This window comes from Stenotrophomonas maltophilia, from assembly GCF_006970445.1.
GTDB classification, from domain to species: domain Bacteria; phylum Pseudomonadota; class Gammaproteobacteria; order Xanthomonadales; family Xanthomonadaceae; genus Stenotrophomonas; species Stenotrophomonas maltophilia_AU.
On record NZ_CP033877.1, the window covers coordinates 2,176,172 to 3,085,991 of the forward strand.

The 909,820-nt window shown below is 66.7% G+C and carries 834 protein-coding genes, 14 tRNA genes and 2 pseudogenes (2 of these 850 cut by a window edge); 415 read left to right on the top strand and 435 right to left on the bottom strand.

Translation table 11 applies throughout. The features are described from left to right. Positions 1 to 4 carry the 3' end of an ATP-dependent Clp protease ATP-binding subunit ClpA gene (gene clpA / locus EGM71_RS10070; RefSeq protein WP_101765425.1) on the top strand. The gene continues 2,282 nt to the left of window position 1, outside the view, so 4 of the gene's 2,286 nt are visible here — the last part of the coding sequence; its start codon lies beyond the left edge, outside the window; the stop codon is at positions 2 to 4. A gap of 72 nt (positions 5 to 76) precedes the next feature. Here the strand turns inward: clpA and EGM71_RS10075 are convergent, their stop codons facing one another. The 3 genes from EGM71_RS10075 to aat all read right to left on the bottom strand — a co-directional run bounded on the left by EGM71_RS10075 (position 77) and on the right by aat (position 1,706). Continuing rightward, complete coding sequence (locus EGM71_RS10075) at positions 77 to 571, bottom strand: hypothetical protein (protein ID WP_223224564.1); 495 nt, start codon at positions 569 to 571, stop codon at positions 77 to 79. Positions 572 to 660: 89 nt separating this feature from the next. Further along, complete coding sequence (gene infA / locus EGM71_RS10080; RefSeq protein WP_005409596.1) at positions 661 to 879, bottom strand: translation initiation factor IF-1; 219 nt, start codon at positions 877 to 879, stop codon at positions 661 to 663. A gap of 86 nt (positions 880 to 965) precedes the next feature. Then, complete coding sequence (aat, locus tag EGM71_RS10085; protein ID WP_188489801.1) at positions 966 to 1,706, bottom strand: leucyl/phenylalanyl-tRNA--protein transferase; 741 nt, start codon at positions 1,704 to 1,706, stop codon at positions 966 to 968. Between the two features lie 74 nt (positions 1,707 to 1,780). Between aat and EGM71_RS10090 the strand changes: the two genes are divergently transcribed. Further along, positions 1,781 to 3,049 (top strand): hypothetical protein, encoded by a 1,269-nt coding sequence (locus tag EGM71_RS10090; RefSeq protein ID WP_188489577.1) that lies wholly within the window; start codon positions 1,781 to 1,783, stop codon positions 3,047 to 3,049. 115 nt (positions 3,050 to 3,164) lie between these two features. Here the strand turns inward: EGM71_RS10090 and EGM71_RS10095 are convergent, their stop codons facing one another. Beyond that, entirely contained in the window at positions 3,165 to 4,289 is a 1,125-nt protein-coding gene (locus EGM71_RS10095; RefSeq protein ID WP_188489579.1) for a GNAT family N-acetyltransferase, read from the bottom strand. A gap of 191 nt (positions 4,290 to 4,480) precedes the next feature. On the opposite strand from EGM71_RS10095, the gene EGM71_RS10100 reads away from it, so the two are divergent. Then, entirely contained in the window at positions 4,481 to 5,989 is a 1,509-nt protein-coding gene (locus EGM71_RS10100) for an N-acetylmuramoyl-L-alanine amidase family protein (RefSeq protein ID WP_188489581.1), read from the top strand. Between the two features lie 122 nt (positions 5,990 to 6,111). Here EGM71_RS10100 and trxB read toward each other — a convergent pair whose 3' ends face one another. Continuing rightward, positions 6,112 to 7,083, bottom strand: coding sequence for a thioredoxin-disulfide reductase (gene trxB / locus EGM71_RS10105; RefSeq protein ID WP_057501125.1), 972 nt, complete (start codon positions 7,081 to 7,083; stop codon positions 6,112 to 6,114). Positions 7,084 to 7,316: 233 nt separating this feature from the next. On the opposite strand from trxB, the gene EGM71_RS10110 reads away from it, so the two are divergent. From EGM71_RS10110 to EGM71_RS10130, 5 genes are all read left to right on the top strand, one after another. Beyond that, positions 7,317 to 9,677 (top strand): DNA translocase FtsK, encoded by a 2,361-nt coding sequence (locus EGM71_RS10110; RefSeq protein ID WP_032127351.1) that lies wholly within the window; start codon positions 7,317 to 7,319, stop codon positions 9,675 to 9,677. A gap of 39 nt (positions 9,678 to 9,716) precedes the next feature. Continuing rightward, complete coding sequence (locus EGM71_RS10115; protein ID WP_188489583.1) at positions 9,717 to 11,660, top strand: DUF3857 domain-containing protein; 1,944 nt, start codon at positions 9,717 to 9,719, stop codon at positions 11,658 to 11,660. 111 nt (positions 11,661 to 11,771) lie between these two features. Continuing rightward, on the top strand, positions 11,772 to 12,410 hold the full coding sequence (gene lolA / locus EGM71_RS10120) for an outer membrane lipoprotein chaperone LolA (protein WP_188489586.1): 639 nt from the start codon (positions 11,772 to 11,774) through the stop codon (positions 12,408 to 12,410). A 571-nt stretch (positions 12,411 to 12,981) separates the two neighbouring features. After that, positions 12,982 to 14,280 carry a replication-associated recombination protein A gene (locus tag EGM71_RS10125; protein ID WP_223224565.1) on the top strand — a complete coding sequence of 433 codons (1,299 nt, stop codon included), beginning with the start codon at positions 12,982 to 12,984 and terminating at the stop codon, positions 14,278 to 14,280. 153 nt (positions 14,281 to 14,433) lie between these two features. After that, complete coding sequence (locus EGM71_RS10130) at positions 14,434 to 14,805, top strand: DUF805 domain-containing protein (protein WP_188489590.1); 372 nt, start codon at positions 14,434 to 14,436, stop codon at positions 14,803 to 14,805. Between the two features lie 73 nt (positions 14,806 to 14,878). Here EGM71_RS10130 and EGM71_RS10135 read toward each other — a convergent pair whose 3' ends face one another. Next, positions 14,879 to 15,253 (bottom strand): hypothetical protein, encoded by a 375-nt coding sequence (locus EGM71_RS10135; RefSeq protein ID WP_188489592.1) that lies wholly within the window; start codon positions 15,251 to 15,253, stop codon positions 14,879 to 14,881. Positions 15,254 to 15,533: 280 nt separating this feature from the next. Here EGM71_RS10135 and EGM71_RS10140 point away from each other — a divergent pair, with 280 nt between their 5' ends. From EGM71_RS10140 to EGM71_RS10180, 9 genes are all read left to right on the top strand, one after another. Further along, positions 15,534 to 16,562, top strand: coding sequence for an alpha/beta hydrolase (locus EGM71_RS10140; protein WP_188489594.1), 1,029 nt, complete (start codon positions 15,534 to 15,536; stop codon positions 16,560 to 16,562). Between the two features lie 122 nt (positions 16,563 to 16,684). Next, positions 16,685 to 18,061, top strand: coding sequence for a YncE family protein (locus EGM71_RS10145; protein WP_188489596.1), 1,377 nt, complete (start codon positions 16,685 to 16,687; stop codon positions 18,059 to 18,061). A gap of 51 nt (positions 18,062 to 18,112) precedes the next feature. Continuing rightward, positions 18,113 to 19,159, top strand: coding sequence for a heme/hemin ABC transporter substrate-binding protein (locus tag EGM71_RS10150; RefSeq protein WP_188489599.1), 1,047 nt, complete (start codon positions 18,113 to 18,115; stop codon positions 19,157 to 19,159). Continuing rightward, a complete protein-coding gene (locus tag EGM71_RS10155; RefSeq protein ID WP_188489601.1) occupies positions 19,156 to 20,199 on the top strand; it encodes a FecCD family ABC transporter permease in 1,044 nt (347 codons plus the stop codon). Before EGM71_RS10150 ends, EGM71_RS10155 begins: the two co-directional genes overlap by 4 nt. Beyond that, complete coding sequence (locus tag EGM71_RS10160) at positions 20,196 to 20,957, top strand: heme ABC transporter ATP-binding protein (protein WP_049467698.1); 762 nt, start codon at positions 20,196 to 20,198, stop codon at positions 20,955 to 20,957. Before EGM71_RS10155 ends, EGM71_RS10160 begins: the two co-directional genes overlap by 4 nt. A 63-nt stretch (positions 20,958 to 21,020) precedes the next feature. Beyond that, positions 21,021 to 21,770, top strand: a complete 750-nt coding sequence (locus tag EGM71_RS10165) for a hypothetical protein (RefSeq protein WP_188489603.1) — start codon at positions 21,021 to 21,023, stop codon at positions 21,768 to 21,770. 414 nt (positions 21,771 to 22,184) lie between these two features. Continuing rightward, complete coding sequence (gene fusA / locus EGM71_RS10170; protein WP_188489605.1) at positions 22,185 to 24,221, top strand: elongation factor G; 2,037 nt, start codon at positions 22,185 to 22,187, stop codon at positions 24,219 to 24,221. A 299-nt stretch (positions 24,222 to 24,520) separates the two neighbouring features. After that, positions 24,521 to 24,793, top strand: coding sequence for a hypothetical protein (locus tag EGM71_RS10175; RefSeq protein WP_006366874.1), 273 nt, complete (start codon positions 24,521 to 24,523; stop codon positions 24,791 to 24,793). A 110-nt stretch (positions 24,794 to 24,903) separates the two neighbouring features. Then, a complete protein-coding gene (locus tag EGM71_RS10180) occupies positions 24,904 to 25,659 on the top strand; it encodes a SapC family protein (protein WP_188489607.1) in 756 nt (251 codons plus the stop codon). Here EGM71_RS10180 and EGM71_RS10185 read toward each other — a convergent pair. The 12 genes from EGM71_RS10185 to EGM71_RS10240 all read right to left on the bottom strand — a co-directional run bounded on the left by EGM71_RS10185 (position 25,616) and on the right by EGM71_RS10240 (position 40,710). Then, on the bottom strand, positions 25,616 to 27,988 hold the full coding sequence (locus tag EGM71_RS10185; protein WP_188489609.1) for an ATP-binding protein: 2,373 nt from the start codon (positions 27,986 to 27,988) through the stop codon (positions 25,616 to 25,618). The two genes, EGM71_RS10180 and EGM71_RS10185, sit on opposite strands and share 44 nt — an antisense overlap. Then, the gene (locus tag EGM71_RS10190; protein ID WP_188489611.1) at positions 27,985 to 28,611 is read right to left on the bottom strand and encodes a response regulator transcription factor; all 627 of its coding nucleotides are present in this window, start codon (positions 28,609 to 28,611) and stop codon (positions 27,985 to 27,987) included. The genes EGM71_RS10185 and EGM71_RS10190 overlap by 4 nt, the downstream gene beginning before the upstream one ends. A 283-nt stretch (positions 28,612 to 28,894) precedes the next feature. Beyond that, positions 28,895 to 32,374: a DEAD/DEAH box helicase gene (locus EGM71_RS10195; RefSeq protein WP_188489613.1), complete on the bottom strand. Its 3,480-nt coding sequence runs from the start codon at positions 32,372 to 32,374 to the stop codon at positions 28,895 to 28,897. A 296-nt stretch (positions 32,375 to 32,670) separates the two neighbouring features. Continuing rightward, positions 32,671 to 33,204, bottom strand: coding sequence for a lipocalin family protein (locus EGM71_RS10200; RefSeq protein ID WP_135967898.1), 534 nt, complete (start codon positions 33,202 to 33,204; stop codon positions 32,671 to 32,673). A gap of 8 nt (positions 33,205 to 33,212) precedes the next feature. After that, on the bottom strand, positions 33,213 to 34,286 hold the full coding sequence (locus EGM71_RS10205; RefSeq protein ID WP_188489615.1) for an SAM-dependent methyltransferase: 1,074 nt from the start codon (positions 34,284 to 34,286) through the stop codon (positions 33,213 to 33,215). Then, positions 34,283 to 35,068, bottom strand: coding sequence for a DUF1295 domain-containing protein (locus EGM71_RS10210; RefSeq protein WP_188489617.1), 786 nt, complete (start codon positions 35,066 to 35,068; stop codon positions 34,283 to 34,285). The genes EGM71_RS10205 and EGM71_RS10210 overlap by 4 nt, the downstream gene beginning before the upstream one ends. Continuing rightward, on the bottom strand, positions 35,065 to 35,610 hold the full coding sequence (locus tag EGM71_RS10215) for a DUF2878 domain-containing protein (RefSeq protein WP_188489619.1): 546 nt from the start codon (positions 35,608 to 35,610) through the stop codon (positions 35,065 to 35,067). The genes EGM71_RS10210 and EGM71_RS10215 overlap by 4 nt, the downstream gene beginning before the upstream one ends. Before the next feature lies 1 nt (position 35,611). Further along, a complete protein-coding gene (locus EGM71_RS10220) occupies positions 35,612 to 36,871 on the bottom strand; it encodes an SAM-dependent methyltransferase (RefSeq protein WP_188489621.1) in 1,260 nt (419 codons plus the stop codon). Continuing rightward, positions 36,868 to 37,635 (bottom strand): DUF1365 domain-containing protein, encoded by a 768-nt coding sequence (locus EGM71_RS10225; protein ID WP_188489623.1) that lies wholly within the window; start codon positions 37,633 to 37,635, stop codon positions 36,868 to 36,870. Before EGM71_RS10225 ends, EGM71_RS10220 begins: the two co-directional genes overlap by 4 nt. Continuing rightward, positions 37,632 to 38,909 carry an NAD(P)/FAD-dependent oxidoreductase gene (locus tag EGM71_RS10230; RefSeq protein ID WP_188489625.1) on the bottom strand — a complete coding sequence of 426 codons (1,278 nt, stop codon included), beginning with the start codon at positions 38,907 to 38,909 and terminating at the stop codon, positions 37,632 to 37,634. Before EGM71_RS10230 ends, EGM71_RS10225 begins: the two co-directional genes overlap by 4 nt. 1 nt (position 38,910) lies before the next feature. Next, positions 38,911 to 39,861 carry an acyl-CoA desaturase gene (locus EGM71_RS10235; RefSeq protein ID WP_188489627.1) on the bottom strand — a complete coding sequence of 317 codons (951 nt, stop codon included), beginning with the start codon at positions 39,859 to 39,861 and terminating at the stop codon, positions 38,911 to 38,913. A 111-nt stretch (positions 39,862 to 39,972) separates the two neighbouring features. Then, positions 39,973 to 40,710, bottom strand: coding sequence for a hypothetical protein (locus EGM71_RS10240; protein WP_188489629.1), 738 nt, complete (start codon positions 40,708 to 40,710; stop codon positions 39,973 to 39,975). Between the two features lie 133 nt (positions 40,711 to 40,843). Here EGM71_RS10240 and EGM71_RS10245 point away from each other — a divergent pair, with 133 nt between their 5' ends. The 3 genes from EGM71_RS10245 to EGM71_RS10255 are packed head-to-tail and all read left to right on the top strand — an operon-like array spanning position 40,844 to position 42,841. Beyond that, the gene (locus EGM71_RS10245; protein WP_188489630.1) at positions 40,844 to 41,467 is read left to right on the top strand and encodes a sigma-70 family RNA polymerase sigma factor; all 624 of its coding nucleotides are present in this window, start codon (positions 40,844 to 40,846) and stop codon (positions 41,465 to 41,467) included. After that, complete coding sequence (locus EGM71_RS10250) at positions 41,464 to 42,138, top strand: ChrR family anti-sigma-E factor (protein ID WP_188489632.1); 675 nt, start codon at positions 41,464 to 41,466, stop codon at positions 42,136 to 42,138. Before EGM71_RS10245 ends, EGM71_RS10250 begins: the two co-directional genes overlap by 4 nt. A gap of 1 nt (position 42,139) precedes the next feature. Beyond that, positions 42,140 to 42,841, top strand: coding sequence for an oxidoreductase (locus tag EGM71_RS10255; RefSeq protein ID WP_223224566.1), 702 nt, complete (start codon positions 42,140 to 42,142; stop codon positions 42,839 to 42,841). A 2-nt stretch (positions 42,842 to 42,843) separates the two neighbouring features. Here the strand turns inward: EGM71_RS10255 and EGM71_RS10260 are convergent, their stop codons facing one another. Genes EGM71_RS10260 through EGM71_RS10270 form a run of 3 tightly spaced genes read right to left on the bottom strand, consistent with a single transcriptional unit; the run spans position 42,844 to position 47,937 of the window. Next, a complete protein-coding gene (locus tag EGM71_RS10260; protein ID WP_188489634.1) occupies positions 42,844 to 45,243 on the bottom strand; it encodes a hybrid sensor histidine kinase/response regulator in 2,400 nt (799 codons plus the stop codon). Continuing rightward, positions 45,236 to 45,703, bottom strand: a complete 468-nt coding sequence (locus EGM71_RS10265; protein WP_014037185.1) for a response regulator — start codon at positions 45,701 to 45,703, stop codon at positions 45,236 to 45,238. Before EGM71_RS10265 ends, EGM71_RS10260 begins: the two co-directional genes overlap by 8 nt. Next, on the bottom strand, positions 45,700 to 47,937 hold the full coding sequence (locus tag EGM71_RS10270) for an ATP-binding protein (RefSeq protein ID WP_188489636.1): 2,238 nt from the start codon (positions 47,935 to 47,937) through the stop codon (positions 45,700 to 45,702). The genes EGM71_RS10265 and EGM71_RS10270 overlap by 4 nt, the downstream gene beginning before the upstream one ends. Positions 47,938 to 48,189: 252 nt before the next feature. On the opposite strand from EGM71_RS10270, the gene EGM71_RS10275 reads away from it, so the two are divergent. Then, positions 48,190 to 48,492, top strand: coding sequence for a hypothetical protein (locus tag EGM71_RS10275; RefSeq protein WP_188489638.1), 303 nt, complete (start codon positions 48,190 to 48,192; stop codon positions 48,490 to 48,492). Positions 48,493 to 48,499: 7 nt separating this feature from the next. Here EGM71_RS10275 and EGM71_RS10280 read toward each other — a convergent pair whose 3' ends face one another. Together EGM71_RS10280 and EGM71_RS10285 are read right to left on the bottom strand one after the other, a co-directional pair. Continuing rightward, positions 48,500 to 48,985 (bottom strand): TspO/MBR family protein, encoded by a 486-nt coding sequence (locus tag EGM71_RS10280; RefSeq protein WP_188489640.1) that lies wholly within the window; start codon positions 48,983 to 48,985, stop codon positions 48,500 to 48,502. 71 nt (positions 48,986 to 49,056) lie between these two features. Next, the gene (locus EGM71_RS10285; RefSeq protein WP_188489642.1) at positions 49,057 to 51,252 is read right to left on the bottom strand and encodes a hypothetical protein; all 2,196 of its coding nucleotides are present in this window, start codon (positions 51,250 to 51,252) and stop codon (positions 49,057 to 49,059) included. A 133-nt stretch (positions 51,253 to 51,385) separates the two neighbouring features. Between EGM71_RS10285 and EGM71_RS10290 the strand changes: the two genes are divergently transcribed. Together EGM71_RS10290 and EGM71_RS10295 are read left to right on the top strand one after the other, a co-directional pair. After that, entirely contained in the window at positions 51,386 to 51,865 is a 480-nt protein-coding gene (locus EGM71_RS10290; RefSeq protein WP_188489644.1) for a GNAT family N-acetyltransferase, read from the top strand. Positions 51,866 to 51,937: 72 nt separating this feature from the next. Next, the gene (locus EGM71_RS10295) at positions 51,938 to 53,254 is read left to right on the top strand and encodes a glycoside hydrolase family 2 (RefSeq protein ID WP_188489646.1); all 1,317 of its coding nucleotides are present in this window, start codon (positions 51,938 to 51,940) and stop codon (positions 53,252 to 53,254) included. Positions 53,255 to 54,204: 950 nt separating this feature from the next. On the opposite strand, the gene EGM71_RS10300 is transcribed toward EGM71_RS10295, so the two are convergent. Continuing rightward, positions 54,205 to 54,747, bottom strand: coding sequence for a hypothetical protein (locus EGM71_RS10300; RefSeq protein WP_188489648.1), 543 nt, complete (start codon positions 54,745 to 54,747; stop codon positions 54,205 to 54,207). Next, positions 54,734 to 59,104 (bottom strand): RHS repeat-associated core domain-containing protein, encoded by a 4,371-nt coding sequence (locus EGM71_RS10305; RefSeq protein WP_188489650.1) that lies wholly within the window; start codon positions 59,102 to 59,104, stop codon positions 54,734 to 54,736. Before EGM71_RS10305 ends, EGM71_RS10300 begins: the two co-directional genes overlap by 14 nt. Before the next feature lie 225 nt (positions 59,105 to 59,329). Here EGM71_RS10305 and EGM71_RS10310 point away from each other — a divergent pair, with 225 nt between their 5' ends. Continuing rightward, positions 59,330 to 60,085 carry a hypothetical protein gene (locus tag EGM71_RS10310; protein ID WP_188489652.1) on the top strand — a complete coding sequence of 252 codons (756 nt, stop codon included), beginning with the start codon at positions 59,330 to 59,332 and terminating at the stop codon, positions 60,083 to 60,085. A gap of 127 nt (positions 60,086 to 60,212) precedes the next feature. Here the strand turns inward: EGM71_RS10310 and EGM71_RS10315 are convergent, their stop codons facing one another. Continuing rightward, on the bottom strand, positions 60,213 to 61,013 hold the full coding sequence (locus EGM71_RS10315) for a hypothetical protein (RefSeq protein WP_188489654.1): 801 nt from the start codon (positions 61,011 to 61,013) through the stop codon (positions 60,213 to 60,215). Between the two features lie 246 nt (positions 61,014 to 61,259). Between EGM71_RS10315 and EGM71_RS10320 the strand changes: the two are divergent. The 3 genes and pseudogenes from EGM71_RS10320 to EGM71_RS10330 all read left to right on the top strand — a co-directional run. Next, positions 61,260 to 61,439 (top strand): annotated as a pseudogene (locus EGM71_RS10320) (hypothetical protein); the annotation flags it as partial. Positions 61,440 to 61,895: 456 nt separating this feature from the next. Further along, positions 61,896 to 62,252 (top strand): hypothetical protein, encoded by a 357-nt coding sequence (locus EGM71_RS10325; RefSeq protein WP_188489656.1) that lies wholly within the window; start codon positions 61,896 to 61,898, stop codon positions 62,250 to 62,252. An 18-nt stretch (positions 62,253 to 62,270) separates the two neighbouring features. After that, the gene (locus EGM71_RS10330) at positions 62,271 to 62,723 is read left to right on the top strand and encodes a hypothetical protein (protein ID WP_223224568.1); all 453 of its coding nucleotides are present in this window, start codon (positions 62,271 to 62,273) and stop codon (positions 62,721 to 62,723) included. Between the two features lie 28 nt (positions 62,724 to 62,751). Here EGM71_RS10330 and EGM71_RS10335 read toward each other — a convergent pair whose 3' ends face one another. Both EGM71_RS10335 and EGM71_RS10340 read right to left on the bottom strand, forming a co-directional pair. Then, positions 62,752 to 63,120, bottom strand: coding sequence for a hypothetical protein (locus EGM71_RS10335; RefSeq protein ID WP_188489660.1), 369 nt, complete (start codon positions 63,118 to 63,120; stop codon positions 62,752 to 62,754). A gap of 56 nt (positions 63,121 to 63,176) precedes the next feature. Then, positions 63,177 to 64,073 (bottom strand): LysR family transcriptional regulator, encoded by an 897-nt coding sequence (locus EGM71_RS10340; protein WP_188489663.1) that lies wholly within the window; start codon positions 64,071 to 64,073, stop codon positions 63,177 to 63,179. A gap of 166 nt (positions 64,074 to 64,239) precedes the next feature. On the opposite strand from EGM71_RS10340, the gene EGM71_RS10345 reads away from it, so the two are divergent. Beyond that, entirely contained in the window at positions 64,240 to 64,689 is a 450-nt protein-coding gene (locus tag EGM71_RS10345) for a multidrug/biocide efflux PACE transporter (RefSeq protein ID WP_164117654.1), read from the top strand. Positions 64,690 to 64,753: 64 nt separating this feature from the next. On the opposite strand, the gene EGM71_RS10350 is transcribed toward EGM71_RS10345, so the two are convergent. Further along, complete coding sequence (locus EGM71_RS10350) at positions 64,754 to 68,068, bottom strand: autotransporter outer membrane beta-barrel domain-containing protein (protein WP_223224569.1); 3,315 nt, start codon at positions 68,066 to 68,068, stop codon at positions 64,754 to 64,756. Positions 68,069 to 68,124: 56 nt separating this feature from the next. Here EGM71_RS10350 and EGM71_RS10355 point away from each other — a divergent pair, with 56 nt between their 5' ends. From EGM71_RS10355 to EGM71_RS10365, 3 genes are all read left to right on the top strand, one after another. Then, positions 68,125 to 68,271, top strand: a complete 147-nt coding sequence (locus EGM71_RS10355) for a hypothetical protein (RefSeq protein WP_188489933.1) — start codon at positions 68,125 to 68,127, stop codon at positions 68,269 to 68,271. Positions 68,272 to 68,334: 63 nt separating this feature from the next. Continuing rightward, a complete protein-coding gene (locus EGM71_RS10360) occupies positions 68,335 to 68,691 on the top strand; it encodes a hypothetical protein (protein ID WP_188489664.1) in 357 nt (118 codons plus the stop codon). Next, positions 68,692 to 69,126 carry a hypothetical protein gene (locus tag EGM71_RS10365; protein WP_188489666.1) on the top strand — a complete coding sequence of 145 codons (435 nt, stop codon included), beginning with the start codon at positions 68,692 to 68,694 and terminating at the stop codon, positions 69,124 to 69,126. It abuts the gene before it with no gap. 85 nt (positions 69,127 to 69,211) lie between these two features. Here the strand turns inward: EGM71_RS10365 and EGM71_RS10370 are convergent, their stop codons facing one another. The 4 genes from EGM71_RS10370 to EGM71_RS10390 all read right to left on the bottom strand — a co-directional run bounded on the left by EGM71_RS10370 (position 69,212) and on the right by EGM71_RS10390 (position 72,442). Further along, complete coding sequence (locus EGM71_RS10370; protein WP_188489668.1) at positions 69,212 to 69,544, bottom strand: hypothetical protein; 333 nt, start codon at positions 69,542 to 69,544, stop codon at positions 69,212 to 69,214. A 126-nt stretch (positions 69,545 to 69,670) separates the two neighbouring features. Then, on the bottom strand, positions 69,671 to 70,186 hold the full coding sequence (locus EGM71_RS10375; protein ID WP_188489670.1) for an Ohr family peroxiredoxin: 516 nt from the start codon (positions 70,184 to 70,186) through the stop codon (positions 69,671 to 69,673). A gap of 22 nt (positions 70,187 to 70,208) precedes the next feature. Beyond that, a complete protein-coding gene (locus EGM71_RS20825; protein WP_223224570.1) occupies positions 70,209 to 72,137 on the bottom strand; it encodes a LysR substrate-binding domain-containing protein in 1,929 nt (642 codons plus the stop codon). Continuing rightward, a complete protein-coding gene (locus tag EGM71_RS10390) occupies positions 72,134 to 72,442 on the bottom strand; it encodes a sigma factor-like helix-turn-helix DNA-binding protein (protein ID WP_110712368.1) in 309 nt (102 codons plus the stop codon). Before EGM71_RS10390 ends, EGM71_RS20825 begins: the two co-directional genes overlap by 4 nt. Before the next feature lie 89 nt (positions 72,443 to 72,531). Here EGM71_RS10390 and EGM71_RS10395 point away from each other — a divergent pair, with 89 nt between their 5' ends. The 3 genes from EGM71_RS10395 (at position 72,532) to EGM71_RS10405 (ending at position 74,428) form a co-directional block, all read left to right on the top strand. Further along, positions 72,532 to 73,011, top strand: a complete 480-nt coding sequence (locus EGM71_RS10395; protein ID WP_043033451.1) for a carboxymuconolactone decarboxylase family protein — start codon at positions 72,532 to 72,534, stop codon at positions 73,009 to 73,011. 55 nt (positions 73,012 to 73,066) lie between these two features. Next, on the top strand, positions 73,067 to 73,471 hold the full coding sequence (locus tag EGM71_RS10400; protein ID WP_032127296.1) for a cupin domain-containing protein: 405 nt from the start codon (positions 73,067 to 73,069) through the stop codon (positions 73,469 to 73,471). Positions 73,472 to 73,546: 75 nt separating this feature from the next. Continuing rightward, positions 73,547 to 74,428 (top strand): RNA polymerase sigma-70 factor, encoded by an 882-nt coding sequence (locus EGM71_RS10405; protein WP_188489675.1) that lies wholly within the window; start codon positions 73,547 to 73,549, stop codon positions 74,426 to 74,428. A 114-nt stretch (positions 74,429 to 74,542) separates the two neighbouring features. Here the strand turns inward: EGM71_RS10405 and EGM71_RS10410 are convergent, their stop codons facing one another. The 3 genes from EGM71_RS10410 to EGM71_RS10420 form a co-directional block, all read right to left on the bottom strand. After that, positions 74,543 to 75,463 carry an MBL fold metallo-hydrolase gene (locus EGM71_RS10410; RefSeq protein ID WP_049463386.1) on the bottom strand — a complete coding sequence of 307 codons (921 nt, stop codon included), beginning with the start codon at positions 75,461 to 75,463 and terminating at the stop codon, positions 74,543 to 74,545. Positions 75,464 to 75,735: 272 nt separating this feature from the next. Beyond that, positions 75,736 to 76,212: a DUF1348 family protein gene (locus EGM71_RS10415; protein WP_188489677.1), complete on the bottom strand. Its 477-nt coding sequence runs from the start codon at positions 76,210 to 76,212 to the stop codon at positions 75,736 to 75,738. Between the two features lie 61 nt (positions 76,213 to 76,273). Beyond that, positions 76,274 to 76,888, bottom strand: coding sequence for a TetR/AcrR family transcriptional regulator (locus tag EGM71_RS10420; protein ID WP_430544085.1), 615 nt, complete (start codon positions 76,886 to 76,888; stop codon positions 76,274 to 76,276). 124 nt (positions 76,889 to 77,012) lie between these two features. Here EGM71_RS10420 and EGM71_RS10425 point away from each other — a divergent pair, with 124 nt between their 5' ends. Continuing rightward, complete coding sequence (locus tag EGM71_RS10425) at positions 77,013 to 77,966, top strand: alpha/beta fold hydrolase (protein ID WP_188489679.1); 954 nt, start codon at positions 77,013 to 77,015, stop codon at positions 77,964 to 77,966. Between the two features lie 54 nt (positions 77,967 to 78,020). Here the strand turns inward: EGM71_RS10425 and EGM71_RS10430 are convergent, their stop codons facing one another. Continuing rightward, positions 78,021 to 80,672 (bottom strand): excinuclease ABC subunit UvrA, encoded by a 2,652-nt coding sequence (locus EGM71_RS10430; protein WP_188489681.1) that lies wholly within the window; start codon positions 80,670 to 80,672, stop codon positions 78,021 to 78,023. Positions 80,673 to 80,798: 126 nt separating this feature from the next. Beyond that, complete coding sequence (locus tag EGM71_RS10435; protein ID WP_188489683.1) at positions 80,799 to 82,013, bottom strand: FAD-dependent monooxygenase; 1,215 nt, start codon at positions 82,011 to 82,013, stop codon at positions 80,799 to 80,801. A gap of 136 nt (positions 82,014 to 82,149) precedes the next feature. Here EGM71_RS10435 and EGM71_RS10440 point away from each other — a divergent pair, with 136 nt between their 5' ends. After that, positions 82,150 to 83,067 (top strand): LysR family transcriptional regulator, encoded by a 918-nt coding sequence (locus EGM71_RS10440; protein WP_188489685.1) that lies wholly within the window; start codon positions 82,150 to 82,152, stop codon positions 83,065 to 83,067. Positions 83,068 to 83,155: 88 nt separating this feature from the next. On the opposite strand, the gene EGM71_RS10445 is transcribed toward EGM71_RS10440, so the two are convergent. Next, a complete protein-coding gene (locus EGM71_RS10445) occupies positions 83,156 to 84,043 on the bottom strand; it encodes a LysR family transcriptional regulator (RefSeq protein ID WP_188489687.1) in 888 nt (295 codons plus the stop codon). A 168-nt stretch (positions 84,044 to 84,211) separates the two neighbouring features. Here EGM71_RS10445 and EGM71_RS10450 point away from each other — a divergent pair, with 168 nt between their 5' ends. The 4 genes from EGM71_RS10450 to EGM71_RS10465 are packed head-to-tail and all read left to right on the top strand — an operon-like array spanning position 84,212 to position 87,975. Continuing rightward, positions 84,212 to 85,441, top strand: coding sequence for an MFS transporter (locus tag EGM71_RS10450; protein ID WP_188489689.1), 1,230 nt, complete (start codon positions 84,212 to 84,214; stop codon positions 85,439 to 85,441). Between the two features lie 11 nt (positions 85,442 to 85,452). Further along, complete coding sequence (locus EGM71_RS10455) at positions 85,453 to 86,439, top strand: aldo/keto reductase (RefSeq protein ID WP_188489691.1); 987 nt, start codon at positions 85,453 to 85,455, stop codon at positions 86,437 to 86,439. Between the two features lie 55 nt (positions 86,440 to 86,494). Beyond that, positions 86,495 to 86,941, top strand: coding sequence for a (R)-mandelonitrile lyase (locus tag EGM71_RS10460; RefSeq protein ID WP_188489693.1), 447 nt, complete (start codon positions 86,495 to 86,497; stop codon positions 86,939 to 86,941). Then, a complete protein-coding gene (locus EGM71_RS10465; protein ID WP_188489695.1) occupies positions 86,938 to 87,975 on the top strand; it encodes an alpha/beta hydrolase in 1,038 nt (345 codons plus the stop codon). The genes EGM71_RS10460 and EGM71_RS10465 overlap by 4 nt, the downstream gene beginning before the upstream one ends. 19 nt (positions 87,976 to 87,994) lie before the next feature. On the opposite strand, the gene EGM71_RS10470 is transcribed toward EGM71_RS10465, so the two are convergent. The 7 genes from EGM71_RS10470 to EGM71_RS10500 form a co-directional block, all read right to left on the bottom strand. Then, a complete protein-coding gene (locus EGM71_RS10470; RefSeq protein ID WP_188489696.1) occupies positions 87,995 to 89,878 on the bottom strand; it encodes a PepSY-associated TM helix domain-containing protein in 1,884 nt (627 codons plus the stop codon). A 46-nt stretch (positions 89,879 to 89,924) separates the two neighbouring features. Further along, on the bottom strand, positions 89,925 to 92,381 hold the full coding sequence (locus EGM71_RS10475) for a TonB-dependent siderophore receptor (RefSeq protein WP_223224571.1): 2,457 nt from the start codon (positions 92,379 to 92,381) through the stop codon (positions 89,925 to 89,927). A 108-nt stretch (positions 92,382 to 92,489) separates the two neighbouring features. Next, positions 92,490 to 93,527, bottom strand: coding sequence for a FecR family protein (locus EGM71_RS10480; protein ID WP_188489700.1), 1,038 nt, complete (start codon positions 93,525 to 93,527; stop codon positions 92,490 to 92,492). Further along, the gene (locus EGM71_RS10485; RefSeq protein ID WP_188489702.1) at positions 93,524 to 94,219 is read right to left on the bottom strand and encodes an RNA polymerase sigma factor; all 696 of its coding nucleotides are present in this window, start codon (positions 94,217 to 94,219) and stop codon (positions 93,524 to 93,526) included. Before EGM71_RS10485 ends, EGM71_RS10480 begins: the two co-directional genes overlap by 4 nt. A 507-nt stretch (positions 94,220 to 94,726) precedes the next feature. Continuing rightward, complete coding sequence (locus EGM71_RS10490) at positions 94,727 to 95,305, bottom strand: hypothetical protein (RefSeq protein ID WP_188489704.1); 579 nt, start codon at positions 95,303 to 95,305, stop codon at positions 94,727 to 94,729. Continuing rightward, positions 95,292 to 95,819, bottom strand: a complete 528-nt coding sequence (locus EGM71_RS10495) for a hypothetical protein (RefSeq protein ID WP_188489706.1) — start codon at positions 95,817 to 95,819, stop codon at positions 95,292 to 95,294. Before EGM71_RS10495 ends, EGM71_RS10490 begins: the two co-directional genes overlap by 14 nt. A gap of 130 nt (positions 95,820 to 95,949) precedes the next feature. Beyond that, on the bottom strand, positions 95,950 to 96,477 hold the full coding sequence (locus tag EGM71_RS10500; protein WP_188489708.1) for a DUF6622 family protein: 528 nt from the start codon (positions 96,475 to 96,477) through the stop codon (positions 95,950 to 95,952). Positions 96,478 to 96,692: 215 nt separating this feature from the next. Here EGM71_RS10500 and EGM71_RS10505 point away from each other — a divergent pair, with 215 nt between their 5' ends. Continuing rightward, positions 96,693 to 96,971, top strand: a complete 279-nt coding sequence (locus EGM71_RS10505; RefSeq protein WP_188489710.1) for a hypothetical protein — start codon at positions 96,693 to 96,695, stop codon at positions 96,969 to 96,971. A 30-nt stretch (positions 96,972 to 97,001) separates the two neighbouring features. On the opposite strand, the gene EGM71_RS10510 is transcribed toward EGM71_RS10505, so the two are convergent. After that, positions 97,002 to 97,871, bottom strand: coding sequence for a methylenetetrahydrofolate reductase (locus EGM71_RS10510; protein ID WP_188489712.1), 870 nt, complete (start codon positions 97,869 to 97,871; stop codon positions 97,002 to 97,004). After that, positions 97,871 to 98,785 (bottom strand): LysR family transcriptional regulator, encoded by a 915-nt coding sequence (locus tag EGM71_RS10515; RefSeq protein ID WP_188489811.1) that lies wholly within the window; start codon positions 98,783 to 98,785, stop codon positions 97,871 to 97,873. The genes EGM71_RS10510 and EGM71_RS10515 overlap by 1 nt, the downstream gene beginning before the upstream one ends. Before the next feature lie 176 nt (positions 98,786 to 98,961). Here EGM71_RS10515 and msuE point away from each other — a divergent pair, with 176 nt between their 5' ends. From msuE to EGM71_RS10530, 3 genes are read left to right on the top strand one after another with little or no spacing between them, the layout of a single operon-like run. Continuing rightward, the gene (gene msuE / locus EGM71_RS10520; RefSeq protein ID WP_188484868.1) at positions 98,962 to 99,543 is read left to right on the top strand and encodes an FMN reductase; all 582 of its coding nucleotides are present in this window, start codon (positions 98,962 to 98,964) and stop codon (positions 99,541 to 99,543) included. Between the two features lie 57 nt (positions 99,544 to 99,600). Continuing rightward, entirely contained in the window at positions 99,601 to 100,578 is a 978-nt protein-coding gene (locus EGM71_RS10525; RefSeq protein ID WP_188484869.1) for a DUF1852 domain-containing protein, read from the top strand. 39 nt (positions 100,579 to 100,617) lie between these two features. Further along, the gene (locus EGM71_RS10530; RefSeq protein ID WP_188484870.1) at positions 100,618 to 101,652 is read left to right on the top strand and encodes a methionine synthase; all 1,035 of its coding nucleotides are present in this window, start codon (positions 100,618 to 100,620) and stop codon (positions 101,650 to 101,652) included. Here EGM71_RS10530 and EGM71_RS10535 read toward each other — a convergent pair. From EGM71_RS10535 to EGM71_RS10550, 4 genes are all read right to left on the bottom strand, one after another. Further along, positions 101,609 to 102,178, bottom strand: coding sequence for a hypothetical protein (locus EGM71_RS10535; RefSeq protein WP_223224438.1), 570 nt, complete (start codon positions 102,176 to 102,178; stop codon positions 101,609 to 101,611). The two genes, EGM71_RS10530 and EGM71_RS10535, sit on opposite strands and share 44 nt — an antisense overlap. A gap of 132 nt (positions 102,179 to 102,310) precedes the next feature. Beyond that, entirely contained in the window at positions 102,311 to 103,126 is an 816-nt protein-coding gene (locus EGM71_RS10540; RefSeq protein WP_188484872.1) for a S1 family peptidase, read from the bottom strand. Between the two features lie 134 nt (positions 103,127 to 103,260). Next, positions 103,261 to 103,617 carry an excalibur calcium-binding domain-containing protein gene (locus tag EGM71_RS10545; protein ID WP_188484873.1) on the bottom strand — a complete coding sequence of 119 codons (357 nt, stop codon included), beginning with the start codon at positions 103,615 to 103,617 and terminating at the stop codon, positions 103,261 to 103,263. Positions 103,618 to 103,708: 91 nt separating this feature from the next. After that, on the bottom strand, positions 103,709 to 104,713 hold the full coding sequence (locus EGM71_RS10550; protein WP_188484874.1) for an extracellular catalytic domain type 1 short-chain-length polyhydroxyalkanoate depolymerase: 1,005 nt from the start codon (positions 104,711 to 104,713) through the stop codon (positions 103,709 to 103,711). 199 nt (positions 104,714 to 104,912) lie between these two features. Here EGM71_RS10550 and EGM71_RS10555 point away from each other — a divergent pair, with 199 nt between their 5' ends. From EGM71_RS10555 to EGM71_RS10570, 4 genes are read left to right on the top strand one after another with little or no spacing between them, the layout of a single operon-like run. After that, positions 104,913 to 107,099, top strand: coding sequence for a TonB-dependent receptor (locus EGM71_RS10555; RefSeq protein WP_223224439.1), 2,187 nt, complete (start codon positions 104,913 to 104,915; stop codon positions 107,097 to 107,099). Between the two features lie 32 nt (positions 107,100 to 107,131). After that, entirely contained in the window at positions 107,132 to 108,010 is an 879-nt protein-coding gene (locus EGM71_RS10560; protein ID WP_188484875.1) for an alpha/beta fold hydrolase, read from the top strand. Continuing rightward, on the top strand, positions 108,007 to 108,492 hold the full coding sequence (locus EGM71_RS10565) for a MaoC family dehydratase (RefSeq protein WP_188484876.1): 486 nt from the start codon (positions 108,007 to 108,009) through the stop codon (positions 108,490 to 108,492). The genes EGM71_RS10560 and EGM71_RS10565 overlap by 4 nt, the downstream gene beginning before the upstream one ends. A 35-nt stretch (positions 108,493 to 108,527) precedes the next feature. Next, on the top strand, positions 108,528 to 111,863 hold the full coding sequence (locus EGM71_RS10570; protein WP_188484877.1) for a hybrid sensor histidine kinase/response regulator: 3,336 nt from the start codon (positions 108,528 to 108,530) through the stop codon (positions 111,861 to 111,863). Positions 111,864 to 111,867: 4 nt separating this feature from the next. Here EGM71_RS10570 and EGM71_RS10575 read toward each other — a convergent pair whose 3' ends face one another. Then, positions 111,868 to 112,542: a response regulator transcription factor gene (locus EGM71_RS10575; RefSeq protein WP_188484878.1), complete on the bottom strand. Its 675-nt coding sequence runs from the start codon at positions 112,540 to 112,542 to the stop codon at positions 111,868 to 111,870. Between the two features lie 127 nt (positions 112,543 to 112,669). Between EGM71_RS10575 and EGM71_RS10580 the strand changes: the two genes are divergently transcribed. The 3 genes from EGM71_RS10580 to EGM71_RS10590 all read left to right on the top strand — a co-directional run bounded on the left by EGM71_RS10580 (position 112,670) and on the right by EGM71_RS10590 (position 117,334). Next, positions 112,670 to 114,310, top strand: a complete 1,641-nt coding sequence (locus EGM71_RS10580; RefSeq protein WP_188484879.1) for a fatty acid--CoA ligase — start codon at positions 112,670 to 112,672, stop codon at positions 114,308 to 114,310. 168 nt (positions 114,311 to 114,478) lie between these two features. After that, positions 114,479 to 115,435: an NUDIX hydrolase gene (locus EGM71_RS20830; protein WP_223224440.1), complete on the top strand. Its 957-nt coding sequence runs from the start codon at positions 114,479 to 114,481 to the stop codon at positions 115,433 to 115,435. Between the two features lie 51 nt (positions 115,436 to 115,486). Continuing rightward, positions 115,487 to 117,334 (top strand): hypothetical protein, encoded by a 1,848-nt coding sequence (locus EGM71_RS10590; RefSeq protein WP_188484880.1) that lies wholly within the window; start codon positions 115,487 to 115,489, stop codon positions 117,332 to 117,334. A 45-nt stretch (positions 117,335 to 117,379) separates the two neighbouring features. Here the strand turns inward: EGM71_RS10590 and EGM71_RS10595 are convergent, their stop codons facing one another. Both EGM71_RS10595 and EGM71_RS10600 read right to left on the bottom strand, forming a co-directional pair. Continuing rightward, entirely contained in the window at positions 117,380 to 118,837 is a 1,458-nt protein-coding gene (locus tag EGM71_RS10595; RefSeq protein WP_188484881.1) for a S41 family peptidase, read from the bottom strand. 86 nt (positions 118,838 to 118,923) lie between these two features. Further along, positions 118,924 to 120,498: a S15 peptidase family protein gene (locus EGM71_RS10600; RefSeq protein WP_188484882.1), complete on the bottom strand. Its 1,575-nt coding sequence runs from the start codon at positions 120,496 to 120,498 to the stop codon at positions 118,924 to 118,926. Positions 120,499 to 120,657: 159 nt separating this feature from the next. Between EGM71_RS10600 and EGM71_RS10605 the strand changes: the two genes are divergently transcribed. Next, on the top strand, positions 120,658 to 121,671 hold the full coding sequence (locus EGM71_RS10605) for a hypothetical protein (RefSeq protein WP_188484883.1): 1,014 nt from the start codon (positions 120,658 to 120,660) through the stop codon (positions 121,669 to 121,671). A 335-nt stretch (positions 121,672 to 122,006) separates the two neighbouring features. Beyond that, complete coding sequence (locus EGM71_RS10610; RefSeq protein ID WP_188484884.1) at positions 122,007 to 122,747, top strand: DNA/RNA non-specific endonuclease; 741 nt, start codon at positions 122,007 to 122,009, stop codon at positions 122,745 to 122,747. 18 nt (positions 122,748 to 122,765) lie between these two features. On the opposite strand, the gene EGM71_RS10615 is transcribed toward EGM71_RS10610, so the two are convergent. After that, positions 122,766 to 123,623, bottom strand: a complete 858-nt coding sequence (locus EGM71_RS10615) for a hypothetical protein (protein ID WP_223224441.1) — start codon at positions 123,621 to 123,623, stop codon at positions 122,766 to 122,768. 179 nt (positions 123,624 to 123,802) lie between these two features. Here EGM71_RS10615 and EGM71_RS10620 point away from each other — a divergent pair, with 179 nt between their 5' ends. After that, a complete protein-coding gene (locus tag EGM71_RS10620; protein ID WP_188484886.1) occupies positions 123,803 to 124,498 on the top strand; it encodes an HAD family hydrolase in 696 nt (231 codons plus the stop codon). A gap of 7 nt (positions 124,499 to 124,505) precedes the next feature. Here EGM71_RS10620 and EGM71_RS10625 read toward each other — a convergent pair whose 3' ends face one another. Genes EGM71_RS10625 through EGM71_RS10640 form a run of 4 tightly spaced genes read right to left on the bottom strand, consistent with a single transcriptional unit; the run spans position 124,506 to position 126,553 of the window. Next, complete coding sequence (locus EGM71_RS10625; RefSeq protein ID WP_188484887.1) at positions 124,506 to 124,736, bottom strand: hypothetical protein; 231 nt, start codon at positions 124,734 to 124,736, stop codon at positions 124,506 to 124,508. Next, a complete protein-coding gene (locus EGM71_RS10630) occupies positions 124,733 to 125,158 on the bottom strand; it encodes a VOC family protein (protein WP_188484888.1) in 426 nt (141 codons plus the stop codon). Before EGM71_RS10630 ends, EGM71_RS10625 begins: the two co-directional genes overlap by 4 nt. 10 nt (positions 125,159 to 125,168) lie before the next feature. Next, positions 125,169 to 125,630, bottom strand: a complete 462-nt coding sequence (locus EGM71_RS10635) for a helix-turn-helix domain-containing protein (protein ID WP_188484889.1) — start codon at positions 125,628 to 125,630, stop codon at positions 125,169 to 125,171. Further along, positions 125,627 to 126,553, bottom strand: coding sequence for a LysR substrate-binding domain-containing protein (locus tag EGM71_RS10640; protein ID WP_188484890.1), 927 nt, complete (start codon positions 126,551 to 126,553; stop codon positions 125,627 to 125,629). The genes EGM71_RS10635 and EGM71_RS10640 overlap by 4 nt, the downstream gene beginning before the upstream one ends. 91 nt (positions 126,554 to 126,644) lie before the next feature. Between EGM71_RS10640 and EGM71_RS10645 the strand changes: the two genes are divergently transcribed. From EGM71_RS10645 to EGM71_RS10660, 4 genes are all read left to right on the top strand, one after another. Beyond that, the gene (locus EGM71_RS10645; protein WP_188484891.1) at positions 126,645 to 127,685 is read left to right on the top strand and encodes a hypothetical protein; all 1,041 of its coding nucleotides are present in this window, start codon (positions 126,645 to 126,647) and stop codon (positions 127,683 to 127,685) included. Beyond that, positions 127,682 to 128,563 carry a TolB family protein gene (locus tag EGM71_RS10650; protein ID WP_188484892.1) on the top strand — a complete coding sequence of 294 codons (882 nt, stop codon included), beginning with the start codon at positions 127,682 to 127,684 and terminating at the stop codon, positions 128,561 to 128,563. Before EGM71_RS10645 ends, EGM71_RS10650 begins: the two co-directional genes overlap by 4 nt. Positions 128,564 to 128,625: 62 nt before the next feature. Beyond that, a complete protein-coding gene (locus EGM71_RS10655) occupies positions 128,626 to 129,168 on the top strand; it encodes a GFA family protein (protein WP_188484893.1) in 543 nt (180 codons plus the stop codon). Continuing rightward, positions 129,161 to 129,469: a DUF6958 family protein gene (locus EGM71_RS10660; RefSeq protein ID WP_188484894.1), complete on the top strand. Its 309-nt coding sequence runs from the start codon at positions 129,161 to 129,163 to the stop codon at positions 129,467 to 129,469. The genes EGM71_RS10655 and EGM71_RS10660 overlap by 8 nt, the downstream gene beginning before the upstream one ends. Here the strand turns inward: EGM71_RS10660 and EGM71_RS10665 are convergent, their stop codons facing one another. After that, on the bottom strand, positions 129,470 to 130,825 hold the full coding sequence (locus tag EGM71_RS10665) for a sigma-54 interaction domain-containing protein (protein WP_188484895.1): 1,356 nt from the start codon (positions 130,823 to 130,825) through the stop codon (positions 129,470 to 129,472). Between the two features lie 396 nt (positions 130,826 to 131,221). Here EGM71_RS10665 and EGM71_RS10670 point away from each other — a divergent pair, with 396 nt between their 5' ends. The 15 genes from EGM71_RS10670 (at position 131,222) to EGM71_RS10740 (ending at position 141,008) form a co-directional block, all read left to right on the top strand. Further along, positions 131,222 to 131,752 (top strand): hypothetical protein, encoded by a 531-nt coding sequence (locus EGM71_RS10670; RefSeq protein WP_188484896.1) that lies wholly within the window; start codon positions 131,222 to 131,224, stop codon positions 131,750 to 131,752. Then, on the top strand, positions 131,749 to 132,366 hold the full coding sequence (locus tag EGM71_RS10675; protein ID WP_188484897.1) for a hypothetical protein: 618 nt from the start codon (positions 131,749 to 131,751) through the stop codon (positions 132,364 to 132,366). Before EGM71_RS10670 ends, EGM71_RS10675 begins: the two co-directional genes overlap by 4 nt. A 42-nt stretch (positions 132,367 to 132,408) precedes the next feature. Then, positions 132,409 to 133,725 (top strand): adhesin, encoded by a 1,317-nt coding sequence (locus EGM71_RS10680; RefSeq protein WP_188484898.1) that lies wholly within the window; start codon positions 132,409 to 132,411, stop codon positions 133,723 to 133,725. 99 nt (positions 133,726 to 133,824) lie between these two features. After that, positions 133,825 to 134,529 carry a C39 family peptidase gene (locus EGM71_RS10685; protein WP_188484899.1) on the top strand — a complete coding sequence of 235 codons (705 nt, stop codon included), beginning with the start codon at positions 133,825 to 133,827 and terminating at the stop codon, positions 134,527 to 134,529. 13 nt (positions 134,530 to 134,542) lie between these two features. Continuing rightward, a complete protein-coding gene (locus tag EGM71_RS10690; RefSeq protein WP_188484900.1) occupies positions 134,543 to 135,292 on the top strand; it encodes a hypothetical protein in 750 nt (249 codons plus the stop codon). Between the two features lie 49 nt (positions 135,293 to 135,341). Beyond that, a complete protein-coding gene (locus EGM71_RS10695; protein ID WP_188484901.1) occupies positions 135,342 to 136,652 on the top strand; it encodes a transporter in 1,311 nt (436 codons plus the stop codon). A 300-nt stretch (positions 136,653 to 136,952) separates the two neighbouring features. After that, on the top strand, positions 136,953 to 137,243 hold the full coding sequence (locus EGM71_RS10700) for a RebB family R body protein (protein WP_049445059.1): 291 nt from the start codon (positions 136,953 to 136,955) through the stop codon (positions 137,241 to 137,243). Between the two features lie 43 nt (positions 137,244 to 137,286). Further along, complete coding sequence (locus EGM71_RS10705) at positions 137,287 to 137,556, top strand: RebB family R body protein (RefSeq protein ID WP_005416649.1); 270 nt, start codon at positions 137,287 to 137,289, stop codon at positions 137,554 to 137,556. Positions 137,557 to 137,582: 26 nt separating this feature from the next. Beyond that, positions 137,583 to 137,849, top strand: a complete 267-nt coding sequence (locus tag EGM71_RS10710) for a RebB family R body protein (RefSeq protein WP_006446865.1) — start codon at positions 137,583 to 137,585, stop codon at positions 137,847 to 137,849. 60 nt (positions 137,850 to 137,909) lie between these two features. Further along, complete coding sequence (locus tag EGM71_RS10715) at positions 137,910 to 138,182, top strand: RebB family R body protein (RefSeq protein ID WP_005416651.1); 273 nt, start codon at positions 137,910 to 137,912, stop codon at positions 138,180 to 138,182. Positions 138,183 to 138,252: 70 nt separating this feature from the next. Continuing rightward, positions 138,253 to 138,489, top strand: coding sequence for a RebB family R body protein (locus tag EGM71_RS10720; protein WP_188484902.1), 237 nt, complete (start codon positions 138,253 to 138,255; stop codon positions 138,487 to 138,489). After that, positions 138,486 to 139,070, top strand: a complete 585-nt coding sequence (locus tag EGM71_RS10725) for a RebB family R body protein (protein ID WP_188484903.1) — start codon at positions 138,486 to 138,488, stop codon at positions 139,068 to 139,070. The genes EGM71_RS10720 and EGM71_RS10725 overlap by 4 nt, the downstream gene beginning before the upstream one ends. 47 nt (positions 139,071 to 139,117) lie before the next feature. Beyond that, positions 139,118 to 139,465, top strand: coding sequence for a hypothetical protein (locus tag EGM71_RS10730; protein WP_101765528.1), 348 nt, complete (start codon positions 139,118 to 139,120; stop codon positions 139,463 to 139,465). Positions 139,466 to 139,485: 20 nt separating this feature from the next. Beyond that, positions 139,486 to 140,565: a hypothetical protein gene (locus EGM71_RS10735; protein WP_188484904.1), complete on the top strand. Its 1,080-nt coding sequence runs from the start codon at positions 139,486 to 139,488 to the stop codon at positions 140,563 to 140,565. 206 nt (positions 140,566 to 140,771) lie between these two features. Continuing rightward, positions 140,772 to 141,008: a hypothetical protein gene (locus EGM71_RS10740; RefSeq protein WP_046983341.1), complete on the top strand. Its 237-nt coding sequence runs from the start codon at positions 140,772 to 140,774 to the stop codon at positions 141,006 to 141,008. Positions 141,009 to 141,067: 59 nt separating this feature from the next. Here EGM71_RS10740 and EGM71_RS10745 read toward each other — a convergent pair whose 3' ends face one another. Then, a complete protein-coding gene (locus EGM71_RS10745) occupies positions 141,068 to 142,561 on the bottom strand; it encodes a helix-turn-helix domain-containing protein (protein WP_188484905.1) in 1,494 nt (497 codons plus the stop codon). 416 nt (positions 142,562 to 142,977) lie between these two features. Here EGM71_RS10745 and EGM71_RS10750 point away from each other — a divergent pair, with 416 nt between their 5' ends. From EGM71_RS10750 to EGM71_RS10770, 5 genes are all read left to right on the top strand, one after another. Next, positions 142,978 to 143,862 carry an NAD(P)-dependent oxidoreductase gene (locus EGM71_RS10750; RefSeq protein ID WP_188484906.1) on the top strand — a complete coding sequence of 295 codons (885 nt, stop codon included), beginning with the start codon at positions 142,978 to 142,980 and terminating at the stop codon, positions 143,860 to 143,862. 101 nt (positions 143,863 to 143,963) lie between these two features. After that, entirely contained in the window at positions 143,964 to 145,103 is a 1,140-nt protein-coding gene (locus EGM71_RS10755; RefSeq protein WP_188484907.1) for an SPFH domain-containing protein, read from the top strand. Between the two features lie 20 nt (positions 145,104 to 145,123). Continuing rightward, positions 145,124 to 146,476, top strand: coding sequence for a hypothetical protein (locus EGM71_RS10760; protein ID WP_075678254.1), 1,353 nt, complete (start codon positions 145,124 to 145,126; stop codon positions 146,474 to 146,476). Further along, positions 146,473 to 146,730 carry a hypothetical protein gene (locus EGM71_RS10765; RefSeq protein WP_188484908.1) on the top strand — a complete coding sequence of 86 codons (258 nt, stop codon included), beginning with the start codon at positions 146,473 to 146,475 and terminating at the stop codon, positions 146,728 to 146,730. Before EGM71_RS10760 ends, EGM71_RS10765 begins: the two co-directional genes overlap by 4 nt. 276 nt (positions 146,731 to 147,006) lie before the next feature. After that, positions 147,007 to 148,671, top strand: a complete 1,665-nt coding sequence (locus tag EGM71_RS10770; protein WP_188484909.1) for a tyrosinase family protein — start codon at positions 147,007 to 147,009, stop codon at positions 148,669 to 148,671. Positions 148,672 to 148,725: 54 nt separating this feature from the next. Here EGM71_RS10770 and EGM71_RS10775 read toward each other — a convergent pair whose 3' ends face one another. Together EGM71_RS10775 and EGM71_RS10780 are read right to left on the bottom strand one after the other, a co-directional pair. Next, positions 148,726 to 149,622 (bottom strand): tyrosine-protein phosphatase, encoded by an 897-nt coding sequence (locus EGM71_RS10775; protein ID WP_188484910.1) that lies wholly within the window; start codon positions 149,620 to 149,622, stop codon positions 148,726 to 148,728. 17 nt (positions 149,623 to 149,639) lie between these two features. Next, positions 149,640 to 151,928: a TonB-dependent receptor gene (locus tag EGM71_RS10780; RefSeq protein ID WP_188484911.1), complete on the bottom strand. Its 2,289-nt coding sequence runs from the start codon at positions 151,926 to 151,928 to the stop codon at positions 149,640 to 149,642. Between the two features lie 123 nt (positions 151,929 to 152,051). Here EGM71_RS10780 and EGM71_RS10785 point away from each other — a divergent pair, with 123 nt between their 5' ends. The 6 genes from EGM71_RS10785 to EGM71_RS10810 all read left to right on the top strand — a co-directional run bounded on the left by EGM71_RS10785 (position 152,052) and on the right by EGM71_RS10810 (position 158,141). Further along, complete coding sequence (locus EGM71_RS10785; RefSeq protein ID WP_188484912.1) at positions 152,052 to 152,696, top strand: TetR/AcrR family transcriptional regulator; 645 nt, start codon at positions 152,052 to 152,054, stop codon at positions 152,694 to 152,696. Between the two features lie 82 nt (positions 152,697 to 152,778). Then, positions 152,779 to 153,348 carry an AprI/Inh family metalloprotease inhibitor gene (locus tag EGM71_RS10790; protein WP_188484913.1) on the top strand — a complete coding sequence of 190 codons (570 nt, stop codon included), beginning with the start codon at positions 152,779 to 152,781 and terminating at the stop codon, positions 153,346 to 153,348. Positions 153,349 to 153,417: 69 nt separating this feature from the next. Then, positions 153,418 to 154,377 carry a cation diffusion facilitator family transporter gene (locus EGM71_RS10795; RefSeq protein ID WP_188484914.1) on the top strand — a complete coding sequence of 320 codons (960 nt, stop codon included), beginning with the start codon at positions 153,418 to 153,420 and terminating at the stop codon, positions 154,375 to 154,377. Between the two features lie 72 nt (positions 154,378 to 154,449). Continuing rightward, positions 154,450 to 155,076, top strand: a complete 627-nt coding sequence (locus tag EGM71_RS10800; RefSeq protein WP_188484915.1) for a DNA-3-methyladenine glycosylase — start codon at positions 154,450 to 154,452, stop codon at positions 155,074 to 155,076. Between the two features lie 115 nt (positions 155,077 to 155,191). Continuing rightward, the gene (locus EGM71_RS10805; protein ID WP_188484916.1) at positions 155,192 to 156,901 is read left to right on the top strand and encodes a sensor domain-containing diguanylate cyclase; all 1,710 of its coding nucleotides are present in this window, start codon (positions 155,192 to 155,194) and stop codon (positions 156,899 to 156,901) included. Between the two features lie 79 nt (positions 156,902 to 156,980). Next, positions 156,981 to 158,141, top strand: coding sequence for a M23 family metallopeptidase (locus EGM71_RS10810; RefSeq protein WP_188484917.1), 1,161 nt, complete (start codon positions 156,981 to 156,983; stop codon positions 158,139 to 158,141). 5 nt (positions 158,142 to 158,146) lie between these two features. Here EGM71_RS10810 and EGM71_RS10815 read toward each other — a convergent pair whose 3' ends face one another. Both EGM71_RS10815 and EGM71_RS10820 read right to left on the bottom strand, forming a co-directional pair. Then, on the bottom strand, positions 158,147 to 160,090 hold the full coding sequence (locus tag EGM71_RS10815) for a MacB family efflux pump subunit (RefSeq protein ID WP_188484918.1): 1,944 nt from the start codon (positions 160,088 to 160,090) through the stop codon (positions 158,147 to 158,149). 2 nt (positions 160,091 to 160,092) lie between these two features. After that, positions 160,093 to 161,274 (bottom strand): efflux RND transporter periplasmic adaptor subunit, encoded by a 1,182-nt coding sequence (locus EGM71_RS10820; protein WP_188484919.1) that lies wholly within the window; start codon positions 161,272 to 161,274, stop codon positions 160,093 to 160,095. Positions 161,275 to 161,511: 237 nt separating this feature from the next. Here EGM71_RS10820 and EGM71_RS10825 point away from each other — a divergent pair, with 237 nt between their 5' ends. The 4 genes from EGM71_RS10825 to EGM71_RS10840 all read left to right on the top strand — a co-directional run bounded on the left by EGM71_RS10825 (position 161,512) and on the right by EGM71_RS10840 (position 165,055). Beyond that, positions 161,512 to 162,078, top strand: coding sequence for a hypothetical protein (locus tag EGM71_RS10825; protein WP_188484920.1), 567 nt, complete (start codon positions 161,512 to 161,514; stop codon positions 162,076 to 162,078). Between the two features lie 53 nt (positions 162,079 to 162,131). Further along, positions 162,132 to 162,848, top strand: a complete 717-nt coding sequence (locus EGM71_RS10830; RefSeq protein ID WP_188484921.1) for a response regulator — start codon at positions 162,132 to 162,134, stop codon at positions 162,846 to 162,848. Positions 162,849 to 162,851: 3 nt separating this feature from the next. After that, on the top strand, positions 162,852 to 163,928 hold the full coding sequence (locus EGM71_RS10835; RefSeq protein WP_032970513.1) for an ATP-binding protein: 1,077 nt from the start codon (positions 162,852 to 162,854) through the stop codon (positions 163,926 to 163,928). 200 nt (positions 163,929 to 164,128) lie between these two features. Further along, complete coding sequence (locus tag EGM71_RS10840; RefSeq protein ID WP_188484922.1) at positions 164,129 to 165,055, top strand: ABC transporter six-transmembrane domain-containing protein; 927 nt, start codon at positions 164,129 to 164,131, stop codon at positions 165,053 to 165,055. Positions 165,056 to 165,148: 93 nt separating this feature from the next. Here EGM71_RS10840 and EGM71_RS10845 read toward each other — a convergent pair whose 3' ends face one another. Further along, on the bottom strand, positions 165,149 to 165,763 hold the full coding sequence (locus EGM71_RS10845) for a TetR/AcrR family transcriptional regulator (RefSeq protein ID WP_188484923.1): 615 nt from the start codon (positions 165,761 to 165,763) through the stop codon (positions 165,149 to 165,151). Positions 165,764 to 165,931: 168 nt separating this feature from the next. Here EGM71_RS10845 and EGM71_RS10850 point away from each other — a divergent pair, with 168 nt between their 5' ends. From EGM71_RS10850 to EGM71_RS10870, 5 genes are all read left to right on the top strand, one after another. Beyond that, entirely contained in the window at positions 165,932 to 166,768 is an 837-nt protein-coding gene (locus EGM71_RS10850; protein WP_188484924.1) for a siderophore-interacting protein, read from the top strand. Between the two features lie 195 nt (positions 166,769 to 166,963). Further along, positions 166,964 to 169,141, top strand: a complete 2,178-nt coding sequence (locus EGM71_RS10855) for a TonB-dependent receptor (protein ID WP_188484925.1) — start codon at positions 166,964 to 166,966, stop codon at positions 169,139 to 169,141. Positions 169,142 to 169,193: 52 nt separating this feature from the next. Then, the gene (locus EGM71_RS10860) at positions 169,194 to 169,493 is read left to right on the top strand and encodes a DUF3649 domain-containing protein (RefSeq protein WP_188484926.1); all 300 of its coding nucleotides are present in this window, start codon (positions 169,194 to 169,196) and stop codon (positions 169,491 to 169,493) included. After that, positions 169,490 to 171,100 (top strand): PepSY-associated TM helix domain-containing protein, encoded by a 1,611-nt coding sequence (locus tag EGM71_RS10865; protein WP_188484927.1) that lies wholly within the window; start codon positions 169,490 to 169,492, stop codon positions 171,098 to 171,100. The genes EGM71_RS10860 and EGM71_RS10865 overlap by 4 nt, the downstream gene beginning before the upstream one ends. Then, positions 171,097 to 171,375, top strand: coding sequence for a DUF3325 domain-containing protein (locus EGM71_RS10870; RefSeq protein ID WP_188484928.1), 279 nt, complete (start codon positions 171,097 to 171,099; stop codon positions 171,373 to 171,375). The genes EGM71_RS10865 and EGM71_RS10870 overlap by 4 nt, the downstream gene beginning before the upstream one ends. 88 nt (positions 171,376 to 171,463) lie before the next feature. Here EGM71_RS10870 and EGM71_RS10875 read toward each other — a convergent pair whose 3' ends face one another. Both EGM71_RS10875 and EGM71_RS10880 read right to left on the bottom strand, forming a co-directional pair. Next, entirely contained in the window at positions 171,464 to 172,552 is a 1,089-nt protein-coding gene (locus EGM71_RS10875) for a DNA glycosylase AlkZ-like family protein (protein ID WP_188484929.1), read from the bottom strand. Positions 172,553 to 172,629: 77 nt separating this feature from the next. Beyond that, on the bottom strand, positions 172,630 to 173,214 hold the full coding sequence (locus tag EGM71_RS10880; RefSeq protein ID WP_188484930.1) for a TetR/AcrR family transcriptional regulator: 585 nt from the start codon (positions 173,212 to 173,214) through the stop codon (positions 172,630 to 172,632). 239 nt (positions 173,215 to 173,453) lie between these two features. Between EGM71_RS10880 and EGM71_RS10885 the strand changes: the two genes are divergently transcribed. After that, on the top strand, positions 173,454 to 175,649 hold the full coding sequence (locus EGM71_RS10885; RefSeq protein ID WP_188484931.1) for a TonB-dependent receptor: 2,196 nt from the start codon (positions 173,454 to 173,456) through the stop codon (positions 175,647 to 175,649). Between the two features lie 31 nt (positions 175,650 to 175,680). On the opposite strand, the gene EGM71_RS10890 is transcribed toward EGM71_RS10885, so the two are convergent. Together EGM71_RS10890 and EGM71_RS10895 are read right to left on the bottom strand one after the other, a co-directional pair. Then, positions 175,681 to 176,037 carry a hypothetical protein gene (locus EGM71_RS10890; protein ID WP_188484932.1) on the bottom strand — a complete coding sequence of 119 codons (357 nt, stop codon included), beginning with the start codon at positions 176,035 to 176,037 and terminating at the stop codon, positions 175,681 to 175,683. A gap of 463 nt (positions 176,038 to 176,500) precedes the next feature. Next, positions 176,501 to 177,166, bottom strand: a complete 666-nt coding sequence (locus EGM71_RS10895; protein WP_188484933.1) for a TraX family protein — start codon at positions 177,164 to 177,166, stop codon at positions 176,501 to 176,503. Positions 177,167 to 177,280: 114 nt separating this feature from the next. Here EGM71_RS10895 and pip point away from each other — a divergent pair, with 114 nt between their 5' ends. Next, on the top strand, positions 177,281 to 178,240 hold the full coding sequence (gene pip, locus EGM71_RS10900) for a prolyl aminopeptidase (RefSeq protein ID WP_188484934.1): 960 nt from the start codon (positions 177,281 to 177,283) through the stop codon (positions 178,238 to 178,240). A gap of 9 nt (positions 178,241 to 178,249) precedes the next feature. Here the strand turns inward: pip and EGM71_RS10905 are convergent, their stop codons facing one another. Genes EGM71_RS10905 through EGM71_RS10920 form a run of 4 tightly spaced genes read right to left on the bottom strand, consistent with a single transcriptional unit; the run spans position 178,250 to position 184,573 of the window. Next, the gene (locus EGM71_RS10905; RefSeq protein WP_188484935.1) at positions 178,250 to 179,611 is read right to left on the bottom strand and encodes a heavy metal sensor histidine kinase; all 1,362 of its coding nucleotides are present in this window, start codon (positions 179,609 to 179,611) and stop codon (positions 178,250 to 178,252) included. Further along, positions 179,608 to 180,297 (bottom strand): heavy metal response regulator transcription factor, encoded by a 690-nt coding sequence (locus EGM71_RS10910; protein WP_014037326.1) that lies wholly within the window; start codon positions 180,295 to 180,297, stop codon positions 179,608 to 179,610. Before EGM71_RS10910 ends, EGM71_RS10905 begins: the two co-directional genes overlap by 4 nt. Then, entirely contained in the window at positions 180,294 to 183,407 is a 3,114-nt protein-coding gene (locus EGM71_RS10915) for a multidrug efflux RND transporter permease subunit (RefSeq protein WP_188484936.1), read from the bottom strand. Before EGM71_RS10915 ends, EGM71_RS10910 begins: the two co-directional genes overlap by 4 nt. Next, on the bottom strand, positions 183,404 to 184,573 hold the full coding sequence (locus tag EGM71_RS10920) for an efflux RND transporter periplasmic adaptor subunit (protein WP_188484937.1): 1,170 nt from the start codon (positions 184,571 to 184,573) through the stop codon (positions 183,404 to 183,406). Before EGM71_RS10920 ends, EGM71_RS10915 begins: the two co-directional genes overlap by 4 nt. 262 nt (positions 184,574 to 184,835) lie before the next feature. Here EGM71_RS10920 and EGM71_RS10925 point away from each other — a divergent pair, with 262 nt between their 5' ends. From EGM71_RS10925 to EGM71_RS10955, 7 genes are all read left to right on the top strand, one after another. Beyond that, positions 184,836 to 185,135, top strand: a complete 300-nt coding sequence (locus tag EGM71_RS10925) for a hypothetical protein (RefSeq protein ID WP_188484938.1) — start codon at positions 184,836 to 184,838, stop codon at positions 185,133 to 185,135. A gap of 293 nt (positions 185,136 to 185,428) precedes the next feature. Further along, entirely contained in the window at positions 185,429 to 185,728 is a 300-nt protein-coding gene (locus tag EGM71_RS10930; protein WP_099481573.1) for a hypothetical protein, read from the top strand. A gap of 63 nt (positions 185,729 to 185,791) precedes the next feature. Further along, on the top strand, positions 185,792 to 188,551 hold the full coding sequence (gene mgtA / locus EGM71_RS10935) for a magnesium-translocating P-type ATPase (protein WP_188484939.1): 2,760 nt from the start codon (positions 185,792 to 185,794) through the stop codon (positions 188,549 to 188,551). A 28-nt stretch (positions 188,552 to 188,579) separates the two neighbouring features. After that, the gene (locus tag EGM71_RS10940) at positions 188,580 to 189,317 is read left to right on the top strand and encodes an MgtC/SapB family protein (protein ID WP_188484940.1); all 738 of its coding nucleotides are present in this window, start codon (positions 188,580 to 188,582) and stop codon (positions 189,315 to 189,317) included. Positions 189,318 to 189,469: 152 nt separating this feature from the next. Continuing rightward, positions 189,470 to 190,525: a sensor histidine kinase gene (locus EGM71_RS10945; protein WP_188484941.1), complete on the top strand. Its 1,056-nt coding sequence runs from the start codon at positions 189,470 to 189,472 to the stop codon at positions 190,523 to 190,525. Next, the gene (locus tag EGM71_RS10950; RefSeq protein ID WP_188484942.1) at positions 190,518 to 191,159 is read left to right on the top strand and encodes a response regulator transcription factor; all 642 of its coding nucleotides are present in this window, start codon (positions 190,518 to 190,520) and stop codon (positions 191,157 to 191,159) included. Before EGM71_RS10945 ends, EGM71_RS10950 begins: the two co-directional genes overlap by 8 nt. After that, positions 191,156 to 191,671: a DUF1697 domain-containing protein gene (locus tag EGM71_RS10955; protein WP_188484943.1), complete on the top strand. Its 516-nt coding sequence runs from the start codon at positions 191,156 to 191,158 to the stop codon at positions 191,669 to 191,671. The genes EGM71_RS10950 and EGM71_RS10955 overlap by 4 nt, the downstream gene beginning before the upstream one ends. Here EGM71_RS10955 and EGM71_RS10960 read toward each other — a convergent pair. After that, positions 191,668 to 192,060: a DUF3224 domain-containing protein gene (locus EGM71_RS10960; protein ID WP_188484944.1), complete on the bottom strand. Its 393-nt coding sequence runs from the start codon at positions 192,058 to 192,060 to the stop codon at positions 191,668 to 191,670. The two genes, EGM71_RS10955 and EGM71_RS10960, sit on opposite strands and share 4 nt — an antisense overlap. Positions 192,061 to 192,091: 31 nt before the next feature. After that, on the bottom strand, positions 192,092 to 192,526 hold the full coding sequence (locus EGM71_RS10965) for an EamA family transporter (RefSeq protein ID WP_188484945.1): 435 nt from the start codon (positions 192,524 to 192,526) through the stop codon (positions 192,092 to 192,094). A gap of 302 nt (positions 192,527 to 192,828) precedes the next feature. Between EGM71_RS10965 and EGM71_RS10970 the strand changes: the two genes are divergently transcribed. The 3 genes from EGM71_RS10970 to EGM71_RS10980 are packed head-to-tail and all read left to right on the top strand — an operon-like array spanning position 192,829 to position 196,976. Further along, positions 192,829 to 194,025 (top strand): cell surface protein, encoded by a 1,197-nt coding sequence (locus tag EGM71_RS10970; RefSeq protein WP_188484946.1) that lies wholly within the window; start codon positions 192,829 to 192,831, stop codon positions 194,023 to 194,025. A gap of 13 nt (positions 194,026 to 194,038) precedes the next feature. Then, a complete protein-coding gene (locus EGM71_RS10975) occupies positions 194,039 to 195,526 on the top strand; it encodes a DUF6384 family protein (protein WP_188484947.1) in 1,488 nt (495 codons plus the stop codon). Between the two features lie 16 nt (positions 195,527 to 195,542). After that, on the top strand, positions 195,543 to 196,976 hold the full coding sequence (locus tag EGM71_RS10980; protein WP_188484948.1) for a hypothetical protein: 1,434 nt from the start codon (positions 195,543 to 195,545) through the stop codon (positions 196,974 to 196,976). Here EGM71_RS10980 and EGM71_RS10985 read toward each other — a convergent pair. Continuing rightward, the gene (locus EGM71_RS10985; protein WP_188484949.1) at positions 196,973 to 198,151 is read right to left on the bottom strand and encodes a low temperature requirement protein A; all 1,179 of its coding nucleotides are present in this window, start codon (positions 198,149 to 198,151) and stop codon (positions 196,973 to 196,975) included. The genes EGM71_RS10980 and EGM71_RS10985 overlap by 4 nt on opposite strands. A gap of 9 nt (positions 198,152 to 198,160) precedes the next feature. Further along, positions 198,161 to 198,427 (bottom strand): hypothetical protein, encoded by a 267-nt coding sequence (locus EGM71_RS10990; RefSeq protein ID WP_014037340.1) that lies wholly within the window; start codon positions 198,425 to 198,427, stop codon positions 198,161 to 198,163. A gap of 204 nt (positions 198,428 to 198,631) precedes the next feature. On the opposite strand from EGM71_RS10990, the gene EGM71_RS10995 reads away from it, so the two are divergent. The 3 genes from EGM71_RS10995 (at position 198,632) to EGM71_RS11005 (ending at position 202,496) form a co-directional block, all read left to right on the top strand. Continuing rightward, positions 198,632 to 199,156: an RNA polymerase sigma factor gene (locus EGM71_RS10995; RefSeq protein ID WP_188484950.1), complete on the top strand. Its 525-nt coding sequence runs from the start codon at positions 198,632 to 198,634 to the stop codon at positions 199,154 to 199,156. Further along, positions 199,153 to 199,998: a FecR family protein gene (locus EGM71_RS11000; RefSeq protein ID WP_188484951.1), complete on the top strand. Its 846-nt coding sequence runs from the start codon at positions 199,153 to 199,155 to the stop codon at positions 199,996 to 199,998. Before EGM71_RS10995 ends, EGM71_RS11000 begins: the two co-directional genes overlap by 4 nt. Positions 199,999 to 200,069: 71 nt before the next feature. Further along, positions 200,070 to 202,496 carry a TonB-dependent receptor domain-containing protein gene (locus EGM71_RS11005; protein ID WP_188484952.1) on the top strand — a complete coding sequence of 809 codons (2,427 nt, stop codon included), beginning with the start codon at positions 200,070 to 200,072 and terminating at the stop codon, positions 202,494 to 202,496. Positions 202,497 to 202,550: 54 nt separating this feature from the next. Here EGM71_RS11005 and EGM71_RS11010 read toward each other — a convergent pair whose 3' ends face one another. Continuing rightward, on the bottom strand, positions 202,551 to 204,290 hold the full coding sequence (locus tag EGM71_RS11010; protein ID WP_188484953.1) for an amidohydrolase: 1,740 nt from the start codon (positions 204,288 to 204,290) through the stop codon (positions 202,551 to 202,553). A gap of 202 nt (positions 204,291 to 204,492) precedes the next feature. Here EGM71_RS11010 and blaL1 point away from each other — a divergent pair, with 202 nt between their 5' ends. Beyond that, positions 204,493 to 205,365: a L1 family subclass B3 metallo-beta-lactamase gene (gene blaL1, locus EGM71_RS11015; protein WP_188484954.1), complete on the top strand. Its 873-nt coding sequence runs from the start codon at positions 204,493 to 204,495 to the stop codon at positions 205,363 to 205,365. Positions 205,366 to 205,449: 84 nt separating this feature from the next. Here the strand turns inward: blaL1 and EGM71_RS11020 are convergent, their stop codons facing one another. Beyond that, positions 205,450 to 205,989: a DUF411 domain-containing protein gene (locus tag EGM71_RS11020; RefSeq protein WP_188484955.1), complete on the bottom strand. Its 540-nt coding sequence runs from the start codon at positions 205,987 to 205,989 to the stop codon at positions 205,450 to 205,452. Between the two features lie 483 nt (positions 205,990 to 206,472). Then, entirely contained in the window at positions 206,473 to 208,758 is a 2,286-nt protein-coding gene (locus EGM71_RS11025) for an FdhF/YdeP family oxidoreductase (RefSeq protein WP_188484956.1), read from the bottom strand. Between the two features lie 244 nt (positions 208,759 to 209,002). On the opposite strand from EGM71_RS11025, the gene fdhD reads away from it, so the two are divergent. Then, positions 209,003 to 209,851 (top strand): formate dehydrogenase accessory sulfurtransferase FdhD, encoded by an 849-nt coding sequence (fdhD, locus tag EGM71_RS11030; RefSeq protein ID WP_188484957.1) that lies wholly within the window; start codon positions 209,003 to 209,005, stop codon positions 209,849 to 209,851. A 38-nt stretch (positions 209,852 to 209,889) separates the two neighbouring features. Here the strand turns inward: fdhD and EGM71_RS11035 are convergent, their stop codons facing one another. Further along, positions 209,890 to 210,426, bottom strand: a complete 537-nt coding sequence (locus tag EGM71_RS11035) for a carboxymuconolactone decarboxylase family protein (RefSeq protein WP_188484958.1) — start codon at positions 210,424 to 210,426, stop codon at positions 209,890 to 209,892. 106 nt (positions 210,427 to 210,532) lie between these two features. On the opposite strand from EGM71_RS11035, the gene EGM71_RS11040 reads away from it, so the two are divergent. Then, complete coding sequence (locus EGM71_RS11040) at positions 210,533 to 211,414, top strand: AraC family transcriptional regulator (protein ID WP_188484959.1); 882 nt, start codon at positions 210,533 to 210,535, stop codon at positions 211,412 to 211,414. 170 nt (positions 211,415 to 211,584) lie between these two features. Here the strand turns inward: EGM71_RS11040 and EGM71_RS11045 are convergent, their stop codons facing one another. The 8 genes from EGM71_RS11045 to EGM71_RS11080 form a co-directional block, all read right to left on the bottom strand. Next, the gene (locus tag EGM71_RS11045) at positions 211,585 to 212,142 is read right to left on the bottom strand and encodes a TetR/AcrR family transcriptional regulator (RefSeq protein WP_188484960.1); all 558 of its coding nucleotides are present in this window, start codon (positions 212,140 to 212,142) and stop codon (positions 211,585 to 211,587) included. A 4-nt stretch (positions 212,143 to 212,146) separates the two neighbouring features. Beyond that, positions 212,147 to 213,679: an MFS transporter gene (locus EGM71_RS11050; protein ID WP_188484961.1), complete on the bottom strand. Its 1,533-nt coding sequence runs from the start codon at positions 213,677 to 213,679 to the stop codon at positions 212,147 to 212,149. Positions 213,680 to 213,829: 150 nt separating this feature from the next. Beyond that, a complete protein-coding gene (locus EGM71_RS11055) occupies positions 213,830 to 214,576 on the bottom strand; it encodes a hypothetical protein (RefSeq protein WP_188484962.1) in 747 nt (248 codons plus the stop codon). Continuing rightward, positions 214,576 to 215,196, bottom strand: coding sequence for a DUF3299 domain-containing protein (locus tag EGM71_RS11060; protein WP_188484963.1), 621 nt, complete (start codon positions 215,194 to 215,196; stop codon positions 214,576 to 214,578). Before EGM71_RS11060 ends, EGM71_RS11055 begins: the two co-directional genes overlap by 1 nt. Beyond that, complete coding sequence (locus tag EGM71_RS11065) at positions 215,186 to 215,731, bottom strand: DUF3299 domain-containing protein (RefSeq protein ID WP_188484964.1); 546 nt, start codon at positions 215,729 to 215,731, stop codon at positions 215,186 to 215,188. The genes EGM71_RS11060 and EGM71_RS11065 overlap by 11 nt, the downstream gene beginning before the upstream one ends. Positions 215,732 to 215,733: 2 nt before the next feature. Beyond that, entirely contained in the window at positions 215,734 to 216,987 is a 1,254-nt protein-coding gene (locus EGM71_RS11070; protein WP_188484965.1) for an ABC transporter permease, read from the bottom strand. Beyond that, a complete protein-coding gene (locus EGM71_RS11075; protein ID WP_188484966.1) occupies positions 216,980 to 217,675 on the bottom strand; it encodes an ATP-binding cassette domain-containing protein in 696 nt (231 codons plus the stop codon). Before EGM71_RS11075 ends, EGM71_RS11070 begins: the two co-directional genes overlap by 8 nt. After that, positions 217,672 to 218,205, bottom strand: a complete 534-nt coding sequence (locus tag EGM71_RS11080) for a ZrgA family zinc uptake protein (RefSeq protein ID WP_188484967.1) — start codon at positions 218,203 to 218,205, stop codon at positions 217,672 to 217,674. Before EGM71_RS11080 ends, EGM71_RS11075 begins: the two co-directional genes overlap by 4 nt. 35 nt (positions 218,206 to 218,240) lie before the next feature. Between EGM71_RS11080 and EGM71_RS11085 the strand changes: the two genes are divergently transcribed. Continuing rightward, positions 218,241 to 218,717 (top strand): MerC domain-containing protein, encoded by a 477-nt coding sequence (locus tag EGM71_RS11085; protein WP_188484968.1) that lies wholly within the window; start codon positions 218,241 to 218,243, stop codon positions 218,715 to 218,717. A gap of 113 nt (positions 218,718 to 218,830) precedes the next feature. Here EGM71_RS11085 and EGM71_RS11090 read toward each other — a convergent pair whose 3' ends face one another. Further along, positions 218,831 to 220,963 (bottom strand): TonB-dependent receptor, encoded by a 2,133-nt coding sequence (locus tag EGM71_RS11090; RefSeq protein ID WP_188484969.1) that lies wholly within the window; start codon positions 220,961 to 220,963, stop codon positions 218,831 to 218,833. Between the two features lie 185 nt (positions 220,964 to 221,148). On the opposite strand from EGM71_RS11090, the gene EGM71_RS11095 reads away from it, so the two are divergent. Further along, on the top strand, positions 221,149 to 222,024 hold the full coding sequence (locus EGM71_RS11095; protein ID WP_223224444.1) for a helix-turn-helix domain-containing protein: 876 nt from the start codon (positions 221,149 to 221,151) through the stop codon (positions 222,022 to 222,024). 10 nt (positions 222,025 to 222,034) lie between these two features. Here EGM71_RS11095 and EGM71_RS11100 read toward each other — a convergent pair whose 3' ends face one another. After that, the gene (locus EGM71_RS11100; RefSeq protein ID WP_188484970.1) at positions 222,035 to 222,937 is read right to left on the bottom strand and encodes a LysR family transcriptional regulator; all 903 of its coding nucleotides are present in this window, start codon (positions 222,935 to 222,937) and stop codon (positions 222,035 to 222,037) included. A 118-nt stretch (positions 222,938 to 223,055) separates the two neighbouring features. On the opposite strand from EGM71_RS11100, the gene dkgB reads away from it, so the two are divergent. From dkgB to EGM71_RS11140, 8 genes are all read left to right on the top strand, one after another. Next, a complete protein-coding gene (dkgB, locus tag EGM71_RS11105; protein WP_188484971.1) occupies positions 223,056 to 223,859 on the top strand; it encodes a 2,5-didehydrogluconate reductase DkgB in 804 nt (267 codons plus the stop codon). Positions 223,860 to 223,870: 11 nt separating this feature from the next. After that, on the top strand, positions 223,871 to 224,845 hold the full coding sequence (locus EGM71_RS11110; protein WP_188484972.1) for a TIGR03571 family LLM class oxidoreductase: 975 nt from the start codon (positions 223,871 to 223,873) through the stop codon (positions 224,843 to 224,845). A 19-nt stretch (positions 224,846 to 224,864) separates the two neighbouring features. Next, positions 224,865 to 225,803 (top strand): cyclase family protein, encoded by a 939-nt coding sequence (locus tag EGM71_RS11115; RefSeq protein WP_223224445.1) that lies wholly within the window; start codon positions 224,865 to 224,867, stop codon positions 225,801 to 225,803. After that, on the top strand, positions 225,800 to 226,123 hold the full coding sequence (locus EGM71_RS11120; protein ID WP_188484973.1) for a MoaF-related domain-containing protein: 324 nt from the start codon (positions 225,800 to 225,802) through the stop codon (positions 226,121 to 226,123). The genes EGM71_RS11115 and EGM71_RS11120 overlap by 4 nt, the downstream gene beginning before the upstream one ends. 127 nt (positions 226,124 to 226,250) lie before the next feature. After that, positions 226,251 to 226,628, top strand: a complete 378-nt coding sequence (gene copC / locus EGM71_RS11125; RefSeq protein WP_188484974.1) for a copper homeostasis periplasmic binding protein CopC — start codon at positions 226,251 to 226,253, stop codon at positions 226,626 to 226,628. Between the two features lie 10 nt (positions 226,629 to 226,638). Beyond that, entirely contained in the window at positions 226,639 to 227,523 is an 885-nt protein-coding gene (copD, locus tag EGM71_RS11130) for a copper homeostasis membrane protein CopD (protein WP_188484975.1), read from the top strand. 45 nt (positions 227,524 to 227,568) lie between these two features. Next, the gene (locus tag EGM71_RS11135; RefSeq protein WP_188484976.1) at positions 227,569 to 228,267 is read left to right on the top strand and encodes a heavy metal response regulator transcription factor; all 699 of its coding nucleotides are present in this window, start codon (positions 227,569 to 227,571) and stop codon (positions 228,265 to 228,267) included. Then, complete coding sequence (locus tag EGM71_RS11140) at positions 228,264 to 229,631, top strand: heavy metal sensor histidine kinase (protein WP_188484977.1); 1,368 nt, start codon at positions 228,264 to 228,266, stop codon at positions 229,629 to 229,631. Before EGM71_RS11135 ends, EGM71_RS11140 begins: the two co-directional genes overlap by 4 nt. A gap of 169 nt (positions 229,632 to 229,800) precedes the next feature. Here the strand turns inward: EGM71_RS11140 and EGM71_RS11145 are convergent, their stop codons facing one another. Then, on the bottom strand, positions 229,801 to 230,733 hold the full coding sequence (locus EGM71_RS11145; protein ID WP_188484978.1) for a LysR family transcriptional regulator: 933 nt from the start codon (positions 230,731 to 230,733) through the stop codon (positions 229,801 to 229,803). Positions 230,734 to 230,839: 106 nt separating this feature from the next. Here EGM71_RS11145 and EGM71_RS11150 point away from each other — a divergent pair, with 106 nt between their 5' ends. Next, positions 230,840 to 231,583, top strand: coding sequence for an SDR family oxidoreductase (locus EGM71_RS11150; RefSeq protein ID WP_188484979.1), 744 nt, complete (start codon positions 230,840 to 230,842; stop codon positions 231,581 to 231,583). 100 nt (positions 231,584 to 231,683) lie between these two features. Here EGM71_RS11150 and EGM71_RS11155 read toward each other — a convergent pair whose 3' ends face one another. The 3 genes from EGM71_RS11155 to EGM71_RS11165 are packed head-to-tail and all read right to left on the bottom strand — an operon-like array spanning position 231,684 to position 237,174. Next, a complete protein-coding gene (locus tag EGM71_RS11155) occupies positions 231,684 to 234,761 on the bottom strand; it encodes an efflux RND transporter permease subunit (protein WP_188484980.1) in 3,078 nt (1,025 codons plus the stop codon). Continuing rightward, positions 234,758 to 235,930 carry an efflux RND transporter periplasmic adaptor subunit gene (locus EGM71_RS11160; RefSeq protein ID WP_188484981.1) on the bottom strand — a complete coding sequence of 391 codons (1,173 nt, stop codon included), beginning with the start codon at positions 235,928 to 235,930 and terminating at the stop codon, positions 234,758 to 234,760. The genes EGM71_RS11155 and EGM71_RS11160 overlap by 4 nt, the downstream gene beginning before the upstream one ends. Then, the gene (locus tag EGM71_RS11165) at positions 235,927 to 237,174 is read right to left on the bottom strand and encodes a TolC family protein (protein ID WP_188484982.1); all 1,248 of its coding nucleotides are present in this window, start codon (positions 237,172 to 237,174) and stop codon (positions 235,927 to 235,929) included. Before EGM71_RS11165 ends, EGM71_RS11160 begins: the two co-directional genes overlap by 4 nt. Positions 237,175 to 237,236: 62 nt before the next feature. Here EGM71_RS11165 and EGM71_RS11170 point away from each other — a divergent pair, with 62 nt between their 5' ends. Together EGM71_RS11170 and EGM71_RS11175 are read left to right on the top strand one after the other, a co-directional pair. Then, on the top strand, positions 237,237 to 237,911 hold the full coding sequence (locus EGM71_RS11170) for a response regulator (protein ID WP_014037371.1): 675 nt from the start codon (positions 237,237 to 237,239) through the stop codon (positions 237,909 to 237,911). Beyond that, on the top strand, positions 237,904 to 239,286 hold the full coding sequence (locus tag EGM71_RS11175) for a sensor histidine kinase (RefSeq protein ID WP_188484983.1): 1,383 nt from the start codon (positions 237,904 to 237,906) through the stop codon (positions 239,284 to 239,286). The genes EGM71_RS11170 and EGM71_RS11175 overlap by 8 nt, the downstream gene beginning before the upstream one ends. Before the next feature lie 419 nt (positions 239,287 to 239,705). Here EGM71_RS11175 and EGM71_RS11180 read toward each other — a convergent pair whose 3' ends face one another. Next, positions 239,706 to 242,057, bottom strand: coding sequence for a GH92 family glycosyl hydrolase (locus EGM71_RS11180; RefSeq protein WP_188484984.1), 2,352 nt, complete (start codon positions 242,055 to 242,057; stop codon positions 239,706 to 239,708). A gap of 557 nt (positions 242,058 to 242,614) precedes the next feature. On the opposite strand from EGM71_RS11180, the gene EGM71_RS11185 reads away from it, so the two are divergent. Together EGM71_RS11185 and EGM71_RS11190 are read left to right on the top strand one after the other, a co-directional pair. Next, on the top strand, positions 242,615 to 244,783 hold the full coding sequence (locus EGM71_RS11185) for an autotransporter outer membrane beta-barrel domain-containing protein (protein ID WP_223224446.1): 2,169 nt from the start codon (positions 242,615 to 242,617) through the stop codon (positions 244,781 to 244,783). 416 nt (positions 244,784 to 245,199) lie between these two features. Beyond that, positions 245,200 to 245,442, top strand: a complete 243-nt coding sequence (locus EGM71_RS11190; protein ID WP_049447317.1) for a hypothetical protein — start codon at positions 245,200 to 245,202, stop codon at positions 245,440 to 245,442. Here EGM71_RS11190 and EGM71_RS11195 read toward each other — a convergent pair. Then, a complete protein-coding gene (locus tag EGM71_RS11195) occupies positions 245,439 to 245,822 on the bottom strand; it encodes a thioredoxin family protein (RefSeq protein WP_223224447.1) in 384 nt (127 codons plus the stop codon). The genes EGM71_RS11190 and EGM71_RS11195 overlap by 4 nt on opposite strands. Before the next feature lie 5 nt (positions 245,823 to 245,827). After that, the gene (locus EGM71_RS11200) at positions 245,828 to 246,244 is read right to left on the bottom strand and encodes a host attachment family protein (protein ID WP_014037377.1); all 417 of its coding nucleotides are present in this window, start codon (positions 246,242 to 246,244) and stop codon (positions 245,828 to 245,830) included. 189 nt (positions 246,245 to 246,433) lie between these two features. Here EGM71_RS11200 and EGM71_RS20910 point away from each other — a divergent pair, with 189 nt between their 5' ends. Both EGM71_RS20910 and proP read left to right on the top strand, forming a co-directional pair. Further along, entirely contained in the window at positions 246,434 to 246,562 is a 129-nt protein-coding gene (locus EGM71_RS20910) for a hypothetical protein (RefSeq protein ID WP_262975112.1), read from the top strand. Positions 246,563 to 246,822: 260 nt separating this feature from the next. Continuing rightward, on the top strand, positions 246,823 to 248,310 hold the full coding sequence (proP, locus tag EGM71_RS11205; protein ID WP_188484987.1) for a glycine betaine/L-proline transporter ProP: 1,488 nt from the start codon (positions 246,823 to 246,825) through the stop codon (positions 248,308 to 248,310). Positions 248,311 to 248,394: 84 nt separating this feature from the next. Here proP and EGM71_RS11210 read toward each other — a convergent pair whose 3' ends face one another. The 10 genes from EGM71_RS11210 to EGM71_RS11255 all read right to left on the bottom strand — a co-directional run bounded on the left by EGM71_RS11210 (position 248,395) and on the right by EGM71_RS11255 (position 259,511). Then, positions 248,395 to 249,012 (bottom strand): hypothetical protein, encoded by a 618-nt coding sequence (locus EGM71_RS11210; RefSeq protein ID WP_188484988.1) that lies wholly within the window; start codon positions 249,010 to 249,012, stop codon positions 248,395 to 248,397. A gap of 109 nt (positions 249,013 to 249,121) precedes the next feature. Continuing rightward, positions 249,122 to 249,748 (bottom strand): AAA family ATPase, encoded by a 627-nt coding sequence (locus EGM71_RS11215; RefSeq protein ID WP_188484989.1) that lies wholly within the window; start codon positions 249,746 to 249,748, stop codon positions 249,122 to 249,124. Between the two features lie 3 nt (positions 249,749 to 249,751). Continuing rightward, complete coding sequence (locus EGM71_RS11220; RefSeq protein WP_014037381.1) at positions 249,752 to 250,093, bottom strand: type II toxin-antitoxin system prevent-host-death family antitoxin; 342 nt, start codon at positions 250,091 to 250,093, stop codon at positions 249,752 to 249,754. A gap of 70 nt (positions 250,094 to 250,163) precedes the next feature. Beyond that, a complete protein-coding gene (locus tag EGM71_RS11225) occupies positions 250,164 to 251,750 on the bottom strand; it encodes a sensor histidine kinase (RefSeq protein WP_188484990.1) in 1,587 nt (528 codons plus the stop codon). A gap of 9 nt (positions 251,751 to 251,759) precedes the next feature. Beyond that, a complete protein-coding gene (locus EGM71_RS11230; RefSeq protein ID WP_188489821.1) occupies positions 251,760 to 252,164 on the bottom strand; it encodes a response regulator in 405 nt (134 codons plus the stop codon). A gap of 135 nt (positions 252,165 to 252,299) precedes the next feature. After that, positions 252,300 to 253,754, bottom strand: a complete 1,455-nt coding sequence (locus tag EGM71_RS11235) for a porin family protein (protein WP_188484991.1) — start codon at positions 253,752 to 253,754, stop codon at positions 252,300 to 252,302. A gap of 90 nt (positions 253,755 to 253,844) precedes the next feature. Continuing rightward, a complete protein-coding gene (locus EGM71_RS11240; RefSeq protein ID WP_188484992.1) occupies positions 253,845 to 254,609 on the bottom strand; it encodes a Slam-dependent surface lipoprotein in 765 nt (254 codons plus the stop codon). A 54-nt stretch (positions 254,610 to 254,663) separates the two neighbouring features. Then, entirely contained in the window at positions 254,664 to 257,786 is a 3,123-nt protein-coding gene (locus tag EGM71_RS11245; protein WP_188484993.1) for a TonB-dependent receptor, read from the bottom strand. 182 nt (positions 257,787 to 257,968) lie between these two features. Further along, complete coding sequence (locus EGM71_RS11250; protein ID WP_188484994.1) at positions 257,969 to 258,925, bottom strand: FecR family protein; 957 nt, start codon at positions 258,923 to 258,925, stop codon at positions 257,969 to 257,971. Between the two features lie 82 nt (positions 258,926 to 259,007). Further along, positions 259,008 to 259,511: an RNA polymerase sigma factor gene (locus tag EGM71_RS11255; RefSeq protein ID WP_188484995.1), complete on the bottom strand. Its 504-nt coding sequence runs from the start codon at positions 259,509 to 259,511 to the stop codon at positions 259,008 to 259,010. Between the two features lie 185 nt (positions 259,512 to 259,696). On the opposite strand from EGM71_RS11255, the gene EGM71_RS11260 reads away from it, so the two are divergent. Genes EGM71_RS11260 through EGM71_RS11275 form a run of 4 tightly spaced genes read left to right on the top strand, consistent with a single transcriptional unit; the run spans position 259,697 to position 266,347 of the window. Further along, positions 259,697 to 261,640: a TonB-dependent receptor domain-containing protein gene (locus tag EGM71_RS11260; RefSeq protein ID WP_188484996.1), complete on the top strand. Its 1,944-nt coding sequence runs from the start codon at positions 259,697 to 259,699 to the stop codon at positions 261,638 to 261,640. Positions 261,641 to 261,642: 2 nt separating this feature from the next. Further along, on the top strand, positions 261,643 to 265,551 hold the full coding sequence (cobN, locus tag EGM71_RS11265) for a cobaltochelatase subunit CobN (protein ID WP_188484997.1): 3,909 nt from the start codon (positions 261,643 to 261,645) through the stop codon (positions 265,549 to 265,551). Further along, complete coding sequence (locus EGM71_RS11270; protein ID WP_188484998.1) at positions 265,548 to 266,024, top strand: MotA/TolQ/ExbB proton channel family protein; 477 nt, start codon at positions 265,548 to 265,550, stop codon at positions 266,022 to 266,024. The genes cobN and EGM71_RS11270 overlap by 4 nt, the downstream gene beginning before the upstream one ends. Further along, positions 266,024 to 266,347, top strand: coding sequence for a DUF2149 domain-containing protein (locus tag EGM71_RS11275; protein WP_188484999.1), 324 nt, complete (start codon positions 266,024 to 266,026; stop codon positions 266,345 to 266,347). Before EGM71_RS11270 ends, EGM71_RS11275 begins: the two co-directional genes overlap by 1 nt. 26 nt (positions 266,348 to 266,373) lie before the next feature. Here the strand turns inward: EGM71_RS11275 and EGM71_RS11280 are convergent, their stop codons facing one another. Further along, positions 266,374 to 267,300 (bottom strand): LysR family transcriptional regulator, encoded by a 927-nt coding sequence (locus tag EGM71_RS11280; RefSeq protein WP_188485000.1) that lies wholly within the window; start codon positions 267,298 to 267,300, stop codon positions 266,374 to 266,376. A gap of 150 nt (positions 267,301 to 267,450) precedes the next feature. On the opposite strand from EGM71_RS11280, the gene EGM71_RS11285 reads away from it, so the two are divergent. The 4 genes from EGM71_RS11285 to EGM71_RS11300 all read left to right on the top strand — a co-directional run bounded on the left by EGM71_RS11285 (position 267,451) and on the right by EGM71_RS11300 (position 270,249). After that, positions 267,451 to 268,317: a pirin family protein gene (locus tag EGM71_RS11285; RefSeq protein ID WP_188485001.1), complete on the top strand. Its 867-nt coding sequence runs from the start codon at positions 267,451 to 267,453 to the stop codon at positions 268,315 to 268,317. A 72-nt stretch (positions 268,318 to 268,389) separates the two neighbouring features. After that, a complete protein-coding gene (locus tag EGM71_RS11290; RefSeq protein ID WP_188485002.1) occupies positions 268,390 to 269,070 on the top strand; it encodes a hydrolase in 681 nt (226 codons plus the stop codon). A 53-nt stretch (positions 269,071 to 269,123) separates the two neighbouring features. After that, on the top strand, positions 269,124 to 269,765 hold the full coding sequence (locus EGM71_RS11295) for a hydrolase (protein ID WP_188485003.1): 642 nt from the start codon (positions 269,124 to 269,126) through the stop codon (positions 269,763 to 269,765). A gap of 85 nt (positions 269,766 to 269,850) precedes the next feature. Continuing rightward, positions 269,851 to 270,249 (top strand): OsmC family protein, encoded by a 399-nt coding sequence (locus EGM71_RS11300; protein WP_188485004.1) that lies wholly within the window; start codon positions 269,851 to 269,853, stop codon positions 270,247 to 270,249. A gap of 94 nt (positions 270,250 to 270,343) precedes the next feature. On the opposite strand, the gene EGM71_RS11305 is transcribed toward EGM71_RS11300, so the two are convergent. The 6 genes from EGM71_RS11305 to EGM71_RS11330 form a co-directional block, all read right to left on the bottom strand. Further along, on the bottom strand, positions 270,344 to 270,673 hold the full coding sequence (locus EGM71_RS11305) for a hypothetical protein (RefSeq protein ID WP_005409871.1): 330 nt from the start codon (positions 270,671 to 270,673) through the stop codon (positions 270,344 to 270,346). Between the two features lie 97 nt (positions 270,674 to 270,770). Beyond that, positions 270,771 to 272,516: a putative porin gene (locus tag EGM71_RS11310; RefSeq protein WP_188485005.1), complete on the bottom strand. Its 1,746-nt coding sequence runs from the start codon at positions 272,514 to 272,516 to the stop codon at positions 270,771 to 270,773. Positions 272,517 to 272,558: 42 nt separating this feature from the next. Next, positions 272,559 to 273,224: a cell envelope integrity protein TolA gene (locus EGM71_RS11315; protein WP_188485006.1), complete on the bottom strand. Its 666-nt coding sequence runs from the start codon at positions 273,222 to 273,224 to the stop codon at positions 272,559 to 272,561. A 39-nt stretch (positions 273,225 to 273,263) separates the two neighbouring features. Next, positions 273,264 to 273,677: an ExbD/TolR family protein gene (locus EGM71_RS11320; protein WP_005409874.1), complete on the bottom strand. Its 414-nt coding sequence runs from the start codon at positions 273,675 to 273,677 to the stop codon at positions 273,264 to 273,266. 10 nt (positions 273,678 to 273,687) lie between these two features. Next, positions 273,688 to 275,472, bottom strand: coding sequence for a DUF2341 domain-containing protein (locus tag EGM71_RS11325; protein WP_188485007.1), 1,785 nt, complete (start codon positions 275,470 to 275,472; stop codon positions 273,688 to 273,690). A gap of 38 nt (positions 275,473 to 275,510) precedes the next feature. Next, a complete protein-coding gene (locus EGM71_RS11330) occupies positions 275,511 to 277,127 on the bottom strand; it encodes a ShlB/FhaC/HecB family hemolysin secretion/activation protein (protein ID WP_188485008.1) in 1,617 nt (538 codons plus the stop codon). A 201-nt stretch (positions 277,128 to 277,328) separates the two neighbouring features. Here EGM71_RS11330 and EGM71_RS11335 point away from each other — a divergent pair, with 201 nt between their 5' ends. After that, positions 277,329 to 277,664 (top strand): hypothetical protein, encoded by a 336-nt coding sequence (locus EGM71_RS11335; protein ID WP_188485009.1) that lies wholly within the window; start codon positions 277,329 to 277,331, stop codon positions 277,662 to 277,664. A 93-nt stretch (positions 277,665 to 277,757) separates the two neighbouring features. Here EGM71_RS11335 and EGM71_RS11340 read toward each other — a convergent pair whose 3' ends face one another. After that, positions 277,758 to 278,234: a general secretion pathway protein gene (locus EGM71_RS11340; RefSeq protein ID WP_188485010.1), complete on the bottom strand. Its 477-nt coding sequence runs from the start codon at positions 278,232 to 278,234 to the stop codon at positions 277,758 to 277,760. A 103-nt stretch (positions 278,235 to 278,337) separates the two neighbouring features. On the opposite strand from EGM71_RS11340, the gene gspH reads away from it, so the two are divergent. The 3 genes from gspH to EGM71_RS11355 are packed head-to-tail and all read left to right on the top strand — an operon-like array spanning position 278,338 to position 279,754. Next, a complete protein-coding gene (gene gspH, locus EGM71_RS11345) occupies positions 278,338 to 278,784 on the top strand; it encodes a type II secretion system minor pseudopilin GspH (protein WP_188485011.1) in 447 nt (148 codons plus the stop codon). Between the two features lie 8 nt (positions 278,785 to 278,792). Then, positions 278,793 to 279,143, top strand: a complete 351-nt coding sequence (gspI, locus tag EGM71_RS11350; protein WP_223224448.1) for a type II secretion system minor pseudopilin GspI — start codon at positions 278,793 to 278,795, stop codon at positions 279,141 to 279,143. Then, positions 279,140 to 279,754, top strand: a complete 615-nt coding sequence (locus EGM71_RS11355; RefSeq protein ID WP_188485013.1) for a PulJ/GspJ family protein — start codon at positions 279,140 to 279,142, stop codon at positions 279,752 to 279,754. The genes gspI and EGM71_RS11355 overlap by 4 nt, the downstream gene beginning before the upstream one ends. Positions 279,755 to 280,082: 328 nt before the next feature. Here EGM71_RS11355 and EGM71_RS11360 read toward each other — a convergent pair whose 3' ends face one another. From EGM71_RS11360 to EGM71_RS11430, 15 genes are all read right to left on the bottom strand, one after another. Then, positions 280,083 to 292,478: a filamentous haemagglutinin family protein gene (locus EGM71_RS11360; protein ID WP_188485014.1), complete on the bottom strand. Its 12,396-nt coding sequence runs from the start codon at positions 292,476 to 292,478 to the stop codon at positions 280,083 to 280,085. Positions 292,479 to 292,682: 204 nt separating this feature from the next. Continuing rightward, complete coding sequence (locus EGM71_RS11365; protein ID WP_188485015.1) at positions 292,683 to 293,873, bottom strand: substrate-binding domain-containing protein; 1,191 nt, start codon at positions 293,871 to 293,873, stop codon at positions 292,683 to 292,685. Between the two features lie 271 nt (positions 293,874 to 294,144). Further along, on the bottom strand, positions 294,145 to 295,344 hold the full coding sequence (gene gspF, locus EGM71_RS11370; protein WP_188485016.1) for a type II secretion system inner membrane protein GspF: 1,200 nt from the start codon (positions 295,342 to 295,344) through the stop codon (positions 294,145 to 294,147). A 7-nt stretch (positions 295,345 to 295,351) separates the two neighbouring features. Then, positions 295,352 to 296,785 (bottom strand): type II secretion system ATPase GspE, encoded by a 1,434-nt coding sequence (gspE, locus tag EGM71_RS11375; protein ID WP_094000725.1) that lies wholly within the window; start codon positions 296,783 to 296,785, stop codon positions 295,352 to 295,354. Continuing rightward, the gene (gspD, locus tag EGM71_RS11380) at positions 296,782 to 299,163 is read right to left on the bottom strand and encodes a type II secretion system secretin GspD (RefSeq protein ID WP_188485017.1); all 2,382 of its coding nucleotides are present in this window, start codon (positions 299,161 to 299,163) and stop codon (positions 296,782 to 296,784) included. Before gspD ends, gspE begins: the two co-directional genes overlap by 4 nt. Then, the gene (gene gspM, locus EGM71_RS11385; RefSeq protein WP_188485018.1) at positions 299,160 to 299,687 is read right to left on the bottom strand and encodes a type II secretion system protein GspM; all 528 of its coding nucleotides are present in this window, start codon (positions 299,685 to 299,687) and stop codon (positions 299,160 to 299,162) included. Before gspM ends, gspD begins: the two co-directional genes overlap by 4 nt. Next, positions 299,684 to 300,847: a type II secretion system protein GspL gene (gspL, locus tag EGM71_RS11390; RefSeq protein WP_188485019.1), complete on the bottom strand. Its 1,164-nt coding sequence runs from the start codon at positions 300,845 to 300,847 to the stop codon at positions 299,684 to 299,686. The genes gspM and gspL overlap by 4 nt, the downstream gene beginning before the upstream one ends. Next, complete coding sequence (gspK, locus tag EGM71_RS11395; RefSeq protein ID WP_188485020.1) at positions 300,844 to 301,749, bottom strand: type II secretion system minor pseudopilin GspK; 906 nt, start codon at positions 301,747 to 301,749, stop codon at positions 300,844 to 300,846. The genes gspL and gspK overlap by 4 nt, the downstream gene beginning before the upstream one ends. A 9-nt stretch (positions 301,750 to 301,758) precedes the next feature. Next, positions 301,759 to 302,196 carry a type II secretion system major pseudopilin GspG gene (gene gspG, locus EGM71_RS11400; protein WP_121503446.1) on the bottom strand — a complete coding sequence of 146 codons (438 nt, stop codon included), beginning with the start codon at positions 302,194 to 302,196 and terminating at the stop codon, positions 301,759 to 301,761. Between the two features lie 57 nt (positions 302,197 to 302,253). After that, positions 302,254 to 302,811, bottom strand: coding sequence for a hypothetical protein (locus EGM71_RS11405; RefSeq protein ID WP_223224450.1), 558 nt, complete (start codon positions 302,809 to 302,811; stop codon positions 302,254 to 302,256). Positions 302,812 to 302,955: 144 nt separating this feature from the next. Further along, on the bottom strand, positions 302,956 to 303,507 hold the full coding sequence (locus EGM71_RS11410; RefSeq protein WP_188485022.1) for a hypothetical protein: 552 nt from the start codon (positions 303,505 to 303,507) through the stop codon (positions 302,956 to 302,958). Positions 303,508 to 303,565: 58 nt separating this feature from the next. After that, positions 303,566 to 304,546, bottom strand: coding sequence for a FecR family protein (locus EGM71_RS11415; protein WP_188485023.1), 981 nt, complete (start codon positions 304,544 to 304,546; stop codon positions 303,566 to 303,568). A gap of 69 nt (positions 304,547 to 304,615) precedes the next feature. After that, a complete protein-coding gene (locus EGM71_RS11420) occupies positions 304,616 to 305,146 on the bottom strand; it encodes an RNA polymerase sigma factor (protein WP_019337777.1) in 531 nt (176 codons plus the stop codon). A 16-nt stretch (positions 305,147 to 305,162) separates the two neighbouring features. Then, positions 305,163 to 305,843 carry an STN domain-containing protein gene (locus EGM71_RS11425; protein WP_188485024.1) on the bottom strand — a complete coding sequence of 227 codons (681 nt, stop codon included), beginning with the start codon at positions 305,841 to 305,843 and terminating at the stop codon, positions 305,163 to 305,165. Positions 305,844 to 306,433: 590 nt separating this feature from the next. After that, positions 306,434 to 306,898, bottom strand: coding sequence for an Lrp/AsnC family transcriptional regulator (locus EGM71_RS11430; protein ID WP_005413654.1), 465 nt, complete (start codon positions 306,896 to 306,898; stop codon positions 306,434 to 306,436). Between the two features lie 127 nt (positions 306,899 to 307,025). Here EGM71_RS11430 and EGM71_RS11435 point away from each other — a divergent pair, with 127 nt between their 5' ends. The 6 genes from EGM71_RS11435 to EGM71_RS11460 all read left to right on the top strand — a co-directional run bounded on the left by EGM71_RS11435 (position 307,026) and on the right by EGM71_RS11460 (position 311,815). Further along, positions 307,026 to 307,757 (top strand): AzlC family ABC transporter permease, encoded by a 732-nt coding sequence (locus tag EGM71_RS11435; RefSeq protein ID WP_065177662.1) that lies wholly within the window; start codon positions 307,026 to 307,028, stop codon positions 307,755 to 307,757. Next, complete coding sequence (locus tag EGM71_RS11440; RefSeq protein ID WP_005409898.1) at positions 307,754 to 308,068, top strand: AzlD family protein; 315 nt, start codon at positions 307,754 to 307,756, stop codon at positions 308,066 to 308,068. The genes EGM71_RS11435 and EGM71_RS11440 overlap by 4 nt, the downstream gene beginning before the upstream one ends. Positions 308,069 to 308,288: 220 nt before the next feature. Further along, positions 308,289 to 308,870 carry a hypothetical protein gene (locus EGM71_RS11445; protein ID WP_188485025.1) on the top strand — a complete coding sequence of 194 codons (582 nt, stop codon included), beginning with the start codon at positions 308,289 to 308,291 and terminating at the stop codon, positions 308,868 to 308,870. A gap of 380 nt (positions 308,871 to 309,250) precedes the next feature. Further along, entirely contained in the window at positions 309,251 to 309,724 is a 474-nt protein-coding gene (locus EGM71_RS11450) for a hypothetical protein (protein WP_188485026.1), read from the top strand. 136 nt (positions 309,725 to 309,860) lie between these two features. Then, the gene (locus tag EGM71_RS11455) at positions 309,861 to 310,289 is read left to right on the top strand and encodes a PAS domain-containing protein (protein ID WP_005409905.1); all 429 of its coding nucleotides are present in this window, start codon (positions 309,861 to 309,863) and stop codon (positions 310,287 to 310,289) included. Then, on the top strand, positions 310,286 to 311,815 hold the full coding sequence (locus EGM71_RS11460) for a diflavin oxidoreductase (protein ID WP_188485027.1): 1,530 nt from the start codon (positions 310,286 to 310,288) through the stop codon (positions 311,813 to 311,815). Before EGM71_RS11455 ends, EGM71_RS11460 begins: the two co-directional genes overlap by 4 nt. A 230-nt stretch (positions 311,816 to 312,045) precedes the next feature. Here EGM71_RS11460 and EGM71_RS11465 read toward each other — a convergent pair whose 3' ends face one another. After that, positions 312,046 to 312,852: a TOBE domain-containing protein gene (locus EGM71_RS11465; protein ID WP_188485028.1), complete on the bottom strand. Its 807-nt coding sequence runs from the start codon at positions 312,850 to 312,852 to the stop codon at positions 312,046 to 312,048. A 182-nt stretch (positions 312,853 to 313,034) separates the two neighbouring features. Between EGM71_RS11465 and EGM71_RS11470 the strand changes: the two genes are divergently transcribed. From EGM71_RS11470 to EGM71_RS11495, 6 genes are read left to right on the top strand one after another with little or no spacing between them, the layout of a single operon-like run. Then, a complete protein-coding gene (locus tag EGM71_RS11470) occupies positions 313,035 to 315,020 on the top strand; it encodes a TonB-dependent receptor plug domain-containing protein (protein ID WP_188485029.1) in 1,986 nt (661 codons plus the stop codon). Positions 315,021 to 315,022: 2 nt separating this feature from the next. Next, a complete protein-coding gene (locus EGM71_RS11475) occupies positions 315,023 to 315,565 on the top strand; it encodes a DUF2478 domain-containing protein (protein ID WP_188485030.1) in 543 nt (180 codons plus the stop codon). Continuing rightward, positions 315,562 to 316,599, top strand: a complete 1,038-nt coding sequence (locus EGM71_RS11480; RefSeq protein WP_188485031.1) for an ABC transporter substrate-binding protein — start codon at positions 315,562 to 315,564, stop codon at positions 316,597 to 316,599. Before EGM71_RS11475 ends, EGM71_RS11480 begins: the two co-directional genes overlap by 4 nt. Before the next feature lie 2 nt (positions 316,600 to 316,601). Then, positions 316,602 to 317,615 carry a FecCD family ABC transporter permease gene (locus EGM71_RS11485; protein ID WP_188485032.1) on the top strand — a complete coding sequence of 338 codons (1,014 nt, stop codon included), beginning with the start codon at positions 316,602 to 316,604 and terminating at the stop codon, positions 317,613 to 317,615. Continuing rightward, positions 317,612 to 318,388 (top strand): ABC transporter ATP-binding protein, encoded by a 777-nt coding sequence (locus EGM71_RS11490; RefSeq protein WP_188485033.1) that lies wholly within the window; start codon positions 317,612 to 317,614, stop codon positions 318,386 to 318,388. Before EGM71_RS11485 ends, EGM71_RS11490 begins: the two co-directional genes overlap by 4 nt. Next, entirely contained in the window at positions 318,385 to 319,185 is an 801-nt protein-coding gene (locus tag EGM71_RS11495) for a class I SAM-dependent methyltransferase (protein WP_188485034.1), read from the top strand. Before EGM71_RS11490 ends, EGM71_RS11495 begins: the two co-directional genes overlap by 4 nt. Before the next feature lie 108 nt (positions 319,186 to 319,293). Here EGM71_RS11495 and EGM71_RS11500 read toward each other — a convergent pair whose 3' ends face one another. The 19 genes from EGM71_RS11500 to moaA all read right to left on the bottom strand — a co-directional run bounded on the left by EGM71_RS11500 (position 319,294) and on the right by moaA (position 339,107). Beyond that, positions 319,294 to 319,962: a sulfate/molybdate ABC transporter ATP-binding protein gene (locus EGM71_RS11500; protein ID WP_188485035.1), complete on the bottom strand. Its 669-nt coding sequence runs from the start codon at positions 319,960 to 319,962 to the stop codon at positions 319,294 to 319,296. Next, complete coding sequence (gene modB, locus EGM71_RS11505; protein ID WP_005413347.1) at positions 319,952 to 320,635, bottom strand: molybdate ABC transporter permease subunit; 684 nt, start codon at positions 320,633 to 320,635, stop codon at positions 319,952 to 319,954. The genes EGM71_RS11500 and modB overlap by 11 nt, the downstream gene beginning before the upstream one ends. Before the next feature lie 3 nt (positions 320,636 to 320,638). Next, positions 320,639 to 321,382 (bottom strand): molybdate ABC transporter substrate-binding protein, encoded by a 744-nt coding sequence (gene modA / locus EGM71_RS11510; RefSeq protein WP_188485036.1) that lies wholly within the window; start codon positions 321,380 to 321,382, stop codon positions 320,639 to 320,641. Between the two features lie 19 nt (positions 321,383 to 321,401). After that, the gene (locus EGM71_RS11515; protein ID WP_005416832.1) at positions 321,402 to 322,178 is read right to left on the bottom strand and encodes a helix-turn-helix domain-containing protein; all 777 of its coding nucleotides are present in this window, start codon (positions 322,176 to 322,178) and stop codon (positions 321,402 to 321,404) included. A gap of 11 nt (positions 322,179 to 322,189) precedes the next feature. Next, positions 322,190 to 323,404 carry a coproporphyrinogen III oxidase gene (locus tag EGM71_RS11520; protein WP_188485037.1) on the bottom strand — a complete coding sequence of 405 codons (1,215 nt, stop codon included), beginning with the start codon at positions 323,402 to 323,404 and terminating at the stop codon, positions 322,190 to 322,192. Between the two features lie 194 nt (positions 323,405 to 323,598). Beyond that, positions 323,599 to 324,930, bottom strand: a complete 1,332-nt coding sequence (locus EGM71_RS11525; RefSeq protein ID WP_188485038.1) for an MFS transporter — start codon at positions 324,928 to 324,930, stop codon at positions 323,599 to 323,601. 23 nt (positions 324,931 to 324,953) lie between these two features. Then, positions 324,954 to 325,853: a peptidylprolyl isomerase gene (locus tag EGM71_RS11530; RefSeq protein ID WP_188485039.1), complete on the bottom strand. Its 900-nt coding sequence runs from the start codon at positions 325,851 to 325,853 to the stop codon at positions 324,954 to 324,956. 3 nt (positions 325,854 to 325,856) lie between these two features. Continuing rightward, complete coding sequence (gene narI / locus EGM71_RS11535) at positions 325,857 to 326,564, bottom strand: respiratory nitrate reductase subunit gamma (RefSeq protein WP_099553434.1); 708 nt, start codon at positions 326,562 to 326,564, stop codon at positions 325,857 to 325,859. Further along, positions 326,561 to 327,241 carry a nitrate reductase molybdenum cofactor assembly chaperone gene (gene narJ / locus EGM71_RS11540; protein ID WP_188485040.1) on the bottom strand — a complete coding sequence of 227 codons (681 nt, stop codon included), beginning with the start codon at positions 327,239 to 327,241 and terminating at the stop codon, positions 326,561 to 326,563. Before narJ ends, narI begins: the two co-directional genes overlap by 4 nt. Continuing rightward, entirely contained in the window at positions 327,241 to 328,785 is a 1,545-nt protein-coding gene (narH, locus tag EGM71_RS11545; protein ID WP_075678007.1) for a nitrate reductase subunit beta, read from the bottom strand. The genes narJ and narH overlap by 1 nt, the downstream gene beginning before the upstream one ends. Next, positions 328,785 to 332,528, bottom strand: a complete 3,744-nt coding sequence (locus EGM71_RS11550; RefSeq protein ID WP_188485041.1) for a nitrate reductase subunit alpha — start codon at positions 332,526 to 332,528, stop codon at positions 328,785 to 328,787. The genes narH and EGM71_RS11550 overlap by 1 nt, the downstream gene beginning before the upstream one ends. Before the next feature lie 72 nt (positions 332,529 to 332,600). Continuing rightward, a complete protein-coding gene (locus tag EGM71_RS11555; RefSeq protein WP_188485042.1) occupies positions 332,601 to 334,019 on the bottom strand; it encodes a NarK family nitrate/nitrite MFS transporter in 1,419 nt (472 codons plus the stop codon). Between the two features lie 145 nt (positions 334,020 to 334,164). After that, positions 334,165 to 334,530 carry a hypothetical protein gene (locus EGM71_RS11560; protein ID WP_188485043.1) on the bottom strand — a complete coding sequence of 122 codons (366 nt, stop codon included), beginning with the start codon at positions 334,528 to 334,530 and terminating at the stop codon, positions 334,165 to 334,167. Continuing rightward, complete coding sequence (gene mobA / locus EGM71_RS11565) at positions 334,527 to 335,069, bottom strand: molybdenum cofactor guanylyltransferase (RefSeq protein WP_188485044.1); 543 nt, start codon at positions 335,067 to 335,069, stop codon at positions 334,527 to 334,529. Before mobA ends, EGM71_RS11560 begins: the two co-directional genes overlap by 4 nt. A 36-nt stretch (positions 335,070 to 335,105) precedes the next feature. Then, positions 335,106 to 335,606 (bottom strand): molybdenum cofactor biosynthesis protein MoaE, encoded by a 501-nt coding sequence (locus tag EGM71_RS11570; RefSeq protein WP_188485045.1) that lies wholly within the window; start codon positions 335,604 to 335,606, stop codon positions 335,106 to 335,108. Positions 335,607 to 335,609: 3 nt separating this feature from the next. After that, positions 335,610 to 335,870 (bottom strand): MoaD/ThiS family protein, encoded by a 261-nt coding sequence (locus tag EGM71_RS11575; RefSeq protein ID WP_017354494.1) that lies wholly within the window; start codon positions 335,868 to 335,870, stop codon positions 335,610 to 335,612. Continuing rightward, positions 335,870 to 337,123: a molybdopterin molybdotransferase MoeA gene (locus EGM71_RS11580; protein WP_188485046.1), complete on the bottom strand. Its 1,254-nt coding sequence runs from the start codon at positions 337,121 to 337,123 to the stop codon at positions 335,870 to 335,872. Before EGM71_RS11580 ends, EGM71_RS11575 begins: the two co-directional genes overlap by 1 nt. Further along, a complete protein-coding gene (gene moaCB, locus EGM71_RS11585) occupies positions 337,123 to 338,118 on the bottom strand; it encodes a bifunctional molybdenum cofactor biosynthesis protein MoaC/MoaB (protein WP_188485047.1) in 996 nt (331 codons plus the stop codon). The genes EGM71_RS11580 and moaCB overlap by 1 nt, the downstream gene beginning before the upstream one ends. A gap of 8 nt (positions 338,119 to 338,126) precedes the next feature. Beyond that, positions 338,127 to 339,107 carry a GTP 3',8-cyclase MoaA gene (gene moaA, locus EGM71_RS11590; protein ID WP_188485048.1) on the bottom strand — a complete coding sequence of 327 codons (981 nt, stop codon included), beginning with the start codon at positions 339,105 to 339,107 and terminating at the stop codon, positions 338,127 to 338,129. Between the two features lie 194 nt (positions 339,108 to 339,301). Between moaA and EGM71_RS11595 the strand changes: the two genes are divergently transcribed. Then, positions 339,302 to 339,706: a ribonucleotide reductase subunit alpha gene (locus tag EGM71_RS11595; RefSeq protein WP_188485049.1), complete on the top strand. Its 405-nt coding sequence runs from the start codon at positions 339,302 to 339,304 to the stop codon at positions 339,704 to 339,706. Here the strand turns inward: EGM71_RS11595 and EGM71_RS11600 are convergent. Beyond that, entirely contained in the window at positions 339,700 to 340,029 is a 330-nt protein-coding gene (locus tag EGM71_RS11600; RefSeq protein WP_119006377.1) for a hypothetical protein, read from the bottom strand. The two genes, EGM71_RS11595 and EGM71_RS11600, sit on opposite strands and share 7 nt — an antisense overlap. A gap of 570 nt (positions 340,030 to 340,599) precedes the next feature. Between EGM71_RS11600 and EGM71_RS11605 the strand changes: the two genes are divergently transcribed. Then, positions 340,600 to 340,974, top strand: coding sequence for a hypothetical protein (locus EGM71_RS11605; RefSeq protein WP_049401285.1), 375 nt, complete (start codon positions 340,600 to 340,602; stop codon positions 340,972 to 340,974). Between the two features lie 49 nt (positions 340,975 to 341,023). On the opposite strand, the gene EGM71_RS11610 is transcribed toward EGM71_RS11605, so the two are convergent. Together EGM71_RS11610 and EGM71_RS11615 are read right to left on the bottom strand one after the other, a co-directional pair. Continuing rightward, positions 341,024 to 341,512: a hypothetical protein gene (locus tag EGM71_RS11610; protein WP_223224452.1), complete on the bottom strand. Its 489-nt coding sequence runs from the start codon at positions 341,510 to 341,512 to the stop codon at positions 341,024 to 341,026. Positions 341,513 to 342,261: 749 nt separating this feature from the next. Beyond that, positions 342,262 to 342,591 carry a hypothetical protein gene (locus EGM71_RS11615; protein ID WP_188485050.1) on the bottom strand — a complete coding sequence of 110 codons (330 nt, stop codon included), beginning with the start codon at positions 342,589 to 342,591 and terminating at the stop codon, positions 342,262 to 342,264. 1,108 nt (positions 342,592 to 343,699) lie between these two features. Between EGM71_RS11615 and EGM71_RS11620 the strand changes: the two genes are divergently transcribed. Next, the gene (locus EGM71_RS11620; protein ID WP_188485051.1) at positions 343,700 to 344,518 is read left to right on the top strand and encodes an alpha/beta fold hydrolase; all 819 of its coding nucleotides are present in this window, start codon (positions 343,700 to 343,702) and stop codon (positions 344,516 to 344,518) included. A gap of 19 nt (positions 344,519 to 344,537) precedes the next feature. Here EGM71_RS11620 and EGM71_RS11625 read toward each other — a convergent pair whose 3' ends face one another. After that, positions 344,538 to 344,855 carry a hypothetical protein gene (locus EGM71_RS11625; RefSeq protein ID WP_188485052.1) on the bottom strand — a complete coding sequence of 106 codons (318 nt, stop codon included), beginning with the start codon at positions 344,853 to 344,855 and terminating at the stop codon, positions 344,538 to 344,540. A 492-nt stretch (positions 344,856 to 345,347) separates the two neighbouring features. Between EGM71_RS11625 and EGM71_RS11630 the strand changes: the two genes are divergently transcribed. The 5 genes from EGM71_RS11630 to EGM71_RS11650 all read left to right on the top strand — a co-directional run bounded on the left by EGM71_RS11630 (position 345,348) and on the right by EGM71_RS11650 (position 348,159). Then, positions 345,348 to 345,956 carry a hypothetical protein gene (locus EGM71_RS11630; RefSeq protein ID WP_188485053.1) on the top strand — a complete coding sequence of 203 codons (609 nt, stop codon included), beginning with the start codon at positions 345,348 to 345,350 and terminating at the stop codon, positions 345,954 to 345,956. A gap of 59 nt (positions 345,957 to 346,015) precedes the next feature. Continuing rightward, complete coding sequence (locus EGM71_RS11635; protein WP_188485054.1) at positions 346,016 to 346,441, top strand: hypothetical protein; 426 nt, start codon at positions 346,016 to 346,018, stop codon at positions 346,439 to 346,441. A gap of 38 nt (positions 346,442 to 346,479) precedes the next feature. Beyond that, positions 346,480 to 347,007 carry a nuclear transport factor 2 family protein gene (locus EGM71_RS11640; RefSeq protein ID WP_188485055.1) on the top strand — a complete coding sequence of 176 codons (528 nt, stop codon included), beginning with the start codon at positions 346,480 to 346,482 and terminating at the stop codon, positions 347,005 to 347,007. Continuing rightward, on the top strand, positions 347,004 to 347,684 hold the full coding sequence (locus EGM71_RS11645) for a hypothetical protein (RefSeq protein WP_223224453.1): 681 nt from the start codon (positions 347,004 to 347,006) through the stop codon (positions 347,682 to 347,684). Before EGM71_RS11640 ends, EGM71_RS11645 begins: the two co-directional genes overlap by 4 nt. A gap of 82 nt (positions 347,685 to 347,766) precedes the next feature. After that, positions 347,767 to 348,159, top strand: coding sequence for a diacylglycerol kinase (locus tag EGM71_RS11650; RefSeq protein ID WP_171954415.1), 393 nt, complete (start codon positions 347,767 to 347,769; stop codon positions 348,157 to 348,159). A gap of 50 nt (positions 348,160 to 348,209) precedes the next feature. Here the strand turns inward: EGM71_RS11650 and EGM71_RS11655 are convergent, their stop codons facing one another. Then, a complete protein-coding gene (locus EGM71_RS11655) occupies positions 348,210 to 349,130 on the bottom strand; it encodes a M14 family metallopeptidase (RefSeq protein ID WP_188485056.1) in 921 nt (306 codons plus the stop codon). A 144-nt stretch (positions 349,131 to 349,274) separates the two neighbouring features. On the opposite strand from EGM71_RS11655, the gene EGM71_RS11660 reads away from it, so the two are divergent. The 6 genes from EGM71_RS11660 to EGM71_RS11685 all read left to right on the top strand — a co-directional run bounded on the left by EGM71_RS11660 (position 349,275) and on the right by EGM71_RS11685 (position 357,316). After that, positions 349,275 to 349,928 (top strand): DUF3348 family protein, encoded by a 654-nt coding sequence (locus tag EGM71_RS11660; RefSeq protein WP_188485057.1) that lies wholly within the window; start codon positions 349,275 to 349,277, stop codon positions 349,926 to 349,928. Positions 349,929 to 349,938: 10 nt separating this feature from the next. After that, entirely contained in the window at positions 349,939 to 352,203 is a 2,265-nt protein-coding gene (locus tag EGM71_RS11665) for a DUF802 domain-containing protein (RefSeq protein ID WP_188485058.1), read from the top strand. Continuing rightward, positions 352,200 to 352,838 carry an OmpA family protein gene (locus EGM71_RS11670; RefSeq protein WP_188485059.1) on the top strand — a complete coding sequence of 213 codons (639 nt, stop codon included), beginning with the start codon at positions 352,200 to 352,202 and terminating at the stop codon, positions 352,836 to 352,838. The genes EGM71_RS11665 and EGM71_RS11670 overlap by 4 nt, the downstream gene beginning before the upstream one ends. Beyond that, a complete protein-coding gene (locus tag EGM71_RS11675; RefSeq protein ID WP_188485060.1) occupies positions 352,828 to 353,205 on the top strand; it encodes a DUF2894 domain-containing protein in 378 nt (125 codons plus the stop codon). Before EGM71_RS11670 ends, EGM71_RS11675 begins: the two co-directional genes overlap by 11 nt. 313 nt (positions 353,206 to 353,518) lie before the next feature. Next, positions 353,519 to 355,837: a TonB-dependent receptor gene (locus EGM71_RS11680; RefSeq protein WP_188485061.1), complete on the top strand. Its 2,319-nt coding sequence runs from the start codon at positions 353,519 to 353,521 to the stop codon at positions 355,835 to 355,837. 21 nt (positions 355,838 to 355,858) lie between these two features. Then, the gene (locus EGM71_RS11685; RefSeq protein ID WP_188485062.1) at positions 355,859 to 357,316 is read left to right on the top strand and encodes an esterase-like activity of phytase family protein; all 1,458 of its coding nucleotides are present in this window, start codon (positions 355,859 to 355,861) and stop codon (positions 357,314 to 357,316) included. Between the two features lie 32 nt (positions 357,317 to 357,348). On the opposite strand, the pseudogene EGM71_RS20835 reads toward EGM71_RS11685, so the two are convergent. From EGM71_RS20835 to EGM71_RS11735, 11 genes and pseudogenes are all read right to left on the bottom strand, one after another. Next, a pseudogene (locus EGM71_RS20835) lies at positions 357,349 to 357,495 on the bottom strand (REP-associated tyrosine transposase); the annotation flags it as partial. A gap of 95 nt (positions 357,496 to 357,590) precedes the next feature. Beyond that, positions 357,591 to 358,037 (bottom strand): REP-associated tyrosine transposase, encoded by a 447-nt coding sequence (locus EGM71_RS11690; RefSeq protein ID WP_188485063.1) that lies wholly within the window; start codon positions 358,035 to 358,037, stop codon positions 357,591 to 357,593. A gap of 133 nt (positions 358,038 to 358,170) precedes the next feature. After that, a complete protein-coding gene (locus tag EGM71_RS11695; RefSeq protein ID WP_188485064.1) occupies positions 358,171 to 358,929 on the bottom strand; it encodes a 2,3-dihydro-2,3-dihydroxybenzoate dehydrogenase in 759 nt (252 codons plus the stop codon). Further along, the gene (locus EGM71_RS11700) at positions 358,920 to 362,810 is read right to left on the bottom strand and encodes an enterobactin synthase subunit F (RefSeq protein ID WP_188485065.1); all 3,891 of its coding nucleotides are present in this window, start codon (positions 362,808 to 362,810) and stop codon (positions 358,920 to 358,922) included. Before EGM71_RS11700 ends, EGM71_RS11695 begins: the two co-directional genes overlap by 10 nt. Beyond that, a complete protein-coding gene (locus EGM71_RS11705) occupies positions 362,807 to 363,064 on the bottom strand; it encodes a phosphopantetheine-binding protein (protein WP_119006391.1) in 258 nt (85 codons plus the stop codon). The genes EGM71_RS11700 and EGM71_RS11705 overlap by 4 nt, the downstream gene beginning before the upstream one ends. Further along, positions 363,064 to 363,696 carry an isochorismatase family protein gene (locus tag EGM71_RS11710; RefSeq protein WP_188485066.1) on the bottom strand — a complete coding sequence of 211 codons (633 nt, stop codon included), beginning with the start codon at positions 363,694 to 363,696 and terminating at the stop codon, positions 363,064 to 363,066. The genes EGM71_RS11705 and EGM71_RS11710 overlap by 1 nt, the downstream gene beginning before the upstream one ends. Further along, positions 363,696 to 365,348 carry a (2,3-dihydroxybenzoyl)adenylate synthase gene (locus tag EGM71_RS11715; RefSeq protein ID WP_188485067.1) on the bottom strand — a complete coding sequence of 551 codons (1,653 nt, stop codon included), beginning with the start codon at positions 365,346 to 365,348 and terminating at the stop codon, positions 363,696 to 363,698. The genes EGM71_RS11710 and EGM71_RS11715 overlap by 1 nt, the downstream gene beginning before the upstream one ends. Next, entirely contained in the window at positions 365,345 to 366,538 is a 1,194-nt protein-coding gene (locus tag EGM71_RS11720; RefSeq protein WP_188485068.1) for an isochorismate synthase, read from the bottom strand. Before EGM71_RS11720 ends, EGM71_RS11715 begins: the two co-directional genes overlap by 4 nt. Next, on the bottom strand, positions 366,535 to 367,731 hold the full coding sequence (locus EGM71_RS11725; RefSeq protein WP_188485069.1) for an MFS transporter: 1,197 nt from the start codon (positions 367,729 to 367,731) through the stop codon (positions 366,535 to 366,537). Before EGM71_RS11725 ends, EGM71_RS11720 begins: the two co-directional genes overlap by 4 nt. Positions 367,732 to 367,884: 153 nt before the next feature. Then, positions 367,885 to 368,196 (bottom strand): DUF3817 domain-containing protein, encoded by a 312-nt coding sequence (locus EGM71_RS11730; protein ID WP_049403974.1) that lies wholly within the window; start codon positions 368,194 to 368,196, stop codon positions 367,885 to 367,887. A gap of 154 nt (positions 368,197 to 368,350) precedes the next feature. Further along, the gene (locus tag EGM71_RS11735; protein ID WP_188485070.1) at positions 368,351 to 369,286 is read right to left on the bottom strand and encodes a TIGR03571 family LLM class oxidoreductase; all 936 of its coding nucleotides are present in this window, start codon (positions 369,284 to 369,286) and stop codon (positions 368,351 to 368,353) included. A gap of 66 nt (positions 369,287 to 369,352) precedes the next feature. On the opposite strand from EGM71_RS11735, the gene EGM71_RS11740 reads away from it, so the two are divergent. From EGM71_RS11740 to EGM71_RS11760, 5 genes are all read left to right on the top strand, one after another. After that, positions 369,353 to 369,802, top strand: a complete 450-nt coding sequence (locus tag EGM71_RS11740) for a GNAT family N-acetyltransferase (protein WP_188485071.1) — start codon at positions 369,353 to 369,355, stop codon at positions 369,800 to 369,802. A 119-nt stretch (positions 369,803 to 369,921) separates the two neighbouring features. Beyond that, positions 369,922 to 371,442, top strand: a complete 1,521-nt coding sequence (locus EGM71_RS11745) for a thioredoxin family protein (RefSeq protein ID WP_188485072.1) — start codon at positions 369,922 to 369,924, stop codon at positions 371,440 to 371,442. A 369-nt stretch (positions 371,443 to 371,811) separates the two neighbouring features. Then, positions 371,812 to 372,441 carry a superoxide dismutase gene (locus EGM71_RS11750; protein WP_188485073.1) on the top strand — a complete coding sequence of 210 codons (630 nt, stop codon included), beginning with the start codon at positions 371,812 to 371,814 and terminating at the stop codon, positions 372,439 to 372,441. After that, complete coding sequence (locus tag EGM71_RS11755) at positions 372,438 to 373,016, top strand: flavin reductase family protein (protein WP_188485074.1); 579 nt, start codon at positions 372,438 to 372,440, stop codon at positions 373,014 to 373,016. Before EGM71_RS11750 ends, EGM71_RS11755 begins: the two co-directional genes overlap by 4 nt. Beyond that, positions 373,013 to 373,348, top strand: coding sequence for a tetratricopeptide repeat protein (locus tag EGM71_RS11760; RefSeq protein WP_188485075.1), 336 nt, complete (start codon positions 373,013 to 373,015; stop codon positions 373,346 to 373,348). The genes EGM71_RS11755 and EGM71_RS11760 overlap by 4 nt, the downstream gene beginning before the upstream one ends. 5 nt (positions 373,349 to 373,353) lie before the next feature. Here the strand turns inward: EGM71_RS11760 and EGM71_RS11765 are convergent, their stop codons facing one another. Together EGM71_RS11765 and EGM71_RS11770 are read right to left on the bottom strand one after the other, a co-directional pair. After that, the gene (locus tag EGM71_RS11765) at positions 373,354 to 374,502 is read right to left on the bottom strand and encodes a fatty acid desaturase family protein (RefSeq protein ID WP_164117263.1); all 1,149 of its coding nucleotides are present in this window, start codon (positions 374,500 to 374,502) and stop codon (positions 373,354 to 373,356) included. A gap of 11 nt (positions 374,503 to 374,513) precedes the next feature. Then, positions 374,514 to 375,584 carry a ferredoxin reductase gene (locus tag EGM71_RS11770; protein WP_188485076.1) on the bottom strand — a complete coding sequence of 357 codons (1,071 nt, stop codon included), beginning with the start codon at positions 375,582 to 375,584 and terminating at the stop codon, positions 374,514 to 374,516. Positions 375,585 to 375,676: 92 nt separating this feature from the next. Between EGM71_RS11770 and fabR the strand changes: the two genes are divergently transcribed. The 3 genes from fabR to EGM71_RS11785 all read left to right on the top strand — a co-directional run bounded on the left by fabR (position 375,677) and on the right by EGM71_RS11785 (position 379,309). After that, positions 375,677 to 376,333 carry an HTH-type transcriptional repressor FabR gene (gene fabR, locus EGM71_RS11775; RefSeq protein WP_188485077.1) on the top strand — a complete coding sequence of 219 codons (657 nt, stop codon included), beginning with the start codon at positions 375,677 to 375,679 and terminating at the stop codon, positions 376,331 to 376,333. A gap of 278 nt (positions 376,334 to 376,611) precedes the next feature. Further along, on the top strand, positions 376,612 to 378,771 hold the full coding sequence (locus tag EGM71_RS11780; protein WP_188485078.1) for a TonB-dependent receptor plug domain-containing protein: 2,160 nt from the start codon (positions 376,612 to 376,614) through the stop codon (positions 378,769 to 378,771). After that, on the top strand, positions 378,761 to 379,309 hold the full coding sequence (locus tag EGM71_RS11785) for a thioredoxin-like domain-containing protein (RefSeq protein WP_188485079.1): 549 nt from the start codon (positions 378,761 to 378,763) through the stop codon (positions 379,307 to 379,309). The genes EGM71_RS11780 and EGM71_RS11785 overlap by 11 nt, the downstream gene beginning before the upstream one ends. 40 nt (positions 379,310 to 379,349) lie before the next feature. Here EGM71_RS11785 and mntR read toward each other — a convergent pair whose 3' ends face one another. Next, positions 379,350 to 379,820 (bottom strand): manganese-binding transcriptional regulator MntR, encoded by a 471-nt coding sequence (mntR, locus tag EGM71_RS11790; RefSeq protein WP_014037494.1) that lies wholly within the window; start codon positions 379,818 to 379,820, stop codon positions 379,350 to 379,352. A gap of 117 nt (positions 379,821 to 379,937) precedes the next feature. On the opposite strand from mntR, the gene EGM71_RS11795 reads away from it, so the two are divergent. Further along, positions 379,938 to 381,269 (top strand): Nramp family divalent metal transporter, encoded by a 1,332-nt coding sequence (locus tag EGM71_RS11795; protein ID WP_164117271.1) that lies wholly within the window; start codon positions 379,938 to 379,940, stop codon positions 381,267 to 381,269. Between the two features lie 119 nt (positions 381,270 to 381,388). On the opposite strand, the gene EGM71_RS11800 is transcribed toward EGM71_RS11795, so the two are convergent. From EGM71_RS11800 to EGM71_RS11815, 4 genes are all read right to left on the bottom strand, one after another. Then, positions 381,389 to 381,715 (bottom strand): thioredoxin family protein, encoded by a 327-nt coding sequence (locus EGM71_RS11800; RefSeq protein ID WP_005409967.1) that lies wholly within the window; start codon positions 381,713 to 381,715, stop codon positions 381,389 to 381,391. Next, a complete protein-coding gene (locus EGM71_RS11805; protein WP_188489826.1) occupies positions 381,687 to 382,166 on the bottom strand; it encodes a flavodoxin in 480 nt (159 codons plus the stop codon). The genes EGM71_RS11800 and EGM71_RS11805 overlap by 29 nt, the downstream gene beginning before the upstream one ends. A 13-nt stretch (positions 382,167 to 382,179) precedes the next feature. Beyond that, on the bottom strand, positions 382,180 to 383,220 hold the full coding sequence (locus tag EGM71_RS11810) for a ribonucleotide-diphosphate reductase subunit beta (RefSeq protein ID WP_005413719.1): 1,041 nt from the start codon (positions 383,218 to 383,220) through the stop codon (positions 382,180 to 382,182). 109 nt (positions 383,221 to 383,329) lie between these two features. Further along, complete coding sequence (locus EGM71_RS11815; RefSeq protein WP_188485080.1) at positions 383,330 to 385,693, bottom strand: ribonucleoside-diphosphate reductase subunit alpha; 2,364 nt, start codon at positions 385,691 to 385,693, stop codon at positions 383,330 to 383,332. Between the two features lie 431 nt (positions 385,694 to 386,124). Here EGM71_RS11815 and EGM71_RS11820 point away from each other — a divergent pair, with 431 nt between their 5' ends. Both EGM71_RS11820 and EGM71_RS11825 read left to right on the top strand, forming a co-directional pair. Further along, positions 386,125 to 387,102: a zinc-binding dehydrogenase gene (locus EGM71_RS11820; protein ID WP_188485081.1), complete on the top strand. Its 978-nt coding sequence runs from the start codon at positions 386,125 to 386,127 to the stop codon at positions 387,100 to 387,102. 248 nt (positions 387,103 to 387,350) lie between these two features. After that, positions 387,351 to 389,978 (top strand): TonB-dependent receptor, encoded by a 2,628-nt coding sequence (locus EGM71_RS11825; protein ID WP_188485082.1) that lies wholly within the window; start codon positions 387,351 to 387,353, stop codon positions 389,976 to 389,978. Between the two features lie 98 nt (positions 389,979 to 390,076). Here EGM71_RS11825 and betT read toward each other — a convergent pair whose 3' ends face one another. Further along, complete coding sequence (betT, locus tag EGM71_RS11830; RefSeq protein WP_188485083.1) at positions 390,077 to 392,056, bottom strand: choline BCCT transporter BetT; 1,980 nt, start codon at positions 392,054 to 392,056, stop codon at positions 390,077 to 390,079. A gap of 193 nt (positions 392,057 to 392,249) precedes the next feature. Continuing rightward, positions 392,250 to 392,630 carry a VOC family protein gene (locus tag EGM71_RS11835; protein WP_188485084.1) on the bottom strand — a complete coding sequence of 127 codons (381 nt, stop codon included), beginning with the start codon at positions 392,628 to 392,630 and terminating at the stop codon, positions 392,250 to 392,252. Between the two features lie 149 nt (positions 392,631 to 392,779). Between EGM71_RS11835 and EGM71_RS11840 the strand changes: the two genes are divergently transcribed. From EGM71_RS11840 to EGM71_RS11850, 3 genes are all read left to right on the top strand, one after another. Beyond that, complete coding sequence (locus EGM71_RS11840; protein WP_188485085.1) at positions 392,780 to 393,298, top strand: sigma-70 family RNA polymerase sigma factor; 519 nt, start codon at positions 392,780 to 392,782, stop codon at positions 393,296 to 393,298. After that, on the top strand, positions 393,295 to 394,239 hold the full coding sequence (locus EGM71_RS11845; protein ID WP_188485086.1) for a FecR family protein: 945 nt from the start codon (positions 393,295 to 393,297) through the stop codon (positions 394,237 to 394,239). Before EGM71_RS11840 ends, EGM71_RS11845 begins: the two co-directional genes overlap by 4 nt. A gap of 69 nt (positions 394,240 to 394,308) precedes the next feature. Further along, positions 394,309 to 397,257: a TonB-dependent receptor domain-containing protein gene (locus EGM71_RS11850; RefSeq protein ID WP_188485087.1), complete on the top strand. Its 2,949-nt coding sequence runs from the start codon at positions 394,309 to 394,311 to the stop codon at positions 397,255 to 397,257. A gap of 125 nt (positions 397,258 to 397,382) precedes the next feature. Here the strand turns inward: EGM71_RS11850 and EGM71_RS11855 are convergent, their stop codons facing one another. Both EGM71_RS11855 and EGM71_RS11860 read right to left on the bottom strand, forming a co-directional pair. After that, a complete protein-coding gene (locus tag EGM71_RS11855; RefSeq protein ID WP_188485088.1) occupies positions 397,383 to 397,706 on the bottom strand; it encodes a DMT family transporter in 324 nt (107 codons plus the stop codon). After that, a complete protein-coding gene (locus tag EGM71_RS11860) occupies positions 397,706 to 398,059 on the bottom strand; it encodes an SMR family transporter (RefSeq protein WP_188485089.1) in 354 nt (117 codons plus the stop codon). Before EGM71_RS11860 ends, EGM71_RS11855 begins: the two co-directional genes overlap by 1 nt. A gap of 162 nt (positions 398,060 to 398,221) precedes the next feature. On the opposite strand from EGM71_RS11860, the gene EGM71_RS11865 reads away from it, so the two are divergent. Then, positions 398,222 to 399,073, top strand: a complete 852-nt coding sequence (locus EGM71_RS11865; RefSeq protein ID WP_188485090.1) for a LysR family transcriptional regulator — start codon at positions 398,222 to 398,224, stop codon at positions 399,071 to 399,073. A gap of 76 nt (positions 399,074 to 399,149) precedes the next feature. Here EGM71_RS11865 and EGM71_RS11870 read toward each other — a convergent pair whose 3' ends face one another. Then, positions 399,150 to 400,070 carry a M14 family metallopeptidase gene (locus EGM71_RS11870; protein WP_188485091.1) on the bottom strand — a complete coding sequence of 307 codons (921 nt, stop codon included), beginning with the start codon at positions 400,068 to 400,070 and terminating at the stop codon, positions 399,150 to 399,152. Between the two features lie 131 nt (positions 400,071 to 400,201). Here EGM71_RS11870 and EGM71_RS11875 point away from each other — a divergent pair, with 131 nt between their 5' ends. From EGM71_RS11875 to EGM71_RS11885, 3 genes are all read left to right on the top strand, one after another. Beyond that, positions 400,202 to 402,283, top strand: coding sequence for a TonB-dependent receptor family protein (locus EGM71_RS11875; RefSeq protein ID WP_188485092.1), 2,082 nt, complete (start codon positions 400,202 to 400,204; stop codon positions 402,281 to 402,283). Positions 402,284 to 402,345: 62 nt separating this feature from the next. Then, positions 402,346 to 404,118 carry a chloride channel protein gene (locus EGM71_RS11880; RefSeq protein WP_223224454.1) on the top strand — a complete coding sequence of 591 codons (1,773 nt, stop codon included), beginning with the start codon at positions 402,346 to 402,348 and terminating at the stop codon, positions 404,116 to 404,118. Positions 404,119 to 404,220: 102 nt separating this feature from the next. Next, a complete protein-coding gene (locus EGM71_RS11885) occupies positions 404,221 to 404,937 on the top strand; it encodes an MgtC/SapB family protein (RefSeq protein WP_005409984.1) in 717 nt (238 codons plus the stop codon). 73 nt (positions 404,938 to 405,010) lie between these two features. On the opposite strand, the gene EGM71_RS11890 is transcribed toward EGM71_RS11885, so the two are convergent. Then, on the bottom strand, positions 405,011 to 405,418 hold the full coding sequence (locus tag EGM71_RS11890; protein WP_188485094.1) for a MerR family transcriptional regulator: 408 nt from the start codon (positions 405,416 to 405,418) through the stop codon (positions 405,011 to 405,013). Between the two features lie 63 nt (positions 405,419 to 405,481). Here EGM71_RS11890 and EGM71_RS11895 point away from each other — a divergent pair, with 63 nt between their 5' ends. Beyond that, positions 405,482 to 406,309 (top strand): class I SAM-dependent methyltransferase, encoded by an 828-nt coding sequence (locus EGM71_RS11895; RefSeq protein ID WP_188485095.1) that lies wholly within the window; start codon positions 405,482 to 405,484, stop codon positions 406,307 to 406,309. A gap of 82 nt (positions 406,310 to 406,391) precedes the next feature. Here the strand turns inward: EGM71_RS11895 and EGM71_RS11900 are convergent, their stop codons facing one another. From EGM71_RS11900 to EGM71_RS11915, 4 genes are all read right to left on the bottom strand, one after another. Then, on the bottom strand, positions 406,392 to 406,655 hold the full coding sequence (locus EGM71_RS11900) for a DUF6959 family protein (RefSeq protein WP_223224455.1): 264 nt from the start codon (positions 406,653 to 406,655) through the stop codon (positions 406,392 to 406,394). 148 nt (positions 406,656 to 406,803) lie between these two features. Then, positions 406,804 to 407,646: an OmpA family protein gene (locus EGM71_RS11905; RefSeq protein WP_188485096.1), complete on the bottom strand. Its 843-nt coding sequence runs from the start codon at positions 407,644 to 407,646 to the stop codon at positions 406,804 to 406,806. Positions 407,647 to 407,707: 61 nt separating this feature from the next. Further along, on the bottom strand, positions 407,708 to 413,401 hold the full coding sequence (locus tag EGM71_RS11910) for an ESPR-type extended signal peptide-containing protein (RefSeq protein ID WP_188485097.1): 5,694 nt from the start codon (positions 413,399 to 413,401) through the stop codon (positions 407,708 to 407,710). Between the two features lie 235 nt (positions 413,402 to 413,636). Then, the gene (locus EGM71_RS11915; protein ID WP_188485098.1) at positions 413,637 to 414,617 is read right to left on the bottom strand and encodes an AraC family transcriptional regulator; all 981 of its coding nucleotides are present in this window, start codon (positions 414,615 to 414,617) and stop codon (positions 413,637 to 413,639) included. 692 nt (positions 414,618 to 415,309) lie between these two features. Here EGM71_RS11915 and EGM71_RS11920 point away from each other — a divergent pair. The 13 genes from EGM71_RS11920 to EGM71_RS11980 all read left to right on the top strand — a co-directional run bounded on the left by EGM71_RS11920 (position 415,310) and on the right by EGM71_RS11980 (position 427,910). Beyond that, positions 415,310 to 415,498 (top strand): Flp family type IVb pilin, encoded by a 189-nt coding sequence (locus tag EGM71_RS11920; RefSeq protein ID WP_014037517.1) that lies wholly within the window; start codon positions 415,310 to 415,312, stop codon positions 415,496 to 415,498. A gap of 89 nt (positions 415,499 to 415,587) precedes the next feature. Then, entirely contained in the window at positions 415,588 to 416,133 is a 546-nt protein-coding gene (locus EGM71_RS11925) for an A24 family peptidase (RefSeq protein WP_188485099.1), read from the top strand. After that, positions 416,130 to 416,606: a TadE/TadG family type IV pilus assembly protein gene (locus tag EGM71_RS11930; RefSeq protein ID WP_188485100.1), complete on the top strand. Its 477-nt coding sequence runs from the start codon at positions 416,130 to 416,132 to the stop codon at positions 416,604 to 416,606. The genes EGM71_RS11925 and EGM71_RS11930 overlap by 4 nt, the downstream gene beginning before the upstream one ends. 25 nt (positions 416,607 to 416,631) lie before the next feature. Continuing rightward, entirely contained in the window at positions 416,632 to 417,666 is a 1,035-nt protein-coding gene (gene cpaB / locus EGM71_RS11935; RefSeq protein WP_188485101.1) for a Flp pilus assembly protein CpaB, read from the top strand. Between the two features lie 18 nt (positions 417,667 to 417,684). Then, positions 417,685 to 419,043 (top strand): type II and III secretion system protein family protein, encoded by a 1,359-nt coding sequence (locus EGM71_RS11940; protein WP_188485102.1) that lies wholly within the window; start codon positions 417,685 to 417,687, stop codon positions 419,041 to 419,043. 27 nt (positions 419,044 to 419,070) lie between these two features. Further along, entirely contained in the window at positions 419,071 to 420,327 is a 1,257-nt protein-coding gene (locus EGM71_RS11945) for an AAA family ATPase (protein ID WP_188485103.1), read from the top strand. Then, entirely contained in the window at positions 420,312 to 421,661 is a 1,350-nt protein-coding gene (locus tag EGM71_RS11950; protein ID WP_100440769.1) for a CpaF family protein, read from the top strand. The genes EGM71_RS11945 and EGM71_RS11950 overlap by 16 nt, the downstream gene beginning before the upstream one ends. A gap of 2 nt (positions 421,662 to 421,663) precedes the next feature. Continuing rightward, positions 421,664 to 422,620, top strand: coding sequence for a type II secretion system F family protein (locus EGM71_RS11955; RefSeq protein WP_188485104.1), 957 nt, complete (start codon positions 421,664 to 421,666; stop codon positions 422,618 to 422,620). Positions 422,621 to 422,648: 28 nt separating this feature from the next. Beyond that, positions 422,649 to 423,584 (top strand): type II secretion system F family protein, encoded by a 936-nt coding sequence (locus EGM71_RS11960; RefSeq protein WP_188485105.1) that lies wholly within the window; start codon positions 422,649 to 422,651, stop codon positions 423,582 to 423,584. Next, positions 423,584 to 424,480: a Flp pilus assembly protein TadD gene (locus EGM71_RS11965; RefSeq protein WP_188485106.1), complete on the top strand. Its 897-nt coding sequence runs from the start codon at positions 423,584 to 423,586 to the stop codon at positions 424,478 to 424,480. The genes EGM71_RS11960 and EGM71_RS11965 overlap by 1 nt, the downstream gene beginning before the upstream one ends. After that, positions 424,477 to 424,938 carry a DUF3613 domain-containing protein gene (locus EGM71_RS11970; protein ID WP_188485107.1) on the top strand — a complete coding sequence of 154 codons (462 nt, stop codon included), beginning with the start codon at positions 424,477 to 424,479 and terminating at the stop codon, positions 424,936 to 424,938. The genes EGM71_RS11965 and EGM71_RS11970 overlap by 4 nt, the downstream gene beginning before the upstream one ends. 8 nt (positions 424,939 to 424,946) lie before the next feature. Continuing rightward, on the top strand, positions 424,947 to 427,100 hold the full coding sequence (locus EGM71_RS11975; RefSeq protein WP_188485108.1) for a TadG family pilus assembly protein: 2,154 nt from the start codon (positions 424,947 to 424,949) through the stop codon (positions 427,098 to 427,100). Between the two features lie 105 nt (positions 427,101 to 427,205). Continuing rightward, complete coding sequence (locus EGM71_RS11980) at positions 427,206 to 427,910, top strand: DUF2968 domain-containing protein (RefSeq protein ID WP_188485109.1); 705 nt, start codon at positions 427,206 to 427,208, stop codon at positions 427,908 to 427,910. A gap of 75 nt (positions 427,911 to 427,985) precedes the next feature. On the opposite strand, the gene EGM71_RS11985 is transcribed toward EGM71_RS11980, so the two are convergent. Continuing rightward, complete coding sequence (locus EGM71_RS11985; protein WP_188485110.1) at positions 427,986 to 428,372, bottom strand: hypothetical protein; 387 nt, start codon at positions 428,370 to 428,372, stop codon at positions 427,986 to 427,988. A 186-nt stretch (positions 428,373 to 428,558) separates the two neighbouring features. On the opposite strand from EGM71_RS11985, the gene EGM71_RS11990 reads away from it, so the two are divergent. After that, positions 428,559 to 429,383, top strand: a complete 825-nt coding sequence (locus tag EGM71_RS11990; RefSeq protein ID WP_188485111.1) for an alpha/beta fold hydrolase — start codon at positions 428,559 to 428,561, stop codon at positions 429,381 to 429,383. Between the two features lie 103 nt (positions 429,384 to 429,486). Here the strand turns inward: EGM71_RS11990 and EGM71_RS11995 are convergent, their stop codons facing one another. From EGM71_RS11995 to EGM71_RS12025, 7 genes are all read right to left on the bottom strand, one after another. Beyond that, the gene (locus tag EGM71_RS11995; RefSeq protein WP_188485112.1) at positions 429,487 to 431,133 is read right to left on the bottom strand and encodes an MFS transporter; all 1,647 of its coding nucleotides are present in this window, start codon (positions 431,131 to 431,133) and stop codon (positions 429,487 to 429,489) included. Continuing rightward, the gene (locus tag EGM71_RS12000) at positions 431,127 to 432,410 is read right to left on the bottom strand and encodes an alginate export family protein (RefSeq protein WP_188485113.1); all 1,284 of its coding nucleotides are present in this window, start codon (positions 432,408 to 432,410) and stop codon (positions 431,127 to 431,129) included. Before EGM71_RS12000 ends, EGM71_RS11995 begins: the two co-directional genes overlap by 7 nt. Continuing rightward, entirely contained in the window at positions 432,389 to 434,236 is a 1,848-nt protein-coding gene (locus EGM71_RS12005) for an amidohydrolase (protein ID WP_188489828.1), read from the bottom strand. Before EGM71_RS12005 ends, EGM71_RS12000 begins: the two co-directional genes overlap by 22 nt. Before the next feature lie 119 nt (positions 434,237 to 434,355). Continuing rightward, positions 434,356 to 434,781 carry a DoxX family protein gene (locus EGM71_RS12010; RefSeq protein WP_188485114.1) on the bottom strand — a complete coding sequence of 142 codons (426 nt, stop codon included), beginning with the start codon at positions 434,779 to 434,781 and terminating at the stop codon, positions 434,356 to 434,358. A gap of 2 nt (positions 434,782 to 434,783) precedes the next feature. Then, positions 434,784 to 435,440: a hydrolase gene (locus tag EGM71_RS12015; RefSeq protein WP_188485115.1), complete on the bottom strand. Its 657-nt coding sequence runs from the start codon at positions 435,438 to 435,440 to the stop codon at positions 434,784 to 434,786. Next, the gene (locus tag EGM71_RS12020) at positions 435,437 to 435,880 is read right to left on the bottom strand and encodes a helix-turn-helix transcriptional regulator (RefSeq protein ID WP_188485116.1); all 444 of its coding nucleotides are present in this window, start codon (positions 435,878 to 435,880) and stop codon (positions 435,437 to 435,439) included. Before EGM71_RS12020 ends, EGM71_RS12015 begins: the two co-directional genes overlap by 4 nt. A 50-nt stretch (positions 435,881 to 435,930) precedes the next feature. Next, positions 435,931 to 436,263, bottom strand: a complete 333-nt coding sequence (locus EGM71_RS12025; protein WP_188485117.1) for a hypothetical protein — start codon at positions 436,261 to 436,263, stop codon at positions 435,931 to 435,933. A 96-nt stretch (positions 436,264 to 436,359) separates the two neighbouring features. On the opposite strand from EGM71_RS12025, the gene EGM71_RS12030 reads away from it, so the two are divergent. Together EGM71_RS12030 and EGM71_RS12035 are read left to right on the top strand one after the other, a co-directional pair. Further along, on the top strand, positions 436,360 to 439,389 hold the full coding sequence (locus tag EGM71_RS12030) for a sensor histidine kinase (RefSeq protein WP_188485118.1): 3,030 nt from the start codon (positions 436,360 to 436,362) through the stop codon (positions 439,387 to 439,389). After that, positions 439,382 to 440,035, top strand: a complete 654-nt coding sequence (locus EGM71_RS12035; protein ID WP_014037539.1) for a response regulator — start codon at positions 439,382 to 439,384, stop codon at positions 440,033 to 440,035. The genes EGM71_RS12030 and EGM71_RS12035 overlap by 8 nt, the downstream gene beginning before the upstream one ends. Positions 440,036 to 440,530: 495 nt before the next feature. Here EGM71_RS12035 and EGM71_RS12040 read toward each other — a convergent pair whose 3' ends face one another. Then, a complete protein-coding gene (locus tag EGM71_RS12040; protein WP_188485119.1) occupies positions 440,531 to 441,724 on the bottom strand; it encodes an MFS transporter in 1,194 nt (397 codons plus the stop codon). A gap of 93 nt (positions 441,725 to 441,817) precedes the next feature. Between EGM71_RS12040 and EGM71_RS12045 the strand changes: the two genes are divergently transcribed. Next, positions 441,818 to 442,747, top strand: coding sequence for a LysR family transcriptional regulator (locus tag EGM71_RS12045; RefSeq protein ID WP_188485120.1), 930 nt, complete (start codon positions 441,818 to 441,820; stop codon positions 442,745 to 442,747). Positions 442,748 to 442,836: 89 nt separating this feature from the next. Here the strand turns inward: EGM71_RS12045 and EGM71_RS12050 are convergent, their stop codons facing one another. Together EGM71_RS12050 and EGM71_RS12055 are read right to left on the bottom strand one after the other, a co-directional pair. Next, positions 442,837 to 444,294, bottom strand: coding sequence for an amidohydrolase family protein (locus tag EGM71_RS12050; protein WP_188485121.1), 1,458 nt, complete (start codon positions 444,292 to 444,294; stop codon positions 442,837 to 442,839). 51 nt (positions 444,295 to 444,345) lie between these two features. Beyond that, positions 444,346 to 445,047 carry an ankyrin repeat domain-containing protein gene (locus EGM71_RS12055; RefSeq protein WP_188485122.1) on the bottom strand — a complete coding sequence of 234 codons (702 nt, stop codon included), beginning with the start codon at positions 445,045 to 445,047 and terminating at the stop codon, positions 444,346 to 444,348. 122 nt (positions 445,048 to 445,169) lie between these two features. Here EGM71_RS12055 and EGM71_RS12060 point away from each other — a divergent pair, with 122 nt between their 5' ends. Beyond that, positions 445,170 to 446,051 (top strand): LysR substrate-binding domain-containing protein, encoded by an 882-nt coding sequence (locus EGM71_RS12060; protein ID WP_188485123.1) that lies wholly within the window; start codon positions 445,170 to 445,172, stop codon positions 446,049 to 446,051. A 132-nt stretch (positions 446,052 to 446,183) separates the two neighbouring features. Continuing rightward, complete coding sequence (locus EGM71_RS12065) at positions 446,184 to 446,621, top strand: DUF3806 domain-containing protein (protein ID WP_188485124.1); 438 nt, start codon at positions 446,184 to 446,186, stop codon at positions 446,619 to 446,621. A gap of 68 nt (positions 446,622 to 446,689) precedes the next feature. Here the strand turns inward: EGM71_RS12065 and EGM71_RS12070 are convergent, their stop codons facing one another. Further along, positions 446,690 to 447,850 carry an amidohydrolase family protein gene (locus EGM71_RS12070; protein ID WP_188485125.1) on the bottom strand — a complete coding sequence of 387 codons (1,161 nt, stop codon included), beginning with the start codon at positions 447,848 to 447,850 and terminating at the stop codon, positions 446,690 to 446,692. A gap of 184 nt (positions 447,851 to 448,034) precedes the next feature. Here EGM71_RS12070 and EGM71_RS12075 point away from each other — a divergent pair, with 184 nt between their 5' ends. Further along, entirely contained in the window at positions 448,035 to 448,676 is a 642-nt protein-coding gene (locus tag EGM71_RS12075) for a hypothetical protein (RefSeq protein WP_188485126.1), read from the top strand. 80 nt (positions 448,677 to 448,756) lie between these two features. Here the strand turns inward: EGM71_RS12075 and EGM71_RS12080 are convergent, their stop codons facing one another. After that, a complete protein-coding gene (locus tag EGM71_RS12080) occupies positions 448,757 to 451,483 on the bottom strand; it encodes a TonB-dependent receptor plug domain-containing protein (RefSeq protein ID WP_188485127.1) in 2,727 nt (908 codons plus the stop codon). 180 nt (positions 451,484 to 451,663) lie between these two features. Between EGM71_RS12080 and EGM71_RS12085 the strand changes: the two genes are divergently transcribed. Then, positions 451,664 to 452,299 carry a GNAT family N-acetyltransferase gene (locus tag EGM71_RS12085; protein WP_223224458.1) on the top strand — a complete coding sequence of 212 codons (636 nt, stop codon included), beginning with the start codon at positions 451,664 to 451,666 and terminating at the stop codon, positions 452,297 to 452,299. Here the strand turns inward: EGM71_RS12085 and EGM71_RS12090 are convergent. Together EGM71_RS12090 and EGM71_RS12095 are read right to left on the bottom strand one after the other, a co-directional pair. Continuing rightward, positions 452,296 to 453,075, bottom strand: a complete 780-nt coding sequence (locus EGM71_RS12090; protein WP_188485128.1) for a CDP-diacylglycerol diphosphatase — start codon at positions 453,073 to 453,075, stop codon at positions 452,296 to 452,298. The genes EGM71_RS12085 and EGM71_RS12090 overlap by 4 nt on opposite strands. 68 nt (positions 453,076 to 453,143) lie before the next feature. Continuing rightward, the gene (locus tag EGM71_RS12095; protein ID WP_188485129.1) at positions 453,144 to 453,803 is read right to left on the bottom strand and encodes a decarboxylase; all 660 of its coding nucleotides are present in this window, start codon (positions 453,801 to 453,803) and stop codon (positions 453,144 to 453,146) included. 171 nt (positions 453,804 to 453,974) lie between these two features. Here EGM71_RS12095 and EGM71_RS12100 point away from each other — a divergent pair, with 171 nt between their 5' ends. Beyond that, positions 453,975 to 454,271, top strand: coding sequence for a hypothetical protein (locus tag EGM71_RS12100; RefSeq protein ID WP_188485130.1), 297 nt, complete (start codon positions 453,975 to 453,977; stop codon positions 454,269 to 454,271). Between the two features lie 48 nt (positions 454,272 to 454,319). On the opposite strand, the gene EGM71_RS12105 is transcribed toward EGM71_RS12100, so the two are convergent. From EGM71_RS12105 to EGM71_RS12135, 7 genes are all read right to left on the bottom strand, one after another. After that, positions 454,320 to 455,204 (bottom strand): hypothetical protein, encoded by an 885-nt coding sequence (locus EGM71_RS12105; RefSeq protein ID WP_188485131.1) that lies wholly within the window; start codon positions 455,202 to 455,204, stop codon positions 454,320 to 454,322. Between the two features lie 98 nt (positions 455,205 to 455,302). Beyond that, positions 455,303 to 457,009, bottom strand: a complete 1,707-nt coding sequence (gene dld, locus EGM71_RS12110) for a D-lactate dehydrogenase (protein WP_188485132.1) — start codon at positions 457,007 to 457,009, stop codon at positions 455,303 to 455,305. After that, entirely contained in the window at positions 457,006 to 458,145 is a 1,140-nt protein-coding gene (lldD, locus tag EGM71_RS12115; protein WP_188485133.1) for an FMN-dependent L-lactate dehydrogenase LldD, read from the bottom strand. The genes dld and lldD overlap by 4 nt, the downstream gene beginning before the upstream one ends. A gap of 4 nt (positions 458,146 to 458,149) precedes the next feature. Further along, positions 458,150 to 458,914: a transcriptional regulator LldR gene (lldR, locus tag EGM71_RS12120; RefSeq protein ID WP_012511377.1), complete on the bottom strand. Its 765-nt coding sequence runs from the start codon at positions 458,912 to 458,914 to the stop codon at positions 458,150 to 458,152. 53 nt (positions 458,915 to 458,967) lie between these two features. Next, positions 458,968 to 460,626 carry an L-lactate permease gene (lldP, locus tag EGM71_RS12125; protein WP_188485134.1) on the bottom strand — a complete coding sequence of 553 codons (1,659 nt, stop codon included), beginning with the start codon at positions 460,624 to 460,626 and terminating at the stop codon, positions 458,968 to 458,970. Between the two features lie 225 nt (positions 460,627 to 460,851). Next, positions 460,852 to 461,304 (bottom strand): MgtC/SapB family protein, encoded by a 453-nt coding sequence (locus EGM71_RS12130; RefSeq protein ID WP_005410036.1) that lies wholly within the window; start codon positions 461,302 to 461,304, stop codon positions 460,852 to 460,854. A 129-nt stretch (positions 461,305 to 461,433) separates the two neighbouring features. Continuing rightward, positions 461,434 to 462,192: an SDR family NAD(P)-dependent oxidoreductase gene (locus EGM71_RS12135; protein WP_188489832.1), complete on the bottom strand. Its 759-nt coding sequence runs from the start codon at positions 462,190 to 462,192 to the stop codon at positions 461,434 to 461,436. A 395-nt stretch (positions 462,193 to 462,587) separates the two neighbouring features. On the opposite strand from EGM71_RS12135, the gene EGM71_RS12140 reads away from it, so the two are divergent. Continuing rightward, positions 462,588 to 463,541 carry a helix-turn-helix transcriptional regulator gene (locus tag EGM71_RS12140; RefSeq protein ID WP_188485135.1) on the top strand — a complete coding sequence of 318 codons (954 nt, stop codon included), beginning with the start codon at positions 462,588 to 462,590 and terminating at the stop codon, positions 463,539 to 463,541. Positions 463,542 to 463,584: 43 nt separating this feature from the next. Here EGM71_RS12140 and EGM71_RS12145 read toward each other — a convergent pair whose 3' ends face one another. The 4 genes from EGM71_RS12145 to EGM71_RS12160 all read right to left on the bottom strand — a co-directional run bounded on the left by EGM71_RS12145 (position 463,585) and on the right by EGM71_RS12160 (position 469,366). After that, positions 463,585 to 465,459: a hypothetical protein gene (locus EGM71_RS12145; protein WP_223224459.1), complete on the bottom strand. Its 1,875-nt coding sequence runs from the start codon at positions 465,457 to 465,459 to the stop codon at positions 463,585 to 463,587. Between the two features lie 99 nt (positions 465,460 to 465,558). Continuing rightward, positions 465,559 to 467,469 carry a CocE/NonD family hydrolase gene (locus tag EGM71_RS12150; protein ID WP_188485136.1) on the bottom strand — a complete coding sequence of 637 codons (1,911 nt, stop codon included), beginning with the start codon at positions 467,467 to 467,469 and terminating at the stop codon, positions 465,559 to 465,561. A gap of 152 nt (positions 467,470 to 467,621) precedes the next feature. Beyond that, positions 467,622 to 468,008, bottom strand: coding sequence for a DUF4440 domain-containing protein (locus tag EGM71_RS12155; RefSeq protein ID WP_188485137.1), 387 nt, complete (start codon positions 468,006 to 468,008; stop codon positions 467,622 to 467,624). Next, positions 468,008 to 469,366, bottom strand: coding sequence for an MFS transporter (locus tag EGM71_RS12160; RefSeq protein ID WP_188485138.1), 1,359 nt, complete (start codon positions 469,364 to 469,366; stop codon positions 468,008 to 468,010). The genes EGM71_RS12155 and EGM71_RS12160 overlap by 1 nt, the downstream gene beginning before the upstream one ends. Before the next feature lie 105 nt (positions 469,367 to 469,471). Between EGM71_RS12160 and EGM71_RS12165 the strand changes: the two genes are divergently transcribed. Continuing rightward, positions 469,472 to 470,368 carry a LysR family transcriptional regulator gene (locus tag EGM71_RS12165; protein ID WP_188485139.1) on the top strand — a complete coding sequence of 299 codons (897 nt, stop codon included), beginning with the start codon at positions 469,472 to 469,474 and terminating at the stop codon, positions 470,366 to 470,368. A 100-nt stretch (positions 470,369 to 470,468) separates the two neighbouring features. On the opposite strand, the gene EGM71_RS12170 is transcribed toward EGM71_RS12165, so the two are convergent. Then, positions 470,469 to 473,264, bottom strand: coding sequence for a beta-glucosidase family protein (locus EGM71_RS12170; protein ID WP_188485140.1), 2,796 nt, complete (start codon positions 473,262 to 473,264; stop codon positions 470,469 to 470,471). 337 nt (positions 473,265 to 473,601) lie between these two features. On the opposite strand from EGM71_RS12170, the gene EGM71_RS12175 reads away from it, so the two are divergent. Continuing rightward, entirely contained in the window at positions 473,602 to 474,036 is a 435-nt protein-coding gene (locus tag EGM71_RS12175) for a VOC family protein (protein ID WP_021204492.1), read from the top strand. A 293-nt stretch (positions 474,037 to 474,329) separates the two neighbouring features. Further along, complete coding sequence (locus EGM71_RS12180) at positions 474,330 to 475,034, top strand: AraC family transcriptional regulator (RefSeq protein WP_188485141.1); 705 nt, start codon at positions 474,330 to 474,332, stop codon at positions 475,032 to 475,034. 9 nt (positions 475,035 to 475,043) lie between these two features. On the opposite strand, the gene EGM71_RS12185 is transcribed toward EGM71_RS12180, so the two are convergent. Further along, positions 475,044 to 475,934, bottom strand: a complete 891-nt coding sequence (locus tag EGM71_RS12185; RefSeq protein WP_188485142.1) for a sterol desaturase family protein — start codon at positions 475,932 to 475,934, stop codon at positions 475,044 to 475,046. 137 nt (positions 475,935 to 476,071) lie between these two features. Here EGM71_RS12185 and EGM71_RS12190 point away from each other — a divergent pair, with 137 nt between their 5' ends. The 7 genes from EGM71_RS12190 (at position 476,072) to EGM71_RS12220 (ending at position 484,805) form a co-directional block, all read left to right on the top strand. Then, entirely contained in the window at positions 476,072 to 477,022 is a 951-nt protein-coding gene (locus tag EGM71_RS12190) for a LysR family transcriptional regulator (protein WP_223224461.1), read from the top strand. Positions 477,023 to 477,114: 92 nt separating this feature from the next. Then, positions 477,115 to 477,765 carry a DsbA family oxidoreductase gene (locus EGM71_RS12195; RefSeq protein WP_188485143.1) on the top strand — a complete coding sequence of 217 codons (651 nt, stop codon included), beginning with the start codon at positions 477,115 to 477,117 and terminating at the stop codon, positions 477,763 to 477,765. A gap of 35 nt (positions 477,766 to 477,800) precedes the next feature. Then, a complete protein-coding gene (locus EGM71_RS12200) occupies positions 477,801 to 478,808 on the top strand; it encodes a cyclase family protein (RefSeq protein WP_188485144.1) in 1,008 nt (335 codons plus the stop codon). Positions 478,809 to 479,066: 258 nt separating this feature from the next. After that, positions 479,067 to 479,681 (top strand): translesion DNA synthesis-associated protein ImuA, encoded by a 615-nt coding sequence (gene imuA / locus EGM71_RS12205; RefSeq protein ID WP_125430412.1) that lies wholly within the window; start codon positions 479,067 to 479,069, stop codon positions 479,679 to 479,681. Positions 479,682 to 479,690: 9 nt separating this feature from the next. Then, on the top strand, positions 479,691 to 481,100 hold the full coding sequence (locus tag EGM71_RS12210) for a Y-family DNA polymerase (protein ID WP_188485145.1): 1,410 nt from the start codon (positions 479,691 to 479,693) through the stop codon (positions 481,098 to 481,100). A 6-nt stretch (positions 481,101 to 481,106) separates the two neighbouring features. After that, the gene (locus EGM71_RS12215; protein ID WP_188485146.1) at positions 481,107 to 484,217 is read left to right on the top strand and encodes an error-prone DNA polymerase; all 3,111 of its coding nucleotides are present in this window, start codon (positions 481,107 to 481,109) and stop codon (positions 484,215 to 484,217) included. A gap of 81 nt (positions 484,218 to 484,298) precedes the next feature. Next, positions 484,299 to 484,805, top strand: coding sequence for a hypothetical protein (locus tag EGM71_RS12220; RefSeq protein WP_049443333.1), 507 nt, complete (start codon positions 484,299 to 484,301; stop codon positions 484,803 to 484,805). Between the two features lie 102 nt (positions 484,806 to 484,907). On the opposite strand, the gene ptsJ is transcribed toward EGM71_RS12220, so the two are convergent. Next, on the bottom strand, positions 484,908 to 486,194 hold the full coding sequence (gene ptsJ, locus EGM71_RS12225) for a transcriptional regulator PtsJ (RefSeq protein ID WP_188485147.1): 1,287 nt from the start codon (positions 486,192 to 486,194) through the stop codon (positions 484,908 to 484,910). Positions 486,195 to 486,270: 76 nt separating this feature from the next. Between ptsJ and EGM71_RS12230 the strand changes: the two genes are divergently transcribed. The 9 genes from EGM71_RS12230 (at position 486,271) to EGM71_RS12270 (ending at position 494,162) form a co-directional block, all read left to right on the top strand. Further along, entirely contained in the window at positions 486,271 to 487,044 is a 774-nt protein-coding gene (locus EGM71_RS12230) for a YggS family pyridoxal phosphate-dependent enzyme (protein ID WP_188485148.1), read from the top strand. Further along, positions 487,041 to 487,742, top strand: coding sequence for a glutamine amidotransferase (locus EGM71_RS12235; protein WP_188485149.1), 702 nt, complete (start codon positions 487,041 to 487,043; stop codon positions 487,740 to 487,742). Before EGM71_RS12230 ends, EGM71_RS12235 begins: the two co-directional genes overlap by 4 nt. After that, complete coding sequence (locus EGM71_RS12240) at positions 487,739 to 487,963, top strand: hypothetical protein (protein ID WP_188485150.1); 225 nt, start codon at positions 487,739 to 487,741, stop codon at positions 487,961 to 487,963. Before EGM71_RS12235 ends, EGM71_RS12240 begins: the two co-directional genes overlap by 4 nt. A 108-nt stretch (positions 487,964 to 488,071) precedes the next feature. After that, complete coding sequence (locus EGM71_RS12245; protein WP_188485151.1) at positions 488,072 to 488,578, top strand: hypothetical protein; 507 nt, start codon at positions 488,072 to 488,074, stop codon at positions 488,576 to 488,578. Positions 488,579 to 488,700: 122 nt separating this feature from the next. After that, entirely contained in the window at positions 488,701 to 489,210 is a 510-nt protein-coding gene (locus EGM71_RS12250) for an RNA polymerase sigma factor (protein ID WP_188485152.1), read from the top strand. Then, complete coding sequence (locus EGM71_RS12255) at positions 489,207 to 490,133, top strand: FecR family protein (RefSeq protein ID WP_188485153.1); 927 nt, start codon at positions 489,207 to 489,209, stop codon at positions 490,131 to 490,133. The genes EGM71_RS12250 and EGM71_RS12255 overlap by 4 nt, the downstream gene beginning before the upstream one ends. Positions 490,134 to 490,197: 64 nt before the next feature. After that, positions 490,198 to 492,669 carry a TonB-dependent receptor gene (locus tag EGM71_RS12260; RefSeq protein ID WP_188485154.1) on the top strand — a complete coding sequence of 824 codons (2,472 nt, stop codon included), beginning with the start codon at positions 490,198 to 490,200 and terminating at the stop codon, positions 492,667 to 492,669. Continuing rightward, entirely contained in the window at positions 492,656 to 493,456 is an 801-nt protein-coding gene (locus EGM71_RS12265; RefSeq protein ID WP_188485155.1) for a ChaN family lipoprotein, read from the top strand. The genes EGM71_RS12260 and EGM71_RS12265 overlap by 14 nt, the downstream gene beginning before the upstream one ends. Then, positions 493,449 to 494,162, top strand: a complete 714-nt coding sequence (locus EGM71_RS12270) for an energy transducer TonB family protein (protein WP_188485156.1) — start codon at positions 493,449 to 493,451, stop codon at positions 494,160 to 494,162. The genes EGM71_RS12265 and EGM71_RS12270 overlap by 8 nt, the downstream gene beginning before the upstream one ends. Here the strand turns inward: EGM71_RS12270 and EGM71_RS12275 are convergent. From EGM71_RS12275 to EGM71_RS12310, 8 genes are all read right to left on the bottom strand, one after another. Continuing rightward, on the bottom strand, positions 494,159 to 494,593 hold the full coding sequence (locus EGM71_RS12275) for a RidA family protein (RefSeq protein ID WP_188485157.1): 435 nt from the start codon (positions 494,591 to 494,593) through the stop codon (positions 494,159 to 494,161). The two genes, EGM71_RS12270 and EGM71_RS12275, sit on opposite strands and share 4 nt — an antisense overlap. 147 nt (positions 494,594 to 494,740) lie before the next feature. After that, the gene (locus tag EGM71_RS12280) at positions 494,741 to 495,643 is read right to left on the bottom strand and encodes a cation diffusion facilitator family transporter (protein ID WP_188485158.1); all 903 of its coding nucleotides are present in this window, start codon (positions 495,641 to 495,643) and stop codon (positions 494,741 to 494,743) included. Positions 495,644 to 495,671: 28 nt separating this feature from the next. After that, a complete protein-coding gene (locus EGM71_RS12285; protein ID WP_188485159.1) occupies positions 495,672 to 497,960 on the bottom strand; it encodes an Orn/Lys/Arg decarboxylase N-terminal domain-containing protein in 2,289 nt (762 codons plus the stop codon). Positions 497,961 to 497,980: 20 nt separating this feature from the next. Further along, positions 497,981 to 499,333 (bottom strand): arginine/agmatine antiporter, encoded by a 1,353-nt coding sequence (gene adiC, locus EGM71_RS12290; RefSeq protein ID WP_006461445.1) that lies wholly within the window; start codon positions 499,331 to 499,333, stop codon positions 497,981 to 497,983. Positions 499,334 to 499,410: 77 nt separating this feature from the next. Beyond that, entirely contained in the window at positions 499,411 to 500,841 is a 1,431-nt protein-coding gene (locus EGM71_RS12295; RefSeq protein ID WP_188485160.1) for a DcaP family trimeric outer membrane transporter, read from the bottom strand. Between the two features lie 514 nt (positions 500,842 to 501,355). Next, positions 501,356 to 502,198, bottom strand: a complete 843-nt coding sequence (gene dsbG / locus EGM71_RS12300) for a thiol:disulfide interchange protein DsbG (protein WP_188485161.1) — start codon at positions 502,196 to 502,198, stop codon at positions 501,356 to 501,358. Between the two features lie 30 nt (positions 502,199 to 502,228). After that, positions 502,229 to 503,032, bottom strand: coding sequence for a redoxin family protein (locus EGM71_RS12305; protein ID WP_188485162.1), 804 nt, complete (start codon positions 503,030 to 503,032; stop codon positions 502,229 to 502,231). A gap of 81 nt (positions 503,033 to 503,113) precedes the next feature. Further along, entirely contained in the window at positions 503,114 to 504,181 is a 1,068-nt protein-coding gene (locus tag EGM71_RS12310) for a GlxA family transcriptional regulator (protein WP_188485163.1), read from the bottom strand. A 186-nt stretch (positions 504,182 to 504,367) separates the two neighbouring features. On the opposite strand from EGM71_RS12310, the gene EGM71_RS12315 reads away from it, so the two are divergent. The 7 genes from EGM71_RS12315 (at position 504,368) to EGM71_RS12345 (ending at position 505,703) form a co-directional block, all read left to right on the top strand. Continuing rightward, positions 504,368 to 504,766, top strand: a complete 399-nt coding sequence (locus tag EGM71_RS12315; protein ID WP_032957298.1) for a heavy metal-responsive transcriptional regulator — start codon at positions 504,368 to 504,370, stop codon at positions 504,764 to 504,766. Between the two features lie 103 nt (positions 504,767 to 504,869). Continuing rightward, positions 504,870 to 504,945, top strand: a tRNA-Ala gene (locus EGM71_RS12320). A 54-nt stretch (positions 504,946 to 504,999) separates the two neighbouring features. Beyond that, positions 505,000 to 505,075: transfer RNA gene (locus EGM71_RS12325), tRNA-Glu, on the top strand. Positions 505,076 to 505,259: 184 nt separating this feature from the next. Further along, positions 505,260 to 505,335 (top strand) — tRNA-Ala (locus EGM71_RS12330). A gap of 49 nt (positions 505,336 to 505,384) precedes the next feature. Beyond that, a tRNA-Glu gene (locus EGM71_RS12335) sits at positions 505,385 to 505,460 on the top strand. A gap of 44 nt (positions 505,461 to 505,504) precedes the next feature. Continuing rightward, positions 505,505 to 505,580 (top strand) — tRNA-Ala (locus EGM71_RS12340). Between the two features lie 47 nt (positions 505,581 to 505,627). After that, a tRNA-Glu gene (locus tag EGM71_RS12345) sits at positions 505,628 to 505,703 on the top strand. 180 nt (positions 505,704 to 505,883) lie between these two features. On the opposite strand, the gene EGM71_RS12350 is transcribed toward EGM71_RS12345, so the two are convergent. Further along, positions 505,884 to 506,300, bottom strand: coding sequence for a GNAT family N-acetyltransferase (locus EGM71_RS12350; protein ID WP_188485164.1), 417 nt, complete (start codon positions 506,298 to 506,300; stop codon positions 505,884 to 505,886). A gap of 76 nt (positions 506,301 to 506,376) precedes the next feature. Between EGM71_RS12350 and EGM71_RS12355 the strand changes: the two genes are divergently transcribed. After that, positions 506,377 to 507,333: an SOS response-associated peptidase family protein gene (locus tag EGM71_RS12355; protein ID WP_188485165.1), complete on the top strand. Its 957-nt coding sequence runs from the start codon at positions 506,377 to 506,379 to the stop codon at positions 507,331 to 507,333. Between the two features lie 45 nt (positions 507,334 to 507,378). Here EGM71_RS12355 and EGM71_RS12360 read toward each other — a convergent pair whose 3' ends face one another. Together EGM71_RS12360 and EGM71_RS12365 are read right to left on the bottom strand one after the other, a co-directional pair. After that, complete coding sequence (locus EGM71_RS12360) at positions 507,379 to 507,576, bottom strand: hypothetical protein (protein WP_075677767.1); 198 nt, start codon at positions 507,574 to 507,576, stop codon at positions 507,379 to 507,381. A gap of 69 nt (positions 507,577 to 507,645) precedes the next feature. Further along, entirely contained in the window at positions 507,646 to 508,026 is a 381-nt protein-coding gene (locus EGM71_RS12365; RefSeq protein ID WP_188485166.1) for a response regulator, read from the bottom strand. A gap of 131 nt (positions 508,027 to 508,157) precedes the next feature. On the opposite strand from EGM71_RS12365, the gene EGM71_RS12370 reads away from it, so the two are divergent. From EGM71_RS12370 to EGM71_RS12380, 3 genes are all read left to right on the top strand, one after another. Then, positions 508,158 to 508,243: transfer RNA gene (locus EGM71_RS12370), tRNA-Leu, on the top strand. Positions 508,244 to 508,313: 70 nt separating this feature from the next. After that, entirely contained in the window at positions 508,314 to 508,856 is a 543-nt protein-coding gene (locus EGM71_RS12375; RefSeq protein WP_188485167.1) for a GNAT family N-acetyltransferase, read from the top strand. A 115-nt stretch (positions 508,857 to 508,971) separates the two neighbouring features. After that, a complete protein-coding gene (locus EGM71_RS12380) occupies positions 508,972 to 510,411 on the top strand; it encodes a GGDEF domain-containing protein (protein ID WP_188485168.1) in 1,440 nt (479 codons plus the stop codon). Here EGM71_RS12380 and EGM71_RS12385 read toward each other — a convergent pair. Together EGM71_RS12385 and EGM71_RS12390 are read right to left on the bottom strand one after the other, a co-directional pair. Continuing rightward, positions 510,408 to 512,234, bottom strand: coding sequence for a methyl-accepting chemotaxis protein (locus EGM71_RS12385; protein ID WP_188485169.1), 1,827 nt, complete (start codon positions 512,232 to 512,234; stop codon positions 510,408 to 510,410). The genes EGM71_RS12380 and EGM71_RS12385 overlap by 4 nt on opposite strands. A gap of 264 nt (positions 512,235 to 512,498) precedes the next feature. Beyond that, positions 512,499 to 513,035: a GNAT family N-acetyltransferase gene (locus tag EGM71_RS12390; RefSeq protein WP_188485170.1), complete on the bottom strand. Its 537-nt coding sequence runs from the start codon at positions 513,033 to 513,035 to the stop codon at positions 512,499 to 512,501. 155 nt (positions 513,036 to 513,190) lie between these two features. Between EGM71_RS12390 and EGM71_RS12395 the strand changes: the two genes are divergently transcribed. Together EGM71_RS12395 and EGM71_RS12400 are read left to right on the top strand one after the other, a co-directional pair. After that, the gene (locus EGM71_RS12395; RefSeq protein WP_188485171.1) at positions 513,191 to 514,279 is read left to right on the top strand and encodes a DUF5694 domain-containing protein; all 1,089 of its coding nucleotides are present in this window, start codon (positions 513,191 to 513,193) and stop codon (positions 514,277 to 514,279) included. A 62-nt stretch (positions 514,280 to 514,341) separates the two neighbouring features. Continuing rightward, positions 514,342 to 514,632: a putative quinol monooxygenase gene (locus tag EGM71_RS12400; protein WP_188485172.1), complete on the top strand. Its 291-nt coding sequence runs from the start codon at positions 514,342 to 514,344 to the stop codon at positions 514,630 to 514,632. A 323-nt stretch (positions 514,633 to 514,955) separates the two neighbouring features. Here EGM71_RS12400 and EGM71_RS12405 read toward each other — a convergent pair whose 3' ends face one another. The 14 genes from EGM71_RS12405 to EGM71_RS12470 form a co-directional block, all read right to left on the bottom strand. After that, positions 514,956 to 516,347: an efflux transporter outer membrane subunit gene (locus EGM71_RS12405; RefSeq protein WP_188485173.1), complete on the bottom strand. Its 1,392-nt coding sequence runs from the start codon at positions 516,345 to 516,347 to the stop codon at positions 514,956 to 514,958. Beyond that, complete coding sequence (locus EGM71_RS12410; RefSeq protein WP_188485174.1) at positions 516,334 to 517,497, bottom strand: efflux RND transporter periplasmic adaptor subunit; 1,164 nt, start codon at positions 517,495 to 517,497, stop codon at positions 516,334 to 516,336. The genes EGM71_RS12405 and EGM71_RS12410 overlap by 14 nt, the downstream gene beginning before the upstream one ends. Further along, the gene (locus tag EGM71_RS12415) at positions 517,490 to 520,708 is read right to left on the bottom strand and encodes an efflux RND transporter permease subunit (protein WP_188485175.1); all 3,219 of its coding nucleotides are present in this window, start codon (positions 520,706 to 520,708) and stop codon (positions 517,490 to 517,492) included. The genes EGM71_RS12410 and EGM71_RS12415 overlap by 8 nt, the downstream gene beginning before the upstream one ends. Positions 520,709 to 521,371: 663 nt before the next feature. Further along, entirely contained in the window at positions 521,372 to 522,751 is a 1,380-nt protein-coding gene (locus EGM71_RS12420; protein WP_188485176.1) for a sensor histidine kinase, read from the bottom strand. Beyond that, on the bottom strand, positions 522,729 to 523,412 hold the full coding sequence (locus EGM71_RS12425) for a response regulator transcription factor (RefSeq protein ID WP_188485177.1): 684 nt from the start codon (positions 523,410 to 523,412) through the stop codon (positions 522,729 to 522,731). Before EGM71_RS12425 ends, EGM71_RS12420 begins: the two co-directional genes overlap by 23 nt. A 95-nt stretch (positions 523,413 to 523,507) precedes the next feature. Continuing rightward, entirely contained in the window at positions 523,508 to 525,691 is a 2,184-nt protein-coding gene (locus tag EGM71_RS12430; RefSeq protein WP_188485178.1) for a PAS domain-containing protein, read from the bottom strand. Between the two features lie 207 nt (positions 525,692 to 525,898). Beyond that, positions 525,899 to 528,286, bottom strand: coding sequence for a Tex family protein (locus tag EGM71_RS12435; RefSeq protein WP_188485179.1), 2,388 nt, complete (start codon positions 528,284 to 528,286; stop codon positions 525,899 to 525,901). A gap of 207 nt (positions 528,287 to 528,493) precedes the next feature. After that, entirely contained in the window at positions 528,494 to 528,709 is a 216-nt protein-coding gene (locus tag EGM71_RS12440) for a hypothetical protein (RefSeq protein ID WP_005410085.1), read from the bottom strand. A gap of 748 nt (positions 528,710 to 529,457) precedes the next feature. Then, positions 529,458 to 529,910 (bottom strand): hypothetical protein, encoded by a 453-nt coding sequence (locus EGM71_RS12445; RefSeq protein WP_188485180.1) that lies wholly within the window; start codon positions 529,908 to 529,910, stop codon positions 529,458 to 529,460. Further along, a complete protein-coding gene (locus EGM71_RS12450) occupies positions 529,907 to 530,110 on the bottom strand; it encodes a PspC domain-containing protein (protein ID WP_188485181.1) in 204 nt (67 codons plus the stop codon). Before EGM71_RS12450 ends, EGM71_RS12445 begins: the two co-directional genes overlap by 4 nt. A gap of 64 nt (positions 530,111 to 530,174) precedes the next feature. After that, positions 530,175 to 530,546: a YfeK family protein gene (locus EGM71_RS12455; RefSeq protein WP_188485182.1), complete on the bottom strand. Its 372-nt coding sequence runs from the start codon at positions 530,544 to 530,546 to the stop codon at positions 530,175 to 530,177. Positions 530,547 to 530,601: 55 nt separating this feature from the next. After that, complete coding sequence (gene phaC, locus EGM71_RS12460) at positions 530,602 to 531,669, bottom strand: class III poly(R)-hydroxyalkanoic acid synthase subunit PhaC (RefSeq protein ID WP_057501864.1); 1,068 nt, start codon at positions 531,667 to 531,669, stop codon at positions 530,602 to 530,604. Further along, on the bottom strand, positions 531,666 to 532,730 hold the full coding sequence (gene phaE, locus EGM71_RS12465; protein ID WP_188485183.1) for a class III poly(R)-hydroxyalkanoic acid synthase subunit PhaE: 1,065 nt from the start codon (positions 532,728 to 532,730) through the stop codon (positions 531,666 to 531,668). The genes phaC and phaE overlap by 4 nt, the downstream gene beginning before the upstream one ends. Positions 532,731 to 532,752: 22 nt before the next feature. Continuing rightward, the gene (locus tag EGM71_RS12470; RefSeq protein ID WP_188485184.1) at positions 532,753 to 533,367 is read right to left on the bottom strand and encodes a CDP-alcohol phosphatidyltransferase family protein; all 615 of its coding nucleotides are present in this window, start codon (positions 533,365 to 533,367) and stop codon (positions 532,753 to 532,755) included. 347 nt (positions 533,368 to 533,714) lie between these two features. On the opposite strand from EGM71_RS12470, the gene EGM71_RS12475 reads away from it, so the two are divergent. After that, on the top strand, positions 533,715 to 534,365 hold the full coding sequence (locus tag EGM71_RS12475; RefSeq protein WP_188485185.1) for a class I SAM-dependent methyltransferase: 651 nt from the start codon (positions 533,715 to 533,717) through the stop codon (positions 534,363 to 534,365). A 549-nt stretch (positions 534,366 to 534,914) separates the two neighbouring features. On the opposite strand, the gene EGM71_RS12480 is transcribed toward EGM71_RS12475, so the two are convergent. The 5 genes from EGM71_RS12480 to ppsR form a co-directional block, all read right to left on the bottom strand. Next, on the bottom strand, positions 534,915 to 536,276 hold the full coding sequence (locus tag EGM71_RS12480; protein ID WP_188485186.1) for an MATE family efflux transporter: 1,362 nt from the start codon (positions 536,274 to 536,276) through the stop codon (positions 534,915 to 534,917). 117 nt (positions 536,277 to 536,393) lie between these two features. Further along, positions 536,394 to 537,011, bottom strand: a complete 618-nt coding sequence (locus tag EGM71_RS12485) for a DUF2239 family protein (protein ID WP_188485187.1) — start codon at positions 537,009 to 537,011, stop codon at positions 536,394 to 536,396. 124 nt (positions 537,012 to 537,135) lie between these two features. Next, a complete protein-coding gene (locus tag EGM71_RS12490) occupies positions 537,136 to 537,624 on the bottom strand; it encodes an NUDIX hydrolase (protein WP_188485188.1) in 489 nt (162 codons plus the stop codon). 42 nt (positions 537,625 to 537,666) lie between these two features. Continuing rightward, positions 537,667 to 538,176, bottom strand: coding sequence for a DUF1249 domain-containing protein (locus EGM71_RS12495; protein ID WP_032956108.1), 510 nt, complete (start codon positions 538,174 to 538,176; stop codon positions 537,667 to 537,669). 148 nt (positions 538,177 to 538,324) lie between these two features. Beyond that, positions 538,325 to 539,146, bottom strand: coding sequence for a posphoenolpyruvate synthetase regulatory kinase/phosphorylase PpsR (gene ppsR / locus EGM71_RS12500; protein ID WP_006452040.1), 822 nt, complete (start codon positions 539,144 to 539,146; stop codon positions 538,325 to 538,327). Positions 539,147 to 539,290: 144 nt separating this feature from the next. On the opposite strand from ppsR, the gene ppsA reads away from it, so the two are divergent. Further along, entirely contained in the window at positions 539,291 to 541,669 is a 2,379-nt protein-coding gene (gene ppsA / locus EGM71_RS12505; RefSeq protein ID WP_188485189.1) for a phosphoenolpyruvate synthase, read from the top strand. Positions 541,670 to 541,817: 148 nt separating this feature from the next. Further along, positions 541,818 to 542,711 carry a mechanosensitive ion channel family protein gene (locus tag EGM71_RS12510; RefSeq protein ID WP_188485190.1) on the top strand — a complete coding sequence of 298 codons (894 nt, stop codon included), beginning with the start codon at positions 541,818 to 541,820 and terminating at the stop codon, positions 542,709 to 542,711. A 132-nt stretch (positions 542,712 to 542,843) separates the two neighbouring features. Here the strand turns inward: EGM71_RS12510 and EGM71_RS12515 are convergent, their stop codons facing one another. The 5 genes from EGM71_RS12515 to EGM71_RS12535 form a co-directional block, all read right to left on the bottom strand. Beyond that, complete coding sequence (locus EGM71_RS12515) at positions 542,844 to 543,959, bottom strand: alkene reductase (protein ID WP_188485191.1); 1,116 nt, start codon at positions 543,957 to 543,959, stop codon at positions 542,844 to 542,846. A 158-nt stretch (positions 543,960 to 544,117) separates the two neighbouring features. After that, positions 544,118 to 544,990, bottom strand: coding sequence for an EcsC family protein (locus tag EGM71_RS12520; protein WP_188485192.1), 873 nt, complete (start codon positions 544,988 to 544,990; stop codon positions 544,118 to 544,120). A 103-nt stretch (positions 544,991 to 545,093) separates the two neighbouring features. Then, on the bottom strand, positions 545,094 to 545,666 hold the full coding sequence (gene orn, locus EGM71_RS12525; protein ID WP_019660274.1) for an oligoribonuclease: 573 nt from the start codon (positions 545,664 to 545,666) through the stop codon (positions 545,094 to 545,096). A gap of 74 nt (positions 545,667 to 545,740) precedes the next feature. Further along, positions 545,741 to 546,265, bottom strand: coding sequence for a tRNA adenosine(34) deaminase TadA (gene tadA / locus EGM71_RS12530; RefSeq protein WP_188485193.1), 525 nt, complete (start codon positions 546,263 to 546,265; stop codon positions 545,741 to 545,743). 75 nt (positions 546,266 to 546,340) lie between these two features. Further along, positions 546,341 to 546,700: a winged helix-turn-helix transcriptional regulator gene (locus tag EGM71_RS12535; RefSeq protein WP_188485194.1), complete on the bottom strand. Its 360-nt coding sequence runs from the start codon at positions 546,698 to 546,700 to the stop codon at positions 546,341 to 546,343. Positions 546,701 to 546,778: 78 nt separating this feature from the next. Between EGM71_RS12535 and EGM71_RS12540 the strand changes: the two genes are divergently transcribed. The 3 genes from EGM71_RS12540 (at position 546,779) to EGM71_RS12550 (ending at position 548,316) form a co-directional block, all read left to right on the top strand. Then, the gene (locus tag EGM71_RS12540; RefSeq protein ID WP_188485195.1) at positions 546,779 to 547,546 is read left to right on the top strand and encodes an NAD(P)H-dependent oxidoreductase; all 768 of its coding nucleotides are present in this window, start codon (positions 546,779 to 546,781) and stop codon (positions 547,544 to 547,546) included. Between the two features lie 68 nt (positions 547,547 to 547,614). Continuing rightward, on the top strand, positions 547,615 to 548,052 hold the full coding sequence (locus EGM71_RS12545; RefSeq protein WP_188485196.1) for an acetyltransferase: 438 nt from the start codon (positions 547,615 to 547,617) through the stop codon (positions 548,050 to 548,052). Positions 548,053 to 548,109: 57 nt separating this feature from the next. Beyond that, entirely contained in the window at positions 548,110 to 548,316 is a 207-nt protein-coding gene (locus EGM71_RS12550; RefSeq protein ID WP_164262744.1) for a hypothetical protein, read from the top strand. A 12-nt stretch (positions 548,317 to 548,328) separates the two neighbouring features. Here EGM71_RS12550 and EGM71_RS12555 read toward each other — a convergent pair whose 3' ends face one another. Beyond that, positions 548,329 to 548,835 (bottom strand): GNAT family N-acetyltransferase, encoded by a 507-nt coding sequence (locus EGM71_RS12555; RefSeq protein WP_188489838.1) that lies wholly within the window; start codon positions 548,833 to 548,835, stop codon positions 548,329 to 548,331. A 261-nt stretch (positions 548,836 to 549,096) separates the two neighbouring features. Here EGM71_RS12555 and EGM71_RS12560 point away from each other — a divergent pair, with 261 nt between their 5' ends. Genes EGM71_RS12560 through EGM71_RS12570 form a run of 3 tightly spaced genes read left to right on the top strand, consistent with a single transcriptional unit; the run spans position 549,097 to position 551,775 of the window. Beyond that, positions 549,097 to 549,753 (top strand): hypothetical protein, encoded by a 657-nt coding sequence (locus tag EGM71_RS12560; protein ID WP_223224462.1) that lies wholly within the window; start codon positions 549,097 to 549,099, stop codon positions 549,751 to 549,753. 43 nt (positions 549,754 to 549,796) lie between these two features. Continuing rightward, positions 549,797 to 550,450, top strand: coding sequence for a hypothetical protein (locus EGM71_RS12565; protein WP_188485198.1), 654 nt, complete (start codon positions 549,797 to 549,799; stop codon positions 550,448 to 550,450). After that, entirely contained in the window at positions 550,447 to 551,775 is a 1,329-nt protein-coding gene (locus tag EGM71_RS12570) for an XVIPCD domain-containing protein (RefSeq protein ID WP_188485199.1), read from the top strand. The genes EGM71_RS12565 and EGM71_RS12570 overlap by 4 nt, the downstream gene beginning before the upstream one ends. 53 nt (positions 551,776 to 551,828) lie before the next feature. Here EGM71_RS12570 and EGM71_RS12575 read toward each other — a convergent pair whose 3' ends face one another. The 21 genes from EGM71_RS12575 to EGM71_RS12675 all read right to left on the bottom strand — a co-directional run bounded on the left by EGM71_RS12575 (position 551,829) and on the right by EGM71_RS12675 (position 571,803). Further along, on the bottom strand, positions 551,829 to 553,097 hold the full coding sequence (locus EGM71_RS12575; protein ID WP_430544063.1) for a hypothetical protein: 1,269 nt from the start codon (positions 553,095 to 553,097) through the stop codon (positions 551,829 to 551,831). 98 nt (positions 553,098 to 553,195) lie between these two features. Continuing rightward, positions 553,196 to 554,203 carry an XVIPCD domain-containing protein gene (locus EGM71_RS12580; protein ID WP_188485201.1) on the bottom strand — a complete coding sequence of 336 codons (1,008 nt, stop codon included), beginning with the start codon at positions 554,201 to 554,203 and terminating at the stop codon, positions 553,196 to 553,198. Positions 554,204 to 554,260: 57 nt separating this feature from the next. Continuing rightward, a complete protein-coding gene (locus EGM71_RS12585; RefSeq protein ID WP_101765716.1) occupies positions 554,261 to 554,797 on the bottom strand; it encodes a hypothetical protein in 537 nt (178 codons plus the stop codon). A 360-nt stretch (positions 554,798 to 555,157) separates the two neighbouring features. Further along, on the bottom strand, positions 555,158 to 555,481 hold the full coding sequence (locus tag EGM71_RS12590; protein ID WP_188485202.1) for a DUF4189 domain-containing protein: 324 nt from the start codon (positions 555,479 to 555,481) through the stop codon (positions 555,158 to 555,160). 218 nt (positions 555,482 to 555,699) lie between these two features. Next, entirely contained in the window at positions 555,700 to 556,239 is a 540-nt protein-coding gene (locus EGM71_RS12595) for a DUF4189 domain-containing protein (RefSeq protein WP_188485203.1), read from the bottom strand. Positions 556,240 to 556,745: 506 nt separating this feature from the next. Continuing rightward, positions 556,746 to 557,165: a DUF4189 domain-containing protein gene (locus tag EGM71_RS12600; RefSeq protein ID WP_317608629.1), complete on the bottom strand. Its 420-nt coding sequence runs from the start codon at positions 557,163 to 557,165 to the stop codon at positions 556,746 to 556,748. Positions 557,166 to 557,602: 437 nt separating this feature from the next. Then, positions 557,603 to 557,761 (bottom strand): hypothetical protein, encoded by a 159-nt coding sequence (locus EGM71_RS20840; RefSeq protein WP_223224464.1) that lies wholly within the window; start codon positions 557,759 to 557,761, stop codon positions 557,603 to 557,605. Between the two features lie 42 nt (positions 557,762 to 557,803). Further along, complete coding sequence (locus EGM71_RS12610; RefSeq protein ID WP_223224465.1) at positions 557,804 to 558,352, bottom strand: DUF4189 domain-containing protein; 549 nt, start codon at positions 558,350 to 558,352, stop codon at positions 557,804 to 557,806. Positions 558,353 to 558,385: 33 nt separating this feature from the next. Further along, the gene (locus EGM71_RS12615) at positions 558,386 to 559,531 is read right to left on the bottom strand and encodes a type IV secretion system protein (protein ID WP_119006458.1); all 1,146 of its coding nucleotides are present in this window, start codon (positions 559,529 to 559,531) and stop codon (positions 558,386 to 558,388) included. 61 nt (positions 559,532 to 559,592) lie between these two features. Then, positions 559,593 to 560,441 carry a hypothetical protein gene (locus EGM71_RS12620; RefSeq protein ID WP_188485204.1) on the bottom strand — a complete coding sequence of 283 codons (849 nt, stop codon included), beginning with the start codon at positions 560,439 to 560,441 and terminating at the stop codon, positions 559,593 to 559,595. Continuing rightward, entirely contained in the window at positions 560,438 to 562,882 is a 2,445-nt protein-coding gene (locus EGM71_RS12625; RefSeq protein WP_188485205.1) for a VirB4 family type IV secretion/conjugal transfer ATPase, read from the bottom strand. Before EGM71_RS12625 ends, EGM71_RS12620 begins: the two co-directional genes overlap by 4 nt. Positions 562,883 to 562,963: 81 nt before the next feature. Beyond that, the gene (locus EGM71_RS12630) at positions 562,964 to 563,272 is read right to left on the bottom strand and encodes a type IV secretion system protein VirB3 (protein ID WP_080347493.1); all 309 of its coding nucleotides are present in this window, start codon (positions 563,270 to 563,272) and stop codon (positions 562,964 to 562,966) included. Further along, positions 563,265 to 563,672: a TrbC/VirB2 family protein gene (locus tag EGM71_RS12635; protein WP_049444299.1), complete on the bottom strand. Its 408-nt coding sequence runs from the start codon at positions 563,670 to 563,672 to the stop codon at positions 563,265 to 563,267. Before EGM71_RS12635 ends, EGM71_RS12630 begins: the two co-directional genes overlap by 8 nt. Positions 563,673 to 563,745: 73 nt before the next feature. Further along, positions 563,746 to 564,729, bottom strand: a complete 984-nt coding sequence (locus tag EGM71_RS20995) for a lytic transglycosylase domain-containing protein (protein WP_188485206.1) — start codon at positions 564,727 to 564,729, stop codon at positions 563,746 to 563,748. A gap of 3 nt (positions 564,730 to 564,732) precedes the next feature. After that, entirely contained in the window at positions 564,733 to 565,776 is a 1,044-nt protein-coding gene (gene virB11 / locus EGM71_RS12645; RefSeq protein ID WP_049444303.1) for a P-type DNA transfer ATPase VirB11, read from the bottom strand. Between the two features lie 14 nt (positions 565,777 to 565,790). Then, a complete protein-coding gene (locus EGM71_RS12650) occupies positions 565,791 to 567,044 on the bottom strand; it encodes a TrbI/VirB10 family protein (protein WP_135967034.1) in 1,254 nt (417 codons plus the stop codon). Beyond that, positions 567,041 to 567,820, bottom strand: a complete 780-nt coding sequence (locus EGM71_RS12655; protein WP_101765724.1) for a TrbG/VirB9 family P-type conjugative transfer protein — start codon at positions 567,818 to 567,820, stop codon at positions 567,041 to 567,043. Before EGM71_RS12655 ends, EGM71_RS12650 begins: the two co-directional genes overlap by 4 nt. After that, entirely contained in the window at positions 567,817 to 568,863 is a 1,047-nt protein-coding gene (locus EGM71_RS12660; RefSeq protein ID WP_135967033.1) for a virB8 family protein, read from the bottom strand. The genes EGM71_RS12655 and EGM71_RS12660 overlap by 4 nt, the downstream gene beginning before the upstream one ends. 89 nt (positions 568,864 to 568,952) lie before the next feature. Then, complete coding sequence (locus EGM71_RS12665) at positions 568,953 to 569,399, bottom strand: hypothetical protein (RefSeq protein WP_135967063.1); 447 nt, start codon at positions 569,397 to 569,399, stop codon at positions 568,953 to 568,955. 431 nt (positions 569,400 to 569,830) lie between these two features. Further along, positions 569,831 to 571,510: a type IV secretory system conjugative DNA transfer family protein gene (locus EGM71_RS12670; RefSeq protein WP_188485207.1), complete on the bottom strand. Its 1,680-nt coding sequence runs from the start codon at positions 571,508 to 571,510 to the stop codon at positions 569,831 to 569,833. 35 nt (positions 571,511 to 571,545) lie between these two features. Further along, on the bottom strand, positions 571,546 to 571,803 hold the full coding sequence (locus EGM71_RS12675; protein WP_188485208.1) for a hypothetical protein: 258 nt from the start codon (positions 571,801 to 571,803) through the stop codon (positions 571,546 to 571,548). A 243-nt stretch (positions 571,804 to 572,046) separates the two neighbouring features. On the opposite strand from EGM71_RS12675, the gene EGM71_RS12680 reads away from it, so the two are divergent. Next, positions 572,047 to 573,258, top strand: coding sequence for an MFS transporter (locus EGM71_RS12680; protein WP_188485209.1), 1,212 nt, complete (start codon positions 572,047 to 572,049; stop codon positions 573,256 to 573,258). An 18-nt stretch (positions 573,259 to 573,276) separates the two neighbouring features. On the opposite strand, the gene EGM71_RS12685 is transcribed toward EGM71_RS12680, so the two are convergent. After that, positions 573,277 to 573,756 (bottom strand): MerR family transcriptional regulator, encoded by a 480-nt coding sequence (locus tag EGM71_RS12685; RefSeq protein WP_188485210.1) that lies wholly within the window; start codon positions 573,754 to 573,756, stop codon positions 573,277 to 573,279. A gap of 89 nt (positions 573,757 to 573,845) precedes the next feature. Between EGM71_RS12685 and EGM71_RS12690 the strand changes: the two genes are divergently transcribed. The 4 genes from EGM71_RS12690 to EGM71_RS12705 all read left to right on the top strand — a co-directional run bounded on the left by EGM71_RS12690 (position 573,846) and on the right by EGM71_RS12705 (position 576,397). Further along, the gene (locus EGM71_RS12690; RefSeq protein WP_188485211.1) at positions 573,846 to 575,084 is read left to right on the top strand and encodes an NADH:flavin oxidoreductase/NADH oxidase family protein; all 1,239 of its coding nucleotides are present in this window, start codon (positions 573,846 to 573,848) and stop codon (positions 575,082 to 575,084) included. A gap of 93 nt (positions 575,085 to 575,177) precedes the next feature. Next, on the top strand, positions 575,178 to 575,654 hold the full coding sequence (locus EGM71_RS12695; RefSeq protein WP_188485212.1) for a hypothetical protein: 477 nt from the start codon (positions 575,178 to 575,180) through the stop codon (positions 575,652 to 575,654). Positions 575,655 to 575,757: 103 nt separating this feature from the next. After that, on the top strand, positions 575,758 to 576,027 hold the full coding sequence (locus EGM71_RS12700) for a hypothetical protein (protein WP_188485213.1): 270 nt from the start codon (positions 575,758 to 575,760) through the stop codon (positions 576,025 to 576,027). Between the two features lie 124 nt (positions 576,028 to 576,151). Continuing rightward, on the top strand, positions 576,152 to 576,397 hold the full coding sequence (locus EGM71_RS12705) for a hypothetical protein (protein WP_188485214.1): 246 nt from the start codon (positions 576,152 to 576,154) through the stop codon (positions 576,395 to 576,397). Positions 576,398 to 576,442: 45 nt separating this feature from the next. Here the strand turns inward: EGM71_RS12705 and EGM71_RS12710 are convergent, their stop codons facing one another. Continuing rightward, a complete protein-coding gene (locus EGM71_RS12710) occupies positions 576,443 to 577,972 on the bottom strand; it encodes an FAD-dependent monooxygenase (protein WP_188485215.1) in 1,530 nt (509 codons plus the stop codon). A gap of 82 nt (positions 577,973 to 578,054) precedes the next feature. Here EGM71_RS12710 and EGM71_RS12715 point away from each other — a divergent pair, with 82 nt between their 5' ends. From EGM71_RS12715 to EGM71_RS12730, 4 genes are all read left to right on the top strand, one after another. Next, entirely contained in the window at positions 578,055 to 578,699 is a 645-nt protein-coding gene (locus tag EGM71_RS12715; RefSeq protein WP_188485216.1) for a TetR/AcrR family transcriptional regulator, read from the top strand. Positions 578,700 to 578,771: 72 nt separating this feature from the next. Then, positions 578,772 to 580,913, top strand: coding sequence for a TonB-dependent siderophore receptor (locus EGM71_RS12720; protein ID WP_188485217.1), 2,142 nt, complete (start codon positions 578,772 to 578,774; stop codon positions 580,911 to 580,913). Positions 580,914 to 581,078: 165 nt separating this feature from the next. Further along, the gene (locus EGM71_RS12725) at positions 581,079 to 581,645 is read left to right on the top strand and encodes a UDP-N-acetylglucosamine acyltransferase (protein WP_032957416.1); all 567 of its coding nucleotides are present in this window, start codon (positions 581,079 to 581,081) and stop codon (positions 581,643 to 581,645) included. Beyond that, a complete protein-coding gene (locus EGM71_RS12730; protein ID WP_188485218.1) occupies positions 581,642 to 582,112 on the top strand; it encodes a hypothetical protein in 471 nt (156 codons plus the stop codon). The genes EGM71_RS12725 and EGM71_RS12730 overlap by 4 nt, the downstream gene beginning before the upstream one ends. A gap of 80 nt (positions 582,113 to 582,192) precedes the next feature. On the opposite strand, the gene EGM71_RS12735 is transcribed toward EGM71_RS12730, so the two are convergent. Then, positions 582,193 to 582,474 (bottom strand): hypothetical protein, encoded by a 282-nt coding sequence (locus tag EGM71_RS12735; protein ID WP_188485219.1) that lies wholly within the window; start codon positions 582,472 to 582,474, stop codon positions 582,193 to 582,195. 215 nt (positions 582,475 to 582,689) lie between these two features. On the opposite strand from EGM71_RS12735, the gene EGM71_RS12740 reads away from it, so the two are divergent. From EGM71_RS12740 to EGM71_RS12770, 7 genes are all read left to right on the top strand, one after another. Then, entirely contained in the window at positions 582,690 to 583,364 is a 675-nt protein-coding gene (locus tag EGM71_RS12740; RefSeq protein WP_188485220.1) for a response regulator transcription factor, read from the top strand. Beyond that, positions 583,364 to 584,713, top strand: coding sequence for a sensor histidine kinase (locus EGM71_RS12745; protein WP_188485221.1), 1,350 nt, complete (start codon positions 583,364 to 583,366; stop codon positions 584,711 to 584,713). The genes EGM71_RS12740 and EGM71_RS12745 overlap by 1 nt, the downstream gene beginning before the upstream one ends. A 303-nt stretch (positions 584,714 to 585,016) precedes the next feature. Continuing rightward, positions 585,017 to 585,466, top strand: coding sequence for a hypothetical protein (locus tag EGM71_RS12750; protein ID WP_188485222.1), 450 nt, complete (start codon positions 585,017 to 585,019; stop codon positions 585,464 to 585,466). Between the two features lie 135 nt (positions 585,467 to 585,601). Next, positions 585,602 to 586,792, top strand: coding sequence for an efflux RND transporter periplasmic adaptor subunit (locus EGM71_RS12755; protein WP_188485223.1), 1,191 nt, complete (start codon positions 585,602 to 585,604; stop codon positions 586,790 to 586,792). Further along, positions 586,789 to 588,753, top strand: coding sequence for a MacB family efflux pump subunit (locus EGM71_RS12760; protein WP_188485224.1), 1,965 nt, complete (start codon positions 586,789 to 586,791; stop codon positions 588,751 to 588,753). The genes EGM71_RS12755 and EGM71_RS12760 overlap by 4 nt, the downstream gene beginning before the upstream one ends. 90 nt (positions 588,754 to 588,843) lie before the next feature. Then, a complete protein-coding gene (locus EGM71_RS12765; protein WP_188485225.1) occupies positions 588,844 to 589,248 on the top strand; it encodes a hypothetical protein in 405 nt (134 codons plus the stop codon). Positions 589,249 to 589,275: 27 nt separating this feature from the next. Next, entirely contained in the window at positions 589,276 to 589,653 is a 378-nt protein-coding gene (locus EGM71_RS12770; RefSeq protein ID WP_188485226.1) for an EF-hand domain-containing protein, read from the top strand. A gap of 381 nt (positions 589,654 to 590,034) precedes the next feature. Here EGM71_RS12770 and EGM71_RS12775 read toward each other — a convergent pair whose 3' ends face one another. From EGM71_RS12775 to EGM71_RS12790, 4 genes are all read right to left on the bottom strand, one after another. Then, positions 590,035 to 591,357, bottom strand: coding sequence for a Smlt3024 family type IV secretion system effector (locus tag EGM71_RS12775; RefSeq protein WP_188485227.1), 1,323 nt, complete (start codon positions 591,355 to 591,357; stop codon positions 590,035 to 590,037). Between the two features lie 31 nt (positions 591,358 to 591,388). Next, positions 591,389 to 592,252, bottom strand: coding sequence for a Smlt3025 familytype IV secretion system inhibitor (locus tag EGM71_RS12780; protein WP_188485228.1), 864 nt, complete (start codon positions 592,250 to 592,252; stop codon positions 591,389 to 591,391). 76 nt (positions 592,253 to 592,328) lie between these two features. After that, positions 592,329 to 592,736 carry a hypothetical protein gene (locus EGM71_RS12785; protein ID WP_188485229.1) on the bottom strand — a complete coding sequence of 136 codons (408 nt, stop codon included), beginning with the start codon at positions 592,734 to 592,736 and terminating at the stop codon, positions 592,329 to 592,331. 488 nt (positions 592,737 to 593,224) lie between these two features. Continuing rightward, positions 593,225 to 593,572: a winged helix-turn-helix transcriptional regulator gene (locus EGM71_RS12790; RefSeq protein ID WP_188485230.1), complete on the bottom strand. Its 348-nt coding sequence runs from the start codon at positions 593,570 to 593,572 to the stop codon at positions 593,225 to 593,227. Positions 593,573 to 593,674: 102 nt separating this feature from the next. Between EGM71_RS12790 and EGM71_RS12795 the strand changes: the two genes are divergently transcribed. Next, positions 593,675 to 594,664, top strand: a complete 990-nt coding sequence (locus tag EGM71_RS12795) for an MDR family oxidoreductase (RefSeq protein ID WP_188485231.1) — start codon at positions 593,675 to 593,677, stop codon at positions 594,662 to 594,664. 168 nt (positions 594,665 to 594,832) lie between these two features. After that, entirely contained in the window at positions 594,833 to 595,153 is a 321-nt protein-coding gene (locus EGM71_RS12800) for a hypothetical protein (RefSeq protein ID WP_188485232.1), read from the top strand. Between the two features lie 38 nt (positions 595,154 to 595,191). Here EGM71_RS12800 and EGM71_RS12805 read toward each other — a convergent pair whose 3' ends face one another. Next, entirely contained in the window at positions 595,192 to 595,401 is a 210-nt protein-coding gene (locus EGM71_RS12805) for a hypothetical protein (protein WP_188485233.1), read from the bottom strand. 188 nt (positions 595,402 to 595,589) lie between these two features. On the opposite strand from EGM71_RS12805, the gene EGM71_RS12810 reads away from it, so the two are divergent. Further along, positions 595,590 to 598,343, top strand: a complete 2,754-nt coding sequence (locus EGM71_RS12810; protein WP_188485234.1) for a UvrD-helicase domain-containing protein — start codon at positions 595,590 to 595,592, stop codon at positions 598,341 to 598,343. Between the two features lie 585 nt (positions 598,344 to 598,928). Here the strand turns inward: EGM71_RS12810 and EGM71_RS12815 are convergent. After that, a tRNA-Ser gene (locus EGM71_RS12815) sits at positions 598,929 to 599,018 on the bottom strand. Between the two features lie 124 nt (positions 599,019 to 599,142). Here EGM71_RS12815 and EGM71_RS12820 point away from each other — a divergent pair. Then, on the top strand, positions 599,143 to 600,216 hold the full coding sequence (locus EGM71_RS12820; protein WP_188485235.1) for a DUF4241 domain-containing protein: 1,074 nt from the start codon (positions 599,143 to 599,145) through the stop codon (positions 600,214 to 600,216). Between the two features lie 55 nt (positions 600,217 to 600,271). Here the strand turns inward: EGM71_RS12820 and EGM71_RS12825 are convergent, their stop codons facing one another. Further along, a complete protein-coding gene (locus tag EGM71_RS12825; RefSeq protein WP_005410175.1) occupies positions 600,272 to 601,264 on the bottom strand; it encodes a LysR family transcriptional regulator in 993 nt (330 codons plus the stop codon). Positions 601,265 to 601,390: 126 nt separating this feature from the next. Between EGM71_RS12825 and EGM71_RS12830 the strand changes: the two genes are divergently transcribed. After that, positions 601,391 to 601,978: an FMN-dependent NADH-azoreductase gene (locus EGM71_RS12830; RefSeq protein WP_188485236.1), complete on the top strand. Its 588-nt coding sequence runs from the start codon at positions 601,391 to 601,393 to the stop codon at positions 601,976 to 601,978. 182 nt (positions 601,979 to 602,160) lie between these two features. Further along, entirely contained in the window at positions 602,161 to 602,511 is a 351-nt protein-coding gene (locus EGM71_RS12835) for a ligand-binding protein SH3 (protein WP_188485237.1), read from the top strand. Positions 602,512 to 602,689: 178 nt separating this feature from the next. On the opposite strand, the gene serS is transcribed toward EGM71_RS12835, so the two are convergent. Then, on the bottom strand, positions 602,690 to 603,970 hold the full coding sequence (gene serS, locus EGM71_RS12840; protein WP_188485238.1) for a serine--tRNA ligase: 1,281 nt from the start codon (positions 603,968 to 603,970) through the stop codon (positions 602,690 to 602,692). 113 nt (positions 603,971 to 604,083) lie between these two features. Here serS and EGM71_RS12845 point away from each other — a divergent pair, with 113 nt between their 5' ends. Beyond that, the gene (locus EGM71_RS12845) at positions 604,084 to 604,722 is read left to right on the top strand and encodes an energy transducer TonB (protein ID WP_188485239.1); all 639 of its coding nucleotides are present in this window, start codon (positions 604,084 to 604,086) and stop codon (positions 604,720 to 604,722) included. Between the two features lie 119 nt (positions 604,723 to 604,841). Further along, complete coding sequence (locus EGM71_RS12850; RefSeq protein WP_188485240.1) at positions 604,842 to 605,414, top strand: energy transducer TonB; 573 nt, start codon at positions 604,842 to 604,844, stop codon at positions 605,412 to 605,414. Between the two features lie 212 nt (positions 605,415 to 605,626). Here the strand turns inward: EGM71_RS12850 and aroA are convergent, their stop codons facing one another. From aroA to EGM71_RS12870, 4 genes are all read right to left on the bottom strand, one after another. Beyond that, positions 605,627 to 606,934 (bottom strand): 3-phosphoshikimate 1-carboxyvinyltransferase, encoded by a 1,308-nt coding sequence (aroA, locus tag EGM71_RS12855; protein WP_188485241.1) that lies wholly within the window; start codon positions 606,932 to 606,934, stop codon positions 605,627 to 605,629. Between the two features lie 76 nt (positions 606,935 to 607,010). Next, positions 607,011 to 608,210 (bottom strand): prephenate dehydratase, encoded by a 1,200-nt coding sequence (gene pheA / locus EGM71_RS12860; protein ID WP_014037689.1) that lies wholly within the window; start codon positions 608,208 to 608,210, stop codon positions 607,011 to 607,013. A gap of 51 nt (positions 608,211 to 608,261) precedes the next feature. Further along, positions 608,262 to 609,347, bottom strand: a complete 1,086-nt coding sequence (gene serC / locus EGM71_RS12865; RefSeq protein WP_188485242.1) for a 3-phosphoserine/phosphohydroxythreonine transaminase — start codon at positions 609,345 to 609,347, stop codon at positions 608,262 to 608,264. Positions 609,348 to 609,541: 194 nt separating this feature from the next. After that, a complete protein-coding gene (locus EGM71_RS12870; protein WP_188485243.1) occupies positions 609,542 to 610,348 on the bottom strand; it encodes an FHA domain-containing protein in 807 nt (268 codons plus the stop codon). 125 nt (positions 610,349 to 610,473) lie between these two features. On the opposite strand from EGM71_RS12870, the gene EGM71_RS12875 reads away from it, so the two are divergent. The 3 genes from EGM71_RS12875 (at position 610,474) to EGM71_RS12885 (ending at position 612,562) form a co-directional block, all read left to right on the top strand. Beyond that, the gene (locus EGM71_RS12875; RefSeq protein WP_005417302.1) at positions 610,474 to 610,749 is read left to right on the top strand and encodes a polyhydroxyalkanoic acid system family protein; all 276 of its coding nucleotides are present in this window, start codon (positions 610,474 to 610,476) and stop codon (positions 610,747 to 610,749) included. Between the two features lie 80 nt (positions 610,750 to 610,829). Then, positions 610,830 to 611,321 (top strand): phasin family protein, encoded by a 492-nt coding sequence (locus tag EGM71_RS12880; RefSeq protein WP_188485244.1) that lies wholly within the window; start codon positions 610,830 to 610,832, stop codon positions 611,319 to 611,321. A gap of 236 nt (positions 611,322 to 611,557) precedes the next feature. Continuing rightward, positions 611,558 to 612,562 (top strand): restriction endonuclease, encoded by a 1,005-nt coding sequence (locus EGM71_RS12885; protein WP_188485245.1) that lies wholly within the window; start codon positions 611,558 to 611,560, stop codon positions 612,560 to 612,562. A gap of 86 nt (positions 612,563 to 612,648) precedes the next feature. Here the strand turns inward: EGM71_RS12885 and hutC are convergent, their stop codons facing one another. Further along, complete coding sequence (hutC, locus tag EGM71_RS12890; RefSeq protein WP_188485246.1) at positions 612,649 to 613,377, bottom strand: histidine utilization repressor; 729 nt, start codon at positions 613,375 to 613,377, stop codon at positions 612,649 to 612,651. A 28-nt stretch (positions 613,378 to 613,405) separates the two neighbouring features. After that, a complete protein-coding gene (locus EGM71_RS12895; RefSeq protein WP_188485247.1) occupies positions 613,406 to 614,776 on the bottom strand; it encodes a formimidoylglutamate deiminase in 1,371 nt (456 codons plus the stop codon). Between the two features lie 67 nt (positions 614,777 to 614,843). On the opposite strand from EGM71_RS12895, the gene hutI reads away from it, so the two are divergent. From hutI to EGM71_RS12925, 6 genes are all read left to right on the top strand, one after another. After that, entirely contained in the window at positions 614,844 to 616,067 is a 1,224-nt protein-coding gene (gene hutI, locus EGM71_RS12900; protein WP_188485248.1) for an imidazolonepropionase, read from the top strand. Continuing rightward, complete coding sequence (gene hutH, locus EGM71_RS12905; protein ID WP_188485249.1) at positions 616,064 to 617,605, top strand: histidine ammonia-lyase; 1,542 nt, start codon at positions 616,064 to 616,066, stop codon at positions 617,603 to 617,605. The genes hutI and hutH overlap by 4 nt, the downstream gene beginning before the upstream one ends. Further along, positions 617,602 to 618,456: an N-formylglutamate deformylase gene (gene hutG / locus EGM71_RS12910; protein ID WP_188485250.1), complete on the top strand. Its 855-nt coding sequence runs from the start codon at positions 617,602 to 617,604 to the stop codon at positions 618,454 to 618,456. Before hutH ends, hutG begins: the two co-directional genes overlap by 4 nt. Further along, positions 618,453 to 620,120 carry a urocanate hydratase gene (hutU, locus tag EGM71_RS12915; RefSeq protein WP_188485251.1) on the top strand — a complete coding sequence of 556 codons (1,668 nt, stop codon included), beginning with the start codon at positions 618,453 to 618,455 and terminating at the stop codon, positions 620,118 to 620,120. Before hutG ends, hutU begins: the two co-directional genes overlap by 4 nt. Before the next feature lie 149 nt (positions 620,121 to 620,269). After that, positions 620,270 to 621,706 carry a serine hydrolase domain-containing protein gene (locus tag EGM71_RS12920; protein ID WP_188485252.1) on the top strand — a complete coding sequence of 479 codons (1,437 nt, stop codon included), beginning with the start codon at positions 620,270 to 620,272 and terminating at the stop codon, positions 621,704 to 621,706. A gap of 194 nt (positions 621,707 to 621,900) precedes the next feature. Then, positions 621,901 to 624,012, top strand: a complete 2,112-nt coding sequence (locus EGM71_RS12925; protein ID WP_188485253.1) for a TonB-dependent receptor family protein — start codon at positions 621,901 to 621,903, stop codon at positions 624,010 to 624,012. 46 nt (positions 624,013 to 624,058) lie between these two features. Here the strand turns inward: EGM71_RS12925 and EGM71_RS12930 are convergent, their stop codons facing one another. From EGM71_RS12930 to EGM71_RS12955, 6 genes are all read right to left on the bottom strand, one after another. Beyond that, a complete protein-coding gene (locus EGM71_RS12930; protein WP_188485254.1) occupies positions 624,059 to 624,577 on the bottom strand; it encodes a hypothetical protein in 519 nt (172 codons plus the stop codon). 13 nt (positions 624,578 to 624,590) lie between these two features. Further along, a complete protein-coding gene (locus tag EGM71_RS12935) occupies positions 624,591 to 625,463 on the bottom strand; it encodes a hypothetical protein (protein WP_188485255.1) in 873 nt (290 codons plus the stop codon). Beyond that, positions 625,463 to 626,308, bottom strand: a complete 846-nt coding sequence (locus tag EGM71_RS12940) for an energy transducer TonB (protein WP_188485256.1) — start codon at positions 626,306 to 626,308, stop codon at positions 625,463 to 625,465. The genes EGM71_RS12935 and EGM71_RS12940 overlap by 1 nt, the downstream gene beginning before the upstream one ends. 52 nt (positions 626,309 to 626,360) lie before the next feature. Next, positions 626,361 to 627,140, bottom strand: a complete 780-nt coding sequence (locus tag EGM71_RS12945) for a hypothetical protein (protein WP_188485257.1) — start codon at positions 627,138 to 627,140, stop codon at positions 626,361 to 626,363. A 153-nt stretch (positions 627,141 to 627,293) separates the two neighbouring features. After that, the gene (locus EGM71_RS12950) at positions 627,294 to 627,677 is read right to left on the bottom strand and encodes a nuclear transport factor 2 family protein (protein ID WP_188485258.1); all 384 of its coding nucleotides are present in this window, start codon (positions 627,675 to 627,677) and stop codon (positions 627,294 to 627,296) included. A 53-nt stretch (positions 627,678 to 627,730) separates the two neighbouring features. Further along, entirely contained in the window at positions 627,731 to 628,306 is a 576-nt protein-coding gene (locus EGM71_RS12955; RefSeq protein WP_188485259.1) for a TetR/AcrR family transcriptional regulator, read from the bottom strand. A gap of 69 nt (positions 628,307 to 628,375) precedes the next feature. On the opposite strand from EGM71_RS12955, the gene EGM71_RS12960 reads away from it, so the two are divergent. After that, the gene (locus tag EGM71_RS12960) at positions 628,376 to 628,921 is read left to right on the top strand and encodes a thioesterase family protein (protein WP_049458716.1); all 546 of its coding nucleotides are present in this window, start codon (positions 628,376 to 628,378) and stop codon (positions 628,919 to 628,921) included. A 3-nt stretch (positions 628,922 to 628,924) separates the two neighbouring features. Here the strand turns inward: EGM71_RS12960 and EGM71_RS12965 are convergent, their stop codons facing one another. Next, complete coding sequence (locus tag EGM71_RS12965; RefSeq protein ID WP_223224468.1) at positions 628,925 to 629,647, bottom strand: hypothetical protein; 723 nt, start codon at positions 629,645 to 629,647, stop codon at positions 628,925 to 628,927. Between the two features lie 67 nt (positions 629,648 to 629,714). Next, positions 629,715 to 630,845: an agmatine deiminase family protein gene (locus EGM71_RS12970; RefSeq protein WP_188485260.1), complete on the bottom strand. Its 1,131-nt coding sequence runs from the start codon at positions 630,843 to 630,845 to the stop codon at positions 629,715 to 629,717. A 105-nt stretch (positions 630,846 to 630,950) separates the two neighbouring features. Between EGM71_RS12970 and EGM71_RS12975 the strand changes: the two genes are divergently transcribed. Beyond that, on the top strand, positions 630,951 to 631,835 hold the full coding sequence (locus EGM71_RS12975; RefSeq protein WP_188485261.1) for a LysR family transcriptional regulator: 885 nt from the start codon (positions 630,951 to 630,953) through the stop codon (positions 631,833 to 631,835). Here the strand turns inward: EGM71_RS12975 and EGM71_RS12980 are convergent. Both EGM71_RS12980 and EGM71_RS12985 read right to left on the bottom strand, forming a co-directional pair. Next, positions 631,810 to 632,592, bottom strand: a complete 783-nt coding sequence (locus tag EGM71_RS12980; protein WP_188485262.1) for an SGNH/GDSL hydrolase family protein — start codon at positions 632,590 to 632,592, stop codon at positions 631,810 to 631,812. The two genes, EGM71_RS12975 and EGM71_RS12980, sit on opposite strands and share 26 nt — an antisense overlap. A gap of 49 nt (positions 632,593 to 632,641) precedes the next feature. Further along, entirely contained in the window at positions 632,642 to 633,607 is a 966-nt protein-coding gene (locus tag EGM71_RS12985) for a DUF2268 domain-containing putative Zn-dependent protease (RefSeq protein ID WP_188485263.1), read from the bottom strand. A 138-nt stretch (positions 633,608 to 633,745) separates the two neighbouring features. On the opposite strand from EGM71_RS12985, the gene EGM71_RS12990 reads away from it, so the two are divergent. Beyond that, positions 633,746 to 634,729, top strand: coding sequence for a hypothetical protein (locus tag EGM71_RS12990; RefSeq protein WP_188485264.1), 984 nt, complete (start codon positions 633,746 to 633,748; stop codon positions 634,727 to 634,729). 13 nt (positions 634,730 to 634,742) lie between these two features. Here the strand turns inward: EGM71_RS12990 and EGM71_RS12995 are convergent, their stop codons facing one another. From EGM71_RS12995 to EGM71_RS13055, 13 genes are all read right to left on the bottom strand, one after another. Beyond that, positions 634,743 to 635,063: a hypothetical protein gene (locus EGM71_RS12995; protein ID WP_188485265.1), complete on the bottom strand. Its 321-nt coding sequence runs from the start codon at positions 635,061 to 635,063 to the stop codon at positions 634,743 to 634,745. Positions 635,064 to 635,190: 127 nt separating this feature from the next. Further along, the gene (locus EGM71_RS13000) at positions 635,191 to 636,438 is read right to left on the bottom strand and encodes an ABC transporter permease (RefSeq protein WP_188485266.1); all 1,248 of its coding nucleotides are present in this window, start codon (positions 636,436 to 636,438) and stop codon (positions 635,191 to 635,193) included. Then, a complete protein-coding gene (locus tag EGM71_RS13005; RefSeq protein ID WP_223224469.1) occupies positions 636,435 to 637,751 on the bottom strand; it encodes an ABC transporter permease in 1,317 nt (438 codons plus the stop codon). Before EGM71_RS13005 ends, EGM71_RS13000 begins: the two co-directional genes overlap by 4 nt. A gap of 10 nt (positions 637,752 to 637,761) precedes the next feature. After that, positions 637,762 to 638,538, bottom strand: coding sequence for a class I SAM-dependent methyltransferase (locus EGM71_RS13010; protein ID WP_188485267.1), 777 nt, complete (start codon positions 638,536 to 638,538; stop codon positions 637,762 to 637,764). Continuing rightward, positions 638,522 to 639,394, bottom strand: a complete 873-nt coding sequence (locus tag EGM71_RS13015) for a hypothetical protein (RefSeq protein WP_188485268.1) — start codon at positions 639,392 to 639,394, stop codon at positions 638,522 to 638,524. The genes EGM71_RS13010 and EGM71_RS13015 overlap by 17 nt, the downstream gene beginning before the upstream one ends. Next, complete coding sequence (locus EGM71_RS13020; RefSeq protein ID WP_188485269.1) at positions 639,391 to 640,635, bottom strand: hypothetical protein; 1,245 nt, start codon at positions 640,633 to 640,635, stop codon at positions 639,391 to 639,393. Before EGM71_RS13020 ends, EGM71_RS13015 begins: the two co-directional genes overlap by 4 nt. Before the next feature lie 64 nt (positions 640,636 to 640,699). Next, positions 640,700 to 641,002, bottom strand: a complete 303-nt coding sequence (locus EGM71_RS13025; RefSeq protein ID WP_064238831.1) for a hypothetical protein — start codon at positions 641,000 to 641,002, stop codon at positions 640,700 to 640,702. Positions 641,003 to 641,024: 22 nt separating this feature from the next. Next, entirely contained in the window at positions 641,025 to 641,315 is a 291-nt protein-coding gene (locus tag EGM71_RS13030) for a hypothetical protein (RefSeq protein ID WP_061480052.1), read from the bottom strand. Positions 641,316 to 641,520: 205 nt separating this feature from the next. After that, the gene (locus tag EGM71_RS13035; RefSeq protein ID WP_188485270.1) at positions 641,521 to 641,865 is read right to left on the bottom strand and encodes a helix-turn-helix domain-containing protein; all 345 of its coding nucleotides are present in this window, start codon (positions 641,863 to 641,865) and stop codon (positions 641,521 to 641,523) included. Positions 641,866 to 641,997: 132 nt separating this feature from the next. Continuing rightward, positions 641,998 to 643,830, bottom strand: a complete 1,833-nt coding sequence (locus EGM71_RS13040; protein ID WP_188489844.1) for a M3 family metallopeptidase — start codon at positions 643,828 to 643,830, stop codon at positions 641,998 to 642,000. Between the two features lie 159 nt (positions 643,831 to 643,989). Then, complete coding sequence (locus EGM71_RS13045; RefSeq protein ID WP_223224470.1) at positions 643,990 to 644,781, bottom strand: hypothetical protein; 792 nt, start codon at positions 644,779 to 644,781, stop codon at positions 643,990 to 643,992. A gap of 165 nt (positions 644,782 to 644,946) precedes the next feature. After that, positions 644,947 to 647,409: a S9 family peptidase gene (locus tag EGM71_RS13050; protein WP_188485272.1), complete on the bottom strand. Its 2,463-nt coding sequence runs from the start codon at positions 647,407 to 647,409 to the stop codon at positions 644,947 to 644,949. Between the two features lie 165 nt (positions 647,410 to 647,574). Then, on the bottom strand, positions 647,575 to 647,904 hold the full coding sequence (locus EGM71_RS13055) for a hypothetical protein (RefSeq protein WP_138951927.1): 330 nt from the start codon (positions 647,902 to 647,904) through the stop codon (positions 647,575 to 647,577). A gap of 575 nt (positions 647,905 to 648,479) precedes the next feature. Here EGM71_RS13055 and EGM71_RS13060 point away from each other — a divergent pair. The 4 genes from EGM71_RS13060 (at position 648,480) to EGM71_RS13075 (ending at position 651,663) form a co-directional block, all read left to right on the top strand. Further along, entirely contained in the window at positions 648,480 to 648,986 is a 507-nt protein-coding gene (locus tag EGM71_RS13060; RefSeq protein ID WP_223224471.1) for a hypothetical protein, read from the top strand. 12 nt (positions 648,987 to 648,998) lie between these two features. Next, on the top strand, positions 648,999 to 650,444 hold the full coding sequence (locus EGM71_RS13065; protein WP_188485274.1) for an XVIPCD domain-containing protein: 1,446 nt from the start codon (positions 648,999 to 649,001) through the stop codon (positions 650,442 to 650,444). A 72-nt stretch (positions 650,445 to 650,516) separates the two neighbouring features. Next, positions 650,517 to 651,293 carry a HipA family kinase gene (locus tag EGM71_RS13070; RefSeq protein ID WP_032127695.1) on the top strand — a complete coding sequence of 259 codons (777 nt, stop codon included), beginning with the start codon at positions 650,517 to 650,519 and terminating at the stop codon, positions 651,291 to 651,293. Continuing rightward, positions 651,271 to 651,663 (top strand): DUF3037 domain-containing protein, encoded by a 393-nt coding sequence (locus EGM71_RS13075; RefSeq protein WP_005417377.1) that lies wholly within the window; start codon positions 651,271 to 651,273, stop codon positions 651,661 to 651,663. The genes EGM71_RS13070 and EGM71_RS13075 overlap by 23 nt, the downstream gene beginning before the upstream one ends. Positions 651,664 to 651,688: 25 nt before the next feature. Here EGM71_RS13075 and EGM71_RS13080 read toward each other — a convergent pair whose 3' ends face one another. Both EGM71_RS13080 and EGM71_RS13085 read right to left on the bottom strand, forming a co-directional pair. Next, positions 651,689 to 652,162, bottom strand: coding sequence for a DUF4952 domain-containing protein (locus tag EGM71_RS13080; protein WP_223224472.1), 474 nt, complete (start codon positions 652,160 to 652,162; stop codon positions 651,689 to 651,691). Between the two features lie 87 nt (positions 652,163 to 652,249). Beyond that, the gene (locus tag EGM71_RS13085) at positions 652,250 to 653,155 is read right to left on the bottom strand and encodes a LysR substrate-binding domain-containing protein (protein WP_188485276.1); all 906 of its coding nucleotides are present in this window, start codon (positions 653,153 to 653,155) and stop codon (positions 652,250 to 652,252) included. A 118-nt stretch (positions 653,156 to 653,273) separates the two neighbouring features. Between EGM71_RS13085 and EGM71_RS13090 the strand changes: the two genes are divergently transcribed. Then, positions 653,274 to 654,263 (top strand): zinc-dependent alcohol dehydrogenase family protein, encoded by a 990-nt coding sequence (locus EGM71_RS13090; protein ID WP_188485277.1) that lies wholly within the window; start codon positions 653,274 to 653,276, stop codon positions 654,261 to 654,263. 51 nt (positions 654,264 to 654,314) lie between these two features. Here the strand turns inward: EGM71_RS13090 and EGM71_RS13095 are convergent, their stop codons facing one another. From EGM71_RS13095 to ligA, 9 genes are all read right to left on the bottom strand, one after another. Continuing rightward, a complete protein-coding gene (locus tag EGM71_RS13095) occupies positions 654,315 to 655,946 on the bottom strand; it encodes a peptidoglycan-binding domain-containing protein (RefSeq protein ID WP_188485278.1) in 1,632 nt (543 codons plus the stop codon). Positions 655,947 to 655,993: 47 nt separating this feature from the next. Continuing rightward, a complete protein-coding gene (locus tag EGM71_RS13100) occupies positions 655,994 to 656,899 on the bottom strand; it encodes a lysozyme inhibitor LprI family protein (protein ID WP_262975114.1) in 906 nt (301 codons plus the stop codon). A 308-nt stretch (positions 656,900 to 657,207) separates the two neighbouring features. Continuing rightward, positions 657,208 to 659,736: a membrane-bound PQQ-dependent dehydrogenase, glucose/quinate/shikimate family gene (locus tag EGM71_RS13105; protein WP_188485280.1), complete on the bottom strand. Its 2,529-nt coding sequence runs from the start codon at positions 659,734 to 659,736 to the stop codon at positions 657,208 to 657,210. Between the two features lie 130 nt (positions 659,737 to 659,866). Continuing rightward, positions 659,867 to 662,587: a DNA gyrase subunit A gene (gene gyrA, locus EGM71_RS13110; RefSeq protein ID WP_188485281.1), complete on the bottom strand. Its 2,721-nt coding sequence runs from the start codon at positions 662,585 to 662,587 to the stop codon at positions 659,867 to 659,869. 294 nt (positions 662,588 to 662,881) lie between these two features. After that, complete coding sequence (gene mtnA, locus EGM71_RS13115; protein ID WP_188485282.1) at positions 662,882 to 663,946, bottom strand: S-methyl-5-thioribose-1-phosphate isomerase; 1,065 nt, start codon at positions 663,944 to 663,946, stop codon at positions 662,882 to 662,884. 47 nt (positions 663,947 to 663,993) lie between these two features. Further along, the gene (locus EGM71_RS13120; protein WP_188485283.1) at positions 663,994 to 664,725 is read right to left on the bottom strand and encodes a DUF3011 domain-containing protein; all 732 of its coding nucleotides are present in this window, start codon (positions 664,723 to 664,725) and stop codon (positions 663,994 to 663,996) included. Between the two features lie 138 nt (positions 664,726 to 664,863). Further along, positions 664,864 to 665,820: an EF-P lysine aminoacylase EpmA gene (gene epmA, locus EGM71_RS13125; RefSeq protein ID WP_188485284.1), complete on the bottom strand. Its 957-nt coding sequence runs from the start codon at positions 665,818 to 665,820 to the stop codon at positions 664,864 to 664,866. Continuing rightward, a complete protein-coding gene (locus EGM71_RS13130) occupies positions 665,817 to 666,302 on the bottom strand; it encodes a GNAT family N-acetyltransferase (protein ID WP_188485285.1) in 486 nt (161 codons plus the stop codon). The genes epmA and EGM71_RS13130 overlap by 4 nt, the downstream gene beginning before the upstream one ends. Before the next feature lie 50 nt (positions 666,303 to 666,352). After that, positions 666,353 to 668,824, bottom strand: a complete 2,472-nt coding sequence (ligA, locus tag EGM71_RS13135; RefSeq protein ID WP_188489846.1) for an NAD-dependent DNA ligase LigA — start codon at positions 668,822 to 668,824, stop codon at positions 666,353 to 666,355. Positions 668,825 to 669,080: 256 nt separating this feature from the next. Here ligA and EGM71_RS13140 point away from each other — a divergent pair, with 256 nt between their 5' ends. Next, a complete protein-coding gene (locus tag EGM71_RS13140) occupies positions 669,081 to 670,205 on the top strand; it encodes a pyridoxal phosphate-dependent aminotransferase (RefSeq protein ID WP_188485286.1) in 1,125 nt (374 codons plus the stop codon). Between the two features lie 100 nt (positions 670,206 to 670,305). On the opposite strand, the gene zipA is transcribed toward EGM71_RS13140, so the two are convergent. The 7 genes from zipA to EGM71_RS13175 form a co-directional block, all read right to left on the bottom strand. Next, positions 670,306 to 671,046 carry a cell division protein ZipA gene (gene zipA, locus EGM71_RS13145; protein ID WP_188485287.1) on the bottom strand — a complete coding sequence of 247 codons (741 nt, stop codon included), beginning with the start codon at positions 671,044 to 671,046 and terminating at the stop codon, positions 670,306 to 670,308. A 46-nt stretch (positions 671,047 to 671,092) separates the two neighbouring features. Next, entirely contained in the window at positions 671,093 to 674,596 is a 3,504-nt protein-coding gene (gene smc / locus EGM71_RS13150) for a chromosome segregation protein SMC (RefSeq protein WP_188485288.1), read from the bottom strand. Positions 674,597 to 674,855: 259 nt separating this feature from the next. Further along, complete coding sequence (gene rplI / locus EGM71_RS13155) at positions 674,856 to 675,308, bottom strand: 50S ribosomal protein L9 (protein ID WP_100442377.1); 453 nt, start codon at positions 675,306 to 675,308, stop codon at positions 674,856 to 674,858. 105 nt (positions 675,309 to 675,413) lie between these two features. Next, entirely contained in the window at positions 675,414 to 675,644 is a 231-nt protein-coding gene (gene rpsR, locus EGM71_RS13160; protein WP_002804494.1) for a 30S ribosomal protein S18, read from the bottom strand. An 11-nt stretch (positions 675,645 to 675,655) separates the two neighbouring features. Continuing rightward, the gene (rpsF, locus tag EGM71_RS13165; RefSeq protein ID WP_006452997.1) at positions 675,656 to 676,093 is read right to left on the bottom strand and encodes a 30S ribosomal protein S6; all 438 of its coding nucleotides are present in this window, start codon (positions 676,091 to 676,093) and stop codon (positions 675,656 to 675,658) included. A gap of 168 nt (positions 676,094 to 676,261) precedes the next feature. After that, the gene (locus EGM71_RS13170) at positions 676,262 to 676,804 is read right to left on the bottom strand and encodes a CbrC family protein (RefSeq protein WP_188489848.1); all 543 of its coding nucleotides are present in this window, start codon (positions 676,802 to 676,804) and stop codon (positions 676,262 to 676,264) included. Positions 676,805 to 676,894: 90 nt separating this feature from the next. Next, the gene (locus EGM71_RS13175) at positions 676,895 to 677,233 is read right to left on the bottom strand and encodes a HesB/IscA family protein (RefSeq protein ID WP_006376495.1); all 339 of its coding nucleotides are present in this window, start codon (positions 677,231 to 677,233) and stop codon (positions 676,895 to 676,897) included. Between the two features lie 128 nt (positions 677,234 to 677,361). On the opposite strand from EGM71_RS13175, the gene asnS reads away from it, so the two are divergent. The 12 genes from asnS (at position 677,362) to EGM71_RS13235 (ending at position 687,914) form a co-directional block, all read left to right on the top strand. Then, positions 677,362 to 678,756: an asparagine--tRNA ligase gene (asnS, locus tag EGM71_RS13180; RefSeq protein WP_057500623.1), complete on the top strand. Its 1,395-nt coding sequence runs from the start codon at positions 677,362 to 677,364 to the stop codon at positions 678,754 to 678,756. Between the two features lie 30 nt (positions 678,757 to 678,786). Then, on the top strand, positions 678,787 to 679,086 hold the full coding sequence (locus EGM71_RS13185; RefSeq protein ID WP_005417403.1) for a hypothetical protein: 300 nt from the start codon (positions 678,787 to 678,789) through the stop codon (positions 679,084 to 679,086). 5 nt (positions 679,087 to 679,091) lie between these two features. Continuing rightward, positions 679,092 to 679,406, top strand: a complete 315-nt coding sequence (locus EGM71_RS13190) for a hypothetical protein (RefSeq protein WP_094000972.1) — start codon at positions 679,092 to 679,094, stop codon at positions 679,404 to 679,406. 7 nt (positions 679,407 to 679,413) lie between these two features. Then, entirely contained in the window at positions 679,414 to 680,052 is a 639-nt protein-coding gene (locus EGM71_RS13195; RefSeq protein ID WP_188485289.1) for an FMN-binding negative transcriptional regulator, read from the top strand. Between the two features lie 72 nt (positions 680,053 to 680,124). Next, complete coding sequence (gene can / locus EGM71_RS13200) at positions 680,125 to 680,787, top strand: carbonate dehydratase (RefSeq protein ID WP_087923022.1); 663 nt, start codon at positions 680,125 to 680,127, stop codon at positions 680,785 to 680,787. Between the two features lie 19 nt (positions 680,788 to 680,806). Then, a complete protein-coding gene (locus tag EGM71_RS13205) occupies positions 680,807 to 681,328 on the top strand; it encodes a 3-hydroxyanthranilate 3,4-dioxygenase (protein ID WP_126411140.1) in 522 nt (173 codons plus the stop codon). 204 nt (positions 681,329 to 681,532) lie between these two features. Beyond that, a complete protein-coding gene (gene kynU, locus EGM71_RS13210; protein ID WP_188485290.1) occupies positions 681,533 to 682,807 on the top strand; it encodes a kynureninase in 1,275 nt (424 codons plus the stop codon). Between the two features lie 31 nt (positions 682,808 to 682,838). Further along, the gene (locus EGM71_RS13215; protein ID WP_188485291.1) at positions 682,839 to 684,206 is read left to right on the top strand and encodes an FAD-dependent oxidoreductase; all 1,368 of its coding nucleotides are present in this window, start codon (positions 682,839 to 682,841) and stop codon (positions 684,204 to 684,206) included. Beyond that, a complete protein-coding gene (gene sbcB / locus EGM71_RS13220) occupies positions 684,206 to 685,645 on the top strand; it encodes an exodeoxyribonuclease I (RefSeq protein WP_188485292.1) in 1,440 nt (479 codons plus the stop codon). Before EGM71_RS13215 ends, sbcB begins: the two co-directional genes overlap by 1 nt. After that, positions 685,642 to 686,328 (top strand): DUF2461 domain-containing protein, encoded by a 687-nt coding sequence (locus EGM71_RS13225; protein ID WP_032127674.1) that lies wholly within the window; start codon positions 685,642 to 685,644, stop codon positions 686,326 to 686,328. The genes sbcB and EGM71_RS13225 overlap by 4 nt, the downstream gene beginning before the upstream one ends. Then, positions 686,328 to 687,320, top strand: coding sequence for an aldo/keto reductase (locus EGM71_RS13230; protein WP_188485293.1), 993 nt, complete (start codon positions 686,328 to 686,330; stop codon positions 687,318 to 687,320). Before EGM71_RS13225 ends, EGM71_RS13230 begins: the two co-directional genes overlap by 1 nt. A gap of 42 nt (positions 687,321 to 687,362) precedes the next feature. Further along, complete coding sequence (locus tag EGM71_RS13235; RefSeq protein ID WP_188485294.1) at positions 687,363 to 687,914, top strand: DUF2939 domain-containing protein; 552 nt, start codon at positions 687,363 to 687,365, stop codon at positions 687,912 to 687,914. Positions 687,915 to 688,073: 159 nt separating this feature from the next. On the opposite strand, the gene EGM71_RS13240 is transcribed toward EGM71_RS13235, so the two are convergent. From EGM71_RS13240 to EGM71_RS13250, 3 genes are all read right to left on the bottom strand, one after another. Beyond that, positions 688,074 to 689,018, bottom strand: coding sequence for a 5'-nucleotidase (locus tag EGM71_RS13240; protein WP_005417414.1), 945 nt, complete (start codon positions 689,016 to 689,018; stop codon positions 688,074 to 688,076). Between the two features lie 47 nt (positions 689,019 to 689,065). Next, the gene (locus EGM71_RS13245; RefSeq protein WP_049445646.1) at positions 689,066 to 689,839 is read right to left on the bottom strand and encodes an NAD kinase; all 774 of its coding nucleotides are present in this window, start codon (positions 689,837 to 689,839) and stop codon (positions 689,066 to 689,068) included. 387 nt (positions 689,840 to 690,226) lie between these two features. Continuing rightward, positions 690,227 to 695,203: an NAD-glutamate dehydrogenase gene (locus EGM71_RS13250; protein ID WP_188485295.1), complete on the bottom strand. Its 4,977-nt coding sequence runs from the start codon at positions 695,201 to 695,203 to the stop codon at positions 690,227 to 690,229. A gap of 250 nt (positions 695,204 to 695,453) precedes the next feature. On the opposite strand from EGM71_RS13250, the gene EGM71_RS13255 reads away from it, so the two are divergent. Genes EGM71_RS13255 through EGM71_RS13265 form a run of 3 tightly spaced genes read left to right on the top strand, consistent with a single transcriptional unit; the run spans position 695,454 to position 700,567 of the window. Next, positions 695,454 to 696,110 carry a TetR/AcrR family transcriptional regulator gene (locus tag EGM71_RS13255; RefSeq protein ID WP_188485296.1) on the top strand — a complete coding sequence of 219 codons (657 nt, stop codon included), beginning with the start codon at positions 695,454 to 695,456 and terminating at the stop codon, positions 696,108 to 696,110. After that, positions 696,110 to 697,378: an efflux RND transporter periplasmic adaptor subunit gene (locus EGM71_RS13260; RefSeq protein ID WP_188485297.1), complete on the top strand. Its 1,269-nt coding sequence runs from the start codon at positions 696,110 to 696,112 to the stop codon at positions 697,376 to 697,378. The genes EGM71_RS13255 and EGM71_RS13260 overlap by 1 nt, the downstream gene beginning before the upstream one ends. A 15-nt stretch (positions 697,379 to 697,393) precedes the next feature. Next, positions 697,394 to 700,567: a multidrug efflux RND transporter permease subunit gene (locus tag EGM71_RS13265; protein ID WP_188485298.1), complete on the top strand. Its 3,174-nt coding sequence runs from the start codon at positions 697,394 to 697,396 to the stop codon at positions 700,565 to 700,567. 152 nt (positions 700,568 to 700,719) lie between these two features. Here the strand turns inward: EGM71_RS13265 and EGM71_RS13270 are convergent, their stop codons facing one another. Further along, a complete protein-coding gene (locus EGM71_RS13270) occupies positions 700,720 to 701,007 on the bottom strand; it encodes a hypothetical protein (RefSeq protein ID WP_188485299.1) in 288 nt (95 codons plus the stop codon). Positions 701,008 to 701,259: 252 nt separating this feature from the next. On the opposite strand from EGM71_RS13270, the gene EGM71_RS13275 reads away from it, so the two are divergent. Next, positions 701,260 to 702,171 (top strand): hypothetical protein, encoded by a 912-nt coding sequence (locus EGM71_RS13275; protein WP_188485300.1) that lies wholly within the window; start codon positions 701,260 to 701,262, stop codon positions 702,169 to 702,171. Between the two features lie 84 nt (positions 702,172 to 702,255). Here EGM71_RS13275 and EGM71_RS13280 read toward each other — a convergent pair whose 3' ends face one another. Beyond that, complete coding sequence (locus EGM71_RS13280) at positions 702,256 to 703,404, bottom strand: acyl-CoA dehydrogenase family protein (RefSeq protein ID WP_099552385.1); 1,149 nt, start codon at positions 703,402 to 703,404, stop codon at positions 702,256 to 702,258. Positions 703,405 to 703,557: 153 nt separating this feature from the next. Between EGM71_RS13280 and EGM71_RS13285 the strand changes: the two genes are divergently transcribed. The 4 genes from EGM71_RS13285 to EGM71_RS13300 all read left to right on the top strand — a co-directional run bounded on the left by EGM71_RS13285 (position 703,558) and on the right by EGM71_RS13300 (position 709,604). Then, positions 703,558 to 704,487, top strand: coding sequence for an ArsR/SmtB family transcription factor (locus EGM71_RS13285; protein ID WP_014037755.1), 930 nt, complete (start codon positions 703,558 to 703,560; stop codon positions 704,485 to 704,487). Positions 704,488 to 704,500: 13 nt separating this feature from the next. Further along, positions 704,501 to 705,592, top strand: a complete 1,092-nt coding sequence (locus EGM71_RS13290) for a homocysteine S-methyltransferase family protein (protein WP_188485301.1) — start codon at positions 704,501 to 704,503, stop codon at positions 705,590 to 705,592. A gap of 57 nt (positions 705,593 to 705,649) precedes the next feature. Further along, complete coding sequence (gene metH / locus EGM71_RS13295) at positions 705,650 to 708,334, top strand: methionine synthase (RefSeq protein ID WP_188485302.1); 2,685 nt, start codon at positions 705,650 to 705,652, stop codon at positions 708,332 to 708,334. An 85-nt stretch (positions 708,335 to 708,419) separates the two neighbouring features. Then, positions 708,420 to 709,604: an MFS transporter gene (locus EGM71_RS13300; protein WP_188485303.1), complete on the top strand. Its 1,185-nt coding sequence runs from the start codon at positions 708,420 to 708,422 to the stop codon at positions 709,602 to 709,604. Positions 709,605 to 709,652: 48 nt separating this feature from the next. On the opposite strand, the gene EGM71_RS13305 is transcribed toward EGM71_RS13300, so the two are convergent. From EGM71_RS13305 to EGM71_RS13325, 5 genes are all read right to left on the bottom strand, one after another. Further along, entirely contained in the window at positions 709,653 to 710,333 is a 681-nt protein-coding gene (locus EGM71_RS13305; RefSeq protein WP_188485304.1) for a DUF2058 domain-containing protein, read from the bottom strand. 10 nt (positions 710,334 to 710,343) lie between these two features. Continuing rightward, positions 710,344 to 710,586, bottom strand: coding sequence for a SlyX family protein (locus tag EGM71_RS13310; protein ID WP_005410256.1), 243 nt, complete (start codon positions 710,584 to 710,586; stop codon positions 710,344 to 710,346). After that, positions 710,579 to 711,928: a UDP-glucose dehydrogenase family protein gene (locus EGM71_RS13315; protein WP_049443188.1), complete on the bottom strand. Its 1,350-nt coding sequence runs from the start codon at positions 711,926 to 711,928 to the stop codon at positions 710,579 to 710,581. Before EGM71_RS13315 ends, EGM71_RS13310 begins: the two co-directional genes overlap by 8 nt. Before the next feature lie 23 nt (positions 711,929 to 711,951). Continuing rightward, positions 711,952 to 712,929 carry an FKBP-type peptidyl-prolyl cis-trans isomerase N-terminal domain-containing protein gene (locus tag EGM71_RS13320; RefSeq protein WP_188485305.1) on the bottom strand — a complete coding sequence of 326 codons (978 nt, stop codon included), beginning with the start codon at positions 712,927 to 712,929 and terminating at the stop codon, positions 711,952 to 711,954. 96 nt (positions 712,930 to 713,025) lie between these two features. After that, a complete protein-coding gene (locus tag EGM71_RS13325; protein WP_188485306.1) occupies positions 713,026 to 713,613 on the bottom strand; it encodes a glutathione peroxidase in 588 nt (195 codons plus the stop codon). A gap of 366 nt (positions 713,614 to 713,979) precedes the next feature. Here EGM71_RS13325 and EGM71_RS13330 point away from each other — a divergent pair, with 366 nt between their 5' ends. From EGM71_RS13330 to EGM71_RS13360, 7 genes are all read left to right on the top strand, one after another. Continuing rightward, entirely contained in the window at positions 713,980 to 714,216 is a 237-nt protein-coding gene (locus tag EGM71_RS13330; RefSeq protein WP_188485307.1) for a hypothetical protein, read from the top strand. A 2-nt stretch (positions 714,217 to 714,218) separates the two neighbouring features. Beyond that, positions 714,219 to 714,578, top strand: coding sequence for a GntR family transcriptional regulator (locus EGM71_RS13335; RefSeq protein ID WP_005410261.1), 360 nt, complete (start codon positions 714,219 to 714,221; stop codon positions 714,576 to 714,578). Beyond that, positions 714,578 to 715,453, top strand: a complete 876-nt coding sequence (locus EGM71_RS13340) for an ABC transporter ATP-binding protein (protein WP_188485308.1) — start codon at positions 714,578 to 714,580, stop codon at positions 715,451 to 715,453. Before EGM71_RS13335 ends, EGM71_RS13340 begins: the two co-directional genes overlap by 1 nt. Next, positions 715,450 to 716,478, top strand: a complete 1,029-nt coding sequence (locus EGM71_RS13345) for an ABC-2 transporter permease (protein WP_188485309.1) — start codon at positions 715,450 to 715,452, stop codon at positions 716,476 to 716,478. The genes EGM71_RS13340 and EGM71_RS13345 overlap by 4 nt, the downstream gene beginning before the upstream one ends. Before the next feature lie 25 nt (positions 716,479 to 716,503). Further along, positions 716,504 to 717,391 carry a DUF2807 domain-containing protein gene (locus EGM71_RS13350; protein ID WP_049443187.1) on the top strand — a complete coding sequence of 296 codons (888 nt, stop codon included), beginning with the start codon at positions 716,504 to 716,506 and terminating at the stop codon, positions 717,389 to 717,391. Between the two features lie 30 nt (positions 717,392 to 717,421). After that, on the top strand, positions 717,422 to 718,027 hold the full coding sequence (locus tag EGM71_RS13355) for a hypothetical protein (RefSeq protein ID WP_188485310.1): 606 nt from the start codon (positions 717,422 to 717,424) through the stop codon (positions 718,025 to 718,027). A gap of 106 nt (positions 718,028 to 718,133) precedes the next feature. Continuing rightward, a complete protein-coding gene (locus EGM71_RS13360; RefSeq protein ID WP_033833950.1) occupies positions 718,134 to 718,559 on the top strand; it encodes a hypothetical protein in 426 nt (141 codons plus the stop codon). A 70-nt stretch (positions 718,560 to 718,629) separates the two neighbouring features. Here EGM71_RS13360 and EGM71_RS13365 read toward each other — a convergent pair whose 3' ends face one another. Then, positions 718,630 to 720,069 carry a class II fumarate hydratase gene (locus tag EGM71_RS13365; RefSeq protein ID WP_188485311.1) on the bottom strand — a complete coding sequence of 480 codons (1,440 nt, stop codon included), beginning with the start codon at positions 720,067 to 720,069 and terminating at the stop codon, positions 718,630 to 718,632. A 294-nt stretch (positions 720,070 to 720,363) separates the two neighbouring features. Here EGM71_RS13365 and purB point away from each other — a divergent pair, with 294 nt between their 5' ends. From purB to EGM71_RS13400, 7 genes are all read left to right on the top strand, one after another. Next, positions 720,364 to 721,731 (top strand): adenylosuccinate lyase, encoded by a 1,368-nt coding sequence (purB, locus tag EGM71_RS13370; RefSeq protein WP_188485312.1) that lies wholly within the window; start codon positions 720,364 to 720,366, stop codon positions 721,729 to 721,731. Between the two features lie 678 nt (positions 721,732 to 722,409). Continuing rightward, positions 722,410 to 723,822 carry a cupin domain-containing protein gene (locus EGM71_RS13375; RefSeq protein WP_188485313.1) on the top strand — a complete coding sequence of 471 codons (1,413 nt, stop codon included), beginning with the start codon at positions 722,410 to 722,412 and terminating at the stop codon, positions 723,820 to 723,822. A gap of 9 nt (positions 723,823 to 723,831) precedes the next feature. Then, a complete protein-coding gene (locus tag EGM71_RS13380) occupies positions 723,832 to 724,728 on the top strand; it encodes a GNAT family N-acetyltransferase (RefSeq protein WP_188485314.1) in 897 nt (298 codons plus the stop codon). A 186-nt stretch (positions 724,729 to 724,914) separates the two neighbouring features. Further along, a complete protein-coding gene (locus EGM71_RS13385) occupies positions 724,915 to 727,746 on the top strand; it encodes a 2-oxoglutarate dehydrogenase E1 component (protein ID WP_188485315.1) in 2,832 nt (943 codons plus the stop codon). Between the two features lie 40 nt (positions 727,747 to 727,786). Continuing rightward, entirely contained in the window at positions 727,787 to 728,989 is a 1,203-nt protein-coding gene (gene sucB, locus EGM71_RS13390; protein ID WP_014037775.1) for a dihydrolipoyllysine-residue succinyltransferase, read from the top strand. 63 nt (positions 728,990 to 729,052) lie between these two features. Next, positions 729,053 to 730,489, top strand: coding sequence for a dihydrolipoyl dehydrogenase (gene lpdA, locus EGM71_RS13395; protein WP_126927574.1), 1,437 nt, complete (start codon positions 729,053 to 729,055; stop codon positions 730,487 to 730,489). A gap of 162 nt (positions 730,490 to 730,651) precedes the next feature. Further along, positions 730,652 to 731,080, top strand: a complete 429-nt coding sequence (locus tag EGM71_RS13400) for a hypothetical protein (RefSeq protein WP_188485316.1) — start codon at positions 730,652 to 730,654, stop codon at positions 731,078 to 731,080. Here the strand turns inward: EGM71_RS13400 and EGM71_RS13405 are convergent. Then, a complete protein-coding gene (locus tag EGM71_RS13405; RefSeq protein ID WP_223224474.1) occupies positions 731,072 to 731,968 on the bottom strand; it encodes a LysR family transcriptional regulator in 897 nt (298 codons plus the stop codon). The genes EGM71_RS13400 and EGM71_RS13405 overlap by 9 nt on opposite strands. A gap of 123 nt (positions 731,969 to 732,091) precedes the next feature. Between EGM71_RS13405 and gstA the strand changes: the two genes are divergently transcribed. Further along, positions 732,092 to 732,694: a glutathione transferase GstA gene (gstA, locus tag EGM71_RS13410; protein WP_188485318.1), complete on the top strand. Its 603-nt coding sequence runs from the start codon at positions 732,092 to 732,094 to the stop codon at positions 732,692 to 732,694. Between the two features lie 25 nt (positions 732,695 to 732,719). Here the strand turns inward: gstA and EGM71_RS13415 are convergent, their stop codons facing one another. From EGM71_RS13415 to EGM71_RS13465, 11 genes are all read right to left on the bottom strand, one after another. Next, positions 732,720 to 732,968, bottom strand: coding sequence for a hypothetical protein (locus EGM71_RS13415; RefSeq protein WP_188485319.1), 249 nt, complete (start codon positions 732,966 to 732,968; stop codon positions 732,720 to 732,722). Further along, positions 732,965 to 733,177, bottom strand: a complete 213-nt coding sequence (locus EGM71_RS13420; RefSeq protein WP_049438118.1) for a hypothetical protein — start codon at positions 733,175 to 733,177, stop codon at positions 732,965 to 732,967. Before EGM71_RS13420 ends, EGM71_RS13415 begins: the two co-directional genes overlap by 4 nt. A 168-nt stretch (positions 733,178 to 733,345) precedes the next feature. Then, a complete protein-coding gene (locus EGM71_RS13425) occupies positions 733,346 to 734,935 on the bottom strand; it encodes an alkaline phosphatase D family protein (RefSeq protein ID WP_188485320.1) in 1,590 nt (529 codons plus the stop codon). Next, a complete protein-coding gene (locus tag EGM71_RS13430) occupies positions 734,935 to 737,178 on the bottom strand; it encodes a TonB-dependent receptor family protein (RefSeq protein WP_188485321.1) in 2,244 nt (747 codons plus the stop codon). The genes EGM71_RS13425 and EGM71_RS13430 overlap by 1 nt, the downstream gene beginning before the upstream one ends. 173 nt (positions 737,179 to 737,351) lie before the next feature. Then, positions 737,352 to 738,782, bottom strand: a complete 1,431-nt coding sequence (locus tag EGM71_RS13435) for a replicative DNA helicase (RefSeq protein WP_075677331.1) — start codon at positions 738,780 to 738,782, stop codon at positions 737,352 to 737,354. Positions 738,783 to 739,079: 297 nt separating this feature from the next. Further along, positions 739,080 to 739,640: an NADPH-dependent FMN reductase gene (locus EGM71_RS13440; RefSeq protein ID WP_188485322.1), complete on the bottom strand. Its 561-nt coding sequence runs from the start codon at positions 739,638 to 739,640 to the stop codon at positions 739,080 to 739,082. Positions 739,641 to 739,706: 66 nt separating this feature from the next. After that, on the bottom strand, positions 739,707 to 741,650 hold the full coding sequence (asnB, locus tag EGM71_RS13445; protein ID WP_188485323.1) for an asparagine synthase (glutamine-hydrolyzing): 1,944 nt from the start codon (positions 741,648 to 741,650) through the stop codon (positions 739,707 to 739,709). 3 nt (positions 741,651 to 741,653) lie between these two features. Then, the gene (locus EGM71_RS13450) at positions 741,654 to 743,933 is read right to left on the bottom strand and encodes a transketolase C-terminal domain-containing protein (RefSeq protein WP_188485324.1); all 2,280 of its coding nucleotides are present in this window, start codon (positions 743,931 to 743,933) and stop codon (positions 741,654 to 741,656) included. A gap of 63 nt (positions 743,934 to 743,996) precedes the next feature. Beyond that, positions 743,997 to 744,653, bottom strand: coding sequence for a glutathione S-transferase family protein (locus tag EGM71_RS13455; protein ID WP_188485325.1), 657 nt, complete (start codon positions 744,651 to 744,653; stop codon positions 743,997 to 743,999). 176 nt (positions 744,654 to 744,829) lie between these two features. Beyond that, a complete protein-coding gene (locus tag EGM71_RS13460; protein WP_188485326.1) occupies positions 744,830 to 745,372 on the bottom strand; it encodes a GNAT family N-acetyltransferase in 543 nt (180 codons plus the stop codon). A 126-nt stretch (positions 745,373 to 745,498) separates the two neighbouring features. Beyond that, entirely contained in the window at positions 745,499 to 746,344 is an 846-nt protein-coding gene (locus tag EGM71_RS13465) for a glycine zipper 2TM domain-containing protein (RefSeq protein WP_188485327.1), read from the bottom strand. Between the two features lie 163 nt (positions 746,345 to 746,507). On the opposite strand from EGM71_RS13465, the gene EGM71_RS13470 reads away from it, so the two are divergent. Together EGM71_RS13470 and EGM71_RS13475 are read left to right on the top strand one after the other, a co-directional pair. Then, entirely contained in the window at positions 746,508 to 746,723 is a 216-nt protein-coding gene (locus EGM71_RS13470; RefSeq protein WP_188485328.1) for a DUF6116 family protein, read from the top strand. Next, the gene (locus EGM71_RS13475; RefSeq protein WP_188485329.1) at positions 746,720 to 747,493 is read left to right on the top strand and encodes a TatD family hydrolase; all 774 of its coding nucleotides are present in this window, start codon (positions 746,720 to 746,722) and stop codon (positions 747,491 to 747,493) included. The genes EGM71_RS13470 and EGM71_RS13475 overlap by 4 nt, the downstream gene beginning before the upstream one ends. Before the next feature lie 34 nt (positions 747,494 to 747,527). On the opposite strand, the gene EGM71_RS13480 is transcribed toward EGM71_RS13475, so the two are convergent. Further along, positions 747,528 to 748,352: a tRNA threonylcarbamoyladenosine dehydratase gene (locus tag EGM71_RS13480; RefSeq protein ID WP_188485330.1), complete on the bottom strand. Its 825-nt coding sequence runs from the start codon at positions 748,350 to 748,352 to the stop codon at positions 747,528 to 747,530. Between the two features lie 80 nt (positions 748,353 to 748,432). Between EGM71_RS13480 and EGM71_RS13485 the strand changes: the two genes are divergently transcribed. Both EGM71_RS13485 and EGM71_RS13490 read left to right on the top strand, forming a co-directional pair. Further along, positions 748,433 to 748,867 (top strand): cytochrome c, encoded by a 435-nt coding sequence (locus tag EGM71_RS13485; protein WP_188485331.1) that lies wholly within the window; start codon positions 748,433 to 748,435, stop codon positions 748,865 to 748,867. Between the two features lie 136 nt (positions 748,868 to 749,003). Next, complete coding sequence (locus tag EGM71_RS13490; RefSeq protein ID WP_005410289.1) at positions 749,004 to 749,498, top strand: glycine zipper 2TM domain-containing protein; 495 nt, start codon at positions 749,004 to 749,006, stop codon at positions 749,496 to 749,498. 72 nt (positions 749,499 to 749,570) lie between these two features. Here the strand turns inward: EGM71_RS13490 and EGM71_RS13495 are convergent, their stop codons facing one another. Next, a complete protein-coding gene (locus tag EGM71_RS13495) occupies positions 749,571 to 749,780 on the bottom strand; it encodes a cold-shock protein (protein WP_014647720.1) in 210 nt (69 codons plus the stop codon). A 235-nt stretch (positions 749,781 to 750,015) separates the two neighbouring features. On the opposite strand from EGM71_RS13495, the gene EGM71_RS13500 reads away from it, so the two are divergent. The 3 genes from EGM71_RS13500 (at position 750,016) to arsC (ending at position 752,116) form a co-directional block, all read left to right on the top strand. Then, complete coding sequence (locus EGM71_RS13500) at positions 750,016 to 750,501, top strand: DUF456 domain-containing protein (RefSeq protein ID WP_188485332.1); 486 nt, start codon at positions 750,016 to 750,018, stop codon at positions 750,499 to 750,501. 119 nt (positions 750,502 to 750,620) lie between these two features. Beyond that, complete coding sequence (locus EGM71_RS13505) at positions 750,621 to 751,775, top strand: phospholipase A (protein ID WP_188485333.1); 1,155 nt, start codon at positions 750,621 to 750,623, stop codon at positions 751,773 to 751,775. After that, positions 751,775 to 752,116, top strand: coding sequence for an arsenate reductase (glutaredoxin) (gene arsC, locus EGM71_RS13510; RefSeq protein WP_188485334.1), 342 nt, complete (start codon positions 751,775 to 751,777; stop codon positions 752,114 to 752,116). The genes EGM71_RS13505 and arsC overlap by 1 nt, the downstream gene beginning before the upstream one ends. Positions 752,117 to 752,190: 74 nt before the next feature. Here the strand turns inward: arsC and EGM71_RS13515 are convergent, their stop codons facing one another. The 3 genes from EGM71_RS13515 to EGM71_RS13525 form a co-directional block, all read right to left on the bottom strand. Next, a complete protein-coding gene (locus tag EGM71_RS13515; RefSeq protein ID WP_188485335.1) occupies positions 752,191 to 752,826 on the bottom strand; it encodes a glutathione S-transferase family protein in 636 nt (211 codons plus the stop codon). Between the two features lie 57 nt (positions 752,827 to 752,883). After that, positions 752,884 to 753,222, bottom strand: coding sequence for a hypothetical protein (locus EGM71_RS13520; protein ID WP_188485336.1), 339 nt, complete (start codon positions 753,220 to 753,222; stop codon positions 752,884 to 752,886). Positions 753,223 to 753,348: 126 nt separating this feature from the next. Further along, the gene (locus EGM71_RS13525) at positions 753,349 to 754,866 is read right to left on the bottom strand and encodes a fumarate hydratase (RefSeq protein WP_188485337.1); all 1,518 of its coding nucleotides are present in this window, start codon (positions 754,864 to 754,866) and stop codon (positions 753,349 to 753,351) included. Between the two features lie 155 nt (positions 754,867 to 755,021). Here EGM71_RS13525 and EGM71_RS13530 point away from each other — a divergent pair, with 155 nt between their 5' ends. The 4 genes from EGM71_RS13530 (at position 755,022) to EGM71_RS13545 (ending at position 759,373) form a co-directional block, all read left to right on the top strand. Beyond that, a complete protein-coding gene (locus EGM71_RS13530) occupies positions 755,022 to 755,918 on the top strand; it encodes an RNA polymerase sigma-70 factor (RefSeq protein WP_188485338.1) in 897 nt (298 codons plus the stop codon). 36 nt (positions 755,919 to 755,954) lie between these two features. Continuing rightward, entirely contained in the window at positions 755,955 to 756,404 is a 450-nt protein-coding gene (locus EGM71_RS13535; protein ID WP_107379880.1) for a carboxymuconolactone decarboxylase family protein, read from the top strand. Positions 756,405 to 756,641: 237 nt separating this feature from the next. After that, positions 756,642 to 758,513, top strand: coding sequence for an ABC transporter ATP-binding protein (locus EGM71_RS13540; protein WP_188485339.1), 1,872 nt, complete (start codon positions 756,642 to 756,644; stop codon positions 758,511 to 758,513). Positions 758,514 to 758,593: 80 nt separating this feature from the next. After that, positions 758,594 to 759,373 (top strand): ferredoxin--NADP reductase, encoded by a 780-nt coding sequence (locus EGM71_RS13545; RefSeq protein WP_049434844.1) that lies wholly within the window; start codon positions 758,594 to 758,596, stop codon positions 759,371 to 759,373. A 78-nt stretch (positions 759,374 to 759,451) separates the two neighbouring features. On the opposite strand, the gene EGM71_RS13550 is transcribed toward EGM71_RS13545, so the two are convergent. After that, the gene (locus tag EGM71_RS13550; RefSeq protein WP_188485340.1) at positions 759,452 to 759,931 is read right to left on the bottom strand and encodes a glutathione peroxidase; all 480 of its coding nucleotides are present in this window, start codon (positions 759,929 to 759,931) and stop codon (positions 759,452 to 759,454) included. Positions 759,932 to 760,061: 130 nt separating this feature from the next. Here EGM71_RS13550 and EGM71_RS13555 point away from each other — a divergent pair, with 130 nt between their 5' ends. Then, entirely contained in the window at positions 760,062 to 762,230 is a 2,169-nt protein-coding gene (locus EGM71_RS13555) for a M3 family metallopeptidase (protein WP_188485341.1), read from the top strand. Between the two features lie 91 nt (positions 762,231 to 762,321). Here EGM71_RS13555 and cfa read toward each other — a convergent pair whose 3' ends face one another. From cfa to EGM71_RS13570, 3 genes are read right to left on the bottom strand one after another with little or no spacing between them, the layout of a single operon-like run. Beyond that, complete coding sequence (gene cfa / locus EGM71_RS13560; protein WP_188485342.1) at positions 762,322 to 763,437, bottom strand: cyclopropane fatty acyl phospholipid synthase; 1,116 nt, start codon at positions 763,435 to 763,437, stop codon at positions 762,322 to 762,324. A 19-nt stretch (positions 763,438 to 763,456) separates the two neighbouring features. Continuing rightward, positions 763,457 to 764,338 (bottom strand): DUF3298 and DUF4163 domain-containing protein, encoded by an 882-nt coding sequence (locus EGM71_RS13565; protein WP_071229774.1) that lies wholly within the window; start codon positions 764,336 to 764,338, stop codon positions 763,457 to 763,459. Positions 764,339 to 764,375: 37 nt separating this feature from the next. After that, positions 764,376 to 764,678 carry a GNAT family N-acetyltransferase gene (locus tag EGM71_RS13570; protein ID WP_005417588.1) on the bottom strand — a complete coding sequence of 101 codons (303 nt, stop codon included), beginning with the start codon at positions 764,676 to 764,678 and terminating at the stop codon, positions 764,376 to 764,378. Between the two features lie 209 nt (positions 764,679 to 764,887). Here EGM71_RS13570 and EGM71_RS13575 point away from each other — a divergent pair, with 209 nt between their 5' ends. Next, positions 764,888 to 765,049, top strand: a complete 162-nt coding sequence (locus EGM71_RS13575; RefSeq protein WP_014037806.1) for a hypothetical protein — start codon at positions 764,888 to 764,890, stop codon at positions 765,047 to 765,049. Positions 765,050 to 765,097: 48 nt separating this feature from the next. Here EGM71_RS13575 and EGM71_RS13580 read toward each other — a convergent pair whose 3' ends face one another. Both EGM71_RS13580 and EGM71_RS13585 read right to left on the bottom strand, forming a co-directional pair. Further along, complete coding sequence (locus tag EGM71_RS13580; RefSeq protein ID WP_188485343.1) at positions 765,098 to 765,724, bottom strand: rhomboid family intramembrane serine protease; 627 nt, start codon at positions 765,722 to 765,724, stop codon at positions 765,098 to 765,100. Positions 765,725 to 765,731: 7 nt separating this feature from the next. Continuing rightward, positions 765,732 to 767,297 carry an oligopeptide:H+ symporter gene (locus tag EGM71_RS13585; protein ID WP_188485344.1) on the bottom strand — a complete coding sequence of 522 codons (1,566 nt, stop codon included), beginning with the start codon at positions 767,295 to 767,297 and terminating at the stop codon, positions 765,732 to 765,734. A gap of 162 nt (positions 767,298 to 767,459) precedes the next feature. On the opposite strand from EGM71_RS13585, the gene EGM71_RS13590 reads away from it, so the two are divergent. Next, positions 767,460 to 768,305 carry an endonuclease/exonuclease/phosphatase family protein gene (locus tag EGM71_RS13590; protein WP_188485345.1) on the top strand — a complete coding sequence of 282 codons (846 nt, stop codon included), beginning with the start codon at positions 767,460 to 767,462 and terminating at the stop codon, positions 768,303 to 768,305. Between the two features lie 131 nt (positions 768,306 to 768,436). Here EGM71_RS13590 and EGM71_RS13595 read toward each other — a convergent pair whose 3' ends face one another. Continuing rightward, positions 768,437 to 769,048, bottom strand: coding sequence for a superoxide dismutase (locus EGM71_RS13595; RefSeq protein WP_005410310.1), 612 nt, complete (start codon positions 769,046 to 769,048; stop codon positions 768,437 to 768,439). 219 nt (positions 769,049 to 769,267) lie between these two features. Here EGM71_RS13595 and EGM71_RS13600 point away from each other — a divergent pair, with 219 nt between their 5' ends. Both EGM71_RS13600 and EGM71_RS13605 read left to right on the top strand, forming a co-directional pair. After that, positions 769,268 to 769,720, top strand: a complete 453-nt coding sequence (locus tag EGM71_RS13600) for a ribonuclease domain-containing protein (protein WP_014037810.1) — start codon at positions 769,268 to 769,270, stop codon at positions 769,718 to 769,720. Next, on the top strand, positions 769,720 to 770,133 hold the full coding sequence (locus EGM71_RS13605) for a barstar family protein (protein WP_188485346.1): 414 nt from the start codon (positions 769,720 to 769,722) through the stop codon (positions 770,131 to 770,133). Before EGM71_RS13600 ends, EGM71_RS13605 begins: the two co-directional genes overlap by 1 nt. A gap of 132 nt (positions 770,134 to 770,265) precedes the next feature. On the opposite strand, the gene EGM71_RS13610 is transcribed toward EGM71_RS13605, so the two are convergent. Both EGM71_RS13610 and EGM71_RS13615 read right to left on the bottom strand, forming a co-directional pair. Beyond that, positions 770,266 to 772,026: a hypothetical protein gene (locus EGM71_RS13610; protein ID WP_188485347.1), complete on the bottom strand. Its 1,761-nt coding sequence runs from the start codon at positions 772,024 to 772,026 to the stop codon at positions 770,266 to 770,268. 10 nt (positions 772,027 to 772,036) lie between these two features. Further along, positions 772,037 to 772,636: an NfuA family Fe-S biogenesis protein gene (locus EGM71_RS13615; RefSeq protein ID WP_188485348.1), complete on the bottom strand. Its 600-nt coding sequence runs from the start codon at positions 772,634 to 772,636 to the stop codon at positions 772,037 to 772,039. Between the two features lie 90 nt (positions 772,637 to 772,726). On the opposite strand from EGM71_RS13615, the gene EGM71_RS13620 reads away from it, so the two are divergent. From EGM71_RS13620 to zupT, 3 genes are all read left to right on the top strand, one after another. After that, positions 772,727 to 773,077 carry a 4a-hydroxytetrahydrobiopterin dehydratase gene (locus tag EGM71_RS13620; RefSeq protein WP_100440645.1) on the top strand — a complete coding sequence of 117 codons (351 nt, stop codon included), beginning with the start codon at positions 772,727 to 772,729 and terminating at the stop codon, positions 773,075 to 773,077. Further along, positions 773,074 to 773,490: an energy transducer TonB gene (locus EGM71_RS13625; RefSeq protein WP_049429105.1), complete on the top strand. Its 417-nt coding sequence runs from the start codon at positions 773,074 to 773,076 to the stop codon at positions 773,488 to 773,490. The genes EGM71_RS13620 and EGM71_RS13625 overlap by 4 nt, the downstream gene beginning before the upstream one ends. A gap of 98 nt (positions 773,491 to 773,588) precedes the next feature. Next, on the top strand, positions 773,589 to 774,398 hold the full coding sequence (zupT, locus tag EGM71_RS13630; RefSeq protein ID WP_014037815.1) for a zinc transporter ZupT: 810 nt from the start codon (positions 773,589 to 773,591) through the stop codon (positions 774,396 to 774,398). A gap of 87 nt (positions 774,399 to 774,485) precedes the next feature. Here the strand turns inward: zupT and EGM71_RS13635 are convergent, their stop codons facing one another. Beyond that, entirely contained in the window at positions 774,486 to 775,460 is a 975-nt protein-coding gene (locus EGM71_RS13635) for an RluA family pseudouridine synthase (protein WP_188485349.1), read from the bottom strand. A gap of 407 nt (positions 775,461 to 775,867) precedes the next feature. Here EGM71_RS13635 and EGM71_RS13640 point away from each other — a divergent pair, with 407 nt between their 5' ends. Continuing rightward, positions 775,868 to 779,152 carry an Rne/Rng family ribonuclease gene (locus EGM71_RS13640; RefSeq protein ID WP_188485350.1) on the top strand — a complete coding sequence of 1,095 codons (3,285 nt, stop codon included), beginning with the start codon at positions 775,868 to 775,870 and terminating at the stop codon, positions 779,150 to 779,152. A gap of 231 nt (positions 779,153 to 779,383) precedes the next feature. Here the strand turns inward: EGM71_RS13640 and EGM71_RS13645 are convergent, their stop codons facing one another. The 10 genes from EGM71_RS13645 to EGM71_RS13690 form a co-directional block, all read right to left on the bottom strand. Further along, on the bottom strand, positions 779,384 to 780,268 hold the full coding sequence (locus tag EGM71_RS13645; protein WP_188485351.1) for an endonuclease/exonuclease/phosphatase family protein: 885 nt from the start codon (positions 780,266 to 780,268) through the stop codon (positions 779,384 to 779,386). Between the two features lie 2 nt (positions 780,269 to 780,270). Beyond that, positions 780,271 to 783,438: a discoidin domain-containing protein gene (locus EGM71_RS13650; RefSeq protein ID WP_188485352.1), complete on the bottom strand. Its 3,168-nt coding sequence runs from the start codon at positions 783,436 to 783,438 to the stop codon at positions 780,271 to 780,273. Further along, positions 783,435 to 784,271 (bottom strand): carbohydrate ABC transporter permease, encoded by an 837-nt coding sequence (locus tag EGM71_RS13655; RefSeq protein ID WP_188485353.1) that lies wholly within the window; start codon positions 784,269 to 784,271, stop codon positions 783,435 to 783,437. The genes EGM71_RS13650 and EGM71_RS13655 overlap by 4 nt, the downstream gene beginning before the upstream one ends. Continuing rightward, a complete protein-coding gene (locus tag EGM71_RS13660; protein ID WP_005410323.1) occupies positions 784,268 to 785,149 on the bottom strand; it encodes a carbohydrate ABC transporter permease in 882 nt (293 codons plus the stop codon). Before EGM71_RS13660 ends, EGM71_RS13655 begins: the two co-directional genes overlap by 4 nt. Next, on the bottom strand, positions 785,146 to 786,486 hold the full coding sequence (locus tag EGM71_RS13665) for a sugar ABC transporter substrate-binding protein (RefSeq protein ID WP_188485354.1): 1,341 nt from the start codon (positions 786,484 to 786,486) through the stop codon (positions 785,146 to 785,148). The genes EGM71_RS13660 and EGM71_RS13665 overlap by 4 nt, the downstream gene beginning before the upstream one ends. A 4-nt stretch (positions 786,487 to 786,490) precedes the next feature. Next, a complete protein-coding gene (locus EGM71_RS13670; protein WP_005417626.1) occupies positions 786,491 to 788,095 on the bottom strand; it encodes a glucoamylase family protein in 1,605 nt (534 codons plus the stop codon). Between the two features lie 248 nt (positions 788,096 to 788,343). Then, complete coding sequence (locus EGM71_RS13675) at positions 788,344 to 791,400, bottom strand: TonB-dependent receptor (RefSeq protein WP_188485355.1); 3,057 nt, start codon at positions 791,398 to 791,400, stop codon at positions 788,344 to 788,346. A gap of 76 nt (positions 791,401 to 791,476) precedes the next feature. Then, the gene (locus tag EGM71_RS13680; RefSeq protein WP_042358849.1) at positions 791,477 to 792,514 is read right to left on the bottom strand and encodes a LacI family DNA-binding transcriptional regulator; all 1,038 of its coding nucleotides are present in this window, start codon (positions 792,512 to 792,514) and stop codon (positions 791,477 to 791,479) included. A 148-nt stretch (positions 792,515 to 792,662) separates the two neighbouring features. Further along, complete coding sequence (locus tag EGM71_RS13685; protein ID WP_014647753.1) at positions 792,663 to 792,938, bottom strand: BolA family protein; 276 nt, start codon at positions 792,936 to 792,938, stop codon at positions 792,663 to 792,665. After that, positions 792,935 to 793,234 (bottom strand): YciI family protein, encoded by a 300-nt coding sequence (locus tag EGM71_RS13690; protein WP_014037825.1) that lies wholly within the window; start codon positions 793,232 to 793,234, stop codon positions 792,935 to 792,937. The genes EGM71_RS13685 and EGM71_RS13690 overlap by 4 nt, the downstream gene beginning before the upstream one ends. 375 nt (positions 793,235 to 793,609) lie before the next feature. On the opposite strand from EGM71_RS13690, the gene EGM71_RS13695 reads away from it, so the two are divergent. The 3 genes from EGM71_RS13695 to EGM71_RS13705 are packed head-to-tail and all read left to right on the top strand — an operon-like array spanning position 793,610 to position 797,037. Continuing rightward, positions 793,610 to 794,518: a segregation and condensation protein A gene (locus EGM71_RS13695; protein ID WP_188485356.1), complete on the top strand. Its 909-nt coding sequence runs from the start codon at positions 793,610 to 793,612 to the stop codon at positions 794,516 to 794,518. 13 nt (positions 794,519 to 794,531) lie between these two features. Further along, positions 794,532 to 795,407, top strand: a complete 876-nt coding sequence (gene scpB, locus EGM71_RS13700) for an SMC-Scp complex subunit ScpB (protein ID WP_188485357.1) — start codon at positions 794,532 to 794,534, stop codon at positions 795,405 to 795,407. Further along, positions 795,400 to 797,037: a pseudouridine synthase gene (locus EGM71_RS13705; RefSeq protein ID WP_188485358.1), complete on the top strand. Its 1,638-nt coding sequence runs from the start codon at positions 795,400 to 795,402 to the stop codon at positions 797,035 to 797,037. The genes scpB and EGM71_RS13705 overlap by 8 nt, the downstream gene beginning before the upstream one ends. A 107-nt stretch (positions 797,038 to 797,144) precedes the next feature. Here EGM71_RS13705 and EGM71_RS13710 read toward each other — a convergent pair whose 3' ends face one another. Continuing rightward, positions 797,145 to 797,933 (bottom strand): AraC family transcriptional regulator, encoded by a 789-nt coding sequence (locus EGM71_RS13710; RefSeq protein ID WP_188485359.1) that lies wholly within the window; start codon positions 797,931 to 797,933, stop codon positions 797,145 to 797,147. A gap of 90 nt (positions 797,934 to 798,023) precedes the next feature. Between EGM71_RS13710 and EGM71_RS13715 the strand changes: the two genes are divergently transcribed. Both EGM71_RS13715 and EGM71_RS13720 read left to right on the top strand, forming a co-directional pair. After that, positions 798,024 to 799,151: an MFS transporter gene (locus tag EGM71_RS13715; RefSeq protein WP_188485360.1), complete on the top strand. Its 1,128-nt coding sequence runs from the start codon at positions 798,024 to 798,026 to the stop codon at positions 799,149 to 799,151. Positions 799,152 to 799,246: 95 nt separating this feature from the next. Then, entirely contained in the window at positions 799,247 to 799,540 is a 294-nt protein-coding gene (locus EGM71_RS13720) for a hypothetical protein (protein ID WP_188485361.1), read from the top strand. Here EGM71_RS13720 and EGM71_RS13725 read toward each other — a convergent pair. The 3 genes from EGM71_RS13725 to EGM71_RS13735 all read right to left on the bottom strand — a co-directional run bounded on the left by EGM71_RS13725 (position 799,527) and on the right by EGM71_RS13735 (position 802,034). Continuing rightward, positions 799,527 to 799,961 (bottom strand): hypothetical protein, encoded by a 435-nt coding sequence (locus EGM71_RS13725; protein ID WP_188485362.1) that lies wholly within the window; start codon positions 799,959 to 799,961, stop codon positions 799,527 to 799,529. The two genes, EGM71_RS13720 and EGM71_RS13725, sit on opposite strands and share 14 nt — an antisense overlap. Before the next feature lie 103 nt (positions 799,962 to 800,064). Next, the gene (locus EGM71_RS13730) at positions 800,065 to 800,871 is read right to left on the bottom strand and encodes an amidohydrolase (RefSeq protein ID WP_188485363.1); all 807 of its coding nucleotides are present in this window, start codon (positions 800,869 to 800,871) and stop codon (positions 800,065 to 800,067) included. A gap of 14 nt (positions 800,872 to 800,885) precedes the next feature. Further along, the gene (locus EGM71_RS13735; RefSeq protein WP_188485364.1) at positions 800,886 to 802,034 is read right to left on the bottom strand and encodes a pyridoxal phosphate-dependent aminotransferase; all 1,149 of its coding nucleotides are present in this window, start codon (positions 802,032 to 802,034) and stop codon (positions 800,886 to 800,888) included. A gap of 247 nt (positions 802,035 to 802,281) precedes the next feature. On the opposite strand from EGM71_RS13735, the gene ccmA reads away from it, so the two are divergent. The 11 genes from ccmA (at position 802,282) to EGM71_RS13790 (ending at position 810,576) form a co-directional block, all read left to right on the top strand. Beyond that, entirely contained in the window at positions 802,282 to 802,851 is a 570-nt protein-coding gene (ccmA, locus tag EGM71_RS13740; protein ID WP_414616775.1) for a heme ABC exporter ATP-binding protein CcmA, read from the top strand. Further along, positions 802,848 to 803,543, top strand: coding sequence for a heme exporter protein CcmB (gene ccmB, locus EGM71_RS13745; protein ID WP_006456616.1), 696 nt, complete (start codon positions 802,848 to 802,850; stop codon positions 803,541 to 803,543). The genes ccmA and ccmB overlap by 4 nt, the downstream gene beginning before the upstream one ends. A 43-nt stretch (positions 803,544 to 803,586) precedes the next feature. After that, positions 803,587 to 804,357: a heme ABC transporter permease CcmC gene (gene ccmC / locus EGM71_RS13750; RefSeq protein ID WP_087923100.1), complete on the top strand. Its 771-nt coding sequence runs from the start codon at positions 803,587 to 803,589 to the stop codon at positions 804,355 to 804,357. Further along, a complete protein-coding gene (locus tag EGM71_RS13755) occupies positions 804,354 to 804,542 on the top strand; it encodes a heme exporter protein CcmD (RefSeq protein WP_188485365.1) in 189 nt (62 codons plus the stop codon). Before ccmC ends, EGM71_RS13755 begins: the two co-directional genes overlap by 4 nt. Further along, positions 804,539 to 805,000, top strand: a complete 462-nt coding sequence (gene ccmE / locus EGM71_RS13760) for a cytochrome c maturation protein CcmE (RefSeq protein WP_053450293.1) — start codon at positions 804,539 to 804,541, stop codon at positions 804,998 to 805,000. Before EGM71_RS13755 ends, ccmE begins: the two co-directional genes overlap by 4 nt. Then, complete coding sequence (locus EGM71_RS13765) at positions 805,001 to 806,920, top strand: heme lyase CcmF/NrfE family subunit (RefSeq protein ID WP_188485366.1); 1,920 nt, start codon at positions 805,001 to 805,003, stop codon at positions 806,918 to 806,920. Positions 806,921 to 806,928: 8 nt separating this feature from the next. Beyond that, positions 806,929 to 807,546 carry a DsbE family thiol:disulfide interchange protein gene (locus EGM71_RS13770; protein WP_188485367.1) on the top strand — a complete coding sequence of 206 codons (618 nt, stop codon included), beginning with the start codon at positions 806,929 to 806,931 and terminating at the stop codon, positions 807,544 to 807,546. A gap of 4 nt (positions 807,547 to 807,550) precedes the next feature. Further along, positions 807,551 to 808,000, top strand: a complete 450-nt coding sequence (locus EGM71_RS13775; RefSeq protein ID WP_188485368.1) for a cytochrome c-type biogenesis protein — start codon at positions 807,551 to 807,553, stop codon at positions 807,998 to 808,000. Continuing rightward, positions 807,994 to 808,983 carry a tetratricopeptide repeat protein gene (locus EGM71_RS13780; RefSeq protein ID WP_188485369.1) on the top strand — a complete coding sequence of 330 codons (990 nt, stop codon included), beginning with the start codon at positions 807,994 to 807,996 and terminating at the stop codon, positions 808,981 to 808,983. Before EGM71_RS13775 ends, EGM71_RS13780 begins: the two co-directional genes overlap by 7 nt. Positions 808,984 to 809,118: 135 nt before the next feature. Continuing rightward, positions 809,119 to 810,231, top strand: coding sequence for a homoserine O-acetyltransferase MetX (metX, locus tag EGM71_RS13785; RefSeq protein ID WP_188485370.1), 1,113 nt, complete (start codon positions 809,119 to 809,121; stop codon positions 810,229 to 810,231). Then, entirely contained in the window at positions 810,232 to 810,576 is a 345-nt protein-coding gene (locus EGM71_RS13790) for a DUF1294 domain-containing protein (protein WP_188485371.1), read from the top strand. It abuts the gene before it with no gap. A gap of 91 nt (positions 810,577 to 810,667) precedes the next feature. Here EGM71_RS13790 and cydC read toward each other — a convergent pair whose 3' ends face one another. Both cydC and cydD read right to left on the bottom strand, forming a co-directional pair. Next, positions 810,668 to 812,341, bottom strand: a complete 1,674-nt coding sequence (gene cydC, locus EGM71_RS13795) for a thiol reductant ABC exporter subunit CydC (protein WP_188485372.1) — start codon at positions 812,339 to 812,341, stop codon at positions 810,668 to 810,670. Continuing rightward, a complete protein-coding gene (cydD, locus tag EGM71_RS13800; RefSeq protein WP_188485373.1) occupies positions 812,338 to 814,083 on the bottom strand; it encodes a thiol reductant ABC exporter subunit CydD in 1,746 nt (581 codons plus the stop codon). The genes cydC and cydD overlap by 4 nt, the downstream gene beginning before the upstream one ends. A gap of 228 nt (positions 814,084 to 814,311) precedes the next feature. On the opposite strand from cydD, the gene EGM71_RS13805 reads away from it, so the two are divergent. The 10 genes from EGM71_RS13805 (at position 814,312) to pgaD (ending at position 824,992) form a co-directional block, all read left to right on the top strand. After that, positions 814,312 to 815,895, top strand: coding sequence for a cytochrome ubiquinol oxidase subunit I (locus tag EGM71_RS13805; protein WP_188485374.1), 1,584 nt, complete (start codon positions 814,312 to 814,314; stop codon positions 815,893 to 815,895). 15 nt (positions 815,896 to 815,910) lie between these two features. Then, positions 815,911 to 817,065 (top strand): cytochrome d ubiquinol oxidase subunit II, encoded by a 1,155-nt coding sequence (gene cydB, locus EGM71_RS13810; protein WP_188485375.1) that lies wholly within the window; start codon positions 815,911 to 815,913, stop codon positions 817,063 to 817,065. 54 nt (positions 817,066 to 817,119) lie between these two features. Next, positions 817,120 to 817,233, top strand: a complete 114-nt coding sequence (gene cydX, locus EGM71_RS13815) for a cytochrome bd-I oxidase subunit CydX (RefSeq protein ID WP_188485376.1) — start codon at positions 817,120 to 817,122, stop codon at positions 817,231 to 817,233. A gap of 56 nt (positions 817,234 to 817,289) precedes the next feature. Beyond that, a tRNA-Pro gene (locus EGM71_RS13820) sits at positions 817,290 to 817,366 on the top strand. A gap of 140 nt (positions 817,367 to 817,506) precedes the next feature. Further along, a tRNA-Pro gene (locus EGM71_RS13825) sits at positions 817,507 to 817,583 on the top strand. Between the two features lie 221 nt (positions 817,584 to 817,804). Then, a complete protein-coding gene (locus tag EGM71_RS13830) occupies positions 817,805 to 819,010 on the top strand; it encodes a CynX/NimT family MFS transporter (RefSeq protein WP_188485377.1) in 1,206 nt (401 codons plus the stop codon). Between the two features lie 341 nt (positions 819,011 to 819,351). Further along, entirely contained in the window at positions 819,352 to 821,379 is a 2,028-nt protein-coding gene (pgaA, locus tag EGM71_RS13835) for a poly-beta-1,6 N-acetyl-D-glucosamine export porin PgaA (RefSeq protein WP_188485378.1), read from the top strand. Between the two features lies 1 nt (position 821,380). Then, a complete protein-coding gene (pgaB, locus tag EGM71_RS13840) occupies positions 821,381 to 823,267 on the top strand; it encodes a poly-beta-1,6-N-acetyl-D-glucosamine N-deacetylase PgaB (protein ID WP_188485379.1) in 1,887 nt (628 codons plus the stop codon). A gap of 1 nt (position 823,268) precedes the next feature. Further along, complete coding sequence (pgaC, locus tag EGM71_RS13845) at positions 823,269 to 824,525, top strand: poly-beta-1,6-N-acetyl-D-glucosamine synthase (RefSeq protein ID WP_188485380.1); 1,257 nt, start codon at positions 823,269 to 823,271, stop codon at positions 824,523 to 824,525. Next, positions 824,522 to 824,992, top strand: a complete 471-nt coding sequence (gene pgaD / locus EGM71_RS13850; RefSeq protein ID WP_188485381.1) for a poly-beta-1,6-N-acetyl-D-glucosamine biosynthesis protein PgaD — start codon at positions 824,522 to 824,524, stop codon at positions 824,990 to 824,992. The genes pgaC and pgaD overlap by 4 nt, the downstream gene beginning before the upstream one ends. Before the next feature lie 144 nt (positions 824,993 to 825,136). On the opposite strand, the gene EGM71_RS13855 is transcribed toward pgaD, so the two are convergent. The 11 genes from EGM71_RS13855 to EGM71_RS13905 form a co-directional block, all read right to left on the bottom strand. Next, on the bottom strand, positions 825,137 to 826,408 hold the full coding sequence (locus EGM71_RS13855) for a glutamate-5-semialdehyde dehydrogenase (protein WP_188485382.1): 1,272 nt from the start codon (positions 826,406 to 826,408) through the stop codon (positions 825,137 to 825,139). Further along, positions 826,405 to 827,562: a glutamate 5-kinase gene (gene proB / locus EGM71_RS13860; protein ID WP_188485383.1), complete on the bottom strand. Its 1,158-nt coding sequence runs from the start codon at positions 827,560 to 827,562 to the stop codon at positions 826,405 to 826,407. Before proB ends, EGM71_RS13855 begins: the two co-directional genes overlap by 4 nt. Before the next feature lie 11 nt (positions 827,563 to 827,573). Next, the gene (locus EGM71_RS13865; protein WP_180866278.1) at positions 827,574 to 827,837 is read right to left on the bottom strand and encodes a YciI family protein; all 264 of its coding nucleotides are present in this window, start codon (positions 827,835 to 827,837) and stop codon (positions 827,574 to 827,576) included. Continuing rightward, positions 827,837 to 829,132, bottom strand: a complete 1,296-nt coding sequence (gene argH, locus EGM71_RS13870) for an argininosuccinate lyase (protein ID WP_188485384.1) — start codon at positions 829,130 to 829,132, stop codon at positions 827,837 to 827,839. The genes EGM71_RS13865 and argH overlap by 1 nt, the downstream gene beginning before the upstream one ends. 20 nt (positions 829,133 to 829,152) lie before the next feature. Further along, positions 829,153 to 830,106, bottom strand: coding sequence for an N-acetyl-gamma-glutamyl-phosphate reductase (gene argC, locus EGM71_RS13875; protein ID WP_032129402.1), 954 nt, complete (start codon positions 830,104 to 830,106; stop codon positions 829,153 to 829,155). Then, the gene (locus EGM71_RS13880) at positions 830,103 to 830,702 is read right to left on the bottom strand and encodes a GNAT family N-acetyltransferase (RefSeq protein WP_126927502.1); all 600 of its coding nucleotides are present in this window, start codon (positions 830,700 to 830,702) and stop codon (positions 830,103 to 830,105) included. The genes argC and EGM71_RS13880 overlap by 4 nt, the downstream gene beginning before the upstream one ends. Positions 830,703 to 830,707: 5 nt before the next feature. Next, positions 830,708 to 832,036, bottom strand: coding sequence for an acetylglutamate kinase (locus EGM71_RS13885; RefSeq protein WP_188485385.1), 1,329 nt, complete (start codon positions 832,034 to 832,036; stop codon positions 830,708 to 830,710). Between the two features lie 75 nt (positions 832,037 to 832,111). Beyond that, positions 832,112 to 833,200: an acetylornithine deacetylase gene (locus tag EGM71_RS13890; protein ID WP_188485386.1), complete on the bottom strand. Its 1,089-nt coding sequence runs from the start codon at positions 833,198 to 833,200 to the stop codon at positions 832,112 to 832,114. An 87-nt stretch (positions 833,201 to 833,287) separates the two neighbouring features. Then, positions 833,288 to 834,484, bottom strand: a complete 1,197-nt coding sequence (locus EGM71_RS13895) for an argininosuccinate synthase (protein WP_126927499.1) — start codon at positions 834,482 to 834,484, stop codon at positions 833,288 to 833,290. Between the two features lie 118 nt (positions 834,485 to 834,602). After that, positions 834,603 to 835,613, bottom strand: coding sequence for an N-acetylornithine carbamoyltransferase (locus EGM71_RS13900; RefSeq protein ID WP_014037861.1), 1,011 nt, complete (start codon positions 835,611 to 835,613; stop codon positions 834,603 to 834,605). 319 nt (positions 835,614 to 835,932) lie between these two features. Further along, positions 835,933 to 836,496, bottom strand: coding sequence for a hypothetical protein (locus EGM71_RS13905; protein WP_188489849.1), 564 nt, complete (start codon positions 836,494 to 836,496; stop codon positions 835,933 to 835,935). Positions 836,497 to 836,683: 187 nt separating this feature from the next. On the opposite strand from EGM71_RS13905, the gene cysS reads away from it, so the two are divergent. Genes cysS through EGM71_RS13920 form a run of 3 tightly spaced genes read left to right on the top strand, consistent with a single transcriptional unit; the run spans position 836,684 to position 839,811 of the window. Continuing rightward, on the top strand, positions 836,684 to 838,060 hold the full coding sequence (gene cysS, locus EGM71_RS13910) for a cysteine--tRNA ligase (protein ID WP_188485387.1): 1,377 nt from the start codon (positions 836,684 to 836,686) through the stop codon (positions 838,058 to 838,060). Positions 838,061 to 838,114: 54 nt separating this feature from the next. After that, positions 838,115 to 838,567 (top strand): SufE family protein, encoded by a 453-nt coding sequence (locus EGM71_RS13915; RefSeq protein ID WP_010486631.1) that lies wholly within the window; start codon positions 838,115 to 838,117, stop codon positions 838,565 to 838,567. Then, positions 838,564 to 839,811 carry an MFS transporter gene (locus EGM71_RS13920; protein WP_188485388.1) on the top strand — a complete coding sequence of 416 codons (1,248 nt, stop codon included), beginning with the start codon at positions 838,564 to 838,566 and terminating at the stop codon, positions 839,809 to 839,811. Before EGM71_RS13915 ends, EGM71_RS13920 begins: the two co-directional genes overlap by 4 nt. A 523-nt stretch (positions 839,812 to 840,334) precedes the next feature. Here the strand turns inward: EGM71_RS13920 and dksA are convergent. Continuing rightward, entirely contained in the window at positions 840,335 to 841,564 is a 1,230-nt protein-coding gene (dksA, locus tag EGM71_RS13925) for an RNA polymerase-binding protein DksA (RefSeq protein WP_188485389.1), read from the bottom strand. A 272-nt stretch (positions 841,565 to 841,836) separates the two neighbouring features. Here dksA and yidD point away from each other — a divergent pair, with 272 nt between their 5' ends. The 3 genes from yidD to EGM71_RS13940 are packed head-to-tail and all read left to right on the top strand — an operon-like array spanning position 841,837 to position 844,287. Next, complete coding sequence (yidD, locus tag EGM71_RS13930; RefSeq protein WP_005414016.1) at positions 841,837 to 842,091, top strand: membrane protein insertion efficiency factor YidD; 255 nt, start codon at positions 841,837 to 841,839, stop codon at positions 842,089 to 842,091. 1 nt (position 842,092) lies between these two features. Further along, positions 842,093 to 843,439 (top strand): dihydroorotase, encoded by a 1,347-nt coding sequence (locus tag EGM71_RS13935; protein ID WP_188485390.1) that lies wholly within the window; start codon positions 842,093 to 842,095, stop codon positions 843,437 to 843,439. Beyond that, the gene (locus tag EGM71_RS13940) at positions 843,439 to 844,287 is read left to right on the top strand and encodes a M23 family metallopeptidase (RefSeq protein ID WP_188485391.1); all 849 of its coding nucleotides are present in this window, start codon (positions 843,439 to 843,441) and stop codon (positions 844,285 to 844,287) included. The genes EGM71_RS13935 and EGM71_RS13940 overlap by 1 nt, the downstream gene beginning before the upstream one ends. An 89-nt stretch (positions 844,288 to 844,376) precedes the next feature. On the opposite strand, the gene EGM71_RS13945 is transcribed toward EGM71_RS13940, so the two are convergent. From EGM71_RS13945 to efp, 5 genes are all read right to left on the bottom strand, one after another. Beyond that, complete coding sequence (locus tag EGM71_RS13945) at positions 844,377 to 845,081, bottom strand: squalene/phytoene synthase family protein (RefSeq protein ID WP_188485392.1); 705 nt, start codon at positions 845,079 to 845,081, stop codon at positions 844,377 to 844,379. 11 nt (positions 845,082 to 845,092) lie between these two features. Continuing rightward, positions 845,093 to 845,788, bottom strand: a complete 696-nt coding sequence (locus EGM71_RS13950; protein ID WP_188485393.1) for a phosphoglycolate phosphatase — start codon at positions 845,786 to 845,788, stop codon at positions 845,093 to 845,095. Continuing rightward, positions 845,785 to 846,501, bottom strand: coding sequence for a bifunctional 2-polyprenyl-6-hydroxyphenol methylase/3-demethylubiquinol 3-O-methyltransferase UbiG (gene ubiG / locus EGM71_RS13955; RefSeq protein ID WP_188485394.1), 717 nt, complete (start codon positions 846,499 to 846,501; stop codon positions 845,785 to 845,787). Before ubiG ends, EGM71_RS13950 begins: the two co-directional genes overlap by 4 nt. Positions 846,502 to 846,526: 25 nt before the next feature. Further along, entirely contained in the window at positions 846,527 to 847,870 is a 1,344-nt protein-coding gene (locus tag EGM71_RS13960; protein ID WP_005410380.1) for a TRZ/ATZ family hydrolase, read from the bottom strand. A 204-nt stretch (positions 847,871 to 848,074) separates the two neighbouring features. Further along, positions 848,075 to 848,641, bottom strand: coding sequence for an elongation factor P (efp, locus tag EGM71_RS13965; RefSeq protein WP_014037874.1), 567 nt, complete (start codon positions 848,639 to 848,641; stop codon positions 848,075 to 848,077). A gap of 96 nt (positions 848,642 to 848,737) precedes the next feature. Here efp and epmB point away from each other — a divergent pair, with 96 nt between their 5' ends. Next, complete coding sequence (gene epmB, locus EGM71_RS13970; RefSeq protein WP_188485395.1) at positions 848,738 to 849,778, top strand: EF-P beta-lysylation protein EpmB; 1,041 nt, start codon at positions 848,738 to 848,740, stop codon at positions 849,776 to 849,778. A gap of 71 nt (positions 849,779 to 849,849) precedes the next feature. Here the strand turns inward: epmB and EGM71_RS13975 are convergent, their stop codons facing one another. From EGM71_RS13975 to EGM71_RS13985, 3 genes are read right to left on the bottom strand one after another with little or no spacing between them, the layout of a single operon-like run. Continuing rightward, positions 849,850 to 851,976 carry a putative bifunctional diguanylate cyclase/phosphodiesterase gene (locus EGM71_RS13975; RefSeq protein WP_188485396.1) on the bottom strand — a complete coding sequence of 709 codons (2,127 nt, stop codon included), beginning with the start codon at positions 851,974 to 851,976 and terminating at the stop codon, positions 849,850 to 849,852. Further along, positions 851,973 to 852,905 (bottom strand): phosphate/phosphite/phosphonate ABC transporter substrate-binding protein, encoded by a 933-nt coding sequence (locus EGM71_RS13980; RefSeq protein WP_188485397.1) that lies wholly within the window; start codon positions 852,903 to 852,905, stop codon positions 851,973 to 851,975. Before EGM71_RS13980 ends, EGM71_RS13975 begins: the two co-directional genes overlap by 4 nt. A 46-nt stretch (positions 852,906 to 852,951) precedes the next feature. Beyond that, positions 852,952 to 853,722, bottom strand: a complete 771-nt coding sequence (locus tag EGM71_RS13985; protein WP_188485398.1) for an RNA methyltransferase — start codon at positions 853,720 to 853,722, stop codon at positions 852,952 to 852,954. Between the two features lie 120 nt (positions 853,723 to 853,842). On the opposite strand from EGM71_RS13985, the gene EGM71_RS13990 reads away from it, so the two are divergent. Continuing rightward, a complete protein-coding gene (locus EGM71_RS13990; protein WP_188485399.1) occupies positions 853,843 to 854,670 on the top strand; it encodes an inositol monophosphatase family protein in 828 nt (275 codons plus the stop codon). 742 nt (positions 854,671 to 855,412) lie between these two features. On the opposite strand, the gene htpX is transcribed toward EGM71_RS13990, so the two are convergent. Further along, positions 855,413 to 856,279: a protease HtpX gene (gene htpX / locus EGM71_RS13995; RefSeq protein ID WP_188485400.1), complete on the bottom strand. Its 867-nt coding sequence runs from the start codon at positions 856,277 to 856,279 to the stop codon at positions 855,413 to 855,415. A 93-nt stretch (positions 856,280 to 856,372) separates the two neighbouring features. Here htpX and gluQRS point away from each other — a divergent pair, with 93 nt between their 5' ends. The 3 genes from gluQRS (at position 856,373) to phaR (ending at position 858,774) form a co-directional block, all read left to right on the top strand. Next, a complete protein-coding gene (gene gluQRS / locus EGM71_RS14000) occupies positions 856,373 to 857,293 on the top strand; it encodes a tRNA glutamyl-Q(34) synthetase GluQRS (protein WP_188485401.1) in 921 nt (306 codons plus the stop codon). 17 nt (positions 857,294 to 857,310) lie between these two features. Beyond that, on the top strand, positions 857,311 to 858,051 hold the full coding sequence (phbB, locus tag EGM71_RS14005) for an acetoacetyl-CoA reductase (protein WP_188485402.1): 741 nt from the start codon (positions 857,311 to 857,313) through the stop codon (positions 858,049 to 858,051). Positions 858,052 to 858,234: 183 nt separating this feature from the next. Continuing rightward, positions 858,235 to 858,774, top strand: a complete 540-nt coding sequence (gene phaR, locus EGM71_RS14010; RefSeq protein WP_188489852.1) for a polyhydroxyalkanoate synthesis repressor PhaR — start codon at positions 858,235 to 858,237, stop codon at positions 858,772 to 858,774. 75 nt (positions 858,775 to 858,849) lie between these two features. Here the strand turns inward: phaR and EGM71_RS14015 are convergent, their stop codons facing one another. The 6 genes from EGM71_RS14015 to EGM71_RS14040 all read right to left on the bottom strand — a co-directional run bounded on the left by EGM71_RS14015 (position 858,850) and on the right by EGM71_RS14040 (position 866,364). Next, positions 858,850 to 859,812: a TraB/GumN family protein gene (locus tag EGM71_RS14015; RefSeq protein ID WP_188485403.1), complete on the bottom strand. Its 963-nt coding sequence runs from the start codon at positions 859,810 to 859,812 to the stop codon at positions 858,850 to 858,852. Positions 859,813 to 859,814: 2 nt separating this feature from the next. Then, positions 859,815 to 860,744 carry a DUF1684 domain-containing protein gene (locus EGM71_RS14020; RefSeq protein ID WP_188485404.1) on the bottom strand — a complete coding sequence of 310 codons (930 nt, stop codon included), beginning with the start codon at positions 860,742 to 860,744 and terminating at the stop codon, positions 859,815 to 859,817. A gap of 11 nt (positions 860,745 to 860,755) precedes the next feature. Further along, positions 860,756 to 862,657, bottom strand: coding sequence for a DNA mismatch repair endonuclease MutL (mutL, locus tag EGM71_RS14025; protein ID WP_188485405.1), 1,902 nt, complete (start codon positions 862,655 to 862,657; stop codon positions 860,756 to 860,758). Between the two features lie 98 nt (positions 862,658 to 862,755). After that, the gene (locus EGM71_RS14030) at positions 862,756 to 864,318 is read right to left on the bottom strand and encodes an N-acetylmuramoyl-L-alanine amidase (protein WP_188485406.1); all 1,563 of its coding nucleotides are present in this window, start codon (positions 864,316 to 864,318) and stop codon (positions 862,756 to 862,758) included. A gap of 82 nt (positions 864,319 to 864,400) precedes the next feature. After that, on the bottom strand, positions 864,401 to 864,883 hold the full coding sequence (tsaE, locus tag EGM71_RS14035) for a tRNA (adenosine(37)-N6)-threonylcarbamoyltransferase complex ATPase subunit type 1 TsaE (RefSeq protein ID WP_188485407.1): 483 nt from the start codon (positions 864,881 to 864,883) through the stop codon (positions 864,401 to 864,403). Next, a complete protein-coding gene (locus EGM71_RS14040; protein ID WP_188485408.1) occupies positions 864,880 to 866,364 on the bottom strand; it encodes an NAD(P)H-hydrate dehydratase in 1,485 nt (494 codons plus the stop codon). The genes tsaE and EGM71_RS14040 overlap by 4 nt, the downstream gene beginning before the upstream one ends. Positions 866,365 to 866,387: 23 nt before the next feature. Between EGM71_RS14040 and queG the strand changes: the two genes are divergently transcribed. The 3 genes from queG to xseA all read left to right on the top strand — a co-directional run bounded on the left by queG (position 866,388) and on the right by xseA (position 869,410). Then, positions 866,388 to 867,455, top strand: a complete 1,068-nt coding sequence (gene queG / locus EGM71_RS14045; protein ID WP_188485409.1) for a tRNA epoxyqueuosine(34) reductase QueG — start codon at positions 866,388 to 866,390, stop codon at positions 867,453 to 867,455. 25 nt (positions 867,456 to 867,480) lie between these two features. Next, on the top strand, positions 867,481 to 867,966 hold the full coding sequence (locus EGM71_RS14050; RefSeq protein ID WP_223224475.1) for a CPCC family cysteine-rich protein: 486 nt from the start codon (positions 867,481 to 867,483) through the stop codon (positions 867,964 to 867,966). Between the two features lie 112 nt (positions 867,967 to 868,078). Next, a complete protein-coding gene (gene xseA, locus EGM71_RS14055) occupies positions 868,079 to 869,410 on the top strand; it encodes an exodeoxyribonuclease VII large subunit (protein ID WP_188485410.1) in 1,332 nt (443 codons plus the stop codon). Positions 869,411 to 869,989: 579 nt separating this feature from the next. Here xseA and EGM71_RS14060 read toward each other — a convergent pair. Then, positions 869,990 to 870,886 carry a M48 family metallopeptidase gene (locus tag EGM71_RS14060; RefSeq protein WP_188485411.1) on the bottom strand — a complete coding sequence of 299 codons (897 nt, stop codon included), beginning with the start codon at positions 870,884 to 870,886 and terminating at the stop codon, positions 869,990 to 869,992. An 88-nt stretch (positions 870,887 to 870,974) separates the two neighbouring features. Next, entirely contained in the window at positions 870,975 to 872,867 is a 1,893-nt protein-coding gene (locus tag EGM71_RS14065; protein WP_188485412.1) for a formylglycine-generating enzyme family protein, read from the bottom strand. Positions 872,868 to 872,951: 84 nt separating this feature from the next. Between EGM71_RS14065 and rnd the strand changes: the two genes are divergently transcribed. Together rnd and EGM71_RS14075 are read left to right on the top strand one after the other, a co-directional pair. Continuing rightward, complete coding sequence (rnd, locus tag EGM71_RS14070; protein ID WP_188485413.1) at positions 872,952 to 874,031, top strand: ribonuclease D; 1,080 nt, start codon at positions 872,952 to 872,954, stop codon at positions 874,029 to 874,031. Between the two features lie 121 nt (positions 874,032 to 874,152). Then, a complete protein-coding gene (locus tag EGM71_RS14075) occupies positions 874,153 to 876,225 on the top strand; it encodes a DUF4034 domain-containing protein (protein WP_188485414.1) in 2,073 nt (690 codons plus the stop codon). An 88-nt stretch (positions 876,226 to 876,313) separates the two neighbouring features. Here EGM71_RS14075 and EGM71_RS14080 read toward each other — a convergent pair whose 3' ends face one another. Together EGM71_RS14080 and EGM71_RS14085 are read right to left on the bottom strand one after the other, a co-directional pair. Beyond that, positions 876,314 to 878,644: a TonB-dependent receptor gene (locus tag EGM71_RS14080; RefSeq protein ID WP_188485415.1), complete on the bottom strand. Its 2,331-nt coding sequence runs from the start codon at positions 878,642 to 878,644 to the stop codon at positions 876,314 to 876,316. 219 nt (positions 878,645 to 878,863) lie between these two features. Next, a complete protein-coding gene (locus tag EGM71_RS14085) occupies positions 878,864 to 879,445 on the bottom strand; it encodes a TetR/AcrR family transcriptional regulator (protein WP_188485416.1) in 582 nt (193 codons plus the stop codon). Positions 879,446 to 879,546: 101 nt separating this feature from the next. On the opposite strand from EGM71_RS14085, the gene EGM71_RS14090 reads away from it, so the two are divergent. The 4 genes from EGM71_RS14090 to EGM71_RS14105 all read left to right on the top strand — a co-directional run bounded on the left by EGM71_RS14090 (position 879,547) and on the right by EGM71_RS14105 (position 882,602). Continuing rightward, a complete protein-coding gene (locus EGM71_RS14090) occupies positions 879,547 to 880,602 on the top strand; it encodes a sugar phosphate isomerase/epimerase family protein (RefSeq protein ID WP_188485417.1) in 1,056 nt (351 codons plus the stop codon). Positions 880,603 to 880,623: 21 nt separating this feature from the next. Further along, positions 880,624 to 881,517: an alpha/beta fold hydrolase gene (locus tag EGM71_RS14095; protein ID WP_188485418.1), complete on the top strand. Its 894-nt coding sequence runs from the start codon at positions 880,624 to 880,626 to the stop codon at positions 881,515 to 881,517. Beyond that, positions 881,507 to 882,433 carry an alpha/beta hydrolase gene (locus EGM71_RS14100; RefSeq protein WP_188485419.1) on the top strand — a complete coding sequence of 309 codons (927 nt, stop codon included), beginning with the start codon at positions 881,507 to 881,509 and terminating at the stop codon, positions 882,431 to 882,433. Before EGM71_RS14095 ends, EGM71_RS14100 begins: the two co-directional genes overlap by 11 nt. Positions 882,434 to 882,526: 93 nt before the next feature. Then, positions 882,527 to 882,602: transfer RNA gene (locus tag EGM71_RS14105), tRNA-Ala, on the top strand. 63 nt (positions 882,603 to 882,665) lie between these two features. Here the strand turns inward: EGM71_RS14105 and EGM71_RS14110 are convergent. Next, positions 882,666 to 882,836: a hypothetical protein gene (locus EGM71_RS14110; protein WP_188485420.1), complete on the bottom strand. Its 171-nt coding sequence runs from the start codon at positions 882,834 to 882,836 to the stop codon at positions 882,666 to 882,668. 163 nt (positions 882,837 to 882,999) lie between these two features. On the opposite strand from EGM71_RS14110, the gene EGM71_RS14115 reads away from it, so the two are divergent. Next, positions 883,000 to 883,485: a hypothetical protein gene (locus EGM71_RS14115; protein WP_188485421.1), complete on the top strand. Its 486-nt coding sequence runs from the start codon at positions 883,000 to 883,002 to the stop codon at positions 883,483 to 883,485. 6 nt (positions 883,486 to 883,491) lie between these two features. On the opposite strand, the gene EGM71_RS14120 is transcribed toward EGM71_RS14115, so the two are convergent. Continuing rightward, the gene (locus EGM71_RS14120) at positions 883,492 to 884,253 is read right to left on the bottom strand and encodes an SDR family oxidoreductase (RefSeq protein ID WP_188485422.1); all 762 of its coding nucleotides are present in this window, start codon (positions 884,251 to 884,253) and stop codon (positions 883,492 to 883,494) included. Positions 884,254 to 884,385: 132 nt separating this feature from the next. Between EGM71_RS14120 and EGM71_RS14125 the strand changes: the two genes are divergently transcribed. Next, the gene (locus EGM71_RS14125) at positions 884,386 to 885,228 is read left to right on the top strand and encodes a bifunctional transcriptional activator/DNA repair enzyme AdaA (RefSeq protein WP_188485423.1); all 843 of its coding nucleotides are present in this window, start codon (positions 884,386 to 884,388) and stop codon (positions 885,226 to 885,228) included. A 99-nt stretch (positions 885,229 to 885,327) separates the two neighbouring features. Here EGM71_RS14125 and EGM71_RS14130 read toward each other — a convergent pair whose 3' ends face one another. Continuing rightward, positions 885,328 to 886,353 (bottom strand): NADP-dependent oxidoreductase, encoded by a 1,026-nt coding sequence (locus tag EGM71_RS14130; protein WP_188485424.1) that lies wholly within the window; start codon positions 886,351 to 886,353, stop codon positions 885,328 to 885,330. Between the two features lie 335 nt (positions 886,354 to 886,688). On the opposite strand from EGM71_RS14130, the gene EGM71_RS14135 reads away from it, so the two are divergent. The 7 genes from EGM71_RS14135 (at position 886,689) to dxs (ending at position 893,301) form a co-directional block, all read left to right on the top strand. Continuing rightward, a tRNA-Phe gene (locus EGM71_RS14135) sits at positions 886,689 to 886,764 on the top strand. Between the two features lie 72 nt (positions 886,765 to 886,836). Further along, positions 886,837 to 886,912 (top strand) — tRNA-Phe (locus tag EGM71_RS14140). A gap of 204 nt (positions 886,913 to 887,116) precedes the next feature. After that, positions 887,117 to 887,668 carry a lipocalin family protein gene (locus EGM71_RS14145; RefSeq protein WP_188485425.1) on the top strand — a complete coding sequence of 184 codons (552 nt, stop codon included), beginning with the start codon at positions 887,117 to 887,119 and terminating at the stop codon, positions 887,666 to 887,668. Between the two features lie 164 nt (positions 887,669 to 887,832). After that, a complete protein-coding gene (locus EGM71_RS14150; protein WP_188485426.1) occupies positions 887,833 to 888,309 on the top strand; it encodes an LEA type 2 family protein in 477 nt (158 codons plus the stop codon). Between the two features lie 65 nt (positions 888,310 to 888,374). Then, a complete protein-coding gene (locus EGM71_RS14155) occupies positions 888,375 to 890,165 on the top strand; it encodes an acyl-CoA dehydrogenase C-terminal domain-containing protein (RefSeq protein ID WP_188485427.1) in 1,791 nt (596 codons plus the stop codon). A 457-nt stretch (positions 890,166 to 890,622) separates the two neighbouring features. Further along, a complete protein-coding gene (locus tag EGM71_RS14160; RefSeq protein WP_032956174.1) occupies positions 890,623 to 891,288 on the top strand; it encodes an HNH endonuclease in 666 nt (221 codons plus the stop codon). A gap of 105 nt (positions 891,289 to 891,393) precedes the next feature. After that, positions 891,394 to 893,301 (top strand): 1-deoxy-D-xylulose-5-phosphate synthase, encoded by a 1,908-nt coding sequence (dxs, locus tag EGM71_RS14165; protein WP_188489855.1) that lies wholly within the window; start codon positions 891,394 to 891,396, stop codon positions 893,299 to 893,301. 133 nt (positions 893,302 to 893,434) lie between these two features. On the opposite strand, the gene EGM71_RS14170 is transcribed toward dxs, so the two are convergent. The 3 genes from EGM71_RS14170 to EGM71_RS14180 all read right to left on the bottom strand — a co-directional run bounded on the left by EGM71_RS14170 (position 893,435) and on the right by EGM71_RS14180 (position 895,176). Next, positions 893,435 to 893,638 carry a hypothetical protein gene (locus EGM71_RS14170; protein ID WP_005417823.1) on the bottom strand — a complete coding sequence of 68 codons (204 nt, stop codon included), beginning with the start codon at positions 893,636 to 893,638 and terminating at the stop codon, positions 893,435 to 893,437. A gap of 174 nt (positions 893,639 to 893,812) precedes the next feature. After that, on the bottom strand, positions 893,813 to 894,376 hold the full coding sequence (locus tag EGM71_RS14175; protein WP_188485428.1) for a DUF3011 domain-containing protein: 564 nt from the start codon (positions 894,374 to 894,376) through the stop codon (positions 893,813 to 893,815). 98 nt (positions 894,377 to 894,474) lie between these two features. Beyond that, positions 894,475 to 895,176 (bottom strand): response regulator transcription factor, encoded by a 702-nt coding sequence (locus EGM71_RS14180; protein ID WP_188485429.1) that lies wholly within the window; start codon positions 895,174 to 895,176, stop codon positions 894,475 to 894,477. A gap of 469 nt (positions 895,177 to 895,645) precedes the next feature. Here EGM71_RS14180 and EGM71_RS14185 point away from each other — a divergent pair, with 469 nt between their 5' ends. The 7 genes from EGM71_RS14185 (at position 895,646) to EGM71_RS14215 (ending at position 899,219) form a co-directional block, all read left to right on the top strand. Next, entirely contained in the window at positions 895,646 to 896,134 is a 489-nt protein-coding gene (locus tag EGM71_RS14185; protein ID WP_223224476.1) for a hypothetical protein, read from the top strand. After that, a complete protein-coding gene (locus EGM71_RS14190) occupies positions 896,131 to 896,682 on the top strand; it encodes a GTP-binding protein (RefSeq protein WP_188485431.1) in 552 nt (183 codons plus the stop codon). Before EGM71_RS14185 ends, EGM71_RS14190 begins: the two co-directional genes overlap by 4 nt. Beyond that, a complete protein-coding gene (locus EGM71_RS14195) occupies positions 896,675 to 897,046 on the top strand; it encodes a roadblock/LC7 domain-containing protein (RefSeq protein WP_188485432.1) in 372 nt (123 codons plus the stop codon). The genes EGM71_RS14190 and EGM71_RS14195 overlap by 8 nt, the downstream gene beginning before the upstream one ends. A 63-nt stretch (positions 897,047 to 897,109) precedes the next feature. Next, the gene (locus EGM71_RS14200) at positions 897,110 to 897,472 is read left to right on the top strand and encodes a hypothetical protein (protein WP_188485433.1); all 363 of its coding nucleotides are present in this window, start codon (positions 897,110 to 897,112) and stop codon (positions 897,470 to 897,472) included. A gap of 227 nt (positions 897,473 to 897,699) precedes the next feature. Next, positions 897,700 to 898,017 carry a pilin gene (locus EGM71_RS14205; RefSeq protein ID WP_223224477.1) on the top strand — a complete coding sequence of 106 codons (318 nt, stop codon included), beginning with the start codon at positions 897,700 to 897,702 and terminating at the stop codon, positions 898,015 to 898,017. A 153-nt stretch (positions 898,018 to 898,170) separates the two neighbouring features. Continuing rightward, positions 898,171 to 898,626 carry a pilin gene (locus EGM71_RS14210; RefSeq protein ID WP_188485435.1) on the top strand — a complete coding sequence of 152 codons (456 nt, stop codon included), beginning with the start codon at positions 898,171 to 898,173 and terminating at the stop codon, positions 898,624 to 898,626. Positions 898,627 to 898,736: 110 nt separating this feature from the next. Further along, complete coding sequence (locus EGM71_RS14215; RefSeq protein ID WP_188485436.1) at positions 898,737 to 899,219, top strand: pilin; 483 nt, start codon at positions 898,737 to 898,739, stop codon at positions 899,217 to 899,219. A 71-nt stretch (positions 899,220 to 899,290) separates the two neighbouring features. On the opposite strand, the gene EGM71_RS14220 is transcribed toward EGM71_RS14215, so the two are convergent. Both EGM71_RS14220 and EGM71_RS14225 read right to left on the bottom strand, forming a co-directional pair. After that, positions 899,291 to 899,608 (bottom strand): hypothetical protein, encoded by a 318-nt coding sequence (locus EGM71_RS14220; RefSeq protein ID WP_188485437.1) that lies wholly within the window; start codon positions 899,606 to 899,608, stop codon positions 899,291 to 899,293. Between the two features lie 76 nt (positions 899,609 to 899,684). Beyond that, the gene (locus tag EGM71_RS14225; protein ID WP_188485438.1) at positions 899,685 to 899,942 is read right to left on the bottom strand and encodes a hypothetical protein; all 258 of its coding nucleotides are present in this window, start codon (positions 899,940 to 899,942) and stop codon (positions 899,685 to 899,687) included. 394 nt (positions 899,943 to 900,336) lie between these two features. On the opposite strand from EGM71_RS14225, the gene EGM71_RS14230 reads away from it, so the two are divergent. The 4 genes from EGM71_RS14230 to EGM71_RS14245 all read left to right on the top strand — a co-directional run bounded on the left by EGM71_RS14230 (position 900,337) and on the right by EGM71_RS14245 (position 901,877). Next, positions 900,337 to 900,624: a hypothetical protein gene (locus tag EGM71_RS14230; protein WP_188485439.1), complete on the top strand. Its 288-nt coding sequence runs from the start codon at positions 900,337 to 900,339 to the stop codon at positions 900,622 to 900,624. Positions 900,625 to 900,636: 12 nt separating this feature from the next. Continuing rightward, a complete protein-coding gene (locus tag EGM71_RS14235; protein ID WP_188485440.1) occupies positions 900,637 to 900,870 on the top strand; it encodes a DUF1653 domain-containing protein in 234 nt (77 codons plus the stop codon). A gap of 91 nt (positions 900,871 to 900,961) precedes the next feature. Continuing rightward, the gene (locus EGM71_RS14240) at positions 900,962 to 901,531 is read left to right on the top strand and encodes a TetR/AcrR family transcriptional regulator (protein WP_188485441.1); all 570 of its coding nucleotides are present in this window, start codon (positions 900,962 to 900,964) and stop codon (positions 901,529 to 901,531) included. 13 nt (positions 901,532 to 901,544) lie between these two features. Continuing rightward, positions 901,545 to 901,877 carry an SMR family transporter gene (locus tag EGM71_RS14245; RefSeq protein WP_075677169.1) on the top strand — a complete coding sequence of 111 codons (333 nt, stop codon included), beginning with the start codon at positions 901,545 to 901,547 and terminating at the stop codon, positions 901,875 to 901,877. A gap of 22 nt (positions 901,878 to 901,899) precedes the next feature. Here EGM71_RS14245 and EGM71_RS14250 read toward each other — a convergent pair whose 3' ends face one another. Then, positions 901,900 to 902,073 carry a DUF1328 domain-containing protein gene (locus EGM71_RS14250; protein WP_005417836.1) on the bottom strand — a complete coding sequence of 58 codons (174 nt, stop codon included), beginning with the start codon at positions 902,071 to 902,073 and terminating at the stop codon, positions 901,900 to 901,902. A gap of 94 nt (positions 902,074 to 902,167) precedes the next feature. Then, the gene (locus tag EGM71_RS14255) at positions 902,168 to 902,809 is read right to left on the bottom strand and encodes a LysE family translocator (protein WP_188485442.1); all 642 of its coding nucleotides are present in this window, start codon (positions 902,807 to 902,809) and stop codon (positions 902,168 to 902,170) included. Positions 902,810 to 902,970: 161 nt separating this feature from the next. Between EGM71_RS14255 and EGM71_RS14260 the strand changes: the two genes are divergently transcribed. Beyond that, the gene (locus EGM71_RS14260) at positions 902,971 to 903,663 is read left to right on the top strand and encodes an aspartate/glutamate racemase family protein (protein WP_188485443.1); all 693 of its coding nucleotides are present in this window, start codon (positions 902,971 to 902,973) and stop codon (positions 903,661 to 903,663) included. 12 nt (positions 903,664 to 903,675) lie between these two features. On the opposite strand, the gene EGM71_RS14265 is transcribed toward EGM71_RS14260, so the two are convergent. Then, positions 903,676 to 904,071 carry a hypothetical protein gene (locus tag EGM71_RS14265; protein ID WP_188485444.1) on the bottom strand — a complete coding sequence of 132 codons (396 nt, stop codon included), beginning with the start codon at positions 904,069 to 904,071 and terminating at the stop codon, positions 903,676 to 903,678. Between the two features lie 241 nt (positions 904,072 to 904,312). Between EGM71_RS14265 and EGM71_RS14270 the strand changes: the two genes are divergently transcribed. Together EGM71_RS14270 and EGM71_RS14275 are read left to right on the top strand one after the other, a co-directional pair. Next, positions 904,313 to 904,828: a DUF3011 domain-containing protein gene (locus EGM71_RS14270; RefSeq protein WP_188485445.1), complete on the top strand. Its 516-nt coding sequence runs from the start codon at positions 904,313 to 904,315 to the stop codon at positions 904,826 to 904,828. Positions 904,829 to 904,914: 86 nt separating this feature from the next. Next, positions 904,915 to 905,364, top strand: coding sequence for a GNAT family N-acetyltransferase (locus EGM71_RS14275; RefSeq protein WP_188485446.1), 450 nt, complete (start codon positions 904,915 to 904,917; stop codon positions 905,362 to 905,364). On the opposite strand, the gene EGM71_RS14280 is transcribed toward EGM71_RS14275, so the two are convergent. The 7 genes from EGM71_RS14280 to EGM71_RS14310 form a co-directional block, all read right to left on the bottom strand. After that, positions 905,343 to 905,684 carry a low molecular weight protein tyrosine phosphatase family protein gene (locus EGM71_RS14280; protein ID WP_188485447.1) on the bottom strand — a complete coding sequence of 114 codons (342 nt, stop codon included), beginning with the start codon at positions 905,682 to 905,684 and terminating at the stop codon, positions 905,343 to 905,345. The genes EGM71_RS14275 and EGM71_RS14280 overlap by 22 nt on opposite strands. After that, positions 905,681 to 905,881, bottom strand: a complete 201-nt coding sequence (locus tag EGM71_RS14285) for a hypothetical protein (RefSeq protein WP_093999848.1) — start codon at positions 905,879 to 905,881, stop codon at positions 905,681 to 905,683. Before EGM71_RS14285 ends, EGM71_RS14280 begins: the two co-directional genes overlap by 4 nt. 117 nt (positions 905,882 to 905,998) lie before the next feature. Further along, positions 905,999 to 906,075 (bottom strand) — tRNA-Pro (locus EGM71_RS14290). A 68-nt stretch (positions 906,076 to 906,143) separates the two neighbouring features. Next, positions 906,144 to 906,500 (bottom strand): MerR family transcriptional regulator, encoded by a 357-nt coding sequence (locus EGM71_RS14295; protein WP_005410431.1) that lies wholly within the window; start codon positions 906,498 to 906,500, stop codon positions 906,144 to 906,146. Next, a complete protein-coding gene (locus tag EGM71_RS14300; RefSeq protein WP_005410432.1) occupies positions 906,481 to 906,780 on the bottom strand; it encodes an integration host factor subunit alpha in 300 nt (99 codons plus the stop codon). The genes EGM71_RS14295 and EGM71_RS14300 overlap by 20 nt, the downstream gene beginning before the upstream one ends. Before the next feature lie 27 nt (positions 906,781 to 906,807). Then, a complete protein-coding gene (gene pheT / locus EGM71_RS14305; RefSeq protein ID WP_188485448.1) occupies positions 906,808 to 909,189 on the bottom strand; it encodes a phenylalanine--tRNA ligase subunit beta in 2,382 nt (793 codons plus the stop codon). Between the two features lie 85 nt (positions 909,190 to 909,274). Continuing rightward, positions 909,275 to 909,820 carry the 3' portion of a phenylalanine--tRNA ligase subunit alpha gene (locus EGM71_RS14310; protein WP_005417865.1) on the bottom strand. 450 nt of this gene lie beyond the right edge of the window, so the window shows 546 of its 996 coding nt (coding positions 451-996); the start codon falls outside the window, past its right edge — the gene reads right to left on this strand; its stop codon occupies positions 909,275 to 909,277.

Sequence of the window (909,820 nt, forward strand, 5' to 3'; positions counted from 1 at the left end):
GTGAGCTGACGCCGGGCCTGGCCCGGTGGGCCTGAAACGACAAGGGCGGCTTCGGCCGCCCTTGTCATGTGCGCCGTCAGCGGCTGCGCTGGCGGGCCTTCTTCTTGAAGGTGGCCTCGTCGACAGGCTCGATCTGCGACACGATGCAGCGACTGGAATCGGTGTGCAGCTGGCTGCGCCCAGCGGCACACAGCAGGCCCTGCTGGCCGTCCGTGGAGAAACTCAGTTTCCGGGAGTAGCCCGCTGCCGAGCAGTCGTCCTGGAAATGCACGACGTAGTGGTCCTGGCCATTGCGTAGCAGGATGTTGCGCGAGGCGCCGGCGCGCACCAGTTGCTGATCGCTGCCCAGTTGGACGCAGTCACTGGCGGCGGAAGGGGTGTCGGCGGCGCGCGCGGGCAGTGCGCTGGTGGACGCGACAGCGGCGACGAGCAGAGCGGTCAGCGGGAGCATGTTCATGGCGGGGCAGGGGGATGGCGATCCGGACTGGATCGGGTCCCACGATGCCGCCACGGATGCAGATGCGAATCTGCCGCAAGCAGGGCTGACCGACGTCACGGTGAGTTCGGTCACGATGACCTCCGGCAGGGCCGGATTTCAGGCATGACAAAAGGCCAGCAACCAGGGCTGGCCTTGTCGAAGTGGCGCAGCGCGCCGACCGCTTACTTCATGCGGTAGGTGATACGACCCTTGGTCAGGTCGTACGGGGTCATTTCAACCTTGACCCGGTCACCGGTGAGGATGCGGATGTAGTTCTTGCGCATGCGGCCGGAGATGTGGGCGATGATTTCGTGCCCATTTTCCAGACGAACGCGGAAAGTGGTGTTCGGCAGCGTCTCGCTGACGGTGCCCTCGAACTCGATGGAATCGTCTTTCGACATGTAGTCCTGTGCGGTTCAGAAAACGGCCACGCTGGGCCTAAGGCGCGGTATTTTACGCGTGACGGGCCCAGCTTGCAAAGTTTGTGTTAACCCCCAGCCAAACGCTGTGCCGGCAAGCGTCCGACGGCCTGTGTCCACGGGCCTTCACGGCCGTCACGGCGTACGGCCTGGCGCACGTGCTGCAGGAATTCCGCGCGCGGCAGGTGTTCGGCACCCATCCGCAGCAGGTGCGGATTCTCCACCTGGGCATCGATCAGCTCCCAGCCCCAGCCGTCAAGCGTGGATGCCAGCGCCGTCAGCGCGATCTTGGAGCCACCGCTGGCGCCACTGAACATGCTCTCGCCGAAGAACATCGACCCGATGGCCACGCCGTAGATGCCGCCGACCAGCGACTGTCGGTCCCAGACCTCGAAGGAGTGCGCAAAGCCGAGGTCATGCAGCTGGCTGTAGGCCTCGACCATCGCCGGGCTGATCCAGGTGCCATCCTGGCCGGGCCGAGGTGCCGCCGCACAGGCGCGCATCACCCGGCTGAAAGCGGTGTCGGCGGTGACCTCCCAGGTGCTGCCGCGCAACTGGCGGCGGAAACGGCTGGACAGATGCACGCCCTCGGTGCGGAACACCACGCGTGGGTCCGGCGACCACCACAGGATCGGCTCGCCCTCGCTGAACCACGGAAAGATGCCGCCAGCGTAGGCGTTGAGCAGGCGTGCCGGATGCAGGTCGCCGCCCACTGCCAGCAGGCCGTCGGGCTGGCGCAGGGCCGTCTCGGCCGGGGGGAATGGCGCGTCCGGCGCATCGGCCAGGCGCCAGGGCAGCTGGCGGGTCATGTCCTCATTGTATTCGTCGTGGTGATCGCTGATGTCTGGCACCATCAGCCTCCAACGGCAAGGAGCCCCACGGCATGAGTGACGCGATCACCGCCATCCTCGATGTGCACGACACCCCGCGCACGCGTAACGACAGCCAGGGGATGCTGCTGGCGTTGGCCAGCGAGGCGCCTTTGCAGCTCGGTGGGCTGATGCTGCAGGCGCTCGCCCGACGCTCGCCCAGCTCGACTTTCCTCGATACTGCACTGGACCTGCTGCGGGATGAGTCAGTGGCGCCGGTCTGTGCCGAGGCCTGGCGGCGCTATCGGGATGGCGAGCGCGGCGAGCTGCTGGCCAGTGTGATCGAATTCGCCAGCTACCAGGCGCCTCAGGTGCTGCAGGACGACTGGGAGGCCTTGCTGGTGCTGGCCACCGAAGACGAGCTGCAGCTGGCCTCGCAGGTGTGGCGGGACCTGCCAGCCGAGGTGGCCGCGCAGTGGGCGCAGGCCCTGGCCGAGGCTGGGGACGATCGTGAGATGGCGCGGGCCAGGGTACTGCTGCTCGCCACACAGCCGGACAGCTACCCGGCGGCCCGCGGATACCTCGCCGACTGGGGGCAGCTGGACCCCGAGGTCTGGGCGCATTGGGCCGGCGTTGCCAACGGTGCGCGGCCGCGCCGCCTGCATGGGGAGCGGCCGCTGCACATCCGCTTCGGCCGCGAGCAGCATCGCGCTCAGGTGGCCGACGAGCCGAGCTGGCGCAAACGCATCTGGCGCCTGCATCCGACCTGGAATGGTGGGCAGGTACAGCACGCCGGCCACATGGGCGGACCACTGGAAGCGCTGTGTGGCAGCTGCCATGCGCCGCTGCAGCGCCTGCTGCAGACCGACGCTGCCGCGCTGCAGCCGGGTGCAGCGGGCGAGATCACGCTGGGCCTGTGCCTGGACTGCTGCGGCTGGGAAGATCCGCCGGTGCGCTTCTATCGCCACGACGGCGAGGGCCTGCCCGGCTGCCATCCCAGCCAGTACCGCGAGGTGCCGAACACGCCCACCGACAGCGGCGACCTGATGCAGGCCGAGGTGGGCCTTGTGGCGCTGGAAAGCGTGCGCTGGCAGCAACAGGACTGGGGCCAGTCCAATCATCGGCAGAACCTGTCACGCGTGGGCGGTGCGCCCAGCTGGGTGCAGAGTGCCTGGTACCCTGCGTGCATCGATTGCGGCGAGGAGATGCCCTTCGTGATGCAGCTGGATTCGACGCTGCCGACCACGCGTGAGGGTACGCTGCTGTGGGGCAGTGGCGGCATGCTCTACACGTTCTGGTGCGCGACGTGCCGGGTGAGTGGGCACTTCTGGCAGTGCACCTGAGCGCAGCGCACTCGCCATCGCGCTGGTAAACGCCAACCCTATGGCCTGGTGGGTGCCGATCTTGCCTCGGTCGGACGTCCTGGTAGGTGCCAACCTTGGTTGGCACGCTTTTCCGCTACGGCTCTACGCGGAACGGGCCATGCCCCTGCAGCTCCTGCTGGTAACGCCGCACATCGCGCCGCTCCTGCCGGCACCAGTCCTGCAGCGCCTCGGCGAACTCCGTGTCGGCCACCCAATGCCGGCTGCGCACCAGCGTAGGCAGGAAGCCGCGTGCCAGCTTGTGCTCGCCCTGCGCTCCGGGCTCGAAACGGGTCAGCCCCTCGCGCAGGCAGTATTCGATGCCCTGGTAATAGCAGGCCTCGAAATGCAGGCCGGGCAGGGCGCCGCCGCCCCAGTAGCGGCCGTACAGCGTGTCGCCACCGCGCAGGCACAGCGCGCCGGCAATCGGCTGGCCGTCCTGTTCGGCCAGGAACAGCACCAGCCCACGACCCAATGAAATGGCCAGATGGCGCAGGAAGGTTTCGGTCAGGGCCGGAGCGTTGCCGTACTCGAGGAACGTCTGCAGGTAGAAGCGGTACATCGCCTGCAGGTCGGCGCGGCTGGCCTCGTCGCCATGCACCACGCGAAAGGTGATGCCCTGGCGGGTGACCTTGGCCCGTTCCTGGCGGATGTTCTTGCGGTGCTTGTGGTCCATCGCGCCGAGGAACTGATCGAACGTCGCCCAGTCACCCGGGTTCTGCCACTGGAACTGCACGTCCTCGCGCAGCAGCCAGTCATCGCCGAACAGTGCCTCGTCGCCCGCGGTGTGGAAATTGATATGGGCCGAGGACACGTCCAGTGCCGGCAGCGCATCACGCAACGCCGACAGCAACGCGGCGCGTTCTGAATCGTGACGGGCCAGCAGCCGCGGGCCGGTGACCGGCGAGTACGGCACCGCGCCCAGCCATTTCGGGTAGTAGTCACGGCCGTGGCGGGCATAGGCGTTGGCCCAGGCGTGGTCGAACACGAACTCGCCGTGCGAATTAGTCTTCAGGTAACCCGGAATGGCGCCCATCAGGCGGTCGCCCTCCCACAGCGTGAAGTGCCGGGGCTGCCAGCCCCAGTCCTCGCGCAGGCAGCCGTGCTGTTCCAGGCCTGAGAGGAAGGCGTGGCTGACGAACGGGTTCTGGCCGTCGTGCAGGGCGTCCCAGTCGGTGGCGGGAATGGACTGCAGGGAGTCGAGGAAGCGGGCTGAGGACATGGTTGGCAAGGATAGGCCAGGTGGATCGCGAACGGTGTTGGCGGGGCTGGGTTGGTTTGTTCCGGTTGGGGGTGAGGAAAATTTGAATTCTCCATCCGTGTGCGCTTGGTTGCGAAATGCCTGAATGCACGGGGGCAGAGTGAGCTGCGCCGCTGGAGCGGTGCATTCACTCTTTGCATGGAGTAGCCAAAATGAACCAGAAAATTCGCCTTGGATCCCTTTCTGTCCTGCTGTCTCTTTTGGGCGGCGGACTGTTGATCAGCCCCGCGCAGGCCGTTGATGCTCCTCGTGCGATGGGGCAGGACACTGGGCTCGACATCCTCTTGACCCAGAAGGCGCGCGACATTCTGGAGCTCGTTCGTCTCGTGGATGGCCAGGCGCGCAGTCACCGGGTTGAGGTGTCAGCAGATATCGCCAACGGTGTAGTGACCGTAGCGCTGGATCGGGTCTTCCTTCCTGCCGATTACGGACCGTCGTTCGAGGATCAGCGAAGCGAGATCAGTTTTGGACTACTGCATTGGGCCGAGCAGGCGGCGCCGTTCAGTCGTGTCGTTTTTCTGTATGACGGGAAAGAGATCGAATACTACTTTCCCGAGATAAAGGCTGCGGACGACGCGGCGCGGGAGGCGGGAGAGGCGCTGCGGCGGATGCGTGGAGCGCCTGGTTCCGGGATGGCATTTGTCGCAGCCGGACATGGGTATTTCTATAGCTACAAGGACAACCGGTGGGTGACCTCGAGAGATGAATGGAATGGCGTCTCCGAGGGGTTGTTGACTCCGTCGTACGCCGCGGACCTGAAGGCGGTGATCGAGCAAAGGAGCCAAATGCCTGTCGTCCGTCCGCGCGTTCAGATCACGGGGTCGACTCATCCGCAGAGTGGTGAAGAGTGGTGGACCATAGCTGCGCGCTACGCAATTGCGGAGCAGTATCCGGCCGAGACAAAGATATGGAATACGTACGCAGGCAGTGCGCTTTGGGATCGGGAGGAGCGTGAAGACATCAATAGTCGGCCGCTGCTCGCAAACCACCACGGCGCTGAGGTAGCGATTCATCTGCACAGCAATGGAGAACCCTCGGGGGCGGCACGCGGCACTCGTGTGATCGTGCAACCTGGTAGGCCGATGGATGCTGCCCTTGCACAGAGTGTCCTGTGCTCGATGAAGGAGCTGATTCACTCGCTACCTGAGTATGGGGCGTTCACCGTGGCTCCCGCTCCGCACGCGCTGAACAAAGGGGAGAACCGCGAGGCGCACATGCCATCGATCATCGTAGAGACGGCATTTCACACGAATCCGGAGGATGCCAAGGCATTGCAGGACCCCGTCTTCCGCTCGGCGTCGATGAAAGGCGTGGAGAAGGGCTATCGCCTGTGGGCATCAGGAAAGAACTGCGAGCCCCTGGCATTGCATCCGGTGCCGGATACCGACGTGCCGATCCAGGCGGCCCGGGACATTGAACTGGGCTATGCCGGGAATCCCCAATATCCGTTGTCTGTGGAGCTCTCGCTGACGTCCTGCTCGGAGGCGGGCGCATGCACGCCTTGGGCGACGACGTTCGATGACCCTGCCAAACCGCTGACCATCACTCTCGCCTGCAATGGCCCAGACCCGGGTGTCGCGCGCTGGAGTGCTGTACTGCGCGACGCGGATGGCGTTGCCACGGCACCGGTCGAGTTCTCGCAGGCGTGCGTGCGGGCGTGAAGGCTGGCATCGGTCCGCCAGGCATGGCCTGGCACTACTGAAAGTACAAAGGCCGGCGCTTTCGCGCCAGGCCTTTGGCCTGGGTCGAGCATGGCTCGACGCTACAGAAGCAGGTTAGCTTCTCAGCTGGCCTTGCCCTGCGCGTCCAGGTAACGCTCGGCGTCCAGTGCGGCCATGCAGCCGAAGCCTGCCGAGGTGATCGCCTGGCGGTAGTGCTGGTCGGCCACGTCGCCGGCGGCGAACACGCCTTCCACCGAGGTCTGGGTGGCGTTGCCGCCCAGGCCCGAGCGGATTTCCAGGTAGCCGTTGTTCATCGCCAACTGGCCGTCGAACAGGGTCGTGTTCGGGTGGTGGCCGATGGCCACGAAGAAGCCGTGGGCGTCGATGTCGCGGGTGCTACCGTCCAGGGTGGACTTCACGCGCACGCCGGTCACGCCGGCGTCATTGCCCAGCACTTCCTCCACCTGGTGGTGCCAGACGGTCTCGATCTTGCCTTCGGCCACCTTCTTGAACAGCTTGTCCTGCATGATCTTTTCCGCCTTCAGGGTGTCGCGGCGGTGGACCAGGTAGACCTTGCGGGCGATGTTGGACAGGTACAGCGCCTCTTCCACGGCGGTGTTGCCGCCGCCGACCACGACCACGTCCTGGTCGCGGTAGAAGAAGCCGTCACAGGTGGCACAGGCGGACACGCCGCGGCCCTTGAACTCGTCTTCGGTCGGGATGCCCAGGTACTTGGCGGTGGCGCCGGTGGAGATGATCAGCGCGTCGCAGGTGTACTCGTGGCTATCGCCGATCAGCTTGAACGGGCGCTGCGACAGGTCGGCCGTATGGATGTGGTCGAAGATGACCTCGGTCTCGAAGCGCTCGGCGTGGGCCTGCATGCGCGCCATCAGGTCCGGGCCCATCAGGCCGTGGGCGTCACCCGGCCAGTTGTCCACCTCGGTGGTGGTCATCAGCTGGCCACCCTGCTGCAGGCCGGTGATGACGACCGGCTTCAGGTTGGCGCGGGCGGCGTAGACGGCGGCGGTCCAACCGGCCGGGCCGGAACCGAGGATGACGAGGCGCTGGTGGCGGGAGGGCAGGCTGGTGCTCATGTAAACTCGCGAAAAGGTAGATGGGACAAGGCGCTGGCGATGTTTGCGCAGCATCCGTGGCAGGTCATAGAGTGGCGGCTGGGGCAGGGCGATTCAAGCCGATGAACAGAACGCCGTCATCCAGCGGTGGTTCCGGCCCTCTGATTGCCCTGTCAGATGTCGCATAACTGAAAACTGACGCCGTCTCATTTATTATCAATCACTAACAGCGCATTCCAAAGGTATGGTCTAAGGTGGCGAAGCAGGTCCCCGAACGCTCCAAGTCCGACGACAGCAAGGCGTCACGTCGCACGGCCGCGGCGGCGACGACCGACAATCCACGCCGCCAGCGCCTCTGGCGCGATCTGGGTCTGATCGCCATCGCGCCAGCCCTGCTGTACCTGGCGGCCAGTCTTTTCACGTATTCAGCGACTGATCCGGGCTGGTCGCATACCGGCAGCGTGGTCGCGCCGGTGCACAACCTGGGTGGCCGCGCCGGCGCCTGGATCGCCGACGTGCTGCTGCAGCTGTTCGGCTACATCGCCTTCCTGCTGCCCGTGGTGCTGGGCGCGCTGGCGTGGATCGCCATGTTCGGCCTCAAGCGCGAGAGCAAGGGCGAGAACGACCTGGACCCGGCGCTGCGCCTGGTTGGCCTGGTCGGCTTCCTGATCGCCGGCACCGGCTTCCTGCATGTGCGCCTGTTCAGTGGCGATGTCTCCAGTGCCGGCGGCATCCTCGGCAAGCTGGTCGGCAATTCGCTCACGGTGGGCTTCGGCGCGCTGGGGGCGAACCTGTTCGTGCTGGTGCTGCTGCTGGCCTCGATCACCCTGGCCACCGGGCTGTCCTGGTTCACGGTGATGGAGAAGATCGGCCGCGGCGTGATGTCGCTGGCGCCGTTGCTGGCGCGCAAGAAGGAAGAAGTCACCGAGTGGCAGCAGACCCGGGTGATGCGCGAGGAGCGCCAGGAAGTGCGCAAGGCCGATGCCGAGGTGCGCGCCAAGCGCGAGCCGGTGAAGATCGAGCCGCGCCCGGAGCCGGTGATCGAGAAGAGTGACCGGGCCAAGCGCGACACGCAGATCCCGATGTTCCGTGGCGTCAACGGCGACGGCTCGGACCTGCCGCCGCTGGCCCTGCTGGACGACCCCAAGCCGCAGCCGGTGGGCTACGACAAGGAAACCCTGGACGCGTTGTCGCGGCAGATCGAGTTCAAGCTGAAGGACTTCCGCATCGACGCCCAGGTGGTCGGCGCCAACCCGGGCCCGGTCATCACCCGCTTCGAGATCGAGCCCGCGCCGGGCATCAAGGTCAGCCAGATCAGTTCGCTGGACAAGGACATCGCGCGCGGCCTGTCGGTGAAATCGGTGCGCGTGGTCGACGTGATTCCGGGCAAATCGGTGATCGGCCTGGAAATCCCCAACGTCACCCGCGAGATGATCTACCTGTCCGAGCTGCTGCGCTCGAAGGAATACGACAAGTCGGCCAGCGTGCTGACCCTGGCGCTGGGCAAGGACATCGCCGGCCGCTCCACCGTGGCCGACCTGGCGCGCATGCCGCACCTGCTGGTGGCCGGTACCACTGGTTCGGGCAAGTCGGTGGCGGTCAACGCGATGGTGCTGAGCCTGCTGTTCAAGGCCTCGCCGAAAGACCTGCGAATGCTGATGATCGACCCGAAGATGCTCGAACTGAGCGTCTACCAGGGCATCCCGCACCTGCTGGCGCCGGTGGTCACCGACATGAAGGAGGCCGCCAACGGCCTGCGCTGGTGCGTGGCCGAGATGGAGCGTCGCTACAAGCTGATGAGCGCGGTGGGCGTGCGCAACCTGGCCGGCTTCAACAAGAAGGTGAAGGAGGCGCAGGACGCCGGGCAGCCGCTGATGGACCCGCTGTTCAAGCCGAACCCGGAACTGGGCGAGGCGCCGCGGCCGCTGGAGACGCTGCCGTTCATCGTCATCTTCATCGACGAATTCGCCGACATGATGATGATCGTCGGCAAGAAGGTGGAAGAACTGATCGCGCGCCTGGCACAGAAGGCGCGTGCGGCCGGCATCCACCTGATCCTGGCCACGCAGCGCCCGTCGGTGGACGTGATCACCGGCCTGATCAAGGCCAACATCCCGACCCGCATCGCCTTCCAGGTCAGCTCCAAGATCGACTCGCGCACCATCCTCGACCAGTCCGGCGCGGAAACCCTGCTGGGCCACGGCGACATGCTGTACCTGCCGCCGGGCACCGCCATGCCCGAGCGCGTGCACGGCGCCTTCGTCTCCGACGAGGAAGTGCACCGCGTGGTCGAGCACCTCAAAGCGATGGGCCCGGCCGACTATGTCGACGGCGTGCTGGACGAAGTGCAGACGATGGGCGACGGCGTGGTCGTCGGTGCCACCGGCCTGCCCGAGAACAGCTCTGCCGGCGATGAGTCCGACCCGTTGTATGACGAAGCGCTGCGGGTGGTCACCGAGACCCGCCGCGCTTCGATTTCCGGCGTGCAGCGCCGGCTGAAGATCGGCTACAACCGTGCAGCGCGACTGATCGAGGCCATGGAAGCGGCCGGCGTGGTCAGCCCGCCCGAGCACAACGGCGACCGTACGGTGCTGGCACCGCCGCCGCCGAAGTAAGGCCCGACGTATCCCCCACGACGTCCAAGGAACCGACGCATGCTTCACCCCGTACCAAGCGCGCTGGCACTGGCGCTGGCAGCCTTCCTGGCTGCCGGCCCGGCACTGGCAGACACCGCCACCTCCGCGCCCGCCACGGCGCCGCCTTCCACCAGCGGCGATACCGAAGCCAGCAATAATTTCAGCATTGTCCGTTACCGCGCCGACTACCAGGTGCGGCCGGATGCGGGCAATGTGCAGACCGAAACCTACGAAGTCCTGCTCAAGACCAAGGCCTCCGTCGAGCAGTTCAGCCAGGTGCGGCTGAGCTACAGCGAAAAGATGGAGACGCTGGAGGTGCTCGGCGCCTACACCATCACCGCCGATGGCCAGCGCCGCGACGTGCCGGCCGACCGCATCTACACCCAGGAGAGCTACTCCAGCGCTTCGGCGGCGATGTATGCCGACCGCAAGGTGCGGGTGATCGTGTTCCCGAACCTGGCGCCGGGCACGCGCCTGTTCTACCAGGTGCGCCGCACCCAGGCCACGCCGTACTTCCCGGGCTACTTCGGCCTGTGGGAAACCTTCAATGTCTTCACCGAGTACGAGGACGCCGAGGTCACCCTGAGTGCGCCGGCCAACCTGCCGATGTTCGTCGACAGCCGCGGCGTGCAGGGCAGTGATCGCCCAACGGTGAAGAACGGACAGGCACAGTGGCGCTGGCGCTACCAGCGGCGCGAAGCCATGCCAGCACAGAACTGGTCGGCGGCGGGCTGGGAGTTTGGCCCGAACATCATGGCGAGCACCTATCGTGACTGGTCGCAGATGGGTCGCGCCTACCAGCTCAAGGCCGGCCCGGCCGCGCAGGTCACGCCGGAACTGCAGGCACTGGCCGACCAGGTCACCGCCGGCATCAGCGACCGCCGCGAGCAGGCCGATGCGCTCTACCGTTGGGTGGCGCAGAACATCCGCTATGTGGCGGTGTACCTGGGCAACGGCGGCCTTGAGCCGAACAGCGCGCAGAGCATCCTCGACAACCACTATGGTGACTGCAAGGACCATGTGACGATCCTCGAGGCGCTGCTGGCAGCCAAGGGCATCGCCAGTTCGCCGGTGCTGATCGGTGCCGGCGGCGGCCCGACGCTGCCGAAGATCCCGGTGCTCGGCCGCTTCAACCACGCCATCACCTACATCCCCGAATTCGATCTGTACTTGGATTCGACCACCGCGTGGGCGCGCTTCGGGCAGTTGCCGGAAGGTGACCTGGGCGCACCGGTGATGCGTACCCGCGACGCTACGCTGGCGCGCACCCCGGCCAACACGCCGGAGCGCAATGCCACCTCGATGGAAGTGCGTTTCACCTTCGACGCCAACGGCAACCTGCGCGGCGAGACCATTCCGAAGCTGGGCGAGAACGCCGAGATCGGCATGCGCGCCCAGTTCTCCCAGCTCAACGCGCAGAATCGTGCGCGCGCCGAGGAGCAGATCATGGCCGCGTCCGGTTTCGACGGGCGAGGGCAGCTGCAGATCCAGGGCGTGCCGGTCGACCTGACCCGGCCGTTCGGCTATCGCATGGCGTTCCAGGCCGAGGACTACGCCGACTTCAGCGTGGCCGGCGGCATGGCCGTTCCGGACCCGCCGGGTGGCGAGTCGGTACGTGGGCTGTACGCCACCGCCTCGGCGCCGGCCAACGAGACGCCGTTCTACTGCAATGCCAGCCTGCGCGAGGAAACCTACCGCCTGCAGTTCCCGGCCAATGCACCGATCATCGCCATCCCGGCGAGCCAGCGTTTCACCAACGCCGCCGGTGAGTATCGGGTGGACTGGAGTCGCGAGGGCCAGGACGTGATAGTGCACCACCGCCTGCAGCAGAACGCGGTGCGTGGGCCGGAGGCGTTGTGCCAGCCACAGGACTATCCGGCGTTCCGCGCGCTGTACCGCGAAGTGCGTCGTGGCTTCCGTGGCCAGGTGCTGTACGGCAAGCTGCCGGGCTCCGGCGGCTGAATCGCCGATGGACGTTCAGGGCGGCATAATGTCGCCCTGATCGCCCATTCATCTTTATTTGGGCACACTGGCAACCACCTTTCCTGGCGCCCGCGCCCACAGGATTCCCGCATGAACTTCCGCTTCCGCCGTTTCCTTGCCGCCACCACCCTGGCCGTGGCCTGCGCCGCCGCCGGCAGTGCCTGGGCTGGCGCCCGCGATGACCTGAAGACCTTCACCAGCGGCCTGAAGGGCCTGGATGGCCAGTTCAGCCAGCAGGTGTTCGACAGCCGTGGCAAGGTGAAGGAATCGACCAGCGGCCGGGTGGCCCTGTCGGCGCCACGCCTGTTCCGCTGGGAATACGTGCGTCCGCACGAGCAGCTGATCGTGGCCGACGGCAAGAAGGTCTGGATGTACGAGCCGGACCTGGAGCAGGCCACTGTTCGCGAGCAGGGCAAGGAAGAACAGAACAGCCCGCTGACCGCGCTGATCAATCCAGCACTGCTGGAGCAGCAGTACGACGTCAGTGAAGAGGCCGCGCAGCGCGACGGCCTGCAGTGGCTGTCGCTGTCGCCGAAGCGCGAGACCGAAGCCAGCTTCCAGTACGCCGCGCTGGGCTTCAACGCGCAGGGTCTGGCCAAGATGGAGATCACCGATGCCGTCGGCCAGCGTACCGTGATCAGCTTCAGCGGCTGGAAGCGCAACCCGGGCTTCGCTGCCGGTACCTTCAGCTTCACCCCGCCGAAGGGCACCGACGTCATCGGTAATTGATCGGGGACGCCGGGCATGGCCCGGCGCTAACTGCTCTGGAGGGTGCCAACCGGCACCGCCTTGGTGGGTGCCAACCTTGGTTGACTCGCTTTTGATCTGCCGGCCAGCGGCCGGCACTACCGAACCCTGTGGCCCGGCGCAAACTGCCTTGGTGGGTGTCAACCTTGGTTGACACGCTTTTGATCTGCCGGCCAGCGGCCGGCACTACCGAACCCTGTGGCCCGGCGCAAACTGCTTTGGTGGGTGTCAACCATGGTCGACACGCATTTGATCTGCCGGCCAGCGGCCGGCACTACCGAGCCCTGTGGCCCGGCGCAAACTGCTTTGGTGGGTGTCAACCTTGGTTGACACGCATTTGATCTGCCGGCCAGCGGCCGGCACTACCGAACCCTGTGGCCCGGCGCAAACTGCTTTGGTGGGTGTCAACCTTGGTTGACACGCATTTGATCTGCCGGCCAGCGGCCGGCACTACCGGAATCGTGGTCACCCGGCGCGGTACAATGACCGTGTGCCAAGACATCGCTCCACTTCATTCCCCGGCCCCGATCTGCTGAGCGTTGATCGGGAACACATGCGCCCGCTGGCCGAGCGCATGCGCCCACGCACCCTCGACGAGATGGTCGGGCAGAAGCGCCTGCTGGCCCAGGACAGCGCGCTGCGCCGCGCGGTCGAATCCGGGCGCGTGCATTCGATGATCCTGTGGGGGCCGCCGGGCTGTGGCAAGACCACGCTGGCGCTGCTGCTGGCCGAATATTCCGACGCCGAGTTCCGTGCGATCTCCGCGGTGCTGTCCGGCCTGCCGGAAGTGCGCCAGGTGCTGGCCGAGGCTGCGCAACGGTTCGCCGAAGGTCGCCGCACCGTGCTGTTCGTGGACGAGGTGCATCGCTTCAACAAGGCACAGCAGGACGCGTTCCTGCCGCACATCGAGCGCGGCACCATCCTGTTCGTCGGCGCCACCACCGAGAACCCGTCGTTCGAGCTGAACTCGGCGCTGCTGTCGCGCTGCCGCGTGCACGTGCTGGAAGGCGTTTCGCCCACCGATATCGTCGAGGCGCTGGAACGTGCGTTGGGTGATCGCGAACGCGGCCTGGGCGAGGAGGGCATCGAGGTCGCCCCCGAACTGCTGCTGGAAATCGCCACCGCTGCCGATGGTGACGTGCGCCGTGCGCTGACCCTGCTGGAGATCGCCGCCGAACTGGCGGGCGGGGAGGGTGGTCGCATCACCCCGCAGACCCTGACCCAGGTGCTGGCCGACCGTACCCGTCGCTTTGACAAGGGTGGCGAGCAGTTCTACGACCAGATCTCGGCGCTGCACAAGTCGGTACGCAGCTCCAACCCGGATGCCGCGCTGTACTGGCTGACCCGCATGCTCGATGGCGGTTGCGACCCGTCTTACCTGGCGCGCCGGCTGACCCGCATGGCCATCGAGGACATCGGTCTGGCGGATCCGCGCGCGCAGAGCATGGCGCTGGAAGCCTGGGACATCTACGAGCGGCTGGGCAGCCCGGAGGGCGAACTGGCGTTCGCGCAGCTGGTGCTTTACCTGGCCAGCACCGCCAAGTCGAATGCCGGCTATGCGGCGTTCAACCAGGCCAAGGCCGATGTGCGCGAGAGCGGTACCGAAGAGGTGCCGCTGCACCTGCGCAATGCGCCGACCAAGCTGATGAAGGAGCTGGGCTACGGCGCCGAATACCAGTACGACCACGACGCGGAGGGTGGCATCGCGCTGGACCAGACTGGTTTCCCGGATGCGATGGGCGAACGGGTGTACTACAACCCGGTGCCGCGTGGCCTGGAGATCAAGTTGAAGGAAAAGCTGGACCGACTGCGCGCCGAGCGCGAAGCGGCGCGGGCAGCGAAGGGGCGCTGACCCGGTTTATGTAGCGTCGAGCCATGCTCGACTTCGCTCTTGCACGGGCTACAGGCGCCCTCTGGAGCAGCAGTCGAGCATGGGGCGACGCGACATTGTCCTGCGCGCCGGCATTTGGCACACTGCGTGGCTACTTTTTCAAGGATGGATGCCGTGCAGGAAATGATTCTGCCGTTGAAGCGTTACGCCCAGTTTGATGGTCGTGCCAACCGTCGTGAGTACTGGATGTTCCAGCTGTTCATGCTGATCGTCTCAGCCGTGCTGATGGTGCCGCTCATTGCCGGGCTGGTGATGCAGTCCGACGTCCTGGGCGTCGCGTCGATCATCCTGTTCGTCGTGTTCTGGCTGGCTACCTTCCTGCCGGTCATCGCTGTCACCGTGCGTCGCCTGCATGACTGCAACCAGTCGGGCTGGATGTACCTGTTGGCCTTCGTTCCGTTCGGTGGTCTGGTGATCTTCGTGTTCGCGCTGATGCCGGGTACGCCGCAGGAGAACGCATATGGTCCGGTGCCTGCGGGTCCCTGACATGGCGTGAGTCGAGCATGGCTCGACGCTACAGAGGCAAAGAAAAGAAGCCGGCGTTTTGCCGGCTTCGTCTTCACTTGATGCTGCAATCGCCGAAGGACAGGTAGTCGGTGCCGGAGCTGAACTGCAGCGTGCAGCTGGCGGTGAAGGTCGCACCTTCTTCCAGGGCGCCCAGCCTGGCGGCCTGCTGTTCGTCGTCGGTGGTCAGCCGGGCCAGGACATTGCCCTGGTCGTCGCCGGCCTCGATCAGCGGTTCACCCGCCAGGTTGCTGGAAACGCTCAGTGCCACGGCGGTGAACGTCACCGTCTGGTTGAGTTGGTCCATGCTCAACGTCGAATTGCCGGCCTCTTCAAAGGCCTGGTAGAGCGACGGCAGATCCTGCGCGGCGTGGGCGGCCAGCGGGGCGAGCAGGCCGAGGGACAGGGCGATCAGTGCGGTGTGCTTCAAGGGTTCTCACAATCATGGGATCCGATCCCATGGCGGTTGTGTGCAGATGAACGCGACCCGGATGGCGGCAAGTGCCCGCCATCCATGGCTGCGCTGTAAGCGGGGCGATCCAATGCCCCGATGGGCGGCAAAATAGGGGAATTGCTGCCCCTTGCGCAACCCGGGCATGCGCGCGCGTGATACACAGCGTGACGTTCGATCGATGTGATAATCATTCGCGTTTAAGGTAGACTGCGGTCCCTTGTGAACCGGCGGCCCTGAGCCGCTTCTGCCGCCGCTGATGAAGCATTTCGTCCCGCCTTCGCGCCGTGGTCCGCTGGCCCGCGGCCTGGCCGCCTTGATGATGGGTCTGCTCCTGGCCACCCCGTACGCGCATGCACAGCAGCGCAATCCGCTGCAGAAGATCGGCCATACCGTGCTCGATGAGGCGGCGGCGAGCTATCGTTTCGAGCATTTCGTGGTGGACAGCCCAGACCAGCAGCGCCGCTGGCGGGTGAACCTGGCGATCCCGGCCAAGGCCGGCAAGACGCCATCGCCGGTGCTGTACGCGCTGGACGGCAACGCCGTCGCCATGGTCCTGGATCAGCCGTTGCTGGCCGAGCTGGCCGCGCGCAAGGCGCCGCCGGTGCTGGTGCTGATCGGCTACGACAACGACCTGCGCATCGATTCCAAGGCGCGCACCCGCGACTACACCGCGTGGATCGACCGCGCCGATGACGAGAGCGGTACGACCCAGGCGGTCGGCGGTGGCGCCGCAGCCTTCCTGGATGTGATCGAACGCCGCATCAAGCCGGAAGTCGAGCGTCGCGCACGCATCGATACGCAGCAGCAAGCGCTGTGGGGTCACTCGTTGGGTGGGCTGTTCGTGCTCAATGCGTTGTACACCCGCCCCGCCGCCTTCCAGTCCTATCTGGCCGCCAGCCCGTCGCTGTGGTGGAGCCAGGGTGCGGCCCTGGGTGATCCGGAACAGCAGTTCGTGCAGAACGTGCACGGCCAGCCGGCAAGGCTCTGGCTGATGCTGGGCGGTGCCGAGCGTGTCGGTGATCGCGGCAAGCGTGACATGAACAACCCGCGCGTGGTCGCGCACCTGCGCCGCATCGGCGGCGCCACCCCGGATGCCGCGATGCAGTTGTCCGAGCGGCTGGGCAAGGTGCCGGGCCTGAGCGTGCAGTACCGCGAGTTCGACGGCCTCGGTCACGGCCCGATGCTGCCGGCGTCGTTCCACGCTGCGCTGCATGAGCTGTACGGCGTGACCGACCGCAGCGCCGGCGATGGCGCGCCCAACGGTGGTGACAACGCCGCCGAATGAATCCCTTCGCACGCGATGCCGTGCGACCCCACTACCCAGGCGAGGCTGCCGACGTGCAGCGGCCCAGGCAACCGATGAATCCCGCGCCATGTGGCGCGGCCTACGTGTGCAAGGAGCCTTCCATGTCGTTCCGTCCGTCTTTCCGTCTTACCTCTCTCGCCGCCGGTCTGCTGCTGGCAGTGACCGCCACCGCCCAGCCGGTGTTCGATCAGCCGGCCAACGCCACCTTCAAGGGTGAGGTCGTCTCACGCGGTGAGAACGTGGTTCCCGGCAGCACCGCCGATGTGGTCGGTCGTGGCTTCGTGCCGGGCCAGAAGGTCAGCCTGTTGCGCGGCGACAGCGTGCTCAACGCCCAGCCGGTGGTGGTCGATGCCGATGGCAGCTTCAAGACCCAGCTGAGCATTCCGACGGACGCGGTGCCGGGCACCCATCCGGTGGTGGTGCGCGCCAGCCAGCCGGCTGCGGCCACGGTGCTGAAGCTGCGCGTGTCGCCGCAGCTGCCGCTGTCCGGCCAGGCGCAGTTCGCCACCCAGTCCAACAAGCTGGTGCCCGGCCTGTACCAGTCAGCCTACAGCGCCGCCAGCAATGCGGTGTTCGTGACCTCGGCGGTCGGCCGTCCGCCGGTGACCCAGTCGCAGCTGCTGAAGCTGGACCCGAAGTCGCTGAAGGTGACCAAGGCGATCACCCCGGCGCAGGTGCCGGGCAGCACCAATGGCGCGGTCTATGCGGTCTACGGTGTGGGCGTGGATGACACCAACGGCAATGTCTGGGTGACCAATACCCGCCAGAACTCGATCGCGGTCTACCGCCAGAAGGACCTGTCGCTGGTCCACCAGTTCCCGGTCGACACCGTGCCGCACGCGCGCGACGTGGTGGTCGATGGCACCCACGGCAAGGTGTTCGCCTCGGCCACGGGTGAAGACCACCTGTCGGTGTTCGATGCCAAGACCTTCAAGGAGCTGCCGGCAGTGACGCTGGAATCCGGCGTGGATGACGGCAAGTTCACCCCGATGAGCCTGGTGCTGGACGAGAAGGCCGGCAAGCTGTTCACCGTCAGCATCGGCACGCCGGAAGCGGCGGTGATCGATGTGGCCAGCGGCAAGGTCGAGAAGGTCATCGACCTGGGCAATTCGATCAGTGCCTCGGGCGTGGCCTTCGACGCGGCACGCAACCGCCTTTACGTAGCCTCGCAGGGCACCGACAACCTGCTGATCGTCGACGTGGCGGCCGGCAAGGTGCTGCATGACGTGCCGGTCGGCGCCGGTGCGCTGAACGTCGCCTTCGATGATGCCTCCGGCCTGGCCTATGTCAGCAACCGTGGCGCTGGCACGGTCACCGTGGTGAATGGTGACGGCAAGGTGGTCGCCAACCTCGATGGCGGCACGCTGCCGAACCATGTCCGCGCCGACGGCAAGGGCAACGTGTTCGCGGTGAACAAGTCGCGTGGCGCCGAAGACCCGAAGGGTGACCGCATCACCCGCATCACCCCGAAGCAGTAAGTCACACGGCGGGGCGGCGTGCGCGTCGCCCTGCCAGCAAGGAGAACATTCATGAGCATCGTGTCCCGTCTGCGCCTGTGTGCGCTTCCGTTGGCTGTTTCGCTGGCGCTGTCTGCCTGCAGTGGCTCGTCGACGCCGCCTGATGGCCAGAAGGCCGCCGAGCCGCCCGCCGCAACGGCCGCTGCGGAAACCGCGCTGCCGGCAGGCTGGCAGCGCGTGGCCGGTGCCGAGATGCCGGCGGTGCATGACCAGAAGGCGGTGCTGCCGGCCAAGGTGCATTCCGATGACGGCGCCGATATCGAGGTGGTCGATACCGGTCGCATCATTGCCGGTGGCGACGACGTCATCGCGGTGATCGAGGCGCTGGGCCTGGGCAAGCAGGTATTTGCCGCGCCGACCAACACCACCACCCAGGCCGGCCTGGCCGCGCCGCACCAGTTCCTGTTCAACCGAACCACTGGCGTGGAGGGCGTGCTGAGCCTGCAGGGCTCGCTGTTCCTCGGCAACAGCCTGCGCCGCCACACCGAGCTGGCCAAGAAGCTGCGCGAAGTGGGCGAACCGGCGGTGGTCATCGATGACCTGCAGCCAGCGCCGGATAAGGTGCGCAAGGTCGCCGCCGCACTAGGGCTGGCCGAGGCAGGGCAAGCACTGGCCACGCAGGTGCAGCGCCAGCTCGACGAGGCTGCAGCGATTGGCAAGGGCCTGGGCCATGCGCCACGAGTGATCCACGTGTCGGCTACCGGCGCCGGTGGCTCACCGACTGTTGCCGGTGCCGACAGCGCCTCGGCGCAGCTGATCGCGCTGGCTGGCGGCGTCAACATCGGCACCGAGGCGGGGGTGAAGAACTACTCGCAGCTGAGCAACGAAGGCGTGGTTGCTGCGGCACCGGAGGTGATCCTGGTGACCGAGCATGACCTGCAGCTGTTCGGCGGTGCCGAAGGCCTGTGGAAGGCGTACCCGACGCTGAAGCAGACCCCGGCCGGGCAGGCCAATCGGGTCTGGGTGATGCCGGATGTGCAGCTGAAGTACACCAGTGTCGGTTCCGGTGCTGGCGCGCTGGCGCTGGCCAAGGCCCTGGCGGCGTTGCCGAAGGCATGAATCCGGCGGATCGGCGCCGCCGTCGCGGGCGGACGATGTTGCTGGTGGCGTTGCTGGCACTGCTGGGGGCAGTGCTGGCGTCGTTCGCCGTGGGTCCGTTGCGGTTGCCGCCGCTGGAGGTGATGCAGGCGCTGGCGGTGAAGCTGGGCCTGCTCGATCCGCAGGCGGTCAGCAGCCGCGACCTGGCCGTGGTCTGGCAGCTGCGCATTCCGCGTGCCCTGTTGGGCGCGATGGTCGGTGCGTCGCTGGCGATGGCCGGTGCCAGCCTGCAGGGCCTGTTCGGCAATCCGCTGGCCGACCCTGGCATCGTCGGTGTCAGCCAGGGTGCTGCGCTGGGTGCGGTGGCCGCCATCGTGCTGGGTGCTGCCGGTGCGGCCGGCTGGCTGGTGCCGGTGGCCGCGTTCGCTGGCGGTGCGCTGGCGATCGGCCTGACCTACGCACTGGCCCGGCCCGGTAAAGGTTCGGGCAACGCGACGCTGTTGCTGGTCGGCATCGCGATGGCTGCGTTCTGCTCGGCACTGATCGGGTTCCTTACTTACATCGCCAGCGAAAGCGAACTGCAGTCGCTGGTGTTCTGGCAGATGGGCTCGCTGGCGCGTGCCAATTGGGCCGATGTGGCAGCCGTGGTGCCGTTGTTTGCGATTGGCGTGTTTGCGCTGCAGCGACTGGCCACGCCGCTGGACATGCTGGCGCTGGGGGAGCGCCAGGCACAGCACCTCGGGCTGGATGTCACCCGCACGCGTCGTCGCCTGGTGGCGTTCAGTGCGCTGCTGGTGGGCGCGGCGGTGGCCTTTGCCGGCTCGATCAGCTTCGTTGGCCTGGTGGTGCCGCACGTGGCGCGCCTGCTGGTCGGCCCCGGGCATCGCTGGCTGCTGCCGTTGTCCGGCCTGCTCGGTGCGCTGCTGATCGTGGTGGCCGACACCGCCGCACGCACGCTTGATCCACCCGCGGAGATTCCGCTGGGCTTGTTCTCGGCCGCGCTGGGCGCACCGTTCTTCCTCTGGCTGGTGCTGCAGCAGCGCCGCAAGGCGGCCCCATGAGCGTGCTGCTGAAGCTGCACGAGGTGGTGGTGCGCCGCCAGCAGCGCGAGATCCTGCATGGCATCTCGCTGGCGTTCGAGCCGGGCACGGTGACCGCCCTGGTTGGCCCGAATGGCGCGGGCAAATCCACGCTGTTGGCGGTGGCTGCCGGTGACCTGCGTGCCGACGTGGGTGAGGTGAGCCTGCTGGGCAAGCCCTTGGCCAGCTACAAAGCGGGGCCGCTGGCACGCGAGCGCGCGGTGATGCCGCAGGAGCACGGCGTGCGTTTCGCCTTCAGCGTGGAGGAAGTGGTGGCGATGGGGCGGTTGCCGCATCCGCCGGATCCGCGTGTGGACGACGCGCAGGTGGAAGCCGCAATCGATGCCGCCGAACTGCAGGCCCTGCGCCTGCGCGAGGTGCAGCAGCTCTCCGGTGGCGAGTCCGCCCGCACCACGTTCGCGCGGGTGCTGGCGCAGGACACGCCGCTGCTGTTGCTTGATGAGCCGACGGCCGCGCTGGATCTGCGGCACCAGGAACGCACGCTGCGCAGTGTGCGCGCCTGTGCCGAGGCCGGCGCGTGCGTGATCGTGGTGCTGCACGACCTGAATCTGGCCGCCGGCTATGCCGACCGCATCGTGCTGCTGGAGCAGGGCAGGGTGGCGGCCGATGGCACGCCGCTGCAGGTGCTCACCGAAGATAATCTGCAGCGGGTCTACCAGCAGGATGTGGTGGTGCTGGAGCATCCGCGCCGTGGAGTGCCGCTGGTGGTGGTGACCTGAGTCAGCGTAGCGCGCTTCACCGCGTATCATGTTCGACGGGATTTCCTTCAATGGACTGATGCAATGATCTGTAATGTTTCGCGTGGCGTGCTGCTGGCCCTGATGGTCGCCTCCGCAGGCGCCGCCAATGCGGCATCGACTTCGCCGGTGTCGCTGATGAGCGCGGCCGAGCAGGCTTCTCTGATCGAAACCCGGTACTCGGCCGGTGATGGCGCGCCGGTCGCCGCGATGACCACCCGCTACTTTGCCAATGATGAGCTGTCGGTCAGCTGGGATGACCAGCAGGTGCTGGTGCTCTGCAAGGAAGCGGCGTACCTGAAGATTCCCGCCGCCAAGCTGAAGGCCGGTGCGTTGACCACCGAGCAGCGGCAGATGATTACCTACCAGGCGGTGATGTCGGGGCTGGGGGCGATCGCAGCCGTGGCCGAAGCGGCCGGTGATGCGGTGATGGTGGCCGACGATGGCAGCGAGCTGCGCCGCACGGGTGAAAGCAATTGGGCCTACGGTGTGGAGCGGTATGACGTCACCACCCAGCGCATGGCTGACGGCGCGCTGCGGGTGCGGGCGCGCAAGACCGAAACCGTGAACAACGCCAAGCCCGCTTCGCCGGATGATAGGTTCAGCACGGAGGATGATCAGGCGGCTCGCCTGTCCGAGCTGGCACCGGTGGGGAGCTGGACCGAGGCGTTGATCCACGGCGGCCCGCGCCAGGCGCAGGTGGACCCGGCGATGTCGCTGAAGGGGTGGGTGTCGATGGCGGACGACCAGGCGGCGACCGTGGCTGAGGCGCGCAAGCTGCACGACTGCAAGTAGTGCTGACAGGGGTCAGAGCCCTTTGCCCCAGGCAAAGGGATCCGACCCCGATCGTTGTCGGCCTCATCGTTCCATTTATGTGCGCAATATTCACTTGCGCGCCAGATTGGCAGGTCTAGAATGCGCCCCATGAACCGGATGCCGCTCCTGAAGTATTTCACCCTGACCCGCGCAAGCGCGGAAAGGGCGTGTCTGCCTGGAGCCCCACGAGGCCGTTGAGACGGCCATCGCTGGACCTTCGACAGAGCGCCCTCCGGGGCGCTCTTTTCGTTTCCGCAGTTCCATTCCCCGTAACCCGATGTACCGCAAGGAGAACGTGCCATGCACCAGATCGCCGAGACCGAACGCTAGCCGCGCACCCTGTCGCCAACCGGGGTGCGCGGCCCCTGGAGTTGGCTTTGCAGGAACCTCTTTATGAACACCCAGACCCTTTCCCGCCGTCGCAACCTCGGCATCATTGCCCACATCGACGCCGGCAAGACCACGTTGACCGAACGCCTGCTGTGGAAAAGCGGTGAAATCCACCGCGTCGGCGAAGTGCACGATGGCAATGCGACCACCGATTTCTCGGCGATCGAACGCGAGCGAGGCATCACCATCGGCGCGGCCGCCGTGCAGGCACAGTGGGCGCCGCGCGACCTGCCGCCGCATCGGCTGACCCTGATCGACACCCCCGGCCACATCGACTTCGCCATTGAAGTCGAGCGTTCGCTGCGCGTGCTCGACGGCGCCGTGGCGGTGTTCTCGGCCGTGGACGGCGTGCAGCCGCAGTCCGAGACGGTGTGGCGCCAGGCGCGTCGCCATCGTGTGCCGCTGATCGCTTTCGTCAACAAGATGGACCGTGTTGGCGCCTCGTTCGAGCGCGTGCTGGAGCAGCTGCAGGACAAGCTGCAGGCGCGGCCATGGGCGCTGGGCGTGCCGTTGGGTAGCGAAAGCGGCTTCAACGGCTGGGTCGATCTGGTCGATGAGCGCGTGCTGCACTGGCAGGACGGTGCAGCGACGATCGTCAGCGGGTGGGACGCCGCCGCGCGTGCACAGTGGCAACCGCAGCGCGATGCGCTGGTCGAAGCCGTGGCCGATCATGACGAACAACTGGCTGATGCCTGGCTGGAAGGTCGCGTGATCGATGCTGAACTGCTGCGCGCGGCGATCCGCCGGGCGACGCTGGCGGGTGCGGGCGTGCCTGTGCTGGCCGGCGCCGCCTTCAAGGACAAGGGCATCGAAACGCTGCTGGACGCAGTGGTCGATTACCTGCCGTCGCCGCTGGATCGGCCCGCCGTCAGCGCTGAAAGCGATGAGGGCGAGGTGGTGCTGCCGCCGGATCCGGAGGGTCCGCTGGCCGGCCTGCTGTTCAAGATCACCCACCAGCAGCACGGCGCGCTGAGCTTCGTGCGGCTGTACTCGGGCACCTTGAAGGTGGGCGACGCGGTGGCCAGTTCGCAGCATCCGCACGGCCGGCGCGTCAGCCGGCTGGTGCGGGTGCAGGCCGACCAGACCCACGACATCGAACAGGCCGTGGCCGGTGACATCGTCGCGGTGCTGGGCTGGAAGGATGCGGTCAGCGGTGAAACGCTGAGCGGGCGTGCGCAGCCGCTGCGCCTGGAGAACATCCAGGCACAGGCGCCGGTGCTGGCGTGGCGGTTGGAGCCGGCGCGTGCGGCCGACCTGATCCGGATGGCACAGGGACTGGCCAGCCTGGCCCAGGAAGATCCCTCGTTCCGCGTCGAAACCGATCGCGACACGGCGGAGACCCTGGTCTGGGGCATGGGCGAGCTGCACCTGGAGGTGATGGTCGAGCGCCTGCGTAGCGAATGGAAGGTCGATGTGGGCGTGGGTGCGCCGCGCGTGGCCTACCAGGAGACGCCGATGCGTGCGATGACCGGCGTCGTCGGGCGGCTGGTCAAGCAGACCGGTGGACAGGGCCAGTTCGCGCATGTGGTGCTGGATGTGTCGCCGCGCGAGGACGGCCAGGTGGTGTTCAACGACCGCATCGTCGGTGGCGTGGTGCCGCGCAGCTTCATCGCCGCGGTGGAGAAGGGTGTGCGTGCTGCGCTGTCGGAAGGCCCCCAGGGTCATCCGGTGGTCGGCATCGAGGTCAGTCTTGTCGATGGCCAGACCCATGCCAAGGACTCTTCGGAGATGGCGTTCCATCGCGCGGGCGCCGAGGCGATCAAGGCGGCGCTGGCCGAGGGTGGCACGCAGCTGCTGGAGCCGGTGATGGCGGTGACGGTGCATTCGCCGTCAGCGTCGGTGGGCGATGTGGTTGGCGACCTCAACCGCCGCCATGGACGTATTGCCCGCATTGACGATCAGGATGGTCGCGCCGAGGTCAGTGGCTTCGCACCGCTGGCGCAGCTGGTGGGTTACACCACGTCGCTGCGTTCGCTCAGCCAGGGCCGGGCCAGCAGTGAGGCGCACCTGCATGGCTACGAGCCGGTACGCGCGGCATGAAGAAGGTGAGGGGAGCCCGTTCGCGGGCTCCCTTTTCTTGTGGGGGTTCGAATTTCCGTATCCACGCATGGCGTGGATCTACCAGGCGCTGGCGGGTTTCCGCGCCCATGCATGGCGTGGATCTACCGGGTGATCGGTCCGCAAGCTCTGCAGTAGATCCGCGCCATGCGTGGATGCAGCCCTTGGCTCGGGATTTTTTGCACTGCAATGCAGCAAAACTGCAGAAAAAGCTGGATTAAAGTGATGCCTCACGATAAATTGCGCACCCCCCGTTGCTCGCCGCCGCCCGCACCCCACCCATGCGTGATGACAAAGACCCCGGAACCCTGGAGCTGACCCTACCGCGCAAGCGCGGTCGTCCGCCCAAGTTCGGGTACGCGATGAGCGATGCGCAGCGGGCCGCGCGCTACCGTGCGCGCCGGGCAGGGCAGGCCAATCATGCCGATGTACGCGCCTGCTCGGACATGGTGCTGTTGGACAAGATCCGTGCGGCGGTGAGCGCGCGCGATACCGAGCTGGCCGGCTTTCTGGTCCACGTCCTCTGGCAGCGCTACCCCCTGCAGTTGAAATAGTTCGCTGCTGGGGTGGCCGTTGTCATCGAGCTTGTTGATAATGCGGGATTCAGGTTGTTCCCGCTGGCGTGCCCGGGATGGCAGGCGCGCATGATCGAACGGTTCCCAAGATGACCACCACCAGCGACACCACCACCGAAGCGGCGCAGAGCGGCGCTCCCCTGTTCTACACCCGTCCGGTGCCGCTGCAGGCCGATGTGCATGCCGATCTGCGCATCCTGCCGGGCAAGCTCGAGTTCGCTGCCGGCAACAACGCCATTCCGCTGGTGCTGGGCGAGTTCTCGCTGGCCCTGCACCACTTCCCGATCCTGTTCGCTGGCCCGGGCGCGGTGCCGATGGCCGCCGTTGGCGTGTCCGACCAGAACCTGTTCATCAAGGACGGCCTGTGGGAAGACGAGGCCTACATTCCGGCCTACCTGCGCCGCCACCCCTTCATCTTCATCGACACTGGCGCGGAGAATGACTTCCTGCTGGGCATCGACGAGGAAAGCCCGCGCGTGGTCAAGGGTGGCGAAGAAGGCCAGCCGCTGTTCGTTGACGGCAAGGCCACCGAAATGGTGCAGCAGGCGCTGGAGTTCTGCGGCCAGTACACCCGCGAGCACGAACAGACCCAGGCTTTCTCCAAGGCCCTGACCGACAACGGCCTGCTGGTCGAGCGCAATGCCACCGTGCGTACCCCGGATGGTCGTGAGTTCAATCTCAACGGCTTCCTGGTCGTGGACGTCGAGAAGTTCGTCGCGCTGCCGGAGGCAACCGTGGTCGAGTGGCACCGCAGCGGCTGGCTGGCATTGATCCACCAGCATCTGATGTCGCTGGGCCGCTTCAACGATCTGACCCGTCGTCAGGTCGAGCGTCTGGCCGCGTGATCAAGGGGTCGGGCAGGGCTCCCGCTGCGCGGGGGCTCTGTCCGGCCTGCAGCACGTCCAGCAGGCGACGCGCATCGATCCAGTCCGGCGCGGTGTCGTGCGCAAGATCGACCAGTTCCGCGGCGATGGCCGCATGCTCGCATTGGCCCAGCATCTGTAGCGTGCCCTGCAACCGGTGCGCGTGATGGCCGAGTGCCGATGCGTCTGCATGATCGACAGCTCGCCTGATTGTGCCGAGCTCATCGCAGATGTCGGCGATGTAGGCCGCATCCATTTCATTCGTCTGCGGGGATTCGCCCGGGCTCTCCGGCGCCGGAATGCCGAGCGCAGGCAGCAGCTGTGCGGCGCGCAGGGGCTTGGCCAGCACCGCGTCGAAGCCTGAGCGCCGGCAGCGTGCGTGGTGACGTCGCCCGGTGCGGGCAGACAGCGCGATCAGGCGGACCGGGTGCCCGGAACGGGCGCGTAGTTCGCGCGCCAGCGCGTGACCATCAGTGCCACGCAACCCAATGTCGATCAGCGCGGCGTGGCGAGGCTTCCGGATCTGTTCGGCCAGGGCGCTGGCCGCATCTTCCAGGGCGCACACTTCTGCACCCCAGCGTCGCAACTGCTCGGCGATGACGTGGCGATTGAGCGCGTGGTCCTCCACCAGCAGCAGTTGCAGTCCGGCCAGTGGCGTGCTGCCTACAGGCATGTCCTTGGCGTGCTCGCTGGTGCCGGCTGGGCACACTGGCAGGCGCAGGATGAAGCGGCTGCCGCGTCCGAGAACGCTGTGTACGGTCAGATCACCTCCCATTGCGCGGGCCAGCTCGCGTGCGATGGAGAGCCCGAGACCACTGCCGCCACGCTGCTGCCCGCCGTCGCCCTGCTGAAAAGGCTGAAACAGTGCAGCCACCTGCGCTGGCGCGATGCCGATCCCGCTGTCGATCACCTCCAGCAGCAGTTCCCGCGGTCGCGCTGCGGGCAGCAACTGCAGGCGCAGTTCGATGCCGCCGATATCACTGAACTTCACCGCGTTGGCCAGCAGGTTGCTGGCAATCTGGCGTAGCGCATCGCTGTCCACCAGGATGATCGGCGAAGGTCCGGCCGGGGTATCGAGAAGCAGCTGCAGGCCTTTCCGTTGCGCGTGTGGGCGGACGGCGTCCAGTGCCTGCTGGCAAAGCTGGGCCGCATCACAGGCTTGGGCGTGCGGCCTGAAGGCGCCACTGGCGAGGCGCGAAAAATCCAGTGCGCGATTCAACAGGCTGCGCAGGGATTGGCTGGCGCTGCTGGCAGCGGCGAGTAGATCGCGCTCGCCTTTCGGCAATGTCGATTGTCCAAGCAGCTCGATCGAGGTCAGTACGGCCTGCGCCGAATTGCGCATCTCGTGACTGATCACCCCGATGGCATGCGCGCTGCTTCGGTCGCCGCGTACGCGCAGGTGGCGGATCGCGCGCCACAGCAACGGTAGGGCGATCAGTAGAGGGGCCAGAAGCAGCCACCCGCGCGGGGGCGAGACCTGCATCCAGTCAAGTGCGTTCCCGGCTGCCGCAGGCAGGGTCTGGCCCGCCCATAGGTGGAGCAGTCCTGCATGCTCCTCCAGCGTGATATCGCGCAATGCCTGTTCGATGCGTCCGAGCAACTGCCGGTCGTCCTGGCGGACGAGCAGGTAGAGGTCGGTGGAGAAGCTGCTGTCGAACGATTGCAGGCGCAGGCTGCCATTGAAATGGCGTCGAACCAGGGGTCGCAATGTCGGCTCGATGCCAATCGCCACGTCCGCCCGGCCGGATTCGACTGCCGTCAATGCCGCGTGCCGATCAGGCAGGTGCTGCAGCCGGACCTGCGGATGATGCGCGCGCAGCCAGCCGGCGTAGGGCCCGCCTTCAACGACGGCGACGACCCGTCCGTCGAGCTCGCGCATCTCCCGTGGCAACCACTCGCCGGCGCGTCCGGCCAGCAGGGTAGCGCCACCCCGGAAGCGGCTGGACGCGGCAAGGTCGGGGCAGGGGAGGGCCTGGTGCCTTGCGCCGCCAAACACCATGACCAGGTCGGCCTCGTGACGGCACACCGCGAGGATCGATGCGGCAGTGGTCGGATAGGGGTGGTCCAGGAAGGCGAGTTGGGCGTGCTGGGCCACAAGGTCGGCGTAGCCATGGGCAAGCGTAGGCGGTGACGATGTATCGGCCAATGCCGGGGGAACGGGGCGCAGGGAAGGGGCCGTGGCCACCCGTACGCTGCTGCCAGGCAGCCAGCGCGACGACCGGATATCTTCCGCCGATGCGGCGGGTAGAAGCAGCAGTACCAGCAGTCCCGTGGACAGGAAGCGCGGGCGCAGCGGCGCCTGGCGCCTCACGGTGACTCCAGGTGTTCGCGCAGCGCGTAGATCTCCACGTCGCTGCGCAATCCCAGCTTGCGCAGCACCGCGACCTTCTGTGTGCTGACGGTCTTGATGCTGCGGTGCCGGCGCAGTGCGATTTCGGAGACGGTCAAGCCTTCCAGCAGCAGGCCCAGTACCTCGCGTTCGTTGCGGCTGAGTTCGCCGCGATCACCTGCCAGCCTGACGTCCGGGGGAACCCGGATCAGGCCCTGGGATACGCGCACGCTGGCGTCGGATAGTGCAGGAAGGGGCTCGGCCTTGCTGACGAATCCGCTGAGTCCGGCATCGAACAGGCTGTTGAGGTTGGTGGTGGGGGAGAGCGTGGCGAAGGCCAGCAGCGGCGTGCGGGGGAACTGCTGGCGCAGCAGCGCAACCAGCTCGATGCCGCCCAGGTCGCCACGGGCGAGCGTGAGGTCGATGATCGCCACATCAACGGGCGTGTGGCGGAGGCTGTCGATCAGTGCATCGCTACACCCATGGCTGGCGACGATGTCGAGCCGGAGATCGCCTGACAGGTGCAGGGCAGTGCCGCGACGGACGACTTCGTGATCGTCCAGGAGCGCCAGGCGGAGCCGACGCGGTGCAGGAAATCCATTCATGCGCGGGAGGTGGTCGGCGCCCATGGGCGTGGCCGTCATTCTGGCGCCGCTGTCGCGTCGAGCATCGAATTTGTTGCGTTTTTACGACTATTCCTAAAGATCGATATGTGCGGCCGATCGAGCAGGGCCTACTCAGTTGCTGTGCAAATGGATATGGCGCGGGTCAGGGGTGTGCGCGTGACTTCCGTCGTGGTCACTGGGGTTATTAACGTGACGCGTCACGTCGGCATGACCTTGCGCCCCTGCCCTGGGAGGGCGGCTCCGTCAGGGCAGGGGAGGGCAGCTATCGAGTCTGCACGCCGGGTATCGACATGCGATCCAGGAACTGTGCCGGCGTGATGCGGGGCAACTGTTCGGCATGGGCGGCGGAGAAGTGACGCAGACCGCCCCAGAGTGCGGTGTCTCCGATCAGGAAGCAGCGGTGCTGGGCACGGGTGACGGCGACGTTGAGCAGATTGGGCTTGCTGGAGGCCCAATGCGCCGCGCCCACCGTGTCCGTGTCACAGCCCAGCACCATCCAGACAATGCTCTCTTCCTTGCCCTGGAAGGTGTGCACGGTGCCGACGCGCTCCCTGCACCACGTGCGCAGCTCGGTGGTGCGTGGCGCCTGCGTGCCGGGCGGGGCATCCGCGCCAAGCCAGGCGTCCTGATTCCGCAGTCGCGCGAGCAGGGCGTTCTTGATGCGCTTGAAGGGCGAGATGATATAGACCGGGGGAAGCGTTCCTGTGCTGTGATAGAGCACCGCCAGCGCCTGCCGCACCAGGTCGATCTGGCACGGCACGACCTGCTTGTCGCTGGTGCGGCCGGGGGCGTGTACCCAGGCGCTGCCGCCGATATCCAGGCTGTCGGCGGGTGGCCGTGCTGCGCTGGGCTCCCACGGGTTGGAGAAGATCATCTTCCCCTCGTAGGCAATCGTGTTGGCAATGGAGAACATCGGTTCGACGCAGCGACGATGCACACGCAGCGGGCTGCCGATCCAGAGCGGCTCACCGCCGGACTCCATCCGGGCACCGAGCGGGTTGGCCTCGTCGGCCAATACCTGCACGGAGGTCTTGTCGGGCGAGACGTTCATGTCTGCGGGCAGTGCGCTGGTTTGGCCCAGCGCCTGCAACAGCTTGACCGGCACGGTGAACACCGGCTCGATCTGCAGCGGATCACCCACCACGATCGCGCGCCTGGAGCGCAGCAGTGCACCAACCGCCGCCTGTGGCACGGCCTGGCCGGCTTCATCGATGAACAGCCAGCCGATCGAGTCCGGTCCCAGGTGGCGGAACTGGCGTGCGACGGAAGCGAAGGTGCTGGAGACAACCGGCACGATCATGAACAGGCTCTGCCAGATGGCCAGCGCATCGCGTGGCTCCTGCAGCCGCTTGCCGCCCAGCAGGTGGCACAGTGCAATGATGTTCTGGGCGAAGCCGCCGCCCGTCTGCACGACCTCGTGCAGCCAGGCCTGGTGAAGCTGCAGCGCCGCCACGAAGAGGTTGGCGCGCTGCTCGTTGAGTTGCTCGCTGTTCCAGACTCCCTTGATTTGCCAGTCCTGATTCTCCAGTTCGGCCGCGGTGGCGGGATGGGACGCGGTGCCGAATTCGGCTTTCAGCCGTTCCAGCTGTTCCGCCATTCCAGCCCACTGCTGCGCCCGTGCCTGCGCGGCGGCCGATGCCTCGGCCAGGGTGCTCGCGGTGCGGTCCAGGTGCTGTTGCGCTGAATCACATTGCGGCCCGAGTTCGAGGCGGCGCAGGGTCCATTGCTGCTGATGATCTGCGTTCTGCGCCATTGTGGCCGCATGGCTGTTCGCACGTTGCCGATCAAAGATGCTGGCCCACCAGCCTGGCTTCTCTTCCTTCAGCAGGGTGCGTTGCGCCTTGAGCAGCGCGAGCTCTTCATCGGTCCTGCGGCGCTGGCTGTCGAGTGCAATGAATGCCTGTACGGCTTGCTCATGCGCGCGCTGTGCATCGCGAAGCTGTGACGCCGTATGCCGGCAGAAGCTCTCCTGATCGTTGCCGCTGACTTCACGGCTGAGCGAGGCGAGCCGATCAAGCTTTTCGACCAGTCCATTGACCATCGCGTCCGCCTTGTCGAACGCCTGCCGGGCCTCCTGGAAGCTCATGGCTGCCGGGCTGCTGCGCCATTGCCAGAGCGACTGGTGGCGGGTTCGGTCGTACCCCTTCGGCGTGGTCGTTTCGCCCTTCCTCGGGCCGGCCACGCTGATCGCCCGTACAAGCGCCTCGCGGTTGGCCTTCCTGCCCAATGCGCAGCTGATCAATCCCCAAGCATCGCTGTCTGCTGCCGGTCGTTCATAGGCGCCCCTGCCGTTCCAGTCGAGCAGGTTGCGGGCCAGCGGCCGAAGGTAGTCGAAGGTCACGTCCCCTGTGCTACTACGCCAACACGAACTTCCGGGCTTGCCCAGTGAACGGCTCTTCGGCAGGTCACGCGAAATGTTCTCCACGGCGGCGTTGTTCGACGATGCAACCACCATCTCGAAGCCGGTCAGGTCGGTCTTCAGCAGGGAGATCCTGCACGGCTTCTCACCTTCGAAGTTCACTTCGCGGGTTGCATCAAACGCAGCGGCGGGCGTTGCGCACTGTGACAATGCACGTGCACGGCGCACAATGTTTTCAGCGAAGATTTCACGCAGCAGCGTGGTCTTGCCGGTCCCGGGTGGGCCATTGACCGAGAAAATGCCTGAGTCGCGCACCTGCTCGAAGATGCTGTTCACAGCGAACTGCTGCATCAGGCTCATCGTGTGCGCAGGATCACCGGGCCAGTGGCCCCGATTGATGTGCCGCGGCCGCAGCCGCTCGGAAATCAGCGTCTGCCCTTTCGGTGTGTACAGGTCTTCGCGCCGGCTTTCCGGCAATGGGCTCAGGTAGGCGCGCAGCGGGGCACTGGCAGTGCCCTGGTCCAGTGCGCCGATGGCCCGCGCGATATCCTCGACGAAGAAGCTGTTGAGGATGCTGATCTCCGCGTCCTCTTCGGAGTGGGCCTCATCGTCCTCGGCGTCGTCCGCTTCCGGCGTTGACGCATTGTCGGGCCCCGGGGGTGCGGCCTTTGGTGCCTGTTCCGGCTTCGGCTTGTCTTCAACGCTTTTCGCCCGGATGACCAGCAGGGGAGCGGACGCGTCGCCCGCGGACGGGTCATGACCCGACCAGGTGCGCAGGATGTCGAGCAGGCGCAGCAGGTCGTCGGGGCTGCAGGGCATCGGGCCCTCATCCTGTGCGGCGGGGGTGGCAGTGGTGCTGCGGAACGTCGCCACGTCGCGCTTGAGTGCTTCAAGGCTTGCCTGGAAGGCGTCGAAGCCCAGGCCCTGCAAGCCATGCCTGGAGATCGTGCCCAGTGCCCACGGAACGGTCGACACCGAGATTTCACCCAGCTGCATCACGCCGTCGGCGTTGGCCCGCAGGCTGGCCGCGCAGGTCAGTCCTTCCAGTTCGGCCCGTTCGTCCTGCTCCAGCGATTCGTCATCGCTCGGCGTATCGGCCAGTACCCGCTGGGTGATGTCGGCCAGCTGGACCTTGTCGAAAATGCCGAGGTAGACATCGAATCCACTCAGCCGGCGCCCGGACGGCACGGGTGGGGACCACAGATCCTGCGGGTCCAGTCGCTCCAGCTGATCCCTGGACAGCAGCCGTACGCTCCAATCCGCGTCTTTCGACTCAAGGACCTGGCCCTGCAGATCGTAGGGTATGAAGAACTCAACCCTGTGCCAGAAGCTGAGGATCGCGCGGTGCCTGGCCTGCAACGTGTTGCGTCGTTCTTCCTTCAACTGCCTGTTCCTTCCATTGTGAAATCGGCTGCGGCCGGAGTGCGCCCTTCGCGGGCCATTGTGACCGGCGCGCAGCCCTGCATTAGCCATTAGCGGCCGCCGCGGTCGAGTCTTGAGTGTTCGTGGTTCGGGCGCCAGGCTGCGATGCCGTCGGCGACCATTGCTGGCTTGCCCGGGACGGTGGCGATGATGATAGACATGGCCCCGACAGCGGCTGCGCGCGTGCGGCATGACCAAGGCGGCTGCGGTGATGAATGCGACATCCGGCGCCAGCCAAATGTCGATATACGCTGCCGTCAGCGCACCGACTGCGGCACACGCCTCAGCTTGCCGGTGTCGTAGCCCATGGCCGCGATGCGTTGCACGGCCTGCTGGTAGTCGCTCTCGGATACCTGCGGCGTGCGTGCCATGTACCAGACATAGTCGCGCTTGCTGCGGGCGACAATGGTCTGCCCATAGTCGTCGTCCAGCCAGGCAATCACGTACTCGGCCTGGATCGGCCAGACGAACTGCATGCCCCAGATGGCGCCGTTGCCGTTCTTCTCGACCCGTCCAACAGGGTGCATCGACTTCTGCGGGGCGTCGAAACTGCCCTTGCGATAGGTGAAGGTCGTCTGGATGCGCCCGTCCGGCTTCAATGCGTAGCTCTCCACGGCGTCGAAGGCTTCGCGCTCCGGCCAGGATGGGATGTGGGCGATCACATACCAGTCGCCCATGAAGCGTGGCACGTCCACGGATGGAGGGCGGGGCAGGGGACGGGTATCGCTGGAACTGCAGCCAGAGCCAAACAGGCTCAATGCCAGCAGGGGAAGCAGCGAGCGCATGCGCATGTCACACCTCAACCGGGGCGGAACAGATAGTGGGCGACCAGCCACTGCTGGCCGTCGTCGTATCCAAACAGCTCGGCGCATGCCATCCAGAACATGCGCCAGCGCTGCCACCAGATCTTCGCCGCGGCCTGGCCGTAGGTTGCGACAAGAACCGGCATCACCTGCTCGCGCGCTGCATCCTGGTTGGCCAGCCAGTGGTCGGCGGTGCGCTGGTAGTGGGTGCCATCCAGCAGCCAGCGTTGATCGAGCCGCAGGTCGCGCTGGAAGTGCAGCAGCGTATCGGCCGCCGGCATCAGCCCGCCGGTGAAGAAGTGACGCCCCATCCAGTTGTCGCCACCCTCGGTCTCGAACGGGTACATCAGCGTGCGATGGGCGAAGATGTGCACGAACAGCGCGCCGTCGGGCTTCAGCCACTGGCTGATTCGCGCCAGCAGGCGTTCGTAGTTGCGTACATGCTCGAACATTTCCACCGAGACACAGCGATCAAAGCGCGCGGTTGGGAGCTCGAGCTGGTTGACGTCGCAGGTCAGCACCTCGACGTTGTGCAGCCCCCGGGCCTGGCATTGCGCCAGGATGTGCTGGCGCTGGCTGTGCGAATTGGACACTGCCGTGATCGCAGCGGTGGGATAGCGTTCGGCCATCCACAGGGTCAGCGAACCCCAGCCGCAGCCAAGCTCCAGGATGTGCTGGCCATCGGCCAGTTCGGCGCGCTGGCCATACAGTTCCAGCATGGCCTCCTCAGCCTGGTCCAGCGTTTCGCGCCCGGTGGGGTAGTAGCAGCTGCTGTACTTCAGGCGCCTGCCCAAACAGGCCTGGAAGAACGCCGCGGGAACTTCGTAGTGCTGGCGGTTGGCCGCGTCGGTATGCAATGCGAGCGGGCTGTCGGCGAGTTCTGCGATACGACGGCTGAAGCGCGCGGACTGTGCTTCGATATCGCTCAGCATTTCCTCGTGCAGACGTTGCGCGCACAGGCGACGGATGCCGGCACGCAGGGCCGCATCGGGAACCAGTCCGCGCTCGGCCCAGGCGATCAACCCGGTCTCCGCGTCGTCGGCCGGGTTCAGTGACGGAATCGCGTTCATGCGGAATGCTCCTTGGAAGAACGAGGGAACCAGGGGAAGAACATCGGCGTGCTGCGCTGGTAAGCGCGATAGTCGTCGCCGCGGCTGCGCAGCGCCTGCTTTTCAGTGAATGGAATGCCGCTGAGGTAGCGCAGGAACACGTACATCAGCAGTGGGCCTGCCCAGGCCAGCCACCACAGCGGCGAGCCGATCGCGAGCAGGACGTAGCTGAACCAGTGCAGCCACTCGAAGAAGTAGTTGGGGTGGCGGGAGTAGCGCCAGAGCCCGTCGCGGCAGGTGCGTCCCTTGTTCGCCGCATTGGCGCGGAAGCGGGCCAGCTGGCGATCAGCCAGGCTCTCGCCGCCGACGCTCAGCAACCAGACGCATGCCGCGGCCACTACCCACGGTGTCAGGCCGGTGTGGGAATTGGCAGCCACTGCAACGAAGGGCAGCGCGAACAGTACGACCAGCAATGCCTGGGCCATGAAGAAGCCGAAGATCCTGCCCTGATGCCCGTGCCAATGCTCGCGCAGGTAACGGTAGCGGCCGTCTTCCTGCTCGTGACGGACCCGGTGCCACAGGTGCAGGGCGAGTCGACTGCCCCACAGGCCGCCGAGCAGCCCCAGTGCAACCCGTGGCACCACCGCGCCATCACCCAGCAGCGCCAGCAACAGGGCCGAAGCGCCCACGCCCTTGGCCCAGAGCACATCGACCACGCCGATGTTGCGGTGGCGGCGCTGCCAGGCCCAGCCCCAGCTCATCACCAGCACGGCATACAGCAGCACCCACAGCAGATTGATCATGACGTTGCTCCGGCCAAGGAGGGCGGGAGGGTGCGGGAACCGCGACGAGCGGCCATGCACAGCAGCGAAAGCGCGATGCTCCAGCCTACGCCCAGCACCAGCAGACCCTGCCATAGCGGCGCAGTGAAACAGACCGCCTCGAAACCGCGCGCTGCGGAGAGATACGCCAGCGGGGCCAGCAACAGGCCGAACAGGGCTGGCAGGGCAGCGTGGCGCAGCAGGAAGCGCATCGAAGTGGTCAGCGTCATCGCAAACGCGGCCCATAACGCCATTATCCAGGGCGGCGGCGCTACGCCCAGCGGGGCCGCAGCGTAGCGCACGGTGCCGCTGGCCGCGGCACTGGCGTCGACCAGCCACGCGCAGGCCAGCGCCAACAGCATCAGGCGAAGATCCAGCCGGGGTTGTGGCGACGTCAGTAGCTGGCTGCCGATATAAAGCGTCGCTGCCAGCAGCGCAGGCCATTGCCAGCCGCGCGCGGCGCCGGCCACTGCGCACAGCCAGACCAGCTGGTTGCCAAGCAGATTGGCCCAGAACCGGCGCATCTCAGCTGCCCTGGTCCGGCGAGGCACTCGGACGATGCCCCGGGCGCGCCAGCAGCAGATGTGAAACGCCGATCGAACGCTCCAGGAAGCCGCCCTCGCAATAGGCCAGGTAGAACTCCCACATCCGGCAGAAGCGCGTATCGAAGCCCTGCGCCTGCACGTCGGGCAACCTGGCGAGAAACCGTTGGCGCCAGGCGCGCAGGGTCAGTGCGTAGGAGTGGCCGAAGTCCTGCTGGGCGATCAGCTGCAGGTCGCTGGAGCGGGTCTTGGCGGCCATGATCGCGTTGATCGACGGAATGAAGCTGCCCGGGAACACATAGCGCTTGATGTAGTCGACGCTGCGCCGGGCCTGCTCGTAGCGGTGGTCCTCGATGGTGATGGCCTGCAGCAGGGCAATGCCATCGGGCTTGAGCAGGCGCTGCAGCGTGGCCATGTAGGTGTCCAGGTACTCCGCGCCGATGGCTTCGATCATCTCGATCGACACCAGCTTGTCGAACTGACCCTGCAGGTCGCGGTAGTCCTGCATCAGCAACGTGACCTGATCCTGCAGGCCAGCTGCCCGCACACGTTCGGCGGCCAATGCATGCTGTTCCGCGGAGATGGTGGTTGTGGTGACATGGCAGCCGTAGTGCTGCGCCGCGTGCAGCGCAAAACCACCCCAACCGGTACCGATCTCCACCACGCGGTCGCCCGGCTTGAGTTGCAGCTGCTGGCAGATGCGGTCCAGCTTGCGCTGCGAGGCGGACTCCAGCGACTCGCTCTCCTTGGCGAACAGGGCCGAGGAGTACATCAGGTCCGGCGACAGGAACAGGGTGAAGAAGTCGTTGCCGAGATCGTAGTGCGCGGCGATGTTGCGGCGGCTGCCCTCACGACTGTTGCGGCGCAGGCGGTTCCAGCCGCGCAGCAGCCAGCCACCCACGCGGGCCGGGCCGTGTTCCATGCTGTCGAGCAGGTCGCGATTGCGCACCAGCAGTCGTATCAGGGCGACCAGGTCATCGCAGTGCCACTCGCCCTGGATGTAGCTTTCACCTGCACCGACGCTGCCTTGTGCCGCGACCTTGCGATAGAACGCCGGGTCTTCGATGGTGACGGTGACATGCAGTTCGCCGCGGGCATCACCCAACCAGACTTCGCCCAGTGCGTCGCGCACGCACAGGCGGCCGTCGCGCATCGGGGCCAGCTGGGCCAGCAGGCGGCGGCGCAGGAAGGCATCCAAGGCGCCGGGGCGCGGCAGCGCGACCGAAGGAGTCATCGAGTTCATCGCGGTTTCTCGGCAAGGGTGGGGTGGTCGTGCACGGGGTTGCGCTTCAGCCACAGCCGCAACGCGTGCCAGTGGATGGCGGCCACCACCTGGGTGGTCATCAGTGGATAGCAGGCCAGCACCCGGGCCAGCCCACGGCCATCCAGGGTGTGGCGCTGCATGACCTGGGTGGCATCAAACTGGCGCACACCGTCGCGCCAGACCTGCATGTGCACGCGCAGATCCTCATCAGGGCAGTTGAACCGCCAGTCGTAATGGCAATCCATCGGCATGAAGGGCGAGACATGGAAGCACTTGTCGAACCGCCAGCGCAGCGAGGTGCCTTCGTGCGTGGCCGTTGCGATTGGCAGCACGTAGGCGTGCCGTTCCTTCCAGGGCGTGTTGGTGATCTCGGCGACGATGCAGTCCAGCGTGCTGCCATCGGCGCGGTAGCAGTAGTAGAAGCTGACCGGGTTGAATGCGTGCCCGGCGAAGCGGAGATGGGTAAGCAGGCGTACCGGGCCGGTCGGCCGGTAGCCGAGCACGGTTGCCGCGTGGTCGCGCACCGCATCGGCCAATGGCCGGGCGGGATCCCCGAAGTAGTCGCTACGGCGGAACTCGGCCAGGTTGCGGCGATTGACCGACCACAGCCAGCGGCCGGCGAACACCGTGTCCAGCTCGTCCAGATCGAGCAACAGCTGCGCGATGGGGTAGCGGAACGCATGCGGATGCGGATGATGCCGGCGGTGCATCACCTGCCCGAAGTAGAGCGCACTGGCGCTCATGCGGCCACCTCGCCGGGAGTCGCCATGACGCGGTGCGGTTCGCAGGTGCGCAGGGCATCGACCACGCGACGGGCGCTGCGGATACCGTCCTCGTGGAAGCCCCAGCCCCAATAGGCACCTGCGAACCAGGTGCGGCGGTGGCCCTGCAGCTCCGCCCAGCGCTGTTGTGCGCGTACAGCAGCGTGATCGTGGACCGGATGCGCATAATGCAGGGTGCGCAGCACCTTGCCCGGGTCGATCGCCTCGCTGCGGTTGAGCGTGACCACCAGCGGCGTGTTGCCGGGCAGGCCCTGCAGCAGGTTCATGCAATAGCTCACCGTGCAGGGGGCGATGGGGTCTTCTGGTACGTGCGCGTTCCATGCTGCCCAGGCCTTGCGGTTGCGCGGCAGCAGCGAGGCATCGGTATGCAGCACGGCCTCGTTGGATTGGTAGCGGATTGCGCCGAGGATGTCGCGCTCGGGGGCATCGGCATCGATCAGCAGGGCCAGCGCCTGGTCGCTGTGGCACGCCAGGATCACCTCGTCGAAGTCCTCCACGCCAGCGGCGCTGTGCACGCGCACGCCCCATGGCATGCGCTCGACGGCCGTGACCGGGCATTGCAGCCGCTCATGCACCCGCCAGCGGCGGCGCAGTGCATCCACATAGCGCGCCGAGCCGCCCGTCACTACGCGCCAGTCCGGGCGACCGGTCATCTGCAGCATCTGGTGGTTGGCCATGAACTGCGCCAGGTAGCGGGCCGGAAACTCTCGCACCGTGGCCGCAGGAGACGACCACAACGCCGACGCCATCGGCAGCAGGTGCTCTTCAATGAACGCCTCGCCATAGCGCTGGCTGTGCAGGTACTCGCCGAGCGTTGGGCCTTCGGATTCGGCCAGCAACAATGGTGCATCCCGATAGAAGCGGCGCAGGTCAGCCAGCATGCCCCAGAACCGCGGCGACACCAGGTTGCGGCGCTGGCAGAACAGGCCATCCAGCGAGGTGGCGTTGTACTCCACGCCACTGCGCTCGCTGTGCATCGAGAAGCTCATCGTCGTCGGCTGCGAGGCCACGCCCAGCTCATCGAACAGCGCCGTCAGCAGCGGGTAGTGCAGGGGGTTGAAGACGATGAAGCCGGTATCCACCGCCATGCGCGCGCCGTCCACCTGCACGTCGTGGGTGTGGGTATGGCCGCCCAGGTAGTCGTTGGCTTCGAACAGCGTGACGTCGTGCTGGTCATCCAGCCACCAGGCGCTGGCCAGTCCTGCAATGCCGGAACCGATGATCGCGATGCGCATGTCAGTACCTCGCCTTGGCCAGCACCCATTCGGGAATCGGCTTGAGCCCTTTCACCAGCCCAAGCGCCGCCATCGCGCGCAGCCCATACCAGGTCAGGTCCACTTCCCACCAGCGGAAGCCTTGGCGAACGGTGCCCGGGAAGAAGTGGTGGTTGTTGTGCCAGCCTTCGCCGAAGGTCAGCAGGGCGAGCCAGAGGTTGTTGCGGCTGTCATCGCGGGTCTCGAAGCGGCGGCGGCCGAAGCGATGGGCCAGCGAATTGATGGTGACCGTGGCATGGAACAGCACGATGGTGGAGATGAAGAAGCCCCACACCAGCAACTGTGGCCCGGAGGTGTGCAGGCCCGGCGCCCAGCGCTCCAACCAAGCACCCAGTGCATACAGTGCCGCAGCCAGCAGTACCGGCACGGCCGTATCGAAGCGGTCCAGCCAGCGCAGCTCCGGGAAGCGCGCCAGGTCCGGTACCCGCGACAGGTCGGTGGTAAACCCCTCGCGGGTCAGGAACCAGCCCATGTGGCTGCGCCAGAAACCACCTTCGCGCGGGGAATGCGGGTCCAGCGGCTGGTCGGCGTGCCGATGGTGGTGGCGATGATGGGCGGCCCACCACAACGGCCCGCGCTGCACGCTGGACGCGCCGATCACCGCGAACACGAACTGCACCGGACGCGATGCCTGGAAGGTGCGATGGGAGAAGTAGCGGTGATAGAACGCGGTGATGGCGAACATGCGCACCGCATAGAGTGCTGCGGCCACGATTACCGCCGTCCACGAGATGCCCACCCAGATCACCGTGAAGCAGGCCAGATGCATCAGCGCGAAGGGCACGGCGCGCAACCAGTCGATGCGCCCCGGCCGCTCGCCGGGGGCCTCTGCGGCGTTGCCGGTATCGAACCAGCGCTGCAGCGTGCGCAGCAGGCGCCAGCGTCGACGGGGAAGGGGCGCTACAGAGGCCATGGCGGATCTCGGCGGGTGTCGTGTCTTCCTTTACGCAGCAGGATGCGCAATGGATGCGCCACGACGCAGTAAATTTCCACTTCACCTGGGCGTCACGACGCAACGCTCGGCCTAGGGTTGCGCCCATGCCTGTTGCCAGTCGCCTGCCGGTCGCTCGGCAGGTGGCGAGCGGAAGCGCACGGCTACCTGCGGGTAGCTGCCGCGGGCGTCGCGCAGATTGCTGGTGCCGCGGAACTCCAGCAGGCGGCGGTCGGCAGTGGCGTAGACCAGGGCCAGGCGCGGCGCGATGCCGCCGTACCAGGTGTCAAGACTGACCTCGATGGCCTGGGCGTCGATGCCCTGCCAGCGAACAGGGCCGGTGCGCCGCACCTGCACCGGGAAGTAGCGCTGGCGCGCAGGCACCAGGAACGGCAACGTGATGCGCTCGCCCCGCAGCAGCGCCGTCCAGTGCAGGCGCACCGCCGCGTCGAATCCCGCATCGATCACCGCATCCGTCGGCAACGCAAGCTGGCCCTGCCGCAGCGGGCTTGTGTCATCTTCCCGCCAGGAGATCGACACCGAATCGCCTGCGGCCTCCACCTCGGCCATCTGGCCGCTGCGACGGTCCTCGAGCGAGTAGCCCCGTGCCTGTGGCCGGGTGCTTGCCGGCAGATGCTTGCGGGCGAATGGCTGGCCGTCCGGGCATTGGTACAACACCCATCGCTCGGCGCCCTCCGCTGCCTCGCGCCGCCAGTGCACCTCATGGTAAAGGACGGCGCCCTGGCTGGAGGTCGCTACCCCCTCGTTTCGCAGCCAGGGCGCCGCCAGCGCGGCGTGGGGCAGGCACAGCAACAGCCAGGCAATGCGCATGGCGTTCATCCGGAAGGGGAGGGCTCAGGTCATACGGCGGAGATGGGCGGTTGGATGCGTTGCGCTGCCTGCATCCAATTGCTGCCCCCGCGCGTACAGAGGACAGACCTTCACCCGCCCGCCGCGAACGCCGATGTACCCTGACGCCGCCAGCACTCTCCTCAACTTCGATAGCGTACGCATTGTGTCCAGCGCCCAGCAGCCGAGCAGCGAGCCGACGAACTGGGCCGGTGACATGGATGGCGTGGCGCGGCTTCGTGACCGCGACTGTTTCATGCGGATCTACGACTACTTCATGCCGCGGCTGTGCGTGTACCTGCGTGGCCTGGGCGTGCCTGAGGCGGTGGCCGAGGAGCTGGCGCAGGAGAGCCTGCTGCGGCTATGGCTGCGGGCCGCCGATTTCGACCCCGGGCAGGGGGCCTTGAGTACGTGGCTTTATCGCATCGCCCGCAATCTGCATATCGATCGCATACGGCGCGAACGCAGCTGGATGCAGGTGCAGGCCGCGGTGGAAGATGCGGCAACGATGGATGTGGTTGAGCGCAGCAGCGCCGAGCAGTTCGCCGACCAGGCGCGGTTGCGGCAGAAGATCAATGAGCTGCCCGCCGTGCAGGCGAGGCTGGTGCGGATGTCCTATTTCGAAGCGAAGAGCCACAGCGAGATTGCCGAGGCGCTGGGCATGCCACTGGGGACGGTCAAGTCACACCTGCGCCGTGCGTTCCTGCAACTGCAGGCCAAAGTGGGAGGTGCGCTGTGAATCCGCATCACCACCTGCACGAATCCACCTTGATGAGCTATGCCGCCGGCGCGCTGCCGGCGCCGTTGAGCATCGTGGCCGGCGCCCATCTGGAGCAGTGCCCGCATTGTCGGCAGCGCCTGCGCGAGGCTGAGGCGATCGGCGCTGCTCTGCTGGAACAGACACAACCGTCCACCGCCGATCTGCGGCGTGAGCAGTTGCGCGAGGCCATGCTGATGCAGCTGGCCTCGGAATCGCCGATCGCCAGGGCGGAAATTACGCGCCCGGTACCGAAGGAGCGGCCCGAGGCCAATCCGGACCATCTGCCTGCTTCGTTGCACCCTTACTTTGGCGCTTCACTCAGTGGGTTGCGCTGGCGCTGGATGGCGCCGGGCGTGCACTGCATCCGTGCCGAGCAGATGCCGTCGCTGATCATGCTGAAGATCGCACCGGGCAAATGCCTGCCCATGCACAGCCATGGCCGCAGCGAGCTGACCCAGATCCTGCGCGGTTCCTACAACGATGCGCTGGGGCTGTTTGCACCGGGCGACGTGGCGGATCTGGATGAGGACGTGGAGCATCAGCCGGTGACGGCGCCGGGCGTACCGTGCATCTGCGTGTCGGCGTTGGATGCGCCACTGGTGTTCAGTGGCTGGCTGGCGCGGAAGATCCAGCGTTTCGTGAAGCTCTAGGATGAGTGCGGCGATGGCGACGGGCGCGCTACGGGTTCTGCTGACCGGTGCTGCAGGGCTGGTGGGGCAGGGTGTGGCCCTGGCCTGCCAGCGCTCGCCCCGGGTCGCCGATCTGACTGCCCTGGTCCGGCACCCGGGCAGTCTCAATGGCACTGGCAGCGAACTGATCGTGCCTGACTTTCTGCGTATCCAGGAACGGCAGGATGATCTGTTGGGATTCGACGCCTGCTTCTACTGCGCCGGCGCTCCGCCGGTGGGCACGGCCGAGGCAGAGTACCGGCGGGTGACGCTGGACACCACCCTGGCCGTTGCCCGCGCCTGGGCCACCGCGAATCCGCAGGGGTGCTTCCTGTATGTGTCCGGCGCCGGCGCGGATGCGCGAAGCCGTGTAATGCCATTGCGGGTGAAGGGCGAGACCGAGCGGGCGCTGCAGGAACTGCCGGTCCGCACGGTCATGCTGCGCCCGGGTGGCGTGCGCCCTGTCGAGGGAACCGGTACCCGTCATCCCCTGTTGAAGCCCTTGTACTGGGGTGGCGCACCGTTGATGAAGCTGGCGGGCGCGATTGCGCCATCGCTGATGACCAGCAACCTGGCCCTGGGCCAGGCGATGATTGCACTGGCCGGCAGGGAACATCCGCCGGCCACGGTGGAGTGCGCGGACATCAACCGGATCGCGATGGACGTGAGCGACCCGGTTGCCTGACCTCAGTGCGCGGCACCTTCCAGCGCGGTACGCACGGCCTGGGCCAGGTCGCTACGGGTAAACGGCTTGGGCAGCAGCGCGGCTGCCCGGCCTTGGCTGCCCACCTGGTCGTGGTCGCGTGGATACCCCGAAGTGAACAGCACGGCGACTTCCGGCCAGCGTTCCCGCACTTCACGCACCAGCTCCCAACCCGACATGCCGGGCATCACCACGTCCGAGAACAGCAGGTCCACCCGGGTGTCGGGACGTTCCAGCAGCCGCAGCGCGGAGGGGCCGTCGTGCGCTTCCAGCACGCGATAGCCGAGCAGGCGCAGGGCATCAACGGTGTGCGCACGCACATCATCGTTGTCCTCGGCCACCAGGATGGTTTCCTCGCGCGGCGAGTAGCCCGCCAGGCCTGTCTGAGGCGCGCTTGCCGCGCAGGGCAGGGCCAGCGCGGAACGCGGGAACATCATGGTGATGCTGGTGCCGCCACCTTCCACTGAATCGATCAGCACATGGCCGCCGGACTGCTTGACGAAGCCGTGCACCATCGACAGGCCCAGGCCGGTGCCGCGGCCGACCTGCTTGGTGGTGAAGAAGGGCTCGAACACGCGCGCGAGGGTGGTCGCATCCATGCCGTGGCCGTTGTCGCGGACCCGCAGCATCACGTATTCGCCAGGCGCTGCATCGGGGAACAAGGCGGCGTAGTCGTGGTCGAGATGGCTGTTGTCGACCTCGATCACCAGCCGGCCACCGTGGGGCATGGCGTCGCGGGCGTTGACGGCCAGGTTGAGCACCGAAGCCTCCAGCTGGCTGACGTCGATCTCGACGCACCAGACGTCTGCAGCGGCGCGGATTTCCAGCTGCACCAGCTCGCCCAACGCACGCTGCAGCATGTCATGCATGTCCAGCAGGCGGTCGTTGAGGTTGGCGGCCTGGCTGTGCAGCGGCTGGCGCCGGGCAAATGCCAGCAGGCGCTGGGTCAGGCTGGCGGCACGGCCCACGCCCTTGAGGGCGTTGTCCAACGCACGGCCGACCATGGCGCCCGGCTCGCCGGCACGTTCGCTCAGTAGCATGGCGTGTTCGACGTTGCCGGAAATCACCGTCAGGATATTGTTGAAATCGTGGGCGATGCCGCCGGTGAGCTGGCCCACCGCTTCAATCTTCTGTGACTGGCGCAGTGCATGCTCGGCCTGCAGGCGGGCGGTGGTTTCCACGGCCTCCGCCACCACCGCCGTCACCGCGCCTTCGGCATCCAATAGCGGACGGAACGAGAAATCGTAGCTGCGGCGGCCGGTGGGCAGCTCCAGATCCAGTGCATGCAGCGAGCTGTGCCCCTTCGCGGCAGCGGCAACGGCCTGGTCCACCAGGGTGCCGACGTCGCCGCTGGTGGCGAACCACAGCGATTGGCCATAGCGCTGACCCACCACATCGGGCTTGTCGGCCAGTACGGCAGCCAACGAGGCGATATTGGCGTCGACCACGCGACCGCCCTGGTCCAGCAGCACCTGATGCTGGAAGCTGGATTCGAAGATGGCCTGCAAGCGCCGCTTGCTGGCCCGAAGCTCGGCGGTACGCGCCTGAACCTGCTGCTCGAGCAGCTGGTTGTCTTCGCGCAGGGCGAGCTCGGCCTGCTTCAGCCCGGAGACGTCGCTGCCCAGGCAGATGTAGCCGACCACGGTGCCGTCGGCGCTTCGCTCCGGCACACAGTCCATCTGCACGAATCGTGATTCGCCACTGCGGTGGGCCAGTTCCACCTGGAAGCGGGTGCGCTCACCCTGCAGCACCCGTTCGATGCTGGGCAGGGCATGTTCGAAGGCGGAAATGCCACTGACATCGCGCGCCGTACGGCCCAGCAGTTCGGCCAGGCTGACGCCGTGCCAGTCCAGGAAGGCCTTGTTGGCAAAGCGGTAACGATGCTCCCTGTCGAGCTGGGCGATCAGTGCCGGTACGGCATCGGTCACCTGCTGCAGCTGGGCCTGGCTGTCGTTCAGCGCGGCCTGCGCATTGGCCAGCTGGGTGCGCTCGTGCGCCTCCTGGCGGGCGCGGCGAATCGCATCCGGCAGGCGTTGCAGGCGCTGCTTGACCACGTAGTCACGCGCGCCGCGGGTCAGGGCCTGTACCGCCAGCTCTTCGGTAAGCGTGCCGGAGACAAAGATGAAGGGCGTCTGCGGGATGCGCTCACGGGCCAGTGCCAGCGCGGCGTCGCCATCGAATCCCGGCAGCACATGATCGGCCAGGATGACATCGAAGGCGCGATTCTCGATCGCCTCGATGAAGGCATTGCGGGTCCAAAGGCGCTCGGCCTCGAAGTCGAGGCCGGCCCGTTGCAGTTGTGCGGTGATCAGCTCCGCATCAAGCGCACTGTCCTCCAGCATGAGGATGCGCAGGCGCTCGCTGCGGCGCGATCCATCACGCATTGTGCTGCCCCGAGCCGTTGGGGCGATGCGGCGGCGGCTGGTTGGTGATGCCCCAGAACATGCCCAGGCCCTGGATGGCGTCGAAGAACTCCTTGAAGTCCACCGGCTTGACCACGAATGCGTTGACGCCCAGTTCGTAACTGCGCACCAGATCCTGCTCTTCGCGGGAGGAGGTCAGCATCACCACCGGCGTGCTGCTCAGGTTCGAATCGCCACGGACCTGCTCCAGCACCTCCAGGCCGTTCACCTTGGGCAGCTTCAGGTCCAGCAACACCACCACCGGGCCGCCGTGGTTGGCGCCAGCGAATTTGCCTTCGCAGCGCAGGTAGTCCAGCGCTTCGGCGCCGTCGCGTACATGGATGACATCGTTCAGCAACTGGCAACGCGACAACGCCGCCAGCGTCAGCTCTGCATCCTTGGGGCTGTCCTCTACCAGGAGGATCGGCCGCAGGTCCCTCATGGGTGATCTCCTGTGGAACGGGGTAGGGTGAAGTGGATCGTGGCGCCCTTGCCGGGTTCGCCCTCGGCCCAGGTGCGGCCGCCATGGCGGCCGACGATGCGGCGGACATTGGCCAGGCCGATGCCGGTGCCTTCAAATTCCTCGACGTGGTGCAGGCGCTGGAACACGCCGAACAGCTTGTCCACGTAGCGCATGTCGAAGCCACAGCCGTTGTCGCGCACGAAGAAGTGGTCCTCTTCCTCGAGGCGCTCATGGCCGATCTCGATCGCTGCCTGCTCGCGTTCACGCGTGAATTTGACGGCGTTGGCCAGCAGGTTCTGCCAGACCAGGCGCATCATTGTCGGGTCGGCCTGCACCTCCGGCAGTGGCGCCAGTGTCCACTGCACGTCGCGAGCTGCGTAGTCCAGGGCCAGGCTCCGGCGCACATCTTCGGCCAGAGCGGCCATGTCCAGCCGTACCCGGCCAAGCGTGGAACGGCCCATCTGCGAGAAGCTCAGCAGGTCGTCCACCAGTGTCCCAGCGGATTTGGCCGACTCCACGATCGTATCCAGGAAGCGGCGCTCGGTATCGTTGAGGCGTTCGCCGGCCGAGCTTCCCAACAGCTCCGAGTAACCAACGATGTGGCGGAAGGGCGCACGCAGGTCGTGGCTGACCGAATAGGAAAACGCTTCGAGTTCCTTGTTGCTGCGGACCAGCTGCTCGTTGAGCTCCGCCATTTCCTCGGCCTTGCGCAGCACGATGTCGACGATGGCGGTGCGCATCTCGTGGGCGGCATCGCGGTCGGCGTCGTTCCACGGCAGGCTGCGCTGCTGAACGGTTTCCTTCCAGGCCTCGAAGGAGCTGCGCGGCGACAGTGCCACGTCGGGTGCCGCGGTCTTGCGTGGATCGCCGCCCCAGCGCACGGTACGCAGCACTTCGGGGCGGAACCACATCAGGTAGCTGTCATGCAGCTGCGAAATGGACACCGCCAGGACGCCGCTGGCCACGTCGGACAGGCGTGCGCCGGGCGCCCAGTCGGCCGCCAGGTGGTCACTGCAGTACGTCTCCTGCCCGGCCTGCTGTGCGGCCAGCCAATCGGCCAGGGCCAGCACGTCGGTTGCGGGCGGGCACTGGCCCACACGCATGCAGTCACCCTTGTGCACGATGGCGGCGCCTGCCGCGCCGGTCAGCGACAGCAGGCTGGCTTCATCGTGGCGCAGCGCAGCCATGAAATCCTCGTCGCCGGCCATGCGTGCCAGCAGCTTGACCAGCACCGAGCGGCGCGCCACGCGCTCTTCGATGGCGCGTGCACGCTCCTTCAGCGCGATCTGCAGCGACAGGATCTGGCCCATGAACTCACAGGCGGTGCGCACGTGGTAGGGCAGGCGGCGCGGCTGCACCGTGTGGCAGGACACCAGGCCCCATAGCTGGCCCTCATGTACCAGCGACACCGACATCGACGCACCGGTGCCCATGTTGCGCATGTACTGCAGGTGCACGGGCGAAACGCTGCGCAGCACGGCCAGGCTCAGGTCGGTGGCCGGCGCGTCGCGGTGTTCCTCGCTGCGCACCAGCGGGGCGGGGGAGTAGTTGTTGTCCGCGATCAGTCGCACCCGGTTGCGCCGATACAGCTCGCGGGCCTGGGCCGGAATGTCCGACTCGGGGAAGCGCAGGTCCAGGTAGGACGGCAACAGGCCGTTGCCATCCTCGGCGACCACGATGCCGTTCCAGCCGGCATCGAACTGGTAGACCAGGGTGCGGTCGAAGCCGGTCAGCCGGCGCATGTGCGCGGCCGCCAGCTGGCACAGATCTTCCACGGTGGTAGCCGATTCGATGCCGGTCATCAGTTCGCGGATCGACGGATACAGTTCTTCCAGCGAACCTGGCTGGCCGGGAACCGGTGCCTCCAGCTCGATCAGCAGATCGGTGGCGGAGCGATGCACCAGCAACTGATGCCGGCCGTGGCCATCCAGGTGCACAGCGCCGACATGGGCGCTGCTGCCGACCGTGGCCTGCTGGAACAGCGCCTGGAAGGGCGCCAGCACGCCGCCCAGTACTTCGCTGACATGCTGCATCAAGGGTTCGCCGAACTGCTGCAGCAACCCCGGCTGGCTGATGGCGCGCTCACGCACCCGCAGTGACTGTGGCTCCACTACCAGAAGCACGCCGTATGGCTGGATGGCACCGGGCGTGTGGATCGGTTCGCGCGCACAACGGGACTGGGTGGTGTCGTGCGTGGACTCGGCAGAAGGCATCAAGGGCGGGACTCATGATTCGTGGATGGCTGGAATGGCCCAGCGTTGCATCCGGTATGCATGGATGGTGAAGCAAAATCGTGCATTCGCCTACCAGCACGTGCGCGTGAAGAACGTTTCATTCAAACCTGAATTCTTCATCTGAACATTCCAACAGCACTTGCATGTTTCGCGAAAGGTACATGCGCGCTGCACGCGCGCTCGACACCGACTTGCCTAGGGTGAACGCACATTCCTGAGTGACCACGTCCCGTGAACCTGCAGACCTTGCCTTCAACGCCATACCGCATGCTTGCCGACAGCTGCCAGTTCGAGTTGCTGGATGTGGATGCGTTGCAGGACCCGGCCAGTGGACGCCTCCTCCACCTCTACTCGCTGGTTGCACGGTGCATGAGCTGCCAAACGGTGTTCAAGGCCGAGGAAGGGCAGGGACTGGTCAGCCATACCTCCGCACGCGTGGTGCGATGCCCCACGGGTTGTGGCCAGCAGGCGTTCAAGCCGGCGTTGCTGCGTGCATGGCAGCCGCAGCGCGTCGCACAGGCCTGCGAGCCCTGATGCCGGCTCACAGCAACCCGGGATTGGCGCGCCACACCGCGAAGTTCAGCGCCGAGGCGAACGATATCCAGGCCAGGTAAGGCAGCAGCATCACCGCCGCGCCGCGATGGAGGCGGGCGAAGGCAATGATCGTTGCGCACACCAGCGTGATCAGTACCAGGATGTCAACGAAGGCCAGCGCGCCCAGTTTCCAGCCGAAGAACAGCCAGCTCCAGAGGGCATTGACGGCCAGCTGCACCAGATAGAGCACCAAGGCCGGCTGTGCGTTGCGCCAGCCGCGTTCGCGCCAGACCAGCCACGCCGCAATGGCCATCATCGCGTAGAGCAGACTCCACACCGGGCCAAACACGCTGGCAGGCGGTGCCCACGCGGGCAGGGCGAGGGTGGCGTAGAAGCTGGCGGCGGATGTCGATGCCCACGCGCCGACTGCCGCCGCCGCAAAAGTGACCACACCCCATCCCAGAAGACCCGCAACCTGTGAACGCCGTTTCATTCCGTGCCGCTCCATCCTGCGTTTATCCATTCATACGAACGGAAGCGGCAATTGGATGCAGCCCTGGGCGATCAGTCTGAAGAACCCGCGGTGCTTCCACTTTCGCCAGCCGGCAACAGCGAAGGGCGTTGATCGAACCATTCACGCGCGTTGGCCAGATGCCACTGCCGCTGTTCGCCATCAAGCTCGATGCCCGCGCCCAGCAGCCCCCAACGCAGGTAGAGATCGCCACGCTTGCGCTGCTCCAGAAGATCCAGCCGCGCACGTACCGTCAGGCGATCATTCTCGGCCCGCAGGCCATCGATCAGCAGATGACCTGGGCGCCAGCGCAACGTGGCCTGTGCATCGACCTGGCCGGAGTCGAGCAGCGACAGCGTCCAGCGCGGATAGTCGGTGCGCTTGGCGAACACCGCCAGCAAGGGGCGCGCGTCGCTCAGGATCAGATCGGTGGTAGCGTCCACCTGGAACGGGGACTGCGCGTCGATGCGGCCCCGCTTGAACACAGCACGGCCTTTCCACGCGCTGCTGGAATCGGTGCCCGCCACCTGCACATTGCGCAGCTCCACGGTGGTGCCGGACAGATCGAAATGGCGCTGGTTGAAGTCCCCGCGGCGAAGCGTCGCGTTCACGTCGACATCGCCGCCCATGTCCAGGCCCGCCACCTTGGCGCTGGCATTGCGGCCCAGCAGCCGCGCGGTGCCGTGGCCGACGCGGCCATCGGTGTCGAGCGTGGCGTCGCCGCTGAGGCTGCCGGTGCCACGCAGCAGGTGCACCTGTTGAGACCCAAGGTAGCGGTTGTAGGCGGCCAGGTCCGGGATGGTCGCTTGGCTGAAGCGCAACCGCGCACGAACGCCCTTGCGCAGTTCCTGCAGGCGGCCATCGCCGGTGAGGTCCACGGCCAGGTCACGCCCGTCGAACAGCCGCACGTCCTGGGCATCGCTGGGCCGCGCGGTGAAGCGGGGCAGCCGGATGGCCAGCTGTGCCTGAGTGGGGCTGCCGGCCTTCAGCTCGCCATGCGCGCTGGCGGTACCGGCCAGGCGCACGCCGGCCACTGTGGCCACCGCCGCGGCGGAGGGAATGTCCACGGTGCTGCCTTCGATCAGTTCGCCATTGCGCAGGCGCAGATCGGCCTTCAGCGTGCCGCCGCCGTCGAGCTGCAGCCATGGTTTGCGCACGAACAGGGCAGGGATCCAGTTGAGCGAGGTGAAGGCCCATTCGCCTCGCACGGTACCGGAGCTGCGCTCCAGCAGCTGGGCAGGGTGCTGGAACGGAATCTCGCGCCCGGTGATGTGCAGGTCGGCATCGATGCCGGCGGCCGAATCCGGACGTGGCGGCAGGCGGGCCTGCAGGCGCAGGTCGTTGGCCACATTGAGCTGCAGGGCCAGCACACCGCGATTGGGCGCGCCATCGCCGAGGAACAGCGGCACCTGCCAGAGTGCGTGGTCACCGGGTTGCAGCTGGCCGTCGATCATGTGAACGGCCAGTTGCAGGCGGCCGGGCACCGGCGAGCTGGAGACGCGCGGCGTCTGCACGTCCGTATCCATGCGCAGGCCCTGGCTGCGCGCATCCACCTCAAGTTGCGCATGCAGCAGCTTCAACTTGGCAAGACCGGGCGCCTGGTCGCGATAGTGCCGCGGATAGCTGAAGCGCGCGGTCAGATCCATGTCGCCCAGCAACTGCACGCCGTCATAACTGGTGTCTGCCTTGCTGAACGAGACCTCGGAATCGAACAGTTCCGATGGGCCGCCGCGCAGCTGCTTGAGGAACCCGACCGTGCCCTGGCCCTTGCCGATGATCAGCAGCTTGCCGAGCCGGGCACTGCGAATGCTGTCGCTGTGGATGGCGTCGAAACGCAGGGTCCAGCCCTGGTCGCTACGCGGCGGTGACGGAATGGCGTCCTCGACGCGACTGATCTCGGCCGACACGCCAGTGGCCTGCAATCGCGGAACCCGCACTTCGCGGCGGAACAGGGGCAGGACCGCCAAGCGAGCGCTGGCACGTTCGGCGTGCAGTACGTAGACGGTATGGTTGACGTGGCCGCGCATATGCACGTTCCAGGCAATGACGTGGCCCGGCAGCAGCGTGATGGCCGGGCCGGTCGTCATCACGAACTTGTGCGGCTTGCGGTTGGTGACCTGGTCGAACAGCGGGGTGTTGAGGAAGATGTTGCCGGCCAGCAGGTAGAGAACGTATACGCCCAACAGGATGTAGCCAGCGACGCGCCATCGGCGGAGCCGGTGCGGGATGCGCGCGGAAGTAGGGGGCATGTACTGCTCTAAGGACCGGAATTCACTCAACTATTGCCGAACCGATGGCGGTGGCGCGTGAAGCGGGTACGGGACGCTTGCTGGATTCTGCTAGTGTCCGCCTTGCCCACTACGCCGATCCGCGAGGAATCGCATGGAAATCCGAGCTGCCACCGACGGTGACTTCGACGCCATGTGGGCGATTTTCAAGGCGGCCATTGCGATGGAGGATTCGCTTCCGTTCGCCGGCACCTTCGAGGCCGGCACCTTTCGGAGCCATTGGTTCGGAGTGCAGGCGGCCTTTGTGGCCGTTCTGGAAGGGCGCGTGGTCGGAATGTACAAGATGGGCGCCAACTACCCGGACCTGGGGGCGCATGTGGCCAGCGCCACCTACGTGGTCGATCCGCTGACGCAAGGGCGTGGCATCGGGCGGGCGCTGGTGGAAGACAGCCTGGTCCGGGCCAGATCGGAGGGGTTCCTGGCCATGCAGTTCAATTACGTGGTCAGCACCAATGCGCCAGCGGTTGAGCTGTACCGGAAGCTGGGCTTTGCCGTGGTCGGGTCGCTACCGGCGGCGTTCCAGCATCAGAAGCTGGGAATGGTTGATGTGTATGTGATGCACCGGTTCCTGTAGGACCAGGTGGGGCAGAGGCGGCCTATCCATGCAGCAAGAATCCTTGGCGACTGCCATGGCAGAGGACCCGAAATGACTGCGACGACGAAATTCCCGTTCCTTGCACCATCGGGGCAACGCACGTTCGTCATAGGCATCCTGGTGCTCACCTTGGTGGCTTGGATATGCACCGGCGCCGTCCTTGCCATCGGCGGTCGGCCTGATCCATCCAGGCTCCGCGCTGTGGCACCCCCGATTGACGGGCCATGGAAATTTCATGTCGGTGACGATCCGCGCTGGGCGGGTGTCTCAGTGGATGATTCGTCCTGGGAAACACTCGACCTGAGCGCGCCGGCCAGCAGCATCGACGGCGACGTGGGGCTGCCCAACTATGTCGGCGGATGGATGGCACACGGTCACGCCGGGTACCAGGGATATGCCTGGTACCGGCGCTCGCTTGTGATTCCAGAGGGCGACCGCGGGTGGGACATTCTGGGGCCTACCGCCGTGGAGGATGGCTACGAGCTGTACTGGAACGGCAAGCGCCTGGGCGGCTCAGGCAGGCTAGGGGAGTCGCCTCGTGTCGTGGGTACGCGGCCGATGATCTTTTCGTTGCCCGCCGATGCGGCAGGCACGCAGGGCGTGATCGCCATAAGAGTATTCATGCAGCCCGGCAGTGCTTCCGGCTCTGCGAGCGGCGGCATCCACGTGGCCCCGACACTTGCTCCGCAGCCAGAAAGCCGTGAGCTGTATCGCGTGCAATGGTGGCGTACCGTCGCGGGCTACATTGTTGAAGTGGTCGAGCCGCTTGCGATGGCCATGGTGATCGTGTTGGCGCTGTCGCTAAGGCCGCTCAGCAGCCACCAGTCGTTCATCGCCTTCGTTTGCGTCGCGCTTCTGCTCTCTGCCGTGAAGCGGCTCGATAACGCGATCGTCTCCTGGACGGATCTGCTCAGCCTTCCTGCCTACACATGGTTGAACAATGTGCTGTGGATGCCGCTCAGCCTGGCGGCATGGGCGCTGGCGTGGAATCGCTGGGTGCTGCCACCTTCGCGGGCGATCGATGCTGGCGCCCTTGTTCTGGCAGCGCTGGGGGTTGCGGGAGGCGTCACAGGCGCCGTCTCGGCCACTCAGGTCTTCCGCCTCGGCACACTCGCGCTGCTCGTGCTTGTTGCCGCGCGGATAGCCCGCAATGGGCCAATGCGCGGCATGGCACTGACCGTGCTGCTGGTGATCGCCGTGTCGCAGTACACGGGTGAACTCGGTTCGGTCGGGGTTCCAACGATCTGGTTCCCGTTTGGGATTGGCGTGACGCTGACCCAGTATGTGTACGGAATCTCTGTCCCGTTGCTGGCGGTGTTGATTGTGCGGACGGTCACGGCGGCTGAAGCGGTTCCTGGGAGGCGGTAGTGAAACGGGGGCGGGTGACAGGGGGCCAGCGGTGTGGCCACATTGATCACGAGGGCTGGCCAGATTCCGATGACGCACGATCAGGGTCCATGCCAGACCAGGAGCCTGGGGGCTGGCTAGGGGTCGTACAGGCCCTGAAGCTCTAGAACATAATATACATTATGCGAAATTATGTATCGAGCGTGTGGAGCCATGCGACATGGCCTGGTGGTCCCTGACCTGCAACATTGCACGCGAATGGCGGCTGATGATGGCTGAGGCGGCTCCCCGGGCTGCAACTGCCCGGAAGGCGTCAACTACGGCGAAATCTAGTGTTATCTACCTAGCCGAAGCGCTCAGAATTCGCCGAGAACGGCGGTTCCGCGTGGGCGCCCCCAGTTCCGGCGCTGGGGCGTCCAATGTTGTCTACATGAGCCGTGGGCCGAGGCCCCGCCAGCGCGTGTAAAGCGCCCCCCGCAGGGGCGCTGCCCCTACACCCCGATTCATCGGTAACCAGCTAGGCCGTAGTCGACCATCACGCGCCGTCCATCCGGAAGAACGCCTGCATCAGCACTCTTCAACTCGTAGGGCGTGGCGTCTCCAACAAAGTGCGGCCAATCGTCTGATTCGAACCATGCGTCGAATTCACTGTCCGACATACTGCGTGCGCGAGGCATTACAACCAGTAATGGCCCAGGTGACGACCACAGTATGGGACAAAGGTTCGGGTAGCGCTGTTCCTTCCAAGCATCGACCTCGGCTTGATTGCAGCGTAGTCCTTGTGTGACCCGACGCAGACGGGACACGCGGGGGAACTTGACGGCGTATCGTCCTATGAGCAGTACGATACGGGAGGAACCTCTACACAAAGAAGGTCTTCCGAGTGCCACGATCTATCCCTCCCGACAACGTAGCCAATCGCCTTTGGCATTAAGAGCCAGGCGACCCATGCGCCAGGTCGAGAACTTCACTTAAGAGATATTTTGATTCGCAAACCCCACGATCCAATCAGGCCTCAATTCCGCAACGACCGTTATTATTTGCTCAATGAAATCCACGGGCTGCGCGTCCAAAGTCCCACCAACATTCATCTGCATAAAGAATTCTCTGATGAATGGTGCCGTATACTTTGTTCTGAAGCTCCAGCCATTCTCAAGGTTTACATCAAACTCTCTCGATAAGCATCGCTTCGACCAAGAAATCACTGGCACCGAGAAGCCATCTCCCATCAACTTTCCGTCGATCATCAATACAAGGCTACGGGAATAATCTGGCGTCCCATGCGAAGCATCCAGATGCCACGAGAGGAATGCCATTGGCACGTATATGGACCCAGACCTCCCCTCCCCTACAACGCCTCGTAGAGGAAGCGCCCCCGAAGAAGAAGCGGACTCGGATACCACAAGAACGCCATCTTCATTGATCTTCGCTGCGCGCCTTTTCCCGACGCTTTGATAGTCAATAAGATAGAACTCGCTATCGAGAGAGCCTTCCACCATTTTAATTGCAGTCACATTCCCTCCCCGCTGCAGTGACAGCGCTGTTTGCCGCCTTGGCCGAACCAGCACCAACCAAGCCGAGCGTCCACGGAAAACTTGTGTTCCCAGATCGCGCAATGGCTCGGGCAGCGTCGCCCCCATTCTTCGCCAGTATTTCCTGTGCTCCGGGATAGCCGAACCTGTTACTGATCTTCGGCAAAAGAGTATCCAGTGGGCGGCCACGATAGTAGGACTTCAGAGCATTTCTCGCCGCCACTGTCTGTTCCAAAGACAAGCCTGCCCTCGGAAGCTGACCAACCTTATATACATAGCTGACGCGTCCCACCGGCACCACTAATCCCGCAGCAATTCCTGCCCACTCGGAACCTCGATAGCTGCTCGAGCACTTGTTCACGCTGCCGATGCCTGCCCAGTCCCTGAAGTCGGAGGTCAGGCCTCCACTGATACCGTCACCCAAACCCGCTGCTCCGTCAACCAGCCAATCCGGCAAATTAGGCAAATCCGCTGCTTCGAAAAGTCCCAATGGATCGCTGATTCCGATAGGACTTAAGTTTACGTAGCCGTAGCTGGAGATCCCCCCCATCAGCCCAATCGGATCACTCTGCGAATACCGCCCCACCGCCGGGTCATACTCGCGCTGGTAGTTGTAGAACAACCCACTCGCATCCGTCGCCTGCTGGCCTGGGAAGCGCAGCGCAAGCCCGAACGCTACACCATCGCCATCCGGATCTGCGCTCGGAATCTGGTTACCGAACGCCTCGCTCTTGTTGCTCCACTCCCAGATCGCCACATCGCGCGCCGGGTCGATCACCACACGCGGCGTACCCAGATGGTCCGGCTGGATGTAGGCCAACTCCGGCACACCTGTGCTTGGCACATTGATCAGTGCCATCGGGTAGTTGTCCAGCCAGATGGCCTGCTGCTGCGCCTGGCCCGTGGCCGAATAGTTGCCCAGCCATTGCCCGGCCTCATCGTACAGCGTGATCTGAGCTGCGCCACCGGCTGGAGTACGCAGCACGCGCTCGCCGCGATGGTTGTAACCGTAGCTTTCCAGCACGGCATTGCCCTGCTTCACCGCGTTCATGCGGTTGGCATCGTTGTAGGTGAGCGTCTTGCCGCCGATGCTGGTGGTGTTGCCCGCCGCGTCATGGTTGCGCGCTTCGCCGTCCACCGCAGTCAGGCGGTGGCTGGCTGCGGGATAGGTGTAGCTGGCGGTGCCTGCCGAGGTGGTCAGCGCGGTCCGATTGCCGGTGGCGTCATACGCATAGCTTTCAATCGGCGTGCCGGTCGCGCCGTCCTGGGTCTGGGTCAGGCGACCCAGCGCGTCGTAGGCGTAATTGGCCAGCACCGTCGAGCCTGTGCCGTTCTTCAGCTCGGTGATCGAACCGACCGGGTCATAGCCATAGCCCAGCGACAGGCCGCCCGCGGCCGGGTCGTGCACCGCCTGCGGGCGATAGTCCAGGTCCAGCGGACGCTGCAGCTGGCGGCCATTGCCATAAGTCCAGCCCGTCGCCGGGCCGAAGGCCGCGTAGGTCACGCTGTTCACCACGATCTGGCGGGCCTGGCCGGGCCGGGTCAGTCCGATCTGGCTGATGCGCCCTTGGGTATCGCGCACGTAGTCGGCCACGCTGCCATCGGGGTAGGTCAACGCAGTCAGACGGCCCGACTTGCTGTAGGCGTAGCGCAGCGTGCTGGCGACACCATTGATCGTCTGCACTTTACGGGTGACCTGGCCGAAGCGGTCATGGCAGTACTGGGTGCTGCCATTGGCGTGCAGCACCTGCCCCAGGCGCCCCTTGGCAAAGCGCTCGTCGGCGGTACACGCGGCAGGCGCCACGTCGTAGCTGTAGCCCACGTCCAGATTGGGGTCCGGGTAGGCGATGCCGATCAGGCGGTTGAGTGCATCGTAGTGATAGGTGGCGGTGACGCCACGCGCATCGGTGGCCGTCTTGCGGTTGCCGGCGGCATCCACGGTGAAGCTGCTGGCGCCAGTGTCCGGGCTGACCTGTCCAGTCAGGTCACCGAAACCGTTGTAGGCGTAGGTGGTATGCAGGCCCTTCGGGTCGGTGACCTGGGTGACCTGGTCCAGCGCGTTGTACTGGCTGCGGATCTCCGCTGCCACGCCATCGACATCCTGCAATGTGCTGGCCAGGCGATTGAGCGGATCATACCCGAGCTGGGTTCTTCGACCGAGCGCATCGGTAACCTGGGTGGCGTTGCCATTGGCATCGTAGCCAATGTCGGTGGGGTCACCGCTGGAGGTAGCCATTGTTGTCAGCTGGCCGAGCTGGTCGTAGATGCGCGAAAGTGTGTGTGTGAGTGCGCCGCTGGCATCGAGCGTGTCCTCTGTCACCCGATTGCCCGCATTGTCGAGGGTGTACTGCCGCGTGTTGCCGGCATTGTCGGCAATGCTTGTAAGCCGCTTGGCCGCATCATAGGTGAACACAACAAAGGCGCCGTCTGGTTGGGTCGCCTGCTTGACGAGGCCGTTGGGCCAATATTCAAAGCGCGTGATCTGATCATCGGCCTGGCTCGATTCATCAGGTCCTCGAACGATGCGGGTGGTGAGCCAGCCACGTGGGTGATAACCGTAATCGGTGACTACGCCGTTGGCGTCTCGCATCGAGAGTACTCGGCCTGCACCGTCGTAGGCCAAGTACTCGGTGATGTGCCCCAGTGCATTGCTGATCTTCCATAGATCCCCCTTCCTATGCGAGCAAGTGGTGGGGGTGCCGGAACAGGCCGCGTCATCGGAGGCGTAATATTGATAGGTCGTAAGCTCCGCAACATCGCCGCGGGGGCCTTTGATCGAAGTCAGCAAGCCCACGAATGGGCAGTTTCCCGCGTTGACGTCGGCCTGCTCGCAATAGGTCGTGGTGGTGGTCCGAGCCAAGCTGGAAGCGGGATCGTGCGACGTTGCGCCTACTACTTGCCCGCGGGCGTTGTATGCCCATGTCCAGCGTTCGACCTGCACGTTCGCTGCATCGTAGATGCGGCGCTCGATGGGCACCCGGAACTGGGGGTGCCAGTCAGTCTGTATGGTGCGCCTGTAGCCTTGGGTGTCGTTGGAGGCGCTGATCTGCTGGGTCAGCAGGCCCCGGGCATCATAGTCCTCGTCGGTGGTAACCCCGTTGAAGTCCGTCAGGACGTCGGGATAGCCATTGGCGTCGTAGCTGCGCTGGCTGATCTGCGAGCCGCCGCACTGACTGCATAGCTGGTCAATCGACGTTTGCTTGGCGCGGCCCAGGGCAAGAGTGTAGGCATAGGTGGTGGTGTTGCCCAGCGCATTGGTAACCTGTGATTGTTGTGAGCCATAGGACACTGACACCCGATCGATCGGGCTGTCCAAGCCGCCATGCCAGCTTGCAACGGCGCGACCCTGGGTGTCGTACTCCCAATTCGCAAAGGTCTGGCCGGTTTCATCCACGATTCCCGTCAACAGCAGGGGGTCGTCGCTGTCAGTGTAGGCATAGCCGACGGTGGAGAACGTCGCGCTTGCTCCTTCCGTGGTGTCATACCTCACCCGGCTGAGGTTCTGCTGGGTGTAGATGTACTTGACGGTGCGCCCATCTGGACGAGTTACCGTACTCAGGCGTCCGGAGGAGTAACTCATGCTCAAGCGGCGCCCTCGCCTATCGGTGACGTCCCGCAATGCGCCGGCCGAGGTGTAGCGCAGGCTCAGCACATCGCCGTCAACATAGCTTATGCGTACCAACTTGCCATCGAGATTGAACTGGTAACGGATATCGTCGTCACCAGTGACCTCCCATCCGGTTTGCGCGCCATTCTGTTTCACCACCTTCAAGCGCTCACGCACGTCCGCGTCGGGTAACCAGACATCCTGGTCTTGGCCGACAAAGCGATAGCTGTCGCCGCTGGGCAGGTTCAGCCGGCGCACCAGTACTGCCCCCTCGTCGGCAGTGGCCAGCGAAATCTGGAAGCTGTGACGCCAGCGCGGCCCCAGCTCGATGCCGGGATTGCTGTCGATGGACAGGCTGTTGTAATGACGTTGCAACGATAGGTGGCCAGACGCGTCCGACACATCCGTTTCGCTCTGAACCTTGATGCCCAGCAGTGCATTGATCGGATTACCCACCTGCGTGGAGCCGGTGGTCACGTCGCACTGGTTGTTCTTGCCAGGATCCCAAGGCGGCAGCACCACGCCGCCGCAGTACTCGTCGACGATCCGCGGGTTTTCGCAGTGGTAGGTCCCGAGACCGAACAGGGCGTTTGACGCATCATCCCGGCACGATTGTGACCCGGGGCTCGCGCCTGCCTCCTGGTACAGCTCCACACATTCGGTGGGAACTTCAGCCCATGCCGGTCCTGCGGCCAAGCAAGCGAAGACACCCATCCATGCAATTCGACCCATCCTGTGGTCTCCCGGCAATCCATTAAAGCGGCCGAACCCGCATCAACGCGGCATCCTTCCGGCGTCGGTCACCGCCGCATCAGCAGCCAGTGAGTGCGGCCGAGTCTAGTTTGCTCCGGGCGGTCATACGTTATGGTCATGTGAGGGTCATTCGGGTGATTACCCGTTTTCACGCCGCCCTTCGCCCCCTATAGTGCCAACCCTCACAAGGACGAGGCGGCACACATGCCCTATATCGGAATCGGACTCCACGTACTGGCGGCCATCTACTTTGCGGTGCACGCCATCCGCTCGGGCCAGAGCCTCTACTGGCTCATCCTGCTCTTCTCGTTCCCGCTGCTCGGCAGCGTCGTCTACTTCTTGGCGATCTACTTTCCGGAAGTCCGTCACTCGCGCGGCGCCCGACAGGTCGTCCGCTCCGCCAAGCAGCTCATGGACCCGGGCCAGGACCTGCGCAACGCTCGCGCGGAACTGGCGCGCACACCCACCGTGCAGAATCGGGTTCGCCTGGGCATGACGCTGCTGGATGCTGGCCAGGCCGAGGAAGCCAGCACCCTGCTCGATCAGGCGGCCAGCTCGCCGCTGGGCGACGATCCCTACATTCTTACCGGCCTTGCCCGTGCTCGCCTCGAGTCCGGGCACGCCGCACTTGCAGTCGAGACGCTGGACGGCCTCTTCGCCCGTCATCCGGATGTGCGCCGCAAGCCAGAACAGACCCTCCTCTATGCGCAGGCATTGGCCGCCACCCGGTCGCCCGACGCCCGCGCCGCATTCGAGCGCGCCGTGGAATGTGGAAGCGATGCGGCCGCCCGCTGCCTCTTCGCCGAGTGGCTGATGGCGCAACCGCAGCCTGCCGACCGTGAGCAGGCCCGCAGCCTGTTCGCCAGCATCATCGACGATGCCCAGCATTGGTCGCGCCATGCGCGCAGCCACAATGCCGCGTGGCTGGAGCGGACCAAGGTCGCGTTGAAGGGCTACTGACGCATGGCGGCCTTTGGCAATCCTGTCGCATCCGCTTCGATCACAGCCTCGCCGGGTGGATGTAATCTCATGCGCGCGAACTCCACGCGTTGGAGCGGCGCCTGGCAAGGCGCTCACTCCGCAGGTTCTACGCCCTGGGGCCGTGCTTGATCTGGAGTCGGGTGGAGAAGCACTGAAGACTCTTGTTCTCCACTAGCACTCTGTCGAGCTGTATACGATCGGAGGAATTGCTCTCCCCAACCTGCTTGATGAACTCCTTGTCACTTCTGGCTAGACAGCCCTTAGATGGGTTTGTGTCGTATGTGTACCCAACGTACAGCTTCGCGGCTGCATTTCTTTCTAGGAATTTAAGCATAGTGCGAGTGCAGCTCTCGCAAGGGATGCGCTCCGTCGCAATAACGACCATCAGGTCTTGCGGGAGGAAGTTGGCTTCAAGCATTGCATCAACAAGGTTGATGAGTATGTGTTCTGAATCGGATGACCTATTCAACCTTTCGCATGCAATGGTCTCGGTGATGACGTTGCACTCATTCAAATTTTCGCCGAGTGAAACGTAGATCTTCCCCGTGTCGAAGATGTCATCCTCATCGCTCCACCCTCCTCCATGCACCTTCGTGGCAATACGGCAGTCAAGCGGTGCCCCCTGCGAGCATTGCTCGCGTTGATACCCCCTCACTTCAGCGCCGATAGCGAAGCTTGGCGAGATTAATGTATTGCTAATTACTTCCAGCGTTGATCCGTTGATAATCACGCAGGTTGCCAGGTTTCCGGGCACTTGATCTCGATCAGCCGTGTAGCGTGGCGCGCCCTCGCGATTGTCCTTCTTCATCTCCGAGATGCAGTAGATTTCTACATCTCTGTATTTATCAAGGTGGTTGTAGCACTGCAAGTAGGCGGCCAGTAGGCTCTCCTTTAATTCATTAATCACCTCTCAGCTCCTTGATTGGGTGGTGCACTATACTAGTACCTACGAGTGCTCCCGTGCTGCGACTATCCGTCATGGCCCCAGTTCACTCTCGCCGCCCGACTTTGCATGACACCATCGACGCCAACTGGGGCGTTGGACGCAAGCGGCCGCCAAGAGTTTATTTCGGCGCTGAGGGCGCAGGTGGCGGCGTTGCTCAATCTCCTGCGTTCGTCGCGACGTGCTTGCCTAGAGTCTGCACGACCTACAGCGGCTGCCCGCTGCCTGTACGCCGTATGGCTGATGACACAGCCGCAGCCCGATGATCGCGAGCAAGCCCGCAGCCTGTTCGCCAGCATCATCGATGATGCCCAGCACTGGTCGCGGCACGCGCGCAGCCACAACTCCACATGGCTGGAGCGGACCAAGGTCGCGTTGAAGGGCTACTGACGCCTGCCAGCCCTTGGTAATCCTGTCGCATCCGCCTCGCTCATGGCTCCGCCGGGCGGATGCCGACACTCGTCAGGCGTGCGCCGCCAACATCGACAACAGCCTTGCGGAACAAGGCTCCGGACTCATTGAGCCGTATGCAACGATTCTGAAAATGTTGAATGTGGTGACGGCATCGGCCTTACTGCATTGGCATCGCGCACAGCCGGGCGTATTCCTCTCCGTGCCACCGAAAACAGGTGGCCGGGATTCGAAACCCCGGTAGTTCGCTGAAGTAAACGCTTGCCAGCCGGCATCACCTGTGTGATGCCGGCTGGCAATCCGTCGGCCGGCTATGGCGGGCGGTGCGTGGGGGCCTTGTGCCCACCGGGCCAAGTCGCGTACCGGATTTCGAGCCACGCACCGTCCGCCACCTTTATCGGTGGCGGCTTCTGCATGCACGCAAGGAGCCCAGCCATGACCCAGCCCCACTCCCCTGCCCAGCAGCCGATCCACGACGCGCCCGCCAACGGCCCCGCGCTGGATCCGAATACGCTCATCGCCCTGCTGCACAGCATCGGCGCCGGTGCCGCCTCCGACGGTCAGCCCTGGCCAGAGCGCCATCAGATGCCCGGCCGACGCATCGCCCTGGCGGATACCGATTGCTCGCTGGCCGGCCTTCGCGTGGTGCTGGAGATCCTGCTGGCCGCACAGCGTGCCCGCGAGAACGGCGAGTTGGAGCAATACGTCGGCCCCCGCGTGATGGAGGGGCTGATCATGGCCGGGCTGGGTCTGGTGGCGTACGCCAGCACACGGGTACGCCCGGACGGCTGAGTGACGCGGCATCGCTGGGTGGCCACCGCGCTCTGTCTCGTCGCGGTGGTTGCGGCACAGGCGCAGTGGCCGGCGCCACCGGTGCCCTCGCCTGTCGGGTTCCAAAGCATCAACGGCGATCGATTTTCACAACTGCGCCGCCAGGCGATGCAGTTCGTGGATTCTCGGCCACGACAGGGCTTCCAGTTCGTCGTGCGGCAACGAGATGCCGAGTTCCAGGTTCATTGCGGAGGCGTGCCGGTGCTGTGGCTGGAGAGGCGCTCGCAACATCTGCTGTTGCGGGTCTCACTGGACGCGAAGCAGCGGGCGCCCGCCGTTCTTCAGCTTCGTGCGTTGCTTCAATGGCAGCTGCAACCGTTGGGCCACTTCGAGCAGGTGCTGGCTGGCGTGCCGGAGCCTATTCTGTTGGATCGGGTGCTGCAGATGTTCGCTGGCGAGGTGCCTGATGGAGTGCGGTGTGGCAGGCAGTAGTTGAGCATGGCTCGACCCTTCTCCTCGGCTAGCGGTAAGGCTCGAAAGTCATTCCGCCATCGGGACCGCCCTCGACGATGTACTTCCCGCCTCCTCCGCGAATATTGGAGCCGCCATAGGGAAGCGGCATGAGCTGCACAACCACTCTTGAGCCCTCCAGGTAGACGATTGCCTTGTAGTTATCAATATCCGCCAAGTGGCGATCCAGCCCAGTAGTGCCATGTGCTTGTGCCTTCAGCCTCTGACCAAAGTCCTGATGGGCCCTGGAGAAGGCAGAAATCACAATCGGCCCTGAGGTCTGAGTTGCCTCTGACCCAAGCGCGGCAAACGGGAGCAGCGCCACTCCGAGTCCGACCGCGACAGCCAGGCCACAGCACTTTCGAATCAATCCATTCATGATATGCCCCTCCCTCCGTGGCTGCATGATCCCTTCCTGCGCGCGCCCTGTGCGGCCTACTTTGCCGCCCGCTGGCGCCCGGTCGTGCCACTGAGCCAGGTTTGCTTGAGAAAATCCCGCACGGCCTGGAAGCGCGGGGTGTCATACAGCGACCGGTGCGTCCACAGCCACACTTCCTTGCTCAGCGCCGGCGCATCGCGCACGCGGATCAACCCGCCCACATGCTGGGCAACCGCGCATTCTATGACGCCCAATCCGGCTCCTGAGGTGACCCCATCGAGCACCCCAACAGAATAGTTGCAGCGAAGCCAAGGGCGGTTTGCACCGGGCAACGAACGCATCCAGCGCTCCACCTCAAATTCCACGCGCGGCTCATCCAGACCCACGAATTCCAGCTCATGCCATGCCTGGCTGGCAATCTCTGCCTGCCGCCGCGCAGCGTAGGCCTGATTGGCGTACAGCGCATAATTCATCTGCCCTACGCGGTCGCCGCGCAGATCACCTGTGTCAGGCGGGCCGTAGCGCAGCAGGGCATCGGCCTCGCGGCGGGCCAGGTTGTAAGGCTCGCGCGAGGTGAGCACCTCCACATCCAGCGAAGGGTGCTGGCGGTTCAAACCGGGTAGCAGCGTAATCAGCATGAAGCTGGCCCACTCATCGGCGTTGATGCGCACTGTGCCCACCAGCTCCCGGGGCGTATCAACCTGGCGAGCGATCTCGTCGGCGGCCTCCTCCATCTGCTCCGCCAGTGCAAACACGCGCTGCCCCAGGTCCGTGGGAACGCAGCCGGTTGAAGTGCGCTCTACCACTTTGCCACCCAGTCGCTCCTCCAGCGCATCCAGCCGGCGCGATAGCGTGGCCGTGCTCATGCGAGCCGCCTTCGCCGCCTCGCGCAGGGTGCCGCCGCGGATCACGGCCAACAGCACGATCAGGTTGTCCCAGGGAAAGTGTTTCATATCTGAAACGGCGGCCTGCGTTATTGGTGGTTTTGCTTCATTTTTGAAGCTTATATCATGGCGCCCGGGCACATTACGAGCGTGGATCGCCGCTCTGCCCCACCCCCTCTCGATTCGCTCTTACATCCGCTCGGCACTGCCGGCGGTGAACATCAGGTGTTGCAGCATGAATTCCAAAAAGACCCTCTGGGACCGCCTCCTCCACGCCGTCCTCTTCGAAGCCATTGCTCTGTGCCTGTGCGCTCCGGTGATGTCTTACCTGCTGGGCAAATCGCTGTTTGAAACCGGCGTGCTGACGGTCGCTCTGGCGACGTGCGCGATGCTCTGGAACATGATCTATAACGCGCTGTTCGAGCGGGTGGAGAAGAAGATCGGGTTCAAGCGAACCGTGCCGGTGCGGATTGCGCATGCGGTGGGGTTTGAAGGCGGCCTGGTGGTGGTTGTGGTGCTGCTTGCCGCGTGGTGGCTGTCCATCTCCTACTGGGACGCGTTCCTGCTGGAGTTGGGCCTGATTGCATTCTTCCTGCCTTACACCTATGTCTACAACCTGGTGTATGACAAGGTGCGGGAGCGGCTGCTGCAGCGGAATTTTGCGGATCGGGCAAAGCAGGCGTGAATCAAGGCCGGCGCATCTGGAGCGGAACGTTGCCCCGTCCTTGCAGACGGGGCAACGCGCTGCGTCAGAAGCTGTAACCCAGCCCCAGCTGCACGCCGTTCTGGGTCTGCCCATCGCGGCGTTCGCCGATGTAGTCCACCATGACCGACAGGCGGTCGCTGGCGCGGCTGGTTACGCCCAGATTCCACGCCAGCACCTGCTCACCCACCGTCTGGCTGTTGGTGCCGAACACAAGATCCGGTGCGGCGGAAAATCCGGTGCTGTAACGTGCCTGGGTATCGCCCAGCTCCTTCTGCCAGACAACGCGCGCACGCGGGGTGATGCGCTCGCCGTGGTTGCCTTCGAAGGTTTTGAACAGCTGCAGGCCGGCACCTGCGCGAATGCTCTCCAGACTGCCGCCACGCCCGACCAGTGCCGCAGCCCCCTGCCCTTCGTTGAAGCGGATGGCCGAGGTGCGAGCATAGTCAAGCACCGGCAGCAGCGGCTGGATCACCAATCCCTTGCCTGTGGTGAACGAGAAGCCGTGTTCCAGGCGCGCTGAAATTGCATCGTTGTTGTACTTGGCCTGCAGCGGGGTCTCCAGCCCTTCGATGCCGGCAATGCTGCGACGGGTATCGTGGCGCAGGTCGGTATAGCGAACGGAGGCCGACAGGTAGCCGCGCGAGTATGTGGCATCCAGATAGCCGCCCACGTCCAGCGCACGCACATCGCCGGTGAAGCCGGAGCCACCACGCCCCTTGGTGGACATGTCGGCGGCGGCGACGCTGACGCCCAAGGTGACGCGGTCATCGGCAACCTGTGTATCGGCACCCAGCACGATGCCGCCCACGGTGTGGCTAAGCCCAGCCACGCCGCCCTGGCCGTCGATGCGGCCATGACTGCCGAAGCCGCGGCCCCATAGCCCGTGGCGGCCGGCCGGTGCGCTGGCCTCTGCACTGCTGTTGCCGAGGCCAGCGGGCTCCACCAGATGTATGGCCAGCTGATTGAACAGGGTGCCGTTGGCCATGCCCGGCTGTGCCGAAGCCGCCTGCGCCGCTTGTGCGGCCAGGCCTGCGGCATCGCCGCTGCCATTGCGTCGGGCGGCCTGGTGCTGTTGTACGACGCTGCCGATGCTGCCCACCAGCGCATTGTCGGCCAGACGCAGGCTTGCGTGCGCATCACCCCGCAATGCACCCGCCTGCTGGGCAATGACGTCGCGGTCGGCAAACTGCAGGATTCCCAGCAATGGATGCAGCGCCGACGCCGGCCGTGATGCTGCGTTCTTCAATGCCTCGCCCAGGCCGCCGCCCGACGCCGCGTTGGCAAACAGGGAGACATCGTCGAAGGCAGGGTTGGCGATCGCCCAGATGCCGTCGCCCGTCTGGCGGATGCTGAAGCTGAGCAGCGAATTGTCGCGTGGGTGGAACATGCGCTTCCCTGCCTCTGCACTGGTCAGATCGACGCTGTAGCCCGAGCCATCCTGACGCTCGGCCTTGGTGAAGGCGACCTGGCCAGCCTGTAGTTGCGGAACACTGGCGTCGAACTCACTGCTGCGGTCTTTCAGCAGCTTGCCCGTCAACAAGGCGCCCTCTTTGCTGGCATAGATCCGCCCCTCCACCAGCGGAATGGCCAGATTCTGCTGGTAGTAGCCTGGCGCCACATTCAAGGCGAGCTTGCCCACGTCGCCGCCGATCAGGAAGCCCGGCGCTTTTGCAGCGGGTCCGCGATCGCACTGGAAGTAAGTGCTCACGCTGGCGCAGCGATGGACCTCGAACGTATCCAGGAAGAGGCCTGCCTGGCGTGTCTCCGGGGTGATATCGAACAGCAACCGACCTGCGTTGGAATACGCGAAACTGACGTAGCCATTTACGGTCAGTCGACCACCCTGCGGATGCAGGTCGCCGCCTGCCACGCGCACCCGTGCTACCTGTGGAACGTTCCACGGCTCGTTGGGAGAGGACTCATCCTTGACGTACTCGGTGGCCGTGATCCTGCCATTTCCCTCCAACCTCGCCCCGGGGTCGAGCGTCACGACGGCGGTCTTGATGTTGCCGCCACTGAGGGTGGCGCTACCACCACGCTTTACAAGCAGGGTACTGACGTTTTCCAGTTCGCTGCCGTTGCCGATGCGCAGCGAACCTGCCACCGTGGTATTGACGGCCTTCAGTCGACCGCCTTCCAGGTTGACGCCTCCGGTGGCGTCGATGATGGTATTCAGTGTGACCAGCCGGGCGCCGGAGGTTACATCCACTTTGCCGGCCTGTGCCCAGAGAATCTCGGCGCCGCTGGATGTGTCTGCGGTCCACACAGCCCCCTTGTCGAGGCGGATCATGCCGAATGTATCGCCGGCCGCTGCCTTTTCGGCATCGAACGTGGAAGCGCCATAGCCCACGTCATATTCGTACTGGGCAGCGTGGAAGTTGGGATTCAGGTCGCCACGCACATTGCCTGACACGCGAAGGTAGTCGGCCGACAGATCGACGCGCTCTGCGCGGGTGATGATGCGATCGCTGAGGATATCCACGCCGGGGTACACCTTGCAGGTGGCCTCGGTCGGGCAGAACTGTGCTGGCCTGCCGGTACTGGGGTCGTAGTAGTAGAGGAAGGAGCCGCTGGGAACGATCATTCCGTTGATGGCGCCGACCACCCGCGCAATGGCTTCCGGCGGGGCAACCCCCTGCATCATCTTGGCGTAGTGATCGTCTGATACCTGCTGTGCAATGGGCACCACCTTGCCGCCTGCAGTGCTGCCATGAATCATGAAGATGTTGTCGGGAAACCGCGTATCGAGCTCGGGCAGGTCGTAGGTGGCGATACGACGCTCGACGCCACCGATGAAGCTGGTGCCGCAGGCCGAGATGCACTTGCCCTGGAACACCGAGGTGATGCCTCGTTGGCGCAGCAACTCGCCGGTGCCCCGCCCTGCTGCCGCATCCCCGCCGGGGCTGTCGCGGAAAACGACCTGGTTGATGACCCGACCGTTGCGGGCGGCCGCGTCCAGCATGTTCCGCAGGCGGATATGGTCCTGGTAGTTGACGCCGCCGGTTGCGATGATCCGATCGCCATTTACGTGGAAGGTGTATGCCGAGGCGAGGCTTGGCGCCAGCGTGGCGCTCAACGCGAGGCAGACGGCGGCACCGAGCGGGGTGAATCGGTGATCGGCCGACCGACGGGGAGTGCTCTTCATAGGGTGGTCCTGATGGTTGGGGACAGGCGGGTGGTTGCCGGAAGTGCATGCACAACAGGTCCGCCCGGCACGCTTGCCATCGGAGGTGCAGGGCGCCGGGTGGACTGTTCGATAACGGAGCGCAAACCCGACCTCCCCCAGTCGGCTTGCGCGCGGCCAAGTGGGTGCGCCTCCCGTGCCCCCGGTCTCCGCCACCACACCTTGCGGGGCCACATTGAATACCGGGCGGGCCCGTGCCCGCGTCGAGTCCGGGCACGCCGCACGGGTTGATGGCCCAGCCGCAATCCGCCCACCGTGGGCAGGGCCGCACTCTGTTCGACAGCATCATCGATGATGCCCAGCACTGGTCGCGCCACGCGCGCAGTCACAATGCCGCTTCGCTGGAGCGGACCAAAGCCGCGTTGAAAGGCCACTGACGCCACGCACCGTCCGCCACCTTTATCGGTGGCGGCTTCTGCATGCACGCAAGGAGCCCAGCCATGACCCAGCCCCACTCCCCTGCCCCGCACCCGATCCACGACGAGTCCGCCAACGGCCCCGCACTGGATCCGAACACGCTCATTGCCCTGCTGCACAGCATCGGCTCCGGCGCCGCCTCCGATGGTCAGCCTTGGCCGGAGCGCCATCAGATGCCCGGCCGGCGCATCGCCCTGGCGGACACCGATTGCTCCTTGGCCGGCCTTCGGGTAGTGCTGGAAATCCTGTTGACCGCACAGCGTGCCCGCGAGAACGGCGAGCTGGAGCAATACGTCGGCCCCCGCGTCATGGAGGGGCTGATCATGGCCGGGCTGGGTCTCGTAGCGCACGCCTGCACACGGGTACGCCCGGACGGCTGAGTGACGCGGCATCGCTGGGCGGCCACCGCACTCTGTCTTGTGGCGGTGGTTGCGGCACAGGTGCAGTGGCCGGCGCCACCGGTGCCCTCGCCTGTCGGGTTCCAACGCATCAACGACGATCGCTTCTCACAGCTGCGCCGCCAGACGATGCAGTTCGTCGAGCGGCATCGAGATGCCGAGCTCCAGATTCACTGCCAAGCCGTACCGGTGCTGTGGCTGGAGAGGCGCTCGCAGCATCTACTGTTGCTGGTATCACTGGACGCGAAGCAGTGGGCGCCTGGCGCTCTGCAGTTTCGTGCGTTGTTTCAATGGCAGCTGGAGCCGATGGGCTATCTGGAGCAGGTGCTCGCTGACGTGCCGGAACCTGTTCTGTTGGATCGGGTGCTGCAGATGTTCGGGGACGAGGTGCCTGATGGGGCGCGATGTGGCACGTAGTAGTCGAGCATGGCTCGAGTCTACAAGGGCGCTTGGCCGCCCAACTGTCCAGCTTTTTGGGGGTGCTTCACAGGTCGCTGCGGGATCAATGCGGGTTGGATCGAATGCGGGAAGACGCAAGGCGGATGATCAGCACATAGCTGACGAGCATGCCGAGGACCAGGCCCATGACCTCGATCTCCCAGTTCCTGCGGTAGGGGGAAGGACCGACGATGGCCCAGATCAACGCAAGCGCCCCAAGCAGGAGCATTGTCTTGTTGGCCTGTGAGATGAGCTCGACTTCAGAGCCAAACCCCATATTGGGATCGAAGGTGCCGAACAGCCAGCTGGGCCTCTTCCAGTAATCACGCGCAAGAAAGAACAGGAAGACAAAGACCCCCATCAATGCACCCGCTAGCAGCTGATACTGCACTTCCATGGCAGCCTCTTGAGGGGATCTGGCGTTTCCACGCGTGGACGTCCCGCAGCTTAGCCGGATTTAGATGAGGAGTGCATCCGTTGACCGGAAGCGGACGTCAGGGCAATAGTCGAGCATGGCTCGACTCTACAGAGGCGCGGACTGCGGGCCGACCCGAACATGCACCACATGGCTGATGCCACGATGGAACATCTTGGCGTACGGGCAGACGCGTTCGGTGTTGCGCACCACTTCGCCGGCCAGGTTCGCATCCATGCCGGGAAGATGGACCACGATCTCGGCAGACAGCAGGTACAGCCCATCTGCCGGATCACGGGCGAAGGTGACCGCCACTTCGACGCTGGGGTTGTGCAGCAGCAGGCCGGCACGCCCGGCCACCAGCACCATGGCGCCGTGGAAGCAACCGGCGTAGCTTGCGGCCAATAGCTGCTCGGGATTCGATCCGCCGCCAGGCCCTCCGAGTTCCTGCGGCAGCCGCAGGTCCACCGCCAGTGCACCGTCGTCCGATCGCACCACGCCGGACGCGCGCCCGTGCTGGGCCTGGCCGCCGGTCACCCGCACGCGGCCGGTGTACAGCGGCTGCACGTCGTCGCGCTGGTAGCGGTCCAGCATGGCGGGCGAAGGTGGCTTCAGCTCGGTCATTGGCAGGCGATCGATTCGTCGCTCAGGCGGGCTGCCGCTGCAACAGGCCGGACTGCTGCAGCCAGGCTTCGAAGCCGACCTGCCCCAGCCAAGCCTGCCCCACCGGCACCAGCGTATCGATCTGCAGCGGCGCACCGAAGTACAGGGACTCGGCGTCTGCCACGACCTGCCGCGGGTCGCCGGTCCGCTGCAGATACTGCCTGGCCAGATCCGCCATCGCGGCGCGCTGGGGGCCCGCAATTTCCACTACGTCATTGCGGGGTGGCTCCTGCGCGATGCGTGCCACCGCTTCGGCAACATCCTCGGCGGCAATCGGCTGAACGTCGGCGGCGGGCAAGCGCAGGGTCGCCCCATTGCCGGCGGACTGGATGATGCCCGGCAGGAACTCGAAGAACTGCGTGGAATGGATGATGGTGTACGGCAGGCCCGAATCGCGGATCAGGCGCTCCTGGGCGATCTTGCCGCGGAAGTAGCCGCTGGCCGCAAGCTTGTCGGTGCCTACGACGGAAAGCGCAACGTGGTGGCGTACGCCGGCACGGGCGGCGGCGGTCAGGATGTTGTGGCCAGCGGTCACGAAGAACGAAAGCACTGCTGCATCTTCGAACGAGGGCGAGTTGGCCAGGTCCACCACCACGTCGACGCCGTCCATGGCGGCGTCCAAGCCTTCACCGGTCAGCACATCCACCCCAGTGGAGGGCGCTGCCACCACGATGTCATGCCCGGCGGTGCGCAGGCGCTCCACCACCTTGCTGCCGATGCGGCCGGTACCACCGATGACGAGGAATTTCATGACGTGTCTCCTGGAATATAGAAGGGGCGACCGGCTGTGGCCAGGCATGCTGGAATCGTAGGCAGCGTGGGTGCGGGGCAGTAGGTCCGCGCTGGGGCGCGCACTGTTGCCCGGCACGCACCAATGCGTCCAGGCCCAGGCGGGCTGTGCGCCTGGCTTCATGGGGGTCGCCTGCTGGCGCGCTTCCCAATGCGAGATCACATCCCGTTCGAGCGCGCGCACCCGCTGCGTGCTGAAGTCGATGAAGGCCCGCACGCGCTTGGGAAGCTGGCGGCGGCTGAGGTAGCACAGGTAGTGGCCGCGATCGAGCGGTGCATGCCGATCCAGGCAGGTCACCACCCTGCCCGCCCACAACGCTTCACGTACCTGATAGCTGGGCAGCTGGGCGATGCCCAGCCCGTCGATGACTGCCTGCAGGGCCAGGTCGGCATCGTTGAACACCAGTGCGGCCGGCGGCTGCAGGTGCACATCGGTGCCGTCGACCCGGAATTCCCAGGGCTGCATGCGCCCACCCGGCAGGCGCCGCCCGATGCAGGCATGCGTGGACAGCGCATCCACCGACGACGGTAGACCATGCGCCTTCACGTACGCCGGTGACGCGCACACCACCAGCTGCATCGGCACGAGCTGCTTGGCGATCACCTGGCTGTCTTCCAGCAGGCCGTCGCGGAACGCCACATCGATGCGGTCACCCGCCAGGTCGGGGGCCTGCTCGTCCAGCAGCAGTTCTACCGAGACCTGCGGGTACTCGGCGCGGAAGGCGGCCAGCAAGGGGGCGATCACCCGCCGGCCGAAGCCGTGGCTGGCACTGATGCGCAGGTGCCCGCGCGGCGGGCCCTCGCGCAGGTCGCGCATTTCCTCCAGCGCCTGCAGGATGCAGTTCACGCCCGGGTTGCAGCCTTCCAGGAACAGCTCGCCTTCGCGGGTCAGCGTGGTCGAGCGCGTGGTGCGCAGGAACAACCGCACGCCCAGCTGGCTTTCCAGCTTCTGCACGCTGCGGCTGACGGCCGAACGGCCGATGCCAAGGCGGTCGGCCGCGCGGGCGAAACTGCCCTCGGCCGCCACTGCAATGAAGGTCAGCACGCCGGCGTAGCTGGTGGAGAAGGATGCATTGAGCGCATCGTGGCCGTCGCTGGCCGGGCTGGGCTGTGCGGTGTTCATGGGCGGCCTGGCTCCAGGCCAGCACGTTGTGCGTGCAGGTGGTTCCGCGCCAGCGCCAGGCGCTGCCTGCACGCGGAAAGGTCGAGCCCCAGCAGGGGCACGATGTCCTCGAACCCGGCGCCCAGCACGTCGTGCAGCAACAGCACCGCACGTGCATCGGGCGGCAATTCACGCAGTGCGGCCAGGAAGGTCTGCCAGACCTGCTCGCTGGCAGGGCGGAATGCGGTGCGCAGGTGCGTTGAGGTGTCCATGCCCGGCAGACGGCCGAGCATCGGCCGCTGTGACAGGCCATTGGTGTTTTTCATGCAACAGCATGCGGCCCGGCCCCGGCCTACCGGCAATGCGGGCGCAGGCCTAGCCTCGCTGTGTCCTTCACTCGCTACAGGAACACGCCATGACCGCACGCCTGGATTACGCCGCGCAATCCCCCGAACTGTTCAAGAAGCTCGGCCTGTACTCGCATGCCGCCCATACCGCCTCGATCGAAGCGGCCATCATCGATCTGGTCAACATCCGTGCGTCGCAGCTCAACGGCTGCGGCTTCTGCCTGGACATGCACGTGAAAGAGGCCACCCTGCGCGGCGAGCGCCCACTGCGCCTGCATCACCTGGCGGCATGGCGTGAATCGACGCTGTTCAGCCCGCGCGAGCGTGCCTGCCTGGCCTGGACCGAGGTGCTGACCCAGCTGCCGGCGCAGGGTGTGCCCGACGAGCTGTACGCGCGTGTGCGCGGCCAGCTGTCCGAGCAGGAGATCGTCGACCTGACCCACGCGGTGATGGCGATCAACGCCTGGAACCGCGCCAACGTCGCCTTCCGTACTACGCCCGGCACCTTGGATACGGCCTTTGGCCTGGACAAGGCCGGCCTGGCCTGATCGTTCCGCCGCTGCCCGATGCAGCGGCCCTCCCCTACCGCACTGGAGACCTGCCATGCGTCGTTCTGTTCTGGCCCTGCTTGCGCTGCTGCCACTGTGCAGCGCTGCCGCCACCCCGCCCCCTGCTGCGCCCGAGCCCCTGGTGCGCGAGGTGATGACCCGCGCCCTGCCGGAGCAGCCCGGCAAGGAAGCGCTGATCCTTACCGTGGAATACCCGCCGGGTGGCGCCGATCCGGTGCACCGCCACGATGCCCATGGCTTCGTCTACGTCCTGGAAGGACGGATCGTGATGGGCGTGGCCGGCGGTAAGGAAGTCACCCTCGGCCCGGGCGAGGCCTTCCATGAAGGCCCAGCCGATCTGCACACCGTGGGTCGTAACGCCAGCGCTACCGAGCCGGCGAAGTTCGTGGTGTTCCTGATCAAGGACATCGGCAAGCCGGCGGTTCTGCCGCCGCATTGATCGCACGTCCGGCGCTGGTGCCAACGACAGGTCCCCGGGTGTCACAATCCGGGGACCTGTCCCGTCTACGCTGGCATGGACGATTCCACTGCGCTGTTCTCCCGCCTCCGCCCACGCCTGTTCGGCGTGGCCTACCGCATGCTCGGGTCTTCGCACGAAGCCGAGGACGTGGTGCAGGATGTCTGGCTGCGCTGGCATGGCGCCGACCAGTCACAGATCGAGAATCCGGAAGCCTGGCTGGTGGCTACCACCACCCGTCGCGCCATTGATGGCCTGCGCCTGGCACGGCATACGCGCGAACACTATGTCGGCATGTGGTTGCCCGAGCCGCTGCTGACCGATGACACCAGTACCCCTGAATATGTGCTGGAAACCGCCAGTGATCTGTCGGTCGCCTTCCTCAGCGTGCTGGAGCGGTTGGCCCCGGATGCGCGTGCGGCCTTCCTGCTGCACGACGTGTTCGATCAGGACTACGCGGTGGTCGCGCGCACCCTGGACAAGACAGAAGCCGCCTGCCGGCAGATCGTGCATCGTGCGCGCCAGCAGCTCAGGCAAGAGCGCCCGCGCTACAACGTCCCGCAGGACGTACACCAGAGATTGCTGCGCCGTTTCGCCGAGGCCGCATCCAGTGGCGATTTCCGAACGATGAAGGCACTGATGGCCGAGTCGGCCGAGCTGGTGGGTGACGGCGGCGGCATCGTCACCAGCTTCCCCAAACCGATGGTCGGGGGCGCTCGCATTGCCCAGCTGCTGTATGCTCCGCACCTGCGGCGCAGCGCGCAATTGCGGATGGTGCCGGCCATGCTCAACGGACGGCTGGGACTGCTGCGCTATTTCGATGGCGAGCTGGAAGCGGCGATGGCCTTCGAGACCGATGGCGAACGGATCACGCAGATCCTGGTGCAGCGCAACCCGCACAAGCTGCAGCGGCTGGCACTGCCCACCTCCATCCAGTAGATCCGCGCCCCGCGTGGATCGCATCCATTGCGACCTCGTTCTTGCGGGATTCGACCGGGGCGCCGATGCGCCCCGATCGTTAACGTCTGCCTGTGCAATGGCCGCAGGACCCGATCAGAAGTCCCAGAACACCGGCACCCAGCGGAAGGTCTCGCCCTCCAGCGACACCCGGCCCACTGACGGGAACGGAAGATGCGTGGCCACCAGCATTTCGCCGGTGCCTGCCAGGTCCTTCAGCAGGGCGATGCGGACGCGCGCGGATTCCTCCGGGTCGTGCTCGAAGCCGTTGTGCCAGTTCGGCTGGTCGAAGCCGACCGCGAACACCGCGTCACCGGCGAAGGTCAGGGCCTGCCCGGCAGACGCCACGCGCACCACGCAGTGGCCCGGGGTATGCCCTCCGGTGCGGCGGGCCGTCACGCCCGGCGCGATCTGCTGTTCGTCCTGGAAGGTGTGCACATAGCTGCTGTACTCGGCCCAGAAGTGCTTGGCCGTGGCACGCAGTGCATCGGGGAACCCCTGCGGCATGTTGGTGCGGCTGAAGTCCGGCGACTTCCAGAACTCCACCTCCGCCGCGGCCACGTGGATCTTCAGGTCCGGGCGCAGCTGTTCCTTCACGCCTTCAACCAGCAGCCCGCCGACGTGGTCCATGTGCATGTGGGTGATCACCACATCGGTGATTTCGCCCAGGTTGATACCGGCGGCACCGAGGCGGCGGATCAACTGGCCGGCGCGCGGCAGCTGCAGGTCCGGGTCCATGCCCAGGCCGGCATCGATGAGGATGGTGCGATCACCGCTGTGCACCACCATCACGTTCAATGCCCAGTCGAAGGCATCCTGCGGCAGGTACATCTCTTCGAACCATTCGGCACGGTCGGCGGCCGGTACGTTGTGGCCGAGCATCTGGGTGGGCAACGGCAGGACACCATCGCTGATCACCAGCACTTCGACGTCGCCCACCTTGAGGGCGTAGCGCGAGGGCACCAGTTCATCGAGGGCGGGGGCAATGGGCGCGGCGGTGTTTTCCAGACTGAACATGAGGGATCTCCACGAAGGGGCATTGGGCGGGCAGCGATGCAAGGCTGGCGCGAACGATTCCGGGCGCTTTCCCACGGCGCAGGGCGTGGCGTTGCCAGGGCACGGATGCCTGGCAGGCCAGCGCTGCAGGGTTCATGGGAAGACGGGCCACTGCGCAAGCGGTGGGCCCGGAACACGGCATATGCCGTGTGCGATCAGCCTAGGCAGCACACCGTTGCTGCGGTAGGCCCGTGGAGGGGGACGTGATGTTGCATTCCGGGAAGCAATGCGAATCACATCCCCAGATCAGACAGCCCCGGGTGATCATCCGGGCGACGCCCCAGCGGCCAGTGGAACCTGCGGTCGCTTTCCTTGATCGGCATGTCGTTGATGCTCGAGAACCGGCGCTGCATCAAACCATCGGCGCCGAATTCCCAGTTCTCGTTTCCATAGGAGCGGAACCAGTTGCCGGAGTCGTCATGCCACTCATAGGCGTAGCGCACGGCAATACGGTTGTCGGTGAAGGCCCATAGCTCCTTGATCAGCCGGTACTCAAGCTCTTTGCTCCACTTGCGGGCCAGGAACTGCCGCGCTTCCTCGCGGCCATGGGTGAACTCGGCACGGTTGCGCCACTCGGTGTCCAGCGAATAGGCCAGCGAAACCTTGTCGGCATCGCGGGTGTTCCAGCCATCTTCGGCAAGGCGCACTTTCTCGATGGCCGATTCACGGGTGAACGGGGGAAGTGGCGGACGGGGTGCTTCAATGGACACGGTGGGGCCTCCAATCAAATGGATGAACGGGGTGCTTCGACGGGTTTTGATGGCTCGGGCGTCAGCGCCTGGCCTGCTCCAACAACACCGCTGCAACATCCCTTGCAGTGTCTGCGGCGTCGTAGTCGCCCATCACGCGCGAGACGGTGATGGCGCCTTCCATGAGAACCAGCAGCTGCCGCGCCAGTGCGGCGGGCTGCTGGATATCCAGTTGCGTAGTGAGTTCCAGCGTGTAATCGAGCAGCTTCTGCTTGTGATGTTTGGCGATGTGGCGAATCGGATCGTCGGCGTCGCCAACTTCGCCGGCGGTGTTGATGAACGCGCAGCCGCGATAGCCCTCGGACTGGAACCAGCCCTTGAGCACGGTGAACATGCCGAGGATGCGTGCTTCCGGGGTGTCAGCCTTGTCGCACTCCTGCTGGAACCAGGCGAGCCAGCGCACGTCGCGCGCGTTCAATGCCGCAGCGGCCACCTGGTCCTTGTTTTCAAAGTGCCGATAGATGCTCTTCCGGGCAACGCCGGAGGTCTTCACCAGCAGGTCCATGCCAGTGGCATGGATCCCGTTCTGGTAGATCAGCGCCTCGGCCGTGGCGAGGATCTTCTGCTGGGTATCGGAGGTAGTTGTGTTCACGGCGCCAAGGTAGAACGAGCGTTCTACCCTGTCAACGGGCGGCATCGCGACCTGCCGGGTGGGCGCGTTGGAACAGGACGATCTATCAAGAAATTCGTACATGTCATCATCCAGACGCCCGATTTCGGCCGCAAAGTACGTCTCACCACCCACCCATGAGACGCCCCGCATGAACACCTTTGCCCGTTCCCTGGCCGTTGCCGCCCTCGCCCTCTCGGTCCAGGCCGGCCTGTCCGCGCAGGCCGCCGAACCGGCCAAGCCGGCAGCAGTCACCAGCATTGCGCGCACCGCCAGCTACATCACCACCGCCGATGGCGTGCAGCTCTACTACAAGGACTGGGGCCCGAAGGACGGCCCGGTCGTCACCTTCAGCCACGGCTGGCCGCTGAACTCGGACAGCTGGGAATCGCAGATGATCTTCCTGGCCAACCACGGCTACCGCGTCATTGCCCATGACCGTCGTGGCCACGGCCGTTCCAGCCAGCCGTGGGATGGCAACGACATGGATCACTACGCCGATGACCTGGCCACGGTGATCAACACGCTCGACCTGCACGATGTCACCCTGGTGGGCTTCTCCACGGGCGGCGGCGAAGTGGCGCGCTACATCGGCCGCCATGGCACCGGCCGGGTGAAGAAGGCGGTGCTGATCAGCTCGGTGCCGCCGCTCATGCTGAAGACCGCCGATAACCCCAAGGGCCTGCCGATCGAAGTGTTCGATGGCATCCGCAAGGCGCAGATGGACAACCGCGCGCAGCTGTACAAGGACATCCCGTCCGGCCCCTTCTACGGCTTCAACCGCCCGGGCGCGAAGGTGTCGCAGGGGCTGATCGATGCCTGGTGGGCACAGGGTATGCAGGGTGGCCACAAGAACACCTACGATTCGATCGCCGCGTTCTCGGCCACCGACTTCCGCGCCGACCTGAAGAAGTTCGATGTGCCCACTCTGGTGATCCACGGTGATGACGATCAGATCGTGCCGATCGACATCTCCGGCCGCCAGTCGGCGAAGCTGATCAAGGGCGCCAGGCTGATTGTGTACCCGGGTGCGCCGCATGGCCTGACCGATACCCACAAGGACAAGGTCAACCAGGACCTGCTGACGTTCCTGCAGGAAAAGTAAGTCCCCCGAGGCTCCGGCATCTCGCCGGAGCCTTTTTTCAATTGTGCCCGTGCCTCAACCGCCCTGCCCCAGCTCGCGCGCAAGGAACGGCGCCGTCCTGCTCCCTTTGGCGCGCGCTACCTGTTGCGGCGTTCCCTTCGCGACGATGGTGCCCCCTGCCCCACCCGCTCCGGGGCCTACATCAATCACCCAGTCCGCCTGTGCGACCGCGCGCATGTCATGCTCGATCATCACCACGGTATTGCCCGCATCCACCAGGCGCTGCAGCTGCACCAGCAGCCTGTCTGCGTCCGACGCATGCAGGCCGGTGGTGGGTTCGTCCAGCACGTACAGCGTGCGCCCGCGTTGGCTGCGCTGTAGCTCGGTGGCCAGCTTGATGCGCTGCGCTTCACCGCCTGAAAGTTCCGTGGCCGGCTGGCCCAACCGCAGGTAGCCCAGGCCGATCTCCTGCAGCAACTGCAGCGGGCGGGCAATCGCGTCCTCTTCATTGAACAACGCATGCGCCTGGTCGACCGTCATCTGCAGGACTTCGGCGATGTTGCGGTCATTCCACTGCACCTTCAGCGTGGCCTCGTTGTAACGCGCACCGTGGCAGGTCGGGCACGGCGCATAGACGCTGGGCATGAACAGCAGTTCGACGCTGACAAACCCTTCACCCTCGCAGGTCTCGCACCGGCCCTTGGCCACGTTGAACGAGAAGCGGCCGGCATCGAAACGGCGGCGGCGCGCGGCGGGTGTTACGGCGAACAGCTTGCGCACGTGATCGAACAGCCCGGTATAGGTGGCCAGGTTGGAGCGTGGCGTGCGCCCGATCGGCTTCTGGTCGACCTGCACGACGCGTTGGATGGCATCCACATCGCCGGCCAATGTACCCCGCGTCGTTTCGATCACGGTCGGCCCGTCGGTGGGCGCGCTATCGGCGTTGTCGTCGGCAGGCTCATGCCCGAGGTGCAGCAGCAATAGCTCGGGCAGTGCCTGCGCCATCAGACTGGACTTGCCCGAGCCGGAAATGCCGGTCACGGCCGTCAGCAGCCCCAGCGGTACCTGTGCGTCCACGCCCCGCAGGTTGTGGCGGTGGATGCCCTTCAGTTCCAGCCAGCGGTTGGCGCTGCGCTGCCGGCTGGCGGGTGCGGGCACCTGGTCGAACAGATACTGCGCCGTGCGCGAAGCCTGGATCTGGCGCAGGCCGTCGGGCTCGCCACTGTAGAGGACCTGGCCACCGTGCTCGCCCGCCTCTGGCCCGACATCCACCAGCCACTGCGCGCGGCGCATCAGCTCCAGATCGTGTTCGACAACGAACACCGAGTTTCCGCCGTCGCGCAAGCGCTCCAGTGCGTCGTACAGCGCCTGGCTGTCGGCCGGGTGCAGGCCGGCCGAGGGTTCGTCGAGCACGTACAGCACACCAAACAGCAAGGAGCTGAGCTGAGTGGCCAGCCGCAGGCGCTGCAGCTCGCCGGCCGACAGGGTTGGCGTGGCGCGGTCCAGCGAGAGGTACCCCAGGCCCAGGTCACGCAATTGGCGTACACGCGCCACGACCCCGCCTGCCAGTCGTTGTGCTGCCAGGCGCTTCTCTTCGGACAGGGCGGAGGTCAGCCGCACGTCGGGGGCACCCTCGTGAGTCGCCTGGCCACTCGCGGCCCTCCGGGCGCGATCGCGGGGTGTCGCGCTCCTGCTGGTGCGAGCGCCCTTGCTGTGCGCGCCGAAATCACCTTGTGCGATGGGCTCCAGCAGCTCCGCCAGCTGGTCCAGCGGCAGCCGCATGAACTCGCCGATATCCACGCCGGCAAAGGTGACCGAGAGCGCCTCCGGCTTCAGGCGCTTTCCGTGACAGGCCGGGCACAGCTTGCCTTCCATGTAGCGCGACACGCGCTTGCGCATCAGCGCGCTCTGGGTGTTGGCAAAGGTGTGCAGCACGTAGCGGCGTGCGCCGGTATAGGTGCCCATGTAGCTGGGCTCCTGCTTGCGCTTCAGCGCAGCACGGGTTTCGGCGGGCGTGAACCCGGCATAGACCGGCACGCTGGGGGCTTCCTCGGTGAACAGGATCCAGTCCCGGTCCTTCTTCGGCAGCTTCTTCCACGGCACGTCGATGTCGTAGCCCAGCGTGACCAGGATGTCGCGCAGGTTCTGGCCATGCCATGCCGGCGGCCAGGAAGCGATGGCGCGCTCGCGGATGCTCAGCGAGGGGTCCGGAACCATCAGCGCTTCGGTTACTTCGTAGACGTGCCCCAGGCCATGGCAGGTGCTGCAGGCACCCTGTGGCGTGTTGGGTGAGAAGTCCTCGGCATACAGCATGGGCTGGTTGGCCGGGTACGCACCCGCACGCGAGTACATCATGCGCACCAGGCTGGACAGCGTGGTCACGCTGCCCACTGACGAACGCGCATTGCTGGCCCCGCGCTGCTGCTGCAGGGCCACTGCCGGCGGCAGCCCGTCGATGGCATCTACATCCGGCACACCCGCCTGGTCGATCAGGCGCCTGGCATACGGCGCAACGGACTCGAAGTAGCGCCGCTGCGCCTCGGCGAAGACGGTACCGAAGGCCAACGATGACTTGCCGGAACCCGATACGCCGGAGAACACCACCAGTGCATTACGCGGAATGGAAACGTCGACATTCTTGAGGTTGTGCTCGCGTGCACCACGCACCTCGACGCAACCGCTGGCGGCGGCAGCGCATGACGATTCACCAAAGGGGGTGTTGGACATCGTTACGATCCTGCAGGCAGTGAGTGGCGCGCTTCAGGGCGCCCAGTGATGCATTTTCGCTGCTGCGGGGTGAATGTGGGTGATGGGCGATCATGCAACGCGTGATCTTCTGGCTGCATGACACCTTCAAAGGCGATACATGCTTCTCATGCTGTTTGCCGCTGCCCTTTCAACGTGGTCGGCCATCGGCAGGCCCTGCGACCAGCCTGCGGCCATGGCCAGCGCATCACGCACTGGATCGGACGCCTTGGCGCGCTCATTGCGGATGCGGCAGGTTTCCGGGTCGCTGGCAAACAGTCCGCGCGCGAACATCCGGCCCTGCTCCGCCAGCTTCGTGGTCTTGGGGGCGCGGAGGGCGGCGAAGCGCGGCAGCACCTCATCCAGGCAATCCTCTGCACCCTCCAGGCATCGCACCAGATGCCAGGCATCTTCCAGTGCCTGACAGGCCCCCTGCCCCGAGGTCGGCAGCGGCGCATGCGCTGCGTCGCCGATGAGCAGCACGTTTGCGCGGCTCCAGGTCTGCAGCGGCTCAAGGTCGTGCACGGCAATCCGCTGGACGGAGTGCGTCGGTGTGGCCGCGATGAGACGAGCGACAGGTTCGGGCCATCCTGCAAACAGATCCCCTACCTCGTCGCGCATGTCTGCCGGGGGCGTCGCCGCAGGTAGTGGTCGTGCCTGGGCGGCCGCCCAGTACACCTGATCGGTTCGAATCGCGACGCAACCGAAGCGATCGCCGGCTCCCCAGTAGTCCTGGATCCCCACCTCGCTTACCAGTTCCCTGCCTTGCGCGACCCCGATCCAGTTCACGAAGCCCTGGTAGATGGGCGTGCTGTCCCCTGCGACGAACCTGCGTGCCACCGAGTCCATGCGACCATCCGCACCCAGAAGCAGATCCGGATGGATGCACTGCCCGTTGTCGAACCGCACAGTGGCCTTGCCGTTGGCCTCCAGCTCAATCGCTACCGCGCGATGCGCGAACTGCACCTGGATTCCCGCTCGTGCCACGTGGTCCAGCAGCACCGCCTGCAGGTCGCGGCGCAGGATCGTATGGGTCGGGTATCCCATGACCTGGTCCAGCAGCGTGATGTCCAGGCCTCCCAGCGGATTACCCGCGGCATCCTTGCGGTGCACTGATACCGGCCGGCCGCCGACTGCCCCAACATCCTCCAGCAACCCGAGTTCCCGCAGCACGAAACCAGCGTTGGGCCACAGTGTCACGCCAGCCCCCATGGTGGATGGCGTAGCCCGACGCTCATAGACGCGGCAGCTGTGCCCCTGCCGGTGCAGGGCGAGGGCCGCGCTCAAGCCCGCGATGCCGCCACCCAGTATTCCGATATCCATTCTGATGCAGCCTTTTCAATTCGCCCGGATGCGCCATTGCGGCGCATTCGTGGGACGGGCCTGCAGTCTGGACTCTGCCAATGGAGCCAACTAGCATGCAAATCTGAGAGATATTCATACCGCTGTCGGGATAATGATGCGCAGCAGCTTCGATCTGAACACCGTCCGTGTCTTCGTGGCCGTCGTAGACGAGCAGAGCTTTTCCGGTGCGGCCCGCCTGCTGGCCCTGCCCTCCTCCAACGTCAGCCGTCACGTGGCCTCGCTGGAGCGCCGGCTGGGGGTTCGGCTGCTGGAGCGCAGCACCCGCCACCTGCGCATGACCGAAGCCGGCAGGCTGCTCTACGCGCGTTCAAAGCCGTTGCTCGATGCCCTGCTTTCCACGGAGGAGGAGCTCGGTGCGGTGCAGCGCGAATTGAAGGGGCTGCTGCGGATGAGCATGCCGAACGAGGCGCCCCGGCTGCTCGCCCCCATCCTGGCCGAGTTCTGCAGTCTGCATCCCGGCATCGAGCTGGAGTGCGACACGCGCCTGACCGGCCCGGAATTGCTGCGGGAGGACGTGGATCTTGCCCTCTTCTTCCATCGCGGGCCGCAGGACGACAGTGCGTTCATCACCCGCGAGCTGGCGACATTGCCGAGCATCGTGGTTGCCGCGCCAGCGTTGCTGGCCAGAACCGGGATGCCGCGCCAGGTGCGTGAACTGAAGTCCCTGCCCTGCATTACTACCGCCAGTGCACTGAAGGGCCAACCCTGGCAGTTTGTCGACGCTGCGGGGAACATCGTGAAGGTGCCGGTGCGCAGCCGCTATCGGGTGAACAGCGGGGAGCTTGCGGTGGCGGGCGCGCGCCAGGGCCTGGGCTTCGCCGTCGTTGCGGCTTATCCGTGCCAGCAGGACCTGGCCGAGGGCCGGCTGCAGAACGTGCAGCTGGATCTGAGCCCGGCGCCGCTGCAGCTGCTGGGTGCCTATAGCCACCGGCGCTCGGTTACCGCAAGGGTTCGGGCGCTGCTGGAATTCATACAGACGCGGCTGCAAGGCATCGGAGATGATGTCGGGTGATACCAGAACCACAGTCTCTGGTGATGGTCCTGTTCCAGTGAACCCATCGCAGCCGTAATGCCGAACAGGTCATCGACACTCTATCGACCTAAACCCGCAATGCCTCGAGCACCAGGCTGAACGCCGGGGATGGCTGCCGCCTGCTCGGGTAATACAGGTGATAGCCGGGAAACAGCGGGCACCAGTCCTCCAGTACCCGCACCAGGCGGCCGCTTTCCAGATGGGGTGCCAGCTCATCAACGGGCAGATGCACCAGGCCCAGGCCGTCAAGCGCGGCATCGACCATGTGCGGTGACGTGCTGAACACCAGCGGGCCATCCACGCGCACATTGATCTCGCGACCCTTCTTCTCGTACTCCCACACATACAGTCCACCGCTGGTGGGCAAGCGGATGTTGATGCATCGGTGACCGGTCAGATCACCTGGCACCTTCGGCATTCCGTGCGCAGCGAAGTACGCCGGCGTCCCTGCGGTGGCCATGCGCAGGCGCGGGCCGATGGGCAGGGCAACCATGTCCTTGTCGATGGATTCACCGAGGCGAACACCGGCATCGAAGCGGTCGGCAACGATGTCACGCAGTGCATAGCTGACGTCGAACTCGATGCGGATGTCCGGATAGCGGTGCAGCAGCGGCATCAGCTTGGGCAGTAGCACCGTCCGCAGCACGTGGTCGCCGCTGGTGATCCTGACCTGCCCGGCTGGCGTGTCCCTCAATGCAGTAAGGGCTTCGAGCTCCATTTCGATGTCGTCGAAGTGGTTGCCGATCGACTGCAGCAGGCGCTCGCCTGCCGTGGTCGGCGAAACGCTGCGCGTCGTGCGGGTCAGCAGCCGGATGCCGAGACTCTCTTCCAGGGTCTTGATGGCCTGGCTCAGTGCGGACTGGGTGACCCCCAGCACGCCCGCCGCGCGGGTGAAGCTGCCCTCCCGCGCCACGGTCACGAAAGCCAGCAGGTCATTGAAGTTGCGTCGTGCCATGGGCGCAGTGTGTCACAGGGATTAATTAGCGCAACTAATTGACCCATTCGAAATTGATTATCTAATCAAACACCCGTGCGTGGTCCAGACTGGCCCCCTCCCCCACCACGGGAGCTCCGGCAGCCGGAGCCTTCCGCCGTCACCGCCCTTCTGGGCCTGGAAACCTTCATGAGTTCACTCAATCTCCCCCCGGCTGGGGCAGGCATGGCCGCGCCTGTCCGCTCGGCATCCCCCAGGGAATGGGGCGCGGTGTTGGCCCTGTCACTCGGCGCCTTCGCGCTGGTCGCTTCCGAATTCATGCCGGTCAGCCTGCTGACGCCCATCGCCACCGACCTGCAGGTCAGTGAAGGCCAGGCAGGCCAGGCGATCGCGGTTTCCGGTGCATTTGCACTGGTCACCAGCCTGCTGGTCTCGCCACTGGCCGGGCAGCTGGACCGCAAATGGCTGCTGCTGGGCCTCACTACCGCAATGATCCTCTCGGGAACGCTGGCGGCACTGGCGCCCAGCTTCCCGGTGTTCATGCTGGGCCGTGCGCTGATCGGCGTGGCCATCGGTGGCTTCTGGGCCATGTCGGCGGCCACCGCCATGCGCCTGGTTCCTTCGCACCAGGTGCCCCGCGCACTGGCCATCGTCAACGGCGGCAACGCGCTTGCCACGGTCATTGCAGCGCCGATGGGCAGCTACTTCGGCGCCATCATCGGTTGGCGCGGCGCGTTCTTCTCGCTGGTGCCGGTGGCTGTGGTGGCCCTGTTGTGGAAGATCGCCGCGCTGCCATCGATGAAGGCGACCGCCGGGCGCGCTTCGTGGAATGTGTTCGCGCTGTTGAAGCGCCCGCCGGTGGCGTGGGGCATGGTGGGCGTGAGCCTGTTCTTCATGGGCCAGTTCTCGCTGTTCACCTACCTGCGCCCATTCGTGGAAGCCACGCTGCACGTATCGCCTTCGACGTTGTCACTGTTGCTGCTGTTGATGGGTGCTGCGGGCCTGGCCGGCACGTTGTTGATCGAGCCCTTCGTGCACAAGGCACTCTTCCGCACACTGGTGCTGCTGCCCGCACTGATGGCCGTGGTGGCTGTGTGCATGATCCTGCTCGGCAACACGCTGCCGAGGGTGGCGGTGTTGTTCGCCCTGTGGGGCCTGCTTGGCACGTCGGCGCCCGTGGCCTGGTGGTCGTGGCTGGCCCGCACTTTGCCCGATGACGGCGAGGCCGGTGGCGGCCTGATGGTGGCCGTGGTGCAGATGGCCATCGCCATCGGTGCGACCGTGGGCGGCCTGCTGCTGGACCACCAGGGCTACCGCGCCACGTTCTGGTTCAGCGCTGTCCTGCTGCTGGGCTCGGTGGTCACGTCCTGCATCGCGGCGCGCTCGGCGCAGCACCATCGCCTGCCTGTGCATTCCTGAAGGAGTCCCCCATGCACTACACCTCTCTGGGCCGATCGGGCCTGAAGATCAGCCGGCTGGGTCTTGGCACCATGAACTTCGGCGAGCTTGCCGACGAGCCAACCAGCTTCGCCATCATGGATGCCGCCGTGGACGCTGGCATCAACTTCTTCGACAGCGCCGACGTCTACGGCGGACCGCAGTCGCCGGACATGGCGCAGGGCTTCGGCGTGTCGGAAGAGATCATCGGGCGCTGGTTGAAGCACGGTGGCAAGCGTGACGGGCTGGTACTGGCGACCAAGGTGTACCAGCCGATGGGGCTGGGCCCAAATGATCGCCGGCTGTCGGCGTACCACATCCGCCGCGCCTGCGAGGCCAGCCTGCGCCGGCTACAGACCGACCACATCGATCTGTACCAGATGCACCACGTGGACCGGGCCACGCCATGGGAAGAAATCTGGCAGGCCATGGAACAGCTGATCCGCGAAGGCAAGATCACCTACGTGGGCAGCAGCAACTTTGCCGGCTGGGACATCGCCACCGCACAGGGCGTGGCCACCGCGCGGCACGCTTTTGGCCTGGTGGCCGAGCAGAGCCTGTACAACCTGACCCAGCGCACGGTGGAACTGGAAGTGATCCCGGCACTGCGCTACCACGGGCTGGGCCTGATTCCCTGGAGCCCGATCGGCATGGGCCTGCTGGGCGGGGTGCTGAAGAAGGTCGCCAATGGCCGACGCGCTACCCCGCACCTCCTGCAGCGTATCGAACAGCTGCGCCCTCAGCTGGAAGCGTATGAAGCGTTCTGCGATGAGCTGGGCGAGGCGCCCGCCGACGTGGCGCTGGCCTGGCTGCTGCGCAACCCGGTGGTGACCACCGCGCTGAGCGGGCCGCGCACGGTGGACCAGCTTTTGCAGAACCTGAAGGCGCCTGCGCTGAAGCTCTCAGATGCCTCACTGGCTCGACTGGATGCGCTCTGGCCTGGCCCCGGTGGCGAGGCGCCCAATGCCTACGCCTGGTAATCCCCCAACTCCTGGAGTACTCCCCATGTCCATGCTTCTCGGCACATTGATATCCATGGCTTTGCCTGCGACCGGCGGCGGCCCGGCCAGCGGCGATCTGAGCATAACGCCTGCTGGCAGCGCATCGTCCGTGGCGGGCCCCGCTGACTACTTCACCGGCAGCGTGCGCATCGATGGCGGCTTCCAGCGCCCTGCGCCGGCACGCGTAGGAGGTGCAACGGTCACCTTTGAGCCCGGCGCACGCACGGCCTGGCACACCCACCCGCTGGGCCAGACCCTCATCGTGACCGCAGGCGTGGGCTGGGTGCAGCAGTGGGGTCAGCCACGCCAGCAGATTCGTCCGGGCGACACCGTGTGGATCGCCCCGGGCGTGAAGCATTGGCATGGCGCAAGTGCCGCAGTGGCGATGACCCACATCGCGATTGCCGAGGCGGTGGATGGCAGCCCGGTGACGTGGCTGGAGAAAGTAAGCGACGAAGAGTATTCGGAGATGAGCGAATGAAGACGCTGCTGCTTTCTCTGGTCCTCGCGACCATCCCCTTCACTGCAATTGGACAGGACATGACCCGCGGCGCCGACAACTTCTATCGAAGCACCCAGCTCATCAGCGAAAAAGTGCACTTCAGCAACCAGTACCACATGCAGATCGTCGGCAATCTGTACGTACCGAAGAACCACAGGCCTGGGCAAGCATTGCCCGCGATCATCGTGGGCCATCCCATGGGCGCAGTGAAGGAGCAGAGTGCGGATCTCTACGCACAGAAGCTGGCTGAACAAGGCTTCGTGACCCTGGCTATCGACCAGTCATTCTGGGGTGAAAGTGCTGGCGAGCCCCGCAATGCGGTTGCGCCGGACATCTATACCGAGGCCTTCAGCGCGGCGGTGGATTATCTGGGCACGCAGCCACAGGTGGATCGCGAACGGATCGGCGTGCTTGGCATCTGTGGCAGTGGCAGTTTCGTGATCAGTGCGGCCAAGATCGACCCGCGCATGAAAGCCATTGCTACCGTCAGCATGTACGACATGGGCGCTGCGAACCGCAGTGCCCTCAACCACTCGCAGAGCGTTGAGCAGCGCAAGGCCGTGATTGCTGCCGCCGCGCGCCAGCGTTGGATAGAAGCCGAGGGCGGCGCCACGCAGTACACCTCTGGCACCGTACATGTACTTGAGGCAGACACCCATCCGATCCAGCGCGAGTTCTACGACTTCTACCGAACGCCGCGTGGTGAGTTCACGCCGGCCGGTTCATCACCGCAGCTCACCACCCACCCGACGCTGACCAGCAACGTGAAGTTCATGAACTTCTATCCGTTCAACGACATCGAGACCATCTCGCCGCGTCCGATGTTGTTCATTTCGGGTGATCAGGCGCATTCAAAGGAATTCAGTGAGGAGGCCTACCGGCTGGCGGGACAGCCGAAGGAACTGCTGTGGGTGAAGGGTGCGGGCCACGTGGATCTGTATGACCGGACCGATCTGATTCCGTTTGCAGCGCTGGCGGCGTTCTTCCGGAAGAGCCTGGACGGAAGCATGTGACAGGCCGACGCCCCTGCCCTCACCCTGTCCGAAGCATCGCCACCAGCAACCCCATCAGGGCACTCCCCGCCAGCAGACTCAGCCACACCTTCCCCACCCTGCGGGCGCTGAAGACGCCCACAGCAACGGCAATCAACAGCACGAACCCCAGCAGTGAACTGGCCAGTACCGAAACGGACGTCCTTACCCCCACCAGCGCGGGCAACAACAACGCCAGTGCCGAAGCGGTAACGGCGGTGAACACGTAGCCGCCCAGCGAGGCGGCCAGCACACGGCTCGCCACCTGCCAGCGATAGGCCGGTTCCCGCCCGGCCGGAGGCTTGGCAGGGCGCGCCGCCTCCTGCGCCCCTGGCCAACGGCGCTGCAGCATCAGGGCCGTCCTTGCCAGCATCAGCCCGAAGGCCAGTGCGACCAGCTCCACCCCAGCCTGCTGCCATGCGCCCCGCTGCAGGTACATCAGCAGCCCCTGCCCGGTGGTTGCCAGATTCACCAGCGGCAGCGCCAGGCACAGTGCTGCGGCCAGCCACAGCTGCTCGATCCAGGCCAGGCGAGGTGGGCGCCAAAGCGCGTGCAGCACCGAGGCGGCGCAGGCCGTAAGAAAAATGCGTATTTCCCATGCGCTGCGACCGCTCATTTCCAATGGCAGCAACCGATTGCCATACAGGTAGACGATGCTTGCCAGCGCCACCCCGGCCAGCGATGCCACGTTGAAGGCTTCCACGCAGCGATAGATGCCTGCCGTGGCCGCGCCGAACTCATGCTCACTGCGCTTGCGCCGCTTGATGGAGAACAGCAGCGTGCCGATGGCGATCATCGCCGTGCCCAGCAGGCCGCTGATGAAGTACAGCCACTTCATTGGCCAGCCGCCGAAATCGGCCTTGTGCAGTGCTTCGATCGTCTCATGCACCTGCACAGCGCCAATGGCATGCGGGTGTGCGCCATGCTGTTGCAGCAGCGTGCCGCTGGCAGCATCGAACACCGCGCGGCTGGCCTCGGTCAGCAGATGCCTGTCTGCGCGCCCCTCGGGCTTGCGACCGATCACCTCCACCACGCTGTGCACGGTGCCGGGCGCCTGGACCATGATCAATGCTGGCGGCTGCCCGCTGATGGCCTGCGCGCGTTCCAGCAGTTGCTGCAGGTCTGGCAGTTGCGCGGAGGATACCAGGATGCCTGGCGGAGCCGGCTGCGCAGGCGACAGCTCGGCTTCGTAGCGCGCATAGGCGCCTTCCGCATCGCCATAGGCAACGTGCACTGGCCATGGCAGATAGCTGCTGTAGAAGAATGTCAGCCCGGTGTAGCCGATCATGAACAGGAACGGCAGGGTCAGCACGGCACTCAGATTGTGCGCATCCAGCCAACTGCGCTGTCCCTTGCCCGGGCGGAAGGTGAAGAAGTCCTTGAAGATGCGTTTATGCACCACCACGCCGGACACCAGCGCCAGCAGCATGCAGGCGGTGATCCAGCCCACCAGCCAGTAGCCGGCCATGCCGCCGTGCAGGGTGTAGTGGAAGGACATGAAGTGGCGCCCGCCTTCGGTTTCCCGAAGACGACGTGGAGGCTGTGGCATGCCTGTGCCGGCATCCACCGAGCGTTCGTGCGCGGTGCCGTCGCCATCCTCCCACGACAGCTCCAGTGGCCAACCCTGCTGGGCAGGCCAACGGATCTGCCATGACCGGGCATCGGCGGCATTTGCTGCCAGCCAGTGCTGCGCACGCATCGCCTGCGTTGCGGTGTCCACTGCCGGCGAGGAGGCCGGCACGGGGCCGGCCTCCATCCAACGCGTGATCGGCTCACGGAACACGCTGAGCGTGCCGGTCAGGAAGATCGCGCACAGCAGCCAGCCACAGGTAAGGCCGCACCAGGTGTGCAGCCACGACATGCTCTGCCGGAAGCCCGCTTTCATGCCTGCCCCGTAGCGGGCAGGCCGTTGTTCCGCTGCTTGCGGGGAATCACAGCGATCCGCGCAGCGTCAGCATCACGTTGCGGGGTTCGCCGAAGAAGTTGCCGCGGCGGATCTGGCTGATCATCGCGTAGTAGCGGGTGTCGAACAGGTTGGCCACGTTGAGGCCCACGCTCCAGCGCGGATTGATCCGGTAGCCGGCACGCAGGTCCCACACGGCACGTCCCGCTGCGCCCATGCGCCAGTCCGGGTCGTCGTAGGCCGGATAGGAATAGCTGCTCTGTGCCGATACACCACCGCCCACGGAGAACGCGTTCCACTTGCCCGGCAGCTGGTAGGACGTCGACAGGCGCAGCAGGTGGCGCGGCGTCTCGGCGCTGATGGTCGCGCCCTCGTCGTCACGGCTGGTGACGTGGGTATAGCCCGCCATCATCTGCCAACCCGGCGCCAGTTCGCCGCTGGCTTCCAGCTCAAAGCCCTTGCTGCGCAGCTTCCCGCCATTGCGGTAGCAATCGGACGACGCCAGCGAGCCACGGCAGCTGCCCGGGTCGGATTCGTCCACCACGGCGTTGCCGGTCTTGCGGATGGAGAACACCGCGGCAGAGACATTCAGGCGGCCATCGTTCAACTCACCCTTCACGCCCAGCTCGTAGTTGGCGCCGATGGCCGGATCCAGCACCGAGCCGGACGCGGTGACGTACGAGCTCTGCGGCTGGAAGGTATCGGCGTAGCTGGCGTAGACCGACCATTGCGGGCCCAGGTCGTAGACGAGGCCGGCGTACGGGGTGAATTCGTGCTTCTGTTCGTAGTCGCGGCTCTTGGCGCCGCTGAAGCCATCGCTGGACTGGTACTTCACCCAGCTCAGCCGGCCACCCAGCGTGAGATGCAGCGGTTCCGCCAGCTGCAGGCGCAGGTTGCTGTACACGCCGCTCTGCTGGGCGCGGGCGTTTTCTGACCAGTCCCACGCGGGCTGCAGCGGCTGCGCAATGGCGCTGTGGTCCGGCGCGTAGACATTGATCGGCACGTCGATGGCCAGGTCCGCCGAGCTCTGGCGGGTACGCTGCCGCGACCACATGGCGCCCAGCAGCACCTGGTGGCTGCGGCCGAAGGCTTCGAAACTGCCGGTGGTGTGCAGGTCGATGCCATCACTGCGCACGCGCGAGCGGTTGAAATAGATGTCATAGAAGCGCGAGCCGATGCCGGTGGCGCGGTCCACCCCGCCCAGCGGAACCGCGACACGCTGGTCCAGGTCCGACTCGGTGCGGTTCACCGACAGGCGTGCCTTCCAGCGCTCGTTGAAACGGTGCTCCGCTTCTGCGAAGGCTTCGTCGACGGAGCCTTCCTGTCGATTCCAGTCCTGGATGAGCGCGGTGGAACGCTTGATGTCCAGCGCACCGCCATCGGTGTAGCGCGGCAGGCCGAACAGCCAGTAGCCGTCGGTGTCACTGGCCTGGTGGCGCAGGCCGAAGGTCAGCGTGGTGTCCGCACCCAGGTCGGTGTCGATCACCCCATAGGCCACCGGCGTCTTCGATGAGGTGCCCCGCTGGAAGTAATCGCGGTCCTGGTAGGCGGCAACCAGTCGGCCGCGCACGCTGCCGGCGGCATTGAGCGGGCCACCGCCATCGACTTCGACACGGTAGTTGTCCCACGAGCCCACGGTGGCCGCCAGATCCAGATGGGCCTGGTCGCGGGGGCGCTTGCGGACCATGTTGATCGCCCCGCTGGGGTCGGCCGCGCCAAGCATCATGCCGCCGGCACCGCGCAGCACTTCAACCCGCTCCAGCACCGCTGTGTCGATAGGCAGCCAGCCCACCGGGGCATAGACGATGCCGGCCACGCCATCGACCAGATAGTTGCTGTCGTCCACAGTGAAGCTGCGGATCGAGAACTTGTGGTTGCCGAAGTTGCGGGCGGTCTTGGTCACACCCGTGGTCTGCGCCAGTGCCTCGTCCAGCGTGGTGAGGTTGCGGTCGTCCAGCTGCTGGCGGGTGATCACGCTGACCGACTGCGGGGTCTGCCGGATGCTCTGCCCCAGCTTGCCCAGGCTCAGCTCACGTGCCGTGTAAGCGCCGTCGCTTGGTGCATTGGCGGTGACGTTCACCGTCTGCAGGGTGGTCTGGGTGTCTTTGCTGCGCGCAGGTGCTGCTGCTTCCTGGGCCAGCGTGAACACGCCCGGGCGTGTGGCGTTGACACGCACTCCACTTCCCTCCAGCAGGCGCGCCAGTGCCTCCTGCGGCGTGTAGCTGCCGGTCAGGGCCGGGGCGCGACGGCCCGCCACCGCCGATTCGCTGAACAGCACCTGCTGCCGGGACTGCTCGGAAAAGCGGCGCAGTGCGGCATCCAGCGGTTGCGCCGGAATATTGAACTGCAGGCGCGCAGCCGGCTGCGCCTGTGCGACGGCCGGCGCTGCCAGCGCGCTGGAAATGCACAGTGCCAGCAACGGCAGCCGCTTGGCGTGTACCCCCGTAGAGAACGCGCCAGCAACAAGTGCGCGCTTGATCTTCATGTACCCCATTACCGCTCCATCATGCTTGGCCGCTACTGGCCTCACTGGGGTAAACGGAAAATGGCGGTGGAGTGGGAACCCGCGCCGGAAGAAATTTTCGTTCCGGCGTCAGCGGGCCACAGGCCGTTCGTCGATGCGATAGCCGCCCTGCGCAGTGCGGGTCACCTGCACGGGCAACAGATCCGGCAGCGCTTCCAGGAAGGTGGCTGGGGCATCGGTGGCTGCGTAGCCGGAGACCGGCAGGAACTTCAGCCTTGGCTGGCCCAGCGTGACGGGATGACCCAGATACTGCCCAACCTCCTGCGCCACTTCGTCCAGCGGGGTGCGCCGGAACACCAGACGCCCGTTGCGCCAGCCGCCAATGCTGTCTGCGCTGGCGGCAATGGAGCGGTAGGCGGCTGTAAGCGTGGTAACGGCCAGGCCTTGTTCGGCGTGCAGGCTGACCGGCGAGGCACCTTCGGCGCGATTCGGCTGTACCCGCACGTGCCCATGCAGAACTTTGACCACGACTTCGCCCGGGCCATTGCGCACATTGAAGGCCGTGCCGACCACCGTCACCCGGCTGCGCTGGGCATCGACGGTGAAGGGCCGGTCGGCCGCCGGGGCGACCTCGAAGTACGCCTCGCCCTGGCTGAGCACCACTTCACGACGGGAGCGATAGAAATGCACCGCCAGCGTGCTGCGTGCGTTGAGTGAAATCCGTGAGCCGTCCGGCAATTGGAGATCACGGATCTCGCCCGCACCGGTGGCCACGTCCTGCACGTAGCTGGGCGCGGTGTACCAACTGTAGCCGACGTACCCCAAGGCCAGCATCGCCAGGGCCGCAGCCGCCGCAACGCGTGGCAGGCGCCACGAGCGTGCGCGCCGCGCGGCCCTGCCCCGCCGTTGAGCAGCCGGTACTGCTGGGGCGATCCCCGCATGCGCGTCCGAAGCCAGCACGGGGCGCGGCAGTTGGCCCAGGTCGTGCCAGGTTCTGGTCACATCGGCGAACGCCTGTCGGTGCGCTTCGCTCTCGGCCAGCCAGCGCTGCAGGGCCGCCTCATCCTTCGGTTGCCAGGCCGTATCCTGCCGCCGCACCAGCCACGCGGCGGCCGCCTCATGCAGGGCAAACGGGTCTAAACCTGCGGCAGAAGGGAGATCGGTCATCGGCAGGGAAAATCAGCATCGATGGCAGGCGCTAACGCCTCGCCCGCCTCGCCCGCCTTGATCGGGCGATGCAGTTCCTGCATCTGTGCCAGAGACGCATAGCGTACCCGCACTTCGCAGTAGGCAACCGCTCGCGACAGGTGCTTGACCACCATGCGGCGGGAGATCTGCATGCGAGCGGCCACGTCGTCCTGGGTCAGCCCATCGAAGCGGCAGAGCACGAAGGCCTCGCGTTGACGCTCGGGTAGCTCGGCCAGCGCGTCTGCCAGGCGCTCCAGGCGCTGCCGCTGTGCGGTGAGCTGCAATGGGCACTGCGATTCATCGCTGGCGATGGCCTGACCCGCATCCTCGGCATCTGCCAGTGGCAGGGTCTGGAGACGGCGGCCTGCGTTGTGCTCACGATATTCATCGGCCGCGGTGTTCAGGACCGTTCGCCGGAAATAGGCACCTTGCTGGTCGCACGACGCCAGCGCAGGGTTTGCCGCCAGCCATTTGACTGCACCGTCGTGCAGGGCGTCCTCACCGTCGGCACCTCTCACACGCGCAAGGCTGCGCAGGATGGGCCCGCGCCAGCGGGCATAGGCCTTCGCAAGGAGGTTTCCGCCCATTGGCGAGGCGTCTTCCGGAATGCCCGCCTCCGTGGAAGAGACCCGTTCCGCGTTGCTGCCCGTGCCCCGGCCTAGCGTGGACACATCACCCTCAGGGCAAATGCCTGCGGTCTGCACAGGTGGGGCGGGGAATTCACGTTGGGAGCCGGAGTTCTGGCCGCGACAGGCGGCGGAAGGGGGGGATGCCCTAAGTGTAGTGAGAGTCATTTGCAATTGAAACTCCCTACCCCTCCCTTGCGCCGTGATACGAAGGGGAATCCAGGTCGTGCGGGAAGATCCACCGGTCCAGCGCACGCTAAGCTCACGGCGGGCAGCGCTGGAAGGCCCAATCCCTCCCCCGCAACGACCAGGCCATCCTGGATGTCGTCCTGAAGAGCGATGGTGATGGCGAGCCCCGCTTTTGCGGCCGATCGTAGACCCTGCTGGCTCGCCGAGGTAAAGGTCACGCGCCACTCCAGGCCGGTTCCAACAAGTGCTTCGATACACACGTCCCGGTGCGTGCACGGGCTGGGTGCGAGTGCGAGCGGCGCAGCCCGTGCGCTGATCAGCTGGGCGGGCAGAAGCAATCGATGGATCCTGCGGCGCCCTTCATTACTGCAGGCGATCCCCAATAGCGCTACGACCACCCATCAATCGGGCCGTCCGCATGGACCATTCTTCCAGAAGCCGCTGCGCACCTGATTCGCCGCCTCTCCCGATTGCCTCCAGCATCCTGTCCAGTCTTCCACGAATCGCACTGGACATCGGCAGTGCAAGCAGATCCTTCAGCGCAGCGTCTGCTGCCTGGAAATCGCCCAGGCGAATGACGGACAGGTACTTCACCCATTGGCAGTAATCGCCCCCGAAGCCGGCCTCTTCAACATACATCAGGAGGTCCGCAGCTGTTCTCACCCCTTCGAGCATTGCGAGGTGGGCCTCGTGCGTGCCGCGGAAAAAATCCTTTGGATCTTCCGGGCAAGCGACCCTCTGGCCGAGAGACATATGCAGGAATGGCAGGTCGTCATAGGCCGGAAGTGCGAAGGTCCATACATAGATGGAGGACGGCGCTGGATCGATGGCAAACCCGGAGATCACGTCAGGCGTGTACGAAGCAATCAGAAAGTTCCCAATCGCCCGCAAGCCAGCCTTCCTGGCGCTCCGTTTCATTGTCCACAGATCAATGGATCTCATGCATGCGCCTGACGGTTGGCAAGGGCGCAGGACCTTCGATGTTCAATTGGATGCCCAGCACCATTCGCATTCCGTCGCGCAGGACAGCAAGCGCTCGATCCAGATCGCGCCTCGCAATGGAAATCGATCTCAGACCAAGTGATTGAGCGACCTCGCACTGCGAGAAGAAGGCGTCATAGGTATCCATCGACTCGGCGTGAAACAGCTGCCTGGGGGCGTTGTCGATCACCCTGAAGAGGTCAGTCATGAAATTCCATGCATCCACGACCTTCCCTGGGTCAACCTCCCTCCCTGAATCTACAGACGAGACCAGCGAATCAAGGTCAATGATGGATTCTCCTTCCCAGTCCAGGACCCGGCCGCGAGCGGCGACCTGACCCTCGAGCCCTTCTTTACTGCTATCGCAGACAGGCCTTCCAGTGCTGGACATCACCCGATCATGGTCACCCGATACCCAGGCAAACCAGATGATCCGCTTTCCCCCTACAACGCCGACCGGATATATCGCTTCCATTACCGATTCCTGTTCAGATGGTTCCATCCATCCCGGGCGATCACGGGAGGTGCAGCCGCTGCGATGGTAGCGCCGAACTCGACTCCCGGTGACTTGCGAAGCCGGCCAGCGGCCGGCACCACCCGGGCGATCAGCCTGCGGTTTCGAGCCCCTTGCCTGCCGCATCCGTCCGCAGCGAGGCCAGGTACCGGCAATACTTGCCGACGAAAATGCCGGTGAATCCGCCCGCCAGCAGCAGGTAGGCGGCACTGAAGCCAGCATTGGCAGTCAGCGACGGCGACACCGCAAATGCGACTTCGAAGCCGTACTTCACCAGGAAGGTGACCAGCAGCAGCGGCAGCAGGCTGAAGTCCGCGCTGCGCCAGAGCCTGCCGGTGCTGCGGTCCAGCGTCAGCTTCAGCCGATTCAGCAGCAGCCAGGCAAGCGCGGCACCGGTGGCGATGCCGGCCAGCCACTCGCTCCAGGCGGTCAGCGATGCGCCGAAGCGATGACTGATCGACCACGCACCCCATACGGCGAACAGGGCGGGCACGATCGCCAGCTTCTGCAGCGAGGTCTCGCCCGGCTTCATGGCGGCGATGCCGCGGGTGATCAGGAAGGCCAGGAGCAGCCAGACCCAGATCGGCGTCTGCGCGGCGAGTTGCTGGAGCATGTTCATGAGCGGTCCCCTTGGTGAGTGGTGGCTGAGTGGTGGCGAGGTGCCCTCGCCTTGGCGCTCACTATTCGCTTCCGCCCGGGTTGCAGCCAGTGACAGCTGTCAGCCATTGCGGATTACGGGGCGTTGCGCGCCCTCCCCTCACCCCGCCGGGCACACACCGTTTACGGCCCGGCCCTATGCTGGGGGCCTCATTGGAGACCTGCCAGGTACCAACCATGTCGAAGCTGCATACCCTGATGCTGACCGGCGGCCTGCTTGCGCTGAGCCCTTTGGCCTTGGCCGAGACCGTGAACCTGACCAACAGCGCCGAGGGCGCCAACCGGGATGCCGGCATCACCGCGGTCAAGAAGAAGCTGCAGGACGCGTGCACCGAGCGCAAGGGGTCGCCCGATGCCGCCTCGTTCGAAGTGGTCTTCGAGAAGACCAGCCCGAACCCGAACGTACCCAAGCCGTACTACGTGGACGGCAAGATGAAGTGCGAACTGCCGAGCTGACAGTCCCGGCAGCACAGCCATCGATACGGATCAGCGGCCGGAGCCGCAAACGCGCTGCCGGTACTGTGCGATCCACTCCAGCGATGGCGTAATTCCGCCGAACGGGAAGAAATGCGGGCTGACTGGGCCATGGGCGTCCGTCAGCCCTTTCACCAGCCGATCGACGAACACCTCCGGCCCCGCCGTGCCGAGCAACCGGCCGATCGAGATACCATACCTGGCCAGCATCGATGCACTGGCGCCTACGCCGCACATCGCGGCGTAGCGCAGCAGCCGCGTGATGCTGGCCGGCCCCGGTACGCCAACCAGCACCGGAACCGTGATGCCACGCGCGCGCAGTGCATCCAGCCAGGCCAGCACGGTATCGGCATCGAAGGCGAACTGGGTGACGACCAAGGGCGCCATGCCGCGTGCTTCGATGCCCTGGCATTTACGCCCAAGCACCTGCCAGCGATCGTCAGCGCTCATCACCGGATGGCCTTCCGGGTGCCCGCCGATACCAACAACCTTGATCCCGAAGTGCTCCAGAAGGCCGGTCTCAATGATCGACGCGCTGTCGGCAAACGGTCCGACGGGCGTGGCCAGGTCACCCGCGATCAGCAGGCAACGCGTGACCCCGGCTTCGCCGGTGGCACGTTCCAGGAAGCGCTCAAGCGCTGCATGCGAGCCGATACGCCGGGCAGAGAGATGCGGCATTGGTTCGAAGCCGAGCTCGCGCACCGTGCGTGCGGCAGCCAGGCGTGCATCGTCGTCCTCGCTGGCCAGCCAGGGAATGGAGATGATCGTGCCGCGCGGTATGCGGGTCGCCTCGGCACGTAGTGCCGGCATTGCCTTCGCGCTGACTTCCAGCGAAAAGGCGTTGATGAAGGCTTCCGCCTGCGATGAGGTACCGGCCGGCATCAACGCGCTCCGCCCACACTGCCGGCAAGCGGCGAGCTGTTACGGGCAAGTTCGATGAAGGCCTGCAGATAGTCGATGCCGGTATCGGCCTCGCGCGCGCCCAGGTAGATCTGCTTGGGGATGCCTTTGGCGCCCAGGCGCACGGGCACCACGTCCATGCGCGCGGCGTACTCCTCCACCAGCCAGCGCGGCATGGCGGCCACGCCGCGGCCGCTGGCCACCATCTGCATCATGATGTCGGTGGTTTCAATGGCCTTGTGGCGCCGCGGCGCGATGCCGGCCGGCAGCAGGAACTGGTTGTAGATGTCCAGGCGCTCGAACGGCACCGGGTAGCTGATCAGTACTTCCTGGCTGAGCTGGCGCGGCTTTACGTGGTCCACCTTGGCCAGGGCGTGGTTGCTGGCCACCACCAGCACCTGCTCGTAGTCGAACACGGGAATGAACTTCAGGCCCGGCTTCAGCAGCGGATCGGGGGTGACCAGCAGGTCGATCTCGTAGCCGAACAGCGCGCCGATGCCGCCGAACTGGAACTTCTGCTTGACGTCCACATCCACGTCCGGCCACGCGGCCAGGTACGGCGAGACGATCTTCAGCAGCCACTGGTAGCACGGGTGGCACTCCATGCCGATGCGCAGCGCACCGCGCTCGCCTTGGGCGAACTGGCCCAGCCGCTCCTCGGCCAGGTCCAGCTGCGGCAACACCCGGTTGGCGACCGCCAGCAGGTATTGCCCGGCCTGGGTCAGCCGCAGGCTGCGGCCTTCGCGCAGCCAGACATCGGTGCCGAGCTGCTGCTCCAGCTTTTTCATGCTGTGGCTGAGCGCCGACTGGGTAAGGTTGAGCACGCCGGCGGCCGCGGTGAGCGAGCCCTGCTGTTCGACCTGCTGCACGATGCTGAGGTGGATCCGTTCCAGCATGACGATGAATCTCACTCATGGATTGGTGAAGTAATACCATTTTACGTCATGGAAAGGCATGGCTAGCATCGGGTCATGCCTTCGGTTGCCTGCCAGCCTGCTGACCCAGCCGGCCTGCAGGGCTGCGCCCCCGCAGATTGCGCCGAAGCAGCCCCTCCCCTGCTGAAAGCGAACAGATGACCCGCCCCCTCCGTATCGTCGCCGTTTCCGGTGGACTGCAACGCCCCTCCCGGGCCGCCACCCTGGCCGAGCATCTGCTGGGCCTGATCGGCGAAGACGTCCATTGCGAGCAGCAGCTGATCGAACTCGGTGAACTGGCACCGCAGCTGGCCGGTGCGCTGTGGCGCTCGCAGTTGCCCGAGCCGGTCGAGCGGCAGCTGGTTGCCGTTGAACAGGCAGACGTACTGGTGGTGGCCACGCCGGTCTACCGCGGCTCCTACACCGGCCTGTTCAAGCACTTCTTCGATTTCATCGACCAGGATGCACTGGTCGACACCCCGATCCTGCTGGCCGCCACCGGCGGCAGCGAGCGCCACGCGCTGGTGATCGACCATCAGCTGCGGCCGCTCTTCAGCTTCTTCCAGGCCCGCACCCTGCCCCTGGGCGTGTACGCCACCGATCGCGATTTCGCCGAGGGCCGCGTGCACAACGAGGCACTGATCCAACGTGCGCGACTGGCCGTGCAGCGGGCAATGCCCTTGCTTGCCCTGTCCCATCGCGCTGCGCCCGCCATCGCCGAGACCGCCGCAACTCTCTGAATACCGGATGCCAGCACCCTGCATTCGGATGCCACCCAGCAAACCGGAACGCCGCCCATGACGACCGACACCTTCACCTTCAGCATCACGCGCATCCCCTTCAACGAGGACTACCAGCCGGCCGAGGGCACGCGCATCACCACCAATTTCGCCAACCTGGCCCGCGGTGCGTCTCGGCAGGAGAACCTGCGCAACACGATCAGCATGATCAACAACCGCTTCAACGACCTGGCGCACTGGGACAACCCGAACGCGGACCGCTATGCGGTCGAGCTGGACATCATCTCGGTGGAGATGCACATCGACGGCGCCGACGGAAGCGATCCGTTCCCGTTGATCGAGGTGCTGCGGCCGACCATCGTCGACACGCAGACCGGCGTGCGCAGCGAGGGCATCGTCGGCAACAACTTCTCGTCCTACGTGCGTGACTACGATTTCAGTGTGGTGCTGCCGGCCAGCAACGAGGGCAAGGCCACCTTCGGCATTCCGGAGGGCTTTGGCGACCTGCACGGCAAGCTGTTCAGGCACTTCCTGGGCTCGGATGCCTACCACGCCAACTTCAGCAAGGGGCCGGTCATCTGCATCAGTGTTTCCAGCAGCAAGACCTACCACCGCACCGAGAACCATCACCCCATCCTGGGCGTGGAGTACCGCCAGGGTGAGTTCTCACCCACCGACCAGTACTTCGACAAGATGGGCCTGCAGGTGCGCTATTTCATGCCGCCGGGCAGCGTCGCGCCGCTGGCCTTCTACTTCCAGGGCGACCTGCTGGGCGATTACTCGAACCTGGAACTGATCGGCACCATCAGCACGATGGAAGCCTTCCAGAAGATCTACCGCCCGGAGATCTACAACGCCAATTCCGTGGCCGGCAAGGTCTACCAGCCCAGCCTGAAGCACCAGGACTACTCCTCCACCCGCATCGTCTACGACCGCGAGGAGCGCAGCCAGCTGGCGGTCAAGCAAGGCCGGTTCACCGAAGAACACTTCATCAAGCCGTACCGCGCCGTGCTTGAGCAGTGGGCCGCCCGCTGATCCATCGATTTTCCATTCGCCCCCAGGACACACCACACAATGCCGACGAAGACGCTGCTCCCCACCTCCACCGCAGGCAGCCTGCCCAAACCCTCCTGGCTGGCAGAGCCCGAGAAACTCTGGTCGCCCTGGAAGCTGCAGGACGAAGGCCTGATCGAGGGCAAGCAGGACGCCCTGCGCCTGTCCCTGCAGGAACAGCAGCATGCCGGCATCGACATCGTCAGCGACGGCGAGCAGACCCGGCAGCATTTCGTCACCACCTTCATTGAACATCTCAGCGGCGTCGACTTCGAGAAGCGCGAGACCGTGCGCATCCGCAACCGCTACGATGCCAGCGTACCGACCGTGGTCGGCGCCGTGAGCCGCCCAAGGCCGGTGTTCGTCGAGGATGCGAAGTTCCTGCGCCGCCAGACCACGCAGCCGATCAAGTGGGCGCTGCCCGGCCCGATGACGATGATCGACACGCTGTACGACGCGCACTACAAGAGCCGCGAGAAACTGGCCTGGGAGTTCGCGAAGATCCTCAACGAGGAAGCGAAGGAGCTGGAGGCCGCCGGCGTTGACATCATCCAGTTCGATGAGCCGGCCTTCAATGTGTTCTTCGACGAAGTGAATGATTGGGGCGTAGCCGCACTGGAGCGCGCGATCGAAGGGCTGAAGTGCGATACCGCCGTGCACATCTGCTACGGCTACGGCATCAAGGCCAACACCGACTGGAAACAGACGCTGGGGTCGGAATGGCGCCAGTATGAGGAGTCGTTCCCGAAGCTGCAGGCCTCCAACATCGACATCATCTCGCTGGAATGCCACAACTCCCACGTGCCGATCGACCTGATCGAGCTGGTGCGCGGCAAGAAGGTGATGGTCGGTGCCATCGACGTGGCCTCCAGCGCGGTGGAGACCGCCGATGAAGTAGCCAGCACCCTGCGCAAGGCGCTGCAGTTCGTGGACGCCGACAAGCTCTACCCGAGCACCAACTGCGGCATGGCGCCGCTGGCGCGCGACGTGGCCAGGGGCAAGCTGCGCGCGCTCAGCGAAGGGGCGAGGATCGTGCGCGAGGAACTCTCGGCATAAGTCCCGCAGCGGAGGCATTGCCGTTCGAATGGCGGCTTGACGGCGCCTGGCCGGGTATCGACCAGGTTCCACCTCGCGCCTGCAGCTCCGGCCTGGCCTCCGTCGCGGGCGGTCGCGGTGCCAGCGCCTGCTTGATCCGTGCCACCTCCCCTGCCCCGGCCTCAGCCAGGCGGCGGGCCTGCTGCCGTTGTTCGCGCGAAAGTGCGGGCGACGGTGCAGCGTTTGTTTCCGGCGCCACGTCCACCAGGCGTGCCACTGCCTCGCGCAGCCGCAGCTGTGGGCAGAGCCGCGCGGCACACCAGCGCTCGGCATAGCGTCTGGCCTGCCGCACATTCGTCGCGGCCACCACCTTGGTCTGGGACATCTTGCGAGCGTCCAGGTACACGCGGAAGCCGAGCACGGCATGCGGCACGATATTGGCCACCGAGCGCCCGTTCCACCACAGATCCCAGCGCTCGCCGCTCTGCACCCAGCCGGAGGGCCGGGTGACCGTCATGTACGCGGGAAGATCGAAGGAGGAATGCATGGCCGGAAGCATACGATCGGCCGTCGCAGGGGATGAGAATGCAATCGCACTCCCTCGCGGGGAGATGAATTGTTCAAGATCGCCGCAAGCGATCGACATTGCACGCGTGCTGGCCACCTTTGAAAATAGCCATTAATGTGACGCGTCACGGCCGACCAGGTGTTCGATCCAATCGAGGTAGCGGGACACGCGCACGTTGTAGACCACCTGCCCATAGAAGCCCGCTTCCAGCGCATGCTCGGGTACGGCGGTGATCCAGGAACCGAGGCCCACCAGCTGCCAGGCTCCATCCTTCCTGATCACCAGCGGGCCGCCGCTGTCGCCGTTGCCGAGCACGCCTTCAAGGGGAAGACCCTGCGGAGGCGGATCGAACCGGTACCAGAGATAGCGCGCGTTGCCGCCGGTGATTGCATTGTAGGCCCGACGCAGGGTCGTACGATGTGACCCGCCGGGCACCAGTCCAGTCGCACCGTTGCCGGTGGCGCCCTTGCCTATCAGGGCGGCGACCTGCGTGACCTCGTCGGCGCCACGGTAGAGTGCGACCGGCGGAACATCGCTCACAGGTGCGGCAAGTTTGATCAATGCGATGTCATCCGACGCCGCCAGAAACGCGTGGATTTTCGACGCACTCCCGGTTGCCATGGCTTCCTCGCCCAGCGCCTCGGGCATCCTGCGGTAGCCGGGATGCAGGAAGACACGCTCGACGCCGTAGCCCTTCCCATCGATGGTGATGGTGGCGCCCATCCCCTCCATCGGTGCGGCATGCGCTGCGGTCAGCACCCAGCGCGGTGCGATCAGGACGCCGTGCCCCTCGCCTGGCATGTCTGCCAGTGCAGGGAACACCGATGCGTCGATCTGGTACCTGGCATCGTCAACATCATCGCGGATGACTACGGCACCGGCAGCGAACGGGAGCGTGGCCAATGCCAGGAAAATCCAGCGCTTCATGATTGCTTTCATCCCTGCAGTTCAATCACAACAGCCTAGGGCATGGCTCTGCCATACGGGGAGATTGTGCGACCAATCCCCGGCGATGACCGACGAATGCGGGGGAACGGCGGTTGAAGCCAGGCGGGCCATGCCTACCTGCGGCCCCGATAGGGCTCGCAGCCCACGCCATCGTTGTCACGATCGAGGTGCGGGCCATACCCCGGATCATCCCGTCGTACCGGCGCTGCTCCGGCGGCGCGGGCCTCCGCGCAGTTGGCAAACACCCCGGAACTGCGTGCAGGACCGGGGGCGAAACTGCTGCGCGGGGTGTCGATGTATCGAGGTGCGGCTGGGGCGCCTCGATGGCAGTGATACTCACCCGTTTTCCGGTTGGTGTGGCAACCCAGCTTGTCGAGCCCGCCCGGATGCGCGAGCGCATTGGCGGACAGGGCCAGTGCGAGCATGCCGAATGCAGCCGATACGCTGGAAACGCGGCGTCGGGTGTCCATGCCTTCCCCCTGTCAGGCAATCCTGCCAGGGGGAAGGCTAGCATGGGGCCTTGACCGTCGATCAGGCTCGACGCTGAAACGGCAACCCCCGTCAGCGCTGGTAGTCCTTCAGGAACAGCCAGGTGATCAGGGTGGCATCCGGCCCCTTGGGATCGGTGAACGGCAGGCCCGACTGGCTGCCACTCCATGCATGCCCCATCCCCTGCACCACATAGTGCTGCACCAGCGTCCTGCCGCCGTAGGCATAGGTATCGACCGTGTAGGCGCGCCCGCCCGGCACCTGTCCGTGGTAGGTGCTGGTCGGCACGTACTTCACCGAGTCGTTGTCCAGGCCATCGTCAGCCAGGTCGTTGGTCTGCAGGAACTGGCGCACGGCCTGCTCACCGTTCACCGGATTGACGGTGAGGTCGGCGCTGCCATGGAACACCAGCACCGGCAGCGGCCGCGGTGATGGCGAGCCCGAGCACTGCCAGGCCAATCGTCCGTTGCTGTCCGGTGAGTAGATGCTGCCGGCCAACAGTGCGTAGGCGCTGCCGGAAATCGTGGTCGCGCCCTTGAACATGCCGCCGGAGTGGATGGCGCCGGCGGCGAACACATCCGAGTAGCAGGCCAGCATGATCGAGGTCATCGCACCGCCAGCAGAAATGCCGGTTACATAGACCCGATGTGGATCGACGCTGTAGCCGGCTTTTACCTTGTCCACGATGCCTGCCAGAAGTGAGGGCTCGCCACTGTCGCGGGCCTGGTTGATCGGCAGCTGCCAGTTCCAGCAACGCGCAGGATTGGAGGTGACGTTCTGGCGCGGGTACACGACGATGAAACCCTCGGTATCGGCCACATCGTTGAAGCCGGAGGCCTCGCCCATCAGGTTCGGGCCGGTCACGCAGCCGTGCAGCACCAGCAGCAGCGGCAGTGGCTGGGCCGCGTCGTAGCCGGCCGGCACCCAGACCTGGTATTCGCGGGCGCCGAACAGATTGCCGTACAGGCCGATGTTCCAATGTCCGGCAGGGCCTGCGGCGAGCGCACTGCCCGCCGTTGCCAGCCAGGTGCACAGCACCAGCATTGTTGCCTTGATCGAATCGATTCCGGATTTCATGACCAGATCCTCATGCGCGAGTCGTGGATGAAGGGGTACCGGGGAACGCGCCCGGCTGGGGGCCCGCCCAGTATCCGCATCCGGCGGCGGCTGCCGACTGGACCTAGGTCCACTCGCCGCTGCCCGATGACACCGCTAGCCTTGGCTGCAGAGGTGGCATCGGGCCATCTGCAATGGACATGCCTTGGGGGAGGATCGAATGAAACGGAATTGTCTGAGCCTGATGATTGCTGCGCTGCTGGCATCCGGCCCGGTACTGGCGCAGGACGCGGCGACCGCAGGCAGGAGCGCGTCACCCACCAACCTGGACAGCATCAAGGTCACCGCACGCAAGCGCGAGGAAACCCTGCAGGAAGTGCCGGTGGCGGTCACCGCGTTCACCTCCGAGGCGCTGGACCGGATGAATGTCCAGGACATCAGCGACCTGGATGGGCAGGTGCCCAACCTGACCATCTATGCGGCGCGCGGCGCCAGCAGCACGGTCACCGCTTACATCCGCGGCGTCGGCCAGTCCGACCCGACCTGGGGCGCCGATCCGGGGGTGGGCATCTACCTGGATGACGTCTACATCGCACGCCCGCAGGGCGCGCTGCTGGATGTGTTCGATGTATCGCGCATCGAGGTGTTGCGCGGCCCGCAGGGAACGCTGTACGGCAAGAACACCATTGGCGGTGCGATCAAGTACATCTCGCGCGGCCTGCCCACCCAGACCGAGGGTTTCGCCCAGATCACCGTGGGCAACTACAGCCAGCTGGACGCGAAGGCGGCGATCGGCGGCCCGATCGGCGGCGCCGACAGTGGCCTGCGAGCACGCGTGGCGGTGGCCAGCATGAACCACGACGGCTTCGGCGAGAACACCTTCAACGGCCAGCCGGTCAGCGACAAGCAGATCAACGCGGCGCGCCTGAACCTCGGGGCGTACGCGGGCGACGACTTCGATGTGCAGTTCGCACTGGACTGGATCGATGACCAGTCGGGCATGCGCGGCTCGAAGATGCTGGCGCCCAACCCGTTCCTGCGCGCCTATCCGCCGATGGACAGCCGTTATGACATCCGTTCGGGCATGCGCAACCTCAACAACGTGGAGACCAAGGGCGCCTCGGCCACGGTGAACTGGCGGCCGAACGAAGACATCGCGGTGAAGTACGTGGTGGCCAAGCGTGAATCGGACAGTGAAGCCAACATCGACTTCGATACCACGCCGGTCAAGCTGGCCGACGTGGGTGGCACCTATCACGACGACCAGGTCAGCAACGAGGTGCAGCTGAACTACGATGCCGGTGGCCGGGTGCGTGGCGTGGTGGGCCTGTACCAGTTCAGTGGCGAGGCCGGCGGGCAGATCCAGAACAACTACTTCAGTGCCCAGTTCGCCGACAACCAGGGCAAGGTACTGACCGACAGCATCGCGTTGTATGCGGATTGGACCTTCGACCTGACCAGCAAACTGAAGCTTGATGTCGGCGCCCGCTACACCGATGAAGACAAGCGCGCGATCGTGCTGAATCGCCTCTACGCCGATCCGGGTTTCAGCCGGCCGGTGGCGGTCACTGCCGATTTCGACAAGAAGACCAACTTCAAGAACGTCTCGCCGAAGGTCTCGCTGGACTACCAGATCACGCCGGACATCATGGTCTACGGGTTGGCGACGCGCGGCTTCAAGTCCGGCGGCTACAACATCCGCGCCAACGCGGTGGCGGTGCCCCGCTCGGCCGAGCCGTTCGATGACGAGACCGTGGACAGCTACGAGGTCGGCAGCAAGATGGCCTTCCTCGACCAGCGGCTGTTCCTGAACGTTTCGGCCTTCTACAACAAGTACAAGGACATCCAGCTGTCGGTGTTCACCGGCCTGGATACCAATGGCGACGGCATCGATGATTCCTTCTTCGGTGATTTCACCAATGCCGGCGCCGGCACCATCAAGGGACTGGAGGTCGAGTACCAATACCTGCCCAGCCAGCACTGGCTGATTTCCGGCAACCTGGCCTGGCTGGATACACAGTACGACGAGTACATGGACCGCGGCATCAACGTGGCCCGGCAGATGAAGTTCACCAATGCGCCGGAATTCTCAGGGGCACTGAACGTGGAATACCGCACCGACCTGGCCAACGGCAGCAACCTGTCGGCGCGGGTGAGCTACAGCTACCAGAGCGAGGTGTGGCCGACCACTGACCTGAGCCCGGTGATCCGCCAGGAGGGCTATGGGCTGGTCAATGCTGGCGTGATCTGGCGGCTGGATGATGCCTGGACGTTCTCGTTGCAGGGCACCAACCTGGCCGACAAGGAATACCGCACCACCGGTTACAACATTCCGGCGGTTGGTACGTTGATTGGCTTCTATGGACCGCCGCGCCAATATAGCCTCAGCGTCCGTTACGATTTCTAGCGCGCCCGTTACGATTTCCAGGAAGCCCCTGCATGACGCAGCCTTACCAAGATCTGTACTGGAACAGCACTGATGGCCTGCGCCTGCACGCGCGCGACCATGCACCCGGAGCAGGACAGGCGCCGCGCGGCACCGTGGTGTGCATTCCCGGCCTGACCCGCAATGGCGCTGATTTCGATGCGCTGGCCGACGTGCTTACCGGCGTGGGCTGGCGTGTGATCGCCGTCGACCTGCGCGGCCGTGCCGGCTCAGAACGCGCGCAGGATCCGTCCAGCTACAACCCGCGCGCCTATGCCGATGACATGGTGGCGCTGCTGCGCTCGCAGAACATCGACTCGGCGGTTTTCATCGGCACGTCGCTGGGGGTGCTGGTCACCATCACCCTGGCCTCGCGTGCCCCGCAGACCATTGCCGCGGCGGTCCTGAACGATGCCGGCCCCAAGGTGCCGCGCGAGGCGCTGGCGCGGATCGGCAAGTACGCCGGCAAGCCCGTGCCGCCGATGGATCTGCCGCAGGCCGCTGCCTACATGGGCACTATCGGCAAGGCCGCATTCCCGCGCTATACGGTGGAGGACTGGCGGGCCATGGCGCTGCGCACGTTCCGCCAGCGCGAAGACGGCATGCTGGAACTGGACTACGACCCGGCGGTGATCCGCACCACCCGACCGTGGGTGCTGTGGCTGCTGCGCCCCGTGCTGTGGCGTGCGGTTCGCGGGTTGACCGCACGCGTGCCGGTGCTGGTGGTGCGCGGCGCCCTGTCCGACATCCTGCCGGCCGATGTTGCCCGGCAGATGGCCGCGACATCGCCCCGCGCACGCCTGGTGGAAGTGCCGGACGTGGGCCATGCGCCGATGTTGAACGAGCCGGAGGCAAGCGATGCCATCCTGGCCCTGCTGGACGAAGTGCGGTGAGCACCGCCGCATCCACCGAGGCATTGCCGGCCGCCCTGCGTCCTCTCCAGCAATGGGCGGCCGGCGAGCGGTTGGGCGGCATCACCCACGTTTCGCAGGCGCGGATCACTGCCTTCGCCGACGCCACCGGTGACCACAACTGGATCCACGTCGACCCGCTGCGCGCACGGGCGCAGCTGCCGGGTGGGCGCACCATCGCCCACGGCTTCCTGCTGCTGTCATTGACGGTGGAAGAGGATGTGGCCGCGTTGGCCGGTTTCCCGGGTATCGCGCATGTGCTCAATTACGGCCTGAACAAGGTGCGCTTCCTGGCGCCGGTACCCAGCGGCTCGGACGTGCGGGTGCGTTCGCAGCTGGTCTCCCTGCAGCCGCGCCAGCCGGGGCAGTGGCTGCTGGCCCAGCGCAAGACCGTGGAGCTCGCTGACGATGGCGAGGTTGCAGTGGTTGCCGAGCAGTTGTCACTGATCGTGGTATCCGCCTAGCGCTGCCCTGCCCCGCTTCTCTCTACACTGGAGCGATGTTGACGCCCTCCATCGTCCTGTTCGCCTGTATTGCGTGGACCGTTCTGTTGTTTGGCGTGGCCCTGTGGGGTGAGCGCCGGGGACATCGCCTCGCACGGATCTGGCCGGTCATCTATGCGCTGTCACTGGCCGTGCACTGCACGGCCTGGACCTATTACGGGGCCGCCTCGCAGGGTGTGCAATGGGGCTTCCCGATTCCACCGACGCTGGTCGGCATGGCGTTGATCTTTGCGTTCGGCCTGCCGTTCCTGACGCGGCTGGGGCGGTTGGCCAAGCAGCACAACAGCGCCACCATCGCCGACCTGGTGGTCGCGCGACTGCGTGCGGACCAGGGCCTGGGCATCACCATCACCCTGGTCGCGCTGTTCGGCATCATTCCCTACATCGCACTGCAGCTCAAAGCAGTCAGCCAGGGCCTGGGTGCCCTGCTGGGCGATCGCTTCGCACCTGCCGGCTGGCAACTGGACATGTCGTTCTGGTTCGCGCTGACGATGGCGGCGTTTACCCTGCTGTTCGGCGCACGCAAGGCATCGGCCACCGAACACAACCGCGGCATCGTGGTGGCACTGGGCCTGGAATCGGTACTGAAGCTGGTGGCGCTGCTGGCGATCGGCCTGTATGCCGGGCTGTCGGTGCATCGGGCCGGCACACCGCTGCTGGAGAAAATGGCGCAGCTGCCACCGCCCGCGGTCATCCCGGACTACCTGACCATGGTGGCGCTGGGCGCGATTTCCGCCTTCACCCTGCCCCACCAGTTCCACGTGGGCGTGGTCGAGCTGCGCGAGTCCTCGGACCTGAAGACGGCACGCTGGCTGTTCCCGGTGTATCTGCTGCTGATCGGGCTGCCGTCGGTGCCGATGGCGCTGTACGGTGCCGCGCAGCTGCCGGCGTCGGTGTCGCCGGATCTGTATGTGCTGGCCTTGCCGCAGGCTGGCGGCCATCACCTGTTGGCGCTGGTGGCGTACCTGGGCAGCCTGAGCGCGGCCACCGGCATGATGATCCTGTCCGGGCTGACACTGTCGATCATGCTTGGCAACCACGGCGTGGGCACGCGCCTGCTGGGGGGCATCGATGGTGGCCGCGCCGCCGGCGACCTGCGCCCGCGCGTGCTCGCCCTGCGCCGCGCCGGCATCCTCGCCGTGTTCCTGATGGCATGGCTGTACAGCAGGGCGATGAGTGATACCGAGGCGCTCAGCGACTTCGGCCTGATGTCCTTCACCGCCCTCTCGCAGCTGGCGCCGGCCGTGCTGCTGGCAGTGTACCGGCCGCGCACGTCCTCACCGGCGATCATCGCCGGCATCGTGGTGGGCTCGCTGGTCTGGCTATGGCTGGTGCTGCTGCCCATGATCGTGCCCGCTGCAGCGCCCTCGGCCCATTCCGACGGGCTGCACTGGTTGTCGCTGCTGTCGATGCGCCTGCAACCGGGGCATATCGCCATCAGCATGGGCGCCAGCCTGGCGGCGAACCTGATGACCGTGGTGCTGGTGTCACGCGCGGTCCGCCCGTCGCTGCCACGCCAGCGCGATGCGGTGGCCACGGCATCGCTGCGCAAGACTGCCGGGCGCTTCCTCGGCCAGGAACGGGCCCGGCAGCTGCTCGACGGGCATGCAGGAAAGATGCTGGATGACGACCGGGTCATCGCGGTGGAACGCGAGCTGACGGCCGTGGTCGGCGCAGGCATGGCCCGGCTGCTGGTGGAAGCCGCGCGCGATGGTGGCGCGGCGCCATTGGATGCGGTTACCCGTGCCGTGGGCGAAGCCACCCAGGTGCTGCGCTTCAACCAGCGCCTGCTGGAAGCCGCACTGGAGAACATGAGCCAGGGCATCAGCGTGGTGGATGCGCAGTTGCAGCTGGTGGCCTGGAACAGCCGCTATGCCGCCTTGTTCAAGTTCCCGCCGGAGCTGCTGCAGGTGGGCCAACCGGTGGTCCACCTGACTGCGTGGGCGCTGGCGCAACTGGGCATCGGCGTTGCCGTTGGCGACTCGCCTGAAAAGGCACTGCAGCGCCGCGTCGCCCACATGCGGCGCGGCACGCCACATCTGTCCGAGCGCATCTTCCCGGACGACACCATCGTGGAAATCCGCGGCAATCCGATGCCGGGCGGCGGCTATGTGGCCACCTTCACCGACGTCACCGCGTTCCGCCGGGCGGAAGATGCACTCAAGCGCAGCAACGAGACGCTGGAGCTTCGCGTGCAGGACCGCACCGCCCGGCTGGAACAGGCGGTGCACGAGGCCGAGCGGGCCAACGTGGCCAAGACGCGGTTCCTGACCGCGGTCGGCCACGACCTGATCCAGCCACTGCATGCGGCCCAGTTGCTGGCTGATGCGATGTCCCAGCACATCGAGTCCGAGCTCCTGGGCAGCTTCCTGCGCCAGATCCGCGGCGCGCTGGATTCCACCGATGACCTGCTGTCGGGCCTGCTCGATATTTCGCGGCTGGACGCTGGAGGCTGGGTGGCCGACCCACGCCCGTTCGCGCTGTCCACCGTGCTGGACCCGCTTGCGCAGGAGTTCGCCGTACTGGCGGCCGCACGTGGCCTGCAGTTCGGCTATGTGCCGACCCGGGCCTGGGTGCACAGCGACCCGCTGCTGCTGCGCCGGGTACTGCAGAACTTCCTGGCCAATGCCATCCGCTACACCCGCCGTGGCGGCGTACTGCTGGGCGTGCGGCGGCGGGGCAACGCACTGCTGATCGGCGTGTATGACAGCGGCCCCGGCATCGTGCCGGAGCAGCAGGCGATCGTGTTTGAGGAATTCCATCGCGGCGACCGCAGCAATGGCCAAGGGCTCGGCCTGGGCCTGGCCATCGCGCACCGCATCGCCGGCCTGCTGGATGCGCCGCTGCACCTGCAGAGTATCCCTGGCTGCGGCTCGGCATTCTCCATCCAGGTGCTACGGGCTGCTCCGCCAGCCGCACCGTGCGCCCTGCCGGCGGTCGCGGGGAGCAGCACGCTGAAGGGCGTCCGCGTGCTGGTGGTCGACAACGACCTGGACGCGCTGGCGGCGATGCAGCAACTGCTGACGTCCTGGGGCTGCGATGTCACCGCAGTGGGCGATGCTGCATCGATCGGGCCGTCAGCGGGTGAGGCGGCACTCTGGCTGTTCGACTATCACCTCGATGACGGTGATACGGGCGTGGCGGTATGGACGCGGCTGGGAGCCGTGCATGGTGCGCGGCCAACGGTGATCCTCAGCGCCGATATCGGCAGCGACACGCGTGAAGCGGTGCGCGGTGCCGGTCTTTCGCTGCTGAACAAGCCCTTCAGGCCGCTGGCGTTGCGTTGGGCGATCAACCATCTGTTGGCGACGAAGGGTGCGACCGCGACCTGAAGATTCAGGCGTCCTGGGGCCCTTCGAGCTGCCGGGATGGATCGGCCAACCCCATCTCGTGCAGTACGCGGATGGCCTGCGCACGATTGCGCACCCCTAGCCGTTCCATGATGCGCGTCATGTGCGCTTTGACCGTGCGCAGCTGCACGCCCAGACGGTCGGCGATCTGCTTGTTGAGCAGGCCTTCGGCCACCAGGCTCAGCACCTTGTACTGGTGCGCGGACAGGCTTGCCAGCCGCGCGGCGAGATCCGCATCCCTGCTGAAAGGGGCCGCCCTTGCCACCGGCTCGCGCAGCAGCGCCGGAATCCAGCGCTCGCCCTCCAGCACGGAATGCAGCGCGGACTGCAGCTCGCTCAATCCCGAACTCTTGGGCAGATAGCCGGCGGCGCCCAGATCGATGGCACGCCGGATCACCTGCGGCTCTTCATTGGCCGAGACGATGATGATCGCCAGGCCTGGCTGCAGTGCGCGCAAGGTCGCCAATCCGGCAAGCCCGTGATTGCCGGGCATGTGCAGGTCCAGCAGCATCAGGTCGACCGGTTGGCGTTCGAGTGTCTCCAGCACGCTGTCCAGCGAATCGGCCTCGCTGATCTGAAGGTCGGTGACGGCCTCTTCGGCCGCGCGATGCAGCGCGGCGCGGAACAAGGGGTGGTCATCGGCGATAAGCAGGCTTGGCATGTCAAGGCGAGATTAGCAAATCACGCGGGCGTAGACAGGGGACCTAGGTACGCTGGCGCCGGGCGCGCGGATGGCTAGTGTGGTTGGGGACGACCGGCGACCGATACGCCACCCACGAGGAACCCCCATGCCATTCCCTCCCGCTGCCGATACCTGCCCGCTGCTGATCAAACAGCTGTTGCTCACGCCGCTGGCGACACATCCCGGGCAGGAGATCGTGTATGGCGACAAGGTCCGCTTCGACTACCGCACGCTGCAGGCGCGCATCGGCCAGCTGGCCGGACTGCTGGCATCGCTGGGCGTCCGCCAGGGCGATACCGTGGCGGTGATGGACTGGGACAGCAACCGCTACCTGGAGGCCTACTTCGCCGTGCCGATGATCGGTGCGGTATTGATGATGGTGAACATCCGCCTGGCGCCGGAGCAGATTGCCTACACGCTGAACCACAGCGGCGCGCGGGTGATCCTGGCCAACCGCGAGTTCCTGCCGATGCTGGAGGGCCTGGACGCGCAACTGCCCGACCTGCACACGCGGGTGCTGCTGGACGACGCAGAAGGGCCGCTGCCATCGGGCTTTGTGACGGAATATGAAACGGGACTGCGCGCGGCAACGCCGATCGACGACTTCCCGGACTTCGATGAGAACACCCGTGCCACGGTGTTCTATACGACCGGCACCACCGGCCTGCCCAAAGGGGTGTACTTCAGCCACCGGCAGCTGGTGCTGCACTCGCTGGCGGCAATGGCCGCCCTGGGCAGCGCACCGAGCCAAGGGCGTCTACACCGCGGCGATGTCTACATGCCGATCACGCCGATGTTCCATGTGCACGCCTGGGGCGTGCCCTACGTGGCCACGCTGCTCGGCATCAAGCAGGTCTATCCCGGCCGCTACCTGCCGGGAAATCTGCTGGCACTGATCGCCCGCGAGAAGGTGACCTTCTCGCACTGCGTGCCGACCATCCTGCACATGCTGCTCGACCACCCCGACGCCGCGCGGACAGACCTGCGCAGCTGGAAAGTGATCATCGGCGGTGCCGCCCTGCCACGAGCGCTGGCGCAACGGGCCCTTGCGCGCGGCATCGATATCTTTGGTGGCTACGGCATGTCCGAGACCTGCCCGCTGCTCACCCTGGCACAGATCGATGCCGAGACATTGGCCGGGTCGGATGAGGCGCTGTCACTGCGGACCAAGGCCGGCATTCCGGTGCCGCTGGTGGACCTGCGCATCGTCGACCCGGCGATGGAGGATGTTGCCCACGACGGGGTCGCCACCGGCGAGGTGGTGGTGCGCGCACCGTGGCTCACCCAGGGCTACCTGCATGATCCCGACGCCTCCGCGACGCTGTGGGCGGGCGGCTACCTGCACACCGGGGACATCGGCAACATCGATGCAGACGGCTACCTGCGGGTGACCGACCGCATCAAGGACGTGATCAAGACCGGTGGCGAATGGATCTCCTCGCTGGCGCTGGAAGACATCATCGCCCTGCATCCTGCCGTGAACGAAGTCGCGGTGATCGGCATTGCCGATGCAAAATGGGGCGAGCGGCCACTGCCGCTGGTGGTCAGGCAGCCCGGCAGTGACGTGACCGAGGAGGAGATCATCGCGTTGGTGGCGGCGCGCAGCCGCTCAGGGGATATCTCACGCTATGCGATTCCGGAACGCGTCCGCTTCGTCGACGTGATCGAGCGCACCAGCGTGGGCAAGATCAACAAGAAGAAGCTGCGGGGCCTGCACGACCCGGAGGCAAGCGCCGGCAGCCGCTGACGCCTGGGCGGCCACGGGCTTCGCGCCAATCCGGGGAAATCAACGCCCCCTGCCCTCCTGTTCCGTCGGTTCCACCGCATACATCATCGCCACCGCCGATTCTCCTTCTTCTCCCGCTCCTACAGTGGATCCACCGCGCCCACCCCGCGCTGGATGGAGGACTGAATCATGCCCCAGGTCTATGCCGCGCTCTGGAACGGAACCCATTACCTGATCACCCGAAAGCGGATCATCAACAACTGGTGGGCCTCCAATTCGGTGATGGTGCTGACTGCAGAAGCACTGGAAGCCACCCTGGCCACCGCAGAATCACCCGAATTGCCGCCAGCCAAGGACTGGCAACCGGCACTCATTCTGCTGCGCAGCGCCCAGCTTGCCGCTGCATCCGCCGGCTACGCGGACACGCCCGATGGCCAGGGTATCCAGGTCAATTTCAGCAACGCCGTCCAGGCAATGCAGGCGACGCCGCCGAATCCGGACCAGGTTGGATCCGCTGTCACCCACCTCACCCGGAGATTGTTCCGTCAATCGACGCTGCCAGAGCGCATCAGGAACCTGGCAAACACCTTGCCGGTGTTTTCGCCGGATTCATGGGGGGCCACGCTGCTGACGGCACAGAACCTGGCGCGCGACACGCGGGCATGGGCAGCCGAGGTCCCCATGGTTGTCGTCAACCAGGCTGGGCAATGGACACTCCCTGGCGGTCGCAGGCATGACAACGAGACCGAAGAAGATGCTGCCCGCCGGGAGTTCATGGAGGAAACCGGCGTCCTCCTCGACTCCGGCAATTTCCCGCGGGATCTGATGGCTTCGAATCGATCCTACGCATTGGTCCGCTTCCGGACCGCAACCCAGGATCTGCAGGCCATCGCCGATGCGGTCTGCACCAACGTGCGGGCCCGGACTGGAGCGGCGCGCCCAGCCGCCAGCTGGGTGACCGATTGGGAGATCGACCATGCACAGATCGTGTCGATCACGGAGCTTGGCAACTACCTGGGTACACGTGCAGTGATCACGCCGCCAAGTACCCAGGATTTCGCCACCATGCTGCAGCAGATGTCCAGGCCCTACAGCCAGTCGATCGACTGGTATGCCTCGATGGCCAGAGCCCTGTCTTCCAGCTGAGCGGGGCCTTCGCCCTTCTGCCCGCCCCTGCAACCCCAGTGAGGCCCCACCATGAAAGAGAGCACGCCCGAGCGCGAGGCCCGGCGCTACATCAGCAAGCAGCTCACCGCGCAGATCAACAACGCGCAGGCGTACCCCGAAGTCCGCTCGGTCGTGGTCAAGGCACTTTCGGACATCAAGGACCAGCTGCGCAGCTTGTCCAGCAAGGTGCGGCGCGACTACAGCCTGAAGCCCGATGAGCCGTTGATGTTCTTCTACGTCAAGGGCGGCAACGCACTGGATGCACTGCTTGAACGCCCGGCCCAGCCGCCACCGACGCTGTTCGATTTCGGCCGGTCCGACTGGGATACGCAGGTGGTGATCAACCCCTGGATCCCGATCCCGGCACAGGACGCCCTGCACGGCGGCGTGGAGGAAATCGTGATCGAGGTGATGCTCGGTGCCGGCCTCAACATCGCGCTGGAAATCAGCGTCTGCCCGCCCGATCAGAGCCCCCTGGCAGGCCAGGTGGTGGACCTTGCATCGGTGGACATCCATGTGCCGCCCGGCCAGCAGTGCCTGGTGACATGTGACTCTCCGCAGACGTTCCGGAAGGTGTACGAGCGCGACCGCGCGGGCCTGCATCTGTTCACCAGCGAACCGCTGAAGGGCATCGGCACCTCCACGGCCGTGGCGAGCCCGTCCGTGCTGCCCCCGCCGCAGCCGCCGCTGCCCGTGCAGCCGCCTCCCACCCCTCCACCGCCACCCGGCATCATCCTCAACGACGGCATCAAACCGTTCGTGCTGTATCGCATGGGCTACACCTGGCATGCGCGATGGGTGAAGGACCCGAAGGCGCCTGCCGGCGATGACCCGGTGACGCCGCGGCCGATCCTGATGGAGCTGATCGATGTGACCACGCCACGCCGCGATACCGTGGAGGCCGTGACAGTGTGGTCGGACATCATCCGCAACCATCTGGTGATTGCCGAGGATGCCGGCGCGGAGGAGCGCTGGCGGCTGCCGCTGCCCAGCATGGAGTACCACCTGTGGGAAGGCCTGACCATGCTGTGCGAGATCGCTGCCTATCCCGGCTGGCCGGGTGCGGACAAGCTGGAGAAACGCCGTCGCAATGTAAAGCGCATCCACGACTGGTACCGCGACCAGCAGGGCGACCTGGCGACGTTCGGCCGGGTGATCGATGGCATCTCGGCGGCGCCGGTGTTCGCCGATGACACGGACTGCATGCAGCAGGTCGATGCCTGCATGCGTGAGGTCAAAGCGCGCATGCAGGCGTCATCCTCCGGATTCGATCACGGCGCCCTGTCGGCCAACCACGCGCAGCGCCTGCTGCACGGGCGGCAGTGGGGTGCGCAGCGGGCCGCAACACTGCTGCAACGCCTCGGTACATCTACCGCATCCTGTGGCTACAGCGACGATCTCGCATTGATCGGGACGCTGGCACAGAACCCGTACCTGGATGTCACCCAGGTGCCGATCTCCGGCGTCGACTGCGCGATGATCATCCGCACCGACCTTGCAACGCTGCGCAGGGCGACGGCGGCCAACTCCATCATTGCGCTTGCCCAGGACCTCGGCGCGGACATGACCGTCGAGGATTCCCTGCACTCGACCGTACGTGCGACGGGTATCAGTTACGAGCGAACACTGGTGATCTTCGACGCGCCGCGTTCGCCGTCGGCGCGCGTGGCCAAGGCGATCCTGACGTTCACCACTGCTGGCCCAGTCGGTTGCCCGTTCCGTGACAGCCCCGAGGGTTCCGGGCAGGCCATCGCACCGTTGCTGGACATGGACAACCAGCGCAAGGTGGCGGCCTCGATCATCCAGGGTTTCGTGCAACGGGCGAATCTGACCAGGCAGCACGAGATGATCCGGGTACTGCTGCCGCAGGGGGAGTGATCCTCAGCTACCGCTGCGCGGGACGCAGATTTCGATCGGGCCCGGTCAGCCCCTGGCCTCGCGGACCCATGCCTCCAGCGCCTGCGTATCCCGCATGTCCCCCTCGTAGCGGCGATCCGGCACATAGGGCTCGTTCGAACCTCGCCCGCGACCTCGGTAGACCTTCATTGGCACCGATATCCGGCTCAGCCCACTGGGCAATGGCTGAGGCCTGATATCCATGTAGACACTGTCGGCCGAGGTCTCGACCCCCACCTGCAGGGCGCCCAGCCGCTTCCAGAGATCCAGTGCATCCAGGCAGGCCGAGCCACAGGAAGCGTCCGCCACGATCACTACCCTGCCACTGCGGTCCGGAGCGGCGGGAGCAGGCGAACGCATCGGCCCAACCGGCGAGTCCGCCGGTTCGCGCCACAGCGCCTCGCCGTTCGCACCGGCGCGGGCCATCCCTGCAGTGACGGTTTCCAGCATGTGCAGCAGTTCGGGCGATGCGTCGCGTGCCGCCTTCAGCTTCTGCAGGAAGCCGCGCAGCTGCGCGATGTTGGCATCCGAGGTCCGCCACTCGGCCCAACTCTCGTCACGCAACGCATCCACAGCTGCACGCCCCCAGATCAAACGGGCCAGTGCGATGCTCCAGTGCGAAGCACCTCCGGTATTGCCGCGTACGTCCAGCACCACCAGCGGTGCCTGCTGCAGTGCGTCGGCCACCGGGGTGAGTTGCTGCAAAAGCTCGGTCAGCTGCTGGGAATTGCGCGTGGCCGGATCGGCGTTGAAGCTGCTGGTCGTGATCCAGTAACCGCCACCGGGCACTGTGCGCCAGCCATTTGCCGGGCGGAAGCTGCGACGGGTATCGGCCAGTCGCGCTTCGCGTGTTGTCGTGTCAATCGGAAGCCATTGCAGCGTGTAGGCGCTCTGGCGCCCCTCCACCCGGAAGAGACAGGTGCGCAGCACCGGGACGAACGGGTTGCCCTGTTCCAGCATCACCTCGCCGCCACTGTGGATCCGGCTGGCCTGCAGGTTCCAGCGCCCGCTGAAGTCGCCCACGCGGCGCGCGGCCAGTGCCTGTGCTTCAATGCCATCGCAGGACAGCAATCGCGCGCCCAAGGGTGGCCGTCCGGGGCGCCCATCCACGACCATAACCACTTGCGCATCGCCGTCGAAGCCCGTCAGGAACCCGGGCCATCGGGCCGGCAGCATGGGGGCGCCGGTCAATGGATTGAGACTCACGTGGCCGTCGTTGAACGCGGCCGCGTAGCCCTTCATCGCCCACCAGTAGCCGGCAAAGCTGTCGACCTTGGGTGCGCGCGACCGTGCAACCGACAAGGCGCCGTCCATCTGGGCGACGAAGCCGGGATTGTGCAGGTCAACCACGCCGGGATGGCTGTCGCGCAGGGCTGCATCGGCAGCCTCCAGATCCGTCAACAGCGTGCCGGACCAGTTTCCAGCCGGGTCCTGCGTAGCTGCCGCTGCAAACACCACGCCGGCAAGCAGCCATGTGATGGCCATGGATTTCCTCTCTCCGGGATTGCCCCAACGTCCCACAACGTTCCGCTCTGCCCTGCCGCGCCCGCCATAGCAGGCGCGGCGTTACATCAATGCAGCGGCACCTTCAGCACTGAAGGCGCGTTGGCCGGCGAGCTGAAGGTCACCGCACCGCCCAGCTGGCTGATGCCCGCATAGCGCAGGTCCACGGTATCGACCACCAGGGTCAGGCGACTGCCGGCCGGAAGGTTCCAGCTGCTTGCTTCCAGGCGAAGATCGATTGTTTTCGGCTGGCCGGGCGTGGCACCACGCAGGGTATACGGCTTGTGGCTGATCAGCTGGCCGTTGCCCAGCACATCCTCGGCATACAGGTAAGCATACAGTGTGGTGTTGGCGCGACTGGGCGTGACCGTCAGGCGCACTTCCGGCGCACCGTCCAGGCGTTTGGCGCTCCACTGGATCGGCCCCTGCCAGACGCCTGCGGCGTTGCGGCCAACGAACGGCACATAGGCGCCGGGTGGCAGGTTGAACATCTGCAGCGCGCCAGACGCCATCGCCACGCCGGAATTGGCGGCAGTCAGCAGGCCGCTGCCGATCCGGTAGTTCCAGCCGGTGCCGCCACCGTTCTCCGCCAGCCCGCCGGTGGGCAGCAGCAGCCCGGTCGGCGCGGTCAACCCGTAGCTGACGGCGCCCGTATTGGTGGCCCGCCAGTCCGGATAGCGGCTCCAGCTGCCCTTCTGCGACTTCAGCTGCACCGCCGCCTGGCGATCGATGCCATTGGCCACGCCCTTCAGGTAGTGGTCAAACCAGTCGCCCACGGCGGCATAGACCTCATTGGGAATGCCGAGCGCACCGAAGGCTTCGTTGAGGGCGTGGTCGCCATGGCGCAGCTGCAACTGCTTGGGTCCCTTCAGGCGGTTGAAGAAGTCGACCAGCTGGCCCGGCGGAAACAGGCTGTCGTTGAAGGCGTTGGCGAGGAATACCGCCGGTTGGTTGGCATTGATCTCGTCAACGCTGCTGGCCGGGCTGCGCTGTGCCGCCACCGGCAGCAGCGAGTCCACCGCCCCCTGGTAGTTGCCGACCAGCACATTGCGGTTGATGGTGGCCAGCTCCGCCCCGGGGCGGCCGGTGGCCAGGCCCGCTGCCACCAGCAAGGCGATGCCCTGGGCGCTGGGCGTGTCATGGCTGTAGAGCGACGCCTGCAGGTCGGCCCAGCCACTCAGTGCGGCAACGGCCTTGATGCGCGGGTCGCGCGCCGCCGCCAGCAGGCTGGTGCCGGCGCCGTAGGAGATGCCCGAGACACCGATCCTTTCCGGATCGGCGCGGGTGTTGTCCAGCGCCCAGTCGATCAGGGCGCTGACATCCTCGACCGTGGCGGGTCCGGCGATGTCGATGCTGCCGCCCGACTCCCAGAAGCCGCGCGAACTGTAGCTGATGACCACATAGCCTCGCTGCGCCAGCGTCTGTGCCACCCCCACGTACTCCACGCTGGGCACCGCCCAGCTGCTGGGCATCACCAGCAGCGGGTAGCGGCCAGTGCCGGCATCCTGGGGTTCGATGACGAAAGCCCCGAGAGGCGTGCCATCCCAGCTCGGGATGGTGCGATGGGTGGTCTTGACCGTAGCCGCCCAGGCGGTGGGCGCCAGCCCGGTCAGCAGGATCAACAGCAGCAAAACCTTGCGCATCGTCGTCTCTCCCCGTCGGTGGTGGTGCAACGGGTCGGACCGTACCAGTGCGAATGGTGGCTGGCACCTTGCGACGCAGCATGGCGCAAAGCGCACCTTGCTATGCTTCGCGGCACTGCGGTCCTCCGCAGGCTCCCATCAATGCAAGGATGCCCCCCGATGCGCAGGACGCTCTTCGTCGGCACGCTCTTGAGCGTGGCCAGTCTGTTCGCCCCTTCAACCGTGGCTGCCCAGGACCCCGACGTCACGGATGACTGCAGCGAAATCGCGCAGTTGATGTCCAACGACGACTTTGCGGCACTGGACGCGATGGCCGCGCGCTTCCGCACGGGCGAGCTCAACGCCGCCGGCGAATCCCGGCTGGGCCGTTTCTACATCTGCATGTCGCGTGCAATCGGCACGGCGCGGCAGGAGGTGGAGGCCTGGAACCACTGGTCGGCCTGGGCGGCGCGCTGGGTTCAGCAGGCTCCAAAATCTCCGGCGGCCCACCTGGTGACCGCACGGATTCCGCTCAACCTGGGCTGGAGCTACCGTGGCAACGGATATGCCAATACCGTCAAGGCCGAAGACTGGGCTCAGTTCCATGAGTACAACGCTGTTTCGCAGGCCTACCTGCAATCGCATGAGGGCATTGCCGGCGGCGACCCGTTCTGGCACGAGATGACCGTCCTCATCGCGCAGCGCGAGAGCGCGGATGACGAAGAAATATTGGCGATCGTCGACCGCGCAGCGAAGGCCTTCCCCGACTACGAACCACTGCACTTCATTGCCATGCAGCACTTCACGCCGGCCTGGGGCGGCAGCGCACAGAAGATGGAAGCCTTCGCGCGACGCTCGATGGCCAGTATCCCGAAGAAGAAGCGGGCCATGCGTTACGCACGGCTGTATTGGTCAGCCACCGCGAACTCGGTCGATCGCTTCCGCGCGGCGACGCCCGATTGGCCGCTGATGCGCCAGGGCCTGGACGAAATCGCGCAGCGTTACCCAACCCTCGACAACCTGGAGGCCATTACCCGCTATGGCTGCTGGGCGCGCGACCGCGATGCCCTCGACCGGTGGAATCGCGTGTTCCTGAGCCGCAGTGGTTTCAGCGAGGCGTCCATTGCGGACTCGAGCGCACAAAGCAGGGCCGGCTGCCTGGCGCCGGACGCTGGGCAAGAGGCATCTTCGTAGAGCCCGTCGCTGCAGAAGCGGGCCGCGCTGGATGCGCGGTCCAGCATGCACTTCACACCTGTCGGGTGCTTAGCACGTACGCATGTCAGCCACGGACCGCGTGATCTGACACATCACCAGTGCTTGCACCCGGTCACAGCTTCGCGCTCTCGTCGTTGACCAAAAGACGACAGCTTGTGACGCTTGCGACACCGCGCGGCCTTCCGGGTCCTCCTCATCGCGGCCTCGCTCCATCGCACTCCGCAACACCCGTATCCGCAACGCCTTCACATGACACAGGCCTGGCCTGGTCGTGGCGGGCAGCTGCGTCCTGAACTCTTTGCTGGAGAATCGCAATGCGCCTTGCAAGCTTTGTCTTTGCCTTCGTCCTCAGCGCGTTTGCCGGCGCTGCGCAGGCCCAGGTGGTCACCCTCAACAAGGGCGGCTTCGTGCTGACCTACGACTGCAGCATCCACAGCGCCACCCGCTACGAGTACACGCTTACCGCCGATACCGGTTCCGCCGCGCGGCCGTCCAGCTTCTACAAGGACCCGGACCTGCCGGCCGGCTGCCTGGGCCAGACCAGCACGGCGTCGTATGCCAGCATCAAGTCGGGTTATGACCGTGGCCATCTGGTCACGTCCAACCACATGGATTACGACACGACCTACATCCGCCGCGCCAACTACATGACCAACATCGTGCCGCAGGTGTCCAGCTTCAACCAGGGCATCTGGGTGAAGGCCGAGAACGTGGCCGAGTGCTACCGCGACATCGCGCCGGTGGACGTCTACGGTGGCGTGGTCTACGGCGATGCCGCCAACGATTATTTCCTGGCCAGCCACGGCATCCCGACGCCGGAGTTCTTCTGGAAGACGATCATCACCCGCGACCCGAACACCGGGACGGCCAAGGCGATCAGCTGGATCATCCCCAACGAGGCCAACCTGGGCAGCCTGGACAACTACCTGGTGACGATTGCCGATCTGGAGGAGCTGCTGGGCGCCAGCTACGTGGCGATCAACGCACCGGCCTCGCTGAAGAACATGCTGCCGGCCACCACCTGGCCGCAGCCGGCCGGGTGTGACCTGAGCTGATCGGCGGGCAGAGGAACGTCACGATGCCTGTACGCGCAGCCATCGTGACGCCAGCACTCTGGCAAACAGGAACTGCACTGCGGCGCCGATAAGCACGGCAAAGGCAAGCCCGCGCCCTATCGTCGGTACCCCAGCGGACAGCATTCGCAGTAGGTACGCCACGCTGGCCAGGCTGATCAGCAGGGACGCAGCAAGCAGGACCAGCGACACCACCATCGTGCGCACCATCGATGCGGGTCGCGGTGACAGCTCGCTGGCCCAAAGGCCGGCAAACGTGGCCAGTGCGCAGGACACCAGCAGGATCAGGCTGGCAATCTGCAACTGCGCGGGCCCATCGAAAACCGGCATGATGAACTCGCCAGGCGAGATTGCCACAGGCAAGTGCAACGCCAGGATGGGAAGCAGGCAGCTACCGGCCACCAGCGTCACCGCGCCGGCGATGCTGGCACTGATGAGGTGATGGTGCACGCCCTCGGCACGGATGCGCCGCTGCATCAGCAGCGCCGGCACCAAGGCCAGCAGCGTGAGGACCAGTGCATGCGCAAGCGGAACCAGACTGATGGCTGCAACGCTGTAGACGGGAAACGGCAACTGCGCCATCGGAATGCGCATGGCGCGATCCAGCACGACGAGCAACCCGAAAAAGGCGATCGAAGCGATCACCGGGTGGCGGATCCGCAGCGCGCCGCGGCGCCCGAACAGCAGCATCGACACCAGTACCGCCGCGCCGGCGAAGAGACTCAGCCTGAAACTGAGGTCCGCCAGCGCGTAGCCGATTTCACGTGAGGCCTCGGGCGGCCCCAGGCGGTGCCCGAATTCGACCAGGCGAAGGGCTACGGGCAGATACAGGCAGAGCACGTAGAGCTTGGCGGCCATCGCGAACTGGATGGGGTACGCACTGAAGAATGATCGCAATCGGTTCAAGGCGTATTCCCGTGCAGGCGCTGGGCGGGGTGGCCCGGCAGTCTAGCGTTCCTGTGGCCCGCGTGCCCTGCCCGTCCCGCTATGGGAAAATAGCGGGTACGTCGCCCCTTTGGCTGTTCCCGGAGTAGTAGATGTCCCGTTTCCCCTTCGATGCCGTGCTGTTCGACTGCGACGGCGTACTGGTCGATTCCGAGCCGCTGGTGGCCCGTGTGCTCTCGGAAATGCTGACCGCACGCGGTTGGCCGCTGACCCCGGCGCAGGCGGGCGAGGTCTTCCTCGGCCAGTCCGTGGCTCATCTGGCCGGGCTGATCGCAGAACGCACCGGCAAGCCGTTCACGGAGGAATGGCTGGAGGAATTCCGCCAGCAGCGCAACCGTGCGCTGGAGCAGGACCTTGAGGCGATCCAGGGGGCACCCGAGGCCGTGCGTGCGATTGCCGCGGCCACCGGCGGGCGGATTGCCTGCGCGTCCGGTGCCGACCTGTTCAAGGTGAAGCTGCAGCTGGGCAAGGTCGGCATCCTCGATGCTTTCGGCGACCACGTCTTCAGCGGCCAGGACATGCCGCGGACCAAACCCCACCCGGACGTGTATCTGGCCGCCGCTGCTGCACTGGGCGTGGACGCGGCCCGCTGTGCGGTGATCGAAGACACCGTGACCGGCGCCACCGCCGGCGTCGCGGCCGGTGCGACCGTGTTTGGTTTCAGCGAGGGCGGCCCGCACCACAGCACGCCGGAAGCCCTGCGTGCTGCGGGTGCGAAGGTGATCTTCCAGCGCATGGACCAGCTGCCTGCATTGCTTGCGGCCTACGCCGCCGACGCTGCCGCCTGAGGCGGCCTCAGCCCGCAGCGCCCAGCGCGGCGTTGCGGCGCTTCCCGGCGTAATGCAGCACGAACAGGTACAGGCCGGTGAACAGCTGCAGGAACAGTGGCGGCAGCGGCGAATAGGTGATCCACGCTGCAGGCTCGCCCTGCCCCAGCCCGCGAACGGCGAAGTTGGCAATCACCGCCAGGGTGAAGACGATCGAGGTCCAGCGATGCACGGGCCGCGCCCAGCCACCCCGGCTCATTGACGGCGCCTCGCTTCGGAGCGGGCTTCGATCATCTTCCAGCCATTGCCGGATGGGTCACGGAATCCGGCATCGACGGCGCCGTAGCGTTCGACCGGCTCCTGGGTGAACTCCACGCCCTGCGCCAGCCATTGCGTGTAGCACGCATGGCAGTCGTCCACGGCCAGTACCAGCGGCGGCATTGCGCCCTTGGCCACCAGCTGCTGCAGCGCCTGTGCGGTGGCCGCGTCGTGGGTGGGCGGACCGGGCACGAACAGGCCCAGCTGTAATCCGTCCTGGCCCGGGCTGCGTACTGTCAGCCAACGGTAGCTGCCATTGCGCACGTCGGTGTGCACTTCGAAACCGAGCGTGCCGACGTAGAACGCGAGTGCTTCATCCTGGTCGCGCACATACAGGCCGACCGTGTTCACAGTGTTTGTCATGGGACCTCCCTCAGGTGGGATCCACGTTAGCAACCGCCTCGCGGCGGCGCTTCTCCAAAACTGCGATGTTCAGGTCCGGTCGCTGCGCGGCACGTGCGTGGCATTCCGGCACGCTGGCCTGCGTCGCCTGGCCCGAGCGCTCGCGCTCGCGCACATTGCCCGGGCTGTCGCCGGTGATGTCACGGAAGATGCGCCCGAAGGTGCCCAGGCTGCGCCAGCCGGTCTGCGCGGCGATCTCGGTGACCGTCAGGTCGGTGTCACGCAACATCGCCACGGCCCGTTCGATGCGCCGGCTGAGCAGGTAGCGGTGCGGTGGCAGCCCGAATGCCTGCTTGAACGAACGCGCGAAATGCGCAGATGATACGGCACTCACCTCAGCCAGGCGGGCCACCGGCCAGTCTTCGTGGCTGGCGTGGTCCATCCGGTCCTTGGCACGCAGCAGGCGCCGCAGCAGTTCGGGGCTCTGGTTCATGGCGTCACCGCGTGCGCCAGATGATGTCGCGCCGCATGCCTGGCCTGCGCGGCCTGCTCGCCCAGCCAGCCACCGAATGCGATGACCTTGGCGCTGCGGCTGCGCGCCGTCGGTGCCACGAACCAGAACCCACGCCCGTCGCTGGCCACACCGGGATGTGCCTGCACAAGGCGCCCGCTGTCCAGTTCGGCCTGGAACAGGATTGGCGAGCCGATGGCGATGCCCTGCCCGGCAATGGCAGCGCCGACGTCCAGATGCTCCATCGCAAAGGGGGTGACGAAGCTTTCCCTGGGCGGCGGCGGAACAGCAGCATGTGCGGAAAACCACAATGCCCACCAGTCGGGCCGGCCAAGCAGCGGAACCTCCAACGCCCGGCGACCGAGCCCGTCTGCCGCCGGCAGCAGTGCTGGCGCGCACAACGGGGTGAAAATACTGGGAAACAGAGGCGTGGCCTGCAGCCCGGGCCACTCGCCATGCCCATTGCGGATGGCGGCATCGAAACGCCCGGCGGCCAGGTCCTGCGGCTCTGCCGACAGGTCCAGTTCCAGCACGAGGTTCCGATGGCGGGCGCGGAAGCTGCCCAGGCGAGGCGTCAACCAGCTGGTGCCCAGCGTCGGCAATACGGACAGGCGCAACCGCGTCGCATCCATGTCAGCGGCTCGCATGAAACTGGCACGAAGCGCGTCGAAGGCCCGGGTGGCCTCCTGCGCGACGCTGGCACCTGCCACCGTCAGTTCCACATGCTGGGCGTGGCGCAGGAACAGGCAGGTCCCGGTCTGGGCCTCCAGCCGGCGCACGTGGTAACTCACCGATGCCGCACTGGTGTCGAGCTCCTCGGCGGCACGGGCGAAACTGCCCAGCCGTGCCGCCGCCTCGAAGGCGCGGATGGCGACAAGGGATGGCAGCTGGCGTTGGGTCACCATAAGTGTGGCTTAGCCTGAGCCCCGATATCCGCGTGGTCAATCCCCCTCGTACCCGCAACGATGGAGGCACCTCCGGCAAGGAATCATGCACATGGATCGACGGCAATTCCTGGCCACCCTGGCCGCCACGGCAGCGTTCACCCCCCTGCCCTCCGGGTGGGCCCTTGCCAGCCACAGCGCAGACTGGAAATGGTTGCAGGGCAACTGGCAGGTCCGGCACCAACGGCTGAAGGACCGCCTCGTGGGCGATACCCGTTGGGAAGCCTTCACCGGCGCCAGCGCGGTCTGGCTCACCCTGGGCGGGCTCGGCACCATCGATGACAACGTCATGGCGCTGCCTTCGGGCCCCTACAGGGGCCTGGGCGTGCGTGCCTTTGATCCAGTGTCTTCCACGTGGGCGATCTGGTGGATCGATGGACGCAACCCTGCCCATATCGAAGCGCCCGTGCGCGGCATCTTCGAAGGCGATGGCGGCAGCTTCCGCGGTCGCGATGACTTCAAAGGGCGCCCCATCGAGGTCTGGTTCCGCTGGCATGACATCCATGGCGATGAGCCGTGGTGGGAACAGGCGTTCTCCGACGATGCCGGTGCGCACTGGGAAGTGAACTGGCGCAACTGGTTCCGGCGCACTGCGGCGGCCCCCTCTCCGCTTCCGAAGCGGCCGGATGCACCGGGTGATTTTGATTTCCTGGTCGGTCGCTGGAACGTGCGCCATCGCCGCCTGCGCGCTCGGCTGGCAGGCAGTGATGCGTGGGACGCGTTCAACGGCACCCTGCACAACTGGCCGGTGCTGGGGGGATTCGGTAACGTGGGTGACAACCTGATGGACGTGCCGGGAGCACCGCTGCGCGGCATGGGCATCCGCGCCTGGAATGTGGCGGAGCAGCACTGGCGGAGCTGGTGGCTGGATGGCCGGGAGCCGACCCGGATCGGCGCGCCGCTGCGCGGTGGTTTCGAGGCTGGTGTCGGCCGCTTCTTCGGCGAGGACCAGCACGACGGGCGGGCGATCCAGACGCGGGTGATCTGGTCACGCATTACCCCGCATTCGGCGCGCTGGGAACAGGCGGCCTCGGCCGATGGTGGACGCAGCTGGGAAACCAACTGGGTCAGCGACTTCGAGCGACAGGCATGAAGGCGCTGTTGGCCGTGGTGCTGCTGGTTGCTGCGTCACCTCCCGCGTCTCCATCTAGGCTGCTGCAGATCGTCGGCGCCGCCGAACGCTTTGCCCCGGGCGTTGCATCCACGCAGCATGACGAGATTCGACTGACCTTGAGCCCGGACGGAAAAACCGCACTGTGGTTCAGCCGCAACCGGCCCGGCGGTCCGGGCGGGTATGACATCTGGGTCTCCCACCACGATGGGCAGCGCTGGCGGCCGGCGACGCCGGTCTCGTTCAACACGCCGGGCCGTGACTTCGATCCCGCCTTTTCCGCCGATGGCCGTGTGGTGTATTTCTGTTCGGATCGAGCAGGCGGCCAGGGCGGCGACGATCTGTATCGAGTGAGCGTGGAACGCCACGGTCGCTTCGGGGAACCGGAGAATCTGGGGCCTGCGGTGAACAGTGCGGCCGACGAGTTCGCGCCGATGCTCTCGCCGGACGGTCGTACGCTGTTGTTCTCCAGCGATCGTGCGGGCGGTGCCGGCGGCCATGACCTCTACAGCGCGGCGATGATCGGCGGCGTCGCGCAGCCGGCACGGCCGCTGGCGGGAGACCTCAATACCGCAGCGCAGGAGTTCGATGCCACGTTCCTGGGCGACGGCCGAACGGTGGTGTTTGCCCGCGCCCTGGACTTCGGCAGTGCACCGGTGCGCCAGTTCATTGCCTACGCGCATGGAGGCCGTTATGACGCAGGCCTTGCATTGACCTCGCCCTTGAACGAGGCCTCCGGCGACAGCTACGGCGCGATGCTGGATGGCTCGCAACCCGGCACCTTGACCTATTCGGCGCGGCGCGCGGACGGTGCAGGGTTGGACCTGTACCGCATCCGCTACCGGATGTCGCGACCCTGAAGGCAGGTGGTGTCGATTTCCAGCGCGCCAGTTCGTCGAGAGGATGAATACCCCAGGAGAAAATGCAGATGCCCTCCCAACAGTCCCTTGCCTGCGCCTGTGGTCAGGTCCGCCTGACCACCACCGGCAGTCCCATCGCCACCGTCGAATGCTGCTGCGACAGCTGCCGCAGGGCTGGCGCCCAGCTGCAGTCGATGCCCGGAGCACCGCAGGTGCTGGGGCCACAGGGACAGACGCATTTCGTAATGCAGCGCAAGGATCGCGTCCGCATCGACGCCGGGCATTCCCTGCTGTACGCGTTGCGGCTGTCCAGCACGGGCGGCAGCCGCCGCGTCCTGGCGAGCTGCTGCAATACACCGCTCTTCCTGGAGTTCAGCGGTGGCCATTGGTTGAGCCTGTATGGCCTGTTGTGGCCGGCCTCGATACGCCCCGCCGTCGAAATGCGGACGATGGTCAGTGATCTTCCAGACGCGTCTGTCCTTCCCGACGACGTGCCCAACCTGAAGACCCGGTCGCTTCAGTTCTATGCCCGGCTGATGAAGGCGTGGATCGCCATGGGTTTCCGCAGCCCACGCATCGAGGTCGCGGGAGATACCCATGTCTGAACCCGAGCGGATCGAGATCGAGAGCATCACTACCCCAGGTCACATCCAGCGCGTCGATCGTGGCAAGTACATGGCCATGCGCACGGCCCTGCTGCGTGCCTTGCCCAGGCAACCTCCCGGGATGACGGTGGCGCAGGCGAAGCAAGCGCTGTTGCCGCACCTGCCCGCGTCGCTGTTCCCGGAAGGAGCCACGGCGGGTTGGTGGTTGAAGGCCGTGCAGCTGGATCTGGAGGCCAAGGGGGTGATCGAGCGCATTCCAGGCACGCCGCTACGCCTGTTCAAGCACGTCGCGGCCGGCTGATCAGCGCTGCGCCGGCAGCTCCAGCCGGTGCTTGCGGCACAACCGATATACGGTCACCCGCGAGATCTGCATCTGCCGCGCGCATTCGGAGACGTTGTAGCCGGTCTGGCGCAGGGTCTGCAGCAGTACATCGCGTTCGGCCTGGCCGCGGGCATCGTGCAGCATCGCCCCCGGCGGCGCATGCACCGGTCCGGCCAGTTCGAGATCACGCTCACTGATCAGCTCACCCTCGGCCATGATTGCCGCCCGCTGCACCCGGTTGAGCAGTTCACGCACGTTGCCGGGCCAGGCGAAACGTCGCATCGCCTGCAGCGCAGCGGGCGCAAAGCCACGTGCACGCACGCTGTGGCGCAGGCGGAAGCAGCGCAGGAAGTGCTCGGCCAGCAGCTGCACATCGGTGCCACGCTCGCGCAATGGCGGCATCAGCAGGCGCAGCACATTGAGCCGATAGTAGAGATCACTGCGGAACCGCCCCTGCGCCACCGCGTGTTCCAGTTCGACGTGGGTCGCCGCGAGTACCCGCACGTCCGCCCGCAGCGGCTGGCTGCTGCCCACGCGCTCGAACGTGCCTTCCTGCAGCACGCGCAGCAGGCTGGTCTGCGCCTCCGCCGGCAGGTCGCCCACCTCGTCGAGGAATACCGTACCGCCGTGTGCGGCTTCGAATACGCCGATCTGGCGCTTGTCGGCGCCGGTGAACGAGCCGCGCTCGTGGCCGAACAGCTCCGACTGCACCAGGTTCGCCGGGATGGAACCGCAATTGACCGCGATGAACGGCTTGCCTGCACGGCCGGACAACGCATGCAGTGCATGTGCCGCCAACTCCTTGCCGGTGCCGGTTTCACCGGTCACCAGGACCGGCAGTTCAACCGGCGCGAACTTGTGCAGCACCGTGCGCACCGCGTGCAGCGCAGGACTTTCGCCGATCAATGTGCGCGGCCCCTGCCCGCCGCACACCTCATTTGCTGGCGGATCATCCGCTTCGAACTGCTGGCGCATCGCAGCCACCAGGTCCTGCAGGCCGAAAGGCAGCGTGAACCGCGAGATGCAACGCTGCAGCAGGGGCAGCCACGCTGCAGGCATGGGCCCCGCGCCGGGCGGCAGCACCGCGAGCCAGGGCAGATGCGCGTGCTGTTCGATCCATGGCGCCAGCAACTGCAGCGCGGGCATATCCAGATGGCGAAGATCCAGCACAGCGAGCAGCCGATCACGCCCGCGCAGCCCGATCGCCATCGCCGGGTCAGGATGGATGCGACGCACGTACCAGCCTGCGGCCGCCAGCGCGCTGCGCTCGTTCGCCAGCGGCTCGCCGAACCAGAGCACGCAACGTGATGTAGAAGCCTCCGGGACCGCCGCCATGCTTCCCCCAGCATCCGGACACCGTCGGCGGACTGTCAGGCAATCACCGGCGTGCCGCCCCCCGCCGGGACCTCTACGGCCACCGCAGCGGCCTTTGATGGGCGGATCCTAGCGCCGCGCTAAACGGCGGCGCAATGAGCGCCGCGTCAAGAAAGCACCGGCTGAAGCGGCATCGTTACAGTCCGCGGCGGCACCTGTAACACCCGTGCGACAGTCGGGCGCCCGCCTTGCCCTGCGGCGCTTGGCGCTGCGCAATCCCAACATTTTTCCCACGCCGCTGTAACGGCGCGGCAGCAGCGCCCCACGCCTGCCAGCGCCTGGCGCCATGGCCGCCAAGCCTTCCAGGGTTGGCACGGTTGATGCGAGGTTCGGCCGCACCCACCACGGGAGATCGGCATGGACGGCATCACCCCCATTCGCGGCCTGCTGGCAACGCTGGCCGTGGCCCTGCTGTCGGTTGGCGCGAGCGCCTCTGCCTCCGGTGCCCGCCAGGGCGTGAAGGCTCAACCGGGCGAAATCGTCCTGTTGCGCGATGTGTCCGCGCGGCCGGCCTATCGCATGGCGCCGCCCGGCATGGCGCTGATCGCCGACCCGAAACCGCAGCGCGAGATCGCGGCGGCCCTCGGTGCCGGTGCCCCGGCAAACGGGATGGACGAGCTGAGCGATGAGGACTACGCAGGCATGGGGGCAGGTCACGCAGCCACAGCCAACGCACCCGCAGGCACCACGGTCGAACGTGTGACGCAACAGGCATTGGGCGGCACGCTCGGCCGCAGCGGTGAGGGCATGGTCGGCAGCAGTCTCGGTGGCGCCATGAGTGGGCCGCTCGGCGCGGTCGGTAACAGTACCCGCGGCATCGGCGATACCGTGCGCGGCGCCCTCGGCCAGTTCCCGCTGCAGGGCATGGCCCCGGCAGGTGGCAAGTGAGGCGGGCGCACTGGCTGCTGCTGATCCTGTCTGCCACGCCGTTGATCGCGCAGGCCGATGACTACAGCGGCATGCTCGCCTACCTCGACGTTGCCCGCATCGACGGCCATGCACTGGCCGGCGTGAACGGTGCCATCGCGGTGAACCAGGCGGCCGGCGACCTCAACCTGCAGACCAACCTGCGCGGCATCGCCACGGGCGAACATGCCGACGTATCGATCAGCAACCGACAACTGCGCGGTGGCAACCGCGTGCTGGGTGCACCGCTGCACGCCACCGCCGTCATCGATGGCAAGGCGCTGGCCGGTGCGAGCGGCATCGCATCCATCAACCAGGCCAGCGGCATCGCCAACACGACGCTCAACGTCGTCAGCGCGACGCTGGCCCGACAGGGCATACGCGAAACCGACGATACGGCCTTGGCCGCCGAGGGTTCCGCGTTGGCAGGGGGGCGGGACGACGCCGGTCGCGGCGTCGCGACGGGCACCCGCAGCGCCGGTGTCACCAGCACCGCGCTGCGGGGATTCGACGGGGTCCTGCAACTCAATCAGATCGCGGGCAGCGGCAACGACACGGCCAATGTGCTGGGCCTGGTCGTGCAGGACCGCCCGTGACAACCACCCAACCGATGCACCACTGATGAGAGAGAGGGCACCATGAAAGCGACCGTCAAACGGACCATGCTCGCCATGGCGATTGCCACTGCCTCGACCGCCGCTGCGGCCAATGGCTGGGACAACCAGAACGCCAACGCGAACATCAACCACAACCATACCGTCAGCGAAACCCGCAACGACACCCACAACCACACTGACAACGACGTGCGCAACCGCACCGTCAACGTCAACGTGCAGAAGCACAGCACCATCCAGGCCGACGAGCGCAAGGAGAAGAACAACCACGGCGTCGACGTGAACCTGGAGAAGGACCTGCGGCTGGGTACCGACATCAATTTCTCCGGTGACCCGAACATCACCGGCGACATCGACCTCGATTCTGCGGCCATCGCCGTGATCGACAACCGCCAGTCGATCAGCAACAACGCCACCAGCAACAGCCTGGTCACCAACAGTGCCTCCATCGGTGACAGCGTGGGTGCAGGTGCATCGGGCAATCTCGGCTTCAACGTGGTATCCGGCGACAACAACGCCCAGGACAATGCCGCGTCGCTGTCCGCTGCCGATGCGTCCTTCAGCTTCGGCATGGCCGACGCCGAGGTGTTCGTCAACCAGGCCGGCTTCGGCAACGCCACCATGAACTCCGGCGTCACCAATGCCGCAGGTCTCGGTGGCAATGCCTTCGGCGGTGCGTCAGGCAACATTGGCGTCAACATCGCTTCGGGCAACAACAACGAGCAGAAGAACGCGCTCGCGGCCTCGGTCGCGACCACCGCAGTGGCGCAGTCGAGCATCAGCTCCAACCAGGTCTCCACCGGCAACACGGTCAGCAACGCCGGCTTCGTGCAGTCCTACACCGATACCGTGCAGGTCGGCATGCATGGCGGCGTCAGCGGCCTGACCCTGGCCTATGGCGCGGGTACCTACCGCGGCACCGGCAATGCCTACCAGATGGCCAATTACTACCTGGATACGTGGAACGGCGAGCTGCCGCATCCGGGTGGCAACAGCACCGGCCACATCGACCTGGACAACGAGATCCAGAACGCCACGATGAACCCCAACCGGCCGGGGGTGGGCGGCCTGGGCTTCGATACGCGTGAAAGCGGCACCAGCCAGTTCGTCGAACTGGGCGTGGCCGACCTGTATGCCAGCCTGAGCGGCACGGTCAGCACCACGCGCTGGGTGAACGTCAACGCGACCAATACCTCGGCGTTGTCCGGCAGTGCCTTCTCCGGCGCCTCCGGCAACATCGGCGTGAACGTCGCTGCGGGCACCGGCAACCTGCAGGCCAACAGCCTGGCGCTTGCTGTGGCCCAGCCGAGCACGGGCGGTGGTGGCGGCAACGGCGAGTAAGCGCACCACCCCGGCCGTCCGCCAACGGCCGGGTTCCCGGGAGCCCCTGTTCCTCCTCCCCCTTGGGACAGGGGCTCCCTCCTGCTGCTGGAGAACGTGATGATCGGCCACCGTCTCTCGATGTGCCTGCTGGCCTGCCTGCTTTTGCTGGGCGGTGCATCGGCGCGGGCGGGCGACGTCGGCTTCGCCGGCGTGCTGCCCAATGGCGCATTGCTGCAGCAGAAGGTGGAAAGCATGCAAGAACGGCGCTACCGCAATGTGGTGCGCCAGCACACCGATTACAGCTGCGGGGCGGCCGCACTGGCGACCATCCTGCGCCATGCCTACCACCTGGACACCGACGAGGCGACGGTGATCGAAGGGATGATGGGGGTCTCCGACGCGGCGCTGGTGGCCGAGCGTGGCTTTTCGCTGCTCGACATCAAGCGCTACGTGGAGTCGCTGGGCATGCGCGGGCGCGGCTATCGCATCGATGAAACGCGCCTGCGCACGCTTCGCGTTCCCGGCCTTGTGCTGATGGACGTGCGCGGCTTCCGCCACTTCGTGGTGCTCAAGCAGGTCCGCCAGGGGGTCGTCGAGGTGGCCGATCCGATCCTGGGCAACCGCAGCCTGGCACTGCCCGAGTTCCTGGCGGCCTGGCCATCACGTGCGGTGTTCGTGGTGATCGGCAGTGATTTCGATCGCAACACGGTCCTGCTGCAACCCAGCGAACGGCCCAGTGCCCGCGCGCTCTACGCGCGACAGGGGCCGATCACCGATGCCGAACTGGTCGACTTCGGCTTCAGCCACGCCGACCTGTTCTGAAGGAGGTTCCGCCATGTTCCGCCACCGTCTGTTGATGGTCCTGCTGCTGGCCTGCCCCGCCCTGCCCCTGCAGGCGGCGGACGCGGCGCCCGGGCGCGGCCTGAAGGAAATCCCGGATCCCGAACTGAACCTGATGCGGGGCCGCTACACCGTAGGCGGCAATACCGTGGCCTGGTTCGGGGTGACGATGGTCTCGCAGTGGCAGGCGGGCAACGGAACGGTGCTGCAGGGGGCGTTGACCCTGGGCATGGATTTCCGCGGCGGCGGCAGCCCGAAACTGAGCTTCCAGCCCAGCGTGCACGTGACCACCTCAGATGCACCGCTGCCGGACACACAGGGTCGCCATATCGACAGCACCGGCCTGGCCAACGCCAGCGGCCTGGTGCAGAGCGTGCAGGTGGCCGGCGACGGCAACGCCGCCCGCAATGCGACCACGCTGGTGGTGCGCAACGGTGCGGTGCCGGCCCCGTCGGGTGACGGTGCCCATTCGCTCAGCGCACAGGCCGCAGGCATCTCGGCCTCTGCGGTACTCGACGGCAACCAGGCACGCCTGCAGCTGCAGGTGGATGGCCAGGGCCTGGTCCAGCAATGGATACGCAACGGCAGCGTCGGCCAGGGCATCGCCCTGAACGGTGACGGCCAGATCGCCAGCAACCAGCTGCGGCTGGAGCTGGTGCGGGATACCGCGGGCGGCAACCTGCCGTTGAGCCAGAACGTGGCCCAGGCGATTGCGATGAACCGCGGCATGGGGCCGGGCCGCTAGCACCACGGCACGGCGTTGGGGGAAGCGTTCCACAACGCAGGACACGAACATGCACACCTTGATGAGGATCACCCCGTTGGCGCTGGCGGCGCTGGCGGGCACCGCCTTCGCCGCACCACCGGCGGCGGATGATGGCGCCGACGTGCAGGCACTGGCCAACCAGTTGGAGCAGCTCAAATCCAACTACGCGCAGGAAGTGCGGCGGCTGCGCGAACTGGACATGCAGGTGCAGGCGATGCAGGCGCGGTTGAGCGGGAAGGTCGGCCCGATGGCGCCGGCTACGGCTACGGCTTTGGCCCCGGCTACGGCAGGCGAGCAAGGCTCGACCCTACAGGCCTCGCCGAGCGGCGAAGGCTATGCCAGCAGCGCCGCCGAGGCGCAGCGGGCAAAACAGGAATCGCGGCGCAGCGTGGATGATGTGAAACAACAGCAGTCGGCGCTGTTCTCGCGCCGCTTCACCGTCGAGAACAGCCTCACCTACGCCCGCTATGACCGCAAGCAGCTCACCCTCAATGGCTTCCTGGCACTGGACGCGATCTTCCTCGGCAACATCGCCATCGAGAACGTCGAATCCGATTCGCTCACCTACAACCTGGCCGCCCGCTGGGGCGTCAGCCCGAACCTGACCCTCAATCTGGACGTGCCGTACCTGGCGCGGCGCACGGTCTACCAGAAAGGCGGCGCCGGCGGCGCGGCGGCGGCGATCGCGCAGGAAGAAACCAATGGCAACGGCCTGGGCGATATCGGCCTGAGCGCGAACTACCGCTTGTTCGGCGAACGCGGCTGGCGCCCGGAGACCGTGCTCACTGCCGGAGTGACCGCGCCCACCGGGCGCGCACCTTACGGCCTGGACTGGAAGGTGATCGAGCGCGACGACGATGACTACATCCGCTTCGCCGTGCCCAAGGAACAGCCCACCGGCAATGGCGTGTGGCAGGCCAACGTGGGGCTGTCGATGGTCAAGACCGCCGATCCGGCGATCCTGTTCGCCAACCTCGGCTACGTGCATTCATTCCCGCGTGGCTTCAGTGACATCGACAGCAATCCCGATACGGTCAATCCGGGTGACGTGAAGCTGGGCGGCTCGGTCTACTTCGGCGCCGGCGTGGCCTTTGCGTTCAACGAACGCACCAGCCTCAGCCTGTCCTTCAGCGATCGCATCAGCACACGTGCCTCCACCCGCTTCCAGGGCGGCAAATGGATGAAGGTGATCGGCAGCGACGCCAATGCGGCGTCACTGAATCTGGGTGTGACCTATGCGCTCAACCAGCACACCACGCTGGTGACGCTGCTCGGCATCGGGCTCACCCCGGATGCACCGGACTTCACGCTGGCGTTCAAGATCCCTTACATGCTCTGACCCGCCCGATCCGGCGACGCCGTGGCCACAGCCCGTCGCCGCCGGACCGCGCTACCCACGCGCAGCCCCTGTGTGTCCTCCAGGACAATGCGCCAGCGCTGGTGCCGACGGCACTGATCATCAGTTCCGCCGTATTCACGCCGCACCTTCACGGTGATCCGCCCGCATTCTCCGTCGATTCCGCCAATCCGGCGGCGACGCCATTTCCTACTCTGGCCCCACGGTGAAGCCCAGGCCGCTGCAGGCAACGCACCGTGACACTGGATACCACGCACTTCCACCCTTTCGCAGGAGCAGGACATGGCATTTCCAACCGCGGTAAACGACCAGATCACCGATTCGGTCACCCAGGCCAACACCAAGGTGCTGGGTGACGCGCCCGCCGTGGCGGTGGGCAATCTGTACCAGGCCACCGCACAGGCGCTGGCCAACGCCGCCCACAACGCCACCAATGCGCAGCAGCAGTCCTACGTGACAGCGCAGTCGGCCACCACCATGGGCGTGGCCACGCTGTACTCGGTCGATACCGCCACCACCGCGGTGGCAAGCAGGGAAATCCTCAGCACCCGCGTTCGCGGCCTGGGTTCCTGATCCGTCGTTCCATAGCTGACCCGCCAACCCCAAGGAGTTCGACATGGCATTCCCGACCGCTGTAAACGACCAGATCACCGATTCGGTCACCCAGGCCAACACCAAAGTGCTGGGCGACGCGCCCGCCGTGGCCATGGGCAATCTGTACCAGGCCACCGCACAGGCCCTGGCCAATGCCGCCCACAACGCCACCAACGCACAGCAGCAGTCCTACGTGACGGCGCAGGCGGCCACCACCATGGGTGTCGCCACGCTGTACTCGATCGACACCGCCACCACCGGCGTGGCCACCAAGCAGATCCTCGGCGCGTGATGCGCCGGCAGGCAAGGAGCTGAGCCATGGCATTTCCCACGGCCGTCAACGACCAGATCACCGACTCGGTCAGCCAGGCCAACCTGCAGGTGCTGGGCGTGGCGCCTGCCACGGCAATGGGCACGCTGTACCAGGCCACCGCACAGGCGCTGGCCAATGCCGCCCACAACGCGACGCTCGCCCAGCAGCAGATGTATGTCACGGCGCAGGCCGCGACCACGATGGGCGTCGCGCTGCTCTACGCCGTCGATACCGGCGCCACCGGCGCCGCCACCCGGAAGATTCTCGGCTGATCCCATTGAGTGCCGGCAATCTCCGTTCCTGTAGTGCTGTCCACCCTAGGAGCTTCCACCATGGCATTTCCCACCGCCGTCAACAGCCAGATCACCGATTCGGTCTCGCAGGTCAACACCAAGGTGCTTGGTGATGCGCCCGCCATCGCAATGGGCAACCTGTTCGTGGCCACCAGCCAGGCGCTGTCCAACGCCGCGCACAACGCCACCAACAACCAGCAGCAGTCCTACGTGACCATGCAGGCGTCGACCACCCAGGGGGTGTCCACGCTGTATGCGATCGACACCGCCTCCAACGGCGTGGCCACCCGCGAAATCCTGGGTCTGCGCTGACGTGTCGGCCCGGCGTGACGCCAACCACCGCGCCCCCGCTCAGGGCGGCGTCACGTCGGGCCCCTGATCGATGGCCGCATCGCCCGCCACCGGCTACCTGCTGGCAGCCACCAGCGCCGGATCCGGTGTGGCGATCGCCCTCGCCCCCTCGTTCGCGATGTCCGCCACGTACCTGGCGATGGCCGACAGCCTCGCCCTGGCAATGCAGAACGCGGTGGCCAACCAGCAACGCGGCCAGGTGACCGCCGGCGCAAGCCTGGCCCAGGTCCTGGCCCTGATCATCCAGAAGGGAGCCGTTCCGTCATGAGCAGTGAGAACACCGTCAACAGCCAGATCGTCGACAGCGTCAGCGCCGCCTCGACCCTGCTGGTGGCCCAGGGGCCGGCGCAGTCCTTCAGCATGCTGGACATGGTGATGCTTGAGACGCTGGGCACCGCCATGCACAACGCCGTCGCGCGCCAGCAGGGTGCGGGCATGGTCAGCAACGCAGCGGTCACCGCGACCTGCGCGAAGATGATCAATGCCCCCTGGCCGGTGCCGCCGCCCGCTCCGGAACCCCCTCCGCCGCCACCGCCGCAGGTCATTCCCCTGCCTGGCCCGGTGCCGGCGCCGCCTTCGCCTGCGGCGGTGATCGCCGCGGCCACCGCAGAAGGAAAGACCGCCATCAGCGTCCTGCAGGCACAGACCCACGGTGCCACTGCCGACGCTGCGGCCGCTACCAGCAGCCTGCATGCACTCGAAACGCTTGCAGGCATTGCGGCAGCGCCCGCGCCCGGTCCTGCGCCCGACCCCGCGTCCGGTCCGGATCCGGACGCGGGTCCCGCCCAGGATCCCGCGCCAGACTCCCCTTCCCCTTCCCCGGCAGACGACGCTGACGCCGGGGCCTGACAGACTGCAGGCCGCCTGCGGCCCCACCCGCCCATCAAGGAGCCCGTATGGACCCGAGCAACGTCAACGCCCAGGTCATCGATGTGATCAACCAGGTGCAGACGGCCACCATGTCTGCGACCGTGGTGAAGACCAGTGGTGCCGGCAAGGCCTACCAGTCGGTGGCCCAGTCTGCGGCGATCGCCGTGCAGGATGCAGCTGACGCCCTGCGCAACGTCTCAACCATCGCGACCACCGCGGCCGGCGTGGCCATGGCCCAGTACCTGGCGACGGGGGACGAAAAGTATGCGAGGGTGCTCACGCAAGCGCAGAACATGATGCAGGGGGCCACCGACGACTTCAACCGGGTCGGCAATGCCGCTGCGACCGTCCTCAAGGAATTTCCGGCCCAGTGAGGCCGCCAGGAGAGCCACGCATGAGCGTTTTCATTGCCGGTCGTTCCATCCCCCAGGCCAATCAGATCAGTCAATCCTGCAGGCATGTCCTTCAGTTCATCGACGGCGGCGAGCACTGGCTGAAGTGGGCCATGGAGTCGCATGAGCACCGTTATGCCTTCTCCGACGAGGGCACGATGCTCGATGGGGTGCAGCAGGGTCTGCACGGTTCGCGCATGACATGGTTGTCGCGCCTCGGGTTGCAGGTCGGCCCGATCAAGCTGCTCAGCCTCGGCAACAGCGATCTCAGTGCCTTGCGCCAGGTGGAGTTTGAAGACGAGACACGACTTTCGCACAGCGAGGCGCAGGGAGTCCTGGCACGACACCGGCTGCTGACCAACACCGAACTCGGCGCCTCACGCGCGTTCCTGGCCTCGATCGGCGCGGCCGACGCACCCCTGCTGCAGCAGCTGGATTTCCGTGAATCGGTGGCGCTCCACCAGCTGGCCGGTGAGCTGGGAATGTCCGCCGCTGGGCGCGACGACCTGGTCGACGCTGCCAGCTTCGCGCTGTTGCACGCGCGCAGGCCCATCGAGTTTGCCGACTACTTCCGCTTCTACCAGCGGGTGAGCGCAGGGGGCGGCAGTCGCGAGCATCGGCTGACACGTGCAACCCGTGCGTTGCAACAGGTGCTGCCGATCCTGTTCGGCTTCCTGGACGGGCCGCAGCTGCCACAGTTGCCGTCGCCGGAGCAGGTACGCGAGGCGATTGCCGCAAGCCTGGCCGCGAACCGGCAGATCGGCTATGCCCGCATCTCGCTGGCCGCCCAGCAGATGGCGGCCTGCTTCGACAACGATCCCGACCTGCTTCAGGATGACAGCCGGCTGCGCGAGGCCGCGCGGTGGCAGCTGCGCGATGCACAGGAATTCCTCAACGAACATCCGGTTTCCCGTGGCCGTCTCGGCCAGGATGGTGCCAGCGTGCAGTTCCCGATCGATGGCTCCAAAGCACAGGCGCTGGTGCAGGTGGAGGACAATGTGATCACCCTGCAGGACTACCGCCGAACCCGCGGCTACCTGGGCGAAGAAGCGCAGGTGGGCTACCAGGCGGATGCGGTGTGAACCCGGCTCCGGCGCCAGGTGGCGACGGCGTGCAGGCAGCAACGGAGGCTCTCGCGTCGGCAGCCGGTGCGGCCGTTGCTGCCGGACGCCTGGCGGCCCGGCAACAGGCGCAGAAGATCCTGGCCGATGCCCAGGCGGCATTGCGCCATATCCTGGGGGAGCGCAGCGACGGTGCTCCCCCCTCATCCCCAGCAGGAGCACCGACGATGACCTTCCCGACCCCGCTTCCCGGCAAGCCCACTCCCGCCCATCCGGCGGGCAAAACCCCGATGGAAATCGCACAGGAACTGGCGGACGCCGCGATGGCCGCCAGTGAAGAAGGCATCCGCGCCGCGATGGAGGTTTCGCAACGCGCGGTCGAGGCCGCCGCCGAGGCGGCACGCCGTGCTGACGAAGCCGCCGAGCAGGCCGTGCAGCGCGCTGCTGAAGCAAACGCACGCTAACGCCGGATCTTCCGTTCCAGCGCCCCGGGCAGGCCCGCGCCTGCACCGGGGCGTTTGTTTTACTGATCCGGCGTTCGCCGGTAGCTGCGCGGACTGACCCCCACCGCGCGCCGGAAACTCTTCTCGAAGTGGCTCAGGTCACCGAAGCCGACCTGCAGTGCGACATCAGTAATGCGCAGGCGTTGCCCATCCCGCAGCAGCTGCTTGGCATGCTCGATACGCAGTTGCTGCAGCAGCAGCTTGAAGGTCGTGCCCAGCTCGCTGCGGAACAGGAAGCCCAGGTGCGACTGGCTCACATGGGCCTGACGGGCAAGGTCGCCCAGCGTGAGCGGCTCCGCGGCATGGTCCTTCAGATAGGCCAGGGCGCGTTTCAGGCCGTCGTGCAGGCCTTCCTGTGCCGTTGCTGCCGCTGTGGCGACATCGCGCCCGGTGTCCTGCGTTGCCGGGGCGTCCATGCCGGCCTCGGCCCCTGCGTCGGCGCCAACGGAATTGTCGGCGGCCATCAACCCGGGGGCATGCCTCAGCACATCCTCACGGCGGATGCTCCGGCCGCCGGTCATCACCGCCAGGCGAACCACCACGCGCTCCATTTCCAGAAGGTTGCCCGGCCAATCATGGCTGCGCAGCGTCTGCAGTACGTCCTCGCTGATTACCTGCGGATTGAAGCCGTGCATCTGCAGCGAACGCGCAACCAGTGCGCCGATGTCCTCGGTGCGCTCGCGCAGCGGCGGAACATCCGCCGTCAGGAACTCGAGGCCGGCCAGCAGCGCCCGCGAGAACAACCGGTCGCGCACGCGTTGCTCCAGGTCGGCGCTGGTGGATGCGATCACCCGGATGGCCTGTGCCGCACCCGCTTCGCCCGATGCAGGCTGCAGGCCACGGATGCAATGCGAGAGCTGCCCCTGCAGCGCCACCGGCAACTCGTCGACTTCGTGGAAGTACAGGGTGCCGCCACGCGCGTGACGGAACCAGTCCGAGGGTTCCTCCTGGGGATGGGCGCAGTTCACCTCGATGAAGGGCCCCCGCCGCAGCGGACTGCCGCTGTGCAGTGCGGCGGCCAGTTCCATCTTCTCGGTACCGAACTCGCCGCGCAGCAGCACAGGCAGTGAACTGGCGGCAGCGCGCTCGATGAACTCTTCCAGCCGCTTCAGCGCATCGCAGGTACCGACCAGCAGCAACGGCCGGCTCAGCGCCTGCTCGGCCCACGCCTGTGCTTCGTATCGCTTGATCAGGTGCGCGCAGCGATGCGCGAATGCTTCGCCCAGTGCCAGCGCGCTGCTGTCCAGACGCCCCGCCTGCGTTTCCAGCTGCAGCTCGCCCAGCACTTCACCGGCATAGCGGATCGGCAGACGCTGGCTGGCGCCGGTCCCATCGTCCGCGTCCGCCACCGGGGTCCCGTCCGGATGGCCTGCACCGGAACCGCGCAGATGGACGCGGCCGCCACGCACTGCATGGTGTTGCGAAAACTCCTTCACGAACGCGCCCAACAGGTCGGGCAAGGACCGGTGGGGTCGGTAGGCGCGCTGCAACATCTCACTGACTTGCCTGTGCATTGAAACTCCCCTTTCGAATGGCAACCCGCTGCCGTTGCAGCGGGCGATCGCGCAATGGGTACCGTGCGGCTTCACTGCGTGATGCTGCGACGCCCCCGCCGCGCCTCGCGCCAGCCACAGCACACGCAGGTGAACGTGCACACTGTCCGCCCCCATGCCCCCAGGGGGTTGCCGTCGGTAGGTCGACGAAGCGGACGTCGGACGGATCCCGGTTCCCCGCGCGCAGACACGCGCATTCGCCTCCGGGATTATCGAAGGCGAGTTTCATTAGAATCGTGATGATAATCACGTGAATATCCGGGATTATCTTTCCCTGCGATGCAGCACAGGGTGTGGCGAACTGCATGTGCTGCGCGCAACCTGCCCTTCGCCGATCTGCGGCATGATGGGCGCCTTGCCATGATCGGGAACCTGCCATGCCATTGGGATTCATCGGCCTGGGCGTGATGGGCACGCCGATGGCGGGCCACCTCGCGCGGGCCGGGAACACCGTACTGGGCTGGTCCCGCTCCGGTCGCAACCACGAAGCGGCACGCATCGCCGGCGTAGAGCCCGTCACGCAACTACAGGATGTGTTCTCTGCATGCCGCACCCTCGTTCTCATGCTGGCCAACGACGAAGCCATCGACAGCGTGCTGGGGCGGAACACGGCGACCTTCCCTGCCCGCGTTCACGGCCGCCTGGTGATCAACATGGGCACCAGCTCGGCGGCCTATTCGCAGGCGCTGGGTGAACAGGTCCGCGCGGCGGGCGGACGTTACGTGGAGGCACCGGTCTCCGGCTCGCGGGTGCAGGCGGAATCCGCGCAACTGGTCGTGATGCTGGCCGGCGAGGATGCCGACGTTGCGGAGGCCTCGCCCCTGCTTGCGCCGCTGGGCCGGCAGTGCATTGCGTGCGGCCAGGTGCCAGCGGCGTTGCGCATGAAGTTGGCCGTCAACCTGTACCTGATCACGCTGGTCACCGCACTGGGCGAGGCCGTGCACTTCGCCGAGCGCCACGGCATTGCCCTGGCGCGCTTCGCCGAAGTGCTCAACGCCGGGCCGATGGCCAGCGAGGTATCGCGGATCAAGCTGGACAAGATGATCCACGGGGACTTCGCGGTCCAGGCCTCGATCACCGATGTTCTGAAGAACAGCGGCCTGGTGGCCGATGCCGCGCGGGAGGCGGGCATGCACGCCCCCCTGATCGACGCCAGTGATGCGCTGTTCGCGCGGGCGCAGCAGATGGGGCTGGGAGGGCTGGACATGGCGGCCGTCCTGCAGGCGATCCGGGGCCGCCCGCCGGCCACCGGCGGGGCCTGATCCGGATTCATCTTCCGGCACCACAGTGGTCCCTGCCCGCTGCTATATTCAGTCCAGCTCGGCAGGCATGGTGCCTGCCCTCGAATCACAGGGAGTTGGTCATGGGTCTGGTACAGGCGGTGAAGGGTGCGGTCGGTGGTGTGCTGGCCGACCAGTGGAAGGACTTCTACACCGTGCCGACAGGCCTGCCCTCGACGGCGGCCCTGTTCGCGGCGGTGCCGCAGGGCACCAACGCCGGCCGCGGCTCCAACACCAGCGGCTCGTCCAACATCATCACCGACGGCTCGAAGATCATCGTGCCCGAAGGCTACGGCCTGCTGCTGTTCCAGGACGGCGCGATCACCGCGTTCGTCGCCGAACCGGGTGGCTACGAGTGGCGTTCGGACGATCTGAACTCGCAGTCGATCTTCGCCGGCGACGGCCTGGTCAGCACCTTCATCAAGCAGAGCTGGGAACGCTTCAAGTTCGGCGGCCAGCCGGGCTCGCAGCAGGCGGCCTATTTCGTCTCGCTGAAGGAACTGCCGGACAACCGCTTCGGTACCCAGTCGGAAATCTACTGGGACGACGGCTTCCTCAACACCCAGGTCGGCGCGGTCACGCGTGGCTCGTACACGCTGAAGATCGTCGACCCGATCCTGTTCGTGAAGAACTTCGTGCCGGCCAGCTACCTGCAGCCGGGCCAGGTGTTCGACTTCACCGACCTGGACAACGCCGCCGCCAGCCAGCTGTTCAATGAAGTGGTCGGTTCGCTGGCCCCGGCCTTCAGCCTGTATACCAACGACCCGGGCAAGGGCAACCGCATCACCAAGCTGCAGCAGGACTCGCTGGGCTTTGCACAGAGCCTGTCGGCCGCCGTCGAGCAGGGCTACCAGTGGAAGTCCGACCGTGGCCTGGCCATCGTCAAGACCGCCATTGTCTCGATCGAGTACGACGCCAACACGCGCGAGCTGCTGAAGACCGTGCAGCGCGCCGATGCGCTGTCCGGTTCGCGCGGCAATTCCAACCTGCAGGCGAGCGTCGCCCAGGGCATCCAGTCGGCCGGCGAGAATGGCGGTGCGGCCGGCCTGGTTGGTGTCGGCATGGCCTCGGGCATGTTCGGTGTCGGCGGCATGCAGCAGCCGGTCACGCCCGCGGCCGACGACCCGGTGGCCAAGCTGAAGAAGGCCAAGGAAATGCTGGACCTGGGCCTGATCACCCAGGGCGACTATGACGCCCTGAAAGCCAAGGCACTGGGCCTGTAACGGCAGGACGCACAACCCACATGTCCGATCCCCGAAACGGCCCACCGCCGCTGCCCGGATCCGCGCCCGCGACGCCGCCGCCCTTGCCGGCGGCGTCGTTGGATGGGCCCGGTTCGCCGCAGGACGTCCCTCCCCTGCCCGGCAGCTTCCCGCTGGACACCTCGAAACTGCCGCAGGCCATCCGCGATGAAGTGGAAGCGCCCGACCCTGTGGCCATCGATACGTCGGCCAGCGAGCTGAAGGACGGCCTCAACCGCTGCCCGAAGTGCGGTGCCACCGACATCCGGCCCAAGGCCGGTACCGACATCCTGGTCTGCCTGTATTGCCGTCACGAATGGCATGGCGCACGCGTCGAGGAGGAATTCGGGCTGGGCGAGGCCATCGACCAGCTGCGTGGCACGGTCATCGCCTCAGGCGCACGTGACATCGATGCCGACACATCGGCGTTGATGACGTTCAAGTGCACCGGCTGCGGCGCCGAGGTGACGGTCAACACCGAGAGTACGATGACGGCGCGCTGCCACTGGTGCCGCCATGTGTTCGGCGTCAACGAGCAGATCGCCAACGGCGCGGTGCCCGATGCGGTGCTGCCCTTCCATATAAAGAAGGACGATGCGGTCGCGCGCATCCGCCAGTTCGTCGACAAGCGCCGCATGTTCGCACTGAAGGCGTTCAAGGACCAGTTCACCCCGGAAAACGTGGTGGGCGTGTTCCTGCCCTACATGATCGTCGACAGCAATGTCAGCGCGGCCGTGGCCGGCAAGGGCGAGATCCAGACCCGGCAGTACACCGTGGGCAGCGAGAAGAACAAGCGCACCCTGTACGACGCCGATGTCTACCAGATCGAGCGCCAGGTCGACTTCACCGTCGATGACCTGCCACTGGAATCCTCGGCCGAGCGCGGGAATCTCGATACCCGTGCCAACACCAACAACATCATCAACACCATCCTGCCGTTCGATACCAAGAACGCGGTGAAATGGAACGCTTCGTACCTGGCCGGCTTCACCTCTGAGAAGCGCAACCTCGATGTGGAGAAGCTGCGGCCGCGGCTGGAAGACCAGCTGCTGTCGATCGCCCGCTCGCAGGTGGAGGGTTCGGTGAAGCGCTACAACCGTGGCGTGCGCTGGGAACAGGAACAGCTGGAGGTGCATGGCACCCGCTGGGTGTCGATGTACCTGCCGGTGTGGTTGTATTCGTACCACCAGCCCGGCAAGAACGGCGGCATGCTGCACTACATCGCGGTAAACGGCCGTACCGGCGAAACCATGGGCAGCGTGCCCGTGCAGCAATGGAAGATGCTGCTGGCGGCCCTGGCCACCGGCACCGTCATTGAAGCCCTCGCAATTGCCTTCCTGGTGGCATCGACATGAGCGACGACAGTGGCCTCTGGCTGTTGGCGGCAGGTCCGGCCGGCGCAACCGCGCTGTACTGGGCGCTGTATCGCTATTACCGCAACACCGACAAATCGCACTCCTTCGAGCACGAAACCGCCATCGAAGCCAAGCCGGTCACCGGCTCGGAGCAGCAGGTGGGCCGGGTCACCGGCACCGAGGACAAGCGCATCCGCGGTGACAATGTGTACGAGTACCGGAAACGGGTGGTTCGGGTGAAGCCCGACCCGTAGCGCCAGGCCATGCCTGGCTGATCGGCAACGCCGCCACGACGACGGTGAACAGCTTCAGCCGGGCAGATGTGTACGCACCTGCGACTGTGGGCTGCTTCGCAGATCAGCCCTGCCTGCCCTGCCTATACTACCGCCGCCTCCACCCCGGCCATCGCTGCACCTGCCGGTGGAGGCGGCGGGGCTGGATGTCCCCGTCGGGCCGGCCGCCACGCTGCCGCCGGTCCTGCCAGTGATTTGTAACCCGATGCGGTTCAACCAATCACCAGGGGGAAGGCTATGCGCTACACACGTCGTGATTTTCTTGCCACCACCGCCAGCGCTTCATTGGCGTCTCTGGTCGCACCCGGGGCCTGGGCCAGCGGCGCTGCACCAGCCGACAAGGCAGTGCAGGCACGCTACCACCGCTACAACGTCACCAGCCCCGAAGGCCAGCGCATGCTGGCCAGCTACGCACGCGGCATCAAGGCCATGCTGGCATTGCCGGCAGACGATCCACGCAACTGGTTCCGCAACGCCTTCGTGCACCTGATGGACTGCCCGCATGGCAACTGGTGGTTCTATGTCTGGCACCGTGGGTATGTCGGCTACTTCGAACAGACCATCCGTACGCTCAGCGGTGATCCGCAGTTCGCCATGCCCTACTGGGACTGGACCGAGCTGCCACGCATTCCCCCGGCGATGTTCGACGGCGTGCTGACGCCCACCGACAGCGCCTATGCGCCGTATACGCGCAACCTGGCGGTCTTCACCCGGTTCATGCGGCCGGCATTGCAGCGGTACTGGAGCACGCTGGATGCAGGCCAGCGCGAGCAACTCAAGTTCCGCGGCTATCTCACCGCGGACGACGTCTGGAACGATGTGACCGGCTACAGCGTTGCGGAAAAGACCGGCATCTCGGGGAATGCAGCCTATGCGATCACCTGCGGTGCCCGCTATCTGTGGCGCGAGAATCCCGGCTTCGATGCAAAGACCGCTTCGGCCGTGTCTCCCGATACCATTCACGCGGGGCTGTCGCCGGTCGAGTTCTACAACGACGATGTGAGTCGCAGCTTCACCAGCTCGCGCACGGCCTCGCACGTGGTGCAACCGGACGGCGCCACGAAATTCTCGGTGCTCGAAGGCTTCCCGCACAACAAGGTGCACAACTGCATCGGTGGCGTCGGCGCGGTCGACCCCGGCCCCTACGGCAACATGACCAACTTCCTGTCGCCACTCGATCCGATCTTCTACCTGCACCACGCCAACATGGACCGCCTGTGGGACGTGTGGAACCAGCTGCAGCAATCCCGCGGCAAGCCGATCATGCCCGTCAACGTCGACCAGCGGCGTCAGTTCATGAACGAACCGTTCCGGTTCTTCGTTGATGCACAGGGCAAGCCGGTTGGCGCGCGTCCGGCCAGTGCGTTCTTCTCCACCACGGCCTTCGACTATGACTACGTCTACGGGGGCCGCAACGACCTGCTGAAGGCGGCCGCGCTGCCGGCAGCGGCTGGCGCGGTGCGGCTGGTGCGCGGTACGCGCGCCGATGGTGCGGTGCGCGTGGCCGTGCCCAATGAAGCGGTGCGCGCGCACCTGGCCACGTCGGCCCCGCGACAGTTGATTGCCGAAGTGACCCTGGAGCGACCGCGCGGCTTGAACAATACGCGTGAGTTCGACGTGCTGATCAACGCACCGGCCGGCACCGCGTCCGTATCGGCCGACAGCCCGTACTACGCCGGCACCGTATCGTTCTTCGGGCCGACCATGGCCGGGATGGACCACAGCCATCCCACCACGTTCGCGGTACCACTGCCGCAGAAACTGGGGGCCCTGCAGGCACTCACTGCTGCCGATGGTGGGACGGCCACGCTGGAGATCCGCCTGGTCGCATCGTCCGGCCAGGCACCGCAGACGTTCCCGGTGCTCGACGCCGCCATCCTGGTGGCACCACTGCAGCCGTGATGAAGCACGGCAGGTGCCGGCGCTGTCCGGCACCTGCCCTCGACCTGGCAGGATTCAGCCGGCTTGCCCCAGCCGCACCTTCAGCTGCTGGATCTCCTGTTCGCTGACCCCGATCGACTTCAGGTACCCTTCCGCACCACCGTACTGGCTGTGCAGCGCGGCCAGGAACTGTTCCATGTTGTCCGGTGCGGTACCGGACATGCCAGCCATCTTGCGTGCGATCTCGGGGTTCTGCTTGATCAGCGCCATGATCTGCGCGTTCATCGCGCTGTCCTTCGGCTGCCCTTCCAGGTAGTGCGCGGAGATCGCGTAGTTGTGCACGATCTCGGCCTTGGGAACGCCCGCCAGGTCCAGCAGCAGGCCGGCGATGATGCCGGTGCGGTCCTTGCCGGCCGTGCAATGGAACAGCACGGCGCCATCCTGCTGCGCGGCGATGCGCTGGAACACCTGCTTGAACTGCGGCTGGCTGTGGCCCAGCCACTGCACATAGGCTTCGCCGAGCGAATCGGGGAAGCTGCTCATCATCTTCTGCAGGTCCATCTTCTCGGTGCCCATCAGCGAGATGCGCTGGTAGTCGAAGCGATCGTCCCTGGCCAGCAGGTCCGGCGACTGCGCTTCCTCATCGGCGGTGCGCAGGTCGATGTCCAGCTTCACGCCTGCAGCGACCAGGGCATCACGGTCGGCATCGGTGAGGCGGCCTAGGTCGGCGGTGCGCACGAACGCATCGCCCGGAATCGGGCCGTGGCGGCCCTGCAGGCCGGCGAAGCTTCGCACGTTCCAGGCCCCCTGCAGCGGGATCACGCGCTGCGCGTCGGCAGCGACCGGCTTCACGTTGGCTACGGCCGTCGGCTTCGCGGCGGCGGCCTGCGGTGCGTCGGCCGCAACGGCGGTCACGGCCAGCGGGAGGCTCAGCATCAGGGCCAGGGCGAGTTCGGTATGGCGGATCTTCATGGGGTTCTCCGTTCGCATCAGAAGTTGACGGCCATTTCCAGGCCGAAGGTACGCGGGTCGTTGAAGATGCCGCTCTGGCCCAGCGCCGCGCTGTTGATCTTGTAGAACAGGTGCTGCTCATCCAGCAGGTTGCGTGCCCACAACGAGAACGACATCGTGGTGCCGGTGCTGTTGACCGGAACGTCCACCAGCGCCACCCGTGCATTCACCACGAACGAACTGTCGGTGAGCATCTGGTCGTATTCGCTGGTGTAGTAACCATCGGACCAGTTGCCATCCACATGAAACTTCAGCGCCGAGAAATTGGCGAATGGCACCAGATAGTCGACCGACAGGCTGCCCGCGTTCTTCGGCGCCAGCAGCGGCTGCACGGTCACCTGCACCCCTGCGCCGAACGGGTCGGTCGCGGTCTGCGCATCGATCTTCGTGTAGGCGTAGTTGAGGCCGAGCGTGAGGTTGTCGACCGGCATCACGTTGAACTCCAGCTCCGCGCCACGCGACTTGCCATCGCTCAGCGCATTGGTGGTGACCATGGTGGTACGGGTTTCACCGCTGTTCGGGTCGAACGGTAGCGAGAAGTCCATCTGCTTGTGTGCGATGGTCGAATCGAACACGGCCAGGTTCAGGCGCGCGCGGTTGTCCCAGAACTGCGATTTGAAGCCCAGCTCATAGGCTGTTACTTCTTCCGGACCGAACGCGGTGTAGTTGGTGGAGCGCGAGTTGGCACCGCCGGCCTTGAAGCCGGTGCTGTATTTGGCATAGACCATTGCGTGCTCGCCGAGGTCGTAGGCGATGTTGACCATCGGGTCGAAGCGGCTCCAGCGGTCCTTGAAGGCGAGATTCGTCGCCGCGCCGTTGACGATGTACAGGCTGCCCTTCTTGTCATCGCGGGTGTAGCGGCCGCCTGCAGTCAGGTGCAGGCGCTGCAGTGCTTCCGGCGTCCACGTGGCCTGGCCGAACACACCCAGGCTGTCGGTCCACGCCTTGCTGGCGCGGTCGATGCGTACCCGCGAGAGATCCAGCGGATTGGTCGCCGGGTTCACCGTGTAGTTGTTGCCACCCGGCCCCCACACCAGCATGTTCGGGGTCTGCGCATTGTCACCGGCGGTTTCGTGGTAGTAGAACGCACCGCCGAGGAACTGCACCTGCGAGGTGTTGCCGATCAGCTGGAACTCCTGGCTGTACTGGTGCTGGTAGACCTGCGCCAGGCTGTAACGACCGAATGGCGTGCCGGCGCCACCATAGGCGGAAATCGCATCGACCAGGCCCATGTCGAACTGGCCCTGGGTCAGTTCGCGGTAGGAACTGATCGACTTCAGCTCCAGGTTGTCATTCAACACCCACGACAGGTTCAACAGATGGCCACTGGTGCGGCCGATGTTGTCATCCTGCGGTCCACCGAGGATTGCGCTGTCGCGGCGGTCCAGGCTGGCGCCGGCCTTCTGCAGCGGGCTGAGGTAGGCGCCCGGCACCAGCACCTGGGTGTGGTACGGCGTAGTGGCGTCGTAGGAGCGGTCGAACGCGTACAGCAACGAGAAATCATCGCTCGGCTGCCACAGCGCACTCAGGCGTGCGCCGCGCTTGTCGTAGCTGTTGAAGTCACGCTCGCCGCGCATCGGGTTGTCGGTGGTGCCACCGCGCTTGGCCTGCACGGCGTCAATCTTGAAGCTGACATCGCCCACCTTGGGCAGGTCCAGGTGCAGCGCACTGTTGTAGCCGCTGAAATTGGACACGCCAGCGCTGACGCTGCCGCCGAATTCACCGGTGGGCGCCTTGGTCACGATGCTCACCGCGCCGCCTTCGGTATTGCGGCCGAACAGCGTGCCCTGCGGGCCCTTCAACACTTCGATGCGCTCCACGTCGTAGAGCATGTTGCCCAGGCCCTGTGCGCGGCCCATGAACACCCCATCGACGTAGATGCCGACACCGGCGTCGCGCGCCGGCTGGTTGGCGTCGCCGGAGGCGCCGATGCCGCGGATGCCGATGTTCAGCGCCGAACTGCGGGTAGCGAACGGCGTGACCCGCAGCGATGGGATGGAGCCATCGGACAGGCTGCCCAGCGAAATCGCGCTGCGGTCCTTCAGCGCTTCGGCATCGACCACCGATACCGAGATTGGTGTCTCCTGCAGGTTGGTGGCGCGTTTCTGCGCAGTCACAATCACCTGGTCGAGGGCGACCACGCTGCGCGCGGCATCGGCGGAAGTGGCAGCGTCGGCGCTGGGCGTGTCTTCGGCATGGGCCAGCGCCGGCAGAGCGGCGGCAATGGCGAGGGTGAGCAGCGGGCGGTGCAACAGGGCGTGGCGCATCGGACTCATTCGCGGAAGGAGAAGGCCGGCGCAGTCTGGGAGGCGGGAATTACAAATGAATGACCGTTCATTCACACCTTTTGTGACGTACTATCCCGCCTCTGGACGCCCCGACCTCACGCAATGACGCCGAAAACCGCCGTAGCCGCACCCGCTGATGCCCCCGCCGCCGCCCATGCCGAAGCCCAGCGCCGGCGCATCCTCGACGCCGCCCAGAAGTGCTTCATCACCCGTGGTTTCCATGCCGGTTCGATCGGCGATATCGCCGCCGAGGCCGAGATCAGCCAGGGGCTGATGTACCGCTATTTCGCCAACAAGCGCGCCCTGATCCTGGCCCTGATCGAGCGCCAGCTGCGCCATGACCAGGCCTCGATCAGCGAAATGCCGGCGGCGTCCGATCTGGTTGATGGGCTGCTGGAGTGCTACCAGCAATGGGCACGCGGCGAGGTGCTGCCGATCCATGGCAATGCCATCGCCAGCGTGGCGCTGTATGCGGAGATCAACGCCGAGGCGCATCGCGACCCGGTGCTGGCGGGGGTGCTGCGCACCCATGACAAGCAGACCAGTGCTGCCATCCAGGCCTGGCTGCGCCAGCGCGATGCAAGCCTTGGCCGGGCACTTGACGAAGAGCAGATTGCCGGCCGGACCCTGCTGCTGCGGCTGCTGGTGGAAGGCCTGGCGATGCGTGCGGTACGCGATCCGGACCTGCCGCCGGCGCGGGTGCGCGCCCTGCTGGCCGATGCCATCGGGCGGGTGATGGCCGATTGAAGGGCGTTGAGGCGCGCCATCACACCGCCTCCCGCCCTAGCGGTTCGATACTCGCGCGATCCAACCTGCCGAGGATGCTGCAATGGCCGCCGTGCTCGCCCGTACCTGCCTGCTCGCGCTGTGCTGCCTGGCCCTGCCCGCCCTCGCCCAGGACGCCTCGTTCGGCTTCGGCCAGCAGACCACCCGCACCGACCAGACCACCCAATCGAGCAGCACCGAGGTCCAGAACAGTGGCTCGATGAGCACGCAGACCACCACCAGTGACAGCTCGCAATCCGAGTCGCGCAGCGAAAGCAAAGGTATCGACGTGGGCTTCGGCTTCCGTGACAACAACCACGACTGGCGCGATGACCGCGATATACGCGACAGCGATCTGTTCGGCAGCTGGACACTGGGCCAGGAGAACGGCAGCACCTGTACCATCGAGCTGAAGAACATGGCGTGGTTCGGTGGCTACAGCGCCTATGTGCCTGCCGGCTGCCCGGATGGCTTCTTCTCGGCCAACCGCTGGGTGCTGTCGGGCAACCAGCTGCTGCTGACCGACACCAGCAACACCGTATTCGGGCGCTTCCGTGCCTCGGGAGGTGGGCGCTGGACGGGGTACCGTGAATCGGATGGCGCGCGCTTGTATCTCAATCCCAAGGGGCGCTGATCGCACCGTGCACGCAGTGGGCACGCGCTGATCTGGAAGATCAGGCGTCCGCCTCACCCCGCCGCCGAAATGTCCGCCCCCACCGGCTCCCGTCTCGTCATCTATGCAGCCCTTGCGGGCAATCTGGCCATCGCCGTGGCCAAATTCATCGCAGCCGGCATCTCCGGCAGCTCGGCCATGCTCAGCGAGGGCGTGCATTCACTGGTCGACACCCTCAATGAGGTACTGCTGCTGTACGGCCTGCGTCGTGCAGGCAAGGCCCCTGACCCGGTACATCCCTTCGGCTATGGCCGCGAGCTGTACTTCTGGAGCTTCATCGTCGCCCTGCTGGTGTTCGCGGCCGGTGCCGGCGTCTCGGCCTACGAGGGCATCCAGCACATCCGCCAGCCGGAACCGGCCAGCAACCACGCGCTGAGCTACAGCGTGCTGGGCATCTCCATCCTGTTCGAGGGTGCTTCCTGGTGGGTGGCGCTGCGGGAATTCCGGCGTACCAAGGGCAAACTCGGCTACTTCGAAGCCTTCCGCCGCAGCAAGGACCCGTCCACCTTCACCGTGTTGCTGGAGGACAGTGCCGCCCTTCTGGGCCTGGGCTTCGCGCTGATCGGGCTGCTGGCCGCCCAGCTGCTGGAAATGCCGGTGCTTGATGGCGTTGCGTCACTGTGCATCGCCGGCGTGCTGGCCGCAACGGCCTTCCTTCTGGCGCGTGAGACCAAGGGCCTGCTGGTCGGAGAGCCTGCCCACCCCGCGGTGGCCGAGCGGATCATGGCGGTGGCCGAAACCGATCCGGACCTGCGTCGTGCGAACGGCGTGACCACCATGCAGATGGGGCCGGAACAGGTCGTGGCCATGCTCAGCGCCGAGTTCGAGGACGATCGGCAGACCCCGCAGATCGAAGCCTGCATCACCCGCATCGAAACGGCGGTGAAGCGTGAGTATCCGGAACTGGTTGCACTGTTCATCAAACCACAGACACCCGAGGTCTATGCCTCCCGCCGCGCGGCACTGGCCGCTCCGCCTGCGCAGGAATGATGCTGCGTCTGCGCCCGTTTCACCTGACCGATGCCACAGTGCCACTCTCTTTCACCCGAGGCTGCCACTACCGTGCCGGACTGGTTGCCCGCTTCACTGCAGATCCTTCCGCGCCGCTTCTACCAGCGCCTGTCTACCGACGTTGCGCCGGAGCTGCTCAACAAGCTGCTGGTGCGCGACGATGGTCGCGCGGCGCGCATCGTCGAAGTCGAGGCCTATGCCGGCAGCATCGATCCGGCGGCGCACTCCTATCGCGGGCAAACGCCGCGCACCGCCAGCATGTTCGGTGAGGCCGGCCATCTGTATGTCTACTTCACCTACGGCATGCACTGGGGCAGCAACGTGGTCTGCGGCGAAACCGGCGAAGGCGTGGCCGTCCTGCTGCGCGCCGCCGAGCCATTGGCGGGGCTGGAACGAATGCGCGAGCTGCGCCCGGCGGCTCGACGTGACCATGATCTGGCCAGCGGCCCCGGCAAGCTCTCGCAGGCCTTCGGGCTGGACCGCAGCTTCGATGGCGCAGACCTGGTGAAAGGCAGCCACGGCATTGTCATTGCCAGCGATGGCGTACCTCCCCCCAGGGATCCGGTGGTCGGGCCCCGCATCGGCATCACCCGTGCAGTGGACTTTCCCTGGCGCTGGCATGTTCGCGACCACCGTCACGTTTCGGTGCGCCCTTCTCGCGTGCCCCGCAAATCCTGACCGGGATGCGTCACGTCGGCGTCACCCCGTCGTGGCGATACATAACGGGGTACACACTAGCGTAGTGCCCGACAGCCGCCAAAGCCGCCCTCGCCACCCTGCCCTGAAAAGCACCATGGACGAAGCCGAACGACTGCTTGAACTCGACCGCCTGCATCTGCTCGACACCCCGCCAGAGCCCGTTTTTGATGCGATCGTGGCTGCCGCCCGCGCCGCCACCGGCATGACCATGGCGCTGATCTCGGTGGTGGCCGACGAGCGCCAGTGGTTCAAGGCCAACATCGGGCTGGAAGGCGTCAGCGAAACCGCACGTGAGATTTCGTTCTGCACGCACGCCATCCAGCAGGACGCGCTGTTCGAGATCCCGGACGCACGCCAGGACCCGCGTTTCGCCACCAATCCGCTGGTCACCGGCGGCCCACGCATCCGCCACTACGCGGGCATCTCGCTGGGCTCGGCGCACGGCGCGCGGATCGGAACACTGTGCCTGCTCGACCCGATGCCGGGCGTGCTGTCTCCCTCGCAGCGCGAACTGATGGTGCATCTGGCGCGGGTCACCACCCAGGTACTGGAGCAGCGCAGCACGCTGATGGCGCAGGTCGGCCAGGCCAAGGCCCTGCATCGTGAGTTGAAGCGCAGCGAGGACTTCCTGGAACGCACCAACCGTGCGGCGCGGGTCGGCGGCTGGGAAATGGACCTGGCCAGCAACGAAGTGCGCTGGACCCGCGAGACCAAGCAGATCCACGGCGTGCGCAGCAACTTCGAACCGACGCTCGACACCGCGCTCTCGTTCTATCGCGAGGACAGCCGCAACATCATCCGCACGGCGGTGCAGCGTTGCATCGATGAAGGCACGTCGTGGGAGGTGCAGCTGCCGATGACCACCGCCGACGGGCGAGCCATCTGGACCCGCGTGGTTGGGGGCCGACAGCAGGTCGATGGCCGGCCGCGGCTGGTCGGCGCCATCCAGGACATCACCGAGGAGCGTGCCGCGCTGGATGCCCTGGAGGCTAGCGAAACCCGCTACCGGCGGCTGTTCCACTACAGCCTTGGGCTGATCTGCACGCATACGCTGGAAGGTGTGCTGACCTCGGTGAACCCCGCGGCCGTGCAGTCGCTGGGCTTCGATGAGAGCTACATGATCGGGCGCAGCCTGTGCGACCTGATGCCGCCGGAGAAACGGGCCGCCTTCAAGGCGTATCTGGGACGCATCGCAGTCAACCACACCGATGCCGGCGTCATCGAGCTGATCGCCGCCGATGGCACCCGCCATTTCTGGGCCTATCACAACGTGCTCGACAGCGAGGCCAATCCCCCATACGTGCTGGGCCATGCGCAGGACGTGACGGCGCTGAGGATGCAGGAACAGCAACTGCGCGAGATGTCCTTCAAGGATCCGCTCACCCAGAGCTACAACCGCCGCTTCCTGCCACGCCTGGACGAACTGATCGACCAGCCCTGGGCCTGCCTGATGTTCGATCTGGATCATTTCAAGCAGATCAACGACACCCAGGGCCATGCGCGGGGTGACACGGTACTGGTCGAGTTCGCCGCCTTCCTGCGTGCCCCGCTGGGTGCGGCGGAGAACGTGGTGCGCATGGGCGGCGACGAATTCATGGTGGTGCTGACCGCGCCGGAACCGGGACGGCTGGCCGCACTGGAGCAGTGGTATGTGCAGCAGGCGGGACAGTCACCCACGCCGTTCTCGCTCGGTTCGACCCACCACACTCCCGGCGAATCGGTGGCCGATACCCTGCAGCGTGCCGACAGCCGCCTGTATCGCGAGCGTGCACGCGTGCGCCAGCATCCCCGTCCGGAGCCTTGACACGTCCGCCGGTGTACCGGCGCCCCCGGCGTAGCGCTATGCTCGGCAGCGGCCACCGTCGGCCTTTGGGGGAACACGCATGACCCGCAGCGTCTGCCTGGCTCTGCTGCTGTTGCTGCTTCCTTCCCCCGCGTTGCCAACGCCTGCGCCTGCGCCGGTCGAAGCACGGGTACCCTTCGCACCGACTCCCTTCGTTGGCAGCGACGGCCTGCGCCATCTGGCCTACGAGCTGCACATCACCAACTACTACGGCGACACCGGGGCGCTGCAGCCGCAATCGCTGCAGGTGTTCGGTGACGATGCCGAGACACCGCTGCTGAGCCTGGATGCCCCTGCGCTGCGCCACTGGGTACGGCCGTCGCCTTCAGAGGATGACGCCATCTCCATTGCAGCGGGAAAGCGCATGGTGGTGTTCCTGTGGCTGTCACTGCCGGCCACCGATAACGTGCCGCACGTCCTTCGCCACCGCATGTTGCTGGGCACCGGGCAGCACGGCAGCGTGGAACTGGATGGCGCCCGGGTTGCGGTCAACGCGGCGCCGGTGATGGCGCTCGGTCCGCCCCTGCAAGGCGGTCGATGGCTCGCCCACGAAGGGCCTGGCGCGGCGCAGTCGCACCACTGGGGCAGCCTGGTGGCGGTGAATGGTGATCTGACCATTCCGCAGCGCTTCGCGCTCGATCTGGTCGGCGTCGACGACCGTGGGCGTGCCGTGCGCCCAACGATCCGCGATCTGCAGCACACCCGCCATTCGGACTGGGTGGGTTATGCGGCGCCCGTGCTGGCCGTGGCGGACGGCATCGTGCGTGCGGTCCGTGATGGTCAGCCCGAGCACCCGCCGTTGACCGCTCAGCCGGAACCCTCTTCACTGACAGCGGATGGCCTGTTCGGCAACTACGTTGTCCTGGAAATCTCGCCGGGCGTCTTTGCCAGCTACGCCCATCTGCGCACCGGCAGCATCAGGGTAAAGCCCGGGCAACGGGTCCAGCGCGGACAGGCATTGGCCCAGCTCGGCCAGTCGGGCAATTCCGCCGCCCCCCACCTGCACTTCCAGCTTTCCAACAAGGCCACGTTCGAAGGGTCCGAGGGCATTCCGTTCGTCTTCCAGGCCTTCGACGATTTCGGTCCTGAAAGCGAGGCGCAGCTGTTCGGCCAAGGGGATGCCTGGAAACCCGGCGTGGCCGTGCCGCGCGGCAACCAATTGCCGCTGAACGACATCGTCATTGCCTTCCCGCTGCGCTGACACGCTCACTCCGCCGCCAGCGCCTGGATCGGATCCAGCTGCGCCGCGCTGCGTGCCGGGAAATAGCCGAAGCCGAGCCCGATCGCAGACGAGCATGCCAACGCCGCCAGCACCGGCCCCACCGTGAACAGGAATGGCACACCCAGCGACAACAGGCTGGACAGCGCCCCCACCCCGAACGCGAACAGCACCCCCAGCACGCCACCGAACAGGCAGATCAGCACGGCCTCGATCAGGAACTGGCGCAGGATGTCGCCCTGCCGCGCGCCCACCGCCAGCCGCACGCCGATCTCGCGCACGCGCTCCTTCACCGAGACCAGCATGATGTTCATCACCCCCACCCCGCCGACCACCAGCGCCACGGCGGCAATGGCAGAGACCAGCGCGGCCATGGTCTGGCTGGATTTCATCACCGCCTTGCGGATCTGGTCGGCGTTGTAGATGAAGAAATCGCGGCGGCCATGCAGGCGCTCCAGCTCGGCGCCCAGCGAGGCCTCGGCGGCATTGGTGGGTACGTTGTCGCGTACGCGCACGGTGATGCTCTCCAGCCGCTGGCTGCCCAGCAGCCGCGAAGCCGCCGAGGTGTACGGCACGTAGACCGTGGGGGTTGCACCACCCGCGAACGCATTGGCCCCGACCACACCGATCACCTCCACCGGCATGCCGCCCAGCAGCACCGTGCTGCCGATCGGGCTGCCGCTGAACAGCGCTTTGGCGGCCTTCTGATCGACCACACCTACTGCTCGATGTGCATCCACTTCGGCGTCGGTGAAGAAGCGGCCAGCCTTCAGTCGCAGCCCACGCACGCGCGGCATGTCGGCCCCTACGCCCAGCACCTGGGTGTTGGCACGCCGGTTGCCCTGCAGCGCCGCCACCGATCCGCTCAGGTTCGGGCTTACGCTGTCCACGTAACTCAACGCCGCAAGATGGTCCGCGTCGCCCACCACCAGTGTCTCGATCTCCGCCGAGCGGGGGTCGCCGAAATCGGCGCCCGGGAAGATCTCCAGCGTACTGGCACCCAGTTCGTTGATCTGCGACTCGACCTGCGCCTGTGCGCCCTTGCCCAACGCAACCACGGTCACTACCGCCGCGACACCGATGATGATGCCGAGCATGGTCAGCAGTGTGCGCAGGCGATGGGCCAGCATCGAGCGCACGGCCATGCGCGCGGCTTCGCGGACTGCATCAATGCGTGCGCGGCGCTCGGTGACCGGCGACGCGCCGCGTTCGGTCGCGCGCCCCGAAGTCGCAGCACGCAATCCTGGCTCGGCGCGGTCGGCCACCACCCGGCCGTCGGCGATCTCGATCACCCGCGCCGCGTTGGCGGCGATCGCCGCATCATGCGTGACCAGGATCACCGTGTGGCCCTGCGCATGCAGGCGCTTCAGCTCGGCCATCACCTGCTGGCCACTGGCGTGATCCAGCGCGCCGGTCGGCTCATCGGCCAGCACGATCGCGCCGCCGTTCATCAGCGAACGGGCAATGGACACGCGCTGCTGCTGGCCACCGGACAGCTGGCTCGGCCGGTTCCCGGTGCGTTCGCCCAACCCCAGTGTCTCCAGCAGCGTGCGTGCGCGCGCATTACGTGTCTCTGCGTCCACGCCCGCATAGACCGCCGGCAGCGCCACGTTCTCGGTGGCACTCAGGTTCTCCATCAGGTTGTAGCGTTGGAAGATGAACCCGAAATGCTCACGGCGCAGCCGTGCCAGCGCGTCCGGCGCCATCTGCTCGGTGGCCTCGCCGTTCACGCGGTAGCTGCCCTCGGTCGGCCGGTCCAGGCAACCCAGGATGTTCATCAGTGTGGACTTGCCCGAGCCCGAGGGGCCGATGATGGCGATGAACTCACCGGCGTCGATGCGCAGCGAGACCTCCTTCAGCACCACCACTTCACCGGCGGCCGAGCGATAGGCGCGCGATACGCCATGCAGTTCCAGCAGTGCGTCGGCCATGCTCACATCCCCAGCAGGCTGGTGGGTTCGGTGTCGTTGCCGCTCGGTGCCTGGCCAACCACCACGTTCTCGCCGGCCTTGAGGCCGGACAGGATCTGCACAGCGGTGGCGGTACGCAGCCCGGTGGTCACTGCGCGCTCGCGGGCACGGCCTTTCGCATCGACCACCTGCACGGTTGCGCCGTTGCCGTTCTTGTCGTCGGACTCGCCCAGCGCGATCAGCGGCACCTGCAGTGCATTGGCCACGCGTGCCAGCTGGATCGTCACTTTCACCGTCATCGAAGGCTTCAGCTTCAGGCCGGGATTGGCCACATCGAACAGGCCGGCGTAGTACACCGCCTTCGGCGTCTGCGCCGATCCACCGCTGCTGCCACTGGCCGCGTCGGCAATCGACGACGGCGCGGGCTCAAGCTGCTGCAGGTGCGATTCATAGCGGCGGCCGCTCGGCCCCAACGTCGAGAACCACAACGGCTGGCCGGGTGCGATCAGTTCCACGTCGGCCTCGGCGATCTCGGCGCGTACGGTCATCGTGTCCATCTGTGCCAGCATCACGATGGTCGGCGTGGTCTGCATCGAGTTCAGCGTCTGCCCCGCCTTGGTGACGATGGCCACGATATAGCCCTCGGACGGCGAGACGATACGGGTGTAGCCGAGGTTGATACGGGCGGTTTCCACCTGGGTCACCGCCTGGTCGATCTGCGCCTGCAACGCGGCGGCCTCCGCGCGCGCCGCATCGCGCGCCACACGGGCCGCTTCGAAGCCTTCCTGCGAGACCAGCCGCGATGCCACCAGCTGCGACTGGCGCTCGTACGTGCGAAGGGCCTGGCTGTAACGCGCCTGGCTGGCCGCGTGCTGGGCACGCAGTGTGTTGGTGGCTGCTTCGGCACTACGCAGGGCAATGCGCTGCGGCTGTGAATCCACTTCGGCAATCAGGTCGCCGGCCTGTACGTGCTGGCCCAGCACTACATGCAGGCGCTTCACCTGCCCCGAGACCTGCGCGCCCACGGCCACCAGCTCCTTCGGATTGACCCGGCCGACCGCCTGCACGGTCTTCTCCAGATCGGCGACCCTTGCCGGTGCGGTGATCAACGCGGCATCATCGCTCTCGGCAAATGCCCACCAGCTGCCGCCGCCGGCAATAACGGCCAGCGTTGCGGCAATGATCCAGGTCCTGCGGTTGTTCATCGAAACTTCCGGGGCTGCGTGCAGTCGCCCGGTGCGACCGCCAGGGCCGCAGTCTGGAAGCCGCAGGTGGATGTTTCTTGGAGCCATTGTGGAGATTGGATGGAGACGCGACCGCCGTTCAGGCACCGCGTCGGCAGCTGAATCCAGAGCGTGGCTCCACGCAATCTCGACACAATCTCGACCGAGTCTCCATCAACGGGCGCTAGCCTCGTCGGCCTCGCCGACTGCCTGCCCACCGTGACCCGCCCCTATCCCGAGCTGCCCCCGATTGATGTGCGCCGCGCCTACCTGGCCTGGTGTGCGCCCTCGCCCTGGTGGCTGGCGCTGGTGATGGCATCGACCACCGCCTGGCTGCTGGCCAGCCAGCATCCGATGCCCCCACTGCTGACGGGCCTCGGCGCCGCCGCGCTGGGCTGGTTCCGCAGCGATGGCCCCGGCCATGCCACCCGCGCGGGAACAGCGGCCTCGCTGCTGCTCATCGGGCTGGCGATGGTGTCCGCCACGGCCTCCGGCTCCCATGCCACGCTGCCGCTGCTGCTCGCGGTGACAGCGCTACTGCTGGTTGCCCTGCTGGCGCTGCGGCTGCGCGCCATCATCGCCATGGCGGCGCGCCTGCAGGCACGGGTGGATGCCACCCCGATGGCGTGCCGATGGACCCACCTGCCGGCAGCGCTCTCCACGCTGATGGTGCAGCGGCTGCGCAGCGTGGATCCGGTGGAGCCGTCCCTGCATCGCACGCTGGTGCTGGCCACACTGGCCTGGGCAGCCAACGAGGAAGCACAGGCCATGGAACGCCGACGATGACCCTGCCGTTGATGCCGAACCTGCCCGCTCCCTCTTTGAACCCGTGCCACCCGATGAAACACGATCTCCGTAGCCGACCGGCTCCCCTGGTCCTGATTGCCGAAGACGAGGGCGAAATCGCCGATATCCTCGGCGCCTACCTGGCCCGCTCCGGACTGCGCAGCGCCCGCGCCGCCGACGGCGAAGCGGCCCTGGCCAGCCACCGCCAACTGCGCCCGGACCTGGTGCTGCTGGATGTGCAGATGCCCAAGCTGGATGGCTGGCAGGTGCTGAGCGAACTGCGGCGGCGCGGTAACACCCCGGTGATCATGCTCACCGCGCTCGACCAGGACGTGGACAAGCTGACCGGCCTGCGCGTCGGCGCCGACGACTACGTGGCCAAGCCGTTCAATCCCGCTGAAATCGTTGCGCGCATCCAGGCCGTGCTGCGCCGCAGTGCTCGCGCCGTCGTCGAAGAACCCAACGGATTGATCCGCCAGGGCCCGTTCGAGATCGACCTGCGCAGCCACGAGGTAACGGTCCGCAACGGCGAGCAGGTGCACGCGCTGAACTTCACCCTCACCGAGTTCCGGCTGCTGGTGCACATGGCACGCGCGCCGCGCCAGGTGCATGCGCGGGTGGACCTGCTGCACGCCTGCCTGCCCGAAGGCGATGCGCAGGAACGTACCGTCGACAGCCATGTCAGCAAACTACGGCGCAAGCTGGAGGATGTGGGCGTGATCGGCATTCCCGCCACCATCCGCGGCGTCGGCTACCGTTTCCTGGACTGAATGATGAATCCCAAAGGCAAGAGCATCGGACGCCAGATCACGCTGTCCATCACGGTGGCCTCGCTGTGTTCGACGGTGCTGTCGATCAGCGGCTTCTACCTGTTCTACTACCTGATGGAGGTGTTCTACCCGCGCTGGTATGACGAGCCGGAAACGATCATGCCATCGGGGCTGGAGTGGCTGTGGATCGGCTTGACCGCCTCCGTTGTCGTCATCTTCGCCACGCTGGTCGCCTCGCGCCTGACCCGCCGCATCATTACCCCGTTGAACTCGGTGGCCGAAAGCCTGCGCCGGGTCGCCAGCGGTGATCTGGAGGCACGTGCACGCGGCGGCGATACCTCGATGACCGAAGCGGCCACGCTGGTCAGCGACTTCAACTCCATGGCCGAGCGGCTGAACCGGATGTCCGAGAACCGGGTGTTCTGGAACGCCGCGATCGCGCACGAACTGCGCACGCCGATGACCATCCTGCGCGGCCGCCTGCAGGGCATTGCCGAAGGGGTATTCGAGCCCGGGCCGGAGCAGTTCAACAGCATGCTCACCCAGCTGGAAGGCCTGACCCGGATCATCGAGGACCTGCGCGTGGTCAGCCTGGCAGAGAGTGGTCATCTGGATCTTCGCCTGCAGCGCAGCGATGTCAGCGTGCAGGTGGCCGCGGTGGTGGAAGCCATGTCCGAAGCGCTGACCGAAAGCGGCTTCTCGGTGACCTTGGATGCGCGCCCGTCACTGGCCGACTGCGATCCCGCACGCATCCGCCAGGCCGTGCTGGCACTGCTGGAGAACGCGCGGCGGCATGCCATTCCGTGCCCGCTGCGAGTGGCCGTCACCCTGGCCGAAGGCCATTGCACCGTAGCGGTGGAGGACGGCGGCCCCGGCGTGCCGGACGAGCTGCGCGACAGCATCTTCGAGGCCTTCCAGCGCACCGATGTCTCGCGTTCCCGGCAGAGCGGTGGCTCCGGGTTGGGCCTGGCGGTGGTGCGTGCGATTGCCGTGGCCCATCACGGAACAGCGCAGTGCCGCGCCACCGAGCGAGGTGGAAGTTCATTTGAAATCCGCTGGCCGGTGCATGCGCGTCGTTGAGGGCGCAAGGTTGCGGCAGACGCTGCTCTGGTAGCGGCCCACCTTGGTGGGCATTCGCATCGCTGAACGGCGCCGATTTCTCCACGCAATCTCCATCGTCCCTCCATGCCCGCTCCAAAGGGCTGCAGATACTGGGCGTGACCAGGGAGGCGGCAGGTATCCAGCCCCCTGCCCTGTCTCCACTTTGCCCAGGCATCCCCATGAAACACCCCCACGATCCGGCGGCCGCCGCCGGTAGCATCGGCCAGCAGAACGCGGCCGCCACCCTCAAGGCCATCCTGCGCACCTACCCGTGGCAGCTCACCGGCACGTTCTCGCTGGTGGCGCTGGAGAACGCGCTCCTGCTGGCGTATCCGCTGTTTGCCGGCTTCGCGGTGGACGCGATCATCCGCGGCGACATCGGCCACGCCATCTCCTACGCCGGCGTGGTGCTGCTGTTCTGGCTGGTCGGTGCCGCGCGCCGTGCGGTCGATACCCGCACCTTTACCCGCATCTATGCCGACCTGGCGGTGAACGTGGTGCAGGCACAGCGCAGGCTGGGCCACGCCACCTCCACCTCGGCCGCACGCGTGGTGCTGGCCCGCGAGTTCGTCGACTTCTTCGAGAAGCACGTGCCGATCATCGCCACCGCGCTGGTATCGATGTTCGGTGCGGCGGTGATGCTGCTGGTGATCGAACCGCTGGTGGGCGCCGCGAGCCTGATCGCCCTGCTCGGCGCAGTGTTGTTGATGCCGTCGTTCGCACGCCGCAACGAGCAGCTGCATGGGCGCCTGAACAACCGGCTGGAACATGAAATCCGACTGGTCGACCGGGTCAGCCCCTCGGTGTTGCGTCGCCACTACACCACGCTGTCGCGGCTGCGCATCCTGCTGTCTGATCGCGAAGCCGGTGCCTTCGTGGTGGTGGGTGCGGCGGCAGCGGTGTTGTTCGCGCTGACCATCGGCCGACTCGCCACCACCGACAGTGTGACGCCGGGTCATGTGTACGCGGTGATGACCTATCTTTGGACGTTCGTCGGCAGCCTGGACGATGCACCATCGATGGTGGATCAGCTGGCGCGCTTGAAGGACATCGGCCGCCGCGTCAGCCCTGGCATGGAAGATGCGGAGCGCAAGGACGACGCTTGACCGGTAGATGCCCACCTTGGTGGGCAACGATGTATCGCGGCGCCAACCAAGGTTGGCGACTACCGGGGCAACGTTGCCAACCAGGATTGGCGGTTACCTCGCGCCTGCCGTGCGCCCGCACATCGTCAATGCACCGATGATCAACGCCTCCATGCTGCGGTCGAACTCGGCCTGCTGTGCCTTCCTGTCCAGTGGCCGCCGCAACGTATCGACCACCGCATTCCGCGAATACACGGTGTCGGCCAACGCCACGGCGTGATAGGCCACGGTCGACAGCAGCCACGCCGCCTGCTCCAGCGGCAGACCATGCACGCGGCTGAATTCGGCATGGTGGCGCTGGATGCGCGCCAGCATCTCCGGTGTCTTCGCGCCGTGGCTGACCAGGAACGGCGCCAGCCCAGGATTACCGTCCACCAGCGTCCGCAATGAACACTGGAACGCACGCAGATCCTCCTCGATGCTGCGCTGGCCAGCGGCTTCGAGCGACGGTGCCTGCCAACGCTCGAAGATCGCCTCGGCCACCAGCTCGCGCAGTGCCGCCAGATTCGCCACATGCTTGTACAGCGCGATGTGGCTGACCCCCAGCGCCGCCGCCACGCCCACGAAGCTCAGCCCCGGCAGCGTCATGGCAATGCCGGCGTCGGCGATGCGCTCGCGGGTGATGCTGGGCGGCCGCCCACGGGCAGCGGTCTTTTTCGGTGCAGCCATGCGGTAACGGCTCCTGCGCGGTGCGCGGGCAAGGGCTGTCATGGTGGTGCGCAGCGATGCAGTGGTCAACGCATCCTGCGGCCGCTGGACAGGCCGGGTTGCGGCGCGATCAATTTAGTTTACTATGATGTAACTAATTCGCATCTGCAGTGTCCAGGATCGTTGTCGATGTCCGCGTCCCCCACTTCCATCACCCCGGCCGGGCCGCTGCGTGGCGCCGACCACGATCGTGGCCTGCAGGCGCTGCAGGTCCAGGTGGTCGCGGTTGCGCAGCCGTGCGCCAGCGTGCTGCGCCTCGTGGTCCAGCTGCCGGAACAGGCAGACACCGCATCCTGGCAGCGTGCCAACACGGCCGTGCGCATCCAGCTGGGCGCCGCGTTCGGCGATGTGTCACGGATCTACACCGTGCGCAGCGTCGATACGGCCACCCGTCAGTTCACTCTGGACGTGGTGCTGCATGAGGCACCGGGGCCGATGCTGGCCTGGGTGCGTGCGCTGCGCTGCGGTGATGCCTTCGATCTCACCGGGCCGCGCCCCCATCTGCAGGTACCGCATCGCGAAGGCACCTGCGCCCTGCTGTTCGCCGACCAAAGCGCCATTCCTGCCCTGTTTGCGCTGCTGCAGCAGTGGCCCACCGGCCTGCAGGCGCAGGCCTGGATCGCCTCGGATGATGCTTTCCCGGTAGACGAACTGCCCGCCATCGAAGGCGTTTGTGTGCACCGCCTCGCCATCGGTCACGCGCCGTTGCTGCAACAGGCGCGCCAACTGCGGCCGGAGCCCGGCAGCACGGTCTGGGCGGCCGGCGAGCGCGAGGAGATGCGCGCCCTGCGCCGCCACTTCATCGACACGGTCGGCCTGCCGCGCACCGATGTTGCCGTGGCCGGCTACTGGAAGCGTGGCGAGACCACCACCGAGACCGACCAGCGTCGCCGCCGCAATTACGAGCGCGTGCTGGCGCGCGGCGGTGGCCTGCAGGACCTCGACGACCTCGCCGACGATATCTGATCCACCCCGCAGCATCCGCGCCCTGCGCTTCGTTCCACCCAGCCACAGATCGCCCACGCACCTCGCGTGCAGCACTGCCACAGCGGCAGCGCCGTGCCCTCTGCCAGCCATTCCACAGCTCGCGTCGTCCTGCCCCTGCAGGTCATCGACGGCGCCGTGCTGGCCGATCGCACGACCCACCACACGAGAACCGCCATGTCCCTCCCCCTGCGAACCCTGCCCCTCCCACGCCGCTCGGCGCTGTCCCTGGCCGCCCGTGCTGCGTTGCTGCCCACTCTGCTGATCGCCATCGCCGCGCACGCCAACGATGCACCCGATGGCGCCCGCCAGCTGCCCACCGTGAACGTGCGCGCCGACAAGACCACGCCTGCCGATGCCTATGCGGGTGGCCAGGTGACGCGCGGCAGCCGCGTCGGCCTGCTCGGCGAGCTCGACTTCATGGACACGCCGTTCAACACCACCCGCTACACCGCCGACTTCATCGACAACATCCAGGCGCCGGACCTGGTGCGGGTCATCGCACTGACCGACCCCAGCGTCTACAGCAGCGGCTCCAGCGGTGGCATCACCGACTACTTCAACATCCGCGGCTTCGGTGTCGCCTCGTCGGATATCGGCTTTGGTGGCCTGTACGGGCTGATTCCGTACTACCGCGTCACCCCGGAACTGGCAGAGAGCATCGAGGTGCTGAAGGGCCCGTCCGCGCTGCTCAACGGCATGCCGCCGGGTGGCTCGGTGGGCGGTGCGGTGAACCTGGTACCGAAGCGTGCCGGCGACACGCCGTTGACCCGCTTCACTGCCAGCTACGGCAGCGGCGCGCAGTTCGGTGGCCACCTGGATATCGGCCACCGCTTCGGCGCCGACAAGCAGTTCGGCGTGCGCTTCAATGCCGTGCATCGCGACGGTGACACCGCCACCGACCACCAGCAGCACAAGGCGCAGCTTGCATCGCTCGGCCTGGACTGGCGTGGTGAGCGCTCGCAGGTGTCGCTGGACCTGTTCAGCAGCCGCGACCATGTGGATGGCCTCAATCGCGGTGTATCGCTGGCGCCCGGCCTGGCCGTGCCCCGCCCACCGAAAGCCAGCACCCTGTTCGCACCGGACTGGACCTTCAGCACCGTCAAGGACTCGGCCGCCGCGCTGCGCTGGTCGTTCGAGATCACTGACCACCTGCAGGCGCATGCCAGCTACGGCCACGGCCATACCGATTTCGATTCCATCGCCAGCGCCACCACGCTGATCACCAACGCGGCCGGCGACTTCCGCAACAACTTCGCCCACCAGCGCTTCATCTACAGCAAGGACACCGCCGAAGCCGGATTGTCGGCACGGTTCCGTACCGGCGCGGTCGATCACGCGCTGGCGATCAGTGCGGCCTGGTACCAGCACGACCAGAAATTCGGCTTCAAGCGCAACCTGCTGGCCCGCGACTGGGTGACCAACCTGTACGACCCACAGTGGGGGCCTGCCATCGATCGCAGCTTCAGTGATGCGTCGCTGCCAAAGACCGCGGAAGTGCGCACCACCAGCTTCGGCATCGCCGATACGCTGTCCTTCATCGATGATCGCGTGCAGCTGACTCTGGGCATCCGTCACCAGACCGTGCTCAGCGATACCTTCGACGGCAGCACCGGCAAGCGCACCGCGCGCTACGACGCCAGCGCCAACACCCCGGCCGGTGCACTGCTGTTCAAGGCCAACGACCGCCTGTCACTGTATGCCAACTACATCGAAGGCCTGAGCCAGGGCAGCACCGCCCCGGCCACCGCCGCCAACGCGGGCGACGTGTTCCCGCCGTTCAAGACCCGCCAGCGCGAGGTCGGTGCCAAGTTCGACTTCGGCCGCCTGGCCAGCGCATTGAGCGTGTACGAGATCGAGAAGCCCAGCTCCTATACCGACCCGACTACCAATGTGTTCTCGTTCGGCGGCCAGCAACGTAACCGAGGCGTGGAATGGACCGTGTTCGGCCAGGCCACCGAACAGCTGCGCGTGCTCGGCGGCATCGGCTGGCTGCAGCCGAAGCTGACCCGTACCCAGGGCGGCATCAACGAAGGCCGGCTGGCGACGGCCACACCGCAATGGCAGGGCAAGCTGGGCGTGGAATGGGACGTGCCGGCCGTGGCCGGCCTCACCCTCACCGGCAATGCGGTCAGTATGTCCAAGGGCTATATCAACGCCGACAACAGCCAATGGGTGGCCGGCCGCACCGTGCTCGACCTCGGTGCCCGCTATGCACTGCAGGCCGCCGGTCACCCGTTGGTGCTGCGCGCCACCGTGCAGAACCTGACCAACAAGGCGTACTGGGCAGGCAGCCTCGGCTCCGGGCTGGGTACGCCGCGCACCGTCCTGCTGTCGGCCACCGTCGATTTCTGATGCCTGATGCACGGGCGCCACGCCATCGCGCGTGGCGCCCAGGAGAAGTGATGTGAGCGTTTCCCGTACCACCGCCGTGTTGGCCTGGCTGCCCCTGGTCTCACGCATCATCGCCGCGTTGTTCGGCGGCTATGTGCTGGCCGCACTGTGCAGCATCGCGGCACTGGCGCTGCCCATCGATGGCCGCCAAGCCGTGTTCACCGGCATGCTGGTCAGCTTCCTGCTGTACGCCGGCGCGGTGGTCTGGGTGTTCGCGGTGCGCTCGGCATGGCGCGCGTGGCTGGGCCTGCTCCTCGCCGCGTTGCCGCTGTGGTTGATCGCGCAGACGGTCGGCAACGGAGGCGCTGCATGAGCAAGGTCGATCGCAGCCCCAAGCCACGCGGCATCCGCCAGACCATGTCCGACCTGCATATCTGGGTCGGACTGCTGGCCGGCTGGATCCTGTACGCGATGTTCCTCACCGGCACCGCCAGCTACTTCCGCGACGAGCTCTCGCGCTACACCCGCCCGGAAATCGCCACACCATCCATGTTGCCGGATGCCGCTACGGTCGCGCAGCGTACCGTCACGGCGATCATGGCCGACACCCCTGCGGCCAGCCGGATCAACCTGAGCCTGCCGAGCACGCGCATGCCATGGGTGTCGGCGATGTGGGCCAGCCCGGGCGGACGCGGCCGGCATGGTTTCGACTCGGGCCTGTTCGATGCCAGCACCGGCGCGCCGCTGCTGGCACGCGACACCGGCGGCGGCGACTTCTTCTACGCCTTCCACTTCAACCTGCACTACATGCCGGCGATGTGGGGCCGCTGGATCGTCGGCCTGTGCGCGATGTTCATGCTGGTGGCCATCGTCAGCGGCGTGATCACCCACAAGAAGATCTTCGCCGACTTCTTCACCTTCCGCTGGGGCAAGGGCCAGCGATCGTGGCTGGATGGGCACGCGGCGCTGTCGGTGCTCGGCCTGCCCTTCCATTTCATGATCACCTGGAGCGGGCTGGTGATGCTGGCGGTGCTGTACATGCCGTGGGGCCTGGCCAAACTGCCGGACAAACGCCAGCAGGCCGAGGTGGTCAGCGAGATGCGCCTGTTCCTGCCACCGCAGAAGGCCGCCGGCCACCCTGCTCCGCTCACCAACGTCGGTGCACTGGTGCAACAGGCCGAGCAGCGCTGGGGAACCGGCGCTATAGGCAGCGTGCAGGTGCAGAATCCCGGCGACGAGAACGCACGCGTGGCCGTGGTGCGTGCGCAGTCCAGCCGTGTTTCGACCACCCCGAACTATCTGCTGTTCGACGGCAGCGGTGGGCAGCTGCTGCAGATCAAGGAACACTCGGGCGTAGCCGCCGATACCCAGGGTGTGCTGTATGGCCTGCATCTGGGCCGCTTCGCCGATGCCGCCCTGCGCTGGCTGTACTTCATCGTCAGCCTGGCCGGTACCGCCATGGTCGGCACCGGGCTGGTGCTGTGGACGGTCAAGCGCCGCGCGCAGCTGCCCGATCCACAGCGACCCTACTTCGGATTCCGCCTGGTCGAGCGGCTCAACATCGCCACCGTCGCGGGACTGTCGGTGGCGATGGCGGCCTATCTGTGGGCGAACCGCCTGCTGCCCACTGCCATGGACGGGCGCGCGGCGTGGGAGGTGCATGTGTTCTTCCTGGCCTGGGCGGCCATGTTCGTGCACGCCACGCTGCGCACACCGAAGCGCGCATGGATCGAACAGTTCCTGCTGGCGGCACTGCTGCTGGCGCTGCTGCCGGTGCTGACCGCGGTGACCACCCCGCATCCGCTGTGGCGCACGCTGGCCGCGGGCGATTGGGCGTTTGCCGGCACCGACCTGACCCTGCTGGGATTGGCCGCCCTGCACACGCTGCTGGCCTGGCGCACCTGGCGGCATGCGCCAAAGGTGAAGCGCGCACGGCCGTCTGCCGCGTCACGCACTGCGGCACCGGAGGCCAGCGCATGATCCACGTCATGCTGTTCGTGTTGTCGCTGGGCGCGTTCGCCTGCCTGGCACTGGCGATGGAGCGCCATCAGCGGGACGTCTTGCACCGTGTGTTGAGCGCGCAGGCAACCCAGCAGCTGCGCGCGATGGGCTGGGCACTGCTGGTGTTCAGCGCCGTGTTCGCGATGCGCGGGCTGGGGGTGGGTTTCGGTCTGGCCGCGCTGTCCGGGCACACCAGCGTGGCCGCGGGTGTGGTGGTGTTGGCGATGGTGGCGCAAGGGCGGCGGGATCGGTAGATGCCCACCTTGGTGGGCACCGGTGGAAGCCAGCGCCAACCAAGGTTGGCGGCTACCGGGAGCGATAGGTACCCATCGCCGTTAGGCGCTACAGGAACTCCGCCATGCGATGCAGTTCGTCTTCCAACGCACCACGAAACACCTTGTCGCGGGCCAGTGACTTGCCGGCGTAGCCCACGCTGGACGCCAGTTCACCGTCGCGCGCACTGAGATTGGCCCAGCCCACCACCTGGTCGTGCCACAGCACCGGCAGCGCGTAGTAGCCGTACTGGCGCTTCGGCGCAGGCGTGTAGGCCTCGAACTTGTAGACCCAGCCCCACAGCAGCTCGAAGCGGCGGCGGTCCCACACCACCGGGTCGAACGGCGCCAGCAGGCGCACCTGTTCGTCCGGTGCATGCCGGCGCGAGCGCGGGTTCTCGTCCGCCGGCCAGTACCAGGTGGTGCCGTCCAGCGTGCAGCTGGCCAGCTGTTGCTTGGCCAGCTTCAACGCCTGCCGGGTCTGCTCGGCCAGATGTGGCGCGCCGTAGCCCAGCAGGCGCACCAGGTAGGTCAGGCTGGCCGATGGCAGCGGCGCGTACTTGCGTACCACCAGGTCGATCAGGGCGGCGGCACGTTCGATCTGCGCCTGCTCGCTGGCATCCGCCTCGGCGTGGTCGGCCACCGCATAGATGCGGGTGCCGCTGTCGCGCCGCTGCACGCGCAGCAGGCCACGGTAGTGCATGCCGTCCAGCAGGTGCGTGCTGGCATTGCTGGTGCCGCCCCAGTAGTTGGTCACCCGCCCATGCGCGAACGCCTGGTCGACCTCGCGTGGGTGCACGCTGCCACGCTCGCGCACGAAGGCCAGTACATCCGCCGCGCGGCGCTGGGTCTCGGCATCCCATGCGCGCTTGGACACACGCGGATGCATCAGTGCCAGATGCTCGCGCGGCAGGAAGCCGTAGTTCACCAGGCAATCTTCTTCCACCGGCAAGCGCGAATAACGCCGCTCCAGGTCACCGGCGCGATAGTCCTTCACCCGGTGGCGCAGGGTCAGGTCCTGCGCGCGTGCCGGTGCGCGGATCGGGTCGGCCTGCACGAAGCCCAGGCGCCGGATCGCAGTCAGCAGCGTGGTGGGCTTGAACAGCGTACGCGCCACCGCATGGCGGCGCAGATCATCGAGGGTGGGCGTGGCAGGCATGGCCGCATTGTAGAACCACGCCATGCGTGGATGGGGCCGTGGCGAACCGTGCAACGGCATCCACGCATGGCGTGGATCTACCGAAGTTCCAATACCTCCAGCGAACCGATCACCAGCGCACGCATGCCCTGCTTGAACTCGGTAATCACCTGGCCCTCTTCGTCGTCGGCAATCCCGTAGACCGTGTCCGCACCGGCAATGCAGTAGAACGCGATCGTGGCCAGCAGCCAGCGCGCCTTGTCCACCGGCAGGCCGAACACCTCGGCCACATGGGTCTGGTGCGAGGCGATCTTCTCCAGCATCGGTGCGGTCGCTACCGAACGACGCAGCAGGTATGGCGGCAGCCCGGGGTGCGCTTTCACCACCTCGCACAGCGAATCCACGAACCCCAGCAGGTAAGCGTGCAGCCCACCCGGCGCATCGGCCGAGGCGCGCGGAATCTGCCAGCGCTGGAACACCGTGTCGGCCACCAGCCGCTTCAAGGCCTCCAGGTTGGCCACGCGCTTGTAGAGCGCGGCCTGGGTCACCGCCAGTTCGGCGGCCACGTTGGCCATGGTCAGGTTCGGCAGGCCCAGCGTGATGCCGATGTCGGCCAGGCGATCGGGGGTGATGGTGGGCGGACGGCCACGGGCCGACGCCGGGATCTCAGGGTGCATGTTCATACCGTAGCGAGGGTGCCAGCAAAGGGACCCACTTGTCCGCTTCATATGGTTTAGTTTAATTTACTCAACTAATTCGGAATGCGCCTGGTTCGTAACCCCGCCGCCGTCCGCAATCGAGCCCATGGCTCACTTCCCGCCAGGTCCCCACCCAGCCGACAACCCTGCGCTGCGCCCTCCCCCGTGCTTGCCGTCGGCAGCGCGCCAGGCGCGCTCGCACCTGCGATTCACAGGAACCTGGCATGACCGTGTACCACCTTTCCTCTCCGCTGCAGCCCGCAGCGGCCTCCGCGACCCGCGTGCAGATGCATCCGCCGATGGCCCGGCGCTACCGGGTGTCGGCCCTGGCACTGGGGCTGCTGGCCTCGTTTGCCGCGCTGGCCGACTCCGCGCCGTCCACGCTGCCCTCGGTGCAGGTGCAGGAACAGCGCCGGGTGACCGGCGACTATGCCGGCGGCCAGGTGGCTTCCGGTAGCCGGGTTGGCCTGCTCGGCGACAAGGACTTCATGGACACGCCCTTCAGTACGGTCAGCTACACCGAAGCCTTCATCCGCGACCGCCAGGCCAAGGACCTCACTGACGTCATCGCCGCCACCGACCCCACGGTGTTCAGCAACGGCGTGACCGGTTCCTGGAGCGAGAACTACGCCATCCGCGGCTTCGCCTCCAGCACCAGTGACACCACCTTCAACGGCCTCAGCGGCATGGCGCCGTACTACCGCACCTCGCCGGAGATGTTCGAGCGCATCGAGGTCTTGAAGGGCCCGTCCGCCCTGCTCAACGGCATGCCGCCGGGCGGCTCGGTCGGTGGCAGCGTCAACCTGGTGCCCAAGCGTGCGGGCGAGCAACCGTTGCTGCGGGTCAGCGCCAACTTCGCCTCCGATGCGCAGTCCGGCACCCATGTGGATGTGGGCCGCCGGCTGGGCGCCGACAAGCAGTTCGGCATCCGCTTCAACGGTGCCTACCGTGATGGCGACGGTGCGGTCGGCAAGCAGAGCAAGAAGGTCCAGTTGGGTTCGCTGGCGTTGGACTGGCGCGGCCAGCGTGCGCGGCTGTCGGCCGATCTGTACAGCGCCGACGACCGCGTCGATGGCCCCGCCCGTGGTGTCGGCCTGGCACCGGGCGTAGCGATTCCGCGGCCACCGCGCGGCGACACCCTGATCAACCCGGACTGGGCCTACGTGGACAGCCAGGACAAGGGCGCAATGCTGCGCGGCGAGCTGGACATCAACGAACACCTGATGGCCTACCTGGCCTACGGCACCAGCAAGACCGACTACCGCTACAACGGTTCGATCAGCGCGCAGATCCTCAACCCGGCCGGTGACTTCACTACGGTGATGGGCCAGCTGGCGTTCGACATCAAGAAGCAATCCGGTGACGCCGGGCTACGCGGCAGCTTCCGTACCGGCAGCGTGAGCCATCAGTGGGCCGCCAACGTGACCCATTACCAGCACACCCAGAACGACTACGGCCGCCGCAGCGTGCCGGGCTGGGACTGGACCACCAACCTGTACAACCCGGTATGGGGACCGGCCGCGCCGTTCATCGCGCCGCATATCTCGCACACCGAACTGCGGCTGGACAGCCTCGGCTTCGCCGACACCCTCTCCTTCGCCGATGACCGCGTGCAGCTGACACTGGGCGTGCGTCGCCAGCAGGTGGTCAGCGAGACCTTCAACGTGGCCACGGGTGCGCGCACCTCACGCTATGACGAGAGCGCCACCACCCCGGCCGCCGCCCTGCTGGTGAAGGCCACCGATAAACTTTCGGTCTACACCAACTACATCGAAGGCCTAAGCCAGGGCGCCACCGCACCGATGACCGCCGCCAATGCCGGCGATGTGTTTGCACCGTTCCGCACCAAGCAGAAGGAGCTGGGCCTGAAGCTGGACCTGGGCAGCTTCGCGCACACCTTTAGCGTGTACGAGATCAAGCGCCCGAGCAGCTACACCGATCCGGTCACGAATATCTTCTCGTTCGGTGGCGAACAGCGTAACCGTGGCGTGGAATGGGGCTTCTTCGGCTCACCGCTGGATGGCGTGCGCCTGCTGGGCGGCGTGGCCTACGTGCAGCCGAAGCTGACCCGCACGGCCGGCGGCGTGAATGAAGGCCGCATCGCCACAGCGGTTGCGCAGCGGCAGGCGAAGCTGGGCGTTGAATGGGATGTGCCGGCCTTGCAGGGCCTGACCTTGACCGGCAATGCCACTGCGATCTCGAAGCAGTACATCAGTGCCGACAATCGCCTGTCGGTGCCGGGGCGCACCTTGTTTGATGTGGGTGCGCGTTACAGCACCACGATGGCCGGACGACCGCTCGCCCTGCGCGCCAGCGTGAACAACGTGACCAACAAGGCGTATTGGGGCATGCCGTTGCTTTCCAGCCTGGCACTGGGTGCACCGAGAACGGTGTTGTTGTCGGCCACGATGGATTTCTGAAAGGCATCCACGCATGGCGTGGATCTACGTTTCATTCCGGGTGCAGGCGATAGATGGCATGACTGGTCAACGCCAATGCCGCCAGCTTCAGGCCTTCCATCACGCGATCGCCCACGTACTGATCCGGGCCGCCATTCTGGCGGGCGCGTTCGGCCGCCAGCAGGATTTCCTGCACGATACGCAGCCCGGCCAGCGCACCGTCGGCGTCGGCCAACGCCAGGCAGCGGCCCGGCAGCTGATGGCGCTCGGGCCAGGGCTGGCCGTCGGCGGCCGCGCCCAACCCGATGCGATGCAGCAGGGCCATCAGGCTGTTGGGATCAGTCGCGATGTCGTGCCCTTCATCGGCATTGGCCGGGGCGTGCTGATGAGGGAACTCCGATGCGTTCATGGCAGGTCTCCGTGCAAGGCATGCGGGACCACCGCCCTTAACAATCAAGGCGGCGGACGGTACGTGGCTGGAAATCCCGTGAGTCAGTGCTATACCCGGGCGGTGGGCTTGCGCCCACCTCCACGCACCGCCCGCCATGGAACGCGAACGGAATGCCAGCCGACGCCGCGCAAGACGACGCCGGCCGGCAAGCGTAAACAGCACTTACTCAACGGGGTTTCCAGGCCCCGGCCACCCTTATTCGGTGGCACCCCATCATGTGCACAACGAGATGGCAGGCGCCAACAACCCACGTGCAAAGACAGCGACGTTTACGCAGCGATGGCATTGTCGCATATCGTCAATTGATCCGAATATTCAACAACTTGCGCCATACCATCTGCGGCATTCCCCACCCGCATTGGCACCGCGCATTCCTTGACTGCATCCGGCATTCGAGACATGCGAGATGCCAGTTCCGACATTACGCAAGCAGATGGGCAATCAACGCCAGCACCGCCAGATGCCCCACGTAGTACCCGTAGAACACCCAGCGCCAGCGCGGCAGTTGCCACGTCATCCGCGCCGCCAGCAGCACTATCGGAATGGCCAGCAGCGCCCAGCCGTTGTGGTTGGCCCAGCACACCGCTGCAAGCGCGGCCAGCAACAACCACCAGGCCCGATGCCGGAACGCGATCCAGGCCAGCAGTACGCTGCCCACACCGGCCCACTGATAGTCCACCAGCATCGGCAGCAGACCTGCGGCCAGCAACAGCTGCACCGGCCGATTGTTCGCCAACGCATGCACGGCCACCGCGGCCAGAGCGAAGGTCAACAGGATGTTGAGCGGCAGCCAGGAACCGAACGCGAGTGCATGCAATGGCTGCGCGATCACCCCCCATAGCGCGAGCCGGCGTATCGATTTGCGCAGGTCCGCCCCGGGCTGGGCCAGGTTGCAGGCCATCACCAGCGCGAACAGCGGGAACGCGATACGCCCCAGTTCGCTGACCACCGGCAGGTAGCCGCCGAAGACCACCTTGGCCACGTGATCGCCGGTCATGGTCAGCAGTGCGATCCATTTCAGCAGCTCGCGCGCGCCGCTGCCGAGAGTGAGGTTGAAGGTGGACGTCCCGGTCGTGGTCGCTTGCATCGCGGAAGCTTATGCGCATCGGCCAGCCCATTTCCAGCGTCGCGCAGGAGCCGGCCGCTGCAAGCCGCAGGCGGCGGCGCTATGCTGGCCGCCCCTGCTTGTGAGACGCCCGCCATGCGCACCCTGTACCCCGCCATCGAGCCCTACCGCGAGTTCACCCTGCCGGTGAGCGATCTGCACACCCTGCATATCGAAGAGTGCGGCACGCCCGAGGGCATCCCGGTGGTGTACCTGCATGGCGGCCCGGGCGCCGGCATCTCACCGACCCATCGGCGCTTCTTCGACCCGGCGCGCTACCGCATCGTGCTGATCGACCAGCGCGGCAGCGGCCGCTCCACGCCGTTCGGCGAGCTTCGCGACAACACCACGCAGGATCTGGTGGCCGACATCGAGAAGGTGCGCGAGCATCTGGGTATCGAGCGCTGGCTGGTCTACGGCGGCTCCTGGGGTTCGACCCTGTCGCTGGCCTACGCACAGGCGCATCCCGAACGTGCCACCGGCCTGATCGTGCGCGGTGTGTTCCTTGGCCGCGAGATGGAAAATCGCTGGTTCGCCGAGGCCAACGGCGGTGCACGCTGGATCTTCCCGGAACGCTGGGATCGCTACGAGGCCTACATTCCAGAAGGCGAGCGTGGTGACATGATTGCGGCCTACTGGACGCGCATGGACAGCGCCGATGAGGCCACCCGCATCGCAGCCGCGCAGGCCTGGCTGGGCTGGGAAGACAACGCCGCCACCCTGCAACACGACGTGGATGCGGTTTCCACGGATGACCCGCTGGATACCCTGGCCAAGGCCCGCATCGAGGCCCACTACTTCCGCAATGGCATCTTCCTGGAGCCGAACCAGCTGCTGCGCAACATCGACCGCATCCGCCACCTGCCCGGCGTGATCGTGCAAGGCCGCTACGACATCATCTGCCCGCCGCGCAGCGCCTGGGACCTGGCCAAGGCCTGGCCGGAAGCCAGGCTGCAGATGGTGACCTCAGGGCATAGCGCGAACGAGCCTGCGACGGTGGATGCGTTGGTGCGGGCCACGGATGCGTTTGCCGACCAGTTCGGCAGCGCAACCTGACCCACGGCGTCAGCAGGCCACGGTGAACCCCACCGTGGTCAGCCCGTCACGGCTGGCGACGAACACGTCGCCACCATGCAGCACGGCGATGGCCTTGACGATGGACAGGCCAAGACCGTGGTGGCGCTCGCCGCGGTACTCACGGGCCTCGTCCACGCGATAGAAGCGCTCGAACAGCAATGGCAGGTGCTCGGCAGCAATCCCCTCGCCTTCGTTCAGTACCGCGATGCGCGTGCCTTCACCCTCGGCCTGCAGCTGCACACGCACCTCGGTTCCCGGCCGCGCGTGTTGCACCGCATTGTGCAGCAGGTTGGTCAGGGCGCGCCGGAACAGCGAGGGATCGATGCTGGCCGTCGCTTCACCTTCGATGCGCAGGGTCAGCCCGGCTTCCTCGAACAGGAATTCAAGGAAGTCCCCGGCGGCGGCCACTTCGTCGGCCAGCGCCACCGGCCGGGTTTCCATCGCGATGTCGCCCTGCCCGGCCCGCGACAGGAACAGCATGTCGTTGACGATGGCGCGCAGCCGCTCCAGCTCTTCCAGGTTGGACTGCATCACGTCCTGCAGCTGCGCGTTGTCGCGCGGACGCGACAGGGCCACCTGGGTCTGGCCCATCAGATTGGCCAGCGGCGTGCGCAGTTCATGGGCCACGTCGGCGTTGAACGCATCCAGCCGCGTGTAGGCGGCCTCGAGACGATCCAGTGCACCGTTGAAGGCATGCGTCAGGTGCCCCAGCTCTGCCGGCAGCGCCTGTGTGCCGAGCCGCTGCGACAACCGCTGCGGGCTGAGCGATCGCGCCTCATCCGAGAGCGCCCGCAACGGGGCCAGCCCCAGGCGAGCGATCCAGTAGCCCAGCCCGGCCACCAGCAGCACGCCCAGCGCACCCGCGATCCACAGCGCCCAGGCGAAGCGCTGCAGGGCATCGGTGTAGGGTTCGGAGTCGATGCCGATCCAAAGGTCCACCGCCGGCCGCGCGCCCTTGCCGGGGACGCGCTCATAGAGCGTGCGCAACGGATGCCCGCCAGTCCTCTGCAGCGTCCCCATGCCTCGATCGCCCTTCTCCGGCGGCTGCACGTCGGGTCGTGCAGGACCGATACGGAACGTCGGGTCGTCACTCCAGGCCCAGACCAGCGTGTCGCGGTCGCCGGAAATCAGGTTGCCGACCTTGTCGCGCACCTTGCTCCAGCGCTCGCGGGTATCGCACATGGCCACACTGCCGCTGACCGCGTGCAGCTTGGTCTGCAGCTCCGCGTGCTGGTAGCGCACCACCTGCCGTTCCAGCACGCCGTATACGCCGATGCCCAACAGGGTGAACACCAGCAGCGCGGCCAGCGCAAACATCGCCGACAGGCGCTGGGCGATCGACCACCTCATCGGCCATCGTCCTCGTCATCACGCACTTCCAGCACGTAGCCCATGCCGCGCACCGTATGCAGCAGCTTGCTGGGGTACGGGCCATCGAGCTTGCTGCGCAGGCGCTTGATCGCCACTTCCACCACGTTGGTGTTGCTGTCGAAATTGATGTCCCAGACCTGCGCGGCGATCACTGTCTTGGACAGGATCTGCCCGCGCCGCTGCGCGAGCAGGGCCAGCAGTGCGAACTCCTTGCCGGTCAGGTCCAGCCGCGCGCCGTCACGATAGGCGCGCCGCGCCAGCAGGTTGACCTGCAGATCGCCCACCTGCAGTTCGGTCGGCTCCTGCTGGCGGCCGCGCCGGACCAGCGCCTGCAGGCGCGCCAGCAGTTCGATGAACGAGAACGGCTTGACCAGGTAGTCATCGGCACCCTGCCCCAGCCCATGCACGCGGTCATCCACGCGGTCGCGTGCGGTCAGCATGATCACCGGGGTCTGCTTGCTGCGGCGCAGTTCACGCAGCACATTGAAGCCATCCATGCCGGGCAGCATCACGTCCAGCACGATCACGTCGTAGTCGAATTCGCGCGCCAGGTGCAGGCCGGTCACACCGTCGGCGGCCAGGTCCACTGCCCAGCCCTGTTCGCCCAGGCCGGTGCGCAGATAGTGGGCAGTCTTGCTCTCATCCTCGACGATCAGCAGTTTCATCCGGGCTCCGTCAGTGCAGCGCCTGCCGCCGCCCTGCGCTCGCGTCGGCGCTGCAGGAACAGCCGGTCCAGGGCCAGGTAGATCACCGGGGTACTGTACAGGGTCAGCAACTGGCTGATCAGCAGGCCACCGACCACCGCCACGCCCAGCGGCTGGCGCAGCTCCGAACCAGTGCCGAACCCGATCATCAGCGGAATGGCACCCAGCAGTGCAGCCAACGTGGTCATCATGATCGGGCGGAAGCGGGTCAGGCAGGCTTCGTGGATGGCCTGCAGCGGGGTCAAGCCACGATTTCGCTGAGCATCAAGCGCGAAATCGACCATCAGGATGCCGTTCTTCTTGACGATGCCGATCAGCAGCACGATGCCGATCAGCGCCATGATCGAGAAATCCAGCCCCCATACCCACAGCATCAGCACCGCGCCGATACCGGCCGACGGCAGCGTGGACAGGATGGTGAGCGGGTGCACGAAGCTCTCGTACAGCACGCCGAGGATGATGTAGACCGCGAGCAGCGCGGCCAGGATCAGCAACGGCTGGCTGGCCAGCGATTCCTGGAACGCCTGTGCGGTGCCCTGGAAGCGCCCGTTGATGCTGTCGGGCATGCCGATCTGCGCCTGCGCCTGCTCGACCAGGGTAACTGCCTCACCCAGCGAGACGCCCGGCGCCAGGTTGAACGACAGGTTCACTGCCGGCAGCATGCCGTTGTGGCTGATCGACAGTGGCCCGTTGCCCGGTGGCTGCACCTGCGCCACGGCCGACAGCGGCACCATCTGCCCGGTCAGCGGCGAACGCAGGTGGAAGTAGGACAGCGCATCGACCTCGCCAAGCAGGCCGGGTGCGATCTCCAGGATCACCCGGTACTGGTTGGTCTCGGTCTGGAACTCGTTGATCTGGCGCTGGCCGAACGCATCGTAGAGCACCTGGTCGATATCGTTGGCGGTCAGGCCGAAGCGCGCCGCAGCAGTACGGTCGATCTGCAACCGGGTAACGCTGGCGCCCACCTGCTGGTCGTTGGACACATCACGCAGCTGCGGTAGCCCGCGCAGGCGTTCGGTCAGCTGCTCGGCCCAGCGTGACAGCTCGCGGCTGTCCTGGCCGCGCAGTGCGTACTGGTACTGCGTACGCGCCGGCCCCGCGCCCAGGTTGATGTCCTGCGCGGCACGCATGTACACGGTGATGCCCGGCACACTGGCCATCTTCGCACGCAGCCGGTCGATGAAGCCGTGCACATCGACGTCGCGGTCGCCGCGGTCCTTCAGGATGAACCAGAAGCGTCCGTTGGACAGGGTCTGGCTGCCGCCGGTGGCGCCCACTGCATGGTTGTAGGCCTGCAGTGCCGGATCCTCCGCGGCGATCTTCGCCAGCTGCTGGTGCTTGGCCGCCATCTCCTCGAAACCGATGTCCTGCGCCGCTTCGGTGGTGGCGAACACGAAGGCGGTGTCCTGCAGCGGGAAGAAGCCCTTTGGGATCACCACATACGAGGCCACCGCTACCGCCACCGTCGCGCCGAAGCCGAGCAGCACCAGCCGCTGGTGGCCCAACGCCCACTGCAGGCTGCGGTCGTAGCCGGCCAACAGGCGCCCGGCCAGCGTGTCCTGGCCGTCGCGGTGGGCCGGCATGCGCTTCATCAGGTGCGCGGCCATCATCGGCGCCAGCGTCAGCGAGGCCACGATGGAAATCAGGATCGCGACCGTGATCGTCATTGCGAACTCGGCAAACAGGCGCCCGACCACGCCGCCCATGAACAGCAACGGGATGAACGCCGCGATCAGTGACAGGCTGATCGACACCACGGTGAAGCCGATTTCCTCGGCACCCTTCAGCGCCGCTTCAACGGGCCCGAGGCCGGCTTCGCGATGGCGGTGGATGTTCTCCACCACCACGATGGCGTCGTCCACCACGAAGCCGACCGCCACCACCAGTGCGACCAGGGTGAGATTGTTGAGGCTGAAGCCGGCCACATACATCGCCGCGAAGGTGGCAACCAGCGCCACCACCAGCACCGCACCGACGATGAGCGTGGCCGAGAGCTGGCGCAGGAACAGCCCCATCACCAGCACCACCAGCACGATGGTCAGCACCAGCGTGACTTCCACTTCGTGCAGCGAGGCACGGATGGTGCGCGTGCGGTCGTTGAGCACCTCCACATCGACGCTGGCCGGCAGGTTCGCGCTCAACGCCGGCAGTGCCGCCAGCACCGCATCGGTGGTGCGCACGATGTTCGCACCCGGCTGCCGGCTGATGATCAGGCCTACGCCGGGCTGACCGTTCGGCCACGCCTGCACATAGGCGTTCTCGGCACCGTCGACCACCTGCGCGACATCACCCAGCGTGACCGGTGAACCCTGCCGGTAGGCGACCACCAGCTGGCGGTAGTCCTGGGCATCGAACAGCTGGTCGTTGGCCTCGAACGTGGACGTGCGCTGTTCGCCCATCAAAGCGCCCTTGGCCTGGTTGAGGCTGGCGTTCTGGGCCACGCCGCGCAGGTCGGACAAGGTCATCCCCATCGCGGCCAGGCGCTCGGGTTGGGCCTGTATGCGGATGGCCGGGCGTTGCTGGCCAACGATGTTGACCTCGGACACGCCACTGATCTGGCTGATTGAACGCGCCAGGCGGCTCTCGGCCAGGTCGCTCAGCTCGGTCATCGACATCTGTGCCGAGACCACGCTGAGCACCAGGATCGGGCTGTCGGCCGGGTTGACCTTGCGCCAGGTCGGCAGGTTCGGCAGGTCGCTGGGCAGGCGCCCGGCCGCGGCATTGATGGCTGCCTGCACTTCCTGCGCGGCGGTATCGATGTTCTTTTCCAGATCGAACTGCAGCGTGATCGAGGTGCTGCCCAGCGCGCTGGTGGAGGTCATCTCGATGATGCCGGGCACGCCGGTCAGCTGCGTTTCCAGCGGCGTGGCCACCGCCGATGCCATGGTCTCGGCACTGGCGCCGGGCAGGCTGGCATTGACCCGGATGGTCGGGAATTCCGCTTCCGGTAATGGCGCCACCGGCAACCGCGGCAGTGCGGCTACACCAAGCAGTATCACCGCCAGCGTCAGCAGCGTGGTGGCCACCGGATGCCGAACGAACCAGCTGGACAGCGAGACGCGGGCACTCATGGTGCGGCCCCGGCCTTGGCAACCGGTGCGCCGGCTTCAGTGACGACCACACCCGGGCGCAGGCGCGACTGGCCATCGCGCACGATCACATCGCCCACCCGCAGTTCACCCTGGACGGCCACCTGACCGTTCTCGGCTTCACCGACAGTGACCGGCAGCACCTCGACGCTCCCATCGCCCACTACGCGGTAGACGAAGCTGCCCTCGACACCGCGCTGGATTGCGGCAGCGTCCACCACCAGTGCGTCCGTCGTCTGGCCGATGCGTACCCGCACGCTGACCAGCTGGCCCGGCCACAGCCGGTCGTCGGCATTGGCGAAGCGCGCACGCAACCGCACCGTGCCGGAAGTCTCGTCGATCTGGTTGTCGATCACCTGCAGGATGCCTTCCGCCAGGGATTGGCCACCATCGCGGTCCAGTGCCTGCACCGCCACGCCGCCGGCCGCCAACGCCTGCCTCAACTGCGGCAACGCGTCCTGCGGCAGCGCGAACACCACCGAGATCGGGTCGGTCTGCTGCACCGTCACCAGTCCCTGCGTATCGGTGGCACGCACCAGGTTGCCGGGGTCCACCTGCCGCAGGCCGATGCGGCCGTCCATCGGCGCCAGGATACGGGTGTACGACAGCTGCACCTGCGCGGCGTCCACCGCCGACTGGTTGCCACGCCCGGTGGCCTGCAACTGCTGCACCGTGGCCGCCTGCTGCTCCAGCATCTGCCGCGAGACCAGCTGGTCGGTAGACAGGTGCTGCAGCCGCGCCAGGTCCGAGCGCGCGGCATCCAACGTGGCCCGGTCGCGCACCACTGCGGCCTGTGCGCCACCCAGGTCGGCGCGGATCGCGCGATCATCGATACGGGCCAGCAACTGGCCCTTGCGCACCTTCTGGCCCTCCTCAAACAGCACCTCGGTCAGCACGCCATCGACCTGCGGCCGCAGCACGGTGCTCTGCAGCGACTGCACCGTGCCTACGCCGCTGCGCCAATGCGCCACATCGCGCTGCTCGACACGGCTGGTCACCACCGGTACCGGCGGCGGCGCACTGGCCGGTTGCGCGTCGCTGCGCGACACACCCTGGAACAACATCACCAGCGACAGCGCCACCAGCAGCAGCGCGCCCAGGGCCAGGTTGCGGCGACGCATTCGCGAGGACAGGAAGGGGATTCGCATGACAGGGATCCATACCGGTGCCGGCGCGGGGGCTGCGCGGGCCTGACCCCATCCTCACGGCTGGCCTCCGGCGCCTTGCTGTCGCCTGCCTGACAATTTCGTCAGGTGCCGATGGCGCTCGCATGGGGCGTGCGGGTGAACGGTGGCCCACCGCTGCATGGCGACCCGGTCGGTTCTTCGCAGCTCGCTTACAGACCCGGGCCGAAGATCCGGCCGTGGCCATCCACATCCGTGGCCCGCGCACCCACTCCTGGAGCCTGTCATGACCGGTATTCGCTACGTTCCTGTTGTCCTCGCCATCTCCGTCGGCCTGCTGCTGGGCGCCTGCTCCAAGACCCAGGAGGCGAGCAAGGCCACCGCCGCCGAGGACGTCACCGAAGTGAAGCTGATACCGCCGTATGAGTCGCTGGACAAGGACAAGGACGGCATCGTCACGCTGGCCGAGGTGGATGCGGTGGCGCCGGACTGGGCCGAACGCCTGCATGCCTGCGATACCGACCGTGACAAGACGTTGACCCGTGGCGAGTACGACGTGTGCAAGCAGACCAGCGCTTCGCATTGATCCATCACTGAATCCTCGATTGGCGCTGCGCATGCCCGGCTATACCAAGGTATAGCCGGGCTAACCCACGGGCCTCTAGGCCTGCCGCATTCAGTGGCGGACAATAGCGCCACTGGCCAGGGCAACCCTGGCTGGCACCCTCCCCTCATGGAGACGCAGATGGACCCCGACCCTGCCGGGCGCACCGCGCCCCGGATGACCGCCTGTTGCCTGTTCCTGGCGCCTGCCCGCCGGTCCCTGCCTGCCTGAGTGACGGGGGATCGCCAGGCGCCGCCTGCCTGGAGATCGCCCCCATGTCCTACAAGATCCTCTACATCACCCTGCGCCGCCTGATCGGCGAGCGCGATGTTGCCGCGCTGCGCAGCCAGCTGCTGCAGCACGGCCCGGTCACGTTTGCCCGTTCGCTGTCGCTCGGTTCGCCACGCGTGGTGGCCGACGCGCTGTCGCTGCTGCCGATCAGCGAGCGCATCAATGTGCTGCGCCACCTGCCCTATCCCCTGCGCGATGCGATGAAGCCGCTGTGCATCGGTGGCAGCCAGCGGCTGCACATGCAGCCATGGTCACCGGCGGTGCTGGCGATGCGCCACGCCTGACCTGTTCCAACTGTTCCGTTCGTGTTCCGGCCGCGGCCGGCTCTGACATTCGAGGAGAGTCCCATGAGCCTGCTCAACGCCTGGTTCAATGCCTTCCTGCGCAGCCGTCGCGCAGGCAACCTGTTCCGCCGCCGTGCGATGCCCGAAGCCGGCTTTGGCCCGGGCAGCGCCGAAGCAGCGCCGTTCGCGCTCACCACCGGCCTGGTCACCCTCGCCCAGCAGGAGGAAGCCGAGCTGCTGGCCACGCTGGAATCGCACGCCGACGGCCTCAGCCCGCATGAGGCCGAGGAACGGCTGGCCACGCTCGGCCCCAACGAGGTGGATCACGAAAAGCCGCTGCCGTGGTGGCGGCACCTGTGGCAGTGCTACCGCAATCCGTTCAATCTGCTGCTGACCGTGCTGGCGGCGGTGTCCTGGCTGACCGAGGACATCAAGGCCACCGTGGTGATCGGTGCGATGGTATTGCTGTCCACGCTGATCCGCTTCGTGCAGGAGGGGCGTTCGAACCGTGCCGCCGAGCGGCTGAAGGCACTGGTCGGCAACACTGCGCGCGTGCTGCGCCGCAATCCCGGCACCGAGGCTGCGGACGTGGCCGACCAGTACTTCGGCGCGCACCTGCACAGCCGTCGCCCGGCACGCCTGCTCGACCTGCCGATCCGCGAACTGGTGCCCGGCGACCACATCGTGCTGTCGGCCGGCGATATGATTCCGGCCGATTGCCGTGTACTGACCGCCAAGGACCTGTTCGTTGCCCAGGCCGCGATGACCGGCGAATCGCTGCCGGTAGAGAAGTTCGCGCACCCGGGCGACGGCCTGGCCGGCCTGCTGGAACAGCACAACCTGCTGTTCATGGGTACCAATGTGGTGTCCGGCACGGCCACCGCCGTGGTGCTGGCCACCGGCAACCGCACCTACTTCGGCACCCTGGCCCAGCGCAGCACCGCCACCGACCGTGCGCCCACCGCGTTCCAGGCCGGCGTCAACAGCGTCAGCTGGCTGCTGATCCGCTTTGCGCTGGTGATGGTGCCGTTCGTGCTGCTGATCAACGGCTGGACCAAGGGTGACTGGACCGAGGCGTTCCTGTTCGCGCTGTCGGTGGCGGTAGGCCTGACCCCGGAAATGTTGCCAATGATCGTCACCTCCACCCTGGCCAAGGGCGCGGTGCTGCTGTCGCGACGCAAGGTGATCGTCAAGCGCCTGGATGCGATCCAGAACTTCGGCGCCATGGAAGTGCTGTGCACCGACAAGACCGGCACGCTCACCCAGGACAAGATCGCGCTGGAGCGCCACACCGATGTGTTCGGTCACGATTCGGAAGACGTGTTGACGTTCGCCTATCTCAACAGCCACTTCCAGACCGGCCTGATCAACCTGCTTGACCGCGCGGTACTGGAGCACGTGGAGCTGCAGAGTTCGCTGCGGCTGTCGCAGGACTACCACAAGGTGGATGAGATCCCGTTCGATTTCGAGCGCCGCCGCATGTCGGTGGTGGTCTCCGAGCGCGAGGACCATCACGAGCTGATCTGCAAGGGAGCCGTGGAAGAGATGCTGGCGGTGTGCAGCACCGTGCGCGAGAACGGCCAGGACATGCCGCTGGACGAGCGCCGCCTGGCCCGCGTGCGGCAGACCACCGAGGAACTGAACGAACAGGGCCTGCGTGTGGTGGCGGTGGCAATGAAAGAGACCGCTGCCAGCCAGACTGTGTACACGCAGGCCGACGAGTGCGGCCTGACCCTGGTCGGCTACGTGGCCTTCCTGGACCCGCCGAAGGAATCGGCTGCGCAGGCGCTGCAGGCGCTGGCCGCGCATGGCGTGGAAGTGAAGGTCTTTACCGGCGACAACGAGCTGGTGACCGCCCGCGTCTGCGCGCAGGTGGGGCTGGACGCGGACACCATCCTGACCGGCCCGCAGATCGAGCGCATGGATGACGGTGCGTTGTCGCGGGCGCTGCACCACCACCGTGTGTTCGCCCGGCTGACGCCGCTGCACAAGGAGCGCCTGGTACGCGAGCTGCGCGCACAGGGCAAGGTGGTCGGCTTCCTCGGCGACGGCATCAACGATGCACCGGCGCTGCGCGCGGCCGACATCGGCATCAGCGTGGACAGCGCGGTGGACATCGCCAAGGAGGCCGCCGACATCATCCTGCTGGAAAAGAACCTGATGGTGCTGGAGGAAGGCGTCATCCAGGGCCGGCGCACGTTCAACAACATGCTGAAGTACATCCGCATGACCGCCAGCTCCAACTTCGGCAACGTGTTCTCGGTACTGGTGGCCTCGGCCTTCCTGCCATTCCTGCCGATGCTGCCGCTGCAGCTGCTGGTGCAGAACCTGCTGTACGACATCTCGCAGATCGCCATTCCGTTCGACAACGTGGACGAGGAGCTGGTGCGCAAGCCGCTGAAGTGGAACCCGGCGGACATCGGCCGCTTCATGGTGTTCTTCGGGCCGATCAGCTCGATCTTCGACCTGACCTGCTTCGCCTTGATGTGGTACGTGTTCGATGCACGCACGCCGGCCGACCAGGGCCTGTTCCAGTCCGGCTGGTTCGTGGTGGGCCTGCTGACCCAGACCCTGATCGTGCACATGATCCGTACGCCGAAGGTGCCGTTCCTGCAGAGCATCGCCGCACCGCCGCTGCTGGTGATGACCGGCCTGATCATGGCCATCGGCGTGGCCCTGCCGATGAGCCCGCTGGCCGGCTACTTCAAGCTGCAGGCCCTGCCGACCGGCTACTGGCCGTTCCTGGTGGCGATCCTGTTCGGCTACGCGGTGCTGACCACCGCACTGAAGAAGTTCTACATCCGTCGCTACGGCTGGCAGTAAGCGGCTGCCTTGTCCAGGGAGAAACACAATGGACATCAATCCCAACCTGCCGGCGTTCAACGCCGGCGCCACGCTCAGCTCGCTGATCAGCCTGTCGGTGGCGTTCGTGCTGGGCACGATCATCGGCCTGGAGCGACAGCTGCGCCAACGCACCGCCGGCCTGCGCACCAACACGCTGGTGGCAGTAGGTGCGGCAGTATTCGTCGATCTGGCAGTCCGCTTCCATGACCTGTACGGTGGCCCACCGTCACCGCTGCATGTGGTGGCCTATGTGATCTCCGGCGTCGGCTTCCTCGGCGCCGGCGCGATCATGAAGGACGGCGCCCAGGTGTCCGGCCTGAACACCGCTGCCACCCTGTGGGGATCGGCGGCGGTGGGTGCCTGCGCAGGCATCAAGCTGCTGCCGGAAGCGGTGATGGCGGCGGTATTCGTGCTGGCCGCTAACACCCTGCTGCGACCGGTGGTGAACCGCATCCAGCGGCAGCCTCTGCCGGAGGCGTTCAGCGAGGCGACCTATGCGATCAACGTGGTCTGCCAGCGCGAGCAGCAGGCCGAGGTGCTGGACCAGCTGTTGCTGCTGCTTGAGCAGGCGCAGTACCCGGTGCGCGCGGTGGACCAGCGCCCGTTCGGCGAGCGCGACGTGGAAATCGAAGCGGTGTTGTATGCCACCACGGTGGATGCCGGCGAACTGGATGCCGTACTGGCGACGCTGGCGACCACGCCCGGGGTGTTGCAGGGGTTCTGGAACGCCAGCCTGGAGGAGTAGTGCCGGCCGCTGGCCGGCAACCTCATGATCTCCGGGGAGGTCCTGCAGCTGCCGGCCAGCGGCCGGCACTACCGGGCATCACGTTGATGCGTGCCGGCATCCACCAATGGCGGCTTTGCTATCCTTTCCGCCCACGCCAGGGAGCCGTCCCGATGCCATCGCTGTTGCCCCGCCGCCCACTGGTGCTGCTGGCCCTGATCGTCGTGATGGCGGCGATCTTCCTGATCGACACCGTCACCGATTACGCGGTCGCCGCCGCCTGCTTCTATGCAGCGGTCATTCTCGCCGCATCGCGCGTACTGAGCGCGCGCGGGCTGATCACCCTGGCCATTGCCTGCATCGCGCTGACCGGGCTGAGCTTCTTCCTCACCCGCTTCGGCACCTACCGCATCGGCCTGGTCAACTCGGTGATCGGCATGCTGGTGATCGGCATCACCACCTACCTCGCCCTGAACATGGAAGCGGCCAAGGCCGCCGTGCAGGAAGCGCAGGGCCGCCTGCTGCGGGTGGCACGCGCCTCCACCGTAGGCGAACTGACCACCTCCATCGCCCATGAGGTGAACCAGCCGCTGGCGGCCATCGCCAGCAGCGCCGAAGCCTGCCAGCGCTGGCTGGCGCAGGACCCGCCGAACGTGGACAAGGCACGCCAGACCGTGGCCCGCATCCTGGCCGATGCGCACCGCGCCGGTGACGTGATCGCCCGTATCCGCGGCCTGACCCAAGGTGCCGCACCGGAACGGCGCGCCTTCGACCTGAACCAGGCGGTGGAGGAAATGCTGGCACTGTCGCGCAGCGAGCTGGACCAGCATGGCGTGGCCGTGGCGCTGCTGCTGGACGCCGACCTGCCGCCGGTGCAGGCCGACCGCGTGCAGGTGCAGCAGGTGATCGGCAACCTGATCCTCAATGCGGTGGACGCGATGGAAGGCGTGCCCGCCGCCGACCGGCGCCTGTCGCTGCTGACCCGGCGTGACGGCCAGCGGGTCAGTCTCAGTGTGCGCGACCGCGGCGTCGGCCTGCCCGTCGACCATCCCGAACGTGTGTTCGATGCGTTCTGGACCACCAAGTCACACGGACTGGGGCTCGGGCTCAGCCTGAGCCGCTCAATGATCGAGGCCAACGACGGCCAGATCCGCGCCGAACGACCGGCAGGCGGCGGTGCCTGCTTCGTGTTCGACCTGCCGATCGCCACGGATTCTCCCCATGCGTAAGCCCGCTGCACCCATCGTCGACCCGGCACCCATCGTCTACGTGATCGACGACGATCCGTCGGTGCGCGCGGCACTGGAAGACCTGCTGGCCTCGATGGGCCTGCAGGTACGGGCCTTCGCCTCCACCCAGGCGTTCCTCGAACACGAACTGGAAGACGCGCCGGCCTGCCTGGTGCTGGACGTGCGCATGCCAGGCCAGAGCGGCCTCGAATTCCACCGCACGATGGACAGCCACGGCCTGCAGTTGCCGGTGGTGTTCATCACCGGCCACGGCGATATTGCGATGGGCGTCAACGCGATCAAGGACGGCGCCATCGAATTCCTGACCAAGCCCTTCCGTGACCAGGAACTGCTCGATGCCATCCACAAGGGCATCGAGATCGACCGCCAGCGCCGCCGCGAGGGCGACGTGCTGGGCGCGCTGCAGCTGCGTTGGGACACCCTCAATGCCGGCGAGCGCGAAGTGGTCGATGGCGTGGTGCGCGGCCGGCTCAACAAGCAGATCGCCGGTGACCTCGGCGTCAGCGAGATCACGGTGAAGGTGCGCCGTGCGCAGGTGATGCGCAAGATGGGCGCACGCACCCTGGTTGACCTGGTACGCATGTACGACCGCCTGCAGGCGGGGACGCCATGAACGTCCACGTCGCCTTGCTGCGCGCGGTCAACGTCGGCGGCACCGGCAAGCTGCCGATGCGCGAACTGGTGGCGATGTGCGAGGACGCAGGCTTCGCCGATGTCCGCACGTACATCGCCAGCGGCAATGTGGTGCTGCGCAGCGCACTCGACGAAACGGGGGTGCGCCAGGCCCTCGGCCAGCGGCTCCAGGAATATGCCGGCAAGCCGGTGGGCGTGCTGGTGCGCTCGGCCAACGAGATCGCCGCCGTGGTGGCGCGCAATCCGTTTGCGCAGGCCGCCGGCAACCGTGTAGTCGCGCTGTTCCTCGACGGCAGCCTGCCCGCGGACCCGCTGGACGGCGTGACCGGCCGGCGCGACGAACATCTCGCACTCGGCACGCGCGAGATGTTCATCCACTACGGCGCGGGCATGGCCGACTCGCGCCTGCGTGTTCCCGGCTCGGCACAGGGCACGGCGCGCAACCTCAACACCGTCGCCCGGCTCGCGGCGATGGCAGCGGAGCTTCGCTAGGGTTCTTCCGGCAGGCTGTAGAGCAACCGGTAGTCATGGCGGCCCTCGCTGATGGTGATCTCCAGCGTGCCGGCCAGGCCGAGCAGCCCGTCGCTGCCGGAATCAGGCACCACCACCACGCTCAGCTGCGGCGTGCCACGGGTCATCAAGCCGTTGTGCTGCAGGGTGAACCCACCCTGGCGCCCGGCCAGCGTGGCCGTCACCCGTTCCATCGCCACGTAGCCGGCCGAACCCTGCACCGGCGTGCGGAAGGCCAGCATCTGGCCGACGCTGCTGCCGTGCAGGTCGCCGGCGAAGGTCTTGTTGATCGACATCACCGCGATCGGGCCGTCATTGCCACCGATCGGCCGCAGATCCACTTCAAACGTACCGTGTGCTTCGCCCTGCATCCTGCTCTCCCCTCTGATCGGTTGGACGCTGCTACTTCTTCGTGGCCAGCACGATCACCCCGGCCAGTACCAGGCCGATGCCGCTCCACTCCCGCAGGCTGGGCCGCTCGCCCAGCAGAAGATAGGCCAGCACGATCACCAGCACCACGCTGAACTTGTCCACCACCGCCACCTTGGCCAGTTCTCCGCTCTGCAGCGCGCGGAAGTAGAACAGCCACGAAGCACCGGTGGCCAGCGCCGACAACACCAGGAACAGCTGGGTGCGCCCCGGCAGCAGCAACGGGTTGGACCATTTGCCGGTGACCACCACCAGCGGCAGGATCACCGCCGCCACCACCAGGGTGCGGATGGCCATGGCCAGGTCCGAGTCGACGCCCTTGACGCCGACCTTGGCGAACAGCGCGGTCAGCGCCGCGAACACGGCAGACAATCCGGCCCAGATCAACCACTGCGGTACGTTCTGCACGAAGCCCTCGCTTGCCGGAACGGATAAGCGGGCGCCAACGCTACTCCACCCTGCCATCGGTGGGGCTTCACCTGCTCATCACCGCCGTTACAATGGGCGAGGAATCGCCAGGGGGCGATCTGCAGGGAATGCGCCATGCGTGAACAGGACACCACCCTCGCCCGTACCGGGCCCGCTGCCCTTGACCGGGCCCGCCTGCCGTGCAGCGCACGGCGGCCGCTCCCCTTCCCCTTCGTTTCGCAGCAACCTGCCCGTTCCGCGCGGCGGGTTCCTCATCGCTTGCCCTGACCGGAGCCGTCGAAATGTCCGAGAACACCCTCCTTGCCACGCCGGCCGCTACCGCGCCGATCAAGTACCTCGACCGCGCCATGGCCACGCTGCGCAGCCTGGGCCTGGCCGCCCCCCAGGACAACAACGCACCGGCCATCGCGCTGGTTTCGCAGCTGTCCACCCTGGACCAGGGCCGCGTGGTGGCCATTGCCCGCGTGCTGCAGCAGTCCGGCCACTTCAATGCCGTGATGCGTGATGAGATCAGCTCGGCCAAGGTGTCCGACCGCTATACCGAGATCATCCGCGCCTTCGACAGCATCCGTGACGACGCCAGCACCATGGTCGAACAGGTGCGCGACGGCAAGATCGATATGGGCGAGCGCCTGCAGAACCTGTGGATGAAGGTCACCCGCGGTGACATCCCGAGCCGGTTCGAGAAGATCCGCCGTACGTTCCTGGAGGTCAGCCGCGATTCCGCCGAGCAGCTGCAGCGCGAATCGCGCGTGCTGGAGATGTACGGCGACTTCCGCCTGTCGATCAAGGATGCCGAAATCCAGGCGCATGAGTTGTTGAAGCTGCAGGAACAGGTGCTGGCCGATGCGCGCGAGGCGCTGAAGCAGGCGCAGCAGCGCGTGGAAACGGCCGACCCGGCCGCCGATGCCGCTGATACCGGCCGCCTGGTCATGGCTCGCGATGAAGCCCTGCGCAACAACCAGGCCGAGGAGTCGCGCTACCAGCTGGCCAAGGACCTGGCCGAGAACCTGCAGGTGAACTACGCCACCTCCGAGGCGATCATGCTGCGCGTGCACCAGTCGCACGAGGTCAAGCGCCGCGTCAACGAGCGCTCGGTGGTGTTCTTCTCCACCAACGAAACCAGCTTCACCGCCTTGAACCTGGCCTTCACCACGCAGATGGGCCTGCACGAGTCCACGCAGGCGCTCAATGCGATGACCGAGGGCACCTCCAAGGGCCTGGAAGCGGTGGCCAACATTGGCGACGACGTGCTGCACGAGGGCCTGAAGGCCGGCTACGGCGCAACCATCGGCGTCGATTCGGTACGCAAGCTGGTCGATGCGGTGGTGCGCTTCCAGGAAACCTCGCTGCAGGAGATCGAGCAGCTGCGTGGCCAGGCCACCCGCGATTCGGCGGAGATCGCCGAGTATGTCGAACAGGGCAAGCAGCGTTTCGCAGCCCTTCTGCAGGCACCGCCGAGCCCGGAGTCGCGCTGAGGTGAGTGCGACGATGGCCCCTGCCGAGCTGCAGGATGCGCTGCTGACCATGGATGTGGTCGACCAGCTGCGCTACCGCAATGCCGAAATGAAGGCGCTGGCCGACAGCGGCCATGACAAGGCGACGCTGAAGCAGCGCCTGCTTGAGTTGTACCGCTCGCAGGGCATCGAGGTCTCCGACGAGATCCTCGAGGCCGGCATCCAGGCCCAGCGTGAGCAGCGCTACCTCTACACCGCGCCGCGTGGCTGGAAGGCATGGCTGGCGCGGCGCTGGATCGATCGCAGCCGGCTGCTGAAATGGGCGCTGATCGCCGCCCTGGTGCTGCTGATGCTCGCGGTCCTGCTGGTGATGGCGCGCAGCTTCGGGGCGTTTGTGCACGAGAGCAACGTGCAGAAGAACGTGCAGGTGCTGAACGACAAGGTGGCCGCGCAGCAACAGGCGGCGGCTGCAGCGCACGCCCTGCTGGCCGCACAGGAACAGGCGCTGCAGGGACTGCTGCCACGTGCCACCGCCAGCGGCGAGCGCCTGCAGCCGCTGACCGAAGGCGCACAGACCGCGCTGGCCGAAGCACAGCGGCGCTTTGCCGACGTTCCCGCCGCGATGGCAACGCTGCCGACCCTTGTGCGCAAGGACAAGCTCACCCGGCTCAGCAGCGGTGGCAGCGCCACCGGCGAGCAGGCGGCCGCGCAGGTGGAGCAGCATCGGCTGGCAGCCGCGCAGCTGCTGGCGCAGGCCAGGGACACCCTGCCGCCGCTGACCGAGCGGGTGAACACTCTCGGCCAGGCCATCGAGGCCAGCGAGCTGCTGGATACCACCAACGCCGCTGCAAAGGCAGCACGCCTCGCGCCGGATGCCGAGCAGGTGCGCGCACGCGCCTACACCGGCGGCGACGTGGCACTGCGCGCGGGCGACATCGCCGCGGCCGGCCAGGCAGTAGTGACTCTGAAGGACCTGATCGGCAGCGCCGACAAACTGGCCGCGCTCAACGAGCGGCTGGCCCAGCTCAAGACCGACGGCCTCGCCACCGGCGTCGCCGGCGAAGACCGCAAGCGCTTCGAGCGTGCGCTGGACCAGGCCGCCCGCCTGATCCGGGTCGAGACGCTGGCTGAAGCCGGGCCGGCCCTGGACGAGGTCAGCCAACTGGTGGGGCTGCTGTCGCAGACCCTGGTCTACCGCATCGTCAACCGCGACGATGAGCGCACCGGCGTCTGGCGCTACAACGAAAAGGCCAACGGTGGCCGCAACTACTACCTGGTGACCGAAGCACTGGACGAGGCCGGCAAGGCCACCGAACTGCTGATCCGCAATGAGGAAACCGGCAAGGACGAATGGGCCTCGCTGTTCGCCGTGCGCGTGCCGGAGGCCACCTACAACCGGGTTGCGGCGGACAAGCAGGACAACGGCATCATCGAAGACGACCAGATCGGCAGCAAGCCGCGCGGCAGCCTGTCGCCGCGTTTCCGCATGCCCGCCACCGGCGGCTACATCACCGAATGGTGATGGGTAAGGAACTGACATGAGAGATCTGAACGACGCGATTGCCGATGTCGAAACCGATATCGGCCAGGTGCAGGCACAACTGGCCACGCGTGGCGACCAGTGCCGGGAACTGATCAAGGAACAGGAAGCGCTGCACGGGCGGGTCCGCGACGACTTCAACGCACTGGCGCGCCTGCAAGCCGAGGCCGCCACCGATGCGTCGCCGATGCTGGCCCGGGACCTGCTGCAGCAATCCAACGCCGATCTGCAGCGCCGTGATCGCAAAGCGGCGGTGCTGGCCGACGAGCTGCAGGCGCTGCTGGACATCGAGCAGTCGCTGCAGCAGCGGTCGCAGGAAGCCGTTGCTGCACGCGACGCCGCTGGCGGACGGTGGCAGGCCCTGCAGGACCAGGTGGACACCACGCTGGAAGCGGAACCCACCTACAGGGTGCTGCAGGACGACCTGCAGCTGGCCGAGGCGCGCGCCGACACGGTCGAGCGCATGGCCGCCTCTGCGCAGTCTGAGCGTGACGCCAAGGCCGGCGCCTACCAGGCCGACCCGATCTTCATGTACCTGCACCGTCGCAGCTTCGGCAGCGCGGCCTATCGCGGCTGGCCGCTGGTGCGCACGGTCGATGGCTGGCTGGCCGAGCTGTGCGGCTTCGACCGTGCCCGTCGCGAGTACGCCACGCTGGTCGAGCTTCCGCCCTACCTGCAGGAACATGCCGGACGCGCCCGCGACGACGTGGAGGCGGCCCGCCAACCGGTGCAGCAGGCCCGCGACGCGGCCCTCGCCCACGCCGGTGGCGACCCGCTGCGCCAGCAGTTGCAGACGGCACAGAGCGCAGTAGCGCAGGCGCTGTTGGCCGAGCAGCTGCATCGGCAGACCGTGGATGCCAAGCAGGCACAGATCGATGGCTTCCGCAGCTGGACCGATGCCGAAGGTGGCGCCCTGCTCACCGCGCTGGCGCGCACGCTGTCGGCCAAGAGCATGGACGACCTGTACCGCCGCGTTGCCGCCACCGCCTCCGGCGAGGACGATGCCGTGCTCGAACGCATCCATGGCAGTCGCCTGCGCCTGGGCGAGATCGACGGCATGGTGGCTGAGCACACCCGTGAAATGGCCGTGCTGAAGAAGCGCCTGGACAGCCTGCAGGCTGCGCGCAGGAGCTACCAGGCGGCGGCAGACATCCAACGACAGGCCTACGAGGCGCCGAGCTACCGGGCCGCCGCGCCGGCCACCGTTGCCGCGTCCTTCTTCAGCACCACCAGCAGCCGAAGCACCACCCGCTCCTCTGGCAGCCTGTTCGACCTGCTTGCGGGCGGTTCCAGCAGTTCCAGCTCGAGTTCAAGCTCGCGCTCGAGTTCCAGCTCAAGCTCCAGTTCCAGTTCCAGTTCCAGCGGCAGCAGCTTCCACAGCGGCGGCGGCATCAGCGGTGGCGGTGGCTTCAAGACCGGCGGCGGGTTCTAGCCCGGCAACGCCCGGGTGCGCCGCTTCAGCCGCGTATCCAGCAGCCCCACGCCCAGCAGCACCAGGCTGGTCAGCCATCCGGCGGCCAGCAGGTGCATCCAGGGCAACGCCAGGCCCAGCACCAGCAGCGCGGCGGCGCCCAGCAGGTGCGAGCGCGGCGCGTGCCCATAGACCACGCGCTTGTACAGGGCACTGCCCAGCAGATAGATCAGCGGGCCCGCCACCATCACGGTGGCGTACACCGTGGTGACGGCCGCCCCCGGATGGTCCATGACCAGATCGTTGCCCACCGCGGTGGCGATGATGCCGGCGATCAGCAGCGCGTGCACGTAATGGAAGTTGGCGCCCATCCGTCCGGGGTCTTCGGCGTGGGTGATGGCCTCCGTGGCATCGCGGCTGGAGATGCCGAAGTACAGCCACCACATGGCAATCGTGCCAGCGAAGGTGGCCAGCACCGCAGATACCACCTGCAGGCTCCAGTGCTCGACGTCGCTGAGCACGCCACCGGTGGCCAGCAACGTCTCGCCCAGGGCGACGATGACGAACAGCTGGCAACGTTCGGCCAGGTGACCGCCCTCGATGGTCCAGTCACGGGTATGCGACCGGCCCATGCCTGGGAACGCGAAGCCGAACATCGGCGAGATGTATTCGCAGGCGACCGCCGCCGCCCACAGTGCCAGCCGCAGATTGCCCTCGGCCGCTGCGCCGGCCAGCCAGAAGCAGGCCGAGACGCTGACCCAGGCCAGCATGCGGCGGAAGTTCGGCGCCAACGGATGGTTGCGGCCGACCTCGAACAGCACGAACGCGGTGCGTCCGACCTGCATCGTGGCGTACGCCCCGGCGAACATCCATGCACGATCGGCAAACGCCTCGGGAATGGACGAGGACATCAACAACGCCAGCAGCATGGTGGCGAACATCAGGCCGCGGATGCGTGGCGCCTCCGGATCGAACCAGTTGCTGACCCAGCAGGCGTACTGCCAGCCGAGCCAGACCGCGAACCACAGCACCAGCGTCTGCAGCACGCCGGCCAGGTCCAGGTGGTGCAACAGATGGTGGCTGAGCTGGGTGACCGCGAACACGTAGACCAGGTCGAAGAACAGTTCTTCGTAGGTCACGCGGGCATGATGGCCATCGCGGTGGCGCAGCGCCGGCAGGCGCAGTCGGGTACTCATGGAACTCCTTCAGCGCGCCAGGCGCCAGTACAGGAAACCGGCCAGCAGCGCCGGCACGGCGAACACCAGCAACAGGATCGGCAGCTCCTCGCGTACCGCGTAACCGGCCTTGCTGACCCCCACCCACATGTTGGCCACGGCCACCAGCAACCAGGTGGCGATGAATGCGATCAGCGCCGTGGGCAGCTGCGAGGTGCCCACGCTCCAGAGATGGCCGAACAACAGGAACACCCCCAGCAGCAGCACGCCTGCGGTGATCACCAGAATCACATGCATCCGTCGATCTCCTTGAGTCCCCAGGCAGGCTAGCCCGGGCCGATTCTGCGCTCCAGCCGATGATCGTGGTTTCACTTTCCAGCCGCCGCGAACAATCGGCGCGGCCGGCCGCGCATGGCAAACGCGAACAGTTCCCATTAGTATTGCGTCGTCGCGCAGGGATGCCCTCCCCGCGCCCGCCCTTCGTCCTTGCTGCCGGTCCGGATGTCCCAGCTGCCTTCCCCTCACCCGCCTGCGCTGCCGCTGGTGTCTTCGCTGGTGCGCCACTACGAGGAACTGGTGGATTACCTGCGTCGCCGCTTCCGCTCGCCCGGGCTGGCCCGCGAAGTGGTCCACGATGTCTGCGTACGCCTGCTGGAGCGACCGCCCGTGCACGACGCACGGCAACCGATCGCGCTGCTGCGCCGGATCGCCCACGACGCGGCGGTGGACCGCTGCCGCGCCGAAGACCTGCGCCGGCACTGGGTCGAGCCGCGCGCCGAACTGCCCGAGGGCGCCTGCCCGCGCCCCGGGCCCGAGCAGCACGCGCAGGGCATGCACGCGCTTGAGCATTTGAGCGTCACCATCGAACGGATGCCCTGCCGGCGCCAGCAGGTCTTCATCCTGCACAAGATCCACGAGCTGCCACAGGCAGAAGTCGCGCGGCGCATGGGCATCGGCCTGAAGGCGGTGGAGCGCCACCTGCGCCTGGCAATGGACGACTGCCGTCTGTCGGCAGGGCTGCAATGAGCCGCACGCCCGACCCCACGGAACCCCAGCCACCGCCGGGTTCCACCGATCAGGTGCTGGAGCGGCACCGCGATGCCTTGAAGCAACGCTTCCCGATGCCGGGTCCCGAGCAGCTGCAGCGGAAACGTGGCCGCCCGCCCATCAAGGCCGTGCTGCCAGTGCTGCTGGTCGCCGCTGGCGCCCTGCTGCTGATCGACCCGGCCTGGCAGGTCCGCGATTACCAGACCGCCGTCGGCGAACGCCGCAACGTCACCCTGCCCGATGGCAGCGAGGTGCTGCTTGATGCTGGCACCCACCTGCAGGTGCGCCGGCACCTGCGCTCGCGGCAGGTGCTGCTGGCACGCGGCCAGGCGCGCTTCCAGGTACAGCACTCGGCGTGGCGCCCCTTCCTGGTCGATGCCGGTCCGGTACACGTGCGCAATTACGGCACCGTATTCGATGTGGACCGCCAGGGCGGTCTGAGCGAGGTGACCCTGTGGCGCGGCGAGGTGGGCGTACGCGTCGACGGCAGCGAGGCCGAGCAACGCCTGAAGCCGGGCCAGCGCCTGCTGGCCCAGGCAGGGTCGTTGTCGCCGCCCGAAGCGGTCAGCCCGGACCGGGCCGACTGGACCACCGGGCGGTTGCAGTTCGATCGGCTGCCGCTGTCGGAAGTGCTGCGCATCCTGCAGCGCTACCACGACCGCCCGATCGTGCTGGACGACCCGGCGCTGGGCCCGCTGCTGGTCTCGGGCGTGTTCGATGCCGATCGCGCCGAGACCGCCGTGGCACTGCTGCCGGACATCCTGCCGGTACAGCTGCAGACCGCCGCCGACGGCAGCCTGCACCTGCGCGCTCGCGATTGATTGCCGCCATGAGGGTGGGTAGCGCGCCCTCCCATCCGGCAGGTGCTTGAACCCCTCCGAAGGACCCCCGCATGACCCGCCCTGTTACGCCCGCCACGCTGCGCCGGTTGGCGCCCACCCTGCTCGCCGCCTGCCTGTGCGCGACGCTGCCCGTTGCCGCGCAGGCGTCCGAACCGACCGCCGTCGAGGTCCACCTGCCGGCGGGTTCCCTGCAGGCCTCACTCAACGCGTTGGCCCGGCAGAGCGGCATCCAGCTGCTGTTCGCCGCCGACAGTGTCAGCGGGCGCACCGCACCGGCGCTGGACGGCCGTTACACCCCGCGCGAGGCGCTGCAGCGCCTGCTGGCCGGCCAGGGCCTGGCACTGCAGGAACGCTCGCCGGGCGTCTTCGTGCTGAGCGCGGCCGCCGCTGCACCTGTGCAGGCCAAGGCCCCTGCGCCTGCCCGCCCTGCGCCGCAGGCCGCAGCCACCTCGCTGGCCCGCGTCACGGTCTCGGCGTCCACCGCGCGCATGGCGCAGGGCGAGACCGCCATGCCCAACACCATCACCGTGCTGACGCGCGAGGACATCGCGCAGCAGCTGGCGCTGGGCTCGGATGTCTCGCGCGTGCTGTCGTCACAGATCCCGGCCTTTGCGCCCGCCCGCGAGAAGATGTCCAACTACGGCGAGAGCATGCGTGGGCGCGGCATCCTGTACATGGTCGACGGCGTGCCGCAGTCCACGCCGCTGCGCGATGGCTCGCGTGACTCGCACACCATCGACCCGGCGATGATCGAACGCATTGAAGTCATCCATGGCGCCAACGCCCTGCAGGGCATCGGCGGTACCGGCGGCATCGTCAACATCATCACCCGCAGCGCGCCTGGCGAACCGGGCGCATTCCTGTTCGACAGCAACCTCAGCTACAGCAGCGCGCTGCCCCGCCGCCACGACGATAACGGCCAGCGCGCTTCGGCGCTGGTGGGCATGCGTGGCGAGCAGTTCGACCTGGTCGCGGGGCTGGCCTACGAGCGCCAGGGCCTGTTCCACGACGGCGAAGGGCGCTCGATCGGCACCAACGCGCAGGGCGAGCTGATGGATTCGACCTCGTCGAACGTGTTCGCCAAGTTCGGCTGGAACATTGCCGAAGGCCACCGCCTGCAGCTGATGGCCAACCGCTACGAACTGCGCGGGCTGGACAATTATCTGGCGGTGAACGGCGACTTCCGCAGCGGGCGCCCGACCATTTCGGTGCCCGGTGACACCCCGCTGGACCCGCCGATGAACCGCTCACGCTCGTTGACCGCGGACTACAGCGCCGCCGATCTGCTCGGTGGCCGCTTCCAGGCACAGGCGTTCGCGGTCGACTTCGAAGGCCGCTATGGCGCCAGCCAGTGGGACCCGTGGGGCAACACCGGCGCCAATGCCGCCTGGGACCAGACCCAGAACGAATCGGACAAGCGCGGCTTCAAGCTGACCCAGAGCTGGAGCCGCATCGCCGGCACCACGCTGGACGTGACCCTGGGCCTGGACGGCCTGCGTGATCGCACCCACCAGGTGTTGCTGGCCAGCGGCATGAACTGGGTGCCGTTGACCACCTACCAGAGCCTGTCGCCGCTGCTGCAGCTGCATTGGTGGCCGACCGACCACCTGATGCTGTCCGGCGGCCTGCGCTACGAGAAGGGCGAGCTGGAAGTGGGCGACTACACCACCCTGCCCCGCTATGGCGCGCGCAAGGTGGCCGGTGGCAAGCCGACCATGAGCGAGACCCTGCCCAACTTCGGCGCGGTCTGGTACATCAACGATCGCCTCAACGCCTATGCGTCCTACTCGGAGGGTTACACCGTGGCCGACGTCGGCCGCGTACTGCGTGCGATCAACCGCGACGGCCAGCGCGTGGACAGCCTGGTGGACCTGTCGCCGGTGGTGTCGGACAACCGCGAGATCGGCCTGGAGTATGACGATGGCCGCTTCAGCGGCGATATCGCCTACTACACCTCCGAATCCAGGCTCGGCTCGGTGCTGGTCTACGATGCGGGCATCGATGCCTACAACGTGCAGCGCCAGGCCACCCGCGTGGAGGGTTTCGAAAGCAACCTGCGCCTGCAACTGGGCAACAGTCGCTTGGGCCTGGGCTATGCGCGCGCCAACGGACGCTACGACGCCAACATCGATGGCCAGCTGGACAGCGACCTGGCGGGCGTGAACATCGCACCGAACCGGCTGACCGCGTTCTGGGAACAGAACTGGACACCGCAGCTGAGCACCCGACTGCAGGCCAGCCACGCCTTCGATCGCGACTTCGACCAGCTGGGCGCACGGGTGGCCGAGTTCAAGGGCTACACCACGGTGGATCTGGTTGCACGCTACACGCTGGACAAGCATGCCTTCACGCTGGGCGTGCAGAACCTGGCCAACAAGCAGTACATCAGCTACTACTCGCAGACCACGCCGTCGAACCCGAGTTACTTCTCCGGACGTGGCCGGGTACTGACGCTGGGGTGGCAGTACCGCTATTGAGCCTGCACGGGGCCCGGGGCGATGTCGCCCCGGGCCCAGGCCACACGCCCCGGATCAGGCGGCGTAGCGCCGCTCACCCTGCAGCCAGGTCTCCATCACATTCAGGTCGATGATCCTTGCCGGATCGATCGTGAGCGGATCGCGGTCGAGGATGACCATGTCAGCGTATTTGCCGTGCTCCAGGCTGCCGACGATGTCGTCCACCCGGCACTGCCATGCCGCATCGATGGTCACTGCGCGCAGCGCCTGCTCAACACTGATGCACTCTTCCGGATTCAACACTTCGCCGCCATCACGCATGCGCCGGTTCACCGCGTTGTCGATGTAGCGCAACGGTTCGATGGTGGTGACGTTGAAATCGGAGTGCAGCGAAATGCGCAGACCGCCCACCAGCGCCGACCGGCATGGATCGTAGAGATCGGCGCGCTGCGGGCCGAGGATGTTGTCGCGGAACGCCTTTCCCCAGTAGTACACGTGCCCGATCAGGAACGAAGGCGAAACCTGGAGGTCGGCCAGGCGGACGATCTGCTCAGGATGCAGCACGCTGCAGTGCTCGATGCGATGGCGATGATCGGCGCGCGCGGTCTTTGCCAGCACCGCCTGGTAGACGTTCAGCGTGGTGTCGATTGCCGCATCACCATTCGCATGGATTCCCACCTGCCAACCGAGGTCGTGCGCGCGCTGCACCCCGGCTATCAACTCGGCTTCGGTGTAGTTCAATGCGCCTCGCTTGTCCGAACCCAGATAATTCTCGCGCTGATAGCCCGTCTGCGCCTGGTTGGAGCCATCGGACCAGAACTTGATACCGGTCAGGCGGAATCGATCATTGCCATCGCCGGGCCTGAGGCCGCGCTTGATCCAGTCGTCCATCAGATCGGAAGTGAGGAATCCCGAGTAGCGGATGGGAGGATTCTTCGCCATCACTCCATTGAGCACGTCCAGGTCCGTCGTGCCGCCGGTACCAATACCTGCGTCATGCAGGCTGGTGCAGCCCGCCTTGGTCGCGTCCGCGAACAACTGCTGGATCAGCTCGGCATAGCGTTCCGGGCTGGGCATCGGCATTACCGCCATGAACGGTTTCATCGCAGGAGATTCCTGCATGCGCCCCGTGAGCTTCCCGTTCGCTCGATCGTAGCGCCCCTGGTCGGGATCTGGCGTTGCATCGGTGACACCGGCCGCAGCGAATCCTTTCGTGTTGCTGTAGGCGATGTGCCCATTGGACTCCAGCACGAACACCGGATTATCGGCCGCCACATCGTCCAGCGCCTGCATCGTGATGGCCTTGCCGGGCATCAGCGAGGGGTCGATGCCCTGTGCAACCACCCATTCGCCGGGCTTGCTCGCACTCGCGGCGGCGCCGATCTTCGACAGCGCCTCGGCCAGCGTGCCGGTACTGAACGGCGTCACGTCCACCCAGTCGGACAGCATCGCCATCGCCGAGTGCATATGCGGGTCGATGAAGCCTGGCAGCAGCGCTCTGCCGCGCAGGTCGACGACATCGGTCTGGCGCCCCCGATGCAGCATGACGTCCTCGTGGCTGCCCGTGGCCAGGATCCGTCCCTGGCGAACCGCGACCGCCTGCACCTTGCCCTTGGGCCCGAGCGTATGGATCGGACCGCCATGGAAAATCCGATCCGCCGGCCCGGCCAGGTTCGGCGCCGGCGTAGCGGAGAACGCCGCCAGCGGTACCGCCGACCCCACCAGCGCCGCCGCGCCCAACCCGACCATCCCGCCCAGAAACTCGCGACGTGCCTGCAGGAATGCTGCGGCTCCTGGATTGCACACAATGCACATGCGCCTGCTCCTTCCTTGTGGTCGGTGCAGGCTACCCCGTGCGATGCGAACACGTTGCGAACTGCATCGCCCTTTCACGGCAGTTGTCGCGCCAATATTCCGGCACCTGCAACCCCGGCTCATGGCAGGCATGAGGAATCATCGAAACGGCATCGGAAAGCACCGTGCTAGCCTCGATCCACCTTCCCGATACACCTTTCACATGCGCCTGCACATGCTCGCCCTCGCCCTTGCCGCAGCACTCCCGATCACCCACACCAGCGCTGCCGAAGCACCCTTGCCGCAGCTGCAGGCCTACACCGTGGACGCCTCGTGGCTGCAGCCGATGGCACCGCTGCAGATCGCCGACCACACCTGGCAGATCGGCACCGAGAACCTGACCGCGCTGCTGGTGCAGACCGCCGACGGTGCAGTGCTGCTCGACGGCGGCATGCCGCAGATGGCCAGCCACCTCATCAGCAACATGAAAGTGCGCGGCGTGGCGCCGCAGGACCTGCGCGTGATCCTGCTCAGCCACGCGCATGCCGACCATGCAGGCCCGGTGGCGGAACTGAAGCGCCGTACCGGTGTGAAGGTGGCGGCCAACGCCGAATCAGCGGTGTTGCTGGCGCGCGGCGGCAGCAACGACCTGCACTTTGGCGACGGCATCACCTTTCCACCGGCCAGCACCGACCGCATCATCATGGATGGCGAGGTGGTCACCGTCGGCGGCATTGCGTTCACCGCGCACTTCATGCCGGGGCATACCCCGGGCAGCACCGCCTGGACCTGGACCGATACCCGCGATGGCAAGCCGGTACGCATCGCCTATGCCGACAGCCTGAGTGCACCGGGTTACCAGCTGCAGGGCAACGCCCGCTATCCGCGCCTGGTCGAGGACTATCGACGCAGCTTCGCTACGGTGCGCAGCCTGCCGTGCGACCTGTTGTTGACCCCGCATCCGGGCGCCAGCAACTGGAACTATGCCGCTGGCAGCAAGGCCAGCGAGAAGGCACTGAACTGCAAGGCCTACGCGGATGCGGCCGAGAAGAAATTCGACGCGCAGCTGGCCAAGGAAACGGCCGGGGCTCGTTGAATCTGTAGAGTCGAACGTGGGCTCTGCTCTACACCGGACGCGTCGAAGGGTGCCGGTCAGAGCGACCGGCACCGCCACTGACTGTCAGCCGCCCTGCCCGTGCTGGGCAAACGGCTCGGTGCTGCCGTCGGTCCGCACCAGCTCGACGGTGTACGGCTGCACGTAGCCATCCGGCATTTCCATGCCCGGCGAACCGGCCGGCATGCCGGGCAGCACCAGCCCGCGCGCGGCCGGGCGTTCGGCCAGCAGGCGCTTGATGTCCTCGGCCGGAATGTGGCCCTCGACCACATACCCGCCGATCTCGGCGGTATGGCAGGACGCCTTGCCGACTGGCACCCCCAGGCGAACCTTGATCGGATTCATGTCATCGGTGTCGCGCACGTCCACCTGGAAGCCGGCAACCTTCAGGTGGTCGACCCAGATGCCGCAGCAGCCACAGCTGGCGGTCTTGTGCACGATGGCCACCGGCAAGGCCGGATCGACCTTGGCCGGGCTGGCCTGGATCGGTGCCACCGGTGCTGCGCTGGCGACCGGTGCGGCGGCGGATTCTTCGGCGGCGCGTGCGCAGGCGGTCGTGGCCAACACAGTGCCCAGCAGCAGGCCGAGGGAGAGAGTACGGTTCATTGAGTGATTCCTTTGCAGAGGCGGGCAACGCGGCCCGCCGCCCGCGCATCGAAGGCGCAGGCAGAGTCGAGAAAAAGTCGAACAGTCATGGCAGGCGCTTGAGCGCCAGCAGGAAATCACACGATAGGGGGCCGCAACGGGTCCGGCATCGGCGGCGGTGCGCGTTGCTGGGAACCGGCGGGTGCCGGCGCCTCGCGCCACGGCGAGGCGGGCGTTCCGCTCAACGTGACCAGCATGCCAAGGCAGGCCGGCGGGCATTCACACTCACCACTCTGGCAGGCCGCCGGGGCCGCATCATCGCAGCAGCCGACTGCCGCCATCGCGGCTGAGTGCGGCGCGGCGCAGTGATCCTGGTTGATCGACCCGTTGTACGAAGACGAGGCAAGCGCCAGCGCCGGTGCGTTCAGCACCAGGGCAACAAGCAACATCCATCGCAGCAGCAGGCCAGGCAGGTTCACCCGCCGATGATAGCCGATGCTCGTGTCACGCAATCGCCGCCGCCATCGCACTCATCCGCACCGGAATCGACTTGGCAGCGGGCGTGCCGCTGATCCGGTCGTAGTAGTCCAGCGGCAACAACGGGTTCAGTTCCGGGTAGTAACCGGCCAGCGCGCCGCGCGGCATCGGGTAGTCCAGTACAGTCAGGCCCTCGATGCGCCGCTGCACGCCATCGCCGCTGATCGTCTCCAGGCTGACCAGCGCCTCCTTCTCCAGACCGCGCGCCAGCCGGTCCTCGATGTTCATGAACAGCACCATGCGATCGTTGTACACGCCGCGATAGCGATCGTTGTAGCTGTAGATGGTGGTGTTGTACTGATCGTGCGAGCGCACGGTGGCCAACCGCAACATGTCCGGATCGTGCACCGGATCGTCCACGTCCAGGCCGGGCATCACCAGGATGTTGGCCTTGCCATTGGGCGTGGGCCACACGCGGCGGCGCGGTGGAATGTCCAGATGGAAGCCGTGCGGCTGCTGGATGCGCTCGTTGAAGCCGGTGTAGATCTCCGGGTACACGGCAGCGATCAGTTCGCGGATGGGCGCATAGTCGTGCATGCAGCGCGCCCAGTCGACCTTGCTGTGCGGCAGCGCAGCCATCGCCATGCGGCAGACGATCTCGACCTCGGGCAGCACCTCCGTGCTGACCGGTTCGAGCACGCCGCGCGACGCGGTCACGTTCGACATCGCGTCTTCGATGGTGACGAACTGCTCGCCGGCCGGCGTGACGATGCGCTCCGAGCGCGCCACCACCGGCAGGATCAGCGCATCGCGGCCATGAACCAGATGACCTCGGTTGAGCTTGGTGGCGATGCCCACGGTCAGGTCCAGGCCGCGCATGGCTTCATACGCACGCGGCGTATCGGGCACCGCATGGATGAAGTTGCCACCCAGGCCGATGAATACCTTGGCGCTGCCGTCCAGCATCGCCTCGATGGATTCGACCACATGATGGCCGTGCTCACGCGGCGGATCGAAGCCGAACACCTGCTGCACGCGGTCCAGGTAGGCCGGCTTGGGCTTCTCGTCGATGCCGACGGTGCGGTCGCCCTGCACATTGGAATGCCCACGGATCGGCCCGATGCCCGCACCGGGCTTGCCGAAGTTGCCGCGCAGCATCAGCAGGTTGGCGACCTGCTGCAGCAGGCGCGAGCCGTACTGGTGCTGGGTCAGCCCCATGCCATAACAGATCACGGTGGCCTTGGAGCGGATGTAGATCTCCGCGCATCGGCGGATCTGCGCCTGCGAAATGCCGGACACCTGCACGATCTGGTCCCAGTCCTGCGCCAACACGTCTTCGCGCAGCGCCTCCAGGCCCACCGTGTGTTCTGACAGGAAATCATGGTCGAGCACGCGCTCGCCCTGCGCTTCGCGCTCGAACATCACCTTCATCATGCCCTTGATCAGGGCCAGGTCGCCGCCGATGCGGATGTGCACGAACTCGCTGGTGATCTCGGTCGAACCGAACGTGGCCATCTGCACCACGTCCTGCGGCTCGGCAAAGCGGATCAGCGCGCGCTCGGGCATCGGATTGACCGCCACGATCGGGATGCCGCGTTTGCGCGCTTCGACCAGGTTGCTCATCATCCGCGGCGAATTGGTGCCGGTGTTCTGACCAATCACGAAGATCGCTTCGGCGTGCTCGAAATCCTGCAGCACGATGGTGCCCTTGCCCACCCCGATCGCCGGCGGCAGGCCGCGGCTGGTCGGCTCGTGGCACATGTTCGAGCAGTCCGGGAAATTATTGGTGCCGAACTCGCGCACGAAGATCGAATACAGGAACGCCGCTTCGTTGGGCGTGCGCCCGGAGGTATAGAACTCGGCCTGGTGCGGGCTGTCCAGCGCCTGCAGGTGGCGGCCGATCAGTGCGAAGGCCTCGTCCCAGCTGCACGGCACGTAGTGGTCGGTGGCTGCGTCGTAGCGCATCGGCTCGGTCAGCCGGCCCTGCATCTCCAGCCAGTAGTCGGTCTGCGCCATCAGTTCGGTGACGGTGTGCTGGGCGAACAGCTCACGACCGGCGCGGAACTGGGTGGCTTCCCAGGCCAGCGCCTTGGCGCCGTTCTCGCAGAATTCCAGCTTCTTGCGTTCGTCGGCATCGGGGAACGCGCAGCTCGGGCACTTGAAGCCGCCGGGCTGGTTCATCGCCAGCAGCGCCTTCGACCCCTTGCCGATCACGCTCTGCTGCAGCAGCACCTTGGCCGTGGCACCGGCGGCACCCCAGCCTCCGGCAGGCTGGTTGTAGGGCTTGTAACGCGGCGGTTTCTGCTCGGACATGTTCGGGAACCTTACGGAAGGAACGCAGCAACAATCGGCACAACGCGGTCCGACGGCACATTCAGTGGCACGACCAGCCCCACAGTCAAGCACGGCCTACGCTGCTTCGCCAGAGGGTACAGGCTGTTTTCAGCACAACCTGCCATGGCAACGGTTACAGCCACGTCTGCGCGCGACCACTGCGCTATCCTCGAAACCGCAGGCGGTGGCCCGCCCGCGTTTCCCCCTTGTCCGGACGCGCTGCATGCCTGATTCGATCCCGCCGCACACCCCGCCTGCCGGCACGGCGCGACGCCCGTTGCAGCGCTGGCGCAACGAGGGCCAACAGCAGCAGGTCGATGTGGTGGCCGAAGAAGTGCCGGTGGCGCTGCGCTACAACGGCGCCGCCTTCGCGGTGATGATGGCCACTCCGTGCGACCTGGAAGACTTCGCGCTCGGGTTCTCGCTCAGCGAAGGCCTGATCGACACCCCCTCGCAGCTGCTGTCGATCGACATCCGCCCGCAGCTGGAAGGCATCGAACTACAGATGACCGTGGCCGAGGAGGCACCCGGTGCCGACCTGGACCCGGCCAATGGGCGCCTGCTGCCCGGCCGTGGTGGTTGTGGCCTGTGTGGCACGCGCCAGTTGGAAGAAGTGCTGCGCCCGTTGCCGCAGATCCGCGAGCGACGCAGTTACCCGCCCGCCTCTCTGCAGCGGGCGCTGGCCACGCTGGCGCAGCACCAGCCGATGAATGCGGTAAGCGGCTCCACCCACGCCGCGGCCTGGGCCGACGCCAGTGGGCGCATCGGTTGGGTGCGCGAGGACGTGGGTCGCCACAATGCGCTGGACAAGCTGATCGGCGCGCTGCACCACAACGAACACGCCATTGAAGGCGGACTGCTGGTGATTTCCAGCCGGGCCAGCTACGAAATGGTCAGCAAGGCGGTGCGCGCCGGTGCCAGCGTGCTGGCGGCGGTGTCGGCACCGACCGCGCTGGCGATCGACCTGGCCCGCAGCGCCGGCCTGTGCCTGGTCGGGTTCGCGCGGGAGAGCGGGTTCAATGTGTATACCCATCCCGAACGGCTTCGGCCGGACGACAGCCACGACAGCTGAGAACGGCCGGGAGCAAGGCGCTCCCGGCCTGATACACCTCAGCGCAGCGCCACCTTCGGGAAGTCCACCGGCACGTCGAACGCCACGTTGACGTAGTTGGTGAACAGGTTGAGCGCCACATGGGCGAGGATCTCGACGATCTGCTCATCGTCGAAGCCGGCCGCACGCAGCGCCTGCACATCGCCGTCGGCGAGCTGCGCACGCTGTTCGACCACCTTCAGCGCGAAGTCCAGGGCAGCGGCAGTAGCCGGGTCACTGGACTGGCCGATCTGCGCGGCGGCCATCTGCTCGCTGCTGGCGCCGGCCTTGCGGCCCAGTGCCGTGTGCGCAGCCAGGCAGTACTCGCAGGCATCGCGGTTGGCGATGGCCACCGCGATCTGCTCACCCAGCAGCGGCGACAGGCGACCGCCGCCGAGTGCGCCGAACGAACCCCACATGCTCTGCAGCGCGGCCGGGGAATTGGCCACGGCGCGGAACATGGCCGGGGTGGCGCCGAACGCGGCGTGGACCTGGCCCAGCAGGGCCTGGCGGTCGGCGGTGGTGTTGGCGGCATCGATCAGGGGGACACGGGACATGGTGGATCTCCTTGGGAAAGCGCCCGGGATTGGACGACCCGCTCATCCTAGGTAGACTCACTGGACACATTGTGCGCAATCAGCCGGATATGTTGTCCATACGTCCATGAGCATTCCCCTCGACACGTCCGCACCCGATCGCCTCTCCTCCCTGCTGGAACGCTTCCGGGTGCAGGCCGCGCTGTTCCACAGCGGTCCGCTGTGTGGACGGCAGGTGTTCGAGCCGCAACCTGGGCGCGCGTTCCTGCACATCCTGCGCCGGGGTGAAATGGAGGTGCGCCATCCCGATGGCGATACCGCGCTGCCACGGTTGAAGATCGACACCCCCAGCCTGCTGCTGTACCCGCAGCCGCTGCACCACGTGTTCTTCAATGCCCCACTGGATGGCCCGGATTTCACCTGCGCGACGCTGGACTTCGATGGCGGCGCGCGCAATCCGATCGTGCAGTCGCTGCCGACGGTGATGGTGGTGCCGCTGGCCGCGATCACCGAACTGGACGACACCCTGCACCTGCTGTTCACCGAGGCCGATCGCCAGCGCTGCGGCTCCCGGCTGCTGACCAACCGCCTGTTCGAGGTGGCGCTGATCCAGATCCTGCGCTGGGTGGTCGATCACCCGGATGCAGCGGGCGTCAGTCATGGGCTGATGCGTGGCCTGTCCGATGCACGGCTGGCACGCACGCTGGTGGCGATGCACCAGGCGCCGCAGGACGAATGGACGCTGCCACGCATGGCCGCGACTGCCGGCATGTCGCGCAGCGCGTTCGCAGCGGTGTTCAAGGACGTGATGCAGGCCACGCCGGCCAGCTACCTGCTGGACTGGCGGCTGAGCCTGGCCTGCGCGCAACTGCGAGCCGGCGTGGCGGTCAAGCAGGTGGCGATCGAGGTGGGGTTTGCCGATACCGCGTCGTTGTCGAAGGCGTTCCGGAAGCGGTTGGGGGCTTCGCCGAGATCGTGGCTGGCAGCGACCGCGGCGCAGGCTGGGTAGAGTCGACCGCTGGTCGACTATCGCGCGGAGCGCGGGGTTTTCGTTGTCTGACCGAAGGGCAGTCGACTGACAGTCGACCCTACCGAAGCGGCATTTTCGTGCCCTGACCGAAGAGCCGCCGACCAGCGGTCGGCTCTACCACGGGCGACGTCCGCGCGTCGGTCGACGGCTCAGCTGGACGTTCCATCGAGCTTCGCCAGCAGCCCGGCGATGCGCTCGGCAACCTGGGCACGTACGCTTTCATCCAGCTGCCCTTCGTACATCGCCTCGTAGATCCAGAGGCCATCGGCGGCCAGCCGTGCCACGAAATTGTCGAGCGCGGCCGGGTCATTCTGCCCGGCCGACGGCGGCAACGGCGCCCAACGCCGCACCGCCGGTCCCCACGGGCGCTCTTCGGCGTCCGGGTCGGCCGATTCCAGCATGAACATCAGTTCGGCACGGGTGGCACTCTGCGCCGAGACACGCACGAAGGTCTGGTAGCGCTCCAGCGCCGATGCTTCCTCCGCTCGCTTGCCCAGCAGCGATTCCATCGAAGTCTCCCAGGCCTGCACCAGGTGCTCGTCGATGCCGCGCAGCAGCGCCTCGCGCGACGGGAAGTGGTACAGCAGGCCGCCACGGGTCAGCTGGGCCTCGGCCGCCACCGACTCGAAGGTCACCGCGCGCACGCCGTCACGATTGATCACGTTGACGGCGGCGTCAAGGATGCGGTCGCGCTTACTGGTTCTCATCGCGTCATTTTACGCGATCGGCCGCGCCCTCGCGGCTGCCGACGCGACCGCGCAGCAGGCGCGCGATGATCGCCGCGCCCACCGCCAGCACCGCCGTGATCACCAGCAGCACGATCTGGTAGCCGCGGTCATACGCGGCCGTGGCCAGCGCAAACCACTCGCCCTGCCCGCTTTCGCGCGCGGCGTGCAGCGCCTGGGTGATGCCTTCACGGGCCAGCGCCGGCATGTCGGCCGAGACCGGCAGGAACGCGCTGTACATCGCCGCGCTCAGGCTGCCCAGCATCGCCACCGCCAGCAGGCCACCGAACTCGTAGGACACTTCTTCCACGGAAGACGCCATGCCCGCACGGTGCGCCGGCACGTTGTTGAGGATGGCGGTGGACGCCACCGAGATGGCCGAGCCCATGCCGAAGCCGGTGATCGCCATGCCCGCGACCACCCAGCCAAGGCCGTGCGGGAAGCCGAAGGCCACCACGCCGACACCCAGCGCACCTGCGGCCAGGCCGCCGCAGATCAGCGGGCGCAGGCCCACCCTGTGCAGGATGCTGCCGCCCAGCAGCGCACTGGGCAGGCTGCCCAGTGCCGCCACCGAGACCAGCAGGCCTGCCTGCAGCGGCGTAAAGCCTGCCACCAGCTGGAAGCGCTGGGTGGTTACCAGCTGCAGGCCGGCCATCGCGAACAGGGTGAACACCGCCGACAGCGTGCCGGCCAGGAACGCCCGGTTGCGGAAGATCGCGAAGTCCAGCAGCGGGTACGGCAGCTGCTGCTGGCGGCGCGCGAACGCCGCACCACTGATGACGGCCAGCAGCAGCGCGCCCGCGCCCAGTGCATACGACGGCGGCGTAGCGATCAGCGATTTGATCGCCAGCACCAGGCCGGACAGTGCAGCCAATGCCAGCAGCGACGAAACCAGGTCCCACGGCCGCGAGGTATCGCGCTGTCCTTCCGGCGCCAGCAACAACGTGGCCACGAAGGCGACCACCACCACCGGCACGTTGATCAGGAACACCGAACCCCACCAGAAATGCTGCAGCAGCCAGCCACCGATGATCGGGCCCAGCGCCGCACCGACGATGGCGACCGAGCCCCAGATCGCAATGGCGATGTTGCGTTCGCGCTCTTCGTGGAAGCTCAGGCCGATCAGCGCCAGCGTGGCCGGCATCATCGCGGCCGCGCCGACCGCCAGGAACGCGCGTGCGGCAATCAGCTGTGTTGCGCTGGCTGCGAACGCCGCTGCCAGCGAGGCTACGCCAAACACCACCAGGCCGATCAGGAACATGCGGCGGTGGCCGATGCGATCGCCCAGCGTGCCGGCACCCAGCAGCAGCCCGGCCATCACCAGCGGGTAGGCGTTGATGATCCACAGCGCCTGCCCGGCACTGGCCGAGAGTTCCTCGGTCAGCGTGGGCAGTGCGGTGTAGAGCACGGAGTTGTCGAGCGTGACCAGCAGCAGGCCGGCGGCGACGGTGAACAGCAGTGCCCAGCGACGGGCACGCGACAGGGCCGGAGCACCGGCCAAGGGCTGGGACAAAGCCATGGGAGAACCTGACGGGGGTGGAGTACGGTCATAACTATACAGGATGTCCTGTATAGTTATGAAAAAAACGCCACCGGTTCAGATTGGGGCCCGGGCAATGTTCATGTTGCCGCGCCCCTCATGCCGGGTCGTGGCCGGTGCCAGGGATCATCACCGGCAGTCCTCCGGCAGCGCGGCGATCGCCGATACCACCGCCGCCTGCATCCCCTGCCCCACGGCGGCGTCCAGCTCGCCATCGATGCCCCCATGCTGGCGCCGCAGTTCGTCCTCGCACAGTCCGCGCACGCGCGCACGGGCATTCGCGCGCAGGCTGCTGCACCGCCAATCGTTGCCGCCCAACGGCAGCACCGAATACACCACGCTGTTGCAGGCATTCCCTGCGCGTTGCTGCAACGACAGTCCGCCGAAATCCCGCGGCTCGCTGCTGCGCTGCGGGTCGAAATAGCTGTCCGGGAACGTGCGTGCGTACTGTTCGATGTCCACGGCCATGCTGCGCCCTCCGGCCAGCGGCAACTGCAGCGGCTGGCCGCACTGCGTCGCATCGGCACGATGCTGGATGTACTGGTAGATCGGCCGGTCCAGCGTTGGATCCTGCTGGGTCACCGCACTGACCGCCGCCAGCACCGGCAGCGATGCACGATTGGCCATGCGCGCCAGCAGCCCGGCCTGCGCTGGCTGGCAGCGGTCGCGCAGGGTTGCAGCGAGCAGGAACAGTATGTCGTTTCGAAACGCATGGTCATCGCCCAGGCGCTGTTCGATACGCTGGCTGGCATCGGAAGAAGGCGCCGGAAACGCGGCCGCCGGTGGCGCGATGGGGGCGCGGTGCCGCTGCCACCACACCAGCAACACGACTGCGCCCAGCAGCACCCCGGCAGCCATGATCCAGCGCCGCGGCATCAGTTGTGGATCGCCGTCAGCGTGGCCGCCGCGGCATCGTACGACGCGCTGGCGATATCCGCGTCAAAACGCTTCACCTGCAGACGGCCGGCAAGCCGGTACGGATCCCACAGATCGCCCAGCGCGATCGGCGTGGCCAGGGTCACGTGGATGATCTGGTTCGGTGGTGGTGGCGGCACGTGGATGCACGCGCCATAGAACGGTACGAACAGCAGTTCATCGACCAGGCCTGCATCGTTGGTGCCGAGCGGTACCACGTAGCCATCCAGATCCACCGCGCGACCGTCGACGGCGTCAACGACGCGCGAGGAGCCGAACTGCTTGGCGCGGTCCGGGCTGGAATGGTCGATCTCCTGCCCCGGCGGCGTGCCGGAGCCGGTGTCGTCGATCAGTCCGCCCACGCCATCCATGCCACCGCGTGACAGGCCGATCTGCGGCGGCGGGCGCTGATAGGTGATCTCGTCGGGCCGCAGCGCATCCCAACGGTCGATGGCGGCAGCGTCCGTAGCGACTGCAGCCGGTGTGTCCTTCGGCGTGACCGCCACAGCATCGCCGCCCGGCGACGTACAGCCCGCCAGCCACAGGCATCCCAGTACCAACAACATGGGGCTACGGTTCATAAGGCCTCAGCTGTGCATCGCGCATGGTGTAGGCGGAGCCGGCCAGATCATCATCCAGCCGTTCGGCACGCAGGGTGCCGGCCAGGAAGAACGGCGAGTACATGTCCGGCATCGCGATGGGGCGTGGCAGCACCACGTGCACGATCTGGTTCGGTGGTGGTGGTGGCACGTGGATGCAGGCGCCGTAGTACGGCACGAACAGGAATTCGGTCAGCCGCCCGTCCTGCGCGTTGGCCAGTGGTACCACGTAGCCCGGCAGGCGCACTGGCCGCTGCAGCACCGTATCCACCGTACGGAACGTACCGAACTGCGGCATGCGCCGGTTACCGTTGTGCTCGACCTCCGGGCCCTCGCCCCGCTCCAGCGCGGCCAGCTCGTCCTTCGGCATCATCTGCAACCAGTCCAGTTCCTGCTCTGCCGCATCCGCAGCGCGGTCGACAACCGGCGAGGGTGGCAGGGCCTGCACACCGGTATCCACCGGCCGCTCGCAGGCGGCCAGTGCCAGCACCATAGGCAGCGACAGCATCCAGCGCATGCTCAGCCTCCCGGCGACAGGCCATCGGCCAGCGTGCGCCGGTAGGCCAGCAACGCCGGCACCAGCCCGGCCACCGCACTGATCGCCAGAACGCCTGCCACCCAGGCCAGCTCGCGGCCGTCCGGCCAGACATGGGTGATCGACAGGCCAAAGTTGGCCAGCGCCCAGCCACGCCCGGCAATGCTGACGGCCACCAGCAGCGCCAACGCCAGCACGCAGGCCACGGCACTGGTCGCCACCGCTTCCACCACCAGCAGGCCGGCGATGTAGCCCGGCCGTGCGCCGGTCGCACGCAGGATCGCCATCTCGCGCCGCCGCTCCTGCAGCGTCGAGACCAGCAACGCCACCAGCGAGACCATGCCCAGCAGCACCACCATCGCGCTGATCAGCTGCAGGGCGCGCTCGGCCGTGCCCAGCGACTGCCACAGCTGCTGCAGCGTCACGCCGGGCAGGATGGCCAGCATCGCCTCCTCGGGATACTCGTTGATCCTGCGCTGCACCGAAAACGTGGCGATGCGCGAGTTCAGGCCGAGCATGAAGGCGGTGATGCTGGTCGGCGTCAGGTCGAGGTGACGCGCCTGCTCGGCGCTGACGCGCTGGCTGCGCAACTGCACGCCCGAGCGCCAGTCGACATGGATCGCCTCGATCGCCGCCAGCGAGACCAGCAGCGACGAGTCAACCGGCGTGCCGGTGCGCTGCAGGATGCCGGCGACTCGGAATGGCTTGTCGGCATGCGTGGCCAGGGTGACCGCGCCGGTGCCGTGCGCCAGCACGATCTGGTCACCGAGACCGACCTTCTGTGCCTGTGCCACCTCGGCACCGATCACCACGTCATACAGGTCATCGAACGGCCGTCCGCTCGCAAACGCAAGCGCGTGCCCGGCGCCATAGCGGTAGTGCTCGAAATAGCCATCGCTGGTACCGACCACGCGGTAGCCGCGCCAGGAGTCGCCCAGCGAAAGTGGCACCGCCCACTTCACCTGCGGCAGCGCGGACAGCGCCTGGTAGGACTGCCAGGACACGTTGTTGGTCGGGTCACCGATATGGAACACCGAGTACAGCAGCAGGTTCACCGGCCCCGAACGCGCACCGACGATCAGGTCGGTACCGGACACGGTGCTGGCGAAGCCTTCGTGTGCGTGCGTGCGCACGCGCTCGACGCCCAGCAACAGCACCACGCTGAGGGTGATGACCAGCACGGTCAGGCCCACGCTCAACGCACGGCTGCGCAGACTGGCCCAGGCAAGCTCAAGCATGGCCGGCACCTGCCTGGTTGATCTGCGACAGGGCAATCGTGCGGTCGAACAACCGCTCCAGGCTGTCGTCATGGCTGACCACCAGCACTGTGGTGCCGGCTGCCTGGCACTGCGCCGACATCAGCTGCAGGAACGCGGTGGCCGCGTCGCGGTCGAGCGCCGAGGTCGGCTCATCGGCCAGCAGCAACGCCGGGCGGCCGATCAGGGCGCGTGCCGCCGCCACGCGCTGCTGCTGGCCGACGCTGAGCGTGCCTGCGCGCCGCTGCATCAGCGCCGGGTCCAGCTGCAGCGCCTGCAGCAGGCGGGCGATCTCGGCATCCAGCGGGCCGCTGATGCGTGCGCTGCGCAGGCGCGAGAAGCGCAGGCCCAGCGCGATGTTGTCGCGCACGCTGAGAAACGGCAGCAGGTTGAACTGCTGGAAGATCACGCCCAGGTGGTCGGCGCGGAAGCGGTCCCGCGCGGCACCGCGCATCGCCTGCAGCGCGTGGCCGGCGACTTCGATGCGGCCCTTGCCAGGCAGCAGCACGCCCGCCAGCAGGCCCAGCAACGTGCTCTTGCCACCGCCACTGATCCCGCGCAGCAGCACGCTGCTGCCCTGCTCGATCCACAGCCGCGGCACGTCCAGCACCAGCCGCCGGCCATAGCCGAACTGCACGCCATCCAGCGCGATCACCGGTCGCATGCTCACGGTGCCAGCACCACGCGCAGGTTGTCCGGGGTCAGCACGCTGCGGTTCTGGCCATGGGCGGTGGCGCTGTTGACGATCACTTCGTGCAGGCCCGGGAACAGTGCGGGCAGGCGCACGACAATGGCCCGCAGCTCGCCAGGCTTGGCGCAGTGGTACTGCAGCGTTGCGCTGAACCCCGCGTGCCGATGCTGACCGGATGGCGGTGGGGCAGCCGTCGCATCGAATCCCTCGGCCTTGGCATCGTTGCCTGAAAGGCGGCAGCCCGCGGCGGTAGGCAAGGTGACCCAGCTGCCGCCCTGCAGCAGCGCAGTCGCACGCGCCAGCGCGGCTTGCTCGGCTGCATTGGCCGGCGGCCGCTCGAAATCAAGGATGCCGATGCCGGGGGCCTGCAGGGCGAATTCCAGCGTCTGCTGGTCAAGCGCAAGATCAACGGTGGCCTGGCCGTGTACGTGCGCACCGAGCTGGCGGACATCATGGGCCTGCGCGGCACTGGCAGCCAGCAGCAGGAAAAGAGCAGCAGAACGCTTCATGGGGGGGGGCACTCCAATTGTTACTATGTAACCTTATGGACCACATCCCCACGACGCCCGCAAGGGCCCTGGCCCAGCCGCCAACTTCGGCACGCTGGCATCCCCGCGTTGATCTGGCCGGCGCCTGGCTGTCCCTGGCCTGCGCCGCCCACTGCATCGCCCTGCCCCTGCTGCTCGCCTTCGTGCCGGCGGCGATGATGGCGCTGCGTTCGTTCCAGCACCCCGGCCATGGCGCGATGACGGTGCTGCTGGTGATGTCGCGCTGGGAATGGCTGTTCGCGCTGCTGGCCTCATCGCTGGCATTGGCCAGTACCGCGGCCGGATTGCACCGGCATGGTCACTGGCGATCCCTGCAGTTGGCCTGTGCCGGCGCCATCCTGCTGTTGTCCGCCTCGCTGTACCTGCCATTGAAGGAATCGCTGCTCTGGCACGGCGTGGCGACGGCCAGCGGTGGCGTGCTGCTGGCGTGCGCACACATCGGCAACCGGCGGGCGCTGCACAACCGCCGGTAGCGTTCCGAAGATGCCGGCCAGCGGCCGGCACTACCCTTGGTTGGAGGCGCGGGCCGTCTGCGCCGCACCACCACCGGTAGCGCCGGCCGCTGGCCGGCGCGTGCCCCGCCTCCTCAGAAGCGATACCCCACTTCCGCGCCGAAGATCCGCGGGCTGTCGACCGGGCCGTAGTAGTTGCCGTCGCGGCCGAAGGCAAGATTGTCGAAGATCAGGCCATTGATGCGACGTTTGTTGGTCAGGTTCTGCACGAACACCCGTGCGCTCCATGGTCCGGTCTCGTAGCCCAGCTGCGCACCCAGCACGGCGACGGCCGGCTGGAAAGCGCGGTTGCGCTCGTCAAGTGCGCTGGAGCCGGTGAACTGCGACTCCAGCCGCGCGTAGAGGCCAGACGCGAACTGGTAGCGGGCGGCCAGATAGCCGGTGTAATGCGGGGTCAGCTTGACCCGCTTGCCATCCAGGTTCTGGTCGACGCTGACCCACAGCCTGGTGTACTTCGCGTCGACGTAGCCCACGTTCGCCATCAGCGTGAAACCAGGCACTACTTCGAACACACCCTCCAGTTCTGCACCCCGTGACCGGATCGAGGCGTCCGATCCCACGTAGTCCGACGAGATCGGGCGGCCGTTGCCATCGGTGGCCACCTGGATCTCCTGCCAGTTGTCCGAGGTGATGTGGAACAGCGCACCGCCGATGTGGCCGCGACCGCCGGCCAGATTCATCTTGAACCCCAGCTCGTGGCTCCACATGCGTTCGGACTCGTAGCGCAGCACCTTGTCGTTGACCACATCGCTCTGTGCGGCTGCCAGATTGAAGCCGCCCGGAATGTAGCCCTTGGCCGAAGCCGCGTAGAAGGACAGGTCGTCGGTGGCATCGTAGCGCAGCGACACCCGCGGCAGCGTGGCCGAGAAGGTATGCGCCAGCGCGGCATCGCGATACAGCACGCGGCCACCGGCGCCCAGGTCCAGCGCACCGGCGCGCTGTTCGGTGGAACGCCGCGCCTGTTCATGGCGCAGGCCGGCACTCGCGGTCAGCCTGGGCAGCGCGGGGAAGGTGTAGCTGGCGGTGGCGAACACGCTGTAGTCCTCGCCCTTCGAGGTCTGCCGCGGTGCCAGGTTGTAGCTGTCCAGCCCATGCAGCGCAGGGCCGACGAACGTACCCAGGATCGAATCCTTGCTGTTGCGGTAGGTGGACACACCGGCCATCCAGGTCAGGGGCTGGTCACTGGGCGAACTGAAGCGCGCTTCGGCCGTCCATTCCTTCTTCCTGTCGTAGATGCGGCCGGCCAATGCCGGGCTGTTGGTCATGTCGAAGTCGTAGCCGGCCGAGGTCACCTCCTCGTCCCGCCAGGAGGCGGCCACGTCCAGCGTGCCGGCCTGCAGCTGCCATTGCGCGCTCAGGCCGGCCACCGATTCATCCTTTTCGGTGCGCTTGGGCGCGTCGTTGATGTAGGTGAAGTCACCGGCACGACGGCCGCCATTGAGCGAGGTGCCGTAGGTGCGGTTGTAGAGGCCAGTATCCAGCGGCAGGTATTCGTACTCGAACATGCCCGGCGCGCGTGTGCGCAGGTGGTAGGCGAGCGCATTCACCGAGACATAGTCGCTCGGCTGCCAGCGCAGCTTGCCCTGCAGGTAGCCTTCGCCCACCCTGCCGCGCGCACCGGAGGGCGTGAGGTTCTTCAGGTAGGCGTCCTCATCCGAGCCCATGAACGCCACCGAGCCGGACAGGCTGCCGGTCTTGTTCAACGGCCCTGCCAGGAAGCCATCGAGAGCGGTGCCATTGCCGTTGCCGAACCAGGTGCTGCGCATATTGATCTCGCCCTCGCGTGCATCGGCCGGGCCGCGTGTGCGCACCAGCACCAGCCCCGACTCGCTGTTGGCACCGTACAGCGTGCCCTGAGGGCCGCGCAGCACCTCCACCGACTCGACCTGGTTGAGCACGGCGTTGCTCAGTTCGCGGAACGGAATGCCATCGATGTAGACCGAGGCACGGTTGACCAGGAAGGGATTGGACTCGATGCCGCGGATCGAGATGAACATGTTGCTGAGCTGCCCCATCGCATTGAACTTGACGTTGGGCGCGAGCTTGTCGAGATCACGGAATTCGGTGACACCGGCCTCCTTCAGCGCCTGCCGATCAAGCACCGTCACCGACAGATCGCTCTTCAGGTACGGAGTGTCGCGCTTGGAACCGGTGACCCGGACGCCGTCGAGCGTGGCCGGATCGGCCTGCTGGGCGAGTACAGGCATGGCAGGAATGAGCAGGGATGCCGCGACAAGCGCGGCGGCAGGCGTGGACGACTTCAACGGATGAACCTCAACGGATGAAATGGCGGGCGCACGGGCGGCGGCAGTGCGCAACAAGAGTGTTATCCTGTAACATTCACGTGGTGCCGCCACTCCATTCCCGGCGGCGCTGCTCCGTTTCCGGATCCATGACGCGCGCCTTCCTGATGCGAGCCCTCGCCGACCAGCTGCTGCAGGAAACCGGCCCCCAACCGCCCGCGATGGTGAGCAGCGACGACGGTGCGGTGGTGCTGCTGCGCCATCGCTTCGAGGCCAGCGAAGGCAGCATGGGCCATCCCCACCAGCTGCGCCTGGGCATGGCCATCGGTGGCGGCGGGCGCTTGCAGCAACGCAGCCATGGCGGCCTGTTGCAGGGCGTCTGGCAACCTGGTCAGTTCAACGTGGTCCTGCCCGGTGACATCGGCACCTATGCCAGCCCCGCAGTGGACGTGCTGGGCGTTGCCATCGACACCGGCCTCCTGCAGCAGGAGGCGCACCGGATGCATGACCTGCAACCGCTGGCAGCGCGCCTGCAGCGCGACCCGGTGGTCACCTCGGTGCTGCAGGCGTTGTGGTGCAGCGCACAGGCCGATGCCTGCCTTCCCGGATTTCTCGAACACGGCGCGCGGGTGCTGCTGCACCGCCTGCAACAGCTTGCCGGGCACGCGCATGCGCTGCCGCCGAGGGCCACTGCGCTGTCCGCGCGGCAGTTGCAGCACCTGCAGGAGTACATCGACGCGCAGTACGGCCAACCGCTGGCGGTTGCGCAGCTGGCGGCGGCGCTGCAGATGGACCCATCGACGTTCAGCCGTGCGCTGCGTGCAGCCACCGGGCTGCCCCCCTATGCATTCCTGACCCAGCGCCGCATGCAGTGGGCGTGCGCGCAGCTTGCGCAAGGATGCAGCGTCACCGAAGTCGCACTGGCCTGTGGCTACGCCAACCCCAGCAAATTCAGCGCGGCCTTCCGGCGTGTCGCTGGCTGCTCACCGTCTGCGTGGGCCGCGCAGCACCGCGGCCTGCAATAGCGCCGGGCCCTCACTCGTCGAACGGGCGCTGCCCCAGTGTCTGCGTCACATGGTCGACGAAGCAGGTGATGCGCGCGGCCAGCGCGGTGTTGCGGTAGTACACCGCGTTGATCGGCTGCCGCACTTCCTGCGTCTGCCTGGCGAACAGCTGCACCAGGCGGCCATCACGCCGGTCCTGGCGGGTCAGGAAGTCGGACAGGCAGGCGATGCCCAGCCCGGCCACCGCCATCTGCCGCAGTGTCTCGCCACTGGATGAAGCGATGGCCGGCTCGATCACGAACGGCCCACCATCGGCATCGAGCAGCGGCCACTCGTTCAATGAACTGGGCTGGGTGAAGCCGAGCAGGTCATGCGTGCGCAGCTGCTCCACGCGCGTCGGCGTGCCGTGCCGGCGCAGGTACTCGGGGCTGGCCACCACGCGGATGCGGCTGTGGCCGATCGGCCGCGCATGCAGGGTCGAGTCGCGCAGCACGCCGATGCGGAACGCCACGTCGGTGCGCTTCTCGATCAGGTCGGTGATGCCCTCGTTGGAATTCAGCTCCAGCTCGACCTGCGGGTAGCGCTCGCGGAAGCCCTCCAGCAACGGCACGATCACGTGCAGCATGAACGGCGTGGCGGCGTCCACGCGCAGGCGCCCGACCGGCTGCAGCCGCCGCGCGGCCATCTGCTCCTCGGCCTCGTCCACCGTGGCCAGGATCGTGCGCGCGTACTCCAGGAACGCCGCGCCTTCCTCGGTCAGTTCCAGCCGCCGCGTGGTCCGCCGCAGCAGCGTGGTCTGCAGCTTGTCCTCCAGCCGCGCCAGGGTGCGGCTGGTGGCCGAGATGGTCAGCTCCAGCTCCTCGGCCGCTGCCGTGATCGAACCGCTGTCCACCACGGCCACGAAGGCCTTCAGCTCATCCAGGGTGGTTTTCATTTTTTACCTCGGCGCAAAAGCGTTTCCCGTATACACGGCTTAATCAACAAATGTAAAGCGCCCACACTTCGCCCCGTCCCGAGCCCACCGGCTCTCAACGAAGTCCCTGGAGTCCATCATGAGCGTTCCTTCCTTTGGCGTCGGCACCTTCCGCCTGACCGGCCAGACCGTCATCGACTCGGTGCGCAACGCCCTCGACGTCGGCTACCGTGCGGTCGATACCGCGCAGATCTACGGCAACGAAGCCGAGGTCGGCCAGGCCATCGCCGAATCCGGCTTAGCACGCGACCAGCTGTTCCTGACCACCAAGATCTGGGTCGACAACTACGCTGCCGACAAACTGATCCCGAGCCTGCGCGACAGCCTGGCCAAGCTGCGCACCGACCATGTGGACCTGCTGCTGATCCACTGGCCGGCGCCGGGCAATGGCGTTGAACTGCGCGAATACATGACCGCGCTGGCCGAAGCCAAGACGCTGGGCCTGACCCGCCAGATCGGTGTGTCCAACTTCAACATCGCGCTGACCCGGCAGGCCATCGAGGTGGTCGGCGCTGGCGAGATCGCCACCAACCAGATCGAACTGAGCCCCTACCTGCAGAACCCGGCACTGACCGCTTTCCTGCAGGACCAGGGCATCACCGTCACCTCCTACATGACCCTGGCCTACGGCAAGGTGCTGAAGGATCCGGTGCTGGCCGCCATCGCCGGCAAGCACCAGGCCACCGTGGCCCAGGTCGCGCTGGCGTGGGCACTGCAACTGGGTTACTCGGTCATCCCGTCCTCGACCAAGCGCGAGAACCTGGCCAGCAACCTGCTCGCCCAGGACCTGCACCTGGATGCCGATGACATGGCCGCGATCGCTGCGCTTGACCGCAACGGCCGCGAAGTCGATCCGCCGGGCCTGGCCCCGGCCTGGGACTGAGGAGCCTCGCCATGGGCAGTGCGTTGGCGCGGCTGCAGGCCGGTGGTTTCAGCATCGGCATCGAAGCACCGCTGGACAATGACTGGACGCCGCTGGGCGAACAGGCACGACGCGCCGCGCGACGCCTGCCCGGCGAACCGGACCTGCAGCGCCATGCGGAACTGGCACGGTTGGTCGACCGCCTCGGCTTCCGTGCGCTCTGGGTACGCGACGTGCCGGTGTACGACCCGGCCTTCGGCGATGCGGCGCAGGTGTTCGAGGTATTCAGTTACCTCGGCTACCTGGCCGGCATCACCGAGAACATCCTGCTGGGCACCGGTGCGGTGGTGCTGCCGATCCGTGAGCCGTTGCTGACCCTGAAGTCGGCGCGCAGCGTGCAGCGGCTCAGCGGCGACCGCCTGCTGCTGGGCGTAGCCAGTGGCGACCGCCCGGTGGAGTACCCGCTGTTCGGCCGCGACTTCGACACGCGTGGCAGCCGCTTCCGCGAGCAGATCGCACTGCTGCGCGAAGGCGCCGCCGCGCACCTGCCGCAGGGCTTGGACGTGCTGCCCGCGGATGGCCCGGCCCTGCCGTTGTTCGTAGCCGGCCTGGCCCAGCAGCAACCGGCGTGGATCGGCCAGCACATGGACGGTTGCCTGGCCTACCCGGGCACGCCACAGGACCATGCGCAACGCGTGGCGGCCTGGCGCGCCGTGGCCGGCAACAAGGCCTATGCCAGCTTCATCCACCTGGACCTGGTGGCCGATGCCAATGCCCCCCTGCAGCGCTGGCGCTTCGGCCTGCGCGGCGGCCGCAACGCGCTGCTGGCCGAGCTGCACGCCATGCAGGCGGCTGGTGTCGACCACATCGGCCTGCAGTTCCGCCGCAACGAACGGCCGTTGGCCGAGACCTTCCACGAAATCGCCGAGTACGTGCTGCCGCACTTCCCGGCCCATGCCGACGCCGCCGCGTCGCATGCCCCGCTTGCCGCCCCCGCGACGGCCTGACAGTTACCGGAGCTTTGCCATGAAGATGAAGACCCTGGCCGCGCTTGCGCTGGCCACCCTGCCGCTGTCCTTCCAGGCCACCGCCGAGGACTGGTATCCCTCTGCCTACGGCGCCAACGACGAGATCGGCGCGGCCAACCTGCTGACCGCGGACGTGGTCAAGCACGCGGTATCGCTGATCAGGACCGGCAAGACCTATCCGCTGGCGGTGCCGGTGGACAAGAACCTGCCCGCGTTCCGCCACCGCAGCTTCCGCCTGTACAACGTGCAGGTCGGCCAGCAGGCCGGCAAGTCGCTGGGCCCCAACAAGTTCACCTTCAACGATGAACTGGTGAACGCCTGGACCGGCGTTGGCACCCAGCTCAACGGCATCGGCCATATCGGCATCGACAACGTCTACTACAACGGCAACAAGGCCGCTGACTTCGTCACCGTGGACGGTGTGCGCAAGCTCGGCGTCGAGAAGGTGCCGCCAATGGTCACCCGCGGCGTCGTGCTGGACATGACCGCGTACTACGGCAAGGCGATCGTGCCCGGCGGCACCGAGTTCACCGTGGCCGACATCCAGGCCGTGCTGGAGAAGCAGGGCCTGAGCCTGCGCAAGGGCGACGTGGTGCTGTTCAACACCGGCTGGCTGGAACTGATCGGCAAGGACGACAAACAGTTCCTGGAAGTGGAACCGGGTATCGGCATGGAGGCCGCGAAGTGGCTGGCCGACCAGGGCATCGTCGCCTTCGGTGGCGACACCTGGGCCTCGGAGGTCTACCCGAACCCGAACGGTGCCGAGGAGTTCCCGATCAACCAGTACATGCTGGCCAAGCGCGGCATCTACAACCTGGAGCTGATCGACAGCCGTGCCCTGGTGCGTGACAAGGCCTGGGAGTTCCTGTTCGTGCTCGGCCAGCCGCTGTACGTCGGCTCGACCCAGGTGAACATCAACCCGGTGGCGATCCGATGAACATCGCGGCTGACCTTCCCGTGTTCGCCGGCCGCCGCTTCCGCGTCAGCTATGACGGCCTGGCCGCCGACAATGTCTACAGCGCCGATGGCCGCCATGTGCAGTACGCCATCGTCTCCGGCGCCTATGCCGGTGCGCAGGGCGAAGCCGCCTGTGAATGGCAGCGGATCAGCGAAGGGATCTATGCCATTTCGTGGCAGGAAGCCGATGGCGCTACGGTCGTGCATGTCGACGACTTCGTGGGCGGGCGTTCGCTGGCCTGGTTCACCGCCACCGATGGCAGTTTCCATCGCATGCAGGGGCCGCTGGCAGCGCTGTGACGCCGGCCAGCGGCCGGCACTACCTTGCTAGTGGGCCGCACATTACAGATCGGTAATGTAGGGGTCAGGGCAGCGAAAGGCGCTGCCCTCCACCCTGTGGGCCACGTCTTCCACAGGTGTCCCACGCATGGCCCGTCCCCTGCTCCGCTCCTCCGCCCTTGTTGTCCTCGTGTCCGGCCTCGCGATTGCGCCGCTGGCCCTGGCCCATCCCAGCCTGGTGCGCTCGACGCCGGCCGCCGACGCGACCGTGGCCCCGGCCAGCCAGATCGAGCTGCAGTTCAGTGAGAAGGTGATGCCGCGTGCCACCCGCATCGAACTGAGCATGGACCATGGCCGCATGAAGATGGCCATGCCTACCACCGCGCAGGACCTCTCCGAAGATGGCCACACGTTGCGTGCGCGCTTCGCCAAGCCGCTGCCGGCAGGCAGCTACGCACTGCAGTGGCGCGCGGTGGGCCAGGACAGCCACCCGATCACCGGCAGCTACCGCTTCACCGTAAAGTAAGGCTGCCGTCGTGGCCGAGCTCTCGCCGTATGCACTGCGGCTGGCGCTGTACCTGGTGCTGATGCTGCTGTTCGGGCGGATGCTGTTCGTCCGCCCCGAGCTGCCGCGCGGCGTCCTGCTGGCGCTCGCGCTGATCGCGTTGCTGGTGGGGGTCACCGATGCCGTGACCCGGTTGTCCAGCGTGCTCGGTCTGTCGCCGGCCGACATCGACCTCGAGATGGCGCGCTGGTTCCTTACCGGTACGCCGGTGGGTGAAGCGGGCCTGCTGCGCCTCCTGGCGGTGCTGGCGATGCTGCCCCTGCTGGCATTCGCCACGCCGCTGCAGGGCCTGCGCCGCGTGGCCCTGCTCGCATTGTCTGCCACGGCGTTGGCCAGCCTGTCCTGGAATGGCCACGCCGCTGCGGGCGATGGGCTCAGCGGCACCTTGCGGCTGCTGGCCGGCATCGTGCACCTGCTGGCCGCCGGTGCCTGGGTCGGCGCGATTGCCGCCATCCTGCAGTTGGCGCTGCGTCCACAAGGCCTGCACCTGCGCGAACGTACCCATGCGCTGTGGCAGGCCGCGCACAGCTTCGCCCTGCCCGGTACGGTCATCGTCGCCACCCTGGCGATGACCGGCACCTATACCTATGTCGATCTCGGCGGTTCCGTGCAGACCCTGACCGGTACCGCACATGGGCGCTGGCTGCTGCTCAAGCTGGCCCTGGTGGGCGGCATGCTGGGGTTGGCGGCGCTGCATCGCTGGCGGCTGGTACCGGCGCTGGCGGTCTCCATCCGCGGCGGCTGGCAACCCAGGCCGCTGCGCTCACTTCGCCACAGCCTGGCCTGCGAGTCGGTGCTGGCCGTGCTGGTGCTGGCCTGCGTGGCGGTGCTCGGTACGCTGGACCCGTTGGCGTGAGCCTGCGCAGCCAGCCCACGCGCAAGCTGCGATGATGGGCGCATCATGAAACTGCTGATCGTCGAAGACGAACCCAAGACCGGCAACTACCTGCGCCAGGGCCTGATCGAAGCCGGCTACGTGGTCGATCTCGCCTGCAACGGCGTCGACGGGCTGCACCTGGCCGGCAGCGGCGAGTACCAGCTGGTCATCCTCGACGTGATGCTGCCCGGCCTGGATGGCTGGAACGTGCTGTCGCGGCTGCGCGAAGCCGGCTGGCAGGTGCCGGTGCTGTTCCTCACTGCGCGCAGCAGCATCGCCGACCGCGTGCAGGGCCTGGAGCTGGGCGCCGATGACTACCTGGCCAAGCCGTTCGCCTTCGCCGAGCTGCTGGCGCGGGTTCGTACCCTGCTGCGCCGGGGCCAGGCGCAGCCCCAGGCCGAGCGCATCGTCATCGCCGACCTGGTGGTGGACACCCTGCGCCGCCGGGTCGAACGCAGCGGCCAGCGCATCCCCCTCAGCCAGAAGGAATACACCCTGCTGGAGCTGCTGGCGCGTCGCCAGGGCGAAGTGCTGCCACGCTCGCTGATCGCCTCGCAGGTGTGGGACATGAACTTCGACAGCGACACCAACGTGATCGACGTGGCGATCCGCCGCCTGCGCGCGAAGATCGACGATGACTTCGATGCCAAGCTGATCGTCACCGTGCGCGGCATGGGCTATGTGCTGGAGGCGCCAGACGACGGTGCCATGCACAGCGGATGAACCTGCGCCGTTCCATCGCGGTACGGCTGACGCTGCTGTTCGCCATCGTGGCCACGCTGGTGCTGGCCGCATTGGGCGTGGCGATCTATGTCAGCGCCCGCCATGATCTTGTTGCCCAGGACTTCATCGAACTGGAAAACAAGGTCGCGTTGATCCGCGACCTTGCTGACAATGGGCCTGCCGCCGCACGCGGACCGCGGTTGGCAGAGGCGCTCGGCCATCATCCGGATATCGCCTTCCACATTGTTGATGGGAGCGGAACCGTGCTGTTCTCCACTGCGCCGGCACTGCTGCGCGAGCATGCACGCAGCCAGCCCATCGATGCCACGCCATGGCGGCACGACTGGATCCTCGCCGATGGTCGCTGCATGCATGCCCTGCACCTGCGCCAGGCGCTGGCCGACGGCAGCCAGCTGGTTACCCTGCTGGCCATCGATGACAACCGCCATGCCGATTTCCTGCAGCGCTTCCGCCACCTGCTGGCGATCGCGATCATTGGCGCCGCCGTGGCCAGCAGCCTGCTCGGCGGCTACGTGGTGCGGCGAACACTGCGGCCCCTGCGCACGCTGGCCGATGAGGCCCGGCAGATCACCGCTGGCCGGTTGCAGCGCCGCCTGAGCGCGCGCAGTGCACCGGCCGAACTTGAGCAGCTGGCGCAGACCCTCAATGGCATGCTGGCGCGCCTGCAGCAGGACTTCGCGCGGCTGACCGGGTTCTCCGGTGACCTTGCCCACGAGCTGCGCACGCCCATCACCAATATGCTCACCCAGGTGCAGGTGGTGCTGGCGCACCCGCGCAGCAATGAGGCCTACCGCGAGACGCTGGCGTCCTGCGCCGAGGAACTGCAGCAGCTGGCACAGACCGTGGGCGACCTGCTGTACCTGGCGCAGGCCGAAGCACCGGGCGCGCTGCCTTCACGCGAGCCGGTGGCGCTGGACGCGGTGGTGGATTCACTGCTGGAGTTCTACGAGCTGCTGGCCGAGGACCGGAAGTTGACCCTGCGCCGCGAAGGCACCGCACGCGTCGAGGGCAACCGCTTGATGCTGCACCGGGCGATCGCCAACCTGCTGTCCAACGCGTTGAAGCATGCCACCGCCGGCAGCGAGGTGCGGGTGCGGCTGGCCGAGGCCGATGGCGTGTGCAGGGTCAGCGTGCACAACGTCGGAACCGCGATTGCTGAAGAAGCGCTGCCGCGCCTGTTCGATCGTTTCTACCGCGGCGAGCGCGGCCGCCACGAAGGTGCGGGGCTGGGCCTGGCGATCACCCGTGCCATCGCACAGGCGCATGGCGGCAGCGTGAGTGTCGCGTCCGATGACACCGGCACCGTGTTCGAGCTGGTGCTGCCGAGCCCAGCGGCCCGGTAGTGCCGGCCGCCGGCCGGCACCGTTGGCACATCAAGCGCATTGCAGTTGCCGGCCAGTGGCCGGCACTACCCCCCACACAGCCATCCCGTCGCGGCGTTTCAGCTACGCCGCTTCGGTGTTGCCGGCCAGCGGCCGGCACTACCCCGCACAGCCATCCCATGGCAGCGTCTCAGGAACGTTGCTTCGGTAGTGCCGGCCGCTGGCCGGTAACCCCGGTCTGCTCGAACACCCCGGCCACCCAGTCGATGAACACCCGCAACCGTGGCGACGGCGTGCGGTTGCGCGGGTAGACCAGGCTCAACGGGCTTGGTGTCGGCGGCGCCTCCGGCAACAGCTCGACCAGCTGCCCGCGCGCGATATACGGGTCCATCCGGTAGCGCGGCGCCTGGATGATACCCAGGCCCGCCAGCGCGGCGCCGAGGAACGCATCCGCACCGGACACACGCACCCGCGCCGGCAGCGGCAGGTAGTGCACGTGCCCACCCTGCTGGAACTCCAGCGGAATCAGCTGACCGGTGGCGCTGGAGCGGTAGCCGACCATCTGATGGCCTTTCTCCAGCGATTCGATGGTATCGGGCAGGCCGTGCGCCTGCACATAACCCGGCGCGGCCACCGTCACCTCGCGCAGCATCGTCAACCGGCGCGCCGCCAGATCGCTGTCGGCCAGCGTCCCCACGCGCAACGCCGCATCCACGCCTTCGCGCAGCAGGTCAACATAGCGGTCGCCTTCGCTGACCTCCAGTTCGATCTCCGGGTAGCGCTGCAGGAATTCCGGCAGATGCGGGAACAGCAGGTGCCGGCCCAGCGTGCCATGCACCTCAATGCGCAAGGGGCCACGCGGCGGCGCGTCACGGAAGGCGGCCTCGGCATCATCCATGTCGGCGATCAGGCGCAGGCAACGCCCATAGAAGGCCTCGCCTTCCAGCGTTGGTACCACCAGCCGCGTGGTCCGGTGCAGCAGGCGCACGCCCAGCCGCTGTTCCAGCGCCTTGATCGCATCGGTCACCGTGGCCCGTGGCAGGCCCAGGTCCTCGGAAGCCCGGGTGAAGCTGCGGCGCTCGACGATACGGACGAAGGCGCGCATGGCCGTGAAGCGGTCCATTGTTCGGTGATCCGGATGATGTTGACGGATTATGCAGGATTATCCGAAAAGGCAATGTCGCGAAGATGGCCCTGCGCCACTCCGGCGCGCCCCGCTGGAACCGACCATGACCCTCTCCCCCGCCCGCTCTGTCGCCCTGGTCACCGGCGGCTCCCGTGGCATCGGCGCCGCCATCTCCCGCCGGCTCGCCGCCGATGGCCACGCCGTCGCGATCAACTATGCTGGGCGCCGCGACGACGCCGAGGCCTTGGCGGCCGAACTCAACGCAGCCGGCGCGCAGGCCATCGCGCTGCAGGCCGACGTGGCCGACCCGCAGGCGGTCCGCCAGCTGTTCGATGCCATCGAAGCCCGTTTCGGCGGCATCGACGTGGTGGTCAACAGTGCCGGCGTGCTGCAGTTGGCACCGCTGGCCGACACCGACGACGCCCTGTTCGAGCGGGTGATCGGCATCAACATCAAGGGCGCCTTCAACGTGCTGCGCGAAAGCGCGCGACGGGTACGCGACGGTGGCCGGCTGATCACCCTGTCCACCAGCGTGGTCGGCATCCGGCTGGAGAACTACAGCGTTTACGCGGCCAGCAAGGCGGCGGTGGAGACGATGGGCGCGATCCTCAGCAAGGAGCTGCGCGGGCGCAACATCACCGTGAATGCGGTAGCGCCCGGCCCGACCGCCACCGATCTCTTCCTGGACGGCAAGTCGCCCGAGCTGATCGAGCGGCTGGCGAAGATGAATCCCCTGGAGCGGCTGGGTACGCCGGAGGACATCGCCGGTGCGGTGGCCTTCCTGGCCGGTGCCGATGGCCGGTGGATCAATGGCCAGGTGCTGCGCGCCAATGGCGGGATGGTGTAGATCGCGGCCGTCGCACACCGGTAGTCGCCCACCTTGGTGGGCGCTTCGCCGTCTGCCAACCAAGGTTGGCACCTACCGGGCGGAGAACCGGATATCGCCGTCAGCCCGTCCGTGCCTCGCGGCGCCGGTGCACCCAGTAATACAGCGTCGGCAGTACCAGTAGGGTCAGCAGCATCGCCGACAGCAGGCCGCCGATCACCACCACCGCCAGCGGCTTCTGGGTCTCGGCACCGATCGCATGCGAAGTCGCCATCGGCAGCAGCCCGAACATCGCCAGCAGCGCGGTCATCAGCACCGTACGCAGGCGCTGCAGCGAGCCCTGCACCACCGACTGCAGCAGGTCCATGCCCTGCTCGCGCAGCTGCGCGAAGCGACTGAGCATCACCACGCCGTTCAGCACCGCCTGCCCGAACAATGCAATGAAGCCGATTGCCGCCGACACCGACAGCGGAATGCCGGTCAGCCACAGGGCCAGGATGCCGCCGATCATCGCCAGTGGCACGTTGGCCAGGATCAGTGCGGCGCTGCTGATGTCCTTGAAGGCGTCGAACAGCAACACGAAGATGATCAGCACCGACAGCGGAATCACCCAGCCCAGCCGCTTCATCGCACGCTGCTGGTTCTCGAACTCACCGGACCATTCCAGCCGGTAACCTTCCGGCAGCTGCACGCTGGCGTCCACGCGCTTGCGCATGTCGGCCACCACGCTGCCCATGTCACGCCCGGCGATGAAGATGCTCACCGCCTTCACCCGCTGTGCGTTCTCGCGCGAGATGTTGATCGCGCCGCTGGCCATGCGGAAGTCGGCCACGTCGGAGAGCGTCACGGTCTGGCCATCGCCGATGCCCACCGGCACCGTGCGCAGCCGCTGCAGGTCACGGTCAGCGTCGTCCAGGCGCAGCGTGATCGGGAACTTGCGGTCACCTTCCCACAGTTCACCGACCTGGCGCCCGCCCAGTGCGGTCTCGATCACCTCGTCGATGTCGCGCACATTGAGGCCGTAGCGTGCAGCACGGTCGCGGTCGATCTCGATCTGCAGCTGCGGCAATGAGCCGTCGCGGTCGATGAAGGCACTCTCCACGCCCTCCACGCCACGTACCTGGCCCAGGATCGCCTGCGCCTGCTGGTTGAGCACGTCCAGATCCGAGCCACTCACCTTGATCACCACCTGGCCCTTGATCTGCGAGATGCTCTCCAGGATGTTGTCGCGCACCGGCTGCGAGATCGAGAACTCCGGCCCCGGAATACGCTGCTCCAGCGTGCGCTGCAGGTCGCTCACCAGCTGCCGCTTGTCCACGCCCTTCGGCCATTCCTTCTCCGGCTTCAACGCCACCAGCGCTTCGATCTGGTTGGCGCCCTTGGCATCGGAGCCGTCTTCCGGCCGCCCCAGCTTGGCCACCACCGTCGACACCTGCGGGAAGGTGCCGACCAGCTCACGGATGCGCCGCGACTGCTGCTGCGCTTCGGCCAGGCTGGTGCTGGGATCGAGCGTGGCGGTCAGCCAGATCGATCCTTCGTCCAGCTCCGGCAGGAACTCCGAACCCAGGCGGGTACCCAGTGCCAGCGTGCCGACCAGCAATGCGACCGCAGTCAGCACCACCGCACGCGGGCGCGCCAGTGCGCGCTCCAGGATCGGCCGGTACCAGCCGGTCAGGCGGTCCATCAGCGGATTGCCGTCACGCATGCGGTCACGCCGCAGCCACCAGTAGCAGAACAGCGGCACTACGGTCAGCGCCAGGATCAACGCACCGATCAACGCCGAGGTCACCGAGTACGCCATCGGCGCGAACATGCGGCCTTCCTGGCGCTGCAGGGTGAAGATCGGGATATGCGCGGCGATGATGATCAACATCGAGAAGAACGTCGGCCGGCCCACTTCCGATGCGGCCGAAAGAATGGTCGAGAACCGCGTCTTCCGATCAGCCGTAGGTGGCAGCTTCGATAATCGCGAAACAATGTGCTCGGTCACGATCACCGCGCCATCGATGATGATGCCGAAGTCCATCGCGCCCAATGACAGCAGGTTGGCCGGCACGCCCCACAGGTGCAGGCCGAGGAAGGTCGACAGCAGCGCCAACGGCATCATCGCCGCCACGATCAGCGCGGCGCGGGCGTTGTACAGGAACAGCCACAGCACCAGGAACACCAGTACCGCACCTTCCAGCAGGTTGCGGAAGACGGTCTTCAGCGTGGTCGACACCAGCCAGGAGCGGTCGTAGAACGGCTCGATGCTGACCCCGGCCGGCAGCTGGTTCGCCTGGATCTCGGCGATGCGTGCATGCAGGGCGTCGAGCACGTCGGACGGGTTCTCGCCCTTGCGCATCAGCACCATGCCGAACACCGCATCGTCATTGTCATCCTGGCCGACCAGGCCCTGCCGGGGCAGCCCGGTGTCGGCGATGCCGGCCAGGTCGCGTACCAGGATCGGCGTGCCTCCGCGCTGCGCGACCACCACATTGCCGATGTCGGCGGGCGAACGCATCAGGCCTACACCGCGGATCAGGAACTGCTGCTGCCCGCGTTCCACATAGCCGCCGCCCGCATTCGAGCTGCCCTTTTCCAGCGCCTCGGCGAACTCACCCAGGCTGATGCCACGGTCACGCAGCTTGTCCAGGTCCGGCTTGACCTGGAAGGTGCGCGCGAAGCCGCCGAAACTGATCACATCAGCCACGCCGGGCACGGTGCGCAGGCTGCGTTCCATCGTCCATTCCTGCACGGTGCGCAGTTGGGTCGGTGTCAGGTGCGGGCCTTTCAGGACGTACCGGTAGATCTCGCCCACCGCCGAGCTCATCGCCTCCAGTTCCGGCGTCACGCCTTCCGGCAGCTCCACGCCCTGCAGGCGCTCCAGCACCTGCTGGCGTGCGAAGTAGTCGTCAGCCTTGTCGTCGAAGGTCAGGATGATCATCGACAGGCCGAACTGCGTATGCGAGAACACCCGCACCGAATGCGGGATGCCGGACAGCGCCACCTCCAGCGGCATCGTCACCTCGCGCTCCACCTCTTCTGCGGCCCGGCCCGGGTGCAGCGATACCACCGTCACCTGGGTGTCGGACACATCCGGGAAGGCTTCCACCGGCAGCACGCGGAACGCGGCTATGCCAGCGCCGATGAACAGCAGCAGTGCCAGCATCACCATCAGTGGCTGGCGCAGGCAATAGGCAATCAGGCGATCGATCATGGGGCGGCGTGCCCCGTGCCGGTGCTGGCCGCTGCCGGCGTGCTGTCCACCAGCTGCTGCAGCAGCAGGCCGCCTTCGACCACCACCTTGCTGCCTACCCCCAGGCCCTCACGCACCCACAGGCGGCCATCACCCAGTTCCTCCGCGTGCACCGCGTGGCGCACGAAGCGGCCTTTGCCCTCTTCGACGAACACCACCTGCTTTCCATCAATCAGCAGCACCGCTGCGTCGGGCAGCGAGATACCGCCCTCGGCCGGCAATGCAACCTGCGCACGCACGTACTGGCCCGCTTTGAAACTCCGTGCTCGGTTGTCCAGCTCGGCACGCGCCTGCACCACCCGGCGTTCGCTGTCGACGAAGTCATCCACGTGCTGCAGGGCCGCCTGCAGCGGCTGTCCATCGGCGCCGGGCACGCTCACCTGCATGCCCGCTTTCAGACGCCCGGCCAGGCTCTCCGGTACATCCAGCAGCAACCACAGGCGGTCCGGATCGCCGATCACCGCCAAGGGTTGTTCACTGTCGGGGCTGACCGCCATGCCCGGGCTCATCCGCCGCTCCACCAGCACGCCATCGATGGGCGCGCGCAGCGGCAGCCGTTGGTCGACGTGCTGGCCGTTGCCATAGGCCCTGGCGAAGGCGGTCGCGCGCGCATGATCGGCCTGGCTGCCGGCGAAGTTGGCCTCGGCCTCGTCCAGCTCACGGCCGGACGCCACGCCCGCAGCATGCAGTTCACGAGTACGCTCCAGCTCCTTGCGCGCCTGCTGCAGCTCGGCGCGGCCACGCACGCCGTCTGCCTGGGCCTGGCCGAACTCGGGCGAAGTGATCCAGGCGATCACCTGGCCCGCCTTCACCTTCTGCCCCGGCTGCGCCTCGATGCGCGCCACCTGCCCCGCCAACGGCGTGCGCAGTGCACTGGATCGGGTCTCGTCCCAGACCACGCGGCCCGGCAGCTGCAGGCTGGCGCTGGCGCCGGCGGTCACCACCTCGCTGCGCAGCACGTCCAGCTGGCGGCTGCCGGCCGGAAACTGGATCTGGCCGGCACTGACCTGCGGTGCATCCTCGGCATAGGACGCCGGTTCGCGGCCGCAGCCGCCCAGCAGGGCAAGCGCCAGCAGGGTCGGCAGCACGGCGTGGCGCGCCCTCAGGCGATGGGCGACGGTGGACTTCATCGGGATTCTCCTTCAGCAACGGATGTGGCCGCTTCCCAGCGCGCCAGGGCAATGGCGTGGTCGGCACGCGCTTCGATCAGCGCGGCCTCGAAGTCGCGCCAGCTGCGGCGCGCATCCAGCAGATCGGTCAGGCTGGCGGCGCCGCGGCGGTAGGCCAGTTCAATGCCCTGCACCGCCTTGCGTGCAGCATCGGACTGCAACCCTTCGTAGTCGTTGCGACGCTGCGCAGCGGACTGCGCGCTCGCCTGCAGCTGGTCAAGCTCGGCGCGTGCTTCGCGCTGCAGCACCTGCAATTCCAGCGCGGCGCTGTCGCGGTCGGCCTCGGCACGCTGGATCGCACCGCGTGCGCGCGACGGGCCGCCCAGTGGAATGGTCAACGACACGCCCCAGGTGACACCGCTGATGTCGGTGGGCTCGCGCTCCGCCTCCACGCCCAGCTGGATGTCGCGATGGCGCTCGCTCCGCGCCAGTGCCACGCCCGCGTCGGCGGCGGCCAGGCGCGAACGCGCCGCACGCAGGTCGGCGCGCTGCTGCGGATCGAACGCACGCACATCGGCCACGCTGCTGGCATCCGGCCAGGGGTCATCGGCGCTGAGGTCACGGCTGTCATCGCTGCCGAGCAGCAGGCCCAGCGCATGCCGCGCATCGCGCAGATCCAGGGCCGCCTCGCGCGCCGCGTCGGCCACCGCCAGATCGTCCACCGCCAGCCGCGCGCGATCCACCGGCGCCATCGCCCCGGTGGCCACCTGCTTGTCGGCCGCGGTCATCTGTTCGACCGAACTCCGCCGGTTGGCGTCGGCAATCTGCGCCCGCTCCTGCGCACCCTTCAGGCCGAAATAGGCTTCATGAAGCGCCACCTGCTGGCGGCGCCGGGCATCGAGCATGTCCAGTCCGGCCACTTCCAGCAGCGCGTCCGCCTGGCGGATGCGCAATGCGCGCTTGCCGCCGCGCTCCCAGGTCCAGCCCAGGCCCAGCGTGCTGTCCACCCGCTTGTCCTGCCAGCGCCCCGGGCCGATGCCATGCTTGGGGCTGATCTTGCTGGTACCGATCGACAGCTCGGTGGCCGGGCGCAACGCCGCTGTCTGCGCATCACCCTGCACCCCGCGCAGCTCCAGTGCCGCCGCGCGCAGGTCCGGGTTGTGCGCTTCCATTGCACGCTGCGCATCCGCCAGGGACAGCGCCGAAGCCGCAGGCGCGCACGAAAGGGCGGCCAGCACGACCGCAAGACGAGGGGAGAAATTCATGCACGTCACGGTAAGGTGACGCACTTGCGCCAAACTTGCCCCAACCTTGCACGAAGCTTGCAATGCGAATCCTGCTGATCGAAGACGACGCTGCCCTGGCCGATGGGCTGATCCGTGCCCTGCAGGGCGCCGGCCATCTCTGCGACCACCTCTCGCGTGGGCTGCACGCGCCGGCTGCACTGGCCAGCGCACCGTATGACGTGATGGTGCTCGACCTTTCATTGCCCGACGTCGATGGCCTGGACCTGCTCTCGCGCCTGCGCAACGACGGCGTCACCCTGCCGGTGCTGATCCTCACGGCGCGCGATGGCGTGGAGGACCGCATTCTTGGCCTGGACCGCGGTGGCGATGATTACCTGGCCAAGCCGTTCGCACTGGGTGAGCTGGAAGCCCGCCTGCGTGCACTGTCACGCCGCCGCAGCGATGCACCGGCGCAGAAGCGCCTGGGCCGGTTGTGCTTCGACAGCATCCGCAATGAAGCGCAGGTAGATGGCCAACGCATCGAACTGACCGCCCGCGAGCTGTCGCTGGTCGAGGCACTGATGCAGCACCCCGGCCGCACCGTCACCAAACAGCGCCTGTTCGACGCCTTGTACAGCTGGGATCACGAGGCCAACCTGTCGGTGATCGAAGTGCATGTCAGCCGCCTGCGCCGCAAGCTGGAACAGGCACGCGCCGGCGTCGGCATCCGCATGCTGCGCGGCCTGGGCTATCGGCTGGAGGCCGGCGGTGACTGAGCGCGTGCACAGCCTGCGTGGCCTGCTGCTGCGCCGCCTGTGGCTGCCGCTGCTGGTACTGCTGCTGTGCAGCGCGGTGGGTTCCTTCGCGCTGGCCCGCTTCTACGCCGGCCAGGTCTACGACCGCTGGCTGCTGGACTCGGCGATGTCGTTGTCCGAGCTGGTGAAGGTGCAGGACGGGCGTGCCTCGATCGAGATCACCCCGGCGGTGTCGCGCATGTTCACCTGGGACACCGCCGACGAAGTGCACGGCGAGGTGGTGGATGCCGATGGCGGGCGACTGTATGGCGACCTGCCTGAGGCGCTGCCACGCCCCGCGGCCGGCTCTGCAGGTGATGACGACGCCGTCTACTACGATGCGCGCCTTCGTGGGCAAGCCGTGCGCATGGTGGAAGTGGTGGTCAGTGCCGGGCCGGGCCACGATATCCGGCTGCGCGTGGCTGAAACGCTGCGCAAGCGCCATCGCCTGGAACGCAAGCTGCTGCTGACCAGCATCCCGTTCCAGGCCGCGATCCTGGCACTGGCCGCATGGTTGGCCTGGTCCGGTACCGGTGCCGCCGCACGGCACGCCAACCAGGTAGCGCGCAGGCTGGCCAGCCCGCGCCCGGACCCATTGGCGCCACTGGAGCCCGCGCAGGAAGCCCCACGCGAACTGTGGCCAGCGGTGGAAGCCTATAACGCGCTGCTGCAACGGCTGGACGCGATGCAGGCCGCGCAACGGCGCTTTGTCAGCAACGCCGCACACCAGTTGCGCACGCCGCTGGCCGCGATGCAGGTGGAGCTGGAGAGTTCATTGCGCCAGCATGATCCGCAGGCGCAGCAACTGGCGCTGTCCGGCACGCTGGCCGGGCTGGCGCGGCTGCAGCACCTGGTCAACCAGCTGCTGATGCTCAGCCGCTCCGAGGATCCGCATGGCAGCGCACTGCCGCTGCAGCCGCTGGACCTGGCCGCGCTGGCACGCGATGTGGTCGAGCGCTACGCCGACCGTGCGTTGGCGGCGGGCGTGGACCTGGGTTACGACGGACCCGACGACGGCGTGCAGGTACAGGGCCATCCACAGCTCCTGCGCGAGGCACTGGGCAATCTGCTGGACAACGCGCTGCGCTACGGCGCCGTGCCCGGTGTGATCACCCTGGGGCTACAGCAGGATGCCGAGGGCGTGCAGGTGTGGGTGGACGATGATGGCGCCGGCATCGCCGAAGCCGAACGCGCGCGCGTCACGGAACGCTTCTACCGGGCAAGCAGCGAGGGCGACGGCTGCGGGCTGGGACTGGCGATCGTGGCCGAGATCGCGCAGCGGCATGGTGCGGCGCTGGTGATTGATGGCGCGCCGATCGGTGGCGCGCGAGTGGGGTTGTGGTTCCGTTCCCGTTGACGTCCGGCGTGCCAACCAAGGTTGGCACCTACCAAAAGCTCCACGGCCTGCGGATTCCGGTAGATGCCAACCTTGGTTGGCGCCGTTGATGTCCCGCGTGCCAACCAAGGTTGGCACCTACCAAAGGCCCCACGGCCGGCGGATTCCGGTAGATGCCAACCTTGGTTGGCGCCGTTGATGTTCCGCGTGCCAACCAAGGTTGGCACCTACCAAGGCCCCACGGCCTGCGGATTCCGGTAGATGCCAACCTTGGTTGGCGCCGTTGATGTTCTGCGTGCCAACCGAGGTTGGCACCTACCCAATCACGCCGCCCGGTAGACGCCCACCTTGGTGGGCGCCGTCGACCTTCTGCGTGCCAACCAAGGTTGGCACCTACCAAGTGCGGGGCAATGACGGCGGCAATGCGGAGCCGCCCATCGTCATCGGCTCATCGAATACGGCGCCTGCGCGCCCTGCCCCGGCCAGTCCTTGTTCGGCCCGGCCTGCATGCTGAAGCGCAGCTCACCACCGGCCAGGATCTCGTCGTGGCGCAGGAAGGTGCGCTGCAGCGGCTTGCCGTTGAGGCTCACGCTGCCGACGTAGGTGTGCCTGTCGTCCAGCCCATCGGCCACGATGGTGAACGTCTTGCCGTTGGGCAGGCGCATCGCGGTCTTCGGCAGGAACGGGCGACCCAGGATGTACTCGCCCGAGCCCGGGGCCACCGGGTAGAAGCCCAGTGCAGTAAACACGTACCACGCCGACATCTGGCCGACGTCATCATTGCCAGCCAGGCCATCGGGGCGGTCGGCGTACTGGGTATCCATGATCTGCTTCAGGCGGGCCTGCGTGCGCCACGGTTGGCCGGCGTACGAGTACAGGTAGGCCACGTGGTGGCTGGGCTCGTTGCCGTGCGCGTACCAGCCGATCAGGCCGGTGATGTCTTCCATATGCTCGAAGATCGATGGATCCACCTTGGCGTTGAACACTTCGTCCAGGCGCGCGAGCAGCTTGTCGCTGCCACCATGCGCGGCGGCCAGCCCGGCCACATCCTGCGGCACGTACCACGAATACTGCCAGGCATTGCCCTCGGTGTAGTCGGTGCCGTAGCCGCTGGCGCTGGGGTCGAACGGCGTGCGGAAGCTGCCATCGCGCTTGCGCGCTCGCATGAAGCCGGTGTCCTTGTCGAACGCGTTGCGCCAGTTGCCGGCACGCGTGTCGAAGGTGGCCGCGATATCGGCCTTGCCCATCGCCTGCGCCATGCGTGCAATGGTCCAGTCGTCGAAGGCATATTCCAGCGTCTTGCTGGCCGCTTCGCCTTCCTCGTCGATCGGTACGTAACCCAGCTCGCGGTACTGCGCGATGCCATCGTACGGGCCGTAGTTGGCGGTCTCGACCATTGCCTTCAGCGCCTTGTCGGCGTCGAAGCCACGGATGCCTTTTACGTAGGCATCGGCGATCACCGGCACGGCGTGGTAGCCGATCATGCACCAGTCTTCCAGGCCGTGGAACGACCATACCGGCAGCATGCCGTAGGGGCTGTGCTCATGGTGGGCCAGCATCGAATTGACGAAGTCGCTGTTGCGCTTCTCCGGCTGCACCAGCGTCAGCAACGGGTGCAACGCACGGTAGGTATCCCACAGCGAGAAGGTGGAGTAGTTGGTATAGCCCTTGGCCTGGTGCACGGCATTGTCCGAGCCGCGGTACTGGCCATCGGCATCCATGAACAACGTCGGCCCCAGCATCGTGTGGTACAGCGCGGTATAGGCGCTGCGTCGCGCATGTTCCGGCGCATCGATATCGAGCACCGACAGCGCCTGCGTCCATTCCTGCTTTGCCTGAGCGCGAACGCGGTCAAAATCGAAGTCCGCCACTTCCGCGTCGAGGTTGGCGATGGCACCGGCTTCACTGACCGGCGAGATCGCCACCTTGACCACCAGTGGTGCGTCCAGCTTGCCGAACGCGAACGTACCGACCAGCTGCCGCCCTTCGATCTGCGCACGCTGCGCCGGATTCTTCTCACCCGGCGGCGGGAAGCCCTTGTAGACGATGTCCTGCTCGGTGTTGTGCAGCTCGTGCCCGGCCAGCGGGCGCGAGAAGCGCATCGCGAAATACAGCTGGCGGCCCGGCGCCCAGCCACGGGTTTCGCGGAAGCCGGTCACCGTGCCATCGGCGCGCACCCGCACCCGCGACCACAGCACCTTGCCCGGGTAGTCGTACATGCTGGTGCGCATGTCCAGCAGCACCTTGGCGTCGGTGCCCTGGGGGAAGGCATAGCGATGCACGCCCACGCGCGCACTGGTGGTCAGCTCGGCGCGCACCCTGTAGTCATCCAGGGTGACCGCGTAATAGCCCGGCTCGGCCTTCTCGTCCGCGTGGCGGAAGCGCGATGCATAGCCGCTGCGCGGCTTTTCCGGATCACCGCGCTCCAGGCCGGGAGTGCCGGTGAACGGCATCAGCAGGATGTCGCCCAGGTCCGAATGACCGGTGCCGGAAAAATGCGTATGCGAGAAGCCGACGATGCTGCTGTCGTCGTAGCGGTAGCCGGCCGCCCAGCCATAGGCCTTTTCGCGTGGCTGGATGCGCGTGTCCGGGCTGAGCTGGACCATGCCGAACGGCACCGTGGCGCCCGGGTAGGTATGGCCCTCGCCACCGGTGCCGATGAAGGGATCGACCGCGGCATAGGCGCGTTCGGCAGCGGTGTTCGGTGTGGCAGCCAGGGTGGCACCGGAGGCAAGCATGGCGGTAGCGGCGAAGGCGATCAGGAGACGACGGTCCAGCGTGGGCATCGGCATTTGGATCGATTCAGATGGTGACCCGATGCTAGCACCGGGCTTCACACGCCGCATGTTGCGGCGCAGCTGAACGAATCCAAAGACGACAAAAGTTGTCCTATTTCATATGCAACTAATTGCATGGCTCGCCTCATCGACGGTCAGCACACTTTGCCCGCTCTCAATGCACCAGCGCAGAACACCCGACCGCACCCCCATTGCGGCGTGACGCTCATCACATTGCGAGGCATCAAAACCGAAAAGGCCGCTGGAATCACTTCGCCTTCACGCCATCTCCGCGTTTGATTCACGCCGACGAAGTGAATGCGGTCCCTTTCCTGAAGTCTGGTCCCAACAGGAGTTCCGTCATGAAGATCGCAGTTCGTCGTACTCTCGCGCTGGCTGTGGCCAGCTCGCTTGCCGTGGGCCTACCTGCCTACGCGGCCACCCTCACACCAGGTCAGTCTGCGACTGTGCAGCCGGGTGATGCGCCGGAAACATGGGTGCTCACAAACGCCCAACTCATCGTCAGTCCTGGTGGAAAGACGCTCAATGTCACTGGAAATCAGCACTCGCAGTTGAGGATCACTGGTGCGGAAGTCACCGCCAATCTTGTCTCAGGCGGAATAAGCCTTCAGGCCAGCGAACTGACACTCGCCAATTCCACCGTAACCAACACCGGTGGGCGGGGCATCGCCCTCGCGAGTGGTGATGCGCTCGGCGGGCCCATCGCCAATATCAGCAACAGTCAGGTCACCGGGCTGGGCATCGGTATCAGCGCCATCGCGCCACCCGGCCAGCGCGCCGTGCTGAACCTTGACCGCACTCAGGTGATCGGGACGCTGAGTGGTTCCGCCAATCCCGCGCTGAATGGAAACGGCATCGTCGCTTTCGAGCGTTCGGATATCGTGGTGGGCAACGGGAGTGTCGTCACCGGTGAGCAGAATGGCATCTATGCCGTGGGAAGTTCCACTTCAGCGGGCTCTTCCACTGTTGTGATCGACGCATCCAAGGTCGAAGGCAAAAGCGGTGCCGCGCTGATCGTCGGCGCGCCGCGCAACCCCGCCTTTCCGGATACCGACATCCAGTTCACCGCCCGCAATGGCGCCGAACTCATCGGTGGCAACGGCAACCTGCTGGAAGTCACCGCGGCCGCCGCCAATGTCGGTTTCACCGTCGACAATTCGAAGCTCACCGGCAACATCATCAACACCGGCGGCAGCACCGTGAACGTTGCGCTGAACAACAACGCCACCCTGCTCGGCGCCACCCAGAACATCACCTCGATGGCGGTGGACAATGCCCGCTGGCAGCTGAGCGGCAACAGCTCCACCGGCGCACTGTCGCTGGGCAGCGGCGGCGAGATCGCGCTGGGCGATGGTTCGGCCTTCCACACCCTTAACGTCGCCGGCAACTACACCGGCAACGGCGGCACCCTTACCTTCAACACCGTGTTGGCCGGCGATGATGCAGCCACCGACAGGCTGATCATTGGCGGTGACACCAGCGGCACCACCACGGTGCGCGTCAACAATGTCGGCGGCACCGGCGCGCAGACCAACCAGGGCATCGAGCTGATCCAGGTCGGTGGCGCGTCCAATGGCCAGTTCAACCTGGCCGGCCGTGCCGTGGCCGGCCAGTACGAGTACTTCCTGCACAAGGGTACCGCGGCCGACGGCAACTGGTACCTGCGTTCGGAGCTGCCGACCGTGGGCGACCCGTGCGTGGGCGACCCCAACCTGCCCGGGTGCAGGCCGGTGGACCCGACCGATCCGGTGACCCCGGTCGATCCGGTGGACCCGACCGATCCACTCGATCCGGTGCCGTTGCTGCGTCCTGAAGTGGGCGCCTACCTGGCCAACCTGCAGGCGGCGCAGCGCATGTTCCGCCTGGGTTACCACGACCGCCATGCCGGCCAGAATTCCGGCCGCGCCTGGGCCCGCGTGGATGGTTCGCGCAATGGCTTCGATGCCATCACCCGCCAGCTCGACATCCGCGGCAACAGTCAGGCACTGACCGTCGGCGCCGATGTGTGGCGTCACGAATCGGGCAGCAGCGCGGGCGTGATGCTGTCCACCGGCAACGCCAGCAGCACCGCCACCAATGAACTGACCGGCTACCACGCACGGGGCAAGGTGAAGGGTGAGGCGCTGGGGATCTACGGCACCTGGCGCGGCGGCAACGGCGCAGACCCGTATGCGGGTTTCTACGTGGATGGCTCGGTGCAGCGCGCGCAGTTCCGCAACCGCGTGCAGGGCGTCGGCCTGGCCGAAGAGCGCTACGACAGCCGTGCCTGGCAGGGCGCGCTGGAAACCGGCTATGCGTTCCGCGTGGGCGGTGCCAGCAACGGCGGCATCTATCTGGAACCGCAGCTGCAGGTGGGCTACAACCGCTGGAATGACAGCCGACACACCGAAGTGAACGGCACCACGGTCGCCAACGATGATGCCAACGGCCTGTTCGGCCGCGCGGGCCTGCGCCTGTCCGGTGTGACCCGCTGGGGCAACGGGACGGCCGAAGTGCAGCCGTACCTGGCCGCCAACTGGTTGCATACCCGCGCCGAATCGCAGATCCGCATGAATGACGAAGTGGCCGATGCCCGCGTACCGCGCAGCCGCGGTGAGTTCAGCGGCGGCGCATCGCTGAAGTTCGCCAACGGCATCGGCGCCTGGGGCGGCCTGTCGCTGCAGCGCGCCAGTGGCTATCACCAGACCACCGCACAGGTGGGTGTCAGTTACAGCTGGTAATCGGTCGCCTTCAGCCCGTGATCGCTTCGATTGCGGGTTGATATCAAGGCGGGAGGTGTGGCCGTCGGACTGGGGTCCGCGGCCACGGCGTGAAGGGCGCGACAGGGATTGTCGCGCCCAACACTTATTTGCCGGGATCTACAGCGGTGAGTGACGTGACCTTTCGATTCTGCCCGTTTGGCAGAAAGCATCAATGAGCGTTCCACGTCGTGATACGTGCAGGATGGCGCCGCAGCGGACATCCCGCTGCCGGGATTGGAACCCCCGAAAAGAAGGACAGAGATAGCTCGTCGCAACTACGGCGGGCGCTGCGTGTGGCCGTCAGGCCCTCCGGTTTTCTCTGTTCCTTCCGGGAGTTCCAAGCACGCATCGCCCGCCACCCTTGCGGTGGCCCTCGCTTCCCAAGGAGTTCCCGCATGACCCAACGTCCGCTCAGCCCGGCCATGGAGTCGCTGTTCCAGCGCATCGAACATGCCCTCAACAGTGCCGAAGGCATGGCCATCCTCATCGGCGAACAGTACGGCCCCGAGCCGAAGCCTCCCGCGCCGATGGGATACAACCCCAGGCAGATCGCCAATGCGATGGTCATGCTGAGCCAGCATGGGCGATGCCTGCTGCGGGCGCTGCGCGAGGAGGCGGAGAAGGTGACCTACCACTAGGTACGATGTCGCCAAGCCCCGCTCGGTTCTGCAGGCCACGCGCGGCCGTCCCCACCGTCGCCTGGCAAGGCGCCCTGCAACGTGGCGAGGTCGGCGCTGTCGACCGGCCTCACCACCCGCGCCACTTCCTGCCCGTCATGCAGCAGCACCACGGTCGGCCACAGCTTCACCCGGAAGGCACGGCCCAGTGGCTTGCCCTGGCCGTCCTCGATCTTCCAGTGCACCAGATCGTTGGCATCCACAAATGCCTGCAGCGCAGGCTGCGCCGCGTGGCAATGTCCACACCAGGGCGCTCCGAACTCCAGCAACTGCCAGCCCGCCTGTGCTTCCACATCCGCGCGGGCCGGCTCCACCGACAGGTGATCATGCATGAAAGGCATGCGCGCTACGCCGCCAACGCCTTCTGGATATCCGCCAACGGTGCGTTGGTCAGGTCCTTGGCGATATCACCGAGCAGGCGCGCCTGGACTTCCTTGTGCAGCAGCGGCCGGATGCGCCCCAGCGTGGTCGGGTCGGCCACCAGCACCAGGTGCGCATAGCGGTTGTTCAGTGCATCTTCGTTGAGCTGCTCGGCCACCTGCTTGGCGAACGTTGCCTCGTTGAGCTGGGAGATGGACATGTCCTTCGGCACCGCGCCGGCCGGCCCCTGCCCGGATACACCCTGCTCGCTGATGTCCTGCAGGCGCAGTTCGCCCTCCTGCTTCAGGGCCAGCTGATGTTCGCTGCCGACGTTGGTGAACACGCGGGCCGAACCACCATCAGCGACGATGATCAGCGTACCTTCGGGAATGCGACGGGTCATGCGATGCTCCTTCTCGATTGCGTTATTGCGTTGAACCCACCGTAGACAGCATGGTGTGAGCGCTGCGGCCAGAGTTCGTTCAACGCATGTCATCGCGTTGCGTTCGCAGATGAACAGGCGCGATGGAACACAGCGTGCAGATCAGCCCGCTTCTCTGCATGCTCACGCCGATGCCGTTATGATGAACGGATGATCGACACGACCCACTACGTGACGGGCGCACCTGTTACGTGGGAAGCACTGCCGACCGGCGCTTCGCTTGCCACGATTGCTTCCGCCCAGCCCTTCCATCGCCTCGCGCTGGATCCCGGCGGATGACGCCCGCAGGCCCTCGGCCTGCACTCCCTACGCTGCTGTGACCTCCGGCCGCTGACTGCGCGACCGCGCTGATCCTGTTGCTGCGTTTCCGCCGTTGCGGCGGTGCTTTGCCGTGCGCGTGGCGTCGTGCCTGCACACATTCCCCGGCCCCTACGCCACTCACCGATGCCCCTGCGCCACCTGCGCCTGCATCGCCGTTTCCGATTTCCGGGACCTACCTCACCGCTCATTCCCCCTCTTCTGCCTACAAGGGAGCCCCCATGCAGGACACCCCCGATGCACATGCCCATTTCGGCTGGTTCAAACGCCGCCGCCACCTGAAGGTCGATGAGATCACCGTCGTCGACAAGCCCATGCTCAAGCGCGCCGTCGGCGCCGCCGCACTCGGCAATGCCATGGAGTGGTTCGACTTTGGTGTCTACGGCTATCTGGCCGTCACCATCGGCCAGGTGTTCTTCCCCTCCAGCAACCCCACCGCGCAGGTGATCGCCGCGTTCGCCACCTTCACCGTGGCGTTCCTGGTACGGCCGCTGGGCGGCCTGGTGTTCGGCCCGCTGGGTGATCGCTACGGCCGCCAGAAAGTGCTGGCGTTCACCATGATCCTGATGGCACTGGGCACGTTTGCCATCGGCCTGATTCCCGCCTACGAGCGCATCGGCATCTGGGCGCCGGTGCTGTTGCTGCTGGCGCGCGTGGTGCAGGGCTTCTCCACCGGCGGCGAATATGGCGGCGCGGCGACCTTCATCGCCGAGTATTCCACCGATCGCAACCGCGGCCTGATGGGCAGCTGGCTGGAGTTCGGCACGCTGGGCGGCTACATCGCCGGCGCCGGCACCGTCACCGCGCTGCACATGCTGCTGAGCAGCGAGCAGATGCTGGACTGGGGCTGGCGCATTCCGTTCCTGGTGGCCGGCCCGCTGGGCCTGCTCGGCCTGTACATGCGCATGAAGCTGGAGGAAACCCCGGCGTTCCGCGCCTTCGCCGAGGAAGCCGAGAAGCGCGAGCACGACCGGCCCGGGCTGGGCGCGCTGTTCCAGGTGCATGGCCGCCAGCTGCTGGTGTGCATGGGCCTGGTGCTGGTGTTCAACGTGACCGATTACATGCTGCTGACCTACATGCCCAGCTACCTCAGCGTCACAATGAACTATGCCGAGAGCAAGGGCCTGCTGCTGATCATCATCGTGATGCTGGTGATGATGCCGTTGAACATCGTGGGTGGATTGTTCAGTGACAGGCTGGGCCGCCGCCCGATGATCATCGGTGCCTGCATCGCGCTGCTGGTGCTGGCGGTGCCGTGCCTGCTGCTGATCGGCAGCGGCAACGACTGGCTGATCTTCCTCGGCCTGATGCTGCTGGGGCTGGCGCTGGTGTGCTTCACCAGCTCGATGCCGTCCACGCTGCCGGCGCTGTTCTACACCCCGGTGCGCTACAGCGCGCTGTCGATCGCCTTCAATGTGTCGGTGTCGCTGTTCGGCGGCACCACGCCGCTGGTGACCGCGTGGCTGGTGGAGCGTACCGGCGACCCGCTGGTGCCGGCGTATTACCTGATGGGCGCAGCGGTGATCGGCCTGGTGACCATGCTGTTCGTGAAGGAGACCGCCGGCCTGCCGCTGCGCGGTTCACCGCCGGCCGTCGGCAGCGACAAGGAAGCGGCCGCGCTGTTGAAGAGCGATGTGCCGGTGACAGTGGACCCGACCCTGCCGCCGCTGCCGGACGTTGCGGAGCCCGAGCAGGTGAAGCCGGCCTGAGACCGGGCGCAGAATGCGATCCACGCTTGGCGTGGATCTACGGGGCCAGTGGCGCCGGGTGGATACGCCCGGCGCTGCCTGGCGCTACTTCCTGATGCGGGCCAGCGTCCCCGGCGTCCAACGCAGCGTCCAGGTGTAGTTTCCGTCCGGCGGACAGACGTGGCGGAAATCGCGGGGAATTTCGCAGACCGTTGCGCCCGCGGTAACGGTGAAGGCAACGATGATCCGGTTGCCATCGATTCGGATCGACTGCACCGCGCCCGGAATCTGGATGCCGGCATCATCGCCATAACCTGATTCCCGGATGGCCGCGAAATCCTCGGCATCCACCCGCGACAGGCTCTTCGGGTTCTCCTTGCCGCGTGGATCGTCCGCCGTCAGCGCCGTCATCACCGCCACCACATTGCTCTGCGCGAAGCTGCCACCTGTGTAGGTCGACGTGTAGAAGTACACAACTTCGGAACGACCATCACCATCGAGATCGGCAACACCCGTCCACACCGGGCGGAAGTCCGATTCGATATCGTCACCGGGAATACGCCGCAGACTGGCTTCGGCGGCCCGGTAGGCCTGTACCAGGCTGGGTGGCGGCACCACCCGCTTGGACGCGGCCTGCGCAGCCACCGCCGTCAAACTGGACAGCGCCAGCGCAGCAAGCGGCATGCAGATCGAAGTGAAGCGGAACATCGCGGGTCCGTGCATGTCGTCCTCCTTGAGCGTGCGGCCAGTCTAACCGCAGCTCTGGTGGCGCCCAGTCGTGCACGGCGCAGTGTCGCGCGATGTGCGGAAGGCATCCACGCATGGCGTGGATCTACTGGGGTGTGTGCAATTCCATCGCGCGCATCACGATGGGCTTGGCCCAGCCGGGCGTGTGCAGCAGGTCGGCTACCGCAATCGGGTACTGCAGTTCGCCTGCAGCCATGGCCAATACCGGCAGCGGCACCACGCAGCCCTGCGCGTCGGCCGGCGCGCTGTTGTCGTAGACATGCAGCTCGGCCAGGTACGGCAGCAGCTCCAGCAGGTTCGCGCGCGCCGAATCGAAACGCGCGTGGATCTTCTCCACCGGAATGTCGTGGCCACCGGCGGCCACCCGCGCGGCAACGCGGGCGATGTGCAGCTCGACATCGGCCAGCCCACAGAACCAGATCGCCACCTGATGCCGTTCGCAGGCCTCACGCAGCAGGCGCGGAATGGTGTTGCCGCCGAGCGTGGTCTCGAAGGCGAAGTCGGTGCCATCGGCCATCGCCTGGCGCAGGCGGCGGGTGCCTTCCTGCCAGGCCTCGGCGTTGGCCTCCGGCAATGGCCAGCCGGCGTCGACCAGGCGGCGGGTGAAGGAATCCGGGTTGAACCAGCTCAGCCCTTCGGCGTCCAGCCAGGTGCCCAGCAACGAACTCTTGCCGGCGCCATTGACACCGGCCAACGCCAGGATGCGTCCCATCGATCAGAGCGGGCGGCCGAGGGTGACCTTGCGGCCGCGCCGGATCGGCTGGCCCAGCACCTTGCCCAGACCTTCCCCGCGTTGCAGCCCGGCCAGGGTCTGGTCGAACTCGCTGCGCAGGCGCTGCAGTTCCTCGTTGCGCTCACCGGCGTCGCCGCCAGCGGCCTTGGCCAGCAGTTCCTGGTAGGTGCGGATGTCCACGATCACCGCTTCCGGGTGGTTGTGGTTGGTGATGACCAGCGCCTGCTTTTCGCGCACGGTGCGCATCAGGCTCGGCCAGCCCCGGGTCTTCACCGACGAGGCCGGGGCCTTCTCGAGGCCAGGCAGATCCAGCGGCAGGGTCATGGCACGGCTCCGGGCAGGGTGGATGAGGACCACTATACCCAATTTGGCCAAATTGGGGATAAATCCCCTTTCAACCCGGGGGCCCGGTGTCCGGCGCGTCGGTCTGCAGCAGGCTGTCGCGCTCGCGCAGCGGGAAGCGGATCCAGGCGTCCAGCCCCTGCGAGGCAAAGCGCAGCTCGCCACTGCCGGCCAGCTCATAGGGCACCCGCTGCTCGATCAGGACCCGGCCCAGGCCACGCTGGCGCGGCATCTCCCAGCCCGCCACCTCGGCATGGCGCTCGCACCAGTGCAGGCCCAGCCACGGCTGCCCGTCCTGCACCTGCAGGTGCCAGCAGACGTCGATCCGGCCATCCTCGTGGGTGAGCGCGCCATGCCGGAGCGCGTTGGTGGCCAGCTCATGGATGGCCAGCGACAGCACCTCGGCCGCCTTCGGTGGCAACAGCACATCCTCACCCTGCAGGTGATAGGCGGCCGCCGCCGGCGTCTGTGCCGCAATCTCCTCGTCGAGCATGCCGCGCAGGCAGACTCCTACATTGGCGCCGCGGGTCAGCAGGCTCTGCGTGCGCGCCAGTGACATCAACCGCGCACACAGGCGCTCGGCATACTCGTCCACGCTGCTGACCGATACACGGGTGCGCCAGGCAATGGCATGGATGGTGGACATGATGTTGCGGACCCGATGCTGCAGCTCGGCCAGCAGCACCGACTGGCGCTCGGCGGCACGCTTGAGATCGTCGATGTCCACGGCGATCGCAAACACACCCGTCACCTCGCCATCGGCATCGCGCAGCGGCGCGGCCGCGACCCGTGTCCAGCGGGCGCGACCGTCCTCATGCAGGTACTGGAACTCCAGCCCAGGCACCACGGTTTCACCGCGCATCGCACGGGCAATGGCGAAATCTTCCGGCCCAACGGTCGAACCGTCCGCATGCCAGCCACGCCAGCGATGCAGGTTTTCCGCATCGGTCGAGGGCACCTTGCCACTGGGCAGGTAGGCGCGCATCTGGTCGTTGGACAACAGCATGCGGCCGTCCAGATCGACGATGCACAGGCCCACCGGCAGCATCCTGAAGGCCAGCTCCAGGCGCCGTTCGCTCTCGCGCCGCCGCTGCTCCTCGCGCTCGCGTGCAACCAATGCCAGATGCGCGGCAGTGGTCTCGAACATCGTCACCAGCACGCCGTTGATGCGCCCCTCCTCGCCGCGGATCGGGCTGTAGGTGATGGTGAACCAGATGTCCTCCAGCCGCCCCCGCCGGACCAGCGGATACAGCTTGTCCTCGAAGGTGAGCGTCTCGCCCTGCCAGACCCGGGTATAGAGCGGCCCGTTGATGTGCCAGACCTCGGGCCAGCACTCGCGGGTCGGCTGGCCGAGTCCGCCCGGATGCTTGTCGGCCAGGATCTCGGCATAGCCGTCGTTGTAGAGCTGCACCAGCTGCTCGCCCCACAGCACGATCATCGGAAAACCGTGGGCCAGCATCAGGTCGACGGTGGCGCGCAGGTGCGGCGGCCATCGTTCAATCGCGCCCAACGGGGTGGACGCCCAGTCATGGCGGGCGATGCGGGCGGCCATGCCATCCAGGCGCGCCTGCAGGCGAGGCGCCGGCGGCATGGAACCCCGCGAGGCGGCGGCCTGGAGGCCTTCAATGCGGCGCGACATGCCGCGCAATCAGGCGATGCCCGCAGGGGCCTGCGGCGTCGCCACCAGTTCGGCCAGCTGCTGGACCAGCGCCTCGATGTGGTAGGGCTTGGTGCAGCGGGGCGTGCAGGCGAAGCGGCTGGGTAGATTGTCGTCGTAGCCGGAGGTCAGCATGAACGGCGTGCCGGCCTCGGCCAGGCGATCGGCCAGCGGGTAGACCTGCTCGCCGCCCAGGTTGATATCCAGCAGCGCCACATCGATGGGATTGTCATCCACCAGCCGGCCGAGCGCCTGCAGGTCTCCGGCCGGCCCCACCACCTGCGCGCCCTTCAGCTCCAGGTAGTCCACCAGGAACATCGCGATGGCGAATTCATCCTCCGCCACCAGCACTCTCAGCCCTTTCAGGCCCTCAGGTTTGTTGCCCGCTTCCAGCACGACCCGCGCTCCTCGATACACGCGGCCCACCTCTGCCGCAACGACCGCAGGATGCGCGAACCGGGCTACAAGGGCGCGTGATGATCGATGAAGATCACGGCCACGGCGCATTCACCCCGGCATGCAGCGGCACGTTCAGAACGCGCGCTCCCATTTCAGGCTGAGCAGGCTGCGGTCGTGGCTGTACAGCCAGCCGACGTTGCTGTCGATGCGGGCGTAGCGCAGGCTCAGGCTGGGCACCAGCCCAGCCACGGCCAGACGCTCGCTGCGCACGATGGCGATCAGGTTCTGTTCGTCGTCCTGCCTGCGCGCCTCCAGCAGCGGACTCCAGGCGTCGTAGTCGCGATGGCGCAGCGACACGAATACGGTGGCCGTGGTGCCACTCCACTGCCGTGCCGCACCCAGCCGCAGGCCGCGCTGGCGGTAGCCGTTGGCCGGGTCGGCTGCGCTGCTGTCGGTGACATCCAGCCCGGCGAAGACCGTCCAGCGCGGATTGAGCGCGCGGAACCAGGTGGCATACAGCGATGCCAGCTCGCCGTCGTAGTTGCTGGCCAGGCCCTGCTGTCGATACCGCTGGCGCTTCCAGTCGGCCTCCAGCCTGAGCAGGCTGCGTGCATCCAGGGCGTACTGCCATTCGCCGTGCACGCCACTACCGCCCTGCAGCGCATGGTTGCCCAGGCCCTGGTAGTCATAGCTGGGGGCCAGCATCACGGTCTGCCGTGCGCTGCGCCAGCTGTAACCCGCCTGCACGTTGGCATTGAGCTCGTTGTAGGCACTGTGCCCGCGCCATGCCTGACCGAAGGCGAGACCGCGCACGTACAGACCATGATGGCCGGCCAACGCCCAGCGCCGTTCCAGGTTGGCGTCGTAGTCCAGGCCGGTGGCGCGCTGCGCTTCGGGCAGCGTGCGTTCGATCAGGCAGGTGTCGCCGACACCGAACAGGCAGGTGCGGCTGGCCGAACTGCGGTTGATGTTGTCGCTCCATGCAGGGCCGGCGGACAACGCGCCTTTCCAGCGCTGGCGCGCCTGCAGGGCACCCAGGTAGCCGTCCACGCGCGCGCGGACGCCGGCCGTGGCCGGATCATCGGCATTGATGCCCGCAGCGATGGCCGTGAACAACGTGACCGCATCGCGATCGCGCTGGTCTTCCGCATAGACACGCGCCAGCTCGAGGCGGGCCGGCAGGAAATCCGGCTGCGCCGCCAGCAGCGCTTCGTACTCCTTCGCCGCGCGACGATGGTCGCCGGCCACCCGTGCCAGCGCCCCCTGTGCATAGTGGCGCAGCAGGGGGTCATGCCCCGGCAGTTCGATGTACTCCGCGAGGAAGGCAGCGGCGGCCTGCCATTGCTGATGCTGCAGTGACAGGTAGAGGGCCTGGCCGAGATCATCGACGGTGCGCTCCACGCGCAATGTCTGGCCGTCGATGGTGATGGTCGGCCGCTCCGACTCGGCCTGCTGCAGGCGCTGCTGGTCCTGCTGCTGGTGGCGCAGTTCGGTGCCCTGTTCAAGCACGCGTCGAAGATCGTCCTGCTGGGCGCGCACATCAGCGGCAGCCAACAGCAGTACGACAAGGAAAATGGAATGGCGCATGGTCGATCCGTGGTGGTGCATGCAGCGGGCCGAAGCAGGGACTGGCGGATCGCGGCTTGTCCCTGCCCTGCCCCGTCAGGGGCGTGGCGATCAGTTCTTGCTGCCGCCGAAGGCGGTGTCGTACTGGCTGTTGCCGGCGAACGTGGCGATGCCGGCCAGGGTGGCGGCGTTGGCGCCGAAGAACTGGCCCTGGGTGGCACCGGCAACGGTGCCGTTGGCGGTGGCGGTACCGGCGAACGAGGCGTTGGCGCTGTTGATGTTGGCGTTGACGTTGATCGCCAGGCCACCACCGGTCAGGCCGCCGAGCAGCTTGCCGCTGCCGAAGTCCGCACGGAAGGTGCCGGACAGCAGGTTGCTGCCGTTGAACTTGTTCAGGCCCGCGACGCTGTAGGTGGCTACGCCAGCCGGCAGCGTGGTGCCGGCACGGTCACCGACGAAGTAGACCTGGCGGTTGTTGAAGCCACCGGCGGCGCCATCCTTGGACCACTCGCCGAACCACACGTCACCACTGCCAACCTTGACGAAGTTGAAGTGGCCCATGCCGGCATGGCTGCCCGGTGCGCCGGTGATCGGCATGGCCAGCGTGCGCACGGCGGTGCCATTGACGGTGGTGGTGCCCGAGTACAGGCTCAGGCCCTGGAAATCGACCGGCTTGGCGTTGGAGACGGTGCCGACGCCGATACCGGCCTTGCCTGCCTGGTGCGGGCCACCGTTGACCTGCGATTCGCCGACGGCGACGTACAGCTCGGCGTCGGTCACCGGGCTGGCCGCACCGACGATGTCAGCGGCATGCGCGGCGCCGGCCAGGGCAAAGGTGGCAGCAACGGCGAGAACCGAACGGGAGATCATCTTCATGGTATTGCTCCTTGGGTTGTGGGAACTACGGGTACAACGCTTGAAAGCGGGAGGTCAGAAGCGCGCGGTGATGCCGAGCTTGAGCGTGCGGCCCGGCGCCGGCAGCGTGGAGCGCGTGGCCGGGTCGACGTAGTAGCGGTTGCCGAGGTTGCTGCCCACCAGCTCGACGCTGGCGTGCTCGTTGAAGCGCCAGCGCGCGTATGCATCGACGGTTGTGATGTTGCCCCAGGTGAACGGCACGTTCTGCCACAGCAGGCTGCTGCCACCTGCCAGCAACCGGTCGCGGTAGGCCTGTAGATCGGGGTTTTCGTGGCGCTGGTAGTGCACGATGCGGCTGCCCAGTTCCAACCGTTCATCGAACAGGCGCGTACCGAGCGACAGGTTCACCGACAACTTCGGAATCGCCTGGGTCAGCAGGTAGCCACTGACGAAACCGTCCTGCACGCAGTTCGGCACCAGGCCACGGTTGGCATCCAGCAGCACGGCCGTGCTTTCGTCGCACACCTCGTTTTCCAGCGTGCGCGAAATACCCAGGTCGGTGAAGAAGCGCCGGTTGTCGAAGCGCGCCTGCAGCTCGATGCCGCGGATGGTCTGCTTGTCGATGTTGTCGAACAGGAAGTAGGCGTCGCGCTCGATTACGTTGCGGGTCTTGTGCACGTAATAGGCCAGCTTGACGTCGGCATCGGCGGTGTTTCCGAACAGGCCCGACAGGTTGTGTACGTAGCCCAGCTCGTAGTTGTAGGCATGCTCGGGCTTGAGCGTGTACAGCGGATTGAGGCTACTGGAGAAAGCGATGGTGCTTTCGAACATGCTGGGGAAGCGCACTGCTTCGCTGTAGCGCAGGTAGACGCGCGCGGCCTTGGACAGGTTCACCGTGGCCGAGAAAGTGGGCAACCACGCGTGATCGCGGCGGCGGTCATTGCGCCCATCCACCGGCCGCGACTGCATGGTGTTGCCGATATTGCAGACCAGGTCGCTGCCGGGGTAGATCGGCAGCACGCCAGGTATGCCCGCCACCACGCCGTTGAGACAGGGGTTGGTCGCACGGGCATAGTTGCCATTGGCATCGGGCAACCACGGAAGCCGGTGTTCCACCGCCTGCGGCGTCTCGTAGTACGCCAGCAGACCATGCAGTGCATCGTCAATCACCGAACCCATGCCGATGCTCTCCCAGAACTCGCGTTCGGCCTCCAGTGCATCGATCTCCGCCTGCAGGCTGGCCGGCCGCTCGGGCAGCTCATTGGTCCGGTAGGTGGCCTCCTTGCTGCCCACGCCCTTGGTCAGCAGCTCCGGGTGGGCCTGCAGGAAGTCGTCGAACGCCCAGTAACGGCTGTAGCGCACGCCGGCGTTGAGGGTCAGGAAATCGACCGGACGCCATTCGAGGTTGAGATAGCCTTCGCCCTCCTGGCGCCGGCCAGCACGCGGAAACATGCGCCATCCATCGGTCGTGCCGAAGTACGGGTCGCGAGAACCCAGCTTCTCGTACTGCCAGTTGCCGCCCACGGTCAGGTCCAGCGTGGAATGCAGCGCGAAGCGGTTGCTCAGGGTCAGCCCGGTACGGTCATTGCGCGCATTGGCCAGTGCGGTGTTGCGCAGGATCGGGCTGACCCCGGGATTCCACGCCGGATTACCCGGTGCGAAATTGGGAAACCCACCGGCGGTGTAGGTATCGCTGTCCGTCTCGGTGCGCCACAGGTTGGCGTACAGATCAAGCCAACGGCTGCCGGCCGGCTGGAAGCGGTACTCGAGGTTCCACGCATCGGAATCGACCCGACTGAGCGGCCACTGGATGCGCCCATAGTCCGGCGCCGACAGGATGCGCGACGGCATGATCTCGCCATAGTGCGACAGCGTGCGCCGCCAGGTGGCCTTCAACTGCTGGTCGTCGTTGATCTGCCAGCTCCCCTTGACCAGCCACGATTCCTGTTCGCTGGACGTATTGGGCACCTCATCGCCCGGCTTGAAGTAGCGCGCCAGCGTGGTGATGTAGTCGATGCCCTGGTACTCGAACTGCTCGCGCGGGTCCTGGTCGTAGTAGCCGCTGCCCTTGCTGCCGGAGAAGTAGTTGCCGCGCTTGCGCCAGGCATAGGCGGCCATCAGGTCGACGTTGTCGCCACGCACGCCCAGCGCCAGGCGCCAGGCCTGGTCTTCGCCATCGAAGGGGTTGTTGCCACTGCGCGACTTCACCGGCACCACCAGGGTGCGGTCGTCGTAGGGCGAGTTCGGCGAGCCCTGCGGGAACCCCGGCACCGTGCGGTAATCCTCGCCGGTGTGCAGGCGAGGCAGGCGCGGCGCCACCGCATTGCTGCTGCCTTCAATCTTCAGCTCCCCGCCGAAGCGCTCACCCGCTTCCACGATGTCATCGACGTCGATGGTCTTGATCACCAGCGCACCACCGATCCCGCTGCGCACATCGCGCACCAGCCCTGGCCCCTTGATGACCTGGATGCCACCAATCAGGTTGGGATCGATGTAGTTGCGGTTGCTGACGCCGTTGTAGCCGCGCCAGACCGTGAGCGCCTGCTCGCCACCGTCGATGCTGACCGGCACCCGCCCCGGCCCCTGGATGCCGCGGATGTTGATGTCCAGCGCGCCGCTGTTGCGCGCATCGCCACTGAACACACCGACCAGATCCTTGACCACGTCGGCCGGGTTGGAGCCGCGGTAGCGCTCCACCCGGTCGCGCCCCGAATACGCCGTGGTCAGGTCCAGCGCGAACACATCATCGTAGCCGCGCCGATCGCGGGCCTCGCCCCCTTCCGACTGCAGGCGACCGGCCACGTCCAGTGTTTCGGTCACCCGCACCCCTTCCCCTTCCCCCGCCTCCGCTGCGGCGCGCAGGCTCCAGGTGCCATCCATGCCGCGCTGCGCACGCACGCCACTGCCGCGCAGCAGCTGTTGCAGGGCCTGCATCTGGCTGTACTCGCCGCTCACCGCGCTGGAACGGCGACCTTCCACCAGATCACTGCGGAACACCACCTGCACATCGGCCTGGCGGCCAAAGGCACGCACAGCATCAGCAAGGGGCTGTTCCGGGATGGTGTACTGGCGCAGCGGCGCGACGATCGCCGGTTGCGCCTGCACGACCGGCACCCAGGCCAGCGGCAGCAATGCAGAGGAGATGGCCAGGGCCAGGACGGTAGCGCGACGGTGACAGGCGGATGCCGTGGACGGCATGGACAGGAACTCCTCAAGCGGGGCGGGACCATGGGCACGTCCGGTGCCCGGTGGTGTGTCTGGCTTGAGGAGAAACGCTGTTTCGCTCTGGCTATACCTCTATAGACAGCGGGGTGCGACGACTGCCCACGGTTTTTTCATGTTTTTTCATGCGGTTGGTTCATCCATGTTCCGCAGGTGCTTCACCACACCAGCAACGCACCACCGGGTAAGCGCTGAACCCGCAGTCCCGCCTGCGCGGCCACGGCGTCGATGGCCGTTTCCGGTTGCTGCAGATGGAACAGGCCACTGACCCGCACGCGTGCGCCCTGCCCGCCCAACACCCAGACCGGGGCGCGCCGGTAGCGGCCGAGATCGGCGATGGCCTGCGCGGCGGGCAGATCGTCGATCGCCACCTCACCGCGACGCCACGGCGCCATCGCCTCCGGCGCGGCCTGCTGCAGCGGCTGCAGCCAGTGCCCGTCACGGAACGCGCGCAGCTGCCCAGCTCGCAGGCGCTGCACGTTGCCATCGCCCGGGTGCACATCGACCACGCCCTCGCTGACTTCGGTGGTGATCGTGGCGCCCTGCATCGACACGCTGAACGCCGTACCGATATCGCGGATCAGGCCACCGCCGGCCTCGACCTGGAACGGTCGCTGCTCATGCGCCACCTGGAACCAGGCCTGCCCGCGCAGCAGGCGCACGCGCCGCTGCTGGCCATCGAACGCGAGTGCCAGCGCGCTGCCGGCATCGAGTACCGCCGTGCTGCCGTCGTCCAGCTGCACAACGCGCGGCGCATCGCTGCTGCGCACGTCGCTGCGCGCCAGCAGCAACGCGTGCGGTGCGGCCGCGACCAGCAGCACCGCGGCCGCGGCCGAAGCCAGCAGCCACGGCAGGCGGCGGCGCGGTGCGAACGGTCGCAGCCCCTGCCGATCTGCGGTCAGCTCTGGCAGCGCGGCCAGCACCTCCGGCCCGGCAGCGTCCAACCGCTGCCAGAAGACCTGCTGCTGGCGCCAGGCCAGCGCATGGCGAGGGTCGGCCTGCAGCCAGCGCTGCAGGGCTCGTTGCTGGCGTTCCGGCAGCGGGCCTGCACTGCACCGGATCACCCAGCGCAACGCCTGCCTGGCCTGACGCGGCGAGGGTTCGGACGTGGTCATGGTTGTGGCCTGCCGCACCACGAACGGGTGCGCTTTCCTGTTGTGACAACGGCGGGCGCGATCTGCCCACGGTAATCGCCGCTCATCGACGCATTCCCTGCTGCTGTTGCTGGATCAGCAGCGCTGCGCGCAGCACATGCTTGCCGACCAGGCTCTTGGAGATTCCCAGGCGCGTGGCGATTTCACGCTCACTCAAACCCAGGTAGCGGTTGAGCACGAAGCACTCGCGCACCTGGGCCGGCAGGGCCAGGATGGTCTGGGTGATCTCGCGCAGCTGCGCCTGGTCCAGTGCCTGCGCCTCGCCATCACGGCTTGCCTCGGCCATGTCGACGGCGTACTCGGCCATGGCACGGCGTTCGCGGGCGTCGGCCTGGCTGCGGTTGAGCGCGTGGTGATAGGCCATCCGGTACAGATAGCCGCGCGGCTCCAGGATGGGCGGATCGCCGGGCACGCTGCTGGCCTTCAGGTACAGGTTCTGCAGGGTGTCCTCGGTACTGGCCGGGTCGAGATAGCGCGCGATGAAGCGAGACAACGCGCGGCGCTCGCGGATCAGCAGCTCGACCAGCGCCAGGGCATTGGGAGACATAGGTGCCAAGGCCGGACCGGGGAATGATGGGCGTGATGGCGACGGTCCGAGCCCGGATTGTAGGCGCCCCGCCGCGATACCGCACCCCTGTTCAGCGATGTCGCCAGGAGCAGGACCTTCGGCCTATGAAGATTTCGTGAAGACGATGCTATGTTATATCGTCACATTTACAGCGACCCCTTCCCATGTCCCGTTCCGCCCCTGCCCGCCGGCTGCCCGGTGCGATCCTCCTTGCCCTGGCGCCCGCACTGGCAGCAGCGGCCGACGCCCCTTCGGAGCTGGACCCGGTCGTGGTGACCGCCACCGCCACCGACCGCCTGGCCAGCGACGCACCCGCCTCCATCAGCGTGATCACCCGCGAACAGATCCAGCTGCGGCCGGTACTGGACCTTGCCGACGCACTGCGCGGCAGCCCAGGCGTCACCGTGGCCGGAGTTGGCTTCGGTCGTCGTGGCATCCGCATCCGCGGCATGGACCCGGGTTATACGCTGGTGCTGCTGGACGGCCAGCGCGTGAGTGCGTCAGCCGATGCCATCGCCCATTCGGACTTTGACCTGGGCTGGCTGCCGGCTGCGGCGATTGAACGCATCGAGGTGGTACGCGGCCCGATGTCCTCGCTGTACGGTTCGGAGGCGCTGGGCGGCGTGGTCAACGTGATCAGCCGCCGCGCAACCGACGACTGGCAGGGCAACCTGGTCTACAACGCCGGCGTGGTCGGCGGTGACCGCGGCGGCAACACTGCCCAGGCCGGCTTCTACGCCGGTGGCGCACTGCTGCCCGGCACGCTGGGCCTGAGCGTGTTTGCCGAACACCGGCAGAAGGACGCTACCCGCGATCCAACCGACGACCGCCTGAACGAACAGGAGGGACGCCGTGCCAACACCGGCCGCGCGGTACTGACCTGGACCCCGGACGCACACCAGCGCATCGACCTGTCGCACCTGCAGGGCAGCGAGGAGCGTCGTCGCCATGCGCTGCAGGCCGGCGCCGCACCCTACGTCTACGAGACCATCGATGACATCCGTCGCCGCCAGACCACGCTGAGCCACCAGGGCGAGTGGGACTGGGGGCAAACCCGGGTGAGTGCCTACCGTGCCACGCTGGACCGCGACAACCGTCGCGACCGCGGCGAGGCCTCGCGTCCACAGCAGCTGACCGACCAGATCGTCGATGCGCGCGCCACCGTTGCGCTGGGTGCACGCCACCGCGTCAGCGTCGGCAGCGAATGGCGGCGCCAGGAACTGGACGACGCGGCCGGCGCGCGCAGTGGTCACCTGCAATCGGACCAGAGCGCGCTGTTCGTGCAGGACGAGATCCAGGTCAGCGACACGCTGTCACTGGTGTTCGGCAGCCGCGGCGACCGCCATCCCGAGTTCGGCTGGCACCACAGCCCGCGTGCGTATGCGGTGTGGCATGCCACCGAAGCGCTGACGATCAAGGGCGGCATCGGCAGCGGCTTCAAGGCGCCGAGCCTGAAGCAGCTGTCGCCGGAGTACTCCGCGGTGGGCGGCGGTGGGCGTTTCACCATTGTCGGCAACCCACAGTTGAAGCCGGAGCAGAACACCAGTGCCGAACTGTCGGTAGCCTGGCAGCAGCAGCGCTGGTCCTTGCAGGCGACAGCCTTCCAGAACGAGCTCAAGGACCTGATCCAGACCACCTGCGTGCGCGCCTGTGGCGTGCGCGGCCGCGAACTGCGCAACTACACCAACGTGGCCCGGGCCCGCATCCGTGGCCTTGAGCTGGCCGGAACCGCGCCAATCAGCGAGCACCTGTCCTTCGAGGCGAACTGGAGCTGGCTGGACCCGCGTGACCGCCAGACCGACCTGTGGCTGCCGGAACGCCCGCGCCGCAGTGGCGCCACCGCATTGAACTGGCAGCGCGGACCGCTGCAGGCCGCCGTGCGCGGCGAGTACATCGGCCCGCAGCAGCAGGTGGCCGGCAGCAGCCAGGTGACCCTGCCCGACTACTGGCTGTGGTCGCTGGATGCACGCTGGCGCGTGACCGCGGCGGTAAGCGTGGTGGCCGGCATCGACAACCTGGCCGACAAGCGCCTGGACGAAACCGGCGCGCTGTACCCCTATCCGGAAACCGGCCGCTACGTGCATGCCGGCATCGAACTGGCGTTCTGACCATGCGCAGCGGGTGGACATGGCTGCTGCTTGGCGGGCTGCTGCTCGCCACATCGGCCCGTGCCGAGCCCGAACCTCTGCGGGTGGATGTGGTCAGCAGCAGCTTCGTGCTGCCTGGCAGGATCGCCCGCCTGGATGCACTGGGCGCGCCGGCAGGGGTGCGCTTCCGGCAACGTGTGGTGGACCCGGCGACCACGCTGCCCGCTGACTGGCCAGCGGGCGCCGACCTGGTGCTGCTGGATACGCCGCGACCGACCGATGTCGAACAGGTCAGGGCGGTGGTCGATGTCACCCTGCAGAACGGCAAGGTGCCGTGGCTGCGCGTGGGTGGCGGCGCCCCGGACTCCGGGCACCTGCCCGCCGATGTGGCGCGCAGGATCGCCGGCTACTACGGCAACGGTGGCGAGGCCAACATCCGCACACTGGCGGCCTACCTGCTAGCCTGGCGCAGTGGTACCGGGACCGACGAACTGCCACTGCCGCAGGTACTGCCGGCCACCGGCTACAGCACCCGCGGCGACCAGTGGCTGGACAGCCCGCAGGCATTGCAGGCGCAGTGGCAGCGCGATGGCCAGGCGTCGTGGCCGAAAGTGGCCGTACTGGTTTCCGGCAGCATGCTCAGCAGCATGCAGACCCAGGTGCTGGACGCGCTGATCGAGGCCGGGCGCGCACGCAAAGTCGCGCTGTTCGGGGTCTGGTTCGATGCCGCCGCCGACAACGCGCTGCAGCAGACGCTGCGCGGCATCGAGGTGGATGCACTGGTCAACCTGACCCATCTGCAGAACGGTACCGCACGTGCCGCCGAGTTTTCCGCGCTGGACGTGCCGGTGCTGCAGGCCCTGAACCACAGGCAAGGCGATGCGGATGACTGGCGCGCGGCGACCACCGGCATCCCGATGGCCACGCTGGCAACCTTCGTCGCCGTGCCCGAGACCTGGGGCGCCAGTGATCCGATCGTGGTCTCGGCCAATGCGCTTGGCGAACTGCAGCCGATTCCCGAACAGATCGATGCACTGGCCGCCAAGCTGCAGCGACTGGCCGCGTTGCGCCACACCACCGCGGCCGACAAGCGCGTGGCGCTGCTGTTCTGGAACGCGCCGGACGGCGAACGCAACCTGTCCGCGTCGCATCTCAACCTGGCGCGCAGCATCGAGGCGCTGCTGCCACGGCTTGCACAGGCCGGGTATTCAACGCAGCCGGTGGATGAGACGACCCTGATCGAGCAGCTGCAGGCGCTGCTCGGTGGTTACTACCATCCGGAGCGGCTGGACGCGCTGCTCGATGCCGGGCTGGCCGATACCCTGCCGGTGGCCGACTACCGCCGCTGGCTGGCCACCCTGCCCGCCACGCGCCGCGACGAACTGCGCGCACAGTGGGGCGACCCTGCACACCACCCCGCAGTACGCCAGCGACATGGACAGGCCGTGTTCGTGCTGCCGCGCCTGCGCCTGGGCAACCTGCTGCTGATGCCGCAGCCGCCCCGCGCGGGCCGCGTTGGCGAAGCCACCCACGATATGGCGTCAGTGCCGAGCCACTATTACCTGGCCGCCTACCTGTACCTGCGCCAGCAGTGGAAGGCCGATGCGCTGATCCACTTCGGTACCCACGGCACACAGGAGTGGACCCCGGGCAAGGACCGCGGCCTATGGGTTGCTGATTATCCGTGGCTGGCGGTGGGCGAGCTGCCGGTGTTCTACCCGTACATCCAGGACAACGTCGGCGAGGCGATCCAGGCCAAGCGCCGTGGCCGTGCCGTGGTGGTCAGCCACCAGACCCCGCCGTTCGCACCGTCCGGGCTGTACGACGAGCTGCGCGACCTGCACGCAGTGGTGCACGAACTGCAGCAGCTGGACCAGGGACCGGTGCGTGATGCCACCGCCGCACGCCTGCGCACACTGGCCACTGACAGTGGCATCGCCGCCGACCTGGGCTGGAGCGCAGTGGACATGCAGGCGCGCTTCGACAGCTTCCTGCCGGTGCTGCACGACCACCTGCATGAGCTGGCACGGCGCAATCTGCCGCTGGGGCTGCATACCTTCGGTCAGCCGGCTTCGCCCGAGCACCGCCTGCTGATGGTGATGCAGCAGCTGGGCCCGGGCTATCTGAAAGCGCTGGGCGAAGATCCGATGGAGGCCACTGCGGTGGACTACCGGCAGATCCAGCAGAGCCTCGGCTATCGCACGCTGCTGCACCATCTGCGCGAAGGTGCGCCGATCAGCAGCGTCGCCAACCCCGATCTGCGCGCAGCGCTGCAGCGTGCCGTGCAACTGGATGCTGCCCTGGCCGATACGCAGGAGATCGAATCGCTGCTGCACGGCCTGGGCGGTGGCTTCGTGCAGCCTGGCGCCGGCGGCGATCCGATCCGAACGCCGGAACTGCGCAGCGGCCGCAACTTGTTCGCGTTCGAGCCCGACCGCATTCCCACCCGCGCGGCGTTCGACACCGGCGAGCTCGCCCTGCAGCAGCTGTTGCAGGCCTATCGTGATGATCACGATGGGCAGCTGCCGCGCAAGCTCGCCATCAGCCTGTGGTCCAGCGAGGCCATCCGCCACCTCGGCGTGCTCGAAGCACAGGTGCTGCACGCGCTGGGCCTGCGCCCACGCTGGGACAGTGGTGGCAAGGTGATCGCCCTGGACATCGTGCCCGATGCGGAACTGCAACGCCCGCGCATCGATGTGGTGATCCAGGCCACCAGCGTCTACCGCGACCAGTTCGATCCGTTCCTGCGCCTGCTGGCCGGCGCCATCGAGCAGCTGGCGGCGATGCCGGCTTCGTCCGGCAACCCGATTGCCGGCAATGCAATTGCCGCGCAGCAGCGCCTGCAGCGCGACGGCATTCCTGCGGAGCAGGCGCAGCGTCTGTCGCGCCTGCGCATCTTCAGCAATGCCCCCGGCGAGTACGGCAGCGGCCTCAATCATGCTGTGCTGGCGCGTAGCGGCACGGCGGGCAAGGACGATGCAGCGTTGGCCAGCGGCTTCCTGGATCGCTTGCAGCACGGCTACGGCAGTGATGGCCAGGCAACCACCCTGCCCGGCGGCAACCTGTTCGCCGAACAGCTGCGCGGCGTGCAGGCGGCGGTACTGTCGCGCTCCTCCAACACCCATGGGCTGCTCAGCACCGACCATCCCTTCGAGTACCTGGGCGGGCTGGCGCTGGCCGTGCGCCACCTCGATGGCGCCAGCCCGGCGCTGTACGTCTCCGACCTGCGCGAACCGGCACCGCGCACGCGCAGCACCGCACGCTTCCTCGCCGACGAGCTGCGCGCGCAGACGCTCAACCCGCAATGGATCGGTGCGATGCAGGCCGAAGGCTATGCCGGCACGCTGGAAGTGCTGAAGAACGTCGACAATCTGTTCGGCTGGCAGGTGACCGCGCCAGAGACGGTTCGCGCCGACCAGTGGCAGGCGGTGCATGACACCTTCGTGCGCGACAGCCGGCAGCTGGGCCTGGCGCAGTGGTTCGAGCAGCACAACGCCAGCGCGCAGGTGCAGATGATCGAGCGCCTGCAGGAAGCGATCACGCGCGGCTACTGGCAACCCGATGACCGCACCCGCACGGAGCTGCAGGCGCGGCTGCAGCAGCTGCAGGCGTCGTCGACATCGGAACCGGCGCCGGCGCAGGTGCATCCGGGCTATGGGCTCGGCCGCGCGGCGGCTGCCACACCCTCAACCCGAGCGGCGGCCACCGCTGCCCAACAACCCGCCACCGTGCAACCACCGTCCGCCGCCTCGCCCCAGGTGCGTGGCCAGGTGATGCAGCAGGTGCCGCCGCCGGCCCCGCACGCGCCTGCCACGCGCTGGGCGCTCGCCGTGCTGCTGGCCCTGCTCGGTGCAGGCGCCGTGTTGCAGTCCCGGCGCAACGCACGGCGCGCCCGCCCGTCCCGTTCCCCTTCCACCACGGCTTCCGCATGAACGCGCTTGAATCCACGCTCTACGATCTCTCCCACCTGTTCCTGGCACCGGTCCTGCTGCTGATCCTGCTGTCGCTGGCCTACGCCTTCCTCAGCTTCGGCGCCTTCCTGTGGGAAGGCCTGCAGCGCCGGCGCGGCCGCCACCGCCCCGAGTTGCTGGCCTGGCAGGCCCGCCACGGCGGCAACAGTGACGACCTGGAACTGCATATCCTCAAGCGCCTCGAAGGCCTGCGCATCGTTTCGCGAACCGCACCGATGCTGGGCCTGGTGGCAACCATGATCCCGATGGGACCTGCCCTGCTGGCGTTGACCCGCAGCGACGCGCAGGGTGTGGGCGAGAATATGGTGGTGGCGTTCTCGTCGGTGATCCTGGCCCTGGTCGCCGCCAGCCTGACCTACCTGGTGCTGACCGTGCGCCGGCGCTGGCTGCTGCAGGAACTGCGCATGTTCGAGCGCCTGCAGGAGGCGCAGTGATGCGCTTCCTGGACGATGACGAAGCCGACGACCCGATCCTGTCGGTGGTGAACCTGATCGACCTGTTCCTGGTGGTCACCGGCATCCTGATGATCGTGATCGTGCGCAATCCACTCAATCCGTTCACCAGCCAGGACGTGACCGTGATCGAGAACCCCGGCCAGGCCAACATGCGCATCACCATCAAGCAGGGCGAGGAACTGACCCGCTACCAGTCCACCGGCGAGATCGGCGAGGGTGGCGGAGTCAAGGCCGGCGTCACCTATCGGTTGCCGGATGGGCGCATGGTGTATGTGCCGGAGGGAACCGCCCCGGCCCGGTAGATCCACGTCATGCATGGATGGAGGATCTACGGTTCTTCCAGCGCCTCGAAGCGTTCGGCGAGGTAATCGATCAGCGCACGCACCGCAGGCAGCAGGCCCCGTCGCGACGGGAACACCGCATGCACGATGCCGTGCTTGGGCACCCATTCCGGCAGCACCGGCACCAGCGCGCCACTGGCCAGCTCGTCGCTGATCATCATCCGCGGCAGCATCAGCAGGCCCACTCCAGCCACCGCGGCGGTGCGCAACGCGATCATGTCATCGCTGACCAGCCGCGGGCGGTGGTGCACGCTGGCCAGCACATCGTCGGGCCCGGTGTATTCCCAGACATGCTGCTGGCTGGGCGATGCCAGATCGACGGTCGGCATCATCGCCAGATCGGCCGGCACCTGTGGCGTGCCCAGCCGCTGCAGCAGCGCCGGACTGGCACTGGTGCACCAGACCCGGCGCGCCAGCACGCGCACCACCAGGTCACTGTCCTCCAGCGGCGGCGGCCGCACGCGGATCGCTACGTCCACACCCTCGCCCACCACGTCGATGCGCCGGTTGGTGGCATCCAGCTGCACCGTCACCTGCGGGTGCAGGGCCAGGAAATCGGCCAGCATCGTGCCGATGCGCGCATGCAGGATCGCGATCGGGCACGCCAGGCGGATGGTGCCGCGCGGCTCGGCGCGTGACATCGCAATCGCCTCTTCGGCCGCTTCGGCCTCGACCAGCATTGCCTTGCAATGGCGGTAGTAGTCCTGGCCGACCTCGGTGACCGAGAAACGCCGGGTCGAACGCTGGATCAGGCGCACGCCCAACCGTTCCTCCAGCAGCGCGATGCGCCGGCTCAGTTTCGACTTCGGCATGGCCAGTGCGCGGCCGGCCTGCGAGAAGCCGCCGTGCTCGACCACCATGGCGAAGTAGAACAGGTCGTTGAGGTCACAACGGCGGATATCTGCGATGAACACGGGGCGATCTCCTGCGGCCCATGGCCTGCGACCATTGTTCACCAGATAGGACTATGACGGCAAATATTGGCGTCTACCGGGCCAATTGTCACGGCGATATCGTCTTCGCAACGAAGAACAGCGGCCGGAAACCCCGGCCAGGAGATCGCCATGAAGCGTGTCACCGGTACCTACAGCGCCCCCCGCCCGCACTGGGTGGGCGACGGCTTCCCCGCCCGCTCGATGTTTTCCTACAACACCCACGGCCAGCACCTGAGCCCGTTCCTGCTGCTGGACTATGCCGGCCCGTACACCTTCGCCCCCAGCGATACCCCGCGCGGGGTCGGCCAGCATCCGCATCGCGGTTTCGAGACCGTCACCATCGTCTATGAGGGCGAGGTCGCGCATCGCGATTCGACCGGCGCCGGTGGCACCATCGGCCCGGGTGACGTGCAGTGGATGACGGCTGCCTCCGGCATCCTCCACGAGGAATTCCACACGCCGGAATTCAGCAAGCGGGGCGGCACCCTGGACATGGTCCAGCTGTGGGTGAACCTGCCGGCGCGCGACAAGATGGGCGCACCGGGCTACCAGACCCTGCTCGACGCCGGGATTCCCTCAGTGGATCTGCCCGATGGCGCCGGCCGCGTACGCGTCATCGCCGGCCGCTTCGACGGCCACGCCGGCCCGGCCCGCACCCACACGCCGATGGATGTCTGGGACATCCGCCTGCAGCAGGGCCACCACGCCGAACTGCTGGTGGCCGAGGGCCGCACGCTGGCGCTGGTGGTGCTGAAGGGCACGGTGCGGATCAACGGCGGCCAGCCGGTTGGCGAGGCGCAGCTGGTCACCTTCGACCGCAGCGGCGAGGACGTGTTCGTCGACGCCGACAGCGACGCCACCGTGCTGCTGCTCAGCGGTGAGCCGATCGACGAGCCGGTGGTGGGCTACGGCCCGTTCGTGATGAACAGCCAGGCCGAAATCGCGCAGGCGGTCAACGACTTCAACAGCGGCCGCTTCGGCCGGATCGCGCACTGAACACTTCAACGCGGCGGGTTTCGACCCGCCGCAGCCACCGGGCCATCGCCCACCTTCCCCAGGAGCCTGACCATGAGTACCCCCGCCAACTTCAACGGTGCCCGCCCGGTGATCGATCCGGACAACGCCGCAATGCTGCTGATCGACCACCAGAGCGGCCTGTTCCAGACCATCGGTGACCTGCCGTTCACCACCGTGCGCGCCCACGCCACCGCGCTGGCCAGGATGGCCACGCTGTCAAAGATGCCGGTGATCACTACCGCTTCGGTCCCGCAGGGCCCGAACGGCCCGCTGATCCCGGAGATCCACGACGCGGCCCCGCATGCCCAGTACGTGGCGCGCAAGGGTGAGATCAATGCCTGGGACAACCCGGAATTCGTTGCTGCGGTGAAGGCCACCGGCCGCAGGCAGCTGATCATTGCCGGCACCATCACCAGCGTGTGCATGGCCTTCCCGTCGATCGCCGCCGTCGCCGATGGCTACCAGGTGTTCGCGGTGATCGATGCCTCGGGCACCTATTCGAAGATGGCCGAAGAGATCACCCTGGCCCGCGTGGTGCAGGCCGGCGTGGTGCCGATGGACACCGCCGCGGTGGCCTCGGAGATCCAGCGCACCTGGAACCGCGACGATGCCCAGCAGTGGGCCGAGGTCTACACGAAGATCTTCCCGAACTACCAGCTGCTGATCGAAAGCTACCTGAAGGCGCAGGACGTGCAGAAGAACCACGAACAGCTGGACTCGCAGCGCAGCTGAGTTGCCCCCGTGCCGGCCGATCGCCGGCACGCCCCCCGAACAGGAGACCCATCATGTCCAGTGAACCGATCCGCGACCCGGCCAGCGATCATCTGCTGACCCCGCACAATTCCGCCTTCATCATCATCGACTACCAGCCGGTGCAGGTGAACTCCATCGCCTCGATGGACCGCCAATTGCTGGTCAACAACATCGTCGGCACCGCCAAGGCCGCGGTGGCCTACGGTCTGCCGATCGTGCATTCGACGGTGAACGTCAAGACCGGCCTGAACAAACCGCCGATCCCGCAGCTGCGCAAGGTGCTGGGTGACTACCCCACCTACGACCGCACCACCATCAATTCCTGGGAAGACGTCGAGTTCCGCAAGGCGGTGGAAGCCACCGGCCGCCGCAAGTTGATCATGACCGCGCTGTGGACCGAGGCCTGCCTGACCTTCCCGGCGCTGGATGCGTTGAAGGAAGGCTATGAGGTGTATGTGGTGGTCGATGCCGTCGGCGGCACTTCGCTGGCGGCGCACGACGCGGCACTGCGCCGCATCGAACAGGCCGGTGGCCAGCTGATCAGCGTGCCGCAGCTGTTCTGCGAACTGCAGCGCGACTGGGCCCGTTCGGAAACGGTTCCCGCGTTCATGAACCTCTTCATCGAAACCGGTGGTACGGCGGGCATCCAGTTCTCGTACGATCGTAGCGAGTGATTACGTGGCGGCGCGGGTTGATGGCCTGCGCCGCCTTTTGAAGCAGTCGAGCATGGCTCGGCGCTACAGACAGATGGAGAACCTGATGGCCTACGCACGCATTGTTTCGACCGCCGACAACTACCTGCACCACATCAGCAACGGCAGCTTCGATGTGGATGCGGACGAGCCCGCCGCGTTGGGTGGCCAGGGCAAGGGCTTCGCACCGTTCGACCTGTACCTGGCCTCGCTGGCGGCGTGCACCGCCATCACCCTGCGCATGTACGCGCAGCGCAAGGGCTGGGAGCTGGGCGAGTTCCATGCCGAGCTGCGCTCGGAACGTGACGAGGATGGACGCTTCCACGTGCACCGCGTGCTGCATGCTAGCGCCGAGCTGAGCGATGCGCAGTGGCAGCGACTGCTGGAGGTGGTGGAAAAGACCCCGGTGACCCTGGTGATGCGCGAAGGCGCACGCATCACCAGCGAGCGTGGGGGGGCAGCGTAACCCCATCCACGCATGGCGTGGATCTACTGTAGAGCCACGTCCATGCTCAGCTCCTGGGCTGGAAGCCGGGCAAGAGCCCGGCTCTACAGAAGGCTCAGCGCCGTGAATGCAGCACGGTGCGCTGGCGCATCGCGTTGAATTCCTGCTCCACCTGCTGGATGTCTTCGGCCTGGAAGCCGGCCGCGTCCAGCAGCTGGTCGGCAGCAGCTGCTGCCAGCGGATCATCGTCACGCTGGCGCCAGCAGCGCGCCGGCAGGAAATAGCCCACTTCGCTGCGCCCGCGCATGATCACCACCGGCCGGCCCGCATACAGCAGGAACTCGGCCAGGTGCTGGCGCAGGCCCTCGACGGAAACATAGGCCGGTCCAACACCCAGCATCTGGCTGGACGGTTCGGGACTCTCGAACAGCTTGCGACGGCTCATCCACTCCTCCTTTTGAACAACGCGTGGTCTCCTTTCCTTAGACGGGCGCATCGCTGCGCCCCCGCCACGCACTCCGTGAACCGCGTCACGCCGCCGCTCAGAAGCCGGTATTGAACTCCAGCTGGAACACGTCGATCGACAGCGGCGCACCGGACACTTCCTTGGCCGCCATCCACTTGCCGCTGATCCAGCTGCGCGCGTCCAGCGCGTAGGCACCGCCCACGTAGTAGCCGCGGGCGTTGGTGCCGCCGAGGTGGAAGTTCGGATCGTTGTAGGCGTCGGGCAGCGCATCGGCCTCGATGTGCTTGTAGCCCAGCAGCGCCTGCCACTGGCCCTTCTCCTTCAGCTCGGTGGCACCGAAGGTGGCCTGCACCATCCATGCGGTGTCGCCGCTGCGGAAGGTATCGATGCTGGCGGCACCACCGGCGCCGTAGTTGTTGACGATGCCGTTGTTGGCGCGGCTGAACATGGCCTGCTTGTCGTAGGCCAGGTTGCGGATGTAGTCGCCGTCCAGGCGCAGGCCGATGCCCTGGGCCAGCTGCGTATCCCAGCGCAGGTTCAGCGTGGCCAGGCGGAATGCCGAGGCCAGGCCGACGTACTGCGGGGTGGGCGTATTGGCCGGATCCAGCGGGTTGCGCGCGATGTCGCGGATCAGCATCAGGGTGTTGCCCTTCTGCATGAACGCCGGGCGCGACCAGTCGGTGTCGCAGCCCACCGCGCCCGCATACAGTGCGCACGGCGAGGACAGGCGGCCGCTGATGTTCTTGAAGTCGTAGTAACCCAGCGCTGCGCGCAGCGCATTGTCATCGTTGAAACGCCAGTTCACGCCGACCTGCGCACCGGACAGCCACTTGTTCTCGTTCGGGGTCTTGACCCGGCTCTGGCTGGGCGAACTGTCGGAGGTGTATTCCAGCGGCACCACCGCGAGGTTGCCGAACAGGTCGAGGTCGCCACCGTCGAAGTCATACTTGAGGTTGGCGGCCAGGCCATCGAAGTTGAGGTCGTTGGAGAACAGCGTGTCGCTGGTCCAGAACGGATTGCCGAAGCGGCCGCCACGCACCGTCACCCAGTCTGCCGGGCTGTAGGCCAGCCAGGCCTGGTCCAGCCATACGTCCTTCTTGCTCAGGCCGCCACCCAGCTGCTCGGTGGTCGACACCGGGCCATTGCCGCTGCCGCTGGCCAGGCGCACGCCGGCCGTGGTGTGCTGCCCGATCATCGCCTCGATGCCGAGGCGGGCGCGGATGCGCCACAGGTTGCGGCGGTCCTGGCGGGTGTTCAGCAGCGGCGGCAGCTGCAGGTTGGTGTTGGTGTTGGTGTCGAAACCGTTGCCGGAATTGATCGACGACCAGTTGCTCACGATGTCGCTGTTGCGTTCGGAGAAGAAGCGCGACTCGCTGCGCACGCGCATGTCACCGGTGACCTTGATGCGCTTGGTCCATTCGGCCACTTCGTTCGGTGCCGCCCAGCCTTCCGACTTGGCCTGCGCCATCACGTCCTGGCGCACTTCGTCACGAATGCCGTCGCGCACGCTCTGCGGCACGTAGGGCACGCGCACGTCACCGGCCTCCAGGGCCACGCCACCACTGGCCGTCGAGGTCGCGGTGGCTGCGCTGCGCTGGGCGGCTGCCGCTTCGGCCTCGGCCTGCACCAGCAACGCCTGGCCGTCTTCGGGTTTCAGTGCACCGCTGGCGATCAGGCCCTTGATCAGCTTGACCATGGTGGTTTCGGCGGCCATCGCACCGGCCGGGGCGGCCAGGCTGAGCAGCACGGCGCAGCACAGCAGCGCCCGTCGGGCCGGCCGCGGGCGGCGGGAGTCGGTTCGTGCGCGGACGTGGTCGTTCATCACGGTTCTCATCGAAAGAAGGGAAATAACGGAGGTCGGGAATCAGGCCCCGGGCCGGCGGCCCTGGATCAGGACGCGGGCGGGGAAATCAAGCGACGGCGGCGGTGCCTGGTCGACCTTGCCGATGCGGCGCAGTGCATCGAGCACGGCCGCGTCGGCCTCCTCGTTGCCACTGCCACGCACCAGCTCGACCTTCTCCAGGCGGCCATCGCTGGCCAGCCATACGTTCACCTGCAGCTGGAATGCCAGGCGCTTGACCTTGTCATCGCGCGAGATCGCCTGCTGCATCAGGTAGCCCAGGTAGCGACCGTAGGTGGCGTTGCCAGCACCACCACGGCCGACGCCGGATGAACCGCCGCCACTGCCGGACTGGATGCCGAAGTTGTCTCCGCCGGCCTGCGCATCGGCATTCATCGTCACCGGATCGCTGTTATCCGGTGTCGGCGTCGGCTCTTCGGCCGGCGTCGGCTGATCCAGCGGCTCCGGTTCGGGCACCGTCTCTTCCGGCGGCGTCTCCGGCTCCGGTGGTTTTTCCGGGGGCGGCGGCGGAGGGGGCGGAGGGGGTGGCAGCGCCAGCATCGGCGGCTGCACCACCGGCCGACGGGTGCTGGCAGTGTCCTTGAACAGCAGCCACCACAGCGCGACGGCGAGCACCAGCACCGCCGCCAGCACCAGCGCGACGGTCACCAGCAACGGGCGACCGCGCATGCCGGGCTCCGGCCGAGGGGGTTGATGGGCCGTCATGCCTCAGCCCTGCGCCTTGCCGGTGACCAGGCCCACCTGGGCCAGCTCGAGGCGCCGCAACAGGTCCAGCACCTCGACCACGCGGGCGTACTGCACCTGCGCATCACCGCGCACGATCACCGGGAAATCCGGCGTGGTCGCGCGCTCGGTCCGCAACCGGTCTTCCAGCTCGGCCATCGTCACCGGGTAGGCATCCAGGAACACCTGGCCGCTGGGGTCGATGGTGATCGCCTTGGTCTTCGGCTTCTCCAGCGCCACGCTGTTGCTGGCCTTCGGCAGGTTGACCTCGATGCCGGGGATGGAAGCGTTGCTGGTCAGGATGAAGATCACCAGCACCACCAGCAGCACGTCGACGAAGGGCGTCACGTTGATGCCCTTCTCGCGCTTCTTGATGCCGAACTTCGCCTTCTGGCCCATGGCGCGCCCCTCAGCCCTGGACCGCGGCCGGGCCGCGCCCGTCCTGCTCTTCGGCCAGGCGCGCGGCGAACTCGTCGATGAACACCGCCATGTCTGCGCCGATCGCTTCGGCACGCGCGCCCAGGTAGTTGTAGCCGAACAGTGCCGGGATCGCGACACCGAGGCCGGCTGCGGTGCACAGCAGCGCCGCGGCCATGCCCGGCGCCACCGAGTTGATGTCCACCGCGCCGGCCATCGCCGCCACCACGAACACCAGCATGATGCCGATCACGGTGCCGAACAGGCCCACGTAGGGCGCGCCTTCGATGGTGGTCGACAGCCAGTTCATGCGCCGCGCCATCGCTTCCTGTTCGCGCACCATCACCGCGTCCATCGAGGCGCGGATCGCCGCAATGGTGGCGCCACTGAGGTAGCCACTGTTGCCGTCGCGCTGGTGGCGCTGCTGCATTTCATCGATGGCCACCTGGTAGATGCGCCACAACGAGCCATCGTGCATCGCGGTCGGCGCCTTGCCCTGGCGGTCCATGTCGGACAGGGTGCGCAGCGGTACGCCGGACAGCTTGCCGAAGCTCTCGGTGAACACCGCATTGGCCTTGCTGGTACGGCCGAAGTGGCGGCTCTTGGCAATCATGATCGCCCACGACAGCAGCATCATCAGGCCGAGGATGGCGACCACCACCCAGGCATCGAACGGCATCGCCTTGAGGATGAAGGCGAAGTGGCTCTGCCCGGCGGACTGCTCGTCGGCGCCGTAGCTGATCAGGCGCGAGTCGGCGCCCTGGGCGGTGGCATCGGCCAGCAGCAGCGCGGCCGGACGTGCCACACGCGAGACGCGCAACTCATCCAGCGCACCTTCGAAGTTGGCCAGCGGCTGCGCCGCGCCCGGCGCATCGGCGCCCACCACCGGCGCGGTGGCCAGCGCCGGCAGCTCGCCGCTCAGTTGGGCAACGACGCGTCCATTGAGGTACAGCTGCAAAGCGCCCTTCTCTGCAGTCAGTGCAACGTGCGCCCACTGCCCTTCCGGAATCGGCTGCGCCGGCGTGCTGCGCTGGCCATTGAGCTGCACGAACGGCACGCGGTTCTCGATGCCCAGCACCAGCTCGGACGCGCCGTCGCGACGCGCGTAGATCGCCTGGGCCGCGTTGTTGCTGCCCGGCTTGATCCAGGCCGAAACGGTGAGCGGCGCGCCCGCTTCCTGCGCCAGCGACGCGCTGGCCGGCAGCGGCAGCGGGCCCGCGCCCAGCTGTACGCCGCGGCCGATTACCGAGCCTTCCGATGGCGGCACCACGGCACCGGCATTGTTGCCATAGGCGGTGGTGTCGCGTGCCGGCGCATTGGCCTCGGCAAAGTGGTAGACCAGCGTGTAGTCCGGATCGAACACCTGCTGGCCGTTGCCGCTGGCCGGGGCCTTCTCATTGCCGTAGTACATCCAGATCGTCTGTGGCGCAGCAGCACTGACCGCCGGGACGTCCACCCAGACCAGGGCCAGGCCCAGCTTGGGATCGAACTGTTCGATCTGGTGGGCCAGCACGGTACGGCCATCACCCGAGACAAAGCGCAGGTCGTTACCCGCGTCCTGGGTGCCGTCGAAGCCGAAGTTGCCGGTATGCAGGCGCAGCAGCAGCGGCGTGCGGCCCGGGTCACCGGCCAGGCCCGCGCCCTGCGGGCCGGCGTCGACGGTGATCGGCTTGCGGTACTTCCATTCGGCCTGCCACCAATTGGCATCGGCCGCAGCAGCAGGCAACGCAACCAGCGCGGCCAGCAGCAGCAACACTCGGGAAAGCAAACGGTCCATGCGAAGGGTCTCCGGAGAACGCATGTTCAAGGGAAGGGTCAGTAACTGGTGCTGATGTTGAAATGCAGGCGCGGGTCGTCCTTGCGCGTGACCGGGCCATCGGCGTAGGGCCAGGCGTAGTCCAGGCGCAGTTGCAGGTGTTCGCCCAGGCGCAGCTGCGCGCCCAGGCCGACCGAGGCCAGGTTGTACTTGTCACGCTGTTCGGGCAGCGGCTGGCGCAGGCGCAGGTAGGCCGCGTCAGCAAAGCTGTAGACACGCAGGTCGGTGCCGCTCCACAGCGTCCACGCCGGGGTGCGCCACTCCAGGCTGGTCAGGCCGCCGTAGTCGCCGATCGCCTCGGCCGACAGGTAGCCACGCACGGTGTACATGCCACCGGCGGCGAACTGCTCGGCCGACACCAGGGGCGCATCGGTGACCTGCAGCGAGCCACGCGCATACCACTGCCAGTCATTGCTGAAGGTGTGGGTGTTGGCCACGTCGGCCTTGAACGCCACGAAGCTCGGGTCGGCCCAGTAGCGCTTCTGCCCGAATGCGGTGGCGTCGCTGCCGTAACCGAACAGGCGGCGGGTACCGGCCACCAGCTGGGTGTTGATGCTCAGCTGATCCTGCTCGCCCTGGCGCACGCCGACGAAGGCCAGGGTGATCGGCGCGTACTTCAACGGTGTCTTCAGGCTGTCCTTGCCCATCTGCGTGTTTTCCTCGGTGTCCTTGAAATCCACACCGAGGCTGAGCTGGCGCCACCACTGGCTGCTGCCGGCCAGGCGGTAGTTGAGCTTGAGGCCGATCGAATGGCCGTTGCCGATCACATTGGTACCGGTGCCGGTACCGACCTGGCCGCCTGCATTCAACACGCGGCTGTCGGACTTGTAGCCCGAGGCTTCCAGGCTCCACGGCGTGCCTTCGAACGGCATCGTGTACGAGGCCGAGAACACCTTGGCCTGCTTTGTATCTTCCGGCGCCAGGTACACACCGAGGGTGGCGCTGTGCCCGCGCTTCCACAGGTTGTCGTAGGCCAGCGATGCACTCAGGCGCAGCTTCTCGGTGTCGGCACTGTGGTCGTTGTTGAGCGCCACGCTGGCGCGCCACGGCGACTTCTCCTCGACCTGCAGGTCCACATCCATCGTGCCTGGCACCTGGCCTTCGCGCACCAGTGGCATCACCTGGCGACGCCCGCCTTCGTTCAGTGCGGTCAGTTCCTTCTGGGCCTGGTCGAAGTCAGGCACCTTGCCCTCGGCCAGCGCCGGTACACGTTCCCGGATGCGTTCAGGCGACTCGTGGCGGGTGCCGACCACGCGCAGCTGGCCGATCGGCGTCTGCTGCACCTTCAGCAGCACCACGCCGCCACTGACCTGCTGCTCGGGAAGCTCGACGTAGACCGACTGGTAGCCGGCCTGCTGGTAGAGCGCATGGACCGCATCGCGCGCCTTCTCGACATCGGCCAGGGTCCTGCCCGGGCCGAGGAACGGCTCCACCGCGCGTTCAATGTCCCGGGGATCGAGCACGGTGTTGCCGCGCACGATGTATTCATTGATGTTCACGCTGGGCGCAGGCGCTGCCTCCTGCGCGAACAGCGGCAGCGGCAGCGCTGCCAGGGCCAGCATCAATGGATGCAGGCGCAGCGGAAGGCGGACGGCTCGGCACGGAACAGGAGTCATCGAAGGCATCGCGTCGTATCGAAGGGAGTGGCCAGGGAGCGGCGCGTGGGTCTACCAACAGGACGTGTACGTCGCGTCAAAGCCGCCAACAGTTTTGTGACAGCCCTGTCATCTTTTGACAGCGCCACAACGCACGCAGGCGGACCCTGCCTTCGCCACACGTCTTCATTGAAGAACGTTGATTGCTGCGGGAGATTCGAGATGCGTGAATCGTTGATGGCGGGCCTGCGCGCTGCCCTCGCCCTTGCCCTGCTGCTGGCGTTGCCATTGGTTCGCGCCGACGAGGCGAAGAAGCAGGAAGACGCTGCGCCCTGCATCGAAGTGCAGGTCAATGGCGAGCGGATTCCGGCCTGGGACTGCCTGCAACGCAAACTGGCGCCGGCGACAAAACCGGCGAAGTCGCCGGCGCTCCCCGAAGCCGAACGCCTGATGCGGCAGCCCGGCAACCAGCTGATGCAGTACAATCTGGAAGGCACGCGACAACGGATGGGCGATGCCTTCGGGCGCTCGGTGGTGCCGCAGCGTCCGGCGCGCTGAGCCTGCACAGCTGCAGGGCCGAGCCCGCGCTCGGCTGTCTTTGCATTCATCGGCGATGCCACGACACGAAAGCCGCCGAGCGTAGGCTCGGCGCTACAGCGTGCCGCTCTGCCGAGCGGCCGGCACGATGCCATCGCTCGGTACCGGTGGCAGCTCGGGAACCGGCAGGCTGCGCGACTGCCCCGCCTGGTTCAGCTCCACCGCATTGGCGCTGATGCTGGCGAGAACCGTGCAGGGCCCCAACCGCTGGCCCGGCGCATAGGCTTCGGCAGGACGGCCATCCACCGAAAGCAGCGCCAGCGGCGCGTGGTCGCCGGCCATCACGCCGAGCACGACCACCTCGGTCTGCACCGCGCCGGGAGACAGCAACCGTACCAGCGGCAGGCTGGCCACCGCATCGAACAGGGGGCGTGCAGGTGCCTCCGCGTGCGTTTCGCTGGCCGCCGCCGTGGGCGCCACCGCAGACAGGGTCACGCCCCAATAGGCCACCACGGCCAGCAGCAGGGTTGCCGCCAGCAGCGTCAGTATGCGATTGCGATCCCAGCGTCTGCCATCCATGTTCCGCACCATCGCCACGTTCGTGTCTGCCCACGCTAGCAGCTGCCGCTGACGTTTTTGTTTCATCATGCAGGCCTACGCTGGCAGGCATCGACCCGGACAGGAGGCAACGTCGATGCAGCACGTGCCGCGTGGTTTCACCCTGCTGGAACTGATGGTGGTGCTGGTGATCATCGGCATCTGCACGGCGGGCATCGGCCTGGGCCTGGGCAGCCTGCTCGATCCCGCGCGCCAGCTGCGGCAGGAAGCTGAACGGCTGGCGCAGCGCCTGCAGGTGGCGCGCGACGAGGCGCGCATCGATGGCCGCCCCCTGCGCTGGCAGGCCGACGCCGCCGGCTACCGCTTCAGCCGCCGCGAGGGCACCCGCTGGGTGGACGTGCAGCGCGATGACCTGCTGCGTCCGCAGCCATGGCAACCGGCGGGCATCGCGGTGCAACCGACCACGCCGATTGAACTGAGCCCGGAGTGGATTGGCGTGGCGTGGGAGCTGAGTTTGTCGTTGCAGGGCCGTCAGCTGCGTCTTCGTGATGATGGCAGCGGACAGTTGCAGGTCGTGCAGTGAAGCGGAACATGCGCGGGTTCACCCTGATCGAAGTGCTGATCGCATTGGCGATCGTTTCGATTGCGCTGGCGGCGGTGATGCGTTCGGTGGCGGTGGCGACCGATGATCAGTCGCGCCTGCGCGACCGTCGGCTGGCACTGATGTGTGCGCAGGACCGCTGGCAGGAGCTGCGCCTGGCCGGGCAGCCGCCGCAGGATGCACGGCAGCGCTGCGTGCAGGGGCGCAGCAGTTTCCTGGTGCTGCAGCATATCGGCACAGGGAGTGACGGACGGCCGCAACTGGAGCTCAGCGTGGTTGCCGAAGATGCACCGCGGCAATCGCTGGCGCGGATGCAGCTGCCGTGGACGGCGGCGCAATGAAGCGTACCGCAGCAGGTTTCACCCTGATCGAGGTGATGATCGCGATCACCATCATGGGCGTGCTGGCGCTGATCTGCTGGCGTGCGCTGGACAGCGTGGCCAGCAGCGACCAGCGCCTGCGCCGGGCCGATGCCGAGACCACGACGGCGCTGCGCGTGCTGCAACAGTTCCAGCGTGATATCGAAATGCGCGCGGACGATGCGCTGATGAATGGCGCAGTACGCCCGGCGGATCAGCCTCAGCGCCTGCTACCCCCTTCACTGGTGAGCGAGCGCCACCCGGATGGAAGCTTCGCGCTGGAGATCACCCGCAGCTTGGGCAGCGACGGGTTGCGCTGGCAACGTGTTCGCTGGTGGCGACGGGGAAGCACGCTGTGGCGGGCCAGTGGCGCTGCGACGGATCGCTACCCTTTGCCCGCACCGGATCCGTCGAAGGGGATCGCGGTGGCGCAGGATGTGCAGCGATTCGATGTACGCGCCTGGCAGCCGGGCGCGGGGTGGGCGCTGTTGCCGAGCGAAGGCGAGGTCCTGCCGGCCACTGGGCTGGAACTGCGGCTGGGCCTGCGCGATGGGCGTGGGCCGTTGAGTTACCGGCGGGTGCTGGAGCTTTAGGGCGCTTTCCTGCAACGCATCCACGCATGGCGTGGATCTACTGCCGAGCCTGCCGCCGGGCGCTCTCCTGCACCCGGCGGCGCCGTGTCGGTGGTCCTCACCGCTGATGGCCGCTCCCTGCCCTCCGTGCCGTCCTGGCTGGGGCCCCTGCCGTTCCGTGGCGGCTGGCCCGATGCTGTCGGTTCCTGCGGGCGAACTGCATCCACGCATGGCGTGGATCTACTACCGGCCACGTTCGGCAACATTGCGTGCCGACCAAGGTCGGCACCTACCGGGATCATGCGATGTGTGCCGACCAAGGACGGCACCTACCGGAATCGTGCGATACCTAGCGGCGCTGCGTGCCCTCGTCGCGACTTGCCTGCGGGAACTGGAAGGCACTGTTGGCGTCATAACCACTGTTGGCGGTGTTGCCACGCGCCGGGGGGGTGATGCTGCTGGTGCCACTGCCGAAGCCGAGGATCTGCACGCTGATCACCGACGGCTGGTTGCGCCGTGCATCATCCTGGCTCTTGCGCATCACATCCTGTGCGGCCTGGCTGGCGCTGTTCGCCGCCGCACTGGCCGAGGCCAGCGCATTGACGTTGACCGTTGCCAGTACCGGCAGGCCCTTGCTCTCGCCCTGCACCTGGATGTTGGCCGCGTTCAGCACCTGCAGTGCGGCGAGGTTGATGTTGCCGGAGACACGGATACCCGCTTCGCCCGCGTCGATGGTGCCCAGCGGCGCGATCAGGTCGACGTCGCCCGGTCGTACTTCGGCAATGGGGTTCAACGTTGCGATGCCTGCACCACTGGCCGGGGCCTGCGGCGACAGGATCACATTGCCCCAGCCGTCATAGACGCGACGCGGTGGCGTGTACAACAAGGTGGTCTGCGAACCGCGACCGGCATTGATGTCGCCCTGCTCCGACCAGGCCAGGATGTCACCGCCGAACGTCGTCATCACCCGCGACAGGCCCAGCAGCACGCTGTCCTGGCTGAACAGCCGGATGTCACCCTGCCCCTGGGTCACCAGCCCCGCACTGGCCGGTGGCGCCACGCCCTGCACACCCACCACGATCTGTCCGCCCGGTGCCATCAGCTCGATGTTGCCGCCGGCTTCTGTACGCACGCCGGCGCCGCCATACATCAGGATATCGCCGGTGCGCTGGATCGTCGCACCCGTTGCATCCTTGTCCGGCATCAGCGTGGCGATGGCCTCGCGGCCACGCAGGTAAGAACCAACGCGTGGCCCATTCCGATCGTTGTACTCGCGGCCACCTTCGCGCAGTTCGGCGTAGTAGACCTGGCGCAGGAAGATCCGTTGCTGTTCGCTCGGCAACCGGTCGAACGCAGCCAGTGCCTCGGCGCCGTCGACGGCCAGGCCGAAGCGCTGCTGCAGCCACTGCTTCAACTCCTTGTCATAGATCTTCACCGCCTTGCCGGGCTGCGATGCCAGCGACTGCGCCGGATCGGCCAGGTTGGCTGGATCCATGTAGCGCGTGCGCAGTGCATCGAAGTCAATGCCCTGATTGCCGGCAGTCACTGCGATGCTGGCACCGGGACGGACATCGCCCTGGACGACGCCACCCAGGCTCACGATGCTTCCGGCCTCTTCCTGGCGCAGCTGCCGGCCCGCACTCACTTCAACGTTGCCGGGGCCGGCCACCGTCAGGTTGCTGCGGATGATGTCCCGGCCCGCCTCGATCCCGCTGATATCGGTACCGCTGGTGTTGAGCGCGGTGACGTTCGCATTGATCACGTCGCGACCAGCGCGCAGCTGTACGGCCGAGCCCGCTTCGTACCAGTCGAACAGTGTCCTGCTCTCCTCGCCGATGTTCCGCCTCAATTGCCGACGGCCGCCGCTGCCCAACCCGATGATGTCACCGGCAACGGCATAGAAGCGGCTGGGCGACGTGGGCCGGGACGTCAGCGCACCCGTGGTCGGGGTACTGGGGCCGAACGCGAACAAGGGCAGGATCGCCGACGGATCCGCTCCCTGCACCCCATCGTCGGAGAGATTGTGGCCGACCCGGGTCAGGCTGACGCCCCGCTGGGCCATGAACGCAGGATCAAACGGGCCAGGCAGGCGGGCGTCGCTACCGGAACGTGCAATGCCGGTGGCGTTGATCGCGGCATGGATAGAGCCTCCGGCCAGAACATCGAGCTGGCCGCTGGCCGAAGGCGCAAGCAGGATCACATCGCCTGTAGTCGCCCCCGGTCCGAGACCTCGAAGCGAGGCGCTGATGATGTCACCACTGGCTGCCACCGCGCTGAACCTGGACGGATACAGCCAGTAATTGATGCTGGCGGGAACGGATTGCTCGCGCAGCGCGATGCCTTCAGCGAACATGTTGCTACCGGTTGCATGCAGAGTTCCGGCCAGGCTGGGTGCGAGATTTCCGCCTACCGAGAACAGATCCAGTGCCGTGCCTCGGGTCCAGAGCGAGAACCACGTCGTGCCAGCTGCATGCTGGCCATCGCCCAGAACCACGTCGTTGTAGTTGGCCGTCGGTACACGCCCTGCATCTGCGGCGCCACCGAGAACAATGTCACCACGGGCCTGCAGCCGGGCAGTGGAATCACCCAGAATGAGCAGGGGCCCCGCCATCGCCACCGGGGCGTCCGCCACGAACGGATCCATCAGGCCCAGCGTTCCGTAGCTGCTCTGTATCGTGCTGAGGCCACCGATGCGTGCCGCCTGCAGCAGGGTGCTGCCGCGCAGGTTGGTCACCGCGCCATTGAGATCCAGATCCTGCAGGAAACTCTCCGGCTGCTGCGCGCTGGCGCGCAGGCCAGGATTCAACGCACCGCCACTTCGCAGGGTCAGGTCGCCGCCACCGGTCAGATGGAGCTCACCATTGCTGACGCGCCCGGTCGACCCGACCGCAGCAACAATCGCGCTGGAATGAGGCGCGGTCAACAGACCCAGGGCATTGCCCATCGGGTCGAGCACGCCCGCGTGGCGGCCCGCTTCCAGTGACAGATTGCCGCCTCCCAGCGTGCCGAAGCCGGTGAACCCGACCATGCGGGGAGCTGCGTCCGCTTCGGCGCCCACGGTGCTGTACGTGCCGAAGTTGATCCACCAGCTCGTCGGTGTTGCCTGGACGCCTTCGGTGGTGCCCGAACCCTGCCGCCACAACCAGCCGCCCACGGCTGCGCTTGAATGCCCGGCCTGGTCGCGCTGCGCCGTACCGGATTCGGACCGGGCGGTCCAGGCGTCGCCGATGATGTCGCGCCCGGCTTCAACCCTGACATCGCCGCCATGGTCGGGATACCACGCACGGTAACTGGCCAACGCCGCATCATAGTTGCCCGACACCTGATTCTTTCCCAACAGCGAGGTCTGCCAGGGCGCAGCCGCACGCGCCGTGTTGAACTGCGCATCGCGGCCATCACCCAGTGCCGTCGGCGCACCTGCGGTGTACACACCGAAGCCGGACTTCATGCGCACGTCCTGCGCGGCCAGCAGCGTCAGGTCTCCCTTGCCGGTTCGCAGCACGCTCCAGGCGGGAGCGCCCAGGCGCTTGCCGTAGGTGGTCACCTCGGTCAGCGTGCCACCGCCATAGCAGTAGCCCATTGCCGCGCAGATCTCTTCCTCCGACATGCCCATCTCGGCGCCCAGTTCCGTAGCCGGGCGGCCGACCCAGGATTCATCGCCCCACCATGCCAGCGAGCCTTCCTTGTCGACCAGGCGCGGGGCGGGGCCGCAGTATGGTCCGGAGTCACAGACTTCGTTCTCGGTCAAACCCAGCTCCCTGGCCAGCTCGACCACGGGCTTCCCTACCCACGATTCGTCACCCCACAGATTCAGCGAGCCGTCCAGGGTGATCACGCGATCCCCCTTCCATTCCGTCGTCGTGGTGACCGTCCCGATGGTGCTGTAGTGGCTGTCGGCCAGCACGATGCTGCCGTCGCTGCCCCAACGGCGGGTCCGCGGATCGGCAGCCGCGGTATCCGCACCGGCCACCGCGGTCAGATCCCACGAGGTGGTGCCATCGGGCAGCATCGCCGCCAGCGCCCAGTTGCGCCCCTGGCGCCCGCTGGCATCGGCAGGACGCAGTTTCACCGGCGCATCGCCGGCCAGCTCCACCTTGGTCATCGACGGGATGATCGCGCCGGCGTGCAGGTCCAGTGCGCCTGACAGCTTCATCGCCATCGGCAGCGCGACGCCGGCCGGCCACACCTGTGCGGCCACCGGCGCCGGCGTGCGCAGCCGGAAGCCGGCGCCCAGGCGCGCACCCGCCTGCAACGACAATGCCTGGGCCAGCACGGTTCCAGCCGCAACCACCTCGCCACCCGCCGTCGTTACTGCTGCGCCCAGCACGGTGCCGGCCGGCAGCAGCAACGGTCCCGACAGCCGCATCTCCGCAGGCAGCACGGTTCCGGCCGGCAGGGTCACGGCGTCGAAGGGCAGTGCATAGTTCAGCGTGGCGCCGGCGCGGAACTCGGTGCCGCGCTGCAACTGCACACCCTCACCGGGCACGATCAGGTCGCCGCCGAACGCGGTGTTTGGCGTACCGCTACTGCGCCCTTCCAGCAGCACCCAGCCGTCCTCATCGGGATTGGCCGGCGGCGGCGCGAAGCCGTCGTTGATGCTGCCGTAGACATTGATATCACCCTCGGCACGCAGCACCAGCGTGGCCGACTCACCGAACCCGCGCCGTACCGGATCGGTCCGGTTCGACTGCGGGCCGTAGCGGTAGCCGGACAGATCGATATCGCCGGCCACGACCAGATCGCCACGCGGGTTGTCGCTGCTGGTCCGCGCCACGATCTGCACGCCGGGGCGAAGGCGGTAGCTGCCCAGGGCAGCAGTGCGCTGCTGCAATCCTGCATTGGCCAGCGCCGCGTTCATCCATTGGCTGTTGTCCGGGTCCACCACCGTATCCAGCCACTGCTGGTTGATCACCTGCGGACGATGGCCATGCACGTCCGGAGCGCTGGCCAGCGGCGCCGAATCATAGCTGCGGAAGGCGTTGACCTGGAGGTCGCCGGCACCGGCGATGCGGAGTCCGCTGGCCACGTCGATCGCGGCGTCGTTGCTGCCCACGCGTGGCACGTTGAGCTTGACGCTGCCGCGTGCGCGGCCATCGTTCTGGCCCGGACTGCTACCCGCAGCCACCGACGTGCCGGCGCGCAGGTCCATCGAAGCGGACGCACCCAGCTGCAGGCTGCCATTGGCCGAGGTCAGTTCGATCATAGCCCGGTTCGGGCTGTCGATGATCTTGCCGTAGCTGTCCACGCGCAGTCCGCCTCCATGCGCATCCAGCACCCCGTCCACGCGCAGCAGATCGCGGGCGGAGAGACGGATGCTGCCGACCTGCTCACCACTGGCGTCGATACGGCCGTTTACCTGCAGGCTGCCGCCATCGACGCTGATATCAACGTTGCGTGCCTTCACTTCATCGCCGATCACCAGGTCGCCTTCGCTCAACTGGAAGGTCCGGCCACCGGTAATGCCACCGGCGGTAAGCCGTGTATTCAGCCCGGAGAAGTCCTGCAGCTGGCGTGCGCGCACCACCAGTTCGCCACCGTCGTAGGGTACTTCGGTGCCGCCGGCGTCGTAGCGGCCACTGGCACCGCCAAGCAGCGCTCCCGCCAGATCCACGCGGCCGCCCTGCTGGCCCAACGCAGAGACCGTCAAGCGACCGCCGCGGTTGTTGCGGGCGGATAGATCGATGCGCGACGCCGCGTCGGCAACGATGTCACCTTCACGGCTCGACAGCACCACGTCACCGCCCCAACTGTACTTGTCCACGTCGAACAGGCTGACCTTGCGCCCCGCCATGTCCAGCACCGCATTGCTGCCGAGCATCACGCCCTGGCGTGCGTTGGCCTCGAACCTGCCGGACGCCAACGCCACCCTGCTGTCGATCACAACGCGTTCGGCCGTGATGGACAACTCCGCACCCAACGCATCGCTACCCGAAGTTGCCGCAGCACCGCGCACCTGGACCGCACCACCATTGCGGATTGCCAGCTGCGCACCCGCGTTACCCGTAAGCAGCGGGGTGACGATATCCAGTGCGCCGCCGCTGAACTGCCAGCCGCTGCCTGCCACGTAATCGCCCTGCCGCTGGAAGACATCCAGGCTGCCCTTGCCGGAGAACAACATGCGATCCGACGCTGCCAGGGTAACGCCGGCGAAGCCGAGCACCTGCCGATCCGCGGCCACCGACGAACTGGGCCGGGTGAAGGGCGCACGCCCCAGCTCCAGCACCCGCGTATTGATTTCCAGCTGCCCTTGGCCAAGCCGACCCACCATTGCCTCGCCGGCTGGCTGGGCCTGCTCACCGCCGGGCAATGTGGTGCCGGCCAGCGTACCGTCCCAGACCAGCGTATCGGCGAAGATGCGCGCGTGGTCGGCCGCAGTGCCGTAACCATGAATGGCAGGGGCGCCCAGCACCAGGCTGCGCAGGCTGCTGCGGCCGGTCGCACCGTCACGCGTATCCAGGTCGACGCTGCCGAACACATTGATGGCATCGCGCGCGGTCAGGCTCAGCGCCTCCAGCGCCGGCGCGCCGGTGGCAGTGTTTCCACGCAGCAATCGCTGCAGGACCTCCTGGTTCATGGTCATGCCCGCCGGCAGGCCGCCGGCTGCCGCTGCCGCCGCAATGGCCTCGGCGCTGCCGAGATTGAGTGCCGACATGCCCAGGCCGAGCTGGCGCGTGCCGTAGCTCACCGAGTCACCAATGTTCAAGGCGCCGTCGGTGACCACATTGATGCTGCCCGCCGACAGCAGCCGGGTCTGCCCGTCACAGCTCGATTCGCAGCCACCGATGTCGATCGCCACCGGACCGGCGGCGACTCCACCCTGTGCGCTGAGCGCCGTGAGGCGCTGATTGGACACGGCAAGCAGACCGCCTGAGACCAGGTAGGGTGCAGTGGACTGCCCCACGCGCGACGGATCGGCCTGGGACAGGGTATTGATCGAAGCGCCCTGCTCCACCAGGATGCCCTTGCCCCCGAATGCAGCCGACAACAACACTTCCTGCGCCGAAAGGCTGACACCGTTGCGCAACACGACATGCTGTGCCGTGCCTTCCACCGAGTAGGTGGTCGCATCACGCCGCAGCGCGCCGCCGATCAGCAAGGTCGACGGCCGGAATGCGTTGAGCGCACTGTCGAAAACGGTAGCGCCGCGCCCGCTCGCCGCCGCACTGCCCTCCGCGACAATTTCCAGCATCGCGTCTTTCGACGAACGCAGGTTGACCGAGAGCGTGCCGCCGCGTCCGTCGCTGCTGCCCGCATTGAAGCGGGACAGACCGTGGAACGTCACTGCCGGCGCGCCGGTACGCCCTGCGCCTTCGCCGAGTGCCAGGCTGAGACTCCCGGCATCGGTCGGTCGCCAGCGCAACGCTTCGCCTCGCCGTTCGGCCACGCCCTGCACGAACGTGCTGTAGGACGTTTCGTTGTAGCTGGCATGGCGGCGCACCGCCTCCGCTGGTGTCAGCACCAGATCGGTGAGCAGCGGCGACACTGCCCCGCCCAGGCTTTGCGCCTGGTGCCCGCTGACACGCCAGGAGCCTGTGCTTGTCGCCACCGGCTGCGTGTTGCCGCGCGCACTCTCGGCGCCGATCTCAACGCGGAATGCCCCCTTCTGCAGGGCGTAGTTGGCGGGCAGCAGCGTGTACGTTCCGGCCGGCAGACCCGGTACTCCGCCAGGGATGACGATCTGCTGGCCGATCCGGGGGTCGGCACTGCCATCAGCGGTCGCCAGCGGCGCCTGCGTGTCGGTCCGCCCCGGCACGATCGCATAGACCGCACTGCCGGCACGGCTGAAGCCATAGCGCGGGTTCGCATCCACCAGCGCATGCCGCAGGATGTCGACCGAGCCACCACGCCCGGCCACGAACGCGGCGCCGGACAGCTCGCCCCCGCCGGACACATCCACGACGCTGCCAGCGGCGCCGTTGAGCGCGCTGGCCACGATGTCCACACCAATCGGAATATTGACCGATCCAGGGCCCAGAACGTCGAAGTCGGCCCCGTCACGACGCCACGCCACACCATCCACCGTGCCACCGAACGGCAGCGCCAGGCCGGCGCCACTGATGGAGGTCACGCTGCCCGCAAGCAGCTCGACGCGCGCGGCGCGACTGGAGTTGATCTCAGTACCGCCCAGCTGCACCCGGCCCCACGGTGCCTGCACGTTGCCGCCCTGCACTACCGTGGCGGCGGTCAGCGCCAGGCTGCCGAACGCCGAGTCCGGCGCCGGTTGCGCGCCACCGCCGACACCGTGGATGCGCAGTACCGCCTCTGGATTGGCCCAGCCCGGCAAGCCCGAAGGACCGGCATCCGGAACGCCGGCCACGATGCGCCCCTGCGCCCGTGCTGCGGGATACAGGCGGGCTGCGCTGATATCGATCGACCCCGGTGCGGCGAACCTGGATTCCTGCAGACTGCTGGCCACCGGAGCCAGCATCCGGATGTCGCCGCTGCTCTGCAGGTTGACATGGTCGAAGCTCGCCAACCAGGTGACATCGCGCAGGTCGATCAGGTCTGCGGTCACATCGAACCGATGCTGCTTCCCTGCATCGAGCGACGCCTCCACCGGTCGCAGCGTGCCTTCCCCGGCCGGCTGCCACCAGCGCCCCTGCGCAAGGCGGACGTAGGGCGCACTCAGCAGCAGGCGGCTGCCCTCCTTGTTGCCCTCTGCAAAGCCCAGGGCACGTTCATTCAGGCCATGGATGCGCAGGCTCTGGTCCATGCGCAGATTGACATCGCCCTGTGCCCGTATATCGCCGAACAGCGAAAGATGGTCGAAGCCACCGGCCTTGATCTGCGCCACGGACAGCGCGGCATGACCGTACTCCAGGCGTTCGGGCAGAGGCTCGCCCGCAGGCGTGTCCTGGGTGAGCGAGATCGCCCGCGGTGCCAGCACTTCCTTGCCGTTTGCCGTTCTGCCGTAGGTGCCGCCACCGAAGGCAACCCCCAGGGTGCCTCCGCGTGCACCATCACCGCCTGCCGATGCATCGAGCGCTCCCTGGAGGTACAGCGCGTTGGCTGCACGCAGCACGATGCTGCCGCCATCACTGTCCACCCGGGTACGGCCGCTGCCTTCGACATCAAGCAAGGCCGAGGCACCGGAAGCCTCCAGCCGCGCCCCGCGCTCGATGACCACAAAGGTATCCGGTGGCAGGTGACGGACGTTGTCCTGGTCTTCCCAGTCCAGTGCACCACCAATCTCGATGGTTCCACCCTTGCGCACCTGGCCGCGCAGCATCTGCCGCGCATCGCCCATCGAAACCGCATCGCCACTGACATCCAGCAGCGCACCCTCGGCGATCGTCCAGCGACGCTCGCGGCGTTGATCGCCGCGCACACCGGTCGGGTCGAATGCCTCGTCGAGGCGGATGCGCCCGCCCGCTGCCTGCAGGTGCCCAGCCACGGTCATGTCACCCGAACCGAACAGCTCGATGGTCTGACCGGGATCAACCCTGATCTCAGCCCCGGTGCCGACGCGCAGATCGGCCGCAGACAACAGATGTCCCGCGCGTAGCACCAGGCTGGCGCCACCGCGTTGGGATACGCGCCCGTTGCCTGGATCGGCCATGTACAGCGGCTGTGTCCAGGCCTCCAGTGCCTGCTCCCGCGCCAGCGCGTTCTGTGCGCCCAGTGCCAGGCGAACGCCCTGCCGTTCCACGTGCAGCTGGGTGCCATCATCAACCGTCAAACCGGTGTGGCTGCCAATGTCATAGCGGGCAAACCCGCTCTTGAACAGGGGGGCCTGCAATCTCAGCACATCCTCTACAGTGGCTGCGGAATCGCCGATGGCCACCTTGCCACCTGTTGCCAGGGTGAAGGTGCCACTGCCATTGCCGAGCGCGCTGACCTGCACGCCATTACCCATGTGGAGCCGGCCGCTGCCGTCCGTGGCAACATCGGTACTGGCCGCCTGCAGGCTGACACTGCCTCCCTTTCCGACGCGTCCCTTGCCATCAGTATCGATCGCACCACCGGCATCCACCGAGAGAAGGGCGCCATCGCCCAGGGTGATGTCATGGCTGCCAACGAAGCGCACCTGCCCGCCATCGATCCACGCCTTCGTTGCCAGCGCATCGGTGGAGAGCAGTGCGTTGCTCCAGCCGCCGGCGAGATCGATGCGGGCACCCGCAGCAACATCTACGCCCGCGCGGCCGCCGGAAAGCAGCGCCGTCGGCCGGCCGAGCACCGGAAACAGGTTGCCCGCCTCCACCTGGCCGCCGGCGATCCGCACCATGCCGCCAAAACTGACCTGGCTACCGGTGAGCGCAAGCTGCCCACCCTCCTGCAGCGTGAGCGTTCCGTCCAGCGCAATGTGCCCGGCCGAGGCAAGGTCCAGGCGCCCCCACCGCTGTCCGCTCAGTACGTCGCTGTCCAGCCACACGCTGTTGCGTCTTGTCGCCTCGATCGGCGCCTGCAACGACCATGGCGTGCTATCGGCCTGGATCCCGCCGATGCGCACCTGCGAGTCGAACACCCCGTTGCGACCGGTGCTGTCGAAGCGGCCGAGCCAGAGTTGTGCGTTGCGCGCCGCCGCCGTCTGCGACTGCGAGTACCCCTCCTGTCCCTGGTCCGGCCGCGACGTCTGCAACTGGCCCTGGAAGGTAACCGTCTCCACCTGGCCCTGCAGGACGGCCGTGGGCGCCGAGATCAGCAGGCGGCCAGCATCGCGTCCCACGGTATAGCCATTGTCGAAACGCTGGGCGGGTGCCACCAGTGGATTGCGGAACGATTCGGTTACCCCCCATCGCTCCTGCTTCACTTCATAGCCCTGGTACAGGCCGTCGTACAACATCTCGGCCGGAGCATCATCAAGCCGGTACAGCTGCCCGTCGCGCCCACGCAGCCAACTCTGCTGGACCACGCCGGACTGTACGTCCAGGCTGCCGCCGGCCAGATTGATGCGGGACCCGGCATGGCTGACCACTTCCTGGCCGGCCAGCTGCACGGTGCCGCCCAGTGCCGCCCACTCACCGATTGAATGCCCCTGGTTGTCCAGGTAACCGCCCACTTCAAGCAGGCCGCCGCCGGCATACCAGCGTGTGCGGTCATAGCCGCCGGTGCCGGCTGCAACCTCGGTCAGCTGGCGGCGGTCAATCCACACTTCGCTGCTGAGCAGCTTGCCACTGTCACGATTGTCCGGCGAATCACGCAGTTCATTGCCCTGCACCTTCACCTTGACGTTGTTGCTTTCCATTGCCACCTGCACGCCTACCGCACCGGATACGTCCACCCGGGCGCCGTCGTCCAGGTAACTGCGCCTGGCCGCATCGGACACCACCTGGCCGCCGGTCGCCACCGCCAGCGAGCCCGCCTGGAAATTCACGTCGCCGCCGGAAACGATCTCGATGCGCGACTGCTCGCGCCTGTCCTGCAGGCGTGAGAGGTTGTCGAAGGTGCCGCTGTTGCTGGACCCGCGAAGCTTGTCCTGCTCCCCGGATTCCTTGACGAGCGCGTCGCGCTGGGTATCCAGCGCGGTGGCCTTGCCATCGTCTTCGATCAGCACCGCAGTGGCGGACCCGGCCTGCAGGGTCACGCTGCCCTTGCTGTCGGAGGCCGAGTTCAGCAGATGCACGGTGCCGCGCTGGTTCAACGTCGTGGTGGCCACGGCCACGCCGGCCTGTTCGACGGTGCGGCCGGCCAGCGTGACATCGCCTTCGCGCGCCTGGATCAGGCCGCTGTTGCGCACACGGCCGGCCGTGCTGCCGCTGGCGAAGCGTGGGGCAATCTCATTGCCGCGGGTGGTGGACGCGGTGTTCTGCGCGGTGCCCACGCCGCGACGGATCACGAAACTGTCACCGGCCGCCAGCTGGGTCTGTCCCTTGCGGGTTTCAATCTGGCCGGCGTTTTCCACGCTGTGGCCAGCCAGCAGCACATAGCCACCGCCGCGGGTGGCCGTGGTCGGTTCGTGCGTGGTGATGCGCGCACCGCGCTCGACCATGACCTTGCCGACCGCATCGGTCAGCGCAGACGTATTGGCATCGGCGCTGTACAGGCCATTCTCGCGGAACTGCGTGTCACTGATCCGCGCTGCTGCCGCGACAAGATTGCGGACGTTGACCTGGCTGTTGTTGCCGAACACCACACCGTTGCGGTTGGCAACGAACACCGTGCCATTGGCCTTCAGCTGGCCCAGGATGTGGCTGGGCCTGGCAGCGGGATCATTGACCCGGTTCAACACGGCCCAGTCGGCGTTCTGCAGGAAATTCAGCGTGGTGTTGCCACCGACGTTGAAGGTTTCCCAGTTCAGGATCGCCTGGTCGGCGGTCTGCTCGATGTTGACCAGCACCCGCCCATCGGCAGCCTGCGACTGGATCGCCTCGCGCGCGTTGATCCAGCCGCGGGTCAGCGGATTCTCGTCGACCTTCAGTCCATCCTTGCCGAGGCCGTCGGCCACCACAAAGCCTGCGTCACGTCTCGCCTGCCGTGCCTGCTCCTGCAGGCGCTGCTGCAGGGCGATCGCCTGTGCGGCCGTGCCCAGGTTGTCGATCGACTGCTGCAGCTTCTGCCGCGCCGCATCCTGCTGCTGCGCGGGCAGCTGGAACTGGATCGGCACGCCGTTGGGCATGCGCCCGCTCTGCGCCGCCGCGCCCTGCGCAGCGCCACGCTCGGCGAACCAGCCCGGGCTGAATGCCTGCTGCGCCTGGCTGGCCGGTGCAACCACGGTGCCCAGGGCCAGGGCAACGGCCCAGGCCATCGGGTGGCTGCGCCACGGGATGGCAGAGAAGCGGGCGGTGGGCGAATGCGGGTGCGACATCGGGGACCTCGTCAACCTGATGGGCCGCGTCAGCGGCGGCGAGTACGGATGGGCCTGCGCGATGCACGCCCTGCACCTGATAGACGGTGGTGGCGGCGTGAAGGCGACACGCCGATCGCCGTCAGGCAAGGCGAAAACGCAGAAAGCGCCGGCATTGCTGCCGGCGCCTTTTCACATTCCAGACGATCGCCGAAGCGAACGCAGTTACAGCGGACGGCCGATACCCGAGCAGGTGCTCGGATTGTTCACCGCACCGGCGTTGGTGGCGGTGGCGAAGCGGGCACGGACGGCATCACGCCAGGCCTTGGTCAGCGGGATGAACTTGTGCGCGCGGATCGCGACGTCGTTCGGGCCCTGCTCCACACCGTTGACCACGGTGCTGCCGTAGTGGCGGGTCAGGAAGCCGCGGACGTTGGCGCCGACGGTGGCGTTCTTGTAGCACTGGCCGAACACGAAGTTGGTGTAACCCGCGATCGGGTAGCCCGCGCTCGGGTTGCCGAACACCGGCACCCAGTTGGCGGGGTTCTCAGCAGCAGCGCCGGTCGGCGGAGCAGCGGTTTCCAGGGTCGCCTGCACGCTCACTTCATCCGGCGAGAAGCCCTTGACCTTGGCGACCTTGGTGGCATCGGTCAGGCTCGGGATCACGTCCGGACCAACGTAGCCGACGCGGCCGTCAGTAGCGTAGACCGCGTTGTACAGCGCGGTGCCGCCGGTGGCCGGGGCAGCGATGAAGTTCGACGGCACGGTGGTGAACAGGTTGGCGAAGGTCGACTGCACCGAGAACGCCGGCACGCCGTTGGTCAGCTTCAGGGTGGTGCCGGAGACGTCGGCCGGCTGGCAGGCGGTGGTCAGGAAGCGGGCCAGCAGTTCGCTGGTGCCGCTGCTTTCGCCACGGTAGACCACCTGGATGCTGCCGCTGCGGGCGCTGTCGATGCTCGACCAGTCGGTGATCTTGCCCGAGAAGATGCCGCAGATCTGGGTGACCGACAGGTCGATCGCCGAGCCGGCCTTGTTGAACGGAATCGTGACCGAGGTGGCGACCGACGGGATCTGCACCAGGGCGCCATAGCGGTTGGTGTCGCCGGCCACGTTGTAGGTGCTGTTGTAGGTGCTCAGCTCGGTGCTGCTCAGCACCGAATCGCTACCGGCGAAGTGCACGGTACCGGTGGTGGAGAACAGCGCCGAGTTGTTTTCCAGGAAGGCCTTCTTGCCCGTGCCCGAACCGGTCACGGCGTAGCTGAAGTTGGCCGGCAGGATGCTGTCGGCCTGGCCCTTGTAGAGGTCGGCCGGCAGCGAGGCGCCGCCACCGGTGACAGCGGTCTGCGCCGAAGCGGCACCGGCGGTGGCGAGCAGCGCGGTGGCAACCAGCGCGGCCAGGGTCTTGTACTTGTTCATGATCTTCTCCTGAAGGGTTTACTGCGAAGGGAAACGCCAAGGGAGGAACGGTCACTACACGCCTGCTGCCGCCGAGGGCCTCCCAGCCCACTCTGCGGCGACGTGTCCATGCTGGTCCGCGCCGATGACAGGCCGCTTAAGAAACCTGTGGAAGATCGAAAAAAGGTCTGGAGGATTGTGTGGAGAAATCCAGGTGTCAGTAGATCCACGCCCTGCGTGGATGCGCCGCATAGCGCGCGCGTTGGGTCAGCCATCCACGCATGGCGTGGATCTACTGCACCAGCTGGTTCATTTCCATGATCGGCATCAGCACGGCCAGCACGATCGTCAGCACCACGCCGCCCATCACCAGGATCATGGTCGGTTCCAGCAGCGCAGTGAGCGCCATCGCGCGACGCTCGATCTCGCGCGAGATGGTCTGTGCGGCGCGATCCAGCAGCGGCGCCAGCGAACCGGTCTTCTCACCACTGGCCACCAGATGCACCAGGATCGGCGGATACACCTTCTGCACCTTCAGCGCAGAGCCAAGCGCGGCACCTTCGCGTACGCGCGCCGACACATCATCTGCACAACGCGCCAGCAACGCGTTGCCCAGGGTCTGCCGCGCGGCCTCCAGTGCGCGTAGCAGCGGTACGCCGGCATCCAGCAGGATCGCCAGTGTCGAGGCGAAGCGCGCACTGTTCACACCCAGCACGAAACGCCCGACCATCGGCAGCCGCAGCAGCATCGCATCCCAGCGCAGGCGCAGCTCGGGCTTGCGCAGGGCCAACCGCCAGGCCACCACCAGCGCAGCGATGCCCAGCCCCATCCACATGCCCCAGCTGCGCACGAACGCGCTGGCGGCCAGCATCACCTGCGTTAGCATCGGCAGCGTCTGCCGCGCCTGCACGAACGCGGTCACCACCTGCGGCACCACGTAGCTGAGCAGGAAGATCACGATCGCCACCGATACCAGGCTGATCGCCGCTGGATAGATGAAGGCGGTCAGCACCTTGGCCTGCAGCGCATTGCGTTCTTCAATGTAGTCGGCCAGGCGCTCCATCACCCGTGCCAGATCGCCGGAGTCTTCGCCTGCTCCCACCAGCGCCCGATAGATGGGCGGGAAATCGCGTGGCCGCGCTGCCAGCGCCACGGTCAGGCGCTGGCCGGCACGCACGTCGGCGCGTACTGCGGTGAGCGCCTGGGCCACGTGCGGGCGTTCGGCCTGTTCGATCACCGCACTCAATGCGCCTTCCAACGGCAGGCTGGCCGCCAACAGGCTGGCCAGCTGGCGCGTAGCCCAGGCCAGCTCGCTGGCAGACAGCCGGCGAGCGCCCCAGCCACTGCCGGCACTGCGCGCAGCGCTCACCTGCACAGGGGTCAGCCCGCGCCCGCGCAGCAGCTGGCGAGCACCGCGCGGGCTGTCGGCATCCAACTGGCCCTTCTCGATGCGGCCCTGCGCGTTGGCAGCCTGGTAGTCGAACAGTGCCATGCAGGCCTCAATCGTCGCCGGTGACGCGCAGGATCTCTTCCAGCGTGGTCACCCCGCTGTCGACCCAGCGCTGGCCATCCTGCCGCAAGGTCCGCATGCCAGCACGCCGGGCCGCCTCGCGCAGCGCGGGCTCGCCCTGCCCTTCATGGATCAACGCGCGCACGCGGTCGTCCACTACAAACAGTTCATGGATGCCGGTTCGCCCCCGATAGCCACTGTTGGCGCAGGCTGCGCAGCCCACCGCGCGCCACACGGTACGGCCGTCGCCATCCACCTCGGCGCGCCGGCATTGCGTGCACAGCCGCCGCACCAGCCGCTGCGCCAGCACGCCGCGCAGCGACGAGGCCAGCAGGAACGGCTCCACGCCCATGTCGGCCAGGCGGGTCACCGCCGAGATCGCGTCGTTGGTGTGCAGGGAGGCCAGCACGCCATGGCCGGTCAGCGACGACTGCACCGCAATCTGTGCGGTTTCCAGGTCGCGGATCTCGCCGATCATGATGGTGTCCGGGTCCTGGCGCAGGATCGCACGCAGCGCGGTACCAAAGCTCATGCCGATGCGCGCGTTGACCTGGATCTGGCCGATGCCGGCGAAGTCGTACTCCACCGGGTCTTCCACGGTGAGGATGTTGCTGGTGCTGCTGTCGAGCTGGCCCAGTGCGGCGTACAGCGACGTGGTCTTGCCGCTGCCGGTCGGCCCGGTGACCAGCACGATGCCATGCGGCTGCCGGATCAATCCGGTGAACGTGGCCAGGGTGTCGTCGGCCATGCCGAGGCGCTGCAGCTGCAGGCGACCGGCATCCTTTTCCAGCAGGCGCAGCACAGCACGCTCGCCATGCCCGGTCGGCACCGTGGAGACACGGATATCCAGCGGCCGCCCGCCCACGCGGATCGCGATGCGCCCGTCCTGCGGCAGGCGCTTCTCGGCAATGTCCAGGTGGGCCATGATCTTGATGCGTGATACCAGCGCCGCATGCAGTGCGCGCCGTGGCTGCACCATGTCGCGCAGGGTGCCGTCCACGCGGTAGCGCACCACCGAATGGGTCTCGAACGGTTCGATATGCAGATCGCTGGCGCCATCGCGTGCAGCCTGTGCCAGCAGTGCATTGATCATGCGGATCACCGGCGCATCGTCCTGTGCATCCAGCAGATCGGTGACCTCCGGCATATCCTGCATCAGCCGGTCCAGATCGACTTCGCTTTCGGCGGCACCCACTACGGCAGCGGCATCGCCGCCGTCACGATACTGCTCACCCAGCCGCTGCTGCCAGGTCGCCGCATCCAGGGCCTGGAACGGCAGCGGACCATGCCGGCGGCGCAGTTCGGCCACGGCCCACGCCGCGGTTTCGGCGGTGCCCAGCAACACGGGCTCGCCGCCCGCCTCGGACAGCATCACGCCATGGCTGCGCACCCAGGCGTACGGCAGCGGCGCGGCAGCGCTCACGGCCCGATCACCAGTTCCGGCGTGTAGCCGAGTCCGCGCAACTGCTGCAGCGCCGGGTCCAGCGTCGCCGGGTCGCGCGGCAATCGCACCCGCAGGCGTTGCCCGCTCTCACCCGGCGTCGCTTCGGCATAGGCCTGCAGGCCCAGTGCCCGCACCTGCGCCACGCCCTGGCTGGCACGCGCCGGGTCCAGTCCCTGCGCGAACTGCACCAGCTGCGCATCGCCCTCGCCGGACGGGTACAGCGCCGCCAGGCTGGTGTTCTGCAACGGCTGACCCTGGCCATCGCGCGCATTGCCCTGGCCGAGCACCGACAGGTCCTGCGGTGGCAGCTGCGGCGCCGACAGCGCGGGCAATGCCCAGCTCTGTACCGGCTGCGCGCCGGCCTGCGCGTTGCGCATGTAGTCGTAGCGGTCGCGGGTCAGGCGCTGGCCGGCGGCGGGGTCGCGCACCACGTGCGGGCGCAGGAACACCATCAGGTTGGTCTTGGTGCGCTTGCGCGTATCACTGCGGAACAAGGCGCCCAGCACCGGGATCTTTCCCAGCCCCGGCACCGCATCACGGCCATGGCTGACGCTGTCTTCCAGTAGGCCACCCAGCACCATGATCTGGCCATCGTCCAGCAGCACGCTGGTATCCAGCGCACGCTTGTTGGTGATGATGCCGGCCGTGCTGTTCGCGCTCTGCGCGTCGATGCTGCTGACTTCCTGGTAGATGTCCAGCTTCACCGTGCCGCCCTCGGAAATCTGCGGGCGCACCCGCAGCTTCAAGCCGACGTCCTCGCGCACGATGGTCTGGAACGGGTTGTTGCTGCCACCGCCACCGTCGGTCACGTAGCGGCCGCTGACGAACGGCACGGTCTGACCGACCATGATGCTGGCCGCTTCGTTGTCCAGCGTCATCAGGTTCGGCGTGGACAGGATGTTGGCGCCGCCCTTGCTCTGCAGCGCGTTGGCCAGCGCTTTCATGTTGAGGATCTGGCCGACACCTGGCAGGTTGATGGTGCCGTCGATCACGCCGATCTTCAGGCCATCCTTGGGCAGCACGTCCAGCGTGGTGCGCGCGGTGGTGCTCAGCCCACTGCCGCCGGTGGCGCCGCCAAAGTGGGTGCCGCCAAAGGTACGGCCATTGCCCAGCATCCATTGCACGCCCAGCTCGGCCGCGTCGGTCTGGTTGACCTCCACGATCAGGCTTTCCACCAGCACCTGCGCACGGCGCTGGTCGAGCTGGTCGATCACACGCCGCAGGTTGCGGTACACCGGTTCCGGCGCCGAGATCAGCAGCGTGTTGGTGGCCACGTCCGCCTGCACCGAGATGCCGTTCTGGCTGAAGCCGGTGCTTCCCGCATCGATCGGGTCACGCCGGCTCGGGTCCAGACGCTGCGATTCCAGCGCATTGCCCCCGGTCTTGGCCTGCTGCGGCTGCGACGGCTGCGTGGGCGCGGAACGGTTGGCGTCGCCGGGCAATGGTGTGATGCCTTCATTGCTGCCCATCGCCGCTGCATCGCTCTGACCCGCCACCACGCCTCGCAGCACTCCGGCCAGCTGGTTGGCCTGGGCATTGCGCAGGTAGACCACATGCAGGTTGCCGGACTCGTCCTGCGCGCGGTCCAGCTTCTCCACCAGCTGCCGCGCCAGGCGGGTGCGCCCGGGGCTGCTCGACCGCAGCAGCACGCTGTTGCTGCGCGGGTCGGCCATCACCACCACCTTCTGGGTGGGCTCGGCGCCCTGGGCATCAAGCAGCGGCGCGACCATCGCCGCAACGTCAACGGCGATGCCCTGCTGCAGCTTCACCACATCGGTGTCCATGCCGGCCGGAGTATCGACGCTGGCAATCACCCGCGCGATGCGCTCCAGGTTGTCGGCATAATCGGTGATCACCAGGGTGTTGTTGCCCGGATTGGCAGTGATCGGATTGTCCGGGCTGATCATCGGCCGCAGCACTGCCACCATGGCGGCCGCGTTCTCGTAGCGCAGCGCGAAGGTGCGCGTGGCGACCTCGCCCCCCGCACCGCCGCTGCCGACGCGGCCACCGAGCAGCTTGGCATCGGCCTGCGGCACCACCCGGCTGACGCCGCCGTTCTCGACCACGGCGAAGCCACGCATGCGCAGCGCACCCAGCAGCAACTGGTAGGCCTGCGTACGGCTCACCGGGCCATCGGAAACCACCGTCATCTTGCCGGTCACACGCGGGTCGACCAGGAACTGGCGCCCGGTGAAGCGCGCGGCCATGCGCAGCACGCCACCGATATCGGTGTCGACCAGGTTCAATTGCACCGGCTCATCGCGGGCGTCCTGCGCCAGCAGCGGCGCCGGTGCGTGGGCGATGCACACGATCAGCGCCAGTACGGTACTGCAGGCAAGGCTGCGCATCGCCCTCATGGATGGGCACCCACATTGAGCGCCATCACGATGTTTCCGGAAATCCGTGCCGCCGGCATGTTCGCATCCCCTGTGCGTGTCAGTTGCAGCTGCTGCAGCTCGATGGCCGGATCGGCCAGCACGGGCAGCAGCCAGTTCCACAGCGCGTCGGCGGGCACTGCCTGCACCTGCAGGTGCCAACGCCCGTCGCGCGCTTCGATATGCAGGCCGTCGGCAAGGCCGGCGGTCTTGATTCCATCGCGCAGCCCGGCCAGTGTCGGCTGCTGGCCCTGCGCCTGCTGCTGGCGCTCGCGGGCGCGTAGCAGCGGTGCCAGTGCGCGCGACTGCGCCTGTAACCGAGGCAGCTCGGCCTGCCAATGCGTGCGCTGCTTCAGCAGGGGCTCCAGCCACAACGACCACAGACCCGCCACCAGCAGCGCCACCACCATCACCCACAGCATCAGCCGGTCGCGCGGTGGCAGGCGTTGCCAGCGTTGCTGCACGCCTGCCAGTCCCTCGCCCAGTCGCAAGGTTCGGGTGGTCACTGTCCAGCTCCGTTCACCCGCAGGCGTCCACCGGCTTCGCGCGCCAGCTGCAGGCCCTGCGCCTGCACTGCCTGCTGCCAACGCTCAAGCCGCTGTGGATCATCTGCCAATGCCTGGGCATCGGCATCCAGCTCCATGTCCAGTTGGCCCGGTTGGTAATGCAGGCTGCGCACCTGCCCGGCCAGCTCCGGGACCGCCTGCAGCGTGCTGGCAACCTGACGCTGCAGCGGCGGCAATGGTGGCGCTGGCGGTGGCACTGCAAGTGCTCGCCTCGCCTGCAACACCGGGTCCACCACATCGGTGACCTCCGGGAAGCGTGCGCTGAACTGGCGTGCCATGTCCTGCTGCAGCGCTTCACCCTCGATCCGCCAACGCGAGACCTGCAGCTGCAGGCCGAGTGCAGCCAGCAGCACTGCCGCCAGTGCCAGGCCGATCGCCAGCCGCGGCGCCTGCCGGCCTGCGCCGGGCAGCGGCAATGACCAACCCGGCAGGGGGCCACAGGCCTGCCTTTCATGGGTGACGGCGGTAGCCGGCAGGCTGTCCGGCCACGTCGGCGGCACACTATCGATCCACTGCACGGCCTGCACGCCGGCCTGTTGCAGGCGCACGGCCAGCGCCTGCATCACCGCACAGGCGTCACGTCCGCCATACCATTGAACAAAACCCCGATCGCGCCCGCTGCGTACCAGCAGATGCTCGCCGCTGACCTGCAGCGTGGCCTGGCCGTCATGCCACGGCAGCAGCAGTGGCGTCGGATACAGCGCCTGCAGCTGCAGCGCACACGAGCCCAGCAGTTGCTGCGCCTGCGCGATGGCCTGCTGGCCGAGCCAGGCCACCGGAACCGTGCCGTCTGTCGCCTGCGCACCGTGGGCCAGCGCCACCTCCTGCAGGTCATCCAGTAGCATCGCCTCCACCTCACCCTGCAGCGCCGACTGCAGGCGGCGCCCGGACAACGGCGGCAGCTGCAGTTCCACCAGGATCAGGTCGTTCGGATCGAGGCAGGCATGCACCGCGGCCTGCGGATGCCGCAGGCCTAGTGCCGCCAGCGTGTCGCGGCCGTGCGCCAGCACCTCGCCCTTGTGCAGCTGCGCCCAGTCCACCGCGCTGTCGGCGCGCAGGTGCTCCAGCGTCGGCAGGCGCACCCGAAGCTGCACGCTCATGCGCCGATCCTCGTCCATACGCGCTGCACACGCACGCCATCGTCGCGGTACTCGCGCCAGAGCAGCGCGCGAAAATCAACCGCGCTGCCGTCAGCCTGCACCTGGCCGACGGCCAGGAACCACTCGCTATGGATACCCAGGGGAAGCACGGCCATCTGTTCGTTGCTCAGTTGGAGTCGGTTGGCGATGTCGCCGCGATTGAGCAGCCAATGGCCAGCGTCGCGCTCACCGAGCAAGGCCTGCAGCCGTGCCGGCTCGACCGCCGGCGTCACCGCCTGCAGAACGCTCAGGTCGCTGGTGTTGGCGTTGACCAGAGTCTGCGCCGGCAGCACCACGGTGCGTCGCGCCAGTGCCTGCAACGCCACCGGGTCGGCACCGGGCAGTGCCTGTTCGATCAATGATTCACGCGGCAGCGGCGCCTGCGCCTGGATGTCGCCGTCGCGCAGGCGCGCCTGGATGTGGTCCACCGCGGATGCGCAGGCGCCCTGGCCCAGCCCCTGCCCGGCACACAACGCGATGAACGCGCGCCGCGCCTCGGGGTCCGGCCTGCCATGTGCCAGCAGGTTGCGAAGGTTGAACATCGACTGCGCATCGACCAGCTGCACCTGCACCGGTAGCGGCGCTTGCAGTTCCAACGGGCGCGCCCAGCGCCCGCTGCCTACCGTGGTCAGCTGTTCCTTTACATCCTCACGCAGCTGCTGCGCCGCACGCTCCAGCGTGGCGTCCACCGCCATGCGCACCTGCGCACGCAACTGGTCGCCGCGCAGCGCACGCAGCTGCGCTGACTGCCGGGTCAGCAGCGCGGTGGCAATCACGGCCACCAACGCCACCACCAGCAGGGCGACGATCACCGCCATGCCACGCTGGCGGATGCACGAGACCGAACGCGTCCGGGCTGCCATCAGCACGCCTCACAGCTGCCAGGAGCCGATATCCGCATTTCCGGCGTCGCCACCGGGCTTGCTGTCCGCCCCCAGCGAGAACACATCGATGTCGCCATGGGTTCCGGGAACCTGGTACTGGTATGGATGGCCCCACGGGTCATTCGGCAGGCGATCCAGGTACGGCGTCACCGGCAACCCACCGCTGCCCTGCGGCGGCTTCACCAGCGCCTGCAGGCCCTGCTCGGCACTGGGATAGCGACCGTTGTCCAGCTTGAACAGTTTCAAGGCCTGCATCAATGCGGCGATGTCCTGGCGCGCCGCCACCACGCGCGCCTGGTCGGGACGGTCCATCAACCGCGGCACGATCAGCGCGGCAAGGATGCCGATGATCACCACCACCACCATGATCTCGATCAGGCTGAAGCCCTGCTGCCGAGTCCTGCGACCACCCACCTGCCTTGCCATTGTTCCGCCCTCGTCATCCTGGAAGAGACCGCTGCACCATGGTCAGCGGTGCATGTGTCAGTACGATAAACATCCGCCTGCAATTCGCTGCGCGGGCGCCTGTGCAGGCGCATGTGCAACCGGTACGCGTGCCGCCTCGAACAGGTGCGGTGGCACGCTGGCCAGCGTTTCGTCGATGCACTCGCGCAGCAACGGATGCGCGCACGCCTGCAGCAGGCGCATGCATTGCATCGGCGACCACGCGGTGCCGTGGTCGAGCCCAATGAACAGCCGGTAGGCCTGGTGGTAGCGCAGATCGTCGTACACGCGTTGCGCGCTGTTGAGATCGCGCAGGATCACCAGCAGGGCCGCACGCTGCAGCAGCCGCGCATCGCCTGCGTCAAGCGGCAGCGCGCCCATGGCCGCATCGGGCCAGGGCCGCAGATGCAGGTCGAGGGCGCGTCGCAGCGCCGCCAATGGATGTGCGCTGCTGTCCAGTGCCGCCCAGCGCGCTGCATCGACCCAGGCATCACTGGACAGCACCCAGACCCACGAGCGCCCGTAACGCTGCACGTTCAAGGGCGTGTGCCGCGCCTGCTCCAGTGACTGGCTCAGGTGGCGATCCAGCTCCAGCATGCTGATCCTGCGACTGTCTGCCATCTGCGTCGCCCGTGCTCCGCGACGCGTGGTGCGTCGTACTCTGGAGAAGACGTCAGCAAGGCCGGTGAAGCGACAACGCGAATGCAACTCTGTGCGCTGGGTGGTGCTTCATCGGCAACGTCATCGCAGCGTCATCCGCCTGCAGGCTTCGCGTTGAAGTCGCGGCGCATCACCCCCGCACCGCCGGGCGAGCACCGCCACTTCACTGCGTGCAGCGAACGCGACCAGTGCATCGGTCATGTCCACGTCATCGCACCATGACGCCATCGCAATGCGCACCGCGGGCAGCTGCCAGCCGTCCATCACGCCATGGGTGCCCGCCACGAACCAGTGCCACAACCGATGATGCAGCACCTGCTCGTGCAGTTGCGCGAGATCGTCGATGCCATGCATATCCATCAGCAGCAGTGCGCGTGCGAGGGCCGCATGCGGCAGTGCCCCGGTTTCAGCCAGGGGCAGCACCTGCTGCTGCAGGCGCAGCAGCATCGCCAGCGGGTGCGACTGCGGATCAAAGTCCAGCAGCACTGCCTGCTGCTGCCACTGCGCATCGGACACCACGCACACCCATGGCGAACCATAGCGGTGCACCATCAGGGGCCGTCGCTGGGTGGTTTCCAGCAACGCAGACAGATTGCGGCGCAGATCCAGCACACCGATGGTCTCGTTGCGCATCCTTGGCGTCTCCTTGCTTGCAACAGCCCTGCGCGGCGCGCACGGCCAGCGTCTTCACCTAACCAAGGACGGCAATGCCACCCGGAAAGCGACGCAGATCCAGCGACATCGTCAGTCGCAGCTGCTCCAGCGCCGCGTCCGGATCATCGATGCGGAAGCGACCGCTGACCGGTGCGCGCGCCAACGCCGATTCACCCAACAGCACCTTGCCGCGCCGGTAGCGGTTGATCTCGTCCACCACCTCGCGCAGCGGTGCGCGACGGAACACCAGCATGCCTTCGGTCCACGCACTCACTTCCGAGGCGACGGCCTCGGCCACCACCCCACTGAGGCGCTCGTCGTACTGGGTCTGCTGGCCAGACTGCAGCTGCAGCCGGCCCTGCGGATGCTCGATGCGAGCGCTGCCCCGCAGGCAGGTCACCCGTACCTGGCCGTGGGTGTTGCGCACATCCAGGCGCACCGCGCCTTCATCGGCAATCACGCAGCCCGGCCCCGCGAACACGGCGAGGCGCAGGCCTGCCTGCGTTTCGATCGCGGCCTGACCCTGCACCAGCTCGAAGCCTTCGCCCTGCGCGTCCGCCCGGCGACGCAGGCTGCTCTGTGTATCCAGTTCGATCTTCAGCTGCGGCACGGGTGCAATCTGCAGTCGCTCACCGGTGCCGGTATGGAAATCGGCCGTCATCGCCGTCACCGAGGGCCACAGCCCCAGCGGCGGGCGGATGGCCGCCACCACTACCAGACTGGCCGGGGCGGCAATCGCGGCGCCCAGGAAGGCGCGCCGGCTCCAGCGCTGGGCCGACGTCGGCGCCACCGGCTGGCGCGCAGCGGCGGGCAGCTTTTCGCCGGCCAGGCGTACCTGCTCCCATTGCCGGCGCGCACGGCCGAACGCTTCACGATGACGCGGATCCGACTCGCACCACGCACGGAACCTGCGCCCGTCGGCGGCGGTCGCCTCGCCCGAGGTCAGCCGCACCACCCACGCGTGGGCCTGACGCTCAACGGCATCCAGCGGGCGTTGCGGGCGATCGTCAGGATCCATGGGGGCTCATGCCGGACCCGCACGCTGCGGGGTTCTGCTCGGCGTCAAAGTGTAGACGGATGCCGTCGCTCAGAACCGCACCTGGCGCCCCTGCCCGCTTCGCTCGGCCAGGTAGTCCTGGGCCGCCTTCAGCTCACGCTGCACCAGCCGCAATGACACGCCGAGATGATCGGCAACATCGCGCTGCTGCAGGCCATCGACGCGGATCGCCAGCAGGATGCGACGACGGCGCTCGGGCATGCGCTGCAGCAGGCCGACCATGTCTTCCAGCGCGAAGTCCAGTTCGGCCGCCTGCGCCGGGCCCGGTGCCGGGTCGGCCATGTCCATCAGCGTATCCACCTCCTCCAGGCTCAGCAGTCGGTGGTCAGCACGTTGGCGGTCGATCACGGTGTTCATCGCCATACGCAGCAGGTAGGCCGCGGGGTTCTGCACGGCATCCAGGCGGTCACGGCGCGCACTCAGGCGCATCCAGGTGTCCTGCAGCGCGTCGCCGGCCAGCTCCTCCGAGCCCAGCTTGCGCACCAGCCGGCGTTTCAGCTCGTCGTAGGCACCCAGAAGGTGGTCCATCAGGTCAACTGCCCCAGCCGTACCGTTGCTCATGTTCGAATCCTTGAAGTCATGGAAGGGGCGCGCGCCGGCCACAGTCGTGGTCGGTGCCGGAAGGACGGATCTGCAGCGTTACCGGCTGCGGCAGCGCGGCGGCCTCGGCCGCCAGCAGCAGGCCCTGCATCGCCTGCAGCAGGCGTGCATCGCGGCGATCACTGCCACTGCCGGACAGCAGCTCGGGCTCGCTCACCTGGCCCGCACCGTCGATGCGGAAGCGCAAGGTCGCGGCATAGCGGCCGGGCGCGATCTCCGGGTCGTCACAGAACGCCGCACGCAGCCGCTGCTGCAGCCCGCCGTAGCGACGCCGACGTTCGGCCTCGGGAAGTTCGGCGCCAACACCCGGCTCGGCGGCCGAGGCCATGCCCCGGCGCAGCACCACGCGCTGCTCGCCGATCACCTCGGCCTCGATGCCGGAATCCTGCAGCAGCGCCTGCAGTGCAGGCAGCGGCGGCAGGCTGGCGCGCAGCGCATGGCTGCTGCGGCCCGCGGCAAGGTCGCCCGGGTACATCACCGACCACCCACTGATGACACTGAAGTGCTCGACCGCCTGTTCCAGCGGCTGCGCGGGGATGTCGTAGGCATGAACACCGTCCTTCGCCACAGCGGCAAAGGACAGCAGCAGCCAAGCGGCGATGGCCACCTTCCAAGTTCTGACCGCATGGTGTCCATTCAGCCCCCTGACGTAGAACACATGACCCTCGGCAGCGACAGCAGCTGCAGTGGACGCGCGGCACGACCGGAACCCCGGCCCGCGCGCGACCAGCAAGCGGGATCAAACCGTACCGGGGGCACATGTCATTGCGATGACCGCCGCCCACGGCCTGGCGTCGAGGCAGGCTCCGTGGAGCCCGTCAACGCATCAGGGATCAATGAATCGAATAGGCCAGGTCATCCACGCCTGGGGTCAGATCCCGTGCCGACTCAAACGTGTCGACCAAGGTCGACACCCACCAAGAGCAGCTCATGCCGTTCCGGCAGATCGCGGGGAACTGTCGAAGGCGGGGTGGGTCCGGTTGCAGGGGTGTCCGCGGCATGGATGCCGCGGCCAAGCCCCCATGGGTGAGGGCGCTTTGCTTGCGAAGCACTGCTTCGCAAGCGCCCGAACGCACAGCCGCCAGCGGCTGGGCCGGACCGCGGAGCGGGGTTTACGGCGTCCCCTGCAACCGGACCCACCCCGCCATCCCTCAGCAGGTCCGCTGTTGCTGTTGCTCCTGAGGTTGCCGGCCAGCGGCCGGCACTACCGCGGGTACCGGGTGCAACCCGGCCGCAACCACCCATCCCTCAAAGCGGCAGCTGGGTCGTCTGCTTGATCCGCTGCATCGGAATCTCGGTCTTGGTGTTCTGCACCCCGGCAATCCGGTTCAGGTGCTGCATCTGGAACTGCCGGTAGGCATCAAGGTCGGCCACCGCCACCCGCAGCAGGAAATCGCAGTCACCCGCCATCAGATGGCATTCAAGCACTTCCGGGAAAGACTTGATGCTGTTGATGAAGTGATTGGTGGTGTCCTCGTCCTGCCCGCGCAGCCACACGCGCACGAACACGGTGAAGCCACGGCCCACCTTGGCCTCGTTCAACAAGGCCACATAGCGGTCGATGTAGCCGCCCTCCTCCAGCAACCGCACCCGGCGCAGGCAGGCCGACGGCGAAAGGCCCACCAGCCGGGCCAGCTCCAGGTTCTGCAGGCGGCCGTCGCGCTGCAGGGCGTCGAGGATGCGCCGATCAAGGTTGTCGAGCTGGTACTGCATGGAATTTCATCCCTCTCGCTTCTGGCCGCATGAAATATCAATCATCCAGAATCAAGTGGCATCAACGCAACCCGATTTCGTGATTGGACCGCTAGCATGGGCCACCCCCACCTCGTTGTGCCGCTCCATGGACGCCCGTACCACCCTCCCCCTGCCCGACACCTGCGATACCGCCCCGCGTGCCGAATTCCTGCGCGGCCTGCGTGCCGCCGTGCCGGTGATGATCGGCTTCATTCCGTTCGCCCTGGTGCTCGGCGCGCAGGCGGCCCAGAAGGGCCTGAGCGCACTGGAAGTGCCACTGATGACCGGCCTCAACTTCGCTGGCGGTTCGGAGTTCGCCGCCGTCGAACTGTGGACCTCTCCGCCGCACATCGCACTGATCGTGGCGATCACCGCGCTGGTCAACAGCCGCCACCTGTTGATGGGCGCCAGCCTGGCCCCGCTGCTGCAGCACCTGCCGCGCCGCCGCGTGCTGCCGGCCCTGTTCTTCATGTGCGATGAAAGCTGGGCGATGGGCGTAGCCGATGCGCGCCGCCGCGCGCTTGGCTTCAGCCTGGCCTACTACCTGGGCGTGTCGGCAGGCCTGTACACGGTCTGGGTGGCCTGCACCGCATTGGGCGCGATCGTCGGCCCGATGCTGGGCGACATCCACGCCTATGGCTTCGACATGGCCTTCCCGGCCGTGTTCCTGGTGCTGCTACGCGGCATGTGGCAAGGCATGAAGGCGGCGCGGCCGTGGCTGGTCAGCCTGGTCGTGGCCGCGGCCACTTACCTGCTGATCCCGGGTGCCTGGTACGTGGCCAGCGGCGCATTGGCCGGCCTGGCGGCCGCCTGGCTGCTGGCGGAGGACGCGGCATGATCTTCAATGGACTGATCCACTGGACCTCGGTGCTGACCATCGTACTGATGGCCGCCGCCACCTACCTGACCCGCATCGTCGGCTTCCTCGCGCTGCGCAACCGCACGTTGAGCAAACGCGCAGTGACGGTGATGGAAGCCGCACCTGGCTGCGTGCTGATCTCGGTGATCGCCCCGGACTTCGTCGCCGACAAGCCCGCCGACCTGGCCGCACTGGCGATCACCCTGCTGGCCGCCACGCGGCTGTCGATGCTGCCGACGGTGCTGATCGGCGTGGTCTCGGCCGGTGTGTTGCGCTATCTGATGGGCTGACGCGCCCGCGACTTCCCCACGGGGTGTGACTGGAGGCGCAAGTGTCGCCATTGGCGCGACCTGCGCATGTGTCTGGCGCGTCGAATGAGGCCCGAAGCCAATTACCGGAGGTAATTGAAACAATTCCGATTGCCTGATCGAGCCTGAGCCGGTACGGATCGACTACCGAATCAGCAGGTTGAGCTGAACGGTCAATCGACGTCCAACGTGGAGAGTACCAATGAGCAATCTGCAGGTTGTCGTGGTAGCAATCGGTATCACCCTCATCTCTACTGGCTGCGGGCCGATGGAGTGGCAGTTGAGCGCATCGTGCGAAGAAACGAAGAAGTGCCGGATCGAAGGCAGGATTGGAGGCAAGATCGGAGGAGGCGAACGCGATGGCCTACCTTGGTTCGAGCGAATTCTGCTGGCGTCGACATCAGAAGTACCAGATGCCGCGCAGTTCGAAATCGACGTCTCGGGTTCATCCATAGCCTTCCCAGCCAATGGATCTGTAACCCTGCTGTTGTTTGATGGCCGGCAAGGAACCAGCATCGCCGCCAAGCAGTTCCAATGGCATCGAACAGGAACTGTCCTCCGGCTTGTCGATCCGGATGGTGCGAACGCCTGGGCCGCATCTGCGTCCGGTCCAGCGACCGAGTTGAGATACGACCTCGCAACATTCGATGTAGGTGCAGCCCCTGGACCAAATACCATCGCGGCGGCCTCTCGATACAGCGGAGCCACCCGGGCAGCTTCAGTCTCGGAATTTCAAGTCTGTACGAAGTATCCATCGCCGTATCAATGCGGACTGACCCCCTGATGCAGCGTCGCCAGTCCAGGCGTACCCAACCGGGCTCCGTCGTCGGGCACTACCCTGGGCTGGCGGCAATCCTTCTGGCCACAAGTGCGTGCCAATCCCTCCAGCTGCCTCCCCGGAACCTGGTCAGCACCGATGGGGGGTATGCCACCCTGCTGCGAGGCCCTTCCTCGCATCTGAAGATCAGCACAGTATCAGTGCTACCCGGCCCGGAAAGCTTGGAGTATCCCAACCGATCCATCGAGTGCGGGCGATCATCCATTGCAACCCGGGTTCTCTGGGCGGATGGAACGCTCTCGGCCATGCAGGCGTCACGGCTCTGCGAGGCGGCTGCACGATCCGCTGGACTGCCGCTCCAGGCCAATGGGCAGGAACGGACGCCTGTGCGTTATCAGCTCACAATCGTGAGTGACGGCGGCGGTATCTGGCGACAACTGCCAGGACCAGAGCGGCCGGGCCAGGTGGTCGGCTTCTGGTTTCCCTCCAGCCCGGACGCTGATTCGCTGCGCAGGCGCGTGATCGCCACCACCGCGCATGAATTCCAGCATATTGCCACCGCATTGTCAGGGCAGCCGCGGCGCAGCGGGCAGCGGGAACCAGACGCCTATCTGGCAGGCGCATGTGCGCAGTTGCTGATCGAGGGCACCCTTGCGCGCGCGAACCTCCCGGACGGACACGATCCGCGAGCTGATCCGTTCCTGCCATCCGCCGCCAGGCGCTCCGCGCATGCGGGCAGTACGACCGGGGCAGCACTGCTGCGGTTCTTCGGCGACGCAGACACCTTGCACATCAATGAAGGAGGTCGCCACCTCGTGCAGCATTGCCACGAGACGATCAGCTTTCCCCTGCAGCAGTGAACGCTCCCTGCGACACCCGGTCGCAGGTCATCGCGCCACCCACTTGACCAATGTCAAACCGCCCGCCGCCGTGCGGGCGTATTTCTATGCAGGACCCGAACACGCCGGCGTTACCGGCATCCACAAGGACCCTGCGATGAGCTACACCCCCGACAACGCCCAGCTCCTGAACGCCATGCAGAACGTCATGGTGATCTCCACCACCGACCTGCAGGGCAACATCACCTACGCCAACGACCTGTTCTGCACGCTTACCGGTTTCGCCCGCGAGGAACTGATCGGCCAGCCGCACAGCATCGTGCGCCATCCGGATGTGCCCAAGGCGGTCTACAAGGACATGTGGGACACCATCAAGGCCGGCAAGACCTGGACCGGCATCGTGCCCAACCTTGGCAAGGGCGGCGTGCTCTACGTGGTCGATACCACCGTGCAGCCGCTGTTCGACGCCGACGGCAACATCACCTCGTACATCAGCATCCGCCGCGTGGTGAACGACCTGATGCAGAACTACGACCTGGTCGAGTTCAGCAAGGAAAAGTTCGACGACTTCTACGAGGCCGCGTGAACGCCCTCCCGACCAGTACGCCCTTCAGCCGCCTGCTGGTGGGTTTCGCGTCCGAGTCGGGCAATGCCCGCGCCCTGGCCCAGCGCCTGGGCGCGGACCTGCAGCCGCACGCGCCGCAGGTGCTCCCGTTCAACGATATCGACGTGGCCAGTCTCGGCCACGGCGATGTGCTGCTGGCGATCTCCAGCTCGTTCGGCGATGGCGAACCGCCGGCCAACGGCGAGCAGTTCTTCGAAACGCTGCGCCAGACCCCGACACTGAGCGGCCTGCGCTATGCGGTGTTCGGCCTTGGTGATACCGGCTACCCCAGCTTCTGCGGCTTCACCAAGGCGCTGGATGCTGCATTGAGCGAGCGCCAGGCGCAGCCGTTGCTGCATCGGGTGGACGCCGACCTGGGCTACGAGCACTTCTTCCAGCAATGGCAGCCGGTGCTGGGCCAGGTGCTGGATGGCGACCTCAGCGCTGGCCAGGACCTGCACCTGCAGGTGACCGCGTATGGCGAAGACAATGCCTTTGCCGCCCCCATTCTCGAACGTCGCCGCCTGAACAGCAGCGACCCCGCCGCCTGGCACCTGCAGCTGGATATTGCCGGCAGTGGTATGGCGTACCGCGCGGGCGACACCCTGCACGCGGTACCGGAGAACGACCCCGCCCTGCTGCAGGCATTGGCGACCTGGTACGGCGACACCGCCGCCGTGGCCGCCCTGCACGACCGCGAGCTGCGCCTGCTGAGCAAGAGTGTGCTGCGCGAACTGGCCAAGCTCGGCGGTAGCGAGGTACTGAAGGGCCTGTTGAAGGTCAGCCAGAAGCGCGAGCTGGAAGCCTACCTGCACGGCCTGGACCTGCTGGACGTGCTGCAGGACCACGCCACGCCGGACAGCGTGCCGCTGGCCCGGCTGCGTGAACTGCTGTCACCGCGACTGCCGCGCGCCTATTCGATCGCCTCGCACCCGTGCGACGACCAGCTGAGCCTGTGCGTGCGCGAAGTGCGCTACACCCTGCGCGGCCGCGAGCGCTTCGGCACTGCCACCGGCAGCCTGCTGCATGGCGGCGATCATGCCCGTGTGTACTGCCGCTCCAACCCTGGCTTCCACCTGCCCGATACCGGCGAGGCACCGCTGCTGCTGGTCGGCACCGGCACCGGCATCGCACCGTTGATGGGCCTGATGCAGGAGCTGCAGGCCGGTGCCTGCGAACGCGAAGTGCACCTGGTGTTCGGCGAGAAGCACAGTCAGCACGACTACCTGTATCGCGACCAGCTGCAGGACTGGCACGCGCGTGGCGTGCTGGCCGGCCTGCATACCGCGTTCTCGCGCGATGGCGCCGAAAAGGTCTATGTGCAGCATGTGCTGCAGCAGCGCGCCAGCGAAGTGCGCGACGTCCTGGCCCGCGGTGGGCATCTGTACCTGTGCGGCAACAAGAGCCACCTGGAAGGCGCGGTGCGTGAGGCCATCGATGCCATCGGTGGTGAAGGACACTGGGACACACTGCGGGGCGAAGGCCGCACGCACTGCGAATTGTATTGACCTGTCCATGAGGTAGAGCCCGCCGCTGGGCGGCTGCGCTCCGCACCATGAAGCTGCCGGCCAGCGGCCGGCACTACCCAGAACCGTTACATCGGCACGCCCACGATCACGCTCGACGCCTTGAACAGCACCGTCGCTGTACCTCCCTCTGGATCGGTAGAGCCGGCCGCTGGCCGGCTGCGCTCCGCACCGTGAAGCTGCCGGCCAGCGGCCGGCACTACCCAGAACCTTTACATCGGCACGCCCACGATCACGCTCGACGCCTTGAACAGCACCGTCGCCGCGGTACCCTCCTGCAGCTCCAGCGCCGCTGTACTGGTACGGGTGATCACCGCCACCACGCTGCAGCCATGGCCAATATCCACCACCACCTCATCGTTCACCGCACCCTCGGTAATACGTTCCACCGTGCCGGTGAACTGGTTGCGTGCCGAGTAACGCGCACCCTCGCCCTGCGCCACGATCACCGACGAGGCCTTCACCAGCGCATAGGCCGGCACGCCCACCGCCAGGCCCAGCGATTCCACGCTGCCATGGGTGATGGTGGCGACCAGCGCGAGGCCCGGCGCTACTTCAATCTGCACTTCATCGTTGACGGCGCCGCTGGCCAGCGCACTGACCCGGCCATGGAACTGGTTGCGTGCACTGGTGATCATGCCGATTCTCCGGATCAGGGCCAGATCCTCGTCCAGCCCGGGGGTGGCCTGCAGCGACTGCAGGAACGTACGGTGCGCGCGCTCGACCTCCTCGAAACGGGCGATCAGCTGGTGGCCGCGCTCGGTCAGTCGTGCACCGCCGCCGCCACGGCCGCCCACGCTGCGCGCGACCAGCGGTTCGCCGGCCGCGGTGTTCATCGCGTCCACCGCGTCCCAGGCGTTCTTGTAGGTCATGCCCATGCGCTTGGCGGCCTGGCTGATCGAGCCACACGCGTCGATCAGGCCCAGCAGCGCGAAGCGTCCGCGGCCACCCACGCTCTGCCCGGCAATGCTCAGCCACAGGTTGCCCTGAAGTTCCAACGGCGGCTCGGCCTCACTCATCGTGCTTCGATCCCTGCGTTCGCGCGAGCGGCCAGTGTACGGCGTGGCCGCCCTGCACCGGGCTTGATATCGATCAAGGTAGCCGTGCCGGCCAGCGCCGAGAATCCCCGGGTCGGTCATCAAGTTGACCCCTGCCAACCGTTATATCATCTTTGATATAACGAACCTGAGGACTCGCGAGGATGCGTACCTGTCGTTTCGTTCTACCCCTGTCTGCCCTGCTGCTCCCGCTTGCCGCCACCGCCGCCGACGCCGCCTCGCCGCCGCCGGTGTTCACCCTGGGCACGATCGACGTGCGTGCCGAGCGCGGCACCTCGCCCACCGTGGCCGAACGCAGCCTCGATGCCGAACGCATCCAGCAGCTCGACCGCAATACGGTCGGTGATGCGGTCAGCGTGCTGCCGGGCGTGAGCCTGGCCCGCAACTCGCGCAACGAGGACATGGTCTACCTGCGCGGCTTCGACGCACGGCAGGTGCCGGTGTTCCTCGACGGCATCCCGCTGTACGTGCCCTATGACGGCTACGTGGACTTCGGCCGCTTCACCACCTTCGACCTTGCCGAGATCCAGGTCGCCAGCGGCGGTGCCTCGCTGCTGTACGGGCCGAACATCCTCGGCGGTGCGATCAACCTGGTCAGTCGCCGTCCCGAGCGCCCACTTGAAGGCGATGTGCGGCTGGGCGTGGCCGATGGCGGCGAGCGCAAGGCGGCCGTCAATATCGGTGGCCGCCGTGGCGACTGGTACTTCCAGCTTGGTGCGTCGATCCTGAAGGCCGATGAATTCCCGCTGCCGGATGGCTTCGTCGACTACAAGCGCGTGCCCACCGATACCGGCAAGGACCGCCGCAACGCCTCGCGCGACGACCGTCGCCTGTCGTTCAAGCTGGGCTATACCCCGCGCGAGGGCGACGAGTACGCGATCGGCTACGCGCGCCAGGACGGCGAGAAGGACAACCCGGTCTACACCGGCACCGCGCGCAGCGGCATCCGTTACTGGCGCTGGCCGTGGTGGGACAAGGACAGCCTGTACTTCATCGGCAACACCCGGCTGGGCGAGCACACCACGCTGCGCACCCGCGTCTACCGCGATACCTATGGCAACGGCCTGGATGCCTACACCGACGGCAGCTACCAGGTGGCGATGGACAACAGCAGCTTCCCCAGCATCTACGACGACCGCACCGTGGGCGGCTCGGTAACCCTGGCCACCACGGCGCTGCCGCGCCAGGAACTGCAGTTCGCGATCCACTACAAGGAAGACCAGCACAGCGAGCGCAACCCGCACTCGCCCACCAAGGACTTCCGTGATGTCACCACCTCGGTGGCGATCGAGGACCGCATCGCGCTGACCAACACCTCGCACCTGCGCGTGGGCATCGGCCATGACCGCCGCGACGCCAAGCGCGTGTATTTCTGGCCAACCGGCAGCACCGATGCCACCAATGCGGTGCTGGAGTACGTGCAGCAACTGGCGCCGGACCAGCAGTGGTATGCAAGCGCCGCGCGGCGCACGCGTTTCCCGACCATCAAGGATCGCTACTCCGCGCGCATGGGTTCAGCCCTGCCCAACCCGGACCTGAAGGCCGAGCATGCCACTCACTTCGAGGTGGGCCTGCGTGGCAGTTGGTGGGAAGGCGGCCAGTTGCAGGCGGCGCTGTTCCAGAGCCGTATCGATGACCTGATCCAGAACGCGGTGGTGGCCTCGCGCGAATGCGGCGGCAGCACCTGCAACCAGGCGCAGAACATCGGCAAGGCCCGCCACCAGGGTGTCGAACTGGGCCTGCGCCAGCGCATCGGCAATGACTGGGACGTGCAGACCAGCTACACCTGGCTGCGCCGCACCAACCTGGAAGACCGCAGCGTGGCCCTGCTCGACAGCCCGCGCCAACGGCTGTTCATGGCGGTGGGCTGGCAGCTGCTGCCGCAGTTGAAGCTGCAGGCCACGCTGGAAGCCGAACAGGGCCGCAAGGTCAGCTACGCCGATGCCGCACGCCCGGTACGTGACCTGCCCGGCTATGGCATCACCGGCTTCAAGGCCAGCTGGAGCCCGCGCGAGGCCTGGGATTTCGACCTCGGCGTGCGCAACATCGGTGACAAATGGTACGAACTGGCCGACGGCTACCCGATGCCGGGCCGCACCTGGTTCGCCAATGCCAACTGGAGGTTCTGAACATGACCGCGTCCCCGCCGCCTCGCATCGCGGCCATCGTGCATGACCACAGCGGCGAGCCCGATGGCCTGCTGGCCGCATTCGCCGCACGCCAGCTGGCCGCCGGCCACCGCGTGCGCGGGCTGGTGCACCTGCCACACGAACCCATCGCCAACGGCAAGAAGCGCATGGCCCTGATGGACGTGACCGATCCCGGTTCACGCTACCCGATCAGCCAGGCGCTGGGCCCGGCGTCCTGCGGCTGCAACCTGGACCCGGGCGGCATCGCCGATGCCAGCGCGGTGCTGCGCCGCGCGTTGCAGGAACATGCCGAGCTCGCCATCGCCAACCGTTTCGGCACGCTGGAGTCGGAAGGCGGCGGCATGGCCGATGAGCTGCTGGCATTGATGCTGGCCGGCATTCCGTTGTTGACGGCGGTGAAGCTGCCCTACCTCGATGCGTGGCGCCAGTTCACCGGCGGCATGGCCATCGAGCTGCCCGCCGAGGACACCGCGCTGCAGGCCTGGTGGGACGCCTGCCGCAACGCGCCGGAGGCCGCTGCATGAGGCGGCGCGCCCTGCTGCAGGCATTCGCGCTGGCACCATTGCTGGTCGCCAGTGCCGAGCTGCTGGCGATGCCGGCGCATCGTGTGCTGCGGCTGGGAGCGCCCAAGGCCACGCCCAAACGCGTGTTCGCGGCCGGTCCGCCGGCTGCGGTGCTGCTCGCCGCCGTGGCACCCGACCGCCTGCTGGGCTGGCCGATGAAGGTCTCACCCGACGCACTGGCGCAGCTGCCGGCTTCGCTGCGCACGTTGCCAGTGGTCGGCCGCCTGGCCGGACGCGGGAGCACGGTCAGCCTCGAGCGTCTGCTCGCGATGCAGCCGGACCTGGTGCTGGATGCCGGTGACTTCGATGCCAATTACCGCGACTCGGCCGAGCGGGTCTGGAAGCAGACCGCGATTCCCTTCGAACTGATTGCCGGGCGCCTGCCCGATCATCCGGCACAGCTGCGCCACGTGGGCCGGCTGCTGGGTGCCGCCGCACGCGGCGAAGCGCTGGCGCAGGCCGCCGAGGCACAGCTGGCATTGGTGCGCGAGGTGCTGGCGACGCGGCCTGCAGCAACGCGGCCCACGGTGTACTACGGGCGTGGCAGCGATGGCCTGGAAAGCGGCCTGTCCGGCTCGATCAACACCGAAGTCATCGAGTTCTGTGGCGGCCGCAACGTGGCCGCCAGTGCCGGTGCCGGTGGCCTCGCGCGCGTGTCATTCGAACAACTGCTGGCCTGGGATCCGGACGTGATCCTGACCCAGGATGTCGGCTTCGCTGCGCATGCGGCACAGGATCCACGCTGGCGCGCCCTGCGTGCCGTACGCGAGCGCCGCCTGCACTGCGCGCCGGTGCTGCCGTTCGGATGGCTGGATGGCCCGCCCGGCATCAACCGTTTGCCCGGCCTGCCGTGGCTGCTGTCCAGGCTGCATCCGGGTGCAGTGCCCGCGCTTGCGCCCGCCGCGCTGCGTGCCCGCATCGGCGCGCTGCATCAGCTGCTGTGGGGCGAGCCATTGCCCGCCCAGCTTGCACGCAGCCTGGATGCGAACGCCTGAGCATGCGCACGCTTCCACGTTGGGCCTGGCATGCCGGTGGCTGGAGCCTGCTGCTGGCGATGCTGCTGCTGGCGTTCTCGGTTGGCCAGTTCCCGGTGCGCCCTGCGGCGCTGCTGCACGCCATCGGCTGGCAGCTGTTCGGCATCGGCGAACCCAGCCCGCCTGCGGTGCAGGCCGCGCTCTGGCACATCCGCCTGCCACGGGTGTTGGCCGCCGTGCTGATCGGTGCAGTGCTGTCGGCAGCCGGTGCGGCCTACCAGGCCATGTTCCGCAATCCGCTGGTGTCACCGGACATCCTCGGCGTCTCCGCCGGTGCCGGACTGGGCGCTTCGCTGGGCCTGTTCCTCGGCCTGCCGATGCTGCTGGTGCAGGGCATTGCGTTTGCGGGCGGGTTGGGTGCGGTGGGCCTGGTCTGCCTGGTGGCAGCGCTGGTGCGGCGGCACGATCCGGTGCTGGTACTGGTACTGGCCGGTGTCGCGGTGTCGGCACTGCTCGGTGCCGGCATCTCGCTGCTGAAACTACTGGCCGATCCGTACACGCAGTTGCCGTCGATCACCTTCTGGCTGCTGGGTGGTTTGAACGCCGTGGTCATCGACGACCTCAAGGTCACCGCGCCGCTGCTGCTGGTCGGGCTGTTGCCGCTGGTGCTGCTGCGCTGGCGGGTGAACCTGCTCGGCCTGGGTGACGAAGAGGCCAGCGCGCTGGGCGTGGCGGTCACCCCGCTGCGCTGGACGCTGATCGCCGCCGCTACGCTATGCACCGCCGCGGCGGTGTCACTGGCCGGCATCATCGGCTGGGTCGGGTTGGTGGTTCCGCATATCGCTCGGCTGCTGGTCGGCGCTGATTTCCGCCGCCTGCTGCCGGCCAGCCTGCTGCTCGGCGCCAGCTTCCTGCTCGCCGCCGATACGCTGGCGCGCACCCTGGCGCCAATCGAGCTGCCGCTCGGCATTCTCACTGCGTTCGTCGGTGTGCCGTGCTTCCTGCTGGTACTGGCGCGCAGCGAGCGTCGCCCATGAGCGCCGCCACACCGCTGCTGGAAGCACGCGGATTGGCCATCGGCCATGCCGGCGTAGCACTGGGTGCGCCGTTCGCGCTGTCGGTACAGCCTGGCGAGGTGCTGTGCCTGCTTGGCCCCAACGGCTGTGGCAAGACCACCCTGTTTCGTACGCTGCTCGGCCTGCTGCCTGCAGTGCACGGCGAGGTGGACCTGCAGGGCTCGCCGTTGCGCACGCATGATCGCGCCGCCCGCGCCCGCCGTATGGGCTATGTGCCGCAGGCCGCGCCGCTGCCCTTTGCCTGGCGCGTGCGCGAGGTGGTGGCGATGGGTCGCGCCGCGCACCTGGGCCTGCTGGGGGCACCCGGTCGCGCTGATGAAGCCATCGCCGATGACTGCCTGCGCGAACTGGGCCTGCAGGCGCTGGCCGACCGCACCGTCACCACGCTCAGCGGTGGCGAACGCCAGCTGGTACTGATCGCACGTGCACTGGCCCAGCAGGCGCAACTGCTGGTGATGGACGAACCCACCGCCAGCCTCGATTTCGGCAACCAGCTGCGCATCCTCGATACCGTGCGCCGCCTGGCCGATCGTGGCATCGGCGTGCTGCTGTCCACCCATCAACCGCAGCACGCGCTGCAGGTGGCCGACCGCATCGCGTTGATGTCCACCGGCAGCCTGCAGGCGCTCGGTCCTGCCCGTGAGGTCGCAACGCCCGAACGCCTCGCCACCCTGTATGGCGTCGATGCCGCACGCGTCGCCGCCGCCCTGCCCGCTTCTGGAATTTCTACATGAGTACACCCCTACCCACCCCGATCGACCACAGCGCACGTTATCGCCAACACCTGCAGGCCTGTGGTTTCCAGGCAAAGCCGGCCAGTGCCTGGGATGCGCGTGCCGCACAGTCCAGTTGGAAGCGCCGTCACGACGACTACAGCGAAGCGTTCCTCGCCCGGCTTGATCTCTCCGGCGTGGCCACCGTGCTCGACGTGGGCTGCGGCCCCGGCCTGCTGAGCCTGCCGATTGCCGCGCAGGTCGGCCATGTGCACGCGCTCGACTACAGCACCGCCATGCTCGACGGCCTGCGCGCCGCGATCACCCGCGACGGCGTTCCCAACGTCACGCCGTGGGCGCTGTCGTGGACCGACGACTGGCACGACGTGCCGCGCTGTGATCTGGCCATTGCCTCGCGCTCGCTGATGGTGGCGGATCTGGAGGCCGCGCTGCGCAGGCTGGATGCGCACGCTCGCCAGCGTGCCTGCATCACCTTCGCTACCGGCCCCCGGGCCGGTGTGCCGGAGTTGGCCGAGCTGCTTGGCCGTGACTGGGTGCCGATGCCCGACCACCGCTACCCGATCAACATGCTGCTGGACATGGGCCGTGAACCGCAGGTGGATTACCTGCCCGAATCAGTACGCGACGTCGCGCAGGATGCCGACGGCCTGGTGCGCCAAACCACGGAGCTGTTCGGTGCATTGGATGCGGATGAGGAAGCACGCGTACGTGCATGGCATGCACGTTCGCCGCAGCACCGTTTCGGCATGGCACCGACGCGGCGCTGGGCGTTCATCCAGTGGGCGACGAACGGCTGAACCGGTAGAGCCCGCCGCTGGCCGGCTGCTTCGGATTCCATGGGTGCCGGCCAGCGGCCGGCACTACCATCATATGCAACCAACCATCGCCCATGCGTCCATCACGGATCAACCGCCGACGATGCGGCCGTCCACCACGCGCGCTACCTGCTGGCCGAACACGGCCACGTCCTGCGGGTCGTGGCTGATCAACAACAACGGGATGCCGGTCTTGTCCAGTACGGCCTCCAGCTCCTGGCGCAGGTGCTGGCGAAGATCATGGTCCAGCGCGGAGAACGGCTCATCCAGCAGCAACGCCTGCGGTTGCGTCACCAGGGCGCGCGCCAATGCAGTGCGCTGGCGCTGGCCACCGGACACCTGGGAAGGCAGCAGGTCACCCACCGTGTCGATGCGGAATGCATGCAACCACTGCTCCACCGCATCGAAGCGCTGGCCGATCCGCGGATTCAACCACCCCTTCTCCAGACCGAACGCCACGTTCTGGCGCACGCTCAGATGCGGGAACAACGCGTAATCCTGGAACACGTAGCCCAGCCGGCGGCGTTGCGGCGGCAGATCCACGCCGGTGGCCGCATCGAACAGAGTCTGCCCCTGCAGCCGTACATGCCCCTGGCCCGGCCGTAGCAGCCCGGCCACCGCCTTCAGGGTCAGGCTCTTGCCGGCGCCCGAAGGCCCGAACAGCACCACCTGCCGCTGCGTGCACTGCAGCGACACGTCCAACACGAAATCCTGGCCGGCCGCCTGCAGGCGGCGCTGCACCTGCAGGTCAAGCCACATCGCGCAGCTCCCGGCGACGTCCGCCCACCAGCCGCGCGGCCAGCAACAGGATCACGATGCAGACCACCGAGGTCAGGATCACCAGCGCATTGGCCTTGCCGTCCTGGCCGGCCTGCACCGCCTCGTAGATGGCGATCGAAAGCGTCTGCGTGCGGCCGGGAATGCTGCCCGCCACCATCAATGTCGCGCCGAACTCGCCCATCGCGCGTGCAAACGCCAGCAACAGCCCGGCAAGAATGCCGCGCCAGGCCAGTGGCAGCGTGATGCGGAAGAACACCGCCGCTTCGGACACACCCAGCGTGCGTGCGGCCTGCTCCAGCTGTCCGTCCACTTCCTCGAACGCCGCGCGTGCCGGCTTGAACACCAGCGGCAGCGAGGCCACCGCCGCGGCGATCACGGCCGCCTGCCAGGTGAACACCAGGTTGATACCGAACCACGACTGCAGCCACGCACCGATCGGACCATTGCGACCGATCAACACCAGCAGGTAGTACCCCAGCACCGTCGGCGGCAGCACCATCGGCAAGGTCAGCAGTGAATCCAGCAGCTCACGACCAGGAAATCGTCGACGCGCCAGCAGCGCCCCCAGTGCCACACCCAGCACCAGATTGATCGCGGTGGCCCAGCCGGCCACCTTCAGCGACAACCACAGTGCGCTCCAGTCGAGATCCATGCCTCAGGGCTTGCCGAACCCATGTTTGGCCAGGATCGCCTGGCCCTGTGCGGAACGCACGAAGGCGGTGAAGCGCTTGGCTTCAGCCGGTTGCGCACTGGCCTTGGTCACCGCCAGCGGATAGGCGATACGCCCCGCCACAGGCACCGCGAAAGCGCGGCGCACGCGGTCGGGCATTGCCTGCGCATCGGTGGCATAGACGAAGCCGGCATCCACTTCACCGCGCGCCACGTAATCCAGCGACTGGCGCACGTTCTGCGTGGTGATGGTCTTGCCCTGCACCGACGGCCACAGGCCTGCTGCTTCCAGCGCGCCCTTGGCATAGCGGCCGACCGGCACGCTGTCCGGGTTGCCCAGTGCGATGCGTTGCATGCCAGCACCGGCCAGGTCCTTCAAGGTACGCGGTGCAGCCTTGGCCTGCGGCGGCACCACCACCCACAGCGCGTTCACCGCGAACACCTCGCGGGTGCCGGCCGCCAGCAGATCCTGCTGCTGGGCCTGGTCCATCGTGGTTTCATCGGCCGACGCGAACACATCCACCGGCGCGCCGCGGCTGATCTGCTGCAGCAGCACGCCGGACGCGGCGAAGTTGAAATCCACCTTGGTTCCCGGGTGTGCCTTCTCATAGGCGGTGCCCAGTTCGCGGAAGCTCTCGGTCAGGCTCGATGCCGCCGACACCGTCAGGTCGGCCGCCCATGCCGGCACCGTGGCCAGCAGGCCCAGCAACAACAGTCCAGCTCGCTTCATCATCGGCTCCCGGCCAGGTTCAGTTCGGATCGGATTCGTCGGCCACCGCCAGCGCCGCCAGGCGCTCGGGCTGCAGCAGCAGGATCTCACGCTGCTTCACCGCGATGATCCCATCATCGCTCAGGCGGCGCAGCACGCGGCTGGCGGTTTCCGGCGCCATCCGCAGGTAATTGGCGATCTCGGTACGCGCCATCGTCAGGTTGAAGCGCGTAGCGGAAAAACCACGCCGCGCGTAACGCTCGGACATGTCCAGCAGGAACGCGGCCATGCGCTCTTCAGTACGGTGGTTGGCGGCCAGCGTGGCGACCTTGCCGATCTCCGCACTGAGCAGGCTGAACAGCTTGGCCTGCAGCCCCGGCATGCGCGTGGCCAGCGAGCTCAGCTTGGGGAACGAGATGCGGCACAGGTGCACCGTATCCAGCGCCACCGCATTGCAGGGGAAGCGCGAACCGTGGATCGCATTCAGGCCAATCACTTCGCCCGGCAGGCTGAAGCCCAGCACCTGCTCGTTGCCCTGGCTGTCGTCGACGAAGGTCTTGACCATGCCGGCGCGCACTGCAGCAATCGAATCGAACGATTCACCGGCGCGGAAGATGTAGTCACCCGCATGGAACGGACCGACGTGGTCGACCAGCACGTGCAGATCACCCAGTGCGGTCTTGTCGTAGCCCTGCGACATGCATGCGTCGGAAAACGCGCAGGTGCTGCAGAAGTGCAGCGCGTCGCCGTCATCGGCGGCGGCGGGGTTCGGTGTGGCCTGTCCAAGGCGGCCGTGCGAAGGCGGATTCGAAGACATCGGGGCAAGACTCAAGCGATGGCGGCCGCCGGCCGGAAGCATGCGGCCATCATACGCCACAGCAGGCGCCCTTCTTCGGCCAGGCGCAGTACGCGCCCATCCCAGTGTGCCCAGCCGCGCGCCAGCACCGGTGCCAATGCCGGCAGCTGCTCGGCGAAGCATTCTTCGAACGGTTCATCGTTGCGCCATTCGAAGGCAGCCGCATCGAGCGCGTGATCGCAGGCGATGCTCTGCGCCACCTCGGCTGCCAACCGCTCGTCCTCGGACAGGATCAACCCGGCAGACACGCCCATGTGCCCGGCTTGCAGCCGCGCACGCCATTCGCCCAGTTCGTCCTCCAGGCGGTAGAACACCTCGCCGATCTGGCTGCAGGCGGACAGGCCAAGCCCGATGAAATCGCTGCGGTCGCGGCGTGGCACGCCGGCCAGGTCACAATGACGCTGGCCATCGCCCGGGCCATGCGGGTTCGGCAGGTCGCCGCGCTGGTAGTGGTCACCACCGATCGGTTCGTAGCCTGCTGCGCGCAGCAGGCGCCAGCTCTGCAGCCATCGTGCCGCCGAGGGATGCTCTGGCAGCGCGCAAGGCGCCGGCAGCAGGATGCGCTCGGGCGCTTCGGCCAGCACCTCATGCAGTCGTTCGATGAAGCCGGTGTCCTCACTGCCGGGCACCCGCAACTGGTAGTAGCGCGCGGTAAAGCCCACCTGTCGCGCCTGCGCCAGCAGGGTCGGCCCGGGTGCATCGGCGCGATCGATCACGTTCAGCCGGGTGCAGCCCACCGCACGCAGCTGTGCTGGCGCCAGCGCGCTGCCCGCGTCCAGCCGCACCTCCACCTGTGGCCGCGCCACGGTGCGCAGGTGCTGCGGCACGGCATCCAGCAGCTGGCCCAGCTGCGGTGGCGGCAGCGTCTCGGCCAGCCCCAGCTGCAGCACCATCGCCACTACCTCGCGGTCTTCAGCCAGCGCGCCGGCCTGCAGGCGCAGCGCCAGCAGCAGGGTCTCCAGATAGGCCTGCGGCGGCACATCGCGCCCGCCACGACCGGCCTGGAAGCCGAGCGTCACGCCACGCGGGATCAGGTGCTCATTGCTGGCGCGCACGGCAGCGCGCCACCCGCTTTCGCCAAAGCCGGTACTGAACTGGTCAGCCGGCGGAAACAGCACGTGCCGGGGCTGCCGCAGCAATGCCGCCTGCAGCGCAGTGTCCTCGCTCTCGTCAACGTGGAAGCTCATGGCAGACATCTTCGGGCGTTCCTCTTCGCGTGGCCCTGATTGAAATCAAGCGTGGCGCATCTGATGGTTCCTGCCGGCCAGCGGCCGGCATTACCCTTTCATCCACCACTCGGTAGTGCCGGCCGCTGGCCGGCAGCACCCTCCACCCATCGCGCACCATCCCGGTAGTACCGGCCGCTGGCCGGCACGCACCTTCACCCGCCGCGTACCCGCTCGGCCGCGGCCGCATCGATGGCTTCAGGCAGGTCGGTCTCGCGGTCGATCTGCGGGAAGTGGCGGCGCTCCATGCGGCGGATGGCGAAATGCATCCAGGCCAGTGCAGCGGCCACCAGCACGAACAGCAGCATGAAACAGCTGCTCCAGATGCCCACGGCATCGTTCAATGCCCCGAACACGATCGGCAGGACGAAGCCACCCAGGCCGCCGATCATGCCGACCACACCGCCCACCGCACCCACGTGCTGCGGGTAGTACACCGGAATGTGCTTGTAGACCGCGGCCTTGCCCAGCGACATGAAGAAGCCCAGCACGAACACCAGCACGGTGAACATCACCACGCCGATGGCCAGATGGAAGTGGATCGGGCCATGGATGCCCTTCACCACATACTCGGTATCCGGGTAGGCCAGCAGGAAGGTGCAGATGGCCGACACGCCAAAGGTCCAGTACATCACCCGGCGCGCGCCCATCCGGTCCGACATCCAGCCGCCGACCACGCGGAACAGGCTGGCCGGGATCGAATAGCACGCCGCCAGCATGCCGGCGTGGCCCACGTCCATGCCATAGGCGCCCACCAGGTAGTGCGGCAGCCAAAGCGCCAGCGCCACGAAGCCACCGAACACGAAGAAGTAATACAGCGAGAACCGCCACACCTGCAGGTTCTTCAGTGGCGCCATCTGCTCGGCGAACGGCACCGGCTTCACGCCTTCGCGACGGCGCTGCTCCAGCGACGGGTCTTCCTTGCTGAAGAGGAAGAACAGCACCGCAGTGACGGCCAGCGCGACGGCCCAGACCTTGGCGACCATGGTCCAGCCGGCCGCCACCATCACCAGCGGCGCCAGAAGCTTGGTCACCGCCGAGCCGATGTTGCCGGCACCGAAGATGCCCAGTGCGGTGCCCTGCTTGCTGGCCGGGAACCACTTCGAGACGTAGGCCACGCCCACCGAGAAGTTGCCGCCGGCGATGCCCACGCACAGCGCGGCGATCAGGAACTGGGTGTAGGTCTGTGCATAGGTGAGCATCCAGGTGGCCACTGCGCCACACAGCATCACCAGCACCATCACCTTGCGGCCACCGAACTGGTCGGACCAGATGCCGAGGAAGACCCGGCTGACCGAACCGGTCAGCACCGGGGTGGCGATCAACAGGCCGAACTGGGTGTCATTCAAGCCAAGCTGTTGACTGATCTGGATGCCGATGATCGAAAAGATCATCCACACCGCGAAGCACACGGTGAAGGCGAACGTACTCAGCCACAGCGCACGTTGCTGCTGCCCGGCACTGGCGGGGGCAAGGGCCTGGTTCATGAATTCTCCTCGTTCAAAGGGGGTCAGCCGATATCCGCTTCGGCTTCGATCTCATCCAGCCCGCGCACCGGGTAGCGCTCCTGCAGCTGCAGCAGGTAGGCCTGCACCTCGCGCTGCCGTACCTGCAGCTCCAGGTAGTCACGCAGCTGCGGCAACACCGTCTCGAACGGCTGCGGCAGGCCTTCCTCGCGGGCATCGACGCAGACCACGTGGTAGCCCCAGCGCGATTCCACCGGGAAACCGGCCAGGCCTTCGCGCAGGCGGAACACCTGTCGGTCGAACTCCGGCGTGGTCTGCCCACGCTGCAGCCAGCCCAGGTCACCGCCTTCGCTGCTGGACGGGCAGCGTGAATGGCGCAGGGCGAAATCGGCGAACAGGTGCGGCGATTCCTTCAGCAGCCCAACCAGCCGCTCGCCCTCGGTACGTGCAGCGAAGCGCCCGGCCACGTCGTCGGCCGGCGCGGCCAGCAGGATATGGCGCAGGTGCACGCGATCGGGGGAGCGGAAGCGCTCCGGGTTCTGCTCGAAGTAGCGGCGGCAGTCTTCATCGGTCGGCACGCGGTCTTCGATCGCATCTTCCAGCAGTTGCTGGATCAGCACTTCCTCGTCGCTTACCCGGTTGCCCTCTGGTGCCTGCAGGCCAAGCCGCTGCGCTTCCAGGCGCAGCAGCTCGCGCACCACCAGTGCACGTGCCGCTTCGGCACGTGACTGTTCCGGGCGCATCGCCCGGTGGTGCTGCATCTCGCGGGCGATGTCGGCCTCGCTGATCGCGGTCTCGTCCACGAACAGCCGGCACGGTGCCGGCTGCCCGAGCGAGCGCGGCCCCTGCGCTGCCGCGTCGTGGAGATGCGAATGCGCCTCGGCAGGAACCGGCGCGGCGGAGTCGATCACGGTGATCGGCAGGAATTTCGGCAGGCTGCCCATGGCTTACTCCCGCGGCCCGTAGCGCAGCGTGGCCTGGCGGCGGCGTACTACCTGGTACGGCCGCCACAGGTAGCTGATCGGAATGCTCCACACGTGCACCAGGCGGGTGAACGGCGCGATCAGGAACAGGGTCAGGCCCAGGAAGATGTGCATCTTGTAGACCCAGCTGACGCCCTCGATGTAATCAGCGGCACCGGCGCGGAAGGTCACGATGTGCTGCGCCCACTCGGCCAGCTGCACCATCACCCCACCGTCCAGGTGGCCGGACGAGACGCGGATGCTGTACAGGCCCAGGCACAGCTGCGCGAACAGCAGCACCAGCACCAGGGTGTCACCGAAGCTGCCGGTAGCCCGAACACGCGCATTGAACAGGCGGCGTACCAGCAGGATGCTGATGCCGATGAAGCACAGTGCGCCGAACACACCACCGACCACCATCGCCAGCATCTGCTTCTGCGAGGAGGTGATGAAGTGCTCGTACACCGCGTGCGGGGTCAGCAGGCCGACCAGGTGACCGCCGAGGATGGCCAGGATGCCGATGTGGAAGCAGTTGCTGCCGATCCGCATGCCCTTGTCCGACAGCATCTGGCTGGAGCCGGTGCGCCAGGTGTACATGGCCTTGTCATAGCGGGCCCAGCTGCCGATCAGCAGCACCGCCACGGCGATGTACGGGTAGTACTGGAAGGCGAATTGATGCAGGGAGTAACTCATGGCTGGACCTCTCGATGCGAAGGACGGGCCGGCGAACGCACGGGCGGCTTGCAGTCTTCGGCGGGGGCTTCGGCGCCGAAGCGCACCGCCTCCTCCTCCCACAAGCGGTCCATGGCCTCGGCGGTATCGTCGCGGGCTTCTTCGCTGGCACGTTGGCGCAGCGCCTGCAGATCGGCCTTGCCGTCACCGGCTTCGACCAGGATCTCGAACAGCACCCGGTGCGGCAGCTCACGCTCGGCGGCACGCGCGGCCAGCATCCCGGCGATATGGCCGATGTGGTGCAGCCACTCGCGGGCCTCGCTGCCGGGGCGATGGGCCAGGAACTCCAGCAGCAACGGCAGGTAATCCGGCAGCTCGCGTGCATCCAGTTCAAAGCCGTTGCGGCGGTAGGTTTCGACCAGATCGACCATGGCCTGGCCACGGTCGCGCGACTCGCCATGGATGTGTTCGAACAGCAACAGGCTCATCGAACGGCCGCGGTCGAAACTGGCCAGCCATGCCGCCTGCGCATCCAGCGCATCGGTCGCCAGCAGCTGCTGCACGAAGCTGCGCAGCTGCTGGCGGCGGGCGGCGTTCAGCGCCGGGTCGTCACAGGCGGCGAGCAGTTCCTCGCCGTGCTCCCACAGTTCCTCGCGGGGGTAGTCCAGCAACACCCCGACCAGCTTGAGCACGCTCATCACACCACCTCCTTGCGGCGGTGGTTCGGGCCCTTGTCCACCACGAAGGTGGTCGTCTTGCGCTGCCCGAACAGGTCGGCCGGGCTGTCACCATTGCAGCCGTTGCCGAAGGTGAAGCCGCAGCCGCCGCGCTCGCCGAAGGCATCGTTGGCGTACTCGCGGTGGCCGGTCGGAATCACGAAACGGTCCTCGTAGTTGGCGATGGCCAGGTAGCGGTACATCTCTTCCACCTGGGCGATGCTCAGCCCGGTCTGTTCCAGCACCGCGGTGTCTTCCACGCCGTCCACGTTCTTGGCCCGGCGCCAGGCACGCATGGCCATCAGCCGCTCCAGCGCGCGTACCACCGGCGCCTCGTCACCGGCCGTCAGCAGGTTGGCCAGGTAGCGCATCGGAATGCGCAGCGACGCCACGTCCGGCAGCTCGCCGCTCATGCCCACGCGGCCACGCTCGGCGGCGGACTGGATCGGCGACAGCGGCGGTACGTACCAGACCATCGGCAACGTGCGGTACTCCGGGTGCAGCGGCAGCGCCAGCTTCCAGTCGATCGCCAGCTTGTACACCGGCGACTGCTTGGCCGCATCCAGCCAGCTGTCCGGGATGCCCTCCTTGCGCGCGGCGGCGATCACCGCCGGGTCGTTCGGGTCCAGGAAGATGTCCAGGTGGGCCTGGTACAGATCCTTCTCGGCGGCCACCGAAGCGGCCTCTGCGATGCGGTCGGCGTCGTACAGCATGACCCCCAGGTAGCGGATGCGGCCCACGCAGGTTTCCGAGCACACGGTCGGCTCACCCATCTCGATGCGCGGGTAGCAGAAGATGCACTTCTCCGACTTGCCGCTCTTCCAGTTGTAGTAGATCTTCTTGTACGGGCAGGCCGACACGCACATGCGCCAGCCGCGGCACTTGTCCTGGTCGATCAGCACAATGCCGTCTTCCTCGCGCTTGTAGATCGCGCCGGAGGGGCACGCCGAGACGCACGCCGGGTTCAGGCAGTGCTCGCACAGGCGCGGCAGGTACATCATGAAGGTCTTCTCGAAGGCGCCGTAGATCTCCTTCTGCACCTGGTCGAAGTTGTAGTCGCGCGAGCGCTTGCTGAACTCCGAACCGAGGATCTCCTCCCAGTTCGGGCCCCACTCGATCTTCTGCATGCGCTCGCCACTGATCAGCGAGCGCGGCCGCGCGGTGGGCTGGTGCTGGCTGTCCTTGGCGGTGTGCAGGTTCTGGTAGTCGAAATCGAACGGCTCGTAGTAGTCGTCGATCTGCGGCAGGTCCGGGTTGGCGAAGATCTTGGCCAGCATGCGCCAGCGGCCACCCGCGCGTGGCACCAGCTTGCCGGCGCGGGTGCGCACCCAGCCGCCGTTCCACTTGTCCTGGTTCTCCCATTCCTTCGGGTAACCGATGCCCGGCTTGGTTTCCACGTTGTTGAACCAGGCGTACTCGACGCCCTCGCGCGAGGTCCAGACGTTCTTGCAGGTGATCGAGCAGGTATGGCAGCCGATGCACTTGTCCAGGTTCAGCACCATCGCGATCTGTGCACGGACCTTCATCACACCACCTCCTTGGCAGCGGCCGGTACGGCCTCGCCATCAAGCCAATCGATCTTGTCCATCTTGCGTACGATCACGAACTCGTCTCGGTTGGTACCGCAGGTGCCGTAGTAGTTGAAGCCATAGGCCAGCTGCGCGTAGCCGCCGATCATGTGGGTCGGCTTGAGCACGATGCGGGTCACCGAGTTGTGGATGCCGCCGCGGGTGCCGGAAATCTCCGAGCCCGGCACGTTGATGATGCGTTCCTGGGCGTGGTACATCATCGCCATGCCCGGCATCACGCGCTGGCTGACCACCGCACGGGCGGCGATCGCACCGTTGACGTTGAACAGCTCGATCCAGTCGTTGTCGACGATGCCGGCGCTGCGCGCGTCGTCCTCGCTGATCCACACGATCGGGCCGCCACGCGACAGCGTCTGCATGATCAGGTTGTCGCTGTAGGTGCTGTGGATGCCCCACTTCTGGTGCGGGGTGATCCAGTTCAGCACGATCTCCTTGTTGCCGTTCGGGCGCTGGTTCAGCAGCGGCTCCACCGTGCGCGTGTTGACTGGCGGGCGATAGCTCATGAAGGCCTCGCCAAAGTCGATCATCCACTCGTGGTCCTGGTAGAACTGCTGGCGACCGGTCACGGTGCGCCACGGAATCAGCTCGTGCACGTTGGTATAGCCGGCGTTGTAGCTGACGTTGTCGTCTTCCAGGCCCGACCAGATCGGCGAGGAAATGATCTTGCGCGGCTGTGCCTGGATGTCACGGAAGCGGATCGCCTCGTGCTCCTTGCCCACGGCCAGGTGGGTGTGCTCGCGGCCGGTGAAGGTGCCCAGCGATTCCCAGGCCTTCACCGCCACGTGGCCGTTGGTTTCCGGCGCCAGGTGCAGGATCACTTCGGCCGCGTCGATCGCGGTCGAGATGGCCGGGCGGCCCTGGCTTACGCCTTCTTCGTGCACGGTGTGGTTCAACTTGCCGAGGAACTCGACCTCGTGCTTCGTGTCCCAGCTCATGCCCTTGCCGCCGTTGCCCTGCTTGTCCAGCAGTGGGCCGAGCGAGGTGAACTTGCGGTACAGGTTCGGGTAGTCACGCTCCACCACCGTCATCGACGGCATGGTCTGGCCCGGAATGGCCTCGCACTCGCCCTTCTTCCAGTCGGCCACGCCGAACGGCATGCCCAGCTCGTTGGGGGTGTCGTGCAGGGTCGGCACCAGCACCAGGTCCTTCTCCACACCCAGCACGCCCGGCGCCATCTCGCTCACGGTGCGGGCCACCTCCTTGAAGATGTCCCAGTCGCTGCGCGATTCCCACGCAGGGTCCACCGCCTTCGACAGCGGGTGGATGAACGGGTGCATGTCCGAGGTGTTGAGGTCGTCCTTCTCGTACCAGGTTGCCGTCGGCAGCACGATGTCCGAGTACAGCGCGGTGGTGCACATGCGGAAGTCGAGCGTGACCAGCAGGTCCAGCTTGCCTTCCGGCGCCTCGTCGCGCCACTTCACCTCCTGCGGCTTCACTGCGCCCATTTCGCCCAGGTCCTTGCCCTGCAGCCCGTGGCGCGTACCCAGCAGGTGCCGCAGCATGTACTCGTGGCCCTTGCCCGAGGAACCGAGCAGGTTCGAGCGCCAGATGAACATCATGCGCGGGTGGTTCTGGCTGGCGTCCGGGTCGGCGAAGGCGAAATCCAGCGAGCCATCCTTGAACTTGCCCAGCGCGTAGTCCGCCGGGGCCACGCCGGCCGCTTCGGCCTCGCGTACCAGCTGCAGCGGGTTGCGGTCCAGCTGCGGGGTGCTCGGTAGCCAGCCCATGCGCACCGCGCGCAGGTTCAGGTCGGCCAGGCTGCCGCCGTACTTGCTCGCATCGGCCAGCGGCGACAGCAGTTCGTCCACCTGCAGCTTCTCGTAGCGCCACTGCCCGGTGTTGAAGTAGAAGAACGAAGTGCCGTTCATGTGGCGCGGCGGCTTGCTCCAGTCCAGGCCGAACGCGAGCGGCTGCCAGCCGGTCTGCGGGCGCAGCTTTTCCTGGCCCACGTAATGCGCCCAGCCGCCACCGGTCTGGCCCACGCAGCCGCACATGATCAACATGTTGATCAGGCCGCGGTAGTTCATGTCGTTGTGGAACCAGTGGTTCATGCCCGCGCCGACGATGATCATCGAACGGCCATGGGTCTTGTCGGCGGTACGCGCGAACTCGCGGGCGATCTCGATCACCTCGGCGCGCGACACGCCGGTGATGCGCTCCTGCCACGCCGGCGTGCCCGGCACCATGTCATCGAAGCTCGATGCCACGTTGCCGCCGCCAAAGCCACGGTCCACGCCGTACTGGGCCAGCAGCAGGTCGTAGACCGTGGCCACCAGCGTCTCGCCGCCGTCGGCCGTGGCCAGCCGGCGCACCGGAATGTTGCGGTCCAGTACTTCTTCGGCCGGTGCAGCGGTCCAGCCATCGCTTTCAATGCCACCGAAGTACGGGAAGCTCACCGCCTCGATGCCGTCGTTGGCGTCGGACAAGCTCAGGCGCAGGCGTGTGTCGGCGCCGTTGCTGGCCTTCTCTTCGATGTTCCAGCGACCCTTCTCACCCCAGCGGAAACCGATCGAGCCATTGGGCACCACGATCTGGCCACTGTTCTCGTCGTAGGCCAGGGTCTTCCAGTCCGGGTTGTTGGCTTCACCCAGCCCGCCCAGCTCACTGGCACGCAGGAAGCGGCCCGCCACCAGGCGGCCATCGTCGCGACGCTCCAGGCGCACCAGCATCGGCATGTCCGAGTACTGGCGGCAGTAGTCCTGGAAATACTGCGAGGGCGAATCCACATGGAACTCGCGCAGGATCACATGACCGAAGGCAAAGGCCAGTGCCGCGTCGGTGCCCTGCTTGGGGTGCAGCCAGTGGTCGGTCAGCTTGGCCAGCTCGGAATAGTCCGGGCAGATCGCCACCGTCTTGGTGCCGTTGTAGCGCGCCTCGGTGAAGAAGTGCGCATCGGGCGTACGCGTCTGCGGCACGTTCGAGCCCCAGGCGATGATGTAGCGGCTGTTGTACCAGTCGGCCGATTCGGGCACGTCGGTCTGCTCGCCCCAGATCTGCGGCGAGGCCGGCGGAAGGTCGCAGTACCAGTCGTAGAAGGACAGGCAGGCGCCGCCCAGCAGCGAAAGGTAACGCGCGCCGGCGGCATAGGACACCATCGACATCGCCGGAATCGGCGAGAACCCCACCACGCGGTCCGGGCCGTACTGCTTCACCGTGTACAGGTTGGAGGCGGCGATGATCTCGTTGGCCTCTTCCCATTGCAGGCGCACGAAGCCGCCCATGCCGCGGCGGGTCTTGTACGAACGCGCCTTCTCCTTGTCCTCCACGATGCTGGCCCAGGCATCGACCGGGGCCTTGCTCTTGCGCGCTTCGCGCCACAGGCGCAGCAGCGTGCCGCGGATCAGCGGGTACTTCAGACGGTTGGCGCTGTACAGGTACCAGGAATAGCTGGCGCCACGCGGGCAGCCACGCGGTTCATGGTTGGGCAGGTCCGGGCGCGTGCGCGGGTAATCGGTCTGCTGGGTTTCCCAGGTGACCAGGCCGTTCTTGACGTAGATCTTCCAGCTGCAGGAGCCGGTGCAGTTCACGCCGTGGGTGGATCGCACGATCTTGTCGTACTGCCAGCGCGCGCGGTAACTGTTTTCCCAGTCGCGGCCCTCGCTCTTGGCAAATCCATGGCCATCGGCAAAGGTCTGGGGGTCACGCTTGAAGAACTGCAAGCGATCGAGGAAATAACTCATCGGGGATCTCCCTTTGCGGACATCGGCATCGTGGCTGTGTGTGTCATCTGGCTGCGGTGCGTTTTCATGTCGTCAGCAGGGTGTCTCGGCACCGCGCCGGTAGTACCACCACCAGGTCACGGCCAGGCAGGTGACATAGAAAACAACGAATCCGTACAGCGCCATGTCGGGGCTGCCGGTCAACGTAATGGACGAGCCGTAGCTCTTGGGAATGAAGAAACCGCCGTAGGCGCCGATCGCACCGGAGAAGCCGACCACCGCGGCCGATTCGATGCTGGCCTGGTGCGCGGCCGTGGCCTTGCCCTCAGCGTTGTCGTTGGCCGACCAGCGCTCATGGAGGGTGCGGAAGATCACCGGAATCATGCGGAAGGTGGTGCCGTTGCCGATGCCACTGAGCACGAACAGCGCCATGAAGCTGAGCAGGAAGCCGTAGAAGTTGCCGCCCTGGCCGTCACTGGGCAGGAAGTGCAGCACGCCGAACACCGCGGCGATCATCAGCGCGAACACCCAGAAGGTCAGGCGTGCGCCGCCCCAGCGGTCGGCCATGCTGCCACCCACCGAGCGCATCAGTGCGCCCAGCAGCGGGCCGATGAAGGCGTAGGCCAGCGGGTTCACGTGCGGGAACTGGCTCTTCACCAGCATCGGGAAGCCGGCCGAGAAACCGATGTAGGAACCGAAGGTGCCGATATACAGCCAGCACATCAGCCAGTTGTGCTTGCGGCGGAAGATCACCGCCTGCTCGGAGAACGACGAGCGGGCGCTGGTCAGGTCGTTCATGCCGAACCAGGCCGCGACGGCGCACAGCGCGATGGCCGGCACCCAGATGAAACCGGCGTTCTGCAGGAACAGCGGCGCCCCACCCTCCACCGCGGGCTGCGGCGCACCACCCAGCGCACCGAACACGCCCACGGTGATGACCAGCGGAATCACCGCCTGCGCCACCGACACGCCCACATTGCCCAGGCCGGCGTTCAGGCCCAGCGCCAGGCCCTGCTTCTGCTTGGGGTAGAAGAAGGAGATGTTGGACATCGACGACGAGAAGTTCGCACCGCCGAAGCCACACAGGATCGCGATGGCCACGAACACCCAGTACGGCGTGGCCGGGTCCTGCACCGCAAAGCCGAGCCAGAGCGTCGGCGCCAGCAGCGACGCGGTGGACAGCGCGGTCCAGCGGCGGCCGCCGAAGATCGGGATCACGAACGAATAGAAGATGCGCAGGGTCGCGCCGGACAGGCTGGGCAGCGCCACCAGCCAGAACAGCTGGTCGGTGCTGAAGTTGAAGCCGATCTTCGGCAGGCTGATCGACACCGCCGAGAACAGCACCCAGACCGAGAAGGCCAGCAGCAGCGAGGGGATCGAGATGACCAGGTTGCGGGTGGCGACCCGCTTGCCGGTGCGCTCCCAATAGCCGGGGTCCTCCGGCGTCCAGTCGCTGATGACGCGACCGGGACTGGCAGTGCTGCGGACAACAGGATCGCTACCGACGGTCATACATGGCTCCAAGGCTGTGGAATGACGTGGGTACTGCGTTTCAAGTTGTAACCCGTCGTCATGCAGCCATTAGGCCGTGCAGCACGGACGACGGGGTTGATCTGGATCAATCAGGGGCCGGTTTCCACCCTGCCCCTGACAAATGTCAAACCGATGAAGCGGTGCTGCGGCGGGTCACCCCGCGCTGGCGCACGCTGTCGCGCACGTCCACATCGAACTGCAGCTGAAGCTGGCTGCCGTCTTCCAGGGCAATGTCGAATGGCAGGCCATCCCGGCACGGCAGCCGTCCCGCCAAGGCCTCGACTGCCGAGCGCGGCAGTATCAGGCGGCAGAAGGTGCCACCATCGAGCAGCACCGGCTGCTCGCCGCCATGCAGCGACACCGCCATGCCCCAGCCCTCGATACCGCCAAAGCGGGTCATGTTCTCGACCGATTCACCGGCCAGCAGGCGCGCCAGTTCGGCCTCGTCCAGGCGAAGCCGTACCGATTGGTCCTGCAACTGCACTTTCATGACGCAACATCCTCCCATTGTTCGGGGGTATTGCAGTTGACCAGCCCGGCCTCGTCAACCGGCGCCAGGGCCACGGAATTCACGCCAAGACGACCCTGCAGGGCCTGCAGCGAGCGCGGACCGTCCGCGTCGTCCAGCATCGATCCAAGTACATTGCGACAAGCATCGTCTATATCCACCAGCATGGGCAGGGGGTGACCGGCAAAGATCGTGCATGGACCGCGATGGCCGTCACGCAATTGCTGCAGCAATCGCGGCGGCAGCAACGGCGTATCCACCGGCACTACCCAGGCCGGGCCATCGGGCATGCGCATCGCCACGCTGTAGAGCCCGCCCAGCGGCCCACAACGTGCCACGCGGTCCGGCACGCCGCCGAAGGCCGGATAATTTCCGCTGACCCAGACCGCGCGCGCGCCAGCCTGCATCAACAGGCCCCGCATGTGCTCCAGCAGCGTGCGGCCCTGCCACGGCAGCAGTGCCTTGTCGCGCCCCATCCGGCTGGACAGGCCGCCGGCCAGCACGATGCCGTTGACGCTCATCGCAGTAGAGCCACGCCATGCGTGGCTGCAGCGGGCTCAATGCTGGTGATCGTGCGCATGGTCATGGGCATGTGCGGGTTCGCTGTCCGCATGGCACAGGCTGCAGCCCTCGCTCCACTCGCTGTCGCCGTCCTCGTAATGCTCCTGCTTCCAGATCGGGCACTGGTGCTTGACCACCTCGATCAACTGCCGGCATGCGCGGAACGCCTCGTCACGGTGCGGGCTGCCCGCCGCCACCACCACCGCCACATCACCAATGCCCAACCGGCCCTTGGCATGGGCCACATACAGCTTCAGCTTCGGACCGAACGCCGCCTCGACCTCGGCGGCCAGGCGCTTGAACTCGTTCAACACCAGCGGCTCGAACAGGTCGTAGGTGATCCCGGTCACCGGCCGACCGATGTTGACGTCACGCACCTTGCCGATGAATACGTCGATGCCACCGAAGCCCGGATCGGAGACGGCAGCGATGCCTTCGACTGGATCGATCGCCGCCTGCGCGCGGTCCACCACCTTCGCGATGATCTTCTCGCTCATCACTCAGCCCCCGCTCACCGGCGGCAGGATCGCCACCCGGCCGTCATCGGGCAGCGCCTCGTGGTCACGCAGCACGCGCTGCTGGTCGGCAAACGCCGAATAATCCAGCAGGCCCGCGCGGAAACCCGGCCAACGCACCGGCAGCAGCTCGCGCAGCGCCTGGCGCAGATCGGCCACGGTGCCACCGGCCACATCCACGGCGATCTCGCGGCTGGCATCCAGATCTGAAAACGCGCCGAACAACTGCAGATTCACTTGTTTCATCATGACTCCTGGCTCACCAGCTGCACCGGTTCGTGGTGACCCCAGCCCTGCACGCGCACGTAGGTGCCAGCACTGGCCAGGTCTCCCTCGGCCTCCAGCACCACCCAGGCGTTGGCCTGCAGCATGGACATCAAACGGAACGACTCCTGCCCGGACAGCACGCGCGCGCTCAGGCGCCCCTGCCCGTCCATTTCCACCCGCGCACGCGCGTGGAAGCGCAGGCCCGGCGGCTTGCGCACGTCGGCCTGCAGCGGCAGCTGCAACACGGTTTCCGGTGCCAACCCCAGCAGGCGGCGCAGCACCGGCTCGACGAAGAAGCGCTGGCCCACGGCAGCGGAGACCGGGTTGCCCGGCAGGCCGAAATACAGCGCACCATTGGGCAGCACCGCGAACAGCAGCGGCTTGCCCGGGCGGATCGCCACCTTGTGGAAGACGATGCGCGCACCACGGCCGCGCAGCGCATCGGGAACGAAATCGTAGCGACCAGCCGACACCGCGCCGGTGCTGATCAGCACCTGCGCGCCAGCGCCCAGCGCCTCATCCAGCACCGCATTGAACGCGGCCACGTCATCGCCCACGGTGCCCTGCCACACCACCTCGGCGCCGGCCGCCTGCAGGCGACCCACCAGATACGGCCGGTTGCTGTCACGGATCTGGCCGGATTCCAGCGTCTGCGCCGCCTCCGTCACCAGCTCCTTGCCGGTGGCGATCACTGCCGCCTTCGGCCGCGCCACCACCGCCACCTGGCCCACGCCGATGGCATGCAGCAGGGTGCGCGCATTGATGTCCAGCACCTGCCCGGCCTGCAGCACACGTTCGCCGTCGCTCACATCCTGGCCGCGCAGGCGCACGTTCTGGCCCGGCTTGACCGTGCCCTTCAAGGCGATGCGGGTCGGGCGTCCCTCCTCGCTGGCGAGCACGTCCACGTTCTCGACCGGCACCACCGTATCCAGCCCAACCGGCATGCGCGCGCCGGTCATGATTTCCCAGGCACCCTCGCCGCCTTCGGCGCCGGCATCGCCGGCTGCCTGCCAGCCCTGCACGGCAAATTCGGTACCGGCTTCGAACGTCGCGCCGTTGGCGCGCAGCGCGAAACCGTCCATCGCAGAATTGTCGAACGGCGGCAGCGACTGCTCACTGATGATGTCACTGGCCAGAGTGCGGCCGCCGGCCTCATGCAGCGGCAGGCGCTCGGCCGGCAGCGGCGTGGCCGCATCCAGCAGGTGCTGCAAGGCTTCGCTATAGGCAATCATCAGTGGCCACCACCGTCGACCATCGCCAAGGCGTGGCCCAGCACCGGCGCCAGGATATCCAGGCACTGCGCCGCCGCCTTCGGGCTGCCCGGCAGCGCGAACACCAGCATGTTGCCCAGCTGCACCACCTCGGCGCGGCTCAGCCAGGCCATCGGCGTGTGCTGTGCGCTCAGTGCCCGCACCATCTGCGCCAGGCCATGCACCGGCCGCGCGTTCAGGGAACGCAGCGCCTCCGGGGTCAGGTCACGCGGGCCCAGCCCGGTACCGCCGGTGCACAGGCACAGGCGCACACCGTCGGCGGCCAAGGCCTGCAGGCGGCCCGCCAATGGCTCGATGCCATCAGGCAACACCTCGGCGGCCACGACCTCACCGCCCAGCTTTTTCAGGCCGGTCACCAGGGTCGGGCCAGAGATATCTTCATAGGTGCCCTCGCTGGCGCGATCGCTCAGCGTGATCACCGCGCAGGCCGCGCCCTCCAGGCCCTTCGGCGCACGCGGCTTGAAGCGCGTGCGCTCGGCATCGTCCATGCCGTCGGGGTGCAGCCAGACACCGCGCTTGCCGCCTTCCTTGAACAGCAGGCGGATGCCTTCGATGCGCAGCGCCGGTTCCACCGGCTTGCTCAGGTCGTACAGGGTCAGCAGCGCCGCGTTGACGCCGGCCAGTGCCTCCATCTCCACGCCGGTGCGCGCCTCGCTGGCGCACTCGCACCACACGCGGATCGCCTGCCGTTCCGGTACCGGCGCGCAGAACACCTGCACCAGTTCCAGCGGCAGCGGGTGGCACAGCGGCATCAGCATCGAGGCCATCTTGGCGCCCTGCAGGCCGGCAATCTCGGCCATCACCAGCGCATCGCCCTTGGGCAGGCGGCGCTCGACGATCAGCGGATAGGCCACCGGCCCGGCATGCAGCTCGCCCACCGCCACCGCGCGGCGGCGGGTGATGCGCTTGTCGCGGACATCGGCCATATGGAAGGCCGCATTCAATTCCCCACTCATCGTGTTGCTCATCCTCCGATGGAGGCCAGGTGCGGGGTCAGCCCGGTCTGGCCCTGGTGCAGTCCATGCCCGGCCGCTTTCAGGCCAAGCTGTGTGGTGATGCGTGCCAGCAGCGCGTCATGGTCATCGTCGCTCTGCAGCAGCGGGCGCAGCGGCACGCCGAACTCGCCGAACAGGCACAGCCGCAGGTCGCCCTTGGCTGTCACCCGCAGGCGGTTGCAGCCCTTGCAGAAGTCGCGCGAATACGGGGCGATGATGCCGATGCTGCCGCGATGGTCGGGGTGGCCGAACTCGCGTGCGGGGCCGGCATCAGCGGCGCGCGGCCGCTCGTGCCAGCCAGCGGCCAGCAGCTGCTCGATCACCACGTCGGCACGCAGGTGGTGGCGCTGGAAATAGGCTTCGTTGTCGCCGGTGCGCATCAGTTCGATGAAGCGCACGCTGAAGGAGCGGTCGCGCAGGTAGTCCATCCACTGCGGCAGCTCGTCGTCGTTCAGGCCGCGCAGCAGCACCGCATTGAGCTTGATCGCCGGCAGGCCCAGCGCCTGCGCCAGGGCCAGGCCCTGCTCGATCTCCGGCAGGCGGTCATGCCCGGTGATGGTCCTGAAGCGTTCGCGCTGCAGGCTGTCCATGCTCACGTTCAGCGCGGTCAGGCCGGCGCGGTGCCAGCCCGGCAGGCGCCGCGGCAGCAGCGTGCCATTGGTGGTGATGGCCACCTTGCGGATGCCCGGCACCGCCGCCACGGTGGCGATGATCTCGTCCAGGTCCTTGCGCAGGCTGGGCTCGCCGCCGGTCAGGCGGATCTTGCTCATGCCCAACGCGGCGAACGCACGCACCAGGCGCGCGATTTCATCCACCTGCAGGAAGCGTGGGCGGCCATCGGCCTGGTAACCGTCGGGCAGGCAGTAGCTGCAACGGAAGTTGCAGGCTTCGGTCAACGACAGGCGCAGGTACGGAAAGCTGCGTCCGAAACCGTCGGTGAGTTGGCTCATGGCTGGTCCACCTTGTTGCTCCACCGTCTTGCCTGTGCCCGGAACGGCCCGGATACCCTCGCCTGCTGGAACGATTGCCAGAGTACGCGGCCTTCAGTTCCATGGGCATGACTTAAATCAATCGCGTTCGGCCCCGCGTGGCAGGCGTTGTGGCAGCATGCGGCTTTCCGTGCAGCGGGCGTGTGACAACCCTCATGATGATGAACGATTTCCAGCAGCTGCTGCACGCCGCAGGCCAGCAGGCTGAACCGCAACGCCTGCTGTTCGTATTCGTGCGCGCCGAGCTGCCCGAATCGCCCACCAGCGACCAGCGCGACCGGCATGACCGCCGCGAGGGCGGCACCCTGTCGCCGGTGCTGTGCGTGGACAAGCTGCCGGCCGAGGTGCCCAGCTTCCAGGCGCTGGCGGCCGAGTCGACCACCACCGGCATCGACTGGGACCTGGTCTTCGTGGCCGCGCTGGACGGCCGCGCCGGTTTCGCCCCCAACAGCGACGAAGCCGCCCGCCCGCTGCAGCTGATGGTCAACGCCATCCACGACGGTCAGATCGGCCGCTTCGCCGCCTTCGACCGGGGCGGCGAGCCTGTTCAGTTCTATTGAGCCACCAGCTGCAGGGTCAGGAAGAAGATCACCAGCACGGTGTTCAGCCCCCAGGCGACGGTCAGCCCGCGCGCGGCCACGCCCAGGTTGGGGGTGCGCGCGGTGGGCGCCGCCCGCCAGACCGCCGGGATGATCCAGCCGGTATAGAGCAGCAGCACGGCAAAGACCCCCAGCAGCAGCGTGGTGCGCTGGTTGACCAGGGCCCAGAGGGCGACCGCCCACAGAATGTTGCTGGGAATGACGCCCTGCAGCCAGAACACACTCCAGAGCCGTGAACGCCCCGGGGTATCGGGCGTCGGATGCAGGGAAGCGGTGGCGGTCATAAGTCTCCTTCTGGTTAGGAAACGTGCCGGACCAGCCTGCGCTTGGTGGCTGGGAACGTCAACCCGAGTCGCACGTCACGCTTTGGCGTCTGTAGCGTCGAGCGATGCTCGACTCAGGCCCCTGCGGAGCCTGTCGCCATCGCCCCTCCCCACCCGCGCCCTTCCCTCCCCCAACCTCGACACCTGTCGCAGATTGCACGGTGCGGGCGGATCACCACGCCAGCCCGCGCTGGCAGTGCTTAACAGCGTGGGAGAATGCCGAAAGCGTCTCCAATCGAGCGATCTTTGCAACTCTTCTGATTGGCATTGCACAGCGCCAGGGGCTCAGATGGCGTGCCACCGGAAAAGGGTGGCCGGGCTTCGAACACCCGAGTTGATGTTGATGTATGCGCTTGCCAGCCGGCGTCACCTTAGCGTGGCGCTGGCTGGCAATCCGTCTGCCGGCTATGGCGGGCGGTGAGTGGGGGCTTCCGGGCCCGCCGGACTGACATCAACCCGGTGTTCGAACCACGTACCGCCCGCCACTTTTATGGGTGGCGGCTACCGATTGCCCCTGCACGGAGCTCTGCCATGAACGAATCGGACTTCCCCCATCTGCACGCCTACCGCAGCACCGCCCACGACGACGGTTCGCCACAGGCTGCGCCCGCAGTGGACAGGAACACCTTCATTGCCAATCTCAACCGTATCGGCTCCGGTGCGGCGGCCGATGGCCAACCCTGGCCGGAGCGGCATCAACTGCCCGGCCGCTGCCTGGCCCTGGCCGATGCCGATTGCGCGTTGAGTGGATTGCGGGTGGTACTGGAGATGCTGCTGGCGGCGGAACGCACCCGCCAGAACGGCGAACCCGGGCAGTACGTGGGCGACCGGGTGATGGAGGGGTTGGTCATGGCCTGCCAGTCGTTGTGCGCGCAGGCGGTGGGGCGGTTGCAGATTGATCCCTAATGGCGGCGGACGATCAGGCTGCTCCCTCCATCATCCGACATAGGCTCTTTCATCGCGCGACCGATTGTGGTCCTCCCGCCCGACATGCCAGCGGCGTAGCGCCCCTGTCCGGTGGAATCGCGAGCACATTCCAGCGCTCGGCCAAGGTGCGTTCGACACGGACAGAAAATGACTGGGCCTCGGCAGGCGTCCTCCCTTCAGAGAAGCCGACGGCTATTTCGAAGCGATCCAATCCGAGATTCCCCGCCTCCAGTCCGGAGCCATCTTCCCGCTTGACTCCGACGTAGACGACAGGACGCTTCACGTCGACCTTTGACTTGGCAAGCTGCCGATCCAATTCAGCACTGCCATCAAAGAACTGCATTCTTTCGTCCTTGGCGATAGCGCTGAGGGTCTGCTTGAAAAGATCCAGGCCCTCTTGGTCGTACACGCAGAACTGGATCATCTTGAAGGGCCGTTTTCCGATGGCGCATGCGCCATCGGATAATCCAAATCCCACTCCAATCAGAAGTACTACTGTCAGGAGCTTTACCATCATCGTGGCCCAATGATGCAAAGCGTTGCGGCCAATGTCGCCGCCGGACCAAAAATCAGGAACCCAAGCGCATCGTTGAGTATCGGATTGGGCCCGGCTCCTTCGCCCACGATTGTGATCTGCGACCCGATTCCCAGCGGCCCAGGCGCCACCTTCCACGATACCGTGCCTGGATGGAACTGATGGCTGGGACGCGTTGAATTCGCGATTGTCATGCTCTTTGAGTCCACCCATTGCGAAATGTGGTTTCGTCCGCCGTTCCCGACAAGCTCAACGTCAGGGGTGAATCACTCTCTGGCCGGCGGCGCACCTGGGGCACTTATCTCTCATCACTCCTGAAGCTCCCCGAGGTTGAGATCCCTGGCATATGACCGCCGACTACTGATCTGAACTTCCTTGGATGCAAACCTTCGACCGTCCCTGCATTCGACAGCGAATTGGTAGCTTCTGGGCTCCGGCCCTGCAACGACCATCATGGGGACCGAGAATGTGCTTCCAACCGGTTTCGACGAAACGACACCTTCGCGCTCCCCAAGCATGCTCAGCTCACAATCGAGAGCGCGAACGTCACCCTGACCTGGCGGCACGCTTCCCGAGACGCGCACGATCATATCGCCACCCGATGTTGCACAGCCGGCCAGAACCAGACCGGCAATGACAGCTGCGGCACACTTCACCTTTGGCATCCCCGAATCCTCAGTACGCACTGCGACGTCTCACGCCGATAGCCATTCAGGGACGCATCAATCTCATCAATAGATACCCGCCATGATACGAATGTAGTCGTCGAGCGAATCCACCCGCCGATCGACTCCAATACCACGTTTTTTTGCGAGCGATTGAAGCTCGAATATTAAAACTCCATAGCCCGAGTCCCAGCCATGAGCTTCACCAGGCGACAGTTCCTTCGAAAATCGATCTCCAGGACGGAGCTTCCCGGAGGGCAAACGAAGCTCGTCTGCAACATGCTCCAGCAGCTCCACTACGGTTTCCTGATCCAGGCCACTCTCCGCATAATATTGGTCATAGAAGCCAGTTGGCGACAGCACGCTTCTTTCTCTCAGGCTTTCTTTCATATCCATTCGCCTCTATCCACCACCTGCGCTGCAGCCACAATAGAGCATGGAGCCTATGTCCCAGAATCCCGAGCGCCTTCCCATTCGTGAACATGGACCAGTGGCAAGGTCGATGTGACGCATGCCCGACCTCACAGGACGCTCGGCCGGAAAATGCCGAATCAGGCACCGGGAAGGGAGATCGCCAGGTGCCACTCACGCATTTCGCTTGCCAGGCGAGACCGCGCAGCCACTTATAGCGCTATTCCGCTGTAAACAAGGCCCAGTGCTTCATCACGCATGACCCAGAGACCAGCATCACCCTCCGGGCACAGATAGAACTGCCCGCCGTAGCTTGACGCTCGCGACCATGCGCTGCGGGCAAACTGAGGAAATCTCCGCATGACCCGCGCATCAGACATCTCCGGCCTGCTTACCAGCCTGCAGTCTTCGGGCAAAGCGAGAACCCCGCCGGTCGGGCGGAAGACCAACCACGATTCATTTGTGTCCATGTCGTGCGTCTCGCGTATGTTGACTGCGTCCTCAGGCAACCATGAAGGCAACCACTTCGACTCACCGATTGCTTGTCTTGAGACGGCTTGGTTGCGGTCTGCATACTCGGTGCTGGAAACTTCCATGCAACCAGAAAGTGCGATTGACAGCATCACGATCGGGAGCAGCCTGGGAGCGTGCATTTGAGGCGTCCAAGTCATCAGTAGCGGAGGTTTCCACCGGGACGATAGCTCCTGCGCATCTGCGAGCAACTCCCGGTACGGATCATTTATCCAGATGATCGCCCGAAGCGATCTGCCAGCTGATCCGCTTCGGAGTCAGCGGCCCCGCGTCACGCATCGGATCGTCCCTGGTCCGGAATGCGGCAGTGCCACATTCCGCTTTTATCGTTAAGGACGCTTGCACATTCAAGTGTGGAGACGCGGAACCGGTCACAGATTCAAGCATCCAGAGCCATTCAGCGGACTACGCCCTGTCCCCATGACTTCCTGCACAGGGAGTCGGTGTTATACATCACTACATTACCAGCACGACCTGTCGCGAGGTCGGCAGGCTACGGCGCTCCGCTGCAGACCTGACCCATCGGAAGGGCTGGCACGCGTCACGGCCCAAGGGAATGGCAATGAAGAGCAGCCGAGTGACGTTGCGGGTGCTGGCCGCGATGATGGTCGCTGCAGGCACCGCCCACGCAGGGGAAATCCAGGTGGATCGCGGCGCCTACGCACTGCAGGCCGAAGAGACCGGGGTCGGCCCGATCACCGTGGTCTTTGAATCCGGTTTCGGGCAGGGCGCGGGCGCCTGGAAGGAGGTGGTTGCGGGTCTGGGGCGCGACTATCACAGCATCACCTACGCCCGTGCAGGACTCGGCAAATCCGGTAGCGACGGTCACCCCAAGCGCATCGATGGGCATCTGGCCGACCTCACGGCCGTGATCGATACGCTCGCACCCGGTCGCCGCGTTGTGCTGGTGGGTCATTCCTGTGGCGGCCTGCTGGCCACGGAGTTTGCACGCCGCCATCCGGAGCGCCTGCAGGGCCTGGTGCTGGTGGACCCGGCCACGATGGGGCAGCGCCATGCGTTCAAGCAGGCCGACAGTGCACGCGTGCAGGCAGACGATGCCCAGCTGCGGGCAATGCTGCCGCCGACCATGGCCGCCGACTACGCCGTGTTGACCGAACAGCTGGATGCACCCGGTGCGGAGACCCCGCGCACGATGCCGGATGTGCCGGTTGCGCTGCTGACTGCAACCCAGCTGGCTGCCGAACCTCTGTTCTTCGAAGAAACCGCAGCGGGCAAGGCACTCTGGAAGATGCAGCACTCCCTGCTCTTCTCGGGCTTCACGCGCGGCACGCATCGCTACCTGGCGACCGGGCACACCCTCCAGCGCGAGGATCCTGCTGCGGTGGTGGCCGCCATCAGAGCTGTTGTGGACCAGCCCTAGCGCCCTGCGACAACGCACTTCATGACCGCGACCGCTCTGGCCGGCGGCGCCTGCGCCCCCGACGTCGCACCTGCCTCCGCGGCCGCCCGGCATGCATGCCCTCCCGCAGTGCGATATGCCCGAACATCAGCGCCGCAGCAACGAGCCCCATCGCCACCAGTATTTCGAATCCCCGATCACCAAAGAGCAGGCGGATCGATATCTCCAGTGAGCACAGCCTGCCGCAGCGCAGGCCCTGCTCGTTGAAGCCATAGATGAGCACCAGTACACCCATCAGCCCGCACAACGCCATCAGGGCCAGGCTTGCGATGAAGATGAAAGGTCGATGGATACGCATGCGCTCGTCGTGGTCTTCTACGGTGATGTCCAGCGCGACGTTGCGAGCACGCGATCGGAAGCATCCAGCTCCGCCGACCAGGCTTCAGTATCCAGGCCCAGCCGGTTCTCATACCACCATCGCTGCACACAGCGGCCACTGCATCCGCTGCTGGCATATCGGGTAAAGAGAACACCGGCGTGCTCCACCACGTCAGGCGGCCCCAGCGCCCGGAGTACCTCGGCCCTGTTCGCCCTGACCGGGACCGAAGCAAGCGCATGGGAATGCCACGCTGAGATCGCCGAGCAACCGGCAACGTACGCCACGAATAGGCCGGCAAGCCCCCACATCAGTGCCCTCATTGACAGATCCCCTCCTGCGCCGCGCGCCCGCGCATCATCCGCGCAGACCTTCTTCAACGTCAAACCTCGACAAGCGGGCCTGTTGCAGCGCCCGGCATCCGTGCTAGCGTGCGCCGTCAAACTCTCCATGGGGTGCAGGATGCGCAATGGAATGGAACGGAATCTGGTGATCGCCTGCATGGCCCTCGCTGTTGCCCCAGCGGCCGCAACAGCGACCGCAATGCCGGGCGATCGTGGGCAGGATTTCGTGCAGACGCAGGCGATCGCAGTGCGCTGCCAGAAGACTCTACCCGGCCTGAAACTGCAGTTGCAGGAGGGCCGTCAGCACTGGCTGTCGACACTCGACGCCGCACAACTGCAGGCCGCCGAGGCCTATGCCAGCAGCAAGGAAGGCAAGACTCTGGGAAAGAGTGTGGAGCGGGATGCCTCCCGCGCCTTCGGTCGCAATCCCCTGTCCGCCGCAGCGACCTGCGTTGGCCTGCTCGCCGAGTACGGCCCGGCCCACCCGCTGCCTGCCGGCACAGCAATGCCGGCCGACCGGGTGCAGCACTACATGCTGCACTTCGCGCCGATGGTGCTGGCCCGGCTGCAGTGCGCGCGCCTGGAGGGCATCGACGTGGCAGCCCAGCCCGATGGCTCGGAAACCTGGCAGTACCGGGCCTGTGGCCGGACCGAATCCGTTCGCATGGCCCCGCTCGGGCAGAGCTGGTCGATGAGCGATGCGGACCGCAATCGCCTGTTCGACGCGCTGACCCGATAGGTCGGACGGCATTCCACGGGGCCGCAAGGACGATGTTTCCACCCACCATCTGGACCAGGATGCGATCCATCCTTCCATTGACCGTCTGCACGGCGCTCAGCGCCTGCGGCCTGGTGATGGACAGTTCGTTCGACACCCAGCAGCAGGCCATCGACGCCGACATGGTGAACAAGGGATGGATTCCCGGCTGGGTGCCCCACGAGGCGACCGACCTGCGCGAGGTGCACGACCTGGACTCAAACACCAGCGCGCTGGCCTTCACCAAGCCCCCTGCGATACCACTGCAGCTGCCTGCGGATTGCCAGGCAACCACATTCAACAACAGCGATCCTGTTGCGTTCGATCGATACTGGTGGCCTGGCAACGCGACGCTCAGCGCGTCGTACCGCGTCTTTCACTGCGCGCCCGAATCCGGAAAATCGGTTTTCGTGGCGGTGAGCAGAAACGAAGACCGCGTACTTTTCTGGCGGACATACGCGCGCTGATGCGCTTGCGCAGCCATTCTTCCCACCAGGATTCATCGATGTCCATCACGCATGCACGTTTCGCCACCGTTGCCCTCTGCCTTTGCGCCTGCCTGCCGGCCTACGCCACGCAGAACGCCCCCGCCGACGTCAAGGCCATCGAACAGGTGGTCGAATCGTTCCGCACCTCGCTGATCAACAAGGACAAGCCGACTTACATGGGCCTGTTCTTCTCGGACAAGGCGGAAGACATTGGCTGGCAGTACGTCTCCGAGGATGTGCGCCTGCAGGACATCCGCAAGGCCAAGCCCGATGCGATCAAGGCGCGGCGGATTCCCGCCAACAACTTCATCGCACTGATCGACGGGGCGGTGGCCTCGCCGAAACCGAAGGAGGAGACATTCTCCAACACGAAGATCGAGACGGATGGCGATGTGGCCTCGGTATCGTTTGACTACAGCTTCCACGACGATGGAGTGAAGACCAACTGGGGCAAGGAAATGTGGCAGCTGATCCGCACCGAACAGGGCTGGAAGATCTTCTCGGTGATCTATTCGATCCGCGATTCACGCAGCCCGGCCGAATGAGTGATCTGTCAGACTGGTACCCACCGTCCGTCCATGCCAGCCAGACCCCGATGACCCGGATTGCCGACCTCAACGCCGACCAGCTCGCCCACCACGCGCTCAACATCTTCATCGCCCAGGGCCGCCATGTGGACGGCGCCCGCGTGATCTACCGGGCGTTGCAATTGGACCCGCATCATCCCGGTGCGCTGCGCTGCCTGAGCGATTTCCTGGCCCACGAGGGCACCGAGCCCTTCGCGGCAGTCACGCTGGAACACGCCCTGTCCGGTGCCGTTCCACTGGATGACGATGCGCGCCGGATGCTGGATGACCTGCGTTTCCTCGACATCTGGTCCTGGGGGTTTTCGCGGCACGTCTCCGGCGAAGCCAACCTCAGCGGCGAAGCCTTCCAGCAGCGCGACGACTTTGTCTTCGATGGCCCGGCCTATGCGGCCTTCCTCAATACGGTCACCGAGCCGGCCGGTTCGTTGCAGGGCGCCTTCCAGGCGGCCGTCCGCATCTGTGGGCTGATGTCCGGCCTGCTGCGTCATGCGGAGAAGGACAATCCGGCGTTCGATGACGTGCTGCGATCCTCCGACTTCGTCGAGACAGAGGCGTACCCGGCATGGCTGGCCTCGTCGACCGATGAGCTGGACGCCCTCGACCAGGCCATCCAGGCACAGCGCCAGGGCGGCTGAAGGAAAATCCAACGGGCGTCCGACGCTTTCCCGACGCCCACCTGCACATCCTGTTGTGAGGTCAATTCATGGCAGGGCCGGCATGCAGCCACCTCACCCCAGGGACAGCGGCAAGTACCCGCACGGCAAGACCGGGCTTCGCCGTATCTTCCATACGCTGATCCATTCGCGCGATGGCTTCATCGCCACCTTCCGTGGCGAAGCCGCCTTCCGGCAGCTGTTGCTGCTGCATGCACTGCTGATCGCCACCGCGTTCCTGCTGGACATCAGCAGGGTCGAACGCGCCGTGGTGCTGGCGGTCTGCTTCATCAGCCTGCTGGTGGAACTGCTCAACTCGGCCATCGAAGCGGTGGTCGACCGCATCTCGCTTGACCACCACCCACTGTCCAAGAACGCCAAGGACATGGGCAGCGCCGCACAGACCACCGCGCTGCTGATGGTCGGCACGGTGTGGGGCGTGATCCTGCTGGGCTAGCTCACGCCCGACCCGCCGGGCAGGGCCCGGCGCTACCTCGTGTTGATGCGTTACTGCGTGGCCAGGGCGAAATCCAGGCCCGCGCACACCGCCGCAACCTGGGCGTCGTTGCATTCCTGCGGGTTGGTGCGCGGGCTGTCCGGGTAGACCTCGGTGGTGGTGGCAAAGCGCGCGTCGGTGAAGCCGGCGCAGGCGCCGATCGAGCGCGATTCGCCCCAGACCACGCCCGGCGACTGCAGCGGCAGGCCGACCAGATTGCCCTCGGCGTCGGCCGGGGCGATATGGGTGACCGGGGCCACGGCGGTGATCAGTGCCTTCTGGAATTCGGCCTGCGGATCTTCGCTGTTGCCGATCACGTAGAAGCCATCCGGAATGGTGTCGCGCTCGAACGGTTTGCCGTCGCGCGCGCAGCGGGCCGGATCGAACTCCTGCAGGTCGCTGTCGGTGGTCTCGTGCAGGTCCAGGTGCACCAGCAGGTTCGGCTTGCGCTCGGCCACCCAGCGCATCAGCGCGGCAGCTTCCTCGATCTGGCCGCCGTCACGGAAGCTGCGGTTCGGGTCGATGGCATCCGGGTTCCAGCGCTGGATGCGCTCGTAGCCCCACGGGCTGACGCACGGCGCCACGATCAGGTTCAACCGGCCCAGGTAACGCTCGGCCTGCTGTTCCAGGAACTGCAGGGCGCCATGCACGCCGCTGGTCTCATAGCCATGCACGCCGCCGGTGACCAGAGCGGTCGGCAGCGCCGGGTTCCAGTTGTGGTTGACCACCGCGAACAGCGGGTAGTGGTCCGGCGCGTAGTCCAGCTGGCCGTACTGGATCACATCGAAGCTGTCGTCCAGGCGCTCGAGCGCGGCCACCACGTCGTCGTGGTAGCTGCGCTGGCGCTGCTGGCGGGCCCGCCACTGTGCGCGTTCCGCGTCGCCCCAGGGCTGTCCGGGGGTGCCGATCGGGTAGAACTGCGCAACAGTCATTGGGTACTCCAAGGGTCGAACGGATGGGTGCAGCCGGACATTCTAAGCCCTGTCGCGCCTGCGGGTGCCCTCCCCCGGCCCCGCCTTCATCCAGGCCGGGTCATCTGGTTGTAAAATCAACGGTTTTTGGCCCCTCACCCCTTGATGGCGAACGCAGCGCAGCCGGTCCTGGGTGGACCGGAGTTCCTCCGCCTGCTCGCCCGTCTCAGCGACGGCGCGATGCCGGCCACCAGTCCCGCCCTGACCGATCGCCTCGGCCAGTGGGTGGACTGGAGCCGTGCCGTGGCCCTGTCCGGGGCGCTCGGCGGACGCCTGCCCGAGCCCGGTGAAGCCACTGAAGCGGTCCAGGATGTGCTGGCCGACTGCGCCCAGGCGCACGCCAGCCTGCTGGCCTCGATCCGCGAGGATGCCGAGGCCGAGCGCCTGCTGGACCTGGCCGAAGCCGCCGCTGCACCCAACTTTGCCTCACTGCGCCAGCGCTATCGGGTGCTGCAGCAGGCCATCCAGACCGCCACCGGGCGCCTGCGCGGCCGCCTGCGCGACCAACTGGTGCAGGTTTCGCCGGAGCTGGCGCGGCTGGCCGAGGTCGATGCGGTGATGGAGCAGACCCTCACCCCGCGCGAGCACAGCCTGCTGGCCACCGCGCCGGCAGTGCTCGGCGCCCGTTTTGAACGCGTGCACGGCCAGCCCGGCTGGCGCGCGGCCTTCCGCCATGACATGCGCACGCTGCTGCTCGCCGAGCTGCAGCTGCGCTTCCACCCGATCGAAGGGCTGCAAGACGCCCTGCGCTCCCACTGACCGGAACACCATGTCCAGAACTGCTTTCCATGTCGTTGTTTTCCTTGTCGGCCTGCTGGCCGTGTGCTGGATCGGCATTGGCTACGTTTCGGTGCATCCGCTGGGTGCAGCGGTCGCGGCGATCATCGCGGCCTGCTACATCGCCGGTGGCGTGGAGCTGTACCGCTACCGCCAGGCCAGCAACGGCCTGCGCACCGCACTGAACGATCTGTCCAGCGCGAAAGAGAGCCTTGCCCCCTGGCTGGAACGCGTGCCGGTGGGCCTGCGCAACGCCGTGCGCCTGCGCGTGGAAGGCGAGCGCACTGCCCTGCCCGCACCGGTGCTGACCCCGTACCTGGTTGGCCTGCTGGTGCTGCTGGGCATGCTCGGCACCCTGCTGGGCATGATGGACACGCTGCGCGGCACCGGCCTGGCCCTGCAGAGCGCGACCGACATGGCCGCCATCCGCGGCTCGCTGGCCTCACCGGTACAGGGCCTGGCGGTGGCATTCGGCACCTCGATCGCCGGCGTGGCCAGCTCGGCCATGCTCGGCCTGCTGGCAGCGCTGCTGCGTCGCGACCGCCTGCAGGCCGTGCAGCAGCTGGACCGCGCCATTGCCGGCGACCTGCACCCGTACTCGCAGGCCTGGCAGCGCGCCGAATCGCTGCGCCTGCTGCAGGCACAGTCCGCCGCGCTGCCGGCGCTGGTCGACCGCCTGCAGGCGATGACCAGCACCTTCGAACAGCACAGTGCGGCCGCCAATGAGCGCCTGCTGACCGGCCAGGCCGAGTTCCTGACCCAGAGCCAGGCCCTGCAGGAACGCCTGGCCGTCTCGCTGCAGCAGTCGCTGCGCGAAGGGGCTGAAGCCAGCGCCGCCGCCATCGGTGGCGCGCTGCAGCCGATGGCCGAGACCACGCTGGCCGGCTTGGCCCACCATGGTGAGGCGCTGCATGCTCGTGTCGAGCAGGCGGTGCAGCAGCAGTTGTCTGGCCTGAGCGACGGTTTCGAGCGCAGCCGCGTCGCCACCGAAGCCAGCTGGGCCAAGGTGGTGATCGAGCAGACCCAGGCACAACAGGCGCTGGTGAGTGATCTGCGTCAGCACCTGCAGGCCTTCAGCGATGGCCAGGCCACGCATGCCGAAGCGCTGGTCACACGTATCGGCGAGCGCCTGCAGGCCGATGCACAGGGCAATGCGGAGGCCTTGCGTGCCGCCGCCGAACAGCAGCAGGCCCTGAACAGCGCGCTGGTCGAGCGCCAGCAGCAGGCGCTGCTCGCAGCCGGCCAGCAGCTGGACGAGCACGCGCAGGCCTTGCTGCAGGCACTGGAGCAGCGCCACAGCGCCAGCCAGTCGCTGCTGCAGGACCACGAACAACAACGCTCGCAGCAGTGGCAGGCCGCGCAGGCCGCCGCCGCCACCGCGCACGCCGAACTGCAGGCCAGCCTGGACAGCCGCGAGCAGCAGCGCCAGGCGCGCTGGGACGCGGTCAGCGCCGAACTGCAGCAGGCCCACGCCACGCTGCAGGCGCAGCTGCAGGCCGGCGATGAACAGCGCCTGCAGCGCTGGAGCGATGCCTTGCAACACGTTTCCACCGACCTGGCCGAGCGCCTGCAGGCCAACGGCGAACGCCTGGCCGCGCAGCAGCGGCAGGTCTGCGACACGCTGGCCGAGACCGCACAGCAGATCGGCGAGAACGGTCGCGCGCAGGCCAGCGCCACGCTGGCCGAAGTGTCCACCCTGCTGCAGACCGCGGCGGCGGCACCGAAAGCTGCTGCCGACGTCATCAACGAGCTGCGCAGCACGCTCTCTGAAAGCCTGGTGCGTGACAACGCGATGCTGGAAGAACGCGGACGCCTGCTGGCCACCGTGCAGACCCTGCTCGATGCGATCAACCATGCCTCGCACGAGCAGCGCACCGCCGTGGACGCGCTGGTCGGCGGTTCGGCCGAGCTGCTGGAACGCGTCGGCAACCGCTTCACCGACCATATCGCCGCCGAGACCGGCAAGCTGGATGGCATTGCGGCAGCGCTCAACGGCAGCGCCGGTGAAGTCGGCCAGCTGGCCGGCACCTTCGGCGAGGCGGTCGCGCAGTTCGGCAGCGCCTCCACCGAGCTGTCCGGCCGCCTGGAACAGATTGGCGGTGCTCTGGATGCCTCGCTGGCCCGCAGCGATGAGCAGCTGGCCTATTACGTGGCGCAGGCGCGCGAGGTGGTCGACCTCAGCCTGCTGTCGCAGAAGCAGGTGATGGAAGAACTGCAGCAGTTGGCCACGCGCCGCGGCAAGGCCGGTAGCGCATGAGCGACGAGCTGGAGGTCGACGGCGGCTCACACGCCCCGATCTGGGCCGCCTTTGGCGACCTGATGTCGGTGCTGCTGGGTGCGTTCGTGCTGATACTCGTCGGTGTTGTCGCCGTGCAGCTGGAGCTGTCGCAGCGGCTGGACCAGGAAGTGAAGCAGCGCCAGGCCGAAGCCAAGCGCCTGCAGACCCTGGAGCAGGCACTGGCCGGCCCGCTGGCCGCCGGTCGCGTGACGCTGGTGGATGGCCGCATCGGCATCAGCGGCAGTGTGCTGTTCGCGCTGAACTCCGATCAGCTGCAGCCGGAAGGCCAGGAGCTGCTGCGCAGCCTGGCCGCGCCGCTGGCCGCCTACCTGGGCAGCCGCGAAGAGATCCTGATGGTCAGCGGCTTCACCGATGACGCGCCGGTGCGCGAAGGCAACCGTCGCTTTGCCGACAACTGGGAGCTGTCCGCACAGCGATCGCTGACCGTGACCCGCACCCTGATCGCCGATGGCATACCGGCCGACGCGGTGTTCGCCGCCGCGTTCGGCAGCGAGCAGCCGGTCAGCTCCAATGCCAGCGAAGACGGCCGCGCGCGCAATCGTCGCGTGGAGATCGCGCCGATTGCCAAGCCCAAGGCCCCGGATGCCAAGTAAGCCGCCCGCACTGGAAGGCCTGCGCGCACTGGTGCGCGACCTCGATGCGGGGTCGCGCTCGCTGCCGCATTACCCGCAGGTGCCCATGCTGCAGCAGGTACAGCGCGAGTGGTCGGAGCTGCGCAGCGAGCTGCAGGTGCGCCGTTCGCTGCGCACCGAAGCCCCGGCCGACGGCGGCCCGTTGAACTCGGCGGTGCTGGTGCAGCGCATGCTGGACACGATGCAGGCGACCAGCCCCGGTTACCTGCGCCACTTCATCGACTACGTGGACACCCTGTCCTGGCTGCAGGCACTGCAGGATGGCGCCGCCAGCGGCGGGGATGCCGCGAAACCGAAGCGCACGCGCAAGCCGCGCAACGCGGGTTGATCGCGCATTGACGCCGACCTCGTTCGGCGCCCCTGGATACGACAATCCTGTTCCGCGCGCCTGGTAGATGCCAACCTTGGTTGGCGCTCCACCAACGACGCCGCGCATGCCAACCAAGGTTGGCATCTACCAATGCATGCGTCGGCATGCCACGCGTGTAGCGGTGTCACCAGACAGTCATCTGTCTAGCGCACCATTTTCACGTTGACCCACGGCGCCTGCAGCGCCCGCGGTCGCATCGATTGCCTCCCTTTTCGAACTCCATGAGCTCCGCGCCCGTGCGGTGGCTCGTGCCTGCCTGAGTGTCCGTAACATGACGAAGACTTTGTTGGCCGCTGCGCTGTCGATCGCGCTCGCTCCCGCGGCCTGGGCGCAGGATGCTGCCCCGACCTCCAGCACGCCCTCCGCCACCAACCTCGATGCGGTCTCTGTGATCGGCAGCGGCGAAGCGCGCCAGGTGCAGCGCATCACCCGCGAGAACCTCGATATCCTGCCGCCGGGTACCAGCCTGCAGAAGACCCTGAACCTGCTGCCGGGCGTCAACGCCCAGTCGGCCGATGCGCTGGGCACCAACGAGCAGTCGATGACGCTCAGCCTGCGCGGCTTCAACTCCACTCGCCTCGGCTACACGCTGGACGGTGTGCCGCTGGGCGATGGTGCGTACAACAACTACAACGGCCTGACCATCAACCGTGCGCTGATCAGCGAGAACATGGCCGGCGCCGAGCTGGCGGTGGGTATCGGCAGCCTCGGCACGCCGTCCACCAGCAACCTCGGCGGCACCATCTCGTATACCTCCGACCGCCCGGCCCAGGAACTCGGCGGCCGCGTGGTGCAGACCTTCGGCAGCGATGCCAACCGCCGTACCTTCGTGCGCGTGGACAGCGGCGAGTACAACGGTTTCTCCGGCTACGTCTCCGGCATGAATGCCGTCTCCGATCTGTGGAACGACCAGACCGCCTACAACACGTCCACCACCAAGCAGTTCAATGCCAAGGGCGTGTGGAACTTCGGCCGCGGCCAGATCACCGGCTTCATCGATACCTCGCGGACCACGCAGGCTGACTACTTCTACCTGTCCAAGGACGAGATGTCGCGCGGCCTCGGCTGGGACTGGGGCGGCTACGCGCCGGACTGGAACAAGGCCGTGGCCAAGGCCTACTGCAATACCGCCAGCCTCAATGCGAAGAAGTGCGACAACAGCGGCCCGGACAAGGACGCCGATGGTGCCTTCACCGCCGGGCAGATCCTGCGTGACGACAACCTGTACTACCTGGCTGGCGATTTCTTCCTGGCCGATGGCTTCAGCCTGCGCGCCCTGGCCTACCACCACGATGACCGCGGCGAAGGCCACAACTGGAACAGCGGCGCCTGGTCGAACAAGGGCACGGCGCAGGAGATCCCGATCATCTTTCGCAACACCATCTACACCATCGACCGCGATGGCGGCACGCTGTCGTTCGACTGGGAACTGGGCGCACATCGCATCGAAGGCGGCGTCTGGTACGAGCGCAACACCAGCAGTGCCGAGCGCTACCAGACCGCCGTGGATGGGCCGCGTGACCTGAGCGGCATGAACACCCTGCCCTCCGATGTCGGCGTGTTCGCCCAGCGCACGCGCTGGAAGACCCATCAGTTCTTCCTGAAGGACACCTGGCGCCTGCTCGATGAACGCCTGACCCTGGAGTTTGGTGCCAAGAGCCCGCATGCCACCTCCGATGCACAAGCACTGCCGGGCGACGCGAAGACGCCGATCTCGCCGGCCTCGAACAACCAGTTCGCCACCGGTTCGTTGAAGGCCAGCAAGAACTTCCTGCCCAGCGTCGGCGCCAACTTCCGCCTGGCCGAGCACCACGAGATCTTCGCCAGCTACGCCGAGAACATCGCCATGTTCCAGGGCGGCTTCAAGCTGGGCCCGCAGGCGGTCAGCCAAGCCACCTGGAATGCGCAGGGCAACCTGAAGCCGGAGGAATCGCGCTCGCTCGAAGCCGGCTACCGCTTCGTCACCGATACCCTGCAGGCGTCGATCGCGGCCTACAACGTGCGCTTCGACAACCGCCTGCTGCAGTACAACCCCTGCGATTCGCGGCAGCCGGTCGGCCCGACCTGCGGCAACCGCTTCTACAACGTCGGCGGCGTCGACAGCCGCGGTGCCGAGCTGACCGTACTGTGGACCCCGAACGAGCACTTCAGCTGGTACACCTCGGCCTCGCTGAACCGTTCGACCTACGCCTCCAACTACGTGCAGGCCGGTGTCGAGCAGCAGATCAAGGGCAAGATCCAGACCGATACGCCCAAGCAGCTGCTGGCCACGGAGATCACCTGGCGCGACAACGGCTGGTTCGCCAGCCTGCGTGGCAAGTACACCGGCGAACGTTTCTACACCTACACCAACGACCAGGGCTTCGGCGGCTTCACCGTGTTCGATCTGGCCGGTGGCTATGACTTCGGCCAGATCGGCTTCGCCAAGGGCATGCGCCTGTCGTTCAACGTGACCAACCTGACCAACAAGCGCTACGCCAGCAACCTGGATTCGAGCGTGTTCGCGCCCAGCGACCCGGCCGGCAAGCTGTACGTGTTCCATGCCTCGGCACCGCGCCAGGTGTTCGGTACGATCGACCTTCGCTTCTGATTGACCGACCGGAGTCCACTGATGCTCACGACCGCCCTGCTGCTGGCCACCCTCTCTGCCAGCGGATACTCCGCTCCGCATGAGGCGACGGGCGCACCGCCGCGCACCCTGCAGTTGGGCGGTCGCACCTATGTGGACAAAGGCCTGGTCGCCGCCGGGCGGCTGCCGGCGGGCACGGTGGACTTCCTGGGCGACACGCTGGGCTCGTTCTCGTCGCTGGCGGTACACCCCGGCACCTGGAAGCGCACCGCCAACGGCTACGAAGGCGTGCTGTGGACCCTGCCCGACCGCGGCCGCAACGATCCAGAGGCCGGCCTGTTCTACGACTACACCGGCCGCGTGGAGCGCATGCAGCTGCGCATCGACCTTTCCCCGGGCAAGCCCGAGCTTGGCACGCTGACGATGGTGCCCGACAAGGGCGTGGTACTGATGGATTTCAACGGGCAGCCGTTCACCGGTGCCGACCCGGGTGACCACACGGTCACCCAGCGCCAGGTGGTGCTGCCCTCGCCCGCCTGCGGCGCCGGTGCGGGCAAGGTCTCGCTGGATGCTGAGTCACTGCAGTTCACCGCAGATGGCCACTTCTATATCGGCGACGAGTACACCGCCAACGTCTACTACTTCGATGCGCAGGGCCAGTTGCAGGGTGTGATCGTGGCGCCGCCCGCGATCCGTCCGCAGCGTGAGGGCACGCCGGCGTTCGGTTCGCTGGCGCCACCGCAGACCGGCCGACGCAACAACCAGGGCGTGGAAGGCATGGGCCTGTCACCCGACGGCACCCGCCTGTTCGTCGCCCTGCAGAGTGCAACGCTGCAGGACAGTGCGCAGGGCAACGCGGCGGGCCGCATCAACACCCGCGTACTGGTCTACGACGTGACGGCCTCGCCGACGCCACAGCAGCCGATCGGCCATTACGTGATGGCCCTGCCCGCCTACGCGCACGACGGCAAGGGCAAGCTGGACCGCACCGCCGCGCAGAGCGAGCTGCGCGCGCTGGACGACCATCGCTTCCTGCTGCTGGCCCGCGACGGCAACGGGCTGGGCAAGGACGGCGATGATCCGATCGTCTACAAGTCGGTGCTGCTGGTGGATCTGGCCGATGCCAGCAACCTGGCAGGAAGCAACTATGAGTCCGGTACGGCCTCGGTGCTGGCCGACCCGGCGGGCACCGTGTTGAAGGACGGCATCGTGCCCGCACGCAGCGACGAACTGCTGAACCTGCTCGACCGCCCGCAGCTGGCCCGTGCCGGGCTTGATCTGGACACCAAGCGCGGCCCGCATGCCGGACTGCTCTCGGAAAAGTGGGAAGCCATGGACGTGCTGCCAGCGCTGGACCCCCAGCATCCGAACGACGTACTGCTGCTGATCGGCAACGACAACGACTTCATCGCCCGCCACTGCCGCATGCAGGGCCAGGCCTGCGACAGTCCGTACGACAACGACAACCGCGTGCTGGTGTACCGCCTGACGCTGCCCTGACTGCAACGGGTATTGCCGGCCGCTGGCCGGCATCACGCCCAGACCGACCACGCATGCGGGTACTCGCCAATCTGCCCAGCAAGACCGGCGCGTACCGGATTTCCCAGGATGTACAGCGCTTGCCGCGCCAGCGACTCCTCGGCCCTCACTGCGTGATCGAAGTAGCCAGGCTGCCACACCCCGCACGCCCTAGGCTGACTGCAACAGGTAGTGCCGGCCGCTGGCCGGCAACCACCATGTTCGAAGGCTTGGTAGTGCCGGCCGCTGGCCGGCATCACGCCCAGACCGACCACGCATGCGGGTACTCGCCAATCTGCCCAGCAATACCGGCGCGTACCGGATTCCCCAGGATGTACAGCGCTTGTCGCGCCAGCGACTCCTCGGCCCTCACTGCGTGATCGAAGTAGCCAGGCTGCCACACCGTACTTCGACGACCCGCCAGGCGATTAAGGGCGAGCGCGCTCGACGACTTCATCCGGCGTGCGATGTCTGAAAGGTGAGCTGCACGCAGCTCGAACATCCAGTGGACGTGATCTGGCATGACGACCCATGCGTGTGACTGTACGAGCCCGCGCTGTTCGATGTAATGGAACTGGTCGATTACACATGCTGCTGCAGCTTCGCTTTCAAAGAGTCGGCAGCGCTGATGCGTCGTGGTTGTCAGAACGTAGACCTGGCCGATGATCGAGTGACGGCCCAGGCGGAGGCGATGGCTGCTCATGCCCCATGGTGGGTCGATCATGGGGTGTTGAACGTCAGGCCTCGCCTCGACGGGTGTTGGGAGATGTCTGAAGTTGGCTGAGGTTGCCGGCCAGCGGCCGGCACTACCGTTGCCGGGTAGCCACCGTCGGGGCTCAGCCGCGCAGGGTGGCGCCGCCGTCGACGTACAGGTCACTCATCGCCACATGTCCGGCCTGTTCGGAGAGCAGGAACATCACCGAGTGCGCGATGTCCTCGGGGGCGGCCAGCTTGCGCAGCGGAATGCCGGCCTTGTAAGTCTCCAGGTTGCCGGCGATCACCCGCTCGGCACCCCGTTCGTCCTGCCACATGCCGGTCTGCATCGGGGTCAGCGTCGATCCCGGGGCGACGATGTTGCAGCGGATGCCCAGCGGCGCCAGCTCCAGCCCGAGGCAGCGGGTGAACATCGTGGCGGCGGCCTTGGATGCCGCATAGGCGGCCATGCCATGCCGCGGCACGCCGGCCGCATTCGAGCTGACGGTAACGATCGCGCCCTGCCGGCGCGGCGACATCACCCGCGCCAGTGCACGACCGACATGGAACACGCCATCGGCATTGACTGCAAACACCCGGCGCCAGTCGTCATCGCCGGTCTCGGTGACACCGCCCACATGCAGTACCCCGGCCACGCTGGCGGCCAGCGCGATTGGCCCGATGCTGGATTCGACCTGATCCACCAAGGCGTCCACCGCGGCGCTGTCGGTCACGTCGAGCGCGAACGACCTGACCCGCGTATCGGCCACGTGTGGCGCCTCACGATCGGTCGCCACCACCGTGCAGCCGGCCTCGGCCAACAGCCGTACCAGCGCCTCACCGATGCCGCCGGATGCACCGGTCACCAACGCCACGCGGCCCTCGAAACCGGTCAACTGCATGTTGCGATCTCCTGCTGCTCATCCCATTGGTGCAACCGCGCCGACAACCACGGCGCCAGCTGCGCCACCGCATCGCGCCCGGTCAGTTCTGCGTGCATGAACGGCAATTCCATCGCCTGCACCTTGCGCGCATGCGTCCGCCACAGCGCCGACTGCAGCTGTGGTCGCGCCTGGTGATCACGCCCCGCACGCACGTGGATCAGCGTGCCATCGAATGGCTGGTGGATATGTTCGCGGATCAGTCGATTGGTGCCGGTCACGGCGCGCACCACCCCATCCAGCACGACGTCCGGCAGGCTACCCAGCGCGCTGCCGCCACGACGCAGGAACGCAAGAATGCGTTCCCGGCTGTCCAGTTCCGGATGCGCATCTGGGTCATGACCGGCAATCGCCAGCAGTGCCCGCAATGCGGCGATGGGATCGGGTTCCGGCTCGGCCCGCCAGCACTCGCTGGGATAGGCGTCCAGCAGCACCAGTTCGCCGACTTCGCGGCCGATCTCATGCAGGCGCACCGCCATCGCCTGGGCGAGGATGCCACCTACCGACCAGCCCAGTAGATGCACCGCCCCCTTCGGTTGCAATGCGACCACGCGCTGTACGTAGTCGTTGGCCATCGCCTCGATGCTGCTCGGCAGCGGCTGCCGCGCGTCCAGTGCGGGCGACTGCAGGCCATACACCGGGCGTGCCGGCTGCAGTGCCCGGGCCAGGGTGCGGTAGTTCCAGGCGATGCCACCGGCCGGGTGCAGCGCGAACAGTGGCGTAGGCCCGGCAGCGTCGGTCGCGGCCAGCGCGATCACCGGCCCCAGTGCGTGATCGGCCAGCGCGGGCGGCTCGGTAATACGAACCGCCAGCGCGGCCACGGTGGGCTGCGCAAACAAGGCACCCAGACCCAGATCGCAGCGCCAGCGCTGCTCGATCGCCAGCAGCAGGTGCACCGCCGACAGCGAGTCACCGCCGAGACTGAAGAAGTCCGCATCCACCGCCACTGGCACCTCACGCCCGAGTGCCTGGGCGAACAGCACCGCCAGCTCCTGTTCCAACGGCGTGCGCGGTGCCAGTCCAGCGACCTCATGCTGTGGTGGTTTCGGCAACGCGTTGCGGTCGAGCTTGCCGTTGGCGGTCACCGGCCAGTGGTCCACGCCGACGAATGCCGAGGGCACCATGTAGTCCGGCACGCGCGTGGCCAGGTGGCTGCGCAGCATCACGACATCGGCAAGCGCGGTCGGCACATACGCCACCAGACGCGCTTCGCCGGGAGCATCCTGGCGCAACAGCACTTCCACCCGTTCCATGCCGGGCAGTTCGCGCAGTGCTGCCTCGATCTCACCCAACTCGATGCGCAGACCGCGCAACTTCACCTGATGGTCGCTGCGGCCCAGGTACTCCACCGCACCATCGCGGCGCCAGCGCGCCACGTCGCCGGTGCGGTAGATGCGCTCGCCCGGCAGGAAAGGATCCGCAAGAAAGCGCTCCGCAGTGAGATCATCGCGACCGAGATAGCCGCGTGCCAGCTGCACCCCGCCCAGGTACAGGTCACCCGCCACACCCACCGGCACCGGCTGCATCCGGGCGTCCAGTACGTACAGGCGGGTATTCCAGACCGGGAACCCGATCGGCACCGGCCGCGAATGATCCTGCGCCGACGCCGGCCAGTAGCTGACATCCACTGCGGCCTCGGTCGGGCCATACAGGTTGTGCAGTTCTGCGTGCATGCGCCCATGGAAGCGGTCGCGCAACGCGGCGTCCAGCGCCTCGCCACTGGTGAATACCCGGCGCAGCTGCAGCCCTGCCGAGGCCGGCGCAGCGAGGAAGGCATCGAGCATCGACGGCACGAAATGCGCCGTGGTGATGCCATGCCCACGGATCAAACGCGCCAGTTCAGTGGGATCGCGGTGCGCGTCGGGCCCGGCGACCACCAGCGTGGCCCCGCACAGCAGTGGCAGGAAGAATTCCCAGACCGAGACATCGAAGGTCGCCGGGGTCTTCTGCAGCACACGGTCATCGGCGCGGATGCCGTAGTGCTCGCGCATCCACAGCAGGCGGTTGACGATGGCGCGATGTTCGATGACCACGCCTTTCGGCTCGCCGGTCGAACCGGAGGTATAGATCACATAGGCCGCATCGCTGGGTGCAGGATCGGCCCACGGCGCCGCGAAGCTCAGCGCGGTCCACTGCTCGGGCGCGAGCACCGGCACACCAGCCATGCGCGCCGAAACCTCCGTCGCAGCCAGTACGCAGACCGGCTGCGCCGAGGCGAGGATACGTGCCAGCCGCTCGTCAGGATGGGCAAGGTCCAGCGGAAGGTAGGCGGCTCCGGCACGCAGCACCGCCAGCAGCGCGATCACCAGCTCCAGCGAGCGCGGCAATGCCACCGCCACCACGCTGCCCGGGCCGACATCCATTGCCCGCAGCTGTGCCGCCAGCGCGAAACTGCGCGCTTCCAGCGTTGCGTAATCCAGCGTAGTGTCGCCGAACACCAGCGCCGGCGCGTGCGGATCCCGATCCATGCCCTGCTGCAGCAGCTCGACCAGGGTCGTCTCCGGCAGCGCGTGCGCGGTGGCATTGAATTCCTGCAGCACCTGCTGCGCCTCCTCGGGCGTCGCCAGGGGCACGGCTGCGATATCGTCAGCCTGCAGCGCCGCCGACACGAAATGCAACAGCCGCGCCGCGTGCGCCTCGACATCCTCACGACTGTACAGCGCGGGATTGGCCTCGATCTCCAGATCCAGCAGCGCCTGGCCATCGCCACGGAAACCCAGCGTCAGGTCATCCACCGGCCCGGTGCACAGCACCTGCAGCGCCGCTTGCACGCCGGGCAGGGCCAGCGGCTTGTAGAACGGCTGCACATTCACCAGCGGACCATGCAGCCGCTGCTGCGTGCCGACCAGACCGAGATCACGACGCAGCTGCTCTCCGCGGTAGCGGCCGTGCTTGCGACCCTGGCTGAGCTGCCGGCCCAGCCCACGGGTAAAGGCCTCGACGCTGCCCTCGCCAGCCGCCACGCGCAGCGGCAACACATTCATCACCATCGCCGGCACCCGCGCCGACGCATTGCCGAGCCGCCCCATGTAAGGCACGCCCAGCACCACTTCATCGGCCGCGCTCATCCGTCGCAGATACTCGGCGGCGAGCGCGGCCAGTACATCCGGCCACGGCTGCAGCCAACGTACCGATGCCTGCAGCAACTGCTCACGGAATGCCACATCGAGCGGCTGCACCCAGCGCAGCGCGTCGTCACTGGCCGCGAGCGTGCCGGCCAGGCCCACGCCTGCCGGTGCGCCCTGCATGTGCTCACGCCACCACTGCCCGGCCTGCGCGCGGCGCGGATCGGCACGATAAGCGGCATCATCGGCCAGCACGCCCGCCAGCTCCGGCAGGGACTCACCGGTACGACCGGCATACACCGCGCACACGCGATCAGTGAACAGCGCCATGCCGTATCCATCGGCCGCCAGATGATGCACGCGCAGGTACCAGACCCAACGCTGTCCGCCCAGATCGAACAACACCTGCTGGCTGATCCGGTCGCGGGTCGGATCGACCGCGCTGAGCCGGTCGGCCTGCATCAGGCTGCGGGCCGCAGCGGCGGGATCCGCCTCGGCGGAAACATCACGCACCGAAAGCCGCGGCACGTGCGCCGGGTCATGCCACTGCAACGGCTGGCCGTCGGGCCCCTCGGCAAAGCGCAGTGCGAAGGCCTGGGCTTCGACCGCTGCCTGGTCTGCTGCGGCGACGAACGCGGCCACATCCAGCGGACCGTCGATCCACACTGCATGTGCGGTATTGAACGACGGATTGCCCGGTGCCAGCCGCTGTGCGAACCACAGTCCGGCCTGGGCCTCGGTCAGTGCCACCGGCGTGGCCAGCGCGGCGGTGTTCATGCGTTCTGCGCGGCCTGCAGCGTCTGCACCACACCCCACCACTGGCGCAGCGTGGTGTGTTCGGCCAGCTGCGAGAACTCCAGCGGCAGGCCGGTGTTGCCCCAGGCCAGGACCAGGCCGAGCATGCGCATCGAATCCAGGTCCAGATCGATCAGGTTGTCGTCGTCACCGATCTCGGCCGGCGTACATTCCAGAACGCGCGCCACGTCGGCACGCATCCGCTCCAGATCCAGCATCTCACCCGTGGCAGCCATCACAGCACCTCCAGCAGCTGATCGGTGGTCATCGGCACACCGGAGGTGCGCGCGATCCAGTGCAGCGCCTGATCGTGGTCGGCGCGCGAGAAATCCGCCACCGCATCGGCGGCGATGAACGCCTCGATATCACGCTGGAACGCCTCGACCACGGTCGCGGTGCAGCCGATATGGGCGTAAACGCCGGTCACCAGCAACTGGTCGCGCCCACGCACCCGCATCAGCGTTTCCAGGTTGCTGCGCTGGAATGCGCTGTAGCGATGCTTCACCAGCACGTGCTCGCCCGGCTGCGGTGCCAGTGCCTCGATGATCGGTTCATGGTCGGCGCTGCGGCGCATGCCCGGCCCCCACAGGTCGGCCTGAAGGCCACGGTCGCGACGGTCCTGGTCACCGTGCTGGGCGGTGTAGAACACCGGAATGCCGTGCGCGCGGCAGTGCGCCAGCAGGCGCACGATATTGTCCACTGCCGGCCGCAGCGGTGCGCTGCCTGCATCGAAGGCAGCCAGAAAGTAGCGCTGCATGTCGTGTACCAGCAGCGCAACGCGATCACGCTTCGGGCGCCACGGGCCGCGCGCCTGTGGCAGCTCTGCGGCAGTCGGCAAGGGGTAATCGGTGATACGGGGCAGCGCCATCAGCGCGTTCCTCCTGTCTGTTGCAGATGACGCGCACGCAGTTGCGCGCGCAGTTCGCGGCGGCTGATCTTGCCGACCGCAGTGGTATCGAAACTGTCGACGAACACGACCTGGTCGGGCACCTTGAACGCCGCCAGGCCGCGCCCGCGCATCCAGGACTTCAGAGCCGGTGCCTTGAACGGCTCGCCCTGCGCGATCACGAACGCACAGCTGCGCTCGCCCAGATACTCATCGGGAATGGAGACCACGGCGGCATCAAACACGCCGGGGTGCGCCAGCAGATGGTCTTCGATCTCTTCGGCGGAGATCTTCTCGCCCGCACGGTTGATGTGGTCACCGGCGCGGCCCTGCACCACCAGGTAGCCTCCGGGCAGCTGCTGCACACGGTCGCCGGTGCGATAGAAGCCGTCGTCGGTGAACGAGCGCGCATTGGCCACCGCGTCGTTGTGGTAGCCACGGATGGTGTATGGGCCACGGGTGAGCAGATGCCCCACCTCGCCTTCGGCCACCGGCTGGTCATTGTCATCGACCACGCGCACCTCGTCGTCCGGACTGATCGGCCGGCCCTGGCAGGCCACGATCAGTTCCTCCGGATCATCCAGCCGCGTGTAGTTGACCAGGCCTTCGGCCATGCCGAACACCTGCTGCAGCGTGCAGCCCAGGCCGTCGATCACCCGTCGTGCCGCTTCCGGCACCAGTTTGGCACCGCCCACCTGCAGTACCTGGAGGCTGGACAAGTCATGCTTGCTGGTGGCGGCCGCCTGCGCCCAAAGCAGCGCCAGCGGCGGCACCAGTCCGCAGCAGGTCACCTTCTCGCGGGCGATCAGCGGGAAGGCCGCATCCGGACCGGGGCCAGGGCTGAGCACCACGCGGGCGCCGGCATACAGTGCGCCGAAGAAGCCCGGCGAACTCATCGGGAAATTGTGCGCGGCCGGCAGGGCGACCAGATAGACGCTGTCGCGGTCGATGCCGCAGAGGTCATTGCTCGCGCGGAACGAGTAGATGTAGTCGTCGTGGGTACGTGGAATCAGCTTGGACAGCCCGGTGCTGCCTCCGGAAATCTGCAGGAACGCCACCGACTGCGGGTCCGGATCGGCCGGCAACTGGCTGCGATCGCCCTGCAGTGCCTCCAGCGCGACGAACTCCACCGCATCGCCGTCGATCACCACATGGCGAACCGCCGGCACCTCGGCCTGCAGCGCCCGTGCCAGCCCGCGATGATCGAAGCCATCGTGCAGTGCGGTGGTGATGTAGGCACTGGCTTCGGCCTTGCTGGCGAAGTGCACCAGCTCGGTGATGCGGTGCGCCGGCAACGCGTACACCGGCACCAGCCCGGCGCGGAACAGTCCACAGACCGTGCTGATGAAGCCTGCCGTGTTGCCCAGCTGCACCAGCACCCGCTCTCCGGGCTGCAGGCCGAGCGCCAGCAGGCCGGCACCGATCCGCCCGGCCTCGTGCCACAGCTGCGCATAGCTCAGGCGCACGTCGCCGGCAACCACTGCGATGTCATCGGCGAATCGTTCCGCCCGTTCGCGCAGGAACGCCGGGAAGGTCTCGCCACGCCAATGACCGGCCTCGCGATAGCGCGCCATCAGCGCGTCGGGCCACACCTGCTGCAGTGGCAGGCGGGAGGAATCAGCGGAAGCACTCATGCGGCAGGCTCGATGGCGGGCGGAGAGTCATGGACACCCAGCGCGTTCAACAGGGCAGCAAACTTCGCTGCGGTTTCGGCCACCTCGGCCTCGGGGTGCGACTCGGCGACGATGCCGGCACCCGCATACAGGCGCAGCTGCGTGCCCTGCAGGCGCGCGCAGCGGATCGCCACGTACCAGTCGCCGTCACCCTGCGCGTCCAACCAACCCACGGCGCCGGCATAGAAGCCACGCGGGACCGGTTCCAGCTCGCGGATGCGCTGCAATGCCGCCAGCATCGGTGTCCCGCATACGGCCGGCGTGGGATGCAGCTGCGCCAGCAACGCGGCGGCAGAGGTCTGCGGATCCTTCAGCGTGGCGTGGATGCGGGTGCCCAGATGCCACATGCTGGCGGTGGCATGCAGCACCGGACGCGGCTGTGCATCGACGTGGCTGCAGTACGGCGCCAGGCCCTCGACGATGGCCTCGACCACGTGGCGGTGCTCGTCATGATCCTTGTTCGAGGCCAGCAGCGCCTGCGCGGCGCGCTCGTCCTCGGCGGCATCGGCACTGCGCCGTGCGGAACCCGCCAGGGGATGCGACAGCAGCTCGGCGCCGCGCTTGCGCAGCAGCAGTTCCGGCGTCGCCCCCACCAGCCAGGCCGGCGCCTGGCCCAGTTCCACCGGCAGCGGAACCGCATAGGTCGCCACCGAAGGATCCGCGCCCAGGCGGGCCAGCAGCACCTCCGGGGAAAGTGACTGCCGCGTGCGTGCCAGCAGGCTGCGCGCCAGCACCACCTTCTGAAGGTCCAGTTCGGGCGCGCGCAACGCCTGCACCGCCGCAGCCACCGACGCCGCGTACGTCTCCGGTGCGGGCTCGGCCTGCAGGGCACCCTCCAGCGCTGGCGCGGCCTGTGGCTGCAACGGCAGGGCCGGCAGCAGGCGCTCGGGCTGGTACAACGCGTCGTCGGCACGCGGTTCGAATGGCACTGCGCCAACCAGCAGGCCCGGCCCACCGCGCTGCTGCGCGAAGAAGGCCGCAACGCGCTCTGCCAACGTCGCCAGCGCACCGGCCGGCAACGCGGCGCGGCAGCCACGTGCGTGCACGTGCTGGCCGGCATGCTGCAGCAGGAACAGCGACGCGTCGTCGGTGCTGTCCAATGGCACTGCCGCAGCCTCCGGCCACGCGCCCTGCATCAGGGAATCGTTCATGGGGTCTCCTTCATCCGATGCGCTGCGGTCAGCGCGCACAGCAACAGCAGCAGTGCGCCGACCAGCAGGTATGGCAGGCTCGGCCCGCCGCGATACAACAGCGTGCCGAGCATCGGCCCGGCCACCATGCCCAGTCCCTGCGCAGCAGCGACGGTACCGGCGGCGGCGCCCTGCTCGTGCGCCTCCACCGCGTCGGCAGCCAGTGCCTGGAACGAAGGGAATACGAAGCCCATGCCGAATGCAGCCAGCGCGTAGGCCGCAGGCAGTTGCCAGGCCTGCTGCACGCCCGCCACCGAGGCAAAGCCGATGCCGGAAATGAGCGCGCCAAGAATGATCCAACGGCGCGGGTGTACCTCCAGCTTCATCACCAGCGCCTGCGCCAGGATCAGGCCGACACCGACCGCGGTCAGGGCGATGCCTGCCATGCGTGCACCGGCAGCGGCACCCAGGCCCAGGCGATCAATCGCGAAGAAGCCGACCGTGACCTGCGCGATGGTCACCGAGACCATCGCGATGAACGCCGCCAACTGCGGCAGGCGCAACCGCGAGTCGAGGCGGCTCATCGGCGCGCGGCGCTGCGCGGATGCGCCCACCACCGGCGGCGTCGCCGGCAGCCGCCAGGCCAGCAATGCCAGTGCCAGCAACGGCAGCAGCGCGGCCACGTACAGCGCCAGCGACAGGTTCGTGTAGGCCAGCCAGCCCGCGGCGGCCGGGCCGAGCACCATGCCCAGGGCGTTGGCGCTGCCTAGGCGGGCGAGGAACTTCGCACGTTGGCCGGTCGGCGCCTTGTCGGCGATCAGCGCAGCTGCGGTAGGAGGCACGGCGGCGTAGAACAGGCCGATCAGGCCACGCGCACCGACCAGCACCAGTACTGATACCAGTACCGGTGGCACTGCCTGCAGGGCAACGTCGATGAACACCGCCAGCGCGATGTAGACCACGGTGTAGGCACTCATCGCCAGCATCAGCACGCGCTTGCGGCCGATGCGGTCGCTGAGCTGGCCCCAGGGGCGCGCGGCCAGCATCCACAACACGCCTGCGGCGGTGACTGACAGCCCGGCATGCCACTCGGACAAACCGAGCATGCGGACCACCGGGCCGATCACGGCGACGAAGGACATCATCGCCATGGTGCCGATCAGGGCAGCCAACACCAGCGCCGGCAAGCCGGGAACGACGGGACGTGCATGCATGAAACACCAGCCGTAGCAGGAAAGGATTGGCCGGACGCACCTGCGCGCCCACCCGGCGCCGACCCTGTTCAGGGCCCGATGCCATCCTTAAATGATAACGGCTCGTATTTGCATTTGATACCCATTCTCTTGAATGGGCACGCAACAGTGGGTTCAGCGCATTGCACGCAGGCCGAGCAGGCCACGGCGCTTGAACCACCACTCCAACGGCAGCGTCACCAGCGGCGGGATGGCTGCCAGCAGGGCCAGGGCACTGGCCCACCACGGCCAGCGCAGGCGCACCGCCGCAAACAGGGTGACTGCCACATAGACCAGGAAGGCCACGCCGTGCAGCGGCCCGAACACCTTCACCAGCGCCACGTTGGCCATCGGCCCGTACTTCATCCACATGCCGATGAGCAGGCCGGCCCAGGTCACGGCCTCGATGAAAGCGACCGCAGCGAACAGGCGTCCGGTCGGGTGCATGGGGGAACGTTGGGTCACGCGGGGCTCCGGCATCGGGATATCAAATGCGAATGATACGCAGATGCGAACGTTCCGGACACCGGCGGGTAGCGCCGGACCCTCCCCGGCGAGCGCAGCCGTGGCAACGATACGGTGTGTCCACCAGGGTGGACACCTACCGGAGCGTCTGCGGCAGCACCTGCTCCCCGATCTCGCGCAGCACCGCGTCCATCGGTCGCCCGTTGTCGACCAGATTGAACATCACATGCGCCACGCCCTGCGCATGCACGCGCAGCAGATAGTCACGCAGGCCATCGCGGCCGACCTTCAAGCCCAGCGGCAGCGGTTCCGGCGGCGCCTGTGGATCCGCCTGCAGGTCCAGCAGCATCGACTGCACGAACGGCTTACCTGGCCCGCCGCGCTGCGCCAGCGCCTGCTGCCACAGGCCGATGCGACCTTCCTGCGCGGCTTCCTCGCGGTGATAGGTGGCCCAGCCTTCGGCCTCGCGCACGATCCACTGCAGGCTCTGCCGCGCGGTACCCACCACCAGCATCGGAATGCGCGCTGCCGGCGCCGGCAGCACGTCGAAGCCGCCCGTCGCCTGCAGTACGGCGGCCCGCTCACCGGCCTCCGGTGACAGCGCTGCGCGCAACAAGGTCCAGCGCTCACGGAACATCGCCGCCCTGCCCTCCAGATCCTCGCCGAAGGCGGCGAATTCTTCCGGGCGGTCACCCGAACCCAGGCCCAGCACGAAGCGTCCGTCGCTGATCCGGTCCAGGCTCAGAGCCGACTTCGCCACCTGCAGCGGCTGCCGCAATGGCAGCACGATGGCCGCGCTGCCGATCACGATGCGCTCGGTCGCAGCGGCCAGCATGCCCAGCCACAGGAACGGATCGTCCAGTGCACTGGCGGTGGCATCGGGCCCCTGCGGCACCATCAGCGGCACGTCGCGCGTCCACAGCGCGGCAAAGCCGAGGTCATCGGCCAGCCGCGCGATGCGCCGCGCCTCGCGCGGATCGGCCAGCCCATGCGACGCCACCGGCGTCATCAGGCCCAGGCTCAGGCCCTGTTGCGGAAACAACGCAGCGTAAGCGGGATTGAAATCACTCATGCCGGCAGCTTAGCGTGCAGGCATGCGGCAACGATGACGCGCCGCCCACCACGGGAAGAACACTGCATGCCGAAGATCCGCCCTGCCCACATCGATGACCTGCCCGCGATCAGTGCGGTGTGCCTGGCTGCGTTCACTGCGGCGGTCGCGCCTTCGCTCAGCGCGGCCGGCATCGCCACCTTCGGCAGCGTCGCCGCTGCCGAAGCATTCGGCGCGCGCCTGCACGGTGACAACCACATCCTGGTGGCCGAGCAGGACGGTCGCGTCGTTGGCGTGGTCGAACTGAAGGAAGGCCGGCACCTGGCGATGCTGTTCGTCGATCCCGGCTGCCAGGGTCAGGGCATCGGCCATGCTTTGTTCGTAGCCGTGCTGCCGAAGGTGCGCGAGCCGGTCCTGACTGTGCGCGCCTCGCTCAATGCGGTGCCGACCTACCTGCGCTATGGCTTCGCACTGGACGGTGACGTCGGCGAGTTTAACGGGTTGGTATATCAGCAGATGGTGCGGGCAGCGGCCTGAAGGCATCCGCGCGGCAATGCGCGGCGGCCGTCATGCCCTGCCGCATGCCCGTCATAAGCAAACTGAATCAGCGGGTTCCCCGCGCGTTCCTACAATGCCCTGTCACCCTGCCCTTCGAGATGCTGCCGATGCGCGTCGCGCTTTCCGTGTTGCTGCTGGCTTCGGCGCTGAGCGCCTGCTCCCCGGCCCCGGTTTCCACCGCCAACTCCGCCGAGGCACCTGCGCCGGCCAAGGGAATCGCCTGGCGCCACGGCGACGTCGATGATGCCTTCGCCGAAGCCGCCGACAGCGGCAAGCCGGTGCTGCTGTACTGGGGCGCCGTCTGGTGCCCGCCATGCAACCAGCTCAAGGCGGGCCTGTTCAAGGACCCGGCCTTCATCGCGCTGACCGGCAAATTCGTGCCGGTTTACCTGGATGGCGACGAGGAAGGTGCGCAGGCCTGGGGCGAACGCTTCGGGGTGCGCGGCTATCCGACGCTGATCGTGTTGGACCCACAGCGCAATGAACTGACCCGCGTGGCCGGTGGCAACGATGCTGCCGAACTGACCCGAGCGCTGACCGTCGCCGCCGGGCGCCGCAGCGCAATCGCCGCCACCCTGGCGACCGCCCTGGCCACGCCGGACAGAGTGGCCGCCGAAGACTGGCAGGTGCTGGGTGACTACGGCTGGGAAGTCGACGCCAACCGCCTGGCCGGCGAGCGCAAGAGCCAGGATGTGTTGCGCCAGCTGTCCAGGTCGGCACCGGATGCCGCCCTGCAGCGCCGCTTCGCGCTGCTGGCCTTGGCCACCGCCGACACGCCTGCCAGCTCGCCCACCGAGGTGCGTGAATTGCTGCAGGCGGTGCTGGCGCAACCTGCCGAGGTCCGTCGCAACCGTGAACTGCTGGGCTACGCGGGCGCCTCGCTGGTCAAACAGGCCAGCGCCGGCCCGGCCACCAGCAATACGCTCGGGCAGCAGCTGCTGGTCGCGCTGGAGCGGGCAGACGCCGAACGCGGCGACCGCGCCGACGACGCCTTGTCGCGTGCGTTGACCGAAGTGTCGCTGGCTCGCCAGCAGCAGCCGAAGGGCGCACTGCCCTCGGCCCTGGTTGATCGGGTCAAGCAGCGCGTGGCCGCTGCCGATGCCGCCGCTACCGATGCGCACGCACGCCAGGCGACGATCAGCAGTGCGGTGTACGCATTGCGCGAGGTCGGTGACGACGCGGGTGCCGAGGCACTGTTGTTGGCCGAACTGAAGCGCAGCGAGCAGCCTTACTACTACATGCCCGAGCTGGCCGAACTGGCCGAGCAGCGCGGCGACACCGCCGGGGCGCTGGAGTGGCTGAAGCGTGCCTACGACGGTGCGCAGGGCCAGGCCACCCGCGTGCAATGGGGCGTGCTGTACGTGGAAGGGTTGCTGAAGCTGGCGCCGGACGACGCGCCGCGCATCGAGCAGGCCACCGCCTCGCTGATCGCCGAACTGGAAGCACAACCGTCGGGCTACCACCAACGCACCCGCCAGCGCTTCGAGCGCCTGGCCGGGCAGCTGAAGGCGTGGAGCGGCAAGCACCAGGGCGCGGAGACGCTGGCGCGGCTGCAGCAGCGGATGCAGCAGGCCTGCGGCGAGCAGGTGGATGGCGCGTGCAAGGACTGGTTGAGTTGAGTTGATCAAAGCGCTGGCGGCTGGTTCGCCTGCCGGCGCTTTTGTTGATATCGGTTGTGGCGGGGGAAGGGGCTGGCCGGTTTCCTGCTAGCGCGGACAGCACATCAGCGCGCCGGTGAGGTTCGAAGAGCGAGTTCTGGTAGTGCCGGTCGCTGGCCGGCAACCCGACATTCGCTGATTTCCGGCCAGCGGCCGGCACTACCACGTCGCTCTTGCCTTTAACTCCATCTCCGCACCTGCAACACGGAATGAATCAAGGCGCCGCCAGTGCACGCATTCCATGCGTCCCCTTGACCTCAACCAATGTTGAGGTGCGATAACGATCTCCGCACGGCCAACCCCCTGGCCTTCCCCACGGAGATTGCTTCGATGTCGTACTCGCTTCCCCCGCTCCCCTACGCCTATGACGCCCTCGAGCCGCATTTCGATGCGCGCACGATGGAAATCCATCACAGCAAGCACCACCAGACCTACGTCAACAACCTCAATGCCGCCATCGAGCAGGCCGGCATCGCCGAACAACCGGTCGAGGCGCTGATCGCCAACCTCGATGCTGTGCCCGAGGCGCAGCGCGGCGCGGTCCGCAACAACGGTGGCGGGCACGCCAACCACAGCCTGTTCTGGACCGTGCTCAGCACCGACGGCGGCGCGCCCGATGACGAGCTGGCCGCGGCCATTGACCGTGACCTCGGCGGTTTCGACGCCTTCAAGGACGCCTTCACCAAGGCTGCGCAGACCCGTTTCGGCAGTGGCTGGGCCTGGCTGACCAGTGATCGTGGTGGCCGCCTGCAGGTGGAAAGCAGCGCCAACCAGGACAGCCCGCTGATGGGTGCAGCCGTCGGCCTGTCCGGCAATACCCCGATCCTCGCACTGGACGTCTGGGAACACGCCTACTACCTGCACTACCAGAACCGTCGCCCGGACTACATCGGCGCGTTCTTCAACATCATCAACTGGGCCGAGGTCGGCCGGCGCTACCGCCAGGCCCGGGCCTCATGAGCGGCGAGACACTGCCGTACGCCGGGCCGTGGGCGGGGGTCTTCCCCGCCCCCGCTCCGGTGCCGTCGGTCGAGATGCCGCCGCGTGCCCTGCGGCGGCTGCTCGGTCACTTCCCGACCGGCGTGGCCATCGTCTGCGCGCGCGATGCACAGGGCAAGCCGGTCGGCCTGACCATCAACTCGTTCGTACCGGTCTCCCTGCAGCCACCGTTGGTGCTGTGGAACCTGGCGTTGCACGCACAGAGCCTGTCCACCTTCCAGCGTGCCACCCGCTTTGCGATCAGCGTGCTGGCGGCCAATCAGGAGGCACTGGCCCGGCGCTTCGCTGATCCGCAGGTGCGCGACCGCTTCGACGGCCTGGCATTGCTGGATGACGACGAGGACGCCCCGCCACGCATCGCTGGTGCAGTGGCCCATCTCACCTGTACCCGCCACGCGCAGTGGCCGGTCGGCGATCACCTGCTGCTGGCCGGTCGCATCATCGAAGTGCACGAGAACGGCGGCGCGCCGCTGCTGTTCCATCGCGGACGGTTCCAGCCGGGTCCGGCCGAACTGCTGGTGGAGGTACGCGGATGAACATCGAAGCACTGGAATGCATGCTCGCCGCCGGCAAGGATGGCGCGCTGCTGCGCTTCGGCCTGGGCAAGGGCTGGCTGGATGCCGGCAATCCGGTACGCGCCGCAACCCATCTGGGCCGATGCGTAGTGCTTGATCCGCAGTACTCGGCGGCGTGGAAGCTGCTCGGCAAGGCGTGGCTGGCCGGCGGCCAGCCGCAGGCCGCGCGCGAGGCGTGGCAGCGCGGGTTGAGCGTGGCCGGCAGCAAGGGCGACCAGCAGGCGCGCAAGGAAATGCAGGTGTTCCTGCGTCGCCTGGACCGCGATCAGGCGGCCCTGGCGAAGGTGGGCTGAGTCGATCAGCCCGCGTTGGCCGATGCCGGTGCGGACATGATGTCCGACATCGGCAGGCGGCGCGGCTTGCTCGGGAACGCATGGCGCAGGATGCGCCAGACCACCTGGCCGAACTGGCGCGGCAGCGAGCCGTTGTTGTAGTGCTGGCCGTAGCGGCGGCAGATGTCCTTCACTTCCTTGGCGATGGCCGCGTAGCGGTTGGCCGGCAGGTCCGGGTAGAAGTGATGCTCGATCTGGTGGCTGAGGTTGCCCGACAGCACGTTGATCAGGAAGCCGCCGCTGATGTTGGACGAACCGCGCAGCTGGCGCAGGTACCAGTGGCCGCGCGATTCATTGCGCAGGCATTCCTTCGGGAAGGTTTCCGATTCGGCGGTGAAGTGGCCGCAGAAGATGATCACGTAGGTCCAGATGTTGCGCAGGCCGTTGGCCACCATGTTGCCCAGCATCACGGTGAGGAAGAACGGGCCGGCCAGCAGCGGGAAGAACACGTAGTCCTTCAGCACCTGGCGCAGCATCTTGCGCGCCACTGGGCGGGTCTGCAGCCACATCGCTCGCGCACTCATGCGGCCCTTCAGCCAGCGGCCCAGGCGCAGGTCCTGCGCGGCCACGCCCCACTGGAACAGCAGTGCGAAGATCGGCGCGATGATCGGCTGCAGCAGGTAGAACGGCTTCCAGCGCTGCTCCGGGAAGATGCGCAGCAGGCCATAACCGATGTCATCGTCCATGCCACGCACGTTGGTGTAGGTGTGGTGGCGGAAATTGTGGGTCTTGCGCCAGTTGTCGGCGGTGGCCACGATGTCCCACTCGTAGGTGTTGCCATTGAGTTTGGGATCACCGGTCCAGTCGAACTGGCCGTGCATCACATTGTGGCCCAGCTCCATGTTCTCCAGGATCTTCGACAGCGCCAGCAGCAGCGTGCCGGTGATCGCGGCCGGCCACAGCAGCGGCATCCAGAACAGCGGCGAAAACGCCGCCAGGAACAGCAGGCCACGGCCACCCACGCCGAACCAGCGCACGGCGGCGGCCACGCGGCGGATGTAGCGGGTATCGGAGGCGCCGAGGCTGCCGATCACACGGTCGCGGATCGCGTCGAGTTCCTCACCGAAGGCATGCATCTCGGCAGTACTCAGGGCACGGTCGGTAGCGCGGGTCATGGCAGGCGTCCTCAGAGATCCAGGGTCAGGTCGGTGGTCGGTGCGCTCACGCAGATCCGTACCGGCTGTGCCGATTCGGACTGCAGGTCGCCGGTGCGCAGGTGGCGGGTGGCGCCACTGACGCGGTCACAGCTGCAGGTGTTGCAGATGCCCATGCGGCAGCCATGCTTGGGCTTGATGCCATGGGCTTCGAGGCTCTCCAGCAACGAGCTGCCGCGCGGCACGCTCAGCTGGCGGCCACTGCGCGCCAACGTCAGCACTACCTCGCCTTCGCTGCTGGCGTCACGCAACGGCGCCGGCGGGGTGAACGCTTCCGCCTGGAAACCAGCGACCTGGTACGCCAGGCGTTCGCGCGCAGCGGCAACGAATCCGTCCGGGCCACAGGCCAGCACGTGGCGCTGCGCCAGCGGGGTGTCATCGCCTGCCACCTGCAGCGCGTGGGTATCGATGCGTGCGGCAGGTACATCACCTTCGCGGGTGGTCAGCAGATGCACACGCAGGTTCGGCTGGCTCGCGGCCAGTGCCTGCAGCTCATCACGGAACTGCAGGTGGGCGGCACTGCGCTCCCAGTAGAACAGGTCCACGGGTGCGGCCAGCGGACGCTGGCAGGCCTCGCGCAGCAGGCTGCGCATCGGCGTGATGCCACTGCCGGCGGCCAGCAGAAATACCGGAGCCGCCGCTGGCAACTGGAATTCACCGAACGCAGCCTCCAGGCGGAACAGCTCACCCGGCTGTGCGTGGTTGACCAGATGCTGGCTGACCCGGCCGCCCTCGACCGCCTTGACGGTGATCGCCAGTTCGCGCGGCCCGAGTGCGGTCGGGCTGTAGCTGCGCTGCCACAGGCGTCCTTCAATCTCTACGCCCAGGGTGACGTGCTGGCCCGCGCGCATGCCGGCCCAGTGCCGGTTGGTGCGCAGGACCAGGGTTGCCGCGCCCTCGCCGGCCGGCTCGCGCCGCACCAGGCGGGCCACCGGCTCGCGCAGGGTCCACAGGGGATTGAGCTGGCCCGCCCAGAAATCGAACAGCGACGGCGAGACCCAGCGGTACGGAGAGAACAGGGACGGACGGACGACAGCGCTCATGGGCGAACTATACGGGCGCACATACACCTGTGTATACATGTGTATATTGAACCGGATTGGGTATGATTCAGCCTCGCCCCACCGGAACCCCCATGGCCGCCGCCACCGCCTTGTCGACGCCCGAAGATGCCAACAGCCCGGCCCGCCGTACGGTGAGCCGCGAGGATCTGCTGGCCGCCGCCCTGAAACTGATCGGGCCGCACCGCAGCCTGTCCACGCTCAGCCTGCGCGAAGTGGCACGTGAGGCCGGCATCGCGCCGAACAGCTTCTACCGGCAGTTCCGCGACATGGACGAACTGGCCGTGGCGCTGATCGACGCAGCCGGCCGCTCGCTGCGCACCATCATCGGTGAGGCCCGCCAGCGCGCCACCTCCACCGCCACCAGCGTGGTGCGGGTTTCGGTGGAGACCTTCATGGAACAGCTGCGCGCCGACGACAAGCTGCTGCACGTGCTGCTGCGCGAAGGCGCGGTCGGCTCGGACGACTTCAAGCATGCGGTCGAGCGCGAACTGCACTATTTCGAAGAAGAGCTGCAGCACGACCTGGTGCGCCTGGCCGCGCTGGATGGCGCCGTGCTGCATGCCCCTGAACTGGTGGCCAAGGCCATCACCCGGCTGGTGTTCGCGATGGGCGCCACCGCCATGGACCTGCCGCCGGAGAAGGATCCGGAGCTGATCGAACAGATCTCCACGATGATCCGCATGATCATTGTCGGCGCCCGCACGCCCGCCGCATTCCGCCGCGGCTGACGATCGCCCCCCGGGTCGGATCCCTTTCCAAGGGAAAGGGCTCTGACTCCACCTCCCCTGCCCCCCACGGCAATTCCACCCTCCGCATATGACCACCGGCAGGGTTGTGGCCGTTATGTGTGATGTTATAACACTATCATGATCTGACTCGGCCAGTGCTTCACTCGGAATTGCTTCGGCTTCGTTATATAGCACTTGCTATCTTCATAAGCCACTGCTTTCATATGCATCAGCCAGGTCGCCCTCGCCGCCTTTCTTCCCCCAAGGACGACGCCCTCATGCGCTTTATCCCCCACCGCTTCCGCCGGTTGCCGCTCGCCGCCGCCATTGCCATCGCCCTGCCGCTGCCTGCTCTGGCCACCACTCCGAAACCGACCGAACTGGACCGTGTGCAGGTCAAGGTCAGCACTGCCACCCGCAGCGAACGCTTGCTCTCGGACGTGCCGATCCGCACCGAAGTGCTACGCAAGGAAGACATCGCGCTGCGCGCGGCCACGGACTTCTCGCGCGCCGCCGAGCTGATCAACGGCCTGCGCGTGGAGAGCAACTGCCAGAACTGCAACACCAGCGAAGTACAGTTGCTGGGCCTGCCCGGTGCCTACAACCAGCTGCTGTTCGATGGCATCCCGCTGCTGTCCACGCTGGGCAGCGTGTACGGCCTGGAACAGATCCCGGCCGGGTTCGTCGACCGCATCGAAGTGGTCAAGGGCGGTGGCTCGGCACTGTACGGCCCGGGCGCGGTTGCCGGTGTGATCAACCTGATACCGCCGCTGCCGGCACGCAGCGGTGGCCATGTGCAGGCCGGCGTGGATGTCCTGAAAGGTACGCCGCAGAAGAACGCCGACGTGCGGCTGGACCTGGTGGCCAAGGAAGCAGACGCGGGCCTGTCAGTGATTGCCCAGCGCAACTGGAACAGTGGCATCGACTACAACGGTGACGGCTATACCGAGATCACCCGCAAGAATCTCAAGGTCGGCGGGCTGCAGGCCTGGTACGCGCCCACACCGGGCACGCGGCTGCGCCTGGACCTGCAGGTGACCGATGAAACCCGCCGCGGCGGCAACCGCCTGGACCAGCCCGAGTACCTGGCCAACATCGCCGAATCACTGGACACGAAATACCGCCGCGGCAGCGTGTCGTGGGACCAGGAAATCAATGCGGACGTCGATTTCCGCCTGGCCTACGCCTTCGCCGACATCGACCGTGACAGCTTCTATGGCGGTCTGGGTGATGTGGTCACCGATCCGTCCGCGCCCGGCTATGACCCGTCGCAGCTGGACCCCAACGTGGCTGGCAGCGCGGCCTCACGCTCATGGCGCCAGTATGGCCGCACCCACAACCCGCTGCACTACATCGACAGCCAGCTGAACTGGCGGCTGGGCGCGCACGCGCTGGCCTTCGGCGTGCAGTACAAGCACGAGGCGCTGCGCGACGACAACCGCACCGGTGACGGGCAGCGTATTGCGGTGCTGGAGGATGCGACCTTCCACAACCTGGGCGCCTTCATCCAGGACGAATGGAGCCTGCGCGACAACGTCGACCTGGTGCTGGGCGCACGCGTGGACAAGAGCTCGGAGCTGGACAACGCGGTGTTCTCGCCGCGCATCGCGCTGGCCTGGCAGGCCACGCCGAACCTGAAGTGGCGGGCAGGCGTTGCCACCGGCTTCCGTGCCCCGGAGATCTTCGTCGAGGATGTGCACGTCGATACGCTCGGCGGCGAACAGGTACGCGTGCGCAATACCGATGGCCTGAAGGAAGAGCGCGCATTGACCACCCTGTTCGGCTTCGACTGGCGTTCGGACCCGGCCAATCCGGTCTGGAGCTGGGATGCTACCGCCTCGTATGCACGCATCCGCGATACCTTCGCGCTGGGCGAGATCCAGCGCGGCGATGACGGCCAGCTGAGCCAGCTGCGCTACAACGCTTCCGGCTCGAACGTGCTGGGCGCGGAAACCAACCTGGGCTGGCAACCCTCACCGCAATGGCGCCTGACCGCCGGTGCCTCGTGGTATCGCTCGCGCTTCCGCGAACCGCAGCGCATCTTCGACGACACCGGCGACGGTGGCGACACCGTGATCGAAAGCCGCGACTACCTGAAGACCCCGCGCTGGACCGGCCTGGCACAGCTCAGCTGGATGCCGGCCGAACCGTGGGAGACCTTCGTGGCGCTGCGCCACACGGGCCCGATGTCGGTACTGAACAACCGGCTGGGCGAGCTGCACCGCACGCGCTCGTTCCTGGTCACCGACCTCGGGGCGCGCTGGCACCGGCACCTGGGCGCGCAGGCACAGCAGGAAGTGTCGGTGGCCGCGGGCGTCAAGAACGTCTTCGACCAGCGACAGAAAGACCTGGAAGTGGGGGCGCTGCGAGACAGCGACTATGTCTACGGGCCCCGTTTCGCACGTTCGTGGTACGTCAACCTGCGCTATGCGTTCTAAGCTGCAGCGAACGTTGTTGCTGGCCTGTGCCGTGCTGCTGGCCGTACCGGCGATGGCTGCGGACCTGCACACGCAGGTTTCGGCCTCGCTGATGCGGCCGGAACAGCGCTCGCTGCGGCCGATGCAGTGGCCGCGGCCGCCGAAGCTGGTGGCGCTGTACTTCGGCGCCGACTGGTGTGCACCGTGCCATGCCTTCGTACCCACGCTGCGCAGCGTGCGCGACGCATTGCGCGAAGCCGGCGCCGATACCGAAGTGGTGTACGTCAGCCTGGACGAAAGCGAGGCTGCGTTGCGCCGCTACATGCACGCGCAGGACATGCCGTGGCCGGTGCTGGACCCGCGCCGCGCCGCGCGCATGCCCGCGCTGCAGGCATTGGCCGGGTTGGCACCGCCGAACCTGGTGCTGATCGATGCCGACGGGAATGTACTTGCCAATGGCTGGCACGGGCGCCGCTACGATGGCCTGCAGCCGGTGTTGAAGGAATGGACGAAACGCGCGTGCGCGCAGCAGCAGGCGCGCTGCCCGCCTGGATTGTAGGATCGCGCGAAATGCCGCCGGGCATGGCCCGACGCAACCGTTACGGCGCCCCGCCCTCGGCCTTGCGCACGAACGCTTCGAACAAGGCCAGTGTCTGTTCGCTCACATGGTGCTCGATGCCCTCGGCATCGCGCCGTGCGGTATCCGGGTCCACGCCCAGCGCCAGCAGGAAACGCTCCACCGTCTGGTGGCGCTGGCGGCTGGCATGGGCCAGCGCCTCGCCTTCCGGGGTCAGGAACACGCCGCGGTACGGCCGCTGCACCACCCAGCCATCGCGGGCCAGGCGCCGCAGCATCTTCGCCACGGTGGGCTGGGCAACACCCAGGCGCGTGGCGATGTCGACCTGGCGGGCCTCGCCGCCATCGGCCAGCAGGTCCGAAATCAGCTCGACATAGTCCTCCACCAGCTCCATCCGGTGCGCCTCGCGTACCTGCCGGAAGCTCTCGACCTGGCGCTCGGCCTCGATCAAGGGGGTGCTTTTCAGCGATGTCGAATCGTCGGTCTTGCCCACGCCTGCGCCTGTCCTTCCGGTGTAATCCGGTGTTGAACCTGAATTCTGGACCAGTAACGCGATAAAGACGATTGTTTCACATTGCTAATGACTATAGCAGGAGCTATATTCGGACCCATGAACACCCTGGCGCCCCGCGACCCTTCGGCCTCCACTCCGGCCAGCCTGGGTGCGCTCAACGCCTCGGTCGCGGTGCCCGACAAGGGCCATTGGTGGTTCCGCCTGCTGGCCTTCCTCGGCCCCGGCTACATGATCTCGGTCGGCTACATGGATCCGGGCAACTGGGCCACCGACCTCGCCGGCGGTTCGCGCTTCGGCTACCTGCTGCTGTCGGTCATCCTCATCTCCAACCTGATGGCGGTGATCCTGCAGGCGCTGTCGGCGCGGCTCGGCATCGCCACCGGCATGGACCTGGCGCAGGCCTGCCGCGCGCGCTACCCGAAGCCGGTGAACCTGGCGCTGTGGGCACTGTGCGAGGCCGCGATCATCGCCTGCGACCTGGCCGAGGTGATCGGCACCGCGATCGCACTGAAACTGCTGTTCGATCTGCCCCTGTTGTGGGGTGCGGTGATCACTGCGCTGGATACATTGCTGGTACTGCTGCTGATGAACCGCGGCTTCCGTGCGCTGGAGGCCTTCGTGATCGCGCTGCTGATGGTGATCTTCGCCTGCTTCGTGGTGCAGATCGCGATGGCTGCGCCGCCGGTGATGGCGGTGCTGGGCGGCTTCATTCCGCGTGCGCAGGTGGTGACCGATCCGCACGCGCTGTACATCGCGATCGGCATCATCGGTGCCACGGTGATGCCGCACAATCTCTACCTGCATTCGTCCATCGTGCAGACCCGCGCCTACCCGCGCACGGATGAAGGTCGCCGCAGCGCGCTGCGCTGGGCGGTGACCGACAGCACCATTGCGCTGACCCTCGCATTGTTCATCAACGCCAGCATCCTGATCCTGGCGGCGGCGGTGTTCCATGCCAATGGACGTTTCGACGTGGAAGACATCGAGCAGGCGCACCAGCTGCTGGCGCCGATGCTGGGCGTCGGCGCGGCGGCGACATTGTTTGCGATCGCGCTGCTGGCCTCCGGCCTGAACTCGACGGTGACGGCGACGCTTGCCGGCCAGATCGTGATGGAAGGTTTCCTGCACCTGCGCCTGCCGCCGTGGCTGCGTCGGCTGATCACGCGCGCACTGGCGATCATTCCGGTGGTGGTGGTGATCATGCTGTTCGGCGACCAGGGCGCGGTGAAGCTGCTGGTGCTGAGCCAGGTGGTGCTGTCGATGCAACTGCCGTTCGCAATCATCCCGCTGGTGCGGATCGTGACCGACAAGGTGACGATGGGGGCGCTGGTGGCGCCGCGCTGGCTGGGCGCGATCGCCTGGGTGATCGCGCTGGTGATCGTGGTGCTGAACGTGAAGCTGCTGGTGGATACCTTCAGCGGCGGGTGATGCCAATTGCCGGGGTCGGTCCTGCCCCAGTAGATCCACGCCATGCGTGGATGACTTTACACGGCGTGGGGGTCAGAGCCCTTGCCGCTGGCAAGGGCTCCGACCCCGCCACCTCCGCGCTATAGATGCAGCGCGATCGCGGCCTCGATCTGCTGCGGCGACTGGAATCCGGCCAGGCGCGTGCGCTCATCACCGTCACGGAACAGCGAGAGGGTCGGTGTCTGCCGCAACCCCAGCTCCCGGAAGAACGCCTCACCCAGCACCTCCAGCTGCACGCGCAGCAACGTGGTGCCCTGCCCCGCGACGCTGTTGGCCACCCGGTGCAACGACATCTCCAGCATCCGGCAGCCCGGGCACTGGTCCTTGTGAAAATCCACCAGCACCCGCGGGTGCTCGGCCAGCAACTGCTGGAACTGCTCAGGCGTGGTGGCGTCGATGATCTGCATCGCTGTTGCTCCAGTAATGGGCCAGGACCGCCTCGGTCCAGGCGTCGATGGCCTCGGCATGACGCTCGCCATGCGGCATCTGTTCGATCTCCAGCGGCGGGTAGTCGCTGCGGAAATAGCGGATCAGCCGGTGCACGGCACCGCAGTAGTACTCCTGCCCCCACTGCGTTTCGCCGGTGCCGAACACCGCCAGCTGCCGTGGCCGCTCGCCGCGCTCGGCAATGCCCGCCACCCACGCCTTCATCTCCGCCGGCGTGCGGCCGGCGTTGTCGGTCCAGCAGCCCAGCAGGACCAGATCGGCCTCGCCGGCGGCCAGCGGCGGCGCCTGCCGCAGGTCGTCGGCCTCGTGCCAGTGCACGGCGTGACCTGCAGCGCGGCAGCGCTCGGCGATCTGCCGGCCGAGCTCTCGGGTGTTGCCGCTCAAGGAGGCGACCACCACCAGGATGCTCAGCACGGCGCCGGGCTCAGAGATCGTCGAAGCCGTTGTCGACGTTGGTCTTCTTGTAACTTGCATTGCGCATCTCGAAGAAGTCGGTCTTGGTTTCAGTGAAGTTGTCGGCGTAGGCCTTGATCCACGGCATCACGTTGTCGGTGGTGTCGCTGTACAGGCGTTCGATGCCGAGCATGCCGGCCATCTTGTTGGCGCGGTACTTTACGTAGCGCACCATCTCGTCCACGTCGATGCCATCGATACCGTCCAGCACCTCCGACGACCATTGCGTCTCCAGCTCGATGGCGTGCTCGAACGATTGGTGCACGTAGGCGGTCAGCTCGTTGGTCTGCAGCTCCGGGTTCTCGCCGATGATGGCGCGGATCAACTCGCTGATGAACTTGGTATGCGCCAGCTCGTCGCGGTTGATGAAGCTGATGATCTTGCCGGTGCCGTTCATGCGGTTCTGCCGCACCATGTTGTAGAAGTAGGCGAAACCGGAATAGAAGTTGATGCCTTCCAGGATCGAGGACTGGATCAACGACTTCAGCAGGGTCTCGGCGGTCTTCTCGCGCATGAAGTCGTCATACGCGCCCATGATCGGTGCGTTGCGTTTGATGATGGTCGGGTGGGTGCGGGCGATCTCGAAGATGCGGTTCTGGTTCGGCAGGTCGGTGATCGAGGCCAGCACGTAGCTGTAGCTCTCGTTGTGGATCACTTCCTGCTGGCCGATGATCGCCGCGTTGGCATGTGCAGCCGGGTCGGTGATGTACTCAGCCACGTTGTAGATGAAGCGCGTCTGCGGTGAATCCAGCGTGGCCAGCAGGCCGATGATCGAGTCGTAGGCATTCTTCTCGCGTGCGTTGAGCTCGCCGTACTGGCGGGCGTCCAGCTTCATGTCGACCTCGTCGGGAATCCAGAAGTTGGTCGACAGCTCCTTGTAGGCCCGATAGAAGGACGGATAAGGAATGTCGTTCCAGTTGAGGATGCCACTGGTCTGGCCGTTGATGATGCCGGTGCTGCGATTGGGATGGCGCGGTTCGAGAATCTTGATGCGGTCGAGGGGGGTTGCCATGGGTTTCTGCCTTCGTTCTCTTTCTATCGTGTTGCCGGCCAGCGGCCGGCACTACCGTGGATCGCGATGTTGCCGGCCAGCGGCCGGCATTACCGTGGGTCGCCGGCGGTCAGCTGGAGCACCACTCGCATTCGCTGATGTCGATGTCGTTGGAGCGCACGTAGTAAGTGGTCTTCAGGCCTTCGCGCCAGGCGCTCAGGTGCAGCTCCAGCAGGGTGCTGGCGCGGATCGTGCTGGGCACATACAGGTTGAAGCTGATCGACTGGTCGACATGGCGCTGGCGCCGCGCGTTCTGGCGCACGCTGGCGAACTGGTCGACCTTGTAAGCCCCTTTCTCGTAGTACGGCCAGGTTTCCAGCGACAGGCCCGGCGCCGCCACCGGCCGCCGGAAGTCCTTCTTTTCCTCGTAGTAGAACGCGCTGTAGATCGGGTCGATCGACGCGGTGGAACCGGCAATCTGCGCGGTGCTCATGTTCGGCGCGACGGCCAGCAGCCAGCCGTTGCGCAGGCCGTGCGTGGCGACCTCGTGAGCCAGGCTGTCCCACGCGGCGCCAGTGTAGCCACGGTCGCGGAAGTAGCGCCCGTTGTGCCAGTCGCTGCCCGCGAACATCGGGTAGCTGCCCTTCTCCTGCGCCAGTTGCGCGCTGGCCTGGATGGTCAGGAAGTTGATGCGCTCGTATAGGCGGTCGGCCAGCGCTTCAGCATCCGGTGATTCCCACTGGATTGCCTGCTGCGCCAGCAGGTGGTGCCAGCCGAACGTGCCCAGGCCGATGGCGCGGTACTTGCGGTTGGTGATGGTGGCCTGCGGCACCGGCAACGCGTTGAGGTCGATCACGTTGTCGAGCATGCGCACCTGGATCGGGATCAGGCGCTCCAGCACATCGGTGGCCAGCAGGTCATCCGGCGCACTGATCGCCCGGCCGAGGTTGATCGAGGAGAGGTTGCAGACCACGAAGTCACCGGCACGGCGTGTGGTGACGATCTGGTCGCCGCTGACGATCTCCTGGATCATCCGCGTCGGGCTCATGTTCTGCAGGATCTCGGTGCACAGGTTGCTGGAATAGATCATGCCCGCATGCTTGTTCGGATTCCGGCGATTGACCTCGTCGCGGTAGAACAGGAACGGGTTGCCGGTTTCCAGCTGGCTGAGCATGATCCGCTTGAACAGATCGATGGCCTTCACCGTGCGCCGGCTGATGCGCTCATCGGCCACCAGTTCGGCGTAGCGGTCGCGGAAGCTGCCCGCGCCGCGCGTCTCATCATAGAAGTCCTGCAGGTACCAGCCCTTGGCCTGCTTCACCTCGTGCGGGTCGAACAGGTACCAGTCGGCGCGACGCTCGACCGCTTCCATGAACAGGTCGGGCACGCACACCGAGGTGAACACATCGTGCGCGCGCAGGCGCTGGTCGCCGTTGTTCAGGCGCAGGTCCATGAACGCTTCGATGTCGCGATGCCAGATGTCCAGGTACACCGCCACCGCGCCCTTGCGCTGGCCAAGCTGATCGACCGACACCGCGGTGTTGTTGAGCTGCTTGATCCACGGCACCACGCCGCCGGAGGAATTGGCCACACCGCGGATCGGTGCGCCGCTGCTGCGCACGTAGCCCAGGTAGGCACCAACACCACCGCCGTGCTTGGACACGCGGGCGATATCGGTATTGGAGTCATAGATGCCCTGCAGGCTGTCGTCGACCGTGTCGATGAAGCAGCTGGACAGCTGCCCACCCACCTTGCCGGCATTGGCCAGGGTCGGTGTGGCGACGGTCATGTACAGGTTGGACAGCGCCCAGTACGCCTCGCCGACCAGCTGCATGCGCCGCTCGCGCGGTTTTTCCTCCTGCATGAGGTACAGCGCGATGGTCAGCCAGCGCTCCTGCGGCAGTTCATAGACCTCGCGGCTGCGGTCGCTGGCCAGATAGCGCGTGGCCAGCAGGTACAGGCCGTTGTAGGCGAACAGGCGGTCGCGTTCCGGGTCGATCATCTCGCCGGCCTGCTGCAGCTCTTCCTTCGAATAGCAGCGCAGGATGTCGTTGCTGTAGATGCCGCGGTCGGCCAGGCTTTCCTGCAGGCCCACGTAGGAGCCGTACTTCAGACCGACATCGTAGAAGCGGTTGCGGCTGGCGCGCTTGTACAGGCGGCGCAGGTAGATGCGCGCGGCAAACTGCTCCCACTCCGGCGCGACCAGGTCCACGCGCGACTCGGCCTCACGGATCAGCAGATCGACCAGGTCGTCGGCGCTGATGCTGGGCTTGCGCTCGACCATCGCCTGCACCACGCGGCGGTAGTCGCTCACATCCAGCTGCGGGAACTCGGCATGCACCGCATCGATGCTGCGCTGCAGGCGCTCGGCCTCGAACGGCAGGCGGCGGTTGCCGGCCTCCTTGGTGATCCAGGTCGGCACGCGCTCGCCACCGGCGCGCAAGGCGTCGCCAGCGCCGGCCAGATCGGCCACGCGGAAGGTACTGTCGGTCATGGTGGTGAAACTCCAGGCTCGCACGCGCGTTGGCGGTCGATGCCATGGCGGCCCTGCACGCGATACCGGCGCACGGGGCGAACGGGTGGATTGCCAGGGCACGGGAACGTAGGTCGTCGGCATCTGCCTGCGCCTGCGGCCGGTATCCGGGCCGTGGGGGCGACCTGCGTCCGCACGATGGCGGCCGCGTCGACACGGCAAGCCTTCAGGGGCGGGCCGCGGGACGTTTGCTGCATGTCCGGCGGCGGCGGCTGACCGGGAGTGACGACCACAACATAGTGGGGATACTCGGAGCCGTCAACACAAGATGCGGTAATCAGCACATGTCGCGACGATCAGTCGCAGGATGCCGTGTTGCACCGGCGGCGCCTTGTCGACAACGCCTGCGTCCCCAGTTCGGTAGAACATCAACTTTCCCCGGAACACCGCCCATGCGCGCTGCCCAGTACCCCTCCTTCGGCGACCCGGCCGACGTCCTCGCCATTACCGATGCGCCCCTGCCCGAGCCCGGCCCCGGCGAAGTGCGCATCCGCACCGTGCTGGCCTCGATCCACAATCACGACCTGCTGACCGTGCGTGGCCTCTACGGCTACAAGCCGACGCTGCCGGCGATCGGTGGTAGTGAAGCACTGGGCGTGGTCGATGCACTCGGCGATGGCGTCGACGGCCTGCAGATCGGCCAGCGGGTGGCCGCCGCCTCGGTGCACGGCACCTGGGCCGAGGCGTTCATTGCACCGGCACGCATGGTGATTCCGATGCCGGACGCGATCCCCGACGAAATGGCCGCGCAGCTGATCGCCATGCCGCTGAGCGCGCTGATGCTGCTGGAATTCCTGCACGTCGAAGCAGGCCAGTGGATCGTACAGAACACCGCCAACGGCGCGGTGGGCAAGTCGCTGGCGATGCTGGCGCGGGCCCGTGGCGTGCATGTGGCCAACCTGGTGCGCAATGCCGATGCAGTCGCGCAGTTGCGGGCGCTGGGCATCGATCATGTGTTCGACACCTCTGTGGATGGTTGGAAGGATCGCGTGCGTGAAGCGACCGGCGAAGCACAGGCCGCGGCCGCGGTGGATTCCATCGGCGGCGACGCCAGCGGTGACCTGGTCGACCTGCTCGGCCACCACGGCACGCTGGTGTCGTTCGGGGTGATGAGCGGCGAACCGATGCGCATCCCGGCCGGCGGCCTGATCTACAAGGAGGCCACGGTGAAGGGCTTCTGGGGCAGCAAGGTCAGTCAGGCGATGGCGGTGGAGGACAAGCGCCGGCTGGTTGGCGAACTGCTGAATCGTGCTGCTGGCGGCGAACTGACCCTGCCGGTTGAGCAGATCTTCGCACTGGACGACATCGCCCAGGCGGCGAAGGTCGGCGCCGGTTCGGGCCGCAACGGCAAGGTGTTGCTGCGGCCCTGAGGGTCGGACAACCGGGGGCAGATCCCTTTCCGTTGGAAAGGGATCTGACCCCCAGGAGGAGTGCGGACCAACGGTCCGCCCCCTCCACAGATCGGCCCGCACCAACCGAAGGACAGACCGCGCCGCCGGGTGCGCCTACTTTCGTTAAGAACCTGTGATGTATAACTGAATGCGCTTTCGTCATTGGAAGGCGCAGGTACCTGCATGCGGTACTGACGGCTCCTCCCCCGTTCGGCGTTGTCGCTTCCATGTACCGCACCACCCTGAACCTGCTTGCCGGCGCGATCGCGCTGGGCCTCACCGCCGGCGCTGCCGGCGCCGCTGAATCCGCCGATGCCGGCAAGGACAGCACCACCCTGGGCACCGTGCTGGTGACCGGTTCCAACATCAAGCGCAGCGATACCGCCGGGCCCAACCCGGTGCAGATCGTCAGCCGCGAACAGATCGAGCAGACCGGCCGCTCCACCCTCACCGACGTGCTGCGCAACCTGTCGGCCAATGCCGGCAACAGCTTCGACGAGCAGTACACCGGCAGCTTCGCCGCGGGCTCGGCCTCGATCGGCCTGCGTGGCCTGTCGCCGAAGAACACGCTGGTGCTGGTCAACGGCTATCGTGTGTCCAACTTCGGCTTTGCGCTCAACACGCAGGACACCTTCGTCGACCTCAACGCGCTGCCGATCAGCGCGGTCGAACGCATCGAAGTGCTGAAGGATGGTGCGTCGGCGGTGTACGGTTCCGATGCCATCGCCGGCGTCATCAACATCATCCTGCGCAGGAACTTCCAGGGTGTGGAAGTGGGCGGCGGCTTCGGTACCGCCACCCAGGGCGGCCTCGATGAGCGCAAGGCCAACCTGCTGGCCGGCTTCGGCGACCTTGAACAGCAGGGCTGGAACGTGCTGTTCGGGCTGGACCTGCTCAAGCGCGACCGCCTCGATGGTGATGACCGCGCCTATACCCGCAGCGGCGACTTCCGCGACAAGCCCGGTGGCCGCCTGGCCGGCTGGTCCACCGCCGGTGGCAACTGGCTGTCCAACCCGCGTGCACCGCAGCCGTTCGCCAGTTGCCCCGAGGGCAGCCAGCTGCGCCCCTACAGCGATTTCGGCAGCACCCTGCCCGGCCAGGCCTGCGCCTTCAACGCGCAACCGTTCAAGACCCTGCAGCCCGGCGCCGAGCGCCTGCAGGCGTCGTTGAGTGCGACCTACCGCTTCAATGACAGCGTCGAGGCATTCGCCGACGTGCTGTACAGCCACAACAAGGCCGACCAGATCTTCAGCGCGCCGCTGACCGTCGGCCCCGGCCTGCGCGCCTACAACCCGGCCACCGGCACCCTGATCGACGTACCGGCGGTGTTGCCGGTCGGCCATCCGAACAACCCGGGCAGCGCGCCGCTGCCGTTCGAGTACACCTTCTTCGATCTCGGCCCGCGCCTGAAGGACAACACGCAGGTGTTCTACCGTGCCCTGGCCGGCGTGCGCGGCAGCGGTGAACGCTGGGACTGGGAAGTGGCGGCGCTGACCTCGCAGAGTGCACAGCGCGAGTACGTCGACAATTTCGTCAACCGCTACGCGTTCGAACAGATCCTGCGCGATGGCAGCTACAACTTCCTCAACCCGTCCAGCACCCCGGGCGCGCTGGATGCACTGCGCCTGCAGACCAAGCGCCCGGGCTGGTACAAGCTGCACTCGTTGAACGTGAAGGCCTCGACCTCGCTGTGGGAGCTGCCGGCCGGTGCGGTCGGCTTCGCCTGGGGTGCCGAGTTCCGCAAGGAATCACTGGATGCCCGCACCAGCGCACAGGTGCTGTCGGGCACCGAACTGCGCCCGGCCATCAACGTGGTCAACGGCGAGCGCCAGGTCAGCGCCGCCTACGCCGAACTGAGCGTGCCGCTGCACCGCACGCTGGAACTGCAGGTGGCCGGCCGCGGCGACCACTACGATGATTTCGGCAAGGCGTTCTCGCCGAAGGTGGCGCTGCGCTGGCAGCCGTTGGACAGCCTGCTGCTGCGCGGTTCGTTCTCGCGCGGGTTCCGCGCGCCTTCGCTGCCGGAGATCGCGCCGGGCCAGACCGTCAGCTACGGCTCGGTGATCGATCCGCTGGACCCGCTGCAGCCCGGCGGCAGCCGTGGCATCACCAACATCCGTACCGGCAACCCGGACCTGAAGGCCGAGCGCTCGCGCAACTTCAACGTCGGTGCAGTGTGGTCGCCGGATGGCGACACCAGCATCGGCCTGGACTGGTACCGCATCGAGCAGGACAACCTGGTCAAGCCGGACAGCGCGCAGTTCATCGTCGACAACCCGACGCTGTTCCCCGGCCGCGTGCAGCGTGATGCACAGGGACGCATCCAGTTCATCACCAACCAGTACGCCAACCAGGGCGAACTGACCACCTCGGGGCTGGACCTGGACGCCAACCACACCTTCCGCACCGAGGGCTGGGGCAACTTCACCGTGGCCGGCAGCTGGACCCACCTGCTCAGCTTCAAGCAGCCGCTGGTGGCCGGCCAGGCGCCCTATGACGGGGCCGGCAACAACCGCCACGGCGCACTGCCGCGCACCCGCGGCACCACCTCGCTGAACTGGGCGGTGGGTGACTGGAGCAGCACGCTGAGCCTGCAGTACGTGAGCGGCTACGACCAGCGCGTGGCGACGGCGACCAGCAACCCGGGCCTGCGCGACCGCATCAAGCCGTATCACCAGCTGGACCTGTACGTGGCGTACGAAGGTATTCCCAACACCACGCTGTCGCTGTCGGTGCTGAACCTGACCGACAAGGACCCGCCGTTCGATCCGGCCGGCGGCTCCAATGGTTTCGACATCAGCCAGTACAACCTGCGCGGGCAGTTCGTCTCGCTGGGTGCGCGCTACCGGTTCTGACGCGATATCGGGGCGGCGGTGATGCGCCGCCCCATTTGTGCTGCCGGCCAGCGGCCGGCACTACCACCGACCGCCGGGGCAAGCCCGGCGGTCGTGCATCAGCGGCTCAGGTGCAGGAACTGCAGGTGCCGTTCGTACTGGCTGATGATGTCGTTGATGATCTGCTTGCGGCTGTAGCCCACCAGGTCGTAATCCTGGCTGCCTTCGTACAGGTGCACTTCGGCGCGGTAGTAGCGCTGGTTGCGCAGCTGCTGTGCGGCGAACGATGGGGTCAGGTAGCCACTGAGGATCACCCGGTACAGGAAGTCCTGCTGCTCGCCGTGGTTCACCGTCAGCTCCATGTCGCCGGCCTCGAAGCGCGTCGCCACGTCCCAGCCCTGCCCGCGCAGCTGTTCGGCCACCGCTTCCATCGCCGGCTTCACCGTGTCATCCATGAAGCGGTAGACCTGGTCGCGCACCGGGAAGTGCATGGCCTGGCTCAGGCGCTGGCGCCAGCCCTGATGGTGGCGGTCGTCACCGATCAGCGGCGAGGGCCGGTACTGCAGCGCGCGCTTGCGGTGCGATTCGTCACTGAAGGCGCGGGTCAGGCCCCACATCATCAGCAGCAGCACCGCCGAGAACGGCAGCGACGCCAGCACCACCGCAGATTTGAGCGCATCGATGCTGCCGGCCAGCAGCAACCCGGCGGTCAGCACCGCGATCACCGTGCCCCAGAACACGCGCAGCCAACGCGGACCATCATCCTCCGGCGCGCCGCCATGCGAGGACAACGTGGACAACACTACCGCCCCCGAGTCGGCCGAGGTCACGAAGAAGATGAAGCTGACCAGCACCGTCACCGCGATCACCGTGCGGCTCCACGGGTAGCCATCCAGCAATGCATACAGCACCGTCGGTGGATCATCCACCGCCAGCTGTGCCAGCTGCTGCTGGCCGTGATGCAGCACCTGGTCCAGCGCGCTGTTGCCGAAGATCGACAGCCAGGCCAGGGTGAAGCCCAGCGGGATCAGCAGCACACCGAACACGAATTCGCGGATGGTGCGGCCACGCGAGATGCGCGCGATGAACAGGCCGACGAACGGCGCCCAGCCGATCCACCAGGCCCAGTAGAACACCGTCCAGCCACCCAGCCATTCCGGCCGGCCGCCATAGGCGTACACATCGAAACTCTTGCCGACCACGCTGCCCAGGTAGTCGCCCAGGTTCTGCATCAACGTGCTGAGCAGGTACTGGGTGGGGCCGGCGCACAGCATGAACAGCACCAGCGCGATCGCCAGCAGCATGTTGATGTTGGCCATCCAGCGCACGCCCTTCTCCACGCCTGAAACCGCCACGGCCACCGCCGCGCCCATCATGCTGACCACCAGGATGATCTGCACCAGGTTGGAATGCGGGATGTTGAACAGGTGCGACAGGCCGGCGTTGAGGTGCAGCACGCCGAAGCCCATGTCGGCACCGATGCCGAACACGGTGGCGACGATGCCCAGCGCATCCACGGTGTAGCCGATTGGCCCGTTGATGCGCTTGCCGATCAGCGGATACAGCGCCGAGCGCAGGGCAAGTGGCAGGTTGTGGCGGTAGGCGAAGTAGGCCATCGCCATCGCCGCCAGCGCGAACACGCCCCAGCCATGCAGGCCCCAGTGCAGGAACAGCAGCTGCATGGCCTGGCGCGCGCCGGCCTCGCCCGCGGCGGGATCGCCCTGCGGCGGCTGCAGGTAGTGGGTCAGCGGTTCGGAAACGCAGAAGAAGAACAGGGTGATGCTGATGCCGGCGGCGAACAGCATGCCGGCCCAGGAGAGGTAGCTGAACTCCGGCTCGTCATGGTCGGCGCCGAGTTTGATGCCACCATACTTGGACAGCGCCACACCGACCACGAACACCAGGTACAGGGTCATTGCCAGCAGGTAGTACCAGCCGACATTGAGTGCGGCCCAGTCCTGCGCCTTGACCAGCAAGCGGCCTGCGCCGAGCGGGAACAGGCTGACGAACAGCGCGAACGCCACGACAACGATCGCCGCGAAGGCGAACACAGGCCGAAGGGTGCGCACCGGGGATTGTTGCGGCTCCAGTACTTCCATGGGGCGGCGTTCTCCGGTAGATCAAAGGGTTAGCCGACCAATTCTGGCTGAACCGCAGTGGACAGAGCATGAAGTTGCGACCTGCGATCGCAGGCCCGATCCACCATTCCGTGTTATCACGCGCGCGCCGGCAGACGCCTGCTTGCACAGCCGCGCGCACTGCCTGCGACGCGGCCATGCGCGTACTGTCCAATTACGACATCACATGCACCGCGCACAGCTTGTTGCCGTCCGGATCGCGCAGGTAGGCCAGGAACAGCTGGCGGCCGGCCATGCTGCGGATGCCAGCCGGGTCTTCAATGGCGGTGCCACCGTGGGCCACGCCTGCATCCTGCCAGCCACGCACGGCCTCGGTACTGTCGAGGGTGAATCCAATCGTGCCGCCGTTGGCATGGCATGCGGGCTGACCGTCGATCGGTGCGGTGACGATGAACATGCGGCCATCCTTGAAGTACACCAGCCGGCCCTTGTCATCGAACACACCCGGACGGGCGCCCAGCGCAGTGAACAGGGCATCGTAGAAGCGATGCGCGACGTCCATGTCGTTCGTTCCAACGGTGATGTGGCTGAACATGCGGGCACTCCTTGTGGAAAACCGCAGTGTCGGCGAGCACGCCGGGCATCGCAAATGGGCGCGCTACCCCGCTGCGCCCTGCGCAACGTTTGTCGCGCGCCGCTCGATCATTCTATAATGGGAATCATTCTCATTAATGACCCATGCCGATGGCCGTGCCCGCCGCCTCCAGCACTGCGCTGGCGGGGTTCTACCGCGAACACCATGGCTGGCTGCTCGGCTGGCTGCGCCGACGTACCCACAACGCCGACTGCGCCGCCGACCTGACCCAGGACACCTTCCTGCGGCTGCTCAGCCGCCGGATCGATCCCTCCGAGCTGCGCCTGCCCCGCGCCTATCTCAGCACCATCGCCCATGCACTGCTGGTCAACCATTGGCAGCGCGCGGACCTGGAGCGCGCCTACCTGGCCGCGCTGGCTGCTCAGCCGGAACCCGTACATCCCTCGGCGGAAGAGCGCACGCAGGCGCTGCAGCTGCTGCACGCGATCGCCGACATGCTGTCCGGCCTGGCCGAGCGGCCACGGCGTGCGTTCCTGCTGGCGCGGCTGTCCGGCCTGGGCTATGCGGAGATCGGCGTGCAGCTCGGCGTGTCCGAACGCATGGTCAAGAAGTACATGGCGCAGGCCATGCTGCATTGCCTGCGCCTGTCCGGGGATGCTGCGGCATGAGCGCGGTGATGGCTTCACCGGCATTGGAACAGGCTGCCGAGTGGTTCGCGTTGCGCCAGCAGGGCTGGTCTGACGGCGACCAGCAGCGCTGGCACGCCTGGCTGCAGGCCGATGCCGGGCATGCCGATGCATGGCGCCGGGTCGAGTCGGTCTGGCAATCATTCGCCCCGCTGTCTGCACCGGCCGCGGCAACGGCGCTCGATGCCGCCGGCCGCCGCCGCCGTCGCGCGCTTCGCAGCCTCGGCGGCGCCCTCGGCATCGGTGCGATCTCCCTGCTCGGCCTGCACGGGCTGCGCGAACAACGCAGCCTGCAGACGCAACACACGGTTGCGGGGCGCACCGGTCATTGGACGTTGGCCGATGGCAGCCAGTTGTGGCTCAACGCCGGCAGCGAAGTGACCATCGACATCGGCAACGGTCGCCGTGCCCTGCACCTGCTGCGCGGCGAACTGCTGCTGCAGACCGGCCACCACCCTGCGTTCACCGGCTTGCCGCTGACCGTGCATGTACCGGGCGCGCGCCTGCAGCCGATCGGCACCCGCTTTGCGGTCGGGCGCGAGGCACAGGGCAGTCGACTGGATGTATTCGAAGGAGCGGTGCGCTGCCTGCCGCAGTTCGGCGCAGCGCTGGACGTGGCTGCGGGAGACGCTGTGCGGATCGGCCCGATGGGCGGGCTCTCAACGCTCGCTGCGGATCCGCTGCGCGGCGACTGGCAGGACGGACGCCTGCAGGTGCAGGACACGCCGCTGATCCGGGTGATCGACGAACTGGCCCGCCACCACCGGGGCTATCTGGGCTGCGATCCGGCGCTCGCCACACTCAACGTCACCGCGGTACTACCGCGCCTGGACAGCCTGCAGGCCCTGAAACTGCTGGCGCGCGCCCTGCCGATCCGCATCGAGCAACGCTGGCCATGGTGGACCGTCGTGCGTCCGATCTGAAATGGCGGTTCCCTTTCTGCGCGCTCGGCGGGCCCTACAAGGGAACCCATTGCGGATGTCGCCGCCCCCATGAAACTACCCTGCCCTTCCCCTCGCCCGCTGGCCATCGCGCTGTGCCTGGCCCTGGCCACCCCGTGCCTGTTGCCGGCCGCCGCCCATGCACAGGATGCTGCCGCTGCCGTTCGCTGGCAGATCGCGGCCGGACCGCTCGACCAGGCCTTGACCACATTCGGCCAGCAGTCCGGCCTGTCCATCGCCGCCGATGCGCGCCTGACCCGAGGCCGCCACAGCGGCGGCGTGCAGGCCGCGCTCACTGCCGAGGCCGCGCTGGCGCAGCTGCTGGCCGGTACCGGCCTGACCTTCCAGCGTGATGCCAGTGGCGTGGTACTGCAGGCCGCCCCGCCCACCGACGCCGGCGTGCGCCAGATCGGCACCCTGCGTGTGGCCGGCCAGGCCAGCGAAGGCGCCTCGCCGTGGGGCCTGGCCGATGCCGATGCGGTCTACCGTGACAGCGGCTCGCGCGTGCACCTGGACCACCAGCAGCTGGAGCGCTTCCGCGGCCAGTCGATCGGCGACGTGCTGGCCGGCGCGGTCGGCGTGCACACCGGAGACGTGCGCAATGGCGGAGCACTGGACGTCAACATCCGCGGCCTGCAGGGCCAGAACCGGGTGCCGGTGATCATCGACGGCGGCCAGCAGGCCATCGACGTGTACCGCGGTTATGCCGGCGTGCAGCAGCGCAGCTACCTCGACCCGGACCTGATCAGCGCGGTCAGCATCGAGAAGGGGCCGAGCCTGGCCGCCAACGCCGCCAGCGCAATCGGTGGCGTGGTCTACATGGAAACGCTGAACGTCGATGACATTCTCGACGACGGCCAGGCCTGGGGCCTACGCGTGCGCGGCGGCGTGGCCGACAACAGCATCGACCGCACCCGCACGTTCAAGCAGATCGCGCGTGGCAGCGACAACCGCAACAGCCTGCGCGACCCGCGCGACTGGAACGGCAGCGTGGCCTTCGCCCAGCGCGGCGAAGACTGGCAGCTGGTGGCCGCTTACGCACGACGCCGCCAGGGCAACTACTTCGCTGGCAGCAACGGCGCCCACCGCTACGACGACCAGCACCTCTCCAGCGGCGGCACCGGTATGTCCAGCCAGGCGGTCTCGGACATGTACCACCCCGGCGATGAGGTACTCAACACGCACACCGACAACGAATCGTCGCTGCTGAAATTCACCTGGACACCCAACCCCGACCAGCGCCTGGAGCTGAGCCACCGCTACTTCAATTCCAGCTTCGGCGAAATCATGCCGTCGGCAATCGGGCGCGTGGGCGAGTCCAACGAATGGGTGACCTACGTGGACAAGGCCAACACCATGTTCCAGTTCGAGCCCGGGAAGATGCGGGTCAACGCCACCTCCCTACGCCATCGCTACCGCCCCGAGGCGCACCCGTGGCTGGACCTGAGCAGCACGCTGTGGTTCACCACCGCCACCAGCCGCATGTTCAACAGCAATATCGCCAATACGCCGCTGTTCAAGGAAATGGCCTCCGACCAGATGCCCGACACGCTGGGCGAGACTTACGGCCCCGGCTTGCAGTCGGACGTGAAGACCCGGCGTTGGGGCCTGGACAGCAGCAACACCACCCGCTTCAGCAACGGCCTGGGCGACTGGACGCTCCGTTATGGCGCCTCCTTCCAGCACGAGGACACCGCACCGAACTCGCCGGTGCTGCCGGTGGACTACAACAACAACCGTTACCTGCGATCGGGCACGCGCCGCGAGGCCAGCGTGGTGGCCTCGTTGCAATGGCAGCCGTGGGACTGGCTGTCACTGACCGCCGGCGGCCGCTTCATCGACTACCGCACCCGCGACCGCAACCGCGTGGCCTTCGTCAGCGAATCGCGTGACCTGCGCTACACCTTCGCGCGCCTGAGCAAGGGCGGCCAGCTGCTGCCGGGCTGGTACAAGGAGTGGTACCCGGATGTACAGGGCAACTACACCTATGACTCGCTGCGCGCCACGCCCTATGGCGACAGCACGCTGGGCCAGACCTACGATTTCGACGGATTCATCCGCGATCCGCGTGGTGCCAATGGCTTCTACACCAAGCAGATTCCCACCGCCTGGGGCTACAAGCCGGCGATCCGGCGCTCCGGCCACGGCTTTGCGCCCTATGCCGAGGCGCGCTTCAACCTCGACGCGGACACGTTCTTCTACGTGAAGTACGCGCAGGGCTGGAAGATGCCCAGTCTGTTCGAGTCGACGCTGGGCAACAGCACCTCGGCGCCGGTGGCCGACCTGAAGCCGGAGAAGAACCGTTCCTGGGACATCGGCTTCAGCCTGCTCAAGCAGGACCTGTGGCGCGACGGTGATCGCCTGGCATTCAAGGTCGCCTGGTTCAAGAACGATATCGACAACGCGATCACCCGTCGCTTCGATTCCAGCAACTGGGCCTTCTATGTCGACAACGTCGACAACTACACGGTGTCCGGTTACGAGCTGCAGTCCGGTTATGACGCCGGCATTGCCTACCTGGACCTGTCGGCCAGCTATTACCAGCGCGCGCGCACCTGCGATGCGGCCACCGCCAAGCGCCTGCGCGAAGATCCGTATGCGAAGTGGAGCAAGCTGGACGCCAAGCCAGACTGCGTGGACGGCGGCTTCGGCACCTCGTTCGTCAACGCACAGAACCCGCCGAAGTACTCGATCCACAGCACGCTGGGCTTCCGCCTGTTCGATCGCCGCCTGGATACCGGTATCCGGCGTACCTACAACAGCGGCCCTACCCATGAACTGGACAAGCCCTGGAACACCACCGGCTCGACTGGCCTGCAGAACATCTACCTGCCGACCGCGATCTACGACTTCTATGCACGCTGGCAGTTCACCCCGCGCAGCGAAGTGGAGCTGGTGGTCAGCAACCTGCGCAACACCTACTACATGGACACGCTGGCGATGAGCCTGATGCCCGGCCCGGGCCGCACCACGCGGCTGAACTTCACCGCACGCTTCTAACGGCTGCAGGAACAGCAGCGCCCCGGAGAGATCCTCCCCGGGGCGCTTGCTTGTGGCGGCTCACGCTCTGGCAGGTGCCAACCGTGGTTCTGGTAGGCGCCAACCTTGGTTGGCGCAACGATGCATCACTTCGCGGTACTCAGCAGCAGCACCGCGAAAGTGACCAGCGCGATGCCGATCCAACCAATCGGACGCAGGCGGTTGCCGAACAGCAGGCGACCGCAGGTGGCGGTACCGATCACGCCGATCGCCCCCCACATTGCATAGGCGGTGGCCAGGTCCATATAGCGCACGGCCTGGCCGAGCAGGGCAAAGGCGATCCAGACCAGGACGATCGCACCGACGCCCCAGCGCCAACGACGGAAACCTTCCGACTTGGCCACCATCATGTTGGCGGCGACGTCGATCAGTGCCGAACAGATCACGAAAAACAGGGCCAGGGTATTCATCAGTGCGCCTCCCCGAGAGTGACGCAGACGATGCCCACCACCGCCAGCACCAGGCCGGCCAGCTGCTGCAGCGACAGGCTCTCACCGAAGACGGTGAGGCCGACCACGGTCAGCAGGGTCAGGCCGAGGCCTTCCCACACCGCGTAGGCCACGCCCACCGCGATGCGGCGCACCGACTGCGCCAGGAAGAAGTAGGACAGCGCCAGCGCGCCGGCCATGACCAGATAGCCGGTCCAGCCGCCATCGCGGGCGGCATGGGCCATGAACGAGGTGCCGACCACTTCGGCGATGATCGCCACGGTCAGGCAAGCCCAGGCGACCAGCGCGCCACGGGCGGGAACAGTACGGGACATGTGAAACTCCTTGCAGGACGGGGACCGCGCCGCCTCATCAATGGATCCACGCCGCGCGTGGAGGGTCCGGAACGCCCCTCGCAGACAGGGGCGACGGGGATTAGTATCATCGTCTTTTACGGTGGTATCAAAATGGATTCCATCGATAGGAGCGATGGATCAATGCCCTATTCCCCTGAATCCCTGCAGGCCTTCGTGGAAGCCGCCGCGCTGGGCTCGTTCTCGGCCGCGGCACGGCGGCTGCGCAAGACCCAATCGACGGTCAGCACCGCCATCGCCCACCTGGAGGCCGACCTGGGCGTGAGCCTGTTCGATCGCAGCGGGCGCTACCCGCAGCTGACCGAGGCCGGGCGCCAGGTGCTGGGGCACGCGCAGGAGATCCTGGCCGCCGATGCGCGCCTGCAGCAGTTGAGCGTGCGTCTGGCCGCGCCGGTCGAGCCGCGCCTGACCGTTGTGTTTTCCGATGTCTACCAGCTCGATCCCGAGCAACGGATCCTGCAGCGCTTCGCCGAGGCATTCCCGGAAATCGAACTGGAATGGCTGGATGCCGAGGGCGAGGACGTACTGGAGCTGGTCGCCAGTGGTCGTGCCGGTCTGGGCCTGCTGCCACGGCAGGAGCACTATCCGGATGGGCTGGTGGCACGGCCGCTGGCGCATCACAGCGAACTGTCGGTGTACGTGGCGCGCGAACACCCGCTGGCCAGCGCCGGGCGTCGCGCTGCCGCACAGCTGGCGCGGCACCGGCAGGTGCGCCTGAGCGCGGAAGTCGATCAATCGCGCGTGGTCACCGGCCTGGCGTGGACCGCCACTGACTATCTGATGGTGATGGAGATGGCCGAGGACGGCATCGGCTGGGCCGAACTGCCGCGGGCACTGGTGCAGCGCTACGACCGTGGCCGGCTGGTGGAACTGACCCTGCCCGGCTGGCCGCGGCGCATCCACAGCGACCTGCTGTGGCGCCGCGACACGCCGCCGGGACCTGCCGCACTATGGTGGGCCGACGCGCTGGGGTGAACCGAAAAAGGGGACGGAGGGGATTAAGTCGTTTATGCATAAACGACTTAATCCCCTCCGTCCCCTTTTTTGTGTGTCAGCGGTGGGCGAGCGCGTAATCCAGCGCCGAGCATACTGCCGCCACCTGCGCGTCGTTGCACTGCTGCGGGGTCGCGCGCGGGCTGTCCGGGTAGACCTCGGTGGTGGTGGTGTACTTCGCGCCGGTAATGCCGGCGCACAGGCCCAGCTTCACCAGCGGGTACTCGATCACGCCATGGGCCACCACCGGCGAACCGATGATCTCGCCCTTGTCGTCGGCCGGCGCGATGTGGGTGACCTTCTCCACCGCGGCGATGACCGCCTGCTGGAACGCCGCCTGCGGGTTCTCGCTGTCGTCCACCAGGTAGAAGCCATCGGGAATCAGGCCCGGCTCGAACGGCTTGCCGTCACGCGCGGCCAACGCCGGGCGGAACTCACTCTCGTCGCTGTCGGTGGTCTCGTGCAGGTCGATGTGCAGCACGAACTGGTCCTTGATCGGTGCGATCAGCTCGATCAGCGCGGTCGACTCGCGGGCCGGGCCATCGGCGCGGAAATTGCGGTTCGGGTCGATCGCATCGAAGTTCCAGCGGTTGATGCGCTCGAAGCCCCACGGATTCACGCACGGTGCCACCAGCAGGTTGGCCTTGCCGGCGTAGTCGGCGGCGTGCTTTTCGAGGAATTCCAGCGCACCCATCACGCCGCTGGTCTCATAACCGTGCACGCCACCGGTAACCAGGGCAGCCGGCAGCGCCGGGTTCCAATCGCGGCTGCGCAGGGCGAACAGAGTGTAGGTATCGCCAGCGTAGTCGAGCTGGCCATACGCCACCTTGTCGAAGCGCGAGGCCAGCGACTCGATGCGCGGCAGCACCTCCTCGTCATAGCGACGCAGGCGCTGCTGGCGGCCACGCCACAGCTCCCGTTCCGCCGCTCCCCACGGCTGGCCAGGGGTTCCGACGGGGTAGAAGGCGGCTTGGGACATGGCGGATCTCAGCGAGTCAGGAAGCAATCGCCCACTCTATCACCGGGGCGTCGGCATGAACCGGGGATGCATTCCAATAGCGAATGGAATCAGCAATAATTCTCATTTACGACCTTCCACAGCCCGCACCGATGCCCATCCACGCCCTGCAACCGGCCGGCCTACCCCTGGCCGCCGCCCTCGCCCTGTGCCTGCTTCCGGCCACCCGCGCCTTCGCCCAGGACAGCGCCACCACGCTGGACAGCATCCAGGTCTCCGGCAGCTGGCTGGGCACCGGCCTGCATGACAGCGTCAAGAGCTTTGCCGGTGCACGCACGGTGGTCGACCGCCAGCGCATCGAGGCCAGCGGCGCGGCCAGCATCGGTGATGCCATGCGCCGCATCCCCGGCGTACAGGTCACCGACAACTCCGGCACCGCCGGCAGCTCGGTCTCGCTGAACATCGGCGTGCGCGGCCTGACCGGGCGCTACTCGCCGCGCTCGACCGTACTGCTGGACGGCGTGCCGCTGGCGGTGGCGCCGTATGGCCAGCCGCAGCTGTCGTTCGCGCCGACCAGCCTGTCCAACATCGAATCGATCGATGTGGTGCGCGGCGGCGGTGCGGTGCGCTACGGCCCGCAGAACGTGGGCGGCATCATCAACTTCAGCACCCGTGCCATTCCCACCGGCGCCGGCCTGCACGGCGAAGCCGGCGTGCGTTACACCGCCTACGACCACGGCGGCGGCGACAGCACCCAGTACAACGCCTTCCTCGGCGGTACCGGCGACAATGGCCTGGGCGCGGCCCTGCTGTACTCCGGCCAGGACGGCCGCGGCTGGCGCCAGGGCAGCGATGACCGCTTCAACGACCTTGCGCTGAAGTTCGCCTACGCCATCGATGCGCAGCAGGAACTGCGCGCCAAGCTGTCCTACTACGATGTGCGCTCGCTGACCCCGGGCGGCCTGACCCGCGCCCAGTACGAGGCCGATCCGTTCCAGAACACCCGCCCCACCGATTTCTGGAAGGGCCACCGCACCGGCATAGACCTGGGCTACACCAACACGCTGTCCGACAACAGCGAGTTCGAGGTGCTGGCCTATTACAACGAAAGCAACCGTGCCAGCTCGCTGGTCAATGCCGCCAATACCCAGTTGACCGTGCAGCCGCGCGACTACCGCGTGCTCGGCATCGAGCCACGCTACACCCAGCGCCTGCACTGGGGCGCCAGCGTGCACGACATCACCGCCGGCTACCGTTTCCTGCGCGAGCGTGGCAACGACCGCAGCTACACCGTCACCCGCCGCACTGGCGCGGCCAGCGCCACCACCCGCTTCGACAACGCCACCGATGCCCATGCGTTCTACATCGACGACCGCATCGCGATCGGCCAGTGGCGGATCACCCCGGGCGTGCGCATGGAATGGATCGACATGGACCGCCGCCAGGCCGGGGGCACGGCGACCTTCAGCAGCCGCAACGACAAGGCCCTGCCCTCGCTCAACATCGCCTACCTGCTGACCCCGCAGCTGACCGTGTTCGGCAACTACACCACCTCGTTCGGGCCGGTGCAGAACATCCAGCTGAATTCGCAGACCGCCAGCAATCCGCTGAACCCGGAGGTGGCAAAGACCGCTGAACTGGGCGCGCGCTGGCAGGACGGTGCACTGCGTGCGGAAGTGACCGTATTCAAGATGCGCTTCGACAACCAGATCCTGCAGGTGCCGGGGATCACCCCGCCGACCTTCCAGAACATCGGCGCCACCGACCACAAGGGCGTGGAAAGCGCGCTGGAGTACCGCTTCGCCGAAGACAGCGCACTGGCCGGGCTGGAGCTGTACGCCAACTACACCTGGACGAAGGCGATCCAGCAGTCGGGCGACAACCGTGGCCTGGACGTGCCGTTCTACTCGCGCGACACCGACAGCGTCGGCGCCCGCTACGCGCTGGCCGGCTGGACCTTCAATGTCTCCAGCACCCACCAGAGCGGCCAGTTCTCCGATGCCGCCAACACCTGGGAAGAAACCGCCGATGCGCGCGTGGGCCGCGTGCCGGGCGTGCGCCTGTGGAACGCGCAGGTGGCCTGGCAGGTGCCGGGCCTGGGCGACAGCGAGATCGCGCTGGGCGTGAACAACCTGGCCGACAAGCGCTGGTACACCCGCAACGTCGATGGCAACGCCGGCCGCATGGTGGCCGCGCCGCGCACGTTCTACGTGCAGGGCCGCTACCGCTTCTGAGGCGATAACCGCCCGATGCAGTGACGGTGGCGATCACGGTGGCGGCGTATCATGCCGCCACCATGTCACTGCCTGTTTCGCCATCGCGCCTGCATTCGGCCTTCCAGGGCCTGCGCCTGCGGCTGCGCGGCAGTGACCTGTGGTTCATTGCGCTGGCGCTGCTGGTCGGCCTGCTTGCCGGCTACCTGACCCTGCTGCAGTCGGGCATCGCGCGCTGGCTGCAGGGCACCCTGTACGGGCTGGACGAAGGCATGCGCCTGAGCTCCCTGCCCGCGCTGACCTGGACCGCGCTGCTGGTGCTGCCGCTGGGTGGCCTGCTGGTGGGCCTGGTCAGCCTGGCGGCGACACGACTCAAACGGCCCCTGCTCGATGCGGTGGAAGCCAATGCCCTGCACGGCGGCCGCATGTCGATGCGCGACAACCTGATCGTGCTGACCCAGACCCTGCTGTCCAATGGGTGCGGCGCCTCGGTGGGTCTGGAGGCTTCGTATACACAGATGGGCGCCGGCAGTGGTTCGCAGCTGGGCCGGGTGATGCGCCTGCGCCGCAATGACGTGCGCATCCTGGTCGGCGCCGGTGCCGCCGGTGCCATCGCCGCCGCCTTCGGTGCGCCATTGGCCGGTGCGTTCTACGCCTTCGAGATCGTCATCGGCGCCTACACCCCGGCCGCACTGGCGCCGGTGGCGGTGGCTGCACTGGCCGGCGCGTTCGTGGCCGACCAGGCCGGCATCGAGGCCTACCTGCTGCCCGCTGCCTCGACCATCGACGTGCGCGCCGCCGACTACGCCATCTACGGCCTGCTCGGCTGCTGCTGCGCGATGGTCGGCATCGCGGTGATGCGGCTGATCGCCTCGATCGAGGGCACGGTCAAGCGCAGCCCGTTGCCGCTGTGGGGCCGCCCGGTGGTGGGCGGCCTGCTGCTGATTCCGCTGGCCCTGGCCAGCCCGCAGGTGTTGTCGTCCGGCCATGGCGCCCTGCACCTGGACCTGACCACGCATCTGCCGCTGATCTGGATCGGCGGCCTGCTGACCCTGAAGTGCCTGGCCTCGGGCATCTCGCTGGGGTTCGGCTTCCGGGGCGGGCTGTTCTTTGCCTCGCTGTTCATGGGCACCCTGGTCGGCGCGTTGTTCGCCGGCCTGCTGGCCATGGCCACCGGCGTGCCGGTGATCGACGCCACCTCCGCCGCGCTGGCCGGCATGGCGGCGCTGGCCGCAGCCGTGGTCGGCGCGCCAATGACCATGGCCATGCTGGTGCTGGAAGGCACCCACGACTTCCTGTTGACCAGCGTGGTGATGAGTGCGGTGCTGGTCTCCAGCACGCTGGTGCGGCAGTGGTTTGGTTACTCGTTCTCGACCTGGCGCATGCACCTGCGCGGCGAGACCATCAAGAGCGCCCGCGACGTGGGCTGGGTGCAGAACCTCAACGCCGGCCGGCTGATGCGCAAGGGCGTGGCCACCGCCCCGTCCGACCTTGACGCCGAGGCGTTCCGCCAGCGCTTCCCGCTGGGCTCGGGCAGCCGGGTGATCCTGATCGACAGCGAGGGCCACTACGCCGGCATCGTGCAGATTCCACGCGTCTACGGCGACGGCGTGAAACCGGAGACCGCGATTGGCGAGCTGGCCGAGAACCGTGACGTGTCACTGTCGCCGGCCTCGGACGTGGTCAGCGTGATGCAGCGCTTCGACCAGACCCAGGCCGACGAACTGGCCGTGGTCGCCGCCGACGGCCAGGTGCTGGGCGTGGTCTCTGAAGCCTTCGTACGCAAGCGCTACGCCGAGGAGCTGGACAAGCGCCAGCGCGAACTGATGGGCGAGCGCGTCGACGACACCGACTGACCCCGCAAAAAAGGGGACGGAGGGGATTAAGTCGCTTCTGGCACTTTCGAAATCCACGCATGGCGTGGATCTACTGTCACCTCGACCGGGTAGACTCCGGCCATGCGCTTCATTGAGACCTTCCAGGCCGGCCCCTTCGCCGACACCGTGGTCAGCCTGCTGGCCGCCTTCGTGCTGGGTACGCTGATCGGCGCCGAGCGCCAGTACCGGCAACGCACGGCCGGCCTGCGCACCAACGTGCTGGTGGCGGTAGGCGCCGCCGCCTTCGTCGACCTCGGCATGCGCATCGCCGGCAGTGCCGAGGCGGTACGGGTGATCTCCTACGTGGTCTCCGGTGTCGGCTTCCTCGGTGCCGGCGTGATCATGAAGGAAGGCATGAACGTGCGCGGCCTGAACACCGCCGCCACCCTGTGGTGCTCAGCGGCGGTCGGCAGCTGCACCGGCGCGGACATGCTGGCAGAAGGCGTGCTGCTGACAGTCTTGATCATCGCCGGCAACACCCTGCTGCGGCCTCTGGTGAATGCGATCAACCGCATTCCGATCAACGAGGCTGCCACCGAGGCCACCTACGAGGTGCGCCTGAGCGTGGATGCCGAAGCCGTGCCACGGGTACGCGAGCGCCTGGTCGATGCGCTGGAAGCCGCGCAGTACCCGGTCGGCGATGTGCAGGTGGTCGAGCATGCCGACGCACCTACCGATGTGATCGCGGTGCTGGTCAGTACGGCGGTCAGTGCCGACGAGCTGGACGTCGTGCTGGCACGGATGGAGCATGTGCCGGGCGTGCTGCATGCCACTTGGGAAGTCAGTACCCGCGATTGAGTCATCCACGCATGGCGTGGATCTACCGAGGTCGCGTCGCAGCAGATCCACGCCATGCGTGGATGCTCGTCCCTCACCCACCCGCCATGCGCTGCTGTGCCCGCAGCAACTTGCGGAATGAACCGCACTGCCGCGCGTCCTGCGCTTCCGGGCAGGCCGCCGCACGTTGCAGGTGCCGGCGTACCCGCTGCAGCCGGGTGATCTGCCGCTGCAGCACATCGGCTTGCGCCAGCAGGGCCTCCCGGTCCAGCGAGATACATCCACGCTGCGGCGGCAGCGATGCTCCGATCTGCTGCAGCGACAGCCCGGCTGCCTGGCCGAGACCGATCAATGCCAGCCGTTCCAGCACCTGCTCGTCATACTGCCGACGCAGGCCGCGACGGCCCAGCGCCTGCAACAACCCCAGCTGTTCGTAGTAACGCAGGGTCGAGGCCGGCACGCCACTGCGCCGCACCACCTCGCCGATATCCAGTTCATGCACGGGCTTGACCTCAAGTGACCTTCAAGCGCCAACCTATGGGCAACTACCCACCGAGGCAAGGCCATGGCCAGCACGTCCCCCGTTGATCAGAACGCCCTGTGGAACGGCCCTGGTGGCCAGATCTGGGTTGCGCAGCAGGCCATTCTCGACGGCCTGTTCCAGCCGATGGCCGACCTGCTGGTGGCCGAACTTCCGGATACCGTCACGCAACTGCTCGACATCGGCTGCGGTACTGGCGCCAGCCTGCTGGCTGCTGCCGCAGCGCGCCCGGCGGCACACTGCACCGGCCTGGACATCTCCGCGCCGATGCTGGCGCTGGCCCGCCAGCGCGCCGAGGCCGCCGAGCTGGATGCGGAATTCATCGTCGCCGACGCGCAGCGGCATCCGCTGCCGCCCGCACACTTCGACTGGATCCAGTCACGCTTGGGCGTGATGTTCTTCGAGGATACCGGTGCGGCCTTCGCCAACCTGCACCGCGCGGCACAGTCCGGTGCCGGACTGCGCTTCATCGCCTGGCGCAGTGCCGGGGAGAATCCGTTCATGACCACCGCCGAGCGCGCCATCGGCGATGAACTGGATCTTCCAACCCGGGTACCCGGCGCACCAGGACAATTCGCCTTCGCCGATGGCGAGCGTGTGCAGCGCCAGCTGCAGGACGCCGGTTGGAATGACGTGGAGGTTGTTGCAGTGGACCTGCCCTGCTCGATTGCCCGCGAAGACCTGCCGACCTACGTCGGCCAGCTGGGCCCGTTGGGATTGGCACTGCGATCGATGCCGGAAGCCCGCGCCGCCGTGCTTCGCGAAAAGGCATTGGCCGCATTCGCGCCGTTCATCGAAGGTGACCGCGTTCGCGTGGATGCCGCCTGTTGGCTGGTCCGCGCCCGCGCCTAGAAAAAAGGGGACGGAGGGGATTAAGTCGCACATGCCCCGTTTGTGCCGGATACGACTTAATCCCCTCCGTCCCCTTTTTCTTCTACAGCGCCTCGCCGGCGTCGGCCAGGCGCGATTCGATCAGGGCGTACCACTGCTGCAGCACGTCTATCAGCATGTCCAGCTCGGCGTCGGTGCGCTGCGCGCGGCCGCTGCGCAGGCAGGCCTGGGCTTCCTGCAGCTGGGCCAGGAACCCGGCCACGGTATCGGCCTGCAGGATCAGGCCCGGCAGGCGCCGCCCGGGGATGCGCACCACGGCATGGTTGCCGAGCTGGCCGTACACGCTGAGCGTAGCTTCCGTCTTCATGGAGAGTGGCAGGAATTGGGCATTCATCGCGTGCACCGTTTGAAAACCTGAGCCGCAGGCAGGCGTGGACGACGGGGGAGACGTTGCCACGCCTGCCGGCGGTCAGGGGGGACTCGGGATGCCGGGGCATCGCCCCGGCGCAGGAAGGTCAACGTGGCTGCGCCATCCCGGCGATCTGCACGCGCCGGTTCGGCGCCAGGCAGGCAATCAGCTCGCGCCGGTTGCGCTGCCCGCACTGAACAATCGGCTCGGCCGCGCCGCGCCCCTCGGCACTGATGCTGGCTGCAGGCACACCCCCCTGCACCAGCGCGTTGCGCACGGCGTCGGCGCGGCGCTGCGACAGCGTCTGGTTGTAGCTGGCGCTGCCGATACGGTCGGTGTAGCCGGTTACCCGGATCGACTGCACCTGCGCTGCGTCGCGCACCTGCGCCAGGACGCCCTGCACCGCATGCTGGCCTTCAGCACTGAGCACCGCGCTGTCAAAGCCGAACAGCGCATCGGCCGACAGCCGCAGCGGCTGTTCCGGCAGCGGTGCCGGTGGCGGTACCGGCGGAGCCGGTGGCCGCGGCGGGTCGAGCACGGCTGCGCACGATTCCGGCTTCCAGTAACCCGCCTGGGCAATGCCCTTGCTGTCAAAGCGGACCTGGAACTGGCAGGTGAAGTACTCCGCGCCCTGTGCGGTGCGGAAATTGAACAGGTAGTTCCACTCGCGAACGCCCCACATGCCTTCGTTGAAATGCGGCGTGCCCAGCAGCGTGTACAGCTGCCGCTTGCTCATGCCAGGCGCAAAGCGGCGCAGGTCGGCGACGTCGGGATAGATGCCTTCCTTCAGCGAGGCCTTCGAGGCCTCCGGGAAGTGCACGGCGGTGGCTTCGGCAGGACCGTCGGCGGCCGGCGCATGGCTGCGGCAGGCGGCCAGCAGGCCCATCCCCAGGATCAGGCCCAGCGTGGCGGCACACTGGCCGGCGCGGGCGATGCGATGCTGTTTCATGTCATTCCCCCTGTAGACGTTTCCGCGATGCCGGGCCGCGCGTGCGGCCCGGCGGCGGGGATCACCACTGGATGCCGGCACCGACGGCCACACCGGCCTCGCCACGGCTGTTGGTCGAACCGCTGAACTTGTAGATCCAGCGGCCGCCTTCGGAGACACCGGAGATGCCGAGCGCCACGCCCGATTCGCCGTTGTAGCTGCCAGCCGCGATCGAGGCCATGCTGCGGCCCGCCTCGCTGGGCTGCGGCAGCGCTGCGGTGGCCATCGCCGAGGCGATACCGGCCGAGGCACGGTTGTCGGTCTTGCGCAGGTCACGTTCGAAGCCGCCCATGCGCTCGTCGGTGTAGGCCTTGGACCAGTCCAGGGTCTGCGCCATGCCCGACTTCAGCTGGTCCACGTTGACCGCATCGGTACCGGCGGTGCCCGCAGCAACGTTGCGCACCGTGGTCGGGCCGCTGCTGGTGCTGCCAAGGGTGACACTGTTGTAGTTGGTGGCACCGTTGACCGTTGTGTCGTAGCGGATGGTGCCCTGCTGAGAGGCCTGCAGCTGGCGCACGTTGACCGCATCGGTAGCCTGCGAGCCGTCGGCCACGTTGACCACCTGGCGTTCGGCACCGCTGGCGCCCACCGAAACCGTGTTGGCCCGGTTCGCCACCGAACCCGCACCCAGCGCCACCGAGTTGTCGGCCTGCGCCTGCGAACCATTGCCCAGCGCGGTCGAGTTGGCACCGGCTGCGGTGGAGCCTGCACCGCCGGCGGCCGAGTTGGCACCGCTGGCGGACGGATCGGCCAGGTTGTTGGTGTTGTTGGCACGGAAGCTGCCGGCCACGTTGGTGATGTTCTGGATCTTCTGGTCCGTGTAGGACTTGGACTGGTCAATGGCGTAGTTCACGCCATTCTTCAGCTGGCCGACATTGGTCGCATCGTGGTCGTCCGAGCCATCGGCAACATGGGTGATCTTGCGCTCGCTGCCGCTGCTGCCGATCGACACCTCGCCAGCGGAGTTGCTGGCACCGGTCTGGCCGTAGGCGCCGGTATAGCCGCTCTGCGCGCCGACACTGGCCACCGAACCGGCACCCAGCGCCACGCTGTTGCCGGCACTGCTGCTGGCGCCGTTACCGACCGCCACGCTGTTGGCACCGGCTGCACTGGCCTGCGGACCGACCGCAACCGCTTCCGCACCGGCCGCGGTGGCTGCGGCTGCCGTCGAGTTCACCGCCAGGTAGGCACTGCCACCGCCACCGTTGGTGATGCGCTGGTTGAGGACCTTCAGCGAGCCATCGACGGCAGTGAAGGCGGCGGTGACGTTGTTGTAATCGCCGCTGGTGAAGGTGCCATCGGTGGCGATGCTGGAGATGCTGAACTTCGGCGCGGTCCACACATTGGTGGTGCCGTTGTAGGCGGTGGTGCCACCGAAGTAGTTGGCGATGGTGCTGTTCGTGCTGAACAGCTGGTCGCCAGTGATCGCATCACTGCTGCCGGCCAGGATGCTGCCGGCAGCGACGTTGGTCACCTTCACTGCACCCGTGCCGGTCCCCTTGAGCGTCACGCTGTTGACCACATTGCCAGCGCCATCGACGTCGTACTTCACGGCCAGCTTGTCGATCTCGCCGGTCTGGTCGGCAACGTTGGCCAGCGAGTTGCTGACCGCATCGAACGCGGTGCCGACATCGTTGTAGCTGCCCTTGGTCACGGTGCCGTTGGCGGCGACGTTGTTGATCGAGTAGGTCGGCGCGGTCAGCACGCCACTGGCGTTGACTGCTGCGCCACCGCCCAGATGGGTGGCCACTGCCTGGTTGGCGGCGAACAGCTGGGCACCATTGATGGCCTCGCTGCTGGTGGCACTGACCTGGCCCGGGCCGAGGTTGCGCAGCGTGGTGGCGGTGCCGGCCTGGCCCAGCGTGGCGCTGGCGTAGTTGACGCTGCCATCGGCGTTGAGGTCATAGCGCAGCGCCCCCTGCTCCGACGCCTGGAGCTGGCCCACGTTGACCGCATCGGTCGCCGCGGTACCGGCCGCCATGTTGGTGACCTGGCGCTCGGCACCGGCGGCGCCGATCGACACCGAGTTGGCACGATCGGCCAGGCTGCCCGCACCCACCGCGATGCTGTTGGCCGCCGTCGCCCGCGCATTGGTGCCGACCGCGATCGAATCGGTGCCACTGGCCACCGCTTCAGTGCCAGTCGAGTTCACCCGCAGGTATTTGGTACCTCCGTTGCGGATATCGGTGATCTGCGAGTTGAGGTTGACCAGCGAGCCATCCACCGCCGCGAAGGCATCGGTGGCATTGGTGTACAGGCCCTTGGCGATGGCGCCACCGGTGGAGATCGTGCTGATCTCGAACAGCGGTGCAGTGAAGATGCCGCTGGCAGGATCGAAGGCCGCACGACCACCGAAGAAGCCGGCGATCGCGCTGTTGGTGGCCGCCAGCTGGCCGCCGTTGACCGCTTCCAGGCTGCCGGCGGTGACCGCACCGGCGGCGAGGTTGCCGATGGTGGTGGTGCCGGTGCCTGCGCCGAGCGTGACCCGGCGATAGTTAGGATTGCCGCCGGCGTCCAGATCGTAGGTCACCGCAGCATCCGCCACGCCGTTGATCAGGCTGATCGCGCCCTTCAACTGCGCCACGTTGACCGCGTCGGTGTTGACGCTGCCGGCGGCCACATTGGTGATCTGGCGCTCGCCGCCTCCGGCGGTGCCCACCGACACTTCACCCGCCGAGACCTGCGGTGCGGTGAGGCCATAGGCACTGTAGCTGGCCTGCGCGCCGCGCAGCGCGGCCGAGCGGTAGCCCAGCGCAACCGAGTTGGCCTGGTTGGAGGTGGATTCGGCACCCAGCAGGGTCTGCCCGTTGGCGGTACCGACGGCACTGTCACCGACGACGACCGAGTGGCCCATGCGCGCGGCATAGTCGGCCGTCGGCACGCCGGTGGGGTTGCTGGGATCGTTCACACCATCGCCGGGGAAGGCGACATTGGCATCGACCTTCGGCAGCTCGTGGCGTGCGTTGGCACCGATCACCACTTCCTTCGACCCGTTGGCGAAGGCGCCATCGCCCATCAGCACCTGGTAGTCCTGGGCCGCGTTGACGGCCCAGCAGGAAATGTCGGCCAGCGCGATGTCCAGGCACTTGGCCGCCCAGGCCGGAGAATCCTTCGGCAGCAGCAGGCCCAGCAAGCCCCCCGGATTGCCGTTGTTGATGTTGTAGATATAGCTGTCGGAGGTGACGCCACCGATCAGGGTCAGGTGCGAGCTGCCACCCGTAGCCGCGCCGCCCAGACCGTTGAGCGTGCTGCCAACTGGCGACAGGTTGACCACCGGCAGGCCCAGCACATTGACCGTCGAATAGGTCTGCATCACGTTGGCGTTGCTGAGCTTGAGATTGCCGTTGCTCAGGTAGCCGTTGCCGCCGAACAGGCTGGTGGTGGTCGGCCCGATCAGCTGGCCGACATTGCCGACCAGGCCACCGGTACCGATGATCAGGCCCGCATTGGGATCGGCCGCCGCCGGCGCCTTCGGGCTGGTCGGCGGAATCGCCGAGGGTTTGGTCAGGCCGAGACCGCCCAGCGTGCCTCCCACCAGGCCGCCCACTGCGCTGCCCAGGTTGCCGATGGTGCCATTGAGATTGCCGTTGAGCAGGTTGCCCACCGCGCTGCCGACACTGCCCAGCGTGCTGCCCAGCACGCCACCCAGGCCGCTGGCGGGGCTGCCGGTGGTGCCGTTGAGAATGCCGCCGACTGCTCCGCCGACCGTGCCGACGGTATTGTTGAGCGTGCCGCCCACCGCGCTGCCGACCTGGCCAACCGTGCCGTTGAGTGCACCACCCACTGCACTGCCAACCTGGCCGACCGTGCCGTTCAGCGCACCACCGACCGCGCCGCCGACAGTGCCGACAGTTCCGTTCAGAGCACCACCCACCGCACTGCCGACGGTACCGACGGTGCCGTTCAGTGCGCCACCGACTGCGCTTACCGTGTTGTTGAGCGTACCGCCCACTGCGCCGCCGACGGTACCGACGGTACCGTTCAGTGCGCCACCGACCGCGCCGACCGTGTTGTTGAGCGTGCCGCCCACTGCGCTGCCTACCTGGCCAACGGTGCCGTTCAGAGCTCCGCCCACCGCACCGCCGACGGTACCGACGGTACCGTTCAGTGCGCCACCGACCGCGCCGACCGCGTTGTTGAGCGTGCCGCCCACCGCGCTGCCTACCTGACCAACCGTTCCGTTGAGCGCGCCGCCCACTGCACTGCCAACAGTGCCGACAGTACCGTTCAGAGCACCGCCAACTGCACCACCAACTGCGCCGACCGTGTTGTTGAGCGTGCCGCCCACTGCGCCGCCTACCTGGCCAACGGTGCCGTTCAGAGCTCCGCCCACCGCACCGCCGACGGTGCCGACGGTACCGTTCAGTGCGCCACCGACCGCGCCGACCGCGTTGTTGAGCGTGCCGCCCACTGCGCTGCCTACCTGACCAACCGTTCCGTTGAGCGCGCCGCCCACTGCGCCGCCAACGGTGCCGACCGTGCCGTTCAGAGCACCGCCAACTGCACTACCAACAGTGCCGACAGTACCGTTCAGAGCACCGCCAACTGCACCACCGACTGCGCCGACCGTGTTGTTGAGCGTGCCACCCACTGCGCTGCCAACCTGACCAACCGTTCCGTTGAGTGCGCCACCCACTGCACTACCAACGGTGCCGACCGTGCCGTTCAGCGCGCCGCCCACCGTGCTACCGACCGCACCTGCGGCACCGTGAAGCGTCCCACCGACAGCGCCCACCGCTCCGCCCACCAGGTTGCCAACGCCCAGCGCGCTGTGCTGCGCGGCCACGGTCGTCTGTCCGGCCAGCTTCAGGTTGCGATCGGCGACTACTTCCTGGCCGTCCGGCGCCTGCACGCGCACCTTGCCGGCGACGCCGGCATCGAACGCGGCACTGATGGCACGATCATGGGTTTCACCCGGCAGTTCTTCCTTGGCCGGCAGCGTGACCGCCGCCGTCGCCCTGGCCTGGCCCTGCCCTTCGATGTGATGGCCGGCGACCGCCAGATGCGTGTCGGCCTTGCCGTCGACGGTGGCTTTCAGCCCAGGCAGTGATCCGGCGGATGCACCGCTGAGGCCGGCGGCGGCCTGGGCACCCGTATCGATCGAAGCGACCTGGCGGCCAGCGATGCCGACCTTCGCCTTGGCGCGCGCATCGGCAGCGACGCCCAACGGTGCCTGCGCGCCGGGCGCAACGTGCGCAGCCAGCGATGCATCCACCTGTGCCGCCCTGCCCGCGGCGTTGCCCAGGCCAACATTGGCGCGGACATCAGCCGCCAGCGCCGGCACGGCCACCTGCTTCGGCGCGGTGTTCGCTGCCAGCTTCACCTGCACGGTGGCCGGCAATACGTCACGCACCACCGGCAGCGACGTGGTGTTCAACTGCAGGCCCAGGCGAGCGTCCGCACTGATTGCGGGGCTGCTCTGCGCCTGTCGCGCAGCGGCGGCCAGGGCCACTTCCGCGTCGACCTTGACCGGCATCGGCTGCGCATACTTCGCCGCAAGCGCTTGCAGGTCACGCAGCGATTGATTGGTTTCCGATGCCCCTGCGTGGCCGCTGGCCAGCGCACACAGCAGTGCCAGGGCCAGCGCGGTCGGCATCAGCAGGAAGGCGCGCGGATCGCGTGCGGCGCTGCCGCCGCTATCGCCGGTGGCCAGTTCCGAGGCCACAACCAGAGCATTGAGCTGGCGGTTCCATACACGCCGGTAGATGCGGTTCATGAGCATTTCCCCCGTAGGCGAACAACTGGAATGTCAGTGGACTTGCCGTTAGGCAGGTGACTGACATTTCAGCGGTTGCAACGGCGGCGGTGCACTTCAATCCGGCACGGAAATCGCGCATTCCGGCAAATCCACGGTCGGAATCGGCAGCCGGTTATGCAGAAGCGGCAACACGATCGGCAAGCGGATACGCAATTCCGGCATGAACGCCGCGAAAACCCTTACCGGACTTGGCTCAGGCCGGTTGGCCGATCTGCGCGGGCGCGCGCATCAGGGTGTCGCGCGGCAGTTCGCCGAATACCTTGCGGTAATTGTCGGCGAAGCGCGAGAGATCCCACAGGCCGCAACTCAGGGCGATGGCTTTCACTGAGCGGCGGCTGGAATCGGCCATCGACAGGCTGCGGCAGGCCGCGCACAGGCGCAGCATGGAGAGATAGCGGTTCGGCGAGGTTCCAAACAGGTCCTCGAACGCATAGCGCAGGCCGCGCTCGCTGACGCCTGCGGCATCACAGATCTCGTTCATGTAGATATTGCGGCGCAGGTTGAGCCGCATGAAGTTCTCTGCACGCTGCGCGATCAGATAATGCGTGCGCCGCGCACGGCTGCAGCCCGGGCGATCCGCCGCACCGGCGCCCAGAAGAGCCTGCACATGCTCATGCAGCAGGCTTTCGGTTTCTTCCGGCTGCAGGCCTGCACCCTGCCCCAGCTGCAGGTGCAGCTGCTGGTAGTGGCGTGCCAGCGGCGTGGCTTCGCTGGCCAGGTTGAACAATGACAGTGCCTGGCCAGCAGGTGGCGTGCTGCGCAGGCTCAGTTCGGTCAGCTTGCGCTGCACGCGGGCCACCGGCACCAGCATCAGGGTCATGTGCGTGCCCGGGCTCAGGGTGAACTCACTGATGCCCTCCGGCATGATCGTCAGCGCCATTCCGGGCGTGAGCGGCACGCCATGGCACCAGCTCAGCGTTTCATCGGTGGCGTGCAGATACCCCAGCATCGCCCAGTCCGGCGGCAGCATGAAGCGGCCACGGCAATGGAAACCGCAACTGATGCTGCAGAACAGGGCTTCCTCGTGCACGCGCGAAGCGAACGCCGCACGTGGCCCATTGCCATCAAGCAGCAGCAGTTCGACATCACAGACACGAAGCACGCCGCTCAGCGTGGCCAGGTCTATCGACCGGAGGCCGCTGTCGTCGCTGTCTTCTACCCCACCATCGACCATGACAGTGTTGTCCCCCGTTGATCCGCCATGCGATGCGGCCCCCACTGCCTGACAGGGCGCGCATCGATCCATTAACCACTTCCGATGCCGTGCCGGCCGCACCGGCTTCGATGCGACCGACCAGGGAAATGCAATAGCTTGAATGCGAGTATGCCCAATAATCCGCAAAGGTAAACCCGCGGACTTAAATGATAAAAATAGATACACAGGTGAAGAAAATGTCGGAGCGAGTGGCACGGTTTTCGCATGCACCCGGAAAGCGAATCACATTATCTACACGACAATGAATCGTTTTGCCTTCGAACGGATTTTCGTCACAGAAGCAATCTGAAATTTTCAGGTTTTCGGGGTTTCTGCCGAATTTGCATATAGGTTCCAGTTGCAGCCAACCGCCATTCAGGCAAAGTCGATATCACGGTGATCCGGCCATCTGATCTGGCCGCACCCAGGGGGACAGCATGACCACGCACGCATCATTGGATGCCTCGACCACCGGCCCCAAGCCGTGCGGTCGCGACCGTGCGGCCAATGTCCCGGCTGGAAACGATCACCCTGCTTGAGCACAGCGGGTCCATCCCGCCGTGCCTCCTCCGCCAGGACGCGCGGAGGCCCACGGACGATCCCGGCGGAGCCGGGCCACCGCCCAACGCAGGTGTACTGCATCCGCAGACAGGTAGAGGGAGACATTGGTCATGAACGCATCGATCCGCAAATTCCTGAAGGAAGAAGACGGTGTCACCGCGCTCGAGTACGGGCTGCTGGCTGCCGTCATCGCCGGCATCCTGATCGCGGTCGGCAACGACCAGATCAAGGGGTTCTTCGAAACGCTGTTCAAGAACCTCTCCGCACTGGCCACCAAGGCGTCGGGCTCGACGACCTAAGCGGCGACCGCGCGCGGCCGGCAGGGCCGCGACGGCGGGGCGCATGGAACCAGGCGAAGACCGTCCAGTGACGGACGATGGAGTGTGCGATGACACTGCTGGGACTGTTGGCCATCGGCGTGTGCCTGCGGATCGCGATCAGTGATCTGTATGCCCGCCGGGTGCCCAACACCTGGCTCGTCGCCGCATGCGTGATCGCCACTGCGGTGATCGTCGTCGGCCAGTTCAGCGCGCCGCGCCAGCCGTGGCTGCCCCACGTTGCCGGCGCGGCGCTCGGCCTGTTGGCGCTGCTGCCGTTCTATGCCCTGCGCTGGATGGGCGCCGGCGACGTGAAGTTCTTCGCTGTACTGGGGCTGATGCTGGGCTGGCAGGCGCTGCTGCCGGTCTGGCTGGTGGCCAGCCTCGCGGCCGGGTTGCACGCCGTGCTGGTGCTGGCTGGCCGGCGCCTTGGCGTGCTGCTGCCCGGCCACCTGCAGATGCAGGTCAATCGCACCAGCACGCAGTGGCAGGCACACCCGGCACTGCGCGATATGCAGGCGGCCCGCCAGGGACGACGTGGCATTCCCTATGCAGCCTACCTGGCACTCGCCGCCATCGGTTGGGTGCTGGCCCGCATCTACGGAGGTGCACCATGAACACCCGCAGCCCACGCCTGCAACGCGGTGTCGCCAGCATCGAGTTCGCCCTGATGCTGATGCTCGGCCTGTTACCGCTGCTGCTGTTCACCTTCTCGGGGGTGATGATCATGGCGGCACAGCAGACCCTGGCCACCGCCTCGGCCGAGGGCGCGCGTGCCTCGCTGCGCTACGGCACCGCCGGCGAACGGCGCACGGCCGCCTGCGTCGCCGCACGCACATCGATGCAGTGGCTGCTGCAGTTCTCCAAGCAGAACGTGGACTGCAGCGCAGGGGGCAGCAGCGCCATCGTGGTGTCGGCACAGGCGCCCTGCGCCGGCCTGGCCACGGCCCAGTGCATGACCGTGACAGTCAGCTACGACTACGCCAGCTATCCCTTCCTGCCCGGCACCGCCACGCTCTACAAGTGGGTGATGCAGGCTCCCATCCGCAGCGTCGCGGTCGCCCAGCTCGATCTCGGCAGCGGCAATTGATGATCGGTACTTTGGAGACGGTTCCATGCTCAAGTTGACCCGCATCGCTGCCGTCGCCCTGATCGGCCTGGCCGTGCTGCTGGCGCTGATCGCCTTCATGATCGGGCGCAAACCGGCCGCACCGGTCACGGTCGCACCAATCGCCCATAGCGAGGCGCAGGCGATCACCGTGGTGGAGGCCGTGGCACGGCTGCCCGCCGGCGAACCGATCAGCGCCAACGGCCTGCGCCTGGCCCAGCGCACCTCACCCGTTGCCGGTGCCGCCACCAGCATCGCCGCCGTGGTCGGCAAGGTGCCGGTACAGGACATTGCCGAAGGCAGCCCGATCAACAGCAGCGCGCTGGCACAGGGCTTCTCGCTGCAGCTGCGGCCGGGCGAGCGCGCACTGGCCGTGCCCGTGGACGAACTGGTCGGTGCCGGCAACCGCATCCTTCCCGGTGATTTCGTCGACGTCTTCCTCAACCTGCGCAACGCCCAGCCCAACATCAACAGCCCTGGCGAAGCCGCGCAGACGCGCCTGCTGCTGTCGCGCCTGCGCGTCCTGAGCTATGGCCAGCAGGACATCGTGCCGGTGGCCACAGAGGCGACTTCCAACAGCGAGGCCGACACCCGCAACGACCCGCGCGCAGCCGACATCACCGGAAGTGGCAGCACGCACAGCAGCAATGAAGCCCCGCAACCCGCACGCAGCGCGGTGCTGGCGGTACCCGTGGCCGACGCCAACCGGCTGCTGCTGGGTGCACAGCAGGGCAAGCTGTTCCTGGCCCTGCGCAATCCCGCCGATACCGGCCTGCCCGACCTGGCGCTGTTCCCGCAATCGCGCGGTGTGATCGACCCGCTGCGCGGGCTCGACGCAGAGCAGCAGGTGGCCCTGCAGCGGCCGGAGAACCACGCCTTTGCCGGCATCGACGGGGACGCGCTGGCCGGACGCGGCAGTGCCCCGCCACGCAGCAACCCGGATGCACCGGCGCGCGCGCCGGCGCCACGTCGCAGCGCCCCGCGCGCGTCGGGAATCGAGATCATCCGTGGCGACAGTTCCGCCCCCCGTGGCTCCCTTTGACCTGCATCGAGTGCATCCATGACCGAACGTCGCCGCCGTCCACGCATCTCCCCCCGCCAGCGCTGGCTGGCCCTGCTGCTGGTGCTGCTGGCACCGGCAACGAGCGTGGCCGCCGACGACCTGGTGCTGCAGGCCCGTGAGCAGCGTCCCTGGAACCTGCCTGCCGACCTGGAGCGGGTGGCCATTGCCGACCCTGGCGTGGCCGACATCGTGATGCTGCGCGGCCAGCGCCAGGCGCTGCTGGTCGGCAAGATGCCCGGCACCACCACCCTGCTGCTGTGGCACCGCAAACAGGCTGAGCCGCAGCGGTTGACGGTAAGGGTGCAGAGCGCCGTACAGGGTGCCGCCAGTACCGGTGGCAACGATCTGGTGTTCACCCAGCAGGACCAGCAGGGCCTGTTGCAGGGAAGCACCGACAGTGTGCTCTCGCACATGCAGGAGCAACGCACCGCCGCGATGGCGCTGGGCAAGGACGGCATGCTTGCCGACACCTCCACCATCAGCAGTGGTGGCGTGGTCCAGGTCGAGGTCAAGGTGGTCGAATTCAACAAGACCGCGATGAAGCAGATTGGCATCAACTTCCAGAACCGCAACGGCGGCTTCGCCTATGGCTTCGCACGGCCCGGTACCGGGTTGCCGGGCAACACCGGCGTACTGCCAGGCATGAAGGAAGGCAACGTCAGCAACGAAGCGGTATCACCGATTTCCTCGGCATTCCGCCTGGTGTTCGGATCGACCAAGGGGCTGTGGAACGCCGACGTCGAACTGCTGCAGAGCAATGGCATGGCCCGCGTACTGGCCGAGCCGACACTGGTGGCACTGTCCGGGCAAAGCGCCAGCTTCCTGGCCGGTGGCGAACTGCCGATCCTGGAACCGCAGGGGCTCGGTACCACCACCATCACCTACAAGCCCTTCGGCATCGGCCTGACGGTGACCCCGACCGTGCTGGCGGCGAACCGGATCGCACTGAAGGTCGCGCCCGAAGCGAGCGACCTGGACTACAGCAATTCCATCATGCTCAACAACGTGCAGATCCCCTCGATCACCACCCGCCGCGCCGACACCACGGTCGAGCTGGGCGATGGTGAGAGCTTCGTCATCGGTGGCCTGGTCAGCTCCAACATCGTCTCCAACGTCAGCAAGATTCCGCTACTGGGCGACCTGCCGATCATCGGTTCGTTCTTCCGCAACTTCGACTACAAGCGCCAGGACAAGGAACTGGTGATCATCGTCACCCCGCGCCTGGTGCAGCCGCTGGCACGCAACGCCGAACTGCCGCTGCCTGGCGAGCGCGAAGCCAAGCCGCATCTTCCCGAGTGGGGTTCCTGGTTGCTGGGTCCGGTCAGCCAGGACCCGGTGCCCGGGTTCTCGCGCTGAATCCATGATGCCTGCGATACCACGCCCATGCCCTACGCCACTGCCCAGCCGCTGCATCCGCAAGGACCCCCGATGAACCTGGTCCTGTATGGAATGGATCGCGAACTGCTGCCCCGGCTGGCTGCCAAGCTGCCGCCGAGCACCACGCTGCATTGGCAGGACAGCAACGCTCCTACCTCCGCGCAGGACCTGCAACGCGGCCCGCAGAGCCTGGTGCTGCTCGACTTCCGGCCCGAGCATGCGGCCGCGTCGAGCGTCCTGGCACAGCAGCTGCAGCAGACCCAGCCGGACCTGCCCCTGGTCGCGGTCGGCGCCACCAGCGCCGGCCAGGTTGAGGGCGTGGTGATCGCGCTGCGCGCTGGCCTGCGCGATGTGCTGGACCTGGACAGCGACAACACCGGCATCGAGGCCGCCCTGCGGCGTGCGCTGTCACCACGCCCGGCCGCCGTGGCCCAGCACGCGCACAAGGCGCGTCTGGTTGTGCTGCTGGGCGTACGCGCCGGCGTCGGCACCAGCACGCTGGCCGCGCATCTTTCGGTGCTTGCGCAGCAGACGCGCGCACTGGCCCAGGGCGACGCGCTGCAGCAGGACGGCCTGCTGATGGAACTGGCGCAGCCGTCCGGTGACCTCGCCCTGTACCTCAATCTCGACAGCCGCTTCCACTACGAAGACGCACTGCGCAACGCCAGCCGCATCGATGCCACCCTCGCCCGCACGGCCATGGCCCGCCATGACTCCGGGCTGGTGCTGCTGGATCGCGCCGGCGGCAGTGACGCCGTTCCGCCGTCCGACCCGGGTGCGCTGCTGCAGCGCCTGCGCGGTGTGTTTGCCAGCGTACTGTGCGATGCCGGCGGCTGCCCGCTGCGGCAACTTCCGCCCCTGTTGCTGGACCAGGCCGACGAGATCTGGCTGGTCACCGACGCTTCGATCGCCACGCTGGTCTCGCTGGACCAGGCCCTGAAGCACCTGGCCGGCCAGCGCGAGCGCGAGAAGCGCCTGCAGCTGGTGATCAACCGCCACGACGACAGCAGCGGCATGAGCCCGGAACAGATCGCGCGCCGCTTCGAAGTACCGCTGCTGGCGACGCTGCCCGAACGACCGCGCGTGCGCCTGGCCGCCAGCCAGGGCCACCTTCTGCTGCAGGATGCGCCGCGCGACCCCTATCTGCGTGCCCTCGCCCCGCTCGTGTCACGCCTGGATCCGGCCGCCTGCCCGGTCCAGCCGCATGGCCTGCGGGAAAGACTCTCCCTTGCCCTGGGTGGATCGCAATGGAAGACAAGGTAACCCCGTTCCCGCATGCCGTGGCCCGCCCGGTGCTGCCCGAAAGCACCCCGGGCCACCTGCCGTTCGCGCAGACCGAGCAGTACCAGAAAGTGCTGTCGGCTGCGCATGAGCATCTGCTCAACAGCATCGAGGACGAGCGCATCGACATCGATTCCTGGGCACCGGACACCATCGCCCGCTGGGTGCAGGTGCAGACCGTGGGCTTCATCCAGGAGTGGCGCATCCCGATCAACGAAGAAGAGATGCAGGTGGTCGCCGAGGGCCTGGTCAAGGAGTTGACCGGTTTCGGCCCGCTGGACGACCTCCTGCATGACCCTTCCATCGAAGACATCCTGATCAACGGCTTCAAGGACGTGCACGTTTCGCAGGGCGGCCAGCTCAAGCGCGCCACCCAGCGCTTCACCGATGACACCCACCTGCTGCGCATCCTGCGCCGCATCCTCGCGCCGCTCGGCCGCCGGCTGGATGATTCCAATCCGATGGTCGACGCGCGCCTGCCCAACGGTGGCCGCCTCAACGCGATCATCTCGCCGCTGGCGGTGGACGGACCGATGGTGTCCATCCGCAAGTTCCGCAAGGATCCGTTCACCCCCGACGAACTGCTCGCCAAGGGCACCTTCGACGCGCCGATGCAGGCGCTGTTGAAGGCGATGGTGCTGGGGCGCTGCAACATCCTGGTCTCCGGCGGCACCAGCTCGGGCAAGACCTCGCTGTTGAATGCCCTGGCCAGCTACGTGCCGGCCAACGAGCGTGTCATCACCGTGGAGGACACCGCCGAGCTTTCGCTGAACCATCCGCACGTGGTGCGCCTGGAAAGCAGGATCGGCGGCGCCGAGGGCCAGGGTGCGGTCAGCATCCGCGACCTGGTGCGCAACAGCCTGCGCATGCGCCCGGACCGTATCGTGGTCGGCGAAGTACGTGGCGCCGAAGTGCTGGAAATGCTGCAGGCGATGAACACCGGCCACGACGGATCGATGGCCACCATCCACGCCAACACGCCGCGCGACTGCCTGTACCGCATCGAGATGCTGGCCGGCTTTGCTGGCTTCCAGGGCAGCGAGGACAGCCTGCGCCGGCAGATCGCCAGCGCCATTGATTTCATCGTGCAGATCTCACGACTGGGCAGCGGGCGCCGGGTGCTGGTCTCGATCACCGAAATCACCGGGGTCAGCGACAACCTGATCACGACGCAGGAGATGTTCCGCCACGAGGTACAGATCGATGGCACCGGCCGCGAGACCGACCGCTGGATCGGCCTGGGCTTCCATCCGCATTCGCACAAGCTGGAGCCGTTCCGCCAGCAGCTGCGCGAATCCCTCTACGGAGACTTCTGAGCATGGGCACCGGCCTGCTGCTGGGCGTGTTGAGCATCATCTCGGTGCTGCTGGCGCTGGCCGTCTGGCTGTGGGGCACCGCCAGCAGCCGTGAGCAGCGCCAGGCCTCGCTGCAGCATGCCGAGCAGCAGCTGGCCCGTGGCAGCGCGGCCGGTGCGGTACCGGCCGGGCCTGCCGTTGCGGCGGCCAATGATTCGGCCCGCCCTGCCAGCAGTGCGAACCGCGTACTGCCCTGGGACGACGTGTTGCAGCGTGCCGGCCTGCAGCCCGGCTGGAAGCTGCCGCTGATGCTGCTGGTGCCGGGACTGGTGCTTGCGGTCGTGGCGGCGATGCGGCTGGGCACGGCCTGGATGTTTCCGCTGACCCTGCTGCTGTACCTGCTGGGCTGCTGGCTGTGGGTGATGCGCCGGATCACGAAACTGCGTGCGCAACTGCTGCACCAGATGCCGGACTTCCTCGACAACCTGGTCCGCCTCACCGCGCTGGGCAACAGCCTGCAGGCCGCGTTCCAGGTGTCTTCGATGCAGACCAGCGCACCACTGCGTGGCCTGCTCGACACCACGGTGCGCTATGCGCGCAGCGGCATGGACCTGGATCGTGCATTGAGCCTGGCCGCGCAGCCGTACCGGATGGACGTGCTGAAAGTGCTGGCGGTGGTGATCGGGGTGAGCGTGCGTATCGGCGGCCGCGCCGACCAGATCCTGCAACGCATGGGCGACTTCATGCGCGACCTGGAGCAGGCCCAGCAGGAGCTGGCGGCCACCACCTCGGAAACCCGCATGTCGGCCTGGGTACTGGGCCTGCTGCCACCAGCCAGTGCGGTGCTGATGGCGATCTCCAGCCCAGCGTTCTTCCAGCCGGTGCTGCACGACCCGCTCGGCCACAGGATCCTGCTGATCGCTCTGGGCCTTGAACTGCTCGGGGCGTTCCTGCTGTACCGCCTGGCCAAATCGCTATGACAGGCCGCCGCCACCCCGGAGGTGCACGATGAGCGCCAGCGCCTGGTTCGCCCTCTCGCTGCTGGTACTGGCTGCGGGCGTCGCCCTGCTCGGCATTGCCGGCTGGGTGCGCAGCCATCGCGAGCACCGCACCTCGGCTACGCTGAAAACCGCCCTGCAGCCACGCGAGGAAACCCGCGACACCGAGGCCACGCGCCGCGACTCGCTGGGCTGGCTCGAGCGCTTCGGGCGCTCGCTCAGTGGCGGCCGCCTGGAGGCCGCGCTGCTGGCCAACGAGGACAAGCTGCTGCTGGACCTGGCCGGCTGGAACACGCGCCGTGGCACCGCCATCTATCTCGGCCTGCGCCTGTTGCTTGCCCTGCTGGTGCTGGCCCTGGCGCTGGCGTTCAGCAGCGCGCATGGGCTGGCCAAGGTGATGGTGGTGATCGGTGCGCTGGCGGCCGGGCTGCTGCTGCCCAAGTTCGTGCTGTCGTCGTGGGTCAAGCGCCGCCGCCGCGCGGTCGACAACGAGCTGCCCTTGCTGATCGACCTGCTGCGGCTGCTGCAGGGCGTGGGCTTCAGCATGGACCAGAGCCTGCAGACACTGGGCGACAAGCTGCGCGATGCATTGCCGGTACTGGGCGGCGAGCTGCAGGAAGCCAATGTGGCCTACACCCACGGCCGCACCCGTGCGCAGTCATTGCGGCGGTTGAGCGAGGTCTACGCCGATGACGACCTGACCAGCCTGATGCAGCTGATCCTGCAGGTACATGCGCACGGCGGCGCCGTGCAGGAACCGCTGCGCCAGTTCAGCATCCGCCTGCGCGAACAGCGCCGCAACACCTTGAAGGAAAAGGTCGGCAAGCTCTCGGTGAAGATGACCGTGGTGATGATGCTGACCCTGTTGCCGGCCCTGATGCTGGTGCTTGCCGGTCCAGCGCTCGTCGCGCTGGCCACCACCATGTCCAAGATGGGATCTCCCTGATGCCTGCCCTGCGCCCCCCCTGCCTGCTGCTTGCCGTCGCCCTCGCCGCCCTGGCCAGTGGCTGTGCCTCGACCACGCCAAAGTACGTGCAGGCGCCCAGCCTTGCACCGCCGGAACCCGATCCGCAGGACAGCCGCAACGCCTACCTGGAGCTGATCGAACGCATGCAGCAGCAGGGTGCGTGGTATGCCTCGCTGGCCCATGTGGAGGCGTTCCGCCAGCGCTATGGCGATCGTCCCGCCTTGCGCCTGCTGCAGGCCGACGCACTGCGCGAGACCGGCCAGACCGATGCGGCGGTCGCGTTGTACCGCGAGCTGTCCAGCGGGCCGCAGGCCGCCGCAGCCGCCCATGGCCTCGGCCTGATCGCCGCACGCCGCGACGACGATGCCGGCAGCGAACAGGCCCTGGCGCGCGCGACGCAGTTGCAGCCCTTGAACACCGATTACTTGGGCGACCTGGGCTATGCACGGCTGCGCGCGGGCCAGTTCGACCAGGCCCGCGAACCGCTGGCCAAGGCCCTGGAGCTTTCACCCGGCAACGCCAAGGCCACGGCCAATCTCGCACTCTGGGCAGTGCTGCGCGGCGACCAGGCCACCGCAGAGCGCCTGGCGGCCCAGGCCAACCTCAACGACGAAACGCGCCGCAGCATCCAGCAGCAGGCCCAGCAGATCCGCACGCGCCTGCAACAGCGGCAGGCCGCTGCCACGCCTGCCTTCAACGCATCCGCACCTGCGCACACGGCCAGCGTCGAAGGCGGCGCTCGTGCATCGGGCAGCGCACGGCTGGCGGCCGAACCACGCCGCGATCCGCGTGACGAGCGCGATCCGCAGCGCCTGCCACCGTCGATGCTGGAACGCTTCAGCACCACCGAACACCCGACCGGAAGCACACCATGACTGCGATGCGCCTGACCCGACGCCTGTTGCCCGTGCTGTCCTGCCTGCTTGTTGCCGGTGCGGTGCAGGCACAGCAACAGCCATTGACCGGACAGATGCTCGGTGGCCCCTCGCCGTCGGCACCGGCCACGGCGCCGATGCAGGCCGAGCCGCTTCCCACCGTGGAGTTGGCCGCACCGGCCGCACCCGCCGCGGGGATTGCGGCGCAACCGGCAACCGTCGCAACCGACGTTGCGCCGCCCGCAGCACCGCGCGCGCGCCTGCAGAGCGGCGAGGCCACCCGCAACCTGTTCCGCATGCAGGCGTCCGGGCAGCAGGCCGGCCAGCGCCTGCCGATCCTGGGCGACCAGGCCACGCTGAGCTATGCGCGTTACCTGAAGAGCTTTGAACACGAGATCCCGGACTTCTTTGAGACCGATGTTGCCCGGTCCAAGGACGCCTCTTCCTCCGGACGCTGAGGTCGGCCATGAAACGCCCACGCCAGTCCAGTTTCAGCCGCGCACGCGGCGGCATGTCGGTCACGATGATGCTGGTCATGCTGGCGCTGCTGGCCATGCTGGGCCTGATCGAGATCGGCTATCTGTTCTGGGCCAAGCGTGACGCGCAGAAGGTGGCCGACCTGGCCGCGCTGGCCGGCGCACAGCGACTGGAGCTGTGCAGCTCGGACAACAGCGACAACAGCGCGGCCCGGCAGAACGCGCTGGTCCAGAACAAGTTCGCGGGCACCCTGCAGATCCGCTGCGGGAACTGGAGCGCCAGCCGCGGCACCGGCAACCGCTTCGTCACCAGCGTCGATGCCAGTAATCCGCGCAATGCGGTGCAGGTGGTCGCCGAACGCAGCGTGCTGCCCTTCTTCGGGCAGAACGCCAGCCTGCCCACCGTGAGCGTGCAGGCCGTGGCGCGCCGCGCCGAACCCACTGCGGTGTTCGCGGTGGGCTCGCAGCTGCTGCGGACCAATGGCGATTCCGTCCTGCTGTCGACCCTGCGCCTGGTCGGCCTGGACGTCACCAATGCCACGGTGCTGTCCTATGACGGACTGGCACAGGCCAACATCACCCCGTCCGGCCTGCTGAAAGCGCTCAACATTCCGGTGAGCGCCAACCTCAGCGTGGCCGACTTCAACCGTCTGCTGTCGGTCAACAAGATTTCGCTGGCGCAGCTGGTGGATGCGACCGCCACCGTGGTCGGCCGTGACTCCACGGTGGGCGTGCAGCTGCGCGCCCTGTCCGACCTGGTCGCCACCCAGCTGGACATCAACAAGCTCAACATCGTGCTCGGCAGCCAGTCCGGCGGCGGCGGACTGTTCGCGGAAGTTGTCTCACCCGACGGTACCGTCGGCAGCGCGCTGGAGTCACAGATCAACGTGCTCAACCTGATCAGCACCGCGATCTCCATCGCCAACGATGGCAACGGCGTGACGATCAAGGGGCTGGACCTGCTGGGCATCAAGATCCAGGGCGGCGTGGTCGAACCACCGTCGATCGCCATCGGTGGTGTCGGCAGCCGCGCCTACAATGCGCAGGTGCGGCTGATGGTGGACGTGGACAGCAACAACCTGTTCGCGCTGGGGCCGCTGCTGAACCTGCTCGGCACGCGCCTGCACCTGCCGCTGCACGTCGATGTAGCCAACGGCATGGGCACGTTGACCGGTATCCAGTGCGGCGGCAGCCCCCCCAAGGCCACCATCCAGGTCGATTCGTCGGTGCTGCGCGCCTGCGTCGGCAACGTCGATCCCGCACAGCGCTTCTCCAAGGCCAATGTCTGCGACACCACGCTGCAGAACGAACAGCTGCTGAAGCTGCTGGGCCAGCCGTTGATCAACGACAAGATCACCCTGCCCGCCCTGACCAGCACGCAGAGCCTGACCCTGGCCGCCGGCGAGACCGGCTCGACCCGGATCAATCCGCTCGCGATCGGTGATGCGGTGTCGAGCCTGGTCAACGAACTGCTGCGGGTGCTGTCGGGCATGCTCAGCTCGCCCAAGCAGGGCATGAACGCCAACGACACCGCCAAGGCACTGGCCGATCGCTATCTGCAGGCGGCGTTTCCGCCCAACACCCGCTACGACGTCGACAAACTGATTCCGCTGCTGCGCGATGGCGATCCCAGCCGGCAGCTGGCACCGCTCAACAGCTGGACCGTGCCGGGTGGCCTGCCCTATGCGTGCGGGCTGCTCAACCTGACCACCTGCCACAAGGATGGCCCGGTCTGGGATGCGCTCAGAGTCACGGTCACCGGCCAGGGCCTGGGCGTCCTCGATGGTCTGCTCGGCTCGCTGGTCGGCGGCCTGCTGATCAACCGCTGCGACAGCCTGCTCGGCAACCTGATCGATTACAACGGCTGCGTGCGCAACAACCTGGCGTCCTACATCCAGACCGCACCGGCCGGCTTCCTCGATGGTGCCGGGGGAACGGGCGTCACCAACCCCGACGGCAGTGTCAGCTGCAGCGGCCTGCTGTGCACGCTGCTGAAGCCGATCCTGGCCGCACTGCGGCCGGTGCTCAACAGTGTCGGCACCCTGCTGACCAACCTGCTGGCCAGCGTGCTGGGCCTGGAACTGGGCCGGACCGACGTCAACGTGCAGTCGATCCAGTGCAGCGCGGCACAGCTGGTCTATTGAAATCGGGCCGTGACGGGCGCCCTTGGCGGCGCCCGCGCCCATGCTAGACTCCCGGCGGGGAACCACCTTCATCTCAACCCACACTCATCCGTGGATGGTCTAGACATGCGAGAAACTTCAGGGGGCGCGGTCTTCGCCCGGCACGCGCGCAGCGCGGCAGTGCTGGCCGTGGCCATGATGCTGGTGGCACCGGCGGCGATGGCCGCACGTGGCGACCGTGAGGCTGCAGCCGAACCGGTACGCAGCGCGCCGGTAGTGCGCAACACCGTGGACGAGCTCAAGCAGTTGATGGATTCGCGCCAGCTGACCGAGCTGCGCACCACCTACAACGGCAACTACGGCGCCAGCCTGCTGTTCAACGCCAACACCCTGACCTACTACGTCGCCCTGTTCCAGGAGAAGAACTTCTGGCGGGTGATCAAGACCGATGCGGTGGACAACGCCGAGCGTGTCTACCGCACCTTCGCGCAGCAGTCCGAACAGCTGGCCCAGGTCTACATCGACACCACCCGCCTTGAAGCCGGCAAGCGCTACACCGAGCGCCTGGTGGCCTACAACGAAGAACGCCTGCGCACTCTGCAGCAGGAAATGGAACAGCAGCAGGCGCAGTCGGCACAGGTCAGCGCCGCCCTGCAGCAGGCCCAGCAGCAGGCCGTGAGCCTCAGCACCGATGTGCAGAGCACCAACAGCCAGCTGGACGCCCTGCAGCGCCGCATCCAGATCCTGCAGGCCGAACAGGGCAACCCGGAGTTGAGCCTGCCCAAGCCGGACAGCGTGCCCGCACCGGCGGCCGCCAGCGACGGTCGCTGAGACCTGCACTCACGGCATTCCACGCGACGGCGCCCTACGGCGCCGTTGTCGTTTTCGGCACTTCACCCCCCCGCATCATTGGCAGGCGCCGTAGACCGCGTCATCAAGCTGCCGGCGCTGCACGAAATCCAGCCGCCGACGCTTGAGCAGCGCCTGTTCGCGTTTGCGCCGGGCGCGCTCGCAGGCCGCCGCATCCGTGCTGATCGTGATCAATGCACCCTGTGCCCGGGCGACGCGCCGCTGGCGACGCGACGGCTTCGATGGCGTGACCGCTGGAACCACCGCGCCGCGGGACAATGACTGCTCCGCCGGGACGTCCCAGCGCCAGGCTGCGCGCCCCTGGCAGGGTGTCTGCTGGTAGACAGGGTGCGGTCCATCCACGCACTTGTAGACGTGGGTCTGTGCCGCCACCGCCATCGGCAACAGCAGGTACAGCATCAGAGACCATCGCATGGTGGGCATCCGGGCGTTCCACAGGCAGGCTGCGGACATCCTCGGCCCGCAACTCCGGTCCCGCCAGAGCGATACGCGTCACACCCTTTGCAATCCAGCACAGCGATGCAAGCCCGGCGTTGGCACCTGCGCTGTACTGCCGGAGGCACCGGCAGCCAGCCGGTGCCTTCCCTCCCTTCCGCCAAGGAACCTGCAATGAGCAACTTCGTCACCGTCGCCGACGGCGCCCGCATCTTCTACAAGGATTGGGGTACCGGCCAGCCGATCGTGTTCGCCCACGGCTGGCCGCTGTCCTCCGATGCCTGGGACCCGCAGATGCTGTTCATGGGCCAGAACGGCTTCCGCGTGATCGCCCACGATCGTCGCAGCCACGGTCGCTCCAGCCAGACCTGGGATGGCAACAACATGGACACCTACGCCGACGATCTGGCGGCGGTGATCGAGGCGCTGGACCTGAAGGACGCGATCCTGGTCGGCCATTCCACCGGTGGCGGCGAAGTGGCCCACTACGTGGGTCGCCATGGCAGCAAGCGCGTGGCCAAGGTGGTGCTGGTCGGTGCTGTACCGCCGCTGATGCTGAAGACCGCCGGCAACCCGGCCGGTACCCCGCTGGAGGTCTTCGACGGTATCCGCAAGGGTACCGGCGGCGACCGCTCGCAGTTCTTCAGGGACCTGACCACCCCGTTCTTCGGCGCCAACCGCGACGGCAACACGGTCACCCAGGGCATGCGTGACTCGTTCTGGCTGCAGGGCATGCTCGGTGGCGTCAAGGGCCAGTACGACTGCGTGCACGAATTCTCGGAAGTGGACTACACCGAGGACCTGAAGAAGATCGACGTGCCGGCGCTGGTGGTGCACGGCGACGACGACCAGATCGTGCCGTTCGATGCCTCGGCCAAGCTGTCCTCGCAGATCATCAAGGATGCCGAGCTGAAGGTGTACGCCGGTGCGCCGCACGGCCTGACCGTCACCCACGCCGAGCAGTTCAACGCTGACCTGCTGGCGTTCGCACGGAAGTGATGCACCGCGGCGGCGCTACCCAGCGCCGCCGCACAAAAAGGGGACGGAGGGGATTAAGTCGTTTGTGCATAAACGACTTAATCCCCTCCGTCCCCTTTTCGCGTCAGATGTCGGTGTGGTGATGTGGCACAGCGGCAGGCAGCGGGTCATGCCCACCCACGAAGTGGCGCACCACCGGCGCACGCTCACCTCGATGCAATCCGCGCAACACTTCCTGGATCGCCTTGTCATCAGCGGTGATGCGCTCGTGCTGGCGCAGGTGCTCCAGCCACGACGGGGTCACGAAGTACTCCAGGTGAATGCCCGGGCTGGCCACATCCTCGACCACACCCCAGACCACCGCGCCATCGCGGCGACGAATCGCGCCCAACGCGCGCATCTGCGCCTGGAACGCGGCACGATCAGCATCGTCGATGCGGTACTCGAGGGTGACCAGCACCGGGCCGCGATCGTTCGACACCGGCACCGACAGCTCGGGTGCCGGCCAGTGCCCGGCCGGGCTCAGGTTCAGGTCCTCGGTACCGGCGATGCGCACGCGCCACACCAGCAATCCGCCGATCACCGCGCCTGCGGCAGCCACCAGCAATGCCAGTTCCGGCGAGGTACGCTGTGCGAGCGCGCCCCAGCTCAGTCCGCCGGCCGCCATGCCGGCCGAGAACACCATGATGTACAACGCCAGCGCACGCGCACGTACCCATGCCGGCACCGCGGTCTGCGCGGCAATCTGCAGCGACGACAACACGGTGATCCAGGCGAAGCCATTGACCAGCATCACCGCCGGAAGCACGTACCAGCTGCGGGTCAGTGCCAGCCCGACCAGGCTCAGCGCCAGCGACAACGTCGCCAGCAGCACCAGCAGGTCCCGATCCATCTGCGCGCGCAGCTTCGGCAGCAGCAGCGCACCGCCCACCGCACCGATGCCGATGCAGCCCAGCAGCATGCCGTACTGCCCCGCCCCGCCGTGCATCTGCCCACGCACTACCACTGGCAGCAACGCGTTCATCGCCGCGGCGAAGAAGAAGAAGCCCACCGACTTGATCAGCACCGCCTGCAGGCGTCCCGCACGGCTGGCGTAGCGCAGGCCCGCTTTCAGTCCAGCACCGAAGCCTTCCGGTGGCAGACTCGACTGCTTCGGGTCACGCTTCCAACCCCACACCACGAACAGCATTGCGGCGAAGGTGATGGCGTTGAAGCCGAAGGCCCAGACCGCACCGAGCTGGGCGACGATCACGCCGCCGATGGCCGGGCCGATCGAGCGCGCGATGTTGATGCCGATCGAGTTCAGCGCCACCGCCGAGGCCAGCATCGGCTGCGGTACCAGTTCGGACACGATTGCGGCCTGCGCCGGCATCGCCATCGCCGCACCGCAGCCCATGCAGAAGGTCAGCAGCACCAGCAGCTGCGGGGTCAGCAGGTCCATCGCGGTCAGCGTCGCCATCACGGCGGCGACCAGCAGCATCCAGCCCTGGGTCGCCAACAGGTACCTGCGGCGATCAACGATGTCGGCCAGCGTGCCTGCGGCCAGCGCCAGCAGCACGATCGGCACGGTGGTGGCCGACTGCACCAGGGCCACCATCAGTGGTGAGCCGGTACGCTCGGCCATCACCCAGGCGGCGGCCACGTCGTTGACCCAGGTGCCGATGTTGCTGGCCAGGATCGCCAGCCAGATCGAACGGAACATCTGGATCTTCAGCGGGGACCAGGCGCCTGCGGCCTGTGCGGGGGGTTGCGACGCGGTTGCGTTCACCATTGCCATGCTCCAACGATCGAGGCGAACAACGTGTCCTGGCCACCGGCCTGCTTCAGTGCAGGCCCGGCATCGACCCAGGCCAGCTGCAGCTGCCATTGCCAGTGTTCGCTGGCCTGCCAGCGGGTTTCGGATTTGTACTGAGTGCCGATGCGGCGCGCGCCACCGGCGCTGCCCGGCAACGCCACCAGCGGTGCCGGCGTGGTGTAGACCGCATCGGCGCGACGATGCTTCCAGGCCATCTGTACGCCCAGTTCCGTCGTCACCGCGTCGTGCAGGCGCAGGGTCAGGGTCGGCTGGACGTCCATCAAGTTGGCCGGGGCCAGCAGGCTGGCCTCGCTGAAGTAGGCCGATTTCGGGAACAGTGCATTGAAGGTTCCCAGGCGGCCGTCATGCAGGTTGCCATCGCCACTGGCGATGTCGGCCTTCAGCCCCAGCCGCGGCTGCAACGGCAGGTCCGTCCAGCGCCACCCCGTATCGGTGGCCAGCGTCCAGGCGCGGATATCGAGCGTGCCGACGGCCGTTCGCAGTTCACCTCCCTGTGCCACCAGCTCGCCGTTCCAGTCCAGCGCAGCGACCTGGCCGAACCAGCGCGCGCCGAGGGTCTGTCGTCGCTCGGTGCCGGAGCCCGCTGCGAAGCGCGCGCCGTCGCGGCGGTAGTCCAGCAGGTACAGATCCCACTGTCCCGCGTCCTGCCCACGTGCCGTGGTGGCATAGGCACCCCACAGGTGGGCACCGTGTTCGCCACGATCATCAAAGGCACCCGGCCGGTTCTCCACCGGCCGCAGCGCCATCAGATCAAGCGCACCGAGGCGACCCTTCCAGCCCAGACGCGCACCGTCGAAGGCCAGGCGGATGTTCGGCCCATCGCGCACCGACAACAGCCGCGAGCTGCCATAGCCGGCTTCCTGCCGGCCGAGTTGCAGGTGGAAGCCACCGCGCTGCCAGCGCCAGTACGCCTGCTGCACGTCCAACGCGCCACGGTCGGTGCGGGCCGGGCCGCCGGCCTTGCCATTCTCGGCATGCACGCCCAGCTGCAGCTTCGCCTGCCAGCTGTCCTCCACATAGGTGGCTGAGGCCAGCGCACGCAGCAGGCCATAGCCATCTTCGCTGCCGCCGATGCCGAACCGGGTCGGGTCGTAGTACAGGCCACGCACGCGCAGCGAGGCGTCCAGCTGCAGCTGGCCGTTGCCAGCATCACTGCAACGGCCCCCCTCGCAGGCCAGCGCCAGCGAGGGCACGGCCAGCAGCGCCAGGCTCAGAACGCGAAGCACGAGCATCCCATCGCGCCCCAGAACGCGGTCAGGTCATCGGTGGGCGCCGCATGCTGCGCGGCATGACCGTGAGCACCATGCGTACTGCAGGCCACACCGTGATGGTGGCGATGGGCGGCGGCCAATCCGGTGGCGGCACCGCCGACGTGGTAGCCACCGAACCGGTTGACCGGCGACCAGTCCGGCATCGCCGGCGGCAGCTGCGGCGCAAGCCCGGCGTAGTCGCCGTCGGCATGCACGATGCGGCCACCCACCACGGTCAGCACGCTGGTGATATCGGCAATCTGCGCATCATCGACACGGAAGAAATCGGCCGATAGCACGATGAAATCGGCCAGCTGGCCGGCTTTCAGCGTGCCCTTCACCGCTTCGTCGCCGGAGAACCAGGCGCTGCCCTGGGTCCACAGGCGCAGCGCCTGCTCACGTTCGAGCAGGTTCTCATCGCCATACAGGGCCAGCCCACCCACGGTGCGCCCGGTCACCAGCCAGGACAACGCCACCCACGGGTTGTAGCTGGCCACGCGGGTGGCATCGGTGCCGGCACCGACCGGCACGCCTTCGGCCAGCATGCGCTTGACCGGCGGCGTGTGCCGCGCCGCCTGCACGCCATAGCGCTCGACGAAGGCCTCGCCCTGGTAGGCCATGCGGTGCTGCACGGCGATACCGCCACCCAGCGCACGGATGCGTTCGATGTTGCGCGGGGTGATGGTCTCGGCGTGGTCGATGAACCAGTGCAGGCCATCGAACGGCACCTCGCGGTTGACCTGTTCGTACACATCCAGGATGCGGGTGATGCTCTCGTCGTAGGTGGCGTGGATGCGGAACGGCCAGCGCTTCTCGACCAGCAGCTTCACCACGTCATGCAGTTCGGGCTCCAGCTCCGGCGGCAGTTCCGGGCGGGGCTCGTTGAACAGTTCGAAGTCGGCCGCCGAGAACACCAGCATCTCGCCGGCTCCGTTGTGGCGCAGCAGGTCATCGCCCTGGCGCGGCTGCAGGATCTCACTCCAGCCACGGAAGTCATCCACTTCCCTGCCCTTGTTCTGGGTGAACAGGTTGTAGGCGATGCGCACCGTCAGCTGGTCATCGCGATGCAGCTGCTCGATGACCTGGTAGTCCTCGGGGTAGTTCTGGAAGCCACCGCCGGCGTCGATCACCGAGGTGATGCCAAGCCGGTTCAGCTCGCGCATGAAGTGGCGCGTCGAGTTGGCCTGGTATTCGATCGGCAAGCGCGGGCCCTTGGCCAGCGTGGCGTACAGGATCAGCGCATTGGGCTTGGCCAGCAGCAGCCCGGTCGGGTTGCCCAGCGAATCGCGCACGATCTGCCCGCCCGGCGGATCCGGCGTGTCCTTGCTGTAGCCGCACGCGCGCAGCGCGGCACGGTTGAGCAGCGCGCGGTCATACAGGTGCAGCAGGAACACCGGCGTATCCGGCGCAATGTCGTTGAGCTCCTGCAGCGTCGGCAGGCGCTTCTCGTTGAACTGCGCGGCAGTGAAGCCACCGACCACACGGACCCACTGCGGTGCCGGAGTCCGATCGACCTGGGCCTTCAACATGTCCAGCGCGTCGCCGAGCGAGCGCAGGCCGTCCCAGCGCAGCTCCAGGTTGTAGTTCAGGCCACCACGGATCAGGTGGGTATGGCTGTCGTTGAGGCCGGGCAGCAGGCGCCGGCCTTGGGCGTCGATCAGGGTCGCTTCATTGCCCCAGCCGCGTATGATCTCCTCATCGCTGCCGACGGCGACGATGCGTCCTTCCTGCACAGCCAGCGCCTGCGCATGCGGCTGCTGCGGGTCGAGGGTGGTGATGCGGGCATTGCGGATGACCAGCGTGCTCATGCGACGCTCCTTGGGAGTGGAATCGAGTGCGGCACCGGCGCGACCGGCCAGGCCAAGCGCAACAGCGGCACCACTGGCCAGCACCACGTTGCGGCGGCCGTGGTCGAGGGGATCGTGACTCATGCGAAATCTCCCGGAAGACGTTGGCCGTCCAGCGCCCAGGCGCCGGGCCCGGACAGCGCGAGGGCCAGCAGCACCGTGGTCCACATCAACGGGTACTCACTGCCGCCGCGCATCCAGAACCAGCCCTTGGGCAGGGCCAACAGAACGGTGAAGCCGATGAAAGCGGCCGCCGCAAATGCGGCGATACGGGTCTGCCATCCCAGCAGCACGGCCAGCCCGGACAGCACCTGCAGCAGGGCCAGCAACAGCGGCAACGGCGCCATCGCCGGCAACCCGAAGCCGCGTAGCTCGGTAGCGAAGCCGGACAGCCCCGGTCCACCGAACCAGCCGAACAGCTTGCCCAACGCGTGTGGCAGCAGGAAGCCTCCTGCCGCCACGCGCAGCATCAGCAGGGCCAGGTCGAGGCCATGGCCAGCCAGCATGCTCAGTGCCCGCCTTCCTGCGCGCCGAACATGCTCTTGGCGTACTGGATGCCGATGCCATAGCCGCCGGCGTGGTCGCGGGCGATACCGGTGGTCAGATCGTAGGTTTCACCACGTGCCCAGTCACGCTGCAGCTCAAGCAGGTACTGCACGCTGGTCATCGGCACCGCACCGGCCTGCACCATGCGGGTGATCGCACGCTCGTGCGCTTCTTCGCTAACATCGCCACAGGCATCGGTGATCACGTAGACCTCGAAGCCCTGCGCCAGCGCCGACAGTGCCGGGCCGACGATGCAGACGCTGGTCCACAGGCCGGCAACAACCAGGCGGCGCTTGCCGAGACGGTTGATCTCATCGATCACCGGCTGGTCTTCCCAGGTGTTCATCGAAGTGCGGTCGAACACCGTCTGGCCCGGGAAGATCTGCGGCAGTTCCGGGAACATCGGGCCGGAGAATGACGTTTCGGCGACCGTGGTCAGCACGACCGGCACATTGAAGCCCTTGGCACCCTTGCTGATCAGCGACACGTTGTTGCGCAGCGCAGAGATGTCGATGGTGTGGGTGGCAAACGCCATCTGCGACTGGAAGTCGATCAGCACCAGGGCGTGGTCGGTCGGCGACAGCAGGGCCGGGGCGGGAGTGGCGGTGGCAAGGCTCATGGATGGACTCCGTGGGAAACAAGGTCGGGGGGAAGCAACAGGGCGGCATCCCCGGCCAGGAACTGGCCGGGACTGCATCCGGTCTCCGCGCGGAAGCTGCGGACGAAATGGCTCTGGTCGAAGAAGCCCAGCTGCTGCGCCAGGCGGGACATCGGCAGCTGCGCGCTGGGCAGCAGCTGGCGTGCACGTTCGATGCGGCGACGGCGCACATAGCGCAGCGGACTGGCGCCGGTACCGGTGCGGAACAGACGCACCAGATGGAAGCGACTGACGCAGGCGGCGGCTGCCAGCTCGGTCACCCGCAGCGGCTGCGACAGGTGCTCATCGACATAGCGCAGGGCGCGCTGCAGTGCGGCGGCCTGCTGCGGTGCCAGCGACACGACGGACGGATCAGGCGGAAAAACGGTGGCCATGCGGGACGCCGCGAGGGGGTGCCCCATGGTGCGTGGCCCCTACGCGATGCCCTACCCCCGTCGGTCGAGGCCAGCACCTACCCGAATGGGGGAGGCCGACGGCCAAGCAGGCGGCGCCCGAACAGGCGCGCATCCAGTGAATAGGCCCCCGGCCCCACCATCAGCAGCGCCGGCGGCAACGCCACCAGCGGCCACGGTGCCTGCTGCGCGAACATGCCCACGGCCGCCAGCAGCACTGCCAGGGGCGTCAACACGCCCAGCATGAGCATGGCCGCCGCCAGCAGGCACAGCGCCGACCACCCACCCGCATGCGGGCCAGGCGTGCACAGCGCGGCGGCCAGGCACAGTCGCAGCCACAGCAGGCCGATGCCCGGACCGCGGTCGGGGAACATCACGAACAGGCGCTGCATGGCGGGGCTCCAGAGGGCATGCCGGCGTGATAGCCGAGGTCGGCGCACGCCGCCTACCCCGTTCGGGTCACCCCGGGCTGCCCCGCACCTGCCAGAATGCGCGCCATGCGTGGCCGCCCCTTCCCGTTCCTGTGTCGCCTGCCGACGCTGCTGACCTGCCTGCTGTTGTTGATCGCCCTGCCCGCCCTTGCCGTGCAGCGTCCGCCGGTGAGCGGCGGGCTGCCCGATTACGAGCACACTGCCTGGCGCGTCGGCCAAGGCGCACCTGGCGACATCTGGGACATCACCCAGGACCGTGACGGCCTGTTGTGGCTGGCCACCGGCTCGGGCCTGTACCGCTTCGATGGCCGTCGTTTCGAACGGCAGGCGGCGCCCGTTGGCAGCCACTTCCCGTCCACCAACATGGTCACGCTGGCGCAGGGCCGCGATGGCGCCCTGTGGATCGGCTACTTCCAGGCCGGCATCAGCCGGTTCGCGCAGGGGCAGCTGCACAGCTATGGCCGCGAACAGGGAGTGCCGGTCGGTGTGGTGCCGCACTTCAGCCAGGATCGCGAGGGTCGGCTGTGGGCGGCGATCAATGGCGGGCTGCGCCGCTTTGATGGACAACGCTGGCAGCCACTGCCGGCCAGTGCCGGGCTGCCGGAACGCCGAGTGCAGTGGCTGCTGCACGACAGCCGGGACACGTTCTGGGTCCTGGCCGATCTGAAGGTGTGGATGCGCGCTGCCGGCCAGGCAACCTTCCAGGACACCGGCATCGCCGTCTCGCAGATGGCGACGCTGGCCGAAAGCCCGCAGGGCGAAGTGTGGCTGGCCGACCGGCTGCGCGGCACCTCGCCACTGGCCAACGCGCAGGGCCTGCTGCCGGACAGCGAGCGCGAAGCGCGACGGCTGCCGGAGCTGGTCGCCGCGCGCCTGCAGTTCACCGCCGACGGTTCGTTGTGGGCCACGATGAGCCCGCACGGCGGCGTCGCCCGCGTCTCCTTCGACGGCGCCCAGGCCGTACGCATGGAGCGTTTCGATTCGCCGCACGGGCTGACCGCCACCTCGGCGGTACCGATCATCGTCGATCGCGAAGGCAATCTCTGGGTCGGTACCAATCTCGGCCTCAACCGCTTCCGCGCACGCAGCGTGCACACCCTGGCGGTGGGTCCGAGCGATCCCTACCGCTCGCTGGTGCGGGCCAGCAATGGCCGCGTGTATGGCTACGGCGAAGATCTCAAGCCCTACGACCTGCGACGTACCGTGCTGGATGGCAGCGCCTCGCAGCTGCAGGCCGCCGCACGCCAGGCACCCACGCCGATCTGGCAGTTCGACTGGGTCAACCTTGCGCGCACCGTAGCCGGCCACACCACACTGATCCCGCTGCCTCCGCCATTCACCGGGCAGCCGCTGCATGCCCTGCTGTTCCCCGACGACGGACAGGCCTGGGCCTGCACCGGCGAACGAGGGGTGCTGCACTACCAGCACGACCAGTGGCAACGCGAAAGTCGCCTCCCCGAGCAGGCCTGCTCATCACTGGCGCTGGATGCCCGTGGCCAGCTGCTGCTCGGCTATGCCGATGGCCGACTGCGCCGGATGGACGCAACCGGCATCGAGACCTTCGATGCCGGCCACGGCCTGTCAGTGGGGCCGATCACGGCGCTGCTGCATCACCAGGACCTGCTGCTGGTCGCCGGGGAGGCCGGGCTGGCCGCGCGGCTGGGCAGTGGACGTTTCGTTCCGGTGCGCACCGACATGGCCGGCGTCCTGGAAGGCATCACCGGCATGGTCGCCGATGCCAATGGGCACCTGTGGCTCAACGGCAGCCGTGGCCTGGTACGGATGGAAAGCGGGTTGCTGCGCCGTGCCCTGCGCACCGGCCTGCCGGTAACGCCTCGCCTGTTCGATGCCATTGACGGCATGCCCGGCATCGCCCTGCAGAGCGGACCGATCGCCACCGCCGCCCTGGCCGATGACGGCCTGCTGTGGCTGGCCACCAACCAGGGCCTGGCCTGGCTGGACACCACCCGCTCGCACGTCAATACGATGGCTCCCAGCGTGCGCATCGGCGAGGTGCTGTACGGCAGCGAGCACGAGCCCCTGCGCGATGACCTGCGCCTCCCGGCCGGGACCAGCCAGCTGCAGATCGATTACGTGGCGCTGTCGTTGGCACGTCCGGAGCGCAACCGCTACCGATACCGCCTCTCAGGCGTCGACGATGGCTGGCAGGACGCAGGCAGCAGCACCCGCGCGTATTACACCAACCTTGCGCCGGGCAACTACCGGTTCGAGGTGGAAGCCGCCAACGAGGACGGCATCTGGAGCACCGCGCCGGCCAGCCGCAGCTTCCGCATCGCCCCTACCTTCATGCAGACCGTGTGGTTCAAGCTGCTGTGCACGGCCGCAGTGCTTGCGCTGCTGGTGATGGCGGTGCGCATCCGCAGCGGACAGCTGGCCGCGCTGTTCCGCGCGCGCCTGCAGGAACGCAACGGCGAACGCGAACGCATCGCGCGCGACCTGCACGACACCCTGCTGCAGGGCAGCCAGGGCCTGATCCTGCGCCTGCACGCGATCAGCCAGTCAGCGCAGACACCGGAACCGGTACGCAGCCAGCTGGAGTCGGCGATGCAGCTGGCCGAACGCAACCTGGCCGAGGGCCGCGAGCGGGTCAATGCGCTTCGCGAGGGACCGTTCGCGGGCCGCGACCTCGCTTCGGCGCTGGCCGATGTGCACGCCGAATACGCCGGGCACGGCACCAATCCCCTGCGCCTGACCGTGGAAGGCGCGACGCCACCGCTGCAGGCCGACGCAGCGGAAGAGGTGTTCCTGATCGGGCGCGAAGCCATCCGCAATGCATTGCGTCATGCCGATGCCAGTGCCATTGAAGTGGAACTGTCCTATGGCACGCGGTGTTTCCTGCTGCACGTGCGCGACGATGGCGTCGGCATCGCCGACGAGAATGCCGGCCATGGCCATTGGGGCCTGCAGGGCATGCGCGAACGCGCGCAGCGTCTCGGCGCGGAACTGCAGCTGTGGACCCGCCCCGGGCTGGGTACCGAAGTCGCGCTGGCGGTTCCCGCCCGTCGCCTGTATCACCGCCGCCCATCGCGTTGGCGCTGGCCCTGGAGTAGAACGAGCCATGACTGAATCCCCTGCCCCGATCGGCGTACTGGTGGTCGATGATCACCCGTTGCTGCGTGACGGCCTGGCTGCGCTGCTGGGCGCCCATTCCGACCTGCGCCTGCTCGGCGAGGCCGCCGATGGCGAGGAAGCCATCGCGCGCTATCAGCAGCTGCAGCCGGACGTGGTACTGATGGACCTGCAGATGCCACGCCTGGATGGTGTTGAAGCCATCGTGCGGATCCGCGCGATGGATCCGCGTGCGCGCATCATCGTGCTGACCACCTATCGCGGTGACGTGCGTGCGGTGCGGGCGCTGCAGGCCGGCGCCAGTGCGTACCTGTTGAAGGACATGCTGCGCCACGAGCTGGTCGATACGATCCGTATGGTCGCTGGCGGCCGGCGCGCACCGATCCCCCCGGCGGTGGCGGCGAGCATCGCCGCACATGTGGTGGAAGACCGGCTGTCGCCGCGCGAAACCGAAGTGCTGCGGCACGTGGCCGGTGGCCTGTCGAACAAGCGCATCGGCGAGCGCATGCAGATTTCCGAGCAGACGGTGAAGGCGCACATGAAAAGCCTGATGGACAAGCTGGGCGTCGGCGATCGCACGCATGCGGTAACCCAGGCACTGCGGCGCGGCATCATCAGCCTGGACGACAGCGGGCACGATTAGGGGGTTGTTCGGCAGGGCTTGCAGCCCTGCACCCGCGGTAGTGCCAGCCGCTGGCGGCTGTGCGTTCGGGCGCTTGCGAAGCGGTGCTTCGCAAGCAAAGCGCCCTCACCCATGTAAGCTCGGTCGCCGCATCCATGCGGCTCACGCCCCCGCAACCGGACCCACCCCGCCTTCGACAATTCCCCGCGACCTGTCGTGTATTGCTATCTGTAGCCGAGCCATGCTCGGCTCAGATCTCACAGATATTGAAATATTCGATTCCGATGGAGTCATCCACACAAGCGTGGATCCATCAGACATCGGGAAACTGTCAGAGGTGGGGCGGTGTCGGAGTGCGGGGTGTCAGCCGCATGGATGCGGCTGCCAAGCCTACAAGGACGTACTTGCGGCGTCCCCGCACTCCGACACCGCCCCACCACCCCACAAGAAACCCGCCGTTGCTGTTGCTGTTGCTTCCAGCAGGTGCAGGGCTGCAAGCCCTGCCGAACACCACCCCTACTTCAAACGCAGCAGCAGGCTGCCGCCCGCACACACCACCGCCAGCCAGGCCACGCCGTGCCAACCCCACTGCGCCAGCGCCAGGCTGCCCAGCGCCCCACCGGCGGCCATGCCGATGAACATGCCGGTGAACAGCAGCGCATTGAGCCGGCTGCGTGCCGGCGGCACCAGGCCGTAGACCAGGGTCTGGTGCGCCACCAGCGCCGACTGGAAACCGAAGTCGAACAGCAGCGCACTCACCACCAGCAGCGGCAACAACGCAGCAGCCGGCAACCAGGCTTCGACCAGCAGCAGGCCGAAGCCCAGCAGCGCCACCACGATCGCCAGCCGTGCCACCGCATGGCACCCCAGACGATCGGCGAAACGGCCGGCGAATGGTGCGGCCAGCGCGCCGGCCGCACCCGCAATACCGAACGCACCCGCCGCCGCACTGCCCAGGCCCAGGCGGGCATGCAGCATCAGCGCCAGCGTCGACCAGAACGCACTGAAGCCGACCGCCAGCAGCGACTGGCTGGCCACCGCACGGCGCAGCTGCGGCTGCTCGCGCCACAACGCCAGCAGTGAACCCAACAACGCCGGATAGCGCAGTGTGCTGGTCGGTGCGAAACGCGGCAGCGCACGCGCCATCACCGCGCCCATCGCCGCCACCGATACCGCGGCCAGTACGAACTGCGTGCGCCAACCCCATGCTTCAGCCACCACGCCACTGACCACGCGCGACAGCAGGATGCCGAGCAGCAGGCCGGTCATCACCCGGCCGACGATCTGTCCGCGTTGTGCATCCGGCGCCAGCACCGCAGCGGCCGGCACGATGTCCTGCGCCAGCGTAGCCATCAGCCCGACCAGCAGGCTGGCCATCAGCAGGCCCGGCAGGTGCCCGGCCATCGCTGCGGCGCCCAGTGCCAGCGCCAGCAATGCGGACTTCAGCAGAATGAGGTTGCGGCGGTCGAAGCGGTCGCCCAGCGGTGCCAGCAGCAGGATACCCAGCGCATAGCCGAGCTGGGTCAGGGTCGGCACCAGGCCGGCGGCGCGCTCACCTGCGCCGAGGTCCTGGGCGATCAGGCCCAGCATCGGCTGGCTGTAGTACAGCGAGGCGACCGAGAAGCCGGCGCCGGCCGCCATCGCCAGCACCAACGGGGTGGAAGGCGCGGTCGCAGGTGCGGCGGCGACAGACAACGAGGGGGTAGACATGGGGGAGTCCGGTGGAGGAAGTGGGCGTATCCTGCCCGTATTCGCCAGGCGTCTGTAGTAGGCTCGCGCACATACCCTTCATACGTTACACGCATGAATGACCTCGCCAACGGCGCAGATCGCCTGGATCTGCTGCGTACCTTCCTGCGCATCGTCGATGCCGGCAGCCTGTCTGCTGCGGCCGTGCAGCTGGGCACCACCCAGCCGACGGTCAGTCGCCGCCTGCAGGCACTGGAGCGGCAGCTCGGCCTGCGCCTGTTGCAGCGCTCCACCCACGGCCTGCAGCTGACCGAAGATGGCCTGCGCTGCCAGCGCCATGCGCAACGCGTGGTCGACGAATGGGAGTCGCTGCAGGCCGAACTGCACGGCGAACCGGAAACGCTTCGCGGACGCCTGCGGGTGATGGTGCCGCACGCGTTCGGCCAGGCGCAGCTGCTGCCGACCATGCTCGCGTTCCTCGCCCAGCACCCGCAGCTGAGCCTGGAGTGGATCCTTGAAGATCGTCGCCCGGATTTCATCGCAGAAGGCATCGACTGCGCGGTGCGGGTGGGTCCGGTCGACGAACCGCGCATGGTCGCACTGCCGCTCGCCGAAGTGCCGCGCATCGTCGTGGCAGCGCCCTCGCTGGTGCAGGCCACCGCGATCAGCACACCAGAACAGGCGCAGGCACTGCCATGGATCTCACTGGTCACCTATTACCGCGAACGCCTGCTGCTGCATGACGCTCGGGGTCGCGCGCATACCCTTTCGATCAGCCCGCGCCTGCTCAGCGATAACCTGTTCGTGGTGCAGCAGGCCGCACGCGCCGGGCTGGGCGCAGCGGTGGTCTCGGCCTGGCTGGTCGCCGACGATCTCGCACAGGGGCGGCTGGTGCAGCTGCTGCCGGACTGGCAAGCGCCGGCATTGCCGGTACACGTGGTGTTTCCGGCCGCACGCCAGCAGCCCCCACGGCTGCGCGCCTTCATCGATGCGATGAAGGCCGCACTGCCGCAATTGCATGGAATGCGGCCGGCGCCGCGTTAGGTCATCGGCCGCATCATCCACGCATGGCGTGGATCTACTGAGGGTACGGGTAGATCCACGCCATGCGTGGATTCCGTCCGACCCGGCAATCAGTTGGACTTACCCGCCTCGGCATTCCACGCTGCGACCTTGGCCTTGGTGTCGGCCAGCATCTTGTCCAGTGCGGCGCGGTCATACACGCTGCCACGCAGGATCACGCTGTCGATCTTCTCGGTGGCGGCGATGTCCTGCAGCGGGTTGGCGGTCAGCAACACCAGATCGGCAGCCTTGCCCTGGGCAACGCCACCGTAGCGGTCCATCTGGCCGAACCAGGCCGGGCCGGAACGGGTCGCCGCCGACAGCGCCTGCGGCGCGCTCAGGCCCTCCTTCACGAACAGCTGCAGTTCCTGGTGCAGGGCGATGCCCGGGAAGTTGAACGAATTGAGGAAGCCTGCATCGGTGCCGGCGATGATCGTTACGCCCGCTTCCTGCAGCATCGGCAGCACTGCGGCCACCTGGTGGTACTGCGCATGGCGCGCTTCGATCTGCGCCGGCGTGGCCTTCGCCGCGCGGTCCACGCGCCACTGGTAGGTCGCGCGCAGGCCCGGGCCGATGTAGGCCAGGTACGGGTCATTGGCGTGGTCATCCTGGTCAAGGAAGTCGAGGATGCGGCCACCGTTGAGGGTCGGGGTCACGAACACGCCGCGCTTGGCGAAATCACGGTAGGCATGCATCGCGGTGTCACGGTCGAAACTGGCGTCGAGACGGCGGTTGGCTTCGGCACGGTCGATGCGGCCAGCTCCAAAGTCGGCGGCAATCTGCGCCTCGTCCTTGCTGCCCGCCTTGAACGCGTAGTCCAGGTGCTCGATCGAGGCCAGGCCGGCATCGACCGCCTGCTCCACGGTCAGCGCCATCGGGATGTGGCCCGACGCCTTGAACCCGGCCTTGCGCGCGGCACTGGCCGAGTACAGGAACAGTTCCGGCTTCAGCGTGCTGTCAGTGATCTTCACGAAATCGACCTTGTCGTGCTGCAGGCGGGTGATCGCCTTGTCGACGTCGGCCTGGCTGCCCACTTCGATCGTGCCCTTCCAGACCGGCTTGATGCCTTCAATCTTCGCGCCCGAGCTGAGCAGGCGCGGGCCAAACAGCGTGCCCTTGGCGATCTCGCCACGCCACTGCAGCACCTGTTCGGGAAGATCACCGGAGCAATCACGCACCGTGGTGATGCCGTGCGCAATGTACAGCGGCAACAGCGCCTTGTTCTCTTCGATCAGCGCCGGGCCGCCACCGAAGTGCACATGCATGTCCCACAGGCCCGGGATCAGGTATTTGCCCTTGGCATCGATCTGGCGGGCCGCGCTCCACTGGCTGCGCAGCTGTGCATCCGGACCGACGGCGACGATGTCCTCGCCGCGGATCACCACGCTCTGCCCAGCCAGGGTACTGGCGTGCTCGACATCGACCACGGTGGCATTGCGGATCAGCAGGTCGGCGCGCTCGGCGGCAGAGGCCGACACCGGCGCCACCGCAAGGAGGATGGCAAAGGACAACGGACGGGAACGGAACATGGACAGCATCCTGATGGGCACGACCGGCGTGCGGGTGGAAGGGGTTTGTATTCAGCGCACCGCGCCGTGCTGGCGCAGCAGGGTTTCAATTCCGGTATAGCCGCGCTGGCGCGCGTGTGCCAGCGGCGTTACGCCATCGCCGTCGGCCAGCTCCGGGTCAGCACCGGCATCCAGCAACAGCTGCACGATCTGCACGTGGCGCGCACCGCCATCGCCGAGCAGGATCGCTTCCAGCAGTGCGGTCCAGTGCAGGCGGTTGACATGATCGACCGCCACGCCCGCGCGCAGCAGCGTACGCACGGTGGCGACGTGGCCGCGCTCGGCGGCCGGAATCAGCGCGGTGCCACCATAGCGGTTGGTGCTGCGCAGATCGGCGCCGTGCGCCAGCGTCATCGCCAGGATCTCATCCAGGCCACGCGCGCCGGCATACAGGTAGGCGCTGTCCTGCAGCGCGTCCTTGGCATTGACGTCTGCCCCGGCCTCGATCAGTTCGCGCGCGGCATCCACGTTGTTGCCATGCGTGGCCAGCAGCAACGCGGTGCGGCCCTGGCCATCGCGCGCCTCCAGCGTGGCGCCATCCTCGATCGCCTGTCGCACCGCATCGGCGTCGCCGCGGCTGGCAGCATCCCGCAGGCGCGCGTCTGCGTCGGCCCTGGACGTGGCGGTGCAGGCGGGGGTGACCATGGCCAGCAGGCACAACAGCAGCACGCGCGTGAACGGCCCAGGCCAGCCAGCGGAACGATGGAAGCGCATGACGGTGTCTCCTCATGTCCGTCACCACGGAACGCCGGGCGACGGTTGCAACAGCCGGGCATTGCCGGCCCCTGCCCTGCATGGTAGAAGTCGGGTTGGGTATCCAGAAGTGAAATGTTCAAATGCAAGACAGTGCCAAATCGAATAGAACCCTGTTCGAACTGGACCTGCTGCGGGCGCTGGTGATGGTGGCCGACTGTGGCAGCTTCACCACCGCGGCCACCCGCCTGCATTCGACCCAGTCCACGGTCAGCCAGAAGGTGCGCCGGCTGGAGGAACTGGCCGGGCATCGCCTGCTCGAACGCGGCCACCGCGACGTGCACCCCACTGACGCCGGCCACACCCTGCTCGGTTACGCGCGGCGCATGCTCGACCTGAACGAGGAAATGGCGCAGGCGCTGGCCGGCGCGACGGTGGAAACCGCGGTCCGCATCGGTGTCCCCGAGGACTTCGTCAACGCACAGACCACCCGCATGCTGGCCGCCTTCAGCCGCCGCCACCCGCAGGTGAAGCTGGAAATCAGCAGCGGCCTCAGCCGCGACCTGGCGCAGGGCTTCGACCACGGCGAGCTGGACCTGGTGCTGGTCAAGCAGCGCCGCAACAGCCGCCAGGCCGTGCACTGCCGCCGCGAGCCGATGCACTGGATCGACAGCCTGCGCAGCAGCTGCCTGCAGCAGGACCCGCTGCCGCTGGTCACATTTCCGCCGCGCGGGCTGTACCGCGACGAGATGATCCACGCCGTGGAAGCGCTGGGCCTGCGCTGGCGCATCGCCTTCACCAGCTCGTCGCTGAGTGGCATCCAGGGTGCCGTAGCCGATGGCATCGGCATCAGCCTGCTGCCGCGCCGCGCGGTTACCCGCGAACACCGCGTCATTGATGGCGAGCACGACCTGCCGGTGATCGACAACTACGAGATAGGCCTGCTGCACCGCGCCGATGCTGATGATGCGGTGCGTGCGCTGGCCAGCGAGTTATGGCGGCAGGTACAGCGCGAACCGGACTGACCGCGGTAGATCCACGTCATGCGCGGATGAAACCCGCGCATTGAGCATCGAAACCTGGACAGGCCTGTCGCGCGGAAATCACGGTTCTGCCGCTAGAGTGCCCATTGTTTCCGTGCTCCACGGCGCCTTGTCATGTCCGACGAAATCCCTACCCGCTTCGATCCCCTACCCGCGGCCCTGCAGACGCATCTGCAGCACCAGCGCTCGCTGATCGCTGCGCGCGTGGCCGCCGGCTTTCCGACGTTGCCGGTGCAGTGGCCGCTGGCGGCCACCACGCTGCAGCGCGTGGTCGATGCCGAGCTGATCGACCGCGACGACTGCGATGGCTGGGAAGCACTGGGCGTGGCGTTCGGTGACACCCTGGCCCAGCGCGTGCCGGGCCTGGCCTGGATGCAGGTCACCGATGCCTGGGGCATCGATGCGGTGCTGCGCTATGCCGACAGCAGCCTGCAGATCGGCGCCAGCACACTGCTGCTCAAGCGCGTCGAACAGGGCGAAGTCATCGACATCGCCCACCTGCTGGCGTGGCTCGAAGAGTTCGTCGCCACCCGCGCCGACGATTACGCCTGACGGGTAGCTCCACGCCATGCGTGGATGAAACTACCGTGCGCCCACATTCATCCACGCACGGCAGAGACCTACAGCCAACGGCCATCAACCACTACGCGGCGCTGCACCGGCACTCCGGCCACGGCGGCCGGGCCGTGGTCGGCACGCACCGCGACGAACGTCGCCGGCCGGCCTTCGGCAACGCCATGCTGAGGCAGGCCGATCACCTGTGCGGCATGGGTGGTGACCATGTCCAGCGCCAGCATCAGGTTGGCATCTGTGTAGAAGCCCGAGCGGTAGCCCAGCAGCATCGCCCGCTGCAGCAGATCGCCGTTGCCGTACGGCCACCAGCAGTCGCGGATGTTGTCATTGCCGGCGAACACGCGCACGCCGGCATCATGCAGCGCACGCAAAGGCGGGAACGGATGGTCGCCTGGCGCGTTGCTCATGATCGCAACGCCCGCCGTGGCCAGTGCTTCACCCACCTGCAGCGCGCGCGCCAACGGCACGTCGCCCAGCGAGTAGGCATGGCTGACGGCAACGCGCCCCTGCAGGCCGGCGGCACGGGTGCGTGCGGCGATGCGCAGCAGCTGGGCCAGCCCAGTTTCGCCGGGCTCGTGCAGGTGGATGTCGAGCTGCACGCCATAGCGCTCGGCCAGGCCGAACAGCAGGGCCAGCTGGCCTTCGGCATCGCCATCCAGCGTGGTCGGGTCGATGCCGCCCAGCACCTCCACGCCCGCTGCAATGGCCTGCTCGAGCACAGCAGCTGTGCCCGGGCAGGACATCACCCCGGCCTGCGGGAACGCGACCAGCTGGATGCGCATGATGTCGGCGCAGCGCAGCGCGGCCTCGCGCACTGCTTCGAGATGACGCAGGCCGGTGCTGCCGTCGACATCGACGTGACAGCGCATCGCCACCGTGCCGAAGCTGCTGCACTGGCGGATCAAGGCCTCGGCGCGGTCGACCATCGGCGCGGCCCCCGCCACCGCGGCCTTCTCGACCGCCAGCCGCTCTCGCAGGCTGTTCACCGGCTGATGCGGGTGCCAGCGGTCGCCGACGAAGCTCTTGTCCAGATGAATATGGCCGTCGACCAGGCCCGGCAGGACGGCATAGCCCTGCAAGTCGACGCTTTCCGCACCCACGCGCGGCGCGGTATCACCGTTGAGACCACTGATACGACCGTCGTGGATGTGGAAATGCAGCGGCGCGCCGGCGCGGTCCACCGCGCCATGGACGAACTGAAGCGTCATCGGAAACTCCCGGAAAGCCAAGTCATGGCGCCATCCTGAGCGCTGGCATTGCCATCGGCCAACGAAATATCTGGATGCCACACATTCATCAGAACAATGAATGCCCCCGCGACAACCGGTCGCAGCCACGCCGTGCACACGCCTGAACGGGTACCATAGGCACCTGTTTCCGCTGTGATGCCGCATGGGCCCGTCCGACCGCCACGATCGCCTCCGCCGCTGGCAGGCCGCGTCCCTGCTGGCTGCTGCCCCGATGGCCAGCCTGTCCGCCACTGATGCGGTCGCCACCGCGCCGCTGCAGGCGCCGCCTGGCCAACAGCGCATCGCGTCGGCTGCCCTGGTCGAGCGGTTGCACCAGCGCGTGCTGTCCGGGCAGAGCGCCACCGCCACCCTGGAACACTGGTGCGCCGAGCACGGCTTGGCCGAACAAGCACGGGTGCGCGCGGTGCGGGTGCACGGCCAGGACAAGACGGCACCGGCCGACGTGCTGCAGGCACTGGGCGCGAAACCCGGCACCGCCCTGCGCTACCGCCGTGTGCAGCTGGTCTGTGGCAGCCGCGTACTCTCCGAGGCAGACAACTGGTACCTGCCGGACCACCTCAGTCCGGCCATGAACCAGGTGCTGGACAGCACCGACGAACCCTTTGGCCGCGTGGTTGGCCCGCTCGGCTTCCAGCGCCAGACACTGGCTGACCAGACCTTCTGGCCACCGCGTGGCGAAGGCGACCGCGGCGTGATCCTGGAAGTGCGCGCCCTGCTGCGCGATCGCCAGCAGCAGCCCTTCAGCTACGTCATCGAGTCGTACCTGCAGCAGGCACTGCCCTAGGCCACCGGCGCGCGCCATCACGGCGGATATCGACACAGCAGAAGGCCCGGCATTGCCGGGCCTTCTGTTTGCCAGCCGGATCAGCGGAACCGGTAGTCCAGCTGCAGCCAATACTGGCGACCGTACGGGTCGTAGTTGCCAACCGGATAGAACGGCCACCCGCCTCCGTTCTTGTCCGCCGGCGGGCGGCTATCACGCAGGTTGTTGACGATCACACCCACCGACAGGTTCTCGCCGAACTGGCGGAACACACTGGCGTTGTAGGTCATGTACGGCGCGATGCGGCCACTGCCATCGGTCTTCGGCAGTGAACCAAAACGATTGCCGTACAGCGTGGTGGTCCAGTCACCCTGGTTCCAGGTAATGCTGCCGTTGGCCTTGCTGCGCCACTGGTAGTCATCCAGCGAATTGCGGATGTCACGCTCCGGGTCATCGGAGAACTGCCGGTACGTGTGCTCCAGCACCACGGTATAGGCCAGGCGCGTGGTGAAGCGGCCATAGCGGCCGGCATCGAAGCGCCAGTTGCCCTTCAGGTCCAGCCCGCGCACCGACTCGGAAGCCGCGTTGATCGGATTGATCAGCACGCGGGTCACCTGGTCCGGCTGCACCGTGGCGTTGGAGGGATTGCGGATCACCCGCGACAGCGCGTCCTGGCACAGCGGCGAACCGATATCGCGTGCTTCGCCACCCAGCGTGCGGCCCAGGCGGCAATCGGCCTCGTCGCGCAGGATGCGGCTGGTGTCGAGGCTGGTGACCTCGTTGTCGATGCGGATGTCGTAGTAATCGGCACTGAAATCCAGCCCGGACAGCGGCGACCAGACCACGCCGAAACCATAGGACTTGGCGGTTTCCGGCTGCAGCTGCGCATTGGCGCGGTTGCTGTAGTCGATCGACAGACCGTTGTAATCGCAGTTGTCGTACGACTGGCCTGCGGTGCGGCAGCGCCAGTAATCGGTCATGCCCGGGTTGTAGCCGCGGGTCTCGGTGGCGAACACGTAGTTCATGTCCGGCGCCCGGAAGCTGGTCGCAGCAGAGCCGCGGATCAACAGGCTCTCGATCGGGCGGAACTCGACGCCGAAGCTCCAGGTCGCCTTGCCGATGTGCTCGCCGCCCGCGCGGTACTGGTCGTAGCGGCCGGCCAGCGTGGTGGTCAGCGATGTCAACAACGGCAACTGCAGTTCCACGCCGGCCGCATAGCGGTCACGATCACCACCGGCACCGATACCAGCGCTGGTGTTCCAGAACTCGCCGGTACCCAGGCGCGGGTCCGGGCGGTTGCGATAGCCCTGGCTGCCGGCCTCGACCACCGCCGCCAGCGCAGCATCGCCGCCCGGCAGCGCGAACAGGCGGCCGTTGACGCTGGCGCTGAAGGTCTGCAACCACGCCGCGTTGCGGCTTTCCTGGTAGCCGGAAAGGCCCTCGTATTCGTTCGGCGTCAGCGGCTGGAACAGGCGCGAGGGATCCGGTGCATACACCTCCACGCCGTTGCGCACGCCCAGCTGCGGGCCGAGCAGGTACTCGTTGATGCCGGCCAGCAGCACCGGGCGGCGCGTCCGGTTCTCATAGCGCGAACGGCTGTAGACCGCCTCGTAGTCCCAACCGCTGTCGCCCAGTTGGCCGCGCGCGCCGACGTTGAACGACCACGAGTTCTCCAGGAACCGGTTGGCGTTGCGCGGCAGGCCACCGATTTCCTCCGGCGCGAACCGGCGGTACCAGCTCTCCAGGTTGCCCGTGGTCTGGTTGTAGAAGTAGTTGCGCGACGACGTCCAGGTCGGGGCACGGGTGTTGTTGCTGATGCGTGCACTGCCCACGGCCAGGTCGGCGAACAGGTCGGTGCGCTCGTCCAGATGGAAGGTCAGCAGGCCATAGCCATTGAGGTTGCGCTTCTCGGTCTGCACGGTCCAGTAGCTGGCGGCCGCCTCGTTGCTGCCGCAGTACGCTCCCAGCCGCGGGTTGTTGGCACGGAATACGCTGCCACCGTAGATAGCGGACGTGGCGTCGCAGCCATTGATCCCCGGATCGATGTTGCGCCCGGTCGCCGCATTGCGCCGATAGGCGATCGCCGTTGCCTGCGGCGCCTTGCCGGCCGGATCATCGTCCAGTGAATCCATGAAGTCGCGTTGGCGCGCGTGGATCGCCTTGCGTACATCGAATTCGAAGCCGAACAGGCCTTCCCAGCGCTCACCGGACGTGCCACCGACCACCTGCACGCGCTGGTTGTCACCACCGCCCTGCTGGGTGCCACCGGCGCGCACGTTCACATCCACGCCCTCGAAGCGGTCCTTGAGGATGATGTTCACTACACCGGCAATGGCGTCGGAGCCGTACACCGCCGATGCACCGGCGGCCAGCACTTCGATGCGCTCGATCAGTGCGCTGGGAATGTTGGCCAGGTTGACCACGTTCACCGAGCCTTCGTAGGCCAGCGGGTAGTCGGCCTGGCGACGACCGTTGACCAGCACCAGCGTGCGGTTCGGGCCCAGGCCACGCAGGTTGATGGTGTTGGCGGCCGGCGTGAACGTATTGCCGAAGTCCTCGCCCTGCACGTTGCCGGTGTTCTCGGTCAGCGCACTGAGGGCGTCGAAGGCGTTGCGGTAGCCCTGCGCATCAATCTGCTCACGGCTGATCACCGTCACCGGCGAGGGCCCCTCCACACTGGCACGTGGAATGCGCGAGCCGGTGACCTTCACTTCCTGCAATGTAGTGGGTGCGCTTTCCTGCGCGAAGGCCGGCAGCGAGACCAGCATCAGGGACGACAGCGCGAGCACCAGCGGACGCGGGCGCAACGCCTTGTGGGAGGCGGACATGGGCTTCCTGGGGGAGTGGGCGGGTGGTACGGGGAGCCGTGGCCTGTGCGGCACATAACGATCCCGTAACGAAAGTGTCCTGAATGGGGGGGTTCAACGGAAATGACCAGCCCTGATGGGCTTATGCCTGAACCGAATCAGACGGGTCCAGGGCATGGCCGCACTTTTGCAATGAATTGCATGGCCTGGCGCGGCCGGCGCTTCCATCGTGCCGGGATGATCATCCGTACCCATGACACCCACCTCACCCCGTTGCGACCGGTCCTGCGCCGCCACCTGCTGCAGCTGCAGGCGGCGCCGGTCACCCTCCGCTCGTTCCAGCGCACCGACCTGCCGCGCTGGCGCGCCTTCGATGATCGCCGCCAACGCGGCCAGCGGCATCCCCCCGGCGTCGATGAGGAGGCGCGGTTCCTCGCCAGCATTCATCGCTCGCGCCTGCAGGAGGACAACGACCAGCTGGTGCTCGGTGTATTCGACGATACCCAGGGCGCCCTGCTGGACCAGTTGCACATCCGCCTGCAGTCCCTGCATTCGCGCTGTGCCGAGCTGCGGTCACTGCAGCACCAGCATGTCCACCCGCAGGCTGCCCTGCAGGCGTTGTGTCCCTTCCTCTTCGACGATGTCGGCCTGCACCGCATCTACGTGCTGCTGCCGCCGGGCTGCAGCACTCCGTTCGCCAAAGCACTGCAGGCGCACGGCTTCACCCGCGAAGGCATCCTGCGCGACCACCATCTGGATGCGGAGGGATGGCATGACCGCCAGCTGCTGGCGCTGACCGCGCCGGCCTGGCGCAGCTGCCAGCAGCGGATCGGCTAGCGCACCCGCTCCAGTGCCGCACCGGCACCGGTCAAGACCGTGCAGGCGTGGTCCTGCAGTTCCTCGCCGCTGGCATCGTTGCCACTGGCGGCATCCACCCGGGTGGCCAGCAGGATGAAGCCGGGGCCGCCCTGCACGTCATCGCGACCGGCCACCACCAGGCTCCACTGGCCCACATCGCCCACGCCACTCAGGCCATAGGCCAGCAGGTTGAGCGGATTGGCGGTCAGTTCTGCACCGGGCAGCAGATTGGCCTGGTACTGATGCCCGCGCAGCGGCACCGGCAACGGTGACCAGCGCGGGCCGAGCGCGCCAGCATGTGCGTCCAGTGCCTGCAGCACGTCCGCTCGCAGGCAATCGACATGGATGTGCAGCTGGTGCTGCGAGCGACCGTGCGGTGAATTGAGCGCCAGGCTGGCCACGTTGCGCGGCAAGGGTTGGCCCAGAGCCTGTTCGGTATGCCCGCGCGCGCGCCAGGCGGCCGCAAAATAGTTGGGCGCCCCACGCTGGTACAGGCCATGGCTCTCGATGCCACTGACCTTGTCCAGCGGCATCAGCAGGAACTGGTAGTCGCCATGCGCGTCCTTGACCAGCACGTCGCGACGGTCGGCCGCCGTCTCCACCCGCAGGCAGCTGCCCCGCGGGCCTTCCGCCGACTGGCAGTCACGCTCGATCAGGCGCCACAGTGCATCGGAATGGGCCGGCGGCGGAGGCGGCGCGCTCGCACACGCGGACAACAACAGCAGGGGCGACAGCAGCAGGGGGCGCAGGGACACGGCGGCGACTCACGGAACAGGCACGGCAGACGGCGCCGCGCTGCATTCTAGCCAGTACAGTGCTGCAATCAGTAGGTGCCGAACGGCACTTCAACCACGATCGGCGCCACGCCCTCGCCCACCTGCAGGGTGTAGCGGTCCAGCGCGCCATCGTCATCGGCATGCGGCTGGCGCTGGAAATGCAGGGAGTAACGGTCATCGCCCAGGCGCACGGCGCTGCCATCAGCCTCCAGGGCGGCACCTTCGGGAATCAGCAGCCCGCCCAGGTCGCTGTAGGCCCCCGGAACATCGGCGAAGCCATAGTCGGCCAGTTCGTCTACCCGCTGCATCGCATAGACATGCGGCAGGTAAGGACGCGCCGGACTGCGGCCATTGCTCAGGTCGGTCACCCAGGCCTGCGGCAGGTGGTACTGCTCCCGCAGCGCGGCCACGCCCAGCGACGGGCTGGCCACCTGGAGGCAGCACACCGCGCGCTTGCCCTCACGGTCGACAATGGCGAATCGATCACCGCGGGTAGCGGCCTGCGGCAGCATCGCGAAGGCCAGGTTGCGCTGGGCCGGTGCGTAGCCGGCCTCGGTCTGCAGGTTGCGCCAGGCACCGAACACTGGCGATTCCGCGGTTGCAGCCGGCATCGGCTCGGCCGCAGAGGCGGCAAATGCCACGCCCAGCACCGATACCGCCAGTACCGTTCTCGCCCTGCGCTTGTCGCGGAAACTGCCTGCCGTCATACCGTATCCAGCACCTGCACCGGAATGGCCCGGCCTGCCCGCTGGCGTGCTGCCAGTCATCCCTCCCACTATGCAATGACCATGCTGTGCCGGCAATGACCGGGACGCTGACGCCTTTCGCGCGCCGGGTGCTATCGTTCCGCCCATCTTCCCCTGCGCAGGAGCGCTCGCATGTCCGCCTTCCGTCTGTCCCTGTTGCTGCCTGCGTCGGCCCTGCTGCTGTCGGCCTGCGTCAGCACCCCTGGCCCCCAGGTCAAGGGCACCGGCCACTGCGATGCCAGCCAGCTGGGCTGGGCGATCGGCCAGCCGGCCAACGAAGCCAACATCCGCCGCCTGTCCAGCGAGAGCGGCGCCGGCCTGGTCAACCCGATCGGCCCCAGCACCATCACCACCAAGGACATCCGCCAGGATCGCCTGCGTGTGTACGTGGACAAGGACAACATCATCACCTCCACGCGCTGCGAGTAAGCGCCGCCACGGGCTTCTGTAGGGTCGAGCCATGCTCGACGCTACAGTTCAGGGCTCGGTATAGCCGGCGCAGTCCGGCAACGCCTGGTCGGGGTGGAATACCCCATCGCTGAAGCGGAACAACCGCGTATAGCTGCATGCCGGGTCCTGTTCGGTGCGCAGATCCTTCTTCTTCAGCGGGCCCTTGGCCAGCGAATCCTCGAAGCGCGAAACACCCGCCGGGAAGCGGGTTGCCACCGTCTGGTAGCGCAGCACCGGCATGCCCTCTACGGCCGTATCCAGCGCCAGCCTTGCCGAGAACCCGTACTCGTCGTGGCAGGCGCCTGCGCGCTGCTTCATGTCCTGCTCGCTGAAACAGGCGCGGATCATCGCGTTGCCCAGCCATGGCAGGGTCAGCACGTCGTCGTCCACCTGGATGTCATCCTGCAGGTGTCGCACGCGCGCCAGCTGCAGCGTGGATGCGTCGGCACCACCGCCCGAGTACATCGCGCTGAATTTGACGATACCGCCCACCAGCACGTTCTGGCGGGCGCGCTGCCGGGGGTCGCTCACTGTCTCATCGCTGCCCACGCCCGGCGCCAGGCGCACGATCCACGGCCACAGCGACAGCTCACTTTCCTGCGGCACGTCGATGCTGACGTGGTAGACGTGCGGCTCGCTTTCGCCGGCCTCCCGTTCAGCGACTTCCAGCGTCGTCGGCCGATCGCCGTCCTCGGCCACCGGTTGCACACGCACGCACCAGGCACGATCGAGAGTGCAGTACTGCATGCGTGCTCCACCCTGCCCGCTCTGTTCCAGCACCTGCCCCAATGGCTCCATCACATTACCGGCGGCGTCACGCTGCTGCGGCAGGATCGAGGGCTGGGCCAGCACCAGCAGCGGGGTTGCCAGCACTGCAGCGCACAGAGTGGCGCGGACGAGAACGGAATGCATGGGCGGCTCCTGCGGCTGGGGTTCCGATGGTAACCGCTGACCGGCAGGCGTCGAGCCCTGCTCGACTTCGACACCACGTTGTGTCCGCGCGGCCTCCGTCAATGCCCGCTGCAATCGCAGCGACCCCACCCTTTTTCCTTCGAGGTCTGGCCGATACCGGGGTTGAACGTGTTGCTCGGGTCCAGCTGCCGGTAGAACCCGGCCAGCGCCGGCTTGGCCGGGTACAGGTGGCCCACATTGTGCTCGGCTGGATACTCGGCGCCACGCTGGTCCAGCAGCGCCCACATCGCATGCTCGATCGCCATCGGGTCTTCGCCCTTGCGCGCGATGTAGTCCTGGTGGAACACGTGGCACAGGAAGTGGCCGTAGTACAGCTTGTGCAGCAGGCGGCCGTCGATATCGGCCGGCAGCTGCTCGAACCAGTCGGCATCGTCGCGGCGCAGGGCGATGTCCAGCGCCACGATGTCCTGCACCTGGTCGCGATGCACTTCGCGGTAGCGCACCGCGGCACCGGCCACCGCGAAGCGATGCAGGAAGGCCTTGCGCCCCTCCTCCGCCGTGCAGTGGAAGTAACCGCCCTCATGGTGGGCGAAGAAGTCGCGCAGCCAGGCCTCGGTTTCTGCTGCGTCCTGCGCGGAGACCTTCAGCAACAGGTGATGCTCATAGCGCTGGCGGAACTCGCCCATGCGCTTGGGCAGGTGCGAGGGCAGCAGGCCGGTCAGCACCTGCATCACCCGGTCGGTCACCCCGCGCAGGCCGAGGCGTTCGAACCAACCGTCGACGCGGCTCTTCAGCGCGAATGCGACGGGCACGCGCGCGGTGCCGAGGCGGTCGATCAGCAGGAAGCTGTCCTTGCCGTAGCGCTCGCCGATGTCATAGGCATCGCGGTGGATGTACTCGCCGGCAATCGGCAGGCGTTCGAAGCCGGTCAGCAGTTGGCGCCGGATCGCGGTGAGGCTGTCGGTGCGGTTGCTGCCGATATAGAAGACCTCGGCGGCCTCCTTCTCGAAGGTATCCAGGCGCACCGCGAATACTGCCAGCTTGCCGGCAGACCCCGCGGCCTCGAAGTGGCGGCTGGGGTCGGCATTGAAGCGTGCCGGCGTATCGGCATCGACCCGGCGCACTTCCTCGGCGTAGCGTGGATCGGAGGCGGCGCGGCCATCGCCGTCCCCAACGTCGGCAGCAGCATAGTCGCCGGCCTGCAGGCGCTGCAGGATCTGCTCGGGCGTATCACCCAGCGCGATGCCCAGATGGTTGACCAGCTGCAGCTGGCCCTGCGCATCGACCTGCGCGTACAGTGCCAGTTCGGTATAGGCCGGGCCACGGCGCACCAGCGCACCGCCGGAGTTGTTGCAGATGCCGCCCAGCACCGAGGCACCGATGCAGGACGAGCCGATCACCGAATGCGGTTCACGGCCCAGTGGTGCCAGCGTCTGCTCCAGGCGGTCCAGCGTGGCGCCGGGCAGGCACAGCACCTGGCGGCCCTCGTTCAACAGCTGGATGCCGGTCAGGCGCAGCGTGCTGACCAGCACGATCGGCCGGCCATAGTCAGCGCCGTCCGGGGTCGAGCCGCCGGTCAGTCCGGTATTGGCTGCCTGCAGGATGATCGCCGCCCCACCCTGCACCGCCGCCTTCAGCACGCGCCACAGTTCCAGCAAAGTGCCCGGGCGCACCACCGCGAGTACCGGGCCATCGCCGAAGCGATAGCCGCGACGGAAGCGGCGCGTGGCCTTGTCACCGGTCAATACATGGCGGCTGCCGACCGCGTCGCGCAACTGCGCCAGCACGGCATCGTGGCCACTCATGGCAGGTTGACCAGTGAATCGCGGCCGATGTCGGCAATACGGTGCGCACCGGTCAGTGTCATCGCCACGCGCATCTCCTTGGCGATCAGGTCCAGCAGGTTGGCCACGCCAGCCTCGCCCTGGGCAGCCAGTGCATAGACGAAGGCACGGCCAAGCAGCACGGTGTCGGCACCCAGCGCCAGCATGCGCACCACGTCCAGGCCGGTGCGGATGCCGGAATCGGCGAGAATCTTCAGGTCGCCCTGTACCGCGTCGGCAATCGTCGGCAGTGCGCGTGCGGTGGACAGCACGCCATCCAGCTGGCGGCCACCGTGGTTGGAGACCACGATGCCATCGGCACCGAACGTGACCGCATCGCGCGCGTCATCCGGGTCGAGGATGCCCTTGATCACCATCGGGCCCTTCCAGAACTCGCGGATCCACTCCAGGTCCTTCCACGAAATGGAGGGATCGAAGTTGCTGCCCAGCCAACCGATGTAATCCTCCAGCCCGGTCGGGTTGCCGCGGTAGGTGGAAATGTTGCCCAGATCGTGCGGGCGGCCGAACAGGCCCACGTCCCACGCCCAGTGCGGGTGGGTGATGGCCTGGCCGATACGGCGCAGCGAGGCGTTCGGGCCGCTCATGCCCGAGTGCGCGTCACGGTAGCGCGCACCCGGCACCGGCATGTCCACGGTGAACACCAGGGTGGTCACGCCCGCGGCCTGTGCGCGCTCCAGCGCATTGCGCATGAAGCCACGATCGCGCAGCACGTACAGCTGGAACCACATCGGCCGCTGGATGGCCGGGGCCACTTCCTCGATCGGGCACACCGATACGGTGGACAGGGTGAACGGGATGCCGCGGCTGTCGGCCGCGCGCGCCGCCTGTACTTCGCCGCGCCGGGCATACATGCCGGTCAGGCCGACCGGCGCCAGCGCCACCGGCATCGCCAGCTTTTCGCCGAACAGCTCGGTTTCCAGGCTCAGGTCGGACATGTTGCGCAGGATGCGCTGGCGCAGCGCGATGTCGGACAGGTCGGAAACGTTGCGCTTCAGCGTGTGCTCGGCATACGCGCCGCCATCGATGTAGTGGAACAGGAACGGCGGCAGCCGGCGTTGCGCTGCGGCACGGTAATCGGTGGAGGCGGAGATGATCATGGGGTCAACCGTGTGGGGAAGGTAGACGCGAGGCCCGCGCACGCCGGGCTTCGTTGTCATCGAGGGTGCGCAGCGTGGTGTGCACGAACTCGAGGTGGGCATGCGCGGCGGCGCGCGCGCGTTCGGGGTCGCCGGCCAGCACCGCGTCCATCATCTCGCGGTGCTGGTCGGACAACGGCGAGAAGGTCCTCGCCGAGGTATAGAGCTTCTCGCGGCTTTGCGAAATATTGGTCTGCAGCAGCTCGAACAGGCCGCGCATCACCTGCAGCAGCACCAGGTTGTGGGAGGCCTCGGCGATGGACAGGTGGAAGGCCGCGTCGGCCTCGGCTTCACCGGTGGGGTCGTCCTTGCCGTGCGCGTCCATCATGGTCTGGAAGGCCTGCGCGATGCGCGCGCGGTCCTCGTCGGTGGCACGCAGTGCTGCGTGCCAGGCGGTGGCACCTTCCAATGCATGGCGGATCTCCAGCACGTCGAAGCGATACTCCGGGTCGCCCTGGAACAGCGGCAGGTAGGGCGCCAGCGGTTCATCCAGCGCCTGCCGCGCACGCGCCGCGGGTTCGGCCACGTAGGTACCGCCGCCAACCCGTGCGGTCAGCAGGCCCTGGCTGGCCAGCTGCGCGATGGCCTCGCGCAGCGCGGTGCGCGAGACCCCCAACTGCACCGCCAGGGTACGCTCGGCCGGCAGCCGATCGCCCGGCTGCAGCCGCTGTTCCTGCACCAGGCCGCGCAGCTGCGCAGCTACCTTGTCCGAAATTCGTTGCGTGCTCATGGCGCCATTGTGGCCCGAAGCGCGCAGCGGGTGGTCGGCCAGCCGTGCATGGCTCAGGGAATCATCCAGGTCAGCCAGTAGGCCTGGGCCAGGGTGATCAGGCCGACCATCGTGGTGAAGATCAGGCTGTGCTTGACCGTGAAACGGAACAGGTCCGATTCCTTGCCGGCCAGGCCGACCGCCGCGCAGGCAATGGCGATCGACTGCGGCGAGATCATCTTGCCGGTGACACCGCCGGTGGTGTTGGCCGCCACCAGCAGCACGTCGGACACGCCGATCTGCTGTGCAGTGGTCGCCTGCAGTGCCGAGAACAACGCATTGGACGAGGTGTCCGAACCAGTCAGGAACACGCCCAGCCAGCCCAGGAACGGCGAGAAGAACGGGAACGCATCGCCGGTGTGCGCCAATGCCAGCGCCAGCGTTGCCGACAGGCCCGAATAGTTGGCGATGAAGGCAAAAGCGAGCACCATGCCGATCGAGTAGATCGGCATGCGCAGCTCACGCACGGTTTCGCCGAAGGTGTGCAGCGCCGAACGGGCCGGCATGCGCAGCGCGATGATCGCGATCACCGCGGCGAGGATGATCGAGGTGCCGGTGGCCGAGAACCAGTCGAATTTGTAGACCGCCTCGTAGCTGAGCGGCGCGTCCACGATAGGTGGCATCTTCTGCACCATCTGGTCCAGGCCCGGCACCGGGAGCTTCAGCACCCAGCTTTCCAGCGGGCCGCCCGCCGCGAACAGCGACTTGAACGGCTTGATGCTCCACAGCGTGACCATCGCGGTGAGGATCAGGAACGGCGACCACGCCTTGGCGATCTGGCCGACGCTGTAGCGCGGCGCCTCCAGTGCCTGTGCGGCCGCTTCGGCGCTGGTTTCGGTATCGAAGCGGAAGATCCGTACCGGCTTCCAGCGGCGCAGGAACAGGGTCAGGCAGACCAGCGACGCCAGCGAGGCGGTGATGTCCGGCAGCTCCGGGCCGATGAAGTTCGAGGTCAGGTACTGCGCAATGGCGAACGAGCCGCCGGCCACCAGCACCGCCGGCCAGGTTTCCCTGATGCCGCGCCAGCCATCCATGATGGCCATGATCCAGAACAGCACGATCACGGTCAGGAACGGCAGCTGGCGGCCGGCCATCTGGCCGATCTCGAATGCGTCCAGGCCGGTGACCTGCCCGGCCACGATGATCGGAATGCCCATCGCACCGAACGCCACCGGCGCGGTGTTGACGATCAGGCACAGACCGGCGGCATACAGCGGCTTGAAGCCCAGCCCGACCAGCAGCGCCGCAGTGATCGCCACCGGCGCACCGAAGCCGGCCGCGCCTTCCAGGAAGGCCCCAAAAGCGAAACCGACCATCAGCATCTGCAGGCGCTGGTCTTCAGTCACCGACAGGATCGAAGCACGGATGATGTCGAACTGCCCGGTCTTGACCGAGACCTTGTAGAGGAACACCGCGCCGATGATGATCCAGGCGATCGGCCACAGGCCGTAGACGAAGCCGAAGCCGGCCGCGCCCAGCGCCTGGGTCAACGGCATGCGGTAGAACAACAGGGCCACGCCAAGCGCGATGGCCACGGTGATCGTACCGGCCAGCCAGCCCTTCATGCGCAGCACGGCCAGGGCCACGAAGAAGAACGCGATCGGCAGCAGCGCGATCAGGCTGGACAACCACAGGTTGCCGGCGGGGTCGTACAGGTGTTGCCAGGGCTGCATGAAGACTCTCGACTGGATGCGGAAGGTGCCCCACCGCAGGCGGTGGATCGCCGTGGCTGTCGACTATTGGTAGTACCAATGATGATTTCGATCAGACCACTTGCAGCGGATTTAACCGCCACTCCGACGAAGAGCCTATTAGACCATAGGGCTAGATATCATATTGGTCATACCATTAGTAGCCGCCATGGTAGTGCCGGCCGCTGGCCGGCAACTCGAGATTCCCTACGAGATCCGTTTCTCCAACCGCCGCATCACCGCCAGCACCAGCACGCACAGCACGCTCACCCCGATCGCAATCACGTATTTGCCGATACCCACGGCGATCCCGATCGCTGCCGCCATGATCAGCGAGCTGGCCGTGGTCAGGCCGCTGACCTGGTCCTCGCGTGAGCCGCGCAGGATGGTGCCGGCGGCCACGAAGCCGACGCAGGCCACCACCGCTTCGATCAGACGTACCGGGTCGACCTGCAGCAGGTCACGGTAGCGCTCCTGCTGGAAATGTTCGGCCACCGAGTCGCCGAGGCCGACGATCAACGCGGCAGCCCCGGCGATCAGCATGTGCGTGCGCAGGCCGGCGGCGTGCTTGCCCATTTCGCGCTCGACACCGAGCACACCGCCGAACAGCATCGCTGCGGCTACGCGCAGCAGGATCGAGACATCCTGGGTGAGTTCCATGGGAAAGCTCCGGGAGTTTCCCGGAGCGTCGCGTGGCACCCGTGGCATAGAGGTGAAGGCCACACCACAACCCGTTCACCCGGTAGCGCCGGGCCGTGCCCGGTGCCGCCGTAACGCGCGTTCAACGCATCACTGCGCGAGGTATCCGCCATCGATGGCGTAGTAGGTGCCGGTCGCGAACGAGGCGTCGTCGCTGGCCAGCCAGGCCACCAGCGCCGCCACTTCCTCCGCCGTACCCAGCCGCTTCAGTGCGTGCCGCCCTTCCAGCGTGGCACGCACCTTCGGGTCCATCTTCTCCAGCAGCGGCGTGCTGATGAAGCCCGGGCCGACCGCATTGACACGGATACCGTCGCCCGCATGCTCCCACGCTGCGGTCTGGGTCAGCCCGACCACGCCGTGCTTGGCCGCGACATAGGCAGTGGAGCCGGCATAGCCCACCTGGCCCAGGATCGACGCCATGTTGATGATGCTGCCGCCGGTACCGGCCGCGCGCATCGCCTGGATCTGCGCACGCTGGCACAGGAACACGCTGGTGAGGTTGACGTCGATCACGCGCTGCCAGCCATCGATCGGATAGTCGCCGCTGCTGGCGGCCGGCCCACCGATACCGGCGTTGTTGATGGCCACATGCAGGCCGTCGAGTTCCTTGATCGTGCGCTGCACCGCCGCCTCCACCGCCGCGTCGTCGGTGACGTCCAGCGCGATGCCGATGGCCTGTGCACCGGTGCTGCGCAACTGCGCCACGGTGGCATCCACCGCATCCTGCTTGAGGTCCCAGACCGAAATACGGGCGCCGGACGCGGCCAGCGTCTGCGCCACGGCCAGGCCGATGCCCGACACGCCGCCGGTCACGATCGCGGTCTTGCCGGTCAACTGGTAATCAATCATCTGCATTCTCCATCGGTGGGGGTATCGATGCGGCGCGCGGCCGCCAATCAACCACCTTACGCCGTCGGCTGTGACAAGCAGACCAACAGCCTGTCCGCGGCTGATCGTTCCAGCAATGAAACCTCAACCGAGGTTCATGTAGGGAATCAAGTACGGATATAGCGCCAAAACGCTGGCGTATGTTCAACACCCGCTTCAACTTGGCCGTAATGACCAATCGGTTTGACCATATTCAAATCCCCTGCGGACGATTCGCAGCGACAATGGGAAACGTTTCCAGATTCTTCGACACATTCCATCCAACCTGGCGCCTCCTGGCCCTCCAGAATGCCCGCGACGCGGTTGCATAGGGGCAAATGGCCGCCAGCGCCTCCCCCTCCTGCACGTGCCGAGCGATGTCCCGATACTTCACCTTTGCCGATTACCGCCGTTTCGGCCAACGCCATGGCTTCGATTACCGCGCTGATCCGGAACACCTGCGCGACGACCAGTGGGCTGGTCGCGGCGAAGTCAACGAACAGTTCATGCGCGGTGGCATGAGCCTGATCGCCTCCGACGTGCATAACCGGTTCCCCTATGTGGCTACCGCACAGCAACGCCCCGGGCTCGCCATCCGCGTGATGCTGCAGGGCCAGGTCGACGTGCGTATCCCGCGACGTGGAGGATTCACCTTGCGTGCCGGCACCGCGATGACCGCCCACCATCGCGACCAGATCGAGATGACCGGCGCGCACCCCGGCGAAACGCGCCTGCGCGGAGTCAGCGTGATCGTGCCGGGTGGCATCGATGCGGATGTTTTCCAGATGCCACAACTGGAAAATGCGCTTGGCACGCATCTGGAATGCCGCCACTGGGCCATTCCGCACGCCATGCTGCCGGTGCTGGGCCAGTTGTTCGACAGCCCGTGGCAGGACGGCATCGATGCCCTGTGGCGCGAGGGCGTGGCCCTGCAGCTGCTGGCCCTGGGCCTGCAGGCCGAGGATCTGCAGACCGACCCGGTGCGCACGCTGCGCGCCGGCCAGCGCGAGCGCCTGGAACGGGTGCGCAGCTACCTGCATGACGACCCCAGCCATGCCCACAGCCTGGTCGAGCTGGCCCGACTGGCCTGCATGAGCCCCAGCTCATTGCGCCGCCATTTTGCCCAGCAGTATGGAAGCTCGGTGTTCGACTACCTGCACGAGCAGCGCATGCGCCACGCCGAACAGGGCCTGCGCGAGGACGGCTGGACGGTTGAACAGGCCGCTGCCGCCAGTGGCTACCGACACCCCAGCAACTTCGCCGCCGCGTTCCGCAAGCGTTTTGGCCTGGTCCCCAGCCGCTGGCGCACCGGCCCCTCGAAAGTGGGGTGAACAGCCGGCGGCAGCGGGGGCTCTGCCGACGCCGCTGCGGATGCTAATGCAGGCCCCTGCCCTGCAGCGCCTGCATCACCCCTGCAGGCAGCTGGCAGGGCTGTTTCGGATTACTGTCCACGCGCCACCCCTGCCCCAGCAGCACGCCCTGCCCTTCGCCTGCGGCACCTTCCTGCGGAGTGCAGTGCACCGCGCTGGCCCGTACCACGCCATCCCGATCCAGCCACTGCCGCAGTCGGTAGGCATGGCGCTCGGCGTCGGTGTACTCGAAGCTGACCTCGACCATGCCTGGAACGCGGTCACCGCCGTCCTGCACCGGGACCGGTTTTACGCCGCCCGACTCGGACGTACGCTGCGCCAGCACGTTCTGGTCGCCGTCGTACAGCGTGATCCGGGTCTGCCACGCCTCATCATGGCCGACATACTGCCGCGTCCAGACGCGATCGTTCGACAACGGCAGGATCTCCGCATGGTCTGGCGGCAGTACCTCGCGCCCATCGGCCAGCATCATTCCGTAGCGCCCGTCACGCAGGAAGATCATGTGATCGGTCGCTAGCGCCTCGACCGATCCAAACGCTGGCGCCACCACCTTGCCGAGCGTGATGTTGTAGAGGTGGGAGTGTCCTTCTGCATCCTCCAGCACCAGCAGTGGCGGCGCGATGCGGTCTTCATGCAGCCGCAGCCCCTGTGGCATCAGATGCGGCTTCAGGTCCGCACCCAGCCATAGCCGTGGGCCCTGCTCGCCTGCCAGCGTTCCCATCACGCCGCTCGCCGCCGCACGATAGTCGGTCACACCGGCCTGTTCGAACAGCACCCTGCCATCGCAGTCGAGAATGGCGGCGCCAGCGCCTCCATCGGCATTGCGGAGTCGCCAGGGCAATGCTTGATGCCTATTGAAACTCAACGACCGCGCCTTGCCGACCACACGGGCCTGCGCGTCCACGATCACCTCATCGCCGTCTTCGCCGCGCAGCAGCCAGCGCCCTGGACAGTAGTCCACGATCACACTGTTGGTTCGTATGGGCAGCGCGACAAAACGCCCACCCTCCAGCAACCAGCCCCGTTCCGGCGTATCGCTGTCGAGGCCTCTGGCATACCGCCTTGCCCCCAGGGGAACAGTGCGGTCATCGTCGGGTCGAGCGCTGAGACGATAGTGAGGCCACAGTGCAGGACCTTGATACAGCGCAGAGTCGACGCGTGCGCCCGCTGCATCAGCCCGCATCCAGGTATCCATGCGACGCAGCCACCAGCCATTGTCACCCGCAGGCCGCGCTTCGTCGAAGTCGCCGCTCAGCAATACGGTGCCCGTTTCATCCTGTATGCGGCAGGGTTCCGTCCCATGATCGGCACAGATCACATAGACCTGCCGTTCGGTGAACGGTCCTCCCACCCAGATCTCCGGCCCGTCGATCCGCAGCACCTCGCGACCGTCCAGGCTGAAGAATCGAGTACCACCATCGCGGCCCTGCCAGACCACCCGATCCGGAGACAGCAGGCGCCACTCACCGGACTCAAGGATCGGTGCGAAGTGTACCCTGCCCTGTGCATCGGCCAGGCCGGTACCGAGGTAGCGCTCCTGTGCATCGCGCATCTCGACACGCCAGAGCCTCTCACTGCCTTGCAGGCGATCGTCATAGTGGACACGGCCGGCAAACTCATGAAGCAGGTGACCCTGATCATCAAACCACTGCGAACGCGGCGCCCGGCCGTTGCTCGCCTGGCTGTACCAATCGCTGCGGTACCAGCGACCCGGCGCCAGCGGGACGAGGCTCGCACCATCGGGGGCTACCCGCAGGGAGCCATCGGTACTGACCAACGCCTCCCCCTGGAACCCGTCCGCCCGAACGGCGAAGGCACCTGTATCGGCCATCGCCGGTCCCGTCGCCAGCATCACACAGCAGAGCAACATCCTTTTCATCATGCACACCATCCAGAGCAGGGATGCACGCTATGCGATGACGTGGGGCGATGCAATGCGGCTGCGGCCCGCCCTGTGCGAGCCGCAGTCGACGGTGCCTCAATACACCGGCAGATCGACGTAGCTGGCCTGCGCGGCGCTGTGCCAGACGCGCTGCGTGGCCTTCTGGTAATCGCCCGGCTTGGCCAGGTAGATGTTCGGCACGTAAGTCTGCGGGTTGCGGTCGTACAGCGGGAACAGGCTGGACTGCACCTGCACCATCACTCGGTGGCCCTTCTGGAAAGTGTGGTTGGCGTTGGGCAGGTCGAAGCGGTACGGCAGCACCTGGTTGGCGGCCAGCGGCTTCGGATCGCTGAAGCTTTCGCGGTAGCGACCTCGGAAGATCGCCAGTGACACCGGCAGCTCGTAGCCCCCCATCTCCGGCGTCGACGCTTCCTGGTCCGGATACACGTCGATCAGCTTCACCACCCAGTCGCTGTCGGTGCCACTGGTCGAGGCCTGCAGGTGCACCACCGGCGCGCCGCCGATGCGCAACGGCGCGGTCAGCGGTTCGGTGATGAAGGTCAGCACGTCCGGGCGGCCATCGACGAAGCGCTGGTCCTTGACCAGCCAGGTGGTCCACATGTCGCGGTCACCGAAGCGGACCGGGCGCGGCACGAACGGCACCGGCTTGGCCGGGTCGGACACGTATTCCTCGAAGTCGCCCTCGCCCGCCGCCGGCGCCTGGAATGCCAGCTTGCCGCCGGCGCGCAGGTACAGCGGCTTGCTGCTGGCGGCACAGCCCTTGTCGCAGCTGCGCGGCCAACCCTTCAAGCGGTCCCAGTGGTTTTCGCCAGTGTTGTAGATCAGCACCGGCGGCGTGTCGGCCTTCGGCGCACCGTCCACCAGGTACTGGTCGAAGAACGGCTTGAGCACGTCGCGGCGGAACTGCAGCGCGGTATCGCCATCGAACTTCAGCGCACCCAGTTCGCTGCCGCTGTAGTTCACCTGGCTGTGCCGCCACGGCCCCATCACCAGGTAATTGCGGTTGTTGCCACTGTCGCGCCCTTCCATCGCCTGGTAGGCGTGGTTGGCACCCCACATGTCCTCCTGGTCCCACAGGCCCTGCAGCCACATGGTCGGCACCTTCAGCGGTGTCTTTGCCATCACCGCATCCAGCGCCTGGCCCTGCCAGAAGGCGTCATAAGCCGGATGCTCGACCAGCTTCTTCCACCAGGTCAGCTGGTCCACGCCGGTGAAACGCGCGTAGTCGCCAGCCGAACCGATCCGCAGAAAAGTGCTGTAGTCGTCGTAGCCGAGACTGGGCAGCGGCGTACCCTTGCCGCGCTTCTCGGTCTGCATCGCGAAATAGTTGAAGTTGACCTGGCGGAACGCCCCGTAGTTGAGCCAGTCGTCGCCCATCCAGCCATCGACCATCGGGCTCTGCGGCGCAGCCACTTTCAGCGCCGGATGCGGGTCGGTCAGTGCCATCACCACGGTGAAGCCCTCGTACGACGAACCGAGCATGCCGACCTTGCCATTGCTCTCCGGCACGTTCTTCACCAGCCAGTCGATGGTGTCCCAGGTGTCGGTAGAGTGATCCACCTTGGTATTGTTCAATGGCCCGCGCAGCGGCCGGGTCATCACGTAATCGCCTTCGGAGTCGTACTTGCCACGGATATCCTGGAACACGCGGATGTAACCGCCGTCGACGAACACCTCATCGCCCTGCGGCAGCAGGTCGCGCATGCGCGGTGAATCACTGCGGCTGGCGCGGCCGGCGGCATCGTAAGGGGTGCGGGTCAGCAGGATCGGGGCGTTGCGGGCGCCCTTGGGCACCACGATCACCGTATACAGCTTGGTGCCATCACGCATCGGCACCATCACCACGCGCTTGTCGTAGTCACGACCGACATCGGGGGCAACGAAGGGTTTGCCGCTGATGTCCGGGGTCATCGGCGGGGTATCGGCGGCCAGCACGGTGCTGGACAGGCAAAGGGCGATGGCAACAGCAACGGCACGCACACGCATGGATAACCCCTCCCGGCAGGAAAGCCTCAAGCCTACTCCTGCCCCGAGCCGTGAAGTGTGTGCAGGCTTTGCATTCTGCGGTGGGTGCAGGCAGGACTGATGGCACATGTGCCTGCGGTGCCGCTGCGCTCGCCGGCGACCGGCACGACCGATCAGGCTGCCGCTACTTCATGCAGCGCCAGCCAGCGCCAACGGCCCTCTTCCTGCCGCAGCACGGCCAACGATTCCCGCCAGGCAACCGTCCCTTCGCCCACCGAATGCCCTTCGCGATAGCGCAGCACCGCCAGCGGCAACGGCGCCGCCACCGCCTGCACGGCCTCGATGGAAATCAGCAGGCCCGGACGCGCGCCATGGCCGCCCTCGAACAGCACCTGCACAGCCTGCCGATCCAACCGGCGCCCGGCGATGCCGACCATGCTGAAGTCCGCGCAGAAATGCGCCATCAGATCATCCAGCGCGTCGGCGCCGACGTCGGCACGGAACCAGGCCTGCAGTTTGTCGTGCAGGTGGTGGATTTCATGTTCTGCAGTGGTATCCATCAGGCATTCTCGGGTTGCGGAAAGGAAAGCTGTTGCGGCCGACACAGCAGCGCCATCGGCAGCAGGGTCAGTGCGGCGGCCAGCCCCAGCGCCACGCCGGTGGCATGGGCCGGCAGCCATTGCATGGCCAGTGCCAGCAGCAGCGCGATGGCCGCGGTGCCCAGGCAGAAGCTGAGCTGGCGATTGAGGTTCCAGAGAGCGCTGGCATCACCCAGCGCCTCACCTTCCACACCATGGAAGGCCAGTGTCTGCGCGGTACTGCTGCACAGACTGCCGCCGGCGCCCATCAGCGCGAACAACAGCCCGGCCAACGCGAAGGCCGGCTGCGGCAGCAGCGCCATCAGCAGCAGGCCGCTGGCCTGCAGCAGCATGCCGGCGCGCAGTACCATGGCCGGACCCAGGCGGACCAGCAGGCGTTTGCTGGCCGTGATCGCGATGGCCGAGGCCAGCGCCCACGGCAGCATCAACGCGCCGATGCGTGCAGCGCTGTAACCGGCCTGGTGCAGCTGCAGGGTACTGACCAACTGACTGCCGATGAATACGCCCGGCACTGCCAGATACACCAGCATTGCCAGCCTCAGCCCACGGTGGGACAGGAGCGACCAGCGCAGCAGTGGCTGCACCTGCCGACGTGCATGCCGCAGGTGGGCCGCCGCCAGCAGCAGCGCGACCAGCAGCAACACGGCACCGGCACCGCGATGTCCAGACTCGCCCAGCCAGGTCAGCGCCAACAGCAACGCGCCCAGCGCCAGCATCGCGGTAGACAGCGCATAGGCCTGTAGTCGCGGCGCACTGCGCGCGCCATCGGCCGGCATCCAGGCCAGCACCAGGCCGATTGCCATCACCGCCAACGGCAGGCTGGCCCAGAGCACGCCGCGCCAGGACAACCACTGCACCAACAGCCCGCCCAGCGCCGGCGCCAGTGCCGGCACCAGCAGGGCCACCAGCAGGATGCGGCGGGTCAGCGCGCCACGCTGGTCGGGCGTGCATTGCCGGTACGCCGCAGCCTGTGCCACGGGAATCAGCAGGCCGCCAGCCAACCCCTGCAGCAGGCGCCAGCCGAGCAGCCAGCCGATCCCCGGTGCGGCGCCTGCCAGCGCAGCGGCAACCGCGAACAACAGCAACGCCACCAGCAGCAAGCGACGCTCGCCGCAGCGCGCAGCCAGCCAGGGCGCCAACGGAATCACCACGCTCAGGCCCAGCATGTAGGCCGTGCCGACCCAGGCCAGGGTGCTGATATCGGCGTGCAGCTCCGCTGCCAATGCCGGATAGGCCACCGTGGCGATGAACATGTTGACCAGATCCAGGGCGAACACCAGCAGGAAGATCACCTCATGGCGCAGGCGGGGGGACGGCATCGGCGTTGCTCCAGCAGAGAGACCGCCAGCATGCCGCCCGGGCCTTGCTGGAAAAACACGACGACAGCTGCAACACTGTCAAACCTGTTTTGACAATGAATCGCCATGGTCAGCCTCGATCGCTTCGATATCTTCCGTGCCGTGGTCGAGGCCGGCAGCCTGACCGCAGCGGCCGATCGGCTCGGCCTGAGTCGTGCGGTGGTCAGCTTCAACCTGAAGCGGCTGGAGCAGGAGCTGGGCGTGACCCTGCTGCTGCGCAGTACCCGCCACCTGGCCCTGACCGAGGCCGGCGAGCAGTTCCTGCAGCACTGCGTGCAGGCGCTGGATGCCGCACAGGCAGCGATCGATGCCGCGCGCCGCGACCAGCACCAGTTGCAGGGCGTGCTGCGCCTGACGACCACACCGGAGTACGCACAGCTGCGCCTGATCACGGCGCTGGAGGCGTTCCGTGCCCGGCATCCGGCCTTGCAGCTGCACCTGTCGACCTCACCGGCACCGGCCGACCTGATTCCCGAACGCTTCGACCTGGCGATCCGCCTCGGCCGCCTGCCGGACTCGGGCCTGCACGCCAATGAACTGGAGCGCCACCCACTGTGCGCGGTGGCGGCTCCGTCCCTGCTGGCGCGCCTGCCCTCTGCCGAGGCAGCCGATGATCCTGTACTGCTGGGAACCCTGCCCCGCCTGGGCTACCCGCGCCTGGCCGATGTTCCGGTGGTGGCACCGGATGGCAGCGACGCCCTGTTTGCCACCAACCCGGGCAACGCGGTGGTGCGCGTGGATGGTGCCAGCAGCCTGCGCGCGTTCGCCTTGGCCGGCGCCGGGGTCACCGTGCTGCCACGCTGGCTGATCGAGGACGACCTGGCCCAGGATCGCCTGCGCCCAGTGCTGCGCCAGCACCTGTTTCCGCAGCAGAGTGTGTACGCGGTTTACCCGCACAGCACGCAGCCCTCACCGAAGGTGCGGCAGCTGATCGATTTCCTGCGCGACCGGTTCGCCACATGAAAAAGGGGACGGAGGGGATTAAGTCGTTTATGCATAAACGACTTAATCCCCTCCGTCCCCTTTTTCAGACACGGCCCTGTGCGGGCCGTGTCTTCAGGCATCAGCGCAACACCTGCTCCACCAGCTGCACGTCCACGCTCTGCAACGGTTCAGCGGCATTGCGCGACAGCTGCACCTGGTAGGTGCCACCGTCGATCTTCCACTGGCGGGCCTGTGCATCGTAGTGGGCCAGGGTCTTCGGCTCTGCTTCGATGCGGATGCGGCGCTGTTCGCCCGGCTGCAGGTTCACCTTGTCATAGCCGATCAGGCGGATCGGCGTGGTGCTGCCGGCCGGCAGCTTCAGGTACAGCTGGGCCACATCGGCACCGGCGCGCTTGCCGGTGTTGCGGATGTCCACGCTGGCGACCAGGCGCGAACCCTCCACGCTCACCTTCATGTTTTCATAGGTGAACGAGGTGTAGGACAGGCCGTGGCCGAAGGCGAAGGTCGGGGTCAGGCCCTTGGCCGCCATCCACTTGTAGCCGACGTTGGCGCCTTCGATATCGAAATCGAACACATCACCGAACGGCTTGGCCGGCTTGAAGCCGAGGCCGTCGATGTGCGGGCGCGGCAACTGCGATTCGTCCACCACCCAGGTCACCGGCAGGCGGCCGGACGGATTGACCTGGCCGGTCAGCAGCGCGGCAATGCCTTCGCCACCGCGGATGCCCGGGTACCAGGCCTGCAGCATCGCCGGCACCTGCGCCAGCCACGGCGTACGCACCGGGCCGTTGGTTTCCAGTACCAGCACGGTCTTCGGGTTGGCCTTGGCCACCGCCGAGATCAGTGCGTCCTGGTTGTCCGGCAGCTGCATGTCCGGCAGGTCCACCGATTCGGCAGCCCACTGCGTGGCGAACACGATGGCCACGTCGGCCTGCGCGGCGGCCTTGGCAGCAGCGGCAGCATTGGTGCCGTCCACATACTCGATGGTCGCGTCCGGGCGCGCTGCACGCAGCGATTCCAGCGGCGAGGACGGGTGGAAGATCACCGGGCCCGGCCAGGTGGTCGGCAGCACGCCCGGCACCGCGTTGGTACCCTTGGCAGTCACGCCCACCATCGACGAACCACCACCACCGATCACGCCCTTGTCGGCATGGCCACCGATGATGACGATGCGCTTCACGCTGTCAGCCAGCGGCAACAGGTTGCCTTCATTGCGCAGCAGCACGCTGCCCTCTTCCACCGTGCGCTGGGCAACGGCGAAGCCGGCCTCGGCATCCACCTTCTGGTGCTGCGGAGGGTTGTCGAAATTGCCGTGCAGGAACATCGTGCGCAGGATGCGCGCCACCATGTCGTTCAGGCGCGCCTGCGGCACCACGCCGCCATGCACGGCCAGGCGCAGCGGCTCGTCAAAGAACACCGCCGCGTCGAACACTTCACCCGCCGACTGCTGGTCCAGGCCGGCCAGCGCCGCCTTCGAGCCACTGTGCACGCCACCCCAGTCGGACATCACGAAACCGGGGAACTTCCATTCCTGCTTCAGCACCTGGTTCATCAGGTAGCCGTTCTCGCAGCCGTAGGTGCCGTTGATCTTGTTGTACGAGCACATCGCCACGCCCGGGCGGCCAGCTTCCAGCGCGATCTCGAAGGCCAGCAGGTCCGACTCGTGCATGGCCTGTTCGCCGATGCGCACGTCGTGGAAGTTGCGACGGGTCTCCATGTCGTTCAGCGCGAAGTGCTTCATCGAGGAGATCACGTGCTGGCTCTGCACGCCCTGGATCAGCGCGCCAACCATCGAGCCGGCCAGCAGCGGATCTTCACCGGCATATTCGAAGTTGCGGCCGTTGCGCGGGTCGCGCTGCAGGTTGACGCTGCCCGACAGCAGGATGTTGAAGCGCTGCTGCCATGCCTCGCGGCCCATGGTCGCGCCACCGGCGAAGGCGACTTCACGGTTCCAGCTCGATGCGGTGGACGGGCCCGACGGCATCGCCGTGGCGAAATCACCCGGGCGGATGCCACCCGGATTGGTCACGCCGACGCCGGCATCAGCCGACTGCTGCGACGGAATGCCCAGCCGTGCCACGCCCGGCACGAAACCGGCCGAACCGACCGCGCCTTCCGGCAACGGGCCACCGTCCTTGCCCAGCCCGAAGTAGCTGTGCAGCATCTGGAACTTCTCATCCTCGGTCATCGCCTTCAGCAGCAGCGCAGCGCGTGCATCGGCGTTGAGGGTGGTGTCCATCCAGGGCGTGTCGCCGTGCTTGTCGGCGGCATAGGCCAGGGTCAGCAACGTGGCGCGCAGCGTGCTGCCCGCCACCTTGAACGGCGCGCTGCTGGCAGCCTGGAAGCCGTCGCTGAAATAGCTGGCATCCGCTTCCAGCGCGACACGCGCCGGATCGAAGCCTGCGGCCTTGGCCGATTCACCGGCCACTGCGCCAAGCAGCACCGCCGGTGCGCCCAGCCGCGAACGGGTGACCAGCGCCGGCAGCTGCGCGGCACCTGCGCCGGCATCGGTATAGACCGCCACGGTGTGGCGGCCGTCGTCCAGGCGCAGGTAATTCAGGCCGGGCTGGTCCGGACCGGACTCAGCGGCGATCGGCAGCCGGGTCAGCACGGCCTGGCCGCGCTGGGTCTGGCCATCATCCTTGCCGGCAGCAATGAAGCGGTACTCGTAGCCCAGGCCGTCGGCCAGCACCTGCAGCGGGTCGATCTGACCGATGCCGCGCTGCACCTGGCGCACACTGACCGCGTCCACCTGCAGGGTCTTCAGCTGGGCAGCGAGGGCCGGCATCGCTGCAGCATCCGGCGCCTGTTCCAGGGTCAGCACGGTGAACGCGGCGGGGTCGGCCCAGGCCGGGGCGGCCAGTGCAGCAGACAGAGACAGGGACAGGGCGAGCGGCTTTGTAAACGTTTTCATCGGCAGGCGTAATTCCGTTGCCAAGGCAATCGGTCCAGGGAAAGTGCCGCCGAAGGGTGCAGCGTTCATGCCGCGCAGGGGTTGCCAGGCAACGTCCCGCAGGCCGAAGGACGGGCCGGTCTGCGCGCGGGACCCTCCTCCCGGCGTGACAACCTGCCTGCCCGGGCCGCGCAGGGCGACCCAATCATGTGAAGATTGTGCGAGGGCGTTCACACCTGTCAACAGGACCTAAGTCACAGAGGCAACCCGGCCAGCGGTTATCAGGCCATCACCGGCGGTCATCAGTGCGCCGCGCGGGGCTGCCGATAATGGAGATCCCTGGCCACGAACCGAGCCCATGACCGTCCACCGCGACTTCGACCATCTCTGGCGTGACCGCTGCGATACGTCCAGCCAGCGCGCGCCGCGCGTGTTGATCCGGGTATTCGTGGCCCCGGGTGAGCTGGAGCGCAGCGTGGCGTTCTATGAGCAGTTGCAGGGTGTGGTGGCCGATGCGGGCTTCCCGTTCCCGGAAGCCGGGCTGCGCCTGGCCATGGTCGGGGCCTTCCTGCTGATCGAGGGCAGCGAGGCGGCGCTGGCACCGTTCACCTCGACCACGGGGACGCTGCTGGTCGATGACGTCCGGCCCTATCACGACAAGCTGGTCGCCGCCGGCGCCGAGATCATCTTTCCGCTGCAGGTGGTCCCGACCGGGGCGGCGTTCAATGCGGTGCATCCCGATGGCACCGTGGTCGAGTACGTGCATCACCGGCCCGACCCGCACGGGCGCTGAGGGCGCGCGCGGCCGGGCTGCGCCCGGCACCCGCCGAGGCAACATCAACGTCAACAGCCAGAGCAACAGCAACAGCTGGGTTCCTGCAGGCAGGCGGGGTGGGTCCGGTTGCGGGGGACGGCGCAAGTACGTCCATGTAGCCTCGGTCGCCGCATCCATGCGGCTCACGCCCCCGCAACCGGACCCACCCCGCCTTCGACAATTCGCCGCAATCTGCAGTAGATCCACGCCATGCGTGGATGCTCTTCGATCAATCGTCGAATTAATCGATTTCGATGTAGATTCATCCACGCATGGCGTGGATCTACAATCCCTCCATGTCCTCCCTCGCCCTGCCCTGGAATGGCACGTTGCTGCTGGATGCGCACGCCGCCGTGCTTCACGGTCATGCCGGTGACAGCGCCGCACATGCGCACTACGCCCATCAACTGCTGCTGAGCGACCGTACGCCCTGGCACGTCGAGATCGATGGCATACGGCAGCAGGGCCAACGGTTGTGGCTGCCCTCCTTCCAGACGCACGCGATCCTGTCGGCGCCGGAAGCGGGCTGCACGGTGTTCCTTGAGCCGGCCCATGCCGATCCCACCCAGATCCAGCAGCATCTGCACGCGCTGCCGGGCAACGCGCTGAAGCTGCGCGACTGGCTGCCACGGCTGAGCCGCCCGCAGCCGCTGGATCGCCGCGTGCAGGCGGCGTTGGCCCGTATCGCCCAGCACCTGCCCGGCCCGGTGCCGGCCGCCGACATCGCCGAGGCGGCGCACCTGTCGACCAGCCAGCTGCACCGGCGTTTCCAGTCCGAGCTGGCAGTGACCCTGCGCGGCTGGGTGCTGTGGCAGCGGCTGCGCCGCGCGCTCATGCATCATCTGCGCGGGCACAACCTGACCGACAGCGCGCATGCCGCCGGATTCGCCGACCTGGCCCATCTGTCGCGCAGCCTGCGCCGCATGTTCGGCATCGGTGCCGCGCAGCTGCAGGGCCTGCAGCTGCACGCGGCCTGACATGTTCGATCATTCGCGCCTGCGCAGGCCTGCAGGCAGCTCCGGCACCTCGCCATGCGGCAGTTCGCGGAACGGCGCCAGCAGCTGCCCCGGATAATCGCGCGGATAGTCCGGTTGGCTGCCGATGCCAAGGTCGCGTTGCTGCAGCCGATAGTCCGGCGCATCGAAGGCGGTCCCCAGCAGATGATCCCAGATGGTCAGGAACAGGCCGAAGTTGACGTCGCCGGCGGTGCCGTAACGCATGTGGTGGAAGCGGTGCAGCGGCGCCCAGGCCATCACCCGGCCCAGCACACCCGGGCGCATGTCCACGTTGGAATGCTGCAGCAACAGCTGGATCGCAATGGCGAACGCCAGCACCGCGGCCACCGGCATCGGCAGGCCCAACAGCAGCAGCGGCAGTACGCCACCCACCGCTTCGGCCGCCTGGTGCAACGGGTGTTTCATCAGGCCGTTGAAGCCGTACATGCGGGTGACGCTGTGATGCACCGCATGCAGGCGCCACAACCAGCCGATGCGATGGCTGGCGTAGTGCACCAGAGTGATACCCAGGTCGGCGCAGACGATGGCCAGCAGCACCTGCAGCGCGAATGGCCACTGCAGCGGCCAAGCCTGCCATGGAATGATTGCCGCCAGCAGCGGCACCGCCGCGATCGACAGCAGGTTCAGGCTTTCGTTCACCAGTGCATGCAGGGCGTCACGCAGGCTGTCGCCGTGGTCGTGGTTGAACACAGGGTCGTAGGGCCACGCGCGCTCGGCGGCGAACGAGACCGCGATGGCGATCGCCAGCAAGGCCAGCAACCATAGCGGGTCACCGTGGCAGTGGCCGATCCAGACGACGGCAGCGACAACGAAACCCAGCAGGAACAGCGGGGCATACAGGCGGAGGATCCAGTGTTTCATGGGCAACCCGGGAAGTGAGGGGCCTGCATGCTGGCGTGGCATGCGGGTTACGGGCTTGAACAAACGGCGCAACCCGCGCGCACCTGGTAGACGCGGACCTTGGTCGGCATCGCGTTTCCCACATCCACGCATCACGCATGGCCTGGATCTACAATGGCGCCCTCATCGCGCCCGGGACCGGCATGGACTCCTTCAACCTGATGCGTGCCTTCCGCCGCATCGTCGAACGCGGCGGGCTGGCCCGCGCTGCCGAAGACCTGGGCATGTCGCCCGCCGGCCTGAGCAAGCAGCTGCGCACGCTGGAAGCGCACCTCGGCGTGGTGCTGCTGCAGCGGACCACGCGGCGCATGAGCCTGACCGAGACCGGCCACGCCTATTACCGCGAATGCTGCCGCCTGCTCGACGAACTGGAGGCGCTGGAACGCGGCATTGCCGAACAGCGCGGCGACGTGGCCGGGCGCCTGCGCGTGAATGCGCCGCAGTCGTTCGCGCTGAGCACGCTGTCACCGCTGTTGCCACGCTTCCTGCAGCAGCATCCGCAGCTGTCACTGGACCTGGTGATGGAAGACCGCCTGCTCGATGCAGTCGGCGAAGGTTTCGATGTGTCGCTGCGGCTGCGTGCCGAACTGGATGATTCACGCCTGGTGGCACGCCGGCTGGCCTCGCTGCAGCAGGTGCTGTGCGCGACGCCGTCCTACCTGCGGCAGCATCCGGCACCGCAGGCGGTGGACGATCTGCAGGCGCACAGCGTGCTGGCCTACAGCCTGTCCGACTCGCCCGGCAGCTGGCCGCTGCTCGGCCCCGATGGGCAGGTAACGATCACCCTGCCGGCGCGTGTCACCGTCAACAACAGCCTGCTGCTGCGCGACCTGCTGGTGGCCGGCATGGGCATCGGTGCCCTGCCCTCGTTCCTGGCGGCACCGGCGCTGGCCCGTGGCGAACTGCAGCAGGTGCTGCCCGACCACCGCTATCCGCCGCGCTTCGTGCATGCGGTCTATCCCACGTCGCGCCACCTGCAGCCCAAGGTGCGTGCCTTCATCGATTTCCTGCACGCCGAGCTGCCCGGCTGCGCCGGCCTGGATTCGTAACCGCCAGCGAAAACTGAGCTGCCCGCGGCGTGCTGTTTCGGCCACGCCGCACTGCCTAACCTGCCGCCTCCCCTCTCACCGATGGCAGGCAGATGTCTTCCGTTCCTTCCCCCGCCACCGCTGCGCCGGTGGTCGATTTCTTCCACGACGTGGTCTGTGGCTGGTGCTTCGTACTGGCCCCGCGCCTGCAGCAGGTCTCCGCCGAACTCGGCATCCAGGTGCGCCACCGCAGCTTCGTGCTGCAGGACTCGCGCGCGCAGATGGTCGAGGTGTTCGGCTCGATGGAGCGCGCCAAGGCGATCATCCTGCGCCACTGGACCGACTGCGCCGCGCATGAAGACACCGCGCGCATCGATATCGAAGGCATGCGCGCACAGGACTTCGAGTATCCGTCCGGCTGGCTCGGCGCACTGGCCTGCCAGACCGCAGGGCTGATCGGCGGCAATGACGCCCATGGCGAGATGTTCGACGCGGTGCAATGGGCGCACCTGCACCAGCACCGCAACATCGGCGATGCCGAAGTCCTGCTGGATATCGCCGAATCGCTGGGCCATCCACGTGGCGCCTTCGCTGACCACATGCGCAGCGAGGCAGTGCGCCAGCGCGTGCAGGCCGATCGTGCCGAAGCCGCTGCCCTCGGCATCCGCTCCATTCCCACCGTGATCGGCGGCAACGGCCTGCACCTGCAGACCCTGCCGCTGCCGCAACTGCGCCAGGCCCTGGCGCCCCTGGTCGCGGCCTGAGCCGCACCGTCCCCCACCCTGCAAGGAGATTCCCCATGACCCCACGTACCCTGGCCACCGCGCTGGCCCTGCTGCTGGCCGGCACCGCCGCATCCACCACCGTGTCCGCGCACGAACGCGTTCCCTCCGGCCAGCAGGTCGGCACCAGCCCCTGGGGGCCGAAGGACGAGATCGGCCGCCTCAACCTGATCACCGAAGCCTCGCGTGCGGCGATCCTGTCGCGGGTCAGCGGCGGCAAGGCCTATGACCTGGCCACCGAATACTACGTCGGCATGCCCAGCTGGCAGGATGCCGGCGACCCGCACTACCAGTTCTGGATGACCCACACCCCGCGCGGCACGGTGATGGATGATCCGATGGGCGTGGGCGAAACCATGAACCTCACCCGCAGCTACACCGGCACCGCGTTCTCGATGTACAGCCACACCGGCACCCACATCGATGCGCTGAACCACTTCGGCATCCACGGAAAGATCTGGAACGGCTTCGAGGCCGACAAGCACCTCGGCGACCGCGGCTGGAATGTCACCGGCATCGAGAAATTCCCGCCGCTGATCGCGCGTGGCGTGCTGATCGACGTGGCCGGCGCCAAGGGCGTGGACATGCTGCCGGACAGCTACCGCGTCACCCGCCAGGACCTGAAGGATGCACTGGCACGCCAGAAGGTGAAGCTGCAGCAGGGCGACGTCGTGCTGATCCGCACCGGCCGCATGCGTCTGTTCGAACAGCCCAAGGCGTACATGGCCAACCCGCCGGGCATGGGCCTGGACGCGGCGCGCTTCCTGGTTGAGGACAGCGGCGCGATGATCGTCGGCGCCGACAACCTGAGCTTCGAGACCTTCCCCTCGGAAGTGTCCGACGACTACGTGCCGCTGCACACCTACCTGCTGGCCCAGCAGGGCGCGCCGATCATCGAGCTGGTGGCGCTGGACGAACTGGCCCGCGACAAGGTCTACGAGTTCGCTTTCATTGGCGGCCCGCTGAAGATCCGCGGTGGCGATGCCGCGCCGCTGCGCCCGGTCGCGCTGCCGGTCCGCCCGTAACCGGGGCCTGTGGGTGCCGGCCTGGGTCGGCATTCCATCCCATGCCGGGTGGGTGCCGACCTTGGTCGGCACTCCTTTACCCCTTCAGCAACCTGAAACCCGACTCTCCGATTTCATTAGTAATTCTACTTACAACGCGAGTAGCATGTCCGGTCTCAGCCCCTGATACCGGCCCGTCGATACTCGCGCCATGCCCGCCGTTTCCGCCCATTCCTGCCGCTTCCAGCCCGTCTGGCGCCTCCCTTGGAGGACCCGCTGATGGGGGCCGTCGTTGCCCTCGACCGGCTGCTGGACGGGCGCCAGCTATGGCGCGGCCCGGCCCGCCAGGGGCCGGCCAGCGATCACCTGGCCAGCGGCCACCCGGCGCTGGACGCACGCCTGCCTGGCGGCGGCTGGCCGGCCAGCGGGCTGTGCGAGGTACTGCAGGCGGCGCCGGGCGTGGGCGAACTGGCGCTGGTCTGGCCTGCACTGGCCAGGCTGAGCCAGCGCGACCGCCCGATCGTGCTGGTTGCCCCGCCCTATCGACCGCATGCCCCGGCCTGGGCCGCGGCCGGGCTGGACCTGGCCCAGCTGCAGATCATCCACGCTGCGCCGAAGCAGGCGCTGTGGGCAACCGAACAATGCCTGCGCTCTGCGGCCTGTGCCGCGGTGCTGTGCTGGCCACACCAGGCCGACGACCGCGCCCTGCGCCGCCTGCAGGTAGCGGCCGACAGCGGCCAGTGCCTGGGCTTCGTGTTCCGCGAGGCGCAGGCAGCACGCAATCCTTCCCCGGCCAGCCTGCGCCTGCAGCTCGACCACGGCCAGGTGCGGGTGCTGAAGTGCCGTGGCGGCCTGCCGCCAGCGCAGCCGTTGCCACTGGCCATCGCTCACTGAGGCCGCGCCATGCACTGGGCCTGCCTGTTGTTGCCGCAGCTGGCGCTGGACAGCGTGCTGCGCCTGCAGCCGGACCCGCAGCGGCCGCTGGTGCTGCTGCAGGGGCCGGCGCAGCGTCGCGTGCTGCGCGCGGTCAGCCCGTCCGCACGCGCAGCAGGGCTGCGCCCGGGCATGCTGCTGTCGGCTGCACAGGTACTGGTGCAGGACCTGCAACTGCACGAGTATGACCCCGGCACCGAACTGCGCACCCGGCAGCTGCTGGCCAGCTGGGCATACGCCTACAGCTCGCAGGTCAGCCTCGATTTCCCGCATGCGCTGGTATTGGAGATTGGTGCCAGCCGCGCCCTGTTCGGTGACTGGCTGACGATCGAGCAGCGGCTGCGCAACGAACTGCATGAACTCGGTTTCCGCCACCGCCTGGTGGCCGCACCCACCGCGCATGCCGCGCGCGTGCTGGCCAACGTCCACGATGGCCTCGGCATCGATGCACAGCAGCTGCCGGCGGCGCTGGCACAGCTTCCCTTGCCTCGCTGTGGCCTGCCCAGCGATGCGGTGACCGTGCTCGGCCGTTCCGGCCTGCGCACGCTGGGCGCGGTACTCGAGCTGCCGCGCGACAGCCTGGCCCGGCGCTTCGCACCGGAGGTACTGCAGCAGCTGGACGCACTGCGCGGCCTGCCCACCGCGCCACTGCGCTATTACCAGCCACCGGACCGTTTCGATGCGCGCATCGAATTCGAATACGAGATCGAATCCAGCCAGGCCCTGCTGTTTCCGCTGCGCCGCCTGCTGCTGGACCTGGCGGCCTTCCTGTGTTCGCGCGATGGCGGCGTACAGCGCTTCGACCTGCATTTCGAACATGACCTGCTACCGGCCAGCGTGCTGACCATTGGCCTGCTGGCGCCCGAACGCGATCCCGCACTGCTGTTCGAGATCGCACGCAACCGCATGGAAGCGTTCGCCCTGCCCGCCGGCAGCCGCGCACTGCGCCTGCAGGCCGAGCAACTGCCACCGTTCGTGCCCGCCGCGCGTGACCTGTTCGATACCCGGCCGGCACAGGCGATGCCCTGGAACCAGCTGCGCGAGCGCCTGCGCGCGCGGCTGGGCGATGACGCCGTGCAACCGCTGGCCGTGCAGGCCGACCACCGCCCCGAGCGTGCCAGCGGCACCCAGCCTGCGGCCAAGCCACCGGCATACTGGCCACTGCGCCCCGGTTGGCTGCTGGACACCCCGCAACCGCTGCGTGACCCGCGCCTGCGCATCGTCGCCGGGCCGGAGCGGATCGAATCGGGTTGGTGGGACCAGGCCGACGCGCGCCGCGACTACTACGTGGTGGAAACTGCTCACGGCCAGCGCGGTTGGGCCTTCCGCGCGCGCAACGACCTGCATGCACCGTGGATGCTGCACGGCTGGTTCGGCTGAGCCGCCATGCACAGCGAACTGCCCGGCTACGCCGAACTGCACTGCCTGTCGGCCTTCAGCTTCCAGCGCGGTGCTTCGATTGCCGAAGAACTGTTCGCGCGCGCCGCCGGCCAGGGCTACCGCGCATTGGCGATCACCGACGAATGCTCGCTGGCCGGCATCGTGCGCGCCTGGCAGGCGGCGAAGACGCATGGCGTAGCACTGATCGTCGGTGCCGAATTCCAGGTCGAGGACGGGCCGAAGCTGGCCCTGCTGTGCACCGACCAGGCCGCCTACACCGGGCTGTGCCAGTTGATCACCACCTGCCGGCGACGCGCGGCCAAGGGCGAGTACCGCTGCCTGCGCGAGGACCTGCTCGGCCTGCCCGACGGCCTGCTGTGCCTGTGGCTGGACCGGCAACCGGCCGCCACCGATCTGGAACTGCTGCGCGCCGGCTTCGATGATCGGCTGTGGCTGGCGGTGGAGCTGCATCACGAGCACGACGATGCACGCCGCCTGCAGCAGCTGCAGGCCTTCGGCGAACGCCACCGCCTGCCGCTGGTCGCCAGTGGCGATGTGCACATGCATGTGCGGCGCCGCCGCGCCCTGCAGGACACACTGACCGCGATCCGCCACCGTTGCAGCGTGGCCGAAGCCGGCTGGCGCCTGTTTCCCAACGGCGAGCGCCACCTGCGCCCGCGCACCGCGCTGGCCCAGCTGTATCCGTCCGCCCTGCTGGCCGAGACCCTGCGCATCGCCGAGCGCTGCCACTTCACCCTGGAACAGCTGCAGTACACCTATCCACGCGAGCTGGTGCCGGAGGGCCACGATCCGGACAGCTGGCTGCGCGTGCTGGTCGAGCGTGGCATCCCGTGGCGCTGGAAAGGCGGCATCGAACCGGCACAACGCAGGCAGATCGAGCACGAACTGGCATTGATCAGGCAGAAGAACTACGCCTCGTACTTCCTCACCGTGCAGGACATCGTGCGCTTCGCGCGCAGTCAAAACATCCTCTGCCAGGGCCGTGGCTCGGCGGCCAATTCTGCGGTGTGCTTCGTGCTGGGCGTGACCGAGATCGACCCGGCACGCAGCAATCTGCTGTTCGAGCGCTTCATCTCCGCCGAGCGCGACGAACCACCGGATATCGACATCGATTTCGAGCACGAGCGCCGCGAAGAAGTACTGCAGTACGTGTTCAAGCGCTATGGCCGCGAGCGCGCCGCCCTGACCGCGGTGGCGATCAGTTACCGTGGCCGCAGCGCGATCCGCGACGTGGCCCGTGCACTCGGCCTGCCGATGGACCAGGTCAACGAACTGGGCGCGGCGATGGACCACTGGGGCGGCCACGTACCACTGCCGGAGACCCTGCGCGAGCGCGGTTTCGACCCGGACACGCCCTTGATGCAGCGGCTGCTGGCGCTGACCGCCGAGCTGATCGACTTCCCGCGCCACCTGTCGCAGCACCCGGGCGGTTTCGTGATTTCAGAGCATCCACTGTCGACCCTGGTGCCGGTGGAGAACGCGGCGATGGCCGACCGCACCGTCATCCAATGGGACAAGGACGATCTCGATGCCACCGGCCTGATGAAAGTCGACTGCCTGGCGCTGGGCATGCTCACCGCCATCCGCAAGTGCCTGGCGATGCTGCAGCAGCATGGCCTGCACAGCGGGCGCATGGATGCGATCCCCGACGAAGACACCCCCACCTACGACATGATCAGCGCCGCCGACACCATCGGCGTGTTCCAGATCGAGTCGCGCGCACAGATGGCGATGCTGCCGCGCATGCAGCCGCGTAATTTCTACGACCTGGTGATCGAAGTGGCGATCGTGCGCCCCGGCCCGATCCAGGGCGACATGGTGCACCCCTACCTGGAGCGGCGCCGGCTGCTGCGCGAGCAAGGCCCGCAGGCGCTGGACACCCTCGATGAGCCGCTGTACCCGCCGCAGCTGGAGCGCGTGTTCGCGCGTACCCTGGGCGTGCCGCTGTTCCAGGAACAGGTGATGCAGCTGGCGGTGGATGCGGCCGGCTACACCCCGGGCGAGGCCGATGCCCTGCGCCGCTCGATGGCGGCCTGGAAGCGCCGTGGAGGCCTGGAGCCGCACCGCGAAAAGCTGCTGTCCGGCATGCTGAAGAACGGCTTCAGCCGCGAGTACGGCGAGCACCTGTTCGAGCAGATCAAGGGCTTCGGCGATTACGGCTTCCCGGAAAGCCACGCCGCCAGCTTCGCCCTGCTGACCTATGCCAGCTGCTGGCTGAAGTGCCATCACCCGGCGGCGTTCACTGCCAGCCTGATCAACAGCCAGCCGCTGGGTTTCTACAGCCCCGACCAGCTGCTGCAGGACGCACGCCGGCATGGCATCGGCGTGCTGCCGGTGGACGTGCGCCACAGCGACTGGGACTGCACGCTGGATTTCCGCAAGGGGCCGGCGGCGATCCGGCTCGGCCTGCGCCTGATCGAAGGCTGCAACGAAGCGGCCGTGCAGGCCATCATGCGCGAACGTGAGCGTCGCCCGTTCGACGATGTCGGCGACCTGTGCCAGCGCACCGCACTGGACCGCCGCCAGCAGGGCCTGCTGGCCGATGCCGGTGCGCTGCGTGGGCTTAGCGGCCATCGCCATCGTGCACGCTGGGATATCTCCGGCGTGGAGAGCCGTCTGCCGCTGTTCGACCAGGCCCGCGCCACCGCCGAAGCCCGCGTGCCACTGCCCCTGCCCAGCGCCTGGGAAGACATGCAGGCCGACTACCGCAGCACCGGCACCACCCTCGGCCGGCACCCGGTCTCGTTCCTGCGCACGCAGCTGCGCAGCCGTGGCTGCCTGGATGCCGCGCAGCTGGCGGGCCATGGCCATGGCCGTCGCGTGCGCATCGCCGGCCTGGTCCGCATGCGCCAGCGCCCGCAGACCGCCAGCGGCGTTACCTTCCTCACCCTCGAAGATGAGACCGGCATGGTCAACGCCGTGGTCTGGCGGCACCTGGCCGATCGCCAGCACCGGGTACTGGTCGACACCCAGCTGATGCAGATCGACGGCCGCCTGGAACGCGTCGATGGCGTGCAGCATGTCATCGTGCAACGCATGCACTGCCTGGATGAACTGCTGCAGGGGCTGCGCAGCCACAGCCGCGATTTCCATTGACGATACACAGCGTCACACAACGAACTGGCCATCGGTCGCCCGCATCCGCTATCGTCGCTGCATCCAAGGAAGGACGACACGATGCCCCGTGCACTGCTGCTGACCACGCTGGTGGTCTCCATACTCGCCCTGCTGGTTTCCGGCTGGACCGCCTGGAGCCTGCATCGCAGCCAATCGCCACAGCGCATCATCGAAGCGCGCGGGCTGATCATCCACGACGGCACTGGCCAACCCCGGGTGATCCTCGGCGCGCCGGTGCCCGATCCACTCAGCCGGGGCCGTACCCAGGGGCCGCGCGCCACCGCCCTGTCCGGCCTGATCCTGCTCGGCCCGGATGGCTCCGAACGCGGGGGCTATGGCACCAGCGATCGCGGCGGTGAAGCCGTGCTGACCCTGGATGATGCCAATGGCACCACGGAAGTATTCAAGGTGGTGGCCAACCCGGACCGCGGCGCCAGCCTGATGGTCAAGCACCAGAACAACACCGGCGCCATGCTCACCTCCTGGCAGGGCAAGCCGGAACTGATGTTCGTCGATGACAGCGGCCAGTCCTACTACGTGCGCCCCGGCGCCAACGCTGCGCCCTGATCTGCTTTTGTAGCGTCGAGCCATGCTCGACTGCTTCTACCAACAGCAGCCGAGCATGGCTCGGCTCTACAAAGGCGAAGCAAAGTCGAGCATGGCTCGACGCTACAGACCGCACACCGCCGCCAGGTCATCGGCCAGCTGCCGCAGCTGCGCCGCGCCCAGCGCCGCGCAGGTGATGCGCAGGCCATGCCCCGGTGCAGCCACCGCGAACACTTCGCCAGCACGCACATGCCATCCGCGCGCAGCCAGCGCCAGCACCTGCGGATGGCTGTCGGCCGGCAACGGCAGCCACAGGTTCAATCCCTCCATCGGCAACGGCGTCGGCACGCCACGCACGCGCAGCAGTTCCTGCAGCGACTGCAGGCGCTGCTGGTAACACTCGCCTGCCGAGGCGATCTTCGCCCGCTGCGTCGCCGATGCCAGCACCGAGGTGGCGGCATCCTGCAGCAGATGACTGACCCAACCGGTGCCGGACGCCAACCGCAACCGCAGCCGCATCGCGGTCTCTTCATCACAGCCCAGCCAGGCCAGGCGCAGGTCCGGGCCGAGCGGTTTGGACAATGAGCGCAACAGCGCCCAGCGCCGGCCATCCAGCGGCAGTACCGAGTGGTAGGCCTGCTGCGAAAGCAGCGCGTAATGATCGTCGACCAGCACCGCCACCTGCGGGTAGGCCGCCAGCAGCTGGCGCAACGCCCGTGCCCGCTTCGCATCCAGGCTGGCCCCGGTCGGGTTGTGCGCACGCGGGGTCAGCAGCACCGCGCGTGCACCGGCCTCCAGCGCCTGCCGCAGCGATTCGACCTGCATACCATGCGCATCCACAGCCACCGGCAATGGCGCGTGGCCCACGGCATTGAGCACATTGAGGCTGCCGAGGAAGCATGGATCCTCCACCGCAATGCGATCACCCGGCAGCAGCCATGCCGCCAACAGGCGCTCGATGCCATCGACCGCGCCATGGGTCAGCTCCAGCGCGTAGCCCTCGGGGCAGTCCGCATCCAGCGAGGCGCGTGCCAGCGTCTGCAACCTCGGGTCGACCGTGCCTACGCCATACAACCGTGGCGCCGCCGGGGCCAGGCGCAGGTTCGGCAGCAGGCGCGGATCCGGGTTGCCACCGGCCAGGTCCTGCAGCGCCAGCCCCGGCGTGCTGCCCTCGCGTGCCAGCGTCGGCGGCAGGCCACGCACCACGGTGCCACGACGGCCCGCCGTGCTGGCCAGGCCGGCCGCATCCAGTCGCTTGTAGGCCGCAGCCACGGTGTTGCGGTTCACACCCAGCTGCTCGGCCAGCTCACGCACCGGCGGCAGCACGCTGCCGGCCGGCAGGCGACCCTTGCCGATGCCATCGCGGATGCTGTCGAAGATCGACTCGGCGCTGTGCCCGGTGATTTTCATTTTGTCCTATGCCAAAATATCTCTTGTCCTGTGCCAGTGTATCCCACCCTGGCCACCCTGCATTGGAGGTGCCCGCATGCCCCTTGCCGCTGCCGACTGGCCCGTCGCCCAGTCCGTTGAACAGATCGCCGCCAACCTTGTCACGGTGCGCCAACGCATCGCCGATGCCTGCGCCCGCGTCGGCCGTGACCCGGCCAGCGTGCGCCTGCTGCCGGTCAGCAAGACCGTCGATGACGCCCGCATCCGCATGGCGGTGGCCGCCGGTTGCCGCGAGCTGGGCGAGAACAAGGTGCAGGAGGCGCAACGCAAGGCCGAGACGATGGCCGATCTGGGCGTGCACTGGTCGGTGATCGGGCATCTGCAGACCAACAAGGCGCGCTACGTGGCGCGCTTCGCCAGCGAGTTCCAGGCGCTGGACAGCCTGCGCGTGGCCGAAGCACTGCAGCAGCGCCTGCAGCTGGAAGACCGCACCCTGGATGTATTCGTGCAGGTCAACACCTCGGCCGAACCCAGCAAGTACGGGCTGGAACCGGAAGCCGTCGAAGCCTTCGTGCAGCAGCTTCCCGCATTCGACCGGCTGCGCGTGCGCGGCCTGATGACCCTGGCCATCTTCACCCCGGAGGTCGAGCACGTGCGCGCCTGCTTCGTGCGCCTGCGCGAACTGCGCGACCAGCTGCAGCGCACTGCACCTCCCGGCATCGACCTGTCGCAGCTGTCGATGGGCATGTCCGGCGACTTCGAAGTGGCCATCGAGGAAGGCGCCACCGTGGTCCGCGTCGGCCAGGCCATCTTCGGTGCCCGTGCCACCCCGGACAGCTTCTACTGGCCGAACAGCGGAGCCCCGGCATGAAGCGCGCGGTCGTCCTGCAACACGTCGCCTTTGAAGACCTCGGCACCCTGCAACCGTTGCTGCTGGCGCAGGGCTGGCAGCTGCAGGTGCTGCAGGCCGGTGTCGACGCCCTCGATCCGGCCGAAGCCGCCGACCTGCTGGTCGTGCTGGGCGGTCCGGTCAGCGTCAACGACGTAGATCTCTATCCCTTCCTCAACGACAGCATCGCGCTGCTGCAACGTCGGCTGCAGCAGCAGCGACCCACGCTGGGCATCTGCCTCGGCGCGCAGCTGATGGCGCGTGCACTCGGTGCCGACGTCGTCGCCAGTGGCGGCAAGGAGATCGGCTTTGCGCCGCTGCTGCTCACCGATGACGGCCAGCGCTCGCCACTGCAGGCACTGCAGGGCATTCCGGTACTGCATTGGCATGGCGAGGCGTTCGAACTTCCGGCCGGTGCACGCCGCCTGGCCAGCACGCCGGCCTGCCGCCACCAGGCCTTCGCCATCGGCAACCATGCGTTGGCACTGCAATGCCATCCGGAGCTGGACGCGCGCCAGTTCGAGCGCTGGCTGATCGGTCACACACTGGAACTGGCGCAAGCCGGCATCGATCCGAACGATCTTCGCGCACAGGCACGTCGCTATGGCGCGCCATTGGCCGCGGCTGCCACCGCGATGTTCGACCACTGGCTGCAGGGCCTGCCGGAGCTACCGCGATGAACTACCGGTTGCAGATCCACCGCGATGGCGCCTACTGGGGCCACTTCGACTGCAGCGGCCCCGACGCCCTGCAACGCATGGACGCCATGGTCGCGCAGCTGCCTGCCGATCAGGGCTTCCAGCTGAAACGGCAGAAGGGCGTTGGCGAAGAACGCATCCTGTCCAGCAATGCCGATGGCCTGCGCGTACTCGCTTCGCAGATCCAGTACCGCGACATCTGACGATCGCCACGGTAATGCCGGCCGCTGGCCGGAACCCGACGGAGAACAGGTTTGCCGGCCAGCGGCCGGCACTACCCCGGCTGTTCGCCCGCATGCGAAGCTTCACCCATGTTGACCCTGCAACGCGGCAGCCACCACGGACTGCTCATCGCACCGCGCTGGCCCTCCACCCGCATCCAACTGGAAGAAGAGGTACTGCAACGCCTGTGCGACGCACAAGCACTGCTGCCTGCCGGGCTCCGCCTGCTGGTCACGCGCGGCTTCGAACCCAGCCACAGCCGCCTTGGCAGCTTCCGTCGTGGCGTGCGTTGGCTCGGCATCGCGGTGTTCCGGGCCTGCTATCCGCAACGCCATGATGAGGTCGACGCCATCTTCGGCGCCAACGGCCACGACATCGATGGTCGTCATATCGATGTCTCGCTGGTGCTGCATGGCAAGCGGCTGCGGCTGCTGCCACTGGGCGTGTTCACCCCGCCGCGCTGGCAGGATCGTCGCGTCGCCCGCCATGCCGAAGCAGTCGCGCAGGTGAAGTGCAGCCTGCAGCACTGCGGCTTCGAGCTGCATCACAACCCCACCGAAGCCCTGCAGATCCACTGCGATTATCGTCCGCGCTGACCCCGCGGTCGGCCATGCGTGTTGCGCCCGCCCATAGATGCAAATGATTCTCTTTTGCTGTAAGGTGCAGCCGCTGCCCTTGCCGCCGCGGGCTGTTCCCTTTCCCAGTTGTCGCCCGCCCCGTGTCCACGCCTGTCGAACCGACGGATGTCGCGCAGCTGTGCGCGGCCCATTACCGGCCGCTGCACGCCCATGTCCGCCGCAAACTCCCGCAACGCAGCGACGCCGATGACGTCGTCCAGGAAACCTGGCTGCGCGTCGTCAAAGTCGCCGCCAGTGGCCTGCTGAGCAATGGCCGCGCTTACCTGTATCGCGTCGCCCACAATCTGATCGCCGATCATTACCGGCAGCGCCAACGCCGGCGCGAAGAGGCCCTGGATGACGCGCAGCTGCTCGCCATCGCCGATCCTGCCCCCCTGCCGGAGCAGCGCCTGCTCGACAACGAGCAGCTGCGCCACCTCGACGCTGTCATTGCCGCGCTGCCTGCCCGTTCGCGCCAGGTGTTCCTGCTGGCACGGGTGGAGCAGATGACACTGGCCGAGATCGGCCGCCAGCTGGGCATCAGCCGGCAGACCGCGCACGGCCATCTGCTGCGTGCGCTGGTGGCGCTGCAGCAGGTACCCGGCGCATGAGCCAGGAGGCCATCGCGCGCGAGGCCGCACGTTGGTGGCTGGATGGCCACGACGGCGGCCGCGACGAACGTGCGTTCAACCAGTGGTATCACGCCGATGCGCGCCACGCCGCACAGTACCAGCACCTGCAGGCGCTCTGGCAGGCGGGTGATGCGACGCCCAGCCTGCAGAGGCACCAGCGCAAGCGGCAGCGCCGACGCCTGCGCGACGCCGGTACTGCCGTGCTGCTGCTCTGTGCGTTGGGTCTGTATACCCGCCAGGCCGCACCACCGGCCGCGCAGGTGATGCGCACGGCGGCAGGCGAGATCCGCGAAGAAGTACTGCCGGATGGCTCGCACGTGCTGCTCTCGCCCGGCAGCGAGGTCCATGTCCGCATCGATGCGCAGCGCCGCCAGCTGCAGCTGCAGCACGGCCAGGCCTGGTTCAAGGTAGCCACCGATGCGCAGCACCCGTTCCAGGTGCATACGACGCACGGCAAGGTCACCGCGCTCGGCACGGCCTTCGACCTTGCCGTACAGGACAACGACAGCGTGGTCACCGTCACCGAGCATCGCGTCCGCGTCGACAGCGGCACCCGCAGTGAGCAGGCCATCGAAGGACAGCAGCTGCGCTTCGATGGACAGGCGCCGATCATCGGCCTGGCTGACAGCTACGGTGCGCTGGCCTGGCGCGAACGTCGCCTGCATTGGGTCTCCACGCCCTTGGCCGAGGTCACCCAGGATCTGGATCGCTGGCATGGCGGCCATACCTGGATCATCGGCGCGCACCTGCGCCAGCAGCCGGTCACCCTGCTCGGCAGCGCAGACGGTGCGGCGCGCAGCCGCGACCAGCTGGCCACGCAGCTGCATGTGCGCGTGCTCCGCCTGGGCGCGGGGGTGCAGGTCTGGCTGCCGCCACGCAGGGGACATCGCGATGCACCCTGACATCGGCCCTGCCACTGCGTCTACCCAGGATGACGACGCGCTGCGTCAGCCCCTGGAGCCCCCGATGCTGTTTCACCGCCCCCTTGTCCTCGCCCTGTCACTGGCCTGCGCCAGTCCGCTTCCGTTGTTGCCTGCCAGCGCACACGCGCAGGCCGCCACGCGCCACTTCGATCTTCCTGCACAGCCGCTGGCCAGTGCGCTGGATGCCTACAGCCGGCTGACCGGTGTCGATCTGGTGATCGGCGCAGCATTGCCGGGCGGCCAGACCGCGCCGGCGCTGCGCGGACAGTTCGACGATGCGCAGGCCCTGTCGCGCCTGCTGGTCGGCAGCGGCCTGCGCCCCCGCTTCATCGACGCACGCCGCGCCACGCTGGAACCGGCACCGGCCGACCCCTCAGATGGCAGCCGTCGAACCGGCCCGCTGCGCGTACAGGGTGATACCGCGCAGGGTCACTCTCCCGGTGCAGGGGCCAGCCAGTATGTGCCGGCCACCCGCGATGGCTTTGCGCCAGCGGTCGGCAGCGAGCGCGTGGCGATGGCCGAACGCCAGGACGGCAACAGCCTGCTGCGCTCGATGCCCGGTACCCACAGTTTCCATTCGCGCAGCCAGCCTGGGCTGCAGGTCAACATCCGCGGCATGACCGGCGCCGGCCGGGTCAACACCATGATCGATGGTGTCACCCAGACCTTCCGCAACAACGCGGGCCATGGCTCAGGGGGGCCGTTCGCCTATGTCGATCCGTTCCTGCTGGCCGGCGTGGACGTGCAGCGCGGCGCGGTCGCCGGAGGTGATGGCGCCGGCACGCTGGCCGGCAGTGCCAATTTCCGCACGCTCGACATCGACGATCTGCTTGGCGAAGGTCGTGACTGGGGCCTGCGCGCGGGCTACCGTCATGGCAACAACGGCTACGGCAATGGCCGTACCTTTGCCGGTGCCTGGCGTCACAGCGAAGAGGGCGGCGACCGCCAGTTCGGTCTGCTCGCCGCTGCCAGCAGCAGCCGCAGCAGCGAGTACGCCACCGCGCGCGGGCAGAAGAACACCGCCGACCCGGGCAGCCAACAGCCCAGCAGCTGGCTGCTGAAAGCACGCCTGCAGCCGAGCGACCAGCATCGGCTCGACCTGAGCCACATGCGTTACGAAAACGACTTCTACCACAACTACCCGTGGCAGATTTCCGCACGCAACCAGCGCGCCAGCTACCACTACACGCCCTATTCGCCGTGGATCGACCTGCGCGCGACCTTTGCCAGCAACAAGACCCGGCTGTTCTATCCGCCCGTGGAGGATTCCAGCTACATCGGTCGCCGCACCCACAGCAGCCTCAGCAGCTGGACCCTCGACAACACCAGCCGCTTCGACATCGGCGCGCTGCAGGCACGCTGGAACACCGGCATCAAGCACCAGTCGGACATCTATGTAGCCGACACCCCCACCCTGCGCGGCGCCAACCCCCAGGGCCGCAGCCAGCTGGACAGCGTGTTCAGCACGCTGGAACTGCAGTACGACGTCTACGCGCTGACCGCAGGCCTGCGCCAGGATCGCTATGGCATCCGTGGCCACGTGCCGGTGTGCTCGGATGTCCCCGGCCAGTGCGCGGAGATCAACGGCGGCGGCATCGACGTGCGCCGCACCCAGCACGCGCTCAGCCCCAGCCTGGCGGTTTCGTGGCAGGCCACCGACTGGCTGCAGCTGTTCGCCGAAGCCTCGCGCACATCGCGCCCGCCGCGCGTGCAGGAGATGTTCTTCGAGAAAATCCCGCTGGAAGGCATGAGCGATGCCGACGGCGTGGGCGCCAACCCGTTCCTGCGCCGTGAGCGCTCGCGCAACCTGCAGTTCGGCGCCAACCTCAGCACCGACTCGCTGCTGACCGACGGTGATCTGGCGCAGCTGCGCGTCACCCGCTTCGACAACCGCATCCGCGACTACATCAAGCCGCAATACCTGCTGATCGTGCATCCGCCGGAAGTGGAGCCCTTCGTGGTACCGATCGACAGCGATCCGCAGCTCACTGCCTGGACCGATGCACTGGATGTGGACGACTTCAGCACCACCACGCGCTGGATGAACCACCCGGGCGTGGTACGCATGCGCGGTATCGAGCTGGAAGCGCACTACGCCAGCGAGCACTACCACGCCACGCTGAGCTGGACCCGCTCGCGCACCAGTGCGCCTGCCATCGAGTTCGTCAACCTGGAAGACATCACCGCCCTCCCCGACCGCTACTGGACGCTGGACGTGGGCGGCCGCTGGTGGCAGCAGCGCGTGCAGGCCGGCCTGCGCGCCGAATACTCCGGGCCCACCGAAGAAGGCTACGACTTCTTCCAGACACGCAAGACCGGCGGTACCGGTGTACTGCTCGACTTCTACGCCAGCTTCAAGCCCCAGCCCAACACCACGCTGTGGCTGAACATCGAAAACCTGCAGAACAAGGCCTATGACAACAATGCCTCGATCGACAGCATCTTCAGCCCGATCCTGGACCGCGGCAACGGCCGTGGCCGCACCGTCTCGATGGGTGTCAATGTGGCGTTCTAGCCGTCGCTGGCTGCTGCTGTACCTGCTTGCGCTGGCCGCAATGGCCAGCGCGCAGCCAATGCCAGGCACGGTGATTGACCTGGCCAGTGGCCAGCACCTGGACGAAGCCGCGTTCGTGAAGCGCGCGGCGGACGCCACGCGACTGCTGCTGGGCGAACGCCACGACCTGGCCGGAGACCACGCCGCCCAGCGCTGGCTGCTGCACGTGCTGCAGCAGCAGCGTCCACAAGGCGCGCTGGTGCTGGAGATGATTGCCAGCGAACGCCAGCCACGCCTGCAACGGGTGCAGCGCTGGCTGGCCAAGGGCAACCATGCCGACGGTGCGCGCCTGCAGGAGCTGCTGGGCTGGGATACACGATGGCCGTGGACCGCCTACGGCGGGCTGGTGCAGGACGCCACCGCTGCCGGCATCCCCTTGTTCGGCGGCAATCTCGCGCGCGCCGAGGTCAATGCCCGCCTGGCGTCCGCTGATGCAGTGCGGTTCCCGGTGGCCGCTGCCCGGCAACGCCTGTCGGCCGTGGTGCTGGCCCAACATGCGGACGCAGCACCGATGCTGGAAGGGATGCTGGCCGTGCAACAGGCCCGCGACACGCGCATGGCACAGGTGCTGACCGCAGCACCCGCACCCGCGCTGCTGGTGGCCGGTCGCTGGCATGTACTGCGCGGCACCGGCGTGCCGGGCTACCTGCCAGCGGACACACCAGCGCTGGTGATCGCACTGGCCTCGCCGGGTGAAGCCGTCGAGGCGGCCGACGCCGACCTGCTATGGGTGCTGGACGATGAGTGAGCGCGGCCAACACTGGCAGGCGATCGCCATCAGCATCGGCCTGCACCTGTTGCCCTTGCTGCTGTTGGTGCACTGGGTGGCCACGCCACCGTTGCTGCCGCCGCCTGAGCAGGACGTGCGCATCAGCCTGCGCCTGCTGGCGCCGGCGACGCCGCCCCAGCCAGTGGAAGAACGCCAGGCCGACGCCCCGAGCCAGGCGCAGCAGGCGCGCGCATCGCAACCGACGAAGTCGCCGCCTCCACCGAAGCCCACCGCCGCACGCGAGGGCGAGGTGGCTGCCAGCGAACGCGGTGGCCCTGGCCGGCACGCCCTGCCGGTCGCCCCGCCTGCGGCCGTGACCGATGCAAGTCCCGCACCGGCATCGATCACGGCCGCGCCGCCCGCTCCCGACGCACCACCGGCGGACTTCCAGGCCGGCGCCGCCAGCGACCAGTGGGAAGCCCGCCTGATGGCGCGGCTGGAGCGTTACCGCTACTACCCCGCCGCCGCGCGCTCGCGCCGGCAGCAGGGGACGGCCTGGGTCAGGGCCAGCATCGATCGCGAGGGACGCCTGCTGGCGCTGCGGTTGGAACAGTCCAGTGGCCAACCGATGCTCGACGATGCCGCGCTGCAGACGTTCCGCCGCGCGCAGCCGCTGCCGCCCATTCCCGTGGAAATGAAGGCACCGCAGGAACTGGTGGTGCCAGTGGAGTACTACCTGCGCTAGCCGGCGTAGGCCTCCGCCTCGATCTCGAACAGCATGCCGTCCAGCGCCAGCCGCGGCACGGGAATCAGGGTGCAGGTCGGCGCCGCGCGGTTCGGCCAACGCCGCCGCACCTGCCGGGCGATGATGCCCAGCCGGTCCTCGTCGTGGTCGACCACCAGGATGCGCAACCGTGCGACATCGGCCAGGCTGGCCTGCGCCGAACGCAATGCAACCTGCAGGTTGTCCAGTGCCTGCTCGACCTGTTCCTCGAAACCGGGGGAGAGATGGCCATCGGCATCCTCACCGCCCTGCCCGGCGATATGGATCACCCGGGCGGGAAGGCGCACCACCGCCACGTGCGAGTAGCCGTTGGCCGAAGGGTCGTAAAGCCCCGCAGGATTGAACAGTTCCAGCAGGCCGTGGCCGAGGTCCGGGGTGGTCAACAGGTTCATGCCGCGTGCCTCAAGGGGGGTTGCGAGGCAGTCTGTGACCTGAACATTGGTTTAGGTCAAACAGATCCGGTGCAACAGACTGGTCTGCCACGCACAACGATCACGGCCATTTAGACCCGAGCTGGGCTCGACGCTACAGAAGCCACGTCACGTCCACGCCGGGTCTGCGGTGAAATCGATGGTCAGCCAGAACGTGCTGCCGCGGGCATCCAGCCGCACCGCGATCTCATCGCGCATCGCATCGACCTCGCCCACCGACCCCAGCGGCGTGGTCGGGTCAGCCAGCACATGGATCTCGATGAAGCGCATCCGCCCCATCTTCGCCACGTGGCTGGTGAAACCGGCATAGCCACGCTCGGCCACGAACGCCTGCATCACCTGCTGCACGCGCCGGTCCAGATCATCGGGTGCCACCTGCAGCACTTCGCGCATGGCCTTCCACGCGCTGCGCGCCGGCACCGGCAGCACCGCCAGGCTGATCAACGCCAGCACGATCGAATCCAGGTACGGCACCCAGTGGTGCCACTCACCACCGTGCAGGGCCAGCGCCAACACGAATGCCAGCACCACCGCCAGGCTCATCAGCCCGCCCAGCAACCAGCCGCGCACGTCCAGCCACAACAGGGCGGAGCGCAGGTGCCGCGCCCGCTGCGCGACGAACGCCGCCATCGCCAGGTTGCTGGCACTCAGCAGCGCCGCCCACCACAGCGCGGGCCCGAATTTCACTTCGTGCCCGCCCGTGGTCAGGCCGATCACAGCATTGGCCAGCGCATACACGCAGGCCAGCGACAGGATCACACCGCCCAGCGCCTCGACCATCGGCTCCAGGTGCCAGTAGCCGTACTGGAAGCGCGGGCTCTGCTCCCGCGCCACCAGCCGCAGCACCGACAACGACACCAGGGTCAGGGCGACGTCGACCAGGCTGTACACGCCGTCGAACAGGATGGCCTGCGATCCCACCAGCAGGCCACCGCCGAAGCCGACCGCGCTCACCGCCAGGGTGATCCCGATCGAGAACTTCAGGATGCGTTGCTCGCGCGCGGTCTCCATCGTTCGCCGAAGGGCCGACCGTTGCGGGTCAGGCCTTCAGCACCTCCACCTTGTACGAAACCACATCCCCCTCCTGCTCGATGATGAGCCCGTGCACGTCCGACTCGAAGCCAGGGAAACGGGCGTTCTGCTCGCGGGCGATGCGCAGCGACTGGGTGATCGGCTCGTCGCTGTCACCGAAACGCTCGCCCGGCATGATGGTCGGGATGCCCGGCGGGTACGGCACCAGCATGGTCGCCGCAATGCGGCCACTGATCTGCTCGATGTCGACCCGTTCGATCTCGCCCTTGACCAGGTGGTTGTAGGCATCGGCCGGGGTCATCACCGGTGTCGGCAGGTCCACGTACATCTCACGCATCACCTTGGCCACGGCGAATTCCTGGTTGAACGCATGCAGCGCGTCGCACAGGTCACGCAGGCCCCAACCGGCGTAGGCATTCGGATAATCGGCAGCCAGGGTCGGCAGTGCCTGGCTCAGCGGCGCATTGCGGTCGTACAGCTCCTTGAACGCCATCAGCTCGGTCACCAGGGTGCTCCACTTGCCCTTGGTGATGCCCATCGAGAACAGGAACAGCACCGAGTACAGGTTGGTCTTCTCCACGGTGATGCCGCGGCCCCACAGGAACTTGCTCAGCACCGCCGCCGGGATGCCCAGCTTGCCCATGCTGCCATCCATCGCCAGGCCCGGAGTCAGCAGGGTCACCTTGATCGGATCGATCAGCACGTAGTCGTCAACCAGGTTCTCGAAGCCGTGCCAGTGGGCGTCCGGCTGCAGGTACCACTCCTCACGCTTGGCCACCAGCGGTGCCGGCGTATCGCCCTTGTCCAGGCTGCGCTCGACCTGGGTGGGCTGCCACACGCTGAACCACCAGTCGTCGCGGCCCAGGTCGTCGCGGACGTGCAGCATCGCGCGGCGGAAGGCGATGGCCTCGTCATGCATTTCCTGCACCAGCGAGCGGCCAGCATCGCCCTCCATCATCTTCGAGGCCACGTCGCAGGCCGCGATCACTCCGTAGTGCGGGCTGGTCGAGGTATGCATCATGAACGACTCGTTGAAGCGCTCGGCATCCAGGTTGCGCTGCGCAGAATTGCGTACGTGGATCATCGACGCCTGCGAGAACGCCGCCAGCAGCTTGTGGGTGGAATGCGTGGTGAAAATGATCGCATCCTGCTCACGCGGCTTGCCCTTGGCCATGCCGTAGTGGTTCTCGTAGAACGGGTGGAACGCGGCGTAGGCGTACCACGCTTCGTCGAAGTGCAGGAAATCGACCGCGCTGCCGATCTCGTCGGCGATCTTCTCGGCGTTGTAGCACAGGCCGTCATAGGTCGAGTTGGTGACCACCGCGATGCGCGGCTTGGAACCGGCCTTGTAGGCCTGGCTGGCCAGCGGGTTGGCGGCGATGCGCTGCTGCAGCGACTCCGGCGTGAACTGGTCCAGGCTGATCGGGCCGATGATGCCGTGCGCGTTGCGGCTGGGAGTGAAGTACACCGGCACCGCGCCGGTCATGATCAGCGCGTGCAGCAGCGACTTGTGGCAGTTGCGGTCGACGAACACCACATCGCCACGGGCCACCGTGCCATGCCAGACGATCTTGTTGGCGGTGGAGGTGCCATTGGTGACGAAGAAGGTATGGTCGGCACCGAAGTTGCGCGCGGCTTCGTTCTCGGCGTCCTTGATCGGGCCGGTGTGGTCGAGCAGCGAGCCCAGCTCCGGCACCGAGATCGACAGATCGCTGCGCAGGGTGTTCTCGCCGTAGAACTGATGGAAGGCACGGCCGACCGGCGACTTGGTGAACGCCACGCCGCCCGCGTGGCCCGGCGTATGCCAGGAATAGTTCGACTCGGCCGCATGATGGATCAGCGCCTTGAAGAACGGCGGCAGCAGGTTCTTCATGTAGTCTTCGGCCGCGCGCATCACCTGCCGCGAGATGAAGCTCTTGGTATCTTCAAACAGGAAGATGAAGCCGTGGATGTACTTGAGCAGCTTGCTCGGCACCTTCTCGATGGTGCGGCGCTCGCCGTACAGGAACACCGGCAGGTTGGCGCGCCGCGCACTCTGCTCGCGCAGGAAGGCAGTCAGGCGCTGGAACTCGCCATCCACCTCTTCGCTGCCGTCGATCGAGATCAGCACCGCCGAGGCCGCCACATAGGTGCGGGCACCGGCGCGGGCATCATCCAGGTTCAGGCCGCACAGCACGCGCTGGTCGTTGCTGCGCAGCTCTTCCACCAGGGCGCGGATCAGGATGCCACCGATGCGCGGCGACTCGTAGTCGTTGTCGATGACAATGACAGGATAGTCCAGGGACTTGAAGTACACGTTGATTCTCCTTGTCTAACTCAGGAACGCTGGGCGCCGGCACTGATGGCCGAGGCCTCGCGGGCGCGCTGCCGCTGCTGGCGACGCTCCTCGCTGAAGAAGGGATAGAACACGGTGATGAACAGCACGAACAGGAAGGCGTACTGCACGATGGTTCCCGAAGAGCCGTAGATCGCCCACAGGCAGTACACGACGGTCAGGCTGGTCAGGGTCCAGAACGCACCGGTGTGGACCAGGGTGTGCGAGCGCTCGACCACGAAGTAGCAGGCCACGCACGAGTAGATGTAGGGCAGCAGGGTCAGCACCACCGCCGCCGACGTGATCACGTCGAACTGGGCCGACGCGGTTTCCGAGGTGGAGGTGACCAGCACCGCCAGGGTCATCAGCACCGCCACGATCAGCACGCCCTTGACCGGCACATCGTCCTTGTTGGTCTTGCTGAAGATGCTCGGGAACAGGCCATCATCGGACGCTGCCTTGGCACTCTGTGCAGTCAGCAGGATCCAACCGCCCAGCGAACCTGCAGCGCCGATGAAGGCGCACAGGCTGACCAGTGCACCACCCCAGCCACCGACGGCCTTGGCCGCAGCCAGTGCGAACGGCGCATCGGAGGTCTGCAGCTCGCCATTGGGCACCATGCCCATGATCACCGAGGAACTGGCGATGTAGGCGATGGCCGCCAGGAACACGCCGGCCAGCGTGGCGCGGGCCACGTTCTTTTCCGGGTTCTCGACCACGCCCGCCGTGACCGAAGCGGATTCGACGCCGATGAAGGCCCACAGGGTCAGTGCCGCAGCGCTGGAGATCGCGCCGAAGTTGGACTCACCGGACACGTTGTAGGCGCCCTTGAAGATGTCGGCATCGAAGAAGAACCAGCCGAAGATGGCGATGCCCAGGATCGGCACCAGCGCGAAGCTGGTGGTGACCGTCTGCACGCGGCTGACGAAGGCCGGACCGATCATGTTGGCGAAGCTCAGCGCCCACACCAGCACCAGCACCGCGATGCAGCGCACCAGCGGCTCGGACAGGATCGGGAAGAAGTAGCTGAAGTAGCCCACCGCCGCGATCGGGATGGCGACGTTGCCGATCCAGTTGGCGAACCAGTAGATGGTGTTGGTCTGGAAGCCCATGTACGGCCCGAACCAGTCACGTGCATAGGCATAGGGGCCGCCCGCCTTGGGCGCCAGCTTGCCCAGCTTGGCGAACACGAAGGCCAGCAGCAGCGCGCCGGCGGTGGTGATCAGCCAGCCCCAGATCGAGGCGGTGCCAATCTTGGCCAGGCTGGACGGCAACAGGAACACGCCTGAGCCCATCATGTTGCCGGCGACGAGGAAGGTGGCTCCGACCACCCCGATTTTCTTTGCTTCTGCCATGACAATCTCCTGTACTGGCATGAGCCCGGTGCAGCCGGGCGTGGGGACGGGTTACGCTGGCGTACGACCGCTGGCGCCTATTTGATGAAGTTGTATTGCAGGCTGCCCTGCACCCGGACCGTGTCGCCGCGCGCGCCGCTCTGCTGTTCCAGGCGGCCGTACAGCAGCTCCATGCCCATCGTCCACGAAGGCGCCGGGCTCCAGATCAGGTTGAACACGCCGTAGCGGCTCTGCCGGAATGCATCGGCCGCCAGTGCGGCATTCCGCTCCAGGGTCAGCTGGCCGAAGATCAGGTTCGAACGCCACAGCTCGGACCAGTAATGGGTGTAGCCGACGAAACCGCCGTGCAGGTCCAGCGCGTCAAGGCGGCCATCGGCACCGACCACCGCATCCAGCCCGGAGCCGGTCAGGTCGGCGGTGTAGCGACTGAGGCCGCGCCCGCCGAGTACGCCGAACAGCAACAGGTCGCGCTCGCCTACCGATGCCGAACCACTGAACTGCATGCCGCCGGCCATGCGCCGGTCGCGCTCGCCATCACCGTCATAGGCCAGGCTGCGTGCCACTGCCCCCAGCTGCAGGTGACCCCAGTCGCGCTCCATGCGCGCGGTCACGGTCACGTCGGGCAGGCGGTTCACTGCCGCTCGCGTGTCGCTGGCGCCAGCAAGTTCAGTCTTCGGATCTTCGGCGGCGACGGTGAGGGTGTTGCCCTTGCCCATCGCAAAGCTGTGATGGATGCCGGCCACCAGCAGGTAACCGGCGCCACCAGGGCCGGCGAAGTCCAACGTGTCGGGCAGGCTGTCCGGATCCATGAAGCTGGAATAGCCGTAGCCGGCATACGTATTGCCGAGCTGGCCATAGGCATGGCGCAGGCGGAACTCGTAGCCATCGCTGCTGCCGAAGAAATCATTCTCCAGGTAGAAGCGCAGGTTGCCGTGCGTGGTCGGGCGCCGCGCCTCGAAGCTGAAGCGGGTCTGCTTGGCGTGGATGTTGAAGTTGGAGACATCGCGATGACTGCCGCCCACCGGCATCGACGAGGGAATGAACTGATCCTCGTCACCGGCCGCACGCGAATCGGCAATCGCATCCAGCTTGGCGTAGCCGCCGATGCGGATCACCGTATCGGTGCCCGGAATGGCAAAGAAGCCCTTCAGATCCGGGTCGGTCGGCCCAGCGGCGCTATCGGGACGCGAGGCCGCCGTTGAGGGGTCGGCCACGGATTCGCGCTGCGGCAGCACCGGCTGCGCCACACCCGGCACCTGGGTGGGATGCAGCAGGCTGGCGCCACTGGCCGGTGCAGCCACCGGCGCCGTTACCTGCGCAGCCGCCGCGACAGCGCCATCACGTTGTTCGAGCCGATCCAGGCGCCGCTGCATGCCTTCCAGTGCCTGCCGCATGGCAGCGATTTCCTGGCGCAACGCCTGCGCATCCTCCTGGCCATCCTGCTGCGCATACGCCGGCGCAATCGCCAGCGCGGTCAGACAGGCCAGACTCAATACCGCCAAGCGCATTGCATCCTCCCTGGACGAACACTCGCAGCGCGCAGGCGGTGCGCGCACGGGCGCGGCTCCGACATTGCGTTGCCGTTGCTGGAAATGCGGGTACTGCGTCGACGACACCGGCCAGCCTGCGCGTGGCAGGCAACAAGACGATGACCCTGCCCCACCTGCACCGATGTCGACGCCATCAAGGTCGCGCTGCCAGAGAGGTAGCGACCGCAGCGGTCTGGGTAACAATCAGGGAGTGAGAATGTCGTGAATGGCTGTGCCGATCGCCCCGTTTCAGGGCATGTCAGGCGCGGCATCCATGGCGCGTTGACGCTGTATTCCATGCGTCACAGGCTAGTCCGACTGTCGTTTTTGGCCTTGATTGGAATCAAGGCGCGATGCTTGATGTCAGTCACGATTCAGACGTGACGACGAACAGGTGGTGCGCAGCCTGCGTCACACATGGGAATGTCGAAAAGCAACAGGCCCGCATGCTGCCATGCGGGCCTGTGGGGTCATATCACGACAGGTGTGCCGATCAGCGCGGGCCCAGCACCGTCTGCAGGTCAGCGCCCTGTGGCAGACCGGAGCGACGCTGCACCTGGCCCTGTGCATCCTGGAACATGATGCCCGGCGTGCCCTGGAAGCCCATCTCGATCATCAGCACCTGGTTGGCATCGAGCTTGCCGGCGATCTCGCGGCTGATGCTCGGCAGGGCCTTGATGCCACCACGGTCGAACTGGTGTTCGTTTTCCAGCAAGGCCGCACTCGGGTCACGCGCAGACAGGATGGCCGCAGCCTTGGCCGGGCTGTCCTCGCGGATCACACCGACCATGATGTGGCGCAACTGCACCTTGCCGGCGTCGACCCACGGACGCGCCGCTTCCCAGAACTTGTGGCAGTACGGGCAGTTGGCATCACTGAAGGTATAGACCACGCGCGGTGCATCGGCCTTGCCGTCACGCACCCAGGCACTGGCTTCCAGCTTGGTCCACATCTTGGCCGACATGGGTGCGGCGACCAGCTTCTCCACCGCCTCGGCGGCCACGTCGTTGCCCTCGGCATCGAACAGGCTGCCTACCAGCACATGCTTGCCGTCGGCGGTGACATAGGCGGCGGCCGGCTGCTGCCCACCCACTACGCCAGCGAAGCCACGCAGGCCACCCGGTGCATCGAACTCGGCAACAACTTCGAAACCGTGCTTCTCGATGCCTTTCAGCACTGCGGGGCGGTCACCCTTGGCCGCGGTGGCCGCAGCACTGGCGGCCGGTGCTGCGGCCGTCTTGCCCGGCGGGGTCTGGGCCTGGCTGCAGGCGGCCAATGCCAGCATGACCGGCAGCAACAGCACCGCCGGAGCGATGCGCAGGGAAGTCGACAACATGGGAACTCCGTAGTGAGATGCCCGCGCAGGCTACCGCAGCCGGCGCAGTTTGTGTTCAAGGCCCGCGGCCGTCAGTTCGCCAAGGTGCAGTTCACGCAGGCGCCCTTCGGCGTCGAAGAACAGCGTCGACGGGTAGGCCTGCACACCCAGCACGGTTGACGCGGAGGCGGTATCGTCCAGCAGTACATTGCCCAGCCAGAGCTGTTCGGATGCGATGAAACCCTTCACTTCGTCCAGGGTTTCCCCCTGGTTGAGGAACACGAACTGCACGTCGGTGTGGGTCTGCTGTGCGGATGCCAGCACCGGCATCTCGCGACGGCAGGGGCCACACCAGCTGGCCCAGAGATTCAGCACCACCGGCTTGCCCCGGAACTGCTGCAGGTCGATCACGCGCCCCTGCAGATCGGCCACCTGTACCGCCGGTAGTGGCATCCGCTGCTCTTGCCAGGCTGCCAGCAGGTGGCTGCCTGCCACCCACAGCACCACGCCCACCAGCGCCCCCGCCAGCACCGGCGCACGCAACGCGCGCCACAGCCGCAGCCGCCAGGTACCCCACGCCAGGCCCGCAACCAGCACGACTGCAAGGTGATACCCACCGTCAGCGATCTGCAGGATGCTCCAGGGGGCCTCTCGGTAAAGCGCGAAGTTCAAGGCCACAAAGCTGATGCGTCCGCACAGCAGGCCGATCAGCAACATGTCCAGGACCAGGCTGGCCGCGGAAGGCACTGCCATCCCGTCCTTCCGACGCGGCCACAAGTGTGCCACCGCCATGGCCAGCAGCACGCACATCAGGATCAACACCACCGGCATCGGCACCGGTCCAACACTCGACATCAGCCCACCTGTCCCATCATCCGTTACCTGCATGGTCGAAGCGTCGCGCCCAGGTTGCAAGCGCGACGCCCACCGCAGGCATCAGGCCGCGCTGCGCGGCATCTGCACGCCGGACGCCGGTTGCAGCCCACGCAGACTGCCCGCCACCGATGACAACAGCGGCCGCTCGCGCCGCTTGTTGTTGACCAGCCGGCGATAGTTGGCCGGTGTCATTCCCACAATGCGCAGGAACAGGCGGCGGAATGCGCTCTGGTCGGCATAGCCCACGCCCCAGGCCACTTCATCGATGCCCGCCCCCTGCTGCAGCAGCGTCTGCGCCTTGGCGATACGCAATCGCTGGCAATACTCGATCGGGCGCAGGCCGGTGGCCTTCAGGAAGCGCCGCTGCAGGGTGCGCGGCTCCAGCCCGGAAATCTCACAGATCGCACCGAGCGTGGCGCCGCGCGCAGCGGTGGTATGCAGCCAGCGTTGCGCTTTCAGTACGTCGCGATCGCCGTGGGCGAAGTTGGCACTGAAACGCTCGAGATCCTGCTGGATCGCCGCCGGCACCGTGATCCCCAGCTGCTGCGCGACGGAACTCGCCACGCCTTGGCCGTGCAGCCGGTACAGCAGGCGCAGGGCGAGGAAGCGCCAGGCTTGTGAACCGGCCACCGTCAGCAGGTCGCCGTCATCGACCAGCGCGCGCTCACTGGGCACCCAGCTGGCTGATTGCCCCTGCAGGCCCGGATGGCGCCCGAGGTCCGGACCACTGACGGTGCGCCCGGCCAGCAGACCGGCGCGGGCCAGCATGCTGACACCATCGCTGGCTGCAGCCAGCAGACTGCCACCGTCGTAATGCGCGCGCAGCCAATCCAGCAGGACCTCATCGGCGCGCAGGCAGACGCCTTGGCTGATCTGGCCAGGCACGGCGATCACGGCGGGAATGTCCGCCTCGAGCATCTCCGCGCCGGCAATGCGATGCACGCCGGTCTGGGTGGCGGGCACGATCCAGCGGGTCACCAGGACACGCTTGAACGGACGGCGCTGCTGCTGGGCAAGCCGGTTGGCGACATGTGCCATCTCGGTCAGCACGGAGGCGGCCGACGGGTCACCTCCCGGGTACTCGACCACCGCGACCTCGACGAATCCTTCGTTCCTGAATCCTTCCACAGACCATCTCCTCGGTTCGTTGCAGGCCATCCAGCGGCCGGTTCAGGCGCAGGGTAGGAACTGCCACGACGGTGGGGCTATGAAGAAAGTTGCAAAGTGCGCTGAATGCGCCGCCAGCGACGGGACCTTGACCCTGGACCAGACTCAAGGCTTCACAATGAGCGGCAGCATCCGCAGGAATCCGCCATGAACATTGGTCAACTGGCACGCCAGGCCGGCGTGCCGATCGATACGGTGCGCTACTACGAGCGCCAGCAGCTGCTGCCCACGGCGGCACGCTCGGCCGGGGGCTACCGCATCTTCGGTGAGCAGGACCTGCGCCGGCTGCGTTTCATCCGCCGCGCCAAGACGCTGGGCTTCAGCCTGGAGGAAATCGCCGAACTGCTGGCGCTCAGTGACCGCCACTCGCAGGACATGGGCAGCGTGCGCGACACGGCACAGGCCCGGCTGCAGGACATCGCGCAACGCATGGCCGAACTGCAACGCATGCACACCGCGCTTTCGCAGCTGGTCGACGCCTGCCCCGGCCACGGCACACTGGACCAGTGCCCGATCCTGGCGGCGCTGACCGACGACGCGGCATAAGGGCGTGCGACCGTCATCCACCTCGCAACGCGCGTGAAGAAAAGTGCAACAAATGCTTGCCAACCCCCTGGGGCAAGGCTATTATTTCGCTCCTCAGCGACGTGGGGCCATAGCTCAGCTGGGAGAGCGCCTGCATGGCATGCAGGAGGTCAGCGGTTCGATCCCGCTTGGCTCCACCAATCTTTCGGCATTAGGCCGTCGAAAGGTCGCTAAAGAACATTGATGAGAATTGCGTCCCCATCGTCTAGAGGCCTAGGACATCACCCTTTCACGGTGGCGACCGGGGTTCGAATCCCCGTGGGGACGCCACTCATCACGAACAACGAGGACCCGGCCGATAACCGGGTCTTTTTTGTTCACCGCCTACCGGCATTCAGGTTGTGGCGTTGCGGTTCCCCTGCCCTCGTGGTGACGGTCGAACCGGAACGAAAAAAGTTCAAAAAAAGCTTCCACAAACGTGAACACGCAGGTATGATAGGCGGCTCGGTAACACGGGGCCATAGCTCAGCTGGGAGAGCGCCTGCATGGCATGCAGGAGGTCAGCGGTTCGATCCCGCTTGGCTCCACCACTTTCGACATTAGGCCGTCGAAGGTTTTACAACTTGAAGTTTTTCGTGCGTCCCCATCGTCTAGAGGCCTAGGACATCACCCTTTCACGGTGGCGACCGGGGTTCGAATCCCCGTGGGGACGCCAGTTTCAAAACGGACTCTGCTCCCGGCAGATATCCGATGTTTCATGGGGCCATAGCTCAGCTGGGAGAGCGCCTGCATGGCATGCAGGAGGTCAGCGGTTCGATCCCGCTTGGCTCCACCACTTCGACATTAGGCCGTCGAAGGATCTACAACTTGAAGTTTTCGTGCGTCCCCATCGTCTAGAGGCCTAGGACATCACCCTTTCACGGTGGCGACCGGGGTTCGAATCCCCGTGGGGACGCCAATTCTTGAAAACCCCGACTCCGGTCGGGGTTTTTCTTTGCCTGTGATTTCTGGGAAGGCCCTATCCACGCATGGCGTGGATCTACTGCAGGGCCCGGGTAGATCCACGCCATGCGTGGATGGAATGGTCGGCGACGCGGTAGATCCACGCCAACGTGGATGGCTTCACCCCGCTCACGGCTCAGAACCGCCGATACATCCCGATCGATGCCGGTGCGGTGGGCGCGAAACCAAACTGTGCATACAACCGATACGCCTCGCCATCCGCCAGCAGGCTGACATACGCCGACGGCGGCAGGTTGGCCTGCATCCAGCCATCCAGGCGCCGCATCACCTCCTTGCCCAGGCCCTGCCCCTGCAACCGCGGCAGCACCGCGATGTCACAGACCTGCAGGTGGCAGCCGCCATCGCCGACGATACGTCCCATCGCCACAAGTTCTGCGCCCTGGTAGGCACTCACGCCGAACAATGTATTGGGCAGCGCGCGCGCAGCTGCTTCCCGGGTCTTGGCACTGAGGCCTGCAAGTACACGCAACTGGCAGTAGTCCTCGACCGTAGGCACGGCTTCGCGGAACTGGCAGGTGATGGAATCATTCATGCGGCATCTCCAGATGGGTCGGGCTATCCTGCCGCATCCACGTCGCAGCCGCTGCGACCCAGGCCCCCAGAGTCCCATGTGCTATTCCGCCCTGATCCGCGCTGACTACGCCAAGCTGGTACGCGAGTTCGGCGCCATCCTGTCGCTGGAAGAGTTCGCCGAACTGTACGCGCACGATCCGGGCAAGAAGCGGCCGAAGACCCCGAAGGCGATGGATGACGGATTCGCCGGTGCGCGTACCGAACAGGGACGGGACATCGTGGCGAAGATCCAGCAATGGCATGCGCAGGAGCAGCAGGCACTGGAGGCCGAACTGGCCCGGCAACGCGAACGACGCGATATTGCCCATGCCACGCTGGCCACCCGGCCCACGCAGAAGGCACGCAATGACCTGCGCGTGGCCGGCAACCGCATCGAGCGCGCACAAACCCGATTGGAAGACCTGCATCGGGTGCAGTTGCTGCCGCGCGACAACCGCATTTTTCCCGGCACCTACGCACCGGTGATGGTCAGCGAGAACGGCCAGCGCGTGATCAAGCCGATGCGCTACCAGTGCCGGCTGCCGGACAAGCCGGCGCGCAACGACGTGCTTTACCCAGGCACCTACAATGCGCGGCGCGACAGCCTGGAAGGTTACTGGCGGGGTGCGTTCGGACTGCGCCATGGCGTGGTGGTGGTGCAGGCGTTCTACGAGCACGTGCCACGCCACGCCATCGCCGGCCGCACCCTCGGTGCCGACGAAAAGGAACAGGACGTGGTGCTCGAATTCCGTCCCGATCCGCCCCGCGACCTGCTGCTGGCGTGCCTCTGGGCAGAATGGGAAGGACCGGAAGGCCGCCTGCTGTCGTTTGCCACGATCACCGACGCACCTCCCCGCGACGTCGCCGCGGCCGGGCATGATCGCGGCGTGGTACCGATCCGCAAGGAACACCTCGACGCCTGGCTCAATCCCGACCCGGATGACCTGGCGCGCCAGTACCGGATCCTCGATGACCGCGAGGAGATCCGTTACGTGTACGAGGAAGCGGGCTGAGCGCCACGCGCAATTGAAAAACCCCGCCTGGGCGGGGTTCCTGGATCAGGGGTTGCCGCCGCACATCGCCTCTTCGCAGAAGGCTTGTTCCTGCAGGCATTGCTCAACCTCACCGCCGCGCGCGATGCAGCTCTTGTAGAGCTGGAAACAGGGCTGGCCGCACCATGCGGCAGACGCCGTACCACCGAAGACCGCCATCGAAAGGACACCCGCAGCAACCATGCGCTTGATCCACTTCTGCATGCCACTCTCCTTGTAGGCCTGAGTATTCAGGCCCCGGCAGCATACCCCTGCCCGTCCACGGTGGACTGCTCAGGCCTGGACGCTGGAGCGGCCAACCGCACGCGCCAGCGCCCGCGACAGATCGGCCGACAGGTACGGCTTGACCAGCAACAGACCCGCCAACATCGGCGCCGGCAACTGCTCGGCCAGCATTCCGGTGGCCAGCACGAACGGAATGCCACGCGCCGAAAGCGCTGCAGCCACCGGTTCACTGGTCTCGTTGCGGGCCAGCCGGTAGTCCAGCAGGGCCACGTCCGGGGTGCTCTGCTCCAACAGCTGCAGGGCCTCGGACACGCTCGCTGCAAGCCCGACCACAGTCGCGCCGGCATGCACCAACTGCATCTGCAGCAGGGCCGCACTCATTTCGTCGTTCTCGACCACCAGCACCCTCAGGTCCTGCAACACTGTCATCGGCTACCGCTCCTGGAGGCAATTGCACGCTGGGAGTATAGCTACCAAGGAGCCAATGCCGACAGGAACCGCCCTGATAGGCCCCCTACTATGCATCTCCCGCCGACCTCGGTTACACTCGCACGCTGCCTGCCGGTGTGGCGGAATGGTATACGCAGCTGACTCAAAATCAGCCGGGGGTAACCCCATGAAGGTTCGAGTCCTTTCACCGGCACCACTGCATCAAAGGCCAGGTCCATGACCTGGCCTTTTGCATTTCCCGGGCCCGAGCGCCGACACTGGCACGCATGCCCCAGCATGTCCTGCCCACGCTTGCCGACAGCCTTCCCGCGCGCTTGCGCATCCTGCGGGCGTCCGATGCCGCCGCCTGGTCCCACTACCTCTCGCTGCCAGGCGTGATCGAGCACACCAGCTGGGGCGACGTTTCCGAACAGGCGCTGGCGCAGCAGATCAGCCGCTATCTGGCTGATGCATCCGATCAGCGCGGGGCGCTGGTGGACGCCGACGACCAGCTGATCGGCACCGTCGGCCTGAACGGCATCGACCCGCGGCATGGCCGCGGCGAACTCGCCTATGACCTTGACCCACGCTGGCAGGGACAGGGACTGGCCACGCATGCGGCGCGAGCGATGCTCGACTGGGCGCACGGCACCTGTGGGCTGGTTCGCGTCCAAGCGACCGTTCTGGACAGCAATGCCCGCTCGATCGACCTGCTCGAACGCCTCGGCATGCAGCGCGAGGGGCTGCTGAACGCCTATCGCCATGTGCGGGGACAGCCCCGCGATTTCTGGATGTACGCCCACGTCGAAGGCGTTGTGTCACCCCGCTGAAACTCTAATGTGACGCCCAGCAAGGTTTCAAATAGACCGGACGCACACTTTTCTTGCCAGCCTCACCTACTTCTGCCTATCGTGATCCCAGCCGGATCTGGGGGCGGGGGAATGCATGACGTTGCGTGCGGCACTGTTTTTCATGGTCGCGCACGCGCTCGTCATTGCCTTGATCGGCCCGCAGGACCCGATTGGCTCCTACCTGATGCTGATCACAGCGCCGCTTCTCGCTGCCATGGCCTGCGTGCGGCGCGCGCGGGACAGCCAGGCGGCCTGCAAATGGCGAACGCTGGGCGCTGCCGTCGGCCTGTTCTCTCTGGCCCTGCTGGCCCTGCTGTATCGCAATGTGGCCGGCCTCAGCCCTGCGCAGATGACCGTATCGTCACTGATCCTGTACGTGTTCTACCGGATCCCTCTGACCTACGTGGCTGCCAGCCCGGGCGGCGGCAACCGCTGTATCCGTGCGGTGGACCTGGTGATCATCGCGCTGCTGTGGCTGCTGTACTTCGTGCATACGCGGGCAATGGCGCACCTGAACACCGCCTTGTGGACGCAGTGCCTGCACACCATGAGCAACGTGCAGAACAGCCTGGTGTTCTGCTTCGCGCTGATCCGCTTCCTGGCCGAGGACAATGCCGACCGCCGCGACTTCTTCCGCACGTTGACGATCTACGCGCTGGGCTACTTCCTGCTGGCGTTCTACATCAACACCTGGCAGCCGCAGGTACCCGATGGTGGCTGGGGGGACCTGCTGATCAGCGGGTTGTTCGTGCTGCTGGCGGTGCTGGCCGGCAGCACGCACCGCCCACCGGCGGTGGCTGTGCCGCGCAACCTCCGTCGCATCGTCGATGCCGGCGTCCCGCTGATGCTGCCGTTGCTGCTGATGATGGTGGCGCTGCTGGTGGCACGCCTGCAGCCGACCCTGGCCACCGTGGGGTTCATCGGCGCCATGCTCGGCTATGCCCTGCGCAGCGTGCTGACCCAGGTCCAGATCCAGCGCGAGCGCGACGAGCTGGCGCTGCTGGCCCGGCGCGATCCGTTGACCGGTCTGGGCAACCGGCGCAATTTCGATGAATCGCTCGGCAGCGCGCACGGCCGCGCCCGCCGCCAGGGCGTGGGGCTGGCGGTGCTGATGATCGACATCGATCACTTCAAGCGACTCAACGACACCTACGGCCACCCGGAAGGTGATCGCCGCCTGCAGGCGGTCGCCGCGATCCTCGATGGCTGCCTGCAGCGTGGCGATGACCTGCTTGCGCGCTACGGGGGCGAGGAGTTCATCGCCGCCCTGCCCGCGCCCGACGCTGCCCACGCGCTGGGCCTGGGCGAGCGCCTGCGCGCCGCCGTGGAAGCCGCCGCCCTGCCCGCCGCCGAGGCCCACGTGACCATCAGCATCGGCGTGGCCTGGCAGGCCGCGCATGAGGCGGCCGACCCGCGCGGCCTGGTCGAGCGGGCCGACCAGGCCCTGTACCAGGCCAAGCATGCCGGCCGCAATTGCGTGCATGCTGCCCCGGCCATCCAGGCCGGGGAACAACACGCCAGCCGGCGCGCCTAGACCGCGCGCAGCACCGCCGCGCCATGCAGGTGCCCCGCCCCGCCCTGCACGCGGAAGCTGGCCACGGTCTGCAGCAGCTGCGCCGACTGCTCTTCCATGCTGCGCGCCGCGGCCGAGGCTTCCTCGACCAGCGCGGCGTTCTGCTGGGTGCCTTGGTCGATCAGGTCGACGGCATGGTTCATCTGCTGGATGTCGTCGCTCTGCTGCTGCGCGGCCGTACTGATCTCGGACATCAGATCACTGACACGGCGCACATTGACCACGATCTCGTCCATGGTGCGCCCGGCGCTCTCAACCTGCGCGGTACCGGCGCCGACATTGGCCACCGAGGCATCGATCAGCTGCTTGATCTCCTTGGCGGCACTGGCCGAGCGCTGCGACAGTTCGCGGATCTCGGTGGCGACCACGGCGAAGCCACGCCCGTGTTCACCGGCACGCGCCGCTTCCACCGCCGCGTTCAACGCAAGGATGTTGGTCTGGAAAGCAATGCCGTCGATCACGCCGATGATGTCGACGATGCGCCGCGAGGACGCGTTGATCACCGCCATGGTCTCGACCACTTCGTGCACCACGTTGCCGCCGCGGGCAGCGACATCGGCGGCGCCACCGGCCAGCTGACTGGCCTGCCGTGCGTTGGTTGCCGTGCGCTGCACGGTCTCGGCCAGGCCCTTCATCGACACCGCGGTCTCCTCCAGCGACGCTGCCTGCTGCTCGGTGCGCTGCGACAGATCGCTGTTGCCCTGCGCGATCTCGGTGGCACCGACGGCGATGGTGTCGGCGGCGAACTTGATCTGGCCGATGATCGCGGCCATCGCCTCCACCAACGAATTCACGCCTTCGCACAGCTCGGCGATCGGCCCGTTCTTGTCGGCGGTGGCCACGCGCCGGGTCAGGTCGCCCTCCTTCGCGGCCGCCACCACTTCACGGGTCTGCGCCACGGCACGTTGCATGGCCTGGTTCTCGTGCACCTGCGCGGTGATGTCGGTGGCGTACTTGACCACCTTGAACGGCTTTCCGTTGAGATCCAGGATCGGGTTGTAGGACGCCTGGATCCAGACCTCGCGCGCGCCCTTGCCGAGGCGCCGGTACTGGCCGGCATCGTATTCGCCACGGCCGAGCTTCTCCCAGAACTGGCGATACTCGGCACTGCCACGATACTCGGGCTCGACGAACAGCGAGTGGTGCTGGCCACGCACGTCGTCCAGGCTGTAGCCGGTGGCGGCCAGGAAGTTGTCGTTGGCCGACAGGATGCGGCCGTCCATGCTGAACTCGATCACCGCCTGCGACTTGTCGATCGCCGCCAACTGCCCGGCCGAGTCGGCCGCCTGGAGCTTCTGCGCGGTGATGTCGGTGGCGAACTTGACCACCTTGTACGGACGCCCCTGCCGGTCCAGCACCGGGTTGTACGAGGCCTGGATCCAGATCTCGCGCTGGCCCTTGCCAAAACGCCGGTATTGGCCAGCGTCATATTCGCCACGACCCAGCCGCGCCCAGAAGTCACGGTATTCGGCGCTGCGCGCCTGCTCCGGATCGACGAACAGGGAATGATGCTTTCCCTGGATCTCCTCCAGCCGGTAGCCCATCGCCTGCAGGAAGTTCTCGTTGGCCTGCAGGATGGTGCCATCGAGGGCGAACTCGATGACCGCCTGGACCCGGTGCAGCGCCGCGACCTGGGCCTCCAGCTCGGCGCGGCCATCGGCCACCGCCTCGACGCTGGTGCGGTGCTGGGGTGCCAGCGCGCCGAGCAGGGCACGCCACGGCGACCAACGGGTATGCAGCTCGGCCGGCGCCTGCGCGCCTGCCGTGAAGCCTGGAATGAGCATTGTCTGATCCTCGGTGTCCGGTAAGCGGTTGCGACCCGACGGGCGGGATGCCCGGCGGCAACTTCAGTTGCTTGGGACTACAGGTGCCCGCAGGCACCCCTCGAGCGGCTGGCAAGATCGTCTGGTGCGGGTGCGGTCTGCATCGGGGAGCGGCGGAACACACAGCGCGGGCCGCCCATCGGGGGCAGCCTGGGGTCCTGCAGCGGGCGACTGGAGCGGGATCCAGAGGGTGTATCGGCGATGCGATCGGTGGCTTTAGCCGGATTACGCGACGTCCGTCGCAACTTCAGATGCTGCTGCAGGGATGCGGTAGACAATTGCGATGTACTTCACATTCTGCTCACGCGCGACGGGGACGCCGCCGAGCGATTCCGCCAGGCGCCGGCTGGGCGTGTTCTGCTCGGCCACCGGGTAGCGGAATGCGGGGCGGTCCAGCCGCCGGGATGCGAGCGCACGCACCGCTGCCACGGCTTCACGGCCATAGCCATGCCCATGCATCGCCTCGGCGATCCAGATGCCCAGTTCGGGTTCCGCATCGGCAGTGCGATGCAGGCCGGCCAGGCCGAGGAACGCACCATCCGCGTGTCGGCGGATCACGAACGTAAGGTCGGTGCCATCGGCGATGGTAGGCAACCACGTCGACCAGACAGCGGCGAATGCGTGCTCCGACGCAGGGGGATCAAACGCCATGTAGCGGGTCAGCCCCGGCGTGATCGCGGCAAACGCCGCGCCCGCGTCCTCCGGCGTGAAGGGCCGGAGCTGCAGCCGCCGGCTGTCGATGGTCCAGTCGTCGGGGGACATGTCGCGCATCGTTGCTGTCATTGGGCATAGCCTCGCCCGGGACGCCGATGCAGTTCAAGCCGAAAAGGTTTGCATGACCAACGGGAGATACTCCACCACGTAAAAATGGTGAGCATGCAGCGATCTGCAGGATCGTTCACTGACATGGAGATCTTATGTTCGTTCGTTTGGGCAGCCTCATCATCCTCGTCCTGTGCAGCACCGGCGCGCTGGCCGCCGATGCCACCTATCGGCCCGCCTTTCACCCCGACCAGCTGAAGGGACCTCCCGCGGGCCGCCCGAACGAAGTGCTGGTGCTCGGTACGCCCCATCTTTCCGGGCTGCCGAAGACCTTCACTCCGGAGCTGTTGGAGCCCCTGCTGAAGCGCCTGCAGGCCTGGCAGCCGACCGCCATCGCCGTCGAAAACCTGTCCGGCCTGCAGTGCGATTTCATGCGTCGCAACCCCGCCCGTTATGCCGACAGTGTCGAGACCTACTGCATCGATCCGGCACCGGCACAGGCTGCAACCGGCCTGGACGTCCCCAGCGCCAATGCCGAGATGGAGCGCCTGCTCGCGCAGTGGCCGACGTCGCCCACGCCCGCGCAGCGCCGCCGCCTGGCCGCCGTGTTCCTGGCCGCCGGCGAGAACGGCTCGGCCGTGGTGCAATGGCTGCGCCTGCCCAAGGACGAACGTCGCGCCGCCGACAGCCTGACACCCGAGCTGGTGCAGTTCCTCGACAGGCGCATGGCCAGGCCTGACGAGGTGGGCATGATCGCCGGCGTACTCGCCGCGCGCCTGGGGCTGGAGCGCCTGTGGTCGGTCGATGACCACACGGGCGACGCCCCCATTCTGAAAGCTCAGGAAAAGGCCTACGGTGCGGCCCTGAAAGCAGCCTGGGACAACCCGGCAAGTGCGGCACGGTTCGCCGCGGACGAATCGCTGGAGGCCAACCTGGGCAAGCCCGGCGGCCTGCTTGCGCTCTATCGCAACTACAACGCCCCGGAAACGGCGATGACTGTCTACGACAGCGACTTCGGCGCCGCCCTGGTCGAGCCGTCCACCGAAGAGTTCGGCCGCAACTATGTCGGCTACTGGGAAACCCGCAACCTGCGCATGGTCGCCAACATGCGCGACGTGCTGGGCCAGCACCCCGGCAGCCGCATGCTGGCGATCGTCGGTGCCTCGCACAAGGGCTACTACGAGGCCTACCTCAACCAGATGCACGATGTGCAGCTGGTCAGTGCGGACGCAGTATTGCGTTGACAGGCATAGGTGCCGGCCACGCGCCGGCACTATCCTGCAGGGCCCGATTTGCAGATGCCGACATGCTGAAAGTGATCGCCGAGGATTTCATCCATCCCGATGCCGTGGATACCGTGCTTCCCCTGTACCGGGAGCTGGTCGCATGCACGCAGCGCGAGCCGCTCTGCCTCGGCTATGAACTGTTCGTCGACCAGAAGGATCCGGGGCACTTCATCTTCATCGAGCTGTGGCCCGACCGCGCCGCGCTCGACCTGCACTGCGCCAGCGAACACTTCCAGCGCCTGGTGCCACAGATCAATGCCTTCCAGTGTGCGCCGTGCCGTTTCCTGCTGATGGATGCGGCGCCGCTGTAGCGCCCGCATCGATGCCACCACCGCGATCGCGGTCTGCACCTCGCCACAGCAGCACGCTGGCTGCCACCGTGCACGCCAGGGTCAGTAGCAGCGACGCCACCACGCTCCCGTGCAGCAACGGCAACATTGCCTGGGCAAGGCGATCGTCACGCACTTGTTCCAGGCGCAGGCCACTGGCCAGCGCCAGGCACCAGCCGACCATGGCCGGCGCGTAGGCAGCGACGGCATTCCGATTCCAGCTGATCATCCTGTGCTCTCTTGTCCGGGAGGATGCGGCGATTGTTCCGCCCCTCCCTCTCACAGGCTGAGACCGTCTCCGGCCGCTATCGCGACCAGCCACCGCCCAATGCCGCCATCAGCGCCGCACTGGCCTGCAGCTGCCGGCTCTGGATGTCCTGCAGGCCCAGCTGCGCCTGACGGGCATCGGTCTGCGCGCTGACCACGTCCAGGTAGCTCACCGCACCGCCGGTGTAGCGGTCATGCGCGATCTGCTCCGCACGCCGTGCGGCCAGCACGGCCTCCTGCTCGTGGCCGCGCTGGGCATCGAGCTGGCGCAGCAGGCTCAGCTGGTCTTCGACCTGGCGGATCGCCGCCAGCACGGTGGCCCGGTACTGCGCCGAAGCAGCGTCGAACTCGGCTTCGGCCCCGGCCTTGGCGGCCTTGCGGCGGCCGCCATCGAATACCGGCAATGCAGCCAACGGCCCTAGCGCCCAGTATCGGTTGCCAGCATCCAGCAGGGCGCTGCCACCCGAGGTCTGGCCACCCAGCAACCCGGTCAGGCTGAGCTGCGGGAACCACGCGGCGCGCGCCACACCGATGCCGGCATTGGCGGCGAACACGCGACGCTCGGCAGCCGCGATATCCGGCCGCCGCTGCAGCAGATTGCTGGGCAGGTCCGCCGGCACCGTCGGCAGTGCCGGCAGGCCGGCCGAGGCCAGGGTGAACCCGCTGGCCGGCGCACCGACCAGTTCGGCAAGGGCATGCCGCAGCAGGTCGTGGCGCGCGTCGAGCGCATCCAGATCGGCCTGTGCGCTCGCCAGCTGATGCCGTGCACGGGACAAATCCAGCTCCGAAGCGATCTCGCCACGGAATCGGTCTTCGGTCAGCACCAGCGCCTGCCGGTAGTCCTCGATGCTCTCGCGCAGGATCACCTGCTGCGCCTCGACGCCCCTGAGCTGCAGATAGAGCCCGGCCAGCTGCTGTGACAGGCTCAGCCGCGCTGCGGCCAGGTCGTCGCCACTCGCATCGGCGCGCGCCCTCCCGGCGGCCGCCGCGTTGCGCAGCCGCCCCCACAGGTCAAGATCGAACGACAGCGAAAACGTGGCGCTATTGCTGTCATAGATGGCCGGCTGGGTCGCGCTGCGCAGCGGCTTGTCATCGGACTGGCGCTGGCGCACCGGTCCGGTACTGAAGCCGATCTGCGGCGCACGCGCCGACGCCACCTCGCCCGCCGCGGCACGTGCGGCATCGTAGTGCGCCACGGCCAGCGCCAGCGTCGGATTGGCCTGCTCCAGCTGTTGCTGCAGCTGGTCCAGCAGCGGATCCTGGAAGACGTGCCACCACGCCTCCTGCAACGACGCGGTGGCCATCCCCGGTCCAACCTGCTCGTAGGCGGCCGGCATCGCCACCGACGGCACCTGATAGGCCGGCGCCAGCGAGCAGCCGCCCAACAGCAGCACCGCCGCCAGCGCCACGGCACGATCAGCCGCGGGCATGCGCGGGCTCCTGCTCACCGGCCACCACACGCACGTGGTCTCCCTCGCGCAGGGCATCGGGTGGGTTGGGAATGACCCGGTCGCCCGCCTTCAGGCCCCGGTCCACGCGTAGCGTGCTACCCAGGTCACTGACAATATGGATGTCGCGCAGATGCACGATGTCCTGGGCGTCGACCACCGCCACCTGGGTGCCCTTGGCACGGAAGATCAGCACCTCGGCCGGCACGCTCACACCGCCGCCACCACCCTGCAGTGGCAGGGTCACTTCCGCATAGCTGCCGGGCAACAGCGCACCATCGGCGTTGTCGACCACGAACTGCGCCAGCAGGGTGCCCGAGCTGCGATCGATCGCACTGGAATCTCCCTGCAGCGTGGCGGTGAAATGACGCCCTTCCTGGCCCGGCACCTGCAGCGTGGCCTGCAGCCCGGAGCGAATGCTGGCCGCGCTGTTCTGCGGCACCGGCACCATCAGGCGCAAGCGGCGGGTGTCGGCGATGTTGAACAGCTCGCGGCCGCTGTCGTCGGCACGGATCAGCTGGCCGACGTCGGTCTGCCGCGAGGTGACAGTGCCATCGAACGGCGCGCGCAACGTACGGTAGCGACCAAGCTCCTGCAACCGCGCATAGTCGGCCTGCGCCGCTTCCACGCTGGCCTGTGCGGCCACCGCATTGGCCTGCTTCTCGTCGGCTTCCTGGCGCGACACCGAATGGCTGCCGAGCATGCCTTGCCAACGCTCAGCGCTGACCTTGGCCAACGCTGCGTCTGCCTGTACCTGCAGCAGGTGGGCGTGGGCCTGGGCGATCTGCTGGTCCAGTTCCGGGCTGTCGATCACCGCCAGCACCTGTCCAGCCTTGACCGCCTGGCCGATGTCGGCGCTCCACGACTTCAGGTAGCCGCCTACACGAGCATGTATCGGTGCCTCGGTCCAGGCACTCAGGTGTGCCGGCAGGGTCATTGTTCCTGCAGCACTTTTTCCACCGGCGACAACCACCTGCACGGACGGGACCGCCTGGCGCTCGGTCCACTCGACCACGGCGTGTGCCTGCTGTGCGCGCAGGGCAAGGCCACCCGCCACCAGGACGAGTGCAACAGCAGCGGCCAGAAGCAAAGGACGGCGCAGCGAGCGCTGCGGCAGCGAAGAGTCAGACATGCAGGGGTTCTCCGGCAGGAGCAGTACGGGTTTTGCGGGAGTGGGCCAATGCGAACACCACCGGAACGAACAACAACGTGGCGCAGGTCGCCAGCAACAGGCCGCCGATCACCGCGCGGCCCAGTGGCGCGTTCTGCTCGGTGGACAGTGCGGTCGGCAGCATGCCCAGGATCATCGCCAGCGCTGTCATGCAGACCGGACGGAAACGGGTGAATCCTGCTTCAAGCGCAGCCTTGGCCGCGTCACCATGCTCGGCCAGGCGCTCGCGGCAGAAGCTGACCACCAGGATCGAGTTGGCCGTGGCCACGCCCATGCACAGGATGGCGCCGGTCAACGCGGGCACCGACAGCGTGGTGTGGGTCAGGAACAACATCCAGACCACGCCCGCCAGGCCCGCCGGCAATGCGGTGATGATCACGAACGGATCGGTCCAGGACTGGAAATTGATGACGATGAGCAGGTAGATCAGCACGATCGCCGCCAGCAGGCCGTAGCCGAGTCCGGTGAACGCCACATGCAGCGCATCGATCTGCCCATGCAGGCCCACCTCGGTACCCCGTGGCCGCTGGCCGGCCATCCCATCGATGACCTTCTGCACATCGGCCGCCACTGCACCCAGGTCACGGTCCTGCACGCTGGCATACAGGTCCAGCGTGGGCTGCACGTTGTAGTGAGTGACCACCGCCGAACTGGAGCCTCGCTGGATATCAGCCAGGCCGCCCAGCACCTGCGGCGTACCGCCGCTGCCGGTCACCGGCAGCGCCTGCAGCGCCGCCAGGCTGTCCATGCGGTACTGCGGCGTGGCCGCGACCACGCTGTAGGAAATGCCGTTCTTCGGGCTCAACCAGAAGGTCGGAGCAACCTGGCTGCTGCCGGCCAGTGACGCCACCATGCTGTTGGTAACATCGCGTTCGGTAATGCCCAGGCCATTGGCACGCAGGCGATCGACATCCACCTTCAGGGTCGGATAGCCATCGGGCTGCTGCAGGCGCAGGTCGACCAGACCCGGCACGTGCCGCAGGCGACGCTGCAGTTCCTGTGCATAGGCCCGATTGCCAGCGGCATCCGGCCCGGCAATGCGCACGTCCAACGGCGCCGGCGAACCGAAGTTGAGGATCTGGCTGCTGGTATCGGCCGGCAGGAACGCAAAGCTGACGCCCGGGAAAGCCGTCGGCAGCACCTCCCGCAGGCGCCGCGCGTACTCGGCTGCATCGCCATGGCCCGGCTTCAGCGACACCTGGATGTCACCATCCTGCGGGCCAATGGTGCCGCTGGCGCTGTAGGCGATGTTGATGCCGGTCATCGGCAGGCCGAGGTTGTCGACGATGGCATCGATCTCATGCGGCGGCACTTCCTGGCGGATGCGTGTTTCGATGCGATCGAACATCGCCGCGGTTTCCTCGATGCGCGTGCCCAGCGGCAGGCGTACGTGCAGCGACAGCGCGCTGGCTTCGGTGGCCGGGAAGAAGTCCTGACCCAGGGTTGGCAGCAGCGCGAAGGACACCAGCACGCAGGCCATGAAGCCCAGCAGGAAGCGGCTGCGGTGGGCCAGCGCCAGGCCGAGCAGCGCATGGTATCGATCGCGGGTGGCGGAGAAGCCTGCCTCGAAACGTTGCTGCCAGCGCACCAGCGCGGCCGTCAGGCGAGCGCGACGCGGCTGCGGATGGTCGCCTTCGTGATGGTTGAGGAAGGCGTCCTCGGGATGATGGCCGACTCCGCCTTCCACGCGATGCGGACGCAGCAGGTACAGCGCCATGGTCGGCACCAGGGTGCGCGAGAGCACGAACGAGCTGCCCATGGCGAAGATGACGGCCAGCGCCATCGGCCGGAACAGGTAACCGGCGATGCCATCGAGCAGGAACATCGGCACGAACACGATGCAGATGCACAGCAGCGACACGAATGCCGGGCCGACAATCTGCGCGGCGCCATCAAGGATCGCCTCGCGCACGCCCTTGCCCTGCTCCAGGTGCCAGTTGACGTTCTCGATGGTGACCGTGGCATCGTCGACCAGGATGCCCACCGCCAGCGCCAGGCCGCCCAGCGTCATCACGTTGAGGGTCTGCCCGGCGGCCGACAACAGCGCGATGGCCGACAGCACCGCCAGCGGAATCGAGGCCGCGATGATGACGGTCGAACGCCAGCTGCCGAGAAACACCAGGATCATCACGCTGGTCAGCAGCGCAGCGATGATGCCCTCGCGGGCGACGCTGCTGATCGATTCGCGCACGAAGGTCGAGGCATCGCCCAGCAACGAGATCTTCAGCGACGGCGGCAGCGACTCCCCGATCTGCGGCAGCATCGCCCGCATGCTGCTGACGAGCGTGAGCGTGGACGCATCGCCATTCTTCAACGCGGCCATCAGCACCGAATGGCCACCGTTGACGCGCACGATGTTGGTCTGCGGCGGCGAGCCATCGCGCACGTGGGCAACCTGGCCGATGGTGACCACCGCACCATTGACGGTGCGGATCGGCAGGTCATTCAGCGCCTCGATCTCGGTGGGGCTGTTGTTGAGCAGCACGGTGAACTCGTTGCTGCCCAGCTTGGCGGTACCGACCGGGGTGATCTGGTTCTGCGCCGCCAGCGCGTTGCCCACGTCCTGCGCCGACAGCCCCTTGGCCGCCATCGCCTGAGGGTCCAGGTCGAGGGTGATCTGGCGCTGCTTGCCGCCGTAGGGGGCGGGAATGGCCAGGCCCGGGATCGACGTCAATGGCGGGCGGACCGTGTTCTGCGCAAGATCGCGGATCTGCGATTCCCCCAGCGTCGGGCTGGAGAACGCCATCTGCAGCACCGGCACGGTCGAGGCGCTGTAGTTGAGGATCAGTGGCGGCGTCATGCCTGCCGGCATCTGCTTGACCATGGTCTGCGAGATCGCGGTGATCTGCGCATTGGCAGTGCGGATGTCCACGCCCGGCTGGAAAAACACCTTGACCACGCCCATGCCGGCCAGCGACTGCGATTCGATATGCGCGATGTCGTTGACGGTGGTGCTGAGCGCACGCTCGTACGGCGAGATCACCCGCCCGGCCATCGCATCCGGCGACAGGCCGGTGTACTGCCAGACCACGGCGATGACCGGGATGCCGATATCGGGAAACACGTCAGTGGGGGTGCGCAGTGCGCTGAGCGGACCGACGATGCAGATGAAAATGGCCATCACCACGAAGGTGTAAGGCTTGTTGAGCGCGGTCCTGACCAACCCGAGCATGCGGCTCTCCAACGGTGCCACTGCCCACCGCGGGCAGCGCAGGTCGGCAAGTATCCGCGTTGCCAGCTAAAACAAGGCTGTGCCGCAGATGAAACATATTTCATGAAGGAAGTGGTTTCGGCAGGGCTGCGCCCTGCACCTGCCGAAGCGTTGAAGCAACAGCAACAGCAACAGCGGGCATTCCGTGGGATGGTGGGCCGGTGTCGGAGTGCGGGGACGCCGTGAACCCATCCCTGGGGGCTTGGCAGCCGCATCCATGCGGCTGACACCCCGCACTCCGACACCGCCCCACCTTCGACAGGTTCCGACGGCTGTTGGTAGGTGTCGACCTTGGTCGACACATCCGTCAGATATCGAATGATTCATCCACGCATGGCGTGGATCTACCGTGTCGACCAAGGTCGACACCTACCAGAGCAGTCGACCAAGGTCGGCACCCACCAGCAGCAGCTGGCACCAACAGCAGCGGAAAACTGTCGAAGGCGGGGTGGGTCCGGTTGCGGGGGCGTGAGCCGCATGGATGCGGCGACCGAGCCTACAAGGACGTATTTACGGCGCCCCCCGCAGCCGGACCCACCCCGCCATCCCACGGAATGCAGGCTTTTGAAGTTGACGTTGCTTCGGCAGGTGCAGGGCTGCAAGCCCTGCAAAAAAGAACACCCTCTACAGCACCTGCGGCCGGCACAGCAGGCTGAAACGCGCGCCGCCCAGCGTGGACTGCGCCACCTGCAGGCGGAACCCGTGCAGGCCCGCGATGGCTGCCACGATCGACAGGCCCAGGCCGAATCCTCCGCCCTTGCTGGCCTCCGCACGATGGAAACGCTGGAACACCAGGCTGCGTTCGGCTTCGGGAATGCCGGGCCCCGAATCCTCCACCACGATGCAGGTAGCACCCTCCTCCACCAGGGCCGACAGCTGCACGCGGCCACCTTCCGGCGCGAACCGGATCGCGTTGTCGAGCAGGTTGCCGATCGCCTCGAACAACAGGCCACGGTCGCCCACCACGCCGGGCAGGTCAGCGGCCAGTTCCAGCTGCAGCCACTGCCCCTTCTCCTCCGCCAGCGGCGCGTAGAACGCGTGGATCTCCTGCAGCAGCGCTTCCGGCGCCAGCGTGCCGAACCCGGAACGGCGCTGGTGATCTTCCAGCTCGGAGATCCGCAACAGCGCGCGGAACCTCGCCATCAGTGTGTCGGTTTCTTCCAGTACCTGCTCCAGCGGCAGCGCCTGCGGATCATCGTCCTGTACCTGCTGGCGCATGCGGTACAGCTGCGCGCGCACGCGCGTCAGCGGTGTACGCAGGTCGTGGGCGATGTTGTCGCACACACCTTTGACCTCGGTCATCAACTGCTCGATGCGGTCGAGCATGGCGTTGACGATGGCCGCCAGCATGTCCAGTTCATCGCGACGGTTGGCCAGCGGCAGGCGCTGGCCGAGATCGCCAGCAACGATGCGCGCGGTGGCCTGTTCAATGGCCTGGATGCGGCGCAGTGGCCGTCGCCGCAAGAGATGCCAGCCAAGCAGGCCTGGCAGCAGGGTCAACGACACGCCCCACAACAGTGCGTCGAGGATCAGGTGATTGACCTCGTTCAATGGTCCGCTGTAACGCACCAGCACCAGGACGCGACCATCGCGGGTCGGCATCGCCAGGCCGAAGCCGCGTTTGCCGCGTGCATTCACATCAGCGATCGGCAGGCCCGACACCGGATGCGCGCTGCCATCAAGCGACAGCTGCGCCGGCAGCGACTTCAGCATCCCGGCAATCGGCTGGCCGTCGGGCGTGAACAACCCGTAGGCATCGATGCCATGCAGGTCGTAGCGGCGGTTCTCGCGCAGCGCTGCGGTCAGGCCATCACCGGTGAAATGCTCGAACAGGTGCGCACGTTGCAGCACCGCCGACTGTGCCAGCTCGTCCAGATACAGCGACACCCTCCAGTACAGCACCCCCAGCAGCACGCACGACCAGGCCACGAACAGCAGGCTGTACAGGCCCAGCAGACGGCTGCTGGACGAACGCCAGCCGTCAGACAGTTTCGCTGAGGACATAGCCACTACCGCGCACGGTACGGATCAACGACGGCGCACCGGCCTGGTCCAGTTTGCGACGCAGGCGGCCGATGTGGACGTCGATCAGGTTGGTGCCCGGGTCGAAGTGATAACCCCACACTTCCTCGAACAGCATCATCCGGGTCAGCACCTGGCCGGCGTTGCGCATCAGGTATTCCAGCAGCTTGAACTCGGTCGGCAGCAGGCTCAGGCTGCGCCCGCCCCGATGGGCGGTCCGCGCCAGCAGGTCCAGCTGCAGATCGCCCACGCACAGCAGGGTCTCGTTGCTGGCCGGGCGTTGGCGGCGACGCAGCAGCACCTCCACCCGCGCCGCCATCTCGTCCGAGGCAAACGGCTTGGTCAGGTAGTCATCGCCGCCAGCGCGCAGGCCGCGCACCCGCTCGTCCACATCCGACAGCGCGCTGAGCATCAGCACGGGCGTGTCGATGCCGATCCGGCGCAGGGTGGTGACGATGGCCAGGCCATCCAGCCCGGGCAGCATGCGATCCAGCGTGATCGCGTCATAGTCGCCACTGGCCGCGCGCACCAGGCCTTCGCGGCCGTCGGCCACCCAGTCCACCTGCAGGCCATGGCTGCCCAGCTCGGCCACGATCTCCTGGGCAGTGATGGCGTCATCCTCGATGGTCAATATGCGCGACATGGGCACCGCTGAAGTCCAGACTGGCCCATGCTCGCCAAATCAGCCGGCGCGGGCAAATGAAACATCCTTCATCGACCGCGATGGTGCGGGCCGGTTCAGCCCGGCTCGCCGTCCTCACCCGGAAGCTCGGACAGCTCACCCTGCACCTGCACGTTGTTGCGCCCCATGGCCTTGGCCCGGTAGCACTGGGCATCGGCAGCGGCCACCGCCTGGTCCACGCTCATGCCGCCCGCCAGCGGCGCGATGCCGATGCTGGCACCCACCCGCAACCGGTGCTGGTCCCACGGAATCGACAGCGAGGCCAGCGTGTGCAGCAGTTCGCCACCGATACGGGCCGCACGACGCGGCGTACAACCGGACAGGATCACCGCGAATTCGTCACCGCCCAGCCGCGCAACGACGTCCGAATCGCGCACGCCGTGGCGCAGCACACTGGCCACCGCCCACAGCACGGCATCGCCGGCCAGGTGGCCCCAGGTGTCGTTGACCGGCTTGAAGCGGTCCAGATCGATGTACATCAGCGAGGCGGCCTGGCCGGTGCGCTCAACGCGGGTGATCGCCTGTTGCAGGTGCACCTCGAAACCGCGGCGGTTGCTCAGTTCGGTAAGCGGATCGATCTCGGCCAGGTGACGGGCTTCGCGCTGGCGCGCCCGCTGCTGGGTGTCGTCGCGCAGCACCCACACCGCGCCGCGCACATGGCCTTCGTCATCGCGCAGCCAGGCACGGGTCAGGTCCACCGGCACCGTAGCCGTGCCCAGGCGCAGCAGCAGGTCGGCGTGCAGGTCCACCGCGTTGCTCTCCGGGTCCAGCAGTACCGACACGTCCAGTACCGAGCCGGGCGCGTATTCGGTAGTCAACGCCAGCACATCCTGCACCTTGTGCCCGGCCAACGACATCGCGCCATCGCCGGCCAGGGTGCGTACCGCAGCTGCATTGGCGTAGTCGATGCGGCCATCAAGGCTGACGCTGAGCACCAGGTCGGCCACCGCATCCAGGGTGATGCGGCTGCGCTGTTCACTCTCGAACAGGCGTTGCTCGCTACTGCGCTGGGCGGTGATGTCCTGGATCTGCGACACGAAATGCAGCGGTTCGCCGTGCTCGGCGCGCACCAGCGACACCGACAGCCGCGCCCAGATGATGCGGCCATCGCGGTCGAGATAGCGCTTTTCAAGGTGGTAGTGGCTGCGCCGTCCGGCCAGCAGGTCCTGCACCAGAGCCAGGTCGGTCTGCAGGTCATCAGGATGGGTCAGGCGCTGGAAATCGACCTGCAGCAGCTCTTCGCGCGGATAACCCAGGATCCGGCACAACGCGTCGTTGACGTCCAGCCAGCGCCCCTCCAGCGAGACCAGGGCCATGCCCAGCGCCGCAGACGTGAAGGCGCCCGCGAACTTCTCCGCCGACAGCCGTGCCTCGGCGCGCGCCTGCAGGATCTCGGTGATGTCGATGGCCATGCCGACGTAGCCGATGCGCGCGCCCTCGGCGCCCTCCATGCGGCTGATCGACAGGCGTACCTGGCGTGGCAGGCCCTCCTTGCGCAGCAACGTCCACTGCCGCGAATAGGTCTGCCCGTCGGCGCGGGCACTGAGCGCTTCGAACACGTCAGGAAGGTTGCCCTCGGCATCGGCCAGCGGCCTCAGCCAGGCTTTCAGCTCCTCCGGATCGTGGAACGCATCAAGCCGGCGCTGGCCGACCACCTCCGCTGCGCTGTAGCCCAGCAGGCGCTCCGCACCCGTGTTGAACAGGGTGATGGTGCCATCGGTATCGGTGGCGATCACCGCCACCTCATCGGACGCATCGACCACGGCCTGCAAGCGTTGCCGGGTCTCGGCCGCGTCCTGCCTCGCCTGCTGCAGCTCGGTGACATCGGCATGGGCACCGGCCATCCACAGCGGCCTGCCCTGCCCGTCCCATTCAAAGACGCGGCCGCGGTCCTGGATCCAGATCCACTGACCGTTCTTGTGGCGCATGCGCAGCAGGCAGGCGTAGTTGTCGCTGCGCCCTTCGAAATGGTCGTCCAGCGCCGCATCGGACAGCGCAATGTCATCGGGATGGACCAGCTTCAGGAACGTCTTCTGGCAGATCGGTTCCAGCTCTTCCAGGCGGTAACCGACGATCTCGGCCCAGCGCGCGTTGACCCGCATCTCGCCGGTCTGCACGTTCCATTCCCAGGTTCCCGCAGCGGTACCGTCGATGATCATCGCCAGGCGGCGACGCTCTTCCGCCAGTTCCTGCAGGCGGCGCTCCAGCAGTCCATTGCCGTGGGTGCCCTGGCCCGGCATCAATCCGGTCCCCTGCCGGCACGGGCAGGCGCCGACCACAGCGGAACGCTGCGGCCGCCGGTACGAGCAACGGATGGTGCTGGCGTCATGGCCCTCCCCAGCGGCAGCGGGGTGGCCGAACGCCCCCCTCAGGCGCAAGTGTGCGCAATCACGGGGAAAATCGACAAGTCCCCCGCCACCAATCAAGCGTGACGGGGGGCACGGTCCTCAACTGCGCTTGGCGCGGGCGAAGGCCTCAGCCAGGGCGTTGTTGGCCGGGGGGCCGGACTGGGCGGGACGGCCACCATTACCCTGGCCCCGGTTTGGCCCACGGTTCTGGCCGCCGGCGTCGCGGCGCGGTCCCTGCCCCTGGCCGCGCTCATCGCGCTGGCCCGGGCGGCTGGTGGCCTGGCCGGGGGTGTCGTCCAGGCGTCGGGTCAGGGCGATGCGCTTGCGCGCCACGTCCACCTCCAGCACCTTCACCTTGACGATATCGCCGGCCTTGACCACGTCGCGCGGGTCCTTCACGAACGTATCGGAGAGCGCCGAAATGTGGATCAGGCCGTCCTGGTGCACGCCGATATCGACAAAGGCCCCGAAGGCGGCCACGTTGCTGACCACCCCCTCCAGCACCATGCCCTCGCGCAGGTCCTTGATGTCCTCGACGCCCTCGGCGAAGCGCGCCGCCTTGAACTCCGGGCGCGGGTCGCGGCCCGGCTTCTCCAGTTCCTTCAGGATGTCGCGCACGGTCGGCACGCCGAAGGTGGCATCGGTGAACTGCTCGGCCTTCAGGCCACGCAGGAAGCTGCCATCACCGATCAGCGCCTTGATCGGGCGCGCGGTGCTGGCGACGATGCGCTCGACCACCGGGTAGGCTTCCGGGTGCACCGCCGAGGCGTCCAGCGGCTGGTCACCATCCGCAATTCGCAGGAAGCCGGCACACTGCTCGAAGGTCTTCTCGCCCAGGCGCGCGACCTTCAGCAGGTCCTTGCGACGCTTGAACGGGCCGTTGTCGTCACGATGGCGCACGATGTTCTCGGCCACCGTGGCCGACAGGCCGGACACCCGCGACAGCAGTGCGGCCGACGCGGTATTCACGTACACGCCCACGGCATTCACGCAGTCTTCGACCCGTGCATCCAGCGCCCGGGCCAGCCGGTACTGGTCCACATCGTGCTGGTACTGGCCGACGCCGATCGCCTTGGGCTCGATCTTCACCAGCTCGGCCAGCGGGTCCTGCAGGCGGCGGGCGATCGACACCGCGCCACGCAGCGACACGTCGAGCCCCGGGAACTCCTTGGCCGCGAACTCGGACGCCGAGTACACCGACGCGCCGGCCTCGCTGACCACCACCTTCTGCAGCTTCGGGTTGGCAGCGGCCTTGATCGCTTCACCGGCCAGCTTGTCGGTTTCGCGGCTGGCGGTGCCGTTGCCGATCGCGATCAGTTCCACGTTGTGCTTGGCGCACAGCTGCTTGATTGTCTGCAGGGACTGATCCCACTGGCGGCGCGGCTCATGCGGGTAGATGGTGTCGGTGGCGACCAGCTTGCCGGTGGCATCGACCACGGCGATCTTGCAGCCGGTACGGATGCCCGGGTCCAGGCCCAGCACGGTCTTCGGGCCAGCCGGTGCAGCCAGCAGCAGATCCTTCAGGTTGTCGCCGAACACGGCAATGGCTTCGGCTTCGGCCTTCTCGCGGGCCTGGTTGAACAGGTCCAGCAGCAGATGGGTGTGCAGCTTGGCGCGCCAGGTCAGGCGACAGGCATCCAGCAGCCAGCGGTCGGCGGCGCGGCCCTGGTCGGCGATGCCGGCCTTGCGCGCCACCCGACCCTCGGCGTACTGGTGGCCCGCTTCGGCATCGCTGCCCGGGTCCAGTTCCAGGAACAGGATCTCCTCGCGGCGCGCGCGGAACAGTGCCAGCAAGCGGTGCGAGGGAATCTTCGCCAGCGACTCGGCATGTTCGAAATAGTCGCGGTACTTGGCGCCTTCGGTTTCCTTGCCCTCGGCCACGCGGGCACGGATCACGCCGGTCTCGCCCAGCCAGGTGCGCAGTTCGCCAACCAGTGCGGCATCTTCGCCCCAGCGCTCCATCAGGATCGCGCGCGCGCCTTCCAGCGCGGCCTTGGTGTCGGCCACGCCCTTGTCGGTATCGACGAAGGTGGCCGCGAACGTCTGCGGGTCCTGCGCCGGGTCGGCCAGCAGGCCATCGGCCAGCGGCTCCAGTCCGGCCTCGCGGGCGATCTGCGCGCGGGTCCGGCGCTTGGGTTTGTACGGCAGGTAGAGGTCTTCCAGCCGGCTCTTGGTATCGGCGGCCAGGATGTCGTTGCGCAGTTCATCGCTGAGCTTGCCCTGCTCGCCGATGCTGGCCAGCACCGCCGCACGGCGGTCCTCCAGCTCGCGCAGGTAGGTCAGCCGGGTTTCCAGGTTGCGCAGCTGGGTGTCGTCCAGGCCCCCGGTCACTTCCTTGCGGTAGCGCGCGATGAACGGAACGCTGGCGCCCTCGTCAAGCAGGCCGACGGCGGCGCGTACCTGGGCGGACTGGGCACCGATCTCGTCGGCGATGGTCTGGGCGATCTGCTGGGCGAGCGCGCTCTGGGCGTTCTTGGCGTCGTGCATTGCTTCAGGTCTGTGCCGCGGTACGGGAAGACCCCATTCTGGCAACCCACGACGGAGCCGGACAAGGCATTGACAGGGGGCGAGGTTCAGCGGCGGGGCCGGATTGGACGCCGGCATCCTGGCAATGAGCGGGCTCGGACTGGCCCGGGGCTGGGATGCCGGCGCGGGCGCACGATGGTGGGCGCGCCCTGCTGCGTGTTGCGAAGGTCAGCGGTAGTGGCGGGCGGCGCGCTGCATGACGATCTCGTCACGCATGCCTTCCAGGGCCATCAAGCGGACCTTGCCGACACCCTGCAGTTCCATGAACCGCTCCGTGTAGAACTCCGGCCCCAGCGCGGTGTCGGCGCGGGATTTGCTGAAGCCGTAGGGCACCACGCCCTTCTCGCCATCCTTGCTACCACCGACATAAAGAACGATTGCCATGTGATGTATTCCTCCAAATTGCTACTGCGTACTGCACTCGATGAGCGATGCTGCGAGCTCATCGAGGGAGAGCTTACCGCGTCGAACCTGACTGGAACGTCACAAAGGCTAATGACGATCGGTTGCATGCAGATGACTGCGGGATCGCAGCAGAATGCTTACGGATCTTTAACTTCCGCCTAACGAATCCGCGGGGGATTCCCGCCAACGGCGCAGCCCCTCGTGGCTGGGTCGAGAAATGCGCTTCATGTGATTGGGTCGGTCGGGGTGGGTTCGCGGGACACGCCGTAAACCCGTCCATGGGGGCTCGATGGCGCCATCCATGGCGCCAACGGTCCCGCGAACCCACCCCGACCGACCCCCGATAGTTTTCGGGCACGTCCAGCCACGGAAAGGAAAAAAGAAGATCAAAAGCAAAAGCGGCCTGGCCGGCTCGCTTTTTGTAGAGCCGAGCCCATGCTCGGCTGCTTTCAGGCCAGTCCGCGAAGCCGAGCGCAGGCTCGGCTCGCGAGCAAGCGCAGCGCGCGACCCGCTTCTGCTGTTCTTTTTCTTTTCCGTGGCCTGGCGCGCCCGGGAATTGTCAGCGGCCGGGTGGGTGGGGGTGGCGGGGTATCCGCGGCATGGATACCGCGGCTAAGCCCCCATGGATGGGTTCACGGCGTCCCCGCCAGCCCCACCCACCCGGCCAGCCCCCAGGAAGCAGGCATTCCGCGACCACGCCACGAGGGGCTGCGCCGTTGGCTGGAAACTACGGCCACCAACCGTGCCCGAACCGGGCGAAATGATCGGCCGCGCGCTCGAACGGATTGCGCGCACTCACCCCGCCACACAGCAGGTAAACCGGCAGGTACAGCGGCCCCAGCACCATGTACTGGTAGACGTGTGCGCGTTCGTGGTCATCCAGCCGGATCAGCGGCTCCACACCCCACCCCGCCTGGTGCGCATAGGTGCGGCAGGAAATACCCAGATCGTGGCCGGTATGCAGGATCACATTGCCCAGTGTGACCGCCCCGCCCGGCCCCCACGGCCAGCGGTCGAACACCAGTGCGCAGTCCCGCCCGCTCCAACGCAGCGTCGCGCCGCCGAGCATGCCGGCCAGGCCACCGGTCACGCCGATCAGGGTGTTGGGCAGGGTCCACACCGCACCCAGCACCTGCAGCGCGCGCAGCCAGAGTGGCCAAGGCCGGGAGGCGGCGTTCAATCGGCCTCGTTCGGCATCAGCAGCCACAGGATCAGGTAGACCAGGATGCCGGGGAAGGCCGCCGAGGCCAGCGACAGCAGCACGTAGACCACCCGCAGGAGGGTGACATTCCAGCCGAAGCGATGGGCAATGCCACCCATCACGCCAGCGATCATGCGGTCGTTCAATGAACGCGACAGCGTCTTGGGCGTGGTGTTCATGGCGGCGGCTCCGGGCAACGGACAAGGCAGTCGAGCGTGGCTCGACTCTACACCCTGCCCATGTCTACGGCGTGCGGTGACGCAGCGCCTGCAGGCGCGCACCGAACCAGGCGGCTGCGGTCTGTTCAGGCTGCCCCGGGCACTGGATGCGATAGGGTTTGCCGCTCATGCTGCTCTGGCTGGCGGCGCGCTCGATGAACTGCTCGGCGCTGTCCACCATGTCCTTCTTCAGCAGGTAGTCGTACTTGCGCTGCAGGTGCGCGCGCGCATCGCTACCGTCGTACCAGCTGCCATTGCGCTGAAACCGGCATTGGGAGCCGTCCAGGCTGGAGATCAGCTGGGCGATTTCTCTTCGCGCATCCGCGCTGGGGGCGGCTTGGGCCACAGGTGCTGCCAGCAGCAGCGCGGCAAGCAGCAGCGATATCCTTTGCGACATCATCATTCTCCATGCAGTCGAGCATGGCTCGACGCTACAAAAACCGAAGCAGCCTTTACGCGTCACGCGCCTTCAACCAGCCATCGATCGTGGCCGGCACTTCGCGCTGCGCGCGGCCGGACACGTAGATGCCGATATGGCCACCGCGGAAACTGGACTCGGTGTAGTCGTCCGTGCCCAGGCGCCCACGCATCGCGCGCGAGGCGTCCGGCGGCACCAGATGGTCCTGCTCGGCGTAGATGTTCAGCACCGGCAAGGTCACCTGCGACAGATCCACGGCTTCCTCGCCAATCCGCACCGTGCCGTTCACCAGTCCGTTGCCCTGGTAGAACTGCTTGATGAAGTCGCGGAATGCCTCGCCCGCCAGGTCCGGTGAATCGAAGATCCACTTCTCCATGCGCAGGAAATCCTCCAGCGCCGCCTTGTCGTCGAGGATATCGAGCAGGCCCACGTACTTCTGCACGTTCAGGCGGAACGGCTTGAGCATCAGGTAACTGGCATTCATCAGGTCGGCCGGGATGTTGCCCAGCGTGTCGACCAGCAGGTCCACGTCCACCTGCCGCGCCCAATGCGAGAGCATGTTGTCGGCCGTCTGGAAGTCGACCGGGGTGACCATGGTGATCAGCTTGCCCAGCTTCTGCCGGCGCAGCGCGGCGTAGCACAGCGCGAACACGCCGCCCTGGCAGATGCCGAGCAGGTCGACCGGACCGCCACTGCGCACGCGCAGCGCGTCCACCGCACCATCGATATAGCGCAGCAGGTAGTCCTCCAGGGTCTGGAAGCGTTCGGACCGGTCCGGGTAGCCCCAGTCCAGCACGTACACGTCCTGGCCCAGCGCCAGCAGCTTCTGCACCAGCGAGCGGTCGGCCTGCAGGTCGACCATGTACGGCCGGTTGACCAGCGCGTAGACGATCAGCAGCGGGGTGCGCCGGGTCGGCGCCTGCTCACCGACGAAGCGGTACAGCACCACCTTGCCGTCGCGCCAGACTTCCTCGCGCGCGGTCACGCCATAGTCCACGTCTTCCACCTGCGGCAGCAGCTTCAACCCTTCCATCAGCTTGCGCTGCATGGCCAGGGTTTCCTGCATCAGGTCGTCGGCGTTGAAGCCCAGCGGTCCCTTCATCGGTCACGCGCCCGAGCGGAAGCACGAGATGCGGCCTTCTTCGCAGGCGCCTTTTTCGCTGCCGCCTTCTTTGCCGGCGCGGCCTTCTTCGCGGCCTTGCGGGCGGCTGGCTTCACCTTCGCCGGCGCCGGCTGTGCCACTGGGTCCACCTCGGCAGTCCCAGCCAAAACCGCGACCTGTGCCTGCAGGCGGCGCAGGCTGCGCTCCAGCTCCGCGATGCGGCGGTGTGCGGCATCCATCTCGCTGCGGGTCGGCAGGCCGATACGTTCACTCATCTGTTCCACCTCGCGCTGCAGGCCGGCGCGCAGACGCATCTGCGCGTTGCCCAGCGAGGCGTAGACCCGCTGGAACGGTTCGGACATGGCGACCTTGGCGTAGGCCTCCTCGGCCACTTCGATCCACAGGTCGAACATCGCGCGGGCGCTGGTCAGCTGGCTGCCGGGCTGTTCGTGCTCGGCCAGGCGCTGCTCGAACAGCGCAAAGGCCTCGTCCAATGCCTGCTTGATCTGATCGACATAGGCGCGCGAATGCTGCTGGTATTCCTCCTGCGCACGCAGCAGGGCCTGCCAGCGCGCCTGATGCTCGCGCCCGGGGCCGAATGCCGGGCTCTGCAGCCACGGGCCAGCCTGCAGCTGGAACTGCTGCAGCCATGCGGCGAATTCGGGCACGGTAGCGCCGGCGTGGGTGCTGCCACGGGCGCCCTGCAGCATCCACTGCAGCATGCCGTCGCCCTGCCCCTGCACCGCCTCGCGCCAGGCCTGGGCCACATCGGCACTGCTGGCGTCGCGGCCGGCGAAACGCGCGGCAACCTCCTGCATGGTGCTGTACCAGCTGCCCGCCTGTTCGCGGAACCGGCGCACGGCATCTTCCGGTGCGCCCTGCGCCTGCTCAGGCAGCAGCTGGCCCCACCAGTCGAACAACCGCTGCCAGCTGCCGGGGTCGTCACCGGCGGGTGCACCGGGCGTGCTCGCATGGCGCAGGGCATCGCCCCAGGCGCCGAAGTACTGCCGGGCCAGGGTCTCGAAATCGCTGCTGCCGGCGTCGTGGGCCGAGCTGGTCATCGCAGGCCTCCGCAGGGCTGGCTCATGGCTTGGGGATATGCAGGGTCTTGCTGATCATCAGCGACCCGGACAGGGCGAACAACAGCACCATCGGGTGCAGCTGCCACGGGCCGATCTGCCACTGGCCGAACCAGATGTTCTGGCCGATGGCATCGGTACCGGCGGCAATCGCCAGTACGATCACCAGCACCAGGCTGGTCGGGATCGGGGTGCCCTCGAAATACTTCACCTTGCCCTCGTCACCAGCGAGCGCCTCGGCAGTGACGTTGTAGCGTGCCAGGCGGCTGACACCGCAGCAGACGAAATAGCTCAGCACCAGCCAGTCCCAGCCGCCCTGCATACCGCACGCATAAGCCAGTGCCGCCGGCGCCACACCGAAGGAGATCACGTCGGACAGCGAGTCCAGCTCGCGGCCCAGGGTGGAGCTGGACTTGCGCCAGCGCGCGATGCGCCCGTCGAGCGCGTCGAAGATGAAGGCCAGCGGGATCAGCGCCATGCCGAACAGCAGGTAGCCGCGCTCGCCGTCCTGCAGGAAGCGCATCGCGGCAAACACCGCACCGGTGCCGCAGAAAGCATTGGCCAGGGTGAACCAGTCGGCCAGCTGGAATTCGCGCAGCATCGAGAAGTGACGTTTCATGGAGTCTCACGGAGCATCAAGGCCCACAGGTTACCGCGAGCGCCGCCGCTGGCGACAGCGCTGGCAAGGCCCACCCTTCACCGCTCCCTCACCTGTCCTCACCGGCGGTGAATTTTTCGCCACCCATCTTGACAGCCTAGGGGGGTGGCGCCTGTCGCGGCTTATCCACAAAGTTGCCCACGCGTAATCCACACCCCCTGTGGACAACCAGATCTCACCGACTGCGACGGTGGACATTTCCTCATCACCCTGCAGCGGGGTTTCCCTACTTCCCAAGCCGCGGGGTCGGCGCTATGGTCACCGGCGGGCCCGCCGCCGCCACGTCCGAATCCTACCGACGGACGACGATGACGATGCTGGATGCCTCCTCCCTGGCCGCGCAGCTGCGGCAGCCCCACGGCGACGCCGCATTGGCGGTGGCCGACTCGATGAACCGCAGCAACAGCGCGCTCAACCGGGCGGCGATCGGCCTGCTGGCGGTATCGGCAGGCGAACGCATCCTCGAGATCGGTCCCGGCAACGCCGCCTTCGCACCTGAGCTTCTGCGGGCGGTTGACAGCCAGTACCTCGGGATCGAGTGGTCGCTCACCATGGTCGAGGCCGGCAACCAGCGCCTGGCCGCCGCCGGGCTGGCCGACCGTGCCGCGATGCGCCACGGCGACGCCCACGCCCTGCCGATCAGCGATGCCTCGATGGATGCAGCGCTGGCGGTCAACACCCTGTACTTCTGGCCGAACCTGGCTCCGGTGCTGGACGAACTGGCGCGGGTACTGCGCCGGGGCGGCCGCCTGTGCCTGGCCTTTGGCGATGCCAGCTTCATGCGCAGCCTGCCATTTGCTGCCGACTTCCAACTGCATGAGCTGGACGCGGTGGAGCTGGCCCTGCGCGTGTCCGGCTTCCGCGTCTCGGCCTGGCGCAGCCACCGGGAAACCGCGACCGGCAATGATGGCCAGGCGCGCGAAAAACACTTCCACCTGCTGCTGGCACAGCGGTGCTGAAGCGGTAGAGCCGGCCGCTGGCCGGCTGCCCCGGCTTCCGGATTGCCGGCAAGCGGCCGGCACTACCCAGCCCGCACCCGGCCGCCAGCGAGCAAAACAGAACACCTGCATCACCAGCGGCCAGGCCCACCGTAGCCACCGCGCCGGATGCGATCCGACCCAGTGGTAGAGCCGGCCGTTGGCCGGCTACCCCGGCCATTCCGGATTGCCAGCCAGCGGCCGGCACTACCCAGCCTGCACCGGTCGCCAGCGAGCAAAACAGAACACCTGCATCACCAGCGGCCAGGCCCACCGTAGCCACCGCGCCGGATACGATCCGACCCAGTGGTAGAGCCGGCCGCTGGCCGGCTACCCCGGCCATTCCGGATTGCCAGCCAGCGGCCGGCACTACCCAGCCTGCGCCCGGCGCCAGCGAGCGAAACACAACACCTGCATCACCAGCAGCCAGGCCCACCGTAGCCACCGCGCCGGATGCGATCCGACCCAGTGGTAGAGCCGGCCGCTGGCCGGCTACCCCGGCCATTCCGGATTGCCGGCCAGCGGCCGGCACTACCCAGCCTGCGCCCGGCGCCAGCGAGCGAAACACAACACCTGCATCACCAGCATCGCCAACAACCCCAGCGGCCACGCCCACCACACGCCGGCCAGCCCATGCTGCACCCGCAGCCACATCGCCAGCGGCAGCTCCAGCAGCAATACCGCGCCCATACCCAGCAACGCTGGCAGCCATACCGTGCCGCTGCCGCGCATCACCCCGACCAGCACCGCGCTGATACCCATCGCCAGCACGCCCCACACCACGGTGCGCAACTGCAACGCGGCCAGTTCGCGCACGCCGGTCGCCGCCAGGATCAACCCGGTCAGCCAGGGCGCCAGCGCCACAACCAGCAGCACCACCCCGCTCAGCATCGCCAGTCCAAGCAGCACGCCGGTGCGTGCGATGGCCGGCAGCCGTGCCGTACGCCCCGCGCCCATCGCATGCGCTGCGAGGATGGTGGCGGTGATCCCCAGGGACATCGCCGGCAGCTGCACCCAGCTCATCAACTGGTTGACCGCACCGTAGGCGGCCGTGGCCGTGCAGCCATAGCGGTTGATCCAGCCCAGCAATACGATTTCGGCAATGGCCAGGCTGAGCATCTGCAGCGAAGACGGTACGCCGATGCGCAGCATCGCGCGGATGAGCGCGCCATCGAAACGAATGGCACGCAGCAGCTCACGTCCCGGTGCCAGGGGATGAGCTACCCGATGCCAGCGCCACAGCAACCAGCCCAAGGCCAACAGCGAGGCGAACGCCGCCGATACGGCCGCACTGGCCGAGCCCATCCGCGGCAGGCCGCGCCAGCCCAAGATCAGCAGCGGCGTGCACATCAGGCCGACCACCGTGGCCAGCAGCAGCGCATGCAGCGGCGTCTTCGCGTCCCCCACTGCGCGGCTCACGGCGGTGGCCAGCCACAACAGGAAGAACACCGGAGCCGCCAGCAGCAGGACGCGCGCATAGACAATGGACTCACTGAGGACCGGCGCCGGCGTGCCCAGCGCCGACAGCAGCTGTGGTGCGAAACCGCCGCCCACTGCCATCACCAGCGCTGACAACAGCAGGATCAGTGCCACCGCACTGCCGGCCACCGCGCGCGCCTGATGCGGCCGGCCCGCACCCCAGGCCTGGCCGATCAGCACCATCGCGCCCGTCGCCAGGCCCATCACCAATGCCAGCAACAGGAAGAAGACCGGGAAGAACGCCGCGGCGGCGGCCACCGCCTGCGTCCCCAGCAGATGGCCCAGGTAGATGTTGTCCAGCGTGCCTGCGGCCAGTTGCAGCGCATTGGTCAGCAGCATCGGCAGCAGCAGGGCCAGATAGGTGCGCCAGAGGGGCGGCGCGACCGGGGGGATGGGATGTGCAGGGATGTCCATGGGATTCTCTGGGCAAGGCGCTGCCCTGCCCGGCGTTTCCGCCAGCAAAGCAAGCACAGGGGAGCGGGCCGTGGCCCGCGATCAGGTGGCGCCGCCGCTCAACGACGGCGCGATGGCTCAGCCGTCGGCGCTCTCGAATGCCAGGCGCAGGGCGTGGTCACGCACATCCCCGGGCCAGGAATGCAGCACCACTTCCAGGCCCACGCGGTCATGCGCGAACAGCACGCGGATGGCCTCCTCGAAGCCCGGCAGGTCACCGGCGATGGTCTGCAGGAAGTGATACGCGCGCTCGCTGTCACGGCGCTGCCGTTCCTTGTCTGCACCAGCCCGGCTGGCCGCCTCCACCAGCTTGCGCAGCACCACCGAGGCCCCGCCAGGCTGCTCGGCCAGCCACGCCCAGTGGCGCGGCAGCAGGGTCACTTCGCGGGCGACCACGCCCAGCTTGGGGCGGCCGCGGCCACGCGGGGTAGCGGGCGCATCTTCGGCAGTAACGTCGGCATCCGCCTCCACGGCAGCGGGAAACGCTTCGATGACCCGCGCCAGCAGTTCTGCGTCACTGCCGCGCGTATCGAAATCACGGGTGCGGCCGGTGGCGTTGTCGAACACCAGCAAGGGTCCGGCAGCGTTGTCGGCGCGCAGCTGCTTGAGGGCCAGCGCGGCCACTTCCGGGGTACCGGAAGCGACCAGGCGATGGCCGTCGAAACAACTGAAGGGAGGGAGTCGGGACGCAGGCATGGCAATGGCATCAGAGGCGATGCGCAAATATTGCCCGGGTAATTTCTTCGAGTCAATATTGTCCGGGTATTAATTTGCCAGAAGAGCCTGCCAACCAAGGTTGGCACTCACCCGATTCGTCGGGTCACAGCCGGCTGTAGGACCAGCTGACCATGCGGCCGTCCTTGTACGGCATGACGCCGTGGAACGGGCGCGGGTCGGCGTCGAACACCAGGGGCAGGAAATTGCGGTCGCCTTCCCACATCGGCAGCGTGTCCAGCTTGTCCAGGTCGACCCACTCCAGCGTGCCTTCGTGGTTGCCACCGTGCGGGGTGCCTTCGAAGGCGTCGATGACGAACACGAAGCCCAGCCAGTCTTCGCCGTGCTTGCCGAAACCCGGCCAGCTGAGGGTGCCGCGCAGGCGCATGCCGGTGCAGTCGATGCCGGCTTCCTCGGCGATTTCACGACGCATGCTGGCCGCTACATCTTCGTCCGCTTCGATCTTGCCGCCCAGCCCGTTGTACTTGCCCAGATGGTGGTCACCCGGACGGGTGTTGCGGTGGATCATCAGCACCTGGCGACGATCGGGCGACAGCACGTAGCCCAAGGTGGCGACGATCGGGGTGTACGGCATGGGGCAGCATCCAGCGGCGGGTCAGCCATGGATTATGGCCGATCAGCGCACCAGCGACAGGCGGCGCTCAGCGGGTGTGCCTGCACCGTCGGGATCGCGGCGCAGGGTGGCCACACCGTGACCGCGCTCGGCCAGGTATTCCAGCCACTTGCCGAGGAATGTGTTCATCCGCATGCGGTGGCTGATCAGCTCCGCCGGCGGCGGGTACAGGCCCATCGTGTCCTGCCAGCGGCGGCCGACGTAGCAATGGGTAGTCTCGGCCTGGCGCGCGTCACGGTAAAGGCGCACATAGGCCGAAGGATCCGGCTCGCCGGTGACCGGATCGGCCAGGTCGTAGGTCAGGCGCAGTTCCACCGTGTAGCGGTGGCACTCGATCACGTCCAGGCGGACATCCAGGCCGTCGCCGATCGAGGAAATGTAGCTGCCCGCCACCAGTCCAGCCGGCTCGAACAGGCGCACCAGGTGGCGGTAATTTTCCGCGTACAGGCCCATGAGCCAGCTCAGCCGGCTCAGGCGGGGAATGCGTTCGGTGCGGGGCGAGGCTTGGGCCATGGGTCGATCCTACACGTTGGTGCTTCAACGTGGGGGCGGGCACGTGCAAGCCAACCCCTGGGTAGTGCCGGCCGCTGGCCGGCAGCCCTGCATCGCGGCCGGGGGTTCATCGGCCAGCCGGCCAGCGGCCGGCTCTACCAGACGAGGATCAATACAGCTCGCGCTGCAGCCCCAGTGTGGCCAGCACCTTGCTGGAAATCTCCTCGATCGAGGTATGGGTGGTGCTCAGCGTCGGGATCCGCTCCATCTGGAACATCACCTCGGCCGCAGCCACCTCGCGCTTGCAGGTGTCCAGGTTGGCGTAGCGCGAGTTCGGGCGGCGCTCCTGGCGGATCTGCTGCAGGCGATCCGGGTCGATGGTCAGGCCGAACAGCTTGCGCCGGTAGTTGCGCAGGCGCGGCGGCAGGCGGTCGCTTTCCAGGTCTTCATCGGTCAGCGGGTAGTTGGCCGCGCGCACCCCGTAATGCAGGGCCAGGTAGATGCAGGTGGGCGTCTTGCCGGCGCGCGACACCGCCACCAGGATCACGTCGGCATCGTCGTAGTTCACCGCAATCCCATCGTCATGGGTCAGGGCGAAGTTCATCGCGTTGATGCGGCGGTGGTAGGTGTCGAAATCAACCATGCCGTGGGCCTGGCCGACCCGGGCCAGGCGCGGGCTGGCCAGTTCACGCTCCAGCGGCTCGATGAACGGTGCGAACACATCCAGCATCAGCGCGCCGCTGTCGGCCAGGATCAGGCTCAGGCTCTGGTCCACGCAGGAGTTCACCACGATCGGCCGGACCTGGTACCGCTCCCCCGCCGCCTGGATCCGGGCACAGGCTTCACGCGCTTTTTCGGGGTCGTCAACAAACGACATGCGGTCGGTAATGAAGCTGAACCCGGAGAACTGGGTGAGCAGGCTATGCCCAATGGTTTCAGCGGTGATACCGGTTCCATCGGAAACGTAGAACACCGGACGGATGGTCGACATGCGCGCTTTTACCCCCTACGAAGCCTAAAAGGGCCGCCAACACAAGCTTGTGCCGACAGCGGTCTGCCCGGCATCATATCGGCTTCTTCCTACGGACGCGGCCACTCAGCCCGCCTCGGGCGATGGCCAAACGGAGCATCGCGCTTGAACGAGAACATCCTGTGGTTGCACGAACTGCGTCTGGCCGACCTGGCCCGCGTAGGCGGCAAGAATTCGTCGCTGGGCGAGATGATCGGCAACCTGGCCGGTCTGGGCGTCTCCGTTCCCGGAGGTTATGCGACCACGTCTGAAGCCTTCAAGGACTTCATCGCGCACAACGACCTGTCCAAGCGCATTTTCGACAAGCTGGCCACGCTGGACGTCGAGGACGTCAACGCGCTGACCGCCGCGGGCAAGGAAATCCGCTCCTGGGTGATCGACGCTCCGCTGCAGCCGCAGCTGGACCAGGACATCCGCACCGCGTACGCCAAGCTGAGCGCCGACAACGGCGGCGGCGACGTGGCCGTGGCCGTGCGTTCCTCGGCCACCGCCGAGGATCTGCCGGATGCCTCCTTCGCCGGCCAGCAGGAAACCTTCCTCAACGTCACCGGTGCCGACGACGTCGTGCACAAGGTCAAGGAAGTGTTCGCCTCGCTGTACAACGACCGCGCCATCGCCTACCGCGTGCACCACGGCTTCAAGCATGAGGACGTGTTCCTGTCCGCTGGCGTGCAGCTGATGGTGCGTTCCGGCGTCGGCTCCTCCGGCGTGCTGTTCACCCTGGACACCGAGTCCGGCTTCCGCGACGTGGTGTTCGTCACCTCGTCGTTCGGCCTGGGCGAAATGGTCGTGCAGGGCGCGGTCAACCCGGACGAGTACTACGTCTACAAGCCCACCCTGCAGGCCGGCAAGCCGGCGATCCTGCGCCGCTCGCTCGGCAGCAAGGCGATCCGCATGGTGTACTCGGATGTCCCGGGTGAGCGCGTCAAGATCGAAGATACCCCGGCCGAACTGCGCAACACCTTCTCGATCAGCGACGAAGACGTGCAGGAGCTGTCCAAGCAGGCCCTGGTCATCGAAAAGCACTACGGCCGCCCGATGGATATCGAGTGGGCCAAGGACGGTGTCAGCGGCAAGCTGTTCATCGTGCAGGCGCGCCCGGAAACGGTGAAGTCGCGCAGCCATGCCACCCAGATCGAGCGCTTCGCGCTGACCGAAAAGGGCGGCAATGTGCTGGCCGAAGGTCGTGCCGTCGGCGCCAAGATCGGCTCGGGCGTGGCCCGCGTGGTCAAGACGCTGGAAGACATGAACCGCGTGCAGCCGGGCGACGTGCTGATCGCCGACATGACCGATCCCGATTGGGAGCCGGTGATGAAGCGCGCGTCGGCCATCGTCACCAACCGTGGTGGCCGTACCTGCCACGCCGCGATCATCGCGCGCGAGCTGGGCGTACCGGCCGTGGTCGGTTCGGGCAACGCCACCAAGGTCATCGAAGATGGCCAGCTGGTCACGGTCAGCTGCGCTGAAGGCGATACCGGCTTCATCTACGAAGGCAAGCTCGGCTTCGAGCGCACCACCACCGATCTGGGCAACATGCCGCCGGCACCGCTGAAGATCATGATGAACGTGGCCAACCCGGAACGTGCCTTCGACTTCGGCCAGCTGCCGAACGCCGGCATCGGCCTGGCCCGCCTGGAAATGATCATTGCCAGCCACATCGGCATCCACCCGAACGCGCTGCTGGAATACGACCGCCAGGATGCGCCGACCAAGAAGAAGATCGACGAGAAGATCGCCGGTTATTCCGATCCGGTCAGCTTCTATGTGGACCGCCTGGCTGAAGGCATCGCCACCCTCACCGCCTCGGTCGCACCGAACGCCGTGATCGTGCGCCTGTCGGACTTCAAGTCCAACGAATACGCCAACCTGATCGGCGGCAGCAACTACGAGCCGCACGAAGAGAACCCGATGATCGGCTTCCGCGGCGCCAGCCGTTACGTCGACCCGAGCTTCTCGGCCGCCTTCGCGCTGGAGTGCAAGGCCGTGCTGCGCGTGCGCAACGAAATGGGCCTGGACAACCTGTGGGTCATGATTCCGTTCGTGCGCACCCTGGAAGAAGGCCGCAAGGTCATCGAGGTGCTGGAACAGAACGGCCTGAAGCAGGGCGAGAACGGCCTGAAGATCATCATGATGTGCGAAGTGCCGTCCAACGCACTGCTCGCCGATGAGTTCCTGGAGATCTTCGACGGCTTCTCGATCGGCTCCAACGACCTGACCCAGCTGAGCCTGGGCCTGGACCGCGACTCGTCAATCGTCGCGCACCTGTTCGACGAACGTAACCCGGCAGTGAAGAAGCTGCTGTCGATGGCGATCAAGTCGGCACGTGCCAAGGGCAAGTACGTCGGCATCTGCGGCCAGGGCCCGTCCGATCACCCGGATCTGGCCGAGTGGCTGATGCAGGAAGGCATCGAGTCGGTGTCGCTGAACCCGGACACCGTGGTCGATACCTGGCTGCGCCTGGCCAAGCTGAAGGCCAACGGCTGATGCCGTGATGGGCTGACGTCGCTTTCATCGACGTCCGCCCATACTGCTGCTGCACGCAAGCCCCGCCTCTGCGGGGCTTGCTGTTTCTGGCGTCCGTGAACGCCACGCGCACCTCGCGCCTGTCCCGCAGCAGCAAAGGAACTCCCGCATGATCGCCGTCGCACCACCCTCGCCCGCCGCAACCCCCTGGTTCCACTCGCTCGACTGGGAACGCCTGCTGGAAACCTACGGTGTACCGTTGCTGGCCGCCATCGTGGTGCTGCTGGTCGGCATGTGGGTGGCACGACGCCTGTCCAACGCAATGCCGCGCGCCACCGCGCGCATGGGCGTGGACCCGATGCTCGGCAGCTTCCTGCGCAATGTGGTGTATGCCGCGTCGCTTGTGATCGTAGTGGTGCTGGCGATCGGCACGCTGGGCGTGCAGATCACCCCGCTGCTGGCCGTGCTCGGCACCGCCGGCCTCGCGGTTGGTCTGGCATTGAAGGATTCGCTGTCCAACATCGCCTCGGGCGTGATGCTGGTGACACTGCGCCCATTCCGTGTCGGCGACGTGGTGACCATCGCCGGACAGACCGGCACCGTGCGCGAAGTGCGCATCTTCCAGACCGTGCTTACCGGTGCCGACAACCAGCACACCACCATTCCGAACACGCTGATCACCGCCGCGCCGATCATCAACCTGACCGCCGAACCGACGCGCCGCGTCGAACTGGTGATCGGCATCGGCTACGAGGACAACATCCAGCTGGCACGCGACACCGCGTTGGCGCTGATGAAGGCCGACCCGCGCGTGCTGCAGACACCGGCACCGGATGTGGTGGTGTACGAGCTGGGTGCGCATGCAATCAACCTGGGCATCCGCTGTTACGTGAAGTCGGCCGACTGGTTCGGTACCAAGGTCACGCTGCTGGAACAGCTGAAGCTGGGCTATGACAAGGCTGGCATCAACATCCCGTACCCGCAGCAGGACATGCATCTGTACCTGCACGGCAAGGATGGCGGTGTGGTCGAGGCTGATGCGCTGGTACGCGACACGCCCTGATCCCAAACAGAAATACCGGCCAGCGGCCGGCACTCCCCTGCCCCGCGCACCCTGGTAGTGCCGGCCGCTGGCCGGCACCCACCCCATCTCCATACACCGGTAGTGCCGGCCGCTGGCCGGCAGCCTCCAGGATCAGGCCGCGACGCTCTCTTCCAGCGTCGGGTAATCGGTGAAGCCAAGCGCACCACCGCCGAAGAACGTCGCACGGTCCGGCGGATTCAGTTCCGCACCCAAGCGCAGACGCTCCGGCAGGTCCGGATTGGCGATGAACGGGCGACCGAAGCCGACCAGGTCAGCCCAGCCTTCGGCCAGTGCCTGCTCGGCGCGCTCGGCGGTGTACTTGCCGGCGTAGATCAGCGTGCCCGGGTAGACCATGCGCAGTGCCTGCTTGAACGCCACCGGCATCAGCGGCGCTTCGTCCCAGTCGGCTTCGACGATGTGCAGGTAGCCCACGTCCAGCTCGGCCATCAGATGCGCAGCGGCCAGGTAGGTTGCCTGCGGCGTATCGTCCACCGCGCCCTGCTGCACGGTCAGCGGCGCCAGGCGCACGCCGACACGATCCGCACCGGCCACTTCAACCATCGCCTGCACCACTTCACGCAGGAAGCGCAGACGGTTCTGCAGCGAGCCGCCGTAGCGGTCGGTACGCAGGTTCGCCTGCGAATCGATGAACTGGTTGATCAGGTAGCCATTGGCGGCGTGCAGCTCGACACCATCGAAACCGGCGGCCAGCGCATTGCGGGTGGCCTGTGCATAGTCGGCGATGATGCCTGGAATCTCGTCCTCGCGCAGCGCGCGCGGCATCGAATGCTGGATCATTTCGCCCATGCCGGTTTCCGGACCGGCACCGGTCGGATCGACGAACACCTTCACGCCTTCAGCCAGCAGGGCCGACGACGATACCGGTGCGCCACCTTCCGGCTGCAGCGCCACGTGCGAAACGCGGCCCACATGCCACAACTGGGCGTAGATGCGGCCACCGGCGGCGTGCACCGCATCGGTCACCTGGCGCCAGCCCTGCACCTGCTCGGCACTGTGGATGCCCGGGGTCCAGGCATAGCCCTGGCCCTGCTGGCTGATCTGGGTACCTTCGCTGACGATCAGGCCAGCGCTGGCGCGCTGGGCATAGTAGGCGGCCATTTCCGCGGTGGCGACATTGCCGTCGGCGGCACGCGAGCGGGTCATCGGCGGCATGACGATGCGGTTGGGCAGGGTCAGCGCGCCCAGGCGGTGGGGGGTGAACATCATGGCGGCAATCTCTTGCGGGGGGAGTGCCGCAAAGAATGGGGATACCGCCCGCTGCGCAACAGGCACGCGCTGGCAAAACAATTGTTCCCTCAAGGCAAGGATGGCCGGCCGGGGGGCAGAGCCCTTTGCACGGCAAAGGGGTCCGATCCCAACACCGGTTACAGCGTGGGTTCGATCAGTACGCCGCCATGCGCCACGCGGTCATAGCAGGCGCGCACCACATCCTCCCCGTACTTCAGCTCCAGCCGGCGCACGATGAAGTGGCCGCGCGCCATGTCCTGGTAGTAATCGGTGAACATGGTATTCAGTGTTGCACCCGCGGCGGCACCGACGATCGGCACCGCCTGCGCGGCGAACTTCTCGGTGACCACCACGCCGAATCGCGCCGCCACCTTCTCCACCATCTTCGCCAGCAGTTTGCCGGCCTCCTTCGGCGCCACACCCAGGGTCAGGTCGCGACCGGTCACCACGCGCCCGGCCAGCTCGGCCGACAGGTGGCGCATCACATCGGTGGTGAACCCACGGGCCAGGTAATAGCCCGTCTCGCTCGCGTCATCGCGTGGCGAGTTGCCGCCCAGCGCGAACACCTCCAGGCAGGCCTGGCGGGTACTGAACTCGGACAGGTCGAACCCCTCGCTGCGAGCCACGTCCGCCACCGCGCGCATCATGATGGTGGTCGACACCGGCAGCTCGATGAATAGTGCCGCGAAGCCGAAGGCCCCGCCCACCGCGCCCGAGGTCGCGGCGGCCACCTTGTGCCAGCGGGTCGACGCTCCCTTGCCGGGCGAGTTGTCCATGCTCCACAGGGCCGCCTGCGCCGACTTGGACAGCGCCGCCTGCACAGCACCGTGGATGCGGCCGGAGACTGCCTTGGGCAGCGCCTTCACCGCGAACTCCAGCGGCGTGCCGACCAGGTTGGCCATGCGCGCGGTCAGGGTCGGCGCTTCCAGCAAGGCCACCGCCCGCTGCAGGTCGGACCAGTCGCGGGCGTCGTGGGCAATATCGCGGGGGAGCAGGATGGGCTCGTTCATGGCGCCGATCTTAGCGTCATGGAGTTGAACGGTTCGTCGCGAGGCACGACAGAAGGGTCAGAGCCCTTTCCGCTGGAAAGGAATCCGACCCCGGCGTCGTTGTTCAGGCAGCCGGCAGCCCCGACAGCGCGCCCATGAACTGGCGGTAATGGCGCAGCTCGGCGATCGAATCGTGCACGTCGCTCAGCGCGGTGTGGTTGCTGTTCTTGCCGACGCCGGCGGCCACGCTCGGTGCCCAGCGCTTGGCCAGTTCCTTCACCGTGGACACGTCCAGGTTGCGGTAGTGGAAGTACTTCTCCAGGCGCGGCATCTGGCGGTGCAGGAAGCGGCGGTCCTGGCAGATCGAGTTGCCGCACATCGGCGAAAGGCCGGCCGGGATCCACTGCGCCAGGAAGTTCACCGTCTGCGCCTCGGCCTGGCCCAGGGTGGTGGTGCTGTCCACCACGCGCTGCCACAGGCCCGAACGGCGGTGCTGGTTGCGGTTCCACTCATCCATCGCTTCCAGCGTTTCCAGCGGGTGATGGATGGCGAATTCCGGCCCTTCGGCCAGCACGTTGAGCTGGGCATCGGTGACCACGGTGGCGATCTCGATGATCGAATCGTTGTCGGTATCCAACCCGGTCATTTCCAGGTCGATCCAGATCAGTCGCTCGTTGGCCGCGCCGTTGTCCGCCATGTGTCGCCTCGTTGCTGGGCAGGCGCGCGGCCTACCGGTGAAGGAAAGGGGCGCCCATCATACCCTTTCGCCACTCAGCCCTCGCCGGCGTGGTCTTCCAGCAGCAGCGGCGGTTTGCCGCGCTTGGCGCGGAAATAATTGGTCAGGCGCATGCTGGCCTCCTTGGCCAGCACCCCACCATGGATCTCCACCCGGTGGTTGTGGCGGGCATCACCCAGCAGGTCGAACACGCTGCCGCAGGCGCCGGTCTTGGGGTCGCTGGCGCCGTAGACCAGGCGGGCTACGCGTGCATGCACGATCGCCATCGCGCACATCGCGCACGGTTCCAGGGTCACGTACAGGGTGCTGCCGAGCAGCCGATGATTGGCCAGCAGCGTGCCACCGGCCCGCATGGCCACGATCTCGGCATGCGCACTGGGATCGTGAGAGGCGATGTTGAGGTTCCAGCCCTCGCCCAGCAGCTGGCCATCGGCGCCCACCAGTACCGCACCGACCGGAATCTCGTCGAACTCGCGCTGCGCACGCTCGGCCAGCGCCAGCGCATGGCGCATCCAGTGTTCATCGGCATCGTGCACCGGTACACCCAGGGCATCAGTCATGGCGGTTCTCGCGTGTCTACAGGGCCAGGATGGCCGCCGGGGCCGCATTGTACGCCCGCGCCCGTGCAGGCGCCGCTAGCGTGCGTCGAAGCGCTCGCGGGCGGCGTCCAGCGCCGGGAAGTTGTGCTCGGCCCAACGGTCCAGGGCAGACAGCGTGTCAACCAGACCACGCGCGACCTCGGTCAGCCGGTACTCCACATGCAGCGGCTTGCTGCCCCGCTCACACCGCTCGACCAGGCCATTACGCTCCAGCTGCCGAAGGGTCTGGGTCAGCACCTTCTGCGAGATGCCTTCGATCTTCCGCAGCAGCGCGCCATTGCGCAGCGGCCCCTGCGCCAGCGCCGGCAACAGCAGCATCACCCACTTGCCGGAGATCAGCGCCAGCGCATCGCGTGCCGAGCAATCGGCGGCATAGACATCGCCCGGACAGGCCATGGTTACCTCAAGGTACGTAATTGCCGGAGCACTCCGGCACCGCGAGGATGGTCGCACACTCCACCAACACCTCGCCCCATGCGCGCCCTGATTCTGCTTGCCCATCCCGAACCCCGCTCGTTCAACGCCTACCTGGCCGCGCAGGCCGCCGAGCAGCTGCGGCATGACGCGCTGCAGGTGGACGTGGTCGACCTGTATGCAGAGAGCTTCGATCCGCTGGAAGCGGCCCAACATCATTCAAGACGCCTGCAGCCCGGCCGTTTCGATGCCCAGCGAGAACAACGCCACAGCGCCGAGCATGATCTTCTGCCCACCGACGTGCGCCGCCACCTGCAGCTGCTGCAGGCCACTGACCTGCTGATCCTGCAGTTCCCGCTGTGGTGGTTCGCGGCGCCGGCGATCCTCAAGGGCTGGCTGGACCGCGTGCTGGTCTACGGGCCGATGTACAACAGCCGCCTGCGCCACGAACACGGCGCGATGCGCGGCAAGCGTGCCTTGCTCAGCGTCACCACTGGCTCTTCGGCGCGGGCCTGCGCCGTCGACGGCCGCGAGGGTGATACCCGCTTGTTGATGTGGCCGTTGATGTACAGCCTGCGCTACGTCGGCTTCGACGTGATGGAACCGCATGTGGTGCATGGTGTGCGTTCCGGGCTGGCACCGGAGCGCGTGCAGGCGCACGACGAGGCGCTCACCATGGCTGCACGTAACTACCGGGAACGACTTGCTCAGTGGAAGCAGTGGCCGATCGTGCCTTTCAATGACAGCGAGGACTTCGAGGACGGCGTGGTGCTGCGCGCGGAAGCCACAGCCTACAGTCCCTTCATCCGCCATCGCCACACAGGATGAATCCGCTTCTGCAGGCGTGGCCGGAAAACTTCATACTGCGCGTTCCTGTCAAGCACCTTGGTGAACCCATGACCACCCTGCGCTCCTCGCGCGCCGACGACGGCACCGCCCTCGTCGACCTCTGGCGTCGCGCCGTCGACGCCACCCACGATTTCCTCAGCGCCGAAGACCGCCAGGCCATCGATGCCGAAGTGGCTGCTTTCCTGCCACAGGCGCCGATGACCGTTGCCGTCGATGCGCAGGATCGGCCCGTAGGCTTCATGCTGATCGACGGCACACACATGGAAGCGCTGTTCATCGATCCCGACGTGCGCGGCACTGGTATCGGCCGGCAGCTGCTGCAGCATGCGCTGGCCCTGCATCCGCAGCTGAGTACCGACGTCAACGAACAGAACGCGCAGGCCGTTGGCTTCTACCTGCGCATGGGCTTCGTCGAAACCGGCCGCTCACCGCTCGATTCGCAGGGCCGTCCGTATCCCCTGATCCATCTCCGGTACAACGGCTGACATCCCTCGGCAGCAGCCACGTGCTAGCGTGGCTGCTTTCGGAGAGGAGTGCCGTGCATGGACGGTGGCAGAGTCCTGTTGACCCTGTTCGCGCTGGGAATAAGCCTGGTATGGATCCTGGTGCCGTTCGCGATCTTCGCGGTGCGCAATCTGCTGCGCGAGCTGCTGGCCGAGCAGCGTCGCACCAATGAACTGCTTGAACACATCGGCGGCTACCGCATTCCCAAGCCGCAACCCGAGCCTACCGTCTGGCGTGCGCCCTGACCTCCCAGACACTCAGGCGCTGGCTTCAAAGGCCGTGGAGTAGCTCACCTCGCCCTGCGCCATCGGCGGACGCAGGCACAGCGCCTGGAAGTACTCTGGCGGAACACCCGGCAGCACCAGGCCCGGCTCGGCGCGGAACCCGAACCGCCCGTAATACGCCGGCTCCCCCAGCAATACACAGCCGTGCGCGTCCTGCCCACGCAATGCGTCGAGCGCCGCGTGCATCAGCGCCGCGCCAATGCCCTGCCCCTGCCATTCGGGCAGCACCGAGATGGGGCCGAGACCGAACCAGCCCGTACTGCCATCGCTGACCGTCATCGGCGACAGGGCGATGTGGCCGACCACCTGCCCTTGCCGCTCGGCGACCAGCGAAATGCTCAGCTCTCCGCGTGCACGCAGCGCGTCGACGATGAACTGCTCGGTGTGGCTGCTGTGCGGGGCTTCGCGGAAGGCCGCCGCGGTGAGTGCGTGGATGACCGCGTGGTCTTCGCGGGTTTCGGGGCGGATCGTGCAGTTCAAGGAGAACGCCTTTGATGAAGTGATGGACATGTGAATGATCGATTTCCGTCACGGATTCAGCTACGAACCTGCGTCCGGCAGCAGAGCCAACGCGACGATGGGATGCCCTGTGCGGCAAGCGATCTGCCGGCGCGGCGCGCCCTGGGTGCGTCAAAAATCCGTCTCGAGGGGTGGCACAGGGCTCCCGGCACGTTCCATAATCGAGAAACCTGCCACCCAGGAAGGATATATGGACATGGACGCACGATGCAGGATCGGGCCATGGGTGTAGCACACCGCGCGCACAGGGGAAGGCCGTTGCTGGCATTGCTCGCCCTCCTCCCGCTGGCGGCGTGCTCGCCGTACGCCGATGCCGAGCGTGACGTCGACGCGGGTGGACGCGGCCTGGCCAAGCTCAACCCGGCCCCGAAGCAGGCCTATGAGCTGGTGCTGACACTGAAGAACGCACCGGGCCCGTTCGCGATTGTTGAGGGCGTGGCCCAGTATGACGCCAGCAACCACGCAGATTGTGGGCGGCTCTTATCCGCGACAGGCACTGCGGGCCGCATCACCAGCCAAGAGCCCGTCACGCTGCGCAAGATCGGCGAGAACGAGTATCGCGGCACGTTCTACCTCGACCGTATGCAGGACGAGGACTACTACGGTCGTGGCGTCTGCCATTGGTCGCTGACGGGTGTTGGCACGATGCTGCGCGCCACGACCGCCAAGGCGGATACGCGATTCCTGACGTATTTCAGAAAGGAACGCATGAACGCCGAATCGCCATTTACTCTCTACTATCCGAAGGCTGCCTATCCTCGCGCCGAACTTGCTGCCAACTATCCTGCAAGTGGCAAGGAAGATCCGTCAGCGTACAAAGAAGAGCTGCGCGACGCGCTGTTCTCGACCACCACCACTGTGCAGAAGCTCGCGCCATGAACTGCCAGTGTCACATTTACCTCTATCCCCAAGGAGGCCGACATTGCGCCACAAGATGATTCCGTGCCTTGCTCTGCTTCTGTTGACCGCCTGCCACCCGGAGACCGCCATGAACCAGGAACGTGCCGCTGCTGAAGCCGATGTCGCCCAGGGTGGGCGCGGGCTCGCAAAGCTCAACCCCAGCCCGCGCAAGGCCTATGAACTGGTGCTGCGCCTGAAGGATGCCCCGGGCGACTTCGCGGTGGTCGAAGGTGTCGCGCAGTACGACGTCACCAACGAAGACCAGTGCGGCCACATCGAGCCGGCCACCGGCACGGCTGCTCGCATTACCAGCCAGGAACCGGTGGAACTGCGCAAGGTCGCTGATGGCGAGTACCGGGGCACGTTGTATGTGGACCGCATGTTGGATGAAGACTACTACGGTCGTGGCGTGTGCAAGTGGGAGTTCACCGGTGCCGGGGCAATGCTGAAGGCAACGGGCGCTGAAGAAGAGACCCGCTTCCTCACCTTCGTTGACGCCAAGCCGCTGACCGAAGGTGGCGCGCATACGCTCTATTATCCTGTTCTGGTCTATCCGAAGGCAGATCGCGTTCCGAATTTCCCCGCCAGCGGCGAGCCCGATCGCAGCAATTACGCCCCCGATCTTCAGGACAAGCTGTTTACGATCACCCTCTCCGCAAGTGAGGTGGCGCCGTGACCGTCACCTCCCAGGATTACGCCGCGTTATCTGATGACGCCTACAAGGATCGGGCCGTCGGCCGACGTGAACCAGGCCAGGAAGAGAAGGTCACGTTAAACGGCCATGAGTACAAGATACTTGAGCATGTCAACAATCGTCTCAACGGCTATCAAGGTACCGTCTATCAGCGCGTAGACAGCAAAGAGATCGTCATTGCCCATCGCGGCACCGAGCAGATCGCTCGTGATGCGATCCTGACCGATGGCGGCATGGTGGTTGCGCGGACCAATGTGCAAGCGCCGGATGCGATCGCGTTGACACAGAGAACACTCGAAACTGCCGCATTGCAGGGACGCTTGAATGGCGGACATGCCCCCCAGGTCACCGTCACCGGCCACTCCCTCGGCGGCGCCCTGGCGCAGATCACCTCGCACCACTTCAACGTCAAGGGCGAGACCTTCAACGCCTATGGCGCGGTCAGCCTCAGCTACCGCATCCCGGAAGGCGGCAACACCATGATCAACCACGTCATGGCCTCCGATCCGGTCAGCTCCGCCTCGCCGCACTTCGGCCAGGTGCGCATCTATGCCAAGCCGGATGAGATCAAGACACTCGCCGCAAACGGCTTCAGCAATCACCCGATGCGCGCCCTCATCCCGGACAGCCCGCTCGTCGCAGCAGGCAGCTCGTTCGGCGCGCACAAGCTGGGCAACTTCCTCGGCGACGGCTCGGTGCTGCAACACCCGGAAACGCAGAAGCTGGCAAAAGACAACGCCAAGATGATCGAAGAGTACCGCGATGACGTCGAATCACTGCGTCGCGGTGTCACCCGCGCGGCACGCGGCATCCCGGGCGGCGCCGTCGATCTGTACGACCATATCCGCGGCCCGCTGCAGCCCGGTGAGCCCGCACGTCGCGAAGCGGAAAAGAACGGCCATCACACCAGCATGCTGCGCATGGACGATGCCAACCATCTTGGCAATCCCTTGTTCAACGATGCGATCCGCGGCGTGCACGCGCAGGACGTGCGCGTCGGACGCGTGCCGGACGTGATGAGCACGCAGCTGGCAGGCAGCCTGGCTGCCGAAATGCACGCGGCAGGCGGTAAGCGCATCGACGACGTGGTGATGAATGCCGATGCCTCGCGCAGCTTCGCCGTGCAGGGCCAGGGCGGCGACCCGGCGCACCTGCGCGTGTCGGTGGATACGGCGGTGGCAATGAACACGCCGCTGGAACAGAGCAGCCAGCGCATCGACCAGCAGGCCGCAGGCCAGCGCCTTGTGCTGGAGCGCGACCAACAGCTGGAACAGCAGCAGAATCAGACCCGCAGCCTGCAGGCCTGATGACCGCGCGGGAGCCGGCTATCCCGGCTCCCGCTGCACATCGACACTCTGGTTCAGGGGCTGGAGGCTGCCACCGGCAGTGATGCTCCGGCCGTCACGAACAGATCCGGCCCGGAATCCGGGAATCCACCACAGGCGCGATCGCCCGGTGCCACCGGATCGCAGGGCCACTGCGCACGCACCACCTTCTCGCGCAGCTCGAAGCGATCACCGGTCCAGACCACGAACGCGATGTGCTCGCGGTTCCAGTCACTGTAGGCGCGCGGACCGCCCTTCTGCGCCGACTCCGGGTACTGCACGAACCAGCGCATGGCCGGACCGTACTGCAACTTGCTGTGGTCCAGGCTGATCCGGCCCTGGCGCGACAGCTGGCGCGCACGGTCGGCTTCCGTGACCGGGGGCATGGCCGGCATGGCTTCGGCGGTCACATCCCTCGGCGCCGCATCCCCGCGGACCTGGTACACACGCTGGGCTACATAAGCCTCGCGGCAATCACCCGCTGGCACACGTACCGGCTCCGCGCCGTACTCCTCGCGGTTGGCGACCCGGTCGCTGCAGGTGAACGGCGCTGACACCAGATAGAACGTGCTGTCGGCGTCGCGCCCTTCCAGTGAGCGCACCCAGATGTCGCCCATCCGCACGATGAAGTCCGGGCGCTGGCCGTAGCCCGGCACGGCCTTGAACCAGGCCTTCTGCTGTACCTCTCGCTCGCGCCAGCTGCGCGGCAGGTGGATGTCCTGCTCGGGCAGCGCGACCAGCATCGCAGCCAGATGCGCCGGCATCGTGCCCTGGCAGGCGCCGATCAGCAGGTCGCCCTGGGCCGCCAGGCGCCCGGCCAGATCCACCGGGCAGCGGGCACCAAGCGCACGCTCGGTCGCCTGCTCGGGCGGCAACGGCACGATGGCCAAGGCGGGATGTGCGGGCGCTACCGCCGGAGCGGCTGGCTCGACGGCAGCAGGCGGTGCAGCTACAGGGGCCGTCCCTGCAGCCGTCGCGGGCGGGGGCGTCGGGTTTGCAGCGGGCTCCGGTTGTGCGTCCACCACGGTTGTTGCAGGGGCTGGCGCGGCAGCGGGTACATCGGAAGCCGGTGCCGCGACAACGGCATCGGTCGCCACGGGCGCTGCAACGGGCGCCGCCCCTGCAGGCGCGTCAACGGTCGCCTCGGCAGCGGGGGGCGTCTCCGCGACAGGTGCCGCTGCCTCCTGAGCCTGTGCCGACGCTGCGGCAAGTCCAAGTGACAGCAGCCAGAGCGGCGGCAGGCGGCGCACGGATGCATTGCAGCGGGCAGCGGCGTGCCGGGCATTCGAGTGAACGATTCGCATGTGGTGTCCTTACAAGTGGGTTTCCATGTCGGCGCCACGGGGGCGCCACGCGTCGTACGTAGATCGCCAGCGGGCAGCCCGCCCGCCGGCGTCAGGTGCTACAGGGATCGCGAACGCTGCTCCTGCTCGCGGGCGAGCGCAGCCGCCGGGTCCTGCTGGGCGACGGTGGCAGCCAACTGCTGGCTGCTCTGCGCCAGCGGCTGCTGCGCCGCCTGTTCGCGATCGACCGATGCGCGCAACATGGCCGGATCGCCCAGCGCGCCCTGCACCGCAAAGAGCGTGCGGCCATCATTGCCGGCCAGCAGATGATCGATACGCGACATCCCGGCCTTCTGCGCGCTCAGCGCCAACGCGCCGGCAGCATTGTCCAGTTCCTGCCCACTGCGCAATCCGCTCTGCGGTCCCATCTGCTGCAGGTGCTGGCGCGCCCCTTGGAACAGGCCGTGTCCTGGCTCACCCGGCTGCGACATGTCGCGCACAGTGGCCTGCTGGGCCGGCGCCCCGACTTCGCCCCGCTCCAGCCGCGCCATCACGTCTGGCGTCAACTTCTGCTGCCACACATCGAACCGCTGCTGGCGGGCCTCGATCCCGTTCAGGCCGCCGTTGATCGCACGCGTCGCTTCGCGCACATCCTCGCGCGCCGCCTCCGGTACCCGCGTCTGCCACTGCCAGACCGCAATACGGCCTGCGTGCTCGGGCTGTGCGGCCAGTTCCGGCTGATTCACCAGGTCCAGATCCAGCGCCTTGCCGGCACGCTCGTAATTCTCCTTGCCGACCAGCGGCAGATAGCCACGGCCGTGATACTTCAGCGCATCACCGGGCGCATCGTTGCCCATGCGGCCGCCATACATCAGTTCGGCCAGATTCTCCGGCCGCCCTCGCAGCGCCTCCTGGCGGGCGCTCTCAAGCGCACCATTGCCATTGCGCCACGCCGCTTCCACCGGGATCTGCGAGATACCCCGGGTGAAGTTGAAACTTTCATTGAGCCGGCTCAGGCCACGGGACTCGTGCCCGGCCTGCGCCATGAAGTTGGCCAGTTCCCGGGACGAGGTCATGCCGGCCTCCGTGGCCTGCCGCAACAGCTGCGACTCTCTATCCTGCGACACGGTGCAACTCCTGAATCTTCATCAGCGCGGATTCCCTTCCGCCGGTTGGAGCTTTGCTCATGGAAGCGACACCTCGGCGACACTGGACGGGTCGAAGTCCTCGAACCGCACCCTGCCCAGCTCCGCCACCGAGTAATCACGGACATTGGTCGCTTCGGTCTCGATATCCACGACCTTGCATCTCACCCCGTCCACCCAGCAGGCCTTGTCCGCGGGCGCATAGCGGAACCGGTAGGTGCTGCTCCAGCGCTCGCGGCTACCGCCGTTGGTGATCACGCTGAAGGTGCCTTCCTCGACCATTGCATACGCAAAAGGATCGCCGGCCAGGCCACCTCGGGTGGAACACGGCACCAGCTTGTCGTTGCGCGCAGCCAGCTGCCAGCGCCCGCGCCCGTCACCGCGCAGCAACAGCAGCACCCGGTTGGGTCCGTGCTGGCCAGGCACCAGCCCTTCCGGCGTCGGCTGATCGATGACCAGCAGCTGATACTCGATGCCATCGCCGTTGAGCTCGCCCCTGACGGCTTCCAGCAGGTTCGCACCGGACGGAACAAATGCCAGGGCATCGTCCATGTGTGCGCCAGCCCTGTCTTCCATCCCCTCCCACTCCTTCAATATCGTCTCGCCGATGCTCGCGTCGTAGGCAGGCATAGTGGCGTTGCCCAGTCGCGCCAGTCACCCTGCAGATGCGGATGATAGCTCCGGGAGCACCGTGGCAGCGACGGTGGCAAGCGTCACCCATTGAGCGGGGGGACAGGGTCCTCATGGACGGGAAAGCTCCTGCAATCGGTAGCGCCGAAGCGTCATTTTTCTGACGCCAAGAGAGCTTAGCGCGAGGAGGTCGCTTGCGTCGAAGATCGAAAGCTTGAAATGGCGCTACCAGTCACAAAATTCGGGGCTGCATCCACGAAGCAAGACGGTCGAAGGCGGCGCAACGCCCCCAAATCGCCCGTAGCCTCACGTGCAGTTGTTGAGTAGCAGAGAACAGGCTTTCGCATCGGCATCGATACATTCCCCCACTGCCTTTTCCTCCGCCTCGGGCAGTGTCCCGGCCACTGCAGAATAGGTCTGCTCAACGTCACTGCCACTACTGCGGGCACGGACCACTGCGGCGCACTGGCCAAGCGTGACAGCAGCCACCACTTTGCAGTCACCTGCTCCGCACTGACTGACCGCGGTGTCACGTGCATCACGCTCGTTCAACCCCAAATGGATCGCGGAGCCCTTCGGCACACTGCCAGCGGCGATCGCGCTCCAAGAGTGGGCGATATTGGCCACCATGCGACTGTTCTTTTCTTTGCGGTGCGGCGTCTGGCTGAGGCCACTCGTGCAATCAGGCGCGCAGCCTGTCTGGCGACTGCCGATGCAGGACCGCTGCCATGCTCGGGAGATTCGTGCTCGGCTGACCGCTTGGGGCACTCAGGCAACGCATTGACTCGACCGGCGCGCGCGTCTCCTGGTATGCCATTGCTCTGATATTCCTTGCCGCACGCCCTTGGTCAAAATTCATCAAACAATGGCTTGGTACAGTTCGAATAGAACACTTCACATCGTCCTGCGCGATCATTGCGGCACATTGCTTCCGACGCGACATGCGCCAACTCGGGGGTAGCCCCTGTCCCAAGTCCCGCACGCCCGGCACCGGATCGCCCACTTGGAATGACCCAGGAAATACACTGATTGAAATAGCTCATGCTGACTGTGCAGTCTCGGGCACCTGAAGCCCCACACTTTGAAACTGCTTCGCGCTCGGCCTCATTCTTGGATCGCAATCCTGTTGAAACCCCGGCATCCTGAGTGCTCTTCGACTCCGCAATTGCCCCCCAGGTCTTGGTCCATTTGCCAGTCGGAGTTGCGAGACGGATCTCAGAGGGGGCAGCGCTTCCAGCGGCACCTCCCGGAATCGGCGCACATCCGTGCGCGCCCTGACCTCCAATCGGGTAATACCCTGGCGGACAATTGCCTTCAGCGAACGCAACTTCGGTCAACAAGAAGAGAAGAAAGAAGAAAAGAATAACCCACCGCTTTGCTCCATTCATAAAACTGTTCTCACTCCCTTCTCACTGGACCAGCCAGACGGTACCGCGATTGACATTTCCTCCATCTCATAGATCGGCTTAGAACAAACGGAGCAGGCCACTTTACATTGCGCTCCATCAGAGCGCATAGCGAGCCCTGGAACACATATTAAAACCCCTTAGCCCGCCATAGCGATTCTTCGCCCGCCAAATGGGAAATTACTACTTACAATCGCGCCTGCCGCAGAGATTCGACACCCATGATGTGAGCACTAAAAGCACCCACCGCACGAATTTGGCTCCGAATCAGAGGACCTGAATGCCCCCAATTGAACCCAAAGACGCTGGCAACTCCAGTCGCCCGATGACGCACACACGGCGCTGCCGCTTGAGTCCTAACGCGGTACAGCACCCCACGTGGCGCCCCTCGCGTCCTATCGCTCGTAGAAGGCGAATCGCTAATAGCGCCCACCAGCGGCTATTCGGCGTTGCAATCTCCAAGGCTATCAATTAACTATTGAAGAGAACTAGAACTCCTCAAAAATCGGTTTCGTGCAGTTGGCATAGAACTCCACACATTTTCCTGGCTGATCATTCTTGCACATTAACTGGGCCGCAAATAGCGCTCGCTCCGGCGTGGGCCCACCGCCCACGCCCGACTGCCCGCCCCCAGAACGCCCACTTGGAACGACCCAAGAAGCGCACTGATTGAAGTAGGCCAAATCGACCTTGCAGTCACGCGCGCCTCCCGATGCACACTTGGAAAGAGCCTCTTGCTCTGCCAGCTCCTTGACTCTCTTTCCCGTCGACACTCCTGCATCTTGACTGTTCTTGGAAGACGCTATCGCCCCCCCAGGTTCGCACCCACTTGCCAGTAGGACTGGCAAGCTGAATCTCCGCTGTGGTACCACCTCCACTGGCGGCCCCGGGTATCGGCGCACACCCACGTGCCCCTTGCCCCCCAATCGGGTAGTAACCAGGAGGGCAATTACCTTCGGCAAAGGATTGATACGCTACGCCCAAGATCAAAGAACTGGCGAGAATCGCTTGCGATACAAGAATTTTCATCGCCCGCCACCTCGATCTTTATCATGCATATCGAACTCGCTATGCAGCGCAGCCATTCGCATTTCCTCTAAGCCCAGACGATGGTGGCGGAGAGTCAAAGGCACCCTGCAATCTCGGAGTGACTGCAGAGCCTACACCCATCGGTTGAGATTCGTGAGTCGCCGGTGCGTTCGGCTTGTATTGCCCGCAGCCCGTCGAACCCGGCGGCTGACCATTCGGGCCCGGCGATGCTGGCACTGTACTACCGCCTATCTGCGGATATGCCATGAAGCTGCCCAATGTTCCCTAGAAGAACATCGCCGCCGATGGGGCACAGTCAGATCAGCGTGATCAGGATCAAGCCCATGCCGCCTTGCTGCAGTGCCATGCCCGACATACCTTCGCAGAAATTCTCACCCATCAGCGTACCCGTCAACGTGCTCCCCCAAAAGGCGAACGCAACCTTGGACACCATCCTCATCGCGATGCCGGTCACATCAATGAACCGAAATATCAGGGCTCGACATAAGCCTGCAACTTAGAATTCATCAAATATCGGCTTACTGCAGTCCGAATAGATCTCTTCGCAATATCCCGGCTGATCATTTTTGCACATGGCTTGCGCGTTGAATTTGGCCCTTTCGGGCGTGGGACCAGCTCCAATCCCAGCACGGCCCGCGCCAGAACGCCCCCTTGGAATGACCCAAGAGACACACTGATTTTGATACGTGAAGCTAACCGAACAATCAGCAGCACCAGCTGATCTGCATTTTGAGATTGCCTCACGAGAAGCCTCCCCCTTGGATCGCTTACCGACAGAGGTGCCCGCGTCCTGAGTTGCTTTCGATTCAGCAATCGCCCCCCATGTCTTGGTCCATCGCCCAGTAGGAGAGTTTGCGGGCAATTCGGAAATCCCGCCACTCGATGTGCTACTCGGTGCGCCACTTGGAATGGGAGCACAACCTCGGGCGCCCTGACCTCCAATTGGGTAGTACCCTGGCGGACAATTGCCTTCAGCGAACGCAACTTCGGTCAATGAGACGAGAAGAAAGAAGAGAAGAATCACCCATTGCTTTGCTCCATTCATAAAACTGTTCTCACTCCCTTCTCATTGGACCAGCTAGACGGCACCGGAATTCGCATTCCCCCTAAGACCAGAGGCTGACGGCACCGAATCGCCTGCGCCATGCAATCGTGGACTGACCACCTGCCCCACACCACCAGCATCAGCTTGCGTCACAGAAGGCGAACTCGGTTTATAGCTCTGCCCGCCCGTCGAACCCGGCGGCTGACCATTCGGGCCCGGCGATGCCGGCACCGCACTACCGCCTATCTGCGAATATGCCATGAAGCTGCCCAATGTTCCCTGGAAGAACATCGCCGCCATTGGGGGCGCAGTCAGGATCAGAGTGGTCAGGATCAGGCCCATGCCGCCTTGCTGCAGCGCCATGCTCGACATACCTTCGCTGAAATTCTCACCCATCAGCGTACCCGTCAACGTGCTTCCCCAAAAGGCGAACGCAACCTTGGACACCATTTTCATCGCAATGCCGGTCATGGCTGCCAGAACCGCCATGGAGAACATCGTGCCTATGCCGTAGAGCAGCCACTTCTGGAACAGCTGCTTGGTCTGGTCAAACAGCAAGCACAGGATGAACAGTGGCCCCAGGCCGATGAACAAGGCCAGCGCGACCTCGTACAGCAGAAGCATTGAGCCAGCCGTGACTGCCGGACCACCCGTGCCCATGCCAATGAACCACATGGCACGGGTCTTCGCGTTGTCCAGCGTCACGTCACTCATCACGTCCAGCGCGTCAACGCTGGATAGCGCCAGCTGCATGTACCCCAGGTTCTCATCGATCAGATCCTCCGGTGAGTCCTTCTTCCCGGTCACGACGTAAGTGATCTCGTTCTTCACGTCATTGATGAGAAAGCCATGCATCTCGCGACCGAACATACCCATGGTCGTGGCAACCGACACGATCAGCGCAGCCTTGGCCATGTTGGTCACGAGCACCATCATCGAATCGCGGCTGCGACCGGTGGCGATCCGGAAACCCTGAATCAGCACCCAGAGCGTCATGAGAGTCAGTGCAATGCCACCGACCCACGCCATCATGCGTCCAAGCAGCTTGACGCCGTACTCCGCGATTTCCTTATGCAGGTAATCGAGGATAAGCCGGAAGAACACAAAGTCCCCAATTGAGGATGACGCGTGCAGATTCTGCAGCATGTGCAGGGGGCCTTGCCCCAAGATGCCATCCATCAGCCCAAGATCCATAACTTCACCTAGAATTTGATTGCAGCTCGACCGGAGCAGCGTCTAATCAGTTGGAGAGCGCTGCCTTCAGTGCCGCGGCCTTCACTACGGTACCGAGAGGTGACTGGCCGGTACCCTTCAATGCGCGCTGCGCAAGAATCTGCTGCATCTTGGTCAGCGCCTGAATCTGCTTGTCATACCCTTCAGTCTTCTTTTCCCAGGTCGCAAAATCTGCCTGCATATAGGCATCAGAAACGACTGCATTCGCGGAGGCCTCTGCCATCGCACCCTCGCCGCTCCACAGATCACGGATATCCTTGATCCTGTCCAGCACCCTGCGCATGTCGGGCATCGTCTTCTGCACAACTTCCACGGTCTCGTTGTACTTCTGATTCTCCATGACCTGGATTGCAGCGCAGATGTTGCGCTGCTGGGCTACGATGTCCCCACCCGGGCTCAAGTCCAACGCAGTGAGGATACCGCTCAGACTCATGATATTGCCGGCGCCACAGCGCTCGGCGACATTCCACTCAAGCGGAACCGGCTTCAGCGTCACCCCAGTTGGCATGAGTGGGCTCGCAATGATCTGATTGAACTTTGCCAGCTTCTGCGCCCAGTTCTGCGTCGTCTCGATGAATCGCTGAGCCTGGGTGCCGTACTCGGCAAGCGCCTCGGCCTGCGACGCAAGCGTATTGACTTCGGTCATCGTGCCGTTGAAGAGATTCATACCGATCTCGACAACTGGAAGTGTGTAGGCCTGAACCGGAACAGCCATCATTCCGGCCAGTGACAGCGCCAGCATCGTGTTCCTGACGCGGTTGGTGGCACCCGATGATTTTTTGATACGAATGGCGGCCATGTTCTTCTCCATGGAATTCAAGGAATTCACGCTTTTCACACCGTCGGCAGCACTCATGCCGCCACCTCACTGTTGTTCGTTGACTTTCCCGAACCCTTTCGGTTCTTGTAGAAGTCTTCCAGCCACTGCTCCGGCGTCAGCTCGTCCACGGTGATCCGGTTGCGGACTGCGGCGGTCTGCAACACCCGGTGCATGATGTCGATGTTGTCGGTCGAGGCCGAGATCACCGACAGGATGTCGTCCATGCCACGCAGGTTGAGCTGGCAGACGCTGGAGGCATGGCCCTGCTTGACCAGGAAGCAGCGCGAGCGTTCGTCCAGGGCAGTAACCACCCTGAACTCGGCCTCCGTCAGCTTCAGGCCATCCATGTAATCGCTCTTGCTGGCATTCGGGTTCGGCAGCAGGATCAGCGTGGCGGTCTGCTCGATCAGGGCGGCGGAGATATCACTCTTCAGTGCATCTTCCGGGCTCTGCGTTGCGAAGATGCCGAGACCATTCTGCTTACGGATGGTCTTCTGCTTGTTCTTCGCGAATTCCTTCAAGCCACCCTCGCCATCCAGGATCTTCCAGAACTCGTCCATTACGTAGATGAGCGGACGGCCGTCGATCAACGACTCCAGGCGGTGCAGCAGGTAATTGATGACCGGCACGCGCACTTCTGGGTTGTCGATGATGTCGGTGTAATCGAAACCGATGATGTTGGCCTTGCTCAGGTCAACGGTATCGATCGGATTGTCAAATACCCAGCCCAGCGAATTGCCCGAGGTCCAGCGCCGCATGCGCGCGTAGAGGCCATCGTCACCCATGTTGGGCAGGCTCTTCTGGAAATTGGTCATGCTGCGCAGATGCATCGGCGTATCGAGCATGCTTTCCACCGCGCGATAGATATCTTCTTCCTCGCGGGCGCTGTACTCACGCTTGCCGGCCAGGACCTTGATCAGGTCGGCCAGGAACTGCACGTTGGCTTCGTTGTTCTCGCACTGGAACGGGTTGAAGCCGGTCGGCGCGCCGTTCTCCAGGGCCAGATAGTTGCCCCCGCAGGCACGCACGAAGATCTCCGCGCCGCGATCCTTGTCGAAGAAGAAGATGGTCGGCGACGGCTCGTACTTCTGCACCTGGCTGAGCAGGAAGTTGATCAGCGCGGTCTTACCGGTACCGGACTTGCCGATCACCATGGTGTTGGCGATCGCCTTCTCACCCAGCGAGTTTTCCGACGGGTGGGTCGCGTGGAAATTGAAGTAGTACGGCTGGCCATTGGTGGTCTGCAGCGTGGTGACGCAGTCACCCCACGGATTGTTGTGCTGCTTGCCGGTGGCGAAGTTGTGCAGCGGCGACAGGCCCAGGAAATTCAGCGAGCTGACATTGGCCAGGCGTGTGCGATAGCGCCAGTTGCCCGGCAGCTGCGAATAGAACGACGAGGTAACCGCGAGGTCTTCCTTGGTCGACACAAAACCGGCGTTGGACAGCTCGGCACGGGTCGAGGCGACATTCTGCGAAAGCTTGGCCTGCGTGTCGCCGTAGACCGCCATGATGAAGTGGTATTCACCCAGCACGAAGTTGCCCGACGACAGCTGATCCATGGCCTGGTCGAGCTCGACGATCTGGCTGACCGCCTTGTCGCCGGAGGAGATCATCATGCCCTTGGTACGGTCGAGCACCTTCAGCGCGTCCTGACGCCCCATCGGGCTGAACGAATGGGTGATGACGTATTCGTAGTCCAGGTACTTCAGACCGTTGAGGATGCCCGGGTAAGTCCCCTCGGCATACTCCTTGATGTTCAGGATGGCGCCGTAGTGATTGGCACCATTGGGGGTATTGATCGCGAAATCGCCGGTCTTCGCCGAGAACATGTGGCGGCTGACAGGCAGGTAATCCTTGATCGGTGCCGACAGCACCGGCACCGGCTCGTCGATGCGATTGATCAGGTAGCCGAACAGCTCCAGCGTTTCCGAGAACACTACGCCGTTCTTGGCTTCGTACATGCCCAGGCGATACGGCGCGTAGTCGCGGATCACGGCCTCGACGTTGCCGGCCAGTTCCATCAGCTTCTCGACCGCCTGCTCCTGCTCGGCGCGCAGCTTGTCTACGTTCGCCGACTTTTCGACAAAGCGCTTACCCGCCACCACCGGGCGGTAGATCATGGTCAGGTACAGCTCGTTCTGCATGATGCGCTGCGAGGACAGCATGCCCATGTACTGGTCGGACACGTCCTGGTTGAAGCGCTGCCTGTAGTTGCTCTTGCCCTTCAGCGTGCGGCGGCGACGGATGTCGTGCACCCAGAAAGCGACGTTGACGAAGTCCGGCGCGCGCAGCGTCTGCAGCAGGCGGTTGAACGTGTTGTGGCGGTGCTCGAGCTCCCATTCCTCACGGCCGACGAACGGCAGCCCTTCCAGATGCCAGGTCAGCAGGTAGTCGCCGCCCGTGGTCTTGACCACGTTCGGGGCGACATGCGACGACAACGGGATGAACTCACTGATGGAGGTGTCAGGGCTGAACATACGACTGCTTCCAAAGAGGTACTGCCAAGGAGTTTCAAGAGACCTGGCAGGCGCGAACGCCCGCCAGGCCGGATCCGGACCTCAATCCATTCGGGCCGGCTTGTTGCGATAGTGATTGGGGTTGAACACCCACATGCCATCGTGTTCCGGCACGTTGCGCACCTTCAGCTTGAACATCAGGCGCAGGCCCAGCAGCCGGAAGATCATTTCGTCACGCTTGGCCATGTGCCGCATGATGAAGATCGCCACCGGAATGGTGAGCAGGAACCAGAAGTTCGTGTACACGCTGAGGAGCAACAGCCCGCCTGCCACCATGAAAAATGGCAGGTAGGGCACGCCCAGGAACATCGCCGGGCGCGTGCAACCGCGGAACAGGACGTTCTTATGCACTGTAGTACTGGATCGCGTTGTTGATCAGGTAGTACGTCGTGCTACCGCCGGTGCACTTGCCGTCGCTGCCCTCGCCCAGCAGCATGCGCGCGATCTGGCCAGCGGCACCGATCAGCACGCCACCGATCAGGATCGGCGCGACGTCACCGATGCGCTTGTGCGCGAAGGCGATCTGGTAGCCGGCGAAGATCACCGCGATGGTCACGACGGCGATCGAGGCCATGTTCAGCAGGCCGTTGATGTTGGAGAAGAAACCGCAGACCTTCTTGTCGGTGCCGCCGAAGTCGGTGCCGGTGGCGAACACCTGCGGGGCGAACAGTGCGCCAACGAAGATCGTGGCCATCAGCAGGGTCTTCAGCGTGCGCTGGGCCTGGACGAGGTCGAGATTGGATCGCTTCATGGATTGATTTCCTTGTTGATGGACTAACACAACTGAATCGACCAGCCGGGGGACTGGCCGCACCACGACTTCGTCAGAACACGAAGGCCGCATCCCCTGCGGGAATCTGCTGCACCGGCGCAGCCTGCACCGGTGCGTTGAATGAATTGTCGCCACCGGCGACAGGCTGGTTGCGCTCGCTCCAGGGCCGCAGCATCACGGGCCCCTCATTGCCGGCGCCGGCAGCGCCTGGCAACTGCTGTGGCATGGCCATCGCCTGCGCGGCACCCTGCTGAGGCAGCTGCTGCGGCATGCCACCGGCCTGTTGCTGCGGATAGGCGGCCCCTTGGGTGGGCTGCGCCTGCGGCTGCATCATCCGGTCCACCGAACCCAGCACTACCTTGGACAGCGCCTGGTCGGCGATGTTCAGCAGGCTGCCCCGCGCCATCGCACCGGTGGAGGGATACACGACATACGCGCGTGCCGGGTCTTCCGACGGCACGTACACCGGGCCATTGGACTGCGCAACGATGCGGGCCTGCGCCGGAGAGGCCAGCTGCGGATGATGCTCGACCTTCACGCTGCGGCGTTCGCCGCGACTCACCACGTCGATCGGCGCAACACCATTGCTGGCAAGCTGCTGCCCGCGGCGCATCGAGTCATAGACTTTCTGCACGTAGCCGTGACGGAAGCCGGTCTCGAAATTGCCCGAGTAGTAGCAGCTGAACGACTTGCCCCAGTCACCACCGGAGCGCTTGTAGCACTCGGCGAGGATGCGCGAACCCGCCTGCAGGTTCGGGCACTGCTGGAAGGCCTTCTCGTAGGAATCCAGGCCGTACTTGCCCAGGTTGTAGCGATTGACCTGGGCCAGCCCGATGGAGAAGTTGTAGCCCTTCTCTTCCAGCATGCGCACCGTCGCCAGCGCTTCGTCGAGCGCTTTGGGCTGGCGCACCAGTGCGCCGCCGACCACGCCGATGGCGTAGGGATTGCGCGACGATTCGACGTTGATGACGTGCTGCATCACATCCATCGAGACGGCCATCTCCGGGCACGCCATCATTTCCAGTCCTGGCAGCATCCTTCAGCCCTCCTGCCCCTGGGCACGCCCAGGATTGAAGTCGATGCCGGTGATGTAGCGCGAACCGGCATGCGCCTTGATATGCACGACGATGTCGATGGTCATCATCAACAGTCGCTTGATCACGTTGAATTCAAGACCCGAACCTTCGGTCGAGGCCTTCACCATCAATGCCAGCTGGTCCCAGGTCTGCTCCGGGCTGCCTGCGTGGCAACTGGTGATCGAACCCGGGTGTCCCGATGCGCAGTTGCGGATGAAGTAGAACGCTTCATCACCTCGCAGCTCGGCCAGGATGATGCGTTCGGGCTTCATGCGCAGGCACGCTTCCATGCAGCTCTTGGCGCTGACATTGCTGGTGCTTTGTCCACCCTTGGAATACAGCAGGTGCACGACATTGGGTTGGGTCAGAAACAGTTCGCGCGCGTCCTCGATCGTGACCAGGCGCTCGCTGTCCGGGATATGATTGACCAGCGCTTTCATGAAGGTGGTCTTGCCGCTACCGGTCGCACCGGATACCACGATGTTCTTGCGGTACATCACCGCACGCCGGAAGAACTCGGCGTACTCGCGCGAATGGCGCAGCTCCAGCAGTTCGCGATCCTGCTCGCTGATGCTGCCATCGCTTTCCAGGATCTGATTGAAGAAGCCGTCTTCGTGATACTGGCTGAGCGACTTGGTGTGCTTGGACGGCAGTCGGATGGTGATCGACACCTTGCCAGCGTCACATGCGGGCGGAATCACGAACTGCGCACGCTGGCCGGTGGGGAACGTGAGCGACACGACCGGATCGGCATCGGTGATGCGCTGGCCGGTGTTGCTCTCGTTCACCACCGCCGTGCAGAACTGCCGGGCCCGCTCGAAGGTCAGGCTCGGCACGTCTACCCGCTGCCACCCCGCCCGGGTTTCCAGGTACAGCTCACCGGGACGGTTGATGCAGATTTCCGTCACTTCCGGGGACGTCATGTACTCGGCGATGCCCAGCACTTCGTACTGATAGCGCAGGAAATCGCTGGAGACGAGGGCGAGGGGTGACACTTCGGCGTCCATGATCGTTCGTTGGGTTACCGGCGGGGGTGGAGCACGTTGGTGAAGTCGACGTCCTTGGCAACGTAGACGTTCACGATCGTGCCCTGGTTGATGGTGACGGTCGGCGGACGGCGGTTGCTGCTGAGTGCCTCGTTGGCCAGGCGCTCCATCGTGCGCGCGGTAGCACTCTCATAGGGCGACTGCACCGTCATGCCGTTGTTGGCGATGGTGGTCGTCTCCGGACCGTGTTCGGCGGCTGCGTACTTGAAGGCATCGGAAATCAGGCTGATCATCAGCGCCGAGGCGATACGACTGCCCCAGTGCGCGCTGTACTGGCCCGGATGACCGGCGCCACCCAGCTGATCCACGCCCGGGCTGGACATCGCAACATCGATGCCATTGGGGGTGGTGATGCGATCCCAGATCACTTCCACGCGCTTGCCCATCGGACCGCCGCCGTAAGCGCCATAGATCTTGGAGCCCTTCGGCAGCAGCAGGTTGCGACCATTGATCGAGTACACCGGCTCGGTCAGCAGGCACGAGGTATAGCCGGCGAGATCGGTGATGATGCGGGTTTCCAGCACGCAACGCAGGTAGGTGCCACGCACCAGCAGCGCATCGGGGCTCTGGATGTAGGTGGCACTGGAGACGTCTTCCACGTCCGGCCCACGGCGGATCTTCTGCTGCCCCTGCTGGTTGGGCATCATGTTCGCAAGCAGCGCCTGACGGGTCTGCTCGTCGATCGCACTACGCTGCGGTTGCGCGCGATTGCCTGCCGCAAGCGCGGCATCATCCACGCCAGCCATCCGGCGCTCGACCAGCGTCGGTCCACGGGGTTCCATGGCTTCCGGCCGGGACGCGATGGGCACCAGCTTCGGACCTTCGTCCTGCGACATCGGCGGAAGCATCGGAATCGGTTCGGCGGCAGTCGGCGGCGCCTGCGGAGGCGGCGCAACGTCCGGCAGTGTCGGCGTGCTGGCACGTGCGACATCCGGCACCTTCTGCGCGGCGTCATCACCCTCCTGGCCCTTGCGGAACAGCAGGAAGCCCATGGCCACCAGCAGCAGCACGATGCCGCCGAGGAACAGCAGCGCCTTACGGTTCAGCCGCTGCTCTTCGGCCGAGCGCAGCTGCGGTGCGGCCGCATCCAGATCCGGCGCAGGCTCGGCCTGGGTCGTGCCGAAGTACGGATTCGACTGCGCGTCCGGGGCACCCTGTGCGCCGTACGGGCTCTGGCTCTCGTCGCGTCCGTTGTTCGGGTCGTTTCCGGGAGTGTTCTGCTGGCTCATTTCTTCACGTTCCTTCGCAGGCCGACGACGAAGTCGCCGTGGCGGATGACCAGGTACGGGTGCGTCCCGTGCACGATCAGCGTATTGCCTTCAACCGTGGTGTTGACCACGAAGTCTTCACCGTATTCCGTTTCGCGACCGAACACCGCCGGGAAGATGCCGGTCTTGTACTCCGGCGAATTCGGCAGTTTCAGGTAGGTGAAACGACCATCGTCATAGGCGTTGACCGGGATCAGCCACCCCATCTTTTTCGCCTTGCTGGTCGAATAGGAGTAGTTGAAGTTGTACTGGCGGTCCTTGGCCAGCTCAGAGCTCAACAACGGCTTGGCCTCTTCCTCGACCGCCTCCTGGGCGACGCCGAACACGGTGTCGTTCGGATAGACGAAGGCGATCTTGTACTGCACGCCTGCACGACGGGCCTGTTCCAGCTGGCGCCAGTCGGTGGCCACCACCTTCAGCTCGAAGATGTAGGAATGGGTCTCGGTGCGCACCATCATGTTGGTGTCGACGTCGACGTTCTTCGGCTTGATGTAGAACACGTTCTCGCGGCGGGTCAGCTCCCAGCCGCTGCTGAAGCCGGTGCTGTAGTCGAGGATCTTCTCGTTCGGGCTCAACTCGATCTGGGTGGTCAGGCCCAGGCCGGTGCGAACCGGATAGATACGGTCCTTCTCGTACTCGTAATGGTCAACCGCCTGCGCCATCGCCGCTGCTGAGAACAGCAACGACAACATTGACAGCAGCGCCAGCGCGCTTCCCCTGATATTTCGACTACTCATCGGTTGCTTGCTCCATCAGCAGTTCCGGTGGAATTGTTCTGCGCCGGCCTCATGGCCGGCTGTCCGGGCATGACCTGCCCCGGCATTGCTTGCCCCTGCACCGGCTGACCGGGCATGGGTTGACCCTGCACCGGCTGGCCCGGCATCGGCTGGCCCGGCACCTGGCCGTTGACCGGAGCCGCGACCGGTTGGCCAGTGGCTGGATCGATCATCGTGGCCGCGGCCGGATTGTTCGGATCGTAGACGCCCTGCGCCTGCTGCGCGGCCTGCTGCGCCTGCGCCTGCATGGCACCGTCATCCGGTACCGGCACGCCACGCGAGTAGTCGTTGTCGACACGGTATTCGGTGACCTGGAACGCCAGCGGGTTGAGGATGCGATCCTGTTCGGACAGCGCCAGGTTCTGGTTGTAGCCGAAGCGCATCGTCACCAGCTGGTTGTCCAGGTAGGTGGCGACGCCAGTGCGCTTGTCCAGCAGGCTGCGCTGGATGCGCACCGAAGCGCCGCGGAAGCTGCCGTTCGGTTCGGCGCCCAGCGGCGTGATGCTGAGGATCTTGACCCGAATGGCGCGCTCGCGGCCATACATCACGAACGGGTTCTGCGGATTGTTGCCGGCATAGCGCACGCGCATGGACTGCGCCACCGGATCGGTGGACATCACGAACACCAGTTCCCAGTCGCGCAGGCCCATCACCGCCGAGTCGTACGATTCGCGCGCGAGCACGTACTGGGCGACGTTGCTGCGATTGATCGCTTCGTTGGTGGTGATCGTCTCACCCTGGAAGGTGCCACTCAGGCGCGCGACGGTCGCGGTGCCGGTGTAGGCATCGGCCATCACCAGGAACGGCACCTTCTCCTTCAGCGGCAGCATGTAGTAATAGCCGCCCGCCAGGGCAAGCGACATCAGCAATGAGCCTGTAGCCACCCACCACGCACGTCGCTCGCTGCGGCGTGCCATGTCGGCCACGGTGATCTCGTAGCTGACCGCCTTGGCGACCGACTGCTCGACCTTGGGACTATTGCCGGGATCCTTCTTGCGGAACATGGATTCTTCCGTACTGCTGAAACATCAATGGGCGTGGCACCCCTGCGACGGGCGCGGGGAGCGGCACGTTCGATGATTTCGAGGTGGACTCAGGTGCCGCTGCTGGAATCAGCGCCCGGCGCCGACGCGGTCGGCGTCGAGCCTGCGCTCTGCACAACGATCTGGTTGCCAACGATGGAGACGGAGATGCCCTGCGCCGCATAGGCTGCGGTCAGATCGATCACGGCCTGCTGTGCATTGGTGGTGTCGATGTTCGAGACCGCGCCGAACAGGGTGAAGTCCGAGCTGAGGCGGTAGTCCAGCGTGCGTCCGGAATCCTTGGCCCAGCGCTCGAGCATGGCTTTGAGCGTGCCATCCATCGGCGAGGCCTGGTAGACGTAGCTGGAGTACAGCGGGATTTCGGTCGTCGCCGCGGCAAAGCGGTTGACCGGCTTCCAACGGCCTCCGAAATCGGGAGCGGACTTGGTGGCACAACCTGCCACCATCAGCGCCGCCACTGCGGCGATGGACATTTTTGCGATAAACGCCTGATTCATACGGGCTTCACTTTGACGTACGAAAAAGCAGTTCCGAGCGTTGGATCCCTGGTCGTCCGGCGCTGCATGGCGCACACCGGAAACGGGGAGACGCGCTGGCTTGCAGCACACCTGCCCCGGCTCCCCTGCAGCCTTGCGGCTGCCAACCAGGTTGCAGGCCGAACGACGGACAACATCCGCCACGCACCTGCACACCCTTACCAACGTCGAAACCATCCTTGTTTCCATGGCACAAACTCCTGGCCACCCTACTGCTGAAACTTTGACACCCAGCACATATTTCCGGATCTCAATCATAGGGTCGCACAACCACGCGTCAATTCCATGTCAGGAAAACCTGAAAATCTATCTCTCCGTGCTATTTTTTTGACGACGCTCACCAATTCACGTCGCTGAATGCGAACTCAGTTCACACTTTTACATCTATGAATTCAGACTTTGAGCATCGGAACGTCCACCTTCGGCAGCAGCCTTGAAGTGAAGTAGCGGTCCTTGTAGTAGCGGATCTTGTCGCACTTCACCGGATGCGGTATGCCTTCGTACAAGAAGACCTCCATGTCCGGCCCCATCGCCTTCAGCTCCTGCGGCAGCATCAACGCGCGCCGTTCCTCGGTGAAGTTGTGGGTCTTCTCGCGGGCATGGGTGACGTTCTTCTTGCGCACCGTCGTGTAGCCCAGCATGTCCGAGTAGTCGTTGGCATCCTGCTGTTCACGCGGCGCGTACAGGATCTGCAGGGCGTGGTTTGTGATGATCGTGCGCGAGACTTCACGGCCATAGGTGGCGTCGAGCTGCGACATGCTCTGGATGATCGGCAGCAGGCGGATGTTGTAGCCGGCCATGTAGGACACTGCCGAGGCGATGATCTCGACCTTGCCGATCGAGGTGAATTCGTCCATCAGCAGCAGGCACTGGTACTTCAGGTCCGGGTTGGACTTGGGCAGTTCCTTGGTGTTGAGGTTGATCAGCTGGCTGAAGAACAGGTTGATGATCAGGCGGCTCTCGGCCAACTTGTTCGGCTGGATGCCGATGTAGATGGTCATCTTCTTCTTGCGGACGTCGGTCAGCAGGAAGTCGTTGCAGCTGGTGGCCTTGTCCAGCACCGGATTGATCCAGGGGTTCAGCGGCTCCTTGAAGGTGCCCAGGATCGAGGCGAAGGTCTCATCGGCCTGCGACAGCATGTTGGCGAACGCCGAACGTGCGTTGGCACTGAGGAACGGCCGCTCCGACAGGGTCTTGAGGTACTTCTTCAGCTCGCTGCCGTCGCCGGAGGACAACCGGTACACCGCACCGAGCGTCGGCGTGCCCGAGCCGCCCGGGAAGCCGCTGCTGCGCTCATCGTCCCAGTTCTCGAACAGGTACAGGGTGAAGGCCATGAACGCGTTGCGTGCCTGGCTGACCCAGAATTTCTGGTCCTCGGCCCCGTCCGGATACAGCATCGCAGCAATGCTCATCAGGTCCGAGACGCGGAAGGCCGGATCGTCGGAGACGTAGCTGAGCGGGTTCCAGCGGTGCGTGCGCCGATCCTCGGCGAAGGGATTGAACAGGTAGATCTCCTGGCCCTGGCTGGCGCGCCAGCCGCTGGTCAGGTCGAAGTTCTCCTGCTTGATGTCCAGCACCACCAGTGATTCGCCGTACTCCAGCAGGTTCGGGATGACCACGCCCACGCCCTTGCCCGAGCGGGTCGGCGCGGCCAGGATCACGAACTGCTGCCCATCCAGGCGCACCAGCTTTCCGCCATGGCTGCCGACCACGATGCTCTGGCCGGTCTTCTTGAACATGCCGTGCTTGGCCAGGTCGGCGCCGGTGGCGAAGCGCGCGTCGCCGTGCAGCGAGCGCTTGTCCTTCTTCAGCAGCAGCACCAGGCCGGTCACCATCAGCACCAGCAGGGGCAGGCCGAAGCCCACGTAGCCGGCCCATTTGATCTTGCCCACGAAGGGCGCAACCTGCGGTTGGCCGATGGCGTGGAAATACTGGTAGTACGTATTCCAGGTGAACAGCTTGGTGTCCAGCCCCAGGAACAGCAGGGTCAGATAGCCGGAAAACACGAAACCAAGCAGCAGGGTCGCCACCGTGATGATGGCGATGAGCAGATACTTCTTACTGGGCAACACCCGAATCCTCCATGATGCGCACGCGGCGCGACGGCCTAGCGGTGGCGCCAGCGCGACGCCTTCTTCCGCAGGTGGTTCTCGTTCTCCAGCCCGGGCTCCTCGCCCTCCTCACGCACCAGTTGCAGCAAGCGTTGGCGCGCTTCGGCCAGTGATATCAGGTCGGTCAGACGATCCCCATCGTCGGCGACGACCGCATGGCCGACCACATCGCCCGGAGCGTACACCGGCGCGTAGGACACCGCTACCAGCTGATAACGCCCGCGCACCTCCAGCACGTGCCTGAACTCCTGCATCGATCCGCCTCCTTGTTTGAGCAACGCCACAGCCCCCTGCTCCGCCATCATGCCCGCAGGCATGTCATCTGCGCATGCACACCCGTCCAGGTCCGCGCCGCGTCAGCCGCAGGGATTCGGTGGACCATTCCGTCGCGGACGCGGCATCGCCACGGATCAAACACTGATTTACCCCCAGCGTGGCTGCTCCTGTTGCGGTGCAGCAGTACAATGTCGGGCTCCCCGCCCCATCGCGCCCCCCGCATGAGCCCCAACTCTTCCCTGGCTGCGCGGCTGACGCCCCGTCAGCGCACCCTGATCATCCTCGCCCTGTCGCTGGGTGGCTTCGCCATCGGTACCAGCGAATTCGCCAGCATGGGCCTGATGCTGGAGATCAGCCGCGGCCTGTCGATTTCCGAAACCCAGGTCGGACACCTGATCAGCGCCTATGCCATCGGCGTGGTGGTCGGCGCCCCGATCCTCGCCTTCGTCGGCGCCAGCTTCCCGCGCCGCAAGCTGCTGTTGGCGCTGATGGGCTTCTACGCGGTCGGCAACCTGGCCAGCGCGCTGGCACCGAACTACGGCACGATGCTGGTGGCACGCTTCGTCGCCGGCCTGCCGCATGGCGCCTACTTCGGCGTTGCGATGCTGGTGGCTGCGGCGATCAGCCCTGCCGGCCAGCGCGGCCAGGCAATGTCGCGGGTGCTGCTGGGCCTGTCGATCGCGATCCTGGTCGGCAACCCGTTGACCACCTGGCTGGGCCAGCAGCTGAGCTGGCGCACCGCCTTTGCCCTGGTCAGCGTGCTGGCCATTGCCACCGTGGCGATGATCGCGCGCTTCCTGCTGCCGGACCCGGACGAAGTGCGCACCTCGCCGATGCGTGAGCTGCGCGCCTTCAACACCACCCAGGTGTGGCTGGCGCTGGCAATCGGCGCGGTCGGCTTCGCTGGCATGTTCTGTGTGTTCACCTACCTGGCGCCCACCCTGGTGCAGGTCACCGGCGTGGCCGAATCGTGGATGCCGCTGGCGGTGGGCGTGTTCGGCATCGGCGCGATCATCGGCAACATCGCCGGTGGCTGGCTGGTGGACAAGTTCCACTTCAAGGCCGCCGCCGTGGTGCTGCTGTGGTCGATCGTGATGCTGCTGCTGTATCCGCTGGCCGCGCAGTCGGTGTGGACCATCGGCCCGATGATCATCACCGTCGGCACCATGGGCGCGCTGGCGGCGGTGCTGCAGACCCGCCTGATGGATGTGGCCGGTGAAGCGCAGACGCTGGCGGCCGCCTCCAACCACGCCGCGTTCAATACCGCCAATGCGCTCGGCCCGTGGCTGGGCGGCATGGCGATCAGCGCCGGCTTCAGCCCGGCCAGTACCGGCTATGTCGGCGCAGCCACCGCGATCGGCGGCCTGCTGCTGTGGTGCGTGGCAGTGACGCTGGACAAGAAGCGCAAGACTGCCGTCGCCGGCAGCCACTGAAGAAACCGCGCCGGGTCGTCAGTCGCTGCCCAAGCGGCGGCGGCGATCCGGACGCAGCAATGCGGTATCGCCGGCCGCCAGGGTCGGCCGCGCCAGCTCACCGCGCTTCACGCGGTCCAGCACCCGCCGCGAATTGGCTGCACAGTCGATGCCGTCCGGCCGTGCCTGGATATCCCCGATCAGGGCCAGCAGGTGCGCCCGGCTCTCTGCCAACCGCAGCTGCAACGCCTCGATGTCGGCCACCTTCTGCTGCAGCATCGTGATCAACGCATCATGCTGCCACTGGCCCATGTCCGGCGGCAGCAGGGCGCGGATCTCTTCCAGGCTGAAGCCTGCACGCTGCGCGCCCGTGATCAGCTCCAGCAGCAGCACCGCCTGTTCCGGATAGTCGCGGTAGCCATTGGCCTGGCGCTGCACCACCAGCAGCCCCGCGTCTTCATAGAAGCGGATGCGCGACGCCGCGAGGCCCGTGAGGCGGGCCAGCTCACCGATCTTCATCTGTATGAATCCTCGACATCGGAGCCTGTTGACCTTCAATCAAACTTGAAGGTTAGCGTAGCGCCATTCCCCTGTCCTGGAGCTGTCCGATGTCGCTGTTCTCCCCCCTGGCACTGCCCTCCGGTGCCGTGATCCGCAATCGCATCGCCAAGGCCGCGATGGAGGAAAACATGGCCGACGCCGACCATGCGCCTTCAGCAGCGCTGCTGCAGCTCTACCAGCGCTGGGCCGACGGTGGCGCCGGCCTGATCATCACCGGCAACGTGATGGTGGATGGCCGCGCCATGACCGGGCCCGGCGGCGTGGTGCTGGAAGATGATCGCCACCTCGACCGTTTCATCGCCTGGGCAGAAACGGTGCGCTCGCGGGGCGCGCAGATGTGGATGCAGATCAACCATCCCGGGCGGCAGATGCCGGCCGCGCTCGGCCAACCCACCCTCGCGCCGTCAGCCGTCGCGCTGGAGATGGGCGCGCTGTCCAAGCAGTTCGCACCGCCGAAAGCGATGACCGAGGACGAGATCGCATCGGTGATCGCACGCTTCATCCGCAGCGCCGAGCTGGCCGAGCGCGCCGGATTCAGTGGCGTGGAGATCCATGCTGCGCACGGCTACCTGCTCAGCCAGTTCCTGTCGCCCCTGTCCAACCGCCGCGACGACCGCTGGGGTGGCAGCCTGCACAACCGTGCGCGCCTGCTGCTGGAGATCGTGCAGGGCGTACGCGCCACCGTGTCGCCCGCGTTCGCGGTGGCCGTGAAGCTCAACTCCGCCGATTTCCAGCGCGGCGGCTTCTCGCCCGAGGATGCGCGCGCAGTGGTGGAAATGCTGGCGCCGCTCGGCGTGGACCTGGTCGAGCTGTCCGGTGGCAGCTACGAAGCACCGGCCATGACCGGCGCTGCACGCGACCAGCGTAGCCTGGCCCGGGAAGCGTACTTCCTCGAATTCGCACGCGAGATCGCCTCGGTGGCGACGATGCCGCTGATGGTCACCGGGGGCATCCGCCGTCACGCCGTGGCCGAGCAGGTACTGGACAGCGGTGTGGCCATGGTCGGCATCGCCACTGCGCTGGCGATCGAGCCGGATCTGCCGCAACGCTGGCAGCAGGGCCGCGACCCGGTGCCGACACTGCGCACCATCGACTGGCGCAGCAAGCCGTTGGCCGCCAGCGCACACATGGCCGCAGTGAAATACCAGCTGGCACGACTGAGCACGCGCCGGCCCACGGCACCCGGCGTTTCGCCCGTCTGGGCACTGCTGCTGGCACAGGCGGTCGCAAAGTGCCGGACCCGCCGTTACCGGCGCTGGATCGGCGCCCGGGCCATCGCGCACTGAGCCACGCGGTCTTCTCATCGCCGCAGCGATGCTCCACCATCTGCAGGATCGGCGGCAGTCCGCCGCCGGTCGCAGCACGGAGACGGAACCCACGTGGCAGCAGGATCGACCAAGAACCGCGAGAAGCTGCTCGACGACCTGCTCTCGCTGGGCCGCAACTGGGCCCTTGCCATCGCCATCGCCGGTGCCGGAGCGGCCGTCCACTACAACGAATCGGTCTATGAGGCCGGGCTCTGGCGTGGCCTGCTGCCCACGCTCTGCTTCCTGGTCGCGATCATCTGGATCGTGCTCAGCATCATCCGCTTCGACCTGACCATCCAGCAGCACTTCGAGCGCAAGCTGTCACGCTGGCTCAGCCGCCTGCTGTACGTGGCCCTGCTCGGCACCGGCATCACCGCCGTGCTCTTCGTGACCGAACTGGCATCCAACAACCACATCGCACGGATGTGCGACTCGGTGGCCAACGAACCCGGCAGCCGCATCCACAGGTCCAGCGAATGCCAGCGCCTGTACCAGCACCGGGCGGCGTACCGGCAGCGCCTGGAATCGGCCGAGGGTGAGTTCGACTGAGCGGGCTTCATCGCGCTCTTCGCGCGCGATGAACACATTTCGTGGATGTGCATTTCGGCACAGTGCAGCCGACGCCGCGTTGTCGGCCTGCTCCGGACCCGCAATGCACCACCACCGCGTACCTGCCCGCCATGATGGCATCGCCTTGCAGGCCGGCATGCTGGGCAGCGTGTTGGGCGTAGTGCTGTTCAAGGCCATCGCATTGTCTGCGTTGGCGGCCGGTTCGATGATGGGAATCGGGCTGTGGATGGTCGCCTGCGCGCTGCTGGCTGCGTGGGCGCTCGCCGCCTATCTGGCCTGCCTGGCACTGAGCCGACGCGTGTTCGTGCTGATGCTGGCACTGTGCGCGGTATTGATGATCTGCATCGCCTGACCCGGCAGGCGCCGGACTATCGCGCACCTGTTACAGAATAACAAGTGTAGTTGGTCCGATTGTGCATGCCCAGTGTCACGGATTTGAATTCCATGGCCATCCCGGCATCACCCGAGACCCCCCCATGAACCTGCAGCCTCCACTCCGCGCCGCCCTCATTGCCATCGCCCTGGCGTCGCTCAGCGCCTGCGCCACCTATGACGACAGCGCCATGCATCAGGCCTGCCAGGAGTCGCCGCACCTGAAGGACCTGCCGCGCGAGGTCGCTGCCCGCGAGAGCCGCTGCAACAAGGGCATGGAAGTGTGGTCGAACGAGCGCAAGGGCAGTGACAAGCCGATCGACCTGAGCGGCAAGAAGAAGGACCTGTAACCGGAAACGGCGCAGCCGGCGTCGGCTGCGCCGCTGTCACGCGCATCAACCTGCTGCCGCCGGACCGAACCAGCGCAGCAGGGCCTCACGCAGCCCGGCCTCGGCGTCATCGGCATTGCAGGCCCAGGCAACGATGCCATCCGGGCGCACCAGCATTGCACCCAGGCCCAACGGATTGTCTTCGGCCGCAATTACGCAGGCAACGCACTTTCGCCAGCTTCCAGCAACGGCCCCCAGGGAAGATGCCGGGGCGAACTGCAGCAACACGCCCTGCCCCGTTCGCAGCACCTCCCCCATACGGCGGCCCTCGGCCAGCCGGACGTCAGGTGTGCTGCACCCGACCAATGGATGGATGCCGCCCAGGTCCACCTGCTGCGCTACGCCCCAGACCCGCTCAGCCAGATACGTGGCGCCGTCATGGGTTTCGGCCAGCTCGGCGATCACCGCCGCCAACGCGCGCGAGCCGGCGCCCGGCCGCATCAGCGCAACCTGCGCACGCGACCAGTCCAGCACCTTCGCACCGATCGGATGCCGCTCGGCCGTGTAACTGTCAAGCAGCCCATCATCGGCCGTACCGCGCACCACCGCCGCCAGCTTCCAACCAAGATTCATCGCGTCGCCGATGCCAAGATTGAGCCCCTGGCCACCCAGCGGCGAGTGCACATGCGCAGCATCACCGGCCAGCAGCACGCGGCCGATGCGATAGGTCTCGGCCTGACGCGCGCCGTCGGTCCAGGTGCTCGACAGCTGCAGCGCGGTGATCGTTGCCTCGCGACCGGAGACACGCCGCAACAGCGCCTGTGCGCTGGCCTGGTCGAGTGGCTTGCGATGACCGGCTCCACCGTCGAAGTCGGCCAGTGCCACCACGCCCGGTGGATTGAAATTGCACATGCCTTGATCGGTGTACTGCCGACCTGGCGTCAGTACCGTCGGGTCGTCCAGCTCGACCCGCAACGAGTGCCCGGTGAATTCAGGGGCGGTGCCGACGAAACTGAAGCCGCATTGCTTGCGCACGGTGCTGCGGCCACCATCGCAGCCCACCAGCCAGCGTCCACGAACCGTTGCACCCGTGGTCTCGACGACCACCTCCGCCTCGCCCGGGTGGACGGCCTGCACCGCACTCCCGCGCTCGATGCGGACTCCCAGTGCGATTGCTCGCTCTGCCAACACGGCTTCCAGCGCCTGCAGTTCCACCGCCATCTGGGTGGGCACTGGCGTCGGCAGGCGATGGCGCCAGCGCGCGCTGTCCACGTTGTCCAGGGCAAAAGGAATGCCGGCGAAGTGGCCGCCCAGCGGCCGCGGTTGCGCCAGCCAATGGGCGGTGCCGGGCGGCGGCGCGCCCTTGTCCGGCTTCAGCACCTGACCGGCGGCCACTGCGTCCAGCAGGCCGCGTCGATCCAGTGCCTCCAGGGTGGGCGCGTTCAAGCCGCGCAGGCCAAAGGGCAGCCGCTTCAAGGGTGTCTCGGGTGACTCTGCCTGCTCCAGCAGCATGACCGAACAGCCGGCCTGGGCCAGCTCGCAGGACAGGAACAGGCCGACCGGGCCGGCCCCGGCGATGACGACGTCGTACAACATGGGGTTTCCCTGTGAGCGCCGGGCCGGCGCTCTGGCGACGCCAATGTTACACTCGGTGTACGTTTCCACAAGTGAACCGCCCATGACCCCGCCTCCGGGCCGTCGCGAGCAGCGCAAGACCGAGACCCGACAGACCATTTCGGACGTCGCTACCGAACTGATCATCCGGCGTGGTTTCGAGTCCGTGTCCATGTCCGAGATCGCCGATGCGGCCGGGGTCTCGCGCAAGACGGTCTTCAATTACTTCGCCAGCAAGGAAGACCTGGTATTCGACCGCGATGAGGAGGCCCGGACCCTGCTTCGCGAAGGCATGGCGGCGCGCCGTGACATGACCCCGTTGGCCGCCTTCCAGTCGCTGGTGAGGGAGCTGCTCGACAACGGCCATCCCCTGTTGCGGATCAACTCCGGTGCAGCGGCCTTCTGGGCCACCGTGGCCGACAGTCCGGTGCTGGTGGCGCACGCGCGACGGCTGCAGGCACTGCTGGCCGACGACCTGGCGCAGCTGATGGCCGACGCCGCCGGCCGGCCGGCGGATGACGCCGAGGCACGCCTGGGCGCGGCGATGCTGCTGGCGTCGATGGTGGCGGCCTACCAGAAAGGACTGGCCAGCCAGCAGGCTGGCGAGGATCCGCGCCAGGCGATGCTGCAGCTGATCGTGCGCGGCGGTACCGGCGTGCTGGTGGCCTTGGCCGGTACCCCGTATACCGATCCGGGCCTGCGTCCATAGCGCATTCGGGGGATAGGTTTCGAAGTGTTGCAAATGCTAATCTTTCTCATTTGCAACCGACCCCTACCCCTCATGCCCCTTCCAAACCCGCTGAAGCGCGCACTCTGCCTGGCGCTGCCCCTTTCCCTGGCAACGCCTGCACTGGCCTCCGGGGCCTCCGCTGACGCCCCGAAGGACCTGGACAAGGTCGAAGTCCGAGGCCGCGCGCAGACCCTGTACCGCGCCAACGATGCGGCCGTCGGCACCCGCACCGATACCCCGCTGGAACTGGTGCCGCAGTCGATCCAGGTCGTGCCGCGCGAGCTGATCGACGACCAGGCCGCGCGCCAGGTCACCGATCTGTACCGCAGCATCAGCGGCATCAGCTTCTTCAGCTATGCCGGCGTCACTCTGCGCGGTTTCCGCCAGGAGAACGTGCTCTACGACGGCCTGCGAGGCGATCCCTATGCAGGCTTCTCGGTGCCGCAACTGTTCAACATCGAACGCGTGGAAGTGCTGAAGGGTCCGGCCGGTGCGCTGTACGGCGGTGGTGATGCGGGCGGGGTCATCAACTATGTAACGCGCAAGCCCAAGGCGCGCGCCGAACGCCGCATCGAGCTGCAGGCAGGCGACAAGGACTTCCGCGCCGGATCGATCGAAGGCACCGGCCCCCTGAATGCCAGCGGCAGCATCCGCTATCGCGCCGGCCTCTATGCCGACAGCGAGCAGGGCGTGCGCTGGAATGCCGACAGCGAAAGCGTGATCGGCGATGCCTCGCTGGCCTTCGACGTTGGCCAGACCGGCGAGCTGGTGCTGCAGTTCACCGACATCACCCAGAACCTGGGCGGCAACCGCCTGCGCGGCGTGCCGGTGAACGATGCCGGCAGCTTCCTGACCGACCGCCGCTGGAACCACAACGAGGCCAGTGACTTCCTCGACATGCGCGCCAAGGTCGCACTGGCGCAGTATCGCTTCGCACCGCGCGACAACCTGGACGTGGACATTGCCGCGCGCTGGTTCAGCAACAACGAGCACCAGATGTACCACGAGCCGATGGGGCTGATTGATCGTGATCGCGACGGCGTGGCCGAGTGGATGACGCGCCAGCTGCGCAACCAGATCCGTGACAACACTGCCTTCACCGCCAGCGGCAATGCCGTCTGGCGGATCAACACCGGCCGTATCGAACACAAGGTGCTGTTCGGTGCCGACGTGTATCAGCTCGACGCCGACTTCACCGCGCAGACTGCCAACAGCGCCGACCTGGCACGCGGCGCCGGCCCGGTGCGCGGCATCGATCTGTTCAAGCCGGTCTATGGCGCGAGCACCTGGCACGACTACAACCTGGCCGCTCTGCCCTGGCGCAGCACCGCCACCCGCAGCAAGCGCTACGGCGGCTATCTGCAGGATGAGCTGGCACTGGGCGCGCGCTGGCATGTGCTGGCCGGACTGCGCTGGGATGGCTTCAAGGATGAGGACCGCATGGGTGGCAGCAGCGTGGATGGCAACGATCTCAGCTGGCGTCTCGGCAGCACCTTTACCATCCGGGACGGTTTGAACCTGTATGCCAACGTCGCCAGCGGGTTCGTGCCGCAGAGTGCCGCCAACCAGAACCCCGCGGCCGGCGGGCCGTTCGACGCCGAGCGCAGCAGGCAGTGGGAAGTCGGGCTGAAGTCCCTGCTCGCAAACCGCGTCACCTTGAACATGGCGGCCTACCGCATCGACCGCAGCAACATCGTGCAGGCCACCGGTGAAGTACGGAACGGCGTGAACCAGCTGGCCGCGCTGGGCCTGGTACGCAGTACGGGCATGGAACTGGACCTGCTGGCCGACGTCACCGAGCGCTGGGTGGTGAACCTGACCTACGCCTACAACGATGCACGGGTGAAGGATGCCGGACCGAATGGCATCACCAATGCCTCCGGCGACCGCTTCGCAAATGCGCCACGCAACAAGCTCGGCCTGTGGACGCGCTACGACCTGCCATCGATCAACTCTGCCATCGGCTTCGGCGCCGATCATGTCGGCGAGCGTGTCAGCCTGGATGGGCAGGCGGTGAAGGCCTACACGGTGTTCGACATGAGCTGGAAGACCACGTGGAAGCAGTGGCAGTTCCAGGCCAACGTCAAGAATCTGTTCGACAAGGTATATGCGGCCAGCGGCTTCATCGAACGCAACGGGCATTTCCCGGGCGAGCCGCGGCGGGTGTATGTGCAGGCGGCGTACAACTTCTGAGCGAAGCCACCTACGTCGCCTGCCCGGACGGTAGACCACCCCAATTCAGGTATCCTTGCGCGCAGTCAGCCACGCCTTCATGCGACCGCTGCGGTGCAGCATCGACGTTGCCGACGAACACACGATTCACCATGGATGTTTCAACGTAGTCACAGGGGAAAATGGATGAAGAAGTTCCTGTTCGCGGCGATCATCGCCGTGTCGCTGGCGGGTTGTACCACCAATCCGCCGCTCAATTTCTCGGTCCCGAACGTCGGGGTCAGCAGCAAGAAGATTGATGGCGAACTGAAGTCGCTGACGGTCACGCTGGCACGTCCGGATGAAGCCAAGGGCAAGATTCCCGCGCAGGCCCAGCACGAAGTGCCGCAGATGTGGCAGAACGCGCTGACCGAAGCGCTCAATAAGATGGCGGTGTTCCGCGACGACGCACCGGTGAAGTTGAGCCTGTCGGTGAAGATCCTGGCGATCGACATTCCCAGCTTCGGTGCATCGATGACCACCAAGACGATCGCCCGCTACGAGCTGATCGATCGTGCAACCGGCAGCATCGTCTACACCCAGGATGTCAGCGCATCCGGCGAAGTTCCGTTCAACTATGCCTTTGCAGGCGTAATCCGTGCCCGCGAGTCGATCAGCCGCTCGGCACAGAACAACATCGCCCAGTTCCTGCAGGCGCTGGAAACCGTGGACATTACCAAGCCGATGTTCCCGAACAAGCAGGAAGCGCCATGAAGCGCCTGCTGGTGGCTGCATCCGTTGCTGCGATGCTGACGGCCTGCGCGCCAAATGTGCGTACGGACAGTTATTCCATCGGTTCAGTGGGACAGGTCAATCGAACTGTCGGCGGTACGGTCATCAGCGTCCGTGCGGTCAGTATTGACGGCTCACAGGGCGGTGGTGCTGTTGCCGGCGCTGCGGCAGGCGGTGTGGCCGGCTCCACCATCGGCGGCAGCGACCAGGCGGCGGCCATCGGTGCCATTGGCGGCCTCGTGGTCGGCGCTATTGCCGGTGCAGCCTCCGAACGCGCACTCTCGCAGGCCAAGGGCCTGGAATACGTTGTGCAGACGGAGAACGGCAACCTGATGACGGTTGTGCAGGGCCCCGATCCGCTGTTCACCACCGGCATGCGGGTCCTGGTGCTGTATGGATCGCCCTCACGCATCATTGCCGATCCGCGACAAGCGAAGACAGCGCCGTAACCCCCAACAATGCCCCTTTCGAGGGGCATCGTTGTATTGGATATCGAGGGGGAGGTGGCAACCCACCTCCCCTGCCCAGGTCAGTGCGAGCAGGACACCAGCATCGAGCGGGTGGCCATCTGGGTGGAGGTGAACCCGTTCTTGTTCCCCACGGCGATGGCATTGCCGTCGTCGCCATCCTTGCTGAAGACCACATAGCCGCTTGGGCACATCTGCCCGGCCTTCTCGTAGCAGCCACTCCAGGAGCTGGAGCCGCTGCAGTCGATGGAAACGCCACGGCGTCCATCGGGGGTGACGGTCATCCTGGCGGTGGTGCAGCCACTCAGCGCGGCCACGAACAACAACGGAACGAACAACTTCATGGGTACTCCAGGGATTGGGGATCGGCAAGAGGGCGCCAAGGCTGGAGTGCCCGGATTGCGCGAACCTTGCGCCAGGCGGCCCGCGCCGCAGCGGTGTTGCGGCGTCACCGGCAGGCCCCGAAGGCACGCCATGTTCACGCAATGTTCCTGTAATACGGTGCCGGCGCGTGCCGACTCCGCCCCCTTGCGCCCCCTTTCCCGCCCGACCCCCGCCGATGCACATCCTGCTGATCGAAGACGAAGCCGAACTGGCAGCCACCCTGAAGTCTGCCTTGCAGCGCGAGCGCTACGTCGTGGACCTGGCCAGCACCCTGGCCCTGGCCCGCGAAGCAGCGCTTTCCGGATCGCACGACCTGGTGCTGCTGGACCGCACCCTGCCCGATGGTGACGGTCTGGGGCTCATTCCCGTACTGCGCGGACGCAATCCCGGAGTGCCGATCATCGTGCTCAGCGCACTGGGGCAGTTGCCGGACCGCATCGCCGGCCTGGATGAGGGCGCCGACGACTACCTGGCCAAGCCCTTCGCGCTGGAAGAACTGTTCGCGCGGATCCGCGCGGCCGGGCGCCGTCCGAGCGGCATGCAGGTGGAGCCGGTGAGCATCGGCCGGCTGCTGTTCGACCCCACCTCGGGCGAGGCCAGCGTGGGCGGACAGCGACTGGAGCTTCCGCGCCGCGAGATCCGAGTGTTGGCGGCCCTCGCCCGCCGGCTGGGCCGCACCGTGCTTCGCGAATCCATCGAGATGGCGGTGTACGGCTTCGACGACGGCATCCATTCCAATACGCTGGACTCGCATGTCTCACGCCTGCGGCGCAAACTGGCCGACGCAGATGCGGGGGTGGAAATCCATGCCATCCGGGGTGTCGGCTATCTGATGCGGGAAACGAAGTAATGGCGCGTCGTCCCTCGCTGAAGCGCCCGCTGATCGTCAAAACGCTAATCTACCAGCTGCTCGCACTGCTGGTGGCGTTCTTCGCATTGCTGATGGTGCTGGTGCGTGTCGACAGCGGTGGCTACTACACCATCCAGACCTTCGCCCCGGTGGCGGCAGAGGCCGTTCATCGCGACAGCAAGGGCGAGCTGTATGTGGAACGCACGCCGGAGCTGGCCGAACTGCTGAAGATCGTCCCCGGCGCGTGGTTCATCGCCGAGGATGAACATGGGCGCCATGTGACGTTCGGCCATGTTCCGCCCGCCTATGCCTCGCTGGTCGGCGCTCTCGACGGCATTCCCTATGGCGACCTGCGCGGACGCGGCCGCAACGACGGCCTGGCCGTGGTGATACGCCAGCACAGCGGCCCTGCCGGCAAGCTGACCATCATGGCCCATGGCGAAACCGATTCGCTGACCTGGCAGATGGCGTTGGCCGCACACATCATCACCCTGCCGATCTTCCTGCTGCTGGGCCTGGCCACCATCATCCTGACCCCGATCATCGTGCGTCGCGCCCTGGCCGGCGTCGAACGCATCGCACAGGAAGCCCGCAACATCTCCGCCAGCCGTCGCGGCATCCGCCTGACAGAGACCGCCGTACCGGTAGAGATCGCACCGCTGGTGACTGCGGTGAACGAAGCGCTGGACCGCCTGGACGAAGGGCACGAACGGCAGCGCCGCTTCATCGCGGCCGCCGCCCATGAACTGCGTACGCCGATCGCCATCCTGCGGGTGAAGATCGATGCCACCGACGATTCCACCTCACGCAGCCTGGCCGTGGAAGTCGCTCGGCTGGCAACGCTGGCCGAGCAGCTCCTGGACCTGCATCGCATGGAAGCAGAGGGGCCGAAGGACTCCCTCAACCTCGCCCGCGTGGCCAAACGGGTCGTCGCCGATCTGGCCCCCCTGCTGATCCAGTCCGACAGGACGGTCGCCGTGGCGGTGGAACCGAACTTCCCGGTGCTGGGCGAGTCCGGCGCCATCGAACGGGTGCTCTCCAACCTGGTACTGAATGCCGCCGAGCACGGTGGGCGCCATATCATCGTGCGCGTGCAGGGCAGCTGCCTTGAGGTGGAAGACGATGGACCCGGCATTCCGGTCGACCAGCGCGAACGCGTATTCGAGCCCTTCCAACGCCTGCGCCCCCGGCAGACAGGCGCCGGATTGGGTTTGAACCTGGTGCGGCAGGTGATCGACCGCCACGGCGGCCACGTCACGATTCTGGATGCGCCCGGTGGTGGCGCCCTGATACGCGTCGAGTTCCCCCTGCATCCAGGCGTCACCCGCGCGTCGACGCCGGAGCACTGAGCGTACTGCTTCCACGTGGATGACTCCGCGCGGATGACTATTGGCTGTCCACGCGCTGCGACTGTGGTTGATGCGCAAGGTTGCGGCAATGTTCGCTGCCCAGCATCGAGGTGAGCAGCACAACAGGTGCTGCGTCCGGAACTGACAGGAAGCCAGCATGTGACACAGGGAGCTCCTCCACCGCCCTCTTCCATACCTGCCCCGCCGCCTCGGAATGCGCCCAGCCTGACCGCCGCAGCATGGAACTGCCGCGCGCACGCACGCCGCGCGCGTGGGCTTGATCACTGGCCGCACTGGCTGCGGATGATTCCCGAACGCGAGCGGACAGGCGTGCTGATCCGCCTGTTCACCGCGCTTCTCCTGCTGTTCCCCGGCCTTGCGCTGGTGGCTTCCACGTATCGGCACGGGTACGTGACGGCCCTCGCCGTGGTGGTGTTCGTCGCCGTGCACGCCACAGTGCACGTGCTGGCGGCATGGCGGAGGGCTGCCTCGCGCCCCGCTCCCCCGCTCCTGCATGCCCTGGATGCGCGTGCAGCCACCGTCATGCTTGCCGCCTCGTTGCTGACCGTCGCGATCAGCGCAGCAGCCGCGAGGTTGCCCGCCACTGCGTGTGCCGCACTGCTGGCCGGCGCGGTGCTGCAGCTCTGGAGCCTGCGCACGGCGACGCAACGATTGCGCCACGCGCTGCTGGCAATCGGCAGCATGCTCCAGTTCATTGCGATGGCACTGCTCACGCTCGGCATTGCCCACTGAAACGTCCGCACCACCGCAAGGTTCGCGCAATCCAGCGCATCGAGACTCGACCACCATCCACACCTGTCACCCCAGGCGTGCATTCCAACCGTCTCGAGGATCCACGATGCCCCGTCCCTTCCGGATGCCGCGCCGATGAGCGCCGCACCGCGCAACCGCCGCCGTGTGCTGATCATTGCCGCCGCACTCCTGTGCGCCACGCTCGCGCTCGTCGCCTGGCTCCGGCCCGCACCACCACCGCAGCTGCAGGTGGCACCGGTAACCCGGGGCAACATTGAACAGGTCGTGGAAGCCACCGGAACGCTGAAGCCCTCGCGGCTGGTCAGCGTGGGCGCGCAGGTCTCCGGCCGCATCGAGGCCCTGCATGTGAAGCTGGGCGACAAGGTGAAGGCCGGCGATCCGATTGCCGATATCGATTCGCGCACCCAGCGCAACGCATTGCTGAGCGCGCAGGCAGCACAGCGCACTGCGCGCGCCAACCGTGACGCGCTGGCCACCGACCTGCGCCAGCTCGAGCTGACATTGCACCGACAACAGCAGCTGGTGACCTCGCAGCTGGTGGCACGCGCCGACGTCGATGCGGCCAAGGCCAAGGTCGATGCCACCCGGGAACAGATCGCCGCGCTGGAGGGTGAGATCGTGCAGCGGCAGACCGACGTGGATATCGCACAGACCAACCTCGAGTACACCCGTATCACCGCCCCCACCGACGGCACCGTGCTGGCCGTGGTCGCGCGCCAGGGGCAGACCGTGAACGCTGTTCAGAGCGCACCGACCATCGTGATGCTGGGCAACCAGGACATCATGACGGTCTACGCGGAAATCTCCGAGGCGGATGTCGTGCACACGTCCATTGGCCAGGAAGCGTTCTTCACCATTCTTGGCGACGCAGGACGTCGCTACAGCAGCACGCTTCGCGACATTGCGCCGGCTCCGGAATCGATCACCCAGGAAGACGCCTCCGCCCTAGCTTCACCCGCGACCGCCGGTGGCAGCCGCACCGCCATGTACTACAACGGGCAGTTCGACGTGGCCAACGCCGATGGCCGCCTGCGCAGCTACATGACCGCGCAGGTGCGCATCGTGCTGGGTCGCGCCGACAATGTCCTGACGCTTCCTTCCGCCGCGCTGGGTGCACGCGCGGCCGATGGCAGCTACAGCGTGCAGGTGCGTGGTGCCGACGGGCACGCCCATGCCCGCCGCATCACCACCGGGCTGGACGACCAGATCCAGGTGGAAGTACGCAGCGGCCTGAAAGAGGGCGAACAGGTGGTGCTGGCGCAGGCCCAGGACGATGCCACCACTGCACACGTGCCGTCGAAATGAGCACATCCACCACCGCCCCCTTGCTGCGCGTACGCGGCGTACGCCGCGAGTTCGCGGCCGGCGAGCAGACACTGGTCGTGCTCGATGGCGTGGACCTGGACATCCACGCAGGCGAACTGGTGGCCATCGTGGGCCAATCCGGCTCGGGCAAGTCCACGCTGATGAACATCCTCGGCTGCCTGGATCGCCCCTCCGCGGGGGCATACCAGATCGACGGACGTGAAACCGCACAGATGTCGCCCGATGAACTGGCCGAACTGCGCCGCGAGCACTTCGGCTTCATCTTCCAGCGCTATCACCTGCTGACCGACCTGACCGCATTGGGCAATGTAGAAGTACCTGCGATCTATGCGGGCATGCCGGCGGCCTCCCGCCACGCCCGCGCGGCCGAGCTGTTGGCGCGGCTGGGCCTGGGCGAACGTATGCAGCATCTGCCCGGCGAACTGTCAGGTGGTCAGCAGCAGCGTGTTTCGATTGCACGCGCACTGATGAACGGCGGCGCGGTGATCTTCGCCGATGAGCCGACCGGAGCGCTGGACACCCACTCCGGAAAGGAGGTGATGAAGATCCTGGGCGAGCTGCATGCCGAGGGCCACACCGTGGTGCTGGTGACCCACGACATGGCCGTGGCCGAGCACGCCCAGCGCATCATCGAGATCCGCGATGGCCGGATTGTCGATGATCGTGCCACGGGCAGGGCTTCGGCCGCGGATGGGTCAGCGGCGGCCCCGCCGCAGCGCGGCACTGGCAGCGGCTGGCAGGCGGTGCGTGACCGCTTCGCGGAAGCGTTCCGCATGGCCCTGCGCGCAATGAACGCGCACCGCATGCGCACCTTCCTGACCATGCTCGGCATCATCATCGGCATTGCGTCGGTGGTCTCGGTGGTCGCACTGGGTACCGGCGCGCGCCAGGCCATCCTGTCCAACATTTCCTCGCTGGGCACCAATACCATCGAGATCTACCCCGGATCCGGCTTTGGCGACCTGCATTCGGCACGGGTGGAAACGCTCACCCCCGGCGACAGCGTGGCCCTGGCCGGACAGCCGTTCGTGGACAGCGCTACGCCCGGTGTGGCCACCACGGGCACCGCGCTGCGCGGCAACCGCTCGGCCAGCGTGCAGGTGCAGGGCGTCAGCGAGCAGTACTTCCGCGTGCATGGCCTGAAGCTGGGCGAAGGTGACTTCTTCGGCCCTGCCGCCATAGCCGGCTATCAGCAGGTGGTGGTGATCGATGCCAATACCCGCGCCCGCTTCTTCGCTGCGGCGGACAACCCCATCGGCCAGACCCTGCTGCTGGGCAACGTGCCGGTTCGCGTGGTGGGCGTGGTGAAGAAGGATGCCGGCGCGGTCGGCGACGCCTCGTTGCTGCGGGTGTGGCTGCCCTACACCACCACCATGGCACGGATGCTGGGGCAGAGCCACGTTTCCAGCATCACCGTGCGCGTCTCCGATGCAATCAGCATGGAGGCAGCCGAGCGCGCCATCGGGCGATTGCTGGCACGCCGCCACGGCAGCACCGATTTCTACATGAGCAACAACGCGCAGATCCGCCAGTCCATCGAACAGACCACCGGCATCCTGACCATGATGATCAGCTCCATCGCCGCCATCGCGCTGGTGGTGGGCGGAATCGGAGTGATGAACATCATGCTGGTGTCGGTGACCGAGCGAACACGCGAGATTGGCGTGCGCATGGCAGTGGGCGCGCGGCGCAGCGACATCCTGCAGCAGTTCCTGATCGAATCGGTACTGGTGTGCCTGCTCGGCGGCATGCTCGGCATCGGCGTGGCCCTGGCACTGGGCGCGGGATTGGAGCTGGCCAACGTGGGTTTCAGCCTGGTGTTCTCCGCCAATTCGATTCTGGCTGCCTTCGCCTGTTCCAGCCTGATTGGCATTGGCTTCGGCTTCCTGCCGGCGCGCCGCGCCGCGCAGCTGGACCCGGTCGAAGCGCTGGTTCGATAGCCCGTGACGTTACCTGCAGTGACGGCAGGTTCGCGCAATGTCCACAGGCTCTACTGGAGCTACCAACAATGTCCGCACAGGAGCTGGACGATGTTTCTGAAACCAGGAAGAACCGCACTGCTGCTTGCAGCGGCTGCACAACTGATGCTGCTGTTGCCCTATTCCGGCGACGTCCATGCGCAACGCGGCGACCGCTACAACCCGCAGTGGAACCAGGACTACCGTGACCACGATCGTGATGCGTGGGAGCGCCGTGAACGTGAACGTGAACGCGAGCGTGACCGGGAACGCGAGCGCCGCCACGAGGCCAAGACCACCGGCGTGGTGGTGGGTGTGGTGGGTGCGGCAGTGGTGGCCGGTGTCATTGCCGCAGCCGCCAAGCGCGAACGCGAGACCCGCGAACGCGCCGACTACTGCATTCGCCGCTACGGCAACTATGACCGCCGCAACGATACCTATCGCGGCGCCGACGGCTACACCTATCCCTGCCGCTGACCTGCACACCTCAAGGACATACGACCCATGAAGAAGACCGCTCTGTTGATCGCATTGTGCGCCGCTCCGCTGATCTCCCAGGCTGCACCGGCCGACCCGAAACAGGCCTACATCGATTCCACGTTCACCGCGATGGACTCCAACAAGGATGGCCGCGTCGACAAGGCCGAGTACACGAAATTCCAACAGGGACGCTTCAGCAAGCAGGCCGATTCGATCGACGCAGCGTTCACTGCCATGGACGCCAACAAAGACGGCAGGATCAGCAAGGAAGAGGCCACTGTGGTGCCGGAGATTGCGAAGTACTTTGCGGGCCTGGACACCGATGGTGATGGCTATCTGTCGCTGAAGGAGATGCAGCAGGCCATGGTGGCCGCGCAGACTGCAGACGCACCAACAAAGTAAATCCAGGGCGGGGCGCTGAAGATAGATGCCCATCCGGGCGCGACGCGGGTTGAATACACCCTCTTCCCACGATAGCCTCCGAGCTGCCCAAGGAGGGCTATCAACGGAGTGAAGCATGAAGATTGGATTCAAGCTGTCTGTTGCTATTGCGGCTGCTGCATTGACCCTGGGAATCGGCAGCGCCGCCGCGGAGTCCCGGTGTACCCCGTGCTACACCGCATACGAAGCCTGCCTCGCCACAGGCAAGAGTGATGATTTCTGCTACCCGCCGTTTGCCCGCTGCCTACGGAACAGCGGCTGCACCGTCCCGTAAGTCACGCCTCGCCATGATGTGTGCCGGCCCCCTCCCGGGGCTGGCATTGGCGGCCCGGCACTGTGATTTCAACCCATCCGCATCACAGGGCTCTCGCAAGCCTGCACGTCAATGTCCTGCTGGCGTTGCACAGCCGCCTGTTGGCGGTCCAGGCTGACGGCCTCGATCTGCTGCAGTGACTGCTCGACCGGTGTCTGCACTGCCCGGTCCGTGGGCATGGAGGCCCGCAGATGCGCCGGATCATTCAACTCGCCCTGCACCACGAACACGTTGCGGCCGGCCGGGTGATCGGTGGTCTGCGCGCTCAGCAGGACATGGTCGGCACGTTCAAGCTGGTTGTGACGCGCCAAGGCCATCACGCTCGCCACCAGGCGCTCGCTGTTCTCATCATGGGTACGTCCCGCGCTGGCATCGATCGCGGCCACGCCTTCGCGCACCTGCTGCATCAATGCGTATTCACGGTGGCCGGGACCAATGTCGGCCAGACGGGTCGGTGCCTGCGCGGGATCCGGCATGTCGTCCACGGCTGCGGTAAGCGGGCTGCGCGTAATGGTCCGGTACGGGTCGTCCGGGTGGAACTGGTTACGCTTTTCCTGCCGTTCCAGACGAACCTCGCGCGCGTCGTTGAGCTCGGCGATACGGGCGGGATCAGTGATCTCGCGCAGCGACATGTGACCGCCACCCGCGCTGACGCTGGCCCACTTCCTGTCCGCTTCGAAGTACATCGCGTAGTAGCAGTTGCCACCGATGACGTTCGGATCGACCGCCGAGCGCCCCTCCAGTGCCTGGGTGGCTTCCAGCACGCTCAACCGGGTCAGGTACTGACCGCCTTTCGTCCATCCCATCTGGCTGATGGCATCGACGCTGGTGTTGCCTACGCGCGGGCCCCCGGCGTAGTCATTGTTGAGCATGTTGGTCCAGATCTGTTCCAGCTTCTCGGGGCCGCTCTTCTGCTCAGCCGCCTGCAGCAACACGCGCGGCGTCCAGCAGTTGGGATCGAGTTCATGCCGTTCAAATGCCCGGTCGTGAGCCAGCATCACATCCTTGCCGGGAAGATTCAGTGCCAGGTCTGGGCGGCGCTCGTTCATCCACTGCTGCCGCAACTCAAGATCTCTTTCGAGCAGGGTCTGCCCAAAGGACTCCCATTGCCGCTCGGTCAACTGCGCATTTGAAAACCGGGATCCCTCTTCCTGCTGGGTCTTCGCGTAGCTCTGTGCATAGGTGTTCGCGACGCGTCCCGGCAGGCTGTCATTGCGTACAACACCCAGTGCCAGTGTCCCGTACCCATCGGCTCCCGGCAGTTGCGACAGGTAGTTCCAGTAAAGCTCGCGGTTGCCGTCTCTGGCATAGCTGCCAAGGACGCTGAGATCGCGTTCGGTCAATCCACTCATACCTTGCCCCTTCTCTTCCTTGACTCACCGATCACTTGGACCGGGTGCGCGCGATAACGTCCCTAACGGCATCTTCCATGCGCTTCCAGTCCTTCAGAAACGCTCTCTTGTAGTCCAGGCTGACGGACAGCTTGTTGTCGATGTCCACGAAATAGTGAACGCAGCCAGCCGCCACTTCCCCTGGCTCACTGATCACCTCGCCCCCCTCCAGCCGCACGCCGTCGCGTCGGAATTCCGCGCCGTCACATTTGATGAACGAGCTGATCCGGCCATCGGCCTGGCGTGCGATGTACCAGTCTCTCTCATAGGCGGGATTGCGGACAGGCGGCTTCCCGTACCGCGCCTCATACTTCTTCGCGTACAACACCATCTTCGCTTCATCGATTGCATAGGGCGTCAGGCCCAAGGTCTGCGGCTGTGCAACGCGTTGATCGAGACGGTCCCTGGGATCCTCCCTTTCCACAGAGCCCTCCTCCGTGATGGCTTCATTTGACGACAGCCTTGAAAGCAGTGTGTCGACAGGAACGCGATCAACGTAGTTGATCCGAATGGGAATCTCCTTCCGGAAATCATTCGTACGCGGATTGGCCCGGGCACCCGGCGCCGTCGGCTTCATGTCCGGCCACTCGATGACCAGCGTCACGCCCTCGCCCGGCCACGGTGCGATCTGGCTGTCCAAGTAGTTGGCCGGAATGCGGAAGGTGTTCGGCCCGAGCTTCACGTCCACGGGCGCATCGGTATAGGTGTGGCCGTTGATCGTGCGGCCGGTATGGGGGGCGCCGGACATGGCGGGATTCCTTTCGTGTTCGGTGGACGGCGGCCGTGCACACGCGCTGGCACTCACTGCGACGGAAAGTGCAAGCGTCAGGCAACGGCCGGGGGACATCACGTGCATGGGCATTCCATTGCAGGGCTTCGTGGCCACTATAGGCAACCGGGCGTCAACGGAACAGGAACCGCATCGCAGCCCTTCATGGAACCAGGCAGCGCTCCGCCTGCAGCGACAGCGCCTGGCAGGCGTTGAACAGGCCCTCGACCAGCGCTGCGGACGGACAGCAGGCGGGATCGTCGTTCTCCCGTGCCACATGCGCGGCATGCAGCACCGCGGTCAACGCCGTGATGCCCGAAACGCTGCGGGTCGCCAGGGCCATGTCGAAGGCACGACCGGGGCTCAGGCACATTTCACGCCATACATCGCCATCGGCGCGCAGGTTCCTGCCGTAGCCCTTCAGGTGTGCAAAGAATGCCGATGGCGTGACGAGATCGGCGGATTCGCGGAGCGCGTTCTCCAGCGTATCGGCCAAGGCAGCAGGAAGATCGCGCACGGCGGCGCTCAGCAGCGCATGCAGGCGGGAATGATCGGGAAGACGTTCGGGCATGACGGCAACCTCACGATGTGGCCACCTGCAGATGCAAGGTGGCGGACGGTGCGGGTTGGCGTGCCGGATACATGATGCAAGAAGCCGGCGGATCGAGAGATCCCCACGCACCGTCCGCCATGAACTGGCAGGCGATGCATTGTCACGGTTGCAACTCTGGCTGCAACCGTGACGCCGCGCATCATGTACGTTCGGGACGCCAATCCCGGCCACGGCGAATGCCTTGGCGCGGCCATGGTTACCGCCCTGAACCGGCGATGGAAAGCAGGGAAATCCCGAGCGATCACGTTGCAACGTTGGTTGCGTCAGTGGATGTCGAGTTGTCCATTGACTGGCGCGCTTCGCCAACAAACGACTCCGGCCGACGCGCACTTTCCGGACGCCCTATCCAGCCGTATACGACATGCGCGCTGCCGGTGCCGAAGATCCGCCGGTGACTATGGGCATTCGCGAAGCCCGCATGCGGCCTGTGCAACGCCGCTCAGCCTTCAGCTATCGCCTTGGGTGCTCTGATAGCCACGATGGGTTTCACCCCACTCGCGCATGGCAAGCAGCACCGGCACCAGCGTGCGCCCGAACTCGGACAGCTCGTATTCCACCTTCGGCGGCACTTCCGGGTAGACGTGGCGGATCACCACGCCATCGGCTTCCAGTTCACGCAGCTGGCTGGTCAGCATGGACTGGGTGGCATTGGGCACCCGCCGCGTCAGTTCCATGAAACGCCGCTTGCCCGTCATCAGGTGAAAGAGGATGACAGGCTTCCACACGCCGCCCATCACCGACAGCGTGACCTCCACGGCGCACCCGCTCTTGCCATCCCAACGCTTGCTACGCATGCATACTCCGGAAAACCATAGTACCTACGGAAAATCATCGTTCTTGTTGCGATAACGGTGCGAGCCTAGCATGGGGCCATCCACTGAACGTGAGCCCTCACCATGAGTTTCAAGGCACTGCTGACCCGTAAAACGAACGACGGCGTATCCACGGAACTGGTCGATTTCGATGACGCCAACCTGATGGACGGCGACGTGCTGGTGCAGGTGGAATATTCAACACTGAACTACAAGGACGCACTGGCCCTCACCAATACGCGCCCGGTCATCCGCACCTTCCCGTTGATTCCGGGCATCGACCTGGCGGGCGTGGTGCTGGAGTCGGGCAATGCCGGTTTCCAGCCCGGTGACCGTGTCGTGTTGAATGGCTGGGACTTGAGCATGGGCCACCACGGCGGCCTGGCACAGCGCGCCCGCGTACGTGGCGAATGGCTCAACCGGATTCCCGGTAACCTGAGCACCCGCGATGCCATGGCCATCGGCACCGCAGGCTACACCGCCATGCTGTGCGTGCTGGCACTGGAAGATGCCGGCGTGACGCCCGACAAGGGCGATGTACTGGTGACCGGCGCCAACGGTGGCGTCGGCTCGATTGCGGTGGCGATCCTCTCAAAGCTGGGTTATCGCGTGGTGGCCGCCACCGGACGCCCGGAACATGCCGAATATCTGCACAGCCTGGGTGCCGCCGAGATCATCGACCGCACGCAGCTTTCAGAACCGCGCGACCGGCCGGTGAGCGCCGAGCGCTGGGCCGGTGTGGTGGATGTGGCCGGCGGCCCTACCCTCGTCAACGCGATCGCCGAGACCAAGTATCGCGGTGCCGTAGCGGCATGCGGCCTGGCGCAGAGCGATGCACTGCACGGCTCGGTGCTGCCCTTCATCCTGCGCAACGTGACCCTTGCGGGCGTGGATTCGGTGAATGCACCGCAGGACGTTCGCCAGCGTGCATGGGATCGCCTCGCTACCGACCTGGACCCGCAGAAGCTGGAAAGCACGGTGCAATTGATCGGGCTTGCGGACGTGCTGGACGTGTACGAGAAGATCATCCCCGGTCAGGTGCGCGGCCGCATCGTTGTGGATGTGAATGCCTGAGCGGATGACCGCAACGGGGCTCGATGGATGGGTGTAAATGGAAGGCTGCAACGCGCCCTCCATGCTGCAGCGAATGGTGAACCTGCCGTGAAACATGCGGCGCGGCAGTAGTCTTCGGCCATCGCCGGTCGCATACGCTCAGACTCCCACCGCCGCTGGACTCCCGACATGCCAATGACCGCATTCGCGCTTGCCGCCGCACTTTCGGGCCTGCCCGACATCGACTGGGAGCGCCAGCGCGCCGAGGACGCGCACCAGCTCATGCTGTGCCAGATCCATCGCGATGCGTTGCAGCAGGCCGAGGGAAAAGACGATGCCTACCAGCGCGCAAAAGCGGTCTGCGACCTGCTGGCGCGGGACTACAGGAACAGGTGGGATTTCGACGCACAGGATGCACTGGCGGCATCGGCGGTGGATCTGGATGAGCTGATCCGGCGTGGGGACGCGGTTGAGGTTCCCCCTGCAAAGCTGGATCGTGCCTACGAGTGATCCAGCAACTCCCGCGGACGTTGCAGGGTCCCAAACGCCTAAGGGATCCGATCCGGCGCCCGTGCCAAACGCAGGATCCCATCTGGCGGAATGACGGTGCCATCGTCCATCACGATCAGCATGTCGGGGACTTCGCCCTCGTGCCCTTGTTTCGCCGTGGTCACCAGGATCCTCAATGGATCCGTCCGGATATCGTAGCCACCACCGACGTGCTTCAAGGTTCCCACGCGGTCCCAGTCGATTTCCATGGCCAGCTCCTGACTCCAGACGCGTCATGATGCCATGCGCCAGGCTGTCGGATGCGCTGCGATAGACGGCATCCGGACGCGCCCAGGCTGCGCGTGACAGGCCACATGCAACGTCAAGGCCCTTTATCATGCGGGCTTAGGGGCTCTACATGCCCAGTTGACGCTTGCAAGGCAGTACCTGGATGTCTATGGAATGGCGCCCCTCGATCTGGGGCCAACGTGTGACTCGTTCGCCACAGTGGTGGCTGCGGCTGGAGGGCGAATGCATCGAGCTGAACGTCGCCGGCCAGCAATACCGGCAACGCGTGGATGACGATCACAGCGTGCAGGTCATTCCAGGGCTTTTCTGGTCGCGGGTCGAGCTGCAGACAGAAGGCACCGCGCGGCTGTCAGTGGACGGGCTTTCCAACGCGCAAGCATCCGGGCTTGCGGCAGCGCTGCAGCAGGTGCGCTTTGCGCGCACCACACGGGGACGCAAGGCCCTGTTCGACACGATCCTGGAGCAGATCCAGGCGTGGTTGAGCGCTGCGGACGCCCTCACCGACCGCGGCAGTGCCGGCCGCCGCTGGATCACCCACGAGCAGCAACAGGCGCTGCTGGCCGAGCGCTCCTCCCTGCCCCTGCAGCCGCCGGAGTTGGAGCAACTGTTCCTTGATGAGAACGTGCATGGCGACCTGCACGCGGACAACCATCGTGCTGCGCTGGACGCCCTGCACGACTGGCAGCTGGATTGGCCGACTGTATGGGCCGAGGCCAACGCGACCATGGCAACGCGTGAGCGGGTGCTGGCCAAGGACTTCCTGGACCGGGTCGAGAGCAAGCCCCTGACCGAGGAGCAGGCCCGCGCCGTCATCTGCTTCGACAACCGGGTGCAGGTGGTGGCCGCGGCCGGCTCTGGCAAGACCTCCACGATGGTCGCCAAGGCCGCTTATGCCATCGATCGTGGCTTTGTCGAGCCCGAACGGATCGTGATGCTCGCCTTCAACAAAGACGCCGCCAAGGAGCTGGAGGAGCGCGCACAGCGATGCTTCGACCGGCTCGGCATGGGCGATACCGTGGTTGAGGCCCGGACTTTCCACGCCCTGGGCCTGTCCATCATCGCCAAAGCCACAGGGCGCAAGCCGGATATCCCGGAATGGGCGGTCGACGCGACGCTGGGCTTCAACAAGCTGGCCGAACTGGTGGACGACCTGAAGGACCGCTCGACCCACTTCCGCACCCAGTGGGACATGTTCCGCCTGGTGTTCGGGCGCGATCTTCCGCCGTTCGGTGCCGACATGATGGCCGATGGGTACGACCGCGATGGCACGCCCTACATGCGTACCCTGCAGGGTGAGCGGGTGAAGAGCCTGGAAGAGTGCGTCATCGCCGACTGGCTGTTCTACAACGGCGTGGCGTACGACTACGAGCGGCGCTACGAGTTCGATACCGCGACAGACACCCACCGCCAGTATCGTCCGGACTTCTACTACCCGGACGCCCAGCTGTATCACGAGCATTTTGCGCTGGATGCCGATGGCCAGCCGCCGAAGCACTTCGCCAACTACAGCGAAGGGATGCACTGGAAGCGCCAACAGCATGTGGCGCGTGGCACCGCCCTGGTCGAGACGACGTCGTTTGGCCTGCGCAGTGGACATGCCCTGCAGGATCTAGCCGGCCGGCTCGGCGCGTCTGATGTCGAGCTCGACCCGAACCCGGACCGCGAGCTGCCTGACCAGGGCGCCAAGCCGATGCCAGATGCGGACCTGATCGGCCTGATGCGCACCTTCATTGCCCATGCCAAGAGCAACTGCCTGACGCTGGACGATATGGCGGCGCGCCTGCGGCAGATGCCCGAGGATCAGTTCAAGGAACGCTACCGGCGCTTCCTGGAGATCGCCGGGCCGGTTTTCCAGGCCTGGGACAATGCGCTGGCTGACGAGCGCAGCATCGACTTCGAGGACATGCTCAACATGGCGGCCGGGCTGCTGGAACAGGGCCACTATGAATCACCCTACGAACTGGTGATGGCCGACGAATTCCAGGACGCATCGCGCGCCCGTGCGCGCCTCTGTCGTGCATTGGTCAGCCAACCGGGCCGCCATCTGTTCGCGGTGGGCGACGACTGGCAGTCGATCAATCGCTTCGCCGGTGCCGACGTTTCGGTGATGACCGGATTCCGCGAGTGGATGGGCCATGGCCAGGTGCTGAAACTGGAGCAGACGTTCCGTTGCCCGCAGGCACTGTGCGATGTGTCCAGCCGCTTCATCAGCCGCAACCCCGCGCAGATCGCCAAAGCAGTTCGCTCGGCTGCACCGGCAACGGGCCCGGTGCTGCAGGCATTCCAGATGACCCGGCGCGAGGAGGTGCAGGATGGTGTTCGCCAGTACCTCGCCAAGCTGCATCAGCAGCTGCTGTCCGGGGCCGTTCCACAAGGCCGCAACGGGCGTGTGACGGTCTTTGTTCTGGGGCGGTATCGCGCGGATCGCGGTGCAGTGCCTTCGGATTGGAAGACGGCCTTCGGCAGCACGATGGACGTCGAGTTCCTGACCGCACATCGATCGAAGGGGCGCGAGGCGGACTACGTGATCCTGCCGGGCATGATCAACCGCAGCTTCCCGAGCCTGCGCGCGGATGACCCGGTGCTTTCGCTGGCCATGCCGGATGGGGATACCTATCCGCTGAGCGAAGAACGGCGGTTGTTCTATGTCGCGCTGACGCGTGCGCGACGTTCGGTGGCGATGTTCACCCTGCAGGGCAAGCACTCGCCGTTCCTGGATGAGCTGGTGCGGGACGGGGCAGTGGAAGTGACCGCGATTTCAGGTGCGGCCATCAACGAGGAGCGCTGCCCGGTGTGCAAGGTGGGCGTGTTCGTGGACCGGAATGGGCCGCATGGGGCGTTCCGGTCGTGCTCCAGTTACCCGTCGTGCCATAACAAGCCGAAGGGTGGGCGTCGGGGATGAATGCATCCCGCCCGCTCCGCGCCACGGCCTTTCCGGAAACGAAAAAGCCCCGGCAGGACCGGGGCTTTTGTCTGGAGCGTGGCAAGGTTGCAGGGTATCGCAAGGTCCCCACACGTCCCCGCCGCGCCCTGCTACGGGATAATGCAGCCGTTCAGACGCAGGCATTGCATATAGTTCCGGGTGCAGATACTCAAGTTTGTACCTGACGCCTCGCATGCAATGTATTGGACCTCGCAGATGGAACAAGGGCCGGGGGCTTTCGCCGTGGCGCTACCGATTCCAAAGGTCAACGCACAGGCCGCAACAGCAACAGAAAGCTTGAATCCAATCTTCATGCCATGACTCCGTTGGCCGCCCTCCTTGGGCATCCGAAGCCTAGCGCGGGTGCCGGGTGCATTCAAATTTCCCGGCGCGAACGTCAGCGCTTGTGCACTTGGAACGATTACCGCCCTTGAAGAAGTAATTCCCTGTTGCCAGAGAAATGCATCGGTTTATTCGTTCACCTGACCCTCGTGACCGGATGGTTGGCCGGCAAGGTCCGTGGCAACAAAAAAACCCCTGTTCCCAGGGGCTCTTTGAAATGATTGGCGGAGAGAGTGGGATTCGAACCCACGGAAGGTTTAACCCTTCGCCGGTTTTCAAGACCGGTGCCTTAAACCGCTCGGCCATCTCTCCAATCGGGTCCCGGTCGCCCGGGCAGCGGCGTATTCTCGCACGTGAAGGGCATTTGCCCAAGACCACCTTGCCCCTGCCCTTCGCATCCGGCACGGTGGGGGCCTTCACCGCACTCGGAGCCGCCATGGCCCATCTCGATCTGGCTAACCTGCGCACCTGCCTGCTGGACGATACCCAGCTGGCCGCAGTGGCCCTGCATCGCACCTTCGCCGGACACCTGCCGGTCAACAGCGGGCATCTGGTGGTCTGCGATCCGCTGGTGCAGGCCGAGGCGCCGGCGCTGGCCGACTACACCGCCCCACAGGGCCGGCATCCGGTCGAAATCATCGTGCACAGCGGCCGCCCGGCGTTGGCCGTGGTCTGGTTCAAGCCCCGCGAAGCTCTCACCGCGACCGCCCTGCACTGGCAGATGGCGCGCTGGACCACGCAGGACCTGACCGGCCTGGATGAGGACAGCTTCATCGGCTATCCGGTCGACGCCGGCATCGGCTGCTTCATGGACACCGACACCCAGCAGGCGCTGCTGGCCCTGATCGAACAGGCCGATGGCGACGAAGAGAGTGAATGGTCGGATGCACTGATCGACCACGATGGCCTGGATGAAGGCGCCGAATATCGCCCCTGGGGCGAGGACTCGCCGCACGGCCTGGTCGTGTTCACCAGCGGCTGGGGCGACGGTGTCTATCCCAGCTACTGGGCGCTGGATACGTCCGGCATTCCGGTCGCGCTGGTCACCGATTTCCTGTGCATCCAGGGCGGTGATGGACGCGACGAGCGCGAGGTTGCCGACCAGGCCTATCGCGACAACCTGCCAGCTGCGGAAGCCGAGGCGCTGGCGCGGCTGGTGGCCGCCGTGGAGCGCGATGACGCGGAAGCGCTGCGAGGCCTGCTGAAGGATGCGCCGCAGCGCGCCAACCAGATCGAACCAGGCTGTGGCGGCACCGCGCTGTTCGAGGCGATCCGCCTGGACCGTCCGCAGGCATTGCGGGTGCTGTTGCAGGGCGGCGCATTGCCGGCGATGCCCGAGCGCCTGCACATGAGCAAGGTGACCAGCTATCTGGACTATGCGCGCTTCCTGAAGAAGCCACGCAGCGCGGAGCTGATGGCGGTGCTGGAAGTGCCCGTCGTTGCAGCCGAACCGCCACCGGCCGCGCCGCGACGCCGTAGTTTCTGGGACCGGCTGTTCGGCCGGAGCTGATCGGCATCGGAAAACAGCAACGCCGGGCATGGCCCGGCGCTACCTTCCCGCTATCTCAGCCGGCATCCACCGCCAGCGCACCCAGTGCACTGGCCTTGATCCGCTCCTTGGCCTTTTCACAGGCGCCACCGCAATCCAGGCGCGAGGCCTCCAGCTGCGGCGGCAGGTGCTCGGCCAGGAAGTCGATGAACACGCGCACCGCCGGCAGCAGGCCGCGGCGCGAGGCGAACACGGCATGGCACACGCCCTGCGGCAGTGACCAGTCCGGCAGCACCACTTCCAGCTCGCCGTTGCGCACGGCGTCGGCGCACACGGTTTCCGGCAGCATGGTGATGCCGAAACCGTCCTTCACCATGCTCTGCAGCAGCGGGAAGTCGAAGCCGGCCACGCGCGGCTGCAGGTCGACCCGGCGCACCTCGCCTTCCGGGCCATGCAGTTCCCAGCGCTGGCGTGCTTCATCTTCGCTGATGCTGAGGGTGACGTGCTGGGTCAGCTCTTCCGGGTCCTTGGGGCGGCCGGCGCGGTCGAGGTACTTCGGGCTGGCCACCAGCAGTTCCTGCACCTGGCCGAAGCTGCGCATCACCAGGCTGCCGTCGTCGTCCAGGCGCGAACGCACGCGCAGGGCCACGTCGTAGCCTTCGTTGATGATGTCCACGCGACGGTTGCTGATGTTCAGCTGCAGGCGCACCTTCGGATACTGCTCAAGGAACTTGGGCAGCAGCTTGGGCAGCTGCATCTGCGCCAGTGACACCGGTACGCTGGCGCGCACTACGCCGCGTGGTTCGGCGCTGAGGCGGTCCACCACTTCGCGGGCGGCCTGGGCCTCGGCCAGCATCGTCTGCGCATGGCGGTGCACGCTGGTGCCGACGTCGGTGACCGCGAAACGGCGCGTGGAGCGCTGCAGCAGGCGCACGCCCAGGTCGGTTTCCAGCTGGCTGATGCGACGGCTCAGGCGCGACTTGGGGATGCCCAAGGCGCGCTCGGCGGCGGCGAATCCGCCGTGGTCGACCACCATCGCGAAGTAGTACAGATCATTCAGGTCATGCATGCCCGAGTTCCATATCTAGAACAATACGTGGCATTCAACCACCTTTATTCCGCCTTTGCAACAACCTATCGTTCTCTCCGTCGGCGGGGCACCCCGCCCCTTCCTCCCAGAACATAGGTGACTGCCATGAAGCTTCTGCATCTCGACGCCAGCGTGCTTGGCGACAACTCCGTGTCCCGCCAGCTGTCGGCCGCCGTGGTCGCCCGCTTCACCGGCCAGATCGACGGCCTGCAGGTTGATTATCGCGATCTTGACGCCAATCCGGTACCGCATCTGCGCAGCAGTTCGCTGGCCAAGACCGATGCCGCCGAGGCGACCGATGCTGAACAGGTGATGCAGCAGTTCCTGGACGCCGACATCGTGGTGATCGGTGCACCGATGTACAACTTCAGCATCCCCTCCACGCTGAAGGCCTGGATCGACCGCGTGGCCGTGGCCGGCCGCACCTTCAAGTACACCGAGAACGGCCCGGTGGGCCTGGCCGGTGGCAAGCGGGTGATCATCGCCAGCAGCCGCGGCGGCATCTACACCGACTCGCCGGCCGACTTCCAGGAGCCGTTCCTGCGCCAGGTGTTCGCCCTCATGGGCATCAACGAAGTCGAGTTCGTGCGCGCCGAAGGCATCGCCTACTCGCCGCAGCACCGTGAAGACGCCATTGCCGGCGCGCTTGCGGCACTGCCGTCGCACGCAGCGGATGAAGCCGTCGCGGCGTAACGCGTTCCAACGTTCGGCGCCCCTCTCTCCTCGTCTGGGCGCTGAACGCGGGCCGGGATCCCCTCCCCCATCCCGGCCCACCCTGGCGGCCCCGCTCTGCGGGGCCGTTTTTTGTGTGCATCAGCAGATCCACACCATGCGTGGATGCGGTGTCATACCCGGCGGAAACAGTACAGTGGGCCATGAACTACATCGTGACCACTGCACACCGCAGCGAATTTCCGCACCCGATCACCCTGCGCCGTGGCCAGGCACTGGTAGTGGGCGAACGCTATGAAGGCCCGGAGGGCTGGGACGACTGGTTCCTGTGCGAGGCCGAGGGGCAGCAGCCCGGCTTCGTGCCGGCGCAGGTGATCGGCCGCGATGCGCAGGGTGGCGCGTTTGCCACGGAGGATTACTGCGCGCGGGAACTGGATGTGGATCCGGGGCAGCCGCTGCGAGGGATGCGCGCGCTCAACGGGTGGGCATGGTGCACGCCGGAGGCCGGCGAACCGGGATGGGTGCCGTTGGAGAAGCTGCGCGCTGTGGAGTGATCACGGTGGTTCATCCACGCATGGCGTGGATCTACTGGGACATCGGTGAATTCATGCCGGGCGCGTGCAACATCCTCCAGTAGATCCACGCCATGCGTGGATGCGGTGCCATGCAAGCATGGCACCCACCAGAGCCACAGCGGTGCCATGCAAGCATGGCACCTACCCGGTCAGGGAATCAGGCGATGGTTTCCAGGCCGCCCATGTACGGGCGCAGGGCCTCCGGCACGGTGATGCTGCCGTCGGCGTTCTGGTAGTTCTCCATCACCGCGATCATCGCGCGGCCGACGGCCACGCCCGAGCCATTCAGCGTGTGCGCCAGTTCCGGCTTGCCGGTGGCCGGGTTGCGCCAGCGCGCCTGCATGCGGCGGGCCTGGAAATCACCACAGTTCGAGCACGAGGAGATCTCGCGGTAGGTTTCCTGCGACGGCAGCCAGACTTCCAGGTCGTAGGTCTTCACCGCCGAGAAGCCCATGTCGCCGGTGCACAGCAGCACCTTGCGGTACGGCAGGCCCAGCTTTTCCAGCACCACTTCGGCGCAGCGGGTCATGCGCTGGTGTTCGGCGTCGCTGTCTTCCGGGCGGCTGATCGAGACCAGCTCGACCTTCTCGAACTGGTGCTGGCGGATCATGCCGCGCACGTCGCGGCCACCGCTGCCAGCCTCGGCACGGAAGCACATCGAGTGAGCGGTCATGCGCAGCGGCAGGCGCTCGGCGTCAACGATCTCATCGCGCACGATATTGGTCAGCGGTACTTCCGAGGTCGGGATCAGGTAACGCGTGGAGTCGCCCACGGCGGTCTTGAACAGATCGTCCTCGAACTTCGGCAGCTGGCTGGTACCACGCAGCGAGTCAGCGTTGACCAGCAGCGGTACGTTGGTTTCCTCATAGCCGTGCTCACCGGTGTGCAGGTCGACCATGAACTGGGCCAGGGCACGGTGCAGGCGCGCGATCGGGCCGCGCAGGACGGTGAAGCGCGAACCGGACAGCTTGGCCGCGGTCTCGCCGTCCAGCCAGCCGTTGCGGGCGCCCAGTTCGACGTGGTCGAGCACCTTGAAATCGAACTGGCGCGGGGTACCCCAGCGCGCCTTCTCGACGTTGTCGTTCTCGTCGGCACCGGCCGGCACGTCATCGGCCGGCAGGTTCGGAATGCCCATCGAGAGGGTGTCGATCTTCTCGCGCAGCTCGTCCAGCGCCACTTCCGAGGCCTTCAGCTCATCGGCGAAGGCAGCGACCTCGGCCATGATGGCCGAGACGTCCTCGCCCTTGGCCTTGGCCTGGCCGATGGCCTTGGAACGGCTGTTGCGCAGGCTCTGCAGCTCCTGGGTCCGCACCTGGATGCGCTTGCGATCAGTCTCCAGGGACTCCAGGGCAGACACGTCGAGCTCGAAGCCGCGGCTGGTGCGCAGGCGTTCGGCGAGGTCGGCGGGCTGGTGGCGGAGCAGGGCTGGATCAAGCATGGCAGGTGTCGTGGTGGGTATCAGGGATGGGATTATCGCTTGTTATACGGATTTCTGCCGCCCGGTTCATTCCCGCCGTGGCAGAATCGAGCCATTCCGTACTGGTCCGGTCCATGTCTGCACCCCGCTCGTCGTCCGCCAAGTCGTTCACTGTGCATATCCCGCGCAACGCCCTGAAGATCGCCGGCATCGCCTTCGGCGTGGGCGTGCTGCTGTTCGTGCTGGTCTGGTTGACCGGCCGCGACAAGGAATTCTTCCGTGCCGACCCGGCCGCGCAGACCCCGCAGGAGACCGCGCAGGTGGAACCGCTGCCCGAGCCGCTGGCTGCGGCCGCGGGTTCCAGCGACATGCCTGATGCCAAGCCGGCCCCGGTCGAGGAAGAGGCCCCGAAGCTGGTCGAAACCGCGCCGCCACCGCCGGCGCCCATCGCTGAAGCGGCCCCGGCCGCACCGGCCCCCACGCCGGCCGCCACCGGCAATAGCCAGCCGATGCCGATTGCCGGCCAGTCGCCGCCGCCGGCCTACCCGGCTGCCGCGCTGCGCGCCGGCGAGACCGGCAGCGTGGTGGTACGCGTGGACGTGGATGCCACCGGCTATCCGAACAATGCCACCGTGATTCAGCGCAGCGGCTCACGCGAGCTCGACCGTGCCGCGACCGATGCCGTGCGCCGCTGGCGCTTCACCCCGGCACAAAGCAACGGCCAGGCGGTACCGGGCAGCATTGAAGTGCCGTTCGACTTCAAGACCCAGTAACTGAACGTTGCCCGGCAGGCAAACTGAACCCTGCCGGTCGCGTTGACGCAACGCTGACACTTCCCGCCGCTGGCCCGCGCAACACTCTCCCCGTCGTCAATTGACGGAAGGAGTTTGCGATGACCGCCACCACCCACGAAGACCTTCATTCGCCGCAGCTGCAACATGACGCCAGCGAACAGCACAAGCCCACGTCGCCCTGGATGTGGATCGCGCTGATCGTGGCGATGTTTGCCGCCGCGCTGCTCTGGCTGCGTCACTCGAACCAGGAAGACGTGGCGCCGGCACCGGTTGGCGAGCGCATGCTGCCCGCCCCTGAGCAGGCGCCGGTCGCCGACGCACAGGAACCTGCTGCCCGCCAGGCCGCACCGGCCGGCAGCCAGCGCAAAGCCGCCCCTGCGGTACGCAATCGCGAGGCGCGCCCGCTGGCAGGCAACAGCAAGCCGACCTACCCCGCTGCCGCGCTGCGCAACGGCGTGCAGGGCAGCCTGGTTGCCAGCCTGAATGTCGATACCCGTGGCCAGGTGACCAATGCCGCGATTGTTTCGCGCAGCGGTGAACGCAGCCGTGACCTGGATCGTGCGGTGCTGAGCGCCGTGCAGAACTGGAAGTTCCAGCCGGCAATGCATGAGGGCCGTGCAGTGGCCAGCGTGGTGCGGGTCCCGGTGGATTTCCGTACCGAACAGCGTTGATCGCGGACGAGGGGTTCGTGATGTTTAGACGGAGGCTTCGGCCTCCGTCCTTTTATGCGGAGAAGCGTGCCGACCAAGGTCGGCACCTACCGGGTGATCTGGGCGTGCCAACCAAGGTTGGCACCTACCGGGCGATGTGAGCGTGCCGACCAAGGTTGGCAGCTATCGGAAAACACGATCCGCCAGGCAGCGCCCGGCGGTCGCGATGCCGATCAGGCCAAGTTGAATCCGGCGCTGCGCGCCAGGCCATCGAAGTCCGGGAAGGACGTGGCGACGTTGGCGATGTCGTTGATGCGCACTTCGCCGTCGCTGATCTGGCCGGCGATGGCAAACGCCATGGCGATGCGATGGTCACCGTGGCTTTCGATGGTGCCGCTGCCCAGGCGGACGCCGCCGTGCAGGGTGGCGCCGTCTTCGGTTTCGTCCACCTGCATGCCCAGCGCACGCAGGCCGGTGGCCATCGCCGCAAGGCGATCGGATTCCTTCACCCGCAGTTCGGCCGCACCGGTCACCACGGTCTGGCCTTCGGCGGCGGCGGCAGCCACGAACAGCGCCGGGAACTCATCAATCATGTCCGGCACCAGCGCCTCGGGAATGCGTGCGCCCTTCAGCGGTGCGTAGCGCACCACCAGATCGGCCACCGGTTCACCGCCCTGCTCGGCCGGATTCTCTTCGGTGATGTCCGCCCCCATCAGGCGCAGCGCGTGCAGCAGGCCGGTGCGGCGCGGGTTCAGGCCAACCTGCTTCAGGCGCAGCTCGGAACCGGGAATGATGCTGGCGGCGACCAGGTAGAACGCGGCCGAGGAGAAATCGGCCGGCACCACGATATCCGTGGCGCGCAGGCGCTGGCCGCCACGCAGGCGGGCCTTGCCGGGCGAAAAGTCGATTTCCACGCCGAACGCCGAGAGCATGCGCTCGGTGTAATCGCGGGTCGGGTGCGGTTCGACAACGCTGGTTTCGCCCTGCGCGTACAGGCCGGCCAGCAGCACGGCCGACTTGATCTGCGCACTGGCCACCGGCGAGGCGAAGTCGATGCCCTGCAGCGCCTGGCCACCATGCACCTGCAGCGGCGGCGTGCCATCGCTTTCGGTGTCGATCTTCGCGCCCATCTGCGACAGCGGGCCGGTCACGCGGCGCATCGGGCGGCCGGACAGCGACTCATCGCCGATCAGCGTGCAGTCGAACGCCTGGCCCGCCAGCAGGCCGGCCAGCAGGCGCATGCCGGTACCGGCATTTCCGCAGTCCAGCGGTGCCTCCGGCGCCTTCAGGCCGTCGATACCGACGCCGTGCACGATGCGCTGCGACGGGCTGGGGGTTTCGATACGCACACCCAGCTGGCTGAAGATGCGCGCAGTCGCGCGGGTGTCCTCGCCTTCCAGGAAGCCTTCGATATGCGAAGTGCCATCAGCCAGCGCGGCGAACATCACCGAGCGGTGCGAGACCGACTTGTCGCCGGGAATGGTCAGGCTGCCCTGCAGCGGCTGGCCCTTGCGGGCAATCCAGTGTTGCGCGTTGCTCATCGTTCGATCATTCCGTAAACGCCGGCAGCGCCGGCGATGGATCAGGGAGCGGCGGCCGTGGCCGCCGCGGCAGCACTCAGGGCACGGCCACCGGATAGGAGCCGAGCACCTTGATCTGCGCCGAGTGCGCTTCCAGTTCGGCCAGCGCCGCCTGCATCGGCGCGTCATCGATGTGGCCGGCCAGGTCGATGAAGAAGCCGTACTCCCACTTGCCGTGGTGCGACGGCCGCGACTCGATGCGGTTCATGCTGATGCCATGGCGGGCGAACGGGCTGAGCACGTCGAACAGCGCACCGGGCTTGTCATGGATGAACACCAGCACCGACGTGCGGTCGTGGCCGGAGGTCGGGAAGATGTTGCGGCCCACCACCAGGAAGCGGGTGGTGTTGTCGGCATCGTTCTGGATCGGCTTGGTGACCACCTTCTTCAGGCCGTACACGTGGCCGGCGCTCTCGCCACCGATGGCCGCTGCGTCATCGGCGTTGCGCGCACGGCGCGCACCTTCGGCATTGCTGGATACCGGAATCTTCTCGGCCTTCGGCAGGTTGGCGCGCAGCCACGCCGAGGTCTGCATGAACGACTGCGGGTGCGCGTAGATGCGCTCGATATCTTCGATGCGGCCGCTGCGCGACATCAGGTACTGCTGCACGCGCAGTTCCACTTCGCCACAGATCTTCAGGTTGGAGGTCAGGAACATGTCCAGGGTGATCTGGATGGTGCCCTGCCCCGAATTCTCCACCGGCACCACGCCGAAATCGGCGTTGCCCGCTTCCACTTCCTGGAACACTTCTTCGATGCTGGCCATCGGCAGCCCCAGCGCCGAACGGCCGAAATGCTTGAGCACGGCCTGCTGGCTGAAGGTGCCTTCCGGGCCGAGGTAACCGATCTTCAGCGGCTCCTGCTGGGCCAGGCAGGCCGACATGATCTCGCGGTAGACGTGCACCAGCAGCTCATCACTGAGCGGGCCTTCGTTGCGGTCCACCACCATGCGCAGCACCTGCGCTTCGCGCTCGGGGCGGTAATAGTCGACGGCGGCGGCGAGCTTGCCCTTGGCCTTGCCGACCTGGTGGGCGAAGCGCGCGCGCTCGGCGATCAGGCTCTGGATATCACGGTCGATCTGGTCGATCTTCGAACGCACATCGGCCAGCGCCAGCGGCGCCAGGGTGGGTGCCGGGTTCGAGGCGGCCTTGGCCTTGCCCTTCGCCTTGGTGGGCGCGCTGTCCTTGGCCGGTTCGGCCTTCTTCGGCGCTTTCTTGCTGGATTTGCTGCTTGCCATCGGAATTCCTTGTTGCGGGGCCCGCACCCGACGGTGCGCGCCGTTCATTGCTCAGCCGTGACGCTGCTGGAAATCAGCCATGAAGGCGACCAGCGCCTCGGCCCCGGCCAGCGGCATGGCGTTGTACAGCGAGGCGCGGATGCCCCCGACCACCTTGTGCCCCTTCAGCGCCAGCAGGCCAGCGGCCTTGGCGTCGGCGACGAAGCGGGCATCGAGCTCGGCATCGGGCAGGAAGAACGGGATGTTCATCCGCGAACGGGCCGCATGTGCGACCTCGTTGCGGTAGAAGCCGCCGGAACCGTCGATGGCGCCGTACACCAGCGCTGCCTTGGCGGCATTGCGCCTGGCGAATTCGGCCACGCCGCCTTCGGCCAGCATCCACTTGAACACCAGCCCGGCCAGGTACCAGTTCCAGGTCGGCGGGGTGTTGAGCATCGAATCGCGGGCGACGTGCGAGCGGTAATCGAAGATGTCCGCGCGTGGCTGGCCACTACGCTCGAGCAGGTCGCGGCGGATGATCATCACCGCGATGCCGACCGGGCCCAGGTTCTTCTGCGCGCCGGCATAGATCACACCGTAGCGGCGCACGTCCAGCGGCTCGCTGGCGATGGACGAGCTGAAGTCGGCGATCAGCGGAACGTTGCCGGTGTCGGGTACATCACGGAACTCGACGCCGTGGATGGTCTCGTTGGCGGTGATGTGCACATAGGCAGCATCGGGTGACAGCTGCCAGTCGGCACGCGCCGGCAGCTCGCGGTAGCCATTGGCTTCGCTGCTGGCGGCAATGTTGACGTCCACGTAGACACCGGCCTGCTTGACCGCGGTCTTGCCCCAGTGGCCACTGACCACGTAGTCGGCATGCTGGCCGGGGGCGGCGAAGTTCAGCGGGATCAGCGCCTGCTGGGTGGTGGCACCACCGGACAGGAACAGCACCGCATAGTCTTCGGGGATATCGAGCAGGCGACGCAGGTCGGCCTCGGCCTCGGCGGCCACGGACATGAATTCCGCACCGCGATGGCTCATTTCCACGATCGAGGCACCGGTACCGTGCCAGTCCAGCATTTCCGCCTGCGCCTGGCGCAGGACCGATTCCGGCAAGGTCGCAGGGCCGGCACTGAAGTTGAACGCGCGCGTCATGTCACACCTGTGGGGCAAGACCCCTAGTATGCCGCAGTGCACCAGCCTTGCGGCCTAGTGCGGCAAGGGAAATTTGGTTTCATTGGAATCCATCGGCGACACGACGGGGTAGTGCCGGCCGCTGGCCGGCAACCTCAGCGATACAGGGCAGCGGCTGCCGGCCAGCGGCCGGCACTACCATCACCGCGCGGCCGTCAGCGCGCGCCGAACCAGAGCAGCAGGCTGAGCAGCGCGGCCAGCAGCAGTGCGCTGACCAGCAGCCACGGCCAGCGCCGGACCTTGCGCGGCGCGGCCGGCAGCACCGGCGCCTGCTCGGCCTCGTGGCTGGCGTCGTCCTCGACCGGCAGCGACCGCCGGCGCGGATCATGCGGCACTTCCAGCACGAAGCGGTGCTGGCCATCGAACACCACCTGGTCGCCCGCCTGCAGCCAGCAGTGGCGCACGGCCACGCCGTTGACCCGGGTGCCGTCGGCACTACCGAGATCGCGCAACAGCACGCGCTCGCCGTGCACTTCCACGCGGGCGTGCTGCTCGGCGAAGGCCGGGTCATCGATGGCGATGTCGGCCTCGTTGCCGCGGCCGATCAGACGGGCACGCGACAAGGTGAAGCTGCGGCCATGGTGGAGCCCACCGACACCGCGCAGCAGCCGCTGCTGCTCGTCGCTGCCGTCTTCGTTCTTCGGCGCAGGCGCCTGCAGCAGGCTCTCCACCTCGCCCTGCAGCACCATCTCCACGCCATCCACGTACACCGCGTCACCCGCACGCAGCAGCGCCATCCGGCGCACCGGTCGACCATTGACGTGGATGCCGCGGATGCCATTGCCGACCTGCAGCCAGAGGCCACGATCGTCCACGCAGAACTGGGCCAGCAGCAGGGCGCCGTGGCCGGCATCACCGAGCCGCACGCTGCCGTTGGCCTGGCGCACGATGCGCTGCACCCCGGGCCGCAGGGGCTGGTCGGGCTGTTGTTGCTGACTGAAGTGAACAAGCAGGTTCTGCACGCGGCGCAGCCTAGCAGGTTGGTCGCCAACGAAGAAGAACCCGCGATGAGTGCTTGGCGCGGCGGCCCTTGATGCGCACAATGCTCGCCCTCTCTGATCATCCCCGCCCTGCGCCAGGAGCCTGCATGTCCACCATCGATGTCCGCCACGCCCACGCCCTGCCCGACGCACAGGCGCGCGCCGCGATCGAACAGGTCGCTGCCAAGCTGTCCGAGCGCTTCGGCCTGAAGTCGTCCTGGACCGCCGACGTGCTGAACTTCTCCGGCAGCGGCGTGGATGGTGCGATCGAACTGCAGCCGGGCGCCGTGCGCGTGACAGCCAAGCTGGGCTTCCTGCTGTCGGCGATGAAGGGCATGGTCGAAGGCGAGATCCAGCGCGTGCTGAAGGAAAAGCTGGGCTGAACCCCGGCAGCGGCCGTCACGGCCGTGCAACGCCGGCGCGCGCTACTCTCGGGGCAGGCCCAACTCCCACGGGAAGTGCGATGAACCACTACGAGAACGACGACCGCCGCAACGACGACGCCTCTTTCGGTGACCAGGCCGAGCGCTTCTCGCGCAAGCTCAGCGATTCCGCACAGCAGGTCTGGCTGGCCGGACTGGGCGCGCTTGGCCGTGCCCAGGCGGAGGGCAGCCGCTTCTTCGACGGCCTGGTGAAGGAAGGCGAAGCCTGGGAAGCCCGCCGCCGTGAACGCAATGGCGAACAGGGCCCGGGCTGGCGTGACAACGTTGAGACCTCGCTGGACGAGGCCCGCGAGAAGGCCTCCGGCACCTGGAACAAGGTCGAGAAGGCCTTTGATGACCAGGTGCAGGGCGTGCTCAAGCGTCTGCACGTACCCACTGCCGACGAAGTGACCGCGCTGGAGGCCCGCATTGATGCCTTGCACGCGCGCCTGGCCAAGCTGGAAACCCGCGCCGCGTCCGGCACCGACGCCCCTGCGCCGGGCAGCCATCAATCGCCGGACAGCCTGCCCTGACCGCAATTGTTGCAATGCAATAAAAATTGATTGACAATCGCGAGCAACCCGCCAATCGCTTCGGCTGCCGTTTGTTCCCTCCCCTCACGGCTTCAGGATTGGCGGGTTTTTCGTGCCCGCCATGCGCCGATCTGCGCGCTCCATCACGCTTCCTGTCAGGAACATCCTGACCCAGTCGGGCGCCGCGACCTTTACACTGTCGTTCTCCGCTTTCGCCCCTTCCGCCCCACTCCTGCATGCTCCCTTGGATCCTGGCCCTGCTGTCGGCCCTGCTTACCTGTTCCCTGGCCGTTGTCTATCTGTGGTGGATCAAGCGGCGGCAGAAGGAGATGCAACTCGGCCTGCAGGCCCTGGCAGGCATGCATTGGCGCGAGTTCTCGGTCCTGGTCAAGCGCATGCTGCGCGAGCAGCGCGGCCTGCGTGAGCTGATCGATCCGACCGAAGATGCCCGCGAGCCGAGCAGCGACTTCCTGCTCAGCGATGGCCCCAACCAGTGGCTGGTGTCGTGCAAGCATGGCCTGGCCTACCGCATCGGCACCGCCGCAGTGAACGAGCTGGGCGCGGCCGCGCGCCTGGCCGGCGCCAAGGGCGGCGTGCTGCTGACCGAAGGCCGTATCGAGCGCGACGGCCGTGGCGCCGCCGAGAAGCAGGCCGTTGAGGTGTTGGACGGCCCACGCCTGTGGCCGCTGCTGCAGCCCTACCTGCCCGGCGACATCGAAGCGCGCGTACGCGCCAGTGCCCGGCACGAAGCGCTGCGCCGCATCGCCATCGCCGCACTGGGTTCGGCAACGCTGGGGCTGCTGGTCGGCCTGGGCCTGCAGGGCCTGCGTGTGGAAGAGGCCGCGCCGGTTGCTGCGGCGCCGCTGGTGACAACGCCTTCGGCCGCGCCTGCCGCCGAACCTGCCCCGATCGAAGCAGTCCCTGCGGCCGCCCCTGCTCCCGAAACTGCCGTCGCCCCGGCGACCGACGCGCGCAGCAACCCCAACCCGGATGCAGCCACCCTGGATCGCTACCAGGCCGATCTGGCCCGTGCCCTGGCTGGCAAGCCCGGCATCGCCAGCGGTGTCTGGCTGACCCGGCAGACGCTGGCGATCAACCGCACCGGCGAGCTGGAAAAGGTCTGGCCGCAGGTCTGCGAGGAAGTGCTGCACTACCCCGCCCTGCGCAACGTGCGCATCCAGCTCAATGCCCGCCCCGGCGTGGATGAGCCGGTGCGCTGGCGGCAGTGCGCTACGTATTGATGGGGCAGCATCCACGCATGGCGTGGATCTACTGAATCCCGATGCGCGACCCCTTGGTAGATCCACGCCACGCGTGGATGGAACCCCTAGCGCGCCCCCGGCGCGAAGCGTGCGACCAGGTCCCAGGCGTCGCCGAGGAACACCTGGCGCACGCGGGTGATCGGCTGTTCGCCGCGCCAGGTCAGGCGCTCGATCACCAGGCAGGCGGTACCGGGCTTCACGTCCAGCAGCTTGGCGGTGGCGGTATCCGCGCCCCAGGCGCTGATGCGGTGCTGGGCACGGGTCCACGACACGTTCTGCAGCAGCCAGCTGCCCGGCGCGGTGGTGCTGAAATCGACCTCCAGCACCTCGGGCACGCCCACCGGGCTGATCAGGCGATGCTCCAGTGCCAGCGGACGGCCGTCGGCCAGGTGCAGGCAGCGCATCGCCAGCAGCATTTCGCTGCCGGCCAGCTCCACTTCGCCGGCATTGCCGGCATCGGCCAGGCGCAGCTCGCGCTGCAGCAGGCGATAGGCGTACTGATGGCCGCGCGAGCCGACCTCCATCGCGATATCGGGAATCTCCAGCGCCACCTGTTCCAGGTGCGGCGGCTGCCGCGCCACGAATGAACCGGCGCGACGGCGGCGTTCGATCATGCCGCTCTCGGCCAGTGCAGTCAGCACCTTGTTCACCGTCATCCGCGAGCAGCCGTACTGCTCCATCAGCTCGTGCTCGTACGGAATCCGGAAGCCCGGCGCCCACTCTCCACTGAGGATGCGGCTTTCCAGATCGCTGCGGATACGCTGGTTGAGCGTGGCGGACTTGCTGGCCTTCACGTAATGGGGTCTCGGTAGCGGGAGGCGATCAGCCCAGCACGCCTCGCAGGGCGGCGGCGAAGGCGGTGGTGATCGCCTCGCGCTGCAGGTGGCGGCCCTCGGCCACGCATTGGCGGCCATGGCGCCAGACCGATCGCAGCGCGCCATTACGTGCGGCGAACACCCAGCTGTCAAGCCATGCGTCATCCTGTCGCGCCTGCAGCGCCGGGTGTGCGGCATCCAGTTCGACCAGATCGGCACTGGCGCCGACCTGCAGGCCAGCGGCCACGCCCAGCGCCTGTGCGCCACCGTGCAGTGCGCCTTCGAACAGGAAGCGACCGGTGCTGCGGGTGGCATCCGGCGCCAGCACGTTGCGACCGCGCAGGGTCAGCCGCTGGCCGTATTCAAGCAGGCGCAGTTCTTCAGCTGCAACGATCAGCACATTGGAATCGGAACCGACACCGAAGCGCCCGCCCTCGCGGGCGAACGCCTGCATCGGGAACAGGCCATCACCCAGGTTGGCCTCGGTGATCGGGCACAGGCCGGCCACGGCCTGGCTGGCCACGATGGCCGCGCGCTCGTCATCGGTGATGTGGGTGGCATGCACCAGGCACCAGCGCGCATCGACCGCTGCGTGGTTGTACAGCCACTGTACCGGGCGCTGGCCACTCCAGGCCAGGCAGGCCTCGACTTCGCGCACCTGCTCGGCGATATGGATGTGTACCGGGCCATCCGTCAGCGGCAGCAGGGCGCTCAGCTCCTCACCCGTGACCGCACGCAGGCTGTGCGGTGCGATGCCGAGCACCGCGTCGGGCAGCGCGGCCAATGCCGGCTTCGCGGCATCCAGCAGCTGCGCGAAACCGTCCACATCGTGGATCAGGCGACGCTGCGCTGGATTCGGCGGCGCCCCGCCGAAATCGGCATGTGCATAGAACACCGGCAGCAGGGTCAGGCCGATACCGGTCTGGTCGGCGGCGGCGGCAATCCGTGCACTCATCTCGGCGCGGTTGGCATAGGCGCGACCATCGGCGTCGTGGTGCAGGTAATGGAATTCGCCGACGCGGGTGAAGCCGCTTTCCAGCATTTCCATGTAGGCCTGGGCGGCGATGGCCTGCACCGCGTCGGGGCGCAGATGGGCCAGGAAGCGATACATCAGCTCGCGCCAGCTCCAGAAGCTGTCACCGTCACCGCCGCCGATCTCGGTCAGCCCGGCCATGCCGCGCTGGAAGGCGTGGCTGTGCAGGTTGGGCAGGCCCGGCACCAGGATGCCGACCCGGGTGTCGCCGTGCTGGACGCCCTGCCCCGCGCTGATCGCCGAGATGCGGCCATCCTGCACCTGCAGGCGGACGTCACGGGCCCAGCCATCGGCCAGCAGGGCGTGGGCGGCATGGAAACAGTGCGGGGAACGCGAATCGGACATGGCTGGACAACCCGAAATGGACGCCTATATTGTATAGACATATAAGCACAGCCGCGTTGTGGATGCCATGCACGTCGATACCCTCTGGTCCAACGTTCACCTGATCACCCTCGATGGCGAAGGGCTGGGTGTCATCCGCGATGGCGTGCTGGCCTGCGCCGGCAGCCGCATCGTCCATGTCGGGCCAGCCGGCAGCGACGCCCACCTGCAGCCGACCACCCGCATCGACGGCGAAGGCCGCTGGATCTCGCCGGGCCTGATCGACTGCCACACCCACCTGGTCTACGCCGGCAACCGCGCCAACGAGTTCGAGCAGCGCCTGCAGGGCGTCAGCTATGCCGACATCGCCCGTGCCGGCGGCGGCATCGTCTCCACCGTGCGCGCCACCCGCGCCGCCACGCCGGAACAGCTGGCCCGCGAAAGCCGGCCGCGCCTGCTGGCGATGCGCGCCGAGGGCGTGACCACGCTCGAGATCAAGTCCGGCTACGGCCTGACCCTGCCCGACGAACGCAAGCAGCTGCAGGTGGCGCGTGCGCTGGGCGAGGAATGCCGGGTCAACGTGGTGACCACCTTCCTCGGTGCACACGCGATTCCGCCTGGCCGCCAGGCACAGGAGTACACCGATGAGGTGTGCGAGGTGATGATTCCGGCCATCGCCGCCGAAGGCCTGGCCGAAGCGGTGGATGTGTTCTGCGAGAACATCGCGTTCTCACCGGCGCAGGCACGGCAGGTTTTCGAAGCCGCACGCGCGCACGGACTGGCGATCAAGATCCACGCCGAGCAGCTGAGCAACCAGCATGGCGCCGAACTGGCGGCCAGCTTCGGCGCACTCTCGGCCGACCATATCGAACACCTGGATGACGCCGGCATCGCCGCGATGGCAGCGGCCGGCACTGTCGCCGTGCTGCTGCCCGGTGCCTTCTATTTCACCCGCGATACCACCCTGCCGCCGATCGCCGCGCTGCGTGCGGCCGGCGTGCCACTGGCGCTGGCCACCGACAGCAACCCGGGCACCTCGCCGCTGACCAGCCCGCTGCTGGCGATGAACATGGGCGCGACCCTGTTCCGCCTGACCGTGGATGAGTGCATCGCCGGCTTCACCCGTGAAGCGGCGCGCGCGCTGGGTCATGGCGAGCGCATCGGCCGCCTGGCCGTAGGCCTGGACTGCGACCTGGCGATCTGGGACATCGACGCCCCCGCTGACCTGGTCTATCGCATTGGATTCAACCCGCTGCACGCGCGCGTGGTGCGCGGACAGCCCGACCTGCCTGCCTCCTGGAGCAACACATGAGCAACACCCTGGTTCTTCGCCCCGGCCATGTCACTCTCGCCCAGTGGCGGCAGGTCTATCGCGGTGCGCCGCTTGCACTGGACCCGGCCGCGCTGCCGGTGGTGCGCGCCAGTGCTGCGACGGTCGCCGCGATCGTCGCCAAGGGCGCACCGGTGTATGGCATCAACACCGGCTTCGGCAAGCTGGCCAGCGTGCGCATCGAGCGCGAAGACCTGGCCACCCTGCAGCGGAACATCGTGCTCTCGCATGCCGCCGGCGTGGGCGAGCCGATGCCGGCCAGCGTGGTGCGCCTGATGATGGCACTGAAGCTGGTCAGCCTCGCGCAGGGGGCTTCGGGCATCCGCGAGGAAACCCTGCTGCTGCTCGAAGCGATGCTGGTCAAGGGCGTGCTGCCGGTGGTGCCCGCGCAGGGCTCGGTGGGTGCCTCGGGCGATCTGGCGCCGCTCTCGCACCTGGCCAGCGTGATGCTCGGCGTGGGCGAAGCCTTCATGGGTGACGAGCGCCTGCCGGCGGTCGATGCGCTGGCACGTGCCGGCCTGCAGCCGATCGAACTGGGCGCGAAAGAAGGCCTGGCGCTGCTCAACGGCACCCAGTTCTCCACCGCCTATGCGCTGGCGGGCCTGTTCGAGATCGAGACCGTGTTCCAGGCCGCGCTGGTCACCGGCGCGCTGTCAGTGGAAGCGGCCAAGGGTTCCGACACGCCGTTCGACCCGCGCATCCACGCCATCCGCGGCCAGCGCGGGCAGATCGCCACCGCCGCCACCCTGCGCACGCTGATGCAGGGCTCGGACATCCGCGAGTCGCATCGCGACAACGACGTGCGCGTGCAGGACCCATACTGCCTGCGCTGCCAGCCGCAGGTGATGGGCGCGGCGCTGGACATCCTGCGCCAGGCCGCGACCACGCTGGAAATCGAAGCCAACGGCGTGTCCGACAATCCGCTGGTGTTCACCGATACCGGCGAAGCACTGTCCGGTGGCAACTTCCATGCCGAGCCGGTGGCCTTTGCCGCCGACATGCTGGCGATGGCGGTGTGCGAGATCGGTTCGATCAGCGAGCGACGCCTGGCGATGCTGGTGGACCCGGCGCTGTCCGGCCTGCCGGCATTCCTGACCCCGCGTCCCGGTTTGAATTCCGGCTTCATGATTCCGCAGGTGACCGCCGCCGCGCTGGTCTCGGAAAACAAGCAGCGCGCCTACCCGGCCAGCGTCGACTCGATCCCGACCTCGGCCAACCAGGAAGACCATGTGTCGATGGCCGCGCACGGGGCGCGCCGCTTGATGCAGATGGCCGAGAACGCGGCCAACGTGATCGGCATCGAACTGCTGGCCGCTGCGCAGGGCTGCGACTTCCACGCCCCACTGCGCTCCAGCGCCGCGCTGGAAACCGTGCGCGCCACCCTGCGTGCGCAGGTGCCGACGCTGGAAGAAGACCGCTACTTCCATCCGGACATGGTGACCGCCACCCATCTGGTGCGCAGTGGCGCGCTGGCGCAGGGCCTGACCGACCTGCTGCCAACCGTGGAACCGCAGGCATGAATACCCATCCCGAATGGCTGACGGTGCACGAGGGCGACGCCCCCCTCATCGTCAGCTTCCCGCATACCGGCAGCGAGCTGCCGCACGACCTGATCGGCGACTACCACTCGCCGTGGCTGGCACGCCGCGACGCCGACTGGTGGGTGCACGAGCTGTACGACTTCGTGCGCGGCATGGGCGCGACCACGGTGCGCTCGGCGATCTCACGTTCGGTGATCGACCTCAATCGCGACCCCAGCGGCGTGTCGCTGTACCCGGGCCAGAACACCACCGGCCTGTGCCCGCTGACGACCTTCGACAACCAGCCGCTGTACCACGCCGGGCGCGAACCGGATGACGCGGAAATCGCCCGTCGCCGCGACACGTATTTCCTGCCTTACCACGATGCGCTGGCTTCGCAGATCACGCGCCTGCGCGCACGCCACGGCACCGTGGTGGTCTACGACGCGCACTCGATCCGCTCGCATATCCCGCACCTGTTCGACGGTGAGCTGCCGCAGTTCAACCTGGGCACCGCCGGTCCCTCGGGTGCGCCGGACACCTCCTGCGACAACGCCCTGAGCGATGTGGTTGAAAACCTGCTGAAGATCAGCGGCATGAGCCAGGTGCGCAACGGCCGTTTCAAGGGGGGCTGGATCACCCGCCACTACAGCAACATCGCCGGCGGCGTGCACAGCCTGCAGATGGAGCTGGCCTGCCGTGGCTACATGCACGAACCCCTGCCGGACCAGGTGGACGAACACAGCTGGCCCACCCCGCTCGACCCCGACCACGCCGCACCGCTGCGCCACACCCTGGCGCAGGTGCTCAACGCCTGCCTTGAATTCGCTACGAACCGGAGCGCCGCATGACCCGCAACGACCCGTCCCGCACCATCGCCGCGCCCACCGGCACCACGCTGAACGCCAAGAGCTGGCTGACCGAAGCACCGCTGCGCATGCTGATGAACAACCTGCACCCGGACGTGGCCGAACGCCCGCAGGAACTGGTGGTGTACGGCGGCATCGGCCGCGCCGCGCGCGACTGGGAGAGCTTCGATGCCATCGTCGAAACGCTCAAGCGCCTGGACGACGACCAGACCCTGCTCGTGCAGTCGGGCAAGCCGGTGGGCGTGTTCCGCACCCACGCCGATGCGCCGCGCGTGCTGATCGCCAATTCCAACCTGGTACCGCGCTGGGCCAACTGGGACCACTTCAACGAGTTGGATAAGAAGGGCCTGGCCATGTACGGCCAGATGACCGCCGGCAGCTGGATCTACATCGGCGCGCAGGGCATCGTGCAGGGCACCTACGAGACCTTCGTGGAAATGGGCCGCCAGCACTTCGGTGGCGACCTGACCGGGAAATGGCTGTTCACCGGTGGCCTTGGCGGCATGGGTGGCGCACAGCCGCTGGCTGCCGTGATGGCCGGCGCCTCGTGCCTGGCCGTCGAATGCCGCAAGAGCAGCATCGACATGCGCCTGCGCACCGGCTACCTCGACACCTGGACCGACAACCTGGACGAAGCGCTGCGCCTGATCGACGAGTCGTGCAAGGCCGGCACGCCGAAGTCGGTGGGCCTGCTCGGCAACGTGGCCGATGTGTTGGCTGAACTGCTCAAGCGCGGCGTGAAGCCGGACCTGCTGACCGACCAGACCTCCGCGCACGACCCGGTGAACGGCTACCTGCCGCAGGGCTGGACCGTCGAGCAATGGGACGAGAAGCGTGTGAGTGCACCGAAGGACGTGGAGAATGCCGCGCGCGCGTCGATGGCCAACCACATCCGCGCCATGCTCGGCTTCCACGCACTGGGCGTGCCGACCGTGGACTACGGCAACAACCTGCGGCAGATGGCGCTGGAGGAAGGCGTGGCCAATGCCTTCGACTTCCCCGGTTTCGTGCCGGCCTACATCCGCCCGCTGTTCTGCCGTGGCATCGGCCCGTTCCGCTGGGCCGCACTGAGTGGCGACCCGGAGGACATCGCCAAGACCGACGCCAAGGTGAAGGAACTGATTCCAGACAACCCGCACCTGCACCGCTGGCTGGACATGGCCGCAGAGAAGATCAAGTTCCAGGGCCTGCCGGCGCGCATCTGCTGGGTCGGCCTGGGTGACCGTGATCGACTCGGCCTGGCGTTCAACGAAATGGTGGCCAACGGCGAACTGAAGGCGCCGGTGGTGATCGGCCGTGACCACCTGGACAGCGGCAGCGTGGCGTCGCCGAACCGCGAGACCGAGGCAATGGCCGACGGCTCCGATGCTGTCTCTGACTGGCCGCTGCTGAACGCCCTGCTCAACACCGCCAGTGGCGCGACCTGGGTCTCGCTGCACCACGGTGGCGGCGTCGGCATGGGCTTCTCGCAGCACGCCGGCATGGTGATCGTCTGCGACGGTACCGAGGCAGCGGCCAAGCGGATTGGCCGCGTGCTGTGGAACGACCCGGCCACCGGCGTCATGCGCCATGCTGATGCGGGGTATGAAATCGCGATCGACTGCGCGAAGGAAAAGGGACTGGATCTACCGGGAATCCTCGGCTGATCGCAGGGGTGCCGGCCAGCGGCCGGCACTACCGGAAACGTGTGGTAGTGCCGGCCGCTGGCCGGCTCTCCCTGATGCGGGAATCGGCGCCCTTGACCCGCTCTTCCGTCGTGACCAACATGCGCCATCACCGCTGATGGATCACCGCGATGTACCGCACCCTTGCTGCCGCATTGCTCTGCGCCCTCTTCGCCGTTCCGATCGCTTCGGCGCGTGAGTCCCCCGGCGATCTTTCCAATCAGCTCGACACCCAGCTGCAGGCCAACCGCGAACGCTACGGCATCGCCGGGCAAGCGGTGCTGGTCGCGCACAATGGCCAGGTGCTCTACCAGGGCGCCAGCGGCGAGCGCGACCCGGCCACGCATGCACCGGCCACCGTCGATACCATCTTCGCCGCGCAATCGATGGCCAAGCTGCTGACCAGCACGCTGGTGATGCAACTGGTGGACCAGAGCAAGGTGGATCTGGACGCGCCGGCCAGCCGTTATGTGCCGGACCTGCCTGCAGCCTGGCAGGCGATCCACGTACGCGATTTCCTCAACCACAGCTCGGGTATCGGCGAGTACTACGACCGGGTGGACAACCGCTGGGTGAGCAAGGGCTACCCCGGTGTGGCGCCCGACCTTGCAGCTGCGCTGAAGGTGGCTGCGGCGGCGCCGATGCAGTTCGCCACCGGCAGCCGCGTGCAGTACACGCAGGCCAACTACCTGGTGCTGACCGCCTTGCTGGAAGCGCATTACCGCAAGCCCTACCCGGCCATTGCGCGCGAACGCATCCTGCAACCGCTGAAGATGACCAGTACCTCATGGGGCGTCACCAGCGTGCCAGCCACGCGCGCGGCGGTGCCTTACATCGGCAAGGACGGCCAACTGCAGCCGGCCAATGAAGATCCCTGGCCGGACTACGGCTGGGGCCATGCCGATCTGCAGACCACCGTGGGTGACATGAACCGCTTCCTGCAGGCGCTGGCGACCGGCAAGCTGCTGCGCACGGCGACCCTGGAAAAACTCTGGCAGCCGCAGAAACTGGCCGGCGGCGGCAGCAATTTCTTCTCCACGGGCTGGGACACCACCCGCAGCGACGGCTACACCCAGGTCGGCCACGATGGTGGCACCCGTGTACGTGCGCGGCTGGCGTACAAGGGCACCCTGGCCAGCGACTACTGGGTGTTCGTGTACCTGACCAACGGCAGCGCCCGCAATGTGTGGTCGAGCACACTGGTGGAGAGCACGATGGCGGCGGCCGCGCCGCAGGAGTTTCCGCATGCGGTGCTGACCGAGCGGCTGATCGCGTATGCGCTGGATGATGATGCAGGCGCTGCGCAGGCGATGCGCGCCGGCTTGCGCGATGACAACAGGGTGACCGGCAGCGAGCTGGAACGTGCGATCAACGCCAGTGGCTATGCCATCCGCGAGAGTCTGGGTGCCGGCAAGGCGCTGAAGGTGTTCACGCTCAACACCGAGCTGTATCCCGGTTCGGCCAACGCATGGGACAGCCTGGCCGAATGCCATGCAGCACTGGGTGAGAAGGAAGCGGCTGATCGGCTATACGCGAAGGCCAAGGCGCTGGCGAAGCCTTCGCCGTAAACCCTGCTGTAGAGCCGAGCCCATGCTCGGCTGCTCTTCGTGGCGATCGCAGAGAACCCGCGCTGCGCGCGATAGCCGAGCATGGGCTCGGCTCTACAGGGCCACCACAGGTGGCCATACGCAGGTGGAGGGTGACGTGGGGGCCACCGACCTGTTAACTTGCGCGCCACTTTCGTGGTTTACAGCATTTCCGCATGTCGCTCTCGTCGTACCGCCCCACCCCGTCGCTGTTGTTCCTGGCCGTTTCCCTCGGCCTTTCCTCCACCGCCGCCGCGGCGCCGCAGGCCACCACGCTGGATGCCGTGCAGGTCACCGCTGCTGCCGATGCCAGCGCCCAGGCGCGCGCGGCGCTGAAGCGCGTACCCGGCGCCAGCAACGTCATCGACCTGGCCAAGGCCGACAGCCGACTGTCCAGCAATGCCGATGTGCTGGCCTACCAGCCGGGCATCAGCGCGCAGTCGCCGGGCAACGAGGGCACCAAGATCTCGATCCGGGGCTCGGGCATCAACCGGGGCCCGGGCGCGCATGCCTCGGGCATTGCGGTGTCGATCGACGGCCTGCCACTGACCGGCCCGGGTGGCACGCCTTACGAACTGCTGGAACCGCTGTGGCTGTCGCGCGTGGAAGTGCTGCGCGGCGCCAACGGCTTCGAGCGCGGCGCGCTGGCGCTGGGCGGTGCCATCGACTACGTCAGCCGCAGCGGTCGTGATTCGGCCGGTGTGCAGCTGCACTACGAAGCCGGCAGCCGTGGCTACCAGAAGCGCGGCATCAGCTGGGGTGGCGTCAATGGCGATGTCGATTACTTCCTGGCCTACACCGATACCGAATTCGACGGTTACCAGCGTCATGCGCGCGGCGACGGCAAGGGTGCGATGGCCAACATCGGCTGGCAGATCACGCCAGACCTGCAGACGCGCTTCTTCGTGCGCTACCGCGAGACCAATCACGAAACGCCCGGTCGCTTGACCCGCGATCAGATCCGCAACGATCCACGCGCCGCGAATGCCGCCAACCTGGCCATCGATGCGCGTCGCCCGCAGCCGGGCAGCACCTGGTTGGGTAACGTCACCACGTTGCAGATCGATGAGAACTCCTCGCTGCAGGCCGGGCTGGTCTACCACAAGTACCCGATGGACTTGAACGAGAGCCTGTACCGGCAGCAGCTGGACTACGCCAACCTCAACGCCACGCTGGACTACCGCCATCGCCACCGGCTGTTCGGCCTGGACAGCGAGACCACGGTCGGCCTGCGCGTCACCCATGACCTGGACGCCGATGTGCGCGAGTCGCTGCGCTTTGCCAGCAATGGCTATGCTGCCGACACGCGCACGCGCGACTTCCGCCACCACGGTACCGACAGCACGCTGCACGTCAGCAATACCCTCGCCTTCAATGACCGCCTGCGCATGCAGACCGGGCTGGCACTGATCAACACCCGCCGCGATGTGCAGGTGACCTGGCCAAGCAGCGGCGACCGCCTGCGCGACCACGACTGGGACTACGCGCCGCGACTGGGCTTCACCTGGCAGCACAGTGCGCAGACCCAGTGGTTCGGCAACCTCAGCCGTTCGGTGGAGGCACCGCATCCGTGGTCGATGATCTGGGGCTCGAACCAGTACTTCGGGCCGGGCAATGGCCCGTCTACCGGCCGCCAGCGCGCGCCGGTGCCGATGCAGAACCAGACCGCCACCACACTGGAACTGGGCGCGCGCGGTGACGCGGCGCTGGGTCGCTGGGAACTGACCGGCTACTACGCCCACGTGAACCACGAACTGCTGAGCGTCGAACTGCAACCGGTGCCGAACCTGTTCATCGCCGAGAACAACGCCAGCCCCACCGTTCACCGCGGTATCGAAGCCGGATTGGACAGCACGCTGTGGCAGGCTGCACCGGGCCGCCTGTCGCTGCGCCAGGCCTATACCTTCAGCGACTTCCGCTATCGCCACGATGCGCGTTTCGGCAGCAACCGCCTGCCCGGCCTGCCGCGCCACGCCTACCAGGCCGAGCTGCGCTTCGATCACGCGTCCGGCCTGTACGCTGCGCTCAATACCGAATACGCCTCGCGCATCGCCGTGGACTACGCCAACAGCTACTGGGCTGACAGCCATGTGATCTTCGGCAGCCGCATCGGCTACGACGCACCCGGTGGCCGCTGGCAGGCCTGGGCGGAGATGCGCAACATCGGAAATCGCCACTACGCCGCCACGGTCACGCCGGGCTACGACGACGCCGGCAAGGATGTCGCGCGCTCGACCCCGGGCGAAGGCCGTGGCGTCTATGCGGGCGTGCGCTGGCGCTTTGACTGATTGCCGCAGGCGGCGCCGGGTGTGACCCGGCGCCGCCGTTCCAGGGTCAGCCGATACGCCACGCCGGCAGGCGCTCGCTGCGCTTCCAGATGGAAGGCGCGAAGCCGATCAGCACCAGTGCCGCCAACCACTTCGGCGACGTACTCAGCAGCGTCGAACCGAGCGAGCCGTCGCCGGGTGCGAGCTGCTCCTGCCAGGGGTTGTAACCCAGGTAGAGGATGCTGCCAGCCCACCACAGCAACGCTGCGCCGATGCCCACCAGCAGCAGGGCCAGCGTGCGGCAGGTCCAGCGCTGCGAGGTGGTACCCCATTCCCGGGATGCCGCGATCAGCAGGCCCACCACCAGCAGCGACACCAGTGCCACCAGGCCGATATCGACCTTGTGCCCGATACGCTCATAACTGCACGCGCGGCATTGCGCCTCTTCCGCGGCAGTGGCGGCTTCGGCGCCATCGGCCTGCCCGGCTGCGGGCTGCGCCAGTGCTGCAAACGGCAACAACACCGCCAGCAGCGTCATCATGATCCAACGAAACAACGTCCTGTTCCTGCGTGCAGCGACATCCATGCGCTCTTCCTCGTCAGTGGTTGTACGTCCAGGGCCGCAGTATGCGGCCGTCCCATACGCCGCCCAGACCCCGTTCCGGGGGTTCGGCTATCCAGCGTCCTTGTTCCCGATGCAGTACGACAAGCTCCCGGTAGACGAAATCGTCGGAACACGAAGCCCAGGCGACCGCGATCATAGCCCACTGCCCATCGACGCTGAAAACGGGCCGGGTCAGATAGGCGAAGTGGTCGTATGTCCGAGCCGGCCCATGCACCGTTGCCCTGCACCCCTGCTTCCGCAGCGCTCGAAGCCCCGCGCCGTCCATCCGCTGCGCACCGGCCAATGCGGCCGCAGGCACTGGCGTGGGACGGCGATTGGCGGGAACCAGGTCCGCCTGCAGCTGCAACCGCAGCGCATGGATGTCCGGCGGCCACCGGTCGTCCAGCGGCAGAACCAGATCGTCCACCTCCTGGCAGGTGGAGGCACTGCTACCCGGCCAGCAATAGGGCAAGGTCTGCTCCATCACGTAGATGTCCTCCCCCACCGGGTCGGTCAACTGCGGCTGTTCCTGCGGGCGCCATTGATCGACGCGCGTGGACGGTGTCTGCGGTGCGGTGGGCACCTCGCTCAGCGACGATGGCAGCGCTGGCGTTGGCTGCGGCTCTGGCGGGGGTGGAAGGAGGAATGGCGGCCTCTGCCGGATCGCCAGCGCCATCGCCTCAGCCTGCATCTGCACCGTTCCCAGGTTGATCGGTGGCGGACCGATCTCCTGCTGCCACCTCGGGCGCAGGCTGCAGATTCCGGCCATGAGAGCCAAAGCCGACAGCGCCGCCGCCAGCGATGCAATGCGTCGCCAGGCGATCCGCTGTTGGCAGTCACGGTCTGGCTTGAACGAGGTATCTGTCATCACGACTCCGGCAACGCGGGCCACAGGCCGTGTCCAAAGCCCGTATAGCGGACAGGCTCCACTCGAATACGCTCCCATCCGCCCTTCCTGCGGTGCAGGAGGTAGAGGACGCGCATCGCCGTTCCTCCACTGCACAGATCCGAGGCGACCGATGCCATTGCCCAGTTCCCGTCCAGGCTGAACACAGGACGCTGCAGATGGACAACGCCCAGATCCGGATTGCCCGGTCCCCCCATGCATCCCTCGATACCGCGCGCGCGCCGTCGCTGAAGCTCGTCCCACGTCATCCGTTGCGCCCGCACATGCGCAAGCTCAAACGCGAGGTCGGGTACCCGTACAGCCCGGCGGTTCGCAACCTGCAGCATCGCCTCCAGATGCTGCTGCAATTGAAAGGATGCCGCGCTGTCATCATCGCGCCATTCGACGACGCTGTGACGCGCCTGGCAGACCGGGGCGGCTTCTCCTTCGCCGCAGGACGGCACTGTCCAGTCCATCACTGCAAATGGCGTGTCAGGCTCCGAGCTGCGCGGCTCGAAGCGTGCAGGCTCGACGTCTTGCAGTGGCACCTCCGCGGTCGCGAACCCACCGTTGCCGGTCAGCATCGAGGAGGAGACTGCCTTCATTGGAATCGGTGGTACCGGCGGCTTTCCTGGCGGTAATGGTCGCAGGTCGATGAGCTTTGCCATCACCTCGGCCTGCATCTGTGCAGTTCCCAGGTTGATCGGCGGCGGGCCGGCGTCCTGCCGCCACTGCGGGCCCACACTGGCCATCAGCACTGCGCCCGCAGCCACGAACAGGACGACCGCTGTCGTCAGGATGCGCTTCCGTGCAATGCGCTGTCGCATGGAGTTCCTGGAAGAAATGAAGCAGGTTGGGATATCGGCCGGAAACGTGGCGCTACAGCGCTTGAATGACCTGCAGCAGATGGCTCGCACCCGGCACAAGTTCCTGCGCAAGCCAACCCAGCACGGCAAAGAACAGCAGCAGGCCGAGCAGCGGCCAGATCGTGTGCGTCACGCATACCCGCCACCATCCCTGTTCGTGCATGCCCTGCATGCGCCGATACAGGCCACCGGCGATGGCGGCGTCCACCAGCAGTTCGGCCATCAGCACCGGCGCCGACCACACCACCCACACGCTCGCCAGCAGGACGGTCGCCACCAGTGCGACGATGCCGAGGATGGCCAGCAACGGCAGGCCCGCTTCGTCTTCAGCCAATCCAGCCAGTGGCAACTCACCCACCTCCGCGCCGCTCGGCGATGCCGAATCACTCCACGACGCCGATGCGCCGCCACCGCCGGAATGACCACCGGCACCGCCCCATGGTGATTCCACGGCACTTCCGCGAGGGGATGGGCTGCCACCGCCCATATCCGGCGACAGGCCATCCAGTACGTTGTCCCAGCGCCAGCGGATCCAGATCCACATCAGCAACAGGAACACGCCGTAGGCCAGCACTACGGCCATCGGGTAGCGAAGCAGCATCGCGTCGATACCGGCCAGGCGCAGCAGGTACGAGGCAAGGAAACCGGCCGCACCGGTCAGGGCGACGATCAGCGCCATCTGCAGGCGTGGCCAACCACGCTGCTGCAGGTGCCGGCGCGCACGCACGACTTCGCCGCCGCGGTTCACGGGCAATTTCAGTGGGCTGCGTGAAAAGTGGCGCGAGCGCTTCATGCCGCCGCCAGGGGGCGGGAGGCATCGCGGCCAGGAACGTCGGGAACCTGATAGTGCATGCGGACATCCTTGCCGGGCACGCGTAGGCGGTGATGGGCGGATTCTACCGCGGACACCTCCGCTGTCCACACGGCGGTTCCAAGCGGCCGATCCTCAGCTGCGGTCGATGATCCGTTCGATGCGGCCACCCGCGAACACGAACTCGCTCTGGCCCTGCAGTTCCAGCTCGGTGCCCGCACGCGGTCCATCGGGAACATCCTGCGCGAACACGCCGCGCCAGCCAATCGTCGCCGTCGCCCGATCACCATCGAACACCAGCGCCAGCAAGCGCTGTTCGCGCTCCCGGAACAGGCGCGCAGACTGCCGTGCCAGTTCGCCAAAGGCATCGATGCCTTCGGTGACCATCGTCAGCTGGCCGTCGCTGTGGTTCTCGAAGCGTACGTTGTGCGCCAGCACCGCCAGCATGGCGTCGATATCGAAGCAGTTGTAGGCCTGCAGGTAGTGCTCGATCACCTGGCGGCGGTGCGGTTCGTCCATGGCGGCATCCAGTCGTGGGCTGCTGGCGAGTCTGGCCTGCCCGCACCGGCCGATCAAGGCCGCGCGGCAGCCTTCAGCAACTGCGCGGCCACCTGGTCGAACGGGGCGATGTCCTGCAGCGCGCGGCACATCGCCACCGCGCCTTCCACGCTGGCGATCACCAGGCTGGCCAGCTCACCCGCCGCTGCAGGGGCATGTCCTTCGGCGACGAATGCCGAGGCGAGGTGGCCCTGCCAGCGCGCAAACACCTCGGCGGCCGCTGCGCGGGGTTGGCTGGGCGTGGCCTCCACCGGCTCCTCCACGGCAGCGGCCAGCACCGGGCAGCCGGCGCGGAAATCGGAGCGCAGCAGACGCTCGCGCCACATCGCCAGGAACTGCTGCAGGCCCTGTACCGCCCCATCCTTCAACAGCTCCACCAGCAGCGCCTCCACCTTGTCGCCGGCCATGTGGGTGGCGCGCGCCAGCAGCTCCTGCTTGCCGCCGGGAAAGTGATGGTAGGTGGAACCCAGCGGTGCCTCGGCCAGCTTGGTCACCTCCCGGATGCTGGTGGCATTGAGGCCCACCCGCGCCAGCATCTGTGCCGCAGCATCAATCACGCGTTGTGGCGCATCAGAGGGTCGCGGACTCACGGCGGGCTCCTTGCTAAGACAGTCGTCATAGATTAGCGTACCGGCGATTCTATAACAGTCGTCATAGCCATGAATCTCTGGTTCCGCCTGCTCCATCTGCTGCTGTGCAGCCTGTTCCGGCCGAAGCTGGACGCACCGTTCGGGGTTTCGCGGCTGCAGTTCCGGGTACTGCCCAACGACCTGGACAGCAACCTGCACATGACCAACGGCCGCTACTGGAACATCTTCGATCTGGGCCGGCTGGACCTGATCCTGCGCATGGGCCTGGGCCGGGTCGCGCTGCGAGAGAAGTGGGCGCCGATCGTCGGTGCCGGCACCATCCAGTTCCGTCGCGAGCTGAAGCCGTTCCAGCGCTTCACCCTGGAAACGCGCCTGGTCGGCTGGGTCGGCTCACGCGGCATCATGGAGCAGCGGGTGCTGATCGGTGCCGAGCAGAAGATCGCCACGCGCGCGCTGCTGGTCACCGGCATCTACGACCGCCGCGCGCGGCAGTTCCTCGGCATGCCGAAGATGATGGAAGCGATCGGCGTGGTCGCCCCGCCGTCGCCGCCGCTCAGTGCGGCCGCCGAAGCGCTGCTGGCCGCCGATGCGGCGTTGAAGCAGGACGATGCCTGAGCCTCAGGGAGCCGCCACCGGCATCGTGGGCTGTCCGCGCGATACGACCTGGGTACGCCCTCCCACGTGCAGCACGTACTCGAATGACTGCCGCATGCGGCTGTACGCGCCACCATCCGGTACGCCGTAGTTGGCGCCCACGCTGAGGGTATGCCGTCCCGGCGGCAACGGCTTGAGCATCACCCAATACCCATCGGCGGCAGCCAGCCGAGAGTGTTCGTCATCGGCATCCATGCGGAAGCAGCCTTCGCTGCGGACCCGATGCCTGCGCATGTCGCCCAATGGCTGGCCGTCCAGCAGCACCACCGCACTGATCAGGTAATCGTTGTTGACCGCCGCCCCGGCCTGCAGCTCCTTGCAGGACACACGCTCATCCACCTGGTAGTGCGCCATGTTGATGATCGGTAGTAACAGGTACTTGCCAGCCGGCACCACGCATTCGCGATGTGGCCGGAAACGGCCATTGGTGCCGGCCAGGTTCCAGACCGGGCCTTCCTGGCCCAGATCACACACACGGCCATCCGGGTCGAGATAGGGCGCGCCACCCTGGCCATCGGCCCACCGCCACCACCGCGCGGTCCATTCGGCCAACGAAACGCCGCCCACTGGTTCACGCGTCAGCGGCGAAGGCGCCGCCGTGTCCGCACCGAACACCGGCACGGCGGCCAGCAGCACTGCCATCGTAGCGCCGCCACGGCGCAGCCACCCCTGGATTCCCTTCCGCATCACCCGCTCCATCGTCCCTGGCGGCCACGCTGCGTAGCCGGCTACCGCGCCACTCTACCGTGACGGACTACACCTTCGGCATGTTCTTGGTCACGCAATGGATGCCGCCACCGCCGCCGGCGATCGCGTCGATATCCACCTGTTCGATCACGCGCCCCGGATACATGTCTTCCAGCAGTTCACGGCAGAAGCCATCGGCTTCGTCGTCACCGAACTGCGGCGCGACCACGGCGCCGTTGATCGGCAGGTAGTTGATGTAGCCCATGGCCAGATCGTCGTTGTCGCGGGTATGCACGTTGTCGCGCCCGTCCAGCGGCGGCGGCAGTGTGTGCACCTGCAGCCGGCGGCCATCGGCGTCGGTGGCCCCGCGCAGGATGTCCAGGTGCTCGCGGGTCAGATCGTAGTCGTAGGACTCCGGATCATTGTCCAGGTTGGCGATCACCACGCCCGGCCGCACGAAGCGCGCATAGAAATCCACGTGCGCATCGGTGATGTCCCTGCCGGCGATGCCGGGCAGCCAGATCACCTTGCGCAGGCCGAGGTGGTGCTTCAGCTCGGCCTCGATATCGGCGCGCGACCCGTCCGGATTGCGGTTGCGGTTGACCCAGCAGCTCTCGGTGAGGATCGCGGTACCGTGGCCATCGACTTCGATGCCACCGCCCTCGCCCACCAGATCGCTTTCCAGCAGCGTCGCACCCGTCACCTGTGCCAGCCAGGGCGCCACCGCGCCATCGTTGCGCGCGCTCTGCTTGCCGCCCCAGCCGTTGAAGTTGAAGTCGACCAGGCCCAGACCGCCCTGGCCATCGGTGACGAAGCACCCGCCGTAGTCGCGCACCCAGATGTCATCCAGCGGCACCTCGAGGAACTCGATGTTGTCGCGGCCGCAGCGGTCCTGCGCCTGCTTCAACTGCGCCGGGCGGCACAGCACGCTGACCGGCTGGTGGCGGGCGATGGTACGGGCCAGGCGGGCCACGGCGGCGTTCACCGCATCGGCCTGCGCGCCCCACACCCGCGGCTGCGCGGCGAAGGCCAGGAAAACGCGCTCCTGCGGGCCGTGCTCGTCCGGCATGCGCCAGACGCCCGCACCCGGCCCCGCTGCGGACACGCGGCCCGGCAGCCCGGCCAGGCCGAGCGCGGCCAGGCCGCCAAGGCCGGCGGCGCCCGCCAGTTGGGTGAGGAAGTGACGACGGTTGGTCATGACAGGCTCCATGGCCGGTGTGGGATGGGCGCTATGCTGCGCTTGCCCATCCATAAGAACAAACGATAGATTCAGCCATCAACTGAACAGTTTTACTTATCTGAAATGCTCAAACACTGGCCACCGCTGAACGCGCTGCGGGGTTTCGAGGCTGCCGCCCGCCTGGGCAGCTTCCACCGGGCGGCCGAGGAACTGCATCTGACCCAGTCGGCCATCAGCCAGCAGATCCGGGGCCTGGAGGCGTCGCTGCAGCAGCCGTTGTTCTTCCGGCAGGGCCGCAGCGTCACCCTCACCGACGCCGGCAACGACCTGCTGGAAACCACCCAGTCCCTGCTGCGGCAGCTGGCCAGCGGAATCCGCCGACTCGATCAGTACCGCAAGCCGAATCAACTGATCGTCAACACCAGCCCGGCCTTCGCCCGCCATTGGCTGGTGCCGCGCCTGGCCAGCTTCCACCGCCTGCATCCCGATGCCGACCTGTGGCTGCTGACCAGCGAGGATGCACCGGACATGGGCACGCAGACGCTGGACGTGGCGGTGCGTGACGACCTCGACTCACAGGCGCAGTGCCAGCATCGCGTACTGCTGCAGGACCGTCTCTATCCAGCCTGCCATCCGGCGCTGCTCGCCACACCGGTACACGAACGCCTGACCCTGCATGGCGAGCGCGAAATGGACTGGAGCCAGTGGCAGGTACAGGGCGGCGCCGATGTCGGCCAGCGCCGCGAGGGCATGAACTTCTCCGAGCCTGGCCAACTGCTGGATGCCGCGTGCGAAGGGCTCGGTATCGCGCTGGTCAGCGAGCTGCTGGCGGCACGCGCCTGCGAACAAGGCCTGCTGCACCCCCTGGATGATGCACGCGTGCGCGGCCCGCGCTGGAGCTGGCTGGTGCACGAGGACAGCACAGCCGATCCGCTGGTAATCAGTTTCTGTGAGTGGTTGCTGGCGAGCCTGCCCGCTGACGCTACTTCTGCTGCAGCGCGCGCTTGACCGCCGCCTCGGCCAGCGGCGCCATCACCGCATAGCCCTTCGCCGTGGGATGCACGCCGTCGTCGGCCAACTGCGGATCCAGTCCACCGACCGCATTGGCCATCGGCGTGTAGTAGTCCAGATAGACCAGCTGCTTCGCATCGGCATAGCGCTTCAATGCCGTGTTCAATGCACGCACCTTGGGCGCAGGCATTGTGCCCGTCAGCCACGGGTAATCGCTGACCGGCAGCACTGATGCCAGCACCACACGGATGCCATGCGCGCGGGCCAGGTCCACCATCGCGTGCAGGTTGTCTTCGATCATCGCCTGCGTGGACGGGCCGGTGTTGCCGGCGATGTCGTTGGTGCCGGCCAGGATCACCACCACCTGCGGCTTCAGTGCCAGCACGTCCTGCGGGAACCGCACCAGCATCTGCGCCGTGGTCTGACCGCTGATGCCGCGGTTGAGCCAGCCCTTGCCGGGGAAGAACGCCGAACTGCCTTCCCTGCCCCAGCCCTCGGTGATCGAGTCACCGAAGAGCACCACGCGTGGTTGCCCCGGTACGGCGGCAGGCAGTCGTGCGTTGGCGTCGCGGTAACGCTGCAGTTCCGGCCAATCGGCCAGGCGCTGCTGCATGAAGCGCACTTCGTCCGGGCGCAGGCGTTCGACAGGCTCCACCAGCAACGGGTTGATCGCGGGCGTATCGGCCGCCACCCCTTGGGCACTCAGCGCGATACCGAGGGCAACCGCGGCCAGGCCGCCAGACAAGGAACGCATGGGGTCTCTCCCTTGGATGTCCGGGCCAGTCTAGCGCGTGGCCCCACGCCTACCGTGCCGCCGACCGCGCGGCCACACCGGTCACCTTGGCCGGCATCCACATGCCTGGCGTCCAGCCGCTGGCGGCCAGGATCGCCTTCGGGTTGTCCTGCTGGATCAGCGCACGCACCGCGTCACGCTTGTCCTTGGCCTGCAGGTAATAGGCCTTGGCAATGCGGTAGCCCACCCAGTACCCGAGGTCATAGGGCTCCTGCGAACCGGGCTTGTAGTTGTACAGCCACGGCGACAGATCGGTGCTGTCCACATCCAACGCGAAGGCGCTTTCGATATGCACTTCCCGGCCACGGGTCCAGGCGGCGTGGCGCCCGTTGCCGACGTTGCCGGAAATCAGCTCGGCGATGAATTCGGCGATGCCTTCGCCCAGCGAAACACGCAGCACCGTCGCATGCGGGTCGCCGGGCTCGAAATCGGTCAGGCCGGTCTGCTGGATGTGCACGTACTCGTGGGCGATCACGTGCACGAAGCGGTCCTGCACGTTGGGATTCATGAAATCGGCTGCACACAGCGCTTCCAGGCCAATGATCACCCCGCTCTTCGAAGTCAGCCCGACCGGCCGACCCCGGCCGACCGCAATGGTCACCGGCGGAAACGCGGCCTGCGGGTAGATCGCCTGCAGGTTGCCGAACACCTGCACCAGGCGCTGCTTCACCGCCGGCAGCTCCGCCAGGCAACTACGGCCCTGCGCATACACCTCGGGCTGGCTGGCAATGGCCTCGGCAATGCGCTCGGGCGTGACCCGGCGCGCCTTCGCCAATTCACCCAGGCCCGTACTGCCTTCGGCCAGGTAACCGGCCAACTGGGCGACGCTGGGCTTGCCGCCGGTGCTGTCGTAGAGCGCGTAGAAGCGGCTGGCATCGGTGGTGAGGATCTGCGGTCCCGACGGAGTACCCGCCGACGCCACGCCGACCGCCCCGGCACAGGCCAGGGCAAGCAGGCAACGCAGGAAACTGGACATCGCTCCGTCCTTGGTGGAGTGCATGCGAAGCGCGCAATCTACCACTCCGCCCCGGCCGCCGCAGCGGGCACATGCAGGCCCTTCGGGGCTGTGCCAGACTCACTCTGGCACCTGCCATGGATGATGGAGCACCGCACGATGATGATCGTTCCCGCGTACTGGGCCGAGGCCCGCCTGCAGGCCCGTTTCCGTGGCCGGCCGGTGGTCGTGCGCCGCTTCGGCTGGTCCGATGAGGGACCTGCCCAAGCCCAGGCCCACGCCGACGCACGTGCACATGAAGCCCTCAACGCCATCGTCGCCGGGCAGGTGCTGCCGCGTCGCGAAGTGCGCAGCAACTACGGTGTGGAGGGCGTGCCGATCCGCGAGCAGATCGTGCAGCGCGACGGCGATGTCATCATCACCCGCAACAGCTATGGCGCGCTGTGCCTCAACAGCCCCGACGTGCTGTTTGCCGACATCGACCATGCGCAGCCGCCGGCCGGATGCGTGATACCGGCCATCGTCGCTGCGGCCGCGCTGCTTGCCGGCGCCATCATTGGCACCCTGCTCTGGCACTGGCTGGTGGGCCTGGTACTGGGCGTGGCGGCAGTGCTGCTGGTCAACGCGGCACTGCTGATGCGGCGGAAGCAGCGCCTGGCCGCTGCCGGCGGTGCTGAAGGGCTTGCGCTGAAGCGCGTGGACGCCTTCAGCGAACAGCATCCCGATTGGCACCTGCGTACCTACCGCACGCCCGCCGGGCTGCGCGTGCTGGCGATGCATGCCACGTTCTCACCTGAGGACGAGCAGCTGCAGGCATTCTTCAAGGCACTGGGCACCGACACCCTGTACGCGCGCATGTGCCGGCTACAGCATTGCTTCCGTGCGCGACTGACACCGAAGCCGTGGCGCGTTGGCCTGAAGTACCGCATCCGGCCGCCGGTGGCCGCGTGGTCAGCCGAACAGGCCAACAATCCGGATCGACTGGCCTGGATTGCCGAGTACGAAAAGAAGAGTGCCGGCTTCGCGGCCTGTGCCTATCTGCGCAGCTTCGGCGACACTTCCCGGGTGCATGCCAAGGCGGAGCATGTGCGCGAACTGCACGATCGCCTGTCGCACGCGCAGGACCGCCTACCGCTGGCCTGAACGCAACGAGCGCTCAGTCCACGCCCTGCACGAACGGCTGCCCTGCCAGGGTAGTGCCCAGCCGCATCGCGACCTGCTGCCCGCCCTTTTCGAAGGTCGTTGCGCACTGCTTTCCGCCCTTCTGGCATCCGACTTCCGGAAAGCCCTCAAGTGACTCAGGCGCGCCCTGAGCCGGACTCGCCTGCCACCCTGCTGCATCCATCAGGCGCTTGGCCTTGGCATAAGGCATGCCGGCGACAATGCCAAGCTGCGCCAGTTCGGATGGGAGTGATTGGGCATGCAGGCTCGGCGTCATCACCAGCGCCAACACTGCGGCAACAAGTTTGGACTTCATTGGTGAAACCCATGGCAGACAGCAACAGGCCTGCAGCGTATCGCAGCTTCCGCACGCCATGGCACCCGCATCACATACGGTTACGCAATCGCAACGGCCAATGACACGAGGTCACCCTTCGGATCAGTCAGGTGCTGTTGAGAACCGCCACGGGGGCCTCGCGCGCCGCCCGCCGCGCCGGTACCCAGGCAGCCAGCTGCCCCAGGGCGAACACCAGCCCGACCCCCAGCACCAGGTACCCGGGATCGATGCGAGGTACCTCGTAGTAGCGCGAAACCCAGACATTCAACGCCAATGCCAGCACGCTGCCAGCGAGCGCGCCGACGAAGGTCAGCATCAGATTCTCGATCATGAAGAAGCTGATCACATCGCGCCTGCGGGCACCCAACGCACGTCGTATGCCGATCTGTGGATAGCGCTTGCGGACCCAGAAGCTGGCCAGCCCATACACACCCGTGCCGGTCACGATCAACAGCGAGATGCCGGCGCACAGGAAGATGATCGCCATGGTCTGGTCACGCCGGAAATATTCCGCACGCAGTTCGCTGAAGCGCTGGACCCGGGGCAGCATCCGGTTCGCTTCGCGCGCGGCCAGCGCATTGCTGGCCGAGTCGAGGACCGCGGAAAGCGCGTCCGGCTCGCTGCGCACCGCATACATCACCCGGGTGCCATCGGGAATCAGCGGCAGCAGCAGGCTCATGTCGTTGTCTCCATCGGTCCGCAGCACCGGCCTGGACAGGGTGTCGACGACCCCGACGATGCGCAATGGATGGGTGCCGTCCGTATACAGGTCGCGGCCCACCGCGTTGGCCAAGCCAAACAGATGACGTGCCAGCGCTGCGGAGACGATGGCTTCACTGGCCTTGTAGAGACCGGCGTAATCCTGCGCTGCCTCGGTCTGCACGAATGATGCGGCGGAGAAATCACGGCCTGCGACAAGATGCATGCCCAGTGCCTGCACTGCGCCGGCAGACATCCCATAGACTGCGGGCTCGGCCTCCACGATGCCTGCCGTGTCCTGCCCCTGCACCGGCACGTTGGTGAAACCGACGGTCCAGTTGTGCTGGCTCAACGGCAGCGACTCCGCCGCCACCACGGCCTGGACCCCGGCCACGTTACGCAGCACCTGCATGTCTGCCTTGACCGCAGCGGCGGCATTGGCAGCGGCGCTGCCGACGAACTCGGTTTCGATGATGCCAAGCCCCTGCTCCCGCAGCCCGGTGTCGTAGGCGAGTGTTTCCACGCGCTGCGCAAGCAGGAAGGCGATATTGGTGACGCAGGCGGTGGCGATGATCACCTGCAGCAACAGGATGCCGGCCACCAGCCGGTTCTTCTTCATCGCACGGGCAATCAGCGGAATCTGTGAAACGCTCATTCAGCGGCCTTGATCTGCATGGCGACACGGGTGGATGCCGCACGCAGTGCGGGCAGGACGGCGGCGAACAGGCTGGCGATGCAGGCCAACACGGGCGTGGCGATCACCATGGTCGGGTCGATGACTGCGAGGCTGGCATAGTCTTCCGGCTGCATCCGCACCAGGAACAGGCCAGCCTGTGCGACCAGCAGGCCCACGCCTCCTCCCAGCAACCCGATCATCAGCGCTTCGGTGCACAGCTGCAGGATGATGTCCCTGCGGCGGGCCCCCAACGCACGGCGGACTGCGATCTCATGCGTCCGGCGGACGAAACGGGCGAAGATCAGTGCCCCCATGTTGACCAGGCAGACGGCCAGGAAAGCCAGGCACAGCGCCAGCTGCAACCGCACTTCATCCGGGATGATCCGGCGCTGGACCAGATAGCCGCGCAGGCCGTCCAGGTGCGGGGGCGTCTGCCGATCGAAGCGCCCGCGCGCATGCTGGTCCTGCACGTAGTTCTGCAGGAAGTGCAGGTACGCCTGCTGGCCGGCCGGGTCCGGGATCTCGGCCCAGAGTTGGACCCACGCCGTGCTGGCGTCCACCATGCGGTTCGTCGGCGTGTTGCCCGACCAGCCGTACATGCTGTTGGCAACCCGAAGCTGGAGTTCCACCGCGGTCTGCAGCGGAATGAAGACATCGTCGCGCCCCTTGAAGGGTTCCTGCTGCAGGTCGGTGTGGAAGCGCGGCCGGGGCACCCAGTCAGCGATCACGCCAACCACCCTGAAGGGCTGCCCATCCAGCTGCAGGGTCCGTCCAACGAGGGAGCTTCCATGACCGAGCCGCTGCGCCAGCGTGCGGCTGACCACCACGACCCGGGAGCGCTGCAGATCATCGTCCGCAGACCACCAGCGTCCCTGCAGCACCTCCATGTCGAACATCGCCGCTGCGTCCGCGTTGGTGTACTGGCCATCAACGAAGAATGCCGTCGGCGCGCCCGGTTGCGGATCCACCAGCAGCCGGCCCGCAGCCAGTACCGTCTGCCGCTGCGCAGGAGCATTGCGCAGCAGTTCGCTGGCATCGGGCCAGGTCATGGCCACCCGCGGATCCAGCCCTCCCTTGATCTGGTACCCGGCCGGCAGCGGGTCCAGGAAGGGGTGGAACAGTTGCCCGCTGCGCCCTGGCAGCGGGTCCCAGGACATGGCTCGAACAACGGTGAGCATGGTCACGCTGGCGCCGATGCCCAGCCCCAACGCCAGCACCAGTGCCAGCGTCATGCCTTTGGTTTCCAGCAGGCGGGTTCGTGCGAGCCCCAGGTAGTACGTCAGCATCATCATCCTCGACAGCTCAATGGAAGAACTCGGCGACGGTGGGAACGACATCCACCGGTTCGATGCTCAACCACGCCGTGCTGTTCTGCGCGCGTGCCCGGCCCTCGATGAGATGCATCAGGCGGAACCGCGAGCGCTGCACCCGATCGATCGCAGCGCTTGCCTCCTGCGGCGCCCAGCAGCGCGCCAGACCCACCGGAATCTTGTTGCAGTTCAGGTCGTCGACGATCCGCTCCAGCGTCAGGTAGCTCAGGCGCTGGGTCGAAGCGCTGTCGATGAACACCGACGCAGTGGAGGACAGGCGGGGCAGGAAATGTCCCAGAAGGGCCTGGATGCTGTCTGGAGAATGGTTGAAGTCCGAGAACAGCATGTCGATGCCGCCGTGCAGAGCCGGGGCGGTGGCGATGGCGGTGAAGTCGATGTCCTCGACATGCACCTGCGCGAAGTCCGCGACACCCGCCCAGGCCAACAGCGCACGCATGAACGAAGGATAGTCCTGCCCCGGTTCGATAAGCGCGCGCAAGGGCCCTTCCAGCTCGGCCAGGAAGCGCCGCGCGGGATCGCTGGCATAGTGCGATCCATTGTCGTAGCTGTGCAGGACACCGGTCTCGTTCTCCTTCAGTGCGGCGGCGATCCAGGCCGTAGACACGCCGAAACCCGTACCGAGTTCCACCACTCTTTGTGGCCGGGCACGCTTGACCAGACTGTACAGCAGCACGCAGAGATCCTCGCTGCCGTACAGCCACCCCATGCGCTCGCGGATCTCGGAAAGACGCTCAATGCACGAGTGCATGTCGGGCATCATCGCTCCTCGCACTGGAATCATCCGCCGCCAGCCAACTGCCCAGCATCTCCACCATGGCCGGCTCATCCGCCACGGAAAGAAGATAGGGCGAGAACGCATGGAACCGCAGCTGTCCGCCCTCTGCGAAGAGCAGCAACTCCCCCGTCTCAGAACGGAAGGCACGACGCGCGGCCTGGTTGATGGCATGCACGCGCTGGAGATCGATCGGCACCGCCTCGCCCCTGGGGAAGAAGATGCCATCCGCCGACCCACCGCAGAAGTAGGACACCAGCGGGACGCCCTGCGGCCGCGAAACGAAGAACTGGTGACGCCGCTTCTCTTCCGGCAGCAGGTTGCGCTCCTGCTTCCAATCGAACAGTGACCACACCGATTTCTGCAGAGGATCGACCAGGCCGCGCAGATCCGGCGCCTCATACCCGATCGAATAGACGAAGTCGGGCGTCTGGATATCGGCAAGTACCCGCTTGAGCTCGAACCACTGTACGTTCAGCGGCATCAGTGTGCGCGAGACGCCACGCACGCCAGTGTCGTGGCAGACGCTGGCCGCCGATTCGAGCAATGACTGCAGGCGGATGTGCAGCCAACGCGCGTCGATTCCACTTTCCCTCAGGAATCCATCCATGCGGGTGTTGGCCAATGAGAACACACGGTTGACCACCCGTGCGCCGATGAACTGCTCGCGCATCGCCGCGCTGGGCTCGAAATCCAGGACCGCTGGCCAGCTTCCGGCGCGAACCATCGGCAGCAGCTCGTCAAGGTGCAGCAACTCTGCCCCCGCCTGCGCCGCCCGGCGCGCGACCGGATCAGCATGATCGGTGTACAACACGATGGTCCGGGCCTTCATTGCTGCCTCCCATAGCCATATTCACGCTTCATGTCCGCCTGCATGTCATCCATCATTGTTCCGATGTCGGCATTGAGCGGCTGGGTACTCATCAGCCGGCTGCTGAGATCCTGCTCGATGAGGAATCCGGCAGCGCATACCGCTAGGCGACGGTGGACATGCGCGCGGGCAGCAGCGTCGATGTTGTCAGCCACCGCAAGGTGGCTTTTCAGCAACCGATGGCAGACGTAGTAGACGAAAACGGCGTGGATGTAGGACGAGTTGGGAATCGGATTGCCCGACCACGGCGACACGACCCGGTGCTGATAGTCGTTGGCAACGAAGAAGCCATTGGCCAGCTCCCACGCGGCAAGGAAGTTGTGGGTGCTCTCATGCATGATGCTTTCCATGCAGGCTTCCACGCTCAGCTCGGGGTGATGGATATTGAGCAGGCGCAGGGAACCGGGCTGGCGCGGCACATGTTCCGACCCGAAACGGCGCGCAACATCCGGCGTTGATTCCTCGGATTTTCGAACCACGATGCGGCGGACGAAGTTGCGGATCACCAGGCCATACAGCGGTTCCGCACGATCAATGCCTGCCAGCGCGCGCGACAGCTTGTCGAGCACGACCGCCTGCTCCGCCTCATCCAGCGCAAGGCAGGGTTGGCTGAGCACGCCGGAACGGGGTTCATGGTGCCTGGCGACCTTGCTGTGCAGGTCGACGGCAACGCAATCACCCAGCATCGGCGGTGTTTCCAGCGTCCAGCGCCCCTGCACATCCTTGCGGGCGAGCTGATCGCCCACCGGACTGTCGACCACCCAATCGCGGCTCTCAAGCAGGTAGCGCGAGGTGCAGCCAGAGGCCAGGTCCAGCAGTGCCTTTTCTCTCTGCACGAGATCATGGATGGCACACAGATTGCGTGCGCTCTCAGCATCCCATGCCATTGCATCGGCACCGGCCTCCGGCCGCTGCTTGCGAGCGGCGTCAAGCGCCATGTAGCTCTCGCAGAACTCGGAACTGAGCAGTACGCGCGCCTGGCGGTCGGCCGGCAGCGCTTCATAGATGGCATGGATGGAGCGAGCGATGACGCCGTGCTCCGCGTTCCCCAGTGCTTCCTGCAGGCGCGTCCGCATGCGTCGCAGGCGGGCCCACATGATGCCTTCCATCACGGCATCCATCCGGGCACCTGTGCGGGTGATCTCCATCAGGCACGCTGGGCGTGCCACATCGGCTTCCAGCGGTTTCAGCTGCGCATTCATCGTTGCTCTCCCTGCATCCGCATCAAAGAGCTGCGGGGGACACCGTCCCCCGCAGGCCGACAGGTCAGACGTTGAAGCGCGTGGCTTCCACGTTCAACTCCGGCTCCTTGACGATATCGTGATGATGGTGCGAACCAATCGAATCGTCGTGGTGGCCGGTGGCCAGCGCTTCCAGGTTGTTGGCGCGCGCGTTGGCCTGGAACTCGGCCATGGCCAGGTCGTCCAGGCTCACGATTGCGGTGGCCTGGTCCAGTGCGCTGGATGCCACCGGAGCCTCGCTTGCCATCACGGCACCTGCTGAAGCGCTTCCGATCACCAGCAGCGTCAGCGCCGACAGCGCCTTGGGCATGTTGCGGTTGTCCTTCATGATGTTGCTCCCTTTGACTGACTCAGACGTCGAAACGCGCGTTGGACAGGCCCTGCGCCTGTTCCTCGGGCACGGCGTCGTGATGATGATGGGAACCGATGGAATCGGAGTGGTGCCCGCCGGCGAGCGCGATGCCCTGCAGTTCCGCGAACTCGGACATGCGCAGCGCATCCAGATCGGCGTTGATCGCGGTGGCCGACTGCAGGCCCTGCTCGGCCGGTGCCGGAAGTGCTGCTGCGCCTGCGGTGCCCGCAGCGCCGGCAATGATCAGGGTAAGCGAGGAAAGCGCGGTGGTTTTGATGCGATTGCTCATAACTAACCTTTCTCCAGAGTGATGGACTTTCAGGCAACTACGAGTCGCGCTCCGTCCGTCGTGCACGAACGTCGGACCGCGATCGATTAATGCCAGTGTCGGAGAAGGGGAGCAAACGCTCTGCTGTGCGCTGCACAGCATCGGCGAAGGTACAGGCCTGTCGCACCGCGCGACCGCCTGGCAGCACGACGCTGCCGGTGCTGGATCAGAGATAGGTTTCGGCGTTTTCCATCAGCGCCACAACGCTCGCAAGGAACGATACCGGCAGGTGCTTGGAGAGCTCGACCATCTTCTCTTCCAGTCTTGCCCTGGACCCGCGCACCGCGGGTTCGGCGGGAGGGGTTTCCCCCTGGGCCAGCCAGGCAAAGTCCACACCCAGCGCCCCGCTCATCCTGTGCAGGTGGTCGAGCGTGGGCGTGAATCCTTCCTCACGCTCCCAATGCGCGACAGTGGCACGGTTCACGCCGAGGCGGCGTGCCATTTCGGTCTGTGACAAACCACAGTTGGCGCGGGCCAATCTGATTCGTGAAGAGATCGTGCTGACATCCATGGGGCGGCGAAACTCCCTGATCTACCCATGAAGTCCAAGGACGGGCAGGAACCCCGAGTGTCAAACATGATCCAGGGCGAGTCAACGCAGATGCGACGCGTTCTGTGAAGCCTGCATCCGTCCGTCGCCTGTTCAGCGACCGCGCTGGCGCTCGATTTCCGCATGCAGTCCCTGCAGCTGCGCCAGGTACTGCTGGAAAACGCCCAGATCCTCCTCGACCAGGCGTGACCAGTCGGGCTTCGCATTCAGCAACTGCTCGACCTGCTGCTGCGGCGGGCGATCAAACCCCTCGCCCAGGACTGCCAGGTAGCGCTCCCTGAATCCCTCCGGATCCTGCTGGTCCTGTGCGAAGAGCTGCACCGCAATCAGTCCGGCATACAGGTAGTTGGCCAGATAAAGGGGATCCTCATACATCAGCCGCTTGGATACCCAGGTGCTGCGCAGCTCGGGATACTGCTCCGATGCGCCCCCATACCTGCCCAGCACCTTCATCGTCAGCGCATCAAGCGCGTCTGCGTTGCCAATCTCATCAGCGGCCACTTCCTGATAGATGGACTGTTCCAGATCGGCCTCTTCAGACGATACGAACAGCTGCAGGATGATGTCATCGAGCAACGACTTCAGGTAATACGCCTTGGCGCGTGGATCACTGGCCTGCCGGTAGAGCTGATCGCGGAACTTCAGTTCGTTGTAGATGGCGAAGGCCTCGGTCAACCACTTGTTGCCGTTGCGCTGGAATGATGATGCGCCGCCGCGCTGCATCCACTGGCCATGCATGGCATGGCCGGCTTCGTGAGCGATCTGGACATCCCCCTCCAGATCGCCCTGGCGATGGCCAACGAACAGCAACGAAGGCACGCCGGGGGCGCTGATCGAAAACGCATCCATCGCGCGCCGCCCTGCCGATCCGCCCAGATCCATGCGTCCGCCCGCAGGATCGAGCAGCGCACGCAGCCCTGTCACGTAATCCGGCCCTAGCACCTGCATTGATGCCGCCGCCGCATCACGCAACTGCGCCAGGTCAAGTGGCGGAGGGATATAGCCCGCATCAGGCAGGTCCATGTCCCAGATCTGTGGAGAGGCCTGGCCCATGCGCTCAAGATGGGTCAACTGCATCTGCTGATAGTTCCGTCGCAGCGGCGCGTGGCGCGCTACCGCCGCCAGTGTCGCGTCGACGGCGGCCTGATCCAGGCCCATGTGCCGGTAGCTGCGGTCAGGCGCAGTTCCATCGCCCTGCAGTTCCGACGCATGCTCGTTGAGGCGGACCAGGCCCAGCAGCACCGTTGCCATTTCGCTGCGCCGCGACGCCATTCCCTGCCAGTAGGCACGCCATGCCGCTTCGCGCACTGAACGGTCCGGCAGGCGGGAAAGGGCTCGCGCGTCTGTGCGGCTGTCGAGCGTGCGGCCTTCATGTTCGAAGCGCTCAAAGGACGCCGACTGCAGCAGCTGCCGGTGCAGACGCCCGAAGGTGTCCAGCGCCGGGTCAGCCAACGTGTCGACCGCATCCACCAGCGCTGCATTGGCCGGCTGCACATCCTCCTGCAACGCCCGTTCGCGCAGGTCGGCATGCGGTCCGATCCAGGCAGCGTGCGCGGGCGCATCACGCAACGCCTGCTTGGCAATCGCCGCGATGCGTCCACATGTGCTGGCGACTTCGCCCTGGGTGTTGGCCAGCCGGGCATCATCGGCATTGCGCGCGGCCTGAAGATGCAGGTAGCCATGGTGCCGGAGGCACTCGCCATACAGCTGTTCGGCCTGCTGGAACCTCACGTCTGGCGGCGCATGAAGGGCCTTGAGGGCAAGGGTCCTGCGCTCAAGGTTCTGCCATGCCTCACGTTCAACGGAGGCGCTGCCAAAGTAGCTGCGGTCATCTGCCCGCAGGGCCTGCGCTTCCACTCCGTGCGCCATCCCGGCCAACAGCGTCGCGATGACGAAAGTGATGGCGCGCATCCCATTGCGATGCATCGATGTCTCCTGGTCTGTTTCCACTCCCAGCTTATCAGCCTGGGTTGACCCGGATGCAGCATGGCAGGTGGCTTCGCGCTGCACCGCCTCTGCGCTGTCCTGCCCGGCTCCTGCCGCTTCACGAACCGCTGCGCAATGCAGGCCGGGCGGAACAGGCGATCAGGCCGCTGCTTCCGCTGCGGTGCCAGGCCCGTGGGCCGGCACCGGGCATTCCCTCTGGACGCTCCGCAGGAACTGGCGGACATCACGCTCGATATCGCGCCAGTGTGGCAGCAGGTTCTGACGATACCTGATGCTCAGGTGGACCTGCTTCAGATGGGCGTCTTCCAGCGTCGCCTCGCAGAGCGGCGTCCAGTGCGGAGGTCGGTACTGCGGCCCGGTCATGCAGCGAATCAGCACGTTGGGCATTGCCCCGGTCGCGAAGGTATCGGAGTAATTGATCCGATTCCAATTGTAGCTCCTGGACTCGGAAACGCTGGGCCGTGCCGTCTCAAGTCCCAGGGTCTCATCCCATCCGAACTCGAACGAAACCTGGTATGGCATCCTCCATGCCGGATCACGACCGAGCGCACGCTCCCGCGTCCCCTGCAACGAGACGATCTCCCCCGGTCCCCCTTGAGACATCCCAATCTCGATCCACTGTGAATCACCCGTCCCACCGGAGTAATGGGTGTTGTAATCGTCGCGGTTGGCTTTCGTACGAGGAGCCATCTCGGGCCAACGCAACAGGAAGGTCGCACTGCGCAGGGTCGGCCCGCATGGCGTGATGCCATGGCCATCAGCTTCCCGGTCAGCCTCCCAGATCCAGACCGTCTGGGCTCTGGCATTCAGTGCAGTACCACCGATGACCCCCGTCAACCTTTCCTTGGCCCGCTCGGCTTCACTGCGTCCGCAACCGGCCAGTGACACAAGCAGCACAACCCCCAATGCCCTCCGTGCCGGGCCATCCATGACAATCCATCGTTCCCGATCCCGCATGCCGCTCCTGGATGCTGCCTGACGCGGCGATCATCCGAAAGGAGCTGACTCTCTGTCAATGTGCGACGAATTCAACGCGCAGGGGCTGCCTCCCTCCTCCGATACGGCAAGGCCGCCCGGAGGCGGCCTTGGCGTTCTTCACTTGACGTTCTTCACGTAGGTGTCGAACCAGTTCAGCATTTCCGACACCAGCTGCTCGTTCGATTCCAGCGCGGTGTACCAGTGCGGCTCGTTCGGCAGCATCACCAGACGCGTGGTACCACCGTTGCCGCGGATCGCCTGGTACAGCTTGCGCGACTGGAACGGCTCGGTGCCCGGGTTGGCGTCGTCCTCGCCGTGGACCAGCAGCAGCGGCAGCTTGATCTTGTCGGCATAGAAGAACGGCGAGGCCTTCAGGTACACATCCTGCGCCTGCCACACCGAGCGACGCTCGTTCTGGAAGCCGAACGGCGTAAAGGTCTTGTTGTACGAACCACTGGTCGCCACACCGGCCTTGAACAGCTTCGTGTGCGCGATCAGGTTGGCGGTCATCAGGCCACCATGGCTGTGGCCGGTCACGCCGATGCGGTTGCGGTCGACCACGCCCATGTCCACGGCCTTGTCCACCGCCGCCTTGGCATCGGCTTCCAGCTGCTCCAGGTAGGTGTCGTAGGCGTTCTTCGGGTCACCCACGATCGGGAACGAGGCGTTGTCGATGATCGCGTAGCCGGCCAGCAGCATCAGGCGGTACGGCTGCAGGCGGGTGAAGGTCTGCTGCGAACCGGACCCCTGCCCCGCCTGCGCGGCGTTGGCGAAGTCGGCCGGATAGGCGTACAGGATCGCCGGCACGCGCTGGCCTTCCTTGTAGCCCGGCGGCGTGTACAGGGTGAACGACAGGTCCACGCCGTCGGCGCGCTTGTAGGTCACCAGCTGCTTCTTGATCTGGCGCACTTCCGGGGTCGGGTCGACCAGCTTGGTCAGCGCAGTCGCGGTGGATGCGAACTGCGCCTCGCCGGTCTTCGCATCGGCCACCGCCTCACCCTGCTGGCGGATGAAGGCATTCGGCGGATCGATCACCGACTGGTGCCAGGTCAGGTAGCGGCCCGCCGTGTTGCTGAAACCGAGGAACTGTTCGTAGGCGTCGGCACTGCTGCGGAACAGGCGCTCACTCTTCAGCGTGCCCAGGTCCAGGCGGTCCAGGAACGGACGATCGCCCTGCGGCGAGGCGCCACGGCCGCTGAGGAACACGTGGTTGCCGTCCTGACGCACGACCTGCGCGCCATTCGGCAGACGGGTGAAGACCAGGTTGCCGGGGTTGCCGTACAGCTCATCGCTGGACATGTCCCACAGCAGGCGGCCTGCCTTCTTCGGCTGGTCCACATCGACGATGCGGGTCTGCATCCAGTGGCGGTTCTCGTCATTCTCGTACTGGAACGCCACGGCAGGATCGGCGGTCCACGCGAAGCCTTCGAAGCGCTGTGCAGTCCGGGTGATCTCGACCGGCTTGCCGTTGAACGGCGCCTTCAGCATCAGCACGCGATCGCGATGCGGCACGCTGACCTTCCAGTCACCCTTGTCCAGCGCTTCGGCATAGACCAGGGTCGCCGGATCGGTGGCACGCCAGTCGAAACCGCGCGGGCCTTCCGGTACGCCGTGCACCGGCACGCGGTCGGCCAGCGGCAGGCTGGCGATCGGCGTGCTGCGGCCGTTGCTGATATCCAACACCGCCACATCATTGGCGAAGCGCTGGTAGGTCACGGCATGCGAGTACGGTGCCTTGATCGACTCGGTCAGCACATGCACGCCATCGGGCGCGGCGCTGACTTCATTGAACAGTGCCGGCTGCCCGACCGGGCGCACGCTGCCCGCGGCAGTGTCGACCACGGCCAGCTGCGAGGCGCCGTAGTAAGCGAACAGCTTTTCGTCATGCACGCTGGTCAGCGTGTCACGGGCTTCGTAGGTGCTGCTCTCGCCACTGCTGCCCAGCGACTCCTGCGCATCCGGACCGGTCGGCACGCCACCGTTGGACGGCGCCGGGCCCTGGTTGGCCGGGACCAGCTTCACCAGCAGGTTCTGGCTGCTTCCCAGCCACTGCACGGTGTTGCCGAAGATCGGGTTCAGCTGCACGTTCGGCACCTGCTTCACCTGGCCGGTGGCGGCATCGCCCACCCACAGCTGCACGCTGGTATCGACCGCGTTCTGGAAGGCAAAGTGGCTGCCATCGGCCGACCACAGCGCGCCGGTGGCGCAGCCCTGCGGCAGGTTGACCTTGGTTTCCTTGCCACTGCCGATATCAACCAGGGTGAAGTCGGCCACGCAGGCCGGAATGCCGTAGCCACCAGGGGTGTCATGGCGACTGCGGTTCTTCGGTTCCAGGCGCACGCCGGCCAGCTTCAGGTAGGGCTGGGCGACGCGGCTGATCGAGGGGTAGGTCTGCGCAGTGGTCAGCAGCAGGCGCTGGCCGCCCGGGGCCACGTTCGGCGCCGGCGGCGGCGGTGCCTTCAGCACCTTGAGCAGGTGTTCCGGCGGCTTGGCGTAGTCAGCAAGCGCCGGGCCAGCGGCCAACAGGCCGACGGTGGCAACGGCAACAGCCGCCGCCAGAGAGGTTCGACGGATCAGCATCCTTATCCCCTGGGTGTGAATGGGTACCCGGAATCGGGCATGGACCCGAATCTAGCACCGCAGGGGTTGTCGTGAATGGGCCGGAAGGACTAGTGGCCGGATGGGGCAAAGTGGTGCCGCACAGGCAGGCGCCGCCGGCCGGCACCTGCCAAGCGTGGCCGGGTACTACTGCTGGGCATGCAGGTCCCAGGTGGCCAGGTAGTCCGGGTCGACCACGATCATGCCGCTGTTGCGCATGCGGTACTCACCGGGCTCGGCGGGCAGGTACTGGTCGAGCATCGGCGGCAGGTAGCGCTCGTGGCCATCACGCTCATCGGCCAGTACCACGCCCTCCACGGCGCTGATGCGCAACACCGTACCCGCGTACTGTTCCAGCCCCTGCACCTGGCCATCACCGCCATAGCGGGTCACGCCGACCAGCACCAGCTTGCCGATCATTTCCTCGACCTTGGCATCATCCAGGGTCGGCAGCATAGGAGTGAATTCGTCGTTCATCGGTGCACCTCCAAGGCCTGCAGGAACATCGTGGACAAGGCACCTTCCGCGCGCGGTGGTCACCGGCGGCATCGAAAGGAGCGCATTGAAAGCGGGTATCCAGGGCAATCGCAGCGCCGGCATTCGATGCCGGTTCCGCGAGGATGGGTGTGGGCAACTGGTGCGTACGGCGGCCATCCTTGCCGGCAGAGTGACCGTATCAGGCCAGGGTCAACACCACGCGTTGCATAGCGTGCAGGATGATGCGTGACAGCTGTGCTGTAGCGGCATGACAGCCTCCCGTTGAAGGTTACACGCGGGTGGAATGCTCCATTGAGGCCGATGCTGCCACCGGCAACGGAAGGGCGAAGTGAAGACTGCGCCGCAGTTTCTCTTCCCTGCCGTTTTCGTTCGGATCAATTGCGCTTAACCTCTGCTTCATCCGGCGAGCCCTAGGGTCAGCCTTCAACCTGCAAGGAACGCACATGCCCCGGTACGCATTCATACGACCGTGGACCATCGCTTTGTCTGTGGCCACGCTCTGCGCCTGCGCACATGCCGCCGACCGCACGCCGACTTCTCAAGGAACCGACACCATGGCCCCCTCCATATCCGAGACCGCCCCGCCTTCTCCGCTTGATGCCGAGCAGCTGTTGCTGCGCCTGCTGGACCTGATCAAGGCCACGACCTCCACCCGCGACCTGACCGTCGAACGCCTGTCTGCCGCAATGCAGGCACCGGCGCAGACCTTCGGCCCCGGGCACTTCGGCTACGGCGGCACGCTGACCCCGGAATGGGGCTATGGCCTGGAAGTGAAGCGCGCCGGCGCAGCCGATGCACGCCTGGACCTGAACTTCATCGACACCAGCGCCGACCGCAGGGCCTCAGCCGCGGCCATCTGCAAGATCGACTTCAATCACGTCGCCTCGGCGCTGGAAGCGGCGGGTTTCAAGCGCGAGACGGTGCGCGGCGAACACGGCCGGGTGATCCATGAGCGCTTCAATCGACCGCAACTGAGCATCAAGGTCGACACGATGCCAGAGAACCCCAACACCGCCGGCGACGCCACGCATGCCTGCGTGCGTCTCGTGACCGTGCAGTAAGGGGAGACATCCATGACGACCCTTTCAGCAGAAACGGAACGCCTGCTGGGCGAATTCGCGGGCAAGACCGACGTCACCACCGACCAGGTCGACAACCTGCGCCGGATCATCGTCGAGTCCCCGGTGCTGGCAAAACAGGTGGACGCTGCCATCGCGGCAGGCCACCTGAAGCACTTCGAACTGCAGCCGGCGGATACCAGCGCGGGCGGCACCTACCTTGGGGATACGAAGGCGATCGCGCTGCCCGCATCGGCGCTGACCACGCCCGCCGCGCCGGACAAGCTGGATGCGGCAGACCTGACCTTCGTGCTGGGCCACGAGATCCAGCATGGGTTCAATCACGCCGAGACCACGCGTGCCCTGGAGCAGTTCGACGACGATCTGATGGAGGTTGCCGGTCGCCCCACCGGTCATGACTACACCGAGGCGATCGGCACCCTGTTGGCCGCCAACCGGCGCGATGAGGCCTCGGCCAACATCGAGGGCTGGAACGCCCTGGCAAGCCGGGTCCAGACTGCGAAACCGGACGCCACGCTGGGGGACCTGTACGACGCCAGCACACGCTCGAAACAGTTCGTGAGCCTGCAGCCGGGTCCGCCGATCACCTATGCCGCGCATCCCGACCTGACGCTCAACGATGATCTGAGCATGACCGCCACGGCGGCCAACATCGAAGGCATGGGCAAGCACTACTACGACGAGGGCGTGAGCTCACAACTGGGCCACAACAGCAATTCGGATTACCAGAACTACTACGGTGCCTACGCCATCAGCCTCGCCTGCCAGTACGAGGCGGTCAATCCGGCGCCGGACGGCATCAGCCGGATGGAGGTCAACATGCAGAAGCTGGGCCTGCAGGAAAGCCTGCTGGAGCAGAACGGCCTGGACTTCGGCGAGGCTTCGCCCCCGCGCCAACCCTACTTCGACACCAGCACTTCACCGTCCACGCTGCACTACTTCGATCACACCGTCGATACGCACGTCCACCTGCCGATCACTGCGAAGCCCCCCGTCAACACGCCGCTACAGCCGATGGGTGCCGACATCCCGGTTTCGCTTGTGGAAGCGCGTGACCGTTTCCTGCATGAGCAGATCCGCGGCAAGGTTGCAGAACTGGATGCCGCCAACGGGCGCAGCTTCGATGCGTCCAGCGAACGCCTGAGTGCCAGCCTGCTGGTGCTGGCCCGCGAGAACGGGCTGGACCGGGTGGACCACGTGGTGCTCAGCCGGCAGACGGAGGGTGCGGGTGCTGCGCAGAACATCTTCGTGGTGAAAGGGGCGCTGGATGATCCGTCCTCGCTGCGCGCACACTCGCCCACCGCAGAAGCGGCGCAGCGCCCTGTGCAGGAAAGCCTGGACAGTCTGGCCGTGGTCAACCAGCGGCAGGCCGAGCAGGCCTCGCAGGAACAGACCCGCACCCAGGTGCAGGAACAGCAGCGCAGCGCGTTGTCGCACTGAGGGGGCAGATGGCAGGGAGCCGCCGCGGCATCGCCCGGCGCTCCCGTCCCGGCAGCACGCTAGAATGCGTCCATGCGCACCGTACATGCCCTCCGCTACATCACCCCGTTACGGGAAGGCGGCTCCCTGCCCGCCGTGGTCGAGACCGACGACGACGGCATGGCCGTGCTGAAATTCCGTGGCGCTGGCCAGGGTCCGAAGGCGTTGATCGCCGAGCTGATCGCCGGCGAGATGGCACGCACGCTGGGCCTGCCGATTCCGGAAATCCTGTTCGTCGAGCTGGATCGCGAGTTCGCCCGCACCGAGCCTGACCCGGAGATCCAGGAGCTGATCCGCGCCAGCGAGGGCCTGAACCTGGGCCTGGACTACCTGCCCGGTGCGATCAATTACGATCCGGCAGCGATGCCGGTGGATGCCGACCTGGCCTCGCGCATCGTCTGGTTCGATGCATTCACCAGCAATGTCGATCGCACCACCCGCAACCCCAACCTGATGGTATGGCACCGCAAGCTGTACCTGATCGACCATGGCGCGGCGATGTATTTCCACCACGACTGGGCCAACGCCGGCGATGCCTGCGAAAAGCCGTTCGTGCTGATCCGCGACCACGTGCTGCTGTCGTTCGCCAGCCGCATCGCCGAGGTCGATGCCGAGCTGGCCGCCCGCCTGACCGATGCCGAGATCGAGCGCATCGTCGGCCTGGTGCCGGACAGCTGGCTGGTCAACGAGCCGGCGTTCGACAGCCCACAGGCCTATCGCCAGGGCTATATCAACTATCTCAAGCACCGCCTGAAAGTGCGTGCGGTGTTCGTGCAGGAGGCCATCCGTGCCCACGCTGCACACGTATGACTATGCGGTCATCCGCGTCGTGCCGCGGGTGGAACGCGAGGAATTCATCAACGTCGGGGTGATCGTCTCCTGCCCTGGCGCGCGCCATCTGGAAGCGGCCATCGAGATCGATCCGGCACGCCTGCACGCGTTCGCTCCAGCGCTTGATCAGGATGCGTTGCAACCGTGGCTGGATGCGATCGTGGCCATCTGCCGTGGTGACGCCAGCGCCGGACCGATCGCACAGCTGCCCGCGCGCGCCCGCTTCCACTTCCTTACCGCCAAGCGCAGTTCGGTTGTGCAGATGTCGAGCACGCATGTCGGCCGCACCGCCGATCCTGCGGGCGTGGTGGAACACCTGATGACGAAGATGGTGCGCGTGCCGGAATGACAAGGCTGCGTCCGCCGCATCGGCGCTAGGGACTCTGGCGAAACACCTCAACCGTTACATTGAATGCCTCGATGCGATGCCATTCGCTCCGCGCGTGCGGCAGGGATTCCACGCCCATGCCGATCTGGTACCTCACCGCGTCCGGACCTTCGCGCCAGTAATAGGGTTCACCGCTGCTCCAACCACAGCAGACGTAACGCAACGCAGGCAGGCCGAACGTTGCGTGCAGGAAGGCTTCGACCTTCGCTGCCCCGGCACCCGCAACCCGATAGTGGGCTTCCATCGGCTTGATGTAGGACGCATCGTCCTGACTGCAGCCGATGTATTCCAGTCCTTCGGGTTTGCGTCCCATTGCCTGCAGGAAGTCCTGGCAGACCGCGTCAGGTCGGGCCAGGCCGTCGGCACGGCCATGCGCCTCCCACTCCGCCAGTGCCTGTGCTGGATTTTCGGCAGCCAGCAAACCGGTGGTGAACAGCAATGCAGGCAGTACCGGCAGCATGAAACGCGCGAGACGTTCCGGCCATGGAGGCGACATGAGGATGCGATCCTTCGCGGTAGATGGAAACCATGCTAACCGATGGTCGCGCTATCGCCGGGCCATGGTCTGTTCGTTGAACCACGCCACACAGAAGTCCAGGAAACTGCGCAGCTTGGGCGTCAGCTGGCGGTCGCGGGGATACACCAGGTTGATCCACGTCGACACCGGCACGTAGTCCGGCAGCACTTCCACCAGTTCGCCACGCGCCAGCGCGGCGGCGAGCATTTCATGGGGCTGCAGGATCAATCCCAGCCCACCGACAGCCGCCGTCAGCAGCGGCTCGGCCTGGTTGACCATGAAGCGGCTGGACACCGGCACGGTCAGCACGCTGCCGCCGACATCGCGGAAGCTCCAGCGCGTGCGGATGATCGAATGCGCGAAGCCCAGGCACTCGTGCCGACTCAGATCGGCCGGATGGACAATGGCCGGGCGCGCCGCCAGGTATGCCGGCGATGCGCACAGCACCAGCGGATACGGCCCCAGGCGTCGCGCCACCAGCCCACTGTCGGCCAGATCACCGGTGCGGAACACCAGATCAAAGCCGTCCTCAACGATGTCCACCAGGCTGTTGGACAGGTTCAGATCAACCTGCACGTCCGGGTACTGCTGCAGGTAGGCCACCACCGCCGGCCCCAGTGCATGCACGCCGAAGGTGACCGGCGCACTGATGCGCAGGCGCCCCATCGGCCGTCCGCGCGCCACTTCGGCCAGCTGCTCGGCACCTTCCACTTCCTCCAGGATCACCCGTGCCCGGGCCAGATAGGCCTGGCCGAAGTCGGTCAGGCTCTGCTTGCGCGTGGTGCGGTTGAGCAGGCGCACGCCCAGGTGGTGTTCCAGCGACTGCACGTGTTTGCCGACCAGCTGCGGCGACAGGTCCAGCGCATCGGCGGCAGCAGCGAAGGAGCCGACCTCGGCCACTTTGACGAAGGTACGCAGGGGGACGATCAGGTCCATTGCAAACAATTGGTTTTCAATGAAACGCCAGATTACCCCTTATTCTGGAGGCAGGCCACGCGCACAGTAGCCCTCACCTTTCCGCCGGCCCCAGCGCCGGCCTTGCCCAGGAGCCCCCATGAGCCAGGTTGTCCGCATCCACGAATATGGCAGCGCCGATGTGCTGCGCATCGACGATATCGACGTTCCCGCCCCCGCCGCCGACGAGGTCCAGATCCGGGTCAAGGCCATCGGCCTGAACCGTGCCGAGGTGATGTTCCGCAACGGCGCCTATCTGCAGGAGGCGCAGTTCCCCAGCCGGCTGGGCTACGAAGCGGCCGGCGTGGTCGAGGCGGTCGGCAGTGCGGTGAGCGGATTCGCTGCTGGCGATGCGGTGAGCGTGGTGCCGCCGCTGGATATCGCCCGCTGGGGCACTTATGGCGAGCTGGCCAACGTGCCGGCACGACTGGTGGTCAAGCACCCGCAGGCGCTGGACTTCGAAATGGCGGCCGCGGTGTGGATGCAGTACGTCACCGCCTGGGGCGCACTGCTGGAACAGGCGCAGCTGGCCGCCGGGGATTTCGTCATCATCACCGCTGCCAGCAGCAGCGTCGGCCTGGCCGCGATCCAGATCGCCAATGCTGTGGGTGCCACGCCGATTGCGGTGACCCGAGGCCCGGGCAAGCGCCAGGCCTTGCTCGATGCCGGTGCCGCCCATGTCATCGCCACCCAGGAGCAGGACCTGGCAGCCGAAGTGGCGCGCATCACCGGCGGTGCCGGTGCCCGCGTGGTGTTCGACCCGATCGGTGGTCCGCAGTTCGTGCCACTGACCGAGGCGATGGCCCGTGGCGGCATCCTGCTGGAGTACGGTGCGCTGAGCAGCGAGCCCACCCCGTTCCCGTTGTTCAACGTGCTGGGCAAGTCGCTGACGCTGAAAGGCTACCTGTACTCGGAAATCGTCTCCGACGATGCCGCGCTGGCACGTGCCAAGGCGTTCATCGTCGACGGCCTGGACAAGGGCACGCTGGCGCCGAAGATCGCGAAGGTGTTTCCGTTCGCGCAGATCCAGGAGGCACACCGCTACCTGGAATCAAACGAGCAGATCGGCAAGGTCGTGGTAACACTGTAACCACCTTGCCGGCAGCGACGGACCCACAGCGGGTACGTCGCTGCCGCAGGCTCAAGCCATTGATGGCCCGCGGTTCTCATGCTGGCGGCTGTCGAGGGCGATCTGCTGTTCGCGCTGCCGGTTGTCGGTCGACAGATCGTTCACCGTGTCGTCCATCGAGCGCGCGGGCTGCGCCGTATCCACGCTGGCGCGCTCGCCGGGAATCAACCCGGCGACCCACAGGCGATCTCCGGCCATCATCACCCGGTCGACGCGCGCGGCATCATCGATGCCATTGCGCTTTGACTCCAGCACTGCCTGCATGACGTGCTCGTCGCCGATGGTGCCAGGTGCCCCCTGGCGGATGCGCTCGAACAGCGCGGCGTCCCTGGGCGACAGCGATTCCACGCCATTGGGCTGCGGAGCGGGTTCCGGCGTGGCCGGACCAGCGACCGGTGGATTTGCCGCCGCCTGCTGCCGCGCCTGCACCTGCTCCGGCTGGAACTCCGCCCGCGTATAGGGCGGACGCTGCGGCGGCCAGTTCTCCGCACGGTCGAACTCGGTGGTCGGCGCATGCTCACGTGCGACGGCGGCATCATTCAACTGCAGGCGCGCATCCGCGTCGATGACGCCGCCGGGGCGCAGCGGCAGGCCATAGTCCTGCTGGAAGTTGCGCATGGCCGCCTGCATGCCGGTATCAAACGTGCGCGCATCGCGCTCGGCACGTGGGTTCGGTTCGGTCAGGTACCCCAACGCCTCCAGCTGCCGGCGCATTTCGAACACCGGCTCGCCCTTCTCACCGGGCCCAAGGTTGCCGTCGGCCAGCGGGCCGGTCAGGTCGGTCACCGTCCGGCGCTTGAAGTCCGGATCGACCGCCAGCGTGTCGCTGCGCATGCGTTCCAGCAGCGCATCGTCGATGCGGCCATTGGCCGGGCTGATTCCCCGCTCGGTCTGGAAGCGGCGCACGGCCTGCTCTGTGGAGGCGCCAAAATCACCGTCGGGCTTGATCGCGGCATTGGCGTTGTTGCGGACGTCCAACCGCTGCAGGTACTGCTGCGCTTCCAGCACCTGCTGGTTGGCGTCCCCCCGGTGCAGATCCATCGCCCCGGCGGGCGCCTGGAAAGTCGGCACCGGCATCTGGAAGCCTGGTTGCTGCACACGCTGGACCAGGCCGGCAACCTGGGATTCCCATCCAGTGGCCAGTGTGGCGATGGCGTCCGGATACGGACTGCCGTTGTTCAGCTCACCGCCATTGACCGAGGCCCGCGCCTGCCGGTAGTCGGCATGGTTGGCGTTGACGTTGTCGGACAGCCGCGCACCGAACATGCCATCGCGCATCCCCACCACCAGCACCTTGGTGGCGATCTCCGCCTGCGCGGCCCGTTCCGGATGCTCGACCAGCTCGCGCCCCATCCCCAGCGCCTCGCCCAGCCGCTCGTAGTTGTTGACGTGGGTGAGGTGGGCAAAGCCCCGGCCGAAATACTCCTCGCCGCCGAAGTAGCGCAGATCCACCGCCTGCTTCCTGCCCCAGTCTTCCTCGGGCGCGGCGAAATCACGCGACTCGTGCTGCGCCGTGGCCAGCACATAGGCAATCTGCCGATGGTCGGTAATGCCGTTGTCGATGCAGGTACGCACGATCATCTCGACGGACTGGTCCCGGGTCAGGCCGAAGCCCACCCCACCTTTTCCATAGCCTTCGCTCATCCTTCAGCTCTCCAGTTCCGGAACGCATCCGTTCGTCGGGGGAAGACCTACTTCAGCAGGTCCGATTCGGTAGGGGCGTCGCCCCTGCAGGTGTCATAGCGGCGCTGCAGCAGCGTGCGTGGCTCGGTTCCGCGCAGCTGGATGACCTTGTCCTCGCGCTCGCACGGGCTGACCTTCGCGCGCAGCACGAACCGCCCATTGTCGATATGGTCGATGTCGCGCCCGCCGATGGCCGCTTCCAATGCCTTGGCACGCACATAGCGGTTGCCCTTGGCGTCGAACAGGTAGAACGCATGCACCGGAACGTTGTAGACACCGTTGTTGTCCTGCCACACCTGCAGGTCCGGCACGCCATCGCCATTGAAATCCGAAACGGTCAGCAGCACGGCCGCCGCACCCTGGGCATCGGCGCCAGCGCGGGTCAGGCGCGACTGCACGCCCGTGACCGCCACGTTGCGCCCGCCACGGGTCACGCCCATGCTCCGCACCCTGCAGGTCGTCACGTTGTCGGTGCCGCCGCAGTCGGCCACCTGGAAGACCACCTGCAATGCAGGCGTGATCCTTCCCTCGCCGGGCCGCAGGACGATCCTGCCCTGTTTGTCGGGCGCGGCATCGGCGGTATGCACAGCGGGCTGCGCCGGCGCCGGGGCCGCCTTGGCTTCCGCCACCAGCGCCGCCGCACCGCCGCCCTGCAACTGGCGGGCACGCAGCAGGGTCATGTGCGTGCGGCACTGCTGTGAATCCAGCTGGGCAACGGCCGTGCCGCCTTCCGGGCAACGGCTGTCACGCTGGCGCAGCCATTGCCGCTGCAGATCGCGCAGCACCTGCTGATCACTGGCGGTCAGCGTGGAGCGCGCCGCACTGTAGGCGGCGTTGAGTGCATCGTCGTGCACCTTGAATTCAGCGTCGGCACAACGACGACGGGCCTCCAGTGCGGTGCCCGCGGCCGCCATGCAGGGCGCATGCGCAGGGCTCAGAAAGCGTGCATCGCCCGCAATCAGTTCGGCACCACTGGGCACCTTGCGTGCGACGGGCTGGGGCTGCGCCTGAGCGCTTGCCCACAGGCAGGGGCCAAGCAGAAGCAGTCCTGCCAGCAACCGGGTGGCACGCCCCGGTAGGCGTTCAGAGTTCAGCATGCGTTTCCTTCCCTGGGGGCGTTGGCCGGCCCCGTCCTGTTCCGATGATGGATGCTGCCCGGTCGCCAGCGCAACTTCAGCGACAGCGGTCACAGCCCCGTAGGCCGTATTCAGGCCGGCAGCCGCTAGTTCGGCAGGGCGAAGGCCATCACATAATCACCGTTCGGGGTTTCCATGAAATGGTGCCCGCCGGCCATGATCACCACGTACTGGCGTCCGCCCTGCGCGTACACCATCGGCGTGGCCTGACCGCCCGCGGGTAGCGCCACATGCCACAGCTCCTTGCCGGTCTTCAGGTCGATGGCGCGCAGCAGGTCATCGGTGGCGGCGGCGATGAAGATCAGTCCGCTGGCGGTCACCACCGAACCACCGTTGTTCGGCGTGCCGATCTCGATCGGCAGGCCGGAACGGATGCCGAACGGCCCATTGCCGCGCGCACTGCCGAACGGACGGTCCCACAGCAGCTTGCCGGTGCGCAGGTCGATGGCCCGGATGCCGCCATAGGGTGGCTGCTTGCACAGCAGCCCGGTGAACGGCAGCCGCCAGCCGGCATTGACCTGGATACCGTACGGCGTGCCCACCTGCGGATCGCCGGCGCCCTCGCCACCGCCCCGGTCGGCACGGATCTTCTCGCGCGGCAGCCAGCCCAACCGATCGGCTTCGGCGCGTGGCACCAGCCGGTTGTAGTTGGGCATGTCGTTGTAATTGGCCACGATCACCCCGCGGCGCGTATCGATGGACACGCTGCCCCAATCCGAACCGCCGTTGTAGCCGGGGTATTCGATGGAATGGCGATCACTGCTCGGCGGCGTGTAGAAACCTTCGTAGTACGCCTTGCGGAACTGGATGCGGCAGACCAGCTGGTCGATCGGGGTGATGCCCCACATGTCGCGCTCGGTCAGGTCATGCTCCCGACGCAGCCTGTGGTACAGCGAGAACAGCTGCGTGGGTGAACGCTGCTCGGGTTCGACGCCACCCACCGGCACACTGCGCTCTTCGGCGGCGGTCAGCAGCTGGCCGTTGCGGCGGTCGAGGATGTAGAGGTCACCCTGCTTGGTCGGCAACAGGATCGCCGGCACCTTGCCCGCCGCCGTCGGGTAGTCGACCAGGCTGGCCTGCGAACCAAGGTCGTAATCCCACACATCCTTGCGCACGGCCTGGAAATGCCAGGCCGGCTTGCCGGTGGCCACGTCGATCGCCACCAGCGACGTCGCATAGCGGTTCTGGTTTTCCGTACGTGAGCCACTCCAGTAGTCGCCGGCTGAGTTGCCCAGCGGCAGATAGACCAGTCCCAGCGCCTCATCCCCCGTGGCCGTGGTCCACATGTTCGGCGTGCCGCGCGTGTAGGTCTGCTCATGCGGCGGCAGGCCACTGCGCGCGGGCTGGTCCATGTCCCATGCCCAGCGCAGCTTGCCGGTGATCGCATCGTAGGCCTGGATCACCCCCGACGGTGCGTCGCGGCGCTGCCCGTCCAGCACCTGGTGGCCGGTGACGATCACGCCGCGCACGATGGCCGGCGGCGAGGTGATCGACACATAGCCCGGCGGCACTTCGCCCATGCCCAGGGTGATGTCGACCTGGCCGTTGTTGCCGAAATTCGCGCACGGGCGACCACTGTCCGCATCCACCGCGATGATGCGCCCGTCCAGCGTGCCTTCGATGATGCGGGCCCAGCAGGCCGGACGACTGCCCGGTGCAGCGCTACGAGTAACGCTGGGTGGTGGTTCCGGCAGCGCCAGATCAGCGGCGACATCGGCCAATGCTGCGTCGGCAATGGTCGGCGTGCTGGGCTGCTCGTAATAGCTCACACCACGACAGGCAGCGGTGTACGGGATCGAGGCGTCCTTCACCTTCGGGTCGAACCGCCACAGTTCCTTGCCGCTGGCAGCATCAAGTGCGATCAGGCGGTTGCGGGCGGTGCAGAGGTACAGGCGGTTGCCGATCTTCAGCGGCGTGGTTTCCGCGCCCCAGCGCTTCTTCGGCAGGTCACCGGTGCGGAACTGCCAGGCCGGCTGCAGCGTGGCCACGTTGGCCGGGGTGATCTGCTGCAGCGGCGAATAGCGGGTGGCGGCATTGCTGCGGCCCCACGCCGGCCAGTCCCCCTCGGCAGGCTGGTCGGCCGGCTGCAGACCCGTGATATCCCGCGTGGGTTCCAGCCCGGCGCTGGCCGCGCCTTCCGGGAACGGCTGGTGTCCGTCCACTTCGCCGTGCGGCGCGAACGCCAACCCGAACGCCGCAACGAACACCAGCATCAGCACGCCGGCCACACTGCGTGACAGGCGCCTGGAGACCGGTTCGCGAAGCGTCGGCGCCAGCAGTGCCAGCACGATGCCGAGCGCGGTCACCAGGCCCAGCCGCGGCACCCAGCGCCAGTAGTCGCTGCCCGACTCCCACCAGGTCCACAGCAGCGTGCCGACGAACACCAGTGCATACAGCAGCGCGCCGCTGCGGCGATTGCCGAACAACAGGAAGCCACTGGCCAGCAGGCCGACGCCCGCAATGGCGTAGTACGCCGAGCCGCCAAGGCTGAGCAGCCACGCGCCGAGCCCGCCGATGACCAGGCCGAGCACGACCAGCAGCAGCGACAGCACGGTAACCAGAGGATGCCGGGAAGCGCGGACAGGAGCAGGAGCGGACGGCGGCGTGGCGGACATCGTCGATCTCCGTGGCAGCATGCGCCGTTATCCCACCGCCGACGTGAAGCGCGCGCGTATGTGCCGCATCCGGATACGACGACGCCGGCACACGGCCGGCGTCGTCGGGTACCTCAGGCGCGCAGCAGGATCACTCCTGCGCGGCGTCCTCGCTGCTGGCAGCCGCCGGGGCACCATCGGTCGTGGTCGCGGCCGGGGCAGCCACTGCCACCTCGTCCTCGTCCTCGTCGATCGAGGCGTCCATGCGCTCCACCGCCTGCAGCTTCTCGTCCTTGGACAGGCGGATCAGGGTCACGCCCTGGGTATTGCGGCCGACGCGGCTGATTTCAGAGCCACGCGTACGCACCAGCGTACCGCCATCGGAGATCAGCAGGACTTCGTCACCCGACCCCATCAGCACCGCGGCAACCAGCTTGCCGTTGCGCTCGGTGGTCTGGATGCCGATCACGCCCTGCGTGCCACGGCCCTTGCGCGGGTAGTCCGGCAGCGGGGTGCGCTTGCCGTAGCCGTTCTCGGTGGCGGTGAGGATGTACTGCACGCTGCTGTCATCGGCGCCGTCGATCACCGCATCGCCCGTGGCGGCGGCTTCCTCGACACCGTTGTCGTCCTCGTTCTCGTCCTCGACGCCACCGGCACTCTCGGCCACGATCAGGCTGACCACTTCCTCGCCGGCCGGCATCTTGATGCCACGCACGCCGGTTGCGGTACGGCCCATCGAGCGGACCTTGTCTTCACCGAAGCGCACGGTCTTGCCGTTGGAGGCGAACAGCAGGATGTCGCGCTCGCCGTCGGTCAGGCCGACGCCGACCAGGGCATCACCCTCGTCCAGGTTGATCGCGATCTTGCCGCGCGCCAGACGGAAGGCGAATTCGCCCAGCGGGGTCTTCTTGACCGTACCGTTCTTGGTGGCGAAGAACACGAACTGGCCATCGGCGTACTCGCGCACCGGCAGCACGGCCTGCACGCGTTCGCCCGGTTCCAGCGGGATCCAGTTGATGATTGGACGGCCGCGGGCGTTGGAACCGGCTTCGGGCAGCTGGTAGACCGGCAGCCAGAACACCTTGCCCGAACTGGTGAAGGTCAGCAGCGTGTCGTGCGTGTTGACCAGCCACAGCTGTTCGATGAAATCCTCTTCCTTGGTCGCCGCCGCACTGCGGCCACGGCCGCCACGACGCTGCGCACGGTACACGCTCACCGGCTGCCGCTTCACGTAACCGGCATGCGACACGGTGACCACCACATCTTCCGGGGCGATCAGGTCAAGGATGTCCAGATCTTCTTCGCTGTGGCGGATTTCGGTACGACGTTCATCGCCGAACTCGGCCCTGACGCTGATCAGCTCTTCGCGGATCACCTGCAGCAGGCGGTCGGGATCTTCCAGGATGTGGATCAGCCCGGCGATCACTTCCAGCAGCTGCTTGTATTCCTCGGTCAGGCGGTCCTGCTCCAGCCCGGTCAGGCGGTGCAGGCGCATTTCCAGGATCTGGGTGGCCTGGATCTCGGTCAGCTGGTAGCCGCCTTCGATCAGGCCCACACCCTTGGGCAGGTCATCCGGACGCGACGCTTCGGCACCGGCAGCACCCAGCATCGAGCCGACCAGGCCCGGCTCCCACAGGCGCGCGAGCATGCGCTCACGGGCTTCGGCGGGATTCGGCGAAGTCTTGATCAGCTCGATCATCTCGTCGATATTGGCCAGCGCAACGGTCAGGCCTTCCAGCACGTGGGCACGGGCGCGCGCCTTGCGCAGCTCGAACACCGTACGGCGGGTGACCACTTCGCGGCGGTGGCGGACGAACGACTCCAGCATCTGCTTGAGGTTCATCAACTGCGGGCGGCCATCGACCAGCGCCACCATGTTGATGCCGAACACCGATTCCATCTGCGTCTGCTGGTACAGGTTGTTCAGCACAACCTCGGCAGATTCACCGCGCTTGATTTCGATGTAGATGCGCATGCCGTCCTTGTCGGACTCATCGCGCAGCTCGCTGATGCCTTCGATCTTCTTTTCCTTGACCAGCTCGGCGATCTTCTCGATCAGACGCGCCTTGTTCACCTGGTAAGGAATTTCGGTGACGATGATCGATTCACGGCCGTTGTCGGCCACTTCGATATCGGCCTTGGCACGGATACGCACGCGGCCGCGGCCAGTGCGATAGCCGGCGATGATGCCGGCGGTGCCGTTGATGATGCCGGCGGTCGGGAAATCCGGGCCCGGGATGTATTCCATCAGGCCGTCGACATCGATTTCCGGATTATCGATCAGCGCGATGCAGGCGTTGATCGATTCGGTCAGGTTGTGCGGCGGGATGTTGGTCGCCATGCCCACCGCGATACCGGCCGAACCATTGACCAGCAGGTTCGGGAACCGGGTCGGCATGACCGTCGGCTCCAGTTCCTTTTCATCGTAGTTGGGCTGGAAATCGACGGTTTCCTTGTCGATGTCCGCCATCAGCTCATGCGCCAGGCGCGACATGCGCGCCTCGGTGTATCGCATCGCCGCAGCGGAGTCGCCGTCGACCGAACCGAAGTTACCCTGGCCATCGACCAGCATGTAGCGCAGCGAGAACGGCTGTGCCAGTCGCACCAGCGTGTCGTACACCGACTGATCGCCATGCGGGTGGTACTTACCGATGACGTCACCGACGATACGCGCCGACTTGAAGTAAGGCTTGTTGCTGTGCGCGTTGAGTTCATTCATCGCAAACAGCACACGACGATGCACCGGCTTGAGGCCGTCGCGCGCATCTGGCAGCGCGCGGCCCACGATCACGCTCATGGCGTAATCGAGATAGCTCTTGCGCATCTCGTCTTCCAGGTTGACCTGGATGATTTCCTTGGCGGTTTCTGCCATTCGGGTTCCGTTGTCTGGTAGCGGTCCAGTCCGGCACATTCGCCCGTGGGCGGTCGCGCCGGAACCTCGATTCAACCTGTGGATACTACCACAACAGGCCGTTTTCCGCCTCCCTTTACGGGGATTTTACCGGCACAAATCAGGAACTTAGGGGCTGCAAAGGACCCTATGAAGCCGAGCCCGCGCTCGGCTGCGCGAAATAAGTAGATCCACGCCATGCGTGGATGAGGCCTGCCTGGGGTCAGAGCCCTTTCCTGCGAAAAGGGATCCGACCCCGGGGCCTTCCTGCCCGCCTCAGCCGCCGAAGGCGGCGCGCATGTTCTCGGCAGTCGGGTTCAGGATCACCCCGCGCTCGGTCACGATGGCGTCGATCAGCTCGCCCGGGGTGACGTCGAACACCGGGTTCCACGCGGCGATGCCCTCGGCAACGGTGCGGGTACCGCCCACGCCATACAGCTCACCCGGGTCGCGCTGCTCGATCTCGATCTGGCTGCCGTCCACGGTCTCCATGTCCACGGTCGAGGACGGCGCCACCACCATGAACCTGACACCGTGGTGACGGGCGGCGATGGCCAGCTGGTAGGTGCCGATCTTGTTGGCGGTATCGCCATTGGCGCAGATGCGGTCCGCACCCACGATCACCCATTGCACGGCACCGGTCTTCATCAGGTGCGATGCGGCCGAATCGGCGATCAGGGTGGCATCGATACCATCCTGCTGCAGCTCCCACACCGTCAGGCGTGCACCCTGCAGCCACGGCCGGGTCTCGCCGGCGAACACGCGGGCGATGCGGTGCTGGGCCATGCCGGCACGGATCACGCCCAGTGCGGTACCGAAGCCTGCGGTGGCCAGCGAGCCGGTATTGCAGTGGGTCAGCACGCCGCTGCCGGCCTCGATCAGGCCAGCGCCCAGTGCGCCCATGTGGCGATTGGCGGCCAGGTCTTCCTCGGCGATGGCCTGCGCTTCCGACTCCAGCAACGCCTTCCAGTCGGCGCCGGCAGCGCTCAGGCAACGGCGCATGCGTGCCAGCGCCCAGGCCAGGTTGACCGCAGTGGGACGCGACGCGTTGAGGCGCTGCAGTGCTGGTTCCAGCTGCTGCAGGGCGTGCGCACCGTCTGCGGCCTGCACCTCGCGTGCGGCCAGCACCACGCCCCAGGCTGCGGCAATGCCGATCGCCGGCGCGCCACGCACGGTCAGCGCGTGGATGGCGCTGGCAACCTCGTCACTGTCATTGCAGATCACGTGCTCGACCACGAACGGCAGCTTGCGCTGGTCCAGCAGTTGCAGGGCATCGCCAGTCCACAGGATCGGGCGGATGTGGTCGTAACGGGCGTAGTCGATGTCAGAGGCAGTGTTCATGGGCCCATTGTAGGGCCACACCCCGCGGGGATGGAGCCTGCCCGGGCTCAATTCACCGAGAATTCGGCGCGGCAGCCGCCGTCCACCCAGATCCCGTTACGGTTCCAGCCCCAGGTACTGCCTTCCTCGCAGGGGGTGCTGGACAACTGCTCGGAGACCACGGCACCCACCGAGATGCTGGCACCGCAGAAACGCCGCTTCTTCGACTTCGATTCGCAGGTCAGGCGGCGCGGCATGTCGACGAAGCGTCCGTCATCATCGGCCACCTCGAAATCGCCCTGGCAGCCACGGCTGGTCCAGACTTCATTGCGCTTGTAGCCCCAACCCTGCCCTTCCCGGCATGGCAGCACCGACAACTGGCGCAGCAGGCGCACCGGCGCGCCATCAAGGCGTACCGGGCAACTCTGCGGACGGCCATTGGATTCGCATCGCACCACGCGGCGCACCAGGCGCTTGCCCGTACCGTCAGCCGGCAGCGCGGCATTGGCCGCTCGGCGGGCGCGGAACTCGGCACGACAGCCGAGGGTGACCCACACGCCACTGCGGTCGGTGCCCCACTCGCTGCCACGGATGCAGCTGTTGCTGGACAGCTGGCGCACCAGATCGACGCCGTTGGCAACCTCGATATCGCAGTGCACCCAACCCATGTCGCGTGATTCGCAGGTCACCACTTCATCGTCGTAGCCCACCTGCTGGGCCGACGCCGGCGACGGCAGCCAGGCACCCCAGAGCGCAATGGAGTACACCGGTGCAGCGACAACCGCGAACCACTTGAACAAAGCCTTCCCCAGCAGGAATGGATGAACTGCATGCCAGTGTCCGGCATTGGCCGTGATAAGAGCATCATCCTGCTTACCGACGCAAGCGCGCGGAACCCGCGTTTCGTTCAGCCTGCGATGTTCAGCAACGCGCGATGGTCACGCGTGGGCGAAGTCGTAGGCCAGCACATCGGCGATGCGTGGCGTGCGGTTCATCGCCATCAGCAGGCGGTCGACACCTACCGCCACGCCGGCACAGGCCGGCAACGCCGGCAACGCCGCCAGCAGCGCCTCATCCAGCGCCGGCTGCACCTGGCCACGTTCGTGGCGGCGCTGCTGGTCGCGCTGGAATCGGGCGCGCTGTTCGTGGGCGTCGTTCAGTTCGTGATAGCCGTTGGCCAGCTCCACTGCGCCCAGGTACAGCTCGAATCGCTCGGCCAGCGGCGGCGTGCCGGCGCGGATGCGCGCCAGCGCAGCCTGGCTGGCCGGCCAGTCATGCACCACGGTCATGACCGCGTCATCGAAATGCGGCTGGATGTGGTGGGTCATGAGCAGGTCCAGCCAGTCATCACGGGTCAACCCGACCGGATCGATGTGCACGTCGCCAAGCGCGAGTCGCAGCGCGGCCTCATCGGCCTCGAACGGATCCACGCCCACATGCTGCTGGAACAGCTCGCGGTAACTCAGCACACGCAGGGTCGCACTGCGTCCGACCAGGGCCAGCGCCTGGCCGACCAGCTCCGCGGTTTCCTGTACCAGCCGATGGTGGTCCCAATCGACCCGGTACCACTCCAGCATGGTGAATTCCGGGTTGTGGCGGCCACCGGCCTCGCCATTGCGGAACACGCGACCCAGTTCGTAACAGTCGCCCACGCCGGCGGCGAGCAGGCGCTTGAGTGGATACTCAGGCGAGGTGCGCAACCAGCGGCGGCGCCCGCCCGCGTCGACATGGCCGGTGAAATCGGTGTGGAAGCTGTCGATGTTCGGTTCGGTGTTGCCCGCCACCGACAGGATCGGCGTTTCCACCTCCAGCACATCGCGCTCGGCGAAGAAGCGGCGCACCAGCGCATTGAGCGCGGCACGCTGCTGCAGCGCGCGCAGCAGGGCCTCGCTCACAGGATGCCCTCCGGGCGCGGATGGTCCAGCGGCAGGGTCAGCAGATCGCGGGTGTCATCGATGTAGCCGCTGGCCAGGTACAGGCGGCGGGCCAGTTCGTTGTGGTGGTTCACTTCCAGGCGCAGGCGGCTGACGCCCCGGCCGCGCGCACGCTGCTCGCAGATGGCCAGCGCGCGCTTGCCGCGACCACGGCCACGCGCACGGTGGCTCAGGTACAGCTCATCCAGCAGCATGAAGTGACCACCCTGCTCCAGGCTGAAGCCCATCGCAATCACCGCATAGCCCACCACTTCACCGGCTTCGTCCAGCCACAGCAGCACCTCGCCATTGCGCGGGTCGGCCAGCAGCGCATCGACACCACGGCGTACCCGCGCGTCATCGAAGTCGATCTTGTCTTCGGCATAGAACTCACGCATCAACGCGATCAACAATTCCTCGTCGGCACGGGTGGCCAGGCGGAAATCCAGCGGGGCGGTCTGCATCGGTAGTCCTTTGTATTCCATGCCGGGTGCAAAGGCACCCGGCGGGGTCATCATTCGTGTTCGGCAAGGTAGGTCAGCAGGCGGTCCTCATCCCATACCGGCACGCCCAGCGATTGCGCCTTGTCCAGTTTGGAGCCGGCTTCGGTACCGGCCACCACGAAGCTGGTCTTCTTCGACACGCTGCCGGAGACCTTGGCACCCAATGCCTCGAGGCGCTCCTTGGCGGCATCGCGGGTGAGCTGGGCCAGGGTGCCGGTCAGCACCACGGTCTGCCCATCCAGCGGACCAGCCACGATCTCGGCCAGCGCCGGCGCCCTGGCCAGGAGCTGCTGCATCGCCTTCTCGGCCGCCAGCAGCATCGCGCCATGGCCTTCGGCGTCCAGCCACTCGGCCAGACCGCGCGCAGTATCGTCAGGCAGGCCGGCGTTGACGAACTGGCCATGCTCGGCATCGAGCACCGCCTGCGCACCGGGAAGCGCAGCCACCAGCTTCTCCGCACGCAGGCGGGTGATGCCGGGGATCTCCGACTCGACCAGCAGCTGCGCCAGATCCAGCCCTTCGCGCAGCTTGGCGCTGGGCGCGTGCACATCGCTGATGCGCACCTGCCCGACCTGCAGCAGGTCATCGATGGCCTGCTGGTTGCCCTGCTGCTCGAAGAAGTGGCCGAGCGAGCGGGCCACCTCGCCGCCGATGTCCGGCACGCGCTTGAACAGTGGCCACGGCAGGTGGCGGATCAGCTCCAGGTCACCGAACCACTGCGCCAGCGCCTTGGCGGTGCTCTCGCCGACGTGCTCGATGCCCAGCGCGAACAGCAGGCGCTCCAGCGTGGCAGCGCGGCTGGCGTCGATTGCGGCGATCAGGTTGTCGGCCCACTTGGTGGCGATCTTCTTCGTGTTCCATTCGAAGCTGGCCGGCTGTACCAGTGCCTGTGCGCGCCACGCCGGATCGCTGCCGTCCAGTTTGAGCACCGCACTGAGCACCGCGCCACTGCCCTCGGCGGGCAGGTGCAGCTTCAGCGCAGCGGCCAATGCCGATGGGTCCTCGGCGTCCAGCACCAGCTTCAGGTGCAGCAGCTGGTCGCGGTTGAGGCGGTACAGATCAGCCACGCTCTTGACGATGCCGGCGTCGACCAGGGTTTCAATGTACTTGTCGCCGAGACCGTCGATGTCCATCGCGCGGCGCGAGGCGAAATGGGCGATGGCTTCCTTGCGCTGCGCCGGGCAGGACAGTTCGCCCGAGCAGCGCCACGCCGCAGCCCCCTCCTCCCGCACGATCTCCGAGCCGCACACCGGGCAGCGCATCGGCATCTGCCACGGTGTGGTGCCCTGCGGGCGGCGATCAAGGATGACGCTGACTACCTCCGGGATCACGTCGCCAGCGCGGCGCACGATCACGCTGTCGCCAACGCGCACATCGAGGCGCGCGATCTGGTCAGCGTTGTGCAGGGTGGCGTTGGATACGATCACGCCGGCCACGGCCACCGGCGCCAGGCGCGCCACAGGCGTCGCCGCACCGGTGCGTCCGATCTGGATCTCGATCGCCTCCACCGTGGTGCTCTGTTCCTGTGCGGGGAACTTGTGCGCGATGGCCCAACGCGGCGCGCGCGAAACGAAGCCCATGGCCTGCTGGCCGGCGCGGTCATCCAGTTTGTAGACCACGCCGTCGATGTCGAACGGCAGGCCGTCGCGACGCTCGCCGATGTCACGGTAATAGCCAAGCAGGCCGTCGGTGCCTTCCACCACCTTGCACAACTCGCTGACCGGGAAACCCCAGGCGCCGAGCTGGGCCAGCGTGCCCGAATGGGTGTCCGGCAGCTCGCCGCCCTGCACTTCGCCGGTGCCGTAGGCGAAGAAACTCAGCCTGCGCTGCGCACTGATCTTCGGATCGAGCTGGCGCAGCGAACCGGCCGCTGCGTTGCGTGGATTGGCCAGCACCTTGCCACCCTGCAGGCGCGCACGTTCGTTGTAGGCCTCGAAGTCGGCGCGGGCCATGTAGACCTCGCCGCGCACCTCCAGCACATCCGGCCAGTCCTTGCCGTGCAGGCGCTTGGGAATGTCGCCGATCTCGCGCAGGTTGGCGGTCACGTCCTCGCCGGTACTGCCATCGCCACGGGTCGCACCCAACACGAAATGACCTTCCTCGTAGCGCAGGCTGATCGCCAGGCCATCCATCTTCGGCTCGGCCGAGAACTGCAGGCTGCGACGGCCCAGCCGCTCGTCGATGCGGCGCACGAAATCAGACACTTCCTCATCGCTGAAGGCATTGGACAGCGACAGCATCGGCACCGCATGGCGCACCTCGGTGAAGCGGCCGGACGGACGCGCACCGACCTGCTGGGTCGGGCTGTCTGCACGGGCCAGTTCCGGGTGTTCGCGCTCCAGTGCTTCCAGCTCGCGCACCATCCGGTCGTAGTCGACGTCAGGGATCTCCGGCGCGTCCAGCTCATGGTAGGCGCGGTTGGCCTGGGCGATCTGCCGGCGGAGGTCTTCGGCGCGTTCGGCGGGGCTGGGGCTCATCGGGATCCGGTGGTTCTGGGATGGCCGGGGATTCTACCGCGCCCGGCCGTCAGGCCCTGTAACACCCCCGCGTTTGCAGCGCCGAGCCACGCTCGACTGGCGCTCCCCCGCTCTGGTAGGTGCCAACCACTCCCCCGCTCTGGTAGGTGCCAACCTTGGTTGGCACATCTGCAGTCGAACATGGTTCGACTCCACAAAGAGCAGCTTGCCGCCCACCGCCACCGGCGCTAGCGTGCGACGGTTGCCCTTCGGAATCCTGCCCGTGCCCCTGCCCGCCTCCCGTCGACACTTCCTGCAACTGGCCGGTGCCGGCCTCGCCGTCGCCGGTAGCAGCCTGCCCTGGCTCGGCCAGGCCCAACCCGCGGCAGCCGCCGCCCCCGCACCGCCTGAAGGCACGGTACTGCTGAATTTCAACGAATGTCCGTATGGCCCCTCGCCTGAAGCACAGCAGGCCGCGCGCGAGAGCATCGCCAGTTGCGGCCGCTACCGCTTTGCGCTGGCCGCCCAGGTACGCGACGCCTTCATCGAGCAGGCACGCATTCCGGCCGACCACGTGCGCCTCTATCCGGGCTCCAGCGAACCGCTGAACCGTGCCGCCACGCTGTGGACCGGCCCGCAGGCGGGGCTGGTGGTGGCCGACCCGACCTTCGAGACACTGGGCGAGGTCGCCGCCGCACACGGGGCCCACGTGCAGAAAGTGCCGCTGCGCGACGACGGTGCGCATGACCTGCGCGCCATGGTCGCCGCCGCGCACGCGCGCCCGACGGGGATGCTGTACGTGTGCAATCCGAACAACCCGACCGGCTCGATCAGCCCACCGGATGAGCTCGCCTGGCTGCTGGCCCACAAGCCCGCATCCACCCGTGTGCTGTTGGACGAGGCCTACCTGCAGTACAGCGAGCAACCCAGCCTGATCGCGCAGGTGACGCAGCGTGACGATCTGATCGTGCTGCGTACGTTCTCCAAGCTGTACGGCATGGCCGGCCTGCGCCTGGGCGTGGCGGCCGCACATCCCGATCGCCTGCGCGAACTGGCCAGCCTCGGCGACAACCCGCTGCCGGTCCCGGCGCTGGCCGCGGCGCTGGCCAGCCTTCGTGATCCGCAGCTGATCCCGCAGCGGCGGCTGCAGAATGCCAAGGTGCGCCAGGCCACCATCGCATGGCTCGGCAAGCGTGGTTTCAGCTGCCTGCCGTCGGAGGCGAACTGCTTCGTGGTCGACGTGCAGCGCGATGGCACTGCGTTCGCCAAGGCGCTGGCGGAAAACGGTGTGGTGATCGGGCGCAGCTGGCCGATCTGGCCGCAGCGCGTGCGCGTAACGGTGGGCACCGAAGACGAAATGGCCGCGTTCCGCCGCGCATTCGCGAAGGTGGCCGGCGTACCGGCCTGACCCTGTTGATGGGGGCGAACCTTGGTTCGCCCTATCCACGCTTGGCGTGGATCTACTGTTGTGGGTGCCGACCGTTGGTCGGCACACCGAATAAAAGCACTTACCAGCGCGGGGTCTTTGTCAGCGGCGGCGCCTGGTGCTGGCGGTCATAGGCGCGCAGCTCGTCACGGATGTGCGCGATGCGCTGGCGGCCCAGGGTGTTGCGGCTGTCATCCAGCACCACGCCGTCGAGCAGTTCGGCCATGCGCTGCACGGTGGGCAGCATCTTTTCCCAGGCGTCCAGCGCGGTCAGCGGCGCCGGCAGGGTCAGGAAGAAGGCGATGGCCGGGGTTTCCATGGCACGGATGTTGGCCATGTCGAAGCTGCCCGGCTTCATGATGCTGGCCATAGAGAAGATCGGCCCGCGCTCGGGGTGGCCTTCCATCAGGCGGTGGAACACGTTCATGTGGCCGAACACCAGGCCGGTCTTCTCGGCCGCCACTACGATGTCTTCGCCGCGCAGCTGCTCGCCGGCCCGGGCGGCCACGAACAGCGAGACGATCTTGTCGAAATCCTGCGTGGCGCGCTTGCCAAGGTCGCTGGCCGCGCCCGGGTCGGTGTCGGGCAGGCCGAGTTCAGCCTGCTCGCCTTCGCCGCCCATGCCCGGTTCGACGCGGCCATCGGCCACGACCACGCCGTCTTCGCCCAGCACCGGTTCGCGGCGCTCGCCGCTGGTCGGTTCCGCGTTTTCCACGCGGCGCCCCTGGGGCTTCTTCTTCGGACGGCCAAACAGGAAGATCGCGGCGATCAACAGCAGGCCGGCGGCCAGGATGCCGATGCGCAACAGTGCCGTGTCGGACATTCGATAGGTTCTCCGGCTAGTTCATTCAGGTAACTAGGATGGCACGTCAGGCCGCGCCCGCCAATCGCGCGGCTTCTTCCAGGTCCACGCTGACCAGGCGGCTGACGCCCGGCTCGCGCATGGTCACGCCCGACAGCTGGTGCGCCGCCTCCATCGTCGCCTTGTTGTGGCTGACGAACAGGAACTGCACCTTCTCGCTCATTTCCTTGACCATGTTGGCCAGGCGGCCGACGTTGGCTTCGTCCAGCGGCGCGTCCACCTCGTCCAGCAGGCAGAACGGCGCGGGATTCAGCTGGAAGATGGCGAACACCAGCGCCACTGCGGTCATCGCTTTCTCGCCGCCGGACAGCAGCGAGATGCTGGACACGCGCTTGCCCGGCGGGCGCGCCATGATGGTCACGCCGGTGTCGAGCAGGTCTTCACCGGTCAGTTCCAGGTAGGCGTGGCCGCCACCGAACAGGCGCGGATACAGGGCCTGCACGCCGGCATTGACACGATCGAAGGTGTCCTTGAAGCGGCCACGGGTCTCGCGGTCGATCTTGCGGATGGCATCCTCAAGGGTCTCCAGCGCCGTGGTCAGGTCGGTGTGCTGCGAATCCAGGTAGTCCGAACGCTGCGAGGCCTCGCCGTACTCGTGGATCGCGGCCAGGTTGACCGGCTCCAGCCGGCGCATGCGGCCATCGATCTGGTGCACGGCCTGCTCCCAGTCGCCCAGGCGGGCGTCCTCGGGCAGTGCGTTGAGCACGTCCTGCAACACGAAACCGGCCTTCTCCACCGCGCCCTGCAGGGTATCCGCGCTGAGCACCAGTGCCTGCTGGTCCAGCTTGCGCTGCGAAATACGCTCGCGCTGGGCCAGCGCCTGTTCGTCGCGCTGGTGGCGGGTCTGTTCGTAATTGCGCAGCTCGGCGTCGATACCATCCAGTAGCGTGCGCGCTTCGGTCAGCACGCGATCAGCCCGCACGCGCTCTTCCAGTGCATTCTGGTGCTCGGCCTGCAGCGATTCGACCGGCGAATCACCTTCGTCCAGCTGGGAATGCAGCTCACCCAGTCGCGAATCCAGCTGACCCCGCTGGGTACCCATGCGTTCCAACGCCTGGCTCAACGAGGCCAGCTGCGCACGCTGCGATTCCAGGGTCAGGGCCAGCGAATGCGAGCGCTCGCGCACCGCACGCGCGGCGTCGCGGGCCAGGTCGCGCGCCTCGGTCAACTGGCGACGCTCACCCTCCAGCCGCTGCCGGGTCGATTCCAGGTCGCCCATGCTGCTGACCGCGTTCTCCAACCGCGAGCGCGCTTCACGCGCCTGCCCGTTGTTGGCTTCCAACGCTTCCTGCAACTGCTTCAGCTCGCCTTCGATGCGGTCAATGCGCGTGCGCGCGGCCTCCACCTTGCCCTGCTGGCCCTGCAGCTGGCCAGCCAGCTCGGACACCGCACGATGGGTCTGGTACAGCGCACGCTGCGCGTCTTCGCGCTGCTGTTCAGCCGCCTGCAACTGCTCGCGGAAACCACTCAGCTGTTCTTCCAGCTCGGCCTCGCGGTCCTGCAGCTGTTCGATCTGCTCGCGCAGCTCGTTGATCTCGCGTTCGCGCAGCAGCGCGCCCTGCTGGGCCGCACCGGAGCGCGATACGCGCAGCCAGCCCTGGCCCAGGCGTTCGCCACTCTGGGTGATGATCGAATCGCCTTCCGGAAGGCTGCCCTGCAACGCCTTCGCTTCGGAAAGGTCCTTGGCTGCGTGCAGGTGTGTCAGCAGGCGACGGATCGCTGCCGGGCCACGCACGCGGGCAGCCAGCGAGGTCGGTGCAACCTTGACGTCGGCACCCGCGTTGGCGACCAGCGTAATGTGGCCCTCGCCAAGTTCGCCGAGGGCGTCGACCAGGCTGGCCGGATCATCGACCAGCACGCCTTCGATCAACTGGCCGAGCGCGCTTTCGACCGCGTTCTCCCAGCCGGCATCAACGTCCAGGCGCTCGCCGACACGCGCCGCCGAATCCAGCCCGCGCGCCTTCAGCCACGCGACTGCCGCACCCTGCTCCTGGCCCAGCGCGGCCTGCTGCAGGGTTTCCAGCGAGGCCAGGCGACCGCGCAGGCCGTTGGCCTGCTTGCGCAGTTCGGCCAGTTCATCCTGGCTATTACGTTGCTGTTCCTGCACCGCCGCCACGCCCTGCTTGCGCAGTTCGACGTCTTCGCTCAATTCATCCAGCGCGGTCTTCTGCGTGTCGTGCTGCAGGTGCAGCTGCTCGAAGGCTTCCTCCAGCGCGTCCACGTCCAGCCCGGCGCGCTCGGCGGCCAGGGCCTCGCGACGCCGGTCGGCATCGAGGATCTGCTTGTCCAGGTAGTCCACGCGCGTGCGCTCGACATCGCCGGCGCGCGAGGCTTCCGAACTCTGCGAGGTGTGCTGTTCCCAGCGCTGCTGCCAGCTGGCCAGCCGGTCTTCGGCCTCGCGCAGGCTTTCCTGCTTGATCTCGTTCTCTTCCTGCAGCTCCTCCAGCTGAGGGCTGGCGGCCTCCACCGCCTCGCGCAGCACCATCAGCTTGGCCTCGTCGCCGCTGATGTGCTGGCCCAGTTCGGCCAGCGCCTGGCGGGTCTCGTCGCGTGCCTTGTGCAGGCGCTGCGACAGTTCGCGCTGGTGCTGGATCTGCTGTTCCACGCGCGCCAGCGTGCTGCCGACCTGGTAGACCGCGGCCTGCGCGGTGTTGAGCGCGTCGGCGGCTTCTTCGCGGCGCACGCGCGAGGTCTCGATGCGGGCCTCGGCATCACGCTGGTCGGCGATCAGCTGCTGCAGCTTGGTTTCTTCCTGCGACAGCCCTTCGCGCAGCTTCGACAGGCGCCCGTCGAGACCACGGAATTCCAGCGCCTTCCATTCGGCATCCTTGACCCTGCGCTCTTCCTGCAGCGCCTGGTACTGCTCTGCCTGCCTGGCCTGGCGCTTGAGGTGCTCCAGCTGCTTGCTGATCTCGTCGCGCAGGTCGCCCAGCCGGTCCAGGTTCTCACGGGTATGGCGGATGCGGGTCTCGGTTTCCTTGCGGCGCTCCTTGTACTTGGAGATGCCGGCCGCCTCTTCCAGGTACACGCGCAGGTCTTCCGGGCGCGCCTCGATGATCTGGCTGATCATGCCCTGCTCGATGATCGAGTAGCTGCGCGGGCCCAGGCCGGTGCCGAGGAACAGGTCGGTGATGTCGCGGCGGCGGCACTTGGTGCCGTTGAGGTAATAGTTGCTGGTGCCGTCGCGGCTGACCGTGCGCTTGACCGAGATTTCGTTGAACGAGGCGTACTCGCCGGAAATCGTGTGATCCGAGTTGTCGAAGATCAGCTCGACGGTCGCCTGCGAGACCGGCTTGCGGGCGTTGGAGCCGGAGAAGATCACGTCGGTCAGCGAGTCGCCACGCAGGCGGCTGGCCGAACTCTCGCCCATGACCCAGCGCACGGCGTCGATGATGTTCGACTTGCCGCAGCCATTGGGCCCCACCACGCCGGTCATGTTGGTCGGCAGGTGCAGGGTGGTCGGATCGACGAACGACTTGAAGCCGGACAGCTTGATCGTGGAAAGACGCATAGGGGTTCCGGACTGGGGCCGGCAAGCGGCCTGCGTTTACCCTCCAAGTCATTGATCCTATTGGGATCGATGCCCGTGGAACGGGTGTGACGCCCTGAGTATACCGATGTGGCCGTGTTCTACGAATGGGCGTGGAACATTGTCCAGCCCCGCCCCGCCCGCCGGACGTGGCCCGACGCCACGAAACGGAGCCATAAAACAAAACGGGCACCCTTGCGGGCGCCCGTTCTGCGGTGATTCCAGGCCTTTCGGCGTGGGATCAGGCCTTTTCGGCTTCAACCACAACCTTGACGGTGGTTTCAACGTCGGCGTGCAGGTGCACCAGGACGTCGTACTCACCGATGTTGCGGAAGGCGCCTTCGCCCAGGATGACTTCGCTCTTGCTGACCGGCAGGCCGGCAGCGGTGAAGGCATCGGCGATTTCGCGGGCGCCGACCGAGCCGTACAGCTTGCCTTCGGTCGAAGCGTTGGCGGCGATGGTCACGCTCGCGCCTTCCAGCTTGGCCTTGCGGGCGTCAGCGTCGGCGTGGATGGCCTGGGCCTTGGCTTCGTATTCGGCGCGCTTGGCTTCGAACTCGGCCTTGTTGCTCTCGGTGGCCGGAACGGCCTTGCCCTGCGGCACGAGGAAGTTACGGCCGTAGCCCGGCTTCACGTCGACCAGGTCGCCCAGGTTGCCGAGGTTGGTGACTTTCTGCAGGAGGATCAGCTGCATGGTATTGCTCCAGATGAGTTATTCGTTAGCGAGGCGATGCCCCGCAACAAAGGCTGTCCGAATAGCTGGCACAGCGGGGGCGGCACCGGGCCGCCCCGCCGGGCATCAGACGTCGTGGTTGTCGGTGTACGGGATCAGGGCCAGGAAGCGAGCGCGCTTGACGGCGGTCGCCAGCTGACGCTGGTACTTCGACTTGGTACCGGTGACGCGGCTCGGCACGATCTTGCCGTTCTCGGTCAGGTACTGGCGCAGGGTGTTGAGATCCTTGTAGTCGATCTCCTTCACACCTTCAGCCGTGAACTTGCAGAACTTGCGGCGACGGAAGAACTTGGACATGGGAAGGCTCCTTAGGCGGCGGAAGCGGCGTCGTCGCCGGCTTCGTTGTCAGCGGTGGTGGTGGACTCGCCTTCTTCGTCGTCACGACGACGGCGCTCACCGCGCTCCGGCTTGTCACCCTTCTCGTCCTTGCTCTTCATGATCAGCGACTGCTCGGTGTCAGCCTCGTCACGCTTGATGACCAGGTTGCGCAGCACGGCGTCGTTGAAGCGGAAGCTTTCGGTCAGTTCGTTCAGAACGGCCTGGTCGGCTTCGATGTTCATCAGCACGTAGTGGGCCTTCACCAGGTTCTGGATCGGGTACGCCAGCTGGCGGCGGCCCCAGTCTTCCAGACGGTGGATGGTGCCGTTGCCGTTCTCGACCAGCGACTTGTAGCGCTCGATCATGGCCGGGACCTGCTCGCTCTGGTCCGGGTGGACCATGAACACGATTTCGTAATGACGACTCATGTTTTTTCTACCTTTCGGATGTGGCCTTGCGGCCGGACAGCCCCCCGCCGTTGAGACCGCGGTGGGGCAAGGATTCCCGCCAGGGAGGCAGGAAGCCGCGCATTATGGCGCAGATGGGGGTGGCGGGCAACCGGGCGGCTACGGGGCAACCTGAACCCGCCAGCGTATTCAGCCCAGATCGACGTGAAGGCGGTGCTGGCCGCAGGCTAGGCACTGGAAAAGGCACCCCACCATCATGCCGCCCCGGCTCAGGTGCGCCAGCACCCAGTCGGCATCGCGCGGATTGACCGCCGCCACGTCCGGCCGGACCTGTTCCAGGATCGGCAGCAGGTCCTCGCTGCCGGCAAAACCCAGGAAGGCGCAGGGCCGTTCACAATGGCTCAGCCAGACCGACTGCTGCCAGGACAGGTAGCCCGGGGTGCGCTCGCAGATCTCCAGCAGATGCTCGCGGGGGATGGTCGGCGGCGGGTCGGCTGGGTCTGGCGAGACCCCTTCGATATCGCTCCAGCCGGTGAACTCACCCTCGTAGCTGGCCGCCGCCCTGCCATCGGCAATACACCACGGGCACAGGTAATCGGGCTTCAGGGCGGTGTAGAACGGCCCGTGGTAGCGCAGTGTGCGCGTTTGGCCGCAGCAGTCGCAGACCCCCTCGACCTCTTCGAAGGAGAGGTCGTAGGCGTTGGGGTGATAGGTAAAAGCCGGTCGTTCCATCCGTGGGGTCCCTGCCGAGCCCAGCGTGCCGATCCAGGCCGGCATCTACCCGAGCACGCCTTGCCAGCGCAGGGCCATGCCCGGCGGCCGTCAGGCCTTGTCGGCGTCGGTGGTGAAGCTCTCGCCACAGCCACACTCGGCAGTGGCGTTGGGATTGCTGAACGTAAAGGTCTCGCTCAGTCCGTGCTTGCCGAAGTCGATCACGGTGCCGTCCACCAGCGCCAGGCTCTTGGCATCGACGTAGATCTTCACGCCGTCCTGGTCGAACACGGTATCGCCCTCGCGCTCGTCGCGGGCCAGGTCGGTGATGTGACCCCAGCCCGAGCAGCCGGTCTTGGTCACGCCGAAACGCAGGCCCAGCGCGCCGGGGGTCTGGGCGACAAAGCGCTGCACGCGCTCGAAGGCAATGGGGGTCAGGCTGACGGCCATGGGGCTACTCCAGAGGTACGGGGACATTATAAGGAGCCGTTGCCGCGAAAAATGCCTCGCAAGCAGAACGCTGCAACCGGTAAACTCCCGTGTTCACAGATCGAGTCGATCAGCAGAGGATTCAAGTCATGACGGTGGTCAGCGTTGAACATGCGCTTGCCGGGAAGATCCCGGAAGGCGGCGAAGTCACGGTACGCGGATGGGTGCGCACGGTGCGCGGTTCAGCGAATCTGGCCTTCGTGAATGTGAGCGACGGCTCCTGCTTCGCCCCGATCCAGGTCGTGGCCGGCGACAGCCTGGCCAACTTCGATGAGATCAAGCGCCTGACCAGCGGCTGCTCGGTCATCGCCACCGGCACGCTGGTGAAGTCGCAGGGCAAGGGCCAGTCGTTCGAGATCCAGGCCAGCGCGCTGGAGGTGGTCGGCTGGGTCGAAGACCCGCTCACCTACCCGATCCAGCCCAAGCCGATGTCGCCGGAGTTCCTGCGCGAAGTGGCGCACCTGCGCCCGCGCACCAACCTGTTCGGCGCGGTCACCCGCATCCGCAACTGCCTGGCCCAGGCCGTGCACCGCTTCTTCCACGAGAACGGCTTCAACTGGATCAGCACCCCGATCATCACCACCTCCGATGCCGAAGGCGCCGGCCAGATGTTCCGCGTGTCCACCCTGGACATGGTGAACCTGCCGCGTGACGAGAAGGGCGCGATCGATTTCAGCCGCGACTTCTTCGGCAAGGAAACCTTCCTGACCGTGTCCGGCCAGCTGAACGTCGAGGCCTACTGCCTGGCGCTGAGCAAGGTCTACACCTTCGGCCCGACCTTCCGCGCCGAGAACAGCCACACCACCCGCCACCTGGCGGAGTTCTGGATGATCGAGCCGGAAATCGCCTTCGCCGACCTGGCCGAGGACGCACGGCTGGCCGAAGAGTTCCTGAAGTACCTGTTCCGCGCCGTGCTGAACGAGCGCAGCGACGACCTGGCCTTCATCGCCGAGCGCGTGGACAAGAACGCGATCACCAAGCTGGAAGATTTCATCAACGCACCGTTCGAGCGCATCGACTACACCGATGCGGTCAGCCTGCTGCAGAAGTCCGGCAAGAAGTTCGACTTCCCGGTCGAATGGGGCCTGGACCTGCAGACCGAGCACGAGCGCTGGCTGACCGAGGAACACGTCGGCCGCCCGGTGGTGGTGACCAATTATCCGGAGCACATCAAGGCCTTCTACATGCGCCTGAACGACGACGGCAAGACCGTTGCCGCGATGGACGTGCTGGCTCCGGGCATCGGCGAGATCATCGGCGGCAGCCAGCGCGAAGAGCGCCTGGACGTGCTGGACGCCCGCATGGCCCAGTTCGGGCTGGACCGTGAGCACTACAGCTGGTACCGCGATTTCCGCCGCTATGGTTCGGTGCCGCACGCCGGTTTCGGCCTGGGCTTCGAGCGTCTGGTGGTGTACGTCTGCGGGCTGTCCAACATCCGCGATGCGATCCCCTACCCGCGCGCCCCGGGCAGCGCGGACTTCTAAGCCCCACACGACCACGGAGGTACCGCTCCCATGACCCTGTTCTTCGCCCTCTGTTTCGTCGGCGTTGCAGTGGCCGGGTTCAGTGCCTTCGTGATCTTCTGGCCGCTGACCCTGGTGCATGTGCGCGACCGCCATCCGGCGCTCGCCGAGCGCTTCGGCAGCGGCGCCTTCCTCAAGCCCGATGCCCTGGCCTGGCTGCTGCGCCGCGACTATCGCCAGCAGCCGGACCGCTCGCTGTCCGGGCTGGCGACGCCGGCCTGGGTATCGCTGCTGACCCTGCTGGCCGGACTGGGCATGGCCGCCCTGCTCTGGCTGGCCTCGCTCTGGTAACCCCCATGAATGACATTACTGCCTCGCGCGACAGCTGGTGGCTGGCCAGCCTCGGCAACACCCTGATCTGGGCACGCCTGCGCGTTCGCCCGGCCGGCACCGCCGAGGTGCTCGACAGCGACGGCAACACGCTGAGCTATGACAGCGAAGACACCGCCCGCTCGCAGCTGTTCGACGCCGAATTCGTCGAATATGACGGCCTGGACGAGGAAGACGCGCTGGTGCGCGGTTTCAGCCTGCACGAAGTGCAGCCACCTCAGGCCGACAACGATGAGGGCCTGCGCGGCCGCATGATCCAGTCGCTGGGCGGGCGCGCCTGATCCAGGCATGTTCACTCCGCGCGCCTTCGCCGAGACCGACCTTTTCTGGCTGGACCGCCTGCTGGCGCGCGATCCATTCGTCACCGTGCTCACCCCCGGCAGCGATGGCCTGCCGGAGCTGACCCGGATGCCGGTGCTGTACCGGCGTGACGGCGAGCGCATCGAACTGCGCGGGCACTGGGCCCGCGCCAATCCGCAGTCGCGCCAGGCCGGCGCGGCCAAGATACTGGTCGACGGCCCACACGGCTACGTTTCGGCCAGCTGGTATCCGGACAAGGAGCCCGCCGCGCGGGTACCGACCTGGAACTACGCCGCCGCCGAGCTGCGCGGCCAGCTGCACACCTTCGACGACACCGATGCGCTGGCCGAACTGGTCGGCGCGATCAGCGACCGCTTTGAAGCCAGCGTCGGCCAGGCCTGGCAGTTCGATGCCACGCGTGCCGAACACGGCCCGGAACTGCGCGCCATCGTCGGCTTCCGCTTCCAGGTCGAACACGTGCAGCTGAAGCTCAAGCTGAGCCAGAACCATCCCGATGCGAACCAGCGCGCAGTGATCGCCGAACTGGAACAGCTGGACACCCCCTATTCCACCGAGTTGGCGCAGTGGATGCGCTGGCACCGCGAACAGGCCGCCCGCAGCGACTGAACGCCCCAGATTCCCGCGACGACGCAGCCGGACGGCTGCGGCGCGCCCCCACCCGACGCCAGGGACCCGAACATGAAAGACATCCACAAGCTGCTGCAGAACAACCGCGACTGGGCCGACCGCATCGAAAAGGAAGATCCGGACTTCTTCCACCAGCTGGCCAAGCAGCAGCACCCCGAGTACCTGTGGATCGGCTGTTCCGATTCGCGCGTTCCGGCCAACCAGATCATCGGCATGGCGCCGGGTGAAGTATTCGTGCACCGCAACGTGGCCAACGTGGTCGCACACACCGATCTGAACTGCCTGAGCGTGGTGCAGTACGCGGTGGACCAGCTGAAGGTGAAGCACATCCTGATCGTTGGCCACTACGGCTGCGGCGGCGTGCACGCCTGCCTGCACAACACCCGCGTCGGCCTGGCCGACAACTGGCTGCGCCACGTCGGCGACGTGATGCAGAAGCACACCGGCATCCTCGATGCGATCGAAACCGATGAGCTCAAGCACGCACGCCTGTGCGAACTGAACGTGATCGAGCAGGTGGCCAACCTGTGCCGCTCGACCATCGTGCAGGACGCCTGGGCCCGCGGCCAGAAGCTGATGGTGCACGGCTGGGTCTACAGCCTGAAGGACGGACGCGTGCGCGAGATGGGCATCGACGTCGGTTCGCAGGAAGAGCTGCAGCCGGCCTATGAAAAGGCCCTGTCGTACGTCCCGCGCAAGGGCAAGCGCGACTGATCCCTTACGGATGACCACCATGCTCGCTTCGCCGATCAACCTGCACGCCTGGATCGAAGAGAACCGCCACCTGCTGAAGCCGCCGGTGGGCAACAAGATGATCGACAACGGTGATTTCATCGTGATGGTGGTCGGCGGGCCGAACTCGCGTACCGACTACCACTACGACGAAGGCCCGGAGTGGTTCTACCAGCTCGAAGGCGAGATGGTGCTGAAGGTGCAGGAAGACGGCGCAGTGCGCGACATTCCGATCCGCGCCGGTGAAATCTTCCTGTTGCCGGCGAAGGTGCCGCACTCGCCGCGGCGCCCACCCGGTGGCATCGGCCTGGTGGTCGAGCGCAAGCGCCTGCCGCATGAGATGGACGGCGTGATCTGGCACTGCGAGCGCTGCAACCACAAGCTGCACGAAGAGTTCTTCCCGCTGCAGAACATCGAAACCGACCTGCCCAAGGTGTTCGCGCGCTACCACGCCAGCCTGGAGCTGCGCACCTGCAGCCAGTGCGGGCACGTGGATCCGCTGCCGGCGCCAGCGGCGGGCTGAGCCATCGAACGGTAGTTGCCCACCCTGGTGGGCGCTTGCTCGCTCCCGCTCTGGTAGATGCCCACCTTGGTGGGCGCTTGCTTGTACGTGCGCCAACCAAGGTTGGCGACTACCGGGCCATGCGGCACTAGCGTTGGGTTGGCAGCTACCGGGCCATGCCCCAGGCGCTACACTGGCGGTCCCGTTGCAGCCTGTTGCCCGACCATGTCCGACCTGCTCAGCCGCACCCACGCCATCGCCCTGGACGCCGCCGATCCGCTGCGCCCGCTGCGCAATGAATTCCTGATTCCGCGCCACGGCGGCGGCGAGCAGACCTACTTCGTCGGCAATTCGCTGGGGCTGCAGCCGCGTGGCGCTCAGGCCGCCGTGCAGGAAGTGATGAAGCAGTGGGGCGAACTGGCTGTGGAAGGCCACTTCACCGGCCCGACGCAGTGGCTGTCCTACCACCGCCTGGTGAGCGCACAGCTGGCCCGTGTGGTCGGAGCATTGCCCAGCGAAGTGGTGGCGATGAACACGCTGAGCGTGAACCTGCACCTGATGATGGTCAGCTTCTACCGGCCAACGGCCGAGCGCCCGGTGATCCTGATGGAAGCCGGTGCATTCCCGACCGACCGTCATGCGGTGGAAGCACAGATCCGCTTCCATGGTTTCGAGCCGGCGGAGTGCCTGGTGGAAGTGCAGCCGGACGAAGCCAACGGCACGATCTCACTGACCGCGATCGAACGCGCCATCGCCGAACACGGCCCGCGCCTGGCGCTGGTGCTGTGGCCCGGCGTGCAGTACCGCACCGGCCAGGCCTTCGACCTCGATGTGATCACCCGCGCCGCACGCCTGCAGGGCGCACGCATCGGTTTCGACCTGGCGCACTCGGTCGGCAACCTGCCGCTGCGCCTGCATGACGTGGCTCCCGATTTTGCCGTGTGGTGCCATTACAAGTACCTCAACAGCGGCCCGGGCGCAGTGGCAGGCGCCTTCGTGCACGAGCGCCACCACCGTGATACCACCCTGCCGCGCTTTGCTGGCTGGTGGGGCCATGAGGAAGCCACCCGCTTCCAGATGGCGCCGCAGTTCACGCCCGCCATCGGCGCCGAAGGCTGGCAGCTGAGCAATCCGCCAATCCTCGGCCTGGCACCGCTGCGCGCCTCTCTGGACCTGTTCGAACGTGCCGGCATGGAGGCGCTGCGCAGCAAATCGCTGGCGCTCACTGGCATGCTCGAAGCACTGGTACGTGCGCGCCTGCCACAGGTACTGGACATCATCACCCCGGCCGACCCGCAGCGCCGCGGCTGCCAGTTGTCGCTGCGCGTGATCGGTGGCCGCGAGCGTGGCCGTGCGCTGTTCGAACACCTGCGCGGCATCGGCGTGCTCGGCGACTGGCGCGAGCCCGACGTGATCCGCATCTCGCCCACCCCGCTCTACAACCGCTACCTGGACGTGCACCACTTCGTCGAGGAAGTGGAAGCCTGGGCCGGCCTTTAAGCCGGTCCCTCCCCTACTGCTGGACAGTTCGTTGATCGCACACGCCTCCCGCTCGTTGAGCATTATCGGTGCCGGCCTCGCCGGGTCCCTGCTGGCCATCCTGCTTTCACGGCAAGGCTGGCGCATCACCCTGTACGAACGCCGCGGCGATCCGCGCGTGGCCGACTACGAGAGCGGCCGCTCGATCAACCTGGCGTTGGCCGAGCGTGGGCGCAACGCTCTGCGCCAAGCCGGTGTGGAAGACGAAGTGATGGCGCGCGCGGTGATGATGCGCGGCCGCATGGTGCACCCGCGCGAAGGCGAACCGCAGCTGCAGCGCTATGGCCGTGATGACAGCGAGGTGATCTGGTCGATCCATCGCAGCGACCTGAACACCACGCTGCTGGAGCTGGCCGAGCAGGCTGGCGCCACCGTGCATTTCCATCGCCGCCTGCACACTGTTGATTTCCATGCCGGCTACGCCCGTTTCATCGATGACCGCGACGACAGCCCGCACGACATCCGTTTCGACACCCTGATCGGTGCAGACGGCGCCGGCTCGGCACTGCGCGCAGCGATGAACCGTCGTGCGCCGCTGGGCGAGGACATCGCCTTCCTCGACCACTCCTACAAGGAGCTGGAAATCCCGCCAGCCGCCGACGGCAGTTTCCGCATCGAGCGCAACGCGCTGCACATCTGGCCACGCGGCCACTACATGTGCATCGCCCTGCCCAACCACGAAGGCACCTTCACCGTCACCCTGTTCCTGCCCAACCAGGGCGATCCCAGCTTCGCCACGGTCAACACCGGCGCGCAGGCCGAGGCGCTGTTCGCGCGCGAGTTCGCCGACACCCTGCCGTTGATCCCGAACCTGCGCGCGGACTGGGAACAGCACCCGCCGGGCCTGCTCGGCACGCTCACCCTGGACCGCTGGCATCAGCAGGGCCGCGCCGTGCTGATCGGCGATGCCGCGCATGCGATGGTGCCGTTCCATGGCCAGGGCATGAACTGCGCGTTCGAGGACTGCGTCGCACTGGCTCGCCACCTGATGGAAGCGGATGATCTGGAAGGTGCGTTCGCCGCGTTCGAAGCCGAGCGCAAGCCGAATGCACGTGCCATCCAGCAGATGGCGCTGGAGAACTACCTGGAGATGCGCGACCGCGTGGCCGATCCTGCGTTCCTGCTGCAGCGCGAACTGGAGCAGGAACTGCAGCGGCGCTGGCCGACCCGCTTCGTACCGCACTACACGATGGTCACTTTCCTGCACACGCCCTACGCCGAGGCGCTGCGCCGCACCGAACTGCAACGCGACCTGCTGGTTGCAGCCACCGAAGGTCACGATTCACTGGACAACATCGACTGGGCCGCACTGGAAGCGCAGGTCCACGCGCTGCTGCCGGTCCTGGAGGGCGCGCACTGATGGCCGACAGCTTCCTGTTCTACGACCTGGAAACCTTCGGCCAGGATCCGCGGCGCACGCGCATCTCGCAGTACGCCGCCATCCGCACCGATGCCGACCTCAACGAGATCGATACCCCGGTCAGCTTCTTCGTGCGCCCGGCCGATGATTTGCTGCCCTCGCCGATGGCCACCCTGGTCACCGGCATCACCCCGCAGCAGGCACTGGCCGAAGGCATCAGCGAGGCCGAGGCCTTCGACCGCATCAACGAACAGCTGTCGCGCCCCGGCACCTGCGCGCTGGGTTACAACACGCTGCGCTTCGACGATGAATTCGTCCGCTATGGGCTGTTCCGCAATTTCCACGACCCGTACGAGCGCGAGTGGCGCAACGGCAATTCGCGCTGGGACCTGCTGGACATGCTGCGACTGATGCGCGCGATGCGCCCGGATGGCATCCAGTGGCCGCTGCGCGAGGACGGCGCCACCTCGTTCAAGCTCGAGCACCTGGCCGAGGCCAACAATGTGCGCGAAGGCGATGCGCACGAAGCACTGTCCGACGTACGCGCCACCATCGGCATGGCACGCCTGTTCAAGCAGTCGCAGCCGCGCCTGTGGGAGTACGCGCTGAAGCTGCGTGACAAGCGCTTCGTCGGCAGCCTGCTGGACGTGGCCGCGATGAAGCCGGTGCTGCACATTTCCATGCGCTACCCAGCCAGCCGCCTGTGCGCGGCACCGGTTCTGCCGCTGGCCGTGCACCCGACCATCAACAACCGGGTGATCGTGTTCGACCTGGAAGGCGAGATCGACGACCTGCTGGAACTGCCGGCCGAGGTGATCGCACAGCGCCTGTACATGCGCGCCAGCGAGCTGCCCGAAGGCGTGGCGCGGGTGCCGCTGAAGGAAGTGCATCTGAACAAGGTGCCGGCGCTGATCGCCTGGAACCACCTGCGCACCGATGATCACGCACGCCTCGGCCTGGACGTGGCCGCGATCGAGGCCAAGGTGGAACGGCTGCGTGCGTTCGCCCCGCAGCTGGCCGAGAAGGCTCGCCAGGTCTACAACCAGCCCCGCGCCGCCACCGTGGCCGACGTCGATGCCTCGCTGTACGACGGCTTCCTCGGCAACGGCGACAAGCCGCTGCTTGCGCTGGCGCGCACCACCGCGCCGGAGCAGTTGGCCGCACTGGAAGGCCGCTTCCGCGACCCGCGCCTGCCAGAGCTGCTGTTCCGCTACCGCGCACGCAACCATCCCGACAGCCTCGCGCCGGCTGAACGCCAGCGCTGGCAGGATTACCGCCGCCAGCGACTGCTCGGCGACGATGGCCTGGGCGAACTCAACCTGCCCCAGTACCAGCAGCAGCTCGATGCACTGGCCGCCGAAGCGCCCGACGACGCACGGCGCCAGACCCTGCTGCAATCGCTGCGCGATTGGGGCCAGCACCTGCAGGAGACGCTGTGAGCACCTACTTCTCGGACGCCAGTTTCAAGTTCCTCCGCAGCCTGGCGCGGCATAACGACAAGGCCTGGTTCAACGACCACCGCCAGCAGTATGAAGACCACGTACGGCAGCCGTTCCTGCGCCTGCTGGGCGACCTGCAGCCAGCACTGGCCGAGGTCAGCGACCATTTCCGCGCTGATACCCGCGGCGTCGGTGGCTCACTGTTCCGCATCCATCGCGACGCGCGCTTCTCCAACGACAAGTCACCGTACAAGACCTGGCAGGGCGCGCGCCTGTTCCATGAGCGCCGCCGTGAAGTGGCCGCACCTTCGTTCTATGTGCACCTGCAGCCCGGCGAGAGCTTCGTCGGTGCCGGCCTGTGGCATCCGGAACCGGAAACCCAGCGCCGCGTACGCCACTTCATCCTCGACAACCCGGGCAGCTGGAAGGCCGCCGCGCATGCACCGGCCCTGCGCAAGCGCTTCGATTTCGAGGAGAGCGAGAAGCTGGTGCGGCCCCCTCGTGGCTTCCCGGCCGACTTCGAATTCATCGACGACCTCAAGCACCGCAACTGGGTGATGTGGCGCTCGCTGGACGATGCCACCATGACCGGGCCGCGCCTGCTGTCCACGCTGGGCAAGGACCTGGCGGCGCTCGGCCCGTTCGTCGACTACCTGTGCGCCGCGCTGGACCTGGAGTTCTGATGTCTCAGCATCTTCCGCTGGCCCGCCAGCGGCGCGTGCTCGGCCGCACCGGCCTGGCCGTTTCACCGATCGGCCTGGGCTGCTCCGGCTTCTGGGGTCATCGCCGTTTCCCGGAGTATGAGGCGGCCACTGTGGTCGAACAGGCGCTCGCCCATGGGGTGAACCTGCTCGATACCGGCCACAATTATTCCGGCTTCCATGCCGAGCCACGCCTGGGCCGCATCCTGCGCCCGTTGCTGAAGCAGTACCCGCGCGATTCACTGGTGATCTCCAGCAAGGGTGGCACGCTGACCGGACAGGCCGGTATCAGCGGCGCCGAGCAACGCAACTTCTCGCCCGCGGCCATCACCGCCAGCTGCGAGGCTTCGCTGCGCAACCTCGGTCTGGATCATCTTGATATCTACCAGCTGCATGGCGCCAGCGAACACGACATCAACGACGACCTGCTGGCCGCGCTGCAGCGCCTGCGCGAGCGTGGGTTGATCCGGCACACCGGCATCAACACCCACTCGGCCTCGACGCTGCGCTGGATGATCGCCCATCCCGACACCTTCGATGTGGTGCTCCTGGACTACAACGCCCTGCAACAGGACCGCGAACCGCTGATCGACCAGCTGCAGGCGGTGGGCATCGGCGTGCTGGCCGGTACCGTGCTGGCGCAAGGCCACCTGCTGCCCCCGCGTCCGCGCCTGCCGCGGCTGGCCGATGGCTGGTACCTGGCGCGCGCGTGGCTGAAGCCCAGCAGCCGCCAGCTGATGCGCAGTGCCCGCCAGATGCGGCGCGCGGTGGCCGCGATCCACAGCCAGCGCCCGGCCCAGACCGCCTTCGCCTATACCCTGGGCCATCCCGGCGTGGCCAGCGGCATCCTCGGTACCACCCGCACCCGCAGCCTGGACGAGGTGCTGGCGACGCGGCTGGAAGCGCTGACCCCGGTTGAACGGCAACAGCTGGTCGATGCCTTCGGTGACGGCCGTGGTTCACCCAGTCATTGAGTCTTCACCCGGCACTGCCGCCGTTGCGGCAGTCTGGTCGGCATGAAGAAACTGACCGCACTCGTTGTGCTGCTGGTCCTGGCCGTGGCGGCCTGGTGGTTCGGCGGCCCCTACATGACCGTCAATGGCCTGTCCAAGGCCATCGAACAGCGCGACACCGCCCGCCTGGAGCGATACGTCGATTTCCCGCGCGTGCGCAGCAGCCTGCGCGCGCAGCTCAATGACTACCTGGTGCGCCAGGCTGGCCCGGATGTGGCGGCCAGCCCGTTCGGCGCCCTGCTCTATGGACTCGGCGACCAGCTCGGTGGCGCCGCAGTGGAGACCATGGTGACCCCGACCGGAATCGGCGCGATGCTGCAGGGCCACGTGCTGTGGAAGCGCGGCCGCAATGAACTTCAGGGCGGCGATGCGTTCGGTACGACCGAACCGGCGCGCCCGTTGAAGCATGCCGAGCACCATTTCGAGGCACTGGACCGCTTCGTGATCGATGTCGATCGCGGCCCCGGCCAGCCGCCGCTGAAGGTGGTGCTGGAACCGCAGGGCCTGCGCTGGAAGGTGGTGGACCTGCAGCTGGGGATGTCCGGCAGCCCGTGACGGGAGCGGCGCTCTGGTAGGTGCCCGCCTTGGTGGGCACGGATGCACGCCAACCTAGGTTGGCGACTACCAAGGCGCGGCGCTCTGGTAGGTGCCCGCCTTGGTGGGCACGGATGCATGGCAGTGCCAACCAACGGTTGGCACCCACCCGTCGTGGCCTTATCCCTCGTTGGCGACGCCGTGCGGTACGTGGCCGGCGGCCACATGCTCGCGGGCACTGTCGATGTTGTGCTGCGAATCATCGAAGAAGATGTCGGCGCCGAACGCCTGCAGGAACGGTCCCTTGTGGCGGCCACCAAGGAACAGCGCTTCATCCAGGCGCACGCCCCACTCACGCAGGGTGCGGATCACCCGCTCGTGCGCCGGCGCCGAACGCGCAGTCACCAGTGCGGTACGGATCGGCGCACTGTCGCCGGCCGGGAACACTTCCTGCAGCGTGTGCAGGGCCGACAGGAAGCCGCGGAAGGGGCCGCCGCTGAGCGGCTCGCGGGCGCGCTCGCGCTCGTGGCGGCCAAAGGCTTCCACGCCCTGCTCGCGCGAAATGCGCTCACTCTCATCACCGAAGATTACCGCGTCACCGTCAAAGGCGATGCGCAGCTGGCCGGCCGGGCGACCGGTATCGATCTGGTCGGCCGCTGCCGCAGCGGTCTCGCCCGGCGGCTTGGGCAGGATGGTCGCCGCCGCGATGCCATGGCGCAGCGCGCTGCGCACCGATTCGGGGTTGGCCGACAGGAACAGGTCGGTACCGAACGGCTTCACGTACGGCCAGGTCGGCTCACCGGCGGTGAACGTCGCACGGATGATGCCCAGGCCGTAGTGCTGGATCGAGTTGAAGATGCGCAGGCCGGTATCGGCTGAGTTGCGAGACAGCAGGATCACCTCGACCCGCGGGTTCTCCGGGCTGGCGCCCTGGTTCAGCGCCAGCAGCTTGCGCACCACGGGAAAGGCCACGCCGGGGCCGAGGATGTCGTCCTCATGCTGGCGCTGGAATTCGGCATAGGCCGCCACGCCATCGCTCTCGAACAGCGCGTGGCTTTCCTCGAGGTCGAACAATGCGCGCGAGGTCACCGCGACGGTCAGCAAACGGGGGGAGTTGTCGCCCATCGGTGGGGGTCCTTCAAGCGGTCGGCGGGGCCGGCCGCCTATTGTCCTCAAAAAACGAACTGTTCGCTCAGGATCCGGTCTTCCAGGTTGTGTTCCGGATCGAACAGCAGGGTTACGCGGCGGTCCTTCGACTCGCGGATGGTCACCTCGACCACGTCGCGGGTCTCGTGCGAATCAGCGGTCACGCTGATCGGGCGCTTGTACGGATCGAGCACGCGGAAACGCACTTCGGTGTCGGCCTTGAGGATCGCCCCGCGCCAGCGTCGCGGCCGGTAAGGAGCCAGCGGCGTCAGGGCGATGGTATGCGAGCCCAGCGGCAGCACCGGGCCGTGCGCGGAATAGTTGTAGGCGGTACTGCCAGCCGGGGTGGCGACCAGCACGCCGTCACCGATCAGTTCGGCCACGCGTTCCTGGCCGTTGAGATCGATGCCGATATGCGCCGCCTGCCGGGTCTGGCGCAACAGCGAGACGTCGTTGTAGGCCAGCGAGCCGGTACTGGTGCCTGATTCGGTCAGTGCCACCATCTCCAGCGGGCGCAGGTTGGCCGGTTCGGCACGGGCGATGCGCGCCTGCACGTCATCGTCGCCGCGGTACTGGTTCATCAGGAAGCCCACCGTACCCAGTTTCATGCCGAACACCGGCTTGCCCAGGTGCCCATGCCGGTGCAGGGTCTGCAGCATGAAGCCATCGCCGCCCAGTGGGCACAGTACATCGGCCTGCTCGGGCGTGTAGTCGCCATAGCGCGACACCATGGCCGCGCGGGCCATCTGCGCGGGCTCGGTGGTGCTGGCCAGGAAAGCGATGCGGGGGGTGTCGCTCATCGGTGGATCCGGGGGGAAGGCATGAGGGAGAGCATAACCGAGCGCCGGGGGTTGGACCCCGCTGGGCGGATGACCGGCCCGTCCGCCGGGACACGCCGTAAACCCATCCATGGGGGCTCGGTCGCGCCATCCATGGCGCTCACGGTCCCGGCGGACGGGCCGGTCATCCACCTGACAGGTTGCCGGCCGGCGTCGGGTCAGTGATCGCAGAAAAGAAAGCAAAAACAGAACGGCCCCGCTTTCGCGGGGCCGTTCCTCCAACTGCTGCAGATCAGGAGCCCCCCCCTGAGTCAGGGGGGCGCGCCAACGGCGCGGGGGTCTGGGAGCATGGTTGGCATGGGGCCCACGGTTTGCAGAGCAAACCGTGGGGCGTCAGCGCGAATGCGCTTACGCACCATGCGATGCCAGCTGGCCCAGGCGCTGGACCGCGACCGAAACAGTCGGGTAGTCCAGGGTCTTCTGCTCGGCCAGTTCGGCCAGCATCGCCAGAGTGAAGCGCAGGCTGTTGTCGTCGCGGCCCATCCAGGCCGCCACCTTGGCTTCAGCACTGCCACCCTTGGTGCCCAGCACCTGGCCCGCCAGGTTGCGGTGGTTGGCAGCCAGCTCGTCACGCAGCACGCCACGCGCCACGGCGTGCCAGCGGCCATTGACCTCCAGCGCGTCGACCTGCTCGAACAGCCACGGCAGCTGCAGGGCATCGCCCAGGCGGAAGTGGACCTTGGACACGTCCACCGGCTTCAGCTTGCGGGTGCGGGCCAGTTCGATGATGTCGAACGCCGGCTCCAGGAAGTGCAGCTCGGCCAGCTGCTGCGCCAGTGCGGACGGCAGCCCCTTCTCCTTCCATTCGGCCACCAGGGCTTCATAGGTCGGACGCTGCGAATCCGGCAGTACACCCGAAGCAACGCGGATGTCGTTGAACGGACCCTGGTAGCGGTTGACCGCTTCCGTGATGCCCGGCATCGCACCCGGGCGCGACAGCAGCCAGCGCACGAACGAGCGCTGCAGCTTCCAGATCACTTCCAGCGCGTCGATCTGCACCGACTCCGGCACCTTGCCGTCGAGCGCATCGATCTGCGCCCACAGCGCGCGTGCATCCAGCGTTTCGCGGCTGATGGTGTAGGCCTTGGCAACCTCGGCGATGGAGCGGCCGGTGTCTTCCTGCATGCGCATCAGGAAGGTGGCGCCCATGCGGTTGATGGTCTGGTTGGTCACGGCCGTGGCGATGATTTCGCGCTTCAGGCGGTGACGCTCCATCGCGTCGGCGTACTTCTTCTGCAGCGGGGTCGGGAAGTAGCGCTGCAGCTCCTTGGACAGGTACGGATCTTCCGGGATGTCCGAATCCAGCAGCTGGGCGAACGCCACCAGCTTGGAGTAGGACAGCAGCACCGACAGCTCCGGACGGGTCAGGCCCTGGCCGCGTGCCTTGCGCTGGGACAGCTCGGCGTCGGACGGCAGGAACTCGATCTGGCGATCAAGCAGGCCCTGCTGTTCCAGGGTACGGATGAAGTGCTGCTTGGAACCCAGGCGCTTGACCGCCATCCGCTCCATCAGGCTCAGCGCCTGGTTCTGGCGATAGTTGTCGTTGAGCACCAGCTCGGCGACTTCATCGGTCATCGAAGCCAGCAGCTTGTTGCGCTGCTCGACGGTCAGCTTCTTGGCCCGCACCACATCATTGAGCAGGATCTTGATGTTGACTTCATGGTCGGAGGTGTCGACACCGGCCGAGTTGTCGATGAAGTCGGTGTTGAGCAGCACGCCGGCCTGGGCAGCTTCGATGCGGCCCAGCTGGGTCATGCCCAGGTTGCCGCCCTCGCCCACCACCTTGCAACGCAGCTCGCCACCGTTCACGCGCAGTGCGTTGTTGGCGCGGTCGCCGACATCGCTGTGCTGCTCGCTGGATGCCTTGACGTAGGTACCGATGCCGCCGTTCCACAGCAGGTCGACCGGCGCCTTCAGGATCGCGCTCATCAGGTCGTTCGGCGACAGCGCCTTGACGTTCTCGTCCAGGCCCAGCGCTTCACGCACCTGCGGGGTGATCTCGATCGACTTCAGGGTACGCGGGAAGATGCCGCCACCCTTGCTGATCAACTTGGCATCGTAGTCCGCCCAGCTCGAACGCGGCACGGTGAACAGGCGCTCACGTTCGACGAACGTGGTGGCCGCATCCGGGTTCGGGTCCAGGAAGATGTGGCGGTGGTCGAACGCGGCGACCAGGCGGATGTGGCGCGACAGCAGCATGCCGTTGCCGAACACGTCGCCGGACATGTCGCCGACGCCGACCGCGGTGAAGTCCTGGCTCTGGCTGTCACGGCCCAGTGCACGGAAGTGGCGCTTGACCGACTCCCACGCACCGCGCGCGGTGATGCCCATGCCCTTGTGGTCGTAACCGACCGAACCACCGGAAGCGAACGCATCGCCCATCCAGAAGCCGTGCGCGATGGCCAGGCCGTTGGCGATGTCGGAGAAGGTCGCGGTGCCCTTGTCAGCGGCCACCACCAGGTACGGATCGTCCATGTCGTGGCGCACGACATCCACCGGCGGCACGATCTTGTTGTTGACGATGTTGTCGGTGATGTCCAGCAGGCCCTGGATGAACAGCTTGTAGCAGGCCACGCCGTTGGCGAAGATCGCGTCGCGGTCGCCGTTCACCGGCGGGGTCTTGGCGAAGAAGCCACCCTTCGCGCCGACCGGCACGATGACGGTGTTCTTGACCATCTGTGCCTTGACCAGGCCCAGCACTTCGGTACGGAAGTCTTCGCGACGATCCGACCAGCGCAGGCCGCCACGGGCGACCGCGCCGAAGCGCAGATGGGTACCTTCCACGCGCGGGCCGTAGACGAAGATTTCGCGGTACGGACGCGGCTTCGGCAGGTCCGGCACCAGCGCCGAATCGAACTTGAAGCTGATGACATGGCCGTGCTGGCCGTTGGCATCGGTCTGGTAGTAGCTGGTACGCAGGGTCGCGTCGATCACGCCCATGAACGAGCGCAGGATGCGGTCCTCGTCCAGGCTGGACACGCGGTCCATCAGCTTCAGCAGCGCATCGCGCGCGGCCTGCATCTGCGCGTCGCGGTCACCCTTGCGGGCATCGACCACGGTCTTGAGCACCTTCAGGGTGGCGTCGTCACCAGCAGCCAGCACTTCGAAGTGGGCCTTCAGCTGGGCCTGGCCGGCCGCGATGTCGTCCTTGCCTTCGTGGCCGGTGGCCGGATCGAAGCGGGCTTCGAACAGCTCGACCAGCAGGCGGGCCAGCAGCGGGTAGCGGGCGAAGGTGCCTTCCACATAGGCCTGCGAGAACGGCACGCCGGTCTGCAGCAGGTACTTGCAGTAGCCACGCAGCATGGCGACCTGGCGCCAGTGCAGGCCAGCAGCCAGCACCAGGCGGTTGAAGCCGTCGTTCTCGGCATCGCCGTGCCAGACGCGGGCGAAGGTCTCGCCGAAGGCTTCATCGACACTGGCAGCATCGATCGCGCCGGCGGTCGATTCGACCTCGAAGTCCTGCACGTACACCGGGGCGTTGTCGACCGACAGGCGGTACGGACGCTCGGCGATCACGCGCAGGCCCATGTTTTCCATCATCGGCAGCGCGTCCGACAGCGGAATGTCGTCCAGCTGGCGATACAGCTTCAGGCGCAGGCCATCGCCGCTTTCGCGCGGCACGGCCTGCAGGCTCAGGCGCAGGTCGTCCGGGCCGGTCAGGGCGTCGAGCTGGCTGACATCGTTGGCGGCAACAGCGGTGCTGTTGTCTTCGATGTAGCCCGCCGGCAGCGCCTTGCCGATACGGGCGGCGATGCGCAGGCCTTCGGTCTCGCCGTGGCGGGTGACCAGCGCTTCGCGCAGGTCATCCTGCCAGTTGCGCAGCACCTGGGCCAGCTTCTGCTCCAGTTCGGCGGTATCGACGTCGAGCATCTCACCCGGCTTCGGGCGCACGATCAGGTGCACCTGGGCCAGCGGCGATTCGCCCAGCACCACCGAGCTGTCGACGTACTCACCGTGCAGCGCTTCCTTCAGCATCGCTTCGATGCGCAGGCGCACGTCGGTGTTGAAGCGCTCGCGCGGCAGGTAGACCAGCGCGGAGATGAAACGGCTGTACTTGTCGCGGCGCAGGAACAGACGGCTGCGCACGCGCTCCTGCAGGCCCAGCACGCCCATCGCGGTGCGGAACAGCTCGTCCTCGCTGGACTGGAACAGTTCTTCGCGCGGCAGGGTTTCCAGGATGTGGCGCAGGGCCTTGCCACTGTGGCTGGCCGGGGCCAGGCCCGACTGCTTCATCACGTGCTCGTGGCGCTGGCGCACCAGCGGGATTTCCCACGGGCGACGGTTGTAGGCGCTGGAAGTGAACAGGCCGAGGAAGCGCTGCTCGCCGATGATCTTGCCCTTGGCGTCGAATTCCAGCACGCCGATGTAATCCATGTAGCCAGCGCGGTGCACGCGCGAACGGGCATTGGTCTTGGTCAGGATCAACGCGTCCTTCAAACCGGACGTGGTGTTCAGGCCCTGCGCGGCCAGGGTCTTGACCGGACGGGCGGCGGACTTGTCCTTGCCGCGCATCAGGCCCAGGCCGGTGTCGTTCAGCGGCGCCAGCACTTCTTCCTTGCCCTGCTTCTCGACGCGGTACTCGCGGTAGCCGAAGAAGGTGAAGTGGTTGTCGGCGGCCCAGCGCAGGAACTCCTGTGCTTCCTTGCGCGACGCGTCGTCGACCGGCAGCTGGCGGCTGCCCAGGTCGTCGGCCAGCGCCAGCGCCTTGTCCTTCATCGGCTGCCAGTCGCGCACGATCGCACGCACTTCGTCCAGCGCCTTGTTGATGGCCTGTTCGATGGCGGCCATGGCTTCGGCCGGCTGGCGGTCGATTTCCAGCAGCATCACCGACTCGGTATCACCTTCTCCGACCTTGACCAGCTTGCCGGCCTTGTCGCGGCTGAAGCGCAGCACCGGGTGGCCCAGCACGTGGACACCCACGCCCTGCTCGGCCAGCGACATGGTGACGGTATCGACCAGGAACGGCATGTCGTCGTTGACGATCTGCAGCACGGTGTGCGGCGATTCCCAACCGTTGGCCTTCGTGGTCGGATTGAACACGCGGACGTTGGCCTTGCCGGCCTTGCGGGCGCGAGCGAATTCCAGCGTCTCAGCCGCGAGCGCGGCCCACTCTTCAGCGCTGTGGTGCGGGAACTCGTCCGACTCCATGCGCTTGTAGAAGTCGGTGGCGAAGGCCACCGCTTCGGCCTGTGCGGCCGCGGGGTATCGCTTGCGCAATGCCGTGTACACCGGCTCCAGGGAGAAACCAGCGGTCACTGCGACCTCCGACTCTGCTGGTTTGGTCTTGTTTTTCACGGTCTTGGCTGCGGTTTTTTGCGGTTTCATGGCAGAGCGATGCGCTTGCTCAGTTGGGAAAATGAAATTGTAGCCCTACCGCACGAAAAGGCCTTGCTGCAGGACGGAATAACCAGATTCGGGTTTGCTGCGGTTTAGACGCCTATTCAGTTCGCTCTGGTATGGAGCTGGCGACGGCTTCAGCACTGCCGACAGGATCGGCAAAGCGTGTTACCGGAAGACACACGCGGCGACGCCGATTCGATTCCACAATCCTGAACTGGACGGTATAGTCCACCGCGTGAACCCGGCCTACCTCCCCGTTGCCCTCGACGCGCGCGATGAGCGCGTGTTCGATGCCGTGCGCGAATTGTTGGCCCGGCAGGGCATGCAGATGAGCATGGACGCGGTGGCCCAGCATGCCGGCTGCTCCAAGCAGACCCTGTACTCGCGCTACGGCAGCAAGCAGGAACTGCTGCGCCGGGTGATGCAGCGCCACGTCGGCCACGCCACCGGCGCCATGCTGCGTGCACTCCGCGGTGACGACCTGCGTGCCAGCCTGCTCCAGTTCGCCACCGACTTCCTGGAGCATTTCAACCAACCGCACGTAGGACAGGCCTGCCGGCTGATTGCGGCCGAGGCGGCCCAGTTTCCCGAAGAGGCGCGTACGCTGTACCGGCATGGTGCCGGCGCGCTGACGCTTCATCTTGCTGAATGGATTGAAACCGTTTGCATGCAAGGCCAGCTCCGGCATGACGACCCGCACTTCATGGCCGAACTGCTGCTGAGCATGATCGCCGGTCAGGATTTCGACAAACAGCGCTTCCATACCCCCCATCGTGATGACGCGCTCCTGCGTCGGCGCTGGGCAGAGTTCTCCGTCGACAGCTTCCTGCGCGCATTCGCGCCACAGCCGTCGCCGGCCCCGTCTACAAACCAACCCCGGAGTTCCTCCTGATGACCGCCCCACTCCGCACCCTTGCCTTGACGTGCGCCGTTGCTGTCGCTCTGGCTGCCTGCAAGAAGCCGGAACAGCAGATTCCCCCGCCGCCGGAGGTGGGCGTGATCGACGCCAAGCCGCAGACCCTGCCGCTGCAGCGTGAGCTGGTCGGCCGCCTGTCGCCGTTCCGCAGCGCCGACGTCCGCGCACGCGTGCCCGGCGTGCTGCTCAAGCGCGTCTACCAGGAAGGCTCGCAGGTCAAGCAGGGCCAGACCCTGTTCCTGATCGACCCGGCGCCGCTGCGTGCCTCGCTCAATGCCTCAGAGGCCCAGCTGGCCTCGGCCCGCGCGACCTACGCCAACGCCAAGGTCGCCGCCGACCGCGCGCGTTCGCTGGCCCCGCAGCAGTTCGTCTCCAAGGCCGACCTGGACAATGCCGAATCGGCCGAGCGCACCGCGCTGGCCGCGGTCAAGCAGGCCGAGGCATCGGTGACCTCCTCGCGCATCAGCCTGGGCTACACCGAAGTGACCGCGCCGATCAGCGGCGTGGCCAACAAGCAGCAGGTCACCGAAGGTGCGCTGGTCGGCCAGGGCGACGTGACCCTGCTGACCACCGTCGACCAGCTCGACCCGCTGTACGTGAACTTCTCGCTGAGCGTGGATGAGCTGACCCAGCTGCGCGCGCAGCAGGCCAAGGGTGCGCTGGCACTGTCCGGCGACGGCAAGGCCACGGTCAACGTCAAGCTGGCCGACGGCAGCACCTATGGCGAGCCGGGCACGCTGGACTTCTCCTCGACCACGGTCGACCCGGCCACCGGCGCGGTGTCGCTGCGCGCGCTGCTGCCGAACCCGCAGCAGATCCTGCTGCCCGGCGCCTTCGTCAGCTTCCAGGCCAACCTGGGCGAGCGCAACAACGCTTACCTGGTGCCGCAGCAGGCCTTGCTGCGTGATACCACCGGCGGTTACGTGATGGTGGTCGGTGCCGACGGCAAGGTCGTGCGCAAGAACGTGAAGACCGATGGCGCGCAGAACGGCAACTGGCTGGTCAGCGACGGCCTGGCCGCCGGTGACAAGGTGATCGTGGCCGGCGTGCAGAAGGTCAAGGAAGGTGCACCGGCGGTCGCCAAGCCGTGGACCCCGGGGCAGGACGCCAACGGCAAGCCTGCCGCGGGTGGTGCTGCACCGGCGGCGGCAGCGCCGGCCGCAGGCAAGGCACCGGCCGACGCGGCCAAGCCCGAGCAGGCCGATGCGGCCAAGCCGGCCGCCACCGATTCGAACAAGCAGTAACGGGAACCTTCCGTCATGCCTAAATTTTTCATCGAACATCCAGTCTTCGCCTGGGTGGTTGCGATCCTGATCTCGCTCAGCGGCGTGATCGCGATCCTCAACCTGGGCGTGGAGTCCTATCCCAACATCGCCCCACCGCAGGTCACCGTGTCGGCGACCTACCCGGGCGCCAGCGCCGACACCACGGAAAAATCGGTCACCCAGGTGATCGAGCAGCAGCTGACCGGTATCGATCACCTGCTGTACTTCAGCTCCTCGTCCGCCTCCAACGGACGTGCGCAGATCACCCTGACCTTCGAGACCGGTACCGATCCGGACATCGCCCAGGTGCAGGTGCAGAACAAGGTCTCGCTGGCCACGCCACGACTGCCTTCGGAAGTGACCCAGCAGGGCGTGGTGGTGGCCAAGGCCAACGCCGGCTTCCTGATGGTGATCGCGCTGCAGTCCGATACGCCGGCCATCAACCGTGATGCCCTGAACGACATCGTCGGTTCGCGCGTGCTCGACCAGGTCTCGCGTATCCCCGGCGTCGGCAGCACCCAGCAGTTCGGTTCCGAGTACGCCATGAACATCTGGCTGAACCCGGAAAAGATGCAGGGCTACGGCCTGTCGGCCAGCCAGGTGCTCGCCGCGGTGCGCGCGCAGAACGTGCAGTTCGCTGCCGGTGCGCTGGGTTCGGACCCGTCGCCGGAAGGCCAGCACTTCACCGCAACGGTCTCGGCCGAAGGCCGCTTCAGCTCGCCGCAGGAGTTCGAGAACATCATCCTGCGCGCCAACGCTGACGGTTCGCGCGTGCTGCTGAAGGACATCGCCCGCGTTGCCTTCGGTGCCAACAACTACGGCTTTGACACCCAGTACAACGGCAAGCCGACCGGCGCCTTCGCCATCCAGCTGCTGCCGGGCGCCAACGCCCTGAACGTGGCCGATGCGGTGCGCGCCAAGATGGACGAGCTGCAGCCCAGCTTCCCGTCCGGCGTGACCTGGTTCTCGCCGTACGACAGCACCACCTTCGTCAAGATCTCCATCCAGGAAGTGGTCAAGACACTGTTCGAAGCAGTGTTCCTGGTGTTCCTGGTGATGCTGATCTTCCTGCAGAACTTCCGCGCCACCCTGATCCCGACCCTGGTCATCCCGGTGGCCCTGCTCGGTACCTTCCTGGGCATGTGGATGATCGGCTTCACGATCAACCAGCTGACCCTGTTCGCGATGGTGCTGGCGATCGGCATCGTGGTCGATGACGCGATCGTGGTGATCGAGAACGTCGAACGCATCATGACCGAGGAAGGCCTGGCGCCGAAGCCGGCCACGCAGAAGGCGATGACCCAGATCACCGGCGCGGTGGTGGCGATCACCGTCGTGCTGGCTGCGGTGTTCATCCCGTCCGCCCTGCAGGGCGGCGCCGCCGGTGAGATCTACAAGCAGTTCGCGCTGACCATCGCCATCTCGATGGCGTTCTCGGCGTTCCTGGCCCTGGGCTTCACCCCGGCGCTGTGCGCGACCTTCCTCAAGCCGACGCACAACGACAACCCGAACATCGTCTACCGCACCTTCAACAAGTACTACGACAAGATCAGCCACACCTATGTGGGCCACATCACCTCGGCGGTACGCCATGCGCCGCGCTGGATGATCCTGTTCGTGGTGCTGACCGCACTGTGCGGCTTCCTGTTCACCCGCATGCCGGGCAGCTTCCTGCCGGAAGAAGACCAGGGCTATGCGCTGGCGATCGTGCAGCTGCCGCCGGGCTCGACCAAGGGCCAGACCAACGAAGTGTTCGCGCAGATGCGTGGCATCCTGGAAAAGCAGGATGGCTATGAAGGCATGCTGCAGGTGGCCGGCTTCAGCTTCGTCGGTTCCGGCGAGAACGTCGGCATGGGCTTCATCCGCCTGAAGCCGTGGGAGGAACGCAAGTTCACCGCGCCCGAGTTCATCCAGAACATGAACGGCGCGTTCTACGGCATCAAGGAAGCGCAGATCTTCGTGGTCAACCTGCCCACCGTGCAGGGCCTCGGCCAGTTCGGTGGCTTCGACATGTGGCTGCAGGACCGCAGTGGTGCCGGCTACGAACAGCTGACCCAGGCGCGAAACATCCTGCTGGGCAATGCCGCGCAGAAGCCCGAAGCACTGGTCGGCGTGCGTCCGAACGGGCTGGAAAACGCTCCGCAGCTGCAGCTGCACGTGGACCGCGTGCAGGCGCAGTCGATGGGCATGTCGGTGTCGGACGTGTACAGCACCATCCAGCTGATGCTGGCCCCGGTGTACGTCAACGACTTCTTCTACGAAGGCCGCATCAAGCGCGTGACCATGCAGGCCGATGGTCCGTACCGCACCGGCCAGGAATCGCTGAAGAGCTTCTACAGCCCGTCCAGCCTGACCACCAATGCCGACGGCACCAGTTCGATGATCCCGCTGAACACGGTGGTCAAGTCCGAATGGGTGTCGGCACCGCCGTCGCTGAGCCGCTACAACGGCTACTCGGCGATCAACATCGTCGGTTCGCAGGCTCCGGGCACCAGCTCGGGCGAAGCGATGCAGACCATGGAGAGCATCGTCAACGACGACCTGCCGGCCGGCTTCGGCTACGACTGGTCCGGCATGTCCTACCAGGAAATCCTGGCCGGCAATGCCGCCACGCTGCTGCTGGTGCTGTCCATCGTGGTGGTGTTCCTGTGCCTGGCAGCCCTGTATGAAAGCTGGTCGATCCCGGTCGCGGTGCTGCTGGTGGTGCCGCTGGGCGTGCTGGGTGCCCTCGGCCTGTCGATGCTGCGCGGCCTGCCCAACGATCTGTTCTTCAAGATCGGCCTGATCACTGTGATCGGCCTGGCGGCGAAGAATGCGATCCTGATCGTGGAGTTCGCGGTGGAGCAGCGCGCAGCAGGCAAGAACCTGCGTGATGCCACCATCGAGGCAGCCCGCCTGCGTTTCCGCCCCATCCTGATGACGTCGTTCGCGTTCATCATGGGCGTGATCCCGATGGCGATCTCCACCGGCGCCGGCGCCAACTCCCGCCACGCCATCGGTACCGGCGTGATCGGCGGCATGCTGTTCGCCACCCTGCTCGGCCTGCTGATGATCCCGGTGTTCTTCGTGGTCGTGCGCCGCATGCTGGGTGACAAGCTGGATGAACCGTCCAAGGAGTTCATGGAACGCCAGCGCGACGCCGATGCTGCACACCGCCCGGATCGTTGATCCGGTGGTGAGATGACACAGAAAGGCCCCGGAGCGATCCGGGGCCTTTTTTCTTGCCGCTTTTGAATCCCTGCCAACCAAGGTTGGCCTCTACAGGAACAACGGCATGGCCGGTAGCCGCCAACCTTGGTTGGCGCTGTTCGGGCAGCGTCTCAGCGCAGCAGTGCGACCACCACGCACACCGCCACCAGAACCAGTGCAGCCCACTGCATCGGCACGAAGAAGAAGTGATGGGGTGCGGCCACACCCTTCTGTCGGGGTGCGCGGTTGAGCCACAGGCCCAGTAGCACGTTCAGGGCTGCGCCGACACCTGCCCCCAGCAGCACCTGCTGCAGCGGGATATTGCCCCTGGGGCCGTCATGCGGAAAGAAGTACGCCAGCAGCAGGATGGCTGCAATCGGCGTCACCAGCGTCATGATTCCCCAACCGCGGTAGATCATCTGCACATTCTCCATAAAAGCGGAGGGCAGTGTAATGGGAGGGCCAACGCTGTCGTGATCATCCAGTGCCGGCCCTCTGTTTCAACGTTCCCGGACGGCAGCCATCGATATCACGCGATCAGCCCGAGGTCATCTGCGGCGTCCGTTGACGCCTGCCAACCCAGCCGAACAAGGTGTGGACTACATCTCAATCCTGTTCGTGTGGCGACGCTATCCATGTCTCTCCTTCAATGGACTGTACAAGGAGCTTCCATGCCCGGCTTTCCTCGCAGCCAGCGGCTCGCCGCCTGCCTCCTGCTCGCAGCTGCCATCGCCTCACAATCGTCCGCTCATGCGGGCGGCGTCGTACCCTGCAGCCCCTGCGCCGATCCACGGTCAGCCGCGCTCCAGTCCGGCGTTGGCCTGACGGTCGTGGTAGACCCGGATCAGCGCCGCCTGAATGGCTACACCGTGGAATATGACCGCGAGCTGCGGCGCTATCGTGCCGTTCCCACAGCGGTCCCAGCGGAAGTGACCGCGACGTTCAAGCGGATCCTTGCACTGCCGCAGGGCCACATCGCATCGGGAACACAGTTCGTCCCGCAGGCCTTCGGCAGCGGCGCCGTCGTCCCCATCCATCCCGACGACCCACAGAGCGCGAACGGAATCACCTTTCCGCCTGCAATGAAAGACCTCAATGCCTATGACGTGGTCCATTCGGCAACCTACCGCAGCCAGCTGGAACTCGCCGTTGGCCAGGCCTTCAGCGGCGCGAACACCGAGCACCCCGCATGGAATTCATTGGCCACCACCCTCTCTTCGATCGTCCTGAGCTGGGTCAGCAAGCTGTTCGGGGTGCAGACGGTCACCTATGTCATCACCTGGCGTGACGGGTCGCGGACCAAGCTGGTGATCTCACCGGATTCCGTCGATAGAGCCAGGTACGTCTCAGGCGAAAGCGTGGACGCCAGCGGCAACCGCATTCCCGATGGCGCGGCATCCAATGCCGAAACAGGTGAAGGCTACTCTGGCGCTTATCACTTCAGCGACGAACAGAGCTACCAGAACTGGCTGGATTCGGCGCACCTGTATGGCGTGCAGATCATCGTCAATCCGGGCGCTGCCCCGTCCGGCCCCATCTGCCGCTGGGATGGCAGGCAGCTCCAGTGTGATGTGCCGCGCTGACGCGCTGCCGGTGTGATGCCGTCACTCCTGCATGGCGTGGATCTACTGGCCGCGCCGCCCTTGCAGCAGCGCGGCCCTTTCAACTCAGCGCAGCCCGGTTTCGTTGCGGGCGATCACCAGGCGCTGGATCTCCGAAGTACCTTCGTAGATCTCGGTGATCTTGGCATCACGGAAGTAACGCTCCAGCGGCATTTCCTTGGAATAGCCCATCCCGCCATGGATCTGCACGGCCTGGTGGGTGATCCACATCGCCGCTTCCGAGGCGGTCAGCTTGGCCACGGCCGCTTCCGTGCTGAAGCGCTTGCCCTGGCCCTTCACCCATGCCGCTCGCAGGGTCAGCAGCAGCGCCGCATCCAGCTTGCACTTCATGTCGGCAATCTTGGCCTGGGTCATCTGGAAAGTGCCGATGGCTGCGCCGAATGCCTTGCGCTCCTTCACATACTCCAGGGTCGCTTCATAGGCGGCACGGGCGATGCCGATGGCCTGCGAGGCGATACCGATGCGGCCGGCATCGAGCACGCTCATGGCGATCTTGAAGCCCTCGCCTTCCTGGCCCAGCACGTCTTCGGCCTGCGCCACGTAATCGTTGAACTCGATCTCGCAGGTGGCCGAAGCACGGATGCCCAGCTTGGGCTCGGTCTTGCCACGACCGAAACCGGCCTTGTCGGTATCGATGATGAAGGCGGTGATGCCGCGCGCGCCCTTGTCCGGCTCGCTCATCGCGAACAGCACGATGTACTTGGCCACCGGGCCGGAAGTGATCCAGCTCTTCTTGCCATTGATGACGAAGGTGCCGTCGGCCTGCTTCACCGCGCGGCAACGCATGGCAGTGGCATCGGAACCGGACTGCGGCTCGGTCAGCGCGAACGCACCGATGGCGGTGCCTTCGGCGATGGCACGCACATAGGTCTGCTTCTGCTGCTCGGTACCATGGGTGAGGATGCCGTTGCAGAACAGCGAATTGTTGACCGACATGATGGTCGAGTGGGCTGCGTCGGCGGCGGCGACCTCCACCATCGCCAGCACGTACGCAACCGGGTCCATGCCAGCACCGCCGTATTCGGTCGGCACTTCGATGCCCATCAGGCCGTTTTCACCCAGCAGGCGGATGTTGTCCAGCGGGAACTCGCCGGTGCGGTCATGGTGCTCCGCGCTGGGGGCGATCTTTTCCTGCGCGATGCGCCGCGCCACGTCCTGCAGCATCAACTGCTCTTCGGTAAAGCTGAAATCCACAACACCCTCCCGGGTACATGAAGTTATGGGCCGCATACGGCGCGCCCAGGTGCCCCGATTGTACCGGGGCCCGGCTGTTTCCGTACGCTGGCGACTTGACCGCGGCAGGCCTTCTCGGCGAATATATCTCTATATCGCGATAGGTAGATATTTATGGATCTGGAAGACTGGTCGACCCGCCTGAAGGTGTTCGCCGATGCCACTCGCGTGCGCCTGCTGGCGCTGCTGGAGCAGGAGGAACTGACCGTGGCCGAACTGTCGGCAATCACCCGGCTGGCGCAGCCGCGTGTGTCCACCCACCTGGCACGCCTGAAGGAAGCCGGCCTGGTCCGCGACCGCCGTGCCGGCGTGTCGGCCTACTACCGCTTCGACGAGGCCCAGCTGGACCCGGCGCAGCGTGCATTGTGGCATGCCTTGAGCAACGGAAGCGATGATCCGCTGCTGCGCCAGGACGCCGAACGCGTTGCGGCCGTGCTGGCCCACCGCGCCTCCGACCAGAACTGGGCCGACAGCGTGGCCGGCGACATGGAACGCCACTACTCCCCGGGCCGTACCTGGGAGGCGCTGGCGCGCACCGCGCTGCCGCTGCTGGAGACCGGCGACGTGCTGGACATCGCCTCCGGTGATGGCGTGCTGGCCGAACTTGTCGCCCCGCATGCCAAGCGCTACATCTGCATTGACACCAGCGCGCGCGTGGTCGCCGCCGCCAGCGAGCGCCTGCGCCGCCTGCCCAACGTGGAAGTGCGCGAGGGCGACATGCATGCCCTGCCGTTCAAGGACGGCAGCTTCGACCTGGTGGTGCTGATGCACGCGCTGACCTACGCCAGCAAACCGGCACAGGCCGTGACCGAAGCCGCACGCGTGCTGCGTCCGGGTGGCCGCCTGCTGCTGTGCAGCCTGGCCCGTCACGAGCACAAGGCAGCAGTAGAGGCCTACGGCCACGTCAACCTCGGCTTCAGCGACAAGGAGCTGCGCAAGTTCGTCGACAAGGCCGGCCTGCAGGTGTCGAGCCTGGAAACGGTCACCCGCGAGAAGCGTCCGCCGCACTTCGAAGTGATTTCGCTGATCGCCAACAAGCCCTGAGCCCGAGACCGCCATGCCCGCCCTGCCCTGGTTGCATCCCGATCGTGCCAACGCCCTGCTCGACGCCCTGCGCGAGCGGATCCTGATCATCGACGGCGCGATGGGCACGATGATCCAGCGCCATGGCCTGCAGGAAGACGATTACCGTGGCGAACGATTCGCCGGTGGCTACGACCATCTGCATGGCCCCGGCTGCGACCATGGTGCACCTGAAGGCCATGACCTGAAGGGCAACAACGACCTGCTGCTGCTGACCCGGCCACAGATCATCGCCGACATCCATACCGCCTACCTGGATGCCGGCGCGGATCTGGTCGAGACCAACACCTTCAATGCCACCTCGGTCAGCCAGGCCGACTACCACCTCGAACACCTGGTGTACGAGCTGAACAAGGCTGGCGCCGCCGTCGCACGCGCCTGCTGCGATGCGGTGGCCGCGACCACGCCGGGCAAGCCGCGCTTCGTGATCGGGGTGATCGGCCCCACCAGCCGCACCGCCTCGATCAGCCCCGACGTCAACGATCCGGGCTTCCGCAACACCAGCTTCGACGAGTTGCGCGACACCTATCGCGAAGCCATCGAGGGCCTGATCGACGGCGGCGCCGATACGCTCATGGTCGAGACCATCTTCGACACGCTCAATGCCAAGGCCGCGCTGTACGCGCTGGAAGAAGCGTTCGACGCACGTGGCGCTCGCCTGCCGGTGATGATCTCCGGCACCATCACCGATGCCTCCGGGCGCACCCTGTCCGGGCAGACCGCCGAGGCCTTCCATGCGTCACTGGCGCATGCGCGCCCGCTGTCGATCGGGCTGAACTGCGCATTGGGGGCGGAAGCGATGCGCCCGCACGTGGAAACCCTCTCGCAGGTCGCCGACTGCCATGTCAGCGCGCATCCCAACGCGGGCCTGCCCAACGCCTTTGGCGAGTACGACGAAACGCCCGAAGAGATGGCCACCACCCTGCGCGGCTTCGCCGAGGATGGCCTGTTGAACCTGGTCGGCGGCTGCTGCGGCTCCACGCCCGACCATATCCGCGCGATCGCCCGGGCCGTGGCAGGGCTGCCACCGCGCGCCCTGCCCGCCATGCAGGAGCAGGCCGCGTGAACGCCGCCGCCACCGTCCCGCACTTTCCGCCCTATTGCCGCTGAGCCGCCGCCTGCCATGACGCCTGTCCGCCCTACCCGCCTGTCCGGCCTGGAACCCCTGGTCATCACCCCGGACCTGCTGTTCATCAACGTCGGCGAACGCACCAACGTCACCGGCAGCGCGCAGTTCCGCAAGCTCGTCAAGGAAGGCCGCTACGAAGAAGCGGTGGACGTGGCCCGACAGCAGGTGGCCAGCGGCGCGCAGATCCTCGACGTCAACATGGATGAGGGCCTGATCGATTCGGAAGCGGCGATGACCCGCTACCTCAACCTGATCATGTCCGAGCCGGACATCGCCCGCATCCCGGTGATGGTCGACTCCTCGAAGTGGAGCGTGATCGAAGCGGGACTGAAGTGCCTGCAGGGCAAAAGCGTGGTCAACTCGATCTCGCTGAAGGAAGGCGAGGCGCTGTTCCGCGAACATGCGCGCAAGGTGCTGCGCTACGGCGCCGCCGCGGTGGTGATGGCCTTCGACGAAAGCGGGCAGGCCGACACCTGTGCGCGCAAGGTCGAGATCTGCAGCCGCGCCTATCGCATCCTGGTCGACGAGATCGGCTTCCCACCGCAGGACATCATCTTCGACCCGAACATCTTCGCCGTCGCCACCGGCATCGAAGAGCATGACAACTACGCGGTGGACTTCATCGAAGCCACCCGCATCATCAAGCAGACCCTGCCGCACTGCCATGTCTCCGGCGGCGTCTCCAACGTCTCGTTCTCGTTCCGCGGCAACGAAACGGTGCGCCAGGCCATCCACTCGGTATTCCTCTACCACGCCATTGCCGCGGGCATGGACATGGGCATCGTCAACGCCGGCGCCATGCCGATCTACGACGAACTGGAGCCGGATCTGCGCGAGCGCGTCGAAGACGTGATCCTCAACCGACGCAGCGATGCCACCGAGCGCCTGCTGGAGATCGCCGAACGCTACAAGGGCAAGAAGGGTGCGACGAAGACTGAAGACCTTGCCTGGCGCGAGAAGCCGGTCGCACAGCGCCTGGCACATGCGCTGGTGCACGGCCTGGACGCCTATGTCGAAGAAGACACCGAGCTTGCCCGGCAGGCCTCCAGCCGCCCGCTGGATGTGATCGAAGGCCCGCTGATGGACGGCATGAACGTGGTCGGCGACCTGTTCGGCGCCGGCAAGATGTTCCTGCCGCAGGTGGTGAAATCCGCACGGGTGATGAAGAAGGCCGTGGCCTACCTCCTGCCGTACATCGAGGCGGAGAAAGCGCGCAGCGGTGACACCGCCAAGAGCAACGGCAAGATCATCATGGCCACGGTGAAGGGCGATGTGCATGACATCGGCAAGAACATCGTCGGCGTGGTCCTGGCCTGCAACAACTTCGAAGTGGTCGACCTCGGCGTGATGGTGCCGGCACAGAAGATCCTTGATGCCGCCCGCGAACACAACGCGGACCTGATCGGCCTGTCCGGACTGATCACCCCGTCGCTGGAGGAGATGAGCCACGTCGCCCGCGAGATGGAGCGCCAGGGCTTCGACCTGCCGCTGCTGATCGGGGGCGCGACCACCTCGCGTGCGCATACCGCGCTGAAGATCGACCCGCATTACAAGGCGCCCACGGTGTGGGTGAAGGATGCCTCGCGCGCGGTCGGCGTGGCCCAGTCGCTGATCTCGCGCGACCTGCGCGAGGCCTTCGTCGCGGCCAACGAAGCCGACTATGCCGAAATCCGCGCCCGCCACCGCAACCGTGGCGACGCCAAGCGCCTGGTGACGCTGGAACATGCGCGCGGGCAGAAATTCCAGGGCGGCTGGGACAGCTACACGCCACCGGCACCGGAACAACCCGGCCTGCACGTGTTCGACGACTACCCACTGGCCGAGCTGGTCGACTACATCGACTGGACGCCGTTCTTCCAGGCCTGGGAGCTGGCCGGCAAGTTCCCGGCCATCCTCACCGACGAGATCGTCGGCACCCAGGCCAGCGAGCTGTACCGCGATGCCCGCGAGATGCTCGAGCGCATCGTCGGCGAGAAGTGGCTGACGGCCAAGGCCGTGTTCGGCCTGTGGCCGGCCAACAGCATCGGCGACGACGTCCGCGTGCAGCACCCGCAGGGCGAAACCACCCTGCACTTCCTGCGCCAGCAGGTGGACAAGCCGGCCGAGCGCCCGGATTTCTGCCTGGCCGACTTCATCGCGCCTGCCGACAGCGGACGCCAGGACTGGATCGGCGCGTTCGCGGTCACTGCCGGCATCGGCATCGACGCGCATGTCGCGCGCTTCGAGGCTGACCATGACGACTACAACGCGATCCTGCTGAAGGCACTGGCCGACCGCTTCGCCGAGGCGCTGGCCGAGCGCCTGCACCAGCGCGTGCGTACCGAATTCTGGGGCCATGAGCGCGCCGAGACGCTGGACAACGAAGCCCTGATCGACGAGCAGTATCGCGGTATCCGACCCGCGCCGGGCTATCCCGCCTGCCCGGAGCACAGCGAAAAGCGCCGCCTGTTCGACCTGCTGCAGGCCGAAGCGAATGCCGGCATGGAACTGACAGAGAGCTTCGCGATGCTGCCTACGGCCGCTGTCTCCGGCTACTACTTCAGCCATCCGCAGAGCCAGTACTTCGTGGTCGGTCGGCTCAGCCGCGAACAGGTCAGCGACTACGCCCGGCGCAAGGGCGTGGACCGCGCCCAGGCCGAACGCTGGCTGGCCTCCAACCTCGACTACGACCCCGAATGACACAAAAAGGGGACGGAGGGGATTAAGTCGCTTATGCACAAACGACTTAATCCCCTCCGTCCCCTTTTTGCCTCATCATCCCGCGATGACCGTTCCCGTTGCCCGTCTCTCCAGCTTCTACCTGTTCTATTACGCGGCGCTGGGCGCGTTCACTCCGTACTGGAGCCTGTTCCTGACCGCGCGCGGCATGAGCGTGACCGCCATCAGCGTGATGATGGGGCTGTGGTATGCCACCCGCGTGATCGCGCCCAGCACCTGGACCTCGCTGGCGGCCGCATCACCGCGACCGATCCGCTTGCTGCGCGTCGGCTGTGTGCTGACCCTGCTCAGCTTCGCCGCATTCCTGCTGCCACTGCCACAGCCGTGGATGTACCCGGCGATGGTGGTTTTCTGCTTCTTCTACAACGCGGTGATGCCGCAGTTCGAGTCGATCACGCTCACCCACCTCGGCAACGACAGCCATCGCTACGGGCTGATCCGGGTCTGGGGTTCGCTCGGTTTCATCGCCATCGTCACCCTGTTCGGATGGCTGATCGAGGGCGATGACTCCACCAGCCACGCAGGGTGGCTGCCGTGGATGATGCTGCCACTGTTCGTGTTGCTGGTTGCCTCGGCCTTCAGCAACCACTACGCACGCGACATCGGCAAGACCGAGGGCGACGCCAGCGGCTTCTGGCAGATCGTGCGCCGGCCGCCGGTGCTGGCGTTCTTCCTGGCCGCTTTCATGGAGCAGCTGTCATTCGGCCCGTACTACACGTTCTTCTCGATCTACATGGACCATCACGGCTACCGCACCTCCACCCTGGGCCTGCTGTGGACCATCGGCGTGGTCTTCGAAGTAGGCGTTTTCTTCACCATCGGCCGTTTCTTCCGCCGCTACGACGCCAGCTGGATGTTGCTGATCGCGCTGGTCAGTTCCTGCCTGCGCTGGGCCGTGACCGCACTGTTCCCGGAGAACCTGCCGGTGATGCTGCTGGCGCAGACTGCGCACGCACTGGGCTTTGCGGCGTTCTTCGCGGCAGCGATGCAGATGCTGGCGACCTACTTCCCCGGCCGCCTCAACGGGCATGGCCAAGGATTGCTGTACGGATTCTCATCAGGAGTCGGCGGCGTGCTGGGCGCGCTGATTGCCGGCCAACTGTGGAAGATCGACGACGGCCGAACCGCGTTCCTGGCCGGCAGCGGCTTCGCCCTGATTGGCGCCCTGCTCTGCTTCTTCGCGTTGAGCCTGCCGCTGATCCGCGCGCGACTCAGCACCCGCCCCCTCTGACGAAAACGCCGGGCAATGCCCGGCGTTTCGATCATTCTGCAGGCCCGTTTACCAGACCAGGTCGTCCGGCACCTGGTATTGCGGGTCCGCGTACGGATCTTCCTCGGCCGGCGCATTCGGATCGACCTTCAGTGCCACCGACGCGGCGAACACGGCTTCGGACTGCGCCAGTACCTCGGCGGTCACCAGCAGGTAGCGGCCATTGAGCTGGACCACACCCAGCTCGCCGGCGTTGAGCGCGGTCAGCTGTTCGGCGGTCACGTAGATGCGCTTGATCTTGCCGCCATACGGGAAGTGGCGGGCAATGTCCGCCGCTTCGGCATTCAGGCCCTTGTCCTTCAGCAGTTCTTCCAGCTTGGCCTTGGCCTCGCGGCGCACGCGCGCTTCTTCCTGCTTCAGGCGCTCGGTCTCGATGCGCTCTTCCTTTTCCCGTTGCGCGCGGATGGCATAGGCCTTGGCAAGGTCCATCTCTTCGGCGCTGCGCGGCTTGCGCGGGCCCTGCTGGCCCGGGCCACGCGACTGGCCGGGCTTGCCCGGGCCACCGTGGCCATGCCCGCGACGCTCGCCGGGCTTGTGCTCGCCCTTGCCAGCGCCCTGCGGCTTTCCATTGCCGTTGCCACCCTTGCCCTGCGGGCGGCCATCACGGCGGGGGCCATCATTCTTGCGCTCGGGCTTGGGCGCAGGCTTGAAGCCCAGGCCCATCAGCTGGTCGCGGAGGGTATCGCTCATAGGATTCGGATCAGTAGTGCGGCGGCGGCGGTTCGCTCGCCGGATCGGAAGAATTCAGCGCGTTGCGGACCTTGCCCAGGTCTTCCAGCAGCACGCGCAGCACGTCGGCGTTGCGCATGCCCTGCATGCGGGCATCGGCCAGCGCATCGCTCAGTTCGGCCAGCGCCTGTTCCTGGAAGGACACGCGCATTTCCAGTTCGACCAGGCGCGCTTCCAGCGCCTGCTCGCGTTCGGTTGGCAGCAGATCAGACATGCAGCGAGCGCCCCCGGCCAATGCCGTAGTACGCCAGGCCCGCCGCTTCCACGTCCGCCGGCTCGTACAGGTTGCGGCCGTCGAACACCACCGCGTCCTTCAACTGCTCGCGCAGCTTCTGGAAATCGGGGCTGCGGAACTGCTTCCACTCGGTCACCACGACCAAGGCATCCGCGCCCTGCAGCGCCTCGTTGGCATTGCTGCAGAACACCAGGTCATCGCGTTCGCCGAAGATGCGCTGCGACTCGTGCATCGCCTCCGGATCGTAGGCACGCACCGTCGCACCACCTTCCCACAGCTGCGCCAGCAGGCGACGGCTGGAGGCTTCGCGCATGTCGTCGGTGTTTGGCTTGAACGCCAGGCCCCACACGGCAAAGGTCTTGCCACGCACGCCTTCGTCTTCACCCTTGTCGTAATGACGCTGGATGAGGGCGAACAGATGACCCTTCTGCGCATCGTTGACCGCTTCCACGGCGTTCAGCAGCTTCGGCTCCAGGCCGGCCTGCTGCGCGGTGCGGGCCAGCGCCTGCACATCCTTGGGGAAGCACGAGCCGCCGTAACCGGCGCCCGGGTAGATGAAATGCCAGCCGATGCGCGGATCCGAACCGATGCCCTGGCGGACCTGCTCGACGTCGGCACCGACACGCTCGGCGATGTTGGCGATTTCGTTCATGAACGAGATCTTCGTCGCCAGCATCGCATTGGCGGCGTACTTGGTCAGCTCCGCCGAGCGCACGTCCATTTCAACCACGCGGTCGTGGTTGCGGTTGAACGGTGCGTACAGGCGCCGCATCACCGCCACCGACTCGGCGCTGGTCGCACCGATGATGATGCGATCCGGGCGCATGCAGTCGGCAACGGCGTCGCCTTCCTTCAGGAATTCCGGGTTGGACACCACGTCAAAGGCGATGTCCGCGCCACGTGCAGCCAGCTCTGCGGCAATGGCGGCACGCACCTTGTCGGCGGTGCCCACCGGCACCGTCGACTTGTTGACCACCACGGTCGGCACGCTCATGTGCCGGCCGATGGTGCGGGCCACGGCCAGCACGTACTGCAGATCGGCGCTGCCATCCTCGTCCGGCGGCGTGCCGACGGCGATGAACACGACCTGGCCGTGGCCGATCGCGGCCGCGGCATCGGTGGTGAACGCCAGCCGCGACGCGGCGTGGTTGGCCTTCACCATCGGCTCCAGGCCCGGCTCATAGATCGGGATGATGCCCTGGTTGAGGCCATCGACCTTGGCCTGGTCGATATCGACGCAGACCACCTGGTGGCCGACGTCGGCCAGGCAGGTACCGGTCACCAGCCCTACATAACCGGTACCGAAAATCGCAACGCGCATGTCCGTGCAGGCTCCGTGGTCGCTTACGGCAGGACGCCCAGCAGCTCGACGTCGAACGTCAGAGTCGCGTTCGGGCCGATCGGGCCACCCGGGGTACCGTTCTCACCGTAGGCGAGCTCGCCCGGGATCCAGAAGCGGTACTTCGAACCGACCGGCATCAGCGCGACGCCTTCGGTCCAGCCCTTGATCACCTGGTCCAGGCCGAACTCGGCCGGCTGGCGACCGTAGGAGCTGTCGAACACGGTGCCGTTGAGCAGCTTGCCTTCGTAGTTCACGCGCACCTTGCTGCTCGGCAGCGGACGCTCGCCGCTACCCGGGCGGATGATCTGGTACTGCAGGCCCGACGGGGTGGTCACCACGCCCGGCTGGGTCTTGTTCTTGGCCAGGAACGCGTTGCCTTCCTCGCGGTTGGTCTGCGCGGCGGCGGCGGCCTTGGCCTGCATTTCGGCCTGCTTGCTGCCCATGAAAGCCTGGATGGTGGCGGTCGCGTCAGCTTCCGTCATCTTCGGCTGGCCCTTGCTCAGGCCGGTGCTGATCGCGTCAAACAGCGAGGCGACATCGATGTCGTCCTTCAGCTGTGCCAGCGACGGGCCGACCGAGTACGAACCGATCATCTGCGACACTTTGACGCGATCGACCTTCGGCGGCTGCGAACCCGGCGCCATGCCCGGCACCTGCTGGCCACTGCGGGCCATAACGACCTGGCGCAGCGCGGCATCGGTGGCCTTGGCCTGTTCCTGGGTGATCTGCGGCTGCAGGCCTTCGAACGAACGCTCCACGGCGGTGCGCAGCGCGGCCACATCGATCTCATCAGCGATCGGGGTGAACGACTTGGCAACATCAAGGCCGATGGCGTAGCCGAGCTTCTGCTTGGGGGAATTCAAGGTTTTGGTCTCCTTGGCGGCTGCGGGGGCAGCCGGTTGTTGCGACAGAGCGACACCCGAAGTGCCCATCGCCAGAATCAGAACCGACGCCGCGGCGCCGCGCATTCCCATCTTCATTCGCTGCATTCCTGAAAGTGTCTGGGCGCCGACGTCGGCGCGAAAAGAAACATTGTCGCACGCATGCCCGAGATGTCGAGGCATCCGTGCCGGATATCAATGCGTGGCGGCTGCGGCCAGCGCCTTGTCGATGGCCGCGGTCAGCTGCGGATCGTCCGGCGTCACCTTGCTGGCGAACTGGGCGATGACCTTGCCATCGCGGCCGACCAGGTACTTGTGGAAGTTCCAGCCCGGCGCCACGCCGGTGGCTGCGGTCAGCCGCTGGTACAGCGGCGTGGCCTGCGCACCGACGACGTGCACCTTCTCGAACATCGGGAACTTGACGCCGTAGGTAAGCGTGCAGAAATCCTGGATCTGCTTCTCGTCACCCGGCTCCTGGCCCTTGAAATCGTTGGACGGGAAACCGAGCACGGCAAAGCCGCGGCCGGCATAACGCTTCTGCAGCGCCTCCAGGCCTTCGTACTGAGGGGTATAGCCGCACTTGCTTGCGGTATTCACCACCAGCAGTACCTGCCCGTGGTAGCGCTGCTGCAGGTTGACCTGCTGCTTGCTGGCCAGCGGGCGGTACTCCAGGTCCAGCAGATCGGCCGCCAGCACATGGGCGGAACCGGCCAGGCCGGTCACCAGCAGGGTCAGCAGGGACAGGCCGCGCAGGCGGCGCGGGAAAACGGTCGGCAGAGGCATCGAGAACAGTCCGCGGTAGCCATTCACAGGGCCGGCCGGTAGCGGCCGGGAATCGGCCGAACTATAGCACCGCCCCCCCACACCCCTTGTTGCAACGGCTGCTGGCGGCTTTGCGCGGCGTGGCGTTTCCCGGCTGGACCCACCAGCAACGGCGCAGTGATGACATAGCATGGACAACACTGAATGGAAGGCGGAACTGGATCGGCCCGCACGACAATTTTATTTCCCTTATTAATCAAACTGATAAGGGAATATTTCAGCGATCTGACCACCCCTGCCATCAGTTGGGGACGGCAAGGGGTTGCACGTAGGCGTGCCGGTGTTATAGTTGCATACAACACCAGTCACCTGAGACAGGGGGAAGCCATGAACGCCCGGATCCGTCGCAACCTCACCGCACCCGCGGCCGCTGCTGTTTCGACCCTGATCGTGCTGGCCTGGCTGGCCACGCCCACCGCCCCCGCCTCCCCCGACAGTGCGCAGGACGCAACCGTTTCACCGGCCGGGAACGCCGATCCCTCCCCCCCTCCCCCGCGTCGGCTGCACAGCTCCCTGTCCATGCCGTATTTCTCGTTCGCCCAGCCGCTGACCCCACGGAGCTGAATATGAGCGACATCCAGTGGAGCGACGGCGCTCCCATCTACCGTCAGTTGAAGGAGCGCGTGATCGCCATGATGCTCGACGGAATCCTCAAGCCGGGCGATGCCCTGCCTTCGGTACGCCAGGTGGCGGCCGACTATCAACTCAACCCCATCACCGTTTCGCGCGCTTACCAGGAACTGGCCGATGAAGGCCTGGTCGAGAAGCGCCGCGGCCTGGGCATGTTCATGACCGAGCAGGCGGCCACGCAGCTGCGCAGCAGCGAGCGCGAGCGCTTCCTCAACGAAGAGTGGCCGGCGGTGCTGGAGCGCATCCAGCGCCTGGGCCTGAGCCTCGACGAATTGCTGCCCCAGGGGAAAGTCTGATGAATAGCACTGCAAGCGAACCGGTCATCACCGCCCGAGGCCTGCGCAAGGCCTACAAGACCACGGTGGCCCTCGACAATGCCAGCTTCAGCATTCCGAGCGGGCGCATCGTCGGCCTGATCGGGCCCAATGGCGCCGGCAAGACCACCGCATTGAAGGCCATCCTCGGCCTGACCTCGGTGGAAGGTGAGCTGAGCGTGCTCGGCCGCGACCCGCGGCTGCACCGCGACGAGCTGATGAACGACATCTGCTTCATCGCCGACGTCGCCGTGCTGCCGCGCTGGCTGAAGGTCCGCGAGGCAATCGATTTTGTGGCCGGTGTCCACCCGCGCTTCGACCGCGCCCGCTGCGAGCGCTTCCTCGCCAACACCAAGCTGCAGCCGAAACAGCGCGTGCGTGAACTGTCCAAGGGCATGATCGTGCAGCTGCACCTGGCGCTGGTGATGGCCATCGATGCCCGCATCCTGGTGCTGGACGAGCCCACCCTGGGCCTGGACATCCTGTACCGCAAGGAGTTCTACCAGCGCCTGCTGGAAGACTATTTCGACGAACAGAAGACCATCATCGTCACCACCCACCAGGTGGAGGAGATCGAGCACATCCTCAGCGACGTCATGTTCATCCGCGACGGCCGCATCGTGCTCGACGCGGACATGGACGACGTCGGCCAGCGCTACACCGAACTGCTGGTCAATGCCGACCAGCTGGAGACCGCGCGTGCACTGAAGCCGATCGACGAGCGCAGCCTGACGTTCGGCAAGACCGTGATGCTGTTCGATGGCGTGCCGCGCACCCAGCTCTCCACCCTTGGCGAGACCCGCAGCCCGGGCCTGGCCGATCTGTTCGTCGCCATCATGAAGGGGACCTACGCATGAATGCCGTCAACCACCCCGTCAGCCCGATGGGCACCCTGCGCTGGCTGCTCAAGCGCGAGTACTGGGAGAACCGTGGCGGTTTCCTGTATGCGCCGCTGATCGCCGGCCTGATCTCGCTGGTGATGAGCACCGTCGGCATCGCCTTCGGCCTGTTCGCCCTGCACCGGGCCGCGCGTGACGGCGGCCTGCACATCGACGGCGAAGACGTGAACATCAACGGCCTGGACCTGGCCCTGCTGACCCGCGACATCAGCGCCAAGGACCTGACCGACCTCGGCAACGGCCTCGACCTGACCCTGGTGCTCAGCTCGGCCTGGCCGTTCCTGGTGCTGGCCTTCGTGGTGTTCTTCTACTGCCTGGGCGCGCTGTACGACGACCGCCGCGACCGCAGCATCCTGTTCTGGAAGTCGCTGCCGCTGTCGGACACCCAGACCGTGCTGTCCAAGGTGATCAGCGCGCTGATCGTGGCCCCGCTGATCGCGGTGATCGCCGGCATCATCACCATGTTCGGCTTCATGCTGGTGATCAGCATCGTCGCGCTGATGCACGGCGGCAGCCCGATGACCCTGATCTGGGGCCCGGCCAGCCCGCTGACCCTGGCCGCCGGTCACCTGGCCTGGATCCCGGTCTACGCCCTGTGGGCCCTGCCCACCGCCGGCTGGCTGCTGCTGTGCTCGGCCTGGGCCCGTACCAAGCCGTTCCTGTGGGCAGTGATGCTGCCGCTGTTCGCCGGCGTCATTGTCAGCACCACCAAGGTGATGCCGCTGATCGGTCTGACCACCGGCTGGTTCTGGCAGAACATCGTCGGCCGATTGCTGCTGGGCGGCGTACCGGGCACGGACCTGGTGTATCGCCTCAGCGCCGAGGAAGGCTCGCGCCGCGATCTTGAATCGGTGGTCAGCCTGATGTCGCCGGCCTCGCAGCTGAAATCGCTGGCGATGCCGGAGCTGTGGATCGGCGCCGCCGTCGGTGTCGTGTTCATCGTCCTTGCCGTCCGCCTGCGCAAGCGCGCCGGCGAGATCTGATCCCATCCACCCGGAGGCACCACCCATGCGTTCCCTGCTCGCCTGTTCTGCGTTGTTGCTGTTGCCGCTGTCGGCGCTGGCCGCCGATGCTCCGAACTGCAAGTTCACCGCCGCCCGCACGCTGAAGCTGGATGTGGCCGGCGCCAAGGCGGTGGTGCTGGAGGTGAACCAGCATGACCTGAAGGTCGTCGCCAGCAAGGGCGGTGGCCAGCTCGATGGCCGCGCCTGTGCCTCCAGCCAGGAATGGCTGGACCAGCTGGTACTGGACCAGCGCAGGGAAGGCGACAAGCTGGTCGTCAGCCTGCGCCGCGACGGCCGCCACAGCGGCATCAGCCTGGGCAACAGCTATGCCTGGCTGGACATCCGCGGCAGCGTGCCGGACAACCTGCCATTGCAGCTCAAGGTCGGCTCCGGCGATGCCAGCGTGGACAACGCGCAATCGCTGAGCGTGGACGTCGGCTCCGGGGATGCCATCGTGCGTGGCACCCGCGGGAGCATCCACGCAGCGGTGGGCTCGGGTGACCTCGATATCGACGGTGGCGGCTCACTGAACCTGCTGTCGCTGGGTTCCGGCGACGTCAAGGCGCGCAACATCGGTGGCGATGCGGTCACCGGCACCGTCGGTTCGGGCGACCTGAAGATCAGCGATGTCCGCGGCAACGCGCGGCTGGATACCGTCGGTTCCGGCGACATCGGGTTCAAGCGCGTGCAGGGCAACGTCGAGGTCGGCGTGGTCGGCTCGGGCGATGTTGACCTGTCCGAGATCGGCGGCAATGTGCATGTGCGCAGCCACGGCTCGGGGGACATCCAGGTCGATGGCGTGCGCGGCAGCCTGACCGTCGACCACAGCGGCAGCGGCGATGTCGGCCACCGCAACGTCAGCGGCACGGTCACCCTGCCCCGCAACAAGTAACCGCCACCCGACCGATTCGAGGGAATTGCCATGAACCTGCTGCGCGTGCTGCCTGCCACCCTGCTGTGCCTGCCGCTGATCGCCTGCGGCGGCACTTCTTCCGCGCCCGACAAGACCGTCGGCAAGAGCGTCGCCGAGGCCACCAGTGGCGTCGGCCAGACCGTCAAGGAGGCCATGAATGATGCCCGCAAGGACATCACCCAGGGCAACATCAAGATCTCCGCCGACAAGCAGCCGCGCGCGGAGATCACGCCGGATGGCCACCTGCTGATCGACGGCAAGGACGTGCCGGCCAACGAAACCCAGCGCCAACGACTGCTGGAATATCGTGGCCACGTCGTCGCCATTGCGATGGACGGCATGGATGTCGGCCTGGCTGGCGCCAAGCTCGGCGCCAGCGCTGCCGGAGAGGCACTGAAGGGCATTTTCAGCGGCGACAGCGAAGGCATCGAGAAGCGGATCAACGCCGAGGCCGAGAAGATCGAGGCCCAGGCCAAGCGCATCTGCAACCGCATGCCGGCGATGCTGGCCAGCCAGCAGGCACTGGCGCGTGAGCTACCGGCGTTCAAGCCCTACGCAACGATGGACCAGAGTGACGTCGACGACTGCGGCAAGGACACCGTGGTCCAGCGCTAGGCCTGTGACAGATCAGCGCACCCGGCCGGCAGCGGCGTCCCGCTGCCGGCCGTCGTGCGCCGGCCAGCTTACAATGGCGGCCCCGGACGCCCCCAAACCGAATGCCATGAAGAAGTTGTTCCTGCTGCTGGCCGCCCTGCTCTGCCTGGGCCTGGTCGGCTGTGACAAGGATTACCGTAACCACCGCGCCGAGCGCGGCAAGCCCAAGATCTCCGTCAGCGAAGGCATGGTCACCGTGCGCCGCCCACCGGCACCGAACATCATCATCCTCGGCGATGGCACGATGAAGGTGGACGAGATCCAGATTCCGCTGGACGACGGACAGAAGCAGATGCTGCAGACCATGTTCGGCAAACTGCAGGTGCTGCGCCAGAACACCCTGGTGGCCGCACCGGCCGATCCCAACATGCAGCCGGTGAAGATCCAGCCGCCCGAGGGCATGGAAGTGATTCCGGCTGACCTGATCCAGCGCATCCCGGAGTTCAAGGACTACACCGACACCTTCGGCAACATCGTCGCTGACCGTCGCTGAAGAAAAACGCCGCCCAAGGGCGGCGTTCCTGCGTGTGGTGGGTGCGGACCTTGGTCCGCACGCCGTTCGATCAACCGCCGGCGCCACCGCCCCCAGCGTGGATTCCACCAGCCGTCAGCGCAGTCGGATCCAGCAGGCGGCGCAGCTCGGCTTCGTCCAGCCCACTGTCTTCCAGCGCGACATCCAGCACCGGGCGCTGTTCCTTGTAGGCACGCTTGGCGATGGCCGCCGCCTTCTCGTAGCCGATGATCGGGTTCAGCGCGGTGACCAGGATCGGATTGCGCGCCAGCGCCTCGGCGACGCGGTCCTCGCGTACCTTCAGCCCCGCAATCGCGCTGTCGGCCAGCAGGCGGGACACGTTGGCCAGCAGGCCGATGCCATCCAGCAGGTTCACCGCGATCAGCGGCAGGGTGACATTGAGCTGGAAGTTGCCGGTCTGCCCTGCCACGGTGATCGCAGTGTGGTGGCCGATCACCTGCGCGCAGGCCATCACGGTCGCTTCCGGAATCACCGGATTGACCTTGCCCGGCATGATCGAGCTGCCCGGCTGCAGCGCCGGCAGTTCGATCTCGCCCAGCCCGGCCAGTGGACCGGCGTTCATCCAGCGAAGGTCATTGGCGATCTTGATCAGCGCCACGGCCAGTGCATTGAGCTGGCCCGACAGTTCCACAGCATCATCCTGCGCGGCCAGGCCTTCGAATTTGTTCTCGGCGCTGTCGAACTTGAAACCGGTCTGCTGCTTCAACGCCTTGGCGACCTGTGCGCCAAAACGCGGATCGGCATTGATGCCGGTGCCGATGGCGGTGCCGCCGAGCGGCAGGCGACGCACGCGCTTCAGGCTGTCTTCGATGCGCTCCTGCGCCGAGGCCAGCTGTGCGGACCATGCGCCGAACTCCTGCTCGAAGGTCAGCGGCATCGCATCCATCAAATGGGTACGGCCGGTCTTGACCACCTTGCGCAGGCTGCGGCCCTTCTTGTCGAGGGTCTTGCGCAGGTGCACCAGCGCCGGCAGCAGCTGCTCATGCGCGGCCAATACCGCCGACACACGCAGCGCGGTCGGAATCACGTCATTGGAGCTCTGACCCTGGTTGACGTGATCATTGGGGTGCACCGCAGTCTTGCCGGCCTTGCCGGCACGATTGGCCAGAGTGGCGATGACCTCGTTGGCATTCATGTTCGAGGAAGTGCCCGAACCAGTCTGGTAGACATCGATCGGGAACTGCGCATCCCAGTTGCCGGCAGCCACTTCGGCGGCAGCGGTCTGGATGGCCTTGGCCACGGTCTTCGGCAGATGGCCCAGCTCGGCGTTGACGCCGGCAGCAGCGCCCTTGACCAGGCCCAGTGCACGGATGAAACCGCGCGGCATGCGCTGGCCCGACACCGGGAAATTCTGCACGGCACGCTGGGTCTGCGCGCCCCACAGGGCATCGGCAGGCACCTGCAGTTCGCCCATGCTGTCATGTTCGATCCGGAATCCCGGGGTGGCACCCTTGCTTGCAGCTTTGCTCATTGCATCAACTCCGCACTACTTCAGTTGGGGAAAGGGAAGCGGCGGCTGGCAGGATGTCGCTTCCCGGGCTGGCGGCTGCGCCAACGATACTCCCTTGCCCGCAGCGTGGGATGACGAGGACGGGCCAGATCGTTTCATCCGCAGGGCCGTTCTGCACGCGCAGGAGGTGGTGCCGGCCGCTGGCCGACACGCCATGGAATCGTGGGCCGGGCCTGGTCGCCGGCCAGCGGCCGGCACTCCCTCGCCGGCACGTCGTAGAATATGGCCCCCGCCGCTCGCCCCAGCCCTGCCGACATGTCCGATTCCGCCCTGCTCGCCCTGTCCCCGCTCGATGGCCGCTATGCCGGCAAGGTCGACGCCCTGCGCCCGATCTTCTCCGAGTACGGCCTGATCAAGGCCCGCATCACGGTCGAAGTGGAGTGGCTGCTGGCCCTGGCCGCCGAGCCGGGCATCGTCGAACTGGCCCCGTTCTCCGACGCCGCCGTCGCCCGCCTACGCGCGCTGGCCGCTGGCTTCAGCCCGGCCCAGGCCGCGCGCGTGAAGGAAATCGAGCGCACCACCAACCATGACGTCAAGGCGGTGGAGTACTTCATCAAGGAACAGCTGAAGGACGACGCCGAGCTGGCCCCGGCGCTGGAATTCGTGCATTTCGCCTGCACCAGCGAAGACATCAACAACCTCAGCTACGGGCTGATGCTGGAACAGGCGCGCCGCGAGGTGCTGCTGCCGACCCTGGACGGCATCGCCAGCACCCTGCGCACCCTGGCCCACGCCCAGGCCGGCCAGCCGATGCTGTCGCGCACCCACGGCCAGACCGCCTCGCCGACCACTCTGGGCAAGGAGCTGGCCAACGTGGTCGCGCGCCTGGAGCGCCAGCGCAAGCAGGTCGCCGCCGTCGAACTGACCGGCAAGATCAACGGCGCAGTCGGCAACTACAACGCCCACATCGCCAGCTACCCGGACGTGGACTGGCCGGCCTTCGCCGAGCGCTTCGTGACCGGCCTGGGCCTGGTGTTCAACCCGTACACCACGCAGATCGAGCCGCACGACAACATCGCCGAGATCGGCGATGCCGCACGCCGCGCCAACATCATCCTGATCGACCTGGCCCGTGACATCTGGGGCTACGTCTCGCTGGGCTACTTCAAGCAGCGTCTGAAGGAAGGCGAAGTCGGCTCGTCGACGATGCCGCACAAGGTCAACCCGATCGACTTCGAGAATGCGGAAGGCAATTTCGGCATCGCCAACGCGCTGTTCGAGCACTTCAGCGCGAAGCTGCCGATCAGCCGCTGGCAGCGTGACCTGACCGACTCCACCGTGCTGCGTGCGCTGGGCACCGCGTTCGGCCACAGCCAGGTGGCGCTGGATTCGCTGGCCAAGGGCCTGGGCAAGCTGGAAGTGAACCCGCAGCGCCTGGACGCTGATCTGGACGCGGCCTGGGAAGTGCTGGCCGAAGCCGTGCAGACGGTGATGCGCCGCCATGGCCTGCCGAACCCGTACGAGCAGCTGAAGGCGCTGACCCGTGGCCAGGGCATCACCGCCGAGTCGATGCGTGCGTTCGTGCAGGGGCTGGAGCTGCCGGCGGATGCGAAGCAGCGTCTGCTGGACATGACCCCGGGCAGCTACACGGGTCTGGCCGAGTCGCTGGCGAAGAAGATCTAAGGGGTTTCCTTTTGCGGCGGCGGCCGCGGGCGCTGCCTGCGGCAGGCAACGGCAACGGCAACTTCAACGTCAAGAGCGGCTCTGGATTGCTGCTAGCGGGGCGGGTCGGGATGGGCCAGCGGGACACGCCGTAAACCCATCCATGGGGGCTCGATGGCGCCATCCATGGCGCCAACGGTCCCGCTGGCCCATCCCGACCCACCTCTGACAGATTTCCGGTGACGGATCGAAGAGCATTGGGTTGTCGGGACGGAATTTGAAAGAGGGACGCGGCTTCGCCGCGTCCCTCTTTTGTTTGTCCGATGGGGTCAGGAGCATGAGCAAGCGCAGCGCGCGGCCCGCTCTTGCCTTTGATTTTCTTCTTCCATTCCGTGGCGGGCCGCGCAGGAAACTGTCAGGGGCCGGGCGGGGTGGATTCGCGGGACCGTTGGCGCCATGGATGGCGCCATCGAGCCCCCATGGACGGGTTTACGGCGTGTCCCGCGAACCCACCCCGCCCGGCCCAGCCCATGAAGCGAGCGCTTTACGCGACCAGACCCCGCCACGAGGGGCTCAGCCGTTGGCCGGAACCCCCGCGACAAACCCGCGCACGTGCGCAATCCCCACGAACGTCGGACAATGGAGACCTTGGCGGCCCGCCGCGCCGCCCCTCCCGCTTTCCGCTGCAAGGATTCCCCCATGGCCGCCCGCAAGTCCTCCGCCCCCCTGATCGAAGTCACCGCCCGCCCCGGCCAGCCGCTGGGCATGGCGCCGGCCACCTTCCTGCGCGACTTCTGGCAGAAGCGCCCGCTGCTGATCCGCAACGCCTTCCCGGACTTCCAGACCCCGGTACAGCCGGAAGACCTGGCCGGGCTGGCCTGCGAGGAAGGCGTGCTGGCGCGCCTGATCGAGCACGACAAGGCCCAGGATGGCTGGCGCGTGCGCACCGGCCCGTTCCAGGAAGACATCTTCCCCGCCCTGCCCGACCACGACTGGACCCTGCTGGTGCAGGACGTGGACAAGTGGGACCCGGACGTGCGCGCCTTGATCGAGCACTTCAGCTTCCTGCCGCGCTGGCGCATGGATGACGTGATGATCAGCTTCGCCGCCACCGGCGGCTCGGTCGGCGCCCATGTCGACCAGTACGACGTGTTCCTGCTGCAGGCCCATGGCCACCGCCGCTGGCAGATCGATGCCAGCGAATCGATCAAGGGCAAGCAGCCGCCGCTGGGCTTCCGCCCGGACGTGGAGCTGAAGCTGCTGAAGGTGTTCAAGCCGACCCACGACTGGGTGCTGGCACCGGGCGACATGCTGTACCTGCCGCCGAACGTGCCGCACCACGGCGTGGCCGAAGATCCCTGCCTGACCTTCTCGTTCGGCATGCGCGCACCGGCCTCGGCCGAGCTGATCAGCGACTACCTGGACACCCTGATCGCCGATGCCGACGAGAACATCCGCTACCAGGATGCCGACCTGAAGGTGCCGGCCGACCCGAACGAGATCGACACGGTGGCGATGGCGCGGGTGATCACCGCGCTCAATGCCATCCGCATGAACGACCCGGACAAGCTGGGCGACTGGTTCGGCCGTTTCATCACCACCTACCGTGCAGCGGGCGAAGTGATGGCCCATCAGGCCGCGCCGGCACCGGAGGAAGTGGTCCAGGCGCTGGCCTCCGGCCTGCTGCTGCAGCGCCACCCGTGGGCGCGCCTGGCCTGGCGCCGGGCCAAGCGCGGCGCCAGCCTGTACGTCAGCGGCCAGGACTTCGCGCTGCCAGTGAAGGACGCGCAGCGCCTGGCTGGCGCCGAACAGCTCGATGCCGCCGCTTATCGCGGCCTGTCCGACAAGGGCCGGGCCGTGGTCCAGCAGCTGCTGATCGGTGGTGTGTTCCAGCTGATCGACCCGAATGAGGTATACGAGGCCGAAGACGAGGAAGACGGCGAGGATGCCGTGGTGCTCGGCGAGGTCGTCGAAGGCCGTGACCGCGTGGATGCGATCGACGCCGACGCAGTGTCCGACGATGTCCACTCCGTGACCGTGCACGACGACGGTATCGAGGTCATCGTCAACTTCGAGGACGACGACGAAGACGACAGCACCGGCCGGGCCTGAGCCTTCACCATGATCCGGGTCCAGCAGGTCAGCCACGCCGACGCCCACGTTGCCATCCACGACGTGCGCCAACGCGTGTTCGTGCAGGAACAGGGCATCGCCGCCGAACTGGAACGCGATGCGCTGGACCCGGTCAGTGCCCATGTGCTGGCGCTGGACAGTGACAACCAGCCGGTCGGCACCGGCCGGCTGGCCCCGGACGGTCGCATCGGCCGCATGGCCGTGCTGGCCAGCCATCGCAGCAACGGAGTCGGCGAGGCCCTGCTGGCGGCACTGGTCGAAGCCGGGCGCCAGCTCGGCCTGGCCGAACTGCACCTGCACGCCCAGCTGCCCGCCCGCGATTTCTATGCACGCCAGGGCTTCCTGCCCGAGGGCGAGGTGTTCGAGGAAGCCAGCATCGGCCACCAGGAGATGCGCCGCCGGCTGGGCGCGGCCAGCGCCATCGACAGCCGCGCCGAGGCGGTGGCGATCACCACGGCCATCATCCACCGCGCCCGTCGCCAGCTGTGGCTGCACAGCCGCCAGCTGGACCCCGGACTGCTTGACGCGCCCCCGGTACAGGCCGCCCTGCGCCGCTTCGTCACCGCCCGCCACGACAAGCAGCTGCGGGTGATCGTGCACGATGCCGCTGCGATCGCCGCTGCCGGCGCGCCGCTGCTGGCCCTGGCCCAGCGCCTGCCAAGCGTGATCCAGTTCCGCGAGGTGACCGATCCGGTCGACCGCGCGCTGGCCTCGGCCTGCCTGCTCAACGATGCGGGCGACTTCTACTTTCGTCTGATCGGCCACCGCCTCGACGGCGAGGCCGGCATCGCGCTGCCGGCACGTTCGCAGCCGTTCGAGCAGCAATTGCAGCGCGTCTGGGACCGTTCGCGCGATTGCAGCGAACTGCGTGCGCTCGGCATCTGAGCGCGCGCCACCGCGCCAACCTGTCTGGGAGCGGCACCGGGGGACGCACGATGCCTCGGGTGGTGCCCCTTCGTGTCCGGTTGGGGGTACAATTTGGCTGTTTGAACGCGCCCGTGCATGGCTATTCATCTTCGTGCCGGGTCCTTCTGAAGCCATACCCCACAAAGCGAATCAGCACCCTCCATCGTGGACAATCAACTGAAGCAGTTTGCGCAATCTTCGCAACTCGCCGGCGGCAACGCCTCCTATGTCGAGGACCTGTACGAGCAGTACCTGGTCTCCCCGGATAGTGTCGATCCCAAATGGAAAACCTACTTCGACGGCTTCAAGGGCCGCGAAGCAGGTGACATCCCGCACTCGGCCGTCATCTCCCACATCGCGGACGCGGCCAAGGATGCGCTGAAAGCCGGCACCGGCAGCGGTGCGGGCGACGAGCGTGAGCGCAATGTCGGTCGCCTGATCACTGCCTACCGCTCGCGTGGCCACCTGGACGCCCGCCTCGATCCGCTGGGCCTGGCCGCGCCGGTCAACACCCCGGACCTGGGCCTGCCGTTCCACAGCCTGTCCGATGGCGACCTCAACAGCGAGTTCAGCACCGGCGGCGTCGGCGGCCAGCCGCGCATGAAGCTGCGCGACCTGCTGGCGCGCCTGAAGGCGACCTACACCGGTTCGATCGGTGCAGAGTTCATGCACATCTCCGAGGTCGAGCAGCGCCAGTGGATCTACAAGAAGCTGGAACTGGCCGGTGGCAACTACCAGCTGGACGCTGACACCCAGCGCCGCACCCTGGAGCGCCTGACCGCGGCCGAAGGCCTGGAACGCTACCTGCACACCAAGTACGTCGGCCAGAAGCGCTTCTCGCTGGAAGGCGGCGACTCGCTGATCCCGATGATGGACACCATCATCCGCAGCGCCGGCAAGGATGGCGTCAAGGACGTGGTGATCGGCATGGCCCACCGCGGCCGCCTGAACGTGCTGGTCAACACCCTGGGCAAGAACCCGCGCAAGCTGTTCGACGAGTTCGAAGGCAAGTTCGAGCACGACGAGCACGCCTCGGCCGGCGACGTGAAGTACCACATGGGCTTCTCGGCCGACGTGTCCACCGAAGGTGGCCCGGTGCACCTGGCGCTGGCGTTCAACCCGTCGCACCTGGAAATCGCCGATCCGGTCGTGGCCGGTTCCGTGCGTTCGCGCCAGGAGCGCCGCAAGGACACCGCGCGCAAGCAGGTCATGCCCATCCTGATCCACGGCGACGCGGCCTTCTCCGGCCAGGGCGTGGTCATGGAGCTGTTCCAGATGTCGCAGGCCCGCGGCTTCGCCGTCGGCGGCACCGTGCACATCGTGGTCAACAACCAGGTCGGCTTCACCACCTCCAACCCGCTGGATACGCGTTCCACGCGCTATGCCACCGACGTGGCGAAGATGATCGCCGCCCCGGTGCTGCACGTGAACGGCGATGATCCGGAAGCCGTGGTGTTCGCCGCGCAGCTGGCCTTCGAGTTCCGCCAGACGTTCGCCAAGGACGTGGTCATCGACCTGATGTGCTACCGCCGCTGGGGCCACAACGAGGCCGACGAGCCGGCGATCACCCAGCCGCTGATGTACCAGGTGATCCGCAAGCACGCCACCACCCGTGAGATGTACGCCGAGCAGCTGGAAAAGGCGGGCGTGATCGCCGCCGGTGCCGGCAAGGCGATGGTCGATGCCTACCGCGAGAAGCTGGACGCCGGTGAAGTGACCACCGAGCTGGCCAAGGTCGAGAAGACGCCGCCGAGCAGCCCGCTGTTCGTCGATTGGCCGAAGCTGCTGGAAGGCAAGCTGTCCGATCCGGTCTCGACCAAGGTCGAGAAGAACAAGCTGGTCGAGCTGGCCAAGCTGATCAACACCGTGCCGGACGAAGTGCAGCTGCACTCGCGCGTGGCCAAGGTCTACGACGACCGCCGCAAGATGGCTGCCGGCGAGATCCCGGGTGACTGGGGCTTTGCCGAGAACCTGGCCTACGCCACGCTGCTGGACGAAGGCAGTGCCCTGCGCCTGGTCGGCCAGGACGTGGGCCGCGGTACGTTCACGCACCGCCACGCGATCCTGCACGACCAGAAGACCGACAACTACTACATGCCGCTGCGGCAGCTGGTGGATTCGCCGGAGAAGGCCACCGTCATCGATTCGCTGCTGAGCGAAGAAGCGGTGATGGCCTACGAGTACGGCTTCTCCACCACCGATCCGAACACGCTGTGCATCTGGGAAGGCCAGTTCGGCGACTTCGCCAACGGTGCCCAGGTCGTCATCGACCAGTTCATCGCCGCCGGTGAAGCAAAGTGGGGCCGCATCTCCGGCCTGACCCTGCTGCTGCCGCATGGCTATGAAGGTCAGGGCCCGGAACACAGCTCGGCGCGCCTGGAGCGCTTCCTGCAGCTGTGCGCGCTGGAGAACATGCTGGTGGTGGTGCCGTCGACCCCGGCACAGGCCTTCCACATGCTGCGTCGCCAGCAGCACCTGACCACCCGCAAGCCGCTGGTGGTGATGTCGCCGAAGTCGCTGCTGCGCCACAAGCTGGCCGTGTCGACCCTGGACGAGCTGGCCAACGGCGAGTTCCAGCACCTGATCGGCGACGCCAATGCGGACGCCAAGAAGGTCAAGCGCGTGGTGCTGTGCTCGGGCAAGGTCTACTACGACCTGCTGGAAGACCAGACCAAGCGTGGCCAGGACGACGTGGCGATCATCCGCGTGGAGCAGCTGTATCCGTTCCCGCGTGCGCTGCTGGCTGCCGAACTGAAGAAGTACGGCAAGGCCACCGACGTGGTGTGGACGCAGGAAGAACCGCAGAACCAGGGTGCGTGGTACCAGATCCGCCACCACCTGCAGTTCTGCCTGGCCGATGGCCAGAACCTGCACTACGCCGGTCGCGCACGTTCGGCTTCGCCGGCTGCCGGTCACATGGCTGACCACGTCCGCGAACAGCAGCAGCTGGTCGCCGATGCACTGGTCAACCCGTTCAACGACACGTTCGCTGAATAATCCTCCCCCTATTTAGAAGACAAACCAGGAAGCTCCCGCAATGGCCACCGAAGTCAAAGCCCCGGTACTGCCCGAATCCGTCGCCGACGGCACCATCGCCACCTGGCACAAGAAGGTGGGCGACGCCGTCAAGCGCGACGAAAACCTGCTTGACCTGGAAACCGACAAGGTCGTCCTGGAAGTGCCGTCGCCGGTCGACGGCGTGCTCAAGGAAATCAAGTTCGCCGAAGGCTCGACCGTGACCTCCAGCCAGGTCGTGGCGATCATCGAAGAAGGTGCCGTCGCTGCCGCCCCGGCCCCGGCCGCTGAAGCCGCTCCGGCTGCAGCCGCTGCCCCGGCCGCCGCTGCCCCGGCCGCTGCCGCCGCTCCGGCCCCGGCTGCCAAGTCGGCCGCCGACGCGCTGCCGCCGGGCGCCCGCTTCACCGCCATCACCGAAGGCGTGAACCCGGCCGACGTCGACGGCACCGGCCGTCGCGGCGCGGTGACCAAGGAAGACATCGTCAACTTCGCCCGCAACGGCGGCGCCGGCAAGGCCGGTGGCGCACGTCCGGAAGAACGCGTGCCGATGACCCGCATCCGCAAGCGCATCGCCGAGCGCCTGATGGAGTCGAAGAACTCCACCGCCATGCTGACCACCTTCAACGAAGTCGACCTGTCCAAGGTCTCGGCGGCGCGCAAGGAACTGCAGGACGAGTTCGTCAAGGCACACGGCATCAAGCTGGGCTTCATGAGCTTCTTCGTGAAGGCCGCCGCCAACGCGCTGCAGCGCTTCCCGCTGGTCAACGCCTCGATCGACGGCGACGACATCATCTACCACGGCTACTCGGACATCTCGATCGCTGTGTCGACCGAGAAGGGCCTGGTCACGCCGGTGCTGCGCAACGTCGAGCGCATGTCGTTCGCCGACATCGAGAAGACCATCGCCGACTACGCCAAGAAGGCCCGTGACGGCAAGCTGAGCCTGGAAGAACTGCAGGGCGGCACCTTCACCGTGACCAACGGCGGCACCTTCGGTTCGCTGCTGTCGACCCCGATCATCAACCCGCCGCAGAGCGCCATCCTGGGCATGCATGCCATCAAGGAGCGTCCGATCGCCCAGAACGGCCAGGTCGTGATCGCGCCGATGATGTACCTGGCGCTGTCGTACGACCACCGCATCATCGACGGCAAGGACTCGGTGCAGTTCCTGGTGGACATCAAGAACCAGCTGGAAAACCCGGGCCGCATGCTGTTCGGCCTGTAAGAAACCTCCCGCCCCTCCGCGCCTGCGCGGAGGGGTTCTGGTAATGCATCAAGGAATAATTCAATGGCTGAACAATTCGACGTCGTCGTCATCGGTGCCGGCCCGGCCGGTTACCACGCTGCCATCCGCGCGGCCCAGCTGGGCCTGAAGACCGCCTGCATCGACGCAGCGCTGGGCAAGGACGGCAAGCCGGCCCTCGGCGGCACCTGCCTGCGCGTGGGCTGCATCCCGTCCAAGGCGCTGCTGGATTCCTCGCGCCAGTTCTGGAACATGGGCCACATCTTTGGCGACCACGGCATCAGCTTCAAGGATGCCAAGATCGACGTCGAGGCGATGGTTGGCCGCAAGGACAAGATCGTCAAGCAGTTCACTGGCGGCATCGGCATGCTGTTCAAGGCCAACAAGGTCGCTGCCTACTACGGTTTCGGCGAACTGCAGCCGGGCAACGTGGTCAAGGTCACCCAGCATGACGGTTCCATCGTCGAGCTGAAGGGCACCAACGTCATCATCGCGGCCGGTTCGGATTCGATCGAACTGCCGTTCGCCAAGTTCGACGGCGACACCATCGTCGACAACGTCGGCGGCCTGGACTTCACCGAAGTGCCGAACCGCCTGGCGGTAATCGGCGCCGGCGTGATCGGCCTGGAACTGGGCAGCGTGTGGAAGCGCCTGGGCGCTGAAGTCACCATCCTGGAAGCACTGCCGGAGTTCCTGGCCGTGGCCGACGCCGAAGTGGCCAAGACCGCTGCCAAGGAATTCAAGAAGCAGGGCCTGGACATCCGCCTCGGTGCCAAGGTCTCCAAGACCGAGATCACCGGCAAGGGCAAGAAGAAGGAAGTCGTTGTCACCTACACCGACAGCGAAGGCGAAAAGACCCTGACCGTGGACAAGCTGCTGGTGGCCGTCGGCCGTCGCGCCGCCACCAAGGGCCTGCTGGCCGAAGGTACCGGCGTCAAGATCAACGAGCGTGGCCAGATCGAAGTCGACGCGCACTGCCACACCGGCGTCAACGGCGTGTGGGCGGTCGGCGACTGCGTGCGCGGCCCGATGCTGGCCCACAAGGGCTTCGAGGAAGGCATCGCGGTGGCCGAGCTGATCGCCGGCCTGCCGGGCCACGTCAACTTCGACACCATCCCGTGGGTCATCTACACCGAGCCGGAACTGGCCTGGGTCGGCAAGACCGAAGCCCAGCTGAAGGCCGAAGGCATTCCGTACAAGGCCGGCAGCTTCCCGTTCGCCGCCAACGGCCGTGCCGTGGCGATGATCGAGCCGGCGGGCTTCGTGAAGATCCTGGCCCATGCCGAAACCGATCGCATCCTCGGCATGCACCTGGTCGGCGCCAACGTCTCCGAACTGGTGCACGAAGGCGTGCTGACCATGGAGTTCAGCGGCTCGGCCGATGACCTGGCCCGCATCTGCCACGCCCACCCGTCGCTGTCGGAAGTGATCCACGACGCGGCGATGGCGGTCAGCAAGCGCGCCATCCACAAGGCGAACTGATCGACCTTCCGGGTGGGTGCCGACCGTTGGTCGGTACTCCCCTGCAAACAAAAACCCCGCCCCGGCGGGGTTTTTTGTTGCCTGCAACGAACGGCGCCGCATGACTTGACGCTGCAATACTGCGGTTCAATGATCGCCATATCTACCCAAGGAAGGAACGCCATGCGATCGATCCCCCTCGCCCGCACATCGCGCACGGCCGCCCTGATGTTGATGGCCGCACTTGTTCCGCTGTTGGCCTGCGCAGCCGAACCGCTCGAAGGCGACTACCGCAGAGCCCCGGTCCAGCCGGTCGAGGTGAGCCCGCTCGGCGCCAACCAGATCAGGATCCGCTACAGCATGCCGGGCGAAACCCTGTTCCACTCACCCGGGGTCGATTACAGGTCCGCCGACGGCATCCTGCAGGTCGCCATCCGCCGCTGCGGCGTCAAGGACAGCGGCTGTACCGCCATGGCCAAGGCCACCGCGCCCAAAGGCAACCCGTGGCGTCCGGAGGTCGTGCTGCCCTACCGCGGCGAGAAGATCATGATGATGTACAGCGATGGCCAGCAGCAGGTCGTTCCTGCATCGCCGGCAGCGGGCTCACGCTGATCCGGACGCACTGCCCGCAACGGCCGTAGCCAGCTCCTGCATGAAGACCTGCGTAGCGCGCGATGCGCGACCCACCTGCGAACTGACCAGGCCAAACACGCGGCGGATGGCCGGCTTCACTGGCAGCACGCGCAGGCCGTGCAGATCATCCGGCAACGTCGATTCCGGCACCAGCGAGACCCCCAGTCCCTCACGGGCCAGCACGCACGCGCTGGCCCAGTCGCGCACGGACACTCTTACGTCGCTCAGCTGTAGACCGGCGTCCGCCATCAGGCGCTGACCGTTCACCGCACAGCCCCCTGTTGCGAGGATGAAGGGCTCGGCCGCCAACTCGCTCAGCGCCACCCCGCTTCCCGTGGCGCGACGCCCCAGCGGATGCGCCTGCGCAAGCACCGCCATCCACCCATCGCTGCCCAGCATCAATGGGGCGCGATCGGCAGCGGGATTCATCACCACCCCGGCGTCGACCGTGCCCGATTCAAGCCAGCGCTCGACCTCCTCGTCCGTACCCTCCACGATCACCACCTCGATGCCCGGGTGGCGGCGCTGGAAGTCACGCAGCAGCGCAGGCAGCACGCTGGAAACGAGCGACGGGAAGGTCGCCAGGCGGACGCGTGCGCCACTGAGCCCATGGCTGTCATCGGCCAGCGCGCGGATCGCCTGCAGGCCGCCCAGCATGATGCGCGCGTGTTCGATCACCCGCTGCCCGAGCGCGGTGATCTCCACCCGGCGCCGCTCGCGCACGAACACCGCAAACCCCAGGGAGGACTCCAGCTGCGCCAGGGCCTGGCTGGCACCGGACTGGCTGATGCCGACGCGATCAGCGCCACGCGAGATGGTTCCCTCGTCAGCCACCGCAACCAGCAGGCGCCAATGGGCAAGATTCATCATGACTGGCAGTAGCCCAGCTTATGGCAAGAAAATCGAAGATTGATTTTACCGGATACCGCTCGCACCGCAGACTGCCTCGCATCGGCTGGCCCAGCCGTCCTTTCCCCCTCGAGACCGTCCATGAAGCTGTACTACGCGCCCTACACCTGCTCGCTGTCGCCCCATATCGTGCTGCGTGAGCTCGGCCTGCCCTTTGAGCTGATCAAGGTCGACAACGCCACCAAACAGACCGCCGATGGCCGCGATTTCCGCACCATCAACCGCAAAGGCTATGTCGCGGCGCTGGAACTGGATGACGGGCAGGTGCTGACCGAAGGCCCGGCCATCGTCCAGTACCTGGCCGACCTGAAACCCGGATGCGCGCTGGCGCCGCCCGCCGGCAGCTGGGAGCGGGTGCGACTGCAGGAGTGGTTGAACTTCGTGACCAGCGAGATCCACGCCGGCTCGGCGCCGCTGTTCAACGCCGATCTGCCGGAAGCGGCCAAGGCCTTCTTCCGGCAGAAGCTGTTCAAGCGCTTCGACCTGCTGCAGGACACGCTGGCAACGCAGGACTTCCTGACGGGACCGGACTTCAGCGTTGCTGATGCCTATCTTTTCACGGTGCTCGGCTGGTGCCGCCTCTTCTCCATCGATCTGGCGGCGTGGCCGGCGCTGCCTGCCTACCTCCGCAGGATCAACGCGCGACCGGCCGTGCAGGCGGCGCTGCGTGCCGAGGCAGCATGAGGTGGAGCCGAGCATGGGCTCGGCTCTACACCTTCCCAGTGGGCTTCTTCGGCGGATCCTCACAGACCCTGTGCTGCACAACCGTATCGCCGACCTTCCATTCCTTCGCGACCCTGCAGCGCTCCTTGGCTTTCGGCACAGAGACCGCTGCAGCGTTCGCCTCATCGGCAGCGGCGGTCTGCTGGCGTTCCAGCCACACCGAGGGCGGCGCTGGAGGTGCGGCCAGTACCGGGGCCGCCAACAGGGCCAGACCGACCAGCAGCACCCTCCTCATGCGGGAACCACCCGACCACCGAGCAACCGCGCCGGCAGCATGAACAGCGCGCGCAGGAAGGCGAACAGCGCCGAGAAGGTGATGCCGACCAGGCGGAACGGCAGGCTCAGCAGCCAGACGAACGGCCAGGCGATCAGGGCGAGGATCGCCAGCGGCCAGCACAGCACGAACAACAGGCACCACACACCGAGCGCGAACAGGGTCTTCATCACGGTCTCCTTGTGGCGGCACCTTGCCGCCTGCAGACACCTTGGCGCCCCGCCCTGGCCGCCCGCAAACGGTTTGCGACGAAACCGGGCTGGGGGCGATGAAACCGGTGGTGGGGAAACCGGAGATTGATCAGGTTGCCGGCCAGCGGCCGGCACTACCGAATGGATTCACACCGGGACTGCGCCCGGGCGGCCGTGGGTCACCTGGAAGCGCGCCGCGGTGCGCACCGTCGCATCCGCACGCAGCACACTGTCAGCGAAGCGCAGTTCGGCGTCCACGGTCTGCCGGTTCAGCTGCAGCTTCCACCAGCCGCGGCGGTCGCCGTCGAAATAGCGGATATGCGGGTTCTGCGCTATCGACGGCCCGTAGTACGGCCCGTACGGCGTGTCGTCGCCACCACTGCTGATCGCCGGGGCGATGAATTCAGTGGCCACGACCGGCGCACTGGCCGCGTCGAAATCCAGCTTCAGGTCGTTGACGAAGGTCGAATGCCAGTCACCGCCGAGAACAATGGCATTACCCTGCCCGCCCGCCTGCATCGCCTGCAGCAGCCGGTTGCGTGCGGCGGGATAGCCATCCCAGGCATCATTCCAGAAGCGCTCGCGCGGCGTGCCACCGTCCAGCCGCAGCTGCGCCATCAGCAGCTGCTGCACCACCACGTTCCAGCGCGTGGCCTGCGCGGCGGCCATCGACTGCGTGAACCACGCCTCCTGACCCACGCCCAGCATGCTCATGCGCGGATCGAGAGCCGCTTCGCAGCGAGGTGACTCACCCACACCGCAAGGATTGGCCGGGCGGAACTGGCGGCAGTCCAGCAGCGTCAGCTGCGCCAGATCGCCGTAGCGCAGACGCCGGTGCACGCGCAGGCCACCATTGCCCGCAGGCGTGCTGCGCATCGGCAGATGTTCGTAGAACGCGCGGTAGGCCACCGCGCGCCGCACGATGAAGTCTTCCGTCGATACCCCGGGCTTCTCCGGATGGATGCCGGAGTAATCGTTCTGTACCTCGTGGTCGTCCCAGATCACCGCGAAGGCGTGCGCGGCATGCGCCGCCTGCAGATCCGGATCGAGCTTGTACAGCGCGTACTGGTCACGGTAGCGCTCCAGGCTCACCGTCTCGCCACTGAAACGCGCCGCGTCCAGCGTGCTGCCACGCGCGTTCTGCAGCGGGCTGTATTCGTACAGGTAATCGCCGGCATGCAGCACCAGGTCGACATCGCTCTGCGCGATATCGCGCAGCACCGGGTAGTAGCCACTGTTCCAGGCCTGGCAGGTGCACAGTGCCAGCCGCAGCTGCTGCAGCTGTGTGTCCAGCAGCGGCGCGGTGCGGAAGTGGCCGACCGCGCTTTCCTCATCGCCATCGCATGCGAAGCGGTAATAGTAGTCGCGGCCGGGACGCAGGCCGCTGACCTCCACATGCACCGAATGGGCCAGCTCCGGCACCGCGGCAGCCACACCGCGCTGCACCAGCCGGCGCATGCCGGGGTCTTCGGCCACGAACCAGCGCACCGGTACCGCCCGCGACGGCATGCCGCCGCCGTTGAGCGGGTCCGGCGCCAGCCGCGTCCACAACACGGCCCCCTGCGGATCCGGATCGCCGGCGGCGATACCAAGGGTGAACGGATCACGGCCGAGCCGCGGCCGTGGGCCAGCCGTGGCCAGCCCCGGCATCGCCGCCAGCGCGATCGCCGCCCCCGTGCCCTGCCACGCCATGCGCAGCAGGCGACGACGGCGTTCCGGATCGACAGGCCCGCGCATCAGAAGCGCACGGTTGCGGTAGCCATTACCTGGCGCGGCGCACCGACCTGCATGGTCGCCAGGCTGCGGGTCGGGTCGGCGGCGTAGGTGCCGTTGGTGTTGATCGAGGACAGGTAGCGCTTGTCGGTCAGGTTGGTCAGGTTCAACGCCACGGTCAGGTTCTGCGCCGGGCCGAGCTTGCCGAAGTCATAGGCCACGGAGGCATTGACCAGCCAGTAGCTCGGCACTGACACGTCGTTGGTGTAGGTCACGTAACGTTTGCCGACGTGGTTGGCCGACAGGCGCATGTCCCACGGGCCCGGGGTCCAGGCCAGGGTGCTGGCGAACATCCATTCCGGGGTGTCGACGGTCTTCTTGCCGCGGGTCGGCACCACGCCATTGTTCACGTAGTCGTTGTCATAGGTGCTGTCATTCCAGGACAGCGCGTTGGACCACGACAGGTCCTGCATCGGCTTCAGCTGCAGCGTCGCCTCGGCGCCACGGCTGGTCACCGAACCGACGTTGGAGAACAGCGCCGGGCAACCGAGGATGCCCACGCACTGTGCGATCGCCAGCAGGCGGTTGTCGAACTTGACGTCGTACACCGCAACCGAGGCTTCATAGCCACGGCCGTAGCCACGCCAACCCAGCTCGATCGTGCGCGACTGTTCCGGCTTCAGGTTCTGCGCGCTGGCATCGAAGGCGGCCTGCGGCACGTTGAACGGACTGCCCACGCCCAGTGCATAGGCCGCGATGTTCTTGGCGAACGAACCAAAGATCTCGTTGCCTTCGTTGAGCTTGAAGTTGAAGCCGGCCTGCGGCAGGAAGCCCTTCTTCGAGGTCAGGCTGCTGTTGTTGGCATAGCTGCCCAGCGGCGTGCGCACGCTGGTGCGGGTGTGCGGCGACTTCGCACCGATGTCGATGGTCAGCCGGTCATCGAACAGGCGGAAGCGGTCCTGCACGTAGAACTGGCGGGTGATGGTGGTGTAGCGCTGGTGCCACACGCGCTGGTCCGGGTTGCGCAGGAAGAAGTCGTCGGTGATCGGGCCGTCGATGTAGTAGAAGTTGCGCTGCACGCTGTGGCCGTTGTCCTCGTACCAGAGACCCGCTTCCAGTTCGTGGCCACCGACGTTCCAGGTGAATGCCGAGGTCACGCCGGTACGGTCGATCGCGTACTCGGTGGTGCGGATCGAGATCGGGATCTCGCGGCTGGTGCCCGGGTTGGACGGATTGGACGGGCTGAACCAGTGGCCCTGGCCACGGTTGCTGTGGTTGTAGACGTTGACCTTCAGCCGCATCGACTCGTTCAGGCCGAAATCGCCGGCGATGCTGGACAGGTCATCGTTGCGCAGGCCGTGGCCGGAGTAGTACGCGTCCCACGGGCTGTTGACGCCGCCACTGAATTTCCCGCGTGCCGCGGCGACGGCGCGATCCCAGTCCGGCGCGTAGTTGTCCCAGTCCCAGCCGAGGCGATCAATCATCTCCAGCGACAGGTCCTGGTAGTCCGCCTCGACACGGCGCGAGGCGTTGAACAACGCGGTGATCCTGCTGTCCGTTCCGAAGTTGTAGGTGGCCTTGCCATTGAACTGCTTCAGCTCCTGCGAGCCCTTGCCCTTCCACTTGTCACCTTCCGAATACACGCCGGACAGGTAGGCAGCAAAGCCCTGGTGCTCACCTGTCTCCAGGCGTGCATAGCTGCGGCGCGCACTGTCGCTGCCGAAGCCCTGCGCCAGCACCACCCCGTACTCGGTGGACGGATCGATCGAATAGAACTGGAACACGCCGCCGAGGTTGCTGGTGGACGGCGTGCCGAGCGCGCCGATGCCGGTGGATACTTCGGCACCGCCCAGGTTCTCGCTGATCACGGCACGGCTGATGTGCAGGCCGTTGCTGTTGCCATAGGCCATGTTGCCCAGCGGAATGCCATCGAGCGTATAGCCCAGGCGGTTCTGGTTGAAACCACGCAGGCTGATGGTGGTGGACCATTCGTAGGCGCCGGTGGCATCGGCCGACTCGAAGTGCACGCCCGGCTTGCTGGCCAGCAACTTCAGCGGATTGGCACCGGGCGGCAGGATCTTCATGTCCTCGGCGGTCACGCGCTGCACCTGGCGGGCTTCACCGCGGCCGATCACCGAGATCGAATCGAGGGTGGTGGCCGACGGCGCGTCGGTGGCGGGGGCGGTTTCAGCGGCAGCCAGCGACGGCAGCGAAGCACAGACCAGCAGGGCCAGCAGATTGCGGCGAAGCGGAGCGTGGGACGGCATGGAGGCGGATTCCTTGGGCACGCTGGACGCCGAAGGGCGGCGTCGAAGGGCAGCAGCGGCGGAATCGTAGAAGCGTCGCGTTACATGTCATTTACACGCCACATACGGAATTTTGGCGTTTCGGATGGTTTACCGGCCGTGGGGTGGTTGCCGGCCAGCGGCCGGCACTACGGTTACTCGAACGAGCCGACCGAATCGTGGGCCAGGTTGTCGAAGCGGGTGTACTCGCCGAAGAACTTCAGCTTGCACGAACCGGTCGGGCCACCACGGTGCTTGCCGATGATGATCTCGGCCAGGCCCTTGTCCGGCGAATTTTCCTTGTTGTAGTAATCATCGCGGTAGATGAACACGATCATGTCCGCGTCCTGCTCGATTGCGCCCGATTCGCGAAGGTCGGCCATCACCGGGCGCTTGTCGGTACGCGTTTCCAGCGAGCGGTTGAGCTGGGACAGCGCGATCACCGGCACGTTCAGTTCCTTGGCCAGTCCCTTCAGCGAACGCGAGATTTCCGAGATTTCGGTCGCGCGGTTTTCACTGTTGCCCGGCACGCTCATCAGCTGCAGGTAGTCGATCACGATCAGGCCGAGATCATGCTCGCGCTTGAGGCGGCGGCACTTGGAACGCAACACTTCCGGCGACACGCCCGGCGTATCGTCGATGAAGATCTTGGTTTCCTTCAGCATCTTGATCGCGCTGGTAACGCGGCTCCAGTCCTCGTCTTCCAGCTGGCCGGTACGCAGGCGCTGCGCGTTGATGCGGCCATTGGAGGAAATCAGGCGCATCGCCAGCTGCGATGCCGACATTTCCATCGAGAACACCGCCACGCCCTTCTTCGACTTGATCGCCGCGTACTCGGCGATGTTCAGCGCGAAGGTGGTCTTGCCCATCGCCGGGCGCGCCGCAAGGATGATCAGGTCGGTCGGCTGCAGGCCGGCGGTCATCGCATCGAAATCGTTGTACCCGGTCGGCAGGCCGGTGATGTTGCCGCCGTTCTCGAAGCGGTTGCGCAGCTCCTCGAAGGCATCCTTCAGTGCGCCGGGCATGGCCACGAAATCGGTTCGGCCACGCGCACCCTGTTCGGCGATCGCAAACACGCTCTTTTCCGCCGAGGCCAGCAGCTCGCTGCTGTCACGCCCCTCCGGCTGGAAACCGTCATTGACGATGTCGGTGCCGACCTGGATCAGCTGCCGCAGCACCGCCTTGTCGCGCACGATTTCGGCGTAGGCCACGATATTGGCGGCCGACGGCGTGGTACTGGCCAGTTCGATCAGGTAGGCACCGTCGCCCACCAGTTCCATCTTGCCCTGCGATTCAAACCACTCGCCCAGGGTCACCGCATCGAACGGCCGTTCGCGCTCGGAAAGCTCGCGGATCGCACGGTAGATCATCTGGTGATCGCGACGATAGAAGTCGCCTTCGGTCAGCTGGTCGTTGACCCGGTCATACGCCTCGGGCGCCAGCATCAGGCCACCCAGCACCGCCTGCTCGGCTTCCACCGAATGCGGCGGTACCCGCAACTGGTCGATGCGCGACTCGTCGCGATCGCGATCGAAGCCATCACCGCGCTCTCTGCGGTTGGAACGGAAGCCGGGACGAGCGGACATGCTGCGGTGTTTCCTGCAAAAGTGGGCCAGACGAGTGTAGGCATGCGCCGACCCCGGCGGCCATGGACAATCCTGTGGATAAGCCGTGGAGAAACGGGGGATATCCGCCGGTGCCTGGCCAGACTGGCGTGGGGGTGTCGCACTGCCTGCGACGGGCGCCATTGCGGCGCCCGAGCGGGACATTATCGCAGATCAGGCGCCCCGGGTCGGAGCCCGTCGCTGCGCGTCAGGATCCGCCCCTGGGCGTGGCTGGGGTCGGATCCCGCTGCGGCGCAGAGGGCTCTGCCCCCGCAGGCGTCAATCGCCCTTCACGTGCACCGCGATCAGCGCCAGGAACCGGTCCACGTAGCCCTGCAGGAATTTCTGCGTGCCCTCGTTGTGGATCGTGCCGTCCGCATCGATCAGGCCATCCTTGAAGTGGATGAACGCCTCGGGCTGGCCAAGCACATGCATGTCCAGGAAGGCCAGGCTGTTGCGCAGGTGCTGCTGGGCCACGGCGGTACCGATCTGGCCGATGGAGGCGCCGATCACCGCCGCCGGCTTGCCGGCAAACGCACTGTCACCGTAGGGGCGTGAGCCGATATCGATGGCGTTCTTGAGCACGCCCGGTACCGACCGGTTGTATTCGGGGGTCACGAACAGCACCGCGTCGGCAGCGCGCACCTGGTCCTTCAGCCGGGTTCCCTGCGTCGGGTAATGCGCGTCGAAGTCCTGGTCGTACAACGGCAGGTCGCCGATCTGCACGTACTGGAAGCGCGCGCGATCGCCGGCGATCTTCTCCAGCGCATGGGCCAGCTTGCGGTTGCAGGAGTCCTTGCGCAGGCTGCCGACGAACACGGCGATGGTGGGGACGGACATCGGGACATACTCCTCACGGTGCGGGAGGCCCAGCCTAGCCGCCGGGCCTGTGCACGCCGGTGAAGATCAGCCGCCCACAACGCCTGCGCGCGCCTGCCGCCAATGCGCCTGCCAGGCCTGGAACATCAGCACGTTCCACAGATGGGTATGCCACTTGCGCTGCCCTCCCAGGAACTGCTGCCACAACGGCTGCACCGCCGCCGCCGACAGCACGCCCTCACGCTCCAGCCGCGCCGGCTGCAGCAGGTCCTCGGCCCAGGGCCGCAGGTCGCCCTTCAGCCAGTCACTGACCGGTGCGCCGAAACCGCGCTTGGGACGGTGCACCATCGAATGCGGCACGTAACGGCCCAGCACGCGCTTGAGCAGCACCTTGCTGGTCGTCTCACTGCGCTTGAAGCCCAGCGGCAGCGACCAGGCGAACTCGGCCACGCGCCAGTCCAGCAGTGGTGCGCGCGCCTCCAGGCTGACTGCCATCGAGGTGCGGTCGACCTTGCACAACAGGTCATCCGGCAGGTAGCTCACGAAATCGGCCAGCATCATCGCGTCGGCCGGGGTCCCCGCGCCGTGCAGCGGATCGGCCAGGTCGTAGAAGCTGCCGGCGGCCTGCGCGCCGGGCACCGCCGCGGCCGGGTCGCGCCAGCGCGAGATACGGTTGCGGTAGACGTCGCCGATGCCACGCGCACCGGTCTCGGCCAGCAGCGCGGCCAGGCCGCCGGTCCGCGAGGCCTCACCCTGCTGCTGCGAGCGTGCGCCCATCCAGCGCCGCAGCGGCCCCGGCACGCGGCCGAGCATCTGCCAGTTGCGCAGCGCGCGTACATACCGGGTATAGCCGAAGAACAGCTCATCGCCACCGTCGCCAGACAGCGCCACGGTCACGCCCTGCCGCGCCAGCCGGGCGACCAGCGCGGTGGGCACCTGCGAAGCGTCGGCAAAAGGCTCATCGAACATCGCCGGCAACTGCGGCACCACCGCCAGTGCGTCGGCGCCGCTGACGTACAACTCGGTGTGATCACAGCCCAGGTGAGCAGCCAGCTCCCGGGCCAGCGGCGCTTCGTCATGTCCCGAATCGGTGAAGCCGATGCTGAAGCTGTGCACCGGTTGCCCGCTCTGGGCCTGCATCAGCGCCGCCACCAGTGACGAATCGGTGCCGCCGGACAGGAATACGCCGACCGGCACGTCGGCCACCATGCGCAGCGCCACCGCGTCGCGCAGCAGCGTGTCCAACTGTTCCTCCGCCTCCTCGATGCGGCCCTGGAACGGGGCGGCCAACGCCGCCTGCATGCGTGCACGCGCATCCCAGTACGGGCGCTGTGCCTGTTCCGGGCGATGCGCGGATGCACCGGCAGCGACGGCCGCCGCGTCCAGGCGCAGCACCCGGCCCGGCATCAGCTTGTAGCAGCGCTGGTGGATGCTGTGCGGCGCCGGGATGTAATCCAGCCGCAGCAGCAAGGTGAGCGCATCACGGTCGATGTCGTTGTCGAACGCCGGGTGTTGCCAGAGCGCCTTCAGTTCCGAACCGAACACCAGCGTGTCGCCGGCCCAGCCGTAGTACAGCGGCTTCTTGCCGACGCGGTCGCGCGCCAGCCACAGGCAGCGCTCCTGGCGGTCCCACAGCGCGATGGCGAACATGCCGTTGCAACGCTGCAGGGTATCTTCCACGCCCCACTGCAGGATCGCTGCCAGCAGCACTTCGGTGTCGGAATGGCCGCGGAAGGCATGCCCCAGCAGCTCCAGCGCCTCGCGCAGGGCGGCGAAGTTGTAGACCTCGCCGTTGTAGGCCATCACGTAGCGGCCGTCGGCCGAGGCCATCGGCTGGTGGCCCAACGGGGACAGGTCGAGGATGCTCAGGCGCCGATGCGCCAGCGCGATGCCTGCCTCGGCATCGACCCAGCTACCGCCATCATCCGGCCCGCGATGGTGCAGCGCCTGGCCCATGGCCAGGGCCTGCGCCTGCAGCGCCTCGGCCGACGCCAGCGGCGCCGGCAACAACATTCCCGCCAATCCACACATGCATCAGGGTTCCTGCGCCAGGTCGAGGGCGGCGCCAACCACCGCATTGTCGCTTGGAAGCCCGAACATTGCTGCCCCCGCCAGTGGCGTATACGTATCGGCACCACAGACCCGGCGCAATGGCAGATGGCCGAACCCGGCCTCGACCAGCGCGGTGACCACCCCCTCACCCACCCCGCCACTGTGACGCCCTTCGTCCAGCACCAGCACCCGCCGTGCGCTGGCCGCCTGGCCGGCGATGAAGCCGGCATCCAGCGGTACCAGCCAGCGCAGGTCGACCACCCGCACCTGCCAGCCCAGCTGCTGCTCGATCGCCCGCGCCGCGCGCAATGCCATCGGCACGCCGTTGCCATAGGTGAAGATCACCAGGTCGCCGGCGTCCGGCGCATAGACCCGGCCCTCGCCCGGCACCAGCGCCTGGCCCTGTGCCGGGTAGTCGAACAGCCACTGGCCATCACCCGCTTCATGCAGGTCCTTGCTCATGTACAGCGCGATCGGCTCCAGGAACACCGCCACGCGCCCATCCACCCGCGCCAGTGCGGCCAGCGTGCGCAGCATCATCACCGCGTCGTCGCCGCGCGACGGGCAGCCCACCACCAGGCCCGGGATGTCGCGCAGCGCGGTGATCGAATTGTCATTGTGGAAGTGGCCACCGAAGCCCTTCTGGTAGCCCAGTCCGGCCACCCGCACCAGCATCGGGTTGCGGAACTGGTCGTTGGAGAAGAACTGCAGCGAACACGCTTCGCCGCGCACCTGATCGATGGCGTTGTGCAGATACGCCAGGTACTGGATCTCCGGAATAGGCAACATGCCCAGGTTGGCCAGGCCCTGCGCCATCCCCAGGATCATGGTCTCATCCAGCAGGGTGTTGAACACCCGGCGTGGGCCGAAACGGCGCAGCAGATCCTTGCTGACGGTGTAGACACCGCCCTTCTGTGCCACGTCCTCACCGAACAGCAGGCTCTGCGGATACTTCGCCAGCAGTTCCTGCAGGCCGTGGTTGATCTGGATCGCCAGGTGGCGTGGCGCCTGCCGCTCGGGCAGGGTCTCCGCACCGCCATACAGCGCTTCGCGCGTCCCGGCGGGCACCTCGCGCCGCGCTTCGGCCTGCACCGCGGCCGGCGTGTACGGCGCAAGCGGCGCCACCACCTCCTGCAGCGACTGCAACTTCGGCCGCGCTTCGGCATCGACGGCGGCGGCCATGCAGCGCGCGCGCATCGTTTCGTAGGCGACCTCGATCGCCGCCGCATCCATCCAACCCGATTCCATCGCGATCTGCGCCGAGCGCAGCAGCGGATCCTGCGCCTCGGCCGCGCACAGTTCCGGCAACGCGCGCCATTCCACCTCGAAGTCGGTGCCGGCGTGGCCCATCAGGCGCGTGGTGCGCAGATGCAGGAAGGTTGGTCGCCGCGTGCGCCGGCAGTGATCCACCGCGGCCTGCACCTGGGCGTGTCCGGTGGCCAGGTCGAGGCCATCGGCAAAGAAATAGTCCAGCCCCGGCTGGCGGCTGAATCGTTCGGCGATCCAGCCGTCCGGCGTCTTCACCGAGATGCCCAGGCCATTGTCCTCGCAGACGAACAGGACCGGTGCCGGCAGCTTCTGGTAAGCCGACCACATCGCGGTGTTGAACGCGGTCTGTGCCGTGGCATGGTTGGCCGAGGCATCACCGAACGAGCACAGCACGATGCTGTCGGCCGGAATGGGAAGCGCGTGGCCCAGCCGCTTGCCACTCTCGATGGCCAGCGCGGTGCCCAGCGCCTTCGGCAGATGCGATGCGATGGTCGAGGTCTGCGGCAGCACCCATAGCGGTTTGCTGCCCCACACCTTGTGGCGCCCCCCACTGGCCGGATCATCGGCGCTGGCCGCGAATGACAGCGCAGCATCGCGCAGCGGGTCGATCCCCGGCACCTGGCGCGAGCGCTCGGCCATGAAGGCGCCGGAGCGATAGTGCAGGAACGCCGGGTCGGTATGCCGGCTGGCCCGCGCCAGCAGCGCGTTGCCTTCGTGGCCGGACGAACCGATGGTGTAGAAGACCTTGTTCTGCACGCGCAGTACGCGCGCCATCAGGTCCAGCTGACGGCTGGCCAGCTGCGAATCGAACAGTTCACCGAAGGCCGCTGCGCTGAGCGTGCTGCCCGGCAGGATCGGTGCATCCTGCGCGGGACGTGTGCGCGGCGTGCCGCGCCAGCCACGCACCGCGTCGAGGAAATTGGCGTCGCACACTTCGGCGCGGTTGAGCACGCGCATGCGCGCAGGAATCGGATCTGGAACCACAGCAAACATCGAACACCCTCCGTGTCGTTGTTGCGTTCCGCCGGGCGTTGGCCCGGCGCTACCCTGTGGGCATCAGGCGGCCTCGAAACGCGCGCGTACTTCGGCGGTCACCGCCGGCATCGCCAGGAACCGCGGTTGCCCGCGCACGCGCTGCAGCCAGGCGCGCACCTCCGGGAACGGCTCCAGGCTGATGCCACCCTCGCCCGCCACATCGGTATAGGCAAACAGCGCGATATCGGCGATGCCGTACCCGCTGCCGGTGAACCACTGTGCCTGGCGCAGGTGCTGCTCCATCACCGCCAGCGCAGTGGCAGCGCGTTCGTGCAGGCGTGGCAGTTCGGCGCGGCGCGGTGAATCGGTTGCGGTCCAGCCGCGGATGAAGCGCGCTACCGCCACGCATGGCTCGTGCGTGTACTGCTCGAAGAACATCCAGCTCAGTGCCTGCGCACGCTCCCAACCATCGGTGGGCAGGTAGGGCGTGCCTTCGGCCAACCAGAACAGGATCGCGTTGGATTCAGTCAGCACACGGCCATCGTCGCGGACGATCAGCGGCACCTTGGCATTGGGGTTGAGCGCGAGGAACTCGGCGGTGTGGGTCTGGCCATGGGCACTGTCCACTTCCACCCAGCGGTAGCGGCTGCCGAGCTGCTCCAGCAGCAGGCGGACCTTGTGGCAATTGCCGGACACCGACATGCCGTGCACCGTCAACGGGACGCGCTCTTCCACCATTGCCTGCTCCCTCGGATCCGGCCGGCGGCCGGCTGCGTGCAGTCTGGCAAGCGCGCCGGTGAATGCCAAGCGCGGGTGCAGCATGGCAACGCGGTCGTGCCGGCCGCTGGCCGGCAATCGCACGAATCCTGCTGCAACGAGGTTGCCGGCCAGCAGCCGGCACGACCGGGCAACACTCAGCGCGCGCGTTGCCGCCATTGCTCGCGCGACTGGCCCCAGATCTGCATGGGCTTGTCGTTGTATGGCGCTGGCAATTCCCCCATGCGCAGCAGGGTGCTGCCAAGCTTGCGTGCCACGGCCCGCGAGTTGTCGTTGTTCTCGGCGATGGTGTGGATCACCTCGTCCCAGCCCAGCGTATCGAACGCCCAATCGATTGCAGCGACCGCGGCTTCCGGTGCATAGCCCCGGCCCCAGCTGGCATGGCGGATGCCCCAGCCCACTTCGGTACCTGGCCAGTCCTGCGGCTGCCACGGGCCCATCCGCCCGATCCAGTCGCCGCTGGATTTCTCGATCACGCTGAACATCGAGAAGCCGAACAACTGCCAGGCACCGGCCAGGCTGCAGAAACCGCGCCAGGCCACCGACGGCGGCTGCACGCCGCCGAGGGTGCGCATCGTTTCCTCATCGGCGCAGAACGCGAGATACGGTTCGTAATCCTCGCGCATCAGCGGTCGCAGGATCAGGCGCTCGGTTTCGATGTGCAGGTCGAAGATGCTCATGCCGACTCCATGTCGAAGGGAGCGTACATGATGGTGGATTCCCTGCCTGCGTGGATGAATATCGCCGGCGGCAATGAAACGGGCCGGAATGAGCCGGCCCGTAGGGTACCGCGCGTTTCGCCTGGATTACTGGCGCGTGGCCGCAGCAGTAGCGCCGGCGGCAGCGGTCTGCGTGACCAGCTGGCCATCGACCACCGGCAGGCGATCGCTGGCCGGCTTGTTGTCCATGCGAACGGTCTTCTCTGCACCGTCGTAGCGGTAGGTCACGTTGTAACCCTTGACCACATCGGTATTGCCCATGGCGATGCGGTTACCCGGCTTGCTGGCCATGCGCATGCTGCCGGTGGTGCCATCCTCGTTGCGGTAGGTCACGTTGTAGCCAGTGACACGGCTCGACTCGGAGGTGGCGGTCTCGGTGTGGCACTGGCGCTCAGTACGGTTGACCACGCGGCCACCCACATGGCGCTTGTCGATCTGGTTGCCGATGAAGCCACCGGCCACCGCGCCGGCCGCAGTGGCCGCCTTCTTGCCATTGCCGCCGCCAACCTGGTTGCCGAGCAGGCCGCCGACCACGGCACCGACCACAGTGCCGCCGACGTTGCCATCACGCTCCGGCAGGCGTTCCTGCACCGTCACGTCCTGGCAGACCTCATGCGGGGTCTGGGTGGTGGAGGTCTCGCGCACCGGGTCAGTGCCGATCACGGTGGCGTACGCCTTCTGCTTTTCGGTGATCGGGTCGACCTTCAGCACATCGGCGTACTCCAGACCGCGCGGTGCGGACGGGTCGAGCTTGTCACCTCGAGCGCCATCGTCGGTGGCGCTGCCATCGACCAGGCGCGACTCGCCATTGGGGGTTGCGGCGCTGATGGAATCGGGCGACTTGTCGCCACTCTTCATGAAGGCGGCGGTGGCGATGCCACCGACCAGCAGCGCGCCCGCTGCGACCAGGACAGTTGTAGTTGTGCTTTTCATGACCTGCTCCTTGCGGACCATCCGCAACGTTCTCGGGTCAGATTGCAGCATGCGCTGCCTGAACGGAATCTCCACATTTCCTGCTCATTCCGATAACCCATTCAGCATCGGGAAATGCTGGGCCCATGGTAGCGTTTGCATATTCCCCACGAGGATTCCCGCCATGGCCAACCCGATGCTGCTGCCGGTACTGCAATGGGCGCGCCGGCTGCGCTACCCCACCCTGTTCAAGCTCACCGCCGGCCTGTTCGCGCTGACGCTGTTCATCCCGGACCCGATCCCGTTCGTCGATGAGCTGGTGCTGGGCTTCGGCACGCTGCTGCTGGCCAACTGGAAGAGCCGCAACGCCACCACGCCCCCGCCGCTGGAGCAGCGTTGAGCCTGCTGGTCGACAGTCACTGCCATCTCGACGCGAGCGGGTTCGACCCTGACCGCGCCGCCGTGATCGAGCGGGCGCAGGCTGCGGGGGTGCGCCAGCAGGTGGTGCCTGCGGTGACCGCTGCCAGCTGGCCGAAGCTGCGCGAGGTCTGCCAGCAGGCACCGGGGCTGTACCCGGCCTACGGCCTGCACCCGATGTTCCTGGCCGAGCACCACCCGGGGCACCTGCCGCTGCTGCGCGAGTGGATCGAGCGCGAACGCCCGTGCGCGATTGGCGAATGCGGCCTGGACTTCTTCGTCGAAGGACTGGATGCCGAGGCCCAGCAGGCGTATTTCATCGGCCAGCTGGAACTGGCCCGTGAATTCGACCTGCCGGTCATCGTGCACGCGCGACGCGCGGTGGACGCAGTGGTCGCCGCCATCCGTCGCGTCGGCGGCCTGCGCGGCGTGGTGCACAGCTTTTCCGGCAGCCCCGAACAGGCCGCGCAACTGCACAGGCAGGGCTTCCTGCTGGGTCTTGGCGGCCCGCTGACCTACGAACGGGCGCAGCGCCTGCAGCGGCTGGTGCGCGAGATGCCGCTGGAACAGCTGCTGCTGGAAACCGACGCACCGGACCAGCCCGACGCCGGCATCCGCGGCCAGCGCAACGAACCGGCGCGACTGGCGACCATTGCCCGCCACGTGGCCGCGCTGCGCGGGATGGAGCTGGAGGCGGTGGCTCAGGCCACGACGGAGAATGCGCGGCGGCTGTTCGCGCTGCCGGCAATGTAACGGGCAGGTGCCGGCCGCTGGCCGGCACGATCCATCACACCTCGCTGGCCTCTACCGCTTCGGCCTTCACCTTTTTCGGCTCCAGCAGCATTTCCAGCGCCTTGCCCACCGCCGCGAAGGCGAACGCGCCGGTGATGTGGGTGGCAGCGCCCAGGCCAGCGCCGCAATCCAGCTTCAATGCCGCATCGGCGCCGAGGTTCGGGCGGAGGCCACAGACACTGCCGTCGGCCTGGGGGTACTTCACGTTCTCCAGCGAATACACCGCCGGCACGCCGAAATAGCGCTTGGCGTTCTTCGGGAAATTGAACTCGCTGCGCAGCTTCTTGCGGATCAGCGCCAGCATGGCGTCATGCTCGGTGCGCGAGACATCGCGGATACGCACCAGGGTTGGATCGGTACGGCCACCGGCAGCGCCGACGGTCAGCAACGGCAGCTTGCGGCGGCGGCACCAGGCGATCGTCTCGACCTTGACCCGGAAGCTGTCGCAGGCATCGATCACCAGATCGAATCCACGGTCCAGCAGCTCAGCCATGTTGGACATCGTCAGGAATGCCTGCACGGCATCGACCTCGATCCCCGGGTTGATCGCACGGCAACGCTCGGCCATCGCCTCGGCCTTGTTGCGCCCGTAATTGCCTTCCATCGCCGGCAGCTGCCGGTTGGTGTTGGACACGCAGATATCGTCGGCATCGATCAGGGTCAGGTGACCGACGGCCGATCGGGCCAGCGCCTCCACCACCCACGAGCCGACGCCGCCCATGCCGACCACTGCCACGCGGCTGCCCTGCAGGCGCTCGAGAGCACCCACGCCATACAGCCGTTCGATGCCGGCGAAGCGTTGTTTGACCTGTTCGTTCATCGGGCTATTTTAACGTGCAGGTGCCGGCGCCCGCAGTACGCCGGCATCGAACCCACCGTTGCACGCCCGGAGAGCCCGCCATGAACGCCAGCCCGCCCCGCCGCCCGTCCACCGCGTACCGCTATCTGTTCGTGCTCGGCCTGGGCCTGCTCATCGGCCTGATCGCCACAGTGATGGTCGGCCGCGCCCTACAGGCCCGCCGCGACCCATTCCCGGACAGCCTGATGCAGGTGATGCAGCGACAATCGCAGCTGCTGCAGCAGGCCCAGCAGCAGAACCGCTGCAGCCTGGCAGACAGCATGCCGCGGCTGCAGGCGCTGCGCCTGCTGTCCAATGACCTGGATCTGGCCTTTCCCGGGCTGAAGGACAGCGCGCAGTTCCAGCAGCACGCCAGCCAGCTGCGCGGCAACCTCAACACGGCGCTGGCCGCACCACCAGCCGACTGCAAGGCCCTCGCCCAGGTGGTGGAGACACTGCAGGCGGACTGCCGCGCCTGCCACCAGGATTTCCGCTGAGGCGCATTCATCCTGCAGCCGGGCACCACGCGCACGGTTGGCGCGTTGTTCACGTTCGAAAGGAGAGGATTCGTCCACCCTGCTGCATGACGCAGTACCACCCAACACACCCGCCTTCACGGCCAGGAGACGCCCCATGAAGATCCAGCTCATCGCCGCCAGCGCCATCGCTACCCTCGCGCTGGCCGGCTGTGCCACCTCGCCCGGTTACGGTGGCGGTGGTTACAACAACGGCTACAACAACGGCGGCTACGGCAACAACGGCGGTTACAACCAGGGCCGCTGCGCCGACTGCGGCATCGTCACCCGCATCAACACCGTGCCCTCGGGCCGCACCGCGCCCAGCGCGACCGGCGCGATCCTCGGCGGCATCGTCGGCGCCGTGGCCGGCCATGAAATCTCCGACCACACCGGTGGCAGCCGTGGCAACAAGAACATCGCCGCCGCTGCAGGCGCGGTCGGTGGCGCCCTGGCCGGCAACCAGATCCAGAAGAATGTCACCAGCGATACCTACGACATCAGCGTGCGCATGGATGATGGCCGCACCATCGTGGTCAACCAGCGTGATCTTGGCGGCATCCGCGAGAACACCTACGTGCGCGTCGTCAACGGCAAGGTCATCCTGCGCTGACCGGCAACGGGCCAAAGGCAAAGAAAAAGGCCCGCTTGCGCGGGCCTTTTTCATGCCGACGGGCGGCGGGTATTACACCGGCTGTACCTTGTCAGCCTGCAGGCCCTTCTGGCCCTGCACGACTTCAAAGCTCACAGTCTGGCCTTCCTTGAGGCTCTTGAAGCCCTGGGTCTCGATGGCGCGGAAGTGCACGAACACGTCCTCGCCATTCTGCCGGCTGATGAAGCCGAAGCCCTTCGCATCATTGAACCACTTTACGGTACCGGTCTCGCGCTCAGCCATCTCACTAACTCCCTTTGACTCTCTCTTGTTGTTGGAAACGCCTGGTGGGCGGCTGACAAGCAAGGGGGAAGCGAGGTGCATCGATGCAGCGGATCGGGAAGATCTTGCTTCATCAGGCCACGATCCACGGTGACCTTGCCAAGCTCAGCGACTGCAACTTAACCCGCCCAAAACGAAAAAGCAACTGGCAAAATCTTTCACTGTCAACCCCAAAACGGACACCATACGGGACAGCATGGGACTCTCATTCATCTTATATCTGCTAGCGGTCATTTTTGTCCTGATCGGCATCGCCGGCATCATCCTGCCGGCCCTTCCGGGCATCCCGCTGGTGTTCATCGGACTGCTGCTGGCTGCCTGGGCCGACGGCTTTGCCCATGTCGGCTGGCCCACCCTGGTCGCGCTGGGTGTACTCACCCTGCTTTCGCTGCTGGTGGACGTACTGGCCACGGTGGTCGGCGCGCAGCGTGTCGGCGCCAGCCGCAAGGCCCTGTGGGGAACCTTCGTCGGCAGCATCGTCGGCCTGTTCTTCATGCCCATCGGCCTGTTTGCGGGACCGCTGATCGGCGCCCTGCTCGGCGAGTACTGGCACACCCGCGAACTCGGCCGCTCAACCAAGGTCGGCCTGGCCACCTGGCTCGGCATCCTGCTGGGCCTGGCACTGAAACTGGCCGTGGTGATCGCGATGCTGGGCCTGTTCGCGTTCGCCTGGTTCCTCTGAGCCACATGGCCTTCACGCCACGCGCACGCTGTGGCCGTGCATAAACCGTGGGGGCTGGCCGCCATCCGGTCCAGCCGCCACACTGTGCGATTCCCGTATTCACCGAAGGGCCTGCTGCAATGACCCTCCCCACGCTGCTTCCCCGCCTGGCGCCACTGGCGCTTGCCCTGGCCAGTGCACCGCTGGCTGCGCAGGAGTTCGCGCCCAGCGCCGACACCTCGCCGGCCGCCTGCGCGGCGATCACCACCGACGCGGCCCGGTTGGCCTGCTATGACCGCCTGTTCGGGCATACCCCGGAGGCCACCGCCGCCGCCGATGCTGCCGCCGAAGCGGCTGCGCAGGCACGACGCGAAGAGCGACAGACCGCCCGTGTAAGCCAGGGCGAGGAAAAGCTGCGCGAGCGGGTCAGCGACCTGTTCCGCCCGGCCACGCCGGACAGCGCGCTGGCCAACGCCGGCCGCGGTTCGCTGCTGGACAGCCGCTGGGAACTGGCCGAGGACTCCAAGCTGGGGCCGTTCCAGCTGCGCGCCTACAAGCCGGTGTACCTGCTGCCCGCGTTCTGGACCAGCGATCGCAACACCATGCCGCACTCGTCGAACCCGGCCAACAGCGTGACCACCCCGCAGGTACTCGACAGTGCCGAGCTGAAGTTCCAGATCAGCTTCAAGACCAAGATCGCCGAGAACCTGTTCGGCGACAACGGCGACATCTGGGCCGGCTACACCCAGAGTTCGCGCTGGCAGGCCTACAACAGCGAGGATTCGCGCCCGTTCCGCGAAACCAATTACGAACCGGAAGTCATGATGGTGTTCCGCAACGGCTACTCGATCGGTGGCTGGCGCGGGCGCATGACCGGCATCAGCCTCAACCACCAGTCCAACGGACGAGCCGATCCGCTCTCGCGCAGCTGGAACCGGGTCATGCTCAACATCGGCCTGGATCGCGAGAACTGGGCACTGGTACTGCGCCCGTGGTATCGCATCCCCGAAAGCCGCAGCGAGGACAACAATCCTGACATCGAGGATTACATGGGCCGTGGCGACGCGACTCTGACCTGGAACCGAAACGGGCATGAGGTCTCGCTGATGGCGCGCCATTCGCTGCGCACCGGCAGCCGTTCGCATGGTGCCCTGCAGCTGGACTACGGCTTCCCGATCAGCAACCTGCTGCGTGGCCATGTGCAGGTCTTCGACGGCTATGGCGAGAGCCTGATCGACTACAACCACAAGGCCACCTATGTGGGCGTGGGCGTGTCGCTGCTGGAGTGGTTCTGATGGACGTGACGATCTGGCACAACCCGGCCTGCAGCAACTCGCGCAGCGCACTGAAGCTGATCCGGGACGCCGGCTTCGATCCAGTGGTGATCGAGTACCTGGGCAACCCACCCGACGCGGCCACGCTGCGCCAGGTACTGGCCGAATCCCGACTGCGCGCGCAGGAACTGATACGCAGCAAGGAAGCACTGTTCGCCGAGCTGGGCCTGGAGGGTGCCGACGAAGCCACTCTGCTGGCAGCGATGGCCGAGCACCCACGGTTGATCAACCGCCCGGTGGTGCGCACGGCCAAGGGCACACGACTGTGCCGCCCACCGGAAACGGTGCTGGAGATCCTCTAGCCCGAAAAAAGGGGACGGAGGGAATTAAGTCGTTTGTGCACAAACGACTTAATTCCCTCCGTCCCCTTTTCTGGTTACCGCCAGTCGGTGATGCCTTCGCGGCGGTAGACCTCGGCGAATGCAGGGCGCGCCTTCATCGTTGACGCGTGCGCCTTGAGCACCGGCCAGGTGTCACTGGGCTTCGGCATGTTGCGTGACCAGCGCATCAGCATCACCAGCATGTAATCGACCACGCAGGGCGTGGCGCCCAGCAGGTAGGGGCCATGCGCCTGCAGGTGGGTGGCCACGTGCTGCCAGGCCGCTTCAAGGCGCTGACGGGCCATCTCGCGACTGGCCTCGATGTTCGCCTCGCCCGCCATCTCATGCGGATAGAACCAGGCACGATAGGCCGGCTGCAGCGTATTGGCACACCAGAACATCCAGCGGTAGGCATCGGCGCGCTGCGGCGTGCCCAGTGCGGGCAGCAGGTTGGCCTCCGGATGGCGGTCAGCCAGATACAGTGCGATCGCCGCCGCTTCGGTCAGTACCAAGCCATCAATCAGCAGTGTCGGCACCACGCCGGCCGGATTCAGTGCCAGGTACTCCGCCGACTTGTGCTCGCGCGCGTCGAAATCCAGCAGCACCAGTTCATGCTCGATGCCGAGCTCGATCAGCAACCAGTGCACCACCAGCGCGGCGGTGCTTGTCGAACCATACAGCGTCGTGCTCATGCGGTGGATCCTGTGCGGGCGGATCGGCCGATTATGCGCCTCGCCGATGACCGCTGCTCAGCCGCAGCTGCTCATGCAGGTATCGCGGCGTTCGCCACAGGACATCATCGGCGCGCGCAGCGTGCAGTCATGCGCTTTCAGTTCGCAGGAACGGCGCAACTCCGGGTTGCCCACGTCCTTGCAGCGCTTGTCTGGCGCCGGCACCACCTGCTGCTCGCAGCTGCTCTGGCGGCTGCCGATGGAATCGCCCTGTGCCATGCAACTGCGGTAGCTGGCCTGGCACTGCATGCGGCATTGCGCCGATGCGGAGAAATCCGCGCCCTCGTACGACGATGAGGTACTGCAGCCCGCCAGGGCCAGCAGGAATCCCACCACGATGAACCGATGCAAGATCATGGACACGTCCTGTGCGAGGTTGGGCCTACGGTAGCAGGGCGGCCACGGCGATGGGCCAAGCCTTCCCCCCAGACGCAGCAACGGCGCCACACGGGCGCCGTTGCTTGAACCGGATGCGCGGCAGGATTACTCCACCACCACCGGAATCTTGCCGATGCGGGCCTGCCATTCGCGCGGGCCGGTCTTGTGCACCGATTCACCGGTGGAATCCACCGCCACGGTCACCGGCATGTCCTGCACGGTGAACTCGTAGATCGCTTCCATGCCGAGGTCGGCGAAGCCGACGACCTTGGCCGCCTTGATCGCCTTGGACACCAGGTAGGCCGAACCGCCAACCGCCATCAGGTAGGCCGACTTGTTGTCACGGATCGCTTCGATCGCCGCCGGGCCGCGCTCGGCCTTGCCGACCATGCCCAGCAGGCCGGTCTGCTCCAGCACCTGGCGGGTGAACTTGTCCATGCGGGTCGCCGTGGTCGGACCAGCCGGGCCCACCACTTCGTCACGCACCGGATCGACCGGTCCGACGTAGTAGATGAAGCGGCCCTTCAGATCGACCGGCAGCTGCTCGCCCTTGTTGAGCATGTCGACCATGCGCTTGTGCGCGGCGTCGCGGCCGGTCAGCAACTTGCCGTTCAGCAGCAGGGTCTGGCCCGGCTTCCAGCTGGCCACGTCTTCGGGGGTGATCGTGTCGAGGTCCACGCGGGTGCCCTTGGATGCGTCGTAGATCAGCTTCGGCCAGTCTTCCAGCGACGGCGGGTCCAGCATCACCGGGCCGCTGCCATCCAGGGTGAAGTGCGCATGGCGGGTGGCCGCGCAGTTCGGGATCATCGCCACCGGCAGGTTGGCCGCGTGGGTCGGGTAGTCGTTGATCTTGATGTCGAGCACAGTGGTCAGGCCGCCCAGGCCCTGCGCACCGATGCCGAGCGCATTGACCTTCTCGTACAGCTCCAGGCGCAGCTCTTCGATGCGGTTGGACGCACCACGGGCCTGCAGCTCAGTGATGTCGATCGGCTCCATCAGGGCTTCCTTGGCCAGCAGCATCGCCTTCTCGGCGGTGCCACCGATGCCGATGCCGAGCATGCCCGGCGGGCACCAGCCGGCGCCCATGGTCGGCACAGTCTTCAGCACCCAATCGACGATCGAGTCGGACGGGTTGAGCATGGCGAACTTGGTCTTCGCTTCCGAACCACCGCCCTTGGCGGCGACGATGACGTCGACGGTGTTGCCCGGCACCACCTTGACGTTGACCACGCCCGGGGTGTTGTCCTTGGTGTTGATGCGCTTGCCGGCCGGATCGGCCAGCACCGAGGCGCGCAGCTTGTTGTCCGGGTGCATGTAGGCGCGGCGAACGCCTTCATTGGCCATGTCTTCCACGCCCATGGTGGCGTCATCCCAACGCACGTCCATGCCGATTTCCAGGAACACGGTGACGATGCCGGTGTCCTGGCAGATCGGACGGTGGCCTTCGGCGCACATGCGCGAATTGATCAGGATCTGGGCCATCGCTTCCTTCGCGGCCGGCGACTCCTCTCGCTCGTAGGCGGCGGCAAGGTTCTTGATGTAGTCGACCGGATGGTAGTACGAGATGTACTGCAGCGCGTCGGCGATGGACTGGATGAGGTCTTCCTGCTTGATCGATGTCACGACTTGCTCGCTTGCTGGAGGCTGGCGGGGGTAATCCGCCCATTTTACCCCCTCCCCCGGCCGCAGGATCACAATCTCGGGGTCGGATCCCCTGCAAGGGGCTCTGACCCCACACTCCCTGTCACGCGTGCTCCCTTCCCGGCGTCCTGGTCGACATGAACCCTGAAACCGCTTTCCAGACCCACCGTCCGCGCCTGATGGCCCTGGCCTACCGCCTGCTCGGCAGTCGCGCCGATGCCGAAGACGTGGTCCAGGATGCCTGGCTGCGCTGGTCCGGCGCCGACCCGGCGGCCATCCGCGACCCTGAAGCCTGGCTGGTCACCACCACCACCCGGCTCGGCCTGGACCGGCTGCGTGCGGCCAAGCGCGAGCGCGTGCACTACGTCGGCCCATGGCTGGCCGAACCGCTGGCGGTCACCCTGGAGCCCGACCCCGCGCCCGGCCCGGCCCAACTGCATGCGCTGGCCGACGACGTCTCGGTCGCCTTCCTGACCCTGCTCGAACAGCTCGGCCCCGAGGAACGCGCCGCCTTCCTGCTGAAGGAGGCCTTTGATCACGATTACCGCGAGATCGCCGACCTGCTCGGCCACAGCGAGGCCAACTGCCGGCAGCTGGTGCACCGTGCCCGGCAGCGCCTGCAGGCCGGACGACCCCGATTCAACGCCGATGCCAGCCAGCACCGGCAGTTACTCACGCGCTTCATGGATGCATCGCAGCGCGGCGACAGCGAGGCGATCCAGGCCCTGCTGCACGCCAACGCGCTGCTGGTCTCCGACGGTGGTGGCGTGGTTACTGCGGCGGTGCGGCCCCTGCTCGGCGCCGAACGCATCGGCCGCCTGTTCTGGGCGATTGCCCGCCGTGGTGCTGCATATCCGGCGCAGCTGGGCTACGTCAACGGCGAGCCGGCGATCCTGCGTTTCCAGGGCGACCGCCTGCACTCGATCACCACCATCGAAGTGGTCGATGGTCGCATCGCCAACGTGTACAGCGTGCTGAATCCAGAAAAATTGCCGAAGGTTGTCACGCACGGCGACGCTGCGGCGTCCTTGTAACGAAAGGCGGCCATCGTGGCCGCCGTGGAGCCCACGATGTCCAATCACACCTCTCCCCGCGTCCCCTACACCCGCCTGGCCGCCGAGGCCTTCAAGGGCCTGCTGGCCACCAGCCAGGCGGTGCATGACAGCTCGATCGATCCGACCCTGATGGAACTGGTGTTCCTGCGCGTGTCGCAGCTCAACGGCTGCGGCTACTGCATGGACATGCATGGCACCGCGCTGCGCAAGGGCGGCATCGAGCCGCGCAAGCTGGACACCCTGCCGGCCTGGCATGAAAGCCGCTTCTTCGATGCGCGCGAACGCGCGGCGCTGGGCTGGGCCGAGGCACTGACCCGGCTGACCGACGGTGCGCCGTCGCAGGCGGCGTTCGACGCGCTGGCACCGCACTTCGATGAGAAGGGCATCAGTGACCTGAGCATGGGCATTGCGGTGATCAACGCCTGGAACCGGCTGGGTGCGGGCCTGCTGCCGCCGCTGCCGTAACGGGGTCTGGCCGGGCGGGTTCCTGCAACGGTTGGTAGGTGTCGACCTTGGTCGACACGGTAGATCCACGCCATGCGTGGATGCGGCAGGGTCGGATCCCTTCGCCACGCGAAGGGCTCTGACCCGATCCGGGCTGATGGGGTCAGAACCCTTTGCGCCACAACGGGCTCTGCCCCCGGCGCGGCCACACGGCTGCACTGACCCCATCTGCACGCATCAGGCGCGCACAATACGCGCATGCCTGCTTCCCCCACCGCTGGCGCTGCCGCCGCGAAGAAACCCAGCCTGCGCCAGCGCTTCAAGGCGATGCGCAACCTGCCGCCGTTCCTGCGCATGGTGTGGCAGACCAGTCCTGTGCTCACCCTGGCCAGCCTGGGGCTGCGCCTGATCCGTGCGCTGCTGCCGGTAGCGATGCTCTACGTCGGTAAGCTGATCATCGACAGCGCCCTGCACCTGAGCCAGCACGATGCCGGCTTCCCGCCACTGGGCGAGGCACTGTCCAGTGGCGTGCTGAATCCACTGCTGGGCCTGCTGGCGCTGGAATTCGGCCTGGCGATTGCCTCGGATCTGCTCGGCCGCCTGGTCAGCTACGCCGATGCCCTGCTCTCGGAACTGTTCGCCAACGTCACCAGCATCCGACTGATGGAACACGCCGCAACGCTGGACCTGGAGGACTTCGAAGACCCGGACCTGCAGGACAAGCTGGACCGTGCGCGACGCCAGACCATGGGCCGGATGAACCTGATGAGCCAGCTGTTCGGCCAGGTGCAGGACGCGATCACCGTGGCCAGCCTCGCAGTCGGCCTGCTGGTCTACGCGCCGTGGCTGATCCTGCTGCTGGCGCTGGCACTGGTGCCGGCCTTCATCGGCGAATCGCACTTCAATGCGGCCGGCTACAGCCTCAACTTCCAGTGGACGCCCGAGCGCCGCCAGCTCGACTACCTGCGCCAGCTCGGTGCCAGTGTGGAAACGGCCAAGGAAGTGAAGATCTACAACCTGCACCGCTTCCTGGTGGAGCGCTACCGGCGGCTGTCGGTGGCGCTGTTCCAGGCCAACCGCGCCCTGGCCCGGCGCCGCGCGTTCTGGGGCACGCTGCTGGCCGCACTGGGCACGCTGGGCTACTACACCGCCTATGCCTACATCGCGTGGCGCACCGTGCGCGGCGACTTCTCGATCGGCGACCTGACCTTCCTCGCCGGCAGCTTCCTGCGCCTGCGCCAGCTGCTGGAAGGCCTGTTGATCGGGTTCTCGCAGGTGGCCAGCCAGGCCCTGTACCTGGATGACCTGTTCTCGTTCTTCCAGATCCAGCCGGAAATCCACTCGCGCGAAGGCGCCGTGCGCGTGCCGCAGCCGATCCGCCAGGGCTTCGTGTTCGAGAACGTCGGCTTCCGCTACCCGGATGCCGAGCAATGGGCCGTGCGCCACCTCGATTTCCAGCTGCAGGCCGGCGAAGTGCTGGCCCTGGTCGGTGAGAACGGCGCCGGCAAGACCACCCTGGTGAAGCTGCTGGCGCGGCTGTACGAACCGGACGAGGGCCGCATCCTGCTCGATGGCCGTGACCTGCGCGACTACGACCTGGACGACCTGCGCGCCAACCTCGGGGTGATCTTCCAGGACTTCGTGCGCTACAACCTCAGCGCCGGCGAGAACATCGGCGTCGGCCAGGTCGAGGCGATGGACGACCAGGCGCGCATCGCCGACGCCGCACGGCGCGGCATGGCCGAGGAAGTGATCGACGACCTGCCCGGCGGCTACGACCAGCTGATCGGCCGCCGCTTCAAGCAGGGCGTGGACCTGTCCGGTGGCCAGTGGCAGAAGATCGCCATCGCCCGCGCATGGATGCGCAATGCGCAGGTGATGATCCTGGATGAGCCAACGGCGGCGCTGGATGCGCGCAGTGAGTTCGAGGTGTTCCAGCGGTTCAGGGAACTGGCGGATAATCGCACCGCAGTGCTGATTTCCCACCGTTTCTCCTCGGTCCGCATGGCCGATCGCATCCTGGTGCTGGCCGATGGCCGGATCGAGGCCAGTGGCACCCATGAGCAGCTGATGGCCCAGGGAGGCCGCTACGCCGAGCTGTTCGAGCTGCAGGCGGCCGGCTACCGCTGAGAACGCCTCTCGTTCCGCCTAATGAGAACCTGTCTCATTTGAGATAGAATTGCCCCCGACGACTTCCGATAGATACGCCCATGTCCTCCGCTTTCGGCGCCGAAACGGTGCTTGAGGTCCGCCACTGGACCGACGCCTACTTCAGCTTCACCCTCACCCGCGACAGCGGTTTCCGCTTCGAGAACGGCCAGTTCGTGATGATCGGCCTGGAAACCGAGGCGCGGCCGCTGCTGCGTGCGTATTCCATCGCCAGCGCCAACTGGGAAGAGCACCTGGAGTTCTTCAGCATCAAGGTCCAGGACGGCCCGCTGACCTCGCGCCTGCAGCACATCAAGCCGGGCGACAAGGTGCTGGTCGGCAAGAAGCCCACCGGCACCCTGCTGATCAGCGACCTGCACCCAGGCAAGAACCTGTACCTGCTGGGCACCGGCACCGGCATGGCACCGTGGCTGTCGGTGATCAAGGACCCGGAAACCTACGAGCGCTTCGAGAAGGTAATCCTGTGCCACGGCGTGCGCTACGAAAAGGACCTGGCCTACCGCGATTACTTCGAGAAGGAACTGCGTGAGCATGAGTTCCTCGGCGAGATGATTGGCGACAAGCTGCTGTACTACCCGGCCGTCACCCGTGAGCCGTTCGCCAACCAGGGCCGCCTGACCCAGCTGATGGAAAGCGGCGAGATGCAGCGCACCCTCGGCCTGCCGGAGCTGAGCCCGGAGAACGACCGCGCGATGATCTGCGGCAGTCCGCAGATGCTGGCCGACCTGCGCACCGTGCTCGATGCCCGTGGCTTCCAGGTCTCGCCGCGCATCGGCCAGCCGGGCCATTACGTGTTCGAGCGCGCGTTCGTCGAGAAATAAGCAAAAAGGGGACGGAGGGGATTAAGTCGTTTGTGCCACAAACGACTTAATCCCCTCCGTCCCCTTTTTGGTACCACCTCACAGCAGCGCTTCGATCTCGTCGTGCAGCTGCTCCGGCCTGGTGGTGGGCGCATGCCGCGACACCACCCGCCCCTGGCGATCGACCAGGAACTTGCTGAAATTCCACTTGATGCGGGCGCTGCCAAGCAGGCCGCGCTTCTCACGCGCAAGCCAGGCCCACAGTGGGTCGGCACCGTCGCCGTTGACCTCGATCTTCTCCGACAGCGGAAAGCTGACCGGATAGTCCAGTGAACAGAACTGGCGGATCTGTGCGGCGTCGCCGGGTTCCTGCGCGCCGAACTGGTTGCACGGGAAGCCGATCACCACCAGGCCGCGCTCGCGGTAGTCCTGCCACAGCTGTTCCAGCCCGGTGTACTGCGGGGTGAAGCCACAGCGGCTGGCGACGTTCACCAGCAGCAACGGGTGGCCCTGATAACGGGCCAGCGCCTGCGGCTGGCCGTCGAGGTCGCGGAAGCTGAAATCGTAGGCGGTGGTCATGGCAGTGGGCCGTGGGCGATGACTGCATGGTACCCGCGCCCGGACCCGGCAACATGCCTTTTGACACAAGTGCGGGCGCCGCCGGCCGGGTTACCCTCGGGCCCTTGTTTGCCTTACCGGAGTTCCTACCTTGACCACTCGCCTTGCCCTTGCCGTGGCCATGTCCCTCGGCCTTGCCCTGCCCGCCTTCTCGGCCGGCGCCGCCACCCCGGCTGCCAGCACCAATGCCCAGCAGGCCAACCCGTTCTTCGCCGAAAGCCCGCTGCCGCTGCATTTCCCGCAGTTCGACAAGATCAAGGACAGCGACTTCGCCCCGGCCTTCGACGCCGGCATGGCGCAGCAGCTGAAGGAAGTGGAAGCGATCGCCAACAACAAGGCCAAGCCGACCTTCGACAACACCATCATCGCCCTGGAAAAGAGCGGTGACGTCCTCGACCGCGCGACCACCGTGTTCTTCAGCCTGGTCGGCGCCGACACCAACGACACCCGCAAGAAGCTGCAGGCCGACTACTCCGCCAAGTTCGCTGCGCACAGCGATGCGATCGCGCTGAACGGCAAGCTGTTCGCCCGCATCCAGGCGCTGTATGACACCCGCAACCAGCTGGGCCTGGACGCCGAAGGCGTGCGCCTGGTCGAGAAGTACTACGACAACTACGTGCGCGCCGGCGCCAAGCTGTCCGAGGCCGACAAGGCCACGCTGAAGGGCATGAATGCCGAGCTGGCCAACCTGGGCACCAAGTTCAGCCAGAACGTGCAGTCGGAAGTGAACGCCTCGGCGATCACCGTCGACGACGTCAAGGAGCTGGACGGCTTGTCCAAGGAGCAGATCGCGGCCGCCGCCGAAGCCGCCAAGGCCCGCGGCCAGGACGGCAAGTACGTGATCACACTGCTCAACACCACCGGCCAGCCGCCGCTGACCAACCTGGCCAACCGCGCCCTGCGCCAGAAGATCTACGAAGCCTCGACCACCCGCGGCAGCCGCGGCGGTGAGTTCGACAACACCGCGCTGGTCTCGCGCATCATGCAGCTGCGCGCCGACAAGGCCAAGCTGATGGGCTTCCCGAACTTCGCCGCCTACAATCTGACCAACCAGACCGCCAAGACCCCCGAAGCGGTCAACGCGATGCTGGGCAAGCTGGCCCCGGCCGCGGTGGCCAACGCCAAGCGCGAAGCCGCCGACCTGCAGGCGATGATCGACAAGGAACAGAAGGCCGCGCGCAAGCCGACCTTCCAGCTGGAACCGTGGGACTGGGCCTTCTACAGCGAGAAGGTGCGCCAGGCCAAGTACAACTTCGACGAGTCGCAGCTGAAGCCGTACTTCGAAATGAAGAACGTGCTGGAGAACGGCGTGTTCTACGCCGCCGGCCAGGAATTCGGCCTGACCTTCAAGCAGCGCACCGACCTGCCGGTCTACCACGATGACGTCACCGTCTACGACGTGTTCGACGCCGACGGCAGCCAGCTGGCGATCTTCATCTTCGACCCGTATGCACGCGCCTCCAAGCGCGGCGGTGCGTGGATGAACTCCTACGTCTCGCAGTCCAAGCTGACCGGCTTCAAGCCGGTGGTCGCCAACCATCTGAACATCCCGAAGCCGCCGGCCGGCCAGCCGACCCTGCTGACCTGGGATGAGGTGAACACCACCTTCCATGAGTTCGGCCATGCCCTGCACGGCATGTTCTCCAACGTGAAGTACCCGTACTTCTCGGGCACCTCGGTGCCGCGTGACTTCGTCGAGTTCCCCTCGCAGGTCAACGAGATGTGGTCGGACAACCCGGTCATCCTGAAGAACTACGCCAAGCACTACCAGAATGGTTCGGCGATGCCGCAGGCGCTGCTGGACAAGGTGCTGGCGGCGGCCAAGTTCAACCAGGGCTTCGCCACCACCGAATACCTGGGTGCGGCGATGCTGGACCAGAACTGGCACCAGATCGGCCCGGACCAGGTACCGGCGGCCAAGGACGTGATGGCCTTCGAACGCGCCGCGCTGGAGAAGGACGGCATCTACTACGCGCCGGTTCCGCCGCGCTACAAGACCCCGTACTTCAGCCACATCATGGGCGGCTACTCGGCCGGCTACTACGCCTATATCTGGTCGGAAGTGCTCGACGCCAACACCCAGAAGTGGTTCAAGGACAACGGCGGCCTGAGCCGCAAGAACGGCGACCACTTCCGCGCCACCCTGCTGTCCAAGGGCGGCAGCGTCGACGCGATGCAGCTGTTCCGCGATTTCGCCGGCCACGAGCCGCAGATCGAACCGCTGCTGGAAAAGCGTGGCCTGACCGGCGCCGGCAACTGATCGCCAGCGCAGTCGCCTGAAACGAAAACCGCCCGGGAGACCGGGCGGTTTTTTGTTGAAGCATCCACGCATGGCGTGGATCTACTGGCTGTCAGCGTGGCGCCACGTACCCACCCGGCACGCCTTCCGGCGACAGCACCAGCTGCCACAGCTGCGCATGCCGGCAACGGAACGTGGCCATCGACCCAGCCAGATAGAAGCGCCACATACGGCGGAAATGCTCGTCGTAACCCGCGTCCAGCTGCGGCCACGCTGCTTCCACATTGCGTCGCCAGGCCTGCAGGGTCAGGTCGTAGTCGGTGCCGAAGTTGTGCCAGTCCTCCAGCACGAAACGGCCTTCGAACGCCCGGGTGATCTGCACTGCCGACGGCAGCATCGAGTTGGGGAAGATGTAGCGCGCGATCCACGGATCGGTGCGATGCCGGGAGATGTTGGTGCCGATGCTGTGCAACAGCAGCAGGCCGCGCGGTGACAGGCAGCGCTTGGCCACCTCGAAGAAACTGGCGTAGTTCTTGTCACCGACGTGCTCGAACATGCCGATCGAGAAGATCGCATCGAACGGTTCGTCCAGCTCGCGGTAGTCCTGCAGGCGGATCTCAATCGGCAGGCCCGCACACAGTTCGCGGGCGAACTCGGCCTGTTCCTGCGAAATGGTCACGCCTACTCCGCTGACACCGTAGCGCTCGGCGGCGAACTTCAGCGCTTCACCCCAGCCGCAACCGATATCCAGCACGCGCTGGCCGGGGCGCAGGCCCAGCTTGCGGCAGACCAGGTCGAGCTTGGCTTCCTGCGCTGCATCAAGGTCATCAGCGTTGCGCCAATAGCCGCAGCTGTAGACCAGGCGCTGGCCGAGCATGGCCTGGTAGAGATCATTGCCGAGGTCGTAATGGCGGCGACCGACTTCGTAGCTGCCTTGCCCCGCCTGCAGGTTGAACAGGCGCGCCTTCAGCGCGTCTGCCACTTCGCGCCAGCCGTGCACCCGCTCATCCAGGTGCGCCTGCATCAGGTGGACGAGGAATTCATCCAGAACGTTGGCATCCCACCAACCTTCCATGTAGCTCTCGCCCAGGCCGAGCGAGCCGTGGCCCATGACCCGCGCGAAAAAGCGCGGGTCATGCACCTGGATGTCCTGTGGCTGGGTGCCGCCGATGCGGACCCCGGCTTCGTGGAGCAGGCCGGCGACCCGCTCCTGCAACCCTGTATCCACGCCACCTCCTCGACTGCGGTCAACCGCGTGCGAACAGCTCCACGTAGTCCTTGGCCACGTGCGGCAACAGCACCGCCGCCGGTACATCAGCGGTCTGGGTGCCGTCCGAGTATGGACCCACCTGGTACGGCGGGAAAACAAAGCGCAGCGCGGTGATCTGCCCCTTGTCGTCGGTCAGCGGCTGGAACTGGCTGAAATTGTCGGCCTGCGGGCCGGTGCCGTCGGCGATCATGCGCGATGCGTTGCGCAGCGATTCCTGCAGCTGGGCCGGGTCCATGTCCTCGCCGCTGAGGCGCGTGGCCACGCGTTCGCGCAGCTGGTCGGCGACGAAATCGCTGATCGCCTTCCAGCCCTTGGCGTCGGCCACCAGCTTTTCGGCGCTGAGCATCTGCTGATGCTGCGGCAGCCACACGAAGCGGGCCACCAGCGGTTCACCGTGGGCGCCACCGGTGTAGCGGCTGCCATCGGCACTGACCACCACCAGCTGCGGGGTTTCCAGCAGCTTCTCGAAGCTCAGCGACAGCTCGTAGGGCATGGTCGGCTTGTCGTTGCCCAGCCCGTCCAGCGCCTGCTGCAGGTCGCTGCGCGCGCTCGTCGCATAGCTCTGCAGCGCGCGGGCCAGGCCCGGATAACGGTCGATGCCGGCCGGGTAGCTGATGCCCACCACCTCACGCTCGTTGTTCTCGATCACGTCGCGCAGGTCCAGCGGCGCTTCCGTGGCCGGCGTTTCGCCTGCGGCGGTGGCTTCGGCGGCGGGCGCCGCGTCGGTCGCCGGTGCCGGCTCGCTTTCACGCTGGCAACCGGCCAGCAACAGCACGCCCACCACGCCGGCCAGCACGCTGCCGTGCAGCGGCCGGTTGTTTCCAATCTTCATCGGGATCCCCTGTTCATGTTTGTACATCATCGCCTGCCATGGCTGAAGCGTGGCCCGCTGGCATTCAGCCAACGAGCAGGTCGTGGTACTCCTCGTGCCGCTGCAGGAAGGCCTCGGCGTAGGAACAGGCCGGCACCACCTTGTACTTCTGCTCGCGGGCGAAACGCAGTGCCACACGGGTCAGTTCACCGGCGATGCCACGGCCGGCGATCGGCTCCGGCACCTCGGTGTGGGTGATGACCATGCGCTTGCGTTTGATCTGGTAGTCCAGCACCGCCAGCTGCCCTCGCACACGGGCGGTGAAACGGTGGTTGGCCAGGTCGTGTTCGACCTCATAGGCCAGACCGGGGGGCGTGACCGAAGCCATGGAACTGTCTCCTGCGGCGACTGCGTGGATGGTGCGCAGCCGGGCGCCATGATCGCGTGAAGCCTGAACAGGGGCAAGTCCAGTCCATTCACGTCAGTTTTCGCCCCTCAAGCTGGAGGCGGGCCGGCCGCTATCGCCTATGGAGGGGTACGGCCAGGCTGGCACGACCCTTGCGACCGTTGACCATGCGCACCACCGTGGAGGCTCCCATGCACGCCAGCAATTCCCATTCCGATACCGACCGCGCCCTGCTGGAGGGCCTGCTACAACTGGCGGTGGAAGGGCAGACCGAGGATCAGGATTTCCAGCGCATCGGCGAGGAAGTGTTCGCCCGCCTGCTGGATACCTACGGCCAGCAGACCGCGGCCTGACCCGGCCGGGGCGGATCGGACCCGATCCGCCCCGCCCCGATACCCGCCTCAGCCGCCGCCGAGGCGGAAGGACGGGTTGGAGAGTTCGCGCAGGAAGTGGTTGAAGATGCTCGGCTGCATGGCCAGCATGAAGATCACGCCGAACGCCGCGCCTGCCAGGTGAGCGCTGTGGTTGATGCGATCGCCGCCGCGCTTGTCCATCCAGATGCTGTAGCCGACGTAGAACACGGCGTAGATGATCGCCGGTGCCGGAATGAAGAACACCAGGATGATCGTCCACGGGCTGAGCAGGATGAAGGCGAACAGTACCGCCGATACCGCACCCGATGCGCCCAGGCTCAGGTAGTTCGGGTTCTTCTGGTTCTTCAGGTAGCTGGGCAGGATCGAGACCAGCAGCGCCCCCAGGTAGAACGCCGGATAGGTCAGCCAGCTGCCGGTCAGCGCAACCATCACCTTCTCGATCTGTCCGCCGAAGAAGAACAGCGTGATCATGTTGAAGATCAGGTGCGACCAGTCGGCATGGATGAAGCCATAGGTGATCAGCCGGTCGTACTGGCGATGGCGGTCCACCGCCGGCGGCCACAGGATCAGGCGGTCGGCCAGCTTGCGGTTGTTGAACGCCATCCACGACAGGATGGCGGTGATGGCGATCAACAGCAGATTGACGGGGGTCATGTCAGGCTCAGGCGCTACGGTAGTTGTCGACCATACGATAGCGTTTCGCATACCAACCGAAGGCCAACGCCGCGACAAAGGCGAAACCGGCGAAGAAGAACATCAGGAACGCCGCCTCGCTCAGGCCCGTGCCGGCGATCTGGTGGGTGACGGTGTCGTTGCGCACGGCGGCGTTGGACAGCAGCACCCACAGGTTGCCGATGGTGGTGGTCAGGTTCCAGAAGCTCATCACCACGCCCTTCATCGCCTGCGGCGCCTGGCTGTAGGCGAACTCCAGGCCGGTGGCCGAGACCAGCACCTCACCGAAGGTCAGCAGCGCGTACGGCAGCATCTGCCAGAAGATCGACATGGCGTTGCCGCCGTCCATCACCACCTGGATGCCGCCGACCACGATCCAGGCCAGGCCACTGAAGGCGATGCCGGCGGTCATGCGGCGCAGCGCGGTCGGCTCGAAGCCGAAGCGGCGCAGGGCCGGGTACAGCACCAGGTTGTTGAACGGAATCAGGATCATCACCAGCAGCGGGTTCAGCGCCTGCATCTGCGAGGCGGTGAACCAGCTCGGCATCTGCATCTGCTGGCCCTGCAGGACCCAGGTCGAGGCCTTCTGGTCGAACAGCGAGAAGAACGGCGTGGTCAGCGCGAAGATCACCAGCACGCGCAGCACCGAGCGCACGCCTTCCACGGCCTCGGCCGGATGCTGGCCACGGGCACGGTCCAGCTGCAGCCAGGTACCGCCACCGATGCCGGCGAGGATGGCCACCAGCGCCAGGCACAGGCAGATCACGATGCCCAGCGAACCGACCAGGCCGAACGAGGCCACTGCCAGCACCAGGCCGAGCACGGCGATCACCAGGCCCGGGCGGCCCTGGCCTGCCACGCGTGCGGTCAGCGCGGTACGCACCACGTTGGCGAACGAATGCGGGTCCTTCGGCGGCAGTGGCACCAGCACGTAGCGCTTGCGGCCCAGCCAGAACACGAAGGTCGCGATGAACATCAGGATGCCCGGGATGCCGAACGCCCACTGCGGGCCCCAGTTCTTCAGCACCAGCGGGATCAGCAGCGACGCGAACAGCGAGCCGAAGTTGATGATCCAGTAGAAGGCGTCGAAGACGATCTTGGCCAGGTGCTTGTTGCTCTGGTCGAACTGGTCACCCATGAACGAAGCCACCAGCGGCTTGATGCCGCCGGCACCGAGCGCGATCAGGCCCAGGCCGAGGAAGAAGCCCTCGCGGCTGTTCTCGAACAGCGCCAGGCACAAGTGGCCGGCGCAGTAGACCAGGCTGAACCAGAGGATGGTGTGGTACTTGCCGAAGAACTTGTCAGCCAGCCAGCCACCGAGCAGCGGGAAGAAATACACGCCGATCATGAAGCTGTGCATGATGTCCTTGGCTTCACCGGCACGGCCTTCTGCAGTGATTTCCTGCAGCAGCAGCGAGGTGATCAGGAACTGCACCAGGATGTTGCGCATCCCGTAGAAACTGAACCGTTCGCAGGCCTCATTGCCGATGATGTACGGAATCTGGCGCGGCATCCTTCCCTGGCCGGCGATGGGGGCAACTGCGTCGTGGCTCATCCTGTAAGGCATTCCTGCAAAGCGAAAGGCGCAAGGTTACCGGAACCGGGGCTTGCGAAGCACGCTGCAGGGCTGCATGACAACGGTGCCAATCCATGGCAGGCCGTCCTGGCCCTGCCGGAAGTCACGGAACCTGCACGACAAAAGCGTAAACTTATCGTTATGCGCCCCCTCGCCTACGCCCGCCTCCTGCTCAGCTGTTTCGTGCTGCTGCTGGCGTTGCAGGCACAGGCACGCCCGCAGGCGCCGGCCGCCGCCAGTGAGAGCGAGCCCCGACAGCTGACCGTGGCCGCGCTGGAACTGCCCAGCCGCGATGACGCGCAATGGAAGCAGCGCCGCGAGCAGGTTGCACAACTGCTGACCGAACTGCAGCCGGACGTGATCTCGGTGCAGCAGGTGCTGCAGCAGCAGGGCCGCAATCCGGCCTGCTGGCTGGCCAGCCGGCTGCGCTACAGCTGCGACTTCGTCACCGCCGACCCGCCCAGCCAGCCACTGCGGCATGGCAATGCGATGCTGACCCGGCTGCCGGTCAGCGAGGACGGTGTGACCCTGCTGCACCCTCCCGGCACCTTCAGTGCGGCCGGCATGATGCGCCTGAAGCTGGGCGAGGCGCTGGTCAACATCTATGTGGCGCGGCTGCGCCCGGACCCGGACGAGGCCACCGCGCGCCAGCACCAGACCAGCGACCTGATGACCTGGATCGGCGCCACCGCCGAAGGCATGCCCAGCCTGATTGCTGGCGATTTCTCGGCCAACACGGTGGAACTGGTGCGCAGCACCCCCGGATTCCAGCCGGCCCGGCGCAATCCCGGCGGCCGCGCCGAGGCACCGGCGGCCAGTGGCGGTGGCAGCAGCGGCCATGGCCTGGATGTGCTGTTCCAGGTCAAGCACTTCGGCGGCATCCGCCAGCAGCCGGTCCTGCTGCCGGCCGACGGCGACCTGCCCGGGCTGCGCCTGGGCGTGATGGCAACCCTGCGCCTGCAGGGCGATACGGCCACCGCGGAATAGGTAGTGCCGGCTGCTGGCCGGCTCCCCCGGCACCACACGGTTGCCGGCCAGCGGCCGGCACTACCGAGTGACTGCTGCAACAGAAAAGGCCGGGGTCTCCCCCGGCCTTCTCACTTCATCCCGTCACGCGATCAGGCGATCGCTTCCTGGTAACGGCGCTCGACTTCATTCCAGTCGATGACGTTGAAGAACGCGCCGATGTATTCCGGACGGCGGTTCTGGTACTTCAGGTAGTACGCGTGTTCCCACACGTCCAGGCCGAGGATGGGGGTGTTGCCTTCCATCAGCGGGCTGTCCTGGTTGCCGGTGCTCTCGACCACGACCTTCTTGTCCGGGGTCACGCTCAGCCACGCCCAGCCGCTGCCGAAACGGGTCAGCGCCGCCTTGGTGAAGGCATCCTTGAACTTGTCGAAACCGCCCAGGTCCTTGTCGATGGCCTTGGCCACGTCGCCCACCGGGTTGCCACCAGCGTTCGGGGCCATCACGGTCCAGAACAGCGAGTGGTTGGCATGGCCACCACCGTTGTTGCGCACCGGGCCCTGCAGGTTCTCCGGCAGCGACTTGAGCTTCTTCACCAGCTCTTCGACCGGCAGGTCAGCGTACTCGGTGCCTTCCAGCGCCGCGTTGACGTTGTTGATGTAGGTCTGGTGATGCTTGGTGTGATGGATTTCCATCGTCGCCGCATCGATATGCGGCTCCAGCGCGTCGTAGGCGTAGGACAGCTTGGGCAGGGTGTAGGCCATGATGCATCTCCTGATTGCGAGGGCACCCGACGATGTCGGGCGGTGCGCGGTGAATGATGGGGACAGACCGCCAGATTACCAAGGGGGATGTAAAGGAAATTGCGTCCTGCCAGTGAGCACGACGGCAATTGTTACGCAGCAGTGACGCGGCGCCCTCCTCATACACCATGCAGCGCGCAGGCGCTACAGTGCGTCCACCACCCTCGCCCGCCCCTGCCCATGCGCAACCCCCGGCTGCTGATCACCGCCATCGCCCTGCTGCTGCTCGGCCTGGTCGCCAACCATTTCCTGCAGCGGCCGCCGGCGCCACAGTTCGCGCCCGATCTGCAGGGCACGCCCGCCGCGCGCGCGCCGGCCACCGCCTCGCCCGGCAAGGACAGCGGACTTCCCGCGTTCCTGCCCGCCGAAGCACGCGCGACCATCGCGCTGATCCAGCGTGGCGGCCCGTTCCCGCACCGGCAGGACGGCAGCACGTTCGGCAACCGCGAGCAGCAACTGCCGCAGCGCGCACGCGGCTACTACCGCGAATACACCGTCGATACCCCCGGCGCGCGCACCCGCGGCACGCGCCGCATCGTCACCGGCGGCGATCCGCCGGAAGCGTGGTACTACACCGATGACCATTACGCGTCATTCCGCAGCTTCACCGTACCGGCCCAGGGAGCGCAGTGATGAGCCACGATGATTTCGGCCTTGGCCTGCACGACATCAACAATGCTGGCGTCTATGCCATAGACAGCGGCGACATCGACGCACTGGCCGCTGCGATGCGCGATGCCGGCCTGAAGGTGATCCGCATCGACCTGGAGAGCGTGGCGGACAAGCGCACCCTGCTCGCCCGGCTGGCCGCACAGCTGGATTTCCCGGCCGGTTTCGGCGGCAACTGGGATGCACTGTCGGACAACCTGCGCGACCTGCAATGGCTGCCGGCCAACGGCTACGCGCTGTTCCTGGCCGACGTGGATGCGCTGCGCGCCGGCGCGCAGAAGGACTTCGACACCCTGCTGGACGTGATGGACGAAACCAGCCGCGACTGGGTCGGCCGCGACGTCCCGTTCTGGGTATTCCTGTCGCAGAGCGCGTAAGGGCAACGCCCTGGTAGAGGCCGACCTTGGTCGGCATGGGCGTGTCCCCGCATGGATCATCCACGCATGGCGTGGATCTACCCGGCGCAGTTGAATGCACAGTAGATCCACGCCATGCGTGGATGTGCCGTCCTAGCGGCTCCCGTTGTCTTCCTGCAGTTCCTTCTTGAACGGGATGTCCGGCGGCGGTCGTGCCACGGCCGGCTGATCCTGCATGTTGGGGTTGGTCAGGCCGCAGCCGCCACCGGCCTGCAGGATCGAAATGACGCAGGAGATCTTCGAGTTGGTGCCCGGCAACGGAATCTCCATCGCCTTGACGCCCTTGCGCACCCATTCGGCCAGCAACGATTCCTGCGGCACCCAGTACTTGTCGAACGAGGTGGGCGTGTAGTCGTAGGGCGGGCGCTTCAGCCACGTGCCGGATTGCGCAATGCGCTCCTTGCTCCAGCCGTCGTTTGCCCCACCGGGCGCACCGCGCTCGGCATGGCCATCACCTTCCTGGCCGGGCACGCGCACGCTGCCATCGGCATTGAACAGGCCATCGCCCTTGCCGGTAGTGCTGGCCTGGCGGGCGCCACTGCTGGCTCCGTCGCGGTTGCGCCTGGAGGAACCCCAGTCGTCGCCCTTGGCAGGCGTGGCCCAGTTGCCTGGATTGGGTGCCGGACGCGCTCCCGCGTTTGCCGGTGTGCTGCTGGATGCCGACGGACGCGTGCTGCTGCTCGCCTGCGTCGCGCTGCCATGGGCCGCGGTCGCAGGCGCCGCCGTGGCACTGCCACTGGAGGATGCCGGTGCCGCGGCAGGTGCCGAGGCCACTTCGCGTTCCCGCACCTGCACATCACGGCCAGTCGGCGCACGCACGGCGGGCTCACGCCCGGCCACCGCCGCCATCCGCACCTGCGGATCGGCCACGGCCTGCACTTCACGTTCGCGTACCCGCACGTCCTGCTGCGGCACGCGCACCTGCATTTCGGCGCTGCGCAGCGGCTGTGGCGCGACTGGCGCATCGACCGTGCTGACTTCGCGTTCGCGCACCTGGATGTCACGCACCTGTGGCGTGCGCACGGCCAGCTCCGGACTGCGCACCTGGGTCGGTGTCGGCGGCGCCTGCACCGGTTGCACGCTGCGCTCGCGCACGCTGGGCGTGCTGTCACGTGGCACGACGCTGACTTCGGTGCGCGGCACGCTGACCGGCGGCACCACGAAATCGGTGCTGGCCTGTGCCACTTCGGTGGCCTGGACCGGTGAAGGCGGCGGCGCGGCAACCGGCGCCGGCTCGGCTTCGGCCGGTGGCGGTGGAACGCTGGCGGTCGGCGCGGATGCAGGGGATGAGGCGGTGGCTTCGGCAGCGACCGGACGTGGTGCAGGGGCCGTGGCAGCGCCCGCTTCCTGGCCCGTCGCAACCCGACCCGCCGCCGCAGCCGCAGCCGCTTCGGCGCCCGGTTGATCGCCACCGCCTTCCTGGGTGGCGCGGCCGACGAACTCCACCTGCACGCGCTCGCCCTCGGCACCCTCTTCTTCCGGCGCGGTGGTGCGGATCACCGCCACCCACAGCAGCAGCACGAAGAACAGCAGGTGCAGCAGTGCGCTGACCAGTACCGAGGTCCAGCGCATCCAGCGCTGGTCGCGCGGCGCAGCGTCCCAGTCCTGCCAGAACAAACGGCGCAGCGCCTGCCACGGCGACAGCCGCGGCGACTGGCCTGGCGGGCCGGGCAGCGGGCGCGGCAGGAAAACTGCGATCACGTCGCGGGCATGGAACGGCCGCTGCAGCGGCGCCAGCGAGCGCAGCCACAGCGCCCAGCCATAGGGCAGGCGCGTAGTCTTCTCGAGGACGGCGCGGGGCTGCTGGCGCGCCAGCAGCAGGTCAATGAGTTGCTCGGCCCGGGTCAGAGGCACGCGTCAGCGATCAGGCGACGTTGCCGCGCGGAATGTACGGCGCGTGGCCGCTGTCGTGGTCGGTCGCGTCGCGCACGGCGGTCACGCCCGGCACGCGGCCCATCAGGGTCTTTTCAATGCCCTGCTTGAGCGTCACGTCGGCCATGCCGCAGCCCTGGCAGCCACCACCGAAGCGCAGCAGCACCACGCCGTCGGACGAGACTTCCTGCACGGCCACCTTGCCGCCATGCGAGGCCAGCTGCGGATTGACTTCGTTCTCCACCACCCAGTGCACGCGCTCGACCAGCGAGGCCGCATCGCCGGGCGCTTCACCCTTGATGCGCGGCGCCTTGATGGTCAGCTGCTGGGCACCGGCGGTGCCGGCGACAATGTCGATCTCGGCGCCATCGAGCCAGCCAACGCTGCCGGAATCGACATAGAGGGTGAAACCATCGCAGTCCACCGCCCACTCGTCACCGAGCAGGTCGGTCGGTTCGGCGAATTCCAGCCGGGCATCGGCGCGCGGGGTACCGGGGTCGACCGCGCTCAGGCGCACGCCCATGCCGGGCACGCCCTCGCGTTCGATCAACTTGCGGAAATGGGTCTGGGCAGTGTCGGAGATCTGGATCATCAGGCTATTCTAGCCAAGTAAGCGTCAGCCGCTCATTCGGTTTATACACCGTCCGGCGCATTGTTCAGTCAACACGAGGTGGAGATTCCCATGGCCGACCTGATTCCACTGGCCCAGGCCCGTTGCGTGCCGCGCAAAGGCAGCGACCACAAGCTCGGCGAAGCCCGCCTGGCCGAACTGCTGCCGCAGATTCCCGGCTGGGAGCTGAGCGAGGGGGGGCAGGCCCTGTTGCGCACCTTCCGCTTCAAGGATTACTACGCCACCATGGCCTTCGTGAACGCGCTGGCCTGGATTGCCCACCGCGAGGACCACCATCCGGACCTGGGCGTGCACTACGACCGCGCGGTCGTGCGCTTCTCCACCCACGACGTGGGTGGCCTGAGCGAGAACGACTTCATCTGCGCGGCAAAGACTTCGGCCCTGACGGAGCAACTGCCATGAACGTACGTTTGCTGAGCCTGTCCCTGATCGCTGCGACCGGCCTGGCCGGCTGTGGCGCGTCCGAACCGCCGGCACCACCACCGCCCGCACCGACCGAAGTCGCAGCGGTGAAGACGCCGCCGCCGCAGTACCCGCTTGAGCTGGCCTGCATGGGCGTGGGTGGCACCAGCACCTTCAAGGTGACCATCGGCACCGACGGCAAGCCGAGCGAGGTTGCCCTGCTCACCGGCGCCGGCAACCCGCAGCTGGACGAACTGGCCAAGACCGCCGTGCAGGGCTGGCAGTTCAATGCCGCCACCCGCAACGGCCAGCCGGTGCCGGCCACCATCCAGGTACCGGTCAGCTTCAACCCGCCGCAGCCGAAGCCAGACCAGTGCTTCGCCATCGAAGAACGCCTGCGCCGCGGCGGCTGATCGCGCGCACCCCGACGAGGCCAGCCGACGCCCGCCTCGCCCTCGCCGCCCCGGCCCTGACCGGGGCGGTTGTCTGTTGACCAGGACCGCGTCGGTAGATGCTGCAGATTCCCCCCGAAAACATCTGGATCGCGCTGGCCGTCACTCTCGCGGCCGGCCTGGCCACCGCGATCGGCAGCCTGCTGGTGCTGTTCTCGCGCCGCCCCAACCCGCGCCTGCTGGCCTTCGGCCTGGCCTTCGCTGGCGGCGCGATGGTCTACGTATCGCTGTCGGAGATCCTCAACAAGTCCATTGCCTCGTTCGCACTGGCCTATGGCGAGCGCACCGGCTTCACCTACGGCACCCTGGCCTTCCTGCTGGGCGTGATCGTGATCGTGCTGATCGACCACTTCATTCCGAACCCGCATGACAGCCTGGACAAGCAGGACCCGGCGTTCCGCGAGAACAGCCGCGAGTACCTGAAGCGCGTCGCCCTGCTGACCTCGATCGCGATCACCGCGCACAATTTCCCGGAAGGGCTGGCAACGTTCTTCGCGACGCTGGAAAGCCCGTCGGTGGGCATGCCGCTGGCCTTCGCCATCGCCATCCACAACATTCCGGAGGGCATCGCGATCGCGGTGCCGGTGTACTTCGCCACCCAGAACAAGTTCTATGCATTCAGTGCCAGCCTGCTGTCGGGCCTGGCCGAACCGGTGGGCGCGGCGCTTGGCTACTGGCTGCTGTCCGGATCACTGTCGCACGCCACCTTCGGTTGGGTGTTCGGGCTGATCGCCGGCGTGATGGTGTTCCTGGCGCTGGATGAGCTGCTGCCGGCGGCCAAGCGCTATGCGAAGGGCCACGAGACGGTTTACGGGCTGGTGGCCGGCATGGGCACGCTGGCGATCAGCCTGGTGCTGTTCAAGTGGTGAACGGCCCAGAAGGGCGCATCCACGCATGGCGTGGATCTACCCAGACAAGGCAGCGGCCGGGCATGCCCCGGCGCTACCCGGTCATTGTCAGCGCAGGCGATCCAGCGCCTCGATCAGCTCGTCGGCCAGCGGCGCGTTCAACACGTATGGACTCTTGCCCGCGTCCAGCGCGAACTCCAGCGACGCCGCATGCAGGAACAGGCGCTTCAGCCCGATCTGCTCACGAAGCCGCTTGTTGACCGCAGGATCGCCGTATTTGTCGTCACCGGCCACCGGATGCCCCAGATGCTGGGCGTGCACGCGGATCTGGTGGGTACGACCGGTCTCGATGCGCACCTCGCAGTACGAATGACCACCGCGGCGCTCCAGCACCCGGAAGTGGCTGATCGATTCCTTGCCGATCGCATTGACCTGTACGTGGCGTTCGCCGCCCTGGCGCAGGCCCACGTGCAGTGGCGCGTCGACCGTCATCACCCCGTCGGGCATGCGCCCGGCCAGCAGGGTCAGGTAGCGCTTGCGGATGCCGGCGCCGTGGTCTTCACGCAGCAGCGCCTGCAGTTCGCTCAGCGCTGAGCGCTTCTTGGCCACGATCAACAGGCCCGAGGTGTCGCGATCCAGCCGGTGGACGAGCTCCAGGGTCTGCCCCGGGCGCAGGGCACGCAGGGTCTCGATGGCGCCGAAGCTGATGCCGCTGCCACCATGGCTGGCCACGCCGGACGGCTTGTTCAGGGCCAGCAGGCGGGCGTCCTCGAAGACGATGGCCTGCTCCAGGCGGCGCATGAACGCCTCCGGCGGACCGGCCTTGTCTCCTTCCTCATTGAGACGAACGGGTGGCACACGCACCTCATCACCCGCCTCCAGCTTGCGTTCGGCCTTGGCGCGGCCGCCGTTCACCCGTACCTGGCCGCTGCGCACGAGCTTGTAGACCAGGCTGCGCGGGGCGCCCTTCAGCTGGCCCAGCAGGAAGTTGTCCAGGCGCTGGCCGGCGCGGTCGGCGGGAACGGTGATCATGCGCACGGAAGGCTTGTCGCCAGCGGGCTTGGTGGGGTCTTGGGCAGTCATCAGGCTGTTTATTCTGTTACACTCGGGGGGCGAGATAAGGGATTGATTTCGTTGGAAGTTACTCAGGGCCAGAAGCCCAGCTTCCGACGAATCCGGCACAGTGCGCGACCACCGCCCGCGGGGCGGCCATGTTAGCGGCTCACCGGCCTTCCCGGCCATCGCCGGATGCCTGACACGCAACCGTGCTGAACATGTCCCGCGTGGCGCTCCAGCCTGGCTGACAGCTGCCTGCGGCCTGTAACACCCCAAAACCCATAAGAGTGAAGCGCTCCCGCGGCCTGCCGTGGTGTCGTAGCGCTGGAAACCCAAGCCGCCCTCCCCGCGCTTGCGCGAATGGGCGGCGAGCCGTGTCCAGAGGCGAAACCCCATGGCGTTCCGCGCGGTAGCCGCTTGCGAGGAACGCAACAATGAAGCGAATGCTGATCAACGCCACGCAGGCTGAAGAGCTGCGTGTTGCCATCGTGGATGGCCAGTCGTTGTATGACATCGACATCGAACAGCCGTCGAAGGAACAGAAGAAGTCCAACATCTACAAGGGCCGGATCTTCCGCATCGAGCCCTCGCTGGAAGCGGCCTTCGTTGAATACGGTGGCGGCCGCCATGGCTTCCTGCCGCTGAAGGAAATCTCCCGCGATTACTTCCAGGCCGGCGTCGACCACAACAAGGCCGGCATCCGCGAACTGCTGAAGGAAGGCCAGGAGATCGTCGTCCAGGTCGACAAGGAAGAGCGTGGCAACAAGGGCGCCGCCCTGACCACGTTCATCTCGCTGGCCGGCCGTTACATGGTGCTGATGCCGAACTCGCCCAGCGCCGGCGGTGTCTCCCGTCGCATCGAAGGTGAAGACCGGGCCGCGCTGAAGGATGCCCTGGACAAGCTGAACATCCCTGACGACATGGGCGTGATCATCCGTACCGCCGGCGTCGGCCGCGATGCGGAAGAGCTGCAGTGGGATCTGGACTACCTGCTCAATGTCTGGCGCGCCATCGCCGAAGCCGCACTGAGCAAGCCAGCCCCGTTCCTGATCTACCAGGAATCGCGCCTGATCGTGCGCGCCCTGCGTGACTACCTGCGCGCCGACATCGGCGAGATCCTGGTGGACACCGAGGAGATGTACGAGCACGCCCGCGAGTTCATGCAGCAGGTGATGCCGCAGACCCTGCGCAAGCTCAAGCACTACAAGGACGACATCCCGCTGTTCAACCGCTTCCAGATCGAGTCGCAGATCGAAGGTGCCTACGAGCGCAACGTGCGCCTGCCGTCGGGCGGCTCGATCGTGGTCGACCAGACCGAAGCGCTGACCGCGGTCGACGTGAACTCCTCGCGCGCCACCAAGGGCAGCGACATCGAGGACACCGCGTTCCAGACCAACCTGGAAGCGGCCGAGGAAGTGGCCCGCCAGCTGCGCCTGCGCGACCTGGGCGGCCTGGTGGTGATCGATTTCATCGACATGGCCTCCAACAAGCACCAGCGCGAGGTGGAGAACCGCCTGGCCAACGCGCTGAAGTACGACCGCGCCCGCGTCCAGGTCGGCCGCATCTCACGCTTCGGCCTGCTGGAAATGAGCCGCCAGCGCCTGCGCCCGAGCCTGGGTGAATCCAGCCAGATCGTCTGCCCGCGTTGCGACGGCCACGGCCGCATGCGCAGCGTCGAGTCGCTGTCGCTGTCGATCATCCGCGTCGCCGAAGAGCATGCGATGAAGGAGAACACCGGGCAGGTGCTGGTCCAGGCCCCGGTGGAGATCGCCAATTACCTGTTGAACGAGAAGCGCAGCGCCCTGCGCGAGATCGAGCAGCGCCACGAAGCGCCGATCGTGATCGTCGCTGACGAGCAGCTGCACACCCCGCACTACACCGTCACCCGCCTGCGCGAGAACGAGCTGGGTGAAGAGAGCAACAAGCCCAGCTACCAGCGCGGCACCCCGCGCAAGCTGCCGGTGCACGCCCTGACCAAGGGCCAGCTGAACATCCCGCCGCCGGCGGTGACCCAGGTCAAGCACACCTCCCCCGCCCCGGTGCGCGAGGAAGCGCAGCCGGCCGCAGCCGCTCCGGCTCCGGTCGTGGCAGCGCCGGTGGCGCCGGCCCCGAGCGGCGGCGTGATCGGTTGGCTCAAGCGCGTGTTCGGTGGCGAGCCGGCACCCGCTCCGGCTCCGGCCGCCCCGGCGGCGCGCCAGCAGCAGGACGGTGGCCGCAAGGACCGCAACAAGGATCGCAACAAGGACCGCAAGGACCGTCGCGACGACAGCCGTGGCAACGGCGGCAACGGCAACGCGCAGCAGCAGAAGGACGGCGGCAACCGCAAGGACCGCGGTGAGCAGCGCAAGGACGGCCGCAATGGCAACAACGGCAATGCCCAGCAGCAGCCGCAGCAGGGCAAGCAGAAAGAGCCGCAGCAGAAGGATGGCCAGCAGCAGCCGCAGCAGCAGAACAAGCCGCGCAACGAGCAGCAGGGCCAGAACCAGAACCCGCAGCAGCCGAAGCTGAAGCAGCCCAAGCAGCCGCGCCAGCAGCAGGACGGTGACAAGCCGGCCGAGAAGCCGCAGCGCAGCGCCGCCGAGGCACCGGCCGAGGCCGTGACCGCGGCCGCAGCCGTGGCAGCTACGGCCGTCGCTGCCAACGTCGTGACCGCACAGGAAGCCATTGCGCCGGCGGCTCCGGTTGCACCGGCAGCCTCGGCTCCCGCGGAAGCCGCTTCACCGGTCGACACCGCTGCCAACGCCGGCAGCGAGGCCGAAGGGATTGTCGTGGCCGGTGAAGATGCTGCGCTCGACGCCAACGGCGATCAGGCCGGTGAAGGCGCGACCCGCCGCCGCCGCGGCCGTCGTGGTGGCCGTCGCCGTCGTCGTGGTGGCGCCGAGAACGCTGCCGGCAACGATGGCCTGGGCGATGACCAGGACGACGCGGACGACAGTGATGACGCCGATGTTGCTGATGTCGCCGAGCCGGGCTCCCACAGCGCTGCAGGGACCGCGCCCGTCGCTGCTGCGCAACCGGCCCGTTCGCAGCCGGAATTCGATTTCGATGACGAAGCCGAACCGACCGCTGCCGAAGCCGAAAAGCCGGTCCGTGCCGCCGCCGCTATTGTCGCCGCGCCGGTCGCGGTGGTGAGCAGCGCCGTGGTCGATGTCGCGGCGCCGATCGTGGCCGAGGTACAGGCCCCGATCGAAACCGCGGACAAGGCCGAACCGGCATCTTCGCCGGTGCAGACCAGCATGCTCGATGCCATTGACGCTGCGACCCCGGGCCAGCCGGTGGTGGCTGCGGCCCCGGTGGTCGAAGCGAAGCCGGTCGTGGTTGAGGCTGCCCCGGCCGTTGAAGCCACTCCGGTGGTCGACGTGAAGCCGGTCGTGGTCGAGGCTGCTCCGGTCGTGGAATCGAAGCCGGAGGTTGTTGCAGCGGCCCCGGTGGTTGAAGCCCAGCCGCAGGTCGTTGAGGCTGCCCCGGTGGTGGAGGCCGCTCCCGCGGTTGAAGCCAAGCCGGTCGTCGAGACCGCGCCGGTCGCCGAACAGCCGGTCGCTCCGGTGGCGGTTGAAACCGTGCCGGTGGAAGCTGCGGCCCCGGTTGCCGAGGCGGTGGTGACACCGTCGATCGATCCGGTTGCCGATGGCCACGCCGACTCCGCCGCGCAGGCCGCCGAAGCCAAGGCCGACGAAGAAGACGAAGACGCCGCCAAGCGCACGCCGCCGGCGAACTGATCTCGCCTTGATCGCGTAGAAAACGAAACGGCGGGGATCGATGATCCCCGCCGTTTTTGTTTGTGCCCCGGGCGCGTGCAGCGCTCTGGTAGAGGCCAACCTTGGTTGGCGCCGTTGATTCAATGCACGCGGACACGCCCGTGCCAACCAAGGTTGGCACCTACCAGAGCGCCATTGATTCAACGCACGCGGACACGTCCGTGCCAACCAAGGTTGGCACCTACCAGGACATCAGCGCGCCGGCGCGAACTGCAGCCGGGTCCACACGCCGTAGTGGTCCGAGGCCCAGCGACCGCTGTCATCGGGCTGGTCGAACAGGAGCTTGGCCTCACGCGCGACCATCTCGTCCTGCTGGAAGAAAATGTGGTCGATCCGCGAGGGTGCCTGGTAGTAGTGCCGGTTCAATGTACTGACCCCGGCCAGGTCGGTGTTGACGTGCACGCTGCCGTAGCTGTCGCCGTAATGGCTGCGCAGCTCGCTCAGGTCGCCTGCGTCCACCAGTGCGTTGAAGTCGCCGGCGATCACCACCGGTGCTCCGGCCGACGTTGCAGTGATGAAGCGCAGCAGATCCTCGACCTGGGTGCGGCGGATACGCTGGCCATTCTCGTCGCTGCGCTCGTTGAAATGGGTGGCATAGACGTTCACCGCCTTGCCGTCCACATCGATACGCAGATGGGCGACGGTCCGGTAGTCGTCCAGCGGTTGCAGCAGGTGCTCACCCCGGGCGAGGATCGGGCGTCGGCTCAGCAGCGCGTTGCCGTAACGTTTCGGCGCGCCCACCGGATCTGTGGACACGAACACGTACCTGTAGCCGAGCTGGCTGGCCAGCCACTGCGCCTGGTTGCGCACGTTGCGGCGCTGGATCACCTCCTGCAGCGCGATGGCATCGGGCTGCAGGCGCTTGAGTTCGGCCAGGATGGTGCGGCGGCGGCTCGGCCAGTCCTCGCGGTCGTGATGCAGGTTGAAGGTCACCATGCTCATGCCGGGCGCGGTGGCGACGTCAGCCGCTGCCACGGCGGTTGGCCCGGCCGCCATCACGGCGCCCGGCAATGCCAATGCAATGGCCAGCCCCAGGGCACGCACTGTCGTGCGCACCCCTGCCCCCTGCTGCTTCATCGCTACTGCCCCTTGCGCTCGGCGCGGCGCACCGCGCCAGGTACATCGATCTCGACCCGCGCCGGCAGCTGGTGCACGTGCAGTTCCTTGTTGATCCATTCGGCCGCTTCGCCGTTGATGGTCGCCTCGCCCGGATCACCGGCGTACGGCCACGGCAACACCACGCCACCGACCGGTGGCAACAGGCCCGGCTGCACCTCCAGCACAAGCTGCTTGTCGCTGCGCTGCAGGCGGTAGTTGAGCTGGCCCTGCGGCGTGCGCAGGCCCTGCACGGCGATGCCCTCGCCCTGCAGCCAGGCGGTCGGAATGCCGGCGGCCAACACCAGTGCATCGTCCATGTCACGGCTGTAGGCGAACATGTCCAGGGCCGAGCGCACGAAGTCCGACGCTACCCAGGCATGCGGCAGGTCACCGACGAAGAACGGCTTGCGTGGCGTGCGCGAGACCACTTCGGCCCACTGGTTCCAGGCCTGCGGCGCACGGTCCTTGAAGAAGAACTCGGTCGCCTGCCAGGCGCGATCTCGCCAGCCCAGGCGGACGAAGGCGGCCACGTTGCGCCACTCGTAGGGCGTGTAGTCCTTCCACTCGCGCTTGCCATCACGACGGGCCACGAACTCCTTCCAGTAGCGTTCGAAGGTGGCATCGAGTGCCTGCTGCGGAAGGCGCCCCTGTTCACCGCCCGGGGCCAGCGCGATGGTGGTCGAGGTCGCATCGAAATCGCCTAGCTCGGCCGAGCCCGGCAGGTAATCGATGTTGTGCTGCTGCATTGCCGACAGCAGCGAGGCCTGCAGGTCATCACGGAACTGGTCACGTGATTCGGCGATCTGCATCGCTTCGACCTTGCCCAGCTGGGCCGCCAGCGATGCCGCATCCTTGTAGCCGCGCAACGCCCAGAAATTGTCCCAGTACGAATGCATCGGCTTGGCCGAATAGCCTTCGTGGCTGATCGAGGCCGGCATCATCCCGTAGAACGCCGGATTGCGCGCCCGATTCTCGTCCGTGCGCTCGCTGGCGCGCAGCTGCTCCATGTAGTTGTAGGCGCCCTGTACATGCGGCCACATCAGTTCGGCGAAAGTGCTGTCACCGGTATAGCGCCCATATTCGGCAATGCTGTAGATCAGCTCGCCATGGCTGTCGTTCTCCGGCACCGGATCGCTGCCACGTGCATCGACACAACACGGCACTTTGCCATTTTCGAACTGATAGGGCGCGTACCAGTTGATGTAATCACGCACCGCATCACTGCGCCCCATGCGCAGCAGGCCCTCGGAAATCATCGCGCCATCGCGGATCCAGCTGCGCGCGTACGAGCGCGTGCCCGGCTGCAGGCGCGGGCCAACCCGCGAGATCAGCATGTGCGCCACTGCGGTGCGCAGGGTATCCACCAGAGCCTGGCCCGCAGCCGGTACCTGCAGCGAGACCACCCCCAGCTTCTGCCGCCACTGCTCTGCCACCTGTGCCTGCGCCTTGGCCACGTCCAGCGCCTGCGGCGCCCAGCCTCCGGTCTGCGGCAACACCACCGCCACTTCGCGGCTCTGGCCAGGTTCCAGCCTGATCGTATACAGCAGCGCACCGGACGCCATGCCGGTGCTGTCCTTCACTGCGGTGCTGGCCGGATATTTTCCGGAGGCCAGATGCATCGCGTCGAGCTTGCCATCGAACGTGCTGGCGAAGCGGGCATCCGGTACCTGCAGCGGATAGACGCGCGGCTCGCCGTTGATCCGCACCAGCTGTTCGCCCACATCCAGGGCATCGATGCGACTGAAGCCGCCGACGGTGTTGAGGAACTGGGTCGGCGGGTTGACCTGCCACGGGCGGATCGCCAGCGCCAGGGTGTATTCGTGCGCCACCTTGTCCGGATTGCTCAGCCGGTAGCGGGCGATCAACTGCGCGCGCTCCGGCGTGCCCTGCACGAAGCTGGTCACCGCCAGGCCGGCCTTCTCGTGCACCCAGTCGACATTGGCGATCGGCAGGTAGTGGTCCTGCAACGACTGGGTGATGGCCACCTTCGACCAGTCCAGCAGCTTGCCGTCAAGGCGGATGAACGGCTCGATGCTGAAGCTGCCCTTGGCCGGTTCCAGCGCACCGTCCTCGCTGATCAGCGCCTGTTCCTGGCCGCCATCGAGGCCGAGCAGGGTCCAGTACGGCTGTTCGCCCACATACGCGCGCGGCAGCGAGCCGCACGGCAGGTCGGCCGCTACCGAGGACAGGAACGCGTTCGGCGTGGCCGCGAAGGCCAGCGGCTTGAGCGCGATGTCACGGATGCCATAGCGCCAGTTCGGGCCATCCTGAAGATCGAAGCGCACGTAGCGCGCGTCGGTATCCGGCAGCGCCAGCCAGTCGCGGCCACCCGCGCCGCCGGTCACTTCGCGCACGGTGCGCCAGTCCCGGCCATCCTCGGACGTCCGCACGGTGTAGCGATTGGCTTCCAGGTTCGGCAGCCAGTCGATCACTGCCCCACCGATCTCGCGGCTCTTGTGCAGGTCCAGGCTGATGGTCTGCTGCTTGACGCCGCCACTGATCCAGAACGTATCGCCCTTGCCATCGATCATGCGGTCCTGCAGCGCGGTGGCGGTGTCGGCAATCACCGATGGCACCAGCGCCGAATCATCCTGCGGCGGCAGGCCCTGCAGGGTCAGTTTGTCGAAGCACACCGTGCCGCGGCCGCCAACCTTGCTGTAGATCGTGAACTCGACCGCGGCGCTGCGCGCCATCTCCTTCTCCGGCGATGGCCCCCACGCCTTGTCGATCTGGCGACGACGGTACTCGACCGGCGTCCATGCCTTGGGGAAGCTGTAGCCCGGACGGTTGACCCACCAGACGTTGTCGCCGCTGGCATCGATCAGCTTGAACTGCAGGTCGTTGCCCGGCGAATCACCGCGCAGCTGGAAGCCGAAGCGGTAGTTGGCCGGATACTCGATGTTCAGCGCACGGCGGATGCCGACGTAGCCCGACACCTTGTGGAAATCGTAGTCCAGGCACAGCGCGCGGCCACCGCCGGCACCGCTGACCGGCCGCAGCGAACCGCTGACCTGGTCGGACAGCACCAGCTTCCAGGCGCCGATGTCGTCGAAATCGTCCAGCACCTTCGGCGCCGGCAGTGCCGGTGGTGCGGCGATCGCCAGGGAGGTCCACAACAGGCCCAGTCCAACGGCGATCGCTCGCTTCATCCCTTGACGCTCCCCAGCAACAGACCTTGGATGTAGTAACGCTGCAGCACCAGGAACAGCGCCAGCACCGGAACCACGGTGACCACCGCGCCAGCCATCATCATTTCCACGTCCATGATGTGTTCGCGCGAGAGGGTGGCCAGCGCCACCGGCAAAGTGTAGTGCTCCTGGTCGGTCAACACGATCAATGGCCACATGAAATCGTTCCATGCGCCCATGAAGGTGAAGATCGCCAGGGTCACCAGCACCGGCTTGAGCATCGGCAGCACGATCTGGAAGAAGATGCGCAGCTCCCCTGCCCCGTCGATGCGCGCCGCTTCAAGCAGTTCGTCAGGGATCGAACGCGCGTACTGGCGCACCAGGAAGATGCCGAACACGCTGGCCAGCGCCGGCACGATCACGCCGCCGAAGCTGTTGACCAGGCCCAGCTGCTTCATCAGCAGGAACAGCGGCAGCATCGCGACCTGCGCCGGAATCACCAGCGCTGCCATCAGCACCTGGAACAGGCGATCGCGGCCGACGAAGTTGAGCTTGGCGAAGGCGTAGCCGGCCATGGTGTTGAGCAGCAGCGAACCCAGCGTGATGCCCAGCGACACCAGCAGGCTGTTGGCGAAGTTGCCGCCCATGCCGGTGCGCGCGAACAGCTCATGGTAGTTGTGCGTGGTGATGCTCGACGGCAGCAGCGGCGGCGGGAAATGACTGGCCTCGCCCTGCGGCATGAACGAGACCGAGAGCATCCACAGCAGCGGCGCCAGGCTGACCAGGGCCAGCACCAGCAACGCACCATTGATCAACCACGGGTACCAGCGCGACTGGCCGATTTCACGACTCATACCAACTGCCTCTTGCGGCCGAAACGCAGCATCACGGTGGTCACCGCCAGGATGATCAGGAACAGCAGGAACGCCACCGCGGAGGCGCGCCCCAGGTTCCACCACTTGAAGCCTTCCTCGAACATGAAATACAGCACGCTGACGGTGCTCTGCAGCGGGTCGCCGCGGGTCATGACGTACGGCTCGGCGAACAGCTGGAAGTAGCCGGACACGGTGATCACCCCGACCACCAGCAGCACCGGGCCGAGCATCGGCAGGGTGATGTGCAGGAACTGCTTCCAGCGCGAGGCGCCGTCGATGCGCGCCGCTTCGTACAGGTCATGCGGGATCGCCTGCAGGCCGGCCAGGAAGATCACCATGTTGTAGCCGAAGTTCTTCCACACCGCGAACAGCATGATGGTCGGCATCGCCCAGTTGGGATCACCCAGCCAGTCGATCGGACTGATGCCCAGATGGCCCAGGCCGTAGTTGACCAGGCCATAGCTGGTATGGAACAGGTAGCGCCAGATCACCGCCACCGCCACCAGCGTGGTCACCACCGGCGCGAACAGTGCCGTGCGGAACAAGGCCTTGAAGCGCGCGGCCGGCGCATTGAGCAGCATCGCCGCGCCCAGCGACACGCCGATCGACAACGGCACGCCGATCAGCACGAAGTAGGTGGTGTTCCACAGCGACTTCCAGAACATCGGCGTCTGCAGCAGGTCGATGTAGTTGCCCAGGCCGACGAAACGCAGGTTGCTGCTGTCGGCCAGTGCATAGAGGTCGAAGTCGGTCACGCTCAGCGCGAGTGCCGAGGCGACCGGCAGGCCGAAGAACACGCCCAGCACGATCAGCGAGGGGCCGGCGAAAATCCAGCCGGCCAGCGAAGTACGTTTCATTGCGCGCTCCCGGCGGCCACGGCGCTGCTCGATTGCGGCGACGGCGCGCGCTCCTGCAGGCGTTGTTGTTCATGCATCCAGCGGCGCTTGGCCAGCACCTTGTCCACGCGCTGGTCCAGTTCGGCCACGGCCTTGTCCTGCGGCAGGCCACCGCGCACCACCTTCTCGGTGACGATGCGCATTTCCTGCACGATGCGCTCCCATTCGAGCACCTTCGGCGTCGGCTTGACCCGCTCCAGCTGATCGCGGAACGCGGCTGCCAGCGGATCGTTGGCCAGCGACGGCGCGTTCCAGGCACTGCGGCGCGGCGGCAGGTCGCCGATTATGGAATGGAAGCGTGCCTGGATTTCCGGGCGCGACAGGAATTCGATCAGCTTCCAGGAGGCTTCCTTCTGCTGAGACTTGCGGAAGATCACCAGGCTGGTGCCCCCGGCGATGCCTGCACCCGGACCGTCCGGCCCTGGCAGCGCGGCGGTGCCCCACTGTCCTTCCAGTTCCTTCGGCTGCAGTTTCTTGAACTCGCGGATGTTCCAGGGGCCGGAGATGTAGAACACGTTGAAGCCGCGGAAGAATTCATCCCATACGTTGGAGATCTGCGTCTCGGACATCTTCGGCGCCCAGCCCTGCTCGAACATGTTGGCGTAGAAGGCCAGCGTGCGGCGGAACCCCGGGCTGGAGAAATTACCGCGGGTATCGTCGTCGCGCAGCAGCGGGTCGGGCTGCTGCAGGGCCAGCGACAGCTGCTGCTCGAACTCGTTGATCGGCATCAGCACCGCGTAGCGGTTCGGGCCCTGCATGCGCTTGATCGCCGCCATCTGCTCCTCCCACTCCGGCCACGTGCGCGGCGGATGGTCGTAACCGGCCTTGGCCAGCAGGTCCTTGCGGTAGTAGATCAGGCGCGTATCGACGTACCACGGCACGCCGACCAGCTCGCCGTGGATCACGTTGGTATCCCAGATGCCCTGGAAGTAGTCCTTCGGATCGACCACGGTGGAGCGCTGCACGAACGGCTGCAGCGGCGTCAGCGCGTCGAGTTCGGCGAACTCCGGCACCCAGGTATTGCCGAGCTGGCACACGTCCGGCAGGCCATCGGCGGCGAACGCGGTCAGCAGCTTCTCGTGCGCGGCAGTCCACGGGATGTTCTGCACATCCACCTTGATGCCGGGGTTTTCGGCCTCGAACTCGTGGATCAGCTCGCTGACCACCTCGGCTTCACGGCCCATTGCCCAGAAGCGCACAGTGGTGGTGCCCGGTTCGGTGCGGGCGCAGCCGGCCACGGCCAGTGCGGCCAGGGCAGGCAGCGCCCAGCGGCGCAGGCGGTCGATCCAGTTCGGCATCGGGTTACTTGCCCTGGCCTGTGGTGCGGTTGGCATTGTTCTTCTGTTCCTGCGCGGCAGCCGCGCGTGATTCGGCGATACCCACCGCGCGTGCTGCCGCGGCCTTTTCGTCCTTCTGCAGTTCCAGCGGCTGGAACGACCCTTCCGGCGCCAACCAGCCACCGCTGAACCCGGCCCGCTCAAGACCCTTGCGGATGTACGGGTTCTTCTTCATCACTTCCCAGACGAAATCATTCCGGTAGTTGGCGATCATGGTCAGGATCGGACCCTGGTCGATGGCGATGTAGTCGCTGGCGACCCAGCCGCGATCCGGAACCAGGCGCCCGGTCTTGATCGGGATGTCGTAGTTGAAGCTGGGATTGAATGAATCCAGGAAGCCGTAGCTGGAATAGATGTAGTCGCCGTAGCGCTTGTGCATTTCCAGCGTGGCCGGGATCACCTGCTCGGGGGCGAACACCACCGAGGCGATCGCCGCGGTCGGGGCGATGGTGCCGTCGTCGAAGTTCTCGCGCAGGCCGGCGCCGCGCGAGGAGTAGTGGCGGAACTGGCGCTGCTCGCCGCGGTACTCCTGCGTGGTGTTCTGCGGACCATCGCTGGCGGTCAGGCCCCAGACGTTCTCTCCATAGTCCTTCCACTGCATCGGGTTGGCGATGGCGTATTCGCGCTGGGCCAGCGCAGCCGAGCGGCTGTTGAGGAAATAGGTACTGCCGCGCTCGCGCATGTACGCGTCCTGGATGTCGCGGAAGTCGATCCAGACGTGGCTGTACTGGTGGCCGAACAGCGGGCCGAAGGACAGGTATTCCTGGCCCTGGTACACACCCCAGTCGTTGTCGTAGGTGCGCGTCCACACCGTCCACGCGTCCGGGCTGACCGGGTGCGTGGGCGAGCCCAGGGCGAGGATGTAGACCATCATCGCCTCGTTGTAGCCCATCCAGTCGTGGTCGATGAAGCCGCTCTCCGGGAACCAGCCCATCGAGATCAGCGGTGCACGCTGCTGCAGCCACGGCCAGTCGACCTTCTTGTACAACGTATCGGCGATCTGGCGGATTTCCTTTTCGCGCGGATCGTCACCGTCGTAGTACGACTGCGCGAACAGCACGCCCATCATCAGCAGCGCGGTATCCACCGAGGACAGTTCAACCCAGCTGTCGTAGCGACGGCCTTCCTGCATGTCCAGGAAGTGGTAGTAGAAGCCCTTGTAACCTGCCTTGCCGGTGCGCTGCGGGCCCATCGGCACGTCGCGGAAGAATTTCAGGGTGGTCAGGGTGCGATCGATCGCCTGGTTGCGGCTGACCCAGCCGTTCTCGATGCCGATCGGGTACGCGGTCAGTGCGAAGCCGACCGAGGCGATGCTGGCGAACGGCCGCGACGGGTAGCGGTCCGGGGTCAGCCCGTTGATCTCGTTGGTGGTGTCCCAGAAGAACTGGAAGGTGCGGCGCTCGATGTCATCAAACAACGGCGGCAGCTCAGGCTTCATCGGCCGCGGCGGTGCATCGGCTTCGATCAGGATCACCGGCGGCCGCGGCTTGGCAGGCTCCTGCTGGGCCGGCTGGCAGGCGGCGACGGCCAGGCTCAACGCTGCCGCGGACAACAGATGGCGTGCCTGCATGGCGCGATTCCTCCGGTGGTCTGATCGATGGGAAAGCATACCGTCCAATGATCTGAAATCGTTTACAAGATGCGTTCTTAAAAAACCACGAAAAACGTGGTTTGACACCGCGATCATTGCCCACGCCGCTGCCCCCTGCCCGGCAGCGGCGTGGGCAATGGACCGACACCGGGCCGGCCATTGCCGTTTTCACGCGATCGATGCCGCCGGCGAACCGGCGGCATCGGGTCGTGCATCTACATCCGGGCTTAGAAGCGGAAGCCCACTTCGGCCTTGATCTGACGCGGCGTACCGATGATTTCGCCGGTCTCGTTGTAGCTGGCCTGCAGCTTGCCGTTGGTCTTGACGTAGTTGTAGGTGGAGAAGTTGTCGAAGTTGAACACGTTGATGATGTCGATACGCGCGTACAGCTCGGTATCGCCCGGCATCTTGAACGTCTTCGTCGCCTGCAGGTCGACCGAGCGGTAGCCGAAGATCTTGCCACCCACCAGGAACTTGCCGGTGGCGTTGGGCACAGCCGCCTGCGGAGTCGGCAGGGTGTAGCCGCTGGCCTGCATCACCGGGTACCAGTCGTTGACGGCCGTCGGGGTTGCCAGGGTGATCTTGCCGCCGAAGGTGATGCCCCAGAAGCCCGCGTACGAACCGGTCACCACCAGGCGGTGGCGCGGCGCGCCGTTGGAGCGGATGGTCGGGTAGTCACCGATCAGGCCGCGGTCAAACGCGTACTTCTCGTTGATGTCGCGGTTGTGGCGGGCGGTGGTCCAGGTATAGGCGATCGAGGTGCCCCAGCCGCTTTCCTTGGTGAACGGCTTCTGCGCCGACAGCAGCACCTGGGTGGCACGGGTCTTGATGCCCTGCTGGCCAATGATCAGGCTGCCGAAGCCCGGCACGTTGCAGCTCCACGCCTGGCTCAGGCCCGGGTCGGTGCCGCCACACAGGCGCGGATCATCGAAGAACTGGCCGGTCGGGTAACGGTTGCCCAGAGTGAAGGCGAAGCCGTCGTAGCTCAGGGTACGGGCGATGGTGGCATCGGTCAGCCACTCGCCGATCCGGTTGCTCATGCCCAGGCTGAACTGGTCCGAGTACGGCGCCTTCAGCTTGTTGTTCAGCAGGTCGACTTCCAGGCCGGCATTGCTGGTCGCGCCGACCAGCGACTGCAGGTTGCCGATGCCGTTGAGCAGGTTCGGGTTCCAGTCATAGCAGGCGGCCTGGCCGTTGATGCAGGTGCCGGTGGCCGGGTTGCGGAAGTAGATGGTCGGCTGCGGCAGGGCCAGCTTGGTGGTTTCCAGCTGCAGGTTGTCGAACAGGTCACGGTCGTAGGAACGGCCGGCACCACCGTGGATCACATGCTGCTCGTCGGCATTGATGTCGTACGAGAAGCCCAGGCGCGGCTGCCAGGCATCCTTGAACGCTTTGCGGTTATGACCGTTGCTGATGTAGTCGCTGATGTCCAGGCCGCCCAGCGCCAGCGAATCGGCGTAGGTCTGGCCGGCAGGCGCACGCGGATCCTGCGAATAGATGGCGTCGACCACCTGCTGCGGGGTTACGAAGTCCAGGTAGGTCGGGGTCTTTTCGTAGTCCCAGCGCAGGCCGATGTTCAGCTGCAGATGGTCGTTGACCTGCCAGTCGTCCTGGATGAACACGCCGTACTGCTTGGACTTCGAACGGACTTCGCCGGACACCCCCGACACGCCGGTCACCGGCTTGACGAACTGCGCCTTGTACGGAATCGAATCCGGGAAGTCCGGATCGCCCAGGGAGTAGGTGAAGGTCGGGTTGATCTGTGCCGCATCGGAGGCGTACAGGTCGATCTGCTTGTACTTCACGCCCATCTTGATGGTGTGGTCGCCGGCCCACTGGATGCCATCCAGGGTCAGGTTGTCTTCGATCGACCAGCCCTTCTGGCCCTTCACCTGCGAATCCAGTGCCGAGGCGCCACCGATCTTCACCACGGTGCGGTCTTCGGGACCGTCCGGCGCGGTGTAGGTGATGCCGTTGGCCAGCGTCAGCGGGGTCGGGTTGTTGAACGAATCTTCGTGGGTGAGCATCAACTCGTTGTAGTAGCGCTCACCGCTGTGGTTCCAGCGCAGGGCGTAACGACGGTCGGTGTTGACCACTTCGCGGCCGGCTTCCGGCGAGGTCTGGCCACTGAACTGAGACTGGGTTTCGTCACGGTCCTGGAAAGTCAGCTCGATGCGATCATTGTCGGTCGGCTCGAAGTCAATCTTGCCGAAGATCAGGTCCTGCTGGAACGGCTGGCTGGCCGGGCCGAGGCCGGCGGCGCCGGCAGGCGGCAGCAGACCGGCGGCCCCGGTGACCGCGCCATCCGGCGCGATGGTGACCGGCAGGTCGAAGCGCTTGGCTTCATAGGTCACGAAGAAGTGGGCCTTGTCCTGGATGATCGGGCCACCCAGCGCGAAGCCGTATTCCTTCTCGGCCGAATCCTCCTTGCCCTTGTTCGGCTGGCGTTCGGCCGGGGTCATCGCGCGCATGCTGTCGTTGGTGTAACGGTAGAAGGCTTCACCCTTGAACTCGTTGGTACCCGACTTGGTCGCGGCGGTGACGGCAGCACTGGACACCTGGCCGTACTCGGCCTTGTAGTTGCCGCTGATGACCTTGTACTCGCCAATGGCCAGCTGCGGGAACGGATTGCCGGCGCTGCCGGACTGGCCGGCGACGCCGCCGCCCTTCACGTAGCTCTTCTGGCCCACACCGTCGATGTACACATTGGTGCCATCGGCATTGGTGGCACCACCACGCAGCGAGGTGTTGCCCTTGGCATCACGGGTGAAGATCAGGCCCGGCACCGCGTCGGCGAACTCCAGGAAGTTGCGCGAGACCTGCGGGGTGGTCTGGATCTGCTGCAGGCTGACGGTCTTGCCCACTTCCGAGGTGCGCACTTCCTGCAGCAGGGTCGGCGCGACGACGTTGACGGTGTCCAGGTTGGTGGCTGCGGTCGAACCCGGGGTGCTGCTGGCTGCGCCGGCAAAGTTCAGCGTCGCGGTCGAAGCGACGGTGACGGTGACCTTCTGCGACTGGCCGTTGGCGACCACGTCGTAGGTGCCCGGGTCCAGGCCCATCAGCGAATAGCTGCCGTCGGCGCGGATGGTGCCGCGACGGACGGTACCGGTGGCCACGTTGGTGGCGGTGACTTCGGTGCCTGCCTGCGCGCCGGCGACCTGGCCGCGAAGGCTGGCATTGGCCGACTGCGCCATGACGTTCGGAGCAGCAGCCAGCATCAGGCAGCTGACCAGCGCGGTGCTCAGCAGCCGGCGTGCCGGCGTGCGGAAGGTGGTATGCATCATCAACTCAATCTCCGGGTGGCGGTAACCGCTTGCGCGGTCCCTGCGATCAATCAAAAAAGAAGGAACGCCTCTGGCTTCAACGGCCCGATGGCGGAGTGGTGGAATCGCGAACTATCAAGCGGGGAACCAGGGTCTGCTTGTCCCCTGTCCCATCCGTGGAGGTGCCGTCCATCAACTGCAGCAGGCGCGTCATGGCCCGGTCGCCGAGCTCGGCGATGCTGACCTGCATGGTGGTCAGCGACGGGTGCACGAAACGCGCCAGTGGAATGTCATCGAAACCCGCCAGGGCCACATCGGCCGGGACACGGACCCCTGCCTGCGTGAACGCATACAGGCAGCCCAGGGCCATCATGTCGTTGGCGGCGAACACGGCATCGGGCAGCGCTCCGGCTGCCAGCAACTCCTGACCGGCGCGATGGCCGGAAGCTTCGTCGAAATCACCGGGCAGCTCGATGCCCTCGGCGCCACTGCCAAACGCCACCAGCGCGTCACGGAAGCCGCGCAGGCGCTCTCGCGCGTCGAAGTTGAGGTCCGGGCCAGAAATGAATGCAATGCGGCGGTGGCCGGCGTCCAGCAGGTGGCGGGTCATCGCCATCGCACCCGCGTGGTCGTCGATGCTCAGCACCGGGTGGTCCTGCCCGGGCAGATAGGTGTTGATCAACACCGTCGGCAACGACTGCGGCAGGTTGTCGGTCAGGAAGCCCGGGCTCTCGGCATAGGGCGAGAGCACCAGCAGGCCGTCGACGCGGCCGCGCATGGCACGCAGGGCGGCGCCCTGCTGTTCCTGGTCACCGTGGTAGCTGGACACCAGCAGGTGCTGGCGGCGGTTGCGGGCCACCCCGTCGATGCCGCGCATCAGCTCGGAGAAGAATTCGCCGTACAGGTCAGGCAGCACCACGCCCACCGTATTGGTGCGGCGGCTGCTCAGGCTGCGGGCGGCGGCGTGCGGGGTGTAACGCAGCCGTGCGGCCACCTCCAGCACAAGCTGGCGGACCGGTTCGGCGACATTTTCATGCCCGTTGAGCGCGCGGGAAACCGTGGCCACGGAGACCCGGGCTTCGCGTGCGACGTCTTTGATTGTGATAGCTGCCTTGTTCACGAAGCCGCCCTCCACGGCTTGGACCTACCAGCATTGGCGCGGAATGTAAGCGTTTCCATCTGGGCTTGTAAACAGTCCGTTAGGCGAATGTCCCGAAATGGACATGAAAATCTGTCCGTGGCGAGGCCCGTGCGGACCGGCCAGGACAGTGCGGGACAAGGGCTCAGCCCTGTTCTGACGGGGTATGTGCGCGGATGGACAGCGCGTGGATATCGGTGTCCATCATCGACCCCAGCGCGGCGTAGACCGCGCGATGCCGGGCCAATGGAGCCAGTCCGGCGAAGCGTTCACTGACCACATGCACGTTGAAGTGGCCGCGCCCGTCGCGCGCACCGGCATGGCCGGCATGGCGATGGCTGTCATCCTCGATCTCCAGCACGCTGGGCGCCAGCGCCTGCTGCAGTGCATCACGAATCCGCTCGATCCGTTCCGCGTTCACGGCAGGACCTTGCGGAACGGGCGTACCTGCACGCGGGTGTAAACGCCTGCAGCCACGTACGGGTCGGCATCGGCCCAGGCCTGGGCCTGAGGAAGGGACTCGAACTGCGCGATCACCACCGAGCCACTGAAGCCGGCCGGGCCCGGGTCTTCACTGTCCACCGCCGGGCACGGGCCGGCCAGCAGCAGGCGCCCCTCGTCGCGCAGCGCGTGCAGCCGCGCCAGGTGTTCCGGCCGCGCCTGCAGCCGCTGCGCCAGCACATCCTGGCCGTCATACCCCTCGATCACATACCACACCGGCATTTCCTCGCTTGCGTTGTCGGGTCCGCAGATTCTAGCCAATGCAGCCCCCGCCCCGGTCCGGCTGGACACTGGCGCGGCAAAGGCTTACCCTAGCCTCCATTGCACGTGGCTGGATGCAGCAGCCCGTCGGTTTTTGCGGCCAACGCAGCCCCCGACGACCGATCCGCTGCTTCAAACCGGACCACCTGGCCGGGCCACGTAGACGACCTCCCCGTAGTTCTGTCGCTGCCGTTTACTGCGGCGCGTCCTGCTGTTTGATATGTGTGGAATCGCGCCGATCCCGGCGTGTCTGGTGCCCTGGGGCTCCGTGGCGTTGGCCCGGTGAACCCGGTGCCGCGACTGGTCCGTTGCAATCCTGATCTCCATTAGATGACTTCCGAACTCGCGCTCGACGCGAACCCGCCAACCCGGCCGCCCGCCCCCCAGCAGCAGGAAATGCCGCTGGCCGTGGTGCATGGGCAACCGGTCCTGCAGATCCCGCAGGACCTGTACATTCCGCCGGACGCGCTGGAAGTCATCCTGGATGCCTTCGAAGGCCCGCTGGACCTGCTGCTGTACCTGATCCGCCGCCAGAACCTGGATGTACTGGACATTCCCGTCGCCGAGATCACCCGGCAGTACGTGGAATACATCACCGTGATGCGCGAGCTGCGCTTCGAGCTGGCGGCCGAGTACCTGGTGATGGCCGCGATCCTGGCCGAGGTGAAGTCACGGATGCTGCTGCCGCGCCCGGTCAGCGAGGAAGGCGATGAAGCCGACCCGCGCGCCGAGCTGGTGCGCCGGCTGCAGGAGTACGAACGTTTCAAGCAGGCCGCCGAGGACATCGACGCCCTGCCCCGCCAGGACCGCGATACCAGCCTGGCACATGCCTTCATGCCCGAACGCGCCACGGTGAAGCTGCCGCCGCCGGTGGACCTGAAGGAAATGCTGCTGGCCCTGCACGACGTGCTCAAGCGCGCCGAGCTGTTCAGCGGTCACGCCATCAAGCGTGAGGCACTGAGCGTGCGGCAACGCATGGGCGAAGTGCTGGGACGCCTGGAAGACGGCAGGTTCTATCGTTTTGAAGGGCTGTTCACCGCTGAAGAAGGCAAGCTGGGCGTGCTGGTCACGTTCCTGGCGGTGCTGGAGCTGGCCAAGGAACAGCTGCTGGACATCGTCCAGGAAGAACCGCTGGCGCCGATCTACGTGAAGTCGCTGGCTGCCGGCAACACCAACGCCCCGCTGCAGTTCAGCAGCGAGTTCGACGACAACGACGACGCCGCCAATGCAAACGAGTGAGCGCTGACTGCCGATGGATCAATCGCTGATCAACCGCATTGTCGAGGGTGCCCTGCTGGCTTCCAGCCAGCCGCTCACCCTGGCCCAGCTGAAGGACCTGTTCCCGGAAGAGGAACCGGCACCGCCGGGCAGCATCGAACGTGCGCTGGAACGCCTGCGCGAGGCCTGCGAAGGCCGCGGCGTGGAACTGGTCGAGGTCGCCTCCGGCTTCCGCTACCAGGTTACCGGCGAAGTGCATGGCTGGATCAGCCGACTGTGGACCGAACGCAAGACCCGTTACACCCGTGCCACCCTGGAAACCCTGGCGCTGATCGCTTACCGGCAGCCGATCACCCGCGGCGAGATCGAGCAGGTGCGCGGCGTGGCGGTCAGCAGCAACATCATCCAGGCGCTGGAAGAACGCGAATGGATCCGCGTGGTTGGCCACCGCGACGTGCCCGGCAAGCCGGCGCTGTTCGGCACCACCAAGGGCTTCCTGGACTACTTCGGGCTGAAGCGGCTGGACGAACTGCCGCCGCTGTCGGAACTGAAGGACCTGGGCGAGCTGGAACCGCAGCTGTCCCTGGACCGCGATGCACCGGCCGCCGCCAGTGCCGCCGGTCCAGACATCTCGGCCGGCGCCGATGGCGCTGCCGCGAACGATGACGCCGGCCTGTCCGGCAGTGACACCCCCGATTCCGCCGATGCAGCCCCTGCGTCGGCCACCGATGAGCAAGCACCTTCGCCCCTCGATGATGGGCACCCCGATTCCGCGCCGGGCGAGCGCGCGGTGCCAGTGAACGAACGCGAAGACAACGCCGTCGCGATGACGACCGTGGCTGTTGACCAAGCCGATTCCGAACCAGAGGCCGACCTCGAAACCGTCGGCCGGAGCAAAACTGATGAGTGACACCCCCCGTAACAAGCTCTCGCTGAAGCGCGAAGCCACCTCCGAACAGTTCAAGCTGGAAGAGCGCCTGCACAAGGTGCTGGCCCAGGCCGGCCTCGGCTCGCGCCGCGCGCTGGAACAGCGCATCGCCGAAGGCCTGGTCAAGGTCAACGGTGAAGTCGCGCAGACCGGCATGTCGGTCAAGAGCGGCGACAAGATCGAACTGGATGGCCGCGGCTTCGTCGCCACCGCCCTGGCCGAGCCGTCGCGCGTGCTGGTCTACAACAAGCCGGAAGGCGAAGTGACCACCCGCGATGATCCGGAAGGCCGCCCGACCGTGTTCGAGTCGCTGCCGCCGCTGAAGGGCGCGCGCTGGATCGCCATCGGCCGCCTGGACATCAACACCACCGGCCTGCTGCTGGCCACCACCGACGGTGAGCTGGCCAACGCCATGATGCACCCGTCGTTCGAGGTCGAGCGCGAGTACGTGGTGCGCGTGCGTGCGCCGGAAGGCGAGGAAAAGGTCTCCGACGCCATCGTCGACCGCCTCACCCGTGGCGTCGCGCTGGAAGACGGCCCGGCCAAGTTCGACGAGATCGAACGCATCGGCGGCACCGATTCGCACGACTGGTTCCGCGTCGTGGTGAAGGAAGGCCGTAACCGCGAAGTGCGCCGCCTGTGGGAATCGCAGGGCTGCCAGGTCAGCCGCCTGAAGCGCACCCGCTATGGCAAGGTGAGCCTGCCGCGCGAACTGGCCCGTGGCCATTCGGTGGAACTGGGCACCACGCAGGTTGAAGCCCTGCGCGCGCAGCTGAAGCTGGAAGAAGGCGCACCGTCGGCACTGACGCTGCAGCCGGTGATCGGCCAGCGCCGCGCCGCCAAGACCACCGTGCGCGTGCGCGAAGGTGGCCGCGGCAATGCCTACGTCAACGGCCACAATACCGCCGACGAAGGCCGCGAGCTGCGTCGTTTCGACAACGTCCGCGAAGACCGCGGCCGTGGTCGCGGCGGCAAGGGTGGCGGCTTCAAGGGCGGCCTGACGGTCAGCGGTGAAGCCGCAGCCAAGCAGTCGCAGAAGCCGTTCAAGCAGCGCGCCCAGAAGAACGATCGTTCGCTGCCGGAAGGCAATCCGGCGGCGTTCCGCACCTGGTACGTGCCGGATGGTGTGAGCACCGGCCCGAGCGGCCATCGCAACGCCGGTCCGGGCGCACGTGGCCCGGGTGCCCGTGGTCCGGGTGCGGGCGGCCAGGGCCGTCCGTATGGCAAGCCGAAGGGTCCGGGTGCAGGCGCCGGTGGCGGCCAGGGCCGTGGCGGTTTCGGTGGTGAAGGCCGTGGCGGCGCAGGTGGCCAGGGTCGTCCGGCCGGTGCGGGCAATCGCTCGCAGGGCCAGGGCAACAAGCACCCGTACGGCCATCCGGGCAATGCCCCGAGCTTCCCGTCCGACCACGCCACCCCGGGCTTCAACCCGTATGGCAGCCCGAAGCCGGCACAGGGCGCCCGTCCGGGCGGTCGCGGTCCGGGCGGTGGCAACAACCGTGGCCCGGGCGGTAACCGTGGTCCCGGTGGTCCGGGTGGCAACCGTGGCCCAGGCGGCCCCGGTGGCAACCGCGGTCCGGGCGGCCCGCGCCGCAGCGGCCCGCGCGGCGGCTGATCGCTGGCCACACTGAAATGAAAAACCCCGGCTCCGGCCGGGGTTTTTCTTTGGAAAAGGGGACGGAGGGGATTAAGTCGTTTTTGCCTCAAAGGGGCGAAAGCGACTTAATCCCCTCCGTCCCCTTTTGCATGGCGCTGGAAGGCGGCGGGAGTGGTGCCGGTCATGCTGCGGAAAAAGGCGATGAACGGGCTCTCGGCGGAAAAGCCGGTGTCCTGCGCCACATGCGCGACGCGATGGCCCAACAACAGCAACTCCATGGCCCGCATCAGGCGCCATTGTTGACGCCAGGCCTGGTAGCCCATGCCGGTATCACGCTGCATCAACCGGCCGACCGTGCGCACGCTCAGGCCCGCGCGCGCGGCCAGCTCACCCAGTTCGGGCGGCAACTGCTCGGCCAGCGGCAGGCAGCGCGCGATCCGCGGGTCGCGTGGCAGCGGCAGGTCCATCGGCGCCACCGGGGCGGCGGCGATCTCCAGCATGCACAACGCCAGTTGGTGGTGCGCGCGCGGTGCCCGCCAGTCATGGTCGAACGGCGCCTGCGCGATCGGCTCCAGCAATGCCTGCAGCAGGGGACCGACGCCCATGATCACAGGCTGCTGCGGCAGCTGTGCCGACATCGCGGCATCGAAATACAAGGAGCGATAGTCCACAGCCTGGCGCATCTGTGCCCGATGGCGCAGCCCGCCGGGAATCCACGCCGCGCGCGAGGGCGGCAGCAGGCTGATGCGGTCGCCGAAGGTCAGCCGCGTGCAGCCCCGCCGGGCATACAGCAACTGCGCGCGCGCGTGCTGGTGCCACCCCGAATCATGATCGGCCAGCGACGACGCGATGCCCAGCACCGGAGCGCTCCAGGCATCGGCGTCGAAGTACGCGTCCGGCTGCAACCAGGCCATGTCTGATTTCATACATTCAATGACAGGATGGATAGAGTGCGCCATTGCAGGCACCACCACAATGCGCGGCCCTGTTCCTGGAGCGCCCGCATGTCGCGTCGCCTGTTGTTGCTTACCATCGCGCTGCTGATGTTCCCCCAGCTTGCGCAGACCCTGTACAGCCCCGCCCTGGCCGACCTCGCCGGGCGCTTCGCACTGCCCCCCGCCGCCGCCAGCCAGGCCATGAGCCTGTACCTGTTCGGTTTCGCCGCCGGTGTCCTGCTATGGGGGCGGCTGGCCGACCATATCGGCCGTCGCCCTGCCCTGCTCTGCGGCCTGGCCGTGTTCGCACTGGCGGCCTGCGGCGGCCTGCTGGCCAGTACGTTCGGCCAGGTCCTGCTGGCCCAGGCACTGGCCGCACTGGGTGCGGCGGCGGCCTCGGTGGTAACCCAGACCGTACTGCGCGACCACCTGAAGGGACCGGCGTTGGCGCAGGCGTTCTCATGGATCGGCATGGCGTTGGCCTTGAGCCCGGCGATCGGGCTGGCACTGGGCGTGCTGCTGGTGGACAGCCATGGCTATGCCGGCGTGCAGGCCGGCCTGCTGCTGATCGTCATCCTGCTGATGCTCGGATGCGGATCCGGCCTGCAGGAGAGCCGCCCCGCCGAAGTCGTGCACACACCCCTGCTGCCACTGTTGCGGCAGCTGCTGCGTGATCGCTGGATCTGGTCACAGGCGCTGCTGGTGATGGCGTTCAACGTGGCCATGTACAGCTGGTACGCGTTGGGCCCGTTCGTATTCGAACGCCTGCACTGGCCGCTGGCCTGGTTCGGTGCCAGCGGCGCGGTGCTGGCACTGGGCTCGGCGCTGGGCGCATGGAGCAATGGTCGCCTGCTGCGCGCAGGCATTGCCTCGGCCACGCGCATCCGGCTCGCCGCAGGGCTGGTGCTGGCCGGTGGGCTGTTGGCTGCATTGCTGCGCAATCAACCGGCACTGGTCGCGGCGATGGTACCGGTGGTGGCCGGGTTCGGCCTGGCCATCCCCAATGTGCTGGGCCAGGCCCTGCGCGGATATCCGCACTGCCTGGGCAGCGCGGGCGCCCTGTTCGGCCTGCTCTACTACCTGTTGATCGGCGTGGCGATGGCCGTGGTCGGTGCACTGCAACTGCTGGCACCGACACTCATCGTGTGCGGCCTGCTTGCATTGTGGCTGCAGCGGCCGCGCCCGGTTGCGGCCTAGGAATTGCTGCAAAGACCGCGCACTGTGCGCTGCTTCCGGAATCGACGCCACTGCGCTGGCTATCGTGCGCGCTCTCCCCAACGAGGCAGATGCCCATGGTCACCATTACCGCCGAACAGGCCCGCGCCAACGCCGATGCCGCTACGCGTCCCATCGACCAGTACTACCGCGATCTCGACACGTCGATCCGGGCAGGGTCGGAGAATGGTCGCCGCTACATCGTGTTCGGCTTCAACCAGGCACTGGCCAGCGAGCGGCTCGTCGAGGGCGTCGTCGCGCAGTTGCTGAACAATGGCTTCGAGGTCAAGCAACTGCCCAGCGACGCCGAGCAGCATTACATCCATATCAGCTGGGAAGGGACCGAGCCGGCCCCACTCAACGCCGGCTGATGGTGAAGGCGGAGCCGTCCACGCCCAGGTCCCAGCCCTTGCCGGTGCCGGACAGGGCCAGCGAGATGTCGCCCTTGGTCATCACCTGCGCATTGCTGGACTTCACTGCGCCCGCATGCGCGCCCACCGAGGCGTAGGTACCCAGCAGCTCGTTGACGCTCACGGCACCAGTGAAGCTGCCACGGCCATTGGTGATCTTCGACTTGCCCACGGTCAGGCCGCCGCCCTTCACTTCGATGCGCACCGGCAGGCTGGTGCCGTTGCTGCAGCTGACCGTGCCATTGCCGGAGGCGGTCTTGTAGATCAGTGACCAACCGGACAGGTTGTAGCGCAGCTGGCAATCGAGGTTACCGGCAGCGTGCGCGGCCGGGGCCAACGCTGCGGCCGACAGGGCCAACAGCAGGGCGAAGGGCTTGTTCATGGCGGGACTTCCAGTTCGGTCGGACTGCCGGCGAATCTAGCAGCGCGCGCGTGCACGTTGGATGCAGGCGCGCGCGCTGGTGCGGCAGTGTTCAGGCCGTCGCTCAGGCCTGTTCGTCCAGGTGGAAGGCATCGGCATCGAGCATCGCCGGGAAACGCGCGCGGTGCGCGGCCAGCGCCTCGGCCGAGATGGTGGTGGTGACTACCTGTTCGCGCTCGCGGATCTCCACCTGCGGCTGGCCAAGGAAATCCAGCACTGCGCTGTCGCCGGCGTAGTGCAGCTGGTTGCCATCGACGCCGATGCGGTTCACCGCCGCCACGAAGCACAGGTTCTCGATCGCCCGCGCACGCAGCAGGGTCTTCCACGCATAGGCGCGTGCCGACGGCCAGTTGGCGACGAAGATCTGAAGGTCGAAATCCAGCTGCTGCGGACGCTCCACATTGAAGCGGTTGCGGCAAAACACCGGGAAACGCAGGTCGTAACAGACCTGCGGATTGATCCGCCAGCCCTTCCATTCCACGCTCAGGCGCTCACGGCCGGCGGCATAGCGCTCGTGCTCGCCGCCGTAGCGGAACAGGTGCCGCTTGTCGTAGTACTGCAGCCCGCCATCAGGCGTGGCGAACAGCAGGCGGTTGTAGACGCCCTCGCCCTCGCGCAGCTGCACGCTGCCGATCACCGCCGCGTTCAAGGCCTTGGCCTGTTCACGCACCCAGGCCACGGTCGGACCGTCCATGCCTTCGGCCTGGGCGATGGCGTCGTTGGAGAAACCACTGGTGAAGGTCTCCGGCAGGATCACCAGATCGGTGTTGCCAGCCAGCGGTGCCAGCAGCGCGCCGTAGTACTCACGGTTGCCCGCCGGGTCATGCCAGCGGGTGTCACCCTGGACAAGGGAAATGCGCAGGTCCTGCATGTCCACGCCTCCGCTCACAGCAGGCGCAGGCGTTCGATCGCCGCGTCCATGGTCGCTTCATTCTTGGCGAAGCACAGGCGCACCAGGCGCTGGCCGGCCGGCGGGTTTTCGTAGAACGGCGACAGCGGGATGGCGGTGACGCCCTTCTCGATGGTCAGCCACTTCACGAACTCGTGATCCGGCAGGTCACTGATGGCCGAGTAGTCGACCAGCTGGAAGTAACCGCCCGGCACCGGCAGCGCCTTCAGGCGGGTGCCTGCCAGCTGCTCGCGGAAGCGGTCGCGCTTGGCCTGGTAGAACGCGCCCAGCTCCAGGTGGTGTTCGGGCTCGTCGCGGATCATCGCGGCGAAGCCGTACTGCGCCGGGCCGAAGCTGGTGAAGGTGTTGTACTGGTGCACCTTGCGGAACTCGGCGGTCAGCGCCGGCGGGGCGATCGCATAACCGATCTTCCAGCCGGTGCAGTGGTAGGTCTTGCCGAAGCTGGAGATGACGAACGCGCGCTCACGCAGTTCCGGGTAGCGCAGCGCCGATTCATGGCGGCGCCCGTCGTAGATGATGTGTTCGTACACCTCATCTGAGATCAGGTAGATCTGCGTGCCACGCAGCAGTTCGGCCAACGCCTGCATATCCTGCGCCGACAGCATCGCGCCGGACGGATTGTGCGGGGTGTTGACGATCAGCATGCGGGTGCGCGGGGTGATCGCTGCACGAACGCGGTCCCAGTCGACCGCGAACGTCTGCGGATCGAGCGACACATGCACGGCCCTGGCGCCAGCCAGGTCGATCGCTGGTTCGTAGCAGTCATACGCCGGGTCGAGCACGATCACTTCTTCGCCCGCACGCACCACGGCGTGGATGGCGTTGAAGATGGCCTCGGTGCCGCCGCTGGTGACGGTGATCTCGCTGTCCGCATCGACCTGCGCGCCGTAGCAGTCCAGCGCCTTCTGTGCGATGGCCTGGCGCAGCGGCGCCACGCCGGTCATCGGCGGGTACTGGTTCAGCCCGGCGGCCATCGCCTTGGCGGTCTCGTCGATCAGGCGCTGCGGCGCCGAAAAATCCGGGAACCCCTGGCCCAGGTTGACCGCGCCATGTTCGGCGGCGAGCTGGGACATCACGGTGAAGATCGTGGTACCGACCTTGGGCAGCTTGGTGGTGGGTTGCATCGGCCTGGGGATATGGGGAGACAGACCCCTGAGTTTACGCAATCCCTGCTTCGGTAGTGCCGGCCGCTGGCCGGCAACCCGGGACGATCTGCGACGCTGGGGCGCGCCTGCCGGCCAGCGGCCGGCACTACCCTGTGAATTCACCGCTACAATTGCCGCCGCACTCCGGCATGAAGACCTTTGCCCCTTGAACACCCCTGCATTGCTGGCCGCCAGCGGCCTGAGCTTCTCCCGCAATGACGAGCCGGTGTTCGGCCCGCTGGACTTCCATGTGGACGCTGGCGAAGCCCTGCTGGTGCAGGGCGGCAATGGCGCCGGCAAGACCACCCTGCTGCGCGTGCTGGCCGGCCTGGCCCGGCCGGGTGCCGGCCAGGTACGGATCGACGGCAAGCCGGCCAGCAATGCCGAGCGCGCGCGCTACGTCGCCTATCTCAGCCACCTGCCGGCCCTGAAACCGGACCTCGGCACGCTGGAAAACCTGCATTTCCTGTGTGGCCTGCACGGCCGCCGTGCGCGGCAGATGCCCGGCAACGCGCTGGCCATCGTCGGCCTGGCCGGTTACGAGGACACTCTGGTACGGCATCTGTCGGCCGGACAGAAGCGGCGGTTGGCACTGGCGCGCATCTGGCTGTCGCCGGCGCCGCTGTGGCTGCTCGACGAACCCTACGCCAATCTCGACCTGGAGGGCATCACCCTGGTCAACCGGATGATTTCGGCGCACCTGCGCGCCGGTGGCGCAGCGCTGGTCACCACCCACGGCGCCTACGCCGCACCGCCGGTGCGTACCCGCCAGCTCGACCTCGGCGGTGCCGCATGATCGCGCCGGGCACCGAACCGGGCCTGTGGCAGACCGCGGGCGCCCTGCTCAAGCGCGACCTGCGCCTGCTCTGGCGCCGCCGCGGCGACGCGCTGCAGCCGCTGCTGTTCGCGGTGCTGGTGGTGGTGCTGTTCGCGCTGGCCCAGGGCCGCGAACCGCAACTGCTGGCCGCCACTGCCGGCGCGGTGTTGTGGCTGGCCGTGCTGCTGGCGGGGCAGCTGTCGCTGGATTCGCTGTTCCGTTCCGACGCCGAAGATGGCTCGCTGGAACAGTGGCTGCTGGCGCCGGTGCCGCTGGCCTGGCTGGTACTGGTGCGCGTGCTGCTGCATTGGGCCACCACCGCGCTGCCGCTGATCGTGGTCAGCCCGCTGCTGGCCGAAATGCTGCATCTGCCGCATGACCAGCTGCCGATGTTGCTGGCATCGTTGCTACTGGGCACGCCGTTGCTGAGCCTGATCGGTGGCGTGGTCGCTGCACTGACCGTTGGCATCCGACGCTCTGGTATTCTCGTGGCGCTGCTGTCGTTGCCGCTGTACGTGCCGGTGCTGGTGTTCGGTGCAGGCAGCCTGGCGGCAGCCGGACGCGGGCAGGATCCGGTCGGTGCGCTGCTGATGCTGGGCGCCGGCCTGCTGGTCGCGCTGGTGCTGGCGCCGCTGGCCACTGCCGCTGCAATACGTATTTCTCTGAGTTGACCGAGCTGAGAGCCAATCCACCCCTGCTGGATAGCCGCCACGCATGAATCCGATTGTCCGCTGGTTCCACCAACTCGGTTCGCCTCCCACGTTCGACCGTTTCGCTGCCCGCTGGTCGCGGGTGTTCTACCTGGCTGCGGTGCCGGTGCTGCTGGTCGGCATGTGGCAGGCGCTGCTGGTGGTGCCGCCGGAAGCCAAGCAGCTGGACAGCTTCCGCATCCTCTACATCCACGTGCCCAGTGCCTGGATGAGCCTGTTCGTGTTCGCGCTGATGGCGCTGTATGCGGCCATCGCGCTGATCTGGCGGATCAAGGTCTGCGAGATTCTGGCCATGGCCTGCGCGCCGATGGGCGCCGGCTTCACCCTGATCACCCTGTTGACCGGCAGCATCTGGGGCAAGGGCACCTGGGGCACCTGGTGGGACTGGGACCCGCGCATGACCAGCGAACTGGTGCTGCTGTTCCTGTACCTGGGCGTGATCGGCCTGTACCACGCGATCGAGGACCGCCGCAGCGCAGCGCGCGCAGCCGGCCTGCTGGCCATCGTCGGTGTCAGCCTGCTGCCGGTGATCCGCTATTCGGTGGACTGGTGGGGCGGCCTGCACCAGCGCCAGTCGATCAACGTGTTCGGTGAATCGGCGATCAGCAGCGCGATGATCGCGCCGCTGTGGTGGATGGTGATCGGCACCAAGTTCTGGTTCGCCGGTTCGGTGCTGGCCAAGGCCCGCGCCGACAATCTCGACCGCGAGGCCGGCAAGGCCTGGGTCGGTGGTCGCGTCGATGCCGAACGCCCGGCCCGGGAGGCCCAGCCATGACCCACCTGCCCTATGTGATCGGCGCCTACGCCGTGTTCGTGCTGGTGCTGGGCGCCGACGCGCTCGGCTCGTGGCTGCGCCTGCGCGTGGCGCGCCGCCTGGCCCTGGCCCGGCAGCAGCGCCAGCAGACCCGCGCCAGCAAGCAGGAGGCCGCCGCGCCGCTGTCGACGGAGCTGGAACGATGACCCCGGTACAGCGTCGCCGCCTGGCATGGGTGTTGCTGGCCCTGCTCGCCTCCGGCCTGGCTACCGCACTGGTGGCGATGGCACTGGAGCGCAACATCGCCTACCTGTACACGCCCGCCGAAGTGCTGCGTGGCGATGTCGATGCGCAGTCGCGCTTCCGCCTGGGCGGCATGGTGGTGAAAGGCTCCTTCAATCGCCCGGTCGGCTCGCTGGAGGCGCGCTTTGAAGTGACCGACGGCGATGCACAGCTGCCGGTGACCACCTCGCGGATCCTGCCGGACATGTTTGCCGAAGGCACTGCGGTGGTCGCCAGTGGCCGCCTGCAGGACGGCGTCTTCGTCGCCGATGAAGTGCTGGCCAAACACGATGAGAAGTACGTGCCGAAGGAAGTGGCCGACAAGATGGGCGATGCCCACCGCAAGCACGACGTGCCGGTGACGGCACCCGAGGTGCGCTGAGTGCTGCCCGAACTGGGTCAGATCCTGCTGTTGTGCGCGCTGCTGGCCTCGCTGCTGCAGGCAGGCCTGCCGCTGGTGGGTGCCCATCGCAACAACCCGGCCTGGATGGCGGTGGCACGACCGGCCGCCTTCGCACAGCTGCTGCTGGTCGCCGGCGCGTTCGCGGTGCTCACCGCCGCATTCGTGCAGCAGGATTTCTCGGTGCGCTACGTGGCCGAGAACTCCAATTCGCTGCTGCCGATGATCTACCGCTATTCGGCGGTGTGGGGCGCGCACGAAGGCTCGCTGCTGATGTGGGCGCTGGTACTGGCGCTGTGGACCGGCGCGGTGGCGCTGTTCTCGCGGCACCTGCCGGCACCGGTGCAGGCGCGCGTGCTGGCGGTGATGGGCGTGGTCAGCGTCGGCTTCCTCGCCTTCCTGATCTTCACCTCCAATCCGTTCCTGCGCCTGAACCCGGCGCCGCTGGAAGGTCGCGACCTCAATCCGCTGCTGCAGGACCCGGGGCTGATCATCCACCCGCCGATGCTGTACCTGGGCTATGTCGGCTTTGCGGTGCCGTTCGCGTTCGCGGTGGCGGCACTGCTGGAAGGCCGCGTCGATGCACGCTGGCTGCGCTGGACGCGGCCATGGACCAACGTCGCCTGGGGCTTCCTGACCCTGGGCATCGCATTGGGCAGCTGGTGGGCCTATTACGAGCTGGGCTGGGGCGGCTGGTGGTTCTGGGACCCGGTGGAGAACGCCAGCTTCATGCCATGGCTGGTCGGTGCGGCATTGATCCACTCGCAGGCCGTCACTGAAAAGCGCGGCACCTTCGGCAGCTGGACGCTGTTGCTGGCGATCGCCGCCTTCGCGCTGTCGCTGCTCGGCACCTTCCTGGTGCGCTCCGGCGTGCTGACCAGCGTGCATTCGTTCGCCGCCGATCCCTCGCGCGGCCTGTTCATCCTGGTCTTCCTGTCGGTGCTGGTGGGCGGCAGCCTGCTGCTGTACGCCCTGCGCGCCAGCCAGCTGAGCGTGGACGCCGATGACCCACGCCGTGGCTTCACCGCCACCTCGCGCGAGACCCTGCTGCTGGCCAACAACCTGCTGCTGGCCACCGCCTGCGCGATGGTGCTGCTCGGCACGCTGTACCCGCTGCTGGCCGACGCGCTGTCGCTGGGCAAGATCTCGGTCGGCCCGCCCTACTTCGGCAGCCTGTTCCTGCTGCTGATGGCACCGATGATCCTGCTGCTGCCGTTCGGCCCGCTGGTGAAATGGCAGCGTGACCAGCCCTCGCGTGCCTTTGCGCTGCTGGCACCGTGGCTGGGCCTGGCACTGCTGCTGGGCGCGCTGGCCTGGTGGCGGGCGCCGCAGAACGGCTGGAAGGCGGGTATCGGCGTGGCCGCGGCGGCCTGGGTCGCGCTCGGCACCGCCCGCTTCGTCTGGCAGCGACTGCGCGGCAATGGCCGCTTCACCGCCGAAATGCTCGGCATGATCGTCGCCCACACCGGCATTGCCGTGTTCCTGGCTGGCGCGCTGCTGGTGGAGGCGCTGAACGTGCAGCGCGAAGTGGCGCTGGCACCAGGCCAGCAGCTGGTGGTCGGTCGCCACGAAGTGCGCTTCGAGGGCGTGGACCATCGCGAAGGCCCCAACTTCATCGCCGACCGCGGCCACCTGCGCGTGTTCCGCGACAGCCGCGAGCTGGCCCTGCTGCATCCGGAGAAGCGCCAATACGCCAGCGGCGGCCAGGTGATGACCGAGGCCGGCATCGATGCACGCTTCGACGGCGATGTCTACGTGGCATTGGGCGAGCCGCTGGGCAACAATGCATGGGCGGTCCGGGTGCACATCAAGCCGTTCGTGCGCTGGATCTGGCTGGGCGCGCTGTTGATGGCCCTGGGCGGATTCATCACCGCCGCCGATCGCCGTTTCCGTCGTCCGTAGGAGTTCCCATGTCCGAGTCCCCCGCCCCGCGTCCCTCCCGCCCGCTGCCGCCGGTAGCCATCGTGATCGGCGTGCTGTTCTTCTTTGGCCTGCTCGGGCTGATGATCTACGGGGTGATGAAATCGGGTGACCCGCAGCGCGACGTACTGCCGTCGGCACTGATCGACAAGCCGGCGCCGGCATTCGCGCTGCCGGTGCTGCACGACCCGGAAATGATCGTGCACAGCGACGACCTGCGCGGCGCGCCCTACCTGCTGAACGTGTGGGGCAGCTGGTGCGCGGCCTGCCGCGAGGAACACCCGGTGCTGACCCGCTTCGCCGAAAGCAAGCGCGTGCGCGTGATCGGCTACAACTGGAAGGACGACCCGACTGACGCGCTGCACTGGCTGGAGCAGCTGGGCAACCCGTTCATGGTCGTGCTCAGCGACGTCGAGGGCCGTACCGCGATCGACTGGGGCGTGACCGCCGCGCCGGAAACCTTCCTGATCGATGGCAGCGGCATCGTGCGCTGGAAGTACAGCGGCGCGATGACCCAGCGCGTGGTCGACGAGAAGCTGATCCCGGCGCTGCAGAAAATCGAGAAGGCCCAGGGCAGTGCCGGCAACCCCCTGCATACGGCGCCCTGAGCCGATGCGCTGGCTGCTGGCGCTGTTGCTCCTGATGCTGCCGCTGGCCGCGCTGGCCCAGCAGCCGCTGCACGATCCGCAGCCGCTGCAGTTCCGCGATGATGCCGAGGAACGCCGCTTCCATGACCTGGCCGCACAGCTGCGCTGCGTGCAGTGCCAGAACCAGTCGCTGGCCGATTCGAACGCGCAGATCGCGCAGGACCTGCGCCGCGAGGTGCTGCAGCTGATGCAGCAGGGCCACGACGACGCGCAGATCAAGCAGTTCCTGGTCGCCCGCTACGGTGAGTTCGTGCTCTATCAGCCGCCGTTGCAGCCGGGTACCTGGCTGCTATGGGGCGGCCCCCTGCTGGTGCTCGGCGCCGGTGCACTGGTGGTGCTGGGCATTGTCCGCCGACGTGGTCGCACCGTCGGCGCCGCACCGGCCGGCAAGGCCGATGAAGGAGACGGATGGTGAGCCATTGGCTGCCGGTGCTGGCCGGTCTGGTTGCTGCACTGATGGCAGCGCGGGTGATGTGGCCACTGCGCCAGCAGGGGCGCCGTGGTTTCGTGGTGGGCGTGCTTGCGCTTGGCGTAGCCGGCGCCTGCCTGTATCTGCTGGTCGGTGACCCGCGTGCGGCACAGGTGCAGCCGGCGCCCTCGGTGGCGACATTGCGCGATGGCGTGCAGGCCCTGCAGGACGCACTGAAGCGTGATCCGCAGCGTGCCGATGGCTGGGCATTGCTCGGACGGTCGCAGGCCGAGCTAGGCAATGTCTCAGCCGCGGCGGATGCCTTCGCGAGGGCCGCCGCATTGGCACCGGATGATCCGGGCGTACTGGTGGAAGCCGCGCAGGCGCGCGCGCAGGCGGATGCCGGCAAGCAATTCGATGACACCGCAATGGCATGGTTGCAGCAGGCGCGCGCACAGGCTCCCGATGCAGAGCGCGCCAGCTGGCTTCTGGGCATCGCCCTGCGCCAACGCGGAAAGAATGCCGAGGCCGCTGATGTGTGGAGTGGCCTGCTGCCACGGCTGGAGCCCGGCGCCGCGCAGGCGCTGCAGGCGCAGATCGCCATCGCCCGTGAAGCCGCCGGCCAGGCGCCCGATGCCGCGCCTGCAGCGCCACCGGCGCTGCTGCAGGTGCGCGTGCAGCTGCCTGCGCTGAACGACGCCGAGTGGCCCGCCAGCACCCAGGTGTTCGTACTGGCGCGGGCCGTGGGTGGACCGCCGATGCCGGTGGCCGCACGCAAGCTGCCGCTGAGCGGATTCCCGGACACGGTCGGGCTGGGCGACGGTGACAGCCCGATGCCGACCGCACCGCTGTCGGCCCATCGCGAAGTGGAAGTGCTGGCACGCATCTCGCGCACCGGCAGCGCCAATCGCGGTGAGGACGACCTGCAGAGCGTACCGGTGAAGGTAAGCCTGCCGCACCAGGGCGTGGTGGAGCTGCGGTTCCCGTAGTGCCGGCCGCTGGCCGGCAACCACGCAGGCGCATCAGGATTCATGAGGTTGCCGGCCAACGGCCGGCACTACCTGCATCGACGATGGAAACCAGCGTGTCGCCAGCTCCACATGCGGCCCCGCTAGAATGCGTGCATGACCGAATTCATCCCGCCCGGCACCCGCTTCCACGCCCTGCCCTCGCCCTTCCCGTTCAAGCGCGGTGGCGCCCTGCATGGCGCACGGGTGGCCTACGAGACCTGGGGAACGCTGGCGGCTGACGCCAGCAATGCGATCCTGATCGTGACCGGCCTGTCGCCGGATGCGCATGCGGCGGCCAACGAGGCCAATCCGGCACCGGGCTGGTGGGAAGCGATGGTTGGCCCCGGCAAACCCATCGATACCAACCGCTGGTTCGTGGTGTGCGTGAATTCGCTGGGCAGCTGCAAGGGCTCGACCGGCCCCGCTTCGCTCAACCCCGCCAGCGGTGAGCCCTACCGCCTGGACTTCCCCGAGCTGTCGATCGAAGACGGCGCTCGCGCCGCGATCGAAGTCGTGCGTGCGCTGGGCATCGGGCAGCTGGCCTGCGTGGTCGGCAATTCCATGGGCGGCATGACCGCGCTGGCCGTCCTGATGCTGCACCCGGGCATTGCGCGCAGCCACGTCAACATTTCCGGCAGTGCGCAGGCGCTGCCATTCTCGATCGCGATCCGCTCGCTGCAGCGCGAGGCCATCCGTCTCGACCCGCGCTGGAATGGCGGCCACTACGACGATGCCGAGTACCCTGAGTCCGGCATGCGCATGGCGCGCAAGCTGGGCGTGATCACCTATCGCTCGGCCCTGGAGTGGGATGGCCGCTTCGGCCGCGTGCGGCTGGATTCGGACCAGGCCGACGACGATCCGTTCGGCCTCGAATTCCAGGTGGAAAGCTACCTGGAAGGCCATGCACGGCGCTTCGTGCGCTTCTTCGATCCCAACTGCTATCTGTACCTGAGCCGCTCGATGGACTGGTTCGACCTGGCCGAGTATGCCGACGGCGACGTGCTGGCCGGGCTGGCGAAGATCCGGGTGGAGAAGGCGCTGGCGATCGGCGCCAACACCGACATCCTGTTCCCCGTGCAGCAACAGCAACAGGTCGCCGACGGCCTGCGTGCCGGCGGTGCCGATGCGCACTTCATCGGCCTGGAATCGCCGCAGGGCCATGATGCCTTCCTCGTCGATTTCGAGCGTTTCGGCCCGGCCGTGCGCGGCTTCCTCGACACGCTGTAAGTGGCCTGGCGGCGTAACCTCGCACTGGCCGCGTTCGGCGCGTTGATCGCGCTGATGATCAGCGGCATGCTGCCGCTGTGGCTGGGCGGCTGGTGCCTGCTGGCCAGTGCGGTGTCGTTCGGCCTGTACGGCCATGACAAGCGCGCGGCGCAGCGCAAACAATGGCGGATTCCCGAGCGAACCCTGCAGCTGCTGGCCTTTGCCGGTGGTTGGCCGGGTGCACTTCTCGGCCAGGCGCTGTTCCGCCACAAGCACCGCAAGGCCGCATTCCAGTGGGTGTTCTGGCTGTGCGTGCTGGCCAACGTGGCCTCGATCGCGGTGATGCTGCGCGAGTTCTCACGGTAACCACCCGCTGAGGTAGTGCCGGCCGCTGGCCGGCAACGCCATGATGTTCGACGCGGATGCGTGGTTGCCGGCCAGCGGCCGGCACTACCATTCACGCTTCGCGCACCAGAACCCCATCGCGCAACCGGTACTGCGCATCAACCACGCCTTCGGGCAGGTCGTCGTGGGTGATCATCAACAGGCTGCGCCCGTCCAGCAACCCGGAAAGGTCCTGCAACAGCGCGCGTGCGGTATCCACGTCGAGGCCTTCGGTTGGTTCGTCCAGCAACAGGATCGGCGCATTGCGCAGCAGTGCACGGGCCAGCGCCAACCGCCGCGCCTGGCCGGCCGACATCGTCGCGCCGTTCTCGCCCACCCAGGCCTGCAGGCCGCCGTTGCGCTCGGCCCATTCGCCCAGGCGCACGCGGCGCAGCACCGCCCACAAGGCGGCGTCGCTGGCATCGGGATCACCCAACCGCAGGTTTTCCGCCACGCTGCCGGCAAACACCGGCGCGTTCTGTGGCAGCCACGCCAGCTGCCGGTGCCACTCGGCCTGGGCGAAATCACGCAGGTCGCGGCCACCATATGTCAGCCGTCCCTGCTGCGGATCCCATAACCGCAGCAGCAGGCTGGACAGGGTGGTCTTGCCACTGCCGCTGTCGCCGCGGATGGCGATGCGCTCGCCCGGCGCGAGGGTCAACTGCAAGCCGGACAACACCGGCCGCGCGGCACCCGGCCACTGGAAATGCACGTCATCCCAGTGAACGCGCGCGGCCTGCGGCACCGGCTGCGGCACCTGCGGATCGTCCACCGTCGGCGGTTGCTCGACGATCGCCTGCAACCGATCGGCGGCGATACGCCCGGACTGCAGCGACTGCCAGGCCAGGCCCATGCCGGCCCACAGCTCGATCAACGCCACGGTCAGGAACACCAACCCTGCGGCCATTTCCGGCGCAATGCGTTGCTGCTGGGCCGCGTGCAGGGCCAATGCCAGCATCGCCACCAGGCCCAGCCCGGCCACCAAGCCGTGCAGGGTCGAGGCCGCGATCAGGCGCCAGCGACGGCGGCGGTCGCGGGAGGCCAGCTGCTTGGCTGCCACGCGTACTTTCAACTGCCACGCCGCATCGGCATGCAGCGCGGCCAGATCACCCGCCCCTTCCAGCCCTTCAAAGGCCGCGGTACGCAAAGCGGCGCGATGCGCGGCACGGTCCGCCTCTTCATCGTCGTGGCCACGCACGCCCAGCCACGGCACGCCGAAAGCGATCAGCAACGCGAGCACCGCCAGCAGCACCGCCGCCGCCGGCAGGATCAACGCCGCCGATACAACTGCAACCAGCGACAGCGCGCCCAACGCCACCAGCGGCCCGATCGCGCGCACCAGCAGGCCATCCACTTCGCCGATGTCCCCCAGCAGCCGCGCCAGCAGCTCGCCGGTACGCGTAGCCCCCAACCGTGCCGGAGCAAGTGGCAGCGCGCGGCGGAAGAACCACACGCGCAGATCGCGGGCGATGCGCAGAGTGGCATCGTGACCGACCAGCTTTTCGAAATAGCGCGACACGATGCGCGCCATGGTCAAGCCACGTATACCCGCCGATGGCGAGAAGAAATTGAAACCCTGCGCCAACCCCGCCGCACCAGCCAGCGCGGCAGCGGTGAGGAAACCACCGGACAGGCCCAGCAATGCGGTGCCGGCCAGCATCGTGGTCCACAGCAGCAGCACGGTCAGCAACAGGCGCGGACGATGGCGCAGGAATACCGCGCGCAGCGAATCGGGCGAACGGTTCATGCGCGCACCGCCTGTGCCGGTTCCACCAAGCGGCCTTCCGGCAACAGCAGGCAGCGGTCGGCCCACGCGATCACCGCCGGGCTGTGGGTGGCAACCACCACGCTGCGGCCGCGTGCATAGGCGGCCAGGCTGCGCAGCAACGCCGCTTCGGTATCGGCATCGAGGAACGCGGTGGGTTCATCCAGCAGCAGTACCTGCGGGTCGCGCAGCAGCAGGCGGGCCAGGCCGATGCGCCGTGCTTCACCACCGGACAGGCCGAAACCACGCTCGCCGATCACGGTATCCAGTCCCTGCGGCAGGCGTTGCGCGAACTGCAGTACCTGCGAGGCCTCGGCGACCGCGCGCAGGCGCGCATCGCTGGCACCGGGATCAGCCAGCCGCAGGTTGTCGGCGATGCTGCCGTGGAACAGGTACGGCCGCTGGCTGGCGTACGCCACCTGCACGCCGGGCCGCAGCTGCAGCTTGCCGGCACGCGGCGGCAACCACCCCGCCAGCGCTTCCAGCAACGTGCTCTTGCCGGACCCGCTGGGACCGACCAGGGCCAGGCGCTGGCCCGGTTCCAGCAACACGTCCAGATCCTGCAGCACATCATGTGGCGCACCCAGCGGGCGCAGCACCAGACCCTGCGCCTGCAGCGGCGGCAGGGCAGCCTCGGCCGGTTCCACCGCCAGCGGAGCAACCTCGCTTTCGATCAAGCCCTGCTCCCCGGGCAGCGACTGCAGCAGGCGCTCTACTTCGGCGGCCGCGGCCAGTGCATTGGCGCGGTCGTGGTAGTGCGCGGCCAGCCGCCGCAGTGGCGCGTAGAATTCCGGCGCCAGCAGCAGGCAGAACAGGCCGGCGCCCAGCGTCGGCACCGCTGCATGCAGCGACATCAGGCCCAGATAGCTCAGGCCGAGGTACAGCGCGACCATCGCCACGCTCACCGAGGCGAAGAATTCCAGCACCGTGGACGACAGGAAGGCGATCCGCAGCACCTTCATCGTGCGCACGCGCACGCCTTCAGCGGCGGCCTCGATCCCTTCCAGTTCGGCCTCGCCGCGGCCATACAGGCGCAACAGGCCCAGGCCCTTGATGCGGTCGGCGAAGTGTCCGCTCATCCGCGCCAGCTCGCCCAACTGCGCGCGGCCGGCGGCTTCGGCGCCCCAGCCCACCAGCATCATGAAGAACGGCACCAGCGGTGCGGTGAACAGCAGGATCAACGCCACCACCCAGTCGACCCAGGCGACCGCGGCCAGGATCAGCAGTGGCACCACCACCACTTCGGTGCGCACCGGCAGGAAGCCGCTGTAATAGCTTTCGATCGCATCGCCGTGATGCAGCATCAGTTCGCCCAGCTCGCCGGTGCGTCGCTGGCGCAGCCACAGCGGCCCATGGCCAAGCAGGCGCGCGAACACGCGTTCACGCAGGGCCAACCGCGCGGCATCGGCCACATCGCCGGCAGCCGCCTGGGTGGCGCTGCCCAGCAGCGTGCGCAGCACCAGGATCACGGCCAGTCCAGCGAGCACCGGCAGGCCTGCGGCCAGCGGCGCGCGCTCCACCAGCACCGTCTGCACCAGCCAGGCAATGGCCGCTGCCTGGCCGATCAGCAGTGCACCAGACAGGCTGATGCACAGCGCCGCCAGCCGCTGGCGACCTCGAGCGGACCGCGCAAGATCGGCCAGCCAGGCAGTGCGGGCGCGCCGCTGGCGGGTCGTTTCGGCGTCCGGGGATTGGCCGTCAGGGGTCGTTTCGGCAGCGCTCAAGGGGTCTTCACAGGCAACGGGGGAGACACGGCATTGTAGGCGCAGGCAATAGCCGGCCTCTGCGGCCAGCGGTCGCAGTCTTCATCAGGTTGGCATACGATCAACCGGGGCACCTGTTCATACATTGATCTGGATCAAGGCTGTTTGAAGTAGTCGGTCACATCATTCACGTCGTAGACCACCCTTCCCGCCACCTGCAACGGCACTATCCAACGAGGTAGCCAGGCCATGATTGATCAGACAGTCGTAGAACTGTCGCGGCTGCAATTCGCTCTGACCGCGATGTACCACTTCCTATTCGTCCCGCTCACGCTTGGCCTGTCCTTCATGGTGGCCATCATGGAGAGCGTGTACGTCATGACCCGCAAGCAGGTCTGGCGGCAGATGACCCTCTTCTGGGGCACCCTGTTCGGCATCAACTTCGCCATCGGCGTGGCCACCGGCCTGGTGATGGAATTCCAGTTCGGCATGAACTGGTCGTACTACAGCCACTACGTGGGTGACATCTTCGGTGCGCCGCTGGCGATCGAAGGCCTGATGGCGTTCTTCCTGGAAGCGACCTTCATCGGCCTGTTCTTCTTCGGCTGGAAGCGCCTGAGCCCGGTCAAGCACCTCACCGTCACCTGGCTGATGGCGCTGGGCACCAACCTGTCGGCGGTGTGGATCCTGATCGCCAACGGCTGGATGCAGAACCCGACCGGTGCAGTGTTCAACCCGGAAACGATGCGCATGGAAGTGGTCGACTTCGCTGCGGTTCTGCTGAACCCGGTGGCGCAGGCCAAGTTCGTGCATACCGTCAGCGCCGGCTACGTGACCGGTGCGATCTTCGTGATGTCGATCAGCGCCCTGTACCTGCTGCGCAACAAGCATCGGGACATGGCCCGCCGCTCGTTCGCAGTGGCTGCCGCCTTCGGCCTGTTGTCGTCGCTGTCGGTGGTGGTGCTGGGTGACGAGAGCGGTTACGCCGCCAGCGAACACCAGAAGATGAAGCTGGCCGCGATCGAAGCGATGTGGGAAACCGAGCGTGCGCCGGCCGACTTCACCGCCTTCGGCATTCCCAACCAGGCCACCCACCAGAACGACTACGCGGTGAAGATCCCGTACCTGATGGGCCTGATCGCCACCCGTTCGCTGGACCAGCCGATCCCGGGCATCCTGGAACTGGTGGAACGTGCCGAGCACCGCATCCGCGGTGGCCAGATCGCCTACGGCGCACTGGAACGCGTGAAGAAGGACCGCAACGACCTCGAAGCACGCGAGATGTTCGACCGCCACTGGCAGGATCTCGGCCATGGCCTGCTGCTGAAGCGCTACCGCGAAGACATCCTCAACGCGACGCCGGAGGAAATCTCCAAGGCTGCGATGGATACCGTGCCGCGCGTGGCCCCGCTGTTCTGGACCTTCCGCATCATGGCCGGCCTGGGCTTCTACCTGATCGCCTTCTTCGCGCTGGCGTTCTACTTCTCGTGCCGCAACAACTTCCAGGACAAGCGCTGGTTCCTCAAGCTGGCCGTGTGGTCGCTGCCGGCACCGTGGATCGCGATCGAATGCGGCTGGTTCGTCGCCGAGTACGGCCGCCAGCCGTGGGCGGTGGATGGCGTGCTGCCCACCTTCTATGCGGCTTCGGGACTGGCACTGCATGAAATCCTGACCACGCTGGCCGTGTTCACCGGTTTGTACACGGTGCTGCTGGTCATCGAGATCAAGCTGATGCTGAAGGCAGTCCGCAAGGGCCCGGATGACATCCTGCCCTCGCTGCAGGCTGACATCCGCCCAGTTTCCCCCACTGCCGTTGCCCCCGGCCAGGCCTGAGGCAGGAGAATCCAGATGGAATTCATTGCACTTGATTACACCACGCTCCGCGTGATCTGGTGGCTGCTGCTCGGCATCCTGCTGATCGGCTGGGCCGTGATGGATGGTTTCGATCTTGGTGTCGGCACGCTGCTGCCGTTCGTGGCCAAGACCGATGAAGAACGCCGGCTGGTGATCAACACCGTCGGCCCGGTGTGGGAAGGCAACCAGGTCTGGCTGGTGCTGGGTGGCGGCGCGATCTTCGCCGCATGGCCGCCGCTGTATGCGGTCAGCTTCTCCGGCTTCTACCTGGCGGTGTTTGCGATGCTGTTCGGGCTGATCCTGCGCCCGGTCGGCTTCAAGTACCGCAGCAAGCTGCCGTCCAAGCGCTGGCGCGACAACTGGGACCGCGTGCTGTTCATCGGCGGCCTGCTGCCGGGCCTGATCGCCGGCGTCGCCGTCGGCAACGTGCTGCTGGGTGTGCCATTCCACTTCGATGACACCCTGCGCGTGACCTACACCGGTTCGTTCTTCGGCCTGCTCACGCCGTTCGCGCTCATCGCCGGCCTGATCAGCGTGGCCATGCTGGTATCGCATGGTGCGGCCATGCTGGTGATCAAGACCGACGGCCCGGTGGCCGAGCGTGCCGCGCGTTATGGCAGTGTCGCGGCCATCATCAGCTTCGTGCTGTTCGCCGTCGCCGGCGCCTGGGTGGCCTTCGGCCTGCCGGGTTATCAGATCACCTCGCAGGTGGTCACCGATGGCCCGACCAATCCGCTGCTGAAGACCGCCGAGCTGGGTACGGCGGCCGGTGGCTGGCTGCGCAACTACAGCACCATGCCGGCGACCCTGGTGTTCCCGGTGCTGGGCCTGCTGGGCGCACTGGCCAGCGCGGTGCTGCTGCGCGCACGTCGTGGTGGCCTGGCCTTCATCGCCTCGGGCGCGTCGATTGCCGGCATCATCCTGACCGTCGGCTTCGCCATCTTCCCGTTCCTGCTGCCGTCCTCCAGCCAGCCCACCTCCAGCCTGACCGTCTGGGACAGCTCGTCCAGCCATCTGACGCTGTGGGTCATGCTGCTGGCCACGGCCATCTTCCTGCCGATCATCATCGCCTACACCACCTGGGTGTACCGCGTGCTGAAGGGCAAGACGACGGTCGAGGAAATGGGCGACAACCCCAACGCTTACTGATTGCCGGTGTGCTGGCCCACGGCCGGCACACCCCCTGGACATAGGAGATTGACCATGTGGTATTTCGCCTGGATTCTCGGTGCCGGACTGGCCTCGGTCGTGGCCATCCTCAACGGGATGTGGTTCGAAGCGCGCGAAAGCGCCCGCACCGACAACAACGTGCATTGAAACTGTAAAAAAGGGTTGCCGACAGGGCCTTCACACGGTATCTTAGGCGGCTCCTTCGGGGTGTAGCTCAGTCTGGTAGAGCGCTACGTTCGGGACGTAGAGGTCGCAGGTTCGAATCCTGTCTCCCCGACCACTCAAGTGGTCGCATTGAAGCCTGGTGAAGTCGTCCAGGCTTTTTTGTTCCCTGAAGTGGCACTGCTTCGGCAGTGTGAAGAAAACAGCATTCACCCCTTGCCGCCATCGGGGTGAATCGCTAGAATAGGCGGCTCCCTTCGGGGTGTAGCTCAGTCTGGTAGAGCGCTACGTTCGGGACGTAGAGGTCGCAGGTTCGAATCCTGTCTCCCCGACCACTTCGGTGGTCACCAAGAAGCCTGGAAGACATCACTGTCCTCCGGGTTTTTTTGTACCCAGTGCCAGGCCGCCCGCATGACGGGACCTTGCCGGAGCGCACACGTACAATGGCCGCGCTGCCGGCCCACCTGCAGCCACTCCCCCACCTGCCGCTTCGGCGTAGACCGATGCCGGCGCTGCATGCCATCGCCCCGGTGTGCGACACCTGCAAGGACCACCGATGAGTTCCTCCACTTCCGATTCGCCGTCGCTGCTGCACGGGCGCGTGCTGGCTTTCACCGCCATCCTGCTGGCAGCGATCAACCTGCGCACTGCGGTTACCTCGATCACGCCGCTGCTGGATGTACTGGGCCAGCAGTTCGGCTTCGGTACCACCATGACCGGTGTGCTGGGCATGCTGCCGACCGCCTCGTTCGCGCTGTTCGGCGTGGCCACGCCGGCACTGGCGCGCCGCCTGGGCCTGGAACGCACCACGCTGCTGGCGATGGTGATGGCGATGGCCGGCCTGCTGCTGCGTTCCAGCGCCGGCAACGTCGGCACGCTGCTGCTGGGTTCGGTGGTCGCGCTGGCCGGCATGGGCATCGGCAACGTGGTGGTGCCGCCACTGGTGAAGCGCTACTTCGCCAACAAGGTCGGCACCATGAGCACGCTCTATATCAGCGTGCTGCAGCTGGGTACGATGCTGCCGGCGCTGCTGGCGGTGCCGGTGGCCAACGCCGCAGGCTGGCGCGTGTCGCTGGGCATGTGGGCGCTGCTGGCGCTGGCTGCCGCGCTGCCGTGGCTGCTGCTGGCCAGGCGCGCACCGAAGCCGCAGGCCGACGCCACCGATCCCACCGCACAGCCGCACGGCAAGGTCTGGCGCACGACGCTGGGCTGGAGCATGACGCTGATGTTCGGCATGACCTCGTTGATGACCTATTCGATGTTCACCTGGCTGCCGCGCATCGTGGTCGAGGCCGGTGGCACGCCTGCGTTCGGTGGCGTGATGGTGGCGGTGTTCTCGGCGCTGGGCCTGCTGCCGTCACTGGTCATTCCGTCGATGGCGGTACGCATGCAGAACCCGTTCCCGCTGGTGCTGATCGGCTTCTTCTCGTTCGTGATCGCCTTCACCGGCCTGCTGCTGGCCCCCATGAAGGCGCCACTGCTGTGGGCCTGCCTGCTCGGCGTGGGTCCGTCCACCTTCCCGCTGGCACTGACCCTGATCAACCTGCGCACGCGCACCCCGACCGGCTCGGCCGCGCTGTCCGGCTTCATGCAGGGCGTGGGCTACAGCTTCAGCTGCCTGGGCCCGTTCCTGGTCGGCTGGCTGCACACGGTCAGCGACGGCTGGACCCTCCCGTTCAGCTTCCTGTTCGGCTGCGCCACCCTGATGCTGTGCGCCTCGTGGGTGGCCTGCAAACCGCGCAAGCTGGAAGACCTCTGGTAACCGGCCGGGGCCGCCTGCCGGCCTCGACGACCCGCCATCCGTCTTCACGCGTATCTTGACGCCGGACTGACAATTCCGGGCGGATAGTGCCGGTGAATGCCCATCCTTGCCGCGTGCCGGCATCGGGCATGGGGGCGGCATCGCCGCCCGGAACACCACTCGGTGTGCGGGGGACTCTCGTTTCAGACAAGACATTGCAGGTCGCTGTCCTGGTTCCGCCCATCCCTGCTGGATGGGAGTTCGCGAGGGGAGTGACGCAGGCCACGGCCACCCCAAAATCTGGCATGTGATGTGCGTCACATTTTTCAGGTTGTCTGGTTCGGAAGCCAAGGGGGTCCCCAATGGTTGTCCACCGCCGGCTGGCGCTCTGCGTCGGCCTTGCCTGCACCGCCCTGGCCTGGGCCAGCAGCGCTGCCCCGCCCGACCGCGAGGCGGCCCTGACCGAGATCGGCCGCTACCGCGACCAGGCCCGCTGGCTGGATGCCCTGGGCGCGATCGAGCGCGCCAGCCAGCAGCAGCCCAACGACGACCTGCTGTTCAAGCTGCGCGTGCTGACCCTGGGCGACATCGGCAACGCCTGGCGCGCGTGGGAGCTTTACCAGCAGCGCCCGCAACTGTTCGACGATGCCCAGAAGCAGCGACTGGAAGGCGACTACCTGGCCAAGCTGGTGGTCTGGAGCCTGGCCTACAGCAGCAGCGAGGACAGCCGCCTGGCAGAAGCCGAATCGACCCTGGCCCGCATGCAGCGTTACCTCGGCGGCGAAGGCACCCCACCCTCGCAGGCACCACTGCGCATCCGCATGGACCGGCTGATCCTGCTCAACCGGCTGGGCCGCCATGCGCAGGTCCGCGAGGAAGCACGGGCACTGCAGGCCGAAGGCCATGCCCTGCCTGACTATGTGCTGCCCGCAGTGGGCGATTCGTTGATGGGCACCCTGCACCCGGAAGAAGCCATTCCGGTGCTGCAGGCAGCGGTCGCAGGCGACCCGACGCGCGACGCTTCGCATTCGGAACTGGCCTACGCCTACCTGGAAAGCGAGCAGCAGGAAAAGGCGATCGACCTGCTGCAGGCATGGCGCGACAAGGAACCGGCCTGGCGCTGGAGCAACGGCAAATCACCGTACGCGAACTGGTCGCGCTACGAGGCCGATCTCAACCTGGCGATGGTGCGCGCCTACAGCGGCGACCTGGGCACCGCGCAGCACGACCTGGAGTCGATGGTGGACATCGCACCCGGCAACGGAGGACTGCAGAGTGCGCTGGGCAGCGTCTACATGATGCGCGGCTGGCCACGCATGGCACTGCAGCGACAGCAGATGGCACACGCGCTGGACCCGCGTGACATCGAACCGCGGCTGGGCATGGAAGAGGCCTACGTCGCCCTGCAGCGCGATGATCTGGCGCGGCCGCTGCACGATGATCTGATCGCGCGCTACCCCACCCAACCGGCAGTCGAACGCATGGACCAGGCCTGGCGCGCGCATCGCGGCTGGCAGCTGAAGGCATGGACCGACATCGGCCGCAGCTCCGGGGGCGGTGGTACCTCGCCGCTGGGCAACAACGATCGCCACTACGGCGTGGAAGTGGAGACACCGATCCTCGACGACCGCTGGCGGTTGTTCGCCTTCGCCGACCGGCGCTCGACCGACTTCCAGGACCAGCGCATCGATCCGCTGTGGCTCGGTGCGGGCGTGCGTTACCGCTTCGGGCAGCTGGATGCAGAAGCAGCGGTGCTGCGCGCCAACGACCACATCGGCGATACCGGGCTGCGTGCCGGCGTCGGCTGGCAGTTCAACGATTACTGGCATGCCGGCGTGGTGGCCGTGCGCAATGATCCGGAAGCCTCGATGCAGGCGCGCGCGGCCGGCATCACCGCCGACAGCGTGAGCGCACAGGTGGACTACCGGCGCAGCGAGCTCACCCACTGGATGTTCGGCGCCAGCCGCTTCCGCTACGACGATGGCAACCATCGCGAGCTGTTCAGCACCGGCCTTGAACAGCGCCTGCTGACCCGTCCACGCTGGCTGATCGATGGCCTCGCCAGTGCCTACACCAGTCGCGGCAGCCGCGATGATGCGCCCTACTTCAACCCGAAGCGCGACCGCTTGGTCGAGATCGGCCTGCGCATCGACCAGCAGCTGTGGCGACATTACGAGCGCCACTTCCGGCACCGGCTGACCGTTTCGCTGGGCGACTACTGGCAGGATGGCTTCGGCAGTGCACTGGTGCCGTCGGTGTCCTACATGCACGAGTGGCAGCTGGGCCCCGGCCGCGTGTTCGAGTATGGCGTGCGCTGGTCGCGGCCGGTCTACGACGGCCATCGTGAGCGCCATATCGGCTTCGAAGCCGCACTGCGCTGGGGAGACTGACATGGCCCGCATACTGCGACTGATCGTGCTCCTGCTGCTGGCCTGCGTGCCAACGGCGTTCGCGCAGCAGCCCCTGCATCTTGATGCGATCGACAACGGCCTGCTGATCCTCAGCTACCACGACATCCGCGATCAGGTGGCCGCCAAGGGCGATGCCGATACCTATGCGGTGAGCACACAGAACTTCGCCGCGCACCTGGACTGGCTGGGCGCGCATGGGTATCACCCGGTCTCGCTGTCACAGTTGATCGAAGCCTCCCAGGGCCGTTCGACGCTGCCACCGAAACCGGTGCTGCTGACCTTCGACGATGGCCTGCGCAGCGTCTACGACAAGGCCTTCCCGCTGCTTCAGGCCTACCACTACCCGGCCCTGGTGGCGGTAATCACCGACTACGTGGACATGGCACCGGGCCGAACCATCGACTACGGCTACCGTCCGTTCGGCCACGATGACTTCGTCACCTGGGCGCAGCTGAAGCAGATGCATGACAGCGGCCTGATCGAAGTGGCCAGCCACACCGACGACCTGCACCACGGCGTGCCCGCCAACCCACAGGGCAATTCCACGCCTGCCGTGGTCACCCGCATCTACAGCCCGGCCACGCACAGCTACGAGACTGAAGCGCAGTATGAGCAGCGCCTGCGCGCCGATCTCGCGCGCAGCGTGCAGCGCATCGAGCAGCACCTGGGCGTGCGCCCGCGCGCCATCGTCTGGCCATACGCTGCCTACAACCAGTTGAGCAACGACATCGCCGAGCAGCTGGGCATGCCGGTCTCGTTCGACCTGGAAGGCCGCAGCACCCCGGTGGCCAGCGACCTGCACGGGCTGGCGCGGTTGCTGGTGAGCGACAACCCGACGGTGGAAGGCCTGGCCTATGAACTGCGCCGTGACGTGGCGCTCGATGGCATCCGCGCCCTGCAGATCGACCTGGATGATGTGTACGACCCGGATCCGGCACAGCAGGCACGCAACCTCGATGCGCTGGTCGAGCGGGTCAAGCGCATCGCCCCGACCCATGTCTATCTGCAGGCCTTCGCCGACCCGGACGGCAACAACACCGCCGATGCGCTGTATTTCCCGAACCGGCACATGCCGATGCGCGCGGACCTGTTCAGCCGCGTCGCCTGGCAACTGAAATCCCGCGCCGGGGTGAAGGTCTACGCGTGGCTGCCGGTGCTCGGCTTCGAGCTGCCCGACCCGGTGCAGCGCAAGGCGCTGGCGATCCGCAACGGTGATGCCGACGGCATGTACCGGTTGGATTTCACCAACCCGAAGGCCAGGCAGATCATGCTCGACATCTACGAGGACCTGGCGGTCAATTCCTACTTCGAAGGCCTGCTGTTCCATGACGACGGCTACCTGCGCGACACCGAGCTGCCCGCTCTGGCGGCCGGCGAGGAGGGCAGCGCACGTACCCAGGCGCTGATCGACTTCACCCTGGCCCTGCGCGACAGCGCGCAGCGCTGGCGGCCGAAACTGGCAACGGTGCGCAACCTGTATGCCGAGCCGGTACTCCGCCCGCAGAGCGAAGCCTGGTTCGCGCAGCGCCTGGACCTGTTCAACAAGGCCTACGACCAGACCGCGCTGATGGCAATGCCGTGGATGGAAGGCAGCAGGCACCCCGAGCGCTGGCTCGACCAGTTGCTGGCCGCGGTGCGCGCGCACGACCCGCAGCTGCAGCACACGCTGTTCGAGCTGCAGACCGTCGATTGGCGCAAGGGGCAGCCAATTCCCGCCGAGCGCCTGCGCGCGCAGATCCGCCAGTTGCAGGCGCAGGGCGTGCACCACTTCGCCTGGTACCCGGACGACTTCATCGCCGACCAGCCCTCCACCCGCGATGCCCGCGCGGCGATGTCCGCCGGCAACTTCCCGTACCCGGAGAAGTGACATGGACATGCATCCGCTGCTGCAGGTCCTGTTCCAGTTCGCCTTCTACTACCCGATGGTGATGGCGTTCTTCTGGATGTCGGGTGGCCTCTATTACTACTACCGGCGCGAACGCCACTCGCGCCCGCGCAACGATCCTCCATTGATGATCGATCCCCCCTTCGCGAGCCTGCTGGTGCCCTGCCACAACGAGGCAGAGAACCTGGATGACACGCTCACTGCGGCGCTGGCCCAGCGTTACCCCGCCGACTTCGAAGTGATCGCCATCGATGATGGCAGCAGCGATGACACCGGCGCTCGGCTGGATGCGCTGGCGGCAAAGCACCCACGACTGCGCGTGCTGCACCTGGATCGCAACCTGGGCAAGGCCAATGCGCTGCGCATGGGCGCGTTGGCCGCACGCTCGGAGTACCTGGTGTGCATCGACGGCGATGCAATGCTGGAAGAACATGCGCTGCACTGGATGGTCTGGCACCTGGTCAGCGGCAACCGGGTCGGTGCGGTCACCGGCAACCCACGCATCCGCAACCGCTCCACCCTGCTCGGCCGCCTGCAGGTGGCCGAGTTTTCCTCGATCATCGGCATGATCAAGCGCGCGCAGCGGGTATACGGGCGCATCTTCACCATCTCCGGGGTGATCGCCGGCTTCCGCCGTACCGCCCTGCACCAGGTTGGCTGGTGGTCGGATGACATGGTGACCGAGGACATCGATATCAGCTGGCGCCTGCAGCGTGCGCACTGGGACATCCGCTACGAACCTAATGCGCTGTGCTTCATCCTGATGCCGGAGACGCTCAAGGGCCTGTGGCGGCAGCGCCTGCGCTGGGCCCAGGGGGGCGTGGAGGTGATGCTGCGCCACGCACGCTCGCTGCTGCACTGGAAAGAGCGGCGCATGTGGGGCGTGCTGCTGGAGTACGTGCTGAGTGTGATCTGGGCCTACACCATGTTGTTCATCGTGCTGCTGTGGGCGCTGGGCAAGTTCATCGAGCTGCCGCCGCAGCTGCATATCGCCAGCCTGCTGCCGGAATGGCATGGCGTAATCCTGGCGATGGTCTGCCTGCTGCAGTTCGCCAGCAGCCTGATCATCGACCGGCGTTATGAAACACAGATTGGACGCAACTACTTCTGGGTCATCTGGTACCCGATGGCGTACTGGCTGATCAGCCTTTCCACCACCCTGGTGGCGCTGCCGAAGACGCTGCTGCGCCGTCGCAGCAAGCGCGCCACCTGGACCAGCCCTGACCGGGGGATCCGATGAACGCGCAACGCCCGTCCAACCGCTTCGACTCGCGGATGATCCGCAAGCCGCACCGCCAGCCGCGCTTCCAGCGTACCGCCTGGGGATTCGTCACCCTGGCGTTCTGGGGCTTCTACTTCTACCTGTGGGCGCCACTGGTGACCCTGCTGTCGTGGCTGATCGGCGGCCAGCTGGCCTGGCGGCAGCTGTACGAACGGCAGAACCAGTTCGACCCGTACGTGCTGGTGGCGCTGCCGCTGATGCTGCTGTGCGCCAGCGTGCTGCTGATCGCCTGGGCCGAGTACAACCGTGCCCGCTTCCGTGGCCGCGAGCGGCGCCTGCCGCGGCCGCTGGCCAGCCTCAACGAAGTGGCCGCCGATCTGGGCGCCAGCACCGGGCTGGCCGAACGCCTGATGGGCTGCAAGGCCGCCACGCTGCACATGGATGATCACGCGCGGCCGGTCGGCATCCGCCGCGAGGTGGTGTAGCCCGACAGGCTGGTAACTGCCGACCTTGGTCGGCGCTTGCTTTGGTAGCTGCCGACCTTGGTCGGCGCTTTGGCCTGGTGGGTGCCGACCTTGGTCGGCACCGGGGTCTACCGCGAAGAGCATCCACGCATGGCGTGGATCAATTCATGTGCGCGTCTGCCCTTCACCGCGCACGACAAATCGTTCGACGGTGAGTGCTTCCAGGCCCATCGGGCCATACGCATGCAGGCGCGTGGTGGAAATGCCGATCTCGCTGCCCAGGCCCAGCTGGCCACCATCGGAGAAGCGCGATGAGGCATTGACCATCACTACCGCCGAGCGCAGCGCAGTGACGAAGCGCTCGGCATGGCCAGCATCTTCGGTCGTGATCACTTCGGTGTGGTCGGAGGTATAGCGGCGGATGTGCGCGATGGCCGCATCGAGATCGTCGACCACGCGCACGGCCAGCACCAGGTCGAGGAACTCGGCAGCGTAATCCTCCTCGGTCGCCGCCGTGCTGCCCGGCAGCAGCGCCTGCGCCTGCGCATCGGCGCGCAACTGCACGCCGCGCTCGCCGAGCGCCTGCGCCACGCGAGGCAGGAACGCTTCGGCCACGTCGCGGTGCACCAGTAACGTCTCCAGCGAATTGCAGGCCGCCGGCCGGCTGCACTTGCCATCCACCAGCAGGTCGATGGCTTTGCCGAGGTCGGCACTGGCATCCACGAACAGGTGGCAGACCCCCTTGTAGTGCTTGATCACCGGCACCCGCGCGTGTTCGGCGACGAAGCGGATCAGGCCTTCGCCGCCACGCGGAATGGCCAGGTCGATCAGCTCATGCAGCTGCAGCAGTTCCAGCATCGCTTCGCGGCGCAGGTCGGTCAGCACGGTCACCGCCGCCGGTGGCACGCCATTGGCCTTGAGTGCCCCGGCCAGCGCCTGAGCGATGGCGGTGTTGGAATGGATCGCTTCGGAACCACCGCGCAGGATCACGCCATTGCCCGCCTTCAGGCACAATGCGGCGGCTTCGGCGGTCACGTTCGGGCGTGCCTCGTAGATCATCGCGATCACGCCCAGCGGCACGCGTACCTTCTGCACCCGGATCCCGTTTGGACGCACATCGTCGCGGGTGATCTGGCCGACCGGATCGGGCAGCGCGGCGACCTCACGCACGGCTTCGGCCATCGCGAACAGGCGTGCCGGGTCCAGCGCCAGTCGGTCGAGCATGGCACTGCCAACGCCCTTGTCACGCGCGGCAGCAAGGTCACGCGCATTGCCGGCCAGGATCAGCCCGGCATTCACTTCCAGTGCCTGGGCCATTGCCAGCAGCAGCGTGCGGCGCGCCGCACCGTCGAGGCCGGCAACGATCTGGGCCGCGTCACGGCAGGCACGCGCCTGCACTTCGATTTCGCTCATCGGGGAGTCCTTCAAACCGGTCATGGCAACACCAGATCGTCGCGATGGACGACACTGCCACCGTAGTTGTAGCCCAGCACGGCCTCGATGTCGCGCGAATGGCGCCCGGCGATCCGGCGCACATCATCTGAAGCGTACTGGCTGACGCCGCGCGCCACGCAGACACGGCCCTGTGGCGCGTTCCAGCACACCTGCACCATGTCGCCACGGCGGAACACGCCCTCCGCACCGGTGATGCCACCGGGCAGCAGCGAGGCGCCCTTCTCACGCATGGCCTGCGCCGCGCCGGCATCGATCACGATCGCACCCTCGACCAGCGGTGCGTGCCGCAGCCAGTGCTTGCGGGCCGCCTCACGACTGCGCGCGGCGTGGATACGGGTACCGAACAGGCGGTCCTGGGCCAGCGCGCGCACCACGTCACCGCTGCGGCCATTGAACAGATAGGTTTCGATGCCGAGGCGACCGGCCTTCGCCGCCGCTTCCAGCTTGGTGCGCATGCCGCCGGTACCGGCGCGCGAGCCGGCGCCACCGGCCATCGCCAGCACCTCGTCACTCAGTTCCGGCACGTCGTGCAACGGCCGCGCATCGGCCGCGGTGCGCGGGTCGGCGCTGTACAGGCCGTCGATATCGGTGGCGATGAACAGTGCATCGGCATCGACCAGCGCCGCCACGGTGGCGGCCAGGTTGTCGTTGTCGCCAAGCTTGAGCTCGTCCACCGACACGGTGTCGTTCTCGTTGACCACCGGCAACGCCCCCAGGCGCAGCAGTTCGTTCAGCGTGGCGCGTGCGTTGAGGTAGCGGCGGCGGTTGCGCAGGTCGTCGTGGGTCAGCAGCACCTGCGCCACCGGGCGCTCGAAGAAGCGTTGCCAGAGCCCGATCAGCTGGGCCTGGCCGAGCGCGGCCAGCGCCTGCCGCGCCGCCATCGCCGCGCCGGGCTCGTCGGCCCGCGGCAGGATCGCGCGCCCGGCAGCGACCGCGCCGGACGACACGATCACCACCTCTCGCCCGGCCAGCACATTGGCCGAGACGAACTGTGCCAGGCCCAGCGCGTGACGTGGCGACAAGCCGCCGCCATCGGCGGCCAGCAGGCTGCTGCCGACCTTCAGCACCGCGCGCCGCCATGGCGGCAGCGCCTGTTCCAGGAACGGCGAGGCGACGGTGGCGGCGTGCTGGGTCATCGGTCAGGCTCTCAGCGGGTGTTCCATTCGTGCACGGTCAGGTCGGAGGCCTGCATCGTCACCAGCGGATCGGTGGCGATGATGGCCTGCGCCTGCGCCAGGCTCTCGACATTGCACAGCACATAGGCGCCACCACTGCCGTCGGCGAAACCGCCGGTCAGCTGCAGCTTGCCCTGCGCCTGCAACGCATCGAGAAAATCGCGATGCGGCTGCACCGCTGCATCGTTGAAGTCCGGCCGGCGCATCGCCATCACCAGGTAGACGGTGCCCGCCATCAGGACAGCGCCTGCCAGCGCGCGCGCAGTTCGTCCAGGCGCAGGTCGGCGGCCGAACCCGGCGACACGCGCGCGGCGAGGCTGCCTTCCGGGGTACGCCCCTGCCCTGCGCTGTCGGCACCGGCCGCAGCGGTCTTGTAGGCCTCACGGAACGGCACGCCGGCCACGGCCGCTTCCACCGCCACGTCGGTGGCATACATGCCCGAATCGATGGCCGCACGCAGCTTGTCGTCGCGCCATTCCAGGTTGGCCAGCAGCGCCGGCAGCAGCTCCAGCGCTGCCAGGCCACGGCCGAAGCCGTGGAAGATAGCGCCCTTGGACGACTGCAGGTCGCGGTGGTAGCCCGACGGCAGCGACAGCAACTGCTCGATCTCGGTGCGCGCGGCGGCGACGCTGGCGTGGGTGGCGCGCATCAGCTCGATCACATCCGGATTGCGCTTGTTGGGCATGATCGAACTGCCGGTGGTGTACTGCGCCGGCAGCGCGACGAAGCCGAACTCGGCACTGGTGAACAACGACAGGTCCCAGGCGATGCGGCGCAGATCCAGCGTGGCGCCACCGAGCGCCTCCAGCGCGGCCAGTTCGAACTTGCCGCGCGACAGCTGTGCATAGATCGGCGAGATCTGCATGCGCGCAAAACCGAGCGCCGCCGTGGTGTGCTCTCGGTCCAGCGGCAGGTTCACGCCGTAGCCGGCGGCGGTGCCGAGCGGATTGGCATCGACCAATGCATGGGTGTCGTGCGCGCGGATGGCGTTGTCGATGAAGGCCTCGGCCCAGCCGGCCCACCACATCCCGGCCGAGGACACCACGGCACGCTGGATGTGGGTATAGCCGGGAATCGGCAGATCCTTCTCGGCCTGCGCGCGGTCCAGCGCGACCTTGGCCACGTCGGCGCTGAGCTGGGCCACGCGCAGCAGCTTCTCCTTCAGCCACAAGCGGGTGGCGACCAGGATCTGGTCGTTGCGGCTGCGGCCGGTGTGGATCTTGCGGCCCGCATCGCCGAGGCGTTCGGTCAGCCGCGCTTCGATCGCCGAGTGACCATCTTCGTACTGGGTATCCAGCACGAAGCGGCCTTCGCGGAAGTCCTGCGCCAGGATATCCAGTTCGCGCAGCAGGCCAGCCAGTTCATCGGCGCTGAGGATGCCGATGTGCTGCAGTCCCTGCGCATGCGCGGCGCTGGCGGCGATGTCGTGCAGGAAAAACTCGCGATCGAGGATCACGTCATCGCCGGCGAGGAAGGTCTGGATCTGTGCGTCGACAGCGACGCCGGGCTTCTGCCAAAGAAGGTCTGCCATGGGGGCTCCGGAATACGTGTTCAGTGCGGGATCGACGTCAGTTCGTCGATGCCCAGCGCGAGGTTGAGGTTCTGCATGGCCTGGGTGGCCGCACCCTTGAGCAGGTTGTCCAGGGTCGCCACCACGACGACCCGCTTGCCGCCCGGGGCGAGCGTGAAGCCACCGACCTGGGCACCGTGGCGACCGGCGATGCGGCTGACCCACGGCGCTTCATCCACCACTTCGATCAGGGGTTCGCCAGCGTAGGCCTGCTGGAAGCGCTCGACGATCTGTTCGCGGGTCTGCACGCGGTTCAGCCACAGGTTGGCGGTGAGCGTGATGCCCCGGAAATGCGGCGCGACGTGCGGCATGAATTCAACAGCCACGCCCAGCTGCACCGACACCTCGCGCTCGTGCACGTGGTTGGTCAGCGCATATGGCATCAGATTGTCGGCCAGCAGCTCGACGTTGTTCTTGTCCGACGGCGTGGTACCGGCACCGGAGTAGCCGGACACACCGAAGCACTGCGGTGGGCCGGCCAGCAGGTCCAGCAGCGGATGCACCGCCAGCTGCATCGCCGTGGCATAGCAGCCCGGGTTGCTGATGTGCTTCTGGCCGTTGTAGCGGCCACGGGTCAGCTCCGGCAGGCCGTAGTACCAGCTGTTGTCGAAACGGTAGTCGGCCGAGAGATCGACGATGACGGTGTCCGGCTTCGCCGCTTCCAGCGCAGCCACGAACGGCGCGGCCAGGCCATTGGGCAGGGCCAGGATCACCGCGTCCACACCCTTGGCGGCAACCGCGTCGGCGTCCAGGTTCTCGTACTGCAGCTCGCCCTGGAATTCCGGATGGTGGTCGGACAGGCGCTGCCCGGCGCGCTCGCGCGAAGAGACAAAGGCCAGTTTCAGCCGCGGGTGCGCGGCCACCAGCTTGATCAGCTCGGCGCCGGTATGGCCGCGGGCACCGACGATGCCAAGGGTAAAGGTCGAATCGTTCATGCGTGACTGTCCAGGCGGTACTGCAGGTGGCGCTTCACGCCCTGCCATTCCGCATCGATGATGGAGAAGATGACGGTGTCACGCGGCGTGCCATCGGCGTGCCGCCTATGGTTGCGCAGCACGCCATCCTGCTTGGCGCCCAACCGCGCGATGGCCGTGCGCGATGCGAAGTTGAACCAGCTGGTTTCGAACACCACGCTCAGGCACTCCAGCCGCTCGAAGGCATGGCTGAGCAGCATCAGCTTGCTCTCCGAATTGACCCCGGTGCGCTGCACCGATTCGTCATACCAGGTGTAGCCGATGCTCAGGCGCGGCACGTCCGGCTGCAGATCGTAGTAGCGGGTGGTGCCGACGATCTGGTCGTTGGCATCGAACACCACGAACGGCAGCACCTTGCCTTCGGCCTGCGCCTGCAGCGCTGCCTGCACGTAGCCGGTCATGGTTTTGGCATCCGGAACCTGGGTATACCAGAGCTTTGACAACGAACCGTCGCCCAATGCCCCGCGCAGGCCATCGATATGGCTCATCTGCAGCGGCTCCAGCCGCGCATGCGCGCCAGCCAGCGTGGGAACCCGTGTCCAATCAGCATGATTCATCGCGCTCAGCCCTCCAGGCTCGGCGCTCGCACGCCGCAGTGGTCGACATAGGTCCTGATGCGGTCGATGCCATCGGCACCGTACCAGAACACTTTCCAGTGACCCTGCTTGTAGCAGCCATCGGATTCGGCGTAGTAGAAATGGTTGATCGGATTGCCGTTGCGCGAACGCCAGAACAGCTGCGGGGTTTCCTCGCGCATCACATTCCAGACCGCACGCCCCAGGCCCTCGCCCTGCGCATCATCAAGCACCGCGAACTTGTCCAGGTACACACCCTCGGCCTCGTCGGTAAGGATCACCGCAGTGCGGTAGTTCTCGCTGACGTAGGCGCGCAGCAGCGTGGTCTTCTCGAAATAGTCCGGCACCAGGGTGCGGCCGAAGCTCGATTCGATCAGCTGCTTCAAGCGCGGCAGGTCCAGTTGCTCCCATGCCGTGGCGCGCAGCACTTTCTCACCCTTGCGCACCAGCGTGCCCGAGCCCTTGTGGGTGAACAGTTCCTTGGCCAGGTCGGCCGGGCGCGTGATCGACACCGACGATTCCAGCGGCAGGCGGTCGAGCAGATCCTTGATCTGTTCGATCTTCACCTTCATGCCACCGTGGATCCACGGCTGCGCGATCAGGTGGTCATACTCGGTGGACAGGTTGATCGAATCGATCACGTTGCCCTGCTCGTCCAGCAGGCCGCCGGTGCCGGTCAGGAAGATGATCTTGTACGGTTGCAGCTCCTGCACGAGCTCGTTGGCGGCGAAGTCGGCGTTGACGTTGAGGATCTGGCCTCCGGCGGTTTCGCCCAGGCTGGTGATGACCGGGATCGAACCGGCGCGCAGGCTGGCCTCGATCGGTGCCAGGTTGACCTTCTTCACCTCGCCGACCAGGCCGTAGGTATCCACGTCCAGATACTCGGCCTCGAACACGCCGCCGGTGATCGAGGTGGCGCGCGCACCGTTCTGCTGCAGCGCCTCGACCAGGCGCAGGTTGGACTGCTGGAACACCCGGCGCACGATCGCCAGCGCTTCCGGCGAAGTCACGCGCAGGCCGTTGACGGTCTGCTTCTCGATGCCGGCGGCCGACAGTTCAGCATCCAGCTGTGGGCCGGCGCCGTGCAGCACGATCGGGGTCAGCCCGACCTCCTGCAGGAACGACAGCGAAGAGGTCAGCGCGTCGAGGTCGTCGCGCAGCACTGCGCCGCCGACCTTGACCACGGCGAAGCGCTTGGCGTCCAGCTGCGAGAAGCGCTTGAGGTACTGGCTGATCTCCTTCGCGCTGGCCATGCTGGAAAGCAGGCGCACGATGGTCTGGCGGGTCTGGCGGTGGGGCTGGAGGGCAGGAGACATTTCGGTTTCGTCACAGGCGGCGGTCGCCGCGTTGCAGTTCCACCCGGCCTGGGCCGGGCGGCGTTGTGGGGTCGATCAGGCGCCGGCGGCGATGATCCGGTGTACGGCGTCGGTGTAGCGCTGCAGCTGGTCCAGGGTCACGAACTCATCGGCGGTATGGGCCTGGGCGATGTCGCCCGGGCCGAACACCAGCGTGGTGTAGCCACCGGCGGAGAACAGCGACGCCTCGGTCCAGAAGTCCACCGCGTTGCCGATCGGCAGTTCCAGCGCATCGGCCACGTCGCGCGCCAGCAGGCGGCGGTTCTCGGCTTCGGCGATGTCACCAGCCGGCAGGCTTGGGCCACGGAAGGTCTCGGTGAACACGGCGGCTTCCGGTTCGGCGAAACCGGCGAAGGTCGCCAGCAGGCCATCGATGTCCATCGACGGCAGCGGACGGAACCCGAAACGCACTTCGGCAGCCGGTGCGATCATGTTGGCCTTGATCCCACCTTCGACGCGTCCGATGTTGAAACGCAGGCCGGTCAGTCCGCCAAAGCGGGCCGAGGCCAGCGATTCCACATGGTCCAGCGCGCGGTTGCCCCAGCGCATGGCCTGGTGCAGCGCACTGGCGGCCGCATCCTGCTTGCCCGACGCGTGCCCGGCGCGGCCGGCGAACTGCATCAGCACCGAACTGATGCCACGATGCGCGAGCACGGCCTCGCTCATGGTCGGCTCGGCCACCAGCACCGCTTCATACGGCAGGCCACGCGCCAGGAACGCGGCGATGCAGCGCGGATCGTTGGCTTCCTCGTCGCTGGAGAACAGGAACGCAGCATCGCCATCGCTGGCATTGGCCGCGGCAACCAGCGCAGCGGCGGCGCCCTTGATGTCACACACGCCCAGGCCGACCACGCGGTCGTCCAGCCGGCGCATCACATGCGGGTCGGCACTCCAGTGCGGCGAGTCGGGCACGGTATCCAGGTGCACGTTGAACAGGTACTTCGGCGTCCCACGCACGGCGTACAGGCTGACCGCACCCGCGCCATGGTCGATCACCTCGACGTTGAAGCCGGGCAGGTTCGCGCGCAGGTAATCGAAGATGCCACCGGTGGTGATCGCACGCGGCGGGTTGCGGGTGTCGAAGGACACCAGGGCCTGCAGGTGATCGAGCGTCTGTTCAAGCATGAATCAACAATCCTGGTAGTGCCGGCCGCTGGCCGGCAACGATGTCGGTGGTGAGTGCCGGCCAGCGGCCGGCACTACCGTCACAGGTCAACCGCGGTTCACCTGTGCATACAGGGTGGAGCTCATGCCGAACAGCTTGATGAAGCCTTCGGCCTCCTCCACGCCCCAGTCGGCCGACTGCGCGTAGGTGGCGCCCTTGGTGTTGAGCAGGTGCGGCGACTTCACCGCCACCGCATCGACGCGGCCACCACGGGTTTCCAGCACCACTTCGCCGTTGACCTTGGCCTGCGAGGACTTCAGGAACGCCTCGATGTCGGTCTTCAGCGGGTCGTGGTAGAAGCCTTCGTACACCAGCTCCACCCACTTGCGCGCCACGTCCGGCTTGAAGCGGTTCTGCTGCTTGGTCAGCACGGCATCTTCCAGCGCGCGGTGTGCAGCCAGCAGCGAGACCAGGCCCGGGGCCTCGAACACGATGCGGCCCTTCAGGCCGATCACGGTGTCGCCGGTGTAGACGCCGCGGCCAACGCCATACGGGGCGAACAGCTTGTTGAGCTGGGCCAGGATCTGGTCGCCCGGCAGCGCCTTGCCGTTCAGTTCAACCGCTTCGCCTTCGACGAACTTCAGGGTCACGCTCAGCGCCTGTTCCGGCCACTCGCTGCGCGGTGCGCACCAGCCACGTGCGCCTTCGCCCGGGGCTTCCCAACGGTCGATCTCGCCGCCGGACATGGTCAGGCCCAGCAGGTTTTCGTTGATGGTGTAGGCCTGCTGCTTGGCACGCACGCCGAAGCCACGCTCTTCCAGGTACTTCTGCTCGTAGGCGCGGGTCTGGGTGTGTTCCTTCTGGATCTCGCGGATCGGCGCGATGATCTGGTAGTCGCCCAGCGCCTTCACGGCCAGGTCGAAGCGGACCTGGTCGTTGCCCATGCCGGTGCAGCCGTGGGCGATGATGTTGGTGCCCAGCTCGGCAGCACGCTTCAGTGCGGCATCGACGATCAGGTAGCGGTCCGAGACCAGCAGCGGGTACTGGCCCTGGTAGCCTTCGCCGGCCCACACGAACGGCTTGACGAAGCCTTCCCAGATGGCCGGGCCACCATTGACGGTGACATGGCTGGCCACGCCCAGCTCGGCGGCGCGCTTCTCGATGAAATCGCGCTCTTCATCATCCACGCCGCCGGTGTCGGCGAACACGGTGTGCACGTTGTAGCCACGCTCCTGCAGGTACGGCACGCAGAAGCTGGTATCCAGGCCGCCGGAGAAGGCGAGAACGACGTCTTTGTTGCTCATGGGGGTCAGGTCCACTTGGGGATGGGAATTCGGTAGAGCCGACCGCTGGTCGGCTGGAATGTTGGATGCACCGCTGCGGGAGCTGCCGACCAACGGTCGGCGCTACCCCTTTTTCGATCTAGCGCCCGGCAACCGCGGCCATGATCGCCTTCTGCACGTGCAGTCGGTTCTCGGCTTCGTTGATGGCGATGCACTGCGGCGAATCCATCACCGCATCTGTGGCCTTCACGTTGCGGCGCAGCGGCAGGCAGTGGCTGAACACACCGTTGTTGGTCAGCGCCATCTTCCGTTCGTCGACGATGAAGTGCTTGAACTGGTCGCGGATCGGCTTTTCCGGTTCCCAGTTGCCGAAGAACGGCAGCGCGCCCCAGCTCTTTGCGTAGACCACGTCGGCGCCGGCGTAGGCGCTGTCGATGTCATGGCTGATCTTCAGCGAGCCACCGCTCTCGGCCACGTTCTGCTCGGCCCAACCCATGTAGCGGTCGTCGAGGATGTAGTCGGCGGTCGGGCACAGCAGGGTCACGTCCATGCCCATGCGGGTGGCGATGGTCAGCGCCGAATTGGCAACGGCGGTGTTCAGCGGCTTGGGGTGGTAGGTCCAGGTCAGCACGTACTTCTTGCCACGCAGGTCCTGGGTACCGAAGTGCTCCTGCAGGGCCATGATGTGGGCCAGCTCCTGGCACGGGTGGGTGATGGTCTCCATGTTGATGACCGGCACCGGCGAGTACTTGGCGAAGCTGTTGAGGACGATGTCCTGGCGGTCGTAGGCCCAGTCGATGAACTTGGGGAACGCACGCACGGCGATGATGTCGCAGTAACGGCCCAGCACCTTGGCCACTTCAGCGATGTGCTCTTCGGTGTCGCCGTCCATCACCGTGCCGAGGTTGAACTCGATCGGCCACGCATCCTTGCCCGGCTGCAGCACCACCGCGTGGGCGCCAAGCTGGAACGCGCCCAGCTCGAAGCTGGTGCGGGTGCGCATGGACGGGTTGAAGAACACCAGCGCGATCGACTTGCCCTTGAGCTGGTCGCCGAGCTTGTTGCGCTTGAACAGCGCGGCCTGGGTCAGCAGCGCGTCGAGATCGCTGCGGCTCCAGTCCTGGGTGTTCAGGAAGTGCTTGGGGGACATCATCTTTCCTTGCGAGGCGGCGCCGGGTTCGACGCAGTGGAAGGGAAAAGCAGGAACCAAAGGTGGAGCGAAAAGGTTGCAGTTGCAGCTTTCAGAACGCAGAAACGAAAAAACCCAGCCGGCGGGCTGGGTTTTTTTCGGACGAACAGCAAAAAGCTCCGGTTACCCAGCGAGGATGTGGGGTTCCGGTCGACGCGCACGCGAGGTCATGCCAGACGCCTGTCGGGCTGCGCTGCTGTCGTGCTGGAAGTCGGTGAGCTTCATGGTCAAATATCTTTGCATGCGCCCGGGGCCGGCGCAAGGGGCCGGGGTCGCAGAATCAGGGATTGCTGGCAGTGCCCTGCTCGGGGCCGACCCAGGGAGTGATCGACACCCGGATCTTGAGCCGGTTGCCGGGGTCTTCCGGCAGCCGCGAGCGGTACTTGGTGCCCTTGTAGACGTAATCCACGTCGTAGGCGATGGGCCGGCGGAATTCACGCCCGACCGGCACGATGCGGCAGTCACGGGTCAGCATCGGGCCATTGTTGGCCGGCGCCGGAGCCGGCGTCTCGGTTCCGACCTCCTCAACGGCCTCCTCATCGCTGCGCTTGAACATCGAGCGCACCGAATCCCAGAAGCGGCTGATCCGGCCCTTGTCCTCAACCGGCTCCTCGCCGGTCACGTTGACCGGGGCCAGGGTCCGGGTCGAGACCGGCTCGCAGTGCTCTTCGGTGCGGGTCGCGCGCAGGGTCTGGAACACCGGCTCAACGTTCAGCACCTGGGCGTAATCGAACTTCACGTTCTCCACGATCACCACCCGGTTGCGGGGCTCGGCCTCCTGGGCCAGCACCACGGCGGGCAGCGCCGACAGGCAGGCCAGGGTCAGCAACGCGGTGGATTTCATTGGCGACGGGAGCAAGGACACGGCAATAGTGTAGGCAGTGACGAGCGCAAGGGGCTGAACATTACCCGTCCGCGCTGCTCCTGCCCACCCCACCTTGGGAGAACCGGCGTCCACCGGTGGCAGCCAGTGCCCCCAAAGGGGGCCGACACGTTCTAAAATCACAGGCTTGTCCCCCAGCCACAGCCCCATGACCCTGCGCCTGCACAACAACCTGACTCGCCAGCTCGAACCGTTCACTCCGCTCGACCCGGCCTGTCCGACCCTGTATGTGTGCGGCCCGACGGTCTACAACTACGTGCACATCGGCAACGCCCGTGGCCCGGTGGTGTTCGGGGTGCTGGCCGACCTGCTGCGGCGCCGTTTCGGTGGCCTGCGCTACGCGCGCAACATCACCGACGTGGACGACAAGATCAACACCGCCGCGCGTGAGCAAGGCGTGCCGATCAGCACCATCACCGACAAGTTCGCCGCCGCCTACCGTGAAGACATGGCCGCGCTGGGCGTGGTGCCGCCGGATATCGAGCCGGAGGTGACCGCGCACATTCCGCAGATCATCACCATGATCGAGCAGCTGATCGCCAACGGGCATGCCTATGCCGCCGAGGGCCACGTGCTGTTCGCAGTGGCCAGCTTCGATGGCTACGGCAAGCTCTCGCGCCGCGACCCCGACGAAATGCTGGCCGGCGCGCGCGTCGACGTGGCCCCGTACAAGCGCGACCCGGGCGATTTCGTACTGTGGAAGCCGTCCAGCGACGACCTGCCCGGCTGGGAATCGCCGTGGGGCCGGGGCCGTCCGGGCTGGCATATCGAATGCTCGGCGATGGCCGCCGCCCACCTGGGCGAGACCATCGACATCCACGCCGGCGGCGTCGACCTGCAGTTCCCGCACCACGAGAACGAGCTTGCGCAGAGCGAATGCGCCCACGGCGGCAAGATCTTCGCCCGTTTCTGGCTGCACAACGGCATGCTCAACTTCGGCGGCGCCAAGATGAGCAAGTCGCTGGGCAACATCGAACGCGTGCACGACCTGGTGCGCCAGCATCCGCCGGAAGCGCTGCGCCTGGCCCTGCTGTCGGCCCATTACCGGCAGCCGCTGGACTGGTCCGATGGCCTGATCGAGCAATCGGTGCGCACCCTGGACCGCCTGTACGGCACCCTGCGCGAACTGTCATCGGTCGAGGCGGTCGTGGCGATCCCGGCCACGGTCGAGGCGACCCTGGACGACGACTTGAACACCCCGCAGGCGCTGGCCGAAGTGGCCCGCATCGCCGCCGATGCACGCCGAGCTACCGACCCGGCCGAACAGGCACGCCTGAAGGGCGAGCTGCTCGGTGCCGGCCTGGCCCTGGGCCTGCTGCAGGCCGACCCGGCACAGTGGTTCGGCACCGCCGCCGGCGATGACGGCGACGATGCCCGTATCCAGGGCCTGATCGACGAGCGGGCCGCCGCCAAGAAGGCCCGCGACTTCGCCCGTTCCGATGCCATCCGCGACCAGCTGGCCGCCGAAGGCATCGTGCTGGAAGACACCCCGCAGGGCGTGCGCTGGTCGCGCAAGCGCGGCTGACCCGCCCTGCCCCGTGGCCGGTCCGCCGGCCACGCCCCCACTGTAGAGACTGTTGTGACCGACTCCCCGTTCCCGCTTGAACCCACCGCCGCCGAGGCCCAGACCGCCATCGCCGAGGAATTCGGCTTCTTCGGCGACTGGTCCGAGCGCTACCAGTACCTGATCGACCTCGGCCGCAAGCTGCCGGCCTTCCCGGAAGAATGGAAGACCGAAGAGCATCGCCTGCTTGGCTGCCAGTCGATGGTCTGGATCGTGCCCGAGGGCAACGCACAGTCGCTGCGCTTCCACGCCATCAGCGATTCGGCGATTGTCTCCGGCCTGATCTTCCTGGCCCTGCGCGTGTACTCCGGGCGCTCGGCGCAGGAGATCCTGGCCACCGAACCGAGCTATATCCAGGACATCGGCCTGGCCCGCCACCTCTCGCCCACCCGCAGCAATGGCGTGGCGGCGATGCTGGCGTTCATCCGTGAGACCGCGCAGGCGCAACTGCAGCGCGACCCGTCGTGAGCGAACCTGCCACAGCCGAAGACAGCGCACTGGGCCTGCTGTCCCGGCCCGGTTTCGCCAGGCTGCTGGCCTACCGCATCTTCGCGATGCTGTCCTACCAGGTGGTCGCGGTCACCGTCGGCTGGCACATCTACGAAGTCACCCGCAATCCGTTCTCGCTGGGCCTGATCGGCCTGGCCGAGGTCGTACCGTTCTTCTGCGTGGCGCCGTTCGCCGGTTACCTGGTGGATCACCTGCCGCGCCGTCGGCTGGGGATGGCCGCCTGTTGCGGGCTGATCGCCACCGCACTGGTATTGACCAGCGTGGCCATGGGCTGGCTGCCGATTGACGGCGTGTGGCCGATCTATGCGGCCATCGCGCTGACCGGCATGGTCCGCGCCTTCCTGTCGCCGATCTACAACGCCTTGTTCGCCCGCGTACTGGCCCGTGACCAGTTCGCCCGTGGCGCTGGCCTGGGCGCCGTGGTGTTCCAGGCCGGCATGATCGCCGGCCCGGCACTCGGTGGCGTGCTGGTCGGCTTCGGCGGCAAGGGCCTGTCCTACGCGGTGGCCACCGCCTTCGCGCTGGTGGCGATGGCCTGCCTGGCCACCTTGAAGGTGGAAGAGCCGGTGCATGCCGGCCCGGCCGCGCCGATCTTCAAGAGCATCGCTGAAGGCGCACGCTTCGTGGTCGGCAACCGGATCATGGTCGGCGCGATGGCGCTGGACATGTTCTCGGTGCTGCTGGGCGGCGTGGTGGCGATGCTGCCGGCGTTCCTGCACGAGATCCTGCACCACGGCCCGGAAGGCCTGGGCATCCTGCGCGCGATGCCGGCGCTGGGCTCGGTGTGCGTGGGCCTGTGGCTGGCCCGCCACCCGCTGCACCGCAATGCCGGCCGCGTGCTGCTGTTCGCGGTGGCCGGTTTCGGCCTGTGCGTGATCAGCTTCGGGCTGTCGCAGCACTTCTGGCTGTCGGCGCTGATCCTGCTGTTCTACGGCGCCTTCGATGGCGTCTCGGTGGTGATCCGGTCGACCATCCTGCAGTTGGCCACGCCGGAAGAAATGCGCGGTCGCGTATCGTCGATCAACGGCATCTTCATCAGTTCGTCCAACGAGCTGGGCGCGTTCTATGCCGGCACGATGGCGAAGCTGCTCGGCCTGGTACCGGCAGTGGTGCTGGGCGGGTTCGCGGTGCTGAGCGTGGCCGGGATCACGGCGTGGAAGAACCCGACGCTGCGGAAACTGAATCTGCGTGATCTGCAGTGACCCCGCGGAGAGCGCGTTCGGCGGCGCCGGGCGTTTGACTGGCCACGTCACTTTCCCTCGATGAATGGGTTTGTCACTTTCTTTGCGCGCGCAAAGAAAGTAACCAAAGAAACGCGCCGCCATCCGCGAGCCGGCGCTGCGCGCCGGTACCCTGCGCTCCTCGGCGAATCAGGGGACGGCGCCGAACTCGCTGCGCTCAAACAGCGGCGCCTCTTCGCCCCTGATTCCCCTGCGGTGCTCGGCTCGCTACAAGGCGGACCCAACAGCCGCGAGCGCACGCATGACCGCCCTTGGTAGAGCCAAGCCATGCTTGGCTGCTTTTGCTTTTGCTCTTCCTTGCCCTCCGGCTTCGGCCTGAGCCGAGCATGGGCTCGGCTTTACAGCAACCGCGCACGCAGGAAACCGTCGAGAGCCTGCGGGTGGGTCCGATACCCGGAAGGCGCCGTTCTACCCAGCCAACCACCTCCCAACAAAAAACCCGGCCGAGGCCGGGTTTTTCGCATGACCATACAACGATCAGGAATCAGTCGCCCTGCTGCTTCTGCAGGTGCTCCCAACGCTCCTGGGCGTCGATGGTGCGCTCGGCGGTCAGGCGCGCTTCGAGGCGCTCCAGGCCGATTTCTTCGCCGGTGTCGACGCAGTAACCGTAGTCGCCGGCTTCCAGGCGCTTCAGGGTGCTGTCGATCTTGCCGATCAGCTTGCGGTAGCGGTCGCGGGTACGCAGTTCCAGCGAGTTCTCGGTCTCGCGGGTCGCGCGCTCGGCTTCGTCGCCGATATCACGCACTTCCTCGCGCAGGTTCTCGATGGTCTGCTTGGACTCTTCGACCAGGTCCGCGCGCCAGTTCTGCAGACGCTGGCGGAAATACTCCTGCTGCAGCGAGCTCATGTATTCCTCTTCCGAGGACGGCTTGTAGCCAGCGGGCAGGATCGGGCGGCCAGTGGCCTCGTCGGTCTTGTATTCGACCACCTTGTACTTGCTGCGCGGGGCCGGTGCCGCCGAGCGGGCGGCGACGGCCACGGCAACCTTGCCGACAGGGCGCGACACGGTCTTCGGGGCGGAATCGGATTTCACGGCGGTTTTGGCAGGCGATTTCGAAACGGGCACGGGATTCTTGGATTGCGGGGCCTTCGAAGCAACAGGAGCGGCGGCCGGGGCCGGCTTGGAAGCCGGTTGGGCTGCTGCCACTGCCACGGTCTTGGCCGGGACAGGCTTGGCCGGAGCCGGCTTGGCGGCAGGCTTCGGTGCGGACTTCACTACAGGGGCCGGGGTCGGCTTTACGGCCGGCGCGGCAACATTCTTGGCAACCTTCTTTACAGCGGCAGGCGTGGCGACCGGCTTGGCCGCAGCGACCTTCTTTGCCGCCGGTTTTGCGACCGGCTTGGCTGCAGCCTTCTTCACCACCGCCTTCGGCGCCGGCTTGGCTGCTGCCTTCTTGACCACCGGCTTGGCGGCGGCCTTTTTCACCGGCGCAGCCTTGCTGACGGCTTTCTTCACCACCGGCGCCTTCTTGCTGGCAGCGGCTGGCTTGGCCTTGGCGGGCGCAGCGGCCTTCTTCGCCACCGGCTTGGTCGCCTTGACCGGCGTTTTCTTTGCGGTGGCCTTCCTGGCCGCCGGTTGCGAGGACGCTGCCTTGGTCGCCGGCTTGCTGGCCGGTTTCTTGGCAACGGGCTTTGCCGCCAACTTCTTCACAACAGGCTTGGCGGTTTTCTTGGCGGCCGTTGCGGCCTTCTTTGCAGTTTTTTTAGCAGCCACGAAACGCTCTTCCTTGGATTCCCCGGGGCCCGGGAAAGCGGGCCTTTATAGCCTACCCGACCCGCAGCAGCAACCTTGACCCCCTGCTCCATTCAGTCCTGGAGTCAAGGCGCCCTTGGAGGCAGTCCGACGAACACGGACCGCCTTGCGCGGTACGGAACCTGGCCAGCGCCCGAAGGTGCTGGTACCGGTCGCAGGCCATCGGCGACATGCGACCAACGGCCCATCCTGCACAAATGCGGCCTTCATGCCAACTGGCATAAGATGACTGGGTGATCTCGCGCCTGCTCATCGCCCTGCTGCGCTTCTACAAGCGCTTCATCAGCCCCCTGCTGGGGCCACGCTGCCGTTTCGTGCCGAGCTGTTCTGAATACGCGATGGAGGCCATCTCGCGGCACGGCCCGCTGCGCGGCAGCTGGCTGGCTGCGCGCAGGCTGGGCCGCTGCCACCCGTTCCATCCCGGCGGCTTCGACCCCGTGCCCGAGTCCCCCAACGCCCCCTCTTGCCGTTGCACAGGAAAACACTGACATGTCCTCCACCCTCATCACCAACGCCCGCATGGTCAACGAAGGCCGCACCTTCGACGGCGACCTGCGCATCGAGAACGGCCGCATCGCGCAGATCGGCAGCGGGCTGGCGCCTCGCGACGGCGAGCAGGTGGTGGACGCAGCCGGGCGCTGGCTGCTGCCCGGCATGATCGACGACCAGGTGCACTTCCGCGAACCGGGCCTGACCCACAAGGGCGATATCGCCAGCGAATCGGCCGCGGCCGTGGCCGGTGGCCTGACCAGCTTCATGGACATGCCCAACACCAACCCGCCGACGCTGGATTCGACCATCCTGGAAGCCAAGTACGAGCTCGCGCGCGGCCGCGCCTGGGCCAACTACGGCTTCTACCACGGCGCCAGCAATGACAACCTCGACGCGATCCGCGCCCTGGACCCGAAGAAGGCCCCGGGCGTGAAGGTGTTCATGGGTGCATCGACCGGCAACATGCTGGTCGACAACCCGGAAACGCTGGACGCGATCTTCCGCGAATGCCCGACCCCGATCATCACGCACTGCGAAGACACGCCGATGATCGATGCCAACCTGAAGGCCTTCCAGGAGAAATACGGCGACGCGCTGACCCCGGACATGCACCCGGACATCCGCTCGCGCGAAGCCTGCATCAAGTCGACCCACCTGGCGATGTCGCTGGCGCGCAAGCACGGCACCCGCCTGCACGTGCTGCATATCTCCACCGCCGATGAGCTGGCGCTGTTCGAGAAGGGCCCGCTGATCCGCGCCGACGGCAGCCGCAAGCAGATCACTGCTGAAACCTGCGTGCACTTCCTGCACTTCGCGCGCCCGGACTATGCGACCAAGGGCAATCTGATCAAGTGCAACCCGGCGATCAAGGAAGTGTCCGACCGCGAGGCGATCACCGCTGCGCTGGCCGACGACGTGCTGGACGTGCTGGCCACCGACCATGCGCCGCACACCTGGGAAGAGAAGCAGAAGCCCTACGCGCAGGCGCCGTCGGGCCTGCCGCTGGTGCAGTACGCGCTGGTGGCCGCGCTGGAGCGCGTGCACGAAGGCAAGCTGACCCGCGAACAGGTGGTGCAGAAGTTCGCGCATGCCCCGGCGCAGCTGTTCGACGTCGAGGAGCGCGGCTTCCTGCGCGAGGGCTACTTCGCCGATCTTGTCCTGGTCGAAGACGTGCCGTTCACGGTCAAGCGCGAGGACGTGCTGTCCAAGTGCGGTTGGTCGCCGTTTGAAGGCACCACCTTCCGTTCGCGCGTGGCCTCCACCTGGGTGAATGGCCAGCTGGTGTGGGACGGCAGCAAACTGGTCGGCGAACCGGCCGGTCAGCGCATGACCTACGACCGCTGATGCGTTCGGCACTGATGATCGGGGCGCTGCTGCTGGCCGCGCCCCTGCTCACCGCACCGGCAGCCCAGGCGCAGGATGGCATCGGCAGCCTGATCGACAGCCGCGTAGTGTTCCCGGCCAGCGCGTCGCAGGGCGCGCTGGTGATCGGCAAGGTTCCCGCCGGCAGCCGCGTGCAGTACGCCGGCCGCCAGCTGCGGGTGAGCGGCTATGGCAGCGTGGTGTTCGGCATTGGCCGCGACGAGAAGGGCCCGCTGCGCGTGCAGGTGCAACGCCCCGATGGTGGCAGCGAGACGGCAACCATCACGGTGACGCCGCGCGAATGGCCCACCGAGCGGGTCAACGGCGTGCCGCCGAAGACGGTCAATCCGCCGCCGGCGATTGCCGAGCGGATCAAGCGCGAACAGGCGCAGGTGACTGCCGCACGCGCCCGCGATGACGACCGTACCGATTTCACGCAGACCTTCATCTGGCCGGTACAGGGCCGCATCAGCGGTCGCTTCGGTAATGCGCGTGTGTACAACGGGCAGCCCGGTGCCGGTCATTCCGGCATGGACATCGCGGTACCGACCGGCACGCCGGTCAAGGCACCGGCCGCCGGCATCGTCACCTTCGCCGGCCCGGACCTGTACCTGACCGGTGGCACGCTGCTGCTCGACCACGGTTTCGGGGTCAGTTCCAACTTCCTGCACCTGTCGCGCATCGACGTGAAGGTCGGCGACCGGGTGGAACAGGGCCAGGTGATCGCCGCGGTCGGCGCCACCGGCCGCGCCACCGGCCCGCACCTGCACTGGGGCATGAACTGGTTCGATACCCGTATCGACCCGTTGCTGGTGCTGGAACGCAAATAACGGTAGTGCCGGCCGCTGGCCGGCAACCTCATCCTCTTCGGCGCCCTGCTGGATGCCGGCCAGCGGCCGGCACTACCAGATACGTTGGATCAACCGCGCGCGGCCCACCACACGCGCAGCAGGGTGCGCACCGGTGTAGCTTCAATCGGCTTGCCTGCGGCCTGCGCGGCCACGCGGGCGCGCGCGAGGCTGGACCACACACGGCGCGGGCGCGGGCCGGGCACACGGGTGCCCCACCCCTTCAACAGATGCTGCGCCCAGCGCTGCGCGGCAGTGCTGGCATCACCGTCCAGCAAGCTGCGCGGCACACCGGCCACGCCGGCATCCTGCAGGCGCTGGGCCAGGGTCTGCAGCTGCACCGCACGACCGGCGCCGGTGCGCGGCTTGTCCGCGAACAAGGCCGCCTCCACCGCGGCAACGGCCTCGGCGTAGTTGGCCAGCGCACGCTCGGCACCGGCCGCATCCAGCGCGACGGTACGCGCTTCAACCAGATCCGGCAGCGCTTCGCCCAACTGGGCCCACGGCGCGCGCACCGGCTCCAGCAGACGGCCCAGCGGATGGCGCGAACGATGCGCGGCCCAGCTGCGCAGTTCCTCGCCCCACCATGCCAGCTTGGCGTCGGCGGGCAACGGATCGCCGCTGGTGTTGAGCATGTCGTCGAACTCCTGCAGCAGCGCAAACCACGCCACTGCAAGCTCGCGTTGCGATTCGGCCACGAACGGGGCGGCCACGGACCATTCCGGCCAACGGCTGCGCCACTTGTCGAGGAAACTGTCCAGCGCGGTACTGCTCACTACGTGATTCCTTACGGCTGGGCCGGGGCTGCCGGCCGGGTCGGCCACAGACTGGCCAGTTGCAGAAGTTCGGCGGTCTCGACCAGCACGTCGGCCTGCCAGGCCAGCGGATCGTCGCTGTGCAGGCGGTAGCCCCACAGTGCCGCCACCGACGGCATGGCGGCGGCACGTGCCGCGATGATGTCGCGCTCGTCGTCGCCCACGTACACGCAGTCTTCGGCGGCAACGGCAATCGCCTGCGCGGCGTGCAGCAGCGGCAGCGGGTGCGGCTTGCGCTCGGCCAGGCTGTCACCACCGACCAGTACCGCGCAGCGCTGCTGCCAGCCGTGCTGCGGCAGGATCAAGCGCGCCAGGTACTCGGGCTTGTTGGTGACGATGCCCCACACGGTGCCGGCGTCATCCAGCGCGGCAAGCATGCCGGCCACGCCATCGAACAGTACCGCGTGCTGGCCGATCAACGCTTCGTAGCGCTGCAGGAATTCCGGAATCAGCGCATCGCGTGCGGCAACATCCAGTTCCGGGAAGGCGGCGCTCACCATTGCACGCGAACCCTTGGAGACCACCGGACGCAACATTGCCGGATCGATCGGCGCGCGACCGCGCTCGGCCAGCATCGCGTCGCAGGTGGCGACGAAGTCCGGTGCGCTGTCCAGCAGCGTGCCATCCAGGTCGAACAGCACCGCGCGCGGGAAGCGGGCCGCGGTCATGCCGGCTTGACCGCGTAGGCCAGGTAGTTGATGTCGGTACGGCTGCTCAGGCGGGCATGGTTGCGCCACGGCTCGTAGGCCATGCCGCTGACATCCACCAGCTGGACGTCGGCCTCGCGCAGCCAGCGTGCCAGCTCGGCCGGCTTGATGAATTCCTGGTAGTGGTGGGTGCCCTTGGGCAGCAGGCGCGCCACGTACTCGGCGCCGACAATCGCCACCGCGAAGGCGGCAGCGGTGCGGTTGATGGTCGACAGGAACAGGTGGCCGCCCGGCTTCAGCAGGCGCTTGCAGGCTTCGATGATCGCGCCCGGGTCCGGTACGTGCTCGAGCATTTCCATGCAGGTGACCACGTCGAAACTGCCCGGCTGCTCGGCAGCCAGGTCCTCGGCGGCCTGCACGCGGTAGTCGACCTTCGCGCCGCTTTCCAGCGCATGCAGGCGCGCGACCTTGACCAGTTCCGGAGCCAGGTCGATGGCGGTGACGTCGGCGCCGGCCTGCGCCAGCGCTTCGCTCAACAGGCCACCACCACAACCGATGTCGAGCACGCGTGCGCCGCGCAGCGACACACGGTCGGCCACGTACTGCAGGCGCACCGGATTCAGCGCATGCAGCGGCTTCTGCGGGCCATCAGCATCCCACCAGCGGTTGGCCAGCGCGGCGAACTTGTCCAGCTCGGCCTGATCGAAATTGGAGGAAGCGTGGGGGGCAGTCATGAGGGGGTCCTTGCGGCGCCGGGATTCAGGCGCGGATATGGCGGATGCGCTCGCGCCACTGGCGCGCGTTGGCGATGATGCCCGGCAGGTCCATGCCGACCAGTTCGCGCTGCACCAGCTTCGGCTTGCCGGCGATCCAGACGTCGCTGACCTGCTGGCGGCCGGTGGCGTACACCAGCTGCGACAGCACGTTGTGCAGCGGCTGGGTTTCCAGTGCGGACAGGTCGACGCAGACCAGGTCGGCCTGCTTGCCGACTTCGATCGAACCGATGCGCTCGCCGAAGCCCAGCGCGCGGGCACCGCCCAGCGTGGACGCGCGCAGCGTGGTCGCCGCGTCCAGTGCAGTGGCATCGTCGGCCACGGCCTTGGCCAGGATCGCCGCGGTGCGGTTCTCGCTGAACATGTCCAGGTCGTTGTTGCTGGCGCAGCCGTCGGTGCCGATCGCCAGGTTCACGCCGGCACGCTGCAGGGCGCAGGCCGGGCAGAAACCGGAGGCCAGCTTCAGGTTCGATTCCGGGCAATGCACCACGCTGACGCCACGCTCGGCGCACAGGTGGATTTCCGCATCGGTCAGCTGGGTCATGTGCACCGCGATCAGGCGGTCGTTGACCAGGCCGAGCCGATCCAGCCGCGCCAGCGGGCGCTGGCCGTGCAGCTTGATCGAATCGTTGATCTCCTGCGCGGTCTCGTGGGTGTGCAGGTGCACCTGCATGTCGAGCTGGTCGGACAGCATCCGCACCCGCTCGAAGTTGGCATCGTTGACCGTGTACGGCGCATGCGGCGCGAACGCGGTGCCGATCAGCGGATCGGTGCGCCACTGGTCGTGCAGTTCACCGGCCTTGGCGAAGTACTCGTCATCGGTCTTGGCCCAGGCGGTGGGGAAATCGATGATGACCGCGCCGACCAGCGCGCGGAAACCATGCTTCTTGTAGACCGCGGCCTGCACGTCGCCGAAGAAGTAGTTCTCGTTGGCGCAGGTGGTGCCGCCGCGCAGCATCTCGGCAATGGCCAGAGTGGTGCCGTCGGCAACGAATTCGGGTCCGATCACCGCCGCTTCCACCGGCCAGATGTGCTGCTGCAGCCAGGTCATCAGCGGCAGGTCGTCGGCGACGCCGCGCAGCAGGGTCATCGGGTTGTGCGTGTGCGCGTTGACCAGGCCCGGCATCAGCGCAGCCTCGGGGCGGCTGACCACCTGCGTGGCGCGGAACCGTGCGCGCGCCTCGGCACGCGGCAGGATGGCCACGATCTCGCTGCCACGCACGGCAACGGCATGGTCTTCCAGCACCACCGCGTGCGGCTCGATCGGAACGACGTAACCGGCTTCGATGAGCAGGTCGCAGGCTTCGGGGAGGTGCGGGCTATCGCTCATGCGGGCTCACTGGCTGGGGGGGGGGCGGCGAGATACTTCTGGGGGACACGCCCCTGAGTCAGGGGCTGCCGCGAAGCGGCGGGGTCTGGAGACCCGTGAAGCGGGGCCCATGATCTGCCGAAGCAGATCATGGGAGCGCCAGCGCGAATGCGATGGCGCGTACCCGGCCAGCGGCCGGCACTACCGTAATCCGGCTGCGCCGGATTACTTGACGCGTGCGGAGTATTCGCCCGAACGGGTGTCGACGCGGATCACTTCTTCCTGGTTGACGAACAGCGGCACGCGGACCACGGCACCGGTTTCCAGGGTGGCCGGCTTGCCGCCGCCGCCCGAGGTGTCGCCACGGACGCCCGGATCGGTTTCGGTGATCTTCAGTTCGACGAAGTTCGGCGGCTGCACGAAGATCGGCTCACCGTTCCACAGGGTGACCACGCAGGACTCTTCGCCCTTCAGCCACTTCTCGGCACCGCCCATGCCAGCCTTGGTGGCCTGGACCTGCTCGAAGGATTCCGGATCCATGAAGTGCCAGTACTCGCCGTCGCTGTACATGAAGTTCATGTCGGTATCGACGACGTCGGCTGCATCCAGCGAGTCGGTCGACTTCATGGTGACTTCCTGGGTACGGCCGTCCTTGATCAGGCGGTACTTCACGCGGGTGAAGGCCTGGCCCTTGCCCGGCTTGACGTATTCGGTGTCGATGATGACGGCCGGTTGGTTGTTGACCAGGATCTTCATCCCGTTCTTGACGTCGTTCATGCCGTAGCTGGCCATGCGTAAACTCCTGAGTGGCAAAAACGCCGCGGGTGCGGCGAGCCGTTAGAATGGAAAGCCCACCGGATGCCGGTGGGCGACTGTTTTTCTGCCCCCATGATAACCGCAGGCCCCCTCTCCATGCAGCTTTCCGCCTTCCCCCGGCCCCAGTCGCCAGGCGCGCCCGCGCGCTGGCAGCAGCTCTGGCGCCAGGCGCTGCGCGACCCGCACGCCCTGCTGGCCCGGCTGCAGCTGGACCCGGCCGCGCTGGGTGTCTCGGAGGCGGCCATGGCCCAGTTCGCGCTGCGGGTGCCGGAAGGCTTCGTGGCCCGCATGCGCACGGGTGATGCGGCCGACCCGCTGCTGCGCCAGGTGCTGCCGATCGACGAGGAAATGCGCCCGGCTCCCGGGTTCAGCTTCGATGCGGTGGGCGATGGTGCCGCCAAGAAGGCCACCGGCGTCATCCAGAAATACCGCGGTCGCGCCCTGCTGGTCGCCACCGGCAGCTGCGCAATCAACTGCCGCTACTGTTTCCGTCGCCACTTCGACTATGGCGCGGAGAACGCCGCCAAGGGCGGTTGGCAGGAGGCCGTAGCCGCCATCGCGGCCGATCCAGACATCGACGAGGTGATCCTGTCCGGCGGCGACCCGCTGTCCCTGGCCACCCACAAGCTGGTCGAGCTGACCGACGCCCTGCGCGCGATCCCGCATATCCGCCGACTGCGCATCCATACCCGGCTGCCGATCGTGCTGCCGGAGCGCGTGGACGATGAACTGGTCTCGTGGCTGGGCAGCCTGCCCTGGCCGCTGGCGATCGTGGTCCACGCCAATCACGCCAATGAATTCGACGCCAACGTGGACGCAGCGATGGCTCGCCTGCGCGGGATCGGCGCCCAGCTGCTGAACCAGGCGGTATTACTGCGCGGGGTCAATGACAGCGTGCAGGCCCTGCAGGACCTGAGCGAGCGCAGCTTCGCCGCCGGCGTGCTGCCCTACTACCTGCACCAGTTGGACCGGGTCGAGGGCGTGGCCCACTTCGAAGTGGACGATGCCCAGGCCAAGGCGCTGATTGCCGGCCTGACCGCGCGCCTGTCCGGTTACCTGATCCCCAAGCTGGTGCGCGAACTGCCCGGCGACCCGAGCAAGCGCCCGCTGTAACAAAAAAGGGGACGGAGGGAATTAAGTCGTTTATGCATTTGCGACTTAATTCCCTCCGTCCCTTTTTTGGGTCAGAGGCCTGATTCGATCATCCGCACCACTTCGGTGGCGGTCACCGGGTGGCTCAGCCAGTAGCCTTGGCCGAGGTCGCAGCCGCGCTGGGCCAGCAGCTCGTACTGCGCCTGCTGCTCGATGCCCTCGGCCACCACCGTGATGCCGAGCGCGTGGGCCATGGCGATGATTGCCGTGGTCAGCGCCAAATCATCGGGATCGCGCTGCATGTCGGCCACGAAGCTCTTGTCGATCTTCACGCCGTCCACCGGCACCTGACGCAGGTGGCTGAGCCCGGAGAAACCGGTTCCGAAATCATCCAGCCAGACCTTCACGCCGGTGCGGTGCAGCTTGTCCAGCAGCTGCGCGGCAACCATCTCATCGCCGATCACCGCGGTTTCGGTCAGCTCCAGGTGCAGCCGCGAGGCCGGTAGGCCTGACTCGTGCAGGCACTGCGCAACCAGTGCCGGCAGTTCACCACCGCGCAGCTGCCGCGGCGACACGTTCACCGACACGAACAGATCATCGCCACCGGCCCCGCGGGGCCACTGCGAGGCTTCCATGCAGGCCGCACGCAGCACCTTCGGACCGATGATCTCGATCAGCCCGCTCTGCTCGGCCACTTCGATGAACACCGACGGCGGAATCGTACCCAGGGTCGGATGCTGCCAGCGCAGCAGCACTTCGACGCCGACCATGCGGCGGTCACGCATGCGGAAGATCGGCTGGTAGGCCAGGCGCAGTTCGCCGCGCTCCCAGGCCCCGCGCAGTTCCTGCTCCATGTGCACGCGGCGCTCGACCGCATGGTCCATTGCCCGGCTGTAGTAGCGATAGCAGTTCTTGCCGGCCATCTTCGCCTGGTACATGGCGATGTCGCCGTTCTTCAACAGCGTGGTCGCATCGGCGGCATCGTCCGGGAACAGGGTCACGCCGATCGAGGTCCCCAGGAACAGCTCCCTGCCCTGCACCACCAGCGGCTTGCCCAGCTCGCGCACCAGCACCTCGGCCAGCAGCCGCGCGTTCGCGGCCACGTCGCCATCGCCGACCAGGATCACGAACTCGTCGCCGCCGAAGCGGGCCAGCAGGGCCTCATCGCCACCAGCCTCGGTAACCGCACGACCGATGCGCTGTGCGAACTGCAACAGTGCTTCGTCCCCGGCCTCATGGCCGAGGGTGTCGTTGACGCGCTTGAAATCGTCGATATCGGCGAACAGCAGGCCCAGCCGATGATTGGATGCACGCGCGGCCATCAGCCGATGGTCCAGTGCTTCGCGGAACGCCAGGCGGTTGGTCAGCCCGGTCAGCGCATCGGTATAGGCCATGCGCCGCACCTCGCGGTCATGGCGGGCGATGGAATCGCGCATGCGGGCGAAGCCGCGCACCAGCTCGCCGACCTCGTCGTCGCGGGTGTTCTCGGCCAGCGGCGCCTGGTAGTCACCGGCCTCGATGCGCCGCGCCGCGGCGGCCAGGTCACGGATCGGCGCCACCAAGGTGCGTTGCACGTACAGGATCACCACCACGCCGATCACCACCAGCAGGCCCAGCATCAGCAGCAGCCAGCCCAGGTGGCGGCTGCCAACCTGCTGCAGGCGCTCGCCGAGTGTGGCGTTGGCAGCCTGTTCGCGCTGCTGCACTTCGTCCAGCGCCATGCCGACGCGGACGCCGCCGATGCGCTGGTTGCCGACCATGATCGGCATGGTGTTGTCGAGCACCTTGGGCGACTCCTGCACCACCAGCGCCTGCGCCACCGCGGCCTTGGGGGCCAGCGGGTCGGCCATCGGCTGGCCGAAGCCGGACACCTCGATCGAGCCGTCATGCACCAGCCGGCCGCGTTCGTCGAACACCAGCACATAGCGCACGACCGGCTGCCGTGCGGTGCTGCGCACCAGCGCACCGACCTGGTCCAGGTCACGGTAGTACAACGGGTTGGCCAGCGCGTCGGACAGCTCGCGCGCCATCGCTTCACCGCGGCTGCGCACGCTGCGATCGAACAGTTCATGGATGACGCCACCACTGAGGTTGCGCACCTCGCCCTGCATCGCCGCCTGCCGCCCCAGCAACACTGCCAGGATCGCCACCACCACGACCATCGCCCCGCCCATCGCGAGCAGGAACCGGGCCTGCATTCCCGAGCCGAGCCACTTCATTCCACTTCCATCCGCACGCGCGTCAATCCTTGTTTCAATTCATCCAGCCGCTGCTGCGCATGCGCATCGACGCGGTGGAAACCGGAAGTGCCGAAAAAACGATGCAACGCCCCCTGCGCCTGCGGGTCACTGGCCGCCTGCAGCAGGACGTCCTGCAGCCGGTCACGCACCCGCGGGTCGAGGTCGGCGCGCACCATCTCCACCGCCCGTGGGTAGGGTTCGGTGCGCAGCAGCTCGCGGAAGTCGCGCCGGAATGCCGCTGGCACCCGTCGCTCGTCGTTCCAGTCCACGCTGCTCACCGCCCCCACCTCGACCACGCCCTTGTGCACGAACGTAGCGATGTTCAACTCGCTGCGCGCGAACACATACCCCACGCTGTCCCGGCCCGGCATGTCCCACGTACCCGCCAGGATCTGCGGTGACAACCCTTCCTGCAGCAGCGTCATCACCGGCACCAGGTAGGCACTGGTGGACGCCGTGTTCTGCAGCGCCAGGCGATGCCCGCGCAGGTCCTGGATCCGTTGGATCGGACTGTCGCGGCGCACGAAGAACACGGTCTGGTACTCACGAACGCCGTTGCGCTCGGTCAACAGCAGCGGGCGCGCACCACTGCGCTGGCCCAGTGCCACCGCCGTACCCGACGTTTCCGTGACCCAGTCGACCCGCCCCCGCCGCAGATAGCTGGCCATCTGCTGCGGGTCGCGCGCCATCAGGATCCGCCCCTCCTTGATGCCGACGTCGTGCATGCGTGCCACCACATAATCCAGCAACGGTTGCAGCTGCTCGTAATGGGCCTTGGGGTCATCGCTGATCCGGCCCAGCACCAGCACCGGGTCCGGTGCTGCATGCACTGCCCCGGCCAGCAGGATCATGACCAGGCTCAGCAGTCCCCTCTGCACTGCCCTTCGCAGACCCGACACAGGCTTCATCCCTCCTGGGTATCCAGACAGACTACCCGAAAAAATGAGAACGTCGTCAGCTGTCCTTGCTGCCCGCTTGCGCCAGTCGCGCCATGCGCTGGGTGTCGGCGAGGATGCCGCGCAACAGGCGCACCTCCTGCTCGCTCGGCTCGCTGCGCAGGAACAGGCGGCGCAGCTTGCGCATCGCCGATTCCGGTGCGCGGCCCTTGTGGAAATCGATCTCGTCCAGGGTGTCGCCGAGCTGGGCGAAGAAGCTCTCCATCTGCTCATGGCTGGCCGCCTGTTCCCGGAACCCCGGTTCGGCGTCGGCGGCCGGCTGCGCGCCCAGCAGCTGCATGCGCGTTTCATAGGCCAGCACCTGCACCGCGGCAGCCAGGTTGAGCGAGCTGAACTCCGGGTCGGACGGAATATGCACCGCCGCATGGCAGAGCTGCAGTTCCTCGTTGGTCAGGCCGGTGCGCTCGCGGCCGAACACCAGCGCCACCTCGGCGCCCTCGCCCGCCTTGCCCACTGCTCTGGCGGCGGCATCGGCCGGCAGATACTCCTCCAGCTGCACGCGGCGGGCACGGGCGGTGCAGCCCAGCACCAGGCGGCAATCAGCAACGGCCTCGGCCAGGGTGGCCACCACCGGGGCCTCCCCCAGCACGTCTTCGGCACCGGCCGAGCGGCGGAAGGCCTCCTCGTCCAGTGGTTTTTCGGGGGCGACCAGCACCAGGCGGGCCAGGCCCATGGTCTTCAGGGCGCGGGCAGCGGCCCCCATGTTGCCGGGGTGCTGGGTACCGACCAGGACGAATCGGAGGCGGGTGGCGGCGGGAAACTGGGACATGAACAGGGAAAAGGTCGAGCTGGACGATGACCAATGGTAAACTGTGCGGCCGGCCACTGCGCCGGACCCGCTCTTTTCCCCCGCCAGTCCATCTCTTCTGCCTTTCCGGGAGCCCACGCCATGCAGAAACCCGCCGTAACCGTCATGGTCAAGGCCGCCCGCCTCGCCGGCAACGTCCTGTTGCGCAACATCAACAAGCTCGAGGCACTGAACGTGGTGCAGAAGGGCCGGATGGACTACGCCAGCGAAGTGGATGCGGACGCGGAAAAGGTCATCGTCAAGGAACTCAAGCGCGCTTACCCGGACTACGGCATCTTCGGTGAAGAAGGTGGCGTGCAGGGCGAGCGCCGCCAGATGTGGGTCATCGACCCGCTGGACGGCACCAGCAACTACCTGCGCGGCGTGCCGCACTACTGCGTGTCGATCGCCCTGGTCGAGAACGGCGAGCCGACCGACGCGGTCATCTTCGACCCGCTGCGCAATGAACTGTTCACCGCCAGCCGTGGCGCGGGCGCCGTGCTGAACGACCGTCGCATCCGCGTGGCCGACCGCAAGGACCTGGAAGGCACGATGATCCACACCGGCTTTGCCCCGCGCGAGCGCAGCCGTACCAGTGCCCAGCTGAAGGCGGTCGACGCCCTGCTGGTGCACGGCGAGGACATCCGCCGCACCGGTTCGGCGGCACTGGACCTGGCCTACGTGGCCTGCGGCCGTGCCGACGCCTACTTCGAAGCCGGCGTGAAGGCATGGGACATCGCCGCCGGCCTGCTGCTGGTCCGCGAGGCGGGCGGCAAGGTCTGCGACTTCAAGGGCGCGACCCTGGGCCGCATGGACAACCGTGGCCCGGACACCCATCAGATCGTGGCCGGCAACCTGAAGGTGGCCGAGTCGCTGCAGAAGGTGCTGGTCAACACCGGCTACGCCGCCGAGTTCGACGCGAAGTTCTGATCTGCGCGTAGACGCGGTTCATGGAGACGGCACCTGCGAAGGTGCCGTTTTCGTTTGTGCGCACGGAGATTCGTTTCCGCGACCGCGGGGGGGGGTGTCACTTTCTTTGCGCGCAAAGAAAGTAACCAAAGAAACGCTCCGCCAGGGCGCGAGCCGTCGCTACGCGACGGTTCCCTGCGCTCCTCGGCCCGTCGAGGGACGGTACGGGAACTCGCTGCGCTCAGACACCCGCACCTCTTCGCCCTCGCCGGACCTGCGGTGCTCGGCTCGCTCAAGGCGGACTGGAAAATCAAGATCAAGGGCAACAGCATCCACGCATGGCGTGGATCTACTGGGTGCAGCTGTGGCAATTGACCTTGGGTCCGCCTTGAGCGAGCCGAGCATCGCAGGGGAATCAGGGGCGAAGAGGCGCCGATGTTTGAGCGAAGCGAGTTCGGCGCCGCCCCCTGATTCACCGAGAAGCGCAGGGAACCGTCGCGTAGCGACGGCTCGCGCCCCGGCGGCGTGTTTCTTTGGTTACTTTCTTGATGGCGCACATCCATGTGCGCCACCCTACGGGCCGGCTACGCCGTTCCACGCTGCTCCTGCAGCGCGGTGCACGAGCAAAGAAAGTAACACCCCTCCGCGGTCGCGGAAATGACTCTCGCCGGGTCGTCCCCGGCGCCACCGATGCGTCGGCGCGCAAACAAAAACGCCCGGCGCGAGGCCAGGCGTTCCTGCACTACCGTGGAAGCATGGAGGCTTACGCCACCGTCGATGCCCGCAGCGCCGCGATGCGCTCTTCCAGCGGCGGGTGGCTCATGAACAGCTTCTTCGCCGTCGAACCGGCAATACCGAACGCCGCGATCTGGGTCGGCAGCGTGCTCTGGCCGTGGTTGAGCTGCAGGCGCTCCAGCGCGGCGATCATCTTCTGGCGACCGGCCAGCGAGGCACCACCCGCATCGGCGCGGAATTCGCGGTGGCGCGAGAACCACATCGAGATCATGGTGGCGAACAGGCCGAACACCATCTCCAGCACGAACACGATGATGAAATAGGCGAAGCCGCGGCCGCCACCTTCACGGTTGCCCGACAGCGCGCTGTCGATGACGCCGCCGACCACGCGCGCCAGCACGATCACGAAGGTGTTCAGCACGCCCTGCAGCAGTGCCATGGTGATCATGTCACCGTTGGCAACGTGGGCGATTTCGTGGCCCAGCACCGCTTCGGCCTCGTCTTCGCTCATGTTGTGCAGCAGGCCGGTGGACACCGCCACCAGCGCGTTGTTGCGGTTGGCACCGGTGGCGAAGGCATTGATCTCCGGGCCGTCATAGACCGCCACTTCCGGCATGCCGATGCCGGCCGCCTTGGCCTGGCGCTCGACCGTGGCCAGCAGCCAGCGCTCGGTCTGGTTGCGCGGCTCCGTGATCACCACCGCACCCGTGGAACGCTTGGCCATCCACTTGGACAGCAGCAGCGAGATGAAGGAGCCACCGAAACCGAAGATGCCGGCCATGACCAGCAGGCCGCTCATCGAACGCGAGTCCACGCCCAGGATCGACATGACGATGCCGGCCAGGATCAGGACCGCGAGGTTGGTCGCCAGGAACAGGGCAATACGGGTAAACATGGGAAAATCCGGCTCGGAAGGGGTCGATATCCGTCAATTTGCGGTGCGCTCAGCTTGAATTCAAGCGCCAACCTGACCGACGATTCAGCCTGCATGACCGCCATTGTTCCCTGCGGCCGCTTCGCGCCCTCGCCGACCGGCCTGCTCCACCCCGGATCCCTGCTTGCCGCCTTCGGCAGCTGGCTGCTTGCCCGCCATCATGGCGGCCTGTGGCGGCTGCGCATCGAAGACGTCGATCCGCCGCGCACGGTGCCTGGCGCCGCGGAGGCACAACTGCAGGCGCTGGCCGCCTTCGGCCTGGCCCACGACGGCCCGGTCCTGTGGCAGAGCGCCCGTGGCGAGGCCTATCAGGCCGCGCTGGATGTGTTGCTGGCCAGTGACCTGGCCTTCATCTGCCACTGCAGCCGCAGCGAACTGGCCGCCAGCGGCGGTATCCACCACCGCTGCGTTGCGCGGCAGCCGCGACCGGACCCTGCCGTCCGCTTCCGCGTACCGCCCGGCAGCGTGGTCCGCTTCGACGATGGCCTGCGTGGCCCGCAGCAGCAGAACGTGCACGCCGAGGTCGGCGACTTCGTGCTGCGCCGTGCCGACGGCTGCTGGGCGTACCAATTGGCCGTGGTGGTTGATGACGCCGCGCAGGGCGTGACCGAAGTGGTGCGCGGGGCCGACCTGCTCGATTCCACCGCGCGGCAGATCCTGCTGCAGCAGGCGCTGGGCCTGGCAGTGCCGCGCTACTGGCATCTGCCGCTGCTGCTCGATGCCCCGGGGCACAAACTGTCCAAGTCGCTGGCGTCGCTGCCGGTGGACAGCACGCGGCCGGTGCCGGTACTGCGTGCGCTGTGGCAGCTGCTGGGCCAGGCGCCTGCCGCACTGGACGGCGCCGATGACCGGGATGCGCTGCTGGACGCGGCGCAACGGGCGTTCGACCCCTCGCAGCTGCCGCGTACCGACATCCTGTTGCCGGCCGGCGCACTTTCCGCGCCGATGTTGCAGAATCCCCCCTCCCCCACCTGATTCCCGGACAGCACTCCATGACATCTCGCGTCGCACTGGTCACCGGTGGAACCGGCGGCATCGGTACCGCCATCTGCCAACGCCTGGCCGACCAGGGCCACCGGGTCGCCACCAATTACCGCGACGAGGCCAAGGCCCGCGCCTGGCAGCAGGCGATGACCGAGCGCGGCTACAGCGTGTCGATCTTCCCGGGCGATGTCTCTGATCCAGGCAGCGCCGAGGCGCTGGTGCGTGCGGTCGAGGCCGAACTGGGCCCAGTCGAGATCCTGGTCAACAACGCCGGCATCACCCGCGACACGACGTTCCACCGCATGCGCGCGGACCAGTGGCACGATGTGATCAACACCAACCTCAACTCGGTGTTCAACGTCACCCGCCCGGTCATCGAGGGCATGCGCCGCCGCGGCTGGGGCCGGGTCATCCAGATCAGCTCGATCAACGGCCTGAAGGGCCAGTACGGCCAGGCCAACTATGCTGCGGCCAAGGCCGGCATGCACGGTTTCACCATCTCGTTGGCCCGCGAGAACGCCGGCTTCGGCATCACCGTGAACACCATTTCGCCCGGCTACGTCGCCACCGACATGGTGATGGCGGTTCCGGAGGACGTGCGCGCGAAGATCATCGCCGACATCCCCACCGGGCGCCTCGGCAAGCCGGAAGAAATCGCCTATGGCGTGTCCTTCCTGGTGGCCGAGGAAGCCTCATGGATCACCGGCAGCAACCTGGACATCAACGGCGGCCACCACATGGGCTGGTAAGCCGCGCAGGGGGTCGCTGCGGCATGCGCAGGCGGCCCCTGCCGATGGTCATGCTGCGCAGCACGCAAACCCTTGTTGCGCAACATGATCGCCCCTGAAAGCCAAGCCTGGCGGGGGCTGGGGCGGTTGCAACCGCTGCTGCACTGCGCCATGCTGCGCGTCTACTGTGACGAGTACCGCTTCATGGCTGCGACCCGCATCATCAAGAAGTATCCGAACCGCCGTCTCTACGACACCGAGATCTCCAGCTACATCACCATCGAGGACGTGCGCCAGCTGATCCTGGACGGTGAAGACTTCGAAGTCCGCGACGCCAAGAGCGGCGACGACCTCACTCGATCGGTCCTGCTGCAGATCATTGCCGACCAGGAACAGGACGGCGAACCGATGCTGTCCACCCAGCTGCTGAGCCAGCTGATCCGCTTCTACGGCGATTCCCTGCAGGGCTTCATGGGCAATTACCTGGAGCGCAGCATGCAGGTCTTCCTCGACCAGCAGCAGCAGTTCCGCCAGCAGATGGGCAACCTGCTGGGCCAGACCCCGTGGGCGATGATGAACCAGCTGACCGAGCGCAACCTGGAACTGTGGCAGGAATTCCAGCGCAACATGGGCGGCGGCTTCGGTGGCCCGCGCCCGGGTGGCACCGGAACGGGAACCGGCACCGGCAACAAGCCCGGCGAACCGGGCACCGGTACCGGTACCGGCGGCAAGACCCGCCGCTGAGCTGCAGCAACGGCTGAAAACGAAAACGGCGCGCCCCTGGCGCGCCGTTCTGTTTGGAATCGCGGCAGCGATGCGTCAGCGTTTCGCCTTGCACCCCGTGCACACGCGCTCGACCTTGTAGCCCTTCGCCTTCAGCTTCTCGACCACGCCATCACTGCCCAGCAGGTGCAGCGTGCCGACCACCACCAGCGTACCGCCCTGCCCGGCCTGCAGGTACGGCTGCAGCTTCGGCACCCAGGCATCGTTGCGCCCGGTATTGATGCGCTGATACAGCTGCGGATACTGCTGGCGCATCTCCGCCGCCATCTTGGTCCACAGCAGGCGCTCGTCGCCGCGGCGCCATGCATCATGCAGCAGCCGCGCCTGCTCATCGGCCTTGCCGGCCTGGTCCAGCGCTTCGGCCAGCATCTGCCGTTGCTCCTGCACCGTCATCCCGTCCAGCATGCCGATCTGGGTATCGATGTCCTCCAGGCCCGCCGTCTTGCGGCCGGTCTTCTGCGCGCGCTCCATGAAGTGGCGGTCCAACCCCAGCGCCGGGTCCAGGCCCAGCTTCTGCATCTGCCCGACCGAAATGCTCAGGCCGACGAACCAGGGCTTCATGCCCTGCATCTGTGCCAGCGGCAGCTGGTTCTCGGCAGCGAACGCCTGCAGCTTCTGCCAGGTCGCTGCATCCAGGTCACGCTTCAACTCGCTGCCATCGGTGCGGGTGGCGGCCTGCACCATGCGGCTGGCCAGCTGCGGCGATTGCATGTCTTCCGGCGACAGTTCGAACACCACCCGCTGCGAGGCCTCGAACGCCTGCTCGACATCGGGCGACAGGGGGTAGTCCTGCGGCTTCAGCAGATGGAACGATCCCAGCAGGTACACGCGTGCATCGCCCGGGCCGGTGACTTTCCACAACAGCGGGACGGGCGGCTTGGCCGCCGTTGTGGTCGTGGCCGCAGCAGGGGTAGCCTGGGCATCGCGGGCCGTGGCCAGAGGTGCCACCGCGCAGGCCATCAGCAACAGCGCGGTACGGAACAGGTGTTTGATCGGCATGGTCAGCCTTCTCCTTCAGGCAGGTGGTAGGCCTTCTCGCCCGCTTCCACGCGCAGGTCCAGCCGGTTTTCCGGCGGCGCCAGCGGACAGGTTGCGTAGGCGGTGAACGCGCACGGTGGGTTGTAGGCATGGTTGAAATCGATGCGCACCGTGCCGTCTGCAGCGGGGGCGTCGGTATCCAGATAGCGCCCGGCCGGATAGCTGCCGCGTCCGCTGGTGCGGTCGGCGAAGATCAGGAACAGTGGCTGCCCGGGCGCACCAATCGCTTCCAGGCGCCAGCTGCGACCATCACGTTCGAACTCCACCGCACCGGCATTGGGCATCTCGGTGGTCAGGCCAGTGATGTCGACGATGGGCAGGGTCTTGCCCGGCGGATGCGCGACGAAGCGCGCCTGCACCTGCCAGTCCGCGCCGCCCGGCCAGTATTGCAGGCCGGCGAAATCACGCCGCGCAGGTGCATCGGCATGCTTGACCCGCAGTGCATCACGCGGCCCCCGGCGGATGATGCTGAGCTGCCCCTTGCCGCCATCGAAGGCCAGCAGCGTCGGCTGCGCGTCCTTGTCGGTGTCGACGCGGATGCGGCCACGCACCGGCTGGCCGTCGTGGCTGACATCGACACCGGCTTCAGGCGTGAACCACCACTGCGTTCCTTCGCGGCGCAGCAGGCCCAGCTTGTCCGGGCCGACCGTCAGGCGGATGCCGTTGGTGGCGCCGCTGCCGACGAAGTGGAATTTGTTCTGCAGCCAGTGCAGGCCCACCAAGGCCGTCCAGCCATCGGGCCGGGTCAGGTCCTGGTAGCGCGCCACACGCCATTGCTGCTGCGCGGCCGCATAGGCCGGATCTTCAGCGGCCGTCGGCGCCGGCGGTGTTGCCGGGCTGCAGGCGGCCAACACCACGGCGGCCAGCAGGCCCGCCACTCCCCGATAACGCATCGATGCTCCCCTCAACGTCCGCGCAGGAACCAGCGGTCGATCTCCGCCAGCGAAAAACGGGCCCAGGTCGGTCGGCCGTGGTTGCACTGGCCGGACCGTTCGGTGATTTCCATGTCGCGCAGCAGCGCGTTCATTTCCGGCACGGTCAGGCGCCGGTTGGCACGCACCGCGCCATGGCAGGCCATGGTCGACAGCAGCTCGTCACGGGCGCTGGCCACGCGGCGGCTCTGGCCGTGCTCGCGCAGGTCGGTCAGCACGTCGCGCAGCAGCCCTTCCGGTTCGGCATGCGCCAGCAGTGCAGGAATGCTGCGCACGTGCAGCGAACCGGGGCCGGCGCGGGTCACCTCGAAGCCGAGCGCCGCCAGTGTGTCAGCTTCGCTTTCGGCGGTGTCGGCCTCGCGCTCGCCCACCGCCAGCGTGATCGGCACCAGCAACGGCTGCGATTGCAGGCCGATGCCATCGTGCGCATTCTTCAGGCGCTCGTAGCCGATGCGTTCGTGGGCCGCATGCATGTCGACCACGATCAGGCCTTCGGCGTTCTCGGCCAGGATGTAGATGCCATGCAGCTGCGCGATCGCATACCCCAGCGGCGGCACGCCCGCGTCGGCGCTGGTCACCGGCAGCCCGTTCTCGGTCGGCATCGGTGGCAGTGCCACCCCGCGTTCGGCACCGGCCGGCGCGGCATACAGCGCAGCATAGGCGGCCGGTGCATCGGCCACCTGCAGGCCCAGCGGCTGCTGCGGTCGCCACCCGGAGAACCCCCCACCACCGCCGGAGCCGCCACCGGGTGCCGGACCGCGCACCAGCCCGAAACCGGAGGCGCCCGCGCTCGATGCCATCGGTGCAGCCACGGCATCTGCCGGATGCACGGGACCGGCACCGATCTCCTGCGCCGACACGCCGGCACGGGTATCGGCCAGCGCATCCTTCAGCGTGCGATAGACGAAATCATGGACCAGCCGCGAATCGCGGAAGCGCACCTCATGCTTGGCAGGGTGCACGTTGACGTCGACGCGGGTCGGATCCAGTTCGAGGAACAGCACATAGGCCGGCTGGCGGCCGTGGTACAGCACATCGCCGTAGGCCATCTTCACCGCATGGGCAACGCTGCGGTCACGCACCGAACGGCCGTTGACGTACAGGTATTGCTGGTCGGCGCTGGCCCGTGAATAGTGCGGCTGTGCGATCCAGCCATGCAGGCGCAGGCCGGCACCGCTGTGGTCCACGCGCACCGCCTGGTTGGCGAAATCCTCGCCCAGCGTTTCGGCAAGGCGCGCATCGGAATACAGATCGCCCGGCTTGTAGCGGCGCGAGGCCTTGCCGTTGTGCGATACGCGCAGCTCGACATCCGGCCGTGCCAGCGCCAGCGAACGCAGCCACTCTTCGATATGGCCCAGTTCGGTGCGCTCCGCGCGCAGGAACTTGCGCCGCGCCGGCACGTTGTAGAACAGCTCGCGCACTTCCACCGTGGTACCCGGCGCATGCGCGCGCGGGGTCACCTCGCCGATCTTGCCGCCTTCGATCTGCAGTGCCGAACCGTGCTCGTCGTGCGCGCGGCGCGAGGACAGGGTGAAGCGGCTGACCGACGCGATCGACGGCAGCGCCTCACCCCGGAAACCAAGGGTGGCCACCGATTCGAGATCGTCCAGATCGGCGATCTTGCTGGTCGCATGCCGCGACACCGCCAGGGGCAACTGTTCGGGCGCGATGCCACTGCCGTTGTCGCGGATGCGGATCAGGCGTACACCGCCCTCTTCCAGGTCGATGTCGACACGGCTGGCGCCGGCGTCGATCGCGTTCTCGACCAGTTCCTTGACCACCGACGCGGGCCGTTCGACCACTTCGCCAGCGGCGATCTGGTTGATCAGGATGTCCGGCAACGGCCGGATCGGGCGCGGACCGGGCGCGCTCATGGGAGGTGATGGGCAGCAGACTTCATGGGTCGATGATAGCGGAGCGGCAGGTCCGCCGGGCATGGCCCGGCGCTACCCTACGCAATGCGTATCACGGGTTACTTGCTGCCGCCGGCCATGGTGCCGGCCGCGTCGATCTCGGCCTGGGCGCGGGCGGCATACAACGTGCCCGGCGGCGGCTGGCGGCTGAAGAAGGTGTGCACACCGTCCAGTACGGCGCCAGCGACCTTGCGCTGGTAAGCCGGGTCCATCAGGCGGCGCTCTTCATCCGGATTGGAGATGAACGCGGTTTCCACCAGCATCGCCGGCATGTCCGAGGTACGCAGCACCGCGAAGTTGGCGCGTTCGATGTTCGGCTTGTGGTTGTTGCCGATCCGCTTCAGGCCGCCCAGCACGTGGCCGGCCGCGTCTTCAGACGCTTTCATGTAGCCGCTCTGCGCCAGATCCAGCAGCACGTTGGCCAGGGTGCCTTCGGTCTGCTGCAGGCGCACGCCGCCGACCAGGTCGGCCGCGTTTTCCTTGTCCGCCAGCCAGCGGGCACGCTGCGAAGAGGCGCCCTTGGTCGACAGCACGTAGACCGACGAGCCCGTGGCCGAACGGTTTTCAGCCGCGTCGGCATGGATCGAGATGAAGATGTCCGCCTTGTTCGCACGTGCCTTCTGCGCACGCATCGGCAGCGGAATGAACACGTCGCTGTCGCGCGTCAGGTAGGCCTTCAGGCCCGGCGTCGCATTGACCTGGCGGGCCAGCTCACGCGCCACCGCCAGGGTGACATCCTTCTCGCGCTTGCCGGTCGGGCCGATCGCACCCGGGTCCTGGCCACCGTGACCGGGATCGATTGCTACCACCAGGTGGCGCATGCCGGCCTGCATGCGGATGCGCGATGCATCGCTGGGCATGGCCGGACGCGGCGATTCGGCCGGCGTCGGCGCCGGTGCGGGAACCGTGGCCGGCGGCGTGGTCACCACTGCGGCGGTGCGCTGGCCGGCGAGGATCGCAGCCGGCGAAGACGAAGGCGTGCTGCTGGCCGCGACGCCTGCCGCAGCGACCTGGGCTGGCGCGGTGGTCGGTGCCGGGGTCGGCGTGGCCGGTGCGGCGGCGCTGGCGCTGGCCTGCTGCTGCACCTGTGCGGTCAGCAGGGCCGTGGCACGCGCGGCATCGGTGCGCGACTGCGCGTTCTCGGCCGGCGTGGGTGCAGGCGAAGCACCCGCCGCGGATGCAGGCGGCTGAACAGCCGGCGCCGGGCGGCTGGTGGCCACGGCCGGGCCATCACCCGGCCATTCGATCACCAGCTTGGATTCATTGCCCTCGCGCTGCATCTGCGGGCGGAACGGCGCCACCGATTCGGCGAGGTCGAAGACGACACGGAAAGTGCCCGGGACCGGCTGTCCGGTACGCACCGCCGTCACCACGCCCTTCGCGGCCGGCATTTTCAGGTTGCGTATCGCGCTGGAGTCGGGGAAATCGACCACCAGACGGTTCGGGCCCGCCAGCGAGAGGGTCTTGTAACCGCCACTGCCGACCAGCGAGATCTCGGCACGGGTGCCGGTAGCGCCGGTGTTCAGCAGGACCTGGCGGACTTCACCCGCCCACGCACTGACGCTCGCCAGACCCAGTCCGACGGCGGCACAGATGGCGATGAGACGGTTCCCCAGGCGCATGGCTCAGGATTCAATCACCGCGCTGAACGGAATGCAACACCTTTTTCCTTAATAATCCGTAACCTGCCGGTCTTTGTTCTCGTCAGCCGACAGAAATGGCCTGCAAGTCGCCCCCTTGCGGCAGCCGTTTCAGCCATTCATGTCCAACGTCGCTGGCCCCGGTGAGACGGACGCGACGCCCCTGCCCCTCGATCTCCAGCGCCACCACCAGGTCGGTCGGTGGCAGCGCGCCGGCGCCCCGTTCCGGCCATTCGACCAGCCACAAGACCGCGCTGCCCTCGTCCAGGCCGAGGAAATCCAGCTCACCGGCCTGGCCGATGCGGTACAGGTCCAGGTGCCACGCTTCACCGCCACTGGCCAGCGGATAGCGCTCGACCAGGGTGTAGGTGGGGCTGCGGATCGCGCCCTGCACGCCCAACGCGCGCAGCAGCGCGCGGGCCGTGGTGGACTTGCCGGCACCCAGGTCGCCGCGCAGTTCGATCAGCGCCTGCGGCGGCCGGGTGGCCGCCAGCCACTGCCCGAGCAGTTCGGTGGCGTCGCTGTCGGCAAGGAGGAAATCGGTCATGGAGAGAGTTCCGGGTTGGCCAGTCGCCGCAACGGCGCCAGCAGATCAGTAGGAAGCAGGCCGCGCGCGCCGTCAGCGGCAGCCGCGTCGCCGGCCAGCGCATGCAGCAACGCGCCCGCCGCCGCGGCATCGAAGGCCGCAAGGCCCTGCGCGCGCAGGCCGGCGATGATGCCCGTGAGCAGGTCGCCCATGCCCCCCACGGCCATCCCGGGATTGCCGGCAGCGATCAACCGGGGCGTTTGCCCCGGCGCTGCCACGATACTGCCGGCGCCCTTCAAGACCACCACCGCATGGAAACGCTCGGCCAGCGTCTGCGCACAGGCGTAGCGATCAGCCTGGATGTCGCTGGTGCTGCAGCCGAGCAGTCGTGCGGCCTCACCCGGGTGCGGCGTGAGGACGGCGCCGGGCAAGGCACGCGGATCCTGCGCCAGCAGGTTCAGGGCGTCAGCATCAACCACCAGTGGTTTGGTGCTGGCCAGCACCCGCGCAAACAAGGCGCGTGCCCATTCGTCCTGGCCCAGACCGGGCCCGATCGCCACCACCTTTGCCTTGTCCAGCAACGCCGGCAGCGCATCGCCGTCTTCCAATGCGTGGGTCATCGCCTCCGGCAGCCGAGCCAGCAGTGGACCGACGTGGTCGCGGCGGGTGCCCAGGCTCAACAGCCCTGCACCTGCGCGCAACGCGGCTTCGGCCGCCATCGCGATGGCACCGCCGCTGCCATGGTTGCCACCGACGCACAGCACGTGCCCGGATTCACCCTTGTGGGTGTTGGCGCGGCGCGGTGGCAGCAGTGCCGGCAAGCGAGCCTGCGTCCAGCGCTCTGCAGCGGGTGCCACGCCCTGCCATGCGGCCGCGGGTAGCTGCAGCGGCGCCAGCGTCTTCTGGCCACAATGATCCAGCGCGTCGCCGGTATACAGCCCGCGATGCGGCACGATGAACTGCAGGGTCAAAGCGGCCTTCACGGCCACGCCCGGTACGGCACCGCGATCGGCATCGACGCCACTGGGCACGTCCAGCGCCAGCACCGGTGCCACCTGCGCATTGAGCGCAATGATCAGTGCCTGCGCCGCACCCTCCGGCGCGCGATCGAAGCCCAGCCCGAACAGGGCATCGACCCAGATGTCGGCCTCGCGCAGCGTGCCGTCGAAATCGGCAGTGGTGCCGCCTGCGGACCTGAACTCCGATGCGGCACGCTGTGCCAGCGAGGTCGACGGCGGCCTGCCCGGCAGGGCGATCACCACCACCTCGCGCCCGGCCTGCAGCGCGTGACGGGCCAGCACATGGCCATCGCCCCCGTTGTTGCCCGTGCCGACCGCCACGCCGATCCGCCGCGCCTGCGGCCACTGCTGCAGCAGGCACTGCCAGGCGGCCTGGCCGGCCTGCGCCATCAGTTCCCAGCCAGCATCTCCCGCCAGGCTGGACGCCTGGGCATCAAGCGCACGCGCGGCAGCGGAATCGAACAGATCGGCAAGGTTGGCCATGCAGGGATTTTATACTGGTGCACATGTTCCCCGCCCCTACCCCTGTCGATCCGGCCCAGGCCGTGCAGCGCATCCGCGAACTGGCCCGTGCGCATGGCTTCCAACGCTGCGGCATCGCCGGTATCGAACTGGGCGAGGATGAAGCACACCTGGCCGACTGGCTGGGCCAGGGCCTGTACGGCACGATGGACTGGATGGCGCGCCACGGCACCTTGCGCGCACGACCGGCCGAACTGCTGCCAGGCACCGTGCGGGTGATCTCGGTGGGCATGGATTACAGCCACAAGGACGACACCGAAGCCTGGGCGACCCTGGCCGATCCCGGCCGCGCCTACGTGGCGCGCTACGCGCTGGGCCGCGACTACCACAAGCTGATGCGCAACCGCCTGCAGAAGCTGGCCACGCAGATCAATGATGAAGTGGCACCGCTGGGCTATCGCGTGTTCGTCGATTCGGCACCGGTGCTGGAACGCGCACTGGCGCGCAATGCCGGGCTCGGCTGGATCGGCAAGCACACCTGCCTGATCGACCGCCATGGCGGTTCCTGGTTCTTCATCGGCGAGATCTACATCGATATCCCGTTGCCGATCGATACACCGGCCACGGCGCACTGCGGTACCTGTACGCGCTGCATCGATGTCTGCCCGACCCAGGCCATCACCGGCCCGCAGCGGCTGGACGCACGGCGCTGTATTTCCTACCTGACCATCGAGCACGATGGCGCCATTCCCGAAGAGATGCGCCCGTTGATCGGCAACCGCATCTACGGCTGCGACGACTGCCAGCTGGTCTGCCCCTGGAACAAGTTCGCCAAGCGCACCGACGAAGCCGATTTCCGCGCACGCAACAACCTCGATACCGCGCAGCTGGACCAGCTGTTCGCCTGGGATGAAGCCGAGTTCCTGCGCCGCACCGAAGGCAGCCCGATCCGGCGCAGCGGCCATGAGCGATGGTTGCGCAACATCGCCGTGGCGCTGGGCAATGCACCGTCTTCGGCCGAAGCGCTGGCCGCCCTGCAGACCCGCATCGACGATCCCTCGCCGCTGGTGCGTGAACACGTGCAGTGGGCGCTGCAGCAACATGCCGGCTGAGGCTCCCGCCCCCGGGCATGCGAGCATGCCGATTGAACTCCGCTACGCGGATGTCATCGACTTCCTGCGCACCCACGCACTGCTGGGCATGACAGCCGAGCAGCGGGCGCAATCGCTTGTCGAGCTCGGCCTGATCGAGGAACCGGATCCCGCAGTGGCGATACGCGCGGAATTCAACGCGGCACTGCGCGATACACTGGCGTTCAGCCCCTTGATCAGGAATGCTCATTGGGAGCGCACCATTGCTGCGCTCACCGGAGCTGCGATACGGATCACCGACCACGCCGATGCATCACTCGTCGGCCTCTGCTGCCCTGCGTGCACGTGTCTGGTATTCACGGATGAAGAAGACGCCTTCTTCGAAATCTGCCCGGTCTGCCTCTGGCAGAACGACGGCACCGCCGGCGACGAGTACAGCGGCTGCAACCACGTCACGATGAGTGCATTCAGAACCAGTGCGGACTTCGCCAGCCGGGTGCAGGCAGGCACCCTTCTGTACCTTCAGCCGTAGCCGCGGCCTGCGGCGTCACCCACATTGCAGTGACCGGATTTCCAGTGGGCGTGATCCCTGCGCGCTGACGTGCGATCCTGAGCCCCCGTTCCGCCCGCAGCACGCCGTTCCCATGCAGCCACGCAACAACGACATCCTCACCCCCAGCCAGCTCAACACCCTGGCCCGCGACCTGCTGGAAGGCAGCTTCCCGGCAATCTGGGTCGAGGCCGAGCTGGGCAGCGTGGCGCGTCCTGCCTCCGGGCATCTGTATTTCACCCTGAAGGACGCGCGTGCGCAGCTGCGTGCCGCAATGTTCCGGATGAAGGCGCAGTACCTGAAGTTCGTGCCGCGCGAAGGCATGCGCGTGCTGGTGCGCGGCAAGGTGACCCTGTACGACGCCCGTGGCGAGTACCAGATGGTGCTGGACCACATGGAGGAGGCCGGCGAAGGCGCGCTGCGCCGCGCGTTCGAGGAACTGAAGGCACGCCTGGAGGCCGAAGGCCTGTTCGACCCGGCACGCAAGCGGCCGCTGCCGGCACACGTGCAGCGCCTGGCGGTGATCACCTCGCCCACCGGCGCCGCCGTGCGCGACGTGCTGAGCGTGCTCGGCCGCCGCTTCCCGCTGTTGGAAGTGGACCTGTTGCCGACCCTGGTGCAGGGCAGCAGCGCCGCGGCACAGATCACCCGGCTGCTGCAGTCTGCCGACGCCAGTGGCCGCTACGACGTGATCCTGTTGACCCGCGGCGGCGGTTCGCTGGAAGACCTGTGGGCATTCAATGACGAAGCGCTCGCCCGTGCGATCGCTGCCAGTCGCACCCCGGTGGTGTCGGCGGTGGGCCACGAGACCGACTTCAGCCTCAGCGACTTCGCCGCCGACCTGCGCGCGCCAACGCCATCGGTGGCGGCCGAGCTGCTGGTCCCGGACCAGCGCGAACTGGCGCTGCGCCTGCGCCGCACGGCCGCGCGCATGGTGCAGCTGCAACGGCATGCGATGCAGCAGGCGATGCAGCGCGCCGACCGCGCCCTGTTGCGCCTGAACGCCCAGAGCCCGCAGGCACGACTGGATCTGCTGCGTCGACGCCAGCTCGATCTGGGCCGGCGCCTGCATGCCGCGTTCAACCAGCAGCAGGAGCGCCGTGCTGCGCGCCTGCGCCATGCGGCGGCGATCCTGCGCGGGCACCATCCGCAGCGCCAGCTCGACACGATGCAGCGCCGTCTGGCCGCCCTCCGTGGGCGGCCGCAGGCCGCGATGCAGCGTCTGCTGGAGCGCGATGCACTGCGCCTGCGCGGTCTGGCGCGCTCACTGGAAGCGGTCAGCCCGCTGGCCACCGTGGCGCGTGGCTACAGCATCCTGACCCGCAGCGATGACGGTACCCTGGTGCGGAAGGTCGACCAGGTACAGCCCGGTGACGCCCTGCAGGCCCGCGTCGGCGACGGCGTGATCGACGTGCAGGTCAAGTAAAAGGGGGTTCGGCAGGGCTGCGCCCTGCACCCACGGTAGTGCCGGCCGCTGGCCGGCAACCTCAACAGCAACAGCCAAAGCGGCTCTGGATTGCTGATGGTTTGGCGGGGCGGTGTGGCTGTGCAGGACACGCCGTAAACCCATCCCTGGGGGCTCGATGGCGCCATCCATGGCGCCAACGGTCCTGCGCAGCCACACCGCCCCACCTCTGACAGATTCCGGAGGCTGTTGGTAGGTGTCGACCTTGGTCGACACGGTAGATCCACGCCGTGCGTGGATGAATCTCTGTCAGATATCGAATCAATTCGGGGTCAGATCCGTTTTCCGCAGGAAAACGGATCTGACCCCACGCCATTCCGACAGATCGCGAGAATCTGTCGAAGGCGGGGTGGGTCCGGTTGCGGGAGTGTCCGCGGCATGGATGCCGCGGCCAAGCCCCCAGGGACGGGTTTACGGCGTCTCCCGCAACCGGACCCACCCCGCCATCCCACGGAATGCACGCTGTTGCTGTTGCTGTTGCTGTTGCTGTTGCTGTTGCTGTTGCTTCGGCAGGTGCAGGGCGCAGCCCTGCCGCCCACCCTACTTTGCCTGCTCGCAGAATTTCTGCCGGTACTCGAGCGCCTTCGGCATCAGTGCCTGCAGGTTCTGGATGCGGGTGCCCGGGTTCGGGTGGGTGGAAGCGAACTCCGGCGGCGCCTGGCCGCCACCGGCCTGGCCCATGCGCTGCCACAGCGGCACCGCCTCGCGGGGATCGAAGCAGGCCGCTGCGGCCAGCATCAGCCCCACTTCATCGGCCTGCGTCTCGTGGCTGCGCGCATAGGGCAACAGATACCCATAGCCCATCGCCGACATCATCATCTGTTGCTGCTGCGCATCCATGCCGCTGGCGGCACCGGCCATCTGCCCGATCTGGGTCAGCTTCTGCTGCGCCATCCGCTGTGCACCATGGCGTAGAAGCGCATGGGCGATCTCATGGCCCATCACCACCGCCATCGCGTCACGCGTACGCGCCACCGGCACCAGGCCGGTGTAAACCGCCATCTTGCCGCCCGGCAGGCAGAACGCATTGGCCTGCTCGGACGGGATCACATTCACTTCCCACTGGAAATCCCGCGCGAAATGCGCCGGCTGCACGCCGTGCTCCTGTGCCAGCGCGGTCTCCACCACGTCCACCTTGGCAATCAGGCGCTGCGCGATGTCGCGCACATCGCGCGCGATCGGCGCACTCGGATCCATCGGCCGTTCCTGCGACAGGATCTGCTGGTAGGCCTGCAGCCCGAGCGCGGTCTCCTGGCGCGCGTCCAGGCTGCTGTCGATCATCACCTTCTCCCCGGTGTAAGGATCGACAGTGCGATTGGAGAACCAGTAGAACACCGCATAACCTGCGGCCAGCAACAGCACCCACCAGCGGATGTTGCCGAACAGGCCGCGCCGCTGCGGGCCTTGCGGCGAGCGGGAAAAGGGATCGTTGCGCATCGGTGGTCTTCCAGCAGGCCCCGCCGGCCGGCGGGCACGGCGCAATCTTAGTGCGCGGACGCCAGTAGCGGGTGAAGCCCGATGCCGCTCAGATGCCCCGCACCAGCCGGAAGCCGATGCGCGCGTTGGTGGTATCCGAGTCCTGCGACTGCCGCCAGGCCGCGCGGGTCTGCTCGGGCGCGTTGGCCCAGTTGCCGCCCCGGATCACCCGCGACCGGCAGCCCGGGTTGAACCAGGCGGCACCATCGGACGGCGCACGCCGGTAGCTGGCATGCCAGCAGTCGGCCACCCATTCGCTGAGATTGCCGGCCATATCGTGCAAGCCGAAGGCATTGGCCTGGAAGCTGGCCACTGGCGCTGGCCCCCACCAGCCATCGCCATAGCCAATGAAGGCGTTGTGCCAGTGCCGCCCCGAGGGAGAAACATCCTTGCTGCCGGTGAAGTTACCGGTTCCGGGCGGCGGCGTGCCGGCGTCGCCCCACGGATAACGGCCACTGCTGCCAGCACGCAGCGCATACTCGAATTCGGCCTCGCTGGGCAGCCGGTAGCTGCGTCCCGTCTGCTCGGACAGCCACGCCGCATAGTTCTCGGCATCACGCACACTCACATGCATTACCGGCGAGTTGCCCAGTGCGCGCGCGCCATCGTAATCGGAACGCCAGTCCACACCGCTGCGGCGGATGAAATTGCCGCTGCGCTCGTCATAGACCACAGAGTGGCCGCGCCGGGTCGCACGCGGCCGTGCATTGGTCGACTTCACATAGCGCTCGAAATCGCCGACGGTGACCTCGGTGATCGACATCGCGAAGCCGCGGTCAAAGCGCACGTAATGCGAGGGCCGCTCGGCATCGGTGGAACCGGGCTCGGTGTCACCGGCCCCCATCTGGAAGCCACCATGCGGCACCACCACCATCTGCGGACCGCGCCCACCATCGCGCATCGCGTCGCTGAACACCTGCCCGGGGCGGAAGCTGCCGTAGTGGGTGGCCAGGTCGATGCGCTCGCGCAACTGGGCCACCACCGCATCGCCCGGCAAGGCGATGCGCAGGGCCTCGGCCAGCTTTTCGCGCGCCGGCTTCAGGCCCTGCGGCGTCGCCAGCTCGCGCAGGCCATCGTCGCGCAGCTGCAGCAGTGCGGCCGCACGGATCTGTTCGATGCGCTCGAAGGCATCGGCAATGGTCGGTGACGAGTCACGGACCTTGCTGGCTTCGGCCAGCCAGGTGCCCGCGCTGGCGAAGTCACGCGCGCGCGCCGCGTCCTCGGCGCGGCGGATCAGGCCACTCTCGGCCGCCGCCAAGCCTTGCCGCGCCCGGCGGTTGTGTTCATCCAAGGCCAGCGCTTCACGGAAGTTGCCGATCGCACCGTCACCGTCCTCACCGATCCGTCCCGAACGCAGGTCTTCCTCGCCGGCACGGTTGTAGGCCACCACGCGCTGGGCGAGCTCCACCCGGCCCTGCAGCGCGCGCACCTTCTCATCCTTCGGCGCCAGGGTCAGCAGCACCAGCGCCTGGCGGCTGGCCTCGGCCAGTGCCTCGCGCTGCTGCAGCGGCCGAACCAGCAGGGCGTCGGCCTGCTGCTGCAGGCGCTGGCGTGCGCGCTGCAGGCCGTTGCGGGCCTGGCGGTCATCCGGGTCTTCTTCCTGCACCGCCAGCCACAGCGGAACCGCCGCGTCGGCGTCCTCGTACAGGCGCCCTTCGCTGAAGGCCTTCTCGGCCGCGCGACGCAGCTGGGCCAGCGTGCGCCCCTGCCGATCAACCCGTGGCGGTGTCCACCGCTGCACATCCTCGGCGGCATCCTCACCGGCAATGGTGACGCTGCCCTGCCCGGTCTCCGGGGTCGCGTCCGCCTGCGAACCTTCCTGCGGCCGCGCGTCTCCGCCAGCAGCCGGCCCCGGCTCCGGCGCCGCCGGGGGCGACGGCGTGCAACCGGCCAGGGCCACGGCCAGGGCGGTGCACAGCACGGACGACAGCGGAAAACGCAAGCAGGATCTCCTTCGGCACGGATGCGGACCGACGTTAGGCTATTCTCCCCTGCCTGAGCAAACCCGAGTAGTAGGCCCTGACCCGTGGCAACCTGGATCACCACCCCCGCCGAGCTGGATCCGTACTTCCAGCAGCGTCCGGCCCGCATTGGCCTGGATACCGAATTCATCCGTGAACGCACCTTCTGGCCGCAGTTGGCCCTGGTGCAGATGGCGGTCGGGCAGGACATCCTGCTGATCGATCCGCTGATTCCAGGGATGACCGAAGCATTGGCGCCCTGGCTGGCCGATGAATCGATCATCAAGGTGATGCACAGCGCCAGCGAAGACCTGGTCGCCTTCAAGTGGGCCTGCGGCGTGTTGCCGCGACCGCTGTTCGACACCCAGATCGGCGCCTCGCTGGCCGGTATCGGTGGCGGCATGGGGTACCAGAAGCTGGTTGCGGAGATCACCGGGGTGGCGCTGGCCAAGGGCGAAACCCGTTCGGACTGGATGCGCCGTCCGCTCTCGGAATCGCAGCTGAAGTACGCCGCCGACGACGTCGAGCACCTGTTCGCGTTGCATGACGCCATCGATGCAAAGCTGCAGGCGTTGGGCCGCCAGCAGTGGCTGCACGACGACGGCGAGCGCCTGCTGGCCAGCGTCGCCAACGACGAAGACCGCTGGCCGCACCTGGCGATGCGCTCGGCGCAGTTCCTCGATGCCGCCGCACAGCATCGCCTGCTGCGTCTGCTGCGCTGGCGCGATGTGCAGGCGCGCAGCAGCGACCGCCCCCGCAGCTGGATCCTGGACAACGAACTGGCCGCCACGCTGGCACGCACGCCACCGGCCGATGCCGCTGCGCTGGGCAAGCTGTTCGAACAGTTCCCGAAGGCACCGCGCAAGCTCGCTGGCGCTGTGTGGCAGGCGCTGGACACACCGCTGGCCGATGAGGCCGAGGCACCGCTGGCGCTGCCGGCCAACGACAGCAACAAGCAGGCACTGAAGAAGCTGCAGGATGCGGTCGCCGAGCGCAGCCGCGAACTGGGCCTGCCGGATGGCGTACTGGCCTCGCGCAAGCACCTGGAAAGCTATCTGGAACGTCGCCAGTGGCCCGCCGCGCTGGCCGGCTGGCGCCAGCAGGAACTGGAATCGCGACTGCAGGCCCTGCTGCCCGCAGCCTGATATCACCGGGCGCCGAGGCATTGCTTCGGCCCCTGCGGCGCTGGAATGAGCATCTGCCACGCTTGCCGGCGCGGGCGCAGGCCTGTCCAATAGCGGCCCCGCTACTGTTGGATGGCTTCAGATGACAAATGGAATTGCGAAGGACGGCCTCTCCGTGGAGGACCTGGCCTGGCGCACGCAGGCGCGTACCGCGCTCCAGCAGAACGACCATGCAGCACTGGATGCATTGCTGGCCCCTCACGAACAAGCCTGGCTGGACGGCGCGCGTGCGCTGCCGGGCATCCGCTGGCGCCTGCGCAACCTGCAGGACAAGGTCCTGACCCTGGATGAGCGCCTGCAGCAGGCACAGCGCTGGGTCGCCGCCGCACCACAGAGCTATTACGCCTGGCTGCGCCTGGGTGCGTGCTGGCAGGAGGCTGCCGGTGAGCTGCGCAGCGCCGACGTGGCCGCACTGGTGGAGGACAGTCAGTGGCTGGCCGCGCAGCTGGCCCGCGACCGCGCCGTGCATGCGTACCTGCAGGCGATCCCGCTGTCGTCGCGCCCGGCGCTGGCGCTGGATGGCATCAAGCGCGTTACCAGCTACCTGCGCGAGCCGAACTGGCTGCTCGCGCTGCAGGCCGGGCAGCCAGCGCAGTCTGACGAAGCTGCATTGGCTGAACATTATCCGCAGGCGTGGCCGCAGGCACTTCAGCTTCTGTCGCGCTTCGGTGCACCGCTGCAGGTCCTGCCCGACAGCCTGCCGACGCTGCTGCACGACCGCAGCCAGGACGACTTCGATGCACCGCTGGCGTACTGGATGCGCCTGGTGCTGGAACAGCGCCCCGACGACCTGAGCACGCTGGAAGACACCCTGTACTTCCTGTACCCGCGCTGGGGCGGCAGCCACGAAGCGATGGAAGACTTCATCGAAGGCAGCTGGTGCCGCGGCCTCGACCTGGCGCAGAGCAATGCCCTGCGCTGGCGCAAGGCGCAGGACTGGCTGGCCGAGTCGCCGCAGCGCGATGACAGCGAAACCGTAGCCGCGCACGAGCGCGCATACGCGCAGATTCTCGACTGGCACCTGGACCGCAACCTGCGCGCGGAGGTGCTGACCCAGCGTGCCGGACTGCGCTATCGGCTCGGCCGCGTCGAAGAGGTCGAAGACGACGTGCAGTGGGATGCGCAGCACATGCAGGCGGTGTACGAGGACCTGCAGCAGGCCTGGGCGCTGGACCGCGACATGGTCCTGCACCAAGGCCTCAGCAATCTCGAGGCCTGCACCTGGTTTGCCCATGTTGATGGTGCCCAAGCGCTGTTCGCCCAGGTGGTGGACTACGCCGCGCGCGAAGGTGATTCGGCGATCGGCCTGCTCTGGGCCGCGACGGCCATCGAGCATGGGCTGCTTGGCCAGAGCGCCGATCCGGAACGCGCTGCGCCCCTGCTGCAGCGCGCATTGAAACTGGCACCGCAGGAGAACACGTCGGCAGTCACGTTCGCGGCCAACCTGTTCTGCGATGTCTCACAGGCAGCCGGCCTGTCGCTGCTGCTGCGGATGGCCGAAGCGGGCGACGCCGGCGCGATGTCCGCACTCTGCGACCTGTACAAGGGCCGCCTGGGGGGACGCGACCAACCGCAGTTCGTTGATGCAGGGAAGGCAGCGTACTGGCAGGAGCGCGCCGTGGAAGGCGGCGACCTGATCGCCACCTACAACCTCGGCGTGCGCCTGGTCGCTGCCGGTGGCGCCGACAACGAAGCGCGTGCGCGCGAGCTGTACCTGCGCTGCCTGCAGGACGCCGAAGCCGGTGAGCGCGTATGGGGCCCGACCTGCCGCAACCTGGCCTGCCTGGCCCTGGACGGCCAGAACGACGCGCACAAGCGCGAAGCGGTCGAACGTGCATTGATCCCGCTGTGGTGGCGCGGTGACGACGATGACAAGCTGTGGGCCGCCGGCTATCTGGCCGACATCTATCACTTCGGCAACGGCGTGCCGGCCAACGCCTTCCTGGCCCTGACCTGGCTGCAGCGCGCCATCGAGATCGATCCGGAGTACGTGGACGTGGTGCGCATGGCGCCGCTGATCAATGGCGAAGGCCGCTGGTTCGGCGCCAGCCGTGCGCGCAAGCAGCAGGCGCAGGACCGCCAGCAGGTGGACAGCGCAACCTGGGCCCTGACCTTCGGCCAGCGCAGCCAGGACAGCGACCTCACCGCGGTCTGAGGCAACGAAAAGGGCGACCCGGATCACCGGGCCGCCCTCTGCGTTCAAGCCGTTCGCTGGCAGGACGGCCCGCCAGCGCGACAGTGCATTACCAGTTCATGTTCAGCGAGACACCGACGGTGCGCGGTTCGTTGTAGACCGCGGCCATGTAGTTCTCGATCACACCCTTGAGGTTCTTCTCGTTGGTGATGTTGCGCGCGAACAGCGCCACTTCGTAGGCACCGTAGTTGCCCGAGTAGCCGATCTTCAGGCCGCCCTCGAAATCACCCTTGGAGTTGAACTCCTTGCTGTCATACAGCACGAAGCTGGTGTAACCCTGCTTGTTCCAGTCGGTGGACACGAACATGGTGCCGGCGTCGCTGACCGGGAAGTCGTAGCGGGCGGCCAGGTTGACGTTGTACTTCGGCGCGTTCGGCAGCGGGTTGCCGTCGATCTGGGCGAAGGTGTTGGCACCGACCTTGATGGTCGGGTCGCCGACGGTGCACACCACCTGGCCATTGAGGCCGCAGACCTGTGCGTAGACGCGCTTGTCCTTGATCTCGCTGTGCAGCAGGCTCAAGCCGGCGGTCAGGGTCAGGTTCGGGATCGGACGCAGCTCCATGTCCGCTTCGAACCCGTAGGCCTTGGCCTTGTCGGCGTTGAACAGCACGCCGTTGCCGTCCGAATCGTTGCCGTTGAGCTGGATGTCGTTGACGGTGTAGGTGAACGCGGTGGCGTTCAGGCGCAGGCGGTTGTCCCACAGGCTGCTCTTCACGCCCGCTTCCCAGGACAGGATCGTCTCGGAATCAGCGGTGGTGAAGTCGGCATTGAACACGGCCGAACGGCCCTGGATGGTCGGGCCGCGGAAGCCGCGTGCGACCTTGGCGTAGACGCTCACATCCGGCGTGATCTGATACATCGCGCTCAGATCCCAGCTCGGGGTGGTGTCGGACATCTTGACGTCGGTGCGGCCCTTGTAGGTCACCACGCCGGCGGCGGTGTCAGCGGTCTTCAGCAGGCGGGTGTGCTTCTCGTCCTTGGTCTGGCGCAGGCCGGCAGTGACGGTGAACTTGTCGGTGAAGGCGTAGCTCAGCTGGCCGAAGCCGGCCCACGAGGTGTTCTTGTTGCGCAGGCGCACCCAGTTGTTCGGGTTGCGTGCCGCGCCCTGCAGGAACCAGGCGCGCTGGTAGAAGTCGGTGGTGTCGCTGCCGTTGAAGTAGAACGCACCGGCCTGCCACTGCAGCGCATTGTCGTCATGGCTGGCCAGGCGGAATTCCTGGGTCCACTGGTCCAAGTCACGGATACGGCCCATCGACTGGCCATAGCCGTTCGGCACGCCGTTCACCGGGAAGTTCACCGCAGCGCCGCCGTCGGTGTCGCCGCGGCTGTAGCCGGAGGTGGTCTCGTAGGCGGTGATCGAGGTGAAGTCGATCGCACCGAAGTCGTAGCGTGCCTTCACCGAACCGCCGTAGGTCTTGTAGGCCTGCGGGTTGTTGTCGGCTTCGTCGTAGGCGACCTGGTCACGCGGCACGTCGGTCTTGTTCGAGCCCTTGGTCAGCGCACCGCGCAGGAACAGGGTCGAGGTGCCTTCGTAGTCACGGGCGTGGGCCGAGGCAAGGATCGAGAACTGGTCGCTCGGGGTCAGCAGCAGCTGCGCGCGCACGTTGCGGTCATCGAAGCCGCCCATGGCGTTCTTCTTCGGGCTGACCGTGCCGTCGGCACTCGGGCCCTTGTAGGTGTTGTCGACGTAGTCGTCGCGGTGCTGGTACAGCGCCGACACGCGGAACGAAGCGATGTCGTTGATCGGGCCGCCGAAGCCGCCGTCGATCGACACGCTGTTGTACGTCGCATAGCTGGCGCTGACGCGGCCGGTGTAGTCCTGGGTCGGCTTCAGCGTGTCGAACTTGATGATGCCGGCGGTGGTGTTGCGGCCGAACAGCGAGCCCTGCGGGCCGCGCAGCACTTCCACCTGGTCCACGTCATAGACCGGGTTGGACTTCAGCACCACGTGTTCCAGCACCACGTCGTCCTGGATGATCGACACCGGCTGCGAGGCACCCAGGTAGAAATCGATGTTGCCCAGGCCGCGGATGTAGAAGCGCGGGAAGATGCGGCCGGTGGTGGTTTCCGCATACAGGCTCGGCACGCGGCCGGACAGCGCCAGCAGGGTGTCGTCGCCGCCGGCGGTGAAGTCGCGCATGCGCTCGCCCTGCACCACGCCGACCGAGACCGGCACTTCCTGCAGGTTCTGCTCACGGTGCTCGGCGGTCACGGTGATGGTGTCCAGCCCGGTCGGGGTCGGCGCGCTGTCCTGCGCGGCGGCACCGAAGCTGCCAACCAGGGCCAGGCCGGCACAGGCCAGGGCCAGCGGATGGCGGCGGAAGGAAACGAAGGAAGACGACATACCCGACAGGCGGCGGGAATCGGAATGGGAGGGCATGGAATGCTCTGAGGAGGCGTCCGTGCGGCCTGCGCGAGCCGGGCGGCAAAAAGGAGGAGAACTGCGCAAGCCGCCATTATCCCCCAAATTGTTACGATTTCGTTGCGCAGCGCCCAAACCCGGCGAAACAAGCGGTTTCGGCACAGTCAGCGGGCATCGCCTGGGGTCAGATCCGGTTTCCAGGGAAAACGGATCTGACCCCGGTTGTGACCCTGGATATCAGGGCAGCGGCCCCAACGCCACATCGACCATCGCCAGCAGGCGCTCGCGGCTGATGCCGTCACGGGCCTGCACCGAGATGCCGTGCAGCACCGTGGCGAAGTGATCGCCCAGCGCCTGTACCGCCACATCGTCGGCCAGCTGTCCTTCGGCCTGCGCCTGCTGCAGCCTCGCGATGATGGCCGCCGTGCGCTGGCGACGATGGCTGGCCAACCAGTCCCGCACGCCCTCGCCATCAGGCGACACGCTGCTGGCCGAGGACACCACCAGGCACCCATGCGGGCGCCCGCGCCGGGTGTAGGTCAGCACCGCGTCGCGCAGCATGGAGCCGATCGCCTCACGCAGCGCGGCCTGCTCCAGCGCGCGCGGCGCGAAGCCGCCCTCGCCTTCCTCGTACAGCGCAACGGCTTCGCGGAACAGCTGCTCCTTGCTGCCGAACGCGGCATAGATGCGCGCAGAGGCGATGCCCAGTGCCTCGACCAGTGCCGACATGGACGTGCCTTCATAGCCGTGCTGCCAGAACAGCAGCATCGCCTTGCGCAACGCCTGGTCCCTGTCGAATTCGCGCGGTCGCCCTGCCATCTGCCTGCCTGCTCCAGTGAGGCGCGCAGTGTAACGCGGGTGTTGACCACCGCGAGGGTCGCGCCTATTCTTTGTCGACCGACAAACAATTGGAGCAACACATGCAGACCCTCAAGGGCCCCAGCCTGCACCTGGCGCAGTTCGCCGGCGACCAGGCCCCGTTCAACTCACTTGCCGGCATCGCCGAGTGGGCCGCAGGCCGCGGTTTCAAGGCACTGCAGATTCCCGCCTGGGATGCACGCCTGTTCGACCTGGCCACTGCCGCCGACAGCCAGGATTACTGCGACGACATCCGTGGCACGCTCGCCGAACACGGCCTGCAGGTCAGTGAGCTGACCACCCACATCCTTGGCCAGCTGGTGGCCGTGCATCCGGCCTACGATGAACTCTGCGATGGCTTCGCCCCCGAAGCACTGCGCGGCAATCCGAAAGCCCGCAGCGAATGGGCGCAGCAGCAGCTGCATCTTGCCGCCCGTGCCTCGCGTCGGCTGGGCCTGCAGGACATGGGCACCTTCTCCGGCTCGTTCGCGTGGCCCTACCTGTTTCCGTTCCCGCAGCGCCCGCCGGGCCTGATCGACGCGGCGTTCGACGAACTGGCACGACGCTGGCGGCCGATCCTCGATACCTGCGAGGACAACGGCATCAACCTCTGCTACGAGATCCACCCCAGCGAAGACCTGCATGACGGCACCAGCTTCGAGCGCTTCTTCGAACGCGTCGGCCAACACGAGCGCTGCCGCATCCTGTTCGATCCCAGCCACTTCGTGCTGCAGCAGCTGGACTACCTGGAGTACCTGGACATCTATCACCCGCTGATCCGCATGTTCCACGTCAAGGATGCGGAGTTCCGCCCCAGCGGCCGCCAGGGCATCTATGGCGGGTATGCCGACTGGACCGAACGTGCGGGCCGCTTCCGCTCGCTGGGCGACGGCCAGGTCGACTTCAAGTCGATCTTCTCCAAGCTGGCCCAGTACGACTACCCGGGCTGGGCGACGCTGGAATGGGAGTGCTGCCTGAAGGACCAGGAAGCAGGCGCACGCGAGGGTGCCGCGTTCATCCGCGACCACATCATTCCGGTCACCGACAAGATTTTCGACGACTTCGCCGGTGCGCCCATCAGCACCGCACAGATGCAGCAGATGCTCGGCATCGCCTGAGCCCCAACGGAGCACTCCCCCATGACCACTTCCCTTTCCGCTGGCGCTGCCGGCGACGCTTCCCTGCGCCACCATTACCTGCGCATCGACGGCCAGCGCGTGCATTGCGTATCCGCCGGCCACGGTGAGCCGGTGCTGCTGATTCCCGGCTGGCCGCAGACCTGGTACGCCTGGCGCCACGTGCTGCACGCCCTGGCCGAGGCCGGCTTCGAAGCGATTGCCGTGGATCCGCCGGGCATCGGCGAATCCGATCGCCCCACCCACGGCTACGACACCGGCAGCGCCGCCACCGTCCTGCACCAGACGATGCAGGCGCTGGGCCACGACCGTTACCAGGTGGTCGGGCATGACATCGGCATGTGGATCGCCTATGCACTGGCCAGCGACCAGCCGCAGGCGGTGCGCCAGCTGGCCGTCACCGAGGCGGTGATTCCCGGCCTGGCCCCGGAGCCGGGCATCTTTGCCGCGCCGGCCGACAACATCTTCCTCTGGCACTTCATGTTCAACCAGGTGGCAGACCTGCCTGAGGCACTGATCAGTGGCCGCGAACGCGCCTACCTGGAATTCATGTTCGACCGCTGGTCGTACCGACGCGATGCAGTGGCCGCCGACACCTACATCGCCGCCTACAGCCGTCCGGGCGCATTGCGCGCAGGTTTCGCCTGGTATCGCGCGATTCCGGAAACGATCCGCCAGAACAAGCTGCGCGCGCAGCGCCGCCTGCCGATGCCGGTGCTGGCGATCGGTGCCGAGCACGCCACCGGCGATGCGCCGATGCTGACCCTGCAGCCGCATGCCGACGATGTCCGCGGCAGCATCGTTCCGGGCTGCGGTCACTTCATCATGGAAGAAGCGCCGCAGGCGTTCCTCGCGCAGCTGCTGCCATTCCTGCAGGAGGCGCGCCATGCGGCTTGAACCGGAACTGCAGCAGTTCGTCGACGCTGTGGCGTCGCAGCCATTACCCGACGATCTGCGGGAACTGCGTGCGATCAGCGAGGGTGCGCTGCCGACGCTGCAGGGTGCGCCGCAGCCGGTTGCGTGTGTGATCGAACACACGGTGATCGCACGCGACGGGCATGCATTGGAGGTCCGCCTCTACACACCGCAAGGGCTGCGCGATGGCCCGGCGCCGGCCCTGCTGTTCGCGCATGGCGGCGGCTGGTTCCAGTGTTCGCTGGCGGTCTATGACGGCCCTTGTCGTGCATTGGCCAACGCCAGCGGCTGCGTGATCGCGGCAGTCGGCTACCGGCTCGCGCCGGAACATCCGTTCCCGGTGCCCCTGCACGACGTCACCGACGCCTGGCAGTGGCTGCAGGCCAACGCCGAGGGCCTGGGCCTGGACCCGCAGCGCCTGGCGATCGGTGGCGACAGCGCCGGTGGCAATCTCGCCGCCGCCTGCTGCCTGCTGCTGCGCGAGACTGGCACGCCGCAGCCGCGCCACCAGCTGCTGCTGTATCCGGCGCTGGATGCCGGCATGGGAAGCGATTCCTACCGTGACTACGCGACTGGCTACTACCTCAGCGCCGAACTGATGCAGCGCTGCTGGCAGGCCTATCTGGGGGGGCAGGCTCCGCCGCCGGCCCTGGCCTCGCCCGCGCACGCAACCGACCTGCAGGGTCTGGCGCCAGCCTCCGTGCTCAGCTGCGAACACGACCCGCTGCGCGACGAAGCCGAGCAGTACGCGCATCGCCTGCAGACCGATGGCATCGACTGCACGCTGGAGCGGCTGCCCGGGATGATCCACGCCTGCATCCACCTGCAGGGAGTGGCCGCGTCCACCGGCATGGCGGTTCAGCGCGCGGGCGCCCTGCTGCGCCAGGCTCTGGCCTGAATCAGTGCAGGACGGTGGTGGCTCCACGCTGCCGCCGTCCCGGCCCGGCGCTTGGCAAGCCCGCCGGGCAGCGCTACACTGAAACCCTGCCGTGGGGCCATAGCTCAGCTGGGAGAGCGCGTCGTTCGCAATGACGAGGTCAGGAGTTCGATCCTCCTTGGCTCCACCACTATTCGGAAAGAACCCGTAGATCTCCGCGATCTGCGGGTTTTTTCTTTTCAGCACCCACGGCTCAGCCAGGCTCCTGGCCACCATCCTTACGCCGGGGACTGCGCGAATGCGCATCACGCACCTGTTGATCGCGCTGGCCCGGCCGCTGCTTGGCCACGTCGTCCTGCTTCCTGTCCTGGCGGCTTTCCTGGATGCCCTGCTTCGGGTCCTGATCCCTGTCTTGCTCGTTCATCAAGAACTCCCTCGTCGGCGGCAGGCCAACGCTGTGCTCCACGCTAGAGGCAGGCGGGTAATCCACGGGTCAGTCCCGCGGCAACAGCGTGTGCACAAACCTGCTTGCTGCGACGGTGAACACACGCCCAGAATCCGATGCAACACCAAATCCGCGTACATCGATGCCCTCTTCCGCCCAGCACGCGGCGCACACCTTGCCGATGAAGGTCAATCCGACCGACGGCAGCATCCAGCTCGGCACTCTGCCGAGCCTGATCTGCCCATCACTCTCGCTGGACGAGGCGCGCATCGCCTTCGTCACGCTGATGCATGGCGAGCACGATGTTGGCACCGGCTATTACTGGCTGAGCCTGCACCGGCTCAGCCTGGGCGGCGCGCCCGCTGGCATCAGCCTGTGCTTCCACGGGCAACGGCTCGACATGGTGACGATGAGCGTCGATCTGCCCGGTGCAACACTGGAAGACGGCTGGCCGACCCAGGCAGCAATCGATGCTGAAGTCGCTTTCATGCGCCGCACCTTGGCTACGGCACTCGGGCGCAAACTGCCCGGCGGCCACGCCCGCTTCAACTGGGGCGAGGCCTGGGCCCGGTTCGACCCGAAGGGATTCATGGCCAGCAGCGGCATCCGCTACTCGCCACGCACGTGACCGCGCTCAGGTACGGGTGATCGACACCCCACCTTCAACACGCATCGCGGTACCGGTAACGAAGCTGCTTTCATCGCTGGCCAGGAACAACGCCGCATTGGCGATCTCCTCCGGCTCAGCCATGCGCTTGAGCGCGTGCAGCGAGCGCACGAAGTCGCGGGCATCGCCGGTGGGTGCCGCTTGCCGGCCCATCTCGGTATCGGTGCCCCCGGGCAGCAGCACGTTGCTGCGCACGCCACGCGCCCCGTACTCGGCAGCGATCACCTGGCTCAGGCCGATCAGCCCGGCCTTGCTCGACGCATAGGCCACCATGCCCGGGAAGCCCACGGTATGGCCGACAAAGGTACCGACAAACACCAGCGAGCCACCGCCACGCGCCAGCAGGGCCGGCAACTGCGCGCGGGCAGCATGGAAGGCGGCATCGAGATTGGTGGCCATCACCTCGCGCCACGCATCCGCCGGGAACTCCGCTGCCGGTACACCGGGGCCGAGCATGCCAGCGTTGTTGAGCGCGATGTCCAACCCACCGAATGACTGCTGGGCCAGTTCCACCAGCGCTTGTGCCGTGCCCGGGTCAGCTACGTCGGCGGCATGCACCACCACCTCGCCGCCGGCGGCACGGATCTGCTCGGCCAGTGCCTGCAGCGGTTGCGGCCGCCGCGCGTTGAGCACCAGTTTTGCGCCTTCGGCAGCAAAGCGCAGCGCGCTGGCGCGGCCAATGCCAGCGCTGGCACCGGTGATGAGAGCGATCTTGTTGTTCAGGCGCATGGTGGCGGTACCGGTTGTGAAGTGGCCGCCACGATGCCGCGCCTTCGGCCCGCCAACACTCCGTTTCCGGGCCTCACAGATGGGTGCAGGAAACGGAGTTTCCGCAGCACCGGCACGTGCCAGAATCCGGCCATGGACAGTACCGCCACCACCGCCCTCGATGCCCGCGTCGAACGCGTCTGCCGCCACCTTCAGGCCAGCCTCGACGAACCCTCGCTGCAGGAGCTGGCCGACATCGCCGGCTGCAGCCCGACGCGCCTGCATCGCCTGTTCAAGCAGGCGACCGGGCTGACCCCCAAGCAGTACGCCGCCGCGCTGCGCGCCGATCGCCTGCGCACCGGGCTTCAGCAGCAGGAACGCATCACCGATGCCTTCCACGATGCGGGCTTCGGCTCCAGCGGGCGCTTCTATGAGAACGCACCGAAGTTGCTGGGCATGACGCCGAAGCAATGGCGTGCCGGTGGACGCGGCGAAGTCATCCACTTCGCGCTTGCCGAGAGCTCGCTGGGCAGCGTGCTGGTGGCCAGCAGTGCCACCGGCGTGGTCGCGATCCTGCTCGGCGACGATCCGGAGACGCTGCTGCAGTCATTGCAGCAACGCTTCCGCCAGGCCGAACTGGTCGGCGCCGACCAGGGCTATGAGCAACTGGTGGCACAGGTGGTGGGCCTGGTCGAGGATCCCTCGCGAGGCGCCACGCTGCCGCTGGATATCCGCGGCACCGCCTTCCAGCAACGGGTATGGCAGGCACTGCAGCAGATTCCGCGCGGCCAGACGGCCTCGTATGCCGATATCGCCGCGCGCATCGGCGCGCCCCGATCGAGCCGCGCGGTGGCACGCGCCTGTGCAAGCAATCCGCTTGCCGTGGCGGTGCCCTGCCACCGGGTGGTGCGCCGCGACGGCGACCTGTCCGGCTATGCCTGGGGCGTGGCACGCAAGCGCGAACTCCTGCGCCGGGAAAAGGTCGCCACCGGCTGATGCCACCCGGTAGCCGCCGCCCCTGGTCGGCACACCGAGCTTCCGGTAGTGGCCGACCTTGGTCGGCGCACCCGCCAAGCGCTCAATCCCGCCAAGCGCTCAATCCAGCTTCACCACCAGCTTGCCGAAGTTGTGCCCCTTCAGCAGCCCGAAGAACGCCTCCGGCGCCTTCTCCAGCCCTTCCACCACATCCTCGAGGTACTGGATGCGGCCCTCGCGCAGCCACTGCGGCATCTCGCGCTCGAAGTCCGGCCACAGGTGGTTGAAGTCGTGCACGATGAAACCGCGCACGGTCAGGCGCTGGCGCAGGATCTGGCTGAACAGTGACGGCAGGCGGTCCGGGCCAGGCTGCTCGACACCACGATCGTTGTAGGTGGCGATGGTGCCGCACACCGGAATGCGGGCGAAGTCGTTGAGCAAGGGCAGCACCGCATCCAGTACATGGCCCCCGACGTTCTCGAAGTACACGTCGATACCCGCAGGCACCGCCGCGCGCAGCTGCTCGGCAAAATCAGCAGCGCGATGATCCAGCGCCACGTCCACCCCCAGCGTCTGCAGGTAGGCGCGCTTGGCTTCACCACCGGCGATGGCGACCACGCGCGCGCCCTGCAGCTTGGCCAACTGCGCCACGGTTGCGCCGACCGGTCCCGTCGCGGCGGCCACCACCAGCGTCTCTCCCGGCTGCAGTCGGGCGATTTCATGCAGGCTGGAATAGGCGGTGAAGCCCGGCATGCCATACACACCCAGCGCGGTACTCAGCGGCAGTCCAGCCGGGTCCAGGCGGCGCCCCAACGCCTTGGCCGGCAGCACCGCGTGGGTCTGCCATCCGCCCGGCGCCAGCACCAGCTCACCCACTGCGACACCCTGAGCATTGGACTGCAGCACCTCGGCCACGGTCTGGCCCTCCATCACCGCCCCCACCGCCACCGGCGCGGCATACGACGGGCCCTCATCCATGCGTCCACGCATGTACGGATCCAGCGAAAGATAGCGGTTGCGCAGCAGCACCTCGCCATCAGCCAATGCCGGCAGCGCGGCCTGCTCCAGGCGGAAGTTGGCTGCACCCGGTGCGCCCTGCGGACGCGACGCCAGCACGATGCGGGAGGTGATCGATGAGTCGGACATGACGACGGTCTCTGCTGTTGCCAGCATCAGGAAAGGAGTGCCGACACTACGCCGCAGCCATCCCCGATGGCGGCCACGAAAACAGCGTTCCATTGCCCGGACCGGCGCGGGTCCAGCGCAGCCCTTGCCCTTGCAGCTTTGGCGATCGCGGCGATCTGCTGATTTCCACCGCAGACGATGATCGACTGGCCACGCCCCGCCCCACGACGGAGGATCAAGCACTTGCGAGCGCGCAGACGGCAATGTGAAGAATTCTTGGCAAAACGCTTGCCGAAGGCAGCCGACCTCCGTAATATACGCGTCCTTGGCAGCGACCTCGCTGCAACGAAACATGTGGCCGAGTAGCTCAGTTGGTAGAGCAGGGGATTGAAAATCCCCGTGTCGGCGGTTCGATTCCGTCTTCGGCCACCACTTTCGAAGGCCTGCAGAAATGCGGGTCTTTTTTTTCCGGAAACCGCATTCACCGCGGTCGCCACACAATTTGGCCGAGTAGCTCAGTTGGTAGAGCAGGGGATTGAAAATCCCCGTGTCGGCGGTTCGATTCCGTCTTCGGCCACCATCTTTCGAGACCTGCAGAAATGCAGGTCTTTTTTTGTCCGCGAACCGCCATCCACGCATGGCGTGGATCTACCTGGCACTGACGCCTTCCGCCATCCACGCCTGGTGTCGATACATGCCAGGCCATCGCCGCCCGGTTGACGAAACATTTACACCGGCATGCGCGGCGGCACCTACGCTCCAGACTCCTGCCTGGAGCCTGCCGATGCCTTTGCGCCCCGCCCTGCTCGCCTGCCTGCTGCTGGCCGCCTTTCCGGTGATCGCCGCCGAACCGGTGCGCGCGGTCGAAGCGCTGGACATCGACCGCTACGCAGGCCAGTGGCATGAAATCGCGCATCTTCCCGTCTCGTTCCAGAAGCAGTGCGTGGGCGAAATCACCGCCAACTATGGCCTGCGCCGCGACGGCCGCATCAGCGTCACCAACGCCTGCCGCAATGGTGACGGCGAGCGCGTGGTCGCCGAAGGCGTGGCTCGCCCGGTGGCCGGCCACCCCGGGCAACTGCAGGTGCGCTTCGTCCCCGACTGGCTGAGCTGGGCGCCCCTGGTCTGGGCCGACTACTGGGTGCTGGCACTGGACCCGGACTATCAATGGGCCCTGGTCGGCGAACCCGGCCGCAAGTATCTGTGGATCCTCTCGCGCCTGCCGGAGATGGAGCGCGACCGGTTCGAACAGTTGAAAGCCAAGGCCGAGTCGATGGGATACGACCTCGGGCCACTGCGCCTGATGGCCCCGTTGCGCGATACGCCCGCCGACTGAACCACCCCGCATCGGGGGCATCCGGCGCGCCCGATCCGGCGTTGCGCATGCCCGACCGCCATCTTCACGCGCTACCCTCTGCGACGGGTCGCCCCAGGCGATCCATAAAACCATACGCCGTAGTATGCTTACCCCAACGCACCCCCTCCAGAGGACTTGCGCCCATGCTCCACCGCTTCCGTACCGCCTTGATCGTCCTGTGCACCCTCGCCCTTGTTGCCTGCAACAACGGCATCGTCAAGCGTGTTTCGGAACCGGCGGCCAGCCTGCAGCAGCTGACCGTGCGTGCCGACGGCAACTGGACCGTGGCCCTGCGCCTGCAGAACTTCAGCTCGATGCCGATGACCTTCGATGACGTCTCGCTGGCGCTGACCGTCGGCGACAGTGCAGCCGGCACCCTGCAGGCCAAGCCCGGCATCTCCATTGGCGGCACCTCCGCCGACGTCATCAATGTCGAACTCGTGCCCAGCTCGGCCGCGCGCCTGGTGGTGGCCGACGCGCTGGCCAGCAACCGCACCCTGGCCTACAGCCTGAAGGGAACGGTGGCGGCCACGCCGCAGGAAAAGAAGCAGCGCAGCTTCGACATCAGCAGCCGCAGCACCCTCAACCAGGCCCCCGGCCTGCCCGGCGTGCTGCGCTGATTACCGACTTTCGTCGCGGCGCCTGGCGCCGCTCCCCCCTGCCCTGATCAAATCGAGACGTACCGATGAGCAGCTACACCGCCCCGCTTTCCGACCTCCGTTTCGCCCTGCACGACGTGCTCAAGGTCGAACCCCTGTTCGCCCGCCTGGGCTTCACCGATGCCACCGCCGACGTGGTCGATGCCGTGCTGGAAGAAGCCGGCCGCTTCAGCGCCACCGTGCTGGCCCCGCTCAACAGCGTCGGCGACGAGATCGGCTGCGTGCTCGACCAGGCCAGCGGTGAAGTGACCACCCCGCCCGGCTTCAAGCAGGCCTACGACCAGTTCGTCGATGGCGGCTGGACCGGCCTGACCGCCTCGCCGGAGCTGGGCGGCCAGGGCCTGCCGCACACCCTGGGCGTGCCGCTCAACGAAATGATCAACGCCGCCAACCTGGCCTGGGGCAACTTCCCGCTGCTCTCGCACGGCGCCATCGAAGCACTGAAGCAGCACGGCGAGGCCTGGCAGCACGAGGCCTTCCTCAAGCCGCTGATCGAGGGCCGCTGGACCGGCACCATGTGCCTGACCGAACCGCACTGCGGCACCGACCTGGGCCTGCTCAAGACCAAGGCCGAGCCGAACGCCGATGGCAGCTATTCGATCACCGGCACCAAGATCTTCATCACCGCCGGCGAGCACGACCTGACCGGCAACATCGTGCACCTGGTGCTGGCCAAGCTGCCCGACGCCCCTCCGGGCGCCAAGGGCATCTCGCTGTTCGTCACCCCCAAGTTCAAGGTCGACCGCGAAGGCAACGTCGGCGAGCGCAACGCACTGCGCTGTGGCTCGATCGAGCACAAGATGGGCATCAAGGGTTCGGTCACCTGCGTGATGAACTTCGATGGCGCACAGGGCTACCTGGTCGGCCAGCCGCACAAGGGCCTGCAGGCGATGTTCACCATGATGAACACCGCGCGCCTGGGCGTTGGCCTGCAGGGCATCGGCCTGTCCGAGCGCGCCTACCAGAACGCACTGAAGTACAGCCGTGAGCGCCTGCAGTCGCGCGCCCTGAGTGGTGCCAAGTTCCCGGACAAGCCGGCCGACCCGATCCTGGTCCACCCGGATGTGCGACGCATGCTGCTCACGGTGAAGTCGCTGGTCGAAGGCAGCCGCCTGCTGGCGCTGCACGCCGCCACCCTGATCGACGTTGCCCACCATGCCGAGGATGCCGCCGAGCGCGAGCGCGCCGACACCCTGGTGAGCTTCCTGACCCCGATCTCCAAGGCCTGCCAGACCGAATGGGGCATCGAGAACACCTACAACGCCCTGCAGTGCTTCGGTGGCCACGGCTACATCCGCGAACACGGCATGGAACAGCTGGCCCGCGATGCCCGCATCACCACCCTGTATGAAGGCACCACCGGCATCCAGGCACTGGACCTGATCGGCCGCAAGACCGCGTCCAGCCAGGGCGCCGGCCTGAAGCTGATGCTGGCCGAGATCGAAGCCTTCGCCAAGGAACACGAGGGCAACGAAGCGCTGGCCGAGTTCATCGGCCCGCTGCGCGCCAAGGCCGCCGAATGGGGCAAGCTGACCATGGACGTGCTGCAGCGCGCGGCCGGCAATCCGGACGAACTGGGCGCAGCCAGCTACGACTACCTGTTCTATTCGGGCTACGTGGTACTGGCCTACTGGTGGGCCCGCAGCGTGGCCGCCGCCCACGCCAGCGCGCACGGCGCCGCCTTCGCCCAGGGCAAGCGCGAAACCGCTCGCTTCTACTTCGCCCGTGTGCTGCCGCGCACGCTCAGCCACGCCGCCGCGATCCAGTCCGGCGCCGCTCCGCTGATGACGATGGACGACGAGCGCTTCGGCGCCTGAGCCGGGCTGCTGCCCGGCACCCGCGGTAGTGCCGGCCGCTGGCCGGCAACCGCAACAGCCGGCTTCCTGCGGGATGGCAAGGTGGGTCCAATTGCGGGGGACGGCGCAAGTACGTCCCTGTAGCCTCGGTCGCCGCATCCATGCGGCTCACGCCCCCGCAACCGGCCCCACCCTGCCCTCGACAGATTTCTGCTGCTGTTGGTAGATGTCGACCTTGGTCGACACGGCAGATCCACGCCATGCGTGGATGAAAACCACCGAAATCCATCTGGAGAAAAGCCCCCCTTTGTTAAGGGGGGCGTGCCGACGGCGCAGGGGATAGGAGAAATGCGTGGGCATCCCAACCCGCCGACGGCGGGCTGGGATGCCGAATGCGCGGACCTGAATGTTGACGATTTGTGTATCGCCGACAGGCGATACACAAATCGTCAACATTCAGGTATAAGCTGTTCTCCCGATGGAGACAGACACTACACGCTTGGGTCTGATCGAAGCCGGAGCTCCGTTTTCTGCTCCGGGCGCCGAAGCATCGCCCAACGCCACGACGCTGCATCGCCCCGGTTCGGTCCGGCTGCTCTCGCTTGATGCCCACGGACGCGTACTGGACTGGATCACCTGGCAGGATGCGGCCTGCCTCTACGCCCGCGAGGCGGTGGCCTGGACGCTCGGCGATCCCTGCCTGCACATCCACGGCGGCACCAACCGCTTCAGCGGACTGCAGAGCGGCATGGACCTGCACCCGATCATCGCCGCCCGCGGCCACGCCCGCTCGCGCGCAATCGACCCGACGCCGAACCTGACCAACCAGGCCCTGTTCGCCCGCGACGCCCATCTGTGCATGTATTGCGGCCAGCAGTTCAGCCGCCCCACGCTCACCCGCGACCACGTCATGCCGCTGTCAAAGGGCGGGCTGGACTGCTGGGAAAACGTGGTCACCGCCTGCTTCCACTGCAATTCGCGCAAGAGCGACCGCACCCCGCAGCAGGCCGGCATGCCCCTGCTGGCGGTGCCCTACCGGCCCAGCTGGATCGAGCACCTGATCCTGTCCAACCGCAACATCCTGGCCGACCAGATGGCCTTCCTGAAGGCGCAATTGCCCAAGCGCTCGAAACTGAGCACCTGAACGCCCGAAAATGCAACCCTCACCGTCCTGTCACGGACGGCGGCGTTTGCTTGCCCCACCCCCGTTTGAGGGCGAAAATGGGCGTTCAGAAAAAGTGCGAACATGATGATCGACTCTGCCCGCTATCCCCGCCTCGCGCGCATCCAGACACCGGATGACCTGCGCACGTTCGACGAATCCGAAATGAGGGCGGTTGCTGACGAACTGCGCGCCTACCTCATCGAATCGGTGGGCAAGAGCGGCGGCCACTTCGCCGCCGGCCTGGGCGTGATCGAGCTCACCGTGGCCCTGCACTACCTGTACCAGACGCCGCACGACCAGCTGGTCTGGGACGTCGGTCACCAGACCTACCCGCACAAGATCCTGACCGGCCGCCGCGACGAGATCCACACCGTCAAGCAGAAGGACGGCGTCGCACCGTTCCCGAAGCGCGAGGAAAGCGAATACGACACCTTCGGCGTCGGCCACTCCTCGACCTCGATCTCGGCCGCACTCGGCATGGCCATCGCCCGCCAGTCCGAAGGCGACGATCGCAAGGTCGTGGCGGTGATCGGTGACGGCGCGATGACCGCCGGCATGGCCTTTGAAGCGCTGATGCACGCCGGCGGCATGGAGCCGGAGCCGAACCTGCTGGTGATCCTCAACGACAACAACATGTCGATCTCCGAGGCGGTCGGCGGCCTGACCAAGATGCTGGGCCGCGCCACCGGCAGCCGCACGCTCAACGCGCTGCGCGAAGGGGGCAAGAAGATCCTCGGTGACAAGAAGAACAATCCGGCGCGTTTCGTGAAGCGCTGGGAAGAGCACTGGAAGGGCATGTTCGTGCCCTCCACGATGTTCGAGGAAATGGGTTTCCACTACACCGGCCCGATCGACGGCCACGACATGCCGGCCCTGTTGTCCACGCTGAAGACGCTGCGCGCCTCCAAGGGCCCCAAGCTGCTGCATGTGATGACCACCAAGGGCAAGGGCTACGAGCCGGCCGAAGGCGATCAGATCGGTTACCACGCCGTGGGCCCGTTCGATCCGGACAAGGGCCTGGTGGCCAAGGCCGGGGCCAAGAAGCCGACCTATACCGATGTATTCAGCGACTGGCTGTGCGATGCCGCCGCCGCCGAGCCGCGCCTGTACGGCATCACCCCGGCGATGCGCGAAGGCTCAGGCCTGGTGCGCTTCAGCAAGGAATACCCGCAGCGCTATTTCGACGTGGCGATCGCCGAGCAGCACGCGGTCACCCTCGCCGCAGGCATGGCCACCCAGGGTGGCAAGCCAGTGGTGGCGATCTATTCGACCTTCCTGCAGCGCGCGTACGACCAGCTGGTGCACGACGTGGCGATCCAGGACCTGGATGTGCTGTTTGCGATCGACCGCGCTGGCGTGGTCGGCCCGGACGGCGCAACCCACGCCGGCAACCTCGACCTGAGCTTCCTGCGCTGCGTGCCAAACCTGGTGGTGATGGCGCCGTCCAATGAAGCGGAGTGCCGGCAGATGCTCAGCACCGGCCTGCAGCACCCGGGCCCGGCCGCCGTACGCTACCCGCGTGGCACTGGCACCGGCGTTGCAGCCGGTACCGACCTGTCGACCCTGCCGATCGGCAAGGGCGAGCTGCGCCTGCAGGGCAGCCGCATCGCCCTGCTCGCCTTCGGCAGCACCGTGGCCGCCGCTGAGCAGGTCGGCCGCGAACTGGGCCTGAGCGTGGTCAACATGCGCTTCATCAAGCCTCTGGATCGCGAACTGGTGCTGGCCGTGGCCGCCCAGCACGAGGGCCTGGTCACGATCGAAGACAACGTGGTGGCCGGTGGCGCCGGTTCCGGCGTCGGTGAACTGCTCAATGCCGAAGGCGTGCTGCGTCCGATCCTGCACCTGGGCCTGCCCGACAGCTACCAGCACCACGCCAGCCGCGAGGACCTGCTGGCCGAAGCCGGCATTGATGCGGCCGGCATCCGCGCCGCTGTGCTCAAGCGTTGGCCGCAGCTGGCCACAGGCACCCCGCCGCTGAGCGCAGCGGGCTGAGGCCGATCAGGCACCCACGCATGACGGGGAAGGTGCGGCCAAGGGCCCGCACCTTCTATGGCGGAAGCAGGTAGATCCACGCCACGCGTGGATGCTGGAACTCCGCAGGCCTGCCTCGGCAGGCACCCCACGCTCAGCCGTAACTGACGGCTTCGACGAATGCGCCGCTGGCTTCCACGCGCACGGCGGCACGCTGCCCGGTATCGACGAAGTGCAGGCGGGCCAGGGTCTCGGCGAAGTCATAGGCACGGGCGCCATCGCGGAACTCGATCGGCTCCGGCCGGTCCGGATGCAGCACGCGCCACTGGCGCTGTTCGCATTGCAGGCGGATCAACATGCAGCTCACTCCTTGAGGCAGCGTATCGATGGCGGCACGATGCTGATGCCGGCTACGGCACACGACATCGCAGGGAATCAGGGCACGCAAGGTGTCCTGATCACAGACGATACGGCGTTCAAAATGTGAGCTGTATCAGATTATTCTGATTTTCACGGGCTGAACCCGTAAAGCTCAGTTCACCTGGAACTGCGCCCGGCAGCCATCACTCACCCAGATGCCGCGGCGATCCCAGCCCCAGCTCTGGCCTTCGATGCAGGCGCTGCGCGAATCCTGGCGGATCAGGCGCACACCCCGGCGGATGCGCGCATCGCAGTACTCCTGCCGATGACCATTGGAATGGCAGGTGACCACATCGCCGCCGCCCCATCCGTTGCCATTGCCATTGCCCCAGCCGCCACCGTTGCCGCCCCAGCCACCACCCCGGCGGTATTCACCCACGAATTCGGCACGGCACCCCTGTGTGACCCAGACGCCGTTGCGCGACTGGCCCCAGGTCTCACCTTCCACACAGGGCGAACCGGACAACTGGCGGATCAACCGCGCGCGGCCGTCCAGGCGGCACTCGTTGCTGCGGTTCTTGACCGACTCGCAGCGCACGATGCCATTGCCATCGCGGCCGCCATAGCGGTCGTCGTCATAGCCGTAGCCATAGCTCTGCGCCTGGGCGCCGCCGGCAGCCGCCAGCATCGGCAACAGGGTGCAGGCCAGAGTGCGCCAGGTGAGTGCCTTGCCCATCGAGATCTCCAGATGAATACGATGGCGCAAGCATCCGGGATTCACGGCCCGCCGCACAGAGGGATGCGCAATGGCAGTTTTTCCCCCATTCAAACAACTCAACCGGACCTGACTGGTCCAACGCCGCCCGAGTGGCTGCCGGCTGCCACACCACGGACCATGCCGTCGGCGTTTCCCAGCCGCTCCTCGAACGCGTAGGCGAACAGCTCTGCGTCATTGCTGATGCCGAGCTTCCTCATCGCAGAGATGCGTTGCCGGCTGATGGTACTGACGGTACGCCGCAACTGCGCGGCGATCTCGGTGATCGAAGGACCCGACACATACAACCGCAACACTTCCAGCTCCTTGGGCGACAGCACTGAAAGCGACCGCTCGCGCCCGCAGTCCTGCAGGCAGGGCGCCAGCTCGGGGTCCAGGTAGATCCCGCCACTCAGTACGGTATCGACCGCCTTGCGGGCGCCATCCACGCCACTGCTTTTGCACACCAGTCCCCGCACACCCGTGCGCATGGCCATGTTCAAGGTCGTGGCATTGGTGACCATCGTGACCAGGATCACCGGCACCTTGGGGTAATTGCGACTCAACGACTGCAGCATCGCCTGGCCATCCGAGCGACCACCATTGGGCATCGAAAAATCAGTCACTACCAGATCAACGACTTCTTCGGCCAGGATCGACATAAGGCTTTCTGCACACCGCGCCTCTGCCACCACGCGATGGCGCCCACCGGCCTCGATCACGATGCGCGTGCCAAGCAGGACCAGGGGATGGTCGTCCGCGATGGCAATTCGAGTGAGCATGCTGATTACCCGTAAATAGTCACGCTGCAATGCGCAGCGAAAACCCTAGTAATCATTCCGGGCAACGTCAACTTAACAATGGCCCACTGCAATTGATTTCATTCAAGCCAAATCGCCAGCCCGTTTCCATTATTTGCATTCGCGACAACAAACGCACGCCGCGCATAAACTTTCCCAATAGTTTCATTCCAGAAATCCGGAAAGGCCGTTTACATAGCCATCTCCGATCACTCGCTGCGCTGGACACCCCATGGTCCGATTCCGTCGTCAATCATTTGAGGATCTGCAAGGACCACTTGAACCAGCTCCGCTGGCACCGGCAACACTGCCGACGGCAGCATTGCCGTTCGTACAGCAATTGCGCCTGCACCTGGCGAGCGACAGTACGCCGTCGCGGTGGCCGGCCCATGCCGCGATCATCCATGGCGAGGCCCCGGTGTGCTGGCTGGATGCCAGGAACGACCAGATGATGACCACTGCGCCAGCGCCGATCACCCTGACGCTGCTGCAGAGGCTGCTGCGCGATGAGGATCCCCCGCTGAGCCTGGTGCCGGTAACCCAGGATGTGTTCGTGCAGCGCGCGACGGTGTCCAGCAACATCCCGCTGCGCCCGACCTTGTGGAACGTCGGCCTGGCCACGGCTGATCACAACGCGCCGATGCCTACCCTGCACGAGAGCGCGAAGCTGCGCCTTCGTCGCTGGCCGGATTTCCGCATCCTGGCCCATCGTCCCGATCACTTCCGACTGTGCGCGCTGCTGATCAAGCAGGGCGCGTCCGTGCAGGCGTGCTGCGACGTCCTCGACCTGCCGCACCATACCGTGCAGTCGTTCTTCAATGCGGCGTTTCTCACCGCCTATGCCTTTCCCGTCGTAGGCGAGGACGCACCCGTGCGCCCCTCGCCCACCGATGGCCTCGTCAACCTGTGGCGACAACTTCGTATCCGCTGGAGTGCATGACCGTGCGTGAGCACAAGATCGTAGTGATGGGCCCACTTGGCGCGGGCAAGTCCACCCTCGTGCAGACCCTGACCCGGGGCAAGGCCGTAGTGACCGAAGCTCGCAATACCGACCCTTCCGTGGGCAAGCAATTCACCACCGTCGCCATGGACTATGGCGACATCGACCTACCGGGTGGCGACCGCCTGCGCCTGTATGGATCCCCCGGACAGGAGCGCTTCTCCTACATCTGGCCGATCCTGCTGGCCGGTGCTGAAGGCGCCATCGTCCTGATCGACGGCAGCGCCAGCATGGACAGCACGCTGGCGGGGCAGCACCTGAAGGCCATCGCAGACAGCGCACCGGGCCTGCCCGTCGTCATCGGCTTCACCCGATGCGGCAGCACCGATGACCCGGTACAGCCGCACTGGCAGAACTGGTTGCAGGACCATGCACCGCACCTGCCGGCATTGCCGCTGGACCCGCGCGACATGGCGCAGGCCATCACTACGATGGATCTGCTGATGAGCCAGATCGAATGCAATGCCATGGTGGTCACCCATGAATGACATCGGCCACACTTCGGCACTGGATGCCTTGGCACGCGACGTCACCGGCATCCAGGCCCTCGTCGTTGCCAGCACCGATGGCTTTGCGCTGGCCCAGGCCGGCCAGCAAGGCCACGTCGCCGATCGCTTGGCCGCGATGACCAGTTCGATGCTAGGCCTGGCCAGCGCGCTGGGCCGCGAACTGCACTTCGGCGAACTCGACACACTGATCCTCGATGCCGCCAACGGCAAGGTACTGATGCTCGCCATTCCAGGAAATCAACCGCGCCTGCTGATGACCGCATGCGACCACAGCTGCGTCATCGGCAACGTGTTGTGGCATGCCAAACAATGCGTGCGTGCCCTGGCCGACAGCCCGAACTGATGCATGCCCCTCTCACTGCTCAGACGACTTTTCACCCCCCCACACCCGCAACGGACGACTGAAATGAATATCGCCATCAATAAATGCCTGGACACGCTCATGCAGATCAATGGCGCGCAAGCCGTTGCCCTGGTCGACTACGAAAGCGGCATGCTTCTGGGTGAAGCCGGTTCGGGCGTGGACATGGAACTGGCGGCCGCCGGAAACACCGAGGTGCTGCGCGCCAAGATGAAAACGGCCGAAACGCTGAAGCTCAACGACAACATCGAAGACGTGCTGATCACCCTGGGTCGTGCGTACCACGTGCTGCGCCCGGTGTCGGCCAAGAAGGGCCTGTTCTTCTATGTGGTACTGGATCGGCAAAAGGCCAATCTTGCTCTCGCCCGGCGCATGGTACTGGACGTGGAAAGCTCGCTGGCGCTGTAGCGCGGCAACGATAGACAGGGGATGCGAATGCCGGGGCTGCTCTGGGGAGAGCAGCCCCGGCCTGTAGTTGCGCCGCGCGCCCTTCTCAACCGCAGGAGCTGCCGTCCATGCGGCCTCGATCAACCACACAGGCAACACGTCGCCCACCACACTACCGGCCTTGGGCGTCGGCCAGCATCGCCGCCGGACTGACGGCCGTCTACGCGCTGCTGTTGTGTGCGCCCCGCTTGGATGTCGGTGCCAGCCGCACCTCGCTGCGCGACGCGGCCAGCGTGCTGGGCGGCGCTATCGCCGCCGTGGAAAACAGTTACGCCGAAAGCGATCTCACCGTGACTGACCAGCACCTCGGCCTGCCTGCCAGCGCCGCACACTGCGCGCGCCTGCGCGCATCGCTGCCCGATAGCGGCCGCGCAGTGCTGACCTGTGACCTGCGCCAGGACGGCCGCGTGCAGTGGTGGCGAACCCCCGCAGGAGAATGGCGATGCAACGCAAGCATGGCCGAAGCGCCGGCGCCATGCCCCACGGAATTACGGCCCACGTTCTGATTATTCGCAAAACCACCGCAAAACCACTTAATAAGGTCGACTTTACCAATTATTGAATATACGCACCGCTGTGCACGTGATTTTCTATCACTGCGCCACGAATCATCGTTTCGCAGCCAAACCAACGAAACCGCCACGTCACAGAGGATTACCATGAATACCGCATTCGGCCGCACATCCCGCGCAGGCAAAAGCGCATCCCGGCAGAAGGGCTTTTCCCTTATTGAACTCATGGTAGTGGTAGCGATCATCGGGATTCTGGCGATGATTGCCCTGCCGCAGTATCAGCGGTTCTCGGCCAAGGCAAAGCTGGCGGGCGCGCTCGCGGAGGTCGCCGGCGGGAAAGTTGGCGTCGAATCACTCTTGGCTGAGGGCAGCGATATCACAACGCCTGCATCGATTGGCCTGCCCGAATCCAGTTCCCGCTGCGATGCGATTGCGGTAACGACCGATGTCACCAACGGAGCTACGAGCATTGACTGTCAGCTCAAGAGTGACGCCATGTTTGGCAATGGCAGCCTGACCCTGGATCGCGACTCGGAGGGCGTCTGGCTCTGCAGGAGCGACATCTCGGACCAGAGCCTGCTTCCCCAGGGCTGCCAAGCCTGATCACGGGCGCATGCCACTGTGCGGACTACCCAACCTGCCCACAGTCGCATGCGCCTTTCCATTGCGTGCGCCATCCACGATTCAACGTTGATTTCCTGATGTAGGAGCCGATGAAAAAGAAAATATCAAAGGCTGGCTGCGCATCGAATCACGCACACCACCAGCGCGGATTCTCTCTGATCGAACTCATGGTGGTCCTGGCCATCATCATGGTTCTCTCGCTGATCGCAGTCCCGCAATACAAGAAGTTCTCTACCCGGTCCAAGCTGGCGGCGGCCCTGGCCGAATTGGCCAGCGGGAAGGCTGGAGTGGAGGCGTGGCTGGCCGAACGGGGTGATCTCTATGGCTCAGACAACCGCAAGCTGGGACTACCGGAGAGCAGTGAGCGCTGTGAAACCATCGCAACACGTATTCGTGCGGATGGCGGCCTCGAGATCGATTGCCTGCTGCGATTCGACACTGGCTACAACGTGGGGACATGGCGAAACAACCTGGTGCTGATCAGGGACTCGGGCAGCCATGAATGGCGCTGCTGGACTGCCATCCCCTATTACGACCTCCTGCCCAAAGGCTGCGGCCCCGACAATCCGTAGCCTGCATGCACACACTTCAAGCAGTTGACGCTTCGCCGCTCCATTCAGGCAGCGGCGCCCGCGAAAGCCGGTCATCCGCGGCCCCCACCCTCGTCATCGCCGATGCAAATCCCTGGGTCCGACGAGAACTGATACACAGCGCCCTCCCCTACCTGGGCGGCAAAGCCCTCGGCGAAGCACGCTCGCCCGCAGAGGTCCTGAGCCAGATCGCCAGCCCGCGATGCAAGGCACTGATCATCGATCCCTGCATGCCGACTGTAGGCCAGGTTGACGGCATGCCACTGCTGCGCCGCATCTGCTGCCTGCGCAGGGATCTGCTCATCCTCGTCCTGGCCCAGCAACCCTTGCGCGTATTGCAGGACCGCGCCCTGCCGGCGCAGATCGGTCATGTCTATGCCAAGACGGTCAATCCATCGTGGCTGAGCCATTTCGTAAGCCAGGCAGTACGCGGGAGGGCACCCGGCGTTACAGCACCGGCGCAGGATGCAGCCCGGTAACCGGTCCGGAGGCGGTCGCCAACGCCTCGAAGTGCACGGCATCCACGCTGCTGCCCAGCGCCTCCACGCGCACCGTGCTGCGCTGGCCGGTCCGGCGATGGTGGGCGCTGGCCCGGCCAACCGCGGCGTCGAACGCTGCGGCGCCGGTGTTGAATGCTTCGGCCAGGCCCGCAGCGGGGTCCAACAGGGACCACTGCGCGGCACTGCACTTGACGGTAATGACCATGGGAGGCTCCTTGTGGGAAAAGGCGCAGGGCGCTTGCCCTTCTGCTGATGACGTCACCCTAGCCAGCCCATCAGGGTGGTCCCATCAGATAAGTACGAAAAACCCGCGCCAGTGCGTCAGAACCCCGCCCTCGTCACATCCCTGAGCCCGTTTAGCCCGTTCATTTCGTGATCCTTGTCACGGAGTCAGCCTGGCTTCACACTACCGTCATCAACAGGGGCCCCTTCCACATGCGCACCTTCTTCTCACAGCAGCGCTGGACGTTGCTGAAGTTCTATTTCGTGGCCAGCTATCTGATCCTGATCGAAGAGCTGTTCCGCGCCGCCGTGCACTGAACGCTTGCCGCTAGGGTATTTGCGACACAAACTGTCGCTTTAGGCACGGAGCCAGCCCGATGAAAGCGCTATTTCTGATTCCCGCCCTGCTGGTGCTGTCCGCCTGTGCCAGCCCGGACAAGGCGGCGACCGCGCGTGCCGATGCCAGCGCGACGTCGACGGCCATACCCGTGGTAGGTGGTGATCGCGATGCGCATGGCTGCATCGGTTCGGCCGGCTACCAGTGGTGCGAGCACAGCCAGCGCTGCGAGCGTCCCTGGGAGCTGGCACAGGCACAGGGCCTGGCCAACACTGCCGAGGCCATCGACGCGTATTGCGCCACACCCGCCAGCCCGGCGCGCAAGTGAGCACGCTCCGTCATGGCTGAGCTGAGTCCCCTGCCCGACCTCGCCCGTGGCCGGTATCGCCACTTCAAGGGCGGCGAATACGAAGTGATCGACATCGTCCGCAGCAGCGAGACGCTGGAGCCGCTGGTGCTCTACCGCGCACTCTATGGCGAAGGTGGCCTGTGGGTACGCCCCTACCCGATGTTCGTCGAGCAGGTCCCAGGCGAACACGGCCCGCAGGCGCGTTTCGCACGCATCGGCGATTGAGCCGGTCACCACCGACGGCGGCCGATGGCCCCCGTCGGTGACGCGATCCGGCTGCGCTACAATCGTACCGTCCAGTCGGTTTCTTCCCATCATGTCCTCGACCCCTCCCCGCTCGCGCCGCAAGGCGCCCGACAGCGTGCGCCAGTCATTGCTGCAGGCCACCATCACCGTGATCGGCCAGCACGGGCTGGCGGCACTGACCGTGCAGGATGTCGCGCGCGTGGCCGGGGTCAGCAAGGGCGCGTTGTTCCACCATTTCAGCAGCAAGCAGGTGCTGGTCGATGAAGCCATCGCCACACTCATCGCCGACTTCGAAGCGCGGGTGCGCGGCCTGATGGAAGGCAGCCCCCGCCATGGCTGCTTCAGCCGCGCCTACGTACGCGCCAACTTCGATCATCTGCTGCAGCAGGAGCGGGACAACGACATCGGCCTGACCCTGGGCAACATGCTCGAACCCGCCCTGCTTGCCCAGTGGGGCGCATGGCTGCGACGCATGCTGGCTGAATTCCCTGATGAAGCCTCCGATCCGCGCCTGTACGCGGCGCGTTGCGCGGCCGATGGCTATTGGGCTACCGCCTATGGTCGTCCGCTGGACGAAGAAGAGCGCCTCAACGCACTGGCGATGGCCGAGCAGGCCCTCAAGCTGTGCGACCCGCAGTGACCCGGAGCCCACGATGAACCCCTATATCTACCTGGCCGCCGCCATCGTGCTGGAAGTGATTGCCACGTCGCTGCTGAAAGCCTCGGACGGCATGAGCCGGCTGTGGCCGACACTTGGCGCACTGGTCGGCTACGGACTGTGCTTCTACCTGCTGTCAGTCACCATGAAATCGATACCGACCGGCATTGCCTATGCCATCTGGTCCGGCGTCGGCATCGTGCTGATCTCGCTGATCGGCCTGGTGGTGTTCAAGCAGCGCCTGGATGCACCGGCGCTGATCGGCATCGGCCTGATCTGTGCCGGCGTGCTGGTAATCAACCTGTTCTCGCGCAGCAGCGCGCACTGAACACGCTGCGGCGCGACAGCTACTAGCTGACCTTCTTCGCCACGCTCATGCCGATCAGGAACAGCACCACGGCGATGATGATGCCGGCCCAGAACAGGAACTTGGCGATACCCACGGCGGCACCGGCGATGCCGCCGAAGCCCAGCACGCCGGCGATGATGCCGATGATGGCGAAGATGATGGCCCACTTGATCATGTCAGTCCTTCCCCCGCAGGGAATGCAAACGGTGTGATCAGGCTAGGCCGCAGCCGATGCGGCAGTCGTGAACAGGCCGCGTGTGCGGCGTGAATCAGCGCGGCCGGAAGCGCAGCAGAGCCACCGCGAAGGCCAGGAACACGCTTCCCACCAGCCGCTCGAACCAGCGCCGTGCGAATGGCTTTGCGAGCCAACGGCGCAGGCCGTGGCCACCGGCCGCATACATCACGTACCAGAACAGTTCGCAGGCCGCGAAGGTCGCCACCAGCACGCTGTACTGCACGGCCTGGCTGCGCGACGGGTCGACGAACTGCGGCAGGAACGCCGCAGCGAACAACAACAGCTTGGGGTTGCTCAGGCCAACCCACAGGCCGCCACGGAACACCGTCCCTGCGCCATGCACCGGCGCCAGTACGACCTCGCTATCGTTGGTCACCGGCGGTGCCGGCCGGGTGCTGTCACGCCACGCCTTGATGCCCAGCCAGGCCAGGTAGGCCACGCCGAGATAGCGCAGCACCTCGAACAGCATCGGCGAAGAATGCAGCAATGCGCTCAGGCCCGCAGCGGATGCCGCCAGCACCAGCAGCATCGCCAGCAGGCAGCCGGCCATGGCCGGCACGCTGCCACGAAACCCCAGCCCGACGCTGCGACCAAGGATATGCAGCATGTTCGGCCCGGGCGTCCCGCACAGCACGAAGACCGTGGCCAGGAACCACCACCAGGTATGCAGGGCCATGCCGGTTTCCATTTCAGAAGACGGCACCAGCATAGGGCACCCATGCAGGACGCGGCACATACAGCGTGCGGTGGATGCGACGGTTACAGATGCCGGCGCCCGTGCACGGCATCGCCACCGCCATCTGTGCTGCAATGGCCGTCTCTGGCATGGAGCAGTGCATGAAGACCCTCGGCCTGATCGGCGGCATGAGCTGGGAAAGCTCGGCGCAGTACTACCGGCTCATCAACGAGGCGGTGCGGCAGCGCCTCGGTGGCGCGCACTCGGCGCAGCTGCTGCTGTGGTCGGTGGATTTCGCCGGCATCAAGCAGCTGCAGCACGACGGCCACTGGGATGCGCTGGGCAACCACATGCTCGATGCTGCACGACGACTGCAGGCCGGTGGCGCCGAGCTGCTGGTGATCTGCACCAACACCATGCACACGCTGGCCGGCCGGATAGAAGCCGAATGCCCGCTGCCACTGCTGCATATCGCCGACCCGACCGCCACGGCGATCCTCCAGGCCGGCATCCGCAAGGTGGGACTGCTCGGCACCGCCTTCACCATGGAGCAGGCGTTCTACCGCGACCGGCTGCAGGACCGCTTCGGGTTGCAGGTACTGGTTCCGGAGGCCGATGACCGGCGCTGCGTACACGACATCATCTACCAGGAGCTGATCGCCGGCGTGGTCAGCGAGCACTCGCGGCAGGCCTACGCTGGCGTGATCGCGCGCCTGGTCGCGCGCGGTGCCGAAGCGATCATCCTCGGCTGTACCGAGATCATGCTGCTGGTGCGCCCCGAAGACAGTGCGGTGCCGCTGTTCGACACCACCACCCTGCACGCGCTTGCGGCGGTGGACGCGGCGTTGGACTGACCCTGCGCGCGGTCAGCCTTCGCCCTGCACTTCCAGTGCGGTGATCAGCCAGTCGACCACGGCCTGCGAATCACACAGGAAGAAGATGGCATCGCCCGAACGCGCCTCGGTCAGCAGCCGATAGACGGTAATCGCCACCGCTGACTGGTTGGCGATGAACACCTCCGGGCTGCGCGGCCCCTCGCTGTGGCCGGCCACGGCTTGCAGCGCCTTGCGCGCAGCCACAGTGGCAGGCGGGTCCGCGCTGCGGGTCAGTTCCGGCCCGCGCAGGCCCCACGCAATGAACACATGCTTGCCCTTGAACGTGGTGTCCAGGACACGCACCTGCCCGGCCTCTGCGCCAGCCGAGCGATGAATGACGGTACTGCTGATCAACGCAACCCCCTGTGGTCGTCGTGGTCCGCGCATCCTCCTCCACAAGCCGGCTGCACGCCAGTGACGGCAGCCACAGGCTGGGCCGGCAAGCGTGGGAGACATGTAAGAAGGTGTAAGCCGATGCGATCGGATGTGCCGCGATGATAAGGGATGTAAGGCTCTGCATGGGCCCGTGCGCACTACTAAATCCCCACTGAGCCAACGCCGGAACGATCCGTTCCGATGGCCTCGGGCTGGTCCATTCTTGCGGCCCGTTCCCCTGCCGAGGCTTCCCATGACCCATCGCCTGCTGTTGCCGATTGCCATCTCCTCCCTGGCCCTGCTGCTGGCCGCCACCACGGTGGCAGCCCAGGATTACGACAGCGATCACATTCCACCGCTGCGCTGCGAGTCGCAGTTCAACAAGACCCAGCAGTGCCCGATCGAAGGCCGCATGCGCCTGGCCAGGCAGCTGTCGGTCACCCGCTGCGTCGAGGACCAGAACTGGGGCCAGAACCGCCGCATGCTCTGGGTCACCGACGGCTGTCGCGCCGAGTTCGTGGCCGACGGACAGGGACGCGGTCGCTGGCCGGGGCGCGGGCGGGACCGTGACCGGGATGACGATGGCGAGCGCCTGGTCTGCGAGTCCTACGAGCAGAAGGACAAGGAATGCCGCATCCGTGTGCGTCACGAGGTGCGCCTGGTCAAGCAGAAGTCGGTGACACCGTGCGTCGAGGATCGCAACTGGGGTTGGGACCGCCGCGGCGTGTGGGTCAGCGATGGCTGCCGTGCCGAGTTCCGTGTGTATTGACTGCCGACCACACGCTGGCTGTGGCGGATACGCAGACACGGCCGACGTGATCGATAGACTGGGCGCACCCAGCCCAGGAGCCTGCGATGGCACCACCCGATCCCTCCTCGACGATGCTGCATATCCGCGAGGCGATGCTCGCCGACGTTCCCGCGTTGATCGCGCTCGACAGCGTTGCGGTCCATGATCCACAACGCGCACGACAGATCACCGACTGGCAGGCCAGCGGTGGCGTGCACGTGGCCGAACGGGCCGGCCAGCTGGCCGGTTACCTGGTCATCCACCATCACTTCTTCGGCGAAGCTTTCGTCGAGATGCTGATGGTGGCGCGCGAACAACGCAGCCAGGGCGTCGGCGCCGCCCTGCTGCGCCATGCCATCGCGCTGCAGGGGCAAGGCAGGCTGTTCACTTCGACCAATGCTTCCAATACCGGCATGCAACGCCTGCTCGCCGCCTCGGGTTTCATCGACAGCGGCATCGTGCATGGATTGGACGAAGGCGATCCGGAGCTGATCTACCGCTTTGCCGGCAGCTGATCGAGATACGTGGCCACCTTGGCGTCCAGCAGGTCCATCAACAGCGGATCCATGCAGCGATAGTCGTCGGGGATATCCAGGCAATGCAGGCGCTTGTGTTCCAGCAGGCGCGCGTACGCGGCCTGCAGGCGGTGCTGGTGCTTGGCCTCCATCACGAAGATGACATCGGCCCAGCGGATGTCCGCCGGGCCGATGGGGCGTCGTGCGTGCGGGCTGGTGCCGGCCGACAGCGCAGCGAAGCCGGGCCGCCGTCGCCACATGGCTTCGGCGGTCGGGCTGCGCAGCTGGTTGCGGCTGCAGACGAACAGCAGGTTGATCATTCCTGTTCCTGCAGTTGGCGAGGGCTGAGGACCGGATAGGTGAAGCCCAGCTGGCGTGCACGCGCGAGCTTGGCATCGCGCGTATACAGCAGCTTCCAGTTCTTCTCGGGCTTGTAGCTGTAGGCGGTCGTGGCGCGGTCGCCACCACGGTTGCGGGCCTGGCTGCGACGCCAGGCACGGTTTCTTGCAGATTCCATGATGTGTTCTCGTGAGTACCGGGTTCAGCAGCCGCGGTAGTACGAGTGGCGCGCAGCATACACCGCGCGCACAAAAAAGCCCACGCATCGCTGCGCAGGCTTCTTGATTCATCACAGTGGTCGGGACGGCCGGATTCGAACCGACGACCCTCTGCCCCCCAGGCAGATGCGCTACCAGGCTGCGCTACGCCCCGACTGATGCTGCGATGTGCCCGCCAGTGCGGCGGGCCGTGAAGTATAGCGGATTACGATGGAAATGGGATCAGCGGCGCAGCAACTGCAGCACTTCTTCCAGCTCCATGCGCACCTGCTTGATGATCTGGTTGCTCAGCGCCGATTCCTCGCGGGCATCGGGACCATCCAGACGCAGGCGTGCACCACCGATGGTGTAGCCCTGTTCGTACAGCAGGCTGCGGATCTGCCGCACCATCAGCACGTCATGGCGCTGGTAGTAGCGGCGGTTGCCTCGGCGCTTGGCCGGCTCAAGGCTGGGAAACTCGGTTTCCCAGTAGCGCAGGACGTGCGGCTTGACGTCGCACAGCTCGCTGACCTCACCGATGGTGAAGTAGCGCTTGGCCGGGATCGGCGGTAGTTCGCGGTTACTGCCCGGATCCAGCATAAGCTTCCACCCTCTCCTTGAGCTTCTGGCCCGGACGGAAGGTGACCACCGTACGGGCGGAAATCGGAATTTCCTCGCCGGTCTTGGGGTTGCGACCCGGGCGCTGGTTCTTGCGCCGCAGATCGAAGTTACCGAAGCCCGACAGCTTCACCTGACGTCCCTGTTCCAATGCTTCACGCAGCACATCGAAAAACGCGTCGACGAATTCCTTGGCTTCCCGCTTGTTCAGACCGACTTCGTCGAACAGCTTTTCCGCCATCTCCGCCTTGGTCAATGCCATTGCCTGCTACCCCCGAGTGCTGCCCGCTCAGCCGCGGATCCGGGCGTGGTGTTCACGCTCGATGGCAGTGACCGCCTCGGCCACCACCGCATCCACGTCGCGGTCCGTCAGAGTGCGCGACTTGTCCTGCAAAATCAAGCCCATAGCGAGACTCTTGAATCCCGGCTCGACGCCCTGGCCGACGTAACGGTCGAACAGGTTCAGGTCGCGCAGCAGCGGGCCGGCGGCCTGGCGGACGGTGGCCGCCAGATCGGCCCAGGCCACCTGTTCAGGCACCAGGAACGCCAGGTCGCGACGCACCGCCGGGAAGCGCGACAGCTCGCCGGCACGCGGCAGGCGGCGGGCGGTCAGCGGCTCCAGGTCCAGCTCGAAGGCATAGACGTCGGCTTCGATCTCCATCGCCCTGGCCAGGCGCGGGTGGATCTGGCCAATCCAGCCGATCGACACGCCATCGCGGAATACCTCGGCCGAACGTGCCGGGTGGCCGTAGGCACGGGCCGACGGGCGGAACTCCAGTACCGCACCACTGGCAGCCGCCAGCGATTCCAGGTCGCCCTTCAGGTCATGGAAATCGACCTTGCGGGTCGGCAGGCCCCACTGCATCGCCTGCGCATCACCGCAGACCGCCGCGGCCACGCGCGGGGTTTCCAGCGGCGCCGGCTGGCCGTCTCCGGCCTGCTGGGCGAACACGCGGCCGAGCTCGAACAGGCGCACGCGGCCGAGCTGGCGGGCGGCGTTGCGGCCCAACGTGGCGACCAGGCCCGGCAGCAGCGACGGGCGCATCACCGCCAGTTCGGCCGACAGCGGGTTGGCCAACGGCACCAGGCCGTCGCGCAGCTGCCACTGGGTCAACAGCGCGTCGTCGACGAAAGCGAAATTGACGGTTTCCTGCTGGTCACGGGCGATCAGCTGGCGGCGCACGCTCAGCGCGTCCAGCTGGGTCTCGCTCGGCATCGCCACACGCGAGGCACCGCCCGGCAGCGTGGTCGGGATCTGCTCGTACCCGTGGATGCGAGCCAGTTCTTCGATCAGGTCTTCTTCGATGGCGATGTCGAAGCGGCGGCTCGGCGCGACCACCTGCCAGCCGTCGGCGGTGGCGACCACGTCCATGCCCAGCGCGCGCAGGATGCGCTCGACTTCAGCATCCTCGATGGTGATGCCGAGCACGCGGGTGATGCGGGCGCGGCGCAGCACGATGGTTGCCGGCTGCGGCAGATCGGCTTCACGCACGGCCTCGGTAACCGGCGCCGGGGTACCGCCAGCCAGGTCCAGCACCAGGCGGGTGGCGTACTCGATCGCGGTACGCGGCAGCGCCGGATCGACGCCGCGCTCGAAGCGGTGGCCGGCATCGGTGTGCAGGCCCAGCTTGCGGCCACGGCCCATGATCGCGGCCGGCGCAAAGTGCGCAGCTTCCAGGAACACGGCGGTGGTCGCGTCGGTGACACGAGTGTCGAAGCCGCCCATCAGGCCAGCCAGGCCGACCGCACGATCAGCGTCGGTGATCACCAGGAAGCTGTCGTCCAGCGCAGCATCGCGGCCGTCCAGCAGCTTCAGCGTCTCGCCAGCGCGCGAGCGACGCACGGCGATGCTGCCCTGCAGGGTACCCAGGTCGTAGGCATGCATCGGCTGGCCGAGCTCGAGCATCACGTACTGGGTGATGTCGACCAGCAGCGAAACCGGGCGCACACCGCTGCGGCGCAGGCGTTCGGCCATCCACAACGGCGTCTTGGCAGTGGCGTTGACACCTTCGATGACACGGCCCAGGTAACGCGGCGCTTCGGCACCAGCGTCAAGCTGGATGGCGAGCTCACGGCTGCCGACCGCCGGAATGGCCTCGGCGGCGAAATCCAGCACTTCGCTGCGGGTGGCCGCGGCGACGTCGTAGGCGATGCCGCGCAGGCTGAAGCAGTCGGCGCGGTTCGGGGTCAGCTTGATCTCGATGCTGGCATCCGGCAGGCCCAGGTACTCGACCAGGGTCTGGCCGACCGGGGCGTCATCGGGCAGTTCCAGCAGGCCGGAGGCATCGTTGTCCAGGCCCAGCTCCTTGGCCGAGCACAGCATGCCGTTGGACTCGACGCCGCGCAGCTTGGCCGGCTTGATCTTCAGCTCGCCGATCTGCGCACCGACCATCGCCAGCGGTGCGACCAGGCCCGGGCGCGCGTTCGGGGCGCCGCAGACGATCTGCAGCAGTTCGCCCCGCCCTGCATCGACACTGCACACCTGCAGGCGATCCGCTTCCGGATGGCGCACGGCGTCGACGATGCGTGCCACGACCACGTGCTCGAGGCCTTCGCCCAGCGCGGTCACTTCTTCCACTTCCAGGCCGATGGCGGTCAGCACTGCACTCAGTTCATCGCGCGAGGCGCCGGTCGGGACGTGGCTGCGCAGCCAGTTTTCGGAGAATTTCATGGTGTCACCCTGGTGGGCCCGGCGCATGCGCCTGGGCCTGCGAATTTAGAAGCAGTCGAGCAAGCTCGACTCTACGGACCGGCGCTTACGCGAACTGTTTCAGGAACCGCACGTCGTTCTCGAAGAACGCGCGCAGATCATTGACGCCATAGCGCAGCATCGCAAAGCGCTCCACGCCCATGCCGAAGGCGAAGCCGGTGTAGCGCTCCGGATCGATGCCGACGTTGCGCAGCACGTTCGGATGGACCATGCCGCAGCCGAGCACTTCCAGCCAGCGGGTGCTGCCATCGGGCTGCTGCCAGGCGATATCCACTTCCGCACCCGGTTCGACGAACGGGAAGTAGCTGGGGCGGAAGCGCATCTCGAAGTCGCGCTCGAAGAAGGCGCGCACGAACTCGGCCAGCGTGCCCTTCAGGTCGGCGAAGGTCGAATGCTCGTCGACCAGCAGGCCTTCCACCTGATGGAACATCGGCGAATGGGTCTGGTCGCTGTCGCTGCGGTATACCTTGCCGGCAGCGATCATGCGCAGCGGCGGCGCATGGTCGCCCATGTAGCGCACCTGCACACCGGAGGTATGCGTGCGCAGCAGGCGGCCGTCGCCGAAGTAGAAGGTGTCGTGCATGGCGCGCGC

Bases quoted from the DNA above. Each gene is read 5' to 3' on its own strand.
- infA (WP_005409596.1), bottom strand. From the start codon at position 879: ATGTCGAAAGACGATTCCATCGAGTTCGAGGGCACCGTCAGCGAGACG.
- aat (WP_188489801.1), bottom strand. From the start codon at position 1,706: ATGACCCGCCAGCTGCCCTGGCGCCTGGCCGATGCGCCGGACGCGCCA.
- EGM71_RS10090 (WP_188489577.1), top strand. From the start codon at position 1,781: ATGAGTGACGCGATCACCGCCATCCTCGATGTGCACGACACCCCGCGC.
- EGM71_RS10095 (WP_188489579.1), bottom strand. From the start codon at position 4,289: ATGTCCTCAGCCCGCTTCCTCGACTCCCTGCAGTCCATTCCCGCCACC.
- EGM71_RS10100 (WP_188489581.1), top strand. From the start codon at position 4,481: ATGAACCAGAAAATTCGCCTTGGATCCCTTTCTGTCCTGCTGTCTCTT.
- trxB (WP_057501125.1), bottom strand. From the start codon at position 7,083: ATGAGCACCAGCCTGCCCTCCCGCCACCAGCGCCTCGTCATCCTCGGT.
- EGM71_RS10115 (WP_188489583.1), top strand. From the start codon at position 9,717: ATGCTTCACCCCGTACCAAGCGCGCTGGCACTGGCGCTGGCAGCCTTC.
- lolA (WP_188489586.1), top strand. From the start codon at position 11,772: ATGAACTTCCGCTTCCGCCGTTTCCTTGCCGCCACCACCCTGGCCGTG.
- EGM71_RS10125 (WP_223224565.1), top strand. From the start codon at position 12,982: ATGCGCCCGCTGGCCGAGCGCATGCGCCCACGCACCCTCGACGAGATG.
- EGM71_RS10140 (WP_188489594.1), top strand. From the start codon at position 15,534: ATGAAGCATTTCGTCCCGCCTTCGCGCCGTGGTCCGCTGGCCCGCGGC.
- EGM71_RS10145 (WP_188489596.1), top strand. From the start codon at position 16,685: ATGTCGTTCCGTCCGTCTTTCCGTCTTACCTCTCTCGCCGCCGGTCTG.
- EGM71_RS10150 (WP_188489599.1), top strand. From the start codon at position 18,113: ATGAGCATCGTGTCCCGTCTGCGCCTGTGTGCGCTTCCGTTGGCTGTT.
- EGM71_RS10155 (WP_188489601.1), top strand. From the start codon at position 19,156: ATGAATCCGGCGGATCGGCGCCGCCGTCGCGGGCGGACGATGTTGCTG.
- EGM71_RS10160 (WP_049467698.1), top strand. From the start codon at position 20,196: ATGAGCGTGCTGCTGAAGCTGCACGAGGTGGTGGTGCGCCGCCAGCAG.
- EGM71_RS10165 (WP_188489603.1), top strand. From the start codon at position 21,021: ATGATCTGTAATGTTTCGCGTGGCGTGCTGCTGGCCCTGATGGTCGCC.
- fusA (WP_188489605.1), top strand. From the start codon at position 22,185: ATGAACACCCAGACCCTTTCCCGCCGTCGCAACCTCGGCATCATTGCC.
- EGM71_RS10175 (WP_006366874.1), top strand. From the start codon at position 24,521: ATGCGTGATGACAAAGACCCCGGAACCCTGGAGCTGACCCTACCGCGC.
- EGM71_RS10180 (WP_188489607.1), top strand. From the start codon at position 24,904: ATGACCACCACCAGCGACACCACCACCGAAGCGGCGCAGAGCGGCGCT.
- EGM71_RS10190 (WP_188489611.1), bottom strand. From the start codon at position 28,611: ATGAATGGATTTCCTGCACCGCGTCGGCTCCGCCTGGCGCTCCTGGAC.
- EGM71_RS10200 (WP_135967898.1), bottom strand. From the start codon at position 33,204: ATGCGCATGCGCTCGCTGCTTCCCCTGCTGGCATTGAGCCTGTTTGGC.
- EGM71_RS10205 (WP_188489615.1), bottom strand. From the start codon at position 34,286: ATGAACGCGATTCCGTCACTGAACCCGGCCGACGACGCGGAGACCGGG.
- EGM71_RS10210 (WP_188489617.1), bottom strand. From the start codon at position 35,068: ATGATCAATCTGCTGTGGGTGCTGCTGTATGCCGTGCTGGTGATGAGC.
- EGM71_RS10215 (WP_188489619.1), bottom strand. From the start codon at position 35,610: ATGCGCCGGTTCTGGGCCAATCTGCTTGGCAACCAGCTGGTCTGGCTG.
- EGM71_RS10220 (WP_188489621.1), bottom strand. From the start codon at position 36,871: ATGAACTCGATGACTCCTTCGGTCGCGCTGCCGCGCCCCGGCGCCTTG.
- EGM71_RS10225 (WP_188489623.1), bottom strand. From the start codon at position 37,635: ATGAGCGCCAGTGCGCTCTACTTCGGGCAGGTGATGCACCGCCGGCAT.
- EGM71_RS10230 (WP_188489625.1), bottom strand. From the start codon at position 38,909: ATGCGCATCGCGATCATCGGTTCCGGCATTGCAGGACTGGCCAGCGCC.
- EGM71_RS10235 (WP_188489627.1), bottom strand. From the start codon at position 39,861: ATGGCCTCTGTAGCGCCCCTTCCCCGTCGACGCTGGCGCCTGCTGCGC.
- EGM71_RS10240 (WP_188489629.1), bottom strand. From the start codon at position 40,710: ATGCGCATTGCCTGGCTGTTGCTGTGCCTGCCCCACGCCGCGCTGGCG.
- EGM71_RS10245 (WP_188489630.1), top strand. From the start codon at position 40,844: ATGTACCCTGACGCCGCCAGCACTCTCCTCAACTTCGATAGCGTACGC.
- EGM71_RS10255 (WP_223224566.1), top strand. From the start codon at position 42,140: ATGAGTGCGGCGATGGCGACGGGCGCGCTACGGGTTCTGCTGACCGGT.
- EGM71_RS10260 (WP_188489634.1), bottom strand. From the start codon at position 45,243: ATGCGTGATGGATCGCGCCGCAGCGAGCGCCTGCGCATCCTCATGCTG.
- EGM71_RS10265 (WP_014037185.1), bottom strand. From the start codon at position 45,703: ATGAGGGACCTGCGGCCGATCCTCCTGGTAGAGGACAGCCCCAAGGAT.
- EGM71_RS10270 (WP_188489636.1), bottom strand. From the start codon at position 47,937: ATGCCTTCTGCCGAGTCCACGCACGACACCACCCAGTCCCGTTGTGCG.
- EGM71_RS10280 (WP_188489640.1), bottom strand. From the start codon at position 48,985: ATGAAACGGCGTTCACAGGTTGCGGGTCTTCTGGGATGGGGTGTGGTC.
- EGM71_RS10285 (WP_188489642.1), bottom strand. From the start codon at position 51,252: ATGCCCCCTACTTCCGCGCGCATCCCGCACCGGCTCCGCCGATGGCGC.
- EGM71_RS10290 (WP_188489644.1), top strand. From the start codon at position 51,386: ATGGAAATCCGAGCTGCCACCGACGGTGACTTCGACGCCATGTGGGCG.
- EGM71_RS10295 (WP_188489646.1), top strand. From the start codon at position 51,938: ATGACTGCGACGACGAAATTCCCGTTCCTTGCACCATCGGGGCAACGC.
- EGM71_RS10305 (WP_188489650.1), bottom strand. From the start codon at position 59,104: ATGGGTCGAATTGCATGGATGGGTGTCTTCGCTTGCTTGGCCGCAGGA.
- EGM71_RS10310 (WP_188489652.1), top strand. From the start codon at position 59,330: ATGCCCTATATCGGAATCGGACTCCACGTACTGGCGGCCATCTACTTT.
- EGM71_RS10325 (WP_188489656.1), top strand. From the start codon at position 61,896: ATGACCCAGCCCCACTCCCCTGCCCAGCAGCCGATCCACGACGCGCCC.
- EGM71_RS10335 (WP_188489660.1), bottom strand. From the start codon at position 63,120: ATGAATGGATTGATTCGAAAGTGCTGTGGCCTGGCTGTCGCGGTCGGA.
- EGM71_RS10340 (WP_188489663.1), bottom strand. From the start codon at position 64,073: ATGAAACACTTTCCCTGGGACAACCTGATCGTGCTGTTGGCCGTGATC.
- EGM71_RS10345 (WP_164117654.1), top strand. From the start codon at position 64,240: ATGAATTCCAAAAAGACCCTCTGGGACCGCCTCCTCCACGCCGTCCTC.
- EGM71_RS10355 (WP_188489933.1), top strand. From the start codon at position 68,125: ATGGCCCAGCCGCAATCCGCCCACCGTGGGCAGGGCCGCACTCTGTTC.
- EGM71_RS10360 (WP_188489664.1), top strand. From the start codon at position 68,335: ATGACCCAGCCCCACTCCCCTGCCCCGCACCCGATCCACGACGAGTCC.
- EGM71_RS10370 (WP_188489668.1), bottom strand. From the start codon at position 69,544: ATGGAAGTGCAGTATCAGCTGCTAGCGGGTGCATTGATGGGGGTCTTT.
- EGM71_RS10375 (WP_188489670.1), bottom strand. From the start codon at position 70,186: ATGACCGAGCTGAAGCCACCTTCGCCCGCCATGCTGGACCGCTACCAG.
- EGM71_RS20825 (WP_223224570.1), bottom strand. From the start codon at position 72,137: ATGAACACCGCACAGCCCAGCCCGGCCAGCGACGGCCACGATGCGCTC.
- EGM71_RS10390 (WP_110712368.1), bottom strand. From the start codon at position 72,442: ATGAAAAACACCAATGGCCTGTCACAGCGGCCGATGCTCGGCCGTCTG.
- EGM71_RS10395 (WP_043033451.1), top strand. From the start codon at position 72,532: ATGACCGCACGCCTGGATTACGCCGCGCAATCCCCCGAACTGTTCAAG.
- EGM71_RS10400 (WP_032127296.1), top strand. From the start codon at position 73,067: ATGCGTCGTTCTGTTCTGGCCCTGCTTGCGCTGCTGCCACTGTGCAGC.
- EGM71_RS10405 (WP_188489675.1), top strand. From the start codon at position 73,547: ATGGACGATTCCACTGCGCTGTTCTCCCGCCTCCGCCCACGCCTGTTC.
- EGM71_RS10410 (WP_049463386.1), bottom strand. From the start codon at position 75,463: ATGTTCAGTCTGGAAAACACCGCCGCGCCCATTGCCCCCGCCCTCGAT.
- EGM71_RS10420 (WP_430544085.1), bottom strand. From the start codon at position 76,888: ATGCCGCCCGTTGACAGGGTAGAACGCTCGTTCTACCTTGGCGCCGTG.
- EGM71_RS10425 (WP_188489679.1), top strand. From the start codon at position 77,013: ATGAACACCTTTGCCCGTTCCCTGGCCGTTGCCGCCCTCGCCCTCTCG.
- EGM71_RS10430 (WP_188489681.1), bottom strand. From the start codon at position 80,672: ATGTCCAACACCCCCTTTGGTGAATCGTCATGCGCTGCCGCCGCCAGC.
- EGM71_RS10435 (WP_188489683.1), bottom strand. From the start codon at position 82,013: ATGGATATCGGAATACTGGGTGGCGGCATCGCGGGCTTGAGCGCGGCC.
- EGM71_RS10440 (WP_188489685.1), top strand. From the start codon at position 82,150: ATGCGCAGCAGCTTCGATCTGAACACCGTCCGTGTCTTCGTGGCCGTC.
- EGM71_RS10445 (WP_188489687.1), bottom strand. From the start codon at position 84,043: ATGGCACGACGCAACTTCAATGACCTGCTGGCTTTCGTGACCGTGGCG.
- EGM71_RS10450 (WP_188489689.1), top strand. From the start codon at position 84,212: ATGAGTTCACTCAATCTCCCCCCGGCTGGGGCAGGCATGGCCGCGCCT.
- EGM71_RS10455 (WP_188489691.1), top strand. From the start codon at position 85,453: ATGCACTACACCTCTCTGGGCCGATCGGGCCTGAAGATCAGCCGGCTG.
- EGM71_RS10460 (WP_188489693.1), top strand. From the start codon at position 86,495: ATGGCTTTGCCTGCGACCGGCGGCGGCCCGGCCAGCGGCGATCTGAGC.
- EGM71_RS10465 (WP_188489695.1), top strand. From the start codon at position 86,938: ATGAAGACGCTGCTGCTTTCTCTGGTCCTCGCGACCATCCCCTTCACT.
- EGM71_RS10470 (WP_188489696.1), bottom strand. From the start codon at position 89,878: ATGAAAGCGGGCTTCCGGCAGAGCATGTCGTGGCTGCACACCTGGTGC.
- EGM71_RS10475 (WP_223224571.1), bottom strand. From the start codon at position 92,381: ATGAAGATCAAGCGCGCACTTGTTGCTGGCGCGTTCTCTACGGGGGTA.
- EGM71_RS10480 (WP_188489700.1), bottom strand. From the start codon at position 93,527: ATGACCGATCTCCCTTCTGCCGCAGGTTTAGACCCGTTTGCCCTGCAT.
- EGM71_RS10490 (WP_188489704.1), bottom strand. From the start codon at position 95,305: ATGAGATCCATTGATCTGTGGACAATGAAACGGAGCGCCAGGAAGGCT.
- EGM71_RS10495 (WP_188489706.1), bottom strand. From the start codon at position 95,819: ATGGAAGCGATATATCCGGTCGGCGTTGTAGGGGGAAAGCGGATCATC.
- EGM71_RS10500 (WP_188489708.1), bottom strand. From the start codon at position 96,477: ATGAACATGCTCCAGCAACTCGCCGCGCAGACGCCGATCTGGGTCTGG.
- EGM71_RS10505 (WP_188489710.1), top strand. From the start codon at position 96,693: ATGTCGAAGCTGCATACCCTGATGCTGACCGGCGGCCTGCTTGCGCTG.
- EGM71_RS10510 (WP_188489712.1), bottom strand. From the start codon at position 97,871: ATGCCGGCCGGTACCTCATCGCAGGCGGAAGCCTTCATCAACGCCTTT.
- EGM71_RS10515 (WP_188489811.1), bottom strand. From the start codon at position 98,785: ATGCTGGAACGGATCCACCTCAGCATCGTGCAGCAGGTCGAACAGCAG.
- msuE (WP_188484868.1), top strand. From the start codon at position 98,962: ATGACCCGCCCCCTCCGTATCGTCGCCGTTTCCGGTGGACTGCAACGC.
- EGM71_RS10525 (WP_188484869.1), top strand. From the start codon at position 99,601: ATGACGACCGACACCTTCACCTTCAGCATCACGCGCATCCCCTTCAAC.
- EGM71_RS10530 (WP_188484870.1), top strand. From the start codon at position 100,618: ATGCCGACGAAGACGCTGCTCCCCACCTCCACCGCAGGCAGCCTGCCC.
- EGM71_RS10535 (WP_223224438.1), bottom strand. From the start codon at position 102,178: ATGCATTCCTCCTTCGATCTTCCCGCGTACATGACGGTCACCCGGCCC.
- EGM71_RS10540 (WP_188484872.1), bottom strand. From the start codon at position 103,126: ATGAAGCGCTGGATTTTCCTGGCATTGGCCACGCTCCCGTTCGCTGCC.
- EGM71_RS10545 (WP_188484873.1), bottom strand. From the start codon at position 103,617: ATGGACACCCGACGCCGCGTTTCCAGCGTATCGGCTGCATTCGGCATG.
- EGM71_RS10550 (WP_188484874.1), bottom strand. From the start codon at position 104,713: ATGAAATCCGGAATCGATTCGATCAAGGCAACAATGCTGGTGCTGTGC.
- EGM71_RS10555 (WP_223224439.1), top strand. From the start codon at position 104,913: ATGAAACGGAATTGTCTGAGCCTGATGATTGCTGCGCTGCTGGCATCC.
- EGM71_RS10560 (WP_188484875.1), top strand. From the start codon at position 107,132: ATGACGCAGCCTTACCAAGATCTGTACTGGAACAGCACTGATGGCCTG.
- EGM71_RS10570 (WP_188484877.1), top strand. From the start codon at position 108,528: ATGTTGACGCCCTCCATCGTCCTGTTCGCCTGTATTGCGTGGACCGTT.
- EGM71_RS10575 (WP_188484878.1), bottom strand. From the start codon at position 112,542: ATGCCAAGCCTGCTTATCGCCGATGACCACCCCTTGTTCCGCGCCGCG.
- EGM71_RS10580 (WP_188484879.1), top strand. From the start codon at position 112,670: ATGCCATTCCCTCCCGCTGCCGATACCTGCCCGCTGCTGATCAAACAG.
- EGM71_RS20830 (WP_223224440.1), top strand. From the start codon at position 114,479: ATGCCCCAGGTCTATGCCGCGCTCTGGAACGGAACCCATTACCTGATC.
- EGM71_RS10590 (WP_188484880.1), top strand. From the start codon at position 115,487: ATGAAAGAGAGCACGCCCGAGCGCGAGGCCCGGCGCTACATCAGCAAG.
- EGM71_RS10595 (WP_188484881.1), bottom strand. From the start codon at position 118,837: ATGGCCATCACATGGCTGCTTGCCGGCGTGGTGTTTGCAGCGGCAGCT.
- EGM71_RS10600 (WP_188484882.1), bottom strand. From the start codon at position 120,498: ATGCGCAAGGTTTTGCTGCTGTTGATCCTGCTGACCGGGCTGGCGCCC.
- EGM71_RS10605 (WP_188484883.1), top strand. From the start codon at position 120,658: ATGCGCAGGACGCTCTTCGTCGGCACGCTCTTGAGCGTGGCCAGTCTG.
- EGM71_RS10610 (WP_188484884.1), top strand. From the start codon at position 122,007: ATGCGCCTTGCAAGCTTTGTCTTTGCCTTCGTCCTCAGCGCGTTTGCC.
- EGM71_RS10615 (WP_223224441.1), bottom strand. From the start codon at position 123,623: ATGGCCGCCAAGCTCTACGTGCTCTGCCTGTATCTGCCCGTAGCCCTT.
- EGM71_RS10620 (WP_188484886.1), top strand. From the start codon at position 123,803: ATGTCCCGTTTCCCCTTCGATGCCGTGCTGTTCGACTGCGACGGCGTA.
- EGM71_RS10625 (WP_188484887.1), bottom strand. From the start codon at position 124,736: ATGAGCCGGGGTGGCTGGGCGCGGCCCGTGCATCGCTGGACCTCGATC.
- EGM71_RS10630 (WP_188484888.1), bottom strand. From the start codon at position 125,158: ATGACAAACACTGTGAACACGGTCGGCCTGTATGTGCGCGACCAGGAT.
- EGM71_RS10635 (WP_188484889.1), bottom strand. From the start codon at position 125,630: ATGAACCAGAGCCCCGAACTGCTGCGGCGCCTGCTGCGTGCCAAGGAC.
- EGM71_RS10640 (WP_188484890.1), bottom strand. From the start codon at position 126,553: ATGGTGACCCAACGCCAGCTGCCATCCCTTGTCGCCATCCGCGCCTTC.
- EGM71_RS10645 (WP_188484891.1), top strand. From the start codon at position 126,645: ATGGATCGACGGCAATTCCTGGCCACCCTGGCCGCCACGGCAGCGTTC.
- EGM71_RS10650 (WP_188484892.1), top strand. From the start codon at position 127,682: ATGAAGGCGCTGTTGGCCGTGGTGCTGCTGGTTGCTGCGTCACCTCCC.
- EGM71_RS10655 (WP_188484893.1), top strand. From the start codon at position 128,626: ATGCAGATGCCCTCCCAACAGTCCCTTGCCTGCGCCTGTGGTCAGGTC.
- EGM71_RS10660 (WP_188484894.1), top strand. From the start codon at position 129,161: ATGTCTGAACCCGAGCGGATCGAGATCGAGAGCATCACTACCCCAGGT.
- EGM71_RS10665 (WP_188484895.1), bottom strand. From the start codon at position 130,825: ATGGCGGCGGTCCCGGAGGCTTCTACATCACGTTGCGTGCTCTGGTTC.
- EGM71_RS10670 (WP_188484896.1), top strand. From the start codon at position 131,222: ATGGACGGCATCACCCCCATTCGCGGCCTGCTGGCAACGCTGGCCGTG.
- EGM71_RS10680 (WP_188484898.1), top strand. From the start codon at position 132,409: ATGAAAGCGACCGTCAAACGGACCATGCTCGCCATGGCGATTGCCACT.
- EGM71_RS10685 (WP_188484899.1), top strand. From the start codon at position 133,825: ATGATCGGCCACCGTCTCTCGATGTGCCTGCTGGCCTGCCTGCTTTTG.
- EGM71_RS10690 (WP_188484900.1), top strand. From the start codon at position 134,543: ATGTTCCGCCACCGTCTGTTGATGGTCCTGCTGCTGGCCTGCCCCGCC.
- EGM71_RS10695 (WP_188484901.1), top strand. From the start codon at position 135,342: ATGCACACCTTGATGAGGATCACCCCGTTGGCGCTGGCGGCGCTGGCG.
- EGM71_RS10700 (WP_049445059.1), top strand. From the start codon at position 136,953: ATGGCATTTCCAACCGCGGTAAACGACCAGATCACCGATTCGGTCACC.
- EGM71_RS10705 (WP_005416649.1), top strand. From the start codon at position 137,287: ATGGCATTCCCGACCGCTGTAAACGACCAGATCACCGATTCGGTCACC.
- EGM71_RS10710 (WP_006446865.1), top strand. From the start codon at position 137,583: ATGGCATTTCCCACGGCCGTCAACGACCAGATCACCGACTCGGTCAGC.
- EGM71_RS10715 (WP_005416651.1), top strand. From the start codon at position 137,910: ATGGCATTTCCCACCGCCGTCAACAGCCAGATCACCGATTCGGTCTCG.
- EGM71_RS10720 (WP_188484902.1), top strand. From the start codon at position 138,253: ATGGCCGCATCGCCCGCCACCGGCTACCTGCTGGCAGCCACCAGCGCC.
- EGM71_RS10725 (WP_188484903.1), top strand. From the start codon at position 138,486: ATGAGCAGTGAGAACACCGTCAACAGCCAGATCGTCGACAGCGTCAGC.
- EGM71_RS10730 (WP_101765528.1), top strand. From the start codon at position 139,118: ATGGACCCGAGCAACGTCAACGCCCAGGTCATCGATGTGATCAACCAG.
- EGM71_RS10735 (WP_188484904.1), top strand. From the start codon at position 139,486: ATGAGCGTTTTCATTGCCGGTCGTTCCATCCCCCAGGCCAATCAGATC.
- EGM71_RS10740 (WP_046983341.1), top strand. From the start codon at position 140,772: ATGACCTTCCCGACCCCGCTTCCCGGCAAGCCCACTCCCGCCCATCCG.
- EGM71_RS10745 (WP_188484905.1), bottom strand. From the start codon at position 142,561: ATGCACAGGCAAGTCAGTGAGATGTTGCAGCGCGCCTACCGACCCCAC.
- EGM71_RS10750 (WP_188484906.1), top strand. From the start codon at position 142,978: ATGCCATTGGGATTCATCGGCCTGGGCGTGATGGGCACGCCGATGGCG.
- EGM71_RS10755 (WP_188484907.1), top strand. From the start codon at position 143,964: ATGGGTCTGGTACAGGCGGTGAAGGGTGCGGTCGGTGGTGTGCTGGCC.
- EGM71_RS10760 (WP_075678254.1), top strand. From the start codon at position 145,124: ATGTCCGATCCCCGAAACGGCCCACCGCCGCTGCCCGGATCCGCGCCC.
- EGM71_RS10765 (WP_188484908.1), top strand. From the start codon at position 146,473: ATGAGCGACGACAGTGGCCTCTGGCTGTTGGCGGCAGGTCCGGCCGGC.
- EGM71_RS10770 (WP_188484909.1), top strand. From the start codon at position 147,007: ATGCGCTACACACGTCGTGATTTTCTTGCCACCACCGCCAGCGCTTCA.
- EGM71_RS10775 (WP_188484910.1), bottom strand. From the start codon at position 149,622: ATGAAGATCCGCCATACCGAACTCGCCCTGGCCCTGATGCTGAGCCTC.
- EGM71_RS10780 (WP_188484911.1), bottom strand. From the start codon at position 151,928: ATGCGCCACGCCCTGTTGCACCGCCCGCTGCTCACCCTCGCCATTGCC.
- EGM71_RS10785 (WP_188484912.1), top strand. From the start codon at position 152,052: ATGACGCCGAAAACCGCCGTAGCCGCACCCGCTGATGCCCCCGCCGCC.
- EGM71_RS10790 (WP_188484913.1), top strand. From the start codon at position 152,779: ATGGCCGCCGTGCTCGCCCGTACCTGCCTGCTCGCGCTGTGCTGCCTG.
- EGM71_RS10795 (WP_188484914.1), top strand. From the start codon at position 153,418: ATGTCCGCCCCCACCGGCTCCCGTCTCGTCATCTATGCAGCCCTTGCG.
- EGM71_RS10805 (WP_188484916.1), top strand. From the start codon at position 155,192: ATGGACGAAGCCGAACGACTGCTTGAACTCGACCGCCTGCATCTGCTC.
- EGM71_RS10810 (WP_188484917.1), top strand. From the start codon at position 156,981: ATGACCCGCAGCGTCTGCCTGGCTCTGCTGCTGTTGCTGCTTCCTTCC.
- EGM71_RS10815 (WP_188484918.1), bottom strand. From the start codon at position 160,090: ATGGCCGACGCACTGCTGGAACTGCATGGCGTATCGCGCGCCTATCGC.
- EGM71_RS10820 (WP_188484919.1), bottom strand. From the start codon at position 161,274: ATGAACAACCGCAGGACCTGGATCATTGCCGCAACGCTGGCCGTTATT.
- EGM71_RS10830 (WP_188484921.1), top strand. From the start codon at position 162,132: ATGAAACACGATCTCCGTAGCCGACCGGCTCCCCTGGTCCTGATTGCC.
- EGM71_RS10835 (WP_032970513.1), top strand. From the start codon at position 162,852: ATGAATCCCAAAGGCAAGAGCATCGGACGCCAGATCACGCTGTCCATC.
- EGM71_RS10840 (WP_188484922.1), top strand. From the start codon at position 164,129: ATGAAACACCCCCACGATCCGGCGGCCGCCGCCGGTAGCATCGGCCAG.
- EGM71_RS10845 (WP_188484923.1), bottom strand. From the start codon at position 165,763: ATGGCTGCACCGAAAAAGACCGCTGCCCGTGGGCGGCCGCCCAGCATC.
- EGM71_RS10850 (WP_188484924.1), top strand. From the start codon at position 165,932: ATGTCCGCGTCCCCCACTTCCATCACCCCGGCCGGGCCGCTGCGTGGC.
- EGM71_RS10855 (WP_188484925.1), top strand. From the start codon at position 166,964: ATGTCCCTCCCCCTGCGAACCCTGCCCCTCCCACGCCGCTCGGCGCTG.
- EGM71_RS10865 (WP_188484927.1), top strand. From the start codon at position 169,490: ATGAGCAAGGTCGATCGCAGCCCCAAGCCACGCGGCATCCGCCAGACC.
- EGM71_RS10870 (WP_188484928.1), top strand. From the start codon at position 171,097: ATGATCCACGTCATGCTGTTCGTGTTGTCGCTGGGCGCGTTCGCCTGC.
- EGM71_RS10875 (WP_188484929.1), bottom strand. From the start codon at position 172,552: ATGCCTGCCACGCCCACCCTCGATGATCTGCGCCGCCATGCGGTGGCG.
- EGM71_RS10880 (WP_188484930.1), bottom strand. From the start codon at position 173,214: ATGAACATGCACCCTGAGATCCCGGCGTCGGCCCGTGGCCGTCCGCCC.
- EGM71_RS10885 (WP_188484931.1), top strand. From the start codon at position 173,454: ATGACCGTGTACCACCTTTCCTCTCCGCTGCAGCCCGCAGCGGCCTCC.
- EGM71_RS10890 (WP_188484932.1), bottom strand. From the start codon at position 176,037: ATGAACGCATCGGAGTTCCCTCATCAGCACGCCCCGGCCAATGCCGAT.
- EGM71_RS10895 (WP_188484933.1), bottom strand. From the start codon at position 177,166: ATGCAAGCGACCACGACCGGGACGTCCACCTTCAACCTCACTCTCGGC.
- pip (WP_188484934.1), top strand. From the start codon at position 177,281: ATGCGCACCCTGTACCCCGCCATCGAGCCCTACCGCGAGTTCACCCTG.
- EGM71_RS10905 (WP_188484935.1), bottom strand. From the start codon at position 179,611: ATGAGGTGGTCGATCGCCCAGCGCCTGTCGGCGATGTTTGCGCTGGCC.
- EGM71_RS10910 (WP_014037326.1), bottom strand. From the start codon at position 180,297: ATGAAACTGCTGATCGTCGAGGATGAGAGCAAGACTGCCCACTATCTG.
- EGM71_RS10915 (WP_188484936.1), bottom strand. From the start codon at position 183,407: ATGAGTGCCCGCGTCTCGCTGTCCAGCTGGTTCGTTCGGCATCCGGTG.
- EGM71_RS10920 (WP_188484937.1), bottom strand. From the start codon at position 184,573: ATGCGAATCCCCTTCCTGTCCTCGCGAATGCGTCGCCGCAACCTGGCC.
- EGM71_RS10925 (WP_188484938.1), top strand. From the start codon at position 184,836: ATGACCGGTATTCGCTACGTTCCTGTTGTCCTCGCCATCTCCGTCGGC.
- EGM71_RS10930 (WP_099481573.1), top strand. From the start codon at position 185,429: ATGTCCTACAAGATCCTCTACATCACCCTGCGCCGCCTGATCGGCGAG.
- mgtA (WP_188484939.1), top strand. From the start codon at position 185,792: ATGAGCCTGCTCAACGCCTGGTTCAATGCCTTCCTGCGCAGCCGTCGC.
- EGM71_RS10940 (WP_188484940.1), top strand. From the start codon at position 188,580: ATGGACATCAATCCCAACCTGCCGGCGTTCAACGCCGGCGCCACGCTC.
- EGM71_RS10945 (WP_188484941.1), top strand. From the start codon at position 189,470: ATGCCATCGCTGTTGCCCCGCCGCCCACTGGTGCTGCTGGCCCTGATC.
- EGM71_RS10950 (WP_188484942.1), top strand. From the start codon at position 190,518: ATGCGTAAGCCCGCTGCACCCATCGTCGACCCGGCACCCATCGTCTAC.
- EGM71_RS10955 (WP_188484943.1), top strand. From the start codon at position 191,156: ATGAACGTCCACGTCGCCTTGCTGCGCGCGGTCAACGTCGGCGGCACC.
- EGM71_RS10960 (WP_188484944.1), bottom strand. From the start codon at position 192,060: ATGCAGGGCGAAGCACACGGTACGTTTGAAGTGGATCTGCGGCCGATC.
- EGM71_RS10970 (WP_188484946.1), top strand. From the start codon at position 192,829: ATGTCCGAGAACACCCTCCTTGCCACGCCGGCCGCTACCGCGCCGATC.
- EGM71_RS10975 (WP_188484947.1), top strand. From the start codon at position 194,039: ATGGCCCCTGCCGAGCTGCAGGATGCGCTGCTGACCATGGATGTGGTC.
- EGM71_RS10980 (WP_188484948.1), top strand. From the start codon at position 195,543: ATGAGAGATCTGAACGACGCGATTGCCGATGTCGAAACCGATATCGGC.
- EGM71_RS10985 (WP_188484949.1), bottom strand. From the start codon at position 198,151: ATGAGTACCCGACTGCGCCTGCCGGCGCTGCGCCACCGCGATGGCCAT.
- EGM71_RS10990 (WP_014037340.1), bottom strand. From the start codon at position 198,427: ATGCATGTGATTCTGGTGATCACCGCAGGCGTGCTGCTGCTGGGGGTG.
- EGM71_RS10995 (WP_188484950.1), top strand. From the start codon at position 198,632: ATGTCCCAGCTGCCTTCCCCTCACCCGCCTGCGCTGCCGCTGGTGTCT.
- EGM71_RS11000 (WP_188484951.1), top strand. From the start codon at position 199,153: ATGAGCCGCACGCCCGACCCCACGGAACCCCAGCCACCGCCGGGTTCC.
- EGM71_RS11005 (WP_188484952.1), top strand. From the start codon at position 200,070: ATGACCCGCCCTGTTACGCCCGCCACGCTGCGCCGGTTGGCGCCCACC.
- EGM71_RS11010 (WP_188484953.1), bottom strand. From the start codon at position 204,290: ATGTGCATTGTGTGCAATCCAGGAGCCGCAGCATTCCTGCAGGCACGT.
- blaL1 (WP_188484954.1), top strand. From the start codon at position 204,493: ATGCGCCTGCACATGCTCGCCCTCGCCCTTGCCGCAGCACTCCCGATC.
- EGM71_RS11020 (WP_188484955.1), bottom strand. From the start codon at position 205,989: ATGAACCGTACTCTCTCCCTCGGCCTGCTGCTGGGCACTGTGTTGGCC.
- EGM71_RS11025 (WP_188484956.1), bottom strand. From the start codon at position 208,758: ATGTCCGAGCAGAAACCGCCGCGTTACAAGCCCTACAACCAGCCTGCC.
- fdhD (WP_188484957.1), top strand. From the start codon at position 209,003: ATGCCTGATTCGATCCCGCCGCACACCCCGCCTGCCGGCACGGCGCGA.
- EGM71_RS11035 (WP_188484958.1), bottom strand. From the start codon at position 210,426: ATGTCCCGTGTCCCCCTGATCGATGCCGCCAACACCACCGCCGACCGC.
- EGM71_RS11040 (WP_188484959.1), top strand. From the start codon at position 210,533: ATGAGCATTCCCCTCGACACGTCCGCACCCGATCGCCTCTCCTCCCTG.
- EGM71_RS11045 (WP_188484960.1), bottom strand. From the start codon at position 212,142: ATGAGAACCAGTAAGCGCGACCGCATCCTTGACGCCGCCGTCAACGTG.
- EGM71_RS11050 (WP_188484961.1), bottom strand. From the start codon at position 213,679: ATGGCTTTGTCCCAGCCCTTGGCCGGTGCTCCGGCCCTGTCGCGTGCC.
- EGM71_RS11055 (WP_188484962.1), bottom strand. From the start codon at position 214,576: ATGCCGCGGCGCTGGATCATGGCTGCCGGGGTGCTGCTGGGCGCAGTC.
- EGM71_RS11060 (WP_188484963.1), bottom strand. From the start codon at position 215,196: ATGAACCGTAGCCCCATGTTGTTGGTACTGGGATGCCTGTGGCTGGCG.
- EGM71_RS11065 (WP_188484964.1), bottom strand. From the start codon at position 215,731: ATGCGCTGGATGCTGTCGCTGCCTATGGTGCTGGCACTGGCCGCCTGC.
- EGM71_RS11070 (WP_188484965.1), bottom strand. From the start codon at position 216,987: ATGCTTGAGCTTGCCTGGGCCAGTCTGCGCAGCCGTGCGTTGAGCGTG.
- EGM71_RS11080 (WP_188484967.1), bottom strand. From the start codon at position 218,205: ATGAAGCGTTCTGCTGCTCTTTTCCTGCTGCTGGCTGCCAGTGCCGCG.
- EGM71_RS11085 (WP_188484968.1), top strand. From the start codon at position 218,241: ATGGACCACATCCCCACGACGCCCGCAAGGGCCCTGGCCCAGCCGCCA.
- EGM71_RS11090 (WP_188484969.1), bottom strand. From the start codon at position 220,963: ATGCCTGTACTCGCCCAGCAGGCCGATCCGGCCACGCTCGACGGCGTC.
- EGM71_RS11095 (WP_223224444.1), top strand. From the start codon at position 221,149: ATGACGCGCGCCTTCCTGATGCGAGCCCTCGCCGACCAGCTGCTGCAG.
- EGM71_RS11100 (WP_188484970.1), bottom strand. From the start codon at position 222,937: ATGAAAACCACCCTGGATGAGCTGAAGGCCTTCGTGGCCGTGGTGGAC.
- dkgB (WP_188484971.1), top strand. From the start codon at position 223,056: ATGAGCGTTCCTTCCTTTGGCGTCGGCACCTTCCGCCTGACCGGCCAG.
- EGM71_RS11110 (WP_188484972.1), top strand. From the start codon at position 223,871: ATGGGCAGTGCGTTGGCGCGGCTGCAGGCCGGTGGTTTCAGCATCGGC.
- EGM71_RS11115 (WP_223224445.1), top strand. From the start codon at position 224,865: ATGAAGATGAAGACCCTGGCCGCGCTTGCGCTGGCCACCCTGCCGCTG.
- EGM71_RS11120 (WP_188484973.1), top strand. From the start codon at position 225,800: ATGAACATCGCGGCTGACCTTCCCGTGTTCGCCGGCCGCCGCTTCCGC.
- copC (WP_188484974.1), top strand. From the start codon at position 226,251: ATGGCCCGTCCCCTGCTCCGCTCCTCCGCCCTTGTTGTCCTCGTGTCC.
- EGM71_RS11135 (WP_188484976.1), top strand. From the start codon at position 227,569: ATGAAACTGCTGATCGTCGAAGACGAACCCAAGACCGGCAACTACCTG.
- EGM71_RS11140 (WP_188484977.1), top strand. From the start codon at position 228,264: ATGAACCTGCGCCGTTCCATCGCGGTACGGCTGACGCTGCTGTTCGCC.
- EGM71_RS11145 (WP_188484978.1), bottom strand. From the start codon at position 230,733: ATGGACCGCTTCACGGCCATGCGCGCCTTCGTCCGTATCGTCGAGCGC.
- EGM71_RS11150 (WP_188484979.1), top strand. From the start codon at position 230,840: ATGACCCTCTCCCCCGCCCGCTCTGTCGCCCTGGTCACCGGCGGCTCC.
- EGM71_RS11155 (WP_188484980.1), bottom strand. From the start codon at position 234,761: ATGATCGATCGCCTGATTGCCTATTGCCTGCGCCAGCCACTGATGGTG.
- EGM71_RS11160 (WP_188484981.1), bottom strand. From the start codon at position 235,930: ATGAAGTCCACCGTCGCCCATCGCCTGAGGGCGCGCCACGCCGTGCTG.
- EGM71_RS11165 (WP_188484982.1), bottom strand. From the start codon at position 237,174: ATGAATTTCTCCCCTCGTCTTGCGGTCGTGCTGGCCGCCCTTTCGTGC.
- EGM71_RS11170 (WP_014037371.1), top strand. From the start codon at position 237,237: ATGCGAATCCTGCTGATCGAAGACGACGCTGCCCTGGCCGATGGGCTG.
- EGM71_RS11180 (WP_188484984.1), bottom strand. From the start codon at position 242,057: ATGCCGATGCCCACGCTGGACCGTCGTCTCCTGATCGCCTTCGCCGCT.
- EGM71_RS11190 (WP_049447317.1), top strand. From the start codon at position 245,200: ATGACCCAACGTCCGCTCAGCCCGGCCATGGAGTCGCTGTTCCAGCGC.
- EGM71_RS11195 (WP_223224447.1), bottom strand. From the start codon at position 245,822: ATGCCTTTCATGCATGATCACCTGTCGGTGGAGCCGGCCCGCGCGGAT.
- EGM71_RS11200 (WP_014037377.1), bottom strand. From the start codon at position 246,244: ATGACCCGTCGCATTCCCGAAGGTACGCTGATCATCGTCGCTGATGGT.
- EGM71_RS20910 (WP_262975112.1), top strand. From the start codon at position 246,434: ATGATCGACACGACCCACTACGTGACGGGCGCACCTGTTACGTGGGAA.
- proP (WP_188484987.1), top strand. From the start codon at position 246,823: ATGCAGGACACCCCCGATGCACATGCCCATTTCGGCTGGTTCAAACGC.
- EGM71_RS11210 (WP_188484988.1), bottom strand. From the start codon at position 249,012: ATGCACGGACCCGCGATGTTCCGCTTCACTTCGATCTGCATGCCGCTT.
- EGM71_RS11215 (WP_188484989.1), bottom strand. From the start codon at position 249,748: ATGGGACGCATCCTGGCGTTGGCCGGTGTCAATGGCGCCGGCAAGAGT.
- EGM71_RS11220 (WP_014037381.1), bottom strand. From the start codon at position 250,093: ATGACCCTGCCGCTGGATCTGCCTGGCCTCGAGAAGGCCCCGGCCTCG.
- EGM71_RS11225 (WP_188484990.1), bottom strand. From the start codon at position 251,750: ATGTCGCGCCGCATTGAAGGCCTCCAGGCCGCCGCCTCGCGGGGTTCC.
- EGM71_RS11235 (WP_188484991.1), bottom strand. From the start codon at position 253,754: ATGCGCCATTCCATTTTCCTTGTCGTACTGCTGTTGGCTGCCGCTGAT.
- EGM71_RS11240 (WP_188484992.1), bottom strand. From the start codon at position 254,609: ATGAAGATGATCTCCCGTTCGGTTCTCGCCGTTGCTGCCACCTTTGCC.
- EGM71_RS11245 (WP_188484993.1), bottom strand. From the start codon at position 257,786: ATGCCGTCCACGGCATCCGCCTGTCACCGTCGCGCTACCGTCCTGGCC.
- EGM71_RS11250 (WP_188484994.1), bottom strand. From the start codon at position 258,925: ATGACCACGTCCGAACCCTCGCCGCGTCAGGCCAGGCAGGCGTTGCGC.
- EGM71_RS11255 (WP_188484995.1), bottom strand. From the start codon at position 259,511: ATGTCTCCCAATGCCCTGGCGCTGGTCGAGCTGCTGATCCGCGAGCGC.
- EGM71_RS11260 (WP_188484996.1), top strand. From the start codon at position 259,697: ATGTCCCGTTCCGCCCCTGCCCGCCGGCTGCCCGGTGCGATCCTCCTT.
- cobN (WP_188484997.1), top strand. From the start codon at position 261,643: ATGCGCAGCGGGTGGACATGGCTGCTGCTTGGCGGGCTGCTGCTCGCC.
- EGM71_RS11270 (WP_188484998.1), top strand. From the start codon at position 265,548: ATGAACGCGCTTGAATCCACGCTCTACGATCTCTCCCACCTGTTCCTG.
- EGM71_RS11275 (WP_188484999.1), top strand. From the start codon at position 266,024: ATGCGCTTCCTGGACGATGACGAAGCCGACGACCCGATCCTGTCGGTG.
- EGM71_RS11285 (WP_188485001.1), top strand. From the start codon at position 267,451: ATGAAGCGTGTCACCGGTACCTACAGCGCCCCCCGCCCGCACTGGGTG.
- EGM71_RS11290 (WP_188485002.1), top strand. From the start codon at position 268,390: ATGAGTACCCCCGCCAACTTCAACGGTGCCCGCCCGGTGATCGATCCG.
- EGM71_RS11295 (WP_188485003.1), top strand. From the start codon at position 269,124: ATGTCCAGTGAACCGATCCGCGACCCGGCCAGCGATCATCTGCTGACC.
- EGM71_RS11300 (WP_188485004.1), top strand. From the start codon at position 269,851: ATGGCCTACGCACGCATTGTTTCGACCGCCGACAACTACCTGCACCAC.
- EGM71_RS11305 (WP_005409871.1), bottom strand. From the start codon at position 270,673: ATGAGCCGTCGCAAGCTGTTCGAGAGTCCCGAACCGTCCAGCCAGATG.
- EGM71_RS11310 (WP_188485005.1), bottom strand. From the start codon at position 272,516: ATGAACGACCACGTCCGCGCACGAACCGACTCCCGCCGCCCGCGGCCG.
- EGM71_RS11315 (WP_188485006.1), bottom strand. From the start codon at position 273,224: ATGCGCGGTCGCCCGTTGCTGGTGACCGTCGCGCTGGTGCTGGCGGCG.
- EGM71_RS11320 (WP_005409874.1), bottom strand. From the start codon at position 273,677: ATGGGCCAGAAGGCGAAGTTCGGCATCAAGAAGCGCGAGAAGGGCATC.
- EGM71_RS11325 (WP_188485007.1), bottom strand. From the start codon at position 275,472: ATGGACCGTTTGCTTTCCCGAGTGTTGCTGCTGCTGGCCGCGCTGGTT.
- EGM71_RS11330 (WP_188485008.1), bottom strand. From the start codon at position 277,127: ATGACTCCTGTTCCGTGCCGAGCCGTCCGCCTTCCGCTGCGCCTGCAT.
- EGM71_RS11335 (WP_188485009.1), top strand. From the start codon at position 277,329: ATGCGTGAATCGTTGATGGCGGGCCTGCGCGCTGCCCTCGCCCTTGCC.
- EGM71_RS11340 (WP_188485010.1), bottom strand. From the start codon at position 278,234: ATGGTGCGGAACATGGATGGCAGACGCTGGGATCGCAATCGCATACTG.
- gspH (WP_188485011.1), top strand. From the start codon at position 278,338: ATGCAGCACGTGCCGCGTGGTTTCACCCTGCTGGAACTGATGGTGGTG.
- gspI (WP_223224448.1), top strand. From the start codon at position 278,793: ATGCGCGGGTTCACCCTGATCGAAGTGCTGATCGCATTGGCGATCGTT.
- EGM71_RS11355 (WP_188485013.1), top strand. From the start codon at position 279,140: ATGAAGCGTACCGCAGCAGGTTTCACCCTGATCGAGGTGATGATCGCG.
- EGM71_RS11360 (WP_188485014.1), bottom strand. From the start codon at position 292,478: ATGTCGCACCCGCATTCGCCCACCGCCCGCTTCTCTGCCATCCCGTGG.
- EGM71_RS11365 (WP_188485015.1), bottom strand. From the start codon at position 293,873: ATGAACAAGTACAAGACCCTGGCCGCGCTGGTTGCCACCGCGCTGCTC.
- gspF (WP_188485016.1), bottom strand. From the start codon at position 295,344: ATGGCACTGTTCGACTACCAGGCTGCCAACGCGCAGGGCCGCATCGAG.
- gspD (WP_188485017.1), bottom strand. From the start codon at position 299,163: ATGAGGGCGATGCGCAGCCTTGCCTGCAGTACCGTACTGGCGCTGATC.
- gspL (WP_188485019.1), bottom strand. From the start codon at position 300,847: ATGAGCGTGCAGCTTCGGGTGCGCCTGCCGACGCTGGAGCACCTGCGC.
- gspK (WP_188485020.1), bottom strand. From the start codon at position 301,749: ATGGCAGCCCGGACGCGTTCGGTCTCGTGCATCCGCCAGCGTGGCATG.
- gspG (WP_121503446.1), bottom strand. From the start codon at position 302,196: ATGGCAAGGCAGGTGGGTGGTCGCAGGACTCGGCAGCAGGGCTTCAGC.
- EGM71_RS11405 (WP_223224450.1), bottom strand. From the start codon at position 302,811: ATGCTGGAGCTGGATCGCCACCTGAGCCAGTCACTGGAGCAGGCGCGG.
- EGM71_RS11410 (WP_188485022.1), bottom strand. From the start codon at position 303,507: ATGCGCAACGAGACCATCGGTGTGCTGGATCTGCGCCGCAATCTGTCT.
- EGM71_RS11415 (WP_188485023.1), bottom strand. From the start codon at position 304,546: ATGGATCCTGACGATCGCCCGCAACGCCCGCTGGATGCCGTTGAGCGT.
- EGM71_RS11420 (WP_019337777.1), bottom strand. From the start codon at position 305,146: ATGAGCAACGGTACGGCTGGGGCAGTTGACCTGATGGACCACCTTCTG.
- EGM71_RS11430 (WP_005413654.1), bottom strand. From the start codon at position 306,898: ATGCAGTACCAGCTCGACAACCTTGATCGGCGCATCCTCGACGCCCTG.
- EGM71_RS11435 (WP_065177662.1), top strand. From the start codon at position 307,026: ATGGACGCCCGTACCACCCTCCCCCTGCCCGACACCTGCGATACCGCC.
- EGM71_RS11440 (WP_005409898.1), top strand. From the start codon at position 307,754: ATGATCTTCAATGGACTGATCCACTGGACCTCGGTGCTGACCATCGTA.
- EGM71_RS11445 (WP_188485025.1), top strand. From the start codon at position 308,289: ATGAGCAATCTGCAGGTTGTCGTGGTAGCAATCGGTATCACCCTCATC.
- EGM71_RS11455 (WP_005409905.1), top strand. From the start codon at position 309,861: ATGAGCTACACCCCCGACAACGCCCAGCTCCTGAACGCCATGCAGAAC.
- EGM71_RS11465 (WP_188485028.1), bottom strand. From the start codon at position 312,852: ATGAGTGAGGCCGAGCCGCCGTTGGAACTTCAGGGCAACCTGTGGCTG.
- EGM71_RS11470 (WP_188485029.1), top strand. From the start codon at position 313,035: ATGCGTACCTGTCGTTTCGTTCTACCCCTGTCTGCCCTGCTGCTCCCG.
- EGM71_RS11475 (WP_188485030.1), top strand. From the start codon at position 315,023: ATGACCGCGTCCCCGCCGCCTCGCATCGCGGCCATCGTGCATGACCAC.
- EGM71_RS11480 (WP_188485031.1), top strand. From the start codon at position 315,562: ATGAGGCGGCGCGCCCTGCTGCAGGCATTCGCGCTGGCACCATTGCTG.
- EGM71_RS11485 (WP_188485032.1), top strand. From the start codon at position 316,602: ATGCGCACGCTTCCACGTTGGGCCTGGCATGCCGGTGGCTGGAGCCTG.
- EGM71_RS11490 (WP_188485033.1), top strand. From the start codon at position 317,612: ATGAGCGCCGCCACACCGCTGCTGGAAGCACGCGGATTGGCCATCGGC.
- EGM71_RS11495 (WP_188485034.1), top strand. From the start codon at position 318,385: ATGAGTACACCCCTACCCACCCCGATCGACCACAGCGCACGTTATCGC.
- EGM71_RS11500 (WP_188485035.1), bottom strand. From the start codon at position 319,962: ATGTGGCTTGACCTGCAGGTGCAGCGCCGCCTGCAGGCGGCCGGCCAG.
- modB (WP_005413347.1), bottom strand. From the start codon at position 320,635: ATGGATCTCGACTGGAGCGCACTGTGGTTGTCGCTGAAGGTGGCCGGC.
- modA (WP_188485036.1), bottom strand. From the start codon at position 321,382: ATGAAGCGAGCTGGACTGTTGTTGCTGGGCCTGCTGGCCACGGTGCCG.
- EGM71_RS11515 (WP_005416832.1), bottom strand. From the start codon at position 322,178: ATGTCTTCGAATCCGCCTTCGCACGGCCGCCTTGGACAGGCCACACCG.
- EGM71_RS11520 (WP_188485037.1), bottom strand. From the start codon at position 323,404: ATGAGCTTCCACGTTGACGAGAGCGAGGACACTGCGCTGCAGGCGGCA.
- EGM71_RS11525 (WP_188485038.1), bottom strand. From the start codon at position 324,930: ATGAACCAGGCCCTTGCCCCCGCCAGTGCCGGGCAGCAGCAACGTGCG.
- EGM71_RS11530 (WP_188485039.1), bottom strand. From the start codon at position 325,853: ATGGGCAGCCTGCCGAAATTCCTGCCGATCACCGTGATCGACTCCGCC.
- narI (WP_099553434.1), bottom strand. From the start codon at position 326,564: ATGAGTTACTCCCTGCATCAATTCGCCTTCCAGTACTACCCGTACATC.
- narJ (WP_188485040.1), bottom strand. From the start codon at position 327,241: ATGAGCGTGCTCAAGCTGGTCGGGGTGTTGCTGGACTACCCCCGCGAG.
- narH (WP_075678007.1), bottom strand. From the start codon at position 328,785: ATGAAGGTCCGTGCACAGATCGCGATGGTGCTGAACCTGGACAAGTGC.
- EGM71_RS11550 (WP_188485041.1), bottom strand. From the start codon at position 332,528: ATGAGTTATTTCCTCGATCGCTTGCAGTTCTTCAAGCGTGACCCCCAG.
- EGM71_RS11555 (WP_188485042.1), bottom strand. From the start codon at position 334,019: ATGACCGTCGGTAGCGATCCTGTTGTCCGCAGCACTGCCAGTCCCGGT.
- EGM71_RS11560 (WP_188485043.1), bottom strand. From the start codon at position 334,530: ATGAAAGTGCAGTTGCAGGACCAATCGGTACGGCTTCGCCTGGACGAG.
- mobA (WP_188485044.1), bottom strand. From the start codon at position 335,069: ATGAGCGTCAACGGCATCGTGCTGGCCGGCGGCCTGTCCAGCCGGATG.
- EGM71_RS11570 (WP_188485045.1), bottom strand. From the start codon at position 335,606: ATGAGCGAGAAGATCATCGCGAAGGTGGTGGACCGCGCGCAGGCGGCG.
- EGM71_RS11575 (WP_017354494.1), bottom strand. From the start codon at position 335,870: ATGAAACAAGTGAATCTGCAGTTGTTCGGCGCGTTTTCAGATCTGGAT.
- EGM71_RS11580 (WP_188485046.1), bottom strand. From the start codon at position 337,123: ATGATTGCCTATAGCGAAGCCTTGCAGCACCTGCTGGATGCGGCCACG.
- moaCB (WP_188485047.1), bottom strand. From the start codon at position 338,118: ATGAGTGGGGAATTGAATGCGGCCTTCCATATGGCCGATGTCCGCGAC.
- moaA (WP_188485048.1), bottom strand. From the start codon at position 339,107: ATGAGCCAACTCACCGACGGTTTCGGACGCAGCTTTCCGTACCTGCGC.
- EGM71_RS11595 (WP_188485049.1), top strand. From the start codon at position 339,302: ATGATGATGAACGATTTCCAGCAGCTGCTGCACGCCGCAGGCCAGCAG.
- EGM71_RS11600 (WP_119006377.1), bottom strand. From the start codon at position 340,029: ATGACCGCCACCGCTTCCCTGCATCCGACGCCCGATACCCCGGGGCGT.
- EGM71_RS11605 (WP_049401285.1), top strand. From the start codon at position 340,600: ATGAACGAATCGGACTTCCCCCATCTGCACGCCTACCGCAGCACCGCC.
- EGM71_RS11610 (WP_223224452.1), bottom strand. From the start codon at position 341,512: ATGATGGTAAAGCTCCTGACAGTAGTACTTCTGATTGGAGTGGGATTT.
- EGM71_RS11615 (WP_188485050.1), bottom strand. From the start codon at position 342,591: ATGGATATGAAAGAAAGCCTGAGAGAAAGAAGCGTGCTGTCGCCAACT.
- EGM71_RS11620 (WP_188485051.1), top strand. From the start codon at position 343,700: ATGAAGAGCAGCCGAGTGACGTTGCGGGTGCTGGCCGCGATGATGGTC.
- EGM71_RS11625 (WP_188485052.1), bottom strand. From the start codon at position 344,855: ATGCGTATCCATCGACCTTTCATCTTCATCGCAAGCCTGGCCCTGATG.
- EGM71_RS11630 (WP_188485053.1), top strand. From the start codon at position 345,348: ATGGAACGGAATCTGGTGATCGCCTGCATGGCCCTCGCTGTTGCCCCA.
- EGM71_RS11635 (WP_188485054.1), top strand. From the start codon at position 346,016: ATGCGATCCATCCTTCCATTGACCGTCTGCACGGCGCTCAGCGCCTGC.
- EGM71_RS11640 (WP_188485055.1), top strand. From the start codon at position 346,480: ATGTCCATCACGCATGCACGTTTCGCCACCGTTGCCCTCTGCCTTTGC.
- EGM71_RS11645 (WP_223224453.1), top strand. From the start codon at position 347,004: ATGAGTGATCTGTCAGACTGGTACCCACCGTCCGTCCATGCCAGCCAG.
- EGM71_RS11650 (WP_171954415.1), top strand. From the start codon at position 347,767: ATGCAGCCACCTCACCCCAGGGACAGCGGCAAGTACCCGCACGGCAAG.
- EGM71_RS11655 (WP_188485056.1), bottom strand. From the start codon at position 349,130: ATGACTGTTGCGCAGTTCTACCCGATCGGCACCCCCGGACAGCCCTGG.
- EGM71_RS11660 (WP_188485057.1), top strand. From the start codon at position 349,275: ATGGCGAACGCAGCGCAGCCGGTCCTGGGTGGACCGGAGTTCCTCCGC.
- EGM71_RS11665 (WP_188485058.1), top strand. From the start codon at position 349,939: ATGTCCAGAACTGCTTTCCATGTCGTTGTTTTCCTTGTCGGCCTGCTG.
- EGM71_RS11670 (WP_188485059.1), top strand. From the start codon at position 352,200: ATGAGCGACGAGCTGGAGGTCGACGGCGGCTCACACGCCCCGATCTGG.
- EGM71_RS11675 (WP_188485060.1), top strand. From the start codon at position 352,828: ATGCCAAGTAAGCCGCCCGCACTGGAAGGCCTGCGCGCACTGGTGCGC.
- EGM71_RS11680 (WP_188485061.1), top strand. From the start codon at position 353,519: ATGACGAAGACTTTGTTGGCCGCTGCGCTGTCGATCGCGCTCGCTCCC.
- EGM71_RS11685 (WP_188485062.1), top strand. From the start codon at position 355,859: ATGCTCACGACCGCCCTGCTGCTGGCCACCCTCTCTGCCAGCGGATAC.
- EGM71_RS11690 (WP_188485063.1), bottom strand. From the start codon at position 358,037: ATGAGCAGCCATCGCCTCCGCCTGGGCCGTCACTCGATCATCGGCCAG.
- EGM71_RS11695 (WP_188485064.1), bottom strand. From the start codon at position 358,929: ATGCAGTTGACCGGTTTCGAGGGCCGCGTGGCGTTGGTGACCGGTGCA.
- EGM71_RS11700 (WP_188485065.1), bottom strand. From the start codon at position 362,810: ATGAACACCGCCGCGCTGGCCACGCCGGTGGCACTGACCGAGGCCCAG.
- EGM71_RS11705 (WP_119006391.1), bottom strand. From the start codon at position 363,064: ATGGCTGCCACGGGTGAGATGCTGGATCTGGAGCGGATGCGTGCCGAC.
- EGM71_RS11710 (WP_188485066.1), bottom strand. From the start codon at position 363,696: ATGGCGCTGCCCCGTATCACCGATTACCCCTTGCCGACTGCCGCAGAG.
- EGM71_RS11715 (WP_188485067.1), bottom strand. From the start codon at position 365,348: ATGAGTGCTTCCGCTGATTCCTCCCGCCTGCCACTGCAGCAGGTGTGG.
- EGM71_RS11720 (WP_188485068.1), bottom strand. From the start codon at position 366,538: ATGAACGATTCCCTGATGCAGGGCGCGTGGCCGGAGGCTGCGGCAGTG.
- EGM71_RS11725 (WP_188485069.1), bottom strand. From the start codon at position 367,731: ATGCATGCACGTCCCGTCGTTCCCGGCTTGCCGGCGCTGGTGTTGGCT.
- EGM71_RS11730 (WP_049403974.1), bottom strand. From the start codon at position 368,196: ATGCACCCGACCGGACGCCTGTTCGCTGCGGTCGCTTTCATCGAGGCC.
- EGM71_RS11735 (WP_188485070.1), bottom strand. From the start codon at position 369,286: ATGAGTGATTTCAATCCCGCTTACGCTGCGTTGTTTCCGCAACAGGGC.
- EGM71_RS11740 (WP_188485071.1), top strand. From the start codon at position 369,353: ATGCCGAAGATCCGCCCTGCCCACATCGATGACCTGCCCGCGATCAGT.
- EGM71_RS11745 (WP_188485072.1), top strand. From the start codon at position 369,922: ATGCTGCCGATGCGCGTCGCGCTTTCCGTGTTGCTGCTGGCTTCGGCG.
- EGM71_RS11750 (WP_188485073.1), top strand. From the start codon at position 371,812: ATGTCGTACTCGCTTCCCCCGCTCCCCTACGCCTATGACGCCCTCGAG.
- EGM71_RS11755 (WP_188485074.1), top strand. From the start codon at position 372,438: ATGAGCGGCGAGACACTGCCGTACGCCGGGCCGTGGGCGGGGGTCTTC.
- EGM71_RS11760 (WP_188485075.1), top strand. From the start codon at position 373,013: ATGAACATCGAAGCACTGGAATGCATGCTCGCCGCCGGCAAGGATGGC.
- EGM71_RS11765 (WP_164117263.1), bottom strand. From the start codon at position 374,502: ATGACCCGCGCTACCGACCGTGCCCTGAGTACTGCCGAGATGCATGCC.
- EGM71_RS11770 (WP_188485076.1), bottom strand. From the start codon at position 375,584: ATGAGCGCTGTCGTCCGTCCGTCCCTGTTCTCTCCGTACCGCTGGGTC.
- fabR (WP_188485077.1), top strand. From the start codon at position 375,677: ATGGCCGCCGCCACCGCCTTGTCGACGCCCGAAGATGCCAACAGCCCG.
- EGM71_RS11780 (WP_188485078.1), top strand. From the start codon at position 376,612: ATGCGCTTTATCCCCCACCGCTTCCGCCGGTTGCCGCTCGCCGCCGCC.
- EGM71_RS11785 (WP_188485079.1), top strand. From the start codon at position 378,761: ATGCGTTCTAAGCTGCAGCGAACGTTGTTGCTGGCCTGTGCCGTGCTG.
- EGM71_RS11795 (WP_164117271.1), top strand. From the start codon at position 379,938: ATGAACACCCTGGCGCCCCGCGACCCTTCGGCCTCCACTCCGGCCAGC.
- EGM71_RS11800 (WP_005409967.1), bottom strand. From the start codon at position 381,715: ATGCAGATCATCGACGCCACCACGCCTGAGCAGTTCCAGCAGTTGCTG.
- EGM71_RS11810 (WP_005413719.1), bottom strand. From the start codon at position 383,220: ATGGCAACCCCCCTCGACCGCATCAAGATTCTCGAACCGCGCCATCCC.
- EGM71_RS11815 (WP_188485080.1), bottom strand. From the start codon at position 385,693: ATGACCGACAGTACCTTCCGCGTGGCCGATCTGGCCGGCGCTGGCGAC.
- EGM71_RS11820 (WP_188485081.1), top strand. From the start codon at position 386,125: ATGCGCGCTGCCCAGTACCCCTCCTTCGGCGACCCGGCCGACGTCCTC.
- EGM71_RS11825 (WP_188485082.1), top strand. From the start codon at position 387,351: ATGTACCGCACCACCCTGAACCTGCTTGCCGGCGCGATCGCGCTGGGC.
- betT (WP_188485083.1), bottom strand. From the start codon at position 392,056: ATGGAAGTACTGGAGCCGCAACAATCCCCGGTGCGCACCCTTCGGCCT.
- EGM71_RS11835 (WP_188485084.1), bottom strand. From the start codon at position 392,630: ATGTTCAGCCACATCACCGTTGGAACGAACGACATGGACGTCGCGCAT.
- EGM71_RS11840 (WP_188485085.1), top strand. From the start codon at position 392,780: ATGGCCGTGCCCGCCGCCTCCAGCACTGCGCTGGCGGGGTTCTACCGC.
- EGM71_RS11845 (WP_188485086.1), top strand. From the start codon at position 393,295: ATGAGCGCGGTGATGGCTTCACCGGCATTGGAACAGGCTGCCGAGTGG.
- EGM71_RS11850 (WP_188485087.1), top strand. From the start codon at position 394,309: ATGAAACTACCCTGCCCTTCCCCTCGCCCGCTGGCCATCGCGCTGTGC.
- EGM71_RS11855 (WP_188485088.1), bottom strand. From the start codon at position 397,706: ATGAATACCCTGGCCCTGTTTTTCGTGATCTGTTCGGCACTGATCGAC.
- EGM71_RS11860 (WP_188485089.1), bottom strand. From the start codon at position 398,059: ATGTCCCGTACTGTTCCCGCCCGTGGCGCGCTGGTCGCCTGGGCTTGC.
- EGM71_RS11865 (WP_188485090.1), top strand. From the start codon at position 398,222: ATGCCCTATTCCCCTGAATCCCTGCAGGCCTTCGTGGAAGCCGCCGCG.
- EGM71_RS11870 (WP_188485091.1), bottom strand. From the start codon at position 400,070: ATGTCCCAAGCCGCCTTCTACCCCGTCGGAACCCCTGGCCAGCCGTGG.
- EGM71_RS11875 (WP_188485092.1), top strand. From the start codon at position 400,202: ATGCCCATCCACGCCCTGCAACCGGCCGGCCTACCCCTGGCCGCCGCC.
- EGM71_RS11880 (WP_223224454.1), top strand. From the start codon at position 402,346: ATGTCACTGCCTGTTTCGCCATCGCGCCTGCATTCGGCCTTCCAGGGC.
- EGM71_RS11885 (WP_005409984.1), top strand. From the start codon at position 404,221: ATGCGCTTCATTGAGACCTTCCAGGCCGGCCCCTTCGCCGACACCGTG.
- EGM71_RS11895 (WP_188485095.1), top strand. From the start codon at position 405,482: ATGGCCAGCACGTCCCCCGTTGATCAGAACGCCCTGTGGAACGGCCCT.
- EGM71_RS11900 (WP_223224455.1), bottom strand. From the start codon at position 406,655: ATGAAGACGGAAGCTACGCTCAGCGTGTACGGCCAGCTCGGCAACCAT.
- EGM71_RS11905 (WP_188485096.1), bottom strand. From the start codon at position 407,646: ATGAAACAGCATCGCATCGCCCGCGCCGGCCAGTGTGCCGCCACGCTG.
- EGM71_RS11910 (WP_188485097.1), bottom strand. From the start codon at position 413,401: ATGAACCGCATCTACCGGCGTGTATGGAACCGCCAGCTCAATGCTCTG.
- EGM71_RS11915 (WP_188485098.1), bottom strand. From the start codon at position 414,617: ATGGTCGATGGTGGGGTAGAAGACAGCGACGACAGCGGCCTCCGGTCG.
- EGM71_RS11920 (WP_014037517.1), top strand. From the start codon at position 415,310: ATGAACGCATCGATCCGCAAATTCCTGAAGGAAGAAGACGGTGTCACC.
- EGM71_RS11925 (WP_188485099.1), top strand. From the start codon at position 415,588: ATGACACTGCTGGGACTGTTGGCCATCGGCGTGTGCCTGCGGATCGCG.
- EGM71_RS11930 (WP_188485100.1), top strand. From the start codon at position 416,130: ATGAACACCCGCAGCCCACGCCTGCAACGCGGTGTCGCCAGCATCGAG.
- cpaB (WP_188485101.1), top strand. From the start codon at position 416,632: ATGCTCAAGTTGACCCGCATCGCTGCCGTCGCCCTGATCGGCCTGGCC.
- EGM71_RS11940 (WP_188485102.1), top strand. From the start codon at position 417,685: ATGACCGAACGTCGCCGCCGTCCACGCATCTCCCCCCGCCAGCGCTGG.
- EGM71_RS11945 (WP_188485103.1), top strand. From the start codon at position 419,071: ATGCCCTACGCCACTGCCCAGCCGCTGCATCCGCAAGGACCCCCGATG.
- EGM71_RS11950 (WP_100440769.1), top strand. From the start codon at position 420,312: ATGGAAGACAAGGTAACCCCGTTCCCGCATGCCGTGGCCCGCCCGGTG.
- EGM71_RS11955 (WP_188485104.1), top strand. From the start codon at position 421,664: ATGGGCACCGGCCTGCTGCTGGGCGTGTTGAGCATCATCTCGGTGCTG.
- EGM71_RS11960 (WP_188485105.1), top strand. From the start codon at position 422,649: ATGAGCGCCAGCGCCTGGTTCGCCCTCTCGCTGCTGGTACTGGCTGCG.
- EGM71_RS11965 (WP_188485106.1), top strand. From the start codon at position 423,584: ATGCCTGCCCTGCGCCCCCCCTGCCTGCTGCTTGCCGTCGCCCTCGCC.
- EGM71_RS11970 (WP_188485107.1), top strand. From the start codon at position 424,477: ATGACTGCGATGCGCCTGACCCGACGCCTGTTGCCCGTGCTGTCCTGC.
- EGM71_RS11975 (WP_188485108.1), top strand. From the start codon at position 424,947: ATGAAACGCCCACGCCAGTCCAGTTTCAGCCGCGCACGCGGCGGCATG.
- EGM71_RS11980 (WP_188485109.1), top strand. From the start codon at position 427,206: ATGCGAGAAACTTCAGGGGGCGCGGTCTTCGCCCGGCACGCGCGCAGC.
- EGM71_RS11985 (WP_188485110.1), bottom strand. From the start codon at position 428,372: ATGCCCACCATGCGATGGTCTCTGATGCTGTACCTGCTGTTGCCGATG.
- EGM71_RS11990 (WP_188485111.1), top strand. From the start codon at position 428,559: ATGAGCAACTTCGTCACCGTCGCCGACGGCGCCCGCATCTTCTACAAG.
- EGM71_RS11995 (WP_188485112.1), bottom strand. From the start codon at position 431,133: ATGGTGAACGCAACCGCGTCGCAACCCCCCGCACAGGCCGCAGGCGCC.
- EGM71_RS12000 (WP_188485113.1), bottom strand. From the start codon at position 432,410: ATGCTCGTGCTTCGCGTTCTGAGCCTGGCGCTGCTGGCCGTGCCCTCG.
- EGM71_RS12005 (WP_188489828.1), bottom strand. From the start codon at position 434,236: ATGAGCACGCTGGTCATCCGCAATGCCCGCATCACCACCCTCGACCCG.
- EGM71_RS12010 (WP_188485114.1), bottom strand. From the start codon at position 434,781: ATGCTGGCTGGCCATGGCCTCGACCTGGCCCTGCTGATGCTGCGCGTG.
- EGM71_RS12015 (WP_188485115.1), bottom strand. From the start codon at position 435,440: ATGAGCCTTGCCACCGCCACTCCCGCCCCGGCCCTGCTGTCGCCGACC.
- EGM71_RS12020 (WP_188485116.1), bottom strand. From the start codon at position 435,880: ATGGGGCACCCCCTCGCGGCGTCCCGCATGGCCACCGTTTTTCCGCCT.
- EGM71_RS12025 (WP_188485117.1), bottom strand. From the start codon at position 436,263: ATGCAGCGCCTGTTCGTGATGTTCCCCGACCGCGGTCCGGGCATCGGC.
- EGM71_RS12030 (WP_188485118.1), top strand. From the start codon at position 436,360: ATGCGCGCCATGCGTGGCCGCCCCTTCCCGTTCCTGTGTCGCCTGCCG.
- EGM71_RS12035 (WP_014037539.1), top strand. From the start codon at position 439,382: ATGACTGAATCCCCTGCCCCGATCGGCGTACTGGTGGTCGATGATCAC.
- EGM71_RS12040 (WP_188485119.1), bottom strand. From the start codon at position 441,724: ATGTCTACCCCCTCGTTGTCTGTCGCCGCCGCACCTGCGACCGCGCCT.
- EGM71_RS12045 (WP_188485120.1), top strand. From the start codon at position 441,818: ATGAATGACCTCGCCAACGGCGCAGATCGCCTGGATCTGCTGCGTACC.
- EGM71_RS12050 (WP_188485121.1), bottom strand. From the start codon at position 444,294: ATGTTCCGTTCCCGTCCGTTGTCCTTTGCCATCCTCCTTGCGGTGGCG.
- EGM71_RS12055 (WP_188485122.1), bottom strand. From the start codon at position 445,047: ATGCGCTTCCATCGTTCCGCTGGCTGGCCTGGGCCGTTCACGCGCGTG.
- EGM71_RS12060 (WP_188485123.1), top strand. From the start codon at position 445,170: ATGCAAGACAGTGCCAAATCGAATAGAACCCTGTTCGAACTGGACCTG.
- EGM71_RS12065 (WP_188485124.1), top strand. From the start codon at position 446,184: ATGTCCGACGAAATCCCTACCCGCTTCGATCCCCTACCCGCGGCCCTG.
- EGM71_RS12070 (WP_188485125.1), bottom strand. From the start codon at position 447,850: ATGACGCTTCAGTTCGTCCATGGCGCGGTGGACCGCGCCGGCGCGCCG.
- EGM71_RS12075 (WP_188485126.1), top strand. From the start codon at position 448,035: ATGGGCCCGTCCGACCGCCACGATCGCCTCCGCCGCTGGCAGGCCGCG.
- EGM71_RS12080 (WP_188485127.1), bottom strand. From the start codon at position 451,483: ATGTCCGCCTCCCACAAGGCGTTGCGCCCGCGTCCGCTGGTGCTCGCG.
- EGM71_RS12085 (WP_223224458.1), top strand. From the start codon at position 451,664: ATGGCCTGGCGCGGCCGGCGCTTCCATCGTGCCGGGATGATCATCCGT.
- EGM71_RS12095 (WP_188485129.1), bottom strand. From the start codon at position 453,803: ATGACGGCAGGCAGTTTCCGCGACAAGCGCAGGGCGAGAACGGTACTG.
- EGM71_RS12100 (WP_188485130.1), top strand. From the start codon at position 453,975: ATGTCCGCCTTCCGTCTGTCCCTGTTGCTGCCTGCGTCGGCCCTGCTG.
- EGM71_RS12105 (WP_188485131.1), bottom strand. From the start codon at position 455,204: ATGCATTCCGTTCTCGTCCGCGCCACTCTGTGCGCTGCAGTGCTGGCA.
- dld (WP_188485132.1), bottom strand. From the start codon at position 457,009: ATGAGTGGCCACGATGCCGTGCTGGCGCAGTTGCGCGACGCGGTCGGC.
- lldD (WP_188485133.1), bottom strand. From the start codon at position 458,145: ATGATCATCTCCGCCTCCACCGATTACCGTGCCGCAGCGCAACGCCGG.
- lldR (WP_012511377.1), bottom strand. From the start codon at position 458,914: ATGAGCACGCAACGAATTTCGGACAAGGTAGCTGCGCAGCTGCGCGGC.
- lldP (WP_188485134.1), bottom strand. From the start codon at position 460,626: ATGCAGCCCTGGCAACACCTGTACGACCCCGCCGGCAACCTGTGGTTG.
- EGM71_RS12130 (WP_005410036.1), bottom strand. From the start codon at position 461,304: ATGGAACTCACCCAGGATGTCTCGATCCTGCTGCGCGTAGCCGCAGCG.
- EGM71_RS12135 (WP_188489832.1), bottom strand. From the start codon at position 462,192: ATGATTGATTACCAGTTGACCGGCAAGACCGCGATCGTGACCGGCGGC.
- EGM71_RS12140 (WP_188485135.1), top strand. From the start codon at position 462,588: ATGTCCCGATACTTCACCTTTGCCGATTACCGCCGTTTCGGCCAACGC.
- EGM71_RS12145 (WP_223224459.1), bottom strand. From the start codon at position 465,459: ATGAAAAGGATGTTGCTCTGCTGTGTGATGCTGGCGACGGGACCGGCG.
- EGM71_RS12150 (WP_188485136.1), bottom strand. From the start codon at position 467,469: ATGCGTGTGCGTGCCGTTGCTGTTGCCATCGCCCTTTGCCTGTCCAGC.
- EGM71_RS12155 (WP_188485137.1), bottom strand. From the start codon at position 468,008: ATGGATACCACTGCAGAACATGAAATCCACCACCTGCACGACAAACTG.
- EGM71_RS12160 (WP_188485138.1), bottom strand. From the start codon at position 469,366: ATGCCGTCCCCCCGCCTGCGCCATGAGGTGATCTTCCTGCTGGTGTTC.
- EGM71_RS12165 (WP_188485139.1), top strand. From the start codon at position 469,472: ATGGTCAGCCTCGATCGCTTCGATATCTTCCGTGCCGTGGTCGAGGCC.
- EGM71_RS12170 (WP_188485140.1), bottom strand. From the start codon at position 473,264: ATGAAAACGTTTACAAAGCCGCTCGCCCTGTCCCTGTCTCTGTCTGCT.
- EGM71_RS12175 (WP_021204492.1), top strand. From the start codon at position 473,602: ATGACCGTCCACCGCGACTTCGACCATCTCTGGCGTGACCGCTGCGAT.
- EGM71_RS12180 (WP_188485141.1), top strand. From the start codon at position 474,330: ATGGCGTGGATCTACAATCCCTCCATGTCCTCCCTCGCCCTGCCCTGG.
- EGM71_RS12185 (WP_188485142.1), bottom strand. From the start codon at position 475,934: ATGAAACACTGGATCCTCCGCCTGTATGCCCCGCTGTTCCTGCTGGGT.
- EGM71_RS12190 (WP_223224461.1), top strand. From the start codon at position 476,072: ATGGCCTGGATCTACAATGGCGCCCTCATCGCGCCCGGGACCGGCATG.
- EGM71_RS12195 (WP_188485143.1), top strand. From the start codon at position 477,115: ATGTCTTCCGTTCCTTCCCCCGCCACCGCTGCGCCGGTGGTCGATTTC.
- EGM71_RS12200 (WP_188485144.1), top strand. From the start codon at position 477,801: ATGACCCCACGTACCCTGGCCACCGCGCTGGCCCTGCTGCTGGCCGGC.
- imuA (WP_125430412.1), top strand. From the start codon at position 479,067: ATGGGGGCCGTCGTTGCCCTCGACCGGCTGCTGGACGGGCGCCAGCTA.
- EGM71_RS12210 (WP_188485145.1), top strand. From the start codon at position 479,691: ATGCACTGGGCCTGCCTGTTGTTGCCGCAGCTGGCGCTGGACAGCGTG.
- EGM71_RS12215 (WP_188485146.1), top strand. From the start codon at position 481,107: ATGCACAGCGAACTGCCCGGCTACGCCGAACTGCACTGCCTGTCGGCC.
- EGM71_RS12220 (WP_049443333.1), top strand. From the start codon at position 484,299: ATGCCCCGTGCACTGCTGCTGACCACGCTGGTGGTCTCCATACTCGCC.
- ptsJ (WP_188485147.1), bottom strand. From the start codon at position 486,194: ATGAAAATCACCGGGCACAGCGCCGAGTCGATCTTCGACAGCATCCGC.
- EGM71_RS12230 (WP_188485148.1), top strand. From the start codon at position 486,271: ATGCCCCTTGCCGCTGCCGACTGGCCCGTCGCCCAGTCCGTTGAACAG.
- EGM71_RS12235 (WP_188485149.1), top strand. From the start codon at position 487,041: ATGAAGCGCGCGGTCGTCCTGCAACACGTCGCCTTTGAAGACCTCGGC.
- EGM71_RS12240 (WP_188485150.1), top strand. From the start codon at position 487,739: ATGAACTACCGGTTGCAGATCCACCGCGATGGCGCCTACTGGGGCCAC.
- EGM71_RS12245 (WP_188485151.1), top strand. From the start codon at position 488,072: ATGTTGACCCTGCAACGCGGCAGCCACCACGGACTGCTCATCGCACCG.
- EGM71_RS12255 (WP_188485153.1), top strand. From the start codon at position 489,207: ATGAGCCAGGAGGCCATCGCGCGCGAGGCCGCACGTTGGTGGCTGGAT.
- EGM71_RS12260 (WP_188485154.1), top strand. From the start codon at position 490,198: ATGCTGTTTCACCGCCCCCTTGTCCTCGCCCTGTCACTGGCCTGCGCC.
- EGM71_RS12265 (WP_188485155.1), top strand. From the start codon at position 492,656: ATGTGGCGTTCTAGCCGTCGCTGGCTGCTGCTGTACCTGCTTGCGCTG.
- EGM71_RS12270 (WP_188485156.1), top strand. From the start codon at position 493,449: ATGAGTGAGCGCGGCCAACACTGGCAGGCGATCGCCATCAGCATCGGC.
- EGM71_RS12275 (WP_188485157.1), bottom strand. From the start codon at position 494,593: ATGAACCTGTTGACCACCCCGGACCTCGGCCACGGCCTGCTGGAACTG.
- EGM71_RS12280 (WP_188485158.1), bottom strand. From the start codon at position 495,643: ATGGAGACCGCGCGCGAGCAACGCATCCTGAAGTTCTCGATCGGGATC.
- adiC (WP_006461445.1), bottom strand. From the start codon at position 499,333: ATGGCAGAAGCAAAGAAAATCGGGGTGGTCGGAGCCACCTTCCTCGTC.
- EGM71_RS12295 (WP_188485160.1), bottom strand. From the start codon at position 500,841: ATGCGCTTGGCGGTATTGAGTCTGGCCTGTCTGACCGCGCTGGCGATT.
- dsbG (WP_188485161.1), bottom strand. From the start codon at position 502,198: ATGTTGTCGACTTCCCTGCGCATCGCTCCGGCGGTGCTGTTGCTGCCG.
- EGM71_RS12305 (WP_188485162.1), bottom strand. From the start codon at position 503,032: ATGTCGAGTGTTGGACCGGTGCCGATGCCGGTGGTGTTGATCCTGATG.
- EGM71_RS12315 (WP_032957298.1), top strand. From the start codon at position 504,368: ATGAACATTGGTCAACTGGCACGCCAGGCCGGCGTGCCGATCGATACG.
- EGM71_RS12350 (WP_188485164.1), bottom strand. From the start codon at position 506,300: ATGAATGATTCCATCACCTGCCAGTTCCGCGAAGCCGTGCCTACGGTC.
- EGM71_RS12355 (WP_188485165.1), top strand. From the start codon at position 506,377: ATGTGCTATTCCGCCCTGATCCGCGCTGACTACGCCAAGCTGGTACGC.
- EGM71_RS12360 (WP_075677767.1), bottom strand. From the start codon at position 507,576: ATGCAGAAGTGGATCAAGCGCATGGTTGCTGCGGGTGTCCTTTCGATG.
- EGM71_RS12365 (WP_188485166.1), bottom strand. From the start codon at position 508,026: ATGACAGTGTTGCAGGACCTGAGGGTGCTGGTGGTCGAGAACGACGAA.
- EGM71_RS12375 (WP_188485167.1), top strand. From the start codon at position 508,314: ATGCCCCAGCATGTCCTGCCCACGCTTGCCGACAGCCTTCCCGCGCGC.
- EGM71_RS12380 (WP_188485168.1), top strand. From the start codon at position 508,972: ATGACGTTGCGTGCGGCACTGTTTTTCATGGTCGCGCACGCGCTCGTC.
- EGM71_RS12385 (WP_188485169.1), bottom strand. From the start codon at position 512,234: ATGCTCATTCCAGGCTTCACGGCAGGCGCGCAGGCGCCGGCCGAGCTG.
- EGM71_RS12390 (WP_188485170.1), bottom strand. From the start codon at position 513,035: ATGTCCCCCGACGACTGGACCATCGACAGCCGGCGGCTGCAGCTCCGG.
- EGM71_RS12395 (WP_188485171.1), top strand. From the start codon at position 513,191: ATGTTCGTTCGTTTGGGCAGCCTCATCATCCTCGTCCTGTGCAGCACC.
- EGM71_RS12400 (WP_188485172.1), top strand. From the start codon at position 514,342: ATGCTGAAAGTGATCGCCGAGGATTTCATCCATCCCGATGCCGTGGAT.
- EGM71_RS12405 (WP_188485173.1), bottom strand. From the start codon at position 516,347: ATGCCCGCGGCTGATCGTGCCGTGGCGCTGGCGGCGGTGCTGCTGTTG.
- EGM71_RS12410 (WP_188485174.1), bottom strand. From the start codon at position 517,497: ATGTCTGACTCTTCGCTGCCGCAGCGCTCGCTGCGCCGTCCTTTGCTT.
- EGM71_RS12415 (WP_188485175.1), bottom strand. From the start codon at position 520,708: ATGCTCGGGTTGGTCAGGACCGCGCTCAACAAGCCTTACACCTTCGTG.
- EGM71_RS12420 (WP_188485176.1), bottom strand. From the start codon at position 522,751: ATGTCCTCAGCGAAACTGTCTGACGGCTGGCGTTCGTCCAGCAGCCGT.
- EGM71_RS12425 (WP_188485177.1), bottom strand. From the start codon at position 523,412: ATGTCGCGCATATTGACCATCGAGGATGACGCCATCACTGCCCAGGAG.
- EGM71_RS12430 (WP_188485178.1), bottom strand. From the start codon at position 525,691: ATGCCGGGCCAGGGCACCCACGGCAATGGACTGCTGGAGCGCCGCCTG.
- EGM71_RS12435 (WP_188485179.1), bottom strand. From the start codon at position 528,286: ATGCACGACGCCAAGAACGCCCAGAGCGCGCTCGCCCAGCAGATCGCC.
- EGM71_RS12440 (WP_005410085.1), bottom strand. From the start codon at position 528,709: ATGGCAATCGTTCTTTATGTCGGTGGTAGCAAGGATGGCGAGAAGGGC.
- EGM71_RS12450 (WP_188485181.1), bottom strand. From the start codon at position 530,110: ATGAACACCACGCCCAAGACGCTGTCGCGTTCATTGAACGACCGCATG.
- EGM71_RS12455 (WP_188485182.1), bottom strand. From the start codon at position 530,546: ATGTCGCAAAGGATATCGCTGCTGCTTGCCGCGCTGCTGCTGGCAGCA.
- phaC (WP_057501864.1), bottom strand. From the start codon at position 531,669: ATGAAGGGACCGCTGGGCTTCAACGCCGACGACCTGATGCAGGAAACC.
- phaE (WP_188485183.1), bottom strand. From the start codon at position 532,730: ATGACCAGCTCGGCCCACGACGCCGGCAGCAGCGATTTCGAGACCCTG.
- EGM71_RS12470 (WP_188485184.1), bottom strand. From the start codon at position 533,367: ATGAAACGTCACTTCTCGATGCTGCGCGAATTCCAGCTGGCCGACTGG.
- EGM71_RS12475 (WP_188485185.1), top strand. From the start codon at position 533,715: ATGACGATGCTGGATGCCTCCTCCCTGGCCGCGCAGCTGCGGCAGCCC.
- EGM71_RS12480 (WP_188485186.1), bottom strand. From the start codon at position 536,276: ATGGACATCCCTGCACATCCCATCCCCCCGGTCGCGCCGCCCCTCTGG.
- EGM71_RS12485 (WP_188485187.1), bottom strand. From the start codon at position 537,011: ATGCCTGCGTCCCGACTCCCTCCCTTCAGTTGTTTCGACGGCCATCGC.
- EGM71_RS12490 (WP_188485188.1), bottom strand. From the start codon at position 537,624: ATGCCGTACACCCCGATCGTCGCCACCTTGGGCTACGTGCTGTCGCCC.
- EGM71_RS12495 (WP_032956108.1), bottom strand. From the start codon at position 538,176: ATGGCCCAAGCCTCGCCCCGCACCGAACGCATTCCCCGCCTGAGCCGG.
- ppsR (WP_006452040.1), bottom strand. From the start codon at position 539,146: ATGTCGACCATCCGTCCGGTGTTCTACGTTTCCGATGGAACCGGTATC.
- EGM71_RS12510 (WP_188485190.1), top strand. From the start codon at position 541,818: ATGATCGCCGTCGCACCACCCTCGCCCGCCGCAACCCCCTGGTTCCAC.
- EGM71_RS12515 (WP_188485191.1), bottom strand. From the start codon at position 543,959: ATGATGTTCACCCCCCACCGCCTGGGCGCGCTGACCCTGCCCAACCGC.
- EGM71_RS12520 (WP_188485192.1), bottom strand. From the start codon at position 544,990: ATGAACGAGCCCATCCTGCTCCCCCGCGATATTGCCCACGACGCCCGC.
- orn (WP_019660274.1), bottom strand. From the start codon at position 545,666: ATGGCGGACAACGGCGCGGCCAACGAGCGACTGATCTGGATCGACCTG.
- tadA (WP_188485193.1), bottom strand. From the start codon at position 546,265: ATGACTGATGCCCTGGGTGTACCGGTGCACGATGCCGATGAACACTGG.
- EGM71_RS12535 (WP_188485194.1), bottom strand. From the start codon at position 546,700: ATGGCCTGTCCGGGCGATGTCTATGCCGCCGATTGCTCGGCACGCGAT.
- EGM71_RS12540 (WP_188485195.1), top strand. From the start codon at position 546,779: ATGCGCGCCCTGATTCTGCTTGCCCATCCCGAACCCCGCTCGTTCAAC.
- EGM71_RS12545 (WP_188485196.1), top strand. From the start codon at position 547,615: ATGACCACCCTGCGCTCCTCGCGCGCCGACGACGGCACCGCCCTCGTC.
- EGM71_RS12550 (WP_164262744.1), top strand. From the start codon at position 548,110: ATGGACGGTGGCAGAGTCCTGTTGACCCTGTTCGCGCTGGGAATAAGC.
- EGM71_RS12560 (WP_223224462.1), top strand. From the start codon at position 549,097: ATGGGTGTAGCACACCGCGCGCACAGGGGAAGGCCGTTGCTGGCATTG.
- EGM71_RS12575 (WP_430544063.1), bottom strand. From the start codon at position 553,097: ATGCGAATCGTTCACTCGAATGCCCGGCACGCCGCTGCCCGCTGCAAT.
- EGM71_RS12585 (WP_101765716.1), bottom strand. From the start codon at position 554,797: ATGGAAGACAGGGCTGGCGCACACATGGACGATGCCCTGGCATTTGTT.
- EGM71_RS12590 (WP_188485202.1), bottom strand. From the start codon at position 555,481: ATGGTGGCCAATATCGCCCACTCTTGGAGCGCGATCGCCGCTGGCAGT.
- EGM71_RS12595 (WP_188485203.1), bottom strand. From the start codon at position 556,239: ATGAATGGAGCAAAGCGGTGGGTTATTCTTTTCTTCTTTCTTCTCTTC.
- EGM71_RS12610 (WP_223224465.1), bottom strand. From the start codon at position 558,352: ATGAATGGAGCAAAGCAATGGGTGATTCTTCTCTTCTTTCTTCTCGTC.
- EGM71_RS12615 (WP_119006458.1), bottom strand. From the start codon at position 559,531: ATGGATGGCATCTTGGGGCAAGGCCCCCTGCACATGCTGCAGAATCTG.
- EGM71_RS12620 (WP_188485204.1), bottom strand. From the start codon at position 560,441: ATGAGTGCTGCCGACGGTGTGAAAAGCGTGAATTCCTTGAATTCCATG.
- EGM71_RS12625 (WP_188485205.1), bottom strand. From the start codon at position 562,882: ATGTTCAGCCCTGACACCTCCATCAGTGAGTTCATCCCGTTGTCGTCG.
- EGM71_RS12635 (WP_049444299.1), bottom strand. From the start codon at position 563,672: ATGAAGCGATCCAATCTCGACCTCGTCCAGGCCCAGCGCACGCTGAAG.
- EGM71_RS20995 (WP_188485206.1), bottom strand. From the start codon at position 564,729: ATGCTGCCAGGACTGGAAATGATGGCGTGCCCGGAGATGGCCGTCTCG.
- virB11 (WP_049444303.1), bottom strand. From the start codon at position 565,776: ATGGACGCCGAAGTGTCACCCCTCGCCCTCGTCTCCAGCGATTTCCTG.
- EGM71_RS12650 (WP_135967034.1), bottom strand. From the start codon at position 567,044: ATGAGCCAGCAGAACACTCCCGGAAACGACCCGAACAACGGACGCGAC.
- EGM71_RS12655 (WP_101765724.1), bottom strand. From the start codon at position 567,820: ATGAGTAGTCGAAATATCAGGGGAAGCGCGCTGGCGCTGCTGTCAATG.
- EGM71_RS12660 (WP_135967033.1), bottom strand. From the start codon at position 568,863: ATGTTCCGCAAGAAGGATCCCGGCAATAGTCCCAAGGTCGAGCAGTCG.
- EGM71_RS12665 (WP_135967063.1), bottom strand. From the start codon at position 569,399: ATGAATCAGGCGTTTATCGCAAAAATGTCCATCGCCGCAGTGGCGGCG.
- EGM71_RS12675 (WP_188485208.1), bottom strand. From the start codon at position 571,803: ATGCAGGAGTTCAGGCACGTGCTGGAGGTGCGCGGGCGTTATCAGCTG.
- EGM71_RS12680 (WP_188485209.1), top strand. From the start codon at position 572,047: ATGAGCCCCAACTCTTCCCTGGCTGCGCGGCTGACGCCCCGTCAGCGC.
- EGM71_RS12685 (WP_188485210.1), bottom strand. From the start codon at position 573,756: ATGAAGATCGGTGAGCTGGCCCGCCTCACGGGCCTCGCGGCGTCGCGC.
- EGM71_RS12690 (WP_188485211.1), top strand. From the start codon at position 573,846: ATGTCGCTGTTCTCCCCCCTGGCACTGCCCTCCGGTGCCGTGATCCGC.
- EGM71_RS12700 (WP_188485213.1), top strand. From the start codon at position 575,758: ATGCACCACCACCGCGTACCTGCCCGCCATGATGGCATCGCCTTGCAG.
- EGM71_RS12705 (WP_188485214.1), top strand. From the start codon at position 576,152: ATGAACCTGCAGCCTCCACTCCGCGCCGCCCTCATTGCCATCGCCCTG.
- EGM71_RS12710 (WP_188485215.1), bottom strand. From the start codon at position 577,972: ATGTTGTACGACGTCGTCATCGCCGGGGCCGGCCCGGTCGGCCTGTTC.
- EGM71_RS12715 (WP_188485216.1), top strand. From the start codon at position 578,055: ATGACCCCGCCTCCGGGCCGTCGCGAGCAGCGCAAGACCGAGACCCGA.
- EGM71_RS12720 (WP_188485217.1), top strand. From the start codon at position 578,772: ATGCCCCTTCCAAACCCGCTGAAGCGCGCACTCTGCCTGGCGCTGCCC.
- EGM71_RS12725 (WP_032957416.1), top strand. From the start codon at position 581,079: ATGAAGAAGTTCCTGTTCGCGGCGATCATCGCCGTGTCGCTGGCGGGT.
- EGM71_RS12730 (WP_188485218.1), top strand. From the start codon at position 581,642: ATGAAGCGCCTGCTGGTGGCTGCATCCGTTGCTGCGATGCTGACGGCC.
- EGM71_RS12735 (WP_188485219.1), bottom strand. From the start codon at position 582,474: ATGAAGTTGTTCGTTCCGTTGTTGTTCGTGGCCGCGCTGAGTGGCTGC.
- EGM71_RS12740 (WP_188485220.1), top strand. From the start codon at position 582,690: ATGCACATCCTGCTGATCGAAGACGAAGCCGAACTGGCAGCCACCCTG.
- EGM71_RS12745 (WP_188485221.1), top strand. From the start codon at position 583,364: ATGGCGCGTCGTCCCTCGCTGAAGCGCCCGCTGATCGTCAAAACGCTA.
- EGM71_RS12750 (WP_188485222.1), top strand. From the start codon at position 585,017: ATGATTCCCGAACGCGAGCGGACAGGCGTGCTGATCCGCCTGTTCACC.
- EGM71_RS12755 (WP_188485223.1), top strand. From the start codon at position 585,602: ATGAGCGCCGCACCGCGCAACCGCCGCCGTGTGCTGATCATTGCCGCC.
- EGM71_RS12760 (WP_188485224.1), top strand. From the start codon at position 586,789: ATGAGCACATCCACCACCGCCCCCTTGCTGCGCGTACGCGGCGTACGC.
- EGM71_RS12765 (WP_188485225.1), top strand. From the start codon at position 588,844: ATGTTTCTGAAACCAGGAAGAACCGCACTGCTGCTTGCAGCGGCTGCA.
- EGM71_RS12770 (WP_188485226.1), top strand. From the start codon at position 589,276: ATGAAGAAGACCGCTCTGTTGATCGCATTGTGCGCCGCTCCGCTGATC.
- EGM71_RS12775 (WP_188485227.1), bottom strand. From the start codon at position 591,357: ATGAGTGGATTGACCGAACGCGATCTCAGCGTCCTTGGCAGCTATGCC.
- EGM71_RS12780 (WP_188485228.1), bottom strand. From the start codon at position 592,252: ATGCACGTGATGTCCCCCGGCCGTTGCCTGACGCTTGCACTTTCCGTC.
- EGM71_RS12785 (WP_188485229.1), bottom strand. From the start codon at position 592,736: ATGCCCGAACGTCTTCCCGATCATTCCCGCCTGCATGCGCTGCTGAGC.
- EGM71_RS12790 (WP_188485230.1), bottom strand. From the start codon at position 593,572: ATGCGTAGCAAGCGTTGGGATGGCAAGAGCGGGTGCGCCGTGGAGGTC.
- EGM71_RS12795 (WP_188485231.1), top strand. From the start codon at position 593,675: ATGAGTTTCAAGGCACTGCTGACCCGTAAAACGAACGACGGCGTATCC.
- EGM71_RS12800 (WP_188485232.1), top strand. From the start codon at position 594,833: ATGCCAATGACCGCATTCGCGCTTGCCGCCGCACTTTCGGGCCTGCCC.
- EGM71_RS12805 (WP_188485233.1), bottom strand. From the start codon at position 595,401: ATGGAAATCGACTGGGACCGCGTGGGAACCTTGAAGCACGTCGGTGGT.
- EGM71_RS12810 (WP_188485234.1), top strand. From the start codon at position 595,590: ATGGAATGGCGCCCCTCGATCTGGGGCCAACGTGTGACTCGTTCGCCA.
- EGM71_RS12820 (WP_188485235.1), top strand. From the start codon at position 599,143: ATGGCCCATCTCGATCTGGCTAACCTGCGCACCTGCCTGCTGGACGAT.
- EGM71_RS12825 (WP_005410175.1), bottom strand. From the start codon at position 601,264: ATGCATGACCTGAATGATCTGTACTACTTCGCGATGGTGGTCGACCAC.
- EGM71_RS12830 (WP_188485236.1), top strand. From the start codon at position 601,391: ATGAAGCTTCTGCATCTCGACGCCAGCGTGCTTGGCGACAACTCCGTG.
- EGM71_RS12835 (WP_188485237.1), top strand. From the start codon at position 602,161: ATGAACTACATCGTGACCACTGCACACCGCAGCGAATTTCCGCACCCG.
- serS (WP_188485238.1), bottom strand. From the start codon at position 603,970: ATGCTTGATCCAGCCCTGCTCCGCCACCAGCCCGCCGACCTCGCCGAA.
- EGM71_RS12845 (WP_188485239.1), top strand. From the start codon at position 604,084: ATGTCTGCACCCCGCTCGTCGTCCGCCAAGTCGTTCACTGTGCATATC.
- EGM71_RS12850 (WP_188485240.1), top strand. From the start codon at position 604,842: ATGACCGCCACCACCCACGAAGACCTTCATTCGCCGCAGCTGCAACAT.
- aroA (WP_188485241.1), bottom strand. From the start codon at position 606,934: ATGAGCAACGCGCAACACTGGATTGCCCGCAAGGGCCAGCCGCTGCAG.
- pheA (WP_014037689.1), bottom strand. From the start codon at position 608,210: ATGGCAAGCAGCAAATCCAGCAAGAAAGCGCCGAAGAAGGCCGAACCG.
- serC (WP_188485242.1), bottom strand. From the start codon at position 609,347: ATGACGCGCGCGTTCAACTTCAGTGCCGGCCCTGCGACCTTGCCGGAA.
- EGM71_RS12875 (WP_005417302.1), top strand. From the start codon at position 610,474: ATGTCCACCATCGATGTCCGCCACGCCCACGCCCTGCCCGACGCACAG.
- EGM71_RS12880 (WP_188485244.1), top strand. From the start codon at position 610,830: ATGAACCACTACGAGAACGACGACCGCCGCAACGACGACGCCTCTTTC.
- EGM71_RS12885 (WP_188485245.1), top strand. From the start codon at position 611,558: ATGCTCCCTTGGATCCTGGCCCTGCTGTCGGCCCTGCTTACCTGTTCC.
- EGM71_RS12895 (WP_188485247.1), bottom strand. From the start codon at position 614,776: ATGTCCGATTCGCGTTCCCCGCACTGTTTCCATGCCGCCCACGCCCTG.
- hutI (WP_188485248.1), top strand. From the start codon at position 614,844: ATGCACGTCGATACCCTCTGGTCCAACGTTCACCTGATCACCCTCGAT.
- hutH (WP_188485249.1), top strand. From the start codon at position 616,064: ATGAGCAACACCCTGGTTCTTCGCCCCGGCCATGTCACTCTCGCCCAG.
- hutG (WP_188485250.1), top strand. From the start codon at position 617,602: ATGAATACCCATCCCGAATGGCTGACGGTGCACGAGGGCGACGCCCCC.
- hutU (WP_188485251.1), top strand. From the start codon at position 618,453: ATGACCCGCAACGACCCGTCCCGCACCATCGCCGCGCCCACCGGCACC.
- EGM71_RS12920 (WP_188485252.1), top strand. From the start codon at position 620,270: ATGTACCGCACCCTTGCTGCCGCATTGCTCTGCGCCCTCTTCGCCGTT.
- EGM71_RS12925 (WP_188485253.1), top strand. From the start codon at position 621,901: ATGTCGCTCTCGTCGTACCGCCCCACCCCGTCGCTGTTGTTCCTGGCC.
- EGM71_RS12930 (WP_188485254.1), bottom strand. From the start codon at position 624,577: ATGGATGTCGCTGCACGCAGGAACAGGACGTTGTTTCGTTGGATCATG.
- EGM71_RS12935 (WP_188485255.1), bottom strand. From the start codon at position 625,463: ATGACAGATACCTCGTTCAAGCCAGACCGTGACTGCCAACAGCGGATC.
- EGM71_RS12940 (WP_188485256.1), bottom strand. From the start codon at position 626,308: ATGCGACAGCGCATTGCACGGAAGCGCATCCTGACGACAGCGGTCGTC.
- EGM71_RS12945 (WP_188485257.1), bottom strand. From the start codon at position 627,140: ATGAAGCGCTCGCGCCACTTTTCACGCAGCCCACTGAAATTGCCCGTG.
- EGM71_RS12950 (WP_188485258.1), bottom strand. From the start codon at position 627,677: ATGGACGAACCGCACCGCCGCCAGGTGATCGAGCACTACCTGCAGGCC.
- EGM71_RS12960 (WP_049458716.1), top strand. From the start codon at position 628,376: ATGAATCTCTGGTTCCGCCTGCTCCATCTGCTGCTGTGCAGCCTGTTC.
- EGM71_RS12965 (WP_223224468.1), bottom strand. From the start codon at position 629,647: ATGCGGAAGGGAATCCAGGGGTGGCTGCGCCGTGGCGGCGCTACGATG.
- EGM71_RS12970 (WP_188485260.1), bottom strand. From the start codon at position 630,845: ATGACCAACCGTCGTCACTTCCTCACCCAACTGGCGGGCGCCGCCGGC.
- EGM71_RS12975 (WP_188485261.1), top strand. From the start codon at position 630,951: ATGCTCAAACACTGGCCACCGCTGAACGCGCTGCGGGGTTTCGAGGCT.
- EGM71_RS12980 (WP_188485262.1), bottom strand. From the start codon at position 632,592: ATGCGTTCCTTGTCTGGCGGCCTGGCCGCGGTTGCCCTCGGTATCGCG.
- EGM71_RS12985 (WP_188485263.1), bottom strand. From the start codon at position 633,607: ATGTCCAGTTTCCTGCGTTGCCTGCTTGCCCTGGCCTGTGCCGGGGCG.
- EGM71_RS12990 (WP_188485264.1), top strand. From the start codon at position 633,746: ATGATGATCGTTCCCGCGTACTGGGCCGAGGCCCGCCTGCAGGCCCGT.
- EGM71_RS12995 (WP_188485265.1), bottom strand. From the start codon at position 635,063: ATGAAGTCCAAACTTGTTGCCGCAGTGTTGGCGCTGGTGATGACGCCG.
- EGM71_RS13000 (WP_188485266.1), bottom strand. From the start codon at position 636,438: ATGAGCGTTTCACAGATTCCGCTGATTGCCCGTGCGATGAAGAAGAAC.
- EGM71_RS13005 (WP_223224469.1), bottom strand. From the start codon at position 637,751: ATGATGATGCTGACGTACTACCTGGGGCTCGCACGAACCCGCCTGCTG.
- EGM71_RS13010 (WP_188485267.1), bottom strand. From the start codon at position 638,538: ATGCACTCGTGCATTGAGCGTCTTTCCGAGATCCGCGAGCGCATGGGG.
- EGM71_RS13015 (WP_188485268.1), bottom strand. From the start codon at position 639,394: ATGAAGGCCCGGACCATCGTGTTGTACACCGATCATGCTGATCCGGTC.
- EGM71_RS13020 (WP_188485269.1), bottom strand. From the start codon at position 640,635: ATGAATGCGCAGCTGAAACCGCTGGAAGCCGATGTGGCACGCCCAGCG.
- EGM71_RS13025 (WP_064238831.1), bottom strand. From the start codon at position 641,002: ATGAAGGACAACCGCAACATGCCCAAGGCGCTGTCGGCGCTGACGCTG.
- EGM71_RS13030 (WP_061480052.1), bottom strand. From the start codon at position 641,315: ATGAGCAATCGCATCAAAACCACCGCGCTTTCCTCGCTTACCCTGATC.
- EGM71_RS13035 (WP_188485270.1), bottom strand. From the start codon at position 641,865: ATGGATGTCAGCACGATCTCTTCACGAATCAGATTGGCCCGCGCCAAC.
- EGM71_RS13040 (WP_188489844.1), bottom strand. From the start codon at position 643,830: ATGCATCGCAATGGGATGCGCGCCATCACTTTCGTCATCGCGACGCTG.
- EGM71_RS13045 (WP_223224470.1), bottom strand. From the start codon at position 644,781: ATGGATGGCCCGGCACGGAGGGCATTGGGGGTTGTGCTGCTTGTGTCA.
- EGM71_RS13050 (WP_188485272.1), bottom strand. From the start codon at position 647,409: ATGCTGATCCGTCGAACCTCTCTGGCGGCGGCTGTTGCCGTTGCCACC.
- EGM71_RS13055 (WP_138951927.1), bottom strand. From the start codon at position 647,904: ATGAACGACGAATTCACTCCTATGCTGCCGACCCTGGATGATGCCAAG.
- EGM71_RS13060 (WP_223224471.1), top strand. From the start codon at position 648,480: ATGGCCCCCTCCATATCCGAGACCGCCCCGCCTTCTCCGCTTGATGCC.
- EGM71_RS13065 (WP_188485274.1), top strand. From the start codon at position 648,999: ATGACGACCCTTTCAGCAGAAACGGAACGCCTGCTGGGCGAATTCGCG.
- EGM71_RS13070 (WP_032127695.1), top strand. From the start codon at position 650,517: ATGCGCACCGTACATGCCCTCCGCTACATCACCCCGTTACGGGAAGGC.
- EGM71_RS13080 (WP_223224472.1), bottom strand. From the start codon at position 652,162: ATGCTGCCGGTACTGCCTGCATTGCTGTTCACCACCGGTTTGCTGGCT.
- EGM71_RS13085 (WP_188485276.1), bottom strand. From the start codon at position 653,155: ATGGACCTGATCGTCCCCCTGCGTACCTTCGTCAAAGTGGCCGAGGTC.
- EGM71_RS13090 (WP_188485277.1), top strand. From the start codon at position 653,274: ATGAGCCAGGTTGTCCGCATCCACGAATATGGCAGCGCCGATGTGCTG.
- EGM71_RS13095 (WP_188485278.1), bottom strand. From the start codon at position 655,946: ATGAGCGAAGGCTATGGAAAAGGTGGGGTGGGCTTCGGCCTGACCCGG.
- EGM71_RS13100 (WP_262975114.1), bottom strand. From the start codon at position 656,899: ATGGCGGCCGCGGGCACCGCACTGGAGGCCCGTCGTCGTTGTGCCGAC.
- EGM71_RS13105 (WP_188485280.1), bottom strand. From the start codon at position 659,736: ATGTCCGCCACGCCGCCGTCCGCTCCTGCTCCTGTCCGCGCTTCCCGG.
- gyrA (WP_188485281.1), bottom strand. From the start codon at position 662,587: ATGGCAGAAACCGCCAAGGAAATCATCCAGGTCAACCTGGAAGACGAG.
- mtnA (WP_188485282.1), bottom strand. From the start codon at position 663,946: ATGAACACTGCCTCTGACATCGACTACGCCCGTTACGACCACATCCGC.
- EGM71_RS13130 (WP_188485285.1), bottom strand. From the start codon at position 666,302: ATGCAGACCGCCCCGCTGGATTTCCGCCTGGCCACCCGTGCCGACGAG.
- zipA (WP_188485287.1), bottom strand. From the start codon at position 671,046: ATGTCCGACACGGCACTGTTGCGCATCGGCATCCTGGCCGCCGGCCTG.
- smc (WP_188485288.1), bottom strand. From the start codon at position 674,596: ATGCGTCTTTCCACGATCAAGCTGTCCGGCTTCAAGTCGTTCGTCGAT.
- rplI (WP_100442377.1), bottom strand. From the start codon at position 675,308: ATGCAGCTGATCCTCCTGCAGAAAGTCACCAACCTCGGCAACCTGGGC.
- rpsR (WP_002804494.1), bottom strand. From the start codon at position 675,644: ATGTCCAAGTTCTTCCGTCGCCGCAAGTTCTGCAAGTTCACGGCTGAA.
- rpsF (WP_006452997.1), bottom strand. From the start codon at position 676,093: ATGAGTCGTCATTACGAAATCGTGTTCATGGTCCACCCGGACCAGAGC.
- EGM71_RS13170 (WP_188489848.1), bottom strand. From the start codon at position 676,804: ATGGAACGACCGGCTTTTACCTATCACCCCAACGCCTACGACCTCTCC.
- EGM71_RS13175 (WP_006376495.1), bottom strand. From the start codon at position 677,233: ATGGCCGTCAGCCTGACCCCCATTGCCTTCGAGCGCGTGCAGCGCTTT.
- asnS (WP_057500623.1), top strand. From the start codon at position 677,362: ATGACGGTGGTCAGCGTTGAACATGCGCTTGCCGGGAAGATCCCGGAA.
- EGM71_RS13185 (WP_005417403.1), top strand. From the start codon at position 678,787: ATGACCCTGTTCTTCGCCCTCTGTTTCGTCGGCGTTGCAGTGGCCGGG.
- EGM71_RS13190 (WP_094000972.1), top strand. From the start codon at position 679,092: ATGAATGACATTACTGCCTCGCGCGACAGCTGGTGGCTGGCCAGCCTC.
- EGM71_RS13195 (WP_188485289.1), top strand. From the start codon at position 679,414: ATGTTCACTCCGCGCGCCTTCGCCGAGACCGACCTTTTCTGGCTGGAC.
- can (WP_087923022.1), top strand. From the start codon at position 680,125: ATGAAAGACATCCACAAGCTGCTGCAGAACAACCGCGACTGGGCCGAC.
- EGM71_RS13205 (WP_126411140.1), top strand. From the start codon at position 680,807: ATGCTCGCTTCGCCGATCAACCTGCACGCCTGGATCGAAGAGAACCGC.
- kynU (WP_188485290.1), top strand. From the start codon at position 681,533: ATGTCCGACCTGCTCAGCCGCACCCACGCCATCGCCCTGGACGCCGCC.
- sbcB (WP_188485292.1), top strand. From the start codon at position 684,206: ATGGCCGACAGCTTCCTGTTCTACGACCTGGAAACCTTCGGCCAGGAT.
- EGM71_RS13230 (WP_188485293.1), top strand. From the start codon at position 686,328: ATGTCTCAGCATCTTCCGCTGGCCCGCCAGCGGCGCGTGCTCGGCCGC.
- EGM71_RS13235 (WP_188485294.1), top strand. From the start codon at position 687,363: ATGAAGAAACTGACCGCACTCGTTGTGCTGCTGGTCCTGGCCGTGGCG.
- EGM71_RS13240 (WP_005417414.1), bottom strand. From the start codon at position 689,018: ATGGGCGACAACTCCCCCCGTTTGCTGACCGTCGCGGTGACCTCGCGC.
- EGM71_RS13245 (WP_049445646.1), bottom strand. From the start codon at position 689,839: ATGAGCGACACCCCCCGCATCGCTTTCCTGGCCAGCACCACCGAGCCC.
- EGM71_RS13250 (WP_188485295.1), bottom strand. From the start codon at position 695,203: ATGAAACCGCAAAAAACCGCAGCCAAGACCGTGAAAAACAAGACCAAA.
- EGM71_RS13260 (WP_188485297.1), top strand. From the start codon at position 696,110: ATGACCGCCCCACTCCGCACCCTTGCCTTGACGTGCGCCGTTGCTGTC.
- EGM71_RS13265 (WP_188485298.1), top strand. From the start codon at position 697,394: ATGCCTAAATTTTTCATCGAACATCCAGTCTTCGCCTGGGTGGTTGCG.
- EGM71_RS13270 (WP_188485299.1), bottom strand. From the start codon at position 701,007: ATGATCTACCGCGGTTGGGGAATCATGACGCTGGTGACGCCGATTGCA.
- EGM71_RS13275 (WP_188485300.1), top strand. From the start codon at position 701,260: ATGCCCGGCTTTCCTCGCAGCCAGCGGCTCGCCGCCTGCCTCCTGCTC.
- EGM71_RS13285 (WP_014037755.1), top strand. From the start codon at position 703,558: ATGGATCTGGAAGACTGGTCGACCCGCCTGAAGGTGTTCGCCGATGCC.
- EGM71_RS13290 (WP_188485301.1), top strand. From the start codon at position 704,501: ATGCCCGCCCTGCCCTGGTTGCATCCCGATCGTGCCAACGCCCTGCTC.
- metH (WP_188485302.1), top strand. From the start codon at position 705,650: ATGACGCCTGTCCGCCCTACCCGCCTGTCCGGCCTGGAACCCCTGGTC.
- EGM71_RS13300 (WP_188485303.1), top strand. From the start codon at position 708,420: ATGACCGTTCCCGTTGCCCGTCTCTCCAGCTTCTACCTGTTCTATTAC.
- EGM71_RS13305 (WP_188485304.1), bottom strand. From the start codon at position 710,333: ATGAGCGATACCCTCCGCGACCAGCTGATGGGCCTGGGCTTCAAGCCT.
- EGM71_RS13310 (WP_005410256.1), bottom strand. From the start codon at position 710,586: ATGTCTGATCTGCTGCCAACCGAACGCGAGCAGGCGCTGGAAGCGCGC.
- EGM71_RS13315 (WP_049443188.1), bottom strand. From the start codon at position 711,928: ATGCGCGTTGCGATTTTCGGTACCGGTTATGTAGGGCTGGTGACCGGT.
- EGM71_RS13320 (WP_188485305.1), bottom strand. From the start codon at position 712,929: ATGAAGATGGGAATGCGCGGCGCCGCGGCGTCGGTTCTGATTCTGGCG.
- EGM71_RS13325 (WP_188485306.1), bottom strand. From the start codon at position 713,613: ATGCCTCTGCCGACCGTTTTCCCGCGCCGCCTGCGCGGCCTGTCCCTG.
- EGM71_RS13330 (WP_188485307.1), top strand. From the start codon at position 713,980: ATGAACGCCCGGATCCGTCGCAACCTCACCGCACCCGCGGCCGCTGCT.
- EGM71_RS13335 (WP_005410261.1), top strand. From the start codon at position 714,219: ATGAGCGACATCCAGTGGAGCGACGGCGCTCCCATCTACCGTCAGTTG.
- EGM71_RS13340 (WP_188485308.1), top strand. From the start codon at position 714,578: ATGAATAGCACTGCAAGCGAACCGGTCATCACCGCCCGAGGCCTGCGC.
- EGM71_RS13345 (WP_188485309.1), top strand. From the start codon at position 715,450: ATGAATGCCGTCAACCACCCCGTCAGCCCGATGGGCACCCTGCGCTGG.
- EGM71_RS13350 (WP_049443187.1), top strand. From the start codon at position 716,504: ATGCGTTCCCTGCTCGCCTGTTCTGCGTTGTTGCTGTTGCCGCTGTCG.
- EGM71_RS13355 (WP_188485310.1), top strand. From the start codon at position 717,422: ATGAACCTGCTGCGCGTGCTGCCTGCCACCCTGCTGTGCCTGCCGCTG.
- EGM71_RS13360 (WP_033833950.1), top strand. From the start codon at position 718,134: ATGAAGAAGTTGTTCCTGCTGCTGGCCGCCCTGCTCTGCCTGGGCCTG.
- EGM71_RS13365 (WP_188485311.1), bottom strand. From the start codon at position 720,069: ATGAGCAAAGCTGCAAGCAAGGGTGCCACCCCGGGATTCCGGATCGAA.
- purB (WP_188485312.1), top strand. From the start codon at position 720,364: ATGTCCGATTCCGCCCTGCTCGCCCTGTCCCCGCTCGATGGCCGCTAT.
- EGM71_RS13375 (WP_188485313.1), top strand. From the start codon at position 722,410: ATGGCCGCCCGCAAGTCCTCCGCCCCCCTGATCGAAGTCACCGCCCGC.
- EGM71_RS13380 (WP_188485314.1), top strand. From the start codon at position 723,832: ATGATCCGGGTCCAGCAGGTCAGCCACGCCGACGCCCACGTTGCCATC.
- sucB (WP_014037775.1), top strand. From the start codon at position 727,787: ATGGCCACCGAAGTCAAAGCCCCGGTACTGCCCGAATCCGTCGCCGAC.
- lpdA (WP_126927574.1), top strand. From the start codon at position 729,053: ATGGCTGAACAATTCGACGTCGTCGTCATCGGTGCCGGCCCGGCCGGT.
- EGM71_RS13400 (WP_188485316.1), top strand. From the start codon at position 730,652: ATGCGATCGATCCCCCTCGCCCGCACATCGCGCACGGCCGCCCTGATG.
- EGM71_RS13405 (WP_223224474.1), bottom strand. From the start codon at position 731,968: ATGAATCTTGCCCATTGGCGCCTGCTGGTTGCGGTGGCTGACGAGGGA.
- gstA (WP_188485318.1), top strand. From the start codon at position 732,092: ATGAAGCTGTACTACGCGCCCTACACCTGCTCGCTGTCGCCCCATATC.
- EGM71_RS13415 (WP_188485319.1), bottom strand. From the start codon at position 732,968: ATGAGGAGGGTGCTGCTGGTCGGTCTGGCCCTGTTGGCGGCCCCGGTA.
- EGM71_RS13420 (WP_049438118.1), bottom strand. From the start codon at position 733,177: ATGAAGACCCTGTTCGCGCTCGGTGTGTGGTGCCTGTTGTTCGTGCTG.
- EGM71_RS13425 (WP_188485320.1), bottom strand. From the start codon at position 734,935: ATGCGCGGGCCTGTCGATCCGGAACGCCGTCGTCGCCTGCTGCGCATG.
- EGM71_RS13430 (WP_188485321.1), bottom strand. From the start codon at position 737,178: ATGCCGTCCCACGCTCCGCTTCGCCGCAATCTGCTGGCCCTGCTGGTC.
- EGM71_RS13435 (WP_075677331.1), bottom strand. From the start codon at position 738,782: ATGTCCGCTCGTCCCGGCTTCCGTTCCAACCGCAGAGAGCGCGGTGAT.
- EGM71_RS13440 (WP_188485322.1), bottom strand. From the start codon at position 739,640: ATGTCCGTCCCCACCATCGCCGTGTTCGTCGGCAGCCTGCGCAAGGAC.
- asnB (WP_188485323.1), bottom strand. From the start codon at position 741,650: ATGTGTGGATTGGCGGGAATGTTGTTGCCGGCGCCGCTGGCGTCGGCC.
- EGM71_RS13450 (WP_188485324.1), bottom strand. From the start codon at position 743,933: ATGTTTGCTGTGGTTCCAGATCCGATTCCTGCGCGCATGCGCGTGCTC.
- EGM71_RS13455 (WP_188485325.1), bottom strand. From the start codon at position 744,653: ATGGTGGAAGAGCGCGTCCCGTTGACGGTGCACGGCATGTCGGTGTCC.
- EGM71_RS13460 (WP_188485326.1), bottom strand. From the start codon at position 745,372: ATGAGCATCTTCGACCTGCACATCGAAACCGAGCGCCTGATCCTGCGA.
- EGM71_RS13465 (WP_188485327.1), bottom strand. From the start codon at position 746,344: ATGAAAAGCACAACTACAACTGTCCTGGTCGCAGCGGGCGCGCTGCTG.
- EGM71_RS13470 (WP_188485328.1), top strand. From the start codon at position 746,508: ATGGCCAACCCGATGCTGCTGCCGGTACTGCAATGGGCGCGCCGGCTG.
- EGM71_RS13480 (WP_188485330.1), bottom strand. From the start codon at position 748,352: ATGAACGAACAGGTCAAACAACGCTTCGCCGGCATCGAACGGCTGTAT.
- EGM71_RS13485 (WP_188485331.1), top strand. From the start codon at position 748,433: ATGAACGCCAGCCCGCCCCGCCGCCCGTCCACCGCGTACCGCTATCTG.
- EGM71_RS13490 (WP_005410289.1), top strand. From the start codon at position 749,004: ATGAAGATCCAGCTCATCGCCGCCAGCGCCATCGCTACCCTCGCGCTG.
- EGM71_RS13495 (WP_014647720.1), bottom strand. From the start codon at position 749,780: ATGGCTGAGCGCGAGACCGGTACCGTAAAGTGGTTCAATGATGCGAAG.
- EGM71_RS13500 (WP_188485332.1), top strand. From the start codon at position 750,016: ATGGGACTCTCATTCATCTTATATCTGCTAGCGGTCATTTTTGTCCTG.
- EGM71_RS13505 (WP_188485333.1), top strand. From the start codon at position 750,621: ATGACCCTCCCCACGCTGCTTCCCCGCCTGGCGCCACTGGCGCTTGCC.
- arsC (WP_188485334.1), top strand. From the start codon at position 751,775: ATGGACGTGACGATCTGGCACAACCCGGCCTGCAGCAACTCGCGCAGC.
- EGM71_RS13515 (WP_188485335.1), bottom strand. From the start codon at position 752,826: ATGAGCACGACGCTGTATGGTTCGACAAGCACCGCCGCGCTGGTGGTG.
- EGM71_RS13520 (WP_188485336.1), bottom strand. From the start codon at position 753,222: ATGATCTTGCATCGGTTCATCGTGGTGGGATTCCTGCTGGCCCTGGCG.
- EGM71_RS13530 (WP_188485338.1), top strand. From the start codon at position 755,022: ATGAACCCTGAAACCGCTTTCCAGACCCACCGTCCGCGCCTGATGGCC.
- EGM71_RS13535 (WP_107379880.1), top strand. From the start codon at position 755,955: ATGTCCAATCACACCTCTCCCCGCGTCCCCTACACCCGCCTGGCCGCC.
- EGM71_RS13540 (WP_188485339.1), top strand. From the start codon at position 756,642: ATGCCTGCTTCCCCCACCGCTGGCGCTGCCGCCGCGAAGAAACCCAGC.
- EGM71_RS13545 (WP_049434844.1), top strand. From the start codon at position 758,594: ATGTCCTCCGCTTTCGGCGCCGAAACGGTGCTTGAGGTCCGCCACTGG.
- EGM71_RS13550 (WP_188485340.1), bottom strand. From the start codon at position 759,931: ATGACCACCGCCTACGATTTCAGCTTCCGCGACCTCGACGGCCAGCCG.
- EGM71_RS13565 (WP_071229774.1), bottom strand. From the start codon at position 764,338: ATGTACAAACATGAACAGGGGATCCCGATGAAGATTGGAAACAACCGG.
- EGM71_RS13570 (WP_005417588.1), bottom strand. From the start codon at position 764,678: ATGGCTTCGGTCACGCCCCCCGGTCTGGCCTATGAGGTCGAACACGAC.
- EGM71_RS13575 (WP_014037806.1), top strand. From the start codon at position 764,888: ATGCACGCCAGCAATTCCCATTCCGATACCGACCGCGCCCTGCTGGAG.
- EGM71_RS13580 (WP_188485343.1), bottom strand. From the start codon at position 765,724: ATGACCCCCGTCAATCTGCTGTTGATCGCCATCACCGCCATCCTGTCG.
- EGM71_RS13585 (WP_188485344.1), bottom strand. From the start codon at position 767,297: ATGAGCCACGACGCAGTTGCCCCCATCGCCGGCCAGGGAAGGATGCCG.
- EGM71_RS13590 (WP_188485345.1), top strand. From the start codon at position 767,460: ATGCGCCCCCTCGCCTACGCCCGCCTCCTGCTCAGCTGTTTCGTGCTG.
- EGM71_RS13595 (WP_005410310.1), bottom strand. From the start codon at position 769,048: ATGGCCTACACCCTGCCCAAGCTGTCCTACGCCTACGACGCGCTGGAG.
- EGM71_RS13600 (WP_014037810.1), top strand. From the start codon at position 769,268: ATGCGCAACCCCCGGCTGCTGATCACCGCCATCGCCCTGCTGCTGCTC.
- EGM71_RS13605 (WP_188485346.1), top strand. From the start codon at position 769,720: ATGAGCCACGATGATTTCGGCCTTGGCCTGCACGACATCAACAATGCT.
- EGM71_RS13615 (WP_188485348.1), bottom strand. From the start codon at position 772,636: ATGATCCAGATCTCCGACACTGCCCAGACCCATTTCCGCAAGTTGATC.
- EGM71_RS13620 (WP_100440645.1), top strand. From the start codon at position 772,727: ATGGCCGACCTGATTCCACTGGCCCAGGCCCGTTGCGTGCCGCGCAAA.
- EGM71_RS13625 (WP_049429105.1), top strand. From the start codon at position 773,074: ATGAACGTACGTTTGCTGAGCCTGTCCCTGATCGCTGCGACCGGCCTG.
- zupT (WP_014037815.1), top strand. From the start codon at position 773,589: ATGCTGCAGATTCCCCCCGAAAACATCTGGATCGCGCTGGCCGTCACT.
- EGM71_RS13635 (WP_188485349.1), bottom strand. From the start codon at position 775,460: ATGACTGCCCAAGACCCCACCAAGCCCGCTGGCGACAAGCCTTCCGTG.
- EGM71_RS13640 (WP_188485350.1), top strand. From the start codon at position 775,868: ATGAAGCGAATGCTGATCAACGCCACGCAGGCTGAAGAGCTGCGTGTT.
- EGM71_RS13645 (WP_188485351.1), bottom strand. From the start codon at position 780,268: ATGAAGCAGCAGGGGGCAGGGGTGCGCACGACAGTGCGTGCCCTGGGG.
- EGM71_RS13650 (WP_188485352.1), bottom strand. From the start codon at position 783,438: ATGAAGCGAGCGATCGCCGTTGGACTGGGCCTGTTGTGGACCTCCCTG.
- EGM71_RS13655 (WP_188485353.1), bottom strand. From the start codon at position 784,271: ATGAGTCGTGAAATCGGCCAGTCGCGCTGGTACCCGTGGTTGATCAAT.
- EGM71_RS13660 (WP_005410323.1), bottom strand. From the start codon at position 785,149: ATGAAACGTACTTCGCTGGCCGGCTGGATTTTCGCCGGCCCCTCGCTG.
- EGM71_RS13665 (WP_188485354.1), bottom strand. From the start codon at position 786,486: ATGCCGAACTGGATCGACCGCCTGCGCCGCTGGGCGCTGCCTGCCCTG.
- EGM71_RS13670 (WP_005417626.1), bottom strand. From the start codon at position 788,095: ATGCAGGCACGCCATCTGTTGTCCGCGGCAGCGTTGAGCCTGGCCGTC.
- EGM71_RS13675 (WP_188485355.1), bottom strand. From the start codon at position 791,400: ATGATGCATACCACCTTCCGCACGCCGGCACGCCGGCTGCTGAGCACC.
- EGM71_RS13695 (WP_188485356.1), top strand. From the start codon at position 793,610: ATGACTTCCGAACTCGCGCTCGACGCGAACCCGCCAACCCGGCCGCCC.
- scpB (WP_188485357.1), top strand. From the start codon at position 794,532: ATGGATCAATCGCTGATCAACCGCATTGTCGAGGGTGCCCTGCTGGCT.
- EGM71_RS13705 (WP_188485358.1), top strand. From the start codon at position 795,400: ATGAGTGACACCCCCCGTAACAAGCTCTCGCTGAAGCGCGAAGCCACC.
- EGM71_RS13710 (WP_188485359.1), bottom strand. From the start codon at position 797,933: ATGGCCTGGTTGCAGCCGGACGCGTACTTCGACGCCGATGCCTGGAGC.
- EGM71_RS13715 (WP_188485360.1), top strand. From the start codon at position 798,024: ATGTCGCGTCGCCTGTTGTTGCTTACCATCGCGCTGCTGATGTTCCCC.
- EGM71_RS13720 (WP_188485361.1), top strand. From the start codon at position 799,247: ATGGTCACCATTACCGCCGAACAGGCCCGCGCCAACGCCGATGCCGCT.
- EGM71_RS13725 (WP_188485362.1), bottom strand. From the start codon at position 799,961: ATGAACAAGCCCTTCGCCCTGCTGTTGGCCCTGTCGGCCGCAGCGTTG.
- EGM71_RS13730 (WP_188485363.1), bottom strand. From the start codon at position 800,871: ATGCAGGACCTGCGCATTTCCCTTGTCCAGGGTGACACCCGCTGGCAT.
- EGM71_RS13735 (WP_188485364.1), bottom strand. From the start codon at position 802,034: ATGCAACCCACCACCAAGCTGCCCAAGGTCGGTACCACGATCTTCACC.
- ccmB (WP_006456616.1), top strand. From the start codon at position 802,848: ATGATCGCGCCGGGCACCGAACCGGGCCTGTGGCAGACCGCGGGCGCC.
- ccmC (WP_087923100.1), top strand. From the start codon at position 803,587: ATGAATCCGATTGTCCGCTGGTTCCACCAACTCGGTTCGCCTCCCACG.
- EGM71_RS13755 (WP_188485365.1), top strand. From the start codon at position 804,354: ATGACCCACCTGCCCTATGTGATCGGCGCCTACGCCGTGTTCGTGCTG.
- ccmE (WP_053450293.1), top strand. From the start codon at position 804,539: ATGACCCCGGTACAGCGTCGCCGCCTGGCATGGGTGTTGCTGGCCCTG.
- EGM71_RS13770 (WP_188485367.1), top strand. From the start codon at position 806,929: ATGTCCGAGTCCCCCGCCCCGCGTCCCTCCCGCCCGCTGCCGCCGGTA.
- EGM71_RS13775 (WP_188485368.1), top strand. From the start codon at position 807,551: ATGCGCTGGCTGCTGGCGCTGTTGCTCCTGATGCTGCCGCTGGCCGCG.
- EGM71_RS13780 (WP_188485369.1), top strand. From the start codon at position 807,994: ATGGTGAGCCATTGGCTGCCGGTGCTGGCCGGTCTGGTTGCTGCACTG.
- metX (WP_188485370.1), top strand. From the start codon at position 809,119: ATGACCGAATTCATCCCGCCCGGCACCCGCTTCCACGCCCTGCCCTCG.
- cydC (WP_188485372.1), bottom strand. From the start codon at position 812,341: ATGAACCGTTCGCCCGATTCGCTGCGCGCGGTATTCCTGCGCCATCGT.
- EGM71_RS13805 (WP_188485374.1), top strand. From the start codon at position 814,312: ATGATTGATCAGACAGTCGTAGAACTGTCGCGGCTGCAATTCGCTCTG.
- cydB (WP_188485375.1), top strand. From the start codon at position 815,911: ATGGAATTCATTGCACTTGATTACACCACGCTCCGCGTGATCTGGTGG.
- cydX (WP_188485376.1), top strand. From the start codon at position 817,120: ATGTGGTATTTCGCCTGGATTCTCGGTGCCGGACTGGCCTCGGTCGTG.
- EGM71_RS13830 (WP_188485377.1), top strand. From the start codon at position 817,805: ATGAGTTCCTCCACTTCCGATTCGCCGTCGCTGCTGCACGGGCGCGTG.
- pgaA (WP_188485378.1), top strand. From the start codon at position 819,352: ATGGTTGTCCACCGCCGGCTGGCGCTCTGCGTCGGCCTTGCCTGCACC.
- pgaB (WP_188485379.1), top strand. From the start codon at position 821,381: ATGGCCCGCATACTGCGACTGATCGTGCTCCTGCTGCTGGCCTGCGTG.
- pgaC (WP_188485380.1), top strand. From the start codon at position 823,269: ATGGACATGCATCCGCTGCTGCAGGTCCTGTTCCAGTTCGCCTTCTAC.
- pgaD (WP_188485381.1), top strand. From the start codon at position 824,522: ATGAACGCGCAACGCCCGTCCAACCGCTTCGACTCGCGGATGATCCGC.
- EGM71_RS13855 (WP_188485382.1), bottom strand. From the start codon at position 826,408: ATGACCGGTTTGAAGGACTCCCCGATGAGCGAAATCGAAGTGCAGGCG.
- proB (WP_188485383.1), bottom strand. From the start codon at position 827,562: ATGACCCAGCACGCCGCCACCGTCGCCTCGCCGTTCCTGGAACAGGCG.
- EGM71_RS13865 (WP_180866278.1), bottom strand. From the start codon at position 827,837: ATGGCGGGCACCGTCTACCTGGTGATGGCGATGCGCCGGCCGGACTTC.
- argH (WP_188485384.1), bottom strand. From the start codon at position 829,132: ATGGCAGACCTTCTTTGGCAGAAGCCCGGCGTCGCTGTCGACGCACAG.
- argC (WP_032129402.1), bottom strand. From the start codon at position 830,106: ATGAACGATTCGACCTTTACCCTTGGCATCGTCGGTGCCCGCGGCCAT.
- EGM71_RS13880 (WP_126927502.1), bottom strand. From the start codon at position 830,702: ATGAATCATGCTGATTGGACACGGGTTCCCACGCTGGCTGGCGCGCAT.
- EGM71_RS13885 (WP_188485385.1), bottom strand. From the start codon at position 832,036: ATGTCTCCTGCCCTCCAGCCCCACCGCCAGACCCGCCAGACCATCGTG.
- EGM71_RS13890 (WP_188485386.1), bottom strand. From the start codon at position 833,200: ATGCTTGAACAGACGCTCGATCACCTGCAGGCCCTGGTGTCCTTCGAC.
- EGM71_RS13895 (WP_126927499.1), bottom strand. From the start codon at position 834,484: ATGAGCAACAAAGACGTCGTTCTCGCCTTCTCCGGCGGCCTGGATACC.
- EGM71_RS13900 (WP_014037861.1), bottom strand. From the start codon at position 835,613: ATGTCCCCCAAGCACTTCCTGAACACCCAGGACTGGAGCCGCAGCGAT.
- EGM71_RS13905 (WP_188489849.1), bottom strand. From the start codon at position 836,496: ATGAAATCCACCGCGTTGCTGACCCTGGCCTGCCTGTCGGCGCTGCCC.
- cysS (WP_188485387.1), top strand. From the start codon at position 836,684: ATGACCCTGCGCCTGCACAACAACCTGACTCGCCAGCTCGAACCGTTC.
- EGM71_RS13935 (WP_188485390.1), top strand. From the start codon at position 842,093: ATGTCCTCCACCCTCATCACCAACGCCCGCATGGTCAACGAAGGCCGC.
- EGM71_RS13940 (WP_188485391.1), top strand. From the start codon at position 843,439: ATGCGTTCGGCACTGATGATCGGGGCGCTGCTGCTGGCCGCGCCCCTG.
- EGM71_RS13950 (WP_188485393.1), bottom strand. From the start codon at position 845,788: ATGACCGCGGCCCGCTTCCCGCGCGCGGTGCTGTTCGACCTGGATGGC.
- ubiG (WP_188485394.1), bottom strand. From the start codon at position 846,501: ATGACTGCCCCCCACGCTTCCTCCAATTTCGATCAGGCCGAGCTGGAC.
- EGM71_RS13960 (WP_005410380.1), bottom strand. From the start codon at position 847,870: ATGAGCGATAGCCCGCACCTCCCCGAAGCCTGCGACCTGCTCATCGAA.
- efp (WP_014037874.1), bottom strand. From the start codon at position 848,641: ATGGCCAGCTACGGCATGAACGACGTCAAGAACGGGATGAAGATCCTG.
- epmB (WP_188485395.1), top strand. From the start codon at position 848,738: ATGATAACCGCAGGCCCCCTCTCCATGCAGCTTTCCGCCTTCCCCCGG.
- EGM71_RS13975 (WP_188485396.1), bottom strand. From the start codon at position 851,976: ATGAAGTGGCTCGGCTCGGGAATGCAGGCCCGGTTCCTGCTCGCGATG.
- EGM71_RS13980 (WP_188485397.1), bottom strand. From the start codon at position 852,905: ATGAAGCCTGTGTCGGGTCTGCGAAGGGCAGTGCAGAGGGGACTGCTG.
- EGM71_RS13985 (WP_188485398.1), bottom strand. From the start codon at position 853,722: ATGTCCCAGTTTCCCGCCGCCACCCGCCTCCGATTCGTCCTGGTCGGT.
- EGM71_RS13990 (WP_188485399.1), top strand. From the start codon at position 853,843: ATGCAGAAACCCGCCGTAACCGTCATGGTCAAGGCCGCCCGCCTCGCC.
- htpX (WP_188485400.1), bottom strand. From the start codon at position 856,279: ATGTTTACCCGTATTGCCCTGTTCCTGGCGACCAACCTCGCGGTCCTG.
- gluQRS (WP_188485401.1), top strand. From the start codon at position 856,373: ATGACCGCCATTGTTCCCTGCGGCCGCTTCGCGCCCTCGCCGACCGGC.
- phbB (WP_188485402.1), top strand. From the start codon at position 857,311: ATGACATCTCGCGTCGCACTGGTCACCGGTGGAACCGGCGGCATCGGT.
- phaR (WP_188489852.1), top strand. From the start codon at position 858,235: ATGGCTGCGACCCGCATCATCAAGAAGTATCCGAACCGCCGTCTCTAC.
- EGM71_RS14015 (WP_188485403.1), bottom strand. From the start codon at position 859,812: ATGCCGATCAAACACCTGTTCCGTACCGCGCTGTTGCTGATGGCCTGC.
- EGM71_RS14020 (WP_188485404.1), bottom strand. From the start codon at position 860,744: ATGCGTTATCGGGGAGTGGCGGGCCTGCTGGCCGCCGTGGTGTTGGCC.
- mutL (WP_188485405.1), bottom strand. From the start codon at position 862,657: ATGAGCGCGCCCGGTCCGCGCCCGATCCGGCCGTTGCCGGACATCCTG.
- EGM71_RS14030 (WP_188485406.1), bottom strand. From the start codon at position 864,318: ATGCGCCTGGGGAACCGTCTCATCGCCATCTGTGCCGCCGTCGGACTG.
- tsaE (WP_188485407.1), bottom strand. From the start codon at position 864,883: ATGACCGATTTCCTCCTTGCCGACAGCGACGCCACCGAACTGCTCGGG.
- EGM71_RS14040 (WP_188485408.1), bottom strand. From the start codon at position 866,364: ATGGCCAACCTTGCCGATCTGTTCGATTCCGCTGCCGCGCGTGCGCTT.
- queG (WP_188485409.1), top strand. From the start codon at position 866,388: ATGTTCCCCGCCCCTACCCCTGTCGATCCGGCCCAGGCCGTGCAGCGC.
- EGM71_RS14050 (WP_223224475.1), top strand. From the start codon at position 867,481: ATGCCGATTGAACTCCGCTACGCGGATGTCATCGACTTCCTGCGCACC.
- xseA (WP_188485410.1), top strand. From the start codon at position 868,079: ATGCAGCCACGCAACAACGACATCCTCACCCCCAGCCAGCTCAACACC.
- EGM71_RS14060 (WP_188485411.1), bottom strand. From the start codon at position 870,886: ATGCGCAACGATCCCTTTTCCCGCTCGCCGCAAGGCCCGCAGCGGCGC.
- EGM71_RS14075 (WP_188485414.1), top strand. From the start codon at position 874,153: ATGACAAATGGAATTGCGAAGGACGGCCTCTCCGTGGAGGACCTGGCC.
- EGM71_RS14080 (WP_188485415.1), bottom strand. From the start codon at position 878,644: ATGCCCTCCCATTCCGATTCCCGCCGCCTGTCGGGTATGTCGTCTTCC.
- EGM71_RS14085 (WP_188485416.1), bottom strand. From the start codon at position 879,445: ATGGCAGGGCGACCGCGCGAATTCGACAGGGACCAGGCGTTGCGCAAG.
- EGM71_RS14090 (WP_188485417.1), top strand. From the start codon at position 879,547: ATGCAGACCCTCAAGGGCCCCAGCCTGCACCTGGCGCAGTTCGCCGGC.
- EGM71_RS14095 (WP_188485418.1), top strand. From the start codon at position 880,624: ATGACCACTTCCCTTTCCGCTGGCGCTGCCGGCGACGCTTCCCTGCGC.
- EGM71_RS14100 (WP_188485419.1), top strand. From the start codon at position 881,507: ATGCGGCTTGAACCGGAACTGCAGCAGTTCGTCGACGCTGTGGCGTCG.
- EGM71_RS14110 (WP_188485420.1), bottom strand. From the start codon at position 882,836: ATGAACGAGCAAGACAGGGATCAGGACCCGAAGCAGGGCATCCAGGAA.
- EGM71_RS14115 (WP_188485421.1), top strand. From the start codon at position 883,000: ATGCCCTCTTCCGCCCAGCACGCGGCGCACACCTTGCCGATGAAGGTC.
- EGM71_RS14120 (WP_188485422.1), bottom strand. From the start codon at position 884,253: ATGCGCCTGAACAACAAGATCGCTCTCATCACCGGTGCCAGCGCTGGC.
- EGM71_RS14125 (WP_188485423.1), top strand. From the start codon at position 884,386: ATGGACAGTACCGCCACCACCGCCCTCGATGCCCGCGTCGAACGCGTC.
- EGM71_RS14130 (WP_188485424.1), bottom strand. From the start codon at position 886,353: ATGTCCGACTCATCGATCACCTCCCGCATCGTGCTGGCGTCGCGTCCG.
- EGM71_RS14145 (WP_188485425.1), top strand. From the start codon at position 887,117: ATGCCTTTGCGCCCCGCCCTGCTCGCCTGCCTGCTGCTGGCCGCCTTT.
- EGM71_RS14150 (WP_188485426.1), top strand. From the start codon at position 887,833: ATGCTCCACCGCTTCCGTACCGCCTTGATCGTCCTGTGCACCCTCGCC.
- EGM71_RS14155 (WP_188485427.1), top strand. From the start codon at position 888,375: ATGAGCAGCTACACCGCCCCGCTTTCCGACCTCCGTTTCGCCCTGCAC.
- EGM71_RS14160 (WP_032956174.1), top strand. From the start codon at position 890,623: ATGGAGACAGACACTACACGCTTGGGTCTGATCGAAGCCGGAGCTCCG.
- dxs (WP_188489855.1), top strand. From the start codon at position 891,394: ATGATCGACTCTGCCCGCTATCCCCGCCTCGCGCGCATCCAGACACCG.
- EGM71_RS14170 (WP_005417823.1), bottom strand. From the start codon at position 893,638: ATGTTGATCCGCCTGCAATGCGAACAGCGCCAGTGGCGCGTGCTGCAT.
- EGM71_RS14175 (WP_188485428.1), bottom strand. From the start codon at position 894,376: ATGGGCAAGGCACTCACCTGGCGCACTCTGGCCTGCACCCTGTTGCCG.
- EGM71_RS14180 (WP_188485429.1), bottom strand. From the start codon at position 895,176: ATGCTCACTCGAATTGCCATCGCGGACGACCATCCCCTGGTCCTGCTT.
- EGM71_RS14185 (WP_223224476.1), top strand. From the start codon at position 895,646: ATGACCACTGCGCCAGCGCCGATCACCCTGACGCTGCTGCAGAGGCTG.
- EGM71_RS14190 (WP_188485431.1), top strand. From the start codon at position 896,131: ATGACCGTGCGTGAGCACAAGATCGTAGTGATGGGCCCACTTGGCGCG.
- EGM71_RS14195 (WP_188485432.1), top strand. From the start codon at position 896,675: ATGAATGACATCGGCCACACTTCGGCACTGGATGCCTTGGCACGCGAC.
- EGM71_RS14200 (WP_188485433.1), top strand. From the start codon at position 897,110: ATGAATATCGCCATCAATAAATGCCTGGACACGCTCATGCAGATCAAT.
- EGM71_RS14210 (WP_188485435.1), top strand. From the start codon at position 898,171: ATGAATACCGCATTCGGCCGCACATCCCGCGCAGGCAAAAGCGCATCC.
- EGM71_RS14215 (WP_188485436.1), top strand. From the start codon at position 898,737: ATGAAAAAGAAAATATCAAAGGCTGGCTGCGCATCGAATCACGCACAC.
- EGM71_RS14220 (WP_188485437.1), bottom strand. From the start codon at position 899,608: ATGACCGATCTGCGCCGGCAGGGCGCGGTCCTGCAATACGCGCAAGGG.
- EGM71_RS14225 (WP_188485438.1), bottom strand. From the start codon at position 899,942: ATGGTCATTACCGTCAAGTGCAGTGCCGCGCAGTGGTCCCTGTTGGAC.
- EGM71_RS14230 (WP_188485439.1), top strand. From the start codon at position 900,337: ATGAAAGCGCTATTTCTGATTCCCGCCCTGCTGGTGCTGTCCGCCTGT.
- EGM71_RS14235 (WP_188485440.1), top strand. From the start codon at position 900,637: ATGGCTGAGCTGAGTCCCCTGCCCGACCTCGCCCGTGGCCGGTATCGC.
- EGM71_RS14240 (WP_188485441.1), top strand. From the start codon at position 900,962: ATGTCCTCGACCCCTCCCCGCTCGCGCCGCAAGGCGCCCGACAGCGTG.
- EGM71_RS14245 (WP_075677169.1), top strand. From the start codon at position 901,545: ATGAACCCCTATATCTACCTGGCCGCCGCCATCGTGCTGGAAGTGATT.
- EGM71_RS14250 (WP_005417836.1), bottom strand. From the start codon at position 902,073: ATGATCAAGTGGGCCATCATCTTCGCCATCATCGGCATCATCGCCGGC.
- EGM71_RS14255 (WP_188485442.1), bottom strand. From the start codon at position 902,809: ATGGCCCTGCATACCTGGTGGTGGTTCCTGGCCACGGTCTTCGTGCTG.
- EGM71_RS14260 (WP_188485443.1), top strand. From the start codon at position 902,971: ATGAAGACCCTCGGCCTGATCGGCGGCATGAGCTGGGAAAGCTCGGCG.
- EGM71_RS14265 (WP_188485444.1), bottom strand. From the start codon at position 904,071: ATGCGCGGACCACGACGACCACAGGGGGTTGCGTTGATCAGCAGTACC.
- EGM71_RS14270 (WP_188485445.1), top strand. From the start codon at position 904,313: ATGACCCATCGCCTGCTGTTGCCGATTGCCATCTCCTCCCTGGCCCTG.
- EGM71_RS14275 (WP_188485446.1), top strand. From the start codon at position 904,915: ATGGCACCACCCGATCCCTCCTCGACGATGCTGCATATCCGCGAGGCG.
- EGM71_RS14280 (WP_188485447.1), bottom strand. From the start codon at position 905,684: ATGATCAACCTGCTGTTCGTCTGCAGCCGCAACCAGCTGCGCAGCCCG.
- EGM71_RS14285 (WP_093999848.1), bottom strand. From the start codon at position 905,881: ATGGAATCTGCAAGAAACCGTGCCTGGCGTCGCAGCCAGGCCCGCAAC.
- EGM71_RS14295 (WP_005410431.1), bottom strand. From the start codon at position 906,500: ATGCTGGATCCGGGCAGTAACCGCGAACTACCGCCGATCCCGGCCAAG.
- EGM71_RS14300 (WP_005410432.1), bottom strand. From the start codon at position 906,780: ATGGCATTGACCAAGGCGGAGATGGCGGAAAAGCTGTTCGACGAAGTC.
- pheT (WP_188485448.1), bottom strand. From the start codon at position 909,189: ATGAAATTCTCCGAAAACTGGCTGCGCAGCCACGTCCCGACCGGCGCC.